Source organism: Nocardia sp. NBC_00565 (assembly GCF_036345915.1).
In the GTDB taxonomy this organism is placed as follows: Bacteria; Actinomycetota; Actinomycetes; order Mycobacteriales; family Mycobacteriaceae; genus Nocardia.
On record NZ_CP107785.1, the window covers coordinates 6428458 to 7351203 of the forward strand.

General features: G+C 66.3%; 829 protein-coding genes, 7 tRNA genes, 11 pseudogenes and 3 riboswitches. Of the genes and pseudogenes, 372 read left to right on the top strand and 475 right to left on the bottom strand.

What is annotated here, in order from left to right; all coding sequences use genetic code 11:
* Positions 1-6: 6 nt before the first annotated feature.
* From OG874_RS29695 to OG874_RS29720, 6 genes are all read right to left on the bottom strand, one after another.
* Positions 7-210 carry a hypothetical protein gene (locus OG874_RS29695; RefSeq protein ID WP_330250398.1) on the bottom strand — a complete coding sequence of 68 codons (204 nt, stop codon included), beginning with the start codon at positions 208-210 and terminating at the stop codon, positions 7-9.
* A 348-nt stretch (positions 211-558) separates the two neighbouring features.
* Positions 559-631: transfer RNA gene (locus OG874_RS29700), tRNA-Ala, on the bottom strand.
* 104 nt (positions 632-735) lie between these two features.
* Positions 736-1836, bottom strand: a complete 1101-nt coding sequence (gene sepX, locus OG874_RS29705; protein ID WP_330250399.1) for a divisome protein SepX/GlpR — start codon at positions 1834-1836, stop codon at positions 736-738.
* A gap of 369 nt (positions 1837-2205) precedes the next feature.
* Positions 2206-2856, bottom strand: coding sequence for a GNAT family N-acetyltransferase (locus tag OG874_RS29710; protein ID WP_330250400.1), 651 nt, complete (start codon positions 2854-2856; stop codon positions 2206-2208).
* 12 nt (positions 2857-2868) lie between these two features.
* Complete coding sequence (gene glp / locus OG874_RS29715) at positions 2869-4128, bottom strand: molybdotransferase-like divisome protein Glp (protein WP_330250401.1); 1260 nt, start codon at positions 4126-4128, stop codon at positions 2869-2871.
* Positions 4129-4257: 129 nt separating this feature from the next.
* Positions 4258-5214 carry a UTP--glucose-1-phosphate uridylyltransferase gene (locus tag OG874_RS29720; protein WP_330250402.1) on the bottom strand — a complete coding sequence of 319 codons (957 nt, stop codon included), beginning with the start codon at positions 5212-5214 and terminating at the stop codon, positions 4258-4260.
* An 86-nt stretch (positions 5215-5300) separates the two neighbouring features.
* Between OG874_RS29720 and OG874_RS29725 the strand changes: the two genes are divergently transcribed.
* The 4 genes from OG874_RS29725 to mscL (OG874_RS29740) all read left to right on the top strand — a co-directional run bounded on the left by OG874_RS29725 (position 5301) and on the right by mscL (OG874_RS29740) (position 7646).
* Positions 5301-5888: a 5-formyltetrahydrofolate cyclo-ligase gene (locus tag OG874_RS29725; RefSeq protein WP_330257473.1), complete on the top strand. Its 588-nt coding sequence runs from the start codon at positions 5301-5303 to the stop codon at positions 5886-5888.
* Positions 5889-5976: 88 nt separating this feature from the next.
* On the top strand, positions 5977-6273 hold the full coding sequence (locus OG874_RS29730) for an FmdB family zinc ribbon protein (protein ID WP_330250403.1): 297 nt from the start codon (positions 5977-5979) through the stop codon (positions 6271-6273).
* Between the two features lie 144 nt (positions 6274-6417).
* Positions 6418-7131, top strand: a complete 714-nt coding sequence (locus OG874_RS29735) for an SAF domain-containing protein (RefSeq protein ID WP_330250404.1) — start codon at positions 6418-6420, stop codon at positions 7129-7131.
* A gap of 110 nt (positions 7132-7241) precedes the next feature.
* On the top strand, positions 7242-7646 hold the full coding sequence (mscL, locus tag OG874_RS29740) for a large conductance mechanosensitive channel protein MscL (RefSeq protein WP_330250405.1): 405 nt from the start codon (positions 7242-7244) through the stop codon (positions 7644-7646).
* Positions 7647-7772: 126 nt separating this feature from the next.
* Here mscL (OG874_RS29740) and OG874_RS29745 read toward each other — a convergent pair whose 3' ends face one another.
* From OG874_RS29745 to OG874_RS29780, 8 genes are all read right to left on the bottom strand, one after another.
* Positions 7773-8444, bottom strand: coding sequence for an MspA family porin (locus OG874_RS29745; protein WP_330250406.1), 672 nt, complete (start codon positions 8442-8444; stop codon positions 7773-7775).
* A gap of 75 nt (positions 8445-8519) precedes the next feature.
* Complete coding sequence (locus OG874_RS29750; protein WP_330250407.1) at positions 8520-9194, bottom strand: MspA family porin; 675 nt, start codon at positions 9192-9194, stop codon at positions 8520-8522.
* 312 nt (positions 9195-9506) lie between these two features.
* Positions 9507-10169: an MspA family porin gene (locus OG874_RS29755; RefSeq protein WP_330250408.1), complete on the bottom strand. Its 663-nt coding sequence runs from the start codon at positions 10167-10169 to the stop codon at positions 9507-9509.
* Between the two features lie 62 nt (positions 10170-10231).
* Positions 10232-10912: an MspA family porin gene (locus OG874_RS29760; RefSeq protein ID WP_330250409.1), complete on the bottom strand. Its 681-nt coding sequence runs from the start codon at positions 10910-10912 to the stop codon at positions 10232-10234.
* A 697-nt stretch (positions 10913-11609) separates the two neighbouring features.
* Complete coding sequence (locus tag OG874_RS29765) at positions 11610-12104, bottom strand: MogA/MoaB family molybdenum cofactor biosynthesis protein (RefSeq protein WP_330257474.1); 495 nt, start codon at positions 12102-12104, stop codon at positions 11610-11612.
* An 80-nt stretch (positions 12105-12184) separates the two neighbouring features.
* Positions 12185-13600 carry a S1C family serine protease gene (locus OG874_RS29770; protein ID WP_330250410.1) on the bottom strand — a complete coding sequence of 472 codons (1416 nt, stop codon included), beginning with the start codon at positions 13598-13600 and terminating at the stop codon, positions 12185-12187.
* A gap of 314 nt (positions 13601-13914) precedes the next feature.
* Positions 13915-15393 carry a HAMP domain-containing sensor histidine kinase gene (locus OG874_RS29775; protein ID WP_330250411.1) on the bottom strand — a complete coding sequence of 493 codons (1479 nt, stop codon included), beginning with the start codon at positions 15391-15393 and terminating at the stop codon, positions 13915-13917.
* A gap of 4 nt (positions 15394-15397) precedes the next feature.
* Entirely contained in the window at positions 15398-16084 is a 687-nt protein-coding gene (locus tag OG874_RS29780) for a response regulator transcription factor (RefSeq protein ID WP_330250412.1), read from the bottom strand.
* A gap of 387 nt (positions 16085-16471) precedes the next feature.
* Between OG874_RS29780 and OG874_RS29785 the strand changes: the two genes are divergently transcribed.
* From OG874_RS29785 to OG874_RS29805, 5 genes are all read left to right on the top strand, one after another.
* A complete protein-coding gene (locus OG874_RS29785) occupies positions 16472-19303 on the top strand; it encodes a sensor histidine kinase (protein ID WP_330250413.1) in 2832 nt (943 codons plus the stop codon).
* A complete protein-coding gene (locus OG874_RS29790) occupies positions 19300-19707 on the top strand; it encodes a roadblock/LC7 domain-containing protein (protein WP_330250414.1) in 408 nt (135 codons plus the stop codon). The genes OG874_RS29785 and OG874_RS29790 overlap by 4 nt, the downstream gene beginning before the upstream one ends.
* Before the next feature lie 7 nt (positions 19708-19714).
* Positions 19715-20089, top strand: coding sequence for a DUF742 domain-containing protein (locus OG874_RS29795; protein ID WP_330250415.1), 375 nt, complete (start codon positions 19715-19717; stop codon positions 20087-20089).
* Between the two features lie 97 nt (positions 20090-20186).
* Positions 20187-20744 (top strand): GTP-binding protein, encoded by a 558-nt coding sequence (locus OG874_RS29800; RefSeq protein WP_040695543.1) that lies wholly within the window; start codon positions 20187-20189, stop codon positions 20742-20744.
* Entirely contained in the window at positions 20737-21546 is an 810-nt protein-coding gene (locus OG874_RS29805; protein ID WP_330250416.1) for a hypothetical protein, read from the top strand. The genes OG874_RS29800 and OG874_RS29805 overlap by 8 nt, the downstream gene beginning before the upstream one ends.
* Positions 21547-21566: 20 nt before the next feature.
* Here the strand turns inward: OG874_RS29805 and OG874_RS29810 are convergent, their stop codons facing one another.
* Complete coding sequence (locus OG874_RS29810; RefSeq protein WP_330250417.1) at positions 21567-22379, bottom strand: VOC family protein; 813 nt, start codon at positions 22377-22379, stop codon at positions 21567-21569.
* A 204-nt stretch (positions 22380-22583) separates the two neighbouring features.
* On the opposite strand from OG874_RS29810, the gene OG874_RS29815 reads away from it, so the two are divergent.
* Together OG874_RS29815 and OG874_RS29820 are read left to right on the top strand one after the other, a co-directional pair.
* Positions 22584-23615, top strand: a complete 1032-nt coding sequence (locus tag OG874_RS29815) for a glycoside hydrolase domain-containing protein (protein ID WP_330250418.1) — start codon at positions 22584-22586, stop codon at positions 23613-23615.
* 687 nt (positions 23616-24302) lie between these two features.
* Positions 24303-24527: a hypothetical protein gene (locus tag OG874_RS29820; RefSeq protein WP_330250419.1), complete on the top strand. Its 225-nt coding sequence runs from the start codon at positions 24303-24305 to the stop codon at positions 24525-24527.
* 71 nt (positions 24528-24598) lie between these two features.
* Here OG874_RS29820 and rpmF read toward each other — a convergent pair whose 3' ends face one another.
* Genes rpmF through mrf form a run of 3 tightly spaced genes read right to left on the bottom strand, consistent with a single transcriptional unit; the run spans position 24599 to position 26386 of the window.
* On the bottom strand, positions 24599-24772 hold the full coding sequence (rpmF, locus tag OG874_RS29825; protein WP_330250420.1) for a 50S ribosomal protein L32: 174 nt from the start codon (positions 24770-24772) through the stop codon (positions 24599-24601).
* A gap of 1 nt (position 24773) precedes the next feature.
* Positions 24774-25070: a type B 50S ribosomal protein L31 gene (locus tag OG874_RS29830; RefSeq protein WP_330250421.1), complete on the bottom strand. Its 297-nt coding sequence runs from the start codon at positions 25068-25070 to the stop codon at positions 24774-24776.
* Entirely contained in the window at positions 25067-26386 is a 1320-nt protein-coding gene (mrf, locus tag OG874_RS29835; protein ID WP_330250422.1) for a ribosome hibernation factor-recruiting GTPase MRF, read from the bottom strand. Before mrf ends, OG874_RS29830 begins: the two co-directional genes overlap by 4 nt.
* A gap of 119 nt (positions 26387-26505) precedes the next feature.
* On the opposite strand from mrf, the gene rpmB reads away from it, so the two are divergent.
* From rpmB to rpsR, 4 genes are read left to right on the top strand one after another with little or no spacing between them, the layout of a single operon-like run.
* On the top strand, positions 26506-26742 hold the full coding sequence (gene rpmB / locus OG874_RS29840) for a 50S ribosomal protein L28 (protein WP_330250423.1): 237 nt from the start codon (positions 26506-26508) through the stop codon (positions 26740-26742).
* A gap of 10 nt (positions 26743-26752) precedes the next feature.
* Positions 26753-26923, top strand: a complete 171-nt coding sequence (rpmG, locus tag OG874_RS29845; protein WP_330250424.1) for a 50S ribosomal protein L33 — start codon at positions 26753-26755, stop codon at positions 26921-26923.
* Positions 26923-27228: a 30S ribosomal protein S14 gene (gene rpsN, locus OG874_RS29850; protein ID WP_330250425.1), complete on the top strand. Its 306-nt coding sequence runs from the start codon at positions 26923-26925 to the stop codon at positions 27226-27228. Before rpmG (OG874_RS29845) ends, rpsN begins: the two co-directional genes overlap by 1 nt.
* A gap of 33 nt (positions 27229-27261) precedes the next feature.
* Positions 27262-27516, top strand: coding sequence for a 30S ribosomal protein S18 (gene rpsR, locus OG874_RS29855; protein ID WP_040695439.1), 255 nt, complete (start codon positions 27262-27264; stop codon positions 27514-27516).
* 60 nt (positions 27517-27576) lie between these two features.
* Here the strand turns inward: rpsR and OG874_RS29860 are convergent, their stop codons facing one another.
* Positions 27577-28170, bottom strand: coding sequence for a LysM peptidoglycan-binding domain-containing protein (locus tag OG874_RS29860; protein WP_330250426.1), 594 nt, complete (start codon positions 28168-28170; stop codon positions 27577-27579).
* Between the two features lie 264 nt (positions 28171-28434).
* Here OG874_RS29860 and OG874_RS29865 point away from each other — a divergent pair, with 264 nt between their 5' ends.
* Positions 28435-28890 carry a hypothetical protein gene (locus OG874_RS29865; RefSeq protein ID WP_330250427.1) on the top strand — a complete coding sequence of 152 codons (456 nt, stop codon included), beginning with the start codon at positions 28435-28437 and terminating at the stop codon, positions 28888-28890.
* 1 nt (position 28891) lies between these two features.
* Here the strand turns inward: OG874_RS29865 and OG874_RS29870 are convergent, their stop codons facing one another.
* The 7 genes from OG874_RS29870 to OG874_RS29900 all read right to left on the bottom strand — a co-directional run bounded on the left by OG874_RS29870 (position 28892) and on the right by OG874_RS29900 (position 38117).
* Positions 28892-29278, bottom strand: coding sequence for a hypothetical protein (locus OG874_RS29870; RefSeq protein WP_330250428.1), 387 nt, complete (start codon positions 29276-29278; stop codon positions 28892-28894).
* A 93-nt stretch (positions 29279-29371) separates the two neighbouring features.
* Positions 29372-30946, bottom strand: coding sequence for a bifunctional phosphoribosylaminoimidazolecarboxamide formyltransferase/IMP cyclohydrolase (gene purH / locus OG874_RS29875; protein ID WP_330250429.1), 1575 nt, complete (start codon positions 30944-30946; stop codon positions 29372-29374).
* The gene (purN, locus tag OG874_RS29880) at positions 30943-31635 is read right to left on the bottom strand and encodes a phosphoribosylglycinamide formyltransferase (protein ID WP_442943439.1); all 693 of its coding nucleotides are present in this window, start codon (positions 31633-31635) and stop codon (positions 30943-30945) included. Before purN ends, purH begins: the two co-directional genes overlap by 4 nt.
* Positions 31636-31694: 59 nt before the next feature.
* Complete coding sequence (locus tag OG874_RS29885; RefSeq protein WP_330250431.1) at positions 31695-33263, bottom strand: cell division protein PerM; 1569 nt, start codon at positions 33261-33263, stop codon at positions 31695-31697.
* 83 nt (positions 33264-33346) lie between these two features.
* Positions 33347-34378 carry a DUF5336 domain-containing protein gene (locus OG874_RS29890; RefSeq protein ID WP_330250432.1) on the bottom strand — a complete coding sequence of 344 codons (1032 nt, stop codon included), beginning with the start codon at positions 34376-34378 and terminating at the stop codon, positions 33347-33349.
* Between the two features lie 269 nt (positions 34379-34647).
* Entirely contained in the window at positions 34648-34905 is a 258-nt protein-coding gene (locus OG874_RS29895; protein ID WP_330250433.1) for a hypothetical protein, read from the bottom strand.
* 83 nt (positions 34906-34988) lie between these two features.
* Complete coding sequence (locus OG874_RS29900) at positions 34989-38117, bottom strand: AfsR/SARP family transcriptional regulator (protein WP_330250434.1); 3129 nt, start codon at positions 38115-38117, stop codon at positions 34989-34991.
* 166 nt (positions 38118-38283) lie between these two features.
* Here OG874_RS29900 and OG874_RS29905 point away from each other — a divergent pair, with 166 nt between their 5' ends.
* Entirely contained in the window at positions 38284-39222 is a 939-nt protein-coding gene (locus OG874_RS29905) for an undecaprenyl-diphosphate phosphatase (RefSeq protein WP_330250435.1), read from the top strand.
* A 53-nt stretch (positions 39223-39275) separates the two neighbouring features.
* Here OG874_RS29905 and sucD read toward each other — a convergent pair whose 3' ends face one another.
* Together sucD and sucC are read right to left on the bottom strand one after the other, a co-directional pair.
* On the bottom strand, positions 39276-40190 hold the full coding sequence (sucD, locus tag OG874_RS29910; RefSeq protein WP_330250436.1) for a succinate--CoA ligase subunit alpha: 915 nt from the start codon (positions 40188-40190) through the stop codon (positions 39276-39278).
* 11 nt (positions 40191-40201) lie between these two features.
* Positions 40202-41368 carry an ADP-forming succinate--CoA ligase subunit beta gene (gene sucC / locus OG874_RS29915; protein WP_330250437.1) on the bottom strand — a complete coding sequence of 389 codons (1167 nt, stop codon included), beginning with the start codon at positions 41366-41368 and terminating at the stop codon, positions 40202-40204.
* A 535-nt stretch (positions 41369-41903) separates the two neighbouring features.
* On the opposite strand from sucC, the gene OG874_RS29920 reads away from it, so the two are divergent.
* The 3 genes from OG874_RS29920 to OG874_RS29930 all read left to right on the top strand — a co-directional run bounded on the left by OG874_RS29920 (position 41904) and on the right by OG874_RS29930 (position 45841).
* Complete coding sequence (locus OG874_RS29920; protein WP_330257475.1) at positions 41904-43070, top strand: M23 family metallopeptidase; 1167 nt, start codon at positions 41904-41906, stop codon at positions 43068-43070.
* A 516-nt stretch (positions 43071-43586) separates the two neighbouring features.
* On the top strand, positions 43587-45290 hold the full coding sequence (locus OG874_RS44915; RefSeq protein ID WP_442943142.1) for a M23 family metallopeptidase: 1704 nt from the start codon (positions 43587-43589) through the stop codon (positions 45288-45290).
* A gap of 176 nt (positions 45291-45466) precedes the next feature.
* Complete coding sequence (locus OG874_RS29930; RefSeq protein WP_330250438.1) at positions 45467-45841, top strand: DUF1731 domain-containing protein; 375 nt, start codon at positions 45467-45469, stop codon at positions 45839-45841.
* Here the strand turns inward: OG874_RS29930 and OG874_RS29935 are convergent.
* Entirely contained in the window at positions 45838-46263 is a 426-nt protein-coding gene (locus tag OG874_RS29935) for a hypothetical protein (protein ID WP_330250439.1), read from the bottom strand. The two genes, OG874_RS29930 and OG874_RS29935, sit on opposite strands and share 4 nt — an antisense overlap.
* 57 nt (positions 46264-46320) lie before the next feature.
* Positions 46321-48963 (bottom strand): UvrD-helicase domain-containing protein, encoded by a 2643-nt coding sequence (locus OG874_RS29940; protein ID WP_330250440.1) that lies wholly within the window; start codon positions 48961-48963, stop codon positions 46321-46323.
* A 388-nt stretch (positions 48964-49351) separates the two neighbouring features.
* Here OG874_RS29940 and OG874_RS29945 point away from each other — a divergent pair, with 388 nt between their 5' ends.
* Positions 49352-49645: a chorismate mutase gene (locus tag OG874_RS29945; RefSeq protein ID WP_327093861.1), complete on the top strand. Its 294-nt coding sequence runs from the start codon at positions 49352-49354 to the stop codon at positions 49643-49645.
* 118 nt (positions 49646-49763) lie between these two features.
* On the opposite strand, the gene OG874_RS29950 is transcribed toward OG874_RS29945, so the two are convergent.
* The gene (locus OG874_RS29950; RefSeq protein WP_330250441.1) at positions 49764-51218 is read right to left on the bottom strand and encodes an NAD-dependent succinate-semialdehyde dehydrogenase; all 1455 of its coding nucleotides are present in this window, start codon (positions 51216-51218) and stop codon (positions 49764-49766) included.
* Positions 51219-51346: 128 nt separating this feature from the next.
* Between OG874_RS29950 and pgi the strand changes: the two genes are divergently transcribed.
* The gene (gene pgi / locus OG874_RS29955; RefSeq protein ID WP_330250442.1) at positions 51347-52987 is read left to right on the top strand and encodes a glucose-6-phosphate isomerase; all 1641 of its coding nucleotides are present in this window, start codon (positions 51347-51349) and stop codon (positions 52985-52987) included.
* Between the two features lie 137 nt (positions 52988-53124).
* Here the strand turns inward: pgi and OG874_RS29960 are convergent, their stop codons facing one another.
* Positions 53125-53805, bottom strand: a complete 681-nt coding sequence (locus OG874_RS29960; RefSeq protein WP_330250443.1) for a nucleoside/nucleotide kinase family protein — start codon at positions 53803-53805, stop codon at positions 53125-53127.
* Between the two features lie 65 nt (positions 53806-53870).
* The gene (locus OG874_RS29965; protein ID WP_330250444.1) at positions 53871-54800 is read right to left on the bottom strand and encodes a LysR family transcriptional regulator; all 930 of its coding nucleotides are present in this window, start codon (positions 54798-54800) and stop codon (positions 53871-53873) included.
* Positions 54801-54871: 71 nt separating this feature from the next.
* Here OG874_RS29965 and OG874_RS29970 point away from each other — a divergent pair, with 71 nt between their 5' ends.
* Positions 54872-55276: a nuclear transport factor 2 family protein gene (locus OG874_RS29970; RefSeq protein ID WP_330250445.1), complete on the top strand. Its 405-nt coding sequence runs from the start codon at positions 54872-54874 to the stop codon at positions 55274-55276.
* Here the strand turns inward: OG874_RS29970 and OG874_RS29975 are convergent.
* Positions 55273-55950: a class I SAM-dependent methyltransferase gene (locus OG874_RS29975; RefSeq protein WP_330250446.1), complete on the bottom strand. Its 678-nt coding sequence runs from the start codon at positions 55948-55950 to the stop codon at positions 55273-55275. The two genes, OG874_RS29970 and OG874_RS29975, sit on opposite strands and share 4 nt — an antisense overlap.
* 74 nt (positions 55951-56024) lie before the next feature.
* On the opposite strand from OG874_RS29975, the gene OG874_RS29980 reads away from it, so the two are divergent.
* Positions 56025-56897 carry a helix-turn-helix transcriptional regulator gene (locus tag OG874_RS29980; protein WP_330250447.1) on the top strand — a complete coding sequence of 291 codons (873 nt, stop codon included), beginning with the start codon at positions 56025-56027 and terminating at the stop codon, positions 56895-56897.
* Between the two features lie 44 nt (positions 56898-56941).
* Here the strand turns inward: OG874_RS29980 and OG874_RS29985 are convergent, their stop codons facing one another.
* Positions 56942-58561: an acyl-CoA dehydrogenase family protein gene (locus OG874_RS29985; RefSeq protein ID WP_330250448.1), complete on the bottom strand. Its 1620-nt coding sequence runs from the start codon at positions 58559-58561 to the stop codon at positions 56942-56944.
* Positions 58562-58576: 15 nt separating this feature from the next.
* Positions 58577-59188, bottom strand: coding sequence for a TetR/AcrR family transcriptional regulator (locus OG874_RS29990; RefSeq protein WP_330250449.1), 612 nt, complete (start codon positions 59186-59188; stop codon positions 58577-58579).
* Between the two features lie 53 nt (positions 59189-59241).
* Between OG874_RS29990 and OG874_RS29995 the strand changes: the two genes are divergently transcribed.
* Positions 59242-60012: a crotonase/enoyl-CoA hydratase family protein gene (locus tag OG874_RS29995; RefSeq protein WP_330250450.1), complete on the top strand. Its 771-nt coding sequence runs from the start codon at positions 59242-59244 to the stop codon at positions 60010-60012.
* Positions 59960-61567 (top strand): hypothetical protein, encoded by a 1608-nt coding sequence (locus OG874_RS30000; RefSeq protein ID WP_330250451.1) that lies wholly within the window; start codon positions 59960-59962, stop codon positions 61565-61567. Before OG874_RS29995 ends, OG874_RS30000 begins: the two co-directional genes overlap by 53 nt.
* A 156-nt stretch (positions 61568-61723) precedes the next feature.
* Here the strand turns inward: OG874_RS30000 and OG874_RS30005 are convergent, their stop codons facing one another.
* A complete protein-coding gene (locus OG874_RS30005; RefSeq protein WP_330250452.1) occupies positions 61724-62416 on the bottom strand; it encodes a pyridoxamine 5'-phosphate oxidase family protein in 693 nt (230 codons plus the stop codon).
* A gap of 81 nt (positions 62417-62497) precedes the next feature.
* On the opposite strand from OG874_RS30005, the gene pdxR reads away from it, so the two are divergent.
* From pdxR to OG874_RS30025, 4 genes are all read left to right on the top strand, one after another.
* Positions 62498-63922 carry a MocR-like pyridoxine biosynthesis transcription factor PdxR gene (pdxR, locus tag OG874_RS30010; protein ID WP_330250453.1) on the top strand — a complete coding sequence of 475 codons (1425 nt, stop codon included), beginning with the start codon at positions 62498-62500 and terminating at the stop codon, positions 63920-63922.
* A 97-nt stretch (positions 63923-64019) separates the two neighbouring features.
* Positions 64020-64265, top strand: coding sequence for a DUF2630 family protein (locus OG874_RS30015; RefSeq protein ID WP_330250454.1), 246 nt, complete (start codon positions 64020-64022; stop codon positions 64263-64265).
* The gene (locus OG874_RS30020) at positions 64262-65686 is read left to right on the top strand and encodes a dihydrolipoyl dehydrogenase family protein (RefSeq protein WP_330250455.1); all 1425 of its coding nucleotides are present in this window, start codon (positions 64262-64264) and stop codon (positions 65684-65686) included. Before OG874_RS30015 ends, OG874_RS30020 begins: the two co-directional genes overlap by 4 nt.
* Positions 65687-65699: 13 nt before the next feature.
* The gene (locus OG874_RS30025) at positions 65700-67214 is read left to right on the top strand and encodes a carboxylesterase/lipase family protein (RefSeq protein ID WP_330250456.1); all 1515 of its coding nucleotides are present in this window, start codon (positions 65700-65702) and stop codon (positions 67212-67214) included.
* A gap of 43 nt (positions 67215-67257) precedes the next feature.
* Here OG874_RS30025 and OG874_RS30030 read toward each other — a convergent pair whose 3' ends face one another.
* Positions 67258-68127: an Fpg/Nei family DNA glycosylase gene (locus OG874_RS30030; RefSeq protein ID WP_330250457.1), complete on the bottom strand. Its 870-nt coding sequence runs from the start codon at positions 68125-68127 to the stop codon at positions 67258-67260.
* Between the two features lie 230 nt (positions 68128-68357).
* Positions 68358-69110, bottom strand: a complete 753-nt coding sequence (cobF, locus tag OG874_RS30035) for a precorrin-6A synthase (deacetylating) (protein ID WP_330250458.1) — start codon at positions 69108-69110, stop codon at positions 68358-68360.
* A gap of 63 nt (positions 69111-69173) precedes the next feature.
* On the opposite strand from cobF, the gene OG874_RS30040 reads away from it, so the two are divergent.
* From OG874_RS30040 to OG874_RS30075, 8 genes are all read left to right on the top strand, one after another.
* The gene (locus OG874_RS30040) at positions 69174-69980 is read left to right on the top strand and encodes a thymidylate synthase (protein WP_330250459.1); all 807 of its coding nucleotides are present in this window, start codon (positions 69174-69176) and stop codon (positions 69978-69980) included.
* Positions 69977-70471, top strand: a complete 495-nt coding sequence (locus tag OG874_RS30045; protein ID WP_330250460.1) for a dihydrofolate reductase — start codon at positions 69977-69979, stop codon at positions 70469-70471. Before OG874_RS30040 ends, OG874_RS30045 begins: the two co-directional genes overlap by 4 nt.
* A 190-nt stretch (positions 70472-70661) precedes the next feature.
* A complete protein-coding gene (locus OG874_RS30050; protein WP_330250461.1) occupies positions 70662-70988 on the top strand; it encodes a cupin domain-containing protein in 327 nt (108 codons plus the stop codon).
* 60 nt (positions 70989-71048) lie between these two features.
* Positions 71049-72074, top strand: coding sequence for a Dyp-type peroxidase (locus tag OG874_RS30055; protein WP_330250462.1), 1026 nt, complete (start codon positions 71049-71051; stop codon positions 72072-72074).
* The gene (locus OG874_RS30060) at positions 72071-72871 is read left to right on the top strand and encodes a family 1 encapsulin nanocompartment shell protein (RefSeq protein WP_330250463.1); all 801 of its coding nucleotides are present in this window, start codon (positions 72071-72073) and stop codon (positions 72869-72871) included. The genes OG874_RS30055 and OG874_RS30060 overlap by 4 nt, the downstream gene beginning before the upstream one ends.
* 44 nt (positions 72872-72915) lie before the next feature.
* Positions 72916-73473: a hypothetical protein gene (locus OG874_RS30065; RefSeq protein WP_330250464.1), complete on the top strand. Its 558-nt coding sequence runs from the start codon at positions 72916-72918 to the stop codon at positions 73471-73473.
* A gap of 62 nt (positions 73474-73535) precedes the next feature.
* The gene (locus OG874_RS30070) at positions 73536-75038 is read left to right on the top strand and encodes a TerD family protein (protein ID WP_330257476.1); all 1503 of its coding nucleotides are present in this window, start codon (positions 73536-73538) and stop codon (positions 75036-75038) included.
* 234 nt (positions 75039-75272) lie between these two features.
* Positions 75273-76598 (top strand): TerD family protein, encoded by a 1326-nt coding sequence (locus OG874_RS30075; protein WP_330250465.1) that lies wholly within the window; start codon positions 75273-75275, stop codon positions 76596-76598.
* A 12-nt stretch (positions 76599-76610) separates the two neighbouring features.
* Here the strand turns inward: OG874_RS30075 and OG874_RS30080 are convergent, their stop codons facing one another.
* The gene (locus tag OG874_RS30080; RefSeq protein ID WP_330250466.1) at positions 76611-77276 is read right to left on the bottom strand and encodes a TetR/AcrR family transcriptional regulator; all 666 of its coding nucleotides are present in this window, start codon (positions 77274-77276) and stop codon (positions 76611-76613) included.
* Between the two features lie 234 nt (positions 77277-77510).
* Here OG874_RS30080 and OG874_RS30085 point away from each other — a divergent pair, with 234 nt between their 5' ends.
* From OG874_RS30085 to OG874_RS30100, 4 genes are all read left to right on the top strand, one after another.
* A complete protein-coding gene (locus tag OG874_RS30085; protein ID WP_330250467.1) occupies positions 77511-79052 on the top strand; it encodes an amino acid permease in 1542 nt (513 codons plus the stop codon).
* Between the two features lie 126 nt (positions 79053-79178).
* Positions 79179-79928, top strand: a complete 750-nt coding sequence (locus OG874_RS30090) for a DUF1989 domain-containing protein (RefSeq protein WP_330250468.1) — start codon at positions 79179-79181, stop codon at positions 79926-79928.
* Positions 79925-80545 carry an urea amidolyase associated protein UAAP2 gene (locus tag OG874_RS30095; RefSeq protein WP_330250469.1) on the top strand — a complete coding sequence of 207 codons (621 nt, stop codon included), beginning with the start codon at positions 79925-79927 and terminating at the stop codon, positions 80543-80545. Before OG874_RS30090 ends, OG874_RS30095 begins: the two co-directional genes overlap by 4 nt.
* 233 nt (positions 80546-80778) lie before the next feature.
* Positions 80779-82749 (top strand): 5-oxoprolinase/urea amidolyase family protein, encoded by a 1971-nt coding sequence (locus OG874_RS30100; RefSeq protein ID WP_330257477.1) that lies wholly within the window; start codon positions 80779-80781, stop codon positions 82747-82749.
* On the opposite strand, the gene OG874_RS30105 is transcribed toward OG874_RS30100, so the two are convergent.
* Together OG874_RS30105 and OG874_RS30110 are read right to left on the bottom strand one after the other, a co-directional pair.
* The gene (locus OG874_RS30105; protein ID WP_330250470.1) at positions 82750-82902 is read right to left on the bottom strand and encodes a hypothetical protein; all 153 of its coding nucleotides are present in this window, start codon (positions 82900-82902) and stop codon (positions 82750-82752) included. It abuts the gene before it with no gap.
* Between the two features lie 84 nt (positions 82903-82986).
* Positions 82987-84144, bottom strand: a complete 1158-nt coding sequence (locus OG874_RS30110) for an epoxide hydrolase family protein (protein WP_330250471.1) — start codon at positions 84142-84144, stop codon at positions 82987-82989.
* A 63-nt stretch (positions 84145-84207) separates the two neighbouring features.
* On the opposite strand from OG874_RS30110, the gene OG874_RS30115 reads away from it, so the two are divergent.
* Complete coding sequence (locus OG874_RS30115; RefSeq protein WP_330250472.1) at positions 84208-85158, top strand: helix-turn-helix transcriptional regulator; 951 nt, start codon at positions 84208-84210, stop codon at positions 85156-85158.
* Positions 85159-85186: 28 nt separating this feature from the next.
* Here OG874_RS30115 and OG874_RS30120 read toward each other — a convergent pair whose 3' ends face one another.
* Positions 85187-85660, bottom strand: coding sequence for a MarR family winged helix-turn-helix transcriptional regulator (locus tag OG874_RS30120; RefSeq protein ID WP_330250473.1), 474 nt, complete (start codon positions 85658-85660; stop codon positions 85187-85189).
* A 110-nt stretch (positions 85661-85770) separates the two neighbouring features.
* Between OG874_RS30120 and OG874_RS30125 the strand changes: the two genes are divergently transcribed.
* Positions 85771-86898 carry a GDSL-type esterase/lipase family protein gene (locus OG874_RS30125; RefSeq protein WP_330250474.1) on the top strand — a complete coding sequence of 376 codons (1128 nt, stop codon included), beginning with the start codon at positions 85771-85773 and terminating at the stop codon, positions 86896-86898.
* Positions 86899-86961: 63 nt separating this feature from the next.
* Here OG874_RS30125 and OG874_RS44920 read toward each other — a convergent pair whose 3' ends face one another.
* Positions 86962-87363 carry an SDR family oxidoreductase gene (locus OG874_RS44920; protein WP_442943143.1) on the bottom strand — a complete coding sequence of 134 codons (402 nt, stop codon included), beginning with the start codon at positions 87361-87363 and terminating at the stop codon, positions 86962-86964.
* 53 nt (positions 87364-87416) lie between these two features.
* A complete protein-coding gene (locus OG874_RS30140) occupies positions 87417-88028 on the bottom strand; it encodes a TetR/AcrR family transcriptional regulator (RefSeq protein ID WP_330250475.1) in 612 nt (203 codons plus the stop codon).
* 72 nt (positions 88029-88100) lie between these two features.
* Here OG874_RS30140 and OG874_RS30145 point away from each other — a divergent pair, with 72 nt between their 5' ends.
* Complete coding sequence (locus tag OG874_RS30145; RefSeq protein WP_330250476.1) at positions 88101-88655, top strand: peroxiredoxin-like family protein; 555 nt, start codon at positions 88101-88103, stop codon at positions 88653-88655.
* A 57-nt stretch (positions 88656-88712) separates the two neighbouring features.
* Here OG874_RS30145 and OG874_RS30150 read toward each other — a convergent pair whose 3' ends face one another.
* Positions 88713-89297 (bottom strand): Uma2 family endonuclease, encoded by a 585-nt coding sequence (locus OG874_RS30150; RefSeq protein WP_330250477.1) that lies wholly within the window; start codon positions 89295-89297, stop codon positions 88713-88715.
* A gap of 171 nt (positions 89298-89468) precedes the next feature.
* Between OG874_RS30150 and OG874_RS30155 the strand changes: the two genes are divergently transcribed.
* Both OG874_RS30155 and OG874_RS30160 read left to right on the top strand, forming a co-directional pair.
* A complete protein-coding gene (locus OG874_RS30155) occupies positions 89469-90845 on the top strand; it encodes a serine hydrolase domain-containing protein (RefSeq protein ID WP_330250478.1) in 1377 nt (458 codons plus the stop codon).
* A gap of 190 nt (positions 90846-91035) precedes the next feature.
* Entirely contained in the window at positions 91036-91518 is a 483-nt protein-coding gene (locus OG874_RS30160; protein ID WP_330250479.1) for a hypothetical protein, read from the top strand.
* Here the strand turns inward: OG874_RS30160 and OG874_RS30165 are convergent.
* The 3 genes from OG874_RS30165 to OG874_RS30175 form a co-directional block, all read right to left on the bottom strand.
* On the bottom strand, positions 91511-91831 hold the full coding sequence (locus OG874_RS30165) for a hypothetical protein (RefSeq protein WP_330250480.1): 321 nt from the start codon (positions 91829-91831) through the stop codon (positions 91511-91513). The genes OG874_RS30160 and OG874_RS30165 overlap by 8 nt on opposite strands.
* A gap of 1213 nt (positions 91832-93044) precedes the next feature.
* Positions 93045-93761 carry an MspA family porin gene (locus OG874_RS30170; RefSeq protein ID WP_330250481.1) on the bottom strand — a complete coding sequence of 239 codons (717 nt, stop codon included), beginning with the start codon at positions 93759-93761 and terminating at the stop codon, positions 93045-93047.
* 232 nt (positions 93762-93993) lie between these two features.
* Positions 93994-95151: a helix-turn-helix domain-containing protein gene (locus tag OG874_RS30175; protein WP_330250482.1), complete on the bottom strand. Its 1158-nt coding sequence runs from the start codon at positions 95149-95151 to the stop codon at positions 93994-93996.
* Positions 95152-95311: 160 nt separating this feature from the next.
* Between OG874_RS30175 and OG874_RS30180 the strand changes: the two genes are divergently transcribed.
* The 4 genes from OG874_RS30180 to OG874_RS30195 all read left to right on the top strand — a co-directional run bounded on the left by OG874_RS30180 (position 95312) and on the right by OG874_RS30195 (position 96743).
* Positions 95312-95521, top strand: a complete 210-nt coding sequence (locus tag OG874_RS30180) for a hypothetical protein (RefSeq protein WP_330250483.1) — start codon at positions 95312-95314, stop codon at positions 95519-95521.
* Between the two features lie 62 nt (positions 95522-95583).
* Positions 95584-96012: a DNA-directed RNA polymerase subunit beta gene (locus OG874_RS30185; protein ID WP_330250484.1), complete on the top strand. Its 429-nt coding sequence runs from the start codon at positions 95584-95586 to the stop codon at positions 96010-96012.
* Between the two features lie 246 nt (positions 96013-96258).
* Entirely contained in the window at positions 96259-96513 is a 255-nt protein-coding gene (locus tag OG874_RS30190) for a hypothetical protein (RefSeq protein ID WP_330250485.1), read from the top strand.
* The gene (locus OG874_RS30195) at positions 96510-96743 is read left to right on the top strand and encodes a hypothetical protein (protein ID WP_330250486.1); all 234 of its coding nucleotides are present in this window, start codon (positions 96510-96512) and stop codon (positions 96741-96743) included. Before OG874_RS30190 ends, OG874_RS30195 begins: the two co-directional genes overlap by 4 nt.
* A 178-nt stretch (positions 96744-96921) precedes the next feature.
* Here OG874_RS30195 and OG874_RS30200 read toward each other — a convergent pair whose 3' ends face one another.
* From OG874_RS30200 to OG874_RS30210, 3 genes are all read right to left on the bottom strand, one after another.
* Entirely contained in the window at positions 96922-140868 is a 43947-nt protein-coding gene (locus tag OG874_RS30200) for a non-ribosomal peptide synthase/polyketide synthase (protein ID WP_442943440.1), read from the bottom strand.
* Between the two features lie 571 nt (positions 140869-141439).
* On the bottom strand, positions 141440-142204 hold the full coding sequence (gene cobM, locus OG874_RS30205; RefSeq protein ID WP_330250488.1) for a precorrin-4 C(11)-methyltransferase: 765 nt from the start codon (positions 142202-142204) through the stop codon (positions 141440-141442).
* Positions 142205-142251: 47 nt separating this feature from the next.
* Positions 142252-142677: a PPOX class F420-dependent oxidoreductase gene (locus tag OG874_RS30210; protein ID WP_330250489.1), complete on the bottom strand. Its 426-nt coding sequence runs from the start codon at positions 142675-142677 to the stop codon at positions 142252-142254.
* A gap of 132 nt (positions 142678-142809) precedes the next feature.
* On the opposite strand from OG874_RS30210, the gene OG874_RS30215 reads away from it, so the two are divergent.
* Both OG874_RS30215 and OG874_RS30220 read left to right on the top strand, forming a co-directional pair.
* Positions 142810-143235, top strand: coding sequence for an NUDIX hydrolase (locus OG874_RS30215; protein ID WP_330250490.1), 426 nt, complete (start codon positions 142810-142812; stop codon positions 143233-143235).
* Between the two features lie 7 nt (positions 143236-143242).
* Positions 143243-143461 (top strand): hypothetical protein, encoded by a 219-nt coding sequence (locus OG874_RS30220; RefSeq protein WP_330250491.1) that lies wholly within the window; start codon positions 143243-143245, stop codon positions 143459-143461.
* 137 nt (positions 143462-143598) lie between these two features.
* On the opposite strand, the gene OG874_RS30225 is transcribed toward OG874_RS30220, so the two are convergent.
* The 4 genes from OG874_RS30225 to OG874_RS30240 form a co-directional block, all read right to left on the bottom strand.
* The gene (locus tag OG874_RS30225) at positions 143599-143805 is read right to left on the bottom strand and encodes a DUF397 domain-containing protein (protein WP_330250492.1); all 207 of its coding nucleotides are present in this window, start codon (positions 143803-143805) and stop codon (positions 143599-143601) included.
* A gap of 106 nt (positions 143806-143911) precedes the next feature.
* The gene (locus OG874_RS30230) at positions 143912-144118 is read right to left on the bottom strand and encodes a DUF397 domain-containing protein (RefSeq protein ID WP_330250493.1); all 207 of its coding nucleotides are present in this window, start codon (positions 144116-144118) and stop codon (positions 143912-143914) included.
* A 106-nt stretch (positions 144119-144224) separates the two neighbouring features.
* A complete protein-coding gene (locus OG874_RS30235; protein ID WP_330250494.1) occupies positions 144225-144431 on the bottom strand; it encodes a DUF397 domain-containing protein in 207 nt (68 codons plus the stop codon).
* Positions 144428-145306, bottom strand: a complete 879-nt coding sequence (locus OG874_RS30240; protein WP_330250495.1) for a helix-turn-helix domain-containing protein — start codon at positions 145304-145306, stop codon at positions 144428-144430. The genes OG874_RS30235 and OG874_RS30240 overlap by 4 nt, the downstream gene beginning before the upstream one ends.
* Before the next feature lie 231 nt (positions 145307-145537).
* Between OG874_RS30240 and OG874_RS30245 the strand changes: the two genes are divergently transcribed.
* Genes OG874_RS30245 through OG874_RS30260 form a run of 4 tightly spaced genes read left to right on the top strand, consistent with a single transcriptional unit; the run spans position 145538 to position 146709 of the window.
* Positions 145538-145750, top strand: coding sequence for a hypothetical protein (locus OG874_RS30245; protein ID WP_330250496.1), 213 nt, complete (start codon positions 145538-145540; stop codon positions 145748-145750).
* A complete protein-coding gene (locus tag OG874_RS30250; RefSeq protein ID WP_330250497.1) occupies positions 145738-146223 on the top strand; it encodes a DNA-directed RNA polymerase subunit beta in 486 nt (161 codons plus the stop codon). Before OG874_RS30245 ends, OG874_RS30250 begins: the two co-directional genes overlap by 13 nt.
* Positions 146224-146227: 4 nt before the next feature.
* On the top strand, positions 146228-146470 hold the full coding sequence (locus tag OG874_RS30255) for a hypothetical protein (RefSeq protein ID WP_330250498.1): 243 nt from the start codon (positions 146228-146230) through the stop codon (positions 146468-146470).
* Between the two features lie 59 nt (positions 146471-146529).
* A complete protein-coding gene (locus tag OG874_RS30260; protein WP_330250499.1) occupies positions 146530-146709 on the top strand; it encodes a hypothetical protein in 180 nt (59 codons plus the stop codon).
* Between the two features lie 227 nt (positions 146710-146936).
* Here the strand turns inward: OG874_RS30260 and OG874_RS30265 are convergent, their stop codons facing one another.
* The 4 genes from OG874_RS30265 to OG874_RS30280 all read right to left on the bottom strand — a co-directional run bounded on the left by OG874_RS30265 (position 146937) and on the right by OG874_RS30280 (position 151633).
* Entirely contained in the window at positions 146937-148235 is a 1299-nt protein-coding gene (locus OG874_RS30265; RefSeq protein ID WP_330250500.1) for a cytochrome P450, read from the bottom strand.
* A 203-nt stretch (positions 148236-148438) separates the two neighbouring features.
* Positions 148439-149611, bottom strand: a complete 1173-nt coding sequence (locus tag OG874_RS30270) for an aminoglycoside phosphotransferase family protein (protein WP_330250501.1) — start codon at positions 149609-149611, stop codon at positions 148439-148441.
* Positions 149612-149816: 205 nt separating this feature from the next.
* Positions 149817-150434, bottom strand: a complete 618-nt coding sequence (locus OG874_RS30275; RefSeq protein WP_330250502.1) for a response regulator transcription factor — start codon at positions 150432-150434, stop codon at positions 149817-149819.
* The gene (locus OG874_RS30280) at positions 150431-151633 is read right to left on the bottom strand and encodes a sensor histidine kinase (protein ID WP_330250503.1); all 1203 of its coding nucleotides are present in this window, start codon (positions 151631-151633) and stop codon (positions 150431-150433) included. Before OG874_RS30280 ends, OG874_RS30275 begins: the two co-directional genes overlap by 4 nt.
* Before the next feature lie 130 nt (positions 151634-151763).
* On the opposite strand from OG874_RS30280, the gene OG874_RS30285 reads away from it, so the two are divergent.
* Complete coding sequence (locus OG874_RS30285) at positions 151764-152828, top strand: ABC transporter permease (RefSeq protein ID WP_330250504.1); 1065 nt, start codon at positions 151764-151766, stop codon at positions 152826-152828.
* A gap of 27 nt (positions 152829-152855) precedes the next feature.
* Entirely contained in the window at positions 152856-153587 is a 732-nt protein-coding gene (locus OG874_RS30290; protein ID WP_330257478.1) for an ABC transporter ATP-binding protein, read from the top strand.
* Between the two features lie 29 nt (positions 153588-153616).
* Here OG874_RS30290 and OG874_RS30295 read toward each other — a convergent pair whose 3' ends face one another.
* Positions 153617-154531 (bottom strand): LysR family transcriptional regulator, encoded by a 915-nt coding sequence (locus OG874_RS30295; protein WP_330250505.1) that lies wholly within the window; start codon positions 154529-154531, stop codon positions 153617-153619.
* A 141-nt stretch (positions 154532-154672) separates the two neighbouring features.
* Here OG874_RS30295 and OG874_RS30300 point away from each other — a divergent pair, with 141 nt between their 5' ends.
* Entirely contained in the window at positions 154673-156094 is a 1422-nt protein-coding gene (locus OG874_RS30300) for an MFS transporter (RefSeq protein ID WP_330250506.1), read from the top strand.
* Positions 156091-156837: a 3-hydroxybutyrate dehydrogenase gene (locus OG874_RS30305; protein WP_330250507.1), complete on the top strand. Its 747-nt coding sequence runs from the start codon at positions 156091-156093 to the stop codon at positions 156835-156837. The genes OG874_RS30300 and OG874_RS30305 overlap by 4 nt, the downstream gene beginning before the upstream one ends.
* Before the next feature lie 14 nt (positions 156838-156851).
* Here the strand turns inward: OG874_RS30305 and OG874_RS30310 are convergent, their stop codons facing one another.
* Entirely contained in the window at positions 156852-157460 is a 609-nt protein-coding gene (locus OG874_RS30310) for an SACE_7040 family transcriptional regulator (RefSeq protein WP_330250508.1), read from the bottom strand.
* A gap of 93 nt (positions 157461-157553) precedes the next feature.
* Between OG874_RS30310 and OG874_RS30315 the strand changes: the two genes are divergently transcribed.
* The 10 genes from OG874_RS30315 (at position 157554) to OG874_RS30360 (ending at position 169366) form a co-directional block, all read left to right on the top strand.
* Positions 157554-159155, top strand: a complete 1602-nt coding sequence (locus OG874_RS30315; protein WP_330250509.1) for a carboxyl transferase domain-containing protein — start codon at positions 157554-157556, stop codon at positions 159153-159155.
* A gap of 5 nt (positions 159156-159160) precedes the next feature.
* Positions 159161-161215, top strand: a complete 2055-nt coding sequence (locus OG874_RS30320; RefSeq protein ID WP_330250510.1) for an acetyl/propionyl/methylcrotonyl-CoA carboxylase subunit alpha — start codon at positions 159161-159163, stop codon at positions 161213-161215.
* Complete coding sequence (locus OG874_RS30325) at positions 161212-162372, top strand: acyl-CoA dehydrogenase family protein (protein WP_330250511.1); 1161 nt, start codon at positions 161212-161214, stop codon at positions 162370-162372. Before OG874_RS30320 ends, OG874_RS30325 begins: the two co-directional genes overlap by 4 nt.
* 14 nt (positions 162373-162386) lie before the next feature.
* Entirely contained in the window at positions 162387-162857 is a 471-nt protein-coding gene (locus tag OG874_RS30330) for a MaoC family dehydratase (protein ID WP_330257479.1), read from the top strand.
* Complete coding sequence (locus OG874_RS30335; RefSeq protein ID WP_330250512.1) at positions 162854-163666, top strand: HpcH/HpaI aldolase/citrate lyase family protein; 813 nt, start codon at positions 162854-162856, stop codon at positions 163664-163666. Before OG874_RS30330 ends, OG874_RS30335 begins: the two co-directional genes overlap by 4 nt.
* Before the next feature lie 31 nt (positions 163667-163697).
* Positions 163698-165635 carry an acetoacetate--CoA ligase gene (locus OG874_RS30340; protein ID WP_330250513.1) on the top strand — a complete coding sequence of 646 codons (1938 nt, stop codon included), beginning with the start codon at positions 163698-163700 and terminating at the stop codon, positions 165633-165635.
* A gap of 125 nt (positions 165636-165760) precedes the next feature.
* The gene (locus tag OG874_RS30345; RefSeq protein ID WP_330250514.1) at positions 165761-166015 is read left to right on the top strand and encodes a type II toxin-antitoxin system Phd/YefM family antitoxin; all 255 of its coding nucleotides are present in this window, start codon (positions 165761-165763) and stop codon (positions 166013-166015) included.
* Positions 166012-166452, top strand: a complete 441-nt coding sequence (locus OG874_RS30350; protein ID WP_330250515.1) for a type II toxin-antitoxin system VapC family toxin — start codon at positions 166012-166014, stop codon at positions 166450-166452. The genes OG874_RS30345 and OG874_RS30350 overlap by 4 nt, the downstream gene beginning before the upstream one ends.
* Positions 166453-166539: 87 nt before the next feature.
* A complete protein-coding gene (locus OG874_RS30355; protein ID WP_330250516.1) occupies positions 166540-167829 on the top strand; it encodes a TetR/AcrR family transcriptional regulator in 1290 nt (429 codons plus the stop codon).
* 286 nt (positions 167830-168115) lie between these two features.
* Positions 168116-169366 carry a TetR/AcrR family transcriptional regulator gene (locus OG874_RS30360; protein WP_330250517.1) on the top strand — a complete coding sequence of 417 codons (1251 nt, stop codon included), beginning with the start codon at positions 168116-168118 and terminating at the stop codon, positions 169364-169366.
* A gap of 53 nt (positions 169367-169419) precedes the next feature.
* On the opposite strand, the gene OG874_RS30365 is transcribed toward OG874_RS30360, so the two are convergent.
* Together OG874_RS30365 and OG874_RS30370 are read right to left on the bottom strand one after the other, a co-directional pair.
* Positions 169420-170034 (bottom strand): hypothetical protein, encoded by a 615-nt coding sequence (locus OG874_RS30365; RefSeq protein ID WP_330250518.1) that lies wholly within the window; start codon positions 170032-170034, stop codon positions 169420-169422.
* 429 nt (positions 170035-170463) lie between these two features.
* Entirely contained in the window at positions 170464-171660 is a 1197-nt protein-coding gene (locus tag OG874_RS30370) for an FAD-dependent oxidoreductase (protein WP_330250519.1), read from the bottom strand.
* Between the two features lie 59 nt (positions 171661-171719).
* On the opposite strand from OG874_RS30370, the gene OG874_RS30375 reads away from it, so the two are divergent.
* Entirely contained in the window at positions 171720-172592 is an 873-nt protein-coding gene (locus OG874_RS30375; RefSeq protein ID WP_330250520.1) for a glycosyltransferase family 2 protein, read from the top strand.
* Between the two features lie 242 nt (positions 172593-172834).
* Here OG874_RS30375 and OG874_RS30380 read toward each other — a convergent pair whose 3' ends face one another.
* The 5 genes from OG874_RS30380 to OG874_RS30395 all read right to left on the bottom strand — a co-directional run bounded on the left by OG874_RS30380 (position 172835) and on the right by OG874_RS30395 (position 175473).
* Positions 172835-173434 (bottom strand): tetratricopeptide repeat protein, encoded by a 600-nt coding sequence (locus OG874_RS30380; RefSeq protein WP_330257480.1) that lies wholly within the window; start codon positions 173432-173434, stop codon positions 172835-172837.
* Positions 173331-173609, bottom strand: a complete 279-nt coding sequence (locus tag OG874_RS30385) for a helix-turn-helix domain-containing protein (protein WP_330250521.1) — start codon at positions 173607-173609, stop codon at positions 173331-173333. The genes OG874_RS30380 and OG874_RS30385 overlap by 104 nt, the downstream gene beginning before the upstream one ends.
* A gap of 500 nt (positions 173610-174109) precedes the next feature.
* Positions 174110-174694, bottom strand: coding sequence for an SDR family oxidoreductase (locus OG874_RS44925; protein WP_442943441.1), 585 nt, complete (start codon positions 174692-174694; stop codon positions 174110-174112).
* 9 nt (positions 174695-174703) lie between these two features.
* Positions 174704-174886, bottom strand: coding sequence for an SDR family NAD(P)-dependent oxidoreductase (locus tag OG874_RS30390; protein WP_330250522.1), 183 nt, complete (start codon positions 174884-174886; stop codon positions 174704-174706).
* Positions 174887-174927: 41 nt separating this feature from the next.
* Positions 174928-175473 (bottom strand): TetR/AcrR family transcriptional regulator, encoded by a 546-nt coding sequence (locus OG874_RS30395; protein WP_330250523.1) that lies wholly within the window; start codon positions 175471-175473, stop codon positions 174928-174930.
* A 105-nt stretch (positions 175474-175578) separates the two neighbouring features.
* Between OG874_RS30395 and OG874_RS30400 the strand changes: the two genes are divergently transcribed.
* A complete protein-coding gene (locus OG874_RS30400) occupies positions 175579-176604 on the top strand; it encodes a spirocyclase AveC family protein (protein WP_330250524.1) in 1026 nt (341 codons plus the stop codon).
* Between the two features lie 120 nt (positions 176605-176724).
* Positions 176725-177525, top strand: a complete 801-nt coding sequence (locus OG874_RS30405; RefSeq protein ID WP_330250525.1) for a hypothetical protein — start codon at positions 176725-176727, stop codon at positions 177523-177525.
* A gap of 192 nt (positions 177526-177717) precedes the next feature.
* On the opposite strand, the pseudogene OG874_RS30410 reads toward OG874_RS30405, so the two are convergent.
* Positions 177718-177974: pseudogene (locus OG874_RS30410) on the bottom strand (IS1380 family transposase); the annotation flags it as partial.
* A 46-nt stretch (positions 177975-178020) separates the two neighbouring features.
* On the opposite strand from OG874_RS30410, the gene OG874_RS30415 reads away from it, so the two are divergent.
* The 5 genes and pseudogenes from OG874_RS30415 to OG874_RS30435 all read left to right on the top strand — a co-directional run bounded on the left by OG874_RS30415 (position 178021) and on the right by OG874_RS30435 (position 182477).
* Positions 178021-178743 (top strand): class I SAM-dependent DNA methyltransferase, encoded by a 723-nt coding sequence (locus tag OG874_RS30415; RefSeq protein ID WP_330250526.1) that lies wholly within the window; start codon positions 178021-178023, stop codon positions 178741-178743.
* A gap of 124 nt (positions 178744-178867) precedes the next feature.
* Positions 178868-179536, top strand: a complete 669-nt coding sequence (locus OG874_RS30420) for a hypothetical protein (protein ID WP_330250527.1) — start codon at positions 178868-178870, stop codon at positions 179534-179536.
* A gap of 55 nt (positions 179537-179591) precedes the next feature.
* A complete protein-coding gene (locus OG874_RS30425) occupies positions 179592-180398 on the top strand; it encodes a carboxymuconolactone decarboxylase family protein (RefSeq protein ID WP_330250528.1) in 807 nt (268 codons plus the stop codon).
* Positions 180399-180403: 5 nt separating this feature from the next.
* Positions 180404-180598 (top strand): annotated as a pseudogene (locus tag OG874_RS30430) (helix-turn-helix domain-containing protein); the annotation flags it as partial.
* A 535-nt stretch (positions 180599-181133) separates the two neighbouring features.
* Positions 181134-182477, top strand: coding sequence for a helix-turn-helix domain-containing protein (locus tag OG874_RS30435; protein ID WP_330250529.1), 1344 nt, complete (start codon positions 181134-181136; stop codon positions 182475-182477).
* A gap of 59 nt (positions 182478-182536) precedes the next feature.
* On the opposite strand, the gene OG874_RS30440 is transcribed toward OG874_RS30435, so the two are convergent.
* The 7 genes from OG874_RS30440 to mftA form a co-directional block, all read right to left on the bottom strand.
* Entirely contained in the window at positions 182537-207994 is a 25458-nt protein-coding gene (locus tag OG874_RS30440; protein ID WP_330250530.1) for a non-ribosomal peptide synthetase, read from the bottom strand.
* The gene (locus OG874_RS30445) at positions 207994-225735 is read right to left on the bottom strand and encodes a non-ribosomal peptide synthase/polyketide synthase (protein WP_330250531.1); all 17742 of its coding nucleotides are present in this window, start codon (positions 225733-225735) and stop codon (positions 207994-207996) included. Before OG874_RS30445 ends, OG874_RS30440 begins: the two co-directional genes overlap by 1 nt.
* Before the next feature lie 484 nt (positions 225736-226219).
* On the bottom strand, positions 226220-227596 hold the full coding sequence (locus tag OG874_RS30450; protein ID WP_330250532.1) for a GAF domain-containing protein: 1377 nt from the start codon (positions 227594-227596) through the stop codon (positions 226220-226222).
* Between the two features lie 128 nt (positions 227597-227724).
* Positions 227725-229179 carry a mycofactocin dehydrogenase MftG gene (mftG, locus tag OG874_RS30455; protein WP_330250533.1) on the bottom strand — a complete coding sequence of 485 codons (1455 nt, stop codon included), beginning with the start codon at positions 229177-229179 and terminating at the stop codon, positions 227725-227727.
* A gap of 42 nt (positions 229180-229221) precedes the next feature.
* Positions 229222-230622 (bottom strand): mycofactocin biosynthesis glycosyltransferase MftF, encoded by a 1401-nt coding sequence (mftF, locus tag OG874_RS30460; RefSeq protein ID WP_330250534.1) that lies wholly within the window; start codon positions 230620-230622, stop codon positions 229222-229224.
* Between the two features lie 231 nt (positions 230623-230853).
* Entirely contained in the window at positions 230854-232404 is a 1551-nt protein-coding gene (mftC, locus tag OG874_RS30465; protein WP_330250535.1) for a mycofactocin radical SAM maturase, read from the bottom strand.
* A gap of 14 nt (positions 232405-232418) precedes the next feature.
* Positions 232419-232493 (bottom strand): mycofactocin precursor MftA, encoded by a 75-nt coding sequence (gene mftA / locus OG874_RS30470; RefSeq protein ID WP_330257481.1) that lies wholly within the window; start codon positions 232491-232493, stop codon positions 232419-232421.
* A gap of 439 nt (positions 232494-232932) precedes the next feature.
* On the opposite strand from mftA, the gene mftR2 reads away from it, so the two are divergent.
* Complete coding sequence (gene mftR2, locus OG874_RS30475; RefSeq protein WP_330250536.1) at positions 232933-233571, top strand: mycofactocin system transcriptional regulator MftR2; 639 nt, start codon at positions 232933-232935, stop codon at positions 233569-233571.
* 44 nt (positions 233572-233615) lie between these two features.
* Positions 233616-234671 carry a ferredoxin--NADP reductase gene (locus OG874_RS30480; RefSeq protein ID WP_330250537.1) on the top strand — a complete coding sequence of 352 codons (1056 nt, stop codon included), beginning with the start codon at positions 233616-233618 and terminating at the stop codon, positions 234669-234671.
* A 19-nt stretch (positions 234672-234690) separates the two neighbouring features.
* On the opposite strand, the gene OG874_RS30485 is transcribed toward OG874_RS30480, so the two are convergent.
* From OG874_RS30485 to OG874_RS30495, 3 genes are all read right to left on the bottom strand, one after another.
* Positions 234691-235431: a DNA alkylation repair protein gene (locus OG874_RS30485; RefSeq protein WP_330250538.1), complete on the bottom strand. Its 741-nt coding sequence runs from the start codon at positions 235429-235431 to the stop codon at positions 234691-234693.
* 85 nt (positions 235432-235516) lie between these two features.
* Positions 235517-236278 carry a glutamate racemase gene (locus OG874_RS30490; protein WP_330250539.1) on the bottom strand — a complete coding sequence of 254 codons (762 nt, stop codon included), beginning with the start codon at positions 236276-236278 and terminating at the stop codon, positions 235517-235519.
* Between the two features lie 79 nt (positions 236279-236357).
* A complete protein-coding gene (locus OG874_RS30495) occupies positions 236358-237554 on the bottom strand; it encodes an NAD(P)/FAD-dependent oxidoreductase (protein ID WP_330250540.1) in 1197 nt (398 codons plus the stop codon).
* A gap of 187 nt (positions 237555-237741) precedes the next feature.
* Between OG874_RS30495 and OG874_RS30500 the strand changes: the two genes are divergently transcribed.
* The gene (locus OG874_RS30500; RefSeq protein ID WP_330250541.1) at positions 237742-238098 is read left to right on the top strand and encodes an SPW repeat domain-containing protein; all 357 of its coding nucleotides are present in this window, start codon (positions 237742-237744) and stop codon (positions 238096-238098) included.
* Complete coding sequence (locus OG874_RS30505; protein WP_330250542.1) at positions 238098-238730, top strand: TetR/AcrR family transcriptional regulator; 633 nt, start codon at positions 238098-238100, stop codon at positions 238728-238730. The genes OG874_RS30500 and OG874_RS30505 overlap by 1 nt, the downstream gene beginning before the upstream one ends.
* Positions 238731-238772: 42 nt before the next feature.
* On the opposite strand, the gene OG874_RS30510 is transcribed toward OG874_RS30505, so the two are convergent.
* A complete protein-coding gene (locus OG874_RS30510; RefSeq protein ID WP_330250543.1) occupies positions 238773-239588 on the bottom strand; it encodes an alpha/beta fold hydrolase in 816 nt (271 codons plus the stop codon).
* A 106-nt stretch (positions 239589-239694) separates the two neighbouring features.
* On the opposite strand from OG874_RS30510, the gene OG874_RS30515 reads away from it, so the two are divergent.
* Positions 239695-240357: a hypothetical protein gene (locus OG874_RS30515; RefSeq protein ID WP_330250544.1), complete on the top strand. Its 663-nt coding sequence runs from the start codon at positions 239695-239697 to the stop codon at positions 240355-240357.
* 194 nt (positions 240358-240551) lie between these two features.
* Here the strand turns inward: OG874_RS30515 and tuf are convergent, their stop codons facing one another.
* From tuf to hppD, 7 genes are all read right to left on the bottom strand, one after another.
* Positions 240552-241742 (bottom strand): elongation factor Tu, encoded by a 1191-nt coding sequence (tuf, locus tag OG874_RS30520; RefSeq protein WP_330250545.1) that lies wholly within the window; start codon positions 241740-241742, stop codon positions 240552-240554.
* Between the two features lie 82 nt (positions 241743-241824).
* The gene (gene fusA, locus OG874_RS30525) at positions 241825-243927 is read right to left on the bottom strand and encodes an elongation factor G (RefSeq protein WP_330250546.1); all 2103 of its coding nucleotides are present in this window, start codon (positions 243925-243927) and stop codon (positions 241825-241827) included.
* A 138-nt stretch (positions 243928-244065) separates the two neighbouring features.
* On the bottom strand, positions 244066-244536 hold the full coding sequence (gene rpsG / locus OG874_RS30530; RefSeq protein ID WP_330250547.1) for a 30S ribosomal protein S7: 471 nt from the start codon (positions 244534-244536) through the stop codon (positions 244066-244068).
* Between the two features lies 1 nt (position 244537).
* On the bottom strand, positions 244538-244912 hold the full coding sequence (gene rpsL / locus OG874_RS30535; RefSeq protein ID WP_019049359.1) for a 30S ribosomal protein S12: 375 nt from the start codon (positions 244910-244912) through the stop codon (positions 244538-244540).
* Between the two features lie 295 nt (positions 244913-245207).
* Complete coding sequence (locus tag OG874_RS30540) at positions 245208-245765, bottom strand: DUF3558 domain-containing protein (protein WP_330250548.1); 558 nt, start codon at positions 245763-245765, stop codon at positions 245208-245210.
* Positions 245766-245776: 11 nt separating this feature from the next.
* Positions 245777-246304, bottom strand: a complete 528-nt coding sequence (locus tag OG874_RS30545; RefSeq protein ID WP_330250549.1) for a DUF3558 domain-containing protein — start codon at positions 246302-246304, stop codon at positions 245777-245779.
* Positions 246305-246361: 57 nt separating this feature from the next.
* Positions 246362-247570 carry a 4-hydroxyphenylpyruvate dioxygenase gene (gene hppD / locus OG874_RS30550; RefSeq protein ID WP_330250550.1) on the bottom strand — a complete coding sequence of 403 codons (1209 nt, stop codon included), beginning with the start codon at positions 247568-247570 and terminating at the stop codon, positions 246362-246364.
* A 164-nt stretch (positions 247571-247734) separates the two neighbouring features.
* On the opposite strand from hppD, the gene OG874_RS30555 reads away from it, so the two are divergent.
* Complete coding sequence (locus OG874_RS30555) at positions 247735-248259, top strand: Lrp/AsnC family transcriptional regulator (RefSeq protein WP_330257482.1); 525 nt, start codon at positions 247735-247737, stop codon at positions 248257-248259.
* Positions 248260-248304: 45 nt separating this feature from the next.
* Positions 248305-249471, top strand: a complete 1167-nt coding sequence (locus tag OG874_RS30560) for a low temperature requirement protein A (protein ID WP_330250551.1) — start codon at positions 248305-248307, stop codon at positions 249469-249471.
* 47 nt (positions 249472-249518) lie between these two features.
* Here OG874_RS30560 and OG874_RS30565 read toward each other — a convergent pair whose 3' ends face one another.
* The 8 genes from OG874_RS30565 to OG874_RS30600 all read right to left on the bottom strand — a co-directional run bounded on the left by OG874_RS30565 (position 249519) and on the right by OG874_RS30600 (position 257846).
* Positions 249519-250175 carry a GntR family transcriptional regulator gene (locus OG874_RS30565; protein ID WP_330250552.1) on the bottom strand — a complete coding sequence of 219 codons (657 nt, stop codon included), beginning with the start codon at positions 250173-250175 and terminating at the stop codon, positions 249519-249521.
* Between the two features lie 31 nt (positions 250176-250206).
* Positions 250207-251199: an isopenicillin N synthase family dioxygenase gene (locus OG874_RS30570; protein WP_330250553.1), complete on the bottom strand. Its 993-nt coding sequence runs from the start codon at positions 251197-251199 to the stop codon at positions 250207-250209.
* A 28-nt stretch (positions 251200-251227) separates the two neighbouring features.
* Positions 251228-252394: a nitrate ABC transporter substrate-binding protein gene (locus OG874_RS30575; protein ID WP_330250554.1), complete on the bottom strand. Its 1167-nt coding sequence runs from the start codon at positions 252392-252394 to the stop codon at positions 251228-251230.
* A gap of 20 nt (positions 252395-252414) precedes the next feature.
* A complete protein-coding gene (locus tag OG874_RS30580; RefSeq protein WP_442943146.1) occupies positions 252415-253266 on the bottom strand; it encodes an ABC transporter permease in 852 nt (283 codons plus the stop codon).
* A complete protein-coding gene (locus tag OG874_RS30585; RefSeq protein ID WP_330257484.1) occupies positions 253266-253988 on the bottom strand; it encodes an ABC transporter ATP-binding protein in 723 nt (240 codons plus the stop codon). The genes OG874_RS30580 and OG874_RS30585 overlap by 1 nt, the downstream gene beginning before the upstream one ends.
* A gap of 166 nt (positions 253989-254154) precedes the next feature.
* Positions 254155-255498 carry an amidohydrolase family protein gene (locus OG874_RS30590; RefSeq protein ID WP_330257485.1) on the bottom strand — a complete coding sequence of 448 codons (1344 nt, stop codon included), beginning with the start codon at positions 255496-255498 and terminating at the stop codon, positions 254155-254157.
* Between the two features lie 131 nt (positions 255499-255629).
* The gene (locus OG874_RS30595; RefSeq protein WP_330250555.1) at positions 255630-256742 is read right to left on the bottom strand and encodes a winged helix DNA-binding domain-containing protein; all 1113 of its coding nucleotides are present in this window, start codon (positions 256740-256742) and stop codon (positions 255630-255632) included.
* A 129-nt stretch (positions 256743-256871) separates the two neighbouring features.
* The gene (locus tag OG874_RS30600) at positions 256872-257846 is read right to left on the bottom strand and encodes an NADPH:quinone oxidoreductase family protein (protein WP_330250556.1); all 975 of its coding nucleotides are present in this window, start codon (positions 257844-257846) and stop codon (positions 256872-256874) included.
* 147 nt (positions 257847-257993) lie between these two features.
* On the opposite strand from OG874_RS30600, the gene OG874_RS30605 reads away from it, so the two are divergent.
* Together OG874_RS30605 and OG874_RS30610 are read left to right on the top strand one after the other, a co-directional pair.
* Positions 257994-258317 carry a type VII secretion target gene (locus OG874_RS30605; protein ID WP_330250557.1) on the top strand — a complete coding sequence of 108 codons (324 nt, stop codon included), beginning with the start codon at positions 257994-257996 and terminating at the stop codon, positions 258315-258317.
* Positions 258314-259438 carry a transglycosylase SLT domain-containing protein gene (locus OG874_RS30610; RefSeq protein ID WP_330250558.1) on the top strand — a complete coding sequence of 375 codons (1125 nt, stop codon included), beginning with the start codon at positions 258314-258316 and terminating at the stop codon, positions 259436-259438. Before OG874_RS30605 ends, OG874_RS30610 begins: the two co-directional genes overlap by 4 nt.
* A gap of 18 nt (positions 259439-259456) precedes the next feature.
* On the opposite strand, the gene OG874_RS44930 is transcribed toward OG874_RS30610, so the two are convergent.
* Positions 259457-259741: a DUF7373 family lipoprotein gene (locus OG874_RS44930; RefSeq protein ID WP_442943442.1), complete on the bottom strand. Its 285-nt coding sequence runs from the start codon at positions 259739-259741 to the stop codon at positions 259457-259459.
* Positions 259729-260445 (bottom strand): annotated as a pseudogene (locus tag OG874_RS30615) (serine/threonine-protein kinase); the annotation flags it as partial. The gene OG874_RS44930 and the pseudogene OG874_RS30615, both read right to left, overlap by 13 nt.
* Positions 260446-260783: 338 nt before the next feature.
* Between OG874_RS30615 and OG874_RS30620 the strand changes: the two are divergent.
* Entirely contained in the window at positions 260784-261551 is a 768-nt protein-coding gene (locus tag OG874_RS30620; protein ID WP_330250560.1) for an acyl-[acyl-carrier-protein] thioesterase, read from the top strand.
* Between the two features lie 53 nt (positions 261552-261604).
* Here the strand turns inward: OG874_RS30620 and OG874_RS30625 are convergent, their stop codons facing one another.
* Entirely contained in the window at positions 261605-263275 is a 1671-nt protein-coding gene (locus tag OG874_RS30625) for an FAD-dependent oxidoreductase (RefSeq protein ID WP_330250561.1), read from the bottom strand.
* 113 nt (positions 263276-263388) lie between these two features.
* On the opposite strand from OG874_RS30625, the gene OG874_RS30630 reads away from it, so the two are divergent.
* On the top strand, positions 263389-263880 hold the full coding sequence (locus OG874_RS30630; protein WP_330250562.1) for a SixA phosphatase family protein: 492 nt from the start codon (positions 263389-263391) through the stop codon (positions 263878-263880).
* Positions 263881-263900: 20 nt separating this feature from the next.
* On the opposite strand, the gene OG874_RS30635 is transcribed toward OG874_RS30630, so the two are convergent.
* Positions 263901-264104, bottom strand: a complete 204-nt coding sequence (locus OG874_RS30635) for a hypothetical protein (protein ID WP_330250563.1) — start codon at positions 264102-264104, stop codon at positions 263901-263903.
* Between the two features lie 59 nt (positions 264105-264163).
* Between OG874_RS30635 and OG874_RS30640 the strand changes: the two genes are divergently transcribed.
* From OG874_RS30640 to OG874_RS30660, 5 genes are all read left to right on the top strand, one after another.
* Positions 264164-264532 carry a VOC family protein gene (locus OG874_RS30640; protein WP_330250564.1) on the top strand — a complete coding sequence of 123 codons (369 nt, stop codon included), beginning with the start codon at positions 264164-264166 and terminating at the stop codon, positions 264530-264532.
* A 147-nt stretch (positions 264533-264679) separates the two neighbouring features.
* A complete protein-coding gene (locus OG874_RS30645; RefSeq protein ID WP_330250565.1) occupies positions 264680-265132 on the top strand; it encodes a MerR family transcriptional regulator in 453 nt (150 codons plus the stop codon).
* Positions 265129-266142, top strand: a complete 1014-nt coding sequence (locus OG874_RS30650; protein ID WP_330250566.1) for an aldo/keto reductase — start codon at positions 265129-265131, stop codon at positions 266140-266142. The genes OG874_RS30645 and OG874_RS30650 overlap by 4 nt, the downstream gene beginning before the upstream one ends.
* Before the next feature lie 80 nt (positions 266143-266222).
* A complete protein-coding gene (locus OG874_RS30655; protein ID WP_330250567.1) occupies positions 266223-267017 on the top strand; it encodes a GNAT family N-acetyltransferase in 795 nt (264 codons plus the stop codon).
* The gene (locus tag OG874_RS30660) at positions 267014-268003 is read left to right on the top strand and encodes a pirin family protein (RefSeq protein ID WP_330250568.1); all 990 of its coding nucleotides are present in this window, start codon (positions 267014-267016) and stop codon (positions 268001-268003) included. Before OG874_RS30655 ends, OG874_RS30660 begins: the two co-directional genes overlap by 4 nt.
* Before the next feature lie 166 nt (positions 268004-268169).
* Here OG874_RS30660 and OG874_RS30665 read toward each other — a convergent pair whose 3' ends face one another.
* Positions 268170-269159: a GlxA family transcriptional regulator gene (locus tag OG874_RS30665; RefSeq protein WP_330250569.1), complete on the bottom strand. Its 990-nt coding sequence runs from the start codon at positions 269157-269159 to the stop codon at positions 268170-268172.
* A 111-nt stretch (positions 269160-269270) separates the two neighbouring features.
* Here OG874_RS30665 and OG874_RS30670 point away from each other — a divergent pair, with 111 nt between their 5' ends.
* Together OG874_RS30670 and OG874_RS30675 are read left to right on the top strand one after the other, a co-directional pair.
* A complete protein-coding gene (locus OG874_RS30670; RefSeq protein ID WP_330250570.1) occupies positions 269271-270209 on the top strand; it encodes an NADP-dependent oxidoreductase in 939 nt (312 codons plus the stop codon).
* Positions 270210-270568: 359 nt separating this feature from the next.
* Positions 270569-270763 (top strand): hypothetical protein, encoded by a 195-nt coding sequence (locus OG874_RS30675; protein ID WP_330250571.1) that lies wholly within the window; start codon positions 270569-270571, stop codon positions 270761-270763.
* 18 nt (positions 270764-270781) lie between these two features.
* On the opposite strand, the gene OG874_RS30680 is transcribed toward OG874_RS30675, so the two are convergent.
* Complete coding sequence (locus tag OG874_RS30680; RefSeq protein WP_330250572.1) at positions 270782-271642, bottom strand: helix-turn-helix transcriptional regulator; 861 nt, start codon at positions 271640-271642, stop codon at positions 270782-270784.
* A gap of 101 nt (positions 271643-271743) precedes the next feature.
* Here OG874_RS30680 and OG874_RS30685 point away from each other — a divergent pair, with 101 nt between their 5' ends.
* Positions 271744-272757 (top strand): aldo/keto reductase, encoded by a 1014-nt coding sequence (locus OG874_RS30685; RefSeq protein ID WP_442943147.1) that lies wholly within the window; start codon positions 271744-271746, stop codon positions 272755-272757.
* A 73-nt stretch (positions 272758-272830) separates the two neighbouring features.
* Here OG874_RS30685 and OG874_RS30690 read toward each other — a convergent pair whose 3' ends face one another.
* Together OG874_RS30690 and OG874_RS30695 are read right to left on the bottom strand one after the other, a co-directional pair.
* Complete coding sequence (locus tag OG874_RS30690; protein ID WP_330250573.1) at positions 272831-273301, bottom strand: PaaI family thioesterase; 471 nt, start codon at positions 273299-273301, stop codon at positions 272831-272833.
* Positions 273302-273398: 97 nt separating this feature from the next.
* Positions 273399-273764: a CD225/dispanin family protein gene (locus OG874_RS30695; protein ID WP_330250574.1), complete on the bottom strand. Its 366-nt coding sequence runs from the start codon at positions 273762-273764 to the stop codon at positions 273399-273401.
* A 519-nt stretch (positions 273765-274283) separates the two neighbouring features.
* On the opposite strand from OG874_RS30695, the gene OG874_RS30700 reads away from it, so the two are divergent.
* Positions 274284-275000, top strand: coding sequence for a hypothetical protein (locus tag OG874_RS30700; protein WP_330250575.1), 717 nt, complete (start codon positions 274284-274286; stop codon positions 274998-275000).
* A 200-nt stretch (positions 275001-275200) separates the two neighbouring features.
* Here OG874_RS30700 and OG874_RS30705 read toward each other — a convergent pair whose 3' ends face one another.
* From OG874_RS30705 to OG874_RS30840, 28 genes are all read right to left on the bottom strand, one after another.
* Positions 275201-275608 carry a type II toxin-antitoxin system VapC family toxin gene (locus tag OG874_RS30705; RefSeq protein ID WP_330250576.1) on the bottom strand — a complete coding sequence of 136 codons (408 nt, stop codon included), beginning with the start codon at positions 275606-275608 and terminating at the stop codon, positions 275201-275203.
* Complete coding sequence (locus tag OG874_RS30710) at positions 275605-275805, bottom strand: hypothetical protein (protein ID WP_330250577.1); 201 nt, start codon at positions 275803-275805, stop codon at positions 275605-275607. Before OG874_RS30710 ends, OG874_RS30705 begins: the two co-directional genes overlap by 4 nt.
* 77 nt (positions 275806-275882) lie before the next feature.
* The gene (locus OG874_RS30715) at positions 275883-279836 is read right to left on the bottom strand and encodes a DNA-directed RNA polymerase subunit beta' (RefSeq protein ID WP_330250578.1); all 3954 of its coding nucleotides are present in this window, start codon (positions 279834-279836) and stop codon (positions 275883-275885) included.
* 173 nt (positions 279837-280009) lie between these two features.
* A complete protein-coding gene (rpoB, locus tag OG874_RS30720) occupies positions 280010-283516 on the bottom strand; it encodes a DNA-directed RNA polymerase subunit beta (RefSeq protein ID WP_330250579.1) in 3507 nt (1168 codons plus the stop codon).
* Positions 283517-283937: 421 nt separating this feature from the next.
* Entirely contained in the window at positions 283938-284651 is a 714-nt protein-coding gene (locus tag OG874_RS30725) for a hypothetical protein (protein ID WP_330250580.1), read from the bottom strand.
* 11 nt (positions 284652-284662) lie between these two features.
* Entirely contained in the window at positions 284663-285391 is a 729-nt protein-coding gene (locus OG874_RS30730) for a hypothetical protein (RefSeq protein WP_330250581.1), read from the bottom strand.
* A gap of 50 nt (positions 285392-285441) precedes the next feature.
* A complete protein-coding gene (locus OG874_RS30735) occupies positions 285442-286683 on the bottom strand; it encodes an MCE family protein (protein WP_330250582.1) in 1242 nt (413 codons plus the stop codon).
* Entirely contained in the window at positions 286680-287930 is a 1251-nt protein-coding gene (locus tag OG874_RS30740; RefSeq protein WP_330250583.1) for an MCE family protein, read from the bottom strand. The genes OG874_RS30735 and OG874_RS30740 overlap by 4 nt, the downstream gene beginning before the upstream one ends.
* Positions 287927-289162: an MCE family protein gene (locus tag OG874_RS30745; RefSeq protein WP_330257487.1), complete on the bottom strand. Its 1236-nt coding sequence runs from the start codon at positions 289160-289162 to the stop codon at positions 287927-287929. The genes OG874_RS30740 and OG874_RS30745 overlap by 4 nt, the downstream gene beginning before the upstream one ends.
* A gap of 37 nt (positions 289163-289199) precedes the next feature.
* Positions 289200-290210, bottom strand: a complete 1011-nt coding sequence (locus OG874_RS30750) for an MCE family protein (protein ID WP_330250584.1) — start codon at positions 290208-290210, stop codon at positions 289200-289202.
* Positions 290210-291277: an MCE family protein gene (locus OG874_RS30755; protein ID WP_330257488.1), complete on the bottom strand. Its 1068-nt coding sequence runs from the start codon at positions 291275-291277 to the stop codon at positions 290210-290212. The genes OG874_RS30750 and OG874_RS30755 overlap by 1 nt, the downstream gene beginning before the upstream one ends.
* A gap of 8 nt (positions 291278-291285) precedes the next feature.
* A complete protein-coding gene (locus OG874_RS30760) occupies positions 291286-292638 on the bottom strand; it encodes an MCE family protein (protein ID WP_330250585.1) in 1353 nt (450 codons plus the stop codon).
* Positions 292639-292771: 133 nt separating this feature from the next.
* Entirely contained in the window at positions 292772-293572 is an 801-nt protein-coding gene (locus OG874_RS30765) for an MlaE family ABC transporter permease (RefSeq protein ID WP_330257489.1), read from the bottom strand.
* Positions 293573-293641: 69 nt separating this feature from the next.
* Positions 293642-294436, bottom strand: a complete 795-nt coding sequence (locus OG874_RS30770; RefSeq protein WP_330250586.1) for an MlaE family ABC transporter permease — start codon at positions 294434-294436, stop codon at positions 293642-293644.
* 11 nt (positions 294437-294447) lie between these two features.
* On the bottom strand, positions 294448-295524 hold the full coding sequence (locus OG874_RS30775; protein ID WP_330250587.1) for an ABC transporter ATP-binding protein: 1077 nt from the start codon (positions 295522-295524) through the stop codon (positions 294448-294450).
* Positions 295525-295801: 277 nt separating this feature from the next.
* Positions 295802-296179, bottom strand: a complete 378-nt coding sequence (gene rplL / locus OG874_RS30780) for a 50S ribosomal protein L7/L12 (RefSeq protein WP_330250588.1) — start codon at positions 296177-296179, stop codon at positions 295802-295804.
* Between the two features lie 66 nt (positions 296180-296245).
* Positions 296246-296785 carry a 50S ribosomal protein L10 gene (gene rplJ, locus OG874_RS30785; protein ID WP_330250589.1) on the bottom strand — a complete coding sequence of 180 codons (540 nt, stop codon included), beginning with the start codon at positions 296783-296785 and terminating at the stop codon, positions 296246-296248.
* 418 nt (positions 296786-297203) lie between these two features.
* A complete protein-coding gene (locus OG874_RS30790; RefSeq protein ID WP_330250590.1) occupies positions 297204-297743 on the bottom strand; it encodes an NADPH-dependent FMN reductase in 540 nt (179 codons plus the stop codon).
* Between the two features lie 109 nt (positions 297744-297852).
* Positions 297853-298566: a 50S ribosomal protein L1 gene (rplA, locus tag OG874_RS30795; RefSeq protein WP_330250591.1), complete on the bottom strand. Its 714-nt coding sequence runs from the start codon at positions 298564-298566 to the stop codon at positions 297853-297855.
* Positions 298567-298662: 96 nt separating this feature from the next.
* Positions 298663-299097: a 50S ribosomal protein L11 gene (gene rplK, locus OG874_RS30800; RefSeq protein ID WP_330250592.1), complete on the bottom strand. Its 435-nt coding sequence runs from the start codon at positions 299095-299097 to the stop codon at positions 298663-298665.
* 94 nt (positions 299098-299191) lie between these two features.
* On the bottom strand, positions 299192-299974 hold the full coding sequence (gene nusG / locus OG874_RS30805; protein WP_330257490.1) for a transcription termination/antitermination protein NusG: 783 nt from the start codon (positions 299972-299974) through the stop codon (positions 299192-299194).
* Positions 299975-300114: 140 nt separating this feature from the next.
* The gene (gene secE / locus OG874_RS30810) at positions 300115-300510 is read right to left on the bottom strand and encodes a preprotein translocase subunit SecE (RefSeq protein ID WP_330250593.1); all 396 of its coding nucleotides are present in this window, start codon (positions 300508-300510) and stop codon (positions 300115-300117) included.
* A 29-nt stretch (positions 300511-300539) separates the two neighbouring features.
* Positions 300540-300612: transfer RNA gene (locus tag OG874_RS30815), tRNA-Trp, on the bottom strand.
* Between the two features lie 234 nt (positions 300613-300846).
* Positions 300847-301911, bottom strand: coding sequence for a fused (3R)-hydroxyacyl-ACP dehydratase subunits HadA/HadB (locus OG874_RS30820; protein WP_330257491.1), 1065 nt, complete (start codon positions 301909-301911; stop codon positions 300847-300849).
* 269 nt (positions 301912-302180) lie between these two features.
* Positions 302181-302351, bottom strand: a complete 171-nt coding sequence (rpmG, locus tag OG874_RS30825) for a 50S ribosomal protein L33 (RefSeq protein ID WP_014988500.1) — start codon at positions 302349-302351, stop codon at positions 302181-302183.
* 43 nt (positions 302352-302394) lie between these two features.
* Positions 302395-302470 (bottom strand) — tRNA-Met (locus OG874_RS30830).
* Between the two features lie 74 nt (positions 302471-302544).
* Positions 302545-302617, bottom strand: a tRNA-Thr gene (locus OG874_RS30835).
* A gap of 134 nt (positions 302618-302751) precedes the next feature.
* Entirely contained in the window at positions 302752-303243 is a 492-nt protein-coding gene (locus tag OG874_RS30840; protein WP_330250594.1) for a YajQ family cyclic di-GMP-binding protein, read from the bottom strand.
* A 200-nt stretch (positions 303244-303443) separates the two neighbouring features.
* Between OG874_RS30840 and OG874_RS30845 the strand changes: the two genes are divergently transcribed.
* A tRNA-Tyr gene (locus OG874_RS30845) sits at positions 303444-303526 on the top strand.
* A gap of 71 nt (positions 303527-303597) precedes the next feature.
* Entirely contained in the window at positions 303598-304071 is a 474-nt protein-coding gene (locus tag OG874_RS30850) for a MarR family transcriptional regulator (protein WP_330250595.1), read from the top strand.
* Positions 304072-304090: 19 nt separating this feature from the next.
* On the opposite strand, the gene htpX is transcribed toward OG874_RS30850, so the two are convergent.
* Both htpX and OG874_RS30860 read right to left on the bottom strand, forming a co-directional pair.
* Positions 304091-304966: a zinc metalloprotease HtpX gene (htpX, locus tag OG874_RS30855; protein ID WP_330250596.1), complete on the bottom strand. Its 876-nt coding sequence runs from the start codon at positions 304964-304966 to the stop codon at positions 304091-304093.
* A gap of 217 nt (positions 304967-305183) precedes the next feature.
* Complete coding sequence (locus tag OG874_RS30860; protein ID WP_330257492.1) at positions 305184-306245, bottom strand: polyprenyl synthetase family protein; 1062 nt, start codon at positions 306243-306245, stop codon at positions 305184-305186.
* Positions 306246-306513: 268 nt separating this feature from the next.
* Between OG874_RS30860 and OG874_RS30865 the strand changes: the two genes are divergently transcribed.
* The 3 genes from OG874_RS30865 to OG874_RS30875 all read left to right on the top strand — a co-directional run bounded on the left by OG874_RS30865 (position 306514) and on the right by OG874_RS30875 (position 308729).
* Positions 306514-307794 (top strand): geranylgeranyl reductase family protein, encoded by a 1281-nt coding sequence (locus tag OG874_RS30865; RefSeq protein ID WP_330250597.1) that lies wholly within the window; start codon positions 306514-306516, stop codon positions 307792-307794.
* A gap of 1 nt (position 307795) precedes the next feature.
* On the top strand, positions 307796-308209 hold the full coding sequence (locus OG874_RS30870; RefSeq protein WP_330250598.1) for a helix-turn-helix transcriptional regulator: 414 nt from the start codon (positions 307796-307798) through the stop codon (positions 308207-308209).
* A gap of 79 nt (positions 308210-308288) precedes the next feature.
* Complete coding sequence (locus tag OG874_RS30875; protein ID WP_330250599.1) at positions 308289-308729, top strand: VOC family protein; 441 nt, start codon at positions 308289-308291, stop codon at positions 308727-308729.
* Positions 308730-308780: 51 nt separating this feature from the next.
* Here the strand turns inward: OG874_RS30875 and OG874_RS30880 are convergent, their stop codons facing one another.
* Complete coding sequence (locus OG874_RS30880; protein ID WP_330250600.1) at positions 308781-309287, bottom strand: DUF2505 domain-containing protein; 507 nt, start codon at positions 309285-309287, stop codon at positions 308781-308783.
* A gap of 40 nt (positions 309288-309327) precedes the next feature.
* Between OG874_RS30880 and OG874_RS30885 the strand changes: the two genes are divergently transcribed.
* The 4 genes from OG874_RS30885 (at position 309328) to OG874_RS30900 (ending at position 316182) form a co-directional block, all read left to right on the top strand.
* Positions 309328-309816, top strand: coding sequence for a DUF3592 domain-containing protein (locus OG874_RS30885; RefSeq protein WP_330250601.1), 489 nt, complete (start codon positions 309328-309330; stop codon positions 309814-309816).
* A gap of 34 nt (positions 309817-309850) precedes the next feature.
* Positions 309851-310993: a glycosyltransferase family 4 protein gene (locus OG874_RS30890; protein ID WP_330250602.1), complete on the top strand. Its 1143-nt coding sequence runs from the start codon at positions 309851-309853 to the stop codon at positions 310991-310993.
* Positions 310994-311155: 162 nt separating this feature from the next.
* The gene (locus OG874_RS30895) at positions 311156-311869 is read left to right on the top strand and encodes a demethylmenaquinone methyltransferase (RefSeq protein ID WP_330250603.1); all 714 of its coding nucleotides are present in this window, start codon (positions 311156-311158) and stop codon (positions 311867-311869) included.
* A gap of 134 nt (positions 311870-312003) precedes the next feature.
* On the top strand, positions 312004-316182 hold the full coding sequence (locus OG874_RS30900) for a bifunctional nitrate reductase/sulfite reductase flavoprotein subunit alpha (RefSeq protein ID WP_330250604.1): 4179 nt from the start codon (positions 312004-312006) through the stop codon (positions 316180-316182).
* A 16-nt stretch (positions 316183-316198) separates the two neighbouring features.
* Here the strand turns inward: OG874_RS30900 and OG874_RS30905 are convergent, their stop codons facing one another.
* Positions 316199-317233 carry an aldo/keto reductase gene (locus tag OG874_RS30905; RefSeq protein ID WP_330250605.1) on the bottom strand — a complete coding sequence of 345 codons (1035 nt, stop codon included), beginning with the start codon at positions 317231-317233 and terminating at the stop codon, positions 316199-316201.
* Positions 317234-317315: 82 nt separating this feature from the next.
* Between OG874_RS30905 and OG874_RS30910 the strand changes: the two genes are divergently transcribed.
* Complete coding sequence (locus tag OG874_RS30910) at positions 317316-317960, top strand: TetR/AcrR family transcriptional regulator (RefSeq protein WP_330250606.1); 645 nt, start codon at positions 317316-317318, stop codon at positions 317958-317960.
* A 156-nt stretch (positions 317961-318116) separates the two neighbouring features.
* Here OG874_RS30910 and OG874_RS30915 read toward each other — a convergent pair whose 3' ends face one another.
* Complete coding sequence (locus OG874_RS30915; protein ID WP_330250607.1) at positions 318117-318479, bottom strand: MarR family winged helix-turn-helix transcriptional regulator; 363 nt, start codon at positions 318477-318479, stop codon at positions 318117-318119.
* Positions 318480-318495: 16 nt separating this feature from the next.
* On the opposite strand from OG874_RS30915, the gene OG874_RS30920 reads away from it, so the two are divergent.
* Positions 318496-318861 (top strand): hypothetical protein, encoded by a 366-nt coding sequence (locus tag OG874_RS30920; RefSeq protein WP_330250608.1) that lies wholly within the window; start codon positions 318496-318498, stop codon positions 318859-318861.
* 19 nt (positions 318862-318880) lie between these two features.
* Here the strand turns inward: OG874_RS30920 and OG874_RS30925 are convergent, their stop codons facing one another.
* Positions 318881-319459, bottom strand: coding sequence for a TIGR03086 family metal-binding protein (locus OG874_RS30925; protein ID WP_330250609.1), 579 nt, complete (start codon positions 319457-319459; stop codon positions 318881-318883).
* A 277-nt stretch (positions 319460-319736) separates the two neighbouring features.
* Here OG874_RS30925 and OG874_RS30930 point away from each other — a divergent pair, with 277 nt between their 5' ends.
* A complete protein-coding gene (locus OG874_RS30930) occupies positions 319737-319979 on the top strand; it encodes a hypothetical protein (RefSeq protein WP_330250610.1) in 243 nt (80 codons plus the stop codon).
* A gap of 60 nt (positions 319980-320039) precedes the next feature.
* On the opposite strand, the gene menD is transcribed toward OG874_RS30930, so the two are convergent.
* From menD to OG874_RS30945, 3 genes are all read right to left on the bottom strand, one after another.
* On the bottom strand, positions 320040-321674 hold the full coding sequence (gene menD, locus OG874_RS30935; RefSeq protein ID WP_330250611.1) for a 2-succinyl-5-enolpyruvyl-6-hydroxy-3-cyclohexene-1-carboxylic-acid synthase: 1635 nt from the start codon (positions 321672-321674) through the stop codon (positions 320040-320042).
* 336 nt (positions 321675-322010) lie between these two features.
* Positions 322011-322454, bottom strand: coding sequence for a DUF6918 family protein (locus OG874_RS30940; protein ID WP_330250612.1), 444 nt, complete (start codon positions 322452-322454; stop codon positions 322011-322013).
* A gap of 153 nt (positions 322455-322607) precedes the next feature.
* Positions 322608-323345 carry a PaaI family thioesterase gene (locus OG874_RS30945; protein ID WP_330250613.1) on the bottom strand — a complete coding sequence of 246 codons (738 nt, stop codon included), beginning with the start codon at positions 323343-323345 and terminating at the stop codon, positions 322608-322610.
* A 125-nt stretch (positions 323346-323470) separates the two neighbouring features.
* On the opposite strand from OG874_RS30945, the gene OG874_RS30950 reads away from it, so the two are divergent.
* From OG874_RS30950 to OG874_RS30970, 5 genes are all read left to right on the top strand, one after another.
* Positions 323471-324364, top strand: coding sequence for a 1,4-dihydroxy-2-naphthoyl-CoA synthase (locus OG874_RS30950; RefSeq protein WP_330250614.1), 894 nt, complete (start codon positions 323471-323473; stop codon positions 324362-324364).
* A gap of 1 nt (position 324365) precedes the next feature.
* Positions 324366-324758: a VOC family protein gene (locus OG874_RS30955; protein WP_330250615.1), complete on the top strand. Its 393-nt coding sequence runs from the start codon at positions 324366-324368 to the stop codon at positions 324756-324758.
* Between the two features lie 361 nt (positions 324759-325119).
* Complete coding sequence (gene menE / locus OG874_RS30960; protein WP_330257493.1) at positions 325120-326253, top strand: o-succinylbenzoate--CoA ligase; 1134 nt, start codon at positions 325120-325122, stop codon at positions 326251-326253.
* Between the two features lie 110 nt (positions 326254-326363).
* Positions 326364-327353: an ATP-binding cassette domain-containing protein gene (locus tag OG874_RS30965; protein WP_330250616.1), complete on the top strand. Its 990-nt coding sequence runs from the start codon at positions 326364-326366 to the stop codon at positions 327351-327353.
* On the top strand, positions 327350-328186 hold the full coding sequence (locus tag OG874_RS30970) for an ABC transporter permease (RefSeq protein WP_330250617.1): 837 nt from the start codon (positions 327350-327352) through the stop codon (positions 328184-328186). The genes OG874_RS30965 and OG874_RS30970 overlap by 4 nt, the downstream gene beginning before the upstream one ends.
* A gap of 47 nt (positions 328187-328233) precedes the next feature.
* On the opposite strand, the gene OG874_RS30975 is transcribed toward OG874_RS30970, so the two are convergent.
* Positions 328234-331827, bottom strand: coding sequence for an AfsR/SARP family transcriptional regulator (locus tag OG874_RS30975; RefSeq protein ID WP_330250618.1), 3594 nt, complete (start codon positions 331825-331827; stop codon positions 328234-328236).
* Positions 331828-331873: 46 nt separating this feature from the next.
* On the opposite strand from OG874_RS30975, the gene OG874_RS30980 reads away from it, so the two are divergent.
* Both OG874_RS30980 and OG874_RS30985 read left to right on the top strand, forming a co-directional pair.
* Complete coding sequence (locus OG874_RS30980) at positions 331874-332332, top strand: SRPBCC family protein (protein WP_330250619.1); 459 nt, start codon at positions 331874-331876, stop codon at positions 332330-332332.
* Between the two features lie 45 nt (positions 332333-332377).
* Positions 332378-333250: a 1,4-dihydroxy-2-naphthoate polyprenyltransferase gene (locus OG874_RS30985; protein ID WP_330250620.1), complete on the top strand. Its 873-nt coding sequence runs from the start codon at positions 332378-332380 to the stop codon at positions 333248-333250.
* 47 nt (positions 333251-333297) lie between these two features.
* Here OG874_RS30985 and OG874_RS30990 read toward each other — a convergent pair whose 3' ends face one another.
* The 4 genes from OG874_RS30990 to lppU form a co-directional block, all read right to left on the bottom strand.
* Positions 333298-333684, bottom strand: coding sequence for a phage holin family protein (locus tag OG874_RS30990; RefSeq protein WP_330250621.1), 387 nt, complete (start codon positions 333682-333684; stop codon positions 333298-333300).
* Between the two features lie 77 nt (positions 333685-333761).
* Positions 333762-334343 (bottom strand): Clp protease N-terminal domain-containing protein, encoded by a 582-nt coding sequence (locus OG874_RS30995; protein ID WP_330250622.1) that lies wholly within the window; start codon positions 334341-334343, stop codon positions 333762-333764.
* Entirely contained in the window at positions 334343-334564 is a 222-nt protein-coding gene (locus OG874_RS31000; RefSeq protein WP_330250623.1) for a helix-turn-helix domain-containing protein, read from the bottom strand. Before OG874_RS31000 ends, OG874_RS30995 begins: the two co-directional genes overlap by 1 nt.
* A 339-nt stretch (positions 334565-334903) precedes the next feature.
* A complete protein-coding gene (gene lppU, locus OG874_RS31005) occupies positions 334904-335569 on the bottom strand; it encodes an LppU family putative lipoprotein (protein WP_330250624.1) in 666 nt (221 codons plus the stop codon).
* Between the two features lie 299 nt (positions 335570-335868).
* Here lppU and OG874_RS31010 point away from each other — a divergent pair, with 299 nt between their 5' ends.
* Positions 335869-336483 carry a hypothetical protein gene (locus tag OG874_RS31010; RefSeq protein WP_330250625.1) on the top strand — a complete coding sequence of 205 codons (615 nt, stop codon included), beginning with the start codon at positions 335869-335871 and terminating at the stop codon, positions 336481-336483.
* 287 nt (positions 336484-336770) lie between these two features.
* On the opposite strand, the gene OG874_RS31015 is transcribed toward OG874_RS31010, so the two are convergent.
* Together OG874_RS31015 and OG874_RS31020 are read right to left on the bottom strand one after the other, a co-directional pair.
* Entirely contained in the window at positions 336771-336974 is a 204-nt protein-coding gene (locus OG874_RS31015; RefSeq protein ID WP_330250626.1) for a hypothetical protein, read from the bottom strand.
* Positions 336975-337131: 157 nt separating this feature from the next.
* Positions 337132-337341 (bottom strand): BldC family transcriptional regulator, encoded by a 210-nt coding sequence (locus tag OG874_RS31020; RefSeq protein WP_330250627.1) that lies wholly within the window; start codon positions 337339-337341, stop codon positions 337132-337134.
* 183 nt (positions 337342-337524) lie between these two features.
* On the opposite strand from OG874_RS31020, the gene OG874_RS31025 reads away from it, so the two are divergent.
* Positions 337525-337875, top strand: a complete 351-nt coding sequence (locus OG874_RS31025) for a DUF4229 domain-containing protein (protein WP_330250628.1) — start codon at positions 337525-337527, stop codon at positions 337873-337875.
* Positions 337872-338957, top strand: a complete 1086-nt coding sequence (locus tag OG874_RS31030; RefSeq protein ID WP_330250629.1) for a PLP-dependent cysteine synthase family protein — start codon at positions 337872-337874, stop codon at positions 338955-338957. Before OG874_RS31025 ends, OG874_RS31030 begins: the two co-directional genes overlap by 4 nt.
* Before the next feature lie 28 nt (positions 338958-338985).
* Here the strand turns inward: OG874_RS31030 and OG874_RS31035 are convergent, their stop codons facing one another.
* On the bottom strand, positions 338986-339321 hold the full coding sequence (locus OG874_RS31035) for a TetR/AcrR family transcriptional regulator (RefSeq protein ID WP_330250630.1): 336 nt from the start codon (positions 339319-339321) through the stop codon (positions 338986-338988).
* Positions 339322-339407: 86 nt separating this feature from the next.
* Between OG874_RS31035 and OG874_RS31040 the strand changes: the two genes are divergently transcribed.
* Positions 339408-339848 (top strand): phage tail protein, encoded by a 441-nt coding sequence (locus tag OG874_RS31040; protein ID WP_330250631.1) that lies wholly within the window; start codon positions 339408-339410, stop codon positions 339846-339848.
* A 522-nt stretch (positions 339849-340370) separates the two neighbouring features.
* On the opposite strand, the gene OG874_RS31045 is transcribed toward OG874_RS31040, so the two are convergent.
* Genes OG874_RS31045 through OG874_RS31055 form a run of 3 tightly spaced genes read right to left on the bottom strand, consistent with a single transcriptional unit; the run spans position 340371 to position 340989 of the window.
* On the bottom strand, positions 340371-340559 hold the full coding sequence (locus OG874_RS31045) for a hypothetical protein (RefSeq protein ID WP_330250632.1): 189 nt from the start codon (positions 340557-340559) through the stop codon (positions 340371-340373).
* Entirely contained in the window at positions 340556-340741 is a 186-nt protein-coding gene (locus OG874_RS31050; RefSeq protein WP_330250633.1) for a hypothetical protein, read from the bottom strand. The genes OG874_RS31045 and OG874_RS31050 overlap by 4 nt, the downstream gene beginning before the upstream one ends.
* Before the next feature lie 32 nt (positions 340742-340773).
* The gene (locus OG874_RS31055; protein WP_330250634.1) at positions 340774-340989 is read right to left on the bottom strand and encodes a hypothetical protein; all 216 of its coding nucleotides are present in this window, start codon (positions 340987-340989) and stop codon (positions 340774-340776) included.
* Between the two features lie 357 nt (positions 340990-341346).
* Between OG874_RS31055 and OG874_RS31060 the strand changes: the two genes are divergently transcribed.
* Positions 341347-342090, top strand: coding sequence for a tyrosine-type recombinase/integrase (locus OG874_RS31060; protein WP_330250635.1), 744 nt, complete (start codon positions 341347-341349; stop codon positions 342088-342090).
* A gap of 25 nt (positions 342091-342115) precedes the next feature.
* Here the strand turns inward: OG874_RS31060 and ccsB are convergent, their stop codons facing one another.
* The 7 genes from ccsB to hemL form a co-directional block, all read right to left on the bottom strand.
* On the bottom strand, positions 342116-343081 hold the full coding sequence (gene ccsB, locus OG874_RS31065) for a c-type cytochrome biogenesis protein CcsB (RefSeq protein ID WP_330250636.1): 966 nt from the start codon (positions 343079-343081) through the stop codon (positions 342116-342118).
* 2 nt (positions 343082-343083) lie between these two features.
* On the bottom strand, positions 343084-344721 hold the full coding sequence (gene resB / locus OG874_RS31070) for a cytochrome c biogenesis protein ResB (protein WP_330250637.1): 1638 nt from the start codon (positions 344719-344721) through the stop codon (positions 343084-343086).
* Positions 344718-345557: a cytochrome c biogenesis CcdA family protein gene (locus OG874_RS31075; RefSeq protein WP_330250638.1), complete on the bottom strand. Its 840-nt coding sequence runs from the start codon at positions 345555-345557 to the stop codon at positions 344718-344720. The genes resB and OG874_RS31075 overlap by 4 nt, the downstream gene beginning before the upstream one ends.
* Positions 345557-345775, bottom strand: a complete 219-nt coding sequence (locus OG874_RS31080) for a hypothetical protein (RefSeq protein ID WP_330250639.1) — start codon at positions 345773-345775, stop codon at positions 345557-345559. Before OG874_RS31080 ends, OG874_RS31075 begins: the two co-directional genes overlap by 1 nt.
* A 70-nt stretch (positions 345776-345845) precedes the next feature.
* The gene (locus OG874_RS31085; RefSeq protein ID WP_330250640.1) at positions 345846-346469 is read right to left on the bottom strand and encodes a TlpA family protein disulfide reductase; all 624 of its coding nucleotides are present in this window, start codon (positions 346467-346469) and stop codon (positions 345846-345848) included.
* Positions 346466-347092 (bottom strand): histidine phosphatase family protein, encoded by a 627-nt coding sequence (locus OG874_RS31090; protein WP_330257494.1) that lies wholly within the window; start codon positions 347090-347092, stop codon positions 346466-346468. The genes OG874_RS31085 and OG874_RS31090 overlap by 4 nt, the downstream gene beginning before the upstream one ends.
* A gap of 89 nt (positions 347093-347181) precedes the next feature.
* Positions 347182-348501 carry a glutamate-1-semialdehyde 2,1-aminomutase gene (gene hemL / locus OG874_RS31095; RefSeq protein ID WP_442943149.1) on the bottom strand — a complete coding sequence of 440 codons (1320 nt, stop codon included), beginning with the start codon at positions 348499-348501 and terminating at the stop codon, positions 347182-347184.
* Between the two features lie 208 nt (positions 348502-348709).
* Here hemL and OG874_RS31100 point away from each other — a divergent pair, with 208 nt between their 5' ends.
* Positions 348710-349087: a hypothetical protein gene (locus OG874_RS31100; RefSeq protein WP_330250642.1), complete on the top strand. Its 378-nt coding sequence runs from the start codon at positions 348710-348712 to the stop codon at positions 349085-349087.
* Between the two features lie 6 nt (positions 349088-349093).
* On the opposite strand, the gene OG874_RS31105 is transcribed toward OG874_RS31100, so the two are convergent.
* The 5 genes from OG874_RS31105 to hemB all read right to left on the bottom strand — a co-directional run bounded on the left by OG874_RS31105 (position 349094) and on the right by hemB (position 353229).
* Positions 349094-349333 (bottom strand): hypothetical protein, encoded by a 240-nt coding sequence (locus tag OG874_RS31105; protein ID WP_330250643.1) that lies wholly within the window; start codon positions 349331-349333, stop codon positions 349094-349096.
* 353 nt (positions 349334-349686) lie between these two features.
* Entirely contained in the window at positions 349687-349953 is a 267-nt protein-coding gene (locus tag OG874_RS31110) for a hypothetical protein (protein WP_330250644.1), read from the bottom strand.
* A complete protein-coding gene (locus tag OG874_RS31115; RefSeq protein WP_330250645.1) occupies positions 349950-350498 on the bottom strand; it encodes a hypothetical protein in 549 nt (182 codons plus the stop codon). The genes OG874_RS31110 and OG874_RS31115 overlap by 4 nt, the downstream gene beginning before the upstream one ends.
* A 332-nt stretch (positions 350499-350830) precedes the next feature.
* The gene (locus OG874_RS31120; protein WP_330250646.1) at positions 350831-351241 is read right to left on the bottom strand and encodes a hypothetical protein; all 411 of its coding nucleotides are present in this window, start codon (positions 351239-351241) and stop codon (positions 350831-350833) included.
* A 1010-nt stretch (positions 351242-352251) separates the two neighbouring features.
* Positions 352252-353229 carry a porphobilinogen synthase gene (gene hemB, locus OG874_RS31125; protein ID WP_330250647.1) on the bottom strand — a complete coding sequence of 326 codons (978 nt, stop codon included), beginning with the start codon at positions 353227-353229 and terminating at the stop codon, positions 352252-352254.
* A 304-nt stretch (positions 353230-353533) separates the two neighbouring features.
* Between hemB and OG874_RS31130 the strand changes: the two genes are divergently transcribed.
* Both OG874_RS31130 and OG874_RS31135 read left to right on the top strand, forming a co-directional pair.
* Positions 353534-354358, top strand: a complete 825-nt coding sequence (locus tag OG874_RS31130) for a tetratricopeptide repeat protein (RefSeq protein WP_330250648.1) — start codon at positions 353534-353536, stop codon at positions 354356-354358.
* Positions 354359-354541: 183 nt separating this feature from the next.
* Positions 354542-354823: a hypothetical protein gene (locus OG874_RS31135; RefSeq protein ID WP_330250649.1), complete on the top strand. Its 282-nt coding sequence runs from the start codon at positions 354542-354544 to the stop codon at positions 354821-354823.
* A gap of 188 nt (positions 354824-355011) precedes the next feature.
* On the opposite strand, the gene OG874_RS31140 is transcribed toward OG874_RS31135, so the two are convergent.
* From OG874_RS31140 to OG874_RS31165, 6 genes are all read right to left on the bottom strand, one after another.
* The gene (locus tag OG874_RS31140) at positions 355012-356574 is read right to left on the bottom strand and encodes a bifunctional uroporphyrinogen-III C-methyltransferase/uroporphyrinogen-III synthase (protein ID WP_330250650.1); all 1563 of its coding nucleotides are present in this window, start codon (positions 356572-356574) and stop codon (positions 355012-355014) included.
* Between the two features lie 145 nt (positions 356575-356719).
* Entirely contained in the window at positions 356720-357781 is a 1062-nt protein-coding gene (gene hemC / locus OG874_RS31145; RefSeq protein WP_330250651.1) for a hydroxymethylbilane synthase, read from the bottom strand.
* Positions 357778-359247 carry a glutamyl-tRNA reductase gene (locus OG874_RS31150; RefSeq protein ID WP_330250652.1) on the bottom strand — a complete coding sequence of 490 codons (1470 nt, stop codon included), beginning with the start codon at positions 359245-359247 and terminating at the stop codon, positions 357778-357780. Before OG874_RS31150 ends, hemC begins: the two co-directional genes overlap by 4 nt.
* Positions 359244-359378 carry a hypothetical protein gene (locus tag OG874_RS31155; RefSeq protein WP_330250653.1) on the bottom strand — a complete coding sequence of 45 codons (135 nt, stop codon included), beginning with the start codon at positions 359376-359378 and terminating at the stop codon, positions 359244-359246. Before OG874_RS31155 ends, OG874_RS31150 begins: the two co-directional genes overlap by 4 nt.
* Positions 359375-360199, bottom strand: a complete 825-nt coding sequence (locus OG874_RS31160) for a redox-sensing transcriptional repressor Rex (protein WP_330250654.1) — start codon at positions 360197-360199, stop codon at positions 359375-359377. The genes OG874_RS31155 and OG874_RS31160 overlap by 4 nt, the downstream gene beginning before the upstream one ends.
* Positions 360200-360449: 250 nt before the next feature.
* Entirely contained in the window at positions 360450-360710 is a 261-nt protein-coding gene (locus OG874_RS31165) for a glutaredoxin family protein (protein ID WP_330250655.1), read from the bottom strand.
* Positions 360711-360839: 129 nt separating this feature from the next.
* On the opposite strand from OG874_RS31165, the gene OG874_RS31170 reads away from it, so the two are divergent.
* The gene (locus tag OG874_RS31170) at positions 360840-361850 is read left to right on the top strand and encodes an HAD family hydrolase (RefSeq protein WP_330257495.1); all 1011 of its coding nucleotides are present in this window, start codon (positions 360840-360842) and stop codon (positions 361848-361850) included.
* A gap of 117 nt (positions 361851-361967) precedes the next feature.
* Here OG874_RS31170 and OG874_RS31175 read toward each other — a convergent pair whose 3' ends face one another.
* The 9 genes from OG874_RS31175 to OG874_RS31215 form a co-directional block, all read right to left on the bottom strand.
* Complete coding sequence (locus tag OG874_RS31175; protein ID WP_330250656.1) at positions 361968-362999, bottom strand: lysophospholipid acyltransferase family protein; 1032 nt, start codon at positions 362997-362999, stop codon at positions 361968-361970.
* Positions 362996-364027, bottom strand: coding sequence for an NAD-dependent epimerase/dehydratase family protein (locus OG874_RS31180; protein ID WP_330257496.1), 1032 nt, complete (start codon positions 364025-364027; stop codon positions 362996-362998). The genes OG874_RS31175 and OG874_RS31180 overlap by 4 nt, the downstream gene beginning before the upstream one ends.
* 249 nt (positions 364028-364276) lie before the next feature.
* Entirely contained in the window at positions 364277-364378 is a 102-nt protein-coding gene (locus OG874_RS31185; RefSeq protein WP_003402602.1) for a 30S ribosomal protein bS22, read from the bottom strand.
* A 168-nt stretch (positions 364379-364546) separates the two neighbouring features.
* Positions 364547-364837 (bottom strand): helix-turn-helix domain-containing protein, encoded by a 291-nt coding sequence (locus OG874_RS44935; protein WP_433198628.1) that lies wholly within the window; start codon positions 364835-364837, stop codon positions 364547-364549.
* A 214-nt stretch (positions 364838-365051) separates the two neighbouring features.
* Positions 365052-365894, bottom strand: a complete 843-nt coding sequence (gene proC / locus OG874_RS31195; RefSeq protein ID WP_330250657.1) for a pyrroline-5-carboxylate reductase — start codon at positions 365892-365894, stop codon at positions 365052-365054.
* Between the two features lie 53 nt (positions 365895-365947).
* Entirely contained in the window at positions 365948-366850 is a 903-nt protein-coding gene (locus OG874_RS31200) for a thioesterase family protein (RefSeq protein ID WP_330257497.1), read from the bottom strand.
* 106 nt (positions 366851-366956) lie between these two features.
* Complete coding sequence (locus OG874_RS31205) at positions 366957-367865, bottom strand: sugar phosphate isomerase/epimerase family protein (protein ID WP_330257498.1); 909 nt, start codon at positions 367863-367865, stop codon at positions 366957-366959.
* 62 nt (positions 367866-367927) lie between these two features.
* Entirely contained in the window at positions 367928-369583 is a 1656-nt protein-coding gene (locus OG874_RS31210) for a hypothetical protein (RefSeq protein WP_330250658.1), read from the bottom strand.
* The gene (locus OG874_RS31215) at positions 369580-370608 is read right to left on the bottom strand and encodes a Ppx/GppA phosphatase family protein (RefSeq protein ID WP_330250659.1); all 1029 of its coding nucleotides are present in this window, start codon (positions 370606-370608) and stop codon (positions 369580-369582) included. The genes OG874_RS31210 and OG874_RS31215 overlap by 4 nt, the downstream gene beginning before the upstream one ends.
* Positions 370609-370673: 65 nt before the next feature.
* Between OG874_RS31215 and OG874_RS31220 the strand changes: the two genes are divergently transcribed.
* Positions 370674-371555, top strand: coding sequence for a hypothetical protein (locus OG874_RS31220; protein WP_442943443.1), 882 nt, complete (start codon positions 370674-370676; stop codon positions 371553-371555).
* A gap of 61 nt (positions 371556-371616) precedes the next feature.
* The gene (locus OG874_RS31225) at positions 371617-371949 is read left to right on the top strand and encodes a hypothetical protein (RefSeq protein ID WP_330250660.1); all 333 of its coding nucleotides are present in this window, start codon (positions 371617-371619) and stop codon (positions 371947-371949) included.
* 88 nt (positions 371950-372037) lie between these two features.
* Here OG874_RS31225 and OG874_RS31230 read toward each other — a convergent pair whose 3' ends face one another.
* The 3 genes from OG874_RS31230 to OG874_RS31240 form a co-directional block, all read right to left on the bottom strand.
* Positions 372038-372727, bottom strand: coding sequence for a response regulator transcription factor (locus OG874_RS31230; protein ID WP_040696229.1), 690 nt, complete (start codon positions 372725-372727; stop codon positions 372038-372040).
* Positions 372724-373959: a sensor histidine kinase gene (locus tag OG874_RS31235; protein ID WP_330250661.1), complete on the bottom strand. Its 1236-nt coding sequence runs from the start codon at positions 373957-373959 to the stop codon at positions 372724-372726. The genes OG874_RS31230 and OG874_RS31235 overlap by 4 nt, the downstream gene beginning before the upstream one ends.
* A 138-nt stretch (positions 373960-374097) precedes the next feature.
* Positions 374098-374481, bottom strand: a complete 384-nt coding sequence (locus OG874_RS31240) for a winged helix-turn-helix transcriptional regulator (RefSeq protein ID WP_330250662.1) — start codon at positions 374479-374481, stop codon at positions 374098-374100.
* Positions 374482-374571: 90 nt separating this feature from the next.
* Here OG874_RS31240 and OG874_RS31245 point away from each other — a divergent pair, with 90 nt between their 5' ends.
* Positions 374572-375237 carry an NADPH-dependent F420 reductase gene (locus OG874_RS31245; protein WP_330250663.1) on the top strand — a complete coding sequence of 222 codons (666 nt, stop codon included), beginning with the start codon at positions 374572-374574 and terminating at the stop codon, positions 375235-375237.
* Positions 375238-375414: 177 nt separating this feature from the next.
* On the opposite strand, the gene OG874_RS31250 is transcribed toward OG874_RS31245, so the two are convergent.
* From OG874_RS31250 to OG874_RS31275, 6 genes are all read right to left on the bottom strand, one after another.
* The gene (locus OG874_RS31250) at positions 375415-377466 is read right to left on the bottom strand and encodes a CocE/NonD family hydrolase (protein WP_330250664.1); all 2052 of its coding nucleotides are present in this window, start codon (positions 377464-377466) and stop codon (positions 375415-375417) included.
* A 385-nt stretch (positions 377467-377851) separates the two neighbouring features.
* Positions 377852-378592 (bottom strand): phosphoglyceromutase, encoded by a 741-nt coding sequence (locus tag OG874_RS31255; protein ID WP_330250665.1) that lies wholly within the window; start codon positions 378590-378592, stop codon positions 377852-377854.
* Positions 378593-378656: 64 nt separating this feature from the next.
* Positions 378657-379562: an ROK family protein gene (locus tag OG874_RS31260; RefSeq protein WP_330250666.1), complete on the bottom strand. Its 906-nt coding sequence runs from the start codon at positions 379560-379562 to the stop codon at positions 378657-378659.
* Between the two features lie 89 nt (positions 379563-379651).
* Positions 379652-380152, bottom strand: a complete 501-nt coding sequence (locus OG874_RS31265; protein WP_330250667.1) for a YbjN domain-containing protein — start codon at positions 380150-380152, stop codon at positions 379652-379654.
* A complete protein-coding gene (gene mshA / locus OG874_RS31270) occupies positions 380149-381576 on the bottom strand; it encodes a D-inositol-3-phosphate glycosyltransferase (protein ID WP_330250668.1) in 1428 nt (475 codons plus the stop codon). The genes OG874_RS31265 and mshA overlap by 4 nt, the downstream gene beginning before the upstream one ends.
* Before the next feature lie 185 nt (positions 381577-381761).
* The gene (locus tag OG874_RS31275) at positions 381762-382583 is read right to left on the bottom strand and encodes an alpha/beta fold hydrolase (protein WP_330250669.1); all 822 of its coding nucleotides are present in this window, start codon (positions 382581-382583) and stop codon (positions 381762-381764) included.
* Positions 382584-382711: 128 nt separating this feature from the next.
* Here OG874_RS31275 and OG874_RS31280 point away from each other — a divergent pair, with 128 nt between their 5' ends.
* Together OG874_RS31280 and mscL (OG874_RS31285) are read left to right on the top strand one after the other, a co-directional pair.
* Positions 382712-383446 carry an SDR family NAD(P)-dependent oxidoreductase gene (locus OG874_RS31280; protein WP_330250670.1) on the top strand — a complete coding sequence of 245 codons (735 nt, stop codon included), beginning with the start codon at positions 382712-382714 and terminating at the stop codon, positions 383444-383446.
* Positions 383447-383629: 183 nt separating this feature from the next.
* Positions 383630-384094 (top strand): large conductance mechanosensitive channel protein MscL, encoded by a 465-nt coding sequence (mscL, locus tag OG874_RS31285; RefSeq protein ID WP_330250671.1) that lies wholly within the window; start codon positions 383630-383632, stop codon positions 384092-384094.
* Positions 384095-384161: 67 nt separating this feature from the next.
* Here the strand turns inward: mscL (OG874_RS31285) and OG874_RS31290 are convergent, their stop codons facing one another.
* Both OG874_RS31290 and OG874_RS31295 read right to left on the bottom strand, forming a co-directional pair.
* On the bottom strand, positions 384162-385400 hold the full coding sequence (locus tag OG874_RS31290; protein WP_330250672.1) for a L,D-transpeptidase: 1239 nt from the start codon (positions 385398-385400) through the stop codon (positions 384162-384164).
* Positions 385401-385468: 68 nt separating this feature from the next.
* A complete protein-coding gene (locus OG874_RS31295; protein WP_442943444.1) occupies positions 385469-386509 on the bottom strand; it encodes a UDP-N-acetylmuramate dehydrogenase in 1041 nt (346 codons plus the stop codon).
* A 91-nt stretch (positions 386510-386600) separates the two neighbouring features.
* On the opposite strand from OG874_RS31295, the gene OG874_RS31300 reads away from it, so the two are divergent.
* On the top strand, positions 386601-387086 hold the full coding sequence (locus OG874_RS31300; protein WP_330250673.1) for a DUF2505 domain-containing protein: 486 nt from the start codon (positions 386601-386603) through the stop codon (positions 387084-387086).
* On the opposite strand, the gene OG874_RS31305 is transcribed toward OG874_RS31300, so the two are convergent.
* Entirely contained in the window at positions 387058-387318 is a 261-nt protein-coding gene (locus OG874_RS31305; RefSeq protein WP_330250674.1) for a hypothetical protein, read from the bottom strand. The two genes, OG874_RS31300 and OG874_RS31305, sit on opposite strands and share 29 nt — an antisense overlap.
* A 120-nt stretch (positions 387319-387438) precedes the next feature.
* On the opposite strand from OG874_RS31305, the gene OG874_RS31310 reads away from it, so the two are divergent.
* Positions 387439-387960, top strand: coding sequence for a DUF2505 domain-containing protein (locus OG874_RS31310; RefSeq protein ID WP_330250675.1), 522 nt, complete (start codon positions 387439-387441; stop codon positions 387958-387960).
* Positions 387930-388748 (top strand): class I SAM-dependent methyltransferase, encoded by an 819-nt coding sequence (locus tag OG874_RS31315; RefSeq protein ID WP_330250676.1) that lies wholly within the window; start codon positions 387930-387932, stop codon positions 388746-388748. Before OG874_RS31310 ends, OG874_RS31315 begins: the two co-directional genes overlap by 31 nt.
* A 99-nt stretch (positions 388749-388847) precedes the next feature.
* Here OG874_RS31315 and OG874_RS31320 read toward each other — a convergent pair whose 3' ends face one another.
* A complete protein-coding gene (locus OG874_RS31320; RefSeq protein ID WP_330250677.1) occupies positions 388848-389459 on the bottom strand; it encodes a type IV toxin-antitoxin system AbiEi family antitoxin domain-containing protein in 612 nt (203 codons plus the stop codon).
* 99 nt (positions 389460-389558) lie between these two features.
* On the opposite strand from OG874_RS31320, the gene OG874_RS31325 reads away from it, so the two are divergent.
* The gene (locus tag OG874_RS31325; RefSeq protein WP_330250678.1) at positions 389559-390281 is read left to right on the top strand and encodes an LmeA family phospholipid-binding protein; all 723 of its coding nucleotides are present in this window, start codon (positions 389559-389561) and stop codon (positions 390279-390281) included.
* A gap of 366 nt (positions 390282-390647) precedes the next feature.
* Here OG874_RS31325 and deoC read toward each other — a convergent pair whose 3' ends face one another.
* The gene (gene deoC / locus OG874_RS31330) at positions 390648-391334 is read right to left on the bottom strand and encodes a deoxyribose-phosphate aldolase (RefSeq protein ID WP_442943150.1); all 687 of its coding nucleotides are present in this window, start codon (positions 391332-391334) and stop codon (positions 390648-390650) included.
* Positions 391335-391429: 95 nt separating this feature from the next.
* On the opposite strand from deoC, the gene OG874_RS31335 reads away from it, so the two are divergent.
* Positions 391430-392005 carry a GNAT family N-acetyltransferase gene (locus OG874_RS31335; protein ID WP_330250680.1) on the top strand — a complete coding sequence of 192 codons (576 nt, stop codon included), beginning with the start codon at positions 391430-391432 and terminating at the stop codon, positions 392003-392005.
* 116 nt (positions 392006-392121) lie between these two features.
* Complete coding sequence (gene purU, locus OG874_RS31340; protein ID WP_330250681.1) at positions 392122-393012, top strand: formyltetrahydrofolate deformylase; 891 nt, start codon at positions 392122-392124, stop codon at positions 393010-393012.
* A gap of 31 nt (positions 393013-393043) precedes the next feature.
* Here purU and OG874_RS31345 read toward each other — a convergent pair whose 3' ends face one another.
* The 5 genes from OG874_RS31345 to OG874_RS31365 form a co-directional block, all read right to left on the bottom strand.
* Entirely contained in the window at positions 393044-394078 is a 1035-nt protein-coding gene (locus tag OG874_RS31345) for an alpha/beta fold hydrolase (protein WP_330250682.1), read from the bottom strand.
* 623 nt (positions 394079-394701) lie between these two features.
* Positions 394702-394998 carry a DUF2516 family protein gene (locus tag OG874_RS31350; protein WP_330250683.1) on the bottom strand — a complete coding sequence of 99 codons (297 nt, stop codon included), beginning with the start codon at positions 394996-394998 and terminating at the stop codon, positions 394702-394704.
* 72 nt (positions 394999-395070) lie between these two features.
* The gene (locus tag OG874_RS31355; protein WP_330250684.1) at positions 395071-395715 is read right to left on the bottom strand and encodes a heparin-binding hemagglutinin; all 645 of its coding nucleotides are present in this window, start codon (positions 395713-395715) and stop codon (positions 395071-395073) included.
* On the bottom strand, positions 395712-396212 hold the full coding sequence (locus OG874_RS31360; RefSeq protein ID WP_330250685.1) for a helix-turn-helix domain-containing protein: 501 nt from the start codon (positions 396210-396212) through the stop codon (positions 395712-395714). Before OG874_RS31360 ends, OG874_RS31355 begins: the two co-directional genes overlap by 4 nt.
* Before the next feature lie 103 nt (positions 396213-396315).
* Positions 396316-397638, bottom strand: coding sequence for a DUF445 domain-containing protein (locus tag OG874_RS31365; RefSeq protein WP_442943151.1), 1323 nt, complete (start codon positions 397636-397638; stop codon positions 396316-396318).
* 213 nt (positions 397639-397851) lie between these two features.
* Between OG874_RS31365 and OG874_RS31370 the strand changes: the two genes are divergently transcribed.
* From OG874_RS31370 to OG874_RS31415, 10 genes are all read left to right on the top strand, one after another.
* Positions 397852-398532: a TetR/AcrR family transcriptional regulator gene (locus tag OG874_RS31370; protein ID WP_330250686.1), complete on the top strand. Its 681-nt coding sequence runs from the start codon at positions 397852-397854 to the stop codon at positions 398530-398532.
* Positions 398533-398853: 321 nt separating this feature from the next.
* Positions 398854-400293 (top strand): ABC1 kinase family protein, encoded by a 1440-nt coding sequence (locus OG874_RS31375; protein WP_330250687.1) that lies wholly within the window; start codon positions 398854-398856, stop codon positions 400291-400293.
* Between the two features lie 32 nt (positions 400294-400325).
* On the top strand, positions 400326-401576 hold the full coding sequence (locus tag OG874_RS31380; protein ID WP_330250688.1) for a saccharopine dehydrogenase family protein: 1251 nt from the start codon (positions 400326-400328) through the stop codon (positions 401574-401576).
* Positions 401577-401721: 145 nt separating this feature from the next.
* Positions 401722-402357, top strand: a complete 636-nt coding sequence (locus tag OG874_RS31385) for a class I SAM-dependent methyltransferase (RefSeq protein WP_330250689.1) — start codon at positions 401722-401724, stop codon at positions 402355-402357.
* A 358-nt stretch (positions 402358-402715) separates the two neighbouring features.
* Entirely contained in the window at positions 402716-403120 is a 405-nt protein-coding gene (locus OG874_RS31390) for a hypothetical protein (RefSeq protein ID WP_330250690.1), read from the top strand.
* 3 nt (positions 403121-403123) lie between these two features.
* Entirely contained in the window at positions 403124-403792 is a 669-nt protein-coding gene (locus OG874_RS31395; RefSeq protein ID WP_330250691.1) for a hypothetical protein, read from the top strand.
* Positions 403789-404484, top strand: a complete 696-nt coding sequence (locus OG874_RS31400) for an ESX secretion-associated protein EspG (protein WP_330250692.1) — start codon at positions 403789-403791, stop codon at positions 404482-404484. Before OG874_RS31395 ends, OG874_RS31400 begins: the two co-directional genes overlap by 4 nt.
* 21 nt (positions 404485-404505) lie before the next feature.
* Positions 404506-405351 (top strand): polyphosphate kinase 2 family protein, encoded by an 846-nt coding sequence (locus OG874_RS31405; protein WP_330250693.1) that lies wholly within the window; start codon positions 404506-404508, stop codon positions 405349-405351.
* Between the two features lie 145 nt (positions 405352-405496).
* On the top strand, positions 405497-406291 hold the full coding sequence (locus OG874_RS31410; protein WP_330250694.1) for a DsbA family protein: 795 nt from the start codon (positions 405497-405499) through the stop codon (positions 406289-406291).
* Positions 406288-406854 (top strand): vitamin K epoxide reductase family protein, encoded by a 567-nt coding sequence (locus OG874_RS31415; protein ID WP_330250695.1) that lies wholly within the window; start codon positions 406288-406290, stop codon positions 406852-406854. Before OG874_RS31410 ends, OG874_RS31415 begins: the two co-directional genes overlap by 4 nt.
* Here OG874_RS31415 and OG874_RS31420 read toward each other — a convergent pair.
* On the bottom strand, positions 406851-407972 hold the full coding sequence (locus OG874_RS31420) for a S1C family serine protease (protein ID WP_330250696.1): 1122 nt from the start codon (positions 407970-407972) through the stop codon (positions 406851-406853). The two genes, OG874_RS31415 and OG874_RS31420, sit on opposite strands and share 4 nt — an antisense overlap.
* Positions 407973-408093: 121 nt before the next feature.
* Between OG874_RS31420 and OG874_RS31425 the strand changes: the two genes are divergently transcribed.
* The 3 genes from OG874_RS31425 (at position 408094) to tnpB (ending at position 412393) form a co-directional block, all read left to right on the top strand.
* On the top strand, positions 408094-409146 hold the full coding sequence (locus OG874_RS31425) for an NAD(P)-dependent alcohol dehydrogenase (RefSeq protein WP_330250697.1): 1053 nt from the start codon (positions 408094-408096) through the stop codon (positions 409144-409146).
* Positions 409147-409204: 58 nt separating this feature from the next.
* Positions 409205-410419: an AI-2E family transporter gene (locus OG874_RS31430; RefSeq protein WP_330250698.1), complete on the top strand. Its 1215-nt coding sequence runs from the start codon at positions 409205-409207 to the stop codon at positions 410417-410419.
* Positions 410420-410878: 459 nt separating this feature from the next.
* Entirely contained in the window at positions 410879-412393 is a 1515-nt protein-coding gene (tnpB, locus tag OG874_RS31435) for an IS607 family element RNA-guided endonuclease TnpB (protein WP_330250699.1), read from the top strand.
* Here tnpB and OG874_RS31440 read toward each other — a convergent pair.
* The 5 genes from OG874_RS31440 to OG874_RS31460 all read right to left on the bottom strand — a co-directional run bounded on the left by OG874_RS31440 (position 412379) and on the right by OG874_RS31460 (position 414471).
* Positions 412379-412519 (bottom strand): hypothetical protein, encoded by a 141-nt coding sequence (locus OG874_RS31440; RefSeq protein ID WP_330250700.1) that lies wholly within the window; start codon positions 412517-412519, stop codon positions 412379-412381. The genes tnpB and OG874_RS31440 overlap by 15 nt on opposite strands.
* Positions 412520-412646: 127 nt before the next feature.
* Positions 412647-412862, bottom strand: a complete 216-nt coding sequence (locus OG874_RS31445) for a hypothetical protein (protein ID WP_330250701.1) — start codon at positions 412860-412862, stop codon at positions 412647-412649.
* Between the two features lie 243 nt (positions 412863-413105).
* A complete protein-coding gene (locus OG874_RS31450; RefSeq protein ID WP_330250702.1) occupies positions 413106-413351 on the bottom strand; it encodes a DUF397 domain-containing protein in 246 nt (81 codons plus the stop codon).
* Between the two features lie 32 nt (positions 413352-413383).
* The gene (locus tag OG874_RS31455; RefSeq protein ID WP_330250703.1) at positions 413384-413590 is read right to left on the bottom strand and encodes a DUF397 domain-containing protein; all 207 of its coding nucleotides are present in this window, start codon (positions 413588-413590) and stop codon (positions 413384-413386) included.
* Positions 413587-414471, bottom strand: coding sequence for a helix-turn-helix domain-containing protein (locus tag OG874_RS31460; protein ID WP_330250704.1), 885 nt, complete (start codon positions 414469-414471; stop codon positions 413587-413589). The genes OG874_RS31455 and OG874_RS31460 overlap by 4 nt, the downstream gene beginning before the upstream one ends.
* A 769-nt stretch (positions 414472-415240) precedes the next feature.
* Between OG874_RS31460 and OG874_RS31465 the strand changes: the two genes are divergently transcribed.
* Positions 415241-415531 (top strand): hypothetical protein, encoded by a 291-nt coding sequence (locus tag OG874_RS31465; protein ID WP_330250705.1) that lies wholly within the window; start codon positions 415241-415243, stop codon positions 415529-415531.
* Positions 415532-415680: 149 nt separating this feature from the next.
* Positions 415681-416412 (top strand): ZIP family metal transporter, encoded by a 732-nt coding sequence (locus tag OG874_RS31470; protein ID WP_330250706.1) that lies wholly within the window; start codon positions 415681-415683, stop codon positions 416410-416412.
* 165 nt (positions 416413-416577) lie between these two features.
* On the opposite strand, the gene metE is transcribed toward OG874_RS31470, so the two are convergent.
* From metE to aceA, 3 genes are all read right to left on the bottom strand, one after another.
* Entirely contained in the window at positions 416578-418884 is a 2307-nt protein-coding gene (gene metE / locus OG874_RS31475) for a 5-methyltetrahydropteroyltriglutamate--homocysteine S-methyltransferase (protein ID WP_330250707.1), read from the bottom strand.
* Between the two features lie 220 nt (positions 418885-419104).
* The gene (locus tag OG874_RS31480) at positions 419105-419977 is read right to left on the bottom strand and encodes a 3-hydroxybutyryl-CoA dehydrogenase (RefSeq protein WP_330250708.1); all 873 of its coding nucleotides are present in this window, start codon (positions 419975-419977) and stop codon (positions 419105-419107) included.
* A 356-nt stretch (positions 419978-420333) separates the two neighbouring features.
* The gene (gene aceA, locus OG874_RS31485; RefSeq protein ID WP_330250709.1) at positions 420334-421623 is read right to left on the bottom strand and encodes an isocitrate lyase; all 1290 of its coding nucleotides are present in this window, start codon (positions 421621-421623) and stop codon (positions 420334-420336) included.
* Between the two features lie 455 nt (positions 421624-422078).
* Between aceA and OG874_RS31490 the strand changes: the two genes are divergently transcribed.
* Positions 422079-423200 (top strand): alpha/beta hydrolase family protein, encoded by a 1122-nt coding sequence (locus OG874_RS31490; protein ID WP_330250710.1) that lies wholly within the window; start codon positions 422079-422081, stop codon positions 423198-423200.
* A gap of 7 nt (positions 423201-423207) precedes the next feature.
* Here OG874_RS31490 and puuE read toward each other — a convergent pair whose 3' ends face one another.
* The 5 genes from puuE to OG874_RS31515 form a co-directional block, all read right to left on the bottom strand.
* Positions 423208-424119, bottom strand: a complete 912-nt coding sequence (puuE, locus tag OG874_RS31495; RefSeq protein ID WP_330250711.1) for an allantoinase PuuE — start codon at positions 424117-424119, stop codon at positions 423208-423210.
* A complete protein-coding gene (alc, locus tag OG874_RS31500; RefSeq protein WP_330257502.1) occupies positions 424116-425111 on the bottom strand; it encodes an allantoicase in 996 nt (331 codons plus the stop codon). The genes puuE and alc overlap by 4 nt, the downstream gene beginning before the upstream one ends.
* A 159-nt stretch (positions 425112-425270) precedes the next feature.
* Positions 425271-426506, bottom strand: coding sequence for a DUF6986 family protein (locus OG874_RS31505; protein WP_330250712.1), 1236 nt, complete (start codon positions 426504-426506; stop codon positions 425271-425273).
* On the bottom strand, positions 426503-429520 hold the full coding sequence (locus tag OG874_RS31510; protein WP_330250713.1) for a molybdopterin-dependent oxidoreductase: 3018 nt from the start codon (positions 429518-429520) through the stop codon (positions 426503-426505). The genes OG874_RS31505 and OG874_RS31510 overlap by 4 nt, the downstream gene beginning before the upstream one ends.
* A complete protein-coding gene (locus tag OG874_RS31515) occupies positions 429517-430374 on the bottom strand; it encodes an FAD binding domain-containing protein (protein WP_330250714.1) in 858 nt (285 codons plus the stop codon). Before OG874_RS31515 ends, OG874_RS31510 begins: the two co-directional genes overlap by 4 nt.
* 714 nt (positions 430375-431088) lie before the next feature.
* Between OG874_RS31515 and OG874_RS31520 the strand changes: the two genes are divergently transcribed.
* Both OG874_RS31520 and OG874_RS31525 read left to right on the top strand, forming a co-directional pair.
* A complete protein-coding gene (locus tag OG874_RS31520) occupies positions 431089-431826 on the top strand; it encodes a 2OG-Fe dioxygenase family protein (protein ID WP_330250715.1) in 738 nt (245 codons plus the stop codon).
* Positions 431819-433051, top strand: a complete 1233-nt coding sequence (locus OG874_RS31525; protein WP_330250716.1) for a M20 family metallopeptidase — start codon at positions 431819-431821, stop codon at positions 433049-433051. The genes OG874_RS31520 and OG874_RS31525 overlap by 8 nt, the downstream gene beginning before the upstream one ends.
* 10 nt (positions 433052-433061) lie before the next feature.
* Here OG874_RS31525 and OG874_RS31530 read toward each other — a convergent pair whose 3' ends face one another.
* Positions 433062-435950 (bottom strand): tetratricopeptide repeat protein, encoded by a 2889-nt coding sequence (locus tag OG874_RS31530; RefSeq protein ID WP_330250717.1) that lies wholly within the window; start codon positions 435948-435950, stop codon positions 433062-433064.
* A 239-nt stretch (positions 435951-436189) separates the two neighbouring features.
* On the opposite strand from OG874_RS31530, the gene OG874_RS31535 reads away from it, so the two are divergent.
* Entirely contained in the window at positions 436190-436549 is a 360-nt protein-coding gene (locus tag OG874_RS31535; RefSeq protein WP_330250718.1) for a hypothetical protein, read from the top strand.
* A 102-nt stretch (positions 436550-436651) separates the two neighbouring features.
* Here the strand turns inward: OG874_RS31535 and OG874_RS31540 are convergent, their stop codons facing one another.
* Genes OG874_RS31540 through uraD form a run of 4 tightly spaced genes read right to left on the bottom strand, consistent with a single transcriptional unit; the run spans position 436652 to position 439749 of the window.
* On the bottom strand, positions 436652-438013 hold the full coding sequence (locus OG874_RS31540) for an 8-oxoguanine deaminase (protein WP_330250719.1): 1362 nt from the start codon (positions 438011-438013) through the stop codon (positions 436652-436654).
* A 5-nt stretch (positions 438014-438018) separates the two neighbouring features.
* Positions 438019-438927 (bottom strand): factor-independent urate hydroxylase, encoded by a 909-nt coding sequence (gene pucL / locus OG874_RS31545; RefSeq protein WP_330257503.1) that lies wholly within the window; start codon positions 438925-438927, stop codon positions 438019-438021.
* A 4-nt stretch (positions 438928-438931) separates the two neighbouring features.
* Entirely contained in the window at positions 438932-439249 is a 318-nt protein-coding gene (gene uraH / locus OG874_RS31550) for a hydroxyisourate hydrolase (RefSeq protein WP_330250720.1), read from the bottom strand.
* The gene (gene uraD, locus OG874_RS31555; RefSeq protein WP_330250721.1) at positions 439246-439749 is read right to left on the bottom strand and encodes a 2-oxo-4-hydroxy-4-carboxy-5-ureidoimidazoline decarboxylase; all 504 of its coding nucleotides are present in this window, start codon (positions 439747-439749) and stop codon (positions 439246-439248) included. Before uraD ends, uraH begins: the two co-directional genes overlap by 4 nt.
* A 141-nt stretch (positions 439750-439890) precedes the next feature.
* Here uraD and OG874_RS31560 point away from each other — a divergent pair, with 141 nt between their 5' ends.
* On the top strand, positions 439891-440499 hold the full coding sequence (locus OG874_RS31560; protein WP_330250722.1) for a nucleotidyltransferase family protein: 609 nt from the start codon (positions 439891-439893) through the stop codon (positions 440497-440499).
* A 14-nt stretch (positions 440500-440513) separates the two neighbouring features.
* Entirely contained in the window at positions 440514-441554 is a 1041-nt protein-coding gene (locus OG874_RS31565; RefSeq protein ID WP_330250723.1) for an XdhC family protein, read from the top strand.
* Positions 441555-441556: 2 nt separating this feature from the next.
* On the opposite strand, the gene OG874_RS31570 is transcribed toward OG874_RS31565, so the two are convergent.
* The 5 genes from OG874_RS31570 to OG874_RS31590 all read right to left on the bottom strand — a co-directional run bounded on the left by OG874_RS31570 (position 441557) and on the right by OG874_RS31590 (position 448204).
* Positions 441557-442648: an ABC transporter substrate-binding protein gene (locus OG874_RS31570; RefSeq protein ID WP_330250724.1), complete on the bottom strand. Its 1092-nt coding sequence runs from the start codon at positions 442646-442648 to the stop codon at positions 441557-441559.
* Between the two features lie 78 nt (positions 442649-442726).
* The gene (locus tag OG874_RS31575; RefSeq protein WP_442943445.1) at positions 442727-443464 is read right to left on the bottom strand and encodes an ABC transporter permease; all 738 of its coding nucleotides are present in this window, start codon (positions 443462-443464) and stop codon (positions 442727-442729) included.
* A gap of 318 nt (positions 443465-443782) precedes the next feature.
* A complete protein-coding gene (locus OG874_RS31580) occupies positions 443783-444529 on the bottom strand; it encodes an ABC transporter permease (RefSeq protein ID WP_330250726.1) in 747 nt (248 codons plus the stop codon).
* 182 nt (positions 444530-444711) lie between these two features.
* Entirely contained in the window at positions 444712-445524 is an 813-nt protein-coding gene (locus OG874_RS31585) for an ABC transporter ATP-binding protein (protein ID WP_330250727.1), read from the bottom strand.
* A gap of 226 nt (positions 445525-445750) precedes the next feature.
* Positions 445751-448204 (bottom strand): FHA domain-containing protein, encoded by a 2454-nt coding sequence (locus tag OG874_RS31590; RefSeq protein ID WP_330250728.1) that lies wholly within the window; start codon positions 448202-448204, stop codon positions 445751-445753.
* Between the two features lie 692 nt (positions 448205-448896).
* On the opposite strand from OG874_RS31590, the gene OG874_RS31595 reads away from it, so the two are divergent.
* Positions 448897-449604, top strand: a complete 708-nt coding sequence (locus tag OG874_RS31595) for a 2'-5' RNA ligase family protein (protein ID WP_330250729.1) — start codon at positions 448897-448899, stop codon at positions 449602-449604.
* Here OG874_RS31595 and OG874_RS31600 read toward each other — a convergent pair.
* On the bottom strand, positions 449601-450848 hold the full coding sequence (locus OG874_RS31600) for a helix-turn-helix domain-containing protein (RefSeq protein WP_330250730.1): 1248 nt from the start codon (positions 450846-450848) through the stop codon (positions 449601-449603). The genes OG874_RS31595 and OG874_RS31600 overlap by 4 nt on opposite strands.
* A 233-nt stretch (positions 450849-451081) precedes the next feature.
* On the opposite strand from OG874_RS31600, the gene OG874_RS31605 reads away from it, so the two are divergent.
* The 4 genes from OG874_RS31605 to pnuC all read left to right on the top strand — a co-directional run bounded on the left by OG874_RS31605 (position 451082) and on the right by pnuC (position 452825).
* On the top strand, positions 451082-451273 hold the full coding sequence (locus OG874_RS31605; RefSeq protein ID WP_330250731.1) for a hypothetical protein: 192 nt from the start codon (positions 451082-451084) through the stop codon (positions 451271-451273).
* The gene (locus OG874_RS31610; RefSeq protein ID WP_330250732.1) at positions 451273-451596 is read left to right on the top strand and encodes a hypothetical protein; all 324 of its coding nucleotides are present in this window, start codon (positions 451273-451275) and stop codon (positions 451594-451596) included. The genes OG874_RS31605 and OG874_RS31610 overlap by 1 nt, the downstream gene beginning before the upstream one ends.
* Positions 451589-451837, top strand: coding sequence for a hypothetical protein (locus tag OG874_RS31615; protein ID WP_330250733.1), 249 nt, complete (start codon positions 451589-451591; stop codon positions 451835-451837). Before OG874_RS31610 ends, OG874_RS31615 begins: the two co-directional genes overlap by 8 nt.
* A 241-nt stretch (positions 451838-452078) precedes the next feature.
* On the top strand, positions 452079-452825 hold the full coding sequence (pnuC, locus tag OG874_RS31620; RefSeq protein ID WP_442943446.1) for a nicotinamide riboside transporter PnuC: 747 nt from the start codon (positions 452079-452081) through the stop codon (positions 452823-452825).
* 347 nt (positions 452826-453172) lie between these two features.
* Here the strand turns inward: pnuC and OG874_RS31625 are convergent, their stop codons facing one another.
* Both OG874_RS31625 and OG874_RS31630 read right to left on the bottom strand, forming a co-directional pair.
* The gene (locus OG874_RS31625) at positions 453173-453964 is read right to left on the bottom strand and encodes a DeoR/GlpR family DNA-binding transcription regulator (RefSeq protein WP_330250734.1); all 792 of its coding nucleotides are present in this window, start codon (positions 453962-453964) and stop codon (positions 453173-453175) included.
* Positions 453965-454084: 120 nt separating this feature from the next.
* A complete protein-coding gene (locus OG874_RS31630) occupies positions 454085-454657 on the bottom strand; it encodes a TetR/AcrR family transcriptional regulator (RefSeq protein ID WP_330250735.1) in 573 nt (190 codons plus the stop codon).
* Positions 454658-454744: 87 nt separating this feature from the next.
* Between OG874_RS31630 and OG874_RS31635 the strand changes: the two genes are divergently transcribed.
* Positions 454745-455893, top strand: a complete 1149-nt coding sequence (locus OG874_RS31635) for an FAD-dependent monooxygenase (protein WP_330250736.1) — start codon at positions 454745-454747, stop codon at positions 455891-455893.
* 213 nt (positions 455894-456106) lie between these two features.
* Here OG874_RS31635 and OG874_RS31640 read toward each other — a convergent pair whose 3' ends face one another.
* The 4 genes from OG874_RS31640 to OG874_RS31655 all read right to left on the bottom strand — a co-directional run bounded on the left by OG874_RS31640 (position 456107) and on the right by OG874_RS31655 (position 460201).
* On the bottom strand, positions 456107-456760 hold the full coding sequence (locus tag OG874_RS31640) for a TetR/AcrR family transcriptional regulator (protein WP_330250737.1): 654 nt from the start codon (positions 456758-456760) through the stop codon (positions 456107-456109).
* A gap of 252 nt (positions 456761-457012) precedes the next feature.
* Complete coding sequence (locus OG874_RS31645; RefSeq protein WP_330250738.1) at positions 457013-457972, bottom strand: carbohydrate ABC transporter permease; 960 nt, start codon at positions 457970-457972, stop codon at positions 457013-457015.
* Positions 457969-458850, bottom strand: coding sequence for a carbohydrate ABC transporter permease (locus OG874_RS31650; protein ID WP_330250739.1), 882 nt, complete (start codon positions 458848-458850; stop codon positions 457969-457971). Before OG874_RS31650 ends, OG874_RS31645 begins: the two co-directional genes overlap by 4 nt.
* 100 nt (positions 458851-458950) lie before the next feature.
* Complete coding sequence (locus OG874_RS31655; protein WP_330250740.1) at positions 458951-460201, bottom strand: extracellular solute-binding protein; 1251 nt, start codon at positions 460199-460201, stop codon at positions 458951-458953.
* Between the two features lie 165 nt (positions 460202-460366).
* Here OG874_RS31655 and OG874_RS31660 point away from each other — a divergent pair, with 165 nt between their 5' ends.
* From OG874_RS31660 to OG874_RS31685, 6 genes are all read left to right on the top strand, one after another.
* Positions 460367-461311: an SIS domain-containing protein gene (locus tag OG874_RS31660; protein WP_330250741.1), complete on the top strand. Its 945-nt coding sequence runs from the start codon at positions 460367-460369 to the stop codon at positions 461309-461311.
* A 175-nt stretch (positions 461312-461486) separates the two neighbouring features.
* Positions 461487-462485: an ROK family protein gene (locus OG874_RS31665; protein WP_330250742.1), complete on the top strand. Its 999-nt coding sequence runs from the start codon at positions 461487-461489 to the stop codon at positions 462483-462485.
* A gap of 175 nt (positions 462486-462660) precedes the next feature.
* Positions 462661-463821, top strand: a complete 1161-nt coding sequence (locus OG874_RS31670; protein WP_330250743.1) for an N-acetylglucosamine-6-phosphate deacetylase — start codon at positions 462661-462663, stop codon at positions 463819-463821.
* A complete protein-coding gene (locus OG874_RS31675) occupies positions 463809-464798 on the top strand; it encodes a hexose kinase (protein WP_330250744.1) in 990 nt (329 codons plus the stop codon). The genes OG874_RS31670 and OG874_RS31675 overlap by 13 nt, the downstream gene beginning before the upstream one ends.
* Positions 464795-465622, top strand: coding sequence for a class II fructose-bisphosphate aldolase (locus OG874_RS31680; RefSeq protein WP_330250745.1), 828 nt, complete (start codon positions 464795-464797; stop codon positions 465620-465622). Before OG874_RS31675 ends, OG874_RS31680 begins: the two co-directional genes overlap by 4 nt.
* 324 nt (positions 465623-465946) lie before the next feature.
* The gene (locus OG874_RS31685) at positions 465947-467206 is read left to right on the top strand and encodes a glycosyltransferase 87 family protein (protein WP_330250746.1); all 1260 of its coding nucleotides are present in this window, start codon (positions 465947-465949) and stop codon (positions 467204-467206) included.
* A gap of 207 nt (positions 467207-467413) precedes the next feature.
* Here OG874_RS31685 and OG874_RS44940 read toward each other — a convergent pair.
* The 5 genes and pseudogenes from OG874_RS44940 to OG874_RS31710 all read right to left on the bottom strand — a co-directional run.
* Positions 467414-467638, bottom strand: a pseudogene (locus tag OG874_RS44940) (DUF3349 domain-containing protein); the annotation flags it as partial.
* A gap of 13 nt (positions 467639-467651) precedes the next feature.
* The gene (locus OG874_RS31695; protein ID WP_330250747.1) at positions 467652-467987 is read right to left on the bottom strand and encodes a DUF3349 domain-containing protein; all 336 of its coding nucleotides are present in this window, start codon (positions 467985-467987) and stop codon (positions 467652-467654) included.
* A gap of 11 nt (positions 467988-467998) precedes the next feature.
* Positions 467999-468274 (bottom strand): hypothetical protein, encoded by a 276-nt coding sequence (locus tag OG874_RS31700; protein ID WP_330250748.1) that lies wholly within the window; start codon positions 468272-468274, stop codon positions 467999-468001.
* Between the two features lie 8 nt (positions 468275-468282).
* Positions 468283-469515 carry an inorganic phosphate transporter gene (locus OG874_RS31705; protein WP_330250749.1) on the bottom strand — a complete coding sequence of 411 codons (1233 nt, stop codon included), beginning with the start codon at positions 469513-469515 and terminating at the stop codon, positions 468283-468285.
* Between the two features lie 349 nt (positions 469516-469864).
* Positions 469865-471376: an ATP-dependent DNA ligase gene (locus tag OG874_RS31710; protein ID WP_330250750.1), complete on the bottom strand. Its 1512-nt coding sequence runs from the start codon at positions 471374-471376 to the stop codon at positions 469865-469867.
* Positions 471377-471469: 93 nt separating this feature from the next.
* Here OG874_RS31710 and ramB point away from each other — a divergent pair, with 93 nt between their 5' ends.
* Positions 471470-472876: an acetate metabolism transcriptional regulator RamB gene (gene ramB, locus OG874_RS31715; protein WP_330250751.1), complete on the top strand. Its 1407-nt coding sequence runs from the start codon at positions 471470-471472 to the stop codon at positions 472874-472876.
* A 6-nt stretch (positions 472877-472882) separates the two neighbouring features.
* Here ramB and OG874_RS31720 read toward each other — a convergent pair whose 3' ends face one another.
* Entirely contained in the window at positions 472883-474115 is a 1233-nt protein-coding gene (locus tag OG874_RS31720) for an MFS transporter (protein ID WP_330250752.1), read from the bottom strand.
* Positions 474116-474190: 75 nt separating this feature from the next.
* On the opposite strand from OG874_RS31720, the gene OG874_RS31725 reads away from it, so the two are divergent.
* Positions 474191-475033 (top strand): TetR/AcrR family transcriptional regulator, encoded by an 843-nt coding sequence (locus tag OG874_RS31725; protein ID WP_330250753.1) that lies wholly within the window; start codon positions 474191-474193, stop codon positions 475031-475033.
* A gap of 118 nt (positions 475034-475151) precedes the next feature.
* Here the strand turns inward: OG874_RS31725 and OG874_RS31730 are convergent, their stop codons facing one another.
* Positions 475152-476981, bottom strand: coding sequence for an acyl-CoA dehydrogenase (locus tag OG874_RS31730; RefSeq protein ID WP_330250754.1), 1830 nt, complete (start codon positions 476979-476981; stop codon positions 475152-475154).
* Positions 476982-477336: 355 nt separating this feature from the next.
* On the opposite strand from OG874_RS31730, the gene urtA reads away from it, so the two are divergent.
* The 6 genes from urtA to OG874_RS31760 all read left to right on the top strand — a co-directional run bounded on the left by urtA (position 477337) and on the right by OG874_RS31760 (position 482983).
* Complete coding sequence (urtA, locus tag OG874_RS31735) at positions 477337-478617, top strand: urea ABC transporter substrate-binding protein (protein ID WP_330250755.1); 1281 nt, start codon at positions 477337-477339, stop codon at positions 478615-478617.
* A gap of 67 nt (positions 478618-478684) precedes the next feature.
* Positions 478685-479569 carry an urea ABC transporter permease subunit UrtB gene (urtB, locus tag OG874_RS31740; protein ID WP_330250756.1) on the top strand — a complete coding sequence of 295 codons (885 nt, stop codon included), beginning with the start codon at positions 478685-478687 and terminating at the stop codon, positions 479567-479569.
* A complete protein-coding gene (urtC, locus tag OG874_RS31745; protein WP_330250757.1) occupies positions 479566-480708 on the top strand; it encodes an urea ABC transporter permease subunit UrtC in 1143 nt (380 codons plus the stop codon). Before urtB ends, urtC begins: the two co-directional genes overlap by 4 nt.
* Positions 480705-481577: an urea ABC transporter ATP-binding protein UrtD gene (gene urtD, locus OG874_RS31750; RefSeq protein ID WP_330250758.1), complete on the top strand. Its 873-nt coding sequence runs from the start codon at positions 480705-480707 to the stop codon at positions 481575-481577. The genes urtC and urtD overlap by 4 nt, the downstream gene beginning before the upstream one ends.
* Positions 481570-482262 (top strand): urea ABC transporter ATP-binding subunit UrtE, encoded by a 693-nt coding sequence (gene urtE / locus OG874_RS31755; protein ID WP_330250759.1) that lies wholly within the window; start codon positions 481570-481572, stop codon positions 482260-482262. The genes urtD and urtE overlap by 8 nt, the downstream gene beginning before the upstream one ends.
* Positions 482263-482272: 10 nt before the next feature.
* Complete coding sequence (locus OG874_RS31760) at positions 482273-482983, top strand: GntR family transcriptional regulator (protein WP_330250760.1); 711 nt, start codon at positions 482273-482275, stop codon at positions 482981-482983.
* Here OG874_RS31760 and OG874_RS31765 read toward each other — a convergent pair whose 3' ends face one another.
* Complete coding sequence (locus tag OG874_RS31765; protein ID WP_330250761.1) at positions 482984-483865, bottom strand: nuclease-related domain-containing protein; 882 nt, start codon at positions 483863-483865, stop codon at positions 482984-482986.
* A gap of 396 nt (positions 483866-484261) precedes the next feature.
* Between OG874_RS31765 and OG874_RS31770 the strand changes: the two genes are divergently transcribed.
* Positions 484262-484795, top strand: a complete 534-nt coding sequence (locus tag OG874_RS31770) for a carboxymuconolactone decarboxylase family protein (protein WP_330257505.1) — start codon at positions 484262-484264, stop codon at positions 484793-484795.
* A 5-nt stretch (positions 484796-484800) separates the two neighbouring features.
* Here the strand turns inward: OG874_RS31770 and OG874_RS31775 are convergent, their stop codons facing one another.
* A complete protein-coding gene (locus OG874_RS31775; protein WP_330250762.1) occupies positions 484801-485352 on the bottom strand; it encodes a TetR/AcrR family transcriptional regulator C-terminal domain-containing protein in 552 nt (183 codons plus the stop codon).
* 104 nt (positions 485353-485456) lie between these two features.
* Positions 485457-486305: an SDR family oxidoreductase gene (locus OG874_RS31780; RefSeq protein WP_330250763.1), complete on the bottom strand. Its 849-nt coding sequence runs from the start codon at positions 486303-486305 to the stop codon at positions 485457-485459.
* Positions 486306-486404: 99 nt separating this feature from the next.
* Here OG874_RS31780 and OG874_RS31785 point away from each other — a divergent pair, with 99 nt between their 5' ends.
* Positions 486405-486803, top strand: coding sequence for a winged helix-turn-helix transcriptional regulator (locus tag OG874_RS31785; RefSeq protein ID WP_330250764.1), 399 nt, complete (start codon positions 486405-486407; stop codon positions 486801-486803).
* A gap of 244 nt (positions 486804-487047) precedes the next feature.
* On the top strand, positions 487048-487464 hold the full coding sequence (locus OG874_RS31790) for a PPOX class F420-dependent oxidoreductase (protein ID WP_330257506.1): 417 nt from the start codon (positions 487048-487050) through the stop codon (positions 487462-487464).
* A 188-nt stretch (positions 487465-487652) separates the two neighbouring features.
* Here OG874_RS31790 and OG874_RS31795 read toward each other — a convergent pair whose 3' ends face one another.
* From OG874_RS31795 to OG874_RS31805, 3 genes are all read right to left on the bottom strand, one after another.
* Complete coding sequence (locus OG874_RS31795; protein WP_330250765.1) at positions 487653-488357, bottom strand: polysaccharide deacetylase family protein; 705 nt, start codon at positions 488355-488357, stop codon at positions 487653-487655.
* Positions 488358-488441: 84 nt separating this feature from the next.
* Positions 488442-489842, bottom strand: a complete 1401-nt coding sequence (gene lpdA / locus OG874_RS31800) for a dihydrolipoyl dehydrogenase (protein ID WP_330250766.1) — start codon at positions 489840-489842, stop codon at positions 488442-488444.
* Positions 489843-490517: 675 nt separating this feature from the next.
* On the bottom strand, positions 490518-491492 hold the full coding sequence (locus OG874_RS31805) for a dipeptidase (RefSeq protein WP_330250767.1): 975 nt from the start codon (positions 491490-491492) through the stop codon (positions 490518-490520).
* Between the two features lie 162 nt (positions 491493-491654).
* Between OG874_RS31805 and OG874_RS31810 the strand changes: the two genes are divergently transcribed.
* The 3 genes from OG874_RS31810 to OG874_RS31820 all read left to right on the top strand — a co-directional run bounded on the left by OG874_RS31810 (position 491655) and on the right by OG874_RS31820 (position 495373).
* A complete protein-coding gene (locus OG874_RS31810) occupies positions 491655-493712 on the top strand; it encodes a prolyl oligopeptidase family serine peptidase (RefSeq protein ID WP_330250768.1) in 2058 nt (685 codons plus the stop codon).
* Between the two features lie 108 nt (positions 493713-493820).
* Entirely contained in the window at positions 493821-494726 is a 906-nt protein-coding gene (locus OG874_RS31815) for an alpha/beta fold hydrolase (protein WP_330250769.1), read from the top strand.
* Positions 494723-495373, top strand: a complete 651-nt coding sequence (locus tag OG874_RS31820) for a TetR/AcrR family transcriptional regulator C-terminal domain-containing protein (protein WP_330250770.1) — start codon at positions 494723-494725, stop codon at positions 495371-495373. Before OG874_RS31815 ends, OG874_RS31820 begins: the two co-directional genes overlap by 4 nt.
* Here OG874_RS31820 and OG874_RS31825 read toward each other — a convergent pair.
* The 3 genes from OG874_RS31825 to OG874_RS31835 are packed head-to-tail and all read right to left on the bottom strand — an operon-like array spanning position 495370 to position 497347.
* A complete protein-coding gene (locus OG874_RS31825) occupies positions 495370-495795 on the bottom strand; it encodes a nitroreductase/quinone reductase family protein (protein ID WP_330250771.1) in 426 nt (141 codons plus the stop codon). The genes OG874_RS31820 and OG874_RS31825 overlap by 4 nt on opposite strands.
* Positions 495796-495804: 9 nt before the next feature.
* On the bottom strand, positions 495805-496665 hold the full coding sequence (locus OG874_RS31830; RefSeq protein WP_330250772.1) for an alpha/beta hydrolase family protein: 861 nt from the start codon (positions 496663-496665) through the stop codon (positions 495805-495807).
* Between the two features lie 49 nt (positions 496666-496714).
* Positions 496715-497347, bottom strand: coding sequence for a TetR/AcrR family transcriptional regulator (locus OG874_RS31835; protein ID WP_330250773.1), 633 nt, complete (start codon positions 497345-497347; stop codon positions 496715-496717).
* Positions 497348-497707: 360 nt separating this feature from the next.
* Here OG874_RS31835 and OG874_RS31840 point away from each other — a divergent pair, with 360 nt between their 5' ends.
* Positions 497708-498298 carry a TetR/AcrR family transcriptional regulator gene (locus tag OG874_RS31840; protein WP_330250774.1) on the top strand — a complete coding sequence of 197 codons (591 nt, stop codon included), beginning with the start codon at positions 497708-497710 and terminating at the stop codon, positions 498296-498298.
* 9 nt (positions 498299-498307) lie between these two features.
* On the opposite strand, the gene OG874_RS31845 is transcribed toward OG874_RS31840, so the two are convergent.
* The 3 genes from OG874_RS31845 to OG874_RS31850 form a co-directional block, all read right to left on the bottom strand.
* Complete coding sequence (locus OG874_RS31845) at positions 498308-498571, bottom strand: hypothetical protein (protein WP_330250775.1); 264 nt, start codon at positions 498569-498571, stop codon at positions 498308-498310.
* A gap of 245 nt (positions 498572-498816) precedes the next feature.
* Positions 498817-498915, bottom strand: coding sequence for a hypothetical protein (locus tag OG874_RS44945; RefSeq protein WP_442943153.1), 99 nt, complete (start codon positions 498913-498915; stop codon positions 498817-498819).
* A 114-nt stretch (positions 498916-499029) separates the two neighbouring features.
* Positions 499030-499488: a MarR family winged helix-turn-helix transcriptional regulator gene (locus OG874_RS31850; RefSeq protein WP_330250776.1), complete on the bottom strand. Its 459-nt coding sequence runs from the start codon at positions 499486-499488 to the stop codon at positions 499030-499032.
* Between the two features lie 117 nt (positions 499489-499605).
* Between OG874_RS31850 and OG874_RS31855 the strand changes: the two genes are divergently transcribed.
* Positions 499606-500616 (top strand): SMP-30/gluconolactonase/LRE family protein, encoded by a 1011-nt coding sequence (locus OG874_RS31855; RefSeq protein WP_330250777.1) that lies wholly within the window; start codon positions 499606-499608, stop codon positions 500614-500616.
* Positions 500617-500948: 332 nt separating this feature from the next.
* Positions 500949-502031: a DUF6585 family protein gene (locus tag OG874_RS31860; protein WP_330250778.1), complete on the top strand. Its 1083-nt coding sequence runs from the start codon at positions 500949-500951 to the stop codon at positions 502029-502031.
* Positions 502032-502059: 28 nt separating this feature from the next.
* On the opposite strand, the gene OG874_RS31865 is transcribed toward OG874_RS31860, so the two are convergent.
* Together OG874_RS31865 and OG874_RS31870 are read right to left on the bottom strand one after the other, a co-directional pair.
* The gene (locus OG874_RS31865) at positions 502060-504117 is read right to left on the bottom strand and encodes an NAD(+) synthase (RefSeq protein ID WP_330250779.1); all 2058 of its coding nucleotides are present in this window, start codon (positions 504115-504117) and stop codon (positions 502060-502062) included.
* A 44-nt stretch (positions 504118-504161) separates the two neighbouring features.
* On the bottom strand, positions 504162-504836 hold the full coding sequence (locus OG874_RS31870; protein ID WP_330250780.1) for a suppressor of fused domain protein: 675 nt from the start codon (positions 504834-504836) through the stop codon (positions 504162-504164).
* Positions 504837-505019: 183 nt separating this feature from the next.
* Here OG874_RS31870 and OG874_RS31875 point away from each other — a divergent pair, with 183 nt between their 5' ends.
* Positions 505020-505313, top strand: a complete 294-nt coding sequence (locus OG874_RS31875; RefSeq protein WP_330250781.1) for a hypothetical protein — start codon at positions 505020-505022, stop codon at positions 505311-505313.
* A gap of 216 nt (positions 505314-505529) precedes the next feature.
* The gene (groL, locus tag OG874_RS31880) at positions 505530-507155 is read left to right on the top strand and encodes a chaperonin GroEL (protein WP_330250782.1); all 1626 of its coding nucleotides are present in this window, start codon (positions 505530-505532) and stop codon (positions 507153-507155) included.
* A 115-nt stretch (positions 507156-507270) separates the two neighbouring features.
* Here the strand turns inward: groL and OG874_RS31885 are convergent, their stop codons facing one another.
* Both OG874_RS31885 and OG874_RS31890 read right to left on the bottom strand, forming a co-directional pair.
* Positions 507271-508212 carry an inositol monophosphatase family protein gene (locus tag OG874_RS31885; protein WP_330250783.1) on the bottom strand — a complete coding sequence of 314 codons (942 nt, stop codon included), beginning with the start codon at positions 508210-508212 and terminating at the stop codon, positions 507271-507273.
* A 21-nt stretch (positions 508213-508233) separates the two neighbouring features.
* The gene (locus tag OG874_RS31890) at positions 508234-509313 is read right to left on the bottom strand and encodes a helix-turn-helix domain-containing protein (protein ID WP_330250784.1); all 1080 of its coding nucleotides are present in this window, start codon (positions 509311-509313) and stop codon (positions 508234-508236) included.
* Positions 509314-509784: 471 nt separating this feature from the next.
* On the opposite strand from OG874_RS31890, the gene OG874_RS31895 reads away from it, so the two are divergent.
* The 3 genes and pseudogenes from OG874_RS31895 to groEL form a co-directional block, all read left to right on the top strand.
* A complete protein-coding gene (locus tag OG874_RS31895) occupies positions 509785-510228 on the top strand; it encodes a hypothetical protein (RefSeq protein WP_330250785.1) in 444 nt (147 codons plus the stop codon).
* Between the two features lie 460 nt (positions 510229-510688).
* The gene (locus OG874_RS31900) at positions 510689-510979 is read left to right on the top strand and encodes a hypothetical protein (RefSeq protein WP_330250786.1); all 291 of its coding nucleotides are present in this window, start codon (positions 510689-510691) and stop codon (positions 510977-510979) included.
* 54 nt (positions 510980-511033) lie between these two features.
* Positions 511034-511264, top strand: a pseudogene (gene groEL / locus OG874_RS31905) (chaperonin GroEL); the annotation flags it as partial.
* Between the two features lie 278 nt (positions 511265-511542).
* On the opposite strand, the gene OG874_RS31910 reads toward groEL, so the two are convergent.
* Entirely contained in the window at positions 511543-512271 is a 729-nt protein-coding gene (locus OG874_RS31910; RefSeq protein ID WP_330250787.1) for a Clp protease N-terminal domain-containing protein, read from the bottom strand.
* Between the two features lie 556 nt (positions 512272-512827).
* Between OG874_RS31910 and OG874_RS31915 the strand changes: the two genes are divergently transcribed.
* The 3 genes from OG874_RS31915 to OG874_RS31925 all read left to right on the top strand — a co-directional run bounded on the left by OG874_RS31915 (position 512828) and on the right by OG874_RS31925 (position 515132).
* A complete protein-coding gene (locus OG874_RS31915; RefSeq protein WP_330250788.1) occupies positions 512828-513919 on the top strand; it encodes an SMI1/KNR4 family protein in 1092 nt (363 codons plus the stop codon).
* Between the two features lie 106 nt (positions 513920-514025).
* The gene (locus tag OG874_RS31920) at positions 514026-514376 is read left to right on the top strand and encodes a hypothetical protein (RefSeq protein ID WP_330250789.1); all 351 of its coding nucleotides are present in this window, start codon (positions 514026-514028) and stop codon (positions 514374-514376) included.
* Positions 514377-514604: 228 nt separating this feature from the next.
* Positions 514605-515132 carry a hypothetical protein gene (locus OG874_RS31925; RefSeq protein ID WP_330250790.1) on the top strand — a complete coding sequence of 176 codons (528 nt, stop codon included), beginning with the start codon at positions 514605-514607 and terminating at the stop codon, positions 515130-515132.
* A 449-nt stretch (positions 515133-515581) separates the two neighbouring features.
* Here the strand turns inward: OG874_RS31925 and OG874_RS31930 are convergent, their stop codons facing one another.
* The 4 genes from OG874_RS31930 to OG874_RS31945 all read right to left on the bottom strand — a co-directional run bounded on the left by OG874_RS31930 (position 515582) and on the right by OG874_RS31945 (position 518847).
* Positions 515582-516640 (bottom strand): RNA polymerase sigma-70 factor, encoded by a 1059-nt coding sequence (locus tag OG874_RS31930; RefSeq protein ID WP_442943154.1) that lies wholly within the window; start codon positions 516638-516640, stop codon positions 515582-515584.
* Positions 516641-516852: 212 nt separating this feature from the next.
* Positions 516853-517755, bottom strand: coding sequence for a CDP-alcohol phosphatidyltransferase family protein (locus tag OG874_RS31935; protein ID WP_330250791.1), 903 nt, complete (start codon positions 517753-517755; stop codon positions 516853-516855).
* Complete coding sequence (locus OG874_RS31940; protein WP_330250792.1) at positions 517752-518474, bottom strand: phosphatidylserine decarboxylase; 723 nt, start codon at positions 518472-518474, stop codon at positions 517752-517754. Before OG874_RS31940 ends, OG874_RS31935 begins: the two co-directional genes overlap by 4 nt.
* Before the next feature lie 100 nt (positions 518475-518574).
* The gene (locus OG874_RS31945; protein ID WP_330250793.1) at positions 518575-518847 is read right to left on the bottom strand and encodes a GlsB/YeaQ/YmgE family stress response membrane protein; all 273 of its coding nucleotides are present in this window, start codon (positions 518845-518847) and stop codon (positions 518575-518577) included.
* Between the two features lie 225 nt (positions 518848-519072).
* Here OG874_RS31945 and OG874_RS31950 point away from each other — a divergent pair, with 225 nt between their 5' ends.
* Positions 519073-520101, top strand: a complete 1029-nt coding sequence (locus OG874_RS31950) for a beta-ketoacyl-ACP synthase III (protein WP_330250794.1) — start codon at positions 519073-519075, stop codon at positions 520099-520101.
* On the opposite strand, the gene OG874_RS31955 is transcribed toward OG874_RS31950, so the two are convergent.
* Complete coding sequence (locus OG874_RS31955) at positions 520102-520794, bottom strand: SIMPL domain-containing protein (RefSeq protein WP_330250795.1); 693 nt, start codon at positions 520792-520794, stop codon at positions 520102-520104.
* Positions 520795-520882: 88 nt separating this feature from the next.
* Complete coding sequence (locus tag OG874_RS31960) at positions 520883-523150, bottom strand: AAA family ATPase (protein ID WP_330250796.1); 2268 nt, start codon at positions 523148-523150, stop codon at positions 520883-520885.
* Between the two features lie 319 nt (positions 523151-523469).
* Between OG874_RS31960 and OG874_RS31965 the strand changes: the two genes are divergently transcribed.
* A complete protein-coding gene (locus tag OG874_RS31965; protein ID WP_330250797.1) occupies positions 523470-524066 on the top strand; it encodes a hypothetical protein in 597 nt (198 codons plus the stop codon).
* 101 nt (positions 524067-524167) lie between these two features.
* On the opposite strand, the gene OG874_RS31970 is transcribed toward OG874_RS31965, so the two are convergent.
* From OG874_RS31970 to OG874_RS31985, 4 genes are all read right to left on the bottom strand, one after another.
* On the bottom strand, positions 524168-524608 hold the full coding sequence (locus OG874_RS31970; RefSeq protein ID WP_330250798.1) for a hypothetical protein: 441 nt from the start codon (positions 524606-524608) through the stop codon (positions 524168-524170).
* A gap of 107 nt (positions 524609-524715) precedes the next feature.
* On the bottom strand, positions 524716-525069 hold the full coding sequence (locus tag OG874_RS31975) for a UBP-type zinc finger domain-containing protein (RefSeq protein WP_330250799.1): 354 nt from the start codon (positions 525067-525069) through the stop codon (positions 524716-524718).
* Complete coding sequence (locus tag OG874_RS31980) at positions 525069-526583, bottom strand: ATP-binding protein (RefSeq protein ID WP_330250800.1); 1515 nt, start codon at positions 526581-526583, stop codon at positions 525069-525071. The genes OG874_RS31975 and OG874_RS31980 overlap by 1 nt, the downstream gene beginning before the upstream one ends.
* 14 nt (positions 526584-526597) lie before the next feature.
* Positions 526598-528265 carry an FAD-dependent oxidoreductase gene (locus tag OG874_RS31985; protein WP_330250801.1) on the bottom strand — a complete coding sequence of 556 codons (1668 nt, stop codon included), beginning with the start codon at positions 528263-528265 and terminating at the stop codon, positions 526598-526600.
* 9 nt (positions 528266-528274) lie between these two features.
* Between OG874_RS31985 and OG874_RS31990 the strand changes: the two genes are divergently transcribed.
* Complete coding sequence (locus tag OG874_RS31990) at positions 528275-528454, top strand: hypothetical protein (protein WP_330250802.1); 180 nt, start codon at positions 528275-528277, stop codon at positions 528452-528454.
* 246 nt (positions 528455-528700) lie between these two features.
* A complete protein-coding gene (locus tag OG874_RS31995) occupies positions 528701-529153 on the top strand; it encodes an SRPBCC family protein (RefSeq protein ID WP_330250803.1) in 453 nt (150 codons plus the stop codon).
* A gap of 3 nt (positions 529154-529156) precedes the next feature.
* Here OG874_RS31995 and OG874_RS32000 read toward each other — a convergent pair whose 3' ends face one another.
* Positions 529157-529879: an aspartyl/asparaginyl beta-hydroxylase domain-containing protein gene (locus OG874_RS32000; protein ID WP_330250804.1), complete on the bottom strand. Its 723-nt coding sequence runs from the start codon at positions 529877-529879 to the stop codon at positions 529157-529159.
* 385 nt (positions 529880-530264) lie between these two features.
* Here OG874_RS32000 and OG874_RS32005 point away from each other — a divergent pair, with 385 nt between their 5' ends.
* The 7 genes from OG874_RS32005 (at position 530265) to mnhG (ending at position 537738) form a co-directional block, all read left to right on the top strand.
* Positions 530265-531623, top strand: coding sequence for a hypothetical protein (locus OG874_RS32005; RefSeq protein WP_330250805.1), 1359 nt, complete (start codon positions 530265-530267; stop codon positions 531621-531623).
* A gap of 111 nt (positions 531624-531734) precedes the next feature.
* On the top strand, positions 531735-534590 hold the full coding sequence (locus tag OG874_RS32010; RefSeq protein WP_330250806.1) for a Na+/H+ antiporter subunit A: 2856 nt from the start codon (positions 531735-531737) through the stop codon (positions 534588-534590).
* On the top strand, positions 534587-534970 hold the full coding sequence (locus OG874_RS32015) for a Na(+)/H(+) antiporter subunit C (RefSeq protein ID WP_330250807.1): 384 nt from the start codon (positions 534587-534589) through the stop codon (positions 534968-534970). Before OG874_RS32010 ends, OG874_RS32015 begins: the two co-directional genes overlap by 4 nt.
* Positions 534967-536583, top strand: a complete 1617-nt coding sequence (locus OG874_RS32020) for a Na+/H+ antiporter subunit D (RefSeq protein ID WP_330250808.1) — start codon at positions 534967-534969, stop codon at positions 536581-536583. Before OG874_RS32015 ends, OG874_RS32020 begins: the two co-directional genes overlap by 4 nt.
* Positions 536580-537152 carry a Na+/H+ antiporter subunit E gene (locus tag OG874_RS32025; RefSeq protein WP_330250809.1) on the top strand — a complete coding sequence of 191 codons (573 nt, stop codon included), beginning with the start codon at positions 536580-536582 and terminating at the stop codon, positions 537150-537152. The genes OG874_RS32020 and OG874_RS32025 overlap by 4 nt, the downstream gene beginning before the upstream one ends.
* Positions 537149-537409: a monovalent cation/H+ antiporter complex subunit F gene (locus tag OG874_RS32030; RefSeq protein WP_330250810.1), complete on the top strand. Its 261-nt coding sequence runs from the start codon at positions 537149-537151 to the stop codon at positions 537407-537409. Before OG874_RS32025 ends, OG874_RS32030 begins: the two co-directional genes overlap by 4 nt.
* Positions 537406-537738: a monovalent cation/H(+) antiporter subunit G gene (gene mnhG, locus OG874_RS32035; protein WP_330250811.1), complete on the top strand. Its 333-nt coding sequence runs from the start codon at positions 537406-537408 to the stop codon at positions 537736-537738. The genes OG874_RS32030 and mnhG overlap by 4 nt, the downstream gene beginning before the upstream one ends.
* Positions 537739-537753: 15 nt before the next feature.
* On the opposite strand, the gene OG874_RS32040 is transcribed toward mnhG, so the two are convergent.
* The 5 genes from OG874_RS32040 to OG874_RS32060 all read right to left on the bottom strand — a co-directional run bounded on the left by OG874_RS32040 (position 537754) and on the right by OG874_RS32060 (position 542229).
* Positions 537754-539046: a DUF5933 domain-containing protein gene (locus OG874_RS32040; protein WP_442943447.1), complete on the bottom strand. Its 1293-nt coding sequence runs from the start codon at positions 539044-539046 to the stop codon at positions 537754-537756.
* Between the two features lie 181 nt (positions 539047-539227).
* Positions 539228-540373 carry a glutamate--cysteine ligase gene (locus OG874_RS32045; RefSeq protein WP_330250813.1) on the bottom strand — a complete coding sequence of 382 codons (1146 nt, stop codon included), beginning with the start codon at positions 540371-540373 and terminating at the stop codon, positions 539228-539230.
* A gap of 14 nt (positions 540374-540387) precedes the next feature.
* Positions 540388-541074, bottom strand: coding sequence for a superoxide dismutase[Cu-Zn] (gene sodC, locus OG874_RS32050; RefSeq protein ID WP_330250814.1), 687 nt, complete (start codon positions 541072-541074; stop codon positions 540388-540390).
* 129 nt (positions 541075-541203) lie between these two features.
* Positions 541204-541737: a LytR C-terminal domain-containing protein gene (locus OG874_RS32055; RefSeq protein WP_330250815.1), complete on the bottom strand. Its 534-nt coding sequence runs from the start codon at positions 541735-541737 to the stop codon at positions 541204-541206.
* A 144-nt stretch (positions 541738-541881) separates the two neighbouring features.
* Complete coding sequence (locus OG874_RS32060) at positions 541882-542229, bottom strand: DUF3263 domain-containing protein (RefSeq protein WP_330250816.1); 348 nt, start codon at positions 542227-542229, stop codon at positions 541882-541884.
* Positions 542230-542483: 254 nt separating this feature from the next.
* On the opposite strand from OG874_RS32060, the gene OG874_RS32065 reads away from it, so the two are divergent.
* From OG874_RS32065 to OG874_RS32075, 3 genes are read left to right on the top strand one after another with little or no spacing between them, the layout of a single operon-like run.
* Positions 542484-543074: a peptide deformylase gene (locus OG874_RS32065; protein ID WP_330250817.1), complete on the top strand. Its 591-nt coding sequence runs from the start codon at positions 542484-542486 to the stop codon at positions 543072-543074.
* Positions 543067-544059 (top strand): N-acetylglutamate synthase, CG3035 family, encoded by a 993-nt coding sequence (locus OG874_RS32070; protein ID WP_330250818.1) that lies wholly within the window; start codon positions 543067-543069, stop codon positions 544057-544059. Before OG874_RS32065 ends, OG874_RS32070 begins: the two co-directional genes overlap by 8 nt.
* Positions 544060-544113: 54 nt before the next feature.
* Entirely contained in the window at positions 544114-544929 is an 816-nt protein-coding gene (locus tag OG874_RS32075; protein ID WP_330250819.1) for an exodeoxyribonuclease III, read from the top strand.
* A gap of 99 nt (positions 544930-545028) precedes the next feature.
* Here OG874_RS32075 and OG874_RS32080 read toward each other — a convergent pair whose 3' ends face one another.
* A complete protein-coding gene (locus tag OG874_RS32080) occupies positions 545029-546948 on the bottom strand; it encodes an acyl-CoA dehydrogenase (RefSeq protein WP_330250820.1) in 1920 nt (639 codons plus the stop codon).
* 117 nt (positions 546949-547065) lie between these two features.
* Between OG874_RS32080 and OG874_RS32085 the strand changes: the two genes are divergently transcribed.
* From OG874_RS32085 to fahA, 3 genes are all read left to right on the top strand, one after another.
* On the top strand, positions 547066-547692 hold the full coding sequence (locus tag OG874_RS32085; RefSeq protein ID WP_330250821.1) for a TetR/AcrR family transcriptional regulator: 627 nt from the start codon (positions 547066-547068) through the stop codon (positions 547690-547692).
* Between the two features lie 166 nt (positions 547693-547858).
* The gene (locus tag OG874_RS32090) at positions 547859-549103 is read left to right on the top strand and encodes a homogentisate 1,2-dioxygenase (RefSeq protein ID WP_330250822.1); all 1245 of its coding nucleotides are present in this window, start codon (positions 547859-547861) and stop codon (positions 549101-549103) included.
* Positions 549100-550284: a fumarylacetoacetase gene (gene fahA / locus OG874_RS32095; protein ID WP_330250823.1), complete on the top strand. Its 1185-nt coding sequence runs from the start codon at positions 549100-549102 to the stop codon at positions 550282-550284. The genes OG874_RS32090 and fahA overlap by 4 nt, the downstream gene beginning before the upstream one ends.
* Before the next feature lie 8 nt (positions 550285-550292).
* On the opposite strand, the gene OG874_RS32100 is transcribed toward fahA, so the two are convergent.
* Positions 550293-550982, bottom strand: a complete 690-nt coding sequence (locus OG874_RS32100; RefSeq protein WP_330250824.1) for a TetR/AcrR family transcriptional regulator — start codon at positions 550980-550982, stop codon at positions 550293-550295.
* A gap of 102 nt (positions 550983-551084) precedes the next feature.
* Here OG874_RS32100 and OG874_RS32105 point away from each other — a divergent pair, with 102 nt between their 5' ends.
* The gene (locus tag OG874_RS32105; protein ID WP_330257508.1) at positions 551085-552461 is read left to right on the top strand and encodes a lipase family protein; all 1377 of its coding nucleotides are present in this window, start codon (positions 551085-551087) and stop codon (positions 552459-552461) included.
* Between the two features lie 129 nt (positions 552462-552590).
* The gene (locus OG874_RS32110) at positions 552591-553073 is read left to right on the top strand and encodes a VOC family protein (RefSeq protein WP_330250825.1); all 483 of its coding nucleotides are present in this window, start codon (positions 552591-552593) and stop codon (positions 553071-553073) included.
* A gap of 19 nt (positions 553074-553092) precedes the next feature.
* On the opposite strand, the gene OG874_RS32115 is transcribed toward OG874_RS32110, so the two are convergent.
* Positions 553093-553287: a hypothetical protein gene (locus OG874_RS32115; protein ID WP_330250826.1), complete on the bottom strand. Its 195-nt coding sequence runs from the start codon at positions 553285-553287 to the stop codon at positions 553093-553095.
* 108 nt (positions 553288-553395) lie between these two features.
* Positions 553396-553521: riboswitch (TPP riboswitch) on the top strand.
* Between OG874_RS32115 and thiC the strand changes: the two genes are divergently transcribed.
* Complete coding sequence (thiC, locus tag OG874_RS32120) at positions 553514-555139, top strand: phosphomethylpyrimidine synthase ThiC (RefSeq protein WP_330250827.1); 1626 nt, start codon at positions 553514-553516, stop codon at positions 555137-555139. It overlaps the preceding riboswitch by 8 nt.
* An 82-nt stretch (positions 555140-555221) precedes the next feature.
* Here the strand turns inward: thiC and OG874_RS32125 are convergent, their stop codons facing one another.
* Positions 555222-555629 (bottom strand): hypothetical protein, encoded by a 408-nt coding sequence (locus OG874_RS32125; RefSeq protein WP_330250828.1) that lies wholly within the window; start codon positions 555627-555629, stop codon positions 555222-555224.
* A gap of 58 nt (positions 555630-555687) precedes the next feature.
* Between OG874_RS32125 and OG874_RS32130 the strand changes: the two genes are divergently transcribed.
* Positions 555688-556149, top strand: coding sequence for a MarR family winged helix-turn-helix transcriptional regulator (locus OG874_RS32130; protein WP_330250829.1), 462 nt, complete (start codon positions 555688-555690; stop codon positions 556147-556149).
* A 25-nt stretch (positions 556150-556174) separates the two neighbouring features.
* On the opposite strand, the gene OG874_RS32135 is transcribed toward OG874_RS32130, so the two are convergent.
* Both OG874_RS32135 and OG874_RS32140 read right to left on the bottom strand, forming a co-directional pair.
* The gene (locus tag OG874_RS32135; RefSeq protein ID WP_330250830.1) at positions 556175-556714 is read right to left on the bottom strand and encodes a YceI family protein; all 540 of its coding nucleotides are present in this window, start codon (positions 556712-556714) and stop codon (positions 556175-556177) included.
* Positions 556715-556716: 2 nt separating this feature from the next.
* Positions 556717-557046 (bottom strand): hypothetical protein, encoded by a 330-nt coding sequence (locus OG874_RS32140; protein ID WP_330250831.1) that lies wholly within the window; start codon positions 557044-557046, stop codon positions 556717-556719.
* Positions 557047-557180: 134 nt separating this feature from the next.
* Here OG874_RS32140 and OG874_RS32145 point away from each other — a divergent pair, with 134 nt between their 5' ends.
* Both OG874_RS32145 and OG874_RS32150 read left to right on the top strand, forming a co-directional pair.
* On the top strand, positions 557181-559952 hold the full coding sequence (locus OG874_RS32145; protein ID WP_330250832.1) for an ATP-binding protein: 2772 nt from the start codon (positions 557181-557183) through the stop codon (positions 559950-559952).
* 388 nt (positions 559953-560340) lie between these two features.
* Entirely contained in the window at positions 560341-560817 is a 477-nt protein-coding gene (locus OG874_RS32150) for a DUF1772 domain-containing protein (RefSeq protein WP_330250833.1), read from the top strand.
* Between the two features lie 91 nt (positions 560818-560908).
* Here the strand turns inward: OG874_RS32150 and OG874_RS32155 are convergent, their stop codons facing one another.
* Positions 560909-561466, bottom strand: coding sequence for a TetR/AcrR family transcriptional regulator (locus tag OG874_RS32155; RefSeq protein WP_330250834.1), 558 nt, complete (start codon positions 561464-561466; stop codon positions 560909-560911).
* A 39-nt stretch (positions 561467-561505) separates the two neighbouring features.
* Between OG874_RS32155 and OG874_RS32160 the strand changes: the two genes are divergently transcribed.
* On the top strand, positions 561506-562750 hold the full coding sequence (locus OG874_RS32160; protein WP_330250835.1) for a KasA/KasB family beta-ketoacyl-ACP synthase: 1245 nt from the start codon (positions 561506-561508) through the stop codon (positions 562748-562750).
* Positions 562751-562788: 38 nt separating this feature from the next.
* On the top strand, positions 562789-563580 hold the full coding sequence (locus tag OG874_RS32165) for a thioesterase family protein (RefSeq protein ID WP_330250836.1): 792 nt from the start codon (positions 562789-562791) through the stop codon (positions 563578-563580).
* Here OG874_RS32165 and OG874_RS32170 read toward each other — a convergent pair.
* Both OG874_RS32170 and OG874_RS32175 read right to left on the bottom strand, forming a co-directional pair.
* Entirely contained in the window at positions 563577-563984 is a 408-nt protein-coding gene (locus OG874_RS32170; RefSeq protein ID WP_330250837.1) for a VOC family protein, read from the bottom strand. The two genes, OG874_RS32165 and OG874_RS32170, sit on opposite strands and share 4 nt — an antisense overlap.
* Positions 563985-564069: 85 nt before the next feature.
* The gene (locus OG874_RS32175; protein WP_330250838.1) at positions 564070-564717 is read right to left on the bottom strand and encodes a TetR/AcrR family transcriptional regulator; all 648 of its coding nucleotides are present in this window, start codon (positions 564715-564717) and stop codon (positions 564070-564072) included.
* A gap of 86 nt (positions 564718-564803) precedes the next feature.
* Here OG874_RS32175 and OG874_RS32180 point away from each other — a divergent pair, with 86 nt between their 5' ends.
* From OG874_RS32180 to OG874_RS32190, 3 genes are all read left to right on the top strand, one after another.
* Positions 564804-565889, top strand: a complete 1086-nt coding sequence (locus OG874_RS32180; protein ID WP_330250839.1) for an epoxide hydrolase family protein — start codon at positions 564804-564806, stop codon at positions 565887-565889.
* A gap of 31 nt (positions 565890-565920) precedes the next feature.
* On the top strand, positions 565921-567057 hold the full coding sequence (locus OG874_RS32185) for an epoxide hydrolase family protein (RefSeq protein WP_330250840.1): 1137 nt from the start codon (positions 565921-565923) through the stop codon (positions 567055-567057).
* A 241-nt stretch (positions 567058-567298) separates the two neighbouring features.
* The gene (locus OG874_RS32190; protein ID WP_330250841.1) at positions 567299-567922 is read left to right on the top strand and encodes an NAD(P)-dependent oxidoreductase; all 624 of its coding nucleotides are present in this window, start codon (positions 567299-567301) and stop codon (positions 567920-567922) included.
* Positions 567923-568137: 215 nt separating this feature from the next.
* Here OG874_RS32190 and OG874_RS32195 read toward each other — a convergent pair whose 3' ends face one another.
* Positions 568138-569283, bottom strand: coding sequence for a GTP-binding protein (locus OG874_RS32195; protein WP_330250842.1), 1146 nt, complete (start codon positions 569281-569283; stop codon positions 568138-568140).
* Positions 569284-569421: 138 nt separating this feature from the next.
* Between OG874_RS32195 and thiD the strand changes: the two genes are divergently transcribed.
* On the top strand, positions 569422-570261 hold the full coding sequence (gene thiD / locus OG874_RS32200) for a bifunctional hydroxymethylpyrimidine kinase/phosphomethylpyrimidine kinase (RefSeq protein WP_330250843.1): 840 nt from the start codon (positions 569422-569424) through the stop codon (positions 570259-570261).
* A gap of 175 nt (positions 570262-570436) precedes the next feature.
* On the opposite strand, the gene OG874_RS32205 is transcribed toward thiD, so the two are convergent.
* The 4 genes from OG874_RS32205 to OG874_RS32220 all read right to left on the bottom strand — a co-directional run bounded on the left by OG874_RS32205 (position 570437) and on the right by OG874_RS32220 (position 572220).
* Entirely contained in the window at positions 570437-571159 is a 723-nt protein-coding gene (locus OG874_RS32205) for a TetR/AcrR family transcriptional regulator (protein ID WP_330257509.1), read from the bottom strand.
* 80 nt (positions 571160-571239) lie between these two features.
* A complete protein-coding gene (locus tag OG874_RS32210) occupies positions 571240-571371 on the bottom strand; it encodes a hypothetical protein (protein ID WP_330250844.1) in 132 nt (43 codons plus the stop codon).
* A gap of 52 nt (positions 571372-571423) precedes the next feature.
* Positions 571424-571711 carry a helix-turn-helix domain-containing protein gene (locus OG874_RS32215; RefSeq protein WP_330250845.1) on the bottom strand — a complete coding sequence of 96 codons (288 nt, stop codon included), beginning with the start codon at positions 571709-571711 and terminating at the stop codon, positions 571424-571426.
* Entirely contained in the window at positions 571708-572220 is a 513-nt protein-coding gene (locus OG874_RS32220; RefSeq protein ID WP_330250846.1) for a DUF6879 family protein, read from the bottom strand. Before OG874_RS32220 ends, OG874_RS32215 begins: the two co-directional genes overlap by 4 nt.
* 195 nt (positions 572221-572415) lie before the next feature.
* Here OG874_RS32220 and OG874_RS32225 point away from each other — a divergent pair, with 195 nt between their 5' ends.
* Entirely contained in the window at positions 572416-572730 is a 315-nt protein-coding gene (locus OG874_RS32225; protein WP_330250847.1) for a putative quinol monooxygenase, read from the top strand.
* 99 nt (positions 572731-572829) lie between these two features.
* Here the strand turns inward: OG874_RS32225 and OG874_RS32230 are convergent, their stop codons facing one another.
* Both OG874_RS32230 and OG874_RS32235 read right to left on the bottom strand, forming a co-directional pair.
* Positions 572830-573420, bottom strand: a complete 591-nt coding sequence (locus OG874_RS32230; RefSeq protein ID WP_330250848.1) for a GNAT family N-acetyltransferase — start codon at positions 573418-573420, stop codon at positions 572830-572832.
* Positions 573417-574757, bottom strand: a complete 1341-nt coding sequence (locus OG874_RS32235; protein ID WP_330250849.1) for a helix-turn-helix domain-containing protein — start codon at positions 574755-574757, stop codon at positions 573417-573419. The genes OG874_RS32230 and OG874_RS32235 overlap by 4 nt, the downstream gene beginning before the upstream one ends.
* A 304-nt stretch (positions 574758-575061) precedes the next feature.
* Here OG874_RS32235 and OG874_RS32240 point away from each other — a divergent pair, with 304 nt between their 5' ends.
* The 11 genes from OG874_RS32240 to OG874_RS32290 all read left to right on the top strand — a co-directional run bounded on the left by OG874_RS32240 (position 575062) and on the right by OG874_RS32290 (position 583267).
* Entirely contained in the window at positions 575062-575259 is a 198-nt protein-coding gene (locus OG874_RS32240) for a hypothetical protein (protein ID WP_330250850.1), read from the top strand.
* 173 nt (positions 575260-575432) lie between these two features.
* Positions 575433-575570, top strand: coding sequence for a hypothetical protein (locus OG874_RS32245; RefSeq protein WP_330250851.1), 138 nt, complete (start codon positions 575433-575435; stop codon positions 575568-575570).
* 5 nt (positions 575571-575575) lie between these two features.
* Entirely contained in the window at positions 575576-575830 is a 255-nt protein-coding gene (locus OG874_RS32250) for a hypothetical protein (RefSeq protein ID WP_330250852.1), read from the top strand.
* A complete protein-coding gene (locus tag OG874_RS32255; protein ID WP_330250853.1) occupies positions 575827-576144 on the top strand; it encodes a hypothetical protein in 318 nt (105 codons plus the stop codon). The genes OG874_RS32250 and OG874_RS32255 overlap by 4 nt, the downstream gene beginning before the upstream one ends.
* Before the next feature lie 54 nt (positions 576145-576198).
* A complete protein-coding gene (locus OG874_RS32260; RefSeq protein WP_330250854.1) occupies positions 576199-576642 on the top strand; it encodes a hypothetical protein in 444 nt (147 codons plus the stop codon).
* Entirely contained in the window at positions 576639-577043 is a 405-nt protein-coding gene (locus OG874_RS32265) for a hypothetical protein (protein ID WP_330250855.1), read from the top strand. Before OG874_RS32260 ends, OG874_RS32265 begins: the two co-directional genes overlap by 4 nt.
* 344 nt (positions 577044-577387) lie before the next feature.
* Entirely contained in the window at positions 577388-578035 is a 648-nt protein-coding gene (locus OG874_RS32270) for an SAM-dependent methyltransferase (RefSeq protein WP_330250856.1), read from the top strand.
* 62 nt (positions 578036-578097) lie between these two features.
* Entirely contained in the window at positions 578098-579417 is a 1320-nt protein-coding gene (locus tag OG874_RS32275) for a bifunctional glycosyltransferase family 2/GtrA family protein (protein ID WP_330250857.1), read from the top strand.
* Complete coding sequence (locus tag OG874_RS32280) at positions 579414-581507, top strand: ArnT family glycosyltransferase (RefSeq protein ID WP_330250858.1); 2094 nt, start codon at positions 579414-579416, stop codon at positions 581505-581507. Before OG874_RS32275 ends, OG874_RS32280 begins: the two co-directional genes overlap by 4 nt.
* Positions 581508-581829: 322 nt before the next feature.
* Positions 581830-582195, top strand: coding sequence for a hypothetical protein (locus tag OG874_RS32285; protein WP_330250859.1), 366 nt, complete (start codon positions 581830-581832; stop codon positions 582193-582195).
* Between the two features lie 40 nt (positions 582196-582235).
* The gene (locus OG874_RS32290) at positions 582236-583267 is read left to right on the top strand and encodes a hypothetical protein (RefSeq protein WP_330250860.1); all 1032 of its coding nucleotides are present in this window, start codon (positions 582236-582238) and stop codon (positions 583265-583267) included.
* A 2-nt stretch (positions 583268-583269) separates the two neighbouring features.
* Here the strand turns inward: OG874_RS32290 and OG874_RS32295 are convergent, their stop codons facing one another.
* Genes OG874_RS32295 through OG874_RS32325 form a run of 7 tightly spaced genes read right to left on the bottom strand, consistent with a single transcriptional unit; the run spans position 583270 to position 592357 of the window.
* Positions 583270-583884, bottom strand: a complete 615-nt coding sequence (locus OG874_RS32295; RefSeq protein ID WP_330250861.1) for a TetR/AcrR family transcriptional regulator — start codon at positions 583882-583884, stop codon at positions 583270-583272.
* Positions 583885-583888: 4 nt separating this feature from the next.
* Positions 583889-584698 (bottom strand): enoyl-CoA hydratase family protein, encoded by an 810-nt coding sequence (locus tag OG874_RS32300; RefSeq protein WP_330257510.1) that lies wholly within the window; start codon positions 584696-584698, stop codon positions 583889-583891.
* 40 nt (positions 584699-584738) lie between these two features.
* Positions 584739-585899 carry an acyl-CoA dehydrogenase family protein gene (locus tag OG874_RS32305; protein WP_330250862.1) on the bottom strand — a complete coding sequence of 387 codons (1161 nt, stop codon included), beginning with the start codon at positions 585897-585899 and terminating at the stop codon, positions 584739-584741.
* The gene (locus OG874_RS32310) at positions 585899-587896 is read right to left on the bottom strand and encodes an acetyl/propionyl/methylcrotonyl-CoA carboxylase subunit alpha (RefSeq protein WP_330250863.1); all 1998 of its coding nucleotides are present in this window, start codon (positions 587894-587896) and stop codon (positions 585899-585901) included. The genes OG874_RS32305 and OG874_RS32310 overlap by 1 nt, the downstream gene beginning before the upstream one ends.
* An 8-nt stretch (positions 587897-587904) precedes the next feature.
* A complete protein-coding gene (locus tag OG874_RS32315; RefSeq protein WP_330250864.1) occupies positions 587905-589503 on the bottom strand; it encodes an acyl-CoA carboxylase subunit beta in 1599 nt (532 codons plus the stop codon).
* Complete coding sequence (locus OG874_RS32320; protein WP_330250865.1) at positions 589500-590648, bottom strand: acyl-CoA dehydrogenase family protein; 1149 nt, start codon at positions 590646-590648, stop codon at positions 589500-589502. The genes OG874_RS32315 and OG874_RS32320 overlap by 4 nt, the downstream gene beginning before the upstream one ends.
* Positions 590645-592357 (bottom strand): acyclic terpene utilization AtuA family protein, encoded by a 1713-nt coding sequence (locus tag OG874_RS32325; RefSeq protein ID WP_330250866.1) that lies wholly within the window; start codon positions 592355-592357, stop codon positions 590645-590647. Before OG874_RS32325 ends, OG874_RS32320 begins: the two co-directional genes overlap by 4 nt.
* Positions 592358-592554: 197 nt before the next feature.
* On the opposite strand from OG874_RS32325, the gene OG874_RS32330 reads away from it, so the two are divergent.
* The gene (locus OG874_RS32330) at positions 592555-592698 is read left to right on the top strand and encodes a hypothetical protein (RefSeq protein WP_330250867.1); all 144 of its coding nucleotides are present in this window, start codon (positions 592555-592557) and stop codon (positions 592696-592698) included.
* A 166-nt stretch (positions 592699-592864) separates the two neighbouring features.
* Here the strand turns inward: OG874_RS32330 and OG874_RS32335 are convergent, their stop codons facing one another.
* The 6 genes from OG874_RS32335 to thiO all read right to left on the bottom strand — a co-directional run bounded on the left by OG874_RS32335 (position 592865) and on the right by thiO (position 598072).
* Complete coding sequence (locus OG874_RS32335) at positions 592865-593650, bottom strand: adenylate/guanylate cyclase domain-containing protein (protein ID WP_330257511.1); 786 nt, start codon at positions 593648-593650, stop codon at positions 592865-592867.
* A 502-nt stretch (positions 593651-594152) separates the two neighbouring features.
* Positions 594153-594911: an ABC transporter permease gene (locus OG874_RS32340; RefSeq protein ID WP_330250868.1), complete on the bottom strand. Its 759-nt coding sequence runs from the start codon at positions 594909-594911 to the stop codon at positions 594153-594155.
* Positions 594911-595855, bottom strand: coding sequence for an ABC transporter ATP-binding protein (locus tag OG874_RS32345; protein ID WP_330250869.1), 945 nt, complete (start codon positions 595853-595855; stop codon positions 594911-594913). Before OG874_RS32345 ends, OG874_RS32340 begins: the two co-directional genes overlap by 1 nt.
* A gap of 123 nt (positions 595856-595978) precedes the next feature.
* Entirely contained in the window at positions 595979-596770 is a 792-nt protein-coding gene (locus OG874_RS32350; RefSeq protein ID WP_442943155.1) for a thiazole synthase, read from the bottom strand.
* Positions 596763-596981 (bottom strand): sulfur carrier protein ThiS, encoded by a 219-nt coding sequence (gene thiS, locus OG874_RS32355; protein WP_330250870.1) that lies wholly within the window; start codon positions 596979-596981, stop codon positions 596763-596765. The genes OG874_RS32350 and thiS overlap by 8 nt, the downstream gene beginning before the upstream one ends.
* A complete protein-coding gene (thiO, locus tag OG874_RS32360; RefSeq protein ID WP_330250871.1) occupies positions 596978-598072 on the bottom strand; it encodes a glycine oxidase ThiO in 1095 nt (364 codons plus the stop codon). The genes thiS and thiO overlap by 4 nt, the downstream gene beginning before the upstream one ends.
* Before the next feature lie 57 nt (positions 598073-598129).
* On the opposite strand from thiO, the gene thiE reads away from it, so the two are divergent.
* A complete protein-coding gene (thiE, locus tag OG874_RS32365) occupies positions 598130-598837 on the top strand; it encodes a thiamine phosphate synthase (RefSeq protein ID WP_330250872.1) in 708 nt (235 codons plus the stop codon).
* A gap of 144 nt (positions 598838-598981) precedes the next feature.
* Here thiE and OG874_RS32370 read toward each other — a convergent pair whose 3' ends face one another.
* On the bottom strand, positions 598982-599686 hold the full coding sequence (locus OG874_RS32370; protein WP_330250873.1) for an NUDIX hydrolase: 705 nt from the start codon (positions 599684-599686) through the stop codon (positions 598982-598984).
* A gap of 115 nt (positions 599687-599801) precedes the next feature.
* On the opposite strand from OG874_RS32370, the gene OG874_RS32375 reads away from it, so the two are divergent.
* The 3 genes from OG874_RS32375 to OG874_RS32385 are packed head-to-tail and all read left to right on the top strand — an operon-like array spanning position 599802 to position 604716.
* Complete coding sequence (locus tag OG874_RS32375; protein WP_330250874.1) at positions 599802-601184, top strand: hypothetical protein; 1383 nt, start codon at positions 599802-599804, stop codon at positions 601182-601184.
* Complete coding sequence (locus OG874_RS32380) at positions 601181-602161, top strand: glutamate ABC transporter substrate-binding protein (protein WP_442943156.1); 981 nt, start codon at positions 601181-601183, stop codon at positions 602159-602161. The genes OG874_RS32375 and OG874_RS32380 overlap by 4 nt, the downstream gene beginning before the upstream one ends.
* Before the next feature lie 5 nt (positions 602162-602166).
* Positions 602167-604716, top strand: coding sequence for a serine/threonine-protein kinase PknG (locus OG874_RS32385; RefSeq protein ID WP_330250875.1), 2550 nt, complete (start codon positions 602167-602169; stop codon positions 604714-604716).
* A 405-nt stretch (positions 604717-605121) separates the two neighbouring features.
* Here the strand turns inward: OG874_RS32385 and OG874_RS32390 are convergent, their stop codons facing one another.
* Complete coding sequence (locus OG874_RS32390) at positions 605122-606336, bottom strand: acetate kinase (RefSeq protein WP_330250876.1); 1215 nt, start codon at positions 606334-606336, stop codon at positions 605122-605124.
* Between the two features lie 206 nt (positions 606337-606542).
* A complete protein-coding gene (gene pta, locus OG874_RS32395; protein WP_330250877.1) occupies positions 606543-608615 on the bottom strand; it encodes a phosphate acetyltransferase in 2073 nt (690 codons plus the stop codon).
* 143 nt (positions 608616-608758) lie between these two features.
* Between pta and OG874_RS32400 the strand changes: the two genes are divergently transcribed.
* Entirely contained in the window at positions 608759-609265 is a 507-nt protein-coding gene (locus tag OG874_RS32400; RefSeq protein WP_330250878.1) for a nitroreductase family deazaflavin-dependent oxidoreductase, read from the top strand.
* Between the two features lie 138 nt (positions 609266-609403).
* Here the strand turns inward: OG874_RS32400 and fgd are convergent, their stop codons facing one another.
* Positions 609404-610414, bottom strand: coding sequence for a glucose-6-phosphate dehydrogenase (coenzyme-F420) (fgd, locus tag OG874_RS32405; protein WP_330250879.1), 1011 nt, complete (start codon positions 610412-610414; stop codon positions 609404-609406).
* Between the two features lie 306 nt (positions 610415-610720).
* On the opposite strand from fgd, the gene OG874_RS32410 reads away from it, so the two are divergent.
* Positions 610721-611476 (top strand): HAD-IIA family hydrolase, encoded by a 756-nt coding sequence (locus tag OG874_RS32410; protein WP_442943448.1) that lies wholly within the window; start codon positions 610721-610723, stop codon positions 611474-611476.
* 181 nt (positions 611477-611657) lie between these two features.
* On the opposite strand, the gene OG874_RS32415 is transcribed toward OG874_RS32410, so the two are convergent.
* The 7 genes from OG874_RS32415 to OG874_RS32445 all read right to left on the bottom strand — a co-directional run bounded on the left by OG874_RS32415 (position 611658) and on the right by OG874_RS32445 (position 617460).
* A complete protein-coding gene (locus OG874_RS32415; RefSeq protein ID WP_330250881.1) occupies positions 611658-612110 on the bottom strand; it encodes a MarR family winged helix-turn-helix transcriptional regulator in 453 nt (150 codons plus the stop codon).
* Positions 612111-612210: 100 nt separating this feature from the next.
* Entirely contained in the window at positions 612211-612852 is a 642-nt protein-coding gene (locus OG874_RS32420; protein WP_330250882.1) for a DJ-1/PfpI family protein, read from the bottom strand.
* 253 nt (positions 612853-613105) lie between these two features.
* Positions 613106-613552: an RpiB/LacA/LacB family sugar-phosphate isomerase gene (locus OG874_RS32425; protein WP_330250883.1), complete on the bottom strand. Its 447-nt coding sequence runs from the start codon at positions 613550-613552 to the stop codon at positions 613106-613108.
* A gap of 189 nt (positions 613553-613741) precedes the next feature.
* A complete protein-coding gene (locus OG874_RS32430; RefSeq protein WP_330250884.1) occupies positions 613742-614830 on the bottom strand; it encodes an RNA-guided endonuclease InsQ/TnpB family protein in 1089 nt (362 codons plus the stop codon).
* Positions 614831-615042: 212 nt separating this feature from the next.
* Complete coding sequence (locus tag OG874_RS32435) at positions 615043-616257, bottom strand: O-succinylhomoserine sulfhydrylase (protein ID WP_330250885.1); 1215 nt, start codon at positions 616255-616257, stop codon at positions 615043-615045.
* Between the two features lie 136 nt (positions 616258-616393).
* Positions 616394-616810 (bottom strand): rhodanese-like domain-containing protein, encoded by a 417-nt coding sequence (locus OG874_RS32440; protein ID WP_330250886.1) that lies wholly within the window; start codon positions 616808-616810, stop codon positions 616394-616396.
* 14 nt (positions 616811-616824) lie between these two features.
* Positions 616825-616941: riboswitch (SAM riboswitch) on the bottom strand.
* A 63-nt stretch (positions 616942-617004) separates the two neighbouring features.
* Positions 617005-617460, bottom strand: coding sequence for an Rv0361 family membrane protein (locus OG874_RS32445; RefSeq protein ID WP_330250887.1), 456 nt, complete (start codon positions 617458-617460; stop codon positions 617005-617007).
* A gap of 358 nt (positions 617461-617818) precedes the next feature.
* Between OG874_RS32445 and OG874_RS32450 the strand changes: the two genes are divergently transcribed.
* Positions 617819-619282: an FAD-dependent oxidoreductase gene (locus OG874_RS32450; protein ID WP_330250888.1), complete on the top strand. Its 1464-nt coding sequence runs from the start codon at positions 617819-617821 to the stop codon at positions 619280-619282.
* A gap of 120 nt (positions 619283-619402) precedes the next feature.
* Entirely contained in the window at positions 619403-620269 is an 867-nt protein-coding gene (locus tag OG874_RS32455) for an amidohydrolase family protein (RefSeq protein WP_330250889.1), read from the top strand.
* 2 nt (positions 620270-620271) lie between these two features.
* On the opposite strand, the gene OG874_RS32460 is transcribed toward OG874_RS32455, so the two are convergent.
* Positions 620272-620769, bottom strand: coding sequence for a DUF456 domain-containing protein (locus tag OG874_RS32460; protein ID WP_330250890.1), 498 nt, complete (start codon positions 620767-620769; stop codon positions 620272-620274).
* Positions 620770-620937: 168 nt separating this feature from the next.
* On the opposite strand from OG874_RS32460, the gene OG874_RS32465 reads away from it, so the two are divergent.
* Positions 620938-621105, top strand: a complete 168-nt coding sequence (locus OG874_RS32465) for a hypothetical protein (RefSeq protein WP_330250891.1) — start codon at positions 620938-620940, stop codon at positions 621103-621105.
* Between the two features lie 3 nt (positions 621106-621108).
* On the opposite strand, the gene OG874_RS32470 is transcribed toward OG874_RS32465, so the two are convergent.
* On the bottom strand, positions 621109-621663 hold the full coding sequence (locus tag OG874_RS32470) for a hypothetical protein (RefSeq protein WP_330250892.1): 555 nt from the start codon (positions 621661-621663) through the stop codon (positions 621109-621111).
* Between the two features lie 167 nt (positions 621664-621830).
* Between OG874_RS32470 and OG874_RS32475 the strand changes: the two genes are divergently transcribed.
* Entirely contained in the window at positions 621831-621989 is a 159-nt protein-coding gene (locus OG874_RS32475) for a hypothetical protein (RefSeq protein WP_330257514.1), read from the top strand.
* A 319-nt stretch (positions 621990-622308) separates the two neighbouring features.
* On the opposite strand, the gene OG874_RS32480 is transcribed toward OG874_RS32475, so the two are convergent.
* Complete coding sequence (locus OG874_RS32480) at positions 622309-623439, bottom strand: ice-binding family protein (RefSeq protein WP_330250893.1); 1131 nt, start codon at positions 623437-623439, stop codon at positions 622309-622311.
* Positions 623440-624316: 877 nt separating this feature from the next.
* On the opposite strand from OG874_RS32480, the gene OG874_RS32485 reads away from it, so the two are divergent.
* Positions 624317-626095, top strand: a complete 1779-nt coding sequence (locus tag OG874_RS32485) for a cutinase family protein (protein WP_330250894.1) — start codon at positions 624317-624319, stop codon at positions 626093-626095.
* A gap of 171 nt (positions 626096-626266) precedes the next feature.
* On the opposite strand, the gene OG874_RS32490 is transcribed toward OG874_RS32485, so the two are convergent.
* The 4 genes from OG874_RS32490 to OG874_RS32505 all read right to left on the bottom strand — a co-directional run bounded on the left by OG874_RS32490 (position 626267) and on the right by OG874_RS32505 (position 630706).
* Positions 626267-627109: a class F sortase gene (locus OG874_RS32490; protein ID WP_330250895.1), complete on the bottom strand. Its 843-nt coding sequence runs from the start codon at positions 627107-627109 to the stop codon at positions 626267-626269.
* Between the two features lie 810 nt (positions 627110-627919).
* Positions 627920-629062 (bottom strand): thiolase family protein, encoded by a 1143-nt coding sequence (locus OG874_RS32495; RefSeq protein ID WP_330250896.1) that lies wholly within the window; start codon positions 629060-629062, stop codon positions 627920-627922.
* A 33-nt stretch (positions 629063-629095) separates the two neighbouring features.
* Positions 629096-629512, bottom strand: a complete 417-nt coding sequence (locus OG874_RS32500; protein ID WP_330250897.1) for a Zn-ribbon domain-containing OB-fold protein — start codon at positions 629510-629512, stop codon at positions 629096-629098.
* Positions 629513-630115: 603 nt separating this feature from the next.
* Positions 630116-630706, bottom strand: coding sequence for a TetR/AcrR family transcriptional regulator (locus tag OG874_RS32505; protein WP_330250898.1), 591 nt, complete (start codon positions 630704-630706; stop codon positions 630116-630118).
* A 130-nt stretch (positions 630707-630836) separates the two neighbouring features.
* Here OG874_RS32505 and OG874_RS32510 point away from each other — a divergent pair, with 130 nt between their 5' ends.
* Together OG874_RS32510 and OG874_RS32515 are read left to right on the top strand one after the other, a co-directional pair.
* The gene (locus OG874_RS32510; RefSeq protein WP_330250899.1) at positions 630837-631658 is read left to right on the top strand and encodes an SDR family NAD(P)-dependent oxidoreductase; all 822 of its coding nucleotides are present in this window, start codon (positions 630837-630839) and stop codon (positions 631656-631658) included.
* A 74-nt stretch (positions 631659-631732) separates the two neighbouring features.
* Complete coding sequence (locus OG874_RS32515; RefSeq protein WP_330250900.1) at positions 631733-632440, top strand: NUDIX hydrolase; 708 nt, start codon at positions 631733-631735, stop codon at positions 632438-632440.
* A 227-nt stretch (positions 632441-632667) separates the two neighbouring features.
* On the opposite strand, the gene OG874_RS32520 is transcribed toward OG874_RS32515, so the two are convergent.
* Together OG874_RS32520 and yczR are read right to left on the bottom strand one after the other, a co-directional pair.
* Positions 632668-633768, bottom strand: coding sequence for a CaiB/BaiF CoA transferase family protein (locus OG874_RS32520; RefSeq protein WP_330250901.1), 1101 nt, complete (start codon positions 633766-633768; stop codon positions 632668-632670).
* Positions 633769-634086: 318 nt separating this feature from the next.
* A complete protein-coding gene (gene yczR, locus OG874_RS32525; protein WP_330250902.1) occupies positions 634087-635589 on the bottom strand; it encodes a MocR-like transcription factor YczR in 1503 nt (500 codons plus the stop codon).
* Between the two features lie 62 nt (positions 635590-635651).
* Between yczR and OG874_RS32530 the strand changes: the two genes are divergently transcribed.
* From OG874_RS32530 to OG874_RS32550, 5 genes are all read left to right on the top strand, one after another.
* Complete coding sequence (locus OG874_RS32530) at positions 635652-635966, top strand: hypothetical protein (RefSeq protein WP_330250903.1); 315 nt, start codon at positions 635652-635654, stop codon at positions 635964-635966.
* 44 nt (positions 635967-636010) lie between these two features.
* Positions 636011-636592, top strand: coding sequence for a methylated-DNA--[protein]-cysteine S-methyltransferase (locus OG874_RS32535; RefSeq protein WP_442943449.1), 582 nt, complete (start codon positions 636011-636013; stop codon positions 636590-636592).
* Positions 636593-636664: 72 nt separating this feature from the next.
* Positions 636665-636880 (top strand): type II toxin-antitoxin system VapB family antitoxin, encoded by a 216-nt coding sequence (locus tag OG874_RS32540; RefSeq protein WP_330250905.1) that lies wholly within the window; start codon positions 636665-636667, stop codon positions 636878-636880.
* A complete protein-coding gene (locus tag OG874_RS32545) occupies positions 636877-637308 on the top strand; it encodes a PIN domain nuclease (RefSeq protein ID WP_330250906.1) in 432 nt (143 codons plus the stop codon). The genes OG874_RS32540 and OG874_RS32545 overlap by 4 nt, the downstream gene beginning before the upstream one ends.
* Positions 637309-637315: 7 nt before the next feature.
* Positions 637316-637726, top strand: coding sequence for a cupin domain-containing protein (locus tag OG874_RS32550; RefSeq protein ID WP_330250907.1), 411 nt, complete (start codon positions 637316-637318; stop codon positions 637724-637726).
* 21 nt (positions 637727-637747) lie between these two features.
* On the opposite strand, the gene OG874_RS32555 is transcribed toward OG874_RS32550, so the two are convergent.
* Together OG874_RS32555 and OG874_RS32560 are read right to left on the bottom strand one after the other, a co-directional pair.
* Positions 637748-638080, bottom strand: a complete 333-nt coding sequence (locus OG874_RS32555; protein WP_330250908.1) for a hypothetical protein — start codon at positions 638078-638080, stop codon at positions 637748-637750.
* Positions 638080-639276, bottom strand: coding sequence for a Rieske 2Fe-2S domain-containing protein (locus OG874_RS32560; protein ID WP_330250909.1), 1197 nt, complete (start codon positions 639274-639276; stop codon positions 638080-638082). Before OG874_RS32560 ends, OG874_RS32555 begins: the two co-directional genes overlap by 1 nt.
* Positions 639277-639475: 199 nt before the next feature.
* Between OG874_RS32560 and hsaA the strand changes: the two genes are divergently transcribed.
* From hsaA to hsaB, 4 genes are read left to right on the top strand one after another with little or no spacing between them, the layout of a single operon-like run.
* Positions 639476-640639, top strand: coding sequence for a 3-hydroxy-9,10-secoandrosta-1,3,5(10)-triene-9,17-dione monooxygenase oxygenase subunit (gene hsaA, locus OG874_RS32565; RefSeq protein WP_330250910.1), 1164 nt, complete (start codon positions 639476-639478; stop codon positions 640637-640639).
* A gap of 2 nt (positions 640640-640641) precedes the next feature.
* Positions 640642-641520, top strand: coding sequence for a 4,5:9,10-diseco-3-hydroxy-5,9,17-trioxoandrosta-1(10),2-diene-4-oate hydrolase (hsaD, locus tag OG874_RS32570; RefSeq protein WP_330250911.1), 879 nt, complete (start codon positions 640642-640644; stop codon positions 641518-641520).
* Complete coding sequence (gene hsaC / locus OG874_RS32575) at positions 641520-642425, top strand: iron-dependent extradiol dioxygenase HsaC (RefSeq protein ID WP_330250912.1); 906 nt, start codon at positions 641520-641522, stop codon at positions 642423-642425. Before hsaD ends, hsaC begins: the two co-directional genes overlap by 1 nt.
* 21 nt (positions 642426-642446) lie before the next feature.
* A complete protein-coding gene (gene hsaB, locus OG874_RS32580; RefSeq protein ID WP_330250913.1) occupies positions 642447-643022 on the top strand; it encodes a 3-hydroxy-9,10-secoandrosta-1,3,5(10)-triene-9,17-dione monooxygenase reductase subunit in 576 nt (191 codons plus the stop codon).
* Positions 643023-643223: 201 nt separating this feature from the next.
* Here hsaB and OG874_RS32585 read toward each other — a convergent pair whose 3' ends face one another.
* Together OG874_RS32585 and OG874_RS32590 are read right to left on the bottom strand one after the other, a co-directional pair.
* Positions 643224-644480, bottom strand: coding sequence for a cytochrome P450 (locus OG874_RS32585; RefSeq protein WP_330250914.1), 1257 nt, complete (start codon positions 644478-644480; stop codon positions 643224-643226).
* Positions 644481-644740: 260 nt separating this feature from the next.
* Complete coding sequence (locus OG874_RS32590) at positions 644741-646171, bottom strand: MFS transporter (protein WP_330250915.1); 1431 nt, start codon at positions 646169-646171, stop codon at positions 644741-644743.
* Positions 646172-646298: 127 nt separating this feature from the next.
* Between OG874_RS32590 and OG874_RS32595 the strand changes: the two genes are divergently transcribed.
* Positions 646299-646877 (top strand): TetR/AcrR family transcriptional regulator, encoded by a 579-nt coding sequence (locus tag OG874_RS32595; protein WP_330250916.1) that lies wholly within the window; start codon positions 646299-646301, stop codon positions 646875-646877.
* A gap of 21 nt (positions 646878-646898) precedes the next feature.
* Here the strand turns inward: OG874_RS32595 and OG874_RS32600 are convergent, their stop codons facing one another.
* The 5 genes from OG874_RS32600 to OG874_RS32620 are packed head-to-tail and all read right to left on the bottom strand — an operon-like array spanning position 646899 to position 652094.
* A complete protein-coding gene (locus tag OG874_RS32600; RefSeq protein ID WP_330250917.1) occupies positions 646899-647630 on the bottom strand; it encodes a hypothetical protein in 732 nt (243 codons plus the stop codon).
* A gap of 47 nt (positions 647631-647677) precedes the next feature.
* Positions 647678-649456 carry an asparagine synthetase B family protein gene (locus OG874_RS32605; protein ID WP_330250918.1) on the bottom strand — a complete coding sequence of 593 codons (1779 nt, stop codon included), beginning with the start codon at positions 649454-649456 and terminating at the stop codon, positions 647678-647680.
* A gap of 8 nt (positions 649457-649464) precedes the next feature.
* A complete protein-coding gene (locus OG874_RS32610) occupies positions 649465-649953 on the bottom strand; it encodes a hypothetical protein (RefSeq protein ID WP_330250919.1) in 489 nt (162 codons plus the stop codon).
* Between the two features lie 12 nt (positions 649954-649965).
* Complete coding sequence (locus OG874_RS32615; protein WP_330250920.1) at positions 649966-651093, bottom strand: hypothetical protein; 1128 nt, start codon at positions 651091-651093, stop codon at positions 649966-649968.
* On the bottom strand, positions 651078-652094 hold the full coding sequence (locus OG874_RS32620; protein WP_330250921.1) for a hypothetical protein: 1017 nt from the start codon (positions 652092-652094) through the stop codon (positions 651078-651080). Before OG874_RS32620 ends, OG874_RS32615 begins: the two co-directional genes overlap by 16 nt.
* 353 nt (positions 652095-652447) lie before the next feature.
* Between OG874_RS32620 and OG874_RS32625 the strand changes: the two are divergent.
* Both OG874_RS32625 and OG874_RS32630 read left to right on the top strand, forming a co-directional pair.
* A pseudogene (locus tag OG874_RS32625) lies at positions 652448-652651 on the top strand (monooxygenase); the annotation flags it as partial.
* An 88-nt stretch (positions 652652-652739) separates the two neighbouring features.
* Positions 652740-653053, top strand: a pseudogene (locus OG874_RS32630) (helix-turn-helix domain-containing protein); the annotation flags it as partial.
* A gap of 58 nt (positions 653054-653111) precedes the next feature.
* Here the strand turns inward: OG874_RS32630 and OG874_RS32635 are convergent.
* The 4 genes from OG874_RS32635 to OG874_RS32650 are packed head-to-tail and all read right to left on the bottom strand — an operon-like array spanning position 653112 to position 654566.
* Positions 653112-653552 carry a hypothetical protein gene (locus OG874_RS32635; protein ID WP_330250922.1) on the bottom strand — a complete coding sequence of 147 codons (441 nt, stop codon included), beginning with the start codon at positions 653550-653552 and terminating at the stop codon, positions 653112-653114.
* A gap of 15 nt (positions 653553-653567) precedes the next feature.
* Positions 653568-654059, bottom strand: a complete 492-nt coding sequence (locus OG874_RS32640) for a hypothetical protein (protein ID WP_330250923.1) — start codon at positions 654057-654059, stop codon at positions 653568-653570.
* 45 nt (positions 654060-654104) lie between these two features.
* Positions 654105-654272, bottom strand: coding sequence for a hypothetical protein (locus OG874_RS32645; RefSeq protein WP_330250924.1), 168 nt, complete (start codon positions 654270-654272; stop codon positions 654105-654107).
* A gap of 3 nt (positions 654273-654275) precedes the next feature.
* A complete protein-coding gene (locus OG874_RS32650; RefSeq protein ID WP_330250925.1) occupies positions 654276-654566 on the bottom strand; it encodes a hypothetical protein in 291 nt (96 codons plus the stop codon).
* Positions 654567-654737: 171 nt separating this feature from the next.
* Here OG874_RS32650 and OG874_RS32655 point away from each other — a divergent pair, with 171 nt between their 5' ends.
* Positions 654738-655958, top strand: a complete 1221-nt coding sequence (locus OG874_RS32655; protein ID WP_330250926.1) for a helix-turn-helix domain-containing protein — start codon at positions 654738-654740, stop codon at positions 655956-655958.
* A 158-nt stretch (positions 655959-656116) separates the two neighbouring features.
* On the opposite strand, the gene dmpG is transcribed toward OG874_RS32655, so the two are convergent.
* The 4 genes from dmpG to OG874_RS32675 are packed head-to-tail and all read right to left on the bottom strand — an operon-like array spanning position 656117 to position 660551.
* A complete protein-coding gene (gene dmpG, locus OG874_RS32660; RefSeq protein ID WP_330250927.1) occupies positions 656117-657151 on the bottom strand; it encodes a 4-hydroxy-2-oxovalerate aldolase in 1035 nt (344 codons plus the stop codon).
* Positions 657152-657162: 11 nt separating this feature from the next.
* Positions 657163-658077, bottom strand: a complete 915-nt coding sequence (locus OG874_RS32665; protein WP_330250928.1) for an acetaldehyde dehydrogenase (acetylating) — start codon at positions 658075-658077, stop codon at positions 657163-657165.
* Positions 658078-658087: 10 nt separating this feature from the next.
* On the bottom strand, positions 658088-658873 hold the full coding sequence (locus tag OG874_RS32670) for a 2-keto-4-pentenoate hydratase (protein ID WP_330250929.1): 786 nt from the start codon (positions 658871-658873) through the stop codon (positions 658088-658090).
* A gap of 1 nt (position 658874) precedes the next feature.
* On the bottom strand, positions 658875-660551 hold the full coding sequence (locus OG874_RS32675; RefSeq protein WP_330250930.1) for an FAD-binding protein: 1677 nt from the start codon (positions 660549-660551) through the stop codon (positions 658875-658877).
* Between the two features lie 105 nt (positions 660552-660656).
* Between OG874_RS32675 and kstD the strand changes: the two genes are divergently transcribed.
* Both kstD and OG874_RS32685 read left to right on the top strand, forming a co-directional pair.
* Positions 660657-662366 carry a 3-oxosteroid 1-dehydrogenase gene (kstD, locus tag OG874_RS32680; RefSeq protein ID WP_330250931.1) on the top strand — a complete coding sequence of 570 codons (1710 nt, stop codon included), beginning with the start codon at positions 660657-660659 and terminating at the stop codon, positions 662364-662366.
* Between the two features lie 182 nt (positions 662367-662548).
* Entirely contained in the window at positions 662549-663409 is an 861-nt protein-coding gene (locus tag OG874_RS32685) for a MaoC family dehydratase (RefSeq protein WP_330250932.1), read from the top strand.
* On the opposite strand, the gene OG874_RS32690 is transcribed toward OG874_RS32685, so the two are convergent.
* The 6 genes from OG874_RS32690 to zapE form a co-directional block, all read right to left on the bottom strand.
* The gene (locus OG874_RS32690) at positions 663380-663832 is read right to left on the bottom strand and encodes a hypothetical protein (protein ID WP_330250933.1); all 453 of its coding nucleotides are present in this window, start codon (positions 663830-663832) and stop codon (positions 663380-663382) included. The two genes, OG874_RS32685 and OG874_RS32690, sit on opposite strands and share 30 nt — an antisense overlap.
* Positions 663829-665088 (bottom strand): DUF58 domain-containing protein, encoded by a 1260-nt coding sequence (locus OG874_RS32695; RefSeq protein WP_330257515.1) that lies wholly within the window; start codon positions 665086-665088, stop codon positions 663829-663831. The genes OG874_RS32690 and OG874_RS32695 overlap by 4 nt, the downstream gene beginning before the upstream one ends.
* Before the next feature lie 220 nt (positions 665089-665308).
* Positions 665309-666271 (bottom strand): AAA family ATPase, encoded by a 963-nt coding sequence (locus OG874_RS32700; RefSeq protein WP_330250934.1) that lies wholly within the window; start codon positions 666269-666271, stop codon positions 665309-665311.
* Positions 666272-666300: 29 nt separating this feature from the next.
* Positions 666301-666795, bottom strand: a complete 495-nt coding sequence (locus OG874_RS32705; RefSeq protein ID WP_330250935.1) for a hypothetical protein — start codon at positions 666793-666795, stop codon at positions 666301-666303.
* The gene (locus OG874_RS32710) at positions 666792-667736 is read right to left on the bottom strand and encodes a DUF4129 domain-containing protein (protein WP_330250936.1); all 945 of its coding nucleotides are present in this window, start codon (positions 667734-667736) and stop codon (positions 666792-666794) included. The genes OG874_RS32705 and OG874_RS32710 overlap by 4 nt, the downstream gene beginning before the upstream one ends.
* A 147-nt stretch (positions 667737-667883) precedes the next feature.
* Positions 667884-668876: a cell division protein ZapE gene (zapE, locus tag OG874_RS32715; RefSeq protein ID WP_330250937.1), complete on the bottom strand. Its 993-nt coding sequence runs from the start codon at positions 668874-668876 to the stop codon at positions 667884-667886.
* Positions 668877-668940: 64 nt separating this feature from the next.
* Here zapE and OG874_RS32720 point away from each other — a divergent pair, with 64 nt between their 5' ends.
* Positions 668941-669531: a TetR/AcrR family transcriptional regulator gene (locus tag OG874_RS32720; RefSeq protein WP_330250938.1), complete on the top strand. Its 591-nt coding sequence runs from the start codon at positions 668941-668943 to the stop codon at positions 669529-669531.
* On the opposite strand, the gene OG874_RS32725 is transcribed toward OG874_RS32720, so the two are convergent.
* The 7 genes from OG874_RS32725 to OG874_RS32755 form a co-directional block, all read right to left on the bottom strand.
* Positions 669504-669944, bottom strand: a complete 441-nt coding sequence (locus OG874_RS32725; protein WP_330250939.1) for an NUDIX hydrolase — start codon at positions 669942-669944, stop codon at positions 669504-669506. The genes OG874_RS32720 and OG874_RS32725 overlap by 28 nt on opposite strands.
* A 132-nt stretch (positions 669945-670076) precedes the next feature.
* Positions 670077-671252, bottom strand: a complete 1176-nt coding sequence (locus OG874_RS32730) for a lipid-transfer protein (RefSeq protein WP_330250940.1) — start codon at positions 671250-671252, stop codon at positions 670077-670079.
* Positions 671245-671697: a MaoC family dehydratase gene (locus tag OG874_RS32735; protein WP_330250941.1), complete on the bottom strand. Its 453-nt coding sequence runs from the start codon at positions 671695-671697 to the stop codon at positions 671245-671247. The genes OG874_RS32730 and OG874_RS32735 overlap by 8 nt, the downstream gene beginning before the upstream one ends.
* A complete protein-coding gene (locus OG874_RS32740; RefSeq protein WP_330257516.1) occupies positions 671694-672656 on the bottom strand; it encodes a bifunctional MaoC family dehydratase N-terminal/OB-fold nucleic acid binding domain-containing protein in 963 nt (320 codons plus the stop codon). Before OG874_RS32740 ends, OG874_RS32735 begins: the two co-directional genes overlap by 4 nt.
* Positions 672657-672702: 46 nt before the next feature.
* Entirely contained in the window at positions 672703-673863 is a 1161-nt protein-coding gene (locus OG874_RS32745) for an acyl-CoA dehydrogenase family protein (protein WP_330250942.1), read from the bottom strand.
* Positions 673848-674912 (bottom strand): acyl-CoA dehydrogenase family protein, encoded by a 1065-nt coding sequence (locus tag OG874_RS32750; protein ID WP_330250943.1) that lies wholly within the window; start codon positions 674910-674912, stop codon positions 673848-673850. Before OG874_RS32750 ends, OG874_RS32745 begins: the two co-directional genes overlap by 16 nt.
* A gap of 78 nt (positions 674913-674990) precedes the next feature.
* On the bottom strand, positions 674991-677231 hold the full coding sequence (locus tag OG874_RS32755; protein ID WP_330250944.1) for an acyl-CoA dehydrogenase: 2241 nt from the start codon (positions 677229-677231) through the stop codon (positions 674991-674993).
* Positions 677232-677380: 149 nt separating this feature from the next.
* On the opposite strand from OG874_RS32755, the gene kstR reads away from it, so the two are divergent.
* The 5 genes from kstR (at position 677381) to OG874_RS32780 (ending at position 683990) form a co-directional block, all read left to right on the top strand.
* A complete protein-coding gene (gene kstR, locus OG874_RS32760; RefSeq protein ID WP_330250945.1) occupies positions 677381-678031 on the top strand; it encodes a cholesterol catabolism transcriptional regulator KstR in 651 nt (216 codons plus the stop codon).
* 430 nt (positions 678032-678461) lie between these two features.
* The gene (otsB, locus tag OG874_RS32765) at positions 678462-681032 is read left to right on the top strand and encodes a trehalose-phosphatase (RefSeq protein WP_330250946.1); all 2571 of its coding nucleotides are present in this window, start codon (positions 678462-678464) and stop codon (positions 681030-681032) included.
* 224 nt (positions 681033-681256) lie between these two features.
* Positions 681257-682138: a metal ABC transporter solute-binding protein, Zn/Mn family gene (locus tag OG874_RS32770; protein ID WP_330250947.1), complete on the top strand. Its 882-nt coding sequence runs from the start codon at positions 681257-681259 to the stop codon at positions 682136-682138.
* 65 nt (positions 682139-682203) lie between these two features.
* A complete protein-coding gene (locus tag OG874_RS32775; RefSeq protein WP_330250948.1) occupies positions 682204-683124 on the top strand; it encodes a metal ABC transporter ATP-binding protein in 921 nt (306 codons plus the stop codon).
* A gap of 29 nt (positions 683125-683153) precedes the next feature.
* A complete protein-coding gene (locus tag OG874_RS32780) occupies positions 683154-683990 on the top strand; it encodes a metal ABC transporter permease (RefSeq protein ID WP_442943450.1) in 837 nt (278 codons plus the stop codon).
* A 78-nt stretch (positions 683991-684068) separates the two neighbouring features.
* On the opposite strand, the gene OG874_RS32785 is transcribed toward OG874_RS32780, so the two are convergent.
* Positions 684069-684590 (bottom strand): hypothetical protein, encoded by a 522-nt coding sequence (locus OG874_RS32785; RefSeq protein ID WP_330250950.1) that lies wholly within the window; start codon positions 684588-684590, stop codon positions 684069-684071.
* Between the two features lie 236 nt (positions 684591-684826).
* Between OG874_RS32785 and OG874_RS32790 the strand changes: the two genes are divergently transcribed.
* Together OG874_RS32790 and OG874_RS32795 are read left to right on the top strand one after the other, a co-directional pair.
* Positions 684827-685996 carry an acyl-CoA dehydrogenase family protein gene (locus OG874_RS32790; protein WP_330250951.1) on the top strand — a complete coding sequence of 390 codons (1170 nt, stop codon included), beginning with the start codon at positions 684827-684829 and terminating at the stop codon, positions 685994-685996.
* A 611-nt stretch (positions 685997-686607) separates the two neighbouring features.
* Positions 686608-687417: an enoyl-CoA hydratase/isomerase family protein gene (locus OG874_RS32795; RefSeq protein WP_330250952.1), complete on the top strand. Its 810-nt coding sequence runs from the start codon at positions 686608-686610 to the stop codon at positions 687415-687417.
* A 2-nt stretch (positions 687418-687419) separates the two neighbouring features.
* Here OG874_RS32795 and OG874_RS32800 read toward each other — a convergent pair whose 3' ends face one another.
* The 6 genes from OG874_RS32800 to carD form a co-directional block, all read right to left on the bottom strand.
* Positions 687420-687698: a DUF4190 domain-containing protein gene (locus tag OG874_RS32800; protein WP_330250953.1), complete on the bottom strand. Its 279-nt coding sequence runs from the start codon at positions 687696-687698 to the stop codon at positions 687420-687422.
* A 148-nt stretch (positions 687699-687846) separates the two neighbouring features.
* Positions 687847-688824 (bottom strand): 23S rRNA (guanosine(2251)-2'-O)-methyltransferase RlmB, encoded by a 978-nt coding sequence (rlmB, locus tag OG874_RS32805; protein ID WP_330250954.1) that lies wholly within the window; start codon positions 688822-688824, stop codon positions 687847-687849.
* Complete coding sequence (gene cysS / locus OG874_RS32810; protein WP_330250955.1) at positions 688824-690251, bottom strand: cysteine--tRNA ligase; 1428 nt, start codon at positions 690249-690251, stop codon at positions 688824-688826. Before cysS ends, rlmB begins: the two co-directional genes overlap by 1 nt.
* A gap of 64 nt (positions 690252-690315) precedes the next feature.
* Positions 690316-690783: a 2-C-methyl-D-erythritol 2,4-cyclodiphosphate synthase gene (ispF, locus tag OG874_RS32815; protein WP_330257517.1), complete on the bottom strand. Its 468-nt coding sequence runs from the start codon at positions 690781-690783 to the stop codon at positions 690316-690318.
* A 2-nt stretch (positions 690784-690785) separates the two neighbouring features.
* A complete protein-coding gene (ispD, locus tag OG874_RS32820; protein ID WP_330250956.1) occupies positions 690786-691484 on the bottom strand; it encodes a 2-C-methyl-D-erythritol 4-phosphate cytidylyltransferase in 699 nt (232 codons plus the stop codon).
* A gap of 2 nt (positions 691485-691486) precedes the next feature.
* Complete coding sequence (gene carD / locus OG874_RS32825; protein ID WP_040686206.1) at positions 691487-691975, bottom strand: RNA polymerase-binding transcription factor CarD; 489 nt, start codon at positions 691973-691975, stop codon at positions 691487-691489.
* A 377-nt stretch (positions 691976-692352) separates the two neighbouring features.
* Between carD and OG874_RS32830 the strand changes: the two genes are divergently transcribed.
* Positions 692353-693093 (top strand): hypothetical protein, encoded by a 741-nt coding sequence (locus OG874_RS32830; protein ID WP_330250957.1) that lies wholly within the window; start codon positions 692353-692355, stop codon positions 693091-693093.
* A gap of 114 nt (positions 693094-693207) precedes the next feature.
* Positions 693208-694614 (top strand): DNA repair protein RadA, encoded by a 1407-nt coding sequence (gene radA / locus OG874_RS32835; protein ID WP_330250958.1) that lies wholly within the window; start codon positions 693208-693210, stop codon positions 694612-694614.
* A 1-nt stretch (position 694615) separates the two neighbouring features.
* Here radA and OG874_RS32840 read toward each other — a convergent pair whose 3' ends face one another.
* The gene (locus OG874_RS32840) at positions 694616-695296 is read right to left on the bottom strand and encodes a hypothetical protein (RefSeq protein ID WP_330250959.1); all 681 of its coding nucleotides are present in this window, start codon (positions 695294-695296) and stop codon (positions 694616-694618) included.
* Between the two features lie 123 nt (positions 695297-695419).
* Positions 695420-696043 (bottom strand): carbonic anhydrase, encoded by a 624-nt coding sequence (locus tag OG874_RS32845; protein ID WP_330250960.1) that lies wholly within the window; start codon positions 696041-696043, stop codon positions 695420-695422.
* 149 nt (positions 696044-696192) lie between these two features.
* Between OG874_RS32845 and OG874_RS32850 the strand changes: the two genes are divergently transcribed.
* The gene (locus OG874_RS32850) at positions 696193-697089 is read left to right on the top strand and encodes an A/G-specific adenine glycosylase (RefSeq protein ID WP_442943451.1); all 897 of its coding nucleotides are present in this window, start codon (positions 696193-696195) and stop codon (positions 697087-697089) included.
* A 247-nt stretch (positions 697090-697336) separates the two neighbouring features.
* Here OG874_RS32850 and OG874_RS32855 read toward each other — a convergent pair whose 3' ends face one another.
* Complete coding sequence (locus OG874_RS32855; protein ID WP_330250961.1) at positions 697337-698077, bottom strand: alpha/beta fold hydrolase; 741 nt, start codon at positions 698075-698077, stop codon at positions 697337-697339.
* A gap of 252 nt (positions 698078-698329) precedes the next feature.
* On the opposite strand from OG874_RS32855, the gene mhuD reads away from it, so the two are divergent.
* From mhuD to OG874_RS32875, 4 genes are all read left to right on the top strand, one after another.
* Positions 698330-698644 (top strand): mycobilin-forming heme oxygenase MhuD, encoded by a 315-nt coding sequence (gene mhuD / locus OG874_RS32860; RefSeq protein ID WP_330250962.1) that lies wholly within the window; start codon positions 698330-698332, stop codon positions 698642-698644.
* Between the two features lie 272 nt (positions 698645-698916).
* The gene (locus OG874_RS32865) at positions 698917-699111 is read left to right on the top strand and encodes a CbtB domain-containing protein (protein WP_330250963.1); all 195 of its coding nucleotides are present in this window, start codon (positions 698917-698919) and stop codon (positions 699109-699111) included.
* An 8-nt stretch (positions 699112-699119) separates the two neighbouring features.
* A complete protein-coding gene (locus tag OG874_RS32870; RefSeq protein WP_330250964.1) occupies positions 699120-699911 on the top strand; it encodes a CbtA family protein in 792 nt (263 codons plus the stop codon).
* Between the two features lie 36 nt (positions 699912-699947).
* Complete coding sequence (locus OG874_RS32875) at positions 699948-700427, top strand: hypothetical protein (RefSeq protein WP_330250965.1); 480 nt, start codon at positions 699948-699950, stop codon at positions 700425-700427.
* A gap of 132 nt (positions 700428-700559) precedes the next feature.
* Here OG874_RS32875 and OG874_RS32880 read toward each other — a convergent pair whose 3' ends face one another.
* The 4 genes from OG874_RS32880 to OG874_RS32895 form a co-directional block, all read right to left on the bottom strand.
* Positions 700560-701000 (bottom strand): OsmC family peroxiredoxin, encoded by a 441-nt coding sequence (locus tag OG874_RS32880; protein WP_330250966.1) that lies wholly within the window; start codon positions 700998-701000, stop codon positions 700560-700562.
* A gap of 363 nt (positions 701001-701363) precedes the next feature.
* The gene (locus OG874_RS32885) at positions 701364-701825 is read right to left on the bottom strand and encodes an SRPBCC family protein (RefSeq protein WP_330250967.1); all 462 of its coding nucleotides are present in this window, start codon (positions 701823-701825) and stop codon (positions 701364-701366) included.
* Positions 701826-701848: 23 nt separating this feature from the next.
* Entirely contained in the window at positions 701849-702169 is a 321-nt protein-coding gene (locus tag OG874_RS32890; protein WP_330250968.1) for a DMT family transporter, read from the bottom strand.
* 56 nt (positions 702170-702225) lie between these two features.
* On the bottom strand, positions 702226-702870 hold the full coding sequence (locus OG874_RS32895) for an FMN-dependent NADH-azoreductase (protein ID WP_330250969.1): 645 nt from the start codon (positions 702868-702870) through the stop codon (positions 702226-702228).
* A 131-nt stretch (positions 702871-703001) separates the two neighbouring features.
* On the opposite strand from OG874_RS32895, the gene OG874_RS32900 reads away from it, so the two are divergent.
* Entirely contained in the window at positions 703002-703607 is a 606-nt protein-coding gene (locus tag OG874_RS32900; protein WP_330250970.1) for a TetR/AcrR family transcriptional regulator, read from the top strand.
* A gap of 66 nt (positions 703608-703673) precedes the next feature.
* Here the strand turns inward: OG874_RS32900 and OG874_RS32905 are convergent, their stop codons facing one another.
* Positions 703674-704537, bottom strand: a complete 864-nt coding sequence (locus OG874_RS32905; protein WP_330250971.1) for an ABC transporter permease — start codon at positions 704535-704537, stop codon at positions 703674-703676.
* Positions 704534-705436: an ABC transporter ATP-binding protein gene (locus OG874_RS32910; RefSeq protein ID WP_330250972.1), complete on the bottom strand. Its 903-nt coding sequence runs from the start codon at positions 705434-705436 to the stop codon at positions 704534-704536. The genes OG874_RS32905 and OG874_RS32910 overlap by 4 nt, the downstream gene beginning before the upstream one ends.
* 144 nt (positions 705437-705580) lie before the next feature.
* On the opposite strand from OG874_RS32910, the gene OG874_RS32915 reads away from it, so the two are divergent.
* From OG874_RS32915 to OG874_RS32925, 3 genes are all read left to right on the top strand, one after another.
* The gene (locus OG874_RS32915) at positions 705581-706891 is read left to right on the top strand and encodes a sensor histidine kinase (RefSeq protein ID WP_330250973.1); all 1311 of its coding nucleotides are present in this window, start codon (positions 705581-705583) and stop codon (positions 706889-706891) included.
* Entirely contained in the window at positions 706888-707601 is a 714-nt protein-coding gene (locus OG874_RS32920) for a response regulator transcription factor (protein WP_330250974.1), read from the top strand. The genes OG874_RS32915 and OG874_RS32920 overlap by 4 nt, the downstream gene beginning before the upstream one ends.
* 284 nt (positions 707602-707885) lie before the next feature.
* A complete protein-coding gene (locus tag OG874_RS32925) occupies positions 707886-708713 on the top strand; it encodes an LLM class flavin-dependent oxidoreductase (protein WP_330250975.1) in 828 nt (275 codons plus the stop codon).
* Positions 708714-708774: 61 nt separating this feature from the next.
* On the opposite strand, the gene OG874_RS32930 is transcribed toward OG874_RS32925, so the two are convergent.
* The 20 genes from OG874_RS32930 to ftsH all read right to left on the bottom strand — a co-directional run bounded on the left by OG874_RS32930 (position 708775) and on the right by ftsH (position 728834).
* Positions 708775-709422, bottom strand: a complete 648-nt coding sequence (locus tag OG874_RS32930) for a vWA domain-containing protein (RefSeq protein ID WP_330250976.1) — start codon at positions 709420-709422, stop codon at positions 708775-708777.
* A 124-nt stretch (positions 709423-709546) separates the two neighbouring features.
* Positions 709547-712105, bottom strand: coding sequence for an ATP-dependent Clp protease ATP-binding subunit (locus tag OG874_RS32935; RefSeq protein ID WP_330250977.1), 2559 nt, complete (start codon positions 712103-712105; stop codon positions 709547-709549).
* Between the two features lie 249 nt (positions 712106-712354).
* On the bottom strand, positions 712355-713293 hold the full coding sequence (locus OG874_RS32940; RefSeq protein WP_330250978.1) for an esterase/lipase family protein: 939 nt from the start codon (positions 713291-713293) through the stop codon (positions 712355-712357).
* 332 nt (positions 713294-713625) lie between these two features.
* A complete protein-coding gene (locus tag OG874_RS32945) occupies positions 713626-714306 on the bottom strand; it encodes an anthrone oxygenase family protein (RefSeq protein ID WP_330250979.1) in 681 nt (226 codons plus the stop codon).
* Positions 714307-714452: 146 nt separating this feature from the next.
* Complete coding sequence (locus tag OG874_RS32950; RefSeq protein ID WP_330257519.1) at positions 714453-715013, bottom strand: FHA domain-containing protein; 561 nt, start codon at positions 715011-715013, stop codon at positions 714453-714455.
* A 262-nt stretch (positions 715014-715275) separates the two neighbouring features.
* Complete coding sequence (locus tag OG874_RS32955; protein ID WP_330250980.1) at positions 715276-715638, bottom strand: histone-like nucleoid-structuring protein Lsr2; 363 nt, start codon at positions 715636-715638, stop codon at positions 715276-715278.
* 114 nt (positions 715639-715752) lie between these two features.
* The gene (lysS, locus tag OG874_RS32960) at positions 715753-717219 is read right to left on the bottom strand and encodes a lysine--tRNA ligase (protein ID WP_330257520.1); all 1467 of its coding nucleotides are present in this window, start codon (positions 717217-717219) and stop codon (positions 715753-715755) included.
* A gap of 384 nt (positions 717220-717603) precedes the next feature.
* Positions 717604-718035 carry a rhodanese-like domain-containing protein gene (locus OG874_RS32965; RefSeq protein WP_330250981.1) on the bottom strand — a complete coding sequence of 144 codons (432 nt, stop codon included), beginning with the start codon at positions 718033-718035 and terminating at the stop codon, positions 717604-717606.
* Positions 718035-718631, bottom strand: coding sequence for a cysteine dioxygenase (locus OG874_RS32970; RefSeq protein WP_330250982.1), 597 nt, complete (start codon positions 718629-718631; stop codon positions 718035-718037). The genes OG874_RS32965 and OG874_RS32970 overlap by 1 nt, the downstream gene beginning before the upstream one ends.
* 178 nt (positions 718632-718809) lie before the next feature.
* On the bottom strand, positions 718810-719604 hold the full coding sequence (locus tag OG874_RS32975) for a type III pantothenate kinase (protein WP_330250983.1): 795 nt from the start codon (positions 719602-719604) through the stop codon (positions 718810-718812).
* Entirely contained in the window at positions 719604-720023 is a 420-nt protein-coding gene (gene panD / locus OG874_RS32980; protein ID WP_330250984.1) for an aspartate 1-decarboxylase, read from the bottom strand. The genes OG874_RS32975 and panD overlap by 1 nt, the downstream gene beginning before the upstream one ends.
* A gap of 14 nt (positions 720024-720037) precedes the next feature.
* The gene (gene panC, locus OG874_RS32985; RefSeq protein WP_330250985.1) at positions 720038-721099 is read right to left on the bottom strand and encodes a pantoate--beta-alanine ligase; all 1062 of its coding nucleotides are present in this window, start codon (positions 721097-721099) and stop codon (positions 720038-720040) included.
* A complete protein-coding gene (locus OG874_RS32990; protein WP_330250986.1) occupies positions 721099-722046 on the bottom strand; it encodes a Rossmann-like and DUF2520 domain-containing protein in 948 nt (315 codons plus the stop codon). Before OG874_RS32990 ends, panC begins: the two co-directional genes overlap by 1 nt.
* A 132-nt stretch (positions 722047-722178) precedes the next feature.
* A complete protein-coding gene (locus OG874_RS32995) occupies positions 722179-723225 on the bottom strand; it encodes a DUF6779 domain-containing protein (protein WP_330250987.1) in 1047 nt (348 codons plus the stop codon).
* 70 nt (positions 723226-723295) lie between these two features.
* Positions 723296-723766: a DUF3180 domain-containing protein gene (locus OG874_RS33000; protein WP_330257521.1), complete on the bottom strand. Its 471-nt coding sequence runs from the start codon at positions 723764-723766 to the stop codon at positions 723296-723298.
* A gap of 2 nt (positions 723767-723768) precedes the next feature.
* Positions 723769-724314: a 2-amino-4-hydroxy-6-hydroxymethyldihydropteridine diphosphokinase gene (gene folK / locus OG874_RS33005; protein WP_330250988.1), complete on the bottom strand. Its 546-nt coding sequence runs from the start codon at positions 724312-724314 to the stop codon at positions 723769-723771.
* Positions 724311-724736, bottom strand: a complete 426-nt coding sequence (folB, locus tag OG874_RS33010; protein WP_330250989.1) for a dihydroneopterin aldolase — start codon at positions 724734-724736, stop codon at positions 724311-724313. The genes folK and folB overlap by 4 nt, the downstream gene beginning before the upstream one ends.
* Positions 724733-725557, bottom strand: coding sequence for a dihydropteroate synthase (folP, locus tag OG874_RS33015; protein WP_330257522.1), 825 nt, complete (start codon positions 725555-725557; stop codon positions 724733-724735). The genes folB and folP overlap by 4 nt, the downstream gene beginning before the upstream one ends.
* A 62-nt stretch (positions 725558-725619) precedes the next feature.
* Positions 725620-726312 carry a GTP cyclohydrolase I FolE gene (gene folE / locus OG874_RS33020; RefSeq protein WP_442943157.1) on the bottom strand — a complete coding sequence of 231 codons (693 nt, stop codon included), beginning with the start codon at positions 726310-726312 and terminating at the stop codon, positions 725620-725622.
* Between the two features lie 146 nt (positions 726313-726458).
* Positions 726459-728834 carry an ATP-dependent zinc metalloprotease FtsH gene (gene ftsH, locus OG874_RS33025; protein WP_330250990.1) on the bottom strand — a complete coding sequence of 792 codons (2376 nt, stop codon included), beginning with the start codon at positions 728832-728834 and terminating at the stop codon, positions 726459-726461.
* A 337-nt stretch (positions 728835-729171) separates the two neighbouring features.
* On the opposite strand from ftsH, the gene OG874_RS33030 reads away from it, so the two are divergent.
* Positions 729172-730062 (top strand): hypothetical protein, encoded by an 891-nt coding sequence (locus tag OG874_RS33030; protein ID WP_330250991.1) that lies wholly within the window; start codon positions 729172-729174, stop codon positions 730060-730062.
* Here OG874_RS33030 and OG874_RS33035 read toward each other — a convergent pair.
* Positions 730042-730875: a DUF1266 domain-containing protein gene (locus tag OG874_RS33035; protein ID WP_330250992.1), complete on the bottom strand. Its 834-nt coding sequence runs from the start codon at positions 730873-730875 to the stop codon at positions 730042-730044. The two genes, OG874_RS33030 and OG874_RS33035, sit on opposite strands and share 21 nt — an antisense overlap.
* 76 nt (positions 730876-730951) lie before the next feature.
* On the opposite strand from OG874_RS33035, the gene OG874_RS33040 reads away from it, so the two are divergent.
* On the top strand, positions 730952-731215 hold the full coding sequence (locus OG874_RS33040; protein ID WP_330250993.1) for a DUF2277 domain-containing protein: 264 nt from the start codon (positions 730952-730954) through the stop codon (positions 731213-731215).
* Positions 731216-731226: 11 nt separating this feature from the next.
* Here OG874_RS33040 and OG874_RS33045 read toward each other — a convergent pair whose 3' ends face one another.
* Positions 731227-732525, bottom strand: coding sequence for a PucR family transcriptional regulator (locus OG874_RS33045; protein ID WP_330250994.1), 1299 nt, complete (start codon positions 732523-732525; stop codon positions 731227-731229).
* Positions 732526-732687: 162 nt separating this feature from the next.
* On the opposite strand from OG874_RS33045, the gene OG874_RS33050 reads away from it, so the two are divergent.
* From OG874_RS33050 to OG874_RS33060, 3 genes are all read left to right on the top strand, one after another.
* Positions 732688-734295 carry an aldehyde dehydrogenase family protein gene (locus OG874_RS33050; protein WP_330250995.1) on the top strand — a complete coding sequence of 536 codons (1608 nt, stop codon included), beginning with the start codon at positions 732688-732690 and terminating at the stop codon, positions 734293-734295.
* A gap of 73 nt (positions 734296-734368) precedes the next feature.
* A complete protein-coding gene (locus OG874_RS33055) occupies positions 734369-735202 on the top strand; it encodes an SDR family oxidoreductase (RefSeq protein ID WP_330250996.1) in 834 nt (277 codons plus the stop codon).
* Positions 735203-735662: 460 nt separating this feature from the next.
* Positions 735663-736559: a LysR family transcriptional regulator gene (locus OG874_RS33060; RefSeq protein WP_330250997.1), complete on the top strand. Its 897-nt coding sequence runs from the start codon at positions 735663-735665 to the stop codon at positions 736557-736559.
* Here the strand turns inward: OG874_RS33060 and OG874_RS33065 are convergent.
* A complete protein-coding gene (locus tag OG874_RS33065; RefSeq protein ID WP_330250998.1) occupies positions 736556-737914 on the bottom strand; it encodes an amidase in 1359 nt (452 codons plus the stop codon). The two genes, OG874_RS33060 and OG874_RS33065, sit on opposite strands and share 4 nt — an antisense overlap.
* A gap of 411 nt (positions 737915-738325) precedes the next feature.
* On the opposite strand from OG874_RS33065, the gene OG874_RS33070 reads away from it, so the two are divergent.
* From OG874_RS33070 to OG874_RS33080, 3 genes are read left to right on the top strand one after another with little or no spacing between them, the layout of a single operon-like run.
* Positions 738326-740854: a serine/threonine-protein kinase gene (locus OG874_RS33070; protein ID WP_330250999.1), complete on the top strand. Its 2529-nt coding sequence runs from the start codon at positions 738326-738328 to the stop codon at positions 740852-740854.
* A complete protein-coding gene (locus OG874_RS33075) occupies positions 740851-743082 on the top strand; it encodes a serine/threonine-protein kinase (RefSeq protein WP_330251000.1) in 2232 nt (743 codons plus the stop codon). Before OG874_RS33070 ends, OG874_RS33075 begins: the two co-directional genes overlap by 4 nt.
* On the top strand, positions 743079-743801 hold the full coding sequence (locus tag OG874_RS33080) for a cyclase family protein (protein WP_330251001.1): 723 nt from the start codon (positions 743079-743081) through the stop codon (positions 743799-743801). The genes OG874_RS33075 and OG874_RS33080 overlap by 4 nt, the downstream gene beginning before the upstream one ends.
* Here OG874_RS33080 and hpt read toward each other — a convergent pair whose 3' ends face one another.
* The 4 genes from hpt to OG874_RS33100 all read right to left on the bottom strand — a co-directional run bounded on the left by hpt (position 743802) and on the right by OG874_RS33100 (position 748140).
* Positions 743802-744356: a hypoxanthine phosphoribosyltransferase gene (gene hpt / locus OG874_RS33085; RefSeq protein ID WP_330251002.1), complete on the bottom strand. Its 555-nt coding sequence runs from the start codon at positions 744354-744356 to the stop codon at positions 743802-743804.
* A 74-nt stretch (positions 744357-744430) separates the two neighbouring features.
* The gene (tilS, locus tag OG874_RS33090) at positions 744431-745504 is read right to left on the bottom strand and encodes a tRNA lysidine(34) synthetase TilS (RefSeq protein WP_330251003.1); all 1074 of its coding nucleotides are present in this window, start codon (positions 745502-745504) and stop codon (positions 744431-744433) included.
* 43 nt (positions 745505-745547) lie between these two features.
* Positions 745548-746663: a zinc-dependent metalloprotease gene (locus tag OG874_RS33095; protein WP_330251004.1), complete on the bottom strand. Its 1116-nt coding sequence runs from the start codon at positions 746661-746663 to the stop codon at positions 745548-745550.
* A 13-nt stretch (positions 746664-746676) separates the two neighbouring features.
* Positions 746677-748140, bottom strand: a complete 1464-nt coding sequence (locus OG874_RS33100) for a D-alanyl-D-alanine carboxypeptidase/D-alanyl-D-alanine-endopeptidase (protein ID WP_330251005.1) — start codon at positions 748138-748140, stop codon at positions 746677-746679.
* Positions 748141-748382: 242 nt separating this feature from the next.
* Between OG874_RS33100 and OG874_RS33105 the strand changes: the two genes are divergently transcribed.
* Positions 748383-748874, top strand: coding sequence for an inorganic diphosphatase (locus OG874_RS33105; RefSeq protein WP_330251006.1), 492 nt, complete (start codon positions 748383-748385; stop codon positions 748872-748874).
* 171 nt (positions 748875-749045) lie between these two features.
* Here OG874_RS33105 and OG874_RS33110 read toward each other — a convergent pair whose 3' ends face one another.
* Both OG874_RS33110 and OG874_RS33115 read right to left on the bottom strand, forming a co-directional pair.
* Complete coding sequence (locus OG874_RS33110) at positions 749046-749264, bottom strand: hypothetical protein (RefSeq protein ID WP_330251007.1); 219 nt, start codon at positions 749262-749264, stop codon at positions 749046-749048.
* A 400-nt stretch (positions 749265-749664) separates the two neighbouring features.
* Entirely contained in the window at positions 749665-750570 is a 906-nt protein-coding gene (locus OG874_RS33115; protein WP_330251008.1) for an SDR family oxidoreductase, read from the bottom strand.
* A 148-nt stretch (positions 750571-750718) separates the two neighbouring features.
* Here OG874_RS33115 and OG874_RS33120 point away from each other — a divergent pair, with 148 nt between their 5' ends.
* The 3 genes from OG874_RS33120 to OG874_RS33130 all read left to right on the top strand — a co-directional run bounded on the left by OG874_RS33120 (position 750719) and on the right by OG874_RS33130 (position 753785).
* The gene (locus OG874_RS33120) at positions 750719-751618 is read left to right on the top strand and encodes a LysR family transcriptional regulator (RefSeq protein WP_330251009.1); all 900 of its coding nucleotides are present in this window, start codon (positions 750719-750721) and stop codon (positions 751616-751618) included.
* A 272-nt stretch (positions 751619-751890) separates the two neighbouring features.
* Entirely contained in the window at positions 751891-753135 is a 1245-nt protein-coding gene (locus OG874_RS33125; protein ID WP_330251010.1) for an esterase/lipase family protein, read from the top strand.
* Between the two features lie 305 nt (positions 753136-753440).
* Positions 753441-753785, top strand: a complete 345-nt coding sequence (locus tag OG874_RS33130; protein WP_330251011.1) for a hypothetical protein — start codon at positions 753441-753443, stop codon at positions 753783-753785.
* 171 nt (positions 753786-753956) lie between these two features.
* Here the strand turns inward: OG874_RS33130 and OG874_RS33135 are convergent, their stop codons facing one another.
* Positions 753957-754637 carry a TetR/AcrR family transcriptional regulator gene (locus OG874_RS33135; RefSeq protein ID WP_330251012.1) on the bottom strand — a complete coding sequence of 227 codons (681 nt, stop codon included), beginning with the start codon at positions 754635-754637 and terminating at the stop codon, positions 753957-753959.
* Between the two features lie 68 nt (positions 754638-754705).
* On the opposite strand from OG874_RS33135, the gene OG874_RS33140 reads away from it, so the two are divergent.
* The 3 genes from OG874_RS33140 (at position 754706) to OG874_RS33150 (ending at position 756288) form a co-directional block, all read left to right on the top strand.
* On the top strand, positions 754706-755815 hold the full coding sequence (locus tag OG874_RS33140) for an FAD-dependent oxidoreductase (protein WP_330251013.1): 1110 nt from the start codon (positions 754706-754708) through the stop codon (positions 755813-755815).
* A gap of 90 nt (positions 755816-755905) precedes the next feature.
* Complete coding sequence (locus tag OG874_RS33145) at positions 755906-756070, top strand: hypothetical protein (RefSeq protein ID WP_330251014.1); 165 nt, start codon at positions 755906-755908, stop codon at positions 756068-756070.
* A complete protein-coding gene (locus OG874_RS33150) occupies positions 756070-756288 on the top strand; it encodes a hypothetical protein (protein WP_330251015.1) in 219 nt (72 codons plus the stop codon). Before OG874_RS33145 ends, OG874_RS33150 begins: the two co-directional genes overlap by 1 nt.
* Positions 756289-756367: 79 nt before the next feature.
* Here OG874_RS33150 and OG874_RS33155 read toward each other — a convergent pair whose 3' ends face one another.
* From OG874_RS33155 to OG874_RS33165, 3 genes are all read right to left on the bottom strand, one after another.
* Positions 756368-758203, bottom strand: coding sequence for an MDR family MFS transporter (locus OG874_RS33155; protein WP_330251016.1), 1836 nt, complete (start codon positions 758201-758203; stop codon positions 756368-756370).
* Positions 758200-758706 carry a MarR family winged helix-turn-helix transcriptional regulator gene (locus OG874_RS33160; protein ID WP_330251017.1) on the bottom strand — a complete coding sequence of 169 codons (507 nt, stop codon included), beginning with the start codon at positions 758704-758706 and terminating at the stop codon, positions 758200-758202. Before OG874_RS33160 ends, OG874_RS33155 begins: the two co-directional genes overlap by 4 nt.
* Positions 758707-758796: 90 nt before the next feature.
* Positions 758797-759618: a crotonase/enoyl-CoA hydratase family protein gene (locus OG874_RS33165; protein ID WP_330251018.1), complete on the bottom strand. Its 822-nt coding sequence runs from the start codon at positions 759616-759618 to the stop codon at positions 758797-758799.
* A gap of 157 nt (positions 759619-759775) precedes the next feature.
* Between OG874_RS33165 and OG874_RS33170 the strand changes: the two genes are divergently transcribed.
* From OG874_RS33170 to OG874_RS33180, 3 genes are all read left to right on the top strand, one after another.
* A complete protein-coding gene (locus OG874_RS33170; protein ID WP_330251019.1) occupies positions 759776-760096 on the top strand; it encodes a 2-oxo-4-hydroxy-4-carboxy-5-ureidoimidazoline decarboxylase in 321 nt (106 codons plus the stop codon).
* Between the two features lie 49 nt (positions 760097-760145).
* Positions 760146-760619 carry a YbaK/EbsC family protein gene (locus OG874_RS33175; protein WP_330251020.1) on the top strand — a complete coding sequence of 158 codons (474 nt, stop codon included), beginning with the start codon at positions 760146-760148 and terminating at the stop codon, positions 760617-760619.
* 180 nt (positions 760620-760799) lie between these two features.
* On the top strand, positions 760800-761351 hold the full coding sequence (locus OG874_RS33180; protein ID WP_330251021.1) for a flavin reductase family protein: 552 nt from the start codon (positions 760800-760802) through the stop codon (positions 761349-761351).
* A gap of 319 nt (positions 761352-761670) precedes the next feature.
* On the opposite strand, the gene OG874_RS33185 is transcribed toward OG874_RS33180, so the two are convergent.
* Entirely contained in the window at positions 761671-762993 is a 1323-nt protein-coding gene (locus OG874_RS33185) for an aminotransferase class V-fold PLP-dependent enzyme (RefSeq protein WP_330251022.1), read from the bottom strand.
* Between the two features lie 46 nt (positions 762994-763039).
* Positions 763040-763153, bottom strand: a riboswitch (SAM riboswitch).
* Positions 763154-763278: 125 nt separating this feature from the next.
* Here OG874_RS33185 and OG874_RS33190 point away from each other — a divergent pair.
* Positions 763279-763926, top strand: a complete 648-nt coding sequence (locus OG874_RS33190) for a LysE family translocator (RefSeq protein ID WP_330251023.1) — start codon at positions 763279-763281, stop codon at positions 763924-763926.
* A 59-nt stretch (positions 763927-763985) separates the two neighbouring features.
* On the opposite strand, the gene OG874_RS33195 is transcribed toward OG874_RS33190, so the two are convergent.
* Entirely contained in the window at positions 763986-764135 is a 150-nt protein-coding gene (locus OG874_RS33195; protein ID WP_330251024.1) for a hypothetical protein, read from the bottom strand.
* Positions 764136-764142: 7 nt separating this feature from the next.
* Here OG874_RS33195 and OG874_RS33200 point away from each other — a divergent pair, with 7 nt between their 5' ends.
* From OG874_RS33200 to OG874_RS33210, 3 genes are all read left to right on the top strand, one after another.
* Positions 764143-764565, top strand: a complete 423-nt coding sequence (locus tag OG874_RS33200; protein WP_330251025.1) for a MarR family winged helix-turn-helix transcriptional regulator — start codon at positions 764143-764145, stop codon at positions 764563-764565.
* A gap of 173 nt (positions 764566-764738) precedes the next feature.
* On the top strand, positions 764739-768809 hold the full coding sequence (locus tag OG874_RS33205; protein WP_330257524.1) for a Pls/PosA family non-ribosomal peptide synthetase: 4071 nt from the start codon (positions 764739-764741) through the stop codon (positions 768807-768809).
* A complete protein-coding gene (locus OG874_RS33210; RefSeq protein ID WP_330251026.1) occupies positions 768809-770164 on the top strand; it encodes a M1 family metallopeptidase in 1356 nt (451 codons plus the stop codon). Before OG874_RS33205 ends, OG874_RS33210 begins: the two co-directional genes overlap by 1 nt.
* A gap of 7 nt (positions 770165-770171) precedes the next feature.
* On the opposite strand, the gene OG874_RS33215 is transcribed toward OG874_RS33210, so the two are convergent.
* Both OG874_RS33215 and OG874_RS33220 read right to left on the bottom strand, forming a co-directional pair.
* Entirely contained in the window at positions 770172-770360 is a 189-nt protein-coding gene (locus OG874_RS33215; RefSeq protein WP_330251027.1) for a hypothetical protein, read from the bottom strand.
* Between the two features lie 9 nt (positions 770361-770369).
* Entirely contained in the window at positions 770370-770864 is a 495-nt protein-coding gene (locus OG874_RS33220; RefSeq protein ID WP_330251028.1) for a DUF2752 domain-containing protein, read from the bottom strand.
* A gap of 211 nt (positions 770865-771075) precedes the next feature.
* Here OG874_RS33220 and OG874_RS33225 point away from each other — a divergent pair, with 211 nt between their 5' ends.
* The 5 genes from OG874_RS33225 (at position 771076) to OG874_RS33245 (ending at position 774265) form a co-directional block, all read left to right on the top strand.
* Positions 771076-771345 carry a hypothetical protein gene (locus OG874_RS33225; RefSeq protein ID WP_330251029.1) on the top strand — a complete coding sequence of 90 codons (270 nt, stop codon included), beginning with the start codon at positions 771076-771078 and terminating at the stop codon, positions 771343-771345.
* 406 nt (positions 771346-771751) lie between these two features.
* A complete protein-coding gene (locus OG874_RS33230) occupies positions 771752-772807 on the top strand; it encodes an alpha/beta fold hydrolase (RefSeq protein WP_330251030.1) in 1056 nt (351 codons plus the stop codon).
* Between the two features lie 74 nt (positions 772808-772881).
* Positions 772882-773058, top strand: coding sequence for a hypothetical protein (locus OG874_RS33235; protein ID WP_330251031.1), 177 nt, complete (start codon positions 772882-772884; stop codon positions 773056-773058).
* Positions 773055-774014 (top strand): HpcH/HpaI aldolase/citrate lyase family protein, encoded by a 960-nt coding sequence (locus tag OG874_RS33240; protein ID WP_330251032.1) that lies wholly within the window; start codon positions 773055-773057, stop codon positions 774012-774014. The genes OG874_RS33235 and OG874_RS33240 overlap by 4 nt, the downstream gene beginning before the upstream one ends.
* On the top strand, positions 774011-774265 hold the full coding sequence (locus OG874_RS33245; RefSeq protein WP_330257525.1) for a flavin reductase family protein: 255 nt from the start codon (positions 774011-774013) through the stop codon (positions 774263-774265). Before OG874_RS33240 ends, OG874_RS33245 begins: the two co-directional genes overlap by 4 nt.
* On the opposite strand, the gene OG874_RS33250 is transcribed toward OG874_RS33245, so the two are convergent.
* Complete coding sequence (locus OG874_RS33250) at positions 774251-774961, bottom strand: GntR family transcriptional regulator (RefSeq protein WP_330251033.1); 711 nt, start codon at positions 774959-774961, stop codon at positions 774251-774253. The genes OG874_RS33245 and OG874_RS33250 overlap by 15 nt on opposite strands.
* A 660-nt stretch (positions 774962-775621) precedes the next feature.
* Between OG874_RS33250 and OG874_RS33255 the strand changes: the two genes are divergently transcribed.
* The 3 genes from OG874_RS33255 (at position 775622) to OG874_RS33265 (ending at position 780840) form a co-directional block, all read left to right on the top strand.
* Complete coding sequence (locus OG874_RS33255) at positions 775622-776353, top strand: Zn-ribbon domain-containing OB-fold protein (RefSeq protein WP_330257526.1); 732 nt, start codon at positions 775622-775624, stop codon at positions 776351-776353.
* Positions 776354-776485: 132 nt separating this feature from the next.
* Positions 776486-779770: a protein kinase domain-containing protein gene (locus OG874_RS33260; RefSeq protein WP_330251034.1), complete on the top strand. Its 3285-nt coding sequence runs from the start codon at positions 776486-776488 to the stop codon at positions 779768-779770.
* A gap of 86 nt (positions 779771-779856) precedes the next feature.
* Positions 779857-780840 (top strand): magnesium transporter CorA family protein, encoded by a 984-nt coding sequence (locus OG874_RS33265; protein WP_330251035.1) that lies wholly within the window; start codon positions 779857-779859, stop codon positions 780838-780840.
* Between the two features lie 24 nt (positions 780841-780864).
* Here the strand turns inward: OG874_RS33265 and OG874_RS33270 are convergent.
* Together OG874_RS33270 and OG874_RS33275 are read right to left on the bottom strand one after the other, a co-directional pair.
* A pseudogene (locus tag OG874_RS33270) lies at positions 780865-781203 on the bottom strand (hypothetical protein); the annotation flags it as partial.
* 24 nt (positions 781204-781227) lie between these two features.
* Positions 781228-781407, bottom strand: coding sequence for a hypothetical protein (locus OG874_RS33275; RefSeq protein ID WP_330251037.1), 180 nt, complete (start codon positions 781405-781407; stop codon positions 781228-781230).
* Positions 781408-781566: 159 nt separating this feature from the next.
* Between OG874_RS33275 and OG874_RS33280 the strand changes: the two genes are divergently transcribed.
* Positions 781567-781713: an ATP-binding protein gene (locus tag OG874_RS33280; protein ID WP_330251038.1), complete on the top strand. Its 147-nt coding sequence runs from the start codon at positions 781567-781569 to the stop codon at positions 781711-781713.
* A gap of 37 nt (positions 781714-781750) precedes the next feature.
* On the opposite strand, the gene OG874_RS33285 is transcribed toward OG874_RS33280, so the two are convergent.
* Positions 781751-782371 carry a hypothetical protein gene (locus OG874_RS33285; protein WP_330251039.1) on the bottom strand — a complete coding sequence of 207 codons (621 nt, stop codon included), beginning with the start codon at positions 782369-782371 and terminating at the stop codon, positions 781751-781753.
* Between the two features lie 1066 nt (positions 782372-783437).
* Between OG874_RS33285 and OG874_RS33290 the strand changes: the two genes are divergently transcribed.
* A complete protein-coding gene (locus tag OG874_RS33290) occupies positions 783438-784112 on the top strand; it encodes an MspA family porin (RefSeq protein ID WP_330251040.1) in 675 nt (224 codons plus the stop codon).
* Positions 784113-784295: 183 nt separating this feature from the next.
* On the opposite strand, the gene OG874_RS33295 is transcribed toward OG874_RS33290, so the two are convergent.
* Positions 784296-786236, bottom strand: a complete 1941-nt coding sequence (locus tag OG874_RS33295; RefSeq protein ID WP_330251041.1) for a potassium transporter Kup — start codon at positions 786234-786236, stop codon at positions 784296-784298.
* A gap of 351 nt (positions 786237-786587) precedes the next feature.
* On the opposite strand from OG874_RS33295, the gene OG874_RS33300 reads away from it, so the two are divergent.
* On the top strand, positions 786588-786812 hold the full coding sequence (locus tag OG874_RS33300; protein ID WP_330251042.1) for a hypothetical protein: 225 nt from the start codon (positions 786588-786590) through the stop codon (positions 786810-786812).
* A 106-nt stretch (positions 786813-786918) separates the two neighbouring features.
* Here the strand turns inward: OG874_RS33300 and OG874_RS33305 are convergent, their stop codons facing one another.
* The 5 genes and pseudogenes from OG874_RS33305 to OG874_RS33325 form a co-directional block, all read right to left on the bottom strand.
* Positions 786919-787194, bottom strand: a complete 276-nt coding sequence (locus OG874_RS33305; RefSeq protein WP_330251043.1) for a hypothetical protein — start codon at positions 787192-787194, stop codon at positions 786919-786921.
* Positions 787195-787676: 482 nt separating this feature from the next.
* Positions 787677-788147, bottom strand: a complete 471-nt coding sequence (locus OG874_RS33310) for a VOC family protein (RefSeq protein ID WP_330251044.1) — start codon at positions 788145-788147, stop codon at positions 787677-787679.
* Entirely contained in the window at positions 788144-789121 is a 978-nt protein-coding gene (locus tag OG874_RS33315; RefSeq protein WP_330251045.1) for a DUF5996 family protein, read from the bottom strand. The genes OG874_RS33310 and OG874_RS33315 overlap by 4 nt, the downstream gene beginning before the upstream one ends.
* Positions 789122-789278: 157 nt before the next feature.
* On the bottom strand, positions 789279-789686 hold the full coding sequence (locus OG874_RS33320; RefSeq protein ID WP_330251046.1) for a hypothetical protein: 408 nt from the start codon (positions 789684-789686) through the stop codon (positions 789279-789281).
* 206 nt (positions 789687-789892) lie between these two features.
* Positions 789893-790036 (bottom strand): annotated as a pseudogene (locus tag OG874_RS33325) (hypothetical protein); the annotation flags it as partial.
* 103 nt (positions 790037-790139) lie between these two features.
* On the opposite strand from OG874_RS33325, the gene OG874_RS33330 reads away from it, so the two are divergent.
* Complete coding sequence (locus OG874_RS33330; protein WP_330251047.1) at positions 790140-792326, top strand: acyltransferase family protein; 2187 nt, start codon at positions 790140-790142, stop codon at positions 792324-792326.
* A 256-nt stretch (positions 792327-792582) separates the two neighbouring features.
* Here OG874_RS33330 and OG874_RS33335 read toward each other — a convergent pair whose 3' ends face one another.
* The 3 genes from OG874_RS33335 to OG874_RS33345 all read right to left on the bottom strand — a co-directional run bounded on the left by OG874_RS33335 (position 792583) and on the right by OG874_RS33345 (position 794738).
* The gene (locus tag OG874_RS33335) at positions 792583-793185 is read right to left on the bottom strand and encodes a DUF3558 family protein (RefSeq protein WP_330251048.1); all 603 of its coding nucleotides are present in this window, start codon (positions 793183-793185) and stop codon (positions 792583-792585) included.
* Complete coding sequence (locus OG874_RS33340) at positions 793100-794320, bottom strand: cytochrome P450 (RefSeq protein ID WP_330251049.1); 1221 nt, start codon at positions 794318-794320, stop codon at positions 793100-793102. The genes OG874_RS33335 and OG874_RS33340 overlap by 86 nt, the downstream gene beginning before the upstream one ends.
* Positions 794321-794543: 223 nt before the next feature.
* Positions 794544-794738 carry a hypothetical protein gene (locus tag OG874_RS33345; RefSeq protein ID WP_330251050.1) on the bottom strand — a complete coding sequence of 65 codons (195 nt, stop codon included), beginning with the start codon at positions 794736-794738 and terminating at the stop codon, positions 794544-794546.
* A gap of 380 nt (positions 794739-795118) precedes the next feature.
* Between OG874_RS33345 and OG874_RS33350 the strand changes: the two genes are divergently transcribed.
* Positions 795119-796408 carry a cytochrome P450 gene (locus OG874_RS33350; protein WP_330251051.1) on the top strand — a complete coding sequence of 430 codons (1290 nt, stop codon included), beginning with the start codon at positions 795119-795121 and terminating at the stop codon, positions 796406-796408.
* 84 nt (positions 796409-796492) lie between these two features.
* Here the strand turns inward: OG874_RS33350 and OG874_RS33355 are convergent, their stop codons facing one another.
* A complete protein-coding gene (locus OG874_RS33355; protein WP_330251052.1) occupies positions 796493-797326 on the bottom strand; it encodes an alpha/beta fold hydrolase in 834 nt (277 codons plus the stop codon).
* Between the two features lie 696 nt (positions 797327-798022).
* On the opposite strand from OG874_RS33355, the gene OG874_RS33360 reads away from it, so the two are divergent.
* The 4 genes from OG874_RS33360 (at position 798023) to OG874_RS33375 (ending at position 801669) form a co-directional block, all read left to right on the top strand.
* Positions 798023-798673 (top strand): helix-turn-helix transcriptional regulator, encoded by a 651-nt coding sequence (locus OG874_RS33360; RefSeq protein ID WP_330251053.1) that lies wholly within the window; start codon positions 798023-798025, stop codon positions 798671-798673.
* A gap of 609 nt (positions 798674-799282) precedes the next feature.
* The gene (locus OG874_RS33365) at positions 799283-800308 is read left to right on the top strand and encodes a Vgb family protein (protein WP_442943452.1); all 1026 of its coding nucleotides are present in this window, start codon (positions 799283-799285) and stop codon (positions 800306-800308) included.
* A 48-nt stretch (positions 800309-800356) separates the two neighbouring features.
* Positions 800357-800575 carry a hypothetical protein gene (locus OG874_RS33370; RefSeq protein WP_330251055.1) on the top strand — a complete coding sequence of 73 codons (219 nt, stop codon included), beginning with the start codon at positions 800357-800359 and terminating at the stop codon, positions 800573-800575.
* A gap of 356 nt (positions 800576-800931) precedes the next feature.
* Positions 800932-801669 (top strand): DUF6082 family protein, encoded by a 738-nt coding sequence (locus OG874_RS33375; RefSeq protein ID WP_330251056.1) that lies wholly within the window; start codon positions 800932-800934, stop codon positions 801667-801669.
* 116 nt (positions 801670-801785) lie between these two features.
* Here the strand turns inward: OG874_RS33375 and OG874_RS33380 are convergent, their stop codons facing one another.
* Entirely contained in the window at positions 801786-801989 is a 204-nt protein-coding gene (locus tag OG874_RS33380; RefSeq protein WP_330251057.1) for a hypothetical protein, read from the bottom strand.
* Between the two features lie 683 nt (positions 801990-802672).
* Here OG874_RS33380 and OG874_RS33385 point away from each other — a divergent pair.
* The 3 genes from OG874_RS33385 to OG874_RS33395 all read left to right on the top strand — a co-directional run bounded on the left by OG874_RS33385 (position 802673) and on the right by OG874_RS33395 (position 803744).
* On the top strand, positions 802673-802897 hold the full coding sequence (locus OG874_RS33385) for a ribbon-helix-helix protein, CopG family (protein WP_330251058.1): 225 nt from the start codon (positions 802673-802675) through the stop codon (positions 802895-802897).
* Positions 802894-803214, top strand: coding sequence for a type II toxin-antitoxin system PemK/MazF family toxin (locus tag OG874_RS33390; protein ID WP_330251059.1), 321 nt, complete (start codon positions 802894-802896; stop codon positions 803212-803214). Before OG874_RS33385 ends, OG874_RS33390 begins: the two co-directional genes overlap by 4 nt.
* A 218-nt stretch (positions 803215-803432) precedes the next feature.
* A complete protein-coding gene (locus tag OG874_RS33395; RefSeq protein ID WP_330251060.1) occupies positions 803433-803744 on the top strand; it encodes a hypothetical protein in 312 nt (103 codons plus the stop codon).
* Here OG874_RS33395 and OG874_RS33400 read toward each other — a convergent pair.
* A pseudogene (locus tag OG874_RS33400) lies at positions 803678-803856 on the bottom strand (ArsR family transcriptional regulator); the annotation flags it as partial. The gene OG874_RS33395 and the pseudogene OG874_RS33400 overlap by 67 nt on opposite strands.
* A gap of 15 nt (positions 803857-803871) precedes the next feature.
* Here OG874_RS33400 and OG874_RS33405 point away from each other — a divergent pair.
* Positions 803872-804171: pseudogene (locus tag OG874_RS33405) on the top strand (alanine dehydrogenase); the annotation flags it as partial.
* A gap of 159 nt (positions 804172-804330) precedes the next feature.
* Here OG874_RS33405 and OG874_RS33410 read toward each other — a convergent pair.
* Together OG874_RS33410 and OG874_RS33415 are read right to left on the bottom strand one after the other, a co-directional pair.
* Entirely contained in the window at positions 804331-804474 is a 144-nt protein-coding gene (locus OG874_RS33410; RefSeq protein ID WP_330251061.1) for a hypothetical protein, read from the bottom strand.
* Positions 804475-804943: 469 nt separating this feature from the next.
* Positions 804944-806149 (bottom strand): hypothetical protein, encoded by a 1206-nt coding sequence (locus OG874_RS33415; RefSeq protein ID WP_330251062.1) that lies wholly within the window; start codon positions 806147-806149, stop codon positions 804944-804946.
* Positions 806150-806254: 105 nt separating this feature from the next.
* Here OG874_RS33415 and OG874_RS33420 point away from each other — a divergent pair, with 105 nt between their 5' ends.
* Positions 806255-807022 carry a glycosyltransferase gene (locus OG874_RS33420; RefSeq protein WP_330251063.1) on the top strand — a complete coding sequence of 256 codons (768 nt, stop codon included), beginning with the start codon at positions 806255-806257 and terminating at the stop codon, positions 807020-807022.
* 832 nt (positions 807023-807854) lie between these two features.
* On the top strand, positions 807855-808505 hold the full coding sequence (locus OG874_RS33425) for a cutinase family protein (protein ID WP_330251064.1): 651 nt from the start codon (positions 807855-807857) through the stop codon (positions 808503-808505).
* 33 nt (positions 808506-808538) lie between these two features.
* Here OG874_RS33425 and OG874_RS33430 read toward each other — a convergent pair whose 3' ends face one another.
* The 8 genes from OG874_RS33430 to OG874_RS33465 form a co-directional block, all read right to left on the bottom strand.
* Positions 808539-809204, bottom strand: coding sequence for a hypothetical protein (locus tag OG874_RS33430; protein WP_330251065.1), 666 nt, complete (start codon positions 809202-809204; stop codon positions 808539-808541).
* Between the two features lie 325 nt (positions 809205-809529).
* A complete protein-coding gene (locus tag OG874_RS33435; protein WP_330251066.1) occupies positions 809530-809895 on the bottom strand; it encodes a hypothetical protein in 366 nt (121 codons plus the stop codon).
* Between the two features lie 400 nt (positions 809896-810295).
* Complete coding sequence (locus OG874_RS33440; RefSeq protein ID WP_330251067.1) at positions 810296-810577, bottom strand: hypothetical protein; 282 nt, start codon at positions 810575-810577, stop codon at positions 810296-810298.
* Positions 810578-810787: 210 nt separating this feature from the next.
* Positions 810788-810863, bottom strand: a tRNA-Thr gene (locus OG874_RS33445).
* Between the two features lie 74 nt (positions 810864-810937).
* Positions 810938-812143 (bottom strand): DNA polymerase III subunit delta', encoded by a 1206-nt coding sequence (locus tag OG874_RS33450; RefSeq protein ID WP_330251068.1) that lies wholly within the window; start codon positions 812141-812143, stop codon positions 810938-810940.
* A 137-nt stretch (positions 812144-812280) separates the two neighbouring features.
* Positions 812281-812784: a DinB family protein gene (locus tag OG874_RS33455; RefSeq protein ID WP_330251069.1), complete on the bottom strand. Its 504-nt coding sequence runs from the start codon at positions 812782-812784 to the stop codon at positions 812281-812283.
* Between the two features lie 104 nt (positions 812785-812888).
* A complete protein-coding gene (topA, locus tag OG874_RS33460; RefSeq protein ID WP_330257527.1) occupies positions 812889-815702 on the bottom strand; it encodes a type I DNA topoisomerase in 2814 nt (937 codons plus the stop codon).
* A 392-nt stretch (positions 815703-816094) separates the two neighbouring features.
* Positions 816095-816301 (bottom strand): cold-shock protein, encoded by a 207-nt coding sequence (locus tag OG874_RS33465; protein WP_011206895.1) that lies wholly within the window; start codon positions 816299-816301, stop codon positions 816095-816097.
* Between the two features lie 454 nt (positions 816302-816755).
* Here OG874_RS33465 and OG874_RS33470 point away from each other — a divergent pair, with 454 nt between their 5' ends.
* Entirely contained in the window at positions 816756-819119 is a 2364-nt protein-coding gene (locus OG874_RS33470; protein WP_330257528.1) for a DEAD/DEAH box helicase, read from the top strand.
* 331 nt (positions 819120-819450) lie between these two features.
* Here the strand turns inward: OG874_RS33470 and OG874_RS33475 are convergent, their stop codons facing one another.
* The 7 genes from OG874_RS33475 to ssd form a co-directional block, all read right to left on the bottom strand.
* Positions 819451-819921 carry an Rv3654c family TadE-like protein gene (locus tag OG874_RS33475; protein WP_442943158.1) on the bottom strand — a complete coding sequence of 157 codons (471 nt, stop codon included), beginning with the start codon at positions 819919-819921 and terminating at the stop codon, positions 819451-819453.
* A complete protein-coding gene (locus tag OG874_RS33480; RefSeq protein ID WP_330251070.1) occupies positions 819918-820232 on the bottom strand; it encodes a TadE family type IV pilus minor pilin in 315 nt (104 codons plus the stop codon). The genes OG874_RS33475 and OG874_RS33480 overlap by 4 nt, the downstream gene beginning before the upstream one ends.
* Positions 820233-820294: 62 nt before the next feature.
* The gene (locus tag OG874_RS33485) at positions 820295-820516 is read right to left on the bottom strand and encodes a DUF4244 domain-containing protein (RefSeq protein WP_330257530.1); all 222 of its coding nucleotides are present in this window, start codon (positions 820514-820516) and stop codon (positions 820295-820297) included.
* A gap of 504 nt (positions 820517-821020) precedes the next feature.
* The gene (locus tag OG874_RS33490; RefSeq protein ID WP_330251071.1) at positions 821021-821638 is read right to left on the bottom strand and encodes a type II secretion system F family protein; all 618 of its coding nucleotides are present in this window, start codon (positions 821636-821638) and stop codon (positions 821021-821023) included.
* A gap of 52 nt (positions 821639-821690) precedes the next feature.
* The gene (locus tag OG874_RS33495) at positions 821691-822482 is read right to left on the bottom strand and encodes a type II secretion system F family protein (RefSeq protein ID WP_330251072.1); all 792 of its coding nucleotides are present in this window, start codon (positions 822480-822482) and stop codon (positions 821691-821693) included.
* A gap of 124 nt (positions 822483-822606) precedes the next feature.
* The gene (locus tag OG874_RS33500) at positions 822607-823794 is read right to left on the bottom strand and encodes a TadA family conjugal transfer-associated ATPase (RefSeq protein ID WP_330251073.1); all 1188 of its coding nucleotides are present in this window, start codon (positions 823792-823794) and stop codon (positions 822607-822609) included.
* Positions 823791-824879 carry a septum site-determining protein Ssd gene (ssd, locus tag OG874_RS33505; protein WP_330251074.1) on the bottom strand — a complete coding sequence of 363 codons (1089 nt, stop codon included), beginning with the start codon at positions 824877-824879 and terminating at the stop codon, positions 823791-823793. Before ssd ends, OG874_RS33500 begins: the two co-directional genes overlap by 4 nt.
* A gap of 477 nt (positions 824880-825356) precedes the next feature.
* Between ssd and OG874_RS33510 the strand changes: the two genes are divergently transcribed.
* Positions 825357-826172 (top strand): HAD family hydrolase, encoded by an 816-nt coding sequence (locus tag OG874_RS33510; protein WP_330257531.1) that lies wholly within the window; start codon positions 825357-825359, stop codon positions 826170-826172.
* Between the two features lie 510 nt (positions 826173-826682).
* Here OG874_RS33510 and OG874_RS33515 read toward each other — a convergent pair.
* From OG874_RS33515 to OG874_RS33535, 5 genes are all read right to left on the bottom strand, one after another.
* Entirely contained in the window at positions 826683-827432 is a 750-nt protein-coding gene (locus OG874_RS33515) for an oxidoreductase (protein WP_330251075.1), read from the bottom strand.
* A 117-nt stretch (positions 827433-827549) separates the two neighbouring features.
* The gene (locus OG874_RS33520; protein ID WP_330251076.1) at positions 827550-829241 is read right to left on the bottom strand and encodes an ABC transporter ATP-binding protein; all 1692 of its coding nucleotides are present in this window, start codon (positions 829239-829241) and stop codon (positions 827550-827552) included.
* Between the two features lie 8 nt (positions 829242-829249).
* On the bottom strand, positions 829250-830203 hold the full coding sequence (locus tag OG874_RS33525) for an ABC transporter permease (RefSeq protein WP_330251077.1): 954 nt from the start codon (positions 830201-830203) through the stop codon (positions 829250-829252).
* On the bottom strand, positions 830196-831122 hold the full coding sequence (locus tag OG874_RS33530; RefSeq protein ID WP_330251078.1) for an ABC transporter permease: 927 nt from the start codon (positions 831120-831122) through the stop codon (positions 830196-830198). Before OG874_RS33530 ends, OG874_RS33525 begins: the two co-directional genes overlap by 8 nt.
* A gap of 64 nt (positions 831123-831186) precedes the next feature.
* Positions 831187-832785, bottom strand: coding sequence for a peptide ABC transporter substrate-binding protein (locus OG874_RS33535; protein ID WP_330251079.1), 1599 nt, complete (start codon positions 832783-832785; stop codon positions 831187-831189).
* Positions 832786-833218: 433 nt separating this feature from the next.
* Here OG874_RS33535 and acs point away from each other — a divergent pair, with 433 nt between their 5' ends.
* From acs to OG874_RS33555, 4 genes are all read left to right on the top strand, one after another.
* On the top strand, positions 833219-835174 hold the full coding sequence (gene acs, locus OG874_RS33540) for an acetate--CoA ligase (RefSeq protein WP_330251080.1): 1956 nt from the start codon (positions 833219-833221) through the stop codon (positions 835172-835174).
* A 179-nt stretch (positions 835175-835353) separates the two neighbouring features.
* Positions 835354-836613: a Na+/H+ antiporter NhaA gene (gene nhaA, locus OG874_RS33545; protein ID WP_330257532.1), complete on the top strand. Its 1260-nt coding sequence runs from the start codon at positions 835354-835356 to the stop codon at positions 836611-836613.
* On the top strand, positions 836610-837110 hold the full coding sequence (locus OG874_RS33550; protein ID WP_330251081.1) for a phage holin family protein: 501 nt from the start codon (positions 836610-836612) through the stop codon (positions 837108-837110). Before nhaA ends, OG874_RS33550 begins: the two co-directional genes overlap by 4 nt.
* Before the next feature lie 71 nt (positions 837111-837181).
* Entirely contained in the window at positions 837182-838117 is a 936-nt protein-coding gene (locus OG874_RS33555) for an alpha/beta fold hydrolase (protein WP_330251082.1), read from the top strand.
* A 66-nt stretch (positions 838118-838183) separates the two neighbouring features.
* On the opposite strand, the gene OG874_RS33560 is transcribed toward OG874_RS33555, so the two are convergent.
* From OG874_RS33560 to nth, 4 genes are all read right to left on the bottom strand, one after another.
* Complete coding sequence (locus OG874_RS33560) at positions 838184-839377, bottom strand: MarP family serine protease (RefSeq protein WP_330251083.1); 1194 nt, start codon at positions 839375-839377, stop codon at positions 838184-838186.
* Positions 839374-840093, bottom strand: a complete 720-nt coding sequence (locus OG874_RS33565; RefSeq protein WP_330251084.1) for an NUDIX hydrolase — start codon at positions 840091-840093, stop codon at positions 839374-839376. The genes OG874_RS33560 and OG874_RS33565 overlap by 4 nt, the downstream gene beginning before the upstream one ends.
* Before the next feature lie 73 nt (positions 840094-840166).
* On the bottom strand, positions 840167-840793 hold the full coding sequence (locus OG874_RS33570) for a TlpA family protein disulfide reductase (protein WP_330257533.1): 627 nt from the start codon (positions 840791-840793) through the stop codon (positions 840167-840169).
* Positions 840794-840798: 5 nt separating this feature from the next.
* Positions 840799-841632 carry an endonuclease III gene (nth, locus tag OG874_RS33575; protein ID WP_442943159.1) on the bottom strand — a complete coding sequence of 278 codons (834 nt, stop codon included), beginning with the start codon at positions 841630-841632 and terminating at the stop codon, positions 840799-840801.
* 91 nt (positions 841633-841723) lie between these two features.
* Between nth and OG874_RS33580 the strand changes: the two genes are divergently transcribed.
* Positions 841724-841966 (top strand): hypothetical protein, encoded by a 243-nt coding sequence (locus OG874_RS33580; protein WP_062980679.1) that lies wholly within the window; start codon positions 841724-841726, stop codon positions 841964-841966.
* Positions 841967-842146: 180 nt separating this feature from the next.
* Complete coding sequence (locus OG874_RS33585; protein WP_011206875.1) at positions 842147-842821, top strand: Crp/Fnr family transcriptional regulator; 675 nt, start codon at positions 842147-842149, stop codon at positions 842819-842821.
* Between the two features lie 75 nt (positions 842822-842896).
* Here the strand turns inward: OG874_RS33585 and OG874_RS33590 are convergent, their stop codons facing one another.
* The 3 genes from OG874_RS33590 to OG874_RS33600 form a co-directional block, all read right to left on the bottom strand.
* Complete coding sequence (locus tag OG874_RS33590) at positions 842897-843691, bottom strand: MBL fold metallo-hydrolase (protein ID WP_330251085.1); 795 nt, start codon at positions 843689-843691, stop codon at positions 842897-842899.
* A 68-nt stretch (positions 843692-843759) separates the two neighbouring features.
* A complete protein-coding gene (locus tag OG874_RS33595; RefSeq protein ID WP_330251086.1) occupies positions 843760-844218 on the bottom strand; it encodes a RidA family protein in 459 nt (152 codons plus the stop codon).
* Positions 844219-844234: 16 nt separating this feature from the next.
* Positions 844235-844396, bottom strand: coding sequence for a DUF4177 domain-containing protein (locus OG874_RS33600; protein WP_330251087.1), 162 nt, complete (start codon positions 844394-844396; stop codon positions 844235-844237).
* 180 nt (positions 844397-844576) lie between these two features.
* On the opposite strand from OG874_RS33600, the gene OG874_RS33605 reads away from it, so the two are divergent.
* Positions 844577-845596: an ArsA-related P-loop ATPase gene (locus OG874_RS33605; RefSeq protein ID WP_330257535.1), complete on the top strand. Its 1020-nt coding sequence runs from the start codon at positions 844577-844579 to the stop codon at positions 845594-845596.
* Positions 845593-846732 carry an ArsA family ATPase gene (locus OG874_RS33610; RefSeq protein WP_330251088.1) on the top strand — a complete coding sequence of 380 codons (1140 nt, stop codon included), beginning with the start codon at positions 845593-845595 and terminating at the stop codon, positions 846730-846732. Before OG874_RS33605 ends, OG874_RS33610 begins: the two co-directional genes overlap by 4 nt.
* Before the next feature lie 133 nt (positions 846733-846865).
* Here OG874_RS33610 and OG874_RS33615 read toward each other — a convergent pair whose 3' ends face one another.
* Entirely contained in the window at positions 846866-847189 is a 324-nt protein-coding gene (locus tag OG874_RS33615; RefSeq protein ID WP_330251089.1) for a WhiB family transcriptional regulator, read from the bottom strand.
* Between the two features lie 739 nt (positions 847190-847928).
* On the opposite strand from OG874_RS33615, the gene OG874_RS33620 reads away from it, so the two are divergent.
* The gene (locus OG874_RS33620; RefSeq protein ID WP_330251090.1) at positions 847929-850301 is read left to right on the top strand and encodes a penicillin-binding protein; all 2373 of its coding nucleotides are present in this window, start codon (positions 847929-847931) and stop codon (positions 850299-850301) included.
* 73 nt (positions 850302-850374) lie between these two features.
* Here the strand turns inward: OG874_RS33620 and OG874_RS33625 are convergent, their stop codons facing one another.
* The gene (locus OG874_RS33625) at positions 850375-850839 is read right to left on the bottom strand and encodes a GatB/YqeY domain-containing protein (RefSeq protein ID WP_330251091.1); all 465 of its coding nucleotides are present in this window, start codon (positions 850837-850839) and stop codon (positions 850375-850377) included.
* A gap of 165 nt (positions 850840-851004) precedes the next feature.
* Between OG874_RS33625 and OG874_RS33630 the strand changes: the two genes are divergently transcribed.
* The 6 genes from OG874_RS33630 (at position 851005) to atzF (ending at position 860082) form a co-directional block, all read left to right on the top strand.
* On the top strand, positions 851005-851967 hold the full coding sequence (locus OG874_RS33630) for a metallophosphoesterase (RefSeq protein ID WP_330251092.1): 963 nt from the start codon (positions 851005-851007) through the stop codon (positions 851965-851967).
* A gap of 48 nt (positions 851968-852015) precedes the next feature.
* On the top strand, positions 852016-853317 hold the full coding sequence (locus tag OG874_RS33635; RefSeq protein ID WP_330251093.1) for a hypothetical protein: 1302 nt from the start codon (positions 852016-852018) through the stop codon (positions 853315-853317).
* 60 nt (positions 853318-853377) lie between these two features.
* Positions 853378-853451 (top strand) — tRNA-Pro (locus tag OG874_RS33640).
* A gap of 514 nt (positions 853452-853965) precedes the next feature.
* Entirely contained in the window at positions 853966-854673 is a 708-nt protein-coding gene (locus tag OG874_RS33645) for a GntR family transcriptional regulator (RefSeq protein WP_330251094.1), read from the top strand.
* A gap of 70 nt (positions 854674-854743) precedes the next feature.
* Entirely contained in the window at positions 854744-858352 is a 3609-nt protein-coding gene (gene uca / locus OG874_RS33650; RefSeq protein WP_442943453.1) for an urea carboxylase, read from the top strand.
* Positions 858349-860082 (top strand): allophanate hydrolase, encoded by a 1734-nt coding sequence (gene atzF / locus OG874_RS33655; protein ID WP_330251096.1) that lies wholly within the window; start codon positions 858349-858351, stop codon positions 860080-860082. The genes uca and atzF overlap by 4 nt, the downstream gene beginning before the upstream one ends.
* Here the strand turns inward: atzF and OG874_RS33660 are convergent.
* Positions 860036-860533, bottom strand: coding sequence for a hypothetical protein (locus tag OG874_RS33660; RefSeq protein WP_330251097.1), 498 nt, complete (start codon positions 860531-860533; stop codon positions 860036-860038). The genes atzF and OG874_RS33660 overlap by 47 nt on opposite strands.
* Positions 860534-860605: 72 nt before the next feature.
* Here OG874_RS33660 and OG874_RS33665 point away from each other — a divergent pair, with 72 nt between their 5' ends.
* The 3 genes from OG874_RS33665 (at position 860606) to OG874_RS33675 (ending at position 865807) form a co-directional block, all read left to right on the top strand.
* Positions 860606-861844, top strand: a complete 1239-nt coding sequence (locus OG874_RS33665; protein WP_330251098.1) for an FAD-dependent monooxygenase — start codon at positions 860606-860608, stop codon at positions 861842-861844.
* Between the two features lie 1200 nt (positions 861845-863044).
* Positions 863045-864283: an APC family permease gene (locus OG874_RS33670; RefSeq protein WP_330251099.1), complete on the top strand. Its 1239-nt coding sequence runs from the start codon at positions 863045-863047 to the stop codon at positions 864281-864283.
* Between the two features lie 174 nt (positions 864284-864457).
* Positions 864458-865807, top strand: a complete 1350-nt coding sequence (locus OG874_RS33675) for a serine hydrolase domain-containing protein (protein ID WP_330251100.1) — start codon at positions 864458-864460, stop codon at positions 865805-865807.
* Positions 865808-865962: 155 nt separating this feature from the next.
* Here the strand turns inward: OG874_RS33675 and OG874_RS33680 are convergent, their stop codons facing one another.
* Together OG874_RS33680 and OG874_RS33685 are read right to left on the bottom strand one after the other, a co-directional pair.
* Positions 865963-866877 carry an aminotransferase class IV gene (locus tag OG874_RS33680; protein ID WP_330251101.1) on the bottom strand — a complete coding sequence of 305 codons (915 nt, stop codon included), beginning with the start codon at positions 866875-866877 and terminating at the stop codon, positions 865963-865965.
* Between the two features lie 109 nt (positions 866878-866986).
* Positions 866987-867406, bottom strand: coding sequence for a nuclear transport factor 2 family protein (locus OG874_RS33685; RefSeq protein WP_330251102.1), 420 nt, complete (start codon positions 867404-867406; stop codon positions 866987-866989).
* Positions 867407-867497: 91 nt separating this feature from the next.
* Between OG874_RS33685 and OG874_RS33690 the strand changes: the two genes are divergently transcribed.
* The gene (locus tag OG874_RS33690; RefSeq protein WP_330251103.1) at positions 867498-868064 is read left to right on the top strand and encodes a TetR/AcrR family transcriptional regulator; all 567 of its coding nucleotides are present in this window, start codon (positions 867498-867500) and stop codon (positions 868062-868064) included.
* A 188-nt stretch (positions 868065-868252) separates the two neighbouring features.
* Here the strand turns inward: OG874_RS33690 and OG874_RS33695 are convergent, their stop codons facing one another.
* Complete coding sequence (locus OG874_RS33695; RefSeq protein WP_330251104.1) at positions 868253-869287, bottom strand: aspartate-semialdehyde dehydrogenase; 1035 nt, start codon at positions 869285-869287, stop codon at positions 868253-868255.
* Positions 869288-869289: 2 nt separating this feature from the next.
* Positions 869290-870555, bottom strand: a complete 1266-nt coding sequence (locus OG874_RS33700) for an aspartate kinase (protein WP_330251105.1) — start codon at positions 870553-870555, stop codon at positions 869290-869292.
* Between the two features lie 113 nt (positions 870556-870668).
* On the opposite strand from OG874_RS33700, the gene OG874_RS33705 reads away from it, so the two are divergent.
* Positions 870669-870878 (top strand): hypothetical protein, encoded by a 210-nt coding sequence (locus OG874_RS33705; protein WP_330251106.1) that lies wholly within the window; start codon positions 870669-870671, stop codon positions 870876-870878.
* A 31-nt stretch (positions 870879-870909) separates the two neighbouring features.
* Positions 870910-871323, top strand: a complete 414-nt coding sequence (locus OG874_RS33710; RefSeq protein ID WP_330251107.1) for a secondary thiamine-phosphate synthase enzyme YjbQ — start codon at positions 870910-870912, stop codon at positions 871321-871323.
* 30 nt (positions 871324-871353) lie between these two features.
* Here the strand turns inward: OG874_RS33710 and OG874_RS33715 are convergent, their stop codons facing one another.
* On the bottom strand, positions 871354-871929 hold the full coding sequence (locus tag OG874_RS33715) for a dihydrofolate reductase family protein (RefSeq protein ID WP_330251108.1): 576 nt from the start codon (positions 871927-871929) through the stop codon (positions 871354-871356).
* 73 nt (positions 871930-872002) lie between these two features.
* Here OG874_RS33715 and OG874_RS33720 point away from each other — a divergent pair, with 73 nt between their 5' ends.
* From OG874_RS33720 to OG874_RS33735, 4 genes are all read left to right on the top strand, one after another.
* A complete protein-coding gene (locus OG874_RS33720; RefSeq protein WP_442943160.1) occupies positions 872003-872578 on the top strand; it encodes a TetR/AcrR family transcriptional regulator in 576 nt (191 codons plus the stop codon).
* Between the two features lie 60 nt (positions 872579-872638).
* Positions 872639-872827 carry a DUF1918 domain-containing protein gene (locus tag OG874_RS33725; RefSeq protein ID WP_330251110.1) on the top strand — a complete coding sequence of 63 codons (189 nt, stop codon included), beginning with the start codon at positions 872639-872641 and terminating at the stop codon, positions 872825-872827.
* 353 nt (positions 872828-873180) lie between these two features.
* Complete coding sequence (locus OG874_RS33730; RefSeq protein ID WP_330251111.1) at positions 873181-873639, top strand: SRPBCC family protein; 459 nt, start codon at positions 873181-873183, stop codon at positions 873637-873639.
* Between the two features lie 57 nt (positions 873640-873696).
* Positions 873697-874908 carry a low temperature requirement protein A gene (locus tag OG874_RS33735; protein ID WP_330251112.1) on the top strand — a complete coding sequence of 404 codons (1212 nt, stop codon included), beginning with the start codon at positions 873697-873699 and terminating at the stop codon, positions 874906-874908.
* On the opposite strand, the gene OG874_RS33740 is transcribed toward OG874_RS33735, so the two are convergent.
* The 4 genes from OG874_RS33740 to OG874_RS33755 form a co-directional block, all read right to left on the bottom strand.
* A complete protein-coding gene (locus tag OG874_RS33740) occupies positions 874886-875746 on the bottom strand; it encodes an ion transporter (protein WP_330251113.1) in 861 nt (286 codons plus the stop codon). The genes OG874_RS33735 and OG874_RS33740 overlap by 23 nt on opposite strands.
* Before the next feature lie 120 nt (positions 875747-875866).
* Positions 875867-877489: a GMC oxidoreductase gene (locus OG874_RS33745; protein ID WP_330251114.1), complete on the bottom strand. Its 1623-nt coding sequence runs from the start codon at positions 877487-877489 to the stop codon at positions 875867-875869.
* A 106-nt stretch (positions 877490-877595) separates the two neighbouring features.
* On the bottom strand, positions 877596-879173 hold the full coding sequence (locus OG874_RS33750) for an alpha/beta hydrolase (RefSeq protein WP_330251115.1): 1578 nt from the start codon (positions 879171-879173) through the stop codon (positions 877596-877598).
* Between the two features lie 178 nt (positions 879174-879351).
* Complete coding sequence (locus OG874_RS33755; protein ID WP_330251116.1) at positions 879352-880119, bottom strand: sulfite exporter TauE/SafE family protein; 768 nt, start codon at positions 880117-880119, stop codon at positions 879352-879354.
* 284 nt (positions 880120-880403) lie between these two features.
* Between OG874_RS33755 and leuA the strand changes: the two genes are divergently transcribed.
* Positions 880404-882197 (top strand): 2-isopropylmalate synthase, encoded by a 1794-nt coding sequence (gene leuA / locus OG874_RS33760; protein ID WP_330251117.1) that lies wholly within the window; start codon positions 880404-880406, stop codon positions 882195-882197.
* 500 nt (positions 882198-882697) lie between these two features.
* Positions 882698-884281 (top strand): MinD/ParA family ATP-binding protein, encoded by a 1584-nt coding sequence (locus tag OG874_RS33765; protein WP_330257536.1) that lies wholly within the window; start codon positions 882698-882700, stop codon positions 884279-884281.
* Between the two features lie 287 nt (positions 884282-884568).
* Here the strand turns inward: OG874_RS33765 and OG874_RS33770 are convergent, their stop codons facing one another.
* Positions 884569-885465, bottom strand: a complete 897-nt coding sequence (locus OG874_RS33770; protein WP_330257537.1) for a LysR family transcriptional regulator — start codon at positions 885463-885465, stop codon at positions 884569-884571.
* Between the two features lie 108 nt (positions 885466-885573).
* Here OG874_RS33770 and OG874_RS33775 point away from each other — a divergent pair, with 108 nt between their 5' ends.
* The 7 genes from OG874_RS33775 (at position 885574) to OG874_RS33805 (ending at position 893526) form a co-directional block, all read left to right on the top strand.
* A complete protein-coding gene (locus OG874_RS33775; RefSeq protein ID WP_330251118.1) occupies positions 885574-886560 on the top strand; it encodes an EamA family transporter in 987 nt (328 codons plus the stop codon).
* Between the two features lie 738 nt (positions 886561-887298).
* Positions 887299-889074 (top strand): hydroxysqualene dehydroxylase, encoded by a 1776-nt coding sequence (locus tag OG874_RS33780; protein WP_330251119.1) that lies wholly within the window; start codon positions 887299-887301, stop codon positions 889072-889074.
* Positions 889075-889204: 130 nt separating this feature from the next.
* Positions 889205-889861: a pyridoxamine 5'-phosphate oxidase family protein gene (locus OG874_RS33785; RefSeq protein ID WP_330251120.1), complete on the top strand. Its 657-nt coding sequence runs from the start codon at positions 889205-889207 to the stop codon at positions 889859-889861.
* Between the two features lie 119 nt (positions 889862-889980).
* Positions 889981-891216, top strand: a complete 1236-nt coding sequence (locus OG874_RS33790; RefSeq protein WP_330251121.1) for a Mur ligase family protein — start codon at positions 889981-889983, stop codon at positions 891214-891216.
* Between the two features lie 23 nt (positions 891217-891239).
* A complete protein-coding gene (locus OG874_RS33795) occupies positions 891240-891977 on the top strand; it encodes a type 1 glutamine amidotransferase (RefSeq protein WP_330257538.1) in 738 nt (245 codons plus the stop codon).
* Between the two features lie 157 nt (positions 891978-892134).
* A complete protein-coding gene (locus OG874_RS33800) occupies positions 892135-892998 on the top strand; it encodes a DUF2637 domain-containing protein (RefSeq protein ID WP_330251122.1) in 864 nt (287 codons plus the stop codon).
* Between the two features lie 102 nt (positions 892999-893100).
* Positions 893101-893526: a hypothetical protein gene (locus OG874_RS33805; protein WP_330251123.1), complete on the top strand. Its 426-nt coding sequence runs from the start codon at positions 893101-893103 to the stop codon at positions 893524-893526.
* Positions 893527-893577: 51 nt separating this feature from the next.
* On the opposite strand, the gene OG874_RS33810 is transcribed toward OG874_RS33805, so the two are convergent.
* The 4 genes from OG874_RS33810 to OG874_RS33830 form a co-directional block, all read right to left on the bottom strand.
* Positions 893578-894750 (bottom strand): zinc-binding metallopeptidase family protein, encoded by a 1173-nt coding sequence (locus OG874_RS33810; protein WP_442943161.1) that lies wholly within the window; start codon positions 894748-894750, stop codon positions 893578-893580.
* Positions 894743-895669 (bottom strand): transglutaminase family protein, encoded by a 927-nt coding sequence (locus OG874_RS33820; RefSeq protein WP_330251124.1) that lies wholly within the window; start codon positions 895667-895669, stop codon positions 894743-894745. The genes OG874_RS33810 and OG874_RS33820 overlap by 8 nt, the downstream gene beginning before the upstream one ends.
* A complete protein-coding gene (locus tag OG874_RS33825) occupies positions 895666-898608 on the bottom strand; it encodes a circularly permuted type 2 ATP-grasp protein (RefSeq protein ID WP_330257539.1) in 2943 nt (980 codons plus the stop codon). The genes OG874_RS33820 and OG874_RS33825 overlap by 4 nt, the downstream gene beginning before the upstream one ends.
* Positions 898609-898680: 72 nt before the next feature.
* Positions 898681-902289: a transglutaminase family protein gene (locus OG874_RS33830; protein WP_330251125.1), complete on the bottom strand. Its 3609-nt coding sequence runs from the start codon at positions 902287-902289 to the stop codon at positions 898681-898683.
* 164 nt (positions 902290-902453) lie between these two features.
* Between OG874_RS33830 and OG874_RS33835 the strand changes: the two genes are divergently transcribed.
* Positions 902454-902663, top strand: coding sequence for a hypothetical protein (locus OG874_RS33835; protein WP_330251126.1), 210 nt, complete (start codon positions 902454-902456; stop codon positions 902661-902663).
* A gap of 85 nt (positions 902664-902748) precedes the next feature.
* On the opposite strand, the gene OG874_RS33840 is transcribed toward OG874_RS33835, so the two are convergent.
* Together OG874_RS33840 and OG874_RS33845 are read right to left on the bottom strand one after the other, a co-directional pair.
* On the bottom strand, positions 902749-904065 hold the full coding sequence (locus OG874_RS33840; protein ID WP_330251127.1) for a class I SAM-dependent methyltransferase: 1317 nt from the start codon (positions 904063-904065) through the stop codon (positions 902749-902751).
* Positions 904062-905498, bottom strand: a complete 1437-nt coding sequence (locus OG874_RS33845; RefSeq protein WP_330251128.1) for an FAD-binding oxidoreductase — start codon at positions 905496-905498, stop codon at positions 904062-904064. Before OG874_RS33845 ends, OG874_RS33840 begins: the two co-directional genes overlap by 4 nt.
* Before the next feature lie 334 nt (positions 905499-905832).
* Here OG874_RS33845 and OG874_RS33850 point away from each other — a divergent pair, with 334 nt between their 5' ends.
* Entirely contained in the window at positions 905833-906267 is a 435-nt protein-coding gene (locus tag OG874_RS33850) for an SRPBCC family protein (protein WP_330251129.1), read from the top strand.
* Between the two features lie 41 nt (positions 906268-906308).
* On the opposite strand, the gene OG874_RS33855 is transcribed toward OG874_RS33850, so the two are convergent.
* The 4 genes from OG874_RS33855 to OG874_RS33870 all read right to left on the bottom strand — a co-directional run bounded on the left by OG874_RS33855 (position 906309) and on the right by OG874_RS33870 (position 908853).
* The gene (locus tag OG874_RS33855; RefSeq protein WP_330251130.1) at positions 906309-906659 is read right to left on the bottom strand and encodes a VOC family protein; all 351 of its coding nucleotides are present in this window, start codon (positions 906657-906659) and stop codon (positions 906309-906311) included.
* A 16-nt stretch (positions 906660-906675) separates the two neighbouring features.
* A complete protein-coding gene (locus tag OG874_RS33860) occupies positions 906676-907494 on the bottom strand; it encodes a MerR family transcriptional regulator (RefSeq protein WP_330251131.1) in 819 nt (272 codons plus the stop codon).
* A gap of 44 nt (positions 907495-907538) precedes the next feature.
* Complete coding sequence (locus OG874_RS33865; protein ID WP_330251132.1) at positions 907539-908111, bottom strand: hypothetical protein; 573 nt, start codon at positions 908109-908111, stop codon at positions 907539-907541.
* A gap of 109 nt (positions 908112-908220) precedes the next feature.
* Positions 908221-908853, bottom strand: coding sequence for a hypothetical protein (locus OG874_RS33870; protein ID WP_330251133.1), 633 nt, complete (start codon positions 908851-908853; stop codon positions 908221-908223).
* Between the two features lie 183 nt (positions 908854-909036).
* Between OG874_RS33870 and OG874_RS33875 the strand changes: the two genes are divergently transcribed.
* Genes OG874_RS33875 through OG874_RS33885 form a run of 3 tightly spaced genes read left to right on the top strand, consistent with a single transcriptional unit; the run spans position 909037 to position 910694 of the window.
* A complete protein-coding gene (locus OG874_RS33875; protein ID WP_330251134.1) occupies positions 909037-909369 on the top strand; it encodes a YbaB/EbfC family nucleoid-associated protein in 333 nt (110 codons plus the stop codon).
* A 13-nt stretch (positions 909370-909382) separates the two neighbouring features.
* Positions 909383-909991 carry a recombination mediator RecR gene (recR, locus tag OG874_RS33880; RefSeq protein ID WP_330251135.1) on the top strand — a complete coding sequence of 203 codons (609 nt, stop codon included), beginning with the start codon at positions 909383-909385 and terminating at the stop codon, positions 909989-909991.
* A 43-nt stretch (positions 909992-910034) separates the two neighbouring features.
* Positions 910035-910694: a LysE family translocator gene (locus tag OG874_RS33885; RefSeq protein WP_330251136.1), complete on the top strand. Its 660-nt coding sequence runs from the start codon at positions 910035-910037 to the stop codon at positions 910692-910694.
* A 3-nt stretch (positions 910695-910697) separates the two neighbouring features.
* Here the strand turns inward: OG874_RS33885 and OG874_RS33890 are convergent, their stop codons facing one another.
* The 3 genes from OG874_RS33890 to OG874_RS33900 all read right to left on the bottom strand — a co-directional run bounded on the left by OG874_RS33890 (position 910698) and on the right by OG874_RS33900 (position 915683).
* Positions 910698-911342, bottom strand: a complete 645-nt coding sequence (locus tag OG874_RS33890) for a hypothetical protein (protein WP_330251137.1) — start codon at positions 911340-911342, stop codon at positions 910698-910700.
* A gap of 134 nt (positions 911343-911476) precedes the next feature.
* The gene (locus tag OG874_RS33895) at positions 911477-915043 is read right to left on the bottom strand and encodes a protein kinase domain-containing protein (protein WP_442943454.1); all 3567 of its coding nucleotides are present in this window, start codon (positions 915041-915043) and stop codon (positions 911477-911479) included.
* A 190-nt stretch (positions 915044-915233) separates the two neighbouring features.
* Positions 915234-915683 carry an SgcJ/EcaC family oxidoreductase gene (locus OG874_RS33900; RefSeq protein WP_330251139.1) on the bottom strand — a complete coding sequence of 150 codons (450 nt, stop codon included), beginning with the start codon at positions 915681-915683 and terminating at the stop codon, positions 915234-915236.
* A gap of 92 nt (positions 915684-915775) precedes the next feature.
* Here OG874_RS33900 and OG874_RS33905 point away from each other — a divergent pair, with 92 nt between their 5' ends.
* Entirely contained in the window at positions 915776-916228 is a 453-nt protein-coding gene (locus OG874_RS33905; RefSeq protein ID WP_330251140.1) for a MarR family winged helix-turn-helix transcriptional regulator, read from the top strand.
* A gap of 54 nt (positions 916229-916282) precedes the next feature.
* Here OG874_RS33905 and OG874_RS33910 read toward each other — a convergent pair whose 3' ends face one another.
* The 3 genes from OG874_RS33910 to OG874_RS33920 form a co-directional block, all read right to left on the bottom strand.
* Positions 916283-917386: an esterase-like activity of phytase family protein gene (locus OG874_RS33910; protein ID WP_330251141.1), complete on the bottom strand. Its 1104-nt coding sequence runs from the start codon at positions 917384-917386 to the stop codon at positions 916283-916285.
* A 123-nt stretch (positions 917387-917509) separates the two neighbouring features.
* Positions 917510-919660 (bottom strand): 3-hydroxyacyl-CoA dehydrogenase NAD-binding domain-containing protein, encoded by a 2151-nt coding sequence (locus tag OG874_RS33915; protein ID WP_330251142.1) that lies wholly within the window; start codon positions 919658-919660, stop codon positions 917510-917512.
* A gap of 113 nt (positions 919661-919773) precedes the next feature.
* On the bottom strand, positions 919774-920988 hold the full coding sequence (locus tag OG874_RS33920) for an acetyl-CoA C-acetyltransferase (RefSeq protein ID WP_330251143.1): 1215 nt from the start codon (positions 920986-920988) through the stop codon (positions 919774-919776).
* Positions 920989-922746: the final 1758 nt, after the last annotated feature.

Genomic DNA, 922746 nt, shown 5'->3' on the forward strand with positions numbered 1-922746 from the left:
CTTCGTTCAGACTGCGCTTCGTGCCGACAACGCCCCAAGTGCCCGTATGGCCTCCGCGGTTTCCCGCTGGGCTTCCGCCTGTGCGAGGGCGGCATGTGCCTGCGCCTGAGCGATCACGTTCCGCCGCTCCGCTCCGCTGACCGCCGCCCCGGCGGTGAGGCCACTGAGCAGTGCCTCGGCGCGCTGCTTGTGAGTGGTGTAGTCATCCATCGGGCGATTCTCGCACCCTGCCCCATCGTGGGCGATCCACACCGGTGTTGAACCGTTTGCGCGAATGTGGCGTCCGTACCCGCGACACACACGGGCGGGCTCAGTCTTGACATCAATCCAAGACGACCAGGCGAACTCCCACTTGTTGCTGGCACGGCTTGTGGGCGCTGTGGTCTGTCCTGACACAGCGCTTCCGACTTAATCAACACCAAGCCAGAACAGAGCACCTGCGGAACTAGAATAAAAAAACAGCCGCTGAGCAGGCGATATAGATACTGATGCGACCGTGGACCCATGTTCAAATCGCAACAAAACACCTGGCCAAAGCCGCTATTCGTATCTTCTCGGTGGAGCTAAGGGGAATCGAACCCCTGACCTTCTCGATGCGAACGAGACGCGCTACCAACTGCGCTATAGCCCCGTGCGGCTCCGGGGAACCGCGCTGTGACACTGTATCAGGCGGGGTGGCCAGGTTCCGAATCGTGTGGGTGACCTGGGCAGATGCTGGATGGGGCTGGGGGGAGATCAGGCGCCTGCGGCGCGGCGCATATCGCCGCTGGTGCCGCGGCGTAGGGCGCGGGCGGTGGCGGCGTCGAAGGTTTCCAGGTGTTCGAACATGGGGTCTTCGTCGTCGGGTTCGATGAGGGCGGAGCGGCGGCGTAGGGCGCGGGCGGTGTCGCGGTCCATGACGCGCTGTTGGGCGCGCTGCTCGGCTTGCCGTTCGTCCTCGACCTGCTCGCCCCGGCTGCGAGCGAGGCGGGCGAGGCGGCGGCGGCGGATCTCCTCCTCCATGCGGACCTGCTTGCGTAGGTACGCCAGATAGGTCACCAGCACGAGGCCCGACACACCGCAGCCCCACCAGAACAGGTGGCTCACGGCCACGCCGAGGCCGCCGAAGGCAAGGGTGGCCAGGATGAGGCCGAGCACGGCGCGCTGCCGGAAGGTGTAGCGGGCCGCGCGGGCGATGGCGTCGGCCTCCGGGTCGAAGCCGCCGCGGCCGCGCCGGGTGGGGACGAAATCGGGGTCGGCCGAATCGAATTCGTCGTCGGAGTCGGTGACGCGAGCGGGCGGCGCCGTCCGGGCCGAGGGGATCCTGGCACCGGTCGGTTCGGCGTGCTCTACGGCCACCAGGTCATCATCGGCCGTCGCGCGGACCTTCGCAGCCGTTCGGGCGGTAGCGATCTCGGCATCGCCGGAATCGACATCGTCGAATTCGGGGTCGGCATCGTCGAATTCGTCATCGGCCGGGTCGAATTCGTCGACTTCGCCGTCCCTGTCGTCGATTTCGGAATCGGATACCCCGGACCTGATTTCGGGCGGGTTGTCCGCGGGATTGTCATTCGCCGCACTGACCTGCTCGTCGGCCGGTGTGGTCATCCGGTCCTCCGCATCATCGCTGTGGGAAAGCTTTCTCTGCACTCGGGTCGGCCGGTAATCCGGGTCACTGTCGTGCCCCGCGGCCGGTCCACTCTTCGTGCGCCGCTTGGAACCTCCGCGGTGCAATACGCGGGTCGCCAACGCCGCGTCGGTCGTCTGCCGGATCCTCGGATGCCGGTCGGCCAGGATCGGGAACAGCACGAAGACCCAGAGCACGACCAGGCCAATCCATAGGATCGAATTCGGCATCTCGCCTCAGCACCTCCGTCCCCGCCGCATCGTCCATTCGACCGGGTCGCACCGCGCCCCGTCGCAGTGCGTTCGCTCGCCGCGAACGCATCGGACGGAGGGACGTCCGGTCGCCGCGAGACGTATTCGGAGTTCGCACCGGGCGCCTCACAGCCGATCCTTTCGAGCGACCCGCGAGCAATCGCCACGGGCCACTGTCGGTGGCGCAAGACGCACCTCCGACGTCCGTAGGTTAATTCTGTGTCGCACCAAGTTCGGTCAGGCGCGCCGTGCACATACGCCACACCTGTCACAGTTCCACCATTTGCGCCGCGCGTCGAAGCACCCGGGCGCGTCGGAAACGGCACGAACGTACAGATATCCGCAGATTCAGGGCAAGGTGGCCCGACCATCGCGCACCAGCCGGTCGATGACGGTCCCCGCCACCTCCTCGACGGTGATGCCGACCATCAGGTGATCGCGCCACGCCCCGTCCACATCGAGGTAGCGCTTGAGCAGCCCTTCCTCGCGGAATCCGACATTGCGCAGCACCGCTTGACTGGCCAGATTCTCCGGCCGCACGGTCGCCTCGATCCGATGCAACCCGGCGGGCCCGAAGCAGTGATCCACGCCGAGCCCCAGCGCGGCCGTCGCCACACCCTGACCGCCCAGATCCTTGGCCACCCAATACCCGATCCACGCCGAACGCAGTGCGCCGCGCACGATATTGCCGATGGTCAACTGCCCGCTGAAGGCACCGTCGACCTCGATCACGAGCGGAATCATCGCGCCGCGCCTGGCCTCGGCCTTCAGACTCGACCACAGCGACGGCCAATTCGACGCGTGGTTGCGCGCCTCCCAGGCCCCACGCCCGGTCGGCTCCCACGGCTCCAGATGCGCCTGGTCACGCAGGCGGATTCGGCTCCACGCCGCCGCGTCGCGCAACCGCACCGGCCGCAGCGTCACCTGTCCCGCCGCGACGCGCACCGGTCCCAGATGCGCGGGCCATCCCGGATGCTGCGTGACCCGGAAAACGTTCATCGTCTCCACGCCTCAGCCGCGCTGTGCGAGAAAGGCGACCCGGACCTCGTCACCGGTCCTGATCTCGGTGTCGTCCGGGTCGATCACGATCAGACTGTTCGCCTCGGCGAGAGTGACGAGCAGATGCGACGAACCGCCGGCGCCGCCGCTGAGCGGCTGCACCAGATAATCGCCGGTGGCCTCATCGCGCATGAGTTGCGCGCGCAGATAGCCTTTGCGCCCGACCATCGAGGTGATCGGCGTGATGGTTCTGGCGCGAATGATCCGGCGCATCGGATGTCTGCGCCCCAACGCGATTCGAATCAGCGGTCGCACCATTACCTCGAAAACCACCAGTGCGCCAACGGGATTCGACGGTAGCAGAAAGGTCGGCACCTCATCGCGGCCGAGTCGTCCGAAACCCTGTACAGAGCCGGGATGCATAGCCACCCTTGCGATTTCGAGCTCACCGAGACCTTCGAGCGACTCGCGCACCTGCTCCGAGGCCCACCCGCCGACCGCACCCGCGATCACCACGACCTCGGAGCGGACCAGTTGCCCCTCCACCACATCGCGCAGCCGCCGCGGATCCGAACTGACGATGCCGACGCGGTTCACATCCGCGCCGGCATCGCGCGCGGCGGCGGCCAGCGCATAGGAATTCACGTCGTAGACCTGCCCCGGCCCAGGCGTGCGGTCGATATCGATGAGCTCGCCGCCGATCGAGATCACCGACAGCCGCGGCCTCGGATGCACAAGCACCTTGTCCTGCCCGACGGCGGCCAGCAGACCCACCTGCGCCGCACCGATGATGGTGCCCGCGCGCACCGCGACATCGCCGGGCTGCACATCGTCGCCGATGCGCCGGACATAGTCACCCGAACGGACCGGCTCGTACACCTTGATCCTGGCCCGGCCGCCATCGGTGAAATCCAAGGGCAGTACGGCATCCGCGAGCGTCGGCAGCGGAGCACCGGTATCCACTCGCACGGTCTGGCGCGGCTGCAGACGGATCGGCTGCTTGGAACCGGCGACCACCTCGCCGACCACCGGCAGCGTCAAATCGACCAGTTCGCCGTCCTCGTTGCGGATATCGGTACCGGCGGCGGACACATCGACACTGCGCACCGCGTAGCCGTCGATGGCGGCCTGATCGAATCCGGGCAGCGGTAGCTCGGTCACGACATCCTCGGCACACAGCAGGCCCTGGGCCTCGGAGATCGCGACCCGGACCGGCCGGGGCGCGACCGCCGCAGCTGTCACCTTGATCTGCTGATCCTCAACCGAGCGCATCCAGCCCTTCCTGATCTCTCCGCACCGACCCGATTCCGCAACCCGCGCAACCGTGTTCCGTGCGCGCGAAGGTGAACCATCATTCGTACCCGACGGTCCACTATCGGCGAAACCCGACGCCCGTCCCTATCAGTCGTAGGTCGTCAGCTGTGGGTCCCAGTCCGAACTGAGCCGATGCTGCAGCCACTCGCGCAGGGCGGGTCCGTATTCCTCTCGTTCCAAAGCGAAATCGACCGCAGCACGAAGATAGCCGCCCGGGTTGCCCAAATCGTGGCGCGACCCACGGTGCACCACCACATGGACCGGATGGCCCTCCTCGATGAGCAGTGCGATCGCGTCGGTGAGTTGTAGCTCACCGCCCGCGCCCGGTTCGATCCGGCGCAGCGCGTCGAAGATGGCGCGGTCCAACAGGTATCGGCCCGCGGCGGCATACGTCGACGGTGCGTCGGCGAGCGCAGGCTTCTCCACCATTCCCTTGACCCGCAGCACATTCGGGTTCACCGCATCGGGCACCGGCGCGACGTCGAACACACCGTAGGCGCTGACCTCGTTCTTGGGAACGTCGATGGCGCACAACACCGTTCCGCCGCGCTTGCGCCGGACCCGGCTCATCACATCGAGCACACCGCACGGCAGCACCAGATCGTCGGGTAGCAGCACGGCGATGGCGTCCTCATCGTCATCGAGGACGCGCTCGGCCTGCGCGACCGCGTGCCCGAGACCGAGTGGCTCCTCTTGAACCACCGAGGTGACATCGAGCAGCGCGGGCGCCTTGCGCACCTTCTCCAACAGATGGAACTTGCCGCGCTCGGCGAGCGTGCCCTCCAGCACCAGGTCCTCGACGAAGTGCGCGACCACGCCGTCCTTGCCCGGTGAGGTCACGATCACCAGCCGCTCGGCGCCGGAGTCGGCGGCCTCGGTCGCGACCAGCTCGATGCCCGGAGTGTCCACCACCGGCAGCAGCTCCTTGGGCACGGTCTTGGTCGCGGGCAGGAACCGCGTCCCGAGCCCGGCCGCGGGCACGACGGCCGTGCGGAAACACGACACGACCGCGTCGTTCGCGGTTTGTCCGGCCTTTGCTGTCATACGCCTACCCTATCCATCCATCCCTGGCTCGAAGCGGCCATCACGCCGACTCGGGTCCCGGTGAGCTTAAGGTGATCACTGTGGAGATGCCCGGCGAGCGTGACAAACATGCCTGGCGGACCGAAATCAGTGCGAGACGGGCCGCGATGACCGCCGCCGAGCATGCGCTCGAGGCGCGTGAGCTGGCCCACAACATCGCCGAAATGGACGTTCCCGAATGGGTCTGCGCGTACGTGCCGGTGCGTGGAGAACCCGGATCGACGGCGATGCTCGAGGCGCTGCGCGCGGCGGGTGCCCGCGTGCTGTTGCCGGTCACCGGACCACCCGGACCGTTGAACTGGGCCGAGTACACCGGTTCGGCGGGCTTGCGGCGTGCGAGATTCGGACTGCTCGAACCCACAGGTGCGGTGCTCGCCGACGCGATCACGCTGGCGGAGCTGATCCTGGTCCCGGCGTTGGCGGTGGACCGCCGCGGGGTGCGGCTGGGCCGGGGTGCGGGGTACTACGACCGGACGCTGGCGGCCGCGCGGCCGCGAACGCGGTTGATCGCGGTGGTTCGCGATGATGAGCTGCTCGATCGGCTCCCGGAGGAGCCGCATGATCTGCGCATGGGTTGGGCGCTGACACCGCACGGCGGACTGCATCGACTGGATAGCGCCGTATCAACTCGGTAGCAATGCGGATGCGGAATGAAATGCCGATTAGCGGTGTTGGCACTGTCGGCTGTAGAGTGCCAGATTGACGAACCCTGCGGAGGATGCTGTGCCAACTTATTCATACGCGTGCACCCAGTGTGACAACCGCTTCGACATCGTTCAGTCCTTCACAGACGAGGCGCTGAGCGTCTGCTCGGAGTGCTCCGGGAAGCTGCGCAAGCTCTTCAACTCGGTCGGCATCGTGTTCAAGGGCAGTGGCTTCTACCGCACCGACAGCCGTGGTGGCGCGTCGACGGCGAGTGAGCCCGCGAAGTCGGACAGCGGCGCCAGTAGCACCGCGGCGAGCTCGGACGCGGGATCGTCCAGCAGCTCGAGCACGACCAGCACGGCCGTCGCCAGCTGAGTTTCGGTTCGAAACCGGAGATAGCGACCGCTTGCGGTCGCTCGATACGACCAGCCCCGTGGGAGTTGTCCACAGGGCTGTTGTTATCCACAGGGCCAGCTTTTCTCGGGCGAGTCGCCGGGCGCCCGACCATATGCTCCGGACATGGCTCCCCTGGGCACGATTCCGCCGGGCATATCCCCGCTGCGTAAGACCCGATCCTTCGCCGATCTCGGCCGCGGCGGCTCCCTGCGCGCCGCGGTCGGGAATCGACCGTCTTGGGCCGACGGTCTCCTCGCCCGCCGCGTACTCGCGGCCGCACTCACCGCACTCGCGGTCGTGCTGTTGCTGCGCGGTGATCCCGGCAGTGAGCGCACCGAGGTCGTGGTCGCCGGGCGCGATCTGCCACCCGGACATCTACTCGAGGCCGATGATCTGCGCTCGACACCGCATGAAGCCCGCACCCTGCCCACGGGCGCGGTCGACGACATCGCCATCCTGGTCGGCGCGACCCTGACCGGCGCCATGCGCACCGGCGAGGTGTTCACCGATCTGCGCATCGTCGGGCCGCGGTTGGCGGCGGTCGCCACCGGCGCCCGCGATGCCCGCATCGTGCCCATTCGCTTGGCCGACACCGCGGTCGCGGAGATCCTGCGGGCGGGCGACCGGGTGGATGTCATCGGCGCCGAGGACCAGAGCGGTCCGGGCACGCGCCCCGCCCGGCTACTCGCCATCGACGCCGCGGTCGTCCTGGTATCCAGCCCCGCCGACCGACGCGGCACGCCCGAGCGGGTGGTGCTGGTCGCGATGGATGCCGAACACGCGACCGCCGTGGCCGCCGCCTCGTTGCGAACCGCCCTTACCGTCGTCTTTCATTGACAATCGTTCGCTGAGTATTTGCCATCAAGGTCAACTAGCATCGGTCGGAACGGCAGCCCGAACCGCCGAGCACAGCTAGTCAGCTCCCACCCGAAGAGGAGATATCGGCAATGCTCAAGGGTTTCAAGGAATTCCTACTCCGCGGAAACGTCGTCGACCTGGCGGTAGCCGTGGTGATCGGTACCGCGTTCGTCGCGATCGTCACCGCGTTCACCAATGGGATCATCAATCCGATACTTGCCGTATTCGGCGGCAACAATGAAATCGGCCTCGGTTTCCGGTTGGTTGCCGATAAACCGGCGACCTTCGTGCAGGTCGGCCCGATCATCACCGCGGCCCTCAACTTCGTAATCATCGCCGCGGTGCTGTACTTGGTGTTGGTGCTGCCCGCGCTGCACGCGAAGAAGCGCTGGGGCGCCAGCGACACTCCACTCACCGATTCCGAAGTGCTGGTACAGATTCGGGATCTGCTCGCCGAGGGGCAGCACAGCTCCGGTGGACGTCACGAATTCTGAATTCCCCTGTGCCCCTGAATTCTCCTATATCCCTGAATTCTCCTATATCGGAGCGCAATCGGGCCCGTCGCCGCTGCGACGGGCCCGATTCGTCGGTGCCACTGGGTATTTCACCCAGGCCGGACCTCAGCCGATACTGAAGGGCTGACCCCACAACGTCGTCCAGGTGATGACGTGATCGGTCTCCACCTCGACACTGACGAACGAGCGCGCCTGGGCATAACCGCCGCAGCCGGTCAGGCCGATGGTCTCGTCGGCCCAGGTGACCGAGCCGCTGCCACCCTTGAACTTGTTGCGCTTCTTGTGCGCCTCGTTACCGAAGTCGTCGGCCTGCTCGAGATCGAGCACGTAGAACGACTGTGCCTGGCCGGGACCGAGGCTGAGGTTCGCGCCGCTGGAGGCGCTCGCCTTCGGCTTGACGTTGTTGCTGTCGCTCCAGTCGAGACCGCCGGTTACGCCGCCTTCCGCGCCGCCACCGTCGATATTCACCTGGCAGGCGACGACATATCCCGGGAAGATCGCGCCGTTGTTACCGTCGGACACTTCGACTTGCGCGCTGCCGGACACCCACGCGTTGCGATGCACCGGCGTGGAGCCCATGGACGGGTTGATATTGGCCGATTCGCCGACCAGCCGGATTGTCAGGACGGTGCCGTCGGATAGCGTCTTGGTGATTTGCCCGCCCGGCAGCGGAATGAAGGTGTCGGCATTGGCCGCACCGGTCGAGAGCAGACCCAGTGCCAACGCGGCCGCGCCGCCGAGCCCGGCCGCACGCGCCACAAATTTACGATCGATCATTGTTGTACTACCCCTAGCGGATTGAGTTCGATGAGTTCGATTCGGCGAGTAGAGATTTGACAGATCCAGCCGAGGTCAGCCGATGCTGAACGGCGCTCCGTAGAGGGTCACCTTGGAGTAGTTATTGCCGATGATTTCGACAACGGTGTAGGCACGCGCCTGGGCATAACCCGCGCAACCCTGGATCTCGATCTCCGCATCCTGATACTCGACGGAGTAGACGCCGGGCTCGAGGATGTCCTTGTAATCGATCTGAACGAACTTGACGTCGCCGGGGCCGAGGTTGAGGCCGATCGAGCCACCGAGCGAACCGCCCGAGAGGTTGATGCCGCCGGAAACACCGGCCGAGATCGCGTTATCGGCGATGCTGACCTGGCAGCCGACGATATAGCCGGTGCTCAATTGCGAAGCACCGTGCGTCGAGGAGTTATTGGTACCCGGCGCTCCGGAAGCGCCGTTGTTCGGGCCGATCGTGCCCTCTGGCGTGACGGACACATCGGCGTTGGCGTTGCCCGAGACCCAAACGACTCGGCCCGCGCCATTGGCGGCTAAGGATGGCGAAATCAACGCGTGCTCACCCGTGCGAGAGATGGTCACGCCCGGACCCGACTTCTGGCCGTCCGGCAACGGCACGAAGACATCGGCGTTGGCAGCGCCGATCGAAAGCAGGCCCATTCCCACAGCGGCTGCGACACCGGCACCCGCAATGCGGGCACCTCGACGCAGACCGCTGGTGCGGTTCTTGCTCATACTTCCCCTCATCAGGATCTAGCGGTCGACCTCGGGGTACCGAGGCCGAAAACCCCTTTCATGCCGACACCGCTTGCTGGAAATACCTTGGCCATCAAGCGGATTGCCGACAATCTCGTCGGTGGACGATCTTGGGTGCGCCCAATATTAGTGGTTTCCGTGAACTTCCTGAGAGATTTCGCACATGTTACCGATGCCTCCGCTACGATCCCCGATCGTGATGGGCGACAACGACTTTTACAAAAGCAAGCGGACCCGTCGCGCATGCGACGAGTCCGCTTGTGTGTCTTCAGTTTTCGGTGACGCTACCGATCAGCCGAGGCTGAAGGGCTGACCCCACAACGTCATCCAGGTGATGACGTTGTCGGTCTCGACCTCGACGCTGATGAAGGCCCGCGCCTGGGCGTAACCGGCGCAACCGGTCAGGCCGATCGTCTCGTCGGACCAGGTGACAGAGCCGCTGCCACCCTTGAACTTGTTGCGCTTCTTGTGCGCCTCGTTACCGAAGTCGTCGGCCTGCTCCAGGTCGAGCACGTAGAACGACTGCGACTGCCCCGGGCCGAGGGTCAGGTTGCCACCAGTGCTGGCGCCGACGCTACCGTCACTCCCGTCCCAGTTCGCGGAGCCATCGACACCGCCGGTGGCACCGCCACCGGAGATGTTGACCTGGCAGCCGACGGTGTAGCCCGGGAAGATCGAGCCTGAGCCGTCACCGGAGACCTCGACCTGCGCGGAGCCCGAGACCCACGCGTTGCGGTGCAGCGGGGTGGAGCCCATGGACGGGTTGATGTTGGCGGACTCGCCGACCAGGCTGATGGTGACGACGGTGCCGTCGGAGAGCGTCTTGGTGATCGAGCCGCCCGGCAGCGGAACGAAGGCGTCGGCGTTCGCCGCACCTGTGGAGAACAGGCCAAGGGCGAGAGTGGCTGCGGCGCCGACACCGGCCACCCGAGCCACATTCTTACGGTTGATCATGCTTATGTCCCTCGAGGGTTGATTCGCTTGAGCGAGAAGAGTGTTCGTTGGATTGACCGACATCAGCCGACGCTGAACGGCTGCCCGTAGAGCGTGGTCTTCGAGTAGTGGTCACCGATGATCTCGACGACGGTGTAGGCACGCGCCTGGGCGTAGCCCGCGCAACCCTGGATCTCGATTTCCGCGTCCTGGTACTCGACCGAGTAGTGACCGGGCTTGGTGATGTCCTTGTAGTCGATCTGAACGAACTTGACATCGCCGGGGCCGAGGTTGAGGCCGATCGAGCCACCGAGCGAACCGCCCGAGAGGGTGACGCCACCGGAGACACCGGCGGAGATGGCATCGCTGGCGATGCTGACCTGGCAGCCGACGATGTAGCCGGTGCTCAGCTGCGATGCGCCGTGCGTCGAGGAGTTGTTGGTGCCCGGCGCGCCGGACGCGCCGTTGTTCGGGCCGACGGTGCCTTCGGGGGTCTCGCTGATATCGGCGACGGCGTTGCCCGAAACCCAGACGACGCGACCGGCGCCGTTGGCCGCCAGCGACGGCGAAATCAGGGCGTGCTCACCTGTACGGCTGATCGTGACGGTGCCCGCCGGGTTTCCCTTGGCGCCGTCCGGCAACGGCACAAAGGTATCGGCATTGGCAGCACCGGCCGAAAGCAGGCCCATGGCCACGGCCGCGGCAGCGCCGACGCCCGCAATCTGGGCACCGCGGCGCAGACCGTTGGTGCGGTTCTCGCTCATACTTCCCCTCATCAGGTTCTAACAGTCAGCCTCGACCATCGAGGCTGGACGGTGGTCCTCTCAGGCCCAGCTCAGTTTGTTCTCCGATTGTTGCCGATGTGTAACCGGCTGTTATTTCGGCGCAACGGTCAGTGCTGGCAAACGGAACCGAGCCAGGTTCCGCCGGGTCGACAACGTACGTGCCGCACCCGGGCCTGCGAAGTCCAGCAGCGTGGGTGGCTCGTGGCGAGATTAAACCGACCAGTAACGGTCTGGCAACGTAAGTTTCTGTAAAGATTAATGTGATCTAGATCACACCATCTCAAATGCTCATATTGCTTGACGTGCATAAACGGGGAGAACGCTCGACCCGAACCGAACAAAAAAGTGACTGCAGTCACATAAACGCCTACGGCAACTACGGGACAGTGCCGTAATTGAATACCTGAGCAAATTTCAGATTGTCGGATTCACGGTGGACAATGCCAGGATGTGAGCTCGTAATACGTGGCCGGACCGTAGATGGGTCTTCAGCCGTGATGGGGTGGCACCTGCGAGCGGAACCAGTCGTCCGATGACGATTCGGCATCGGAATGATCACCGCGCTCGTCACCGGTTGTCTCCGGGAGAACGTCACCGAAGATTTTTGCCAGACGCGCGGCATCCCTCGCCCGGCGCGCCGCCGGGCGAGGGTCGTCAGCGGAGTCCGTGGCGGAAATTATTCGGCCAATCCGGATAATTCGCCGATCACTCGACTGGCCAGCGGACCCAGGGTTGCCATACCGTCGCGGACCGCGGCCCGACTGCCCGGCAGGTTCACCACCAACGTGGAGCCGGAGATCCCGGCCAGACCACGGGACAGCCCGGCGTCGAGCGATCCGGCGACCCGGCCCGAGGAGCGCAGCGCCTCGCTGATGCCGGTCAGTTCCCGGTCCAGTACCTGTGCGGTGGCCTCCGGGGTGACATCACGCGGGGACATGCCGGTGCCGCCGACGGAGATGACCAGATCGACACCGCCGATCACCGCGGTGTTGAGCGCGTTGCGGATCTCCACCTCATCGGCCTGTACGGACACCGAAGCGTCCACCAGGAAACCCGCCTCGGTGAGCAGCTCGGTGACCAGCGGCCCGAGCGAGTCCACACCTCCATGCGCCGTTCGATCGTCGACGACCACCACCAGTGCACGCCCCGCCACAGGAGCATCGATTTCCATGGTGCTCACCGTAGCGTCCAAGCCGACGAGGTGGGCGTCCGCTCCCGGTCGCGCCGACTTTCCGCCCGGCAGAACCCGCATCAACGGCCACCGTCCGCGGGCGCGCCGGTGAGGGTCACCTCGACGGTCTTGGGATTGTTGCCCTGTTCATCGGTGTAGGTGATCTTCACCTTGTCTCCTGGCTGATGCGAGCGGACCGCGGCGATGAGCGCGTCACCCGAGTCGATGGTCCGATCGTCGACCTTGGTAATGACCACGCCCGCCGGGATACCGGCCTTGGCGGCCGGGCCGTCCGGGGTCGCCTCGAGCACCCGTGCGGCGGTGTCCTGCGGGCGCAGTTTGATGCCGATTTGGGCGTAGGTCGCGTGGCCGGTCTTGATCAGTTCGTCGGCGACCCGGCGGGCCTGGTCGACCGGGATGGCGAAACCGAGGCCGATCGAACCGCTCTGCTGACCGGTCGCCTCGCCGCCGCCGAGGCTGGCGATGGCGGTGTTGATGCCGATGAGCTTGCCGTTGGCGTCGACCAGCGCGCCGCCGGAGTTGCCCGGGTTGATCGCGGCATCGGTCTGGACCGCGTCGATGACCGGCTGCACCTGGCTCGGTGTGCCCTCGCCGTTGGTGGAGACCGGGCGATTGAGCGCGGAGACGATGCCCGTGGTCACTGTGCCGGCCAGCCCGAGCGGCGAACCGATCGCGATGACCGACTCACCCACCGCGAGATTCGCCGAGGTACCGAGCTCGATCGGGGTCAGCCCGGCCTTCTGGACCTTGATGACGGCCAGATCGGAGACGGGATCGGCGCCGACCAGCGTCGCGGGTGCGGTGGTGCCGTCGGAGAACGCGACCTCCATGGTGGCGTTGGCGCCCCCGCCGGAGGCCACGTGATTATTGGTCAGGATCAGACCGTCGGAGGACAACACGACGCCGGAACCCTCGCCCTGGGCGCGATTGCTGGCGACCTTGATCATCACCACGCTCGGCAGCACCTTCTGCGCCACCGCCTGGGTGGAACCGGCGGGCGCGTTGGCGACATTGCTGACGTTGGGCTTGGGCACGTCCAGAGCGTTGGTGACCGCGGCACGACCGTTGTCGGAGCGAGTGACCAGCGAGCCGACCGCGCCGCCGACGCCACCGCTGACGAGCGCGAGCGCGACCGCGCCGACGACGAGCCCGGTGCGAATCGGGCGGCGCGCGGGTTCGGGTTGCGGCTGAGCGCCGAATGCCGCGCCGGGGACGCCGCCGGGCGGAACCGGCGGGATATAGGACGGCTGGGTGTATTCCGGCCCCGCCTCGGGCCCAGGGAACGGCTGGGTCGCGTTGGGCTGCTGCCAGGACGACCAGGGCGCGCGCGACGGCTGCTGTTCATGGACGACATATCCGGATTGTGGGTAGCCCTGCCCCGGTTGTACGGCCGGGATCTCCTGAGTCGAATGCGGGCCGGGCGCCGCATCAGTGTTCGCCGGCTCCCCTCGCCGGTCCTTGGAATCCTCGGTCATGGTTTCTCGTTTCTCCTCACGTCTTCAACCAGTTTGGCGATGACGACTGAGAGCCGACTGAGACCGTGCTATCAGTTTTCCGAGATATCTACCGATCCGGCTCTTCGGCGGCCACGCCCAGCACGGACGCACCTGCACACGGCAATACAACAATACGGATCGAGTCGCCGACACGCATCCAACTGTCGACCGCACTGGTGTCACGATGCCGGTGACTGGAACAGCCAGCAGAATCGTTGCCGGGCAATCACTCGGTAGTGAACGAAAGCCCTTGCTGTGCAAAGCATTCTGTGCCAGGCAAAAAGGTAGCTGGATCAATCGCGGGCGGAGGAATCGACCGAGCTGTCCAACGGTGCTGCCGTTCCCGGCAGCACGATCCGGATCAAGGCACCACCGCGGTCCGATGTCTCGATGCTGATCGTGCCGCCGTGCTTGGTTACCACCTGTTTGACGATTGCCAGGCCCAGCCCTGATCCCGGCATCGAGCGTGATGCCGTGGTCCGATAGAACCGGTCGAATACCAGCTCACGCTCGGCAGCCGGGATACCTGGCCCGGCGTCGTCGACAGCCAGTTCGAGCAACCCCCGACCGGTTTCCCGCATGGTGACCTTCACTTGCGCGCCCGCTGGGCTCCACTTCGCGGCATTGTCGAGGACGTTCAGGATTGCCCGCTCGAGGCCTGCTTCATGGCCATATACGAACCACGCCTGCAGTTCCGCGGCGAACTCGATCGAACCGCGGCGGCGTCGGGCCCGTTCCAGCGCGCGCTCGGCCACCTCACCGAGATCGACACGCTCGAAGATGGTTTCGGGCGCATCCTCGCGGGCCAGATCGACCAGGTCGCCGACCAGTGTGGACAGTTCCTCGATCTGCGCCATCACATCGGAACGCAGCTCGGCCATGTCTTGCTCCGGAATTCGTGGCGCGCCTGGACGGCTGGAGGCGATCAGCAGTTCCATATTGGTACGCAACGAGGTCAACGGTGTGCGCAGCTCGTGCCCGGCGTCGGCGACCAATCTGCGCTGCCTGTCCCGTGACTCGCCGAGCGCGCGCAGCATGGCGTTGAAGCTGTCGGTGAGTCTTGCCAATTCGTCGTCGCCGGTCACCGCGATGGGCGTCAGATCGTCAGTTCGCGCGATGCGCTCGGTAGCCGCGGTGAGGCGTGCGATCGGGCGCAACCCGGTGCGACCCACCGCAGTGCCCGCCGCGGCGGCCAGCACGACGCCGCAGCCACCGACGACGAACAGCAACCATGCCAAGCTATCGAGCACTTCTCGGGTAGGTCCCAGTCGCTGCGAGATAACCAGCGTCGCACCAGAGTTGGTGCGCTTCGCCAAAACCCGCTGGTTGTCGACCGTACGCAGCGACGAGGGCTGCTCATCGTCGGCAACGGCGAGTTCCTCTGCGCCAACCGGTGGAACAGTTGATTGCGGCGGCATGTACATCTGGTGTTTCGCATAGATCAGCGCGACGCCGACATCGTTCGAGTACAAACCTGCCAACACGATCGACTGGAAGCCGAGAGTCTCGAAGTTGTTGTCGATCATCGTGTCCGCCCGCGCCTTGAGCTGCGAGTCCATATCGGCGTACAGCGCGCGGGCAACCATCGCATAGGCGGCGATGGATGTCACCGCGACCGCGACCGCGACCACCGAGGCAGCGAGCAGGGTCACCCGCCAACGCAGCGAGACGGACCTGGTCAGCGGCATCGGTGGCCGCATCTCCGCCGCATCGGCCGGGCCTGGCTGGCCGAGCGGGGCGACCACAGGTTGCTTGGGGTTGGTTCGCGCCATAGTTCTACGGGGGTGTTTCGCGGAGTACGTATCCGACGCCGCGCACGGTGTGGATGAGCCGGAGCTCGCCCTCGGCCTCGGTTTTGCGGCGCAGGTAGCCGATGTAGACCTCGAGCGCGTTGCCGGAGGTCGGGAAGTCATAGCCCCAGACCTCCTCGAGGATGCGGCTGCGGGTCAGCACCCGGCGCGGGTTGGCCATCAGCATTTCCAGCAGCGAGAACTCGGTGCGGGTCAGGCTGATCGAGCGGTCGGCGCGAGTCACCTCACGGGTCACCGGATCCAGCGACAGGTCGGCGAACGTCATGGTCTCGGAGACCTCGCCGGAATCGGCGGCCCTGCGGCGCAGCAATGCCCGCAGCCGCGCCAGCAATTCCTCCAGCGCGAATGGCTTCGGTAAATAGTCATCGGCTCCGGCATCGAGTCCGGCTACCCGTTCGGAAACCGAATCTCGCGCCGTCAAAACCAGAATCGGCAGATCGTCTCCGGTACTACGCAAGCGTCGGCAAACTTCGAGCCCATCCATCCGCGGCATCATCACATCGAGTACGAGTGCATCGGGTCGCTGCACGGTTGCTTTTTCCAGTGCGTCCACGCCGTCGACCGCGAGATCGACGGAGTAGCCGTTGAAGGTCAGCGACCGGCGCAGTGATTCACGGACGGCGCGATCGTCGTCGACTACCAGAATGCGCATGCCCCCAGTTTGACCGCATCGACTGAGAGTCGACTGAGAGGCAGACGCCCGACACGCCGTACCGCTTGCGACTGCTCGCGGGTCGCTCGAAGGAGCCGGGCGCGCTGGTGGACGCGACTAGGGGCTGGTCGAGCGACCAGCAAGTTTTGTGATCACGCACAGATCTCGGTGCGCCTCCAACCTCTATTTGCCAGCCGAAACCCGTTCTGAGTAGCCAAATTCGAATGAATTACAGTGTGAGTGCCCCAGATTGCCGTTGCTCACTCTGCGCGGTATGTTCCCTGCGGTAAAAAGAAGACCTCTAGTTGGTTCTCAGCGGGTTGAATCAAAACCGAACAGCCACGCGCCATCCGGGGGCCACTCGTGAAGCGGAGGCAACGGAAGCGGATGGAAGCTGCACCGCGGTCCTGGCAATTCAGTCTGTCCAACTGGTCGGTCACTCGTAAGGTTGGCATCGTACTGGTGCTGCCCGTGCTGCTGGCCACCGTCTTCGCCGTCCTCCGCATCAACAACGAACTGCACACCATGTCGCAGTTGGACGCAGCCACCGAGCAGGTCATCATCATCCGGCCGATCGTCAAGTTCGGCACCGCCACTGAACAACTCGCGGTCGCGGCCACCGCCTCATGGGGCAATATCGCGGACCCGACGACCGACGCCGCCCTCACGAAATTCGATCAAGCGCTCGCCGACCTCGAGGCCGGGATGCACACCACGAAGGTGAGCACACGGGTCACCTCCGAACTAGCCTCGGCCGTCGCCACCGGCACCACCATGCGCAACAGCCTGCGCAACGGATCGCCGGTGATGGTCGGCGAACAGGCCGACGAGATCGCCGTCCGCATCGGCAACGCCTTCGCGCTTTCACCCTCGGTCGAAGACCTCGTCATCCAGCGTTACTTCCTGCAGATCGGTGCGATCCAGAACGCCCGGCGCGTGCTCACCCAGCAGCGCATGATGATCGGCTCCCCCGACGCGGGCCACAATCCGAGCGTGCGTGCGAAGGTGCTCATCTCAGCGGGCGCCGAGATGACCATGGTGAACACCTACGGCATCATCCTCCCGGACAACGCCCCCAATATGCGTCGGCTGCTCGACGCCGTCGGCGTCCGGCTCGGGGCGTTCAGCCAGAACACGGGCGATCCGACGACCAATCCGGCCGTCCTGGATTCGCTACAGACCAGCTCGGACACTTACGAGACGACCACCAACTCCCTAGCCGACACCATCGACAAGGCGCTGGCGAACCGGACCACCGAGGCGCAGAACGGTGCGCTGCGCGAGACCACGATCGTCATCGGCATGCTGCTGGCCGGTCTGGCCTTGGCCCTCGCCGTCGCGCGCGCCTTGGTCGTCCCGGTTCGCCGACTGCGTCGCGACGCCCTGGAGGTCGCGCACGTCAAACTGCCCGACGAACTCGAGGTCGTGCGCAGCGGTGGCGCCACCCCGGAGATCGCCCCGGTCGGCGTGCACACCACCGACGAGGTCGGCCAGCTGGCCCGCGCCGTCGACGAAATCCACGAGCAGGCGCTCAATCTCGCCGCCGACCAGGCCCGACTGCGCCTGCAGATCGGGAACATGTTCGAAACCCTGTCCCGCCGTAGCCAATCCCTCGTGGAGCAGCAGCTGTCGCTGATCGAGGATCTCGAGCACGACGAGGACAATGCCGAGCGGCTGCAGAGCCTGTTCCGCCTCGACCACCTCGCCACCCGCATGCGCCGTAACGGCGACAACCTGCTGGTGCTCGCCGGCACCGCCCTGCGCCGCGGCCAGCTGCACCCGGTGCCGCTATCGGACATGCTCTGGAGCGCGGTCTCCCAGGTGGAGGATTACCAGCGCGTCGAGATCGGCGCGGTGCCCGACGGCGTCGTCGCGGGTGAGCCCGCGGTCGATATCGAACATCTGCTCGCCGAGCTCATCGATAACGCGCTGCGCTATTCGCCGCCGACCACGCCGGTCGCGGTGATGGTGGCGCGCGCGGTGGACGGCGGCTACCTGATCGAGATCACCGACCGCGGCCTCGGCATGTCGCTCGAGGATCTCCAGCTCACCAACGATCGGCTCGCCTCCGGTGGTGAGGTCACCGTCGAAACCGCGCGCCGCATGGGTCTTTTCGTCGTCGGCCGACTCGCCAAGCGGCACACCATCACGGTGAGCCTGCGCCGCACCTCCACCATGGCGCAGCAACCCGGCATCACCGCGAGCGTGCACTTGCCCGGGGCGCTGGTCGCCCCGCCGCTGGATGTGACCGACCCGAACCAGCGGGCCATCGAGGCGTCCATGATGGCCGCGCCGCAGCAACAGCAGCCTCGCACGCTGGTTCCGGTACCGAGCCTGCCGCAACGCGAACCGGCGCGGTTCGCGGTCACCAGTTCCGGTCTGCCGCAACGTCGTCCGGCCATGCGCGTCGCCGACGCGCCTGACGTATCAGTACCCGGCGACGATCACACCGAAACCTCGATCGATCCGTTCGCACCGCTTTCGGCCAATGGCCGGGGCGAGTCCGACCGGCCCCGCGTCACGCCGTTCGGACCGCCGACCCCGGCGGAGGAGCCGGTTACCGGGCCGAATTCGGTCGTCGACGTGGAACCGCAGGTGCCCCTCGGCGCCGTCACCGATCTGTGGGCCGAACAGCCCGACGAAGTCGTGACGACCGGGTCGACACCGACCGTCTCCCGCGAGCCGCAAGCACCGCAGGACAACCCAGCGCCGCAGGCCAACCCGCACCTCACCGGGCCGCAACCCATCACGCCGCAGGCCATCCGGCCGTCGCTGCCGACCAGAAGGCCCGCTGCCGCCGCGGATCCCGCGACGACGACTTCGACTCGACTACAGCCTGTTTCGGCCGACTCCGGCACTACTTCGACCCGGCTACAGCCGGTGCAGGGCGAATCACCCACCCCGATCTATCAGCGGATGGTCTCGGAGTGGTTGGTCGAGCCCGCGACCGCGCAGCCCTCGCCGACCGCATGGAGTTCGCCCGCCGACGAGGGCTGGACGGCCGCCGAACAGGCCAGCCATCCGACCACCGCTGCCCGAACCGTCGGCGGACTGCCGATCCGCAGGCCGGGAGCGCAGCTGGTACCCGGCGGCCTCGCACCGGTGGAAGAACCCGGCGTACGTGATCCGGAGGAGATCCGGAGCAACCTGACCAGGCATCTCAGTGGGGTCCGCAGCGGGCGGGCCGAAGCGCAGTACAACGACGGAGGGCTTGTATGACCAACCCGAATGGCACCACGGACGAGAACCTGAACTGGCTGGTTGCCCGCTTCACCAAGGATGTACCCGGGGTGTCGCATGCGGTACTGGTGACGGCGGACGGTCTGCTGCAGGCGACCAGCCCGCATCTACCCTCCGACCGGGCCGAGCAGCTTTCGGCGGTCACCGCCGGTCTGGCCAGCTTGGCCACCGGTGCGGCCGGATTGTTCGACGGGGGCAAGGTGATGCAGTCGATCGTGGAGATGCAGCGCGGCTACCTGTTGGTGATGAGCGTCGGCAACGGGTCGCACCTGGCCGTGCTCGCCAACAAGTCGCATGACATCGGCCGGATCGGCTACGAAATGGCCTTGCTCGTCGACCGTGTGGGCACGGTGGTCTCGGCCACCGCCCGGACAGCCGTCTGATCCAACGATGTCGAGTCCACTCGGCCAAGGGCCACACCGGCCCACAACCCGCGTCAGACCGTACGCGCTGACCTCCGGGCGCACCGAACCGGCGGTCGACCTACCGCTCGAAGCGGTCATCGAAACATTGTCGTACACTGCGCATCTCGATTGGCCAGCTGGCGATCTGCGCACCGAGATCCTGCGGCTGGGCACGCACCGGCTGTCGGTCGCCGAGATCGCCGCTCACCTGGATCGACCGCTCGGCATGGTCCGGGTCATGGTTGGCGACCTCGTCGTCGACGGCGCTTTGCGCGTGCATTCGACCCTGACCGAAGAGGCGAGTTTCGACGAGCGCCGTTCCCTGATGGAGAGGACTTTGCGTGGACTCCGTGCCCTATAAGACCGCTGGAAACTACGGGTCGGCCGGACAGCCCGGCAACTCGGGCACCCAAGAACAGACCCCCGTCGAGGCGGAGAACCGCGTCGCCTCGACCAAGATCGTCGTCGCCGGTGGCTTCGGCGCGGGCAAGACCACCTTCGTCGGCGCGGTGTCGGAGATCGTGCCGCTGCGCACCGAGGCCATGGTGACCCGGTTCTCCGACGGTATCGACGATCTGGCCGATACCCCGGACAAGGAAACCACCACGGTCGCCATGGATTTCGGCCGTATCATCCTGCCGGGCAACCTGGTGCTCTACCTGTTCGGCACCCCGGGCCAGCGCCGGTTCTGGTTCATGTGGGACGACCTGATCCGCGGCGCCATCGGCGCGGTGGTGCTCATCGACACCCGCCGGCTCGAGGACAGCTTCGCCGCGGTCGACTTCTTCGAGGCGCGCAAGCTGCCGTTCCTGATCGCGGTCAACCGGTTCCCGGATGCGCCGCGCTTCCCGATCGCCGAACTGCGCGAAGCGCTTTCGGTGCGCGAGGGCGTACCCATCGTGGATATCGACGCGCGCAATGCCATGGAGGTCCGCCAAGCGCTGGCGGCCGTCACCGAATACGCGATCGCCCAACTGAAGGCGCTCGAATTGGAAGGAACCGCCCGACATGCATGACGTCCGGTTGTTCGCTGCGGCGAACAGCGGCGCGGCGGTGGACCAGTTCTCCATGGGGTACTGGGTCGCCGCACTCTCCTTCGGTATTTCGGTGCTCGGCGCCGTCGTCGGGCTGGCCTGTGTCCTACACGCCGCGCGCTCGTCCCGGTTCCGATTGGTATGGGTGACCTCAGCGGCGGTGGCACTCGGTGGCGTCGGGGTGTGGCTGGCCACCTCCGTGGTACTGCTCGGTCTGGATATCCCCGGCAGCACGGTGCGGTTCGACGGCGGCCGGATGATCGCGGCCATGGTGACCGCCTTCGCTGCGGCATTCGTCGCCCTGCTGATCATCGGCCGCCGACTGCGGCTGGGCCTGCTGCTCCCTGGCGGAGTGGTGTTCGGCCTCGGGATCGCCACGACGCTCTATCTCGGACTCGGCTCCATCAGGATTCAGGGGACGGTCGAGATCTCGCCGTGGCTCTCGGCCGGCGCGGTCGTGATCGCACTCGCGACCGGCGTGGGGACGCTGTGGTCGTTCCAAGCACTGCACTTCGTGCTCGCGCGCGCGGCCACGGTGCTGTTGTTCGGCGTCGGCGTGGCCGGCATGTACTACGTGGGCATCGCGGCCATCGACCCCACCGTGAACGCGGCTGTGAAGGCCCCCGACGGGCTCGCGCTGTTCGAATTCGTCTTCCCGATGTTCGTGATCGGATCGCTGGCCCTGACGGTGCCGATCACCGCGGTGCTCATCGCGCCCGACCGGCGCGAGACCGCCGCGGTCATCGAGGCCGCGCGCCGGTCCGAGCTCGAGTCGGTGCGCTGACTCGAGCTCGGATCCGCCGGTCAAGCGTTGGGCGCGGGCATCTCGCCGACGGCCTTGCTCGGGTCGATGATGCCGATCGCCTCGCCCTGCGGTCCGGCGATGATGGCCGAGCGCCCGGCGGGTGAATCCGCAACCGCCTGTAACACCCGGCCGCCCAGCTCGGCCACCCTGGCTACGCCGGTGTCGACATCGTCGAACTGGAACCACACCAGCCAGTAGGACGGTATGCCGTCGGCCGGCTTGGCCGACTCGTCAGCGATGCCGCCGACGGATTCGGTTCGGGTCGGTGGGGTGAAGACCACGTACTCCCCATCGCCGAAATCGAAATCGGTATAGGTGAAGCCGAACACCTCGGCGTAGAACGCTTTGGCCGCCGCCGCATCGCGGGTGTGCAGTTCGTTCCAGCAGTAGGCGCCGTGTTCGTTGTACACGGCCGCGCCGTTGTGCCCGGTTGCCTGCCAGACCGCGAAGACGGCGCCGACCGGATCGGCCGCGACGAACATCCGGCCGAACTCCATCACGTCGAAGGGGGGTGCGACCAGCTGACCGCCCGCCGCCACCACCTTGGCCGCAGTGGCGTCGGCGTCCGCGACCGCGAAGTAGGTGGTCCAGACCGACGGCGTATCCACCATCGAGTCGGGTTTCGGGCCGATTCCGGCCGCCGACGCACCGGCCTTGGACGCCATCAAGTAGCCGCCCGACTCCGGGCCGCCATCCTGGATCTCCCAGCCGAACAACTCCGCGTAGAACTGCGCGGCCTTGGCCGGATCGTCGACCTGACAGTCGATCCAGGCCGGTGTTCCCTCGGGCCATGCTTCGTTACGTATGGGCATCGGTCACCTCCGTTTCGAATGAGCTACTCGATATCGACTTATCGGTCGAGCGATCGCCGAGAGGTACGTGCCCACACGCCACGGTTCGTGACGCACACCCGCGACCACGCGAACCAGTGCCTAGTCAACCATCGTCCGCCGCGAGTTATGGCAGGTTCGGCAATGCCGCCGATTTCCGCCCGCCACGCACTTACAGTGAGAGGCATGCGCTTCGGTCTGGACTACGCTGCCGGGCGTCCGGGAGGCGCGGCGATCCGCGCGGCGGGGTTCGATTTCGTGGTGCGCTATCTGTCCGAGGGCGGCCCCACCCTGCCCGGCAAACTGTTGACCCCGGCCGAGGCCGACGATCTGCGGGCGAACGGGATCTCGATCGTGTCGAATTGGGAGACCACCGCGACCAGGATGCTGGACGGCTACGGCGCCGGAATCGTCGATGCCCGTGCGGGTCTGGCCCAGGTGCTGCGCTGCGGCGGCCGACCGGATCGACCGATCTACTTCTCCGCGGACTTCGACTCGACCCCGCAGGATCAGCTCGCGATCAACGCCTATCTCGACGGCGCGGCCACCGTACTCGGTGCCGCGAATGTCGGTATCTACGGCGGTTTCTGGTCGATCAGCCGAGCCTTGGACGCGGGCGTCGCGGCATGGTCGTGGCAAACCGACGCCTGGTCCGCAACCTTTGTCGAGACCAGGCGCAACATTCATCAGACATTGCGGCAAGTGGTCGTCAACGGCGTGCTCTGCGATGTGAACGAAGCCGAGACAACAGATTTCGGCCAGTGGGACTTCGTACAGGAGGAACCGGACGTGACCCCGGAACAAGAGGCAGTGCTGCGCGATATCCAGATCCAGCTGCGTGGTCCGGGCCTGTCGGGCTGGCCGCAGCTCGGTGCCGACCCGGAGGGCCACAACCGCACCCTGGTGGACGGCGTGGCGGCCGCACTGCAGCGGATCCAGGAGTTGGAGACCGAGCACGCCGACCTGCGTGCGCAAATCAGCGAATTACGCACGGAGATCAGCGAACTCGAAGCGACTACCGCCGATCTCGTCGAGGAGGTCAAGCGCCTGGACGGCCCGCACTGGCCCTGGCCGTTATCCCTCATCGAAGGCCCCGCCGAATTCGTCGGCGAACAACTGGCCCGTCTGGAGGCGATGTTGCCTGACTTGCCGGGCTTACCCGCCGCCCGAGAGCCCGCATCCACCCCCTCCCCCCAGGCCGCCGAACTGGGCAAATGATCACGTGGACACCATGGCGGCAAACCGCGAGAGCCTTCGCCATCAGGTCCATCTGATCTTGATCGCGGTCGACTGCTCAGGCGCCGGGACGGCTGGAACCTGTGTCGCCGCACCACTTGTCGGCCTTCGCGCCTGAATGGAGGGTAGCCGGTCTGCTGGTTGCGGCAGGCTGGCCAACCCGCATTCAGATGCAGCCGCCAGACACACGTCGGCACGACAATCCCTCAGGAAAATCTCCGAGGACAACCTCTGGAAAACTGAGAAAACCGGGGAAATCGGCTGAGCGGCCGGAAGTTTCGCCTTTTGGCGATGAGCGGGTTCTCAGAGATCCGGGCGAACCGGGATTCTGAGAACCCGCCCTCTCGCATGAGGGTACCGGCGGGAGGGCACGAAATCATCACTGCGCCAGGACTTTTACGGCCACGAAAAACCAACTCACAGTACGTAATTGACCCAGGAGCTACCTCATCGCAATCGAGGCACCGGGAAAATTGCCATGTGATGCGAGTCACTCCATTAGCCAACAGATTGCCCGGCCGTGAGCGGGTGCCGATTCGAGATTGCCACATCGCCTTCGCCCAGCCGATTCGGACGATCGACCACCGGCCTGGCGCGTTCACGTCCCATGGCAGCAGTGCGCGAGTTATCGTCGGGTTGGCACATACTCGTTCGTCCGAAGGAGTTCGCATGGCCGTCAATGTGGTGCTCGATAAGGCTCTCGACAAAGCCTACGAAAACAAGCCGCTCGCGGAAATCCTGTCCGCCCCGCCGTCGGCGCTCGCCGGACTCACCGAAGCGCACGATAAGCAGCTGCTCGACGCCCTGAAGATCAAGACCATCGCCGACCTGGGCAACAACAAGTTCTTCCAGCTGGCCGCCACCTTGGTGCAGCTCGCCGCCAAAGAAGGCTGAGCAAGACCGTTCGGCAACGACAATGGCCCGGCAGGACATCCTGCCGGGCCACCGTTCGTTCGAGCGCGGTATCAGATCCGCTCGGGATCGATCAGACCGCGCCGCACCGCCTGAACCAGACGGCGCGGCACCCTGTGCACGACTCCGCCGACGCTGACCGGCACCAGGTCGGGTGGAGTCGCCTTCCACTGCGAGCGGCGGCTGCGGGTGTTCGACCGCGACATCCTGCGCTTGGGTACCGCCATGTCAGCCCTCCCCTCGTCCGGGCTGGGACGTGGCCCGCGCCCGCTTGCCGTACTTGCGCTCGAACTTCTCCACCCGGCCCTGGGCGTCCAGCACGCGGTGCGCGCCGGTCCAGAACGGGTGCGAATCGGAGGTCACGTCCACGACCAGCAGTGGGTAGGTGTTGCCGTCCGCCCACTCGATGGTGCGGGCGCTGGTGGCGGTGGATTTGGTCAGGAATCGCTTCCCGGTGCCGGAGTCCTCGAACACCACCGGGTGGTAGTCCGGATGGACGGTAGTTCTTTTTCGGCGAACTTTCATTTCGCTTCTCCTCTCGGGCTTTTCGTTTGTCCGTCGACCGGTAGGCCGGTGGGTTCACTGGTCTCGCAGGGGTCGGCGTGCCATTCGCCGAACGGGTCCTCCCATTGCGCGACGCGCTCGGGTGCGCGTTCGACCAGCCTCAGCTCGTCGTCTTCCACGAGCGCCCAGTGCAGCGCCTGGCGGATATCGGCCGGATCGGCGTCGTGGGCCAGGATCACCAGTGAGATGTCCCGGTCGCCGAACTGCTCGTCCCAGCGCAGCGCGGCCATGGCCCGGCGGGCGGGATCGGCCTGTTCCAGTTCGCTCGGACTCATCGCGGCCAGCCACGGCCCCGCGCCGCCGACGCGCAGACCGCCGCCCGCGGACTCCAGCCACACCACCTCGTTCGGCTGGGTGGCCAGCCACATCCGCCCACGTGCGGTCACGACACCGTCGAAGAGCACATCGAGTGCTTCGTGCAGACGGGCCGGATGGAAGGGGCGGCTCGCGGCGAATTCGACAAGTGCCACACCATGTTCGGTACCGAGCGGCGGTTGACCGCGCAGCAGCGGCGCGTGTGCGTCGAAGACGCGGCCGCGCCGGGAGTGGGCCGGAATACGCGCGAGCAACGCCTCGACATCGAGTGCGGCTATATCCCGCACCCAAGCCACCGGCGCCTCGGGCACCAGCCGGGACAGCACCGCTGCGAGCCGAGCCCGATCGCTGGCATCGCCCGTATTATCCAGTGCGACAACGGCATCCGCGAAGTCGATCTGACCGACCGCGACCTGGGCCACCGTCCGATCGTCGTCGACGGTGGCCAGTCCGTGCTCGGCGAGCGTGTCCTCGCTGGTCGCGTCGGCCAACCAGGTCTGCGCGTCCAGACAGGTGAGCACCGCCTCGATCCGCACCTCGCGACCGGCCGGACCGTCGACGCGGCCGACCACGCCGGTGATCACGACATGCTCGATCGCCTGACACACCGCCTCCGCCTCGAAGGCCGGATCCAGTTCCAGCACAATGCGATTCACCGAGTCGCGAGCGGCCAGCGCGCACAGCAGCGGCAGCAGATCGATGCGCAGGGTGCAGGATACGCAGCCGTGTGCGAGCTCGAGCACCGTCGAGGTCTCCTGCTCGCCGATACGCACCGTGCGGTGCACGATGCCCTCGCCGAGCCCGCTCAGGTCGTGGCGGATGGTGACGGTGCCCGGCGCCGCGCGCAGCCCCGCGGCCAGTCGAGCGACATCCGCCGCGGCTTGTCCGGAGAATCCGGCGACCACCACGACGGGCGTTCTCCGGTCGGACGGCCGCCCGGATGGGAGTAGGGCGGGATCCACCGCTGCGCTCCTTTCGACAATGATTTTCATTTACTGTCGAGCAACGGTACATTGTCGAACGGCCGTTGTCGAAAATGATTGTCAACTGCATCTAGCCAACCCGAATGGAGGGAGCCCACATGTCGGCCCACTGCCAGGTCACCGGGCGCAAGCCGGGATTCGGCAAGTCCGTATCGCATTCGCACAAGCGGACGAACCGCCGCTGGAATCCCAATATCCAGCGCAAGACCTACTACCTGCCCAGCGAGGATCGGCGCATCACGCTGACCGTCTCCGCCAAGGGCATCAAGACCATCGACCGGGACGGGATCGAGGCGGTCGTCGCTCGGATCCGAGCCCGCGGCGACAAGATCTGACGGGAGCACCATGGCCTCGAAATCGACCGAGATCCGGCCGATCATCAAGCTGAAATCCACTGCGGGAACGGGATATACGTACGTCACGCGGAAGAACCGGCGCAGCGATCCGGACCGAATGGTGCTGCGCAAATACGATCCGGTGGTCCGCAGGCACGTCGACTTCCGCGAGGAGCGCTGATGGCCAAGAAGTCGAAGATCGCCCGCAATGAGCAGCGCAAAGAGATCGTCGCCCGCTATGCGACCCGGCGCGCTGAGCTCAAGGAACTGATCCGGAATCCGGCCACCGCCGAAGCCGACCGCGCCGTGGCGCAATCCGCACTACAGAAGCTGCCGCGCGATGCAAGTCCGGTACGATTGCGCAATCGGGACGCCGCGGACGGACGACCGCGCGGTCATCTCCGGAAGTTCGGACTCTCCCGCGTGCGTGTACGCGAGATGGCCCATCGCGGTGAGCTCCCCGGTGTGCACAAATCGAGCTGGTAGCCAACCACTGATCTCGAGAAGGAAACCCGTCATATGGCAGTCAAGCGAGCACCCTCGAAGAAGGTTCGCGCCGAGCAGGCCCGCCGCCCGAAGAAGAACCCGCTGATCGCGGCGGGCGTCGAGACGGTCGACTACAAAGACGTCAACCTGCTGCGCACATTCATCTCCGACCGCGGCAAGATCCGCAGCCGCCGGGTCACCGGGCTCACCCCGCAGCAGCAGCGACAGGTCGCCGTCGCGGTGAAGAACGCCCGCGAGATGGCACTGTTGCCGTTCACCAGCCGGTAAACGACCTACGAACAAGGCCCCCGGAGCGTTGCTTCGGGGGCCTCGGTCGTTCGGTAGTGCTTACGGGATGGTGAGAACCTGGCCCGGGTTGATCGCATCCGGGTTGTCGATGCCGCTGGCGTTCGCGATCTCGTGGTAGCGGTTGCCGTCGCCGTAGAAGCGCTCGGCGATCGCCCACAGGGTGTCACCCGGCTCGACGGTGTAGGTCTGCGCCGCGGGCGGCGGGGGCGGCACCTCTTCGGCGGGCGCGGCGACTTGCTCGGCGACCGGCTCGGCGACCGGCTCGGCAACCGGCTCCGGCTCCAGCGCGGACAGCGGGTTGTCGGTCTGGGTGCCCGAGGACCACAGCGCGCTGCCGTCCTTGCCGTACAGCACCACATTGCGGTCGGCCTGCACAGTCAGCCGGTCCGCTTCCCTGCCGTTGGTCTCGGTCGACCAAGCGGCGCCCTCCCCCTTGTAGAGCACGAAGTTGCCATCCGCCTGCAAGGTGGCTCGTTCGACGCCCTGATCGTGAGTCAGGGTGGACCACACGACATTTCCATCCGGCTCCGACAGCACCAGGTTCCCATCGGCCTGCAGGGTCAGGGTGTACGCACCGCCGACCAGAGACTGGCCGAGCCCGAGTTCTTCACCAACGCGCAGCGTGTCGCCCACGTTCTTCCTTTCGAAGATTTACTGTGCAAAGCATCTGACTCGACACGCGCCGCGAACCCCTATTGGCGCGCATCGGAGCCGAATCTACTGCCCGATCCCGCCGCGCGCAGGGATTACGCGCAGGCTTAGCCAAAAGTTCACTGTGTGGACTGCAGCGCTGTATCATATTGCCGCACAAACCGACTTGACAGTTCTCCTGGTTTGCTGACGATGTCGACGCGCGGTTCGTCTCGACGCCGCGGCGCGTCGATTAGGGTGGTCGGCATGTATCGGATGTCGGGAGTTCGCCCCGCCGCAATCGCCGTCGCGTTGTTCGTCGGTCTCGCCGTCACCGGATGCGGTGGCTCCGATGATGGTGCCGCACAAGACAAGACGACGACCAGCGCGGCGCGGACCACACCGACCGAGGGCACCCCCGCCGACGCGGGCCGGATGTTCACCGCCGATCCGACCATCGTCGGCGGGCATCCGATTCCGTTCACCTCCTGGTCACGGGTGGCCGACGATCGGATCGCGATCAACTTCGAAACCGGATCGCCCGAGTGCTACGGGGTGGATGCCAGCGTGACCGAGACCGATTCGACGGTCACCGTCGAACTGCGCTCCGGGAGCAGGGCCGATGCGGTCGGGCGGATGTGCACCATGATCGCGGTGTTCGGCACGCTGGAGGTAGCGCTGAAGAAGCCACTCGGGAACCGGCAGGTGCTCAGCGCCGCCTGACTCAGGACACCGGCTCGGCGACCTGATCGGAGAGTGCGACGAACTCCGGGTAACTACCGGATTTTGGTGGGCCCCAGGTCTTTTGGGCCATAACGCGCAACGGCATGGTGATCGCGACCGCGATCTGTGCGGGCGTGCGCGCGGTCGGGTCGTCGCACCAGACGTACAGGCCCGAGCCCAGATTGCTCGTATTCTGTTGTGGGGCGAGCCGGGTGCCATCGACGAAAAGCGTTGGGTCCCATAGTTCGTAGGTGACGGGGGCGGGAGCGTTGCCGATGCCGGCAGCCCCACCGGTCACGTAGTACGTCGGCGTGAAGGCGGCGTTCTTCACTTCATGGCCAGCGGCGATGAGATCCGGTGCGCTGCAGGCGATTCCGAAGTACGGCAACGGCGTTCAAGAGCCATCGATCGACTCGCCGCGGCGGCCGCATCTGCGAAGCGGGCGGAAGCCGGTGGCTCCCGCCCGCTTCAGGCGGATGACTCAGTGCGCGAAGTGGCGAGAACCCGTGAGGTACAGGGTGACTCCGGCTTCGCGAGCCAGGTCGATGGTGTCCTGGTCCCGGACCGAGCCGCCGGGCTGCACGATCGCCCGGATACCGGCCTGGATGAGCTGCTGTGGGCCGTCGGAGAACGGGAAGAACGCGTCCGACGCGGCGACCGACCCCTTGGCGCGGTCACCGGCGCGCTGCACCGCCAGACCCACCGCGTCCACCCGGTTGACCTGGCCCATGCCGACACCGACCGAGGCGCCGTCGTGGGCGAGCAGGATCGCGTTGGACTTCACGGCCCGGCATGCACGCCAAGCGAATTCGAGATCGGCGAGGGTTTCGGCGTCGGCCGCCGCACCCGCCACCAGGGTCCAGTTCTCCGGGTTGTCACCCGGCGCGTCGAGCACATCGCGCAGCTGCAGCAGCGCGCCGCCGCTGATCGGGCGCAGCTCCGCGCCACCGCGCCGCGGCGGCTCGGCTACCAGAATGCGCACGTTCTTCTTGCGCTGCAGCACCTCGACCGCGCCGTCGGCGTAGGACGGTGCGACGATCACCTCGGTGAAGATTTCGGCGACCTGCTCGGCCATCTCCACGGTGACCTCGCCATTGGCCGCGATCACACCGCCGTAGGCGCTGACCGGATCGCAGGCGTGCGCCTTGCGGTGCGCCTCGGCGAGATCGGCGCCGATCGCGATGCCACATGGGTTGGCGTGCTTGATGATCGCGACCGCGGGTGCCGAATGGTCATAGGCGGCGCGCCAGGCGGCGTCGGCGTCGGTGTAGTTGTTGTACGACATCTCCTTGCCGTGCAACTGCTTTGCCTGCGCCAGCCCCTGGCTGCCGTCGTTCTGGGTGTACAGCGCGGCGGCCTGATGCGGGTTCTCGCCGTAGCGCAGCACCGAGGCGCGCTCCCAGCTGCCACCGGTCCAGCGCGGAAACCGCGGTGCGGCAGGCTCATCCGAGTCCGTGGCGGGGGCGAGCACGTTGGTCATCCAGCTCGCGACCGCGACGTCATAGCTTGCGGTGTGCTGGAATGCCTTGGCCGCCAACGCAGTCCGCTCGGCGAGGGTGAAACCGCCGGACGCCACCGCGGCGAGTACGTCGTCGTAGTCGCCGCTGTCGACGACCACCGCGACCGACGGGTGGTTCTTGGCGGCGGCGCGCACCATGGACGGACCGCCGATATCGATCTGCTCGACGCATTCGTCTTTGCTGGCGCCGCTGGCCACGGTCTGCGTGAACGGGTACAGGTTCACCACGACGAGCTGGAACGCCTCGACGCCGAGTTCGACCAGCTGGTCGACGTGTTCGGCCTTGCGTGTGTCGGCGAGGATGCCCGCGTGCACGCGCGGATGCAGGGTCTTGACCCGACCGTCCAGGGTTTCCGGGAAACCGGTCAGATCCTCGACCTTGGTCACCGGAATGCCCGCGTCGGCGATCTTGCCCGCAGTCGAACCGGTCGAGACCAGCTCGATGCCTGCGGCGTGCAGGCCGGTCGCGAGCGCGATCAGCCCGGTCTTGTCGTAGACGCTCACGAGCGCCCTGGAGATCCCCTTACGCTCAGTCACCGAAGTACCCGCTCATCTGGAATAACTGCCTTTCGTCCGTCGGAGACAATGCCTCTGGTCGCGACGGCGGCGACAACCTCCGCCAGCAACCGTCGCTCGACAACCTTGATGCGTTCGTGCAGGGTGGCCTCGTCGTCATCGTCGAGCACCGGCACCGTCTCCTGAGCAAGGATCGGTCCGGTGTCGATACCGGAATCGACCAGGTGCACGGTCGATCCGGTGACCTTGACCCCGTAGGCGAGCGCGTCGCGTACCCCGTGCGCGCCCGGGAACGCGGGCAACAGCGCGGGGTGGGTGTTGATGATCCGGCCGCCGAAGCGGGCCATGAAGGCCGGGCCGAGGATCTTCATGAATCCGGCCGAGACCACCAGATCGGGTTCATAGGCGGCGACCGCGTCGGTCAGCGCGACATCCCAGGCGTCCCGATCGGGAAAGTCTTTCAACGCCATCCGGAAGTTCGGGATACCGGCGGCGGCCGCGTGCTCGGTGGCCTGGCAGACGCGGTCGACCCCGACGGCGACGATGGTCGCCGGATAGTCCGGCGCGGCCGCGGCCTCGATGAGCGCGCGCAGCAATGACCCGGTGCCGGAGGCCAGCACGACGACGGTCGCCGGGGCCGCGGCGGGCACCCACGCGGCACGCGTGGACTGGGGGGCGGCAGCCGGTGAAGGCGGGATGGGTGAGCTCAGGGCTCTACTCCTGCGTGTCGGGTCGAACGGGGGAGGCGGTGCGCACCGCCGAGTAGAGCCTAACGACCGTCCACCGGGTCACTTTCCGGCAGGTCCGCCTCGACCACTTCGGCATCGACGATGTCGGGGATGGTATCGGCGGCCGCGGCGCGCGAGGTAGGGATGGCGGTCTGCTCCTCGACCAGTTCGCCGTCGAGTTCTACCTCGAAGTCGGGGCCGTCGTAGTCCTCGTAGTCGTCGTCGTATTCGGGGTAGTGCTCGTCGTCGTAGTGATCGGTGTCGTCGTACTGATCGTCGTAGTAATCGTCCTCGACGTAGTCGTCGTCGTAATCCGAGTACTGGTCATCGTCGTACCCGGTGACGGGGGCGCCGACCGGAACGACGAACCAGCGCGCGAAGACCAGACCGAGGTAACCGGCGACCGCCAACCAGCCGAAGGTGACCGCCGCGAAGATCGGCAGGTCCGGTCCGACATGTCCGAAGGTGCCGAGATCGCCGCCCGCCACCCCGCCGAGCAGCATCAGCAGCACGGTGGCCAGACCCGCCGAGGTCAGGGTCGCCCACGGCGCGGCGGCCCGGTCGTTGGAGGTGCGTCCGATATCCACCCCGCCGAGCACGCCGACCGCCGCCGGGATCAGCAGCAGCACCGGCCACCAGCCCGCGGCCGGCCCGGTCGGCACCGCGGCCAGCACCGGAACGGCCGGAATCGGCCCGCCGACAACGGAGAACACCCCGATCGAGGCGTCCCCGAACTGTGCGCCGGAGCCGACGAGCACGCCGACCGCCTCGACTACCACATTCGGCAGATAGGCCAGCGAAAGCAGACTCGAGCCGATCGCGCCCGCCGCATCGCCCGCTGTTCGGTAGGTATCGCCGATGCGCGACCAGTGCATGAAGAAAGAAACGATGACGACCACGGTCGCGCACCCCAACAGCCGCAACACCGTCCGACCAGCGCCGAACGTGCCCGCGATCGCCCAGTCGGGCAGGCGCAGCAGCGTGCAGATCCTGCGGCGGTCGCGACTCGCGATACCGCTCGCCGCGGCGACCAGATACAGTCCGCCGACCCACCCGAAGGCGGCGAGAGTATTCGGCGGCTGCAGCGCGACGACACCGGAGGCGTCCTCGGCGACCGCCAGACAGACGGCCGTAACCAGCAGCGGCCCGGCCAGCGCCGCACCGACGATCCAGCCGAGATCGGCGCGCGAACTCTGCGGCTCCACCGCGCGGGCGCAGTCACGAGCGGCGAGCCAGACCAACAGCCCGGTCGGCAGCAGCGGCAGCAGTCCGAGTGAGGTCTTGCCAATCGTCAGCGGAACCTGGTGTGCCGCAAGCCAACCCGCGGCAATCGCACCCGAGGTACCGGCCAGGTCGCTGTCCGAGGTGAGCAGGGCGGCCAGGACGACGACCACGACGGCGACCAGCGCGTAGGTCGTCGGGCGGGCGGCGACCAGGAGCAGCACGCGGGCGCGCTCCGGGGTCAGCGACAGGAACCCGGCCTCGTCGAGACCATCCGGGTGCGTGCGCGAACCGCGCGGTGGTGTCGATCGGTTGCTCCGCGCCGAGGCTTCCGGCGCGCCGCGGGACTCAGCGGTCCGGCGAACTAGGGAGGGTCTCGGAGAGCTCATAGAAATTCAGCGTGGCAGCTCCCCCGGCGCGAGCGGGTCAGGCGCGCCGACCCGGTCCGGTGCGCGCCGGGAGAGCCGGTGAACTACTTGTTGTCTTCCGAGGGACGGAACGCGTGGGTGGCGTCCGAGGACGGGTCCGAACCGGTCTCGCCGCCGAAGGGCTGACCCTGCTGACCCGGCTGGCTCTTGCCCGAACTCGGTGCGCCGTACTGCTGTCCGGACTGCGGGACGCCGAAGTGCTGGGTGGCGCTCTCGTCCGGGCGCGGTTGCGGCTGCGCGGCGGGCGGCGCGCCGTAGGGCGAACCCTGCTGTGCCGCACCGTATCCGGGCTGCTGGCCAAAGGCGGGCTGCTGGCCGTAGGACGGCTGCTGCGGCTGACCGTAGGACGGCTGACCCGGCTGACTCTGACCGTAGGGCTGCGGCGACTGGTACTGGGGACCGGTCTGGCTGCCGTAACTCGGCTGGCTCTGCCCGTACTGGCCCGGCTGACTCTGGCCGTACTGACCCGGCTGGTTCTGGCCGAAGGCCGAGAACGTGCCCGGCTGGCCGTAGCCGCCGCTGCCGAAACCGCTCGGCGGGCCCTGCGGAGTGGCGGGCTTGGGCGCGGGTGGGGTCAGGATGCCCGCTTCGAACAACACCGCGACGACCGCGACCACCGCCTGCACGAACGAGAGGAAGAGCACCACCCAGGCGCCGATCTTCAGCTCGTAACCATCGGGCAGCGTGAACGACTGGAAGGCCAGAGCCAGGAAGCCGGTAATCGACGCCGCCGCGGCGGCACCGGTCCAACTCTGCTTCGGCAGCAGCGACAGGCCGGCGAGCAGGCCGCCGAGCAGCAGCAGTGCGATCAGCGGGGTCAGCTGGCTCTCGAAGAAGGAGGCGCTGTCACCGGTAATCGTCCTGCCGCCCACCGTGGCCGACTGCTGCGCGTAGGGCAGGAACCCGAGCAGGAAATTGATCACACCGAGCACGGCGACACCGACCACCAGGAAAAACGGCAGGCCCTTTGCGGTGCCGGTAGCACTGGATCCGGTACCAGCCGACTGGCCGGAGCTGGCGGGTGCGGGCGGCGTCGCGGGTGCGTTGTACCCGGAGCCCCCGGTCGGGTATGACATGGTCGTCGTCTCCTAGGTCGAGTCGTACGTTGTCCTGACGGCTGGATCTCTCCTGACGCTACTGCACGTGTTCGCTCAGGTCACCCTTAACCAACTGGCCGGGCGACCGAAAAACGCCGTCTACGCTGGTCCTGCGCGGCGCACCCGCTCCCGATAACAATTCGGGGTTGACACACCTCCAGTGGGAACACATTTCAGCCCGGAGCGTCCGGCACGACGCTCCGGGCCGAAACCCCTCGATGGCCACCTTCGGTCTGCCCGGAGGATCGCTAGCGGGGCACGACGTACCAGGCGCCGTAGCTGCCGACGCAGTCGAAGTCCTGCCATTCGCCGTTCTGGACGCCCTCGTTGCCGCGCGTGAGGCACTGGTGCTCATATTCGAACGGGCCGAGGTTACCGGGCTGGGCCTGCGCCGATCCGGTGCCGAACGGTCCGGCGACGGCAGGGCCGATGCCGCCGATGAATCCGGCGACGGTGAGGGCGGCGATGGCCGCGATGCGGGCGGTGCTGTTGCGGGTCTCGGTCATTGTGTTGCGCTTTCTCTCGGTGTGGGCCGTTTGGCGATGACCAGCGTCCCGCCCACCCGTCTCAGCGCGATTTCACCGACATTTCACGAGGCACTGTCGGGTTCTTCCAGCTCGGTGAGTGCATCGAGGCGGGCGGTGTAGCGCCGCCAGCCGAACCCCGACGACCGGAATTCGGACCGGGCGCGCTCGACCGATTCCGGTGGCAGCTCACCTCGTGCGTGCCGCAGCGTCGCCGAGATCGCGCGCGCCGCCAGCATGGGGACACCGCAGGGAGCCGCCGCGTCGTGCTCGGCCAGCAGTGTCTCGGCCGCGTCGAGTTCGCCCTTGGCGATGAGGACGTCGGCCAGCTCGAGCCGGGCCAGACCGGCTTCGTCCTCATGTGCGAGGGCGGCGCGGCAATAGGATTCGGCCGCGTCGAGTTGCCCGGTCGCCGCGGCGACCGCGGCGCGAGTGAGGTCGTTCAGCGGCAGGATCTGTCGATCGTCGAGGCGGCGGGCATAGCGGTCGGACTCTTCGGCCATGGCGAGCGCATCCTCGGTACGGCCGAGGTCGAGCAGCGCCTTGGCCTGGTTGCTCAGGCCGCGCGAGAGACTGTGCTCATCGTCATTGGCCCGATCCACCTCGGTGGAGCGCTGATAGGCGGCCAGCGCGCCCGCGGCGTCGCCCGAGTACAACAGCGCGGTGCCGAGCGCGTCCGCGAACGAGGAGGCCTGCGTGACGCGCACCGCCAACCGCTCCCCCTCCCGCAACCGCTCGACCGCCTCCGGCAGCCTGGCCCGTTCGATATCCACGATGCCCTGGTAGTAGCGCACGGTCTGCGCGAGTTCGATGTCATCCAGCGGCCCGGCGAGTTCGCTCGCTCTGGCCAATTGCGCCGCGGCGGAGTCGAAGTCGCCGGTCATCAGGGTGTGGAAGCCGTAATGACTCAGTGCCTGCGCCAATTCGGCGGGCAGCACCGGCACATGGGCGATTGCGTCGAGCGAATCGATCAAAGCGCCATAGTGTCGCTTCGCCTCGCGGAACCAGGCCCGGGCCAGCCAGGGCACGTGCATTGCGGTCGCAAGGCGCAAGCCACTTGCGGTTCTTGATGTTCCGGGGGCGTACTCGAGTGCGGCCAGGATGTTCGGCCATTCGGCGAATACCGCGGCCACTGCTTCCGCGGTCGCGAAATCGCCGGGTTCGCCGATCTTGTGCACCAGATCGAGGCACCAGTCCGCATGCCTGGCACGCAGCGGATCGGTCTCGGCGGTCTCGGCCAGGCACGCGAGCGCATAGTCGCGCACCGTCTCCAACAGCACGAATTGCCTTGTCGCACCGTAGTTCTGGACCGTGACCAAACTCCGGTTCACCAGATCGGCCAGTGCGGGCGCGATATCGCCGACCGCGAGATCGGCGTCGTCAACAGCTCCCGGGTCACCTGAAACGCTGCGGGGCACAACCGCTTCGGCCGCCTCCAGCGTGCACCCACCCGCGAATACCCCGAGCCTGCGCAATACCGCACGCTCCCGCTCGGCCAGCAGCTCATAGCTCCAGTCGAGCGCCACCCGAAGACTCGTATGCCGCCCACCCCCGGCACCCCGCGCTCCACCGACCAACAGTCGCACTCGATCATCGATGCGCTGCGCCAGCTGCGAAATCGTCAGCGTGCGTGTGAGACCGGCGGCCAACTCGATTCCGAGCGGCAACCAATCCACCGCCGCGCAGATCCGCACCAGATCTTCGCGCTCCTGCGCGGTCACCAGTCCGTTCAACCCGGCCCGCTCGGTGAACAGCGCGACCCCGATCCCCCGCTCCAGCGGCCCCAGCGGATAGACGGACTCCCCCGCCACACCCAACGCCCGCTGCGACGTGACCAACACACTGGAACCTCTTGCCGCCGATGCCAATTCGGCAACCGGCTCGATCAAGTGCTCGGCATTATCGAGCACCAACAAGATTCCCGCCCGCGTGCCGTATGCCCCAGGATGTGAATCCCCCGACACGAACGAATGAGTCGAGCTCGCGAGGTCACGTTGCGTACCCGAATCGCCACGAGCCTGCACCCCATCCCTGGCCCCGGAATTCGCGCGCGTCCCGTTTCCTCCTCGCACATTCGAATTACCCAGCACCGCAACGATTCCCGGCAACAGATCGTCCGGATCGATCGAAACGTCCAGCCCAGCGTTCTCGAGCGCCGCGACGACTGCGGGCAGCACGTCCTCGGGCCTGGCCAAGGGGGCGAGCTCCACGAAGACCACCGCGCGGCCCGAGTTGGCTGCGGCACGCGCGAGTTCTGCTGCCAGGCGGGACTTTCCACTGCCCGCGACACCGACCAGCGTGGTGCGGCCGGGTCCGGCGAGGCGGGTGCCGAGCGCGTCGAATTCGCGGCCGCGGCCGACGAAACTCGTCGACGGGGCCGAGACGATCAGCTGGGGACGGTCTTCGACTTCCATCGGCGTGGCGGGCTCGGCAGCATCTCCGGTCGGCGCGTGCACGGTGCGCAGTGTCGGATCGTGGTCGAGGATGCGCAGCTCCAGGGCGGCCGTCTCCGGCGCCGGGTCGACGCCGAGTTCCTCGGCCAGGGCCCGGCGCAAACGGGCCAGCCGGTCCAGCGCATCCGCCTGTCGCCCGGTGCGATACAGCGCCAGCGCCAGTAGACCCGACAACGGCTCGTGCAGCGGATGTCGCGCGACCAGGCCGGTGAGCTCGGTGACCACCTCTCCGGCCGCCCCGAGTTCGAGATTCGCCTCCAGCCCCGCGACCGTCAGCGACAGCCGCCAGTCATCGAGGCGTTCCCCCTCGGCCTCCGCATACGGCACCGACCGCAGATCCGCCAATGCGGGCCCCCGCCACAATCCGAGCGCCTCCCGCGCGGCCGCCGCGACGACGGCGTGGTCACCGTTGCGCCGCGCGGTATGCAGCCGCTGCGCCGCAGCCTCCGCCGTCATCAGATCCGATGCGCTGACGCTCGCGTGATATCCGGCCGGCGTGCGCCCGATGACCTCGGCATGCGGCCCGAGCGCCGCCCGCAGTCGCGAGACCACCACCCGCAGCCGCTGCACCGGCCGCTCGACATCCTCGCCCCACAGATCCGCGGCCAGCCGCCCATCCGGCACCGGAATACCGTTCGCCAACGCCAGCCGCACCAGCACCGCACGTTCCAACGGCCGATCGATGGCGAAGCCGTCGTCGCCTGCCCGAACCTGCACTGGGCCCAACACCAGCACATCCACGCCACACAGCATGGCAGGCCGAGCCAGCACTGTGCATCCGACCGACCGTGAGTTGCCAGCGGCTCAGCGGGCCTGCCGAAATGTCAAATGCGACACGCATCCCAAATCGGACAAGGTCTCCATCTCGACGGCGCAACCGGTGCCGCGGCATGCAAGGCTGTCGACGATGCTCACTTACACCCAAGCCGTCGTCATTGGCGCACTACAAGGCATAACCGAACTGTTCCCCATCTCCAGCCTGGGCCATTCGGTGTTGGTGCCCGCATGGCTCGGCGGCTCCTGGAGCGATCTGGTGACCCAGGGCGATTCCGACACCGGCACGCCGTATCTGGCCTTCGTCGTCGGCCTGCATGTGGCGACGGCGCTGGCGCTGCTGGTGTTCTATTGGCGCGACTGGGTCGATATCGTCACCGGATTCCTCACCACCCTGCGGACGCGGCGGATCGAGACCTCCAGTCAGCGCCTCGCCTGGCTGGTGATCATCGCGACCGTGCCGGTCGGCGTGCTCGGCCTGCTGTTGGAACATCCGCTGCGCACGCTGTTCGCGAAACCGCTTGCGGCCGGACTGTTCCTGACCCTCAACGGCGTCGTGCTCATCGCGGGCGAAGTGCTGCGCCGCCGCAACCTGCCGACACTGGCCGACTACGGCCGCCAGTTCGCCGCCTCGGAGGCCCGCGCCGCCGCGATCGAGAAGGGCTACCTCGTCGAATCGGCACCCGAGCCACAGCTGGCCAGCCTGAATGTCAAGGACGGACTGCTCATCGGGGCCGCGCAGACCGGCGCGCTCTTCGCGGGCATCAGCCGCTCCGGCATGACCATGGTCGGCGGACTGCTGCGCGGCCTGGATCACGAGGACTCGGCCAAATTCGCGTTCCTGCTCGCCACTCCGGTCATCCTCGCCGCGGGCGTGCTGAAACTGCCGACGCTGGCGGGTCCGCAGGGCGACGGCATCCTCGGCCAGGTGCTCGTCGGTTCGATCGTCGCGGGCGGTGCCGCCTATCTCGCGGTGCGCTTTCTGGAGCGCTACTTCAAGACCAACTCGCTACTCCCCTTCGCGATCTACAGCCTGGCGTTCGGCGTCGCCTCGGTGGTCCAGTTCCGCTGAACGACGAAGGCCGCCTTCCCGATACGGGAGACGGCCTTCGCGCGAATAGCGGATCAGGCGGTGACGCTTGCCTTCTCCAGGATCTCGCGCGCCAACGCGGCGGTCTCGGACGGCGTCTTGCCGACCTTCACACCCGCGGCCTCCAGCGCGTCCTTCTTCGCCTGGGCGGTGCCCGCCGAGCCGGACACGATGGCGCCCGCGTGGCCCATGGTCTTGCCCTCGGGGGCGGTGAAACCCGCGACGTAGCCGACGACCGGCTTGGTGACATTGGCCTTGATGTAGGCCGCGGCACGCTCCTCGGCGTCGCCACCGATCTCACCGATCATCACGATCAGCTTGGTCTCGGGATCCTTCTCGAACGCCTCGATGGCGTCGATGTGGGTGGTGCCGATGACCGGGTCGCCGCCGATGCCGATGGCGGTGGAGAAGCCGAAATCGCGCAGCTCGTACATCATCTGGTAGGTCAGCGTGCCCGACTTCGACACCAGGCCGACCGGGCCCTTACCGGTGATGTTGGCCGGGGTGATGCCGACCAGCGACTCGCCGGGGGTGATGATGCCGGGGCAGTTCGGTCCGATGATCCGGGTCTTGTTGCCCTTCTCGACGTTGTAGGCCCACGCGTACGCGGTGTCCTGCACCGGGATGCCCTCGGTGATGACCACGAGCAGCGGGATCTCCGCGTCGATGGCCTCGATGATGGCGTCCTTCGAGAACTTCGGCGGCACGAACGCGATGGACACGTCGGCGCCGGTCGCCTTGATGGCCTCGGCGACGGTGCCGAAGACCGGCAGCTCGACCGCGGAGCCGTCCTTGGCGGTGTGCGCGACCGTGGTGCCCGCCTTGCGCGCGTTGACGCCGCCGACGACCTGGGTACCGGCCTTCAGCATCAGGGCGGTGTGCTTGGTGCCCTCGCCGCCGGTGATGCCCTGGACGATGACCTTCGAGTCCTTGTTGAGGAAGATAGACATTTCCGGATTCCTTACTTGGCCGCTGCCAGTTCGGCGGCCTTGTCGGCGCCTTCGTCCATTGTCTGCGCAAGAGTGATCAGCGGATGCGCGGCATCGACGAGAATTTTGCGACCCTCGTCCACCTTGTTGCCGTCGAGACGGACGACCAGCGGCTTGTTCGCCTCGGCGCCGAGGATCTCCAGCGCCTTCACGATGCCATTCGCGACCGCGTCACATGCGGTGATGCCGCCGAAGACGTTCACGAACACGCTCTTGACCTGCGCGTCGCCCAGGATGACGTCCAGTCCGGCCGCCATCACCTCGGCCGAGGCGCCACCGCCGATATCGAGAAAGTTGGCGGGCTTGACACCGTCGTGGTTCTCGCCCGCGTACGCGACGACGTCCAGGGTGGACATGACCAGACCGGCGCCGTTGCCGATGATGCCGACCTCACCGTCGAGCTTGACGTAGTTGAGGTCGTTCTCCTTGGCCTTGAGCTCCAAGGGATCGGTCGCGTCCTTGTCCGCGAAGGCCTCGTGGTCCGCGTGCCGGAACTCGGCGTTCTCGTCGAGGGTGACCTTGCCGTCGAGCGCGAGGATCTCGTTGTCGGGGGTGCGGACCAGCGGGTTGACCTCCACCAGGGTGGCGTCCTCGCCGACGAACACCTCCCAGAGCTTCTGGATGGTCACGGCCGCCGCGTCGAGCACATCGGCGGGCAGGTGGCCCTGCTCGGCGATCGAGCGGGCGAATGCGAGGTCGACACCCTTGACGGCGTCGACGGGAACCTTGGCGAGGCGCTCGGGCTTGGTGGCGGCGACCTCTTCGATCTCCATACCGCCTTCGACCGAGCACATGGCCAGGTAGGTGCGGTTGGACCGATCGAGCAGGAAGGAGATGTAGTACTCCTCCGCGATGTCCTTGGCCTCGGCGACCAGGATCTTCTTGGTGATGTGGCCCTTGATATCCAGGCCGAGGATGTTCTGCGCGTGCGTGAACGCGTCGTCCGGGGTGGCGGCGAACTTGACGCCACCGGCCTTGCCGCGGCCACCGGCCTTCACCTGGGCCTTGATCATCACCGGCTTGCCGATTTCTGCCGCGATGGCGCGGGCGTCCTCGGCCGTGTCCGTGACGCGGCCCTCGGACGAAGGCACTCCGTGCTTAACGAAGAGCTCCTTCGCCTGATATTCGAAGAGATCCATGTACTCACCGTCTCGTCTGCGTTGTGATGACAACGTCTTTGTTGGCGGCCCGACGTCGGAAGCGGGTCGGGTCGGACTCTAATCAGTCACATGGACGGCCAAACGGCCACGTTCATCCTAAGTGGCGCAGGTCACGGGCCGATGTTCAGGTAGGGAATAAGGCCAGGCCAACGCTACTCACGAGTAGGTTGTTGACGGTCCGGCAGGTAGAGCCGCCGAACCCCGTACCGGCTGCCGATCTACTACGAGTCGTCGTCGTATGACCTCACCCGCGTGCCCCTATCGGAGTGAGATATTCCGGTGCGTTACCGTGATCAATGTCACATGTTTGGATTGACCGCTCGTAGCGCTTGCGGACCCCGCAATCGTTTCGTTACCGTCAATGCGGTCGATGTCACAACACGGTCACGACTAGGAGGACGGCAAGCTTGACGCAGCACAGCACTCCGCAGATGGAGAGCCGTTCCATAGCGCCTCTGGTTGGGCAGCTCGACACCGTGATCTCTCGCTCGATGATGATGATGTGGCACCACCGATGAACCATCGCTCGACCTTCGCTTCCGATAATCGCGCTCGCTCCGGACATCGTTATCGTTCCGATGACGAGGCTGTTGGTGGGCACTCCAGTGCGGCGGTAGATCCGTTCGGTACGCGACACTCTGTGGCGGATCATCGTCCCGCTGCGTATGGGCGTGATGAGGGCACTTGGGGTGCGGATTCCGCGAATGATTCGTGGTCGCAGTCGCAGTCCGATGCGCAGTCGTGGGCTCAGGGCGACTCGTGGTCCGATGGTGGGGCCTGGGCTTCCGACGAATCCTGGACACCCGAATCCGAGGCGTCGTGGACGCCGGAGGCGGATGGATCGTGGGAGGGCGACGAGTCCTGGGACGACTCCGCTTGGGAGCCCGAGGATTCGGAGTCCCCGGCCGTTCCCACGGTGATCCCGGGCCGCCGCGCGAACCGCGGTAGTGGTGGCGCGCATCGGATGCCCGCACCGCCCGCCTCGCTCAAGGGCCGTGCCGCGGTCGCCGCCGTTGCCGCCGGCGCGGTGGTCGCCGCCGGACAGGCCGCCTTCGCCTCGCCCGAGCAGCCTTCGAACGCCGTCGATTACGAGGCCGCGGGGCAGATCCACGAGATCGCCGCACAGTCGGTCAGCGTGGCCGACCCCGGCGCTGCGCCGGATTCGCCGCAGGTGCTCAACGTCGCCGCCCCGACCAACCTCGGGCAGTTCGGCGACATGTTGCAAAAGGGTCAGAAGTTCGCCGACGACCTGGCCGCACAGGAGGACGCCAAACTCCGCCCGCTCTTCACCAAATTCGCCGCGGGCAACTTCACCTCCGGATTCGGCGCACGCTGGGGTGTACAGCACCTCGGCGTCGATATCGCCGGCCCGATCGGCACGCCCATCTACGCCGTCGCCGATGCCACGGTGATCGAGGCCGGCCCGGCATCGGGCTTCGGCATGTGGGTGCGACTGCTGCACGACGACGGCACCGTCACCATCTACGGACATATCGACACGGCGACCGTGTCACAGGGCCAGCGGGTGCTGGCAGGCGATCAGATCGCCACCATCGGCAACCGCGGGTTCTCCACCGGTCCGCATTGCCATTTCGAGGTGTGGTTGCACGGGGTCGACAAGGTTGACCCGCTGCCTTGGCTGGCGACTCGGGGCATCAGCTTGGGTCAGCAGCGGGATTAGTCCGGCGGGCTCGACTTCACCCCCCGAAGGTGGGCCGGTACCGAGCGATGGCTGTCGCGCGGCTCCGGCGTGCGCTGTGCGCAGGGAAGTTCACGCATAGCGAATGGTGCTGTCACAAAGATTGCAACTTATGCGAGGCAGGCAATAGGTATGCGAGGTCGCCGAGTTGTGCGAGAGGGCCGGAGCACCTGGTTGCCGGGAGCCAATTCCATGCCGCGCCAATGGGATTCATCGGACATTTGCTTGCGGGGGCGCAACCGATTCGTTACCGTCGATGGGCCGATACCCGTTCGGTAGGTGTGACCGGAGGATGAAAAGCTAGATGCGCGTTGCGGAACCTCGGAACGGTGCGGCCATAGGCCCGAGACTTGGCATTTTCCAACTTTCCTCGCGTTCTGGACATTTCGGACGTCGACGCGATATGCGGTGGTCGATGAGATGAGACGTGGGCGAATCCCCGGTTCCAATGGGCGAGGTATACCAGCGCAGCACTATCTAGACAACTATCAGCAAACATTGGCTAGTTCCGGCGGCGACGACGGCTGGCAGGTGAGTGATCCGTGGGCGCAAGGGGATTCGCCGTTCGACGATTCGCCGTTCGACAACGGTGCTGAGCGCTACGGCGCGGGTCAGCGCTACAGCGGCAGTCACGGCTACCAGAGTTACGGTGACGACTACGAATTCGCAGGCGGCGTCGAGGGCGACCGCGACGCAGCCCACCAATACCGCGCCACCGAGAATTACGCCGCGCAGGACGATGTTTGGAGCAGCGGCGATTTCGGAAGCAACAGCGATGCGTGGGGCACGGCTCCTGGCAGAGCCCGCCGCGCATGGACGACCACCGGCTCCGACAGCACCCACGACACAGCAGGCGCCGGCCCTGAAGTCGCCCGCGATACCTGGAACCCCGACCCCCAACACAGCGGCAACGCCTGGAACACGGACCCCGAATACACCCGCGACACATGGAACGCCAACTCCGGATACTCCCGCGACACATGGAACACCGACTCCGACAGCGGGCGCGACACAGCAGGCGCCGGCCCTGAAGTCGCCCGCGACACCTGGAACCCCGACCCCCAACACAGCGGCAACGCCTGGAACACGGACCCCGAATACACCCGCGACACATGGAACGCCAACTCCGGATACTCCCGCGTCACATGGAACACCGGCTCTGACAGCGGGCGCGACACAGCAGGCGCCGGCCCTGAAGTTGCCCGCGATACCTGGAACCCCGAGCCCCAAGACAGCGGCAATGCCTGGAACGCGGACCCCGAATACACCCGCGAGGCATGGAATACCGATTCCGGATACACCGGCTCCGGATACAGCCGCGACACGTCGAACACCGACACCCGCGACGCACGGAACGGCGACCCTGAAAATGCGTACGGCGGGTGGAGCTCTGCGCACGGTGGCGGTGCGGTCGACGGGCGGTCGGCGGTGGAGCGCGTGCAGATTCCCGCCAAGTCGTCGGATCGTTCGGTTCGAGGTAAGCGGCGGGGCGGGGCGCATCGGCTGCCCGCACCGCCCGGCGCGCTGAAGGGGCGGGCCGCGGTTATCGCGGTCGCGGCGGGGGCGATCATCGCCGCGGGGCAGAATCTGGCGACGGGCAGTGAAAAGTCGCCGCAGACAGTCGAACTCCAGGCTGTCGGCCAGCAGTCGGCGGCGGAACCGGTGAGTATCGATCTCCCGGCAGCGCCCGAACTCCTCGATACCGCGACGCCGACCGACCTCGGGCAGTACGGCGACGTGCTGGAGAACGGCAGTAAGTTCGCCGAGGATCTGGCGGCGGAGGCGGAGGCGAAGTTCCGACCGCTGTTCACCAAGTTCGCCTCGGGCAGTTTCACTTCCGGGTACGGCGAGCGCTGGGGTGTGCTGCACCCTGGTGTCGACGTCGCCGCGCCGATCGGCACACCGATCTACGCGGTCGAGGACGGCACTGTGATCGACGCGGGGCCCGCGGCCGGATTCGGTATGTGGGTGCGGATGCGCGGCGACGACGGCACCATCACCGTGTACGGCCACATCAACACCGCCTTGGTGTCGGTGGGCCAGCACGTCTTGGCGGGCGACGAGATCGCCACGGTCGGCAATCGCGGCGAATCCACCGGCCCGCACTGCCACTTCGAGGTCTGGCTCAACGGCACCGACCGCATCGACCCCCTCCCCTGGCTCGCCACCCGAGGCATCAGCCTCGGCCAAGAACGCGACTGAAACTCCTACACACCCGCCCGTAGAACCCACAACAAAGCGGCCGAGGGCAATCCAATGCCGGACCCGAGCCGTGACTACCGTCTGCTTGCTCCGCCGGTCGCGGGCCACAGGTACCAGTAGGCCGCTGTCGGCCCGGGCCGGGTACCAGCGGTGAGCATGCCATCGCGGCTAGTCATTTGGCGGTTCACAGGCCGCCGTCGAACTCCGATTCGACTCGCCTTGACAGGAGCGGGGCGCCGGGTGGCAGCCGCGCAGCCTCAACGGATCGGGCGGCGGACCAGCAGCGACCGATCCGCAGCGACCCTGCCCTCGGCCGCACCGGTCGCCGCGCCACCTCCACGGTCCTAGGCGAAGCCGGTTTCACGTTCCGCTACCCGGCCCTCGATGACGCCCTGACCGATCTGCTGCCGCATCGACCAGAAGCTCCGCGCCCGCGCTCGGCGCACCAACCACGATGCCACTTCCGAGGTGCTCCACAGGGTGGCTTTCACCATGCCCAATCGCCTCCAGGGCGAGTTCACGCACGGACCGGGTCGGGAAGGCGGGGTTAGGGTGCGGCGGCGATTGCGAGTCCGATGAGGGTTGCGGCCTTTGCTGTCTCGAGGCCGATGTACCAGAAGTGGGCGTGGGAGCGTGGGAGGTCGGCGCCTGCGAGTACTCGGTTGGAACGGCGGGTCAGCAGTGGTCGGATCACGAGGAGTTGTCCGGCGAGAATTGCGACGGCGACGCCCAGCCAGGTGGCGGGCGCGGGGCCGGGCGCGACTATCAGGGTGGCCACGATCAGTAGGGCGGCGATGCCGATCTCCGCGCTGTTCAACGCCCGGAATACCAGCCGGCCGATGCCGATGCCGAGCGGCACGGTGATGCCCGGTGCCCGGAATTTCAGTGGCGCTTCCAGGAACGAGATGGCCAGCACCATGCCCAGCCACAGCATCGGGAGGAACCACAGTAGGTGTTGCGCGACGGACGCCATGCCGCGCACGCTACCGACGACTGTGGTCGTAGATCAGTGCCATAGGCCCCTACCCGGTCAGAGTTTGACCAGGGTGCGGCTGTACTGCGGGATGAGGCGAATCTTGCCCGCGGTGCCGAAATCGATGGTGACGGTCGCCAGCGGACCGAAGCCCTCGGCGGCGATGACCCGGCCGACGCCGTATTTGTCGTCGTTGACCCGGTCGCCGACGGCCAGGACGAGGCCGACATTGTTGCGGCCCGCGGCGGCACCGGGGGCGGGACGGCGGGGGCCGCGATCGCGCAGTCCGGGGCGCGGTTCGGACCAGCCGTCGCGGGTCCAGTCGTGTTCCACGCCGTCGTCGTCGCCGCGGCGGCGGATGCTGCGGGTCAGTGGCGAACCCTTCGGTTCCAGCCGCTTCCAGTCGATGAGGTGGGCCGGAATCTCTTGCAGGAATCGGGATTCCGGGTTCGAGACGGGCTGCCCCCAGCCGGAGCGGACCACCGCGCGGCTGACGTAGAGCCGTTGCCTGGCCCGGGTGATGCCGACGTAGGCGAGGCGACGTTCCTCGGCCAGTTCGGTCGGATCGCCGAGCGCCCGCATATGCGGGAACTGCCCGTCCTCCCAGCCGGTGACGAAGACGACCGGGAACTCCAGCCCCTTAGCGGTGTGCAAGGTCATCATCGTGACCACGCCAGTTCCCTCATCGGGCAGTTGGTCGCTATCGGCCACCAGCGAGACCCGCTCCAGGAAGGCGGCCAGCGAACCCGGATCGGGTTCGCCCTCGGCCACCTCGGGCACCAGGCCCTCCTGCCGGGCCGCCTCCGCATTGTTGTAGGCCTCGGAGCTGAATTCCCGTGCGACGCTGACCAGTTCGTTCAGGTTATCGAGTCGCGCGCCGTCCTGCGGATCGTCGGAGCCCGCCAACTCAGCGCGGTAACCGGTCCGGTCGAGTACCGCATCGACCATATTGCCGAGGTCGGGGAAGTCCTGATCGGCCTGCGCACCGGCGGCCCTGACCTCGTCGAGCAGATCGAGGAACCCGGCGATCGCGCGCTGCGCACGGGTATTCAGCAGTGCCACTTTGCCGTCCGCGGCATCGCGCAGCGCCTCGGCGAAACCCTTACCGCGCTGTTCGGCGTGCACCGCAACACAGGCCTCGGCCCGGTCGCCGATGCCGCGACGCGGGGTGTTGAGAATGCGACGCAGGCTCACCGTGTCGTTCGGATTGTCGAGCACGCGCAGGTACGCGACGATATCGCGCACCTCCTTGCGCTCGTAGAAGCGCACGCCGCCGACGACCTTGTAGGGCAGGCCCATTCGGATGAAGATTTCTTCCAGCGCGCGGGAGTTGTTGTTGGTGCGGTAGAAGACCGCGACGTCGCTGTAGTTGGCATCGCCCGCGTCCACCAGCCGGTCGATCTCGCGCGCGACGAACGAGGCCTCGTCGTGCTCGTTGTCGGCGACGTAGCCGGTGATCAGATCACCTTCACCGGAATCGGTCCACAGGCGCTTGTCGCGGCGGTTCTCATTGCGCGAGATCACCGCGTTCGCGGCCGAGAGGATGTGCTGAGTGGAGCGGTAGTTCTGTTCCAGCAGAATGGTTTCGGCATCCGGGAAGTCGCGTTCGAATTCCTCGATATTGCGGATGGTCGCACCACGGAAGGCGTAGATGGACTGGTCCGCGTCACCGACCACGCACAGCTCACTCGGCGGCACCGCGTCCGCGTTGGCCTCGGCGGCGGTGTGGTGGCCGACCAGCTCGCGGATCAGGATGTACTGGGCGTGGTTGGTGTCCTGGTACTCATCGACCAGCACATGCCGGAACCGGCGCCGGTAGTACTCGGCGACCTGCGGATGCTGTTGCAGCAGCGCAACCGTCTCGCCGATCAGATCGTCGAAGTCGAGCGCGTTCGCCGAACGCAATCGGCGCTGATATTCGGTATATACGCGGGCCACTAGTCCGGGCAGTTCGGTGTCGTCGGTTTCGGCCTCGGCGGTGGCCTGTTCCGGACCGATGAGCTCGTTCTTCAAATTCGAGATGGCGGTGGCCAGCAATCGCGCCGAATATTTCTTGACATCGATATCGAAGTCGCGGCTGATCATCGTGAGCAATCGCCGGGAATCGTCGGCGTCGTAGATGGAGAAATTGGAATTCAGGCCCGGTAGCAACGCGGCCTGCATGCGCAGGATGCGGACGCAGCTGGAGTGGAAGGTCGAGACCCACATGTTGTTCGCACGCGGGCCGACCAGGCCGATCACCCGCTCGCGCATTTCGGCGGCGGCCTTGTTGGTGAAGGTGATGGCCAGGACCTGGCCCGGGGTCACGCCGCGGGCGGCCAGCAAATAGGCGATACGCCGCGTCAGCACCGCGGTCTTACCCGAACCCGCGCCCGCGACGATCAGCAGCGGCGCTCCGGTGTGCACGACCGCGGCGCGCTGCTGCGGGTTGAGGCCATCGAGCAGTCGCTCGGCCTCCTCCGCGCGGCGCTGCTCACGTTCGGCGCGGCGCTTTTCTTGTTCGACACGATGTTTGTCCTGTTCGACACGCCGCTGCGGATCATCGACGGCCAGTTCCGGCACACCCTCCGAACCGGACAGCATTGGCACGACAGACTCCCCCATCTCCTCGGTGCGAGCAGCGTCGACCTGCGGTTTCTGGGCTGAGTCCTGGTGCCGAGTCCGCCCGGCCTGCGTCTTGGGAGCCACCGTGATGTCCATCGTCCATCCACGCTACCGGCGGGCACCGACAGAGATGAAGTCCCGGTCGACGTCGGTGTCCATTCGACGGCCCGCCGGCGAACGGCCGATGAACTGCCCCCGGTCGTCTGGGACGCGCAACATGCATACCTTCTCAGGAGATTCACAAAATGAAGCGTTTTGCATAGGTTCGGACCCGTGGCACACTGGCCACATGACCAGCGCGACCGCGAAGCATCCGATTCGGCTAACGGCCGGATATCGTGATCGCGGACTTTGTACTTGAGCGCGCCAGCTGGGGGGAAGATTGCAAGACCCCACCAGATTTGTGTTTTGCACGGTGAAAGAACCGATCGGTAACGAGCTCGGCTCACCAGCCGATCCATGTTCTGACACGAGGAGATGAATGATGAGCACCCCTGCCACGACGACCGGGTCCGATTCGGCTCTGCCCCACACCGAGGCCGAGATCGACAAGCTCCGCAAGGAGATCGACCAGCTCGACGCGGAAATCCTCGCCGCCATCAAGCGTCGCACCGAGATCTCCCGGATCATCGGCCGCACGCGGATGGCCTCCGGCGGCCCCCGCCTCGTACACAGTCGTGAGATGAAGGTGCTCGAGCGCTTCAGCGAACTCGGCCAGGAGGGTCACACCCTCGCCATGCTGCTGCTGCGCCTCGGCCGCGGCCGACTCGGCCACTGACCGTCCCCGGCCGCCACTAGCGGCCCACCAGACCACGCGGCGATCGCGAGACCGTCGCCTTCCCCAGGCCGCCCCGGGTGTTCACACCCCCGGGGCGGTCGTTTTCATGCCTGGGCGCTCAGGTCAGGGCGATGTACTTGGTGGACAGATACTCTTCGATGCCCTCGATACCGCCTTCGCGGCCGAAGCCGGAGGCCTTGACGCCGCCGAAAGGGGCTGCGGGGTCGGAGATTACGCCGCGGTTGATGCCGACCATGCCCGATTCGAGGCCCTCGGCGATGCGCAGGGCGCGGTCGAGGTCGCGGGTGTAGACGTAGCTGACCAGGCCGAATTCGGTGTTGTTCGCGGCCGCCAGGCCCTCGTCCTCGGTCTCGAAGCCGACGATCGGGGCCACGGGGCCGAAGACCTCTTCGCGCAGGATGCGGGCCTGGGGCGGGACGTCGCTGAGGATGGTCGCGGGGTAGAACCAGCCGGGGCCGCCCGGGGCCTTGCCACCGAGGCGGACCTGTGCGCCGACCGATACCGCGTCGTCGACCAGTGCGCTGACCGTATCGAGTTGCTCCTCGTTGATGAGCGGGCCGAGCGTGGTGTTCGGGTCGGTGCCGGGTCCGAGGGTGACCGTGCTCGACATCGCCTCGACGAGTTTGCTGGTGAACTCCGCCAGCACGCCGTTCTGCACGTGGAAGCGGTTGGCCGCGGTGCACGCCTCGCCGCCGTTGCGCAGCTTGGCCAGCATCGCGCCCTGTACGGCGGCGTCGATATCGGCATCGTCGAACACCACGAACGGCGCGTTGCCGCCGAGTTCCATCGAGGTGCGCAGCAGTCCGTTCGCGGACTTCTCGACCAGCTTCTTGCCGACTTCGGTGGATCCGGTGAAGGTGAGCTTGCGCAGCCGTGGATCGTCGAGCAGCGGCTGCGTCACGGCACTGGAACGGCTCGTGGTGACCACCGACAGCACGCCGTCCGGCAGCCCCGCTTCGCTGCACAGCTTCGCCAGCGCCAGCATGGTCAGTGGCGTAGCCGAGGCTGGCTTGACGATCATCGTGCAGCCCGCGGCCAGCGCGGGTCCGATCTTGCGGGTCCCCATGGCCAGCGGGAAGTTCCACGGTGTGATGGCCAGACACGGCCCGACCGGCTGCTTGTGCACCATGATCCGCCCGGTTCCGGACGGCGCGTGCAGGTAGCGCCCGTGCACCCGGACCGCTTCCTCGCTGAACCAGCGGAAGAATTCGGCGCCGTAGCGCACCTCGTTGCGGCTCTCCGGCAGCGCCTTACCCATTTCCAGGGTCATCAGCAGTGCGAACTCCTCGGCACGCGCGGTCAGCTGCTCGAAGACCGTGCGCAGGATCTCGCCCCGCTCGCGCGCGGGCGCCGCGGCCCACTCGGCCTGGACGGCGACGGCCGCGTCGAGCGCGCGTACCGCGTCTTCCGGCGTGGCGTCGGCGACCTGGGTCAGCACCTGGCCGTCGGCCGGATTGTGCACCGCGAAGGTGCCGCCCCCGGTGGCGTCGACGGGACCGCCGATCCACAGCTGCGTAGGTACGGATTGGAGTACTTCACGTTCGGACACCATGAACCACAGCCTAGGCCGCGACGCCCTCGACTCGGCAGTGCGAAATTCGGTGGCCAGTAGGGCAATTTCGGCGAAAGTTTGCGGTCCTCCGCTGCACAGCCGATGGAGTGCTTGTAACCTCGGCGAACGTGAGCAGCGACATCACCGCATCGGCGGCCTGGCGGAAACTGCAGGAGCACCACACCGCCATCGCCGGACGCCACCTGCGCGAATTCTTCGCCGAGGATCCCGACCGCGGCCGGGAGCTGATCATCGGGGTCGCGGATCTGCACATCGACTACAGCAAGCACCGCGTCACGCGAGAAACCCTGCATCTGCTGGTTGAATTGGCGCACGAGGCCGGAGTCGCCGAGCGGCGCGACGCGATGTTCGGCGGCGAGCACATCAATACCTCCGAGGACCGTGCGGTCGAACATGTCGCGTTGCGGCTGCCCGAGGGCGAGTCGCTCACCGTGGACGGTGCCGACGCGGGCGCGCAGGTGCACGAGGTGTTGCGGCGCATGGGTGAGTTCACCGACGCGGTGCGTTCCGGCGCGTGGCGCGGTGCGACTGGTGAACGCATCGCCACCGTGGTGAATATCGGCATCGGCGGCTCGGATCTGGGCCCGGACATGGTGCACCGGGCATTGCGGCACTACGCCGATGCCGGGATCGGCGCCCGATTCGTCTCCAATGTCGATCCGGCCGATCTGGTCGCGAAACTCGACGGACTCGACCCCGCCACAACGCTGTTCATCATTGCCTCCAAGACCTTCTCGACGCTGGAGACGCTGACCAACGCGACCGCCGCCCGGCGGTGGCTGGTCGCCGCGCTCGGCGAGGACGCGGTCGCCAAGCATTTCGTCGCCGTCTCGACCAACGCCGAACGTGTCGCGGAATTCGGGATCGATACCGCGAACATGTTCGGCTTCTGGGATTGGGTCGGCGGACGCTACTCGGTGGATTCGGCCATCGGGCTCTCGGTGATGGCGACCGTCGGCAAGGAGCGCTTCGCCGAGTTCCTGGCCGGAATGCACGCCGTCGACCGGCATTTCGCGACCGCGCCGCTGGCGGCGAACGCGCCGGTGCTGCTCGGCTTGCTCGGGGTCTGGTACTCGAACTTCTTCGGCGCGCAGGCGCGTGCGGTGCTGCCCTATTCGAACGATCTGGCGCGCTTCCCGGCCTACCTGCAGCAGCTGACGATGGAGTCGAACGGTAAGTCGGTGCGCGCCGACGGCACGCCCGTGACCACCTCCACCGGCGAAATCTTCTGGGGCGAACCGGGAACCAATGGCCAGCACGCCTTCTACCAACTGCTGCACCAGGGCACCCGGTTGATCCCCGCCGATTTCCTCGGCTTCGCCCGTCCCACCGACGATCTGCCCACCCGCGACGGCACCGGCAGCATGCACGACATCCTGATGAGCAACCTGTTCGCGCAGACCAAGGTGCTCGCCTTCGGCAAGACGGCCGAGGAGATCACCGCCGAGGGCACCGACCCGAAGGTGGTGCCGCACAAGGTGATGCCCGGCAATCGACCCAGCACGACGATCCTGGCCCCACAGCTCACCCCGTCGGTCGTCGGGCAGCTGATCGCGCTTTACGAACACCAGGTCTTCGTCGAGGGCACGATCTGGGGTATCGACAGTTTCGACCAGTGGGGTGTCGAGCTCGGCAAGCAGCAGGCGCTCGCGCTGGCGCCGCTGCTCACCTCCGCGGAAGAGCCGCAGTCGCAAGGAGATTCGTCGACCGACGCCCTGATCGGCTGGTACCGCGACCACCGCCACTAGTCGAACGGCGGTTTGTCACAGATCGAAGGCCACCTGGACCATGGTGACGATTCCGGCCGCTTGGCCGACCGCGGTTGGATGGCGTCATCTGTCCATGATCGCCCGGCCGCGGTGTCCGGCGATACTCGCCGAGGCGCTCAGCCTTCGGCGGCGTAGTAGCGGCCGCCGCGCTGGCGCAGGATCAGGTCGGCGCGGTCTCGGGTGCTCGCGATCAGCTCCGCGTTGGGTAGATCGCTGCCGTGCACTTTGATCTTCGCGGCGTCGGGGGTGCGGCCGCCGCGAATGTGGCGACGCAGCAGGCGTTGTTCGATCACCTCGCGGTCGACGTCGAGGTACCAGGCCTCGTCGAGCAGCTCGCGCACACCGGACCACGCGCCGTCGGACAACAGCAGGTAGTTGCCTTCGGTGATCGCGATCTCGTGCTGATCGAAGACGACACCGGCCGGGGTTGGTTCCTCGATGGTGCGGTCGAAGGTCGGCCACGGCACCGGCTCGCCGAACGGGGTAGCGCGCAGGCGGCGCAGAGTTTCCAGGTAGGCGGCGACGTCGAAGGTGTGCGGTTCACCCTTGCGCTCCAGGTTTCCGGTCGCGCGCAGCACGGCGTTGGGCAGGTGGAAGCCGTCCATCGGCGCGATCTCGGCGATCACGAAACCAGCGCGGTTGTTCAGTTCGTCGCGTATGGATTTGGAGAGCGTGGACTTACCCGCACCCGGCGGCCCCGCGATGCCGAGCACGTACCGTCGGGCGCACCCCGCCGCCCGGATCCACAGGTGCTCGACGAGCGAGCGCACCGGCATTTCGACGGAAGTCCGTGTCATCGAAGCCACCCTACTCAGGCTGCGCCGCTGTGCCGCGAATTCAGGCGGGTGGCTGCGTAAGTGGGCTATCGCAGTCGATGGCGGACCTCGGCGGCGAGTTCGGCGGCGACGTCGCGAAGCGCCTCGGTGAAGATCCGCCTCGGCTCGTGTCGGACGTCCTGATCTCGGTCCGGGGTCGCGCGGCAGTAGATGATGCAGGTGCGGCGCACGGCGGTGGGATGGTCGATCCGAACCAGCGCGATGCCCGGCGGCAGCACCGGCACCGCGATGCCGGGCACCACGGTGATGCCCATACCCGCCGCGACCAACCCGAGCTTGGCGAACCAGTCCCGCGCGACGAATGCGATCTCCGGCTCCCAGGTGGCGTCGGTCCACACGCCGAGCAATGTGCTGCTCAGCTCGGTGCTGCCCGCGATCCAGCGCTCGCCGCGCAGTTCGGCGGGTGCTACCTCGACCCGGTCCGCGAGGATATGCCCGGGCGGTACCGCGACGAGTAGCGGATCGTCCAACAGCGGCGCGGCCTCGACGCCCGCGGGCAGATTCCCCGTCTCGCTCACCACGGCCAGATCCAGCCGCCCCCGGGCGACGGCGGACAACAGTCGCGGACTGGTCCCTTCGCGCAGCGGTACCCGGGCGAGTCGCGGCGCGGTGGCGGCAATGGCTCTTGGCACGAGCGCTGCCATCGCGGTCGAGAATGCGCCAACTCGCAGCGTGGCGGGCGGCCGCGTGGCGAGGTCGTCGAGTTCCTGGCGGGCGGCACCCAGACCGCCGAGCACCGCGTCGGCGTGGCGCAGCACGATTCGTCCCGCCTCGGTCGCACGCACCCCGCGGGCCTGGCGCTCGAACAGCGCCCGGCCCGCGGCCCGCTCCATGAGCGCGATCTGCCGCGATACCGCCGACTGCGTGTAGCCCAGATTCTCGGCGGCGGTCGAGAACGACCCGGACCGAGCGGCCTCCCGCACCACCCGCAATCCGGTGATCGTGAATTCACCCATGCCAATAAGTCATATCAAATATGCGAGACTCTCGCTTGTCGCATGCTTCGCACGTACCTACCGTCGAATTCATGAGCGCTACCGAGAACAAGAAGCTGGTCGAGCACATCTTCGAGCAGATGTCCCAAGGCAATACGCGACCGTTCGGCGAGGCGATGGCCGACGACTTCCGCTGGATCTTCCCGGGAAACTGGACATGGTCGGCCACCTGGGAACCGAAAACCGTTGTTCTGCAAGATTTCCTGCGTCCCCTCATGGCGCAGTTCACCGAATACCGCAGCGCGGCCGAATTCCTCATCGCCGAAGACGACCGCGTCGTGGCCCAAGTTCGCGGTCACGGGGTCACCACTCGCGGTGAGTCGTACGAGCAGACCTACTGTTTCATCTTCCGGGTCGCGAACGGCCAACTCACCGAGGTGATCGAGCACTGTGATACCGCACTGGTCGAGCGGGTGCTCGAACCGGTGTCCGGTTAGGACGGCCGGGTCGCGCGGTAGTAGGTGACGCGGCCCAAGCGGCGATGGCGTTGCGACGCGACGACGGCTGCGTCGAAACCCGCGGTGCGCAGCAGTTGCGGGATGCCGTCACCCAGGTTGTCGGCGACGTGGTGGTTGTGCAGCATCAGGCGTGCTACCAGGCCGTCGTCCGCGGTTACGGGGCCGCCGACGTCGACGATGTGCAGGCTGGCGCCGGGGCGCAGGACACGATGCGCCTCGGCCAGTGCCGCGGATTTGATGTCGATGCTCAGGTGGTGCAGCATCATCGCCGACAGCACCCGGTCGAATTCCTGGTCCGGATAGGGCAGTTCCTGGGCGTAGCCGCGTTCGAAACGAATTCCGGACAGCCCGTTGGCTTTTCGTTCGGCGCGGGCCAGGGCCAGCGGATCCGGATCGGAGCCGATCAGCTCCGCGCCGGGCTGTGCGCGTTTGGCACGGACCGTCAGATTCCCGGTACCGCAGCCGATTTCGAGGACCCGCTGACCGGATGCCAGCTCGGCCTGCGCGACCAGTGTTTCGTGGAGTTTGCGCATGCCGAGGAGCCTGGTGAGCAGGTCGTAGCCGGGCAGCAGGGCATCGCGGCCCGCGGCAGGCAGGTAGTCATGGCGATTGCCCATGGCGTGCACAACAGAATGTGGATGATTTTTGGTCATGAATCTCATGGTGCCCGCCGATACAACGGCTGAATTGGGTGATTTTCGGCAGAACTAGGACTATTTTTGGTGGCATGCCCGAGGCCACCCGCGTGGTCCGGCACCGCCGCGGTGTTCCGGTCTACGACTATCGGACCGATCAGGTCACACCGCCGGTCTCGGTCATGCGATTCACGGAACGCACTGCACCCGGCCCACATATTCACGACTTCCCCGCGCTGCTGTATCTCCAGTCCGCCGGTGTGGTGTACGTGGTTGCGGCGGGCGAGGTGGTCGAGGCCACCGATATGCCCGACCTCGAGAGCGGAATCGCGGTCTTCTTCGATCCCGCCGCGCTCGGCGGTGCCGGACGAAACCCCTGGCCCGCATGGCGGGCGCATCCGTTGCTATTTCCCTTCCTGCACCAACAATCGGGCGGGGTGCTGGAGCTGACCGTCCCGGCGGCGCGGCGTCCGGTGTGGGAAAGCACGATCGCCGCCATCGAAGCCGAGCTGGCGCAGCAGCAGGAGGGGTATCGCCAGGCGGCGTCGGCACATTTGACGCTGCTGCTGATCGACCTCGCGCGAATGGCCGCCGATGTGGTGGGTGATCTGCGGCGCAGCGGCGAGCCCTTGCTTGCCGAGGTGTTCGATGTGATCGACCAGCGGCATTCCGCACCGCTGTCGCTGCGCGATGTGGCCGACACCGTCGGCATGACACCAGGACATCTGACCACCGTGGTCCGCCGGCGCACCGGACGCACCGTGCAGGCGTGGATCACCGAACGCCGAATGGCCGAGGCGCGCCGCCTGTTGGCCGATACGGAGCTGTCGATCGGTGAGATCGCCTGCCGCGTCGGCATTCTCGACCCCGGCTACTTCACCCGGCTGTTCCGGCGCAACCATGGCCTATCGCCCCGGCAATGGCGTGACCAGCCCGATGCGACCGCCCGCGGCCGGGCCGGCTGACGCCGCCGCGATACCGCCGTCTTCGCCGGCCGCTCGAAAAGGGCTCAGACGAGTGCGCGTTCGATGATCGCGCCCGTGTCGACCCCGGTGGGCAGGGTGCCGAAGGCGATGCCCCAGTCGCCGCCGAGGCGGGTGGCGCAAAAGGCGTCCGCGACGGCGGGATGGCCGTGCCGGACCAGCTGCGCGCCCTGCAGGACCAGCGCCATGAGTTCGACAACACGGCGGGCGCGGTATTCGATGTCGTTGAGGTCGGAGAGTTCTTTGCCGAGGCGGGCGATCGCATCGTCGAGGCGCGGGTCAGCGCCGGTGGCGAGGGACACTTCGTTGAAGAAGGCCGCTACGGTTTCGGGCTGACGGCCCATGGCGCGCAACGCATCCAGCGCGGCCACATTGCCCGAACCCTCCCAGATGGACATGAGCGGGGCCTCGCGGTAGAGGCGGGGCATGCCCGATTCCTCGGCATAACCGTTGCCGCCGAAGCATTCCAGCGCTTCGGCCGCGTGCGACGGTGCACGCTTGCAGACCCAGTACTTGGTGACCGCCAATGCGATTCGGCGCAGTGCGGCCTCGGCGGGGTCGGTGCTCGCGCGATCGGTCGCACCGGCCAGCCGCATCATGACGGTGGTCGCGGCATCGGATTCGATCACCAGGTCGGCCAGCACATTGCGCATGGCGGGCTGATCGATCAGCTTGGCGCCGAAGGCTTCTCGGTACCGGGCGTGGTGGGCGGCGTAGACCGCGCCGACGCGCATACTGGTGGCCGAGCCGATCACACAGTCCAGCCGGGTCATATTGACCATTTCGATAATGGTCTTGACGCCCGCGCCCTCCGCACCGACCAGCCAGCCGATGGCATTCTCGTATTCGATCTCGGCGGAGGCGTTGGACTTGTTGCCGAGTTTGTCCTTGAGCCGTTGGATGCGAATGGGATTGCGGGTGTCGTCCGGGAGAACGCGCGGCAGCAGGAAACAGGACAGGCCGCCGGGTGCCTGGGCGAGCGTGAGGAACATGTCGGACATGGGCGCCGAGGTGAACCACTTGTGGCCGAGGATGCGGTAGCTGCCGTCGGATTGCGGTGTCGCGGTGGTGGTGTTGGCGCGGACGTCGGAGCCGCCCTGCTTCTCGGTCATCGACATGCCTGCGATGAGACCGGCCTTCGTCGATGGTTCGCGCAGGCCGAAATCGTAAGTGCGGGAACCGAGTAGCGGTTCGTACCGCGCGGCCAGTTCCTTGTTGTGCCGTAGCGCGGGCACGATGGCGTAGGTCATCGAGATCGGGCACGTGTGCCCGGCGTCGGCGACGCCCCAGGTGTAGAACTTGGCCGCACGGGCGACGTGAATACCGGGACGGTCGTCGAGCCACGGGGAACCGTGCAGTCCGTGCGCGACCGCGACTTTCATCAGCTCGTGCCAGTACGGGTGGAATTCGACCTCATCGATACGGTTGCCGTAGCGGTCGTGGGTGTGCAGGACGGGCGGGTACTCGTTGGCGAGCCGACCCCACTCCTGGGCCGCGAATCCGCCTGCGAGCGTGCCTAGTTCGTGTACCTCGGGTTCGGCCCAGCCAGCGCCTTCGCGGTGCAACCCGTCGAGCAGGGCCGGGTTCTTCGAGACATCGAACGGCACGATATTCGGAACCTGGTTGAAGACTTCATGCGTCGGCATCGGAGCACTCCTGATTCATGCGGACCGGGACGAGTCGGGCACACCCAGCGCGCGTATTGCGAAACTGATGAGTTCGGGCACAACGGATTCGCTGTGCGGTGCGTCGGCCAGCGGGCCGACCAGGACCTCGCCGATGGCGCCGACCAGCGCGGCCGCGCTGGTCTTCGCGTCCTGCGCGGGCAGTTCGCCGCGCGAGACACCTTCCGCGACAGCGGATTCGAAGGCCTCGGCGAACGCGCGGCGGAAATGCAGGCGTTCGGTATCGACCACGGTATCGACGGGTTCGACGAGTAGGACGTAGGCGAGTTTGGGATTCTTCAGCGCCCGGCCTGCGAAGGTCTCCACCGCGGCGGTCACCCGCTCGACGGCGGTTCCGGTGGCCGCCGCGCTCGCCACGGCCTGCACCTCGTGTGCGACCACCTTGCGGAACACCGCGCTCACCAGGTCGGCCTTACCGCCGAAGTTCTTGTAGACCGTCCCGGTGGCCACGCCGGCCTCGGCGGCGACCGCCGCCATGGACAGTCCGGCATAGCCCGCACGGGATAAAACCTTGGTCGCGGCCTGCACGATCAGCCCCGCCTGGGCATCCAGGCGGGCCTGGACAGCGGGGGTTCTGCGGTAGGCCATACAAGAAGTGAACCACGAATTCATTTCTTCGCACAAGGCCGCCTTTACGGCGTATGTTCGTGCTCGTGAGTGTGCGAATCGAACGCAACGGACCCGTGACCACCGTCATCCTGCACCGCCCCGAGGCACGCAACGCCGTCGACGGCCCGACCGCGGCGGCCCTGGCCGAGGCCTTCCGCGAATTCGACGCCGATCCCGATGCGGCGGTCGCCGTGCTGTGGGGCGAGGGCGGCACCTTCTGCGCGGGTGCGGACCTGAAGGGACTGGGCACCGAACGCTCCAACCAGGTCATCGAGGACGGCGACGGCCCGATGGGACCGACCCGCATGCGGCTGTCGAAGCCGGTGATCGCGGCGGTCTCGGGTTACGCGGTCGCGGGCGGGCTCGAGCTGGCGCTGTGGTGCGATATGCGAGTCGCCGAGCAGGACAGCACCTTTGGCGTCTTCTGCCGTCGCTGGGGTGTGCCGCTGATCGACGGCGGCACCATCCGGCTGCCCCGCCTCATCGGCACCGGACGCGCCATGGACATGGTGCTCACCGGGCGCGCCGTCGCCGCCGATGAGGCATTGCAGATCGGGCTGGTCAATCGGGTCGTACCGAAGGACGAATCCCGCGGCGCCGCAGAACAACTCGCCGCCGAACTGGCGGCGCTGCCGCAGACCTGTCTGCGCTCGGATCGCATGTCGCTGCTGGAACAGGACGGTATGGACGAGCAGGCGGCCCTGCACAACGAATACCGGCACGGCCTGTCCGCCCTCACCGGAGCCCTCGATGGCGCGCAACGGTTCGCCGCTGGTGCGGGCCGCCACGGCACGCGTGCCTGACGGCGCTGGGGCTACTCAGCGTCCGGGGCGGCTCAGCGTCGTCGATGACATCTTCCTGCGCACGCATCGCGGACTCGGTACCCCGATCGCGCTACAGGGGTTGTGGCGCACCGCCGATCGGGTCGATCCGGAGTTACTGCGGCAGGTGCACGCGGCGCTGCGGGTAGGACCGTTGGGGCGCAGGGTGATTCGACCACCGGTGCCCGGTGCGCGCCGCGCCTGGCGGCCGAACACCCGGGCGTATCCGCTCGAGTTCACCGACGACCCGATTGCCGGCGCGGATCTGCTGCGCTGGGCCGACCAGCAAGGCGCGGACCTCGATCCCGAATACGGGCCGGGCTGGCGACTATCGACCGCCGCACTGGACGACGGCGGATCGATTGTCTCGCTGACCTGCTCGCATGCACTCGCCGACGGCCGCGCACTCGTACTCGCGGTGGACGAGGCCCTGGGCGGAACCGGTCTGACCGCCCCAGCAGTGCGAAGTAGACCCCCGTCTGCGAAATCCGCCGCACCGGAGCCGAATCGCCCAGGACCAGTATTCGACCGCGCAACCGGCCAACCGACTATGACCGGCCCGACAGCGATCTCGAACCGTTCCGACGCACAGTCCACCACAGACAGTGGCCACAGCACCGAACCGCGGGTTGGCTGCGCGCCGGACGGATCGACGGCGACCGACCCGTTGACGACGCCGCAGCATTCAGCGAAATCCGCTGCGGCGGAATCTGATCGGCTGGGCAGTGCGCACAGCGGCGCATCGCTCGGCCGACGAGCGCCGGCATCGGATTGGATGGATGCGTGGCGTCAGTGGTCGATCGTGTTGCGCGGCATCGTGCGGGCTTTGCGCAGCGGCGTTCCGGAACGGCCTACCACCGTATCGCCCCGTGAGCACACCGGGGTAGGGACCGCCCGGACGCACAGCTTGGTACTGCAATGCCCGGCGGCCGATTGGGAGCTGGCGGCTGCGGCACAGGGCGGTACGGCCAACAGCCTGTTCATTGCCTTGATCGCGAAGATGTTGTGGGCCAGCGGATTTACCGGTGACACGATCGATGCGAGCCTGCCGATCGACACTCGTGACGAACCCCGCGTCGATAACGATCTCGCGATGACCGAGATCGCCATCGATCGCTCCGATACCCCGGCTACGATCCGCGAGAAATCCCGGATCGCGTATGAGCGCCATATGTCCAGTCCGGGCGGTATGCCGGAGGAACTACTCCAGGTCCTCCCGGACCGCTGGGCCTACGCCCTGTCCGAAGGCGCGGGTGAACGAGACATCCTGTGCTCCAACATCGGCGACCTCCCCGACTCCCTGCGCACCCTGGGCCCGCACCGTTGCACCGGTGTCGCGACCCGCGCCATCCACCCCGGCCTCACCACGGACCGCCTCCCCCGCACCCGACTATCGGGCTATCTCTGCCGCATCGCGGACACCTACACACTCGCCATCGTCAGCCTCGATCCCGACCACGTCGACACACCCGAGACCCTGCGCAGCCTGGTGCACAAGACAACCGCCGACCTCTCGCTACCAGTAACACTCTGGTGAAAGGGCCGGCCCGGCGATTTCGGCCGCTGCCTCCCACGCCGCGCGGAGATTCGCAACCCTTTCGGCGGCAGCCGCATTGGCCGGCGGAGCCTGCGGTACCGCACTCGACGGTGGTGGAACCGCAGGCGGCGGCGAGCGCGTCCACCGCCGCGCGGATCAGGGTGCCGGGACGGCCGTGAGATCGAGCCGGGCGAGTACATCGCCGGGTACCTCGATGCCCGGCTCCAGGTCATCGGAGGGGATCGGGGTGTCCCACGCCTGACGTAGGGGCAGGACACCCGCCCATACTCCGCCGGTCTCGATATCCGCGGCGTCATCTTTGGGACCACCGGTCCGCACTTTCACCGACGCCTCGGTGAGATCGAGGGCGAGCACCATGGTGGCGGCCAATTCCTTCTTGTTCGGGCGCCGCACCCGATCCCACGCCCCGGGCGCGGAGTGTTCGACGATCACTCGCAGCGCGCGCACGCGTTCGTCGGGGTCGGTGACTTCGACGGCGCGGCCGCGCACCACCGCTGAGCGGTAGTTGGCGGAGAAGTGCATGGCCGAGCGCGCGTAGACGAGGCCGTCGACCAGGGTGACGGCGATGGAGATATCACCGGACAGCGCCGCCCGCAGATTGCCGGCACCGGTCGAGCCGTGCAGGTAGAGCGTGTCGCCGTCGCGGCCGTAGACAGTGGGGAGCACCACCGGGCTGCCGCCGAGCAGCACGCCGAGGTGGCAGACCAGTCCGGCGTCGAGTACCGCGTCCAATTCGGCACGGTCGGTCCGGCCACGTTCCTTGGCGCGGGTCAGCGTGCTGCGCGGGGTCGGTGAGAGCGGGGGCCGAGGACTGATCGACGTGGTCATGTCTCCAGCTTCGAGGGTAAAGTGGCATTTCTGAATAGCCAATTCACGGAAATTCGAACAGTCCAATCCGGGAGGTGAGCGATGCTCGATGATCTGCCGCTCGTGCTCGATCGTGACGCTGAGCAGCCACTATCAGTCCAGGTCGCGCAGGGTTTGCGGGCCGCGGCGAGCACCGGCCTGCTGCGCGCGGATGATCGACTCCCCTCCTCACGATCCCTGGCCCAGCGCCTCGGCGTCAGCCGCACGGTGGTCGCCGCGGCCTACGACCAACTGCACGCGGAGGGTTGGATCGCGGGCCGCCGTGGCTCCGGCACCTATCTGACCACCGCCCCGGCCGAAGCACCCGCCCGCCCGAGCCCGCGCACCACCGCCGAACACGCACCGGAACTGCTCGATCTCGGACCGGGCGCGCCGTGCGTCGAAGCGATCGACCAGTCGGCCTGGCGACGGGCCTGGCGCGCGGCCGCCGACGACTCTCCCATCGTCCGCAAGGACCGCGGCGGCGAACCGGAATACCGCGCGGCCGTCGCCGAACACCTACTGCGCCATCGCGGACTAGGCGCGGGCAGCAAGACGGAGGTACTCGCAACGGCCGGAACCAGTTCGGCCGTAGGCGAATTCGCGGCCGCGCTACTGCGCCCCGGCGACACCATCGCGATGGAGGATCCCGGCTACCAGCGGGCCGCGGGCGCGTTCCTCGCGGCCGGTGTCCGGGTGCTTCCGGTGCCGATCGATGCCGACGGCCTGCGGGTGGACCGGCTGCCGGACGGCATCAAAGCCGTGTATTGCACTCCGGCACACCAATTTCCGCTGGGCACACGCATGCAGGCGGCGCGGCGGGTGCAGCTCGTCGAATTCGCCAGGCGCGCGGGCCTGCTCATCATCGAGGACGACTACGACGGTGAATTGCGCTACGACACCGCCCCGTTGCCGCTGCTGGCCGCGATGGCACCGGATGTGGTCGTGCACCTCGGCACCACCAGTAAGATTCTGTCGCCGACCCTCGGCGTCGGCTGGCTGGTCGCCGCTCCCGATATCACCGAAGCCGTTGTGGCACACCGGGAACGCACCGGAACGAGCCCGAGCTCGGCGGGTCAGCGGGTGCTCGCCGAATTCGCCCGCCACGGCGATCTGGCCAGACATCTGCGCAGGCTGCGCCGGGCCGTACCGCCGCGCCGGGCACTGGTGGTGGACGAACTGCGCCGCCGCGGCCTCGCCGTGCTCGGCGACGACGCCGGATCCCACATCGTGGTGCCACTGGACTCGGCCGCCACCGAAGAGCGAGCGATAGCGGCGGGCCGGGAGCGCGGTATCGCGCTCGACGGACTGGCCCGCCACCACCTCGTGGCACAGGGGCATCCGCTCGCCGCGGCGGACGGCCCGCACACATTCGGCATCGCGCTCGGCTACACCGCGCTGAACCGATCGGAGCTGGAAACCGCTGTTCCGATCGCCGGAGCATCGCTGGCGCTGACCGTTTCGAGCGACCTGGCAAGCAGTCGCTAGCGCTGACCGTTTCGAGCGACCTGGCAAGCAGTCGCTAGCGCTGACCGTTTCGAGCGACCTGGCAAGCAGTCGCTAGCGCAGTCGTAGCATGGTCCGCATGACCGAACAGGACATCCTGGTGCGTATCAAGAATCTGGTCGACCGCGAGCATGATCTGCGGTCCAGGGCGACGGCCGGTGCGGTCGACCCGGTGACCGAAAGGCAGCAGCTCGCCGAACTCGAAGTGATGCTCGATCAGGCCTGGGATCTGCTTCGGCAGCGCCGAGCGCGGATCCAGGCCGGCGCGGCCCCCGAGGAGGCACGCGAGAACACCGCCCGTCAAGTCGAGGGTTATCTGCAGTGACCTCGGATCCCGCCGACTACGACGTCATCGTGATCGGCGGTGGACCGGCCGGGGAGAACGCCGCCGCCTACGCCATCGCCGGTAGCGAGCGGACCGCCGCGATCGTGGAGCGCGAACTCGTCGGCGGTGAATGTTCATATTGGGCTTGTATGCCCAGCAAGGCAATGCTGCGACCCGTGCACGTGCTCTCCGGCGCGAAGGCAATGGCCGGCATCACCGCGAGCGGACTCGATCTCGAGGCGGTGCTGAAGCGGCGCGACGCTTTCACGCACAACCATGACGACAGCTCGCAGGTCGACTGGGCCACCGACAACCGCATCGACGTGGTGCGCGGGAACGGGCGGCTCGCGGGTGCGCGGCTGGTCGAGGCCGATGGCCGACTGCTGCGGGCCCGGCACGCGGTGGTGCTGGCCACCGGGACCAAGGCTCATATTCCCGATATCCCCGGTCTGCGGGATGCGCTGCCGTGGACGTCACGGGATGCGACGAATCTGCACGAAGTCCCGCGCCGGGTGGTGATCGTCGGTGGTGGCGTGGTCGCCTGTGAGGCGGCCACCTGGCTCGCCGCGTTCGGTGCGGAGGTCACCATGCTGGTGCGTGGTGCCGCGCTGCTGGGCAATGCGGAACCGTTCGCCAAGGAGCGGGTGGCCGCGGCGCTCGTCGAGGCGGGGGTAAAAGTCCGTTTCGGGACCGAACCCGTTCGGGTGGAGCGGGCCGAGGCGAAGGACACCGGTGCGGGCCGGATCCATGGCGGACCCGTCACGGTTCAGTTGCGCGACTCGTCGATCGAGGCGGACGAGATCATCGTGGCCGCCGGGCGCGCACCCGCGACGGCCGAACTCGGCTTGGCGACGGTCGGACTCCCGGACGGCTACGTCGAGGTGGACGATCAACTGGCGGTACGCGGCGTCGACGGCGACTGGCTGTACGCGGTCGGCGACGTGAATCACCGTGCCGCGCTTACGCATATGGGCAAGTACCAGGCCAGGGTGTGCGGTGACGTCATCGCCGCCCGCGCGCAGGGACGTCCGCTCGCGGACGCGCGCTACGCCGCGACCGCCGATCACGCCCAGGTGCCGCAGGTCGTGTTCACCGCACCGGAGGTCGCCTCGGTCGGTCACACCGAAGCGGCGGCGCGTCGAGCGGGCTACGCGGTCGAGACCGTCGAACTCGATATCGCGGTCGCCGGATCGTCGTTGGCGCGCGACAACTACGCCGGACGCGCCAAGATCGTCATCGATACCGCCACCGATACGCTGCTCGGCGCCACCTTCGTCGGTCCGGAAGTGGGTGAGCTGATCCACGCGGCGACCATCGCCGTGGTCGGCAAGGTGCCGCTGGCGACGTTGTGGCACGCGGTGCCCGCCTATCCGACGGTGAGCGAGCTGTGGTTGCGTCTGTTGGAGGAACGCCGGGCGTAGTTACCATTCGAAGATGGTGGCAACTACAGACATTACGACCGCGGACGGCGTCGTCCGCGGTCACCTCGGCCGCCGCGTGCTGCGCTGGCGCTCCCTTCCCTACGCCGCTGCCCCACTGGGCGACCTGCGGTTTCGGGCGCCGCAACCGGTGCTGCCGTGGGCCGGCGTCCGCGACGCGACGGTGTTCGGCCCGGCGGCGATGCAGCATCGGTCCGGTGCGCGGATCGGGCCGCGCCGGTATCAGCCGACCAGTGAGGACGCCCTGACACTGAATGTCGTCGCACCGGTCGAGCGTTCGGCGACGCCGCGACCGGTCATGGTGTTCATCCACGGCGGCGGCTATCTGATCGGCACCTCCGCGCTGGGTCTGTACTCCGGATCCCGGCTCGCGGTCGGCGGCGATGTGATCGTGGTGTCGCTGAACTACCGGCTCGGCGCGTTCGGCTATGTCGATTTCGGTGAATTCGGTACGCCTGAGCGACCTTTCGACGCCAACCTCGGCCTGCGCGATCAGGTGGCCGCACTTCAGTGGGTGCAGCGCAATATCGCGGCCTTCGGCGGAGATCCCGGCAATGTCACCATCTTCGGCGAATCCGCCGGCGCGCACGCGGTGCTCTCGCTGCTCGCCACACCCGCGGCCAAAGGTCTGTTCCATCGCGGCATCGCGCAGAGCCCGCCCGCCGACTGGGCGATGAACGCCGAGAACGCCCGCGCCTTCGCCCGTCGCTGTATCGAGCGGTTGGGCGCCACCCCGGACACCGCGGCCAAGGCGCTGATCACAGCCGGTGCGAACGATATTCGCCGCGCGGTCGACCAGACCAGCGGGCAGGTGCTGCGGGAACACCCCGGCCTGTTCCCCATCGGGCCCGTCGTCGACGGCGACTATCTGCCGCAGGCTCCGGTCGACGCCATCGCCGACGGCACCGCGCACCGACTGCCACTGATCATCGGCACCAATCGCGATGAGGGCACGCTGTTCGCCAAGTTCGCCGACGAGCTGCCGACCACTCCGGGCCGCTTGCACACCCTGTTGACCCGCGCGGGTGGCGAAGAACTCGAATCCCGGGTGATCGCGGCCTATCCCGGCTATCCCGACCCGAAGATCGCGGTCCGCGCGGGCGGCGACTACGTGTTCTGGCGGCCATCGGTGACCACCATGGCAGGCCACAGTCGACATGCGCCCACCTACGCCTACCGCTACGACTTCGCCCCGCGCGCACTGTATCTCGCGGGTATCGGCGCGACCCACGCGTCCGATCTGATCCCGGTTTTCGGGGCGGCCGACTCCCCGTTCGGGCGTGCGCTGACCGCCGCGGGCGGACGGCGCGGTCTGCTGTCGGTCACCCGGCAGTTCCAGGACAACTGGCTGGAGTTCGCCCGTACGGGTCGCCCCCTGCCGTCCTGGCCCGCTTACACCGAGGAACGGCGTACGACGCTGATCATCGATGAGATCACCCGCTTGGAGAACGATCCGGACAAGGCCAAACGTATTGCTTGGCAAGGCATTCAGGTGCCGACGCTGATCTGACACGGCCTACCACGCTGTTCGACCGGTCGATAACCGACGCTCGTTACTTCAGCAGCCGCGACATCCGGCGGTCGGCCAGTACTTTCCCGCCGGTCTGGCAGGTCGGGCAGTACTGGAACGAGCGCTCGGCGTAGGAGACCTCGCGCACGGTATCGCCGCAGACCGGGCACGGCAGGCCGGTGCGGGCGTGTACCCGCATGCCGGAACGCTTTTCGCCCTTGAGCCGGGCCGCGTCCTGGCCGACCGAGCGCTGTACCGCGTCGGTCAGGACCGAACGCATGGCTTCGTAGAGGACCGAGATCGTTTCGGCCGACATGGTTTTGGTGTTGGCGAACGGTGAGATCTTCGCGGTGTGCAGGATTTCGTCGGAGTAGGCGTTGCCGATACCCGCGAGCAGCGTCTGATCGACGATCGCGGTCTTGATGCGTTGTGCAGCGCCGTGCAGGATCTCGCCGAACTGCTCCTCGGTCACCTCGAGCGTGTCCGGGCCGAGCCGCGCGATGCCGGGCACCAGCTTCGGATCGTCGACGATGTAGACCGCGAGCCGTTTCTTGGTGCCCGCCTCGGTCAGGTCGAATGCGGGTGTCATGCCCTCGGGGGTGAAGAAGTGCGCGCGCAGTGCAAGCGGACTTTTGCCGCCCGGTTTGGGCGGCGTCTGACTCGGCTCATCGATCCACCGCAACCAGCCGCCGCGCGACAGATGCGTGATCAACCACAGCCCGTCGCATGCCATCCCGAGGAATTTCCCCCACCGGCCCGCCCCGGTCACATCGCGCCCGGACAACGCCGTCACCGGCGGATCGAAGGTCTTGACCGCACTCAGTGCCGCCACATCGACACGCCCCACCACAGCGCCGACCGCGTGCTCCCGCAGGAACTGCGCCAACGCCTCCACTTCCGGTAGCTCGGGCACGACTTCGAGGCTACCGGTAAGCACTGACATCGGCGCTGTTCACGCGTGCCACGCTCGAGGTCGAGCGAAACCCGGCGACAGGGTGCGAGAGTGCTCATCCACCGGCCCGACAAACCTTGTCACCCAAGCGATGTGCCCGGATCCGGAGGCGTTGCACCACTACCTCACCCACCGTCTCGGCGCACTGACGGCCATCCACACGCTGGAGACGACGCCCGTACTGGCGACGGTCAAAGCCGCGGGCCGTCTCCCGAGCGCAACAAGTAGACGTCCATGATCCAGCCCTTCTCGGCGCGCAACCGCGTCCGGCGCTCGACGATCTCCTGCTCGACCTCGCGCAGCGGACCCTCGATCAGCGTCTCGTCGGGCATCCCCAGATACGCACCCCACCAGATGTGCATATCGTCGCCGGGCACCTCGGTGAACGAGCACTCGCCGTCGAGCATGACCACCGTCGAGCCACTGGGCCCTTCTTCGCGCAGGCGACGCCCGGTGGTGATGTGCACCGGCTCGCCGATGCGATGCAGCACCATCCGGTGCCGGGCGGCCAGCGCCTGCACGCTGGTGACGCCGGGAATCACCTCGTAGTCGAAGCTCTGCGCACCGCGGTCCAGGACGCGTTCGATCATGCGCAGAGTGCTGTCGTACAGCGACGGATCGCCCCAGACGAGGATGCCGCCGACCCCGTCTACCTGCGCGAAGGCATCTTCCAACAGTGCGGAGCGGCGATCGTGCCAATCCTCGACGACACCCGCATAGTCGTCGGGGGTGCGGTCGCGCGGCGGATCGGCGATCTCCACGATGCGGTAGGGGTGCTCGAGGTGCTCGGCGAGGATCGCCGTGCGCACGTCGACCAGTTCCTGTTTCTCGGCCCCCTTGCCGATGACGAAGAACGCCTCGACCTGCCGCATGGCCTTGATGGCCTGCACGGTCACCTGGTCCGGGTCGCCCGCGCCGATGCCGATCACGTAAAGCTTGCGCATGGCCCGAGCTTGCCAGGTGCGCAGCCGAGTCCATCAGCTAGCGGATGGGTAAGCTCCTCAGGCGTGGCGAACAATGCGGATACCAAGTACGAGGACCTGCTCCGACTGGTTTTGGCGTCCGGCACCGCGAAGGCGGATCGCACGGGCACCGGGACCCGCAGCGTCTTCGGCCATCAGCTGCGCTACGACCTTGCCAAAGGCTTCCCGCTGATCACCACTAAAAAGGTGCACCTGAAGTCCATCGTCTACGAGTTGCTGTGGTTTCTGCGCGGCGATTCCAATGTGGCCTGGCTGCGCGAACACGGTGTCACCATCTGGGACGAATGGGCGGACCGCAATGGCGAGTTGGGCCCGGTCTACGGCGTGCAGTGGCGTTCCTGGCCCACTCCGGACGGCACCCATATCGACCAGATCGCCGAGGTGCTGCAGACGCTGCGCACCAATCCGGATTCCCGGCGCATCATCGTCTCAGCCTGGAATGTGGCCGATCTCGACAAGATGGCTTTGGCCCCCTGTCACGCGTTCTTCCAGTTCTATGTCGCCGACGGCAAGTTGTCCTGCCAGCTCTATCAGCGCAGCGCCGACCTGTTCCTCGGCGTCCCGTTCAATATCGCCAGCTACGCGCTGCTGACGCAGATGATCGCGCAGCAAACCGAACTGGAGCCCGGTGATTTCATCTGGACCGGCGGCGACTGCCACATCTATGACAACCACATCGAGCAGGTCACCGAGCAGCTGACCCGGGAGCCGTACCCGTTCCCCACGCTGAATCTGCGGCCCGCGCCGTCGCTGTACGACTACACCTACGAAGACGTGGAAGTGGTCGGTTATCAACACCATCCGGCGATCAAGGCGCCGGTAGCGGTGTGAGAACGGTCGGATTGATCTGGGCGCAGACGCCCGACGGGGTGATCGGTTTCGAGAACACCATTCCGTGGCGGCTGCCCGAGGATATGGCGAATTTCAAGGCCGTCACCATGGGTCATCCGGTGGTGATGGGCCGCCGAACCTGGGATTCCCTGCCGCCCAGATTCCGGCCGCTCGCGGGCCGCCGCAATATTGTGGTCACCCGCCAACCCGATTGGTCGGCCGAGGGCGCCGAACGCGCGGCGTCGCTGCCGGAGGCCATGAGGATGAGCGCTCCCGACGATGTCTGGATCGCGGGTGGCGGCGAAATCTACCGCGCCGCTATGGATTTCGCGACCGACCTACTGGTCACCGAGGTCGACACCAAGGTCGATGGCGACGCATACGCACCTGCCATCGGCCCCGAATGGCACGCCGCCGCCGCCCCGTGGCGCGAGTCGGCCACCGGCCTGCGGTTCCGCATTCGCCGCTATACCCACGAACAGGGCGACTAATCGGCAAACTTCCCGCCTCGCTCGAGTCACAGTCGCACAGCGACGTTCGACCGATGCGGCCGCCGAACACGCCGGGTTCAGGCGGGGCGATCAAACCGAACCCGTGACGGGCGGCCGTCGGGCATACTCGCTGATATCAGCCCGTGTCACCAGCCCTGATCCGGGTGATGTGATGTGCGAAAGGCGGTCAATGGACAAGAAATCGCTTACTGCGGTCGCGCGCCAACAGCTCAAGTTGGCCTCGACTGCCACGAGCGGACGCAGTTCGCAAACGATCTACGGCGGTCACGCCAATTCACTACGCCAGACCGTGGTGGGTCTGTCTGCGGGCCAGAGCCTGGCCGAACACGACAACGCGGGCGAGGCCACCCTGCTGATCCTCAGCGGCACGCTGACCCTGATCAGCGGCACCAACGAGTGGAAGGGTTCCGCGGGCGACCTGCTGGTGGTGCCGAAGGCACGGCACAGTGTCAAGGCCGTCGACGATGTCGCATTCCTGCTGACGGTCGCCAAGTAGTAGCCGGATGTCGCGCACCGCTGCGCCGATCTGACGGTGCGGACCTCTAGGCTGTTGATCATGGGTGCGCCGCAGCCGATCCTCGAACCGCTGACACCGGCCGCGATCTTCCTCGTCGCCACCATCGACGAGGGCGGAGAGTCGGCAGTGCGCGAACTACTCGCCGATCTAGCGGGTCTGCGGCGTTCGGTTGGATTTCGCGTGCCGGGTGCCGGACTCGTCTGCATCACCTCGATCGGCTCGCTCGCCTGGGATCGGCTCTTCACCGGAGCGCGCCCGGCCGAACTCCACGAATTCCCGATCTTCGCCGGCGAACACCACACCGCCCCGGCCACACCCGGCGATCTGCTGTTCCACATCAAGGCCGAAACCCAGGACGCCTGTTTCGAACTGGCGATGACGATCGGCGACCGGCTCGCGGACGCGGTGACCATCGTCGACCAGACCGTCGGATTCCGGTACTTCGAACAGCGCGATCTGCTCGGATTCGTCGACGGCACCGAGAATCCCGAGGGCGCTGCCGCCGCAGGCGCGGCGCTCATCGGCGACGCGGATCCCGAATTCGCCGGTGGCAGTTACGTCATCGTGCAGAAGTACCTGCACACCATGCCGCAGTGGCGGGCGCTGTCGGTCGAAGAGCAGGAGCAGGTGATCGGCCGCACCAAGCTGGACGATTTCGAACTCTCCGATGCGGACAAGCCCGCGAATTCGCATGTCGCGGTGAATACCCTGGTGGATCCCGACGGCACCGAACGTCAGATCGTGCGCGCCAATATGCCTTTCGGCAGCGTCAAAGACGGGGAATTCGGCACCTATTACATCGCCTACGCGGCTACCCCGAGCGTCACCGAGACCATGCTCACCCGCATGTTCGTCGGCACCGATGACGCCGCTTACGACCGCATCCTCGATTTCTCCATCGCGGTCACCGGCACGCTGTTCTTCACCCCGCCCGCCGACTTCTTCGACAACCTCCCGGATGCGCCCGCGGCCGAAGCGATCGGGGAATCCTTGTCGCCCAACGGTGTTGGCAACGGTAGTGGCGCACTCGGTATCGGCACGTTGAAAAGGAGCACGCAGCAATGAATAACCTCCATCGCGAACTCGCGCCGATCACCGCCGAGGCTTGGACGGCGATCGAGGACGAGGCGACGCGCACCTTCAAGCGCCATATCGCGGGTCGTCGCGTGGTCGACCTGTCCGGCCCGCACGGCGCCGACTACTCCGCCGTCGGACTCGGCCGCACCACCACCATCACCGCCCCCGACGAGGGCGTGCAGGCCCGCCAGCGCGTGGTCGCGCCGCTGGTCGAGCTGCGGGTGCCGTTCACGCTCTCGCGCGAGGAACTCGACGATGTCGAGCGCGGCGCGAAGGACACCGATCTGGATGCGGTGAAGGAGTCCGCGCGCAAGATCGCCTTCGCCGAGGACCGGGCCATCTTCGAGGGCTACCAGGCCGCGAATATCACCGGTATCCGGGCGAGTTCGTCCAACGACCCGATCACGCTGCCCAGCGATCCGCGGCTGGTGCCCGAGGCCGTCGCCCAGGCGCTGAGCGCGCTGCGGTTGGCGGGCGTCGACGGGCCGTATTCGGTGCTGCTCAGCGCCGACCTGTACACCGCGGTCAGCGAGACCTCCGACCACGGGCACCCGATCCGCACCCATATCGAACGGCTCATTCCGGAGGGCGAGATCATCTGGGCGCCGGCCATCGACGGCGCGTTCGTGCTGACGACCCGCGGCGGCGACTTCGACCTGCGGCTGGGTCAGGACCTGTCCATCGGCTATCTGTCCCACGACGCTCAGTCGGTGCAGTTGTACTTCCAGCAGAGCCTGCAGTTCCTCGTCTACACCGGCGAAGCCGCGGTCGCGCTCGAGTCCTGAGGCTCCGCCGGTCCGGAGACCGCCGCAGTATCGGAGCGACTACGGTGAGGGACGGTATGCGGGAGGTCGAGATGACGATGGTGCGCGCGGGTGTGGTTCCGACCCGGCGGGCAATGCTGTACGGGACGCTCGGGATCGTGGTCACCGTGCTGGTCAGCGGGGCGATCGTCGCCGGCTTCGGGCTCAACCGGGTCTTCACCGGCTTGCTGGCCGGTGCGATCGCGGGGATCGCGCTGCTGGTCGCGCTGTTCGGCCGGGATGTCGTGGTGCTCACCGACGGGGCGATCTATCGGCGCACGCCGTGGCGCGAATCCAGTATCGACTGGGATCGGGTGGTGGCGGGGCGGTTCACCCTCGACGAGCGGGCCCGCTGGTCGCTCGCGCTGGATCTGATCGGCGGCGACGAGCGCCACGGTGAGCTAGTGCTGTTGTCCATCCCGCCGGTGCGCCAGCCCGTATCCGGTGCCTACGACATGCGCAAACGCGAGCAGGTCACCGAGATTCGGGCGATGCTACGGCGTAAGCGGGTGCCGGTGACGGTGCTGCCGGAGATCGCCGGTGCGCTGCAGACACACTGGCAGATCGCGCCGCCCACTCGCTGATCCGGGGCCCGTCGAACGGACAGACAGGGTGTGCCCGGGTCGTATACCTTGGCAGAGTGTCGATGATGAAGGGCGCCAATGTCGCGGTGCCGATGTCTTCAGTCCGCGTCGAGCTGGGGTGGCAGTCGGGTCAAGGGGTTCCGGATGCGGATGCCTCCGCGCTGTTACTCGTGTCCGGGAAGGTGCGGTCGGACAACGACTTCGTCTTCTACAACCAGCCGAACCATCCGTCCGGCGCGGTTTGCCATGAAGGTAAGCGGCAGGGGCCGACGGTCATCGATACGCTGTCGGTGAATCTGGCCCAGGTCGAACCGCAGATCGACACCATCGTGATCGCGGCGTCCGCGGACGGTGGGACGTTCGGGCAGCTCCACGGTCTGTATGTGCGGGTGCTCGATGCGGTGAGCGGTGCGGAGGCGGCGCGCTTCGATAGCAGCGGCGCGACCTCGGAGACCGCGTTCGTGCTCGGTGAGCTGTATCGGCGGCAGGGGGCGTGGAAGTTCCGTGCGGTCGGGCAGGGGTATGCGACCGGACTCGCCGGGCTGGCTACCGATTTCGGTATCTCGGTCGATGATCCGGCGCCCGCGCCGCCGCCGCAGCAATACGCGCCACCGCCGCCGGCCTCACCCGTACCGCCGCAGCAGCAATACGCACCACCACCACCTCAGCAGCAGCAGTACGCGCCGCCGCCATCCACCCCATCTGCCGCGCAGCAGTACGCGCCGCCACCGCCGCCGTACACTCCGCCCGCGCCGCCGCAGCAGTATGCGCCGCCAACACCGACGTTCCCGCAGCCCGCACCGCAGCAGCAGTACGCGCCACAGCCGCCGACCGCGCCGCCCGGGTATCCGCCGAACCCGGTGTCGCAGCCGTACGGGCCGCCCAACCAATTTCCCCAGTCCGCGCCTCCCACTGGCGGGCCGGTCAACCTCAGCAAGGTCTCGCTGACGAAGGAAGCGCCGTCGGTCTCGCTGACCAAGCACGGGGCCACCTCGGGCACCATGCGAGTCAACCTGAATTGGACCATCGCGCAGACCGCTGGTGGTGGCGGGCTGTTCGGCCGCAAGCGCGCCAAAACCCTCGATCTCGATCTGTGCTGCTTCTTCGAGCTGGCCGACGGCCGGATCGGATCGGTTCGCGCCCTCGATCGTTCGTTCGGCGCGCTGGACCGTCCGCCCTTCATCCGGCTCGACCAGGACGACCGCACCGGCGGCAGCACGACCGGCGAGAACCTTGATATCAATCTCGACCACACCGCGCAGTTCCGCCGGATCCTGGTCTTCGCCTCGATCTACGAGGGCGCGAACAATTTCCAGGGCGTGCAGTCCACCGCCACGCTGTACCCGCTCAATTCGCCGCCGATCGAAATGATCATCAGTGGCTGCCAAGACAACTCCCGTGACGTGATCCTCGCGCATATCGAGAATCTCAACGGCGACTTGGTCGTACGCCGCGACGGCACCTTCATCCGGCCGCCCTCGGGCGCACCAGGCGGCGGTATTCGCGAGATCGCCCGAATCTACAACTGGGGCTTCGAGTTCAAGGCGACCCGCGGCAAGGACTAGTGGCTGTCGTCGACAGCGGTCCGGCCGTCGCGCGGCCGGGGCCGTCCGCCGACGGGAAGGCGCTGGCCCACACTCGTGTGTGGGTGAAACCGGCCCGAGCGACGCGGAAACCGACACTCACCCTGCACCAGCGTGAGTCGAGGGCGTCCGAGAAGGACGGTGTTTACCGGCCCGCACTGGTTGGGAGACACGCTGTAGAGTCGCAGCCAACGAATTCGGGGGTACTCAATGTCGATGATCAAGGGCGCCAACGTCGCGGTGCCGATGTCCACGGTTCGAGTCGAACTCGGCTGGCAGGCCGGGCCCGGCGTGCCCGATGCCGACGCGTCCGCGCTGCTGCTCGCCGGTGGCAAGGTGCGCTCGGATAACGACTTTGTCTTCTACAACCAGCCGGGCCATCCGTCCGGGGCGGTGCGGTACGAGGGCAAGAACCGGGGCCCGTCGGTGCTGGATGTGTTGTCGGTCAACCTGTCTCAGGTCGAGTCGCAGATCGAGACCGTCGTGATCGCGGCCTCCGCGGACGGCGGCACCTTCGGGCAGTTCCAGGGTCTCTATGTGCGGCTGGTGGATTCGGCGAACGGCGCGGAGGTCGCGCGCTTCGACAGTGTCGGTGCGACGACGGAAACCGCCTTCGTCCTCGGGGAACTGTATCGGCGACAGGAGAATTGGAAGTTCCGGGCGGTCGGACAGGGCTATGCCTCGGGGCTGGCCGGGCTGGCAACCGATTACGGGATTTCGGTCGACGAAGAACCGGCCCCGGCGCCGCAGGTCGCGCCGCAGGCTCAGCACGCCGCACCACCAGCCCAGCAGTTCGCACCACCAGCGCAGCAGTTCGCACCACCAGCCCAGCAGGCCGCGCCACCGGTCCCCCAGTTCCCGCCACCGGCCCAGCAGTTCGCACCACCGCCCGCCGCACCCGCACCGCCGATCAACATGAGCAAGATCTCGCTGACCAAGGAGGCTCCGGCGGTCTCGCTTACCAAGACCGGTGCCACCGGGGGCGTGATGCGGGTGAACCTGAACTGGTCCTCCCCGTCGGGCAAAGGCATCTTCGGTAAGCGCAAGACCGGTGACACGCTCGACTTGGACCTCTGCTGCCTGTGGGAGCTCCAGGATGGATCCAAGGGCACCATCCATGCCATCGGCAATTTCGGATCGCTGACGAATCCGCCCTACATCCTGCTCGACAAGGACGACCGCACGGGCGGCAGCGCGACCGGCGAGAATCTCGATATCAACCTCGACCACACGGCCGACTTCCGCAGAATCCTGGTGTTCGCCTCGCTCTACGAAGGTGCGACGGACTTCCGCGGTGTTCGAGCCACCGCGACGCTGTATCCGATGGGCGCCGCGCCGATCGAAATGAGTGTCGATGGGTGCACGAACAACTCGCGCCGCATGGTGCTCGCCCTCATCGAGAACATCAATGGTGAGCTCGTCGTTCGGCGGGAGGGCGTATTTCTGCCCCGCCCCACCGATCCGTCGATCTTTCTCAATCAGGCCGTCGATCTGGCCTACGGCTGGGGCATGAATTGGGTGGCTACCAGCGGAAAGTCCTGATCCGCGAACGATTCAGGACGGTGCGCGCCGCAGCAGTTCGCTTGCCGCGGCCCGCAGTTGCGCCACATCGCCGGACCAGCCGAGCATGCGCATGATCGCGTCCGGAATCGCGCGCTGCGCGGACGCGGGCGCACTGCCCTCGTCGGAGCGGATGCTGATCACCGTTTCGACGAGCCGGAACGGCAGACCCTCGGCGCCCTCGATACTCGAGCCGCCCGACTCCTCGATAACCGCCGCGGCCAAAGTTTCGTAGTGCCCGCGTAGTTCGTCGCGCCGCAGCCGGAAGGCGGCGAAGCGCTCGGTGCGCAACTCCGGAAGCAGGTACAGCGCACCGAGATTCCACTGGGCGGCGCAGAGTTGGCGCACGTCGAACAAGGCGAGCGCGTACAACTGGGTGTGCACCGGCTCCGACATCTCGCGCAGGCGTTCGGCGAGCGCCAAGGGGCCCGCGATGGTTTCGGCGAGCAGCGCGTCGAGGATGTCGTCCTTGGCGGCGAAGTGGTGGTAGAGCGAAGCTTGCCGGATCCCGACCGCATCCGCGACCGCGCGCGTCGAAGTATTGGCATAGCCGTTGGTGGTGAACAGCTCACCGGCGGCGTCGAGGATCTCGGCGCGCGGCGTCCGACCGCGACGAGGTCGCTGGTCGAGACGGGGACGGCCGGGACCGAGATTTGCCACGTCGCCATTCTGGCACCGGGTCCAGTACGGCCATCCGCCGCCGTAGCGTTCAGACCGGTCTGGTGGATCCGAATACGTCAGCGCCGATGGTGAGGTTTCTGTCATTCGACAGAAATAGCGGCAACGCAGAAGTTACCGGGGTTCCCGGAAGCGATACACGGGGGACACCGTAAGCGCGATCGCGAACGCAAAACTGTCATCTGATAGGTATTGGCCGCTCGCGAAGGAACCCCCATGGCCACCAAAGTCGATTCACTCGCCCCCGTCCTCCCACCGCCCGACACCAACCGGGACAACGCCGACCTCGCCGGCTTCGGCTATCAGCCGGTGCTACACCGCAAACTGGGCCGCTACGCCTCGTTCGCGGCCGGTTTCTCCTTCGTCTCCATCCTCACCACGATCTTCCAGTTCTTCGGCTTCGGCTATTCGTTCGGCGGCGCCGCCTTCTTCTGGACCTGGCCGATCGTCTTCGCCGGCCAGTTCCTGGTCGCGCTGAACTTCGCCGAACTGGCCGCGCGCTACCCGATTTCGGGCTGCATCTACCAGTGGTCGCGGCGACTCGGCGGCGAGGTCGTCGGCTGGTTCGCGGGGTGGATGATGGTCATCGCGCAGATCGTCACGGCCGCCGCCGCGGCCATCGCACTGCAGGTGGTGCTGCCATCGATCTGGAGCGGATTCCAGATCGTCGGCGACGATACCGCGCTCACCTCGACCTCCGGCGCCACCAACGCGGTACTGCTCGGCAGCATCCTGCTGGTGCTCACCACGGTGATCAATGTGATCGGCATCGATCTGATGTCGCGGATCAATTCGATCGGCGTCACCGTGGAGATCGTCGGCGTGCTCGCGATCATCGCGCTGTTCTTCACTCACACCGAGCGCGGTCCGGGCGTGGTGCTGCAGACCGATCAGGCCGCGCCGGGACCGTATTGGGCCGCATTCCTCGTCTCCGGTCTGATGGCCGCCTACGTGATGGTCGGATTCGATTCCGCCGGTGAACTTTCCGAGGAGACGAAGAACCCGCGCAAGGTCGCCCCGCGCACCATCCTGACCGCGCTCTCGGTCTCCGCGCTGGGTGGCGGACTGCTGCTGCTCGGCGCGCTGATGGCGGCGCCGAGCCTGGACGACGGCTCGCTGTCCACTGAGGGCCTGGCCTATGTGCTCACCGCCAAGCTCGACAGTCCCGCGGGCAAGGTGCTGCTCGGCTGTGTCGCGGTGGCGATCACGGTGTGCACCTTGGCAATTCAGACCGCGGGCTCGCGCCTGATGTTCTCGATGGCCCGGGATGGCAAGCTGCCCTTCGCCCGCCGGCTGGCCAGCGTGCATCCGCGCTACGGCACCCCGGTGCTGCCGTCGGTGATCATCGGTGTGCTCGGCATCGGCCTGCTCGTCCTCAACCTCGGCAATGCCGCGATCTTCGCGACGCTGGCCAGCGTCTGCATCGTGACGCTGTATCTGGCGTACCTGCTGGTCACGGTGCCGCTCCTGGTGCGCCGGATCAAAGGCTGGGACAGCGACGACGGCTCGCTGTTCAGCCTGGGGCGCTTCGGAATTCCGATCAACGCGCTCGCCGTGGTCTGGGGCATCGCGATGGCGGTGAACCTGGCCTGGCCACGCGCCGAGGTCTACACGCCCAATGGCGGCGGCTGGTGGATGCTCTGGGCCGCACCGCTTTTCGTGCTGGTGGTGATCGGTGTCGGAGTTGTCGTGCACCGCGTCGTCAACACGGGGCCGAAGAACGAGGAGACCCTCGAACCCGCTGCCCAACCCGCCTGACCGATGGTGCGCGGCGGTGGGCCGAATACCCGCCGCCGCGCACCATCCGCGCTCACCGCGGAGCGCAGTCCCGCTTCAGTGAGCGACAGCTCGGGTGCCCGACATATCGCACCGAAAGGATCAACGATGACCAGCACAGCTTCCACTACTGGAGCGCGGGTGCACGCCCGGTCGCAGGCGGCGGCCGCCGAGATTGCGGGGCCGGAGCTGCCGGATGATGTGGCGGCGGCGAAGATCACCTTCGCGCAACGCATTCCGGCGGGCGGGTACGCGAATATCGTGCTCGGTCGTGGGACCAGGGTTCGGTTGCGTGATGTCGCCGGTGCCGCGTGCGCGCACGTTTTGCTGCTGCGCGCCGACGCGCCGTGGGAGCGGCTGAATGTCGCGGATACGGTGAAGGTTCCGTGGCAGGCGTATGTGAGCATCGGGCATCCGTTGCTGTCGGATCAGGGGCGGGTGCTGGCCACCGTCGTCGCCGATACCTCCGGCCACCACGACACCCTCTGCGGACCGACGGCGCAGGCGCGCGGGCTGCTGCGGCTCGCGGGGACCAAACAGGGCCTCGAGCCGCGGGATGTCGCGCCGACCGTGTCCTTCTTCCGCGGCGTCCGTGTCGAATCCGATGGCGCGCTGACCGCCATCGGCAGCGCGGCACCGGGCGCGTCGGTCGACTTGCTCATCCATCTGCCGGTGGTCCTGCTGATCGCCGACACCGCGCATCCACTCGACGACCGCGCCGCGACGGATCTCGACATCGTCGCCTGGTCTGCACCGGAAGAGCTTGCCGCGCAGCATAATTCCGATCCGGAGTACCTGCGGGCCGTGCAGAACACCGAACAGGCCTGGACGGCCGCGACTCTGGAGGTAGGGGCATGACCTCGGCACCGACGCGCACCATCGTGCTCGACGAAACCGTTCCCGCCCGCGCGCCCTGGTCGACGGTGGTCCGCGCGGGTGACCAACTCGACATCATCGACCTGCACGGCAATCAGGCGGTGGACTGCCTGCTGTACGCCGCCGCCGACCACACCGACCGCTACAGCGCACAGGCCACCATCACCGCGCAGCGCAATATCTTTCTCGGCACCGGCAGCGTGCTGCTGACCGACGCGGGTACCGCGTTGATGACCGTGGTCGCCGATGAGGTCGGCAACCACGACACCATCGCGGGCGCCTGCTCCCAGGAGTCCAATACGCTGCGCTACGGCCACCACACCGCGCACCAGCACGCCTGCGTGGAGAACTTCCTGGCCGAAGCGCTGAAATGGGGTCTGGGCAAACGGGATCTGGTCTCGAATATCAACTGGTTCATGAATGTGCCGGTGGAGGCCGACGGCACGCTCGGCATCGTCGACGGATTGTCCGCTCCGGGCAAGAAAGTCACCCTGCGCGCCGAGATCGACACGCTCGTGCTGGTGTCGAACTGCCCGCAGATCAACAACCCCTGCAATGGTTTCGATCCCACGCCGGTGCGGATGGTGGTGACCCGATGACCGTGACCGACCTGTCGGCGAATGGTGCGGCGCGGCCGATCGGTTCGGCAAGCACGCGGACCGACGATGGGGCACACCCGATCAGCGGAGACCACCGCGTGCGGCTCGTCGCGAACACCGGCGTCGACACGACCGATTCGCCGCCCGAAATCGCTTCTGCGACTTCGATATCCGGGCAATTCACGGGCGTGGCCGATCGGGTGCGCGCGAAGCCCGAAACGATGAACGATGCGATGCCCCGAGTCGAGGTGTTGCGGCCGGGAATGCTGACCACCGTGCAGGATTGGCCCGGTCGGATCGGGTACTGGCATATCGGCGTCCCCCCGTCGGGACCGATGGACGATCTGTCGTTCCGACTCGGCAACCGGGCGCTCGGCAATCCCGAGGGTGCGGCGGGTCTCGAATGCACCCTCGGCGGCCCCGCACTGAAATTCTCCGTGCCGACCTGGGTGTGCGTCACCGGCGCGCCCACCGACGTCACCGTCGACGGGACTCCCGTGCAGCAGTGGCGGACGGTGCTGGTTCCGGCGGGCGGCGTACTCGAGATCGGCGCGGTGCGCGGCCCCGGCATGCGCTGCTATGTGCTGCTCGCAGGCGGTATCCAACTGCCCGAATACCTGGGCAGCACAGCCACATTCACGCTCGGCAAGTTCGGTGGCAGCGAGGGCAGCGCATTGCGGGTCGGTGAAAAGCTCGAGCTCGGCGCGCAGGTCGGCCGAGTCGCGACCGGGGTGCCGATGGAGGAGCAGCCGGTGCTGTCCCGGCGCTGGGAACTGGCCGTCACCGAGGGGCCGCACGGCGCACCGGAGTTCTTCACGCGCAATGACTTCGACACCATCATCGGCACCGACTACGAGGTGCATTTCAACTCCGATCGCACCGGCGTCCGGCTGATCGGTCCGAAACCCGAGTGGGCCCGAACCGATGGCGGCGAGGCCGGGCTGCACCCCTCCAACATCCACGACACCCCGTATTCGGTTGGGGCACTGGACTTCACCGGCGATACCCCCATCCTGCTCGGCCCCGATGGACCAAGCCTTGGCGGCTTCGTCTGCCCGGTGACCGTGGTCGCCGCCGATCGCTGGAAGCTCGGCCAGCTCTCCCCCGGCGACGCCGTGCGCTTCGTACCGATCCGCAGCGATCGTGCCGCCTCGATCCGTGAGCTCGGCCCGGCTCGGCGCGCGGCGTGGTCCACGGTGCTCTCCTCCGGCGGCGACGGCGATGACGGTGTGCTGCGCCGCACCGATGTCGACGACGAGACCGGGGTGACCTACCGCCGCCAGGGCAACGACGGCGTCCTGGTCGAATACGGCACCATGACACTGGATCTCGGCCTGCGCGCCCGCGTGCATGCGCTGCACCAGCACCTGCTCGCGGTCGGTGTGCGCGGCGTGACGGAGCTGACCCCGGGTGTCCGCTCGCTACAGATCCGGGTCGATCCGGCGGTCCTGCCCGTAGCCACGCTGCTCGATCTGCTCACCGAGGCCGAACAGTACATCCCGGCCTCGGATCAGCTCGTCGTTCCGAGCCGAACCGTGCAGCTGCCGCTGTCCTGGGACGATCCCTCGACCAGGGAGGCGATCACCCGCTACATGCACGGCGTGCGGGCCGACGCGCCGTGGTGCCCGTGGAATATCGAATTCATCCGGCGCATGAACGGATTGGGCTCGGTGCAGGATGTCTATGACACCGTGTTCGGCGCGGAGTATCTGGTGCTCGGTCTCGGCGATGTCTACCTGGGCGCACCGGTCGCAACCCCGACCGACCCGCGGCACCGGCTGGTCACCACGAAGTACAACCCAGCCCGCACCTGGACCCCCGAGAACGCCGTTGGCATCGGCGGCGCGTACCTGTGCATCTATGGCATGGAAGGCCCCGGCGGTTACCAATTCGTCGGCCGCACAACCCAAGTCTGGAACCACCGCAACCCCGGCGACCGTCCCGACGACTCCCCCTGGCTGCTGCGCTACTTCGATCGCATCCGCTGGTATCCGGTCGGCGCGGACGAACTGCTCGACCTGCGTGCCGATTTCGCCACGGGCAAGGTCGAGGTGCGGGCCGAGGACGGCGAGTTCGCGCTCGCGGACTACCGAAAGTTCCTCGCCGACAACGCGTCATCGATCGAGGAGTTCCGTGCCATGCAGGCGGCGGCCTTCGCCGAGGAGCGGAATTCGTGGCAGCGGGCGGGCGAACTCACCGCGTGATCACCAGCCGAACAGCTCCGCCAGATCGATCGACTCGTCGTCCCAGACGTCTTCGATGGTGCGGCGTTCGGCCTCGGGCAGCTCGGGCGACCACCCGCAGCGCCGCCAGAAGTCCTCTCGATGTTCCTGAGTAATCCGTCTCGGCTCACTCATGCGCACCACCCCTGCCAACCACATCGTGCTGACCTAGATTGTGGGCCTGCTCCGGCCGCGACATGCCGGAACAGGCCCACGTTTTCAGCGCAGATCGCGGAAGAACTCGCGAATGTCGTTGGTCAGCAGGACCGGTTCCTCCAGGGCCGCGAAGTGTCCGCCGCGATCCACATCGTTCCAGCGGGTGATGGTGTTCTCGGTCTCGCAGTAACGGCGAATGACGATGTCGTGGGCGAAAACCAGGGCCGCGGTCGGCACACCGGAGTTCGGGTTGGTCGTGCCCCAGCCGCCGCGCTGCGCATAACCGACGTAGGCGGCCGAGCCCGCGGTGCCGTTGAGCCAGTACAGCATCACATTGGTCAGCAGCCTATCCCGGTCGATGACCTTGTCCGGGTCCGCATTTCGCGGATAGGTCCACTCCCGAAACTTGTCCATGATCCAGGCGAGCTGGCCGATCGGCGAATCCACCAGCCCATACGCCAAGGTCTGCGGGCGAGTGGACTGGATGGCGATGTAGCCGAACTCCTCCTGCATGAACGCCTGGATGCGCCGGATCCGGTCGCGTTCGAGATCGGTCAGGCTCGCCAACTCTTCTTCGGACAGTTGATGTGTCGGTGGGATCGGGGCGGGTCCACCGTTGCAATGCACTCCGACGACATGGTCCGGCGCGGCGCGGCCCACCTGCGGGCTGACGGACGCACCCATATCGCCGCCCTGAGTGCCATAGCGTTCGTAGCCGAGCCGGCGCATGAGTTCGGCCCAGGCCGCGCCGATCCGTTCGGTGCTCCAGCCATCATCGACGACCGGACTCGAGAATCCGTAGCCGGGTAGCGACGGAATGACCAGGTGGAAGGCGTCGGCCGGGTCCCCGCCGTGCGCGCGCGGATCGGTCAGCGGACCGATCACGTCCAGGAATTCGACGACCGAACCGGGCCAGCCGTGCGTCATCAGCAGCGGCAGGGCATCGGGTTCGGGCGAACGGACGTGCAGGAAGTGAATCCGCTGCCCGTCGATCTCGGTGGTGAATTGCGGATAGGCATTGAGCTGGGCCTCCGCCGCGCGCCAGTCGTACTCGGTGCGCCAGTAGTCGGCCAGCCCGCGCAACCAGGTGGTCGGCACGCCGGTGTCCCAGCCGTCGCCGGGCAGCGGTGCGGGCCACCGCGCGCCGTCGAGCCGATTACGCAGGTCATCGAGCTGCTGCTGCGGGATTTCGATACGGAACGGGGTGATCTCTGTGGTCATGAGAACTACGATATGAGCCGCCTAGGACAGGATTGGCCCTAGGTATAGGGCAGACTTCTAGCCATGTTGGAGACCTCCGCGCGACTGCTGCGATTGCTGTCGCTATTGCAGACGCCACGCGATTGGACCGGCACCGAACTCGCCGAACGCCTCGAAGTCGATGTGCGCACCGTGCGTCGCGATATCGACAAGCTGCGCAACCTCGGCTATCCGGTGGACGCCACCGCCGGTGTTGCGGGCTACCGCCTCGGTGCCGGTGCGAAACTGCCGCCGCTGCTGCTCGACGATGACGAGGCGGTAGCCGTGGCGGTCGGACTGCGCACCGCGGCGGGCGGCACCATCGCGGGTATCGAGGACAGCTCGTTGCGCGCGCTCACCAAGTTGGAACAGGTGCTGCCCTCCCGGCTACGGCACCGGATCAGCCTGCTCCAATCGGTCACCGTCACAGTGCCTTCCGCGGGTCCCACCGTCGACCCCGATGTATTGACCGCGATCGCGGGCGCGATCCGCGACAGTCACCACCTGCGCTTCGATTACCGAACCCACAGCGGCGCAACGGCATTGCGGACCACCGAACCGCATCGCCTGGTCCACACGGGCCGCCACTGGTACCTCATCGGCTGGGATGTCGACCGCGCCGACTGGCGCACCTATCGCGTCGACCGCCTGCGCCCGCGCATCCCCACCGGCCCGCGCTGCACGCCCCGTGAATCCCCCGATGCCGATCTGGCCCGCTACATCACCAGCGGCACAACGACTTCCCCCTACCGCTACACCGCCCGCGTCACCCTGTACGTCCCCGCACAGGTGGCCGCCGAACGGATCGCCCCGACCGTCGGCCTCATCGAGGCGATCGACGACCGCACCTGCCTACTGCGCACCGGCTCCAACTCGCTCGACGAATTAGCCGTCTACATCGGGATTTTCGGCTTCGCCTGCCGCATCCACGAACCCCCTGAACTCATCGCCCACATCCGCGAGCTCACCACCCGCCTCATCGAAGCGATCGAATAAATCAGATACCCAGTGCAAACGATTTGATCTAGTCCGGCTGGCGGGCGGTCGCCTCCGGGCGGACCGCGTCGCGAATGATGCGCAGTCCGGTGATCAAGCCGTCGAGTTGGTCAGTGGTGAGCAGACCGGTGAACCACCGCTCGATGACCTCGATGTATTCGGGCAGCACGCGGGCCAGCCTGGCCGCGCCCGCCGCGGTGAGTACGGCGTAGGCGCTGCGGCGGTCCACGGAATCGAGTTCACGTCGCACGAAACCGTTGCGCTGCAGCCGATCGACCAGGCGGGTGACGCCGCTGGTGGACAGGTTCGTCTGCGCCGCAAGATCGGTCATCCGCAGCCGCCGTCCCGGTGAGCGACTCAGCCGCATCAGCGCGTTGCCGTCCAGTCCCGACAGGCCGTGCTTGCGCCAGGTCGGCTCCAACCTCGCATGCAGGCCCTCGTGCGCCTCGTAGAGCAAGCCCATGGTGGTGAGCCTCGGATCATCGAAGAGGTCTGCGGTCACGAATCCGAGCCTAGCTCAGGTAGTTGCGTTGAGGATAGTTGACATGCGGAACATACGCGCTAGATTGTTGTCAGAGCAATATTCCTCACCGCAACTAAATGGAGCTTCCGATGACTGCCACCCCGCACTGGGTCGCCACCTTCCGTTCCACCCTGGTCGACCCCATCGAACGGATCCGCCTGGCCGAGCCGCGCGGCTTCGCCGACCACACGGTGCGCCAGGTGCTGCACCTGGTCGGCGGCGGCGCGCGGCTGCGGGTGCGACTCACCAATCGCTACGGCGCGACGCCGGTGACCATCGGCGCGGCCCGCATCGCGGTGCGCAAGTCCGGCGCGGAGATCGTGACCGAGACCGATACCGCACTGCTCTTCGACGGCAAGACGCACACGACAATTCCGGCGGGTGCCGACATCATCAGCGACACAGTCGATTTCGCGACGACAGCCGGTATGGATCTGGCACTGAGCGTCCACCTGCCGGACGAGACCGGGCCGGCACCGTTCTCGCATTTGCCGATGGAATCCAGCTACGTCGCCGACGGTGACCAGACCGCCGCGGTGGCGCTATCCGACGCCGAGGAGGCCACCTCGCGCTTCTATGTGACCGGCGCCGACGTGCTCACCACCGCCGATGCTCCAATCGTCGTCGCATTCGGCGACTCCTGGTTCGAAGGCGTCGGTTCCACCAGCGGCGCCAACCGTCGCTCGGTCGATGTCCTCAACGCACGCCTCACCACGGGCTGGGTGCTCAACCAGGGCATCAGCGGTACTCGCCTACTGACCGACCAGATCGGCGAACACGGCCTGGCTCGCTTCGATCGCGATGTGCTCGACGTCCCCGGCGTCACCCACGTCGTCCTGAACTTCGGCATCAACGACCTGATTCTCGACAACAGCACCGCATCCGCCGCGGACCTCATCGCTGGTTTCACCGCCCTAGCCGAACGCGCCCACGCGGCCGGACTCGCGGTCTACGCCAACACCATCGGCCCCTTCGCCGGTGTCATCTACCCGGACCTCAATGTCGCCGAAGGCCGCGTGGTCCGCCGCCAGGTCAACGAATGGCTGCGCACCACAGCGGTTTTCGACGCCGTCTTCGATATCGCCGCCGCCGTCGAGAACCCCGACGACCCGGACTTCATCCGCCCCGACCTCGACAGCGGCGACGGCCTGCACCTCAACGACGCGGGCCACCAAATCATGGGCGAAACGATGAACATCCTCGGGCTCACCGACTGATCCACAGGTGTCCGAACCGTCTGCGCCACGGTGTAATTCGTGGCGCTGGCATCGGCGGGCCCGTTACCGTGACATATGGTCGGCGAATCCCCGGCGGTGACACTGCGTCGCCGCGAGCAGCTCCGCGATTTTCTGCGCACCCGACGGGCGCGAATCACGCCCGACGACGTCGGGCTGGTGGCGGTGGGTAGGTGCCGGACGCCGGGCCTGCGGCGCGAGGAAGGCGACGGCGGCGGCGACATCGTCGGCGGTGCCGAGGCGGCCGATCACTACCCGAGTGATGACAGCGGCATGGGCATCGGCGGTGATGTTGTCGTGGAACATCGAGGTTTCGATATAGCCGGGGCTGACGGAGTTGACGCGAATTCGCTTGGGTGCGAGTTCGATGCTGAGGGTGTGGGTCAGGTTGTGCACCGCCGCTTTGGTTACCCCGTAGAGGGAGGCGCCCGGGAGGCCGCCGTGCACCGTCCAGGATGTGGTCGCGGGCCGTTCCTGAGCCGATCGGGTAGCCGATCTCGCTAGGGGGCGAGGCCGCGGAGGACTATTTCGATGCCTAGGCGGAATTCGGTTGCGGGGTCTATCTTTTGGGCTTCGGTGGCGGTCTCGGTGAGGCGGGGGTAGTCGGCTGGGGCGAGTTGGGTCATGGCGGTGGTGCCCGGGCCGGAGAGGGGGCCGTAGTGCTCGTTCTGGAGGTGGCCGAGGAGGAAGGCCATGAGGGTGCGTTGGGCCAGGACGCGGCCGACGCCGGTGAAGCCCGCGTCGGTGAGGACGGTCAGCATGGCTTCGATCCAGCGCAGGCTGGTGGGGGCGGTCTGGCGGTGGCGTACGACCAGCGGGACCGTTGCCGGGTGGGCGGATACCGCGGCGCGCATCCGTTCCAGAAGGGACGCGGCGCGGTCACGCCAGTCCGGATCGGTGGGCGGCGACAGGTCGACGGTGGCCAGGAGGTGGTCGACGACCAGTACCTCCAGTTCGTGGCGGTCGGCGACGTAGCGGTAGAGCCCCATGGTGGCGATGCGCAGTTCCTTGGCGACCGCGCGCATCGTGAGTCCGGACAGGCCGTCACGGTCGAGGACCGCGAGGGCGGCGGCCGCGATGGCGGGGCCGGTCAGCGAACGAGGGCGGGGCACGGGTTGACAGCGTACAAGGTACGCGCATACTGAATGTAGGCGTACGTCGTATACCTACGAAAGGGAGATCTCATGCCATTGCCGCGCACCGTGGCCACCCGCGCCCTGATCACCATCGCCGACAGCACCGTTCAGATTCCGGACGTGGATTGCCTGATCCACCTGCAATTCCGCCGTTTCGCCGGCTGCCCGATCTGCAACCTGCACCTGCGCTCGTTCGCCACCCGGCACGACGAGATCCGCGCCGCCGATGTCCGCGAGGTCGTCGTCTTCCATTCCAGCGCAACCGAATTGCGCAAATACGAAGGCGATCTCCCCTTCGACCTGATCGCCGACCCCACCCGAATCCTCTACCGCGAGTTCGGCGTCGAAACCACACCCCGCGCCCTGCTCGACCCCCGCGCCTGGCCCGCCATCATCCGCGGTGTCGTCACCGCGACAACAGCGGTGCTCCGCAAGCAAAAGCCCGCTCCCCCAGCCGAACCCGAAGGCGGCCGCCTCGGCCTCCCCGCCGACTTCCTCATCGCCCCTGACGGCCGAGTCCTGGCCAGCAAACTCGGAAAGCACGCCGACGACCAATGGTCGGTCGACGAACTACTCGCCCTGGTACCGGCTACACGACATTGACGGCCGAGCCGGACCGTCCACCCGATTCACACCATGGCCGTCTCATATCGCCCCGACTCAGGGCATCAGCGACGCTGGATCCACCGTGAATTCGAACGGGCTGCGCAGGGTGACGGTGTCTCCGGCCGCCACCCGGTGCGTCCGCTCGTAGGTTTCGTCCGCACTCAGCTCGTGGGCGAACAGAACTGGCAACGTTTCGCTGGGGAGCTGGCCCTTGAAGGGATTGATCTCGAAGCGCCAGTAGTTAGGGATCCCGGCGGCGGCGTAGAGCACCGGCTTGACCATGCGGTCCTGCAGCGTCGTCGATGTGGACACCACTTCGACCACCAGTTGCACCTGCTCGGCGGGGACTCCGCGGTCATCCCAGTCGATCGGGCCGGTGGCCACCACGACATCGGGAATCGGCTCGTCCTCGCCGATCAGTACCCCGACACCAGGCAGCACAACGTAGCCAGGCGGTGCAGCATCACCGAGCGCGCGCACCAGCCACTGGATCAGCAATTGATGTCGCGGGCTGGGGACGGCATGGACGACGAGCAGACCATTCAGCACCTCGTATCGCAATCCGTCCTCGGGTAAGTGATCAAGGTCTTCGGCCGTCCAACGGCCGGACCGGGGAACGGATATTTCCGTTGAAATCACCTCCAACCTCGACGGATGGGTGCGGACGATGTCAGCTGATGTCGTTGAGCCTAGCCTGAGCGATTCGTGTCAGCGCGGTGTCAGCGGGGGTGGGCATTGTTCGGGGCATGCCGGACGGGCGAGGGATCGAGGACCTTGGCGGCGGCGGACAGGAACTGGAAGGTATAGACAATGTCTGATGTAGCGCTGGTGGAATTCGTCGAGACTACGGCCAGCAAGTTCGGGATTCCAGGGGCTGCGGTCGGGGTGTGGGTGGATGGGCGGGAGGTGTTCGCGACTCATGGGGTGACGAGTGTGGCGAATCCCGTGCCGGTTGATCGGGACACGATGTTCGTGTTGGGGTCGGTCAGTAAGAGTTTTACCGCGACGGCGCTGATGCGGCTGGTCGCGGAGGGCAAGGTCGAGTTGGACGCGCCGGTGCGGCGGTATGTTCCGGAGCTGGTGCTCGCCGATGAGCGGGCCGCGGCGGAGATGACGGTGTTGAATCTGCTCAACCACACTGCGGGGCTGGGGATTCGGCTGATCATCGAGACCGGGGACGGGGATGACGCGCTGGCTCAGTATGTGGCGCGGTTGCCCGAGCTGGAGCAGATCGCGCCGGTCGGGGCGCGCGCTTCGTACAGTCAGGCCGGGTACAACCTGCTCGGGCGGGTCATCGAGAAGGTCACCGGGCTGACCTTCGAGAAGGCCGTTGCGCAGTTGGTTCTCGATCCGATCGGACTGTCGCACAGTCGGTATGCACCGGCCGAGGTCATGACCCACCGGTTCGCCGTCGGGCACAACCTCGGCGAGGACGGCACCCTCGCCGTCGCACGGGAGTGGAAGGACACCCGCGCCAACAACCCGGGCGGTGGCATCGCGTCCTCGGTGGCCGACCAACTTCGTTGGGCCCGTTTCCATCTCGGCGATGGGCGGACCGAAAGCGGTGCGCGGGTACTGCCCACCGGGATGCTGGATCGGATGAAGGAGCAGACGGTCGAACTCCAGGGCAGTTCGCTCGGCGATGCCTTCGGCATCTGCTGGTTCCTGCGCGATGTGGACGGAGTTCGCTTCGTCGGACACGGCGGATCGTCCAACGGCCAGTTCGCCGAGCTGCTGACCGTGCCGGAACGGAATTTCGCCATCACCGTCATGTCCAATGCGGGGCCGGACGACGGCATCCAGTTCAACCAGGCCGTTGTTCGGTGGGCGCTGGAGCACTACCTCGGCGTGATCGATCGCGATCCGGAGCCACTGCCCTTCGACGCGGCGCGAGCCGAGGAGATCGTCGGCGACTACGAGATCGATGTCATGACGCTGATCATCGGCACCGACGACGCGGGACTGACGGTGGCGTGCGGGATCAAGCCCGAAGTGCGCGCGGCCTCGGAAATCGAACTGCCCCCGGACCTTCCGGCGGCCGGTCTGGGCTTGCTGCCCGATGACCAATACATCGTCATCAGCGGCGGTCTGCAGGGGCAGCGCGGATTCTTCACCCGCGACGAACGCGGCAAGATCGTGGGCGCCGACCTTGCAGGACGGATGTTCGGTCGAGTCCAGCAAGCGTGAACCGCGCCGAAACAGCGAAAGCCGTTGCCACACAGTGGTGACCGCTTTCGCTGCGACGAAGCCCGTTGCGTCAGCCCGGCCCACCGGCCGTCAAGACAGGAGACCGACGTGTTAACACGGGCGTGCAGGATGGCTAGTTCGATCCACCTAGGACCGGCTGGTTGTGAGTAGTACCGGTTACGATGCTTCGGTGGATACCGTCGCATTGCTCACGGCTGCCAATCTGAGCCGGGCGCGATCGGCAGTCTGCGTGTTCGCCTTGGTTGGCGTAGTAACACTTCGACTTTCTTCGCTTCCGACTCGTGAATCTCTGGTCGCACATACCGCCGCAACATCAGGGATTGCCGTCTTTTCTGTTGCGGTCGCTTTGTTTTCGGTCGTGCTGGTGTTGCGGTCACGTATCGCCCGAGCGGTATCGGTGTTGCTGGCGACGCTTGCAGTAGCCTCATGTCTGCTACAAGTCGCGAAGATCTATTTCGCCGCCGTTGGCCACCGCGATCTGGTTTTCCAGGATCATGTGCTGGTCGATCCGCGCGGTTCACTGGCCTATTTCAATATTCCGCTTGTTGTGACCTACACAGCCGACATCGTGTTGTGGTTTGTCTGTCTGTTGCTGTCGATGGCATCCACAGCGGTCTTCAAGAGCCGGACGACCAACCCGACGCTCAGCTGAGCCCGCAGATCCGCCATATGTCTCCGATCTTTTCGTAGACCGCGGAGAACAGGGCTTCGTTGTTGTCATTCAACCCTGCGGCATGCCGTTCGTACCGCACCCCTACGGCTGCACTGGCGAATGTCTGCAGGACAGTGACATCCGAGACACCGGTGACACGGCCCCGCCCTCGGGCGTCGAGATCGGAACGAGCCCCTGCGGCAAAGGCGTCCGCATCGGTGTTGTCCAGTTCAGAGCGGAGCTGGCCACACGAGATGTCCACCAGGTCGGGCAGGTTACCGGTGTTGTAGTCCTCGATCGCGCGATTGGTCACCGAGACGATCTGATCACGCGTCGTGGGATCGACGGCCTGAACGGGGCCAGCGCTCGGCGACGCCGGCGATGGCGGCGCGCTCGAAGCCGGAGTAGTCGCCGGCGGTGCGCCCGCAGCCGGTGTCGTGGCCGACGGCGAACTCGAATCCATTGAGCCGCTAGAGCATCCGGCGATCAGCACTGCGGCGAGTGCCACACCGATTCCGATGACGCTACGCAATTTCCGATCCTCATTCTGGTCACTCGAACTTGTGGTGGGCGGAATCTAGTTGCCCCACGGACCGTTCTGCCCTGGGAGCGGTGGCTGTATCACGGACACCACGTCCCAATAGACGCCCGCGTTGGCAAGGCAGAACTGATATCTCGGGTCAACCGCCCCATAGGTGTACTCACAGTTCTGTTTCATGTCGAGAAACAGCTGATTATTGCAGAAGTTGTTCGTGCCGCCGCTCTCCAAACACATATCGTGGCGCGCACACGGGCCTCGGAAATCGGCATTCGCACCCGGGGCAGGTAGTTGATCGGGAGATCCTGAGCAATAGTCGTGCATGAACACCCATGAGTCGCATGATCGCCCCTCTGGGACGCGCTCACAATTCGGATCGAAGATGTAATCCTCGGGTATTTCGACCTTCGACCCCGACCCGTTCAATGCACCGTGCCCGCGGCAACTGCCATCCGGGTTCCGGCCGAGCGGGCACAGGCCGGCGGACTGCAGCGGAAGTGTACGGGTCGGCCCGGTTTGTGGCCGGTCCTCGCCGGATCCGCATGCCGCATTCGGCACATTCCCTGGTAACGCCGGTGGAATGTAGCCGGGGACGGGGATGATCGCATTGCAGGGATCGGTGTTGGGACCGGGAGTCGGCGGGGTAAGTGCGGTAGCGGGCGGCGGCGGCGGGCCGAGGGGCTGGGGTACGCCGGGAAAGGTCTGCGGTGCGGGGACGGCAGGTGATGGCTGTCCCGGCGCTCCCGGAAGTACCGGCTCTTCGATTTCGGGAAAATTCCCCCAGCACGGCCAGCCGGGATGCATCGCCTGCCATTCGGAGCAGGGAACGTAGGGATTGATAGGTTTGGCCTGCGCGGCCGGTGGATTGGCAGTACCGGCCACGACCAGCGCAACACCGACCACCAGCGCTGTCACCGCTGCCAGCAGCGTGCAGTAGCGACCGATCTGCCCGAGTCCTTGGCATGTCCTGAGCCGGGACATCGTTGCCTCACAGGTAGATCGGGTCGCCGTAGACGGCGAGTGAGTTGTCCGCAGTCGGGGTCGAGATGTTCACGATTGCGTACGAGCGCAGACTGACCGGGCCGAGGCAACCGTCGATTTTGATATGAACCTGATCCGAAGTGATCGAACCATGCCGTCCGGCAAGGGCTTTCGTACCGAATGGGATGTCGGTGATGGTACCCGGTTTCAGATACACGGTCGGCGAAATCATCGCGCTTGCACCGACATTGGACCAGACGCCGATGCTGACGCTCGGACCGATAGCCAAACCCAATGTCATACCGTTGGTTACGTCGACCTGGCAGCCGATCTGATAACCGAGCGTCATGGCGCCGGCATTCACCGGAGCGGTGCCGTCGCCAGTGATGTCGGCGATGGCCTTGAGGCTGACAAATCCTTCCCGGGTGAACATGGTGGCCGCCAGATTCGGGTATCTGTCGAGGTTTTCGTCGGTCTTGATGATCCGCATCTGCCAGCCGTCGTCAGTAGTGGTCTCGCGTGACTTGTCGGCCAACGGCTCAGCAGCGGCAGGACCGCTTCCGACGACGACCGCGATTGCCGCCAGCAAACCAAAGATTCCGGTAATCGTGCCCCGTATACGCATTACATCCCCGTGTGTACGTGTCCCGAGCAAACCGATTGGGGTGAAACCACCGTTGTCGCAAGCGAATCCCCCCAAGAGATTGCCCCCTACGGGCGTCACGGTAGCACAACGACCGGCTTGCCGCCGATCATAAAGACGAACGAAAGCCGTTGCTACACATCAGCAACGGCCTTCACGGTCTCGACGCTAGGTGACCTGGTCGGTCGACCTTCCAGACGCCTACTCCAAGGTCACAATCCGCACGGTCTCAGCGGCCCCGAAGCCCACACCTCAACGGGCGGGCTTCACCGTCACAACAGGCTTTGGAGCGGCTCCGAGATTTCGGTGCCGATCAGAACGTAACACCGACCCATGATGCGAACCCGGCCAAGCTGTCGGTACGTCGGCGCTCGGCCGCCGCGATTCCGTACAGGGTTTCCCGAACCGAGGGGTGCAACCGAGTCTGCTGCGGAGCGGCGGCCCGAGCCTTGTTGAGCGCCGCAAGCGAGCGCTCCGGCTTGCCCGTCATCAACCACGCCCTTGCGTTGTCCTGCCAGTGGTGTGCAACCCGGGTGGGTGCCGCGTCGGCGTGGTAGGTGAGTTTCGATCCCTCGATAGCGGCCTTGCTGGGGTCTCCTGCCTCGAGTTCGATTGCGTGTGCATGGATTTCGACGTTCAACGGGCCGAACGCCGTCATGTACAGATCGGTCTCGCCGGTCTGCTCGGCGCACTCGCGCGCGGCCGCCGCGTGGTCAATAGCATTGGGGTAGTTGAGCTTTCGTGCCTCGTTGATCGCTCCGGCAAGGTGCGAGTATCCGGCCAGGACCATTCCGGCGTGGCTCGTGTCGGCAGCGCCGATAGTGGAGTCGATGAGTTGCCCGGCAACTTCGGATTCGCCGTAATGAGTGAGTACCCGGGCACGCGCCAGCGCTGAGAATGCGCCGTAATGCGGATCATCCGCAAGTGGTGCGTACGTGTCCGCGAGATCCAGAGCCGGGAGCGCCAACATCAAATGCCCGGTGCGCCGCGCCGACCACTCCGCCAACACATAGGCCGAAGTCAACAGAGTGTACGCGTGCGCCTGTGTATCACCGGATGTTTCACGCACAGCCCCATGTATCCGGCGGATGAGTGCGGGCAGCACTTCGATGGTTTGGCGGGTGCGGTCGCTGCGGTAGAGCTGTTGCGCCGCCTCCAGGTCGGCGGTCAGCACGTCGATTGTTCCCGGTTCGGTGGCGCGGGCGTAGCGGCCTTCGGTGAGCAGTACCGACAGGTTATTGATCGCATCCGACATCGGTTTGCCGTCATCGAAGGGCGCACCGGTCAACTGTTCGGGGGTGATCCGCAGAGCCTTGGCGACGGCGGATATGAAGCCTGGGCTCGCCACCTCCCGCCCCTGTTCAACCGCTTTCACCATCGACAGTGAGTAGTTGGCGCGCAGCGCCAGCTGGCGCTGCCCGAGACCGGCAATCTTGCGCTCTGCTGCTATTCGCTGCCCTGCATACCCCATGAGCGCCAGCGTAGACCGATCGGGACTGTCCCTCTACTGGCCTTTCAGCTGTCCCTCGGCGGCGAACCTAGATATCAGCACCCACCCGACGGGCGCGTCCCGCCGATCCCTCTCGATACGGGCGCACCCAAACAGTCCTCGAAGTCCGGGAGGTCGGCAGATGCCGAACCGAGAGCTTCCACAGCGAGACCCGTTCACCGGGCCACCAGCCACCTACAGCGGCGCACAACCCGATCTGGTCGAGCAGTTCGCGGTTGCCGTGCGTGGGTGGGCAAGCCCGCCCGCGACCGCAGAGCCGTCCCGGTGCCGGGGTGTCGATGCCCCCGGCACCGGGCGCACCAACCGCGACCGACACGACCAAGAGGTGTAACCCCGATGGAGCACTTAGATTTTGGCGATACCCCTGTGTCGCGCTGCACCTATTACCGGCGCGTGTGCGACCTTCCCGCGAACATCGACCCGCCGCATTTGGGCCGCATCGTCATGCACGCCGACTTCGTGTGGGCGCTGGTGCTGCCCGCCCCACTCGGGCAAGCCGTCAAGGTCGAAATGCAGCGACGACGGGCCGATATCGGCCCGATTCTGTCGCATCCTCGTTCGGGTCGCTGGGCCTATTTGGTGCGGCCGGATCTTCCCGACGACGTGAGTTTGTTCGCAGAGATGTTCCGGCTCAACGTCTCTGTCGTTCGCGCCGGAGGAACCATCGCGTTGCCCTCCCCTGCTGATCGGGGGGCGCTGTTCAGACGCTGGGTCGAACCACCCCGGTGTACGTTCCGCCCGTCCGGTTTGGTCGTGGTCGATTCGATACGGGCGTGCTCAGGCCAGTACCGGCCCGTGCATCGGAGAGCCGCCAATGCCTGAATCCACCTGTGGCCCTACGATAAAGCTGTCATTGTGCGGCGTCGGCGCGTTCAGCGCCACCACTGGAGCGTTGGAGTTCGTGGCGTGCCCGTCGCGGATGTGCGCGGCAATGGTGCCCCTGGTTGATGGCTGCATTGCCGACCACACGCCGATCATGCCCAAACCCGAACGGTGCCCGTGGGTCGGGGTGCGGGTGGTTGACGACCGAGCCGACTTCGACCTGAGCGGCATCGGAGTTGTGCACCGATGACCGAACTCGAGCGGCCCCAGCGAAAGGAGATCGCCCCATCGGTGCGGCGTCTGCTCGCGGACTTCCACAGTGACACCCTCCAGAAAATCGAGTTGGCACCCACGGATAGCAAACCGATCTACCAAAGCTCGGACGGCTTCCTGATGCCAGTCGACGAGGACGGATGGGTTTCGGACTCAGACGCCGATCTCGACAAAGCCGACGCGATTCCTGTTGTGCCCACCGCCGTTCACGACGTCGAGGAATCATGAGCCTGCAAACCCAAGACCCCGACGATGTTTCGCCACTTCCGGATGAACCGGACGTACACCTCAGCGTGTTCCTGCACGGAGTTCGCCTCGACTACGTCGCCTGCATGACTGCGGGCCTGAACTTCATCCAGGAACATCGGGCGCGGCACTACACCGACGCCGTCACAATCAACCTCGGCAATACCAGCGGCTATCGGCGCCTTCCTTGCGAGCGCCTGTACATAGAATAGGCGCAAACCTGTAGCGCCTGTGCGTGCTTCGCCAGACCTACACCCGACGTCTGGGGTCCGGAAAAGCCACCCAGGGCTATTCATGGTAGTGCGGTGGCGGAGAGTTCAAATTCCACCGCTACCACCAAAGCCCCTGACCAGAGGTGCGGGGCTTTATGTCGGCAGCAACGCGTCCCGCCTACTCGACGATCACGATCCGTACATTCTCGTCGGCCGCATCCGTCGCCTCGTCCACCGTGACGAACCAGTGGCTGACCTCGCCGTCGGCGAGATCGTCGGCGATCTCGTCCGCGCTCGGGAGTACCGAGAGTGCGCCGGCGCTTGCTGCCGCCAGGAACTCCAGTAGTGCGGCGTGACCGGAGGGTGCGGTGGTGAATGTGGTCGACTCGTAATCGATCTCGTATTCCGAGCGGACCCGATCCGCGCGCTCCAATGCCTCGGTCTGGCTCAGTGCTTGCACCGTGCCGTCGGCCGTGAGTACCACGAAGGCCGGATGTTCCTCGGCGAGTGGGCGTACACGGTCGGCGTAGGAGACCGGGTGCGGCGGGGCGGCGGCCAGATCCGCCTGTACCTTCGGATCGCTCGGGACCAGCCAGTTGATCGGGCCGTCGACGGGATCGAGGGTGATGCCGAAACCGGCTCCGGCAGTGGCCATATCGTCGGCGGTGAGATCACCGGCGAACAGGCAGGCGGCGCCGGCCTTCTGGACGGCCCAGACCGCGACCACCGCATCCACCGAACGCGGCAGCGCTACCGCGACCACATCGCCGGGTCCGGCGCCGTGGTCGATGAGCAGCCTTGCCAGCTGCGAGGAACGGCGATCCAGCACGTGGTAGGCGATTTCGTCGCCGTCCACCAGCAGCGCGGGCGCCTCGGGATCGGCTTCGACAACCTCGCCGAGCACCTTCGCCACCGTGCGCGCGCCGACCCGGCCGACCGGTTCCGGGGTGGGAACCGTGGCCGCGATACCGGATTCGACGAGCAGGCGAGCACGCTCACCGGCGTCGAGGATATCGATATCGCGGACCAGTCCGGCCGGATCGCCGAGCAGTGCGTCCAGCACCCGGATCAGCCTGGTGGACAAGGTCTCCACCTCATCCGCGGTGAACCGGCTCACCAGGTATTCGAAGGTGAACTCGAGCCTGGACTCGGCGGTCACCTGCAGGGTCAGCGGGTAATGCGTCGTGCTCTCGAGGCCGACGTCGGTCACCGACATGCCGTCGATCGAGCTGGCCGCGGCGATTGCCTCGCGGTCGATCGGGTACGACTCGAACACCAGCAGGGTGTCGAAATGCGATGCGATACCGGCGGCGCGCTGGATATCGGACAGACCGACGTAGTGGTGATCGAGGAGCTCGGTCTGGTCGCGTTGCAACCGCTTCAGCTGATCGTCGATGGTGGCGCGGTCATCGATGCGCACCCGGACCGGGAGCGTATTGATGAACAGGCCGACCATCGATTCCACGCCGGTCAGCTCGGCGGGCCGACCCGAGACCGTGGCGCCGAACACCACATCGTCGCGGCCGGTGAGCCTGCCGATCAGAATGCCCCAGGCCGCCTGCACCAGGGTGTTCACCGTGATGCCGAGTTCGGCGCAGTGCTTGGTCAGCTGCCGGGTGCGGTCGGCGTCGATCTCGGTGACCAGTTTGCCGGTCTCGTAGGTTTCGACCGTCCGTGCGGGCGTCGCCAATTCGGTCGGCTCGGTGGCGCCGTCGAAGGCCTCGGCCCAGACCCGCAACGACGCGTCCTGGTCGCGGGTGGCGAGCCAGTCCAGGAAGTCGCGGTAGGAGGAGACCTGCGGCAGCGCGGACTGATCGCCGCGAGTCGCGTAGAGCACCAACAGATCCCGCATCAGCAGCGGCATCGACCAGCCGTCGAGCAGCACGTGGTGGGTGGTGATCGCCAGCGACCATTCCTCGGCCGAGATGCGGAATATCGTGTATCGCACCAGCGGCGGCGCGGACATGTCGAAGCGATCCGCATGATCCGCGGCGATCCGCCGCCGCACTTCCGCGGACCGCTCCGCTTCCGGCAGTTCGGTGAGATCCTCGACTCGCCACGGCACGTCGAGCCGGTCGAGCACGACCTGCCTGACCTGACCGGTCGAGTCGGTGACGAATGCGGTCCGCAGGTTCGGGTACCGATCCAGGATCGCCTGCGCGGCCGCATGCAGCCGCTCCACATCGACGGTTCCGGCCAATTGCACCACGGCCTGCATGGTGTACACGTCCGTGGTGGCCGTGGTCATCAGCGCGTGGAACAGCAGACCGGATTGCAGCGGCGAGACCGGCCACACGTCGTCGAGACCGGAGTAGGTCTGCTCCCACAGGTCGATATCGTCCTGACCGACCCGCACCAGCGGCAGATCCGACGGGGTATGACCACCGGCGTCCGGCCGCTGCGCGTGCTTGGCGAGCGCGGTCAGCGCGGTGACCCACAGCTCCGCGAGCTCCTGGACCTGTTCCGGTCCCAGCAGACCCACCGGGAACTCGAACGCGGCCAGCAGACGCGGACCGTCGTCTTCGTCGCCGACGGTGACGGTGATATCGAGCGCCCCGTTCGCGGGCAGCTCGGCATCGCGCGCGGTTTTGATCACCGATTCCTGGTAGCGGAAGCCGACCTGTCCCACCTGCGGCAGGTGCAGCAGGCCGTGACCCGCGCCCTGATCCGGCACGGCGAGCAGCTGTTCCTTGACCGACTTGATGAGCACTCCCGCGGCACTGCCACCGGTGAACGCCTCGGCCAGATCGACCTCGCCCAGCGTGAGCCGGACCGGGTAGGCAGTGGTGAAAGCACCGACGGTGCGCGACAATTCGGCATCGCGGACCGCCGCACGTCCGTCACCATCGAGGCGGATCAGCACATCGGACCCGTGCTGTTCGCCGCGCCAGCGCACCAGCGCCATGGCCAACGCCGACAGCAGCCCGTCCGGCACGCCGCCGTGGAACCGCTTCGGCACCGTGGTGAGCAGCACCTCGGAGACCGCCGCAGGCACCTCGACCCGAACCCGCCGCAGCGTGGCGACGGTATCCAGCGCCGGATCGAACGCCCGCAGCCCGACCAGCGGATCCGGCGTCGCCGAAACCTCGTGCCAGAACGGCAGTTCGACGGCACGGGCGGTGGCCTCGTCGGTCAGCCCGTAGGCCCAGCGCCGCAGCGAGGTGCCGACCGCGGGCAAGACGACCGGCGAATCCGCGACCACATCCAGCAGGTCCGCGGTCAGGATGTCCATGGACTTCGAATCGGCCGCGAAGCCGTGCACCACGACCAGCATGAAGTTGCCGCCGTCGAGGCGTTCGGCGCTGAAGCGCACGAACTGCGCCATCACACCGTTGGCCGGATCGAGGCGATCCGCCGCGGCGGCGCGTTCGGTGTCGGCGAGCCGCATGAGCTCGTCATAGCCGTAGTCGGCATCCAGTGCGGCGTCGATGGAAACCTCGTGCACCAGAGCGTCGATATCGACGACGCCACGCTCGAGCGCCTCGAATTCCCAACCATCGCCGGCCCGGCGCAGTCGAGTGCGCAGCGCGTCGTGCCGGTCGACAAGGGTGGCGATCGCCGAACGCAGACCGTCCGGATCGAGTTCGCTCGGTACGGCCACCGCCGCCTCGTGTGAGAAGCGCTGGTACGACGTGCCATTGGCCAGCACCGCCGCGATGCTCGGCGGCAGCGGGATCTCGCCGACCCCACCGCCGGGCAGCTCCGCCATCGTCGGCCGCAGCTCCGCGGTCGAGGTGGCGATCGCGGCGAGGCCTGCGACGCTGCGCTGGCCGAAGACGTCACGCACGGAGAACACCACGCCCTGCGCCTTCGCCCGCGATACCAGCTGGATCGACAGGATGCTGTTGCCGCCGAGGGCGAAGAAGTCGTCGTCGGCGCCGATCCGCTCGATGCCGAGCACGTCGGCGAACACACCGGCCACGATCTGCTCGACCGGGGTGACCGGCGCGCGGAACGCGGCTTGTTCGAAGGTGGGCTGCGGCAATGCGTTTCGATCGAGTTTGCCGTTGGCGTTGAGCGGCAGGGCGTCCAGCGCCAGGAACGCGCTGGGCACCATGTAGGACGGCAGTTCCGCCGCCAGCGCCGACTGCAGCGCACGCTTGTCCAACTCACCCGTAGTCGGCACCACATACGCGACCAGACGGTCACCCAACGCCGGATCGGTATGCGCCAGCACCGCAGCGGAAGTGATCGAGGACTGCCGCAACAACGCGGCCTCGATCTCACCCAACTCGATACGGAAACCGCGGATCTTCACCTGGAAGTCCGTGCGACCCCGATACTCCAGCTCACCATCGGCATTCCACGCCACCAAGTCACCGGTGCGGTACATGCGGACAACGGGCTCGAACGGGTTGGCCACAAACCGATCCGCAGTCAAATCAGCCCGACCGAAGTAACCACGCGCCAACTGCGCACCCGCCAAATACAACTCACCCGAAACACCCACCGGCACCGGACGCAAACGCGAATCCAGCACATAGACACGGCTGTTCCACTCCGGCGCACCAATCGACACCGAGGCCGTGTCCGCATCGGTCACCACATGGCTGGTGATCGACACCGCAGCCTCGGTCGGACCGTACAGGTTGAACAGGGTGGCGGTATTGGACTTCCGGAACCGCTGCGCGGTGGACGCGGGCAGCGCCTCACCGATCGCCAGCACCCGGCGCAACGAGTCGGGCAGATGTCCGTCCGACTCGGTCAGCAGGGCGTCCAGCATCGACGGCACCACATGCAATGTGGTGACACCGGTATCGCGCATCAGGGTATTGAGGTACGCGGGGTCGCGATGCCCGTCGGCAGTCGCGATGACCAGTCGGCCGCCGGAGGCCGCCGCCGACCAGAACTCCCACACCGACAAGTCGAACGTCGCCGCGGTCTTCAGCAGCACCGCATCCTCGGCACCCAGGCCGAATTCGCTCATCTTCCACTGCAACTGATTGGCGATCGCACCATGCGGCAGCGCGACACCCTTCGGCTGGCCGGTCGAACCCGACGTGAAGATCACATACGCCGTATTCGCGGCGCTCAGCACGCCCAGACGCTCGTCCTCGGTCACCGGAGCATCCGAGTACGGCGACAGGTCGAGCTCATCGATGACCACGGAATCAACTGTCGCGGAGACGAATCCCTCACGACCAGTCGTCAGCACACAGACCGGACCCGCAGTCCCGAGGATGTACTCGACACGATCGGCAGGCTGATCCGGATCGACGGGCACATACGCCGCACCGGTCTTGGCCACCGCATACATCGCGACGACGAGATCGACGGAGCGGCGAATGGCCAGCGCGACCCGATCCTCCGGCCGCACACCACGCTCGATCAGATACCGCGCCAGTCGATTCACCCGCGAATCGAGCTCGGCATAGGTCAGCGCGATCCGCCCGGCACCCGAGGTGTCTTCGGCGACGATCGCCACGCTGGTCGGCGATGCCGCCACCGTCGCATCGAGCAACGAAACCAACGTCGCAGTCGAATCGACCGCATGCGCGGTGTCGTTCCACGCCGCGAGCACCCGCTCGCGCTCCGCTGTCGCCAGCAGATCGATATCACCGACCGGCGCCGACGCATCCGCGATGATCGCATCCAGCACCCGCAGGAACCGATCCGCGAAGCCCCGCACCGTCGACTCGTCGAACAGGTCGGTGGCGTAGCCGAATTCGGCGAGGATCTCGGCCGGGCTACCGTCCTCGGCGTAGCGGTCGAAGACGGTGACGTGCAGATCGGTCTTGGCCAACTGCGCACCGAAATCGACCGCACTGACCGAAAGGCCGGGCAACTCGAACGATGTCTCGGCCAGATTTTGGAACGACAAGCCCATTTGGAACAGCGGATTGCGGGCCGTCGAACGCTCGGGGTTGAGCACCTCGACCAACCGCTCGAACGGCACATCGGCGTTCGCGAACGCCTCCAGATCCCGTTCCCGCACATCAGCGAGCAGACCAGCGAAAGTATCGCCCGGTCGGACCACTGTCCGGAACACCAGAGTGTTGACGAACATACCGATCAGATCATCGAGTTCACGTTCACCACGACCCGCGATCGGCGTACCGACAGCGATGTCATCGGTGCCCGACAAACGCGACAGCAACACCGCCAGCGCCGCGTGCACGACCATGAACAGCGAGGCATTGTTCGCCCGCGCCAGCTCATGCAGCGCCGCGTGCCGCTGCGGCGAAATCTCGAAGCGAACCGCGCTGCCCCGGAACGACTGCGCGGGCGGGCGCGGCCGATCGGCAGGCAACTCCAGCTGATCCGGCAGACCCGCGAGCGCGGACTGCCAGTACGCGACCTGCTGCGCCGCAAGCGATTCCGGATCATCCTCGGAACCGAGCACCGAACGCTGCCACAACGCGTAGTCCGCGTACTGCACCGGCAAAGGCGTCCACAGCGGGACATCGCCGGTCGATCGAGCCAGGTAGGCGGTCATCAGATCGCGCGCCAGCGGGCCCATCGACGCACCGTCCGCGGATACGTGATGCGCCACGAACGCGATGACGTGCTCGGTGGTATCCGATCCCGCGGTGCTGCCCTCCGGGAGCACGCGGAACAGGGCCACCGCGAGCGGCACCTCGACCGTGACATCGAAGGTCGTGAACACGAATTCGATAACGGCACCGAGCAGCGCCGACTCGGTCACCTCGCTGACCCGCAGCGTGGGCGTTGCCTGTCCGACCGGCAGGATCACCTGATGCGGGTTGTCCGCGGATCGCGGATAGATGGTCCGCAACACCTCGTGGCGGGTAAGGATGTCGCCGATCGCCTGCTCCAGCGCACCGACGTCCAGCGCACCCGACAGCCGCACGGCGAACGGGACGTTGTCCACGGCCGAGGCGTCGGTATCGAACTGGTTGAGGAACCAGTAGCGCTGCTGCGCCGGCGAGAGCGGGATCTGCTCCGGCCGTTGCCCGGCGACCAGCGCGGGACGCGCCCGACCGGACCCGGACTTGCGTTCGGCCCTGGCGGCGAGCGCCACCACTGTCGATGCCTCGAACAGATCGCGGACCGCCAGTTGCGTGTCCAGCGCGGCGCCCAGCCGCGCGGTGACCTGGGTGGCCACCAGCGAGTTGCCGCCGAGGGCGAAGAAATCGTCGTCCGCGCCGACTCGCTCGATGCCGAGCACATCGGCGAACACAGTCGCGACGATTTCCTCGATCGGGGTTGCCGGAGCCCGGAATTCACGACTGGTGAACACCGGTTCGGGCAAAGCCTTGCGGTCGAGCTTGCCGCTCGCGTTCAGCGGGAAGGCGTCCAGGACCACGATGGCGGACGGAACCATATAAGCGGGAAGCACTTGCGCGATCGCGCCGAGCAGCGTCTGCTGTTCGGCCGTCTGGCCTGGCTGCGCCACCACATAGGCCACCAGCTGATCGCCGAGCGCCGATCCGATCACCAGGGCCACCGCCTGGCTCACCGCGGGCTGAGCCAGCAGCGCCGTTTCGATCTCGCCGAGCTCGATCCGCTGGCCACGGAACTTCACCTGGAAGTCGGTGCGTCCGATGTATTCGAGCCGATGCGGAAGGTCCGCGGTCTGCGCACGCCACACCACGAGATCGCCGGTGCGATACATCCGCAGTCCGGGCGCGAACGGATTGGCCACGAACCGATCCGCGGACAGATCCGGGCGCCCGACGTAGCCGCGCGCCAGCTGATCACCGGCGAGATACAGTTCGCCCGCCACACCCGCTGGCACAGGGCGCAGCCGCGAATCGAGCACGAACACCTGAACATTCCACTGCGGCCGCCCGATCGGGACCGTGCGCTCATCCCGGCCGTCGGCGGGCCAGTAGGTCACCGAGACCGCGGCCTCGGTGGGCCCGTACAGGTTGTGCAGCGCCGCGTCCGAGACCGACCGCCACGCCGACACCGTCTCCGGCGGCAACGCCTCACCGATCACGAACACATCCCGCAGCGTCGGGCACGACCCTGGTGCGAGCTGCGTGGCGAAGACCGTCAGCATCGACGGCACGAAGTCGGTGACGGTCACCTGGTGCGTCGCGATCATCTCCGCCACGTACGCCGGGTCCCGGTGGCCGTCGTGCGTGGCGACGACCAGCTTCGCCCCCGCGCGCAGCGGCATGAAATAACCCCACAGCGACACGTCGAATGTCGTCGCGGTCTTCTGCAGATACACGTCATCCGGACCCAGCGGGTACTCCGACAGCATCCACTCGATCTGGTTGTCGATCGCCCCGTGCGAGACCGCGACGCCCTTGGGGCGACCGGTAGACCCGGAGGTGAAGATCACGTAAGCGGGATTGGCCCGGGATACCGGTCGCAACAGCTCCTCGGCAGCCACCGGCGCGCCCGAGTAGGCGTCCAGATCCACGGTGTCGAGCAGCACCACGTCGCCCTGTGACACCGGCACCTGATCGGCCGTGGTGGTCAGGACCGAAATGGGCTGCGCGGTATCGAGGATGTGCTGGATGCGCTCGGCCGGATGATCCGGATCCAGTGGTACATAGGCGCCGCCCGCGGTCACGATGGCGTACATGCCGATGACCAGGTCCAGCGAACGCCGCACCGCCAGGCCGACCAGCGATTCCGCACCGACGCCCTGCGAAATCAGCAGCCGCGCAAGCTTGTTCACCCGCTCGTCGAATTCCCGATAGGTCAGCGTCGCGGAGCGACTCGATGAGGGGTGGTGGTCGGGCGACGGGTGGGCGAACTCGACGCCTTCGTAGGACACCGCGACTGCATCCGGATGCGCGCGGACCGTGCGCCGATAGCCGTCCAGCAGCAATGCCGGCGCCAGCGCGTGCTCGGTGTCGTTCCAGCCGAGCACCGTCTGCTCGCGTTCGGGTGCGGCGAGCAGTTCCAGATCGCCCACCGGAGTGCGCGGCTCGGCGATGATGCCGCCGAGTAGGCGGCTGAATCGATCCGCGAAGCCCGCTACGGTGCCGCGGTCGAACAGATCGCTGGCGTAGGTGATCAGGCCGCCGATGCCCGCGGGCGCGCCCGACTCGTCGTACTGGTCGCTGAGGATCAGGTGCAGGTCGAATTGCGAGATCCGCGTGTCGAAGTCCACGCCCGACACCGTCAGTCCGGGCATTTCGAGCGAGGTCACGGCCAGGTTCTGGAACGACAGGCCCACCTGGAACAGCGGATGCCGTGCCGTGGAACGCACCGGGTTGAGTACCTCGACCAGCCGCTCGAACGGCACATCCGAGTGCGCGAACGCCTGGATATCGGTTTCCCGCTGGCGGGCGAGCAGCTTCGTGAAGCTCGCACCGGTATCGACCCGGCTGCGGAACACGAGTGTGTTGATGAACGTTCCGATCAGGTCGTTCAGCACGGCCTCACCGCGCCCCGCCATGGGCGTGCCGATCGCGATGTCGTCGGTGCCCGACAAGCGGGACAGCAGGACGGCGAGCGCCGTGTGCACGACCATGAACAGTGTCGCGCCCTCGGACTGTGCGATATCGATCAGCCCACGGTGGGTGTCGGCGTCGAGGGCCAGCTCGACGGCGCCGCCCGCGAAGGACTGCCGCGCCGGGCGCGGCCGATCGGCGGGCAGATCCAGCTGCTCCGGCAGCTCGGCCAGCGCGGTCCGCCAGTAGGCCACCTGATCCGACATCAGCGATTCCGGATCGTCCTCGCTGCCGAGCAGTTCACGCTGCCAGATGCTGTAGTCGGCGTACTGCACCGCGAGCGGAGTCCAGTTGGGCGATTCACCCATGGACCGCGCCGCGTATGCCGTCATCAGATCGCGGACCAGCGGACCGACCGACGAGCCGTCACCGGCGATATGGTGCACGACCATCGCGATCACATACTCGGGCACCGGTGCCGCACCCTCGATCTCGAACAGCGCGACCCGGACCGGCACCTCGTCGGTGACATCGAACGGCGCCGAAATCAGTTCGACCACCGCGGATTCGACCTGATCCGGTGCGATCGCGCGCACCTCGAGCGTCAAACGGGCCTGCGCGGGCGGCAGGATCACCTGCGCCGGTTCGCCGTCGACCGCCGGGTAGACCGTGCGCAAAACCTCGTGCCGGTCGACAAGATCCGCGATCGCGGCGTGCAGCGCGGGCACATCCAGTTCGCCGGTCAGCCGGACCGCGATCGGCACATTGTAGGCCGCCGACTCGGTGTCGAACCGGTTCAGGAACCACATGCGCTGCTGCGCCAGCGACAACGGAATGCGATCCGGGCGAGGACCGGCGACCAGTGCGCGGCGACCGCCCGCGCCCGCCTGCTGTTCGACCCGAATCGCCAGCGTCGCGACGGTGGACGCCTCGAACAACAAGCGCACCGGGACCCGGGTGTTCAGCGCCTCGCCCAGCCGCGCGGCGACCTGTGTGGCCAAGAGCGAATTACCACCGCGGACGAAGAAATCGTCATCCAAGCCGATGCGCGGTCCACCCTCGTGCGTGGCGAGGCCGAGCACCTCGGCGAAGGTGTTCGCCACGATCTGCTCGATCGGCGTGGTCGGCGCCCGGAAGACGGCCTTCTCGAAGGTCGGCTCCGGCAGGGCCTTTCGATCGAGTTTGCCGTTGGCGTTCAGCGGGAGCTCATCCAACTGGATGAACACCGGCGGCACCATGTAGGACGGCAGTTCCGCCGCCAGCGCCGACTGCAGCGCACGCTTGTCCAACTCACCCGTAGTCGGCACGACATAGGCGACCAGACGGTCACCCAGCGCCGGATCAGTGTGCGCGAGCACCGCGGCAGAGGTGATCGCGGACTGCCGCAACAACGCGGCCTCGATCTCACCCAGCTCGATGCGGAAGCCGCGGATCTTCACCTGGAAGTCGGTGCGGCCCCGGTACTCCAGCTCACCGTCGGCATTCCAGGCCACCAGGTCACCGGTGCGGTACATGCGGACAGCGGGCTCGAACGGGTTGGCCACGAACCGATCCGCGGTCAGATCGGCCCTGCCGAAGTAACCACGCGCCAACTGCGCACCCGCCAAGTACAACTCACCAGAGACGCCTACCGGCACCGGACGCAAACGCGAATCCAGCACGTAGACACGGCTGTTCCACTCCGGCGCACCGATGGACACCGAGGCCGTGTCCGCGTCGGTCACCTCGTGGTTGGTGATCGACACCGCCGCCTCGGTCGGACCGTAGAGGTTGAACAGCGTTGCCGTAGCAGGAGCGGAGTGCCCCGACGACGCGGCACCGCTGCGGAACCGCTGCGCGGTCGCGGCGGGCAGCGCCTCACCGATCGCCAACACCCGGCGCAACGAGTCGGACAGGTGTCCGTCCGACTCGGTCAGCAGGGCATCCAGCATCGACGGCACCACATGCAGCGTGGTAACGCCGGTATCGCGCATCAAAGTGTTGAGATAGCCCGGATCACGCTGACCGTCCGCCGTCGCGATCACCAATCGGCCACCGCACACCGCCGCCGACCAGAACTCCCACACCGACAAGTCGAACGTCGCCGCCGTCTTCAGCAGCACCGCATCCTCGGCACCCAGGCCGAATTCGCTCACCTTCCACTGCAACTGGTTGGCAATAGCACCATGCGGCAGTGCGACACCCTTGGGCTGGCCGGTCGAACCCGACGTGAAGATCACGTACGCGGTATTCGCCGCGGTCAGCGCGCCACGACGCTCGCCCTCGGTGATCGCCCCGTCCGCGTACGGCGACAGGTCGAGCTCATCGATCGCCACGGAATCAACTGTCGCGGAGACGAATCCATCATGACCGGTCGTCAGCACACAGACCGGACCCGCGGTCCCGAGAATGTACTCGACACGATCGGCAGGCTGATCCGGATCGACAGGCACATACGCCGCACCGGCTTTCGCCACCGCATACATCGCGACGACCAGGTCGACCGAGCGGCGAATCGCCAGCGCGACCCGATCCTCGGATCCGACACCACGCTCGATCAGATACCGCGCCAACCGATTCACATGCGAATCGAGCTCGGCATAAGTCAGCTCCAGCTTGCCGCCGGTCGCCACATCGGCGACCAGCGCGACCGCATCCGGCGTCGCCGCCACGGTCGCATCCAACAGCGATACCAGCGTCGCGGTCGTATCGACCTCGTGCGCGGTGTCATTCCACTGCGTGAGGATGCGCGCGCGCTCCTGCGGACCGAGCAGATCGATCTCACCGACCGGCCGCGCGACATCGGCGACGACCGCGTCCAGCACCCGCAGGAACCGATCCGCGAAGCCCTGCACCGTCGACTCGTCGAACAGGTCGATGGCGTAACCGAATTCGGTGACGATCTCGGCCGGGGTGCCGTCATCGGCATAGCGGTCGTAGAGCGTGACGTGCAGATCGGTCTTGGCCAGCTGCGAATCGAAGTTCACCGCGCTGACCGAAAGGCCGGGCAGGGTGAAGGTGGTCTCGGCCAGGTTCTGGAACGAGAGTCCGACCTGGAACAGCGGATTGCGCGCCGTCGAACGCACCGGGTTGAGCACGTCGACCAGCCGCTCGAACGGCACATCGGCGTTCGCGAACGCCTCCAGATCCCGTTCGCGCACATCGGCGAGCAGGTCGGCGAAGGTATCGCCCGGCTGCACGCGAGTGCGGAACACCAAGGTGTTGACGAACATGCCGATCAGGTCGTCGAGTTCGCGTTCACCGCGACCCGCGATCGGGGTACCCACCGCGATGTCATCGGTGCCCGACAGCCGCGACAGCAGTACGGCCAGCGCCGCGTGCACGACCATGAACAGCGAGGCGTTATTCGCCCGTGCCACCTCGTGCAGGCGCGCGTGCTTATCCGGCGCGATCTCGAAGCGAATCGCCTTGCCCTGGAACGACTGCGCGGGCGGGCGCGGCCGATCGGCAGGCAACTCCAGCTGATCCGGCAAACCCGCGAGCGCCGACTGCCAGTACGCGACCTGCTGCGCCGCAAGCGATTCCGGATCGTCCTCGGAACCGAGCACCGAACGCTGCCACAGCGCGTAGTCGGCGTACTGCACCGGCAGTGGGAGCCACTGCGGGATCTCGCCCTGTGCCCGTGCCACATAGGCCGCCATCACGTCGCGGGCCAGCGGACCCATCGACGAACCGTCGGCCGCGACGTGATGCACCGTGAACGCCAGCACGTGCTCGCGCTCGGCGATCCGGAACAGCGCCACCTTCAGCGGTACCTGAACGGTGACGTCGAAAGTGGTGAGCGCGAATTCGATGACCTTGCCGACCAGCGCCGACTCGTCGATATCGGTGACGGTCAGTCGCGGCACGGCCTGGTCGGCGGGCAGGATCACCTGATGCGGGCCGCTGGCCGAACTCGGGTAGGTGGTCCGCAGCACCTCGTGGCGGGCGAACACGTCGCCGAGTGCCTGCTCGAGGGCGGGCACGTCCAGCTCGCCGGACAACCGCACCGCGAGCGGAATGTTGTCCACGGCCGAGGTGGCGGTGTCGAACTGGTTGAGGAACCAGTACCGCTGCTGCGCGGGCGAGAGCGGAATCCGCGGCGGGCGCTCCCCCGCGATCAGGCGCGGCCTGGTGCGGCCGGATCCGGCATTGTGTTCGGCCTTGGCCGCCAGTGCGGCGACCGTCGAGGCCTCGAACAGATCGCGCACCGCGAGCTGGGTATCCAGCGCGGCACCGATGCGTGCGGTCACCTGGGTGGCCAGCAGCGAGTTGCCGCCGAGTTCGAAGAAGTCGTCGTCCAGGCCGACCCGGGCCACGCCGAGCACATCGCTGAACACGCCCGCCACGATCTCCTCGATCGGGGTGGACGGTGCGCGGAACACTTTCGCCTCGAAGACCGGCGCGGGCAATGCCTTGCGGTCCAGCTTGCCGGAGGCGTTGAGCGGGAACGCGTCCAGCACCACGAACGCGCTCGGCACCATGTAGGCGGGCAGATCGGCGGCCAGCTCGGCACGCACGGCATCGATATCCACCGAACGATCCACCGCCGCGATCACATACGCCACCAGCTGATCGCCGAGGCGATCGTCGGAGCGGACCACTACGGCCGCCTGCGCGATCGTCGCCAGCGCGGTCAGCGCCGACTCGATCTCGCCGAGCTCGATGCGCAGACCGCGCAGCTTCACCTGGAAGTCGGTGCGGCCCAGGTACTCCAACTCACCGTTGGTGGTCCAGGTGACGAGGTCACCGGTGCGGTACATGCGCGAACCGTCCGAGCCGTACGGGTTCGCGACGAACCGGTCCGCGGTCAGATCCGGGCGCGCGACATAGCCGCGCGCCAGCTGATCACCCGCGAGATACAGCTCACCCGCGACGCCGACCGGTACCGGATGCAGGCGCGAATCCAGCACGTACACCTGAGTGTTGAACACCGGCGCACCGATCGGAACCGACACCGTATCGGCATCGGTCACCTCATGGAAGGTGACGTCGACCGCGGCCTCGGTCGGGCCGTACAGGTTGTGCAGCCAGACACCGGTCAGGTCGCGCAATCGCTGTGCGGTGACCGCGGGCAGCGCCTCACCGGAGGCGAAAACGTTGCGCAGGTCGAAGCATTCGCCGGCCCGGTCGTCGGCCACGAACACCGACAGCATGGACGGCACGAAGTGCACCGTGGTGACCTGCTCCTCGGCGATGATCTGCACCAGGTACGCCGGATCGCGATGCCCGTCGGGCTTCGCGATGACCAGGCGCGCGCCGACCTGCAAGGGCCAGAAGAACTCCCACACCGAGACGTCGAAGGTGGCCGGTGTCTTCTGCAGCACCACATCGCCGCGGTCGAGTCCGTATTCGGACTGCATCCACACCAGGCGGTTGACGATCGCGGCGTGGCTGACGGCCACACCCTTCGGGCGACCGGTCGAACCGGAGGTGAAGATCACGTACGCGGTGTTCGAAGGACGCAGCGGCGCGAGCCGTTCCGCGTCGGTCACCGGTTTGTCGGAGTACGCCGAAAGGTCGAGCGTCGCGATATCGAGCGCCGTGGTCGCGCCCGTGTCGAACTCGTCGCGCGCGGTCGTCAGCACGCACACCGGTCGCGCGGTGTCGAGCACGTACCTGGTGCGGTCGGCCGGATGATCCGGATCCAGCGGCACATACGCACCGCCCGCGACGGTCACCGCGTACATGCCGACCACTAGTTCGATGGAGCGGCGCATGCCGAGCGCGACCATCGAATCCGGTCCGACCCCCAGCGAGATCAGGTGCCGCGCAAGCTGATTCACCCGCGCGGTGAACTCACCGTAGGACAGATTCGTCCCTTCGAAGGTCAGCGCGATCGCCTTCGGGCTCAGGGCGGCCTGCTGCTGGAACATCGAGACCAGGGTGGCCTCGGCATCGACGGGATGCGCCGTGTCGTTCCACTTTTCGAGCACCTTCGCACGCTCGGCGGTGTCGAGCAGTTCGACATCGCCGACCGCGACGGTCGAGTCCGCGACCACGGCCTGCAGCAGGCGGATCAGTCGCTGTGCGACACCGGCGATGGTGCGGCGGTCGAACATATCCGTCGCGTAGGCGAATTCGGCGGTCATGCCGTCGGTGGTCCCGGCCGCGTCGAGCCGGTCCGCGAGGTTCAGGTGCAGATCGAACTTCGCGGTCACCACGTCCAGCGGTACGCCGGCGACCTCGAGGCCGGGCAGTTCGAACGAGCCCTCGCCGGTGTTCTGGAACGACAGCATCACCTGGAACAGGGGATGGCGCGCCTGCGAACGGGCCGGGTTGAGGATATCGACCAGCCGCTCGAACGGCAGGTCCGCGTGGCCGAAGGCGGCCAGATCGGTTTCCCGGGCCCGCGCCACCAATTCGGCGAAGGACGCACCTGCGTCGACCGGGGCGCGCAACACCAGCGTGTTGACGAACATGCCGATCGCGTCGTCGAGTGCGGCCTCACCACGACCCGCGACCGCGGTGCCGATGGTGATGTCATCGCTGCCGGACAGGCGAGACAGCAGTGCCGCGAAGGCCGCGTGCACCACCATGAACAGGCTCGCGCCCTGGGTGCGGGCCAGCGTGTTGAGACCGGCGAGCAGTTCCGCGTCGATGCCGAATTCGTAGACATCACCGCGGTTGGACGCGACGGCCGGACGCGAACGGTCCGACGGCAGGTCCAGCTGATCGGGCAGCCCGGCCAGGCTCGCGGACCAGTACGCGACCTGCTGGGCGATCAGCGAGGCCGGATCGTCCTCGGAACCGAGGGTTTCGCGCTGCCACAGCGCGAAATCGGCGTACTGCACCGGCAGCGGCGCCCAGGCGGGCGCTTCGCCGCGGTTGCGGGCCGCGTAGGCGACCATCACGTCCCGGGCCAGCGGACGCACCGACCAGCCGTCACCGGAGATGTGGTGCACCACGAAGACCAGCACATGGGTATCCGGCAGCGAGCCGTCCATGGGGGCCTCGAGCCGGAACAGCTTGGCGCGCACCGGAACCTCGGCGGTGACGTCGAAGCCGGTCAGCACCAGTTCGCTGATCCGATCGCGAATATCGGTCTCGGACACCGCGATCGGGGTCAGGTCGAGATGGACCTGACCGGTGGGCAGCACGACCTGCACGCCCTGACCGTCGGCGGTCTCGGGGTAGACAGTCCGCAGCACCTCGTGCCGGTCCACCACATCGGCGACGGCAAGCCGCAGCGCGTCGGTGTCCAGTGCGCCGGTGAGCCGGACCGCGAGCGGGATGTTGTTGACGGCGGTCTGGTTGTCGAAGCGGTTGAGGAACCACATCCGCTGCTGGGCCAGCGAGAGCGGAATCTGCTCCGGCCGTTGTCCGGCCACCAGTTCGCGGCGACCGCCGGTGCCCTGCTGCCCCTCCATCCGCGCGGCCAGCGCGGCGACATTCGGCGCCTCGAACAACAGCCGCACCGGAATGCGGGTGTCGAGTGCGGCACCGAGGCGGGCAACCACCTGGGTAGCGATCAGCGAGTTGCCACCGAGGTCGAAGAAGTCGTCGTCGAGACCGACCGGACGCGCGCCGTCCGCGGTCGACAGACCGAGCACCTCGGCGAAGGTGTTCGCGACGATCTCTTCGATCGGGGTCGACGGTGCGCGGAATTCCCGTGCCTCGAAGGCCGGTTCGGGCAGCGCGCGGCGATCGAGCTTGCCATTGGGATTCAACGGCATGACATCGAGAACCATCAACGCCGCAGGCACCATGTACGACGGCAGACGCGCACTCAGATGGGTGCGCAACTCGTCGGTATCCACCGTGGCTCCCGCAGCAGGCACCACATAACCGACCAACTGATCACCGGTGCGAGCATCCGAACGCACCAACGCCACAGCCTGACCCACCGAATCATGCGCGGTAAGCGCGGTTTCGACCTCACCGAGCTCGATACGCAGACCACGCAACTTCACCTGGAAGTCAGTACGGCCCAAATAGACGATCGACCCATCAGCATCGCGCGTGACCAGGTCACCGGTGCGATACATCCGCTCCGACATCCCGAACGGATTCGCCACGAAACGATCCGCACTCAGATCAGCGCGACCGAAATAGCCACGCGCCAACTGCGCACCCGCCAGATACAACTCACCGGCCACACCCGACGGCACCGGATGCAGACGCGAATCCAGCACGTACGCCCGCGCATTCCACACCGGCAAACCGATCGGCACCGCACCATCGACCTTCTCGGCGACGGGGCCATGGGTCGCGTGCACAGCGAACTCGGTCGGACCGTACAGGTTGTACAGCTCGGCAGAGCTCACCTTGCGAATGGCCTGCGCCGCATCGGCCGTGAACGCCTCACCGGCGATCAGCAGGGCACGCAGCGAGTCCAGAGCCGCACCACCGGATGCATCCACACTGCCCGCGAACACCGTCAGCATCGACGGCACGAACGAGGTCATGGTGACCCGTTCGGCCGCGATCACATCAGCCAGGTACTGCGGATCACGATGCCCATCCGGGCTCGCCACCACAATCCGACCACCAGTGGACAAGGGGCCGAACAGCTCCCACACCGACACGTCGAAGGTAGCCGGGGTCTTGAACAGCACCACATCATCGGCGCCGATGCCGTACTGACCAGTGATCCAACGGATCTGGTTGACGACGGCGGCGTGCGGCACAGCCACACCCTTCGGGCGACCGGTCGAACCCGACGTGAAGATCACATACGCCGGGTTGGTGGACCGCAACGGCGCGATCCGCTCCGCATCGGCCACCGGCTCATCCGAGTACCCGGACAGATCCAGATCGTCGATGACGAGCGTGGGCAGACCGGTGCCGTCGAAGTCGTCACGCACGGTGGTCAAAACGCAGACCGGTGCCGCCGACTCGAGCACATAACCGATCCGCTCGGCAGGCTGATCGAGGTCCAGCGGCACATACCCGCCACCGGCCTCGTGCACCGCGTACGCCGCGACCACGAAGTCGACCGAGCGCCGAAGACCAAGCGCCACCAGACTTTCCGGGCCCACCCCAGCGGCGATGAGCCGCCGCGCCAGCCGGTGCACACGCGCACCGAACTCGGCATAAGTCAGCGTCGCGGAGCGACTCGATGAGGGGGGGTGGTCGGGCGACGGGTGGGCCAGTGAAGTTCCAGTCGCCGGGTCCACGATCGCGACCGCATCCGGCGTCGCCGCCGCCTGCCTTGCGAATTCGTCGACCAGCGTGGTCACCGCACCGAGATCGCGCTCGGTGTCGTTCCAACCGTGCAGCGCCGACTCGGCCTCGTGCTCGTCGAGCAGGCCGATATCGCCGATCGCCCGATCCGGTTCGGCCGCAACAGCCTTCAGCAGTCGGTTGAACCGCTGCCCGAACCGCGCCATGGTGTCGGCGTCGAACAGGTCGGTGGCGTAGATCAATTCGGCGGTGATGCCCGAGGGCGCGACCGTGGTCGCACCGGCGCCGTTCGAGGTGCTGATCGGCGTCGCGGTCTGCTCCGAGAGCACCAGCTGCAGATCGAACTTGGCCACATCGATCGGCAGCTCGACGCCGCTGACCGTGAGTCCGGGCAGTTCCAGGCTGTTCTGGCCGGTGTTCTGGAACGACAGCATCACCTGGAACAGGGGATGGCGGGCCTGCGAGCGAGCCGGGTTCAGGATCTCCACCAGGCGCTCGAACGGCAGGTCCGCGTGCCCGAACGCACCGATATCGATGGTGCGCACGCCGCGCAGCAGTTCGGTGAAGGTGGCCTGGCCCTCGATCGGGGTCCGCAGCACCAGGGTGTTGACGAACATGCCGATGAGGTCGTCGAGCGCACGCTCGCCACGTCCGGCGATCGGGGTGCCGATGGCGATATCTTCCTCGCCGGACAGGCGCGACAGCAGCACCGCGAGCGCGGTGTGCGCCACCATGAACAGCGTCGCACCACGGGTGCGCGCGAGTTCGGTGAGCTTGCCGTGGGTTTCGGCGTCGATCTCGAAGACATGGGTGGCACCGCGTCCCGAGGCCACCGCCGGACGCGGCCGGTCGGCGGGCAGATCCAGCTGTTCGGGCAGGCCGCGCAGGGTCTTCGACCAGAATTCGATCTGGGCGCAGATCGCCGATTCCGGATCGGTCTCGTCGCCGAGCACCGCACGCTGCCACAGCGCGAAGTCCGCGTACTGCACCTCGAGCGGCCGCCAAGCGGGCTCGCCGCCGTCGACGCGCGCGGCGTAGGCGGTCATCACGTCCCGGGTGAGCGGGCCCATGGAGAAGCCGTCGGCCGAAATGTGGTGCACCACCAGGGCCAGCACATGTTCGGTCGGGCTGATCTCGAACAGCCTGGCGCGGAACGGCACTTCGACGGTGACGTCGAAGCCGGTGAGAATGACCTCCGCGATGCGTTGCGGCAGTTCGGCCTCGGTGACGTCGATCGGCGAGAGATCCGGGATCACCTTGCCGGTGGAGACGGTCTGCTGGTAGGCGGTGCCGTCGGCCTCCGGGTAGAAGGTGCGCAGCGATTCGTGGCGCGCCAGCACATCGGCGACCGCGATCTGCAGCGCCTGCCGGTCGAGCAGACCGGACAGCCGCACCGCGGCGGGGATATTGTCCACCGCCGATTCCGGATCGAAGCGGTTGAGGAACCACATGCGCTGCTGTGCCAGCGACAGCGGCACCCGCTCGGGACGCTGCTGTGTCACCAGGGCCGCCCGCGCACCCGCACCGGCACGCAATTCGGCACGGGCCGCGAGGGCAGCCACCGAGGAGGCCTCGAAGAGTTCGCGGACACCGAGATCGGTATCCAGCGCGGCCGAGAGCCGGGCGGCGACCTGGGTGGCGCTCAGCGAATTGCCGCCGAGTGCGAAGAAATCGTCATCGAGACCGACCCGCTCGAGGCCGAGTACGTCGGCGTAGGTGGCGGCGATGATCTCCTCGACCGGTGTGGTCGGCGCGCGGAATACCGCGGCCTCGAACACCGGTGCGGGCAGGGCCTTTCGGTCCAGCTTGCCCGAGGCGTTGAGCGGGAACTCGTCGAGCACGATGACGACCGAGGGCACCATATAGGCGGGCAGCTGCCGCGCCAGATCCTCGCGCAGCGTCTCGACATCCAGCCGCAGGTTCGGTGTCGCGATGACATATGCGACGAGCTGGTCGCCGGTGTGCTGATCGCCGCGCACCACCACGACGGTCTGGGCGACCTCGTCGAGTGCGGTGAGCGCCTGTTCGATCTCGCCGAGCTCGATGCGCAGACCGCGCAGCTTCACCTGGAAGTCGGTGCGGCCCAAGTACTCCAGCTCACCGTCGGCCGTCCAGGCCACCAGGTCGCCGGTGCGGTACATGCGCGCACCTGCGGCATCGAACGGGTTCGCGACGAAGCGATCGCTGGTCAGATCCGGGCGTGCGACATAGCCGCGTGCCAGCTGATCACCCGCGAGATACAACTCACCCGCAACACCCACCGGGACCGGACGCAGGCGCGAATCCAGCACGTACACCTGGGTATTGAAGACCGGCGCACCGATCGGAACCGACACCGTATCGGCATCGGTCACCTCATGGAAGGTGACGTCGACCGCGGCCTCGGTCGGACCGTACAGATTGTGCAGCGCCGCACCGGTCAGCTCGCGCAGGCGATGCGCGGGCTTGGGCGGCAGCGCCTCACCGGAGGCGAAGACCAGCCGCAGCGAATCACAGCGTGCCGCCGCGGCATCGGCCACGAACACCGACAGCATGGACGGTACGAAGTGGGTGACGGTGACCCGCTCCGCGGTGATGATCTCGGCCAGGTACGCCGGATCGCGATGCCCGTCGGGCTTCGCGATGACCAGGCGCGCGCCGATCTGCAATGGCCAGAAGAACTCCCACACCGAGACGTCGAAGGTGGCGGGCGTCTTCTGCAGGACGGCGTCGGCGCTGGTCAGCCCGTAGGCCGACTGCATCCACACCAGGCGGTTGACGATCGCGGCATGGCTGACAGCCACACCCTTCGGGCGACCGGTCGAACCGGAGGTGAAGATCACGTACGCGGTATTCGAAGGACGCAGCGGCACCCGCCGTTCCGCCTCGGTCACCGGTTCGTCGGAGAGCCCGAACAGGTCGAGCAGATCGATACGCACCTGGGCGGTATCGATATCCAGATCGTCGCCGGAGGTCAGCACGCAGACCGGATCCGCGGTGGCGAGAATGTATTCCGTGCGCTCGGCCGGATGGTCCGGATCAAGCGGCACGTACGCGCCACCGGCCACGGTCACCGCGTACATGCCGACGACCAGGTCGATGGAGCGCCGCATGCCGAGGGCCACATAGGATTCCGGGCCGACACCGCGTTCGATGAGCCAGCGCGCCAGGCCGTAGACCCGGGCACCGAACTCGGCGTAGGTCAGACTCGTCCCCTCGAAGGTCAGCGCGGTCGCGTCCGGAGTCGCGGCGAGCTGGGCCTCGAACATCGAGAGCAGGGTTGCGGCGTCGTCCACATCGTGCGCGGTGTCGTTCCAGCCCGACACCACCAGCTCGCGTTCGGCGGTGTCGAGCAGCTCGATATCGCCAGCGGCCGCAGCGGGTTCGGTGGTGATCGCGGTGAGCACCCGGACCAGTCGATCGGCGATGCGGCGCACGGTCTGCTCGTCGAACAGGTCGCGCAGGTAGCCCGCGCGGATCCGCAGCTGAGAGTCCAACTGCGCGATCAGGGTCAATGGATAGTGGGTCGCGTCGGCGGCTGCCATATCGACGACCGCCATACCGTCGATATCGGCGGCCTGCGCCCGCAGGCCATCGGCATCGACCGGGTAGGACTCGAACACCACGAGGGTGTCGAACAGCCCGCCGATGCCGGCCGCGGCCTGGATATCGGCCAGGCCGACGTAGTGGTGATCGAGCAGATCCGCCTGCTCGCCCTGGGTCCGGGTCAGCAACTGCTCGACCGATTCCGACGGATCGAAGCGCACCCGCACCGGGACGGTGTTGATGAACAGGCCGACCATCGACTCGACACCGGACAGCTGCGCCGGACGTCCGGAGACCGTGGTGCCGAACAGCACATCGTCGCGGCTGGTCATCCGGCCGATCAGGATGCCCCAGGCGACCTGCAGCACGGTATTCGGCGTGACGCCGAGCGAGGCGGCCAGGGCGGTGAGTCGCGCGGTCGCCGACGCGTCCAGCTCGAAGAAGTATTCGCCGGACAGCGAGGTGATTTCGCGGCTCGCGTCCGGGCGCGACAGCAGTGTCGGTTCGCTGACGCCGCGCAGCGCGTCGGTCCACACGGCCACCGAGGCCGAATGATCCTGCTGCCGGGTCCATTCCAGGAAGTGCCGGTAGGAGCGCGCGGCGGGCAGCACATTGGCATCCGCGTGGGCCGCGTAGAGCACCAGCAGATCCCGCATGAGCAGCGGCATGGACCAGCCGTCGAGCAGGATGTGGTGGTTGGCGACCACGAACTGCCAACGATCCGGCGCCACTTGGATCAGCGTGAAGCGGATCAGCGGCGGCGCGGTCAAATCGAAGCGCTGCGTGCGGTCCGCGGCGATGAGGTCGGAACCGTCGCCCGACTCGATCCGGTCGTGCTCGGTCCAGGCGACACGGACACTGTCGAGGACCACCTGCACCGGGTTGCCGTCGTTATCGGTAACGAAGGCGGTGCGCAGATTCTCGTAGCGATCCACCAGAGCCTGTGCGGCCGAACGCAGTCGGGTCGCGTCCACCCGGCCGGTCAGCGTCAGCACGGCCTGCGCGGTGTAGACGTCCACCGAGGTGGCGGCCAGCCGGGCATGGAACAGCAGACCCGCCTGCAGCGCGGACAGCGGCCAGACATCGGCCAGCGCCGGGAAACGTCGCTCCCAGTTGTCGATATCGCGCTGGGTGGACCGCACCAGGGTGAAGTCCGATGGGGTGTGCCCGCCCGCGCCGGTGGAGTTGGCATGGCGTGCGACCGCTTCCAGCGCGGTGGTCCACAGCTCGCCGAATTCGCGGACCTGCGCGGCGTCGAGCAGTGTGCTCGGGTAGCCGATATTCGCGGTCAGCTTGTCGCCGACCACGATGGCGTTGATATCCAGCGGCGCCATCGCGGGCGTATCCGCGTCGTAGGCACCGCCGAGCGCGCCGAGTTCGGCGGCCGGGATCCAGCCGAAGCCGCGCAGCGCCTCGGGCACATCGCCCTCGGAGACGCGGCCCAGGTAGTTGAAGCTCACCTGGCCGGGCAATTCGGCGGGCAATTCGGCGGCGGTCGCGGCGTTCAGGTAGCGCAGCAGGCCGTAGCCGATGCCCTTGTCCGGTACCGCGAGCAGCTGCTCCTTGATCGCCTTGACAGCCTTGCCGAGTGCGGGGCCGCCGGTCAGCGCGGCATCGATATCGATACCGGACAGATCGAACCGGACCGGGAAGATCGCGGTGAACCAGCCGACCGTGCGCGACAGATCCGCGCCGGGGACGATGTCCTCTTCGCGGCCGTGGCCCTCCAGCCGGATCAGCAGCTCATCGTCGGGGCGGCCGGTGGTGCGGCGCGCGCGCCACTTCGCGGTCGCCAGCGCGAGCGCGGTGAGCAGACCGTCGTTGACGCCACCGCGGAACAGTGCGGGCACCGTGGTCAACAGGGCCTTGGTGACCTCGGCGGACACCTCCACCTTCAGCTTCTCGATGGTTCCCGCGGTATCCACCGCGGGATCCATCGGCCGCTCGGTCAGCAGCGGATCCGCGCCGCTAGCGACTGCTTGCAGGTCGCTCGAAACAACACCGCCGACCGTTGAGCGCCAGTAGTCGAGTTCGGCCACCCGCTCGGCGCTTTCGGCCTCGCGCCGCAGGCCGTGCGCCCAGGCGCGCATCGAGGTGGCGGGTGCGACGAGTTCGGGTTCCTGGCCCGCGGTCAGCTGACCCCAGGCGGTGACGAAGTCGGGCACCAGGATGCGCCACGAAACACCGTCCACCACAAGGTGATGCGCGGCCACGATGAGTCGGCCGCCGCGGCTGCCGTTCGAGGGCTCCAGCCAGACGAACCGAATCACTACGCCCGTGGCCGGATCCAGCAGATCCAGCGAGGCATCCAATGCGGCCGAGGCGATCTCGACCAGTCCGGCCTCGTCCACACTCGCGTCGAATTCGGTCCGGTCGATCAGCGCGTCCACATCGACGGTGCCCGGCGCGGCGGTCTCCACGATCCAGTCGTCGTCGGTGCGATACAGCCGGGCCCGCAGCATGTCGTGCCGGTCGATCACCGCGCCAACGGTTTTCGCGATGCCTGCGCGGTCGATGCCGACCGGCAGCTCCAGCGCCATGGTCTGGTTGAACCGGCCGAACGAACCGTGCCGCTGCGCCATGAACCGGACCACCGGGGTCAGCGGCATCGTGCCGATACCGCCACCGGGCAGCTCGGCCAGCACTTCGATGCTGGATTCGGCGGTCTCGGCGGTCTCGGCGACCGCGGCGAGTCCGGCGACGGTGCGCTGTTCGAAGACGTGGCGCGGGGTGAAGACCACGCCGCGCGCCTTGGCCCGCGAGACCAGCTGAATGGAGACGATGCTGTCGCCGCCGAGCGCGAAGAACGAATCGTCGACGCCGACCCGGTCGACGCCGAGCACCTCGGCGAAGACCTCGGCGATGGTGTGCTCGATCGGTGTGCGCGGCGCACGGAACACCACCTCGGTCGCGAAGACCGGCTCCGGCAGGGCCTTGCGGTCCAGCTTGCCGACCGGGGTCAGCGGAATCCGGTCGATCACCATCACCGACGCGGGCACCATGTACGCGGGCAGCCGCTCCTCGACATGCGCGGTCAGCGCCGCGACATCGATCGAATGGCCCGGCGTGGCAACCACATACGAGACCAGCGAGGTTGTGCCCGCAGTGCCCTTGTGGCCGACGGTGACCGCGAAGTCGACGGTCTCGTGTGCGGCCAGCACCGCGTCGATCTCACCGAGTTCGATGCGGAAACCGCGCACCTTGACCTGGAAGTCGGAGCGGCCAACATATTCGACCGCACCGGCGTGCGGCCCACCCGTCGCCGGGCCACCACCCCGCATCGAATCGCTTCGCGACGCAGGCACCCATCTGACCACGTCACCGGTGCGGTACATCCGGGCGCCCGCGACATACGGGTTGGCCACGAAACGTTCGGCGCTGAGCCCGGCTCGCGCATGGTAGCCGCGCGCCAGCTGAATACCCGACAGGTACAGCTCACCCGCGACACCCACCGGCACCGGCCGGAGCTGGGCGTCCAGGATCAGCGACTGCATACCGCGGATCGGCGCGCCGATCACCACCGTATCGCCGGCCACCAGCGGATCGCTGATATTGGTCATGATGGTGGTCTCGGTCGGGCCGTACCCGTTGTGGAAGTCGCGGACCGAGCCGTTCGCCAGCGGCACCGCCCATTTCGCGACCAGATCCGCCGGGACGGCCTCGCCACCGGCGACCAGCACCCGCAGCGAATCCAGTCCGGTCGGGTCGAAGGTGGCCAGCGCCGCGGGCGTGATGAACGCGTGTGTGACCCGCTCGGTGCGGATCAGCTCGGACAGTTCCTCACCGCCGAACACACCGGGCGGCGTCACCACCAGCGCGCCGCCCGCACCAACCGCGAGCAGCAGCTCGAGGATCGACGCATCGAAGCTCGGTGAAGCGAAATGCAGTGCGCGCGAACCGGAATCGAGGTCGTAGCGCACGATCTGCTCGACGCTGAAATTCGCCAGACCCGCATGGGTGACCACCACGCCCTTGGGCACACCGGTCGAGCCCGAGGTGTAGATGACGTAGGCCGGATGCGCCGGACGCAGCGGGCGGACCCGGTCGGCGTCGGTGATCGGACCGCCGTCGAAGGCGTCCAGGTCGAGGTCTTCGAGCACCAGCCAGCGTGCCGATTCCGGCAGACCGTCGCGCACCGCCGCGACCGTAAGACCAATGGGCGAACCGGAATCGGTGACCATATGCGCGATGCGCTCGGCCGGGTAGTTCGGGTCGACCGGCACGAACGCCGCACCGGTCTTCGATACCGCCCACGCGGCGAAGACCGAATCCGCCGACCGCGGCACGCCGACCGCGACCAGATCCTCGGTGCCGATGCCCTCGGCAATGAGCAAGCGGGCCAAACGGTTCGAGCGCTCGTCGAGCTCGCCATAGGACACACGTGTCCCCTGGAACACCACGGCGGTCGCCTTGGGATCCATCGCGGCGCCCTCGGCCAGCAGCTCGGGCAGGGTGCGCGGGGGCACGGCCGTGGGGCCGGTGCGGGCGATGAGATCGGCCCGCTCCTCGGCATCGAGCACGTCGATGGCGCCCACCGTGACCGTCGGGTCGGCGGCGATGGCCTCGAGCACGCGCCGCCACCGCTGGGTGATCAGCGCGGCGCTGGACTCGTCGAACAGCTCGGTGGCGTAGGTGAGCGCCAGCGTCATTCCGGTGGAACCGGTTTCCGACAGCGTGAACTGCAGGTCGAAACGGGCTACGTTCTCTTCCAGGTCCAGCGCCGACACCGACAGACCCGGCAGTTCCAGCGCGGTGCGGTCCAGGTTCTGGAACGCGAGCATCACCTGGAACAGCGGATTGCGCGCCTGCGAGCGTTCCGGCGCGAGCAGTTCCACGAGGCGTTCGAACGGCACGTCCGCATTGCCGAAGGCATCCAGATCGCTCGACCGCACCCGATCCAGCAGTTCGCTGAACGATTCGGACTGGTCGACGCCGGTGCGCAGCACGAGCGTATTGACGAACATGCCGACGAGGTCGTCCAGCGCCTGCTCGCCGCGTCCGGCGATCGGCGAGCCGACGGCGATATCGTCGGTGCCCGAGAGCCGGGCCAGCAGCACGGTCAGTGCGCTGTGCATCACCATGAACAGCGACGCACCGCGTTGGCGCGCGATACCGTCCAGCGCCGCGATCAGCTCACCGGGCAGCTCGGTCTGCAGTGTCGCACCGCGATGCGAGGCGATCGCGGGCCGCGGCCGGTCGGTGGGCAGCGGCAGTTCGTCCGGCACACCGTCCAGTGCGCGCTGCCAATGCGCGACCTGACGCGCCATCAGCGAATCCGGATCGTCCTCGGCGCCGAGGACTTCGCGCTGCCAGATCGCGAAGTCCGCGTACTGCACCGTGAGCGGCGCCCAGCCGGGCGCGGCGTCCTGGGTGCGCGCGGTGTAGGCGATCATGACGTCGCGGGTCAGCGGGCCCATCGAGAAGCCGTCGGCCGCGATGTGGTGCACCACGACCACGAGCACATGCTCGTCCGCACCCGCGCGGTAGAGCCGGGTCCGCAACGGCACCTGTTCGGCGACATCGAAACCGGCAGTGGCGAATTCGGTCACCACGGTGGTCAGCTCGGCCGGATCGACCGACACCGGCTGCAGGTCCAGCGCGATCGCGTCGGCGGGCACGATCACCTGTACCGGGGTGCCGCCGTGCTCCGGGTATCGGGTGCGCAGCGATTCGTGCCTGCGCACCACATCGGCCACGGCCAGGCGCAGCGCCTCGACATCGAGCGCACCGGTCAATCGGATGGCGATCGGCAGGTTGTAGGCGGCCGAGGTGGTGTCGTACTTGTTCAGGAACCACATGCGCTGCTGCGCATACGACAGCGGCACCAGTTCGTCGGCCTTGTGCGGCCGCGCGACCAGCCGGGCCCGCGCCGCACCGTCGGCATGCGACTCCACCCGGGCCGCGAGCCCTTCCACGGTGGAGGCCTCGAACAACGCGCGCACCGGGACGGTGGTGCCCAGGGCCGCACCGATCCGGGACACCACGCGGGTCGCGATCAGCGAGTTGCCGCCCAGGTCGAAGAAGTCGTCGTCGACGCCGACCCTCGGCAGGTCGAGCACATCGGCGAAGACCGCGGCCACGGTCTCCTGCACCGGGGTGACCGGGGCGCGGAAGGCCCTGGCCTGCACCGCCGGCGCGGGCAGCGCGCGGCGATCCAGCTTGCCGTTGACGGTAAGCGGAATCCACTCGAGTCGCACCAGCGCGGCGGGCACCATGTATGACGGAAGTCGTTGCGCCGCACCGCTGCGCACCACATCGAGATCGGGAGTCACCTCGGGCTCGGCAACTACATACGCCACGATCCGCTGATCGCCCGGCTGGTCCTCGCGCACGATGACCGACACTTGCCCAATGCCGGGCTGAGCCAGTATCGCGGATTCGATCTCGCCGAGTTCGATGCGGAAGCCGCGCACCTTCACCTGATCGTCGGCGCGACCGAGGTATTCGAGTTCGCCGAAGCGGTTCCAGCGCGCGAGGTCACCGGAGCGGTACAGACGGGTGCCCACCGCTTCGGCGTCCGCGAGCGGGTTCGCGACGAAACGGGTGGCGCTCAGATCCGGGCGGCCGAGGTAGCCGCGGGCCAATTGCGGTCCCGCGACATACATTTCGCCCGCGACACCGACCGGCACCGGCCGCAACCGGTTGTCGAGCACGTACACCCGCAGACCCGTGATGGCGCGGCCGACGACGCTGCCCGCGGCGGCGGCGATGGTGGCGGCGTCCAGTGCGCGGTAGGAGACGTGCACCGTGGTCTCGGTGATGCCGTACATGTTGACCAGCAGTGGGCTCGCCACCGTGGAGCTCGCGGAGCGGTCCTTCGGTCCGGCGCCGTGGCGGGCCACCCAATCCGAGAGTCGACGCAGTTCGAGGGCTTCACCGCCGAACACCACATAGCGCAGGGACAGCGGGTCGGCGTCCGGCGTGGCATTGCGATCGGCCTCGGCCAGTTGGTAGAACGCGGACGGCGTCTGGTTGAGCACCGTGACCTGTTCCACCCGCAGCAGTTCCAGGAACTGCTCGGGTGAGCGCGAGGTGTAGTAGTCGACGACCACCAGGGTGCCGCCGAACAGCAGCGGACCCCACAGCTCCCACACCGAGAAGTCGAAGGCGTAGGAGTGGAACAGCGTCCACACATCGGCCGGGCCGAAGCCGAAGTCGCGATCGGTATTGGCGAACAGCCGCACCACATTTCGGTGGGCGACCGCCACACCCTTCGGGCGTCCGGTCGAGCCGGAGGTGTAGATCACGTACGCCACATTGTCCGGCGTGAGTGCCGCGAGCCGGTCGGCGTCGGTGATCGGCGCGTCGTCGGCGTCCTCGACATTGCCGGTCTCCACCGCAAAGCCGTCGAGCACCACGGTCGGCAGCTCATCGGGCACGGTGACCTGGACCGTGGAATCGAGGATCACGCTGGTCGGGCGCGAATCCGAGAGCACGTAGGCGATGCGCTCGGCCGGGTAGGTCGGATCGACGGGCACATAGCCCGCACCGGTCTTCACCACCGCGAGCAGCGCGACCACCAGATCCAGCGAGCGCGGCAGGATCACCGCGACCAGCGCCTCGGGTCCGGCGCCATCGGCGATCAGCCTGCGCGCCAGCACATTCGCGCGCCGGTCCAGTTCGGCGTAGGTCAGTGATTCGATGCCGAACTTGGCCGCGGTGTTATCCGGATGCGCGGCCAGCGCCTGTTCGAACAGATCGACCAGCGTGACTCCGGCCGCGAAACGCTGGGCGCCGCTGTCGAAACCGGAGGACACCCACCGCTGCGACACATTGAGGCGCTCGGCCTCCCCCAGCAGATCGATATCGCCGATGACGATCTCGGGATCCTCGACGACGCTCTGCAGGATTCGGACCAGACGGTCGGCGAAAGAAGCCACCGTTTCTGGATCAAAGAGCTCGGTGGCGTAGTTCCAGGACATGCCGAGCACACCGTCGGCGGCCCCGCCGACGGTCAGCTGCACGTCGAATTTCGCTGTGCCCGGATCGAATTCGACCACCGACAGATCCACACCCGGCAGATGCACGGTGCCCATATCGGCGGCCGAGGCAGCTTCGAAGGTCAGCGCGACCTGGAACAGCGGGTGGTGTGCCTGCGAGCGGGCCGGGCTGTGTTTACCCACCCCGGCGGCTCCGCCGCCTTGCCGCCCCCAGAGGACATCCACCAGCCGCTCGAACGGCACATCGGCATTGGCGAAGGCCGCGAGATCGGTGCGGCGCACCTGCGCGAGCAGATCGCTGAACTTCGCGCTCGGATCGACCTCGTTGCGCAGCACCAGCGTATTGACGAACATGCCGACCACATCGTCGAGCGCGCGTTCACCGCGCCCGGCGATCGGGGTGCCGATGGCGATATCGGTGCTGTTGGACAGCCGGGCCGCCCAGGCCGCCAGCGCGGCGTGCACGACCATGAACAGCGTGACCCCGCGGGCGCGGGCGAGTTCGGCCAGCGCGGCATGCAATTCGGCGTCGACCGAGAAGCCGTGGACGCCACCGGCGTTGGAAGCGACCTCGGGCCGCGAGCGGTCGGCGGGCAGCTCGATCTGATCGGGCAGATCGGCCAGCTGCTGGGTCCAGTACGCGAGCTGCTGGGCCGCGACGGATTCCGGATCGTCCTCGCTGCCGAGCACGGTGCGCTGCCACAGCGCGTAGTCGGCGTACTGGACCTCGAGCGGTGTCCACGCGGGCACCTCACCGCGGCAGCGCTCGGTGTAGGCCAGCACCACGTCGCGCAGCAGCGGGCGCAGCGAGAAGCCGTCACCGCTGATGTGGTGCATGACCAGCACCGCGACGTGATTGTCCGGATCGATGCTGAGCAGGTTCGCCCGGAAGGGCACCTCGCTGGTGACATCGAAGTGCACACTCGCCAACTCGACGATGCGTGCGGGCACCGCACCCGCGCCGATCAGCTCGACCGCCAGCTCGAAACCCACCTCGTCGGTGTGCAGGATGTGCTGGTAGCCGGTGCCTTCCAGCTCCGGGTAGATGGTGCGCAGCGCCTCGTGGCGGGCCAGCACATCGCCGATGGCGGCGTTCAGCGCGCCCACATCGACGGCGCCGGTGAGCCGGATAGCGACCGGGATGTTGTTGACCGCAGTGCGGTTGTCGAAGCGGTTGAGGAACCACATCCGCTGCTGGGCCAGCGACAGCGGAACCAGGTCCGGACGCGGCTGCGCGGTCAGCGGGGCCCGACCGCCTTCGCCCGCGGCCGATTCCACCAGCGCGGCCAGTGCGGCGACATTGGAGGCCTCGAACAGCGCGCGGACCGGGATCTGGGTGTCCAGCGCCGCGCCGAGCCGCGCCGCCACCTGGGTGGCGATCAGCGAGTTGCCGCCGAGGGCGAAGAAGTCGTCGTCCAGACCGACGCCGTGGCCGACGCCCTGCAGGCCGAGCACCTCGGCGAAGGTGCCCGCGACGATCTCCTCCACCGGGGTGGTCGGTGCGCGGAATACCTTGGCCGCGAACGTCGGTGCGGGCAGCGCCTTGCGATCCAGCTTGCCCGAGGCGTTCAGCGGGAACGCGTCGAGCACCAGGTAGGACGCGGGCACCATGTAGACCGGCAGTTGCGCGCCGAGGGTGTTCTTGACCGTGTCGATATCGATGGCCCGGTCCGGGTTGCCGACCAGATAGGCCACCAACTGATCGCCGGTGCGCTCATCGGAGTGCACCAGCACGACCGCCTGCGCCACCGCGTCCTGTGCGGTGAGCGCGGCCTCGATCTCGCCGAGTTCGATGCGCAGACCACGCAGCTTCACCTGGAAGTCGGTGCGGCCCAAGTACTCCAGCTCGCCGCGCGGCGTCCACATGACGAGGTCGCCGGTGCGGTACATGCGCTCGGCGGTGCCGAACGGGTTCGCGATGAACCGATCGGTGGTCAGATCGGGGCGGCCGACGTAGCCGTGCGCCAGTTGCGCGCCCGCCAGATACAGCTCACCCGGAACACCGGCAGGCACCGGGCGCAACCGCGAATCCAGCACGTACACCTGGGTGTTGAACACCGGGGCGCCGATCGGCACCGAACTCACGTCGGCATCGGTCACCTCGTGGAAGGTGACGTCGACCGCGGCCTCGGTCGGACCGTACAGATTGTGCAGCCGGGCTCCGGTCAGCTGGCGCAGACGCTGCGCCGCCACCGCGGGCAGCGCTTCACCGGAGGCGAAGACATTGCGCAGACTGGTGCATTCGGCCGCGCGATCCTCGGCGACGAACACCGCGAGCATCGACGGCACGAAGTGCACCGTGGTGACCTGCTCCTCGGTGATCAAGCGCGCCAGATATGCCGGATCGCGGTGACCGTCGGGTTTGGCGACGACCAGTCGGGCACCGACCTGCAAGGGCCAGAAGAACTCCCACACCGAGACGTCGAAGGTCGCCGGAGTCTTCTGCAGCACCACGTCATCGGCCGCGAGACCGTATTCGGCGTGCATCCACACGAGGCGATTCACGATCGCGGCATGCGAGACCGCCACACCCTTCGGCCGACCGGTCGAACCCGAGGTGAAGATCACGTAGGCGGTATTGCCCGGCCGCAGCGGCCGATGCCGGTCCGCGTCGGTCAGCGGCGCGTCCGAGAACTCCGCGAGATCGAGTTCATCGATGCGCACCTGGCGCGACACCGTGGTCTCGAGGTCGGTGCCTGCGGTCAGCACACAGACCGGTCGCGCGGTCTCGAGGATGTAGTCGATGCGCTCGGCCGGATGATCCGGATCCAGCGGCACGTACGCGCCACCGGCGGCATTGACCGCGTACATGCCGACGACCAGCTCGATCGAGCGTCGCATGCCGAGGGCGACATAGGATTCCGGGCCGACGCCATTCTGCTTGAGCCAGCGTGCCAACCGGTGCACCCGGGCGGCGAACTCGGCATAGGACAGACTTGTCCCGTCGTAGGTGACCGCGTACGCGTCCGGGGTCCGCACCAGCTGCGCCTCGAACAGCGAAACCAACGTCGCCGCCGCATCGCCGACCGGCGAGGTCAGCGCCGCGTCCACCGGGAATACGGTGTCGTTCCACCGGTCGAGTACCAGCGCGCGCTCGGTGTCGTCGAGCAGGTCGATATCGCCCACCGCGATCGCCGGTGCGGCGGTGATCCCGCGCAGCACCCGGACGAAGCGCTCGGCGAAGGCGTCGGCGAACCGATCGTCGAAAAGGTCGGTGGCGTAGAGGAGTTCGGCATCCATCTCGGATTCCGCGCCCTCGCTCAATGTCAGCTGCAGGTCGACCTTGGCCGTCGGCTGGTCGATGCCGAGTTCCGCGACCGCGAGCCCGGGCAGCTCCAGTGAGGTGCGCCCGAGATTCTGGAACGACAGCATCACCTGGAACAGCGGATGCCTGGCCTGCGAGCGGGCCGGGTTCAGCACCTCGACCAGCCGCTCGAACGGCACGTCGGCGTGGGCGAAGGCCTGCAGATCGCGTTCGCGCACCTGTCCGAGCAGGTCGGTGAACGCTTCGGTCGGGTCGACCTGGGTGCGCAGCACCAGGGTGTTGACGAACATGCCGACCAGGTCGTCGAGGACCTGCTCGCCACGACCGGCCACCGGGATGCCGATGGCGATGTCATCGGAACCGCTCAACCGCGCCAGCAGCGTCGCGAAGGCGCTGTGCACCACCATGAACAGCGTGGTGCTGTGCTCGTGCGCGACGCGGTTCAGCGCGTCGACGAGTTCACCGGGCAGCCGGAATCGGTGCGTCTGAGCCCGATAGGACGCGACGACCGGTCGCGGCTTGGGCGAGAGGCGCAGTTCCTCGGGCAGTCCGGCCAGCGTCTCGCGCCAGTAGCCGAGCTGTTCGGAGATCAGCGAGGTCGGATCGTCCTCGGAGCCGAGCGTTTCACGCTGCCACAGTGCGTAATCCACGTATTGCACCGCGAGCGGCGGCCAGACCGGCGCGGATTCCGAACTGCGCGCGATATAGGCCGACATCAGGTCGCGCACCAGCGGACGCATCGAGAAGCCGTCCGCCGCAATGTGATGCACCACCACGGCCAGCACGTGGTCCTGGGTGTTGTCGCGCCACTTCTTGCTGCTCAGCGGTGCGCGCTCGACCTGGTAGAGCCGGATCCGCACCGCGGACTCGGTGGTGACGTCGAAGCCGCGACCGATGAATTCGTAGAGGGCGTTACCCATTTCGCGCTCGGCGACCGCGAGGATCTCGAGCTCCGGAATCGCGCGCGCGGCCGGCAGCACCTGCTGGTAGGCCACACCGTCCTGGGACGGGTAGATGGTGCGCAGCGATTCGTGCCGGGTGATCACATCGGCGATGGCGCCGCGCAGCGCGGGCAGATCCAGATGCCCGTGCAGCCGCACCGCCACCGGAATGTTGTCGGCGGCCGAATCGGCGTCGAAGCGGTTGAGGAACCACATCCGCTGCTGCGCGAGCGAGAGCGGCGGGAACTCCGGACGCGGGCGCGCGGTCAGCGCCTGGCGGCCACCGGCCCCGGCATTGGCCTCGATGCGCGCGGCGAGCGCGGCGACGGTCGGCGCCTCGAACAGCAGCCGCACCGGCACCTGGGTATCCAATGCGGCGCCGAGGCGGGCCACCACCTGGGTGGCGACCAGCGAGTTGCCACCCAGATCGAAGAAGTTGTCGTCGATGCCGATCCGGTCGTGGCTGAGCACATCGGCGAAGATGCCGACCACGATCTCCTCGATCGGCGTCGACGGCGCGCGGAATTCCTTGACCTCGAAAACGGGTTCGGGCAGGGCACGACGGTCCAGCTTGCCGTTCGGGCTCAACGGCATGGCGTCCAGCACCACGATCGCGGCGGGAACCATGTACGAGGGCAGCTGCTCGGACAGGTGCGCGCGCAGCGCGTCGAGATCGACCGCCTCGCCGTTGGCGGGCACCACATAGGCGACCAGCTGATCACCGGTCCGCGCATCCGAACGCACCAGCGCGACGGCCTGCGCCACCGAGTCATGTGCGGTGAGGGCGGTTTCGATCTCACCGAGTTCGATGCGCAGACCACGCAGCTTCACCTGGAAGTCGGTACGGCCCAGGTACACGATCGCGCCGTCGGCATTGCGCGTGACCAGGTCACCGGTGCGATACATCCGAGAACCCGACGCGCCGAACGGGTTGGCCACGAAACGGTCCGCGGTCAGATCGGTGCGACCGAAGTAACCGCGCGCCAACTGCGCACCCGCGAGATAGAGCTCACCCGCGACACCCGGTGCGACCGGGTGCAGCCGGGCATCGAGTACGTAGGCCTGGGCATTCCACACCGGCAGACCGATCGGCACCGCGCCGATGAGGCCCTGCGCCACCGGGCCGTGGGTCGCGTGCACCGCGAATTCGGTGGGGCCGTAGAGGTTGTAGAGCTCGGCGGAGCTGACTCGACGGATGGCGGCGACCGTATCGCCGGTGAAGGCCTCACCGGCGACCAGCAAGGCGCGCAACGACTCCAGCGCCGCACCACCGGACGCATCCACACTGCCCGCGAATACGGTCAGCATCGACGGCACGAACGAGGTCATGGTGACCCGTTCGGCCGCGATGACTTCGGCCAGATACTGCGGATCACGGTGGCCGTCGGGGCTCGCCACCACAATCCGGCCGCCGGTGCTCAACGGGCCGAACAATTCCCACACCGACACATCGAAGGTGGCGGGCGTCTTGAACAACACGACGTCATCGGCACCGATGCCGTACTCACCAGTGATCCAACGGATCTGGTTCACCACGGCGGCGTGCGGCACCGCCACACCCTTCGGGCGCCCCGTCGAACCCGACGTGAAGATCACGTACGCGGCGTTTTCCGGCCGCAGCGGTGCGATCCGCTCGGCGTCGGTGACAGGCTCGTCCGAGTAGCCGGACAACTCCAGCTCATCGATGGAAAGCGTGGGCAGGCCACCGCTTTCGAAGTTGTCGCGCGAGGTCGTCAGCACACAGACCGGTGCCGCCGACTCGAGCACATAGCTGACCCGCTCGGTCGGCTGATCCAGATCCAGCGGGACGTATCCGCCGCCCGCCTCCTGCACCGCGTACGCCGCGACCACGAGGTCGACCGAACGCCGCAGACCAAGGGCGACAAGCTTTTCCGGACCGACACCGGCCTCGATCAACCGCCGCGCCAACCGATGCACACGGGCACCGAACTCGGCGTAAGTCAGCGTCGCGGAGCGACTCGATGAGGGGTGGTGGTCGGGTGACGGGTGGGCCAGAGAACTTCCGGTCGCTGGATCCACGATCGCGACCGCATCCGGTGTCACGGCGGCCTGCGCGGCGAACTCGCCCACCAAGGTGAGCGCAACCGCGGCACCCTTGCGAACGCCGGAACGGCGAGGGGTGCGGCCGGGCTGGCGACGCGGAAGCAACGCACGCTTGGTGTCGTTCCACCCGAGGACCGCGAGCGCGGTCTCCTGGTCGTCGAGCAATTGGATATCGCCGACCGGCACCGTCGGATCGGCGATGATGGCCGCCAGGATCCGATCCAGGCGGCGCGCGAAGGCCGCGACCGTGTCCTCGTCGAAAAGATCGAGGGCATAGGAGAATTCGGCCGCCATACCGGCCGCCTCGCCCTGCTCCTGGGTCTCCTGCAGGGTCAACTGGAGGTCGAATTTGGCCAGTCTGGCGTCGTAGTCGATGCCGTTGACCGAGAGTCCGGGCAGTTCGAGGTTGGCCTGCCTGGTGTTCTGGAAGGCCAGCAGCACCTGGAACAGCGGATGGCGCGCCTGCGAGCGGGCCGGGTTCAGGATCTCGACCAGGCGCTCGAACGGCAGGTCCGCGTGCGCGAACGCGTGCAGGTCGGTTTCCCTGGCCTGCGCGAGCAGATCCGCGAAACTGGCCGAGCCCTCGACATTCGTGCGCAACACCAGGGTGTTGACGAACATGCCGATCAGATCGTCCAGCGCGGCCTCACCGCGACCGGCGGCGGGGGTACCGACCGTGATGTCGCCGGTGCCGCTGGCCCGCGCCAGCAGCACGGCCAGCGCGCTGTGCATGACCATGAACAGCGACGAATTGTGCTTGCGCCCCAACTCGATCAGCGCGCGCTGGGTCTCGGCGGAGATCACGAACGCGTAGGTGCCGCCCCGGTAGGAGGCGACGGCCGGACGCGGCCGATCCGATGGCAGCACCAATTCGTCGGGCAGATCGGCGAGTTCGGTGGTCCAGTAGCCGATCTGGCCGGAGATCAACGAGCTCGGATCGTCCTCGGAGCCGAGCACCTCGCGCTGCCACAGCGCGTAATCGGCGTACTGCACCGGCAGCGCGGACCATGCGGGCGATTCCCACGAGGTGCGGGCCGCATAGGCCACCATCACGTCGCGGGCCAGCGGGCCCATGGACCAGCCGTCGGCCGAAATATGGTGCACCACCATGCCGAGCACATATTCGGATTCACTGATCTCGAACAGACGCGCGTGCAGCGGCACCTCATCGGTGACGTCGAATGCCATCGACGCCAGGTCGACCAGATGCTCGACCAGCGTCTCCTCGGTGACCCGGTACGGCGTCAGGTCCGGAACGATCTGTGCCGCATCGAGAATGCGCTGCACCGGACCGGTCTTGGTCTCCGGGAATACGGTGCGCAGCGATTCGTGCCGGTCGATCACATCGATGACCGCGACCTGCAGCGCGGCGACATCGAGATCGCCGGTCAGGCGGATCGCGACCGGAATGTTGTAGGCCGCGCTGGTCGTATCGAAGCGGTTGAGGAACCAGATGCGCTGCTGCGCAAGCGACAAGGGGACCCGCTCGGGCCGCTCCCTGGCCACCAGTGCCTTGCGCGCACCGTCACCGGCATGCGATTCCACGCGAGTCGCGAGCGCCGCCACCGTCGACGCCTCGAACAGCATGCGCACCGGGACCCGAGTGTCCAAGGCGATGCCGAGGCGGGCGGCGACCTGGGTCGCGATCAGTGAGTTGCCGCCGAGGTCGAAGAAGTCGTCGTCGACGCCGACCCGGGGGACGCCGAGCACGTCACTGAAGATCTGCGCGACGATTTCCTCGATCGGCGTGGTGGGAGCACGGAATTCGCGCACCTCGAACACCGGGGCGGGCAGTGCCCTGCGGTCCAGCTTGCCGGAGGGGTTGAGCGGGAACGCTTCCAGATCGACGATCGCCGAGGGCACCATGTACGCGGGCAGGGTGCGGTTGAGCGAGGTCTTGATCTCGTCGATATCGGGTGCGCCCGCCGGGGTCACCACGTAGGCGACGAGCTGGTCGCCCGCCACCGTATCCATGACGAGTACGACGGCCTGGGTGATCGCGGGGTGGTCCAGCAGCGCGGCCTCGATCTCGCCGAGCTCGATGCGCTGGCCGCGGAACTTCACCTGGAAGTCGGTGCGACCGATGTATTCCAGCACGCCGGCGCAGTCCTGCGGCTCGGTCCAGCGCACCAGGTCACCGGTGCGGTACAGGCGGCTGCCCGGCGCACCGAACGGATCGGCGACGAACCGCTCCGCGGTCAGATCCGCGCGGCCATGGTAAGCGCGAGCGATCTGGGTACCACCCAGGTACAACTCACCCGCCACACCCGTGGGAACCGGTCGCAGCGCCTCATCGAGCACATAGGCCCTGGCGTTCCACACCGGACGTCCGATCGGCGTCGAACTCGCCGCCACCTCGGTGACCGGCCAGGCGGTCGCATTGACGGTGAATTCGGTTGGGCCGTAAAGGTTGTACACCTCGGCCGAGCTGAACCGACGCCATGCGGCGACGGTCGCGGGCGCCAGCGCCTCACCACCGACGTAGACCGCGCGTATCGAAGCGGATTCGGCGGCCGGGGCGGTGGTGGCGAATACCGTGAGCAGCGAGGGCACGAACGAGGTCATGGTGACCTGATGCCGCCAGATGACCTCGGACTGATACAGCGGATCGCGATGACCGTCCGGTACGGCGATGATCACCTTCGCGCCGACGATCAGGGTGGCGAACAGCTCCCACAGCGACGCGTCGAAGGTGAACGGCGTCTTGTGCAGAACCACATCGGCGTCGGAGATCCGGCTCTCGGCGATCTTCCACGCCATCTGGTTCACCAGCGCGGCGTGGCTGACCGCGACACCCTTGGGACGGCCGGTGGAGCCGGAGGTGTACAGCACGTACGCGACGTTCTCCGGACGCAGCGTCCCGAGCCGCTCGGCGGGGTCGATCGGCGTGGCTTCGATCCCGCTCAGCTCGACCGTATCGACGTGGATGACCGGGCATTCGCCCGCTGTGACGTCATCACCGGAGGTGGTGAGCAACACGATCGGACGCGAATTGGCCAGCACGTACTCGGTGCGCTCGGCCGGGTGGTCGGGATCGATCGGCACATATCCGCCACCGGCGGCCAGCGTCGCGTAGATCGCGACGAACATATCCAGCGAACGGCGGATACCGACCGCGACCAGGTCATCGGGGCCGACACCCACCTCGATCAGCTTGCGCGCCAAGCGGTTCACACGCGCGGCGAACTCCGCATAGGTGAGCTCACCGGCCGGGCCGAATTCGCCCGCGGAGCGCTCACCGGGATCGAAGGACAGCGCGACGGCATCCGGGCGCACCAGCGCGCGCTCGGCGAACAGGTCGAGCACCGTGGTGACGGCGGGCAGTTCGTGCGCCGTATCGTTCCACTCGACCAGTACCTTCGACCGCTCGGCCGCATCGAGGATCTCGATTTCACGCACCGCGGTATCCGACGCGGCCGCTACGGTCGCCAACACCCGCAGGTAGCGGCGGTTGAACTCAGCGACGGTTTCGGCATCGAACAGATCGGTGGCATAGGACACCACGGCCGAGATACCGCCCGGCTCGCCCTGGCTGCCGCGCTGCTCGGTCAGTGTCCAGAGCAGGTCGAATTTGGCGATATCGACCTCGAGCTCGTCGGCGGTCACCGACAGGTCGGCCAATTCCATTGCGCCGTGCGACATTTCCTGGAACGACAGCATCACCTGGAACAGTGGATGCCGCGCCTGCGAGCGAGTCGGGTTGAGCACCTCGACCAGCCGCTCGAACGGCACATCGGCATTCGCGAACGCCGCGAGATCGCCCTCGCGGGTACGCGCAAGGAAATCGGTGAAGCGCTCGCTGCCGTCGACCTCCGAACGCAGCACCAAGGTGTTGACGAACATGCCGATCAGATCGTCGAGCGCCTGCTCGCCGCGGCCGGCCACCGGGGTACCGATGGCGATGTCACCGGTACCGGACAAGCGGGACAGCAGGACTGCGAGCGAGGCGTGCAGCACCATGAATACGCTGACGCCCTGGGTGCGCGCGAGCGCGACCAGCCGCAGGTGCAGATCGGCATCGATATCGAAGCCGACGCGGCCACCCTGGAAGCTCTGCACCGGCGGGCGCTGGCGATCCGCGGGCAGGTCGAGCTGGTCGGGTAGTCCGGCCAGAGCGCGCCGCCAGTAGGCGATTTCACGGGCGGCCATCGAACCCGGATCGGATTCGGCGCCGAGCAGTTCGCGCTGCCACAGCGTGTAGTCGCGGTACTGCACCGGCAGCGGCGTCCAGCCGGGCGCCTCGCCTGCGACCCTGGCCAGGTACGCGGTGGCGACGTCGCGGGCCAGCGGACCGAAGGAGAAGCCGTCCGCCGCGATGTGATGTACGACGAACGCGGCGGCATAGTCGGGCGTTCCGTTGCCCGTACCACCGGTGACCCGGTAGACGCGAGCCCGGATCGGCAGCTCGGTCGAGACGTCGAAGCCGGTGGAAGCGAATTCGACCAGCACACCGTACAATTCGGCGGCATCGATCGACTGCACCTCGATACCGAGATCGACCTCGTCCATCGGCAGCACCTGCTGGTAGCCACCGTCGCCGGACTCCGGGAAGATGGTGCGCAGCGACTCCTGGCGCGCCATCACATCGGTCAGCGCGGCCTGCAGCGCCTCGACCTCGACCCGGCCGCGCATCCGCACCACGAACGGCAGGTTGTAGGCGGGCACCGTCGAGTCGAACTGGTTGATGAACCACATCCGCTGCTGCGACAGCGACAGCGGCACCCGATCGGGCAGCTGCTGTGCGACCAGCGGCGGCCGCGCCGCCACCGTGGGACTCGCGGTTTCGGCGCCGGCGGCGATACCGGCCACGGTCGGCGTCTCGAACAGCGCGCGCACCCCGATCTGGGTACCGAACGCCGCGCCGATCCGCGCGACCACCTGGGTCGCGACCAGCGAGTTGCCGCCCAGATCGAAGAAGTTGTCATCGATGCCGATGCGTTCCTGGCTCAGCACATCGGCGAAGATGGCCGCCACGATCTGCTCGGCTTGGGTACGCGGTGCCCGGAATCCGGCCGCGTCCGCGCTGAAGACCGGCTCCGGCAAGGCCTTTCGGTCCAGCTTGCCGCTGGTGTTGAGCGGGAACGCGGCCAGCACCATGATCGCCGCGGGCACCATGTAGCTTGGCAGCTTCTCGGCGACAAAACGGGTGAGTTCGGCCGATTCGACCGACTGTCCCGGCGCCGGAACCACATACGCGACCAACTGCTGGCCGGTGGCGGTGTCGACCACCAACACCGCGGCCTGGCTCACCGCCGGATGGGCCAGCAGATCCGTTTCGATCTCACCGAGTTCGATGCGCTGACCGCGGAACTTCACCTGGAAATCGGTGCGGCCGATGTATTCCAGGATGCCCTGGGCATTCCAGCGCACCAGGTCACCGGTGCGGTACATGCGCTCACCAGGGGTGCCCAACGGGTTGGCGACGAACCGATCCGAGGTCAGATCGGGACGGCCGCGGTAACCGCGCGCCAGCTGCCGCCCACCCAGATACAGCTCACCCGGTGCGCCGATGGCCGCCGGGCGCAACCGCGAATCCAGCACGTAGGCCTGGACATTCCACTCCGGGATACCGATCGGCACCGTCACGGTGTCGGCGGCGGTGGCCTCCCAGTAGGTCACCGAGACCGCGGCCTCGGTGGGGCCGTACAGATTGTGCAGACCGGCGCTCGTTATCGCGCGGAAGCCCGCGGCGGTCTCCGGCGGCAGCGCCTCACCGATCACGAAAACCGCACGCAGCGTGGCGCATTGGGTCGCGGTGGCATGGGTGGCGAAGACCGTCAGCATCGAGGGCACGAAGTCGGTGACCGTGACCCGGTGCCGCTCGATCATATCCGCGACGTACAGCGGATCGCGATGCCCGTCCGGGGACGCGATAACCAGCTTCGCGCCGACCATCAGCGGCAGGAAGTAACCCCACAGCGACACGTCGAAGGTGGTCGCGGTCTTCTGCAGGTACACATCCTCGGCGGTGAGGCGGTACTCGTCGAGCATCCACAGCTGCTGGTTGACGATCGCACTATGGGTGACCGCAACGCCTTTGGGACGACCGGTCGAACCCGAGGTGTAGATGACGTAGGCGGTGTTGTCCGGACGCAGCGCCGCGAGCCGATCCGCATCGGTGACCGGCGCATCGTCATAGGCGGACACATCGAGGGTGTCGATCTCGACGCGGCGCACCGACTCCGGCAGCTCGAGCTCGTCATCGGAGACGGTGAGCACACAGACCGGTGCCGCGCTGTCGAGGATGTAGGCGGTGCGGTCGGCCGGATGATCCGGATCGATCGGCACATACGCGCCACCGGCCTTCAGCACCGCGTGCATGCCGATGACCAGCTCCAGCGAACGCCGCATCCCCAGTGCGACAAGCGATTCCGGGCCGACACCGTCGGCGATCAGGAACCGGGCCAGACGATTGACGCGGGCACCGAACGCCGCGTAGGTCAGCCGAGCGTCGTCGAAATCCAGCGCGACATTGTCCGGGGTCAGCTGAATCTGCGCGTCCAGCAACGCCGACAGCGTGGTATCCGGGACGTCCTGCTCGGAGTCGTTCCACTCCAACAGGGTCAGTTCACGCTCGTCCTCGGTGGTGACCTCGAGATCCCACACCGTCGCGTCGGCGTCCGCGGCCAGGAACCGGCCGAAGAATTCCAGGAACCGCGAATGATGCTGCGTGGCTTCGGCTTCGGTGTAGAGATTCGGGTTGGTCTCGAAGTCGATATGCGAGCGGGTGCCGCCGACCGACTGATAAAAATTGACACCCAGGTCTTCGATGCTGCCGGTGGACAGCACATTGAAGCTGCCGACCATGTCACCGAGCACGATTTCGTTGTGGAACAACATGATGTTGATCCACGGGCCGAAGAACTGTGCGCCGACGCCGCTGTCGATCGTCGATCTGCTCGCGCTGTCGCGGCGGATGTCCTCGTGCCGGTAGCGCTGATGGCGCAACGCGCCCGAGACCTCGACCGTCACCGAGCGCAGCAGGTCCGCGACGGTGGTGTCATAGCCGACGCGCAACCGCAGCGGCACGATATTCGACGTCACGCCACCGGAGCGGCGCATCGCGGCGGTGGTGCGCGCGGTCACCGGCAGGCTCAGGATCACTTCTTCGGCACCGGTCCACTGCGCCAGATAGGCGGCGAAGCCGGCGATCAACAGACCCGCGGGCGAGTTGTCATGGCGCGCGATGGCCTCGGTGAGCAGTGCCTCCTGATCCGAGGACAATGCCGCACTGGACACGCCATTGATCGCTACCGGTGGCGCGGATCGGCCAGCCAGGCTGGTCCCGTCCTCCAGCCCGGCGACCCGCTGGGCCCAGTGCTCCTTGTCGGCCTGGAATCGCGTGCTGTCGCGGTAGGCGATTTCCTGGTCGTAGAGAGTGCGCAGATCGCTGACCTTGGACGGCGAGGGTTCGACGCCGTTCTTCGCCGCGGAATACAACTCGGCGGTGCGCTGCATATAGGTCATCGCGCCGAAACCGTCGAGCACGATGTGGTGCACCCGGGCGTACCAGAACCAGCGGTGGTCGGCCAGCTGCAGCGTCGCGAGCCGGATCAGCCGATCCGTCACCATATTCAACGGACGGCTGTATTCCGCGCGCATCCAGGCCATCGCGGCCGCCTCGGGATCATCGGCGTCGCGCAAGTCGACGTAGACGATCTCGTCGCGGTCGGGAATCGTGGGATCGATGTACTGCTGCGGCTCACCGCCGCGTTCGACGATGCACAGGAAGCCCGAGCCGAACTCGTTCGAGGCATCGATACTCGCCTGCCGCAGCACCGCGCGATCCAGATCGCCGTGCAGGTCGACGTACTGGGCGATGTTTACCGGAACCTGCGGGTCCACGTGCTGCGCGTACCAGATGCCCAGCTGTGCGGGCGACAACGGGAAGTACTGCGCAGCATCCTGCGTAGCGCCCACCCCTGTGTCACCAGTTTCGCCGTTTCCGCCGAAATCCAGCCGGTCCAACCCGTAACCTCGCTTCCGGAACACCACGCAAGCGCTCCCCGACGAACACCGGGAGAGGACGCGCACCTGATCAAAGCGTGGCGTCTACGTTCCCAGGTTCAGTTCTCATCAATCAGGCAAAAATGTTCATTGGCACTATCTGCCCGCCAGGCCGACCTCGTTACATGGGCGCGACCGTGCCCGCTACCCACCGACCGGTTCCACCGGGACGTTCTCTGCTGATCACCGAAACAATCTACCGTCGCCGCCGCCGCCCTACCAATCAGTACCCATAGCTGGGAAACATCATTGCTGGCTGCGGGACCATCGCAAGTTTGCTGGCCAACTGTCATCGATCTCACACAGCTTGCGAAGACGCGCTTTTGGCTGGGAAACCCCCGATCGGACGGACGGCGATATGAGATTTGTCTGACAGAAGGACGAGAGAAGGACGAGCAGTGACCGGATACTCGAACTGGCGGGACATCCGTGCGGAGTTCGTTGAGAGCGCCGGTGGCGAGGAAGTCGTCGAGGCCGGTAAACAGGAGCTTCTCGCGGAAGTGCGCGGACAAATCCACGACCACAGACGCAGTCAGTTCGGCCCGCTTGGGGTGTAGCGGCGCCGTGCCGGGTCGTAGAGATGGGATTGAGCGCAGGAGACTGCGGGGGTGAGGGCTCGGCCGACGAGGATGACCGCGGCCTGGCGAAGGTTTGCGGTTTCGACCTGATCGGCGATGTCGGTGAGGGTGCCACGCAGGATCATCTGGTCGGGTTGGCTGGCGCGGTAGACCACTGCGGTCGGGCAGTCGGGGCCGTAGTCCGGGGTCAGTTCGGCGGCCAGATCGCGGATTCGGGTGATGGCCAGATGTAGGACGAGGGTGGCGCCGGTGTGGGCGAAGTTGGTGAGCGCCTCGGATTCGGGCATTTTCGTCGAGCGTGCCCGGGTGCGGGTGAGGACGACCGATTGGACCAGTTCAGGGACGGTCAGTTCGGTGCCGAGCAGCGCGGCCGCGGCGGCGTAGGCGGGGACGCCGGGGGTGACGTCCCAGGCGACGTTATGCGCGTCCAGGCGGCGGGTTTGTTCGGTGAGGGCCGAATATAACGACGGATCGCCGGAGCAGAGGCGGGCGACATCCTTACCGGCTGCATCGGCCTGCAACAGGTGCTCGGTGATCTGGTCGATGTCCAGGTGTTGGGTATCGATCAGTTCGGTATCGGGGGCGCAGTGCGCGAGGACGTCATGGTCCAGGTAGGTGCCGGCGTAGAGGCAGACCGGTGACGTGCGCAGGAGGTCGACCGCGCGCACGGTCAGCAGGTCCGCCGCGCCCGGCCCGGCCCCGATGAAATGCACGGTCATGCGGTGAGTCTATGCAGGCGGTCGGGCGCGGTCGGCGGCGCTGGGTGTCAGGCGGTCGCGTCGAAGTGGGCGATCACCTTGCTGGGGCGTACCCGGACGACCAGCTCGCCGGGGACGCCGTTGCGCTTGCCGAATTCCGCGGCACGATCGGCACCCATATAACGGCCCGCGATCTCGGTGGCGGTGCGCAACAGTTCGTCGGGATCCTCGGACAGGGTCACCCTGCCCTGGATCTGCACGGACGAGTACGGCGGCCCCTCGAGGTCGACAATCACGGCGATGCGCGGATCACGCGCGAACGCCTTGCCCTTGACCGAGCCCTTACCGGTATTGAAGACCAACTCCTCCCCCTCGAGCACGAACCACACCGGTGTGACCACCGGCCGTCCATCGGCGGCCACAATCGCCACCTTGCCCGTTCGCGTGCCATGGGACAGAAAATCGCGCACCGCAGGATCCGAAAGTGAGGCCATCCCCCAACCCTAGAACCACCCCGCTCCCACCAACGGTATTGCCGGGTCACCGCCGCCCTGCTCGCGTGCGCGGGCGACCGCGGAGGTGCGGGAGCGAACAGCGAGTTCGGCGTAGTTGCTAGCGTCGCGGTCATGACCTCCGGATACGTGCCGCACATGTACTCGATTTCGATCAAGGGTGTCGTCGTTCGTGATGGGCGAGTGCTGCTGTTGAAGAACGAACGCGAAGAGTGGGAACTGCCCGGCGGCAGAATCGAACCCGACGAGACTCCGGAAGAGTGCGTAGCCCGTGAGATCACCGAGGAGACGCAGTGGCCGGTAACGACCGGGCCGATTCTCGACTCATGGCTCTACTACATCAACGAAGTAGAACGGCACGTGTTCATCGCGACCTACGGTTGCTACCCGGATACCGACGCCGAGCCGGTGCTATCCCACGAACACAAAGAGGTCGGCCTGTTCGCTGAAGACGAGATCGCTGGGCTGACCATGCCGGACGGATACAAGCGTTCGATCATGACTTGGTTCGCCCAGTTGAGGGCAGCAGAGAGCGTCTAGGGGCCTCATGTCGACCACCGGAACGTCCAAGTACAAGAGCGAGTACGCCCGCGGCTATGAAGCTCACGGCAAAGCCGAAGCCCTCGTGATGATCCTCGAAGCAAGAGGTTTGATGCTCTCCGAAGGGAACAGAGCCCGCATACTCGAGTGCACTGATCAGGACGAGCTCGACATCTGGCTCAAACAAGCCGCGTTCGTCGCCGTCGCCGACGACCTCTTCCGCTGACATAGCCACACGGCAGGTACCGAGCTGGCGTGGTGTCCGCGCCGAACAGTTTATGAAACGCCATGCACCCCTTGACCTGCGAGAGGTCAAGGGGTGCACGGGCTTTGAGACTAGAGCTGGCTCGTTGGGGCGCGGGTCTACTGGCGCTCGAACTCGCCGTCGACAAGGCCAGCGGTGAACGCTTGCCACTCGCCGGAGGTGAACACCAGCGCTGGACCGGCCGGGTTCTTGGAGTCACGAACACCGACCATGCCGCCGTCCAGATGTGCGACTTCTACACAGTCTTGCGAGCCACTGCTACGTGTGCTTTTAAACCAGAGCGCTCCGAACAGGTCGATGTTCACGGCGCGTGCTCCTTCGCTGCCTGACGAAGCAGGCGTTTGCTGTCTGGCACGTCCAACGCTACCCGCTGGATAGACACGAAGGCACGGGACTCGTTGGGGCACAGGTCTACTGGCGCTTGAACTCACCGTCGACAACACCAGCGGTGAACGCTTGCCACTCGCCAGGGGTGAACACCAGCGCCGGACCGGTCGGATTCTTGGAGTCACGAACACCGACCATGCCCCCGTGCAGATGCGCTACTTCTACACAGTCGCTCCCTCCCGCGCTGTAGGTGCTCTTGAACCAGAGCGCTCCGGACAGGTCAATACTCATGGTGTGCACTCCTTCGCCGCCTGCCGCAACAGGCGCTTGCTATCTGGCACGTCCAACGCTACCCGCTGGATTGACACGAAGGCACGGGACTCGTTGGGGCACAGGTCTACTGGCGCTCGAACTCGCCGTCGGCAACACCAGCGGTGAACGCCTGCCACTCACCAGGGGTGAACACCAGCGCTGGACCGGCCGGGTTCTTGCTGTCACGTACACCGACCATGCCGCCGTCCAGATGTGCAACTTCTACACAGTCTTGTGTGCCGCTGCTGCGTGTGCTCTTGAACCATCGTGCCCCCGACAGATCAACGTTCACCGGGTCAACTCCTCTGCAATCTTCAGGATCAGGCGGCGCGAGTCGGCCTCGTTCAGCGCCGCACGCTGTAGCCGAGTGTAGGCGTCACGGTACTGCTGTACTTCCTCAGGCTTTTCCAGGTACAGCGCGCCCGTATAGCCCTGAACGTAGATCACCGGAGGTTCGGTCAAATGCGCCGTCGGATGCTTGGGGAACTCCAACAGCACAAACGTGCCGACCAGCAAGCCGGGATGTGTGCCCGCGTCGGCAGGAACAACCCGAACAGAAACGTTCTTCAAACGGCTGACCTCGGCAATGTGCCGAAGCTGCGCGGCCATGATTTCCGGACTACCGATCGGGCGCCGCAATGGCAACTCATCCAGGACTACATCCAACGCGAGCGGGTTTGAGTCATCGGTGAGTCTGTCTTGCCGACGCGCCGCGAGTTCGATCCGGCGTTCTACCTCAGCGGTGTCAGCGTTGGGAACCTCAGCCCAGATCACTTCACGGCGATAGTCCGGTATCTGCAACAGTCCGGGGACGAGCGCAGCTTGATACGTAGTCAGCCGAACGGCAGCCTGTTCGAGTCCCACGAACAGGTCGAAGTGCTTCGGGATCGCGTCGCCGTACGCATGCCACCAGCCCTTACCCTGCGCCTCCTCGGTCAGCCCCAGCAAGATTTCCGTCTGCTCCTGCGTCGCACCATAAACCTGGCACAGCCGCTCGATATCGATGAACCGCAATCTCACCGGCTGTCCGGTTTCCATGCGCCAAATCGTCTGTTTGCCAACGGAGATAGCCGCCTTGGCTACATCCATCGTGATGCCCGCGTTCTCCCGTAAGTCGTGCAGCTCGCGCCCCAGCAGCCGCCTCGGAAGCGTTGAACCGGTACTCAATTCCTTACCCCTCCTGATGATTCCGGTCTTGTCTGGAACCAGACTGACAGCTCTGCTGGAACTTCGGAAGATTTCGATGGAAAGTTCCCGTTGATAGGTCGCACTCGGGCTCGGTCGGTGCTGAACTGAGCGAGCGCTCGGAGAAACGACTCTCTTACTTCCCTCATCGAGGACGGTTTTCTCAGGGGCCGGGCGCATCCAAGCCACAGTCGATGCACCGGAGGTCGGCAGATGCCGAACAACGAGCTTCCACAACGCAATCCGTTCACCGGGCCACCAGTCGGGGACTGGGCAGCACCGGGCGATCTGGTCGAACTCTTCGCGAACGCGCTGAACGAGTGGAAGACCGCCGAGTCGCCACCGTGCAAAGTCGCCGAGCCACTCACTCTCACGAGCCTGAGCACAGACCAAATCGACCAAGAGGTCTTCCGATGGCTCACATAGGTTTTGGCGACACTCCCGCCTCCCGGTGCGTCTACTACCGGCAGGCTTGCGACCTGCCCGCGAGCATCGACCCGCCACACCTCGGACGCATTGTCATGCGCGCCGCGCACGTGTGGGGCCTGTCCATGCCGACCGCACTCGGACAAGCCGTCAAGATCCGCATGCACAAGCAAGGCTGCGACATTGGGCCGATCATGTCGCATACGCGCTCAGTCCGTTGGACATTTCTGATACGGCCGGACCTGCCCGACGAGGTGCGCTTGTTCGCCGAAATGTTCCGGCTCAACGTCTCGGTCATCCGTGACGGCGGCACCATCGCGTTGCCCAGCCCAACAGATCAACGCGTCGAGTTCCGGCGCTGGATCGAACCACCACGATGCACATTCCGGCCGTCCGGACTCGTCGTGGTCGATTCGATCCGCGCATGTGCGGGACATAGCCGGGTTCGCATGATCACCCCAGTGCAGGCGTAGCCCGATGTCCGACATCCAGCCCCAACGACGCGAAATCGCCCCATCCGTGCGGGCATTGCTCGCAGCCTTCCACGCGGACACCCGAGACAAGCTCGAGCTCGCCCCGGTCGATAGCGCCCCGATCTACCAGCGTGCGGACGGTTCACTGAGCCGGGTCGTAGACGGCTGGATCTCCGACTCGGACGCCGATCTCGACAAAGCCGACGCCATCACCCTCGAACCGAGCAGTGTTCGCGACATCGAGTAACAAGGAGACCGTAAATCCAACAGCGCCAAGATGTTTCGCCACTGCCGCACGAACCGGACGTGCACCTCAGTGTATTCGTACACGGCGTGCGGATGGACTACGCCGCATGCCTGACCGCCGCGCTGGTGTTCGTCTCCGAGCATCGGGCACGCCACTACCTCGACGCCGTGAACATGCTCCCCGGCGATACCACCGGGCTTCGGAGACTCCCCAACGAACGCTTGTATCTCGAGCCGTGAACCTCGAGAATCACGAAAAGCGGTGCACCCCTGTATCCCTCGGAGACCATGGGTTACGCATTGCATACATACTGCGGCTCGAATGGTTCTGCTATGAAGACACAGGCATCGCCGAACCTTTACACGTTCCGCTGTTCCGGGCGCGGTGATGTCGAGTTCGTGCTGACCGAGGAGGAGATCCTCGACTCACTCGCTGAACATATGGCGAAAATTTCGGGACCACGACACTAGCGGCTGGTTGCGTGCGGGTCAGATAGGCGCACGGGTTCGATGTTCGCGTTCAAAGGAGAGGCGGGTGGAAAGGTGACCGGCAGTTGCGTCAGTGCCCGGTGGAAGGGCCCCGGCCGCCAGGTCGGCGTGCCGTCCGGTACGTCGAGCCGGATTTCGGGCAGGGCATCGAGGAGCTGGTCGATGGCATCCTGCGCGATCAAATAGGCAAGGGATTGCGCGGGGCAGGCGTGTGGGCCGATGCCCCAAGCCAGGTGGGAGCGATTACCTGCCAGCTCATCGGTGCGGATGGAAGGGTCGTTGTTGCAGGCGGCCATGCTGATGACGACCGGCTGATCGGCAGGCAGCCACACGCCGTCGATGAGGATCGGCTGGCGGGGGTAGGTGATCAGCAGGTTCGCCAGCGGCGGGTCATTGAACAACACTTCATCCAAGGCCTCCCGCGAGGACAGATTCCCGCCAAGGACACTGTCACCGAACCGGTAGTCGGTGAGGATCAGCAGGAGGGTATTAACGATCAGGTTCAGTTCGAACTCGATGCCCGTGCCGTAGACCTGCGATACGTGATGCGAGACCTCCACGTCATCCAGAGCGGCCGGATGCTGTTGCAGGACTGAGGTGATGTCGTTTCCGGGCTCCGTTCGTTTGAGGGTCACTAGATTCATCAGTGCCGCGCCGAGCATCTGGCTGCCTTTTTCAGCATCGACCCCCTCGAGCAACGCGGCCGTGCCTGCGGCGACCTGCTGCCCGATCTCCGGCGGGCAGCCGAGCATGGAATTGACGACTTCGAACACCAGCGGGTACACGTACTGGCTGATCAGCTCCGCGCGGCCCTCCTGGCAGAACCTGTTGATCAGGGGGGTCGCAATGTTCTCCACGATGTCGTGCATGGCGTAGAGATCCACGGCGTCGATGCTCGCGGTGATTGCCTGCCGATACCGCAGGAAGTCCGTCCCCGTGCTTCTGCTGGCCATGGGCCGCCACTCCAGCAGTGGGAGGATCGGGCAGTCGGAGGGGACCGTCTTCTGCCAGGTGCGCGGGTCGGCAGGGAAGTGATCGGGATCGTTGAGGATTCGCACCGCGGCGCTGTAGCCGATCACCAGCGTGGCAGGCACGCCGGGCGCCAGTTCAACCGGCGCCAAAGAGCCGTACTGTCTTCGCATTTCACGGTACGCATGGTGCGGATCGGCAGCGAACTCCGGCGAATGCAGAGGTATTCGCGGGCCGTCGGAAGCGATCGGCGAGCCGTGGATGACCGGGCACGACTGTGGGCGCACCTGGGACTGCGGCGTACTCAAGAAAGACTCCAGACTGTTCGTATTGCACGTTGCTGTGGCACTGCGCTGTGCCGAGCCACTGCTCCGAAGAGCACAGTCATCCTGCCGACCTCGACGGGAACCCGTCGATGGTATAGCGGACAGCCCAGCACCGTGAGACATCACGAAACCAGCCCGGCGTGAATCTCTTTCACACACCTGAGCTTCAAGCCCGCCCGGCGGGACTAGACGCCGAGGGCACCCAACGAATCGTGATCGTCGATCGCGGTGGTGATGCGCTTCAACAGCGTCAAACAAGTTTCGGTCGATTGCATCTTGGGTTGATACGCCGCACGGCCGATCGTGAAAGCCCATGCCGCGTAGGCGAACAGGGACTGCTGCCGATACAGCAGCCAGGCGTCGTCGAACGACGGCACCTGCCCGCCAGCATGTCCCAGCTCGTCCAGGTATGCCGCCAACAGTTCACGGTCCCACGCACGCCGGTCCTCGGGCTCACATCCGGAGTTGACGGCATAGGCGAAATCGTGCGCCCACCCGCCACGCATCACCACCTGCCAGTCGACGTACCCCATTCGCCCGTCGCGAGTCAGATATGTCTGCCCGATGTGCGGGTCGCCGTGTAACAAGGTCGCGGGAACGTCGTTGGTCGCGATCACGACGGCCCGCTCGACACCCGCCCACAACCGCTCGCTCTGCCCGTGCAAGCCATCGGGAACGACCTCTTCCGCCCGGCGCAGGCCTACCTCACAGCGCTTCTTCATATCGATCGCGGCGAGATAAACGTCGAGCATGTAGGCCGGGGTGTTGAGGACCGCGATAGACGAGTCCTCCCAGAACGTGCCGTGCAACCGGGCGAGATTGCGGACCAGATCTTCGATCTGGTCGCGGGCGATGGGAGCAGTCGGCTCGCTGAAAACGGCACCGCGCGTCGCGACGATATCCTCCATCAGCGCGATCGACCGCCACGACGACGGATCGGAGGCGCCCCAGTAGCCGATCGGGGCCTCCATCTCGACTCGCGGCCGGAAGTCACGGAAGAAGCGAGTCTCCCCCTCGATCATCTTTCCGCCGCCGAGCAGTATGCGCTGGCTGAAGGCCGAAGTCGTCTTCGCGAACAGCTCCGTGGGCAATCCCGCCTGAGTGCCCACGTCGTTGTAGTCGACCCGGATCGCGACCCGAGTGGACGTACCGCGGCTGCCGTTGGACGTGCTGAACGACAGCACCTCGGCATCGGGGACATCGCGACACAGGACAGCCGTCAGCCACTCCGGAGCGATTTCTTCGCCAGAAACCGGGACATCGTCGATGGACCGCGCCTTCGGTCGGGTGATCTTCTCGCCCAGCATATGAGCACCGACCGTGGCGGATCGCGTGAGCAACCAGAGCTTGTGGTTCATGTGCTTGCCTCGATTCCGGAGTACGACAACACTGTCCCGAGCGGCTGGCCGCGCGCGGCCGGGGCCCGCAGACAGTACCCCATAATTCCGGAAGACGTTGTACGACAAGGACGTTGCCCAAGTCTCCCGCTCGTCAGCGCAGGCTCTGTATGGCCCGCACCCACAGCACGGTCCTAGCTCCTGACCCCTCGGCTACGAATGTCGGTCAGATCGCGCCTTGCTCGCGGGCGCGGGCTACGGCGGAGGTGCGGGAGCGGACGCCGAGTTTGGCGTAGATGTGGACTAGGTGGGATTTGACGGTGGTTTCGCTCAGGAACAGTTCCTTGGCGATCTCGCGGTTCGAGCTGCCGTCGGCCACCAAGCGCAGCACCTCGATCTCGCGCGGGCTCAGCGTGGTGTCGGCGCGGCGCACCCGGGTCATGAGTTTGGAGGCCACGGCAGGCGAGAGCACGCTCTCCCCCGCGGCCGCCGAGCGCACTGCGGCAAGCAGCTCGCTCGGCGGGGTGTCCTTCAAGATGTAACCACACGCACCGGCCTCGATGGCGCTGAGGATGTCGGCGTCGGTGTCGTAATTGGTGACAACCAGGACGTTGGGCGGCGCTGGGAGGGCACGCAATTCGGTGGTCGCGTCCACGCCGGAACGACCGGGGCCGAAGCTCAGATCCATCAGCACCAGATCGACCGGGGTGGTGGCGCAGAAGGCGACGGCGGCCTCGGCGGTCGGCGCGTCCCCGACGACGGTGACGTCGTCATTGCTCTCCAGCAGCGCCCGCAGGCCCGCGCGGACGATGGCGTGGTCGTCGGCCAGCAGCAGGCGGATCATGGGCGAGGCTCCGGATCGGTCGAATCCGGTATGAGCGCAATAGGTTCCGGCTCGAGTGGGAAGGAGACGGTGACTGCTGTGTGGCCGGGCTCGGACTCCACTGCCATCGTGCCGCCCTGCTGTTCCACGCGACTGCGCATTGCGGCCAATCCGAAGGTGCCGGATGGCGCGCGATCCAGTACGGCCTGGTCGATGCCCTTACCGTCGTCCACCACATCGAGGTACACCTCGGTGTCGGCGTAGGTCAGGGTCAATCGCATCCGGCTCGCATCCGCGTGGCGCACGACGTTCGAGACCGCCCCCTGCGCGATCCGAACCAGCGCCGCCTCGATCGGCATCGGCAGCCGTTCCGGCGTTCCTTCCACCACCATCTGTGTGACCAGCCCTGGCGATTCCGCGCGCAGGCAGATGCGTTCCAGCGCCTGTGCGAGGGACTGTCCCTCCAAGGCCGCCGGGGTCAATTCCGCGATCAGCCTCCGGGTTTCGGCCAGATCCTCCGCCGCCGTCTCGCGCGCCAGCCGAATCTGTTGCAGCGCAGGATGATCCGGTGCCGACTGCTCGGCGGCGTGCAGTAGCAACTGAATGCTGCTGAGGCCCTGCGCGACCGTGTCGTGGATCTCCTGCGCCAGGCGCTCGCGCTCGGCCAGCTTGCCCGCCGTGCGTTCCTGTTCCGCGAGAGTCGCTCGGGTGCTGAGCAATTCGTCGATCAAACGCTGACGTTCGGCGGACTCCCGGAACAGCGCCTGGTAGCCGAGCCCGATCCCGACCGCGACGGCCGCACCAAGCATCGGCCCGATCGCACCCGCCACCGACCAACCGCGATGCACCCCGAAACCGATCACCGCCACCACGGTTGCCGCACCGACCGCGAGCAGGCTCCACGGACGCGGCAGTAGATGCAGATACAGGAAGAAGATGCCGAACGCGAGATACCCGGCATCGGGCGCGAGCACCACCAGACCCAGCCACAACACGGTCAGCGCGGCCAGCCACAGGCGGATGCCCGCCGGATGACGGCCGACCAACGCACCCGCGAAGTACACGGCCAGGAACACCGCGGTCAGCGCGACGACGCCGAGCGGATGCCCCGCGCCGGGCAGCAGCGCACGCACCGCGACCACCACCGCCAACGTCGTCACCAGCACATGCAGCCCTAACCGCAGCGCGGTGAAGACAGGGGTGAACGGCGACGAGTGCACCCAGCCAGCTTATGTGCGGCTACCTGGGCGGCATCCATCGAAAGGTGTAAAACACCGGCCAACCTTCGATCGGCGCGCATTCCTCCGCGTGCGCGATGGCGGGAGCCGTTCCGAGCGGGAGAGTCGAGGAATGTTCGTCGCACTCCGAGATCTGCGGGCCGCACGCGGCCGCTTTCTGCTCATCACGCTGGTCGTCACCCTGGTGGCGCTGCTGGTGAGCTTCCTCAGCGGACTCACCGCCGGGCTCGCGCACCAGAACATCTCGGCCATCGAGGCGATCCATGCCGACGCCGTCGTCTTCGCCGACAATGGCGCGGATCCCTCCTTCGACGCCTCCGCCCTGACTCAGCAGCAGGTCGAGACCTGGCGGACCGCCGCGGGCTCGACCGGCATCGTCGACCCGATCGGCATCAGCCGTACCGAGGCGGTGGCTAATCGAAGCGATACGAAACCCGCACAGGTCGCCCTTTTCGGAACCGCCGGAACCGCATTGGGCAATCGCGTCGCAACCGAACCGGGAGCAGTGGTGCTCAGCACCGGCGCGGCCAAGGCCCTCGACGCCATCGCCGGTGACTCCGTCACGCTCGGTACGGGCGCCTTTCGAGTAGCCGCGGTGCAGGACGACGACTGGTACAGCCACACCCCCGTCGTCTGGATGACACCTGCCGATTGGCAGTCGGTGAGCCCGCGCGGTGGCACTGCCACGGTGCTCGCGGTATCCGGCATCCCGAATATGGCCGCCGTCAACGCATCCGCGCATACAACCTCGACCAGCGTGTCCGGTTCGCTGTCGGCATTGAGTTCCTATCGAGCCGAAAACGGCTCGCTGACACTGATGACGGTACTGCTGTTCGCCATCTCCGCCCTGGTGATCGGCGCATTCTTCACCGTGTGGACGGTGCAGCGCATGCCGGATATCGCGACCTTGAAGGCACTGGGCGCGACCTCGGGCGCATTGGTTCGCGACGCCCTCGCGCAAGCGGCAATCGTGCTGACGGCCGGAGTCGCGGTGGGGCTCGGAATCACTATCGCCGCAGCCACATTCATGGGCGACGCACTGCCGTTCGTACTCGGCCCCTCGACCACCCTGCTGCCCGCGGCGGCCCTGATCACGCTCGGCCTGCTCGGCGCGGCCAGCGCACTGCGCTTCCTGTTCACCACCGACCCACTGACCGCGCTCGGCGCGGCCCGTTGACCTTCGGAGACCCGAATGACCACCACCATGACGAAAACCGCACTCACCGTCAGCGAAACCACCCTCACCTACCCGGACGGCGCGGGCCGACTCACCGCGCTGAACCACGTGAACCTGCACGTCACCGGCGGCACCATCGCCGCCATCACCGGCCCGTCCGGCTCCGGCAAATCCAGTCTGCTCGCGGTCGTCTCGACCCTGATCCGCCCCGACTCGGGCCGCATCACCCTCGAAACCACCAACGGCACAGCAGATCTCGCGACCATCACCCGCCGCGAAGCCGCCGCCCTGCGCCGCTCGTCCATCGGCATCGTCTTCCAGCAGCCGAATCTCATCCCCGCCCTCACCGCCGTCGAACAGCTCGAGGCCATGTCCCACCTCGGCCAGCGCCTGTTCACCTCCTCGACGCGACGCCGCGAAACCCACACCAAGGCAATGGAATTACTCGATGCCGTCGGCCTGGCCGACCAGCATGCCAAGCGCCCCGCGCAACTCTCCGGCGGCCAGCGTCAACGCGTGAACATCGCCCGCGCCTTGATGAACGACCCGGCCCTGCTGGTCATCGACGAACCGACCAGCGCCCTCGATACCGAACGCGGCATCGCCATCATCGAATTGATCCTCACCATGGTCCGCGACCACGGTGCCGCCACGCTACTGGTGACCCACGACCGCACTCACCTGCACCAGATGAACGCGGTCTACCGCATGGTCGACGGTGTCCTCGATATCGACCGCACCGCCGCACGCGTGGCCTGACACACGCCGATCGGATCGAAACAGCGAACCTACAAGCCCAGCAACACGTTCTGCTGTTCCCGAACCCGAAGGTGGATGGCCTCGACCACCGCCGCCACCTCCGGCCTGCGCAGCGTCTCGGTGCGCGTGACGAGCCAATACGACAGCCGGACCGAAACCTCCTTGCGCAGCACCCGAATCAGGTCATCGTGCCGGTCGGCCATGAAGCACGGCAGCAGACCCAATCCGGCTGCCGCCCGCGTCGCCTCGACGTGCACGAAGACATTGGTGGAGGTGACGGATTCGCGCATCGCGGGCGCGAAGCTGGAGGCGAGATCGAGATCGTCCACCTGCAACATCGAGTCGATGAAATACACCAGCGGGTGCCGCGCCAGATCCACTATGCCCGTCGGCGTTCCGTGTTCGCGGAGATAATCGCGCGAGCCGTAGAGACCGAGGCAGTAGTCGCCCAGCCGAGTTGCCTTGGCGCGGTGGACTTGCGGTTCGCCGACCACCACTTCGATATCCAGGCCTGACCGCTGCTGGGATGCGCGGCGGGTCGCGGCGACGATTTCGACGGCGATCTTCGGATGCCGCCGCTGCACCTCGGCGGCGGCCGGTGCGGCCATATAGGCACTGAAGCCGTCGGTCGCCGATATCCGGACAACGCCTTCCAGCACCCGTGTCCCATCGACATCAGTGGCGAGCGACTTCACCGCCGACTCGACTGCCTCGGCCGCCGCCAGCGCCTCCCGCCCCAGATCGGTCAGCTCCCAGCCACCGGTCACCCGGGTCAGCACCCGGCCGCCCAGCGTCTGCTCCAGCGCGGCGATGCGCCGGGAGATGGTGGTGTGGTTGATGCCGAGTTCTTCGGCGGCGGAGACGAAGCGGCCCGAACGCCCGACGGCGAGCAGAACCAGCAGGTCATCCGCACTGGGATGGCTGGGTCCGGTGGCCGCGTTCATATCTGCATTCTTGCAGATACGTACTGCACAACTGGTTATTGCGACTAAAGATATGTGCACCAATACTCGTTCTGACCACGAAATGTGGGGGCCGTCACATCGCATGTCCGGATGTGGCCCCGGTCATGAAGGAGATGTGCGATGAGCGTGCGCAGTGCAGTGCGGCCGAGCGATCCCGGCGGCGTACCCGCCGGCCTGCGGCGGGTGGTGGCCGCCTCGATGGCGGGCACCGTGGTCGAGTGGTACGAGTTCTTCCTCTACGGCACGGCTGCGACGCTGGTGTTCAGCAAGGTGTTCTTCGCCGCGGGCACCAGTGATCTCGACGCGATCCTGGCGGCCTTCATCACCTATGCGGTCGGCTTCGCCGCACGGCCGTTGGGCGGCATCGTCTTCGGGTATTTCGGCGATAAGTACGGCCGCAAGAAGCTGCTGCAGTTCAGCCTGGTGCTGGTCGGCGCCGCGACCTTCCTGATGGGCTGTCTGCCGACCTTCGCCCAGATCGGTTACTGGGCACCGACTTTGCTGGTCGTGCTGCGGTTCATCCAAGGTTTCGCGGTCGGCGGCGAATGGGGCGGCGCGGTGCTGCTGGTGGCCGAACACAGTCCGAGCAAGAGTCGCGGCTTCTGGGCGAGCTGGCCGCAAGCCGGTGTGCCCGTGGGGAATATGCTCGCGACCGTCGCGCTGCTGGCCCTCACCTCGACCCTGTCCGATACCGCCTTCCTGAGTTGGGGTTGGCGCGTCGCGTTCTGGTTGTCCGCGGTGGTCGTACTGGTCGGCTACTACATTCGCACGAAGGTCACCGACGCACCCATTTTCGTTGCGGCACAACAGGAAATCGAGCAGATCAAGGCGAACTCGCTCAGCGTCGTCGAGGTGCTGCGGCGCTATCCGCGCGGCGTCTTCACCGCCATGGGGCTGCGGTTCGGCGAGAACATCCTCTACTACCTGGTGGTCACCTTCACCATCACCTATCTCAAGGTGCAGGTCCATGTCGACACCAAGGTCATCCTCTGGTGGCTGCTGGCCGCGCACGCCGTGCACCTGGTGATGATTCCGTTGGCGGGCAGCCTCTCCGACCGTTTCGGCAGGCGACCGGTGTATCTGGTCGGCGCGATCACGGCGGGCACGTGGGGCTTCTTCGCCTTCCCGATGATGGACAGCGGCCACAACGCGGTCATCATGTCCGCGATCATCATCGGCCTGATATTCCATGCCTTCATGTACGCGGGCCAGCCCGCGATCATGGCCGAGATGTTCCCCACTCGGATGCGGTATTCCGGTGTCTCCCTCGGCTATCAGGTCACCTCGATCGTCGCAGGCTCGCTGGCTCCGATCATCGCCGTCCGCCTGCTCAACACCTACAAGTCCGCCGTGCCGATCGCCATATATCTCGCGGCCGCCGCGGCCATCACCGTGATCGCCGTGCTGTTCGCCCGTGAAACGAAGGGTATCGCGCTGGAGAGCATCGACGACGCGGATGCGGAAGCTGTTGCCGCCCAGACCTCCTCGACCACATCTGCGCAAGTGACACAGCCCGACACCCTACGAGCGGAGCTCACATGAGTGACCTGACCGGACGTTCCGCGCTGATCACCGGCGGCGCGAGCGGCATCGGCGCCGCCTGCGCCAGAGAACTCGCGGCGCGCGGCGCGACCCTCACCATCGCCGATATCGATGACGTCGGCGCGAAGGCGCTGGCGGCCGAGCTCGATGGAAAGGCGTGGGCCGTAGATCTTCTCGATGTCGCGGCACTGGAAGAGCTCACCCTGGACACCGACATCCTGGTGAACAACGCCGGTGTGCAGAGCATCAGCCCGATCGAGGACTTTCCGCCGGAACGGTTCCGAAACCTGATGACCCTCATGGTCGAAGCGCCGTTCCTGCTCATCCGCGCGGCACTGCCGCGGATGTATCAGCGCGGCTTCGGCCGGATCATCAACCTCTCCTCGGTGCACGGCTTGCGTGCCTCCGAGTACAAGGTCGCCTATGTGACGGCCAAGCACGCACTGGAGGGCCTGTCCAAGGTGACGGCACTCGAGGGCGGCCGCCACGGCGTGACCAGCAACTGCGTCAATCCGGGCTACGTCCGAACGCCCCTGGTGGATAAGCAGATCGCCGATCAGGCCAAGGCGCACGGCATCGCCGAGCAACAGGTGCTCGAACAGGTGCTGCTCACCGAGAGCGCGATCAAGCGCCTGGTGGAGCCGCAAGAGGTCGCGTCACTGGTCGGTTGGCTCGCCTCCGCCAACGCGGGCATGGTGACCGGCGCTTCCTACACCATGGACGGTGGGTGGACCGCGCGGTGATTCCGGCGGGCGACCTAGCGCGCCGCCGCCCGGCTCAAGGCCGACAGCGCCATCTGACGCAGGATCGGCCGGGTGCGGGTGGCGGTGGCCGAGGTCACGCTGTGCGGCGTGGAGTTCATCAAGCCGAACCCCGCGTGGGCCTGTACCCGCGCGGTCTCCTCGGGCAGCTCCGGATGCAACTCCCGCAGCACCGCCACCCAGATCTCGACATACTGACGCTGGGTGCGCCGCAATTCGCGCCGCGGGCCGGTCGGGACGTTCTCCAGATCGCGATCCTGAATCCGGATGAGCTCGGGCTCTCCCAGCGCGAAATCCAGGTGGAAATCGACCAGCCCGTCCAGCGCCTCCCTGGCCGATCCGGTGCGCGCCACCACCGCCTTCCCGCCATCGAGCAGCCGCTGGCTCACGCCGACGAGCAGTTCGACCAGCAGCGCCTCCTTGTTGGGGAAGTGCCGGTAGACCGCGGGCCCGCTGACCCCGACGGCCGCGCCGAGGTCGTCCAGGCGCATACCGAAGAAGCCGCGATCGGCGATAAGGCGGGCACCCGCCTCGAGCAGCTGCGCCCTGCGCTGCAGTTTCAGTTGTTCCCGGCGGGTGAGCGCGACGGGTCCGGTGCTGGTCACACGCGCTCCTTTCCACACGCCTGGACATCTCAGTTAATCAACATTAACCTGAATTCCAGTTATCGGCGACTAACTGGATGGCAGGATGGCGTGATGACGGTGACCGAACAGGTCGGGGTCGACAACCGCACGGCGCATGCGGCGCTGCTCGAGGATCTGCGCGCCCGGCTGGCGACGGCGGCGCTCGGCGGGCCCGTGAAGTCGCGCGAGCGGCATGTGGCGCGCGGCAAGCTGCTGCCCCGGCAGCGGGTGGATCAACTGCTGGATCCGGGCAGCCCGTTCCTGGAGCTCTCGCCGCTGGCCGCGACCGGGATGTACGACGACGAATGTCCGGGTGCCGGGATCATCACCGGTATCGGCCGGATCTCCGGGCGTGAATGCGTGATCGTGGCCAATGACGCCACGGTCAAGGGCGGCACCTACTACCCGATGACGGTGAAGAAGCATCTGCGCGCCCAAGAGGTCGCGCTGCAGAATCAGCTGCCGTGCGTGTATCTCGTCGATTCCGGTGGCGCGTTCCTGCCGCGACAGGACGAGGTATTCCCGGATCGCGAGCACTTCGGACGCATCTTCTACAACCAGGCGACCATGAGCGCCAAGGGAATTCCGCAGATCGCCGCCGTACTCGGCTCGTGCACCGCGGGCGGCGCGTATGTGCCCGCGATGAGCGATGAGGCGGTGATCGTGCGCAATCAGGGCACGATCTTCCTCGGCGGCCCGCCGCTGGTGCAGGCGGCGACCGGCGAAGTGGTCACCGCCGAGGAGCTGGGCGGCGGCGAATTGCATTCGCGCACTTCGGGAGTGACCGATCATCTCGCCGAGGACGACCAGGACGCGCTGCGCATCGTGCGCCGCATCGTGGCGACCCTCGGCCCCCGTCCGGCCAGTCCATGGGAGGTGACGCCGACCGTCGCCACCTCGAAGCCGGAAGCCGAGCTGTACGACGTGGTCCCGGTCGACCTGCGCACGCCCTACGACGTCCGCGAGGTCATCCACCGGCTGATCGACGGTGGTATCAACGGGGACAGCGGATTCCACGAATTCAAGGCCGAGTACGGCAAGACCCTGGTCACCGGATTCGCTCGCGTCCACGGGCATCCCGTCGGTATCATCGCGAATAACGGCGTGCTGTTCAGCGAATCCGCCATGAAGGGCGCGCATTTCATCGAACTGTGCGATAAGCGCAAGATCCCGCTGCTGTTCCTGCAGAACATCACCGGCTTCATGGTCGGGCGCGACTACGAGGCGGGCGGTATCGCCAAGCATGGTGCCAAGATGGTCACCGCGGTGGCCTGTGCGCGGGTGCCGAAACTCACCGTGGTGATCGGCGGATCCTATGGCGCGGGCAACTATTCGATGTGCGGGCGCGCGTATTCGCCGCGCTTCCTGTGGATGTGGCCCAATGCGCGGATCTCGGTGATGGGCGGCGAACAGGCCGCGTCGGTGCTGTCCACGGTGCGTGGGGATCAGCTCGATAGCAGCGGACAGCCGTGGTCGGCCGCGGACGAGGAGGCATTCAAAGCGCCGATCCGGGAACAGTACGAACACCAGGGCAATCCGTACTACTCGACCGCGCGACTGTGGGACGACGGTGTCATCGACCCCGGCGATACCAGAACCGTGCTCGGACTTGCCCTTTCGGTGTGCGCGCAGGCGCCGCTCGAACCCGTTTCCTACGGCGTCTTCCGGATGTGACCGCGATGATGAACAAATCCCACCCCGTCGAGTTCGACACCGTGCTGGTCGCCAACCGCGGCGAGATCGCGGTGCGCGTCATCCGCACGTTGCGCGCCATGGGTATTCGCTCCGTCGCGGTCTACAGCGACGCGGACGCGCAGGCCAGGCACGTCCGCGAAGCCGATACCGCGGTACGCCTCGGCCCGGCGCCGGCCCGGGAGAGCTACCTCGATATCGCGAAGGTAGTCGACGCGGCGGTGCGCACCGGGGCCGGAGCCGTGCATCCCGGCTACGGATTCCTTTCCGAGAACGCCGCTTTCGCCGCCGCGCTGGCCGATGCGGGCATCGTCTTCCTCGGGCCGCCCGCGAAGGCGATCGAGATCATGGGTGACAAGATCGCGGCGAAGAACACGGTGTCCGCCTTCGACGTACCCGTCGTCCCCGGCATTGCACGGCCGGGGCTCACCGACGACGAATTGATCACCGCGGCAACCGAAATCGGCTATCCGGTACTGGTGAAGCCATCGGCCGGTGGCGGCGGCAAGGGCATGCGGCTGGTCGAGGAACCCGCGCAATTGCCCGCCGCACTGGCGAGTGCCCGACGCGAGGCCGGGGCGGCGTTCGGTGACGACACGCTGTTCCTGGAGCGGTTCGTCACCCGGCCCCGGCATATCGAGGTGCAGATCCTCGCCGATCAGTTCGGCCACGTGATCCATCTGGGCGAACGCGAATGCAGTCTGCAGCGGCGGCATCAGAAGGTCATCGAGGAGGCGCCGTCGCCGCTGCTGGACGCCGCGACCAGGGCGCGCATCGGCGCCGCCGCCTGCAATACCGCGCGCAGCGTCAACTATGTCGGCGCGGGCACGGTCGAATTCATCGTCTCCGCCGATCAGCCGGACGAGTTCTTCTTCATGGAGATGAACACCCGGCTGCAGGTGGAGCATCCGGTCACCGAACTGGTCACCGGGATCGACTTGGTGGAGTGCCAGGTGCGCATCGCGGCCGGGCAGCAACTCGCGGTGGACCAGGACGAACTCCGGCTGGTCGGGCATGCGATCGAGGCGCGGGTGTACGCCGAGGATCCGGGTCGCGGCTTCCTGCCGACCGGTGGCACCGTACTCGACCTATCGGAGCCCGAAGGTATTGGCGTGCGGGTGGATTCGGGATTGCGCATCGGCACGGTGGTCGGCAGCGACTACGATCCGATGCTCTCGAAGGTCATCACACACGCCGCCGATCGCGACGCCGCACTGGCGAAACTCGATCGGGCACTCGCCGATACCGTGCTGCTCGGCGTCACCAGCAATATCGAATTCCTGCGCTTCCTTTTAGCCGACCCGGATGTGGCCGCCGGAAAGCTCGATACCGGATTGCTGGATCGCCGCGTCGGCGACTTCCAGCCCACCGCGGTCGGCGATGAGGAATTCATCGCCGCCGCTGCCTACCATTGGCTGCGGCGCTGGCCCGCGGCCCCGAGCGACCCGTGGGATGTCCCGTCCGGGTGGCGCATCGGTGCACCCGCGCCCACCATCATCCGGCTGGCCGGCGGTGACCGCACCGAACACGTGTATCTGACCGGCTCTCCCGAACACGCCGCAGTACATCTCAACAGCAGCGAATCAGCCTCGCTCACCGCTGATTGCACCGAATCCGGCGCCCTGTCCGGCGTGCTCGTCCTGACGCTGGACGGCCTGCGCCGGGAGTACCGCGTCGCTGAACACGACGGGCAGCTCTGGGTGGCCGGGTCATCCGGGGTCTCGGTGCTGCGCGAAATGGCCGAGGCCAATGTCCGGGGCGGCGCGGAACATATCGGTGACGCCGAGATCCGCAGTCCGATGCCGGGTTCGGTGATCGCGGTGCCCGTCGCCGACGGGTCCATCGTGGCCGTCGGCGCACCGGTCGTCGTGGTCGAGGCCATGAAGATGGAGCACACGCTCACCGCACCGGTCGCGGGCACCGTCGAGGTCCTCGTCGAGCCGGGCACCCAGGTCCGCCTCGACCAGCCGCTGGTGCGCATCGTCGCGGCCCCCACCGAACCAGAACCGAAAACCGCCGAGCGAGAAGGACTTTCCGCATGACAGACTTTCTGTCCACCGGCACATTGCCCGAGGACTACCGTGACCTCGCCCTGACGGTGCGCGATTTCGCCAAATCGGTGGTCGCCCCGGTAGCCGCCGAACACGATGCGAACCACACCTTCCCCTATAAGGTCGTCGCAGGCATGGCCGAGATGGGCCTGTTCGGTCTGCCGTTCCCGGAGGAATACGGCGGCATGGGCGGCGACTACTTCGCGCTGTGCCTGGCCCTGGAAGAACTCGGCAAGGTCGATCAGAGCGTGGCGATCACCCTGGAGGCCGGTGTCTCGCTCGGGGCGATGCCCATCTACCGCTTCGGCAACGATAAGCAGAAGCAGGAATGGCTGCCGCAGTTGACCAGTGGCCGCAACCTCGCCGCCTTCGGCCTCACCGAACCCGGCGCGGGCAGCGATGCGGGCGGCACCAGGACCACCGCGGTCGCCGACAGCGGCGAATGGATCATCAACGGCAGCAAGCAGTTCATCACCAACTCCGGCACCGATATCACCAAACTGGTGACGGTGACCGCGGTGACCGGCCAGTCGGGCGGCAAGAAGGAGATCTCCACCATCCTGGTGCCCACCGACACCCCCGGCTTCGTGGCCGAACCCGCCTACAACAAGGTCGGCTGGAACGCCTCCGACACCCATCCGCTGAGCTTCACCGACGTCCGGGTACCAGAGGAGAACCTGCTCGGCGAACGCGGGCGCGGCTATGCCAACTTCCTGCGCATCCTCGACGAAGGCCGCATCGCCATCGCCGCCCTCTCGGTCGGCGCGGCCCAGGGCTGCGTCGACGAGAGCGTGCGCTACGCCAAGGAGCGCGAGGCCTTCGGTCACACGATCGGTCGCAACCAGGCCATCGCCTTCAAGATCGCCCGGATGGAAGCGCGGGCCCACGCCGCCCGCACCGCCTACTACGACGCGGCGGCGCTGATGTTGGCGGGCAAGCCGTTCAAGAAGGAAGCCTCGATCGCGAAGCTGGTGGCCAGCGAGGCCGCCATGGACAATGCCCGCGACGCCACCCAGATCTTCGGCGGCTACGGCTTCATGAACGAATACGCTGTGGCCAGGCATTATCGCGATAGCAAGATCCTCGAAATCGGCGAGGGTACAACGGAGGTGCAGTTGATGCTGATCGGGCGGGAGCTGGGCCTGTGAGCGAGACCAACGGCATGCGCCGGGTGGTGCAGCGCGGCCTGTGGTTCGACGAGTTCGAGACCGATGTGGTGTACGAGCACCGGCCGGGCCGGACCATCACCGAGGCCGATAATGTCCTGTTCACCACGCTGACCATGAACACCCAGGCGCTGCACCTGGACGCGGCGGCCAGCGAGCAGCTGCCGCCGTTCCACCAGCGCCTGGTGAATTCGATGTTCACACTGTCCACCCTGATCGGTCTCTCGGTCGCGCAGCTGACCCAGGGCACGATCGTCGCCAATCTCGGCTTCTCGGAGATCGCCTTCCCGAAGCCGCTGTTCCACGGTGACACCATGTATGCCGAGACCGTGGTCACCGATAAGCGCGAATCCCAGAGCCGTCCCGGCGAAGGCATCGTCACCTTCGCGCACACCGCGCGCAATCAACACGGCGATATCGTGGCCACCGCGGTACGCAAGACATTGGTACGCAAGGAGCCCGCATGAGTTGGGAAATGCCCGGAACGGCCTGGCTGTTCTGCCCCGCCGACCGTCCCGAACGCTACGAAAAGGCCGCCGCGACAGCCGATGTGGTGATCATCGATCTCGAGGACGGGGTCGCCGCCGCGGATAAGGCGGCCGCGCGCAAGGCGCTCATCGATACGCCGCTGGATCCCGAGACCACCTTCGTGCGGATCAATGCTGTCGGCACCGATGACCACGGGCTGGATCTCGCGGCGCTGAGCAGTACCGAATACCGGCGGATCATGTTGCCGAAGACCGAATCCGCCCTCCAGCTCTCCTCGCTCACCGACTGCGAGGTGATCGCGCTGATCGAATCCCCGCTCGGCGCGATGACGATCGAGCATGCGGTGCAGGCGCACAATGTGATCGGGGTCATGTGGGGCGCGGAGGATCTGGTCGCCGGGCTCGGCGGCAACGCCAGCAGGCATGCCGACGGTAGCTACCGCGATGTGGCCCGGCATGTTCGGTCCACCACACTGCTCGCGGCCAAGGCGTACGGGAAGTTCGCGCTCGACTCGGTGTACCTGAACTTCCGCGATCTCGACGGGCTGCGGGCGGAGTCGGCGGACGCGGTCGCCGTCGGCTTCGATGCGAAAGTCGCGATCCATCCCAGCCAGGTGCCGGTCATCCGGGCGGCCTACGCACCGTCCGCAGACGAAATCGACTGGGCCCGAAGGGTGCTCGACGAGGTACCGAAGCATCGGGGTGTCTTCGCCTTCGAGGGCCGCATGGTCGATGCACCCGTGCTGCGCCACGCCGAGCGGATCGTGCGGCGCGCCAACCACACCTGATTTCCGAGACGTTCAGCCAGGAGGTAATGCGGTGCAACCACAATGGGTGCCGACCGAATCAGATATCGCCGAAGCACGCCTGACCGATTTCGCCCGATTCGTCGCGGCGCGCACCGGCGTTTCCGCGCCGGATTACCGGTCGCTGTGGCAGTGGTCAGTCGACGATCTCCCCGGCTTCTGGGGCGCACTGTGGGACTACTTCCAGCTCGGCCCGATCGCGGGTGAGGTGCTGGCGAGCACCGAAATGCCGGGCGCGCAGTGGTTTCCCGGCACCCGGCTGAACTATGTGGATCAGGTCGTGCGGCAGTTCCGCACCGACCGGCCCGCCATTGTGGCGGTGCGCGAGGACGCCGCGCCGCGCGAGGTGTCCTGGACCGAATTGATCGACAGCACCGCGGCATTCGCGCGCACCCTGCGCTCGTTGGGGGTACAGGCCGGTGACCGGGTGGCCGGATATCTGCCGAACATTCCCGAAGCGGTGATCGCCTTTCTGGCCACCGCCAGCATCGGTGCGGTGTGGAGCGCCTGCGGGCAGGACTATTCGCCCAAGGCGGCGCTGGACCGGCTCGGCCAGCTCGAGCCCACCGTGCTGATCACCGCCGACGGTTACCGTTTCGGCGGCAAGGCACACGATAAGCGCGCCGATATCGCGGCGCTGCAGGCCGGACTCGACACCGTGAAAGCGACCGTCGTCGTCTCCCAACTGGGTCTGTCGGTGCCGGACGCACTGTCCTGGACCGAGGCGGCCGCCAATACCGAGGCCGTGGTGATCGACACCGAGACGGTCGACTTCGATCATCCGCTGTGGATCGTCTTCTCCTCCGGCACTACCGGTCTACCCAAGGGCATCGTGCACGGCCACGGCGGCGTCGTGCTCGAGCACCTCAAAGCCGTTGCGCTGCAAGCCGATATCGGGGGCGACGACACCTTCTTCTGGTACACCAGCCCGAGCTGGATGATGTGGAATTTCCAGGTTGCTGGGCTGCTGGTCGGCGCGACCATCGTCACCTACGACGGCAGCCCCACCTATCCGACGCCGGATGCACTGTGGCACATCGCATCCCAGGTCGGCGCAACCGTACTCGGCACCAGCCCCGGCTACGTGCTCGCCTGCATCAAGGCGGGTGCGGTGCCGCGTACCGACCACGACCTCGCCGCGCTACGACAGGTCGGCATCACCGGCTCGTCGCTGCCGCCCGCGTCGGCAGTGTGGTTGGGCGAGAACGTCGGTAACCATGTGCAGGTCGCCTCGATCAGCGGCGGCACCGATGTGGTCTCCGCCTTCATCGGCGGTGCGCGCACGGTGCCGACCTGGCCGGGTGAGCTGTCGGCCCCCTACCTCGGCGTCGCGCTGGAGGCCTTCGACGCCGACGGCAAGCCGGTCCGCGACGAGGTCGGCGAACTCGTCATCACCAAGCCCATGCCGTCCATGCCGGTGCGCTTCTGGCGCGATCCCGACGGAATCCGTTACCACGACGCCTATTTCGATATGTTCCCCGGCATCTGGCGGCACGGCGACTGGATCACCATCACCGATCGCGGTAGCGTCGTGGTGCACGGCCGCTCCGACTCCACCCTCAACCGCCACGGCATCCGCATGGGCAGCGCCGACATCTACCAATCCGTCGAACGCCTCCCCGAGATCACCGAGGCCCTGGTCATCGGCGCCGAACAACCAGACGGCGGCTACTGGATGCCGCTATTCGTCACCCTCACCCCCGGCACCGAACTCACCGAAGACCTGAAGACCCGCATCAACACCACCATCCGCACCGAGGTCTCCCCCCGCCACGTCCCCGACGAAATCATCGTCGCCCCCGGCATCCCCCACACCCGCACCGGCAAGAAACTCGAGGTCCCGATCAAAAAGCTCTTCCAGGGCGCGGACGCGGCCCGCGTCGTCGAACGCAGTGCGGTGGACAATCCGGACCTGCTCGACTGGTACGCCGCCGTCCGCCCACAAAGTTAGGTACGCGAACTTCCCGTCGTCGGGCCTCGGTCGGACAGCGCGCCGCGATCTGGCCGGGCTCGGTCACCGATCGACCATTTGTGGCTACAATAATATTTATAAAAGTGGCCACAAAGGAGCGCAGCATGGACGTCGGTATTCGAGAACTACGTGACAGCCTCAGCCGCCATCTGGCCGAGGTCCGCTCCGGACATACGGTGACCATCACCGATCACGGACGGCCGATCGCCCGCATCGTTCCCGTCGATCGCCCGACCCGGCTGGAGCAATTGCGTGCTGAAGGGCGCGTGCAGCCCGCGCGCAAGAAGAAGCAGCCCACGCCCGAGCCGATCCATGGGAAGGGCATTGTCAGCGAACTCATCGAAGAGCAGCGTCGGTGATCGGATACCTCGATAGGTCGGCCTTCGTACCCCTGCTGGTCAGTGAGCCGAGCAGTGACGCCTGCCGCCGGTTCTGGGACGACGCTGACGCCGTCGTGTCGAGCAGGATGCTGTACGTGGAGACTGCGGCGGCGCTCGCACAGGCGCATCGAATGGCACGTCTCGATGACGCGGCGTATGCGTCGTGCCGAGGTCTGCTGGACCAACTCTGGCCACAGCTCGAGGTCATCGAAGTGGATGAGGAATTGATCCGGCGCGCGGCCGAACTCACCGGCCTCCTCGCGTTACGCGGATACGACGCCGTCCACTGCGCCGCCGCCGAACAGTTGGAGGACCCGGATCTCGTCGTCGCATCCGGCGACAAACGTCTACTCGACGCGTGGAAGTCATTGAGGCTGGCGACCTTCGACACAAACGCACCTGAGGACGCTGCCTGATCTGAAATGGGGGTGGATGCCTCGACCTGGGCAAATCTGGTGGGGCTTGGGGCATCGGGGGGTGGCGTTGTCGTTACCATTGCGGGCATGAGTGTCGACAATCGCCGTACGGCGCGCAAAGCGGTCAGCGGCGACTCGGCACCGCGGGAGGTGCGGCGGCGGCCGAAGAATCGGCGGGCCCAGATCGCGGCGGCCTCGGCGGCCGCATTCGGTGCGCTGGGCTATCACGGTGTGAGCATGGAGGACATCGCGTCGGGGCTCGGGATCAGCTCGGCGGCGCTGTATCGGCATTATCCGAGCAAATACGCGCTGTTCCGGGCGGAATTGCTGCGGGTGGGCCAGGCGATGACGGAATCGGTCGAGCTACCGGAGACGGCGGCGGACTCGGGGATGGCAGCCGACGGAGTCGGCGGGGTGGGTCAACACTGGTCTCCGGAACGCAAGCTGCGCCACGTGCTCGACGCGCTCATCGGCGTCACGATCGAGAACCGGTCGACGGTCACCCTGGTGCGCTGGGAGGGCCGCTATCTGGTGCCGGAGGATCTGACGGTCCTCACCGATCAGCAGCTCGCCGTCGTCGGCGCCATCGGCACGCAACTGGCCGCACTGCGACCGACACTCGCGGAGGACGAGCTGCGGATACTGCGCGCCGCACTGCTGAGCGCGATCACCAGTATCGCTGATCACCATGCCGCGCTGCCCGCGAAATCCCTTGCCCGACTGCTGAGTTCGGCGTGCTGGGCGCTGGTGCCGGCCGAGCTGCCCGCGCTGGACGTACATGCCGCACTGCCGGTGGCCGCGGAGATCCCGGATTCGTTCAAGCACGAGCTGTTGCTACGCAAGGCCGTCGAACTCTTCCACGATCGCGGCTACCCGAATGTCAGTGTCGAGGAGATCGCCACTGCCGCAGGGCTTTCCGCCGCCTCGGCGGTCTACCGGTTCTATCGGGGCAAGAGCGATCTGCTCGCGGCCGCCTTCCGGCGGGCCGCCGACCGGGTCTCCGGCGCGATCGGGCCGGCGGTCGCGGCGGCCCCCGACGCCGAAGGGGCGCTCACCACGCTGATCGACCAATACGTCGAGGGATCGTTCACCGAACGCGCGCTGACCTTCGTGTATTACACCGAGTTCCAGCACGTTCCGACCGACGAGCGCACCGTACTGCGAAATATCCAGCGTCTCAGCGTCGAAGAGTGGGCCCGGCTGCTGCGCGAGGTGCGTCCGGAGCTCTCACCCGCCGAGGCCCGGTTCCTCATCCACGCGGCATTCGCATTGGTCGTCGATCTGGGCCGGACCTTCAGCGCCGAACCGATCGCCGCCCCGCCGCGGGTTCGGTTGCTCATGCAGCTCGTGCTGTTCGGCCGCCCGGCCCGCGCGTAGTCCCAAGGTGCCGCCCGCATCCGCATCCGCATCCGCATCCGCATCCGCATCCGCATCCGCATCCGCATCCGCATCCGCATCCGCATCCGCATCCGCATCCGCATCGAGCAGGGTGGACTGGATCGCGCCGAACCACAAATTATGTTATCGATCATTCCGCGCTACATGAGCGTAAAGAAACCACTTGAAACCGCAGTTCCAGACATCTTTGTGAGCTTCAATTCAAGCAGATTCCATGGCTGGGAAGACCCATCTAGCAAGCGTCCGATTGGGCTAACATCGCGGGATGGATGCCGAGGATCGTCGCGCAACGGGGGACGCGAACGCAGGCCGCCCCGCACCGTCGCGTGCGGTGCGGCGCCGACCGCGCGACCGGCGCGCGCAGATCGCCGCCGCCTCCGCCGAGGCCTTCGGTTCCTTCGGCTATCACGGCGTCAGCATGGAGGACATCGCCTCCCGCCTCGATATCAGCTCCACCGCGCTCTATCGGCACTATCCCAGCAAATACGCGCTGTTCCGCGAGGAGGCGCTGCGTCTGGCCGCGCTGAGCACCGAGGCCGTGCGCCTGCCGGACGAACTGCACGACCGCCCCGCCACCGAACGCCTCGACCACATCCTCAACGCCCTCATCACGGCCGCCATCGCGAATCGGCGCAGCGCAGCGCTGCTGCGCTGGCAGAACCGCTACCTCGACAACGCCGATCGCCAGATCCTCATCGATCATCTGATCACCACCGATGCGGCAGCCCGCGCCCTGCTGGCCGAGATCCGACCGGACCTGCCCGACGACGATCGCGCGGTGCTCTCGGCCGCGGCGATGAGCGTGATCGGCAGCATCTGCGATCATCATGTGTCGATTCCGGTGCGCGCATTGGCGGCCCTGGTGCGCGCCGCCTGCGAGGCGGTGCTCGCGTGCACACTGCCCGCACCCGGTGACGACACCGAATCCCTTGGGGCGAAAGAGGTTCCGCTCACCTTCAAACACGAACTGCTGTTGGTGCGAGCGATCGAACTGTTCCACGAGCGCGGATATCCCAATGTGAGCGTGGAGGACATCGCCAATGCGGCCGGCCTGCCCGCCTCGTCGGCGGTGTACCGCTTCTACCGCAGCAAGGGCGATCTGCTCGCCGCGGCGTTTCGCCGTGCGGCGGACCGGGTTTCGGCGGCGATCGGACCCGCCATCGCGGCATCGGATAGTCCGGAGCAGGCGCTGCGGACCCTCATCGAGCTGTATGTGCGGGGCTCGTTCGCCGAGCGCGCGCTGACCTTCGTCTACTACGCGGAGATCAGCAATGTGCCGCCCGAGGATCGCACCGTATTGCGAAATATCCAGCGGCTCAATGTCGAAGAGTGGGCCAAGCTGCTCATCGGGGTCCGGCCGGAACTCTCACCGGCGGCGGCGCGGGTGCTCGTCCATGCCGCGCTGGCCCTGGTCGTCGACCTCGGTCAGTGGCTCGGGCCGGATAACCCGCTGTGCTCGCGGCAGCGGGTCATCCACCTGATGCAGGTCATCCTCTTCGGTCGCCCCGCGCACTGAGTTCTGCGGTGCAGCAACACATCCCGTGCCGTCGCCTGGCTGATCGCCGATGTCTATGTCGATCTGCCGTCGCCGTCCAGCGGCGCGCCGTCGAGTCCTGTTTCGGTCATTTTGATGTTCAGCTGAGCGGCGAACCCGGGTCCGGATACGGACAGGGGCCACCTGCGGAATTCGAACAGGATGAAACCGGCGCGCTGCTGGCCGCGCACCCCATGACCGATCGGACGGGTGTCGGCTCCTTCCAACAGCCAGTCGTACAGGGGGCGCAGATCGTCCTCGCGCCAGCCCTCGAGATTCGCGGCGTGCGCTGCCAGGGCGAGCTTCTCGGCGAAGTACCCGGGATCGAGAACGGTGCACCGGATCTCGATGTCCAGCTTCTCGAATTCGTGCCGCTGCCCGAACTGCCACCAACCGTGCACGTGCGTGACATCCGGGGTGACCGACCTGCCTTCGAACAGCCACCAGTAGTCAGTGATGAACGGCGCACGCAGCTGCAGCCACTTCTGCTCGTCGCCCAGAGCCGAGCATGAGTGTGGAACGTCCGCGAAATCCGGCCATTCGACTTCGGGACAGTCCCAGTCGGTCAGCCACGACCTGACCTGCTCCCGGTTCGCGATGAACCTGGACCTGAGCTCGTCCGCCTCTTGCCGCTCCGATCGTCGAAACATCCAGACCTCCTCCGCCCCTGGGTAGATCCATGATGCCGCAGTTCGGCGCGTTATCCGCTGGATCCGGCCGGGGTGGACCGCACTGGGATCGCCGTGGACTCGACTACTGTGACCGAAGAATCGGATCAGCACCTCGTTGACCTGGTCCGATCGTTCCTGCTGAATGGCGTGGCCGCAGCCGGGGAGCACGACGGTTTCCCGCAGATCGGGGAACCCGCTGTCGCCGGACATCAGCTGCTGGGACTGTGGCAGTGCGAGTGCGCCGTCGTGGCCGTCGATCAGGAGCAGGGCCGGTACCTGGACTTGGTTGTGCCGCCAGCCTTTCGACAGTTCCCAGTTGCGGTCGAGGTTGCGGTACCAGTTGAGTCCGCCGGTGAATCAGCGCAGGCCGGCACGCCGTGCGAGTCAGGCTCGCCGAGGGTGAGCGACCTAGCGCATCGGATAGCGGCGATCGATCACGTCGAACATGTTGGGCTGACCGGCTTTGTACAGTTCGCGGTCGATGAGCTCGAGCGGTTCCCAGAGGGGCATCGTGTAGCGGGGGGTGATGGTGGCGGGCGCGGCCGGTGCGCCGGAGGCGTGCAGGATGGCGTTGGCGGCGAGGCGGCCACCTTCGTTGGCGCCCTCCATACAGGCGACGTTCATGCCGGTTTTGATCCAGTCGCCTGCTAGGAACAGGTTGTCGATGGCGGTGTAGGCGTCCGGGCGGTCGGACCAGGATCCGGGATTCTGGACGAAAATAGCGTCGTCGTAACCGATGTCGGGGGTACCCGCGCCGGTGAGGCCAGAGTCGATCATCCAGGAGTGCAGCATGTTGTCGGTGAGCTGGATGTCACCGTCGTCGTTGACGTGGGCCTTGATCTGCGCCCAGGTTTCGCTCGCGATCTCCTCGGGTGCGCATTGTTTGGCGGTCTTGCGGTTGAAGGTGCCGGGCTCGTCCCACTCGGAGATGGTGGCGGACAGCACATCCCGGACACTGCCGTCGCCATAGGTCGTCAATGGTCGGCGCCAGAACTGGGCCTCGCTGATCGAGGTCAGGCCCCAGGGTGCGTCGTTGTAGCCGACGTGGCCGTTGGCGAGGTCGACGCGCTCGCGTAGGAAGAACTGGATGCCGACCATCCAGGCGGCCTGTAGGTTTCGGATTCGGTCCACGGTGGGGTCGGCGGCGGCGAGCTCGTCGGAGAGCACGTCCGGGAATTTGTCGAGCGGGATCGCCGCGAGGTAGTAGTCGGCCTCGACTCGGTGACGTACGCCGCCCTGGTCGGTCACGGTCGCCGAGGTGATATGCGCACCATCGCTGCTCAACCCTGAAAGCCGCTGGCCCAGTTGGAAGGTCACGCCGATCGAGCGCAGGTAGTCGATCCACGGGTTGATCCACGCTTCGGTGGTCGGGCCGTTGAGCACGCGGTCGTTGCCCTTGCCGTCGGTGTCGTTATTGAGATTCAACACCGACCAGACGTACTCCTCGCCGACCAGGCCGATCGAATGTGCGCTGCAGTTACGGGATTTGGTGGCGACAAGCTCGCGGATGAAGCCGTCGCCGAGGAAGCGGTTGTACTCCGGCGACGAGTTGTCCAGGATCTGATGTACGCGGCGGATGAACTCTCTCAGCGACTTCTCGTCCACGTCGTCAGCAGGCGCGAGGACCGCGACACCAGGGTTCGGCACCTGCTAGGTTCGCGTGCATGCCTGCCCGCGACGAGAAAACCGTCGGTCTTGTCCTGGTCACCTACCAGAGCGCAGAGGACCTGCCACCCTTCTTGGAATCGCTACCTGCGGCTGTCGAGCCGCTGGCCCTCAACGTGATCGGTGTCGACAACACATCGACTGATGGCAGCGCCAGTTTTGTCGAGCAGTTCGGCGGGACGGTTATCCGCAATCGTCAGAATGTCGGCCTGGCCGCCGCGATCAACCAAGGCGCAGCCGCAACAGATGCCGAATGGATCCTGGTCGCGAACCCCGATACGCACCTGGCACCGGGTTCGATCGCCACGCTCGTCGAAACCGCTCTCACAGACGAGACGATCGGCATGATCGGCCCGCGCATAGCCCGGCTGGATGGATCGCCCTATCCGAGCGGACGTCGATTCCCGTCGCTCGCGGTAGGTATAGCGCATGCCCTACTCGGCGGAGTGTGGCCTAGCAATCCCGCGACCCGCGCGTACTTCGGCAATCCCGTGACCACGATCAGCGATGTTGACTGGATCTCGGGCTGCTGCATGCTGTTCCGGCGCAGTGCGTTCGACGCGGTAGGCGGGTTCGACACCCGCTACTTCCTCTACTTCGAGGAAACCAAGATGGCGCTCGACATGCACCGCGGCGGGTGGCGGGTCGTGCTGGACCCCAGTGTCGAGATTCGCCACCGCGAAGGCGGCAGCATGCGGTCAGCCCCGTTCCGCAAGATCCGCAGCCACCACCGCAGCGCCTTGCGGTTCTACTGCGACTACCACCAGGGCTCGCCGTGGCTGCTATTCGCACCGCTGGTCGCGGCGGGCCTGATTGTGCGCGGCGCGGCATCAGTGCTGCGGACCGCGATCACTCAACGTCTGCGCCACTAGGTGAATGGCTGCTCGTCGAGGCCGATACCGGCCGATAGATCCTCGAGCAGCTTGTGCGATCCGGTTGCCCGTCCGGGAACTCGTCCTTGCGCAGGTCGCGCCAGTCAGCACCGGTGTCTGCCGCGAATTCGGCCATGGCTTGGATCTGGCTATGGTTGAACCGCCACCTGCGACAAGGCGGACTAGAGAGCCTTCTTCGATTGCCACGTGCGCAGACTAGCTGAGCAGACCGACAGGTTTGTTTACCAGCGGCCACGTCCGCTGAGCATCAGCTCAATCTCGACAACCCGCCGCTCCAACCGCGCCGAATGAACACCATACGCAGCCTTCCGAGCCGCCCGGATCGTCTCCTGCGCCGCATCGAAATCCCGGTTCCGCGCATACGACTCCGCCAACCAAGTCTGATAGAGCGCGACTTCCCGCGCCCGATCCTTCGGATAGCTGTCGATCGCCTGTTGCAGTAGTGGCCGCGCGCGTGACGGATCGCCGAGTTCAACGAAGCATCGCCCCGCCATCACGTCGATTTCGGACCGATCCACCCAGTACACCCATTCGGGTTCCTCGACGCCGGCTATCCGACGCTCGTAGGTGTCGTCCACGGTGTCGAGGGCGCGCATCGCCCCGTCACGGTCACGGGCACGCGCCGCGGCCCACGCCACTCGCTCAGTCAGCAACGCAGCCACTACCGGTGTCGCACCGTGCGCTCCGCTCAGCGCCGTCCGCGCAAGAAGGACTGCGTCACCCGGCTGACCGACGTTCGCGATCTGATAACTCAAGCTCGAGAGCAGTTGGCCGGTAAGTACGCGATCCCCTGCCTGACTGGCCGCTTTCGCGCCGTTCAGGTAGGTGTACTGGGCGTGCCCGTAGTACAACGATGTGCTCCGGCTTCACATCCCGCTGATCATTCTCCAACATCCCAAGCATCGACTTGGAGAAGTGAGTCTTGGCCGCGACAGCCGACAGGCTGACCCCTTGCGATTCGCGGGCCAGCCGAAGCAGAGAGCCGGGCTTATCCATGGATCCGCAGCACCGATCTGTGGACGCTAGTGGACGCTGAACTTGTTCTGTGTCAAGCCTTCTGACACGAGACTACTACTCAGCACGTCAGCGGCGTTTCGCTCAAGAAACCTCGACGCCGTGCACTGCGCCCGCAGCGCCGACCGCGACCCAAGGAATTGAACCCAGTGGATCACAGAGCTTTCGGAGACACCCCGGTGTCCCGCTGCCACTTCTATCGGCGGGTGTGTGATCTGCCCGCGAATATCGACCCACCGTACCTTGGCCGGATCGTCATGAAGGCCGAACATGTGTGGGCGCTGATGCTTCCCGCCCATCTCGGCCAATCCGTGAAAATCCATATGCAGCAACATGGTTCGGATATCGGTCCGATGGTGTCGCATCCGCGCTCGAATCGGTGGACTTTCCTCGTGCGGCCCGACATCCCTGACGACGTGGGCCTGTTCGCCGAGATGTACCGGCTCAACGTGTCGGTAGTGCGAACAGGCGGCACCGTCGCGTTACCCTCGCCCGCCGACCAAGGCGCACAGTTTCGACGCTGGATCGAACCACCCCGCTGCACGTTCCGGCCCTCTGGCCTTGCGGTGGTCGACGCGATACGTGCTTGCTCGAGTCCATATCGGCCCGTACGGCGGAGCGCCGCTCATGCCTGAATGTGATTGCGGGCCACGGATCAAACTCTCTGGGCGCTGCCCGTTGATCGGGGTCCGTGTAGTCGACGGCCGTGAGGACTTCGTATCCGGTGTCCCGGTGCAAGTCCTGCTGACACCGGTGCAGCGGTCATGAACGCAAACTCTCAGCCCGAGGGCGAATCCGCGCAGCCCAAACTTGGTTGCGTCATAAATGGCGGCGTCGGCCGCTGGAACTCTGCCCCCGATGGAGCCGATGAAGACGATGTGACCGGCCGCCCGTTGCTGCATCAACCGGACAAGTTGGTGGGCCATCAGAATCGGCGTACGCAAATTCACAGCGAGCGCGTCATCGATGTCCGCCGCAGCGAAGTCTCCGAGCTTCCCCAGTGCTGCGACACCCGCGTTCGCGACGAACACGTCAACCTGTCCGACCTCATCGATCAGCCGCGCGATCTCCTGAGGTTAGGTGAGGTCGGCGGCGATGGACGTGGCGCCCAACTCGCTCGCGAGCTGCTGCAAGACGTCGACTCGCCGGCCCGTGAGAATCAGAACCGCCCCCTGCGCGCTGAATTCACGCGCTATGGCCTGCCCGATACCGCCGGTCGCACCAGTCAACAGGACCGTCTTACCCCCTACGTGCATCATCCACCCATCTTCTGGCACGCAACTCGACTATCCGAAGCCGATCAGGCCAGCACGTTACCCTGTCGAAAGATCGAGGCTAGTTCTTCATACATGTCGTTCATCTGTTCCCCAGTGGTCCCACTCATCTGCGCGCCGATCAGCGCGTTGAGGGTGATGTTGGCGCAGATCTCAGCGATGGCTCGTGCTACTCCATGGTCGACGAGTGATTGCGTGAGCCCGTCGCGACGAAGCCGGTCCACGCGCTGTTGCGCCGCGGCAACTTGGGGGTTGATCGTTGCCCACGCCCGCAGTGCCACTTCGGCTCCGTGGGGCAGCGAGACCGCCTGTTGTACCTGACGTTTGATCATTGCCGAAATGTCATCGACTGCGGCCGCTGCGGTGATGAGGTCGCGGCTGTAATGGCGCTCCCAGTACGACAGCAGTCCGCCGACGAACGCCTCGAAACTATCGAAGTGGTGATAGAAGGAGCCACGAGTCACCGCCATGCGATCGCATAGCGCGGACGCGCTCAATCCGGGGAAGCCGGATTCGTCGAGGACGAGCAGCGCCAATTCAAAGTAGTCTTCGCGGCTTCGTCGAATCGCCATCTCGCGGTGGCCTCCATGTAGTACTTCGGGATTGACTCACGACCATACTACCCTGTATGTTCCCAGAAGATACAGGGCTGTATGGTCTGCGCAGAGGGAAGAACCGTGTCAACTAATGTGGATGAACGTCAGACCGCTGCGTCGGATGAATTGCCGTCGGGCATTCAGGGTCGGGACGCGCCGCGAGTTGTGTGGCTGGCGCGCATCGGCGTGCTGTTCGTGCTGCTCCAGGCATACATATACGGGCGTTGGATCTTCTCCGACCAGTTCACGCCCGCCCCAACGGGTTCCGACCCGCTGTCGGCCTCCCAGGAGTTTTGGATCCGCTGCTGGGACATCGTCAGCATCGCGGCATGTGTCGGGTTCCTCATCTGGATCGTGTGGAAGACAGTGCGAGATCGGGCGATACCCACCTTGGGGATCGTCACCATCGCCTGGATGCTCACCGCCTGGCAGGACCCCGGTGTCAACTACATCCGGCCGGTTTTCTCCTACAACGACCACTTCTTCAACCGCGGAACATGGGCCCAGTTCATACCCGGCTGGGTCAACCACGCGGGCGCCAACCCACAGCCGATTTTCTTCTGGGTCGCTACCTATTCGGGGCTCATGGTGGTTGGCATCCTCGGCATCTGTCAGCTGCTCGACAGAGTTCGAAAAGCCTTCCCGAGAATCAACAAGGCGGGACTTCTGGCGCTGCTATTTCTCTTCTCGGTCATCAGCGACGCTGTCGCTGAATCGATCTGGATGCACCAAGGGTTATGGGCATATCCGAGGGTGAACGGCACCTGGTCGCTGTTCACAGGCGGCATCACGCAACTGCCGCTGTTCGAACCTCTTGTATTCGGCGGGTTTGTGGGCACGGCGGCGACCGCCATCTATTACTTTCGCGACTCGAACGGTCATATGATCACGGACACGGGACTACGCAAGCTCACGATCAAGCGTGGACGAACTCCCGTTCGCGTGTTGGCCCTGTGCACGGTCCTGAACGTGCTCATGCTCGTTTTCAACATGGGGTGGAACATGGTCAACCAACATGCCGACACCACGCCAACCCATGTCCCAAGCTACTTCTCCAGCGAACTGTGCGGCCTCGGCGCCAGTTCTGCGTGCCCGCCACCGAAGTAGTCGATCGCATGGTTCAACGAAGCCACCACGACGCTCAGTACGCGTCGGTGAGTGCGGAAAGTTTCACCAAACGTCGGAACCGAGATGATTGCGGCGCCGACGCTGAACAACGGAGAAAGAATGACTGATATCGCCAATCCGACGGCCCGGCGGGCACTACCCCTCAGCTACGGAAACTTCATCGTAATCATTCTCATACTGATCGCGTTATCTGACGTCTTGTGCTGGAGCGCCGCGGCGCATTTCGGTGTCAACAAGGCTCTCGCCTCCAACATATTCGTCGTCATCTGCACCTCGGCGATCGTGGCCGTCATCGTGCTGCCGTGGTTCAACCTCAGGGGGCAAGTAGGTCTCGACCGCGAGCAGCGTATGGAGAAAACGGCCGGCGCGTGGGTCGCGGTCCTTGCCTTGGTGCACCTGACCTGGGAGCTGCCCTGGGTACTCTTCCACAGCTACATCATGGGCACAGCGGGTGAGGGAAAGCTGTGGAGCTACATGTGGTGGATTTACGCCGACGGTGGCGACGTGCGCTACATCCACCCCGACGACAATCTTCTCGCCCTGGAGTCCGGCGCGACGCTGTTGGGTTTGACCGCGCTTGTCTTGGTATATTTGCGGCGCAAGGCCGGGCGGTTCACCCGCGGCCAACTCGTGGTCGTCGCGAGCCTGATGGCCATCGAATTCTATTCGACGATCATCTATGTTCTATCGGAATCTTATTCGGGTATGAAGGACGTGTCGGGAGCCGCGAACCTCGTGGTGAAGTTCGGCTACGGGAACATTCTGTGGCTCACCGTTCCCTGCATCGTCTTCCTGTGGGCAAAAGGCCAACTTTCGGCACCCGATAATCAATACCGCCCTCAAGGACAGTCGCAGACCGTGGACACAAGAGACACCCTGCACGCGCCCACCAACACCTAGGGACAAGCAACAGCGCGAATGCTCGATACCAGAATCAGAGGTTTGCTGATTTAGCCTCAATCCACCGACCCAGGTTTCGCGTTGGTCTGCGCGCCGGAGGCGCGCAGACCAACGCGTTTCGGGTGTGGTGTAGTCGCTGGTCTGCCCAGCTTTTCCACTTCGATGTTGGTTCGGGCTGTTGGGCCGGGGCGGTCAGGTGGTGACGGGTTGTGGTGGTGTGTAGCCGATAGTGTTGTGCCACAACATGAGCCATGCGTCGGTCCAGGGCCAGTGGCTGGGTAGGTGCAGGATCGGTCGGCGTTGCGGGCGGGGATGTTGACGATCTTGCGGCGCAGGGTGGCTGCGCGGGCGCGGGCGTGGCTTCCGCCGGCGAGGATGCCGGTGGCGCGCAGCAGGTTGTGGGCGATCGCGGCGCACAGGACCCAGGCAGAGTTGGCGCCGAACACACCCCCAACCTCGGATTACATCGGTAGATCGAGGCTAAGGTCTCGTGCCATGGGCGAACCCGGGCACGTGCGCGACACTCGCGACGGATACGACTCAGTGGCCACCGAATACGCGGAGCGCTTCAGCGACTCGCTTCGGGACCATCCCTTCGACCGGGCGATGCTCGCGGTCTTCGCCGAACTCGTCCGAGCCTCCGGACCACTGCGGGTCCTGGACATCGGTTGCGGCCCAGGGTATGTGACCGACCATCTGCGCACGCTCGGGCTGCAGTCCCAGGGCATCGACCTCTCCCCAGAGATGATCGCGCTCGCGCGCCGCGCTTACCCCGACCTTCGCTTCGAGCTCGGCGACATGACCGCGATCGACCTGCCGAACGCCGGCCTCGGCGGCGTGTTCTCGAGGTCTTCGATCATCCACACCCCGCCCGAGCAACTCCCCGCGGTGTTCGCCGAGTTCCACCGGGTGCTCGCCCCCGGCGCTCATCTGCTGCTGACGTTCCAGGCGAGCGACGACACCTCGCAGGTCGCCTGGCCGTTCGACCATGCTGTGGCACTCGCCTACCGCCTTTCGGTCGGCCGCGTGGCCGATCTGCTGCGGGAGGCCGGATTCCAGGAGATGGCGCGCCAGATCACGGCCCCGGAGCAGGACAAGGTCCGCGGCTTCCACTACGGGTATCTCCTGGCCCGCAGGAGCGCCGATGACGCCAACGGTGCGGCCCCACGCAACGACCATCGTTTGGGGTCGCACATATCGAGTGAACGCCGCGCATAGTTTGCACGCCTCGTGTGCGGAGGTCACTCGATATGCGACAGCCTTTCCAGGCCCGAGATCCATGGGACTGCCCCGGGCAACCGGTCACCACGACGTCCGCGCACGGTTCGCTAGGATCGCGGCGATGTCGACCATGACCATGCACACCCTGCCCATCGATGCGGATCGGGTGCGGCGGATGGTGCAACTCACGAGCCGGTGGCAGCGGGATGCGTTGGAGCGCACCCTGGTCGAGTACGGATGGGTCACCGACACCGAGGTCTCTTTGCTGCCGTGGTGCGAGAGCCAGTGCGCGCCATTTTATTTCGGGGTCGATGGCGATTCCGGTTCGCCCGATTCCGCTCGGTGGCGCCTGGATTTCGGCTGCCCGCCGGAGAGTCACGACCACGGCGCGCCGGAGGAGGACGACCACGGCACGCCGTTCATTCAGCTGCTCTGTGCGCTGAAATGGCCTGCCTTCGGCCAGGATCCGGACCCCGAAGATCCCGATGAGTTCGACGATTTCGATGACAATGACGGCCGGTGGACCACCCACTCCGAGATAACTCGTGCGGACTGGGATGCCGAGTTCGATCGGCTCGGCGCGCTGCTGCGCGGCCAACTCGGTACCCCCGCACACACCGAAACACCGGATAAATCCGGCTACCGGTTGGAACGGTGGCAACTGGACGACATGGCGGTCGTTCTGGTCTCCGGCGACGACATCAACTCGTACTCGTTCTACGACGCGATCTTCCTCCGGATCTGCCCGGCGGCAGCGCGCATGGCGAGCAGGTACTGGCCGACGGATTAGCCGGGTCGATTCAGCACTTGCGTTGGAGTGCACTCCACCTTTTAGAGTTCGGGCCATGACCAACACGGAGGCCTCTACCAGCAATGATCGTTTCGAGCGCGGACTGGAACTGCTTCGGCAGGTCGGGGGGAAGGAGCGGCCCGCGGTGCTGGACAGTCTCGCGGATATCGCGCCCGACCTGGGACGACTGACTGTCGAGTTCGGATATGGCGACATTCTGTCGCGGCCGGGGCTGACATTGCGTGAGCGGCAATTGGCCACCGTGGCGGCGCTCGCGGCGATGGGGAATGCCGCGCCGCAGTTGCGGTTCCACATCGACGGGGCGCTGAATGTGGGGTGCACCCGGGAGGAGATCGTGGAGACGCTGATCCATGTCAACGTGTATGCCGGAATCCCCGCCGCGCTGAACGGAATCGCGGCGGCGCGCGAAGTGTTCGACGCCCGTACCGATCTCCCGGCTCCGGCCGAAGCGGCACCGGCCCCGACGGGTGATCGGTTCGAGCGCGGGAGCGCGAAGATCGCCGAAATCGATGGACACGCAGGCGAACAGGTCATCGCTTCGCTGCGCGATATCGCACCGGATCTGGGGCGATACATCATCGAGTACAGCTTCGGCGATATCTACTCGCGGCCGGGTCTGGACCTGAAGTCTCGCGAAATGGTCACCGTCGCCATGTGCACCGCACTCGGCACCGTCGCACCGCAACTCGGTGTGCACATCCACGGTCTACTGAATGTCGGCGGTACCGAGACCGAGGTCGTCGAGATCATCACGCAGATGGCCGGTTACGCCGGATTCCCGGCCGCGCTGAACGGAATAGCCGTGGCACGTACGGTTTTCGCGGAACGTTCGGGCAACTGACGCCCCGCAGCTGGACGGCCATGACCTACCCGCAATGGCGCACCCAACTACGCCTGCACCGCGCGATGCAGCTGCTGGCCGAATCACTTCCGGTCACCACGGTCGCGCATCGCTGCGGCTGGGCGAGCGCCAGTGCCTTCATCGACGTCTACCGCCGTGCCCTCGGCCACACCCCCGGCGCTTACCACCGACGCCAATAACGTTCGTCCCCAGGGCCTTTCAGCCCAACCCGGTGCGGCACTCTGCGGATGGCGCCGCACCGGGCCCCCTCATCGGGGCAGGCGGGTTACTTTTCGGCAGCGCACCGGAAGCAGTGCGCGGAGGCGGCCAGATATTGGCGACAGCGGGCGCCGTGGCCGGCATGGACGGAGACGATGAAACGGGCCCGGTCAAAACTGAGACCGACCGGTTCTTGACTGCAATCACGGCTCTGCACCAGCCACAATTCCCGGATATCAGAATGCAAAACGTCCATTGTTCACCTCCATGAAAGATAAGCGCACCCGACACCGGCAGCGCCTCCGAAGCCCGTCGTCAACGCTGTTGGATCGGAGCAGCGTCGGGACCGTGCGTCGGGCTCCGGGAGAGCCTGCGCCCCCGAAAGGGTTTGAGGCACAAACCCGGTGCCGGGTACTGCTTCAGCGTGCACGTTGCGATTCGGTCGATAACAGAGCCGAATGCGGTAAATGCGAGTAATTTCCGATTGAATCAGCCTGGTACGAGGAAGCGGGACCTATGGTTGAGATCGACTGGACCGGCGAAGACGTACTCGCACTTCGCGCGGCAATGAAGCGAAGTCGCTATGAGTTCGCGCGCTTGGTGGGCGTCACCCCGCGCACCGTGATCTTGTGGGAGAACGGCCGGACAACCCGGATGCATGCCGCAAGCAGGCGTTTGCTCGATCGAGTGCTCGCGGAGGCCGATTCGGTCGCCATCGCGCGATTCGAGCGCGCGCTCGAGGCGGGCCCCACGGCGGGCCGCGATACCGAAGACACGAGCGCGGCGCTCGATCGGATACAGCTCGGTAGGGACATCGGGCTCGACAAGGAAGTCGAGGATGACGACGTGAGAAGGCGATTACTGCTGGCCTGCATCGGCGCGGGCCTGGTAGGACAGGCGGCCGATCTGGTCGCCACCGAACCGGAGAAGATGCTCGCCACCCTGGACGCCGGGTCGATGAGTGAACGGCGGCTCGGCTTCTTCGAGCAATCCGTCGAGGCCCTCGGCACCCGGGTGGTGCAGGTGCCGCCGCACGAGTTGCTCCATCTCACGCTCGACCAGTTCCGTGCGGTTCGCGGCTGTCTCGCCGAGCGCCAATCGACCCACCATCAAATCCGACTGGTCCGTACGGCGGGGCGCTTGGCGAATGTCGTCGGCGAAATTCTGTTCAACGAAGGTCATTTCGGTCAGGCGCGATTGTGGTACACCACCGCAATTCACGCCGCCCAGGACATCGGCGACCGCTATTCCGAAGACATCGCACTGGCCGGATTGGCGTATTTACCGACCTATAGCGATAATCCGAAGGAAGTTTTGAACCTGGTCGGTCCGCGCCTCGAAGAAAATCCGGGCTATGGTCCGGCGGCCGCCTGGTTGTGGGGAATGGCGGCCCGCGCACACGCCAGCCTCGGCAATTCCGACAGCTTCACCCGCTGTATCGCGAGATCCGAGCAGGCTTTGGAAAATGTTCCCGCGGAACACCTCTCGATCGGGATATTTTCCTTCCGCCCGGAGAAGCTGGCCTTCTACCAAGCCATCGGCTACTCCCGGCTCGGCCACACCAAGGAGACCGCCGGCGCCGCCGCGCGAGCTATCTCCCTGTACGACCCCAGCGAAACCATGGAACCCGCGCTGGTCCGGTTCGAACACGCCACCGCCCTGCTCGGTTCGGGCGAGGTGGACGAGGCCTGTGCGGTGGCCACCGACGCGATCACCAACGGTCACACCTACGTCGGCCTCACCGTTACCAAGCGCGCCAAGCAATTCGACACCGCGGTCGCGACCTACCAGGGCCGCGCGGTCGCCGACTGGCGCCAACAGGCACGGATGGTCATCGACTCTCCCCGCACCCGGGCGTAAAAGGGGCGAGGCACACCGGTCGGCGGGGGTGGATGCAAGGACCGGTGCACCCCGCCTATTCAGGTGGCTTCGGGGCGCAAGGCCTTCCTGGTCAGGAGTTGATCGGCATGCGCCAAGACGTTCGTCAGGACGTGGCCGATGCGGGCGAGGGCGGATTCGGAGGTCATGCGCCAGTGCGAGGCCTGGACGGCATGGTTGTGCACGGTGCCGTCGATGGCGTCGGACCAGCTCGCCGCGCCGGTCGCCCCGGTGGGGTCGTCGAGGGTGGCGGTGAAGTAGACGAGATTGCCCTTGTACGGGCGCGGACGGTAGCGGGTGATGAGTTCCAAGGACTTGGCACCCGAGTCCAGCAGGCGGCCGAGTCGGTCGAAACCGAAGGAGGCGAACGGTTCCGGGAGTTCGGCGATGCGCCGGGCGAGTTGGGTGCGGTCGAGTTCGGTATCGGCGTCGTCGGCCTGTTCGCCGAGCAGCCCACCGAGCAGGTCGGCCACCGGCACCGTCGCCGACTCGTGCACGGTGACCTGCAGCGAGCTGTCCATCATGGCCAGCAGCGCGACCTGCTGGCCCTGGTCCTGCAAGTGGTTCGCGACGGCGTGTGCGAGCACACCGCCGAGTGACCAGCCGAGCAGATGGTAGGGGCCATCGGGCTGCACGGTGCGGATCTCCCGCACATAGCTCCTGGCCCAGTCCTCGATCGAATCCGGCAGTACCGCCATCGAATTGAGAACCGGCGATTGGATGCCGTAGATGCCGCGCTCCGGGTCGATGTGGGCGGCCAGGCCCGCGAACGACCAAGCGACGCCACCAACCGGATGGATGCAGAACAGCGGTTCGCGAGAACCCCCGGGCCGCAACGGCAGCAGCACATCGAACGCTGCCTGCGCGTCGACGCGACCGCGACCGGAGCGGTGCAGTTCGAGTTGCGCGATGAGGTCCGCGGGTGTCGGCGCGGCGAACAGCCACACCACCGGAATCTGTTCGGACAATGCCGCACTCAACTGGGTCGCCAACCGGGTAGCCAATAGCGAATTGCCGCCGTGTTCGAAGAAGTTGTCGTCCATGCCGATTCGCTCGATCGTCAACGCATCGGCGAAAACAGTGCAGACGAGCCGCTCGAACTCGGTTTCCGGAGTGCGGAATTCCCTTGTGCCCAACTCGGGCTCGGGCAGCGCGGCCCGGTCGACCTTGCCGTTGGCCGTGAGCGGCAGGGCTGGCAGCCCCATGAGCACCGACGGAACCATATAGCTCGGCAACACGTCGGCCAGTGCGGAGCGCAGCGCATTCGGATCGACCGGCTCGATAGCGGTGAAATATCCTACCAGCATGGCGTTGTCGCCACTGTGACGCGCGACGACGATCGCCTCGGCGACCATCGGCCGGGAGCGCAGCGCATGCTCGATCTCGGCGAGTTCGATGCGGTAGCCGCGCACCTTCACCTGGAAGTCGCGACGCTCCACATACTCGAGGTTGCCGTCCGCCCCCCAGCGGACCATATCGCCGGTCCGATAGACGCGGGCGCCCGGTGCGCCGAATGGGTTGGCCACGAACCGTTCCGCGCTCAGATCAGGTCTGGCGTGATAGCCGCGGGCGAGTTGCGCGCCGCCGAGGTACAGCTCGCCGGTCACGCCCGCCGGGACCGGATGCAGCCGGTCGTCGAGCACGTAGACCTGATTGCCCGATTCCGGTGTGCCGATCGGGACCACCGCGTGGCGGCTGCCCGTGCCGGTCCGGTATCGGGTCACCGAGACCGCGGCCTCGGTGGGGCCGTACAGGTTGTCGATCCGGGCGGCGGTGCCTCCGCGAATCCGGTCGACGGTCGCGGTGGGCAGTGCCTCGCCGATGACGAGCAGCCGGCGCAGTGACTTCGGCAGTCGGTCGCTCACCTCGGCGAGCATGGCCAACAGCGATGGCACCAGGGTGACCGTCGTAATCGAGGCGTGCCGGATCAGATCGACGATGCCCGCTGGATCACGTTGCGCACCTCGCGGTGCCAGCACGACGCGCGCACCGGTGCGCAAGGCCCACCAGAACTCCCATACCGAGAGGTCGAAGGCGGCCGAGGTCATCAGCAGGGTGGCGTCGTCGGTATCGAGCGCGTATTCCGATTGCAGCCAAGCCAATTGGTGTGCGACGGCGGCGTGCGGGACGGCGACGCCCTTCGGGGTTCCGGTGGAGCCCGAGGTGAAGATGACGTAGGCGGTGTGTGCCGGAGTCACTGCTGTCACCTGTTCGTCGGCGCGCACCGGACCGCTGTCGAGCACGCCCGCGGCGATCGAGATATCCAGCACCACATCGGGATCCGCCACCGACTCGGGCAGCATCGGCTGACCCGCCGAGGTCAGCACCAGCACCGGGTTCGCGGACGCGAGTACGCTCGCGGTTCGCTCCTGTGGGTGGGCCGGATCCAGCGGAACGTAAGCGCCGCCCGCGGTCACCACGGCGTACATCGCGACCAGCAGATCTATACTGCGCGGAATGGCCAGGGCCACCAGGGATTCCGGGCCGACACCGCGACCGATGAGGGCGCGGGCCAACCGGTTGACCCGCTTGGCGAATTCGCCGTAGGTCACCGTCACGGCATCGTCGACGATGGCCACCTGATCGGGTGTGCGCGCCGCCTGCGCCTCGAACGCGGCGACCAGGGTGGCCGGTGCGATCTCCTGTTCGGCCCGGTTCCAGGTCACCAGCATGCGCTCGCGTTCGGCTGCGTCCAGCAGCCCCAGATCACCGACAGGTGTGTGCGGTGCCGCGCAGATCGCGGTCAACAGGCGCTGCAGGCGACCGGTGAATCCGGCGATGGTCGACTCATCGAACAGTGCGGTCGCATAGGTGATCGATGCGGCCATGCCCGCCGGATTCCCCTCCGCGTCATACCGGTCGGTGACGACCAGGTGCAGGTCGAATTGCGAGACCTCGGAGTCGAAATCGACCGCGGTGGCGGTCGATCCCGCCAAGGCGAACTCCGCTTCGGCCTGGTTGTGGAAGGAGAAGCCGACCTGGAACAGCGGGTGCCGTGCGGTGGAGCGCTCCGGGTTCAGCACCTCGACCAGCCGCTCGAACGGCACGTCGGCGTTCGAGAAGGCGGCGACGTCCGCGGCGCGCACCCGATCCAGCAGTTCGGTGAATCCCGCCGCCGCGTCGACCGGCGTGCGCAACACCAGGGTGTTGACGAACATGCCGACCACATCGTCGAGTTCGGCCGCACCGCGGCCCGCGACCGGGGTGCCGACGGTGATATCGGCGGTGCCGGACAGCCGGGCCAGCAGCACCGCGAACGCGGCGTGCAGCACCATGAACAGCGTCGCCCCCGAGCCGCGGCCCAGATCCGCAAGGCGAGCCTGCAGGTCGGCGGTGATCGTGAAGTCGAGGTGTCTGCCGCGGGTGGAGACGATGGCGGGGCGCGGACGGTCGGCCGGCAGCGTCAGCTGTGCGGGGAGGCCCGTAAGGGTTTCGGTCCAGAAGCGGAGCTGCTGGGACATCGGCGAATGCGGGTCGTCCTCGCTGCCGAGCAGATCACGCTGCCACAGGCTGTAGTCCGCGTATTGCACCGGCAGTGGTGTCCACGCGGGCCGCTCGTCCTGTTTGCGGGCGGCATAGGCGAGCATCACGTCACGGGCCAGCGGAACCAGCGACGAACCGTCTGCGGCGATGTGGTGCACGACCACGACGAGAACGTGTTCCCCGTGGGCGGTCGGTCCTTCGACCGGGCGGAACAGTCTGGCCCGCACCGGAACCGAGTCGGTGACATCGAATCCGCCCCCGACGAAGTCCGCGACCGCCGAGGTCAGATCGTCGACGGCGACCGGAATTGGGGCCAGCGTCGGCGCACCAGCCTCGGCCATCGGCAGCACCACCTGGACCGGGCCGTTTTCGCGCTGCGGGTACACGGTGCGCAACACCTCGTGGCGTTCGACCACATCGGTGATGGCCGCGTTGAGGGCCGCGATATCGAGATCGCCGGTGAGCCGCACCGCCAGCGGGATGTTGTAGGCGGTGGACTGGCGGTCCAGGCGATTGAGGAACCACATGCGCTGTTGCGCGAGCGACAGTGGAACGGGATCGGCTCCGGTGCGGCGCTTCAGGGCCGGACGTGCCGCTGTGGGGTCGGCCGTGTCGAGGGCGGCGGCCAGGGTCGATACTGTCGAATTCTCAAATATCAGCCGCACGCCGACCGCAACGTCCAGGCGCGTGCCCAGTCGTGCGGCCAATTGTGTTGCGGTCAGGGAGTTTCCACCGACGGCGAAGAAGTCGTCGTCGATACCGACGGCCGTGTCCAGGCCGAGCACCTCGGCGAATACCTCCGCCACGATCCGTTCGGCGGCCGTCTCCGGCGCGCGGAAGGCCGCGGACCGGAACTCCGGCTCCGGCAGTGCCTTTCGATCCAGCTTGCCGACCGGAGTCAGCGGGAGCTCATCGAGCACCATGATCGCGGCGGGCACCATGTAGGCGGCCAGTGCGCGTCCGGCGAAGGCGGTGAGTTCCGCGGTGTCGATCGTCCGGCCCGCCGCGGCGACCACATATGCGACCAGCGAGACGGTGCCCGTGGCGTCGGTGTGCCCGATGGTCACCGCGAATTCCACTGTGTCGTGGGCCTCGAGCACGGTGTCGATCTCACCGAGTTCGATACGCAGACCGCGCACCTTCACCTGATGGTCGGCGCGTCCGACGTGCTGGATCGCCCCGGCCGCGGTCCAGCGCACCAGATCACCGGTCCGGTACAACCGCCCGCCCGCTGGGCCGTAGGGATCGGCGACGAACCGGTCCGCCGAAAGTCCCGGCCGCGCATGATATCCGCGCGCGACACCGGAGCCACGCAGATACAGCTCACCGGTGACCCCGACCGGGACCGGTTGCAGCCGGGTATCGAGCACGACCGCCGACATGCCGGGGATGGTGGTGCCGATATCCAACGCAGCGCCGGGCCGCAGCGGTGCGCTGATATTGGTGATGATCGTGGTTTCGGTCGGGCCGTAGGTGTTGTGGAGGGCTCGACCGGCACCCCAGCGCTGCACCACATCCGGGCCGTAGGACTCACCGCCCACCGTGAGGTGCGCGAGTTCGGGCAGCTCGCTCGGATCCAGCGTCTGCAATACGGCGGGCGTGATGAACAGGTGGGTCACCCGCTGATCCCGGATCAGCGTGGTCAATTCGGCGCCACCGTAGATGTGGGCGGGTGCGATCACCAGCGGGGCACCCGCGGACAGCACGAGCAAGAGTTCGAGCATGGACGCGTCGAAGCTGGGCGAGGCCACATGCAGGACCCGTGCGGTCGCGTTGACCTCGTACCGATCCCGTTGCGCGCGTGCCACTGCGGCGAGGCCGGCGTGGGTGGCCAGCACACCCTTCGGGATACCGGTGGAACCCGAGGTGTAGATCATCCACGCCGGATTGGCCACCCGCACCGGACGCGTCAGCTCGTCCGCACTGATCGGCGCGGCACTCGAATGCCGCATTCGGGCGGCCGTCGCGGGTGCGTCGAGCACCAGCCATTCGGCCGGGCCGGGCAGCGCGGCTCGGCAGGCGTTGAGCGTAAGACCGACCGTCGCACCGGAATCCGACAGCATGTGCGCGATCCGGTCCGGCGGATAGGTCGGGTCGACGGGTACGAAGGCCGCGCCGGTCTTCGCCACCGCCCACACGGCGAGGATGGACTCGGCCGAGCGCGGGATCGCCACGGCGACGAAATCCTCGGCGCCGATGCCGTGTCCGATGAGCATTCTGGCCAGGCGAGAGGACTGCTCGTCCAGTGCGCGGTAGGTCAGCTCCTTGTCGACCGAAATCAGCGCGGTGGCACCGGAATTCATCGCAACCGCAGCGGTCATCAGTTCGGCGAGCGTGCGCGGCGCGACCGGTTGGTCACCCCGTGTGCCGAGCAGTTCGGCGCGTTCGGCCGGGCTCAGCACCTCGATCATGCCGACCGGTGCGGACGGATCCACCGTCACTGCACCCAGTACCCGACCGAATCGGCGCAGCAGCCCGGCGGCGGTGGCTTCGTCGAAAAGGTCTGTCGCATAGTTCAGTTCGATGGCGAGATGACCGTCGGCGTCCAGTTCCGCCGCGACGGTGAACTGCAGGTCGAATCGGGCCACCGGCTCGTCGAATTCCACGGCCGTCAGCTCCAGGCCCGGCAGCGCGAAGGTCTCCGCACCGGTGTTCAGGTAGCTCAGCGCCACGGTGAACAGCGGATGCCGGGACTGCGAGCGTTCGATGCCCAGTTCGTCGGCGACGCGCTCGAAGGGGACTGTCGCGTGCGCGAACGCGGCCAAATCGACCGTCGTGGTCTCGGCGAGCAGATCGGTGAACGAGCGGTCCGGATCCGGATGCGTGCGCAGGACCAGGGTGTTCACGAACATGCCGACGAGATCGTCCAGCGCCGCCGCGCCACGCCCCGCGACTGGAGTGCCGATGGCGATATCGGCTGAACCCGAGAGCCGAGCCAGCAGCACCGCCAATGCCGCGTGCACCACCATGAATGGAGTTGCGTTGTGCCGCAACGCAATCTCGTGCACGCAGGCACCGATACCGCCGCCGATTCGGGCACCGACATTGCCGCCGCGCTTGGCGGCGATGGCCGGGCGCGGGCGGTCGGTGGGTAGTGCCAACTCCTCGGGAAGCTCACGCAGCGCTTCGGTCCAGTAGGCAAGCTGTTGTGCCGCAACCGAATCCAGCTCGACTGTCTGCCAGAGCGCGTAATCGGCGTACTGTGCGACGAGTTCCGGCCAGACCGGGCTGCCGCCGATGATCCGGGACAGATAGGCCGACAGCAGATCCCGCAGCAACGGTCCCATCGAGTAGCCGTCCGCCGCGATGTGGTGCAGTACCGCGACGAGCACCTGGCTGCTCGCGTCCTCCCGCAACAGCACCGCCCGCACCGGCACCTGCGCGGTGACATCGAAACCCGCGCGGATGAATTCGGCGATCCGCTCGTCCACCGGACCAGTGACGGTCTCGACCACGAGCCGCACCGGAGCTGGTTCGGCGGGCAGGATCACCTGGTGGCCGGTGCCGCCCGCATCGGCCGGATACACCGTGCGCAAGGCCTCGTGCCGCGCGACCACATCCGCGAACGCGGCACACAGCGCGGCCTCGTCCAACTCACCATTGATGCGCATCGCGACCGGGATATTGTGGGCGGCCGAATCGGGATCGAGCCGGTTGAGAAACCACATACCGCGCTGCACGGGCGCCAACGGGATCACCTCGGGGCGTTGACCGGCGATCAGCGGCACGACCTGCTCGTGTGCATCCGCTTCGGCGGCCAACCGTATCGCCAGGGCACCCACCGTGGGGGCCTCGAACAGCAACCGCACCGGCACTCGGCGACCGAGCCGCTCGCCGAGCCGCGCCAGCACCCGGGTGGCGATCAGTGAGTTGCCGCCGAGGTCGAAGAAGCTGTCGTCGACACCGATCGGCGTACGGGCCAGCACGGCCTCGAAGGCCTCGACCACCAGCCGCTCGGCCGGAGTGACCGGCGCGCGGTAGGCGACGCGATCGAATACCGGTTCCGGAAGTGCCTTTCGGTCCAGCTTGCCGGAGGCGTTGAGCGGAAAGGCGGTCAGCACGACGATCGCCGACGGAACCATGTACGACGGCAGCGCGTCCGCGGCGGCCCTCAGGACCGCCCCGCTTTCCGTATCCCCGATCACGTAGCCGACGAGCTGGTCGCCCGTATACGTCGCGACAACACGGGCGGCGGCCTGCGAAACGCCGGGTACCGCGGCGAGTACGGCCTCGATTTCACCGAGCTCGACGCGCTGGCCGCGGAACTTCACCTGGAAGTCGGTGCGCCCCAGGTACACCAGCTCGGCGGTGCCGTCATCGGGACTTTCCACCCAGCGGACCAGGTCACCGGTGCGGTACATGCGCGCACCCGCCGGGCCGAACGGGTTGGCCACGAAGCGATCCGCGGTCAGGTCGGGTCGGGCGTGGTAGCCACGGGCGAGCTGGGTGCCCGCGAGGTACAGCTCCCCCGAGACACCGGGCAACGTCGGGCGCAGCCGCGAATCCAGCACGTACACCCGGCTGTTCCACTCCGGATTGCCGATCGGCAGGACGGCGCGGTCGATTTCGCCGGTGACATCACGGTGGGTGATACTCACCGCCGCCTCGGTCGGGCCGTACAGATTGTGCAGGCGCGCGGTGCTCACCGCACCGAAGGCACGGACGGTCTCGGCGGGCAGTGCTTCGCCGATCACGAATACCGTGTGCACTGTGTCGAGCTGGGCATACGATCCGGCTGTTTCGATATGCCCGGCGAACGAGCTGAGCATGGATGGCACGAAATCGGTGACCGTGACGCCGTATTCGCTCATCGCCTCGGCGAGATAGCTGGGATCGCGGTGGCCGTCCGGAGTCGCCAGTACCAGGGTCGCACCGATGCGCAGCGGCAGGAAGTAGCCCCATAGCGAGACGTCGAAGGTCGTCGCCGTCTTCTGCAGGTAGACGTCCTCGGCGGTCAGCCGGTACTCCGTCTGCATCCAGGTCATCTGGTTGACGATCGCGGCGTGGGAAACGCTGACGCCCTTGGGTTTTCCGGTGGAGCCCGAGGTGAAGATCACGTAGGCCGGGTTCTGCGGATGGATCGGCGCGGTCCGCTCGTGCACCGCGATCGGGTCGTCGGCGTAACCGTCGAGCGCTACGGTGTCGAGGTAGACCGTCGTTCCGGTGTAGCCGAAGTCAGCATGCGCGGTGGTGAGTAGTGCGGCGGGTGCGGCGGTGTCGAGGATGTGGGCGATGCGCTGAGCCGGATGGTCCGGGTCGATCGGCACGTACGCGCCGCCCGCCTTGAGCACCGCGTACATCGCGACGACCAGGTCGGTCGAACGTCGAATAGCCAAGGCCACCAAGGACTCCGGGCCGATACCGGCCGCTATCAGGTGCCGGGCCAGTTGGTTGGTTCTACGGTCCAGTTCGCCGTACGACAAGGCACCGATGACCCCGTCATCGGCCGCGAAGACCAAGGCGGTGTCGTCCGGTGTCGCGGCGGCCTGTGCCTCGAACTCGTCGAGCAGCATCTCCGCCACGAAAGCGGTGTGCGCGGAGTCGTTCCACGCGGTGACCACGCGCGCCAGCTCACCGTTTTCGAACAGATCGATATCGCCGACCGTCTGCTCCGGATCGCCGGTCACGGCGGCGAGCAGCCGGGTGAAGCGGGCACCGAAGGTCGCGATGGTCGTCTCGTCGAAGAGGTCGGTGGCATAGGTGAAACGCAGTGCGTCATCGGTGACGGTCAGTTGTAGATCGAATCGAGTTGTCTCGTAGTCGATCTCGTATTCGTCAATGGTGACGCCCGCCATCTCGACCGATACCGGTGCCAGGTTCTGGAAGAACAGCGCGATCTGGAAAAGCGGGTGGCGCGCCTCGGAGCGCGGTGGATCCAGCACCTCGACCAGACGCTCGAACGGCACGTCGGCGTGTGCGAAGGCATCGAGGTCGCGATCGCGAACGCGCCGCAGCACGGCCGCGAAGGACTGCGCGCCGATCACTTCGGTGCGCAGCACCAAGGTGTTGACGAACATGCCGACCAGGTCGTCGAGCGCGGCATCGCCGCGGCCCGCGATCGGAGCGCCGATGACGATGTCATCCATACCGGACAGGCGCGCGAGCAAGGTGGCCAAGGTGGCATGCACCACCATGAACGGACTGGCATCGTATTGCACTGCGACACTGGCTATTCCGCCGCGGAGCTCGGCATCGAGACCGACGGTGACGCTCGCGGCGGCATGGCTGGCGATGGCAGGGCGCGGCCGATCCGAGGGCAGGTCGAGCTGTGCGGGCAGTCCGCTCAGCACGTCACCCCAGTAGCGCAGTTGCCCGGCAGCCAACGATTCCGGGTCGTCCTCGTCGCCCAGGATTTCGCGTTGCCAGAGGGCGTAGTCCGCGTACTGCACGCCCAACTCGGTCCAGGTCGGCGCGGTGCCGGTGGTACGCGCGGAGTAGGCGATGGCGATATCGCGGGCCAGCGGTCCCATCGAAAAGCCGTCCGCCGCAATGTGATGTATCACGACGGCGAGCAGGTGTTCCCGATCCGATAGCGTGGCCATACCGACGCGCAGCGGCACCTGGGTGGTGACATCGAAAGGTTCGGCAATCAGATCCACCAGTGCGGCAGCGACATTCGCCGAGTCCAGCTCGACGAGCGATGGCACGGTGTCCAGAATCCGCTGGTATCCGGTGCCATCGACATCGGGATATATGGTGCGCAGGGTTTCCTGCCTGGCGACCACATCAGCGATCGCGACGGCCAGGGCCTCGGTGTCGAGATCTCCGGTGAGCCGGATGGCAACGGGGATATTGTTCACCGTCTCGTCCGGATCGAAGCGGTTGAGGAACCACATGCGTTGCTGTGCCGGTGAGAGCGGAACCAACTCGGGGCGTGCGCGCGCGGTGAGCGCGGGACGACCACCTGTGCCGGTGAGTCGGACGGCGCGGGCGGCCAATCCGGCGACTGTGGGTGCCTCGAACAGCAACCGCACCGGGACTTCGGCATCGATCGCGTCGCCGAGTCGGGCCGCCACCTGCGTGGCGACCAGCGAATTGCCGCCGAGGGCGAAGAAGTTGTCGTCGGCGCCGATCCGCGCGATGCCGAGTAGTTCGCCCACGATGTCGGCGACGGCCTCCTCGGTCTCGGTCGCGGGGGCACGGTAGGCCGTGGTCTCGAATACGGGGGCGGGCAGCGCGGTGCGGTCGAGCTTGCCGGCGGCGTTGAGCGGGAGGGCTGTCAGCATCACGAAGGCCGACGGGACCATGTACGCGGGCAGCGCGGCGGCCAATTCGGCACGCGCGTCGTCGATGTCGACCTCGGCCGCGGCGACCAAGTAGGCCACTAACTGATCGCCGAGTCGTTCGTCCGAGTGCACGACGACGACCGCTTGGTCGATCGAATGCATTGCGGTGAGCGCGCCTTCGATCTCGCCGAGTTCGATGCGCAGGCCACGCAACTTCACCTGGAAATCGGTGCGGCCCAGGTACTCCAACTCACCATGCGCAGTCCATCGCACCAGGTCACCGGTGCGGTATATCCGCTCCCCCGCCGCACCATGCGGATTGGCGACGAACCGCTCGGCGGTCAGTTCCGGCCGCGTCACATAGCCGACCGCCAACTGCCCACCGGCCAGGTACAACTCGCCGGGCACGCCGATAGGCACCGGCCGCATGCGCGAATCCAGCACCAGCAGCCGGGTATTGAACACCGGTTTGCCGATCGGCACCGACACCGTATCCGCGTCGGTCACCTCGTGGTACGTGACATCTACGGCGGCTTCGGTCGGCCCGTACAGGTTGTGCACGTGGGCGCCGGTCAGCTCGCGAGCCCGTTGCGCGGTGGCCGCCGGCAGTGCCTCTCCGGAGGCGAATAGCGCACGCAGCGTGGCACATTCGCGCGCCCGCGGTTCGGCGAGGAACACCGCGAGCATCGACGGCACGAAATGCGCGACCGTGATTCGCGCATCGATGATCAATCGCGCCAGATAGGCCGGATCTCGATGACCGTCGGGCCGGGCGATGACCAGACGCGCGCCGATCCGCAACGGCCAGAAGAACTCCCAGACCGAGACGTCGAAGGTCACCGGGGTCTTCTGTAAGACCGCGTCATCGGCGCGCAAACCGTATTCGGCCTGCATCCACACCAGCCGGTTGACGATCGCGGCATGCGAAACCGCGACACCCTTCGGTCGGCCGGTCGAACCGGAGGTGAAGATGACATAGGCCGTGTGGCCCGGCTTCAGCACGCCGAGCCGGTCTACCGTGGACAACGGTGCGGGCGAATATCTGGTCAGGTCGAGCCGATCGATCCGAACCTGCGGTGCGGCAACGACTTCCAGATCCCAGCCGGACGTCAGCACGCACACCGGTCGCACGGTTTCCAGCATGTATTCGATCCGATCGGCCGGGTGGTCCGGATCGAGCGGCAGGTACGCGCCACCGGCGACCGTGACCGCGTACATGCCCACCACGAGGTCGAGTGAGCGCCGCATGCCCAGCGCGACCAGCGAATCCGGTCCGACGCCCTGCCCGACGAGCCAGCGGGCCAGCCGATGGACCCGGTCCGCGAACTCGGCATACGTCAGCGATGAGGGGCGGTGGCCGGGCGACGGGTGCGCCAGCGTCGCGTAGCGACTCGATGCGGGGTGGTCGGGCGACGAGTGTGCCGGACTCCGCTCATCGAACGTCACAGCTATCGCATCGGGTGTTCGCCACACCTGCTCCTCGAACATCGAAACCAGGGTCTGCGTGCCGTCCACCGCGTACGACGTGTCGTTCCACCGATCGAGCACCAGCGCGCGTTCGGCCGGGTCCAGTAGCTCGATATCGCCGATACGGATCGAGGAGTCGGCGACGACCGTCTCGAGTAACCGCACAAAGCGAGTTGCGAACGATTCGACCGTCCCTCGGTCGAACAGATCCGTCGCGTACCGCAGGACCGCACGCAGCGCGGTCCCCTCGTCCGCCGCGAGCTCGGCGAGTTCCAGCGCGAGGTCGAACTGCGCGACCTGGTTGTCGATCGGGTATGCCGCGACGTCCAGCCCCGGCAGGCGCAGCACCGTATCGTCGCGGTGTTCGAAGGTCAGCAAGGACTGCACGATCGGTGAATGAGATTGCGAGCGAATCGGATTCAGTTCTTCCACCAGCCGCTCGAACGGCAGATCGGCATTGGCGAAGGCCCCGACATCGCAGGCCCGCACCCGCCCGAGCAGTTGGGCGAAGGACGTCTCGGCCCGCACCTCGGTGCGCAGCACCAGGGTGTTGACGAACATCCCGACCAGATCGTCCAGCGCCGCCTCGGCCCGACCGGCGACCGGGGTACCGATCGCGACGTCCTCGACCCGAGCCAGGCGGGCCAGCAATACCGCGTAGGCGGCGTGCAGGACCATGAACGACGACACCCCGTGCTTGCGCGCCAGATCCGCGACCGCGGCGGTCAGCCGCGTGGTGATCGCGAACTCCACGCCAGCGCCGCGACCGGAGGCGACGGCGGGACGCGGCCGGTCGGCGGGCAATTCCAGGACCGGGGCGAGTCCGTCGAGTTCGGCACGCCAGTGCGCGATCTGGCGGGCCAGCACGGAGTCCGGATCGTCGGCGGCACCGAGTACTTCGTGCTGCCACAGCGTGAAGTCCGCGTACTGGACCGGCAGCGTTTTCCACTGGGGCGCAAGGCCCGCGGTGCGAGCGGTATAGGCCACCATCAGATCCCGCGCCAGCGCAGCGGTGGAGACGCCGTCGGCGGCGATATGGTGCACCACCACGACGAGCACGTGATCGTCGGGCGCGACCCGGAAGAGGTTGGCACGCAACGGCATTCGCCTGCGCAGATCGAAGCCGATGGTCGCGACGTCGACAACGGCCGCGGCGAGGTCGGATTCGGCGATATCGACCCGTCGCAGTACCAGTTCGGTCGACTCCGGCAGCACCACCTGCGCGGGGCCGTCGCCATCAGCCGGGAACACCGTCCGCAGCGACTCGTGCCGTGCGACGACATCACCCAACGCGACCTGAAGGGCCTGCTCATTCACAGCACCGCTGAGGCGGATGGTGACCGGGATGTTGTACACGGCCGAATCCGGATCCAGCCGGTTGAGCAACCACATCCGAGTCTGGGCCAGCGACAACGGAATACGCTCCGGACGCTCCCCTGCCACGAGTGCCGGGGTCGAGGTGTCGGAGCGGGTCACCCGCAGCGCCAGCTCGGCGACGGTCGGCGCCTCGAAGATCTCACGCACCGTCAGCGCGCACCCGAAGGCGGCGTTGGCGCGTGCGACCAGACGCATGGCCAAGAGCGAATTCCCGCCGCGACCGAAGAAGTCGTCGTCCGCACCGATCCGCTCGCCGCCGATCAGGTCGGTGATCAGCGCGGCGAGCACCGATTCGACACCCTCGCGTGGCGGACGGAATTCCATTGCGGTACCGACGACTTCGACGGCCGGCAGCGCCGCGCGATCGAGCTTGCCGACGGTGGTGAGCGGCATTTCGTCCAACACCACGAGATGTGCGGGCACCATGTACCCGGGCAGCTGCTCGCGCATCTCGGCGAGCACCGTCTCCGAGGACAGCTCCGCCCCGGTGACATAGCCGACCAGGCAGTCGTAACCGGTGGTGTCCCGCGCCAGCACCACCGCGGCGTTCGTCACGTCCGCCACCCCCGCCAGCGCCGATTCGATCTCGCCCAGCTCGATCCGCTGACCGCGCAGCTTGATCTGGAAATCGTTGCGGCCCAGGTAGATCAGATCGCCGTCGCGGTTCCAGCGCACCAGATCACCGGTGCGGTACATCAGCCGGCCCGGCACACCGAAGGGATCGGCCACGAACCGTTCGGCGGTCAGTCCGGCGCGTCCGTGATAGCCGCGAGCCAGTTGCTCGCCCGCGAGATACAGCTCGCCCGTGACACCGATCGAAACCGGCCGCAGCCGGGCATCGAGGACATAGGCGCGGGTGTTCCAGCACGGACGGCCGATGGCGACGTCGCGACCGGATTCGCCGTCCGCGTCGGTGAATTCGTGATAGACCGCCGAGATCGCGGCTTCGGTGGGGCCATACGCATTGTGCACCGCGCCACCGACATGCGCGCGAATCGCGGTGAGCAGGTCGGGCGTGAGCGCCTCACCGCCGCAGTGCAGGTGCCGGAAGGAGCGCAGCGCATCGCCCATGCCCTCGCCGATCAGCGCCGCGAGCACCGACGGCACGTATTCGGCGATGGTGATGCGGTGTTCGCGCAGCAACCCAGCGAAGTACGCGAGATCGAGATGGCCGCTCGGGCGGGCGATCACCAGCGGTGCGCCGACCGCGATCGGGAGAAAACACTCCCACACCGATACGTCGAAGGTGAGCGGGGCACGCTGCAGGATCCGGTCGGCTGCGGTGACGCCATAACGGAATTCGAGCCACCGCAACTGGTTCATGATGGCGCGGTGGGTGACCGCGACCCCCTTGGGCCGACCGGTCGAACCGGAGGTGAACAGCACGTAGGCCGTATTGTCCCGGCGCAGTGGCGCCTTGCGTTCGACGAGCGGTGCGGCATCGAAGTCGGTGCGGTCGAGATCGACGACGCGCACAGCACCGAGTTCGGGCAGCACCGCGCCGCCGACGGCCAGCACCAGAGCCGGTGCGGCACTGTCGAACACCTGCGCGAGCCGGTCGGCCGGATGCGCCGGATCCAGCGGCAGATACGCGCCGCCCGCGCGCACGATCGCGAATATGGCCACCAGCATGTCGATCGAACGCAGCGCGGCGAGGCCGACGATCGTCTCCGGGCCGACACCAGCCGACACCAGCCAGCATGCAAGGCGGTGCACCCCGGCATCGAACTCGGCATAGGTCATCGAGGTGTCCTCGAAGAGCACTGCGACGGCGTCGGGGGTCGCGGCTACCCGGGCCGTCAGCAGATCGTCGAGCGTCTCCGGCGGCAGTGTCCGCGCGGTGGCGTTGCGGTCCGACAGCAGCATTCCGCGTTCGGCCACCGACATCAGCTCGACATTGCCGACGAGTGTGCGCACGTCGCGCACCAGGGCGCGCAGCACCCGTTCGAAACCCGCCAGGAATCCACCGACGGTGTCCTCGTCGAAAAGGTCGACCGCGTAGTGCACATGCACATCTATGCCGTCTGCCACGCCCTCGGCGTCGTAACGGTCGGTCAGCGTCCAGTCCAGATCCAGCTGGATCGGCGCGGGACCGATATCGAGGGCGGCGATGGTCAACCGCTGTAGCTGGAAGTCCGGTTTGGTCTGGTTCTGCAAGGTCATGGCCACCTGGTACAGCGGCGCATGTGCCTGCGAGCGAACCGGATTCACCACATCGACCAGCTGCTCGAAGGGCACGGCGGCGTGGTCGAAGGCGGCCAGGTCCGCCGCACGGACCGACGCCAGCAGCTCACCGAGCGTGGCGTCGGCGCGCACTTCGGTACGCAGCACCAGGGTGTTGACGAACATGCCGACCAGCTCGTCCAGGGCCTCGTCGCCGCGACCGGCGACCGGTGTGCCGATGACGATGTCACTGGTCGCGCTCAGGCGACTCAGCAGTACGGCGAGCGCGGTGTGCAGCACCATGAACGGAGTGACCCGGTGCGTGCCGGCGAGCTCCTGAATCCCCTGGTGCAGATCGCGATCGAGACGGCCGGTGAGCGCGCCGCCGCGGTTCGCGGCCACCGCGGGCCGCGGCCGGTCGGACGGCAGAGTCAGCACCTCGGGCACGCCCGCGAGCCGATCGGTCCAGTATCTCAGCTGATTGGCGAGCAGGGAACGCTTGTCATCGGCGCGGCCGAGCGCCGCGCGCTGCCAGATCGCGAAGTCCGGGTACTGCACCGTCAGCGGGCCCCAGGACGGGGCGACGTCCGCGCAGCGCGCCACGTAGGCGGTGGCCAGATCGCGGGTCAGCGGTGCGAAAGACCAACCGTCGGCGGCGATGTGGTGCACCACGAACAGCAGCACGTGCACCTGCTGCCCCGCCCGGCCGCCGTTCGGGCCGTCCTCGAGTCGCAGCAGCCGCACCCGCAGCGGAACCTCGGCCGTGACATCGAATCCGGTCTGCGCCACGGTGGCGATGAGTTCGGACAGCTCGGCCGTCGGCACCGGACGGGCGAGCAGCTCCACCAACTTGGTCCCGGGCGGCAGCACCACCTGCGTTGCCACGCCATCGTATTCGGGATAGATGGTGCGCAGCGTCTCGTGCTTGGCGATGACATCGGCGATCGCCCGCTCCAGCGCAGGCACATTCAGCACACCGGTGAGGCGCAGCGCGAACGGAATGTTGTATCCGCCGCTCGCCGAGTCGAAGCGGTTCAGGAACCACATGCGCTGCTGGGCGATCGACAGCGGGATCGGCGCACTGCGGTCCTGTGCCGTCAGCGGCGGCAGCACGGGCGGTGCGGTCTCGACGTCGTCCGGACGGTCGACGGTGATCCGACGGGCCAGCTCACGCACGGTCGAGGCGTCGAAGATGGTGCGCACCGGCACATCCGCGCCGGTCGCCTTGGTGAGCCGGGCGGCGAGTTGGGTGGCGATCAGTGAGTTGCCGCCGAGGGCGAAGAAGTCGTCGTGTGCGCTGACCGGGTCGGCACCGAGCAGCGCGGTGAACGTCTCGGCGACGAGGGATTCCGCAGCAGTGCACGGCGCACGAAACTCGGTGGCGGCGAAAGCCGGTGCGGGCAGGGCCTTTCGGTCCAGTTTTCCGGAGGCCGTGACCGGGAGACCGTCGATCACGACAAATGCCGACGGGACCATATAGGCGGGCAACCGCCGGGCCAGGTCGGTACGTACTACGTCGGTGTCGAGTTCGCGGTCGGCCACCAGATAAGCGACGAGTTGGTCCCCGGTGCCATGGTCATCCCTGACCAACACCACCGCTTGCCCGATTCCGGTGCTCGACAGCAACGCGGACTCGATTTCGCCGAGTTCGATGCGCAGACCGCGGATCTTCACTTGGAAGTCGGTGCGACCCAGGAACTCGAGGACACCCCGATTGTCCGCTGTCGCGCGCCAGACGACCAGATCGCCGGTCCGGTACATCCGGGCACCGGCGGGACCGAACGGATCCGCCACGAACCGATCGCCGGTCAGGTCGGCCCGCCCCACGTAGCCACGGGCCAACTGAGCACCGGACAGGTACAACTCACCGGGCACGCCGATGGGCACCGTGCGCAGCCGGGCATCCAGCACATACGCCCGGGTATTCCAGTTCGGCCCGCCCAACGGCACCGCACCGCCTTCGGCATCGTTCACCTCGTGGGCACTGACCTCGACCGCCGTCTCGGTGGGTCCGTACATGTTGTGTACCCGCGCACCGGTCACCGCCCGTGCGCGCTGTGCGGTGGCCATCGGCAGCGCCTCACCCGAACAGAACAGATGCCGCAGTGCGGGCACATCGATCTCATCGGCGACGAAGACAGCGAGCATGGACGGCACGAAGTGCGCGGCCGTAATCGACTCGCGCCGAATCAGATCCGCGAGGTACGCCGGATCCTGGTGGCCGCCCGGCCGGGCCAGTACGAGCCGGGCACCGACCTGCAACGGCCAGAAGAACTCCGGCACCGAGACGTCGAAGGTCACCGGCGTCTTCTGCAGCATTGCGTCGGTACCGTCCAGTGCGACGTGCGCTGACTGCAACCACAGCAGCCGGTTCACGATCCCACCGTGGCTCATGGCCACACCCTTGGGCCGACCGGTGGAGCCCGAGGTGAAGATGACGTACGCGGTGTTGGCGGCGCGCAGTGGCGCGCGGCGGTCGGCGTCGGTGACCCGGGCCGCCGAGTATCCGGATAGGTCGAGCCGATCGATCCGGACCTGCGCGGTCGTGATATCCAGATCACCACCGGAGGTCAGCACACAGATCGGGTCGGCAGTCTCGAGGATGTGACCGGTACGTTCGGGCGGATGATCCGGATCCAGCGGGACGTAGCCGCCGCCCGCCACGGTGATCGCATACATGCCGACCACGAGGTCGATCGACCGGTGCATACCCAGTGCCACAAGGGAATCCGGCCCCACACCGTATGCGATGAGCCAGCGCGCCAGCTGGTACACCCGTCTGGCGAATTCGACATAAGTGAGCGTCGCGGAGCGACTCGTTGAGGGGTGGTGGTCGGGTGACGGGTGGGCCAGCGTCGCGGAGCGACTCGATGCGGGGTGGTGGTCGGGCGACGGGTGGGCCAGCGTCGTCGCCTCGAAGGTCAGCGCGGGGGCGTGCGGGGTGCGCGCGACCTGAGCGGCGAATAACGAGGCGAGCGTCTGGGTTTCGTCGAGGACGTGGGCCGTGGCATTCCACCGGTCCAGCAGCGATCGCTCGTCGGCATCCAGCAGCTCGATCTCACCGATCCGGGTCTGCGGCGCATTCGCCACGGTGGCGAGCACACGGCGAAAGCGAGTGACGAGGGCGGCGACGGTCGACTCGTCGAACAGATCGGTGGCATAGCGCAGGCTGCTGCTGAGCCCCCGGTCCTCATTGCGTTCGCTCACCACCAGGTGCAGATCGAATTTCGCGCCGGTATCGGGCAATTCGACCGGTTCCACGGTCAGCCACGGCACCTCCAGCGCCCGACTGCCCGCCACCATGCGCGGGGCCTCGCCGAAACTGAACAGCACCTGGAACAGCGGATGCGCGCCAGAGCTGCGGTCCACCGCCATGGCGTCGACGAGCCGCTCGAACGGCAGATCCGCATTCGCGAACGCCGCGAGATCGGTAGCGCGCACGCCCGCGAGGAGTTCGGTGAAAGTGGCTGATGCGCTCACTTTCGTTCGCAGTACGAGGGTGTTGACGAACATGCCGATGAGCGCGTCGAGTTCACGCTCGCCGCGGCCGCCGACGGGTGAGCCGACCACCATATCGTCGGTGCCGCTCAGCCGCGCGAGCGTCGCCGCAAAGGCGGCGTGCACCACCATGAACAGCGTTGCGCCGCCGCGCCTTGCGAGTGCGCGCAAGGCTTCGGCGGTCTCGGGCTCCACCTCGAAATCGACCCAGCCCCCGCGATTCGAGGGACGCGCGGGACGTGGCCGGTCGGTCGGCAATGCGAGTTGGGCGGGCGCGCCGTCGAGGGCCTCGCGCCAGAACCGCAACTGCTGATGGGCCCGGTCGCCGGGTCGATCCTCGGAACCGAGCAGTTGCCGATGCCAGAGGCTGTAGTCCGCGTACTGCACCGGCAGCTCGCGCCAATCCGGCTTCCGGCTGGTCAATCTGGCGAGATAGGCGCGTACCAGGTCGGTGATCAGCGGCGTCATCGACAGTGCGTCGGCGGCGATATGGTGGATGACGAAGACCAGCACATACTCGTCGCCGGCGACACCGCGCCGGTCGTCGACTCGGTCGACGCTCAATAACGCGACACGCGACGGCAATTCGCTCGTTACATCGAACCCGGCCCGCGTGATCGCGGCGATGGTGGCGGCCAGATCGGCGCGTTCGACGGGTACCGGATTGAGGCGCAACCCGATATCGGTCGGCTCCAGGATCGACTGGTACGGCCCGGATTCGCTGTCGGGATAGCAGGTGCGCAGGGATTCGTGCCGGGACAGCACATCCAGCACCGCGCGCTCGAGCGCGCGGACATCGAGTCTGCCCGTGAGCCGGAGCACGACCGGAAGGTGGTAGACGCCGTCGGCACCGTCCTGGGTTTCGATCCGGTTGAGAAACCACAGCCGCCGCTGGGCGGGCGAAAGCGGGATGCGCTCCGGCCGCTCTTGGCGCACCAGCGGCCGTACGGGTGCACCGGCCGCGCCGAATTTCTCGACGGCGGCGGCGAAGCCCGCCACCGTCGAGTCATCGAACAAGGCGCGCAAGGGGATTCGCGCGCCGATGGCCTCGCCCGCACGCGCCGTCACCTGGGTGGCGTCCAGCGAACTGCCGCCGAGCGCGAAGAAGTCGTCGTCGAGGCCGGCCCGTTCGACGCGCAGCACCTCCGCGAAAACCGCGGCCACCAGGCGTTGCGCCGCATTGGTCGGCGCTCGGAAACTCTTGTGCCGCAAAACCGGTAGTGGCAATGCTTTGCGATCCAGCTTGCCACTCGTGTTCAGCGGAAACTCGGCCAGTTCGACCAGCGCGGTCGGCACCATATACCCTGGAAGACGCTGCGCCAGAGCCACTTTGACGGCATCCAGGTCCAACTCACCGCCCGGCCTGCGAATCACGTAACCCGCCAGGTAGTCACCATTGATCAGCCGTACCGCCGCTTGGCTCACCTCGGGCGCGGCCAGCAGTGCCGTCTCGATCTCGGCGAATTCGATGCGCTGGCCACGGAACTTCACCTGGAAATCCATCCGGCCGAGGTAGACGAGCTCACCATCAGCGCTCCAGCGCACCAGATCGCCGGTGCGGTACATCCGGGTACCGGGCCTGCCGAAGGGGTTGGCCACGAAGCGATCCGCCGTCAGGTCCACGCGGCCGTGGTAGCCGCGGGCCAGCTGGGCACCGGCCAGATACAGTTCGCCGGGCACTCCGATCGGTACCGGACGCAGCCGCGAATCCAGCACGTAGACTTGCGAATTCCATTCCGGCTCACCGATCGGCACCAGTTCGTCGGCAGCTGTCACCGCGCGGTAGGTGATCGACACCGCGGCTTCGGTGGGGCCATAGAGATTGTGCAGCGCGGCATCGCTCACCGCGTGGAAGGCCGCGACCGTCTCCGGGGCCAATGCCTCACCGATGACGAAGATATCGCGCAGTGCATCGAGTTCGCCCGCTTCGGCATGGGCGGCGAAGACCGCGAGCATCGACGGCACGAAGTCGGTCAGCGTGACACCGTGGCGGGCAATGGTTTCCGCGATATAGCGCGGATCGCGATGTCCGTCCGGGGCGGCGAGTAGCAGGGTCGCGCCCGCGCGCAGCGGTAGGAAGTATCCCCACAGCGCTACGTCGAAAGTGGTCGCGGTCTTCTGCAGGTAAACATCGCCGGCGCGCGGCCGGTATTCGTCGTGCATCCAGGCTAGTTGGTTGGCGATGGCACGGTGTTCGACCGATACGCCCTTCGGCCGGCCCGTCGAACCGGAGGTGAAGATGACGTAGGCCGGGTGCTCGGGCCGCAGCGGCGCGCGACGCTCGCCATCGCCGATCTTGGCCGCCGAGTATTGCGACAGCTCGAGTGCATCGACACGGTGCAGGCGCACACTCGCGGGCACGGTCGGCGGGAGGGTGAATCCGGTGCCGCTGGTGGTGAGTACCGAGTGCGGCCGGGCGGTATCGAGGATGTGCCAGATCCGTTCGGCCGGATGCTCGGGATCCACCGGAACGTACGCACCACCGGCGCGCAGCACCGCGTACATGGCGATAACCAGCTCGATCGAGCGCGGTATGGCCAGCACCACCAGCGATTCCGGGCCGACGCCGGTGCCGATGAGCAGGCGGGCCAACCGATTGGCCCGCTCGGAGAGTTCGATGTAGGTGAGTTCGGCCGCCTCGGCGACCAGTGCGACGGCGGTCGGGGTTCGCCGGACCTGGTTGTCGAAGCCTTCGTGCAGAAAGCGGTCGGCCACCCTGTGCCCGCTGGCATTCCAGCTGGCGGTGACATAGTCGAGTTCGCCCGCGTCGAGGAGTTCGATATCGCCGACCGCGATATCCGGATCGGCGGCGGCCGCGCACAGTATCCGGAGAAATTTGGCACCGAACTCGCGCACGCTCGCGGCATCGAACAGGTCGGTGGCATAGGTGAATTCGGCACGATAGCCGGAACCGTCCAGATCGGAAAGCGTCAGCTGCAGATCGAATTTCGCGAAGCCGGGATCGAAATCGACCAGCTCCGCATCCAGTCCGGGCACGGTCAACGCGATCGGCCCGATATTCTGCATGAACAGCGCGACCTGGAACAACGGATGCCGGCCCTGCGATCGAGCCGGGTTGGCCACCTCGACCAGCCGCTCGAATGGAATATCACTGTGCGCGAAGGCATTCAGATCTCGGTCACGCGCTTCGCCGACCAGATCGGCGAAGCTCACCGCGCCGCGAACCGCCATGCGCAGCACGAGGGTATTGACGAACATGCCGACGAGATCGTCCAGGGCACGGTCACCGCGTCCGGCGACCGGTGTGCCGATGGCGATATCGGCGGTGCCCGACAGCCGGGCCAGCAGGACCGCGAGCGCGGCATGCACCACCATGAACGGCGTGGCCCGGCTGCGGGCGGCGATCCGCTCGATCGCCGCGCGTAATTCGGCATCGATGGCGAACTCATGGGTGGCTCCGCGGTAGGACGCCACCGCGGGGCGCGGGCGATCCGCGGGCAGATCCAGCTGGGCGGGCAGTTCCGCCAATTCGGCGGCCCAGAATGCGAGCTGGCGCCCGGCCACCGAATCCGGATCGTGCTCGTCGCCGAGCACCCGCCGCTGCCACAGCGCGTAGTCCGCGTATTGCACCGCGAGTGGGTGCCAGTCCGGCATCCGACCGGCGCGACGGGCAGCGTAGGCGGTGCCGAGATCGCGCATCAGCGGGCCCATCGAGACACCGTCGGCGGCGATGTGATGCACCACCAGGACCAGCGTGTGATCCTGTGGCCCACTGCACAGCAGCCGCACGCGCACCGGAATCTCTTCGGCGACATCGAATCCCTGGACAGCGGTTGCCAGCACAGCCCCGGCCAGGTCTGCCTCGGCGACATCGATCGGCGTCAGGTCGAAGACGGCGTGCGCCGAGCGCACCACCTGCGCCGGCCCATCGTCGGTCTGCGGATAGACCGTGCGCAGGATCTCATGCCTGGCAACGAGATCGGTGATCGCAGCCGACAGTGCGGGTACCTCGAGCGCACCGCGAAGGCGCAGCGCGACCGGAATGTTGTCCACCGCGGCGCTATCGAAAACGTAGGCGGATTCGGTATCGGTACCGAACCGGTTGAGAAACCACATGCGCCGCTGCGCCGGGGATAGGGGAAGGCGTAGCGGCCGTGCGCCTGCCGTCAGGGTGGGCCGCGCGATACCGGTTCGCGCAAGCCCGGCCAGCGCGGACACCGTCGGGCGATCGAAGAAATCCCGGACGTCGACGGTGATGCCGAGCGCGGCTCCGATCCGGGCGATGGCCCGGGTGGCGATGAGGGAATTGCCGCCGAGCGCGAAAAAATCGTCATCGGCACCGATCCGCTCCGTTTCCAGCAATTCGCCGAAGATCGCGGCGACGGTGATTTCGGCATCGGTGGTCGGAGCGCGGTATTCGGCCGCGCCGGAGCCGAATACCGGTTCCGGCAGTGCGCGGCGATCCAGCTTGCCATTCGCATTGACCGGCATCTCATCGAGCACCGTCACCAGCGACGGCACCATGTAGTCCGGCAGGTCCCGCCGCGTGGACGCCAACACTGTGGCCGGATCGATCGTGACGCCGCGGTGCGGCACGACATAGCCCACCAGGTGGTCGCCGCCCGCGTGCCGACGCAGCAGTACCGCGGCCTGCGCGACGTGCTCGTCGCGCAGTAGCGCCGCTTCCACCTCACCCAGCTCGATCCGCAGGCCGTGCAGCTTCACCTGGAAGTCGATGCGGCCCAGGTATTCCAGTTCGTCGGGGCGGCCGTCGACATCGGTGCGCCAGCGGACCAGATCACCGGTGCGGTACATCCGATCGCCGGGCGCGCCCTCGGGATTGGCCACGAACCGGTCGGCGGTCAAGCCGGGACGAGCAACATAGCCGCGAGCCAGCTGCACGCCCGCCAGATACAGCTCGCCGACCACACCGCTGGCCACCGGCCGCAGGTCGTCGCCGAGCACCAGCAATTCGGTGTCGTCGGCGGGCGCGCCGATCGGCACGGTGCTGCTGTCCGCCGCGGTGACCTCGTGCGCAGTGACGTCGACGGCGGCCTCGGTGGGGCCGTAGAGATTGTGCAGTGTCGCGCCGCTGATATCGCGGAAGGCGGCCGCGGTGGCGGCGGGCAGCGCCTCACCCGAGGCGAAGACCAGACGCAGGGTCCGCGCCGCGGTGTCGACGTGCGGTTCGGCCACGAACACCGCGAGCATCGAGGGCACGAAATGCGTGACGGTCACGCCGCGTTCGGCGATGGTGCGCGCGAGATAGGCCGGATCGCGATGTCCGTCCGGCGCGGCGATCACCAGCCGCGCGCCGACCTGCAGCGGCCAGAAGAACTCCCACACCGAGACATCGAAGGTGCACGGCGTCTTCTGCAGCACGACGTCATCGCCGCGCAGTCGGTACCGCCGCTGCCGCCATCGTAGGTTGGCCAGAATCGAACGGTGCGATACCGCAACACCTTTCGGGCGACCGGTCGAACCCGAGGTGAAGATGACGTAGGCCGTATTGTCGCCCGACAGCCGGGGGCGCTCGACCGCAGCATCGACTGGCGCGGTGCCACCGTCGAATTCATCGATCCGCAGTACCCGGACATCGGGCGCGAACTCCGGCTGATCCCGGATGGTGGTGAGCACCAGGACCGGCGCGGCGACCTCGAGGACGTACGCGATGCGCTCGGCCGGATGCTCGGGGTCGATCGGCACATACGCGCCGCCCGCCTTCAGAATCGCATACATGCCGACCAGCAGGTCGAACGAGCGTCGAACGGCGAGTCCCACCAATGCGTCCGGTCCGACACCCAGATCGACGAGCCGCCGTGCGAGCGCGTCGACCCTGGCGTCGAACTCCGCGTAGGTGAGGGTCGCGCCCGCGAATTCCAGCGCCACCGCATCGGGTGTGCGCCGCACCTGCTCCTCGAATTCACTGACCAGCGTCTCGATCGGCGCGAATATGGTCGGCAGTACATGCGCCGCGGCCGTCAGCGCATCGTCGAGCAGTTGTTCGAGCACCGCGCCGAGCGCGCCGTCGGCCGAGTCCAGCAGTGCGGGCAGCTGAGCGGAGACCACGACCGATACCAGTGCGTCGGCCCCGAGCCCGCCGCCCATGGCCTCGTCCAGCACCATGATCTCGGTGGCCAGCGCGCCGTAGGTGATGGTGGTCCCGTCGTGTCGCAAGGCGATCCGGTCCGGATCCAATTCGGCGACCGTATCGATCAATCCGGGTAGGTCGTCGATTCCGTACGCGCGACGCAGCGCCGAATAATCGTGCGCGGCAATACGTTTGCCGAGCCCGCTGGATGCGACCGATTCTGCATGGGACATCAACTAATTCCTTCCGAATCGACTGCCGACCCCGAGTTGGCGAGCACGGCCTGCGCCTCGGCGAGCAGGGTCCGCAAGACCGCGGCGAGACCAGTGCCGCCGAGTGCGGCCAGGAGGCCGGGCACCAGCCCGGCCAGGGCGACATTGATGAGCGTTTCCGGCTTCGCGGCAGCGCCCATGGCCTTGGCGACCGTCGCGAGCTTGGCGGCCAGCTCGCCGTAGGTCACCGCGTGCGCGTCGTGGGTGAAAGCGACGGCACCGGGCGCGATGCGGGCGGCAGCCGCGATGAGCGTGGGCAGCTCCGCCACCGTGACGCCGCGCACCTGTTCAGGGTCGCGAATGTCGATCGCGCGGATCGCGATCGATGGGTCTTGCGCGATCACCACGAACATGCGCAGCAGCCGTTCCGCGAACAGCTGGACCGTGCCTGCGTCGAAAATGTCTGTCGCATAACCGAATCGCATGGCCAACCCGGCCGGTTCCCCGGCCGCGTCGGACAACTCGATACCGGTGAGCTGCAGGTCGTACTTCGCCTCGGCCGGCGCGAGGTCGAGCACCTCGACCTCCAGCCCGGGCAGTGCGACACGGCCGCTCGGCATGTTCTGGAAGGTGAACATCACCTGGAACAGCGCCGTATAGGCGTTGGACCTGGTCCGCCCCATGACGTCGACCACCCGGTCGAACGGCACGTCGGCGTGCGAGAGCGCCGCGATATCGCGATCCCTGGCCTGCCGCAGCAGATCCGCGAAGCCGGTACGCGCGTCGACCTCGGTGCGCAGTACGACGGTATTGACGAACATGCCGATCAAGTCATCGAGTTCGCGTTCGCCACGACCCGCGACCGGTGCGCCGATGGCGATATCCGTGGTGCCGGAAAGCTTGGCGAGCAACACCGCGAAAGCGCTGTGGATCAGCGTGAACAGCGTGGTGCCGTGCGCACGGGCAATGCTGTCCAAGCGCCCGGAGAGTACGGCGTCGACCTCGAAATCGACAGCGGCACCGCGCATATCGCGCCGGGCCGGACGTGGTCGATCCATCGGCAACGGCAGTACCTCGGGCAGTTCCGCCAATTCCGTTGTCCAGTACCGGAGTTGCCGTGACAGCAAGCTGTTCGGATCGCGGTCGGAGCCGAGCACCGCCCGCTGCCACTCGCTGTAATCGGCATAGTTGATTTCCAGCGGCGCCCAGTCGGGTGCGTGACCCGATGTCCGGGCGAGATAGGCGCGCATGAGGTCGCGCGTCATCGGGGCGACCGAATATCCATCGGCGCTGATGTGATGCAGCACCACGACCAGCACGTGCTCGTCGACACCGGTGCGGACCAGCGCGGCGCGGACCGGCGGGGCGGTGGTGATATCGAAACCGGCGGAGACGAATTCATTGATCCGCGCGTCGATGTCACCCTGCGTCGACAGCATCGGCTCCAGTGGGACCGCCATATCCGCAAGCGGCACCACCTCCTGCACCGGCTCGGGTTCGGCATCCGGGTATCGCGTGCGCAAGGTCTCGTGGCGTTCGAGCACATCCAGGATTGCCGCGCCGAGGGCCGCGACGTCCAGATCACCGGTGAGGCGCAGTGCCGCCGGGATGTTGTACGCCGCAGAATCCGGAGACAGCCGGTTGACCACCCACATCCGCTGCTGTGCCAGCGAAAGCGCAGCGGGCGCGGCGCCGAGGCGGCGCGTCAGTGCGGGCCTGTCGTCGGCGTCGTCGAGCTCGGCCAGGTGCGCGGCGAGCAGCCCGACGGTCGGCGCGTCGAATACCGCGGCCACTGGAACCCGCACTCCCAGTGCGGAGCCCAATTGGGCGACCACCCGGGTCGCCAGCAGCGAATTGCCGCCGATGGCGAAGAAGTCGGTATCCAACCCGACGCGCGCACCGGATTTCAGCACCGCCGTACCGATTACCGCCGCGAAGGTGTCAGCGACCAGCTGTTCCAGCTCGCTGTTCGGTGCGCGGAAGGCCGCCGCGGTGAGCACCGGTTCGGGCAGCGCGGAACGATCGACCTTGCCATTCGCGTTGAGCGGCAACGACTCCAGCACGACAATCGCGGCGGGCACCATGTAGGTGGGCAGCTCCGCGGCCACCGCCGCGCGCAACTCACTCGCCAACTCGACACGGATGGTCGCCGCCACATAGGCGATCAGCCGCGACCCGGTATGGTCGTCGTCCCGCGCCACCGCGACCGCCGCCCGCACGTCGGGCAGCCGCAGTAGCGCGGTCTCCACCTCGCCGAGTTCGATACGGAAGCCGCCGATCTTGACCTGGAAGTCCGCGCGCTCCAGGTACTCCAGCGTGCCGTCCGGCCGCCAACCGACGATATCGCCGGTCCGGTACATCACGGTGCCGACGCCGGTCGCGAAGGGATCCGCGACGAACCGTTCAGCGGTCATTCCGGACCTGCGCTGGTAGCCGCGCGCCAATTGCGCACCGGCCAAATACAACTCGCCGGATACACCGACCGGAACCGGCCGCAGCCGGGCATCGAGCACGTAGACCCGGCTATTCCAGGCGGGCACACCGATCGGCACGACATGGCCCGGATCGTCGTCGACTTCGAACGCGGTGATCGACACGGCCGCTTCGGTGGGGCCGTACAGGTTGAACAGTCGCGCACCGGTTTGTTCGGCCCGCCTGCGGAATTCGAGCGCGGTGGTCGGCGCCAGCGCCTCACCGATGGCGAGTACATGCCGCAGCGAGCCGGGCAGCGGCGCGTCCGACACCGCCAGCAGCATGCCGACCAATGCGGGCACCGCGTGCAGCACCGTCACCGCATGCCGTTCGATCAGGGCACGAAGCCGGTCCGGATCGCGTTCGGTGCCCGGCGCGGTCACCACCAGGCGGCCGCCGGTGGTCAGGATCGACCAGAACTCCCACACCGAAAGGTCGAAGGTCGCCGGGGTCTTCAGCAGTGCGCTCGCGTGCGGGCCCGGCGCGAATCGGTCGCGCAGCCAGGCCAATTGGTTGACGATCGCGGCGTGCGCGATGGTGACGCCCTTGGGCAGACCGGTCGATCCGGATGTGAAGATCACATATGCCGGGTGCTGGGGCCGCAACGGGCGAACCCGTTCGGCATCCACAATCGGTGTCGGTGCGTACTCCGTCAGGTCGAGACTATCCACTTCCCTTGTAGGAAGCGATATTTCGATGGGAAGCCCGTCGCGTGACGTCGTCAGCACGCATACGGGCGCGGCTGTCTCGATGATGTGCGCGATTCGGTCCGCCGGGTGATCCGGGTCGATTGGCACGTATGCGCCACCGGCCCGCACCACCGCGTACATGGCCACGACCAGCTCGACCGAGCGCCGCATCGCGAGTACCACAGTCGCCTCAGGACCGACCCCGTCGGCAATCAGCCTGCGCGCCAGCCGATTTACCGCCGCATCGAATTCGGCATAGGTGAGCGCGGCCTCGGAGTTCGCATCAATCAGTGCGATACTCCGCGGCGTCAACGCCACCTGGGTGTCGATGAGATCCGCCAGCGTCACCGGGGCCACCGGATGCGTCGTCCGATTCCACTCCTCGAGCACCTGCGTCCGTACTGCCTCGCCGAGCAGGTCCAGATCGCCGACGGCCGTATCCGGCTGGGCGACAACTGCTTCGAGTACCCGAGCAAGTTGCCCGGCGAACCGCTGCGCACTCGCGGACTCGAACAGATCGGTCGCATACCCGAGCGCCATATCGATACCCGCGGGCGCTCCGTTCACGCCGTAGTGGTCGACCGCGAACAGATGCAGATCGAATTGCGCCACACCGCTGTCGAATTCGAGCTCACTCACCTCGAGACCCGGCAGCCGGAGCACACCGCGTTCGTGGTTCTGGAACGAATAGCCGACCTGGAACAGCGGATGCCGCGCCGTCGATCGCTGCGGATTCAGCACCTCCACCAGACGCTCGAACGGCACATCCGCATGGGAGAAGGCCGCGATATCGACCGCTCTGGCCTGCCCGAGCAGTTCCGCGAAGCTGTCCGCGCCATCCACCCGGGTCCGCAGTACCAGCGTATTGACGAACATGCCGATGACATCGTCGAGTTCGGCATCGCCACGGCCCGCGATCGGCGTGCCGACCGCTATATCCGCACTGCCGGACAGCCGCGAAAGCAAAACGGCGAAGGCAGCGTGTACGACCATGAACAGCGTCGCGCCGCTGTGTCGTCCGAGTGCGATGAATGCGGCGTGCAGCCGCGCCTCGATCGCGAATTCCACCTTCGCGCCGCGCAGACTCTGGCGTGCGGGCCGCGGATGGTCGGCGGGCAGGGTCAGCTGATCCGGCAGCCCGGCCAGCGTCCGCGTCCAATAGGCGATCTGCTGTGCCGACAGCGACCCCGGATCTTTCTCGCCGCCGAGCAGTTCCCGCTGCCACAGCGCGTAATCCGCGTACTGCACGGCGGGCGGCGGCCAACCGGGTGCACTGTGGTCCAGGCGTGCGGTGTAAGCCAGTATCAGATCGCGGACGAACGGCGCGAGCGAGGATCCGTCCGCCGCGATGTGGTGCAGCACGGCGGCCAGCACGAACTCGTCCCGCCCCGCGATCCGGAACAGGCGCATGCGCACCGGAATATCGACGGTCACGTCGAAGGTCGTCGCCGCAAGTTCCCGAATCCTTTCCGGCAGTTCAGCTTCGGTGCTTTCGATCAGATAGAGCGACGGAACCGCCCGCACGACCGGCACGATCATCTGAGCCGCCACACCGTCGAGTTCCGGATACCGCGTCCGCAGCGACTCGTGTCTACCGATCAGATCCGCGACGGCGGCTTGTAGTGCCGCGATATCCAATGTGCCGGTCAGCCGCAGCGCCACCGGAATGTTGTAGGCGATCGAGTGCTGGTCGAACCGGTTGAGGAACCACATCCGCTGCTGCGCAGGCGACAACGGAATACGGGCCGGGCGCGCACCGGCCACCAACGCGGGCCGGGATGCTCGCGAATCATCGGCGACGACCAGGGCGGCGAGATCGGCGACCCGCGGCGCCTCGAACAGCGCGCGGACACCGACCGTGCGCCCGAACGCGGCGCCGATCCGCGCGGCGGCCTTCGCGGCCGATAGCGAACTGCCACCGAGCGCGAAGAAGTCGTCATCCGCGCCGACCAGGCCCGGGTCATCGGTCCTGCCGAGGACCTCGGCGAACACCCCGGCAACGATCTCCTCCGCGACCGTCCCCGGCTTGTGATAGGTCGCCACCTCGAACGCCGGGGCGGGCAGCGCGGCCCGATCCAGCTTTCCATTGACGGTCAGCGGAATTCGGTCCACCACCACGATTGTGGCGGGCACCATATGCTCGGGCAGTCTGCGCGCGAGCCGTTGCCGCAGCGCTGCGGTGTCGATCGTGTCGTGGCCGACCGCATACGCGATGATTCGCGGCTCATCCACCGAATCGGTGCGCACGACAACCGCTACCTCGCGCACCGCCGCCGACTCCTCCAGCAGCGCCGCCTCGATCTCCCCCAGCTCGATGCGGAATCCGCGCAGGTTCACCTGCTGGTCGGCGCGCCCCAGGTACTCCAGCTCACCGTCGGTCGTCCACCGCGCCAGATCGCCGGACCGATACGCCAATGAGCCGCCCTCGGCGTAAGGGTCGGCCACGAACCTGCTCGCGGTGAGCGCGGGCCGCCCGAGATAACCACGCGCCAACTGACCCCCGGAGACATAGATCTCGCCGGGCACCCCGACCGGCACCGGCCGCAGCCTGGCATCGAGCAGTCGCATAACCAATCCCGGTATGGCGCTGCCGATTACGCTCGCCGAGCCGCTGCCGCTCTCGATCGCGCGGTGGGAGACATGCACGGTGGTCTCGGTGATGCCGTACATGTTCACCAACCGCGGTGACCGCGCGAACCAGCCGCTCAGTCGCTGTGGTTCCAGCGCCTCGCCACCGAAAATCACATAGCGCAACGCGAGTTCGGCGGACGACTCGACGGCGATCAATTGATAGAAGGCCGACGGTGTTTGGTTCAACACCGTCACTTTCTCGGCGGCGAGCAGTTCCAGGAACTGCTGTGGCGAGCGCGCGGTGTAGTAGTCGACCACCACCAGCTTTCCGCCGTGCAGCAGCGCGCCCCAGAGCTCCCAGACGGAGAAGTCGAACGCGTAGGAGTGGAACATCGTCCAGACATCCGAGGGCCCGAAATCGAAGTGGCCCTTGGTGTTATCCAGCAGTCGCAGCACATTGCGGTGCGGGATGACCACGCCCTTCGGCTTACCAGTGGATCCGGAGGTGTAGATGACGTAGGCGGGGTGCGCGGGATTCAGTGGCGCGCGCCGATCGGTCTGGGTGATCGGGCCCGGGTCGATCGAATGCGGCGCCACGGTATCGACATCCAGCACCGGCCCGCCGAACCACCCGGGCGGCAATCCGGCCACGGCGCTGGTGATCGCGCAGATCGGCCGGGCGTCGTCGAGCATGTACTCGATCCGGTCCGCCGGATAGTTCGGATCGAGCGGCAGATATCCACCGCCCGCCTTGATCACCGCGAGCAGCGCGACGATCAGTTGCACCGAGCGCGGCAGCGCCACCGCCACCAGCGCTTCCGGCCCGACTCCGGCCGCGATCAGCCGACGCGCGAGCCGGTTCGACCCGGCGTCGAGTTCGGCATAGGTCAGCGATTCGGTGCCCGCGCGCACCGCCGTGGCCGTCGGATCGATCGCGGCCGCCCGCGCGAACCGGTCGGCCAACGTGCTGGTCTCGGTGACGTGGGTCCGTGTCGAAGCGGCCCATTCGTGCAGCGCTCGGTGCTGTTCCTCGGCGCTGAGCAATTGGATATCCCCGACCACGACGGTGGCATCGGCGGCGATGGCGGCCAGCACCTGGGTGAATCTGCGGCCCAGTACCGCGATCGTGCCCGCGTCGAAAAGATCGGTCGCGTAGGTGATCTCGATATCCACGCCATCCGCGCGACCATCGGCGTCATCGGATTCGACCACGGTGAACTGCAAGTCGAATTTGGCGGCGACCGCGTCGAATTCGATCGGCCGCACTACGAGGTCGGCCAGTTCCAGCCGGGGCAGCGTGAAGTTCTGGAAGGTCAGTGCCACCTGGAACAGCGGATGCCGGTGCTGTGCCCGGGTGGGGGCCATGACCTCGACCAGCCGCTCGAACGGCACATCCGCATGCGAGAGCGCCTCGATATCCTGCACACGCACGGTGTCGAGCACCGTCTCGAAGCGTGCCCTGGTGTCGATCCGGGTCCGCAACACCACGGTGTTGACGAACATGCCGACGAGTCGATCGAGCGCGGCATCGCCACGACCGGCGACCGGGGTGCCGATCGCGATATCCGCGCCGACGGACAATCGGGACAGCAGCACCGCGAGCGCTGCGTGCACCGTGCTGAACAGCGTGGTTTCCCGCTTGCGCGCCAGCTCGCGCAGTTCGCTGTGCAAGTCGGAGTCGATCCGAAGCCGATGTGTGGCACCGCGATACGACGAGACGGCCGGTCGCGGACGGTCGGTGGGCAACTCCAACTGCTCCGGCAGACCCGCCAGCGTGCGCTGCCAGTACGCCAGCTGCCGGTGCGCCGGTGATTCCGGATCATCGTCGTCGCCCAGCGTTTCGGCCTGCCACAGCGTGTAGTCGGCGTACTGCACCGGCAGTGCGGCCCAGGCGGGCTCCGCACCATCCCGGCGAGCGGCATAGGCGGTCAGGAGATCGCCGGCGAGCGGACCGAGCGAGCAGCCGTCGGCCGAAATATGGTGCAGCACAATGGCCAACACGTGCTCGGCCACACCGGCAACCGCGTACAACCGGGCGCGCAACGGCGACTCGGAAGTCAGGTCGAAGGTGGCCGCCGCGAACGCGGTAAGACGCTGCGCGAGTGCGCCTTCGGTGACCTGCTCCGACTCCAATATCGGAACGGCCACAGGCAGAATCACTTGTCGCGCACCATCGGGTCCGTCCGGATAGACCGTGCGCAGGCTCTCGTGGCGGGCGACCACATCCGCCAGCGCGACGGCCAACGCCTCGACGTCCAGATCTCCGGTGAGCCGCAGCGCGACGGGGATATTGCCGACCGCATCGCCCGGTCCGGACTCGTCGCTGGACAGGTACCGGTTCAGGAACCACATGCGCCGCTGAGCAGGCGAAAGCGGAATCCGCTCCGGGCGTGGACGTGCGGTCAATGCGATGTGACGTCCATCCTGATGTACCTCTGTCGCGGCCGCGAGTGCCTCGACCGTGGACGCTTCGAACAACAGCCGCACCGGCAGCCGCAGATCGAGCGCCGCACCCAACCGGGCCAGAACCTGCGTGGCGTTCAGCGAGTTCCCACCGAGCGCGAAGAAATCATCGTCGAGACCCACCCGCTCGACGTCCAGGACTTCAGCGAAGGTCCGGGCGACGATCTCCTGCACCCCCGTGACGGGGGGACGGAAGACAGCGGCCTCGAAGACGGGCGCGGGCAGCGCCTTGCGATCCAGCTTGCCGGAGCCATTGAGCGGGAACTCGTCGAGCACGACATACGCCGACGGCACCATATACGCGGGCAGTTGCCTGCTCAGCATGGATTTCACGGCATCGGTATCGACCGTCCCGGGTTCGGCGACAACATACGCGACCAGCTGCGACGCGTCCCGCAGCACGACAACCGCTTGGGCGATCGATTCGACTGCGGCAAGGGCGGTTTCGATATCACCGAGCTCGATCCGCAAGCCGCGCAGCTTGACCTGGAAGTCGGTGCGGCCCAAATACTCGAGAACCCCATCCGCACGCCACGACACCAGATCACCCGTGCGGTACATCCGCGCACCAGTGCCGAACGGATTCGCCACGAACCGATCGCTGGTCAGATCCGACCGCGCGACATACCCGCGCGCCAATTGCGTTCCGGCCAGATACAACTCACCGGGCACCCCCGCCGGCACGGGACGCAGCCGCCCATCGAGAACGTAGACCTGAGTGTTGAATACCGGCCCGCCGATCGGCACGGTGTCGACATCGGCGTGGGTGACCTCATGGCTGGTGACATCCACCGCCGCCTCGGTCGGACCGTACAGATTGTGCACCGCCGCACCGGTCAACTCACGCAACCGGTGTACGGGTCGCGGCGGCAATGCCTCCCCCGACGCGAACACCAACCGTAGCGAATCACACTGCGCCGCCACTGGTTCCGCGACGAACACCACCAACATCGACGGCACGAAGTGCACGACACTGACCCGCTCGCGGCAAATCACCGCGGCCAGATACGCCGGGTCACGATGCCCGTCCGGCTGCGCGACAACCAAACGCGCACCAACCTGCAAGGGCCAGAAGAACTCCCACACCGATACATCGAAGGTGGCGGGAGTCTTCTGCAGAACCACATCATCGGCGGTCAAGGCATAGGCGTCCTGCATCCACACCAACCGATTCACGATCGCGGCGTGCGAGACCGCGACGCCCTTCGGCCGTCCGGTGGAGCCGGAGGTGAAGATCACGTACGCGGCACTGCCCGGCAGCAACGCACCGAACCGATCGTCATCGGTGAGCGGCGCATCCGAATAGTCGGTGGTATCGAACAGATCCACATCGAGCACCGCCTCCTCGACCTCGGCGGCCAGCTCCAACCCGTCATCCGTGCGGGTCAGCACGCATACCGGCCGAGCAGTGCGCAGCACCTGCCCGATTCGCCCTGCCGGATGATCCGGGTCCACCGGAACATACGCACCACCCGCGGTGAGCACCGCGTACGTGGCCACGACCAGATCAATGGATCGCCGCATGCCGATCGCCACGGTGGTATCCGGTCGAACCCCGATGGACACCAGCAGCCGCGCCAGGCGGTTGACCCGGCCCGCGAACTTCGCATACGTCAACGACTCCCCGTCGAACGAGATCGCAACCGCCGCCGGCGTCCGTGCGACCTGTTCCTCGAACAGCGACACCAGCGTCGCGTCGGCAGCGGTTGGCCGCGCCGTCGCGTTCCACGAGTGCAGGATCTGCGTCCGCTCATCCGCGGAGAGCAGGTCGATATCGCCGATCCGCACCCGCGGATCCACGATCGCTTCGAGCACGCGCCGCAGCCGGGTCGCGAACGACACGACCGTAGCCGCGTCGAACAGGTCGGTCGCGTACTCGAAGGTCGCGACCATACCCGCGACGTCAACGGATTCCGCGAGCGTCAGCTGCAGATCGAATTCGGCTGTCCGCGTGTCGATATCGAGCGCCGATACCGCGAGCCCGGCCAGCTCGAGGCTGGTCCGCCCGGTGTTCTGAAAGTCGAGCATGACCTGGAACAGCGGATGCCGGGCGGCGGACCGCTCCGGACGCAATACCTCGACCAGCCGCTCGAACGGGACATCGGCGTGCGCGAACGCCCGCAGATCGGCGTCGCGGACCCCCGAAAGCAGGTCGGCGAAGGACAGTTCGGCGGGTAACTCGGTGCGCAGGACCAAGGTGTTGACGAACATGCCGACCAGCTCGTCCAAGGCCTGATCACCGCGTCCCGCGATCGGCGTGCCGATCGCGATATCCTGCTGCCCAGCGAGTTTCGCCAGCAGTGTGGCGAGCGCGGCGTGCAGCACCATGAACAGCGAGGCGTTCGCGGCAGCGGCCACGCCGCGTAGTCGCCGGTGCGTCGCGGCGTCGATGATGAACACATGGCGGGCGCCACGGCCGGTGGCAATCGCCGGGCGCGGCCGATCCGCGGGCAGCGTCAGTACATCGGGCACCCCGGCCAGTTCGGCGGCCCAGTACCGGATCTGCTCGGCGATCAACGATTCCGGATCATCCTCCGCGCCCAGTGTCTCGCGCTGCCACCGGGTGTAGTCGGCGTACTGCACCGGCAGCGGTGCCCAACCCGGCTCGTGGCCCGCGCGGCGTGCGGCGTAGGCGGCCATGAGATCCCTGGTCAGCGGCGCGATGGACCAGCCGTCGGCGCTGATGTGATGGATGGAGACGACGAGCACGTGCTCGAGTTCTTCCGGCGCACCCGGCCCGTCGTCGGACCCCGTGCAGAGCAACGTAAGCCGGACAGGCGGCTCCCGATCCACGGCGAAAGGCATTGCCGCCACGGCACGGATCCGATCGGCCAATTCCGCCACGACAACCGACTCCGGAACGAGTGGCCGCGCGACCTCCTCGATCGACAGCACCTGCTGGTGCGCAATACCGTCCACCGCCGGATATCTGGTGCGCAGCGTCTCGTGCCGCGCGAGCACATCCGTGACAGCGGCGTTCAGGGCCACCACGTCGAGCGCGCCCCGCATCAGCATCGCGGCCGTCAGATTGTTCGCGACCGAATCGGCGTCGAACTGATTGAGGAACCACATCCGCTGCTGCGCGTAGGACAGCGGGACCACATCGGGCCGGGGACCTGCCACCAGCGCCCGACGGTTGCGCACCGCGCCCTGAGTTGGCAGCTGCGCGGCGAACGCGGCCACCGTCGAATACTCGAACAACAGCCGCACCGGAATATCGACACCGACCACCGCACCGAGCCGAGCCGCGATCTGGGTCGCCACCAACGAGTTTCCGCCGAGTGCGAAGAAATCGTCGTCCAGGCCGACCCGATCGAGACCGAGCACCGCGGCGAACACCCCGGCCACCGCGTGTTCGGCCGTCGTTACCGGTGCGCGAAATGTCCTGGCGGCCAGCACCGGATCCGGCAGTGCTTTGCGATCCAGCTTGCCCGAGCTGGTCAGCGGCATGTCCGCCAGCGCGACATAGGCACTCGGCACCATGTACGAGGGCAGCGCGGCGCGCAGCCGCTGCTCGAGCACCGCGGCCACCTCCGCCGCTGGGATCGAGGTGACCACATAAGCGACCAGTAGCTCACCCGCGGCCCGGCTGAACACCCGAACCGCCGCCGCACGCACATCGGGCGCGGCGACCAGCGCCGCCTCGATTTCGCCGAGTTCGATCCGCTGCCCACGCAACTTCACCTGAAAGTCACTGCGCCCCAGATACTCCAGATCCCCGGCCCGATTGCGGCGCACCAGATCACCGGTCCGGTACATCCGCGCTCCGGCCGGTCCGTACGGGTTCGCCACGAAACGCTCGGCACTCGAATCGGCTCGGCCGTGGTAACCGCGAGCCACCTGAACTCCGGACAGATACAGCTCGCCGATCACCAGGTCGGGCACCGGCCGCAACCGCGCGTCGAGCACGAGCGCCTGGCTCGCGCGCACCGGTCGTCCGATCGGCACCGGCCCGCCGGCCACGGCATCGACCGCGGCGTAGGTGGCGTGCACCGTGAATTCCGTTGGGCCGTACAGATTGTGTAGTTCGGCCCGACTCACCGTGGCGAAGGCCGTCGCGGCCGCACCCGTCATCGCCTCACCGGCCACGAAAACCGTCCGCAGCGACGCGATCTGGGCCACACCCGTCACCTCGGCGAACATCACCAGCATCGACGGTACGAACGACATCATCGTCACCCGGTACGCGGCAATGGTGGCCGCGAGATACACACTGTCCCGGTGCCCGTCATGGTCCGCGACCACCAGCCGCGCACCGCGCGCCAGCGGCGCGAACAGCTCCCACACCGACACATCGAAGGTCGCGGGAGTCTTGAACAGCACCGCATCCGCAGGCCCGATACCGTATTCGTCGGCGATCCACTCGATCTGGTTCACCACCGAGGCATGCGGTACCGCAACCCCTTTCGGCCGGCCGGTGGATCCGGACGTGAAGATCACATACGCCGTGTTGTCGGTCCGAAGCGGGCACACCCGATCCGAATCAGCCACCCGCGCAGCCGAGTAGCCGGTGCAATCGAGCGCGTCGACCACGAGAACCGGCACCCGAGCGTCACCGCCCGACCACCCGTCGACCGACCGAGTCAGCACGCAGACCGGACGCGACGACGCGATGACATGCGCCTGCCGAGCGGGCGGCTGATCCGGATCCACCGGGACATACCCGCCGCCCGCGGTCAACACGGCATACGCGGCGACGACGAACTGCACCGACCGCCGCATACCGAGCACCACCAGCGCCTCGGGACCGACCCCCGCCGCGATCAGCAGCCGCGCGAGCCGATTGACCTGACCAGCCAGCTCCGCATACGTCAGCGCGCCATCGCCATCGACCAGGGCCACCGCATCCGGTGTCCGCCGCGCCTGCACTTCGAACGCGGCCAACAAGGTGGTCGCGCTCCCCACCGGCGACGCACCCATTCCGCAGTCGAGCACACGCTGTCGACCCGCCGTGTCCAGCAGCGGCAGATCCCCGATCGGCAACTCGACGTCGACCACAATCGCTTGCAGCAAGCGGACCAACCACTGCGCGTACTCCGCGATGGTGGACTCGTCGAATAGATCTGTGGCGTAGGTGAATTCGGCACCGACGCCACTCGATGCCAGCTTCGCCGGTGCCGGACCTTCCCTGAGTCCGGCACCGGCGAAGCTTTCGGTGACCGTGAGTTGGAGATCGAATTTGGTCACTCCGGTGTCCAGCGTACTGGTGTCGACCGACAAATCGGGGAGTTCGAATCGGATGTCCGCGGCATTGTCGAAGGCGAGCAACACTTGGAACAGCGGGTGCCGCGCCTGCGAGCGCGGCGGGTTGATGGCATCGACCAGCTGCTCGAATGGCAATTCGGCGTGACCGAAGGCACCGAGATCGGTCTCGCGCACCTGCGCGAGCAGGGCCGAAAAGGGCGCGGCGGTATCGATCTCGGTCCGCAGCACCAGCGTGTTGACGAACATGCCGACGAGGTCGTCCAGCGCGCGCTCACCGCGTCCGGCCACGGGAGTGCCGATCACGATGTCGTCGCTGCCGGACAGCCGCGACAACAGTACGGCGAGTGCGGCGTGCAGCACCATGAAGTTCGAAACACCTTGGGCGCGTGCCAGTTGCGCGATCCCGGCGTGCACGTCGCCGGGGAGCTCGAAGCGGAAGGTCGCCCCCTGCCCGGACGACACCGCGGGCCGTGACCGGTCAGCGGGCAGTTCGATCAGATCGGGGGCACCTGCGAGCGCGGCGGTCCAGAACGCCAGCTGGCCGGCCAGCGGTGCCGCCGGATCCGTTGCGGAACCGAGCAATTCATGCTGCCACAGGCTGTAGTCCGCGTATTGCACCGCCAATGGTCGCCAATCCGGAGCGTTGCCGACCCGACGAGATCCATACGCGGCCATCACATCTCGCGCCAGTACCCGCAACGACAGCCCGTCGGCGGCAATGTGATGCAGGACCAGCCCCAGCGCGCAGCTATCGTCATCGACCAAGAAAATCCGTGCCCGAATGGGGATTTCACGCTCGAGGTCGAATCCACCCGCCGCGAACCGCGCCAACTCTTCGTCCAGCTCGTCCGTATTGATCGACTCGGGCGCACCCACGACAACCAGCTCGTCGATGGACAGCACAACCTGCTTTGCCGCTATTCCAGCAGCCGCACTCGGCACTACCGCGGGGAAGATCGTGCGCAGCACCTCATGTCGCGCTACCAGATCGATCAATGCCGACCGCAGCGCAGCGAGATCCACTCCCCCACGCAACCGCACGACGAACGGCATGTTATATCCGGCGCCGGCACTGTCGAACCGGTTCAGGAACCAGATCCGCTGCTGCGCCGGAGATAGCGGAACCAGTGGCGGCCGGTATCGCGCCCGCAGCTGCGCGAACACCGGCTCGCCACTGGCTCCACCCGCCCGCTCGATGAGTTCGGCGAGTGCGGACACCGTTGTGGCGGTGAACAATTCGCGAACTCCGAGCCGACAGCCCAGGTCGGCGCCCAATCGCGCCGCGACCTGGGTGGCCACCAAACTATTACCGCCGAGGGCGAAGAAGTCGTCATCGCGCCCGACCCGATCGTGGCCGAGCACCTCCTCGAAGACCCGCGCGACCGCCGCCTGCAGTGGCGTCTCCGCCGCGGTGTACGCCAGCGCGGTCCGTTCCGGCGCGGGCAGCGCGGCCCGGTCCAATTTGCCGGACGCGTTGACCGGCAACGCGTCCAACACCACGAACGCCGCGGGCACCATATACGCGGGCAATGCCCGGATCGCCGCCGCCCGCAGCCGCACGGTCTGCACCGTGCCGGGCTCGGATTCGACGACATAGGCGACCAACTGCTCCCCCACCCCGGCCTCGTCACGCACCACGACCACCGCGCGCACCACCGCATCATCCGCGCCGAGCACGGCTTCGATCTCACCGAGCTCGATCCGCAGCCCACGCAGTTTGACCTGGAAATCGGTGCGGCCCAGGTACGCCAGCTCGCCGTGGGTGGTCCAGCGCACCAGGTCACCGGTGCGGTACATCCGTCCGCCCGGCGCGTGGGGACCACCGAACGGATCGGCGACGAATCGGTCGGCGGACAGCCCCGGTCGGCCGATATAACCACGGGCGAGCTGTACCCCCGACAGATACAGCTCGCCCGCAGCCCCGACCGGTACCGGCCGCAGCCGCGAATCGAGCACGTAGAGCCGGGTATTGAAGACCGGCGCGCCGATCGGCACCGAGAGGGTATCGGTGTCGGTCACTTCATGGAAGGTGACATCGACCGCCGCCTCCGTGGGACCGTACAGATTGTGCAGCCGCGCGCCGGTCAGCACCCGCGTGCGCTGGGCGAGTGCGGCGGGCAGCGCCTCACCGGAGGCGAAGACCGTACGCAGCGAGGTGCGGTCGGTGCACTCCTGCTCGGCCAGAAACGCGTCCAGCATCGATGGCACGAAATGCGCGGTCGTTACGCCGTATTCGGCGATCACCGCACGCAGATAGGCCGGGTCACGATGACCGTCGGGCTCGGCGAGCACCAACTGCGCCCCCACCTGCAACGGCCAGAAGAACTCCCACACCGACACATCGAAAGTGGCGGGCGTCTTCTGTAGCACGACATCATCGGCCGACAACCGATACATCCGCTGCATCCACACCAACCGGTTGACGATCGCCTCGTGTGTGACGGCCACCCCCTTCGGCAGCCCGGTCGACCCCGACGTGAAGATCACATACGCGGGCTGCCCCGGCCGCAGCGCGGCGGTGCGTTCCAGATCCCAGACCGGACCGTCCGAGCAGGCCGTGTCATCCAGTTCGTCGAGGCGGATCACCGCACTCCCGGCAAGTCCCGGCACCGCCTCGGTGCTCAGCACACACACGGGCGCAGCGGTGGCCAGAATGTGCGCGGTGCGCTCGGCCGGATGATCCGGGTCCAGTGGCACATACGCCGCGCCCGCCGCGAGAATCGCGTAGATCGCCACGACGAGCTCCGGCGAGCGGCGGATGTTAACGGCAATCAGCGTTTCGGGTCCGACACCGAGCCCGATCAAATGCCGTGCCAGCCGGTTGCTGCGCGCCGCGAGTTCCCGATACGTCAGGTCCAGCGCACCGGCGAACCGCACCGCCACCGCATCCGGTGTCCGCGCGACCTGCGCCTCGAACATCGAAACCAGCGTCGGCGCACCGGCGACCACCGCGGACACATCGTAGGCGGTCGTATTCCAAATCCGGGTGCTGACCTCGAGTTCCAGCTCGGTCGCCACCGCCACCGACGTCATCGGCGCAGCGATGTCGGCGGCCACCAGCCGCTCGAGGTACCGCAGGAACCGGTCATGGTGGCGCGCGATGTCATCGGCGGCATAGAGATTCGGATTCGCCTCGAAGTCCACGTGCACGCTGTCGCGCTCGCCGTAGTACACATTGAGGCTCAGATCCGCAACCGGACCAGTGGACAGCACGTGATACCGGCCGACCCTCGTGCCGAGGGTCAGTTCGCTGCCGAACAGCATGATGTTGGCCAGCGGACCGAACAGTGCCCGACGCGCGGACCCTCCGTTGTGCCCGGCATCGCGCCGGATGTCCTCGTGCCGATACCGCTGATGACGCAGCGCGCCGGCCACTTCGACGCGGGTCGCCCGCAGCAGCTCGCCCCAGGTTCGGTCGACGGCCAGCCGCAGCGGCACAATATTCGACAGCATCCCCGCCGACCGCCGCAGCACCGCCGTGGTGCGCGCGGTCACCGGCAGGCTCAGCACCACCTCGTCCCGATCGGTGAGCCGCCCGAGATATCCGGCGAAGGCCGCGAGCAGCACCACCGCCAATGTCGAATCCTGGCTGGCGGCAAGGGTATTCATCCGGTTGACGAGCGTGTCCGGCAACACCCGACTGGCGAGCAGATTGGTCGCTGAGCGCGGCGCGGTACGCCCATCCAGGCTGGTCGCGCCGTCGAGTCCGGCCACGCGTTCGGCCCAGTGCGCCCGGTCGGTCGCGAAGCGCGCGCTATCGCGGTAGGCGAGTTCCCCATCGACCAGCGCACGCAACGCACCCGGCTGTACCGCAGGTGGCGCGGTGCCCAGCACCCGTGCGGTGTACAGCTCGGCCACCCGCTGGATACTGGTCAGCGCGCCGAACCCGTCGAGCACGAGATGGTGCGCCCGCAGGTACCAGAAGGACCGCCGGTCGGCGACCCGCAGCACGGCTCCCGCGAACAGCCGATCCGTCAGCATATCGACCGGTGCGCTCGCCTCCGCCCGCATCCATTCGTGTGCCGCCGCCACCGGATCGGCACTTTCGCGCAGGTCGATCGCCTGGATATCGACCGAACCCGCCGGATCGACGCACTGGGTCGGCGCACCGCCGGATTCGCCGAGCCGCACCAGCACCGATTCGTATTCGCGCGCCGCCACGATCGATACCTCCCGCAGGATCACCGGATCCAGTTCCCCGGGCACATCCACGTACTGGGCCACATTGATCGGCACGTCCGGATCGAGCAGCTGTGCGTACCAGACCCCCAACTGCGCCGGAGTCAACGAAAACGGTTGGGGCGCAGCCGGTGCGGACTCCTCCGGTCGCGCACTGAATCCACCCAACTCCGTATCGTGCACCAGAGCCTCCTCGTTCGGCGAAAGAACAGCTGGCCGAATGTTTTTGCGCAGCACGAATAAGCCTCTGCACCAAGGTTGTTCACCCTCGGCACACGGCTTCGACGCCACCACGAGATGATTCGGCGAATGCGCGGGGCAGCCAACGACACCCAACGCGAGATCCGACAGATTGCGTGAAACGAGATCGGTGACCAGCGGTCACCACCGCGGCGAACTCCAGTCCGCCGCTTACGCCTAGCTCTTGATCGCTCCTCCAACGTTGCTGCCGCAGTGCGGGCGCCGCGGCTTTGTCAGCTACATCACACGGATGTGATCCGTACATTGCGAACACTAGGCGCTTCGTTAATAAAAAGGAACTTTTTGATCTAAAAAAAGTTGGTCGGCCGTCCAGCGTGCTCAGCTGGGCCGACACAGCAGGGCAAAGCCGCGTTCGCGACCACAATTCGATCGCGTATGTGAGCTACAGCACTTTCAGATGTGCAGACTATGAGCCCGAACGTTGCATCCGCGTTGCATCGGCGCCCAGTCGCCGATCGAGCACTCGAATCTTGGCCTCGATCTGCGCATATAACGGTGAATCACGATCTACGGTGGCCCGGTACGCGGCCCAAGAGGCCGCGTCGTCACGGCCCTCCGCGCACGCCGTCCACCGGCGTAGTACTGCACTGTCCCCGGAACTGAGCACCGCGGCACGCAGTCGGACCCGAAGTTCATCGCGCATATCGATAATTCCGGGTGCGGTCGAGCGCGGCAGCACCGGACCGGCATAGAGCCGTAATGCGGCATCGATATCACCGGAGTCGAGCGCGGCCCGCAGCGCCTCGATATCCGTTACGACATGCACCCGCAACCGGTAAGGACGCGAACCGAATACGCTCGGGCCGACCACCGCGCGCAGCCGTGACATGGCGGCGCGGATGGTGCCGTTGTCCAGATCGGTGTCATCGAGCAGCAGTGCGAGATGGTCGGCGCCGAGCCCCTCGGGATGTTCGGCGAGTAGCAGCAGAATCTCAGCGTGCCGCTGCGACAACGGAACTCGGTCACCCGCGATGGTCAGCAGCGGCTGCCCGAGCCCGAGCACATCCAGACCCAACCGGGCCGCCGCGATTTCCCCCGTCGTACTGTCGTAGGCCACCGCACGGCCCACCGACCCGTGCTGCCCCGCACGCATGGCGGTCAGCAGTAGATCCATTTCGGCCGCGGTCGATGTCGCCTTCACCAGCGCAAGGATTTCCGGCTTCGCGACGCGTACGCCGCCGGCGATCATCAGCACGCCGACCAACCTGCCGTCCGGATCGTGCACCGGCGCCGCGGCACCGGTGATCTGATGCATCCGGTGGATAAAGTGTTCGGGCCCATGGATCCACGCGGCCCGGCCGGTGCGCACCACGAGGCCGACGGCATTCGTGCCGATGCGCCGCTCACTCAGGTCGTCGCCCGCGCGCAGACCGATCTCGGCGGCCGCGTCGACCTGATCGGGATTGCCGTGCACCCACAGCGCGCGGCCGAACTGATCGGCCACCGCGACGATCAAACCCGTTCTGGCAGTGTCTTGTACGAGCAATTTGTCGATCAGCGGCATCAAGGTGGCAATCGGGTGCGCGTCGCGGTAGCGCTGCAGATCCGCGCCGCGCAGGCCGCGTCCGTCGAGCACATCCATCGGATCGACGCCACCGCGCACGCTGCGCAACCAGGATTCGAGCACGACCGGACGCAGCAGACCGGCAAGCTGCGACAGCTGCTCGCCACCCGCACTAAGATATCCGTGTGCTTGCGCGGCATAGGCTTCCAGAGCGCCGAGTTGCGTGCCGGGCTCGACGCCGTGCCGTGGGGGCCGCCCACCTGCAAGATTGCTGACCATTTGCCTTTCTTTCCGCCCCGAACTGTACCGGCGCGCATTACCAGGCAAGGACGGTTGCCTTCGTTTGTCCGCCAGGTCACACCTTGTTCACACCTCGTACAAATGTGACCTACCCATCTTTCAGACCCTTAGGTGAGGTGTTCGGCGGCGCGCTCGGCGATCAGCATCGCCGTCGCCTGCGGACCGCGACTCAGTGGTACCGGGACGACCGAGAGATCCACCACGGACAACCCGGTCGTTCCGTGCACTCGGCACCACTCATCGACCACCGCACGCTCATCGTGCGCACCGCCCATTCGGCAGGTGCCCGACAGATGTTGCGAGGTGGCCAGATTCGCACGCAGCCAGCCCTCGGCCGGTTCCGGTATCGAATCCGGTGCGTACGCCATCGGGATTTCGCGCAATATCGCCAGCGCCGAGGTAACCGCTTCCCGCAATCGAATCCGATCGGCGGCCGCCGATAAGTAGCGGTAATCGATGTGCGGTGCGACAACGGGATCGGCGGAACGCAATCGGAGGACGCCTTCGGACCGCGGGCGCATCAGCGCCACGCCCAAACGATGGGTATACGGGGTAAACGATACGGCGTACGGACGGATTTCGACATCGTCGATTTCCAGCACATATTCCAGTGGCACGCTGTCGGGCATGCCGCGATCGAAGCGATAGTCGATGCCGATCTCGGGGTGATCACTGAACCACGCCCCGACGGGCGCGGGGTGGCGCACCGGAATATCCAGGGCCCGCAGCTGTTCCGGATCGCCGATACCGGAACGCAGCAGCAATGCCGCGGATTCGATGGCACCAGCGCACAGCACGATGCGATCGGCGTCGACGGTGCCCGGTTTGCCCTCGTGCAGGTAGTCCACGCCGATGGCGCGCGTGCCGCGAAAACGGATGCGGGTGACCAGCATCGCGCCGGTGACGGTGAGATTCGGCCGCGCGAGCGCGGGCATCAGATAGGCCGAGCCGGTATCGACGCGCATGCCGTGCTCGATATTGCACGGCACGGGTCCGAAGCCATCGGCCGGGGCGGTGCCGGGCAGCGTGTTCAAGTCGGGTATCAAAGGAAAGCCGAGTGCCGTACAGGCCGAGGCGAATTCGAGGCTCAGCGGTGTCGGCGCGGCCGTGCGACGCACCGGTATCGGTCCGGTCGTACCGTGCCCGGGCCGGTCGCCGTAGTCGAAGTCGCGCTCGAGCCGGCGATAGGCGGGCAGGACCGAATCGAAGGACCAGGTCGTGGATCCGTCGAGTTCCTTGCTCCACGCCGTGAAATCCGCTGCCGTCGCGCGTACGAAGTAGCCGCCGTTGATCGCGCCGGATCCGCCGATCACCTTGCCGCGCACGATATTCCCGACCACACCGGCGCCATCGGCCAGGGTGACGGGATAACGCCAGAGCCACGGCGATTCGGGATCGATCGGCATCCGGTTCGCGTCGAGCAGGTCCGCGGGCCGCTCGGCCGCGTCGGTCCACACCGGCCCCGCCTCCAGCAGACGCACGGTATGGGACGGGTCCGCACTAAGCCGCGCCGCGAGCACGCAGCCCGCCGTGCCACCACCGATGATCAGCGTGTCGACCATCTACATCAGCTCATCGGGGGGTACAGCCATCACACGTTCGATTCAGCTCCGGGGCGTACTCGGCTTGAGCGATTCCAGGCTGCGCGCGCGGAATGCGCCGAGCCACAAGCCGGTTCCGTAGGCGATATCGTCCATCCGCTTGTAGGCCACGTAGCGGAACGGGTCCAGCCCGCCCGCATCGCGGTGGGTGAACCAGTCGGCCAGCCCATCCGCCACCGCCATGGTGACCGCGATGCGCCGGACCCGCCGGGACAGAATCATCGCCAACATGGTGACCGGCCAATAGTGTCGGCACATCGCCGAGGCCAGTCGCCAGATACCTGCGAAATAGCCACGCGCCAGATAGATCGCGGCGATCCGAGTCGGGTTGTCCAACCCAGTGAACACCCGGCGTAGTCGGGCCAGCGCGGTGACCAGGGTGATGAGTCCGCCGACCAGTCCCCACTTCGTCAGCGTGGCGAACAGCATGGTCGCCACCACCGTCCAGAACGGCACCGACAGCGGCGTCACCATGCCCGCATGCCGCTCGCCGAGCGGTGCGGCGCCGGTGCCGTAGAACAGCTTGCGACCGAACCAGGCGCTGAACGAGATTCGATGATCATGGGCGACATGGGCCGCGGGCTCATAGCGCAGCCGCCAGCCCGCCTGCTCCAGCCGCCAGCACAGGTCGACGTCCTCGGCCACCTGCATGGACTCGTCGAACCCGCCCTGGGCCAGCAGCGCCCGGCGGCGCACCAGCAGCGCGGCACTCGGCACATACGAGACCAGCCCGCGCGACTGCACGGCCGATTCGCGGCGGCCGAGATCGAGCGAGGAGCGCGTGTGTTCGTAGCGTGCGAGCGCGTTCGTCTCCGGGTCCAGCGCGACGATCCGCGGCGCGACCAGTGCGACCTCCGGATCGCTGAAGTGCCCGAGCATCACCTCGAGCCAGCCGCTGCGCGGCACCACATCGGAGTCCAGGAAGGCGACGTAGTCGGTTGTCGCGGCCTGCAATCCGGCATTGCGCGCGGCCGCCGGGCCCTGTCGGTGGTCGTGGCGCAGCACGGTCACCCGGCAGCGGGTGCCGCGGTTGCGCGGGATCCGCACCGGCTGATCCGAACCGTCGTCGACGACGATCACATTGTGTCCGCGCAGGGCCGCGAGTAGTCGGGCGAGGCCGTCGGCGTTGTTGTACAGAGGCACGATCACGGTCACATCGTCCAGGGACGGCAGCAACCGGGGACGCGGATTACCGACACCGGAGTCGAGCAGCCGTCTGGCAACGACCGCCGACTTCGGGCCGGTGACCTCGAGGTACCCGTCGCCGATCATCTCGGCAGCCTCCGGGGCAAGTCGCAGCAACCTGGCGGGCGAACCCCCGATCAGGATGCGTCCCCCGGAGTATGCGCGTACCCGTGGATCGATCCGCACCCCGAATCCGTCGGGCAGGCGATCATGGCGCATTCCTGGCATGCTAGGCGGAGATTCGCGCATTGGCACCATCAGTCCGGAAAAAAGGAAAGAATTCCGTACGAATCCGCCCGTGTGCCGGGAGAACTCCCGTCGACACGGGTCTCCGGCGAGTCGCGAGCGACTCGCCGGAGACGTCTGGCAACAGGAGGGCAATCATCGATTTGCCGCTTGATAGCCATCGTCGATTGGTGCGGCAGCGCATGGCTGGCTACCGGTCCGGCATCATGTCAGCGGACTCTCGTCACAGGCCCGCGCGGGCCGCCGCTCCGGGGACAGCCGGTCCGCCGCGGCGCGAGATACCGACAGTGTCAGCGGAATCGGACCCGACTTACGCGATCCGGATCGGCTCGGCGCGCTCCGGCGCGAGTGGTCGACCGACGAGCGCGGGATCATCCGCCCGACATCGGCCAGCGCCGCCTCGCCATAGCCCTGCACGCACTCCGGGTCCGGTCCGTCGGCGGGCAGGCCGGTGAAGAACTTCGCCGCCATGCAGCCGCCGCGGCAGGAGTCGTAGTGAGCGCAGCCGGAGCACGCGCCGCCGCCGCTCGGCTCACGCAGCTCCGCAAAGAGCTCCGATTCCTGCCAGACGTTGCGGAAACCACCATCCGCCACCACATTTCCGGCGAGGAACTTCTCGTGGATGGCGAACGGGCAGGCGTACACATCGCCGAGCGGATCCACCAGGCAGACCACCCGGCCAGCGCCGCACATGTTCAGCCCGGGCAGCGCCTGGCCGAAGGCGGACAGATGGAAGAACGAGTCACCGGTGAGCACGCCATCGCCATTGCGCACCAACCAGTCATAGAGCACCCGTTGCTGCTCCGGGAGCGGATGCAGCTCGTCCCAGACATCCGCGCCGCGCCCCGAGGGCCGCAGGCGGGTCAAACGCAATGTGGCGCCGTACTTGTCGGCGATCGCCTTGAATTCGTCGAGCTGGGCGATGTTGTGCCGAGTCGCGACCACCGACAGCTTCGCGTCCCGGAATCCGGCCGCCGCCAGATTCTCCAGCGCCCTGATCGCCATGTCATAGGAACCCGGTCCGCGCACCGCGTCGTTGACCTCGGCGTCCGCGCCGTCCAACGAAATCTGCACATCCACGTAGTCACTGGCGGCCAACCGCGCGGCGACCTCGGGCGTGATGCGAACTCCGTTGGTGGAGAACTTCACTCCGACATGGTGTGCGGTCGCGTAGTCGACCAGCTCCCAGAAGTCCGGGCGCACAGTGGGTTCGCCGCCGCCGATGTTCACATAGAAGATCTGCATGCGCTCGAACTCGTCGATCAGCGCCTTGCACTGCTCGGTGCTCAGCTCACGCGGATCGCGCCGGCCCGAGGAGGACAGGCAGTGCACACACGACAGGTTGCAGGCGTAGGTCAGCTCCCAGGTCAGGCAAATCGGCGCGGCCAGACCGGTTTCGAACTTATCGATCAGTCGCCCACCGGCGGTCGCCGCCGATGCCGGACCGGCGAGTGCCTGCGGCGCGAGTGCCGGTTTCGGAGCACTACCCGGCGCGGCCTCCCTGATCATGTCGGAGTCGGCCAGTTGATCCAGTGCCCGAACATATTGTCCGGCAAGGTCATCCGAGACGCCCGCCGCATGCAGCGCCGCGCGTGCCGAGACGTGCGCGGGCAGCGATCGCACGATCTCGAGGATCCGTGGACTCTTCAGAAAGGAGAGCTTGCGCGTACCGAAGTGGTAGAGCAGCGCGCCGAACGACTCCGGCCGCAGCGCCACCCGCGGATGCAGCTCCCATCGGGTATCGAGATCGAGCATGGTCACTCCGCCCCTCAGTAGACGCCGCACATACCGTCGATGGACACCTCTTCGATGAGGGTCTCCTCGACCAGCGGCGTCTCCTCGATCGCCCGGGACTCGACGGTCCCGATCCGTCCGGTGTTGTCGGTATCGGTGTGTCCGATGGATCCGTGCTCCGGCATGCCTACCTCCGAGATGCGACAAGTGTCCTCGACTACCGGGTGTAGCCGTGCTCACACAATAACGTCAGGAGCTGACAAAATAAATAGGGGGTAGAACGCGTCTCAGAACATCGATCCGCATAGGCCCCGGAACCGGACCGCTCCGACGCCACCGAGTCACCGCAGGTCCCATGCCCCCACCCGCGCGCATGCACGCCGACAGGGCCGCGGCCGCGCGCTCTAGACTGCGGGTGGCAAGCAGCTGAACAGGACGTGACGGGTGCGATCGTCCGCGGTGGTAGAGGTGGCATGGGAGTCGGACGAATGCAGGCGAGCGGGGGCGGTAACACCCCACGGCGCGAGCTCGAGGCCCGGAGGAGGCAGCTTGCGTAACCACGCAGGGCCGGGGAGCGCCGCAAATCGAACACTGTCGGAGTCCGAGATCGTGGAGGCCGCCCTGCGGGTGGTCCGCGAGGACGGCGTGGAGAAACTGTCGATGCGACGACTCTCCCGCGAACTCGGGGTTTCCCCGATGGCGCCGTACTACTACGTCGCCGACAAACGTGAGCTGCTCGATCTCGTCGCCAGCGCGGCACTGACCGGAGTTCGCAAGCCGCCGTCCGATTCCGGACCGTGGCAGCATCGGCTACGCGATCTGATCGACCAGATCGACGACAAACTGCGCAAGCATCCCGGCCTGGGCGATGTGCTGATCGAGCAGATGCTCGGCAAACAGCTCGACCTGATCGCCGCGGTGATGGAGATCCTGTTCGAGGCGGGTTTCAATGACCGCAATGTGCTCGCCGGGTACGCGACGATCCACACTTACCTGTTCGGCCGCCGCCGGGTGAATCCGCGCGACGTCTCACCGCTGTCGGAGGTCGCGCTGCCGGAGTCGGTCGCGCGAGCCACCAAGTACATCGCGGACCTGCGCGGGAAGTACGCCTACGACTTCGGCATGGAGGTGCTGATCGCCGGTCTGGAGGCCCAGCTTGTCCGTCAGCCGGATGCCGACGTACGATGAAACTGAAACACGTTCTAGTTTTGGGTCTGCTCGAGAGGGACGAGATGACAATCGTCGAGGTTCCACACGGTTCGCGCTCGGTCGTGCTGCGGGTCTGCGCGGTCATCGCCGAGACAGCGGACACCTGTTCGCTGGTCTTCGACGTGCCCGACGAACTAAGTGAACGTTTCCGCTACCAGCCCGGCCAGTTCCTCACCCTGCGCATCCCGAGCGACCTGACCGGCTCGGTGGCGCGGTGCTACTCGCTGGCCAGTTCCCCCTACACCGACGACCGGCCCAAGGTGACCGTCAAGCGCACCGCGGGCGGCTACGGGTCGAACTGGGTGTGCGATAACGTCAAACCGGGCGACCAGATCGAAGTGCTGCCGCCCTCGGGCGTTTTCACGCCGAAGGATCTCGACGACAATCTGCTGCTGTTCGGCGCGGGCAGCGGCATCACGCCGGTGATGTCGATCCTGAAGTCGGCGCTGGCCCGCGGCAACGGCCGAATCGTGTTGGTATACGCCAATCGCGACCACAAATCGGTGATCTTCGCCGGTGAGCTGCGCGAGTTGACCGAGAAGCATCCGCAGCGGCTGACCGTGATCCACTGGCTGGAGCATCTGCAGGGTCTGCCGACCGCCGATGGCCTGGCCACGCTGGTCGCACCGTACGCGAGCTACGACGCCTTCATGTGCGGGCCGAAGCCTTTCATGGACCGGGTGCACGACGCGCTCGCCCAGCTGGATGTGCCGCGCTCGCGCACCCATGCCGAGACGTTCAATTCCCTTGCGGGAGACCCGTTCGCGGACCAGGCCCCGGTCGAGGTGAGCGATGCGGACGCCGCCGACGCGGCCACCGTCGAGGTCGAACTCGACGGCGAGGTGCACGAACTGAAGTGGCCGCGCAAACAGACCCTGGTCGACATCATGCTGTCGAAGGGGCTCGATGTGCCGTACTCCTGCCAGGAGGGCGAATGCGGTTCCTGCGCGTGCACGGTGCTCGAGGGCAAGGTCGAGATGGCGAATGCCGAGATCCTCGATCCGGAGGATATCGAGAACGGCTACATCCTCGGCTGCCAGGCGCGTCCGGTCACCGATCACCTGCGCATCCAATTCTGATCGGGCGCAATGATTTCCGTCAGAGCTCGCGATAGTGCACGCGGACAGCGGGATCGAGCCGCTCGGTCGCGTAACTCAGTGCGGTGCGCCCCATTCGGGCGGCGTGCTTGTCCAGGAATCCGGTGAGTAGTCGCTCGTCGACGCGCTTGCCGACCTCGCGCAGCATCCAGCCGAGCGCCTTCTGGATCAGATCGCGCCGGTCGTCGAGGAGTCGTTCGCAGAGTTCGAAGGTGCTCGACGCATCGCCGGCCTTGATGAACGCGAAGGTGGACAGCAGCGCCACCCGGCGCTCCCATAGGGAATCCGCGCGCGCCAGTTCGAAGAGCAGCTCGCGCGGACGGTCGAGCAGCCACGGGCCGATGATGTTCTCGGCGGACACGTCGACCAGATCCCAGTTGTTCACCCGGCCCCGGCGCACCGCGGCGAGATAGAGCTGCACCATCGCCGCCTGGCCGTCGAGATCGAGGGTGCGCGGTTTGGTCGCCTTGTCGAATCTGGCGTTGAGAATGATCAGCGCGGCCAGCCGATCCTCGTGCACGGCACTGTCCAGCAGCATGTCGATCTCGTCGAGTGGAAGTGCCGCAAAGCGTTTCGCGATCGATCGGGTCACCGGCACTCGTACACCGATGAATACGTCACCCTCGCCGTATTCGCTGGGGCCGGTTTTGAAGAACCGTTGCAGATGGATGGCATCGGCCCGGTCGGCAACCTCGGCCAATGCCGCTCGGACCGCGGCGGCGGTCGGCAGCACCTCGGCCATCAGCGAACCTCCCGTTCGTCGGGCAGACCACGGTCATTCAACACCGTCGGCGTACCGGCGGCCCGTCGCGAATCGCCGATCCGACCTACTCCTGCGCGCCGAGAATCCGCCCGGACTCGAAAGCCGCGGCGCCGGCGGGCAACTCCCCCGGCCGACCACTGTTGCGCACCCGCACTTCGCCATTGCCGGTTGTCGGCCGGCCCAGCGCGTCCATCCGCCGAATCGTCTGCGCCGCAACGGCTTGCGCACTGTCGAAGAGCCGGACGCCATCGGGCAGCGCGGCGACGATGGCATCCACGACAAGCGGATAGTGGGTGCAGCCGAGCACCACACCCTCGACATCGTCGGGAGTCCGCTCGACCGCGCGGGCGATCGAATCGCGGGCCGCGACCAGATCACCACTGTCGATCGCATCCGCCAGACCGTGACAGGCGACGCCGACCACCTTCGCATCGCCGCCGAAGCGGGCGATCAGATCCGCCTGGTACCGGCTCGCCGTGGTCGCCGCGGTCGCCCATACCGCCACCGAAGCGCACACCGCCGCAGCCGGTTTGATCGCGGGCACGGTGCCGATCACCGGAATCGCGGGGCCGACCTCCGCGCGCACCTGATCCAGCGCGGTGACACTGGCCGTATTGCACGGCAGCACGACCACCTCTGCGCCCAGCCGAACGGAGGTGCGGGCCGCGTCGACCACCCGGTCGATCACCCACTGCTCGGGTTTGGGCCCCCACGGCGCGCCATCCGGATCCAGTTGCAGCAGCAGATCCACATCGGGCCGCAGCTTACGTAGCCATGCGGCTGTGGTCAGCAACCCCAGTCCGGAATCAATGAGCGCGACGATCACTCGACCACCGTATTACAGCGGCCGAAACCTGCTGCCACCGTCTCCAGTGGCCGAGTCGCCGAATCGAACACCAGGGGATCTAGGTGGTCGCGAGCAGTTCCGCGATCGGCGCGCCCGCGGCGATCTTCGCCCGAGCCTTCATCACCTGAGCGGTCAGCCCCGCACCGACCACGCCGGTCAGATTGCCATCCTGGGCGTAGTAGGCGAGGAATTTGCGACCGTCGTCGGTGACGACATGGACGTCGTCGTTGGCGCTGGGCGTGCCGAGCGCCTGGATCTTCACGTCGTACTGATCGCTCCAGAAGTACGGTACCCGCGCCGCCGTCGGCGGTTCGGCGCCCAGCAGCGCGCAGGCCAGCAGCCTTGCCTGCTCACCCGCGTTGGTCCAGTGCTCGACGCGCTTGCGCAACCCGGTCTCGTGCAGCCAGGCGGCCACGTCACCGACCGCCCACACGCCCTCGACGGAGGTGCGTCCCACCTCGTCGGCGAGCACGCCGCCGCCGGCCGCGGGGTCGGCGAGCGCGATACCGGAATCGGCCAGCCAGTCGGTCACCGGCCGCGACCCGACGCCGATGACCACCAGATCGGCGGCCACCTCACTGCCATCGGACAGCCGGGCGCCGCGTACCTGGTCGGCGTCGTCGGCGAGGAAGGTGTCCAGGCCGGTGCCGCAACGCAGATCCACCCCCTCGGCCCGATGCATGCGGGCGACCAGCGCACCGACCTTTTCACCGAGCACCGAGGCCAACGGTGTCGGCTGTGGCTCGACCAGCACGACCTCGACACCACTGGCCCGGAAGCTCGCCGCGAGTTCACAGCCGATGAATCCCGCACCGACCACCAGCGCCGTACCGGCATCGGACAGCTCGGCCCGCAGCGCGGCGGCGTCGGCATGACCGCGCAGCACGTGCACGCCGCCCAGATCCGGCAGCCCGGGCAGGCGACGCGGCCGCAGTCCGGTCGCGATGATCAGCTGGTCATAGTCGAGCGTGCCGCCGTCGGCCAGGCGCACCTGCCGCGTCGCGGTGTCGACGGCGGTCGCCGCGGTGTTCAAGCGCAGGTCGATCTGCTTCTCGTCGAAGAATTCGGCGGGGCGCAGCGTGGTGTCGTCGGTCTCGCCGCGCACGAACTGCTTGGACAGCGGCGGGCGGTCGTACGGCAGCCGCGATTCCTCACCGACGAGAATCAGTTCACCCTCGTATCCGGCGCGGCGCAACTCCTCGGCAGTACGCAGACCGGCCAAGCCGGCTCCGATGATGACGATCGGCCCATTCATCCGGCCTTCCCTTCGGTAGACACGCAGCTCACCCTAACCTTTGCCGGGTCACGGACGGCTATGAGGGCCGTCACTACGAGCTATGGACCGATCGGTGCGCAATCGTATCCCGAACGAGATTGATCGGGCGGTCAATCAGAGTTAGATCTGAATCAGGAGAACAATTCAGAGCCTGAGGAGGCACACCATGTTCACCGAAAGTCGCGCGCAGGATCTCCTAGCCGTTGTGCTGGGCATCTTTACCGCGCTGTCACCCCTGTGGGTGGACACGAACGACAACGGCATGTGGTCGCTGATCGTTTTGGGCGTGCTCATCGCCCTCACCGGCCTGGCGCAGATGTACCGGCCGGCGCTGACGGCCGCGGACTACGCCATGGGCGTGTTCGGCGCATTGCTGTTCATCTCCCCCTGGGCGATGGACTACACCGACTACCGCGGCGCATCCTGGACCGCATGGGTAGTGGGCGTGGTGACGGTAGTGGTCGCGGTGGCGGCGCTGCCGACGGTGTCGGGTCGGCTGCACGATATGGCGCCGCACCACTGATGCAGATGCCGAAATCCCGGCGAGGAGGCGGGCGTCGCCGTAGCGCGAAAGTCGACGGCGACGCCCGTCAGCTCATCCTCGACGCTGCCGAAAAGCTTTTCGCGGCACAGGGATTCGACGCGACCGCGACAGCGGCCATTGCCGAGGGCGCCGGTGTCCCGAAGGGACTGGTCTTCTACTACTTCCCCACCAAGGATTCGATCCTGTCCACGCTGATGGCCGAGCGGATGCCCGCCCAGCCGATCGACGATATCGGCAGTGTGGTCGCGCCGGGCGATCCGGCGGCCAGCCTGATCAATCTCGATGCCGCGCTCAATCTGCGCGATCATCATTCGTCGGTGCTGCGCGTCATCATGTGGCGCGAGGCCGATACCCATCCCGACGTCCGACGCCAACTGCGCCGCCTGCGCGATCAACTGCTCGACGTCACCGCCCGGGTGCTGCAGGCCAGTGCGCCCACTCCAGTCCAGCCCGGTACCTTGCGCGCCTGCGCGGCCGCCTGGGTTTCGGCGATGTTCGCCATTGCCAGCAGCGATCGGCTGCACGCGCTCGATGGCGTACCGCTGCCGACCGCGGATGAAATATTCAGTGTCGCAAGAGTTGTCGCGGCCGGGATGACCCAGCTCGGCTGAGCGAATTATCCGCGGCGAACCGGCGCCGAGCAACTGCTGAATCTAGTCGGCGAGGAAGGCGACGATATCGCGGACGAAGCGCGGATGCTTCATCACACCGATGTGGGTGGTGTCCGGGTAGATGATCAAGCGGGAGTTCGGGATCCCGTCGGCAGTGCGGCGGAAGGTGTCCGTGCTGTAGGCGCCGTCGCGGTCGCCGCCGAGGACCAGGGTCGGCGCGCTGATCTCACCGAGCCGACCCGTGAGGTCGAAGGCATCCTCGGCGCGGATGAAGGCCAGGGTGTCGGCCGGATTCTTCGGGCGCGCGAAGGGATCGGCCAACCACATGCCCGCCGCGGCGAGCCGCTGCGCGACCGGCGACTTGAAGCCGACGCCGGCCATGTGGTGCAGTGCCCGCTGACCCGCGTAGGCCGCCTCGCCGTAGCGCAGCTGAGCCTGACGTGCGGCGTTCTCCAGGGTGTAGCCGGAGGACGCGATGACCAGTCCGCGCACCGCCTCGGGATGATCCGCCGCGAGTTGCAGCCCCAGCGATCCCCCCGATGAGACGCCGAGAATATCGACGGGCGTACCGAATTCGGCATCCAGCGCCGCCGCGTGCTGCGCGGCGATATCGGCCATCGTGGTGCCCTGCGCCATACCGGGCGCACGGTTCACCGCGTAGATCCGGAAATGGGCCGCGAGCGGGGCCAATATCTTGATCTCGGACTGCCGCAGCCACCCGGACGGATTGGCGTGATCCGGCGTGAACCACCGCAGGAAGACCAGCGGCCGCCCGGATCCGAGCGCGAGATACGGCATACCATGCGGCCACGTTCCCTCGGTGACATCGAGCGCGGTGGCCAGGGCCGAGTTACTCATGCTTCCTCCGATCAACCGGTCTCTACCTCTTTGCTCGACGTTAGCGCTGAGCCCTGGCATCCCGCGATAACCGCTGAGATCATGAACTTGAACTACTCTTCGCCCCATGCGTATCGCGGCACTGGCTGCCCTCCTCCTGCTGTTGAGCGCCTGCGCGCAGTCGACCACCGGACAACCGCGGCCGGCCCCGGAACCCGCCTCGACGACGGCCGCCGCGCCCTCCTCGACCCCGCCCGACCGCGACAGCCAACTGAACGATCGGATCAGGTGGGTCCAGGCGGGCAATGCCGTCGATAACGCCCGCTACGGCACGGTCAGCATGGACGGCAAACCGCCCACCGATCTGAAGGGCGATATCGCCTTCGTCAGCCCCTCCGGCAAGATCAGCTGCATCACCGGCGCGAAGTACGACATCGACGGTTTGACCTGCGTTGTGAAACTGAAGAATCCGCCGCCGGCCCCGGCCGGCGGCCTCGGAAACTGGTCTCCCGGCTACACCACCTACTCCACCAAAGGTGTGACGGTCGGCGCCTTCCGCGGCGACCCCGGCCTGTTCATCGACGGTGAAGGACAAACGCTGCCCTACGACAGCACCATCACCTTCGGCGCATACACCTGCCGCATCGTATCCACCGGCCTCACCTGCGTGAACCCAACAATCCGCACCGGCGTACAGCTCAGCGACGACGGCATCATCGCCTACGGCTGCCTACACGAACTCACCGCAGCCGAGCGCAAGGACTACGTCGCCCAAGAGTTCACATGTTGAGATCCGAGCGGCACCGCACCTTTCGATGCGGTGCCGTCGGGTGGCTAGCCGGTCGCCCTGGCGATGATCGCCTGTGACACGGTTCGCCTCGACGTGGAACTCCCGGCGGATCCGGTCGACCCGGCATCCAGCCCGAAACGCCGAACGGCGCCGCTCCTTTCGGAGCGACGCCGTTCGAACAGCGATTCAGCGAATCACTTGACGATCTTCGTGACGCGACCGGCGCCGACGGTGCGGCCACCCTCGCGGATCGCGAAGCGCAGACCCTCGTCCATGGCGACCGGCTGGATCAGCTTGACGGACATCTCGGTGTTGTCACCGGGCATGACCATCTCGGTGCCCTCGGGCAGGGTCACAACGCCCGTCACGTCAGTCGTACGGAAGTAGAACTGCGGACGGTAGTTGTTGAAGAACGGGGTGTGGCGGCCGCCCTCGTCCTTGGACAGGATGTAGGCCTGACCCTCGAACTCGGTGTGCGGGGTGGTGGTACCCGGCTTCACGACAACCTGGCCACGCTCGACATCTTCACGCTTGATACCACGAACCAGCAGACCGACGTTGTCGCCGGCCTGGCCCTGGTCGAGCAGCTTGCGGAACATCTCGATACCCGTGATGGTGGTCTTGGTGACCTTCTCGCGGATGCCGACGATCTCGACTTCCTCGTTCACGTTGACGACGCCGCGCTCGACACGACCGGTGACGACGGTGCCACGACCGGTGATCGTGAAGACGTCCTCGACCGGCATCAGGAACGGCTTGTCGGTCTCACGGACCGGAGTCGGGATCGACTCGTCGACCGCGGCCATCAGCTCGACGATCGACTCGGTCCACTTCGGGTCACCCTCGAGCGCCTTCAGACCGGAAACACGCACGACCGGCGCGTCCTCGTCGAACTCCTGGGCGGCCAGCAGTTCGCGGACCTCCATCTCGACGAGCTCGAGGATTTCCTCGTCATCGACCATGTCCGACTTGTTCAGCGCGACCAGGATGTAGGGCACGCCGACCTGACGGGCGAGCAGCACGTGCTCACGGGTCTGCGGCATCGGGCCGTCGGTCGCGGCGACCACCAGGATGGCACCGTCCATCTGCGCCGCACCGGTGATCATGTTCTTGATGTAGTCGGCGTGACCCGGGGCGTCGACGTGCGCGTAGTGGCGCTTCTCCGTCTGGTACTCGACGTGGGAGATGTTGATCGTGATACCACGAGCCTTCTCCTCCGGCGCCTTGTCGATCTGATCGAACGCGAACGCGGCGTTCAGATCCGGGTACTTGTCAGCCAGCACCTTGGTGATCGCTGCAGTCAGCGTGGTCTTGCCGTGGTCGACGTGACCGATGGTGCCGATGTTGACGTGCGGCTTCGTCCGCTCGAACTTCGCCTTCGCCACTTGGTGTCCTCCTGGACTTGTTGGTGCGTGCAGTTGCAGCAGTGCGGTTTACAAATGGGGGTCGTACTGACTCCCGGCGGAATTATTCGCCGGTCGCCTTGGCGATGATCTCCTTCGACACGTTGGCCGGAACCTCCGCGTACGAATCGAACACCATGGAGTAGTTCGCCCGGCCCTGGGTCTTCGACCGCAGGTCACCGATGTAACCGAACATCTCCGAGAGCGGAACCAGCGCCTTGACGACACGGGCACCACTGCGTTCCTCCATGGCCTGGATCTGGCCACGGCGGGAATTCAGGTCGCCGATCACATCGCCCATGTACTCCTCGGGCGTGATGACCTCGACCGCCATTAGCGGCTCGAGGATCACCGGACCGGCCTTACGGGCCGCTTCTTTCAGGGCCTGTGAGCCAGCGATCTTGAAGGCCATTTCCGACGAGTCGACATCGTGGTACGCGCCGTCGAGCAGGCTGACCTTCAGGTTCACCAGCGGGTAGCCCGCGAGCACACCGTACTGCATGGCATCCTGCGCACCGGCGTCCACCGAAGGGATGTACTCGCGCGGCACGCGACCGCCGGAAACCTTGTTCTCGAACTCGTAGGTCGCGCCGTCCTCGCCGACGAACGGCTCGAGGGCGATGATGACCTTCGCGAACTGGCCGGAGCCACCCGTCTGCTTCTTGTGGGTGAACTCGAGCTTCTCGACCTTCTTGGTGATGGTCTCGCGGTAGGCCACCTGCGGCTTGCCGACGTTCGCCTCGACCTTGAACTCGCGACGCATGCGGTCGACGAGGATATCGAGGTGCAGCTCGCCCATGCCGCCGATGACGGTCTGGCCGGTCTCCTGGTCGAGCTTGACCGAGAAGGTCGGGTCCTCTTCCGAGAGCCGCTGGATCGCGGTGCCCAGCTTCTCCTGGTCGGACTTGGTCTTCGGCTCGATGGAGACCTGAATGACCGGGTCCGGGAAGGTCATGGACTCGAGCACGATCTGGTTCTGCGGATCGCACAGGGTGTCACCGGTGGTGGTGTCCTTCAGGCCGATGACCGCGTAGATGTGGCCGGCCACGGCCTCGCTGACCGGGTTCTCCTTGTTGGAGTGCATCTGGAACAGCTTGCCCAGACGCTCCTTCTTACCCTTGGTCGAGTTGATGACCTGGGCGCCGGAGTCGACCTTGCCCGAGTACACGCGCACGTAGGTCAGCTTGCCGAAGAACGGGTGCACGGCGATCTTGAAGGCCAGACCGGCGAACGGCTCCGTGGCGCTCGCGTCGCGGTGGATGATCTCCTCTTCCTTGCCCGGGACGTGGCCGTCGGTGCCACCATCGTCCAGCGGGGTCGGCAGGTAGTCGATCACGGCGTCGAGCATGGGCTGCACGCCCTTGTTCTTGAACGCCGAACCACACAGGATCGGGTAGAGCTCGGAGTTGACCGTCAGCTTGCGGATCGCGCCCTTGATCTCCGCGATCGAAAGCTCCTCGCCGCCGAAGAACTTCTCCAGCAGCGCCTCGTCGGACTCGGCGACCGTCTCCATCAGTTCCTGGCGGTACTGCTCGGCCCGATCCTTGAGCTCGGCCGGAATCTCGACGACCTCGTACTGCTCGCCGAGCTTGGTCTCGCCCTTCCAGACCTTGGCGTTCATCTCGACCAGGTCGACGATGCCCTCGAAGGTATCCTCAGCGCCGATCGGCAACTGGATGACCAACGGCTTGGCACCGAGGCGATCCTTGATGGTCTGCACGGTGAAGTAGAAGTCCGCACCGAGCTTGTCCATCTTGTTGACGAAGCAGATTCGCGGCACGTCGTACTTATCGGCCTGACGCCACACCTGCTCGGACTGCGGCTCGACGCCCTCCTTGCCGTCGAACACCGCAACGGCGCCGTCGAGCACGCGCAGCGACCGCTCCACCTCGACGGTGAAGTCGACGTGCCCGGGGGTGTCGATGATGTTGATCTGGTTGTCGTTCCAGAAGCATGTGGTAGCCGCGGAGGTGATGGTGATACCACGCTCCTGCTCCTGCTCCATCCAGTCCATGGTGGCGGCGCCATCGTGGACTTCACCGATCTTGTAGGTGATGCCGGTGTAGAAGAGGATGCGTTCGGTTGTGGTCGTCTTGCCCGCATCAATGTGGGCCATGATGCCGATGTTGCGGACCTTGTTCAGGTCGGTGAGCACGTCCTGTGCCACGGAAATCTTCCCCGCTCGTAGCTAGTTGGGATTTTCGGGGACGACCCTGTGGTCGTCTCTATGTCAACGCCGGAAGCGGCAGGTAGGTGCCGCATCCGGCTGTGCCTCCCGACCCAGTAACGACGGGCCGGGCAGACGTCACCAGCGGTAGTGCGCGAAGGCCCGGTTGGACTCGGCCATCTTGTGGGTGTCCTCGCGGCGCTTCACCGAAGCGCCGAGGCCGTTGCTGGCATCGAGGAGCTCATTGGCCAGACGCTCGACCATGGTCTTCTCGCGGCGGGCGCGGGAGTAGCTGACGAGCCAGCGCAGCGCCAGGGTGTTGGAGCGGCCCGGCCGCACCTCGACCGGCACCTGGTAGGTGGCGCCACCGACGCGGCGGGGCTTCACCTCGAGGGCGGGCTTGACGTTGTCGAGCGCACGCTTGAGGGTGACGACCGGGTCCGTGCCGGTCTTCTCGCGCGCCTGCTCCAGCGCGGCGTAAACGATGCGCTCGGCAGTGGACTTCTTGCCGTCCATGAGGATCTTGTTGACCAGCTGAGTGACCAGCGGCGACCCGTAAACCGGGTCGTTGATCAGCGGACGCTTGGGTGCGGGGCCCTTGCGTGGCATATCAGCTCTTCTCCTTCTTGGCGCCGTAACGGCTGCGGGCCTGCTTGCGGTTCTTCACACCCTGGGTGTCGAGCGAGCCACGGATGATCTTGTAACGCACACCCGGGAGGTCCTTCACACGACCACCACGAACGAGCACCATCGAGTGCTCCTGCAGGTTGTGGCCCTCGCCCGGGATGTAGGCCGTGACCTCGACCGCGCTGGTCAGGCGAACACGCGCGACCTTACGCAGCGCGGAGTTCGGCTTCTTCGGGGTGGTGGTGTACACGCGGGTGCACACGCCACGACGCTGCGGGCTCCCCTTGAGGGCCGCGGTCTTGGTCTTGGAGACCTTGTCGCGACGACCCTTGCGGACCAGCTGGTTGATGGTTGGCATAGACCGGCTTTCCTTGATTAGTTAACGCGGTGTCTGGAACTTCATGTCTTTGTCATCGAGCTTTCACTCGCACGTCCGGCCACGTTTCTCGCGTCCCGAGGTCGGGCGTGTCGCACGCAAGACATATCCCGAATCCTGGGCACGCCGGAAAGGTCAGCCGCTCTCGCTGGCCTACGTTTGCGCACGAACTTGCCCGCATGCTTCCGGGCACAGCGATCCACGATACCCGCGGCCCCGACACACGGTCAAAGCGGGGTCGATTACCACATCCGACAGGCCGCGACCTCCAGCCAGATTACCTGGCCAGATTCAGGGTCAGCTCAACCAGCTTCTGCGCGCCCGCGCACGGATCGGGATGGCCGCCCGGGCGGTAGTTGATCCACCAGCCGATGATCCCGGTATCGGCGGCGGTCGCACTCACTCCGCACGAGTCGGGATCGTTCGGACGCGTCGTCTTCAGACCGCGCCGACCCTGCACGGTGATGTTCTCGGTGCTGTAGCCGAGCTTGTCGTTGGTGGTCTTCTCGTTGTTCAGCGAGCCTTCCTCGTACCAGTTGAGCGTCACCATGGCCGAGCCGCCCGGCGCGTCCTCGACATCCCACATGCAGACGGCGCCGTTGAACGACGGGGACACGACCTGCGCGTTGCCGACCGCCGAACCGATCTGGTCGAGCGCGACCACGTCGCATTCGCGCAGCAGCTTGTCGAAGTTGGTGTTGATCGTGGTGGTGCCGCTGCCGCCCGCCGGATGCGCCGAACCTTTTACGGTCTCGCCGCAGCCACCGGCCGTCACCGCGACCGCGAGCACCGCGGTGGCGACGGCCGCGATCCGAAGGCCGGCACGTGGACTCATCTGGGTTCCCCTCACTGCAATCGCTGCACGGTCAACTCGGCCAGCTTGCGCGTCCGGTCACATGGATTGCCCTGCTGCGAGAACATTCCGTAAGACATCGACCATTCGAAGAAGTCGTCGTCGAGCTGCACCGCGAGATCGCAGACCGAACCGCTCGGGTCCAGCGCCTGAAATCCCTTGCGGCCACCGACATCGATCGTCTCCGGATTGCGCCCGACATTGGATACCCAGGCCTTCTCGCGATCGATCGGACTGCCGCGATAGGACGCGAAAGTGACACTCGGCGAAGCGATTCCGGCGGACTGGAAGTTGCACCCGACCGAATTGCGGTACACCCGCGCCAACTGGCTCAGCCCCGCGATATCGCGCACCTCTTGTTCGGTCACATGGCCGCACTCGCCGACGAACGGACCGAGCGAGGCCACCTTCGGGGGCGGGCGCAGCGGTGCGTTGTCGGAATCAGAGTCTCCGCCCGAGCCGCACGCCGACAGCGTCAATACCAAGGCCAGACCGGTGACGATCGCCGACGGGATCCGCATGCCGTGAACTCTACCGGCGGCACCCGGGGAGTAGCTCGCCGTGCGATGCCGGGCTGGTCACAGGTTGCCGCGCGCCTCTTGTTCGCGCTCGATGGCCTGGAACAGGGCCTTGAAGTTGCCCTTGCCGAAGCCGAGGGAACCGTGGCGCTCGATGAGTTCGAAGAAGACGGTGGGACGGTCGGTGAGCGGTTTGGTGAAGATCTGCAGCAGGTAGCCGTCCTCGTCGCGGTCGACCAGGATGCCGCGACGCTGCAGCTCTTGCACCGGGACGCGGACATGGCCGATGCGGGCGCGCAATTCGGGATCGGAGTAGTAGGTGTCGGGTGTTTCGAGGAATTCGACGCCTTCGCGACGCAGCACGTCGACGCATTCGAGGATATCGCTGGTGGCCAGCGCGATGTGCTGTACGCCGGGACCGCGGTAGAACTCGAGGTATTCGTCGATCTGGGAACGCTTCTTACCCACCGCCGGTTCGTTGAGCGGGAACTTCACCCGGTGGTTGCCGTTGGCGACGACCTTGCTCATCAGCGCCGAGTACTCGGTGGCGATATCGTCGCCGACGAATTCGGCCATATTCGTGAAACCCATGACGCGGCGGTAGAACTCGACCCACTGATCCATCATGCCGAGCTCGACATTGCCGACGACGTGGTCGATCGCCTGGAACAAACGGGTCGGCGTACCGGGGCGCGGCTGGTAGCCGGAGTGCCGGGTGACGTATCCAGGCAGATAGGGCCCGTAATAGGCGGAGCGGTCGATCAGCGTATGCCGGGTTTCGCCGTAGGTGGCCAGCGCCGCCGAGCGGACGGTGCCGAATTCGTCTGTGTCGTCATGGGGTTCGACCAGGATCCGCGCGCCGTGGGTGCGCGCCCATTCCAGGCAGCGGTCCACATCCGGCACCTCGAGCGCGATATCGACGACGCCGTCGCCGTGCCGGTCGTGGTGGCCGACCAGCGGGCTGTCCGGCGCGACCGCGCCGGTGATGACGAATCTGGCCGCACCGCTACGCAGCACGTACGCCTTGTGATCGCGGTTGCCGGTCTCGGGGCCCGAGTACGCCTCCAGCCGCATGCCGAAGGTGGATTCCAGGAAGTGGGCGGTCTGGGTCGCGTTCCCGACCACCCAGACCAGCGCGTCCCAGCCGATGACCGGGAAGGGGTCAACGCTGGCGTCGTGATCGACCAGACCGACGAGCCTGCGCAGCTCACCGTCGGTGGGCAGCGGACCGCTCTGTCGCTGGGAATTCGGCAGGTGCTCGATGGTCATGACCCAAGGAAAACGCCGCGCCATTCAATAGGCAACATCATCGATTTTCGATAGACACTGTGGTGAATCCGGCTAGGAACTCACCCCTCATGCTGGACAATTTGAATAGCACCATCGGGACCGGCACCAGGCCGATCCACACTCGGCAAACGGAGGCCACCCTCATGTCGCGCACCCCCGCGAAACTGGATGAACTCGATCTCGCCATCCTCACCGCGATGCACGAGTATCAGAAAGCGGGCATCCTCGAGCTGTCCCGGCGCACTCGGGTCGCCAGGGCCACCGTCCAGTCTCGGATCGGGCGGATGGAGGAGTCGGGCGTCATCGCCTCCTATGATCCGCAGATCGACGTCACCGCAGCGGGTTTCGACGTACAGGCCTTCGTCACGCTGGAGATCGCGCAGGGTGCGCTGGACACCGTGGCGGCCGAACTCGACTCGATTCCCGGAGTGCTGGAGGCGTATGCGACGACCGGCTCCGGTGACGTGCTGTGCCGCATCGGCGCGGATTCCCATGCCGGGCTGCAGGCAGTGTTGCTGAGTATCGACCGGACGAGTTCGGTGGTGCGCTCGCACAGTGTGATCGTGCTGTCGACGGTGATCGCGCACCGCACGCTGCCGCTGTTGCGCACGCTGACCCCGACCGGGACCACCAAAGCGCCCGCCTACCGGGACGCGCCGCAGCGCTGAGGCGTTTAAGCTCGTGCTTCCTGTGTCACCGAGTACGAGACTTCGATGAGCGAGCCCGCAGAATCCAGCACCACCACACCCCATGCCCGCGCCACCTGGGCCGAATTATTCTTCGACCTGGTCCTCGTCTTCGCGGTCACCCAGACCGCGCATGTGCTCGGTCACCACACCTCGATCGCCACGCTCGGCCACGCCCTGGTGCTGCTCGCGCCGCTGTGGTGGGGATGGGTCGGGGTCACCATCCTGGTCAATACCGTCGAGGAGACCAATACCCAACGTTTGGTGCTGTTCGGCTGTGGGCTGTGCATTTTCCTGATGGCCGTCGCGGCGCCCGCCGCACTGGACCAACCACGCGGAGCCGCAATGGTTTTCGCGGGTGCGCACCTGCTGTTGCGGATCGTGCTGGTCGCGGCCGTCACCCGCACCCATGGGTTCGAGACCACGATCAATCCGTTCACCATCGGATTGGTCACCGGCATAGCGATTTTCGCGAGCGCGCCGCTACCTGAGCACGCGCGGATCTGGGCCTGGACCGGCGCGCTCGTCGTGCAGTTGGGAGCGCCGCTGCTGTACGCCCGCGCGTTGCGCGACCGGACGATCGGGGTCTCGCATCTGGTGGAGCGGTTCGGTCTGTTCATCATCATCGCGCTGGGCGAATCGGTGGTCGACGCGGGCGCGCAGGCCGCCGCGACCGACCTCGATCCGGCGGTGGTGACCACATTGGTACTGGCCTTCCTCGTCGGCGCCGGGCTGTGGTGGATCTATTTCCATCGCTCGGCGGGACTGCTCGAGCATGCGCTGGCGACGATGCCCACGCCCGGACTGATCGTGCGAGATGTGCTGAGCTATGGGCATTTAGGGCTGGTGTCCGGGTTGGTCGCGGTGGCCGTCGGGCTGGGGCATGCGGTCGCCGACCCCGTGCACACCGTGCACGGCGTGGCCGCGGCGCTGGCACCGGGCGGTGCGGCGCTGTTCCTCGTCGCCCTGGTGGTGAATCGGTGGCGGATGCTCGGCAATGTGGCCACGACTCGCCTCGCCGCGGCCATTGCGTTGATCGTGGTCGCCGCGGTGTCTTCGGCGCTGCCCGCCATCGCCGTCGTGGGGCTCACCGCGGGCGTGCTCATCGCGACCGATATTGCCGAGCAGTTGGTGGCCGGGCCCGGTCAGCCGTTGCCTGCGGTGCGGGTGGGACGTCGGTCGCGTTCGACGTAGCGCAGGGTGGCGGAATCCGCTACCGCCGCAGGTAAACCCGATACCGGTCAGCGTCGGCCGAGGCGGGTGACGAGTCCACAGACGTGCGCCTCGGCCGCCGCGCGCGCGTCCTGCGCGTGCCCGGATTCGAGGGCTTCGACGATGCGGCGATGTTCGCGCAGGGCGACGCGACGGTTGAGTTCGGAGCGCCAGAGATCGCCGCGGTAGAGATGCGTTTGGGCTTCGAGCCGGGCCAGTTCGTCGGCGAGCGGGCGATTGCCTGCCCGGTCCCGGATGAAGGTGTGGAACTCCAGATCGAGTTCGGTATCGCGGGCGGTGTCGGCGGCGCCGCGCAGGTTCTCCTCTTGCTCGGCCAGGAGCGTCGCCAGCTTCGCCAGATCGGCCTCGGTCAGTTTCGCCGCTGCCTCGGCGGCGGCCAGGCCGTCCAGTACGGCCCGCACCGCGAGCACATCGCGCACCTGGTCGTCGTCGATGGCGGCGACCCGAGCGCCCGCGTGCGGGACATTGACGGCCAGGCCCTCATAGATGAGCTGCTGGACGGCCTCGCGCACCGGACTGCGGCTGACGCCGAGCCGGGTGGCCAGCGCCGGAACGCTCAACGGCGTGCTCGGCTCCAGCTCACCCGTCAGCACCATCTGCCTGACCTGCCGGTGCACGGAGGCGCCGAGCAGCGCGGAGGCGGTCGCCGCATCCGGGTCGGTCATCACAGTGCTTCCTTTCGTCTCGCTGCTGAAATTACCCGTGCGACCGGTAGTTGGCCTGCACGCGCTGGGTGAGGAAGTCGGCGGCGGTGACCGGCGGGTAGGTGCGCCGTGGCCCCTGGATCACGGCGTCGCGGTCGGCCTGGGCGAAGTAGGCGATGCTGTAGCGGTCGCCTTGGTATTCGCCCGGGCCCGGGCTGCGCACCCGGTGGAAGTTGGAGGGCAATTCGTCATCGCTCCAGCGGGTGAGCATATCGCCGATATTGCAGGTGATCAGCGCGGATGACGGGGTAATCGAGGTCCACTGCTGCTCGTGCATCTCCTTGCCGGGGCACACCTGCAGGCCGCCCTGTCCGTCGCGCTGGAAAAGCAGTGTCAGACAGTCGAAGTCGGTGTGCGCACCCGCGCGCCAGCGACCGGGAACGCCTTGCAGTTCCGCTGGCACCGCGAAGTAGTGCAGCAACCGCAGCGTGCTCTGATACTGCGCGGAATTCGGATCGTGCGCCTTGGTGAAGTGGTCGCGCTCGAAGCCGAGGCGATCGGCGAAGCAGGACAGCACGCGCATTGCGACGGTCCATGCCCGATGCTCGAAATCCAGGATCTCGCTATGGAATCCGGCCATTTCTGCCTCGCTCGGCCACAGCTCGGTCATATGCGGGCGGGTGATCTGATAGGACTCCTTCTGGTCGGGCACGCCGATGGACGGGCGCACCTGGCTCAGGCTCTCCCAGCCCGCATTGTTCGCTTTGACCAGGGGGTACTGCGCCTTGGTCGCTTCCGGGAGCGCGAAAAACTCCGCGGTGCGGGCGAATATGTCATCGATCCGCTCCTGCGAGATGCCGTGGCCGGAGACCTGGAAGAAGCCGATCTCGGTAGCCGCGGCCCACAGTTGTTCGGTGATCTCGGCACGACGCTCGTCGAAGTCGGTCAGATCGATGACGCGGATCTCGCGGGCGTCGGTCTCCGCACCGAGGCCGCCCATCTGCTGCTCGCGCGATACCTCGGACAGGTCGTAACTGGCGGTCATGGTGTCCGTCCTTGTCTGCGTTGGGGTTTCAGCTGCCGACGGCGATCGTCGGGTCCAGGAATTCCTTGGTGACGATGGCGTCGGCGGTCAGGTTGTTCGGCACGTTCGCGCCCCCACGGCGCAGGATCGGGGCGAATTCGTCGATCACGCGTTGTACCCTGGCGATATCGAAACTGCCGACCACACCGTCGGTGTCGTTGCCGATCAGGCCGCCATCAATGAGCGCCTTCGAGCCGTAGGCGGCGAGTTCGGCACTGTAGGGGCTGAACTTGGGGTTCTTCGAAACCACGTCGACGACAACATCATTCACGTGCGACGGGTCGGCACGAAACTGCGCGGTCGCCCGCTGGATCATCGGGACGATCCGCTGCAGACAGGGGCGCAGCTCGTTCAGTCGGTCGGCGCGGACGTTGACGGTGCGGGCGTAGCCTTCGTAGCCGACGTCGCGCAGCAGCTGATAGCCGACCGGCTTGCCCCAGGCGCGGACCTCATGCTCGTAGACGTAGGGCTCGGAGTTCACGAAGCCCTGCTGCGCGAAGGACGGGCCCGCGACGAAGCGGGACGGCGAGTTGTCGTAGGAGGCATCGATCTGTTTCGGGTCGACGAGTCCCCGCGCGGCCAGCCAGTCCGGATAGAGCTGGCCCTGCGAAACGACGATCGGCGCACCGGATTTCCCGATATCGGCGATGCCGTGCCAGTCGGGATGGGTCTTGGGATCCCACATCAGCAGCTGCGGGCTGTTCCGCAACAGCGTCGTCACCGCGATGATCGGCTGCTGGCCCGCCGCGGCGATCGAATGCTCGGAGTGGGCCAGCCCGAGGGTGATGCTCTGGTCGACATACATCTGCGAGGGCACAGTCTGGAAGCCGATGGCCGGTCCGCCCGCACGGATCTCCAGGTCGACGCCGGTGTCCTTGCCGTCGACCACCAGCGGGCCGGTGACCTTGTTGTTGTCGGCATCGACCCGATAGCCGGGGCCGAGCAGCCCGAAGATCGGGCCGGAGTCCGTCTCGGGTTCCCATTGCAGCTGCACGACAACGGTATTCGGACATTTCCCGGCCAGCTGCTGTTCAGCGGGTGCGGCCGGGAGGTCGACGGCGGCGGTTTCGGTGTCGGAACCGGAGCAGGCGGCGCCGGTGACGACCACCAGGGTGGCGATGGCCGCGATACCGATGCGGCGCAAGGGCATTTTCATGAGATTCTCCTGGAATGGGGCTAGCGGCCCGAGCCGTGCCAGCGGCCGACGGTGAGCCGCTGGGCGGCGGTGAAGATCGTGAAGACGAGGACGCCGAACAGGGCCGCGAGCACCAGTGCGGCAATGAGGTCCTCGGATTGCAGTCGGGCACGGTAGTTGTCGAGCAGGGTGCCGATGCCGGGGCGGCCCTGCGCGAAGAACATGTCGCCGATGATCGCGCCGGTCACCGAAAGTCCGGCGGCGGTACGCAGACTCGTCATGATCGAGGGCAGTGCGGCCGGCAGTTCGAGTGCGATGAGCCTGCGCCAGCGACCGGCCCGGCCGAGGGTGAACAGTTCACGCAGGTTCTGATCGATGGATTGGATGCCGAACAGCGTCATCGCGATGATCGGATGGATCGCGATGAGCACGCAGACGATGGTGCGGGCCGAGGTGCCATAGCCGAACCAGAGCCCGATCAGCGGAACCACGGCGAGCACCGGGATCGCCTGCAGGACAACGGCGTATGGATACACCACCTGCTCGATCGGCTTGGCCTGACTCATCAGCACGGCGATGGCGACACCGAGCACGGCCGAGACCGCGAGCCCGGTGACCGCGACCTTCGCGGTCACGGCGAGCGCGCGCAGCATCACCTCCAGCTTCGCCGGATTCGCCAGCGATTCGGTGAGGACGACATGCGGTGGCGGGAGCAGGAATCGGCGATCCGGGGCCAGCACCACCAGGGAGACCAGGTACCAGGCGGCCATTGCCAGTCCGATCGATATCATTGGTGTCGCGACCTTGGCCAGGGCGGCGCGTGGTCGCACCCGCAGCGAAAGCCGTTGTGCCGGTTCGGCGGAGGCGGCGACCGGTGCCGCGATACTGACCATCAGCAAGCCTCTTTCAGCGAATCGGAGGCCCGCGCCACCAATTCGGTGAACGCGGGCTCGAAGCGCAGCTCCTGGCTGCGCGGGTAGGGCAGATCGACGTCGATCACCTCGTGCAGACAGCCGGGTCGGGCGGACATGACGACCACGCGCGAGGCGAGGAAGACCGCCTCGGATACCGAATGCGTGATGAACAACGCGGTGAAACCGTTGTCGCGGTATAGCCGCAACAGTTCTTCTTGCATGTTCAGGCGGGTCATCTCGTCCAGCGCACCGAACGGCTCGTCCAGCAGCATCAGCCGTGGTTCCAGTGACAACGCCCTGGCCAGCGAGACGCGCATGCGCATGCCGCCGGAGAGCTGGCTGGGCAGGCTGTTCGCGAAATCGGCAAGGCCGACCGCGGCGAGTGCGCGAGTTGCCCGCGCGCGCCGAGTCTTCCGGTCGATCCCGCGCAGCTCGGCGGAGAGCTCCACGTTGCGCGACACCTTGCGCCACGGCAGCAGGGTGGCCTCCTGGAAGATGAACCCGATCGAATCCGTACGCACCGCAACGGCTCCCGAGCTGACCGGCTCGAGCCCGGCCGCCAAGCGCAGCAGCGTCGACTTGCCGCAGCCGGAAGGGCCTACAACGGCAACGAATTCGCCCTGCCGGATATCGAGGCTGATATCGGCGAGTGCGACGGTGTCGCCGAATCGCTTGTGCGCGTTGGCAAACGACACCTCCATGCCCGAGAGCAGCGTCCTCGCATCGGCGTCCTGGACCGTGTTGTGCAGTATCTGCCTCACTTGACCTTCTCTCACCGACCATCAGGCATTGCGTGCAACTATTGCGAATAATCAGTGTTGCTGATCTCAATTACATGCAATTACTGGCTCGTTTCCAGTTGATTAATTAAGACCGCATGTTACGAAGACGGCTCGACAGAGTGTCGGTATCCACCCGGGTGCTGACGCCGTCGCAAATCACCGGTTCCCCGTCCACCCAGACCGTGTCCACCACGCGCGGCGAGGCCGCGGTCAGCAGGGTGGCGCCGGGATCGAGCACCGGCAGGCAGGCGAAATCCCTGTCGAAGCGGATCAGCGCGCAGTCACCCCGGTCCCCCACCGCGAGGCCGGGACCGGTCACCGGGTGGCCGAGCGCGCGTTGGGTGCCGCAGGTAGCCAGCCGCATCATGTCCTCGAAGCCCAGGATGTCGGCCCGTTTTCGGATGACGCGCTGCAGATAGGAGCCCATGCGCAGCGCGAGCAGCATGTCCTGGGTGTCGTTGCTGGCGGCGCCGTCCACGCCGAGACCGATATCGATTCCGGCAGCCAGCATCTCCAGCACGGGCGCGACGCCGCTGCCGAGGCGCATATTGCTCAGCGGGTTGTAGGAGACGGCCACGCCACGGTCGGCGAACACCGCGCGACCCTCGGCGTCGAGGTGGACGCAATGCACCGCCAGGGTCCGGTCCCAGAGCAGGCCGCCCGCGTCAAGGTAGTCCACCGCTGAACGGCCTGCATGTAATCGGCACATGTCCTCGTCGGTGGAGGTTTCGAGTACATGTATCGACACGGTCTTGCCGGTCCGCTGGGCATATTCGCGAGTGGCGGCCATGCCGTCGGGAGTCAGGCAGCGCGGATTGGGGATCGCAAGCGCAGTGTCGATGCGCGAACCGGCCAGCCGGGCATCGAGGTCGTCGATATGTGCGAAGACCTCCGGCAGCGGCTGCATCAGTCGCGGATCGATACCCCATTTGCGAGTGACATCGGCGCGGTCGGCGACGCCGCGACCGAGAATCACCCGGATGCCCAGTTCATTCAGCGCGCGAATCATGGCGTCGTGCACGGCCGTCGAGCGATTCGGCCACAGATGTTCGACCACGGTGGTGACGCCACCGCGCAGCAACTCGGCGCCACCGGCGAGGGCGGCGAGATAGGTCTGCTCGGGGGTGGCGAGGACGGTGCGCTCACCGACACAGTGCAGCCATTCCAGCAGCGGCAGACCCTCGCCGATGCCGCGGAGTACGGCCTGCTGCAGATGGGTGTGCGTGTTGACGAAGCCGGGAATCAGATGACCGCCGTCGCCGTCGACGAACGGCAGCGCACGGTGGTCGCGACCCGCGTCAGTGCCGATCGCGGTGACGACGCCGTCCACCACGACGACGTCCTGGCCGGACAACCATTGTGCACCCGCGCCGACACGGGCATAGACGGTGACATTGCCAATGACAGACGAATGGGGTCGATTGCGCACCACGCGGCATTCCTCCTGGGAAATGCGGCTGGTTCGCCCGCCCGGATTCGGCGGCCCCCGTCGTCCGTTGCAGCCATGAACGACGTGCGAGCCAGATTAACGACCCCGTATGTCGGCGGTGTTAAACCTGGTCAGGGACGCAGATCGGCGTCTACATCGAGGATTTCTACGCTCGGCTGCTTATCGGCCTCCAGGAACCCGACCAGCGCATGGGCTTCGGCATCCACCGCCGTGCGCTCCGCGGCCGCCCACTTCCGGATCGGAGTGATGCGCAGTCGAGCGACGCCCCGCTCCAGGAAGATCTTGTAGAACCCGGCGAGGTAGCCGTCGACCAGCACCGGCGATACCGCAGCGGCGAATGCGCGCAGGGGTGGCGACACGCCGTCGGGCACGATTCGGGTCCGATCCTGGTGCGAGAGAATCGCATTGTCGTACCAGCCGAGCAGGCGGATCGGGGACGGCAGCTCCGGATCGGCAAGTTCGCCGTCGGCGACGTCGTAGAGGGTGCGGCCACGTTCGTCGGTGTAGGTGCGCAGGCGGTCGCCGAGTTGTTCGACCGCGGCCTTCATCCCGGCCAGCTTGGACCAGGTCTGCATATCCATGGTGCTGGCCGGGCCGAACGCGCGCAGATAGCGAAAGACCAACTCCGCCAACGGATAACCGGGATCCAGCGGTGCGCCGAGCCAAGGCTCCACTCGGGACCAGATCGGCCTGCTGTTGTCCTTCCACTTGCCGCGCGGCGGGGTCTGCAGCACGGGCAACTGGTACAACCAGGTCTGCAATACCGCACCCGCATCGCGATCCGGGTAGATCAGCGCGGCCTTCGCGCGCAGATCCGCCGCCGACATCGGCTGATCGCCCAGCGCTGCTTCACCCTGTGCGCGCACCTCGTCCGGATCCAACCCGACCATCGCGCCGTAGTTGAAACCCTTTCGGAAGGGGACCTTTTCGAGCTCGGGCTGGATATGCGGCGCGATGCGCAGCGCATCCGGCGGCGTGACCAGATGGATCGTGCCGCGCATCAACGTGATTCGCACCAATGAGCGATCATCCAGACCCGCAGAGACGGTCGTCGGATCGAAATCCGCTATGCGGCTCCATAATCCGACGAACGGCGGCGGCGAATCCTGCGCCTGCAGCCCGACGAGATGGTCGCACATCTCGGGCACGGTCAGCGTCGCACGCTCCAGCAGGTGCTGGCGGGCCAGCAGGGTCCGGTTCAGCACCCGGTTGGACAGCATCATGATTCGATCACCGTACCGGCGCGCAGGTTCTCCCGGGCGCACGTGGTGCCGATCCATACCGGGCCAGCCGACCCGGGTGCGGCCGGGCCGTTAGTGCGGCGGCAGCCTGGTTCGCGCATGACACCATGGTCAGCGCAACGTGACGACGACTTTGCCGGTGGCGGTGCGGTTGTCGAGGGAGGCGACGGCCTCGGCGGCGCGCTCCAGCGGGTAGAGCACGGGCTCCGGCGGGGTAATCGTGCCGGCGGCCAGCATTGGCTCGACTTCTGCCCACTGCTCGGTCAGGTAGCCGGGGTGGGTCATTACCCATTCGCCCCAGGCCGCGCCGGCCACCTCGACGTTCTTCAGCAGCAGGCGATTCACCTTGACCGTGGGGATCTCGCCCGCGGTGAAGCCGACCACCAGCAGGCGGCCACCCGCGGCCAGGCTGCGAATACTGTCGGTGAACCGGTCGCCACCAACCGGATCGAGCACGATATCCACACCGCGACCATCGGTGAGTTCCTTGACGGCAGCGAGCCACCCGTCGGTCAGCACTACATCGGTGGCACCGTTGGCGCGCGCGACCGCCGCCTTCTCCTCGGTACTCACCACCGCGATGACCCGGCCCGCACCGAGCGCGACCGCCATCCGCAGCGTCGAGGTGCCGATGCCCCCCGCGGCGCCGTGCACCAGCACCGTCTCGCCCTCGGCCAGCCTGCCGCGGTTACGCAGGCAGAAGTGGACGGTCAAATCGTTGAACACGATTCCGGCTCCGGCCTCCAGCGAGACATTGTCCGGCAGGCGGAACACCATCTGCACGGGCGTGACCGCCACCTCGGCGATGGCATTGCCGAGCATCGTCAGCGCGACCACCCGATCGCCCGCCTGCACGTGCGCGCCCTCCGGGGCCTCCCGCACGATCCCGGCCACCTCACCGCCGACGACGAACGGCAACTCCGGCTTCATCTGGTACAGACCGCGCGTCATCAGCACATCGGGAAACGCCACCCCCGCCGCGTGCACGTCGATGACCACACCCCCGGGAAACACCGTAGGCTCCGGAATCTCCACGACCTCGATCGCTTCCGGCCCTTCCAGCTTGCTGACCTGGGCTGCACGCATATGCCGACCTCTCTGTCCACTCGACGACACTCACATCATCACCGACGCCGCAACCAACCTAACCGGCTCCCAGACACACCTGTCCAGGCGACCCGATTTTGCTAAGCTGACCGCGACCTGAGGTGGGGACGAAGGGGGAAGATTTTCGTGGTAGAGAAGATGGACCCGAAGACGCTGCAAGTCGACACGGGCGCGCTACAAACGTTCGCGGGCAACCTGCGCACCGAGGCGGGCAATGTCGGCAAGCTCAATGCGGGTGACGGCTTCGGTGTCGCGGCAACGGCCTTGCCGGGCACCGCCTTCGGCACGGTGATCCCCGAGGCCACGGATGTGGTGAACCGCTGCCTGCAGCGCATCGGCGACCGACTCACGGCGATCGCCGACAATGTGAAGAACGCGGCGGGCAAGTACGAAGTGGCCGAGGACGAATTCGCGACCAAGCTGCGGACGATCGGACTGCAGCAGTCATGACCCTCACCATCGACGATGTCAGCAACTGGCACCCCGAGAAGCTCGGTGACGCCGGCGAGCACGCACATACGCTCTCGACGGGACTCGATGGCGTCATCGGTAAAGGCATCACCGATACCAAAGCACTCGAAGACAATAAAACCTGGTCCGGTACCGCGGGTCAGGCGGCCAATGCGCGGATGGACACCGAGAAGTCCCGAGCCTCGAAGGTAGGCACAGAACTGCTAGCGCTCGAGACCGCGTTCACACAGCAGGTACAGGGTCTGCAAGAAGCGAAGGACAGGGTGCTGCGCCTGCGCAGCGACGCAATCAACCAGAAGCCGCCCTTCGAAGTGTCCCCGGATGGCACAGTCAGTGCCGCACAGCGCATCGGGGCAATCCGCAAAGCCGAAGGGGAAGGCAGAGGCGGCTCCGAGGTCGCGATCGTCTCAGAGGAACTGGAAGCCGCGCGCCGACAGTGGGAACTGGCGAACGCGCTACGCGATGCGGAACAGGCCGCGAACACGGCGCGTACCAAGGTCAGCGAAGCGGTCACGAAACTGCAGACCGTTTTCAACGATCTCGGCGATCCGAATCTCGGTGTGACACAGACATCCAGCACGAGCACGGCGCCGGCCGCGGTCACCAATTCGTCGACGTCCAATACGAGCAAGCCCAACTACGGGTCGAGCAACCACAGCGGCAGCAACGGCTCCGGATCGCCTTCGAGCTCCTTGTACTCCGGCAGTACCGGATCGAGCGCACCAACCGGGGCGAAGCCGACCGGCGATATGGCCAAGTGGATCGAGGATGCGAAGAAGGCGCTCATTGCCATGGGTTACGACCCGAAGGATATCGATGAAAACGCGATCGCGTTGATCATCCAGCACGAGTCGGCAGGCGACCCGTACGCCGAAAACCGCTGGGACAGTAACTGGGTCGCCGGGCACCCGTCCAAAGGACTCATGCAAACCATCGACAGCACTTTCAACGCCTACAAAGCGCCCGGCCACGACGACATCTGGAATCCGGTCGACAACATCATTGCTGGGGTTCGATATTCGATCGACACTTATGGGTCACTCGGCAATGTGCCGGGTGTCGCGGCGGTCAATTCCGGTGGCGCATACCGCGGCTACTGACGGCGCGCGAACAAAGCGTCATCGACTGTTGGCGAACAGGGCGTACTGGGCCGCTGCCATTTGCTGGGTCTCCCACAATCGGCGGCCGAGAAGCAGAGCGGCATAACGGCGGTAGGCGACGAAACACCGGAACTGTGCGTCGGATGGCGCCGAGTAGTCCTGGACGCAGGACGTATTCGGAACGTCATCGGGCGGATCAACTGCCCGACGGTCAACCGCCGCACCCAATTCCGCCGATTCGGTGACGAATTTGGTTGCGGCCGAATCGTCTCGGGTCCGGAATACCAGGATGCGTCGAGGCACGCATCGAGCACCGGACGCAATACCGTCGGCACCCGGCTGGTGTCGGCCCGGTTGTGCACCACGTTGTACAGGGTCTGCGGCGTCGACGCCCCGAGGAATGGGCTCTGTCCGGTTGCGGCAAGCAGCAGCATGGCGCCCACCGAGAACACATCGCTCGCGGCGCTCAGCTGGCGACCTTCGGCCTGCTCGGGCGACATGTAGGCGGGTGAGCCGATGAGCGAGCCCGTGCTCGTGAGCTGAATGTCGCCCTCCAGCGCCCGCGCGATACCGAAGTCGATGACCCGCGGTCCATCCTCGGCGAGCAGCACATTGCTGGGTTTGAGGTCGCGGTGCACCATGCCCGCGCGATGGATCTCCATCAGCGCCGAGGCCAGTCCGGCCGTGAGCAATCGGAGTCCGCCCAATGGCATCGGGCCGAATTGGTCGACGGCCGCGCGTAGCGAAGGTCCCGGTACGAAGACCGAGGCGAGCCACGGCTCGCTCGCGTCCGGGTCGGCATCCATGACCGCGGCCGTATAGGCGCCGGTGACGCGCTGCGACGCTTGGACCTCGAGGCGGAAGCGGGCGCGGAATTCCGGGTTCTGGGCGAGATGGCGGTGGATCATCTTGACTGCGACGAGCCGCCCGTCCGGCGATCGGCCGAGCAGTACCCGTCCCATCGCGCCCTGCCCGATTACGGCGATCAAACGGTGGCGGCCCGCCATGCGCGGATCATGTGGCCCCAGTGACTTCAACCCCGGCCCTCCCCTCGGTCCCTGCCCGGGATAGTACCGGCGCGAGCACCGCGCGTCGCCCGTGGCGGAACGCTCAGGCGAAGGTTTGGTTGTGCTCGGCGAGGGCGGCGCGGAGTTTGGTTATGGCCGTCGTCCACCACCCCTCATCGAATCGCTGCGCGATGCTCTCATGACCCCATACTGCCCGGTGGACCCGGTACATGTGAGTAGAGGCGGCTCGACGCGAGGGTGTGACGTACGCCCCGTAAAGTCGTCTCAGAACAGCAGCGCAAGAGAACGCGGCACACCGTGCAGCGCGAGGAGCACCAGTGTCACTCGATCAGCCACTCGCCCCGCTTCCCCAGGAGGGCATGGGGTTTGCTTCGGCGTGGCCCATCCGGGCTGGCGATGTAGATCCATACAACCGCTTGCGGTTCGACGCCGTCGCACGTTATCTGCAGGATATTGCCTGGGAACAACTGCAACAGACGAATCTGCACCGGACCGATCCGACCTGGATCGTCCGGCGCACGGTCATCGATGTCATCCGGCCGATTATCTGGCCCGATGAGGTGCATCTGCTGCGCTGGTGTTCGAGCATGTCCACCCGGTGGACGAATATGCGGGTGCGGGTCACCAGCGCCGACGGCGGGTTGATCGAGACCGAGGGCTTCTGGATCAATATCAGCGAGTCCAACAACATGCCCGCCCGGATCAGCGATGAGGGCCTGGCCTACCTGGCGCAGACCACCAATGAGCACCGACTGCGCTGGCGGCCGTATCTCACCGACACCTCCCCGTCGGAATCGGATACCGATATGCCGTTCCCGGTCCGGGCCACCGATATCGACCAGTACAACCATGTCAACAATGCCTGTTACTGGCAGGCGGTGGAACAGTTCCTGGTCGAATATCCCAAGCTCGTCGCGGGCCCGCATCGCGCGGTGATCGAGTATGTCGCGCCGGTGCTGGCCCGTCAGCATGTCACGGTGCGCAGCCGCTACGAGCCGGGCGATCGCTCCGGCCGGCCGGTGCTGCGGCTGTGGTTCGTGGTCGGCGGCACGACCACGACGGTCGTGCGCATCATGCCGCTGTAGAAACAGCGAACCGGCTCCGTTCGCGGCGAACGGAGCCGGTCGGCCAGATGTGCTCAGCCGCGCGCGGCCTTGAGTAGATCCTCCCGGGTGGTGAACTTGACCCGCGGTCGCCCTGAGGCCTTGCCCGCGGACTTCTCCGCCGTATCGATGGCCTTCCAGCCCTCGCGGTCGACCAGATCGACCTGCCGCTGCCCGAGCAGCGCCTTCAGCGCGGCCCGATCGGCCTGCGGCACACCGAGTTTGCCCGAGGTGAAGTCGGCGATCAGCCCCTCCACCGTTTCCTCGGAGTCGATCCGGTTCGAGCCGATGACACCGCGCGGACCGCGCTTGATCCAGCCGCTCACATAGACACCGAGCAGCGGTATGCCGTCTTCGCCGAGCACCCGGCCGTGCTCGTTGGGGACGACGGCACGGCGCTCGTCGAACGGCAGATCCTTGATCGGCTCGCCCTTGTAACCGATGGAACGCAGCACCAGCCCGGCCTCGATGGTTTCGGTCCGATCGGTCGTGCGCGCCACCAATTGACCGTTTTCGCTGACCAACTCGTTGTGCGCGAACTCGACCGACTCGACGTGATCGGCGCCGTGCAGCGCGGTCGGCGAGGTCAGGTAGCGGAAGACGATCCGCTTGTTGGCCGGATCACGACGACCCCACGCGTACTCCTCGGCGAGGGTGTACTTGAGCTGCAGCGACGGCTCGACCTCCGGATCGTCCAGCACCGCTCGACTTGCCTGGTCGAGCTCCAGATCGGCCTCCTCGACGATGATGTCGACGCCCTTCAGGTGGGTCAGCGCCAAGAACTCCGGCGAGGTGTAGGCCGCCTGCAGCGGACCGCGCCGGCCGAGCACGACGACCTCGCGGATATTGCTGCTGCGCAGCGCGTCCAGCGCATGATCGGCGATATCGGTCTTGGCGAGTTCGTCCGGGTCCACCGTCAGCACGCGGGCCACGTCGAGGGCGACGTTGCCGTTGCCGACGATCACCGCCCGCTCGGCGGACAGGTCGAACTGCCGCTCGGCGAAGTCGGGGTGGCCGTTGTACCAGGCGACGAATTCGGTCGCCGAATGGCTGCCGGGCAGATCCTCACCCGGCACGCCCAAGCGACGGTCGGCGGACGCACCCACCGCGTAGATGATCGCGTGGTGGTGTGCCAGCAGTTCCTCGTGCGTGATGTGCGTACCGACCTCGACGTTGAGGTAGTACTGCAGCGTCTCGCGCCGGAACGCCGACTCGAACAGCCCCGAAACCGTCTTGGTGCCCGGGTGGTCGGGGGCGACGCCCGCACGCACCAGGCCCCACGGGGTCGGCAGCCGGTCGAACATCTCGACCTCGACATCACAGCGGCGCAGCAGCTCGTCGGCCGCGTAGCAGGCCGCGGGCCCGGCACCGACGATGGCGACGCGTAGCGTGCCGAGTTCCTTGGGTGGACGCGCGGGCGTGACGATCGGATCGAAGTTCGATTCGAGTGGATGCCGTTGGAAGTAGGCGGCATTGATGTCACGGAACCTGGCCAGCGTCGCGGTCAGATCATCCTCGGAGAAGATGGCCTCCACCGGGCACGCGTCGACGCAGGCACCGCAGTCGATACAGGTGTCAGGGTCGATGTAGAGCATCTCGGTTGTCGCGAACTCCGGCTGATCCGGGGTGGGACGGATGCAATCGACCGGGCACTCAGTGACGCAGCTGGCGTCGTTGCAGCAACGCTGCGTGATTACGTAGGCCATATTGTGCAGATCCTCGAAAATGTACGTGGGCAGGGCGTCGGTTTTGTGATGCCGCTTTCAGTTTGCCTCGAGTGTGGTCGAGACCTCTCGTCCGGAGGCCTTACGGTATCCCTATGGTGCGGACGCTGATCCTCATGCGACACGGTAAATCGGCCTACCCCGACGGTATCTCCGATCACGAGCGCCCGCTCGCGCCGCGTGGTCAGCGGGAGGCGGGACTGGCCGGGCAGTGGTTGCGCGACACCCAACCGCCGATCGATGCGGTGCGCTGCTCGACCGCGACGCGGACCCGCGAAACGCTGGCTGCCACCGGTGTTACCGCGCCGGTGGTCTACGAGGCGGGCATCTATGAGGCGTCGCCGCGCACGCTCATCGAGTTGGTCCAGCTCAGCGATGACGATGTCGCGACGCTGCTGGTGATCGGGCATGCGCCCGGAATGCCGTGGACGGCATGGGAGTTGGCGAGCAATCGGGATTCGGATCCGGCGATCGAGCTCAGCAGGAAGTTCCCCACCTCGGCACTCGCGGTGCTCGAGTTCGACCGGCCGTGGTCTCGGGTGGATGAGGGCACCGGTGATCTGGTGCGCTTCCACATCCCGCGCTAGCGCAGCAGTTTGCCGCCGCGCTAGCGCAGCAGTTTGCCCCCGACGACGACCACGACGCCGAGGACGACGAGCAGGACGAACGCGGCGAATCCGCCGAGCAGCCACCACACGACGCCGAGCGCCAATACGAACGGCGCCACCGCGATGGCGGTGATCACCGGGCTTTCCCTGACCGTGGCCCAGGCCGAGCGAGCCCTGATCCGGTCGATGTCCTTACCTGCCATGTCACCAGGGTAGGTGCGAAACCGTGTTCTCGCCGTCGACCCGGTGGGATGCTCAGGAGATGGATTGGAAAATCGAACTGGTCGCAATTCCGGTGACCGATGTGGACCGGGCCAAGGACTTCTACACCAAGATCGGTTTCCAGGCCGATCACGACCACCGGGTCAATGAGAGCCTGCGCTTCGTGCAGCTGACCCCGCCCGGTTCCGGGTGTTCCATCTGCATCGGCGAGGGCATCACGGAGGCCGCGCCGGGCAGCGTCGAGGGCATGCAGGTGGTCGTCGCCAGCGCCGAGGACGCCTATCAACAGTTGGTGGCGGCCGGTGTGGCGGCGACGCCGGTCAAAGATATGGGCTGGGGCCTGTTCACCTTCTTCGCTGATCCGGATGGCAACAGGTGGGCTGTGCAGGAGTTGCCCAAGCGCGACTGAGTATCAACCCAACTGATCGAGCCGGATAGCGCGGGGGCACGGCCACCCATGTTCCGGTCACCTCCGCGCTGCGGCAGAATTGAGGCTTGCTTGGAGTGCACTCCAGGTGACTAGCGTCGTCAGTGTTCATCGAGAAGGGTGAGTCCAGTGAGCGAAGCGGCATATCAGGTTGCCGACGGCGATCGGGAGCGGCCGCGGTATTCGATCGGCGAGGCCGCGGATCGGTCCGGACTCAGTCGCGACACGCTGCGCTGGTACGAGCGGATCGGGCTGATGAATTACATCGGGCGCGATCACGCCGGTAAGCGGCGGTTCAGCGATCGCGATCTGGAGTGGTTGGCCCTGATCGGCAGGTTGCGCACCACCGGCATGTCGGTGGCGGACATGGTCCGCTACGCCGAACTGGTGCGAGAGGGCGAATCCACCGTCCCCGAGCGGCTGGAAATGTTCCGCAACACTCGCGCCGAGGTGCTCGCCAAGATCGATGAACTTCGTCAGACCGTGGCCGTGCTGGATCACAAGATCGGCCTGTATGCGGGCCAAACGTCCGCCGCCAAGCCGGCCGCGCGCACGCAAGCAAGCGAAGGGATCACCATATGACGGACACGCTTCCCACCACCGCGCTCGGCAACAGCGGCATCCAGGTGAGTGCGCAAGGCTTGGGCTGCATGGGAATCAGCGATTTCTACGGCCCCTCCGATCTGACCGAATCGCGGGCGACCCTGGATCGCGCGCTGGAACTGGGCGTCACGCTGTACGACACCGCCGATGTGTACGGTTCGGGCAACAACGAGGAATTCCTCAGTGATTTCGTGCGGGCCGATCGCGATCGGGTGGTGCTCGCAACCAAATTCGGCATTGTCCGCAAGGCCGACGACCCGACCTTTCGCGGCATCGAGAACTCCCCCGAGTACATCCGTGGTGCCGTCGATGCCAGCCTGCGCCGCCTCGGCATCGACACCATCGACCTGTACTACATGCACCGCCGCAACCCGGCGATCCCGCTCGAGGAATCCGTCGGCGCGATGGCGGAACTCGTCGCGCAGGGCAAGGTTCGGGCGCTCGGCCTGTCCGAGGTGACCGGCGACGAACTGCGCGCGGCGTATGCGGTGCATCCGATCGCGGCCCTGCAGTCCGAATGGTCGCTGTTCTCCCGGGATGTCGAGCGCACCGCGGTGCCCGCCGCGGCGGAACTCGGCGTGACGTTCGTGCCGTACTCACCGCTCGGTCGCGGGTTCCTCACCGGATCCTTCTCGACGGCGGACGAATTGACCGACAGGACGGACTTCCGGCACTTTCAGCCGCGCTACTCCGGCGACAATGCGGCGCGCAATGCCGAACTACTCGCGCCGCTGCGCGATATCGCGGACGCGCGCGGCATCTCACTCGCCCAGGTGGCGTTGGCGTGGCTGCACGCCCAGGCGGGCGTGCGCGGGCTGACCGTCGTCCCGATTCCGGGTACTCGCAGCCGCACCCGACTCGCCGACAACGTCGCGGCCGCCACCATTTCGCTCACCGCCGACGAACTGGCCACACTGGAGCCGATCGCCGACAAGGTGGTCGGAGACCGGTACGCGGATATGTCTTTCACCTCGGTGGGCCGGGAATAAGGCACCGAGTCCCGCAGCGCAGCACGGCGATCCGGACCGCAGTCCGGGCACATCGCCGTGCTGCTCTAGTATCCGGACCTATGGAGTCTCCAGCCCCTGCCACGCGCGTGTTCATCGATAAGCAGACCCCCGAAGCCTTTCGAGCACTGAACACCCTGGCCAGCGCGGTCCGCGCGGCCGGCGCCGCGGCCGGGCTGGACCGCAAGCTCATCGAGCTGATCAATCTGCGCGTCTCACAGATCAACGGCTGCGCGTACTGCCTGGACGTGCACCATCGTGCGGCCATCGCGGCCGGTGCCACCGAACGCGAGCTCGCGGTCTTGTATGCCTGGGACCGCACCGAGCTGTACACCCAGCAGGAACGGGCCGCGCTGGCGCTGGCCGAACTCACCACCACGCTGCCCGACGAGGCGACGATGGATCGTGAGTACGCTCGGGCCGGGGAGCATTTATCGGATGATCAGATCTCGGCGATCCTCTGGGTCGCCACCACGATCGGCGCGTTCAACCGCGTGTCGATCCTGAGCAAGCACCCGGTACGCCCGCGGAAGGAACAGCCGAAGATGACCGAAGCCACGCCCGAGAGCAAAGTCGTCCGCAACGACGAGAAGAACCGCTACGAAGTGTTCTACGGCGGCGAACTGGCCGGATTCAGCGAGTACGAGGAGCGCGACGACGAGACGGTGTTCATTCACACCGAGGTCGATGGCGCGTTCTCCGGTAAGGGTCTGGGCAGCGTCCTGGCCAAGAACGCCGTCGAGGATGTGATCGCCCGTGGCCGGGTGATCCGGGCGCTGTGCCCGTTCATCAAGGCCTATCTCGAGAAGCATCCGCAGTACGACGAACATGTGGTCGGCAAAGGTATCACTCGATGAGCGATCTCGATACGCATCCAGAAGAGGCGCTCTGCCAGGCGACACCTGGTCCGGGTCCGGTGGCGGAGTGCTATCCCGCGCGTGAGGTCCCGCTCGGCGGCGTGCGCGGCGTTTTCGTGGAACGCGTACTGCCGCAACGTGATCTACCGACCGTCGGCGCCTGGTGCTTCCTCGATCATTTCGGCTCGCCCACGGTCACCAAGACGGGTGCGTCGCCGGATATCGACCCGCATCCGCATATCGGACTGCAGACGGTCACCTGGCCGTTCGACGGACGGATCCGGCACCGCGACTCGATCGGCTCCGACGTGGAGATCGAGCCGGGTCAGCTGAACCTGATGACCTCCGGCCGCGGTATCGCGCACTCCGAGTACGGCGTCGCGGGCGCGCACGCCGGGCACGGGCTGCAACTGTGGATCGCGCTGCCCGGTGACAGTCTCGGAATCGATCCGCATTTCGAGCAGCATCGCGAGCTGCCGATCTACCAGGCACCCGGGGTACGGGCCATCGTTTTGATCGGCACCTTCGCCGGTCTCACCTCGCCCGCCAAGGCCTATACGCCGATCGCCGGCGCGGACGTGCGCCTCGAGCCGGGCACCGACACCACCATCGCCCTCGACCCCACCTTCGAGCACGCGCTCATGGTGATCGAAGGCGCGGTAACCGCCGCTGATACCGAAATCGCCGCGGGCCCACTGCTCTACCTGGGCACCGGCCGCGACGAACTGCGGCTCGCCAGCACCGAGGGCGCCCACTTCGCACTGATCGGCGGCGAACCGTTCGGCGAGGAACTGGTGATGTGGTGGAACTTCGTCGGCCGCAGCCACGAGGACATCGTCGCGGCCCGAAACGATTGGGAGAACCACGATCTCGCCCGTTTCGCCGATATCGCGGGCCACACCCCCGACCAGCGCATCCCCGCCCCACCCCTGCCCGGCCTGCACCTCAAGCCCCGCAAACGCCGCCTCGGCCAGGCCCATTCCTGACCCCAGGCGAATCCCCGCACTCTTTCTCGGTGTTCGCACTCCCTGTGGTGCCTACATCGGGCGCGAAGCCCGACAAGGTGTGCGGCTGTGCTGGCTCGCATCGAGCCCGAGTGCTGTGCCGGGCTACAGCTTTTCCTACGCGGCCACTCGTCGTGCGGCATCGCACTCAGGCGGCGGTGCCGCGGAAGGTCCTGCGGTAGCTGTTCGGTGCGATGCCCAGTACCGAACGCATGTGCTGGCGTAGGGAATTCGCGGTGCCGAAGCCCGCTCGGTGGGCGACCAGGTCGATGCTGAGGTCGCTGTTCTCCAGGAGGTCGCGAGCACGTTCGAGGCGCTGGGCGGTGAGCCAGCGGCCCGGAGTGGCGCCGACTTCGTCGCGGAACTTGCGGCTGAAGGTGCGAACGCTCATGCGGGCGTGCGTTGCCATCTCCTCCAGCGAGATCTGGTCCGCCAGGCGATCCAGCAGCCAGGCGCGGGTCGCGGCCGTCGAAGCAACCGTCGGTTCGGGCACCGGGCGTTCGATGAACTGCGCCTGCCCGCCGTCACGCCAGGGCGGGACCACGCAACGTCGCGCCACGCGGTTGGCGGCGGCGGCGCCATAGTCGCGGCGGACCAGGTGCAGGCACAGATCGATGCCCGCGGCGATACCCGCCGACGTGAGCACGTCACCGTCGTCCACGAACAACACGTCCTGATCGACGCGCACCTTCGGAAAGGCCCGCCGGAACTCGTCGGCCCGCTGCCAATGGGTGGTGGCCGGACGTCCATCGAGCAGACCGGCGGCGGCGAGCACGTAGCTGCCGGTGCAGATCGAAACCATCCTGGCACCGGGGCGAACCAGGGTGAGCGCGGCGGCCAGCGGCTCGGGCAGCGCCGAGCCGACGTGCAATTCGCTGAGATCGTGGATGGGCGGGATGACGACCGTGTCGGCATCGGCCAGCGCCTGTGGTCCGTGCGCGACGGCGATGGCGAAACCGGCGTCACTCTGGACCGGCTGCCCATCGGCCGTGCACACCAGCACCTCGTACAGCGACCGTCCGGCGTCGTCGAACGCGTTCCCGAAGACGCGCGACGGAATCCCCAGCTCGAAGGGCGGCACGCCGTCGAGTGCCAGGACGACGACCCGATGCGGTCGCGATGTGGTGTCGGCAACCATGTGGCCGAATTCTGTCAGATATTGGCCATCCAGCCAATACTGCGCACTCTCGATCGGAGGCAATCTGAGTCCGCTCGCACGCCGCCGAGCCCCGAGGAAAGGACACAGACCATGAGCACCAGCACCACGATGCGCGCCATCGGCATCCGCGAATGGGGCGGCCCGGACGTTCTGACACCCGTCGAGATCGAGCGGCCCGAACCCGGCGTGACCGAGATCCTGGTGCGGGTGCACGCGGCCGGGGTGAATCCGGTCGACTGGAAGACCCGCACCAGCGGTGGCCTGATCGTGTGGGGCCCGACGCCCATCGTCGGCTGGGATGTCTCCGGCACGGTCGAGGCGGTCGGGCCCGGGGTGACGCTGTACCAGCCCGGCGACGCGGTCTTCGGCATGCCCCATTTCCCGCGCCAGGCGGGCGGCTACGCCGAATTCGTCGCCGCACCGGCCCGGCACTTCGTCCGCAAGCCCGACACGATCACCCATCTCGAGGCCGCCGCACTGCCGCTCGCGGCGCTCACCGCCTGGCAGGGGCTGATCGACACCGCGAAACTGAGTGCCGGACAACGGGTTCTGATCCACGCGGCCAGCGGCGGTGTCGGACATCTGGCCGTGCAGATCGCGAAGGCGCAGGGCGCGTATGTCATCGGAACGGCCCGGGCAGCTAAGCACGAATTCCTGCTCGCCCTCGGTGCGGACGAGGTAATCGACTACACCACCGTCGATTTCGCCGATGCGGTCCGCGATATCGACGTCGTCCTCGACACCATCGGCGGCGACTACGGCACTCGCTCACTGCGCGTACTGCGCCCCGGCGGTCATCTGGTAACCCTCCCCGGCCCGGACGATGTACCGCCCGCCGCCGACGTGCAGACCGGATGGATCATGGTGGAACCGGATTCGGCCGGCTTGCGCGCGATCGCCGAACTGGTCGCGGCAGGCAGACTGCGCCCCGAGCTCGATACCGTCCTCCCTCTCACCGATGCGGCCAAGGCACACACCTACGGCGAGACCGGCCGCACTCGCGGCAAAATCGTGCTGCAGGTCGTCTGATGCGTAGGCCCGGAGCAGGTCTGACCGTCCGTTCCGGGCCACCGCGCCCGTTGCGCCCGAGCACTCGACGGAACCGACCGGCGGTATCGGGATTCGCCAGGAGCATACGACCGGCTATGCGCGCGGAGAAGCATCCACATCGGCCGACAACCCCAGAAAGGGCTGATCACAAGGCATTAGGGGCATCCCGGCAGGATTAGCTGCCGACCGCGCTGAATATCGGCGGGCACCGGATCGATCTGGTCCCGTCGATCGATCAGGCGGGTACGCGGCTGTCGCTGACGCCCATCAGCGAGACGGACGAGCCGGTTCGCGACGTCAGCACCCAGGAGCGTTTCTTCGGTCAGATCGAAAAGTCGATGCCGCAGGTGCTGACCGGCGCGGCCATCGGCTTCGTACTCGGCTTCCCCCTCGGCCTTTTCGTCTTCGACGTCGTCACCGCTCCGATCTTCACCGTCGTCGGTGGCGTCATCGGTGCGTTCGCGGGTCTGTCTGCCGGCGGTGGCGAGCCCGCGATCCAGGCCGCGATGGACTACTTCAACCTCAATCCCTGAGTAACGCGATCCAGTTATTCACCCGCGGATGTCGTCATTCGCGGGCAGCAGTTTCTGAGTTCCGATGACCCGCAACAGATCCAGCTTCTCCGCCGCATCGGTACCCGGACGTGGCAGGAAGACGAGCAGTCGCTGCGCCTCGTTCGGGGTGAGCAGGGTTTCGCAGACCGTGTCGATCAAACCGACCTCGGGATGCAGGATCCGCTTGGTGTCGGAGATCCGCACCGCCACTTCGTGTTCGTTCCAGAGCTGCTCGAATTCCGTACTCGTGGCACGCAATCGGCTCACGAGCTCGGTGACATCGGCGTCGCCGGATCGGCGCGCGGCGGTAGCGCGCAGGTCGGCGACGTGCTTGCGGCCCAGTCGATCCCAGTCCTGCTCCGGAAAGATCGATCGCCCGAGCGGGTCGGTAAACCAGCGCCATGCGTAGAACCGGTCCAACCCACGACGGTGCGCGTGATCGCCGACGAGCAACGTGTGCATCCGGTTCTGCACCAAAACCTCGCCGAGGTCGGTGATGACGGTGGCCGCGGTGTCGTCCAGCTTCGCCAGCACATGCATGATCCCCGGACCGACGTGCTTATCGCCGAACTCGCGCACGGGCGGGGCGTGGTCGCACAGGTGGTAGAGGTGGTCGCGTTCATCGTTGCTGAAGCGCAGCGCCCGCGCCAGCGAGGCGAGCACCTGGATGGACGGCCGCGGGCCCCGCGACTGCTCCAGGCGGGTGTAGTAGTCGGTCGACATGCCCGCGAGCAGGGCCACCTCGTCCCGGCGCAGGCCGGGCGTGCGGCGGCGGACCCCTGGCGGCAGCCCGACATCCGCGGGCGTCAACTGCGCACGGCGCCGGCGCAGGAAATCTGCCAGTTCGGATCGGTCCATATCACCACTGTCCCGCAAGAGGCCGGGGCAAGCCAGGGATCGGCGATCCCCCGATAAGCGATCTCTGCCGCAACCCCGGATAAAGGTTCAGGCTTGATCCCATGACGACATCGAAGATCACCACCAGCACCGAACTCGGCAAGACCGGCCCCGCGGTCAGCCGCATCGGTCTCGGCGCAATGGGCATGTCCGGCATGTACGGCGCCAGCGATGACGCCGAATCGATCGCCACCATCCACGCCGCGCTGGACTCCGGCGCCAACCTCATCGACACCGGCGACTTCTACGGCGCGGGTCATAACGAGATGCTGATCGGCAAGGCCATCGCCGAGCGTCCCCGGGAGGACGTCGTGCTGAGCGTGAAGTTCGGCGCGCTGCGCGGACCGGGCGGCACCTGGGGCGGCACCGACAGCCGACCCGTCGCGCTGCGCAACTTCCTCACCTACAGCCTGCAGCGACTCGGCGTCGACTACATCGATATCTACCGGCCCGCGCGGCTGGACCCGAACGTCGGGATCGAGGAGACCGTCGGTGCCATGGCCGAGTTGGTCGAGGCGGGCTACATCCGGCACATCGGGCTGTCCGAGGTCGGCGTCGACACCATCCGCCGCGCCGCGGCCGTGCACCCGATCGTGGATCTGCAGATCGAGTACTCGCTGATCTCGCGCGGCATCGAAGCCGAAATCCTGCCCGTGGTACGGGAACTCGGCATCGGCATCACCGCCTACGGCGTACTCTCCCGCGGTCTGCTCAGCGACTCCGTTCGCTCCCGAGCGGCCTTCGCACCTGACGATTTCCGTGCGCACAGCCCGCGGTTCCAGGGCGAAAACCTCGATCAGAACCTGAAACTGGTCGACGCGCTCGCGAAAATCGCTGCGGACAAGGATGTTTCGGTGGCGCAGCTGGCCATTGCCTGGGTGCTGACCCGTGGCGCGGATATCGTGCCGATCCTCGGCGCCCGCCGCCGCGAACGCTGGTCGGAATCCCTTGGCGCACTGGATATCCAGCTCAGCACCGAGGAGCTGGCCACCATCGAGGCCGCGGTGCCCGCCGACCAGATCGCCGGCGAACGTTACGCGGCCGCGCAGATGGCGCTGCTGGACAGCGAACGCTGATATGGCAGGGAGGGCGCGCGATCGGCCGCCCTCCCAACCGCTACCGCCATGTCCGGGTGTTCGACGAGCGTGGTCACTTCCTCCTGGGGCGGATGACCGCGGTGAAAGCCGATGCGGCGACCGACTTTCCGGTGTTGTCGGTAATGTCCACCGGGACCGCCAACTCGACATCGACCCGCGCCGCGATATCGGAGCGCGCCTGCTCGAGCGTTTCGGCAGACAGCTCGGATGTCGCGAGGAACGGGCCCGCCGCGCCCTTGGCCCGCGCCAGATATTCGATCCGGCCGTCGCGAGCCACGATGAACGTCTCCCCCATTAGATCGACGATGCCCGAGATCGACGCGCCCATCGCCGCGGTCTCGGCCAGGCCGAACAGCACCGCGGCGTGCAGATCACCGTTGTGGTTGAGATGTTCGGGTTTGGGCGCGATTGTCACGACATTGCGGCCCGCGCTGAACTCGACCCCTTCGATCCCGGCGTACTGGATGAACCCCAGCTTCTGAAAACCGGCCATCACCAGATCGCCCATGGCTGCACTGTCCATCGCATCTCCCACCGAAAACTGAAACGTGTTCTATTTTCATACCTCGGCGATGCGCGGTTGTCCACTGAATCGCGCTCCGGGCGGCGGAGTGCACCCGTCAGTACGAGGACGAACTCGTCAGCGTGACGACGAGATAGCCGACGGCGAGAACCGCGCAGAGCACATTGGCAACAGTGGCGGCGATCGCCCAAGCCTTCGCCTTCTTGGACGCGTCGAACGCACCAGCGATATCTCCGCTGTGCCACTTCGAATGCACCTGCGAACCGAAGAGAATCGACACGATGCCGAGCACGGAACCCACCATGCAGGTGAGGGTCCCGAGGATGGTGGCCCCGATCGCCCAGCCCAGATGGGCAGGCGGTTCCGCCGGCGCGTAGACCGGGTATCCGTACCCCGGCGGCGGGCCGTATCCGGGCTGGTTGGCCGGGTAGCCGTAACCGCCGGGCTGTCCCCCATCAGTCATGGCAGTGATCCCGTCTCGAAGTCGGCGGCTGGGCGGCATTTCCTGCCGGCCCTGGCCGAGGCGTTACCAGCGTACGAACCGGGCCTGCGTCCCGCACCACAGCCCCACGCCATGGGGACTAGCGGTGATACGACCTCGGCAGCACCCACCAACTCCCCGCAGCCCCCGCATCACCAGCAACAACCGCCGACGCCATCCCCCACACCCTCCTCTGGACCCTCCCCCTAGCCCTGCTCCTACTCACCCTGACCTTCCTCTTCCCCACCCGACTGACAATCCCGAGCCGCCAACACCCCGGGGACCCAGCAAGTCCAGTTGACCGATTGCGCCGGTTCGAAGGACCGCAGTACCCGTGCTCACTGAGGTCATCGGGTCCGCCCGTACAGCGGTGATCAACGGTCAGCTGGCGTGCCCCGGTGCACGCCACGGCGCGACAGCTGCCCGCACCAGCGTGCCGAGCATCGGGCGCAGCCGATTCGGGGCTGATGGCGCAGGATATTTCGGCTACCGTCGATACAGGTGTCCGAGGTCGCGATCGGGGGTGCTGAAGGAATGTTCGATCCCGGTGTCGAGATCGATCGGCTGATCGCTGAGCAGATCGGGTGGTCGTGGTTCGACGATCACGTGCTCTACACATGCGGCGTCGTCGACTTTCTGGTCAAGAAGCAGTTAGCGCGGATCCGGGCGCAGGCGACCAGGATTCGCCTCGAAGCCGATGAGCTGTGCCTGGCCGAGGGGCCAGCTGTCTGGTCGGTCTGGCAGGCGGTCGGCGACGGCAGTTGGGCCCCAAGGACGATGTACGCGTCCGGATCACTCTCGTTCGTAGCGGCCGCCCACCTCGGCAATGCGCTCGCCAATCAATCTCGGCGTCGGCGCGCGGCCCACGAACTTCAGCCGCGCTGGGTACCCGCACGCCCCGGCGCGGCCATGGTGTCCGAGCGGCGGGTGTTCTTCCACAACCCCGGCCACACATTCTCGATCTACTGGTCCGGACTGGACATGGTGGATCTGATCGGACCCGATCGCGTGGAGTTCCGCTACCGCGACCTACCGGGCAAGCCACAAGCACTCCAAGTCCAAAGCCCCTGGGCAATCCTGATGTTCGCACTAGCAGCCCACACCCAGTTCCCCAACCACCCCCTCCTACTGTCCGGCAACTGGCTCCCAGCCGGATTCGAGGACAAGTGCCACATAGCAGGCAAGCCCTGCCCCCACGTCCGCTTCCCCTCCCCCTGAACCCCCTCGCCCTCCCGGAAGATCAGATCACCGGAGCTGAACATGCATGAGAACCCTACGGGCGGTCAAAGACGTCGTCCCGCTGCAGTTCCTCACGGGTCAACGTACGAAACACTCGTGGGTCAGCGACGAACTGAGTCATCCCCGCACGCAGCGCGGCCGCAATCAGGTTCCTGCGCTCGGGAATCGGACCGGATCGCTCAGGGAAGAACATTGATGAAATCCAGTCCGGCGGTCTTCACCGCACGAAAGTGGTTGTCCGCGGTTGCGATGTCTCTGACTTGGAGGCGCTCGGCAACAGCAATCAAAGAAGCGTCGGCGGCACCGAGCGGAAAACTCGCGAATTGCTTCATCAACTCGATGATGCGCGATGTATCCCCTGGATCGAACTCTTCACGAAATAGCCCATCCCGCACGGCTTCCATGAACTGGATCTCGGCCTGCGCACCTGCGTACTTCTGCAGCAAATAGGTCACTTCGGCCACAACGTATGGCGTAACAACGAACTCATCGGCACGACCTGCCAGGAAGGCACTCATCTCCGTATGCCGCTTGTCCCGCCGATTCATTACCGCTACCAAAACATTGGCATCGACGATCAGCGTCACTTGGCCTCGAAAAGTTCGGTATCCATCCGCTCGCTGAGATCTTCCGGACCGTCAAAGGACGGCAAACCGGCGAGCCGATCACCAGAGCCACCCTTGACCAGGCGTAGCAGCGCGTCGCGCGCTGCAGGCGCAACTTCCGGTGGAAGCTGCTCGACCAGACGGTGCAGTTCGGGGTAGTGGTCGTACGCCACGCTCATACCTCGACAATACGTGAAACGACGATCGCCCCGCTCCTGTTGGAGCGGGGCGATCGCCTGACTAAAAGAGCTACCGGTTACCGGTAGTCGCTGAAACCGTAATCGTCGAGCGGGACCGCGGCACCGGTGGTGGCGCCGAAGCTGTCCGGCGAGTAGTAGGTGTCGTCGTAGGACGGCACCGCGTACGCAGCGGCGCGGGCTTCTTCGGTCGGCTGGACCGTGATATTGCGGTAGCGGTTGATGCCGGTACCGGCCGGGATCAGCTTGCCGATGATCACGTTTTCCTTGAGGCCGATGAGCTTGTCCGAGCGGCAGTTGATGGCCGCGTCGGTCAGGACTCGAGTGGTCTCCTGGAAGGATGCCGCCGACAGCCACGAATCGGTCGCCAGCGACGCCTTCGTGATACCCATCAGCACCGGGCGACCCGCCGCGGGCTCATTGCCCTCGGCGACGACGCGACGGTTGGAGGCCTCGAACTCGGACCGCTCGGTGAGCGAGCCGGGCAGGAACTCCGTGGCACCCGAGTCGATGATCGTCACGCGACGCAGCATCTGGCGCACGATGACCTCGATGTGCTTGTCGTGGATCGACACACCCTGCGAGCGGTAGACCTCCTGGACCTCGTGGACCAGGTGGATCTGCACCTGACGGGGGCCCATGACACGCAGCACCTCGTGCGGATCCGCCGCGCCTTCCAGCAGCTGCTGGCCGACCTCGACGTGGTCACCGTCGGAGAGCAGACGCTCGGTACCGTCGTCGTGCTTGAAGACACGCAGACGCTGACGCTTCGAGAGCTTGTCGTAGACAACCTCTTCACCACCGTCATCCGGGATGATGGTGATCTTGTAGAAGCGATCGTCGTCCTCGAGCCGCACCCGACCCGAGACCTCCGCGATCGGCGCCTTGCCCTTCGGCACACGAGCCTCGAAGAGCTCCTGCACACGGGGCAGACCGCCGGTGATGTCATCACCCGCGACACCACCCTGGTGGAAGGTACGCATGGTCAGCTGGGTACCCGGCTCACCGATGGACTGCGCGGCGACGATGCCGACGGCCTCACCGATGTCGACCAGCTTGCCGGTCGCCATGGAGCGGCCGTAGCAGGTCGCACACACGCCGGTGCCGGTGGTGCAGGTCAGCACGGAGCGGACCTTCACCTCGGTGATACCGGCGTCGAGCAGCGCCTCGATCGCCGGGTCGCCGAGGTCGGCGCCCTTCCCGATCACGACATTGCCCTTGGCGTCCACCGCGTCCGATGCCAGTGTGCGGGCGTACGCGGAGGTCTCCACGTGCGCGTCCCGGATCAGCGATCCGGCCGCCTGCTTGTCGGCGATCGTCACGATGATGCCGCGCTCGGTGGCGCAATCGTGCTCGCGCACGATCACGTCCTGCGAGACGTCCACCAGACGACGGGTCAGGTAACCCGAGTCGGCGGTACGAAGCGCGGTGTCGGCCAGACCCTTACGGGCACCGTGGGTGTTGATGAAGTACTCGAGCACGGTCAGGCCCTCACGGAAGGAGGACTTGATCGGGCGCGGGATGAACTCACCCTTCGGGTTCGTCACCAGACCCTTCATGCCGGCGAGGGTACGAGTCTGCGTGAAGTTACCCGTGGCGCCCGACTCGACGATCGTGATGATCGGGTTGTCCGGCGGGTAGTGCGCACGCAGCGCCGTACCGACCTCCTCGGTCGCTTCCTGCCAGATCTTGACCAGTGCGTTGTTGCGTTCCTGATGATCCAGGGCGCCGCGCTGGTACTTCCTCTCGATCTGATCGGCGAGCGCCTCGTAGCGCTCCATGATCTCGGTCTTCTCCGGCGGCACGAGCACGTCGGACATCGAGACCGTCACCCCGGATCGGGTGGCCCAGTAGAAGCCCGCGTCCTTCAGCTTGTCGACGGTCTGCGCGACCACGATCATCGGATAGCGCTCGGCCAGATCGTTGATGATCGTCGCCTGACGCTTCTTCGGCATCTGCTCGTTGATGAACGCGTAGTCCGCCGGGAGCAGCTCGTTGAACAGCACGCGACCAAGGGTGGTCTGGGCAATCCACGCGTCGCCGCGGTTCCAGCCCTCCGGGAACAGCTCCGCCTCGATGTTCTTCGGCGGGCGCTGGTGGATGAGGCGCACCTTGATCAGCGAACGCACGGTGAGCTCACCGCGGTCCACCGCCATCTGCGCCTCGGCGGGCGAGGAGTACACACCGAACTCGGCCGAATCCTTTGCGGCCGGCTTGTATTCGCCCTTCGCGCCCTCTTCGAGGCGAGTCAGGTAGTACAGGCCGGTCACCATGTCCAGACGCGGCATGGCCAGCGGTCGACCCGAGGCGGGCGACAGGATGTTGTTCGAGGACAGCATCAGGATGCGAGCCTCGGCCTGCGCCTCCGCGGACAGCGGAAGGTGCACGGCCATCTGGTCACCGTCGAAGTCGGCGTTGAACGCCTCACACACCAGCGGGTGCAGCTGGATGGCCTTGCCTTCCACCAACTGCGGCTCGAAGGCCTGGATGCCGAGGCGGTGCAGGGTGGGCGCACGGTTCAGCAGCACCGGGTGCTCGGCGATGACCTCTTCGAGGACATCCCACACCTGGGGACGCTGACGCTCGACCATCCGCTTGGCGGACTTGATGTTCTGCGCGTGGTTCAGGTCGACCAGACGCTTCATCACGAACGGCTTGAACAGCTCCAGCGCCATCAGCTTGGGCAGACCACACTGGTGCAGCTTGAGCTGCGGACCGACGACGATGACCGAACGGCCCGAGTAGTCGACGCGCTTACCGAGCAGGTTCTGCCGGAAACGACCCTGCTTGCCCTTGAGCAGATCGCTCAGGGACTTCAGCGGGCGGTTACCCGGTCCGGTGACCGGACGGCCACGACGGCCGTTGTCGAACAGCGCGTCCACAGACTCCTGCAGCATCCGCTTCTCGTTGTTGACGATGATCTCGGGCGCACCCAGATCGATCAGTCGCTTGAGGCGGTTGTTGCGGTTGATCACGCGGCGGTACAGGTCGTTCAGGTCGGAGGTGGCGAAACGGCCACCGTCGAGCTGAACCATCGGACGCAGCTCCGGCGGAATCACCGGAACGGCGTTGAGCACCATGCCCATCGGCGAGTTGCCGTTGGTCTGGAAGGCCGCGACGACCTTGAGCCGCTTGAGCGCGCGCAGCTTCTTCTGGCCCTTACCGCTGCGGATGGTCTCCCGCAGGTTCTCGGCCTCGGCCGGGATGTCGAACTGCTCCATCAGCTTCTGGATGGATTCGGCACCCATGGCACCGGTGAAGTACTCGCCGTAGCGGTCGACCAGCTCGCGGTAGAGGATCTCGTCCACGATGAGCTGCTTGATCGACAGCTTGGTGAAGGTCGTCCAGATCTCGTCGAGCCGGTCCAGCTCACGCTGGGAGCGGTCGCGCAGCTGACGCATCTCGCGCTCGCCGCCGTCCTTGACCTTGCGGCGCACGTCGGACTTGGCACCCTCGGCCTCGAGCTCGGCCAGATCGGCCTCGAGCTTCTGGGCGCGGGCTTCCAGGTCGGCGTCACGCTGATCGGCGACGGCCTTCTTCTCGACCTCCATCTCGGCTTCGAGCGTGGAGAGCTCATTGTGACGCAGCTCCTGGTCGACGCCGACGATGACGTAGGCGGCGAAGTAGATGATCTTTTCCAGATCCTTCGGAGCCAGGTCGAGCAGGTACCCGAGGCGCGAGGGCACGCCCTTGAAGTACCAGATGTGGGTAACGGGCGCGGCCAGCTCGATGTGGCCCATCCGCTCGCGGCGCACCTTGGCGCGAGTCACCTCGACGCCACAGCGCTCACAGATGATGCCCTTGAAGCGGACGCGCTTGTACTTACCGCAGTAGCACTCCCAGTCCCGGGTGGGACCGAAGATCTTCTCGCAGAACAAGCCGTCCTTCTCCGGCTTGAGCGTGCGGTAGTTGATGGTCTCCGGCTTCTTGACCTCGCCGAAGGACCACTGCCGAATGTCCTCGGCGGTGGCAAGGCCGATCCGGAGTTCATCGAAGAAGTTGACGTCTAGCACGTAACTTCCTTTCCCCTATTCGGGTCGAATTCGAGCAAAAGTTCACTAGTTGGTGGAACGCGGAGCCGAATGCCGTTCTGATCCTTTCGAGCGACCTGCAAGCAATCGCTACGGTGATCCTTTCGAGCGACCTGCAAGCAATCGCTACGGGGAAACGGCATTCGACCTACCGCCTAGTTCGCCAGATCGTCGACGGTGGCGGCTTCGTTCCTGGACAGGTTGATGCCCAGGTTCGCGGCCGCGCGCTCCAGATCCTCGTCGTCGCCGTCACGCATCTCGATTGCCGCGCCGTCCGAAGACAGCACCTCGACATTGAGGCACAGCGACTGGAGTTCCTTGAGGAGCACCTTGAAGGATTCCGGAATGCCCGGCTCCGGAATGTTCTCGCCCTTGACGATCGCCTCGTAGACCTTCACGCGGCCGACCACGTCATCGGACTTGATGGTGAGCAGCTCCTGCAGCGTGTACGCCGCACCGTAGGCCTGCATGGCCCAGCACTCCATCTCACCGAAGCGCTGACCACCGAACTGTGCCTTACCACCGAGCGGCTGCTGGGTGATCATCGAGTACGGGCCGGTCGAACGGGCGTGGATCTTGTCGTCGACCAGGTGGTGCAGCTTCAGGATGTACATGTAGCCCACCGCAACCGGGTACGGGAAGGGCTCACCGGAACGGCCGTCGAACAGCGTCGACTTGCCGTTGTCGTCGACCATGCGCTCACCGTCACGGTTCGGCAGGGTCGAGGAGAGCAGACCGGTCAGCTCCTCTTCGCGGGCGCCGTCGAACACCGGGGTGGCGATGTTGGAGTCGGCCGGGGCCGCCAGCATCTCCTCCGGCAGCGCCTGCGCCCAATCCGGACGGGAGCCGTCCGCACCGGCGCCGACATCCCAGCCCGCCTTGCCGATCCACCCGAGGTGGGTCTCCAAGATCTGGCCGATGTTCATACGACGCGGCACACCATGGGTGTTCAGGATGATGTCCACCGGAGTGCCATCGGGCATGAACGGCATGTCCTCGGTCGCGAGGATCTTGCCGATAACACCCTTGTTGCCGTGGCGACCGGCGAGCTTGTCGCCGTCCTGGATCTTGCGCTTCTGCGCCACGTACACGCGCACCAGCTCATTCACACCCGGAGGCAGATCGTCGTCGTCCTCACGCGAGAACACGCGAATACCGATGACCTTGCCGGACTCACCGTGCGGCACCTTCAGCGAGGTGTCGCGCACCTCGCGCGCCTTCTCACCGAAGATCGCGCGCAGCAACCGCTCCTCCGGGGTCAGCTCGGTCTCCCCCTTCGGGGTGACCTTGCCGACCAGGATGTCGCCGTCGCGAACCTCGGCGCCGATACGCACGATGCCGCGCTCGTCCAGGTCCGCGAGGACCTCGTCGGAGACATTCGGGATATCCCGGGTGATCTCCTCCGCGCCGAGCTTGGTGTCGCGGGCGTCGATCTCGTGCTCCTCGATGTGGATCGAGGTCAGGACGTCCTCTTCCACGAGGCGCTGCGACAGGATGATCGCGTCCTCGTAGTTGTGGCCCTCCCACGGCATGATCGCGACGAGCAGGTTCTTGCCCAGCGCCATCTCACCGTTCTCGGTGCACGGACCATCGGCCAGCACCTGGCCGTTCTCGACCCGCTGACCCTCGTCCACGATCGGCCGCTGGTTCGCGCAGGTGCCCTGGTTCGAGCGCGCGAACTTGCGCATCCGGTAGCTCTTACGGGTGCCGTCATCGGCCATCACGGTGACGTAGTCGGCCGAAACCTCTTCCACCACGCCGGACTTCTCGTTCACCACGACGTCACCGGCGTCGACCGCGGCGCGCAGCTCCATACCGGTGCCCACGATCGGGGCCTCGGAACGGATCAGCGGCACGGCCTGGCGCTGCATATTCGCACCCATCAGGGCGCGGTTGGCGTCGTCGTGCTCGAGGAACGGGATCATCGCGGTCGCGACCGAAACCATCTGCCGCGGCGAAACATCCATGTAGTCGACCTCGGCGGCGGGAACGAGTTCGTTCTCGTCATTGCCCCGCCGGCAGAGCACGCGGTCCTCGAGGAAGCTGCCATCGGCGGCGACCGGCGAGTTGGCCTGCGCACGAACGTGGCGGTCCTCCTCGTCGGCGGTGAGGTACTTGACCTCATCGGTGACCTTGCCGTCGACCACCTTGCGGTACGGCGTCTCGATGAAGCCGAACGGATTGACCCGCGCGTACACCGACAGCGAACCGATCAGGCCGATGTTCGGGCCTTCCGGGGTCTCGATCGGGCACATGCGGCCGTAATGCGAGGTGTGCACGTCACGGACTTCCAGACCGGCGCGCTCACGGGACAGACCACCCGGACCAAGAGCCGACAGGCGGCGCTTGTGGGTCAGACCCGAGAGCGGGTTGTTCTGGTCCATGAACTGCGACAGCTGCGAGGTTCCGAAGAACTCCTTGATCGCGGCCACCACGGGACGGATGTTGATCAGGGTCTGCGGCGTGATCGCCTCGACATCCTGAGTCGTCATCCGCTCGCGAACGACACGTTCCATGCGCGACAAGCCGACCCGGATCTGGTTCTGGATCAGCTCGCCGACGGTGCGCAGACGACGGTTACCGAAGTGGTCGATGTCGTCGACGTCGACCGGAACCTCTTCGCCACCGGGCGCGGTCATCGCACGATCACCCGCGTGCAGGCGCACCAGATACTCGATCGTGCTGACGATGTCTTCCTTGGTGAGCACCGACGCGGTGATCGGCTCGCCGAGGTGAATGCCCAGCTTCTTGTTGATCTTGTAGCGACCGACGCGCGCCAGGTCGTAGCGCTTCTCCTTGAAGAACAGGTTCTCCAGCAGGGTCTGCGCGGACTCCTTGGTCGGCGGCTCGCCCGGACGCAGCTTGCGGTAGATGTCCAGCAGCGCCTCGTCCTGACCGGCGGTGTTGTCCTTCTCCAGGGTCGACATCATGATCTCGGAGAAGCCGAAACGCTCGACGATCTCCTCGTTCGTCCAACCCAGCGCCTTGAGCAGCACGGTGACCGGCTGACGGCGCTTACGGTCGATACGCACACCGACGGTGTCGCGCTTGTCGATATCGAACTCCAGCCAAGCCCCGCGCGACGGAATGACCCGCACACTGTGCAGATCCTTCTCCGTGGCCTTGTCGACGCTGTGATCGAAGTACACACCCGGCGAACGCACCAGCTGCGAAACTACGACGCGCTCGGTGCCGTTGATGATGAACGTGCCCTTATCGGTCATCATCGGGAAATCACCCATGAAGACCGTCTGGCTCTTGATCTCACCGGTGTTGTTGTTGATGAACTCAGCGGTGACGAACAACGGCGCCGCGTAGGTCATATCTTTGTCTTTGCACTCGTCGATGGAGGCCTTGACCTCCTCGAAACGAGGATCCGAGAAAGACAGGGACATCGAGCCCGAGAAATCCTCGATCGGCGACAGCTCCTCGAGCACCTCCTCGAGTCCGCCTGTTAGCCCGCCGTCGCCGCGCAAAGCGGCCTTTTCACGCCATGAAGGCGAACCGATCAACCATGCAAATGAGTCCGTCTGTAGATCGAGAAGTCCGGGCACCTCCAAGGGTTCACGGATCTTCGCGAAAGACACCCGCAACGGGGCTCCGGGGATTCCGGCAACTGCCTTGGTCTGGGTGGAGACTGCCAAGATGCGTCCTTCCAGCACCTCACGCGCGTCGCGTGGTGGTCCGCGACCGTCGCTTGTCTGCTACGAATTCCGCTGGTTACAACCCGAACGAAACCCGAACAGGCAACAACAGAAGTAACACCGGAAGGGTGGAACTTACGTGTGCAAATCGAGGTATGGACAGGAGGCAGCCAGCGCAACGTCCAACCGTACACCAATACGCAAGGCGGTGTCAAAGTACCACCCGAACAAGCCGTCGCGTGGCGGCTCGCCGTGACCAATATGGCCGCGTGCCGTGTCCGAATCGCTGGCTGCGTCGGGAGCCACGGGGCGCTAGAAGCCACTGTGACAGCTGCCGCTGTTGTGAATAGCGTGACGGGTCTTGCGAAACTCGTCAAGTGCCAGGGCCGACCGGGTGATCGGCCAGATCCCCTGCCCCGCTGGGCTTATACCGCCCGGATCACTGATCGACGATGGCCGCTGCCAGCCACTTGCCGTCCACCTTCTGCATTTTCACGACGATCGGACCGGAGGCGCTCTGCTGGGCGACACCGTTCTTGTTCGCGCTGACCACGAAGTTCACCAGCAGCTCGGCCCGATCATCGGTGAGCAAGGTCACCCCGATCGGATCGGCGAGCGCATCGGCGCTGGTCTGCGCCTGTTTCAGGGCGGCGAGATTGGTATCGGCGTACTTGTCGAAATCGGCGAGCATCTGCCCGGTGACGACCGAGTGCACCGCATCCTTGTAGCCGTCGAGCTTGTTCACGTCGTAGGCGTAGATGGTCTTCAACGCGTGCGAGGCGGCCGCGGTCACCTCCTCGGTGGCCTTGCTGTCGATATAGGCGTCGTTCGAATCGTCGATGCCGGGGCGCAATGCCGCGACCGCGGCGAAAACACCCAGCAGCACGGTGACGACGAACAGAGCCGCGACCAGGCCCCAACCGCGTCCCAGGCGCAGCCGCTGCGCCAACGGCCGCGACGGTGCGGGCTGGCGGGCGGGACGGACCGGTTCGGTGGCACCGGCGAGCTGCGCCCGGCGCTTCGTGGTCACGGTCGATTCGTCGGTCGCACGTGCGGTGCGGCGGGTGGCCGCGGATCCGGCACTGGCCGCGGTGCGGCCGACGGTGGGACGGTTACGGGGAGTGACCCGATTGACTGGTCGACGCGATGCCATAGCGGGTTCTCCTACGATCCGGGCTTGGGCGCGGCGGCGCCCGCGGACGGTGCGGTCGCACCGGGCTGCCCGGCGGCCGGCTGGTTCACGGGGACGGGCTGACTGAGCGGACTCGCCTTCTCGGCCTTCCAGACCTCACCCTGTTCGACCAGGTCCAGGGCCCAGGTCTGGCGGTAGGCGTAGGGCGCGACATCCGGGGCGGTCCGGGTGGTCTGCAGCACGATGAGCGCGGAGGCATGGTCGCGTTCGGAGTTCAGCGCGGTCAGCGAGGAGCCGACGACCTTCGACTCCAACCTGGTCTTGGCCTCGTTGGCCTGCTGGCGGAACTGCTCCTGGGTCTTGGTGGCATCGTCGAGCAGCGATCCGGTCATCGACGACTGGATCAGCTTGATCGAACCGTTGACATCGTTGGGATCCAGCGACATCAGGTTGATCGCGGCCTGCTTGGCATCGGCGAGCGCGGTATCACGCGCCTCGGCGCGCGGGGCGTCGGTGAAGAACGCCGCGCGCACCCAGCCGGTGCCGAACCAGGCCGCCGCGATCAACGCGATGACCAGCGGAACGGCCATGATCATCGAGGCCAGGGTGACCGGGACACGTGGTCGACCGGCCGGGACGTCAGCGGACGCGACGGTCGACGGCACGGGATGCGATGCCGGCGTCTCGGGAGCCGCGGCATCGGATTCCGCGGAATCGGCCTCGGTAGATTCCGGCGTTTCCTTGGACATATCGACGGTCACAGCGAGACACCCTAACTTCAGTTACTGCGGAGTAGCCGCATAGGTCCTGTTCACCGCTTGGGCGTGACCCCCAGCATGGTGGCCATCTGCACGGCGATCGGGTTCAGGTTCAGCTTTTCCGGATCGGTCTTCGGGGTCGAGTCCCACGGCTGCGTGATATTCGGATCGGCCAGATCGGCGCGCGCTCCGCCCCGTACCGCCGTCGGATTACCAAACGGCACAGTGCATTTCGCGTCCTTGTTGAACGGGAATTCATCGCGGGTGTCGTCGAAGTCCGGGTTCTCCCGCTTCATCTGCTTCAGGATGGCCTGGGTGCCCTCGTAGCCCTGGGTGCAGGCGGGTGGGTTGTTCGCTTCGAGCACCAGGCCGAAGTGGCTGGTGCCGTCGCCGGGCGCGGTGGACGAAGCGCCGATGGACAGCCCCGGAATCATCTGCAGCAGCGGGCGCAGCGCGTAGAACTTCGGCGAGATGGACACCAGCAGCTGCCGCAGGTTGGTCAGATCCTCGGTCAGCGCACCGCCGCTCTCGTTCAGCAACGCGGTGATCTGCTCGCCCGCGTCGGTGCCGGTGCCGATGAGCCGGCGGATATCCGGATCGCTGGAGCGTAGCTGCGCGGTGAGTTCGTCGAGGCCCTGGCTGAACTGCCGGATATAGCCCGACTGATCGGCCTGGGTGCCCAGCGCGATCCGGCCGTCGCGGATCAGCTGAATCGTCTGCGGCAGTGTGTCATTGAACGTCGCGGTGAACTTGTTCAGCGAATCGATGAAGACCTTGAGATCGTCGCCCTTGCCGTCGAATGCCTTGCCGAGTTCGGTGACGGTGGTGTTCAGCGCGGTGAGGTCGACCGAACGGGTGAAGGTATCGACGCTCTGCACGAGCTGCTCCACCGAGATCGGGGTGGTCGCCGAGGTGATCACCGAACCGTCGCGCAGATACGGGCCGTGGTCGGCATCGGGCTGCAGATCGACGTACTGCTCACCGATGGCCGAACGGTTGGCGATGACGGCGCGGGCCGACTCCGGAACCTTCGGCGCGCCCGAATCGAGTACGAGATCGATCGCCACACCCGAATCGGTGAGTTCGAGATTGCCGACCCGGCCGACCGGAACGCCGCGGTAGGTCACCTCCGCACCTTTGTAGATGCCACCGGTCTGCTTGGCGTCGACCTTCACGTTGTACTCGCCGATGCCGAGCATGTGATCGAGCCGAACGTACTTCGCGCCGACGTAAACCACGCCGAGCACCGCGATCACCGCGAACGCGATCAGCTGATAGCGCACCAGACGGGTCATCGCTGGCCACCTCCCGGTGCGATTTGATCGAGAATCGCCCCGAGCGGATCGGTCGGCAGCTGCGGCAGACCGGCCGGGAAGCGAGGCATATTGGGCGGCAGCGGCAGCAGCGAAACCGTCGGCCAGCCCGGGCGCGGGCCATTGCCGCCGTAGTACGGGTTGGTCGGATTCACCGGCACCTCCGGGCCGTAGGGCGGCGGAATGTAGACCGGATCACCCTTGCCGACGCCGAGATTGCTCAGCGTGACACCGATCTGCTGATCCACCGACAGCCAGGTGTTCACCTGCCCGCCGAAAGTGCCCTCCAGCGTCGAGTCCGGGAACGGGTAGGTCGGCACCAGCGGCAGCGCGGTGACCAGATCCGGTGCGGCCTTGCCGAGTTCCTGCAGCGTCGGGCGCAGCGAGGTCAGATCCTTGATCAGATCGTCCTTCGAGTGGTTCAGCACGTCGAAACCGGCCTGACCCACCCGATCCAGCTGCTGGAGCAGCGCAATCAGTTGCGGCCGCTGCTCGTTCAGGATCTTGATGCCCTTCGGCAGCTCATCGATGATCTTGCTGATCTGATCGGTCTGGGTGCTCACCCGACTGCTCAGCGTGCCGAGTCCGTCGATCGCCCTGGTGATGTCGTCGACCTGCTCGTTCAGCCCGCCGATCAGTTGATTGGCCTGATCCAGCAGTGAGCGCACCCGCTCCTCACGGCCGCCGAGGGTCTTGTTCAACTCGGTGACGATGGGCTGCAGCTGCGCGACGCCACCGCCGTTGAGCAACAGCGACATCGCGCCGAGCACCTGCTCGACCTCGGTCGCGTGCCGGGTGTGGTCGACCGGGATGACCGAGCCATTGGTCAGTTTCTTGGAGTCGGGTTCCTCGGCGGGCTTGGCGAGTTCGATGAATTTCTCGCCGAGCAGATTCGACTGCCGCACCTCGGCCCGCGCGTTCGCGGGCAGGTCGACCGAGGAGTTCACCACGGCGCGCACACTCGCGGTCCAGCCGTCCGGCGCGAGCGCGATGTCCTCGACCCGCCCGACTGCCACGCCCTCGACCTTGATCGCGGACTGGGGCACGAGATCGAGCACATCGTCGAAGTGGATATCGATGGTCATCGGGTGCGCACCGACATCGGCGCCGCCGGGCAGCGGGACCGCGTAAATACCGTCGGAGGCGCACGACGTCACCAGGACCGCGCTCATCCCGACCACCGTCGCTACGGAGAGAGTGCGTGCCACCGAACGGATTCGCTTGTTCATCGCTGGCCACCTCCCTGCGAGGGCGGAAGTTGATCGGACGGGGTACCCGGAACGGTCCCCGGCACCGGAGCGCGCTGTTCGTTCTCATTGCTGAGGATGCCGAAGGGCAGGATCAACGTCGGCGTCTGCACGCCCGCGGTGATCTGATCGGTGATCTCCTTGCAGTGCTCCAGGATCGGGCGCATCTGCTTGCCGAGCGCCTCGAACTTCGGATCGCCCGGCATCAGCTTGCTCAGATCCAGCATCTTGCACACCACGCCGAACGGGTCCTGCAGATCAGTGAAGTTGGCGCGCATATCGAGCGTGCCGGACTCCGCGTTGTGGATATTGATCAGGTTGCTCAGCGCCAGCGGCAGCACCGGCAACGTGGCGGCCAGATCATCGCGCTGCTTGGCCAGCGTCGCGGTGAGCGTGGTCAGGCCCTGCGCGTTCTGTTGGACCAGATCGCGGTTCTCATCGATGAACCGGGCGACATCGCCCAGCGCGACCGACAGCAGGTTCAGCGCCGCGCCCAGGTTCTGCCGCTCCCCCGCGAGGAAGGTGGACAGATCCGCGAGCTGGACATTGAACTGCCGCACCTGCTGGTCGTTCTGGGCCAGCATGGTGACGAAGGTCTGCAGATTTTTGACCGTGTCGAAGATATCGCCGCGGGTGTCACCCAGGTACCGCGTCGCGCGCGAGAGCTGAGTGATGGTGTTGGCCAACGCCTCTCCGTTGCCCGCCAGGTTCGCGGCCGAAGTGCGCACCAATTCGTTCACCGCGCCCTCTTTGTTGGCGCCGTTGGGGCCCAACGCATCCGAGAGTTCGGTGATGCTCTTGTACAGCTGGTCGACCTCGACCGGGGTGACCGTGCGCTCGCGCGGAATGGTCGCGGTGCGCGCCATTTTCGGCCCGCCGGTGTAGACCGGGGTCAGCTGGATGTAGCGATCGGAGACGATCGAGGGCGTGATCTGCGCGGCCTTGGCGTCCGCGGGGACGTCGAAACTGCGGTCGACGCTCATCACGACCTTGACCTGATCACCTTGCGGCTCAACGGAATCCACACTGCCAACCGGCACGCCGAGGATCCGCACATCCGAACCCTCGTAGATGCCGACGGAGCGGTCGAAATACGCGGTGATCTTGGTCGTGGTCATCCGGTCGAAGACCCACCAGAGCACTCCGGCCGCGACCAGCGCCGCGATCACGCCGATCACGATGGCCGCCTTGGTGCCGCGACCCGACGACCGCAGTGCGGTCAGCGGTTCCTTACGAGGCCAGTCCACCACGTCAGTTACCTCCCATGGTGCGCACCGGCGGACGATCGCCCGGAATCTCCGGCAGGCCGGGCGGGACCAGATTCACGATCACCGCGTCGAACCAGCGGCCGGTACCGAGCACGTTGGCGTACAGGCCGTAGAACGGGGCCGCGAGCTCCAGCGTCTTGGAGATGTTCTGCTGGTTGTCGTTCAGCAGGTCGATCGCTGCCTTCAGGTTGGTCAGCGCCGTCCCCATCTGCGCCTCGTTATCGGCGACCAGTGCACTCAGCTCGGCCGACACCGTCCTGGCGCCGCTGAGCAGCTGTGAAATCGACTGCTGCCGAATGTTCAACTCGGCCAACAGCTGTCCGCCGTTGGCGAGCAGCCGCTCGAACTGCTGATTGCGGTCCGCGAGCACCCCGGTGGTCTGCCTGGTCGCCGCGAACAACTTCTTCAGCTCTTCATCGCGCTTGGCAAGGGTCTCCGAGAGCCGGGCCACACCGTCGATCGAGTTGCGGATCTCCGGCGGGGTCGTCTCGAACGCCTCCGACAGCACCTGCATGCTGGTGGCCAGCTGCGCGGTGTCGATCTGATCGATGCTCTTGGCCGCATCGCTGAACGCGTCCACCACGTCGTACGGCGCTACCGTGCGCGACAACGGAATCGCCTTGCTCGGATCGGCGGGCCCGGAACCCTTCGGATCCAGTGCCAGATACTTCTGCCCGAGCACGGTCTTGATCTGGATCGAAGCGGTGGTCTCGTTGCCGATCCAGGCGTCCTGGGTGCGGAAGTCGACGAGCACCTTGCTGCCGTCGAGCCGAACATCCGATACCGCACCGACTTTCACGCCCGCGATACGAACCTCATTGCCCTTCTTGATGCCAGCGGCCTCGGAGAACTCCGCGGTGTACTTGGTGCCTGCGCCGATGATCGGCAGCCGGTCCAGGAAGAACGCGGAGATCGTCACCAGCAGCACCATGGCCAGGCCGAGCACGCCCATGAACGCGGGGCTGCGCTTACCGAGCAGGATCCGGTCGTCCATCAGTGACCACCCTTCCCTTGGCAGCGCGGCGCGGCGTTGGTGTAGAGCGGCTGGTTGACCGTCGGCAGTCCGGCGGGGAGGTTGAGCTGCGGCGCGTCCACCGCGCCCGGCCCGACCACGATGTCGATACCGCAGAGATAGAACTGGAACCAGGAGCCGTAGCTGCCGGCACGGCCGAGCTTTTCCATCTTGATCGGCAGGTTGGTCAGTGCCGTGTTCACTTCATCCTTGCGCTCGTCGAGAGTGCCGGTCAGCTGGCTGAGCCCGGCGATCGAGCCCTGCAGCGTCGGGCGGGTCGGCACGAGCAGATCCGCGGTGGCCGAGGCCAGATTGCCCAGCGAGGTGACCGAACTGCCGATCGTGTCGCGCTCGGCGGCCAGCCCGCTGACCAGCGCCTCGGTATTGACGATCAGTTGATCGAACTGGCCCTCGCGCTCGTTGACGGCGTTGAGCACCGCCGTCAGATTCCGCACCAGATCACCGATGACGGCGTCCTTGTCGGCGATCTTGTTGGTCAGGTTCGCGGTGGTCGCCACCAGATCGTGGATGGTGCCCTGCTCGCCCTGGAAGACCTGGATTATCTCGTAGGACAGCTTGTTCACATCATCGGCGGTGAGCGTCTGGAACAACGGACGGAAGCCGTTGAACAGGGTGGTCAGATTCAGCGCGGGCCTGGTGTGCTCGAGCCCAATGGTCGCGCCCTTGTTGAGCTTGCGGCCCTGCTCGCCCGCACCCTGCTCGAGGGCGATATAGCGCTGGCCGACCAGGTTTCGGTAGCGGATGGTCGCCGTCGTGGAGGCGGGCAGCCAATTGCGGTCGGTCAGTTCGAAACCGACCTCGGCCTGGCGCTTGTCCACGATCGAGACGCTGGTGACCTTGCCGACCCGCACACCGGCGATGCGCACCTCGTCACCCGGATTGAGCGACGTGACATCGGTGAATCGCGCCTTGAACGCGGTGCCGCCGCCGGAGTAGTTGGCGATCGAGAGCCCGAGGATCGTCGTCGCGAAAATCGTGACGATGACAAAGATGATGAGCTTGGTCAGCGGCGATCCGAGGCCGCGCATCCTTTCCTTCATCGCACGCTCACCTCGCTGCCACGGAATGCGGGCGCACCGATCCTGGTGACCCAGCTGGGCACCTGGTCCGGCGAAACACCGTTCGCCGCACCGTAGATCGTGCCGAGGGTCTGCTGTTCGGTCGCCGAACCCACCGTGGTCGGCACGTTCGCGGCCGGGTACACGCCGAACTGCGGCGCCTCCAACTTGCCGCTGACCTGGTCGCCAGGGTTACGGCTCGGGACGGCATAGGAGCCGTCATTACTCGGTCCGCCGGTGTACTGCCCGGGATCGGTGAAGACCGGGTACTCCGGCACGCACCAGGGCCCTCGGGTATCCAGCCAGCGCGGCTCGTCCTGGTTGGGCAGGTATTTGCCACGAGTGTTGGTCAACTCGATGCTCACCCGCGAGCCGGGCCGCGAAGTGCCCATGCCCATGAGCTGGTCGATGCGCGGCTTCATCTTGGCGAAGTTCGCCAGCGCGCAGGTGTAGGTCGGTGAGTAGGTGGCCAGCAGTTCCAGCGCGGGGCGGGAGTCGGCGGCCAGGTCGATGATGTTGTCGCGGTTGGCGATCAGGAAGTCCGCGGTGGTGGCCGCGGTCGGATTCAGCGTGGCCAACAGGGTGTCGATCTGCGGGCGGCGCTGCACGATCGTCGCGTTGGTGGTGCGCAGATTGTCGAACGCGTCGACCAGTTGCGGTAGGGCATCGGAGTAGGTCGCGGCCACATCGGCGAAACTCACCAGATCCTGCTTGATATCGGGCATGACGCCGTTGAGGTCACGGAAGATGTTGTCCAACTTGTCGACCGACTCACCGAGCGCGAGGCCCTGGCCGGACAGCGCCTGCGACAGTGCGCCGAGGGTGGAGGCCAGATCCTGCGGCGGAATCGCCTGCAGCAGCGGCATCACGTCATCGAGCAGCTTGCTGATCTCGATGGCATTGCCGCTGGTGTCCTGATGGAGGGTCACACCATCGGTCAGGTGCTGCTTGCTGGCATCGTCGGGAATGACCAGGTCCACATACCGCTCACCGAAGAGCGTCTTCGGCAGCAGCCGGGCCGTCGCGTTGACCGGGATCTGCTCGGCCTTGCCGGGATCGATCGCCAGGTCGAGGGTCACCTTGCCGCCCTCGGACCGGCTCGACCGCACCTCGCCGACATTGACGCCACGCACCTTCACATCGGCGTTGCGGGTCAACGCATTTCCCACGCTGTCGGTGATGAGATCGACCCGAACGGTCTCGACGAACGCCTTGTTGTAGATCGCGATCGTCGTCGCCAGGAACAGCGCACAGATCACGAAGAACGCGATACCGAGCAGCCGGATGCGCAACTTCTCCGTCGCGCGCCACATTTGCGTGCCGTTACTCATGACGGCACCTCACTGGCCATGATCTGTTCAGCTGTGTCTATTGTTCGCTCGCTCATGCCTGCGCCTCGCTGGCGCTCGGCTCCGGCACGAGCGCGCTGCTCGGCTGTGTCTATTGTTCGCTCGCTACGCTCGCTCATCCGGCGACCCGCACTGTCGTGGTGGTGCCCCAGATGGCGAGGCTGAGGAAGAAGTCGAGCACGTTCACCAACACGATCGCCGCGCGCACCGCGCGGCCAACGGCGACGCCGACTCCGGCCGGTCCGCCGGTGGCGTTGAAGCCGTAATAGCAGTGCACCATGATGATCACGAACGCGAAGACCAGCACTTTGACGAATGAATACAAGACGTCTTCGGGTGGCAGGAACAGACTGAAATAGTGGTCATAGGAGCCACTGGACTGTCCGTTGAACCAGATGCTGATCATCCGCGATGCCAGGAACGTGCCGAGCAGGCCGACGATGTAGAGCGGGATGACCGCGAGGAAGCCCGCGATCACCCGGGTGGTGACCAGGAACGGCACACCGGGCACCGCCATCACCTCGAGCGCGTCGATCTCCTCGGATATCCGCATCGCGCCGAGCTGGGCGGTGAAACCACAACCGACCGTTGCCGATAGCGCCAACGCGGCGACCAGCGGCGCGATCTCGCGAGTGTTGATGTAGGCGGTGAGGAAGCCGGTCAGCACCGAGCTGCCGAGCGAGTCCAGTGCCTTGAAGCCCTGCAGGCCGACGACGACGCCGACCGAACCGGACATGAACACGATGACGCCGATGGTGCCGCCGATGACGGCCAGCGCACCGCTGCCGAAGGTCACCTCGGCCAGCAGCCGCATGACCTCCTTGCGGTAGTGCACGGCGGTGCGCGGAATCCAGGCAATGGCCTTGGAGTAGAACGACATCTGATCGCCGGCGCGGTCGATGATGTTCACCGGCATGCGCGCGATCTCACGGACCCGGCGGGCGGACTTGGCCAGGACCGGGGGGCGATAGGGGGTGGCCACGGGTCAGGCGCCCTTGGCGGGGACGACTTGCAAATACACCAGGGTCAGGACCAAGTTCACGAAGAACAGCACCATGAACGTGATAACCACGGATTGGTTCACCGCGTCTCCGACTCCTTTCGGGCCCCCTTTGGGATGTAACCCCTTGTACGCGGCGATCACGCCGGCGAGCAGACCAAATATCAATGCCTTGATCTCGCCGATCCAAAGGTCGGGCAACTGCGCAAGTGCCGAGAACGAAGCGAGGTAGGCGCCGGGCGTGCCGCCCTGCAGCAGCACATTGAAGAAATAGCCTCCGGCGATGCCGACCACCGATACCAGGCCGTTGAGCAGCACCGCGACCAGCATCATGCCGAGTACGCGCGGCACCACCAGCCGTTGGATCGGATCGACGCCGAGTACTTCCATCGCGTCGATCTCCTCACGGATGGTGCGCGAGCCGAGATCGGCGGCGACCGCCGATCCGGCCGCGCCCGCGATGATCAACGCGGTGACAACGGGGGCGGCCTGCTGGACGGTAGCCAGCACGCTGGTAGCGCCGCTAAAGGATTCGGCGCCGAGTTGTTTGATCAAAGAGCCGGTCTGCAGCGCGACAACCGCACCGAATGGGATGGCGACCAGTGCGCTGGGCAAGATCGAGACACTCGCGATGAACCACGACTGCTCGATGAATTCGCGCACTTGGAAAGGCCGTTTGAACGTCTTGCGCAGTACGTCGATGAACAGCGCAAAGATGTTGCCGGCCTGGCCAAACCCCGACTCCAGAGGAGTCCGCAATCGCGCCAGGGTGGAATACACGATCGCAGATGTTACCCGTTAGTTGTGTTGTGGCGCACGGTAGTGTCGAATGACCCACCCTGGTATCCACCCTGGTCGCCGTTCTGATACGCCATCACCTGCGTGTCGTCGCTCTGATCAAGTGAGTCACGGATCGCCGCCTGGGCCGCGTGCGGCAGGGTATGCATGATTTCGCGGACGCGCGCCTGCCGACGAATCACTGCCTGGCGCACCGGCATTCCGGGCGTGGCACGCATCTGCAGAATGATGCCCTCGACCTCTTCGGCGCCACCGTGGTGGTGTCCGGCGTCGACGAGCGCCTGCTCGCGCGCCATCTGCGCCTCGTCCTTCTCCTCGGACATACCGATCGGACCGATCATGCGGCCGTTGAGGAACTGCTTGACCACCGGCTCCTCGGAGGTCAGCAAGACCTCACGGGGGCCGAACATGACCAGCGAGCGACGGAACAGCATCCCGATGTTGTCAGGGACGGTACGAGCCAGGTTGATGTTGTGCGTGACGATCAGGATCGTCGCGTCGATCTGCGCGTTGATATCGATCAACAGCTGCGACAGGTAAGAGGTACGCACCGGATCCAGACCCGAGTCCGGCTCGTCGACCAGGATGATCTGCGGGTCCAACACCAGCGCACGGGCCAAACCGGCACGCTTGCGCATACCACCGGAGATCTCACCGGGCAGCTTGTTCTCCGCGCCCAGCAGACCGGTCAGCTCGAGCTTCTCCATCACGATCTTCTTGATGTCGGACTCGGTCTTCTTGGTGTGCTCACGCAACGGGAACGCGACATTGTCGAACAGATTCATGGACCCGAACAGCGCACCGTCCTGGAACAGCACACCGAACAGCTTGCGGATCTCGTACAGCTCCTTATTGGAGCAAGTAGTGATATCGGTGCCATCGATAAAGATGGAGCCGCGCTCCGGACGCAGCAAACCGATAAGAGACTTCAGAAAGACCGACTTACCGGTACCCGAGGGGCCGAGCAGCGCGCTGACCTCCCCGGAGGGCAGCGTCAGGGAGACATCCTGCCAAATACGCTGTGAACCGAAAGACTTCGTAACACCCTCGGTCCTGACCTCGACGCCCACGCCAAACCTCCACAATTTCTCAGCGAGCAGCCCACCGGCGAACCGCGCTATTCGGTATCACGGTGTGTCGCGTCACAGTGGGTGCGGTCACTGTATCCCATGAGCTTGACGCGGCACACCCCAACCTGACCGAAGAGTAACCCCGAATCTCTCTCAGTATTCGCGTTACCGTGGCCACGCCACGGACAAAGCAAACGGGCGGCCCCCAATGGGGACCGCCCGTCAGGCGTGCCGCGAGCGACTGCTTGCAGGTCGCTCGAAAAAGCCGGCTCGCGAATTACTTGACGGAGACCTTGGCGCCGGCCTCTTCCAGCTTCGCCTTGGCAGCCTCGGCCGCATCCTTGGCGACCTTCTCCAGGATCGGCTTCGGGGCGCCCTCGACCAGGTCCTTGGCTTCCTTCAGGCCCAGGCCCGAGACGATCTCCCGGACCACCTTGATGACTTGGATCTTCTTGTCGCCCGCACCCTCGAGGATGACGTCGAACTCGTCCTGCTCCTCGACGGCCTCGGCCGGAGCGGCACCGGCGACGGCGGCGACGGCGACCGGAGCAGCCGCGGTGACCTCGAACTTCTCCTCGAACTTCTTGACGAAGTCCGACAGCTCGAGCAGGGTCATGTTGCCGAAGGTCTCGAGCAGTTCGTCAACGTTGGCCATTGTTGTTTCCTTTCGGTAGTTGGTTGTCTATGAGGGCGAGTCGCGCACGAGTCACCCGCATGGGTGTTACTCGGCGGCCGCGCCGCCCTCTTCGGCCTGCTTCTTCTCCTGCAGGGCGGCGGCCAGGCGGGCCACCTGCGAAGCGGGAGCGTTGAACAGACCGGCAGCCTTCGCCAGATTGCCCTTCATGGCGCCGGCCAGCTTCGCCAGCAGCACCTCGCGGGACTCCAGGTCGGCGATCTTCTCGACCTCGGCAACGGACAGCGCGGCGCCGTCCATGTACCCGCCCTTGATGATGAGCGCCTTGTTGTCCTTGGCGAAGGTCTTGATGGCCTTCGCTGCGTCGACCGGCTCACCCTTGATGAAGGCGATGGCGGTCGGTCCGACGAACAAGTCGTCCAGGCCCACGACGCCCGCTTCCGCGGCCGCACGCTTGACCAGGGTGTTCTTGGCGACGGAGTAGGTAGCGCCTTCGCCGAGCGCGCGACGCAGATCGGTGATCTTGCCGACCGACAGACCACGGTATTCCGTGATGACGGTGGCCGACGAGCTCTTGAACTGCTCCGCGATCTCCGCGACCGCGGTGACCTTCTCGGGTTTTGCCATACTTCGCCTCCTCTCTGGATGTCGGTTCGTATTCGAACTGCCGAGTACCAGGGGGTCGCTAGCGACTGCTTGCAGGTCGCTCGAAAGGGTCAGCGACAAAGCAAACGCCCCGAACGCAGAGCGTTCCGGGGCGCAATAGAATTCTCGACCCGGGCAAGCCCGGACCTAGATTCCCAGCCTCGGCTCTCCCTGCGTGGGCCGCCAGCGATATCGCCGGACCTTCGACTACACCCATACGGGCACAGCGACCAACGGTCTTCGGTAGAACGGATTGGGTAGTTATCGAACTGGTCGATTACTGCTGCCCAGAGTACCTGGCGTGCCCACGATCTGCCAAAACGGGGTCTACTTCTCGTGGCAATGCTGGGCTGACCCAAATCCGCAGAACCCCAGGGCCACTGCCCGTCGAGGCGATGGGTCAGGCGGGTGCAAGTGTCGCTTGGCGGACCAGGCGGTGTAGTGCCTGTAGTGCGCCGGTGCGGAATTCGGGGGTGGTGACCAGGCCGGTCGCGTCGACGGCGTCGCGCGCTACCGGGAGGCGGGCGCAGGTGGCCGGGTCGACGATCGCACCGACGTAACCCAGCACCGTGGTCAGGGTGGCGGCGGCGCCTTCGCCGCGACCTTGGGCGGCGACATTGAGGAAGGCCGTTGGCTTTTCGTAGAGGTCGGCGGTGCCGACGGTCCAGTCGAGCAGGTTCTTGAAACTGCCGGGGAGGGTGCCCGCGTATTCGGGGGTGCAGAGCAGGACCGCGTCGGCGCGCGAAATATGTTCGTGCAGTGCGACAACCGACGGATGGCCGGTCCCGTCATCATCCGGACTGAACGCCGGAAGCTCGGCGAGGCCCTGGTACCAGAAGGTTTCGATCCCCTCGGGCGCGATCGCCGCCACGGTGCGCAGTGCGGCGGTATTGGTCGAGGCACTACGCGTGCTCCCGGATATGAGCAGAACAGCGGTCACCTCAGGGCCAACCATCGCCGCGCGCGAATTAGTCCGAATACGCGCACAGGGCGGGAACGCGAATCGCGTTCCCGCCCTGTGCGGTGAGCTACCGAGGCTCGGGTGCTACTTACGCATCCTCATCGAGGAGGTTGCGGGTGCGGTTCGGGTCCACCGGGATGCCCGGTCCGGTGTTCGTCGAGACCGTCACCTTCTTGACGTAGCGGCCCTTGGCGGTCGACGGCTTGGCGCGCAGGATCTCGTCCAGCGCGGCGCCGTAGTTCTCCACCAGCTTGGCATCGTCGAAGGACGCCTTGCCGATGACGAAGTGCAGGTTGGCCTGCTTGTCGACGCGGAAGTTGATCTTGCCGCCCTTGATGTCGTTGACGGCCTTGGTCACATCGTTGGTGACCGTGCCCGTCTTCGGGTTCGGCATCAGGCCGCGCGGGCCGAGGACACGCGCGATCCGGCCGACCTTGGCCATCTGGTCCGGGGTGGCGATCGCGGCGTCGAAGTCCAGCCAGCCGCCCTGGATCCGCTCGATCAGATCCTCGGCGCCGACAGCGTCCGCACCGGCGGTCTCGGCCTCGGCGGCCTTCTCACCGGCCGCGAACACGATGACGCGGGCGGTCTTACCGGTGCCGTGCGGCAGGTTGACCGTGCCGCGGACCATCTGGTCGGCCTTGCGGGGATCCACACCGAGACGAACGGCGACCTCGACGGTCGCGTCGGTCTTGGCGGTGGCGGTCTCCTTCGCCAGGCGCGCGGCGGCCAGCGGGGAGTAGAGCTGAGTCTTGTCGACCTTCTCGGCCGCGGCGAGATACGCCTTGCTTCGTTTTGCCATGATTCTCTGTCCTTAAATGTTCTGGTTCAGACGTGGTTTGCGGGTCTGGCCGACCCTCCCACCTGGATCCCGGATCGAGTCCGGGACGACGGGAACTCAGCCCTCGACGGTGATACCCATCGAGCGAGCGGTGCCCGCGATGATCTTGGCCGCCTGGTCGATGTCCTTGGCGTTCAGATCTTCCTGCTTGGTCTTGGCGATCTCCCGGACCTGATCCATGGTGACCTTCGCGACCTTGGTCTTGTGCGGCTCGGCCGAGCCCTTCTGCACACCGGCGGCCTTGAGCAGCAGGCGAGCGGCGGGCGGGGTCTTCAGCTTGAAGTCGAAGGACCGGTCCTCGTACACCGAGATCTCGACCGGAATGACGTTGCCACGCTGCGACTCGGTCGCGGCGTTGTACGCCTTGCAGAACTCCATGATGTTGACGCCGTGCTGACCGAGCGCGGGGCCGACCGGAGGAGCCGGGTTCGCCTGGCCGGCCTGGATCTGAAGCTTGATGATCCCGGCGAGCTTCTTCTTCTTGGGGGGCATCTTTCTTTCCTAGGTGTCTGTTTTCCTTGCTCTTTGCAAGTCCAAGGTGTTGTGATCCTCGGCAGGACAATTCACCTGCCGCTGACTGAACAGTCTAAATTTTCGCGACCTGGGTGAACGCCAGCTCGACCGGGGTCTCGCGACCGAAGATCGACACGAGCACCTTGAGCTTCTGCTGCTCGGCGTTGACCTCGGAAATGCTGGCGGGCAGCGTCGCGAACGGGCCGTCCATCACGGTGACCGACTCGCCGACCTCGAAGTCGACCTCGATGACCGGCTTCGGCGCGAGATCGGTCGAGGCCGAAGCGGCGCCAGCGGCCTCGGCAGCAGGCTTCTTCTGCTGCTGCGCGGCCGGAACCAGGAACTTCACCACGTCATCGATGGACAGCGGGGACGGGCGCGAGGTGGCGCCGACGAATCCGGTAACACCGGGGGTATTGCGCACCGCGCCCCAGGACTCGTCGTTGAGCTCCATCCGGACCAGGATGTAGCCGGGCAGCACCTTGCGGTTGACGTGCTTACGCTGCCCGTTCTTGATCTCGGTGACCTCTTCGGTCGGCACCTCGACCTGGAAGATGTACTCCTCGAGGTCCAGGTTCTGCACGCGGGTCTCGAGGTTGGCCTTCACCTTGTTCTCGTACCCGGCGTAGGAGTGGATCACGTACCAGTCACCGGGTGCACGCCGCAGTGCGGCCTTCATCTCGGCGACGGGATCGGCGGGCTCGGCATCAACAGGCGCGGCGTCAGCGGCGAGTTCGGTGTCAGCGGGCTCGGATTCGTCGACCACAGACGCCTCGACGTCCGCGGACTCCTCGACGGTCGCCACCGCTTCATCGACCGGGAACTCGTCGGTTGTGTCGTTCTCCGGGGTGCTCACTGGGGCACTCGCTTCCTGTGTCGTCACGTACATCCTTTGCGTACCGGGCCGGGCGCGAAAACGCGGCCGACCCGGAATCGGCTACCGGCGTCCGGCTGACCGTTTCGAGCGACCCGCAAGCAGTCGCAAGCGGCGTTCAGCTAGCCGAACAGCCAGTTGACACCCTTGATGAACGCCAGATCCAACCCGCTGATGAACGCGACCATGAAGATCACGAACACCAGAACAACGCTCGTATAGGTGACCATCTGCTTCCGGTTGGGCCAGATCACCTTGCGCAGTTCCGCGACTACTTCGCGCAGGAACTTGATCAAACGCTTGAACGGGTTACCCGTCTTCTTGCGCTCGGCCCGATCGGTCTTCTTGGTTGCCTTGGCCGATGAGGGCCGGTCGATCGTGGCGATCGAACCCGTATCGGCCTGCGACGCGGTGCGAGTCCGCCGAGCGGATCGCTTGCCGCTCGGACGAGCGACGGCGGAGTCGTCGTCATCCTCGGCGCCGTGCGCGCCGCGGCGAGGTTCCCGCTCGTCGACCACGTCGATCCTTTCGTCGCTGGCATCCAGGGCAGGGGCGACAGGACTTGAACCTGCAACCTGCGGTTTTGGAGACCGCTGCTCTGCCAGTTGAGCTACGCCCCTTCGGCTGGACGATCACAGCTGTCCAGCCACTGTTCGGTATTCAGTTTTCGGTCTTGCTCTCTGCTGTCACACAACACGCGCGCCACCCCGGCAATCGACCGGCCCCGTTGGCGAATCCTGGCGGACTCACCTGGAACCAGCCCTTGCAGAGCAGCGCGCAGCGGCTGGTGACCCCAGAAATCTGAGTGTACGTTACCGCCCGCGGCATTTGCCAATCAGGGTCACCCGACCAGGTCAAGCCAGCTGCACCGTCGCGGTCGCGCGTCCGAAGATCTTCTTGCCCGCCGACTTCGCCACGATGGCGACGACCGCGGTCCGGGTCTCCGGATCCACCGACTTCACCTTACCCGTGTACTCGACCTCGGCGGGCTCCTCGGAACCGACGTAGACCGGGCTGGTGAAGCGGACGTTGTACTCCTTGACCGCACCGGGATCGCCGAGCCAGGAGGTGACGAAACCGCCGCCGAGGCCCATCGTGAGCATGCCGTGCGCGACCACATTGTCCAGGCCGACCAGCTTGACGACCTCGTCACTCCAGTGGATCGGATTCGCGTCGCCGGAGACGCCCGCGTAGTTCACCAGATCGCCGCGGGTCAGCCGGACGGTGCGCGCAGGCAGCTCGTCGCCGACGGTGACGTCCTCGAAGTTCAATGCGTGCTTGCTCGGCGCGATCTCGAGCACCGTGCTGACCGGCACCGGCGGCACACCGGCGGTCAGTGGCGTACGCGGGTGATGACTGGGGGCGTCCTCGTCGATACCGTGCATGAGCACGTTGCGGACCGCACCCTGCAGATTCGGGTCGATATCGCCGCCGCTGCGGCCGATCAGCGTGGTGTAGGTGGTGAGCACCAGCTCGTCGTTCGAAGTGACGATGTTCTTGGTGACGATGATGTCGCCACCGAAGGCCTGCCGGAACGAGTGCAGGTAGACATCGCAGACCAGCTGATCGCCGACCTTGATCGGCCGGTGGAACTCCAGGATCTGATCGGTCTGCATGATCTGGCTGAGGTCGTAACCGGTGACGATCTGCTCGAAGAGCTTGCGCTGGGCCAGGATGCCGACCAGGGAGATGAACGTCAGCGGGGCGAGCAGGCTGTCGTGACCGAACTCCTGGGCGGAGTCCTCATCCCAGTGCAGCGGGTGGTAGTCCTGCACGGCGCGGGCGTATTCACGCACCTTCTCGCGGCCGACCTCGTAGTAGTCGTCGACGCGGTAGTGATGACCGACCATCGCCGCGGCATGCGCCGCCGGGTCGAACGCTTCGTCCGTTGCGACCGCTTCGTCTGTACCGGTGTTGATTGTCACGGGAGGACTGTACCTATCTGACCCCGCACCTGGGAGTCGACGAGCGGTCACGACTGCACCTCGCTAGCGCTCGGCTCCGTCGTGACCGCATGGGCGGCTGTGCCTGATCGCTCTCTCGCTATCGCTCGTTCGCCCACCGCACTCGTAACCCGTGAAATGCGTCAGGGCCGGACATGACTGTCCGGCCCTGGCAAGTGTCACGAACCGAGAACCCGGGACGCAACCCGGAAGTCAATCAACGCGGCAGCGGCACGCGTGGTGGACTAGCGGGATTCTTTGTGCCCCCGGTGCGTGCCGCAGTTCGGGCAGAACTTCTTCAGTTCCAGCCGATCCGGGTCGTTGCGCCGGTTCTTCTTGGTGATGTAGTTGCGGTGCTTGCACTGCTCGCAGGCCAAGGTGATCTTTGGCCGGACATCGGTGGACTTCGCGGCCACGATATTCCTTCTTTCGGGTCAACCAGATGGTCTGATCGGTCTTTGGTAGCGATGGCCGGACTTGAACCGGCGACACAACGATTATGAGTCGTTTGCTCTACCGACTGAGCTACACCGCCACGGGGTCGCATTGCCTTGGTGTGCCGCGCCCAACCTTGGAGATGCCGAGTCGGTCACCACCGGCAATCCGGCGAGCCCCCTAACGGAATCGAACCGTTGACCTTTTCCTTACCATGGAAACGCTCTGCCGACTGAGCTAAGGGGGCATGACTAGCTCCGCACCGCGATCTTCGAACTCGACCCCGGCGCGGCGAAGTCTTGAACGAGGTTACACACTCACCGGTCGCACTTCCAAACCGGGTGGTCAGAGCAGTTTTCCGACCACCCTTCAGCCGCCACCCTACCGGTAATTGACGAACTGCAGCGCAATGCCGAAGTCCTCACCCTTCAACAGGGCGATAATCGCCTGCAGATCGTCGCGCTTCTTGCTGGAGACGCGTAGTTCCTCGCCCTGGATCTGCGCCTTGACGCCCTTGGGTCCTTCGTCGCGGATCTTCTTGGAGATCTTCTTCGCATGCTCGGTATCGATGCCCTGCACCAGCGTGCCGGTGATCTTGTAGGTCTTGCCCGAGGCCGCGGGTTCGCCGGCATCGAATGCCTTGAGCGAAATATCGCGGCGGATCAACTTTTCCTTGAACACATCCAGCGCCGCCTTGACTCGCTCTTCGGCCTCGGCGGTCAGCACGATCTTGTCCTCACCGGACCATTCGATGGTCGCGCCGGTGCCACGGAAGTCGTAGCGGGTGTTCAGCTCCTTCTCCGCCTGATGCAGAGCGTTGTCGACCTCCTGACGGTCGACCTTGCTGACAACATCGAAAGACGAATCGGCCACACTTCGCTCCTGTCCTGGCGGGTCCAACGGGTTCTGGCTGACCTTTTCCAGCGATCCGCAGTCACTACGGATCGAAAATCGGTCACCGTCAGTTCTACCCCGGAGCGCGACCGTAGTCCTGTCGCATGGCCGATGGCCAGCCGGTTTGCATTCTGGGTGCGGGTTCGTTGTAAGCTGCTCTGCGCGCCGAGAAGCGCGACGGCAGGTTGCCCGAGCGGCCAATGGGAGCAGACTGTAAATCTGTCGGTGAAAGCCTACGTAGGTTCGAATCCTACACCTGCCACCGAAAACCCCCGTCGATCATGATGATCGGCGGGGGTTTCTCATTCAACGGCTATGTCGGAGGTGCCGGAGATGTCGACGAGCGAGCGGGCCGGCGCGGGGATGGCGGTCGAGGAGAGCATCCGGAGCCTGTTGTTGCTCATGCCCCGGGTGGTGGGGCGGGCGAAGAAAATGCGCGTTCCCGAAGAGTTGCAATCGTTTTCGCTCGCGCCGCGACATCTGTCGCTGCTCGCGAATCTGGTGTTCGAGGGGCCGATGACGGTCAACGATCTCGCGGCGCGGCTCGAGGTGGCGCCGACCACGGTCAGCCTGATGGTCGGCGATTTGAGCCGCCAGGGGGTATTGGAACGGCGCTCGGATGCGGCGGATCGACGACGCACCATCGTGGGTATCGCCGCAGCGCATGAGAGTTCGGTCAATGCGTGGCTCGGCGGCAGCGCGCGGGCGTGGCGAAAGGTGCTCGCACCGTTGGACGCCGAGCAGCGGCAGCTGTTCGTGGCGACGCTGCGCGCCTATGAACACGAACTGGCGGCCGAACTCGACTGAGCGCCAGCGGTTCTCGGCATCAGTAGTTGCGGGGTCCGCCGGCCATTTCCTCGAGGCGGGCGATCCGTTCGGCCATGGGCGGGTGCGTCGAGAACAACCGGGCCGCGCGCTCACCGGCACGGAAGGGGTTGGCGATCATCAGATGCGACTGGGCCGTCAACTGGGGCTCAGGGGGCAGCGGGGCGGCCTGCACGCCGCGCTCCAGTTTGCGCAGGGCCGAGGCCAGCGCGAGCGGGTCGCCGGTCAGCTCGGCGCCGGACTGGTCGGCTTGGTATTCGCGGGAGCGGGAGACGGCCAGTTTGACCAGGGTCGCGGCGATCGGGCCGAGCAGCGTGATCAGGATGACGCCCAATATGTTGGGACCCGCACCGTTGCGGTTGCCGCCGAACATGGAGGCGAAGAAGGCCAGGTTGGCCAGGCCGGAGATGACCGCGGCCAGTGCGCCGGCGATCGAGGAGATGAGGATGTCGCGGTTGTAGACGTGCGATAGCTCATGGCCGAGTACGGCGCGCAGCTCCCGCTCGTCGAGAATCTGCAGGATGCCGCTGGTACAACAGACGGCCGCGTGCCGGGGACTGCGTCCGGTCGCGAAGGCGTTGGGAGCGTTGGTCGGACTGATGTAGAGCCGCGGCATCGGCTGGCGCGCGGTGGTCGCGAGCTCACGCACGATGCGGTAGATGACCGGCGCCTCCAGCTCGCTGACGGGCTGCGCGTGCATCGCCTTCAGCGCGATCTTGTCGCTGTTGAAGTAGGCGTAGGCATTCATGCCCACCGCGAGCAGGATCGCCAGGAACAGGATCGTCGGACTGCGGAACATCGCCCCGGCCAACACGATCAAGGCCGAGAGCCCGATCATGAGCCCGAAGGTCTTCAACCCATTCGCATACCCGTGCATGTCCGCCTCTCCGCGTATTCAGGCCATACCAGTCGGTGCCGCGAGACATGGTCACAGGTCCTGCGTCGAGTGCCTGGTCGGGTTCTGGACGTACCCGGCGAGTTACCCATGTGCTCACGAAATCAGTTGTCGCCTCCCCTATTGCATTACACGAGGTCAACGATGTGGCCCGGGCAAAGGTTCCTGATCGAATGTGAGCTCGACGGGTGCGACTCGATTACCCGACGCGTTCGATGGTGTAGCGGACCAGGCGCTCCAGCGCGTCGTTGGCCGGGCCCGACGGCAGCGCGGAGAGTTCGGCATGCGCGATATCCGCGTAGCCCTGCAGCTTCTCCTTGGCCAGCACCATGCCCCGCGAATGGGCGAGCAGGGCGAGCGCCTCGTCGACCTCGTCGTCGGTCTGCAGCGGATGCGCCAGTAGCTTGCGCAGGCGGTCGCCCTCGGTGCCCTCGTCGCGCAGTGCGTACAGCACCGGCAGGGTATGCACGCCCTCGCGCAGGTCGGTACCCGGTGTCTTACCGGACTGTTCGGTGGCCGAGGAGATGTCGATGATGTCGTCGGAGATCTGGAAGGCGGTGCCGACCGCGTCGCCGAGCCGGGCCAGTCGTTCGACGTGCTCGGTGTCGGCTCCGGAGAAGGTGCCGCCGAAGCGTCCGGCGGCCGCGATCAGCGAACCGGTCTTCTCCCAGACCACGCGGAGATAGTGCTCCACCGGATCCTGGGATTCGCGCGCGCCCATGGTTTCGCGCATCTGGCCGGTGACCAGTTCGGCGAAGGTCTCGGCGATGATCCGCACCGCGTCCGGACCGAGGGTCGAGGTGAGCCGGGACGCGTGCGCGAAGAGATAGTCGCCGGCGAGGATGGCGATGCTGTTGCCCCAGCGCGAATTCACGCTCGGGGCGCCGCGGCGCATCGGGGCCTCGTCCATCACGTCGTCGTGGTAGAGGGTTGCCAGGTGCACCAGCTCGACCACGGTGCCGGCGGTGATCAGCTCGGGATCGGTCGGGCGCGGCCCGAGTTGGCCGGTGAGGATGGTGAACAGGGGACGGAATCGCTTACCGCCGGCCTTTGCCAGATGCAGCGCCGCTTCCTGTAGGAAGTCCTCGCCGTCGGAAAGCTCGTCGATCAGGAGTTTTTCGACATCGATGAGTCCATTGCGCACAGTCACGGCGAGCTCGGTGTCACCGAGATCGACCCCGGCCACCACAGTGCTCTCGTCACTCCCGTCTGCGGCTCGCTGGCGCTCACCTCCGCCGGGAGCGGCGCACGCTGTGTCCATGATTCGCTCGCTCCGCTCGCTCATAGCCGATGTGCTCATTTCTTCTCCCAGCGATGCGTCCGACCCCACGGTAGAGAACCTAGCGTGTCCCCGCCGCGGGTCCCATGAACACCGTCACTATGCGGTGTATCAGACACTTTTCCATAGATCGTCATGAGTGACCTACAAGCAGTCACCGGTGGTGTTTTCCGAGCTCATCGATCACAAGGTCGGTGCCGCGAGCGGGCACCGTCGACATGAACGGAACCGCCCTGCGAGTATTGAGCGCATGGGTTCACCGGAAGTCACACCCGAGGGCGGGGACGGGCCGACGCAGAGCGCGCTTCCCGTGCGGACCGAAGTGCTCGTGGTCGGTGCCGGGCCGGCCGGATCGGCGACCGCCGCGTGGGCCGCGCGGGCCGGCCGCGACGTCGTGCTCACCGATTCCGCCGTCTTCCCACGTGACAAGACCTGCGGTGACGGACTGACCCCGCGCGCGACGGCCGAGTTGGAACACCTCGGGCTCGGTGACTGGCTGCGCGCGCACACCGTGAACCACGGCCTGCGGATGACCGGCTTCGGCCGCGAGGCGCTGCTGCCCTGGCCGGGCGGTTCCTTCCCGACCTACGGAAGTGCCGTTCCCCGAACCGAACTCGACGACAAACTGCGTGAGACAGCCGTGAAGTCCGGCGCGCGAATGCTCGACGGGACCAAGGTGATTGATGTCATCCGCGAGGGTGACCGGGTCACCGGTGTGACGGTGAAGACAGCGGCGGGCACCCGCGATATCGGCTGCGAGATCCTTGTCGTCGCCGATGGCGTGCGCTCCCCGATCGGCAAACTGCTCGGGCGCACCTGGCATCGGCAGTACGCCTACGGCACCGCCGCCCGCGCCTACATCAAATCCGCGCGCAGTGACGACCAGTGGATCACCTCGCATCTGGAACTGCGCAATGCCGACGGCGAGTTGGTGCCGGGCTATGGCTGGGTGTTCCCGCTGGGCAATGGCGAGGTGAATATCGGTGTCGGCTCGCTGGCCACCGAGAAACGGCCCTCGCATATCGCGCTGAAACCGCTACTGGAGCACTACACCACACTGCGCCGCGCGGAGTGGCAGTTCGAGGGTTCGCTGCGGGCGGTCGCATCCGCGCTGCTGCCGATGGGTGGCGCGGTCTCGAATGTCGCGGGGCGCAACTGGGTGCTGATCGGTGACGCCGCGGGCTGTGTGAATCCACTCAATGGCGAAGGCATCGATTACGGCCTGGAGGGCGGGCATATGCTCGCCGGGCTGCTGGACGAACCGGATCTCACCACGGTGTGGCCGGAGCTGCTGCGCGCCCGCTACGGGCGGACCTTCTCGGTGGCGCGGCGGATCGCTGGTTTGGCGACCCATCCGCGGATGGTGCCGCTGGGCGGGCCGCCGGTGATGCGGTCGAAGTATCTGCAGCGCACCGCGGTTCGGGTGATGGGCAATCTGGTCACCGATGAGGACCTGGATCTGACGGCAAGGGCATGGCGGGCCGCGGGCCGGGCGTCCTACCGTTTCGACGAACTCGCGCCGTTCACCTGAGATGACGGGACTGCCTGCGCTCTACCTGCTTCCACACCTGCGGCGGGCGCGCGATCTTGCCGATCGCCACTATGCCGAGCCCTTGAATCTGGATGAATTGGCCGCTGCCGCAGGGGTTTCCAAGTACCACTTCCTGCGCGCGTTCACGGCGGTCTACCGCGTCACGCCAGCGGCGTATCTCGCGGAGCGGCGGATCGAACGGGCGCAAGATTATCTGCGGGCCACCAATCTCACCGTGACCGAGATCTGCATGATGGTCGGATACAGCAGTCTCGGATCGTTCAGCAGTAAGTTCCGGCAGCTGGTCGGGGTGACGCCGTCGGAGTATCAAGCCAAATTCGCCGACGGGGCGCCGCGGATTCCCGGCTGCTATGTGTTCATGCACGGACTGTCGGACCGTAAACCGCCGAGTTGAGTCGCCCGGGTCCGGATGCTGAGCACAGGTCAGCAATTTCGGAGAAGCGCCCAGGTCGGTGCGTTTCTAGCCTTAGGGCATGACTATTACGAATGTTTCCCTGGTCACCGTGTACGTCACCGACCAGGACGCCGCGAAGCAGTGGTACATCGATAAGCTGGGATTCGTCGAGACCAGCGATGTGACGATGGGCGACAACGGGTTCCGCTGGGTCAGCGTCGCGCAACCGGATCATCGCGAACTCGAGATCACCCTGATGATTCCGGGACCGCCGCTGGATGAGAACGTCGCCGAGGCCATCCGGCGGGCACTGGCCAATGGCACCAACGGCTCGCTCGGATTGCGAACCGACAACTGCCAGAAGACCTTCGAGGAGCTGACCGCCAAGGGCGTCGAATTCATCCAACCGCCCGCCGAACGCCCCTACGGCACCGAGGCGATCATCCGCGACAATTCCGGCAACTGGCTGGTGCTGGTGGAGCCGAAGGAATTCAGCCCGGAAGACTTCGCCGAGCAGTGAGCGACCCCCGCACGCCCCGGCTTGCGCCGGGGCGACGGGCGGACAGCCGAGTCAGGCGGTCGCCTGGGTGGCGAACCACTCCTCGATATGTTTGCGTTCGCTCTTGAGTACCCGGTGATGCAGCTGCTCGGCGAGCGGTTCGATGGCGCCGCCGACCAGCGGGACCTTCACCTGCACGGTGCCGACGACCTCGATCTCCGAGCCCTCGGCGGTCGGGCGCAGTTCGTAGGTGCCCGACATCTCGGTGGTGATGCCGCCGGTAGCGCCCTCGAAGGTGCCCTTGGCGATCTCGCCGTCCAGCGCCTGCCAGTTGTCGGTGCGCGAAAGCACCAGATCGTTCTTGAGCACCTTGCGCACGATGCCCGGAACCTTGTCCTCGTTTGCCTTCTCGGTCATATGAATACGAATGGTGTCCGCACCATCGGGGTGGGATAGATCGAGTGTGGCCGTCTCGGCACGGGCGAACCGGGACCGCCAGACGTCATCGGTGGTGAGTGCCCGGTGAAGATCTTCGACCGGGACGGTGTAGGGCACGGTGAAGCTGAATTTTCGGGACATGGCCGCTCACGCTAGCGGAGGCGGCAAGTAGCCTGTTGCGGTGTCGGAAACCAGCCAGTCTGATCGGCGGTCGAACCGCTTGCGGCGGGCCAGGATCGCGGTCCTGACAGCGGCGACGGTTATCAGCGCGCTGGTCGGGCTGCTGGTGCTCGCTGCCTGGCGCAACGACTATCTGATCAGCTCCGATAAGGGCGTGACCTCGGCGGAGGTGCTCTCGGCCGGGCGGCTGCGCTCGGCGGTCATCTATGTCACGCCCGACGGGAAGACGCACAATCCGAAGGTCGGGGTGCTGTATCCGACCAATCTCACCGCGGGTGAGCGGATCAATGTGGAATACAAACGCAGCGATCCGGATCTGGTGCGGGTGGCCGGGCGTGATGTGCGGGTGGCGATTGCGCCCGCGCTGTCGGTGATCGTGGTGGTGTGGGGCGTCGCGTTGCCCACGCTCTGGATCCTGGTTCGGGCGCGCCGCCGCGGGCCCGGCCCCGACAGTTCGCCGGATCTTTCCGTGCCGGTCACGTCGACGTGACGGTGCGGCGCGATGCGCCGGTCAATCTGGGATGGTGCGAGTAGCCATCGTTTCGGAGTCGTTCCTGCCGAATATGAACGGCGTCGTCAATTCCGTGCTCCGGGTGCTGGATCACCTGGACAAGCACGGTCACGAGGCGCTGGTGATCGCGCCGGATACGCTGCGCGGGCTGCCCGCGGCCCCGCGCTTCCACGGTCGGTTCCCGGTGCACCGGGTGCCCGCCATCATGGTGCCGAAGGTCAGTTCGCTGCCGGTCGGTCTGCCGCAACCGGGGATCACCGCCGCGATCGACGACTTCGACGCCGATGTGGTGCATCTGGCCTCGCCGTTCCTGCTCGGCGCCGGCGGCCTCGGCGCGGCCATGCGGTTGGACCTGCCGACGGTGGCGATCTATCAGACCGATGTCGCCGGGTTCGCGAAGAGCTACGGGCTCGGCCTGGCCAGCCGCGCGGCCTGGGCCTGGACGCGGCGCATCCACGAGGGCGCGACGCGAACGCTGGCGCCCTCGCGGGCGGCCGCCGAGGATTTGGCGCGGCACGGCATTCCGCGGGTGCATCGCTGGGGTCGCGGGGTGGATATCGCCCGGTTCACGCCATCGGCGAAGCGCCCGGAGCTGCGGGCCGCCTGGTTGCGCGGGCAGACCAAGTTGATTGTCGGGTTCGTCGGCCGGCTGGCTCCGGAGAAGCATGTCGAGCGGCTCGCGGTGCTGGCGAGCGATCCGGAGATCCGACTGGTGATCGTCGGCGACGGGCCGGAACGCGACCGGTTGGCGCGGATGATGCCCACCGCGATCTTCACCGGCGAGCTCGGTGGTGACGAGCTGGCGCAGGCCTACGCGAGCCTGGATGTCATGGTGCACGCGGGCGAGCACGAGACGTTCTGCCAGGGCGTGCAGGAGGCGCTGGCCGCCGGGGTTCCGGTGATCGGGCCGGATGCGGGCGGACCGCGGGATCTGATCGCGCACTGCCGCAACGGCTATCTGCTACCGGTGGATCGGTTCACCGAGCTGCTGCCCAGTGCGGTTGGGGCGCTTCGTGATCCGGTACTCCAGGCGCGATTCGCCGGCGCCGCCCGCAAGTCGGTGCTGCACCGGACCTGGCCGGCCATCTGCACCGAGTTGATGGGGCACTACGCCGACGTCACCGGCATCCGGATGCAGTTACCGCACTCTGCTTGATCCAATACCGGGCTTGATCCAATACCGGGCTTGATCCAATACCGGGCTTGATGCAATACCGGGCGTGATGCAATACCGGGCGTGATGCAGGTAACGGATTGTCTGGGCCAGCTCGGTGTGGGAGCGTCGCCGGGCCACAGCTACGCGCGGTAGGTTCACACAGTGGCGAAAACAGAGCAGCGGGAGTCGGTTCGGGCCTCGCTGGACAAGCAGCCGCACGAGGTCGCGTCGATGTTCGACGGGGTCGCGAAGCGGTACGATCTGACCAACACCGTCATCTCGCTCGGACAGGACCGATATTGGCGCCGGGCGGTGCGCAAGGCGCTGGCGCCGCGACCGGGTGAGCGGGTGCTCGACCTCGCCGCCGGTACCGGCATTTCCACGCTCGACCTGGCGAAATCCGGCGCGTGGTGCCTGGCGGCCGACTTCTCCCAGGGCATGCTCGCCGCGGGCAAATTCCGCAATGTGCCGATGGTGGCGGCCGATGCGACCGCACTGCCCTTCGCCGACGATTCGTTCGACGCGGTGACCATCTCCTACGGGCTGCGCAATATCTCCGAAACCGATCAGGCGCTGCGCGAGATGCTGCGGGTCACCAAGCCGGGCGGGCGATTGGTGGTGTGTGAGTTCTCCACGCCGATCGTGCCGGTTTTCAGCACCATCTACATGGAGTACCTGATGAAGGCGCTGCCGAAGGTCGCGCGTGCGGTGAGCAGCAATCCGGATGCCTACGTCTACCTGGCCGAATCCGTCCGCGCCTGGCCGAATCAGCGGCGGCTGGCGGCGCGGATCACCGACGCGGGCTGGTCGTCGGTGAAGTGGCGCAATCTGACCGGCGGCATCGTCGCGCTGCACCGCGGGTACAAATTGGGCTGATGGCGCACCTCGCGCACCTCGCGAGTGGCGCGAACCACACCTCACCAGCACACTCTGCCGTGGTGAGGAAAATTGTCACCTGCCGATAACGTTGGGTAAATCCCGCGCAATCGACGATCAGCATGATCGGTGACATGTCGGATGCAGATGCGAGTAATACCGCGCGGACCGCGTGCTCGTACTGCGGCGTCGGCTGCGGCATCACCGTCCGGACCCGCGCCGACGAAAACGGCGCTCGGGTCATCGCCAAGGTCAGCGGTGACAAACTGCATCCGACGAACGCGGGCCGACTGTGCACCAAGGGCGCCACCCACCTGGAGTTGATGCGGACGCCCGGGCGAATGGAGAGCGCATACCGTCGACCCGAGCGCGGCCAGGTGCCGGTGCCGGTTCCGGTCGACGAGGCGGTGCGCGAGGCGGCGACCCGGCTGCGGTCGATCCTGGACGAATACGGACCCGACGCGATCGCGCTGTACGTCTCCGGGCAGATGTCACTGGAAGCGCAGTATCTGGCGACCAAGCTGGCCAAGGGCTACCTGCGGACCAAGCACATCGAGGCCAACTCGCGGCTGTGCATGGCCAGCGCAGGCACCGGGTACAAGCAGTCGCTCGGCGCGGACGGGCCGCCCGGATCCTATGACGATTTCGAACATGCCGATCTGTTCTTCGTGTCCGGCGCGAATATGGCCGACTGCCATCCGATTCTGTATCTGCGGATGGCCGACCGGCTCAAGGCGGGCGCGAAGTTGATCGTGGTGGATCCGCGACGCACCGATACGGCCGAGCGCGCCGATCTATTCCTGCAGATCGCGCCGGGAACCGATCTGGCGCTATTGAACGGGCTGCTACATCTGCTGGTCGAAAACGATGATATCGACAAGGAATTCATCGCCGAGCACACCGAGGGCTGGGCAGCTATGCCCGAATTCCTCGCGGATTACGCACCGGATCGGGTCGCCGAGATCACGGGCCTGGCGCCGGACGATATCCGTACCGCCGCACGCTGGATCGGCGAAGCGGGCGAATGGATGTCGCTGTGGACGATGGGACTCAACCAGTCCACGCACGGCACCTGGAATACCAACGCGATCTGCAATCTGCACCTGGTCACCGGGGCCATCTGCCGCCCAGGCAGTGGGCCGTTCTCGCTGACCGGTCAGCCGAATGCCATGGGCGGGCGCGAAATGGGCTATATGGGGCCGGGCCTGCCGGGCCAGCGCAGCCTGCTCTCCGCCGCCGACCGCACCTTCGTGGAGACCGCGTGGGGTGTCGAGCCCGGCACGCTGCGTACCGAGGCCGGTCCCGGCACCATCGAGATGTTCCGCGAACTGTCCGAGGGGCAGATCAAGGCGGCCTGGATCATCTGCACCAACCCCGTTGCCACCGTGGCCAATCGGAAGACGGTCATCGCGGGTCTGGAGGCGGCCGAGCTGGTCATCGTCCAGGACACCTACACCGAGACCGCCACCAACGCCTACGCTGATCTGCTGCTGCCCGCCACGCTGTGGGCCGAAGCCGATGCGGTGATGGTGAATTCGGAGCGCAACGTCACCCTGTTGCAGCGCTCGGTCGATCCGGTCGGCGAGGCCCGCCCGGACTGGCTGCTGATCGCGCAGATCGCCACCGCGATGGGTTTCGAGGGTTTCGACTTCGAGTCCAGCGCGGCGGTTTTCGACGAGATCAAGCAGTTCGCCAATCCGGCCACCGGATACGACTTGCGCGGTATGAGCTATGACCTGCTGCGCGAAGGCCCGATGCAGTGGCCGTGTGCCGAGCCCGACCAGGTGCGTAACCCGATCCGCTACCTCAATGAGGGTGTCAGCCAGGAGCTTTTCGTCGATGACACCGGGCAGCGGCCCCGGCTGGCGTTCGCGACGCCGAGCCGCCGTGCGGTGTTCTGGCCGCGTCCGCATATGGCGCCGGCGGAGATGCCCGATGACGACTACCCGTACGTGCTGAATACCGGCCGACTGCAGCATCAATGGCACACGATGACCAAGACCGGCAAGATCGACAAGCTGACCAAGTTGAACGGGCGGCCGTTCGTCGAGGTGCATCCCGAGGATGCGGCGCGGCTCGGGGTCGTGGACGACGATCAGCTCGAAATCGCTTCGCGACGTGGGCGGGCCGTACTGCCGGTGCTGGTCAGCGATCGGGTGCGGCCGGGAGATTGCTTCGCACCGTTCCATTGGAATGACGAGCAGGGCGAATATCTGACCATCAACGCGGTGACCAATGACGCCGTGGATCCGGCGTCGCTGCAGCCGGAGTTCAAGGCGTGCGCGGTGTCGTTGCGGCGGGTCGCGGTGGTGCCCGCGCCCACTGACGTCGTATCGGTACCGGAGTCGACGCCCGCGGCGCATCCGTTGGCGGCAATGCTCGGGCTCGACACGAATACGGCTCCGACGCTCAGCGAGGTCGAGCGGATCTACCTGGGCGGATATCTCGCCGCGCTGCAATCACTTCCGGTGACGGGACAGCCGGTGCTGCCCGAGTCCGCCCCCGTGACGCCACACAGCAGACTGTGGATCGATGGGCTGCTGGCGGGAATGTACTCCCGTGGCGGTTCGGTTCCCGTGGCGGCCGACGCGGCCCCCGTCGATCTGCCCACGCGTCCGATCACCGTGGTATGGGCCTCGCAAACCGGCACCGCGGAGGAATTCGCGGCGACAGCGGCCGCGCGGTTGGCCGAATCCGGTTTCGCCCCACGGCTGCTCGATATGAATTCCTGCGAACTGGCTGAGCTGACCAGCGATGTGCTGGTGATCAGCAGCACCTTCGGCGATGGCGGGCCGCCGGATAACGGCGCCGACTTCTGGGATCGACTCGACGACAGCGCGCTCCGGTTGACCGGTATGCGGTACGCGGTGTTCGCGCTCGGCGACTCCTCCTATGACGATTTCTGCGGGCACGGTCGCAAGCTGGATACGAAACTGGCCGAACGCGGGGCGAGCCGACTGCTGCCGCGGGTGGACAGCGAACCCGACTACGAGGATGCGGCAGCACGCTGGCTCGACGAAGTCCTTGCGGCACTGGACGGACCGGAAAGCGGTGCGCCGCAGACACCTCCGGATGGCCCCGGTGGTGGCCGAACGGCGCGTACGGCCGTCGGTGGCAGCACAATGGTGCTGACCCGCCCCGCCGCACCCGCCTTGGGCCGCACCCAGCGCGCCGAACCGGCGCCGTTCACCCGCAACGCGCCGTTATCCGCGGCGCTGGTCCGCAATGAGGCGCTCTCGCTGGCCGGATCGCCGAAGGAAGTGCGGCAATTCGGTTTCGACCTGAGCGGTGCGGAAGCCGCTTACGAGGTCGGCGATTCGCTGGGGGTGTGGCCCGCGAACTGCGAGTCGATGGTCGCCGAATGGCTCGCGGCCACCGGCTTGGACGGACGTCGCGTCATCGAAATCGATGACCGGGAACTGCCGTTGGCACAGGCGTTGCGGACTCGCTACGACATCACCAAGGTCAGCCACGACCTGCTGACGTTCATCGCCGAACACAATCCGAACAACCGGCTCGCGAAACTGCTGCGCCGCGATAACCGCAACGAACTCGACAACTACCTCTGGGACCGGCAGGCCGTCGATGTGCTGCGCGACTTTCCGGTGCGGGCCGATCTCGTCGAATGGCTCGGCACGCTGAAAAAGCTACAGCCGCGCCAGTATTCGATTTCGTCGAGCCCATTGGTCAGCCCGGATGAGGTGCAGCTCACGGTCGGCGTGGTTCGCTACGGCGATCCGGCCGCGACCGGATCCGCGGCCCGGCGCGGCGGCGTGTGCTCGACCTTCCTCGCCGACCGGGCCGATGCGGACGAGGTGCCGATTTTCCTCCAGCGCGCACCGCATTTCCGGCCGCCGCTCGATCCGACCGCACCGATGATCATGGTCGGTCCAGGCACCGGGATCGCGCCCTTCCGCGGCTTCCTGCAGGAGCGCCGCGCCCTCGGCTGCACCGGTCGCAACTGGCTGTTGTTCGGCGAGCAGCACGCCGCCCAGAACTTCTACTACCGAGCCGAATTGGAGGATATGTTCCGCTCGGGCTTCCTCACCCGGCTCGATCTGGCCTTCTCCCGGGACCAGCGCGAGCGGATCTACGTGCAGCACCGGATGATCGAGCACGGTGCGGAGCTGTGGTCCTGGTTGCGCGACGGCGCGCACATCTATGTGTGCGGTGACGCCGCGCGAATGGCCAAGGATGTCGACGACACTCTGCTCGCCATCGCCAGGATCCACGGCAAGCTGGACGAGGACGGTGCGTTGGCGTTCAAGAAGCAGTTGGTCGCCGAAAAGCGTTACGTCCGCGACGTTTACTGAGCGGGGTCGGACCCAGCTACACCGCGGGTGCGTTCAGCCGCGCGAAGTCCGGCAGTCGGTAGTACGGATAGTAAGGGTACGGCGGGGTGGCGGCGCTGGCCTTGTCCAGGCGCGCGACCTGCTCGGCGTCGAGTTCCCAGCCGATCGCACCGAGATTCTGGCGCAGCTGTTCCTCATTGCGCGCGCCGACGATGACGGTCGAGACGGTCGGGCGGCGCAACAGCCAGTTGAGGGCGATCTGCGGGACGGTCTTGCCGGTCTCGGCGGCGAGTTCGTCGAGGATATCGACCACGTCGTACAGCTTCTCGTCGTCGACCGGCGGACCCGCCTCGGCGGTTCGGTGCAGGCGGCTGCCCGCCGGAAGTGGTTGGCCGCGACGGATTTTGCCGGTCAGGCGGCCCCAGCCGAGCGGGCTCCACACCACCGCGCCGACGCCCTGATCCTGACCGAGCGGCATCAGTTCCCACTCGTAATCGCGGCCGACGAGCGAGTAGTAGACCTGATGGGCGACGTAGCGGGGCAGGCCGTGCCGGTCGGCCGCCGCGAGGGATTTCATCAGCTGCCAGCCCGCGAAGTTGGATGCCCCGAGGTAGCGGATCTTGCCGGCGCGCACCAGATCATCCAGTGCCGCAAGGACTTCCTCGACCGGGGTGTGCGCATCGAAGGCGTGCAGCTGGAACAGGTCGAGGTAGTCGGTGCCGAGCCTGCGCAGCGAGCCCTCCACCGCCTTGATGAGCCGCGAACGCCCGGAGCCCGCCTCGAACGGACCCGGACCCGTCGGCAGGCTCGCCTTGGTGGACAGCAGCAGTTGGTCGCGCCTGCCCTTGATGGCCGCACCGAGCACCTCCTCCGAGGCACCGTCGGAATAGACATCGGCCGTATCGAACATGGTGACACCTGCTTCCAGGCTGATGTCGACCAGTCGCCGGGCCTGCTCGGCGTCGGTATCGCCCCAGGCGCTGAATAGTTCGCCCCGCCCGCCGAAGGTGCCCGCGCCGAAGCTCAGGGCCGGGACGAGCAGACCTGACGCACCGAGCCGCCGGTACTCCATAATGACTCCTAAAGGGTCTATAGTTCCGTTAACATGTCGAACCATACACTCGTCGAGCCATAAATGAAACTGGAGTTCCGTTATGGAGTCTGATAGTGCCACCCCCGGCTCGGTTCGCCCTGGTGGGCGCACCGCTCGCGTCCGCGAGGCTGTGCTGCGGGCGGCGGGCGATCTACTCGCCGAACGCGGTTTCGCGCATTTGGATCTGACCGAGGTCGCGGCGCGGGCGGAGGTCGGCAAGACCACGGCCTACCGACGCTGGCGCAACTCCACCGGACTCGTCGCCGACCTCCTCGTCGAGATGGCCGAACAATCGCTGCCGCACGCCGACACCGGTTCACTGCTCGGCGATCTCACCGCCAACGCCCAACTGGTGGCCAAAACTCTCACCGACCCGCGCCAAGGCAAGCTCTTCCAAGCCGTCATCGCCGCGGCCACCTGCGACCAGACCGCGGCGACCGCCCTGCGCCGCTTCTACGACATCCGCCTCACCGAATGGTCGCCCTGCGTCGAGGCCGCCATCGCTCGCGGCGAGATTCCGGCGGGCACCGATGCCCGCGCCGTCCTCTCCGCGGTCTCGGCCCCGCTCTACTACCGACTCCTCGCAAGCGGCGACCCGATCGACGATGCGGCCGCGGTCACCGCGGCCACGGCCGCTGCCGAAGCAGCCGTAGCGGGCATCTTCGCAACGCAGCCCGAAACTGCTGCCGCCCCGAAGGATGCATGACGTCAGCGATACGGACTTCGATACCCGCCCCCAATGGGGATTGCAGGCCTACTGGTTGCGGCAGACTCGTTTGTGGCGGCCAATGGCCGAGTACTTCAGCACCCGACGTCGGCACCCGCAAGGAATGCCTACCAGCGCGGCCGACGGGCGAGGGCGTCAGGTGCGGGGGCGCGACTTCGGGGCGGGATTGCCGGACAGGGCGGCTACCTGGTGATCGGTTTGAGCGCGGTGGACTTCCAACGCGGTGCGCAAGAAGTCGAGGATCACCGCCAGCTGTTCGGAGTTGTAGCGAGCCAAGGCTTTTGCACCTGCCCGACCTACCGGGCCGAAGATTTCATCGGCCGTTGCCTGTGCGGCTTCGGTGGCCGCGACCAAGACGCGGCGGCGATTGGCCTGGTCCTGGGTGCGGGTGACGAATCCGGCGCGGACGAGTCGGTCGATCACCGTGGTAGTGGCGGCGGGGCTCAACTCGAGCTGGGCGCTCAGCTCTCCGGCCGCGAGCGGGCCGCGACCGAGCACGACATCGAGGCAGCGAGTGTCGGTGCGATTCAGCCCGAGTCGGGCGGCGACGGCCTCGTCGAAGGCATCGAAGCTCTTTCGCGGCGTGCTCGCCGGATCGGCCCTGGTGGGCCAGCTGGAGTCGATCCGCTACGTGACACCGGACGTGGCGATCCTGCACGGCACCGCATCGGTTTTGATGCCGTGGCGCTCGCAGCTGCCCGAGCGCCGCCTGTCACGCCAGACCGTGGTGCTGGTGCGGACGCCCGAAGGCTGGCGGATCACCGCGATTCACAACGGCCGCGTGCGCCCGGTCACCGTTCCGGAGCCGGATTCGTTCCCCGCCAAGATGTCTCAGCTGATGGGGCGCATCGCGCGCAAGCTCGGTCTCGGCCGCAAGTAGCGCTCGACCGGATCGGTGATCACCGCGTCCACCACGGATCGCGTCCGGTGAGCCCGATGACGCGATCCAGGTCCGGCGCGGTGGCGGCCACCGGCACGACCGGACCGAACAAGCCCGGTGTGCCCTCGGCCGGTGTCTCCCTGTGGAATTCGAGCAGGACGGCCAGATGGGACGGATCGGCGGCGGGTTGCTGACCGGTCGCCAGGGCCAGATCCCAACTGTGCACGACGGTTTCGTTCAATGCGATCATCGCCATCACCACCGCAGGGGCGCACACGCCGCCCGCCTCGGTCTCGCCGTCCCAGGCCGCAGGTTCGCGCCAGGCCTCGACCAACGCCTTCAGTTGGGCCGGAATCCGCGAACGCCAGTCATCGGGCAGCGCGGTCTCCGGCCCGACCGCCGGCGGGACGGAACGGCCGACGGCCTCCTTGGTCGCGGCCTGCCGGAATGCTTCGGTGAGCCCGATGACATGGGCGAGCAGGTCACGCACGGAGGTGTCGACGCAAGGCGTCGACGCGGTGAGCTGTTCGTCGGTAATGCCATCGACCACCGTTTCCATGGCGGACGCGGCGGGTTCGAGATCGAAATTCGGGTGCATCGGGTCTCCTCGGCAGCGGACATCACGCACTGATGGAGACGGGGCATGCCGGCGAAATTCATCGGTGCGCCGAACCGCGTAGCGATCCGCACGCGTCCGAGGCGATCCGACGTATCGAGGAGCCCGAGTAGCAAGGAGGTTGCCGTGCAGCGCGACTAGGAGCATTCTCGACAGTGTTGGACTGTTGTCCGCCTGCGCTGTGATTTCCACAGCACCGGGTATTCGCTCCGCGAGACCGGGTACCCGTCCGAAAAGCATGCGCGGAGAGGAGTGAACGATGACCGATCACAGCACGTCCCGCACTCTGGACGAGGTTCCGGAAGCCGATCTCGTCGAGCAGTCCGTCCCCGCCTACCCCGAGGATCCCGCATACGCCGAAGACACGGCGGACGACGGCGTCGAAAGCGATCTCGCGGCGGCGGTCGACCGGGACGCATTCAGCGCCGATCCGGCCGATGTCGTCGAACAGTCGATCGCGGTGCCCCTCGACGACGATCACGAACCTGGGCCTGGGTACTGACCCCTGCGTCGATCACACGACGCCGGCCATTGCCGAACTCGCGTCCGGCCGGATACGACCTCACGGCGCGATCTTGGCGCGCACCGTCGCGTGTAGCTCGCGCAGGCTGGAGCGTTCGGTTGCCACTTCGAGCACGCGCAAACCGTGTGCGTGTCCGGCCAATTCGACCGCCAACTGCTCGGTATCGACCTGCTTGTGCGGGATGCGATACGCGGCGCACAGCGCGGCCAGGTCCATGCCGTGCGGTGTGCCGAAAACGCGCTCGAAGACACCCGCGTACTGCGGATCGCCCTGTTCGAGGAGTTCGAAGATGCCGCCGCCGTCGTCATTGGCGACCACGATGGTCAGATCGGCGGGGCGGGGTTCGCCGCGGCCGATGAGCAGACCGGCGGCGTCGTGCAGGAAGGTGAGGTCACCGATCAGCGCGATGGTGCGGCCGGTGTGGTGCAGTGCCGCGCCGACGGCCGTGGAGACGGTGCCGTCGATGCCTGCGACGCCACGGTTGGAGAGCACGTGGATGCCGGGACGCGGATGGGAGACCAGCGCCGCGTCCCGGACCGGGTTGGACGCGCCGAGCAGTAACTGGTCGCCCTCGTGTAGTGCGTCCATCACCACGGCGGCCACATGCAGGCCCGTCTGTTTCGGATGCCGGGCGAGTTCGGCGTGCACCACCTGGGTGGCCTTCGCATCCAGTTCCCGGCAGTACTCGAGCCACTCGGCGCGCGGCGCTCCCGTGGTGACCGCCCGGGTTCCGGTGCCGACCACATTGCCGGAAACATCGGGCCAGCGCGGCCCGGTGGTGAGCGCGTAGACGGTGACGGCCGGATCCGCGAGCACCTTCGCGACCTGACGATGCAGGGTGGGACGCCCGGTGATGATCGCCTGACGCGGCTTCAGCAGCGGCAACGCGAGCGGATGCAAGGCCGGGCCGTGCATGGGGGCGGTAGGTTCGGCGACCGTCGGCAGCGCGGCGAGCTCCGGACGCAGCCCCGCGCCATGGCCGGAGATGACCACGGTGTCGGGCGTCAGATCCAGGTCGAGCGGCACATCGAGCGTCGCGTACTGGGTGCAGGTCCAAGCCTCGCCGCTGACGCGTCCCGCGGGGGCGGATTCGCCCGGCGCGAGGTCGGGGACCAGCGGCTCACGCAATGGAATATCGAAATGCACCGGGCCGGCATTGCCGGAGCGGGTGCCGCGGGCCGCGGCGAGCACTCGGCAGACCGCCGAGCGCCACTGGCTGTTCTGCTGGCTGTAGGGCTCGGATTCGGATTCCTGCTCGGCCAGCCCGAGGCTGATCGAAGCCCGGACCTGACTACCGAATAGGCCGAACTGTTCCACGGTCTGATTGGCACCGGAGCCGAGCATTTCGTAGGGCCGGTTGGCGCTGAGCACCACCAGTGGAATCCGTGCGTAGTTGGCCTCCAGCACGGCGGGACCGAGATTGGCGACGGCGGTCCCTGAGGTCATCACGACCGGTACGGGCAGCCGACTGGCAACCGCCAGTCCAATGGCGAGAAACCCCGCGGTCCGTTCGTCGATGCGCATATGCAGCCGGAGTCGGCCCGCCGCGTCGGCCGCCTGGAGCGCGAAGGCCAGCGGCGCGTTCCTCGACCCCGGACACAGCACGACATCGCGCACACCACCGCGCGCGAGTTCGTCGACGACCACCTGCGCCTGCGCTGTAGACGGATTCACGCCTCCAGCCTCTCAGACAGTTGCCTCGCCGTCTCCGTCACCCTGGTCACACTGGCACCTCGCCAGCGCTCGGCACCCTAGCGCTCGGCACCATTGTGCCCGAGGGGCCTGCGCCGATGGTTCGCTCGCTGCGCTCCCTCACACACAGGTGTTCGACTGGGATTTTGCCGCCCGCGCCCACCACCGGACGCGGGCGGCCGGAATGCGCCGCAGACCGAAATTCCACCTCACCGAAGTGGATTGGTATGCGGCGCAAACGATCACTGCTCACGCGCCCACCACGGAGCGAGTCCTACAAGCGACCGTTCGCAGCGCCGCAGGCGCTGCAAATTCAACTCAAGCGTGGCGCTGAACAAGGTCGCCCAGCCGGGGCAGGGCTTCGATGACGTTCTTCTTGGCCGAGGAGCGCATCGACGAGTAGACCTTCCTCAGCGCTGGCCGCGTCGAGGCTTCGGCACGCGCGTCGGTCACCGCGAGCAAAGCCTCGGCGACCTCATCGGACTTGGCGACCAGCAGGTCGGCGAACTTGCCGGATCCCGTCGCCGTGTATTCCTGCCAGAACGGCTCCAGTTGCGATACGAGCTTGGGCGCCAAGGACTCCAGCGCGTCCGGCACGATGGACGGACTGATCTTCTTGACCGCCGCGTACCCACCCTTGACGGCCAGGCCCGACGCACCACCCTTGTCCGACACCTCGGCGTCCAGAACCTCCTTGGCATCGGCAAGGAAGGCCGTGCGCTTTGCGTCGTCGAGCAGGGATTCAGACAGTGCTGCAACCACTTTCAGGTTCCTCCGGATTGATGTCGATGAACGAGCGCACGCCACTATACGCACTGGTGCGCGTAGTCACACGGCGCTCTTGCGCAAATGGGGCGCAGCCGGACGAAGTCCGCCGTCAGTCCTTGCGCGTGGCGAGCGGAGGCGGAGCCCCGCCTAAGGCTGCCACGGGAGCAATTGGATCATTAATCCTTCACAATCCGCAAGGACATTGCCCTGCTCATCGGCCAATTCCGCGGTGATGAAGGTCTTGCGCCCTTCGATGCGATCGACGCGACCGCGGACCGTCAGCGACTGTTCCAGCGGAGTGATCTTGCGATAGTTCACATGCAGATACGCGGTGCGGCTGATCGGTCGCCCGGCGTAGTGCACGATCATGCCGAGCAGGTCGTCGAAGAGCAGCGGCAGCACGCCGCCATGCGCCGCGCCATTGCCGCCGAGATGGTAGCGGCGGAACTCACCGGTCATCTCGATGCCGTCGGGCCCGGCCTCGACCACCCGCCACGGCAGCAGCAAAAGGCTGCCGCGCCCGGGCAATTCGACGGCGCGCCCCGCGGGGCCCTGGAGTTCGGGCGCGCGGTAGGGCTCGAGCAGTTCGTTCAACTCGCGCACCTTCGCGAGCGCGTCACCGAAGACCTCGTCCGGGGCATCGACAGAGACGGCCAGATCCTGCAGCGTGCGCATGGCCTCGACGAACGGCGCGAAGTTCGCCCCGATCCGCGCGCGGGAGACCTTGGGGAAGCCGCCGTGCCGCTCGTACCGGGATTCGTCCACCGCGCTGTGGTCGATGCGCGGACCGGCCGATCGCCCATCCGGAACCTGTTTCACTGCCTCACGCCCACCCGTCTCCCGACCGCCACCCCTTATGGAATCGCTACCCGATGCTGCACTCATACCTGCACGGTATCGCGTTGTTTTACACCGTCAAGTCGAACTCGTCGGTAACCGGATCGGCGCCAGCGCAGTTTGCCGGGAAGTCGCTGACCACTTGTGCACGGACGCGGGCAATAATCACTCGGGTGACGTTCAACCCGAAGCTATGGCGGCCCGTTCCAGGGTTCGAGAATCTGACCGACATCACCTACCACCGGCATATCGACCAGGGCACCGTCCGCGTGGCCTTCGATCGGCCGGAGGTGCGCAACGCATTCCGCCCCCATACGGTCGATGAGCTCTATCGCGCACTCGATCACGCCAGGATGTCCGCCGACGTGGGCGCGGTCCTGATCACCGGCAACGGCCCGAGTCCCAAAGACGGCGGCTGGGCCTTCTGCTCCGGCGGCGACCAGCGCATCCGCGGTCGCAGCGGCTATCAGTACGCCGAGGGCGAGACCGCCGACACCGTCGACCAGGCCCGTGCGGGACGGCTGCACATCCTCGAGGTGCAGCGGCTGATCCGGTTCATGCCGAAGGTGGTCATCGCGCTGGTGAACGGCTGGGCCGCGGGTGGCGGGCACAGCCTGCATGTGGTCTGCGATCTGACCCTGGCCAGCCGCGAGCAGGCCCGGTTCAAGCAGACCGACGCCGACGTCGGCAGCTTCGACGGCGGTTACGGCAGCGCCTATCTCGCGAAAATGGTCGGCCAGAAATTCGCGCGCGAAATCTTCTTCCTCGGCCGCCCCTACACCGCCGAGGAAATGCATCAGATGGGCGCGGTGAACAAGGTTGTCGATCACGCCGAACTGGAGGATGTCGCGCTGGAGTGGACCGCCGATATCAACGGCAAATCCCCGCAGGCCCAGCGCATGCTGAAGTACGCGTTCAACCTGCTCGACGACGGCCTGGTCGGCCAGCAGCTCTTCGCGGGCGAGGCCACCCGGATGGCCTATATGACCGATGAAGCGGTCGAGGGCCGCGACGCCTTCCTGGAGAAGCGCAAGCCGGACTGGGCGCCCTACCCCTGGTATTTCTGAGATGGACATCCTGAGCAGCCGGGTCATTCTGCGGCCGGCCGACTACCGAACGACTCTCGCGTTCTACCGCGATGGACTCGGGTTGGCGATCGCGCGGGAGTATCCGGGCGGCACGGTTTTCTTCGCTGGACAGTCGCTGGTCGAGGTGGCCGCGCACGGTGGATCGGGCAATTCCACGGCCTTCGAAGGCGCGCTCTGGCTGCAGGTACGCGACATTTCGGACGCGGCGGCCGAGCTCGCTCTGCGGGGCATTCGCATCGATCGGCCGCCGGTTCAGGAGCCGTGGGGACTGATCGAAATGTGGGTGCGCGATCCGGACGGGGTGCCGATCGTTTTGGTCGAGGTGCCTGCCGAGCATCCGATTCGGCGGGATTCGCGCTGGTCACCGGATTGATCGCGGCGGCAGCGGCGGCTCGGGCGAACGGCCCGAGTTGCCAATGCCGACCCCGGCGAGGACGATAACGCACGGATGGCCACCCGACCGCCGACGTCCGGGTGACCGCCACTGAGTACCGTCCTCCGAGTGAATCGCAGTCTCGATGTCTGGCGTACCCGAGTTCCGTTCCCCTGACGCGGCACAAGCTTCACGGCGCCGCCCCAGCAACCGACCCGTTCCACCCGAGGCGGCGGCGACATGACACGATCAGCGTCGTGAGGGAGCGCAGCGAGCGAACCACAGGCACAACGCCTCTGGGCACAACGGAGACAAGCGACAGCGAGGCGAAGTTGTGAGTAAAAGTCTGCGGACGCTGCCGATGCCCACCGGATCGAGACTCGGCGATGTAGTGCCACATTTGCGCGAAGTGCTGGAGGGCAACGGCCCCGCATGGTTGCCGATACCCGCCAGCGACCGCCGGGAAGCCCAGCGCCTGAGCGATGCGCTATCCCCGGGCGAGCCGATCGATGACGAGGTGGCGCTCGTGGTGTCCACCTCGGGCACCACAGGTGTCCCGAAGGGCGCCATGCTCAGCTCCGCGGCGCTGCGGGCCAGCGGGACCGCGACGCATGATCGACTCGGCGGTCCCGGCACCTGGCTGCTTGCCCTGCCGATCCACCACATCGCGGGTATTCAGGTGCTGTTGCGCAGCATCCTCGCCGATACCGAACCCACTGTGCTCGACGTCTCGGGCGGCTTCCTACCCGAGGCGCTCGCCGGTGCCATCTCCGGGATGCGCGGTGAGCGCCGGTACACGGCACTGGTCCCGACCCAGCTCATCAAGGCCCTGGACGCACCCGTCGCCGCGGCGGCGCTGACCCAGTTGGACGGCGTGCTCGTCGGCGGCGCGGCCACCCCGGCACCGGTCTACGAACGCGCGAAAGCAGCCGGTATCAACGTCGTTCGCACCTATGGCATGAGCGAGACCTGCGGCGGCTGCGTGTACGACGGTGTCGCGCTGGACGGCACCGAGATTCGCATCGAGGACGGCCGCGTAGTGCTCGGCGGTGCGATGATCGCATCCGGCTACCGCGGCCAGCCGGACCATCCGGCGTTCGCCGAACCCGGCTGGTTCCGGACCGAGGACGCGGGCACCTATGAGAACGGTGTGCTCAGCATCAGCGGACGACTCGACGAGGCGATCTTGACCGGCGGGCTGCTGGTGATCCCGCAGGTGGTGGAGGCCGTGCTGATCACGCATCCCGGGATCAGCGAATGCGTGGTGCTCGGACTGCCGGACGACCGGCTCGGTCAGCGGGTCGCGGTCGCGGTGGTACCCACCGCCGGGGCCGCCCCGACACTCGAGCAATTGCGTGAACATGTTGTACGGGAGCTCGGCTCGTTCGCCGCGCCCCGCGAACTGGCACTGTTGGATGAGCTCCCGCTGCGCGGTCCCGGTAAGCCGGATCGCGCCAAGCTCCGCGAACACCTGTCCGCCTCTACGCGTCTTTAAGCGCCGGACCTAGGTGCGTCGGCCGGAGCAAGAGCGCGCGATCGCGGTGCAAGGATGCGCGACATCGCGGTGCAAGTGCCGTGCAAGACGCGGGCCGCAAAGTCTTGGGCATGACTTCTTTCGCACCAACTTCAGCGCTCGCCGTAGAGGCGGACGGCCTGGTCAAGGTGTTCGGGGAACAGCGCGCCGTCGACGGTGTGAGCCTGGCGGTTCCGCAGGGCTCGGTCTACGGCGTGCTCGGACCGAACGGCGCAGGCAAGACCACGACCATCCGCATGCTGGCCACCCTGCTCCGTCCCGACGGCGGCAGTGCCCGCATCTTCGGCCGTGACGTCGTTCAGGAACCGACGGCCGTCCGTTCCCTGGTCGGCGTCACCGGACAGTATGCCTCGGTCGACGAGGACCTCTCCGCCACCGAAAACCTGATCATCTTCTCCCGCCTGCTCGGCCTGAGCCGGATCGACTCCCGGCGCAAAGCGGTCGAACTGCTCGAGGAGTTCGACCTCACCGAGGCGGCGAACAAGCCGCTCAAGAACTTCTCCGGCGGTATGCGGCGTCGCCTCGATCTGGCCGCCAGCTTGATCGCGACACCGCCGCTGCTGTTCCTCGACGAGCCGACCACCGGTCTCGACCCGCGCACCCGCGCCCAGATGTGGGAGACCATCCGCCGTCTGGTCCGCGAGGGCGCGACGGTGCTGCTCACCACGCAGTACCTGGACGAGGCCGATCAGCTCGCCGACCGGATCGCCGTCATCGACCACGGCAAGGTGATCGCCGACGGCACCGCCGACGAACTCAAGTCCTCGGTCGGCGGCTCGGCACTGCATCTGACCCTGGTCGATCGGGCCCAGCTCGACGAGGCCCGCCGCGTTGTCGGCGACTTCCTCGGTGTCGAGGCCCAGATCACGCCGGAGGCCGGTCGCTTGACGGCACCGCTCAAGGACGCGGGCATGACCGCAGATCTGCTGATCCGCCTGCGCGAGTGGGAGATCGCGATCGACGAGATCACCGTCAGCAAGCCGAGCCTCGACGAGGTCTTCCTCACCATTACCGGCCACCCGGCCGACGACGACAACGATTCGGAACGGAGCGCGGCATGACAACCATCACCGCACCAAACCCGGCGCGGCACGCCGCGCCCACCGCGATCCCGGAAGCCAGCAACAACATCGGCCTCCGCAAGACCGTCGAGACCTCGATCACAATGGCCTACCGCGGCATCTTGAAAATCAAGCACAATCCGGAACAACTGTTCGATGTGACGATTCAACCGATCCTGTTCACCGCGCTGTTCGCCTACATCTTCGGCGGGGCCATCGGCGGCAACGTGCACGACTACCTGCCGATCCTGATCCCCGGCATCCTGGTGCAGACGGTCATCCTGACCTCGGTGGTGACCGGCACCCAGTTGCGCGAGGATATGGACAGGGGCGTCTTCGACCGGTTCAAATCCCTGCCCATTTCCCGCATTTCGGCGCTGGCGGGCGCACTGATCGCCGATATGGTGCGCTACAGTCTCGCGACCGTGCTCACCGTGGTCGTCGGGCTGTGCCTCGGCTACCGTCCCGGCGGCGGATTCGTCGGTGTCGTGGTCGCCGGTCTGGTGGTGATCTTCTGCTCGTTCGCGGTCAGCTGGATCTGGGCGCTGGTCGGCGTCACCGGTAAGAGCGCCGCTGGCGTGCAAGGCATCTCGATGATGATCATGTTCCCGCTGACCTTCATGTCCGGCGCGTTCGCACAGGTCAGCACCATGCCGGGCTGGCTGCAGGGGATCAACCACGCGAACCCGATCTACTACATGGTCAACGCGGCCCGAGAGTTGATGAACGGCAATATCTACAGCAGCGATCTGATCTGGTCGCTGGTGGGCTCGGTGATCGTGATCGCGATCTTCGCGCCGCTCGCGGTCCGGGCGTACATGCGCCGGGCGTAACGCTCGGGTTCGACCGTTATGCGAAAGTCGCGGTGGGAGACGCTAAGTCACCCATCGCGACTTTCGTCGTCACTGGCCAATTCCTGCAGGAGTTCGAGGATCCGGGACGCCGCTTGCCGACGCCGCAGCCCTGCGGCTCGACGCAACGCCGCATCGATCCGCTCATCCCCCACCGTCGGTCGATGCAGTTCCAGGTGCCGCCGTACCTCGGCCGACGGATTGTCCTGTCGCGCCATCACCTTGGTGGCCAGCGACAGCAGTTCCAGGCCGATCTCCGAGTCGGATTCGAGCGCGAGATGAAAGGTGCCGATCGCATTGCCGACCGCACCGATCTGCGGCAGATCGTAGAACTGCGCGAGTCGGCCCGCCGCGAGGCGAATCAGCGTGCGCGCGATATCTTCCGCCACCGCCGGCCGACCGTGCAGCACATACGCGTTCAGCGCTCCGCTGGCGGTCATCAGGACGCCCGGTCCCGGCACCGGCTCGTCATCGGGCCAGCCGTATAGCTCGAGCGCCCGCCGATAGTGGCGGAAGCCGGCATCGATATCGCCCTCGGCCAGTTCGAGTTCCGCTACCCCGATCACCACCGGCGCCAGACGATGGTTGCGCCGGATATGCGGGTCGTCGATCGAAGATCCGTGTGCCGGATCACCATCCGGGGCGCCGAGCGCGTAACCCAACTCCCGCCGCGCCTCGTCGAGCCGCCCCGCGCCGATCAGCGATAACGCCAGATAGCTGCGTATCTCCACGGCTTCTTCGTGAGCGCGCAACTCGCGCAACAGCTCCCCGGCGAGGCGGTAGTTCTCCACCGCGTCGGCGTAGTGCGCGGTCTGTCCGGCGAGCTGCCCGAGATGCTGGGTCGCCATCGCCCTGCCCCAGACATCCTTGCCAACGATCAGCCGCAAGGCGGCCTGTGCGTCCCTGGTGGAGCCGTAGACGTGGCCGGAGTTCTCCCGGACATTCGCGCGCATGAACAGCGCCGCGGCGCGCACCACAGGGTCCGGCGAACGAGCGCCATCAGCGAACAACCTCGCCATGCCCGCACCCGTGGGATCGCTGCAGGCCATGACGCCGAGAAAGCGCGCTCCGCCATTGAGATCGATGGCGGTACCCAGCAATCGACGTATCCGCGCCCGCGGGGTCGCCACATCACGCAGGTCGCCGCCCAGGTACACCATGTGCATACCGATCTGCAGATGCGCGAGCATCTGCAGATCGGCGACCGTACCGCGCACCGGGCCGGGTTCCGGTGCCAAGCCGACGATCCGACGTGCCCAACTGCTGAGCTCCATATGCGCGCCGCGCATCACCCACAGCGTCCCGACCACCGGGAAGACGCGATACACCGTGCGGGCGTCCCTGCGCTCCAGCGCGTATCGAAGCACCGCGGTCAGATTGTCGAGATCCGCGCCCACCGACAGCACGGTGGCCACCTGCGCATCGGAGACGTACCGGTGCACCGCGGCGATCGAGAAGTCGCGAGCCCAGCGTGACATTCGATCCATCACCACGGGGCGCTCGTCGACCGCACCCGGAATCCCCGCCGCCGCTTCGGACCCGGTCTTGGCGAGCTGTTCCTCACCGAATTCACGGACCGTTTCCAGCATCCGGTAGCGGGTGCCGATCAGACCCTCGTCATCGTCCAAGACGGTGAGCAGGGACTGGCTCACCAGACCGTCCACGGCCGTGGCGACGTCGTCGATATCCGGACCGCCGGCAACCACTTCGGCCGCGTCGAGGGTGAATCCGGCCGGAAACCGGCACAGCCTGCGCAAAGCGATCTGTTGCGGCTCCTCGAGCAGATTCCAGCTCCACGCGATCACGGCATGCAAGGTGCGGTGCCGTTCCGGCGATGAGCGATCTCCGCTGCGCAGCAAGGCGAATCGGTGTTCGAGCCGGGTTTCGATCTCTTCGACGCTCATAGTTCGCACTCGCGCGGCGGCGAGTTCGATGGCCAGTGGCAAACCGTCGAGCGTGCCGCACAATCGGGCCACCACGTCGGGATCCAGTCGCACGGTCGGGCGCACGGCACGCGCTCTGGCCATGAACAGATCGGTGGCCGGCGATCCGGCCGCATCGATCGCCAAGGGCGACAACGGATATACCGTCTCGGCGGTGATCGCCAACGGCGCTCGACTGGTGGTGAGCACGCTGAGCTGGTCACAGCCGCCGACCAGATCGGCGACCACTTCGGCCACCGCATCGATCAGATGCTCACAGTTGTCCAGTATCAACAGCATGGGTCGGGCAGCGAGCGCATCGCGCAGTCGGCGTCCGGCATCGCTGTAGCCGGTGGAGCGCCGCCACCCCGTCTCCCGGACGATCTCGCCCAACTCGCCCAAGCCGAGCGTCGTGCTGATCGCGGCCTCGATATCGGAGCGTGGATCGGCGTCGGCGCCCGTGTCGGCCTGCACCGAGGCCAGCTCCACCATCACCACCGATTCGCCGCGCGCCACCCGCGCGCCCAATTCGTTGGCCACCCTGGTCTTTCCGGTGCCGCCGGGACCGAGCACCGTCGTCACCCTGGACTGCCGCAGCAGCTGCTCGAGCGCGTCCAGATCATCGGCACGCCCGAGCAATGCGTTCGGAGCCGCGCGCAAGCCGATCGCCGAGAGGACACCCTGGGGCGCGGCGACGGTCGACTCCGGCACTGGTCCAGCCGAATTGCGCCCAGCCGAATCCCGCACGACCGTATCCCGCACGGCCAAGACCGATGGAGCGGCCGAATCCGTTGGCGGCGTCGGTGCCGCGGCGGTATTCGAAACCGGCGCAGCGCGATCCGAGCGCGGCGCGAAGCCGGGCAGCGGGTCACCGCGCAGGATGGTGGTATTCAGCTCCACCAATGCCGGACCGGGATCGGCGCCGAGTTCCTCGATCAGCCGCCCGCGGATCGATGCGAAGACATCCAAGGCCTCGTTGGGCCGCCCGGCCGCGGCCAGCAACCGCATCAAGGTGGCATGGGCGGCCTCGTCCAACGGGTTGGCCGTGGCGGTCCGGCGGGTGATCGCCACCGCACCGTCGAGGTCGCCGCTCGCGACCCGGGCAGCGACCTCGATCGCCTCGAGTTCGGCCAACCGGTGTGCGGCCGCGGTGCGCAGTTCGTCGGCGAGTTGGCCCGCGGGCAGATCGGCGCCGGGCTCGCCGCGCCACAGCGACCTGGCCTGCGCCACCACGCTCAGCGAGCCGGTGTGGTCACCACCGGCCTGTCGGGCGCGGGCCACGCGCACCAGTTCGTCCGCCAGGGTCAGATCGACCTGATCCGCGGTCAGCGTGAGCCGGTAACCCGCCGGGCCGATCTCCAGCGCCGCGTCCGGCAGCGCGGACCGCAGCCGTGACACCTGGGTGTGCAGCGCGTTCATCGGCGCTCGCGGCGGCTGCTCGCCCCATACCTCATCGATGAGCGCCTGGGCGCTGCGGCTGCGACCTGGGCGCAGGGCCAGCGCCGCGAGCAACAGCCGCGAACGCGCCCCCGGTAGCGCCGTCAGTGCGCCGTCTCGGCGTAGCGCGACTTCGCCCAGCAGGGCCACTACGACCGATTCGCCTGCGGGCGTCGTCAAGGTTTGACTTCGGCCGCTCGGGCCGCTCTGATCGGGAAACATTCCGTGGTAATCGTATGCGAGCAGTGGCTGCCGGGCCGACATGGTTTTTCACCCCTGTTCCGAGCGGTTCGTCGCTTACGCTGAGCGCATGGCTGAGTTCGAAATTGTTCGGCAGGCCGTGATCACGGCCGAGCCCGCACGCATTCACGGGCTGATCGATGACTTCCACGAGTGGACCAAGTGGTCGCCATGGGAGGACCTCGATCCGCAGTTGCAGCGGACGTACTCCGGGCCGGACGCCGGTGTCGGCGCCCAGTACGCCTGGGACGGCAACCGGAAGGCCGGTCGCGGCAGCATGGAGATCACCTCCAGCGACGACCAGGCGATCGGCATCCGGCTCGCCTTCGAGAAGCCGTTCAAGGCCACCAATAAGACGGTCTTCGAGTTGAACCCCGTCGATGGCGGCACCGAGGTGGTGTGGCGGATGACCGGGGCGCGCTCGGGCCTGATGGGGCTGGTCGGGAAGGTCTTCCCGTTCGACAACATGATCGGCAAGGACTTCGAGAAGGGGCTCGATCGGCTCAAAGCCGCCGCCGAAGCCAACTGAACCGCCCGAGCAGACTGTCCGGCGTCCGCGCACTAGGCTGCGAAGATGGCTACTGCAGCGCAATGGATCGAGGGCGCACGGCCCCGCACCCTGCCGAACGCGATCGCCCCTGTCCTGGCCGGTACCGGCGCCGCCGCCTCGATCGATGGCGCGGTGTGGTGGAAAGCCGTTCTCGCGCTGCTGGTTTCGTTGGCCCTGATCATCGGGGTGAACTACGCCAACGATTACTCCGACGGTATCCGCGGCACCGATGACGTGCGGGTCGGTCCGCTGCGGCTGGTCGGTCAACAGCTGGCCTCCCCCACCGCGGTCAGAAATGCCGCGATCATCAGCCTGGCCGTCGGTGCGGTCTTCGGACTGGTGCTCGCGCTCACGACGGCCTGGTGGTTGCTGCTCGTCGGCGCGGTCTGCCTGGCCGGTGCCTGGTACTACACCGGCGGCAGCAAGCCCTACGGCTACAGCGGTTTCGGTGAGTTGGCGGTATTCGTCTTCTTCGGTCTGATCGGTGTGCTCGGCACCGAATTCGTGCAGGCCGAGCGGATCGAGTGGGCCGGTCTGGTACTCGCGATCGGCGTCGGGGCGTTCTCCAGCGCCGTGCTGGTCGCCAACAATCTGCGCGATATCCCGACCGATACCGAATCCGGAAAGGTCACCCTCGCGGTCAAACTGGGCGATCCGCGAACCCGCACGCTGCACCTGGTGCTGCTCGCGGTGCCGTTCCTCGCCACGCTGCTGTTGATCGCCCGGACGCCGTGGGCGCTGGTCGGGCTGGTCGCCGTGCCGCTGGCGGTGCGCGCCAACGCGCCGGTGCGCTCCGGCAAGGGTGGGCTGGAACTGATTCCGGCCCTGCGCGATTCGGGGTTGGCGTTGCTGGTGTGGTCGGCGGTTACCGCGCTCGCGCTGGGGATCGTCGGCTAGGAAACGCGCCGGTGGGGCGACCGGGAATCCGGTCGCCCGCGCGACAGTTAGTCGTCGCCGTCCGGAACCAGGACGCCGAGAATCCAGTTGACCACCGCGACGATGATGCCGCCCCAGACCGCAGGCCAGAAGCCGTCGATGCGCAGGCCGTAGTCGGTGGTTTCGGTGATCTTCGCGGTGAGCCACAGCATCAGCGCGTTGATCACCACCAGGAACAGGCCGAGGGTGAGGATGACAAGCGGTAGCGAAAGAAGTTTCACGATCGGCTTGACCAGGGCATTCACCAGAGTGAAGACCACCGCGACGGCCAGGATGACAATGACTTTGCCGCCATTGCCGTTGTCCTCGGGACTCCAAATCTCGATCTTGTCGACCCATGCGGCGGCCAGCCAGATGGCAACGGCGTTGATGATCAACCGAATCAGAAGCTGCATGCCATGATGCTAGGCCCGAAGGGCGGGCATGTGCTGCCACAAACCACGAATCCCATGGCAAGCCCATGCCCGACCCCTCACGCGGCACGGTCGAGCAGTGCGTGCACCTTCGGCCGCAGCTCATCGATCGCCTGCGCACCGCCGAGGATGCGGGTGGTGGTCTCGTTGGGCGCGCGCAGGATGCCGAGCAGCAGATGCCCGGATTCGATGGACTTGTCCTTGCGGGCGAGCGCTTCTCGCAGTCCCAGCTCGAGGACCTTCTTGGCATCCCTGGCGAACGGGATATTGCCCCAGTTCCGGTCGCGACCGCGACCGAATCGTCCCTGACGCTCCTCGGGTACTGCCCGCTCCAGGGCATCCTCGCCGAAGGTCGCCTCCAGGCTCTCGCGCACGGCATCCAGGTCGATGCCGATCGAGCGCAGCGCCTCGGCGTCCTCCGCGCCGAGCGGCTGGCCTTTACCTTGTTGGCCAAGGGTTTTCATGGCGTCCCCGTGTGTGATGCCCGCCTCTTCGAGCAATGTCTTCAACTCCGGCCCACCTTGGGACAGCACGCCGAGCAGCATGTGCTCAACCTCGATTCTCGGCGAGCGCAGCTCCCGCGCGTCCTCTTGGGCGATGACGATCGCCGTCCTCGCCGACCTGCTGAACCGTTCGAACATCAGCGGTTCCCGCCTCTCCGGTTGTATTTCTGGTGGACCGCCTGCTTGCTGACCTCGAGCGCCTCCGCGATCGCCTGCCATGACCAGCCCTGTGCACGCGCATTGGTCACTTGGATCGCCTCCAGACGTTCGAGCAGCCGACGCAGCGCGAGCACAGCGCGCAGCCCGACCCTGGGGTCGGGGCTGCCCGCGGCGGCCGCCAGTGTGGTTGCCTCAGTCATGCCGTCAATTTTTATTGACAAAGTCGCGAGTTGTCAACAAAAATTGACGACGTTGCCGAGCCGACCCTCCGAATACCGGTCGGCACCGCACACCCGCCCTACCCAGCAGGCGGGGTGTGCATGACAGACAAAAGGTGTGCACACCTCACATTTGGGGGTGTGCACACCGCAGGGTTACGCGCCGAATCATGGGCGCGGCAGTGACATAGGAGGCATCAATGCAGCGACAGGCGCCAACAGCACCCGCGAGCAGCCAGCGCTGCCGAAAAGCATTCGCTCACATGCCGATAGACGAGATCACCGGATCTGGCACATCATGTGCCCGAGCGCATTCCGCGGCTAGAGCCGGGCGACGCAGACTACGAATTGGCGTTGCTGGTAGACGATTCCGCGGTCGCTGGTCGAGCAGACATTGACGTTCGTGGTGTTCTGTTTGATTTCCACGACACGGACGCCATTGGGGGTGCCTTTGGCGGCACAGTCGATGCGCTTGGGGTTGTCCTGGACGAGTTCCATGCAGCCGCCGATCACCCAGTCGATATCGAGGCACAGGGCGGCGCGGTTGACGCCGTGCAGGGTGTCGTTGAACGGACGGTCGGCGTCGCTCGGGCACGCGGCGCTCTCCGGCGCCTTTTCGATGACCTTGTAATTGGAACTCGGGCTGCCGCAAGGGGCCTTGCCGATGGTGGCGGTATCGCCGTTGCGGCCGATCTGCACGCAGTCACCGACATTGACCTTCAAACCGGTGGCGATCTTGTCGAAGGTGCTGCGGACGGCGGAGGTCGACGGCGGGGCTTCGCTGGTGGGCAGGGGCACATCGGAGATCGACGGTGCAATCGATGCGGTTGGCACAGCGTCGTTCTGGGCGGCAGGCGAGGGGGCGGCGCTGGTGGACTCTGGATCGCTCAGCGACATCGCCGCCACGGCGACGGCGCCCGCGGCCAGTGCCGTTCCGATCATGAAGACGGTCAAGGTGATACCGGCACGGACACGTTGACGCGACACCTAACGTCCTCCAGGGCTGTTCGAACTCGCGCGCCGAGATCCGAAAAGTTGAAACTTGCAATTTGGCGAGCACGTCATGCCTACACCATCGGACGGGTGTGCGTCGAGTTGTCGCTGGCCTCCACCCTTGGGGATAGGCAAGATACCCGTCTGAAACGATCGTGGGTCGAATATGAAGATCACAATTGAATAACGATGAGCGTTTGGGGGTGTGCCAATCATGTTGTGAGGCAACAAGCTACGTGGCGCTAGACGTGTCATCCGGCTACCGGGGTCGGAGCTGTAAAAAGGAAATCTGAATGAAGCTCGGCATGCTCGCCGTCACGTTCTTGTCCATAGCCGCCGTGGGAATCGCGGCGGGAACTGCGCACGCGAAGCCAACGGCGGCCGCCAAAGAGGTGTCGGCGACCGGCGTCGAGCAGGGAATCGGCTACCGCACGGTTATCACCGATACCCCCGACGCCGCCCGGGTGCTCACCACCGCCGTCGACAATGGCAAATTCGAGCTCGTCGACAATGGCACCAAGGTCTCGCTGAAGTCCAAAACCGGCGAGGTCGTCACCGAGATCCCGCTGACCTACGAGGTCTCCGGCACGAAAGTCGCGGTCGACCAGGCGATCACCGATGACGGCCGATCCCTCGCTCTCACACCGAAACTGACCGCCAAGAACATCGGCGAAATGCAGCCTGTCAGCTCCATGGCCCGCCTGAACGCCGAACTCGAGAAGAACGTCGTCGGCTTGGTCGTCGGCGGCATCCTCGGCGGCATCATCGGCGCCGTCGTCGGGATGTTCTTCTTCAGCATCATCACCGGCCCGATCGGCGCGGTCATCGGCGCGATCGCCGGTGGTTACATCATGGGCGGCCAGCCCTTCATGGACGCCATGATGGCGGTGGTCAACGGCGAGCCGTGATCGTTCGAGCTGCCGCAGATCCAGTGATCATCACGCACACTCAGCGATCCCCTCGCACAAGGTAGACCTTGTGCGAGGGGATAATCGCTTATGCACGAGCCGCCGACGCCTACACGTGAGCCGCTGAATCCCTAAGGATTTCGGGCACGCCGTACGTCAGCCTTATCAGAGCAGGCACTTCAGCGGGAACCCGCTCGAAGCGCTATTCGCCCAGCCCTCAGCGACAATCGTCCGAAAGGGACCAGGCACCCACCGGCAACCCTCCGGTGGACTGGAGAAACAATCGCTCAGCGCTCGGTGGAACCGTCGCCATCGCGATGCTGGCGCGAGATGCGCCAGAGGAATTCGGGGTCGTCATCGGGCCCCTTGATGCGCTTGCGCTGTGGTGAACGCGTGGGTGGAGCGCTTGGTCCGGTCTTCTCAGGTCCGAACGCCTTCCAGCACAACACCGCGACTGCCACGACTGCGATGAGTGCCAACAGGTACGTCACGTCGCTCACCTCCTGCTAACGAGGGTAGTCGCGTACGTAGCCTTCGGACACCGCAGACATGAAATTGGCACCTCAGGGCAGGTGCGGGCCCCTAGACAGCAGAGCCGATCCTGCCGAGCGACCGGCAAGCGGTCGCTACGGGACCCGCGGCCGATGATCAGCGTGCGGTCGCCTCGGTAGTCAGCGACCTGAGCAATTGGAGCACTTCGGACTCGCGGAACCGTCGATGCCCACCGGGTGTACGCAGGGACCCGAGGCGCCCGGCGTGGGCCCAGCGGGTGACGGTCTTCGGATCGACGTGGAACATGGCGGCCACTTGGCCAGGAGTCAGCAGGGTGTCCTGGCCGCCGACGGTGATCGCAGTCATAGCAAACCTCTCCGTTCTCGACAGTTCCCTCATCAGATGGCGCCATCGTTGCACTGCGACCCCTAGGTACTCGAACCACCTACAGTTGGTAAAGGGGAAGTAATAGACAAAACGGATACCCGCCTCGACCTCGGCGGTAGGTATCGCCGAGGACGGGCGACAGCTTCGCATAGGCTGGACGACGTGAGTGATGCAACTCCACCGCAGGGTGACCCAGGACAGCAAACCGCTGGCACCGGTGCGCGGCTGGCCCGCAATCTGGCGCTGTACACGCTCGCCAGGCTGGCGCTGGTCGTGGTCATCACCGCCGTGATCGTCGGCGCGGCCCACCTCGTCTCGGTCGATATCCCGCTGGTGGTCGCGGCCCTTTTCGCGTTGCTCATCGCGATGCCACTGTCGCTGACGCTGTTCAAGAAGCTGCGCACCCGGGTCAATGAGGACATCGCGGCCGTCGACGCGAAACGCCGCCAGGACAAGGCGCAGCTGCGCGCCCGGCTGCGCGGTGAGACCGACGGGCCAGGAGCCGGCTCGTGAAGTACTGCGATCGCAGTACCCCGCGCGCGTGGGTCGACAACGCCGTGCGCCTCATCGAGGCCGATACCCAGCGCAGCGCCGACACCCACCTGCTCCGGTATCCGCTGCCCGCCGCCTGGCGCGTCCAGCTGTACCTCAAGGACGAGTCCACCCACATCACCGGCAGTCTCAAGCACCGGCTGGCGCGGTCGCTGTTCCTGTACTCGATCTGCAACGGCTGGGTCACCGAGGGCACCACGGTGGTGGAGGCGTCGTCGGGTTCGACCGCGGTCAGCGAGGCGTACTTCGCCAAACTGCTCGGCTTGAATTTCGTCGCGGTGATGCCGGCGAGCACCTCGCCGCAAAAGATCGAGTTGATCGAAACCCAAGGCGGCCGTTGCCATTTCGTGCAGCGCGCGCCGGATATGTACACCGAGGCGGCGCGGCTGGCGGCCGAATGCGGCGGTCACTTCATGGACCAGTTCACCCACGCCGAGCGCGCCACCGACTGGCGCGGCAACAACAACATCGCCGAATCCATCTTCCAGCAAATGGAATTGGAGGCGCACCCGATCCCGGACTGGATTGTGGTCGGCGCGGGCACCGGCGGCACCAGCGCCACTATCGGCCGCTACATCCGTTACCGCCGCCACCCGTCGAAGCTGGCCGTCGTCGACCCGGAGAACTCGGCGTTCTATGGGGGCTATGAGACCGCCGATGCCGGGTACCAGACCGGAATGCCTTCGCGCATAGAAGGAATCGGCCGCCCGCGAGTCGAGCCGTCCTTCGTCGGCCAGGTGGTGGACCGGATGATCGAGGTCCCCGACGCCGCCTCCATCGCCACCGCGCGCCGCGCCAGCCGCGTAATCGGCCGCCGCATAGGCGGTTCCACCGGCACCAACCTGTGGGGCGCATTCGCCCTCATCGCGGAAATGATCGGCGCCGGCCGCTCCGGCAGCGTGGTGACGCTGCTCTGCGACGGCGGAGACCGTTACGCCGGAACATATTTCGACGACGCATGGGTCGAGGCGCAGGGCATGAACCTCACCGAACCCACCGCGATCCTGGAGAAGTTCGCCGCCACCGGAATCTGGTCGGGCTGAACCTCCTTGTCGCCGTCTCCGTTCGCGTTCATCGCCCCTTGGGATCAAGGAAGCGGACGGTCAGATAGGACACGAACCCGGTCCAGGGGTCGGGCTGGGCCGCCGCCTGCTCAGCGAGCGCGACGAGCGCCTCGAGCCGGTCGATGAACACTGCCTCGATCAGCGCGTCCCGGGTCGGGAACCGGTTGTAGAGCGTGCCGTTACTGACCCCGGCATGCCGGGCGATGCCGGCCGTCGCCACGTCGACCCCGTAGTCGGCGAACATCTCCCGCGCGGCGGCCACCAGCTGTGCCCGGTTGCGCTCGGCGTCGCTACGCAGCCGACGCGGTGCGGGTGTCGAAGATCGCCGATGCAGCGACTTCAACTCCAGCGTTGTCGCAAGCGCCGTATTCTCGAGTGGCAGTGCCTCATGAGAGAGAAACCCATCGGTTACTAATCCAGGAGGTCACAATGGCAATCGGGGACACGATCACCACCGGCACCTTCAGCATCGCAATGGGCAAGTTCACGGTGGAAACGGCGCAGGATGTGTCAGATCTCAAACTCGATCAGGACGTTGTCGAGATCAAGCAGGTCACGTCCTCGGGACAGCCCGTGACTCACAAGCAGCCAGGAGTCGAGCAGAGGGGTGAGGTGACCATTACGCGAGGCCTGGACCGGAGCGCCCAGTTCACCAAGTGGATCGAGAAGACGCGTACCCGCGGCGTGGATTCCGCCACGCCGAACATCACCATCACCGTGATGGACACCCAGCGGAAGCCCGTCCGGCGGATTCGGCTGCACAATGCCTGGGCGAGCAGTTGGGCGGGCCCTTCACTCGAGGCCGGTAAGGGACCAGCGACTGAGCGGGTCACCATCTCCTTCGAGGACGCTGAAATCGAGTCGACCTGAGCGATCAGCGTCTCATCCGCGACGCAGACCCGCTTGTCCGTCAGTCGAAGGGTCTCTGTCGGGTCGAAAGCAACACGGCGAGTCCGCCAACTACGGCGCTGCCGGTTTGGCTGCTCGACGACCACTGACACGTCAATTGTCGGTGGCGGCCACGCTGATCCGGACTGAGGCTGGTGTTCCATCCCCCTTCGGGACAGCGGTCGTGGAAGGCCCCAGCACTGTATGGGGCTGGGGCCAACCACCACTCGGTCACCGAGCAGGACATCGATGCCGAACTGGGAAATCCGACCAATTCCTGAGAATGCGAATTTCCTGGTCAGAGCGCTATTCTGGCACTCAGTTCAGTCCCGCGTACGAGTGCAATCCGCTGATCACGATGTTGATGATGAAAAGCGTTCTCGGCGTTTGCAGTTGACGGCTATCAACGGCCACGCTATCTACCAGCGGGTTTGAGTGATGCGCATGTTGGCCGTGTTGGCGCGGCTCTGACCTGCTGCGTACTTTCTGCGTACCCGCGCCGAGCTACGGCACGAGGAGCAGCTGACCGGCCTTGGACTGGACGATCGAGAAGTGCTTGCGATCCAACGTGGCGACGGCAGTAACCGGGAATCGTTCAGCCACAGCCACGACGGAGGCGTCCACCGTGCCCAGTGGCAGGTCGGCGTATTTGCCGACAAGTTCACAGATGCGGATCAGGTCGGCCGGGGTCATGTCGATGACGTGAATACGCCGTCGGCCACGTCTCGGAGGAACGCCAGTTCGGCATGTGTGCCTCGGCGGCTCTCGAGCAGCAGACAGACTTCGGTGAAGACCGGGGCTGGTACCAGCAGAGGACCGGGTGCGTTCGTCAGCAGTTCCCGGCAGGTGGTGTGGTAGTTGTCGCGGTTGTTCATCAGGGCAACGATCGGCCCTGTGTCGACGACGATCACGCAGTGGTGCCCCTTCGGCCGATCTCGTCGCGGAGGATGTCTTCGGACCGCTCTCCGAAATCGGGCTCAGCGGTGAGCGTCCCTGCGCAGCCGAACTCGCGGCGACCGGCGGCGGGTCGCGCCAGCTGGCGAAGGAACGCCGCCGCCGCGGGCACCTGGTCTTCAGGTACGGCCTCGGCGAGCCGGACGAGTTCCTCGTGAGTACCGCTCATGACCACAGTGTAGTTCCCGGCCCGCAAGACCGGCTTGAGACGTGCCGCGCAGGGCGGGGCCACCGGCCTGCCCTTGCAGAGGAGGGGCTGTGTTTTCCATCCCGCCGCTGAGTCGACACATTGTGGAGCGGGCAGGTACTGGGGTGTCAAACACGCTTTACCGTTTGACACCCCAGTACCTGGCTGCTCGGCTCTGCCTCGGCTCAGTGGCGGGATGGAAAACACTTGGTGAGCACCAACAAACCGCACGACACAAGGGATCTCGACCCTCCCCCCATCCTGTTGCTAGATCCCGCCGGAGGCACTTCCCTTTTCCACAGCGCCGCTTCATGAACTCGCCCGGCGTTAGTAGTCCCCTTGGCATCAAAGCCGCGTTCAGTAGACCGTAGTCGACGCACACGACGCCACGTCCACGACGGTCTACTCGCCCGAAACCCGTGCTCGCGCCGCACCTCGCCACCGGCAGGCAAGCAAAAGGTATACGTCGCGACCACCGAGCAGGTCTGGGCGCTGCACGACGCCATGCCGGAGCATCTACGCGTGGCGATTCTGCTCGGCGCGTTCGTCGGCCTGCGCATCTCCGAGGCGGCCGGCCTTTGGACCGCAGACGTCGACTTCGCCGAAGGTGTGGTGTTTCCGCAACGGCAATGGCCGGATGACCCACTCAAGACCGAAGCCAGCGACACCCCTGTCCCGATCCCCGCCGAGCTGACAGCCATGCTTGCCTCCGCACGGGAACGTCCGGGCAGGCACCTGGTCTGCGACGAACTCGGCAAGCCAGCGTCGCCGTGGGTGATCGGCTGGAACATGCGGGCCGCCAAAGAGCTGGTTCCTGGTCTGCCCAAGGGATTCAGCTTCCAGGACCTCCGGCACTACTACGCGTCGCTGCTGATCAAGCATGGTGCCGACATCAAGACTGTTCAGGCTCGCCTTCGACACGGTAGCGCGGTCACCACGCTGCGGTACTACGCCCATCTGTGGCCCGACGCCGACCAGTCCACCCGCACCGCTGTCGGCGGCGTACTTCAAGCCCGGCTCGAAGCTACTGCGTACTCACTGCGTGCCGAGCCTGAAAGTACCGGTACGGCAGTACCGGAATAATCCGCATTTCCGCAGGTGAAGCCCTCTAGTTCAACCCCGCGTATGAATGCAACCCGCTGATCACGATGTTGATGATGAACAGGTTGAAGAGCATCGCTACGAAACCGGCGATATTGATGTAGGCGGCTTTCGTGTCGCGCCAACCCGAGGTGGCGCGGGCGTGGAGATACGCCGCGTACAGAACCCAGGCGATGAAGGAGCAGGTTTCCTTCGGGTCCCAGCCCCAGAAGCGGCCCCAGGCGGCTTCGGCCCAGATGGCGCCGAGGATGACACCGGCACCGAACAACGGGAAGCCGATGATGGTGGTTTTGTAGGCCAGGCGGTCGAGGGTGCGGGCGTCGGGGAGACGGCGGGCGATGGTGCCGAGGATGTTGTTGGATTCGGCGCCTTCGGGCTGGCGCAGGCGGTAGAGGAACAGCAGGCTGGCGATGCCGGAGACGAGGAAGACGCCGCTGCCGATGCTGACGATGGTGACGTGGATGGGCAGCCAGAACGACTTCAGCGCTGGCACAACGGGTGCCGCGTCGGCGTAGAGCAGGGTGCCCGCCAGGAACAGCAGGATCAGGATCGGGACGAGCAGGAACACCCACATCGAGCGGTAGCGCTGTTCACGCAGGAACACCATGCCGACGAAGGCGGCCGCGGCGGTCGCCATGGTGACGAACTCGTACATGTTGCCGAGCGGGAAGCGGTGGGTCGCGAAGCCGCGCAACACGATCGAGCTCACATGCAGCGCGATGGCGACGAACAGCACCGAGAAGGCCATATTGCCCGCGCGCTCCGAAAGCGGCTTGGCTTGCGGCGTCTCGACCCGGCCCGGCACCGCGGGACCAGCGCCGCCGCCCGCGGTCACCAATTCGCGCGCGACGACCTTCTGGGTCCGCGTTGCCGCGTACTGCACGATCAGCAGCACCAGCACCAGCGCGTACACGACGATCGCCGACTTGAAGGCGAGATCGCTGTAATGGGCGATGTTCTCGTCGATCGGCATGGTCACTCTCCCGTGGCGGATTGGTCATCGAGCAGGCGCTTGCGCAGGCGATCGAATTCGCCGCCCCAGCCCGCCTGATCGGTTCTGGCGAGCCCGCCCATCTCTACTACGGTGCGTCGTTGGTCAACGGTACCGGCTTCGCTATCGGCCGGGTAGACGCGGATCCAGATACGCCGCCGCTTCACCAGCAGCGACACCAGCAACCCGGCCATCATCGCCAGCGCGCTCACCAGCACCCACTGCTGCGCCGGATCGTGCGACACCTGCAGATTCACGAATTCCTGCGCGCCGTCGAAGGTGACCTTGGTGCCGTTGGGCAGCGTGCTCGACTCACCGGGACGCAGGTTGACCCGCGCCTCCTTGGTCAGTCGACCCTGCTTGACCTGCTCCGGATCCAGCGCGAACAGCGATTGCGGTTTACCGGTATCGAGTCCGGTGTCGCCCCGGTAGATGTCCACCGCGACGGCCGGATCATTCAGCTTCGGGAACGACGAGGTCAGCAGGTTCCCGTGCAGTAGCGCGGTCGGCGCGAACAGACCCTCGATGGCGATCTGGTTCTTGCGGCGCTCCTCATCGGTCGCGTACATGCCGCCGGGCGGATCGATCCGCAGCACACCGCTGGACAAGAAGGTCTGCGCGTTGTCGGGCCGCCACTGGACGGTCTCGGTCCGGGTCTGCCCGTTCGGGAAGGTGACCGTGAAGGTCGGCGCGAAACCATGGCCCTGCAGGTACAGCCGATCCCCCGCGACGCGCAGCGGATGGTTCACCTGGATCCGCGCGTCACGCCAGGTGTTGTTCTGCAGATCGGATCCGGCCTGGTATTCGATATTCGAGGTGAACATCTCGGCCTGGCCGTTCGTCAGGTAGTCGGCCTTGAAGTCCTTGACCCGCACGCACAGCGGCGCCATGCCGGTGCCGTCGTTGATATTGCCCGCCTTGAACGAGTCGAAGACCGCGGGCGAGGTGGTGCAGAAGCCGGGACCGTTGTCCGCGATAACGATCACGCTGCCCTCGTAGCCGAACAACTTGCCGACCGCGATGGCGACGAGCAGCCCGACCAGAGCGAGGTGGAACACCAGGTTGCCGAGTTCGCGGGTGTAGCCCTTCTCCGCGGAGAGGGTGAGCTCACCATCGCGCGTGCCGTCGCGCACCTCGGTGCGCCAACCACGCAGCTCACCGCGCGCATGCTCGAGTACCTTGTCCGGCGCGCCGGCCACGGTCTCGGAGTAGTGATGCGGCAGCCGAGTCAGGTTGCGCGGCACCCGAACCGGCGGCGTGCGCAGCGCGCGATAGTGATCGAAGCAGCGCGGCAGAATGCAGCCGACGAGCGAAATGAACAGCAGCGCATAGATCGCCGTGAACCAGAAACTGGAGAACACGTCGAACAACTCGAACCGGTCCATCCACGGACCGAGCGTCGGGCGGTCGGCGATGTACTGGGCGACCTTGCCCTCGTTGAGATTTCGCTGCGGCAGCAGCGCACCCGGAATCGCGGCCAGCGCCAGCAGGAACAGCAATACCAGCGCGGTGCGCATACTGGTGAGCCCGCGCCAGGCATTGCGCACGAACGCCCATACCCGCCCGAGTGGGGACTGCTTCGGCTGCGTCACCGGTGCCTCGGGTCTGTCGATCACGGTCATATCGGCAATGTCACCTCGGAAACGAACGCGTCCCGCACCCAGGCGACGAACTGATCCCACGCCCCGGTGACCAGCGCGATGCCGACCGCGACGAGCAGCATGCCCCCGATGATCTGAATGGTGCGGGAATTGCGCCGCAGCCAGCCGACCCCGCGCAGCGCACTCGCCGAGCCGAAGGCCAGGATCACGAACGGCAGGCCAAGGCCGAGGCAATAGGCGACGATCAGCGCGACGCCGCGCACCGCCGTGGTGCCATCGGTGCCCGCGGAGACCGCCATCACCCCGGATAGCGTCGGCCCGAGACACGGCGTCCAGCCGAGCGCGAAAACCGCGCCGAGCAGCGGTGCGCCCGCGATGCTGGTGAGCCTGCGCGGCTCCATCCGGGTATCGCGCTGCAATGCCGGAACCAAACCGATGAACACCAGGCCCATCACGATGGTGACCACACCGCCGACACGTTGCAGCAGTTCACGATTCACGTTCAAGGTCTGGATAACGCCGAAAACCGTTGCGGTGGCGAGCACGAACACCACCGTGAATCCGGCGACGAACAAACCGGCCGCACCGGCCACCCGCATCCGGCCCGCACGTGCCGCAGCCCGCTCCGTCACCGAACCCGCTCGGCCGCCAATGCCTTTGGCATGCGCGGCGGTCGCGGGCGGCGCCTCGGCGCCGACCAGTCCGGCGAGGTAGGACAGGTAACCCGGCACCAGCGGCACGACACACGGCGAGGCGAACGAGACCAATCCGGCCAGTACGCACGCGCCGAGCGCCAACAACAGCGGCCCGGTGGCCGCCGTCTGCTGGAACGAATCACCCACTGCGGCAAGCACCATCAGTCGGTCTCCACCGGTGGCCGATCGTCGGCGGGTACCCGCTCGGGCACCGGCGCGGCTTCGGGGGCGAAGTCCATCATGGAATCGGCCGCGGCGCTGCGCGGTACGGCGGAAACGCCCACCCAGCGGTCATCGACGGTCCAGACGCCGCGAACGAGACGAGCGGCCTGCCGCGGGCGACAGGCACGGGGGCTACGAGTACGGCGATCGCGATTCACGATTGCACCTTCCTACCGCTCACTGTTGAGCGGGACGTAATTACGGCATGGGCCGAACAACAGCACGCGGTCACTGCGAACCTTCCGCGGCAATGCGTTCGACGACTGATTGGAGGTCTTCCGCCAAGAGCGAACGGAGGAAGACAGCGGCGACCCGATGTTGCCGATCCAGCACGAGCGTGGTGGGAATGACACTGGTCGGGAAGTTGCCGCCGAGCGCGAGCAGGGTGCGCATGGACGGGTCGTAGATGGACGGATAACCGACCTTGTTGTCGACGACGAAGTCCTGCGCCTTGTCCTGCTGAAAATCACGGACATTGATGCCGAGAAAGACGACGCCCCTGTCCTTGGTTGCCTCGTAGACCTTTTCGAGCGCGGGCGCCTCGGCACGGCACGGCCCGCACCACTGCCCCCACAGATTGATGACGACCACCTTGTCGGTGAAGTCGGCGACCGAAGTGGTCTTACCCGCGGTCATCAGATCCGTCCCGGCGAGTGTGCCGATGGTGCCGCGTGCCGCGGGCGGATCGTAGAAAATATCGGTTTTGCCACCGGGCGAGACGAATTCGAAGGTCCCGCCGGAGGCCACCGCATCCGTCCCGGTCGCACAACCCGCGAGCGTGGCTACCAGAGCCACGCACGCGAGCAGGACCGGCGCAAAGCGCCGGGCCAACGGCCGGGACGAAGATTTCATGCGCCGTGCACCGTGGGATCCGAACCGCCCGCGGGCTCGGAGTAGACGATGTCGACGAGGGTGTCGCCCTGGTAGACCAGCGAGGTCAGCGAGGCGAGTGAGCACTGGCGGTGGCGCGGATCGTGCCAGAGCCGCTGGCCCTGCAGGAAGCGCCGCAGCGTCCAGACCGGCAGCTGATGCGAAACCAGCACCGCCTCGTGTCCGGCCGCCTCGACCCGCGCCTTGTTCACCGCGGCCAGCATGCGGTGCGCGATCTGCAGGTACGGCTCGCCCCAGGACGGGGTGAACGGATCGCGCAGCTTCCACCAGTGCCTCGGCTTGCGCAGCGCACCGTCACCGACCGAAACCCGCAGGCCCTCGAAGGTATTGCCCGCCTCGATCAGGTTTTCGTCGGTGCGCACGATCAGGCCGTGCTGGCCTGCGATCGGTTCGGCGGTCTCCTGTGCGCGCTGCAGTGGCGAGGCGATCACCAGCGCGATGTCGTGGTCGGCCAGCGACCGCGCCACCGCACCGGCCTGTGCTCGCCCGGTCACCGACAGGCTGAACCCGGGCAGGCGCCCGTAGAGAATGCCCTTCGGGTTGTGCACCTCGCCATGGCGCAACACATGCACGATGGTCTCGATGGTGTCGTCCTCGACGGCGGGCGTCGCGGCGCTCGGCGCGGTGGCGGCATCTGGTAGTTCGCGCTTATCTGAATCTGGCTGGTCGGAACTCACGCGCGGGATCCTTCGGGGGTGGCGGCCGCGGCCGCGTATGCGGCGGCGGGCAGGGCGGCGGCGATACGGTCGAACGCGTCCTCGTCGAGTGCCGCGGAGACGAACCAGGCCTCGAACGCGCTGGGCGGCGCGTACACGCCGCCGTCGAGCAGTGCGTGGAAGAAAGCGGGAAAACGCCAGGTCTGGCTGGCTTTGGCGGCGGCGTAGTCGGTGACCGGACGGTCGGCGAAGAACACGCTCACCATATTGCCCGCGAACTGAACCTGATGCTCGACCCCTGCCGCGGTGAGGCTCTCGGTGAACAAGCCGCCGAGCCGCTGGGCATTGCGATCGAGTGCGGCGTACACCGCGTCATCGGCCGCGCGCAGCGAGGCGAGGCCAGCAGCGACGGCGACCGGGTTCCCGGACAGGGTGCCCGCCTGATACACCGGCCCAAGGGGGGCAAGGTGATTCATGATCTCGGCGCGCCCGCCGAACGCGGCCGCGGGCAGTCCACCACTCATCACCTTGCCGAAGGTGTAGAGATCACCGGCGACCCCGTCGAGACCGAACCAGCCCGACCGGCTGACCCGGAACCCGGTCATCACCTCGTCCATGATCAGCAGCGCGCCGTGTTCGGCGGTCAGCTTGCGCAGACCCTCGTTGAAACCGGGCAGCGGCGCGACCGCGCCCATATTGCCCGCGGCCGCCTCGGTGATCACGCAGGCGATCGCATCGGGATTCGCGGCGAAGGCGGCGGCAACGGCGTCGATGTCGTTGTACGGCAGCACGATGGTGTCGCCCGCCTGCGCACCGGTGACGCCGGGCGAGGTCGGCAGGCCGAGTGTGGCGACACCGGATCCGGCATCGGCGAGCAGGGCGTCCACATGACCGTGGTAGCAACCCGAGAACTTGATGATCTTGGCGCGGCCGGTGTAGCCGCGGGCCAGCCGGACCGCACTCATGGTGGCCTCGGTGCCGGAGTTCACCAGCCGGACCCGGTCTACCGGCGCCATCCGTTCGACGATGAGTTCGGCAAGTTCGATCTCGGCCTCGGTCGGCGCACCGAAGGACAGTCCGCTGACCGCCGCGCGCCGCACCGCCTCGACCACCGCTGGATGCGCGTGCCCGAGGATCATCGGCCCCCAGGAGCACACCAGGTCGACGTACTCGTTGCCGTCGACATCGGTGAGCGTGCAGCCCTTGGCCGATGCGATGAATCGCGGTGTGCCGCCGACGGACTTGAATGCCCGCACCGGCGAGTTGACACCACCCGGAATCACCGAAGCAGCCCGGTCGAAGAGCTGAGCCGAGACCGGCACCGATGCACTGGTCACGCGCGGAGAAGAACTCACGACGTCCAGTGTCTCAGCCCGATCCGAAGGAGTCGACGACAGGGTGTAGTGGAGTGATGCAGACCGCAGCTCCGCCGGGCGGACTCGCGCAACACGCCGATCATGGTTCGGGGCGATATCGGTCGCCGAACCATGGCCGATGCGTAATCTCGTGGCGTCGTCGCACCACCTACTCCGTCGAGAGGACCCCATGCGGTTTGCCGTCACCAGTGCCGCGATCTTTGCCGCGCTCGCAGCCACCGCCGTCGGCGCCGGGTCCGCCGCCGCCGCGGATCCGATCGCCCAGCCCGACCGCATCGGGCTGCATTTGAATCACGCGGAGACCGCGGCCCTCGGCGACGGACCGGTGCCCGCGTTGTTCTCCATGGTGGTGCCGCTGAACCGGATCGGCGCCGGACTCAAGGGCGACACCGAGATCTACCGCGACGAAGACGGCGGCGTGCACGCGTCATTGCGGCAGGTGATCATGGAGGCGGCCGGCCATCCGGACGGCACCGTGATCCTGTACGTCAACGCGCCGGGCACTCGCGACGGCCGCGCCCTGGATATCTACCAGAACTGGAACTGATCCGGCTCAGGTGTACATGCACGGCACCGAGGCCGAGATGGTGTGCAGCTGGCACATGAAGTTGTTGTAGACGCCCGCCGAGCCCGAATCGGGCACGAAGATCGGGGCGGGCTGGGCCGCGGGCTGCGCGACCTCGGTCTGCGTGGCGGGCTCCAACGGCAATCCCGGTGCGGCCACGGCGGGTCCCGCACCGATCGCGGCCGCCACGGCAACCGCCGCGCACACTTTCCCGGCAAAACGAATCACAAGTATTTCTCCCAGTCGACGCAATGCTGATTTACCGGCCGAAAGCATAACGGCCACAACAGTTTTCACCGAATGCCGACCGATGCACCCAGTGGCGCGGCACTTGCACGGTAGCCCAGACGCGGCACATGCGCCAGACGTCTCGGATCAATTCCCGAGATGGCGAGCAGTGCTCCGGCTAGGCGGTGGTGCCCACACAGAACCTGGCGAAGCCGGTAGTCAGCAGACAGGCCAACAGTGCGGGCAGCAGGTTCAGCGGCGAGAACGAAGGGAATATCGGCGTCACGGCTGCGATCTTCCCGCGAAGATGGCGATCGAACAGCTACGGCGACGACGATCGCCGATGCTTGTCCTCAGTGCGACCGCACGGCGCGCACCGTCCGCGCGACGGCGTCGATGGCGAGCGCCCCGGCCACCACGACCAGAAAAGCGGCCAGGACCAGCCATGGCGCACTGTAGCGAGTGGCATCGAAGCCGGGTACATCGCCGGCCGGCGCGAAGGTGGTCGTGATCAAGCCGTTGCGCCAGCTCACCACCGCGAAGACCGCGCAGGCCAGCGCGAGCGTCAACTCGACCAGCGCGGGCAGCATCCGGTCACCGAGCACAACCCATCGCGTCAACGATCCGCTCCATTCTCACTGTGTCGATCTTCGGTTTCCTCGGCGCTCGGTGGGGCCTCGTCGGAGACGACAGCACCGCCCACCGCCGTGGTGAGCGCGGCTCGAAGTCCGCGGTGATCCTTCGCCCACGCCTGCACCAGTTCACCGTCGACCAGCCGCAGCCCGATGCCCTTGCGCCGTCGCGGCACCCCGCTCAACTCACCGAGCGAACGCGCCGACTCCCAGTCCTCGTCGTCCCAGGATTCCTCGTCCCGCTCGGGCAGCACCGCATCGATCAGCGCCAGCGCCAGCGTCTCGGTGCCGTCGCGCAGCGCGGTATCGGTCAACTCGACGCTCACATGCCGCTGCCCCGCAATCACCTGCAGCACAACGAAACCCGCGATCAGCGCGGCACAGAAAACCAGCGCGAACCAATGCACATCGGCAGAGGTCAGCATTTCGAGAATCAAAACAATCAGACACAGCAGCGGCCCGTAGGCCACTGAACGCCACCGCGCGCCCGGTTCGGCGAACAAGATGGTCGTGCCATCCCCCGCATCCGTCACATCATGCTCCCGGTCCCGCCCAGCACGGCGACGGAGATCGACATCCGGCTCCTGATCAGCCGACCGCGCCGGGCAGTATCAGCAGCGCGACGGTAATCAAGCCGAAGAGGATCAGCAGGCTCAGCACGAGCAGATCTCGTCGAATGCTCTGCGGCTGTTGGATTACCACTCGCATCGATGCCTCCGATCTTCGGGAGCCATCTAGTCGACGTACTTACGAGGCGTAAGACAACGTGTAACAAATGACTATCGGTTCCCAGGTCCACTGTGACAACCCTCACGATACATGTCGGCCTTACGCCGACAAACTCGCGGGTCGCCGCACCACTCGTTCACCTGCGGTTCATCTGGAAGTACGCGGTCGAATCCGGGCGGTGACTCAGATACACCGCACCCGCCGCGAGCACGCCCTGCACGATCGCGGCGGCACCGGCCACCAGCGAGGCCGCGCCGGTCACCGACTCCAGCGCGAACAGCGTGCCGACCGCGATGAGCACCAGCCAGACGCCGATAGCGGTCAACAACGTCCGCGCCCACAACTTTCCGCGCACGAGCTGGTACACGACGAGCAATGCCAGCGCGGCCAGCGCCAAACCGATCACCACACCGACCACGAATGCCAGCGAAACCATCAGCTCCGCGGTCGCCATCGTGATATTCGGATCGCTCTCGTGCGCCTGGTCATACATCTTCTGCGCGAGATCATGACGCTGCTGCACCGCCGCCACGATCGACGCGATCATCTGCACAACGCCGAACCCGATAACACCCCACCACAATTGACGCGCGGTCCGAATGTCCTCCGGGGGCTCGGGCCGCGGCGGTAGGCCGACCACTGGTCCACCCGGATACGGCCCAGGGGGATATGGCCCGACGGGGTATGGCCCCGGCGGATAAGCCCCGGGCGGATTCGCTCCCGGAGACAGCGGCCCAGGCGAATACGCTCCACCCCCGGCGGAACTCGGTTCCGGCGACAGCGGCCCAGGCGGATACACTCCACCCCCGGCGGAACTCGGTTCCGGCGACAGCGGCCCAGGCGGATACACTCCACCCCCGGCGGAACTCGGTTCCGGCGACAGCGGCCCAGGCGGATACACTCCACCCCCGGCGGAACTCGGTTCCGGCGACAGCGGCCCAGGCGGATACACTCCGGCCCCGGCGGGATTCGGTTCCGGTGGATATGCGCCGGACGCGTCCGACCCAGCCGACGCAGAGCTCGGCGATCCTGGCACCGCCAAGTCCTGCTGGGAGTGCTCAGTCCCCGCCGAATCCCGGCTCGACGACTCAGGCCCCGCTGAATCCCGGCTCGACGATCCTGGCCCCACCGAATCCAGGCGGGAGGGCTCATACCCCACCGAATCCCGGCTCGACGACTCAGGCCCCACCGAATCCGGTCCCACCGAATCCCGGCTCAGCGATCCTGGCCCCGCCGAATCCAGGCGGGAGGGCTCATGCCCTGCCGAATCCGGTCCCACCGAATCCCGGCTCAGCGATCCTGGCCCCACCGAATCCAGGCGGGAGGGCTCATGCCCCACCGAATCACGGCTCGACGACTCAGGCCCCACCGAATCCGGTTCCGTCGAATCCCGGCTCGGCGACTCGGGGCTCGGCGACTCAGGCCCCACCGAATCCGGTTCCGTCGAATCCCGGCTCGGCGACTCGGGGCTGGGTGACTCAGGGCTGGGTGACTCAGGGCTGGGTGACTCAGGGCTCACCGCATCCGCGTCGGACGGCTCCGGTCTGGACGGATTCGTCACGACAGCCAGTGCGCGGCCTCGGTCGCCCAGTAGGTGAGCACGATGTCCGCGCCCGCCCGGCGGATACCGATCAGCGATTCGAGGATGGCGCCGCGGCGGTCGATCCAGCCGCGCTCGGCGGCGGCGGTGATCATCGCGTACTCGCCCGAGATCTGGTACGCGGCCACCGGGACCGTCGAACGGTCGGCGACATCGCGCAGGATGTCCAGGTACGACATCGCGGGCTTCACCATCACGATATCCGCGCCCTCGGCCAGATCCAGCTCCAACTCCCGGATCGCCTCGCGGCGGTTCGCCGGATCCTGCTGGTAGCTGCGCCGGTCACCTTCGAGCGAGGAGGCGACCGCCTCGCGGAACGGGCCGTAGAACGCCGACGCATACTTCGCGGCATAGGCCAGGATGCCGGTATCGGTGCGCCCGACCGCATCCAGACCGCGCCGGATCGCGCCGACCTGGCCATCCATCATGCCGCTGGTGCCGAGCAGATCCGCACCGGAGGCGGCCTGTGCGAGCGCCATCTCGACGTAACGGTGCAGGGTGGCGTCATTGTCGACGGCCCCGTCCGCGGCGAGTACGCCGCAGTGCCCGTGATCGGTGAATTCGTCCAAACAGGTGTCGGCCATGATCACCGTCGAATCGCCGACCTCATCGGCGAGCGCGCGCAGGCCCCGGTTGAGAATGCCGTCGGGATCGCTGGCCTTGCTACCGGTGGCGTCCTTGTCCTCGGGCAGCGGCACCCCGAACAGCATGAGCCCGCCGACACCGGCCGCGACCGCCTCCACCGCGGCTTTGCGCAGCGAATCCATCGAGTGTTGTCGCACCCCCGGCATGGAGCCGATCTCCCTCGGCTCCTCCAGCCCGTCGGCGACGAACATCGGCAGCACCAATTGCCGTGGCTGGAGCGTTGTTTCGGCCACCAGGCGGCGCAGAGCAGGAGTACGGCGCAACCGCCGCGGGCGGTCCAATCCGGTCATATTCGCATGATATGCCCGGTCCGGAAGGCCGTCGCACCCGGCATTGGCGGCGGCGGATCAGCCGAGGTCCGCGCGCCGTATCGGTGCCCGGCGCGACCGCGCGAGCGCTGGGCTTTCGCGAGCGCTGGGCTTTCGCGAGAACTGGGCTTTCGCGAGAACTGGGCGTTAAGGATGCCTCGAGGATTCGATAAGGCCGTTAGCGGATACTGCGGGCCACGCGGCGGGGTGGCCGCACTGGAATCAGGTGGGGGCGCGGCGGGCGGATGATGGTGTCCAGTGGCCGGTCTTGTTCCGGGAGTAGGCGATGACCGAATTCGCGTTTGTGCCGCGGCGACGGACCGATTGGGATGGTCTGCGGAAGCTGGCACGCGGCGGTGATGCGGGCGCGATCCTGCAATTGGCGCAGCGATTGTCCGAAGCGGGTGAATCGACCGAGGCCGAGCAGTGGTTCCGGCGGGCCGCCGCACAAGGGAGCGGACCGGCAATGGCGGGTCTGGGTGCGTTGCTCGCGGCCGACGGGCGGATCTCGGGGGCGATCCGCTGGTTCGAATTCGCGATCGCCGCCGGATGCCCCAGGGCCGATCAGCAACTGGGGACGTTGTATCTGGAGCGCGGGGATTTCGACGCCGCCGAGGTGTGGTTCCTGCCCGCGGCCGAGGACGGGCTGCCGGAGGCGCTGTGCAATATGGGAGTTGTCGCGAGTCGTCGCGGATTCACCCGTGAGGCGCGGCACTGGTATGAGCGGGCCGTGCGCGCCGGAAGTCCAACGGCCATGCGCACTCTCGGGGTGTATCTGGCCCGCGAGGGCAAGATCGAGCGGGCCATCACGCTGCTCACCGAGGCCGTCCGGCGCGGCCGCGCCGATGCGATGGCGGTACTCGGCGCGATCTTCCTCGAACTCGGCGACTGGGTCGAGGGTGAGCGGTGGCTGCGCCGCGGCGCGGCGGCGGACGACGCCGATTCGATGTTCCATTTGGCGCGGTTCCTGCGCGAGCAGCAAGTGCGTCCGGACGTCCCGGCGGCGAGTGCGCGAGCAAAGGCGCAGGCGCACAAGGACGCCCGGTACTGGCTCGAGCGCGCCGCCGCACTCCGTCATCCCGAGGCCATGCGGTTACTGCACAACCTGTGACCGAGCGCAACGAGGGAACCGAAGACACAGCCCCCTGGTCGCGGCGGAGCTGTGACCGGGGGTCGCGTTCACTCTGATCGAAATCCCTTGTGACCGGCCGTTTTTGTCGGTGGGCAGGAGTAAAATCGAAGACGTGTTCGAGGGAGCTCTCCGAGTTCCCGATCGCGACGGGAGGACGCCACAGTGCCCAAAACCGCACCCACGCCCAAGATTATCGATCGGCCGTATGTCCCGCTGCTGCACAAGCGGCCGCTGCCCGCCGGGCGGCCCCGCAAGTGGTACGTCTCGCACAACCGCCGACTCAAGGCGATGCGCCTGACCATCGCCCTGCTGGACTCCGGCATCTACCTGCCGAGTCAGGCCAGCAACGAAAGGATCCGGCAGACCGCCGAACTCATCGATATCCGACCCCCGTCCGACACCACCTGCCGATTGGTGCGGACCCTCATGCGCTACAGCCGCTGATCAACGGCGCTCAACGGTTGCGGCGGCTCCGGTTGCGCGGTGTAGGGCGACGCCTCCACCGCGCAACCGGCCGGCACAAGTTACGACGGCAAAGTGCTGGTGAACGTCGGCGCCTACCCGAGGATCCGCCGTTCGGAGTGCACCGGGTGAGTCGCGTCCACACCGCTCGGCGGCGCGGACGCGCGCACTCAGCGGCTGCGACGGCTCTTCTTGCGCGGCGGCGGCAGCAGGCCCTCGGCGCGCAGCCGGGCGGCGTGCTCGGCGAGCGCCTCGACCAGCGGGCCGACCTGGGCGACCTCGGGCTGCACGTCGACGCGCAGGCCGAATTCGATGGCCGTCTCGGCGGTCTTCGGGCCGATGCAGGCAACGATGGTGCGCGCATGCGGCTTACCCGCGATGCCGACCAGATTGCGGACCGTCGAGGACGAGGTGAACAGGACCGCGTCGAAACCGCCGGTCTTGATCATCTCGCGGGTCTCGGCGGGTGGCGGCGAGGCGCGCACCGTGCGGTAGGCCGTCACGTCATCGATCTCCCAGCCGCGATCGCGCAGACCCTCGGCCAAGGTTTCGGTGGCAATGTCGGCCCGCGGCAACAGGACTCGGTTCACCGGGTCGAAAACGTCGTCATAGGGCGGGAAGTCGGCGAGCAGGCCCTCGGAGGACTGTTCGCCACTCGGCACCAGCTCCGGGTTGATGCCGAACGAGCGCACCTTGTCCGCGGTGGCCTCGCCGACGCAGGCGATCTTCACGCCCGAAAAAGCCCGTGCGTCCAAACCGAATTCGGCGAACTTCTCCCATACCGCGCGCACCGCGTTGGTCGAGGTGAAGACCACCCACTGGTAGCGGCCGTCGACCAGACCCTTGACCGCGCGCTCCATCTGCGCCGGACTGCGCGGCGGCTCGACCGCGATGGTCGGCACCTCCATCGGGATGGCGCCGTGGGTCACCAGCCGCTCGCTCATCTCGGCGGCCTGATCCTTGGTGCGCGGCACCAGCACGGTCCAGCCGTACAGCGCGCGCGATTCCCACCACGACATCTTCGAACGCTGCGCGACCACCTTGCCGATGGTCACCACCAGCGGACCGACCAGTTCGGAGGCCGCGCTGTTGAGCGTGGCCAGGGTGGCCTCGATGGTGCGCTGCTGACGGGTGGTGCCGCGCACGGTCACCGCGACCGGGGTCTGCGGCGCCATACCGTGTTCGACCAGCGCGCTCGCGGTTTCGGCCAGATGCCCCGAGGTCGCCGAGAGCACCAGCGGGCCGGGTGCGGCGGCCAGCGCCGCCCAGTCGACCTCGCCGCGCACATCGGCCTCGGTGTGCCCGGAGCCGAGCGCGATACCGGCGAAGCTGGGTACCGCGGAACCGTTCGGCAGACCCGGCAGCACCTCGAAGACCATATGCGAGCGAGTGACCGCGTTGACCTCGGCGATCACCGAATCGGTGGTCAGCGGATCACCGGCGACCACCCGGACCACGTCGTGTCCGCCGCGGGCCTCCGCGATCAGCGTTTTGGCCACCTCGGCCGGATCGCCGAGTGCCGGACGCACGTCCACCGGACGCTCGCCGTCCGCACCGGGCTCGACCGCGATACCGATCAGGCCCAGCACACCCTTGTCGACATCGGGATCGGTGAACGCCAATGTCGCCCGCCCGAGCACCTCACGCGCCCGCACCGTCAGCAGCGCCGCATCACCGGGCCCCGACCCGACAAACAGAATCCGACCAGGGTGCTTCTTATGTGCTCGGCTCATGCCCGCACCTCGCTAGCGCTCGGCACGGCCATGCCCGAAGGCGCTGTGCTGATGATTCGCTCGCTGTGCTCGCTCGAGCCTCCGCCTCGCCGGCGCTCGGCTCCGGCATGACCGAGCCTCTCGGCTGTGTTGATGATTCGCTCGCTCATGGGCAATTCTCCATTGGGCTGGAATTGGAAAAGTCGGTGGCGGGCGGGTTCACCGCCTGTGTGGGGGAACCGGCGGACTCCGGTTCGGGAGTGCTGAGCAGCTCGCGGGCGCCCAGGTCGAGCAATTCCCGGGCCAGCTCGCGCCCCAGTTCCGCGGCGCGCTCCGGCGAGCCGACCACGGAGGCTCGCAACACATCGGAGCCGTCGACGGCCGCCGCGCAAGCGCGTAGCGAGAGTTCGTCGACAATCCTGCCGTCGTCGTCGAGCGATTCGACGACCTCGGCGATCGCACCGATCGGCGCGGTGCACCCGGCCTCCAGTTCGGCCAGCAGCGACCGCTCGGCGATGACGGCCGCGCGGGTGGCGGCGTCGTCGAGATCGGTCAGCACTTCGATCAGTTCGCCGTCATCGCTGCGGCATTCGACCGCCAGCGCGCCCTGCGCGGGCGCGGGCAGCATCTGCACCGGCTCGAGCGATTCGGTGACCGCGTCGAGCCGACCGATTCTGGCCAGTCCGGCCCTGGCGACGACGACCGCGTCCAGTTCGCCCTCGCTCACCTTGCGCAGGCGAGTATCGAGGTTGCCGCGCAGCGGCACGATATCCAGACCGAGTCCGAGAGCACGCAATTGGGCGGCGCGGCGCGGCGCGGAGGTGCCGATCTTGCTACCGGCGGGCAGTTCGCCGAGCACCAGACCATCGCGCGCCACCAGAGCGTCACGCGGATCCTCGCGGGTCGGGATGGCGGCGATGGTGAAGCGCGGATCCTGCGCGGTCGGCAGATCCTTGTAGGAGTGCACCGCGATATCGATGTTCCCGGCGGCGAGTTCGTCCCGCAGTGCCGAGGTGAAAACGCCGACACCGATCTTCTGCACCGGATCCGAGGACAGATCGCCCGCAGTCTTGACGACCACGAGCTCCGCGTCGTGTCCGGCCGCGATCAGAGTGTCGCGGATGGTGCCCGCCTGGGTGAGGGCGAGCAGGCTGCCTCTGGTGCCGATCCGCCACGGCACCTTGGTGCTGCCTGCGGTCACGTTTTCCTCTTCCTGCACGATCATCATGCCGTCTGCCCCTGTTCCTCGCTGCGGTGTCCGGCGGTGAAGTCGTCGGCAAGCGCGATCTCCCCGCCGCTAGCGATCGCTTGCGGGTCGCTCGAAGCAAAACCGCCCGCGCTGTGCTCGTCGCCGATCGGACTGATCTCCATCGGTGTCGCAACCGCTTGCGCCGCACCGGGTTTGAGTTCGAACAATTCGCGCAGCGCCTCGGCGTAGGTGTCACCGCCTGGCGTGGAGGCCAACTGCTTGACTCGCACCGTCGGCGCGTGCAGCAGCTTGTCCACGACGCGGCGCACCGTGCGCGCCACCTCGTCACGCTCCGGATCGGCCAGGTCGGGCAGCCGGGAGTCGAGTCTGAGTAGTTCGGCCTCGACCACCTCGGCCGCGCGCTGGCGCAGCGCGGCCACGGTCGGGGTGACCTCCGCCATGCGCTGGCCCGCAAGGTATTTCGCGAGTTCGTCGGCGACGATCGAGCGAGCGGCGGCGGTATCGTCGGCGGCCGCACCGGCCGCGGGATCGCGCTGCAATGTCTCGATATCGATAACGGTGATACCGGGCAGCCCGGCGACGGCGTGTTCGACATCGCGCGGCAGACCGAGATCGCAGAACACCAACGGCCGTTCCGCCGCGGCGAATTCACTGCCGCGCTCACGCTCGGCGAGCGCACGGTGGGTATCGGCCAACGTCACCACGGCACCGACCGCGCCGGTACAGGTGATGACGACATCGGCCGCGGCCATCGCCCCGGTCAGCCGGGACAGTTCCATCGACTCGGCCTCGACGCCATAGCTGCGCGCGGTCTCCGCGAGCCGATCGGCCCTGGCCAGCGTGCGGTTCACCACGACGATGCGACCGATGCCCGCGCGCGACAGATGCGCCACCGCGAGTCCGCCCATCGCCCCGGCCCCGACCACCACGGCGGTCCGACCGGCGAGCGGGCCCAGCACCTGCTGCGACCGATCCAGCGCCACCGACACCACCGACGCACCGGCCCGGTCGATACCGGTCTCCGCGTGCACCCGCTTGCCGACCCGCAGCGCGTGCTGGGCCAGTTCGTGCAGTGTCCGCCCGACCGCCTGCTGGGCGTCGGCGGAGGCGTAGGCGCCGCGGATCTGGCTGAGCACCTGCTGCTCACCGATCACCATCGAATCCAGACCGCTGGCCACCGCGAACAGATGCTCGGCGGCGGCCTCGCTGTAGCGGACGTAGGCGTGCTTGGTCAGATCCGGCAGCGGCAGTCCGGAATGCTTGGTCAGCAGGTCGCCGACCTCGGCGAGACCGCCGTGGAACGCATCGACAACCGCGTAGACCTCGACGCGGTTGCAGGTGGAGACGATCATCGCCTCGGAAACGTGGCTGGAGGTGAGCATTCGATCGATCAGCTTCGGCCGGTCCGCGTCGGTGATCGCGACCTTTTCGAGAACCGAGACGGGCGCGCTCCGATGCGAGATCCCGACCAGAAGAACGCTCATGACTGCGCCTCGCTGTCGCCCGGCTCCGTCATGCGCGTTGCGCGCTGCCACATGATTCGCGCCCACCCGTCACCCGGCCACCACCCCTCACCGAATCGCTGCGCGATGCTGTACTCGCTAAGTTCGCTCATGGTGTAACCACCGATCCCTTGCTGGCTGGCTCCGTTGCCGAATGCGAGGTCGTCGAGTGTTTGAGTGCCGGATGTCCGGCAGCAGTGTGCGCGGGCGCACGGTGGGCGATGCGGCCTGAGGAGACCGCGTGCACCACTTCGGGCAGGGCGGGAGCATTGCGCGCCGTCTCGAACGACAGCATCTGCAGCTCGACCGCCAGGTCGACCCGGCGAACCTCCACCGTCTCCGGCGCGGTCAGCTCACACGGGGCAAAGCTCAGAATCGACTGCAGCCCGGAAGCGACCAACAGGTCGCAGACATCCTGGGCCGCGTCGTCGGGCACGGTGATCACCGCGATGGTCGGCTTCAACGCGCCGATGGCCGGGGCCAGATCCGCGACATCACGGACCACCAGACCGGCGACCGATATGCCGATCACCTCGGGATGACTGTCGAACATGCCGACCACGGTGAATCCGCGCCGCCGGAATCCGCCGTAGCCCACCAGGGCCCGGCCCAGATTTCCGGCGCCGACCAGTACCACCCGATGTCCCTGCGACAGACCGAGCACGTCCTCGATCCTGGTGCGCAACTTGGCCACGTCATAGCCGACACCCCGAACGCCATTGGGACCGAGGAAGGAAAGATCCTTGCGCAACTTGGCCGAATTGACACCCGCCGCGACAGCCAGTTCCTCACTCGATACGATGGCAACACTGTCGTCGGCCAATATGGCGAGGACCCGGAGATAGGTGGCCAGCCGCGCCACTGTGGCCTGCGGGATGTCCTTCTGCAGAGCCCTGCCGGAGACGCCGCCCGGCGCCTCATGCTGCTCTGTCACGTCGTCGGCTCCTCGTTCCGGCCTCCGCGAGGTCCGGTTCGTCGCTCGACCTTCTTGCCCGGGGCGGTCCGGTGCCATGGTCGAAGTATCGGAATGCTGATGTCATTACGCGGTGGGTCCGCAGCCTCGGCATGCGGGTCGCGTGCCACCACCGTAACTGCTTGTGCAGCCCTTCACAAAGTCGGTGAATTTGGCCTCATTTTCCGCCGCGACCAGCAGCGCGGCGGAATCGGGCCGGATCAGCTATCGCTCAGCGAGTCAAGTCGGCCCGCAATCGGGGCTCGTCGACGTCGAAATAGCTGTGCTCACGGCCGTCCAACAGCACCACCGGAAGCCGGTCACCGTACTCCGCGCGCAGGCCAGGGTCATTTCCGGCGACTTCATCGACATCAACCGTGGACGGCTCGATGCCGAAATCGGCGCAGATCCCCCGGAGTTGCTCGAGCGCTGTCACACAGAGCCCGCAGCCCGATCGCGTCAGCAGGGTCACCGAATGTGTGGGATTGGTCATGGCCGATATTAAATCGCCTCGCCACGCCCGGATCCGCGCGCGCGGTAGTGCCTTAACTGTCACCGCGGCCAGCTAATGTGGGTGTGGTTCGCGCGACGGGCGGAGGTACTGGTGCCGGAACGATCGAAGGTGGCAAGGGCAGGTTTCATCGCGGGACGATTCGGTGAGTTTCCGGTGCGGTGGAATCAGGGTCGGCTCGGCCAGGGTCTGCAGGACCAACTCGCGCGCATCTCGCGCAGCCCCTTCGGCCCCAGCGAGGAAGAGCTGCGGGCCAATCTGGCCGGTGAGGCCAGCGCGGAGGCGGCGCTGTCGCTGCACGACGCCGAGCTGGCGGAGTCCGACGTCGAGACGACCGGGCCCGAGGTCCCCAGAGACCTGACTGCGGCGGCGTTCTTCGATGTCGACAACACCATGGTGCAGGGCGCGTCGATCGTGCACTTCGCCCGTGGCCTGGCCGCACGCAAATACTTCAAGACCTCCGATCTGGTGGATGTCGCCTGGAAGCAGGTGAAGTTCCGGGTCACCGGCAAGGAGAACAGCACCGATATGGCCGCGGGCCGGGAGAAGGCGCTGGCGTTCATCGCCGGCCGCCCGACCGCCGAGTTGGCCGCCCTCGGCGAGGAGATCTACGACGAGATCATCGCCGACAAGATCTGGCCGGGGACAAGGGCTTTGGCGCAGATGCACCTCGACGCGGGCCAGCAGGTCTGGCTGGTGACCGCGACGCCGGTCGAGTTGGCGCAGGTGATCGCGAAGCGGCTCGGGCTGACCGGTGCGCTCGGCACGGTCGCCGAGAGTGTGGACGGAAAGTTCACCGGACGACTGGTCGGCGACATCCTGCACGGGCTCGGCAAGGCGCATGCGGTGCGCACGCTGGCGATCCGAGAAGGCTTGAACCTCAAGCGGTGTACGGCCTACTCCGACAGCCACAACGATGTGCCGATGCTCTCGCTGGTCGGCACCGCGGTGGCGATCAATCCGGATTCGGATCTGCGTGAGGTGGCCAAGAATCGCGGGTGGGAGATCCGCGACTTCCGCACCGGGCGCAAGGCCGCGAAGATCGGCGTGCCGACGGCGCTGGCACTCGGGGCCGCCGGTGGCGCGGTGGCGGCCGCGGTGACTCGACGCCGCGAACACTGACGAGGCCGCCCCGTTATTTCGGCGAACGCCGGAATCCAGTGCGGTCGAGGGGTTTTCCGGACTGGGTCCCGGCGTTCGCCGAAACAACGCGGCGAACGAACCGACTCGAATTCCCCGCTAGCCCGTGAAGGGGTTGCGGCGCTTGGTGAGCAGTTTGTAGAGGGTTTGCTGAATGGTCTCGCGGACCTGGTCGGTGACCTCGAACATGGTCATCGGATCGTCGGCGGCCTCGGCCTCGTAGCCGGTCGTCGAGATGGGCTCACCGAATTCGATGTACCACTTGGACGGCAGCGGTACCGCGCCGAGCAGACCGAGATGTGGGAACAGCGGGGTCACCGGGAAGTAGGGCACGTTGAGCAGCCGGGCGAGCGGCTTGATATCGGCCAGCTTCGGATAGATCTCCTCGGAGCCGACGATCGAGCACGGGATGATCGGCACACCGGTGCGCACCGCCGCGGCCACGAAGCCGCCGCGACCGAAACGCTGCAGCTTGTAGCGGTCGGCGAACTGCTTGCCGACACCCTTGAAGCCCTCGGGGAAGACACCGGTCAATTCGCCCGCGCGCAATAGCCTTTCGGCATCCGGATGGCAGGCCAGGGTGTGCCCGGCTTTGCGGGCCAGCGCGCCGAGCACCGGCGTCTCGAAGACGAGATCGGCAGCGAGCAGGCGTAGTGCGCGTTGCTTCGGATGCCGGTCGTGGATCGCCAGCTGCAGCATCAGCCCGTCCAGCGGGACCGTGCCCGCGTGGTTCGCGACGATCAGCGCGCCGCCCACCTCGGGCAGGTGCTCGATCCCGCTGACCTGCACCCGGAACCAGAAGTCCGAGAGCGGGCGCAGCGCGGGCAGGATCAGCGATTCGAGCAGATGCTCGTCGAAGCCGAATTCGTCGATCTGATAGTCACCGGTGATCCGGCGACGCGCGAATTCCGCGGTGCTGCGGATCTGGTTGCCGACCGCGCCGCGCAGCATATCCCCGAGCGACTGCGGCGCGGGCGGTTCGGCGGCCGCGAGCCGGTCGATCAGGGAGGTCACCACCTGGCTCGGCGCGGCGTCACCGGTCACCGGCTCCGGCCAGCGCCGGGGCGCGGTCCGCTGACGGGTCTCGACGTTCAGATCGTGTAGATGAATGACCTTGGCCACATCGTTCATGAATGTGCTCCCGTACCGGCCCCGAGCAGGCCGAGCAGTTTATTTTCTGCGGCATCGATCCAGGCGGGATCGATGACGGGCCGCGACGCTGCGCCCCCGATGAAGTCGTCGAATGCCTGCACCGTCGTCCAGCGCGGTACGAATCCGAGTTCGGTCCGCATCCGGGTGGTGTCCAGGCCGCAGCCGAAATGGAAGTAGTCGATCTGCTCACTGGTGAAATCGCGCATGATCGGCCCCATGAGCGCGCGGCCCGCGGTGCGGAACAGCGCCCACGGGATCGGTAGTTCGACGCGGCCCGCACGCCGGATGGCCTGCGATAACGCCAGCGCGCCGTCACCGGCGATGTTGTAGGTGCCACCCGGCGCCTGCCGTGCGGCGTGCGCCATCGCGGCGATCGCGTCTTCCTCGTGCAGCAGTTGCAACCTGGCGTCGCGGCCGAAGACCGTCGGCGCCACCGGCGAGCGCAGATATTGCACACCGCGTCCGGCCAACCGCGGGCCGACGATAGGCGCCAAACGCAAAATCGCGGTAGCGATATCGGGCCGCCGTCGCGCGAGGCCGCGGACGAATCCTTCGATTTCGATCATGTCGCGCGCAAACCAACCACTCGGTGGGGTTCGCGCGCTCATTTCCTCGGTGAATTTCGCGGGGTCCTTGGCGCTACATCCATAAACGGCCGATGTCGAGCGCACCACCACCCGACGCACCGAAGACGATTTCTGACAGACCGCGAGCAGCTGCATGGCGCCGAGGACGTTGAGGTCCTTCATCACCGCCCGGCCACCACCGGCGGGCGGATGCGTCAGCATCGAGGCGTGCACCACGGTGTCCACCTCGTTGCCGCCGATTACCTTGCGAATCAATGGATTTCGAATATCGGCGCGAACGAACTCGGCCCGGCCCATGCGTCGCTGCAACTCGCGACTCGGCGTCATGGTGTCGACGGCGAGGATACGTTCGATGGTGGAATCCTGGGCCAGACGCACGACAACATTGCCGCCGAAAAATCGGCTGGCCCCAGTCACCATCACCACTTTGGGGGTGTGTCCATCCCTGATCTCAGATCCCACCGCACCGGATCCCAACTGTGTCGGCCCCCCAATTCCTTTCAGTGCGGTATCAGCGTAACCGCTCGTCTCCGACGCGCCGATACTATTAACCAGGTTCTTACGATGACTTCAGTCATCGGATACACGAGCGACTTTCAAACTCGGCTGTTTCAAAAAGAATAGCCCGCCACCAATCGGTGACGGGCATCCCAGCAAACACGCAGCGTCTTACTTGCCGAGTTTGCGCCGCTGGACCCGCGTGCGGCGAAGCAGCTTGCGGTGCTTCTTCTTCGACATGCGCTTGCGGCGCTTCTTGATCACAGAACCCATAGGGTTGTCCTCGCGTTCTTTCTACTCGGCGCGCACGCCAATCACGTACGCCTATTTCAGCATCCACGCCGCCAGCAGGCACCGGACACCACGAAGCGGTGCCGCCAGCAGGCGAACACGAACCGAGGGTTCATCCTACCGGGACACCGACCAGCGAACGAAACCGCCTCATCCAGCGTCGAAGTAGGACGTCTCCAGGTAGTCGTGCACCGCCTTGGCATGCACCCGGAACGAACGGCCGACCCGCACGGCGGGCAATTCACCCGAGTGCACGAGCCGATACACCGTCATCTTGGACACCCGCATGAGATTCGCCACCTCGGCGACGGTGAGGAACTGCGTACCACCGCCGAGCACTGATTGCGTCGGAGACGCCGAGCCGCCTTGCGTCCGGGAACCAGCCCGGCCGCCCGATGGTCCAGAGCTTCCTGGCGACGTCCCTGAGCTATTTGCAGACATCTTATTAGACATCATTGCACCACTGACCTCCGGCACGTCCGCGCCACCGGCTTCCCCACCGGCGGAACAGACACGCACGTGCTCCTTGAAGCTTAGCGGGACCAGTGGGATTACTGCGACGGGTGTGAGAAATCAGGTTTACATGCTGGGAACCGACCGGTCACTCCAAAGTTGCGCTGTGTTTGATTTGCGGCACTCCCGGGTCCCTCCGTGGTCACGCTGCGCTACCGCCTCCGGGCCCGTCGCTCGCGCCGCCCTGTTCGGCCGACCTTTGTTTTGCCGCGTGCAAAGCCTCCAGAAAAGCCGAGCGCACCCCGCCCCGCTCCAATTCGCGTACCGCGGCGGAAGTGGTGCCCGCCGGGGACGTGACAGCGGCACGGAGCTCTGCTGCGCTCTGACCGGAGTCCTCGAGCAGGGCGGCCGAGCCGACCATCGTCTGCACCACGAGTTGGGTGGCGGTGTCGCGGGTCAGGCCGAGCCCGACGCCTGCGTCGATCATGGCCTCGACGACCAGGAAGAAGTAGGCGGGTCCAGAGCCCGAGACCGCGGTGACCGCGTCCATCTGCGCTTCGGTCACGGTGGCCACCTTGCCGACCGCGGCGAGCAACTCGGTCACCTGGGCCAGCTGCTCCGGCCGGGCGTAGCGGCCCGGCGCGAGGACGCTCATGCCTTGGCCGACCAGCATCGGGGTGTTCGGCATCACCCGCACCACCGGGAACCCGGCGGGCAGCTTGTTCTCCAGCCGGGTGGTCGGCACGCCCGCCGCCAGCGACACCAGGACCTGGTCCCGGTCACTGTCGAGTTCGGCCTTGCTCAGCTGGGTCAGCACCGTGTCCACATCGCCCGGCTTGACGGCGATGACCAATAGATCCGCGCCGACGATCGCGTCCGGGATCGAATCGGTCACCCGCACCCCGAACCGGGCGCCGATCAGCTCGGCCCGATCCGGGTGGGTCTCGACGACGACCAGCTCCTTGGCCGCCCGACCGGATTCGAGCAACCCCGCGATCAACGCCTCCCCGATGCGACCGCCACCGATCACCGCAACTCTCGTCATGGGCAATAAGGCTAGTCGCGTGACAATCGCGCCTCGGCGCAGGGGAACCGGGGCTACTGCTGCTGCGGCACCAGGGCGAGCTGGCGGCTCTGCGCGACAACCGCACCGGTGGCGTCGAGGATCAGCTGGTCCTCGTCGAACATGCGGCCGCCGATCTCGTGACTGGTGGCGATGATCCGCAGCCAGCCGGGGGCGGGCCTGCGCCGCAGATAGGTGGTCATCTGCACCGTCGGGGACCAACCGAAGTGGCCGAGATTGATCGGCACCGGCGGGCTCATATCGGCGGACATGATCGCGAAGTACATGGCGACATCGGAATCCCGCTGATCGCCATCGAACGGACGCATCCACAGCCGCAGGCGCGGTTCGCCCTTCGAACCGTCGAGGAACGGCGCCCAGGCGGGGTCGATGTACAGTTCGACGCCCTGCGCCACATTCACGATCTTGCCCATCGGCGAACCCTGGTAACCGACGGCTTCGGCGGGTGGTTCGGCGGGCATATCGCCGTGCTGCGGCGCGTAGATCGGGTCGGCATCGTCGAGGTGGCCGAAGGTGAAGGCGGTGCGCACCAGCGTGCGTTCCTGCTGGATCAGGTTCACATCGACCAGGCAGATCTGCCGCCCCACCTTGCGGATGTGCACCTCGTACTCCACCTCGCCCGGTTCCGGCGTGCCGAGGAAGTCCGAACTCGCGGCGATCGGGGCCATCGTGACCAGTGCCGGATCGGAGGCGCGCAGCCAGCGGGTGGCCGCGGCGGCGCTGGCGGCGACCATGGTGCCGCCGTGCACCTTCTTGCCGATAGTCCAGATCTTATCGATGATGCCCAGGTAGCGGCCGGTGTCCGCAGATGCCGACAGCAGTTCGGTCAGCGCGCACACACGGCTGAACGGGGCACCGCTCGAGACAACACGGCTCGCCATGGTCGGGCCGAGATCGGCGGTCAGCTCCGGCATCATCACTCCTGTCATCGGTCGGCCGCACAATCGAGACGCAGCAGTCGTACAGCGTAGAACGAACCGAAACAGAGTCCGCATTCCCCTCCGCCGGAAGATCGGTGCGAGGTCACACCCGGTTCACGTGCGTCGGGGCGGGCGCGGGTGCGGCGAGGTGCTCTCTGGCGAAGGCCAGCGTGCGGTCCAGCATGCCCGCGCGGTCGTGGGTGGTGCGGGCGTTCTGGGTATTGATCTCGGCGACCGCGTGACCGGCGAAACCGGAGCGGATCAGGGCCGCACACAACTCGACGCAGGGCTGGGTGCCCTCACCCGGCACCAGATGCTCGTCATGCGCGGCGCCGCGGCCGTCGGCGAGATGCAGATGCGCCAGGCCGTGGCCCATCCGGGCGGCCAGCGCCAGCGGATCCGCGCCCGCCGTCGCGGTGTGTGAGAGATCGAGGGTGTAGTGCCGGAACCCGGTATCGGTCGGGTCGTAGGACGGGCTGAACGCGGTCAACCCGGGTCCCGGTCCGCCGCGGCGCTCCAACCGCTTCGCCGAACCGGAGCGGCGGCCGAAGAGCGTGTCCGCGCGCATGGGGAACATGTTCTCCACGGCGACGATGACGTGGCTGTGCTCCTCCAATTCGGCGACCTGATCGGCGAAGCCCTGCGCGTACCGGCGCTGCCAGCGGAACGGCGGATGCACCACCACGGTGCCCGCGCCGAGCGCCTCGGCGGTATGCACGCTGCGCTCGAGCTTGGCCACCGGATCCGAACCCCACACTCGCTGCGAGATCAGCAGGCATGGCGCGTGGATCGCGAGCACCGGCACGTCGTATTTGCGCGAGTAGGACTGGACGGTCGCGATGCTCTGGCTGGCCGGTTCGGCCCAGACCATCAATTCGATACCGTCGTAACCGATTTCGGCCGCATAGCGGAAGGCCGCCTCGGTGTTCTGCGGATATACCGACGCGGTCGAGAGACCGACCAGGATCTGCTGTCCATCGGGCTCGCCCACGGGATCCGGGACGCGCTCCATGGCCGCGCTGTCCACTCTGGTCTCGTCCGCCTGCCCGATGTTCCCCACAGCCGCTCCCTGCCTCAGTTCGTACTGAGAAGAAAGGCTAGCGGCCCCAACGTGACAAAGATGCCTACGACGACGGCGATCACCGTACTGAGGATGTCGTCGGTGCGCCGCAATATCCGCACCAACGCCACCAGGCCGAGGATCACGATCATCGCCAGGCACAGCGCCACCCAGGGCAGCATTTCCCACATGCGCTCGAAACCCTTGAACAGCAACATTCCGGCGATCGCGGCGCCGGTGCTCTGACCGCCCAGGATCATCCACTGTCGACGATTGGCGTCGTACTCCGCCTTGCGTGCGATTCGCGAGCGACGCGGGGACGATGCGGCCGCGCCCGAATGGTGCGCATCCGACTCCTCGTCGTAATCGCCGTCGAAATCCGCATCGTCGTCGTGCTCGTCGAGGGCATCGCCCGTCGAGAACGGTTCGTACACATCGGTTCGACCGTCGTATACGTCAACGGGGGCGGGACCGCCGTCGCGTTCGGCTCGTCCACGCCGGCCGCGGCCGTTGCCGTTCGCGCGCTCGGCAACGGCCCGCTCGGCGCGCTCGACGCCGTCGCGCAGCAGGTCACCCGCCACGGTCTGGCCGGAGACGAGCTGCTGATCCTGACTGGCCAGCGCCCACGCCGAGGGGGGGATACCGGTTTCGTTGTCCGCGGGGGTGGACGGTGCGTGTCTTCGCGCCGACCAGGCGGGCAGACCGCCGTCGGCCGGACCGTGAGCTCCGTCCCGTCTGCGCTGCTCCGGCGGCTCCGGCGCGGCCCCGCGCCCGGGACCTGCCTTCGATCTCGACGGACTGTCCGGTATCGGGAGCGGCGCCGACTCGGGAGCGAAGCCGTTGGTGGACGGCGACCACGGCGCGGTCGAGGGCCCCACGTCGGCTTGGGCGGCCTCTTCCGCACGTCGCCGCGCCGCCCGCCCGCCGGTTCTCGATCCGTTCTGCTGACCATTGGACGGGGCCGGGGCATCCGCGCGGCGACCGATATCACGCAGCGGCCGTACCTCGGTGGTCTCTTCCTCCGGTTCGGCGTGCCGGCGTCTGCGACCGGTGCGGCCGGAGCCGACGCCGTCGGAAGCCAGCGGGTCCCTCGCGTAGGGATCCGGTGCGGGGGCATAGAGATCCGATAGCGGCGCCGACAGCGGATCCGCGGGTGCGGAGTGCCGCGATGGCGGCATCTCCCGGCCCGGCATGACCCGGTTCGAGCGTCCGGGTGCGGGTAGCGGATCGGCCGGGGCCTCCGGTGCGGCATAGGCCGACAGCGGGTCGTATCGGGTGATCGGCCCCGACATCGGCGAGTAGTTGGGCATTTCCGGCGCGGCGTACGCCGTCGGTGGCGGCGCGGGCGGGGTGTACGAAGGCGGTTCCGGTGCCGGCGTGTCGAAACCGGCGGACTGGTAACCCGAAGGCTGGTAACCCGACGGATCGAACCCGGTGGATTCATACGCGGGCGGTTCGTACGCCGGCGCCTCGTCCTCCTCGGGTGCGGCGTGCGCGGAATGACCACCGCCACCGCCGACCGGGATGGCCGGCAGGTCACCGGTCAGCTCGGCCACCGAGATGCCGCGGCCGCTGCGCCGCCGTCGGCCGCCGCCACCGGATGACGCGCCCTGCTGGCCGTTGCGTGCCAGCAGCTCGGCAACCGATAGCTGCTTGGAATCCTCACTCATGACGACACCGTTTCGATCGGGCCCGATAGACCGCCGCCGGGCACCGGCCGACCACTATCGGGCGACGGACCGGGTATGGCCTTGGCCCTCGGTCCGCCGTTCATATCGGTATCCAGTTTGCGCAAGATGAGCCCCTCACGCAGTGCCCACGGACAAATCTCGAGGGTATCCAGCGATAGTGCCCGCATACTCGCCTCCGCGACCAATGCGCCAGCCACCAATTGCTGTGAGCGATCGGAACTTACGCCTTCCAATTCTGCACGGTCGGCCGCAGTCATTCGCGAGATAAAAGCAATCAGCTGCCGCAGACCTGAGCTGGTGAGTGTACGGCGCACCCGCAGCCCCGAGGAAGAGGGTGCCGCTCCGGTCAACCGGGCAAGCGACCGAAACGTCTTCGAAGTGCCCACCGCCAGATCGGGTTTCCCCGCTTCCAGCAACTGTTTCGCGGGCGCGACCAGCTCTGCGTCGAGCCAGTCGCGCAGCACGGCGACGCGGCGCTTGCCCGGCGGATCCTCGCGTAGCCATTCCCTGGTCAGCCGTCCGGCGCCGAGTTGCAGCGAGACCGCGACATCGGGTTCCTCATCGCCGCCGTTGGTCATTTCCAGCGAGCCGCCACCGATATCGAGACCGAGGATGCGCCCCGCACTCCAGCCGTACCAGCGGCGTACCGCCAGGAAGGTCAGCCTGGCCTCGTCGACACCGGCGAGCACCTGCAGATCGACACCGGTCTCGGCCCGGACCCGGGCCAGGACCTCCTCGGAATTCGCCGCCTCGCGCAGCGCGGAGGTGGCGAACGGCATCAACTCGACGCAGCGCGAAGTCTCGGCAATGCTGGCGAATTCGGCGACCGTGGCGATCAGTCGTTCGGCGCCCTGGACAGTGATGCGGCCATCGGCGTCGATGTTCTCCGACAGCCGTAACGTGGCCTTTGTCGAGCTCATCGGCATCGGGTGACCACCGCGATGGGCGTCCACCACGAGCAGGTGAACGGTATTGCTTCCGACATCGAGTACCCCAAGCCGCACATGAACACGGTACTGGGTGAACCGGCACTTTAGCCGAGGCGACTGAACTGTTAGCGTTCGTGAGTGTGACGGTAGGCGCGGCGACAGGCGGCTCCAAAAGGCCCCGACCAGCGGGGAAGATCGATCCGGCTCCGGAGGTCGATCTCGACTTTCCCCGGGAATGGATCGAGTTCGTAGATCCAGCAAACGACGAGCACCTCATCGTCGCCGATTTGACCTGGCTACTGTCGCGCTGGACGTGTGTCTTCGGAACTCCGGCATGCCAGGGAATTCTGAGCGACCGCCCCGATGACGGTTGCTGCTCGCACGGCGCGTTCCTCTCCGACAAGGACGATCGCAAGCGTCTGACCAATGCTGTGAAAATGCTCACACCCGGTGACTGGCAGCTGATGGACCAGGCGACCGACGCCGAGGGCAAGATCACCAAGAAGGGGTATCTCGAGCTCGACGAGCTGGAGGACGAGCCCGCGCTGCGCACCCGCCGATTCGACGGCGCCTGCATTTTCCTGAACCGGCCCGGCTTCGAGGGCGGCGTCGGCTGCGCGCTGCACACCATGGCGCTGCGCAAGGGCATCGAGCCACTGGAGGTGAAGCCGGACGTGTGCTGGCAGCTGCCGATCCGGCGCACCCAGGATTGGGTGGAGCGCCCCGACGGCGTACAGATCCTGAAGACCACCATCACCGAGTACGACCGGCGCGGCTGGGGTCCCGGTGGCGAGGACCTGGATTGGTACTGCTCCGGCTCACCCGACGCGCACGTCGGCACCCGGCCGGTGTGGCAGTCCTACGGTCCTGAACTCAAGGAACTGCTCGGCGTTCCCGCCTACGAAGAGCTGGCCAGGCACTGTAAGCGCCGCGAGGGACTCGGCCTCATCGCGATCCATCCGGCGACCGTGCATGCCGATCGCATGAAATCCGACCAACCCATCGCCGACCAGTCGGCTTGATAGCTGGTGATTCACCTCCCCGCCATGCGCGCTTCACCCGAATACGGTTGGATGTGCGGTCATGTTGAAAAAAGCCCTGACCCTGACCACCATCGCGCTCGGCGCCACCGTCGCACTGACCGGTGCCGCGCACGCCGAACCCAATGGTGACCCGGCCAAGTACTTCGATGTCACCGCGGATTTCCTGCCCGCCAACACCCCCGAGGCGCTCAACGCCCAGGCCAATGGCAAGAACCTGATCATGAGCCCGTACGGCATCACCCGCACCATCGCCTGCCGCGGCACCAGCGCGGCGGATGTCTACGACTGCATGCAGGAAGACGATCTCGGCTGGATCACCCTGCACAAGCAGGACGTCCCCACCATCGGCCCCACCTGGGTCTACCTGCCCTGATTCGGATACGCAGCAGCACCGAGGTTGTCGGGGCCTCGGTTGCTGGGCGGTTCGAAGTTTGCTGTTCCACGCCGATGCGCGGCGCTGATCAAGCCTCCAGCTTGTAGCCCAGGCCGCGCACGGTAACCAGGTGCTCCGGCTTTGCCGGATCGCCTTCGATCTTCGAGCGCAACCGCTTGACGTGCACATCGAGGGTTTTGGTATCGCCGACATAGTCGGCGCCCCATACGCGGTCGATCAGCTGGCCGCGGGTCAGCACTCGGCCGGAGTTGCGCAGCAGGTACTCGAGCAGATCGAATTCCTTGAGCGGCAGGGTGACCTGCCTGCCGTTGACGTGCACCGTGTGCCGGTCGACATCCATCCGCACCGGTCCGGCCTCGAGCACACCACTCTCATTGCCACCGTCCAGTTCATCGCCGGCGCCACGGCGCAGCACGGCCCGGATGCGGGCGATCAGCTCGCGCGCGGAGTACGGCTTGGTGACGTAGTCGTCGGCGCCGAGCTCCAGGCCGACCACCTTGTCGATCTCGCTGTCGCGCGCGGTGACCATGATCACCGGAACGCCGCTGCGGGTGCGCAGCTGCTTACACACGTCGGTGCCGCTCATGCCGGGCAGCATGAGGTCGAGCAGCACGATATCGGCGCCGGAGCGGTCGAATTCGGCGAGCGCGGAGGGTCCGTCACCGACCACGGTGACCTCGAAGCCCTCCTTGCGCAGCAGGAACGCGAGCGGATCGGCCAGCGACTCCTCATCTTCGACGATCAGAACACTCGTCATCTGCGTGCCTCCACACCATTGGGTCTGCCCGGCCCCGTGGGGCGCGGGTGTGTTTCTCTCATGCTCACCGTCGATGTGTCGACCTCTTCGTCGCCATCGGACTCATGGTGGGCAGGTATTCGCAGGGTGAACGTCGATCCGGTACCCAGCTTGCTCCACAGCGTGATCTCACCGTTGTGGTTGGCGGCCACGTGCTTGACGATAGCCAGGCCGAGCCCGGTACCGCCGGTGGCGCGCGAGCGTGCTTTGTCCGATCTGAAGAAGCGTTCGAACACCCGCTCCTGGTCTTCCTTGCCGATGCCGATGCCGCGGTCGGTCACCGCCATCGCGACGTGGTCGCCGCGCAGCGATCGGCTCACCGAGACATGGGATCCGGCGGGTGAGTACGCGATGGCGTTCTCCACCAGGTTCGACAGTGCCGTGACGAGCAGCGTTTCATCGCCGAGTACCTCGAGCCCGCTCGGCCGATCGGTGCTGACGGTGATGCCGGCGGCCTCCGCGGCGGTGCGCGATCGGTCCACCGCCTGCGTCACCACGGTGTCGACGTCGACCACCTCGAGCTCGGGCAGCTTTTCCGCGCCCTGCAGGCGCGAGAGCGCGATCAACTCGGTCACCATCTTGCCCAGCCGCCTGGACTCGCCGAGCACGCGCTGACCGAAGTGCCGGACGGCCGCGGGATCGTCAGCGGATTCCAGCATGGCCTCGGCCAGCAGGCTCATCGCGCCGACCGGGGTCTTGAGCTCGTGGCTGACATTGGCGACGAAGTCCCGGCGGGTGGCCTCCATGCGGGCCTGCTCGGAATCGTCGTCGGCGAAGAGCACGGTGAAGCTGGTCTCCTCGCGCGATAGCTGCCTGGCCACTCCGCGTACCGCGATCCGGCTGCGCCCCGGCATCGGGTTCTTCGCGGTGAGGTCGAATTCGGCGGACTCGCCGGTGGCGAGCACCTTCTCCACGGCGGCCCAGGCGCGCTCGTCGAGTAGTCGGTTGCGGACCAGGCCGAGTTCTTCGGCGCGCGGGTTGACCAGTACGACGTCGCGGTACTCGTCGACGACCGCGATACCGCTCTCGGAGGCGAGCACGATCAGATCGAGAACCTGCGACATCGTGAGCCCGGAATCTGCCTGTCTACGGGCGGCTTGTCTGGCGTTCATGAACGGGATCAGTAGCCCGCCGACTGCCAGGCCGACGACAGCCGCGAGGGCTGCCAGCAAGACGGCCTGGGGAACACTCACCATTGAATCGTACGGTCGCCGACCGACAAGCCAACTCTGGGTACGCGAAGTTTCGCGCAGGTCATAGGCACTTCGGACCCTGTTAGCCGCTCGTTTACGCGTTGTTAGAAGTGGCTGTGCGGTCGTCGCATTCCAACGTCAATCATCTTCGCCCGCCATCGCCGCGCCGACGGCGCGACCGTGCTTGTCCACCCACTCGCCGAGGGCGAAGATCGGGGTCAGCAGATCGCGTCCGGCCGCGGTGAGTTCGTATTCGACGCGCGGTGGCGCCTCGGCGTAGCGGTGGCGCTCGATGAGGGTCATGGTCTCCATACGGCGCAGGGTCTGGGTGAGCATCTTCTGGCTGATGCCGCCGATGGCCGTGCGGAGTTCGCCGGGGCGCATCGGGCCCTCACGCAACATGTAGACGATGACGGCGAGCCAGCGGTTGCCGAACAGGTCGACGCCGAGGCGGGCGGGGCAGTCGGCCTCGTAGTCGCCGTAGGGCGCGAATTCCACCGGCTCGGCATATTCGACCGTCATGACACCAGCCTGCCATCGTCGTTGCGCACCTTCGAGTGCCTATCGGAATCCCTAGCGTCGGTGCCGAATACATCCCGACTAGGAGTTGTTATGCGAATCGGAATCATCGGCGCCGGTGCGATGGCGAAGGCGCTCGGCGGTGGCTGGGCCGCGTCGGGCCATCAGGTCGTCATCGGTGCGCGGTCGCGCGCGGCCGCGGACGAACTGGCGGCAACCATCGGGCACGGGTCGCGCGGCGGAAGTATGGGCGAGGCGGCCGAATTCGGTGCGGTCGTTGTGCTGGCCCTGCCGGTAAGTGCCCTTGACGCCGTACTGGGTGAAATCGGCGGAAAACTGGCCGGGCGCACCGTGATCGACTGCACCAACGCGTTCATACCGGACGAGGCCGCACCAGACGGCGCAACGGCCTTCGTGCTGTCGGAGGACGCGGTCGCCGCACGCATCGCGGCGACCGTTCCGGACGCGCATGTGGTGAAGGCGTTCAACGTATGCGCCGCGCAAGTGTGGGAATCGGCGACCCGGGTCTTCGAGAACCGCAGGCTGGCCGTCCCGATCTGCGGTGACGACCCGAATGCGGTGCGGCAGGTAGCGGCGCTCGCCGGAGATCTGCGGCTGCAACCGATTTCGGCGGGCGGACTGCATCGCGCCAAGTATCTCGAGGCCACCTCGGTCTTCACCGTCGGTCTCTGGTTCGGCGGTGCGGATGCCCGCGCGATCTTCCCGCCGTTGGACGCGGCATTCGCCGTGGCCGACTAGATCAGGTCCGAGCGTGCACCAATCGCCCATACCCCGCGGGTTCGAGCATGAATGCGCGAGAGGTGCACGCTCGGGCCGGATTCGGCTTACCAGCCCGGGTTCCCGCGTACCGGGATATTGACCAAACGCGGCGCATTCGGATCGAGCTGCGGGCGCATGCCGGTCTCGAGCGACAGATCACCAGCCCGGATTGCCCTTGACCGGAACGTTGATGAAGCTCGGCCGGATCGGATCCAGCTGCACATGCTGCGGCTTCACTCCCGTATCGATCAGCATCGGCAGTACCGGCAGACCCTTCGGGAAGTTGCCCGCGAACACATCCACGCGCAGGCGGTGGCCCGGCTGCAGGATCGCCTCGGTGGCGGGCAGCGCGATATCCAGGGTCGTCTGCTCCCCCGGCACCGTGAGCTGACGTCGATCCAGCGAGGTGTAGGGCCGCGGATCGGTGTAGTCGCCATTGGCGGAGCGGGTGCTGTTCGCCTCGTCGACCTGGCGAAGCGAGGCCAGTAGCTGACCCGAGGAGAGCACGGTGGACTGCCCGTCCGGCGCGACATCGTTGACCGTGACCACCCAGTAGCCGTCGGCGGCATCCTGAACGGTATTGAGGTGCGCGGCGATGCGGCCGGAGATGGTGGCCGGCTCGGCCACCGGATCGCTGGTGAAGGTCAAACCGTTCAGCTCCGCGACCCGCGAATCCTTGGCACAGCCATCGATGATCGACAGGGCGCCCGCACTACCCTGCGCTGCGTCGTTGGAGCACAGGGTAGTCAGGCCGGGCGCGACCGTGAGCCGCGCCGAGTCCGGGCTCGCCGAGGCGGCGAGCGATCCGTCGTACCGGCTGTTCGCGGTGCCACTTCGGTTGGCGGACAGGTACATCCGGCGATGTTCGGCATCCTGGGTACCGGTCCGCGGGTCGGCGAACGAGTCGGTGGTGATCCAGCCGCCGCCCTGCTGGCGCAGCGTGATCGGGCCGTACTGATCGATGCCGTTGTCGATTCCCTTGAGCCACTTGTCGAACCAGGCGCGCTGCAGCACATCCAGGCGCGGCGGCAGGCCGGGCTTGCCGTATTCATTGCCGGAGCTGACGTGATACGTATTGCCCATCAGCAGCTGCTTCTGGCCCGCGGGCAGCGGAATCTCGTTGTAGATCTTGGATTCGGAGTAGGTGAACAAGTCGTGCCAGCCGCCGGTGACGAAGGTGGGCACCCGAATCCTGCTCGGATCGCTCAACCAGTCTTCGCGCGGACGCGACGAACCGGTCAGCAGCTCCTTGGCGCGCGGATCCAGATCCTCGACCCGGGTCGTGCTGTAGACGTTGAGCAGCACATCCATGAACGTGAACGGATCCTTCGCCCGATCGGCGAGCCACCGCATATCGAACTGCCCGTTCAACATCGACGCGACATCGGGGACCAGTTTGAGTCCGTTGATGGCGGTCAGCCACAGCGGGATGAAGTTGAAGCCGAAGCCGCCGCCGGGCGCGAGCACGTCGTTGACGAGGTCGCTGCCGGGCACCACCGGGAAGATCGCCTTCAGCGCGGGCGGCTGCATAGCGGCCACCTGCACCTGGTTGATACCCGAGTAGGACAGGCCGTTCATGCCGATGCGGCCGTTGGACCACGGCTGACGCGCGGTCCAGTCGATCACCTCGTAGGTGTCCTGCTGTTCGCGCTGGCGCAGCATGTCCCAGGTGCCCTGAGAGAAGCCGGTGCCGCGCACATCCACGACCACCTGGGTGTAGCCGCTCTTGATGAGCTGGCGGTCGACGGCGAAGTTGCGCAGCTCGCCGCCGCCGAAAGATTTGGTCAGATCGGTGACGCCGGACAGTGGGGTGCCGCTGAGGTCGATCTGGCGCAACAGCTCGATCAGGGCGTCGGACAGGCCGGGAATGGACATGGCGCTATCGGCGAGGTTGGAGACCAGTTTGGTGTACGGGGTCAGGTTGACCACCGTCGGCGTCGGGATGTCGATCGGGCGGCCCGCCGCGTCCGCGGGGCGGTACACGTTGCCCTTGAGGACGGTGCCGTCGCTCATGGTGATCGGGACGTCCCACTGGATGTTCACGTTCGGGTACTGCTGCGGACCATCCTCGGCGGCGACCCAGGCGGCACCGGCCGCACCACCGTCGGGACCGGACGACTCCGGTGCCGCGATCGCGCTCTGGGTGACGAAAGGAATGAGCACCGCGGTGGCAACTGCCGCCACTGTGGCTCGCAACATCGTCTGCATCAGGGGTGATCCGCCTCTCGGACTGGTCGAACGTCCGAGAGCTTACATACCGGCGAGTAGGTTCGGACGTGGGGTTACATAAACCACAGCTCGAATACCGATTCACATACAGCAACCAGAGCGGCATGATGCCTGCTCACAGCCAAAGAACACCGACCCAACGTGCAGAATCCACACTAACCCGAGCCCGATCCCGCGAACGGCACATGGTTGCGGCAATTCGCGAGAAAACGTTGTCCAAGGTGTGCCACTCGCTGATGCGGCAGTGTTTGTCCGCCCCGGAGACAGCAATGCGCCGCGACCTCAGCGGTCGCGGCGCATTGTCGAGCGGATGGTGCTTACTTGCCGACCGGGCCTACCCGTCTCCAGCACCTCAACGGAGGCGCTACGCGCCGCCCCCCTGCCCCGCGACGGCAGCGGCGCCCGCGGCGGCGGCCTCCGGGTCCAGGTACTCGCGCGCACGCACCGGGCGCAGGTTCTCGTCCAGCTCGTAGCGCAGCGGGATGCCGGTCGGGATGTTGAGGCCCGCGATGTCGTCGTCGGAGATCTGATCGAGGTGCTTGACCAGGGCGCGCAGTGAGTTGCCGTGCGCCGCAACGAGAACGGTCTTGCCCGCGAGCAGTTCCTTGGAGATGGTCGACTCCCAGTACGGGACCATCCGGTTCACCACGTCGAGCAGGCATTCGGTCTTCGGGACGTCAATGCCGTCGTAGCGCGGGTCGCCCTCCTGGCTGTACTCGTTGGTGGGGTCGATCGGCGGCGGCGGGGTGTCGTAGCTGCGCCGCCACAGCATGAACTGATCGTCGCCGTACTGGTCGCGGACCTGCGCCTTGTTCTTGCCCTGCAGATCGCCGTAATGGCGCTCGTTGAGACGCCAGTCGCGCACGACCGGGATCCAGTGCCGATCGGCGGCGTCCAGCGCGATATTCGCGGTGCTGATCGCGCGCCGCAGCAGCGAGGTGTAGACGATATCGGGCAGGATGCCGTGTTCGGCCAGCAGTTCCCCGGCGCGCTTGCCCTCGGCGATGCCCTTATCGGTCAGGTGCACATCGACCCAGCCGGTGAACAGGTTAAGGGCGTTCCATTCGCTCTCGCCGTGGCGCAGCAGCACGAGGGTGTACGTCATGCAGGCCATTCTGGCATGTGCGCAAACGCTGCTCGCATCCGTTCCCGGGAGCCGATCGGGCCGCTCAGGAGATGGTGTCGGCGCTGTCGTGACCGGCGGCCAACACACCCGCGCCAACGAGAGTGGCGCCGTTGGTGATTCGAGACTGGACGACCCGCAGTTCGCGCAGGAAATCCAACCCCGCGTGCCGGGTCAGCGCCGCCCGCAACGGTTCCCAGAGCGGTTCACCCGATTGCGCGAAGCCACCGCCGATCACCACCCGATCGATATCGAGCGTCGATGCCGCCGACGCGATCGCGGTGCCGAGCGCGGTCCCCGCCCGACGCAACGCGGCGAGCGCGATCTCGTCACCGGAATGCGCGGCCTTCGCCAGCCCCGCGCCGGTCTCGCCGCGCCACCCCTGCTCGCGGGCCCAGCGCACCGACGACATACCGCTGGCGATCGCCTCGACACAGCCGACGCCGCCACATTCACAGGGCACATCCCAACCCGGTACCACGATGTGACCGACATGCCCGGCATTGCCGGTGCGACCGAGTACGACCCGTCCATCGGCGATGATGCCGCCGCCGATGCCCGAGGAGACCGTCATCGCCAGCCCATTCGGCACCCCGCGCAGTGCGCCGACATGATGTTCGGCCAATGCCAGGCAAGCACCGTCGATGGCGAATCGCACCGCGGCGGAAGGAAAGAGTTGCTGCACCTCGGCGACGATCGGAAAGCCCGGTTTCCATTCCGGAATGTTCAGCGGGCTGGTAATTCCGGTCCGCACATCGACCGGTCCGGCCGACCCGATCCCGATCGCCGAGACCGTGGTCTCCCCGGCCACCTCGAGCAGCAGCGCCCGACATGCCTCCCACACCGACTCCCGAGGCACATCGACCCGCCGCACATCGCGGACCTTCCGCCCCGCGTGGACCACGCCGACGGCGAACTTCGTCGCACCGATATCCAGAGCTAGAACCATCATCGCCGTGCGGCCTCCTGTACCTCGCGGCCCACTCGAGCAAATGGGCCACAGCGCGATTGTCGCTCACCCGGGCAGGATCCGGAGGGGGCTCAGGGCTGGTCGGCCTCGACCAGATGCTCGAAGGCGCGCAGATTCTTCAGCGATTCACCACGCGAGACCCGCCACTTCCATTCCTTCCGAATGGATTCGGCGAAGCCGAGTTCGAGCAGGACATTGAAGTCGGCGTCCACGGCCTCGAGGATCTGGCCGAAGAACCGGTCCAGTTCATCGGAGGTGACGGCGTGGGTGGCGATGCGACCGACCAGATAGATGTCGCCGACGCGATCAAGGGTGTAGGCCACGCCGTAGAGGCGGCGGTTGCGGCGCAGCAGGAATTTGTAGACGCCCTCGAAGTTCTCATCGGGCTTGCGGCAGACGAACGATTCGATCCGCACCCCGTGCTTACCGACGGTGAGCATCACGGTCGTCTTCAGTTTGCGCTCGCCCGGCAGGATGACGACGAAGGTCTCCTGGCTCGGGTGGGTGTACTCGATCTCGCGGTCACGCAGCGTCTCGTCGATCAGCTGCGCGGTCGCGGCTGCCGCGGTCATCGCCGTGCTCCCGTCCGGCGCCGCCACAGCGCCCGCGATCTGGCCTGGCTGCTCTCACCGAGGAGAACAGCGCTGCGTTCACTCGCGACGCTAGCGCGTTCACCGGGCAGCTCGGCCAACGTGGCGTCGAAGACCAGGCTGCGGCCCGCGCCGAATCCGGACCGGAGTTCGCGGAAATCGGCCAGCGCCGCCGAGTAACTGGCGAGCAGTCCGTCCGCGGTGTGCTCCCAGGAGAAGTGCGCGGCGTGCTCGACCGCGCGCCGGCCCATCCGGCGTAGTCGATCGGCGTCGTCGAGCAGGTGGCCGAGGGCCTCGGCCCAGTCCGGAGTCCGATGCCCCGGCACCAGCAGGCCGGTCTCGCCGTGGCGCACGGCGGTGCCGAGTCCACCGACATCGGCCGCGAGCACGGGGGTGCCGCTGGCCTGCGCCTCGATGGCGACCAGACCGAACGATTCGTTGTAGCTGGGCACCGCGACCAGGTCGGCGGCCCGATACACCTGGACCAAGCGGTCCGGCGGCTGCGGCGGCAGGAAGGTGACCTGATCGGCGATGCCGAGGGCGGCAGCGAGTTCGATCAGCGAATCGGGGCGCTCCAGTCCGGTGCCGGACGGTCCGCCGACGATGAGCAGGCGCAGCTTGCGCGATGGGTCCCGGTGCAGCAGCTCCGCGGCGGCGCGGACCAGCACATCCGGCGCCTTGAGCGGCTGGATGCGGCCGATGAACGCGACGATCTGCTCATCGGTGGCCAGGCCCAGAGCGGCTCGGGCCGCGGCCTTTTCGCCGGGACGGTAGCGGGTCAGATCCGCACCGGGCGGGACCACATCGATGCGCTCGGGATCGGCGCCGTACAGCTCGATGAGCTGGCGCGCCTCCTGCGCGGTATTGGCGATCATCCGATCGGCCTCGGCGATCACCTGCTTCTCGCCGATCTCACGGGTCGCGGGCTCGGGACAGTCGCCCTCGGCCAGCGCCGCGTTCTTCACCGCGGCCAGCGTGTGCGCGGTATGCACCAGCGGCACCCGCCAGCGGTCCCGCGCCAACCAGCCGACCTGGCCGGAGAGCCAGTAGTGCGAATGGACGAGGTCGTAGTAACCGGGCAGGTGTCGAGCCTCCTGGCGCAGCACCTCGGCCGTGAACGGGCACAACTGGGTCGGCAGATCGTGCTTGTCCAGTCCCTCGAACGGGCCCGCCACCACATTGCGCACCAGGACCCCCGGGGCCGCCTCCTGAACCGGCGGTACGTTCGAGGAAGTGGCCCGGGTGAAGATCTCGACCTCGGTCCCGCGTTGGGCCAGCTGGATGGCGGTTTGCAGCACATAGACGTTCATGCCACCCGCATCGCCGGTGCCCGGTTGGGCAAGTGGTGAGGTGTGCACCGACAACACGGCAATCCGATTGGGCCGTAGGTCCGGGCGTTGACTCACACTTCCATAGTGCACGTTGGATCGCCGAAGTCAGACGCCGTAACCGGGCCGAGTGACAGTCGTCACAGCGGTTTCGTGAGGGTTCTCACGCGTGAGCGCACATATTCGCCCGGCGCGAACATTTGTCACCGGGGCATGACGAGTCTGCGCGAACCTGGCGCGCGGCGCCAGCGAATTTCGGACGGCTAATTCAGTCCGTCGACGAACTCGCCGACCTCGGCGACGAACCTGGCCCGATCCTCGATGAACAGCCCGTGCTGTGCGTCCGCCCAGAACGAGGCGCGACCATCGGTTACGGCGTCGAGGATGTAGCGGCCGTTCTCGATCGGCACCACCGGATCCTTGGTTCCGTGCAGGACCAGCACCGGAATATCCAGGGCGCGCAGCGTTTCGGTGTTGTCGACGGTCCGGTAGAACAGCGCCTTACGCACCCGAGGCGGCGTGGACAGGCTCGCCCCGAACAGTCGCTGCGCGTCGACTCCCTTATCCGGACCTGGCCCGGTGTTGGCGTTGCCGAAGGCCCCGAACGCGCGCAGCGCCCGTCCCGCGCTCTCCTCGAAGACGCCGGGAATCGCCTCCTTCATCGCCGAACCGGTCTCCGCGCCGGGCGCGCGACCGAGATTGGCCATCGAGCCGGCGTAGACGACGCCCGCGACCGCACCGGTGCCGTAGGCGGTCAGGTAGTCGGTGAGCACGATGCCGCCGTAGGACCACCCGAGCAGCACCGCGTCCGATTCGATGCCCTCCGCCGCCAGCACCGCGGCGATATCGGCGGCCCAGTTCTTCGGATCGTCGTAGCCGGACTCCGGCGCATCGGAGTAGCCGTGGCCGCGCAGGTCGACGGCGATCACCCGAAAGCGTTCGGCGAGGTCGGCGGCGGCCGCGCCCCAACACTGCAGGTTGGCCGACCAACCGTGCAGCAGGACCAGCGGCCTGCCCGCGGCCGGGCCGCTGACCCGATAGACGATGCTCGTTCCATCAGCACTGACCGCATCCCGAATAGCCATGTAACCGAGGCTAGTGGTGGTCGGTGCGGGTGCGGTGATCCGGGCAACAGCCGGGATCACCGGCAAACGGTCTCCGTAGCGACTGCTTGCAGGTCGCTCGAAAAGGCCTGCATTTAGGATCGAAAGTTATGAGCATTCGTACTGCCGTCGTCACCGGAGCCAGCTCGGGAATCGGGGAAGCCACCGCCCGGGAACTCGCTAAACAGGGCTACCACGTGTACGTCGGCGCGCGCAGGCTCGATCGGCTGCGGCGCCTCGCCGACGAAATCGGCGGCACCGCACTCGAACTCGACGTGACCTCGGACGACTCCGTGCGAGCCTTCACCGACGCCATCGACAACGCCGATGTGCTGGTCAACAACGCGGGCGGCGCGAAGGGCCTGTCCTCGGTCGCCGAGGCCGACCTGGAGGACTGGCGCTGGATGTGGGAAACCAATGTGCTCGGCACGCTGCGGGTGACCAAGGCGCTGCTGCCGAAGCTGATCGCCACCGGCGACGGCCTCATCGTCACCATCACCTCGGTCGCCGCGTTCGAGGCCTACGACAACGGCTCGGGCTACACCACGGCCAAGCACGCCCAGGCCGTGCTGCACCGCACGTTGCGCGGCGAACTGATCGGCCAGCCGGTGCGGCTCACCGAAATCGCGCCCGGTGCGGTCGAAACCGAGTTCTCGCTGGTCCGCTTCGCCGGGGACGAGGACCGCGCCGCCAAGGTGTACGAAGGAATCGACCCGCTGGTCGCCCAGGACATCGCGGAGATCATCGGTTTCGTCGCGTCGCGGCCCTCGCATGTGAATCTGGACCAGATCATCGTCAAGCCCCGTGACCAGGCGGGCCCGGGTCGCTTCGCTCGCCGCGGCTGAACTGGCTCGACCTTCGTTGTCGCAATAGCGGGTGACAACGGATTTCGCAGGGACATGGGTAACTCACCGGGTACGCCCAAACTCAGCTGAAAATAGATCCGTCGGCCCGGATGATAATTTCGTCGCACCCGACGACCGGCAAAAGGCGGGGGTGCATATAGACCAGATTGGAGTGCTCGGCTCATGTTCAAGGGTTTCAAAGATTTCCTGATGCGCGGGAACGTCATCGATCTTGCCGTCGCGGTGGTCATGGGTACCGCGTTCACCGCGGTCGTGACGGCGGTCACCAAGGGAATCATCAATCCGTTGCTCGCGGTCATGGGCAAGACCAATGAGCTGGGGCTCGGCATTCAACTGGTCGCCGGCAAGCCGGCCACCTTCATCGCGGTCGGGCCGATCATCACCGCGCTCATCGACTTCGTGATGGTCGCCGCGGTGCTGTACTTCGTGCTGATGGTGCCGATGAAGACGCTGAAGAATCGCTTCGGCACCGCCAAGGCGGCCGAGCCGACCGAGATCGAACTGCTCATCGAGATCCGTGATCTGCTGGCCAAGCGGCAGGCGGATTCGATCGTCGACGCCGAATCGTTCGGCAAGGACGGCTCGCTCGTCGAGGATCCACGCGCCAAGGACGGCGCGATCCGGTAATCGCCTGGCACCGAATACGATTCGCCCCCGCACGGTTTCGACTGTGCGGGGGCGAGTTTCGTTTCGGCTAGCGCGGCGGACCGGGCGCCACCGGCGTTGCGGAGATGCTCGCGCCGGAGGTTCCGTCCGAGGCGGACAACGACTTCCACTGGTTCCAGTCGATGGTCCAGTCGTACAGGTCGCCATCGGCTGCGGACATGGCGATCGAGGTACCGGTCACCTCGACCGGATCGCCGTAGAGCGCGGTCGGGAAGTAGGCCTGCGCGTCACTGGGCGACAGATTGATGCAGCCGTTGGTGACATTCGAAGAGCCCTGTGCCGATAGCGATTCCGGGTTGGCGTGGATGAATTCGCCGTTGTTGGAAATGCGTACGGCCCAGCGTTCGCGAACGTTGGTGTAGAACGGCGGATTCGACATCAGGAAGTCCTCGTACTTCTCGGTGACGACGTGCACGCCGGACCGGGTGACATTGCGTGGCTCATTGCCCTCGCCGTAGCTGACCGCGAAATCGAAGATGGTCTGTCCGTCGCGCACCACCTGCATGCGATGACTCGGCGCATTGGCCTTGACGATCTGGCTGCGCCCGATGCGGAAATCCGAAGTGAGATCGGTGTATCCGTAATTTCCGCCGCCGAGATCCAGGCCGTAGAGCTTGGCCGCGACGTGCACGGTGGTGCCGGGCACCCAGTAGTCCTTCGGCCGCCAATGCGCTCGGGAGCCGCCGTTGTCATCGGGGAACCAGGCCCACGCGCCCTCGGTCGGCGGGTTGGTGGTGACGGTGAGCGCCTTCTCCACCGCGGCCTTGTTCTGCACGGATCCCTTGAACTGCAAGATGATCGGCACGGCGATGCCGACTTCCTGGTTATCGGCGATATTGAGCGTCGCGGGGAAGCTGTTCTTCGGGGCGAGCGTGGTGAAGGTGCCATCGATCGGCACCGGCTTCTGGTCGGCGCCGATCGCCGTGCCGGACCAGGTGTACTTGGCGTCGTAGCCGAGTGGTTCGGTGGTCGTGTAGCTGCGCTTGTCGGGGGCGAGTTCGCCGGTGACCTGCTTGCCGTTGGCGTTGGTCAACGCGATCTGGTCGATGGTGCCCTCGGCGACGGTGACCGAGACCGGTGCGGTCGGATTGACGTTCTTGGCGTCGGCGGCCGGTGTCAGCGTGACCTTCGCGACCGGAGTGCTGTCTTTGGCCGAATCACTGTTGCCGCCTTTGTCGTTCGCGCATCCGGCCACCAGCGCGACCACCACGAGCAGCACGGCGGAGACGACGGCGGCCGGTCTGTTGATGACTAGACGATTGCTCACTGCATCGAATTTACGCGGTGAAAGTCGTTCGCTTCGCTAGCGAAGAGTGTGGTGTCCGTTTCACCTGTTTAAAGGGTGATCCCGATGGGTACCGGCTCCGGCTCGAGCCGGATACCGAATCGCTCGGCAACGCCGTCGCGGACCGTGCGAGCCAGTGCGACCAGATCGGCGGCGGTCGCGGCACCACGGTTGGTCAGGGCCAGCGTGTGCTTCGTGGACAGACGAGCGGGGGCGTCGGGGCCGGGGAAACCCTTCGCGAAACCGGCCCGCTCGATGAGCCAGCCCGCGGAGAATTTGACGCCGTCCGGGGCCGGATAGGTGGGGATCGTGATGTCGCCCACACGAGCGATGATCGCAGCCTGCACTTCGGCGACGCGGTGCTCGGGAACGACCGGATTTGTGAAGAACGAGCCGGCGCTCCAGGTGTCGTTGTCGGCAGGGTCGAGCACCATGCCCTTACCCGCGCGCAGCTTCAGCACCGCGGCCCGTACCTGAGCGGCGGGACGGGATTCACCGTTGGTCGCGCCGAGTGTGTCGGCGAGTTCGCCGTAGCGCAGCGGTGCGCTCGATCCGTCCGCATCGAGCGCGAAATCGACCGCGAGCACCACGGCGGTATCGCGGTGTTTGAGTGCGCTGGTGCGGTAGCCGAAGCCGAGTTCGGACGGGTCGACCCAGCGGATCTCGCCGCTGCCGCGATCCAGCAGACGCACGCGGCGCAGCAGGCTCTCGACCTCGACGCCGTACGCGCCGACGTTCTGCACGGGCGTCGCACCGGCCGATCCGGGAATGCCCGACAGGCACTCCAGCCCGCCGAGCCCGGCCGCGATGGTGGCCGCGACCACGGTGTCCCAGTTCGCGCCTGCCTCGGCGACGACGCCGTCCGGGCCGATCTCGACACCATCGTTGGCCACCCGGACCACGACGCCCTCGAAGCCATCATCGCTGATCAGCAGGTTGGAGCCGCCCGCGAGCAGCAGCAGCGGAATGTCCGCCGCGTCGAGTGCGCGCACCGTCGCCACCAGCGATTCGGTCGTCACGCAGTCCGCGACAGTCGCCGGACCGCCGACCCGCAATGTAGTCAGCCCGGCCAGCCGCACCGATTCGCGCAGCCGCGCACCGGTATCGGCCAGCAGGTCGCGCAGCTGGTCCGACAACACCACCCGTGAAGTTCGCACGCCCCAGACGGTAGCCTGTTCGACCATGGCTACACCGCTGGCGTACACGGCCCGCTATTCGTATCCGGTTGCCGCTGTGCGCGCGGCCTTCGCCGACGAGCAGTACTGGAAGGACCGCGTCGCCGAGGTGGGTGGCGACAAAGCCCGGCTCGATTCGGTCACGGTGGATGGCGACCAGGTCAAGGTCGAGCTGGAGCAGGCCATTGCCGCCGAACTGCTGCCCCCGGCCATCACCGCTGTGCGCCCCGGCGATCTGATCATCCCGCGCACCGAGAGCTGGACCGGCGATTCGGCTACCTTCACCGCCCGCGTCGAGGGTGCGCCTGCCTTGGTGAGCGGCACCATCACGTTGTCGGCCGACGGCTCCGGTTCGGTCGCGCAGGCCAACGGAACCATCGAGGTGAAGGTTCCGCTGTTCGGCGGCAAGATCGAGGCCGCGATCGCCGAGCGATTGACCGAATTGCTCGCGTCCGAGGAAGAGTTCACCAACAACTGGCTCGCTCAGCACTGACGGCCGGCCGCCACCAGGGGTGGGACAGCAGTCCCGCAACGAGTGCGCCGATCGCGTTGACGAGGACGTCGTCGATCGACGAGTGGCGGCCGATGCCCAGCGCGAACTGCAGCCCCTCGACGCGCCGTTCTCCCCGCCGCCGCGCCAGCCACCACACGAGCGAACCGGCCAGCGGCAATACGGCGAATGCCGCCAGGATCACCCCGCCCCACGCCTCCCATGTGCCGTTCATGGCGCAAGTCTGGCCGGACGATGTGGCGATTCGGTGCGGCGCGGGTGCGGAGATTGTGGCGCCCCCCACTGACACCGCCGAGCGTCGGGGCGCCAACCGGTCCCGGTAACGTAACCGCTCATGGCTCGCCGACTGGACTATTCAGCCCGCTACCCGCTGCACACCACCAAAGAGCTGTACGCTGCGCTGTCGACCCGCGAGTACTGGGCAGACCGGTGCGCGGAGATGTCGAAAATAGCGCCGGGGAACGAGGTCGTCAGCCTCGATGTCAGCGACTCCGGCATCGAGGTCGTGCTCAACCACATCCTGCCGCGCGAGATGCTGCCGGAGATCGCGCAGGCGGTCATGCGCAAGGACATGATCATCACCCGCAAGGAGAGCTGGACACCGTTCGACGAGAACGAGTCCGTCGGCAAGTTCTCGGCCGCCATTCCGGCCGGGCCGGGCAGCCTCGGCGGCACCATTCGGCTGTTCCCCACCGACACCGGTTGCACCGTGCGGTTCTCCTCCGAGGCCAAGGTGTTCATTCCGATGGTCGGTCCGCGGCTCGAACAGCTGATGCTGGTGAACCTGGTCGACCTGTTCCGCGCCGAGGCCGAACACACCGTGAAGTGGCTGGAAGAGCGAAACCCGACCCGCTGAGACCGGTCGGCACCATCACCCGGGGCACCACCGGTGTCAATCGACTTCGCCGCAGCGACCGCTGGCTGATCCACCACGAGCTGGTCAGCAGCCGACTACGCGACGCCGCCGATCCCCTGGTCGTCGACCTCGGCTACGGCGCGAGCCCGTGGACCACCTTGGAGCTGGCGGCCCGGTTGCGCGCCGTCCGCCCGGATGTACGGGTGGTCGGCCTGGAGATCGATCCGGAACGGGTGGTGCCCGGCCGCGACGGCGTCACCTTCGCCCGCGGCGGCTTCGAATTGGCGGGTCTGCGGCCGGTTCTGGTGCGCGCGTTCAATGTGCTGCGGCAATACCCGGAATCGGCCGTGCCCGACGCGTGGGCCACCATCCTGTCCGGCATGGCTCCCGACGGTCTGCTCGTCGAGGGCACCTGCGACGAACTCGGCCGCCGCTGCGCCTGGGTGCTCCTGGACCGCTCCGGCCCGCTGTCACTCACGCTGGCTTGGGATCCCTTCACCGTCGAGCGCCCCTCCGATATCGCCGAACGGCTCCCAAAGGCATTGATCCACCGCAACATTCCCGGCGAACCGATCCACAGCCTGTTGACCGCCGCCGACCGCGCCTGGGCCCGCGCCGCGCCGTTGGCACCGTTCGGGCCCCGGGTGCGCTGGCGCGCCGCAGCAGAGTTCTTGCGCCAGGAGGGTTTTCCGGTACGGAGTTATCGCCGCCGCATGCGCGACTGCGTGCTCTCGGTCCCCTGGTCCAGTGTCGCCCCGGACGGAAAGACGAGATCCCACCTACCCTGACCTACCGTCCCCATGGTCGGTCACCATGCCATGATTGCGCGCCCGCCAAAACCGGAGACCGAGCTGATTCATAGCCGAACCGGATCACCGCACCGAACCTCACGATACGACGGTGAGTGCCCGGTACACCCGGGCCGCCGCCCGCGGCGGCAGACGCACACTCGCGGAACGGATTTCGCCGGGATGGCAGCGACGGATGGCAACCGCGTCGCCGACTACCTCGTCCAACGCGGATTGGCCGATATCGGCCTCGGCCAGATCGAGCACCGTGCGCACCGGTGTCGTCACCAGAAATGGACCGGCCGATTCGAGATCGGCGGGGATGAGCGCACGCCGCAGCACCACCAGCCGCGGCGTGACCGGCGGCCGGCCCGCACCGACCGACATATGTAGGAAGCGCGGCCGTAGTCGGCCGAGTCCGTGCAGCTCGGCCGCGCTCTGATGCGATACCACGGCGGCCCCGTCGAACCAGGCGGCCCACATGGCGTACTCGTCGAGCGGACCCGCGGGCCAGTCGGCCAACCGCAGCAGCCCCACCCCGGCCCGCGTCACCGATCCGTCGCCGAGCCCGGCGCGCACCCGTGCTTCACATCCGGTGCGCAGTACCTGTCTGGTGGTGAAGAACCCGGCATGGCGCCCGGCCAATCGCCGCAGGACACGCCACCCGTGGTCCGCGGAATCGAGGGCGCGGCCCGCCGCATCGCCAGCCATGCCGACCAGGCTACGCTCGAACTCTGTGTCACATGTCACAATCAAGCCCCTCACCGCGCCCTCATAGCGACCACAGAAAAGTCCGGAAGAATCGAGCGCATGAGTACGAAGAGCCCATCTACCCCGACGCGCAACCGGCGTGCCCTGGTGATCGCCCTGGTTGTGGTCGCGATTCTGCTCGCTACCGTGCTGGTCGGCGGGGAGGCGTATGCGCGGCACCTGGTCTCGCGTTGCATCAGCAGCCAATTCGAGAAGGAGATGGGTTCGAAGATCGATGTGAGCTTCGGACCCAAACCCATGCTGATCACCTGGATCGACGGGAAGGTCGGCCAGGTGAAGGTGAACAGCGACGACTCGAAGTTCGGTCCGGCCGTCGGCATGGTGGTGCACGCCAAGTTCAACGACATCGAGGTCTCCAACGGCGGCAAGAACGTGATCGGCAGTTCCTCGGCCGATGTCACCTGGGGCAACGACGGCATCCGGGAGACGCTCGGCGGTCTGGTCAGCGGTGTGACGTCCTCCGCGTCGAGCGGGATGCTGACCCTCGATGTGCTCGGCGGGATCTCGGAACTGCAGGTGAAGCCGCAGGTGAAGGACGGAACCGTGCAGGTGGAGACCATGTCGGCGTCACTGCTGGGTATGGGCCTGCCGACCGACCTGGTGCAGGGCATCGTGGAGGTGTTCACCGAGAGCCTGCAGAGCTACCCGCTCGGCTTGAAGGCCACCGAGGTCAAGGTGACCGATAACGGCATCGCGGTGCAGCTCGCGGGCGGTCGCACCGAACTCCCCGCAGCTCAGGCCGACAACAACATCAAGTGCTGACGGTCAGGGGCACTCCCGGATTCAGCACGCACCGAACTGGTGTACCTGCTCGAAAGCGACACGGCAGACGCGGAATACGCACTGCGCCTGGGTGATCTATCGCTGTTTCCGGCGCGGCAGGTACGGACCGAATGAGCTCGTGCGACTACCGATCCGGTTCTTCGCCGTTGACGCCTACGAGGAACCGTACCGGGCCGGGCTTCCCGCAGTGGCTCGCGGAACCGGCCCACCATCGGAGCAGTGGCGTAATTTCGGCCGGCACATCTCGCCACTGCGGTGATGGGTCGCGGCGGCACCGACTGCCGCGCCGATCGGTCTCAGCGTGCGAAAAGTGCACGGCCGGGCCGGTTCTGCTCGGGGACTGGATCAGGCCGGGAAACCTTCCAGCACCGCACGGGATTTGGAGAGTCCGAGGCGGGTAGCCCCCGCCGCGATGAGTGCGGCGGCGGCTTCGGAGGTTCGGATGCCACCGCTGGCTTTCACGCCGAGACGGCCGCCGACAGTCTCGGCCATCAACTCGACCGCGTGCACACTCGCACCACCGGCCGGGTGAAATCCCGTAGAGGTCTTCACGAAACCGGCGCCGGCACGCTCGGCGACCCGGCAGACCTCCACGATCGCGGCATCGGGCAGCGCCGCCGATTCGATGATCACCTTGAGCAGCGCGCGATCCCCCATTGCCTCACGCACCGTGACGATGTCGGAGAGCACGGCGGTGTAATCGCCCGCGAGCGCGGCGCCGACATCGATCACCATGTCGACCTCGGCCGCGCCCTGCTCGACCGCCAGCCTTGCCTCGGCGCCCTTCACGAGCGAATGGTGCTTGCCCGAAGGGAATCCGGCGACGGTCGCGACGACCAGCCCGGGCGCGCGCACCGGCAACATAGCGGGCGATATGCAGATCGCGTACACACCGAGTTCGCGCGCCTCGGTCACCAACGCGTTCACCTCGGCGGGCGTCGCCTCCGGCGCCAGTAACGTGTGATCGATGATGGCGGCCACTTCGGCCCTGGTCAGCGACGCGGAATTTGCCACAAGGTGAGAGTCTGGCATACCGGTGGCGAATTCCATTGCGTGCCTCCGACGCATCGCGCACACTCGATAGCGCAGGTGCGGCTGGCCCAACTTGTGTAGGAGGAGACGACACCTTGCTGATCCGTCGCGAACGCGCCGACGATGCCGCCGCGATCGCGGCCGTCCACCGCAGCGCCTTCGGACCGCAGTGCGCGAACGGCGATGACGACCGGAACGAGGTGGCCGAACTCACCGGCGAACCCGCCGACCAAGGGGCCGCCGACCCGCCCGAGGTCGATCTGGTCACCCGGCTGCGCAGCGACTCCGGTTGGATCCCCACCCTCTCGATGGTCGCGGTCGAATACGACACCGTCATCGGCCATGTCTGCCTCACCCGTGCCGGCGTCGGCCCATTCCCGGTGCTCGCCCTCGGCCCGATCGGCGTCCTGGTCGAACATCAGGGCAACGGCGTCGGCGCTGCCATGATGCACGCCGCCCTGGGCGCCGCCGACGCCCTCGACGAACCCCTCATCGGCCTACTCGGCAGCCTCGACTACTACCCACAATTCGGCTTCGTCCCCGCCGCCCGCCTCAGCATCACCCCCGACGAACCGACCTGGATCTCACACTTCCAGGTTCGCCCGCTGGCGGCATATGACTCCCAGATCACCGGCGAATTCCAGTACGCGGAACCGTTTTACGATCTGTGAGGGTAGAGCCGCCGATCCGGAGCAGGCTGCCGAGGCAACGCCGACACCTCCCACAGCGTCACAGCGCGAGCAAACCTCTTGTACGGGCGCCCGGGGCGACCTGGGAGGATGAGGCAATGAGTTCCGCCCCACCCGTCCTGGACGATCGCCGCTTCGTGCTGACCCTCGGCTGCCCGGACCGTCCCGGCATCATCGCGAGGATCACCTCGTTCATCGCCGAATTCGGCGGGTCCATTGTGGAGGCCGGTTACCACTCCGATGCGGATATCGGCTGGTTCTTCACCCGCCAGGCGATCAAGGCATCGACAGTGCCGTTCGACATAGCGGAACTGCGCGACCGGTTCGCGGCCGTGGCGGCCGACTTCGGCCCGGAGACGGAATGGCAACTGCTCGACTCCGGCGAACGCCGCCGGGCCGTACTACTGGTCAGCAAGGATGGGCATTGTCTGCACGATCTGCTCGGCCGCGCCGCCAGCGGTGAACTGCCCGCCACCATCGAGGCGGTGATCAGCAATCACCCGGATCTCGCCGAAATGACCGAGGCGCACGGCGTGAAGTTCCATCACGTGTCCTTCCCGAAGGACCCGGCCGAACGTGGCCCCGCCTTCGAAGAGGTCCGCGCCCTGGTCGACGCCCACGACCCGCACGCCGTCGTCCTCGCCCGCTTCATGCAGGTGCTGCCCGCCGAACTCTGCGAACACTGGGCGGGCAAGGCGATCAACATCCACCACAGCTTCCTGCCCTCCTTCGTCGGCGCCCGCCCCTACCACCAGGCCTTCGCCCGCGGCGTCAAACTGATCGGCGCAACCTGCCACTACGTCACCGCCGAACTCGACGCGGGCCCGATCATCGAACAGGACGTTATCCGCATCGACCACGCCGACGAGGTCCGCGATATGGTCCGCCAAGGCCGCGATATCGAACGCGTAGTCCTGGCCCGCGGCCTCCGCTGGCACCTGGAAGGCCGAGTCCTGGTCCACGGCCGCCGCACCGTCGTCTTCAACTGACCGCCGGCCGGCGGGCTCTACCGGAGCGGCCTCACCCGACAGCTTCCATGGGTTGGCGCACCGACTCGAGAACCAGGGCCAATTCCTCGTTGAACCGCTCGAACATCTCGGTGTTGCCCAGATGGCCCGTCGGCAATACCTCGTACTTGACCAAACTGCCGGTCTCCCTGAGCATCTCGACGATGCGCTCGGAGTGCACCGGCGGCGTCATATCGTCGAACTCGCCGGCCAGGATCGTGGTCGGCACAACGAGATTGCGCGCCGACTCACCGAGATCCAGTTCGGCGAGCAGGATTCCGAACTTCGCGCGCACCCGAGCCGGGCACGAGCGAACGATCGACATGCTGTAGTCGACCACGTCACCGGTCGAGCGCAGGCTCATGATCTGCCGGGTGAAGGCCCACTTCACCGGGGCGATCGGCGGGAAGACGATCGGCGTGCCGAGCCCGAGGCGGCCGATGAAGTGCGGCAACGGAATTCGCAGCTTCAGCAGCGGGAGCGGTGCGTTGCAGAACGGCACGACGGTGGTCTCGGCGACCAGCTGGCCGGGGGCGGTGTTGGTCAGCAGCACGGCGAGCGCCTGCTTCGCGACCCGGTCGGGATAGCGACCGGCCCAAGCCTGCAGAGTCATGCCGCCCAGGCTGTGACCGACCAGCACGGCCCGCTCGCCGGGGCGCAGTGTCGCGTCGAGCACGGCGGCCAGATCGTCGGCGAGCAGATCGGTGGTGAGCGGGCTCGAGCCCGGCTCGCTCTCGCCGTGGCCGCGCACGTCATAGGCGATGACGCGGTACTCATCGGCAAACGCGTTGATCTGGGCATTCCAGTATTCGATGGCGCAGGTCCAGCCGTGCACCAGCACGATCGTCGGCGCGTCGGCCGGTCCGTAGGCGTGTACGCGCAGCCGCGCACCATCACCGGTACTGACCGGGACTACCTCATACGGCGCGGTCGGTGGATTCAATGCCGCGGTCGCGTAGGTACGGGACCGCAGGTTGGCGCGGTAGGTGTGGACCAACCCCCGGATCTGCCCCGGGAAGTCCACGAATGCTTGCGGCATTGCACGCATCGGACACTCCTTTGTGTTACTCCTCGATACAGTAACTCCGATTCGCGCCGCTTGCTAGTGCAAGCACCCAGAAAGTTATCCGAAATTCCCATGCCCAGACTTGCGAGCCACCCCCGGCCGGACGCCGTACCCATCTCGACCACACGGCCGCCACCAGCGCGAACAGCGCTGAACATGCACCGTCGACCATGTATCTGCCAAGTATCGGAAGCCCCGAGCCGGAACTTGTGAACCACCCGAACCAGGCCGCGACCCAACGAAGCCGCTGCTACCAGCGCAGACCAGGCTGAATTTCGCCCACTTTCGGCCGCGTCCGCCAGATATCCGCACCCGGACTTGCGAACCCCAACCCAACAGCACAGCCGCCAGCAGCGCAGACCACGCTGAACGCCCTCCGACCACCCGCCCGCCCGAAATCCGAAGCTCCCGCGCCTCCCCCCTGTGAACAACCCACCAGGCGCACCGCAACCAGACACCACCCGGCGGCGCGCCGCAGCAGCACGGACCGCGCTGATATGTCTCTCAGCCGTTCATCGGCGAGGTATATCGTCTGCGTCAGCCGCAAATCGACCAGCTACCGAAGCCTGCTTCCAGACCCCAGCGCTACCTCGACCAGGGCGGCACTACCAGCGCGGACCGCGCTGAATCTCATCCACCTTCGGCCGGACATCGGCCAGGTAGATGCCGGTGGCGATGATGGCGATCAGGGCGAGCAATGAGGTGACGCTCAGGGAGAGCAAGAGGAACAGCAGTGCGGCGCACAGGATTGCGATCCAGATCGGTTTGGTCAGCTTGTCGACTGCGGTGAAGGCGTCGGGGCGCTGGCGGATGGCGTGAATCAGCGCGAAAATCGTCGCGCCGAGCGCCAAAAGCCGCAGCCCGTTCAAAATCCAGCCGGCCAATCCATGCGCTGTGTCCACCAGCCCATCATAGAAGCAACGACCCCGCACACGCCGGGTGTGCGGGGTCGTCGGGTCGAGATGTGAAGCGCGTCAGGCCTTCTTCGGAGCCGCCTTCTTGGCCGCGGCCTTCTTGGCGGGCGCCTTCTTGGCCGGGGCCTTCGGGGCGATGTCGGTCACGGCGGGCTCGGTCTCGGTGGTCACATCGACAACCTCGGCCTCGACGACCGGCTCGGCCACGGCCTCTTCGTCTTCCTTGACCGGGCGACCGAGCAGCTCGTTGACCTTGCCGACCACATCCTCGGCGCGGCCGGCCGCATCCTTGTACAGGGTCTCGACGCGCTCGATCTGATCCTCGACCAAGTGGTTGGCGCGCAGCCGCTCGACGGTCTCCTCGCCACGCACGGCCAGATCCGCGTAGATGTCGAGGACCTGGGCGTAGTACTTCTCGGCGAGCGCCTTCAGCTCCTCCGAGGTGAACTTCTCGCGCAGCTCGGCGAGGTCCTCGGGCAGCTCCGACGGCAGCCCGGACAGCCGCTCGCGCAGCGTCTCGAACTGGGCCCGCACATCGGCGGGCACAGTGGCGAAGCGCTCACGTGCCTCTTCGACACGACCGGTGACATCGGCGGTTGCGGCGCGCTCACGCACCTGGGTGACGGCGTCGACAACCGCGGTGTACACGGCATCACCGGCACCGACAGTCGCGAACAGTGGCTTGATGGTGGAGTTCTCGGTCATTCTTCGCTCTCCTGGCGTGGCGGAGTTGGTGTTGTGCTCGGAACGTCGCTGTCCCATTCATCCCCCCCTGGTTCGCTTCCCCCATTTTCCCGGCGAAACGATTCATAGATGTCCAGCAGCACCTGCTTCTGCCGTTCACTGATGAAAGTGTCGGCAAGCAGGGCATCCCGGACCGGACTGTGCGGCCGCTGCTCGAGATAGCCAGCCCGTACATACAACACCTCCGAAGAGACCCGCAGTGCCTTGGCTATCTGCGCGAGTACTTCGGCGGACGGATTGCGCAATCCGCGCTCGATCTGACTGAGGTATGGATTGCTCACTCCCGCCAGGGTGGCGAGCTGACGCAACGAGACTTGCGCGGCTTCTCGCTGTGCCCTGATGAAACCTCCGATGTCGTGTGCCGCGGTGGCCACACGTGCCGCTTTGTCGCCGACACCGCCGGATTTCTCCGGCGGTTCATCGGTGTACTCGGCGGAACCTTCGGGCTGGTCTGCCATCACTCACCTTCTGGCGGTTGTACGTATCCGATTCTAGGGCAGGGTGCTAGCTATTGCAAGCACCCTGCTAGCACTTTTTCAGCAAACTTTCGGCGCGCGATGGTCAGCCGCCGAACATCACCTGCGAAATCGTGTAGATCACCAGCCCCGCCAGCGATCCCACGACGGTGCCGTTGATGCGAATGAATTGCAGATCGCGACCGACCTGCAATTCGATCTTCTTACTCGCTTCCTCGGCGTCCCACCTGGCAACCGTATCGGTGACCAGAGTGGTGATCTCCCCGGCATAGTTTCCCACCAGATACCTGGCACCGCGGTCGATCCACCCGTCCACTTTCGCGCGCATCTCGGCGTCATCACGCAGCCGTTCACCAAGTTGCTGCACATTCTCGGCCACCTTGCGGCGCAGCGTGGAGCTCGGATCGTCGGCCGATTCCAAGATCAGCCGTTTGGCCGCGCGCCAGGTCGCCTCGGCCATGCCGGTTATTTCCTCACGGCCCATGATCTGCGCCTTGATCCGCTCCGCCTTTTTGATCATGGCGTCGTCGTGCTGGAGGTCATAGGCGAAATCCTCGAGGAACTTGTTCGCCGCGAGCCGCACCTCGTGCTCCGGATTCGACCGTACCTTCCAGGTGAACTCGACCAGCTCCCGATAGATCTTTTCTGAAAGCAGAATGTTTACAAATTTCGGAGCCCACTGCGGCGCATCCCGCAAAACGATCCGGTCGATCGTCTCCTGCGAACCCAGCGCCCACTGGTGCGCGCGCTCGGCAAGCATGTCCAGCAGCGGCAACTGCCGATTGTCGGCCAGCAGTTCGGCGAGCACCCGGCCGATCGGCGGACCCCACAGCGGTTCGGCGATCCGCTTGACGATCGTATTGTCGATGACCTGCTCGACGTCCTCGTCCCGCAGCACCCCGACCACCGCGCGCAGGATGGTCGAACTCTCCTCGGCCACCCGGCCCGCATGTCCGGGATCGGCCATCCAGCGCCCGACCCGCCAGGAGACCTGCGCCGAATTCACCTTCGCCGAGACCACATCCGGGGCAAGGAAATTCGAGCCGACGAAGGAGCCGAGGCTGGCACCGAGCTGATCCTTCTTCTTGCGGATGATCGCGGTGTGCGGGATCGGCAGGCCGAGCGGATGGCGGAACAGCGCGGTCACCGCGAACCAGTCGGCGAGCGCGCCGACCATGCCCGCCTCGGACGCGGCCCGCAGGTAACCGACCCAATCACCGCCCGCCCCGCGCGATTCCAGCCAACGGCAGAACAGATAGATCACCGTCGCGAAGGCCAACAACCCGGTGGCCAGCGCCTTCATCTTGAACAGATCGCGGCGCTTGCCCTCGTCATCGACGAAGGCCGCGAAACTGGTCGGTGCCGCGGGCGCGTCCAGAACCGCGATGTTGCCGGGAGCTTTCTCCATGACATCCATTCTGCTGTGTGTTACCGAGCGACCTCGCTACCGATGCCGAACACACCCGATTGTGTGCTTCCTGCCGCAACCACGACCCAAACGCGCATGTGGGTCGCTGCCTGGACCTAAGCTGGGGGTCCACGAGCCGCACAAACGAGGGAGCCCACGCTGTCCACCGAAGACCTTGTCGATGTCGGCGAACTCGCCGAGCGACCGGCAGCGGTGCGCACCGGCCGGCCGGACGGCCGCAAGCGCCGATGGCGGCAGCACAAGATCGACCGCAGGGAAGAGCTGGTCGACGGCACCCTCGCGGCCATCCGCGCCCGCGGCAGCAATGCGGGTATGGATGAGATCGCCGCGGAGATCGGCGTCTCCAAAACCGTGCTCTACCGCTACTTCTCGGATAAGAACGACCTGGTCCACGCGACCATGCAGCGGTTCATCGAGACCACGCTGATGCCGCGGGTGTACGAGGCGATCAGCCTGGACGCGGACGAATACCACCTGGTGCGCTCGGCGCTGGCCGCCTATGTCGGCACAGTCGACGAGGACCCCGAGGTCTACCGGTTCATCATGGGCAACGGTTCGACCGATCAGTCCTCGCTCGCGGAATTCGAGAAATTGTTCGCCGATGTCGTCACCACGGTCATCGTCGATCGCGGCGCGGAGCACGGATTCGCGACCGATGGCGCACTGCTCTGGTCCTATGTGCTGGTCGGCGGCATCCAGCTGGCCACGCACTGGTGGACCACGGATAAGGCGATGTCGCGTGAGGAAGTCATCGACTACCTGACCATGATGGCCTGGAGCGCCATCGAAGGGATGGCGCGCGCCGGCGGTTCGCGCGCGATCTTCAACGCGCAGCCGCACATCCTGCCGGACCCGCCGAAGACCGACGCCTGACGCGCTAGCTCCCGGATTCCGCGCCGACGGCGCGATGCTCGCATGGCCACCCGAAGCGACTGCTCGCGGGCGGTTGTGAACTGATCATCCGGCTGACTTCGAGCCGCTAACAGGCCGCTAGCTGGGGCGCTAGCTGAAATTGTGAAGGCAGTCTCGACATTGCCGCGACGTTGGCTACGCTGAACCCGAGCGGTGCGTGGTGTCCCACATCACCGCCTTCGCGCAACGCCTGTTGGCGGTCTGCGCGGGTTGCTACGTGGTCTCGCAAGCTACTGCCTGCGCGCCCGTCGCTCCGACCGCGGCACCAATGGAGGTACCTCGATGGCGAAGCAAGTGCCGACTTCTCGGCTTGCGCGTGGCACCAAACTGGGTGCGGTGGCAGCCAGTTCGGTGATCCGGACCCAGCGCACGCGGCTATCGATGCGGGGCAGGTCGGAGGCCGTGCGCGCGAAGATGGCCGAGGAATCGATGATCCGCACCACCGAGCAGGTGGTCATGGTCCTCGGGACCATGAAGGGCATCGCGATGAAGCTGGGCCAGATGATGTCGGTGCTCGATCTGGACCTGGTACCCGAGAATCACCGCGAACGTTTCCAGAAGCGACTGGCCGTGCTGCGCAATGCGGCTCCTACCGTGGCTTTCGACGGTATGCGGCAGGTGATCGAGGAGGACTTCGGGCAACCGCTGGACGCGGTATTCGCCGAATTCGAACCGGAACCCATCGCCGCGGCCTCGATCGGTCAGGTGTACCTGGGGCGACTGCACGACGGACGTCGGGTCGCGGTGAAGGTGCAGTACCCCGGCATCGACGCGGCGGTGCGCGCGGACCTCAAGAATCTGGCGATGTTCCGGCGCGTGCTGCAATCGGCGATGCCCTGGGTGACGCCGGCCGTACTGGACGAACTGCGCCTCAATATGGAGAGCGAGCTCGACTACCACGCCGAGGCCGATACCCAGCTGCAGATCGCCGAGCTCTACGCCGGACATCCGTTCATCATGGTGCCGCGCTCACTGCCCGAACTCAGCACGACGCGGGTGCTGGTCAGTGAGTACGTGGCGGGCAAGGGATTCGAAGAGATCCGACAGCTGCCCGTGGCCGAGCGCGATCGGATCGGCGAGATCATCTACCGCTTCTATGTCGGTTCGCTGTTCGCCTTCAACGAATTCTGCGGCGATCCGCATCCGGGCAATGTGCTGCTGGCCGATGACGGACGGGTCGGCTTTCTCGACTTCGGCCTGTTCAATCGGATGGACCCCGAACATGTGCGGTTCGAGACGATCTGCCTGCGCGCGGCGGCCGAGGACAGAGCCGAAGACCTGCGGCAGTTGATGATCGAGCGCGGTGTGATCGACTCGCCCGACGAGATCGGGGCCGAGGAATGCCTGGAATACGTACTGGCGGCGTCGGAATGGTGTCTGACCGACGAGGAACTGACCATTACGCCCGAGCTCGCCAGCGGTGCGTTCCTGCTCGCGGTGGATCCGCGGGCCAGCGAGTTCGCCGGGATGAAACAGCAGAATCTGCCACCGGAGCACCTGTTCTCGCGCCGCGCCGACTTCCTCACCTTCGGCATGCTCGGCCAACTCGAGTGCACCGCGAACTGGCACAAGATCGCCCGTGAATGGCTCTACGACGAGCCGCCGGTCACCGAATTGGGTAAGACCCACCGCGAGTGGTTGGTCCAGCGTCCGCCGACGCCGACCAAGAGGCCGCGGACGCGGGCGAAGAAGCCCGCCGCCCGCGGTTCCAGCGCCAAATAAGTCCACAACAGCATCTATCGAAACGGGAGACCATGGCAGACAACCGAGAATTCGACCTAGTGCTGTTCGGCGCAACAGGTTTCGTCGGCAAGCTCACCGCGCAGTACCTGCTTTCGGCGGCGCCCGCCGGGGCGCGCATCGCACTGGCGGGGCGCTCGCTCGAGAAATTGAGCCGGGTTCGCGAGGAGCTCGGTGCGGATGCCGAGAATTGGGGTCTGGTCGTCGCGGATTCGACCGATCAGGCCGAGCTCGACGCACTCGCCGCGCGGACCACGGTCGTGGTGACCACCGTCGGTCCGTACCTGCGCTACGGCCTACCCTTGGTGGCCGCGTGCGCGAAGGCCGGGACCCACTACGCCGACCTCACCGGTGAGCCGCTGTTCATTCGGGACGCCATCGATCGGTACCACGAGCAGGCCGTGGAAACCGGCGCGAAGATCGTGAATTCCTGTGGCTACGACTCGATTCCGTCGGATCTGAGCGTGTACCAGCTGTATCAGCGTTCGGTCGCGGACAACACCGGCGAGCTCGAGGAGACCACGCTGATCGCATCGCTGAAGGGCGGCGTGAGCGGCGGCACCATCGACTCCGGCCGGGCCATGATGGAGGCCATCGCGGCCGATCCGTCCAAGGGTTCGGTGATGAGCCACCCATACTCGCTGAGCCCCGATAAGACGATGGAGCCGAAGCTCGGCCGCCAGACCGACCAGGCGCTGCAGCGCGCCAACACCATCGACCCCAGCCTCGACGGCTGGGTCAGCACCTTCGTGATGGCCGCGCACAACACCAAGATCGTGCGCCGCACCAACGGCCTGCTCGGCTGGGTCTACGGCAAGAACTTCCGCTACCGGGAGGTGATGAGCGCGGGCAAGTCCCCCGCCGCGCCACTGGTGGCCGCCGGCATGGCGGGCGGCATCGTGGCGACGATGGCGGCGGGCGCGGTGCTGTCGCGAGTTGCGGTGGGGCGCAAGCTGCTCGACCGAATCGTGCCGAAGCCCGGCACCGGGCCGAGCGAACAGGCCCGCACCAGTGGGTGGTTCACGATGAAGACCTACGCGCGAACGTCCTCGGGCGCGAAGTACGTTGCGACGTTCGCCGGTACCGGCGATCCCGGATACCAGGCGACGGCCGTGATGCTCGGCCAGGCCGGGCTGTGCCTGGCGTTCGACGGTGCGAAGCAGCCGGAATTGGCAGGCATCCTCACGCCCGCCGCGGCAATGGGCGATGCGCTGACCGATCGGTTGCGGGCGGCAGGCATGACCATCGAGGTCGAGCGCACGTAGTGCCCGCTGGGCGGTGGCCGAGCTGCCACCGCCGCGAGCGGCGCAGCGCCCAAGGACGAGGAGCCCCAATGAGATTGCCACCCGGCCCGGACGGGCGTCATCGGTGCGCCACCGCCGGCATGTCCACGGCCGCCAGGCAGGTTCGATGAACCTTGCGCGACGCACCATGAACGCTCCAGCCCTCGCCGCGATCTACGAAAAGGCCTGGCGGCCGACGCTGTTCTACCTGGCCAGCGGTCGCAGCACCGCCGCCGACCGGCGCGACGCCCGCGCCACGCTGCGCTTGGACGGGTCCAAGAAGGTACTCGATATCGCTTGTGGGCCTGGCAATTTCACTCGATACCTCAGCAATGCGCTATCCGGGGACGGCTACGCCATCGGCCTCGACTACTCCGAACCGATGCTCGCCCGCGCCATCACCGACAATGCGGGTCCACGCGTCGGCTACCTCCGCGGCGATGCCTGCACCCTGCCCTTCGCCGACGGCACCTTCGACGCCGTCTGCTGCTTCGGCGCGCTGTACCTGATCCCCGACCCGATCGCCGCCACCCGCGAAATGATCCGAGTCCTCACCCCCGGCGGCCGCATCGCCATCACCACCAGCCACCGCGCCGATAACCCATTCGGCCGCGCGAGCCGAGTCGTAGGCAGCTGGAGCGGACTACGCGTCTTCGACAACAACACCTTCCCAACGCTATTCGCCGAAGCAGGCCTGCTCGATATCGATCAGCAGATCCACCGCCTCCTGCAATACATCAGCGCCACCCGCCCCACCGCATAGCCCCGCAACTCTCCCGCGCGCACCTTCTGCACGCCGCCGCCCTACCGCACAAAACACCGCACCCAACCCGAACTCTGCGCGAACACCAAAAGGTATGCGACGAGCAAGATCCCAGCGCGCCGAAGCCTCTCGTCCGGTGCGCTCGGCCACGATGGACTTGCACGGAACGCCCTTCCGTGCACCGACACCACCAGCCAAAATCAACCGGCCGGCCTGGACCAGTGGCCGGTGTAGCCAACCGAGGGTGTGCCACTTCACAGCGGCACGGCGCACTCACAAGCGCTACACGGGGCGTTACCGGACGGTAAAGTGCCGGTACCAGTGCGGTGGGTGGACCGAGCGTAAGGGGGCGACCCAGATGGCGGTACCCGATACCGGGCAGCGGATGGCCCGACAGCTCTACGCCGCCGCCACCGGTGCGAGCGGCGGCGAACCCTTCGAGCTGGCCGCTGATGTCGCCGAAAACCTCGCCGCCGCCTGCGACAAGCTCGTCGATGACCTGCAAAAGGCCACGGCCACCGGACATTTCGTCACCGAGGTACACGGCTTTCCCGACCTACCCACGGGGCACGGACTAGCGAAGGGCTTCGGCGACAAGGGCACCCAGTTCCTCGACACGGTCACTGCCTTCCTGGAAACCGCCCTGCTGTACAAGGCCGCCTACCTGGCCGCGGGTAAGCGATTCGAGGATGCCGAGGCCGCCAATCGCGCCGCGCTACAGCTGATCACCGAATACCTCGAGCACGGCGACGAAAGCCGCTGACCCATGGCAGATTCCGCGACCCGAGCCGCCGCCGACGCCATCCGGGCCCAGCAGCGCGCGCTCGCCAACTCCGTCGGATCGGCAAGCGGCGGAACCGATCCCGCCTACGTCCCGGAGCGTGAACTGTTCGGCGGGTATACGCATCAGGAGATCTGGGATCAAGTGCACGAGGTCATCGATCCCGCCGCGCTCGGCCGGGTCGCCGATGCCTGGCGCGCCAATGCCGCCGCGATCGCCGAGGCATTCCAAGCCTTCTCCGACGCCACCAACCGCGAATTCGCGCGCTGGTCCGGCCGTTCGGCCGACGCGGCACTGCGCGCCACCCGCGAATTCGTCCGCGCCGGCGCCGAGGCACACGATGTCTGCCGCGCGGTGCAGCGCTTGATGGAACTCAATTCCGATGCGGCACAGGCCATCCGAGCGGCGATTCCGCCGCCGTCGCAGTATCGTGCTCTGGAAGATCCGGCCGCCGAAGCCATTCACGGCGGACAACGCAGGATGGACCACGACATGGCCGCTGCCACGGCGCAGGCCGATGTCCAGGACACGATGACCTACGTCTACACCCCGATCATGCCCGCCTCGGGCGATCGTGTCCCCCGGTTCACACCGCCACCCGACGGTCCACATATCGCGCGGCCGAACTCCGGCAGCGGGGGCGGCGCACGGTGAAATGGGTATTCACCCCGGACGAATTCACGCATGTCTGGGAAAATGAAACGAGCCTCGACCGCCGCCCCTACCCGGTCAACCTGGCTCCCGCGGCCACCGTGCGCACCGAATCCGAGTACGCCGCACTGCGATTGCCGCAGCGCTTCGCCCGCCAGGCGGACGCGGATCTGGCCGCGGCGCTCATGCTGTGCGCCCGCAACGATGCCACCACCATCACCATTTCCGGCGAATCGGGCGGCAAGCGGATCCTGGTCTTCGCCGCGGCGGTGCACAACCATGCGGGCATCCTGGTCGCCGACCACGACAAGGTGACGGTGCGTATGTGCCACGCCCGCAACCTCGGTAAGCATCTGGTCGAGATCATCGGCTCGGCCGAACCGGGCAAGCTCGCACTCATGCGAGAGCCGCAGGACGCGGTGCTGAACTCCGAGGACGCCGAAACCGCGACCAATGGCCATCGTCGCGCCGCCCGCTTCCGCAACACCCTCCGAAAACCGGTGGACGGTCGCGGTTTCATCACCGTGACCGTAGAGCCCGACAATCCGATGTCGCCGCCCACCCGCCACCGCAGCTGGCTCGACTTCACCGGCGACGGGCGCTACCTGCTCACCACCTCGCACGATCTGATCCTCGCCCCGGTCACCGACGAGGATTTCGCCGATCAATTGCTCCGCCTCGCGCAGATCCGCTGAGTACGGCCATAGGATGCGTAGATGGCGAAGAACTGGTCTCTTCCGCCCATCGAGGCCCTGCGGGCCGATGGATTGCGCATCGCTGATCTCGATACCTCCGGCACGCCGGGATTCAAGGGCGACAAGGCGCAGGGCCTGGAGTTGCTGAGCGCACGCACCACGGTGTTGTCGGATCTCCAGGAGAAGCTCTACGCCAACGGCCGTTCCGGCGATACCCGCAGCGTGCTGCTGGTGCTGCAGGGTATGGACACGGCGGGCAAGGGCGGCATCGTCCGCCACGTCATCGGTTCGGTGGATCCGCAAGGCGTCGACCATGCCTCGTTCGGAGTGCCGACCGCGGAGGAGAAGAGGCACCACTACCTGTGGCGCATCCGCAAGGCACTGCCGCGCGGCGGACAGCTCGGCGTCTTCGACCGCTCGCACTATGAGGATGTACTGGTCGTGCGGGTGCATGATCTGGTGCCGCCGCAGGTCTGGGAACCGCGCTACGACGAGATCAACGCCTTCGAGCGGGAACTGGTCGACGAGGGCACCACGGTGGTGAAGGTCGCCATGTTCGTCTCCCTCGACGAGCAGAAGAAGCGGCTGCGCGAACGTCTGGAGCGACCGGACAAGTACTGGAAGTTCAACCCCGCCGATATCGACGAACGCGGCTACTGGCCCGCCTATCAAGAGGCCTACCAGGTGATGCTGGACCGAACCTCGACCGACTACGCGCCATGGCATGTGATCCCGGCCAACCGCAAATGGTTCTCCCGCGTCGCCGTCACCGAATTGCTCATTGATGCGCTGGACCGGCTGAAACTCGACTGGCCACCGGCCCAGTTCGATGTCGAAGCGCAGAAGCACCGCCTCGCAGAGGCTTGAACGCGGGTTCAGCCCGGACCAAGGTTCCTCTCAGGTTGACCACGGATGATGTGGGCCGTGCCCGTCCACGCCTTGGGTGAGTTCCGGATCTACCATCGTGGCGGCAGAGAACCGGCAGGCAAGCGAAAGGCGTGGTGAACGCACGGTGAGCAACAAACCGGGTGGCAAGAGGAATCCGCTCGCGGCGGCGGAACGCGCCGACCGCAACCGCAAGATCTTCATCCAGGTAGCCGTGGCTGTCGTGCTGGTCGGGCTCGTCGCGGCGATCGGTATCGGGATCGCGGTGAAGAACGCCCGCAAGAACGATCCCGGCCCCACCCCTGCCATCGCCGCGACAGCGCCACAGAACCCCAACGGCGTCGTCGCCAGCATCACCGATACCGGTGCGATCCGCATCGGCAAGCCAGATGCGAAAGTCACCGTCCGCGTAGTCGCCGACCTGCAGTGCCCGGCCTGCAAGGCCTTCGAGGCCGCCAACGCCCAAGCGCTCACCGATGCCGTCGACAGCGGCACCGCCATCGTCGAATACAACATCATCTCGTTCCTGGACAAGGCCTCCACCACCAAGTACTCCTCACGCGCCGCCAACGCGTCCTATTGCGTCGCCGAATCGGACCCGACGAAGTACCTGAACTGGCTGACGACGATGTTCGCGCAGCAGCCCGCCGAGGGTAGCGCCGGCCTGACCGACGACCAACTGATCACCATCGCCCAGCAGGCCGGTTTCACCGATCCCGCGGTCGCGCAGTGCGTCAAGGACAACAAGTACAGCAAGTACGTCCAGGCGAAGACCAAAGCCGTGTTCGACACCGGCGTCAAGTCGACCCCGACCATCTACGTCAATGGCACCGAGGTCAACAGTCAGCAGATCGCCACGCCGGCCGGCCAGTTCGCGCCCGGTGCGATGACAGCGGTGATTACCGCCGCCGCAGCCAAGTGAACACGACCGCATCCAGGTCCGCCTGGGTGCTGTTGATCGGCGGGCTGGCGGGCTGGCTCGCCTCGGTCACCCTGACGATCGAGCGGTTCAAGCTGTTCACCGATCCGGGCTATACCCCCTCGTGCAGCCTCAACCCGATTCTGTCCTGTGGGAGCGTGATGACCACCGAGCAGGCCGCGCGGTTCGGCTTCCCCAATCCGATCATCGGCATCGTCGGCTTCTCGGTGGTGGTCACCCTCGCCGTGCTCGCGGTCGCCGGTGTGCGGTTTCCGCGCTGGATCTGGGCTGGGCTGTGGGTGGGCACCGTGCTCGGCACGATCTTCATCTGCTGGCTGATCTTCCAGAGCCTGTACCGGATCGGCGCGCTGTGCCCGTACTGCATGGTGGTGTGGGCCATCATCACGCCGCTGCTGGCGGTGGCCACCGAACAGTTGTGGGGTGGTTCGCGCGGTGCGCTCGGTGTGGTCGTCGAGTGGCGCTGGACGTTCGTCGCAGTGTTCTACGCCGTGGTGTTGCTGCTGATCTTCCTGAAGTTCCAGGATTACTGGCTGTCGCTGGTCTAGTTCGGGGCGCCCAGCGCGAGTACGACACTGACGGTGCGCTGTGCTCCGCTCGTGCCCAGGACACCGAGCTGTACCGTGTCGTCGGGTTTGCGCACGTTGATGGCGGCGCGCAAGGCCTTCGCGGAGCTGATGTCGCGACCGTCGATCGAGGTGATCACATCGCCGTCGACGAGTCCGGCCGCGTAGGCCGGTAGTCCGTACAGCGCGACATCCACCCGTGCCCCACTGGGTCTCGCATCCGAGATCAGCACGCCGAGGGTAGCGGTCGGCCCGATGTGCACGGTGTCGGTCGGCGTGCCGGAACGAATCTGACGCACCACGCGCATGGCGGTATCGATCGGCACGGCATAGCCGTTCGGTGTGCGCCCGTCCTCGCGCGCCGTCTCCCCCGATGCGGCGGTGATCACGCCGACCACCGTCGCGCCCGGATCGGCGAGCGCGCCGCCGGACTGCCCCGCACTCACCGGCGCGGCGATCTCCACCATCCCGGTCAGCGATTTGCGCGTCATATCCGAGGCGTTGAGCGCGACGATGGTGCTGTTCAGACCGGTGATATTGCCCTGGATCGCGGTCGGGGTGCCGCCGGTGCCGCCCGCATTGCCGATGGCGAGCACCTCTTCGTGTAAGCGCAGCTCGCCGGAGTTGCCGATGCGCGCGATCACCAGATCCGCTGCGCCGGACATTTCCAACAGCGCGATATCCGCGGTGGAGTCGTAGCCGAGCACCTTCGCGTCGTAGACGGTGCCATTGCCGACATCGGTGACGGTCACGGTATCCGCGCCCTTCACCACATGATGGCTGGTCAGCACCTGTCCGTCGGCGGTGAGCACGATGCCGGACCCGGCCGCGCCCAGCCCGAACGGCCGCGCGGAGGTGCTGATATTCACCAGCGCCGGTTCGACGGCCTGCGCTACCGCCATGGGATCGAGCGGTGGCAGCGGTTCGAGCAGAGCGGGCGCGACGTCTGCCACGCCGGACGGCGAAGACCAGTCGGGCAGCTCACCGCGGAAACCGAAGAACGCGGCCACCGCGAGCATGACGGCCACGAAGAGCGCCAGCGCGCGCCCGCCGCCGCCGACTCGCGGCCTCTCGGGCGCGCGGTGCCGCTCGTCGTCCATCGCTCTCCCGCCTCCGGCTGGGCCTTTGACCAATTCCATTGTGGCCGGAGATCTGCACCGTAGATCACGAAACGGGCGAGGCAATTGGCCAAAGCTGCCATGCACCGGTAGGCATGTACGCATGACCGTTGCTGCTGCCTACGCCATGTCCGCACCCGATGAGGCCTTCGAGAAGGTCACCATCGAACGCCGGGAACTCGGGCCGCGCGATGTGCTGATCGACGTCAAGTACGCGGGCATCTGCCACTCCGATATCCACACCGCCCGCGACGAATGGGGCGGCGCCAAGTACCCGTGCGTCCCCGGCCACGAAATCGCGGGCATCGTCGCCGCGGTCGGTGGCCAGGTGACCAAGCATCAGATCGGCGATCGGGTCGGCGTCGGCTGCATGGTCGACTCCTGCGGCGTCTGTGGTCCCTGCCTGGCCAATGAGGAGCAGTACTGCGACAACGGGGCCACCATGACCTACAACACCCCGGTGGATCCGGCGATCCAGCCCGGCGGTCACACGATGGGCGGCTACTCCACCCACGTCGTGGTCACCGAAAACTTCGTGGTGTCCATTCCCGAAGGCATCGGACTCGACGTCGCCGCGCCGCTGCTGTGTGCGGGCATCACATTGTTCTCCCCACTGCGGCACTGGAATGCGGGCCCGGGCAAACGGGTCGCGATCATCGGTATGGGCGGGCTCGGACATGTCGGGGTGAAGATCGCCGCGGCGATGGGCGCCGAGGTCACGGTGCTGAGCCATTCGCTCAGCAAGCAGGAGGACGGCAAGCGTTTCGGCGCGCAACACTACTACGCGACCGGCGACAAGCAGACCTTCCGCGACCTGCGCAACCGTTTCGACCTCATCCTCAATACTGTCTCGGCCGACCTGCCGATCAACGATTACCTGCGCCTGCTGAAGCTGGACGGCACTCTGGTGATCCTCGGTATTCCCGAAAATCCATTGAGCGTCAAACCTTTCATTATCGCCGGGTACCGGCGGGCGCTGGCGGGTTCGATGATCGGCGGTATCGCACAGACCCAGGAGATGCTGAACTTCTGCGCCCAACACGGGATCGGCGCGGAGATCGAGCTGATCTCCGCCGACGAGATCGATGGGGCCTACGACCGGGTCGTCGCCAGCGATGTGCGCTACCGGTTCGTCATCGACGCCTCGACGATCTGACCGCTCGGACGCGCATGTCGTCGAGCGAACCCGGCTGGCGGCTGGGTAGTTTGGCGATGTGCCCGCGGATGAAGATCAATCGCCGCCCGACAATGATGCGACGGTCACCGATACCGCTGTGGTCACCGCCGATGTGACGGCCGGGCCGCCGCCGTGGCTGTTGCGTGCGTTCCTGCTCGCCGCGGCGACGGTGGCCGGGCTGGTGTTCGGCTTCTGGATGCTGCAGAAGCTGCAGGGATTCCTGCTCGTGCTGCTGGTTTCGCTGTTCCTGGCGTTCGCGATCGAACCCGCGGTGAACTGGCTCGCGGCGCGCGGAATGCGGCGTGGGGCGGCGACCGGACTGGTGTTTCTGGTGGTGACAGTCGCTTCCGTCGCATTCATCTGGACGCTCGGCGCGTTGCTCGTCGATCAGGTCACCGCGCTGGTCAAGAACGCACCCGACTATGCCGATGACGTGGTCCAGTGGGTGAATCGCACCTTCAAGACCGATATCTCGGGTGAGGATATCGAGAAGTACGCCACGGACTGGAGCTCGACCATCGACAAGTATCTGGTCGGGTTGGCGGGCAATGCGTGGGGTATCGGGACCGCTGCGATCGGTGCGATCTTCCAGGCGCTCGGCGTACTGCTGTTCACCTACTACTTCGCCGCCGACGGCCCACGGTTCCGCAATGCCGTTTGCTCGCTGTTGCCGCCGCACCGGCAGCGCCCGGTGCTGCGGGCCTGGGATATCGCCGTCGAAAAGACCGGCGGCTACATCTATTCGCGCGGATTGCTCGCACTCTGTTCGGCCATCGCGCATTACGTCGCGCTGCGGGTGCTGGATGTGCCGTCCGCGTTCGCGCTCGCGCTGTGGGTCGGCGTTGTCTCGCAGTTCATTCCGACGGTCGGCACCTATCTCGCCGGTGCGCTGCCGGTGCTGGTCGCGCTGGTGCACAGCCCGGCGGACGCGCTGTGGATTCTCGGCTTCATCGTGGTGTACCAGCAGTTCGAAAACTATGTCCTGCAGCCGAGAATCACCGCGACCACGCTGGATATGCATCCAGCCGTCGCCTTCGGCGCGGTTATCGCGGGTGCGGCGATACTCGGTCCGACCGGTGCGCTGCTCGCGATTCCGGTCACCGCGACCGTGCAGGCCTTTTCCGGTGCCTACATCCGCCACTACGACGTCGAAGCGGATACCGATAAGCCGCCACCACCGAAGAAACAACGAAAGTGGATCCGGCAGTTGACCATTCGTCTCACCGGCCGCGGGCGGCCACCGACCGAGTAGACATCACCCGCTGAGGGCGGTCGAACACCTCCTCGGCGCGGTCCCGCGTCTGATACATGGCCCAGACCGTGTCCGCGATCCGGTCTGGGTCGAGAGCGTGCCCGTCGGCGATTCCATACTCGGCCGGGCCAGCGGTGACCATAGCGTTGATATCGCCGCGTTCTACCAGGCCACCGACGGTGAGGGGTGAGAACTGTTGTGCTGTTCGTCAGCGTTTCTCGGTGTTCCTCTGTGTTTGTCGACCGTGAGATGTGGGGTGCAAGATCGGGGGTGTGTTGTCGGTACCCGGCCGCTGTGGAACACGATCAACTTGAACACGTGTAATTCACACGGGTATTCGCGTTCCATCCAGTGATCACCCAATGTAGGCTTCGAACATGCATTCGGGCGGGGGAGTCGCTGTCGCTACGACCGCCGCGCCATCGGCCACGACGGGTGGGCACCGGTGAGGGGGGAGCCGTGAAAAGATTCGAGCCTCGACCGGGTTTCGTGGTGCAGGCATACCGGTACGCGCTGGACCCGAACGTAGGTCAGGAACACGCGCTGCGCTCGCATTGCGGTGCGGCTCGCGCCGCCTACAACTGGGCGGTGTCGTGGGTATCGGCATCGTGGTCTCAACGCAAAGCCGAACAGTCCTACGGCATTGCCGAGGCCGAGCTGACCGACTGGCGTCGGTGGTCGCTACCCGCCCTGCGGAAAGCGTTCAACCAGGTTAAACACACCGATCCGCGGTTCGCGTCCTGGTGGGCCGAGAACTCCAAGGAGGCGTATTCCACCGGTTTGGCCAACGCCGCGACCGCGTTCGACAACTACGCGACATCCAAACGTGGTCGACGCAAGGGCACGCGGATGGGATTGCCGCGCCGCAAGTCCAAGCACACAGCACCATTGACGTGCCGGTTCACCACCGGAACCATCCGGGTCGACGCCGACCGCCGCCACGTGACCCTGCCGAGGCTCGGTGCTATCCGAACCCACGAATCCACCCGCAAGCTCGCGCGGCGTCTCGAGAACGGCACCGCACGGGTCCTGTCCGCGACTGTCCGGTATGTGCGGGGACGGTGGTTCGTGTCATTTCAGGTCGAGGTCGAGCGGGAGCCCACCCGACCGGCCCGCCCTGATGTCACGGTCGGTGTAGATCTGGGTGTCACGACGCTCGCGGTCACGGCCGACTCCGATGGGGAGATCCGCTACCTCCCGAACCCGAAGCACTACGACACCAACCTCGAGCGCCTGCGGCGTCTGTCCCGTCGCGTATCGCGGCGCAGAGGCCCAGACCGGCGCACCGGGCAGAAGCCGTCCACGCGCTGGCGTAAGGCGAATGCGGAACGCAACCGGGTACATCACCGGGTGGCGAACCTGCGCACCGATGCTGTCCACAAGCTCACCACCAGCATCGCAACCGAGTACGGCGCCATGGTGGTCGAAGACCTCAACGTCGCTGGGATGCTGCGCAATCGACGGCTGGCACGCAAGATCGCCGATGCCGGATTCGGGGAGATTCGACGACAACTCACCTATAAATCCGAGTGGAGCGGCGGTGCGGTGCATGTCGCTGACCGCTGGTTCCCCTCGTCCAAAACCTGCTCGGGCTGTGGCGCGGTGAAAGCCAAACTACCGCTGCATGTCCGGGTATTCACCTGCGACGAATGCCCGCTCGTACTCGACCGGGACGTGAACGCCGCACGTAACCTCGCCGCGTTGACGTTGCACTGCACGACAGGTAGCGGAGTGGCCGCAGACCTGGGCGCGTCAGCGCCGAAACCTCGTGGAGCCGACCGCAAGACCCGCGCCACCGCCGGTAGCCGCAAGGCCGCGGGCGAGCGGGCTGGTGGCGAAACCCGCAATCGCGGACAGAAGCGAGAGACCGTCATCAGGACACCGCAGCCCTCGTGCCGCGGTGACACCGTTACGGACCTTTCCGGCCGAAAGCCCGGAAATGCTGAGATTCGTCGAGAATCAAAGCAACGGTGAGGGCGTAATTGCGAGGGCGAGTTGGCCGAGCATCGGCAGCATGGGGCGGACGCTGGACAGACCGGCGGCGAAGATCAGGCCACCATTGCTGCGGTCCAACATTCCGGGAAATACGGACTCGACCACGGCCACTGCGGGCCAGACCCAGTCGAAGGCGGATTATGCTGTGGCGACGTCCATTTCGGTGAGACTGCGTTTGCCGGGCCCGCAGCCGCGGTAAGGACGCTCGCGGCGGCGGCCGGAGCGGCGAGTATCAGTTGCTTCGGTGTACCGACTTGGCTCGACATGTGTATTCCCCCTGTGGAATCGGCTCGACATCGACCGGTAGTCCTTCGGCGATCGTCGTGATGTTGAGATCCCCGCGAGCGTCCGACAGGTGAAACCACACGAGCGTGCTGTCGGCGTCATCCAGCTTGATCACGCCGGTGCCGTTACGCGGCTTCCATCGCCACACTGTGCCGGTTTCCATTCCAGTGCCCCTCTCCTGTCGCGGCCTACTCAGTCGCGTTCCATGATCGCTCGAAATCCCCTCGCGCCAAGGCAGATTCGCTACATTCAGCGATCCTGTGCTGGCCGAGCCACCTGCACTGATGAAAGTGCGACACCCGGTCCGTCCGATGTCAAGTTAATCGACCGAGGTGTATCGAGGATAGAGATAAAGCCCGGTCCGTCCCTCGGACCGGGCTCAGCAACTCCGCCTACGTGAGCGCGACTACGGACACTCGAACTCTTCGGCTGCTACGCCAGCGGCAAAGGCATCCCACTCGCCGGGCGTGAACACCAGCGCCGGACCAGTACGGTTCTTGGAATCTCGTACGCCGACCATGCGTCCTCGAGATGCGCTACTTCCACACACTGTCCCCCTGTGTCGCTGTGGCCTGCTCTTGAACCACTGAGTGCCGGACAGGTCAACGTCGTACTTGTCGGTCACGCGATGAACTCCGTTGCGACCGTTCACAATAGGTATCTACTTGCTATACCTCTCGCAGGCTAGGGTCGATCGAACTCGCCATCGCGCGCACCACCGACAAACGCATCCCACTCGCCGGGAGTGAAGACCAGCGCCGGTCCGGTCGGGTTCTTCGAGTCACGGACCCCAACCTGACCGTCATCGAGGAATGCGACCTCAACACATTCCTTGCCCGCCGAGCTACGGCTGCTCTTGAACCAGTTCGCCCCGGACAGATCAACGATCACGACAGATACTCCCTTGCTTTCGTCCGGAGCATGGTCCGGCTGCTAACGGCGTCCAGCGCTGCATGCTGGATCGTCGCGGACGCTCTACGGTAACCCGCGACATCCGCCGCACGCTCAAGGTACATGTCACCGGTGTAGTTCTCGACGTAGATTACGGTCGGCTCGGTAACACCTTCGTCGTCGGGCGCGAAGTCCAAGATCACAAATGGGCCGATCGGTGCGCCAAGCGGGACCCCGGCAGAGTATGGAAGTATGCGGATTCCCACATTGTCCTTGGTACTCATATCCGCGAGGTGACGCAGCTGCCCTGCCATCGTTGCCGGACTGCCGACGATGGTGTGGAGTACCGACTCGTGGAGCACCACATCAACTTTCGTCGGGTTCGTCTTTCGGGTGATAACTGCCTGTCGTTCCATTCGAACCCGAATGCGGCCCTCCTGCTCCTCCTCGGAGTCATGAGGAAACCAGATCCGATCAAGTGCGCGCGCATAAGCGGCGGTCTGTAGCAAACCGGGCATCAGGTCAGGCCGGTAGATCGTCATCGCGTCCGCCGTCCACTCCAGATCGACGTACATGACGAATCCGTCGGGGATGAGATCGCCGAACGCGTGCCACCAACTCTTCACGTCAGCTTGTTGAGCGAGCCCGACCATGACCGCAGTCCGCTCCTCGCCGAAGCCGAGAATGTCGCACAGCTGCTGGACATCGGCTTTCCGGATCTTGCCTTCCTCTCCTCGTTCGATCCGACCGAGCTTGCTGATGCTCCACTCCATCGGCTTGGCGACTGCCGCGAGAGTCAGCCCTTCCGCGGTGCGCTGCTTGCGCAGGTACCGACCGAGCTGACGGCGCGGGAGCGCCTTGCGTGAGGCGTCGTCAGCCATCTCGCCGGCTCCTTTTCGTGTTCAGTTTGGCAAGGTGGCGTGATCATTTTGGCAACCCATCTTGGCCAGTCTGGCACTAGCTCAGGGGATTTAGGGCAATTTTGCCGAATCTCCAAGCTGGCAAAGCCATTTTGACTGTCCAGAGGTGTGATGGATACGCGCTCCGGAGAGACAACTCTCCTGACTTCCCTCATCGAGGATGGTTTTCTCAGGGGCCGGGCGCACCTCAGCCATAGTCGATGCACCGGAGGTCGGCAGATGCCGAACAACGAGCTTCCGCAACGTAATCCGTTCTCTGGGCCACCACGCGCCTACCCAGGCGCACCCTCGGATGTGGTGGAGCGGTTCGCGGACGCGGTCCGCGAGTGGGCAGGCCCCATGAAATCGTCCCGGTGCCGGGGTGCAGAAACAACCCCCGGCATCGGGCGTGCCAGCCGCGTGGAGGAATGATGCGCCGAGATCGATTGCGTACCACCGAATCACCGGACGGCCGGAAGGTCGCCACCTGGCAGTTGTGGCGTCACGATTGCCAAGTTCTCCGCATCCAGAATCGGGCTGACGCGTCACCAGGCCGCCGATGGCCCAGCGGTTCAACGCTGCCCGCCGCAGGTCCAGGCTTGGTGGTATTCGACGGCCCGCCGGACTTATGGGAAGCTCGAGAGGCTTTCCGCGGTCATCTTGATCTCTGGAATGCAGTGCGCGTGGACTATTGGGCCGCCATGTTCTGCAAGACAGACCTTCCAGCCCCCACCACGGACGTTTAGCCGTGGTGTCCGAGATCGAGCGCAGGCGGCAGAACGACATCGCCCCTTCGGTGAAGACGCTACTCGCGGCCTTCCACGAAGACACCCGGTTAAAGTTGGAGCGGGCTCCCGCGGATAGCACCCCGCTGTACCACCGCGCGGACGGTTCGCTGTGCGGGGTTGACGAACACGGCTGGCTCGTGGAATACGACGACCTGGACAAAGACGAAGTAATCAGTATCAAGCCGACTAGCGTTCGAGATAGAGAAGATAGCGAGGTAGAAGAAATGCCTTGCAATACTACATTTCTCGACTAGCCGCCATCGTCGTCCGCGAGATATCCCATTCGCGACTGCTGCCCAGTACCGATACATCGCCTCGACGGGGCCGATGTTGTGCGAGTGCCCAGCGAACTCGCCGGGCGGATATCGCATCGCGGCGCGGACCGGTGACAGATGCTGGAGCGATGGCGATTCTGCTGGCACTGGCCTCGATGTGCTCGACGCTGGTCGGCGGCTTCGTCGCGGTCCGGATCGGCGACCGCAAACACCTGGTGCTCGGACTGGCGGCCGGCGTCATGTTGGGTGTCGTGTTCTTCGACCTGCTACCGGAGGCGCTGAAACAGTCGGGGCAGATCGTGCTCGGCGTTCCGGCGGCGCTCATCGCCACCGTTTTCGGGTTCCTCACCATCCACGTCATCGAACGCGCGGTCGCCATCCACACCGGCCACGAGGGCGAATTCGGTTCGCACAAGCACGGTTTCGAATCCGTCGGCCTACTCGCCGCCGCCGGACTCATCTTCCACAGCACCCTCGACGGACTCGGCATCGGTTTGGGTTTCCAAGCCGGAGCCACCGTCGGTGTCGCGGTCGCCATCGCCGTCATCTGTCACGACTTCGCCGACGGTTTCAACACTTTCACCATCACCACCCTCTATGGCAACGCCCGCAAACGCGCCCTCACCCTGCTCGCCCTGGACGCCATCGCGCCGGTGGTCGGCGCGGTCATCGGCACCGTCATCCGCGTCCCCGCCGACACCGTCGGCCTCTACCTCGGCTATTTCGCGGGCTTCCTGCTCTACCTCGCCACCGCCGACATCCTCCCCGAAGCCCACGCCGAACACCCCTCCCGCCTCACCCTCGCCTGCACCGTCACCGGCGCCACCTTCATGCTCGTCGTAGCCACCCTCAGCCACTGACCGATACGGTCCAGCAGTGCTGGATGCGGCGGTGGCGCTGGACAAGTCTCGGGCCGCGGCGAGTACCGCGGTGTCGATTCGATCTTCGCGCGCGCGGCCCGGCATCAGAACACCGGGCGCGGCACGCCTCCATGCCATGAGATATGGAGGCGGCCTCAGCAGGTACTACTCCGCCGCAGTCGCCCGCCGACGAACCCGGCGCGCGGCCGCGACCAGATTGCGCAGCGACGGCTCCAACTGCCAGTAGTGGCGTGTCTTCAACCCACCGTCCGGATTCGCCCACAGGCGTTCCGGAGTGACGGCTTCCGCTGCGGCGGTGAGCAATTCGTCGAGCTCATCGATGTCCGGGATACGCGCCGAACGACTTTCGTAGACGCCCGGGCCTGCGCCGTGACTCAGGCCGTGGCCGGAGGCGGAGTCCTCCTTGAGCGCCGTGAGGACCCATTCGATCGAGCGGGTGGCGACGATCGCGGTGACGTCGGCATCGAGCTCCTCGATCGCATCGACCACCTCGGTACGACCGGAATAGCCGATGTGCGTATGGATCTGGGTTTCCGGCTGCACACCGGATGTGGCCAGCCGAAATGCCCCGACCGCCCAGCGCAGGTACTGCGCGCGCCCCGCCGGGCGCATGGGTAGCAGCTCGCGAATGGCGGGCTCGTCGACCTGAATGATCGAAATCCCCGCACGCTCCAGATCCACCACCTCGTCGCGAATGGCGAGCGCCACCTGATCGGCGGTCTCGTACAGCGGCTGGTCCTGACGCACGAACGAACGCGCGATCATGGTGACCGGACCGGTGATCATGCCCTTGACCGGTTTGGCGGTCAAGGACTGGGCATAGCTCATCCACTCGACCGACATCGGCGCCGGCCGCGCGACATCGCCATAGATGATCGGCGGTCGCACGCAACGGGATCCGTACACCTGCACCCAACCGAAATGCGTGGTCGCGAAGCCGTCGAGCAACTCGGCGAAGTACTGGATCATGTCGTTGCGCTCGTGCTCGCCGTGCACGAGCACATCCAGGCCGATATCTTCCTGCAGCCGGATGGTGGCCTCGATCTCGGCCTCGACCTTCTTGCGGTATTCGTCGTAGGACAGCTTGCCCTCGCCGAGGTCGTGGCGGGCCTGGCGAAGCTTGCCGGTCTGCGGGAAGGAACCCAGCGTGGTGGCGGGCACCAGCGGCAGATTCAGCTTGCGCTGCTGGGCTTCGCGGCGCACCTCGTACGGTTCGCGCGAGCGCATATCGGGCGTGATCGCGTAAACCCGTTGCCGCACCGCGTGTTTCTGCTTGAAGTGCACCTCGGTGGGCCGCCTGCGCCACTTGTCCGACGGCCCCTCGGTGAGCGCCTTGGCGAGCGAAACCACCTCGCCCACCTTCTGCCGCGCGAAGGCGAGCCGGTCGGCGACATTGCCCTCGATATCGTATTCGGCGAGCACGTCATAGGGCACATGCAGCAGCGTCGTACCGGTGGAGACCACCAGATCCGGGCAGACCTCGGCCAGCGAGTTGAGGTATTCGAGCGTGACGAAACGATCCGCGCGCCACACATTGACGCCGCTGATCACGCCCGCGTACAAGCGCTTACGACGAATGCCGGGAATCTCGGCGAGCTCTTCCGGCTGAATCCGGTACGCCGCCAGATCGAGGCCGATGGCCTCGACATTGGTCTCGGCCAGGATCCGCAGTGCCTCACCGAAATCGCCGTACTGGCCGGTGACCAGCATGCGCGGACGCAGCGCCGAGGTCGAAAGTCGTTGGTAGGCCCGCTCGAACGCGGCGAGTTCGGCCGGGCTGCGCTCGCTGGTGAAGCACGGCTCGTCCAGCTGCACGCAGGTGGACCCGCGCTTGGCGAGGATCTCGAACAGCTCCTCGTAGACCGGAAGCAGCTTATCGAGCAGGCTCAGCGTGTCGAAACCGCCTGTCTCACCGGGGATATGGCCCGCCTTGGACAGCAGCAACAGCGAAACCGGACCGAGCACAACGGGTCGCAGTTCGATATCGGCGGCCTTGGCCCGATCCCACTCGTCGAGCAGCGCCTCGGGATGCAGCGAGAATTCGGTGGACCCATCGAGTTCGGGCTGGCGGTAGTGGTAGTTGGTGCCGAATAAGCGCACCAGCTCGAGCGGCGGCAGATCCGGGCGGCCGCGCGCCATCAGGAAGTAGAAGTCCAGCGGGTGCAGCTCGTCCTGGAACGGCTCGAACCGGCTCGGCACCGCGCCGAAGAGCAGCGCGTTATCGAGCACATGGTCATAGAAGGAGAAGGTGTTGCCCGGCACCTGGGTCAACCCGGTCGCGGCCAGACCGTTGTACTGGCGCTCCTGGATTTCGCGCCCCACCGCGAGCAACTCGTCGCGGGAGATCCCGCCACGCCAATAGCTCTCGAGGGCCCGCTTGAGTTCCCGGTGCGGCCCGATCCTCGGGTAGCCGAGAATGCTCGACCCGTAACCGTCCTGGACGTTGACCATGAGCGGGGTACTCCCTTGCTGTATTTTTGGCCGCGCGGGCGCGGCGTGTTCGCGGCCCCCAAGGTTCGCTTCCGAGCACTCGAGACTCGCGCCTGCGGCGCATGCGCTTCGAGTACTCGGAAGCGAACCGGCCGCGAACGGGTCGCTCGTAAGACTCGCTCCGTGGTGCTTGCGCAGGTACCGAAGTCACCGACCCCACGCGCGGCACGGTGAAAACAGCTTATGCCCGGTTGTACTGGTAGAAACCCGCGCCGGTCTTCTTGCCGAGCAGACCCGCCTCGACCATGCGCATCAGCAGCGGCGGGGCGGAGTACAGCGGCTCCTTGAACTCCTGGTACATGGAGTCCGCGATCGACTTCACGGTGTCCAGACCGACCAGATCGGTCAGCGCCAGCGGGCCCATCGGGTGGGCACAGCCGAGCACCATGGCCTTGTCGACGTCTTCCTTGGTGGCGAAGCCCGACTCGACCATCCGGATGGACGAGAGCAGGTACGGCACCAGCAGTGCGTTGACCACGAAACCGGAGCGGTCGGCCGAGCGCACGACCTGCTTGTCGAGCACGTCACCGGCGAAGGCCTCGGCGCGCTTGGAAACCGACTCGCTGGTCTTGAGCGTGGTGACCAGCTCGACCAGCGGCAGCACCGGCACCGGGTTGAAGAAGTGCATGCCGACCACGCGCTCGGGATTCGAGGTGGCGACCGCGATCTTCATGATCGGGATGGAGGAGGTGTTGGAGGCCAGCACGGCGTCCGGATCGGTGACGACCTTGTCGAGCTCGGCGAAGATGGCGGTCTTCACCTTCTCGTCCTCGAGCACCGCCTCGACCACCAGCTGGCGGTCGGCGAAGTCGCCGAGGTCGGAGGTGAACCGCAGTCGCCAAGCGGCCTGCTCGCGCTCCCGCTCGGTGATCTTGCCGCTGCTCACGCCGCGGTCGAGCGAGCGCAGGATGCGGGCGCGGCCCGCCGCGGCTAGTTCCCGAGTCTGTTCGTAGACGAGCACATCGATATGCGCCCTGGCACACACCTCCGCGATTCCGGCACCCATCTGTCCGGCACCGATGATGCCGACGCGCTGAATCTTCTCGCTGCTCACGTCCCGCTCCTGCTGTTTTGTCTGGCTGTCGGGTGGCTGGTGAAGGTGTCGCTCTGATGTGAGCAAGCCTTCGATGGTCCAAGGTATAGGGCGATGCCCTCCCCGCTGGGGCTGTTCAGCGGGGAGGGCTCTATCTGATTGCAGCGCCTTCGGCGCTGCGTGTTCGCGGCCCCCCGATGTCTCGCGTCCGAGCCGTCGAGACTCGCGACTGCGTCGCATGCGCTTCGACGACTCGGACGCGAGACGGGCCGCGAACGGTCGCTCGTAAGACTCGCTCCGTGGTGGTCGGTTCAGCGTCGAACGGCGGTACACCCCGTTGTTCGACCGACCACGCGATGGCCATCGTGTAGCTCAGCTCAGTGGAACTGGCCCTCTTCGGTGGAGCCCTTCAGGGCGGCCGTCGAGGTGTTCGGGTCCACGGTGGTGGCGATGGTGTCGAAGTAGCCGGCACCGACCTCACGCTGGTGCTTGACGGCGGTGAAGCCACGCTCGGCGGCGGCCTTGAACTCGCGCTCCTGCAGGTCGACGAAGGCGGTCATACCCTCGCGGGCGTAGCCGTAGGCCAGGTCGAACATGCCGTAGTTGAGCGAGTGGAAGCCGGCCAGGGTGATGAACTGGAACTTGAAGCCCATCGCGCCGAGCTCACGCTGGAACTTCGCGATGGTCGCGTCGTCCAGGTGCGCCTTCCAGTTGAAGGACGGCGAGCAGTTGTAGGCCAGCAGCTGGTCCGGGAACTCGCCGCGGACGGCCTCGGCGAACTTGCGCGCGACCTCGAGGTCCGGCACGCCGGTCTCCATCCAGATGAGGTCGGAGTAGGGGGCGTAGGCCTTGGCACGCGCGATGCAGGGCTCGATGCCGTTCTTCACACCGTAGAAGCCCTCGGGGGTGCGAGTGCCGTCCAGGAACTCACGGTCACGCTCGTCCACGTCCGAGGTGATCAGGGTGGCGGCCTCGGCGTCGGTGCGGGCGATGATCACCGACGGCACGTCGGCGACATCGGAGGCCAGACGCGCGGAGGTCAGCGTGCGGATGTGCTGCTGGGTCGGGATCAGCACCTTGCCGCCCAGGTGGCCACACTTCTTCTCGGAGGCCAGCTGGTCCTCCCAGTGCACGCCGGCGGCACCGGCGGCGATCATGGCCTTCTGCAGTTCGTAGGCGTTCAGCGCGCCACCGAAACCGGCCTCGGCGTCGGCGACGATCGGGGCCAGCCAGTTCTTGACCGAGGTGTCACCCTCGACCTTGGCGATCTCGTCGGCACGAAGCAGCGCGTTGTTGATGCGACGCACAACGGCCGGGACCGAGTTGGCCGGGTACAGCGACTGGTCGGGGTAGGTGTGGCCGGAGAGGTTCGCGTCACCGGCGACCTGCCAACCCGACAGGTAGATGGCCTGCAGGCCGGCGCGGACCTGCTGGACCGCCATGTTGCCGGTCAGGGCGCCGAGGGAGTTGATGTAGTCCTCGTTGTTGACGAGATCCCAGAGGATCTCCGAGCCGCGACGGGCGAGGGTGGCCTCTTCGACGACGGTGCCCTGCAGCTTCGACACCTGCTCGGCGGTGTAGTTGCGGGTGATGCCCTTCCAGCGGGGGTTGGTGTCCCAATCCTGCTGGATCTCCGCAGCGGTCTTCGGGGTGCCGGCGTTCGACATCTCTGACTCCACTTCTTCGTTTCGGTGCCCCACGGCCGAGCATCGCTCGAACTGCTGTGGCGGCAATTTGCAGGCTTGCTAGGCCCATGGGGTGTACTTTCACACGATGGCACACCAGGAAATAGCCGTCTACCTGTTGCAAGTGTGAATCCGAGCTAGGTTTCAACAGGTCTTTGCCAACTTTGCGAAATTAGCTCGCGAATTGCAAGAGTGAAACCTACCCGCCGGTAGCCCTGACATGCGGTTTTAGCGTAACGCCCGTACTGTTAGCGATCACGGGATGAGCGGTCATCCGACCCGCCCGACATTCCGGGTTGTGAGAACCTTCACAAGCGCCCATGTGGCCGCCACCACCTCCGACGGAAGGCCGATCGGCCGATCGGGCAGACTGAGGCGAATTTCCAACTCTCGGACAGGGCGTCCAGTTCGTTGTGCGGGCGCCCGATAGGAGCGTCATGCGGAAACTGTGGTTCACCACGGCGATCGCCCTCGCGAGCCTGCTGTATCCACCCGTGGCGGGGGCCGATCCGGGCATTGTCGAATCGGTGGCGCCGCTGGCTCCGGCCGCGACCCCGCCAGGTTCGGTGGATGCCGGCCGCATCTTGTACTCGACCACCACCGCCAACGATGCGCCGACGGTGGCCAGCGCCGCGGTCTACTTCCCGCCCGGCGCGCCCCCGGCGGGCGGTTGGCCCGTGATCGCGTGGGCGCACGGCACGGTCGGGCTCGGGGACGACTGTGCCTACAGCATCGCCGGACCCGGTGCGGTCGCACGGGACTGGGCGTATCTGGGGACGTGGCTGGAGCAGGGCTATGCGATCGTGGCCGCGGACTACGCCGGACTCGGCACGCCCGGCGAACATCCCTACCTCAACGGCATCGTGGAGGCACACAATGTCGTCGACGCGGTCAAGGCCGCGACCGGGCAGTATTCCTCGCTGGCGAAGAAATGGGTGGTTGTCGGACAGTCGCAGGGCGGCGGCGCGGCCGTGTACACCGCGCGCTACGCCACCGAATTCGGCGGACCCGAACTCGATTATCGCGGCGCGGTCGGCACCGGAGTGCCCGCCTATATCGATGACATTCTGCTGCCGCTGGGGCCGCATGTGCCGCCGGTCGAGCTGTCGTCGCACACCACCGCGTACGTGCTCTACATCCTCAACGGACTGCGCACCACCTACCCCGCGCTCGACATCGAGTCGTATCTGACCGACTCCGGTCGCGACTGGCTCGCCCGGGCGCGCGAGGCGTGCATCGGCCCGCTCGGCGATGAACTCGGCGCGAACGGCGTGGTGGTCGGTGACCTCTTCGCGCGACCGCTGGCGCAGATTCCGAACCTGCACGAACTATTGTCCGGATACCTGGGTCTGCCCGAATCCGGTTACGACAAGCCGCTGTTCATGGGGCAGGGCCTGCGCGACACCGATGTGATCACGCCCGAGACGCTGCGATTCGCAGCGGTGCTGCAGGCCAACCGGCAGCCGGTCACCTTGCACACCTATCCCGAGGATCACAGCGGAACGGTGAACGCGTCACTATCGGATTCGGTCCCCTTCGTCCGAAACCTGTTCGCTTAGCAGCGGTCTACCGGTAATTGGGGCTCGGCGGGTGGGTTTCGCGCCAGTGTTCGGCTATGTCGATGCGGCGGGGAATCCAGACGTCGGGGTGGGATTGGACGTGGTCGAGGAAGTGTTCCAGGGCGGCGATGCGGGCGGGGCGGCCGACGATGCGGCAGTGCAGACCGATCGAGAGCATTTTCGGGCTGCCCTCGGCGCCTTCGCGATAGAGAGTGTCGAAGGCGTCGCGGAGGTGGGAGAAGAATTGGTCGCCGCTGGGGAAGCCCGCGGGTGAGGCGAAGCGCATGTCATTGGTGTCGAGGGTGTACGGGACGACCAAGTGGTTGCGGCCGTGGATGGTTACCCAGTAGGGGAGGTCGTCGGCGTAGGAGTCGGAGTCGTAGGCGAAACCGCCGTGCTCGACGACCAATTCCCTGGTCTGCGGGGAATCGCGGCCGGTGTACCAGCCACGCGGGACCGCACCGGTGAGTTCGGTGAGGATGCGCACGGCCTCGGCCATATGCGCGCGCTCGGTGTCGCGGTCGGCGAGTTGGTAGGACTTCCAGCGCAGACCGTGACTGGCGATTTCGTGGCCGAGCTCCTGAAAAGCCGCGACCGCCTCCGGATTTCGCTGCATGGCGCGGGCGACCGCGAAGATGGTCAGCGGTAGGCCGCGGCGTTCGAAGGCGCGCAGGACACGCCAGAGCCCAGCCCGCGAACCGTACTCATAGAGCGATTCCATGCTCATGTGGCGATTTGGGAAGGCCTGCGCCGGAGTCATTTCCGAGAGGAAGGTCTCCGAATGCGGGTCGCCGTCGAGCACGTTGTTCTCCGCGCCCTCCTCGTAATTGAGGACGAATTGCACCGCGATCTTGGCTCCGCCCGGCCATTTCGGATCCGGTGGTGTCGGACCGTAACCGACGAAATCCCGCTCGCTCATTCGCCCAACTCCCCGTACAAACGCAGCCGCGCGAGACCGCCGTCGGGATAGATATCCAGGCGGACCTCCTCCACCGACGCCGCCATCGGCGCGATCGCGAAGCGGTGCCGGGTATCCGGCAGCAGCTCGGTGCGCGGTAGCAGCTCCAGTTCGGTGCCGTCATTGGTGCGGCCGGTGAGCCGGGCCGAACCGGGACTGTTGCCGAGGAAGTACGACGTATCGATCTCGGCGAGCCGGATGAGGCCGGGACCGGCGAGGCGGATGTGCACCCAGTCATTGCTGTCGTCGCGGCGACGCGCGGTTTCCCAGCCGTCGCCCATCTTTCGCGCCAGACCGGGATAGAGCAGTTGATTCGGCGAACTGTAGAAACGGTTGGAGCAGTCCAGGACCAGCGCGCCGTTCTCCAGCGCGGCCAGATCCAGCGGGCCGAGGCCGAGCAGCCGTTGGTCGGGCCTGCCCTCGCCGTGCACGCGCAGGCGGGCCACACCGCCATCCGGATGCATGGTGAGTTTCACATGGGTCCAACGCTTTTCGTTCTCGATGACGAACGGGTTGCGGCTGTCACCGGTGACCGCGGCACGGTCGATCAGGGCCACCCAATCGTCGCGCTCGGCAATGGTTTCCGCGGGCGGGTAGCCGTCGATCTCCAGCGCGGAGACCGACACCGCGGGCGGATAGTTGCCTTTGAACCAGGCGGTGTCCACCACGATGCCGCGGATCACCCCGGGTACGCCGAGGCGCACGATGGCGGAGTCGTCGCCGGGGCGACCGCGGTGCCTACGGGTCTCCCAGCCGTCGTAGATCTGGCCCTTGTGCCCGAAGGTCGACGGCCGGTACTCCGACGGACCCGGATTGATCAAATTCTCCTTCTCCGCGAAGAATTCGTCATTGGCCCAGATCACCGAGCCGCCCAACGGGCGGACAGCGAGATCGGGTAGGAGCGTGAAGTCTTCCGGATCGCGCCCACCCGTCGCCCGACCACCGCCCCTCATTGAATCGCTGCGCGATGCTTCGCTCATGAGTTCTCCTGCGTCACGCGGGAATCCCGCATCTGGTTCGTGCCACACCGATTGCCCCGCGCCGCCGTCGAATAGCCGATGCCGCGCGAACTCACAGTGCCACCCCGTCGTGGCTTGTTGTATGGCCGCATCTCACACGGCTTCCTGCGGAATCGGCGCGCGGGCAACCAATGCGCGCAGCACGTCAGGGGTCAATACGGGTGCGAGCGAGCGCAGCTCGTCGGCGGTGCGGGCACCGCAGTTCACGCCGCGTAAGACGGTGGCCGCCAAGGCTTCCGCGGTGGCGGGCTCATCCATTACGCCACCGGAGCGCCGATCGAGGTAGGCGACCAAACGCGGGACCGCCACATCGATCGCCTGCCGGAAGAACTCGTAGGTGGCCAGCCAGCGGGTGATCAGGTGGCCCGGGTGCATATCCCAGCCCTGGTAGTAGCCCAGGCGCAGCGCCCGGCCGACCAGCCGATGATGGTTGCGCAGTGCGGCTTCGGGATCGCGGTCCGGGACGATCTGGGTGGAGCCGTCACAGATCCACACGCCGGTCTGGGCCGCGGCCACCTGCATGACCGACTTCGCATAGTCGGCCGCAGGGTGGTCGAGCGCCTGATCGGGCGCGGCGATGCCACAGGCGGCCGTGTAGTCGTAGGTGCCGAAATGCAGTGCGCTGCAGCGACCTTCGGCGAGCGTCAGCATCTTGGCGATCGGGACACTGCCGTCGGCGGCGATGATCGCCTGCGGGCTCTCGATCTGCAGTTCGAACCGCAGCGTGCCCGCAGCGAGGCCGGAGCCGCGCTCGAAGCCCTCGCACAGCGCCACGAGTGCCGAAGCCTGTTCCGCCGCACGGATCTTCGGGACGGTGAACACGAAACCCGCTGGCACACCGCCTGCCGCATCGAGCACCAACTCGAGGGTGCGCAAGGCGCGGTTGCGTTCGGCGCCCGCCAGGCCCTTCATCCGGATGCCGAGACTGGTCGGCCCACCGGCTTGCTTCGCCCACTCGGCGAGCACCGTGCCCGCATTGGTCGCGGCCTTGTCCTCTTCGGCGTCGGCGCGGAACCCGTAGCCGTCCTCGAAGTCGATGCGCAGATCCTGGATCGGGTGCCGCTCGAGCTGTTCGCGTACGGCAGGCAGCGCCTCGGTGCCGTCGAGTGTGGCCAGCAGGTCGTGGTGGCGGTCGAGCAGCTCAATCGCCGCCGCACCCCATTCGGCGGGGGTTTCGGCGGTCGCGCGGTCCGCCGGCACGTAGGCGGTGTGGATCGGCTGGATCCGGTCGTCCGGGCCCGGATACCGGGTGCGCAGTTCGGCATCGACCGTGTCGAGTATCGCGTCGATGCGGGCGCGGACGTTCTCGGGTAGCCGTATGGCGCTCACCCTGGATCTCCTTCCTGAAGGGCTCGCCAGATCCGGTCGGCCGTCATCGGCAAACGGGTCTGTCGTACCCCGACAGCATCGCGGATCGCATTTGCCAGCGCGGGGGCGACCGGATTGTACGGGGATTCGCTCATCGACTTGGCACCGAGCGGGCCCAGGTCATCGGCGGTTTCCGCGAAGTAGACCTCGGTGCGCGGCAGATCGGCGAGCTGCGGGATGTGATAGTGCCGCAGCGTCTGGGTGGTTACCACGCCCTGTTCGGCACGCATGTCCTCGTAGAGCGCGGTGCCGATGGCCTGCGCGACACCGCCCTCCACCTGGCCGCGGCACTGCACCGGGTTGAGCACCGTGCCCGCGTCGGCGGCCTGGACGGACTGCAGGATGCGCACCGAACCAGTCTCCGGATGCACGGCGACCCGGAAGGCCTGCACATTGAAGCTGACCGAGCGCGGGCTGCCCGCGTGCGCACCGTGCCCGGACAGTTCGCCATCGGCCAGGAGTTTGGTGACCCCGATGAGCCGATCACCGCAGCGGACGCCCTCGGGATCCAGGACGCACTCCGATTCGGCTCGACCGGTCAGCTTCGCCGCGCGGACCAGGATGTGCTCGCGCAATGCAACGGCCGCGGCATAGGAGGCCCGGCCCGCGACCGTGATGCCGGTCGAACCGAAGGCGCCGGTGTCGTGGCCGACCACATCGGTGTCCGACTGGCGAATGACGATGCGGCGCACATCGGTGTCCAACGCCGTTGCCGCGAGCTGGGCGTGCACCGTTGTGGTGCCATTGCCGAATTCCACTGTGCCGACCCGGATCTCGTAGCGCCCGTCGGGGAGCAGGGTGGCGGTCGCCTCGGACCGGTGGCCGCGCGGTGGGATGGTGGCGATCATGGCCAGCGCCATGCCGGTGCCCACCCGCCAGTCCGGGCCGGGCGCGGGAACACTATTGCCGCGCAGCAAGGCTCGCTCGGTCAGGTCCAGGCATTGATCGAGGCCGTAGCTGCCGAAACCCAGGTCGCTCTGGTCCACTTCGGCGCCGACGAAGGTGTCGCCGGGAACCACGACATTGCGGCGGCGGAATTCGAACGGGTCGATGCCGAGTGCGCGCGCGAGTTCATCCATGGCCGACTCGACGCCGAAGATGATCTGACCGAGGCCGTAGCCGCGGAACGCGCCGGAGGGAATGTTGTTGGTGTAGACCGTCTTCGCGTCGACGCGTTTGTTCGCGCAGCGATAGACCTCAACGGATTCGCCGACGCCGTGGAACATCACGCCCGCACTGTGGTTGCCGTAGGCACCGGCGTCGGCGAGCACGTCGATCGAGAGCGCGGTGAGCAGGCCGTCGGCGTTCGCGCCCGCGGTCACCGCGACTCGCATCGGATGACGGCAAGTGGCGCTGGTGAATTCGTCGGATCGGGTGAACTCGTACTGCACCGGTCGCCCGGTTCGCAGCACTGCCAACGCGATCAGATCCTCGGCCAGCATCTCCTGCTTGGCGCCGAACCCGCCGCCGACCCGCTTGGCGAATACTCGCACGCGTTCGCGTGGCAGTTCGAAAAGCTGGCACAGTTCGTCGCGCACCAAGAACGGCACCTGGGTGCTGCAGCGAATGACCAGCCTGCCGTCCTCGTCCAACCAGCCGATCCCGCCGTGGGTTTCGAGGTGCACGTGCTGGCCGCGCGGTGACTGCCACACGCCGCTGACCACGTACGCGGCTCCGGCCAGCTCCGTCTCGATATCGCCGACCTCGCCGTGTACCTCGGCGACCAGATTTCGATCCGCGTCGGCGATCCGGGCCGAATCCGGCTTTCCGGCGTGCAGTTTCGGAGCGTCTGGAAGCAGTGCGTCGGCCGGATCGAATACCGCGGACAGGACGTCGTATTCGACTTGTAGCGCGCGGCAGCCCGCGCGGGCGATATCCAGGCTGTCCGCGACTACGGCGGCGACCCGCTGGCCGACGAATCGGACCGTGCGATCGAGGACATAGGTGTCATCCGGGTCGTCGGCCCGAAGTTCGTGGCGCGCAGTCGAAAACGCGATATCAGGAGCGTCTGCGTAGGTGAATACCGCATGCACGCCGGGTAGCGCCTCGGCCGAAGTGGGATCGATCGACACGATGCGCGCGTGCGGATGTGGGCTCTGGAGGACCGCGATATGCAATGGGGCCGTGGGCGGCGCGACGGAGGCATCCGCAGTGGGTGCCGCATCCTGTGGAGCGACGTCGAAGGTGAACGGTTCAGTGCCCGTGACGATCTGGGGTCCGGCGGGCGCACCGATGCTGGTGCCTGTCTGTCCGAATGCGGTGTGCTCCGCTGAAGTGACATCGTGCGCCGGGGCCTGGCCGACCGCCGCGCCGGTGCCCACTGTCGTACCGGAACCGACGGTCACACCGGGGCCGGCGGTCACACCGGGACCGGCGGTCACACCGGGACCGGCGGTCACACCGGGGCCGACGGTCACACCGGGGCTGATCGGCGACTCGGCCGTACTGCCGCGAACTCGCCTGTCCGCCGAGACCGCATCCTGATCGAGTCCGACGGTCGCGGCGTCGCCGAGTGCATCGGCAGAATCCGGGCGGGCAGTACCGGTCAGCGCATCGGCGATCGCGCGATAGCCGGTGCAGCGGCACAGGTTTCCCTTCATGAGCTCGGGTAACGCTCCCGCATCCGGGGCCGCCGGTCCGCCGCAGCCGAGGCCCGCGGCGGTGACCACCATGCCCGCGGTGCAGAAGCCGCATTGGAAGGCGGCGGCGTCCATGAATCGCTGTTGAACCGGATGCGGCTCCTCGACGGTGCCGAGGCCGGAGGCGGTGGTGATGGTGCGATCGGCGGCACGGTAGGCGGGAATGACGCAGGAGTGCACCGGCACACCGTCGAGTTGAACCGTGCAGGCGCCGCAGTCCCCCGCATCGCAACCCTTCTTCACGGCGAAGACGCCCTGTTCGCGCAGCAGCGTGCGCAGGCATTGACCCGGGCGCGGCTCGGCCCGCACGGTCTTGCCGTCTACCTCGAACTTCATTGCGAATCACCGACTTCGGCGCGTAGCTGCGCGGCCACCTCCCGCGCCAGCACGCCACTGACGTGGCAGCGCCAGTCCGGTGCCCCGTGCGGATCGTCGAACCACAGTGTCGGATCGATCGCCTGGATCGCGGCCGACACTTCGGAATCGCTGGGCGTCGCATCAAAATCCAGCACAACGGGTCGGCTGGTGGCGGCGGTGACGGCGAACGCGCACCGACCGTCCACCTCACGACGCCCCATGACGACCGCCCCCGAACGGCCGAGCGGCGCCAGCGCAATCTTCCGGAAAGCAGTGCGCGCGAACAGACTTCGCGTCGGCACGGTGATCGATCGCAACACCTCACCCGTGATCAGCACGTTACGCCCCGGCCCGACAATGAACTCCCGCAACGGAATCCGCCGATCGGTACCATCCGGCGACCACACCAGCGCCACACCGTCCAACGCCACCAACGCCGCCGCCACCGCGCCCGCAGGCAACGACAGACACAGGTTCCCGCCCACGGTCGCGGTCCGCCAGATCTTGTGTGACGCGACCAATGCTCGACACGCCGGCGCGAACAACCCGGTCCCCGGCCACTCCGTCCGCAAAACCTCCACCCCCAGCTCCCGCCCCGGCACAGCCCCGGCGAACTCCGCCAACGTGCACGTCGCGGCGATTTCCAACCCCTCGGCAGTCGCCGTCAACGCGGGCCACCCCAGCCCGGTGATATCGACCAGCCGATCCAATCCGTCCTGCGGTTCGGAGAACAAAAACGTCCCACCCGCGAGCACTGCACACGACCCGCCGACGAAAGCCAGGTCGGCCCGCTCCCGCGCCACGACAACATCTCGAATCGTGTCCAGATCCACGCCACACCTCGCTCCACTGACCGCTGCCGCCACCCTAGAATCCGAGCGTTGCGGCAACATTTCACAACGCCCGCCCCAGATTGCGCGGCGGTAACCACACCGGATTCTTCTCTATCCTCGCTCGAGCACTAAGCGCAGGTCAGCGGCGGTCCGGTTATGCGGTTTCGCGAGGTACACGGGTGTTATTGATCACGGTGTCGCCGGCGGTCTCGTTATTCACGTACCAGGCGAATAACAGCCCTGCGAACTCGGCGCAATCCCACCGGCGCAGGCTACGAAACCTGGCCCGCCGCCGCACCGGGAGGCACGGACGAGGAGCGCCGCAAACTCAGCCGCTCACTATTCGGCCCTGCAGTGCTATGTCTACTCGCTGAACATCGCACAGCGGATCCGCGATCCGCACGGTGAGGCGGATGCTCTGCGCGCGATCGGCCAGGTAGCCGCCGAAACTGGTGACATCGGCGAGGCCCGGCGGCTGTCGGCGCGAGGGCTCGAACTCTATGGCGAGATCGGCGTGCGGCGCACGGCCCGTCGGCGACCGTCGGCTTAGCCGTTCGACACGGTGTCATTGGTCACCGCAATGCTTGATATGCCGGGATTTGGCATTATCTTCTAGCCGCGCGACTCAGCACTTCCTTCGCCGTGGTCGCGCCACTTCGTGCATTGAGCAACCACACCCTCAGTCGGAAGGTTCCGGCCATTAACCAGCACCTGGTGCCCGAGATCAGCGCCGATCTCGAGTCCTTCGCGCCCCGCACCCGAACCGGGGCTCCTTTCTGGCGGCTCGCCGAGAGTGACTTCGACCTGTCCCCCGATGAGCGCTCGGTACTGCAACGCGCGTTCCATGACTCGACCGCACTGGACCAGTGGCTACCGAACGGCGAAACCTATCGCCGACGAGCCTATGGCAGCTACACGCTGTCGGTCCGCGACATGACCTTCACACCGATCGACGAGCCACCGCCCTATATGCAATCGACCGAGGTCAATCCCCTGGTCGGCGGCATCGAACGCCGATTCAGGCATATCGAACCCAGCCATGCCGCGACCGAGCCGACCAGGAAGATCGCGGCAGTCGTCGCCCGGTCCTTGGCGGCGGCAGGCGTGCTGTCGGCCGAACTGACTCCCGAGGTACTGGTCGATGCCCACTACATGGCCATCACCGCACCTGGTGAACCGGCACCGGAAGGCAAACACCGCGATGGCCTGATCGCCGGATCGGCGCATTTGATCGAGCGGCGAAACCTGAAGAAGGACACCGGAATCTCCTCCATCTACGACGGAGCTCATCCGGACATCGAACTGGCGGCGTTCGAGCTGCAGCGGCCGCTGGACTCCTATGTCTTCGACGATGCGCGAGTCCAACACTTCACCAGCAGGATTCTGCCGACCATGCCCGATGTGCGGGCCTATCGAAATGTGCTGCTCCTAGGATTCAGAAGACGTGACTGACTCGATCGACACATTGATCGGCGGACTGGACCGCTTGCTCCCCGAGGACGAGCTCGTGCACATCGCCACCGAACTCGCCGCTGTCCCCTCGTTCACCGGGCACGAGACGGAGTTGGCGATCCATATCCGGAAACTACTCGCGAACAACAGTATTCGAGCCTTCGAACAAGAAGTGCGGCCCGGACGACGCCAGACGATCGGACTGCTCGGCGACCAGGACACTGCGCCGGCGCTCATGCTCAACGGGCACTTGGATATGGATCCGTTGGGGCGCGAACACCCGGACGACCCGTTCACGGCACAGCGTCGGGGCGATCAGCTGTTCGGGGCCGGTCTGCACAATATGAAGAGCGGCCTCGCCGCCATGCTCGGTGCGGCGATCGCCGTGCGCCGCAGCGGAATTCCGCTGCGTCGGCCCTTGCTGCTCGAGTTCGTGGTCGGCGAACTCCAGGGTGGCGTCGGTACGAAATACGCGCTGGCAAGCGGGCTGACGGCCGACGCCGCCGTGGTCCCGGAGCCCTATTCGGTTCGTCGAGTCATCACCCGTACCGCGGGGGTGCACAAGTTCGCCGTGGTCGTCCGGGGTCACACCGCCCACACCAGCCGATTCGACGAGGGCGTCGATGCGATCGCGGTACTGCGCAGGGTGCTCGATCTCCTCGACGAGACCGATCTCGGCTTGCGCGATGCCGCCTTTCCGCCGCTACCTCGGGTGCAGGTGGCCGGCCTGCTCGCGGGACGTGGTGAGTCGCATGATCTTTCGGGTATTTCCTACCTCGCCGACAAGGCAACGGCGCTCATCGATCTACGTTATCCACCGCCTTACGAACCCGAGGATGTCGCCGCGGCCATCGACGCTGTCCTCGAGCACCTCCGCCCACGATTCCCCGAGGCCCAGATCGACGTGGAGCATCCGATCGACCCACAGTTCCGCGTCGGCGGCACCGATATGCCGCCGATGGACATGTCGCCCGACTGCCGGCTGGTGCGCGATATCGCCGAACTACTGCCCCGGGTCTCGGATTTCGACGTCGAGGAGACCGGACTGGCGCTGCCGTATTCGTACTGTGGCAACGACACCACCCACCTCAGCCGGGCGGGCATCGAATGCTGTCTGTTCGGACCGCGCGGCACCACCCCCGATACCGAACATCACGTACTGATCAGTGAAATGGCCGCCTGTGCCCGCACGCTGGCCGCCTTGGCGGTTCGCCGCTGCGCGTGACCCGACCGGATCAGTCACTGCGCATTCGGATTTCGGAGGCGATCTGTTCGCCGTGTCGCACACCGGTGCTCTCATAGAGCACCAGCGCCTGGGACAACAACTGCTCGGCCAGTTGCGCCTGCCCGGTCTTGACCGCGACCGTGGCCCGGCCGCGCAGCGCATCGGCCTGGCCCAGCGGATCACCGATCCGCCGGGCGACGTGCTGGGAATCCTCGTAATACCGTTGCGCGTCCCGGTATTCGCCGAAGTGCCGTTCGATATGCCCGAGCCCGCGCAGCGTATCCACCTGGCTGAACGGGTCATCGATCTCGACCGCGATATCGTATGCCTGCTGGAACATGCGGCGGGCCTTCTCGTAGTCCCCGGCCTTGCGCGCGATATTGCCCAGCCCCCACAGGGTCCACCCCTCGCCGTACCTGTCGTGGATGTGGCGGGCGATCGACAACGCTTCCTCGAAGTATCGCCGCGCCGTAACCTGTTCTCCCACCAGCCTTTCGATATGGCCGAGCCCGCGCAGCGCGTCACCTTCCAACTTCCGATGGTTCATATCCTTCGCGATACCGAGCGCCTTGCTGTACAGGTCCTTGGCCTCGGTCTGCTCACCGAGTCGGCGGATGACCTCGGCCAGGCCCCATTGTGCGGTAGCCACACGAACCGGGTCGCCGATATCGTCCGCGATGCGCAGCGCCTCCTCCGAGGTGAGGCGAGCGGTTCGATAGTCGGAGGCCGCCCGGGCCACCTGCGCGCGCCCCTGTAGTGCATCGCATTCGGTTGGCCGATTGCCGATCGCTCTGGCCAGCTCTAGTGCCTGATCGAAGTAGTCGCGCGCCCGCGCGTGATCGCCGGTACTTCGGACGGCTTGGCCGAGTTCGCACAGTACGGCGACCTCGGTATGCCGGTCGCCCAACTCGCGGGCGATGGCCACGGCCTGTTCGAAACCCGCGCTCGCCGCCTCATGATGTCCCATCAGCCGGTCGACTCGGCCGCGCCCCACCAGCGCCCAGGATTCGGCGCCGCGGTCGCGGACCTGTCCGGCGATGGTCAACGCTCGTCCGAAGAGTCGATGGGCCAGTGACCACTGTCCGGTGCCGGACAGATGCGATGCCAGCCGACGCGCCAATTCCGCTGCGTCCGTGGATGGTTCGGCGGCCTGCACACAGCCCTGCAGCATTTCGCGTTCGCGCGTGAGCCAGGCGCGCGCCTGTGTGGCGTCCTCGGATGGATTCCAGAGATGTTCGCTGCCAGCGGGATCGAAGATCTGATGGGTGCTCGCCCGGCGGGCCACCGCGAGACTTTCGTGGACGAGCCGATCGATCACCGCCGCGTGCTCCGCGGGCGAATCCTCGCGCTCGGCGTGCATCCGCGCGCACCATCGCGTGAGATCGTGCATCCGATAGCGCCGGCCACCCGGCCCGCCGGAGGCCGGATCCAGAAACCCGGCCTCGAAAAGCCTGCGCACCACCATCATTCCGTCGCCCAGCGGCACCGAAGCCATCGTCGCCATGGCTTCGGCGGTGATCTCCGGCCCCGGGAACCAACCCAGCAGACGCACCGCCCGTTGTTGTTCGGGATCCTGCAGGCGCTGATAGGACATCTCGAAGGCCGCGGCCAGTGACTCGTCCTCGGCCGCGAATTGATCGAAGAGGTGTTCGGCGGCCGAGTCGGCCGAGCGCCGGTACACCGCGGCCTCTTTCATCCGCGCGGTCAGATTCGCGATATCGGCCGCGCTGTCGGCCAGCATGTCCGCACCGTGGTGGGCGATCTGGCCGCCGATCAGCCGGATCGCCAAGGGAAGTCGGCCCGCCGTTTCCAAGATCTGGCGGACCGCGCGTTTGTCATAGCCATCGCGGAGGTTGCCTAGTTTGACCAGCAGCTCCTCGGCTTCGTCCCACTCCATCACCTCCAGCCGCAGTGGCGCGGCACCGGCGAGGCCGGTGAGTTTGCTGCGGCTGGTGATCAGGACGAAGCAGCCGGGTGCCTGTGGGAGCAGGTCTTTCACCTGTGCGGTGTCCAGGACGTTGTCGAACACGATCAGCATGCGGCGTTCGCTCATCGTTGTGCGCCAACGGTTCGCGCGCCCGGCCAGGTCCATCTCGATGGTTTCGCGAGCGACGCCGACCTGTAGCAGTAGTTGCTCGAGCACATCGATGGGTTCGCGTGGATCGCGGCCGAGGGTGTAGCCGTGCAGGTCGACCCAGATCGTGCCGTCGGGATAGTGGCGACCGAAGGCCGCGACCGCGTAGCGGGCCAAGGCGGTCTTGCCGATACCGGTCAGTCCGTCGATGACGTGGACGGCAACCGCGCCGCTGCGCAGGTGATCGGTTACCCGGTCGTGCAATTGGGACTTCGGGCCGTCGCGACCGGTGAAATGCGGCACCTCGGCGGGCAGGTCGCCGCCCGCGGGCACCGGCAGTCGGCCGATGGAACGGCGGGCGAGCGCTTGGTGGTACTCCAGCCGTTCGTGTTCGGGCATATGCGCGAGATCCGCGACGTCGACGAGTTGGTCCCAGGTGGTGCCGTAGATGGTGGCGAGATTCTTGAGGACGCGGACCGTCGGGCGCACGCCGTAGGGACGCTGCGGTTCGCCGTCGAGGATGACGCCGTCGCGGGTGAAGGGCCACGCCTCGTATTCGGAAATCCGGCTCGCCTTCATCGCCGCCTTGGCATTGTCGGTGAGTTCGTTGTAACGCTCGGCGACCATGCCCTGGGTGAGCTCGTTGGCATAGCGCCACGCGGCTCGCGGACGATATCCGCGCTGACGCAGTTCCGCGGCAAACGGTTCCAGCAGTTGATGATCCGTCAATCCGAGATCGGCCAGACGATCTCGCAGGCGTCGTCGATCCTCTGCGCTGACGGTGCCTGCGGGACGTGGGCCGGCCTTGCGGCCTGCTCGATCCATCGCCCACCCTCCCGCGCGCGATTTCCCCGGTCTCGCTGCTGCGTCCACACTAGAGAATCGCAACGCTGATTGTGATTAATTCCTTGGTATCAGCCGTATTTCCGCTGGTCAAGTGAGTCTGCCGGAGTGAAGAAAGCACTTTTGCCGCTGGGATCGCGACACGCCGAGACGAACTGACATCGTGGAGGGCAGCAACTGAACACTGTGACAAGTCGCCCCGGCTGAAAGGGGTTCGCGCGATGACGATTACGACCACGCAGTGGCTTATCACCAGCGACGTGGCACACGAGGCGGCCTTCCGGATCGATGTGCCCGAATCCGGCCGGGGCACCTGGATGCTGTCCTATCTGCCGACCGATCGCCGACTGACGCGAGCGCAGGCACTGACGGGAATGGTGGTGGCGGAGATGATCCTGATGGATCAGCTGGATCCCACCGGCCGCTTCGACCTGGAGATCGCCGAATTGCACGCCGCCGAACTCGGTCTGACGCTGCACGAGGTCATGTGCCTACTCGCACTGCGGGCGCGGATCGGATCGGCGGACGAGACGGCGTCCGATCCGGCCGATCGCATCGAACACGCGGCGGCCAGCGCTTAGCGCCGCCGAAGACCAACTGGCACTGCGGGTTAGCGCCGGACCCGCAGGGACCCCGCGGTCGCCGTCCCGGAGGGGTCGACGGCGGCCGCGGGCCGAGCATGGTTATCCGGCCTTCGCGACCAGTGCCGCCTGTGCCCGAGCGACCTCGCCGCCGACCTTCTCCTCGTCGACCGTGCGCACCTCGCCATCGCGAACCACCTCGCGCCCATTGACGATCAGTGCGGCCAGCGGCGGCGCCGAGCCGAGAATCAGCGCGGCCACCGGGTCATCGATGCCCGCGTGTGCGGGCGTATCGAGCCGCCACAATGCGAGATCGGCCAGCTTGCCCGGTTCGATCGAACCGATCTCGGCATCCCGTCCGAGTACCCGCGCACCGCCAATAGTGGCCAGCGCCAAGGCCATTCGGGTGCTGATCGCACGTGGTCCGCCCTTTGCGCGCGCGTAGAGCAGCGCATTGCGCGGCTCCTCGATCATCGAACTGGACTCATTGCTCGCCGCGCCGTCCACACCGAGGCCGACCGGAACTCCGGCGGCGATCAGATCCGCGGTCCGCGCGATGCCCGCGCCGATCCTGGCATTGGAGGTCGGGCAATGTGCCACTCCGGTACCGGTTTTCGCCATGGTGGCGATGGCGTCGTCGTCCAGGTAGATGCCGTGCGCGTACCAGACGTCCGAGCCGAGCCAGCCGAGCTGCTCCAGGTACTGCGCTGGTGTGCACCCGAATTTCTCCGCGCAGAACTCCTGCTCGTCGGTCGTCTCGGCCAGGTGCGTATGCAGACGGACGCCGAGATCGCGTGCCAGCACCGCGGATTCACGCAGCAGATCGGTGCTCACCGAGAACGGTGAGCAGGGTGCCAGCGCGATCCGCAACATCGAATCGAAGGACGGATCATGCCAGCGCGCAACGGCATCCGCGCTCGCGGTGAGGATGGCGTCGAGGGTCTCCACCACATCGTCGGGCGGCAGCCCACCCGAACTCTGCCCCAGATCCATCGAGCCGCGGCACGGATGGAAGCGCAATCCGACATCGGCCGCCGCGGTGATCTCCGCGCCGAGCAGATCGCCACCCGCGCGCGGGAAGACGTAATGGTGATCGGTGGTCGTGGTGCAGCCGGTGCGCGCCAGCGAACTGAGCGCACCGGTCGCGGCGACCCGCACCGCCTCCTCGTCGATACCCGCCCAGATCGGATAGAGCGTGGTGAGCCATTCGAACAGCGTGTTGTCCGCCGCCAGACCCCGGGTGATCCATTGATAGAGATGGTGGTGGGTGTTCACCAGGCCCGGCGTGAGCAGGCAGCCGCGACCGTCGATGCGGTGCGCATCCGTACCGGGATCGGGCGCGTCGCCCGCACCGACCGCGGTGATCCGGTTCCCGGTAACCGTCACATAGCCGCGCCGGTACTCGGTGCCGTTCGGGTCGACGGTCGCCACGGCGCACCCGTCGATAACCGTCGTTGTCGTCATTGCGCCTACGGTATCCATGCCGGCCCGGCTTCCGGTGCATCTTCGCGCTGCACGGTGGCGTGAATGAGTCCGTAGGGCCGGTCGGCGGCGTGGTACACCTCGCCGTGATTCTCGATACCGAATCTGCCCAGGTCGTAGTCGAAGTGATGCTTGTTCGGCGCGGCCAGCCGGATCTCGGCGAGCACCGGATACGCCTCGAGCGCGGCCTTGCCCATTTCGAACAGTGTTTGTTGCAGGGCCTTCGAGTGCTGCGTCGCGAAGACCTCGACCATCTGCTGCCGGACACCGGAGTACACCGCGTCCCAATCCACCCCGATCGTGGTGGCGAAGCGCCACTGTACGACGAGGGAGGTCGCGAGCATCCGGTCGTGTGTCGGCGCGAGCACGGTGAATTCGTCGGAGAGGAAGTCGGCGAACTCCGAGCCGGTCGATTTGAGGATCACCAGATCCTTGACCCCGCCGATGACCCAGGCGCGCTGCGCGTCACCCTTACCCGCGACAGTGACCGTCGCGGTCCGCACCTCGGGCCCTTGCCGCACCCAGGTGTAGTCGTGCTCGCTGCCATCGACGGTGACCCGCTGCCAGGCATACTCGTCGACCTCGATGCGCGCGCTGTCGACCGGTGCGGTCTCGTCGACGAAATGCGCGGCCAGCGCCAGCGCGTAGTCCTCGATCGGTTGCAGACCCGGCTTTTTCGCATACGCGTAGGCGGTCTGCTTCTGGGTATCGGTGGGCAGCACCTTCGACTGATCACCGGAGACATAGGCATCGGCGAAATCGCCGCGCAGCACCGTGGATACGTTCACATCGCGGATTTCGTGGCGCGCGTCGTCCCGGTAGATCCGGACGATGCGGTTCTCCGCCTTGCCGTATCGGTTGTCCGACAGCATGATCGGCCCGGTCAGCTCCATAATTGGCTCAGCTTCCTCGATAGGTGGAAAAGGCGAAGGGCGACAACAACAATGGGACGTGGTAGTGCCGCTCCTCGATGACGACGAACGTGACGGAGACCTCGGGGTAGAAGGCTTCGACTGCGCGCTGCGCGAAGTAAGCGCCGGTGTCGAACACCAGCCGATACGTTCCCGGCGGCAGTGCTGCACCGAGCGCGGCGATGCGGCCGTCGGTATCGGTGGTCCCCGCACCGAGCACCTCGGCGTCTCGATACAGCGTCACCGCGATACCGGTTGCGGGCGCACCCGCGACGGCGTCGAGCACATGCGTACTCAACGAACTCATGCCGGATCACCCAGCAGTCGCCCCAGCCGAATCCGATTGATCTTCGCCAATTCCGTTCGCATAACCCGCCTTTCGGTCTCGGGATCATTGCCGAGCCGGGCGGTGAGTAGTTCGAGCAGCTCGTCTCCGGACTTACCGGTCGCGCACACCAGGTAGATGTGGCCGAACTTCTCCTCGTAGGCCAGATTGCCCTCGGCCAGCGCCACCCGCACCGTATCCGCGGCCCCGGCCACTCCGGCCTGCTCGCGCGCCGAGGCCGCGGTATCAGGCCGTGCGCCGATGCGCGGATGTCCGTCGAGCGCGCGATCGATCTCTTCCTCGTCCAATTCGGCCAGCACCGCATCGGCGGCTTCGCACAGGGCCTCGACACTGGGGTACGGCCGTCCAGCGACAAGTGACCGAGCCCAGGCCGGGGAGGTGCAACAGGCGAGCAGGGACTCGACGGCCGCCGTCTCGGGCAGCGCGTCGAATCCGGCGAGGCCGAGCCCGTCGTATGTCATCGGACCAGCATCGAATACGACTGCCCTGGTCGCCACTCAAAAGAGATAGATCACTGTCGGCGTGTCGCCGAAAACATGCGGTTTACCCCACGCCATCTTTGGGAAACCCGCTGGCTACCACGCGGGACTACCGTCTTACTCATGGCTGTTTCCCACAGCGAAGCTCTCGACCCGGCCGGGCCCCCTTGCGCGGGCATCGTCTTGGCCGCGGGCGCGGGCACCCGCTACGGAATGCCCAAGGCCCTGGCCGAAGGCGGCGCCTGGCTGCGCGCCGCGGTGACCGCGCTGCGCGATGGCGGCTGCGATCCGGTGATCGTGGTACTCGGCGCGACCGGACCGTCCCCGGCGGCCGTCGATCTCCCCGACGGCGTCGAGCATGTGTGGGCGGCGGATTGGGCGACCGGGCTCGGCGCATCGCTGCGCGCGGGATTGCGGGCCGTTGCGCGGACCCCGGCCCAGTACGTCGCGATCATGCCGGTCGATACCCCCGATGTCGGCGCGGATGTCGTCGCCCGCGTCACCGCCGCCGCCTTCGCCTCGCCTACCGGCTTGGCGCGGGCTGTGTTCCGCGCCACACCCGGACATCCGGTTGCGATGTCGGATAAGCATTGGACCTCGGTATATCAAGCAGCTGTAAGAGATTCGGGCGCACGCACCTATTTGACAGGGAATGACGATATGGTGTGCGTCACGTGCGACGATTTGGCGACAGGCGATGATCGTGACTTCCCGGCCACGCCGCACGGGTGAGCGGAGCTGAACAGATGCGCGACATCGTCGACGACCTATTGCGGGTGTGGCATTCTGGCCGGACCGGAGGCCTGGCCACCGTCGTGCGCACCGTGGGTTCGGGGCCGCTCCCGGCCGGCACATCGATCCTGGTGGACGTCAATGGCGCGGTCTACGGATCGGTCCTCGGCGGCACTGTGGAAACGACCGTGATCGAGGCCGCCACCGAGGCCGCGCGCACTGGTAGACGCGGGCTGCACCGCTTCGGCGTTCCGCCGGGCGAACCGGGTCTGGACTCCGGCGGCATGCTGGATGTCTTCGTAGAACCGTTCTCGCGCCGGGACTTTCCTGAATTCCCCACCGTGGCCGCCGAAATCGCCGCACACCGCCGGGTTACCGTGTTCACCGTGGTATGGAATCCGGACCCGGATCTGATCGGGCAGCATCTGGTCACCCCCAAGCGACACGCGACCGAACTGGTCGCGCTACCTGACTCCGATGTCTTCGTCGCCTCGTTCCCCCCGCCGCCGCGCCTGATCATCTTCGGCGCCAACGCCTTTGCCGCCGCGCTCACCGTGCAGGCCAAACTGCTCGGCTATCGCGTCACCGTCTGCGACTCCCGCGACACCTTCGCGACTGCCGAGGCCTTCCCGGGCGCGCATGTGGTGGTCGACTGGCCGCACCGGTACCTGAACACCCTCTCGGCGGCGGGCGAAATCGATAGCAGCACCGCGATTGTCGTGCTCGGCCACGATCCGAGATTCGAGATCCCGTTGCTCACCGTGGCACTGCGGCTACCCGAGCTGGGTTACCTCGCCGCGAACGGATCCTGGTCCGCGCACACCCGGCGCATCGAAGACCTGAAGGCAGGCGGCTTCGACGACGCGACGCTCGCCCGCCTGCACTCCCCGGCCGGCCTGGATATCGGGGCGCGGACCGCCCCCGAGGTCGCCGTCTCGATCGTCGCCGAACTGCTGGCCGCCCGGTCCGGTGGGACCGGGCGGCAGGTCGCCGTAGGTTCGGAAACCACACCGGAGGTCGGTGAGTTCTCCACCAAAGCCTCAGTGGCGCTTTAGCGCTACTTCAGCCCGGGGTTCTCCGCGTACACCTCGCGCAACACCGACAGGTCGAACAGCTGGTCGGCCTTGATATCGATCTTGGCGTTGCGCAGCGCGGCGATGTTCTGCTCGATCAGCTGATCGGTCATCGTCAGCAGGCCGTTGGCGGTCGAATCCGCGGAGACCACGAGGCCGTTCTGCGCGGTCGCCTCCTTGGTCTGCTCGGCCAGATCGAGCTTCTGGTCCTTGCCGTAGACCTCGACGGCAAGCCGGGCGGATTCGGCCGGATCCGCGACCGCGTCCTTCCAGCCCTTGATCTCGGCGATCAAGAAGGCCTTCAGCTTGTCGCGCTCGTTGTCGATGGTGGACTGCTTGACCGTGAGGGTCTCGGCCACCAGCGGCAGGTTGTAGTCGGCGAAGAGGAAGTTCGTATTCTCGAATCCCTTGGCGGACAAGGTGATCGGCTCATTGGTCACATAGCTGACCCAGCCGTCGACCTCGCCGTTGGCCAGCGGCGTCGGATCGTATTGCGCGGGCACGATGGTGACATCGCCCGGCTTCAGGCCATTGGCGGTCAGCAGCGCGTTGAAGATCAGCTGGTTGGTGTCCTGCACACCGATCTTGCGGCCCTTCATATCCTGCGGGGTCTTGATCGGCTTGGCGGCGGAGCTGACGATACAGAACGGGTTCTTCTGGTAGGTGGTGGCGACGATCTTGGCGGGCAGGCCCTCCAGAATCGCGGGCGCGGTGGTCTGCGGCGCGGAGGTGCCGAGCCAGACCTTGCCGGTGTCCAGGCCCGCCTCCACCGAGGTGCTCGCGGCGCCGCCGGCGATCAGGTTCACCGAACCGAATCCGGCCTCCTTGTAATAGCCCTTGGCGTCGGCGAAGTACTCGCCCGCGAATTCGATGTTCTTCAGCCAGGAGAGCTGGATCGCGACGGAACCGTACTTGGATCCGTCCGCCACCGAGCCGCCCGACGAGTCTTTCGAATCATCGCCACACGCGGCCAACAGGCTCGCACCGCCTAGTGCGGCGCCGGCCAGCGCGGAGTAACGAAGCAGGGATCGCCGGTTCAGGTTCGGCCCGAACGAAGAGCGTTGCACGGGGGTCATGCGCCGAATCTAAGGGGATTCCGTTTCAATTTCTTTACTTTGACGTTCCGAAGCATTGATTTGCGAAAAACTAACCGATCAGCGGCGGCCTGCCTCGGGACCGAATCGCGCGAGCACCAGATTTTCGACGACGCCGACGATCGCGTACAGCAGTACCGAGACGATGGTGACGATCACGATCGAGGCCCACAGTTTGTTGTATTGGAACGTCGGGATGGCCCGAATCAGACTGGCGCCCAGACCGGTTCCGCTACCGAGCCACTCGCCCAGCAATGCGCCGATCAGCGCGCCGGGCACCGAGATCCGCGCCGCGGCGAAGACCGAGGGCAACGCGGCGGGCACGGCGACCATGCGCAGTGCGGTCCAGCGTGAGCCGCCGTACGCGGCCACCAGATCCATCGCCTGCCGCGGTGCGTTGCGCAGCCCCGCCATGATCATCACCAGCGCCGGGAAGAACACCACGATCGCCGCCAGCACCGTCACACCGGCCAGTCCGCGCCCGAACACCAGCACGATGATCGGCGTCAGCGCCACCAGCGGCACCGACCGCAACAGCATGGCGACCGGCAGGAACGTCTGCTCGACCACCGAGAACGTGACGAACAGCGCGGCCACGACCAGCGCCGCCAGCATGCCGAGGCTGAACCCGATCGCCGCATCGCGCAGGGTGATCTGCAGATCGTCGAAGATCGCCTGCCGCGCGGCGTGCGCGCCCGAGGAGTTGAACAGGTACTTCCACACATCGCTCGGCGTCTTGCCCACGCGCGGCCCGACCTGCGGGAAGGCCTTCAGGAAGATGTACCAGATCACCAACATCAGCAATAGCGCGGTGAACAGCGGAAACAGGAAGCGGCCGAGTCGGCTCAGCACGTTGAGCAGCCCGGCGGCAGCACCGCGTTGGGGCCGCGTACTCGCCACGACGGGCGGCGGTGCGGCGGCAGTCACGTCGTCCATCGGCACAAGTTCGTCAGTCATCGCACTCCTCCAAACGGGCACCGCGGCGGCGTGCGCGGTCTCGCCCGACGCGCGCTGTTCTGCCCGCCGCGCACCCCCCGGCTCGACGCGCGCCAACTTGTTCCATATGGCCGAATTCATCGGGCGATTGCGCGCGCGTAGCGCCAATCTGTGCGCGGCTCATCTCGACTCCTGCGCGGTCCACGGGGTGACAAGTCGAGCGCCGAGCGCGACGATCGCGTAGCCGAGCCCCGCGAGCGCGGCGGCGGCCAGCGCCATGCCCCAGGTGCGCGGCACGTTGTATGCGGTTTGCGCGGCCGTGAGCGCGACGCCGATACCGCTGTCCACGCCGCCGAGGTATTCACCGATGATCGCGCCGAGCACGGCCGAGGGTGCGGCGATCTTCAAGGCCGCGAACATATTCGGCAGCGCCGCGATCGCCTGCACCCGATACAGCTGCTGCCAGCGACCGCCGCCGTAGGCGCGCACCAGATCGAGGCTGGTGGCATCGGCCGAGCGCAGTCCGGTGACCGTGCCGACCATCGTGGTGAAGAAGCAGTACATCGCCGCGAGGAAGACGGTCGGGGTGCGCCCGCCGAAGACCACCAGGATGATCGGCCCCAGCGCGAGCAAGGGAATGCAGTAGCTGAGGATGGCCAGTTGTGTTGCCAGCGGTTCGATCCAGGGGATCAGCACGATGAGGAACGCCAGCCCGATGGCCAGCGCATTGCCCCAGACGAAACCCTTGAACGCGCCGAGCGCGGTGATCCGGAAGTTGGGGCCGTACAGATCCCAGCCGTCGGTGTACATCGTGTGCAGGACGGTCCACGGACTCGGGATCGTGCCGCCCGCGACCTCCATCGCGGCCAGCACCCACCACACCGCGACCAGCCCGAGGACGCCGAGCAGTCCACCGATCCGTTTCATGACGCGCCCCCTTGACGGCGCTGACGGCACACCATCGACGGTCGTGGCTGATCATGTCCGATCCGCTGCCACCCCGGGCGTGCGTGGGCCAGACATCTGGTCAGGTCATGCGACCGCGGTTCTCGGCTGTCATTCATGCCCGCACCTCACGGACCGTTCCAGTCGGGCGCAATGGCGATTGCTCATGCGACACCGCCCTTGCCGGACTTCCCGAAGAGCAACTCCGACAGGTAGTCGTGCAGCTTGTGGAACTCGGGTGTGCGCATCATCTCCGGCGTGCGCGGGCGCGGCAGGTCGATCTTCACCAGCTCGAGCACCCGGCCCGGCCGCGGGCTCATCACGGCGACCACATCGGAGAGGAACACCGCCTCCGCGATTCCGTGCGTGACCATCAGCGTGGTCGCGGGCTTCTCGGTCCAGATCCGCAGTAGTTCCAGGTTCAGTCGCTGCCTGGTCATATCGTCGAGCGCGCCGAACGGCTCGTCGAGCAGCAGTACGGTCGGCTTCACCACCAGTGCCCTGGCGATCGAAACCCGTTGGCGCATACCGCCGGACAGCTGCGCCGGTTTGGCCTTCTCGAAGCCCTCCAGCCCGACCAGCTGCACCAGATCCGCGATCAGCGCCGGATCCGGCGAGATGCCGGCGACCTGCAACGGCAGCTTGATATTGGATTCCACCGAGCGCCACGGCAGCAGCGCCGAATCCTGGAACGCGATGCCGAGTTCGTGGCGGCTGCGCAGTTGGGCGGGCGTCTCACCGTCGATGAGTGTCTTACCCGCGCTCGGCGTCTCCAGTCCGGCCAGGATGCGCAGCACCGTCGACTTGCCGCAGCCGGATGGGCCGAGCAAGGAAAGGAACGCACCCTGTTCGGTATGCAGATCCACCGCATCCAGCGCCTGCACCGTCTTCCGGCCGACCCGGAATGTCTTCGTCAAACCGCTGATGTGGATGCCCGTCCCCCCGATGGACTCCGCTGTACCGCTCGCCGTGCTCATGGTTGAAACCCTAGGAGTCCGTCATTGCACGGATATTGCGAATCGCGACCCCAGATTGCGCAATCGTTACGCGGGCTCGGTCAACGTCGCGCCGGACTTGTCACACAGATCACCTACAAAGCGCAACGCGTCCACCGCACCACCAAGCGGTCCAACGATTGTGTCAAGCACTGATCTAAGCGCCGTTGACCTGTGGAAGGCAGCCGACCGGCTCGCGTCGCCGGCGTCAAAGCCCCGCGCGACGGGCACCACGGCGGCGTGGACGCAGCTGGTACAGGCGGTACCAGGCCAGCGCGAGGAAGACGGCCCCTAAGCCGGCGACGACTCCCATGTCGACCAGCCACGTGCCTAGGGTGTGTTTCCACATCGGGTCGGGTACGCCCGTATGCGGTGTGAGGGTGTCGAGATCGAGGGTGGCGGCTCCCGCACCGAATCCCCAACGGGACGGCGATATGTAGGCCAGTTGCTCCAGAACGGGTGTGCCGGGGAGCCGCACCAGCCCGCCGGTGAGCACCAGTTGTGCCATCGACAGCACGATCAGCAGCGGCAATGTCTTCTCCGAGGTGTTCACCGACGCCGACACCAGCAAGCCCAATGCCAACGATGTGATGCCGAGCAGCGCCATCGCCAGGATCAGCTCCAGCTCGACTATCGTGAAAAGCCCCTTGGACGGCATATCCACATTGATGGTGCCGATCACGACCAAAACCGCCGCCTGAAGGGTGGTGATCACGCCCAGGACCAGCAGTTTCGACATCAAATAGACCCCCGTTGACAGGCCTGCCGCGCGTTCTCTGCGGTAGATCGTCTGTTCCTTGACGATCTCGCGAATCGAGTTGCCGGTGCCGACGAAGCATGCCGCGAATGCCAGAATCATGAGCTTGGTCGGGGCATCGACGTTGGATCCCGGCGCCCCGGCGAATCCCTCGCCCGACGGCACGGCAGCGATCAAGCCACCGAGCAGCAGGGGCATCACACCGAGCAGCGCCAGATAACTTCGGTCCGAGGCGATCACCGCCAGATATCGCCGGCACAACGTACTGAGCTGGGCAAGCTTGGACTGCTGCGCGGGCGGCGGCGCCGGTGGGTGCACTTCGGCTGGGCCGACATCGTCGGTCAGTCCGAACGCCACGTAGTTCTCGAAGCGTGACGACTCCCGGAACTCACCGGCCCAGTCGCGCTCGTCCTCGCGCTCGAATGCCTGGAACACCTCCGCCCAGGTGCGCTGTGCGAACTGCTGCAGCCCCTCCGCGGGCGGCCCGTAATAGGCCAGCCGACCGCCGGGCACCAGGACCAGCAGGCGGTCGCAGGAATCAAGATTCGCGACGCTGTGCGTAACGACGATGACGGTCCGCCCGTCGTGCGCCAATTCGGACAGCATTTCCATGACCGTCTTGTCCAGGCCCGGGTCGAGGCCGGAGGTCGGTTCGTCGAGAAACAGCAGGGACGGTTTGGTCAGCAACTCCACTGCGACGCTGACGCGTTTGCGCTGGCCGCCCGAGAGCCGATCGATGCGGGTATCGGCGTGCCGGGCCAAGCCGAGCTCGGTGAGGACCTCGTCGACCCGCTCCTCACGCTCCTCGCTGCGCGTGTCACCGGGGAAGCGCAGCTCGGCCGCGTAGAGCAGCGCGCGCCGCGTTGGAAGCTGGTTGTGCAGGATGTCCTCCTGCGGGACCAGCCCGATGCGGTGCCGGAGCTCGTCGTAATTGGCGTACAGGTCGCGTCCGTCGTAGCGGACCGTTCCCTCCGTTGCCGGCCGCAACCCGGTGACCGCGCCGAGCAGCGTCGACTTGCCCGCTCCACTGGGCCCGATGACCCCGACAAGCGAGCGCTGCGAGATGGGGAAGCCCACCGCGTCGAGGATCACCTTGCCCTCAGGTGTCCGCACGGTGAGGTTCTGCACCGAGACCGACACGTCACCGGTGTCGACGAACTCGCGCAGCTCATCGCCGACGAGCCGGAACGTGGTGTGCCCCATGCCGATCAAGTCGGATTCGGATAGGTCCGCCGCGTCGACCCGGGAGCCGTTGACATAGGTGCCGTTGTGGCTGTCGAGGTCGACGATCCGGTACCGGCCGTCGCCGATCATGTGCAGCTCGGCGTGATGGCGAGAGAGCATGAGGTCATGCGCGACAACGTCGTTGTCGGTCGCGCGTCCGATCCGAAGCGTGGGCGATGTGATCCGGACGACCGCGCTGGGGTGGGCCGCCGGAGGTGACGATCGCGAAACTCGCCGAGGCAGGGCCGACTCGAACTTCGTGACCGTTGCCTCATCGTCGAGGTTGTAGCCGGGATTGGGGACGATCATCGTGTCTCCACCGACATCGCCACCGGACTCGTGGCCGGGTGATGCTTCCACCGAGCAGACCAACTGCTCGCCATCCACGGCGTGCCCGAGCTGGAATGTCTCGTCTCGGTCGATCACCATCCGATCGAAGCGACGGCCGGCGAAAAAGGTGCCGTTGAGGCTGCCTGCGTCCTCGATTTCCCAACCGTCCGCACCCCGCTCCAGAACGGCGTGCAACGAAGATGCGCGCGGATCGGTCACAACAATGTCGGCGGCCGGATCGCGACCGACATTATATGCGACCCCGGCGTGTAGCCGATAGACGCGTTCCCTCGTCTGCACCACAAGAACCGGCGCCTCGGGGAATTCCGTGGAGGACGATTCACCCGCCATATTGCGAGTATACGACTGCGCCGCACTGTCGCCGCAATAATCGGCCACCCCCGCAATCCTGTCGCCGCGTCCGCCCGCCTCCGGCCTTGTGCTCTCCACCGCGTCAACCGGCTGGAACCAGGATTACCAGCACAAACCGACCCGACCGGCACAAAGGCAACCACATCCGGGCCCGTGGAACCCGGCGCCCGACCGCTGAAATGGCCACCTGACCACGCCAGACGCAGGAAATCATGATCAAATCCGAAATCCGAATCCGAGCAGGCCGATACGATCTCCGGACGAAAGATCGAGGCTAATTTTCCCAATTTGTTCCCGTGGCGCACCGAATTCTGCCACTTGCTCAGATTTCATGCCGTTGGTAGTTGTGTTGTACCGATTTGCCTCGCCCACCATCAATTTCGGCGGTGGCGTCTGCCAAACTACAGATTCAACCATCGAAGTGGTACAGCACTGAAGAGGTGGCGGTGGTCCTCCGTGTGGACCAGAGCTGGTGTGCCGACTCGAGAGTCGGGCGCATCCGTCCAAGTTCGACGTCCGGCGACTTCGGTCTCATGGCATCTCGGCGAGCTCTCACGCATTTCGCTTACCCCGTCACCCGGGCCGGACGACACCTACTGAGCACGCCGGTCCTGGCCGTACACTCGCCGTCGAAAGCGTCACACTGATTCGAGGGAGACCCGGCCGCCCGTATGAGCGCCACGTCGAAACGTCCGTTCCCCCCGCTCCCGCCTGCGTCAACGTCGGAAGCCGCCAGCATCCGCAGCAACGACTGGTCCGCATTCAAGGAACTGACCTCACTCGAAGATCACTGGACCCTGAAAGCATGGGCACCGGGGCGGTCTGGCTACTACTGGTATCTCACGTTCGATAATCCCGACCTGGCGGCGCTGGCGGGACAGTGCCAAAAGGCGTTGGCCGATGACGATCTCGACTTGATGCCCACCGACGGACTGCACGTAACCATGATGGGCGTCGGCAACGCCCAGGATGTACCCGACATCGAGCTATCCAGGATCGTTGATGCGACGCGTGAACGGCTTTCGGGATTCACCCCATTCGATATGAGTGTTGGCCCACTCGCAGGATCACGCAGCGCGATCCGGTTTTCCGTCGCACCGTGGGATCCGCTACTTGCCCTGCATCGGGCGCTCAGAGCAGCCGCATCAGCATTTCGCCCGGCCAGCCGATTGCCCGAAACATCAGAATTCCGGCCACATCTCGGAATCGCCTACATCAACAGGAAGCAGAGCCCCAACGAACTCGTCTCCGACGTCTCGGCACTCCGCCACATTCCGCCGGTAACCGTCCGAGTCGACAAGGTCGACCTTGTCGAGCTGCGGCGAGAAGGTCGCCGATATCGCTGGCATGATCGAGCGGTGATTTCACTCAACCGCTAGTGGTCGTCCGCAGCAGCGAAATCCCGTGCGGTGATAGCCCATTCACGCAAGCTGTCGAGATAGTCGTTCGGGGCCTTGCCGGGGACCGGTCCCATGATCGCGCCAAGTTCATGCGCGCGCTGCCACACCGATCGAATAGGCCGATCACGCGACGCGGCCAACGCCTCGACCCCGAGCTGCACGGACTGCTCGACGTCAGGGCGACGCTGGTGCAGCAAGGCGGCAGCGACATCCAGTTTGACCAACGACCGGCTCCACACGGAATCGGACTCGTTGACCAACTGATCGACTTGATGCCCATAGTCCAATGTCCGCCGATAACCGCCAGCCGACAGGTACGCTGTCGCCGCGTTCGCCATGAGCCTTGCCTCGCCGTACGGCGCGAAGGTCAGCGCGGGGGTGAGCCAAGGGCCGGTCTTGTGTGTAGACGCTATTGCCATCGCGGATTCGATTGCTTCGGAAACTCCGTGCGTGTCTCCGAGTTTCCCTAACGCGCGAGCGAGCCCATTCGAGTACAGCCGAATCGATTGTGGCCCAGCACTCGACAGGTCGATGCCTTCGCGCGCCAGCCGGACGGAATCCTGAAAGTCACCCTGGTAGTACGCACAGAAACTCTCCGTTCCACGTACCCAAGCCTGGAGTTCCCGGTCATTCAACAATGACGCGATTGCGAATGCCTCGCGGCAGTACATCTTTGCGTGCGCGAATTTGCCACGGTTGACAGCCATGTACGCGAGCACGCCCGACAACCGCCCGGCGATCAGATATAGACGATGCGACTGGGCGGGATGCCGCAGCTCGCGCAGCAGCGCCTCCGCCCGATCGCGCACAGCAATAGCCTCCGGAGCGAGCCGCAGCGGCCCTTCCACTTCGTAGCGGTCGACAATGTCATCGATCGCGAGCGACAACACATCGAGGACACCGTCCTCGGCATCGAGTTCGCTCAGACGTTGCATGCGATTCGCGATTGTCGTAGGACTTTCGAAACTCTCAGTCAGCACCGATGCAAACTGGCGATCCGCGCTGCCGCCAACTTCTGCGAGCGCAACTTCGAACCGCGCTAGCTGCCTGGCGTCGAGGCGCTCGTACACGGTGTCCATAGCCGCAGCAAACTGCCGAACTAACGTGATCGTCGCGCCACGCTTCTCCCACTTCCGCACGACGGCTTCCGTGTAGCCAAGGATTTCAGCGAACTCTTTCTGCGTGATCCGCAAGACCGCGGTGCGCATCGCGCGGACTTCCACACCCGTCCACCTGGTCACGATCATCGCCAGCCGCCCACCCGCGTTCGTCGGTCTGTAAAACGCCAGCGTAGAGGTTCCGTAGCGGTCGTGTGGCTTCAATCGCGAGCGAACCGGCGAGATGGTTTACATGCACCCAGCGCCAGGTCGGCAGACCCGAACTCCCTCACACAGGGACATCCACGGGTTGTCGGGCCGGGCGCACCACCAATCGTCGAGGTCCGGGGAGGTCGGCAGTGCCGAGCCGAGAGCTTCCGCAGCGTGACCCGTTCGTCGGGCCGCCAGCCGCCTATACCGGCGCTGCGGCCGATGTCGTCGAGCAGTTCGCGGACGCCGTTCGTGCGTGGGCAGACGAGCCCACCAAGTCGTCCCGGTGCCGGGGTGGCGAGTCCCCCGGCACCGGGCGTGCCAACGGAGGAGTCGCGTGATGCGTCGAGATGCGTTGCGGACCACGCAAACTCAGGATGGCCGCAAAGCTGCGGTGTGGCAGCTGGTCCGCAGTTCCCCGCGCATCCTGCGAGTCCAGCTCCCACACGAGTCGTTCACTGCCTATCGCCTGCCATCGCGCATGCCAATTCCGGACGCCCAACCGGGAACGATCCTGTTCGACGCGGACCCCGACCTCGCCGACGCACGCCAGCTGCTGGCCGAGCACAACGACCTTTGGGACGCGCTGCGCGATGACTACTGGGCCGCCCTTCTGTGCACGACGGATCTCCCGAACCCGTTGGGACGAAATACAGATGACTGAGATCCAACCTGAGCGCAACGAAATCGCCCCATCGGTGCGGGCGCTGCTCGCAGCCTTCCATGAAGACACTCCATCCAAGCTGGAATTGGCTCCTGTGGATAGCGTCGCGCTGTACCAGCGCGCGGACGGTTCGCTCTGCGAGATCGGTGCGGATGGCTGGCTCACCGAGTACGACGACCTGGATTGCGGCGAGGCAATCACCATCGAGCCCACCTCCGTTCAGGACATCGAAGAACCATGAGTCGGCGACCGAATGTGCTGCCTCGCAGACTTTCACGCACCTCGCAGACCGACTCACCGCACAAAACGCTGTTCTCCAAACACGAAGGTTTGCGAGGACGCGCCCGGGCCTGATGGCAGTCCGCTGCCGTGTTGGCTGCACGTCGTGGAGTCGTCGCAGAATGCCTACCGGGTCATGCCGCCCGATGTGCGATGGCACCGGCTGGCATTTCAATCCGGGTGCGTCCAATCCGCTGGTCGGGATGAGATATCGGCTGGCTCGGGTTACAGCGGGGGTGAACCCATTCCTCGCGCTGCTCGATGCGAAGCTGCATATCGCAGGCTCGGAGATTCTGTGGCGGGAGGTCATCGGCAATGGCTTCGGGCTGGCGTCCGCGGTCGGCGGGATGCGGCGGCGGGTGTGGGCGTGGCCGATCGGGATCGCGGGGAACGCACTGTTGTTCACCGTCTTCGTCGGCGGCGTCTTCAATACCCCGCAGCATCTGAACATGGCCGGACAGGCCGGTCGGCAACTGATGTTCATCGCGGTCAGTGTGTACGGCTGGTGGAGTTGGTATCGCCACGCGCGCACCGAAACCGGTCTCGAGCATCGCGGCGTGATGCCACGCTGGGCCAGTGCGCGTGAACGCCTGCTGCTGGTCGCCGCGATGCTGATCGGCACGGCCGCGTTCGCCCAGTTGTTCGTGATGATCGGCTCCTACGGACCGTGGGCGGAGGCCTGGATCTTCACCGGTTCGGTGCTCGCGACCTACGGGATGGCGCGCGGGCTCGCGGAGTTCTGGCTCATCTGGATCGCCGTCGATCTGGTCGGCGTGCCGTTGCTGCTGAAAGCTGGCTACTACCCGTCGGCGACCCTGTATCTGATCTACGCGGGGTTCGTCGCCTGGGGATTCGTGGTCTGGGTGCGGACGCTGCGCAGAACGGCCGCTGGCACCGTCGAGAACCTGGGTGGACCTGCACCGGTCGGCACCGCGCTCAGCGACAAATAGCGCACAGCTCGGCGGCACCTTCGGAACCGCCTTGCCCGCAGCGGTCGGCGGATTCGCCTCCGCGCGGGCATTCAGGAACGGGTTTGCCGCCGCAATCGGGACCGCCCGCCCTGCAAGCCCTCGCTGGCGTCGCTATCGGTCTACTGATTCCGGCCGATGCGCCGGTTGCCCAAGGTACGCCCGGTTCGCAGCATGCGGCAGTTCCGCAAGACGCACCCACGGCGGGCTCGCCGATGGTCGAGGACTCCGCGGGACGACACGATGACCAGCGTCGATGCGCGACGGTAGGCGATCCCGGCCCGGCCAACCACCCCACCCGATAGCCAGCCCACCGGGCAGAGCCCGAGTCAGACCACATCGACGCGGACCCCAGCCGCGCGAATCGTCGCCACCGCAACCGGATCCGCGTCGGTATCGGTAACCAGCACATCGACCTGCTCGATACCGCAGATCCGGGCCAATGCTGAGCGCTCGAGTTTGTCGGCGGTGGCGACGACCATGACGTGGCCGGAGCGGCGCACCATCTCGGTGGTCACCCCGGCCTCATCGATGTGACGGCACTGCGCTCCGCCTTCGGCGGAGATCGCGTTCACGCCGAGAATCAGTGCGTCCAAACGCAATTCGGCCAATGCGCGCTCGGCCAGCGGCCCGTGTAGTTCGTAGGACTCGCGCCGCGCAACCCCGCCCAACACGATCGTGCGCACATGCGGACGCAATACCATCTCGACGGCGATATTCAGGGCATTGGTCACGATGGTCAGTTGGTCGCCACCGGCGTTGGCCAAATCGGTGCGGCCGGCCAATGCCCGCGCCACCGCGGTCGTCGTGGTGCCACCGTTCATTCCGATCACCGCACTCGGTTCGATAAGTCCCGCCGCGTGTTCGGCGATCCGATGCTTGGCCTCACCGCCGCCTTGCCGGTAGCGGGCGGGCAGGTCGTAGGCGATCGAAGTCGCGACCACGCCACCATGTGTTCGGGTGGCCAGTTGCTGTTCGGCGAGCGCGGTGAAATCGCGGCGCACGGTCGCCGGGGATACGCCGAGTCGTTCGGCCGCTTCCTCCACCGAGAGTCGCCCGGAGTCGGCGAGCAGTTCCAGCAGTCGGTTCCACCGCTGCGGCCGGTCCGTCGGTCCGGTCATCTCACGCCGTCCCGTCGATCCGGACGACCTGCTGTTCTTCCATGCACGCGAACAATCTGACCACAGGCACCTGCCGACCGTAGAGATTCCGGCGCCGTATTGCCAAGCAGGACACCTCCATCACCCAGCCCGCAGCCCGGCGAGCACGATCTCGACGACCCGATGAACGGCATCCACATACGACTCGTCCGGCCGGGTATAGACCTGCAAAGTCATCAGCCGCGCGACATCCCCCGGCTCGACATCGGCACGCATGGCACCATCGGCCTGCGCCGCCCTGGTCATCCGCTCGACCAACTCGACGATCGCCGCCCGCACCTCGCGCAACCGCGGATCGGCCCGGATCTCCGCATGCAGATTGGGTTCGATCGCCGCGGCCAGCGCCCCCACCCGCCGCTCGGCACACGCGTGCAGAAACCGCGAAAGCGCCGCCCACGCCGCACCTTCCTCTCGCCACGCGGTGGCAGCCAACCCGGCCAGATCCGCGAGGTAGGACTGGGCCGTCTCGGCGATCAACGCATCCCGGTCCGGAAAGTGCCGATACAGCGTGCCGACGCCGACCCCGGCCCGGTCGGCGATCTCCTTCATCGGCACATCGACGCCCTGCTCACGGAATGCGATCAGCGTCGCCGCGATGATCTGATCCCGATTGTTCCTGGCATCGGCCCTCTTCAGCGCGGTCGTGACCCTCACCTCCCAGACTAAGTGGACGAAATCCTTCCGTTTACTGTACCCTCCTTCTAAACGGACGATTTTCGTCCACTTAAGAAAGGTGTTGCCATGACCAAGACGGTTCTGATCTCCGGAGCGGGCATCGGCGGATCGACGCTGGCGTACTGGCTGGCCGACCGCGGCTTCCACGTCACGGTGGTCGAGCGCGCCACCGGCCAGCGCTCGAGCGGAAACCCGGTCGATGTGAAGGGTCCCGCCATCGATGTGGTCGAGCAGATGGGAACAATGCCGCGACTGCGCGCCGCGAGTTCCGATGTGTCCCAGATGAATTTCGTCAACAACACCGGCCGCCGAGTCGCCCGAGTCGACCTGAAGGCATTCCAGGGATCGGCAGGCGACCGCGAAGTCGAGGTCCCCCGAGCCGATCTCGCCGCGATCCTGCTGGACGCCAGCCGCGACCATGCCGAATTCCTGTGGGGCGACACGATTACCGGCCTGACGCAGCAGGCCGACGGCGTCGACGTCACCTTCGAAAAGGCACAAACCCGCCGATTCGACTTCGTCATCGGTGCGGACGGCCTGCATTCGACGGTACGGCGCTTGGTCTTCGGTGCCGAGTCCGAGTTCATCCGGCACATGGGCATCTACATCGCGACCGTGCGGATCGACGAGCCGTTCGGCAGCGACCAGGAAGTCCTCATCTACAACACACCCGGACGGGCGGTATCGGTCCACCCGTCGAACGGCCACGCACTCGCCGCATTCATGTTCCGGCACCAGGGCGTACCCGGTTTCGACCACCGCGACACCGAACTGCACAAGCGCCTCGTCATCGAGGCCTTCACCGATCAGGGCTGGCGCGTCCCCGAACTCCTCGATCGCGTGCGCGACACCGATGACCTGTTCTTCGACTCCGTCAGCAAGGGCGAGTTGCCGCACTGGGCGGACGGACGTATCGCACTACTCGGGGACGCCGCCTCCTGCGTATCGCTGTTCGGCGACGGCTCCACCCTGGCCATCGCTGGTGCGTACACCTTGGCCGAGGAATTGGCGTCCACGCCCGACGCTCACGAGGCGGCATTTCGGCGCTACGAGACCCGGCATCGGGTGCTGGTCGACCCCAAGCTCAACGGCATCAGCACCGCGGCGGCGATGCTCATCCCGGCCACGAAAGCCGGTATCGCACTGCGCAATACGGCCACCCGCGTGATCCCCGCCGTCACCGCCATCCGCAGCCGGGTCCGGCATGCCGCTTGATCGAACCGGACGCGTCACCGCAACTCCGGAACCCGAGCCAACGGGACAGCCAGGAACGAAGCCGCCCGCTCGGAGCGGCCAAAACCGCAGGCTCATTGAAGGGTTCACTGGTGTACTGCGGATTCATCAGCACCGGCACCACATTCGGATGCGCCGGAAACTGCGCACACGGATCGTCGGTCCATATGCGAAAGAAGATTCGGACTCGCCGAATCAGGTCAGCGCGAGCCCGGAATTCACGAAGTACGCGATCTCCTCGCATATTTCATCCAGCGATATCTCGGCCTCCGGATGCGTGGTCCGCACCAACTCCTGGGCCAGTGAATTCACCGCTCCGATCACCGCGAGCGCGAACAGATCGAAGCGCCGCGGCTTGGTCTCCCCGCGCTCGACGGCGCGTTCGGCCTCGCTGATCAGCAGCGAGGACAGCAGGCGCCGCTGCTGCCTGCGCCAATCCTCCACCGCCGAGCTGACGCCGACCACCTCGACGTAGCACACGCGCGCCGACCGCTGGTCCGCACAAGTCACCTCGAGATAGGCCCGAAAACTGTCGACCACCCGAGTCGACAGCGGTTGCCCGGCGGTTTTCGATAAAACTCCCAGTGCGCGCTCGACCGCATGCGCGGTAATGCGATTCACCAGCGCGATCAACAATGCCTCGCGGCTGCCCATATCTTCGTAGAAACTGCGCGTGGACACATTGGCGACGGTGCACAGCCGCTCGATCGAGGTGGACGCATAGCCCTGGGTACCGAATAATTCCAGCGCGGCGTCGATAAGTCGTGTCTGTCGCTGGGCTACTCGCTGCTCCCTGGATAGCCCGCCGTAACTGCGACCATCCTTGGGTTCGTCATCCTGGCGTGCCACGGTTCGATGCTACCGGGCGGAAGCGCCCGGACCCCGGCGCGGACATCTCGTTGACCGCCTCCACGCCGGTAGTCGGCCCCTCCTACCGCTGCGTACCGATAGCCTGCCCGACGAGGGCTCGAGCCAAGGGCGGCAACAGATCCGACAGCGCCTGACCGAACTGCGGTTCGGTCAGCGTGCTGACCGGGCTGGTGATACTGCAGCCCACGACAGCGGCGGGCGGCACCTGGCCACCCGCCGCGTATCGGGCGATTACTTGACGCTGCCCGCGGTGAGACCCGCGACCAGGCGCTTCTCGATGAACGCGAACAAGATGACCACCGGCACGATGCCCACCGTCGAGATGGCGAAGACGTACTGCCACGCCGTGTCGTACTGCCCGACGAACTTCGTCAGCGCCACCGACAGCGGCTGGTTCTCGGGCGTGGTCAGCACCACCAGGCTGGCCGCGAACTCGTTCCAGCAGGCCACCACCACGAAGATGGTCGCGGTGACGATGCCCGGCCAGACCAGCGGCAGACTCACCCGGACCAGGATCTGCCACCGACCCAGACCGTCCAGCTGCGCGGCCTCCTCGATCTCCACCGGGATCGCGGCGAAGAAGCTGTGCAGGATCCAGACCGCGAACGAGAGGTTGAACGCGGCGTTGACCAGGATCATCGCCAGCCAGGTGTCGTTGATCCCGAGCGCGAAGAACTCCCGGATCAGGCCGGTCACCAGCACGGTCGGCTGCAACATCTGGGTGACGAGCACCAGCGCGAGGAACACCGCCCGGCCCGGAAACTTGTGCCGCGCCGTGTAATACGCGGCCGGTATGGCCACGACGAGCACCAGCAGGGTGGCACAGACCGAGATGATGATCGTGCTCGCCAGATTGAACGGCAGCGGCGTCTCGGGGGTGTCCCACATGGTCGAGTAGTTGTCCGGATGCCATTCCTGCGGCAGATACGTCGGTGGGATGCGCAGGATTTCGGCCCGACTCTTCAACGAGCCGAACACCATCACCACGAACGGCGTCAGGAAGATGACGGCGAGCACCACGCCCACCGCGGTGAGTTCCCAGCGCCGCCGCCGAAGTCGCTTGCCATTGCCCTCGACAACCGTTGTGTCCGGCGGGATCTCGACACCCTCGATATGAATATCCGCTCGAGAAGGCCCACCCGCCACCCAGCCACCACCCCTCATCGAAGCGCTACGCGATGCCACGCTCATTGGTCCACCTGCTGTGTCGGCTTGATGACCTTCACGTAGATCGCGATGATCACCACGATCAGGGCGAAGTTCAGCACGCTCATCGCGGCCGCGGTATCGAGCTGTTGATTCTGCCGAATCAGCTTGAACGTCAACGTCGTTGTCGTATCCGCGCCGAAGCCCGCGATACTGCCGGTGATCACCTGCAGGATGGGCAGCGAATTGAAGACATTGATGATGTTGATGATGGTCGCCACCGCGATCGCCGGACGCAGTTGCGGCAGTGTGAGATACCGGTAGCGCTGCCACGCGCTGGCGCCGTCGACCCGGCCCGCCTCCTCGATTTCGGCCGGAATCGACTGCAACCCGGCCAGAATCGTGTAGGTGGTGAACGGGATGGAGACGAACACCGCGACGCCCATCGCGACCAGGAAGGCCGGTGTCGGCTGCTTGGTGAAGCCGTAGCCCCGATCCAGCAGCCCGATATCGACCAGGAATCGGTTCGCGATGCCGACATCGGGATCGAGCATGTAGTAGAAGATCGTCGTCGTCATCACGACCGAGGCCGCCCACGGCACCAGGATCGCCATCCGCACCGCGGTGCGTCCGGGGAAGTCCTTGTTGAGGAACTGCGCCAGCCCCGCCGAGAGGACCAGGGTGATCAGCACGACGCTGACCACCCAGACCACCGTATGCCCGAGTACCGTGCCCAGTTCACTGATGTCGAACAGGGTCCGGAAGTTGGCCAGCCCGGCCGGACCGCGATCCTGGCCGTAGGCGCTCAGGTCCCGGGTGCTGGTCCACACCATGTAGCCGACCGGGAACGCGACGATCGCCGCGATCAGCACCAGGGACGGCCCGATCCAAGGGACGGCCCGCAGTGTCGAATTCTTCCCCACCCGGGATGCTCCATTCAATTTGCGGCCCTCCCGGGGCCCTGCGTGGTCACGCTTCGCTACCTCCTCCGGGCCCGTCGCTCGGGCCGCTGGGCGCCCCACCTTATTTCGCGGCTTCCTGGATGCGGGACAACACCTGCGCCGGATCCGAGCCCTGCGCGATGGTGCCCATCTGCTGACGAATCGCACCCTGCACGGGGGCCCACTTCGGGTTGTTGCTCGGGTAGAACTTGGCCACCGGCAACGTGGCCGAGAACGCCTTGGTCACCGGATCCTCGGCCAGGGCGGTCGCCCCGCTCTTGGTGATCGGGATGAAGCCCTCGGTTTTGACGAAGTTCGCGTAGGAATCCGCATTGAAGAAGAAGTCGAGGAATTTCTTGATCGACTCGGTCTTCTTGCCGTCCTTCTTGAACGCCATCAGGTGGTCGGCGACGCCGAGGGTCACCGGATCACCGGTTTTGGTCGGCGAGGGCGCGGTCCCGTACTGCAGGCCCGGGTTCTTCGAGGCGATCTGACCGATGGTCGGTGGCAGGCCCTCGATCATGCCGATCTTGCCTTGGATGAAGGCGTTGATGACGTCCTTGCGGTCGGTCGCACCGGGATTCGGCTGGGTCGCGCCGGAATCGATCAACTCGCGCATGGCTTTCACACCCTCCAGATTCTGGGGCGTGTCCACGGTGACCTTGTCGCCGTCGGACCAGTTGCCGCCCGCACCGAAGGTCCAGATGGAGGTTTCGCCTTGGGCCTCCTCACTGCCGAGCGGCAGGCCGTAGCCGGAGACGCCGCCGCCGAGGGCCTGGATCTTCTTGGCCGCGTCGGTCAGCTCGGACCAGGTCTTGGGCGGGGTCGTGACGCCGGCCTTGGTGAACAGATCCTTGTTGTAGAACAGCGTGCGCGTCGAGGCGAACAGCGGCAGCGCGAACTGCTGACCGTTCAGCGAGGCGTTCTTGGCGAAGCCGGGCTGGATATCGGCGAGCACGTCCGGCGACACGATCTCCGACGCCGGATAGAGCATGCCGTCACCGGCGAAGCTGGCGTAGGCGTCGATGTTCAGGATGTCCGGCGTGGTCGACTGCGATTGCAGCTTGGTGCGCACCACATCGTTGATCGAATCCCAGGACTCCATCTGCAGGTTCACCTTGATATCGGGATTCTGCTTCTGGAAGCCGTCGATGATGTGGTCCCACAGCGCCTTGGTGCCGTTGGCGCCGTCGCTATAGGTCGGGGCGAGGAAGTTGATCGTCTTATCGGAATCGGCGGAGTCCTTGGAGCCGAAACCGCAGGACGAAACGGCGAGCGCGAGGCCGGTCGCCATCGCGATCCCCGCGAGTACGCCGTGGAGGGGTCGTTTCACGAGCTGAACCTTTCAAATTTTCACTCCGGGCGCGACTGGACCGGCCGATGATGGAGCGAACAAATCGACTGAGCTGATCCTTTCGAGCGACCTGGCTAGCAGTCGCTAGCGATAAATCTAGACCCAATAGTGATCACATGTGACTGATTCGCTCGTAAATTTGACATGAACGATCATCAGAGCGATTCTGTTGTTGTGCCGATCTCCGCTCACCCCACCCCCGTGACTCATCTGGCCGCCGAAGTCGCCACCCAACCGGACGACTGGGCCCGCGCCGAGACCATCGCCGCCGAACACCGCGCTGTACTGCCCCAACCGGGCGAGCGCGTGGCCGTCATCGGTTGCGGCACTTCGCTGTTCATGTCCCGTGCGATCGCGTCACTGCGCGAGGGCTCGGGTCAGGGCGTCACCGACGCCTGGCCCGCCAGCGAGGTCCGCGGCGGTCGCGACTACGACCGCTACCTGGTCATCTGCCGCTCCGGCACCACCACCGAGGTGGTCGATGCCATGCGGGAGATCCCAGCACACATCCCGCGCACCGTCATCTGCAGCAGTCCGGGCACCCCGGTGCTCGACCTCGGCGACCCGATCCTGATCGACGAGGTCGACGAACTGTCCGTGGTGCAGACCCGCTTCGCCACCACCGCGCTGGCCATCCTGCGCTGGCACCTCGGCGAGGACCTGAATCCCGCCATCGAGCAGGCCCGGGCGGTGCTCGCCGAAGACGCCGCTACGGCACTGACCGCGGTGCGCCATGCGGAGCAGATCAGCTTCGTCGGCATGGGCTTCGCAGCCGCGATCGCCGAAGAGGCCGGTCTCAAACTGCGCGAATCCTGCCAGTCCTGGACCGAGGCCTATCTGCAGACCGAATACCGGCACGGCCCGATCAGCATCTCCACCCCCGGCCGCGCCGTCTGGGCCTTCGGGCCGCTGGTCCCCAACTTCGCGGCCGATGTGGCCGTCACCGGCGCACATTTCGAACACCGCGATATCGACCCGATGGCCGATCTGGTCCGCGTCCACCAGCTCTGTGTGCTGCGCGCCGCCGACCAAGGCCTGGACCCCGACCATCCGCGCAACCTGAACCGCTCCGTCGTCCTGGATCAGTGATCGTCCGGTACCAGGAACTACTGTGCCGATTATGGGAACCGAATCGGGAGCGCGACCACCGGAAACCCGCGCGGCTCGACCCGAAACACGAGCCGCGACAACCGCCGGGCCCCGCGACGATCTCGCGGACGGCACGGGGGCGGCGAGGGGGTGGCAAAGAGGCGGAGCCGACGGGGTGGGTAAACACAGCTCGGCGATGCCGGTCGCCGCAGTGGCGCCGGGACCGGCTGCGGTACAGCCGCAGCCGGTCCCGGCGTTGTCGGATGAGTTCCTGGTTCTCGGCCTCGATGTCGGCGGCACCACGATGAAGGGCGAGATCACCGATGCATCCGGCCTGGTGCTGGCCTCGGGTGTGGTGGCGACACCGCAGGGCGAGGCGGCCTTCGAAACCATGGGGGCGCTCGGCGATCAACTGCTGGCCGAACTGACCGACGAGCAGCGCGACCTGGTCGCGCGCGCGGCTGTATTACTGCCGGGCATCGTCGACCCCGTCCGCTCGATCGCGGTATTCAGTAGCAATGTCGGCTGGCGCGATGTGCATATCGGCGACCGGTTCACCGCACGCTGGGGCATGCCGGTGCTGATCGAGCACGATGTCGCGGTGGCCGGCTGGGCCGAATGGCGTTTCGGCGCGGGGCGCGGCCACGACGATGTCTGCGTGGTCATTCTCGGTACCGGCATCAGCGGCACCCTGTCGGTCGGCGGCAGGCTGGTGCGCAGCGGGTACGGGCAGACCGGCGAATACGGTCACATCCCGGTGCGGCACGCGGACGGATTGCGTTGTCCCTGCGGCAATATCGGCTGTGTAGAAACCGTCGCGTCCGGAGCATCGATCGCGCGCGCCTATGGCCAGCGCACCGGACACGAAACGGCAAGCGCGGCCGATGTTTTCGCACTGCTCGACACCGATGCGAATGCCAAAGCCGTTGTCGCCGACGCGATCAGCGCGCTGGCCGACGGACTGCTCGGCCTCATCCACGCGGCCTGTCCCGAATTGATCATCCTCGGCGGTGGCCTCGCAGGCGCCGGACCCGCGCTGACCGAACCCCTGCACCGCACCCTGGCCGAACGGCTGCGCGTTGTCCCGGCACCCGAGGTCGTACTCGGCGAATTCGGCGTGCGGGCCGGTCTTGCGGGAGCCGCACTCTTCGCCCGGCAGGGAACGCTCGCATGACAGGCGGACTCCCTGCCGTCGAATCAAGCGACACCGCCCCCACGGAATCTATCCGGGCCGAGCGTGACCGCACACGAAGACGGTTCGTCGACCGGGCACTGTGCGCACCGTTTCCAGGCGCACCGTTTCCAGGCGCACCGTTCCTGGTAGAAGTACACGGAACGGAGGTGCGCCCATGACATCGACGAGCGACCTCGAAATCCGCGGGCGGATCGTATCCGCTACCGCACAGTTCGACGACGGCGTCCTATCGGTAGACGGCGAACGTATCGCCCAGGTGCAATCGTTCGCGGAGTGGGTTGCCGCGCATCCGGATTCGATCGCGCCACCGTTTGCCGGAACGGTGCTGCCCGGACTTGTCGACATTCACAACCACGGCGGATTCGGGCATCGGTTCGACACCATCGACCCCGACGAAGCACGGGCCGCCGCGCGGTTCCATCACACGCACGGCTCCACGACGGTGCTGGCGAGCGTCGTCACCGGCGCGGCGGCGGATATGGTCGCGCAGGTCGCGACGCTGCGCACGTTGGTGGCGGACGGCACGATCGCCGGCATCCACGCCGAGGGACCGTTTCTGGCAGCCGCGCGGTGCGGTGCGCAGGATCCGCGCTATCTGCGCGATCCCGATCTCGAGCTGACCGAGCAGCTGCTCGCGGCCGCCGACGGGCAGTTGCGGGTGATGACGCTCGCACCGGAGCTGCCGGGTTTCGACAAGGTCGCACAACGGCTTTCCGATAGCGATGTGGTGGTGTCACTGGGCCACAGCGATACCGACTTCACCCGGTTCCGCCATGCCCTGCGCCCCACCGGATTCGGCGGTCTGGTGACGCACTTGGCGAACGGCATGCCGCCGCTGCACCACCGCAGGCCCGGACCGGTGGCCGCCGCGCTCGTCGCCGCATCCCAGCGACACGCGGTAGTCGAACTGATCGGCGACGGGGTGCACGTCGACTCCGGTTTCGGCGCATTGGTTTTCGCCACCGCGCCCGGACAGATCGCGCTGATCACCGACGCGATGCAGGCGGCCGGGATGCCCGACGGCGAGTACCAGCTCGGCCCGCAGGTGGTCCGCGTCATCGACGGCGTGGCCCGGGTGGCCAACGGCTCCATCGCCGGCGGCACCGCGCATCTCCTGAAATGCCTCGCCTGGGCGGTCGACACCTGCGGTGTACCGCTCTGCGATGCTGTGATTGCCGCCACATCAATTCCGGCCGCGGCGGCCGGACTGGCCGATGTGGGCGACCTCTCGACCGATCACTTCGCCGACCTATTGATAGTTGATGACAATCTCCAGTTGCGACGGGTGCTCAGACATGGACAGTGGTTGACGTGATCCTCACCGTGACAATGAATCCCGCCTACGATATGACCTACCGCGTAGAGCATTTCGAGCGCGGCCAGGCGCATCGGGTCCGTTCGGTCGAACAGCGCATCGGCGGCAAGGGCATCAATGTGACGCGGGTGCTCAATCAGCTCGGGAAATATGCCAGGGCTACCGGTTTCTCCGACCATGCCTTCGCGGCCGCCGCGGAATTGGAGATGCCGGTCGATTTCGTACACGCGCTGCCCTGGGTCCGGCGCACGGTGGTGATCAGCGAATCCGATGACGGTACCGCGACCGCGCTGTGGGAACCCGGCGCGCGCGTCTCGAATCCACATGCCGCCGAACAGCTCTCGGTCCGGGTTGCCGGAATGCTGCCCGATATCAACGGCCTCGTCATCTCGGGATCACTGCCGGGCGGTATCGCGGCCGGCCTGCCCGCCGAAATCGCCCGCACCGCCATCGCCGCCGGCGTGCCGACCATCTGCGATGTCGACGGTGAGTCGCTGCGCCTGGCCGCCCAGGTGCCGGGCGTCGTCCTGATGCCCAATACCGAAGAGCTGGAACGGCTCACCGGACGGGTTCCGGTGACCCCGGACGAGGTCGCCACGGCCGCACGCCCGCTCATCGAGCGCGGGGTGCGCGCCATCATCGCCACCCGCGGCGCCGAGGGCATGATCGTGGTCACCGCCGAGGGCGCATGGTCGGCCGTACTGCCCGAACCGCTCGCCGGAAATCCCACCGGCGCAGGTGATTCCGCAGCAGCCGCGGTGATCGCCGCACTCTCCGAGGCCGACGTCCTGCCGGACTGGTCCGCCATCCTCGTCGATGCCGTCGCCACCTCCGCCGCCGCGGTCGTCATCCCGGTCGCCGGCGAGATCGATCGCAGCCTGCGTGCCCGCGTCGCGCCCACCGTGGTCGTCGAACGACTAGCCGACCCCGCGGCCGAGTCCAGCCCTGGGGACCCCACCCAGGAGACTTCGCCGTGACCTCGAGACCCGTCCCTGACCTGATCAGCGCCGCCCGCCCGGGCGGTCTCGGCGCGTTCAACGTGATCACCCTCGAACACGCCGAGGCCATCGCCGCGGCCGCAGAGGCGGCGAAACGACCGGTGCTGCTCCAGCTTTCGGAGAATACGGTGCACTACCACGGCAGCCTGGCCCCGATCGCCCTCGCCTGCCTGCGGATCGCCGCCGACAGCACCGCGGATATCGCCGTCCACCTGGATCACGCCACCTCGTTCGAACTCATTCGCACCGCTGTCGACCTCGGCATTCGCTCGGTCATGTATGACGGCTCCACCCTCGATTACGCCGAAAACGTCACCGCCACCGCCGATATCACCCGCTGGTGCCACGACCGCGAGGTCTTCGTCGAAGCCGAACTCGGTGCGGTGGGCGGCAAGGACGGCGCGCACGCTCCTGGTGTCCGCACCGATCCGGACGAGGCCGTCGAATTCGTCGCGAGCACCGGCGTGGACGCGCTGGCCGTCGCAGTCGGCTCCTCGCACGCCATGCAGACCCGCACCGCCGAATTGGATAACGACCTGATTGCCGGCCTGGCCGCGAAAGTGCCTGTCCCCCTTGTGCTGCACGGCTCCTCCGGTGTTCCCGATGCGGGTCTGCGCGCCGCCGTCGAGCACGGCATGACCAAAATCAACATTGCCACCCGCCTGAATGTCGTTGCCACCGACGCGATTCGGAGCACGCTGGCCGACAGCCCCACGCTCTGCGACCCGCGCAAGTACCTGAAATCCGCTCGCAGCGTTATCAAGTCGGAAGTCGAACACCTTCTGCTGGTGCTCGCCCGGTAGCGCCTCACCAGCCCCGGGAAGTATGGGCAGCCTCCGGTGAGCAGCGATGATACGATGAATTGCTCTTAGTTTAGCTAAGCATTTGCTGTCCATCCGAGCTGTGTCACCTGATGAAGGAAAAACAACTCCATGGCTGTCATCCTGCGATCAGGAGAACAGCGCGCTGCCGATGTGGGGACCGAGCCCAGAGCCCCGCACAAGTTAACGCCCAGTGCCTTGCCACCCAGTGCCTTGTCACCCAGCGCCTTAACACTCAGTGCCGCAATCATATTCGCATCCCTATCCATCGGCGCCTGGCTGGCCTTCCTACGGCCCAACTGGCAGATGTACTGGCACCAAGTCGATCTCCAGGTCTATATGTGGGGCGGCACGGCCGCGGCGACACATCCGGCGTTGCTGTACGACGGCCGCGGCCCGCTCGGCCTGCCCTTCCTCTACCCCGTCTTCGCCGCCTGGATCTGCGCCGAACTGTCGCGGTTCCCGATCAATTACATCGGGACCGGCGTCACCATCCTCACGATGGCATCACTGTTCGTGAGCGTATGGAGCGCCGGCAAACTCCAACATCAGCGCCGCAGCGCCGGGTTGCTGGCACTGGCGATCGCCATCACCGGAGCCGCGATCTGGCTGGAGCCCGTCCAGCAGACATTCCGGTTCGGACAACTCAGCGCGATTCTCATGGCTTTGGTGCTGGCGGATCTGGCCATCCCCAAGCAGAGTCGGTACCGCGGCATCCTCATCGGCATCGCGACCGGACTGAAACTGACCCCCGCGGTCTTCATCGTCTATCTGCTCATCACCCGCCAGTTCCGCGCCGCCGCCACGGCCGCCGCGACCTTCGGCGCGACGGTCGCGATCGGCTTCTGGTACCGACCGACCCAGGCGCTGCAGTTCTGGACCACCACCATGTCGTCACAGAACCGGATCGGCTTCGCCTATGTGCAGAATCAGTCGATCAACGGCATGTTCGGCCGGCTGCAATGGTCGAACTGGGATGACACGACGGCATCGTTCGTTTGCGCGGGTCTGCTCGCACTGGCCGGAATCGCGGCGGCCCGGATCGCCTATCTACGCGGCGACGAACTGCTCGGCGCGCTGCTCGCTGCCACGGTGATGCTGCTGGTCTCGCCGATTTCCTGGACCCACTACTGGGTGTGGATCGTGCCTGCGCTGCTGTGGCTGATCCACGCGCTGCGCCGGCGTTCGCTCGCCATCCGGATCGGCGTCCCCATGATCAGCTACCTGTTCGTCTTCGCGTGGCCGCTGCGGGCCGACCGGTTCGGATCGTGGGATCCGGACCTGCCGCTGCTGCCACAGGGGCTGATCTGGCAGGTGCCGCAGACCGAGGGCCGGGAATTCCGTTGGACACTATGGCAATTCCTGCTCGGCGATTCCTACACGCTGCTCGCCACCGTCGCGCTCATCGCCGCGATCGTCTGGCTGCTCCCGCTGGAACCCCCGCAATTGCCGGACGAGGTTGTCGCGGACCGGCGGCGCGTGCGAGGGGTCGGCGCCGCCGGTCGGCGAGAAGGCGGTCCGAGCAGTGAACCGCCGAGGTCGAGCGAGTTGGAAGCCATGAGGTAAGGCCGATTCGCGGTAGCCCACTTCCATCTTCCATTCGCCGACACCGTTCATCCTGCTGCGGCTACCTCGAGAATGCTGGCGATCCAGCTGTGAATCGCCTGGGAACCGCGGGCTCCGATCAGCCGGCGCTGCCGGGTCGAAACCCCAGCGGTCGCGGCCCGGACGGTCGTAGCCGTCGGGGCCGTAACCGTCCGGGGTCCGTAGATGCACCTGGATATCCGCCTTATCGGCCGGAAGGTCGCCACCGCTGGCGATCGCTTGCGGGTCGCTCGAAACAACACTGTCAGCCAGTTCCGCCGCGATCTGGTGGACCTCGGCATCGGAGAGGCGGCGGCGCAGCAGCGCGAGCAGTGGAATGTAGTCGGATTCCGGGACACCGTCCGGATATCCGGCTCGCAGCCAGTCGATGATGGCGTTCAGGAACGGCGGCATCGAGGAACCTACCTCAGTCGGTGTCGATCAACGGAGTCGCCAGCGGCCAGCCGCCCGCCGCCAGATGCGAAGCGACCCTGGCGATATCGTGCTCATCCGGCTGCTCCTTCGCCATCCGCGCGATCGCCGCCTCGATATCGGCGTGGCTGATCTCGCTGTCCGGATTGGCGTCCACCAACTGCTCGGCGATCGCGACCACCTCATAGTCGGTCAGGTGGCGGTGCAGCACGGCGAACAGGGCAACGTAGTCCGACCGCGGAACCCCCTGCGGATATCCGGCCCGCAGCCAGCCGATGACGCGGCCGAGCAGATTCGGCCGGACCTGAGCGGATTTCGCTGGATCAGTCACAGTGTCCTTCCTTACTGTCCGAACAGATGAATACCGAACTCGGCCGCCAGGAAAGCCTTCGCGGTGTACAGAATTCCGATAAAAATGGCCGCGATGATCAGCGCGAAACAGGTGAGGGCACCGGCCAGCGCGGGGTAATTGCGTTGGGCGGCACGGCCGTCCACGGCGGCGGCGACCGACCAGAGCCGAACCCCGACGGCGAAGATGATCGGCAGGCCCGCACCGAGCAGCAGACCAGCGACGGTCACCTGCCACAGCGCGTTCAGATTCGTGACGAGCGTATGCACGGCGCCTCCTAAACCTGAGCCGAACGATTCGGCGGGACGTCTGTCGCCTCGGCCACCGGGGCCGCCTTCGCAACGTCGGGCTCGATATCCGGCGTGTCGTCGGCTGTCCCGCCGGGCCATTGATTGACATTGCCGGTGTCCACCGGATCCCGCCGCGACCGCAGATACATCACCGTCGACAGCGCGATGAGGATCGCGAACACCACCAGCACCCCGGCCAGCCCGCCGATGACGTGCGCGATGGCCCAGCACACGGCTCCGGCCACGCCCGCCAGCGGCAGCGTGAGCAGCCACGCGACAGTCATCCGGCCCATCACGGCCCAGCGCACCTCCGCCCCCTTGCCGAGCCCGGTGCCGAGGATCGATCCGGTCGCGGTCTGCGTGGTCGACAGCGGCAGACCGAAGTGCGCCGAGGTGAGAATGATCGCGGCCGAGGCGGATTCGGCGGCCAGCCCCTGCGGCGAGTCGATTTCGACGAGCCCCTTGCCGAGGGTGCGGATGATCCGCCAGCCGCCGAGGTAGGTGCCCGCCGCGATGGCAACGGCGCAGGCCGCCATCACCCACAGCGGCATCTCGTCGTTCTTGGTGAGCGAACCGTGCGCGACCAGCGCGAGGAAGATGACGCCCATCGTCTTCTGCGCGTCATTGGTGCCATGCGCCAGCGAGACCAGCGAGGCCGAGCCGATCTGGCCCCAGCGGAAACCTTCGTTGATCGCATCGGGATCGGCGGTCCTGGTGATCCGGTAGATGCTCCAGGTACCGATCGCGGAGACCAGCGCGGCCACGATCGGCGCGAGCAGGGCGGGCAGCACGATCTTGGCGAGCACCCCGTCCGCACCGTGCGCCCAGATCACCCCGCCCCAGCCGAGTGCCGCGATGGTGGCGCCGATCAGGCCGCCGAACAGCGCGTGCGAGGAACTCGACGGCAGGCCGAACAGCCAGGTCAGCAGATTCCACAGGATGCCACCGACCAGGCCGGCGAACACGATGATCAGCAGCGCCTGGCCCGGCACGGCGTCGAGCGCGACGATGCCCTTGGCCACCGTCGCGGCCACCGCCACCGACAAGAAGGCGCCGACCAGATTCAGGACCGCGGACACCGCGACCGCGACCCGTGGTCGCAGTGCGCCGGTGGCGATGGAAGTCGCCATCGCGTTGGCGGTGTCGTGAAAGCCATTGGTGAAATCGAATGCGAGTGCCGTGACGACGACGATCAGGAGTACCAGTAGGTCCGCGCTCACCCATCCAGTGTGCGACACCGGCGATCGCAAAAGCCACGCGGTTGCCACCGGCCGGGACTCGATTCGGATCGGCTACCGTGGATCTTCCCGCTACCTGCCGACGCCCGCGCAGCCGAAGGGTGCGGCGCTCCGCCGCGAAGCGTCGATCGATCCACAATGCCGTTCACGGTGTCGATCAGAATCGGCTGGGACGCCCCCCGAATACCACGCCGACGAGACCGAGCTCACCCGCAAGACTCCGGTGCGCGTTGGGCCGCCCACCCGAGGCGGCGGCGCCACCGGAGTCTGTCGGCCCGGCATCGGATTCGGGAGCACTGGTCACGCCCCCGCAATCCGGCAGCCGCCCGACTCAGGGCAGTAATGCGCGGACCGTCTCGATGGTGTCGGCGTCGGCCGCGGATTTGTCCGGTCGGTACCGGACGACGCGGGCGAAGCGCAGGGCGACGCCGCCCGGATAGCGCGAACTCACTTGGACGCCGTCGAGGGCGATCTCCACGACGAGTTCGGGCCACAGGTAGACGGTGTAGTCGTCACGGGCGCGCTCGTGGCGCGGGAACTCCGCGGTCTGCCACCGCAGCAGCGCGTCGGTGAGACCCTTGAAGGTCTTGCCGACCATCACCGGATCACCGGTTTCCGGATCGCGCGCGCCGAGATGCAGATTCGACAGGTATCCGGTGCGCCGGCCATATCCCCATTCGGCGCCGAGTACCAGCAGGTCCAGGGTGTGCGTCGGCTTGATCTTCTGCCAGGCTCGGCCGCGACGGCCCGCGGCGTAAGGTGCGGACAACGACTTCACCATCACGCCTTCGTGCCCGGCGGCCAGCGCACCGTCGAAGTACTCGGCCGCGGCCTCCGCATCGGGCCGCAGCAGCGCCGGAATGCTGTGCGCGGCGGCCACTTCGGTCAGCGCCGCGCGGCGCTCGTGCAGCGGTACGTCGAGCAGGTCCGCGCCGTCCAGGTGCAGGCAGTCGAAGAAGTACGGGTGCAGTAGCAATTCTCTGGTCGAGCTGATCTCGGCGAAGCGGCTCATCGTCTCCTGGAACGGCCGCGGCCGCCCGGAATCGGTGAGCGCCAACGTTTCTCCGTCCAGCACCACGCTCGTGCAGTCGAGTCGGGCGACCAAGTCGACCAGCTCCGGCACGCTCGCGGTGATATCGCGCAGCGTCCTGGTGAACACCCACACCCGCGAACCCTCGCGATGCACTTGGATGCGCGCGCCGTCCAACTTGTGCTCGACGCTCACCTCATCGCCGAATTCGGCCATCGCCTCCTCCAGCGTCGCACCGGGCGAGGCGAGCATCGGCTGGATCGGGCGACCGACTTCGAGCCGGAACTCTGCGAGCGACTCGGCCCCACCGGTCAATGCCGCGACAGCGGTGACGGGCAGCTGTCCGGACAGCATGTACGCCCGCCGGACCAGCTCGATCGGCACCTGCGCGGCCACCGCGACCGCCTCCGCGACGATCGCGGTGAGCGCGCCCTGGCGCAACTCGCCACCGAGCAGGCGCAGCAGGAAGGCCTGCTGCTCGGCGGTGGCGGCGGCCCACAGGGCCGTCAGCAGTTCCTTGCGCCGGTTCGCCGAGCCGGGACCGGAGGTGGTGGCCAGCTCGCTCAGCGTGCCGTCCACCGACGAAACCGTCAGTGTCGCAAGCTCACTCGGATCGCCATCGAGAGTGGTCAGCGTGCGCCAGCCGGTGCCGATACGCCCCTGCCGGAGTTCACCGGAGAGCCAGGCGACCACCGGCGCGAGCTCATCCGGGGCGGCCGCGGCCAACAGCGCGGCCAGGGTGGCGATTTTCGTCTTACGGGACCGGGTCGCCCGGACGGTTTCCGAGGCCTGCACGACATCCGAGAACAGCACCAGTCGACGGTAACCCGCCCCTGTGACATATCGCTCAGCTCTACTGCTAATTACCCATTGGCAGGTTTGCGAATACGCCCATAAACTGGGCGCATGGCCAAGACTTATGTCGGGGCGCGGCTTCGTCAGCTGCGGACCGAACGAGGACTGAGCCAGGTCTCACTCGCCCAGAAGCTGGAGATCTCGGCGAGTTACCTCAATCAGATCGAACACGATGTGCGCCCGCTCACCGTGCCGGTACTGCTGCGGATCAGTGAAGTATTCGGCGTCGACGCGACATTCTTCTCCTCCCAGGATGACACCCGGCTCATCGCCGAACTCCAAGAGGTCGTCATGGACCAGGAGCTGGGCATCGAGGCCGACACCCAGGAGATCGCGGATATGGTCTCCGCGCATCCGAGCATGGCGCGCGCGCTGGTCAATATGCACAACCGGTACCGCAACACCTCCGCGCAGCTGGCCGCCGCCACCGAGGACCGTTTCGCCGACGGCTCCGGCAGCGCGGCGATCAGCAAACCGCACGAGGAAGTGCGCGACTTCTTCTACCAGCGGCAGAACTATATCCACGAATTGGATACCGCCGCAGAGGAACTCACCGCCCGCATCCGCTTCCACGGCGGCGATGTGAACAGCGAGATCGCGCGCAGGCTGCGCGCGCACGACGTGCACATCGTCGAGCGCATCGACCTCGGCGAGGGCGTACTGCACCGCTATGATCCACAGACCCAGCGACTCGAGATCGCACCGCATCTGTCCGGCGGCCAGCGCACCTTCAAACTCGCCGCCGAACTCGCCTACTTCGAATGCGGCGATCTGCTCGAAAAGCTGGTCGAGGAGGGCAATTTCGCCTCCGAGGACACCCGCAAACTGGCCATGCTCGGACTGGCCAACTACTTCGCCGCGGCAACCGTATTGCCCTACACGCACTTTCACGAGGTCGCCGAGGATTTCCGCTACGATATCGAGCGCCTTTCGGCCTTGTTCACCCAGAGCTACGAGACCATCTGCCATCGCCTTTCGACTCTGCAGCGGCCCAAGTTGCGCGGTGTCCCGTTCTCCTTCGTGCGCGTGGACCGGGCGGGCAATATGTCGAAGCGCCAGTCCGCCACCGGATTCCACTTCTCCGCCAGTGGCGGCACCTGCCCGCTGTGGAATGTCTACGAGACCTTCGCCTATCCGGGCAAGATCATGACGCAGATCGCGCAGATGCCCGACGGCCGCAAGTACCTCTGGGTCGCCCGCACCGTCGAACGCCGCGCGACCCGATATGGCCAGCCGAGCAAGACCTTCGCCATCGGCCTCGGCTGCGAACTGCGCCACGCCGGCCGCGTCGTCTACGCCGACGGCATCGATCTCGACGAGGCCAAGGCCACCCCCATCGGCGCGGGCTGCCGCGTCTGCGAACGCGCCAACTGCCCGCAGCGCGCCTTTCCACCGCTCGGGAAAGTACTCGATATCAGCGAACATCGAAGCTCGGTTTCCCCGTACGTCCTCAAATAGCGCGGCTCAGACCGGTTGGGTGGCGCGCTGGATCCGCACGCCGACCAGGGTCAGGCCGAGAGCCGCGACCAGCAGGATGGCCAGGATCCAGGCCAGCACCGAAAAGCCGTGTGGCGCGGCGGCTGCCGCGACCAGTGGTCCGGCGGTAGCACCGACGTAGAAGCTGAACATGGCGACCGAAGAAGCGGCAGCGCGCGCCGCACCGCCCAACTCCCCCGCGGTCTGCAGGACCGCCGGTGCGATGACACCGAGGCCACCGACCAGCACGGCAAGCAGCACCGTCAGCACCGCGAGGTGGGCGCCCTCGAAGGTCGCGATCACCATGGCAGTCGCGGCGATCAGCACGCCGAGCACCATCTGGCCCGGCTTGGTCAGCCGCGCGAGCGGAATGGCAAGCAGCGGAAGGGCGAACATCACCGGCAGCGCACCCGCACGCAGCGCGAGCAGTTCACCCGAACCCTTGACCAGACCGGTCAGCTCGATGCCGGTGTACACCCCGACCATCACCGCCATGCTCAGCGCGCCGGCGACCAGCATCGGCAGCAGCGCCTTGATGCGCAGTACCGCGGGGATCGCGGCGTAGCTGTGCACGAGCGGCTTGTCCCGGCCGGTGGGCTCGTCGTCGAGCATGACCGCGCGCAGCGCGAACGCGAGCGCCACGAATACGACAGCCGAGCCGAGGAACATGGTGCGCCACGGGAACGCGGCGACCACGGCCTGCGAAGCGATCTGCGCCAGCACCGTCGCGGCCAGGAAGGAGGTCGCCACCGACATGGTGACCACCGCCCGGTGCGCCGGGGCGATGCGGGTGGCGACGTAGGCCATGATCGCCGGCGGAATCGAACCGACGACCAGCCCCTGCAGCACACGCAGACCGATCGCGATCGGAGCACCGAACGACAAACCGGTCAACAGTGTGACCACCGCGGCGACGATCATGCCGGTGACCAGTACCCGGCGGTGACCGTAGCGATCCGACAGCGGGCCGAACAGCACGAAGCCGCCCGCATAGCCGAAGGCGAAAGCGCTGATGATCCAGGTCATCACGCCGGCACCCACCTGCCAATCGGCCTGCATGGCCGTGAACAAGGGAATCGGAATGTACATCTGACCGGTGGCCAGCAGGGCGGACAGGACGAAGACGGGGAGGGTACGCCCGGTGTGCGCACGAGGTGACGCGCTGCGAGTGCGTGCCGGAGCCGGGATACCGGCCGGAACCTGAAGAGTCGGCGTTGCCATAGCGATGAAAGTAGGCCCGTCACCTACCAGTTGTCAACCAAATAGTTGGTTTAATGAGATGGTAAAGTCACGGTCATGACGGCCACGATGAAACGTAGCGACGCGACCAAGCAGGCTCTGCTGCGCGCCGCACGTATCGAATTCGCCGAATACGGACTGGCCGGCGCGCGGGTGGACCGGATCGCGGAGGCGGCCGGGGTGAACAAGGAGCGCATCTACGGCCTGTTCGGCAGCAAGGACAAGCTCTTCGACGTCATCCTGATCGACACCATGCGCGAGTTCATGGATGTGGTGCAACCGCTGGCCGAGACCGAACCCGGCGAGTACGTGGGCAAGTTGTTCGACTACCACCGCGAAAATCCGCAGCTGCTACGGCTATTGCTGTGGGAGGGCCTGCACCGCGGCACCGACGCGCACGATATCGACGGCTGGCGCGCCCAGCACTACGAGCGGAAGTTCGACCGCGCGAAAGAGCAGTTCGATGTGGACGCGAACCATGCGGGCCGACTGCTGCTCGCACTGTGCGGCCTGTCCAACTGGAGTCTCGCGGTACCACAGACGACGCTTCTGCTGCTCGGCGCGGACGCCGACAACCGGGATGCGACCCGCGAATTCATGATGGAGTTCGCCAGAGCGGCGATGCGGCGAGACAAGTCGGTGCCGCATCGGGAGCCGGTCAATGAGTTGACCACCGAATCGGTCAGCCCGGTTGACGGGACCGAGAACGCGGCGACCGACCCGGTCGACCGCGCCGCCCGGCGACTGCGCGCAGCCCAGGCCGCGGCCGACGCGGCTCGCGACGAGCTCGCCGCCGCGTTGCGGGACGCGCACGCCGAGGGCACCAGCGCCAATCAGCTCGCGCGCCAGATCTCGGGCACGCTCTCGCGGCCCGTCGTGCTCAAACTGCTCGCGCCCTAGTCGAATGTCGCGCACCGGCCTTGCCGAGCCCGCGCACTCGCGGGATCGCCCCGCCAGCACCAACGACCACCGGAATCCACGGTGTACCAATGGAATCCGGCGGTCGCAGTGCCCCAGATCAGAACGCCGCTTCGTCCAACTCCATGATGTCGTTATCGATCGCGGCGATGATGTTCTGCACCGCGGTCAGCTCCGGCAGCGCGTTCTTCGCGAAGAAGCTCGCGACAGCGACCTTTCCGGCATAGAACGCCCGATCCTTCGCGGCCGCGTCGGCGGCCAGTGCGGCGGCCGCGATCTCGGCCTGCACCAGCAGCCGCCAGCCGATGATCAGATCGCCGACGGCGAGCAGGAACCGCACCGAACCGAGCCCGACCTTGTACAGCTCCGTCGGATCCTCCCGCGCCGCCATCACATAGCCGGTGAGCGTCGCGGCCATCGCCTGCACATCGGCGACCGCCGTGGCCAGCAGTGCCCGCTCGGCCTCGAAGTGACCGGTCTTCGCGTCCAGGAAGGCGGCGATCTGCCCGTTGACGTGCGCCAGCGCCGCACCCTTATCGCGAATGATCTTGCGGAAGAAGAAGTCCTGCGCCTGAATCGCGGTGGTGCCCTCGTAGAGCGAGTCGATCTTCGCGTCGCGAATGTACTGCTCGATCGGGTAGTCCTGCAGATAGCCCGAGCCGCCCAGCGTCTGCAGGGATTCGGCCAGGTACTGGTAGGCCCGCTCGGAACCGACGCCCTTGACGATCGGCAGCAGCAGATCGTCGACCCGGTGCGCCAATTCAGCATCGGCACCCGAAACCAGCTGCGCCACATCGGCATTCTGATGGGCGGCGGTGTAGAGGTACACCGCACGCAGGCCCTCGGCGTATGCCTTCTGCATCGCCAGCGACCGCCGGACATCCGGGTGGTGGGTAATAGCGACGCGCGGGGCCGCCTTATCCGACATCTGCGTCAGATCCGCACCCTGCACCCGCTGCTTGGCGTAGTCGAGCGCATTGAGGTAACCAGAGGATAGCGTGCCGGTGGACTTGATGCCGACCACCATGCGGGCGTTCTCGATCACCTGGAACATTTGCGCGATGCCGTTGTGCACCTCGCCGACCAGCCAGCCCTTGGCGGGCACCTCGGTCGCGCCGAAGGTCAGCTCGCAGGTGGGCGAGGATTTCAGGCCCATCTTGTGCTCGACACCGGTTACGTAGACGCCATTGCGGTCGCCCAGCTCGAGCGTCTCGTGATCGAAGAGGAATTTCGGTACATAGAACAGCGAAAGCCCCTTGGTACCGGGACCGGCGCCCTCGGGGCGCGCCAGCACCAGGTGGAAGACGTTCTCAGCCGTCTCGCCGACGTCACCACCGGAGATGAACCGCTTGACGCCCTCGATATGCCAGGAGCCGTCCTCTTGCAGCACCGCCTTGGTACGCCCCGCTCCGACATCGGAACCGGCATCGGGCTCGGTCAGCACCATGGTGCCCGCCCAACCGCGGTCGTAACCCTTTATGGCCCACTGCTTCTGCTGCTCGGTGCCGACATTGAACAGTACCGAGGACATGACCGGGCCCATATTGAAGAAGCTCGCCGCCGGATTGGCGCAGGTGAGCATCTCGTCGATCGCCCAGATCACCGCGGCGGGGGCGGGCGTGCCGCCCATACCCTCCGGCATGCCGAGTCGGCTCCAGTCCGCCTCGTGCACGGCCGCGACGGTCTTGCGCAGCGGCTCGGGCACCGAAATCGAGTGGGTGGCCGGGTCGTAGACCACCGGGTCGCGGTCGGCCGCGGCGAAGGATTCCGCCACCGGGCCCTCGGCCAGCCGCTTCACCTCGGCGAGGATCTCTCGCACGGTATCCGAATCGAGATCGCCATAGGCACCCGTATCCAGAAGCTTGTCCAATCCGAACACCTCGAACAGGTTGAACTCGATATCCCGAACGTTCGCCTTGTAGTGACCCACCGGTCCTCCTCGACTCACGCCTGCCCGGCCCGACTACCGCGGCATCGGCGTTTTGACGTTGTACAAAAGGAGCGTGCCGTACCGCCGTCTTGCTACGCAACCGTAAGCGGCACCGGATGGAACCAACGTTTGCCAACGGTACGCCGTGAGGACCTATTCACATGGCGGAAACACTGGCAACGGATTCGTCACCGAGAGATATTCCGGCGCAATAACTTCTGTCTAACGTTCGCATCACGAATACAGCCGCTGTATACAACCCGGTCTACAGGTTCGACCGGGACAAAGGCGGGCGTATTCGCCGCAGCGCACGCAGCGCCGCCGAACACCTGATGAGTGAGAAGGGTCCCGCCCCATGCCAGATTCCCGTGACATCCATCGATCGCGTTCCCGTCGCATTACCAAAGCGCTGGTCGCGCCGACGGCCGTCGCACTCGCCGGTCTGTTGCTGACCGGCTGTGGCGCCAAGGACGACGCCTCGACCGAGGGCTCCAACGCGGCCTCCTGCGTCGATACGTCGAAGGACTCGATCAAGATCGGTTCACTGCACTCCCTGTCGGGCACCATGGCGATCTCCGAGGTCACCGTCGCCAATTCGACCAAGCTGGCCGTCGACCAGATCAACGCCGCGGGCGGGGTCATGGGCAAGAAGATCGACCTGGTGCTCGAGGACGGCGCGTCGGATCCGAAGACCTTCGCGGAGAAGGCCGAGAAGCTGGTCAGCTCCGATTGCGTCGCCGCGGTATTCGGCGGCTGGACCTCGTCGAGCCGCAAGGCCATGAAGCCGAAGTTCGAGAGCCTGAACTCGCTGCTCTACTACCCGGTGCAGTACGAAGGCCTGGAGGACAGCAAGAACATCTTCTACACCGGCGCGACCACCAACCAGCAGATCATCCCCGCACTGGACTACCTGAAGCAGAAGGGCATCAAGTCCCTCTACCTGGTCGGCTCCGACTACGTCTTCCCGCAGACCGCCAACCGGGAGATCAAGGCCTATGCCGCGGCCAACGGCATCGAGATCAAGGGTGAGGACTACACCCCGCTCGGCTCCACCGACTTCTCCACCATCGTGAACAAGGTCCGTAATGCCAAGGCGGGCGCGGTATTCAACACCCTCAACGGCGATTCGAATGTGGCGTTCTTCCGCGAGTACACCAACGCGGGCCTGAAAGCCGCTGATATGCCGGTGGTTTCGGTGTCCATCGCCGAAGAAGAGGTCGCCGGCATCGGCGCGCAGAACATCGCCGGGCAGCTGACCGCGTGGAACTACTACCAGACCGTCGACAGCCCGGTGAACAAGAAGTTCGTCGCGGACTACAAGGCCGCGTTCGGCGCGGACAAGCCGACCTCGGATCCGATGGAGGCCGCCTACGCCTCGGTCTACCTGTGGAAGAACACCGTCGAGAAGGCGAAGTCGTTCAAGGTGGCCGATATTCAGGCCGCGGCCGACGGCGTGACCTTCGACGCGCCGGAGGGCCTGGTCACCGTCGACGGCTCCAACCACCACATCACCAAGACCGCCCGCATCGGCGAGATCCGCCCGGACGGACTGATCTACACGGTGTGGGATTCGGGCAAGGCCGTCACGCCGGACCCGTACCTGAAGTCCTACGAGTGGGCCAAGGGCCTCAAGTAGTCGACTAGTGCCGGGTGCGGGCTCCGTTGCGCGGAGCCCGCATTCGGCTGATCTGTTAGGAGTCCGTATGGACGTGTTGGTCGGCCAGCTCTTCACCGGGCTGAGTCTGGGATCCATTCTTCTGCTTGCGGCGCTGGGCCTTTCGCTGACCTTCGGTCAGATGGGCGTGATCAACATGGCGCACGGCGAATTCATCATGGCCGGGTGTTACACGACTTATGTTGTGCAGAAGGTCATCTCGTCGGCCGGGGTATCACTGGTCGTTTCGCTGCTGATCGGCTTCCTGGTCGGCGGTCTGCTCGGCGCGGCCCTGGAAATGGGGCTCATCCGCTGGATGTACGACCGGCCGCTGGACACCCTGCTGGTCACCTTCGGTGTCGGACTGGTGCTGCAACAGGCGGCCCGCGATATCTTCGGCGCGCCCGCCAAGAACGTGCTCGCCCCCGAATGGCTCAGCGGCGGTGTCACCATCATGGGCGCGGTAGTGCCCAAGACCCGCATCTTCATCCTCGTACTCGCCGTCGTCGCGGTGACCACGCTGGCCACCGTGTTGAAGACGACTCCGCTCGGTAGGCGGATTCGCGCCGTGGTGCAGAACCGCGGCCTCGCCGAAACCAGTGGCGTGTCGAGCCGATTGACCGATATCAGCACGTTCTTCATCGGCTCCGGCCTGGCCGGGGTCGCGGGCGTCGCGCTGACCCTGATCGGCTCGACCAGTCCGACCATCGGACAGAGCTATCTGATCGACGCCTTCCTGGTGGTCGTGATCGGCGGACTCGGGCAGATCAAGGGCACGGTGATCGCGGCCTTCGCGCTCGGGCTGCTGAATTCCTATATCGAGTACTCGACGACGGCCTCCATCGCGAAGGTGATCGTCTTCGTCATCATCGTCATCGTCCTGCAGGTCCGCCCGCAGGGACTGTTCACCGTTCGGACGAGGAGTCTGGCATGACCACACTCGGACAACGTTGGCGCGCACACCCTTCGGTGACCGCGTGGGGCGGCTTCGTGGTCGCCGCGATCCTGCTGTTCGCGGTCGCGCCCGCCGCGCTCAGCGACTTCCGGCTCAACCTGCTCGCCAAATTCCTGTGCTTCGCGATCGTGGCCGCGGGTATCGGATTGGCCTGGGGCCGTGGCGGAATGCTCACCTTGGGCCAGGGTGTGTTCTTCGGTATCGGCGCCTACATCATGGCGATGCATATGCAGATGGCCGACGCGGCCCGACTGCACAATGATGTGCCGGAGTTCATGGAGATCGCCGGTATTCGCGAATTACCGGCGTTCTGGCGGCCTTTCGCATCCGGGCCGGTCGCGTTGATCGGCATTCTCGTGCTGCCCGCGCTGGTCGCGGCGGCGCTCGGCTACGGCGTGTTCAAGCGCCGGGTCAAGGGCACGTATTTCGCGATCCTGAGCCAGGCATTGGCCGCGGCGCTGGCGATCCTGCTGACCGGCCAGCAGAAGATCGGCGGGTTCACCGGTTTGTCGGATTTCCGCGCCTTCTTCGGCTTCAAGCTGTCGGATCCGGTGAATCGGCAGATGCTGTTCTTCATCGCGGCCGGCACCCTGCTGCTGGTGGTCGCGGCGGTACGCCAGTTGATGCGCAGCCGCTACGGCGAACTGCTGGTGGCCGTGCGCGATCAGGAGGAGCGCGTGCGCTTCCTCGGCTACGATCCGGCCAATATCAAGATCGTGGCCTATGTCGTCGCGGCGTTCTTCGCCGGGATCGCGGGAGCGCTGTTCACCCCGATCGTCGGCATCATCTCCCCCGCCGATATCGGTGTGGTGCCGTCCATCGCGTTCATCATCGGTGTCGCGATCGGTGGGCGGACCACGCTGCTCGGGCCGGTGCTCGGCGCGGTCGGCGTCGCTTGGGCACAGACCGCGCTGTCGGAGGAGTTCCCGTCCAGCTGGACCTACCTGCAGGGCGTGTTGTTCATCGTGGTCGTCGGGTTCATCCCGGCGGGTCTGGCCGGGGTGTGGCCGATGCTCAAGGGCGTGCTGGACAGCAGGTTCCGTAAGACGGTCGAGCCCGTCGCGGTGAGCGAACCGCTGCCGGAAGTCCGGACCGAGGAGAAGGTGGAATCCCGATGACCGAGTCCACACCAGAACCGACTACATCGGCCACACACGATCCCAAAATCGGTGGCAACGCGGGCATGTCGAGTGAATATCTCGAAATCCGCGGCGTCTCGGTGAGTTTCGACGGATTCAAGGCCGTCTCCGATGTGGACCTCACCGTGCTCCAAGGCGATCTGCGCTTTCTGATCGGCCCCAACGGCGCGGGCAAGACCACGCTCATCGATGCGATCACCGGCCTGGCGCCTGCGACCGGATCAGCGCAGAAGACCGGCGTCGAATTCCTCGGCAAGAAGGTGCACCAGATCGCCCGGCTCGGCATCGGCCGGACCTTCCAGACGGCCAGCGTTTTCGAGCAGCTGAGCGTTTCACAGAACCTCGATATCGCCGCGGGCGCGGGTCGCTCGGCACTGACGCTGCTGCGCCGTCGCAAGTCGGTGTTGCCGAGTATCGAAGAGGCACTGGAGATCACCGGACTCGGCGCGCTGCGCGACAAGCCCGCCGGTGTGTTGGCGCACGGGCAGAAGCAGTGGCTGGAGATCGGCATGCTGCTGGTGCAGAACGCCTCGGTACTGCTGCTGGACGAACCGGTGGCGGGCATGAGCGCCGAGGAGCGCGAGGAGACCGGAAATCTGTTGCGCCGCATCGGCGGTGAACGCATCGTCGTGGTGGTCGAGCACGATATGGATTTCATGCGGTCCTTCGCCACCTCGGTGACGGTGCTGGCCGCGGGCAAGGTGCTCAGCGAGGGCACCGTCGAACAGGTACAGGCCGATCCGAAGGTGCAGGAGGTCTACCTCGGCACCGCCGCGGCCATCGGCACCGAACTCGAAGACGCGCAGAGCGCGCCGCGACCAGCAGACAAGGAGTCCGCCGATGCTTGAGCTCATCGACATCCACTCCGGTTACGGCCGGACCGAGGTGATCCACGGCGTCACCATCACCGTTCCGGACGACAGCGTGGTGGCGATCATGGGACACAACGGCGCGGGCAAGACCACGCTGCTGCGCACCGCCGTCGGTCTGATCGGCACCAAATCCGGCCGGATCGAATTCAACGGCGAGTCGATCACCAAGATGTCGCCGTCGCGGCGGGTCAAGCGCGGCATCGCGTATGTGCCACAGGGACAACAGAGTTTTCCGCAGCTGACCACCGCCGAGAATCTGCAAGTGGTGGCCGATGGCCGTAAGCGCGGCAAGGCGCTGATCGATGAATCGCTCGAGCTGTTCCCCGCGCTGCGCGAATTGCTGACCCGCAAAGCGGGCCTGCTATCGGGCGGGCAGCGCCAGCAGCTGGCGATCGCCAGGGCGCTGATCACCGAGCCGAAGCTGCTCATCCTCGACGAACCCACCGAGGGCATCCAGCCGTCGGTGGTCGCCGAAATCGAGCGCACCATTATTGATTTGACCGGTCGCGGTGGGCTCAGTGTGCTGCTGGTGGAACAGCACATCGGCTTCGCGCTGCAAGCGGCGCAACGCTATTACGTCCTGCAATCCGGCCGGGTGACCTCCACCGGCGAGGGCGGGGCGGGCGCGGAGACCTCGGTCCGCTCGGCGATGGCGATCTGAGCTGGCCGCCATGACGCGCAGGGGGCGGGTTCCGCTCAGCGAGCGGGTCTACGAATCGCTGCGGCGGGACCTGGCCACGGGGGCGATCGTGCCCACCGAACGACTCGGCGAGGAACGCCTGGCCGAGATCTACGGGGTGTCGCGCACCCCCGTCCGGGAAGCGCTGGCCCGGCTGCAGGCCGACGGGCTGGTGGAACGGCACGCCGATGGGTTGTATCCGTATCGGCCGCGATTGGAGGAGCTGGACCATCTGTACGAGCTGCGGATCGTGTTGGAGACCAGGGGCTTTCAGCGGGTGATCGATGTCGTGGGCGATGCGGAGCCCGCACCTGCCCACGACCTGTCGGTGGTGCATGCGGAACTCGACACCTGGCTCGGTTTTCGTGAGAACCCGCCCGAACCGGGTCCGGCGCTGGTCGCCGCCGACGAACGGTTCCACACGATTCTGCTTGCGGCGGCGGGCAATACGGCGCTGGCGGACGCACTCACCGGCGTGTATGTCCGGGTACGTCCGGTCCGAACTCTGGACCTGCCGACCCCGGAGCGGATCGCCACCATGACCGCCGAGCACATCGCGATCGCCGAACAGCTCCTCGACGGTGCTCCCGATGCCGCCTTGCGCACGCTCACCACACATATCGGCAGGTCACGGACACACGTGCTGGCGCGCGCCCAACAGGCCATCGAACTGACGAAACTGTCCCGCGCCGTGCGAGATTGATCAGCAGTTGGTCTGGAAGGGCCAGCATTCGATCGGGCGGTACGGCGGCGGCGATGGCGTCACGCTGGTGGTCGTGGTCTCCGGCTCGGCCGGGCGGGCCGAGTCGTGCGCGAGCGAGTTCGCGATCCCGATGAGCACGACCACCATGCCGAGCAGAGCGACGGCGAAGACGACCCACCCGGCGGTCGTCTGCCGCCGGCTCGGTGGCAGCGGCGCGGGAATGGCGTGCTGGCGGACCTCCCGCGCCGACGGCATCGGCGCTTCGGGCTGCACCGCGTCGAAGCCGTCGGCGAGCAACTCGGCGCGGGAGGGCTTTTCGGCGACGCCCAGCGCATCGCACGCGCCGAAGACCCGATCGGCGGTCCAGCTGCGCGGTCCGGCCGAGAAGCCCTCGAGGTAGATCCGCAGCTCGGTCGCGTCGCGGGCATTCGCGACGACGATATCCATACCGGGGCGCAGATTGGTCCGCGCGGGCCGCACCGCGACGCCGCGGAACGGGACGAGCGCGACGGCGCCGCAGATATGACCCGGATCGATCAGCGCCTGTTCGAGGCTGGTCTTCACCGCGTGCACGCTGTGTTCCAGGTGATCGACGGGGTTGCCGGAGTTCTCCTCGTCCAGGTCGGCGGGCTCCGCGCTGATGGTCCACGGACCGTCGGCGGGAATGTTGAGAATCCCGCTCTGGCGGCGCCGGAACCCCTTGATATCGGCCACCGTGATGCCGCGCGGCGTCAGGATCACCGCATCGACCTGCCTGGCCCCGTGGTCGCCGACCTCGAAGTCGAGCAATGCGACACCGGTCGTCGGAAACGACCGCAGGCACTCGACGAACTCCCGCTCGGCTCCGGAGAGATCCGCTCCGGGTTTGATCTTCACCAGCATCGCGCTTTTCCCTGCCCTCATCCGGTTCTACCCGGCGTCCCGCATCCACCACGCCGCTACTGATGATGACCCGCCAGCGCCGCAAAGACCACCGGAAAGCCAAGAAGACCAGCGCAATCCAGCTATAGAAAACCAGCCAGTCGGATCTCTGCTTTCTCGATCTTGTTGGCCGCGCATCCCCTAACTGCCCCCTAGCGACGCCACGGCCGAGGTGGATCAGCCCAGGTCTCAGCGGTGCGACTCGAGTTACGAAGCCCCGTCGTCGCGCCGGATTCCCGACCCGCCGACTAGTACGCTCGGATACGGTCCGGCACCACGGCGCGGGCCCCGCGATGAGATCTCCACGGTGCCCACCCGGAGACGGCGGACAAGGGAGGCACAAGCATGGTTTCGGCGTTGCAACCACGCATATCACCCGGACGGCTGCGCGAGCTCGGTCCGATCAATTGGGTTGTCTGGCAGATACTTTCGCGCGCGGCCGGAACCGACGACGCGCATCTGTTCAGCACACTCGGCCGCACCAAGGGCCTGTTCCGCGGCTGGCTGCACTTCTCGGGTCGATTGATGCCGGGCGGCCGACTGCCCCGGCACGAATCCGAACTGGTCATTCTGCGCATTGCCCAGCTGCGCGATTGCGCCTATGAAATGGACCATCACATCCGCCTCGGTAGGCGCGCCGGAGTCACCCCCGAGATCCTCGACCGGATCCGCACCGGCCCCGCCGCCGACGGTTGGTCGGACAAACACCGCGCGCTGCTCACCGCCGTCGACCAGTTGGTCGAGACCCGCGATATCGACGACACCACCTGGACCGCACTGGCCGCCCACTACGACGAGCGCAGCCTCATCGAAATCGTGCTGCTCATCAATCAATACGAGGGCCTGGCCGCCACCATCACGGCGCTGCGTATCCAACGCGACGGCGTCTGAGCCGCTCAGCGGTTTTCGATGAGCTCGGCCAGACCGTCGAGGACCCGGGCAAGGCCGAATTCGTAGGCGTGGTCGGGACTGTAGGCCGAGTCGTGGGCTTGTCCCGCGGCCGCGCCGACCCGGGCGGCGAGGGGATAGCGTTCGGCATCGAAGAACTGCGCCAACACCGGGGCGGCGCGCTCCCACCATTCATGGTCGGACAGCGCGCTGTCGGCCGCGGCGCGCTCGGTGTCACCGGCGATGCGGGCGACAGAGGTGACGAAGCCGAGCACGAAGGTCACGGCCGCGTCCATCTCGACGTCGTCCAGGCCGAGGCCGTCGAAGGCGCGCAGTTCGTGGTCGTATTTGGCGGCGACGCCGGGACCGAGCGGCGGACGGGTGGTCGGTAGGTAGGCGACCCACGGGTGCTGGACCAGCATGGCGCGGTTCTCGGCGGCGATGGTCACGACGCGTTCGCGCCAGGCCACGGTGGTCAGGTCGGCGCGTGACATCTGCTGGTAGACCGCGTCGAGCATGAGGTCGAGCAGTTCCGCCTTGCCCGGCCCGAACGGAATCATCTTGCAGCTGGTGCAGTGGGTCTGACCTGATACGCGTCGGGTTCGCTTGCCGCACAGCGCAAGCGAACCCGGTGCGGTACGTCACGCGAACCCGGCGCGGCACCTCAGGTGAGGGCGGCGGTAAAGACCTCGACGGCGGGGGTGGAAGGGCGGCCGATCAGCTTCTGGAGGTCGCCGGAGTCGACATCGAGGATGCCGCTGGCGATTCCGGCATCGGCGTCGGCCAGGACCGCGGCGTATTGGGCGGGGAGTCCGGCCTGTTCCAGTGCCGCGCTGTAGTCGGCCTGAGCGAGGTTCTCGTAGCGCACCGGCTTACCGGCGGCCTGCGAAATCACCTGCGCGAGTTCGGCATAGGTGAGGCGCTCGTCTCCACCGAGTTCATAGACGCGCCCCTCGTGACCATCGGTGGTCAGCACCTTGGCGGCTGCCTCGGCATAGTCGGCACGCGCCGCGCCCGCGACCCGTCCCTCGCCCGCCGCACCGTGCAGCACGCCGGTCTCGACCGCGTGGCCGAGTCCGCCGAGATAATTCTCCCAGTACCAGCCGTTGCGCAGGATCGTGTGCGGGACAGTCGAATCCGCGAGCGCCGCCTCGGTGCCGATGTGCTCCTGCGCCAGGATCAGCGGGTTCCCGGTGGCGCGCGGAATGCTGGTGTAGGCGAGCAGCCGCACGCCCGCACGCTCGGCGGCGCGAATCACATTGGTGTGCTGGGCGACTCGCGCACCGAACTCATTGCCGGACACGAGCAGTACCCGGTCCACGCCCGCGAGGGCGGCATCGAGCGCGGCCGGGTCGTCATAGGAGGCCTGGCGGACCTCGACGCCCCGATCGGCCAGATCAGCGACCTTCTGCGGATCGCGCACAATCGCGACCGGCGTGGTGCCCGCGCGCAACAGCGCCTCAACGACGAGACGGCCCAGCTGTCCACCGGCTCCGGTTACGGCGACGGTCATGAGTACCTCCAAAGGTATGTACGGTTTGTATAGCACTAACGATTAGTAAGCACTATGCATTCCGCAGACACTTTGGTCAAGTTGGGTACTATCGGATGTATGACCACTCAGCGCACGCCGTCGGCGGAGACCGACGACCCGACGCTGGAAGCCGATGTATTCGCCCGAAACTGCACCTCACGCCCGGTGCTGCAGAATGTGGCCAGCCGCTGGGGCACCCTGGCCCTGGTCGCGCTGCGCGCGGGACCGTGCCGCTTCAGCGCACTCCGCCGCCGGGTCGACGGCGTCAGCGAACGCATGCTCTCGCAGACCCTGCAGGCCCTGGAACGCGACGGCATGGTGCATCGCGAGGTACACCAGACCATCCCCCCACGCGTCGAATACACCCTCACCGATCTCGGCGCACAGGTCGCCGAACGCCTGGAAAGCCTCATCGTCGTCCTGGAAGCGAATATGCCCCGAGTCCACGAGGCCCAAGCCGCGTACCACCGCGACTGATCCGCGAGACAACGAAGGTTGCGCGCCTGCCACTGCCCCGCAAGCCCGCGCGACAACCGAAGTCGCGCGCCCACCACAGCACGCCACGCGGCATGCTCGGCCGGTCCGCGAGACAACCGAGGCTGATGCGCGAAGGTCACTGCTTATGCGACAGCCTGCGCTCAGCGGGCGGGCCATCGCATGGGCCGCGAGGTGGGGCGGCCAACTCGGGAAGGCCCCGTGGCCGCGAATCGTTGACCCGGGTATGGAACTCTCCTCCGCGCTCGACTTCGCTCGCACCCACCGCAGGTCGGTGCTGACCACGATTCGCCGCAACGGGCGACCGCAGCTGTCCAATGTGCTGCATGTCATCGGTGCGGACGGAATCATTCGCATCTCCATCACCGCCGACCGGGCGAAATATCACAACCTCGTCCGCGATCCGTGGGCCGCGATCCACGTGACCCGCGATGATTTCTGGGCGTACGCCGTCCTCGAGGGGACCGTCGAGGTGACTCCCGTGGCCGCTGCTCCCGACGATGCCACCGTCGACGAGTTGGTCGCCTACTACCGCACCGCCTCCGGTGAGCACCCCGATTGGACCGAATACCGCGAAGCCATGGTCAAGGACCGCCGCGCGCTGGTCCGCATCACCCCGACCCACGCGTACGGAATGCTCTGACCGCACTCGCGAGCGGCGACCGGTACGAATCGAAATCGCCTTCAGTGCCCATTCTCGCGCTGAATCCGCGGGAGCAATTCTCGCGGAGTCGGATGGGCGCTGAGGCCCATTCCACCATCTCCGTTCGCCACGAAATGCCGCGTCAGCCATCGGCACTCGAAGTCGGCCACCGCCACCGCCGCGCGGGCCTATCGAGCGATCAGATTCGAAACCGTGACGAAACTGTATCCCCTGGAACGTAATTCGCTGACAACGCGCGGTATCGCGGCCAGCGAAGCCGCGCCCTGATCGCTCCAGACATGCAGCAGGACAATGGAACCCGGCCGCACCTTCGCTACCGTTTCCGCGACGATTTCGTCGGTGCTCGCCACCTTGCCCGAATCGGGCTCGACATCCCAGGTCACTGTGGTCCGATCATGGTCGGACAGATACTTCGGCAACGCCCACAGCTTCTTGCCGAAGGGCGGACGGAAGGTGATCGGCCCCTGGTAACCGGTTTTCGCGATCTCGGCATCCGTGCGTTCCAGCTCGTCCCGGACGGTGTCGGCGGAGACGAACACCATCCGCCGGTGCGTATAGCTGTGGTTGCCGAGTTCGTGCCCGGCCTGCGCGATCGCGCGCCCGGCCGCCGGCTGCGCGGCCAGATCCTCCCCGATCAGATAGAACGTCGCCGGAATCTGCGCATCCGCAAGGACTTTCAGCACTTCGGGATACTTGGCCGAGGGCCCGTCATCGATGGTCAGCGCGACCACCTTGTCGTCCGTCTCGACCCGGTGCACGATGCGTCCCGCGAGCTGGTAGGTCCGCGAATTCATCAGGTAGTAGGTGCCGACCCCGAGCAGTACCACGACGGCAATGAACAGCGCACCACCGATCAACGACTTACGCAACATCGAACCGTGTATACCAGACCACCCGCAACGAAAAACGGTGGCGCCCGGCCCTTCCGGACCCGACGCCACCGTCTCGTCGAATGATCAGAAGTTGATCATGTGCCCGGCCAGGCCGTGGAACGCTTCCTGCAGCGCTTCGCTCAACGTCGGGTGGGTGTGGACGTTGCGGGTCAGCTCGTTGACGGTCAGGTCCCACTTCTGGGCCAGCGTCAGCTCGGGCAGCAGTTCGGAGACGTCGGGGCCGATGAGGTGGCCGCCGAGCAGTTCGCCGTACTTGGCATCGGCGACCAGCTTGACGAAACCGGTCGGATCACCGAGGCCGTGCGCCTTGCCGTTGGCGGTGAACGGGAAGGTGGCGACCTTCACGTCGTAGCCCTCGTCGCGGGCCTGCTGTTCGGTGAGGCCGAAGCTGGCGACCTGCGGCTGGCAGAAGGTGGCGCGCGGCATCATCCGGTAGTCGCCGAGGGTCACCGTCGGCGCACCGGCGATGGTCTCCGCCGCGACGACGCCCTGGGCCTCCGCGACGTGGGCGAGTTGCAGCTTCGCGGTCACGTCACCGATGGCGTAGATGTGCGCCACATTGGTGCGCATGTTGTCGTCGATGACGATGGCGCCGCGCTCTAGCGCGACACCGGTGTTCTCCAGGCCGTAGCCCTCGACCCGGGGCGCGAAGCCGACGGCCTGCAGCACCTTGTCGACGGTGACCGTCTCCAGACTGCCGGTCTTGTTGTCCTTGATCGACACGGTGACCTTGGCGCCGTCATCGTCGATGGACTGCACGGCCGCACCGGTGGTGATGGTGACGCCGAGCTTCTTGTACTGCTTGGTGATCTCCTTGGAGACGTCCACGTCTTCGTTCGGTAGCGCGCGATCCAGGAACTCCACGATGCGCACGTCGACGCCGTAGTTCTTCAGGACGTAGCCGAACTCCATGCCGATCGCGCCGGCACCGACGATGAGAATCGAGCCGGGCAGGTCGCGGGTGAGGATCTGCTCCTCGTAGGTCACCACGTTCGCGCTGAGCGAGGTGCCCGGGAGCAGCTTGGTGACGGTGCCCGTCGCGATGATCACATTGCTGAAGGTGATGGTCTCGGTGCCGCCGCTGGACAGCGCGACCGAGAGGGTGTTCGCGTCGGTGAAGGTGCCCTTACCGTCGAACTCGTCGATCTTGTTCTTCTTCATCAGGAAGTGGACGCCCTTGACCCGGCCGTCGGCGACCTTGCGGCTGCGGTCGAACGCGACACCGAAGTCGAAGTTCACCTCGCCGGAGATGCCGAAGGTCTTGGCTTCCTTCGTGAAGATGTGCGCCAGTTCCGCGTTACGCAGCAGTGCCTTGGAGGGGATGCAGCCCACGTTGAGGCAGACACCGCCCCAATACTTCTGCTCGACGATCGCGGTACGGAGGCCAAGTTGTGCCGCGCGGATGGCGGCGACATAACCGCCAGGACCGGCACCGAGAACGACAACGTCGTAATGGGAAGTCACGCTGTCGAGCCTAACTCCGTCGCGCGAACTTCACCCACCGGTCCCCCGCAAGAACGAGTGGCGCACCACACGTTGTGGATGGTGCCCTGGTCAACGGTCTGCTGCCCCCGGCCTGCCGATTCCCGCCTCGGCCCAGATCACCCCGACCCGCGCCGCCCCCGATCCCCCCGCATCTTCTCGGCCGGTCCCGGCGGAGAACAAAATGAACGCAAAGCGCTACTGGTCAGTACCTATCGACCGACCGCGTCGCACTACCGGTTCTCGCCGCCCCAGCAGCCTGGACCGTTGGACCACTCACCAATCCACCGACCCGGACCATCAGACCGCCCACCGATCCCGCGACCCGAACCATCAGACCGCCGGACCGCCCACACACCGATCCCTCCGGCTCCCGATATAACGGCTCCGGCGGCGGACCCGCCCTACCAGCCGCGAAATTCTCCGACGGAACTCGTCCGCCGCCATCGCCGATGGTGATCCAGCACTGGCGACGGTCGCGCGCAGGCTCGCGGTCAGCCCGCGCACCCTTCAGCGCCAGCTCGCCGAACACGGCACCACCTGGCGGCACGAATTCGACCTCGTCCGCTACGAACAGGCGAAAACCTACTGGCCGAGGGCCGCTATTCGCACTGGTCGAGCGGGACCTGCCGGATCTCACGGACGGGCAGATCCTGGTCAGTCACGCCACACCTGCCCGGCGACGCGGGCGAAATTGCCACCCAGAACCGCGGCACGGTCGGCTGCACTGAATCCACGATCGGCGAGAACCTCATCGAGGCCGGGTATTTCGCTCAACCCGAGTAGATCCTCGGGCGGAACCCATTGCAGCGGACCCCATTTCGTGTATACCTCGGAGAACGCCCCCGGATCCTGTGTGAGCATATCGTTGAAATCCTCGGCGTCGAAGGAGTAGTCGGACCCGATGCCGATGTGTTCGATGCCGAGGAGTTCGGCACCGTACTCGATATGCGCCGCCATCGCCGCCACCCGCTCGGCGCGTCCATCGATCGTGTTCTGTCCCAGGAAGATTCCCACCCCATTGATGCCGACAACCCCGCCGGTCGCCGCACAGGCCAGTGCCTGTGCATCGGTGATATTGCGCGGGTGATCACATAGCGCCACGAAATTGGAATGGCTGTAGATCATCGGCACCTCGGTGCATTCGGCCAGCTCCAGCCCGGTGCGGCGCGAACAATGCGAACCGTCGACGAACATGCCGACCTCGTTCTGCCTGCGCACCAGGTCGCGACCATAGGCGGTCAGCCCGGTGTCCTCGGTGTCCAAGCAGCCGCAACCGGCCGCATTGGCGTGGTTGTAGGTCGGCAGCATCGACCGAACGCCCAGGTCGTAGAACATCTGCACGTTGTCCAGGTCACCGCCGAGCGGCCCCGAATCCTCCAGGTCGAAGGCCAGCGCGATGGTGTCGGGCGCACCGATATCGGAAAGACGCTCGACCAACCGGAACCGACCATCGCCCAGCGCATCCCGACGGAACTTGTGCAGCAGGGCCAGCGAATCCTCGGTGGATTGCCGCGAATATCCGACGTTGACCGACAAATACGACCCGAGCGGATAGCGCGCCAGATCCGCGATCCGCGCCGAATGCAGCAGCGGCAGGCAGCAATGCTGCTCCCAGACAAACTGTGGCAAACCGGCCAACTCCCGCTCGCATCGGTCTCGGATCAGCAATCCTACTGAGACACCCGCATCCGGCACCGTATCTGGGTGCCGATGTCGGGCATCCCACAACGAACTCGCGTACTTCTGGTAACCGCGACACCCACCTCGGCGTGCCTCGGCAACAATGTGGGGATGAACGGCGTTGAGCATGGTGTGACCGATCCCTATTTGTGGCTCGAAGAAGTAACCGACGAGCGGGCCCTCGACTTCGCCCGCGCGCATAACGACGTAGTCGTGGAGCGGTTCGCCAGCTCCGATCGGTTCACCGAGCTCGAGCGCCGCATCCTGAACATGCTCGATACCGACACCAAGATCGCCTACCCGGGCCGGCGCGGCCGCTGGCTCTACAACTTCTGGCGCGATGCCGAACATCCGCGCGGACTGTGGCGGCGCACCACCTTCGCCGAATACGCCAAGGAGTCCCCGGACTGGGATGTGCTGATCGACCTGGACGCGCTCGGCACCGCCGAGGACGAGAACTGGGTGTGGGGCGGCGCGGCCGTGTTACGCCCGGAGCAGTCGCGCGCGCTCATCAGTCTGTCCCGCGGCGGTGCGGATGCCAAGGTGGTGCGCGAATTCGACATCGAGACACGGGAATTCATCGATCCGGCGGACGGCGGTTACTTCCTGCCCGAAGCGAAATCCGAGATCCGCTGGATCAATATCGATGAGGTCTACGTCGGCACCGATTTCGGACCGGGCGCGCTCACCGATTCCGGATACCCGCGCATCGCCAAGCGCTGGCGGCGCGCGACCCCGCTCACCGAGGCGCTGACGGTATTCGAGGGCGAGCCGGGCGATGTCGCGGTCTCGGCCGGCTACGACCGGACACCGGGCTACGAACGGCATTTCGTCGGCCGTGCCACCGACTTCTTCAACGAAGAGGTGTACCTGCTCGAAGACGATGGCAGTCGGCGACATCTCGAGGTGCCGACCGATGCCAGCGAATCCTGGTACAAGGATTGGTTCCTGGTGCGACTGAAGTCGCCGTGGGAGATCGGCGACACCACCTACCCCGCCGGTGCGCTGCTGGCCATCGACTTCGAGAAATTCCTTTCCGGCGCACGGGAATTCGAGGTGATCTTCACCCCCGACGCGCACACCTCGCTGCACGGCTACGGCTGGACCGAGAACCATCTGCTGTTGATCACCCTGGAGGACGTGCAGACCAAGCTCTACGTCCTCACACCCGGCGCGGACGGCTGGCACCGGGAACCACTCGCCGACACCCCGCCGATGGCCACCACCAGCGTAATGAATCTGGACCCGCTCGAGGGCGGCGACGAATTCATGCTGACCACAAGCGGATTCACCAATCCGGCCACCCTGCTCGCCAGTGCGGTCGGCGGGCATACCGAACAGCTCAAGCAAGAACCGGGCTTCTTCGAAGCCAACGGCATCGAAACCGAGCAATTCTTCGCCACCTCCGATGACGGAACCATGGTGCCGTACTTCGTGATCCGTCACCGCGACCGCAAGGGCACCCCGGGCCCGACGGTGATGTCCGGCTACGGCGGCTTCGAGGTGTCCCGCACGCCCGCCTACAGCGGCGCCTCCGGTATGGGCTGGCTGGAACGCGGCGGCACCTGGGTGATGACCAATATCCGCGGCGGCGGCGAATACGGCCCGCAGTGGCACACCTCGGTGCAGAAGGCCAACCGGCACAAGGTGTACGAGGACTTCTCCTCGATCGCCAAGGATCTGGTGGCCCGCGGCATCACCACGCCCGAACAGCTCGGCGCGGTGGGCGGCAGCAACGGCGGCCTGCTCATGGGCGTGATGCTGACTCGGTACCCGGAACTGTTCGGCGCGATCGTCTGCCAGGTCCCGCTGCTCGATATGCAGCGCTATCACCTGCTGCTGGCCGGTGCGTCGTGGATCGCGGAGTACGGCGACCCGGATAAGCCGGAGGAATGGGAGTACATCAGCAAGTACTCGCCGTACCAGAACACTCGGGCCGACGCGACATACCCACCGATCCTGCTCACCACCTCCACGCGCGACGACCGAGTACACCCCGGCCACGCCCGCAAGATGGCCGCGCGGCTGGAGGAGCAGGGCCACACGGTCTGGTACCACGAGAACATCGAGGGCGGGCACGGCGGCGCGGCCGACAACAAGCAGTCGGCGTTCCAGGCCGGCCTCATCTACGAGTTCTTCACCCAGATGCTGATGGAGCGGCCCGCGTAAGCAGTTCCCCCCGGCCCGGTGTGCGCCTCAGCGTGCACCGGGCCGACTTGTCGGGTGGGTCAGTCTACGTTGTAGACTCAGCCTACGTTGTAGATAAGGGAGGCCTCCATGACACAGGCAACCGCAGTACGGATCGTCGAGACACCCGGCGCACGACTGCACACCGAGTCCACCGGAACCGGTCCGGACCTGGTCCTCATCTCCGGCGGCGGCGGTGACGCCGGAATGTACGAGGCCGTCGTGCCGCTGCTGGCCGCGCGCTACCGTGTCATCACCTACGACCGGCGCGGCAACTCCCGCAGTCCATTCACCGATCCGAACGCCGCGATCGATATCGCAACGCAAGCTGCCGATGTCGTCGCCGTCCTCGACGCCTACGGCATCGAGCGCGCGCACGTCTTCGCCAGCAGCGGGGCGGCGATCAGCACGCTGGAACTGCTTGCCGCGCACGCCGATCGGCTCATCGACGCGGTCCTGCACGAACCACCTCTCGTCCAGCTGCTGCCGGTGGAAAGTCCGGCGCGACAGGCGATCGCCGATATCGGCACACTCGCCGTCGCGAAGAGTCCGCTGCGCGCGTTCGCGGCGTTCGGCGTCTTGACCATGCCGAATGTGCCGTGGGTGTTCCGGTCGAGCCTCGGACAGTCTCTGCTGGCCGGTGGCAGTCGCGTCTCGCTGGCGATCGGCGCCGCGCTGCGGCGGATCACCGGAGCACAGCCGTCGACGATGACCCGCCAACTGCACAATGCCAACCTACTGCTGCGGCGAGAGCTGCCCAGTTTCTGCTTCGATTACCAGCCGGACCTGGCCGCGCTGCGCGAAGTCGAAGTGCCGTGGCGGCTCGCCACCGGCCGCGATAGCGTCGGCAAGCCGTACTACGTCGCCACGCACACACTGGCCGGCGAGCTCGGCATGGACTGTGTGGAATTCCCGGGTGGGCACGTGTCCTACCAGCTCCAGCCGGAGGACTTCGGCACCCGCCTGGCGGAACTGTTCGACGAGATGGGCGCATGAGTAAGTCAGCACCGAAGCCGCCGACGCGGACCGCATTGAATCGCGACTACATCGCCGCGGTGGCGTTGACTGTCATCGATACGGCGGGACTCGACGGGTTCACCATGCGGAAGTTGGGTGCGGCATTGGGCGCCGACCCGATGGCGGCCTACCGGCACTTCACCGATCAACAGGACCTGTTCGATGGCATCGCCGCCGCGATGTTCGATGAACTGGAGATGGAAACCTTGCCATGGCAGGAGGATTGGCCGGAGTTGATGGGCGCGTACGCGCATCGGCTGCGCTCCACCCTGCGACGGCATCCGAATGCCGTGCCGATCTTCGCCACTCGGCCGGTCCGTAGCGCCGCGGCGATCGAGACCGGCAACTGGATGCTGGAACGCCTACAGGGCGTCGGCTTTCCGCCCGCGGTCGCCCTGCAGTTCGCGCGCTGCCTGCGCGAATACGTGGTAGGGCACATCCTGAGTCATACGATGGCCGCCGTCGCGGCGCAGCGCAGCCGCAAACCCGCGCCCGATTCGGCGACCTACAACACGCTGGCCGCGGCCGCCGATGCCGCCGGGGACAGCGACCACTTCGAGATCGGCCTCACCGCGATGCTCGACGGGTTCGGCAAGCATCTGGGCGAAACCCCCGACCGTACTTAGGAATCAGCCGGGGTGAGCACGACAACCGGGACCTCCCAGGAAACCTTGGCCTGGAAGTCCGCCAGGAACGGCGAGACCACCAACTGCCGTTCCCAAAGCCCCTGCCGCTCGGCACCTTCGGCAATCGATGCGACCGCAGGCCACGATTCGGTGCCGATCTCTACGACGGCTTCGGGATGCGCGAGGAGATTGTGGTACCAGCCAGGACGATTCGGCCGCCCGCCATTGGCGGCGAACACCACCACCCGGTCGCCATCGCGCTGAAATGCCAGCGGCAAGGTGAGCGTTGCACCGGTGCGAGCACCCGTTGTCGTCAGCAGGAGCAACGGGATCCGGGCGAACTGCCCGCCGACCTCGCCGTTGTTGGCGCGGAACTCCGCGACGACTTCCTGATTCATGGCCTGCCGCTGTTCATTGGACACGCATTCAGGCTAACGGTCGCGCAGCCACTTCTCGATCTGGTCGACGGTGCTGCCGTACTTTCGAATCCACCCGTTGTGCCCCAACGGTTCCGGCTGCACCCACGTAGTCACATCGGCTGTGGGCATCTTCGCCAGCAGATGCGCGGCGGAACTACTGGGCGTGAGGTCGTCCCCGGTCATGGTGATGGACAGCACCGGAAGCTTCAGCCTGCCGATCCGCTCCTCATAGTCGATATCCGCGCCGAACGGCACGAAGCGGCCCGTGCGCGCCAGCCGGGCCCAGTCGGAGATCAGTACCTTCGACTGGCGTCCGAAGCCGCCGACCGAGATCCGGTCACCCGGCCAGAAACCGGCCAGGTTCGCCGTCATCGACATGGCCGCGGTGCCGACCAGCATGCCGGGGCCCGAAATCCCGCGGAAGCCACGGTGATACGGGGTGCCGGAGGCGATCAGGATCAGCCCGCCGAGCCGGCCCCGGATGCGCGAGGCGTACAGCACGGCGAGCTGGCCGCCCATACTGTGGCCTAGCAGATACGGGGTGCTGTCCGGGAACCGGTCGCGCACCGCCGAGAAGATCGCCGGGAAGTCGACCGATGCCAGCTCGTGGTAGCCGTAGGTGCTGGCAGCACTCGGCCGCGGTCGGCTGTCACCGGCGCCGCGCAGCTCGCCGATGGCCGCGTCGAAGCCACGGGCGGCCAACGCGCTGGCGAACAGTTCGTAGTACCCGGCCGGAACACCCAAGCCGGGCACCAGCACCAGCACCGGACGCGGCGCGTCCGGCGTCACCGGATGCCGGTGCGTCCCGGTCGCCGGGAACAGTCGCACCGGCACGGTGCTGCCGTCCGGCATCTGGATCGGAACTGTCTCCACATGCGCACGGTACCGTGCCGATGATCACCGATCGTCGGACGACGCGGTCCTACGCGCCGACCGCGCCCATGATCACCCGGCTGAGCACCCGGATCACGTCGTCCAGCGGGGGACGCGGATCGGATCCGCTCCAGGAGTCCACCACGTAGTTGACCGCGCCGATGATGGCGAGCACCCGCATTTCGTAGTCGCCCGTGGGGATTTCGCCGTGCATGGCCGCATCCTCCGCGGCGCTGGCGAGTAGCGATCCCCAGACTCGGCGCAACTCTAGCCGGAACTTCTCCACCTTCGGCCCGGCGCCGACGACCTCGACCAGCGCCACGCGCGCCTTGCGCGGATCGGCGCCGATGGACTCGACGTAGGCGCGCACGGACGCGTCGATGATCTCTAGCGCGGTCGCGTCGGTCTTCTTATCGAGGGCGGCGGTCACCGCTTCGCGCGATTCCTTATCGATCTGCTCGTAGAGCTCGAGTAGGAGGGATTCGCGGCCAGTGAACTCCTCATAGAACTGTCGTGAGGAGAGTCCGGCGTCCTTACAGATCGCGCCGACCGAACTATTGGCGTAGCCGTCCCGCGCAAAGACCGTGAGGCCCGATTCCAGAAAACGCGCACGCCGCTGACGTTGCCGGTCCTCTACGGGTTGCCCGGCATACATTCGTCCCGTATTCGCATCCTGTGACATTGGGGCAGACAATACCGAAGGGCCCGATCCCCTCGTCATGGATCGGGCCGTTCGTCTCAAACCTTCGGCGCACAGCGCGTTAGCCGAAAGTTGGCTGCCCGGTTGCTATTGCACCGCCGGGCTGCCGCTTTCCGATCTAGTCGCCGCGACACCGTTGTCACTGACTATTTGCCGCAACGGACGATACCGAGAGCTTCGGCGGATGGGAAGTGTTTTGAAGGACTTTTTTAGAGTTTTTATCGGCGACTTTTGAGTCGGTTCCGCCGACGCGTTTGCCGGAGCTGTCCGAATTTCCCGCCACGCACTGCCTTTTCGAGTACATACGGCTACGTATGGATGACCGTACGATAGCGTATGGGAATGGCAACCGACCGCGCGACGGCGAAACCGCGACTCAACGCCGACGACTGGGCACAGGCCGCGCTGGAAGCACTGAGCGAAGGCGGTCTGGCGGCCGTCGCCGTCGAACCCATCGCCAAGCGGCTCGGCACTACGAAGGGCAGTTTCTACTGGCATTTCAAGGACCGTGCCGCCCTTATCGACGCGGCCTTGGCGCGCTGGGAACAGCGCAGCACCGAGGACGTCATCGCGCAGATCGGTGTGGAGCCCGATCCGGCCGAGCGATTGCACCGGCTGTTCGCGCACGTCATCGACTACGCGGCAAGGGGGCGAGTCGAATTGGCCCTATTGGCGTCCGCAGATCTGGCACCGGTCGCCGCCGCGCTGCGCCGGATCGCAGACCGGCGTATCGAATATATCGCGGAATTACTGCGCGAATTGGATGTACCCGCCGGGCAGGCTCGGACCAAAGCGGTTGTCGCCGTGAGTATTTACCACGGCTTCAACCACCTGACCCGAGTCTCCCCCGACGCGCTGCCGACCACCGAGGCCCAGCGAAGGGAATTGGTGGACACAGCATTTCAGAGTCTGCTACCGCCGAAGCGGCACTGACCCGACGGATCAGCTGCTGCCGCCGCCGCAACCACCACCGCCCCCACCGCAACTCGAACCGCCGCCGCAGCTCGAACCGCCACCACAACTGGAACCGCCACCGCAGCTGGACCCACCACCCCAGCCACCACTGTCACCACCGCCGCCCGCGCCCCATCGGCTTCTGCGCCGGTTCTGATTCCGGTTCCGACCGCCGCTGCTCGCGGCACCGATCAGCGCGATCGTGCCGAACAGCAGCACCACCCCGACCAAGATCACGATGAATCCGTCCATTGTCCCCACCCCTGAGTGACGTTTCGAGGCTTGTCCTCACTCCAAGTGCACCAGCTCCCGACATGGCGGTAAAGCCACGACTTTTGGGGCGTTTGAACACCCCCGCGATACCGAAGAGGTCGAACGAACTCTTGGAACCGCCACTGCCGAAACCCAATTCGAGTCTGCCGCCGGACAGCGTGTCGACCTCTGGCCGTCGTCGTGGCGCACCAGGCGGGTGAACAGGCCGAGGCGTCGCCGGTTGGTCATGCGGTCACCTTTCCCAGGTAGGCGTCGCGGACGCGCGGATCGCCGAGCAGCTCCTCGACCGTGCCGCGCAGCACGATCTCGCCGCCGCGCAACACATTTCCGGTGTGCGCGATCGACAGCGCCAGCTCCGCCCGCTGTTCCGGATTATCGGCGTCCAGAAATCAGAATTGGCGCACACCGCCGATCGGAGTTTTGCCGCAAGCCGGGATCTACTTCTTCGGGGCGGGCTCGGGGCGGACCGAGTCGAGCAGATCAGCGCAGCGCGTGAGGAGACCGCGCACCGCGTCGCGCTCGGCGTCGGTGAATTCGGCGGCCAATGCGCGTTCGACGCGCACGGCGTGGGCGTCCGCCGCCCGCATGAGTGCCTCGCCCGGCTCGGTGAGACGGGTCTCCAGCACATTCTTGTGCCAGGCGTGCGGGGTGCGCTCGATGAGGCCGCGATCCTGGAGATTGGTCAGGATCGTATTCATGGTCGGCGGGGTCACCCCGCACAGGCGGGCCAGCGCGGCGGCGTTGATTCCCGGATTTTCGGTGAGGAACAGCAGGGCACCGTACTGGGGGACGGTGAGGCCCGCCGATTTGAGCGCCGCGCTCTTCGCCGAGTTGAGGGCCTGTTCGGCGCGCTTGATATAGGAGCCGAGGCGCTCGGAGGAGTGCATGGACGTCATGTCCGCATGGTATCTGCCCACCTTCTTGTTAGTCCCTTGACGATGATTCGAGTTCTAATATAGATTCGTGCCCGTTCTAAGATGTGAATACATCACACGGTTCGACTCGCAGGAGCCATGAGCATGTTCCGCACCATCCCGACCATCGCCACCGCCGTTGCCCTGACCGCCGTCGCGGCCTGCGGAACATCGACGCAGGCCAGCACGGCCGGCCAGCCGACCGCACGAATCAGCACCGCCTACGAACTGCCCGGCGAGCGCGTCTACCCGGAGGGCATCGCCGCCGATCCCCGCACCGGCGACACCTACGTCGGCTCCTATGCCACCGGCGCCATCTATCGAGCCACCCCCGGCGCGACGCGGGCCGAGCCCTTCCTGCCCGAGGGAGCCGACGGCCGCAAGACCGCCAACGGACTGAAAGTCGATGCGGCAGGACGACTGTGGGTGATCGACTCGACGGCCGGAGTCGCGGTGTACGACACCGGCAGCCGCGCACTGATCGCCCGCTTCGATGTCACCGGCACGGGGCCGAGGCTGGTGAATGATCTGGCCATCACACCCGAGGGCACCGCGTACGTCACCGACAGCCTGCGACCGGTGGTGTACCGGATCACACCGGACCAGGTCACCGCTGCCGCGGCCAGCGGCGGACGGGCCGATCTGACAACACAATTCGACCTGAGCAGCGTCATCAGCCCGCACGCGCCGGAGGCGTTCACGTTGAACGGCATCGTTTCCGACGACTCCGGTCGCTATCTGCTGATCGTCGATATGAACGCGGGCGAGCTGTATCGCGTTGCCACCGCGCCGAATTCGCCGGACCCCATCCGCAAGGTCACCATGCGCGGCGCCGGCTTGACGCACGGTGACGGACTGGAACTGCACGGCAATACGCTGTGGGCGGCCCAGAACACCAGCAACACCATTACGCGCTGGAAGGTCACCGATGATGGCGCGACCGTCGAACTGGAGCAGTCCATCACCGACGAATCCCTGCGCATCCCCACCACATTGATCCGCAGCAATAATCGGACGCTGGTCGTCTCGTCCCAGTTCGACAAGGGCGGGCCGATGGGGCCGGGCACCCCTACCACGCCGTTCGCCGTGGTGGCGGTCGACGGAATCTGATTCGTCCAGCGGCCGGTTCGCCCTGCGGACCGGCCTTCGGCGTGACTGCCGCTACGACAAAGTTTTCGTCCCGCACTTCGGCCGGCCGGTCAATGCTGGTGCCGAATTCTCTGGCTGCTACTCAGCTCGACGCCATTGCCCTCGCCGGCACCGGCTTATCGACCTGGATCGCCGAAACGCCGAACTGGGCGAAACACCCGCGTGCTACACAACTGCGCCGATTCGGTGGCGTACGCTCGGTCGACCGACGTCTGCGAGCGGACTGGGGTGGCGACCTTCGGTCCGGTGGCATACGCTTCGCCGCGGAGGAAAACCGCCTCATGGAGGGACAATTGACCACTCCGAGCCATGGCGATGTCGGAACCGGCGAGCCACAAAAGGTTCCGCTGTCGCAGCTTATCCACCTGATGGCCGAATATCAGAAGCTCGGCACGCACCGACAGACCTTTCTACCGGCGCCTGCGAGCGATACTTTCGTGCGCGGCTGCGGGATCGTCGCGGGCGGATTCGCCGCCGTCGGTGTTATCTGTGTGACGGTCGGGGCATATCCTGGCGCGCTCGCCATCGGTCTCATCGCCCTGATCCCCGCGTCGCTGGCGTTCTTGCGCGGGCGGCACAATCGTCGGCATCGCGCGGCGCGCCTGGACCTGTTCGACTCCGGCATGACGGTGTACCGCTCCGGCGAGCAGGTCGCCGGATTCCGCTGGGACAGTGCCGAAGTGCGCCAGCAGGTGATCCCGTTCCAGAATTCCGCCCCCACCGAGTACTCACTGCGGATGACCGGCCCCGATGGCGCCGACGCCGCATTCGACGACTCCCTGTTCGGCGACGCGCGCGAATGGGGCCGGGCGATCCAGTCGGCCGTCACCCTGGCCCAACTCCCCCGCGCCGCCGCCACCATCGACGACACCGGGACCGTCCATTTCGGCGAGATCGCGCTCGACCTGACCGCACTCTATTTCCGCAGCAGGGCCTTCGCCTGGGAACAGATCCAATTGATCGACGCCCGAAGCGGTTTGGCCCGCATGAAGGTCGACGGCAACTGGGTATCGCTCACCCCGGTCGGCCAGATCCCGAACTTCTACATCTTCAACGAACTCGCCGAACGGCTACGGCTGGCCGCGGCCGCCGAGTCCGCGGAACTCGAGTCGGCCACCGTCACGCCGGTTACCGAGCACGAACCACCGGCGGACACCGCCTCGGCCGTCGATCCCGAGCCCGTGTCATCGACCACGCCGGCGGTCCATGCCGAAATCCAGGCGTCGACTACCCCACCGACGATCGAAAATACCGGTAGCGACGCCGCCGCCGTCGAGACTGCCGACATCGATACGACCACGGTGGCCACACCGGTCGACAAGAACAAGAAGCCCACCGACCGCGCAATGCACGACCTGAGTCCCGCGTCGAAATGACGCCTGCCCAGCCCCTTCCACGCAGCGGTCAGTCGCCGGGCACGTTGCGGGCGAGCTCGTCCAACCAGGCCGCGGCCGACGCGTCGCTGGGCGCGCGCCAGTCGCCGCGCGGCGAAAGCGAGCCGCCCGAGCCGACTTTCGGGGCATTGGGCAGGGTGGAGCGTTTGAACTGACTGGTCTGGACGAAGCGGCGTAGGAATTCGGCGAGCCAGTGTTTGATGGTCGGCAGGTCGTAGGCGTTGCGCTGGTCGGCCGGGATGAGGTCCGGCCAACTGCCGCGTTCGCGCTGCGACCAGGCGTGCCTGGCCAAATAGGCGACGCGGCTCGGGCGGTAGCCGAAGCGCAGCGTGTAGTAGAGGTGGAAGTCCTGCAGTTCGTAGGGGCCGACGGTGGCCTCGGAGCTCTGGCCGGGTGCACTGGAGTCGCTGCTGGGCACCAACTCCGGTGAGATCTCGGTCTGCAGGATCGAGGACAGTACCGCGCCCGCTTCGGGTCCGAACTGATCGGTGTCAGCGGCCCAGGCGATCAGGTACTTGATCAGTGTCTTGGGGACCGAGGCGTTCACGCTGTAGTGCGCCATATGGTCGCCGACGCCGAAAGTGCACCAGCCGAGGGCGAGTTCGCTGAGATCGCCGGTGCCGACGACCAGCGCGTGGTGCTGGTTCGCCAAGCGGAACAGATGCGAGGTGCGCTCGCCCGCCTGCACGTTCTCGTAGGTGATGTCGTACTGCGGAACACCGTCCGCGGCAGGGTGATTCAGATCGCGCAGCATCTGGGTGGCGGACGGGCGGATATCGATCTCGGCGGCGGTGACGCCGAGCGCGTCCATCAAAGCGTGTGCGTCGGTGCGGGTCCGGGTGCTGGTCGCGAAGCCGGGCATGGTGTAGGCCAGCACATGCGTGCGCGGCAGCCCGAGTCGGTCCATGGTCTTGGCCGCCACGATCAGTGCCTGAGTGGAGTCCAGTCCGCCGGAGACGCCGATGACCACGCGCTGGCTGCCGGTCGCGCGCAATCGGGTGCTCAGGCCCTCGACCTGGATGTGATGCACTTCGGCGCAGCGTTCGTTGCGGGCCGCCGGATCGCTGGGAACATAAGGGAAGCGCTGGATTTCGCGTCGCAGCGCGACCGTGCCCGCCGGAACGGGCAACTCCACCTCGATGCGCCGCAGCCGGATCAATCGTTCGCGATGATCGTGCACGTTATCGGCGAAGCTGGTGGTGCGGATGCGATCCGCGGCCAGCCGCCGCAGGTCCAGATCGGCGGTGACCAGTTGGGGATGATCGGAGAATCGCTCGCCCTCGGCGAGCAGGTCGCCGTTCTCGCACACCAGTGCCTGTCCGTCCCAGGCCATATCGGTGGTCGATTCACCATGCCCCGCAGCCGAATACAGATAGGCGGCCAGATAGCGCGCGGAATGCGAGGTGCACAGCGCGCGCCGGTAGTCGGCCTTGCCGATGACGATATTGCTCGCCGACAGATTGACCAGCACCGTCGCCCCGGCCAGTGCGGCATATCCACTGGGCGGCAACGGAACCCAGCCGTCCTCGCAGATCTCCAGATGGAAGACGAAGCCGTCGACATTGGTCGCGGTGAACAGCAGATCGGCACCGAACGGCACCCGCTGGCCCGCGATCGTGATGTGGTCGTCGAGGGTCTCCCTGGCCGCCGCGAACTGACGCTTCTCGTAGAACTCGCGATAGTTCGGCAGGTAGCTCTTCGGCGCCGCGCCGAGCACGGTGCCGCGGCACACCGCGATCGCGCAGTTGAACAAGCGGCCCTGTGCGCGCACCGGCGCGCCGACCACCAGCACCGTATCGATCTGCGCGCTCGCCGCGACGACTCGCGCCAGCGCCGCGTCCACCGCGTCGGTCAGCGCGTCCTGATGGAACAGATCGTCGGCGGTGTAGCTGGACAGTCCGAGTTCCGGGAAGACGGTCAACAGCACGCCGTCCGCGGCCGCCTGCCGGGCCAGCTCCAGCGTCTGCTCGACGTTGTACGCGGGATCGGCGACCCGCACCCGAGGCACCGCGACCGCCACCCGCGCGAACCCATGCCGGTAGAGCGAGTCGAACGGCAAGTCGGGCACGGTCGTCCCCCTTCGGGATCGTTGATCTTCCGCCAGTGCGAAATCTACGCCCGCCCGCGCAGACCCCCGCCCCAGCGCGGCCATTTAGCCTGGGCCCTCGGTTCCTCGATCAGCGGTCCGCGGTCGATATCGGTGACGAACAGGGGTAGTCGCGGTGCAAGTTCGTCGAGCACCGCGCTGGTGTGCCCGCCCTGCGCGGCCCGGTACTCCGGCATGGTCAGGCCGACGATCTGCAGGAACTGCACACGCCCGTGCGGTGAGTCGATGACGCCGAGTTCCGGATCGAGGGTGAACGCGACGGCGTGGATATCCGAATCCGCGTGCTCCGCGGCGATCGGGCCGTTCGCCTTGATGGTGTGGCCCGGTGCGAACCAATTCCCGGACTGGAACACGTAGCGGGCCAGGTTCTGCAGGAAGGCCGCGGGCCAGACCGGCGGTTCGGTGTCCTCCGGCTGGCGGACCAGCCGGAACGTGAGCTCGAATCCCCAGCCCGATTCGTCCGGATTGTCCCATTCCTTCTCGTGCAGCTCGGTCATGCCATAGGTGACGTAGTGCCAGTGCGGGACCGGCTCGGTGCGCGGATAGGCGCTGATGCCGTCGAGTGGATCGGGTCCGCCGAGCGACCAGGGGACCCGCGTTGCCCAATGGCTGGGTTCGATGTCGTGGTACAGCTGTGCCAACGCGGCGTCGATAGCAATCCAGCCGGGACTTTCACTCACCTGCACACCTTAGGTCGGCGGCGGCGACCCGGCGCGGCGTCGGATCGGCGGTGTGTGCGGTGCCGATCGGAAGGTGTTGTCCGGCAGCGGTTTGCTGGTCACGCCGCCCGGGCCGGGAACTGCATGCTGGACTGGTCGGCCTGTCGGGAAAGTCCTGATCCGGGGCACCGGTAAGCTATAGCAATGGCGGATGACACGAATTCCGACCTGGTTGCGGGGGAACGACGCGCTGATCTCGAGCGTGCGATGACCTATGTGTCCACCGAATCGCAGCCCGATGGCAGCTACATCATCAACGGCGACCTGCCGCCGGATGTCGCGCCGCCGTTCATTCGGGCGATCATGCGGGTGGAGGCGGAGCTGCTGCTACACGATGCGGAACTCGTAACGGTCGATGAGGGCGAACCACGGACACCTGAGGAACGCCGCGCCGACGCGTTCGTGGCGCTGGTGCTGCGAGTGGACGATCGGCACTGAGTCCTGGGGGCGGACCTTGCACTCGATACCCCTGAGTGCTAAAAAGGGCTTTGGCACTCTCGACGTGTGAGTGCCAGGTCGGGACGGTGAGACCGGGTTCCATCGACACCCTCGGTCGTCCGTCGCGGGCACCGAACCTGGCCAGCGTAAATAGGGCGATCCAACCTGCGGTCGTCCTGTGTGTCAGCCATACACATGGAGGATCTCAACAACGCCATGGCCAAGACAATTGCGTACGACGAAGAGGCTCGCCGCGGCCTCGAGCGGGGTCTGAATGCCCTCGCCGACGCGGTCAAGGTGACGCTGGGCCCGAAGGGTCGCAACGTTGTCCTGGAGAAGAAGTGGGGTGCCCCCACGATCACCAACGATGGTGTTTCCATCGCCAAGGAGATCGACCTGGAGGACCCGTACGAGAAGATCGGCGCCGAGCTGGTCAAGGAAGTTGCCAAGAAGACCGACGATGTCGCTGGCGACGGCACCACCACCGCCACCGTGCTCGCCCAGGCGCTCGTACGTGAGGGCCTGCGCAACGTCGCGGCCGGTGCCAACCCCCTCGGCCTGAAGCGTGGCATCGAGAAGGCCGTCGAGGCCGTCACCGCCAGGCTGCTCGAGACCGCCAAGGAGGTCGAGACCAAGGAGCAGATCGCCGCCACCGCCGGTATCTCGGCCGGCGACTCGTCCATCGGTGAGCTCATCGCCGAGGCCATGGACAAGGTCGGCAAGGAAGGCGTCATCACCGTCGAGGAGAGCAACACCTTCGGGCTCCAGCTGGAGCTCACCGAGGGTATGCGCTTCGACAAGGGCTACATCTCGGGTTACTTCGTGACCGACCCGGAGCGTCAGGAAGCGGTCCTCGAGGATCCGTACATCCTGCTGGTCGGTTCCAAGGTTTCCACCGTCAAGGACCTGCTGCCGCTGCTGGAGAAGGTCATCCAGGCCGGCAAGCCGCTGCTGATCATCGCCGAGGACGTCGAGGGCGAGGCCCTGTCGACCCTGGTCGTGAACAAGATCCGCGGCACCTTCAAGTCCGTCGCCGTCAAGGCGCCGGGCTTCGGTGACCGTCGCAAGGCGCAGCTCGCCGATATCGCCATCCTGACCGGTGGCGAGGTCATCAGCGAAGAGGTCGGCCTCTCCCTGGAGACCGCAGGCATCGAGCTGCTCGGCCAGGCCCGCAAGGTCGTCATCACCAAGGACGAGACCACCATCGTCGAGGGTTCGGGCGACCCGGAGGCCATCAAGGGCCGTGTTGCGCAGATCCGTACCGAGATCGAGAACTCGGATTCGGACTACGACCGGGAGAAGCTGCAGGAGCGTCTGGCCAAGCTGGCCGGCGGTGTTGCGGTGATCAAGGCCGGTGCCGCGACCGAGGTCGAGCTCAAGGAGCGCAAGCACCGCATCGAAGATGCCGTGCGCAACGCCAAGGCCGCCGTCGAAGAGGGCATCGTCGCCGGTGGTGGCGTGGCTCTGCTGCAGTCGGCTCCGGCTCTGGACGACCTGAAGCTCACCGGTGACGAGGCGACCGGCGCGAACATCGTGCGCGTCGCGCTGTCGGCTCCGCTGAAGCAGATCGCGTTCAACGCGGGCCTCGAGCCCGGTGTTGTCGCCGAGAAGGTCTCCAACCTTCCGGCCGGCCACGGCCTGAACGCCGACTCGGGCGAGTACCAGGACCTCCTGGCCGCCGGTGTCGCCGATCCGGTCAAGGTCACCCGTTCGGCCCTGCAGAACGCGGCCTCCATCGCGGCCCTGTTCCTGACCACCGAGGCCGTTGTCGCCGACAAGCCGGAGAAGGCCGCCGCTCCCGCGGGCGACCCGACCGGCGGCATGGGTGGCATGGACTTCTGAGTCCTGTTTCCCAGCAACACTTTTCCAACCGAAGGCCGGTCCACCACCAGGTGGACCGGCCTTCGGGCTTCTTGCGATGACCGGCAGTCCGTCGAGACGTCGCCCGGCTCTACGGCTACCGGCCGTCTTCGGCAAGGAGTGTCGCGCGGATTTCGTTTGCTAGGTTGAGATTTCCGGCGGCAATGAACTTTTGACGCCGGTTCATTGCGCTCTTGATGTCGGATAATGAATCCAGATCGTAGTTCAGCGGGATCGGCGCTCCGCGCAGATCTATGACGCTGCCTCCTGCGGCGTGCAGAATATAGTGACCAGGAGATAGGTCCCAGATTGCGAATCCCTTGGCAAATTCGACCATGGCGTCAGAGAATCCGGCAGCAACGTGACACAATCCAATTGAGCCGAAATCGACACCAATGCGACCTCTTGCTTTTCCATCGCGAGATGGTGCGCTGAGTGCCTTTATGAATCGCTGTTCTCGGGCAAGTGGTTGAAATCGCTGTTCGGGGCGCATCATATAATTAGTAACCAACGCCTCGGAAAGGCTTGCGCCCGAAGGGTTGTCAAGAATGTGTTCGTCGCCATCGGCGGTTATGGCCAATGCTCGATCATCGCCTCCATCTTGCCGGGCAGCCAAATATATCTGGACATGATGGAAAATATCTCCCACCACCGCAATGACAGGTCGAGCCAGGGCGCGCGAGTAAATCATAATATGCGTATAACCGTAAAGTCCACGTACTGCCAGCTCGCTGGTATCAAGAGGATCGACCAACACGCATAAATCTGGATCGGATTCATCTCCGACGACTTCCGGATCAGCTTCCTCTGATGCATAAACGAACGATGGGATGTGCTCGACCAACACCTCTTTGTACCGTTCATGCATCCACAGATCATAGTCGGACAGGAAGTTGTCACTATGACGTAGGTTTACGTTTTCTGCCCGGCGGCCGGTAAGTGCAGCGTCGATTAGTTGTGGACGGATCTCTCCGATCACCTGGCGCACCGCTGCGGCGATGCGTTGCGCCAGTTCAGGAGCCGTGTTCGAGCTGGTCATTGAGTGATCGCCTTTTCGGTGTCATCGCAACTCCAGTGGAGGTTCGATACCAGGTGGACTCATCGTCGCTGCAATAAAGATAGCTTCGAATCCGGCGGCGCGCATGATTTTCGCCCCGGTCAGCTCATCGAAGCTGCGCACCCTCAAGTCTCGCCCCTTGGTCATGGCGCCGAATACGGCAAAATACAGCTCGGCTTTCGGGTAATGCTCCCGTACCCGACGGGCGAGATAACCGACAACGTCGGCGTGTTTGACTTCGAAGTCACAGATAAATATTGTCGGTGCACTCCTGGTTTCAGGGAAATGTGATGCGTCATCCAAATTGATACCGTCACGAATTTTATTGCAGCGTAGGTAGCCGATCTTGCAGCGGGAGAAACGAGACGAAGCAAGAAAAGTTGCCATAACAAGCCCTGCCTCGTTCACGCCGAAGCAGGCATCCACATCCAAGCGTTTGCCGACGTTCTTGATTTGCCTTGACACTTGTTCGATCCCGACCCCGAACGTTTCCCAGGTCAAATCGAGTAGCTGCCCTGGTTGCGGATTAGGTAGCGAGTACACAAGGATGTCCGAGTTGCCGTGTTCGACTGTGGGCACCGAAAGGGTGAACTCGCCGCCCACCTGACTTGTCGTTTCGTCGGAAGCTGGGCCGAACTCCGGTGTCACTGAAATGGAATGCAGCTGTCTGCGCGTGATTTCGTGTCGGGGTTGATTGTTTTCGGTGAACCGCTTGAGCGATAGCTGATCTTCAATCGGCAGACGTTCATAGGCTTCGGCAATCAACTCGGTCGGTGACACATATTCTTCCGCCGCTCCAACCGGGCCACGGCCATAGGCGGCGCACAGGATCAGCACGCTCGACAACGACGGGGGCGATCCTTGGCCACGCCCTCGCGCCCACGTTTCCCACGCGTTGATCGACGTGCCACCCAGGCTTGTCTGATTCCCCGTGACTTCGTTATAACGCTCAGCAGCCATATCCTGAGATAGGCCAGCTGCATACCGGTACGCCTGCAAGCTCGGCACATCTGGGTACCGGGCCAATAGCTCAGTAGCTGCGCTTCGCGCCGACCCCAGTTCGGCCCATAACTTCTTGCCCATCGCGGCCATCTCTCGCCCTCGCGCCTGCGGGCTCAACGATTGCTTGCCGGGGTCCGCCCTCTGCGGCCTTGAGACTCCCACCTACGCACCTCTTCGCGACCGGGAACACAACAGACTTCTCAAAGTTACCCATTCTAATGGGCATCATGCATGCCTTCCAACCAAAACCCCAGGTCAGAATGCCCAAAAACCTGACGAAAGTTGAACCGCTGCGCAGGTGTCAAGAGCCAGTTACGGGTGCGAGGCTGAGAGCCAGCACCCACCCGGCGGGCGCGTCCTCGTTCTTCTTCCCCATGGACCCACCGTCAGCAGTGAGCCGCCAGCGGTGTTCATCACCTCGCCGGGTGGCGTGCAACCAATGACAGCCGACACAACGGGGGCGAACGCGATGAAGTTCAACCGGTGGCGAGAAGCCGAGGCAGACGACGTGTCACCCGCAAATGGTCATCAAATCGCAGGGAGGCAAAGCTTATGACTCGGAACGACGAGAATTACGGCCCAAACGAGACGCCGCCGCACATCAGCTTTTCCGAGGTTCTGCGAGAACTGGAAAACGTGGCCGCAGAGCTGAAGAGCGAGATTGCAACCGAACATCCAGACCGCAGAGTCAATGGCCTACAGAGCCAAGTAGATACCACGGCACAGGAGTTGGCCCGGTTGGCTTCCGCGTTGGAGGCCATGCCCGATGCCAGCGAGGAGTCCGAAGAGCTTCCGTGTCAATGGTTGTGCTACGACGATGGCACCTGGACGCCGGTCTATCCGGACGGTTCGACGGGCCATCGGTTCACCTGGACTCAGATGATCGCCGCTCGAGGCGAGGACATCGGCAGCGTTATCGAATCCCTGATCAACGCTGGACTCATCGCTGAGGTCCAGGAGGTCGGGATTGAAGTGTTCGGCCATGGGAGGGGATGACGATGGGGTTCAACTGGTGGCGGGAAGAGGATTCGGACAGTACGTCAGCGCAAGAGCTTGTGGACCGTGTACAGGCCGAGTGGCATGCCGAACACCGCCGCGAGCAGGTTAGAGCTGAACAGCCCGATGCCAGGCTGTGGCCTACCGGGTGGCCGCACGAGGCTCCCGACAACTTGCTGAGCGTGCCCGAAGCTCACCAGGCTATGCAGCGCCACAGGCAGTGCCGCGCCGATCAGTGCCCGCGCAAGGCAGCTGCCCGGCAAGTGCTGATCGACGCCGGGCGGATGAAGCCAGACCCCTCACGGGAGCCCCGATGAGGTTCGTAGCCGGAAACATGCTCGATGTCGGGAGCGATGGCACTGCCGAACTACCCGACCGCCCTATGAATATCGCTACCTCATGCCTTAGTCGCTCTCGTGTCGACCGGCCACACCCCCAGACCAGAACCCAACGGTGCGCCATGATTGGTACAGCGAATTCCTTTGCCCACCAACAGAAATCGGAGACCACCTACCTCGACGTGGCCGCAAACGACCACGGCCACGAGAAAGGTCTACTCGTCCACCGTGTCCTTTCGCGGGTCGCCGATCCCGAGCCGCACGTCATCGAGATCGGCCCAGGTGGCGGCGCGGCCGTCGCGTTCCTGGCATCCCAACTCGACGCCGCGCCCCTACCTCACCGCCGACGAGCTGCCGATCACCCTGTCGTCGGCCTGCCCTACCGCGATCTGGTCATGGCCGCCGCCCACTGATCACAGCCCCAAGTGGTTCCCGCCACGACTACATATCCGCACGTTCACCGGATCATGTCGGGCCGTGTTGCGCAGATCCGCACCGAGATCGAGAACTCGGATTCGGACTACGACCGGGAGAAGCTGCAGGAGCGTCTGAAGCTGGCCCGCGGTGTTGCGGTGATCAAGGCCGGTGCCGCAACCGAGGTCGAGCTCGAGGAGCACAAGCACCGCATCGAAGATGCCGTGCGCAACGCCAAGGCCGCCGTCGAGGAAGGCATCGTCGCCGGTGGTGGCGTAGCTCTGCCGGTCCATCCCGAATACGGTGCCGCTGCGCACCACTCAGGCCGCAACGGGGCGGCGATATTCGAGCAGAACCGGCGTCCGCGAGCCTCGCCGCACCGAAACACCCCGGGATCGAACGGCACGCCGCTGCCGCATTCTCGCCGCATGGGCCGATCGAATCCCGATCAGCGCCCAGGCAATTCGACGTCGAAGCGGCCTGAGCCGGGACGGACCGACGACGAACACCACGGGCGCAGCGGACCCGGTGCACATCTTCGCCGTCGGCACCCGTCCCCGGCTCATGACTTCTCGGCGGCAATCACCGAAAGCAGTTCGCCCAGATGGGCTTCGACCGGCGGCTTAAAGACGCCGACGCCCGCGAACAGGCCCTGGCCGTTCTCCTGCTCCAGCAGCGCGAGCAGGATGTGCTCGGTGCCGATGTAGTTGTGGCCGAGGCGAAGCGCCTCGCGGAAGGTCAGTTCGAGTACCTTCTTCACCTCCGCATCGAAGGGAACCAGCGCGGGCAACTCATCGGCCCGCTCGGGCAAACCCGCCGTCGCGATCTCGCGGACCGTTTCGAGCGAGCCGCCCTGTACGACAATCTCTTTCGCGCCGAGGCCCTCCGGCTCGGCCAGTAGGCCGAGGATCAGATGGCCGACGACGATCTCCGCATTGCCGGCCGCACGCGCGGCCTCCTGAGATGCCACGACCACTTTGCGCGCCCGGGGAGTGAACTTCGCGAAGCCCGCTCTGGGATCCATGGCCGCGGCGGCCGCCGGATCACCGGGGCCCTTCGATACGAACCGCTTCTGCGCCGCCTGCTTGGTGACGCCCATGCTGGCGCCGATATCGGTCCACGAGGCGCCGGAGCGGCGGGCCTGGTCCACGAAGTGGCCGATCAGATGATCGGCGACTTCGCCGAGATGCCCGGCCGTGACCACCGCATCGGAGAGTTGTTCGAGTACGTCGTCCGGACGCGCCTTCTTGATGCCCTCGATCAGATCGTCGAGTCGAATATTGGATGTCATACGTCAACCATAAGTTGACGATCAATCGTCGTCAACCCTTGGTTGACGATCGGTTTTCAGTGCGCGTGAGAAAGTTCCCCACCGCATCGGAACATGAACATTCAGGGACGGGCCGATCGCCCGGCGCCCCGCACGATCTGCTCCTTGAACCAGGCCGCGGTCCGACCGGTCAATGCGGTCCGGCCCGGCGAGTCATTGAGAGTTCCCGCCAGAATGTCAGTGCGCTGATCTGTGGTTTTCCCGCCTTTCCTCACGTGAGTTCCAGTGGCGCGAACAACCGCGCACGACGCGGACCCGGAACCCGGCCTGGTTCTGATCGCCAATCGCGACATCGTTTGGTCGCCAATGTCGACACCAGCGCCTTCGTGGCGGGTCTGCCGGGCCGTCAGTTTCAGCTCAACAACTTCTCAGACGTGGTGGGCATTAACGGCACCCCGAGATCGAGTTCCCTACGCTGTTGCCAACTGCGCGCCACCTCGGCCCGGGCCGCCGCCACGGCTTACTGAACAGGTATCTGCGTCCAGCCCCGCGTCGGGCCTTGGAAGGAAGGCGTCTCGTGCACCCTGCAGTAGCGCAGCTGAGTGTGGTCATGCCGCCCTCGCCGCTGGGTCCGGTGATCGCCCCGCCCTGGACGCGAATCGAGGAGGCGATGGCGGTCGGGCTGCCGCGCGACTATCGGGACTTCATCGATCTATACGGCGACGGGGCGATCAACGACGAACTCGGCGTCAACTACCCCGCCTGGCAGCAGGATGACACCTCGACTCTGAGCACCTTGGTGGATGTAGCCGAAGAGGACAACGGCTACGGTGTTTACGAATCCTTGGAGATGCCCTTTCCCGGGTATCCGGCGCCGGGCGGGCTGCTGCAGTGGGGCGGCAATTACAACGGCGACAGGCTCTGTTGGCTGACCGAGGGCAAGGACCCGGACGACTGGCCGGTGGTGGTGGTCTTCCGCCACATTTCGGATCCGTCGTGGCGGCGGTTCGACGGTGGTATGGCCGCATTCCTGCTTGCCGTGGTCACCGGCACGTTCGACCTCGCGACCACGTTGATCGGCGATGCACCGGGTGAGGCGCGCTGGACTCTGGCGCGGGATTGGATCCACGACTACGGGTTCACGCCGTCGGCGCGCTACGTCCATGCTGGCGAAATGTTGCGGCCGGGTGGGCAGGGCCTGACACTTGCCGGGGGTGTGCCGGTGTCGCTGCGGTATGCCGAGGGTCTCGGTGGGGATCAGGAACTGTACGGGCGCACCGGTGAGGTTCGGCCCCTGATCGAGCCCCACGACCCTGACTGCCCCGCCGCGACAATCACCCTGGCCGGCGGCGGACTGGCGCCGGGGATGATGGCCTACCGGATCTGGGCCGAGGCCACCATCGACCTCGACAATGCGCCGGGCACCCTCGCACTGGAACTACTCCGCGACCGCACACCGATCCCGGCAACCACCTCCGTACTGGACAACTACGGCCAGACCTTGACAATCATCACCAAAGCCGAAATCACCGTAGCCGCCGGCGCGGACCCGGCAGCGGTGCAACTGCGCGTCGTGAGCGACCAGGACACCGACATCACTGTGTGGGACCTGTCCCTGCATGTCAAGGGCACCCTGGCCACCGACCCCCAGACGTGCCCCACCTCGTGACCGCCAATCCCGGAAACCCGACTTGCCCGGGGTAGGGGCGCTTCTGCCAGAAATCCGGCGGCGGCGCTGCGAGCGAGTGGTGCCGAATTTCGCGACCAGAACTGTCATGCGTGCAGTCGTTTTCGGTGCCGGAATGACCGCCGAGATTACGTGGGACAGCGCGGACAAGTCTGCCGAGCTGGAAGGGACTTCCCCGCGCCTGATCACCTGGGGAGTCGACTCCTCCGCCGACCTGATGTGCTGGGACGCCTCCGGGGAGGATCCGGCGGCGTGGCCGGTGCTCGTGTTCAATCGCGGTGACGCCCTGTTTCGTCGCTACGACTGCGGTATGGCCGAGTTCCTCACCCGGATAATGCTGGGTGACTTCCCCGAGTGCCCGCTGGAGGACGACACTCTCTGGGGACGAGCAGAGGCGAGTTGGGAGAAGGACACGCCAAGGCCTGTGGTGAGGACGTGATCGGTATTCGCCGGTACAGCTTGGTCACGGTCCGGTACCTGGGCCTGTTCCTGGCTGATCGGCTGGAGGTTCCGGCCGATCTGGTCACTACCTGGCCGAGCAGCTGGGTATCGACGACCCGTCGTGTGTGAAGGCCTACACCGACCGCGAACACACCCGGTACGACCTTGGCGGGGCGGTGCGGTGCATGGTGTCCTCGTAATAACGTCCGGGAAGTCAGGTGACCTGATGAGTCTGCGAGAACTGGAGCAGGCCGTACCAGCCTTGCTGGACATTCGGTCGGCCGAACGCCGGAACATCGACTGGGAGTTCATCCAGCGTGAGACCGGTGTCGTACTGCCCCCGGACTTCGTCGCTCTCGCGGAAACATACCCGCCTTTCACGGTGAACGACTTCCTGGGGCTGCACATCCCGTCCCCCGGCGAAGAGAAGTATTTCCTCGCCGGTGTGCAGGAGCTCCTCGGCAACCTGGCGGAGCTTCGTAACGCCGGGATGTCGCATGGCCATGTCCCGTTCCCCGAGCCAGGCGGACTCCTCCCCTGGGGCGATTCCTCGGAGGGTGACGTCTTCTACTGGAAGACATCGGAAGCAGACAGCGCGTCATGGTCGGTTCTGGTCAGTGGTCGCAACGACGACTGGTGCGCGTACGCGGGAGGCATGACCTCCTATCTCGCGGGGTTGGTACGCGGGACGGTTCCTCCGGACGGTCTGCCGCCGGAGTTCCCGAGCTCGACGCCGGTCATCGAAGCCGACTGATGTATAACGCTGGGCTCGCCATGCCTGGCGGCCCCGCTCCGGCAACGAATCCCCCACCATCCCATGACCCCAGTGCTGAAGACGAGTACGAGCTGAAGGAACCCTGCTGCAGGCGACTGCGGGACACGCCGATGTTCGCAGTCCCGTTCAGCCACACCGGAATCCGCAGCCCAGCACTGTACACGACTTCGAACAATCACAGCCAGGGCGATCGTTGTGTTCGCGTACGATAGACGGTCGTTTTCCGAACGCCGCATGAGGGAACCGCGTCACCAGCCAGGAGGGATGGTCAGTCGGATCGGATGTTCGCCCGCTCCCACGCCGCTGTAATCGCGGCGGGAATGCGCCCTCTGTCGGGTAAGTCGTATTTGTGGCTCCCTTTCGATCGGCCGACACCTCTTAGACCGGGCAGGCCCCCGATCCCTGACAACTTCTCGGCATGACGTACGTCACTCCGCCACTACTCCGTCGACCCGGCCGATATGGGCCAGCTTGTCCGGGTTGACGATCAACCGCAGCGCGGTCACCACCTCGCCGAGGGTGTCCACACCGACGACCAGCATCGGCTCCCCCGCCGACCGCACGACCACCGCGAGCGCACCGTTGATCTCCTCCAGCACGATCACCATGCCGGGCACTTCCCAGCGGAACAGACCGGCCAGGTAGCGCGCGACCGCCGCGGCGCCGACAATCGGCCGCCGGGCCGCGTTGACCAGGCCGCCGCCATCGGCCGTCGAGACGACATCGGCAGCGAGCATCCGTTCCAGCGCCTCGACATCCCCGATGCGCGCCGCCTTCAGGAAGCGCTCGATCAGCTCGCGGCCCTGATCGGCCGGAACATCGAAGCGCGGCCGCCCTTCCCGCACTCGCACACTCGCCCGCCGGAAGATCTGCTGCGAATTGGCCTCGGTCACCGCGAGCATGTCCGCGATCTCCCGATGGGCGTAACCGAACGCCTCGCGCAGGACGAAGACGGCCCGCTCGACCGGGCTCAACCGCTCCAGCGCGGTGAGCAGCGCCAGCGATACCAGCTCGCGCTCCTCCACCGACTCCAGCGGCCCGAGCTCACCGCGCGCGGTCGGCACCGGCTCCGGCAGCCAGGGTCCGACATAGGTTTCGCGGCGGGCCCGCGCCGAAACCAGCCAGGTGCGACAGAGATTCACGATCGCGGTGGTCAGCCAGGCCTCGGCCGAGCGAATCGTGCTGCGGTCGGCGCTATCCCAGCGCAGGTAGGTCTCCTGCACCGCGTCCTCGGCCTCGGTCCCGGATCCGAGCATCCGATAGGCGAGCGCGAACAGGCGCGGGCGATGCGCCTGGAATTCGCGCAATCCATCCGCTTCCACCGCCACCTTCTTCCGCGCTCGGCCGCCGAAGATGACGGTACCGGTCGGGACCGACCAGGCCCTCGGGAGTTCGGTAGAGCGACCGATGGTCCGGCCCCCACCGAAAACCCTTCCTGCATCGAATCCCCAGAACCCCGAACCACCAAGCGCCGCAAGAGTGCTCATAGCCGCAGCATGGTCGCCTGGCCTTGATGATTCCTTAAGGAATACCAGGCAAGGTGTCATCAGCGGATAAACGCTCGGAGCGTATCCGGGGACTCGAGTCTGCTGGTCGGTGATTCGGGCGAGTCGAATGATCAGCGTGGGGAACACTCGGGTTCGGCCCGCCCGAGAAGGGCGGTGTCCGACCAACCCACACGGGCTGGTCGGACACGCTTTCAGTGGTGCAGATCGTCCATTCGACGCTCCTTGCCCGGACTGCGCAACCGCAGGCGACTGGCCCCACGGATCGCCGGACGACGGATCGCGGGCAGCCGCCGCTGTGCGCGGCGCTGGGCCCGGCGCTCGGCCGGCTTGTGCTGCCAGGTCTCCGGGCGCGCGGCGACCCAGCGCTGCGAATGCCAGGCGAACGGGATGTGCCCGAGATACAGCGCGACCAGGACCAGCAGCAGCACGATCGGATAGGTGACCAGCGCCGCCGCCGCGAGCGCGACCAGCACCAGCAGCCCGGCCGCGGCCTGTGGCGCCACCGACACCGACTTCATCGCCAGCGTCGGAATCGTGCTGACCGCCAATGCCGCCGAGAAGACCGTCCAGATCCCGACCTCGTAGAAGCCGACCCACCACCCGTCACCGAACTGCACGTACAGCGCGATCGGCACCAGTGCGATCAACGCGGCCGCTGGGGCGGGCACACCGACGAAGTACTCCCGCGACCACTCCGGCCGAGTGTCGTCGTCGAGCAGGGTGTTGAACCTGGCCAGCCGCAACACGATGCTCACCGCGAAAACCAACGCGAATACCCAGCCCGCGCTATTGCTGTCCAGCAACGCGATATAGAGCATCAGGCCGGGCGCGACGCCGAAGGAGATGGCGTCGGAGAGCGAATCGAGTTCCGCGCCCATCTTGGTGGTGGCGTCCAGCATCCGGGCCAGCCGACCGTCGAGGGTGTCCAGCACGGCCGCCGCGCCGACCATGGCCAGGGCGATGTCGAGCTTGTCGTCCAGGGCGAACTTCACCGCGGACAGTCCGGCGCACAGCGCCAGGATTGTCACGATGCTCGGCAACAGCCGGATGGTCCGGCGCCTTCGCTGCGGTGTGGGCAGAGCCTGCTCCATCATGAGTCAGTGGAAAGTACGGCCAGAACGGTTTCGCCCCCGATCGTGCGCTGTCCGGGTTCGACGAGTAGCTCGGTGCCCGCGGGGAAGTAGGTGTCGACACGGGAGCCGAAACGGATCAGGCCGTAGGTATCACCGATGGTCAGTTTGTCGCCGGTTCGGGCGTCGCAGACGATGCGCCGCGCCAGCAGGCCCGCGATCTGCACGACCACGATCTGCGCACCTCCCGCGGTGTCGATGACCATGCTGTTGCGCTCGTTCACCGCACTCGCCTCGGGCAGATCGGCCGAACGGAACTGGCCGGACTGGTGCAGTACGGTGCGCACGGTGCCGGAGATCGGTGTGCGCTGCACATGCACGTCGAGCACCGACAGGAAGATGCTCACGCGCGGCAGCGGCTGATCGCCGAGGCCCAATTCCGCAGGTGGAGTCGCGTTATCGACGAGCGCGATCTCACCGTCCGCGGGGGCGACGACCACACCGGCCCGGTTCGGCGGCACCCGGTTCGGATGCCGGAAGAACGTCGCGCAGGCGGCGGCGGCCAGCAGACCCGTGCGGCGCACCCACTTGCGCTTGCCGCCGACGACCGCCACTGCGAGCGGCGCCGCGACGAAGGGCAGTCCGGCGGGATGCAGCGGGGGAATCGCGGCCCGGACCAGATCGACGATATGGCCGACTCCGGTCGTTTCGGGCGTGCCCGGCGGGGTGGGACGGCGTGCCACAGGCTCCTCTTTCGTGCTAGATGCAGGGATTGCGCCCCTCAACAATAGGTCCGGCGCAAGCGTTCACACCTTACGGGAGTGGAGCCTGTGGCACCTGTTCTCAGTGCAGGGCTTTACGGCCGGTGAAGAGCTTCACCAGGAACAAGAGAATGACCGCGCCGCCGAGGCAGGTGAAGAAGCTGAACCAGAGCCCGCCGCCTTCCACATCGACCCCGAGGATCTTCAGTAGGAAGCCACCGAGTAGGCCGCCGACCACGCCGACCACGATATTGAGAAGGATGCCCTGTTGGGCGTCTGTCTTCATGAACTTGCTGGCAATCCAGCCGGCGAGTCCGCCGATGATGATCCACCCGATAATCCCGAGTCCGAGCATGGTGTCCTCGAATCACTAGTTGGGGCCACGCGCAACAGCAAATGGGCGTGCTTCGAGGGTATACCCGGCAAATGTGAGAATACGCACTGCCATTGCGCGCGCCACGAGCTAATATGAGGGGGCCTCATGTCTACGGTGACGTAGGTGATGGGCCGATGAGGGACTCATTTAGATGCTTCGGGGTACAACCCGGCGGCGCCGCCGCAGGTACATAGGAGACGCACAATGGCTGCTCGAATCGCCCAGACAACAGGGGCGGAGCACACGGCGATCCTCGGGCTCGGCGTTTACCGCCCCGCTCGAATCGTCACCAACGACGAGGTGGCCGGGCCGATCGACTCGAGTGACGAGTGGATCCGCACCAGGTCCGGAATAAAGACGCGGCGGTTCGCCTCGAAGGAAGAGACGATTCAGAGCATGAGCGTCGCGGCTTCCCGCGGCGCGCTCGAATCCGCGGGTATCGAGGTCGATCAGGTCGACTGCATCATCGTCGCCACGTCCACCCACCTCTTGCTGACGCCGGCGGCCGCGCCGCGGATCGCGACCGAGCTGGGCATGAACGGGACGGCGGCGTTCGATATCTCGGCCGGATGCGCGGGCTTCTGTCACGCGCTCGCCCTGGCCTCGGATCTGGTGCGCGGCGGAACCGCCGGACATGTGCTGGTGATCGGCGTCGAAAAACTGACCGACACCATCAACCCGAAGGACCGCTCCACCGCATTCCTGTTCGCCGATGGCGCGGGCGCGGTGGTGGTCGGACCGTCCGAAGAGCAGCGCATCGGGCCGACGGTGTGGGGTTCGGACGGCACCCAGCACCACGCGATCCGGCAGGACAAGGACTGGATCGAATTCTTCGAGGAGATCGAGGAAAAGGGCCTGGACGCGGTCCGGCCGTATCTCGCCATGGAAGGCACGGCGGTGTTCCGCTGGGCCGCGCATTCGCTGGAGAAGGTCTGCCGCGACGCCATCGATCGCGCCGGCCTATCCACCGATGACCTGGACGCGATGATCCCGCACCAGGCCAACGGGCGGATCATCGAGATCATGGCCCGGGTGCTGAAGCTGCCCGAGCACTGCGCGCTGGCCAACGATATCGAGGAGACCGGCAATACCTCGGCCGCCTCGATTCCGCTGGCCATGGAGGCGCTGCTGCGCAAGGGCGAATCCAAGCCGGGCGATACCGCGCTGCTGATCGCCTTCGGCGCGGGTCTGTCCTATGCCGCCCAGGTCGTCACGCTGCCCAACTTCCAGTAACTAGCCGAGGCCCCAGGTGACCTTCACCGTGAAGGTCACCGTCTGGGTGCCCGGCTCGAGCTGGAACGAATCCGCGGCGCCGACCTTCGGGGTGCTGTCGTCGCGGCTGCTCGCCTCGTTGATGGTGATGACGTCCGCCAGCTTCATTCCGGCGAGCACCGCGTACTGATCGGCGCGGGACTTGGCGTCGGCGAAGGCACGCGAGCGAGCGTCGGCGAGCAATTTCGAATCATCGTCGATCGCGAACGACACCCCGCGCATCCGAGTGCTGTTGCCGCCCGCCTTGGTTCCGGCGTCCAGGATCGCCGAACTCTTGGTCAGATCGCGGATCACGATGTGGACCGTGTTGGTGGCCTGGTAGCCGGAGATGACGTGTCCGTCCGGACTGTACTGCGGCTGGATGGACACGTCGGTGGTCTGCACATCCTCGCGGGCGAGTCCGGCGGCAACCATGGCGTCGGTCATCGCCTTGGCCTTTTCGTTGGCGCCGGCGATCGCGGTGGAGACATTGTCGGCGTTCACCTCGACGCCGAGATCCGCCTTCAGGGTGTCCGGCACGCCGCGCACCTGGCCGGTGCCGACCACCGTGACCTCGCGCTCGGGCGCGGAATCGGATTTACCGCAGCCGGTGATCAGCAAGGCCGAGCCGAGCACGGCGATAATGGCCGCCGAATAACGCGTAATAGGTTGCATACTCGCAACTTACGCACCTGATAGGGGTCCGCGGCCGCGAAACACACCCAACGGCTGGTGGCCTCGCGATCGACCGCACCCCGCAGGACTATCCGCGGTTGTCGGCGTAGCGGCGCAGCGACTCGACCTGATCGGTGTCGAGCGACGGTCGCACCACGGCCCTGGCCGCCGCCACATCCCCCACGGTGACATCGGCGGCGTCCACATCGCGGCGCATCGCGGCCAGCGCGGCCTCGCGCAGCAGCGCGGCGCAGTCGGCGGCGGAGTAACCGTCCAGGTCGGTGGCGAGCGCGGCGAGATCGACATCCGCCGCGAGCGGCACCGACTTGCCTGCGGCGCTCAGGATCGCCAGTCGTGCGTCGCCGTCCGGTGGCGGCACGAAGATCAGGCGCTCCAACCGGCCAGGGCGCAGCAGCGCGGGATCGATCAGCTCCGGCCGGTTCGTCGCGCCGAGCACCACCACATCGCGCAGCGGTTCCACGCCGTCGAGTTCGGTGAGCAGTGCCGCGACCACGCGGTCGCCAACGCCGGAGTCGCCGCTCTGACCGCGGCGCGGTGCGAGCGCGTCCACCTCGTCCAGGAAGATCAGCGAGGGCGCGGAATCGCGTGCGCGCTGGAACAATTCGCGCACCGCGCGCTCGGACGCGCCGACCCATTTGTCCATCAGCTCCGCGCCCTTGACCGCGTGCACGCTGAGCTGCCCGGTACCCGCCAACGCGCGCACCAGGAAGGTCTTACCGCAGCCCGGCGGGCCATACAGCAGGACGCCGCGCGGCGGATCGATACCGAGGCGGGCGAACGAATCCGGGTGGTGCAGCGGCCAGAGCACGGTTTCGGTGAGCGCCTGTTTGGTTTGGATCATATCGCCGACGTCATCGAGGCTGAGGCTGCCGATCGCGAGTTCCTCTGTCCCGGAACGCGATAGCGGCCGGATCACGCCGGTGGCGCCGAGTAGATCGTCCTGGGTGAGCTCCGGTTCCGAATGCTGTTTGCTGGCCCGCGATGCCGCGCGCAGCGCCGCCTCCCGACACAGTGCGGCGAGATCGGAGACCACGAATCCTGGTGTGCGCGAGGTGATCTCGTCGAGCTTGAGATCGTTGGTCGGCACCTTGCGCAGCAACTGCTCGAGCAGCGCCTTGCGCACCGCCGCGGTCGGCAGTGCCAGGGCGAGTTCGCGATCGCAGAGATCGGGTGCGCGCAGCCGCGGATCGATACCGGCCGGATGTGCGGTGGTCGCCAGGAATGCGAGGCAGGGTTCGAAGACCGCCGCGCGCAGCTGGTCCAGGATGAGGGTGGCGACCGGCTCGGCCTGCGCGGGCAGCAGCGCGTCGATATCGGTGACGAGCAGGATTCCACCCCGACCGGAACCGATTTCGGCCACCGCGGCGGCGACCTCACGCAGTCGCGCACCGCTTTCGGCCGCGCCGACCGTCGGTCCGTCCAGCTCGACGATGCGACGGGGCGCGGTGGCCGCGCGCGCCAGGGTTGCCTTGCCCACGCCGGCGGGACCGGTGATCAGAACTCCGAGATGTGGTGTGGCACCAAGGGTTTTCAGCAGTTCGGGTTCATCGAGCGCGAGGCTGAGCCATTCCTGGAGTTTCGCGGCCTGCCCGTGCGCACCCGCCAGGTCCTCGACGGGAATGGCGACTTCGCCGACCGTCGCGCTCCAGCCCTCGCCCGCCGCGTCGGTCCCGGCCATGGTCTGCAGCGCCGCCGCTTCGGTGACGCCGCGCGAGGCCTCACCGGCGGGGATCGGGATGCCGGCCGCCGCCCGATCGGCGGAATCCCGGGCCGCGACCGCACCCGCGCCCCAGACCACCGCGGTATTCGGCTGCACACTCACCGGACCGCGCGTCGGATCGGTCGTGGTGACGGTCAGCAGTTCGGTGGTCCACGCGATGCCGAAGGTGCGCGAAAGTGCTTGGGTGGCAGCCGAAGAGCTGATATCGGGGCCGAGGTCGCGCGGGAGCAGCGAAACCGCGTCGCCCACCGTCACCACCTTGCCGAGCAGCGCCTGCCGCAGCGTCGCCGCCGGAATGGTCCTGGTGGCATGTACCGAACCGCTGACCGAGATCTGCTTGGCGCCGTACACGGTCGCGGGGGACACCACCACCGTCGCGTCCTCGCGCAGACCCGCGTTGGACAGCGTCACATCATCGAGCAGCGCCACTCCGGCCGGCGTGCCGGCCGGGGCGACCCCGGCCACCGCCGCGGTCCGGCGCGACCCGATCAGCGCGATCCCGTCCCACTCGCGCAGCCCGAGCGCGGTCAGCGCCTCCGGATGCAGCCGGACCACCCCGCGCCGGGCGTCGGCGGCGGAGGGATTCAGTCGAGCGGTGAGCGCAAGTTCTGCCACTGTGCCATTCTGCCTCGCGCGCGGGCGCAGTTGGCCGGAAAATCGCCACCGATGCGCACCCCGGTTCGCAACTTTCGCTCGGCAAACAAATTGTGAACATTTTCACGGAACCGAAAACGTCGTCAGTACGTCACCTGTATCACCGATTGTACGTGCCGCCATTGTCGAGGCCGCTGACCAGTCATTTCGCCGCGACGATTGGTACGCATGTCTGGGTGATCACGCTAAAACCCTTGTGCCCCAGCAACTTGCGGACGCTGTAACGTCATCGGCGGCCGATCCAGATGGGACGGCCATCATTTTGGAGGGGATTCAAAGAATGAAGTTCGGTAAGTTCAGCGCAATCGCGGTCATGGCCATTACGGCAGTGGGAATTGCCGGCGGTACCGCGCACGCGCAACCGGCGGCAATCGAGCAGGCCGTGTTCACCTCGGGCGTGGAGCAGGGAATCGGCTACCACACAACGGTTTCCCCAACGGATAAGACCATCACCTGGGCGGTCGACAGCGGCCGGTTCGAGCTCGCCTCGGACGGTGCCGCAGTGCTGCTGAAGTCCAACGACGGCGTGACGGTGGACCAGGTGCCGCTGCACTCCGAGGTCGCAGGGCTCCCGATCGCGGTGAGCCAGCAGATCAGCGCGGACGGCCACACCCTCGCGCTGACTTCGACGATGACCCCGGCGGACACCGCGAAGGTGAAGGACATTGCGGGGCTGAAGGACATCAGCTCCTACGACCGGCTCATGGAGCAGGTCAACAAGAACCTGCCGGGCATCGTCATCGGTGCCGTCATCGGGGCTTTCATCCCCTTCCTGTGGATCATCAGCATCCCGGCCGGTGCGCTGATCGGCGGATACGTCATGGGCGGCCAGGAGTTCCTCGACGCCGTGATCGCGTTCGCCACCGGCCAGCCGTGATCGTCGCGCCATAAGTAGAACGCGCGTACACAGCGCCTGCCCGCTGTGTACGCGCGTTCTGTGTATGTGCAGAGTTGGTGCTGCGACCGAGCAGCGTGGCCCTACTTGTCCTTTTCGACGATTCCGGCGGCCACCGCGACCGGGGTATCGGCGTAGGTGGGGGCCAGGCAGACGAGTTTGGCGGTACCGAGTGCGACGTTCGGGCTGCCCTCGAACTCACTGCCGGGATTCTCCGTGAGCACCTTCTCGATCAGCGCCTTCTCCTCGGTGCTGTCCAGCTTCTTGAACTCACCGCAGGTGGTGCTCGAGGCGGGGCCGAGCGAGGGGTAACTCGCCGTGGTCTTGGTGGTGGTCGGTGCGGCGGCGACCGTGGTCGGCGCTGCGCCGGTCGCGGAAGTGGTGCTAGCGGGCGTACTGGCACCCGTCGCGCCCTTGCGCAAACCGTTCGCATCGGTGCCGGCATCGTCCGAACTGCCACATCCGGCCAGCGCGACGACCACCGCCCCGGTGGCCAGGGCGATGGCGGTAACTCGCTTGATCACTTGCGTTCTCCGGTGACTCGCTGCGCCGAAATCTCCGGCGCGTTCGGTGCAGGGTACCGGGTGGGATCGGGTGGGTGTCATGGAGCCTCCACGACGATCCCTGATGATCAGTGGATATGCGCCTGCCAGTCGGCGGGCACCCGGCCGCGCGGGCCGGGCGTCGGCTGATCCGCCGGGTGGTGGTGCGGCGGGGCGAGTTCCGGTCCGCCGCTGTACATCTCGTCGGAGCGGAAGTCGAAGAACCAATCCTCGCCCGGCTCATAGCTCTGGATGAACGGATGCCCGCTCTCCTTCGCGTGCTTGGAGGCGTGCTGCGCCGGTGAGGTGTCACAGCAGCCGATATGCCCGCACTGCGCGCATCGGCGCAGGTGCACCCACCAGCCTTGGTTCGCTTCGCATTCCACGCAGCCGGTCCCGCTCGGCGCGACCGCCGGGTCGATGCCATCCAACTCCTGTGTCATCACTGACCTCCTGCATTGGCTTCGGATTGCGCCTGATTGTCGCCGGACTCGGTGCCTTCTTCCTCGGGACGGTGCAGCGGCAGCCATACCGTGAATCGCGTATCGCCCGGCTCGGAGTCGAGCTGGATATCGCCGCCGTGCTTGTTCACCACGATCCGGAACGAAATGTCCAGGCCCAGACCGGTACCCTCGCCGACCGGCTTGGTGGTGAAGAACGGTTCGAAGATGCGGCTGCGCGTCGCGGCGGGCACGCCCGGCCCGGTATCGCCGATTTCGATGACGGCGCAGTCGTTTTCGTGCCGGGTGCGGATGGTCAGCGTGCCCTGACCCTGCATCGCGTAGACCGCGTTGTCGATCAGGTTGGTCCACACCTGGTTCAATTCCGCCGCGTAACAGGGCACCTGGGGCAGCGTGCGGTCGTACTCCTTGACCACCCGCACGCCGTCGCCGATCTTGCGGCTGAGCATCACCAGCGTGCTGTCGAGCAGGTCGTGGATGTCGACCACCTGGAACGGCGCCCGGTCCATCTGCGAATACTGTTTGGCCGCACCGATCAATGTGGAGATCCGCGTGGTCGAGTCGGCGATCTCGTTCATCAGCAGTTCGGTCTCGATGGTGTAGTTCAGCCACCGGATCGCACCTTGGAACACCTGCTCCTGGCAGTCCTCCAGGGTGGCCGAAACCCTTTCCAGCCAATCGATATCGAAACCGGCCTGCACGAAATTCGGTGCCAGATTCCAGCTGTCATCGATGCCATGATCGTCCAGCCATTCGCTGAGCAGATCCTCGCGCTCGGAGGCCTCCAGCGTGGTGAGCTCGGGGGCCTTGGCGACCTGGGCCGCGGCCTCCTCCTGCAGACGCACCAGCGCCTCCAGCGACGCCGTATCGAATTTGCCCTGCGCCATCATCGCCAGCTTGTGCCGCATACCCGCGATCCGGTCGCGCAGACCGGAGGTGGCGCGCACCGCGGCGGCGGCCGGGTTGTTCAGCTCGTGGGTCAGACCGGCCGACAGTGAGCCGAGCGCCAGCAGGCGTTCGCGCTGGGCGATCCGCTCATTGCTCTTGCGGTTGCCGAAGAAAGCGCCCTCGAGCAGGTGCACGGCCATCGGGAACCAGTCGTGCATCATCCGCGCGAAGGCGCCTGCGTCGAGGACGAAGAACCGCGACCTGCGGGTCACGTACATCGAGCCGTTATAGGTCTGGTCGACCTTGTCGCCGAGGTAGGCGGTCCACGCGCCCGCGTAGGAGCCGCGGTAGTCGGTGCGCGTCGTCTCGATCTCCGTGCCGCCCGACAACTTGGTGAGCTGTACCTCACCGTCGATCATCACGTAGAAGCAGGTCGCCGCATCGCCCTCGCGGAAGACCAGCCCCGGCTCGATGATCTCGATGCGGCCATCGGCGCACAGCAGCTCCACCTGTTCGTCGGTGAGCTTTTCGAAGAGGAAGAGGCTGCGCAGTTCCGCCGGATCGCAGACCAAATGGCTGCGGCGATCCGCTGTGTCCTTCGAATTCATGGTCCAGCCTCCTATCACGCCAGGTAGCGGTGCACGAGCATGACCGCCATCGCACCCTCGCCGACTGCCGAGGCCACCCGCTTCGCCGAATCGGCGTGTACGTCGCCCGCCACGAAAACCCCGGGGACGCTGGTCTCCAGGTGGTGCGGCGGTCTGGGTAGCTCCCAGCCCACGGGCCTGATCCCGTCGACGAGCAGATCGGGACCGGCGAGCACATAGCCCGCCTCGTCCCGTTTGACCACGCCGTCGAGCCAGTCGGTCTGTGGTGCGGCACCGATGAACAGGAACAACCGTTCCGCCTCCGCTTTTTCTTCCGTACCGGCCTCGCTATTGCGCAGCACGATCCGCTGCAGGTGGTCGTCGCCGTCGGCGGCGGTCACCTCGGTACTGGTATGCACGCGGATATTCGGTATCTGCGCGATCTGCTGGATCAGATAGTGCGACATGGACTTCTCCAGTGAATCCGAGCGGACCACCAGATGCACCATGCGCGCGTTGCGGGACAGGAACACCGCCGCCTGGCCCGCCGAATTCGCCCCGCCGACGATGTAGACATCGTGGTCGGCGCATTCGGAGGCCTCGGTCATGGCCGAGCCGTAATAGACACCGCGCCCGGTGAAGTCGTCGACGCCCGGCGCGGGATGACGCCGGTAGTCCACACCCGTCGCGATGATCACGGTGTGCGCGCAGAGCCGTCCGCCGTCGGCGAACCGCACGGTGCGCGCGGACCCGTTCACCTCGAGCCCGACCACTTCGCGGGTGGTGATCACCTCGGCGCCGAACTTGGCGGCCTGCCGCCGCGCCCGGTCGGCCAGCTGCGCGCCGGACACGCCATCCGGGAAGCCCAAGTAGTTCTCGATCCGCGAACTCTGCCCCGCCTGTCCACCGGTCGCGGTGCGCTCCACCAGTACCGTGCGCAGGCCCTCGGACGCGCCGTAAACCGCCGCGCCGAGCCCGGCGGGTCCGCCGCCGACCACGATGAGGTCGTAGAAGTCGCCGGTCGGATTGGTGTTGAGGCCGACGCTCTCGGCGAGTTCACCGTCGCTCGGCTGCACCAGTGCCCGGCCGGTCGAGGTGATCACCACCGGACAGACATTGGGATCGGCGCCCGCCGCCTCCAGCAGCCGGGCGCCCTCCGGCTCCTCGGCGAGGTACCAGCGGTAGGGCAACTGATTGCGCGCCAGGAATTCCCGCACCTCCGAGGACCGCGGCGACCAGCGATTGCCGACCACCTTGGTCTCGGTCACCGGCCGGTGCTCGCTGCTGCGCCAGGCCTCCAGCAATCCGTCGAGCACCGGATACAGCTTCTCCTCCGGCGGGTCCCACGGCTTGAGCAGGTAGTGGTCCAGGTCGACGACATTGATCGCGTCGATCGCGGCGCTGGTGTCGGCATAGGCGGTCAGCAGCACGCGACGCGCGTAGGGGTGCAGGTCCATGGCCTGCTCCAGGAATTCGATGCCGTCCATGCCCGGCATCCGGTAATCGGCGATCAGCACCGCGACCGGCTGGCCGCGCAATTTCATCTCACGCAGCGCGTCGAGCGCGGCGGCACCCGATTCCGCACGCAGGATCCGGTAATCGGCCCCATAACGGCGGCGCAGGTCGCGGACGACCGCACGGGAGACCCCTGGATCGTCGTCGACGCTGAGAATGGCCGGCTTCGTAGCAGCGGGTGATGTCACCTATCGAGTATGGAACGTTCGTCAAACCCGATGCTCGCGCACCAAGTCGAGTTCGGTCTGCGTGAGCAGGCGTTCGAGTCGTTCTTCCTGAGCGATCGTGTGCGCGGAGCGTGGCGAGGCGGTGCCCCGCGGGGTTTCGGGTTCTATAGCGGGAAGCAGCGGAACCTGGTCCGCATGTCGACGATGTAGGAGCGAGCGCAGTTTCACGGCCGATCACCTCACGCTTGACGGAAAAGCTTGTGGCAGTGTCTGATGCTTCGTCTATCCGACATTGTGCGCGCGGCATTACAGCGCCCGGAGAACAAACCGCGAAAAAGTGACCCATTTGTCTTCCAACAGTCGCTGACTAGGATGTTGAAGAATCGTCGAGTCGTGCTAGTCGTAGCGACTACGTGCAGTCCGCTCGAAACAGCCAGCAGTTTCCCGGAGGCAGCGTTGCCGAAAAATATCGAAGCCACGATCGACATCGCGGCGCCCCCCGAACGGGTGTGGGCCGTCGTCTCCGATCTGCGGCGAATGCCAGAGTTCAGCCCGCAGTGCGTGCGGATGCTCGCGCTCGGTGCGCCGAAGGCGGGCACCTGGACGATCAACCTCAACACCGACGGCAAGAAGTACTGGCCGACGACCGCGCGCATCGTGCGTTATGAGCCCAACCAGGCCTTCGCGTTTCGCATCAACGAGAACCGCAGCATCTGGAGCTACACGCTGGAGCCGACCGCCACCGGCACCCGGCTGATCGAGCGCCGCGACGTGCCCAATGGCACCAGTTGGTTCTCCCGCCGGGCCATCAATGCCGCGATGGGCGGTGAGCAGCCGTTCGAGGCGGAGCTCGAGCGTGGCATGAAGGTGACGCTCGACAAGATCAAGTCCGTGGTCGAGGCGGCCTAGGCCTCAACTCGTATCGCCGGCCCTGGCGGTGAAGTTGCGTTCCCAAGCGCGGTGCTTGCGCCCGGCGTCCAGTACGAACGGTGAGATCGACGCCGCCCCGACAACAGCGTGATTGACCCATGACCCTGGAAAGCGGCAGGGGCGGCGCACATCCAGGAAGAGCACCACACGAGTGCTGTCGGCGTCGTTCCAGGCGCTGTGCTCGTAAGAGTCATCGAACAGCAGGCTTTCGCCCTCGCGCCAATGCCTCGTCTGCCCGCCGACCCGGATGCCGCACCGCTGTGGATCGGGGACACGCAGCCCCAGGTGGTAACGCAGCACCCCGTTCCACAGCCCGCGGTGCGGCGGGATGTGTTTGCCGGGCGTCAAGATGGAGAACATCGCCGTGACGAGCCCCGGTACCTGGTCGAGCAGCGCCGCGGTCTGAGGGCAGCGGGCCCGGTTGGCCTCCGACCGGATGCCGTAGGCGCAGAAGAAGAAGGTGCGCCAACGTTCGTCGGAGATCGCGGCCACGTCGCTGGAAATCTCATGAAAGGCAGGCAGGTCATCGCAGTGGACCAGCACAGAGTCCAGCTCCGCTCGGATGGTCCGCCAGTTCTGCTCCAGCGGACGCGGCCACGAAAACTGGCCGGGATCCAGGAAAGGCTCCGTGCTGACGAGGGATGTATGAGCCACCAGCCGCTCGAGCGGAGACAGGAGCCGCATCGCGGCGTCACGCGTGGCCATAACTGTGAGGATAAGGGCGAGATTGCTCGCCCATATGTCCGACACGAGGACATGCCGTGGCGTTCGAATGTCCGGCGCCGCCGCTGGTCAGGAGCTAGGCCGCCGTGATATCGGCGCCATCGGAAACACGCGCGGCCGAACATGATTCAGGCCCGATCCGCGCACGACGGACCGGGCCTGTTGGTCGTATATGAGCGACGGGCTCCAGGTCGGCAGTATCCCGTACTGATCACAGAGTTCGGCCCGGCGACGACTGACCGATCCCGGCACCCGCGGGCAGCCCTCTGGCGCACATCGAAAGCAAGACTGATAGCTGTTATCGATCAATTGAAACCTCGATAATCGGCATCTTCCTGCGGTTTGCGCAAATGGACATGATCGGGCGATGTGGTCGCAATCACTGGATCCCGGCGCGGCCACGGGTAAGTTCGGCGAGGTGCACAAGATCGGTAATGCGGTCGACACGGCCACGGCCTTCTTCGGGGCCGCGGTCGCGGGCGTCGCACTGTTCTTGCCGATCAACTTCAGTTGGACCGCCGACAGCTCGCCGTATCGGATGGCCAGCCTCAACAACAGCGTGCCGCGCGGGGCCGCGATCGGGGTGATCGTCGCCGTTTCCGTTGCCGTGCTGGTGACCACCTTCAGCAAACCGGTGGCGGCGTGGGCGGTGGCGCTGTGCGGCGCGATCGTCATGGATATCAATCACTTTGCCGGACGCCATGTTTCCTCGGCCGACACGCTGACGACGCAGAACTATCTGGATGCGGTCCTGGCCGGCGTGCTACTCGGCGCACTGGGCGCGGCGGTGCTACGCAGGCCTGGTCCGGCGGCCGGATTCGCCATCGGCGGCGCGGGCTTCTTCGTCTACGGCGACCTGGCCGAGCTGTTGGAGATCTCCGATGACGACCCGTACTCGGTGCTGGAGACGCCACCGCGCTGGCTCATCGGTGTCGCGGTGGTGTTGCTCATCATCAGCACCCTGCGCAACCGGTCGCGCCCCAAGGAGCCACATCCGCCGCGGATGGCCGTCGAACTTCCGGTGACGCCGATCCTGGCCTCGATGGTGCTGGCGCTGGTGATCCTGGCCATTACCGAATGGCTGGCGCGGCAGTATCAGCACGCGCCCAATGTCAGTCATGCCGTCGAGATCGGCATGGCGGTCGCCGCAACCGTCATCGCCGCCACCGCCGCGGCCATGCTGCTGCCCGGCCGGGACGGTTCCGGGGTGTATCTCGCGGTGAGTCTGGTCGCCGCCGCCGATGCCATCGGCGGCGACCCGCGGCCGGGTTGGAGCGTCGCCGCGCTGATCGTGCCCACCGCCGTCGGGCTGTTGATCGGGATCCGCCTGCCCTCGATGTTCCTCGCCAGCTTGCTGATCGCCGGGCTCACCGTCTTCGCGATGGTGAAATCCGCACACGACCACCGCTATCTGATCGCGGCAGGCACCGCCACGCTCGCCTTGACGGCCGGTTACTGCTGCGGCGCCGCCCGCCCCCGTTACGCCCCGAGCGGGGTGCTGGCCATCTCGGCGCTGTATCTGCCGTCGATCATTACCGCATTGCCGCACAAAGGCGACGATTGGTCGACGAACGAGGGGGTCGACAACACCGGGATGGCGAGCCGGACCGCGCTCGCGATCACCATCGGCTCGGCCATCGGTTTGGCGGTGCTGCGCCGATTCCGGCCGCGCAACCGACCGAAACCGGATCGACCCGTCGAAGGCGAAACGTTAGCGGACATATAGCCAGATCGTGCGAACATGGCCGACGCCATACCCGCTCGCCCGATGGAAGCCCCAGGCTCCGCGTAAGATCATTCGGAATCACCCCGCCGCACCGACTCGACGGAGTGCAGTTTGCTCGTAATCCTGCTCGCGCTCGCGATAGCCGCCCTGGCGGCACCCTTGTGCGTGTGGGCGTTGGGGCGCAACGGTTTCTACGTGCTCGCGCTGGTACCGTTCGGCTGCCTCGGCTGGGTGATCGCGAATTGGAGTAGTACACAGCGGGTTCGGGTCAGCTGGGCACCGAGTATCGGGATGAATATCGACCTGCGCTTCGACTCGCTGGCCGCGATCATGTCGGCGCTGGTGCTCGGCATCGGCACGCTGATTCTGGCCTACTGCGCCCGGTATTTCGAGGACGACGAGCCGCGGCTGGGGGTGTTCGCGGCGCAGCTGGTCGCCTTTGCCGGTGCCATGTTCGGCTTGGTGACCAGCGACAATATGTTGCTGCTCTTCGTATTCTGGGAAATGACGACGGTGCTGTCGTTCCTGTTGGTCGGCCACAATGCCGAGCAGGCGGTCAGTCGCCGGGCCGCGATCCAGGCGCTGCTGGTGACCGGCGCGGGCGGACTGGCGATGCTGGTCGGGATCGTCATCCTCGGTCAGGTGAGCGGCAGCTATCTGCTGTCGGATCTGCTGGCGGCACCGCCGACGGGCGTCGCGGTCGACGTCGCGGTGGCGCTGCTGCTGATCGGGGCGCTGAGCAAATCGGCGATCGTGCCGCTGCACTTCTGGTTGCCGGGTGCGATGGCCGCGCCGACACCGGTCAGCGCGTATCTGCACGCGGCGGCCATGGTGAAGGCGGGGGTGTATCTGGTGGCCCGCCTCGCTCCGGTGTTCGCGAGCAGCCCGGCCTGGCATCCGCTGATCCTCACCCTCGGCGTGGCGTCGATGGTGCTCGCCGGATTGCGATCGCTGCAAGTGACCGATCTGAAGCTGGTGCTCGCCTTCGGCACGGTGAGTCAGTTGGGTTTTCTGATCCTGCTGGTCGGGCTCGGCACTCCGGATGCGGCGCTGGCCGGGGCGACGCTGATCGTCGCGCACGCGTTCTTCAAGGCCTGCCTGTTCATGGTGGTCGGGATCATCGACCACGGGGCCGGGACGCGCGATCTGCGGGAGTTGTCGGGGCTCGGGCGGAAAGCGCCGGTGTTGTGCGGGGTCGCGGTGCTGGCCGCGCTCAGCATGGCCGGGATACCGCCGATGCTCGGGTTCGTCGGCAAGGAGAGTGCGCTGGGCGCGGTGCTGGATGCGGATATCCTCGCCGACCCCGCGAGGGTCGCGTTGGCCGCGGGGGTGGTGCTCGGATCGATGCTGACGGTCGGCTACAGCGCCCGGTTCGTGTGGGGAGCCTTCGCGGACAAAGATCTGTCGCCACGTCACGTGGATGGCGGGGATCGGGACCAGACGGCAGATCATTGGCATGCGCCGGGAGCGCTGTTCTCGGCCGCGCCCGCAGTGCTGGCGGTGGGGAGCCTGGTCGCGGGCCTGGCCGCACCATGGATGGACTCACTGCTGAATCCATATGCGAAAACCCTTCCGGGCGTGCTCGATTCACATCTGGCGCGCTGGCACGGATTCGATCTCCCACTGGCGCTGACGATTCTGATCATCGGTGTGGGCATCGTGCTGTTCCAGCTGCGCGCCCGTATCGGTGAGTCCGCGACGCTGCTCGGCAATGCCGACCGCGCCTACGATGCCACCCTGCGCGCCATGGACCGGCTGTCGCTGCGGATGACCGGCGCGGTGCAGCGCGGCTCACTGCCGTTGAGTCAAGCGACGATCCTGGTGACGCTGATTCTGCTGCCGACGGTGCTGCTCGCGGTCGGCACCCGCACCGGAATCCGCCTGCGCCTGTGGGATTCGCCGTTCCAGGCCGCCATCGGCGCGATCATGATCGCCATGGCGCTCTGCGCGACCGTCCTGCGCAACCGGTTGGCCAGCGTTCTGGTCGTCGGCGTCACCGGTTACGGCTGCGGTGTGATCTTCGCGCTGCACGGCGCACCCGATCTGGCACTCACCCAATTCCTGGTCGAGACACTGACTTTGGTGATCTTCGTGCTGGTACTGCGTGCCTTCCCCGCCGAGATCGAAGAAAGCCGCAAGACCGCATTCAAAGTGCGTCGCGCGATCCTGTCCGCGCTGGTCGGCGCGACGGTCGCGGTGCTGGCCGCCTTCGCCGTCACCGCGCGTTCGGCCGAGCCCATCTGGCACCTGATCCCCGATGCCGCATACACATTCGGCGGCGGCAAGAACGCGGTCAATGTCCTGCTCGTCGATATCCGGGCCTGGGACACCCTGGGCGAGATCTCGGTACTCGTCGTCGCGGCGACCGGTGTCGCGTCGCTGGTGTTCCGTAGTCGGCGCTTCGGCAGCGCGCCGCGCGCGGTGGACGCCCCGAACTACGACCCGGACCTGGTGAGCTGGCTGCCCGCGGGCAGGTTGGTGGATCGGCGCGACCGGTCGATGGTCCTGCAGATCACCACCCGGCTGGTCTTCCCGACCATCATGGTGCTCTCGGTGTACTTCTTCTTCTCCGGCCACAATGCCCCCGGCGGCGGATTCGCGGGTGGGCTCACGGCCGGGCTCGCGCTGACGCTGCGTTATCTCGCGGGCGGCCGCTACGAACTCGGCGAGGCGCTGCCCGTCGACGCCGGACATCTGCTCGGCGCCGGGCTGGCGCTGGCCGCCGGGACCGCGGCCAGCTCGCTGGTACTGGGCGCGCCGCCGCTGTCCTCGGCGACCGTTGCGGTGACGCTGCCGGTGATCGGGCACGTCAAGGTGGTCACCGCGCTGTTCTTCGATCTCGGCGTCTATCTCATCGTGGTCGGGCTGGTCCTGGACGTGCTGCGCAGCCTCGGCGCCCGCCTGGACAGCGAACTGGCCAGCACCGATGGCGACGCATCCGACTCGGTACGAGGAGGATTCCAGTGAGTGCGAATCTGACCCTGCTGATCCTGATCGGGATTCTCGTCGCGTGCGGGGTGTATCTGATCCTCGAACGTGCCGTCTCGAAGATGCTGCTCGGCATGATCCTGTTCGGTAATGCGGTGAATCTGCTGATCCTCACCGTCGGCGGTCGCGGTGGCCGGCCGCCGATCCGCGGCGAGGCCGAGCACACGGGTGCCGAAACGGCCGATCCGCTCGCACAGGCGATGGTGCTCACCGCGATCGTGATCACCATGGGACTGGCGGCTTTCGTGCTCGCCCTCGCCTACCGCTCCTACATCCTCACCACCACCGAGGACGTGCAGAACGACCCGGAGGACGTCGAGGTCGCCACCCGGCGCGAGGGAGAGGATCCGGAACGTTGAGTGATCTGCTGCCCACACTGGCACCGCTGCCGGTCCTGGTGCCGTTGCTCGGGGCCGCAGGCACGCTGGTCTTCGGGCGCCAGCCGCGCATCCAGCGTCTGGTCATGTTGGTCCTGCTGGCCGCCGTGGTCGTCATCTGCGCGCTGCTGCTCTATCTGGTCGATCGCGATGGCACCACCGCGCTCCAGGTCGGCGGCTGGGGCACCCCGATCGGCATCACACTCGTAGTCGACCGGCTCTCCGCGACCATGCTGCTCGTCTCCTCGATCGTGCTGCTCGCGGTCTCGACCTACGCTGCAGGCCAGAACATTCGCGACGGTGACGACCGCCAGCCGACCTCGATCTATCGGCCCACCTATCTCGTGCTGACCGCCGGTGTTTCGGCCGCGTTCCTGGCGGGCGATCTGTTCAACCTGTTCGTCGGCTTCGAAATCCTGCTCGCCGCATCGTTTGTGCTGCTCACCGTCGGCGCGACCGCGGACAGGATCCGGGCCGGCATCGCGTATGTGATGGTCTCGATGGTGTCGTCGCTGATCTTCCTGACCGGCATCGCGCTGGCCTACGCGGCCACCGGAACGCTGAATCTGGCCCAGCTCGCGGTGCGCATGGGCGAGGTGCCCAACGGTATTCGGATGGCCGTCTACGCGGTGCTGCTGGTGGCCTTCGGCATCAAGGCGGCGGTGTTCCCGCTATCGAACTGGCTGCCCGACTCCTACCCCACCGCACCCGCGCCGGTGACCGCCGTCTTCGCGGGCCTGCTGACGAAAGTCGGCGTGTACGCGATCATCCGGACGCATACCCTGCTGTTCCCCGATGGCGGCTTCGACAACATCCTGCTGGTCTGCGGTCTGCTCACCATGCTGATCGGTATCTTCGGCGCGATCGCGCAGAGCGATATCCGACGGCTGCTCTCGTTCACTCTGGTCAGTCACATCGGATACATGGTCTTCGGCATCGGACTCGGCAGCGCCGCTGGGCTCGCCGGCGCGGTGTTCTATGTGGCGCACCACATTCTGGTGCAGACCTCGCTGTTCCTGGTGGTCGGGCTGATCGAGCGGCAGGCCGGATCGGTGTCGCTGCGCAGGCTCGGCGGTTTGGCCGCGGCGAGTCCGCTACTGGCCGTGCTGTTCCTGGTGCCCGCGCTGAATCTCGGTGGTATACCGCCATTCTCGGGATTCATCGGCAAGGTCGCGCTGCTGCAGGCGGGCGCGGCCGACGGCCGTGTGCTGGCCTGGGTACTGGTGGCGGGTTCGGTGGTGACCAGTCTGCTCACGCTGTATGCCGTCGCGCGCGTGTGGAGCAAGGCGTTCTGGCGGCCGCGCACCGAAGCGCCGGAGGGACATCTCACCGCGGCGAAACCGCCGACGCTGGTGGAGGATTCGACCGATGTGCTCTATGACGAGCGAACCGATCCCGGACGGATGCCGCTGCTGATGGTGCTGTCGACGACGGCGCTGGTGGTGGTCGGGCTCTGCCTCACCGTCTTCGCCGGACCGATCCTGCGCATCGCGGATCGCGCGGCGACCGACCTGAGCGATCCCGCGGTGTATATCGGTGCGGTGCTCGGTCATTCGGATGCCGATCATCCCGTGGCGAGTAAGGGGGCGAAATGAGCCCGACGCGAAAATGGCTGCCGGGCCGAGCGTCGGCCGTACGCGTCGGCGTGCTGTTGTGGCTCACGATCGTGTGGTTGACGCTCTGGGGCGATCTCAGTGTGGGCAATCTGGTGGCCGGTCTCGGGGTCGGCACACTGATCATGCTGACCTTGCCGCTGCCCCGGGTACCCGTGTCCGGGCGGCTGCATCCACTGGCACTTGCCGAATTGATCGTCGTCAGTTCGTATTACGCGCTCGAATCCAGTCTGCAGGTGGCCTGGTTCGCGATCCGCCCCGCACCGCCGCCGGTCTCCGGTGTGCTGCGGGTGAATATGAGCATGAAATCCGATCTGGTGCTGGTGTTGTGCGCCGATGTGCTCAATCTGATTCCGGGCACGATGGTGCTCGAGATCGACCGCGAGCGCTGTGTCTTCTACGTGCACGTCCTGGATGTGAGCAGCGAGGCGGCGGTCGACACGTTCTACCGGACCACCCGACGCCTGGAACGGCTGCTCATCTCGGCATTCGAGCGCCCCGCCGAATGGCGTTCGACCAGAACTACTGCCAACCCGGAGGTGAACCCATGACCGTCGTCGCCATCGTGGCGGGCATCATGCTGATGGCCGCCGGCGTGATCGTCAGCTACCGCATCCTCGCCGGACCGAGCACCCTGGACCGCGTCGTCGGCATCGACTCGCTGATGGCCATCGCCGCATCCGGGCTCGCGGTCTGGGCCGCCTACAGTGACGACACCACGGTCGTGCCCGCCATCGTCGCGCTGGCGCTGGTCGGCTTCCTCGGCTCCGCCGCGGTCTCCCGCTTCCGAGTCAGGGACGACGTATGAACCTGTGGCAGGTGGCCTCCGGCGTCCTCATCCTGACCGGCGCGACGCTCGCCCTGACCGCGTCGATCGCCATCGTGCGCTTCCCCGACACCCTCTCGCGCATGCACGCCGCCACCAAACCCCAAGTGGTCGGGCTGATCCTGGTACTGGAGGGTGCGGCTATCCAACTCGGCGGCCACGGCAACATCTGGTTGCTCTTCCTGGTCGGCCTGTTCACCCTGGTGACCGCGCCGGTGGTCGCCCATCTGATCGGGCGCACCGCCTACCGCGAACAGCGCTATCGCGATGGACTGCTGCGCGTCAACGAGCTTCGCGACGACAACCTTTGAGGGCAGGGAAGCCGGTCAGGACCGGGTCGACAGCACCGGAGTCTCATCCACCGCCACCGTCTCCTGCGCTCCCGCGAACCACGTCGCGTGGAACGCCGCGGCCATCGCGGCCAGCACCGCGAGCACAATCGTCCCCGCCAGCACCGGGTATTCGGCCATCGAGACCGCGAGATAGCGGAAGGCGAGCAACAGCGTGGTGAGGATCACCGCGCCGAACAAGACCAGCCGCACCCGGAACCAGCCCCAGCCGCGTTCGGGATCACGCAGCGCGGATTCGATGGTCAGGCACAGCACCGCGCCGGCAACGAGGTCGACGCCGTAGTGATAGCCGAAGCCGAGGGTCGCGGTGAGGGTGCCGACCAGCCAGAACGCGCCGAGGCTGCGCAGCCACAGCGGGGCCTTGGAGCCATCGGTGTCGCAGCGGGTGTGCACGAAGACCGAAAGCGCCCATGCGGTGTGCATCGAGGGCATGCAGTTGCGCGGGGTGAAGGAGTCGAACGGCAGCGGCGCCGGGTTGCGGTCGATCGGGGGGACGACGCCGGGCCAGAAGTTGCTCACCTGCAGGCCGTGGCCGTCCGCGCCGAAGGCGAACATCGGGCCGACGACCGGGAAGATCACATAGATGACCGGACCGAGCAGTCCGAGCACCAGGAAGGTGCGCACCAGATAGTGCGTCGGCCAGACGCCGGTCGACACCACCCGCCGCAACTGCCATACCGCGACGACTATCGCGGCCACTGGAAGCTCGATATAGACCCAGTGCAGCACCGCGTAGACGGCCGGTCCCAGCGCGTCCACCACCCGGCCCATCACCCAGGAGGGATCACCGAGCGCGTGGTCGGCCAGCGCCACGTAGATGTCGTAGACCTGCGGACGGCTGACCACCGTGATGTGCAGCCACACGTCACCGACCTTGGTGGCCAGGACGAGCAGAGCGCCGAGGGCGGCGGCGTGCAGTGCGTTGCGCCGCTGCGCCCCGCTCCAGCGGAACCCGGCGACCAGCGCCAAGCCGGTGAGCACGAGCGTCGGCCCGTTGCCGATGGCGAACGATTCGCCGCTCAGCAGTCGAATGCTCGCCCACACCGCGTCGATTCCGGCCGCGATACCGACTGCGATCATCCGGCGGCGCTGCGAGATGCCGACCAGGGCCAGAATCAGTCCGGCCCATGGCACGGACATGGATTTCGGCGTGCCGACGTAGTCGTGCCACAGGCTGCCGAGCGGGCCCTCGAAATCGTGCCCGATCGATCCCACCTGCAGGGCGATGAGCAGTACCGGCACCGCCGCGATCGCGGTTACGACCCAGATCCGAGATCGCGGCACACGCGTCCGTTCGGCGACACTGCCACCGCCGACCTTTGCGCGCGACCTGCGAGCAATCGCTACGGGATGTCCCGGATCTTCGACAAGCACGTCGACCATAGTAAACGGGATATGAACGCCATCCCCCTGGCCAGTTGAACGTCAGCCGACCTGTTCGAGCCTCAACCTACTGGTCGAGCTCCTTGACCAGGGCGTCCACCACCGCGACCAGGTCGCCCTGGGTGCTCGCGGCCACCTTGCGCTGCCGCTGGTAGGACGCGCCGCGCTGCGGAATCTCCGCGACGAAGGCGAGTTCGTCCGCACAGCCGAGCCGCTTGGCCGTCGGCTCCAGCCGCTGCAGCAGATCCATCAGATCATCGGTGACCAATCGCTCATTGCTGTCGTCGTCCACGATGATGATCGCGTCCAAGCCGTAGCGCGCCGCGCGCCACTTGTTCTCCTGGACATGCCACGGCGGAATGGTCGGCAGCGTTTCGCCGTTATCGATGCGCTGATCGAGATCGACGATCAGGCAGTGGATGAGCGCGGCCACCGCCGCCAGCTCGGCGCGAGTCGAGAGGCCATCGCAGACGCGCACCTCGATGGTGCCCCATTTCGGCGCGGGACGGATATCCCAATGCATGCCGCCGAGCTGCTCGAAAACCCCGGTCTTCATCTGGTCGTGCACGAAACACTCGAACTGCGCCCAGTTTTCGAACTGGAACGGCAGACCGGCGGTGGGCAGCTGCTGGAACATCAACGTCCGGTTGCTGGCGTAGCCGGTATCCGCGCCCGCCCACATCGGCGAGGACGCGGACAGCGACAGCAGATGCGGATACGACAGCAGCAGCGAGTTCAGGATCGGAAAGACCTTCTCGCGGTGCGAGACTCCGACGTGCACGTGCACGCCCCAGATCATCATCTGGCGGCCCCACCACTGGGTCCGATCGATCAGCTCGTCGTAATGCACCGAGCGCGTGAGCTGTTGGGCCGACCACTGGGCGAACGGATGGGTGCCCGCACAGAACAGATCGACACCGAGCGGATCGGCCGCGCGGCGCACCGTGTCCATGGTGCCGCGCAGATCCTCGACCGCCTCACCGACGGTGTTGTGCACACCGGTGACGAGTTCCACTGTGTTGCGCAACAATTCCTTGGTGACCTGCGGTGTGCCGTCGTAGGCGTGTAGATCACCGAGCGAATCGAACACTGCCGCAGCGGTATTCGACAGATCGCGGGTCACCTTGTCGACGAGCGCGATCTCCCACTCGATACCGATGGTCGGCCGGGGCGAGCCCGGGAAGGGAACCCGCGTGTTTGCTGTCCCGGCCATATCGGTGAACCTTGCTACTGGATGACGCCGCAGGCGACGCGGCCACCCGCATCGCCCGTCGCAAGAGTGGTTTCGTCCGGACCGGCAACGCCGTCGGCGCGGACATAACGGTTGGGGATATTGCCGAAGTTATCGGCGTCGGCGTGGATCATCAAGGCCTTGCCCTTGATGTCGTCCAGGGTCACCGCATCGGTGGTGGTGACCAGTTTGGCCGTACCGTCCGTACGGACCTCGAGCGAAGTCAGATCGCCGCTGGCCGGGTGCGCGTTGGCGCTGCCGACCTGCAGGTGGCCACCAGCCGAGAGGAAGTCACCGGCCGGACCGCCGGTGGGCGCGACCGAGCTGGCCTCACACTTGCCGATCTGATGGATGTGCAGGCCGTGGAAGCCCGGACGCAGTCCGTGCGCCTCGACAGTGAATTGCAGGTGGTTGCCGTCCTTGGTGATGTTCGCGACGGCGACCGAGGAGCCTGCGGCGTCCTTCAGGTCGACCTTCACCCCGGGGTTCGCGCCGGGGGAGCCCGTCTCCGTGCCGAACTCGCTGGCCGGCGGTGCGGACGCGCCGGTCCATACGGGGGGCGTGGTTCCCTGGACGTCGCTCGACTCCTGACTGTTCGAACAGGCAGCGAGGCCGAAGACCGCGACAGCGAGCACCGGGGTCACAGTCCGCCAGGACGGGCGACGAGATGTGGACGGGGCCATCGGGGGAACTCCTTTACGAGTACCGAGTTTACGAGTAAAGCTGGGTGGGCACGTTCGTTACCGGACAAGATGATGCCACGCCCGCCGTGTCACGCCGTGACAGGCCCGTGTCGCGGCCAGCCGCGCCCGTCAGTTACCCGTGACGACCACGGTGACACCCGAACCCGAGCTATCGGTGCGCGGTTCGGCGCTGGCGCCCAGTTCATCCGCTATCGCCAGCGCGGCTTCCTTCTCGCCGGAGCTATTGCCGTAGTACACAGTCGTTTTCGTGACATTGGGGCCCGGATAGTTCCCGACCTCGGCGACCGTCCAGCCGTTGGCGGTGAGCTCGCTCGCGGTGCGTGCGGCCAGTCCGGCAACGGTGCTGTTGTTCAGAACCCGTACCGGCACCGCACGATTCGCGGTGCTGGTCGTCGGGGTCGTTGTCGCCGCCGACGACTTGGTGGTCGTCGACGTCGAACCGGCGGTGGTGGTCGCCGCGACGGTGGTCGTGGCGGCCTGACCGGGCGGGGTGGTCGTGGATTCACCCGCACCCGAGGTATCGGAATCCGAGCTCGATAACGACATCGCGCCGAGTCCGGCGAAAACGATGGCCAGCGCGATCAACACCATCGCCAGCGCGCGCAACGGCGGCCCGCCGGAGGTGGGATTCGGGTAGCTCACGGGCGCGCCTCGCTGACGCTCGGCTCCGCCGTGCCTATTGGCGCTGTGTCGATGGTTCGCTCGCTGCGCTCGCTCACGTCAACGACCCTAGCCGCAAAGCGGGCCCTTTGGTCGCCGCGCGGGCTCCGCTCTCACGGCGGTGCCTCATACCTGGAAGCCGAGCCTCCGAGCGGCTCGCGCCTTCTGCCTGCTCGCCCGCAGTCGGCGCAACCGCTTCACCAGCATGGGATCGGCGGCTAGCGCCTCCGGCCGATCCACCACCGCGTTGAGTACCTGGTAGTACCTGGTCGGCGACATGCCGAACAGCTCACGAATGGCCTCTTCCTTGGCGCCGGCGTATTTCCACCATTGCCGTTCGAAGGCCAGAATGTCGTGCTCACGACGGCTGAGACCGTCATTGTCACCCGCTACCTGCTGGGCCGCGGTGACATCTTCGCTCGCAGAAGGGCCGTCCTGGATCGCGGAAAGATTCCGAGCCGCTGCGCCGTCCATCTTGCTCCCTCGTCGAGTAAAACCACCAGACGAAAAATGATGCTTGTACGTCGCGGATCATTCAACCACGGGCCAGCGGGATCGCCGCACCTTCGTTTCGGCGTGTTCCCTGTGTCCAATTGCGGCGTTCGCGGGTCTCTCCGTGGTTACGCTCCGCTACCGCCTCCGAGCCCGTCGCTCGCGCCGGGCTGGCCGGTAGCGAGTCGCAACGACGTTGGTTCCGGCCCGCGAACGGCATCGGCAATAATTGCCCCATGGCAATCCTCCCCATCGTGATCGTCGGTGACCCCGTACTGCACAACCCGACCGAGCGGGTCACCCAAACGCCGGAGGAGCTGGCCGAGCTGATCGCGGATATGTACGAGACGCTCGATGCCGCCAACGGCGTCGGGCTGGCGGCCAACCAGGTCGGCGTGCCGCTGCGACTGTTCGTCTACGACTGCCCCGATATCGATGCGAAGGGGTCGGCCGTGCGGCGCAAGGGCGCGGTGATCAATCCGGTGCTGGAGACCTCGGAGATTCCGGAGACCATGCCCGATCCCGACGACAACGACGAGGGCTGCCTATCGGTGCCGGGCGAGCAGTTCCCCACCGGCCGCGCCGAATGGGCGCGCGTCACCGGGATCGATGAGCAGGGCAATCCGGTCGATATCGAGGGCAAGGGCTTCTTCGCGCGCATGCTGCAGCACGAGGTCGGGCATCTCGACGGCTATGTTTATGTGGATGTGCTGGTCGGCCGCAATGCGCGGGCGGCCAAGAAGGCGATCAAGCGGAATGGTTGGGGCATACCGGGACTCAGCTGGATCCCCGGGACGGTGCCCGATCCGTTCGGACACGATGACTGACACCGCAGACTCGGGTTCCGGGGGCGATATCGCGCTCGGCCGTCGGGTGGTGCTGCGCTATCGGTTGCCCGCGGGTTATCCACAACCGCTCACCGATGTTATCGGCGAACTGGTTTCGCTGGACCCGCCGACCGTGCGCGCCGCGGACGGTCAGGTGGTTTCGGTCGCGCGTGATCGCGTGGTGGCGATGAAAGCGTTGGGGCCGAGGCCGATTCGGACCAGGGAGATCCGGGCGCTGGAGGCCGCTGCCGCGAACGCCTGGCCCGGTATCGAACAGGCCTGGATCGACGGGTGGCTGTTGCGCGCCGGAAACGGATACACCAATCGCGCCAATTCCGCTGTGCCACTGGGTAGCTCGGACGGTCCGGCGGCAATCGGCGCGGAGACGCTGCACCGGATCGGCGAGTGGTACACCGCGCACGGTTTGCCGGTACAGCTCGCACTGCCCGATCGACTTGCCCCGCTGCCGCCGGGCTGGCGCAGTTGGCAGGAGACCCGGCTGCTGGCCATCGATATCGAGAATTTCGTCCTGCCCCAGGGCCCGCCGATGGTGCGCATCACACCGACGCCCGACCAGTCCTGGCTGGATATGCACCGCTACGGCGGCAACGACCCAGCGACACACGATGTTTCACCGCCGCAACCGTTGGCGGAGGTATTGGCCGCGGTGCACGACGGCGAGTTGGGATTCGCCACACTCGGCCTGCCCCAACCCATCGCCATCGGCCGTGGTGCGCTCACCACCGCATCCGACGGCCGTCGCTGGATCGGCCTGACCTGCGTCGCGGTGGCGAGCGAGCACCGCAGGCACGGACTGGGCTCACTGATCTGCGCGGAGCTGATCCGCTGGGGCGCCGACCGCGGCGCCACCCATGCCTACCTGCAGGTCGAGGCCGAGAACACCGGGGCCATCGCGCTGTACGACCAACTCGGCTTCCTCGACCATCACGGCTATCGATATGCCACGCCGGACGGCCCTCGCTGAACCACCGGTCCTGCGGTAGAACAGACCTATACCCCATTGTGAAGGAAGGCATCCGTGCGTCTCGCGACCTGGAACGTCAACTCGATCCGCTCCCGCATCGACCGCGTAGCGGAGTTCCTCGACCGCCAGGACATCGACGTACTCGCCATCCAGGAAACCAAGTGCCGAGACGACCAGTTCCCCTTCGAACGTTTCGATGAACTCGGCTACGAGGTCGCGCATTTCGGACTCAACCAGTGGAACGGTGTGGCCATCGCCTCCCGCATCGGCCTCGACGACGTCGCGCAGGCCTTCCCGGACCAGCCAGGCTTCGATAAGGATGCGGGCGAATCCCTGCTCAGCGCACCGATTGTCGAGGCTCGCGCGATCGGCGCGACCTGCGGCGGAATCCGCGTATGGAGCCTCTACATCCCGAACGGCCGCACCCTCGACGACCCACACTATGCCTACAAACTCGACTGGCTCGCCACCCTGCGGGCCGACAGCGCCCGCTGGCTCGCCGACGTCCCCGACGCCCAGATCGCCCTCGTCGGCGACTGGAATATCGCCCCCACCGACGACGACGTCTGGTCCGTCGAATTCTTCGCCGACAAAACCCACACCTCCCAGCCCGAACGCGACGCCTTCAACGCCTTCCTCGACACCGGCTTCGCCGACATCATGCGTCCCTTCGCCCCCGGCCCCGGCGTCTACACCTACTGGGACTACACCCAGTTGCGCTTCCCCCGCAAAGAAGGCATGCGCATCGATTTCATCCTCGGCTCCCCCACCCTCACCGCCCGCGCAAAGGACGCCTTCGTCGACCGCGAGGAACGAAAAGGCAAGGGCGCCAGCGACCACGCCCCGGTAATCGCCGAATTCACCGACTAGGAGCTGGTGTCATCGCCAGCTTCCACGAGGTCGTGGTACGCGACATCTCCGGCCCGAAGCTGTCGGATGGATCGCTCGAGATGACGGGCGAGCCGCGGACTAGGGGTTCATTTCGTACCCGCCCGCGTGCGCACGCGCCTGAGCGAGCACCTGTTCGAAGCGCGCCTGGTCGGCAATCGGTCGCCGGATCAGGTCCAGTGACCTGGTCTGTTGCGGCTTGGTTGCGGCGGGCTTGGTGTGCAGAGTCAGTGCGTTCTTGGAGAATTCGCGGACGAAGGCGTCGAAGATCTGGTCCAGGACGGGCGTGCTGGTGCCCTCGATTTCGGCTTGCTCGAGGATCAGCTGGGCGTAGGGGACCGCCGTGAAGAGCTCGCCGAGGGCGAAGAGGAAGTCGACGTCGCGTTGCTGGGCGGCGGTTGGGGCGGCGGCGGCCAGGAAGGTCTGGAAGGCGAGGGCCTGCTCCAGGAAGACCGCGACGTTCGGTACGTGCGTAAACTTCTCGAAGACCGGACGCCAGTCGCGGAACCGGATGCGGCCGAGGCCGCTGCTCGGACCCTGCCGGAACAGGAATTCGTCATCGGCGGCATCGCGCCGGGTCGGGACCGGCGCGTAGTCCGCGCCCGCCAGCTCCTTGCGCAGCTTCGGCACCGCCGCCCCGGCGCGCGGCGCGAGCCGACGACTCGACCAGCTCAACGCACCCGATACCGCGCGCACCGTGCCCTTCGGCGCGACCGCGGCGCCGGGCAGATATCGCAGGGCGGCCAATCCGGCATCGGCCGGATGGAACATGTAGTTGGCCATGAACTTCAGCGACAGCGCCATATTCACGTGCACGGTGCCTTCGAGGCGCGGCAGGCCGAAGAGCCCGAGCATCGCCATCGGGAAGTACATATCGTTCTCGAAGCCGCGGGCCGCGATTACATCCGCGAGATCCTCGGTGATCCGCTGCCCCTGCCTCGTCACGGTCATCTTCTCGATGGCGTTGAACAGCAGATAGCGACGGTCATCCGGAGAGGCAGAGCGCAAGTAGTCGATGGCCCGCTCGCTGTAGAGCTTCATGCCGAGCAGCCGCGCGTAGGAGTCGGTCATCAGCGAGCGCACCTGCGGGAATTCGGTTACCCGGTGCCCGAACAGGATTCGATTCTCGGCATGCGTAATCGCCTCGTAGAAGGCGTGTTCACACGCGCCGACCGCGCCGAAACCGAGATTGAACTTGCCGACATTCACGGTGTTCATCGCGGCATGGAACGCACTCTCACCGCGGTGCAGGATGTCTTCCTCGGCAACCGGATATTTCTCCAGATCGAAGGCCGCCACATACATCTGGCTGTCGACGACATTGCGGCGCAACTTGTAGTTCTTGTGCTTGCTATCGGCGACGAAGAACAGATACCCCTCGTAATCTTCTTGCGTCGGCTTACTTTCCAGCGCCTTGGCGCTGTCGATGATCGGCTTATCGGACCGGCGACCGAACACCGAAACCATGCCCGCCAGATTCCCGTTGCCGATGTAATGCTTACTCCCCGAAGCGGTGTAGCCGTCGCGCTCGGGAGTTAGCACCATATCGGTGGAGTAGACGTCGGCGCCGTGGTCCTTCTCGGACAGACCGAAGGCGAAGATCTCACCGGAATCCAGCAGCGCCGCCGCCTTCTGCTTCGCGGCCTTGTTCTCGCTCTGCCAGATCGGGCCGAGCCCGAGAATGGTGACCTGCCAGACGTACCAGTAGGACATGCCGTAGAAGCCGAGGATCGTGCTCATCATGGCGATCCGGCCGGTATCCCAGCGCTTGTTCGGATCACCGTTCGCCTCGGCCGCCGGGGTGAGGAAGGTCGCGAACACCCGCTCGCGCTTCACGAAATCGAGGAAGTCGGAGTACCAGATCCGCTCCCGGTCGTCATGCTTCAACGCCGCCTTGCCCCTGGCCTCGAACCACTCCACGGTGGCGCGCAACAGCCTGCGGGTCTCCGCGTCGAACTCGGCGAACTCGCAGGTCTTCGGGTTGAACAGGGTTTCGGTCATCAATGACTCCTCGGCTGCTCGGCGATTTCATTCATGACTGTAGCATTATTGTTCACTCATGTAGGAATTTGATCTTCAGGCTCAGGACCTGCGCGAACCCCTGATATCTTGGTGCCTATGGGTAGCGAGACGGCCGTGCAACCACGGCAGCGGGCACAGCATTTGGGTCCCGAGCGCCGCCGCCCCCAGGTCCTCGACACCGCGCTGGCGATCGCGGTGGAGCACGGCATCGCGGCGGTCACCATGGCCGCGATCGCCGAGCGGATGAAAGTCACCCGGCCCGTCGTGTACGCCTGCTTTCCCGATCGCGTCGAACTGATCGAGGCACTCATCGAGCGCGAGGAAACCTTCCTCGTCGGCGGGCTGCTCGAGGTGCTGCCCCGCCGCGATGTCGACGCGGGCGAGACCGTCTTCATCGACGGCTTCCGCGCACTACTGGAGAAGGCGGCCGATCGACCCGACGCCTGGCGGCTGCTGTACGGCAATCCCGATCCGGCCGTTGCGGATTCGTTCGGACGCGGACGCAAACTCGCCGTCGAGCGCTGCACCATACTGCTGCGACCGACGTTGCGCGCGTGGGGCACCGAGAATGCCGAGCGCAAACTGCCGGCACTGGTGGAGCTGTGGGTATCGGCGGGCGAGGGCGCGGTCCGCACCCTGCTCGCCGGCTCGGGCGACTGGGATCCGCAGAGCCTGGGGGCCTTTGTCGGCGCGGCCGTCTACCGCGCGCTGCGGCATGCCTGAGCACCCGTCGGACGACTGACAATTGTTCAGCAGTCGGCTTCATCACTAGGCGAAATGCCGCTCAACCGGGTGATCCTCCGACAAAATGTCCACCGATCCGGCCGCTTTTCCAACCACCCGGCACTACGATGGAAGCAAATCCAGCGACCCGGCCGGAGGTGCGGTCATGGCGTTTTATCGGCAGGTTGGAGCGGTGCCACCGAAACGGCACACGCAGCATCGCGACGATCAGGGACAGCTCTATTACGAAGAGCTGATGGGCGAGGAGGGCTTCTCCGGCGATTCTTCACTCCTGTACCACCGCGGCCTGCCGCCCGCCATTGTCGACTCGACCGTATGGGAGCTGCCGGATCAGACCCTGACACCGAATCACCCACTGCGCCACCGACATCTGCGCCTGCACCAACTCTTCCCCGGCGACACCCCGGCCAGCACCGACCCGGTCACCGGCCGGCGGTTACTGCTCGGCAATTCCGACGTACGGATCTCCTATGTCGTGGCCAAGGGCGCCTCACCGCTGTACCGCAATGCGATCGGCGATGAGCTGGTGTACGTGGAATCCGGTACCGCCGTGGTCGAAACGGTCTTCGGCGCGATCCCGGCCCGGCAGGGCGACCAGGTCCTGATTCCGCGGGCGACCACCCATCGCTGGCTGCCGAGCGGCCCGGAACCGCTGTGCGCGTATGTGATCGAGGCCGCGAGCCATATCACCCCACCGAAGCGCTATCTGTCGAAATTCGGTCAGCTGCTGGAACATTCGCCCTACTGCGAGCGGGATCTGCACGGGCCGTGGGAACCGTTACTCGCCACCGGAACCGATATCGAGGTGCTGGTGAAGCACCGTCCCGGCGGTCGCGTGGTCGGCACCCGGATGATCTACGCGACCCATCCCTTCGATGTGGTCGGCTGGGACGGCTGCCTGTATCCGCTCACCTTCAATATCGCCGATTTCGAACCGCTCACCGGCCGCGTGCATCAGCCGCCGCCCGCGCATCAGGCGTTCGAGGGGATCAACTTCGTGGTGTGCAATTTCGTGCCGCGCAAGGTCGACTACCACCCGCTCTCGATTCCGGTGCCGTACTACCACTCCAATGTCGACAGCGACGAGATCATGTTCTATTGCGGCGGAAACTACGAGGCGCGTGGAGGTTCCGGGATCGGGCCGGGTTCGGTGTCGGTGCATCCCGGCGGCTATGCGCACGGCCCGCAACCCGGCGCGTACGAACGCAGCATCGGTATCGAATTCTTCGACGAACTCGCGGTCATGGTCGATACCTTCCGACCGCTCGAGCTCGGCGAGGGCGCGCTGACCTGCGAGGATCCCGGCTACGCATGGACCTGGTCGGGTCGCGGACCGCAGTCCGACGGCCACCGACGCCCGCCCGCGGACCAGCGCCGTGGTCCCGCATGAAAACGCGTATCGAAGTACCCGAGGACTCCCTTTTCGGTCCCGACAATCTCCCCTACGGCGTCTTCGCGCCCGAGGCCCAGGACTTGCGCGTCGGCGTCCGGATCGGCGAGCAGGTCATCGATCTTGCGGCGGCACTGGAGGATTCGGTATTCGCCGAGCCGAACCTCAACGCGTTCATGGCGCAGGGACCCCGCCGTTGGCGTGCGGTGCGCGACCGCGTCCGCGAGCTGGTGGATACCGAAATACCCACGGCGGCAGTCCATCTGCTCCGCGATGTGCGCACCACCTTGCCGGTGCGAATAGGTGACTACGTCGACTTCTACGCCAGTATCGATCACGCGACGAACCTCGGCCGACTGTTCCGCCCCGATTCCGAACCGCTGCTGCCCAATTGGCGGCATCTGCCGGTCGGGTACCACGGACGCGCGGGGACCGTGGTGGTCTCCGGGACCGATATCGTCCGGCCACACGGTCAGCGTCGAACATCGTCCGGCACACCGGATTTCGGTCCGTCACAGCGACTGGATATCGAGGCGGAGCTCGGCTTTCTGGTCGGGGTCGGCTCCGAACTCGGCACGCCCATCGACATCGAGGAGTTCGATGAGCACGTCTTCGGCGTCGCGCTGGTGAACGACTGGTCCGCACGGGATATCCAGGCGTGGGAGTATCAGCCGCTCGGGCCGTTCCTCGGCAAATCCTTCGCGACCTCGCTCTCGGCCTGGGTCACCCCGCTGGCCGCGCTCGAGGCGGCCCGCATACCGCTACCGGCGCAAACGCCCGAACCGCTCCCCTATCTCCGCCGCAGCAAGCCGTGGGGACTCGATATCGACTTGGCCGTGCGCTGGAACGGCCAAACCGTCGCGCACCCACCGTATTCCCGGATGTACTGGTCACCGGCGCAGATGCTCGCGCATCTCACCGCCAACGGCGCCGCCACCCGCCCCGGCGACCTCTACGCCTCGGGCACGATCTCCGGACCGGAGCCGGACCAGCGCGGCTCGTTCATCGAATTATCCTGGGGTGGAGCCGAACCCGTCGCCGTGAACGGTCTGCATCGCACCTTTCTGGAGGACGGCGACGAGGTGGTCATCACTGCCTCGGCCCCTGGACCGAATCGGCGGCGCATCGGTCTCGGCGAGGTCCGCGGGCGTATCTGGCGCGCCCACGAAGCGCATCGATGATGGGGTGATCAGCGCCCGGCGGCCACTCGGACACCGGCATCGACCACGGTGATGAACCGGATCAGATCCTCAGTGAGCGTATCGACCATATCGGGGGCGCCACCGTCGTCGTGATGGTGCAGCCAGTCCGCGACGAGTTCGAACATGCCGCCGATGGTGGCCAGCGCCAACGCGATTCGCCTGCGCTGCGCCTCCGGGTCGGCCGATTCCGCGCCGGACCACTGCCGGTCGAGGAAGGCCGCCGCCCAGCGCCGATTACCGCGCCGTTGCCGCTCCACAGCCGGTGAGATGCCGCCCGCCTCACCGAAGGTCACCCTGGCCAGCCGCGGATCGTCGGCGATGGCGTGTACAAAGGCGGCGATAATGGCCGCTGCGCGCTCCGGCCACGGCAGTTCGGCGGACACGGTGGCCGCCTCGATGGCCCGCTGCTGAATCTGCTCGGTGAGGTGGGTGAGCAGCGCGCCGTAGCACGCTTCCTTGCTGTCGAAATGGTCGTAGAAACCCTTGGTTCCGACGAAGGCGCGCTGACAGATCTGTTCGATCGACGTACCCGAAAAGCTTTGCTCGGCAAACAGTTCGGTGGCCGCGTCGAGCAGTTGACTGCGCCGTTGCGCACTGCGTTGCGCGGCGTCGAGGCCACGGATACGGCGCCGCGCCGGAGTCGGATCGGGCCGCGCGGCGGATTTGCTGCGGGTCATGTATCGACCATAGCCGGAGCAATTTCGACAAGACTTCTTGTTGGTAACAGGAGATCGTGTTGTAATCGCTGTCACGTCGATGCGGAAGGGGCAGACGTGTCAATGATCAATGGGGATCGATTACGAGCGGTCGCGGCGATGGTGACGATGGCCATGGCGGTGGCAACCGCACTGCTGGCCGGGGGCGTCACCGCCACGCCTGTCGCCGCAATACCACTGCCACAACAGGATTCGTTCTATCAGCCACCCGAGGGCTTCGAATCCCAAGATGTCGGCGCGATCCTGCGCTCGCGCGAGATGCACCTCGCAGTGCTGACCCTGCTGCCGTTGAACGTGCGCTCGTGGCAGCTGCTCTACCGCACCACCGACCTGTTCGGACAGCCGACGGTCGCCGTCACCACCGTGATCCTGCCCGCGGGCGCGGACCCGAACCGGTCGCGGCCACTGGTCTCGCTGCAGTTCTACTACGACAGTGCCAGCATCAACTGCTCGCCGTCATTCGTGCTGCAGCAGGGTGCCGGGCTGCCCGGTGTCGAGGGCGTGCATTCACAGAGCGAGTTGATCGCGATCGCGGCACTGATCAGTCAGGGCTGGGCGATCTCGGTGCCGGACTACGAGGGTCTCAATGGGCATCTCGCGGTGGCCGAGGAGCCGGGATATATGACGCTGGACGGCATTCGGGCCGCCGAGCGCTTCGAACCGCTGGGCCTGGACGGCGCGAATACGCCGGTGGCGATGTGGGGCTACTCCGGCGGTGGGATGGGCACCGGTTGGGCCGCGCAGCTGCAGCCGAGCTACGCGCCCGAGCTGCATGTGCAGGGGGCGGCGCTGGGCGCTCCCGTCTCGGATGTCGAATCCCTGCTGCACGTCAACGGATCGATGTTCTCCAGCCTCATCGGCATCGGCATCTCCTCGCTCTACAACGCCTACCCGAAGTTCCGCGAGACGAGCGATCAGTACCTGACGCCCGAGGGCAAGGCGCTGATGAACCAAACCAACTCGCAGTGCCTGCCGCGCAACGCACTGACCCAGATGTTCACCGACTACCAACGGATACTGACGATTCCGATCGCGCAGTACCTCGCGCTACCGCAGATCCGGGAGGTCTTCGACGCGACGGTGCTCGGCAAGCACACGCCGACCGCGCCACTGTTCGTCTACCAGGGCGTCCTCGACGAGGCCGTCCCGATCTGGACCACCGATCGCCTGACCCAGCAGTGGTGCGCGGACGGCGCGTCGATCGTCTACAAACGCGACCACCTCAGCGAACACCTGACCCTGCCCTCCCTCGGCATGGCCGACACCTTCAACTGGCTGAAGACCCGCCTGGCCCCCAACGCCCCGAACCAACTCGGCTGCCGCACCGACGACATCGTCTCCATGCTGGCCGACTTCAACGCCCTACTAACCCAAATAGAAATCAACCTGAACGCCACCTTCGGCGCCCTGGGCTTCCCCATCGGCCCCCGCGAACGCTGACTACCCGGGTGCTCGTCCCCCGACCAGAACCGGACCGGTCAGAGACGAGCTTCTCGTCGGCGATGAATTCCGGTCTGCCACCGCGTCTGCATTAGTGCAGGTACCAGCACTCCGGTCGGGAGGACCATCATGCAGAAGATCGTCACTAACCTCTGGTACGACACCGAGGCCGAGCAGGCCGCCAAGTTCTACTGCTCCCTCTTCGAGGACGCGAAGATCATCAACATCACGCCTTATAGCGAGGCCGGGCCGCGGGAGGCCGGACTCGTTATGCTCGTCGACTTCGAGATCGCAGGTCAAAAGTTCACCGCCATCAACGGCGGCGGCGACTATCACTACACACACGCCATGTCCCTGCTGGTCAACTGCGACAGTCAGGACGAGGTCGACCGCCTCTGGACGGCGCTCACCGCCGACGGCGGCCAGGAAATCGAGTGCGGTTGGCTCAACGACAAATACGGCATCCCCTGGCAAATCTGGCCCGCCGAAGCCGACGCCCTCGTCAGCAGTCCCGACCGCGCCGCCGCCAACCGCGCCATGAAGGCCATGCTCGGCATGAAGAAAATCAACCTCCAAGCCATGCAAGACGCCTTTGACGGCAAAGTCGACTGACCGAGTTCGGGTATCCGGGTCAGGTGATCTGCCAGGAGCCGACTTCGTGGTAGCCGGAGTTGTAGATGGGGGAGGCGTCACCCTCGATCAGTTGGTAGTGCTTCATATTGCCGCCCCAGTAGCGGAGGATGCGGCCGAGTTCGTCGGCGAGGTCGGCGGGGGCTTTCACGCCGTCTGGCAGGGCATCCAGGTCTACCTCCAGGGTGAATTTCACGTTGTGGAATCTACCGGTGGGGTAGCGGGCGGCGGGCGCTTCGCTGGATGTTCCTCCGATCGCCGGGCAGGGCGCGGACATGGAAAGGTATCGTCGGGCTGGAAAATTTCACACACCCACGGGGGCTCGCACCAGCGGGCTGAGAGGACGGCTAGCCCATTTCGGGCGTCAGGGCCGTCGACCGTATGAACCTGACCGGGTAATGCCGGCGTAGGGAAGGAAATTCATGGGCACACCTGTCGATTCCGTGACCACCGGTCCGATCGAAGGCAGCGTCAAGCATTACCAAGAGGTCGATGACCTGCGCATTCCGGTGCGTCGGATCAACCTGACCAATGGGGAGCACTTCGACGTCTACGACACCTCGGGCCCGTACACCGATGACGCGGCCGGCATCGATCTGGAGGTGGGTCTACCGAAGCTGCGCGACGGCTGGCCCAGGCCCGAGGTGGCCGGTCCGCCGACCCAGCTGGCCTGGGCGCGCCAGGGCATCATCACCCCCGAGATGCGCTTCATCGCCGCGCGCGAGGGCGTGACCGCAGAGGTCGTGCGCGCGGAGGTCGCGGCGGGCCGGGCGGTGATTCCGGCCAACCACAAGCATCCGGAGCTGGAGCCGACCATTATCGGCAAGAAGTTCCTGGTGAAGATCAACGCCAATATCGGCAATTCGGCCGTCTCCTCCTCGATCGCGGAGGAGGTGGAGAAGATGGTGTGGGCCACCCGCTGGGGCGCGGACACCATCATGGATCTGTCCACCGGCAAGAACATCCACGAGACGCGCGAATGGATCCTGCGCAACTCCCCCGTCCCGGTCGGCACCGTGCCGATATACCAGGCGTTGGAGAAGGTGAACGGCGATCCGACGGCGCTCACCTGGGAGATCTACCGCGACACCGTGATCGAGCAGTGCGAGCAGGGCGTCGACTACATGACCGTGCACGCGGGTGTGCTGCTGCGGTACGTGCCGCTCACCGCCAAGCGGGTCACCGGCATCGTCTCGCGCGGCGGATCCATCATGGCCGCATGGTGTTTGGCGCATCATCAGGAGTCGTTCCTGTACACCAACTTCGCCGAACTCTGCGAGATCCTCGCGCGCTACGACGTCACCTTCTCCCTCGGTGACGGTCTGCGTCCCGGCTCTATCGCCGATGCCAACGACGAGGCCCAGTTCGCCGAACTGCGCACCCTCGGCGAACTGACGAAGGTCGCGAAATCCCATGGTGTGCAGGTGATGATCGAGGGTCCCGGCCACGTGCCGATGCACAAGATCGTGGAGAACGTGCGGCTGGAAGAGGAGCTGTGCGAGGAGGCGCCGTTCTATACCCTCGGCCCGCTCGCCACCGATATCGCGCCCGCCTACGACCACATCACCTCGGCCATCGGTGCGGCGATCATCGCGCAGGCGGGCACCGCGATGCTGTGCTACGTCACGCCAAAGGAGCATCTGGGCCTGCCCAACCGCGATGACGTCAAGGTCGGCGTGATCACCTACAAGATCGCCGCGCACGCCGCCGATCTCGCCAAGGGCCACCCGCACGCCCAGGACCGCGATAACGAATTGTCCAAGGCGCGCTTCGAATTCCGCTGGCGCGACCAGTTCGCGCTGTCACTGGATCCGGATACCGCCCGCGAATACCACGACGAAACCCTGCCCGCCGAGCCCGCGAAGACCGCGCACTTCTGCTCCATGTGCGGACCGAAGTTCTGCTCGATGCGGATCTCCGCCGATGTCCGCGAATACGCGGCCCGCCAAGGGCTTTCGGATATCGAGGCGATCGAAGCGGGGATGGCGGCGAAGTCCGCCGAGTTCGCCGACCACGGCGCGCAGGTCTATCTGCCTGTCGTGCCCTAGGTTTCGTCCAGAGCTCAGCCCGCCGCCACCGCGAGCGCGTCGACCGTGCGGTGGCGGCGGGCAGTTCGGCAGGCCGAGCGAGTCAGTAGGACTGGAGTTCGATCAGCGTGCCCGCCGGATCGCGCAGGTGCGCCGTGCGCAGATTCGGTCCCCACTGCGGCCGGTCCACCGCGGCGGCCACCGCTGTCGCGCCATTGCGCAGGCACAGCCGCAGACCGGCATCGACATCGGATACCCGGCAGACGAACATCACCGCGTCCTGCGCGGGCGCCGCCGTCGCGGGCAGTGCGGCGGTACCCGCGACCTCGGCCATCACCGCGCGGTCGAAGAGCACCAGCACCGCTTGGTCGTCGACATCCCAATTCGCATACGGCCCCGCCGCGGTGCCTTTGATCAGCTTCGCACCGACCAGCTGCGGCAGAACGGCGTTGTAGAACTCGAAGCATTCGGCGAAATGGGTGACGAGCAGTCTCGGATACAGGGCTTCCACGCTATCTCCTATTTAGTAGGTGCGCACCTATCATAGGATGGACCCTATAATTTGTCGCATGGCATCCACGCGGGCACTACCACCGAGCCTGCTCGGGCTCGACACCTATCTGCTCTCCCGGGTGGGCAAAGTCGCGCGCGGCCGGTTCGCCGATCGGCTAGCCGCACGCGGATTGCGGCTGTGGCATATGGCGGTACTCGCCGCACTCGCGGATTTCGGTCCGCACGCGCAGCGGGATCTGGGTATCCGGCTCGATATCCACCCCAGCGATGTGGCGAAGATCGTCGACGAACTGGCGAGCGCTGGACAGGTCGAACGCACCCGTGATCCGGTCGATCGACGTCGAATGTCGGTGCGGATCACCAGGACCGGTCGAGCGGCCCTGCGCGCCCTCGACAAAGAGGCACGGCAGGTGCGCGAGGAAATCCTGGCTCCGCTCAGCGAGGATGAACGAAACGCGCTGTCGGACATGCTGCGTCGGCTGTTCGAGCACACCCACCCGGATACCGGCGCGGACTGACCCCACACAGTCCGCGCCGGAATCCTCAGCGCGCCTGAGATTCCGGACGCAACAGCACATTCAGCTCGATCGCGATATACCGCCCGATCATCAATTCCGGTGCCCGGATGCCGATTTCGCGCCGGTCGAGGACGGCGTGGGCGACCAGCCGGACGGTGTCGCCGGGACCGAGGACGAATTTGCTGACGGTGCAGACGAGTTCGGCCCGCCGTCCGCGCACCCGCACGGTGCCGACGACCCGCCACTCACCGGCGGTATCGGTGATGTCCTCAGTGGTGAAGGCCATCAGCGGGTGCCGATCCAGATCGAGCAGACGGCGGCCGCGCAGGTCCCTGTCCCGCTTTGCGTGCGTGGTGTCGATTGCACCTAGATCGACTGTGCCGGTGGCCTTTTCGGGGGCACCATCGGGCCCGGTGGTCAGTCGGCCGTCCCGGATCGGCGCTCGGCCGTGGACGGTGCGGCCGAAGTTTGCGACCGTGAATTCGGCCCGGCTGTGCGCCGGGTCGACCATCCATTGTCGCTGGCCGCGGTGGGTCTGGGGCTCGGTGAGCAGTGTCCAGGTCATGGCTAGCCCCGATTCGCGTAGATATCGGATTTGCTGTGGTGCGCGAGCACCGGGTAGGTCTCCACCCGGTCCGGGCCGGGCAGTAGCGCCGCATCCTCGCCGGGCAGCAGTTCGGTGGCGATGATCGCGCGCTGCGCGACGAGCAGCACGTCCTCCGATTCGGCGATGACGATCACCACCCCGGACCCGTCGTGGCGACGCAGCTCGTAGGCGCAGACCAGTCCGGGGACACCGGCGAGCGCCGGTTCGATACGGTGGCGGGCCGCGTAGTCCGCCGCGACCAGTTGGTCGGCGCTGCGCGGTCCGTCGAAGTAGACGAGTTGTGCGTACATGGGAAAAGGCTCCTGATCTGCGTGAATGATATATTCAGCTTCGGTGTTCCGGCGGCCGCGCGAATCAGTGCCACCACGTATCCGCGGTACTGAACCGGGCGCACGGGCCGCCGAACGCGTGGATACTGCTGCCTATGCAGGAGCCGCTGATCGGTCGTCATCGCGAGCTCGCCCGGCTGCGGGCCGCGGTGCTCGCGGCCGCCGCGGGACCGGGGCGGCTACTGCTGATCGACGGTCCGGCAGGCATCGGCAAGACGCGGCTGGCCGAGCACACCGCGGTGCTGGCCGCCGAATGCGGGCTGCGCGTCGGCCGTGGCTTCGCCGTCGACGACGCGGGCATGCCGCCGCTGTGGCCATGGCATCGGCTCGGCCGCGATCTCCCCGAGCTGGCCGAGGCGCTGGCGGCGGGCGACACCGTGCGATGGGAGGATTCGGCATCGCAGCGGTTTCGTATGTTCACCGCGGTCACCGACGCGTCGGCGACCCTCGCAGCTGAGTCCGGACTCGCGATCGTGCTGGAGGATCTGCACTGGGCCGATCGAACCTCCCTGCTGCTCCTGCGGCACCTCGCCGCCGAACTCCCGAGGCAGCGGCTGTTATTGCTGGTCACCGCCCGCGACCCCGCAGTAGGGCCTTATCTCGAAGAGCTGCCCGAGCTGGTGCGGATGCCGCGCACCCAGACGATGCCGCTGACCGGGCTCTCGATCGAGGAGGTTCGGTATTGGTTGTCGCAGGTCCCCTCCGACTTGGATACCGCGGCCGCCGATCGACTGCACGAACGCACCGGCGGCAACCCGCTCTACGTTCGGCTCGTCGTCGAATCCACATCGGATGCGCCGGATCTGTTGTCCCGTCCTGGTTTTCGACGATTGGCCCTGGCGCAGGTGGACCGGCTCGATGCGGCGACCCGGTCGGTGCTGCGGGCCGCGAGCGTGCTCGGCGAGCGAATCGAACCGGATCTACTCGAACCGATGACGGGTACCTCGGTCGATGCGGCCCTCGATACCGCCACGACCGCCGGTGTGCTCCGGCACCTCGATGACGGCGGTATCGCATTCGTGCACGCGCTGATCCGCGATGCGATCTACGCCGAGCTGCCGCCGTCCGAGCGGACGTCATGGCACCGCAAGGCCGCCGAGCTGCTCGCCGCCCGTGCCGACGGCGACGGCGCGGCGGCCGGACCGATCGCGACGCATTGGCGACATGCGGGTGGCCCGGAAGCCAAACCGGACTGTGCCCACTGGGCCCGCATCGCCGCCGAATCTGCTCGCGCGGCAACCGCATACGACGAAGCGATCCGCTTCCACCAATGGGCGATCGAGGCGAGCGGGCCCAGCGCGCCAGGGCCGCTGCGGGCCGAGCTGCAGATCGAGCTCGCGCGCAGCGAATTCGAGGCCGGACGTATCGATGACAGCGTCGACCACTGTGTGCAGGCCACCGCGATCGCAGAGCAGTCCGCCCGCCCTGACCTCATCGCGGCGGCCGCGTTGGTGGTGCACGGCATCGGAACCCCCAAAGTGATCGCCAGGGTCGATCGACTGTGCCGCAATGCCTTACGAGCCGATGTCGACGATGCGGCGAAGGCCCGGCTCACGGCACATCGCGCCATGGTCGCCGCCGAGATCGGCGAGTGCGACCACGCTAGAACGCTTTCCGCGGCGGCCATGGCGACCGCCGAGCGCAGCGGTGATCCGGACGCGCTGCTCGATGCCATCCATGCCCGCCACCTCGCCCTTTCGGCACCGCATTTTCTCGCCGAGCGGCTGCCACTGGTCGAACGCGCCATCGATATCGGCGCCCGGGCCCGGCAGCCGCTCGCCCAGCTGTGGGGTCATCTCTGGCAGGCCTCGGCCGCATTCCAACTCGGCGATCTCGCCCTCGTCGACCGCACGATCGCCGAACTCGAGCAGGTGGCCGAGCGGGGCAGGCTGCCGATCGCCCGCTGGCATCTGCACCGGCTCGACGCCGTTCGCGCCGCACTCACCGGCGATTTCGCCGCCGCGGACGAAAACAACGATGCCGCATTCGAACTCGCCATCCGGATGGGTGAGTCGTCGCTGCTCGGTCTGCACCAGGCGTTCCGCGGAGTGCTGTCCATGACCCACGGCTGCGTCGACGACGCCGAGGCCGCCGAAAGATTGGCGGCGATACGCGACGCGCCGCAGATACCGTTGACTCGGATCTTCTATCCGATGACGCACGCACTTGCGGGCAATCTGGCCGAGGCACGCGCGTCGTTCAAGGAGTTCCGCGAGCTGCCGGGCACCGTCGAGATCGGTCCGCATTGGCTCGGACTGCTCTTCTGCATCGGTTTCACCGCGGTGTTATTGCGGGACAGGGAGGCCGCCGAGCGCACCTATCAAGCCTTCGGTGCCGACGACTACTACGCGAGCGATGGCGGCGCCGTGCTCTGCCCGGGTTCGATCGCCCGTCCAATCGCCGACCTCGCGCTCACCGCCGGACGCGTCGACGCGGCGATCGAGCATTACCAGCGCGCGATCGCGATGGACACCCGCATCGGCGCTCGCCCGTTTCTGGCATTGAGCCGTCTCGGACTGGCCGACGCCCTGCGCACTCGCGGCACGCCCGCCGACCTGCGCACCGCGCGATCGGCGATAACCGAAGCGGCACACGAGTTCCGGCGGCTCGGCATGTCCCACCGGCTGCAGTCGGCCGATGCGCTGCTCGCCGATATCGATCGGGCCGGCCGCAGCGCCAACCCGCTCACCGCCCGCGAAACCGAGGTCGCGGATCTGGTGGCGGACGGGCTCACCAACCGCGAAATCGCCGCCCGGCTGGTGCTTTCCGAGCGCACGGTGGAAACACATGTCCGCAGCATCCTGGCCAAGCTCAGTCTGCAGAATCGAACCGAGATCGCGGCCTGGAAGCTGCGCCTGCGCCCCTGATGCCCGCCCGATCCTCGGCGGATCGAGCGGGCATCGCGGGTCCGTCAGGCCGCCGCCTTCGTCTCCGGCACGGGTGCCGACCCGCTTTGCGCAACCGCCCCGGGAGCCTTCCGATCCGATTGCGGCGCACGGTATTCCGGTAACAGCCGCCCCCGGGCAACGACCCTGATGCGATCGGCACATTCGGCCAGCAGGGCCGATGCCAAGCGCATGCTTGCCCATTCGAATTCCTGCCAGCATCCACCGCCGAATGGCTAACAGCAGGCTACCGATCTGTTCAGTGCGGCAGTAGACGGAGATATTCACACAGGCGGTGCTCGGTTGACGTCTGCATCTAGCACTGCTAGATTCTCTAACAACGCTACAACGCAGAGGACGGAACAGCATCATGCTCACCACAGCCATCCAGATCATCGCCATCGTCTCGGTCCTCGCGAATGCCGTCGTCTACGGCACCGACGCCTGCTTCGCACTGATCACGCGGGCGGTATACGACCGGCTCGACGACCGCGCCGTGACCGTGAGTGCCGGATGGGGTCACTACTACGGCGATCGCCGGATGCCGATCGTCGGCATCAGCGGTGTGGTAACCGCCGTCGCGACAACGGCTCTCGCGGCCATCGGCGGCCACGTTCCGGCGGCGATCGCGGCGGGTATCGCCGTGGTGGCGCTGGTGAGCTGGCTCGCGATCTACGTCCGGGTCGCCAAGCCGGTGAACGCCCAGCAGACCGCCGCCGCGCAGTCCGGCGTCATCCCGGCGGATGCGCGTGCGCTGCAGGACAAGTGGAACAGCGTGATCAACGGCCGGGTTGCGCTGCAACTGATCGCCGTCGCCGCACTCTGCGCCGCAATCGCCCTCGCCTGACAATCCAACGAACCAACGCCCTTGTGTCGGCTACCCAACCGACACAAGGGCGTTTTCGTCGACAGCGCCTCCCGACCGCGAAATCTCCCGCTCAGCGCACGGTTTGGTCGATCAACCTACGGGCGGCGCGGTCCGTGCGATCGATATCGCCGGTGATCAACCGGTCCTGGATGATGCCGCGCAGCCCCGAAACCAGCAGCGTGGCAACGGCTTCGGGATCATCGATGGACTCGATCCGGCGCAATGCGTCGGCGAGGGTACCGATGAACGTCGCGATCGCGGCATTCGCGTATTCGCCATAGGCACTACCCGGCACACACGCCGCGCCCAGCACCTGCAGCAGCACCCGCACACTCGTCGTGGCCTCCCCCGCGATATTCACCGAACAGAATTCGCCGAGCCGCTCGCGCAGCGCGGAAGCGTCCGAGACATCGGCGAAGACGGCCGCGATATCCGGGCGCTGCGTCATCAGCGCCTGCACCAGCAGTTGCTCCTTGGTGTTGAAGTAGTGGATCAGCATGCGGGAGCTGGTGCCGAGTTCGGCGGCCAGCGGGCGCAGCGACAGGTCGCCGAGGCCGTGTGCGGCGATGTATTCGACGACACCGGCCAGCAGGTCGGCGCGTTTCGCGTGGTCGAGGGGACGAGCCATGAGTTGACTGTAGCGATTGGTACAGGTATTCATGACATCGTGACTGTAACAATCGCTTCAGAAACTCGGCCGTCGGTCGTGGTCACCGCGGTCGCCGCGACCACATCGATCGCCGACGATATCGACGCGACCTGGGCCGGCCTGCTGGCCGGGCATAGCGGCATCGGTGCACTCACCGATGATTTCGTCGCCGAGTACGACCTGCCGGTGCGCATCGGCGGCAAGCTGAAGTCACATCCGAGTGCCCGGCTCACCCGCATCGAACAGCGACGGCATTCCTACGTCGAGCAGCTGGCACTGGTGCTCGGCCGCCAGGTCTGGCACAACGCGGGCGCACCTGAGGTCGAGGGTGAGCGACTCGCGGTCGTCATCGGCACCGGCCTAGGCGGTGGCGACGCGCTGATCAACGCCGTCGACTCGATGCGCGACGGCGGCTATCGCAAGGTCTCCCCGATGTCGGTGCCGATGGTGATGCCGAACGGTCCGGCCGCGACGGTCGGACTCGAAATCGGCGCCAAGGCGGGCGTTTTCGCACCGGTATCGGCCTGTTCCTCCGGTTCGGAGGCGATCGCGCACGCCTGGCGGCTGATCACCACCGGCGAGGCCGATGTCGTGATCGCCGGTGGTGTCGAGGGCCATATCGATGCGGTGCCGATCGCGAGCTTCGCCATGATGCGCGCGATGAGCACCCGCAACGATGAACCGGAACGGGCCTCGCGACCGTTCGACCGAGATCGCGACGGCTTCGTCTTCGGTGAGGCCGGTGCGTTGCTGGTGCTGGAATCCGAGCGACATGCGCGGGCGCGCGGCGCGCGGATCCACGGCCGCGTACTCGGCGCGGGAATCACCTCCGACGCCTACCACATCGTCGCCTCGGAACCGGACGGCATCGGTGCGGCGCGCGCCATGCGCAAGGCGATAAGTACTGCCGGACTGGAGGTTTCGGATATTCAGCACGTCAACGCACACGCCACGTCGACCTCGATCGGCGACGCGTCCGAAGCCAAGGCCATCACCGCCGTCACCCCCGAGGCATCGGTCTACGCGCCCAAATCCGCACTCGGCCATTCGATCGGTGCGGTCGGTGCGCTCGAATCGATCCTCACCCTGCTGACGCTACGCGACCAGATCGTGCCGCCCACCCTGAATCTCGACAATCGAGATCTCGAGATCGACCTCGATATCGTCGCCGGCGCACCGCGCGAGCAGCGCATCGACTACGCGCTGAACAACTCGTTCGGCTTCGGCGGCCACAATGTCGCACTGGCGTTCGGCCGGGCATAGCGACGGCCGCGGATCGCCGCGGAGTAGCGTCGAACGACGTGGCCGACGCCTTCTACATCGCAGATCCGACGAACCCGAATCGGTTCGTCTCGACCGAGCTGACCCGCGGGCCGTGGTCGCCGGACGCCCAGCACGCCGGACCGCCCTCCGCGCTGCTCGGGCATGCGATCGAACGGTGCGAACCGCGGCCCGGATTCCAGGTCGGCCGGGTCGCCGTCGAAATCCTCGGCCCGATTCCGCTGGCGCCGCTGACCGTGGCGACGCGCGTGGCACGGCCCGGACGCAGCGTTGAGCTGATCGAGGCGACGCTGTCCACCGATCGCGGACCGGTCATGCGGGCGAACGCCTGGCGGTTCAAACTCGCCGAGCCGGAACTCGAACTGCCCGAGCAGATCCTGCCCACCGGCGCGCGCCCCGGCCCCGATCAGGCGGTGCCGTCGCAGTTTCCGGCCGCGCAGCCGGTCGGCTTCCACACCGGTACCGAATACCGCTTCGTCACCGGCTCGTTCGCCGAACCCGGACCTGCGATCTGCTGGATCCGACTGAAATATCCGATCGTCGCCGGGACCACCCCGAGTCCACTGGAACGCGCACTCGCCGCGGCGGATTCGGGCAACGGCGTCAGCTCGGTGCTGGACTGGTCCCGATATCTGTTCATCAACACCGATCTCACGGTCACGCTGCATCGGCAGCCGGTCGGCGAATGGGTCTGCCTGGACGCCGCCACCTATCCCCAACCGCACGGCATCGGCCTGGCCGAGTCGGCGCTCTTCGACGAAAAGGGCCCGCTGGGCCGCAGCACCCAAACCCTGTTCCTCGGCCCGCGCTAGGGGCGGGTCGAAATCTGCTGGACGGCCCAGCCGTTGCCGTCCGGGTCGCTGAAGAAGCAGAAGCCGACATTGTCGAGGGGATCCGGGGTGGCCGCCGGGTTCTTGCCGATGACCTGGACATCACTGACCTCGACACCGCGTTCGAGCAATTCGGCGTGCGCCTTGCGAATATCGGGCACGACGAGTTGCAGGCCCTGAATCGACCCCGGTTCCATCTTCGGGACCGCGCCACGGCCGATCACGACGGAGCAGCCGGAGCCGGGCGGGGTCAGCTGCACGATGCGGATCTCGTCGCCGATTTCGGTGTCGTGATCGACGGTGAAACCCAGCTGCCGGGAGTAGAAGTCCTTGGCTCGGTCGATATCGGAGACCGGCACGATCACGACCTCGAGTGTCCAGTTCATGGCGTTTCCTTCGCTGCGGTGGACATGGGTATGCGTAACTGTGCAGACGCCGCGCCCGAGTCGAACTCATCGGTCCGGTGTCGGATCATTTGCGCGGTTGCCAGCGCCAGACGAATTCGCCCGCCATGGGCGGCGGACCGGGGAGATCGCCATCGGCGGACAGTCCGGCGAGCAGCATGGCCAGCACCCGTCGGCGCAGTTCCGCGGTGCGCGCCTGATCCGGCATGGTGATGGCGGCACACGATTCGAGGACCAGGCCGAGGTCATGGGCATTGACGTCCGGGTGCAGGCGGCCGGATGCGTGTGCCCGTCGCACCAACTCCTCGGTGACCGCACCCGAATGCGTGATGACGGGGAGTATCGACTCGTCGGGGGTGAAGGTGCCCGCCAGATGCACCGCCAGCGAGTGCACATCGGCGTCGACGACGCGTTCCAGGAATCCGACGAGTCCGTGCCAGCCATCCGAATCCTCCAGTGCGGCATCGGCTTCGGCGTTGTAGCGGCGTAGTCCCTCGTAGCAGAGGGTGCGCAGCAACACCTCCTTGCTCGGATAACGGCGGTAGAGCGCGCTGATTCCCACGCCCGCGCGTTCGGCGACGGCGGCGATCGGGGCGTTGGTATCGGCCAGGAAGACCGCGCGGGCGGCCTCCAGGATGAGGCCGTCGTTGCGGGCCGCCTGCGCCTTGCGGCCGGGCAGCCGCTTCTGAGCTGGGGTATCGGATGTTTTCGGCATGGGTTCAGATTACCACTTGAAACGGAATGATCCGTTCTGATAATGTTCAAACAGAACGAAGCATTCCGTTTCACAAGGAGTAGCAGATGAACGCCATCACCCCCTTCACCATCGACATCGACCAGGCCGAGCTGGACGACCTGCAGAACCGGTTGGCCCGTACCCGCTGGGCGGATCAGATCCCCGGGTCCGAGGACATCTACGGGGTGAGCGTCGATCGGGTGCGGCATCTGGTGAACTACTGGCGCGAGGGGTTCGACTGGCGCAAGGTCGAGGCGAAGTTGAACGCGTACCCGCAGTTCACCACCGAGATCGATGGGCAGAATATTCACTTCCTGCACGTTGAGTCGCCGCAGGACAACGCTTTTCCGTTGATCCTCACGCATGGCTGGCCGGGGACCTTCGTCGAATTCCTCGGTGTGATCGAGCCGTTGACCGCGGCCGGATTCGATCTGGTGATCCCCTCGGTGCCGGGTTATGGATTCTCCGGTCCGACAACCGAATCCGGATGGAACGATCAGCGCATCGCCAAGGCGTGGGCCGAGCTGATGAACCGCCTCGGGTACACCCGCTACGGCGCGGTCGGCAATGACGGCGGCGCGCAGATCTCACCGGAGCTCGGTCGGGTCGCGCCGGAAAGTGTTGTGGCCATTCAGATTTCGCAGGTGTACGCGTTTCCGACGGGCGATCCGGCGGAACTGGCCGACCTCACCGCCGACGAGCAGCAGTCGCTGGCGACGCTGGACTGGTTCGTCAAGAACAAGATGGGCTACAACATCCTGCAGTCACAGCAGCCGCAGACCCTGGCGCACGCGCTGATGGATTCGCCGACCGGTCTGGTCGGCTGGAACAGCCAACTGATGGGCCCGGATCTGGATGACGAATTCGTGCTGACCAATATCGCGATCCATTGGCTCACCGGCACAGCGGGTTCCGCGATCCGGCACTACTTCGAGAAGGCCAAGGCGCAGCAGCCCACCGAACCAACCACGGTGCCGCTGGGACTGTCCGGATCGAACGGTGACTTCCACGGGATCCGCCGGTTCGCCGACCGCGATCACGCCAACATCGTCTCGTGGCGGACCCACGACGTGTACACCCACTACCTGCACCACGCCGCCCCCGCGCTGATGGCCGGCGAGATCACCGAATTCTTCGCGCAGTACCGCTGAACCACCCAGCGAACACGACCAGGAGATTGCCATGAATGCCATCCGTCCCTTCAGCATCGACATCCCGCAGGACAAGCTCGACGATCTGGCCGATCGGCTGCACCGGACGTTGTGGCCGAACGAGCTGCCCGGAGTCGGTGATTCGTACGGCGTGCCCGGCGATCGGGTCCGCGCACTCGCCGAATACTGGCTCGACAGCTTCGATTGGCGGGCACTCGAGGCAAAGCTGAACAGCTACCCCCAGTTCACCACCGAAATCGACGGAGAGAATATCTATTTCCTGCACATCCGGTCCGCGCGCGCGGATGCGCTGCCGGTGATCCTGACGCACGGCTGGCCGGGTTCGGTGCTCGAATACCTCGATGTCATCGAGCTGCTGACCGCACCGGAATCGGCCGATGCCCCGGCCTTCCACGTGGTGATTCCGGCCCTGCCCGGCATCGGTTTCGCAGGCCCGACCCACAGCACCGGCTGGACCATGCGGCGGGTCGCACAAGCTTGGATCGAGCTGATGGATCGACTCGGCTACGACCGCTTCGGTGCGATCGGGAACGATGGCGGCTCGATGGTTTCACCGGAGATCGGCCGACTCGTCCCCGATCGGGTGGTGGGTGTGCATGTGACACAGCTGTTTTCGTTCCCGTCGGGCGATCCGGCCGAGTTCGAGAGCATCTCGCCGGCGGACCTCGCGGCGCTGGAGCACCTGAAGTGGTTCCAGGACAACAAGATGGCCTTCAATATCTTGTGCAGCCAGCAGCCGCAGACGCTGGCGTATGCGATCTCGGATTCGCCGGTGGGCCTCTTGGGTTGGAACGCACAGCTTTTCGGGGAAAGTCTGGACGCCGAATTCGTGGTCGGCAATGTGGCGCTCTACTGGTTGACCGGCACCGCGGGATCGTCGGTCCGGTTCTACTACGAACAGGCGCACAGCGCCGATCGACCGACCGGTCCGACCACGGCGCCGACCGCGCTGGCGATGTTCAAGGGCGATTTCCAGTCGATGCGGCGCTTCGCGGAGCGGGATCACCGCAATATCGTCAGTTGGAACTCCTACGATTCGGGGTCGGTGGTCGGCGGCCCGAACGATGCCGCGGGTCATTTCGCCGCCCATGAGGCGCCCGAGTTGCTGATCGGCGATATCCGCCGATTCTTCGCAAAGCTCAGTTGATAGAAAACCGCTGGTCAACGGCCCGCGTTCCCGCTACGGGGGCGTGGGCCGTCGCGCGTAGACACCCTCTTATGTCCGCGAGACGCACGACCATGGTTCGGCTCGTTCTCCGCTGTTGTACTGGATTCACCAACAGCTCAACAGCTTTCGACACCAGCGGTGCGAGCGTCAGGCCCGGAGGCGGCAGCCTGCGTAACCACGTAGGGCTCGGGAGCACCGCAAATTCAACAAGGAGAAAACAATGCGAATCGCAGTCTTCGGAGCCACCAGCACCGTCGGTCGTCTGGTCGTCGAGCAGGCGCTGGCGCAGGGGCACGAGGTCACCGCCTTCACTCGCAGCGCGGCCGGCATCGAGCAGCGGCACGAGCGGCTGCACATCGTGGAAGGCAATGTGCTGGACACGAATTCGGTCGAAAAGGCCGTCACCGGTCAGGACGCGGTGCTGATCTCGCTCGGCGCGGGCCGCAAGGGCGTCATCCGGGCCGCGGGCACTCGTGCGGTGATCGAGGCGATGAACCGGACCGGCGTGCAGCGCCTGATCTGCCAGACCACCCTCGGCGTCGGCGACAGCGCGGGCAACCTGAACTTCCTCTGGAAGTACGTGATGTTCGGCATGCTGCTGCGCCAGGCCTACGCCGACCACGTCCAGCAGGAAGAACACGTCCACGCCAGCAACCTCGACTGGACCATCGTCCGCCCGAGCGCCTTCACCGACGGCCCCGCCACCGGCACCTTCCGCCGTGCGGTTCCCGCCGACGCGAAAGGTCTCTCCCTGAAAATCGCCCGCGCCGACATCGCCGCCTTCATGCTCGAGCAGCTGACCGACAAGACCTACCTTCACCAGGCCCCGGGCATCTCGAACTGAGCCCCGATCGTGCCCGCCAACTCGGCGAAGCCCGATCGACCCCCACCGATACCCACGCCCGCCCACGGCGCGTGGGTATCGGCGTCTTATGCCGAGGGGCGCAGGTTCGAAAGCACTCGGATGGCGTCGCTGAGCGGAATCATCCGCTCGGGCTGCTCGGCGGCCAGCCCCATCTCGATGTACTGGAGCGTCAGTTACATGCAGCGGGGTGCTGGTCAGTGGTGATGGACGTCGCCCCAGGTGGGGAAGGGGTCGCGGTAGGTGGACCATGTTGTGGGGCCGGCGGCGAATTCTGCGTTGGTCAGGAGCGCGGCATCGAGGAGTCCGCGGATGTGGGCGTGGTCGAGTTTGACGCCTATGAAGACGATTTCTTGGCCGGCGGGGACTTCCAGAGAGGTCCACCAGGCTGCGGGTTCGAAGGTCAGGTTGGGGCCTGCCTGGGACCAGACGGCGGCCAGGGCGGGGCGGGTGGCGAGCCAGCAGAAACCCTTGCTGCGGAGCACGCCGCGCAGTTGGGCGAGGGCTTCGGCCAGGCGTTCGGGGTGGAAGGGGCGATCGGCGGTGTAGGTGAGGCTGCGGATGCCGTATTCCTCGGTTTCGGGGGTGTGGCCGCCCGCGAGTTCCTCGGCCCAGCCGTCGGATTCGGCGGCAATGACCGGGTTGTAGCGGCCGGTGGCGAGGACTTCCGCAAGGTCTACCGCACCCTTTTCGGTGCGCAGGATCTTGGCGCGTGGATTGAGGCGGCGCACCGTGGCCTCCACGGTTCCGGCCGCGTTAGCGCTGACCAGGTCGGTCTTGTTGACGAGCAGGACGTCGGCGAATTCCACCTGGTCGACGAGCAAGTCGGCGATAGTGCGCGTATCTCCTTCGCCCGCTTGCAGATTCCGTTGCGCCAGTGCTTCGCCACGGGCGACCTCGACGAGGAAGGTGGAGGCGTCGACGACCGTGACCATGGTGTCCAGGCGGGCGATATCGCCGAGTTTGAAGCCGTCCTCGAATTCCCAGTCGAAGGTGGCGGCGACCGGCATCGGCTCGGAGATGCCGGTGGATTCGATGACCAGCTGATCGAAGCGGCCCTCGCGCGCGAGCTTGCCGACCGCTTCGATCAGGTCCTCGCGCAGGGTGCAGCAGATGCAGCCGTTGGTCAGTTCGACCAGCTTCTCCTCGGTGCGATCCAGATGTCCCTGCCCGGCGACGAGCGCGGCATCGATATTGACCTCGCTCATGTCGTTCACGATGACCGCGACGCGGCGGCCGTCCCGGTTGGCCAGGATGTGGTTGAGCAGGGTCGTCTTGCCCGCGCCGAGGAAGCCGGAGAGCACGGTGACGGGCAGCAGGTCAGGGGTCGATGAAGTGGTCACACGTTAATGATAATGGTTTTCATTTAGATGGGACATTCGACGATCCAACCGAAGTCGATACGACCCGACCAGGGATGCGATCGGTCAGATCCGAATCCATCCGCTCGCACCGTCTCGGCGAGTCGTAGGGTCTGGGGTGTGAAACTGCTGCCGCTGGTGCCCGACGGGCAGACCCCGGTTCGTGTCCTTACTATCGCCGGGACCGACTCCGGCGGCGGCGCCGGCATCCAGGCCGATTCGCGGACCATGGCCATGTGCGGGGTGCACGCGTGTGTCGCGGTGGCCGCGGTGACGGTGCAGAACTCGGTCGGGGTGAGCGGGTTCCATGAGATTCCGCCGCGGATCGTGGCCGATCAGGTGCGGTCGGTGGTCGGGGATATCGGGGTCGGGGCGGCCAAGACCGGGATGTTGGCCTCGACGGCGATCATCGAATCGGTCGCGGCGGTCTGCGAAGAAGTGGGGATCGGACAGGGCCGCACTCCGCTGGTGGTCGATCCGGTGGCGGCGTCCATGCACGGCGATCCGCTGCTGCACGAGGAAGCGCTGGATGCGGTGCGCCACACGTTGATTCCGCTGGCCACGGTGGTGACGCCGAACCTCGACGAGGTGCGGCTGATCACCGGCATCGAGGTCACCGATGATGGCTCCGCGCGGCGGGCGGCCGAGGCACTGCACAAACTCGGGGCGCAGTGGGCGATCGTCAAGGGCGGACATCTGCGGTCCTCCGAGGTCAGCACCGATCTGCTCTTCGATGGCGACCAGTTCCTGGAGTTCACCGCGCCGCGGATCAGCACGGGCAACGACCACGGTGGCGGCGATACGCTGGCCGCGGCCATCGCATGCGCCCTCGCCAACGGTTACTCGGTGCCCGACGCCGTCGCGTTCGCCAAGGACTGGACCTACCGCTGCCTCGCCGCGTCCTACGACCTCGGCGCCGGCCACGGCCCCGTTTCCCCGCTCTGGCGTCTGTCCTCATAGGCACCGGTTCGGCGCCGAAACTTGTCGGTGGGTGGGTTCATACTGTGGGCACGCAGACACCGTTGGCCTCGACGATGCGGTCAACGAGAACAATGGAGTTCGGGGTGGATGCGGAGGCCGACCGCCACTGGCGCGCCTGCGGTCGGCACCACCGGTGGGTTCAACCGAATAATGCCTATTCGCTGGAAAAAGCCAGGTGCAGTGGCAGATCCGCGTCGATGCTGATGCCGTTCAACCGTGCATTGGCCTCGGCCAACGCGGAGATGATCTCGGCCAGGTAGGCGACGAACTTCTCGATCGGCATCGTATGCGCCTGCAGGCGGTTCGCGCCCAGCCACCAGTCGGTGGCCGAGGCCACCGCGCCGAAGACCGAATAGTTGACGAGTTCGACGCTGGACACTTCCACGGACTTGTCCGCGAGTAGTCCGGTGAACAGATCGGCGGCCCGCTTGGCCGACCGGCGCGCGGACTGCAGCGCGCGCTCGGATTCGTCCGCGCGCCGCGTGAAGTGGCTGTGCAGCATGAACCGGAAGACATTGGGATGTTCGGTCACCACGAGCACGTATTCGGCCGCACCGCGCCGAATCAACTCGCGCGCTGAATCATTGGTCAGATCGACACTCGCGACGATCCGTTCCCACAGCAGGTCGCGAACCCGGTCGACGATGGCGTTGTAGAGGTCGGTCTTATCCTCGAAATGCCGGTACAGCTTGGGTTTCGCGGCACCGGCCTCCTTGGCGATATCGCCCATACTGACCTCGGGCCCGAACTTGTCGAGCGCACGGAAGGCCGCGTCGACGAAATCCGCGCGCACCTTGCGCCGATGCTCACGCCACCGCTCGGTCCGAGCGTCGACCCGTTTGGGCGGCACCTCATCTACTTCCCGCCCGCTGCGCATCACGAATCCGACGGTACCAACAGCTCACTCGACTCCGGTCAGCTCGGTCGGCGGCGGAACAGCGGCCGACCCGCCCGGCATCACCGCTTCTTGGGAACGATCGTCTCCCCACCCGTCTCCCCGCCCGACTTCCCCTTCTTCTCCGCCCGCTTCTCCTTGATCGACTTCCCGGACTTCTTCGACATGGCGCTACGCGGAGATTTATCGGACATTCACAGTCCTTACGATTGGAGACCTGAGCGGTCCCGGTCCCACGACCGTACGCTACGCCGGGCTGCCCGGAACCCGATCGACCTCCCGCACCGCGCAAGCTTGTAGCTGAAACGGCAAAGAAACTGGCACCGCTTCGGGCTCGGCTCCGTTACTGTGCTCACACCATGCGCGGATGTCATCGTGTGACGGCTTGATCCGTCCGTACTCGATCTTTGAGATCTTGGTTTGGTGCCATCCGTTCCGACGGGCGAGTTCCGCACCGGACAAGGCCGCGTTAAGACGAAGCGCTCGGAGATTTTCCCCGAGCGCTTCGCGCTGCTGATCAATGGAACTGGTCACGCCCCGGCGTACTCCGTGTACGGGGTAGCCAGCTTCCACAACCGGTCTCGAACACCCCGGCAGTAGGCCACGATCCCCGGATCGGTGGTTACCGCCGCGCCTGCCGGTTTGCCGTCCGCGCCAGCGAGGTTGAACACCACCCGTTCGTCATCGAACAGCCACCAATCATCCGGTGGCACCTCCCCGGCGTCATGCCGGGGCAAGTACCGGATGTCTTCCCCGGCCTGGATATTGCGACCGGTCACGGACAGCAACCAACGGTGATAGTCCGAGTGCGGGACCGTCACGACACGGACCCGGCTCACGGATACGGCCCGGATGGTGGTCTCCCGCACAAGCGCGTGCCACGGCACGGGCGGTTCGTCGGGTGGTGGCTCACCAGCGAGGAATGCCCGGAGTCGGTTGTTCTCGGCGGCTTCGGCGTAGGAGTCCCGAACCTCTAGATGGAACGCCGAACGCTGCAGCCCGTGGAACCAGTCCGGCCACGGATCACCGTCGACTAGCAGCACCGTAGAACGTCCTTTCTAGCTTCGGCACCTCGATAGCCGTTTCGTCGTCGGCCAGGTCGAGCTGGGCCAGCGTCTCGTCATCCGTGATCGGTCGGCCGGTGAGGGTGAAAGTACCCCCGGCCGGTGTCCGTTTCATGGGCCAGGCTTCCGGAAAGTCGAGCCGGGCAGCCGTGGCCGATCAATTACGGTGGGCCGATGTTTGCACTCGTGGTGAAGTTCGACTTGTTCGATGCCGATAAGGCGGCGGGCTTCGACCAGCTCGTCGCCGAGACCGTCAAGAGCATCACGGAAAACGAACCTGGCACGCTGGTCTACGCCACCAATACAGTTGAGGGCGAACCCCTCTCGCGAATCTTCTACGAGGTGTACCGCGACCGCGAGGCGTTCGAGGAGCACGAGCGGCAACCGCACACCCGCCGGTTCCTGGACCAGCGAGGCGAATACGTCGCGGCGTTCCGCGTCGAGTTCCTGACACCGCTGATCGCGAAGGGTCTGCCCGCCGCCGACTGACCACAGGTGGTCGGTGATCCCGCACCACACCGCGAAGCCGTGCACGGTATCGACGGTCCGCGCCTCCGCCCGCGCCAGCGCGCGCACGGTCTCGAACTGCTATTGATCAGGCCTGGACAGATCGCGAATCAGCACGTCGAACGTCGGGGCATTGGGCCAGCTAGGTTTCGTCACCCCGACTCGTGACCAACCCCAACTCACATACGCCCGGTAGGCGCGGTCATTGTCGGGCTCGACCAGCAGCGTCGACCGCAGTTCGGGACGGCCGTCGAGCAGGTAGTCATGAAGCGCCCGCGCGAGTCCGCGGCCGGCGTGTTCGGCACACACCATGATTTCCGACAGCGCGAACGTCCGCGTACCGTCCTCATGGGTGAATGCGGCGCGGTCAGTGATCGCAGCGTCGGGCTGAAAGTTCTTCCACCACACTGCATTCGGACTCAGCGTCCAACCCCAGGTTTGCCCGGCTGCCTTCCCGTCGATGTACGCAACAACCATCGCGAACACCCTGCCGCGCATAGAGTCGGTGTAGCTGTCGAACCGTTGCATGAACTGTTCCGGCGAATCGAACGGGTCGCCGGACGCGATCGCATCAACGTAGGACCGCGTGTAGACGTCTTCAACCGTCGCGCGTAGGTCACGAGCCTGCCTGGCATCAAGACGTTGAAATTCGAAACCACCGGGGAGTTTCATACGGTGACCGCTGTCTTCGCGAGGACATCGAAACGTTTTCGGAATGCCGCCCCGGCGGGCACGCTGTCGGTTGTGCGCCGAACCGGCTCGAGAACACGCAGCGTCCGCGGCGACGACACAGTCTTGTCCAGTTCGGTAAGTACCGGCAACGCGTCGGCCAGTGCCCCGCCGAAGTCACCAGCCGCTGCCCGCGCGGCGGCCAACCAGGCCCGGGTGTTGACGGAGTTTCGTGCCGAGGTCTCCTCGCTTGCAGCGGTCTCCAGCAGGTCCACCGCTTTCGCGAATTCGCCAATTCTGCCGTAACCACGGGCCTCGTGGCCACGGACTTCCGCATGGTTCACGAACCGCAGCCAGTTCGGGCATTCGTTGATCGGCTCGAGCTCCACTGCATGGTCTACCTCACGCCACGCCGTTGCGATTGCACGATTGAACGCCTTCGCATCACCGAGCAACGCCGCGGCCTGGGCCTGGCGGATGGCGATCAGCGCGTGGATGCGGCCGGGTGGCCTGCCCCTCATGAGGTCGCGCGCCCGGTCGACCAGCTTCAGCGCATGATGTGGGCTTGCATGCCCGAGCTGGCTGAGGGCGATGGATTGGTTCGCGGCGTACAGGCAGGTGTGCGCGGTCAGATCGTCGTTATCTGCCTGACTGGCCAACGCCATGGCATCGGAGTAGCAACGTCGCGCGAGCGGATGCATGTCGGCATCGAACGCCAACCATCCGGCCAGAACGGCAAGCTCACCGGTCGCGCCGGCGAACGCGTCGCCGGTCGCGGTATCGAACGCGCACGTCTCGAGCTTGCTCTTGGCACGGGCCAGCTTTTCGACCGCGATGCTCACCAATGGGGCACCACCGGCCCGCTGGTCCTCGAACTCCAACTCCTCGACGCGATCCAGCAGCCGCCGCACATCGGTCATCCCGAGATGGTCCCCACCGATTTCCCACGAGTCCAGCATGACAGCGGCCCCTGTCACTGCGGCTAACCTGCCGAATTCACGCCGTCTCACGTCACCATCGACTTCCCACGCATAGATACCGAGCGCGTCACCTGGCCAACTTGTCGCGGCGTCGGCCTCATCGCCAGGATGCCCGGAATTCGGCGTTTCAGCGACTGCTGCCCAAAATCGTTGAACCTCTTCGTCATCCAGGAGTTTGAGCGCCGTATCGAGGTCCTGCGCGGGCTTGCCGCGCACTGGCCGCGACTCCGGGCGACGCTCCCATTTCCGAACAGTTATCGGTTGATAGCCGACATGCTCGGCGAACTCCTCCTGTGTGAGCCGCAAGGCAGCAAGGCGCAGTGCCTTCACCTTCGTGCTGGTCCACTTGGTAACGATCATCGCCGCCCCATCCCCGTGCGCGCAATCTGCTGTATCGCAAGCGTATCGGTTGCGGACCTGTCTTGTGCCTGGGATCGAACCGTCTGGGCGACAACGCTTGAAATAGCCCCGGTGCCGGGTAGATGGCGTTCCCCTCATCGGCATGCCGACTCGCATTGAACCGCCAGGCGGTGTGCGCGCGTCCTCGGCACCGGGTGCTTACCAAAGAGTCAGCAGGGAGGCGCGGGATGAGTTGGTCCAACGAGGACGGCGACGAAAACAACGGGCCGTCGTTACAGGTTTTCTGTCAGCGGGTGGTGCGGCCATGAACGCGGCCGAGTCCCTTCCGCATCGCATTCCATTCGTCGGCCCACCAAGTACCTATGTCGGAGTACCGGCCGAGGTAGTCGAGCGCTTCGCCTACGCGGTCCGCGAGTGGGCAGCAGCCACGCCCTCCGAGTCGTCCCGGTGCCGGGGTGTCGAGCCCTCCAGCATCGGGCGCACCAACGGCGAGGTGGCGTGATGCGTCGAGATGGGTTGCGGACCACGCAAACACAGGATGGCCGGAAAGTCGCGGTGTGGCAATTGGTTGGGAATTCTGCCCGCATTCTGCGCATGCAACTTCCCAGTCAGTCATTCACCGCCTATCGCTTGCCGTCACACACGATGCTGCCGGGCGCACAGCGAGGAACGATCATGTTTGACGCATACCCGGATTTGGCCGACGCCCGCGAGATGCTTCCACAACACGAGGACCTGTGGGACGCGCTGCGTGATGACTACTGGGCCGCTCTGCTGTGCTCGACCGATCTCCCAAACCCGTTGGGGGCGTAATTCAGATGTCCGAGATTGTTTCGCCCGGCCCGAACGAAATCGCCCCGACCGTGCGCGCATTGCTCGCAGCGTTCCACACGGACACCGCCAGCAAGCTGGAACTTGCTCCTTTGGAGAGCACCCCGATCTGTCAGCGCTCAGACGGCTCGCTGTGCCGAGTGGATGAAGACGGATGGATCTCCGATTCCGACCTGGACAAAGTCGACGCAATCACGATCATGCCGACCAGCGTCGTCGACAAGAACCGGGAGCGCGAGTGAAGGAAAAACCAGTGCAACCCAAGGCAATTGGCCTGTTGCTGCTCGATATCGCCGGATCGGATCGGCCGCGATATGAGCAGGTGATCAGACATCTGGCGCAGCGCCAGGGCTACGAGTTGGCCGGACTACTCACCATCGGTACCGATACCTATATGCCGACGACGCTGGTGGTCGAAACCGTCTGCAAGGCAGGGGCTTCCGCCATCCTGGCTCCCGATCTTGCCCACTTCAACGGACACGCGAAGGCGATCTCGCTGGCGTGCGATCTGGTGACCGCGGACGGGATCGTGCCGCGGTCTGGCGGAGAACGGTAACCGCGCAGAAGACGGCCTCGGAACCTTCCGGGGGCAGGTTGGAAGGAAGTTCCCATGAAAATCACGCACGCATTGACAGTTGCCGCGCTCAGCGCATCAGTCGCATCTATCGGACCGATGCCCGCCCTCACAGCGTCGGCCCAAGCCGGACCGCAGGGATGCTCCTCGACGTGGATCAGCCCCGAGATCACCGCCCACGGTTCCGGGACCGCCGTATGGTTCGGCATCGGATTCCAGTGCACCAAACCCGTAAGCTACAGCCTCACCGTCGCTGCCTACTCCGGCAACGCTGCGGCGGGGCGAGGCACACGCTCCGGGATCTCCTCCAACCCGGCTGTGTCGGAAGTGTCCTCGCCCTGCGTGAGCAACAAGAACAGCAGCTGGAGCTTGCAACTCACGGGCTGGATCGAGGACCCCAACGGCACCAGGCACAGCATGGACGACCAGCCGGGCAGCTGGCTCGCCGGTGTCGCGGTGGGCTGTAGTCTCAGCGGATGACCGCGTCTGAGGTGATGCCCGTCGTCCTGGCAGCCCCCGCAGTGATCCACGCCGACAACGACATCCGGATCTGGCACGGCGGTCTCATCCAGGGGCTCACTCGAACCTACTTCGCGATCATCATCGAAGCAGTGCACCCGAGCGAGGAAGCGTTTCCGTTACCGACCGATGTCATTGTCGCGCTACAGCGTTCGGTGACGGTCACCTTCTCCCGCACCGGGGTCACCCTGCCGTATCCGCTGATCGCGGGCGCCGAAAGTTTGGCGTCGATGACCTGGTTCGCGACGTTCCCACATTTTGATCCCGGCACCTACACGATGCACGTCGATCTCGCACCGCTGGACGTGCACCACACCACGCGGTTCGACGTGCTTGCGAACGTGCAACCCAAGCTGTCCTGAATCGCCGAACGTCCCGACCCATAGCAGGGTCGGGGTGCTTGGCTTTGGGCAAGAGCGTCGTCGACGCCACCGGCGGCCGGGCCCTCGTTGATGCCTAGCATGATCAGCTCGCGAATGGATTCTGCCCAGGACTGCGAAGACATGGAAGACCAACCTGCCGCCGGGGGTGGTGTCGAGTGCTCGCGCAAGGAGCGGAATCCGATGCCGCGCTCGCGGAGTCCGGCGACGATCGCGATCAGGTCTGTTGCCGAAACGGCAAAGAAACTGGCACCGCTTCGGACTCGGCGGACATCATGCGATCAGGGCGGATACCCCGCTCGGTAACTCGGATGGGAGATCGACAGATGACCGACAGCACCGCATCGCAGCCTGCTCAGGAGTTCTGGGAAGAGTTCTACCAGGATCGGGGTCAGATTTGGACCGGAAATCCCAACGAGTTGCTGGTGCGTGAGGTTGCCGGGCTCACCCCGGGCACTGCGCTGGATCTCGGATGTGGTGAGGGTGGCGACGCGGTCTGGTTGGCGCAGCAAGGGTGGCGGGTTACCGCGGTCGATGTGTCCGCGACCGCGTTGCGGCGGGCAGGTGCGCATGCCGAGGAGGCCGGTGTCGCCGATCGCATCGAGTTCGCTGAACACGATCTGGCGCAGACGTTTCCGGAGGGGTACTTCGACCTGGTCTCGGCGCAGTTCTTTCACTCGCCGGTGGCGCAGGCCGACGAGCGGACGAAGGTATTGCGCCGCGCGGCTGAGGCGGTGGCCTCGGATGGGGCGCTGCTGATCGCGGGACATGCCGGGTGGGCGTCATTCGTCGAACATCCGCACGTCGATGTGCACTTTCCGACCATGGATGAGGTACTGGACGGGCTCGCCATCGCGCCGGACGAGTGGCGGGTGGAGACCGCGGATGCGGTCGAGCGGGAGTTGACCGGGCCCGACGGGCAGCTCGGCACCCGCTCCGATACCATCCTGCGGCTGCGCCGACTGCGGCGATAGGCACAGCAACCTCACAGCCAGGGCCCAGCTGGGCTCAAGCGCGGTTGGCGAGGGTGGTCTACATGACCGAATCAACGACCGCCGCGCACCGGGCGGAAATGACCGAAACGGTGATCACGCCCGTGCTGGATGTCGTGATCCCCGTCTATAACGAAGAGGCCGATCTCGGTGTGTGCGTGCGGCGGCTGCACGCCTACCTGCGCGACGGGTTTCCGTTCCCGACGCGGATCACCGTCGCCGATAATGCGAGCACCGATGACACCATGCAGGTCGCGCAGCTGCTCGCGGACGAACTCGATGACGTGAGAGTAGTGCACTTGGACGCGAAGGGACGCGGCCGGGCGCTGCGGGCGGTGTGGGAGCACTCCGACGCGCAGGTCGTCGCCTATATGGATGTGGATCTGTCCACGGATCTGAATGCGTTGCTGCCGCTGGTGGCTCCGCTGATCTCGGGGCATTCCGATCTGGCGATCGGCACCCGGCTCGACGCGTCGTCGCGGGTGGTGCGCGGGCCCAAGCGCGAGTTCATCTCGCGTTGCTACAACCTGATTCTGAAAGCCTCACTGCAGGCCCGGTTTTCGGACGCGCAGTGCGGATTCAAGGCAATGCGCACCGATGTGGCGCGGCGGCTGCTACCGCTGGTGCAGGACGGTGAATGGTTCTTCGATACCGAACTGCTGGTGCTCGCCGAGCGTGCGGGACTGCGCATCCATGAGGTGCCGGTCGATTGGATCGATGATCCGGACAGTCGGGTGGATATCGTCGATACGGCGCGCAAGGACCTGCTCGGCGTGTGGCGGCTGCTGCGCGGACTGACGACGGGTGCGTTGCCGCTGGAGGAGTTGCGGCAGGCGGTCGGGCGTGAACCGCTGGTTCCCGGTGTGCCATTGGGCATGGTCGGGCAGGTGGTGCGCTTCGCGATCGTCGGCGTGATTTCCACGCTCGCCTACATGCTGCTGTATCTGGTGTTGCAGCCATTCGCCGGTGCGCAGGTCGCGAACTTCGTGGCGCTGCTCGTGACCGCGATCGGCAATACCGCCGCCAATCGCGCGTTCACCTTTGGTGTGCGTGGATCGAATGGCGTTGTGTCGCATCAGTTCCAAGGTCTATTGATATTCGGCTTCGGCTTGCTGGTCACCAGCGGGTCATTGTTCGCGCTGCACCGATGGGCTCCGGACGCGGCGGTGCACCTCGAGTTGTTCGTCCTCGTGATCGCCAACCTGATCGCCACGCTCATTCGATTCGTCGGGCTGCGTTGGGTATTCCGCAATCCCACGGGCACAGTAGTCTCCAGGATCGACGCCGGTCCGGCGGATGCGGTCACCGAGCCCATGCGCCGAACCGCGACGGTAGCCAGCGGCGATGCGATTGGTGGGCGATGACGGCAACGCTGACACCGCCGACGGCGGCAACGCCTCAGTCCCGGGCAGAACCCGAGAACCGCTGGGAGTACCCGGCATTGGCGGTCCTGCTGATCGGCACGGGTATCGCCTACCTGATCAACCTCAGCGCCAACGGCTGGGCCAATGCCTTCTATTCCGCTGCGGTACAAGCGGGTTCGCAGTCCTGGAAGGCCTTCTTCTTCGGCTCCTCGGACGCGGCCAACTCGATCACCGTCGACAAGCCACCGGCCTCGCTCTGGTTGATGGAGCTGTCGGTGCGGGTGTTCGGGCTGAACTCGTGGAGCATCCTGGTGCCCGAGGTGCTGCTCGCCGTCGCCTCGGTGGCGTTGGTGTGGGCGACCGCACGCAGGCCGTTCGGCCCGGCGGCCGGGCTCATCGCCGGGCTGGTGCTGGCGGCGACTCCCGTCGCGGCGCTGATGTTCCGGTTCAACAACCCGGACGCACTGCTGGTGTTCCTGATGATCGCGGCGGCGTGGGCGATGACCAGGGCGGTCGAAGATGGGCGCACCCGTTGGCTGGTGCTCACCGGCGTCTTCATCGGATTCGGGTTCCTCACCAAACAATTGCAGGTGCTGCTGGTGGTGCCCGCGCTGGCGCTGACCTACCTGATCGCCGGGCCGCCCAAGCTCGGCAAGCGGATCCTGCAGTTGCTCGCGGCGGGCGCGGCCATGCTGGTGGCGGCCGGATGGTGGCTGCTGACGGTCGAGCTGTGGCCCGAGTCGTCACGGCCGTGGATCGGTGGCTCCCAGCATAATTCGATCCTCGAGCTCACCCTCGGCTACAACGGGCTGGGCCGGTTGAACGGCAACGAACGCGGCAGCGTCGGCGGTGGTCCCGGCGGTGGTCCCGGCGGCGGCGATATGCCCGCGCCCGGCGGCGGCAGTATGTGGGGCAACGCCGGCATCACCCGGATGTTCGAACCGGCGCAGGGCGGTCAGATCGCCTGGCTGATCCCGGCCGCACTGGTCGCGCTGGTGGCTGGAATTCTGTTGCGCGGCAAGGCCGCTCGCACCGATGGGCGGCGCGCATCGCTCATCCTGTGGGGCGGTTGGCTGCTGGTGACGGGGCTGACCTTCAGCTTCATGGCGGGCATCTTCCACCAGTACTACACGGTCGCGCTGGCTCCGGCCGTCGCGGCGTTGGTCGGCATCGGCGCGATCATGCTGTGGCGCGAGCGGCATCGGCTGTGGGTCCGGCTGCTGTCGGCGCTCGCGGTCGGACTGACCACGGCCACCTCCTGGATGTTGCTGTCGCGCAGTACGAGTTTCGTGCCGTGGTTGCGGTGGGCGGTGCTGGTGGTCGGCGTTATCGCGACCATCGCGGTGCTGCTGCCCGCGCCGCGGAAACTGGCTCTGATGTCCGCGTTGTCCGTGGCGTTCGTCGGATTGGCCGGGCCGGTCGCGTATTCCGCCGACGCCATCGCGACTCCGCATGAGGGCGGGATTCCGTCCGCGGGACCCAACGTCGGGATGTTCGGGCATCGACCCGGCGGCGAATTCGGCGGTGCGCCGGGCGGTCCAGGCGGTGGCATGCCGGGTGGGCGAAATACGGACGGTCGCACTACGAATGGTGACGGTGGTCAAGGTACGAATGGCGAGCAGGGCGCACTCCCGGGCGGCCCCAATGGCACCCGTGTTCCCGCAGGCCAGGGTGGCTCCGAAGGCCAAGGCGGCTCGATGATGGGCGGACCGGCCGGTGGCCTGCTCGGCGCGGGCAAGCCCAGCGATCGGGTTATCGATCTGTTGGAAACCAACGGCACCAACTACACCTGGGTCGCCGCCGCGGTCGGCTCCAACAGCGCCGCCGGATTCCAGCTGGCCGCCGAACTGCCCGTGATGCCGATCGGTGGCTTCAACGGCAGCGATCCCTCGCCGACGCTGGATCAGTTCGAACAGTATGTCGCCGATGGAAAGATCCACTACTTCATCGGCAGCGGAAACAACCGCGGCGACGAGGACCGCGGCGGTCCCGGCGGCGGCAAGAGCAGCGAGATCAGCAAATGGGTCCAGGAGCACTACACCGCGACCGAAGTCGACGGCGTAACCCTCTACGACCTGACCACCCACTGATCCGCACCCTCAGTTCGCCCGGTGCGTGGGCACCGGGCGAACTGGGTTGTGGGACAGACTCAGACGGCCGGGTAGTTGGCTTCTGGACACCACGACCAGCCGTTCGACTCCGGCCTTCTGTCCGGCCTCGTGCACGCCGGACATGCGAGTGTGACATCGGGGTTGCGAACGAATTTCGGCGAATTCCCCACTATGGGAGTTTCGTCCCAAAGCCTTTCGCATAACGCGATCTACAGTAATGATGGTCCCGCGCGTGTCGACTTCAGTCGGGGTCCGCAGCCCCCATCAGGGCACGCGTCAACTCCGAACCATCAGGAACACCGTGAGAAGTATTTCGAGATTCGTCATCACCGTTCTCGGCGCATTGGTCGCCATCGCACTCACCGTCGGATTCGCCTCGACCGCATCGGCCGAACCGGTCGCGTCACCCGATCCGGTCGCCCCGGTCGCGTCGTCGGAGCCGAGCTCCGCGACATCCGCACAGTTCATCTGTCTGCCGCCCGGTGACACCATCGAGGCCAGGACGGCCATCGGCGGCATACTCGGTGCGGCCATCGGCGGGATCGCGGGTCTGCCGCTGTTCTTCATCGGCGCCATCCCGGGACTGGTCATCGGTGGACTCCTGGGCGTCCTCATCGGCTCCACGTCCTACGCGGTCGACGCCGGACACGAGCCGGGACCCTGCTAGTCACGAAAGCCATTGAGTGCCAACGTGTTAGCGTGCTGATATGAGCTCGGCGACCGACCGCTTCATTGACGCCGTCTTCGATTTCGAACGCGCGGTGCACGCGCAGGATCCGACGGCGCAACAACAAGCCCATATGGAGTTACATCGCCTATACGAATCGGCGACTCCGGAAGAAATGGCCCAGGGCGGAAAGCGGTTGGCCGCCGTGCTGACAGATGTGCCGCCGGGACCGCGCGCGAATATCGCGGTCCTGATCGGCGCATGCGTGGAGGGCGGCGCGGATCCGGTGGCGTGTGCGCCGGGTGTACTCGCCAACCTCGCCAAAACCCTCGACAGCGCACAGGAATTCGCGCAGCAGTGGGCCGCCGCCGATATCGGCGAATTGCCCGATCCGGCGCAGGACGAACTGGATGAGCAGTTCTTCGAGCATTTCGGATTCCTCGAAACACTGTCCTGGTGGACGTTGGACGACTGGAACCGGGCCGGTCTGGCCATGCTGCAGCGCGCGGCGGTCCGGCAGCAGTTCAGCAGCACCGGACGCGACATCATCCGGCAGCGCCACGACGCCCTCGGCGAAATCTCCGGGCGCTGGGACAAATGCCTCGGCTACGCGCTGATCGTGCTGGACGACGAGCCGGTCATCGTCTTGCACCGGGAGACCGGCACCGGCTACGCGGTGCGCATTACCGGCATCGGCGACAACTTCCAGCTGCACACCCTGCTCGCCGATGCCCTCATCGGCGGCGGGCACATTCCCGGCGAGGCGCCTGCCGCCGAAGCCGTCGCCATGTGCCGCGATATGCCCGGTATGCAGCTGACCCAGGGCTCGTTCAATCTCGTCGCACCGGATGGGACCTGGATCTGGAATGAGGGCACTCCGTCGGATATCCCGGTCGTCGACGGCACTCGGTTGCTGGTCCTCGATCCGGCCCCGTACCAGCGCACTTGGCCCGCGGGCCGGTTCTTCCCGCATATGCTCGGCGATCTGACCCTCGAGCGCGTGCTGACGCCGGAGGAGACCATCGCTTGGTTCGAGCAGGTGTCACCGGCCGAGGACCCGGGTACGGACTGAGATCAGCGTGGGGCGTGCAGGGCGGCGTGCAGCGTGGCCGCCCACTGCGCGACGATCTGTTTGCGGCGCGCCGAGTCATCAGTGAGGACGTCGGCCAGCCCGAGCCCGCGGGCCATATCGAGAGTGGCCTGGACGAGGTGGTGGGTGACCGGATCGGTGTCGTCGACGCCGAGCGCCTCCACCGCGCGCCGATGCGAGATCCGGCCGAACTTGGCTTCCAGCGGGACGATTCGCTCGCGCAGCGCCGGATCGGCCGCCGCGTGCGTCCACACCTGCAGCGCCGCCTTGAACAGCGGGCCGGTGTAGGACTCGACCAGGCCCGCCACCACGGCCTCGGTGCGGCCGAGCCCGCCGGCCAGTGCGGCGACCGTGCCCGCCTCGGCCTTGGCCTGCTGGGTGCGGCTGTCGAACATGTACTCGAGTGCGGCGGTGATCAAGTCTTCCCTGGTCGGAAAGTGGTGCTGGGCCGCACCGCGCGACACCCCGGCCCGTTCCGCGACAACCGCGACCGTGGCTGCCGCCCAGCCCTTTTCGGCCAGGCAGTCGATGGTCGCCCCGAGCAGGCGCTGCCGGGTGGCTCGGCTGCGGTCCTGCTTGGGTTCGTGGGGTGTCACCATGGCGCTATTGTGCCCAGCTCGGCGGACGGCGTTGCAGGAAGGCCAGCATGCCCTCGTGCACCTCTGGGGTGCCGAAGAAACTCGCCGAGCGAGTCGCGAGTTCCTCGGCGGAGCTGTCGAACTCGGCCAGGATGGCCGCGTTGACCAGTCGCTTGGCCTCCGCCAGACCCTGCGGGGAGCCCTTGCGCAGTTCCGCGCACAGCCGGGCCACCTCGGCCGCCGGATCGTCGGCGGTGACGGTGACCAGACCGATTTGCGCGGCGACGTCCGCGCCGAACTTCTCGCCGGTCAGGTAGTAGCGGCTGGCGGCACGCGGATCGAGCCGCGGTAGCAGGGTCAGCGAAATCATGAAGGGCGCCAACCCGATTCGCACCTCGGTGAGCGCGAAACTGCTGCCGGGGCCGGCGACGACGATGTCACAGCCCGCGACGATGCCCATGCCGCCCGCGCGCACATTGCCCTCGATCCGGGCGATCACCGGCTTCGGCGTCTCGACGAGTCGGCGCAGCACACCGATCATCACGCGGGTGCGTTCGTCGGCGGCCACCGCCGGATCGGCAGTGCTGGCTTCACTGAGATCCGCGCCCGCGCAGAAGGTATTGCCGGTATGCGCGAGCACGATGCCGCGCACCGACGGGTCGGCGGCGGCATCGTCGAGGCCATGGAGCAGTTCGGCGACCAGCCGCGAGGACAGCGCGTTGCGGTTGTGCGGCGAATCGAGGGTGAGCGTCGCGAAACCATTGCTGACCTCGTAACGCACGTATGGCGCGGTGGATGTCTCGGGCCCACCCGTCGCCGGGCCACCACCCGTCATCGAGTCGCGATGCGACGCTGAATTCATCGAGCCTCCTGTGTCAGTAGGACTTCGGCAGGCCCAGCGAGTACTGGGCGACGAAGTTCAGCACCATCTCGCGGCTGACCGGGGCGATGCGGCCGATTCGGGCCGCGGCGAGCATAGCGGCGAGGCCGTACTCCTTGGTGAGGCCCGCGCCGCCGTGCGTCTGGATCGCCTGATCCAGCGCCTTGATACTGGCCTCCGCCGCAGCGTATTTCGCCATATTGGCGGCCTCGGCGGCACCCATCTCGTCGCCCGCGTCGTAGAGGGTCGCGGCCTTCTGCATCATCAGTTTGGCTAGTTCCACCTCCACCTTCACCGCGGCCAGGGGATGCGAAATGCCTTGGTGCGCGCCGATCGGCGACTTCCACACCGTGCGCTCCTTGGCGTACTCGACGGCGCGGTCGATGGCGTAGCGACCCATGCCGACGGCCATGGCCGCACCCATGATGCGCTCCGGGTTGAGGCCCGCGAACAGCTGCATCAGTGCGGCATCTTCCTTACCCACCAACGCATTCGACGGCAACCGCACGTCATCGAGGAACAGCGTGAACTGGTGGTCCGGTTCGATGATGTCCATTTCCTGCGGCGTTTTCACGAACCCGGGGGCATCGGTCGGCACGATGAACAACGCGGGCTTGAGCTTACCGGTCTTGTGATCCTCGGTGCGCGACACGATGAGCACGGCCTCGGCCTGGTCTACACCGGAGATGAAGATCTTGCGGCCGTTGAGGATCCAGTCGTCACCGTCGCGGCGGGCGGTGGTGGTGATCTGGTGCGAGTTCGAGCCCGCATCCGGTTCGGTGATACCGAAGACCATCTTCCCGCTGCCGTCGGCGAGTTTGGGCAGCCACTGCCGCTTCTGCTCGTCGGTGCCGTATTTGGTGATGATCGTGCCGCAGATGGCCGGGGAGACCACCATCAGCAGCAGACCCGCACCCTGCGCGGCCAACTCCTCCATCACCAGCGACAGCTCGTACATGCCCGCGCCACCACCGCCGAACTCCTCCGGCAGATTCACCCCGAGAAAGCCGAGCTTGCCTGCCTCGTCCCATAATTCGGTGAGCGGCTCATTCTTGCGCGCCTTCGGCAGGACGTAGTCACGGTAGTTGTACTTCGCCGCCAGGGCGGCGACAGCGGCCCGCAGTGCCTTCTGCTCTTCGGTTTCGATGAAACTCATCAGTTCTCCTGGTTTTGGTCTTCGGCGGGATCGACGACGGCGAGTACGGCACCGACATCGACCTGCTGGCCGACAGTGACGTTGAGCGCGCTGAGCACGCCTGCGGCGGGTGCGGAGATGGTGTGCTCCATCTTCATCGCCTCCAGCCACAGAATCGGCTGCCCCTGCGCGACGGCGCTACCGACCTCCGCGCCGATCCGAATCACGCTGCCCGGCATGGGCGCGAGTAGTGAACCGTGCGCGACCTGATCGGCCGGATCGCTGAAGCGCGGCAGCCTGTGCACCGAGACCGGTCCGAGCGGCGAATCCACGCAGACCAGATCGCCATAGCGAGCGATATCGAATTGCCTCCGCACCAGCCCGCGTTCGCCGGGCACCGCGAGCACGACGCGCTCTGGGCTCGCATCCACCAGTTCGAGGCCGTCGTGACCGTCGACCGCGATTCCGGTACGGGTGAAGCGGTAACCGATGTCATGTGTTCCGCTGGTGCGGCCTTCGTACTGCTTGTGCTGTGCCTGGGCCGGTAGATTCCGCCACCCCGCGGGCAGTCCGCCGCCGACCCTGGCGGACTTGCGGTTCGCCGCGGCATCCGCGAGCGCGGCGGCGACGATCGAGAGCGCCGCATCGGCCTCGGACACCAAGGGCGCGGCCAGCACGTCCAAGCCATGGGTATCGAAGAACGCGGTGTCGGTATCGCCGGCCAGGAACGCGGGATGGCCCAGCACTCGGACGAGCAGATCGCGGTTGGTGACCAGACCGTGAATCTTGGCCCGCCGCAACGCCGTTGCCAGCAGTCGGGCGGCCTCGCCGCGCGTCTCGGCGTAGGAGATGACCTTCGCGAGCATCGGGTCGTAGTGCACACCGACGACCGAGCCGTCCACCACACCGGAATCCAGCCGCACGCCGGGCTTATCGAGTATCTCGAATTCGGTTGTCACCGAAGGGATGTCGATCCGATGCACCGTGCCGCTCTGCGGCTGCCAATCATGCGCCGGATCCTCGGCATACAGCCGGACCTCGATCGAGTGCCCGTGCATCGACGGCGGCTCGGCAGGCAACTCGCCGCCCGCCGCGACCTCGAGCTGCGCGCGCACCAGATCCAGTCCGGTGGTGCATTCGGTGACCGGATGTTCCACCTGCAGCCGGGTATTCATCTCCAGGAAGAAGAATTCGCCCGCCTCGTCGGCCAGGAATTCCACGGTGCCCGCACCGGTGTAACCGATCGCACCGGCCGCCAGCTTCGCCGCCTCGAAGAGCCGCGCGCGCATGCCGCCGGTCCGCTCCACCAGCGGTGCAGGGGCCTCCTCGATGACCTTCTGGTGGCGGCGCTGAATGGAGCACTCACGCTCGCCGACCGCCCAGATCGTGCCGTGCATATCGGCCATGACCTGGACCTCGATATGTCTGCCGGTCTCCAGGTACCGCTCGCAGAACACCGTCGGATCACCGAACGCCGATTCGGCTTCCCTGCGCGCGGCGCTGATCTGAGGCTCCAGGTCACCGAGGCTGCGCACCACGCGCATACCGCGGCCACCGCCACCGGCGGATGCCTTGATCAGCACCGGCAACTGCGCCTCGGTGACCTCGGCCGGATCCAATTCAGCGAGCACCGGGACACCGGCGGCATCCATCATCTTCTTCGAGGCGACCTTCGAACCCATCTGCTCGATGGCCTCGACCGGCGGACCGATCCACACCAGCCCCGCGGCGAGCACGGCTCGCGCGAATTCGGCGTTCTCGGAAAGGAATCCGTAGCCAGGATGGATGGCGTCGGCACCGGTGGCCAATGCCGCCTCGATGATCAGCTCACCGCGCAGGTAGGTCTGCGCGGGGGTGTTCCCTGGAAGGCGTACCGCCGCATCGGCTTCGGCGACGTGCGGGGCGGCGGCGTCCGCGTCGGAGTAGACCGCGACCGTGCCGATCCCCATGCGACGACAGGTGGCGAAGACCCGGCGGGCGATCTCACCCCGGTTGGCAACCAGAACATTCGAGAACATGGCGGCCCTCACATCCGGAAGACGCCGAAGCCATCGGCGCCCTTGACTGGGGCACTGTGGATGGCCGACAAGGCCATTCCCAATACCGTGCGGGTATCACGGGGATCGATCACGCCGTCGTCGTACAACCGTCCCGACATGAACATCGGCAGCGACTCGGCCTCGATCTGTGCCTCCACCATCGCGCGCATCCCGGCATCGGCCTCCTCGTCGAACGCGATGCCCCTGGCCTCCGCGGCCGCCCGGCCCACGATCGAGATCACACCGGCCAGCTGCGCACCGCCCATGACGGCGGATTTCGCACTGGGCCAGGCGAAGACGAACCGCGGGTCGTAGGCCCGACCGCACATGCCGTAGTGCCCGGCGCCGTAGGACGCGCCCATCAGCAGCGAAATATGCGGCACCTTCGAATTCGAAACCGCATTGATCATCATCGCGCCGTGTTTGATGATGCCCTTCTGCTCGAACTCCTTGCCGACCATGTAGCCGGTGGTGTTGTGCAGGAACAGCAGTGGCGTATTCGACTGGTTGGCCAGCTGGATGAACTGCGTCGCCTTCTGCGACTCCTCCGAGAACAGCACGCCGCGCGCATTGGCGAGAATGCCGACCGGATAGCCGTGCAACTGCGCCCATCCGGTGACCAGACTGCTGCCGTAGAGCGGCTTGAACTCGTCGAAATCGGACCCGTCGACGACGCGGGCGATCACCTCGCGCGGATCGAACGGAATCTTCAGATCGGACGGGACTATGCCGAGCAACTCGTCCGGGTCGTACAGCGGCTCGATCACCTCGGCATGCGGAGCCGGGCCCTGCTTCTGCCAGTTCAGCCGCTTGATGATGGAGCGGCCGATGCGGATCGCGTCCTGTTCGTCGACCGCCAGATAATCGGCAAGACCAGAGACGCGCGCATGCATATCCGCGCCGCCGAGCGATTCGTCATCGGACTCCTCACCGGTGGCCATCTTGACCAGCGGCGGCCCACCGAGGAACACCTTGGAGCGCTCCTTGATCATCACCGTGTAATCGGACATGCCGGGGATGTAGGCGCCGCCAGCGGTGGAGTTGCCGAAAACCAGTGCGATGGTGGGGATTCCGGCCGCCGATGCCCTGGTGAGATCGCGGAACATCCGCCCGCCGGGGACGAAGACTTCCTTCTGCGTCGGCAGATCCGCGCCACCGGATTCGACGAGGCCGATCACCGGCAGCCGATTCTGCATGACGATGTCGTTCATGCGCAGGTTCTTGCGCAGCGTCCACGGATTCGAGGTGCCGCCGCGCACGGTCGGATCCGGCGCGACGATCATGCATTCGACGCCCTCCACGATGCCGATGCCGCACACCACACTCGCACCGACGTGGAAGTCGCTGCCCCACGCGGCAAGTGGGCACAGCTCCAGGAACGGCGAATCCTCGTCGATGAGCAGTTCGATGCGTTCGCGCGCGGTCAGCTTGCCGCGTTTGCGATGCCGCGCCAGCTTCTCCGGTCCGCCGCCCGCGATGGCCTTGGCGAATTCGGCCTCCACCTCGGTGAGCTTGGTGCTCATAGCCGCGGCCGCGGCCGCGTACTCCGGCGATCCGGTATCGAGCGTGGTTCGTAGTGTCGTCAAGATTGGTACCCCAATCGTTTCGCCGCCAGTCCGGTCAGTATTTCGGTGGTGCCGCCGCCGATCCCGAGGATGCGGATATCGCGGTACTGCCGCTCCACTTCGGATTCGCGCATATAGCCGAGGCCGCCGAACAGCTGCACGGCCTGGTTGGCCACCCATTCCCCCGCCTCGACGGCGGTGTTCTTGGCGAAGCACACCTCGGCGATCAGATCGGTTTCGCCGTCCGCGCTGCGCTGCACCACATCTCGGGTGTAGACCCGGGCCACGTCGATGCGGCGTGCCATCTCGGTCACCGTGTTCTGCACGGCCTGGCGGCTGATCAGCGGGCGGCCGAAGGTCTCCCGGTTGCGCACCCACTCGAGGGTCAGGTCCAGGCAACGCTGCGCCTGCGAATACGCCTGCACCGCAAGGCCGACGCGCTCGCTCACGAACGCACCCGCGATCTGGTAGAAGCCGGAGTTCTCCGGGCCGACCAGATTCTCCACCGGCACACGGACATCCACATAGGACAGCTCAGCGGTATCGGAGGCGCGCCAGCCCATCTTGTCGAGTTTGCGGCTGACGGTGAAGCCCGGCGTGCCCTTCTCCACCACCAGCAGCGAAATCCCGCCGGAGCCGGGGCCGCCCGTGCGCACCGCCGTGACAACGTAATCGGCGCGCACCCCCGAGGTGATGTAGGTCTTGGCGCCGTTGACGATGTAGTGGTCGCCGTCGCGGCGTGCGGTGGTGGTGAGGTGGCCGACGTCGGAACCGCCGCCGGGCTCGGTAATGGCGAGCGAGCCGATCTTCTCCCCGGCCAGCGTGGGGCGGGCGAAGCGCTCGATCAGGTCTTCGTTACCGGAGGCGATGATGTGCGGAACGGCGATACCGCAGGTGAACAGTGAGGCGAAAAGCCCTCCGGAACAACCGGACTGGTGCATTTCCTCGCAGACGATCATGGCGTCGATGCCGTCACCGCCGGAACCGCCCGCGGATTCCGGGAATTGGATTCCCAGCAGTCCGAGCGCACCGGCCTTCTTGTGCAGGTCGCGTGGGATCTCACCGTCGCGTTCCCAGTCATCGAGGTATGGCAACACCTCACGCTCAGCGAAACCTCTTACGGTGGCACGCAATTCGCGCCGCTCGGAGGTTTTCCACGGATTCATAGAAGCTCCAAAGGAATATCGATGTGACGCGAGCGCAGCCATTCGCCGAGCCCCTTGGCCTGCGGATCGAAGCGGGCCTGATAGGCCACACCCTGTCCGAGCAGACCTTCGATGATGAAGTTCACGGCACGCAGATTCGGTAGCACATGCCGAGTGACGGTGAGCGGAGCGGTCTCCGGCAGCAGTTCCTTGATCCGCTCGACCGTGAGCGTGTGCGCCAGCCAACGCCACTGCTCGTCGGTGCGCACCCACACGCCGATATTGGCGTTGCCGCCCTTATCGCCGCTGCGCGCCAGCGCGATCGTGCCGAGCGGTGCCCGGTGAGTTTCGCCGGCGGACCAGGGTTGCGGAAGTTCCGGTTCGGCGACCTCGGCCAATTCCAGGGTTTCCGACGCGGGCGCGATGTCGACGCGGGTGCCCTGCGGTAGTACCGCCGCGTGCGGCACCTCGGTCGCATCGACGAATCCCGGGGTGTACACGCCATACGGCGAACCATTGCCGGGCAGGCTGGTGAAGCTCGCGCCCGGATAACTCGCCAACGCCAACTCGACCGCGACATTGGAGAAGGCGCGCCCGACCTTGTCCGGGTCCGGATCGCGCACCACGCAGCGCAGCAAAGCGCTTGCCTGCTCCTCGGTTTCGGCGTCCGGCCGATCCAGCCGCGCCAGTGTCCAGGTCAGCTCCGCGGGCCGCACCGGCAGCCATGACTCCAGCTGTCGTTGCGCCAGTGCGGCTTTCGCTTCGATATCGAGTCCGGTGAGAATGAACTCCATCTCGTTGCGGAAGCCGCCGAGCGTATTGAGCGACACCTTGAGCCGCGGCGACGGCGCCTCGCCGGTCACACCACTGATCAGCACGCGATCGGAACCCTGCTTGCTCAACCGGATGCTGTCGAGCCGCGACGTGACATCCGGCCCCGCATAACGCGCGCCCTGGATCTCGTACATCAGCTGCGCCGCAACGGTATCCACCGTGACGGCCCCGCCGGTGCCCCGATGCTTGGTGATGACACTGTTGCCGTCCCTGCGCACTTCGGCGATCGGGAAGCCCGGGCGGCCCAGATCGGCCAACTCCGTGAAGAACGCGAAGTTGCCGCCGGTGGCCTGGGTGCCGCATTCGATGACGTGCCCCGCCACCACAGCTCCGGCCAGCTGGTCGTAATCGGTACGCCCCCAACCGAAATGCGCGGCGGCCGGGCCGACGATCACCGATGCGTCGGTGACCCGTCCGGTGACCACGATATCCGCGCCCGCGTTCAGGCATTCGACGATGCCCCACGCGCCGAGATAGGCATTGGCGGTCAGTGGTGCGCCAAGGCCGAGTTCGCCTGCGCGGCCGAGCAAGTCGTCCCCCTCGACGTGCGCGACCTTGGCGTCCAGCCCCAGGTCCGCGGCGACCTCGCGCAGTTTCTGCGCCAGCCCGGCGGGATTGAGTCCGCCCGCATTGGTGACGATCTGCACATTGCGTTCCAGCGCCAGTCCGAGGCAGTCCTCGAGCTGCCGGACGAAGGTCTTCGCGTAGCCGAGGCTGGGATCCTTCATCCGGTCGCGGCCGAGGATCAACATGGTCAGCTCAGCGAGATAGTCCCCGGTGAGCACATCGAGCTGCCCGCCTTCGAGCATCTCGCGCATGGCGCTGAGCCGATCACCGTAGAAGCCGGAGCAGTTGCCGATTCGGATCAGATCCGGATCGGCGGCCAGCATACTCATCAGCCGGAAGGCCCTCCTGTGCGGCGAACCGTCCCGGCGCCGCCGCGTTGCGCCACCGGTGGAGTCCGCGTTCCGGGTCCAGCATCACACCGGATCAAGAAAAAAGCAAGCATGCGTGCTTGTTAATTGCGCAGACCTCTCATACCGGCGCACCGGGTCGAGGAAACGCCATCGCGGACGCCGGGCACAATGGCCGGATGTACTCCGTCATCCTGTTCGCGCTGGCCGGATTTCTCCTGGGCGGGGCCTATTCCACCTGGAAGAGCATCCGGCCGCTGGCCATCGCCCTCGCGGTGCTGGGTGCATTCGCGGCCGCAGGCGCGGTCCTCTGGCTGGTGTAGTCGACCCACCCGGATCAACCACCAGGGAGCGAGTCTTACGAGCGACCGTTCGCGGCCCGTCTCGCGTCCGAGCAGTCGAAGCGCAGGCGCCGCAGGCGCGAGTCTCGACTGCTCGGACGTGAGACATCAGGGGGCCGCGAACACGCGTCGCCGAAGGCGGCGCAATTCAACACAGTCGGAAGATCCGCAGGTCCTCCGGCACTCCGCTCAATGGTGCGGCGAAGAAGCTGCGTCGGTAGGGCCGGACCGAGAACCCGAGTTCCTCAAGCGTTTCCGGCGCCACCGACTGCAATGTCGCCTCCGAGAGCATGGTGTTGCCATTGCCGCCCGCCTCCATCACGCGCGCGGCGATGGTGACGTCCACACCGAGCCAGTCGCCGCCGATCTCGCGGGGCGAACCCGTATGCAGACCGATCCGCATCTGCGGGCGATAGCCGCGCACACTGACCTCGGCCAGGTTGCGCTTGGCGTGCACGGCGGCACGGACCGCGTGATCGGCCGAGGTGAACACGGCCATCACCCCGTCGCCCATGCGCTTGACCACGTGCCCGCTGCGATCGGCGATCGGCGGCTCGATGGCCTTGGCCACTCCCCGCAACAGCTCCAAGGTCGCCTCATCGCCGACCGAGAGCGACCAACTGGAGAACGCCACCAGATCGGTGAACATCACAGTTATCTCTTCGCTACCTCGACCGCGTCCGACTCGCTCCAGCATGGCCTGCCAGAGCTGCAGTGCGCCGAAGCCGATCTCGCGGGCCGCACTCGGCGTATCGCCGACCAACTTATCCGCGGCACGCGCGACCGCGCGGGCGCCGCCGGGCCCCGAAACCGACAGTGGGTCACCGAAAGACGGATCACCCGGCAGTTGCTCACGCGCCTTGCGCAGGGCACCGATCAGATCGGCTCGCTGATTCGCGGCATTCACCAGTGTGGAGAATTGCGCGCGACGCATACCCGAAGCACGACGCCGCGGACCATCCTCCTCGTCGGCGGGAACCAAGGGTATGGACACCTCGGGCGGATTACCGCCGTTGTCCTCCGGCCCCGCCCCAGGCTCAGCACCGCCGGAAGGTGTTTCGCTCACGCCCCGAGCGTATCTCAGCCGACCAACCGTCGACGGGTTACTTATTATTGCCACCTGCCACCCCTCGATCGGACGTAGCGGGCACTGCAGCGGGTCCGCCGATAGATAACTCATTGGTTGCTGATTCCGAGCCTAGCGGCCCGCGTTTCCGGATGGAAGCGACCTGGTGCACAGTTTCCGGGATGTTCACACGGGCGCCCGGATTGTCCCGAAACGCGCATCGACCCGGGGTGGAAGGGGATCCACACCGGGCCGATGCCCACACCGTCCGCCGGGCAGTGGCGGATGGTGCACGGGCGCACGAACCTCCCGACAAGGTCGGCGCCCAGCACCCGAGTGGCGAGGGAGGGCAACTCGGGTAGCACTTGGGTCAGGCGTCGCGCTGGTTCACCACGACCAGTGCGGCGCCGAAGACGATCGCGACGAAGGCGGCGAAGTAGAGCAGGCTGCCCCACGGTCCCCAGTGCCAGTTCGCCGTGGATTCCGTCGCGCTGTAGAAGTGCCCCGCGTTCGCGAAGGGCAGGAACGGCTGCACATTGCGCCCGAAGCTGCCGAACGCGCCGAGCAGCGACTCGATCAGCAAGGGCCACAACACGATCAGCGAAATCGCCGCCGCCGACTGCCGGACCAGCACACCGATGCCGACCGCGAGGATCACGCTGAGCAGGGCGTAGATCGGGATACCGTAGATCTCGCGCCAGGCGTCACCGCCCGAGAGCTTCATATTCGTGGCCGCATCGCCACCGACCGCCTTGGCGATCGCGAACGCGGCGAAGGCCAACACGATGGTGAGCACCGCGCCGTACACCCCGACCAGACCGGCCTTCGTCGTGATGACCTTGGCACGGTGCGGCGTCGCCTGGAACGTCGTCCGGATGATGCCGAACCGGTATTCGCTGGTCACCGTCAGGGTCGCCATGATCATCAGGACCATCACGCCGAATCCGCTGATCCCGCCGACCGCCGCGGCGACGGTGAGATCCAGCGCGTTCTCCTGGCCGGAGGAAGAGCGGGCCACCGCCGCGAAGAGCGCGGCCAAACCGAGCGCGAGCACCACCACGATTGCCGAGCACCACCAGGGCGACCGAGTCGAGGTGAGCTTGATTCGTTCTGCTGCCAGCACGCCCATCAGAGCGCACCTCCCATCACCTGATCGAAGCCTTCGCCGTGGTATTGCACAGCGCCACCGGTCATCCGCATGAACGCCTCCTCCAGCGAGGCCCGCTGCGGCGCCAGCTCGAACAGGGTGATGTCGTTCGCGCCGGCGAGTTTGCCGACCGCGTCACTGGTCACCCCGGCGACCACCAGTGCCGCGCCATCCTGGCCTGCGCCGTCTTCGCGGACGGTCAGGCCATTGGAGGTGAGCAGGCTGCGCAACTGCTCGAGCTGCGGACTGCGCACGCGCACCGACTGTTCCGAGGCGCGCTCGATGAATTCCTGGGTGGTCGAATCGGAGATCAGCTGACCGCGGCCGATCACGACCAGATGCTCCGCGGTCTGAGCCATTTCGGAAAGCAGATGGCTGGAGACCAGCACCGTGCGCCCCTCGGCCGCGAGCCGCTGCATGAACCGGCGGATCCAGAGAATGCCCTCCGGGTCCAGGCCGTTCACCGGCTCGTCGAACAGCAGCACCGGCGGATCGCCGAGCAGCGCACCGGCCAGGCCGAGCCGCTGCGACATGCCGAGGGAGAAACCACCGGCGTTCTTGCCCGCTACCTCGGACAGGCCGACCAGCCGCAGCACCTCGTCCACCCGGGACATGGCGATGCCGTTGGACGCGGCCATCCACTGCAGATGCGCGCGCGCCGAGCGGTTCGGATGCACCCACTTGGCATCCAGCAGTGCGCCGACGGCACGCAGCGGATGGTCCAGCTCGTGGTAGGGCTTGCCCTGAATCAATGCGGTGCCCGCGGTGGGCTTGTCCAGGCCGAGGATCATCCGCATGGTGGTGGATTTACCGGCGCCGTTCGGCCCAAGAAAGCCCGTCACCTGTCCGGGTCGAACGGTGAAGGAGAGATCTTGCACCGCGACGGTCTGCCCGTAATGTTTGGTCAGGCCTCTCAGCTCGATCATGGTGACCAGCTTTCCGCAAAGCGCGGCTGCGCGCGTCATTAAATGGTGCCTAGTTCAATCATCCTCAGGGATGACGGGCTATAGGGAACTACCCGCCCCGGATGCGATGGGGTCAACCCTGAGTCAGCGAGCCGGTGAGGAGGCCTGCGCCCAGAAGCGTTTCGGGATGCGGCCGGCTTGTCGCGCCAAGTAACCGGCGTCGACCGCGTTCCGCATGGCGGCGGCCATCAGGGCGGGGCGCTGGGCGCGGGTGACGGCGGTGGCGAGCAGGACGGCCGAGCAGCCGAGTTCCATGGCCAGGGCGGCGTCGCTTGCGGTGCCGATGCCCGCGTCGAGGATGACCGGGACGCCCGCGGCGGCCACGATCATCTCGATATTGTGCGGATTTCCGATGCCCAGACCGGTGCCGATCGGGGCGCCGAGCGGCATGACGGCGGCGCAGCCGGCATCCTCGAGTCGGCGGGCCAGGATCGGGTCATCGGTGGTGTAGGGCAGTACGACGAATCCGGCGTCGACCAATTGTTCGGCGGCGGTGAGCAATTCGATCGGATCCGGGAGCAGGGTGCGCTCGTCGGCGATCACCTCGAGCTTGACCCAGTTGGTGTCCAGCGCCTCGGCGGCCAGCTGCGCGGTGAGCACGGCCTCGGCGGCGGTGCGACAGCCCGCGGTATTGGGCAGCGGCATGATCTCGAGACGCTTGAGCAGGTCCAGGACGCCGGTGCCGCCGACAGCATCGACGCGGCGCATCGCGACCGTGGTGAGTTCGGTGCCCGAGGCGACCAGCGCCTCCTCCAGCACCGCGAGGTTCTCCGCGCCGCCGGTACCCATGATGAGGCGGGAGCCGAAGCGCCTGCCCGCGATCTCCAGTGCGTCGGCGTTTTCCGGTGCGCCCACGTTTGCCGATGTGTCAGCCACCCTGAACCGCCGTCAGCACTTCGATCTCCCAGCCGCGCCCGACCGGCTCATCCCAGCGCGACTTCGGGAAGACCGCGCCGTCCACCGCGAGCGCGACACCCTTGGACGGCAGCCCGAGGCGGTCGAGAAGTTCACGCACCGTGAGCGATTGGGCGAACTCGTGGTCCTGCCCGTTCACGGTGACACCGATGGGAACTGAGATCGAGGTCATCGAACTCCTCCAGATGTAGCGAGGGACGGCGGGTGCGCCGTCGAAAAACGTTGGGGGTCGGCAGCTTTCGCGTCATCGAGCAGCGCGCCGTCGAGCAGGCTCAGCACCGCGTCGACCGTGAGCGGGACGGCGAGCATGCCGTTGCGTCCGTGGCCGGTGGCCGCCACGATCCGGTCGGTGAGGCGCCCGATCAGCGGCAGGTTGTCGGGGGTGCCCGGCCGGGATCCGGCACTGGTCTCGGCCAATTCGTACTCGCCGATACCCGGCAGCACCGCCTCGGCGTCGGCGATCAGATCACGGACGCCGGCGACGGTCACCGTCGTGTCGTAGCCCGCCTCGTATTGTGTTGCGCCGACGACGATTCCATCCGCACGCGGCACCAGGTAGACGGGCCTGCCGTGCACCCGCGCGCGAATCACCCGCCGTGGCGGCGGTGTCGCGCCCGGCCGATGACGCAGGCGCAGGATCTCGCCCTTGACCGGGCGCACTTGCAGCCCTGGCCACAGCCGCGCGGAGGCCGCGCCCGCGGCGAGCACGATCTGATCGTGTGGCAGCGCGTCCATCGATTCGACGGTTTCGGCGCGCATTTCGACTCCGGCTGTCGCGCAGGCCTTTTGGAGTGCGTCGAGCAATCGGCGGTTGTCGATGGCGGGTTCGGCGGCGGCGCGCAGACCGGCGCGCACGGTGCGGGCGAGCGCGGGTTCCAGCGCACGCACACCCGCCCGGTCGAGCACCTCGAGTTCGTGGCCTCTTTCGCCGACCCACTTCGCGACGGTGCGCAGGTCCGCGGCGTCAGCGCCGTCCAGCGCGACGGTCAGGGTTTCGTCGGCTACGAAGACGGACACATCGGTCGTCGAGGCGAGCTGTGCGGCGAATCGCGGCCAGCGGGCGAGTGAGGCAGCGCCGAATTCCAGGACCAGGTCCTCCCCCGGCCAGCCCTCCGAAAGCGGTGCGAGCATTCCCCCGGCAACCCAGGACGCGCCGGATCCGGCGGCGGGATCGAATACGGTGACCGCCCAGCCCGCCGCGGCGGCCCGCCAGGCGGCGGCCAGTCCGATGGCGCCGCCACCGACGACGGCCAGAGTCCGCATTACTTCCACCTGCCTCACTATTCGCATCCCCACGGTAGCGCGACTACGGTCGAGCACGTGCAACCCTCCCACCAGTTCCGATCCCTACCGCCCCGGGAGCGTTTGGCTACCGCCCGGCTGTATCTCTGCACCGATGCCCGCCGGGAGAAGGGCGACCTGGCGAAGTTCGCCGAGGCGGCGCTCGCGGGGGGCGTCGACATCATTCAGCTCAGGGATAAGGGGTCGCCCGGTGAGGCGAAGTTCGGCCCGCTCGAGGCCAAGGCCGAGATCGGCGCGCTGGCCGAGCTGAAGTCCGTGGCCCGCAGGCGCGGTGCGCTGGTCGCGGTGAACGACCGCGCCGATATCGCGCTCGCGGTCGGCGCGGACGTACTGCACCTCGGTCAGAACGATCTGCCACCCTGGTACGCGCGCCGCATCCTCGGACCGGAGGTGGTGATCGGGCGCTCCACGAGCAGCCGGGCCCAGGCCGGGCTGGCCGCGATCGACGAGCACATCGACTACTTCTGCACCGGCCCGGTGTGGGCGACACCGACCAAGCCCGGACGACAGGCCGCGGGTCTGGATCTGGTGCGCTCCACCGCTGACGCACATCCCAGCCGGCCCTGGTTCGCGATCGGCGGGATCGATGCCGAACGACTACCCGAGGTTTTGGACGCCGGAGCCGAGCGCGTTGTCGTCGTGCGTGCGATTACCGAAGCACGCGATCCGGAGGCCGCCGCCCGGGACCTGAAGGCGGCCCTACTGCACAACGCTCAGCGCCGCTGAGCATCCGATCCCCGTCAGCCGTCGCGCTGAGGCCGGGCGGAGGTTCAAGTCCGCCGACAAATCCTGGACAAACGATCACCAGGCTGGTGCAGGCAAACGTCGAGAACGCACCGGCATCAGCGGATTCTCGGCGGACTGCTTTTATCAGGAGAGGACTTGGATGCGGGTGAGGGAGAGGACTGGGTCGGGGGGAAGTGTCTCAGGGTTCGCGGGTGGCGCAATCGCGTCTGCTGGGGCCGTATCGACCAGGTCGATGATCCGGGCGTAGGTGCCGGGTCCGTTGGGGTCGGAGTGCAGCCAGACGAAACCCTGGTCGGCTAGGTCCACGGTGCGGGGCAATGCGGCTGCGACTGTGTTGGCATCGTCTACCTCGTCGAGGCGCACGCGCGCCGGAGCCGCGCGCAGGGCCGGCCAGGAGGCGGCGAAACCGGGGTGCAGCGGATGGGTGTCCACCTCGTCTTCGGGAACCCACTCCAGTGCGCTGCTCTCGCGGTTGCGACTCGTCGGCAGGGCCATTACGGCGTCGGCCACGACGGTGATGTACGTCCAACCACTCAATGCGGTGGCGGTGACACGCTCACCGCGGACCCGAACATCTGCGGGATCGATACCCGCTTCTTCCCATGCCTCACGGACCGCCGCGTGCACCGGAGTCTCGTGGCTGTCGCGGGCGCCGCCGGGCAGCGCCCAGGTGCCGCCCTGATGACTCCACGGCGCCCGGTGCTGCAACAACACCGCTGAACCGCCGCCCGTGAGCGGTGCGCGCAGCAGGAGTCCGGCGGCGCCGAAGCGGCCCCAATGCCGCAATCCATCCGGGCCGCGGGACCAACCGTCACCGTCACCACGCATCTGGTTACCCATCCTCATCCAGCCGTGGCAGGGTGTTTCACACGCCACGGCGCCGGTAAGACCACAATAAGCTCCCAAGAGGAGCACACGCGCGCACCGAACCGGGGAGGTGGAGATGGCAGCGCTCGAAGCGACGACGGCCCCGCGGCCGCCGTCAGTCACGGCCGAGGCCGCGCCCGAGCGGCTCGACGTGCCGCGAGAGGCCGGACTTCGCGCATATCTGGACCCAGCCAACCTACGATCCTTCGCGCTATCGACCCCGGGTCGACTCATCGCCATCGGACTGCTGCTCATCGGCATATGCCTGGGAGCGGGCATGATGACCGCGGCAACGGTGAGCGATCGTCAGCAGGCACTGGACTTCCTGCTCGACGACACCGAGCCGGACGCGAATTCCTCGCACCACCTCTACACCTCGCTCTCCATCGCCGACGCCGCCGCAAGTACCGCGTTCATCGCGGGCGGACTGGAACCGGAGGCCGTACGCGATCGCTACAGCCAGGCACTCGGCGAGGCGTCCGCGGAACTGGTGACGCAAACGGGTCACGCCGCGGGCCAGACCACCGACGACAACAACCCGGATACCCAGCTGCGCACCGGCATCGCCACCGGCCTGCCGGTCTACGCGGGCCTGATCGAGACCGCCCGCGCGAACAATCGCAACGGATTCCCGGTCGGCGCGGCATATTTGAGCGAGGCCTCTAATCAGATGCAGACCACCCTGCTGCCGATGGCCGCGCAACTGCAGAGCCATCGCTCCGATGCCGTTACCGCCGCCCAGCGCCATCACGTCCAGCCGCCGTTGCCCGCGATCGCCTTGCTGATCCTCGCGCTGGCGGCGTTGATCTGGGCACAGGTCGATCTGTCGAAACGCTGGCATCGCGTGCTCAACCCGGGTCTGTTGCTCGCCTGCACCGCGATACTGATCCTGTTGGCGTGGACGGTGGTCGCGGGCTCGATCTCGGCCGCGGAGATGATCGGCGGACGCGATCACGGCGCGGTGCCCGCCTCCCGATTGACCGAGAGCCGGATCCTGACCCAGCAGGCGCGGTCGGCGGAAACGCTCAAACTGGTGCGCCGCGACGCGACCGGCGACTACGACCGGACCTACGAGGCGAGCGTCACCCGTCTCAACGAACTACTCGGCGGCTATCCCGCCGACGCACCGGCGGCGGGTGAGATAGCGAATGCCCGTGCGGCGCTCGGTCGTTGGCAGGTCGCCCATCAGCGGATGAACGACACCCTGGCCCACGGCGATTTCGTCGGGGCGGCGACGGTGGCGACCGGTCCCGGTGCGGCGGATGCCGCGGCGCAGGTGGACGCGCTGGACCGGGCGCTCAGCCAAGGGTTGGACGCGACCCGCGATACGTTGCGCGACAACATCTCCGGCGCGGCACGGTCGCTGGACTTCCTGGCGCCCGGCGCGATGGTGCTGGGGATCCTCGCCGCGGGCTATGTCGGGCTGGGTATGTGGCCGCGACTTCGGGAGTACCGGTGAACCGGGCGCGCGGGCTACTCGCCGCGCTCGCCACGACGGCCCTGCTCGCCGGGTGTACGGCGGGCTCGGATGCGACGACAACCACCAAGGTCGGCAGCTACACCGAACCGCCGCTGCCAGCCAAAGCCATTCCAGTGCTGACGGATTCACCGGTACCGCCGGAACGAGACGAGCAGTGCGGCGATCCGACCGCCAGCCTGCGGCCCACCGGCGCGGGCCTCGCCGCCCGCGGCCCGACCATCGATGCGATCCGCGCCCGCGGTCGGCTGGTGGTCGGATTGGACACCGGTAGTAACCTTTTCAGCTTCCGCGACCCGGTCAGCGGCACCATCGTCGGCTTCGACGCCGATATCGCCAGGGAGGTCGCCCGCGATCTGCTCGGCAGCCCGGAGCAGATCGAGTACCGCAGTCTCGGCTCAGCCGAGCGCGAGACCGCGTTGCAGAACCACAGCGTCGACCTGGTCGCCAAGACGATGACGATCAATTGCGAACGGCGCGAGAAGGTTACGTTCTCGACCATCTATCTCCAAGCGAATCAGCGCGTGCTCGCGGTGAAGAACTCCGGTGTCCGCAGCTTGGCCGATCTGGCGGGTAAGCGGGTGTGCACCGTATCCGGCACCACCTCGCTGGACCACATCCGCCGCGACCAGCCCGCCGCGACCATCCTCACCGTGCCCACCTGGGCCGACTGTTTGGTCGTCCTGCAGCAGCGCCAAGTCGACGCGATCAGCACCGACGACGCCGTCCTCGCGGGTCTCACCGCGCAGGACCCGTCGTATACCGAACTGGTCGGCCCCAGCATCAGCGTCGAGCCCTACGGCATCGGAATACCCAAAGGCAACGATGACCTGGTCCGTTTCGTCAACGGCACACTGGAGCGTATTCGCAACGACGGCACGTGGGTTCGGCTGTACCAGCAATACCTCATCGCCCTCGGGCCGGTTCCAGCTCCGCCCGCCCCTACCTATCAGGACTGACGGCGATGACATCCCCGCACGATGCCACCGCCGGAGGCCCCAAGGATTCGATCGAGCCGAAGAAACCCGCCGAGCAGATCGAGGAATTCGGCGAGAGCACCAGGGCGACCGAGTTTTTCGGGCTCGGCACGACGAATATCGGTGAACCGGGCTCCGCCGCGATCGAAACCATCAGGTGGACTCCGGACATTGGACCCGAGGCCGCCTCCGGCGGATCCTCGCGTCCCGGAGACACTTCCGGCACCGGGGATACCTCCGACAAGGATGCCCGTGCCGGAGACACTTCCGACGAGCAGGTTCGTCTCCAACCCACCTCCGACGAAACCGTTCGCCGCGACGATATGCCCGTCGAATTCACCGTTGGCGCACGGCATGGGCCCCCGGAGCCGACCTCCGCCGCGACCGTGCGCACCTCCGGCCGCAGCGTGCGCACGGCGCGCTCGCGGCCGACGACGCGACGGCTCGGCGCCGGACTGGTGACCATTCCGAACATCCCGCCCGCTGATCCGCGCGTCGCGGTGCTCGCCGATCCCGTTGTCTCCGAAGGCCGGCGCTTCTGTTGGCGCTGCGGCAGTCCGGTCGGCCGGGCCACCGCGACGCGGCCTCCGACAACCGCGGGCACCTGCGAAACCTGCGGCGCACCATACGATTTCCGCCCTTCACTACACGAGGGCGATATCGTGTCGAGCCAATACGAGGTCCAGGGCTGTATCGCGCACGGCGGGCTCGGCTGGATCTATCTCGCGATCGACCGCAATGTCAGCGATCGCTGGGTGGTGTTGAAGGGTCTGCTGCACGCGGGCGACGCCGAGGCGCAGGCGGTGGCCGTCGCCGAACGCCAATTCCTGGCCGAGGTGGCCCATCCCAGCATCGTCAAGATCCACAACTTCGTCGAGCACACCGGCCCGGACGGCGAGTCGATCGGCTACATCGTCATGGAGTACGTCGGCGGCCGGTCGCTGCGCGATATTCTCGACACCTACCAGCGACCGGAGCGGATGCCGGTCACCGAGGCGATCGCGTATCTGCTGGAGATCCTGCCCGCGCTGGAGTACCTGCATTCGATCGGGTTGGCCTATAACGACCTCAAGCCCGACAACATCATGGTCACTGAGGACCAGGTCAAGCTGATCGACCTCGGCGCGGTCACTGCCATCGAGGCCTACGGAAACCTGTATGGCACCAGGGGTTTCCAAGCATCGGAGATCGCCAGGACCGGACCGACGGTGGCTTCGGACATCTACACCGTCGGGCGGACGCTGGCGGTGCTGACGCTGAGCATGCCGATGGAGCAGGGCCGCTACCTCGACGGTATTCCGGATCCCGCCGACCATCCGGTGCTCGAGCGTTACGAGTTCTTCCATCGCGTGCTGTTGTGTGCGACCGATCTGGATCCGGCGCGCCGCTTCCCCTCCGCTCGCGGCATGTCCGCCCAGCTGGCCGGGGTGCTGCGCGAGATCCTGGCCTTGGAGACCGGTGCCGAACATCCACAGCTGTCCACAGTGTTCAGTCCACAGCGCGGCAGTTTCGGCACCGAGGAGTTGATCAGCCAGACCGACGCCTACGCCGACGGTGTCGCCAGGAGCACACTGCTGCGGGTCCGCGAAGTGGCCGCGGCGCTGCCGGGTCCGCTCATCGACCCGACGGACCCGTCCGCACCGCTGCTCGCGGCCACCGTGCATCCGGAGCCGCAAGAAGGGCTCGCCGCCTTGCATGAAGCCCGCGAGCGCGCCGCGGACGACCCCGAGAATGCCCCGGAGACAATGGGTTTGGAGCTGACCCTGGCCGAGGCCCGGCTGCGGCTGGAACTCGGCGAATCGGCGGCAGTGCGGCACCTGCTATCGGAACTGCCCGCCGATCACGACTGGCGCATCGACTGGTACCTGGGCCAAGCCGAGCTGCTGGAATTGGATTACGAGCAGGCCTACGACAGTTTCGACGCGGTGCTTCGAGTCCTGCCCGGCGAGATCGCGCCCAAGCTCGCGCTCGCGGCCACCGCGGAACTCGTACTGCAGCACTGGGATTCCGATGATCCGGAGCAGTGGCGGTCCTACGCGGAGAAGTTCTACAACACCGTATGGCGTACCGATCGCGCGGTGGTGAGCGCCGCCTTCGGCCTGGCCAGACAGCTGGCCGCGGTGGGCCGGGTCGACGAGGCGGTACGCGCGCTCGAGGAGGTACCCGCCGCCTCCCGGCACTACACCACCGCCCGGATGACCGCGGTCTGGCAGCAGCTCACCGCCGCCCCGATCGCCGACCTCCCCGAATCCACCCTGCACATCTCGGCCTCCCGGGTCCTCGGCCTACCCGCCGGGGAAAGCCGCGCGACCCAGATGCGCGTGCTGGTCCTCGGCGCCGCCCTGGCCTGGCTCCAAGCGGGCAATACACCCAGAAGCGCCGAGGCGACCCTCTTCGGCGCCCCCTTCACCGAACGCGACCTCCGCGCAGGCACCGAAGCCGGGCTCCGAATCCTGGCCCGCAACGCCCCGGGCCGCAACCACCGCTACGCGCTGGTCGACCTGGCGAACTCCATCCGCGCCAAGACCTGGATCTAGATTCGAAGCCGGACGACGGATCTCGCACGAACCTGCACCGGGTACGCCCAGATCCGAGCGACCGCCGAACCATCGGCCCGCGACGAAACTCCCGCACCGCCCCGCGACCGGGCAAAGGAAAGGCCGAGCAGAAAAAACCCGGCCGGGAGGGAAACCGGCCGGGCTCGGATCCAGGTCGCGGAGCAGTCGGTATCACCGAGAGTCCCGGATTGCCGCCTGTGTCACGCCCGCTCCGGGGGCAGCCGGAGTGGACAACTCGGGGCGAGGGCATCGCGGTCCCGATGGCGGCGGATGGTCCGGTCCCAGGGTTTCGGTGTCCGGCGCGAACCTGATCCGATACCAATACTGACGGATCGAGTGTGAGGATTCCGTGAGGTTTTCTAGAGCCCTGCCCAGACGGCCGAGCTAGGCCGTTCGACCAGCGACAATGCGGTGTGCGGCCTGGGCGATCGCCAATTCCTCGTTGGTCGGCACGACCAGCACGGCCACCTCGCTGCCCGGCGTGGAGATATACCGGGCCGCGCGATCCTTGGCGGTATTGCGGGCCGGATCGACCTCGATACCGAAGCGCGACAGCTCGGCCAGCGCGTCGGCACGGACCTGCGGACTGTTCTCGCCGACACCGGCGGTGAAGGTGATGGCATCGACGCCGCCCAGCTCGATCAGGTACGCACCGAGGTAGCGGCGCAACCGGTGGATGTACACCGCATAGGCCAGCCGAGCCGCGGGGTCGCCCGCCTCGATCAGCCGTTGCAACTCGCGGAAGTCGTTGACACCGGACAAGCCCTTGAGTCCGGAGTTGCGGTTGAGCATCTCGTCGATCTGGTCGATGTCCATATGCGCGGCGCGGACCAGATGCGCGATGATCCCGGGATCGAGGTCACCGCCCCTGGTACCCATCACCAACCCCTCCAGCGGCGTGAGCCCCATGGTGGTATCGATCGGATGCCCACCGCGGATCGCCGAAGCGGAGGCACCGTTGCCCAGGTGGAAGACGATCTGATTCAGATCAGCGGGATCGCGATCGAGCAGCGCGGCGACCCGGCCGGAGACGTATTCGTGTGACGTGCCGTGGAAGCCGTACTTCCGGATACCGTGCGCGGCAGCGACTTTCGCGTCGATGGCGTAGGTCTTGGCGGCGTCGGGCAGGCCATGGAAGAACGCGGTATCGAAGACGGCCACCTGCGGTACGCCGGGCAGCAGTTCGCGGGCACTCTCGATACCCGCGACATTCGCCGGATTGTGCAGCGGCGCAAGCGAAGACAGTTCGCAGATCGCCGCGACCACGGCATCATCGATCAGCGTCGGCCGGTAGAAGACCTCGCCGCCGTGCACCACCCGGTGCCCGACCGCGCGCAGGCCCGCCGCAGCCAGATCGTGGCCGGTCTCGGCGAACGTCCGGAAGACCAAACGCAGGCCCGCCGTGTGATCGGCGATCGGCCCGCGATGTTCGACGGTCCGGCCATCGGCCTGATGCTCGATCCCGGCGTTCTCCTCGCCGATCCGATCGACCATGCCGGAGGCGGCGATCACACCCGACTCCGGATCCACCAGCTGGTATTTGATCGACGACGAGCCGGAGTTGATCACCAACACCAGGTCATCAGCGGCATTGCTCATGACTCCGCCTCGCTGCGCTCACTCACTGCCCGCACCTCCTGCCTCGCGTGCGTTCCCCGCACTCGGTCAGCAACCGTGGATCCGGTTCCCTTGTTCCGCCGGAAGTCCGGCGTGTGCCGCAAGACACTGACGCTGGATCGAAACACCTGAACGCCAGCGAGATCGGGCATCGACGCGCGTGCCGTACACCCGCGACAGCGCGCACATCAGCCGTCCTGTGCCTGGATCGCGGTAATGGCAACCGTATTGACGATATCGGCGACCAGCGCGCCACGGGACAAGTCGTTGACCGGCTTGCGCAGCCCCTGCAGCACCGGGCCGATCGCGATCGCACCGGCGCTGCGCTGCACCGCCTTGTAGGTGTTGTTACCGGTGTTGAGGTCGGGAAATACGAAGACCGTCGCGCGCCCGGCCACTTCGGAATCCGGCAGTTTGGTGTTGGCGACCGTGGGTTCGATCGCGGCGTCGTACTGGATCGGCCCCTCCACCAGCAGCTCCGGCGCACGCTCGCGGACCAGCTTGGTCGCGACCCGCACCTTGTCCACATCGACGCCGCTGCCGGATTCGCCGGTCGAGTAGGACAGCATCGCCACGCGCGGTTCGATGCCGAAGCGGGCCGCGGTGTGCGCGGACGAGAGCGCGATATCGGCCAGCTGCTGCGAGGTCGGATCGGGGACGACGGCGCAGTCGCCGTATGCGAGCACCCGATCGGCCAGACACATGAGGAACACACTGGAGACGGTGGCGACGCCGGGCACGGTCTTGATGATCTCGAAGGACGGCCGGATGGTGTGCGCGGTGGTGTGCGCGGCACCCGAAACCATGCCGTCGGCGATGCCCTGGTAGACCATCATGGTGCCGAAATACGAGATATCGGCCATGGTTTCGCGGGCGCGCTCGAGGGTCATGCCCTTGTGCTTGCGCATTTCGGTGTACGCCGCGGCGAACTCGTCCAGATAGCCCGAGGTACGCGGGTCGAGCACCCGCGCGGCCGAGATATCGACGCCGAGTTCCGCGGCACGGGCGCGCACCGACGTCTCGTCGCCGAGGATCACCAGGTCCGCGATCTTGCGCTGCAGCACCCGCCCGGCCGCGCGCAAGATGCGGTCGTCGTCGCCCTCGGGCAGCACGATGGTCTTGCGGTCGGCCCTGGCACGCTCGATCAGCTGGTATTCGAACATCTGCGGCGTCACCACCGAGGTATCCGGAATCTCGATGCGCCGCAACAACTCCGACGCGTCGACATGCTGTTCCATCAAGGCCAGTGCGGTGTCGACCTTGGCCGGGCTGCCCGCCGACATCCGGCCGCGGGTGCGGTAGGCGGCGCTCGCGGTGTCGTAGGTGCCCAGGTCGGTGGTCAGGATCGGCAGCTTCGGCTTGAGGCCGCTCATCAGCCGGGCGATCGCCGGATGCGGTTGCATGCCACCATTCATGATGATGCCCGACAGTGACGGAAAGCCTTCCGCCTCATGCGCGTTCACCACGCTGAGCAGCACATCGGAGCGATCGCCCGGCGCGATGACGACAACGCCGTCGACCAGCCGCTCCAGAATATGTTCGACGGTCATGCCGCCGACCATGATCTGCAGCGCCTCGCGCCGCAGCAATTCCACATCGCCGCTGTACATTTCGCCGCCGATCGCGGTGCACAACTCGGCCATGGTCGGCGAAATCAGCAGCCGCACTTCGGGAAGTGTCCAGGACGGCACATCGAAACCTTTGAGCGCCGAACGGACCTGCGCCAATTGCTCCGGATCGCAACGGTTGGCGATGATCGCCATCAGATGCGCGTGCTCCAGCGAGAGCTCGTGCGCGCACAGCTCCGCGAGATGCTCGACCTCCTCCGGCGTGCGGCCCGAACCGCGCACCACCAGCAGCACGGGCGCGCCGAGGTTCACCGCGATCCGGGCGTTGAAGCGCAACTCGCTCGGGCTGGCCACATCGGTGTAGTCGCTGCCGACGATCACCACCGCATCACACAACTTCGCGACCTCGTGAAAGCGCATGACGATCTCGCTGATCGCGGCGTCCGGATCCGCGTGCACCTGCTCATAGGTGACGCCGATGGCCTGGGCGTAGTCGATATCGGCGGTGCTGTGCTCGAGCAGCAGTTCCAGAATGTAGTCCGGCTCGGTGGTCGAACGGGTTATCGGCCGGAAAACGCCGACCCGCGCAGTGGTCGCGCACAACATCTGAAGCATCCCGAGCGCCACCGTCGATTTCCCGGTGTCACCCTCCGGAGATGCGATGTACACAGCGGATGGAGCGGAATCGGCCATATCCGAGAGCTTAGTGAACCGGCGGCTATCTCAACTGCTGGGCGAGACCGCGATCACGCACGATATTCGGCGGCCGCACCGGATCCGCCGAGGACCACCGCGAAGCCCCGACGAGGCCGGAATCGGCCGCTATAGTCCGGGCCATGTCTCAGCAGTTTCCGGAACGCCGGTGGGGTCCGCGTGACAGCCTACTGTCCCGCGCGGCAACCAAGTTCGCCTCGACCAAGCCCGGTTCCTGGTTCATCCGCAAGATCACTCCGCTGGATCGGGCCGTGATGGAACGGACCAACGCCAAGTACACCGTGATGGGCCCGATCGGCGCGCCGTGCATCCTGCTGACGACCATCGGCCGCAAGTCCGGCCAGCCACGCACCCAGCCGCTGCTCTATGTGCACGACGGCGACACGCTGTATGTGATCGGCAGCAATTTCGGCCAGGAGAAGCATCCGGCCTGGACCGACAATCTGCTGGCGAATCCCGAGGCCACCGTCGCCATCGCGGGCGAACGTATCCCGGTCCGAGCCACCCTCGTCGAAGCCGCCGACAAGGACGCACTCTTCCCCCGCTTCGTCGAGGTCACCAGCGCCTACCGCACCTACCGCACCCGCACGAGCCGCGACCTCCGCATCTTCGCCCTCACCCGCGCTTAACCGCGCGGATCACCCGAACAGCCGACGCTTGGCTCACGCCCAACGCAACAGCCTTATCGGGCTGCACGCCCCTTGTGGGGGTGCGGATCTCGATGCGTGTTCTCGGCGCGCCCGGTTTGGGCGCGCCGAGGCGACGGGTCAGCCCAGGGCCCGCAGGCGGGGAGCCAGGTCGCGCTGGAAGAGGTCGAGGAAGCGGGTCTGGTCGTGGCCGGGGGCGTGGAAGACCAGGTGGTTCAGGCCGGCGTCGAGGTAGGGCTTGATCTGGTCGACGGCCTGGTCGGGATCGCTGGCGACGATCCAGCGCTTGGCGATCTGGTCGATCGGGAGGGCGTCGGCGGCGGCCTCCATTTCGATCGGATCGGTGATGGAGTGCTTCTGCTCCGCGGTGAGCGAGAGCGGGGCCCAGAACCGGGTGTTCTCCAGTGCCAGTTCGGGATCGGTGTCATAGGAGATCTTGATCTCGATCATCCGGTCGATCTGCTCGACCGCGCGGCCGGCCTTCGCGGCGCCCTCGGCGACGGCGGGCATCAGCTTCTCGGTGTAGAGGTCCATACCCTTGCCGGAGGTGCAGATGAAGCCGTCACCGGCACGTCCGGCATAGCGTGCGACCAACGGTCCACCCGCGGCGATGTAGATCGGGATGCCGCCCTTGGGTACGTCGTAGATCGACGCGCCGACGGTCTTGTAGTACTGGCCCTGGAAATCGGTGCGCTCGCCGGTCCACAGGGCGCGCATCAGGTCGACCGATTCGCGCAATCGGGCGAAACGCTCCTTGAATTCGGGCCATTCGCCGGTGTAGCCGGTGGCGATCTCATTGAGCGCCTCACCGCTGCCGACACCGAGCATGATCCGATCCGGGTACAGACAACCCATGGTCGCGAAGGCCTGCGCGATCACCGCGGGGTTGTAGCGGAAGGTCGGGGTCAGCACCGAGGTGCCGAGCTGGATGCGCTTGGTGCGCTCGCCGACCGCGGCCATCCAGGCCAGCGAGAACGGCGCATGCCCGCCCTTGTGCCGCCACGGCTGGAAATGGTCGCTCACCGTCGCGCTGTCGAGGCCGTGTTCCTCGGCCGATACCGCGATTTCCACCAACTCACGTGGGCCGAACTGCTCTGCCGACGCCTTGTATCCGAGTTTGAGATCACCCATGTGCGCCACTCCTGTCACTTCGCTCAACGGTCCGTGCGGGAGGTTCCGCACACCGTCGGTCGCATGAGTTCCGCGACCGCATCTGCGTGCAACCGATAGCGCGGCACGAGAGTTCCCGAGCCCTGATCGACCACACGAGCGCTGCGCGATCGGTTCTCACACGGCCTCCCCCCGACCATAGTCAGCGCCAGATCACGATGTGTGGAGGGTCGCATCGACGCGGGTATCCACACCCGGAATGCGCGAATAGCGGACACTTGCCTCGTGACCGCCGATAACGAACCGATCCTGTCCTACCTCACCGATATGGATGGTGTGCTGGTGCACGAGGACCATCTGGTGCCCGGCGCCGACAAGTTCCTGGCGGAGCTGCGCATCAATGAGATCCCGTTCCTGGTACTCACCAACAATTCCATCCGCACGCCGCGCGATCTGCAGGCCCGCCTGCGCCACACCGGACTCGATATTCCGGAAGAGGCGATCTGGACCTCCGCGCTGGCCACCGCGACCTTCCTCAACGACCAGCGCCCCAACGGAACCGCCTACGTGGTCGGCGAATCCGGTCTCACTACCGCACTGCACGAAATCGGCTACGTGCTGACCGATAGCGATCCGGACTACTTGGTGCTCGGCGAGACCCGCACCTACTCCTTCGAGGCGATCACCACCGCGATCCGCCTGGTCGATCGCGGCGCCCGGTTCATCGCCACCAACCCGGACGCGACCGGCCCGTCCCGCGAGGGGCTGCTGCCCGCGACCGGCTCGGTCGCCGCCCTGATCACCCGCGCCACCGGCAAGGAGCCGTACTACGTCGGTAAGCCGAATCCGCTGATGATGCGCTCGGCCCTGCGCCGCATCGGCGCACATTCGCAATCGACCGTGATGATCGGCGACCGGATGGACACCGATATCGTCTCCGGCCTCGAGGCGGGCATGCGGACGATCCTGGTCACCACCGGCATCTCCACCCGCGACTCGGTGGAGCAATTCCCCTACCGCCCAACACTGGTGGTCGACTCGGTTGCCGACTTGGTCGGCCGAACCGACAAGCCTTTCGACTGACCAGACCGCGACAGTCACACTCTTTCGGGATCCGCACCCCGTGCGGGCGACCACCAGGCTGCGACTGTCGTGCGGGTTGCGGTTGTGCGCGATCGTGTTGGGCGGCGAGCGCGCCCAGTTGTCCGATCACGGACGCACTGACCACGGCGGGCTGACTGCGGCATGGAACCGCCACTGGAGATCAGGTTTCGTCGGTAATGGTGTCCAGGGCGTCGGAGAGTCGGACCATGACCTGGACGGTCAGGGCGAACTGCTCCGGCCCGAGTTCGTCGGCGAGACGTTTCGCGAGGACCGCATGCTGCGGGTTGATGCGTTTGATCGCCTCGCGCCCCGCATCGGTGACGGCGACCAGTTTCGCGCGTCGATGCGCTGGATTCGGCCGGTACTCGGCAAGTCCCTTGTCCACCAACAGGTCCGCGATGCGCTGCACGCTCTGGCGGGTGATGCCCATCGCGCGGGCGATCCCGGACACCGGCAGCGGCTCGCGCAACACCGCGCCGAGCACCTGCCACCATGCCGCGGTCACCCCCGCCGGAGCGGCCAATTCCTCCGCGATGGCCAGGAATTGACCGTTCAGCCGGAACGAGGTGATCGCCACCGCACTGAAGAGCTCCTGTTCGGGCGTATCGCTCATACCGCGGCCTCATATCGGGCCCGCCTGCGGGTCATGCCAGCTCCTCCGTGCCGATCGCGGCGACCCGGCCGCTCGACCGGATCGCCAGAGGATTTTCCTCTTACCGTACGGCGCCGGCCATCCGCGCCTCGTACTCGGCGAGCTTCGCGTAGCCCGTCGGATCGCTGTGCCCGTAGAGCCGGTACCAGGCCTCGAGGATGCGCGGCTCGTAGACGCCGAGCAGACCGAGCACCTCGCGCGCGAACTCGAAGGGCGCCATCGCGGCGGCGGTGATCACGTTGTCGCCGGTGACCGCTGGTGCGGCTACATAGTGAGCGGTACCCGAATATCCGCTGTACTGAAGAACTTCCGCGGCGTTGCTGGTGTGCGCCCGGTTGTCGAGCAGCCCCTCCTTCGCCAAACCCAAGGTGGCACCGCAGATCCCGGCGACCGGCACACCCGCGTCGACGAGCTCGCGCGCCTTGTGCGCGAACGGCACCAAATCGTCACCGCCCCACAGATCGGCCCCGGGCAGGATCAACATCGCGCTGTCGGCCGGGCCGAGATCCGCGAGCGCCACATCCGGCACGATGCGCACCCCCGCCATTGTGGTGATCGGATCCTTCGTCAGCCCGACAGTCCGCACCCGGAACGTCCCCGGTGCGACCTGCCAGCGCGGATTGTTGATGTGCGCGGTCGCGGCGCCGACCTCCCAGTCCGCGAGCGTGTCATAGACGGCCATGTGAACGATTTTCGTAGGCATGACAGTATGCTGTCACATTTGACAGCATACTGTCAATGCGTTGTCGCCAGCGCCCTTCCCCCACCTCGGGTCGACGCGGGGCAACTCGAGCCAGGAGCAAGTCGCCTGCTCCCCGCACGCCATGGATTGACGGTGCACACGTGCCAGAGCGGCTCCATGCCGATATGGGACATGACGGACTACGCCGCAGGAGTCGCCGGGGTCGTCGATCATCACTAGGACGCCGACGTGGGGCAGCGCAATCGGGGAACGCTCAGTGACCGCGCTCGATCTTCGCCAAGTGCGCGATATTGGCGTGATCCACCGGATCGTCGCTCGGCTCGCCGCCGAACCAGGCATCCAGGATTTCGGTCAGCTCCGCACGGGAGGTTGAACGCAGGCTCAGCGCAAGGACATTCGCGTCATTCCACTTGCGCGCACCGGCCGCGGTGACAGCATCACCACACAGCGCGGCCCTGATCCCCGCGACCTTGTTCGCCGCAATCGACGCCCCGGTCCCGGTCCAACAGCACACGACCGCCTGCTCGGCCCGCCCCTCGGCCACATCGCGCGCCGCCGCCGCACTGGCCCACGCCCAATCGTCGCGCTCGGTATCCGACAGCGCCCCGTGTACCACCGTCTCGAATCCCCGCCGCTCGAGCTCGACAACCAGCTCCTCGGCCACCCCCACCCGCTCATCCGCCGCCACCGCAATTCGCATACTCCAAGCGTAGTGAGGCAGTCGCCACGCAACGATGAAAATCACCGCACAAAGCAGCCGCCCGCAGACGGCCGATCAGGTTCGCCCTACGCGACAGCGAATCGGCGTCCATCGACGCGGGCTACCGCACAAGTACGTACGAACGGGACGCGGGCACTTAACGCTTCTCCCGCTTGAAGACGGGAGATTTCACGCTCGGACCGCAACCCCACCAGCCACCCGAGGGAGGTGATCGAATTGTCTGACGTCGTCAACACGTGTGTGGCCGCGCTCTGCCACAGCCAGAATCACCCTGGCGGCGTTCCGATCCTGACAGGCAGTAAACCCACATGCCCAGCAACGGAAGATTCGTTCGGCGAGTTCGAGTTGCTGCTTGGCTCTCGCGAAACACCTCGAACACGTCATCGTCGTATAAGCGGGCCGCACCAACACCACCCTCCGGCCAGCCCGCACGCCACGCTCGATCAACTCCCGCTTCGCCGCACCGATGGCTGCGTCGGCGGCCTTGCGGGCCATCGTGGATTTGGCAAGAAACTTCGGCGTAAAGTCCTCCACCGCAATCAAACCATGATGGTCGACAACGCTTTTCGCCCACACCCGCGAATCATGCTGGGTTTGGCGGGCGGCTTTCTTGTGCAGCTTGGTGGCCTCACACGCGGCCCGCTGATACCCCTTCGACTGCGGGCCGCGCTTGCCACGGCGACGTCGAGCCATCTTGCGTTGCGACCGCGCCAACTCGGCGGCACAACGGGCACGATGCCCGCGATAGGGCAAATCGAACGACGGATCAGTGGCCGTGGCCGTGACGCACACACCCCAGTCGATCCCGATGGCGCTCTCGGCCACGGGTGCGGGATCCACGGTGCGGCGCACGATGAACGAGGCATACCAGTGCCCGAGCGAATCCCGGAAAACACGCACACTGGTCGGTGCGGACGGCAACTCACGCGACCACACCACCGGAATGCTCACCCCTTTGGCCAGCACGAGGCGCCCATCGCGGAGGCTGAACCCACGCTGGGTGTACTCCAGCGACAGCTCGGTCGTCTTACGGGGCTTGAACACCGGCCGACCCCGCCCCTTGACGGTGAACGACTGAGCAAGCGCCTGCGCATACGTTCGCAGCGTCTGCTGCTGGGCGACCTGCGAACCCTCCCGCAACCACACGCTCCCCCCGCGGGCAGCGGTCAACAGCTTGCTCAATGCGCCGAACGTCGGCCTGCCGCCCGACTTCTGCTGGTGGACAGCCTCATTCCACAAAACCGGCAGCGATGCCACTCGGCCAGCAAAGCCGACTGCGCGGCCCGGCCCGGCCGCAGCCGATAGCTGTACCGCATCACCTCCTCCATGGCCGACAACCTATCCGACACCACCGACACATCACCCCGACCGACAACCTCGATTAGGAGGACGGCGCTTCCACACCCTCGCGAACGAGAGAGTCTCCGCGCCAAACATCTGATGACGCGGCCGCGTCCCGTTGGAACCCGCTAGCTCAGCGCGTTGTCGAGGTCGCCGAGGATGTCCTCGACATCTTCCAGGCCCACCGAGATACGGACGACACCGTCGGACAGGCCGATGGTGGCACGGCCCTCGGGACCCATGGCCCGGTGGGTGGTGGTAGCGGGGTGGGTGATGAGGGTTTTGGAATCACCGAGATTGTTGGAGATGTCGATGATGCGCAACCGGTTGAGCACCTCGAAGGCGCGCTTCTTCGCCTCGTGCGCGGGGGCGTTCAGCTCGAAGGTGACCACGGTGCCGCCGCCGCTCATCTGGCTGGTCGCCAGTTCGTGCTGCGGATGCGACCCCAGGTAGGGGTAGCGCACCCACGAGACGGACTTGTTGTCCTCCAGGAACTTCGCGATGCGCAGCGCGGATTCGGTCGAATGGCGCACGCGCAGCGGCATGGTCTCCAACCCCTTGAGCAGGGTCCACGCATTGAACGGGCTCAACGCCGGACCGGTATGGCGCATAAGGTTTTTCACCGGACCGTCGATGTAGTCGTGCGGTCCGAGAATCGCGCCGCCGAGCACTCGGCCCTGACCGTCGATGTGCTTGGTGCCGGAATACACGAGCACATCCGCGCCGAGTTCGAAACCACGCTGCAGCAGTGGAGTGGCAAAGACGTTGTCCAGCACCACCTTCGCGCCCGCGGCATGGGCGAGTTCGGTCACCCGGCGCACATCGACCAGCGTCTGCATGGGGTTCGCCGGCGTCTCGAAGAACACGGCCTGGGTGGGCACCGACAGCGCCTGCTCCCACTGGTCCAGGTCATCACCGTCGACGAAGACCGTCTCCACACCCCAGCGCGGCAGGATCTCGTTGCACACCACGAAGCAGGAACCGAAGAGGCTGCGCGCGGCCACCAGTCGATCGCCCGCGCCCAAAAGCGCACCGAGCGCGGTGAATACGGCCGCCATGCCGCTCGCGGTCGCGAAACATGCTTCGGCGCCGTCGATCAGGCGCAGCCGCTCCTCGAACATGGCCACCGTCGGGTTGCCGTAGCGGGAGTAGACGAAATGCTCGATATCACCGGTGAACGCGGCCTCGGCCGCCTCGGCGCTCTCGTAGACGAACCCGGAGGACAGGTACAACGCCTCCGCGGTCTCCTCGAATCCGGAGCGGCGCAGGCCACCTCGAACACCGAGCGTCGCGGGCCCGACACCTTCGGGCAGCGGCTTGTCGAACGCACCACCGGTGATCATGACCGGCTCCCGGGGGTGTTGTTTCGAGCGACCTGCAAGCAGTCGCTAGCGGTGTTGTTTCGAGCGACCTGCAAGCAGTCGCTAGCGGTGTTGTTTCGAGCGACCTGCAAGCAGTCGCTAGCGGCACAGCACACGCTCATGACTGCCGCCACGGCAATCCCAGCGCACGCCAGCCGGAGCCGCCGCGATGCCCGGACTCGTCGATCGGCCCCTCGAAGCCCTCCAGCACGTTGTACGACGGTGCGATCCCGGTATTGGTCGCCGCCACGGCGGCACCGATCGAGCGCTGCCCGGACCGACACAGGAAGACGACAGGCGCCTCCGGATTGCGCCCCTCGAGCGCACTGGTCAGCTGCTCGACGAACTCACCGTTGCGGGCGCCGCTGCTGTCGACCCATTCGATCAGCACCGTCGGCCGCTCGATCGAACTGGTGTCCGGGACGCCGACGAAGCGCCACTCGGCTTCGGTGCGCACATCGACCAACACGGCTTCGGGATTGTCCCGCAACAACTCCCACGCCTGCTGTGGGGTGATGTCACCGGCATAACTCATGCGATCCTCCTGTGAATCCACGCTTGCCGCACCTGGGTTTCGGTGCGCGGCCAGGTCGTCACCCGGAGCACCCCACCGCGGAGGAGGGTTGCCGACCAGCTAGCCGGGGCTTGACGCTGGTTCTCATGACCTGAGTCCGAGATTGCCTGGGCAGGTGCCACCATGTCAAACCCCAGTTCGCGCCGCGCCGGTAATCACTTGCAGACGATCCAGCGGTCGCCGGAGCGAACCAAATTCCACGTCGCCGGCGTCTCACGGCCCTCGACCGCGATGGTCACGTCCGCCTTCGCCCTATCACCATCGACCATGGCGTTCTCAATCTTGGTGACCTTGATCGACTTTCCGGCCGCCGCACCACCGAACTGGGCGGCCAGCGGCGATTTGCTCTCGTCGAATCCTTGACAGGCAACCGCGGGTGGCGGCGTGCTGTCGGTGGCGGCCCTGGCCTCCGCGTAGCGCTGCACCGCGGCCGTGATCTTGTCCGATTCTGTGACATTTTTCTCAGCGGGCGAGAGCACCGCACCGAGCACGATCGCGATGAGGACGACGGCCGCGAAGACTGCCGCCGCGACGAACGGCGCGACGGAGCGGCGATCGGTCTGGTCGACCTCGATTGCCGGTTCGTCGTCGATGCCCTGCTGCTCTGTCATGGGTCGATCATCCCTGGTGGACGGCGATATCCGACAGTCGCCCCCCGACCGTGCGCGACCGAACCCGGCATCGGCGGCGCGATGATCCGTTAGTCATCGGGCGAGCGGGTACTCCGGTAAGTGAGCCGGGGCGGCAACCATCCGGTTCACGCACCGCCCGCACGGCGCACCGCGCGCCACCGATAGAATCGCGGGACTGCGGCCTGCTGTCATAGCCGAATGACAGCTCACCGTCGTAGCGACTGTGTAGCCGCGAGCCGCCTGTCGCATCGTCAGGTGCAACCAAAGGGTGCGTCAAAGTTAGCCTAAGCTAAGACTGACGCCATTAATTGTTTCGACCATAAGGGTGCGCGTAAAGATGACCGAACAGAGTGCTGAGTCGATAAGCGGTATTCGCGGGCCCTCCGTGGTTACGCAGGCTGCCGCCTCCGGGCCTGAAGCGAACACCGCGGGGACTCGTCCGCTTCGCATCGCGATCGTAGGCGCGGGACCGGCCGGTATCTACGCCGCCGACGCGTTGATGAAGTCCGATGCCGAGGTGAGCATCGACCTGTACGAGCGCATGCCCGCGCCGTTCGGGCTCATCCGCTACGGCGTCGCGCCGGACCATCCGCGCATCAAGGGCATCATCACCGCCCTGCACAAGGTGCTCGACAAGCCGCAGGTGCGCCTGCTCGGCAATATCGACTACGGCACCGACATCACCCTCGACGACCTGCGCACCTTCTATGACGCGATCATCTTCTCCACCGGCGCCAACGCCGACCGCGCGCTGGAGATCCCTGGCATCGGCCTGGACGGCAGCTACGGCGCCGCCGACTTCGTGTCCTGGTACGACGGACACCCGGACGTGCCGCGCACCTGGCCGCTGGAGGCCGAGAAGGTCGCCGTCCTCGGTGTCGGCAACGTCGCACTCGACGTCGCGCGGGTACTCGCCAAGACCGGCGATGAACTGCTGCCGACCGAGATCCCGCCGAACGTCTACAACGGACTGAAGGCCAATAAGGCGCTCGAGGTGCACGTCTTCGGCCGTCGCGGCCCCGCGCAGGCCAAGTTCACCCCGCTCGAGCTACGCGAACTCGACCACTCCCCGACCATCGAGGTCATCGTCGATCCCGAAGATATCGACTACGACGAGGGCTCCGAGGCCGCCCGTCGGCACTCCAAGCAGGTCGACATGATCTCGAACACCCTGGAGCAGTGGGCCATCCGCGACGTCGGCAACCGCCCGCACAAGCTGTTCCTGCACTTCTTCGAATCCCCCGCCGAGATCCTGGGCGAGGACGGCAAGGTCGTCGGCCTGCGCACCGAGCGCACCCAGCTCGACGGCACCGGCAACGTCAAGGGCACCGGTGTCCTCAAGGACTGGGACGTCCAGGCCGTCTACCGCGCCGTCGGCTACCTGTCGCAGAACCTCACCCACCTGCCGTTCGACGATCAGGCGGGCGTCATCCCGAACGAGGCCGGACGCGTCATCGCCGACGAGGACGCCGACGGTTCGGACCGCTACCTGTCCGCCACTTATGTCACCGGCTGGATCAAGCGCGGACCGGTCGGCCTCATCGGCCACACCAAGGGCGACGCCAACGAGACCGTGGCCTGCCTGCTGGACGACAGTGTGAACTTCACTCCGGCCGAGCAGCCGGAGCTGGACGCGGTCACCGAGTTCCTGGAGAGCAAGGGCATCCCGTTCACCACCTGGCAGGGCTGGTACCGCCTCGACGCGCACGAGCGCGCTCTCGGCGAGCCGGAGGGCCGCGAGCGGGTCAAGGTCGTCGAGCGCGAAGATATGCTGCGCGCCAGTGAGCCGCACAAGGTCTAACGCGATCTCGACAGGGGTGGCTCACCCTTGTCGCAGTCGACGAACCGGTACCGCCGCGACAGCGGAAATTCTGTCGCGTCTGTGGCAGCGGAAAATCCTTTACTGAGGCATTCTGTACAAGTGTTCGATGCCCATCTCCACATCTTCGACCCGCGGTTCCCGCTGGCCGAGAACCAGGGCTACCTGCCCGACCCGTTCACCATCGCCGATTACCGAAAGCGTATGTCGCGCTTCGATGTCGGCGGCGGTGCCGTGGTCAGCGGTTCCTTCCAAGGCACCGATCAGACGTACCTGAAGGCGGCCCTCGCCGAGCTCGGCCCCGGCTGGGTCGGGGTGACCACGCTAGACCCCGACGCCACTGACGAAGAGATTATCGAACTCGACCGGATCGGCGTGCGGGCGCTGCGATTCAACCTCAAGCGCGCGGCCGCGGATATCACCACGATGACGCTGCAGGCGCTGCGCGCGCACGAGCTCGTCGGCTGGCATGTCGAGGTGTATATCGACGGGACGATGCTCAAATCGCTGCAGCCGGTGATCTCCAAGCTGCCGGTGATCTCCATCGACCATCTCGGCATGTCCGAGGAGGGCCTGCGCTATCTGCTGGATCTGGTGGATCGCGGGGCGCGGGTCAAGGCGACCGGATTCGGGCGGGTGCAGATGAACGTGGCCGATACGCTGCGCCGGATCCACGCGGTCAATCCCGAGGCGCTGATGTTCGGCACGGACCTGCCCGGCACCAGGGCGGGCCGGCCGTTCGAGGATGCCGATGTGGATCTGATCTGCGATGTCGTCGGCACCGATATGTTCGCGGTGCTCGAAGACAATGCGCGCGCCTTCTATCGGCTACCCGCACGCGTGCGCGAAGTCCCTACGGATCCGGCCCCGACGCTGCCTATCCACCGCACCGAACAGCCAACCCTGCCGCTGCACGCGGTTCCGAAACTCGAAGCGGCGGATACGATTCCGTTCCCCGCCATCGAGTAGAGCTAAGCCGCTATCGCGCCGATAACCCAAACACCGGTAGCCAGCAGCGCACCGAAAAGCTCGATGAGCATCGACAAGCCGACACCCTTGACAGCGTGCACCGTTGCCTGCCAAGCCGGTTGGTTCTCGCGAAGCCGCTGCAGCTCCGAAAGATACACGCCCAGAACGAATCCCACGATCAACCCGACCACCGGGATGATGAAGAAACCAACGATGCCCAGCACCGCGCCCACGAACAGCGCTCGGTTGGAAACCCCGGCGTCCTTCATCTTTCGCCCCGGCCAGGTGTACTTGACGATCCCCGACAGCACCAAGAACGCCGTACTGACACCGAACACCGTCCACGCAGTCGCACCCCCGGTCGCGAACGCCCAAACCGCAATGGCCCCGAAGATCAGAATGACCCCCGGCAGGATCGGAACGATGATCCCGACCAACCCAACCAGAATTACCAGGCCGACAAGTACTAAAAACCACCCCTGATGGGCGTACGTTTCCACTGGTGAAGCCTATAGTCGACGGCCGCCGTGCGCGAGATTGCCAGCTGCCCCAGCGGGCGACGCGTAGGCGAAAGATCTTGCCTGAACCGTGCGGTAGAGACATCTCGCCTGAACCGGGTTAGCCCGCCGATCCGTGCCGGGCACACCGCACCGGTTTCACGAGAATCGTTGAAGGCCGACCTCGCCAACGCTGCGCAGCGCATCGCCCGCCTGGCTGGACGCAACAGGCAACTCGAGCCGAAACTGTCCGAGCTGCTGGGCGAAAGCGCATGGCGCGATTCCGGACTCGGCGCACCTGGCAAGGCGACGCGAGAAGCGTGTCGCCTTGGCGCGTGAGGTCTACTTCGCAGCTTTGAGCTGCCAGCGCTGGTATGAGGCGCCGCGGGAGGCCATGGTCAGCTTTTCCCGGTCGGGAGCGTAGGTGAGCACAAACTCGGGTCGGCCCTGCTCGAAGAGGTAGCCATCCTCGGTCTGCCACCGCAGCCCGAGGGTCGACCCGGCACCGACAAGGAGTATTTCCATCGGTGGGTTAGATCCGGGAAGGGAGTCTCTAGGGGTACCCGGGCCGAGGGCGAAGCGCCCTTTGGTGCCTTCTTCGACCCTGTTGACCAGGTAATTACTCGCCCCGGCGCGGCTGTTTTCTCCGCTGGCGTCGAAGAACCACCACTGACGGTCCGAGCCGTCCGGGCGAAGCATGTGAACAGTGGGGTCGAAGACGTAGCCGGACTGACTGCCGCCCTGGCCGATCGCACCGGCCTTAGTGGTCAGAGCGAGTCCGGACTCCTCATTGACGATCAGGAAGTCACCTTCGGGAAACCCGTTGGCGACGAAGCTCAGCGGCCCTCGTTTCAGCGCTAGACCGTTACCGGTCAACTCGATATCCAGTGCGGGCACGGGGACAGCCGCTATGACTAGTCCGACGACGAAGGCGACAAGCGATGCACCACCAACCCTTAAACGTTTCATGCACAGAAGCTATCGCTCGCCGGTGCCCGCGAACCGACGCCGCGCTGAGTGGATGACAGGACCGCCTGTACTTCGCCACGGATTCGGCCGAAGACATCGAGCGCCGCGTCCGTGTGCGACGAAACAGAAAGGCGCTCATCGCGCGTGACCTCGCGCCGTTGACGGTCGATCTGGTGCTCGATGAGGCGGTGATGCGACGTGTGTGGGAAGCCTTCACCGCTGGCATGGTCGGTGGAGGGTTCGACCGCCGCTAGGCGCAAGCAGTAGAACAAGCCCCCAGCTCGAAGGCGAACGCTGGGGGCTGTTTTCGTATATCCGCGGCTCCGGGGGGCGGTAGAAACGAGCATGTGAAGCGCTCCGGAAGGCCCTGAAGGCCTACCCGAAATTCTTTCTCCGACTGGGCAATCGGGAACCCGCAACCGTGAACGCTCGATGATGGGAGCTGTGTGACGGGAGACTGTCACACACGGTGCACGCTGAGAGGGCCGGGAGGTGAAATCCCTCCCGGCCACTCGCAGAGCACCTTTCGCTCTCTACCGGTACACAATGCCGGAAACCGGTGAATTGCCCAGGCTAGGCAGTACCACCGCCACCCGTTTCCGGAGACCCTTCGGGAACGTCCCCGCCACCGCCGGGTCCTTGCTCGCCGGGTCCTTCCTCGCCGGGTCCCTGCTCGCCGGGTCCCTGCTCGCCCGGTCCACCCGGTCCACCCGGTCCACCCGGAATACCGCCACCGGGAATCGGAATGGGAATGGGGATGGGAATAGGGATGGGGACGGGAATAATTCCGACACCGCCACCGCCACCGGGGAGGCCGGGAATAATTCCGCCGCCGGGGAGGCCGGGAATAATTCCGCCGCCGGGGAGGCCGGGAATAATTCCGCCGCCGGGGGGGAAGGGGATGGTTGTCGCCGACGTTGTCGGCGGCCCTGTCGTCGTTGTCGGCGGCCCTGTCGTCGTTGTTGGCGGCGCTGTCGTCGTTGTCGTGGTCGGCGGCGCTGTCGTCGTGGACGTCGGTGGAATAACGCAGTTGGGTCGGGTGATCCTGTTGTTGTCCAGGGTGACCGAGCCGTTTCGTGCCAATAGCCGTCCCTCTACGATGGTTCCGGTCTGCGCCGAGATCGAGGTCAACGCCATGATGGTTCCGACGAAGGTGGTGTTGGTGCCCAGTGTCGCGGAGCTGCCTACCTGCCAGAAGACGTTGCACGGTGAGGCCCCGTTGATGAGGGCGACCGTGCTGTTCGATGCCGTGATCAACGTAGATCCCGCTTGGAAGATCCAGACCGAGTTGGGATCATTTTGCCCATCGAGGGTGACTGTCCCGGTTAGGCCCATGGGGCCCGCCGTGTTGTACACCCCCGCGACCAGTGTTTGGCCGCCGAGATCAGGGGGAGCGGCGGTGGCAGGACCGCGACCCGCAGCATCGTTATATGCCGTAGTCAGATCCGTTTGCGCTTGCAACGCCACCGCGTCGGCAGCGTGGAAGGTTCCCGTTCCGGGGGTAATAAGTCCCGGCGGAAACCCGGTAATCGCACTCCCCGGGCTGACCCCCACATCACCGGAGATGATCGTAGGCCCCGTGTTGGTGACCGTCTGGCCCGCCAATACCGCAAAGGACGCGGCTGTCCCCAACCCGACAGGGGGCTGGGCCGCTGACGCTACCCCATTGAAGATCAGCAAGACTGTGGCGGTCACAACCGTCACCGCAGCGATGATCAATCGTCCGACCGGACGCTTCCGGGGCGAGTTGGACGGCAATGTCACTGGTTTTCCTTCGCCGTTGATCGGCACACGTGTGAATGTCACTGCCTGTCTTCGATCCAGGTGGTAGGAGTGGATGGGTCGACGCAGTCGCGAATTACCGACGACCCTCGGCCGCATTCGAAACCGGCTCGAGCACACCAACAGTCCGAAGCCAGAAATTAACCCATCCGGGTTTGCGCGGCCTACGAAGTACCTTCCGATGCCGATCCAACGGGCGCGAGCTGCTCGCGCCAGTTGTTTGCCGCTGAAGCGGCGTGCGGTGTCACGGTCGAGTCTCGCCACGGAATTTTCAGCGGTTCGCAACAGCACGCGAGCCTTCCTCTGGCGGGCGACCAGGCAACACCCTCGAGGCCCGTTCTTGGGGGCACCATCCACCAAACAGGAAGAGGTTAAACAAACATGGGCGGTCTTCTCAGCGGTCTGCTGCCGATCGTGGGCAACCTTCTCACCGGTGTCGTCAGCGTTCTGGTCCACTCGCTGTTCTGACACGAATGCTTGGTTTGCGGCTCGACCCCCGACATCTCAAATCAGTCGGTCGGGGGTCGGGCCGCAAACAATTCACTACGCCGAACCGATACAAAGATGATCAACCGAGAGGCTGTTCGAATGATCCTCCAGCCCGTAATCAACCTCGTCACAGGACTTCTCGCCGTCGTGGGAGACACACTCCATTTTCTGACCGGCGGCCTGCTCTAAGGGGCTATGACGACCCCAGCGGGATGAACGTGCAGTGCGGCAAGTCCAAGTAGAGCTCGAGTCGGTGAGAGGTCGGATCGTTGTGTCGAGGAAGATAGCTCAAGCACTCGCCGTAACCGGCGTGTCTGCCGTCATCGCAGCGACCGGCGTCGTCGTCGCCCAACCCTGCGCCGCTGCGCCGGAATTCGATCCGACCGACTGCCCAGCCCTGTACACCCTCGGCGTTCAGGGCACAGGGCAGTCCTCTCTCAGCGCATCGCCCACCATCGACACCGGCATGCTGTCGGGCGTTTTCGCGCCATTGCTGGCCAGCATTTCGAAGCCCGGAGCGGTCGATCGCGCATACGTGCCCTATCCCGCGGCGTTCGGCGGGATCGTGCCCGGCGCTGCCTCGCCGCCGTACGCACAATCCGTCTCCGCCGGACTCGACGAACTGCGGAGCATGGCCCGCGCGATCAGCGATAAATGCGAGAACACCAGCCTGGCTTTGCTGGGGTATTCACAAGGGGCACACGTTGTTTCGTTGTTCCTGCGGGAAGTAGGGTTCGGATACGGTGTGGTGGCACCGGACAAGATAGCTGGCGCCGCACTCTTCGGCGACCCGACCCGTGACCCGGGGGCACCAGTGTTCCCCGGCGCGCCGGGACAGCGCACACCCGCCCCCGCACCCGGCACCGACCGAACGGCATTAGCGGGGCTGCCACCAGTTGCACAGTCGATGCCGGCGGGCGGTGGCATCGGACCGCAACAAGACATTGCCGCGGACTTCGGCGCGCTCACCGGACGCGTTGCCTCCGTATGCATTGCAGAAGACCTCGCCTGCGACGCACCCACCGGCGCACCGATACTGCATGCGTTGACGAATATCATCGGCCAGGTACTGCTATCCCCTCTCGACCCAATTACCGCACTGTCCTCTATCATTCAAGCCGTCGTCGCGACAACCGTGAAGACCGCCGCCGCCGTAGTAAGCAATGACTTGGTCGGCAACACGGTCGAAACACTGACGCTGACGTCTGAAAGGACGCTCAGTCAGCGCCTTGCGGAAGCCTCGGACCCGCGGGTGCCGGTTTATGGTCCCGACGCGCAGGCGGCGTTGCTCAAAGTGGCTACAGTCTCGCTCAATATTTTGCTCGCCGTAGTAGGCGTGACACTCGAACCGAGCGAAGTCGCCGAAATTCTCAGCGTCGGCGAGAATCAACCCTTGGACGGCATTGCCCTGCTTGCGGAAAAAATTACCGGCCCGCGATTCCCATCGGTGCCGATCGAACCCGCCGGGAACCTGGTGACACAAGCGTTCGACGCGGTCGCCTTTGCCGTCGCAGACAACGCCGCGCTCCTCGAACCCGCAACGTGGGCGAGGTATCAGGATGTTGTCGCACGCCATGGCGCCTATGCATCGGAATCCGTCACCGATACCGGCCAGACGTCTACCCAGTTCGTCGCGGGCTGGTTTGCCGCGCTGGCACGCAGTCTCGCCACCCGGACAGGCTCCGCCGCCAAGGCTACCGCTGCACCGAGTGCTCCTGGTCGGCCAATGGATCCACATCAGGTCGTAGCGCCAGGCGATGCATCGCCACTGGCGAGCCAGGCCGCCGAACCAGCTACGGCCAAATCCGCGCCCCTACATCGCGCACCGCGGAAAGACATGTCAGCATCCGTTACCGCTGACCAAGCCGACACTGCTACGTGGGATTGCCTGTGGCTGCTCCTGATGTTCCTGGTTTCGCGGCGACTGCTTCGACATCGGCTCACCGCTGGCGATCTCCGATCCAGCTTTCTTGCCGTGGCCACGAACTCAGCCTCGAACAGCGCTGGCTGGTATCGGAGCGCACCGCCGATAGCCGCAGCAGTCGGAGCCATGTCGGTTATCGCGGTGTCGGTGCGCGAGTTCCTGTAGGGGATACCGACAAATCGCCATTTTGTAGTGGCTGCGGGGTGGCCGTGACACAGAGCGGGCCCACCACGACAAGACCGTCTCCTGATCCCGCGACAACCTGGCGCGCATTATTCGCAGTCGAGCCGCCCTCATCGACCAAGGTTGATGCTGCGGGGCCGGGCTTCTTCAAGGCTAGCCAGCGGACGGCGGGGTGATGCCCACGAGCCCGGTGTAGGCCACCACGTTGGACTGATAACTTCTTATGGTGTAGTCGAATTCGCCGCCACACGTCACCAGTTGCAGCGCGCTGTATCCGCGTGAGTCGTAGACCTCATGGCTTGGGAACTCTGACTTCAGATAGGTGGCTACCGTCTGGACGAGGAAATGAGCAACCGATCGGTCCGCCCGTGTCACGTCGACCTGGTCCCCGGGGCGCAGTGACGATAGTCGGTAGAAGACCGCGGGTCCGGTGTAGGAGTCCACGTGTCCCAGGATGACCGCGGAGCCCATGTCTCCCGGTGGGGGGCCGTTTCGGTACCAGCCCGCTACCTGAAAGTCCGCCGGAAGTTCTACGGTGCGATCAGGATTGAGGCCGAGCTCGGAGAGTGGTCCATCCACGGCGATAGCTGGGATGTGTAGTTCCACAGGGAGCGATTCTGGGAGCGCGGCCGGCGCCACGTTTCCGAACGCGGTCACGGCGGCGTCGGTGGCCGGGACCAGGTTCCCACCTGGGCACAGTCGAGCGATCGGACTCGGTGCCGCAAGAAGTAGCAGAATGCTCGCCGCTATTCGCAGGCGCCTCGACGACACCGGTGAACTGCGTCCTGTAGCTCGCGCTTTGGTCATTCCGGTTCCGGCCGTGCGGCGGTGGGTCCCTTCACTACCGGGTCCACCTGGACCACCGGGTCCTTGCGGTGGTAGTTCCGGAATCGGTGGGCCGGGACCGCCGGGCAACCCTGGAATGACCGGTACAGCACAAACCGACGACCTCATAGGAACTCCTCGACAGATAGAATTCATCCACAAGCCGCACATGCAATTGTGAATGCAGCGGATCGGTTCTATTGCCTCGGCAACCAGCGAAGTGCTTATGGCACTCGACACGTGTTACTGCGATAATACTCTTCAAGACTATGGCGCCTAATTAAACTTTGAGTTTGGGTGGTTGTACCGAAACTAAATGTGATTCATCTATTAGGCTGCCGTAGCAGCCATGGGCGGGAGATCGGGCGAAAGTGGTGCGGCCCCTCTCCCGTCGGACTCGTATTAGACCGGGCGACCGGTCGGTTTAGAGGGGTCGAGTAGGGGCGAGATCAGGGATTTCTGGTGGTGACGTTGAGTGTGGCTGATCCGCCCGCCGAGGGTGTGGTGGCAGCGAGGAACAAGGGGCGCCCGGCCGAGCAAGGCCGACTATCGGGCATTGGGGTCGCGCATGTCGGCCGGGGAGCCGAGCGCGGACGGGAGTGCGAACACAACCATCGGGCGATACGAATTGTGGCGGCCCCGGCGCGGTACAGCGCTTCTATTGTCTCCGAATCCTTTTCGCGCGTGTAGCGCCTGTGGCGTCGACCCGGCGGCGTCACAGTCCACTAAATCCTTGTTCCGGTAGTCGATCTTCGGTCGATGCGGACGGCTGGGTGGCTGCGTGTGTGATGCGCGCGCCGGGTCGGATCGTTTGAATAGTTAGCTACCTTTTGGGGCGTCGATCTTCAGTAGGCCGCGGCTCGCTGCCCTGGGCTGCCAGGCCCGGCCCCTGGTGATGAGATGGTCGCCAGCGTGCAAGACGCTGGCGGACCATCCATCGGCATTGCATCGGGCCCGCGAAACACCCTGTAGCGCCTGTTGTCAGGTGGTCAGGATGGATGCCGCCGCGGTTCCGGGCGCACCGTAGACCTGGGCGTAGCCGACCTTGGGATTCCCTGGTACCTGCCGATCGCCCGCCCGGCCACGCAATTGCTGGACGATCTCGAATACTTGCCGGATGCCGGAGGCACCGATGGGCTCGCCGTTCGCGATGAGACCGCCGTCGGTATTGACAGGGAGCCGACCGCCGATTTCGGTCGCGCCTTCCGCGATGAGCTTCTCCTGCTCACCGTCTTTGCAGAAACCGTTCTCGGCCATATGAATCACCTCCGAGCCCGCATCGGTGTCCTGGAGTTGGATCACATCGACATCCGCGGGCTCGATTCCGGCCGTCTCGAAGGCAGCGCGGGAGGCGTACACCGTGGGAGATACGTCCTCGTCCACGGCGGCCCACGTGCTGTGGACCTCGTAGGCGCCGTAGCGGCGCGTCCGGATTGCGCTCGACCGCAAATAGATCGGCTGGGAAGGGTAACGGGCCGCAATATCTCCCCGGCACATCACCACGGCCGCGGCGCCTTCGTCAGGAGAGCAGAACATGTACTGCGTCAGCGGATAGTTCAACACCGCCGAATTGAGGATGTCGTCTTCCGAAATCGGCTTGCGGCGGAAGGCATTCGGATTGAGTGCTCCGTTGCGGAAGTTCTTGGCGGCGACCTTGGCGAGCGTGCGTTGGGAGATTCCGTGCTCATGAATGTAGCGGTTGGTCTTGATCCCGAAGAACTTCGTGGTCACGAACTGCCCGTTCTCCGCGTACCAGGCCGGCAGGCCGAGCTTGGCCGGGTCGTCGGTGAACGCACCGCGGGGGTGTTTGTCCATACCGACAGCTATGCCGATGTCGTATCGGCCCGACCGGATCGCCTCCGCGGTCTGTTCGATCGAGCTGGCCGCGGTCGCACAGGCGTTGAACACGTTGGTAAACGGGATACCGGTCAGTCCCACCAGCCGGGTCACCGCGTCGGGGTTGCTCACCTCGTAGCTGCCGCCGAACCCGAACTGGATATCTTTCCACTCGACTCCCGCGTCGGCCAGCGCGAGCTGGATCGCTTCAGCGCCCATCTCCATAGCCGTCTTGGCGAAGCGGCCGAACGGATGTAGACCCACGCCGATAATGGCAACGTCGTTCATGTGAAGCTCCTTAGTTCTTCGGTATCCCCGGCGTCACACCGGCTTGAAAGCGCATGTCATGACCTCACTCCCGGAGTCGTCGACATAGAGCGGGACAAAAGTCAGCTCGACATCCATGCCGGAACGCAGTACAGCCGGATCACATTCGGTCAAACGGGTCTCGACCCGCACCTCGTCGCCGAGCTGAACGAGACCGATGCCGAATGGCTCGAAGTTCTCAGCGGTTTCCTTGCCGGCATAAGGCAGTTTGGGAACGAATCCCTGAGTCGTCCAAGCCACGAGCGTTCCGGTCCGCGGTAGCAGTAACTCGGACATGTCAGCACCACTGCACCGCGGGCATCGTGGCTGGCGCGGCCAGGTGGTGGCGCCGCACCCGTTGCAACGGCTGCCGATCAGCTGCGGGTTGTCCTCGGGCCACGTGGACATGTCCGGCGCGAGCGCTTTCGCCATCTGTCGTCCTCCTCTGTCGGTTTGTCTTTCGAATTGGGTGCTGTCAGGAGATACGCTGCGGCGCAACCATTTTCGTCTCCCGCCGCCCCTCGATCGCCGTGGACCGGGCAGCCAGGGGATGTTCCGGGCTCAGCAGCCCGATCCGGGCACCGCCCGTGCAGTCACGAGCGAGACGCATATACGCTATCCTCCAAAGAGAATCATATTCTCATTTACGAACGATAGATTTCCATGTTTGAACGGCGGAGTCAACCTAGAAGTGGGTCCGCGGACGTCGTCGGATCGCATCTGGACTCACCGGAGAACGCACTGGTCGGCACGTCGTCCGCCACAGCACCACGAACCAGTTCGCCGCTCCGGGGCCCGGCCGGCGGTTCGGTCGTCGCCGAACACCGTGCGCGTCCCAAACCCTTCGTCTGGACCAAGATCGCCGTCGAGATCCTCGCGGGTCATCGCAGATGAATGCGCCCCGAGCAATTCCAACCGCGTGGATGATGCCGCCGGATCTCCGATGCCATGATCGGATTCGCAATCGGGCCAGTAGGCCGCTCAGGACCCACAGGTATTCGTCGCGTCCGAGATCGGCCGAGATGGATTCGGCCGCTAGCGCTGTCGCGCGGGTCCTACGCCGCCGAGGAGAGTGCCGATTACTCGGCCCGCGAGGGCGTCGGGGTCAGCGGTGCCGTCCAGATCGGTATTGCCGTGCACGGTTTCGGTGATCAGGGCGATGTAGACCCGACGGACCCAGACCAGGTCGGCGTCCGCGGCGATGATGCCGTCGGCCTGTGCGTGCGCAAGGGCCGCATCGCATTTCGCGAAGACGGCCTCCTGTAGCGCGGCAACCTCGGGGTCGGTTTCGTCGACCCGGTCGAGTGCGTATGCGACGCCATATTTGATCTCGATGACATTCGCGGTGGCCTGATGCAGAGCGACCATCGGCGGTGCGGTCTGCGGTCTGGCCGCGTCGATGGCCGCGTCGATCCGTCGCCACGCATTGACCGCCATGGTGCGCAACAGATCCTCACGGCTGGCGAAGCGCCGATGCACGGTGGTTCGGGCGACTCCCGCGGCTTCGGCGATCTGCTCCAGCGTCGCGTTGGGATTTTCGCTGAGCACCCGCTCCGCGGCATCGAGGATGGCGCGCACGGTGCGTTCGGCGTCGGCACGTAGGGGGCGCGCGGCTGTGGGCGACATGGGCTCCTCTTCGCTGATCTCCTGGACATAGTACAGGTGAGCAGCGGTTTCCTATCTAACTGCAACATTGGTGTTGCCGTTTCTAGAAATATGGCTACTCTGATGTTGCATCCGATCGAAGGAGTTAGATATGACCCACTCGGGAAAGACCGCCCTGGTCACCGGCGCTTCATCTGGTATCGGCGCCGAGTTCGCCGCCCAGCTCGCCGCCCGTGGCGACAATCTGGTGCTGGTCGCTCGCTCGCTGGACCGCCTGGAATCCCTTGCCGCCGAACTGCGTAACCGGCACGGCGTCCGCGTCGAGGTCATCGGCCAGGACCTGACCGCCGCGGACGCCGCCGCCCGGATCACGAATGAGCTTGCGGCCCGGGAGCTTTCCATCGACGTCCTGATCAACAACGCCGGTTTCGGCAGCGCGGGCCGGTTCGAGGAGCTCGCCGCCGATCGTGAACAGGATCAGCTGATGGTCAATGTTGTTGCGCTGGCGGGTCTTACGCGTCGGCTGATCCCGAGAATGCTCGAACGGGGCGGCGGCGAGATCGTCAATGTCGCCTCGATCGCTGCCTTCCAGCCCGCACCGTACTTCGCCACCTATGCCGCGGGGAAGGCGTTCGTCCTCAACTTCAGCCTCGCCCTGTGGAGCGAATACAGCGACCGCGGTATCAAGGTTCTCGCCTTGTGCCCGGGTCCGACGCAGACGCAGTTCTTCGACGTGGTCGGCACCCGCAAGGCCGCGATCGGTCCGTCCATGGCCAGCGCGACACATGTGGTCCGCTCGGCTCTTCGAGCACTGGAACGCAACAAGGGTTATGTCGTTCCCGGCATCGGAAATTTCGCCTCCGCGCACCTGCTACCGCGCCGCCCACGCACCTTCGTCGCCCGAATCGCCAAGTTTGTCACCCGCGGTGTAGCCGATGCGGCGCGCGAGAGTTCGGTGCACGCTGCCGCGTAAGTATGGGCCACCGACCGTGCCGTTGTGTGAAATGCGACAGCGCCACAGACCCGGTGGTGGTGCAAGATCGAGGTATGGGCTCCACCACGGGACCTCGCGTCCCCACCAGCGTCGACGATTTCCGCGCCTTGGCGAGCACCCGGCTGGGCCGGTTTCCGCACACCGAGGTCCCGGACGCGCCGGGCCTGCGTCGCGCCGCGGTCCTGCTGTGCGTGGTCGATCAGCCGGGCAGCCCGCTGTCGGTCATCGTTATCAGACGCGCGTATCGCGGGCGCAATGCCGGTCAGTGGGGGTTGCCGGGCGGGCGGGTCGATCCGGGTGAGACCGCCGAACAGGCCGCCATTCGCGAGCTGCACGAGGAACTCGGCTTGACCGCCACCCCGGCCGACCTCCTCGGTAGGCTCGATGACTTCCCGGCCACCTCGGGCTTCGCCATCACGCCGATCGTCGCGGCCCTCGCCGATGTGACCGACCTGCGGCCGAGCCCGGCAGAGGTCCACTCGGTACATCACGTGGACCTCGCCAGGCTGGCCGCCGACGATGTGCCGCACTGGGTCCCCAGGAGTGCGGCGGTGCGACAAGTCGATATCCGCGATGACGAGGCCCCCGCGGTCCCCGCCGACGGCCCGGGCCTGCTGCAGATGCGCCTGGCCGAGGGCATGACCATTCACGCTCCGACCGGCGCGATGCTCTGGCAGTTTCGCGAAGTCGTCCTACTGGGCCGCGATCCCGCCGAGGCCCGCATCGCCCACTTCGCCCAACCGGATTGGACCCGCCACTAGCGCACAGCAGACTGGGACGGGGTCATTCCACCGCACCATCTCCCTACGAGAGCAGGGGTCGCGCCGATCCTGACAGCTCGGGCAGAACCGGCCCCTCGACCGAATCTGCTTGCGTGCCAACAACTCCGGCGCGATTCTCAGAGCCGCTGCAACAGCTGGACCCGCACCTGACCCGGCGGACACAGGGGCCTGTTGGCGAAATGAAACGTCGCCCGAGCGGCGAATTCTCAATCCGCCCAGACGGATTCGATCGGTGTCGCCTCGTTGGGGGGCGGGGTGGGGGTACCGCTCGGGGTGCGCGTGAAGCGGGGCGCCGGGGCGTGCTGAACGACGCCGTCGATCTCGATGAGTCCGGTGCGGGCGACGATGTGCGGGTTCTGTTCGGCCTCGGTGAAGGTCAGCACCGGAGTGGTGCACGCGTCGGTGCCATCGAAGATGGCGGCCCACTCGTCGCGGGTCTTGGTCTTGAACTTCTCGGTGAACAGCTTCTTCAGCTGGTCCTGACCGTTGGGGTCTATCTGCATCGGCAGACCATCAGGGTCGATCTCCAAGCCCTGCAGCAGTTCCGCGTAGAACTGCGGTTCGATGGCGCCGACCGCCATGTACTTGCCGTCGGAGGTTTCGTAGGTGTCGTAGTACGCCATGCCGGTGTCGAGCAGGTTGGTGCCGCGCTCATCGGACCACAGGCCCATCCCGCGCATACCCCAGATCATGTGCGAAAGGGCAAGCGCCCCATCGATCATCGCCGCATCGATGACCTGCCCCTTGCCGGAGCTCTGCCGCTCGACCAGCGCGGCGAGGATGCCGAACACCAGGAACATCGAGCCGCCGCCGAAGTCGCCGACCATATTCAGCGGCGGCACCGGCCGCTCACCCTTGCGACCGATCGCGTGCAGCACGCCGGTCAGCGAGATGTAGTTGATGTCGTGTCCGGCGCGATCGGCCAGCGGACCGTCCTGGCCCCAACCGGTCATCCGGCCGTAGACCAGCTTCGGGTTGCGAGCCAGCACGGCATCCGGTCCGAGGCCCATGCGCTCGGTGACGCCGGGCCGGAAGCCCTCGATCAGCACATCGGCCTTCTCGGCGAGCCCGAGCACCTTCTCGATATCCGCCGGATCCTTCAGGTTCGCCTCGACGATGGTGCGTCCACGCCACTGCGGCCGCTCCATGAAACCCGGCAGCATATTCGGCCGCTGCACCCGCACCACATCGGCGCCGAGGTCGGCGAGCAGCAGAGCCGCATGCGGACCTGGGCCGATACCGGCCAGTTCGATGACCTTGATGCCCGCCAGCGGGCCCTGCTTGGTGGCGGTGGATGGTGTGCTCACGCCCTACCTCGGTTCGTTGTTGATCCAGCGCACCGGCGAGGCGGTGCTCCCCGGGAGTGTATTGACAGTATGACAATAAGCTGTGGACGGGTCTCCGAACACCCGGTGGCAGATCGCGCATATCAAGCTGTCACGTCGTATCAGGGCACAACATGTGCGCGGAGGTCGGCCGTTGTGCGAGGACTCATCCAGGCGGCTGCACGTCTCGGAGTGCGAAACGAACTCGGTCCCCGGGTAGGCCATGGCTACGCAGGCACGCACCGGGCCACTGACCTGCTCGGCGTCCGCGGACGTGGCCGCCTATCGACCAAATGCGTCTCAGTAGCAGGTGAGCGGTTGGAGTGGATCGGCGGCGCGGGGAGTCAGGGCTGTGTACGCGGCGGCGATGGATTTGACCGCTAGGCGCAGCTCTGGCTCCGGGTGCGTGAACGGTAGGCGGATGAAGCGTTCGAAGGCGCCCTGAACGCCGAATCTCGGTCCGGCGGCGAGCAATACGCCGTGGTTGGGAGCAGTGGCGGCGAGCGCGGTCGAGACCGGGGCGGGCAGCTGCGCCCAGACGGACATGCCACCGTCGCCGACGATCACGCGCCAGTCGGGTAGTTCCTCGGCGAGGGTGGTGAGCAGGGCCGCGCGCTGGGCGTGGAGTTGGTCGCGGCGGCGGGTGAGGATGGTGTCGGCATGCTCCAGCAGGTGCACGGTGGCCAACTGGTCCATGACGGGGGTGCCGAGGTCGACGGTAGAGCGGATGCCGAGGAGCTTGGTTATCAGCGGTTGGTTCGTCCGGATCCAGCCGACCCGCAGACCGCCCCAGAAGGATTTGGAGGCCGAGCCGATGGTGACGATCTCGGCGCCCTTGGCGAAGGCCGCGACGGGCGGCGGCGCGGTCTTATCGGTGAGGTTCAGATCCATCATCGACTCGTCGATCACCACGGTCATCCGAGTTTCACGGGCGATGGCGGCCAGTTCGGCACGACCGTCGGCATCGAGCAACAGGCCGGTCGGGTTGTTGAAATCGGGCACCAGGTAGGCCAGGGTGGCCGCGGTTTGCCTTGCTGCGCTGCGGATTCCGTCGAGATCCCAGCCGGAGTCCGGGGTTTCCGGGCGCAGCGGCACCGGCACCGGGCGGGCGCCGACGTCGCGGATCGCCTCGATGGCGTTCGGGTAGGTGGGGTGGTCGATGAGCACCCGGGCCGCGGGGGCGGTGAGCACGTTGAGCAGCAGACGCAGACCGTGCTGGGCGCCGAGGGTGACCAGAATCTGCTCCGGTTCGGTGGGCAGGCCGCGCTCGGTGTAGCGGCGGGCCAGTGCCTCGCGCAGCGCGAGCACGCCGACCGGATCCATGCCGTGCGTACCGAGGTAGGCCGGAAGGCCCTGCAGCGCAACCGAATACGCCTCCTGCATCTCCATCGGCGCGGCCATCGCGGCGTAGGTCATGTCGATGGTTGGCAGTTCCGGCTGCGCCATCATCGCCAGGATGCTGCGGGCGGGCTTGGTGCCGTCGTGCTGCACGTCGCTCGGTAGGGCGACAGTGCTGCGCGAGCCCTGGCGGCTGATCAGGTAGCCGTGTTCGCGGAGCAGGGCATAGGTGGAGGTGATGGTCGTGCGGCTGACGCCGAGGGTGGTGGCGAGGTCGCGCTCACTGGGCAGGGCAACGCCGAGCGGTGCGCGACCGTCGTGGATGAGCAGACGGATACCTTCGGCGAGGGCCAGGTACGCCGGACGCGCCGACCTGCGTTCGCCCGGTTCGCCGTTCTCGTCCGCACTGCGCCAATATCCCAGATCGCGGGCAAGGCTGGCGGCACCGATCACTCTCGTCGACATAAAGACCAGTATTAGCCAAGTGGATATTTAATGGCAAGGCCAGTCGGCGCACGCTATCGGTTATGACCGCCCTCGCCACAGTCCTCGTGCTCGCTTCGTTCGCGTATCTCGTGCACCGCTTTGCCCCCAAACATCCCGATGAAGCCTTCCGGCTCGAACGGTTCCGCGCACCGGGCCCATTGACCGGCGAGTCGCCTTCCTATTACGAAAACCAGCGCCAATACGCGGATCTCGCCGCGATCTACGGCCGCAACGATGTGCCGGATCCGGATGCCGAGGCCATCGCACGCCCCGAGCGGGCGGCGCCGCGGCGGATCTCGAACCCGAGTTGCGGCGCGGTAAAGCCGACCCTCGGCGGGGTCCAGGCCAGTTTCTGATAACTGGACTGGACTGGTCGAAGATGTCGGACCCGAAGTGCACACTGACCCCTATGAGTGCTTCCGCGCGCCCGGTGACCGGGTCGGCGCTGTTCGACACCGCGATCGGCACCTGCGCGATCGCGTGGACCGATGGCGCCGTATTCCGATTCCGGCTCCCCGAGGCGAGCCCCGACGCGACGCGGGCGCGAATCACGCGCCCCAGCAGCAGGATTCCGGACGCCGAGGAAATCCCCGAGCAAGCACCCACCGGCCGGATCGCCGATGCCATCGCGGGTATCCGCGCCCACCTCGCCGGCGAACTCGATGATCTGCGCTGGATTCCCGTGACCACCAACGGAATCCCCGAATTCCACCGCGCCGTCTACACCGTGACCCGCGCCATCGACCCCGGCCACACCCTCAGCTACGGCCAGGTGGCCGACCGCATCGGCGCCCCCGGCGCGGCCCAAGCCGTCGGACAAGCCCTGGGCCGCAACCCCATCCCCCTGATCATCCCCTGCCACCGCGTCCTAGCCGCCGACCACGCCCTCACCGGTTTCTCCGCCCCCGGCGGCATCACCACCAAACAACACCTCCTGGCAATCGAACGCACCCCCGGCTTCGGCGAACCCACCCTCTTCTGACCCGACAGCTCGACCTCCGTATATCTCTGCTGATATCATTGATATACGGCTAGATATCAAGGGGGTTTTGCCGTGGCGCGAACCGTGATCGACCTCGATGATCAACTACTTGCCGACGTGTCGAAGACACTGGGCACCGGCACGAAGAAAGACACTGTGCACGCGGCGCTCCGCGAAGTGCTGGAGAACCGGCGTCGAGCTCTCGCCTTGATCCGCCTCCAGGACGCCGCCGCCGATGGCGCCTTCGATCTGGACCTACTCGAGGACAAGCGGAAATACCGCCGGTGAGCGCGGCCCAATTCCTCATCGACACCAGTGCCTTGGTGCCGATCATGAAGCAGGATCCGGACGCGTTTGCCTGGCAGCGTGCGGCCGCGGCCGGGTTGATCGCCGTCTGCCCGATCGTCGAGTTGGAGTTCTTCCACTCTGTGCGGTCTGCGGCCGATCGGGAACAGACCATCGAGGACATGCGGGTGCTGTTCGGTTGGGAACCCATCGATGACCGGGCCTTCGACCGCGCCTGGGAGGTTCAAGGGGAGCTCACGAAGCGGGCGCAACATCGGAGCGCAGGCCCTGTTGATCTTGTTCTTGCCGCCACGGCGGAGCTGCGCGGATTGACGCTGCTACATCGAGATCACGACTTCGACTGCATCGCTGCGGTTACCGGGCAGCCGCATCAGTGGCTGGGGTCCCAGGCGCGGGCCGATCGGGCATAGTCGGGGGATGAGCGATGAACGACCGGCGCTGGCTGTTGCCCTTGATTTGGAGCCGCATCCGGAGGGTGGGTGGTATCGGGAGACCTGGCGTAGTGGGGTGGAGTTCACGCCAGCGGGATACCAGGGGGCGCGGGCCAGTGCGACGGGGATCTACTTCTTGTTGCTGCCCGGAGAGAAGTCGGCGCCGCATACGGTGCGGTCGGACGAGGTGTGGTTATGGCATCGGGGTGGGCCGCTGGTACTCGACATCGGGGGCGAGGAGGTTGTCCTCGGGCCCGATGTCGAGCACGGGCAGGTATTGCAGGCGGTGGTGCCGGGTGGGGTGAGCCAGGCCGCGCGTCCGGCGGGGGACGACTATGTGCTGGTCAGCTGCATAGTCGCGCCCGGATTCGACTTCGCGGATTTCCGGCTCGACTGAATCGGCCACCGCGGAGCAGCTCTATTCGCTGACTTCGAGCACACCCTCGTCGACAGCCCACTTGATCGTCTTCTCCAGTTGCGCACAGGATTCCGGCCGCCCTGGCCCATGCCCCTGCGCGCTGAGCGCGGCGAAAACGGGGCAGCGCGCGGCCGGACTCTCGGTCCACTGCACCGAGGTCTGGTGCGAAGAACTCTTGCGCACCAGCACCTCGCTCTGGCAGGACTGACACCGCAGCGGTGTCATTCCGTCCTCCAGATAGCGCTGCTTGTCGACCACGGTCTGGGCCTGCACCGCGGCCCGCCGCGCCGGTTGGTCGGCGAAGTCGGGTGCTTTCGCCCAGGTTGGCGCCATCAGACTCCTGCTTCCGCTTCCGTTTCCCGCTTGCGCCGCAGGTTTTCGGCGACCTCGGCCTCCCATGCCTCATTGGCCTTGGTGGTGTCCACCTCGAATTCGAAGCGCTGGGTCATCTTCTCGGTCACGTCGGCCAGGTCCGCATAGAACTGGTCATACCAGCGACGCAGCTGGTAGACCGGGCCGTCCTCCTCGCAGAGCAGCGGATTCTCGACCTTGGACTTGTGCTTCCAGATCTCCACATCCTGCAGGAAGCCGACGCTGATGCCCTCGGTCATCTTCGCCGCCAACTTGTCGGCCATCTCGCCGTCGACGCCCTTCGGCTTCTCCAGCGAAACACCCCATTGCAGGACAAAGGAATCCTGCGACACCGGGTAGTGGCAGTTGATCAGGACGCTCTTGACCTCGTAGCCGCTGTAGATGTTGACCAGCGGATTGATCATGTACGACGGCCCGAAGTACGACGCCTCCGACTTCAGCAGGGTATCGCCGCCATACTTGGAGGCCATGCCGATATCGGGACGGCCCTTGGTCTCCAGGAACTGCGTGGCGATATGCCCCTCGAAGACGTTCTTGAAGTACGTCGGGAACGCGAAGTGGATGTAGAAGAAATGGGCCATATCGACCACGTTGTCGATGATCTCGCGGCAGTTCGCGCCCTCGATCAACATGGAGTTCCAGGTCCAGTCGGTCCAGCCGCTGTCGAGTTGCTCGCTCGGGTTGCCGTCCGCGTCGGTGTACGGGCCGACGATGTGCGGAATGGTCACCTCGGGTGGCGGCTGGCTGCCCTCGTGGTCGTGCCAGACGAACAACTGTCCGTTGCGCTCGAGCGTGGTCCACTTGCGGGTCCGCGCCAGCGGCGGAACCCGCCGCGCGTAGGGAATCGCCGTGCACTTGCCGTTGGTGCCGGACCAGCGCCAGTCGTGGAACGGGCAGGCGATGTCATCGCCCTTGACCTCGCCCATACTCAGATCGCCGCCCATATGCCTGCAGTAGGCGTCCAGCACCCGCAGTTCGTCATTGGTATCGGCCCAGACGACGAGCTTGGTGCCGAACACCTCGACGGCGTGTGGCTTGCCGTCGCGGAACGACTTCGCCAGGCCGAGGCAATGCCATCCCCGCGCATATCGGGTCGGTACGGAGCCCACATCGAGCTCTCGAACCTTCGCACCGCTCCCCTGTGGGGTAACTGCCATCGCGATTCCTCCTCCTTCTGTACTAGAACACGTTACAAAAATGTCGCGTTCCGCGCCAGCGATTCGGCCGACCACCTGCGAATCGGTGACGAATGACTCCAATGAGCACCCGTTCTCGACAGAGAGTGAGAACCTGTTCTAGTCTCAGAGGCAAATGAGTACCGGTTACCAACCCGACCAGTCAGGAGCAGGTCCCGCGATGACGCAAGAAGTGACCGAACGGGTCGAAGCACTGTTGCCGACGCTGCGCGAGCGCGCGCAGGAGGCGGAGGACCTGCGGCGCATCCCCGACGAATCGATGAAGGCGCTGCAGGAGACCGGGTTCTTCCGCCTGCTCCAGCCCAAGCAGTGGGGCGGGCACGCTGCCGACCCGGTCGTCTTCTACGACACCGTCCGCAAGCTCGCCAGCGCATGCGGCTCCACCGGCTGGGTGGCCGGCATCGTCGGCGTGCACAACTGGCACCTCGCACTGTTCGCACAGCAGGCGCAGGAAGATGTGTGGGGCGAAGACAACGAGGTTCGCATCTCCTCGTCCTACGCTCCGATGGGCGCGGGCACCGTCGTCGACGGCGGCTACCTCGTCAAGGGTGCGTGGGCCTGGTCCTCGGGCTCCGATCACGCGACCTGGGCGGTGCTCGGCGGCCCGGTGATCAAGGACGGCAAGCCGGTCGACTTCGGCAGCTTCCTGATTCCGCGCACCGACTACCGCATCGATGATGTGTGGAATGTGGTCGGCCTGCGCGGCACCGGCTCCAATACCGTTGTGGTGGAGGATGTTTTCGTGCCGTCGCATCGGTTCCTGAGCTTCCGGGCGATGAGCGAGCTGAAATCTCCTGGCCTGGAACAGAACACCGACCCGGTGTACAAGATGCCGTGGGGCACTATCCATCCCACGACCATCTCCACCCCGATCGTCGGCATGGCCTACGGTGCATACGCCGCTCATGTCGAACATCAGGGCAAGCGGGTGCGCGCGGCCTACGCCGGTGAGAAGGCGAAGGACGATCCGTTCACCAAGGTGCGGGTCGCCGAGGCCTCCAGCGATATCGACGCGGCCTGGCGTCAGCTGTCGGGCAATGTCGCCGACGAATACGCACTGCTGGTGGCGGGCAAGGAGATTCCGTTCGACCTGCGGGTGCGCGCCCGCCGCGACCAGGTGCGCGCGACCGGCCGGGCGATCGCTTCGATCGATAAGCTCTTCGAGGCCTCCGGCGCCACCGCGCTCGCGAACGGTACTCCACTGCAGCGCTTCTGGCGGGACGCGCACGCCGGTCGGGTGCACGCGGCCAACGATCCCGAGCGCGCCTACGTCATGTACGGCACGCACGAATTCGGGCTCCCGGTCACCGACGGCATGGTCTAGTCGTGACGGCGACCACCGAACTCACCTATCAATCGACCTCGCGGTACGCGCAGGTGCGGCCCGATCTGCGCCTGCACTACCACGAGGCCGGAGTAGGCAACGGCCCGACGATCGTGCTGCTGCACGGCGGCGGACCCGGCGCCTCCTCCTGGTCGAATTTCGCCCGCAATATCCCGGTGCTGGCACGGAACTTTCATGTGCTCGCCGTGGATCAGCCCGGATTCGGGCTATCGGATAAGCCGGTCGATCATCCGCAGTACTTCGTGCACAGCGCCACGGCGCTGAACGATCTGCTGGACACGTTGGAGATCACCGGGCGGGTGCATCTGCTCGGTAACTCGCTCGGCGGTGGCGCGGCGGTGCGGTTCGCGCTGGACTTCCCGGATCGTGCGGGCAAGCTGGTGCTGATGGGCCCGGGCGGGTTGAGCGTCAACCTGTTCGCGCCGGACCCGACCGAGGGCGTCAAGAACCTCGCGAAGTTCAATTATGAGCCGACCAGGGCGAACCTGGAGGCCTTCCTGCGGATCATGGTCTTCGATCAGTCGCTGATCACCGACGAGCTGATCGACGAGCGTTTCGCCTCGGCGAGCACGCCCGAGGCGCTGGCCGCGACCAGGGCGATGGGAAAGTCGTTCGCCGGCGCCGATTTCGAGCAGGGCATGATCTGGCGTGAGGCGTACAAGCTGCGTCAGCCGGTGCTGCTCATCTGGGGCCGCGAGGATCGGGTGAATCCGCTCGACGGCGCGCTGGTCGCGACGAAGATGATTCCCCGGGTGCAGTTGCACGTGTTCGGTGGTTGCGGGCACTGGGCCCAGCTGGAGAAATTCGACGAATTCAACCGGCTGGCAACGGATTTCCTTGCCGGTGTGAAGGAGAAATGATGGGCATTCGATCGCTGGCGTATCTGCGCATCGAGGCCACCGATATGGCGGCCTGGCGCGAGTACGGGCTCAAGGTACTCGGCATGGTCGAGGGCAAGGGCGGTAATCCCGAGGCACTCTACCTGCGTATGGACGATTTTCCCGCACGCCTGGTCATCGTGCCCGGGGAGAAGGATCAGCTGCAGGTCTCCGGCTGGGAAACCGCCAATGCCGCTGAACTGCAGGATATTCGGGACCGGCTGGACGCGGCGGGAGTGCCGTTCAAGGAGGGCACGGCACAGGAGAAGGCCGATCGCCGGGTCTATGATCTGATCTCCTTCGAGGACCCTTCGGGCAACACCCTGGAGGCGTTTCACGGTGCGGCACTGGAACATCGGCGTGTGGTCAGCCCCTACGGGCACCGGTTCGTCACGGGCGAACAGGGCCTGGGCCATGTGGTGCTCAGCACCAAGGACGACGCCGCCGCGCTGACCTTCTACCGCGATGTGCTCGGCTTCCGGCTGCGCGACTCGATGCGGCTGCCACCGCAGATGGTCGGACGGCCCGCCGACGGCGAACCGGCCTGGTTGCGGTTCTTCGGCTGCAACCCGCGCCATCACTCGCTGGCCTTCCTGCCCATGCCGACGCCGAGTGGCATCGTGCACCTCATGCTCGAGGTGGAGGGTTCCGATGATGTCGGTCTCTGCCTGGACCGCGCGCTGCGCAAGAAGGTGAAGATGTCGGCGACGCTGGGTCGCCATGTCAACGACAAGATGCTGTCGTTCTATATGAAGACACCGGGTGGCTTCGATGTCGAGTTCGGTTGCGAAGGTTTGGAAGTCGACGACACCGACTGGATCGCGCGGGAATCCACGGCGGTCAGCCTGTGGGGTCACGACTTCACGGTCGGACAGCGGCAGCAGTAATCGGCGATGGACAGGGCAACAATGACGACCGACGAGTACCCGGCGATCGACGGGCGGCAGTTCCGAAATGTGTTGGGGCAGTTCTGCACCGGCATCACGGTGATCACCACCTTGGCTGCCGACAGCACCCCGATCGGCTTCGCCTGCCAATCGTTCGCCGCCCTCTCCCTCGACCCACCCCTGGTGCTGTTCTGCCCCACCAAGACCTCCCGCTCCTGGGCAGCCATCGAACAGTCCGGACGTTTCTGCGTCAACGTCCTGGCCGAAGAACAGCAGCAACTGTGTGCCCGCTTCGGTTCCCGCGAAACCGATAAGTTCGCCGAAACCAACTGGCACACCTCGGAACTGGAGCTCCCGCTCCTGGACGACGCCCTGGCCACCATCCAGTGCACGGTGGACAGCGTCGTCGACGGCGGCGATCACTTCATGGTGATCGGCCGAGTGCTGGCCCTGTCGGAGTCGACCAGCTCCGGCAGGCCGCTGTTGTTCTACCGCGGGCAGTACACGGCCATCGAGCCGGACAAGACCGTGCCCGCACCTTGGCGGCATGATCTGGAGCACTTCCTCACGACGACAACGCTGGACACCTGGCTATAGAGCCGACGTAGCCGCGTGCGCTACGTGGGGCGACCCCCGCCCGCGCCGGATGGATCTGCTCATCGCGGCGATCGCTTCCGCACGCGGGTTACCGCTGTACACACACAACAGCGAGGATTTCCGCGGCCTGGAAAGCATGGTCGAAATCGTCGCTGTTCGACCTGTCACCACATCAAGGCGGGTCGGGGGATTGCGAGATTCTCAGTACGTGTTCAACGGAGCAGACGAGGGAAAGGTGACCGGCAGAGCTGCCAAGGCCCGGTGGAAGGGACCCGGCCGCCAGGTCGGTGCGTCGGCCGGTATGGCCAGCCGGATCTCGGGTAGCGCATCGAGAAGCTGATCGATGGCGTCCTGAGCGATCAGGTAAGACAGGGATTGCGCGGGGCAGGCGTGTGGGCCGATCCCCCACGCCAGATGCGAGCGATTGCCTGTGTGATCCTCGGCCCGGATCGCGGGGTCGTTGTTGCAGGCGGCCATGCTGATGACGATCGGCTGATGTGCGGGCAGCCAGACGTCGTCGATGAGGACCGGCTGACGGGGGTAGGTGGTGAGGAAGTTAGCCAGTGGTGGGTCGTTGAACAAGACCTCGTCGAGGGCGTCGCGGGTGGACAGGGTCCCGCCCAGGACACTTCCGCCGAACCGGTCGTCGGTGAGGATCAGAAGCAGGGTGTTGACGATCAGGTTCTGTTGGAATTCGATCCCCGCGCCGTAGAAGCCCGCCACCTGGTGGACCACCTCCACATCATCGAGTTCGGCCGGATGCCGCAGCAGCAGTGAGGTGATGTCGTTGCCGGGTTGGGTCCGTTTGAGGGACACCAGTTCCAGCATCGCCTTGCTGAGCATCTTGTTGCCGTTCTCGGCCTCGATCCCATCGAACATCGCGGCCATGGCGGCGGCGATCCGCTGTCCGATCTCCGGCGGGCAGCCGAGCAGGGCATTGGCGACCCCGAACGTCAGCGGGAACGAGTACTGGCTGATCAGATCGGCCGTACCGGTCTGGCAGAAGGTGTTGATCAGCGGGATGGCGATCTTCTCCACGGTGGTGTGGAAAGCATACAGATCTACCTCGTTGATGCTCGCGGTAGTGGCCTGCCGGTAGCGCAGGAAGTCCCCCCCGGTGCTTTTACTCGCGATGGGGCGCCACTCCATAAGCGGGAGGACGGGGCAGTCGGTCGGGATGTTCTTCTGCCAGGTGCGTGGATCGGCAGGGAAGTGTTCGGGATCGTTGAGGATCCGCACCGCGGTGTCGTACCCGACCACCAATGTGGCCGGTACGCCCGGCGCCAACTCCACCGGCGCCAAAGAGCCGTACTGCCTTTGCATTTCACGGTAGACGCGGTGCGGATCCGCGGCGAATTCCGACGAGTACAGCGGCACCTTCGGGCCGTCGAAAGCCAACGGCGAGCCGTGGACGACCGGACAGGATGGGGCGTGCGCTCGGGACTGTGGCGTACTCAAAAATGGAACTCCAGACCGTTCGTGTGTTCTGGCGACGCGGTCATCTGCGCATCTCCCACTTTCGGTCGCCATGCCGCTGCTTCGAGCAAGCCTACTGTCCAAAAGTATTTCGTTGCAATCTGTTCCGCACCGCTTTCGGCCGCAGCCGATTGGAAGTATCGCGCGGCGAACCGGTCGGTGCAGGGCTGGACACCTGGCTCTGAGCCGTACGCGAATGTGGCCTCGTCCGGAATCGACCGGGCGAGGCCACATTTGCGCGGTCAGGCCGCCGAGCGGGTGCTGCGGAAGGTGAGCGCGACCACGAAGGTCAGTGCCGCGATGCCGACCGCCGCGGCGAATGCCGTGGTGATACCGCCGACCAACGCGTGTTGCGCCGAACCTCCGGCGTCGCGGGACGCGGTGCCGAAGATGGTGACCAGGATGGCGAGCCCGAGTGCGGCGCCGGTCTGCTGCAGTGTCTGCAGTGCGCCGCCCGCGGCACCGGCCTCACTCGGCGGCACACTCGACATGATGATCACGTTCAGCGGTGAGAAGGCAAGGCCGATACCGCATCCCATCAGGATCATCGCCACGAACAGCAGTGGGAAGTAGCCGCTGTCGGTGGTCAGTTGGGTCAGCAGCACCAGCCCGGCCGCCATCGTCAGCGTGCCGATCAGCGTCACCGGTTTCGGACCGAAGCGCGGCAACAGCCGCGGGATCAGCCGGATCATCGTGAACATCAGCAGCGCGGTCGGCAGGAAGGCGAAACCCGTTGCCAGCGCGGTCAATCCACGCACCTCCTGGAGGTACTGGGTGAGGAAGAAGAACATCGACATACCGGCCATCGGGCCGAGGAACATATTGGCGTAGGCCGCGGCGCGGTTGCGATCGGCGAACAGCCGCAGCGGCAGCAGCGGCTGCGCCGTCCTGGCCTCGATGGCCACGAAGGCGATCAGCAATGCGATGCCGACGGCCAGCCAGATATCGGTCATCTCATTGCCCCAGCCGTTCGATGCGGCACTGATGAAGCCGTAGACCAGCGCGGCCACGCCGGTGGTCGCGGTGACCGCGCCGGGCAGGTCGAGGCGGGCGGGCTGGCGCTCGGCATCGGGCAGGAAGCGCAGTGCGAGCACCACGACGGCCAGGCCGAAGGGCACATTGATGAACAGCGCCGAGCGCCAGCTCAACCATTCGGTCAGCAGACCCCCGACGATGAGGCCGATCGCAAAACCCGCACTGGACATGCCGGAGAACAGCGCGAGCACCCGCATCCTGGCCTTCGGTTCACTGAATGTGGTGGTCAGCAGCGCGAGGGTAGACGGCCCCGCCATGGCCGCGCCGACACCCTGCACGACACGGGCGATGAGCAACCAGGTGGCCGATGGGGCCAGCCCGCCCGCCAGCGAGGCCAGCGTGAACAGTGTTGTACCGGCGATGAACAGATTTCGTCGGCCGAACAGGTCTCCGACGCGGCCGCCGAGCAGCAGCAGACCGCCGAAGACCAGGGTGTAGGCGTTCATCACCCAGGACAGGCCGGTCGCGCTGAAGTGCAGGTCGGTGCGGATGCGCGGCAGCGCCACGTTCATCACCGTGACATCGAGGACGATCATCAATTGGCAGGTCAGCAGGGTGACCAGCACGATGCCGGATCGGAGCCGACCGGCTCTGGAGGTTGCGGACGCACGGGTGTCCGCGGCAAGTGTGGTGGACAAAGAACGCTCCATCGAATGGGACTCAAACGGAGGGAGCCTCCGTTTCCGATAGAGCTATCATATGGAGGGCTCCTCCATTTACGCAAGACTATCTGGAGGGTCCATCCGTTTTCCAGTGGAGGGAAACATGACAGCACCGCCGACCGGACGGCCGATGCGCGCGGACGCCCGGCGCAACTACGAGCGGATCGTGACAGCCGCTCAGGAGGCGTTCGCCGAACAAGGACCGGACGCCCCACTGGAGGAGATCGCGCGCCGTGCCGGTGTCGGCATCGGCACGCTGTATCGGCACTTTCCGAGCCGTGAGGTGCTGATCGAGGCCGTATACCGCTCCAGCATCGAGGTATTGAGCGCCCGCGCGCACGAACTGCTCGAAAGTCACACGGCCGTCGAGGCTTTCGAGCAGTGGCTGCGCGAGCAGGTGCAGTGGGTGATGGACAACCGCAGCCTTGCGACCACCATGAAGGCCGGGATGGATAAGGGCTCGCCGACCTTCACGCTGTGCCGGACACTGATCTCCGACGCGGCGGACTCGCTGCTGCGGGCGGCACAGGAATCGGGCGAGATCCGCTCCGATATCGAGCCGCGCGACCTGATCCGATTGGGGCACGGCATCGGCGTAGCCTGCGAGACCACACCCGATGCCGCCGAACGCCTGCTCGCCGTGACCCTCGACGGCCTGCGCACACCAGGGGCAGGCCGCTAGTGGCGGCAGCTGACTGGCGCGTCAACTGAGCGAAGTACACGTGGCGGCGTCCGGCAATTCCTCTGTGAGGAAGACGGTTTGGGCCATCATCTTGAAGCCGGACATCTGTTCGCGGAAGACCTCGATGGATTCCTCGGGGTGGACCGAGTCGATTACCGCGTGCGGGCCGATAGCGTTGAATTGGTGGCTGACGCCGCGGGGGATCTGCATATCGACGAAGGAGCAGGGTGGGACGATCAGGTTGTATCTGGTGCGGTGTAGGCCGGGGGGCGTATCCGGGAGTTCGTCCGCGAATTCGCTGGGCAGGAAAGGGGTTACGCCGACGACGTTGGTCACCACGAATGGCGAGAGGCTGCTCACCCGGATGTGCGTGTCGGGGCCGGTCATCATGCGGACGAAACGCAGGCCGGTGTGCAGGTGCATTCGGGAGCACATGCCACGTGCTTCGGCGTTATAGAAATCCATGATGTAGCGGTCGGCGAAGAAGCCGTCGAACGGCGTCTCGATCATATAGACGTCGCCCTCTTCGAAGGTCTGGGAACGAACGATGCCGTCGGCGTCGGGCGTGGTCGCGGTGCGACTCGCCTTGGCGCTGCGGACTATCTGGGCGAATGCCTGGACGACCACCGCGGCGACCTCCGCCGGGAACTGCGCCACGGGTGTGACGGCATTGCGTCCCGCGTCCACGAATTCGGCCAGATCGTGGATCTCGTTCTCATCATCTGCGCGGTGCTTGAGGCGGGGATCGGACATGCGGTGCGGACTCCTCGGTGTCTAACTCCTACGGGTGCGACTGCGGATCATGGACCCACTTCGAAGGAACGCAACCACAGCTCCAGCGAGAGGACCAACCACAATTTGCCGCCCTGTCGCGGCAGCAACGCCCCGTCACCGCGCAACCAGGCCCGAATGGTGTCCTCCCGGAACAACCCACGCGCCCGCGCGGACTTCCCCAAGAGCAGGTCGTGCCCGAGTTCGCGCAACGGCCCGGACAGCCACTGCTGCACCGGAACTCGCATACCGCTCTTCGGTCGATCCACGATGGTCGGCGGAAGCAGGTCGCGCACAGCTTGTTTGAGAATCCACTTCTCGCTGGTACCAGCGAGCTTGAACTTCGGCTGCACCCGGAAGGCATGGTCGATCACGGCCCGATCGAACAGCGGCGCGCGCCCCTCCAATCCGCTTGCCGCGGTGAGCCGTTCGACCTTGGTGAGAATGTGATGGGCGCCCTTGGTGCGCAGGTTCGTATGCAACAGCTGGTTGAGCAGGCTGGTCATCGGCCCCTGACGCAGGTACGGCGCGAGCAGGTCGGTCAGCGGCGGTGCATCGCCGAGTGCGGTGAGTACCTCGGGGCTGAGCAGGACCGGCAGATCGCCATAGCATTTGCGGTAGCTGTCGAGATAGGCCGCGGCCCTGGCATCCGGATCCGGATCGTCGCGGAAGAGCTCGAAGATCAACATCGGCAGATTCTTGGGACCGCCGAAGACCGGATCGCCGCCCTCGCCGTTGAGCACCACCCGAATACCGTCCGCGGCAACGGCTTCGGCGAGCATCAGATTGGGTACCGTGAGTGGGTCGCCGACCGGGCAGTCCAGTAGCGACACCGTTTCCGCCAGCCGCGCGGCGACCGTCTCGCCGGGCACCGTGAGCACTCGATGTTCGGTATTGCAGTGTGCGGCAACGAGTCCGGAGTAGGCGAGTTCGTTCGGCGTGGTCCCGCCGAAGCTGATGGAGTACGAACGCACGGTCTGATCGTGCAGCTTGGCGGACAGCGCGGTGACCAGGCTGCTATCGATACCACCGGAGAGCAGCACCCCGACCGGCGCACCAGCGGGCAGCCGCCGCGCGACGGCATCCTCCAGCAGCGCGCGCAAGGCGAGCGCATGCTCGACGGCCGAGCGCGGATCGTCGACTTCGATTGGCTCCCAGTAGGTTTGCTCGGTCATCGATCCGTCACCGTGCAGCCGCACACACCGCCCCGGCAATACCTCATGGATGCCACGCAACAGCGTCTCGCGTCCCGGCAGATAAGCGAAGGTGAGGAACGACCGAACCGCGGGCAGATGCAATCCGGTACGCAGCGCGGGCCACCGCTGCAAAGCCCGCAGCGACGTGGACGCCGCCCAACCACCGCCGGCCCAGGCGTGGAAGAGTGTGCGCGTGCCAACGTGATCACGGAGCAACACCAGATCCGCGCCGTCGGCAATGGCCAGGGCGAACATGCCATCCGCGGCGGCGATTCCGTCGAGTCCGAAGCGGGCGTAACAGTGCAACAGCAGTTCACCATCGGCACAGTCCGGCGGCGGTGCGTCCGCGCCGAGTCGGGCGCGCAGGTGGGCCGCGTTGAACAGCGTGACCTCACCGACCGCCGTCAGATCACCGCGAGCAGACCGATCACCACGAACAACCTGATCACCGCGCGACGGCTGAATCCGCACGCTGAAAGGACCAGCCGCGACGCCGGGCCCGTCGAGCAACCCCAACGCATGACGACTCGCCACCGCCACCGGCCGGCCACCGACCGCCCGTACCTGACCTGCCGGATCATCCGGGGTCAGGAATGCACACCAACGAGACATCGTCCCCCTCAGCCGAAATCGCCGCCGCCGTCGTCCCCGGCGTCATCATCCCAACCGCCATAGTCACTGCCCGAATCGCTGGAGCCGGACGACTGCGCAGCCGCCTGTCGGCGTAGCTCTTCCTCTTCCCCGGGGCTCAGAAAACTCGGTGGCATGATCAACCCGCCGAGCAGGGCGCCACCCGCCACCGCGGCCAGAATGCCGCCGAGCCGACCGCCGAATGACGACCGATTGACGGTCAGCCTGCCGTCGCTCCACAGGGTGCGACCGAAACCCGCCTCCCGGCCGTAGCGGACCGACCCGTTGCCGAACGTGCGCTTGATGAGCTTCGTACCGAGCGGCTCGTCGGTACCGGAGTACCCGCCATTGTCGCGCCACGACACGACACCGCGCGGGTCCCGCGTCCGCCATTCCTGACGGCCGTCGGCGTAGCGCCGATGCACGGAACCGTCGGCGAGCAACTCATCGGTGTAGGTGATCTGCCGATGCTCCGGCACGGTTACCCCCTTTCATGCGGCTGGCCAAGTGAGGAAGCCCGCGGTCCGCATGCGGCGCAACTCCGTGAAAGTGGTTCTTGGCGAGCGGACTTCGCGGACCAGCCGGTGCACAGTGCGCAGCAGCGAAGCCGGACGCACCGCATCCACCTCGACGCAACGTCCCCGGTCCAACCACCCGCGCTCCCACGAATCCAACTGCACCGCGGTGGAAGTCGTGCCGCTGCCCCTTGTATCGGGCGGCGGCGCAGGAGCAGTCGGAGCGTGAGCACCCAGGTCGGCCCGCGCCACCGAAGCAGCCACGCCGCGATCACCAAGATCCGCCCGCACCACAGGACCAGCCGCACCGCGATCTCCTGGACGTGCCCGCGCCCCAGAGGTAGCGGCGGTGCGAGTTCCCGGATCTGCCGGTGTCTCAGCTACGGTCCACGCGCTGTCCCGTGAATCAGACTGCGTCACAAGGGCGGACTGTGCCGAGCCGTGGGGTGTCGACGTGCGATCACCTAGGTTGTGCTCCTCCACTTCGGTGACCGGGCCGCTCAGATGGACGAGATGCAGCGAGCCGACTTGGCGCGGCCGCAGCCCTAAGGGCACAACGTGCACGCCAACGGGGATGTCGGTGAGTTCAGCGAACCGGACTGGGAAGGTGAGTCCGTCCGGGCTGGCGTCGTGCAGCAGATAGATGGTGCCCTCGACGCCGGCGAGCATGTCCGCGACACCCGGATCGAGCGGCAGTTCCGCCGCGCTCAGCACCGGACAGGCCGACTCCATCGGTAATCCGTTGGCGCGCAACATTTGTGCGATTCCATCCGACTCGCATACGAGCAGCCGGGGCAGACCGTAGTCGAACAGATCGGGCTCCGGCGTATGCCGACCGGCACGCGCCGCACGCGCAGGTTCGAGCGTGAGCAGACCGGGCACGTCGCCGTGCCGGCGCAGCGCGGTCCGGAACGCCGAGTAGCTGATGGGCGCGGCGACCGTGAACGCGAGGCGGCGCGGCGCGTGGTGCAGCGGCGATGCCACCCGGCACAGTTCGTAGTAGAGCTGGCGCTCGGTGAACCGAATTCCGCTCGGCGCAGCCGCTCGCTCGGCGGCAACGCGCAGCAGCCGGTCGAGCAGCCGTCCCGTCACCCTGTCGGCCACGTGAGAAAACCTACCTCGCGGGCCCGCCGCCGGTCCGGGTCGCCCGCGTCCTCGACCCGCTCGACCGCCCGCTCCACGACTGCGAGCAGCTTCGCGGGCGCGATCGCCGCGATCGGCGACCACCAGCCGTCTGCCAGCCACTCGATCTCCGTCTCGGACAACGGTTCCCGGCGCAGGAACGCCGCATCCTGCTCGGTCGGCCGCGGCTCACGCAGCCGCAGCACCGATGCGTTGGCCAGCACCGCGCGCGGCGACAGCCCCACCACCACGGCCCGGGGGCCGAGTGCGGCGCGGGCCCGTCCGGCCAGCTCGATGCCGGGCAGGCTGGCATCGTGCAGCACGATGACCGGAATATGCGGTGGCAGCCGATCGATACGGTCGGCGAGCGCGATGGCTCCGGTCTGCGGCACGTTATTGGCCGTCAGACAGGCGAGCACGCTGCGATCCGGGCACAGCACCGCAATTCGAGGCCGCTCCACGATGGGCGGCTTCACCATCGCCTCATCCACCGAACCCGATGGCGGGCCGCCGTGAATCGGCGACCACCGGCCGACCACATCCCTGCGGAAGGTGTTGTACGGAACAGGCATTCGGACCGTTGTCCGGCTCAGGAACCAGGGCTTCGCCGCCCGTAGACCGGCGTCGGCCAGTACCAACACCACGACAGCGACAATGATGGCCGCTACCGGTCCCATCGCGCTGCTCACAACCAGGGCGACGGTGAGCACCCCGATGGCGATCCAGACCGCGATGCGCACACCATTGAACACCCGCCGCACATCCGGGACCTTCTTGCGCCCGGCCGCGTACCAGAGCTGAACCAACGTATAGCGCAGCCCGCGCCCGTCACCGAACTTCTCGGCCAGCTTGCGTATCCGAATATCGTGCAGCCCGAACGGGCTCTCCTTGGGTTCGAGCGCGAACTCCCGCCGACATTTCGAGCAGCGCCGTCCCCCACGCTCCTTGCGCAGCAGATTCGTGCTGCAATGCGGGCAGATCACGATTCATATTCTCCGATTCCACCGCCGCGCGCGACCCCAGAGTTTCGGTGGCCGCCGAACCGTCATCAGATGTTTGACGCAGAGACGCCCTCGTTCACGAGGGTGAGCAAGCGCCGTCCTCCTAATCGAGGTTGTTGGGTCGGGGTGATGTGTCGGTGGTGTCGGCTAGATTCGCGGGCATGGAGGAGGTGGTGCGGTACAGCTATCGGTTGCGGCCCGGCCGGGGCGCGCAGTCGGCTTTGCTGGCGGAGTGGCATCGCTGCCGGTTCCTGTGGAATGAAGCTGTCCACCAACAGAAGTCGGGTAGCAGGCCGACGTTCGGCACGCTGAGCAAGCTGTTGACCGCCGCCTGCGTGGACAGCGTCGTAGACGGCGGCGATCACTACATCGTGATCGGCCGAGTGCTGGCCCTGTCGGAGTCGATCATCTCCGGCAGGCCGCTGTTGTTCTGCCGCGGCCAATACACCGCCATCGAACCGGACAAAACCGTCCCCGCGCCGTGGCGTCACGACCTCGACCACTTCCTCACCACAACCACACGCGACACCTGGCTCTGAGCCGTCGATAGGTCCGCGAACATGGCTTTGTCCGGAATCGACCGGACGAGGCCACATTCGGATGCTGCCGAACTCAGGTCGCTGGGCGCTGGGGCAGCGGGGAATCGTTCTCCGGTCCTTGCGCGAGGGCATCGACACCTCGAACGCTGCCGGGCGCATGGCCGCCGGGGTGCTGGCGTCTCTCGCCGAACTGGAGTTGGAACTCCAGCGGGAGCGGCGCGCGGCGTCGAAGTCCGCACGTCAGGCGCGCGGCCTGCCCATCGGTCGCCCCCGTGCTCTGCAGCCCGATCAGATCGCCCTGGCCGAGCGGATGCGTGCCAGCGGCGAGCCCATGCCGGAATCGCTCAGACGCTCGGCGTCAGCCGGGCGACGCTGTACCGCGTGCTGACCGAGAAGGAATGAAGCCACGGCCGATGCGAACTCGGCATCGGCCGTGGCTTCACTCTCGACAGCTATGTCGTCAGTCCGGGTCAATCCAGCTAGGAAATCGCCGTGTCGCGCGCCGTTCGGGACTGTCCAGGCTGCCCGATTCCCATCGGTGGCCGTCTGGTGACCACGCGTCGCGGACGATGCCGACCCAGTGGCCGTCGTCATCGATCAAGCAGTGCTCTTCGGCATTACCGGAGCAGATCGCCTCAACCAGTCCTAGTGCGGGAACCGGGCGGTCGCGGTCCCCGGCAACGTAGTCGACAACCATGTTGAAACACCAACCTGTTTCGATCCTGGCAGCTTCATCATCGAAGCGGGTGACCCGGATGCTCCCACGAGACTGGCCATCGGGCTGAATTACGCGCGCGGACATGACCACTACGCCCTCGTAGAGGAAGGTATCGGCGTCATATTTCACCGCTAGATCGCACAACCCGATAACGAGTTCTTCCCAGCTGCCCTGCTCGCTCACCGTTGTACTCCTTGCTCAGCCACAGGGATTGGTAACCGTTCCCGAATACTGCCATGCCATGGACCCGGAGGGGCGGCCGCCATACACCCCGCTCCCCTTCGCAGCCGTCCGATATTCGCCCTTCTCGCATTGAAACTGCCCCTGAGCGGTGTATTTTTCGTTCGCTTTGGGAGCGGGTTGACTATTGCGTCCGGGTTCCCCGACCATGACCCATTTCCCGTCTATCTTCCGCTCGAGCTGGACGAATACCTCCAGCGAGTCGATCGCGGCGGTGCAGGACATTCGCCCCTTGCCCACGATCCAGCCGGGCGAACCCTTCGAGTGGTGTGGATTGTTCGACTCCACATGGCAGGCGGCGTTACCCGGCGCGGCACCAGCGACGGTCGGCGAGAGCCCAGGCGCTGCCAGAGCCGCCGCGACCAGGCATGCGGCGATGGCAACTTTTCTGATGTTCATTACATCCCCCTCGATCAGTTCGTTTGCGGCGGAAGAACTTCCGAACCGCATACCTATTTAGATGCGCCACAGCGTCATCCGGTTCCATCCGACCCATCACTCATCACCGTGATGTACGTCATGAATGGTTTGACCCTCCTCCAGCCGCCGCTGGATCGCCTCCACCGTGCGATCCGGCGGTATCCGTTCCGGCCACAGGATCACCGCCGCCAGCACCGCCGAGGGCAGGCCGAGCACGACCACCCACCCGAGCACGATCCACATCGGTCAGACCTCCGTGTCCGTGACCGAGATCGGCTCTACGTCGATCGTGTCCAGGAGGCCACGGCGTACAGCGATCAACAGGTCTTCGTCCACCACCGTGCCGTTCACGGCCGCAAGGGCATTCGCCACATCGGCATCCAGCTCCGCGTACTCGTCGGGCTCGACCGGCCATCCGTCCGGGCCGACGAACGACCACGACCCGTCGCTCTGGTGGAGATAGCGCGGTCCGCCGCCTTCCGGCGCGAGTGCCAGTTTTCGAGCGTCTTCGTCATCACGTATCGCGGGTAGGTCCACGGCCCTGCCCCTTCCGTCGTCCGGTTGGCTAGCACCCGCCGCCGGGGTTGTCAGACACCCGGCGGCGGGGCTTGCACTGGAGCTTTGCAACGTAGGCACCGAACTCTGTTCCCCAGTGGAACAATGCACTTAAGGCGTGCGAACTCGACAGGGAAAGCGCAGGTACGTGGCATGACCGACGAACCAGATACCTACATCGGTCAGCGGGTGCGCCAGATTCGCGCCCGGCGGGGCATCACGCAACAGGTGCTGGCCGACCGGGCGGGGATCAGCCGTTCCGTGCTGGCGAAGTACGAGGCCGGACTCCGGCCGGTGGACTCACGCCGCACGCTGCTCGCTCTGGCTGCGGCGCTCGGTGTGCCCCTGGGCGACCTGACCGGGTACGAGCAAGACCGGATCGACCCGTCCGCCGCCGGATTCCACACGGCCGTGCCGGATATCGAGATCGCGCTGTGGACGGCGGGCAACGTCACGCACACCGCGCCGCCGCGCCCCCTGGACGAACTGAGCACGGCCTCACAGCGCGCCGCCGAGCTGCGCATAGCCTGCGATTACGCCACGCTCGGGCCGATGCTCGCGCCCATGCTGACCGACTGCTACCGGCACATCCGGGACGGAGGCGGGGCCGACAGTGACAGGGCCTGGGACGTGCTGAGCATGGTCACGCACACCACGGCCGCCGCCCTGAAGGCACGCGGGTACGGGGCGCTGTCCTGGACGGCCGCGCAGGAGGCCGAGAACGCCGCCCGCAACATCGGCGGGACGGCCGCGCTCGCTGCCACCGCCTTCGCCCGTAGTCAGGTGCTCCTGTCCCGGTCGGGCTCCCTGCCCGCCGCGCTGGAGCACGCCGAAGGCACGGCCGACAGGATCGCGCCCGACGTACGCACGGTCGGCGAGATCGAGACGTTCGGGATGCTGCACCTGCAAGCCTCCCTGGTCACGGCCGCCATGGGCAGGGATCCGGAACCGCACCTGGACGAGGCGGCGGAACAGGCGGGCAGGCTGGCCGATGCGCCACAGGGGAAGTCGATCCTTCGCAATCCCACGTTCGGCCCCGCGAACGTCCAGCTGTGGCGGATGTCGGCCGCGATGGAGCGCCGCGAACCCGGTCAGGTGCTCGCGCTCGCGCCGAGCCTATCGGCGGACGATCTGCCCGCCGAGGGGCGGCGCGCTCAGTACTTCGTGGAGATCGGGCGGGCGCACGCGATGAAGCGCGACTACCGCGATTCGCTGTACGCGCTGCTGCGGGCCGAACACGCCGCGCCCCAGCATGTTCGGAACATGGTCCACGTCCGCGAACTCGTCGGCCACATGATGCGGACCGCGCGGCGTGACCTGACTACCGGTGACCTCGGCAAGCTGGCGCAGCGGGTGGGCGTCGTGCCCGTGTGAGGCAAACGCACGTAATCCGTTGGTAGGGGGTCGTTTCCGGGAATGCGAACGGCCCACGGTTCGACACAGCCACGTGAGAACTGGGGGCCTTCGCGTCACATGACGAAACGTCCGGGCCGCGACCGGTTCGACCGGTCGCGGCCCCAGAGTTCGCGAGACTAGGCAGACACGGTGGCTTCGCGCTGAAGTTCCAGTGCGATATCGATGAGCTGGTCCTCCTGCCCACCAACCAGTTTGCGCTTGCCCGCGCGGACGAGCATCTCAGCAGCTGAGACGCCATACCGTTCGGCTTGGCGCTCGGCGTGCTTGAGGAAGCTCGAGTAGACGCCCGCGTAGCCCATCATGAGGGACTGGCGGTCCAGCAGGCATTCCTGCGGCATGACCGGACGCACCACATCCTCGGCGGCGTCGGCGATCGCGAAGAAGTCGATGCCGGTCTTGACGCCGAGCTTGTCGCATACGCCGACGAAGGCCTCGACGGGAGTGTTACCCGCACCCGCGCCGAAACGCCGTGCGCTGCCGTCGATTTGCTTCGCGCCCGCGCGCACCGCGTAGATCGAGTTGGCGACGGCCAGGTCCAGGTTCTCGTGGCCGTGGAAGCCGACCTGGGCGTCGTCACCGAGTTCGGCGACCAGCGCAGCCACCCGATCCGAAACCTGCTCCAGCACAAGGGCTCCCGCGGAGTCCACCACGTAGACGCACTGGCAGCCCGCATCGGCCATGATGCGGGCCTGCTTGGCCAGCGCCTCGGGCGGCTGGGTATGCGACATCATCAGGAAGCCAACGGTTTCCAGGCCGAGTTCACGGGCCAGGCCGAAGTGCTGGATCGAGACATCGGCCTCGGTGCAGTGCGTCGCGATGCGGCAGATCGAGGCACCGTTGTCCTGGGAGACCTTGATGTCTTCCTTGACGCCGACGCCCGGCAGCATGAGCACTGCGATCTTGGCCTGCTTCGCCGTCTGCGCGGCGATCTTGACCAACTCCTGCTCGGGGGTATGCGAGAAGCCGTAGTTGAACGACGAGCCGCCGAGGCCGTCGCCGTGGGTCACCTCGATGACCGGCACGCCCGCGCCGTCCAGCGCCGTGACGATATTGCGCACATCGTCGGCAGTGAACTGATGGCGCTTGTGATGCGAACCGTCACGCAGCGACGTATCGGTGACGCGGATGTCGAGTTCTGCTGAATAGGTCATGGGAAGGCTCCTTACACCCGGGCCGAGAGAATCTGCTTGGCCATGACCTCGCCGACCTGGGTGGCGGCCGCGGTCATGATGTCGAGGTTGCCCGCGTACGGCGGCAGGAAGTCGCCCGCACCCTCGACCTCGACGAAGACCGAAACCTTCGCGAAGCCACCGGAAACCACCGACGGCGGGTCGAACTGCGGCTCGTTCAGCAGCCGGTAACCGGGCACATACTTCTGGATATCGGCGACCATCCGGTGGATGGAGTCCGCGATCGCGTCGGTATCGGTGTCCTCGGGAATCGCGCAGAAGATGGTGTCGCGCATGATCATCGGCGGTTCGGCCGGATTCAGGATGATGATCGCCTTACCGCGCTCGGCCCCACCGATGGTCTGCACACCGCGCGACGTGGTCTTGGTGAACTCATCGATATTGGCGCGGGTACCCGGCCCGGCGGAGACCGAGGACACCGAGGCGACGATCTCGGCGTAGGGCACCGGCACCACGCGCGATACGGCCGCGACGATCGGAATGGTCGCCTGGCCACCACAGGTGATCATATTGACGTTGGGCGCATCGAGATTCGCGCCGACGAGGTTCACCGGCGGCACCACGGCCGGTCCCACCGCGGCGGGCGTCAGGTCGACCGCGCGGATTCCGGCCTCCGCATAGCGCGGCGCGGCGGCGCGGTGCACGTAGGCCGAGGTCGCCTCGAAGACGAGATCCGGCAGTTCCGGCTGTGCGAGCAGCCAGTCCACCCCCTCGTGCGAGGTCTCCAGCCCGAGCCCGCGGGCGCGCTTCAAACCCTCGCTCTCCGGGTCGATTCCGATCATCCACTTCGGTTCCACCGTGGTGGAGCGCAGCAGTTTGTACAGCAGATCGGTGCTGATATTGCCGGATCCGACGATCGCGGCGGTGACGGTCCCCGTTTCGGACACGGCAAACCTCCTACTTGAATTGCAAACGGACAGAACCGAGTCCGGCGAACTCGGCGTGGAACGAATCTCCCTGACGGGCATCGATGGCGCGGGTGCAGGATCCGGGTAGCACGATGTCGCCCGCCTTCAACCGCACACCGAAACTGGCGACCTTGCGGGCCAGCCAGGCCACCGCGATGACCGGATCACCGAGCACCGCATCGCTGCGCCCCTCGGCGATCACCTCGCCGTTGCGGGTGAGCACGGCGTCGATGGCCTTGATATCCAGGTCTTTCGGCGCGACGCGGGCCGCGCCGAGGACGAAGCCCGCCGAGGAGGCGTTATCGGAGATGGTGTCGGCGAGCCCGATCTTCCAGTCCTTGATCCGCGAATCGATCAGCTCGATGGACGGCGCGTAGGCGACCGTCGCGGCGAGCACATCGGCCTCGGTGCATTCTTCGCCGGGCAGATCCGCGCCGAGGACGAAGCCCACCTCGACCTCGACGCGGGGGATCAGGTAGCGCGAGGTCTCGACCGGAACATCCTCGAAGACCTCCATATCCGCGAGCAGATGTCCGTAATCGGGTTCGTCCACGCCCATCATCTGCTGCATGGCCAGCGACGACAGACCGACCTTGTGCCCGACCACCTTGGCGCCGTTGTCGAGCTTGCGCCGGATATTGAGCAGCTGGATCTCGTAGGCATCGACGACATCGATATCGGGATATCTGGCGATGAGCGGGCCGATGCCGACCCGATCACGTTCGGCGACGTCGAGTTCATCGGCCAATTGCATTCGGACCGCGTCGGACAGCACGCTAGTTTCCTTCCACTGTTGTCGCTTCGGGCATCGCTGCCCGCCAAAGCACGTCCGCGCCGGCCGCGAACAGGCCCGCGCGCCGACCGGAGAAAACGCAGTCGGCCAGGGACAACCCGCTGACGTAGGAGTCCGAGCAGATGCCGACCGCCGTCCGTCCCGCCGCGAACAGACCCGGAATATCGGTTCCGGCAGTCGATTTCACCGCTCCGGTGCGCTCGTCGACGACCACGCCGCCGAGGGTGAGCATCGGGCACGGATTGATGACGCTCGGTTTGATACCCACATCCAGCAGCCAGAACGGCCCGGCCCCTACCGTTTTGGTGAATTCGGCGGGTTTGCCGACCGGATCGGGTGCACCGTTCTCGATGGCTGCATTGTGCTCGGCCACGGTCGCGCGCAGGCCGTCCGCATCGATACCGGCCTTCGCCGCAACGGCATCCAGCGTCGCACCGCGCACCGCGGTCCGCCGCATCGCCTCGAACTGCCCGCGCTGGAACCAGGCCGACTGTGTACGGATTTGCGAGATAGCGGTACGCATGAGCGCATCGTCGGCGAGCAACCAGCCCTTGCCCGCGTGCTCGGTGATCAGCTCATGGCCGACCGCGGCGCCGTAGCGGGTCTCATCGATGACCCGGCGGCCGTCCGCGTCGACCAGCACCGAGCCGGTAAAAGCACTGGGCGGCAGGATGAATCGCCATGCCGAGATATTGCCCATGCGATCCGTCGCGGCACCGACCTGCTGGGCCATCCGGATCCCGCTGCCGTCATCGCCGGTTGTGCCGAGCGCGAGTCCGCCACGGTACTTCGGTCCGTACTCCCGCATCATCTCGCGATTGGCGATGAACCCGCCGGCGCTGAGCACCACACCGCGCCGGGCCTGGATCCGAATCGTGGTGCGGTAGCGCCGATCCAGCTTCGCCAGCCGGCGCTCCAATGCCTTGCGCAGCGGTGGGTAGTAGATGCCGGGCTTGGCGGCGAGCTTCGCCATCCGGGTGTAGCGATCCCGGACCTGTCCCGGCGCGTCGCGCAAGGTCTCGCATTCGACGCCGATCACGGTTCCGTTGTCGTCAGTGATCAATCGTGTTGCCTGCGTGAGGGTTTCCACCCGCACCCCGCGCCGGGAGGCCGAGGCGGCCAGCGGTCCGGTGAGTTTCTTACCCGAGGTGCCGCGGCCCTTGACCCGGTGTCCACGCTGCGCGGGCGTCGCGACCTCGCGGCCGTAACCGGACACCTCGCTACCCGAGTAGTAGAGGTAGTAGCTGTCGTTCGGATACGACGTCTTGTACGGACACAGCGACGCCTCGAACGGCACGCCGTGCCCCTGCAGCCACTCGATCATCGCCGGGCTCTCGTCGACGAACCGCCGCAGTGTCTCGGGTGTGATAGCGGTGCCGACCTCACGCTCGAGATAGGCCAGCATCTGCTCCGGCGTATCGACGACACCCGCCTCCACCTGCACCGATGTGCCGCCACCCGCGTAGATGATGCCGCCGGACAATGCCGACGCCCCGCCACCGGCGAAACGCTCCAACACCAGCACCTGCGCGCCCGCATCCGTCGCTTCCAGCGCGGCCGCCGCACCCGCGGCGCCGTATCCGACTACAACCACGTCGGCGGCCAGGTCCCAATCGCCGCTAGCGATTGCTCGCAGGTCGCTCGAAACGGCACTGCCCATGTTCATCACTCCGGTCAGAAACTGAAACAAGTTTTCTCGACGAACGGAACGCCGAGCAAGTCTTCTGCCACACAACATAGACCAACGGCGCCCCCATTCTATAACGTGTTCTACATGACTGATCGGGAATACGACGTGGTGGTGGTCGGCAGCGGCGCCGCCGGTATGACTGCCGCCCTCGCCGCGGCGCACCACGGGTTGAGCGCGGTGATCATCGAGAAGGCCGCGCACTACGGCGGATCGACCGCGCGCTCCGGTGGTGGGGTGTGGATCCCCGGCAACAAGGCGCTCAAGGCGGCCGGCCGTCCCGATGACCGCGAGGACGCACGCACCTACCTGCACAGCATCATCGGCGACGTGGTGCCCAAGGACCGGATCGACACCTACGTCGACCGCGGTGCGGAGGCCTTCGACTTCGTCCTCGAGCACACCCCGCTGAAGATGAAGTGGGTGCCCGGCTACTCCGATTACTACCCGGAGGCCCCCGGCGGTCTCGGCCAAGGTCGCTCGTGTGAGCCCGCCCCGTTCAACGCCAAAGTGCTCGGCGAGGAGCGGTTCAACCTGGAGCCGCCCTACGCCAAGGCCCCGCTGAACGTCGTCGTCATGCAGGCCGATTTCGTCCGGCTCAACCTGATCCGCCGCCACCCGAAGGGCATCATGCGGGCCATGCGGGTCGGTGCCCGCACCTACTTCGCCAAGTGGACCGGCAAGCACATCCTCGGCATGGGTCAGGCCATCATGGCCGCCATGCGCAAGGGACTCATCGACGCCGATGTGCCGCTGCTGCTGAACACCCCGCTGACCAAGCTGATCGTGGAAAACGGCGTGGTCACCGGGGTCGAGGCGGAGCACAACGGCGAGCCGGTGCGGTTCACCGCCAAGTACGGCGTGGTGCTCGGCAGCGGCGGTTTCGAGCGTAACGCCGAGATGCGCGCCAAATACCAGCGCCAGCCCATCACCACCGAGTGGACCACCGGCGCGGCCGCCAATACCGGCGACGGCATCAATGCCGGCATGGCGGTGGGTGGCGCGGTCGACTTCATGGAAGATTCCTGGTGGGGGCCGACCATTTTCAAGGGCGGTAAGCCATGGTTCGCGCTGGCCGAGCGCAATCTGCCCGGCACCATCATGGTCAACGCCGACGGTAAGCGATTCGGTAATGAGTCCGCTCCTTACGTCGAGGCTGTGCACACCATGTACGGCGGCGAATACGGGCAGGGTGAAGGTCCCGGCGAGAACATTCCCGCGTGGCTGGTGTTCGACCAGCGCTACCGGAACCGCTACATCTTCGCCGGATTGCAGCCTGGTCAGCGGTTTCCGTCCCGCTGGATGGAAAACGACCTGATTGTCAAGGCCGACACCCTCGCGGAATTGGCCACCAACATCGGCGTACCCGTGGACAATCTCACCGCCACCGTCGAGCGGTTCAACGAGTTCGCCGCGACCGGCGATGACGTGGACTTCGGCCGCGGCAACAGCCACTACGACCGGTACTACGGCGACCCGACCGTGAAGCCCAACCCGTGCCTGGCCGCGCTGGTGCAGGGCCCGTTCTACGCGGCCAAGATCGTGCCGGGTGACCTGGGTACCAAGGGCGGGCTGGTGGCCGATACCGCCGGTCGCGTGCTGCGCGAGGACGGCACGGTGATCGAGGGGCTCTACGCCTCCGGCAATAGCGCGACCCCCGTGATGGGCCACACCTATGCGGGCCCCGGCGCCACCATCGGCCCCGCGATCACCTTCGGGTATCTGGCGGTGCTCGATATCGCCGAGCGCAAGAAGCAGCAGTCGGCCAAGGCCAGCGCCGAAGCGTAAGCGACCGAAGGGGGCGTCTCACCGAATGGACGCCCCCTTGCCCACGCGGATGTGGTCGCCGCAGGATCGATTCGAGGCAACCGTCCCCGTGCGCGACGAACCGCAGACCAACCACGCCGGACCGCATCAGGGCCCGCCCGCATCGGGCAGATCTGTCCACAAGCATCCACAAGGAGAACCAGATGCCCATCGACCCGAATATCGCGCTCGGCGCGGAACTTCCGAGCCGGCAATTCGCTTGGACGCCGTCGGACGTGCAGCTGTACCAGCTGGGACTCGGGGCGGGCACGCGCTGGACCGATGCGGCCGAACTGCGTTATCTCGACGACCGCACCCCGCAGGTGCTGCCGACCTTCGCGACCGTGGCGGCCACCTTCCACGACACCGAACCGCCGAAGGTGCAGTTCCCCGGCATCGATATCGACCTCGCGAAGGTGGTGCACGGACACCAGGAGGTCGAGGTGCATCGCCCGATCCCAGCCACGGGCAAGGCGACCAGCACCGGACGCATCACCGAACTGTGGGACAAGGGCTCGGCCGCCGTTGTGGTGCAGGAGCAGACGGTCACCGGCTCCGACGGCGAACCGCTCTGGACCGCACGCTCATCCATCTTCGCCAAGGGCGAGGGCGGCTTCGGCGGCGAACGCGGCCCGAGCAGCAAGACCGAACTCCCTGACCGCACACCGGATTTCGACGTCGTCACCCCGACGCTTCCGCAACAGGCCCTGCTGTACCGCATGTGCGGCGACCGCAACCCCCTGCACTCGGATCCCGAATTCGCCCACGCCGCGGGCTTCCCCAACCCGATCCTGCACGGCCTGTGCACCTACGGCATGGTCTGCAAAACCGCCACCGACACCGTCCTGGACTCCGACGCCACCCGCGTCACCGCCTTCCGAGCCCGCTTCGCCGGCATCCTCTACCCAGGCGAAACCATCCGCACCCGAATCTGGCGCGGGAATGGCGAATTGACCATTGCCGCAACAGCGGTCGAGCGCGACGACGCTCCGGTCCTAGCCGACGTCACCCTCCGCTTCACCTGACCTTCGTTTGATGGCTACGCCCTGGATTACCAGGGCGTACAGGAGGATTACCAGGATGGGGGCGGCGATCGGGGCCCAGGCCAGGCGCAGTGGGAGCAGGGCTGCGCCGACGGCTGCGGCGGCGAAGGCTACTGCGCCGGTGACCGACGGCACTGTGGTTGGGACGACGCCGACGGGGGCGGAGACGGTGGCGGTGTTCAAGAGGTAGGCGGTGGCTACCAATCCTGTTGCGGCGGCGGCCAGTACGCCGGTGTCGGCGGCGGCGAGTACGCCGATGGCGAGTAGGACCGCTGCGACGGCGGGCAGGCGCAACCACCAGCCCGCGATCACCAGAATCACGGCGGGGATACCGGCCCATGGCGTCATCAGCGTCACCGAGGTCACCAACAGGACACCGGACAGGATGGCGAGGAATCGGATCATCGGCGCACCCGTACGGTTCGGCGATGATCGGGGATCAATCGCATGACCTGGTCGAGTCGCGCGTCTTCGGTCCAGGCCACGATGTCGACGCCGACGGTGCCCATATCCCGGTACATCGAGGCGCGCTCCAGATTCCACATTCTGGCCAGTGTCGGGTCGAGATGTTCGTGGAAGGGCGTGCCGCGCAACACATCGACGACCACGACGACGTGACCGCGTTTGCGCAGATCGATCAGTGCCAATGCGAACTGGGTGTCCAGCAGTGTGGAGAAGGCGATGATGATCGCGCCGAGCGGGACGGCCGCGTGTGGCGCCAGTGTGCCGGTGGTCGGGATGTGTTCGTCGCCGACGTCCAGCACGGTGTCCACGATCCGATAGAACTGCCGACGCCCGATATCCGGGCGCAGCCAGCGCGGCGACTGACCGAGGCAGACCACCGCGGTGCGATCCCCCGCCTGCAGCGTCGACTGCACCACCTGCGCCGCACCCCGTACCGACAGCTCCAGCGAATCGGTGGCCGGCCCGGGCGCCTGCTGCGAAGTATCAACGAGCACAACCACATCCGCGGACCGGTTGGTCAGCCGCTCGGTGACATATAGTCGCCCGCGCCGCGCGCTCACCGGCCAGTTCACGATCCGCAGCTGGTCGCCGGGCGCGTACGCGCGGATATCGGCGTACTCGACGCCGGGACCATGTTTGCGGGTCAGGTGGGTACCGAGTCGTTCGGGAAGTTCGGTGCGCGGCAACTTCATGCGCTGCGGATCGGTGATCGGGTAGACGAACAGCTGACCCGCGGGCAACACCGCGGTGGCGACGGACAGTCCCGCCGGGCTGAGCGCGGAGACCCGGACGGCGAGCGGATATCGCCCCCACCGGTCCGCCGTCAGGGCCAGCCGCAACCCGGCAGGCGCCGTCCCGGAATCAATCGCCTCCTCGATCTCGATCCCGAGTCCCGCCACCTTATCCGGAGTCAGCCGCAGGAGCGCATGGCCCGATTCGACAAAGGTGGCGACCGTCGTCACGATCTCCTCGGTCTCGAAACAGCGCAGCGTACCGCCGCCTTCGACCTGGATCTTGGTCGAGGACTGCTGCCACGGCGCGGTCGCGAGCACACCGAGCAGCGGGGCCGCGAAAACCACCAGCTGCCAGCGGCCCAGCACCAGCGCGAGCACTAGGGCCACCGCCGCGCTCACTACCAGCATGAACACCAATGGTGCTGGCCGCCAACGCAATTCGACCTCGACCGCGGCGCTCATATCCCGGTGCCGAGCGCCGCCCGCCATCGGCTCGTCGCGGCTCGGTGGGCGGTGCGCCTCGTGCGCCCGCGCGGCCGCCGCGGTGCCTTGGATGACGGCGCCGTGCTGGGTCGTATCCGTCTGGGCCGCATCCGTCTGGGCCGCATCCGGCTGGGTCGGCTCCGGCTGGGTCGGCTCCGGCTCGGTAGCGTCCGGCTGGGTCATGCCCTACCCCGCCGTGTCATGTCACCGACGCGCGCGGAACCGGCAGACGGCGCAGCAATTCGGTGATCACGTCCTCGCCGCGGATCCGGCGCACCCACATCTCCGGGCGCAGCGTGATCCGGTGCGCCATCGCCGGAATCGCGAGCGCCTTCACATCTTCTGGAACCACATAGTCGCGCCCGAGCAGCAGCGCCCGAGCCCGCGACATCTGCACCAGATCGAGTTCGGCGCGCGGGCTGGCGCCCACTTCGACCTGCGGATGTCCACGAGTCGCACCGGCGAGTGCGACCACATAGCTGACCACGTCGGGATGCACCGTGACGAACTCGACCGACTGCCGCATCTCCAACAGTCCGTTCGTGTCCACGACCTGCGCCACCTGCGGTGTCGCCGAGCCGCGTTCGAGGCGGCGGTGAATCATCTGCCGCTCGTCGTTCTCCGACAGATAGCCCAGCCGCAGCTGCATCGCGAACCGGTCCAGCTGCGCCTCCGGCAGCGGATAGGTGCCCTCGTACTCGATCGGGTTGTCGGTGGCCAGCACAATGAAAGGCTGTGGCAGCGGAAAGGTTTCGCCGTCGATGCTGACCTGTCCCTCGGCCATCGCCTCCAGCAGCGCGGCCTGCGTCTTCGGCGGCGTGCGGTTTATTTCGTCGGCCAGCAGCACATTGGTGAAGACCGGGCCGCGCCGGAAATTGAAACGGCCCGAAGACATGTCGTAGATGGTGGAGCCCAGCAGGTCGGCGGGCAGTAGGTCGGGCGTGAACTGCACACGGGTGAAGTCCAGGCCGAGCGCGGCGGCGAAGGATCTGGCAATGAGCGTCTTACCGAGGCCGGGCAGGTCCTCGATCAGGACATGACCGCCCGACAGCACGGCGATCATGATCAGTTGCAACTCATCCCGCTTGCCGACGATCACCCGGGACAGTTCCCGCAGCACCGCCTCACTGCGCTGGATGGTCGCGTCCATCGGCACCGTCATTTGTCTACTCGCACTTGCCTCAACCCATTTCACATTTTCTGAAGACGACGCAGGATCTCGTCCAGCGCCGCGCGCCCCGGTGCGGGAGTCGTCTGATCCCGTAATGCCGAGTTGGCCGGATCGACCCAGCGCCACAATTCCGGGCCGAACTGCAATATCCCGGCGGCCTCGGTCGCTTTGCGGTTCTTGGCGACCCGCAGGCCGGTGGACAACTCGAATTCCTTGGCCAGCAACGGACGCAGATGCCGATCCCAGTCGGCTCTGGTGCCGTCCGCGCGGTCGGCCAGCATCTCCGCTCTGGCATGCCAGTGCCGCAGCATCTCCGCCGGGCCGTTCTCGATATAGTCCGATTCCGCATCGGTTATCGGTATCGACCGCCCCGTCAGCGACCAGATCAGCTGAACCATGGCCAGTGCCACCGGAATTCCGGCGGCGATCAGGAGCGCGCCGCGTGCCTTGCCGAGGGTGATGAGCTCGATCAGCCCGATGACGATCAGCGCACCGATCACGATCGCGCGGTTCATACCATCGCCCCTTGCAGATCCGCCAAAACGATACGCAGCAGCTGTTCGGCCCGCATCCGCTGCCACTCCAGCATCGAATGCGGGCTGAACCTGGCCTCTTCGAACAGCGCGACCAATTCCCTGGCCGACGCGTCGTGCAGGGCGCCGCGCTCGAAGGCTCTGGCCAGCACTTCCATCGGGGTATCCGAGGCCAGCGGCGCGGCCGCGCGATCGAAGGACAGGCCGCGTTCCATCGCGACATAGCTGGCGATGATGGCCTCGCGCGGATCCTGGCCGGGCACATTCATGGCGGCCAGGCCCATTTCGGCCGCTCGGGCCAGGGAACCGGCCACGGTCGGCGCGGCCGGGGGCACCGGCACCGGCACCACGCGCGGCTTACGCTGACCGGCCATCGCGACCACGATCAGCCCGATCAGCGCCGCACCGACCAGGACCACGGCGGCAATGCCGGCCAGCAGCAGCGCCGTACCGCTGAGATGGACGGATGTGGTGTCGGGGGTCGCCGCAGTGGTGACGACTTCCTCCGGGGTGCGGCCGGACCCGTCCCGCGGCACCGACGACGGCACCGGCTCACCCTCGCGACCGAAGCCGACGAAGAAGATGGCCGAGGCCGCCGCGATAATGAGCGAGACGACCGCGAGCGCGGCCAGTACGAGCAGACCCGTCCGGCCGAGCAGTCCGTGCTTGCGCTCGGAATCACGATCCACCTCCGGCATGGCCAGTGGGAGCCGGTGCTGGCTGGCGATCACACCGGCGATCAGAATAACGACCGACACCGTGAGCAGCACCGGCATCAGCGCGACCGAGATCGCGGATGGCACCGAGCGGTGGTCGCCGAATTCATCGGTGCCCGGAATGTGGCCGCGCAGCGCGATCGCGGCACACGCCAGCAGCGTGATCAGTACGACCACGCGCGATATCGGCGCTCCCGCCCTGGCCACCTGTTACCACCACATCTGAGTACAGCTCTGAACAGGCACATAGTTACATGCCGAGTGGTCGGCTCGGGATGGAATCGAATACTTCGGATCGCCTCCTCTTTATCCCGCGCCGGGGCCGTTCCGACCGGCGTTTACGCCGGTTCGGCGCTATCGGAGCGCGCCTTGGTGGAGCTCGCCGAGGCGGCTTGCGGTCCGTGCGATGTCAGGGACCTCGCGGACGTCGGCGACCAGGTCCGACAGTGGTGTCCTGGCCTCGATCGTGAGCTCGAGATCCGCGTCGTAGAGCACGTCGATCAGGTTCACGAAGCGCATGGCCCAGTCGGGCGGGACGTCTCGCAAGGGCACGACATCGCACAAGGTCCACTGTCGAAAGCGTTGTGCGAGGTCGACGTAGTCCGAGGCGGCGGTGGCGGTACCGCACAGGGCGGTGAAATCGATGACGATCACGGAATCGTCGACGGCGCGGGCGCGGATTTTGCGGGTGCCGACCGGAATATCGATACCGGTTGGCGTTCCGCTTCGGTCGCGGCCGGTTGCGGCCAGGTAGCGTCCGGCCGCGAAGCCGGTCGTCGAGCCGCCGCGGGTGCGATAGTCGAGCGGACCATCGACCGAGACGAGGTCCAGTTGCGCGATGATGCGCGCGATGGTCGGCAGGAAGCGGTCGTGGAACAGCGGGTTGGGCAGTAGCCGCCGCGGCGGGTAGTTCGAGGTCACCACCAACACGATGCGGTGTGCGAAGAGCACGTCGAGCATGCGGGCGATCAACATCGCGTCGCCGATATCGTGCACGTGGAATTCGTCGAAGCAGACCAGTTCGGCATTGCCGAGCAGACCGTCGATGGCCTTGTCGATGGATCCCGATTCGTGTGCGGCGGTGTGCAATCGGGCGAAGAAGTCGTGGAAGTGGAAGCGGCGTTTGCGGTTCGACGCGATGCCTGCGAAGAAGTCGTTCATCAGCATCGTTTTCCCGCGGCCGGGCCTGCCGTGCAGGTAGACGCCGCGATGATGTTTCCTCGGCCGCCCATGCCGGTCGAGGAGTTCGAGCAGCCGAGCCCGAGCCCGGATCTGATCGGCATCCAAAATCAGCGCAGGTGAGCGCACGCCGGTCTCCGCGCGAACAACGATATCCCTGAGCTCCATGCCATCCTCCTGATCCTCTACAGTTGTAGAGGATCGGGAAAGCCTGCCGCCAGAGAAGGTGATGATGTCCACAACCGACCGGCGCACCGCACTCGCCGACGCGGCCATCGATCTGATCGCGACCCGGGGCATACGAGCGCTCACCCACCGCGCCCTCGATACCGCGCTCGACCTGCCCGCCGGGTCGGCGTCCTATTACTTCCGCACCAAACGCGCGCTCATCGAAGCCATCACGGACCGAATCACCACCCGCTCCCGCGACGACTTCACCGCCGCCCAATTGACGCTATCGATCCCCACCGACCCCTACGGCATCGCACACGCCATCGCGAGCTGGCTCGACCGACTGCTCGCCGAGCGCCGCAACCACCTGATCGTCCGGCACGCACTCATCATCGAGCTGATCGGCGATCCAGAGCTGCACCACCGACTGACGCACAGCCTGTTCTCGATCGAGCGCGCACGAGACCTCTTCCGCGCCTTGAACTTCCCGGACCCCGACGTGGCCGCCGCCGACTTCATCGCAGTGGTCGAGGGTGCTGTCTTCGACCGGTTCGCGGGCGCTCGCACGCACGTTCCGGCGGGCACTCCCGGCAGCGTCGATCAACTCGCCACGCTGCTGTCCCGCTACCTGGCCCAGCCTCGTTCGCTGTAGGTGAGACCGGTCGAGTAGGCATCGATTCCGGCCGCCGAATACCGAATGAGCGAGTCTTCCGGCAGCCCATCCAGCGAAAACCATTGCAGCTCATAGCTCTTATCCGGCTCACGATTCACCGGCTCACCGCCCCATCGCGACGCATGAAAGAACAGCCCGAGCCTGGCTTCACGCCCAGAGCCGACCACATGCGCCGTGTGCACGAGACGCAAATCCGCTGGATCAATGACCACCCCGACCTCCTCCCCCGCCTCCCGAACCGCGGCAGCAGTCGCGGACTCCCCCAACTCCACCTTCCCCGCAGGCAGATGCCACAGCCCATCGAACTCATCGTCACTACGCCGCTTACTGAGCAACACGTCACCACCCCGAACAAGCAGAATGTGCACATCGACAATATGCCGGTCGGTCATGCCACACCTCCCACTACGCGCCGCTCCAACCTACGCCGCGCCGCCGGGCAGGCTGCTGGTGACCGCGTCCGGGGCGGCGATATCCACCTACGATCAGCCGGGGTCGACCAGCCAGCGGACCACTGGCCCGAATCAATTGGCGCTGAGCACCAATCCGGATGTCGGAACGCCGGTGCCTGCGGTGACCAGGATGTTCTCCAGGTTCTCGACAGGATTGACCGAGGTGCCGCGGATCTGGCGCACGGCCTCGGCGATTCCGTTCATGCCGTGGATGTAGGCCTCGCCTAGTTGGCCGCCGTGGGTATTGAGTGGCAGGCGACCGCCGATCTCGATGGCGCCGTCGGCGATGAAATCCTTGGCCTCGCCGCGACCGCAGAAACCCAGCTCCTCCAGTTGCATCAGCACGAACGGGGTGAAGTGGTCGTAGAGGATGGCGGCCTGCATATCGTCAGGGCGCAAACCGCTTTGGGCCCACAGTTGCTCGCCGACCAGGCCCATTTCCGGGAGACCGGTCAGAGCGTCGCGGTAGTAGCTCGTCATCACATACTGATCGGCACCGGAACCCTGTGCGGCGGCGGCGATGACGGCCGGCCGCTGCGGCAGATCACGGGCGCGTTCGACGCTGGTGACCACGATCGCGACACCACCATCGGACTCCTGGCAGCAGTCCAGCAGATGCAGCGGTTCGGCGATCCAGCGCGAATTCTGGTGCTCCGCCAGGGTGATCGGCTTGCCGTAGAAGAAGGCGGCCGGATTCACCGCGGCGTGTTTGCGATCGGCGACGGCGACCCGCCCGAAGTCGGCGCTGGTCGCACCGTAGACGTGCATATAGCGGCGCGCGACCATGGCCACCTGGGCCGCCGGCGTGCCGAGGCCCTGCGGGTAGGACCACCCCGCGTCGATGCCCGAGGAGGTCGGCGCGGTGGCCAGCGCGGTGGAGAACTGACCGAAACGTGACACCGAACGCTCGTTGAAGGCCCGATAGGCGACGACCACATCGGCGACGCCGGTAGCGACCGCCATGGCGGCCTGCTGAATGGTGGCGCACGCCGCACCGCCGCCATATCCGATGTGGCTGAAGAACTTCAGCTGCGGGATGCCGACGGCGCGGGCGACCGCGGCCTGGGTATTGGTATCCATGGTGAAGGTCGTCAAACCGTCGACATCGTCGGGCGTCAGACCCGCGTCGGCGAGCGCCGCGGTGACGGCCTCGGCGGCCAGCCGCAGTTCGCTGCGGCCGGAGTCCTTGGAAAAGTCGGTGGCGCCGATGCCGACGATGGCGGCCCGACCGGAGATCGTGTCACTCATCATGGCCTCCCTCTGTTGCTGATCTACCCTCTGTTGCTGATCTAAGCAGGGCGATAACGGCTTTCGCCGTGATGTGGGCACCGAGGCTGTCCCGGCCGACCACATCGATATGGATGTCATCGCCCTCGACCGCGGATACGGTCCCGGACAGCGTGAGAGTGTCACCGGCATACAGCGGCACACCCAGGCGCAGCGCGACCGATTTCACGATGGCGCGCGGCCCGGCCCAGTCGGTGACGAAGCGCTGCACCAGTCCGGTATCGGTGAGGATATTGACGAAGATGTCCTTGGAACCACGGGCCACGGCCTTGTCCCTGTCGTGGTGCACATCCTGAAAGTCCCTGGTGGCCAGGGCCGTACTGATCACGAAGGTCGGATCGGCGTTGATGACCAGTTCGGGCAGCACGGTGCCCACCCGCACGGTCATCGGTTCGACGTAGGTCATGCGATCACCCGCCAGACCGGCAGCACGGCCTCGTCGTCGAGCTGCTCGAACTCCACCCGCACCGGCAGCCCGACCTTCACATCGGCCGGGTCGATGCCGCGCAGTTCACCGAGCATGCGCACGCCCTCCTCCAGTTCGACCAACGCGACGACGAACGGCAGCTGCCGCCCTGGCACTTTCGGCGCGTGATGCACGACGTAACTGAACACTTCACCGCGCCCGGACGCGACGACGTAGTCGGTCTGCTCGGATTTGTCCTGCCAGATAGCCGGAATCGGCGGATGCCGCAGCGTGCCGTCCGGCAACTTCTGGATTCGCAACTCGCCGACTTTCGTACCCGCCCAGAAGAATTCGGTATCCCAGGAGACGAGCGGCTTGACTCGTTCGCCCACAGGCGCTTTCGGAGCCGCGCCGCCGCTAGCGACTGCTTGCAGGTCGCTCGAAACAACACTGCCCGGTGCGAACTTCAGTAGCCGGAACAGCATTTCGGCGACGACCTCATCGCCCACCTGCCAGCTGGTCTGGAACGTGACGAACCAGCCTTCGCCGAGCGCCGTCTTCTTCGGCCCGCGGATCTCGGCGAGCCTGCTGGTCACCGCGATCTGCTCACCGACATTCACGTACCGGTGGTAGGTCTGCTGACAGTCGGTGGCGACCACGGAGGTATAGCCCGCGCTGTCGAGCAGCTCGGTCACCTGCGCCATCGGATCATCGGCCGGACGAGAACCGTTGAGCCCGAACATGGTCCACACCTGCGCCATGGCCGGCGGGGCCACGGTGCCGTAATGTCCGGCGGCGCGCGCGGCTTCCTCGTCGACGTAGATCGGGTTGTCGTCCCCGAGCGCCTCCACCCAGTTGTTGATCATCGGCTGGTTCACCGGGTCACGCCCGAGGCGTGGCGCGCAATCGCCCGCCGCGATGATCTTCTCGGCTGCGGCGGTAATCGCTTCCGGCGTCATGGTTTCCGGCACGCGCGGCTCCTTGCTGTAGTCCCTGACGTGGGGTTCATCGAGGTACCCGAGGCAATTTCAGCCCGGATGAGGCGACCAGTTCGCGCATCACCTCATTGACGCCGCCACCGAAGGTCACCACCAGGTTCTGCTTGGTCCGGCGGTCCAGCCAGATGAGCAGTTCCGCGGTGGCCGGATCGGCCGGATCGCCATAGTGCCCGACGATCTCCTCGGCGAGTCGACCAGCCTCCTGCAGCGATTCGGTGGAGTACACCTTGGTGGCCGACGCATCGGCGATCACGGTGGCCTGGTCCCCGTCCACGGTCGCCGCGACCTGCCAGTTCAGCAGCTCGTTGAGCCGGACCATGGCGTGGATACGGCCGAGCGAGCGGCGCACATCGGCTTCGGCGAGTACGCCGCGCGGTTGCGCCCAGTCGTGCACCTTGTCGTAGAGCTGCTCGATCTTGCCGGATGGGCCCAGGCTCACCCGCTCGTGGTTGAGCTGGGTGGTGATCAGCTTCCAGCCCCGGTTCTCCGCACCCACGAGCATGTTCGCGGGCACCCGTACGTCGTCGAAGTAGGTGGCGTTGGTGTGGTGTGCACCGTCGCAGGTGATGATCGGCGTCCAGGAGTAGCCGGGGTCCTTGGTGTCCACGATCAGGATCGTGATACCGCGGTGGCGCGATTCGACCGATCCGGTGCGGCACGCCAGCCAGACGTAATCCGCCTCGTGCGCGCCGGTGGTGAAGATCTTCTGCCCGTTGACGATCCAGTCGCCAGCATCGTCGCGCACCGCGCTCGTGCGCAGCGCGGCGAGATCGGTGCCCGCCTCCGGCTCGGAGTAACCGATCGCGAAATGGATATCACCGGACAGGATTCCGGGCAGGAACTTCGCCTTCTGCTCCTCGGTGCCGAAGCTCTGCAGCGTCGGCCCGACCGTCAACAAGGTGACCAGCGGCAGCGGAACATCCGCGCGCACCGCCTCATTGAAGAAGATCTGCTGTTCCATCGGACCGAAGCCCTGGCCGCCGTATTCCTTCGGCCAGCCGACCCCGAGCCAACCATCCGCGCCCATCCGGCGCACCACCGCCCGGTAGGCGTCACCGTGGCGGTTGACCGCCATCTCGGCCTCCTCCTCGGGAGTCACGAGATCGGCGAAGTACGAGCGCAATTCATCGCGCAGCCGACGCTGCTCCACGGTCAGGTCGATGAACATCTGGCCCCCAATCGATCGAGTCGCAAGGATGCGCCGCCGAGCCAGCGGGCGATGTCCTTGGCCTGTGAGAAATAGCGGTGCATCGGATGGGTCACATCGACCCCGAGACCACCGTGCAGGTGATGGCATTTCTGCATGGCCGCGGGCAGTTCCGAGGCCACGGTGTAGGCGAGCACATCGAGATCGTCGTCGATCCGCTCCTGATGCGACGGCGTCGAATCCGCCTGTGCCAGTGCCCAGCTCGCCGAAACGGCGGCGGCATGCAGGGTCCGCGAGACGACGTACACGTCGGCGATCTGCTGTGCGACGGCCTGGAATTCGGCGAGCGGCCGGTTGAACTGGCGACGAGTCCGCAGATGCTCGGCGGTCAACACCAGCGCACCCTTGAGGAGTCCGTCCGCGGTCGCGCCGATCGAAGCGACGGCCAGCCGGTGCAGTTCGCCGAGACCGCCGGACAACAACTGCTCGACCGGAACCTCGACCCGGTCGAGGCGCACCGTACATTCGGGAATCCCGCCGGATACCGGCGACGGGGTCAAGGTAAGGCCCGCCGCCCCCGAATCCACCAGCGCGATACCGGAATTCGTCGGGATCAACAGCCAGCGCGCCTGCTCCGCATACGGCACGGCCACCTTGTGACCGGTGATGCGCACGGCGTCACCGTCGGAGACCGCGATGGTCTCGGGCTTGACCACGAACGGGTTCGCGGGCTCGCTCAGCGCCGCGGTCAGCACCGCCCCCTTGGCGACCTCCGGATAGACCCGCTCGGCGACGCTGTCCGGCAACGACGCCAACAGCGGCAGTAGTCCGAAGCCGAGGGTCGGCAGGGCGGGCACCGCCACCGCGTCGGTGGCCAGCTCGGTCAACATGACCGACACTTCCGGCAGGCCCATGCCATCACCGCCGAACCGCTCCGGCAGCGCGAGCGAGAGCAGTCCGGTCTCGACCAGACTCGGCCACAGCTCGATATCGCGTGCCGGCTCACGCTCCAGCAAACTTACAACAACCTCGGCGACGGCGTCTTGGCCCTCGTCCCTGGTGAAGTCCACGCATTACTCCCAATAAATTCAGTATCGCTCCGCGATCCCATGAGGGGTGGCGGTCGGGCGACGGGTGGGCTCGTCGACTTAGCTGTTCGTGTCGCGGGGCAGTCCGAGGATTCGCTCACCAGCCACGGTCAACAGAATCTGCTCGGTTCCCCCTGCAATCGACAAACAGCGCGTGAGCAGGAACTCTTTTACCACCGCCGAGTCCTGCGCACCGGTTGGACCTGCCGTCTCCACGGCGAATTCGGCAACCGCCTGGCGATGCCGGACGCCGACCAGCTTGCGTACGCTACTCTGCGCTCCCGGATCACCACCCGCCAACATCCGGACCGCAGCCCGCTGTTCCAGCAATAGTCCAGCGATCGCATCGGCGACGAAGCCGCCGAGCCGATCGTTCAACAGCTCCGCACCAGGCCCGGTGGCGGGCAGTTTGGCGATGAGCTCCTCGAGCACCGGCCCGATGCCATTGCCGCCCATGGCGACGCGTTCGGTCGACAGGGTCGAGCGGGCGATCTTCCAGCCGTTGTTCAGGGCGCCGACCACACCGTCGTCGGGCACGAAGACATCGTCGAGGAAGACCTCGCTGAAGCGCGCCTCACCGGTGATCTGCACCAGCGGACGCACCTCGAGTCCCGCGCTGCGCATATCGACGAGGAAGTAGCTGATGCCGCGGTGCTTCGGGACGTCGGGGTCGGTGCGAGCCAGGCAGATCGCCCAGTTCGCCCGGTCGCCCAACGACGTCCACACCTTCTGCCCACGCAATACCCAGCCGCCGTCGACCTTCTTGGCGGTGGTGCGCAGCGCGGCCAGATCCGAACCGGCCTCCGGCTCGCTGAACAGCTGACACCAGATCACCTCGCCGCGCAGCGTCGGCCACGCGAACTGATCAATTTGGCGCTGAGTGCCGTGCTGCAGCAGGGTCGGGATCGCCCAGCCGCCGATCGTCAGATCCGGCGACTCCAGCCCGGCGCGGCGCAGCTCTTCCGAAATCACCAGGCCCGTCATGGGATTCGCGCCACGGCCGTACGGCGCGGGCCAGTGCGGCATGACGAGTCCGGCCTCGACCATGGCATTGCGCTGCTGGTCGACGGGCAACGCCGCGATCGCGGCCACCTCGGTGGCCAGCTCGTTCGCGCTGCTGTCATCGACATCGACGCCGCCTGTGTTCGATTGGCGGCGCTCACGGGCCCCTCCGTGGTTACGCTCCGCTACCGCTTCCGGGTCCGTCGCTCCCGCCGCGGAAGCCAAGACGCGATCCGCACCGGTCGTCCGGCGCTGCCCCGCGCGGGTCAACTCGGTGACCCTGGCCCGCCAGTGCGCCGATCCGCCGAGCAGTTGCCGCAGGGCGGTGGCCCGGCGCAGGTAGAAGTGCGCGTCGTGCTCCCAGGTGAAGCCGATACCGCCGAGCACCTGGATGCAGTCCTTGGCGGTCTCGACCGCGGCGTCCAGCGAAATCGCGGCGGCGATGGCGGCCGCGATCGGCAGCTCCGCCCCGCCCTCGTCGACAGCCGCGGCGGCATCGGCCGCGACCGAGCGGATCAGCTCGGCCCGGCACAGCATCCAGGCGCAAATATGTTTGAGCGCTTGGAAGGAGCCGATCTTACGGCCGAATTGCTCACGCACCTTGGCGTATTCGACCGCGGTCTCCAGACACCAGCCGACCACACCCGCCAGCTCAGCGGAAACCAGCACCGCGAGCAGGTCTTCCACGGCATGCGGCGACTCGAACACCCGGTCGGCGGGCACCCGCACCTCGGCACAGTGCACGCGCGCCAGCGGCGTACTCGGGTCGGCGGCGGCCAGCGCTTCGATGCGCAGTCCTTCGGCCTCGGGTCCGATCACGCACCAGCGCAACCCATTCGGCGTCCGCACCGGCAGCAGCACCGAGGTTCCCGACGCCGCGCCGAGCACCGACTCCCAGACACCCGTGAGCGACAACTCACCGGATGCCGCCGCTGTGCCGCTACGCTCAGTGCCGCCGTGCCCGACAACGAAGTCGAGCGCCACACCGCACGGCATGTCCTCATCGAGGGCGCCCGCGGTGACCAGATTCGCCAATGCCGTGGTCAGCACCGGCCCGCCGACCAGGTCGTGCGCCGCCTGCTCGACCAGCACGGCGAGGTCGGCGACCGATCCGCCGTGGCCACCGGCCGCCTCGGCGACGGCGACCCGGAATATCCCGAAGTCGGCCAGCGCGGGCCAATAGGCGCGCCAGAAGTCGGCCGGGTCGTCCCGCATTGTTGCAATTGGACGTACCGATCCGGCCCATCCGTGCATCGACTCCTGACCGGCTTTATGCTCGTCAGTGGTGGCGATGGTCACAGTCCATACCGCCTTTCCGGCGTGACTCCCACACCTAGAACATGTTCTAATATCCTAGCTGGGCGGAAGTCAAGAGACGACCGAGCCCCGTTGCCGGAATGCGCATGCGCAACGACGCGCAACGACAGTGCTGGAAAGGACTCTCATCAATGGCCAGTCCCTCCCGATCGCAGCCCGCCGATAACTCGGCGCTGCCTGCCGCGACGGTCACTACGCTCAGTGAGGACGAGCTGAGCTCGGCCGCGCAGCGGGAACGGCGTAAGCGAATTCTGGACGCGACGCTCGCACTGGCCTCCAAGGGTGGTTATGACGCCGTGCAGATGCGCGCGGTGGCCGAACGCGCCGATGTCGCGGTCGGGACGCTCTACCGGTATTTCCCGTCCAAGGTGCATCTGCTCGTCTCCGCGCTGTCCCGGGAATTCGAGCAGATCGAAGGCAAACGCAGGCCGCTCGCCGGGCAGACGCCGAATGAGCGCATGCATCTGCTGCTGAACCAGATCACCCGGATGATGCAGCGTGATCCGCTGCTCACCGAGGCGATGACGCGCGCGTTCATGTTCGCCGACGCGTCGGCCGCCGCCGAGGTGGACCGGGTCGGCAAGGTGATGGATCGCGTCTTTGCCAGAGCCATGAACGACGGCGAACCCACCGAACGCCAGTTGGCGATCGCGCGGGTGATAAGCGATGTGTGGCTGTCGAATCTGGTGGCCTGGTTGACCCGGCGGGCATCGGCCACCGACGTCGCCGAGCGTCTGGAACTGACCGTGGATCTGCTGCTCGGCGAAAACGGGGGCCGCTAGCGACTGCTTGCAGGTCGCTCGAAAGGGTCAGCCGCTAGCGACTGCTTGCAGGTCGCTCGAAAAGGTCAGCCGCTAGCGACTGCTCGCAGGTCGCTCGAAAAGGTCAGCCGCTAGCGACTGCTCGCAGGTCGCTCGAAAGGGTCAGCCGCTAGCGGATCGCTCGAAAAGGGGCGGCCGCTAGCTCATGCCCGGCGAATCGGCCGGGCGGACCGACCGGTCCTGTGGCGCAGTGTGACTCGAATCGGCGAACGTGAGTCCGCACACGCTCGACGTTGGGTAAAAACCCGTCAGCTGGGCAGATCCAGTACAGCACCGGTATACGCATGCGCAATCATGCGCACGCATAGCGGCGCGCTTCGGTGCGGCAAATTCAACACAGTATTGTCACGCGTGCCCCGGAAAAAACTCCTCCGATCACTAGGTTGGATGCGTGAGCGCACAGGATCTGCCACTGGAACTTCGCCGTGCATTGTCGACGGTCGCGCGCGTGCCACGGCTTTTAGTCGCATCGGACTACGACGGGACGATCGCGCCCATCGTTTCCGACCCGGCGAAGGCCTTTCCGCACCGGGAATCGGTCAGCGCGCTACGAGCGCTCGCCGGTCTCACCGGAACGACCGCCGCCGTGATATCCGGCCGTGCACTGCGAGATCTCGCGGCATTGTCGCGACTTCCCGTCGAAGTGCAACTGATCGGTAGTCACGGCTCGGAATTCGATGTCGGCTTCGTACACGCCATCGACAACGACGCCAAACAACTCCTGACCGAAGTGCAGACGAGTCTGTCGCAGATCGCCGCGGAGAATCCCGGTGCCACCGTCGAGATCAAACCGGCCAGCGTCGCGCTGCACGTCCGCAATGCGAGTCCGGAGATCGGGCTGCGCGCGATGAAGGCGGTCCGACAGGGCCCGGCCTGCTGGGTCGGCGTGCAGGTGACCGAGGGCAAGTCGGTCATCGAGCTGGCGGTGATCCAGACGGATAAGGGCGTCGCACTCGATACCGTCCGGCATCAGGAGGGCGCGTCGGCCGCGGTGTTCTTCGGCGACGACGTCACCGATGAGAAGGCCTTCCGCATGCTCTCGGGCCCCGATCTCGGCATCAAGGTCGGCGAGGGCGAGAGCCTGGCCAAGTACCGGGTGGACAGCACCGAGGCGGTCTCCTGGGCACTGGCCTACCTGCTCGAGGAGCGGCGCACCTGGCTGGCCGGGGCAAGCGCACCGCGCATCGAACGGCTGAGCATGCTGGCCAGTCCGCGTTCGGTGGCGTTGCTCACACCCGATGCGACCGTCACCTGGTTCTGCCATCCGGAACCGGATTCGGCGGCGGTCTTCGCGCATCTGCTCGGCGGACCGCAGGCGGGCCACTTCACCATCGAACCGGAACGTCCGGGACTGCCGCTCTCGCAGCGCTATATCGACGGCACCATGACCGTCGAAACCCGTTGGGCCAAGCTGCAAGTGGTGGACTACCTGCCGCACGACGTGGCGCCGACCAGGACCGATCTGACCCGGGTGATCACCGGCGACGCGAAGGCCGTCGTAACCTTCGCGCCCCGACCGGAATTCGGCCAGGTGCCGGTGAGCATCGAATGCGAGCCGACCGGCCTGCGCGTGCTCGGCACCAACGATCCGATGGTGCTGCGCTCCCCCGGTGTCGAATGGCAGATCCAGTCCGACGGTATGCACAGTTCTGCACGCGCCGTCGTCGATCCGTCGCTCGGCCCGATCGTGCTGGAGATGCGCTGCGGGACACAGGATCTCGCTCCGGCCATGAGCAGTGAGCCGGAACGGCGCAGGGATGCCGAGGATTACTGGTCCAAGTGGGCGGCCAAACTGCAACTGCCGCAGCTGAAACCGGATCTGATGAAGCGTTCCGCGCTCACCCTGCGCGGCCTGGTGCACGCGCCGTCGGGTTCGATCCTGGCCGCCGCCACCACCTCGCTGCCGGAGGATATCGGCGGCGTGCGCAACTGGGATTACCGCTACTGCTGGCTGCGCGATGCCTCATTGACCGCGCAGGCGCTGGTCTCGCTGGGCTCGCTGACCGAGGCCGAGGAATTCCTCGGCTGGGTGCACCGCGTCCTGGAGACGCTGCCCGGCCCGGAGCGCCTGCACCCGCTGTACACGCTCTACGGCGAGACGCTGCCGCCCGAGGCGTCCATCGATCAGCTGCCCGGTTACGCCGGATCGCGCCCGGTCCGCGTCGGCAACGCCGCGAATATGCAAGTGCAGCTGGATGTTTTCGGTCCGATCGTCGATCTCATCGCATCGCTGGCCCACGGCCGCGAGGTGAAGGGGCTGACCGATCCGGCCAAGGCCCTGCCCGATGCCGACTGGGAACTGGTGCACGCCATGGTTTCCGCGGTGCAGCGGCGTTGGCAGGAACCCGACCACGGCATCTGGGAGATCCGCGGCAACCCGCGCCATCACGTGTACTCGAAGGTGATGGGCTGGCTGACCGTGCACCGCGCGATCACCTTGGCGCAGCGGTTCGAGCGTCAGATCGATCCGGCCTGGAGCACGTTGCGCGACACCATCGCCGACGAGGTCAAGACCAAGGGCTGGAATGAAGAGGTCCAGTCCTACACCGCCGCCTACGATGGCACCGATCTCGACGCGGCCACCTTGCACATCGGTCTCAGCGGCCTGATCGAACCGTCGGACCCGCGCTTCGCGGCAACGGTGGTGGCTACCGAGGCGGAGTTGCGCAGTGGTTCGACCGTGTACCGGTACCACCACGACGACGGCCTGCCCGGCGGCGAGGGCGGCTTCCACCTGTGCGCGGCCTGGCTGGTCGAGGCGTATCTGCTGATCGGGAAGCGTTCGGATGCCGAGGCGCTGTTCGCTCAGCTGGTCGATGTGGCCGGGCCGACCGGGCTGCTCAGCGAGGAGTACGACCCGGTCGCCGAACGCTCGCTCGGCAATCATCCACAGGCCTACAGCCACCTCGGCCTGCTGCGTTGTGCACAGCTGTTGGGTAAGCCGGTGGAGGCGCTGGTCTGATCCATCGCAGATCTGATCCACGCAGATTTCCGGGCCCGCGAACCGATCGGTTCGCGGGCCCGGCTGTATCCGGACCTCGGCCGCGGCCGCCACGCCCGACCCCGGGGTGACGAAGCGAACACCGACTCGTGCTCGGCGGGGTCTCCTGTTAGGGTCTAAATGGTAACGATTTCCATTATGATCTAGAGCACTCCAGATCTGAGCACTCGCAGGAGCACCCCCGCGTGAGAACACGAATTGCCATCAGATTCGCCGGTATCGCCGTGGGGGTGGCCACCGCTGTGACCCTCACCGCATGTGGCAGCTCGAACGACTCCGGTAAGCCGAACGTCGTCGCCTCCACCAACGTCTGGGGAGATATCGCCACGACCATCGCGGGACCGGATGCCTCGGTGACCTCGCTGATCACCGATCCGGCCGCCGACCCGCATTCGCACGAGACCTCGGCCGTGGAGTCCGCGAAGATCAGCGACGCGGACCTCATCGTCTACAACGGCGGTGGCTACGACGAGTTCATCGAGAAGGCCATCCAGGGCAAGGACAGGCAAACCGTCGACGCGTTCGAATCCCGTACCGACAAGAGCGACGAGAACGAGCACGTCTTCTACGACATGGGCACCGTGAGCACGGTCGCCGACAAGATCGCCGCGGCGCTCGGCGAGATCGACTCCGCGCACGCCTCGGCCTACACCGAGCGCGCGGCGGCCTTCAAGGGCCGGCTCGCCGCGATCACCACCATCGCCACCAAGATCGGCGCCGAGCACCCGAAGACACCGGTGCTACAGACCGAACCGCTCGCGCACTACCTGCTCGTCGCCGCCGGAACCCAGGATCTGACCCCGCACGAGTTCCAGGAAGCGATCGAACAGGAGACCGATCCGGCGCCCGCCGCCGTCGCGGCCACCCAGGATCTACTCACCGGTAAGAAGGTCCGCGTCCTCGTCTACAACATCCAGACCGAGGACAAGATCACGAAGGATCTGCGGTCGATCGCGCAGTCCAACGGCCTACCCATCGTCGAGGTGACGGAAACCCTGCCCGCGGGTGTGGATTACATTCAGTGGCAGACCGAGAACGCCAAGGCGCTCGCCGCGGCGCTGGCTTGAACCGAAATATGAGAGCATCGCGCAGCGATTCGATGAGGGGTGGTGGCCGGGTGGCGGGTGGGCCCATGGGAGCTCCACTGACCGAACAGACCGAACGGGTGCAGGCGCGGTCGGTGGAGCCCGAATCCGGCGCTGCCGTCGTCCGCCTCGATGCCGCCCGACTGTCGTTCGGCGATCGCACGCTGTGGCAGGGTCTCGACCTCGAGGTGGCACCCGGCGAATTCGTCGCGGTGCTCGGACCGAACGGATCCGGTAAGACGTCACTGCTCAAGGTGCTGCTCGGCCAGCTCGGACTCAGCGCCGGCACCGCCGAGGTCGCGGGCGGTCCGGCTCGCGCGGGCAATCCCGCCATCGGCTATGTGCCGCAACAGAAGACGATCGACGCCGGGGTCCAACTGCGCGGCGTCGACCTCGTCGGACTCGGCGTCGACGGACACCGCTGGGGCCTCGGGCTGCGCCGCCACGCCGAGCGCAAGCGCAAGGTCGAGGCCGCCATCGCCGATGTGGGCGCGGAGAAATTCGCTTATGCGCCATTGGAATCCATGTCCGGAGGCGAACAGCAGCGGCTTCGGGTCGCGCAGGCGCTGGTCGGTGATCCCGGGGTGCTGCTCTGCGATGAACCGCTGCTCAGCCTGGATCTGGCCAATCAGCGGTTGGTCTCGGAGCTGATCGATCGGCGCAGGCGAACCCACGGCACCGCAGTGCTTTTCGTGACACACGAGATCAATCCGATTCTGCCGCTGGTGGATCGGGTGCTATATCTGGTCGAGGGGAAGTTCCGGATCGGCACGCCCGATGAGGTGATGACCTCGGCGGTGCTCTCGGAGCTGTATCAGACCGAGGTCGATGTGCTGCGGGTGCGCGGCAGGTTGGTGGTCGTCGGGACGGGCGACACCATGGACGCGCTCGGCACCGCGGGTGCCCAACACTGCCACGGCGCGACGCTTTCCGATGAGGTGCCCGAGTCGAGTGGAGTTCGTTCGTGATCGACAAGCTCTCGGATGTCGTCACGAAGATGCTCGACTTCTCCACCACCGCGAACCTGCTCTCCTACGCCTTCGTCCAGCAGGCAGTGCTCGCGGCCGCGCTGCTCGGCCTGCTCGCCGGGGTGATCGGCCCGTTGATCATCAGCAGGCAGATGTCGTTCGCGGTGCACGGGACCAGCGAACTGTCGCTGACCGGTGCGGCCGCCGCACTGCTCGCCGGAATAGGCGTCGGACTCGGCGCGATCGTCGGCTCGGTGGTGGCGGCGGTGCTCTTCGGACTGCTCGGAACCAAAGCCAGAGAACGCGATTCGGTGATCGCGGTGGTGCTCTCGTTCGGGCTCGGACTCTCGGTGCTGTTCCTGTGGCTCGGTCCCGAACGCGCCGGATCGAAGTTCTCGCTGCTGACCGGTCAGGTGGTCAGCGTCGGCTACAGCGGCCTGGCGTTGCTGCTGACCTGCACCGTGCTGGTACTCGCCGTACTCGCGATGGTCTATCGGCCGCTGCTGTTCGCCAGCTCGGATCCCGAAGTCGCGCTGGCGCGTGGAGTTCCGGTGCGAGCACTGTCGGTGGTGTTCGCGGTCATGCTCGGCATTACGGCGGCCTTCGGCGTGCAGATCGTCGGAGCGCTACTGGTGCTCGCGCTGCTGATCACGCCCGCGGCCGCGGCCGCACAGTTGACCGCGAATCCGGTGCGGGCCACGGTGCTCGCGGTGGTGTTCGCGGAAACCGCCGCGGTGGGCGGCATCCTATTGTCGCTGGCGCCTGGTGTTCCGGTATCGACGTTCGTCACCACGATCTCGTTCCTGATCTACCTGATCTGCCGGGTTGTCGGGCCGCGTCGGCGGCGCGCCGCTCGCGTCACCTAGGCAACTGCTCGATGGCGTTGGCCTGAGCGCCCGTTCCCCGAAGCGATTCAGGACCGGACACTCAGGCCGATGTGCACTTCAGGCCACGACCAGCGCGATCAGCACCACGATCGAACCGCCGAATACGATCACATGGCGCAGGTTCTGCAGGTAGGGCATCACCCAGCGGGGGAAGCCCGCTCCGGCCGCGTCGAGGAAGCGCTCGACGTCGACGCGCGCCAGTTCCGGATCGCCCTTGCGAGCGAACGCGGCCCGAATGCTCTTGGCGGCGGTCAGATTCGAGTAGAGGATCGCTCCGTTGCCGAGCAGCACCAGCACCTGGAAGATCCAGGACAGCGTCTGCCCCCAGCCGTTGCCTGCCAGATTCGCCACGGCCAGCGTGGTCATCACCAGCGCGATCCCGACCGGCGCCCAGGTCTCGTGGCCGCCCGCGTCGAGCCGCAGGCCATTCTCCTCGAGGATGGCGGGGCGTACGCCCTGGCGGGTCAGCTCCGCGCCGACGGCGTCTTTGGCGGCGGCCCCGTAGCGCGCCCGTACCAGCGGAATGCTGACGAAGGCGAGGGCGATCAGCAGCTGGGCGAGGGCGGCGATGGTCATCATGGTCTTCTCCTCATCGGGTCTTTCGGCGGAGCCGGTGGCTCCTCGTCGACGACACGATCTCCGGTACCGCTGACAGCGCGCTGATAGCTGCGCGGCCAGCGCTGACACCCGATATCAGCGCAGGTCAGCAAGGCCCTAACCAATGAACCCACCCTTTGATGGCAGTCGCCGTCAGTCGATCGCGCCCGGTTTCGTATGCTCGACGCACGCGTCCATCGAACGAATGGTGACTACCGATGATCGACTTCACGATTCCCGCCGAACTCGCCGCCGAACGCGATCGGGTCCGCCAGTTCGTCATCGACAAGATCGTCCCGTTCGAGCGTGATCCGCGACTGACCTCGCACGGCCCCACCGATGAACTGCGCCAAGAACTGGTCGAACTGGCCCGCGCGGAGAAACTGCTGACCGTGCAGGCCCCCGAAGCCCTCGGCGGGCGCGGGCTCACCCATATCGAGCAGGCGGTGATCTACGAGGCGGCGGGCTGGTCCACCCTCGGTCCGGTCGCGATGAACTGCGCCGCCCCCGACGAGGGCAATATGTTCCTGCTGTCCAAGATCGCGAACCCGGAACAGGTCGAGCGCCACCTCGCGCCCGCGATCGCCGGATATCAGCGCACCGTCTTCGCGATGACCGAACCCGACGGTGCCGGTTCGGATCCGAATCAGCTGGCCACCGAGGCGGTCTTCGACGGCGAGAACTTCACCATCAACGGCCGCAAGTGGCTCATCACCGGCGCGGACGGCGCGAAGACGTGGATCATCATGGCCCGGGTCGCACCGAACCCACATGTTCCTGAGGGCCCGACGCTGTTCCTGACCGACGGCGATCAGCCCGGCATCAACATCGAACGCACCATGAACACCATGGACCGCAACTACGTCGGCGGCCACGGCGTCGTGCGCTTCGAGAATCTGGTGCTGCCCAAGGCTGCACTGCTCGGCGAGACCGGTCAGGCGCTGCGCTACGCCCAGTTGCGGCTGGCCCCGGCCCGGCTCACCCACTGCATGCGCTGGCTCGGCGCGGCCGAACGCGCACAGTCCATCGCGGTCGAATACGCCAGGACCCGCACCGCCTTCGGCAAGCCGATCGGCGACCACGAAGGCGTGTCGTTCATGCTGGCGGACAACGAGATCGCGCTGCACCAGTGCCGCCTCACCATTTGGCACGCCTGCTGGCTGATGGACCAGGGCAACAAGGCCAGGCACGAAAGCTCGATCGCGAAGGCATACGTCTCCGAGGAACTGTTCAAGGTCGCCGACCGCTGCGTACAGGTGCTCGGCGGCATCGGCATCAGCGACGAAACGGTCGTCGAAATGATCTTCCGCGATATGCGCGCCTTCCGCCTCTACGACGGCCCGACCGAGGTTCACAAGTACGCCATCGGCCGCCATGTGCTGCGTTGAATTGCTGTATCTTTTGGCCGCGCCTACGGCGCGGCGCGTTCGCGGCCCCCGGATGTCTCGCGTCCGAGCCGTCGAGACTCGCGCCTGCGGCGCATGCGCTTCGACGACTCGGACGCGAGACGGGCCGCGAACGTCGCTCGTAAGACTCGCTCCGTGATGGTCGAGTCTGTTGATGAGGTGTCGCACTTGTCGCATGCGCTTCGACTGCTCGGACGCGAGACGGGCCACGAACGGTCGCTCGTAAGACTCGCTCCGTAGTGGTCGATAGAGCGGAGTCCCCACCTCGCAGACCGTCGAGACTCATACCTACCACGAACGGGCATCGACGACCCGGCCGTGTTCGAAGGCCACGAACACGAGACGGGCCACGAACGGTCGCTCGTAAGACTCGCTCCGTAGTGGTCGATAGAGCGGAGTCCCCACCTCGCAGACCGTCGAGACTCATACCTACCACGAACGGGCATCGACGACCCGGCCGTGTTCGAAGGCCACGAACACGAGACGGGCCACGAACGGTCGCTCGTAAGACTCGCTCCGCTGTGGTCGACTGGGTCCGAATCTCACTTTTCGGGCCAGAGTCATACCCAGTGCGGTCGGCTAACATGCCTGGCATGAGTTCGGAACTGCTCGTCGATGTCTCAGCGGGCATCGCCGTGCTAACGCTTAATCGACCCGCGCAGCAGAACGCCGTGACACCGGCAATGGCCGCCGAACTGAGTGCGGCGCTGCAGCGCTGCGATGCCGAGGATGCGATCCGCGCGGTTGTCATCACCGGCACGGAGCCCGCGTTCTGCGCGGGGGCGGATCTGTCGAACCGGGTCGGTGAGGTCAGCGCCACCATCGATCCGCCGCCGTGGCGGGTGCGCAAACCGGTGATCGCCGCGGTGAACGGCCACGCGGTCGGCATCGGGCTGGCGCTGGCCCTGCAATGCGATCTGCGGTACATGGCGCGTGACGCGGTCTACGGACTCAATCAGGTGCGCCGCGGCGTGCTGGCCGACGGCTACGCGCATTGGACGCTGCCGCGGCTGGTCGGCATGGCCAATGCCGCCGACATCATGCTGACCGGTCGCACCTTCGACGGTGACGAGGCCAAGGCGATGGGCCTGGCCAACGGCTGCCTGCCCGGTGGCGAGGTGCTACCCACCGCGCTGGCCATCGCTCACGACATCGCCAACGGTGCGGCGCCGCTGCCCGTCGCGCTGTCGAAGCGGCTGCTATGGGAGGGCATCGGGATGAGCCCAACGATGGTCGGACAGTTGGAAACCGACCTGAACGAGCACGTCACCGAGAGTATCGACGGCGGCGAGGCGATGGCCGCCTTCCGAGATCGCCGACAGCCCAACTGGACCGGCAGCATCAGCGAGGAATGGCCCGCCTGGGACAGCAAGGGCGTCCAAGAACGTCCCAGCCTGGACTGAGCCTAGGCCCGGCCGCCGACCAGGATGAGCAGGAATACGATCGCCATGCACACCATGAGGATCGTGGCGATGATGCCGAGGATGTAGCCGACCAGCACCTGAGCGCGGCCACCGTAACCACCGTGGGATTCCTCGATCTGGTTGAGCGAACGTCTACCGAGCGCCCAGGCCACCGGTCCCAGTGCGCCGCAGCAGAACAGACTCACCGCACCGAGCGTCAGCACAGCCGTCGCGTGCGGATGCTCGATCGTCTCCTTGGGAGCCTGATTCGGGATGACCACAAGTCGAATTCTACGGGGCTGTAGTCGATTTGCGGTTCAACCGCGGCTGCCGATTTGTAGAACGCCTCGGTGGATACGGCCCGGCGCACGCCCATTCGTCGCTACACAGGTGTGATCGCATATGTGCGGCCGCCAAGAGTACGTGCGGTCAGCTGCGGCGCTGGCGGGCGATCTCGGAGAGCACGACGCCCGCCGCGACCGACGCGTTCAGCGATTCCACCGGCCCGGCCATCGGGATGCCGAGAATGGAATCGCAGGTCTCGCGGACCAGTCGGGACAGCCCCTTGCCCTCCGAACCCACCACGATCACGGTGGGCTCACGACCGTCGAAATCATCGAGCGTGGTGTCGCCACCCGCGTCGAGACCGACTATCTGGAACCCCTGCGACGCCCAATCCTTCAGCGTGCGAGTCAGATTCGTCGCGCGCGCGACCGGAAGCCGGGCCGCCGCACCGGCGCTGGTGCGCCAGGCCACCGCGGTGACGCTGGCGCTGCGCCGCTGCGGGATCAGCACACCCTGGCCACCGAAGGCGGCTACCGAGCGGATCACCGCGCCGAGATTGCGCGGATCGGAGATATTGTCCAGCGCCACCAGCAATGCTGGTGTACCCGAAGCGCGGACGAGCCCCACCAGATCATCCGGATGCGCATACCGGTACGGCGGCACCTGCAACGCCACGCCCTGATGCAGTCCGTTGGCACTCAACCGATCCAGATCGGTGCGTGGCACCTCGAGGATCGAGATTCCGGCATCGGCGGCGATCTTCACACTCTCGGTCAGCCGGTCGTCGTTCTCGGTGCCGACCGCGACGTACAGCGCGGTCGCGGGCACACCGGCGCGCAGACATTCGATGACCGGATTGCGGCCCAGCACCATCTCCGGACCGTCGTCGTTCTTGCGCCCGGCCGGGCGGCCGCCACCGCGCGGCCCCGACTTGCCCTGTGCCGCGGCCTTCGCCTTGGCCGCGGCGCGCTTGGCGGCGGGATGCTTGGTGCGCGCCTCGGCGGGCGGTGTCGCGCCGCGCGGCTCCAGTCCGCGCCTGCGCTGCCCGCCGGAGCCGACGACGGCGCCCTTCTTGCTGCCGCCCTTACGAATCGCGCCTCGTCGTTGTGAGTTGCCAGCCATCAGTTCGCCTTTCCACGCTGCACCGCGCCCGGCGAATGCTGCGCCGCACCCAGCGACCATTCCGGACCCTGTGCGGTATCGGTCACATCGATTCCGGCGGCCTGCAACCGGTCCCGCGCCGCGTCGGCGCTCGCCCAATCCTTATCGGCACGCGCCTGCTGGCGACGATCGAGTTCGGCCCGCACCAGCACATCGAGTGCGTCCAGCGCGACGGAGTTGTCCTGTGGGGCATACCACTGCGAGTCGAACGGGCAGACGCCGAGAATGTTCAGCATGGCCCGGACCTGTCCGGCCAGTTCGACGGCCTCATCGATCGCGCCCGACTCCAGCGCCTTATTGCCTTCGTGCACCACGCGGTGCACCTCGGCCAGAGCCCGCGGAATCGCGAGATCGTCGTCGATCGCCTCCGCGAACGCGTCGGTCCACTTGCCGACCGCGATCTCCCCGGCCCGCTCGGCCACCCGGTGCACGAAGGCCTCGATCCGCTGATACGAGGCCGCGGCGTCGTAGAGCGCCTTATCCGAATACTCCAGCATCGAGCGGTAGTGCGCGCTGCCCAGGTAGAACCGAAGTTCAACGGCCCGAACCTTTTTCAGCACATTCGGCACCGAGAGCACATTGCCCAGCGATTTGGACATCTTCTCGCCGCCCATGGTCACCCAGCCGTTGTGCAGCCAATACCGCGCGAATCCGTCACCGGCGGCCTTGGACTGGGCGATCTCGTTCTCGTGGTGCGGGAAGACCAGATCCATTCCGCCGCAATGGATATCGAATTCGGAGCCGAGGTAGAACTCGGCCATCGCCGAGCACTCCAGATGCCAGCCGGGCCGCCCGGGGCCCCACGGCGACGGCCAGGTCGGCTCGCCCGGTTTGGCGGCCTTCCACAGCGTGAAGTCGCGCTGATCACGCTTGCCCTCGCCCGCGCTCTCGCCCTGGTGCACGTCATCGAGCCGGTGCCCGGAAAGGCTGCCGTACTCGGGGTAGCTGAGCACGTCGAAGTAGACGTTGCCCGCTGAGGGGTAGGCGTGCCCGCGCTCGATGAGCCGCTGCATCAGGTCGATCATCTGGGTGATGTGGCCGGTCGCGCGCGGTTCCACCGACGGCGGCAGCACGCCGAGCGTTTCGTAGGCCTTGTCGAAGGCGCGCTCGTAGGTCGCGGCCCACTCCCACCACGGCCGGCCCGCCTCGGCGGCCTTGGTCAGGATCTTGTCCTCGATATCGGTGACATTGCGGATGAACCACACGTCGTAGTCGTGTGCGAGCAGCCAGCGTCGCAGCACGTCGAATGCGACTCCGCTGCGCACATGGCCGATGTGTGGTTCACCCTGAACGGTGGCGCCACACAGGTACACCGAGGCACGGCCGGGGACCAGGGGCGCGAAATCGCGCATGGTCCGCGTGTCGGTGTCAAACAGGCGCAGAGTCACGGAGGTTCATCCTAGCTGGTAGATAAGGCCGTACACGGACCGGATCCGGCCCGCCGGAGCGAGCTCAACGACAGGCTTGTAGCAGGGCGGTAGCCATCGCGGCCACGCCCTCGCCGCGGCCGGTCAAACCGAGGCCGTCGGTGGTGGTGCCCGACACCGAGACCGGGGCGCCGAGCAGCTCGCTCAACACCTCTTGGGCCTCGGCGCGACGCGGTCCGATCTTGGGCCGATTGCCGATCACCTGGACCGCCGCGTTGACAACTTCGAAGCCCGCTTCGTCAAGGAGCCTGCGCACTTCTTTCAGCATGGCCGCGCCGGAGACGCCCGCCCATTCGGGGCGTCCGGTGCCGAAGACCGCGCCGACGTCACCGAGCCCGGCCGCCGAGAGCAGTGCGTCGCACAGCGCGTGCGCGGCGACGTCGCCGTCGGAATGTCCGGCGCAGCCGTCGTCACCGTCGAAGAGCAGACCCGCCATCCAGCACGGCCTGCCGGATTCGATCGGGTGGACATCGCTGCCGATGCCGACGCGCATGGTCATGGCCGCAGCTCCGCGCCGTCGAGCACCGCGTTGGCGAGCAGCAGATCGAGCCGGGTGGTGATCTTGAAAGCCATGGGGTCGCCAGGGATGGTGTGCACCTGGGTGCCGAGCAGTTCGACCAGACCCGCATCGTCGGTGGCCCGCAGTCGCTCATCGGCGTAGGCCGCGCGCAGCAATTCGGCGGCGAAACCCTGCGGCGTTTGAATGGCGCGTAGCCCGGCGCGGTCGGGGGTGCCGGTGACGCCGCCGTGCGCGTCCACCGACTTGATGGTGTCGACCACGGGCAGGGCGGGCACGACGGCATCGGCGCCGGCCCGCAGCTCGGCCACGACCCGGGCGATCAGCGCGGGCGGAGTCAATGCGCGAGCGGCATCGTGCACGAGGAAATAGGACGCGTTCGGGGCGGCGGTGATACCCGAGCGCACCGAATCGGTGCGCTCGGCGCCGCCGATGACCACACGCACCGACTCCGAGGGCGGCAGCAGGGCAACGGCGCTCTCGGCGAGTTCGGCGGGGACCATCACGATGATCCGGTCGACCGCCCCGGAGGCGATCAGGCCGTCGACGGCCAGCCGGACCATAGGTGTGCCGCCGACCGTGACGAACGCTTTGGGTATCGATTCACCCAGGCGTACGCCGCGACCGGCGGCAGGCACCAACGCAACGACGGATCCGTCGTTGTTAGAAACGTTCACGGTCAGGAAGCCGCAGCGAGAACCTCATCGAGAAGCGTCTCGGCCTTGCCGTCATCGGTCCCCTCGGCGAGCGCGAGCTCACCGACGAGAATCTGACGGGCCTTCGCCAACATCCGCTTCTCACCCGCAGACAGACCGCGATCCTGCTCCCGACGCCACAGGTCCCGAACGACCTCGGCCACCTTGTTCACATCGCCGGAGGCGAGCTTCTCCAGGTTGGCCTTGTAGCGGCGAGACCAGTTAGTCGGTTCTTCGGTGTGTGGCGCACGCAGCACCTGGAAGACTCGGTCGAGACCCTCCTGGCCGACGACGTCACGCACGCCGACATATTCGGCGTTCTCTGCGGGAACGCGAACAGTCAGGTCACCTTGGGCGACCTTCAGGACCAGATACTCTTTCTGCACACCCTTGATGGTGCGAGTCTCGATTGCTTCGATCAGCGCCGCTCCGTGGTGGGGGTAAACGACGGTGTCTCCGACCTTAAAAATCATGTGTCCCGTGCCCCTTTCGATGTTCACAGTTTAACATGCGACTCGGTAACGGCGCGATCAACTGTGCAGGTCAGGGCCACAACGAGCCAACCACAGGGGTTGACAGATCCGGTGCGGTGTGCATTACGTTGTGCCAGAACGAGTTATCGACCGGCACGGTTATCACATGAGCGGGTCCACGCACCCAGCAGCACCCCCGCAACCGGACCATTTCGAGCGATCCACCAGCGGTCGCTGCGGGACAACATTCGACCGAACTGTTACCTGACCCCCGCGAGTCGCCAGCCCCGACGCCCGCTCCTCGGAGGCTACTACTACGCTGCCTAGTTATTACTCTCCCTAGCGGAGTGAGCCCGGTCGACATGGAGGGACAACCCGTGACTGCCCTGAAAGCTGTGACCGCCTCATCAGGGGCGCGACGTCGCATGGTTTCGGTTGCCGCGCTCGCCGCCGGAGCGGCGCTCGTGCTGTCCGGCTGCAGTGCTGGCCAGATCGCACAGACCGCGACCCAGGTCGCCGCGGTCAACGGCAACCACGCCGATATCGACCGGATCGCGCTGCGCAACGTGCACATCGTCTTCCCGGTCGCGGGCAGCGAGTACACCAACACCAAGGGCGGCAAGGCGATCATCGCGCTGTCGATCATCAACAACGGCGAGACCGTCACCGACGAGCTGACCAGCATCAGCACCGACCTCGGTACGGTGAAGATCACCCCGCCCGCGGGTGATCCGGCATTCCGGATCGCCCCCCAGCAGACCGTCGTCGCGGCTACCACCGCGGCCGCCGCGCAGGGCACCGCGGCCAAGTCCGACGAGCACGGCGCGACGCCGTCCAGCAGCGCGACGCCGACTACCGCAGCGCCGTCCACCTCCGCCAAGCCCGATGAGCACGGCGCCGGTCCGGCCGGCGACAAGACCACCGTCGATCCGGAGAAGAAGCCCGGACTGATCGAGATCACCGGTCTTTCCAAGGACATCACCCCCGGCCTCACTTACCCGGTGACCTTCAACTTCAAGCAGAACGGCACCGTGACCGTCCAGGTCCCGGTCGACGCCGGGCCGCTGGCCGAACGGCACGAGGACGGTAAGGCCGCCGCGCCCGAGGGCGGTCACTGATTCACTGACCCCACGGGGCGAACCTACGGCTGTCGCGCAACGGCGCGGCAGCCGTTTTCGTATTTGCGACGGCTGTCGAGCCGGGTTGTCGGAGGCGGTCCGTAAGGTGCGCCTGTGGCCAAGACCAAGTCGATATTCCGATGCTCCGCCTGCCGGTACGAGGTCGCCAAGTGGGTGGGCAAGTGCCCGGAGTGCGGTGCGTGGGGCACCGTCGACGAGGTAGCCGGATCGGCGGCGACCGCGGCATCGCCGGTCGGGCGGCGGGCCATGCTGCCGAGCACCGCCGCCGCGCCCATCTCGCAGATCGATTCGAAGGTCACCCAGGCCAGGCCGACCGGGGTCGAGGAACTCGACCGGGTGCTCGGCGGCGGCATCGTGCCCGGATCGGTCGTACTGCTCTCCGGTGAGCCGGGAGTCGGCAAGTCGACGCTGCTGTTGGAGGTGGCCCACCGGTGGGCCACCCAGCGCGACGAGAAGTCGCTGTATGTCACCGCGGAGGAATCGGCCGGACAGGTCCGGCTGCGCGCCGACAGGACCAACGCCGTCCACGAGCGGGTGTATCTGGCCGCGGAATCGGATCTGTCGATCGTGCTCGGCCATGTCGAGCAGGTGCGGCCGACGCTGCTGGTGGTCGACTCGGTGCAGACCATGCTGGTACCCGAGGTGGACGGCACCATCGGCGGCGTCACCCAGGTGCGCGCGGTCGCGGCGGCGCTCACCTCACTGGCCAAGGCGAGCGGGATCGCGGTGCTGTTGGTGGGACATGTCACCAAGGACGGCAATATCGCAGGCCCGCGCACGCTCGAGCATCTGGTGGATGTGGTGCTGCAGTTCGAGGGCGATAAGAACTCCACGCTGCGCATGGTGCGCGGGATCAAGAACCGCTTCGGCAGCTCCGATGAGGTCGGCTGTTTCGAACTACACGACGACGGGATCTCCTGCGTCACCGATCCGTCCGGGCTGTTCCTGCACCACCGCACCGATTCGGTACCCGGCACGGCCGTGACGGTGGCGATGGACGGTAAGCGGCCGCTGGTCGCCGAGGTGCAGGGCCTCACCGTGCACACCGAGATCCCGAATCCGCGCCGGGCGGTGAGCGGACTGGACTACAACCGGGTCGCGATGGTGCTGGCCGTGCTGCAGAGCCGTGCGCGGGTGTTCCTCGGCAAGCACGACGTCTACGCCGCGACGGTCGGTGGCATGCGGCTACTGGAGCCCGCCGCGGATCTCGCTGTCGCACTTGCCATCGCGAGTGCCGAACGCGATCAGGCGCTGCCCGTCGGCTGGGTGATCCTCGGGGAGGTCGGGCTCGCCGGTGAGGTGCGTCGGGTGACCGGACTGGAGCGCAGACTCGCCGAGGCCGAACGGCTCGGGTTCACCACCGCGCTGGTGCCGCCGGGCTTGGCACGGGCCAAGAGCGGCATGAAGATTCACGAGGTGGGCGATATGAAGTCGGCCATCCGCCTCGCCGGGTTGCGCAAGGCGCGCAGCGCACCCGCCGAGGCGCCTGCGGACTTCTGAACTAGGCGATATTGAACGGCTCGGCCGCGCTGCGCAGTGAACCGAGCTGCGCGACAACGGCATACGCGCCCGGCGGCACCTGGACCCGGTCACCGGCGCAGTTGGGCTGCGAGGTCGAACCCGACCAGGTGACCATGAACGCCGCCTGCTCGCCGCGATTCAGGGTGCGCACATCCGGCGCGCCGTCCGGGTAGCAGTCGGTACTCGACCACAGGCGACGCTGGCCGTCGAGGCTGGTCACCGAGACCTGCTGCAGTCCGGAGCCGACGTCACGCGAGCAAGCCGAGGACGAGATATTGGTGATCACGATGCCGAATACCGGGGTCTCACCGGTCTTGTAGGTCGGCTGCTCGACGGTCACCTTCACCGCAAGCGACTGATCGGGGCAGATGCCCGCCGCGCCCGCGGCACCGCTGGCATTGGCGACAGTGGTGCCGGATGGCTTCGCGCTGGTTTCACCGGTGGTCGACGGCGGCGTCGAGGCGGACGCCGCAGCGGGCTTGTTCGTCGCCGACGACGAACTCGTCGCGGCCGCCTTCGTAGTGCCGGGCGAATCGCCGCCGCGCGCGACCGTCAAGACCAACCAGATCACCAGTGCGAGCGCCACGACCAGGATGCCGATGGCGAGCGCGCGGCGTCGCCAATAGATCTCCGGAGGCAGCGGTCCATTCGGTTCCAGCACGGAGTCAACGGTAAGGGCACGATCCGGTACAGCGACTCAGGACCCCGGCGTGTCGGATCGGAAAACGCGAGCGCGGCAGGTAAATTCCGGTCGGCACGCTGGGCGTGCTGTCAATCGGCCGGATCAGGCCAGCTCACCGATATTGCCGACGACCCGCTGCAGCTGCACCCGGCCCTCGGCCAGCTTATAGGTGACACAGGCGATCGCGCACTCACCGGTCGCCACCCGCTGCGAGATGATCATCGACCGCTGCATGAGCAGCCTGCTGGTCTCCACCACATGCCTGGCCTCCATCTCGTCGACGGTGGACAGTCCCTCCCGGCGCCCGATCAGAATCGACGGCGTGACCCGCTCGACGACACTGCGGATGAACCCGCCCGGCACCTCGCCGCCGTCCAGTGCGTCGATGGTGGCCTTCACCGCGCCGCAGCTGTCGTGGCCGAGCACCACGATCAGCGGCACGTTCAACACCTGCACCCCGTACTCGATCGAGCCGAGCACCGAACTGTCCACCACGTGGCCCGCGGTGCGCACGACGAACATATCGCCGAGGCCCTGGTCGAAGATCAGCTCGGCGGCGACGCGGGAGTCACCGCAGCCGAACAGGATGGCGTGCGGATGCTGGCCGCTGACGAGTTTCGCCCGGTCGACCGCGCCCTGACTAGGATGCAGCAGCGCGCCGTTCACGAAACGCTCGTTGCCCTCGCGTAGGGATTTCCAGGCACTGATCGGGTTGGTATCGGGCATAACAGTCATTGTGCACATCGCATGGGGTTACCAGCGAGTTCGTTTCGTTACGGGTTGGCAAATATCGACTGGCCATGGGACGAGTAGGAACGGTGAGGGCAGTGTTCGAGGGTGGCGCAGCACATAAGCGTGCCGGCGCGGTGCGCAAGATCGCGGCGGAGACCAATCGCGTGGATGCCGACTTGTTGCTGGACTGGTACCGAGAGACCGCCCGGGATCTGCCGTGGCGTCGCGAAGGCGTCACCGCGTGGCAGATCCTGATGAGCGAGATCATGCTGCAGCAGACGCCGGTGGTGCGGGTCGAGCCGATCTGGCGGGAGTGGGTGGCGCGCTGGCCGGTGCCGTCGGCGATGGCGGCCTCTTCGCAGGCGGAAGTACTGCGGGCCTGGGGCAAGCTGGGGTATCCGCGGCGGGCGTTGCGGCTGCACGAGTGCGCCGAGGTGCTTACGCGGGAGCACGGTGACGAGGTGCCCGCGGATGTCGACGTGCTACTCGGTCTGCCCGGCATCGGCGCGTATACGGCCAGGGCGGTGGCCTGCTTCGCGTATGGGCAGCGCGTTCCGGTGGTGGACACCAATGTTCGCCGGGTGGTGGCGCGGGCGGTGCACGGACGGGCCGAGGCCGGTAATCCGTCTTCGCGCGATCTGCCGGAGACCGAAGCACTGCTGCCGCGCCGAATCGACCACGCCGCGATGTTTTCCGCGGCGCTGATGGAGTTGGGCGCGACGGTGTGCACGGCGCGCACGCCCGACTGCGTGCGCTGCCCGCTGCCGGAGTGCGCGTGGGTGTCCGCGGGCCGGCCGGTATCCGACGTGGTTCGCAAGACGCAGAAGTACGAGGGCACCGATCGGCAGGCGCGCGGTCGTTTACTCGACGTCTTGCGTGACGCCACCGGCCCGGTCGAGCGAATTCGCTTGGACCTGGCCTGGACTCGCGACCCTGGTCAGCGGGACCGTGCGCTGGACTCGCTACTTCTGGACGGCCTTATCGAGCAGACCGCAGACGGGCTGTTCGCACTGGCAGGAGAAGGCGGAACCGTCGACTGACCGTCGTCCGAGGAGCCCGCTAGCGGCCTGGCGTATTCAAAGACCGGCTCTTCGAGCTGGCGGGCGGAGGCGGCCCCGTCGACTGACCGTTTTCCACGGAACCTGCTAGCGGCCTGGCGTATTCAAAGACCGGCTCTTCGAATTGGCGGGCGGAGGCGGCCCCGTCGACTGACCGTTTTCCACGGAACCCTGTGGCGGCCTTTGCGTCAGGCGTCCACAAGGGGCGAGGCTGGCTAGTGATCCGGGCTCAGGCGAGGACTTTGCGGAGGAATTGTTCGACTTCGGCGCGATAGCGCTCGGGTTGGTCGTCGTGGACCAGGTGGCCGGAGTTCGGGACGCGAATGTAGGTGGCATCGGGGTGAACGACGGCCATCTGCCGCATCTGCCCCTCCGGGGTGACCGTGAATTCGCCTTCGATCAGCAGGACGGGTGCTCGAACCGCGCGCCACTGCGGCCAGAAATCGCGGGTGCCCCACTCCTCGGAGATATCGCGGAAGGTCGAGACCGAACCGTGCAGGCGGTAGCCGTCGGGGCCGTGGTCGAAGGAGTTGAGGAAGTAGCGTCCGGCCACCAGCCCGAAGTAATCCAGGACGGCGCGCTCGTCCGGAAACGGTTGCGGCCAGGCCTCGATCATGGCCGCCCAGTTCGCGGCGGTGCGACCGCGGAAGTCGGGGGCGATGTCCTCCACCACCAGCGCGCGCACCCGCTCCGGATATTGCGCGGCGAACACCCAGCCGTGCAGCCCGCCCATCGAATGCCCGATCACGACCATGGGTTCGGTGATTTCGGCGGTGGCCGCGGCGAGGTCGTCGATGAAGGCCTCGGTGGTCAGCTCCGCGGGCGCGGGACGGCCGTGACCCGCGGCATCGAAGGTGTAGACATGACCGAACTCGCGCAGCCACTCCAGCTGATCACGCCAGGTGCGGGCGCTGCCCATCAGTCCGTGCAGCAGCAGGATCGGGCCCCCTGCTCCGCCTTCGTCGTACACAGTGACATTTTGCCGTGCCTGCGGCACGGCGTGTTCGCGGCCCCCTGATGTCTCGCGTCCGACCCTTTCGAGCGACCTGCAAGCAGTCGCAAGCGGTGCCGTCGAGACTCGCGCCTGCGGCGCATGCGCTTCGACGGCTCGGCTGAGTTCGATGGCCGCGCCTCCGGCGCGGACGCGAGACGGGCCGCGAACGGTCGCTCGTAAGACTCGCTCCGTAGTGGGCAAGTCATCGGCGAACGTATTGTCGGACGCATGGCTGTTGTGAAGATCAATGCGATCGAGGTTCCGGAGGGCGCAGGCCCCGAGTTGGAGAAGCGGTTCGCCCACCGCGCGCACGCGGTCGAGGGCTCGCCCGGGTTTCTCGGCTTCCAGTTGCTGCGGCCGGTGGCCGGGGAGAACCGGTACTTCGTTGTGACCCAGTGGGATTCGGAGGAATCGTTCGCGGCGTGGCGGGACGGGCCCGCGCGGGAAGCGCATGCGGGCGAGCGGCAGAAGCCGGTTTCGACCGGGGCCTCGCTGCTCGAGTTCGAGGTCGTGCTGGACGTCGCCGGCAAATCCGCTTCCTGAACAGACGCGGCAGCCGACTCGCCCACCCTGCGGTGGGCGAGTCGGCTGCCGATTCTTCGAGCGACCAGCGAGCAGCCACCGGCGGTGTTGACGCGGATGCCGACAGCTGTCACAGTTCGAATGACAAACGTGAAGGTGATGCGGTAATTCGGTGATACTCCGAAGCGGTCGCGCCACTGTGTTCCTGCACCGAGTCCTTGGTGCCGGAAAGCCAGACACCGGCACCTTCGCACCGACCAACTGACGGGACGCGCATCCCTAGGAGGACTCGAATGGCCATCGCGCATTCACCGAGTCGGGCAACCGATTCGCTCGGCACGCTGCTCGTCGCAGTAGGCGTCGTTCTTCTGGCACTGCTCACGCTGTACCTGGTCGGGTTCGACCAGGGCGTCATCTCGCGCAGCGGGATGTACCTGCACGAGTTGATGCACGACGGACGTCACCTGCTGGGTGTTCCGTGTCACTGAATTCACCCGTGCCGCCTACTCCCCTGGGCGGATCGCTCAAGACTCTGCTGTTGCGCGGCCTGCTGGCCGGCCTGATCGCCGGTCTGCTGGCCGCGACAGTGGGCTATTTCGTCGGCGAACCCAAGATCGATGCCGCCATTTCCATCGAAGAGGCCAATACCGCGAAGGCGGAGTCCGCCGAGCATTCGAGCGCCGGACATTCGCACGGCGATGAGGAAGCGCCGCTGGTCAGCAGGTCCGGGCAGAAGGCAGGACAATTCCTGGCGCTCGGACTCGCCGGGCTCGCACTCGGTGCCATCTTCGCTTCGGTCGCCCACTTCGCGCGCAGGTACACCACGTTGTCCGGGCCGAAGCTGGCACTCGGGCTGGCGCTGGCCGGTTGGACCGCGATCGTCGCGGTGCCGTTCTTCAAATACCCGGCCAATCCACCTGCCGTGGGTGAACCCGACACCATCAACGAGCGCACCTTGCTGTGGCTGGCAGCGGTGTTGCTCGGGCTCGCGGCCGTCGGCATCGGGGTATTCATCTACAAACTGCTTGCCACACAGCTCGATACGGTCCGGCTGATCGCTGGTGTCGCGGCGTTCGTGCTCGTCGTGGTGCTCGGCTACATCCTGCTGCCCGGCATCAACGAGGTGAAGGAAGACTTCCCGGCCGTGCTGCTGTGGCAGTTCCGCGCGACCTCGCTCGGCGAGACGGCCACGCTGTGGGCATCCCTGGGCATCGGATTCGCGGCGCTCACCGAATTCGCCACGCGCGGTAGCACTCCGGTACGAGAGCCGGTCACTACCGCAGGCTGATCCGGAGTTCGTACTGCGGGAGGCAGTGTCGGTTCCATGACCGGCACTGCCTTTTCCGTCGCACCACACACCAACCGCCCGCCGCGCGCGGTTTCGGTGGCATTCATCGGCCTCGTCGTCGCCCTGCTGTGCGGCGTCGGTGAGGCGATCACCTACACCGCCGTTCAGTTGGACCGGCCGAACGCCGATATCGGCTCTCTCGCCACAGGTCTGGCCATCCGCGGCACCATCTACCTGGTGGTACTTGCGGTGGCCTGCCAAATGGCGCGCGGCGCCCGCTGGGCCCGCATCGTCCTCACCTTCGGCATCGGCGTAATCGGCCTGGCGTCACTGATCATCGAACCACTGGCAGCCACGTTGTCCGCCAGGGAATTCAGCGACCTCTTCGACGACCTCACCCCGTCCGCAGTGATCACCGGAGCCTTCCGCACCGCCCACATCCTGGCGGTACTGGTTGCCATCCCCGCAATGTACCGCCCGAGCGCCCGCCGATACTTCCGCTCGCACCGCGCCTGATGCTGCCGCTTGGTTTCGGGCGTTTGCAGGAGTTGAGAGTGGCGGTTTCGAGTGCTACCGGGTGCGCGAGCGGTGAGGATCGTATGACCACTGGGCCCCTCGCACACGGTGGGTGTGCGAGGGGCCGGGAAGTCAGGCGAGGGCGGCGTCGAGGGTGATGTTGTCGACTCCGGCGAGGGCCTTGCTGACGGGGCAGCCCGCCTTGGCGGCAGCCGCGGCGGCCGCGAAGCCGTCGGCGTCCAAGCCGGAGACCCTGCCGCGGACGGTGAGTTTGATGGCGCTGATGCGGAAGCCACCGTCGGGGTCGGGGCCGAGGGTTACGTCGGCGGTCACGTCCAGGCTCTCCGGGGTCGCGCCCGCGTTGCCGATCTGGGCGGAGAGGGCCATCGCGAAGCAGGAGGAGTGGGCCGCGGCGATCAGTTCCTCGGGGCTGGTGGTGCCGTCGGCATCGTCGGCGGCACGCTTGGGGAACGAGACGTCATACTTACCGACACCGGAGCTGGCCAGCTCGACCTGGCCGGAGCCGTCCTGCAGGCCGCCGGTCCAAGCAGTGCGCGCGGTACGTGTGGGCATCACAGTCCTTTCGATGATGTTCGAATCACGATTCGTAGTCGAACCTACCGCCGCCCGGTGCACAACGGAGTCCGAAGCCGCGATCGCGCAGAGCCCTGTGCGAACGAATCCAACACTGCGGTACGAACGACCGCGCTGAAACTCCATTCCGCATCACCACGTCATCCCGAACGCCCGACTCCAACATGTTCCGGTTGCTGGTCGAGTTCACCCGCGCGACCGAGTCGGTGTGGCTGGATCCGACTCGGCCGCGCATTGTCTTCGGGTTCGCCGCTGGCCCGGCTGAGCTCGATTCACGTGTGTCGCTATCGATCCGTTGCCGCGGGTGCGGCGGGCAGGCGCTGCCGCGAATACGGCGGCCGGTTACCGCTGTTCGAGGGGGGTTCCGGTGCGCTGATCGAGCTGTTCGAGCACCATGGGCCAGGCCTGGGAGTGGCGGTCGCGGGAGGGTTCGTCGGCGAACCCCGCGTGCGCCAGGCTGAGTCGGGTGCCGTAGTCGGTCGGGGCGAAATGGACTGTCACCGTGGTCTCCGCGCCGTCGGTGCCGCCCGTTCCGGTCACCCAGGTCAGCTCGACCAACTGGTCCGGGTTCAGGCGCAGGAAACGTCCGTAGTGTGGGCTGCGCATGCCCTGGTAGTCGGTTTCGAAGAAGAACGGCTCGTTCACCGCGGGACGCATGAGCACCGAGCCGGGAGCCGCGAACCAGTGGTCGAACTGCTCGGTCCAGGCCCGGTACAGCACCGGCGCCGATGCGACCATCATGCGCTCGACTTCGAGCCCATAGGGCCGCGACGACAGATCTGGTACCCGCACTGGTTCGACCATATTTCGGACTGTACCGCGCATACTCACTCCGGATTGGTGACGCGCGCCAGCACGATGCCGCCGAGTATCAGCGACAGCGACAGCAGCCGACCCGCACTCATCGGATCCTTGTTGACTACGATGCCGAGGCCGATGGCGCCGACCGCGCCGATACCGGTGAAGATCGCGTAGGCGGTGCCGACCGGCAGCGTCTGCATCGCCCGCGACAGCAGGTACACCGAGACCGCGCCGAGCACGAAGCAGATGACGGTGGGGATGAGACGGGTGAAGTTCTCCGTCGGCTTGATGCTCTGCGACCAGATGATCTCCACCAGCCCGGCGAGGCCGAGGACGATCCAATTCATCTAAGTACTCCGATCATGTCGCTAGCGGATCATTTCGAGCGACCTGCAAGCAGTCGCTAGCGGTGGGCCAGCCTACGGACGGATTCCATTGCGGCGGAGTAGGACTCGTCGTGCTTGCCGCGCAGCTGCGCGAGCGCCGGGTCCTGCCTGGCATTGGCGAGTTCCACATTGACGAAAACGGTGTCGGTGACGGCGAAGTTGCCCGCGAAGAAGTCCCGCAGGTAGCGCTCCTGGTAGTCGAAGGCGGCCTTGGGCGCACCGGGCGAGTACGCCCCACCGCGCGCGGTGACGACAACGAATCGCCTGTCTCCCAGGGACATTCGCGGAAAAGTCACCTGATCGAGCCAGGCCTTGAGCGCGGCCGGAATCGAATAGTTGTACATCGGGGTACCGATCAGGATCACCTCGGCGGCCAGCACCTCGGCCAGCAGTGGCCGCACGATCGCCCAAGCGGCGGCTTGTTCAGGGGTGCGGACCAGTTCGGCGAGGCGGCTCAGGTCGGTCGTCGGCTGCGCGAGTGCGGCGTCACACAGTTCGGTCCACGCCTCGTCGATGAAGGGCACCGGCTGGGCCGCCAGATCGCGGTAGATGTAGCCGCCCGCCGGATTCTCGGCGCGCCACGCCTCGCCGAATTCGGCACTCAGTTCCCGGCTGATGGAACGGCTCCGGGCGCTGGCATCCAGGTGCAACAACGTGCTCATGATCGGCCTCTTCTGATAGCGACAGCAGGTCTCGCATAAGTGGACATTACGTCCACTTGTCGATGAGATCGACTCTAGCGACAACCGGACACAATGTCCATTTACCTCGGAAATCGAGTACAGTCGGGACCATGAACAGCGATATGGACCTGCTCAGCGGGCATTCGACGGCGGAATCCGCGGCGCCGGCCGAGCGCGCTGACGCGGCCCGCAACCGGGCCAAGGTGCTCGCCGCGGCCGCCGAACTGTTCGCTACCCGGGATCCGCGCACCGTCACGATGGACGACATCGCCAAGGCGGCGGGGGTCGGGCGCGGCACGCTGTATCGCCGCTATCCGGATAAGAATTCGATCGCCGTCGCACTACTGGACGAACACGAACGCGCCCTGCAGGAGAAGTTGCTGCGCGGTGCGCCGCCGCTCGGCCCCGGCGCCGCACCCGCCGAGCGGCTGGCCGCTTTCTACGCCGCGATGGTCGAATTGCTGGACGGGCACGCGGATCTGGTGCTCGGCGCGGAGACCGGCGGTGCGCGGTTCGCGACCGGCGCGTACGGATTCTGGTATCTGCACGTGCGATCGCTACTGGTGGCCGCGGATGTCGAGGAGCCGGACGCGATGGTCGATCCGTTGCTCGCACCGCTGGCCGCCGAGGTCTACCAGCAGCAGCGCGAACGGGGACTCACCTCCGCACAGATCACGGCGGCCCTGACCGGGATGGCCCGTGCCGTACTGCGATGAGCGAACGCAAGAGCACCGAAACCGCTGACGAACTGTTGTCCACCAACGGTTTCGGTGTCCCGGGTGTCAGACGATATCGCGCCGCCGCACCAGCCACATCGTGGCCGCCACGAAGAGCGCGACGTAGGCCACCAGCGCGATGAGCGACTGTGTCCGCGACAAGATGTCCAGCACCCCCGGCGTCGATGGCCCCTCCACCGTCCGCATCGCCCCGGCCATCGAGCCCGCCGCGGTGCCGGGCAGATGATCGGTGATCACCTTGATCGGACTGAAGATCGCCGCCACGCCGCGCAACAGGTTCTCCACCACCAGCACCCAGACCAGACCGAGGCCGACGGCCAGTGCCGGACCGCGGGCGATCGCCCCGATCAGCGCACCCGCCAGCGTCCACATTCCGAGAATCGCTGTGCCGGTGATGATTCCGTTCGCCGCCTGGCCCAATCCCGGCAATGCGAGAGACTGCGATTGCGTGGTCGCGATGATCGAGGCGACGCCGATATCGGCCACGAACGCGACGCCCACCAGCGCGACAACCGTGAGCGCCAGGCTGATCAGCGCACCGCTGATCGCAGTGGTCCGCGACGGCCCCTGGGTGAGCACGGTTTTCCAAGTGCCCCAGCCATATCCGCTGCCGATGGTCAGCGCGCCGAGAATGAGCATCAGCGCACCACCGAACATCGCCATGCCCTGAGTGAATACCTCCGGCACCGCCGCAGGCAGCATCTGGTGCAGCAGAACGTCTTTCGGCAAACCATTGGACATCGTCTTCATATCGCCCGAGGAGTAGGCGAGGTAATTGAAGAGGTAGGAGAACGTCAGATTCAACAGAATCCAGGTTCCGAGAATGATCCAGAACGCCGGCCACTTACGCAGTCGCAGCATTTCCGCTTTCGTGCTCGCCATCAGGTCTTTCATTGTCTGCCCGTTCATTTCACCGGCTCCAGTTGGGTCATTTCGAAGAACACTTCTTCCAGGGACTTCTCATCGGTCCGCAGTTCCAGCAGATCCGCGCCGGATTCGACGACCGCGCGGGCGACCATCGGGGCGGTGGCCGCACCGGCCTCGATCCGAATACCGCCCGCGGTCAACATCGCCGAACGCTCGCCGACCACGCGGCGCACTGCGGGGAATGCCACCTCCAGCGGTTCGGCCCGGAGCAAAAGCGAAGAGGCGCCGCGCAATTCGGCGACAGTGGATTCGGTCAGCAGCTTGCCACCGGAAATAACGCCGACGCGATCGCAGATCTCCTGCACCTCGCTCAGCATGTGGCTGGACAGCAATACCGTATGGCCATCACTGGCGAGAGTCGTGATGAGCTCACGCATTTCGGCCATGCCCTGCGGGTCGAGGCCGTTGGTCGGCTCGTCCAGGATCAGCAGATCGGGATGGCCGAGCAGGGCCGCGCCGACACCTAGGCGCTGCTTCATGCCAAGGGAATAAGTGCGGAACTTGTCGTCGGCGCGGTTGGCGAGGCCGACACGATCGAGCGCCTCCTCGACGTCGGCGCGGTCGAGGCCGCGGTACTTCGCGAGTACCCGCAGGTTGTCGCGGCCGGAGAGGTAGGGGTAGAAGCCCGGCCCCTCGATGAGGACACCGATGCGGCGCACTACCGCCGGATCGCCCGGGGTATGCCCCAGCACGGTGGCGGTGCCGGCACTGGGCCGGATCAACCCGACCAGCATGCGCAGCGTGGTCGTCTTGCCCGCTCCGTTCGGACCGAGGAAGCCGTAGATCTCGCCGCGCGCGACGTTCATGTGCACGCCCTCGACGGCGGTGTGGGTGCCGTAGCGTTTGGTCAGCCCTGCGGTGACCACGATGGAATCTGTCATGCACCGAGAATCCGCCCCGACCAGGGCTGACACATCCGTCGCGCGGCGACGTTCGACATACGCACACAGGACTACGTGCATCGACTTCCACACATACGTAGCGCGGCGGACGTCTGGCGGCGTTGCGGCTAATAGGCTGCATGTGTGACAGCGCCAGGGGAATCGAAACGTGGCCCGGTCGTTCAGGACTGGGTCCTCGCGTTCGTCGTCGGGGTGATCCAGGTCGCCGGGGGGCGCGGCGCCAATCTGAGCCAGACCGGAGTGCACTCGCTCGACGTGTTCGGCTACGTGCTGTTGCTGGTCGGTCCGATGGCGTTGCCGCTACGCCGCCCGTACCCGCTGCCGGTCCTGCTCGTGACGATCACGTCCTGCGCGGTGTACCTGCTGCGCGGCTACGGCTACGGCCCGATCTTCGTATCGCTGGTGATCGCCTTCCTCACCGCCGCGATCGTCGGATCACGCTGGTGGACCTATCCACTCGCGCCGATCGGCTATCTCGCACTGGTCTGGCCACTGCCGACCATGATCGGGCACCCGGCCGACCCACGGCTCGCATTCGGCATGATCGCCTGGCTCGGTGTGCTCGTCGCGATCGCCGAGGGCATCCGCCAGCGCAAGGCGGCACTGGTGGCGCGCAGGCAGCGGGCCGAGGCGGCACGCCGCGACGAGGAGGCACAGCGCGAGCGGCGGGCCAGCGAGGAGCGGCTCGCGATAGCGCGCGAGTTGCACGACGTGCTGGCGCATAGCCTTTCGCTGATCAACGTGCAGTCCTCGGTGGCGCTCGAGCTCTTCGACAAAAAGCCGGAACAGGCCGAATCCGCGCTTGCCGCGATCAAATCGGCGAGCAAGGACGCGCTGGCCGAAGTGCATACGCTGCTGCACGCGATCCGCAGCGGCAGCCCGACGCCCGTCGCGCCGGACGAGCCGGCCGTTGACGCCGAGCGCACCCCCGAATCCACCACCGACCGCCGAGATTCCGAACGGACCCAAGACAATTCGGTAGTCGCCGAGGCACCGCCGCGACCCGCCGCCCCGCGGAGCCCGGCGCCGAGCATCGAGGATCTGGACGCACTGCTCCAGCGCGCCCGCGCGGCCGGCCTCACCGTCGACACCCGCGTCATCGGCACCGCACACAAACTGCCCAGCGTCGTCGATGTGGCGGCGGCGCGCATCATCCAGGAGTCGCTGACCAACGTGGTGCGCCACGCGCCCGGCGCCCCCGCCGCGGTGACCGTGCGCTACGCCGCGGACTCGGTCGAGATCACCATCGACAACGCCCGCAGCCCCGGGACACAATCGAAGTCCGGACCGGGCGGCGGCAATGGCATCCTCGGCATGCGCGAGCGCGCGCACGCCCTCGGCGGCCAGCTCATCGCGGGTCCGCGGCCCAGCGGCGGGTTCCGGGTGGTGGCTCGGCTACCGTCCCAGGTGGGGGCTCAGGAGGAGGCCAGATGAATACAGGATCGCAAGGCGATTCGATGCGGGGTGGCGGCCGGGAGACGGGCGGGCTCCGAGTATTGGTTGCCGACGATCAAGCCTTGGTGCGCGGCGGGTTCGTCGCGCTGCTCGACGCACAGGACGGCATCGAAGTGGTCGGCGAGGCCGATAATGGCGAGCAGGCCGTCCGGATGACCCGCAGCCTGACCCCCGATGTGGTCCTGATGGATATCAGAATGCCGGTCCTGGACGGCCTGGCCGCCACCAGGATGATCGCCGAGGATCCGAAACTCGCCGAGGTCAAGGTGGTCGTCCTGACCACCTTCGAACTGGACGAATACGTCTTCGAGGCAATGCGCGCCGGCGCGACGGGTTTCCTGGTCAAACACACCGAACCAGCCGACCTCGTGCGCGCCATCCGGGTGGTCGCCGCGGGCGACGCGCTGCTCTCCCCCGGCGTCACCCGCCGCCTCATCGCCGAATTCTCCGCCCACGCCAAACAACCCCCGCCCGCCGCGTTCACCGAACTCACCGACCGCGAACGCGAGGTGATGGCCCTCGTCGCCGAGGGCCTCACCAACGCCGAAATCGGCGAACGCCTCTTCATGAGCCCCGCCACCGCCCGCACCCACGTCAGCCGCATCCTGATGAAACTCGACGCCCGCGACCGCACCCAGTTGGTCGTGATGGCCTACGAATCCGGCCTGGTCCGCCCCGGCTGGCAGTAGCACTCGAGCACGCGGCAAGTCTGCTCGCGCGGTGATTCGGTCGGCGCTCGTCACACCTCGCAACCTCGTGCGAGAACCTAGGTAGTGAGCCTGCGGCCACGGCAAGCGGCCATACGCACGCACCGGCAATAATTCAGAAAACGATGTTGGGTGAGCCGCGTCACCGAGTAGCAAATATCGAGTAGACGGCATTCGCTGCACCCATCACCTACGCATGCAGGCGTAGGGCGAATATCGTCGAGAGGCCGATGCCCGGAAAGGCTCACAACGAGCATGGTTGGGGCATGAACATTTTCACACAGCCCGCGGCCATGACCTTCGGAATCGTCATCACACCGCGTTCGGGCGCCGAATGGGCCCGTGCGGCACAGGATGCCGAGCAGCAGGGCTATCGGACGATCCTGCTTCCGGACACACTGAACACGCCATCGCCGTTCCCGGCGCTGGCGGCCGCGGCGGCGGTCACCACCATGGTGCGGGTGCGGCCGAACGTGCTGGCCGCTCCGCTGCGCAATCCGGCCGTCACCGTGCGGGAAACCGCTGCGCTGCAACTGCTTTCGGATGGACGATTCGAGCTCGGCATCGGGTCGGGGCGTCCCGATGCGAGTTCGGAGGCCGAACGGCTAGGGATGCCATGGGGTTCGGCGGCGCAGCGTCGCGAACAGCTGATAGCCACCGTACAAGCCGTTCGCGCACAGGTCGATCCGGTACCACCGGTCGTCGTTGCCGCCAACGGACCCCGAATGCTCGCCGTCGCAGCGGGTTTCGCCGATCGCATCCTGCTGGCGGCCGGACCCGAGGCCACCGAGACCGACCTTGCCGAAATGGTGCGGGTGGTGCGGGACAACACCGATCGCGATGTGCGCTTCACCCATCAGCTGGTCGGCATCGGTGACGAGCTGCCGTGCTGGCTGAGCAAGCGACTCGGCCTCACCGCGGACGGACTGCGGGCGGCCGGATCGGCGGGTGTGCTGGACGCCGATCCGATGGTTGTCGCCGAGGTGCTGGAATATCGCCGGGAGAAGTACGGGATCGATGAACTGATCGTCCCCGGCGAACTGGCCCGCGCCTTCGCCCCGGCACTGGCCCGGTTCACGAACCCGCCTGCCTGATCCGGAAACGAGAAATGCCGCGGTCGCGCCCCTCGCGACCGCGACATTCCGGTTGGAAGAACTACTTCCCGTCCGGATTGGCCGCCTTCCGCTCGGCATCGGTGAATCCATCCACAGCCTGTCCCGGCGCGGCCATGCTGCGCCGCGCCGAATATGCCGCGGCCGAAGCGAATACACCGGCGGCACCCGCGGGTGTCGCGCCATAGGTGAGCGAACGGCGTGGGTCGAAGCCCAGTGCGGAACCTACGGCCACAGCATCCATATTCGCGCCGAGGAATACGAAGTCCCAGGAGTAACTCTCCTGCTGCTGGGTGATCAGCGCCTTCACCGCCGGATGCGTCCACTCCCGACTGGAATTCTCATGCCCGTCGGTGAGCACCACGACGATCACCGTGCCGGGCCGCTCGTGCTCGGGACGCGCGGCGAGTTCGCTGCCGACGTCGGTGACGAGCCGCCCCACCGCGTCATACAGCGCCGTGCCGCCGCGCGGCTGCAGGCTCAGCGGCGGCACCGCACCGATCGGCCGATTCGCGTAGACCAGTTCGTACTCGGTATCGAACTGAGCCAACGTCACCAGCGTCGTCTTCGGCACCTTGCGCTGTTCCTCGACGTAGGCGTCGAAGCCGCCCTCGGTATCGGATTTGATCGATTGCATGGACCCCGAGCGATCCAGCAATACGGCAATCAGCGTCAGATCTGAATTCGTCACCTAGCACCCCCGTGTCGGAAATTCGATGAACGCTCCCCACGGTACGCCGCTGCTCACACCGCGGGCACGAACGAAAAATGCCGCCCACCGGAAATTGGTGGGCGGCATTTTCGAGCCGTGAGACTTACTCGCCGGCGGCCTCGGCCACGGTGCCTTCACCCGCACCCGTGAGCACGACCTCGGGCTTCTCGTCCGTCGCGGGCTCCTTGGTCAGCTTCGCCTTAGCGGTGAAGGTGAACTTGGCGTCCTCGCCGGAGCCCTCGCCGTCCCAGCCCTCGACATCGACCACGATGGTCTGACCCGCACCGATTTCGCCGAAGAGGATCTTCTCCGACAACTGGTCCTCGATCTCGCGCTGGATGGTCCGACGCAGCGGCCGAGCACCGAGCACCGGATCGAAGCCGCGCTTGGCCAGCAGCGCCTTGCCCTGCGGGGCGAGCTCGATCTCCATGTCCTTGTTCTTCAACTGCTTGGCGACGCGGCCGATCATCAGATCCACCATCTCCACGATCTGATCCGTGGTGAGCTGGTGGAAGACGATGACATCGTCGATACGGTTGAGGAACTCGGGCCGGAAGTGCTTCTTCAGCTCGTCGTTGACCTTGAGCTTCATCCGCTCGTAGTTCGAGCCCTCGGCATTGCTCTGGGTGAAGCCCAGACCAACGGCCTTGGAGATATCCGAGGTGCCCAGGTTCGAGGTGAAGATCAGCACGGTGTTCTTGAAGTCGACCGTACGACCCTGGCCGTCGGTGAGACGACCGTCCTCGAGGACCTGCAACAGGGTGTTGTAGATCTCCTGGTGTGCCTTTTCGATCTCGTCGAACAAAACGACCGAGAACGGCTTGCGGCGCACCTTTTCGGTGAGCTGGCCGCCCTCTTCGTAGCCCACGTACCCGGGAGGGGCACCGAAGAGCCGCGATGCGGTGAAGCGGTCGTGGAACTCGCCCATATCGATCTGGATGAGCGCGTCGTCGTCGCCGAACAGGAAGTTCGCCAGCGCCTTGGACAGCTCGGTCTTACCGACACCGGACGGACCGGCGAAGATGAACGAGCCCGACGGACGCTTCGGATCCTTCAGACCGGCACGAGTACGGCGGATCGCCTTGGAGACCGCCCTGACGGCATCCTCCTGGCCGATGATCCGCTTGTGGATCTCGTCCTCCATACGGAGCAGACGGGTGGTCTCCTCCTCGGTGAGCTTGAAGACGGGGATACCGGTCCAGTTGGCCAGCACCTCCGCGATCTGCTCGTCGTCGACCTCGGCCACGACGTCGAGATCACCGGAGCGCCATTGCTTTTCGCGCTCGGCCCGCTTGGCGACCAGCTGCTTTTCCTTATCGCGCAGTCGCGCCGCCTTCTCGAAGTCCTGCGCGTCGATCGCGCTTTCCTTCTCCCGGCGCGCATCGGCGATCTTGTCGTCGAATTCGCGCAGGTCCGGCGGAGCGGTCATGCGACGGATGCGCATGCGCGCACCGGCCTCGTCGATAAGGTCGATCGCCTTGTCCGGCAGGAACCGGTCGTTGATGTAGCGATCGGCCAGCGTCGCCGCGGCCACCAGCGCGCCATCGGTGATGGAGACCCGGTGGTGCGCCTCGTAGCGGTCGCGCAGACCCTTGAGGATGTTGATGGTGTGCTCGACCGTCGGCTCGCCGACCTGCACCGGCTGGAACCGGCGCTCGAGTGCGGCGTCCTTCTCGATGTACTTGCGGTACTCGTCGAGGGTGGTCGCACCGATGGTCTGCAGCTCGCCACGGGCCAGCTTCGGCTTCAGGATCGAGGCCGCGTCGATCGCGCCCTCGGCGGCACCGGCACCGACGAGTGTGTGCAGCTCGTCGATGAACAGGATGATGTCGCCGCGGGTGTTGATCTCCTTGAGCACCTTCTTCAGGCGCTCTTCGAAGTCACCGCGGTAGCGGCTGCCCGCGACCAGGGAACCCAGGTCGAGGGTGTAGAGCTGCTTATCCTTCAGCGTCTCCGGGACCTCGCCGTTGACGATGGCCTGGGCCAGGCCCTCGACCACCGCTGTCTTACCGACACCGGGCTCGCCGATGAGGACCGGGTTGTTCTTGGTGCGGCGGCTCAACACCTGCATGACGCGCTCGATTTCCTTCGAGCGGCCGATGACCGGGTCGAGCTTGCCTTCGAGGGCGGCCTGGGTCAGATTGCGGCCGAACTGGTCGAGCACCAGCGAGGTGGACGGAGTCCCGGCCTCGCCGCGTGAACCGGATTCGACCGGCTCTTTGCCCTGGTATCCGGACAAAAGCTGGATGACCTGCTGGCGCACCCGGTTGAGATCGGCACCCAGCTTCACCAGCACCTGCGCCGCGACACCCTCACCTTCACGGATCAGGCCGAGCAGGATGTGCTCGGTGCCGATGTAGTTGTGGCCGAGCTGCAGCGCCTCGCGCAGACTCAGTTCCAGCACCTTCTTGGCACGCGGGGTGAACGGGATGTGACCGGACGGGGCCTGCTGGCCCTGGCCGATGATCTCCTCCACCTGGCTGCGCACACCCTCCAGCGAAATACCAAGGGACTCCAGCGACTTCGCCGCTACGCCCTCGCCCTCGTGGATCAACCCAAGCAGGATGTGCTCGGTGCCGATGTAGTTGTGGTTGAGCATCCGGGCCTCTTCTTGGGCCAGGACAACGACACGCCTCGCGCGGTCGGTGAACCTCTCGAACATCGCTCCCTCACTCTCCTGCTCCGACATTCTGGCGTCCGACGCTTCTGTGGCGTCAGCCTGCCATGAAGCCCGGGGGTTGCGGCCCCGACCTCCACTCTAGTTGGCAGGGGATTACGCCGCCTCCAGTCCACCCTATTGGGGACCGGCGACAGCACGGTCATTCACTCATAACGTGCTCGTTGCGGGATACGTTTCCGCTCAGGTTTTGCCCTGAGCGAAATCGCCGCTCAGCGCTTCCCAACCATGGTGTTACCCGGTGAACGGCGGCACGAACTCGCACGGCACCGCACGCGCGTGCGCCGGATCGAGGGCATTCAGGACGAAGCGAGCGGTGCGCGGACTGCCCGCGATGGCCAGATGTTCGGAGAAGTCCGACGCGCAGCCGTCCTGTACGACAATGTTGGTCGCGTTCGGTCCGGTGACGAAACCCGAGCTGTAGGGGACGACGATCTCGTCGAGACCGGCCATGATGTTGGTGTAGGTGATGCCGGGGACGTAGACGCCGTCGCTGTTGAGGTCTTTCAGGAACGCGGAATCGCGCAACAACTCGGTACAGGCCTGGCACAGCGAACCGACCGCAGCCTGGAAGAAGGGCCCGGCCCCGAGGCGATCGGCAAATGCCGCCATGTCCGCACCGCCGCCCGCGTTGGAGCCCTGCCAGGCCGGTGCGATCGATACATATTTATCGATCTTGTCCGCGCCGCCGAGGCGCTTCGCGTAATAGTTCGGCATGACCGTGCCCTGCGAATGCCCGACCACATCCACCTTGTTCGCACCGGTCGCCGCCAGCACCTGATCCACGAACGCGCCGAACTGCACCGCGCTCTGCTCGATCGGCAGCATGCCGCCCACCGCGGAGATCGGCCACGGCAGGTCGTAGGCGCCGTAGGTCAGTGAGAAGACGCAGTAACCCTCGTTGGCCAGCAACGGTGCGTAGAGGCCCCAATTGGTCTGCGCACCACCACCGGTGCCGTGCGCCAGCACAACCGGATCGGGATGCTCGGCACTCGGCTTACACGACCAGTCATTCGAGCCCGGCAGCGAACCACCATGGTTGATCAGCTCATTCGGAATCCCCGCGAAGAAGTTGTAGTCGACCGGATACTCGGCCCGCGCCGGCCCCGCCGCACCGACCCACAGCGCGGCGAGCACGCCGATGACGAGCGCGACCCCTGGAACACCCCGCATGGCGACCTCCAAAATCTGGAACGTGTTCCAGAACGTAGCGCAACTTATGGCCGCCATGGAGGTGGTTCGTCGAAGTCCCCGCACGAATCATCGCGACCCGCATTCGAGGCGGCCGCAGGGACGCCGTTTTCGGCGCGTAGATCGGCCTCAGGCGCGTTCTCCCGGTCGTGGCGGCATCGTTGCCCACCCCGCCCGTGACGGTCGCCAGAACGACGAAATCGGGCGTCGCGAGAACGATCGCCGACGTATCGGATTCGGAGTTGCTATCCCCAAAAACCGCCGTCGGCGAGTCGATCAGTGATCGACCCGCCGACGGCGGCACAGATAACCCCCTAACCGAGGTAGCGGCCCCCGGTCGCGGGCGAACCATACTGCGCGGTAGCGGGCCGAAATGCGAACTGCTGAGCCATGATCGGCGCCTGGTGCGGCTGACCAGCGGTCGGCGCGCCGAACTGCGCCGCCGGCCGATCCTGCGAAACCTGCTGCGCACCAGCTGAACCCGAGGCCTGCGTGCGACCGTGCTGGATGCCGACCACGAACAGCGCGCCGCACAGCACCAGGAAGGCCAGCGTATGGATGATCGCGCGGATGATATTCCAACGGACCCAAGCGGATTCGAAATCGGCGCGCACCTTGACCAGGTCACCGATCTGCGCCGGATCACCCGCGGCCGCCAGTTGATCGTTCAGCGGCACATTCAATCCGGAGGTCACCGCGAACGCGATCACATTGAGCACCAGGGCGACACCGAGCCAGATCAACGTGGTGCGGTGATCCTTGCCCAAATGCAGTGCGGCCGCGACGACGGTGAAACCGACGGTGCCGAGGAACCCGATCATGAACCACGGGTTGATGATCACCACATTGATCTTCTGCATCACATCGATCATCGTGCGATCACCGGTGCGGTTCAGCGCGGGCATCACCGATATCGCATAAGCGTAGAAAACGCCCGCGATCAGGCCGGTTGCGAGGGTGGCTGCCACCAGCGCGGCGAGTCGTAGCGCGAACATGAATTTCTCCTGCCTCGAAACCCGGACCTGGTCCGATTTATTCGGTCCGGCGATGAGTCAAGTACACCGGTTACCGTCCGGACCATCCATGGTTGAGGCGCTCGGCTACCTAAGCCACCGTCCACAGTTGGCACCAGGGGGTGGACTCACAAGTCCCGATCAGAGATCAGCCCGCTCTGCATGGCCAAACCGGCCAGTCGGACCCTTTTCTGATTCTGCGGCAGATTTTCCACACCGAACTTGGCGAACAGCGCGCGCAGATGGGTCTTGATCGCGTCGACACTGAGGAACAATTCCTCGGCGATCTGCTGATTAGAGGCCGGGGTCGCGAAACCTGCCCCGTTCTTATACGGACGGCACAGTGCGATCAGCACCGAGCGCTGGGTGTCGGTCAGCGAGCGCAGCGTGGGAATCGTGCCGGTCGAGGTTCGAGTCGCGTCATCGGCCACACCACCGAAATCGTGGAACGACACCAGCGAGGTGCCGACCCGGATCCGATCGCCCGCCATCAGCCTGCGCCGGCCGACGAGTCGCTCGCCGTTGACGAAAGTGCCGTTGCGGGAAAGGCCGTCATCGACGATGGTCCAGTGTGCGCCGAGGTATTCGATCGCGGCATGCAGGCGCGAGACCTCCGCGTCCCAGCGCAACGCCACATCGGCGTGCGGGGAACGCCCGATGGTGACGCGCTCCTGGTCCGCGGTGAGCATGAACTCCTGCTGACGGCCCTCGTCATCGGTGAACCGCAACAACGATCCGACGAAACCAGTCACCGCGCCGATACCTCATCTCTCCATACCGCCAGTGACACCCTTCGCACAGTTCCATGGTGCCGCTTCCTGGTACCGCGAGCAAGATCAGTCAACGAGATCCCCGACCCCCGGCCTTCCTCATATCGAAGGCGTATCGCAAACGAGCCGCCGCCCGGGCGTCGCACGATTCGCCCGGGCGGCAGCCCAATAAAAAAAGAACTCAGCCCTTCGCGGCCTTGTTGTACGCGTCGGTGATGTCGGCGGAGATACGACCCCGCGCGGAGACCTTGTGTCCATTCCGGCGCGCCCAGTCGCGAATTGCGGCGCTTTGTTCACGATCGATCGAGACCCGGCTCTTCGGGCTCGTAGCAGCCGCACCGACCGCGGCCTTGACCCGGCGTCGGCCACTCACGCGCCGAGCACTCGAAACCCACTGTTCCAGTCCGTCGCGCAGCTGTGCAGCATTTGCCGACGACAGGTCGATCTCGTACGACACACCGTCGATCGCAAACTCAATGGTCTCGTCCGCGATGGACTCACCATCGACATCGTCGATCAGGCTAACGGTGACCTTCTTTGCCATGAGATGAACGTCCTCTCGAAATCGTGCGACCCGCATACTAGGCCGATTACCCGACGTAAGAATACCCCGAATTCCGAAAATTCCAACCCGAGCCTCTGATGTGCAATCCGATCGTCAGCGCGTGACTGGACGCACAATTGGGAACAGTATCGTTTCCCGGATTCCCAAACCCGTCAGTGCCATCAACAACCGATCGATTCCCATACCCGTACCCGTTGTCGGCGGCATGCCGTGCTCCATCGCGGCGAGGAAGTCCTCATCGAGCACCATCGCCTCGTCATCACCCTGTGCGGCCAGCCGCGCCTGATCGACGAACCGCTCGCGTTGGATCACCGGATCGACCAACTCCGAATAGCCAGTTGCCAACTCGAAGCCGCGCACATAGAGGTCCCACTTCTCGGTAACTCCGGGCTTGCTGCGATGCTGTCTGGTCAGCGGTGATGTCTCGACCGGGAAGTCGCGGACGAAAGTCGGCGCGTAGAGCTTGTCACCGTACTGGTGCTCCCACAGTTCTTCGACCAGTTTGCCGTGGCCATAGCCCTTGTCCTCGGGAATTTCGAGACCGACCCGATCTGCCAGCGCGCGTAATTCCTCGATCGAAGTTTCCGGAGTCACCGAGACGCCGAGTGCATCGGACAGCGAAGGGTACATCTCGACCGTTGCCCACTCGCCCCGGAGATCGTATTCGGTGCCATCGGCAAGGGTCACCACCTGCGTGCCGAACACCTCCTCGGCAACTTCCTGCACCAATTCCCGAACCATCCGCGCGGAGTCATCGTAGGTGCCGTATGCCTGATACGTTTCCAGCATTGCGAACTCCGGCGAATGCGTGGAGTCGGCGCCCTCGTTGCGGAAGTTCCGGTTGATCTCGAAGACCTGTTCCAGGCCGCCGACCACACATCTCTTGAGGAACAGTTCGGGCGCAATTCGCAGGTAGAGATCCATATCGAGGGCGTTGGAATGGGTACGGAACGGCCGCGCCGCGGCACCGCCGTGCAGCGTCTGCAGCATCGGGGTCTCCACCTCGAGGAAGCCGCGGTGCTCGAGCGCATTGCGCATCGCGCGCACCACCGCGACCCTGGTCCTGGCCATTTCCCTGGCCTCGGGACGCACGATCAGATCGACATAGCGCTGCCGGACCCGCGACTCCTCGTTCATCTCCTTGTGCGCCACCGGCAACGGCCGCAGGGCCTTGGCCGACATCGACCAGGAATCGGCCATGACGCTCAATTCACCGGTCCGCGAAGAGATCACCTCGCCGTGCACGAATACGAAGTCACCGAGGTCGACATCGGCCTTCCAGGCCGCCAGCGCGTCGGCGCCGACACCATTGAGGCTGATCATCGCCTGCAACTTGGTGCCGTCGCCCTCCTGCAGCGTCGCGAAACACAGCTTGCCGGTATTACGCAGGAAAATGACGCGGCCGACGACACCGGCACTCAGACCGGTCCGAGTGTCGGGCTCGAGGTCCGGATAGGCGGTCCGAATTTCGCCGAGAGTATGCGTGCGCGGCACCACCACCGGATACGCGTCACCGCCGTCTGCGATCAGCCGCTCGCGCTTCTCGCGCCGAATCCGCATCTGCTCCGGGACGTCATCCGCTTCGACGGCGGGACGGTTGGATTGCCCCGCGGGAACCGAGCCCGAGGAGCGACCGGACGAGGGCGTGTTCGGGGTGCTCACGACTGCGCCTCGCTGACGCTCGGCTCCGTCGCGAGCATTGCTGCTGTGCTGATGGTTCGCTCGCTTCGCTCACTCACGTCCGACAACACTAGCGGGCACCAAAAACCGTTTTGCGAGCCGCCCGGCCACTGTCCACCAGTAACGAGCCGACATCGGCCCGAACCCGGCAAAACACCCCGCATTCCGGGCTTCGCGCGCACGCCGAATATCGGACGCGTTCCGGCAATCAACCGAAAGCCATTGCACGCCCGTATGTTTCGAGATGGAAGTGGTTCGGCCTAATTACAGTGTGGCGAGCGCCTCGACCTCACGGGCGAAGTGCGGCGCCCGAACTCCGACGGCGAGCAGGCCGGCCGCCTTCAATGCCTGGTAGCCGCCGATCACATCGGTGGCCCGGTGCAGACCGAGTTCCTGCAACGCGGCAGCGGCGAGACTGGAGGTATAGCCCTCCGAGCAGACAACGATCCATTCCACCTCGTGATCGGTGGCCAGCGCCAACCGAGCTGAACTCGACGGATCCAAACGCCATTCCAGGACATTCCGTTCGATCACCAGCGCGCCGGGCAGTGCGCCCTCGCGAGCGCGTTGCGCCTGCGGCCGGATGTCCACCAGAATCGCGCCCCGGTCGATCGCCTTCGGTGTTTCGAAGGCATAGATCCGCTTCAGGCGGGCCCGTGCGTTCTCGAGCATCTGATCGATGGTCAAACGGGTCATTACATATCACCTTCGGGCTGGTCGGTGAGGACGGTTCGGGAGCGCCGCAGTGTGCCGTGTCCGGTGACCTCGTAATAGGACATGGCGGTGAGCGGCGGAGAATAGGCGTGCACGCTGAGCGTCGGATCCAGCGGTCCCGCGGATTCAATGGCGGCGGGCGCACGCATCACGTCGTGCACCCAACCGATCGGGAACGAGGCCTGGTCGCCCGCGGTCAGCGTGCGGCGGCGCAATTCCGTTCCGTTCCAGCGGAATTCCGAGAGCGCGCCACTGAGCACAGTCAGTGCGCCGAGTGATCCGGCGTGGTCGTGCAATTCGGTGGACTTGCCCGGCGTCCAACTGATCAGCCAGACATCGACTTCGTCGTCGGCGAGCAACCGGGTCGCCCAGCGCTCATCGGCGGGCCAAATTCCATTGGCGGGCAACAGATGGTCGTAGCGCCCCGCGAGCACGTCTTCGGCGCCCTCGTCGGTCAGCCGGAGCAGATCGGCGGGACGCAGGCGGGTGGGTAATGCGGAGGAGATCGCACGATCGAGCGGCGGGGTGGCCGACAAGGCGCTACGTGCCGAATTGATGGAAAGAACAGAAGAACGCATGAGCGAATCTCCAGGAGTATGTCGACGGTCGAGGGACTAGGTCAGCCTCGAACGGTCGAGGCAGTCAGCCTCGACAACACTCCTGGGTGCTCACGCGGAAATACATGGACGCGAGTGTAGCAGTGCATAAACCGGCGGCAAAGTGTCCGGCCATCAGCGCGCACCCACGGTAGGCATATCAAGCACCCTTGCGACGCTGATTACGCTCGTAGACCAGGCGTAATCCGGTCAACGTGAGATGCGGCTCATGGTGGTCGATGGTCTCCGATTCCGGCACTATCAGCGGTGCGGTGGCACCGGTCGCGACCACCGCGACATCGTCACCGGCGAAGGTGTCGAATTCATCGCGAATCCGATCGATCAGTCCGTCTACCAAACCGGCGAAGCCGAAAATCGCCCCGGATTGGATGGCCTCCACAGTGTTCTTGCCGACCACCGAACGCGGCCGGGCCAACTCCACCCGGCGCAATGCGGCCCGCTCGATCAGCGCTTCGCTGGAGATCTCCACACCCGGCGCGAGCACTCCACCGAGAAACTCACCCTTCGCCGACACCAGATCAACGGTGGTGGCGGTACCGAAATCCACGACAATCGCGGCCGTGCCGAAACGATGATGTGCGGCAAGGGTGTTCACGATGCGGTCCGCGCCGATTTCCTTGGGATTGTCGACCAGCAGTGGAATACCGGTTCGCACACCGGGTTCCACCACCACATGCGGTACCTGATCCCAATAGCGAGTGAGCATCGATCGGATCTCACGCAGTATCGGCGGCACGGTGGACAGCGCCGAAACTCCGACGATCTGTGCCACGTCTTCGCCGACCAACCCGCGCACCTGCATGGCGAATTCGTCGGCGGTCAGCAGCGGATTGGTATGCATCCGCCAGTGCCGCACCAGCTTCGCGTGATCACCACTGCCCGAGAACAATCCGAGCTCGATGCTGGTATTGCGGACATCGATGGCCAGCAGCATCAGACAGTGGTCAGCGAGCGCGGAGTGACCAGACCGGAACCCGCCGGCGCGTGCGCCGGATCGGAACCGAGATCGATCGGGCGATTGCGCTCGTCGACGAAGACGACCTTCGGCGCGTATTCCGTCAGCTCCCGCTCGTCCATCATGCCGTAGGCGATCAGGATGACCAGATCGCCCGGGTGCACGAGATGGGCGGCGGCGCCGTTGATCCCGATGACACCGGAACCACGCTCACCGGCGATCACGTAGGTCTCCAGGCGGGCGCCGTTGTCGATATCGACGATGCAGACCTGCTCGCCCTCGAGCAGATCGGCGGCGTCGAGCAGATCCTGGTCGACGGTCACCGAACCGACGTAGTGCAGGTCGGCGTGGGTCACCGTGGCGCGGTGGATCTTCGACTTCATCATGGTGCGCAACATCGCTGTCGCCTTTCCTAAATGTTGGCCTGAGCAGGCTGGGAGTCGCTCGCGGCGGCGCGCGAGCCGGGGAGTGTCGGGCCGCTGGCGACTGCTTGCGGGTCGCTCGAAACGACACCGCTAGCGACTGCTTGCAGGTCGCTCGAAACGACACCGCTAGCGACTGCTTGCAGGTCGCTCGAAACGACACCGCCGCCGTCGACCGGCGCGCCGAGTGCGACGGCGGTGTTGTCGATCAGGCGGGTGACGCCGACCTTGGCCGCGACGAGCAGCCGCGCATTGCCGTTCGCGGGGGACGGGCCGAGCGTGGCGGAACGCAATTCGAGGTAATCGACATCGACGCCGGGGGTGGCGTCGAACACCGCGCGCGCCGCAGCGAGCACGGCCTCCGCGCCCAACGCGCCCGCATGCCGACCAGCGGCCAATGCCGCCGACAGGGCCAGCGCCGATTCGCGCTGCGCCGCATCGAGATACCGATTGCGCGACGACAGTGCCAGACCGTCGGGTTCGCGGACCGTCGGCAGCGCAACGATCTTCACGTCCATATTGAGGTCGCGGACCATCTGCCGGATCAGCGTGAGCTGCTGGTAGTCCTTTTCGCCGAAGAACGCCTCGGTCGGGCGCGCGATATTCAGCAGCTTCGCCACCACGGTCAGCATGCCCGCGAAATGCGTCGGCCGACTGGCGCCTTCGAGTTCGGCGCCGATCGGGCCCGGATGCACAGTGGTGCGCGGGCCTTCCGGGTACATATCGGCCGCGCTCGGCGCGAATACCAGCTCGACGCCCTCGTTGCGCAGCAGTTCGACATCGGCGTCGAGGGTGCGCGGATACTTGTCCAGATCCTCGTTCGCACCGAACTGCAAGGGGTTCACGAAGATCGAGACGATGACGACCTGATTCGTCCGCTTGGCCCGGCGCACGATCTCGAGGTGCCCCTCGTGCAGCGCGCCCATCGTCGGCACCAGTCCGACGGTGCGGCCGACGCCGCGCAGCGCCTTGGAGACCGCGGCGATCACCTCGGGATCGTGGTGCACGGTCAACTCACCGCGCCGGTACGCGTTGGACAATGTCGGATCCATTATCGGCCTCCTTCCAGCAGCTCGATCAGAGCCGGATCGGCCTTCGCGCGCTCGGCCGTGCGCAGCGACATGGCGCGGTAGCCCGCGGCCAGGCGGGTATCGACCGCCACCAGCGCCGCCAGATGCGCGGCGACGGCATCCGCGTCCCCGCGCGCCACCGGACCGGTCAGCGCGGCCGGACCGCGGCGCAGTGCGTTGTCGAGCGCGGCCGAGGCCAAGGGCGCGAGCAGACGCTCGGCCAAACCATTGGGCTGATCGTCGATGATCTGCTGGCCGAGCAGGCCGGGGCCGACCAGCGCCGCGCGCAACGCCTCGACCGCATCCAGGATCACCGTGACCAGGTGATTACTGCCGTGCGCGAGCGCGGCGTGATAGAGCTGGCGGTTTTCTTCGCGCACCTTGACCGGCTCGCCACCCATCTCGATCACCAGCGATTGCGCGATGGCGAAACCGATCTCGTCGGCGGCGGTGATGCCGAAGCAGGCATTGCCGAGGCGGGCGACGTCCTCGTCGTGTCCGGTGAAGGTCATGGCCGGATGGATGGCCAGGGGTAGTGCACCGCGCTCGGCCAGCGGGGCGAGCACGCCGACGCCATTCGCGCCGGAGGTGTGCGCGACGATCGTGCCGGGCCGGACCACGCCGGCCGAGGCCAACCCGCGCACCAGTCCGGGCAGTTCGGCATCGGGAACCGCCAGCAGCAACAGTTCACTGCGTGCGGCGATTTGTTCGACGGGCAGGATCTCGGAATCGGGTAGTCGAGTGCGCGCCCGGTGCACGGAGGCATCGGAAATCGCAGCGACGCCGAACACCACATGTCCGGCTCGCTCGAGTGCCACGCCGAGTGCGGAGCCGACGCGTCCCGCCGAGACGATTCCGATCGTCAGACGTGCGGGCGCGGGGTCATAACCCGAAGCAGCGTTGTCAGGGTTGACGCTTCTCGAGGTCAACGTTGTCCTCTCGATGTCGTTCCAGTCCCGGCAAGCGGGTACCAGACGTTCAGTCCGAGGATATCGGGCCACAGTTCGCCGATGCCACGGGGCACCTGCGTGATTTACAACGCACCTCGGGCGTGCCGAAGGTTATCTGCGGCCGTTTTCCTCCGACTGGAGGTTGGCCATGATCTCGGCTACCGAGAGGCGGCGGGAGGAGTTGCCGGAATCGGCGTCGGGGTCGACCCGGCGACGCCGACGGGAGCTGGCGGTGCCGACGGGCGGGACCGAGGTCGTCGGGCGTGGGGCGGGTTCGGGACGCGGGGGCTCCGGTGTCGAGAGATCGATGAATGACGGCTCGGGCGGGGCCAGCGGCGGCGGGGTCTCGTCCAGTGGGGCCAGCCGTGGCGGAACCGGGGACTTATCGGGGTCCTCGGTGAACGCGTCCGCCCAGCCGCCGGACGTCGAGCCGAGCGATTCGGTGTAGTGCCGGTCGTCGATATCGACGTCGGTGATCTCGGCATCGTCGAGATCGTCGAGATCGTCGATGGATACCACGGCGGTCTCCGCGGTCACCGGATCGTCGAAGGGGCTGGCGAACAGCGGGGCCTGCGGATGATCGGCCTCGAAGACCGGGGTGACGGTGCTGTGTGATTGCTGGGATGCGGCATACAACCAACCGTCGGCATTCGCCGAGCTATCGTTGGACGAATTTCCGAATGCGCTCGGCAACTCCTGAATACGGGTCGCATCGGCACGTAGGGCGGGTTGATCCATTGGTAGATCGCCGTCGAAGAGCCGCTGCAGACTCTGCCGGAGCACGGTGAGTTCGGCTCGCAGCGCGGCCATTTCGCCCGCTTCGGCCCCGACTTCCTCGCGCACCCGCGCCTCGACGCCGAGTTCGTATTCCCGCCGCGCGGTGACCTCGCGCTCCAATTGGAGCTCATAGACCGTCTGCAGGTCACGGACCTTGGCCTTATCGATCGTGGCTTCCTTGCGATACCGCGTCGCGGCCAATGCGCCGATAACGGCGGCCCACAGCGCCGCCACCAAGCCGATCCGAACAAACTGCACACTGTCGCTGAAAACCAGGAAAACGCTGGCAACCAGACCGAGCAGAATCAATACGCCGATGAACAATTTTCCCGCGTCGTCCCGCCGTCGACGAGAGGTGCTGCTACGGGAGGGTGAAACCATGCACGCCAGGGTAGCTTGATCAGCCAGCCGCGCCCAGATTACCGTGCAACGATTCCGGACAGATTATTTGCTATGTAGTTGCCGGATCGTCCGAAGGGTCCTCTGGAGCCCGGCAGCAGTACTCCAGCCATAACGCTGCAGCAACCAAAGCCACCCCCGCCAGCATCCCGACGATGGCGCCGGGACTGTCCGCCCCCGCCGCGTTCAAGGTGCCGCGCTGTGGAAAGACCCAGAAAAGGAAGCCCAGCCAGACACCGGCGGCGAGCGAACCGACCTGTGCCGAGGCCTTCGCCAGCGCGACCGCGCGGGCGGCGGTGATCGGATGCAACTGGTGACTGCCATCACCGATCTGATGATCGTTCACCCGCGAGCGGATCACGAATCCGAGCGCCACCTCGATCGCGGCCACCGGATACAGCGAGGCGCCCGCGTAGATCGAGATCGGTGGGAAACTGCCGTAGGCGATGCGAGTGAGCAGCCATGCGATGGCGGCCGCGACGACGACATTCGCGACGAGGTCGAGGATTCGGGTCGGCTTCAGCTTCACGACACCGATCCCTCCGCGGCCCGTTCGGATCCGGGCAGCGTGAATTCAGTCGGCCGGACACCCGCACGTTCCCCCGCATCGAGTTCGGCGAGCAACGAGCGCACCGGCCGTGCGATCCCGTCGACCTCGAGCTCCGCGTCCGGCTGCACATCCAGCCATGGGATCAGCACGAAGGCCCGGTTGTGCGCCTGCGGATGCGGCAGGGTCAATTCCGGGTCGGCGCTGCGGCAGACCTGCCCGCCCTCGGCACACCAGACCACATCGACATCGAGGGTGCGCGCGCCCCAGCGCACCTCGCGTACCCGCCCGGCCGCCTGTTCCAATTGCTGGCCGACGCGCAGCCAGTCGCAGGCGCCGAATTCCGGATCATCGGCCAGCACAATGGCATTGAGATAGTCGTCCTGTTCGACACCGCCCCACGGCGCGGTCGAGTACACCGGCGATACCGCGACCACCCGGTGCCCGAGGCCATCGACGACACCGCGCAGCTGCGCGAGCCGGTCGCCCAGGTTGGAGCCGATCGACAGCACGGCGCGGGTCATGCCACCGACCCCCGCTGCCGCGAGGTGACCACGCGGACATCGGCGAAGGTGTGCGGGATCGGCGCGGACGGCTTGTGCACCACGACCTCGACCGCCTGGACGCGTGGATCGGTCATCACATCGTCGGCGATCTCGGAGACCACCTTCTCGATGAGATTGCGCGGCGGACCCTGAATGATCTGCACGGCGCGCTCGGCGAGACCGCCGTAGTCGATGGTGGTCGCGAGATCATCGGTGGCCGCCGCGGCGGCGAAATCGGCCCACACCGTCAGATCGACCACGAACTCCTGACCGTCGCGGCGTTCGTAGTCGAAGCAGCCGTGATAGCCGTAGGCGCGCAGGCCGCGCAGCTCGATCCGGTCAGGCCCACCCGCCTCCCGGCCGCCACCCCTTATCGAATCGCTGCTCGATGCTGCCTTCATGGCGCGGCTCCTTGCGTGCGGTGCCGGGCACGCTGCCAGGCATCGGTGACGGCGATGGCATCCAGCGAGGCGCGCACGTCGTGGACCCGGACACCCCAGGCCCCGTACAGCGCGGCCAGCGCCGATACCGTCGCGGTGGCCGTCTCGCGGCCGTCCGGCGGGCGGGGCCCCGCGGCGTCGGCGAGCAAGGCGCCGAGAAAACGTTTGCGGGAGGCGCCGATGAGTATCGGCAGCCCATGGCCGACCAGTTCGGGCAGCGCACCCAGCAGCGCCCAATTGTGTTCGGCGTTCTTGGCGAAACCCAGACCGGGATCGAGCACGAGTCGGGATCGGTCGACACCGGCCGCGATGGCCAGCTCCACCTGCGCGGTCAACTCGGCGAGCACCTCGGCGACGACATCGTCGTAATGATCCGCCGGACCGGTGTGCCGGTAGTCCGCACCCGCCCGCCAGTGCATGAGGATCCACGGGACCTCGGCCGCCGCAACGACTTTCACCATATCTGGGTCGGCGCGCCCGCCGGAGACATCGTTGACGACGCGGACACCGGCCCCGATCGCCGCCTCCGCGACACTGGCCCGCATGGTGTCCACACTGGTCGGCACACCCGCGGCTACCAAGCCGCGAATGACCGGAACCACCCGCGCGGCTTCGGTTTCGGGATCGATCCGCGCCGCGCCGGGCCGGGTCGACTCGCCACCGATATCGATGATGTCGGCGCCCGCCGCATACAGCTCGATGCCGTGTGCAATGGCCAGGCTCGGATCGAGGTAGCGGCCGCCGTCGGAGAACGAGTCGCTGGTGACGTTCACGACGCCCATCACCACGCAGGAGCGTCCGTCGCGCGGTGCGACGTTGCCAGAACCCGACACCGCGCGCTACCTCACTTCCGCAGGATCAGATCGAGGGCCTCGGCGCGCGAGGCGGCGTTGGACTGCAGCATGCCGCGCACGGCGGAGGTGGTGGTGCTCGCGCCGGGCTTGCGGATTCCGCGCATGGCCATACACAGATGCTCGGCCTCGACCACCACAATGGCGCCGCGCGGATCCAGCTTGCGCATGATGGCATCGGCGATCTGGCTGGTCAGCCGCTCCTGGACCTGCGGACGCTTAGCGTAGAGGTCGACCAGCCTGGCCAGTTTGGACAGTCCGGTGACCCGGCCGTGCGGGCCGGGGATGTAGCCGACGTGCGCGACACCGTGGAAGGACACCAGATGGTGTTCACAGGTCGAGTACATCGGGATATCGCGCACCAGCACCAGCTCCTGGTGGCCCTCGTCGAAGGTGGTGTTCAGCACCGAATCCGGCTCGATGTACAGCCCGGCGAACATCTCCCGATAGGCGCGGGCGACCCGCGAGGGCGTGTCGATCAAGCCGGGGCGGTCCGGATTCTCACCGACCGCGATCAGCAACTCCCGGATCGCCGCCTCGGCGCGGTCCTGATCGAATGGGCTGCCGGTCTCCAGTGCCACCAGATCCGGCTTGGCCGGGCCCGAACCGTTGCGCTGGGCCTTATCCGCTTCGTCGACGGCAGCGTTGCCGCTGCCATGGCCGCCGACGTGATTGTTGGCCGACAAGCGAGAACACCTCCAAAATCTCGGGTACCGGCAATCACCCGGCACCCAGATGGTCGAGCCTAATCGTCACTGGCCCGCGTACGAACGACGGGCCCGGAGGCGGTGACTCGCGTGACCACAGGGGCATCGCGAATCCCGCCACCGTTTCAGTGCCGACCGTTCGGTCCATCCCAATCGCGGTTCTCGCCCTCGTTATTCCCGGTGCCGTTGGCGGGCTCGTCATAGGGATCGTTTTCGCGGCCCTGTTGGCCCCACGGCTGCTGCGGCTGCGGGTAACCGTGGCGCGGCTGCGGCTCGCCCTGCCAACCGCCGTGACCGGGCTGACCCGACTGCTGCTGCGGCTCGTCGCGCGGCGGCCAACCCGGTGCCGACCAACCGGCCGGAGCGCCGTAGTCCGGTCGCGAGCCATGCGTAGGCGCACCCTGGCGCGGGTAGGCCGGGCCCGGGGCCGACGGCCGCGGGTAACCGGTCGCGGGCTGCTGCGGGTAGCCGTAGCGCGGATCCTGGTGACCGGCATCCGGATAGCCGTTGGCGGTTGCCGCTTCGCGCTGCGGCAGCGGCGGCAACGACTCCTGCGGCGGCCACGGCTCGCCGCGCTCGGCGGCCAGCTCGCCCGGGGTCTTCACCGGCGGCTTGTCCGAGGGGACGCGATCGCCGAAATCGTTGAACGCGGTGATCCGCGGCCGCTTGTCCACCGCGTTCAGGATCTGCTCGAGATCCTTGCGGTGCAAAGTCTCTCGCTCCAGCAGCGCCGTGGCGAGCACATCGAGCACATCGCGGTAGTCGTTGAGAATGGCCCACGCCTCGGTGTGCGCGGCCTCGATCAGGTTGCGCACCTCCTCATCGATGGCGCCGGCGACCTCGTGCGAGTAGTCCGAACCCATCCCCATCGAACGACCGAGGAACGGGTCGCCCTGCTCCTGGCCGTAGCGCACCGCGCCGAGGCGCGCGCTCATACCGTATTCGGTGACCATCGCGCGGGCGATCTTGGTGGCCTGGTCGATATCCGAGGACGCACCGGTGGTCGGCTCGTGGAACACAAGTTCCTCGGCCGCGCGGCCACCCATCGCCATCACCAGGCGGGCGATCATCTCCGAGCGGGTCATCAGGCCCTTGTCGTCCTCGGGCACTGTCATGGCGTGGCCGCCGGTGCGACCGCGGGCCAGGATGGTGACCTTGTAGACCGGCTCGATATCCGGCATCGCCCACGCGGCCAGGGTGTGCCCGCCCTCGTGGTAAGCGGTGATCTTCTTCTCGTGCTCGCTGATGATGCGGCTCTTGCGCCGCGGACCACCGACGACGCGGTCCACCGACTCCTCGAGCTGCTCGCCGGTGATCACCGCGCCGTTCTCGCGGGCGGTGAGCAATGCGGCCTCGTTGACGACATTGGCCAGATCCGCGCCGGACATGCCGACGGTGCGCTTGGCCAGGCCGTCGAGATCGGCCTCCGGCGAGATCGGCTTGCCCTGCGAATGCACCCGCAGGATGGCGCGCCGCCCGGCCAGGTCCGGATTGCTGACCGGGATCTGCCGGTCGAACCGGCCCGGACGCAGCAGCGCCGGATCGAGGATGTCGGGGCGGTTGGTCGCGGCGATCAGGATGACGCCGGTGCGATCACCGAAGCCGTCCATCTCGACGAGCAACTGGTTCAGCGTCTGCTCACGCTCGTCGTGACCGCCGCCGAGGCCGGCGCCGCGCTGGCGGCCGACCGCGTCGATCTCGTCGACGAAGATGATGCACGGACTGTTCTGCTTGGCCTGCTCGAACAGGTCGCGCACGCGGGAGGCGCCGACACCGACGAACATCTCGACGAAGTCCGAACCGGAGATGGTGAAGAACGGCACCCCGGCCTCACCCGCGACGGCGCGCGCCAGCAGCGTCTTACCGGTGCCGGGCGGGCCATAGAGCAGCACGCCCTTGGGGATCTTCGCGCCGAGCGCCTGATAGCGCACCGGGTTCTGCAGGAAGTCCTTGATCTCGTACAGCTCTTCGACGGCCTCGTCGGCACCGGCCACATCAGCGAAGGTGGTCTTTGGCATGTCCTTGGACAGCTGTTTGGCCTTCGATTTACCGAAGCCCATCATGCCGCCGCGACCACCGCCCTGCATGCGGGACATCACAAAGATGAACAGCCCCAACAAGATCACCATCGGCAGTACGAACAGCAGAATCTGGGTGAACCAGCTCTCCTGCTTGACCACGGTGTTGAATGGCGCGCCGGACTTCTGCACGGCGTCGAAGACCTGATTGGAGGTCTCACTTCCGCCCGGATACTTGGCGATGATCTTCTTCGAGCCGGAGGTCGCGTCGTTGCCATTGTTCAGCTCGATCCGCACCTGCTGCTCGCGGTCGTCGATCTGGACGTTCTTGACATTGCTCTTGTCGTTGAGCTGACTCAACGCCACCGAGGTATCGACGCTCTTCCAGCCGCGTGTGTCATTGCCGAAATAGCTGAACGCATAGATCACGAGCAAGATGCCCGAGACTATGGCCAGGGTGCGAAACACTGTCTTGCGGTTCATAGAGCGTAGGCCGGGCGGCCAGTCCTTTCCGGTTTCTCCGGTGCATGCCTAGCGTGGCGTCGGGCGCGTCCCGTCCGGTGGTTCGGATGCGGACATGCCACGTTACCGCGTACGGTCTAGTCGATACATCGCGCAGTTCGGCAGCTGGTGTAGTTCGACAGGTAAACGGACGGGGAACGTCGGTGGTTCCCGAGGTCTCCGGTCGGGGTTACTCCAAGTGGTCACAATCATGGCATGTTCGGCCTATCGTGAGCGACGACACAATAAGAGCGCAGGGGGTATGGACATAGTCGAGCTACGGACACCCACAGCGATAGTGCGGCACGGACGCGGGCGGTTGATCGTTCTGCGGCCGGGCAGCGAAGGCGAGCGCGTACTCGATGTGCCGGTCACCGACCTATTGAAAGTGCGGCTGAATCGGCGTGCCGACGATGCTGTTGTCATCGAGATCTACCTGCGCTACCCGACGCCCGTGCTCACGGGCGTGCCCGCCGACCGCACTCCCCTACCAGTTCTCATTGCCGAACACGACTTCCCCGCCGCGAGCGAGATCGTCGATCGCATCAACGACCAGATCCTGGCCGGGCAGCGCATCGATGTCGCCGCCCCCGATTTACAGCCGCCCGCCCCGACCTGGGGCAAATCCGGACCGACCCGAGCCGATGTGGATCGCGCCGTCCGGCGGATGGCGCCCAAGCGCGAGGCCAAATCGGCGATAGCCGCACTGCATCGCTACGTCACCGCCGACGAATACGTGCTGGAGACCGCGATCGCGATCGCGCACCCACCCGCGGGCAGCGGGCCGGGCCTGCTGGCCGCGACGACGGGGCGGCTGTTGTTCATCTCCATCGGCACCGACGAGAAGTACGCGCACGAGCTACCCATTCCCGCCGTCATGTGGGCGCGCACCACCGAGGGTGCGGCCACGGCGCCGGGTGAAATCGGCTCGGTGCGCGGCGAGGCCGGTATCGATGTGCACGACGGAAACGTCACGTTGCATTTCATCGGCACCGATCGGGCCGATACCGAGCGCGTCACCTGCGCGGTGAATTTCGCCGTCCGGCGCGATTGCGGCGACGGCGCGGCGGGCGCGGCCGATCCCGGTGTCGCCCAGCTCTACTCCGAGTGGGAGTTACTGGTGGAGCGCCATTCCCTCGGCATGGTGGACGACGGGCAGTTCCAGCGCTACGGCCGCGGGATCCTGCGCTCACTCCCCGACGGAAACTGATTGCAGGTCGATCCGCCGCCACGGGCTGGTCGGCCGGGTCCACAGGCGCAGTAACTCCATGCGCCGATCCACGCCGCCGTTCTTCAGTTCGGCCAGATCCTCACATGCCTGCCAGTAGGTCCAGCCGGTCAGGTAGGCATCGCCGAATTGGCGCCAGTTCTGATACTTGCGCTGTGCCAGCGGCAGTGCCCGCATCAGATAGTCCCAGGCCATCTCTGCGTCGAGATAACCTGCGGTGAAAGCCATTCGGGCCACCGCGACCACCCGGGCCAGATCCCAGGCGTGGATATCGCTGGGCAGCGGCCGGGCCAAATGATCGGTGAAACCGATCTTGATCGCCTGCGACCAGATGTCGTAGTCGCGGACCAGCGCCTCCGGGTTGTCCATACCTCGGAACGAGCCGACCTGACGCAGAAACGCCCGGTGCCGATCGGCCCGCTCGCCGAAGCGGTCGCGTTCGCTGGCATTGATCGACGCCATCACCAGCGGATGCACCATCGCGTACAGCGGCGCGTGCATGCCCTCGAGCAACTGTTCCATCGACGCCCGCGCCTCGGTGCTGTCGGTGATGCCCCAGGCGCCGGTCAGTGTGTCGATGGCCAGTTCGCGGCGGTCGCCGAGCGGATGGTCGCGTTCGGGGCCGAGCAGCAGCGCATCGTGAAAGGCGTCCCAGCGGGCCGAATAGAAGCCGCCGAGCGCCAGGGCGCGCAACTCGTCATCGGATACCGCGGCCCCCGACCAATGGTCTTCTTCCCGCTTGTCCAGCTCGTCGTACGGAAAAGTGGTCAGGGTGGGTACACCGCGGGCAGGCATGGCTCGAGTCTAACGATTTTCCCGTCCGAATTTGCTTGTACTGCCGAGCCCCACCGCCGGGCAGTAGTGTGCACGCATGAGTAGCAACATCACCCTCCTTCGTGGCCTGGAGCCTGCGCCTACCGAGCAGGAAATCTATGCTGCCGCACTGCAGTACGTGCGTACGGTCGGTGGCGTGTCCGGCCTGAGCTCCACCACCAAGGCAGCCGTCGACAAGGCCGTCAACGCCATCGCGGCCGCGACCACGCAATTGCTCGCGGATCTACCGGATGTGCGGGTCGCACCGGCCACCACCGAACCGCCGCCGCCCCGCGACCGTGCGGTCGCCGAGGCAGAGTAGTTCGTAGTAGTTCAAGGTAGGGCGTCCGCACCATAGGTGGCGACGCAGGCCAGTGCGATCTCCAGCGGCAGGCTACGCGCTTCGATCGAATGGCCGAGCAGTTCCTCGATCCGCTGGATCCGGTAGCGGACCGTGTTCTTGTGCACACCCAGCAGTTTCGCCGTGGCCTCCGGGCTGCGATGGCTCTTCAGATACGCGTGCAGCGTCTCGCGCAGGCGTGTGGCATTGGCATCACGGCCCGCCACCGCGCGCAACTCGCGCCCGATCAGAGCGCGCATGGCCGCGTCGTCGGCGCCCGCCAAGTAGGCGATCTCCACCTCGCGATACCCGGTGATCCGCGCCCCACCGCGTTCGGCCACCTGCCTGGCCGCGACCGCTTCGCGATGACTGTTGCGGAATCCGGCGACCTGTCCCGCGGGTACACCGAAGGCGACCCGCATCGGCGGCTCCACCGATCCGGCCGCCAGCCGTTCCAGCCGACCGGGTTCGGTCAAATCCGCCGCATCGTCCAGGCCGACCCAGGCCCACATGCCACTCGCACCGGACGGGACCGTCAGCACTCGAGTGCTGCCGAGTGCGGCAGCCAAGCGCGCCGCGACCCGATCCAACTGTCCGCTCATCTCGGCGTCGCTCGAGTCGTCCGCCCACAGCACGAACGCCACATGGTGTTGGGCGAGGCGATATCCGAGCCGGATGGAAGCCTGGTCGATATCCAATTCGTCGTCGGCCAGTAGTGCGCGGACGGTTTCGGTGCGGCGAGTGAGATCGGCGCGCAGAATCCGCTCACGCTCCTCCATGTAGGTGTCGGTCAGCGCCTCCACCGAATTGCCGACCCATCTGGTCGATCGCTCGAACAGCCGCAGCATGACCGCGCGCTCGATCTGCTGCGGCGGGCGGCGCTCCTCGATGGCATCGGTCATGTAGTCGAGCACGGCCTCCTGCCCGACGTGATAGGTCCGCAACAACAGGCGCAACTGAAAGCCACGCCGGGCGATCGTGCGCGCGAAGGCATGCACCTCGTCGGGCAGCGTGACATCGAAGGTGTCGCTGGTGAGTCCGCTCAGCACGACCCTGGCGTGCGCCCTGGTGCTGGCCGCGAGATCGCGGCGGATATCGCGATCGGCGAGTTCCGGGATGCGGGCGATGATGGCGTTGTCGAGCCGGTCCACGATCTGCTCCAGCGTCTGGGTTCGCATCGTCTCGTAGACGTATTCGGCCAGCCAGTCGCGCACGATCTCGACGTTCGGATCCGAATCCGTCCGCAGCGGGGGCTCCGCGGGCACCGGGCGACCGGTCGAGGCAGCGACCACGATACCTCCGAAGTTGTGCTCTGAGTACAAATACTGCCGCGTCCATTGACAGATCGACCCAAGACAGTAGCGTCATCTTGTGCCACGATCATAGGTCAGTGAACTGATTCACAGTAGTCAGCTTCCAGCGGTTCACAGCACAACGTCAGTGGGAGAACAGCAGTGACCAACACCGAATCGGTGCCCGGCGCGGCCAAGAAGACGACAGCGCGCAAGACGACGGCGAAGAAGGCGGACCCCGAAATAATCGAGGTACGCAATCCGGGTACCGGCGAGGTCGTCGGCACCGTGCCGAACGAGAGCACGGAAGCGGTCGCGGCCAAGATCCGTGAACTGCGCCTGTACCAGCCGGAATGGGAGGCCATCGGCCCCGACGGCCGCAAGGAATGGCTGCTGAAACTGCAGGACTGGATCATCGACAACACCGAACACCTCGCCGATGTGCTGCAGGCCGAGGCGGGCAAGCCCAGGGTGGACGCGCTGATCGACCCGGCTTTCTCCACCGACCTGATCGGCTACTACGCGCGCCGAGCCGCGAAGTTCCTCGCCGACGACCACCCGTCGCCGCACAGCCCGCTGGCCCGGGTGAAGAAGCTGACCACGGTGTACAAGCCGTATCCGGTGGTCGGGGTGATCACGCCGTGGAATTTCCCGCTGGCCATGCCGGTGATCGATGTGATCCCGGCGCTGGCCGCCGGTGCGGCGGTGGTTCTCAAGCCGTCCGAGGTAACCCCGCTCTCGGCGGTCGAATTGGCAAGGGCCTGGGCCGAAATCGGTGCGCCGCCGGTGCTCGCCGTGGTCACCGGCGCGGGTGCGACCGGCGCCGCGGTGGTGGACAACGCCGACTACATCCAGTTCACCGGCTCGACGGCGACCGGCCGCAAGATCGCCGCCGCCTGCGTCGAGCGGTTGATCCCCTACAGCCTGGAGTTGGGTGGTAAGGATCCGGCCATCGTGCTGGCCGACGCCGATCTGGATCGGGCCGCGCACGGCATCGCCTTCGGTGGCATGTTCAACTCTGGCCAGGTCTGCATTTCGGTGGAGCGGGTCTACGTCGAGGCGCCGGTGTACGACGAGTTCGTCGCCAAGCTGACCGATGCGGTCCAGAATCTGCGCCAGGGCCTCGACGGTCGCGAGCCCGAATACGATGTCGGCGCGCTGGCCAACGAGAACCAGGTCCAGATCGTGCAGCGGCACGTCGAGGAGGCCATCGCGGCGGGCGCCAAGGTGACCACCGGCGGCAAGCGGACCGGTGTCGGCACCCTGTTCGAACCGACCGTGCTCATCGATGTCGACCACACCATGTCCTGCATCACCGAGGAGACCTTCGGCCCGACCCTGCCGGTGATCAAGGTCGACGACGAGGCGGAAGCCGTTCGGCTGGCCAATGATTCGATCTACGGACTGTCCGCCTCGGTCTGGACCGGGGACAAGGAGCGCGGCGAGCGGGTGGCGCGCGAACTCGATGCCGGCGCGGTGAATATCAACGACGTCTTCGTCAACCTGTTCAGCTTCGCGCTGCCGATGGGCGGCTGGGGCCAATCCGGTGTCGGCGCGCGCTGGGGCGGCCCGAACGGCGTCCGCAAATACTGCAGGCAAAAGGCGATCACCACGCCGATCCTGCCGACCCAGCAGAAGGAACTGCTCTGGTTCCCATATCAGATGCCGAAGGTGCTTTTCGGGCTCGGCGCGATGCGCGCGGCGGGGGCCCGCGGTCTGCGCCGGATCGATATCCCGGCAATTCTGAAACTCAAGGGCGGGAACAAGTGAGCGAGCACAGCGAGCGAGCCATCGACACAGCACGCCCCGTCGTGACGGAGCCGAGCGCCAGCGAGGCGCAGTCATGACGGACGCGGCGAGAATTCGCGGCAAGGTCGTCGTCATCACCGGTGGCGCGCGCGGCATCGGGCTGGCCACGGCGACCGCATTGCAGGCGCTCGGTGCCAAGATCGCGATCGGCGATATCGACCAGACCACGGTCAAGGAGTCGGGCACCGCCCGCGATTTCGAGCTGTACGGCAAGCTCGATGTCACCGATCCCACCTCGTTCGAAAACTTCCTCGACGAGGTCGAGCGCACGGTCGGCCCGATCGATGTACTGATCAACAATGCGGGCATCATGCCGACCGGCAAATTCGCCGATGAACCGGACCAGATCACTCGCCGAATCCTCGATATCAATGTCTACGGCGTGATTCTGGGCTCCAAGCTGGGCCTGGCTCGCATGTTGCCGCGCGGGCGCGGGCACGTCATCAATATCGCCTCACTCGCCGGGGAGACGCATATTCCGGGCCTGGCGACCTATAACGCCAGCAAGCACGCGGTGCTCGGCTTCACCGACACCCTGCGTGCGGAGTACCGGGGTTCGGGCGTCGCGTTCTCCTCGGTGCTGCCGACGCTCACCAATACCGAGCTCGGATCCGGGGTGAGCGGACCGAAGCTGCTGCGCCCGGCCGAACCGGAAGAGATCGCCGACGCCATCGTCGGCCTGATCGCCGCGCCGAAGTCCAAGGTCCGGGTGACCGCGGTGGCCGGATTCCTCTCGCAGCTGGTCAATCTGCTGCCCGAACCGGTGGCCGACGGCCTGGCCAGGGCGTTGGGGTCGAGCAACGCCTTCCTCGATGATGTGGACGCGGCCAAGCGCAAGGCCTATGAGGAGCGGGCGCGCAGCCTCTGAGCAAGTGCCGAAGGCGCCGTGGTCGCGGATATTGCGACCGCGGCGCCTTCGCGTATTTCGGATACGCCGACCGGGTCGAAAACCGCTGCACGGCGGCGGCCGTTGACCCACTCGAACGAGATCACAAACACAATTGTGATGAATATCACTATAAATAGCCGCTGCAGCCCCTGATCCGTTGCGGGCCGGTTTCTGGGCGGTGACCGGCCACACTGTGACACCTTCGAAACGGGTGCGCCATCGCCCCCCGAACCGCATCGTTGCTGGTCATACGCCCAATTAACTTGCGCACGGGACCTCGGGTCGCGAGTGCCGGATATTCGCACACTCGATGGTGCAAATGACCATGACAGGCAATATGCTGTCTCTAACAAACCTGCCGACTGTTTCGGCTGCCGTATCCGAACTTTCCGGCCTCATAAGGCTGGAAATTCAGGACTGATTCTGATAGCAAGGGGCTATGGACCCGCATTTGCGCGACCTGCGGTATTTCGTCGCCGTCGCTGAGGAACTGCACTTCACCAACGCCGCGCAACGGCTGCACATCGCTCAACCCACCCTGTCGCGTCAGATTCGTCAGCTGGAACGCCAGCTCGACGTGGTCCTGTTCGACCGCAACCAGCGCAGTGTCGCGCTGACCGTCGCGGGCAAGGAACTACTCGAAGGCGCCCGCAAGATCCTGGAGCTGTGGGAAGTCACCCATGTCTCGCTGCAGGAGGCGGGCGAGGTGCTGCGCGTCGGCATCCAGTCCGCGCTCGGCCGCGGACTGCTCAATGACTTGGAGAGCGCGAGCGGGCACCGGCTCGCCCTGCACGCCGCCTCCTGGACCGACCCGTCCAGTGGGCTCGCGGGCAGGCAGGCCGACTTGGCGCTGGTTTGGCTGCCGCTACCGGATCCCAACCGGTACCGCTGGCAGGTGCTGCGCACCGAGCCGCGCTGGGTGCTGCTGCCGGAGAACCACCCGCTGGCCGATAACGACACGATCGACTTCGCCGACCTGCTCGACGAGCCGTTTATCGCACTGCCCACCGAAGCGGGTGCGGTGCGCGACTTCTGGCTGGGCAACGACGCCCGCAACGGCCGCCAGCCCAAGATCGGCGCCGAGGCGGCTACCCCCGAGGACAAACTGGAGGCCGTGAGCCTCGGCCTCGGCGTCTGCCTGCTCGCGGAGAACAATGTGCCGATGTATCGCTGGCCGGGCCTGACCGCCCGCCCGCTCAACGGCCTCGCCCCGTGCGAACTCGCGGTCGCCTGGCGCGCCGACGACAACCGGCCGACCATCCTCGAATTCGCCGGCCGCGCGACAGCCGGCGGCTTCTCGGTTCAGCAGCAGCACCAACCCGCGGTCGCTAGCTAGTCGCTGACCGTTCGTTTCCAGGGGTGGATCGACTCGAGTTGCGCGGACAGGCGCAGCAGGGTCGATTCACTGCCGGGCGGGCCTGCGAGCTGGGCGGCGACCGGGGTCTTGGATCCCGGGTGCATACCCATCGGGATCGATGCGGCGGGCCAGCCGACCATATTCCACAGCGGCGTGAACGGTGAATAGCGGGTGCTCGTAATAACATTCGCGAGCCAGCCCAACGTATGCCAGGCCCTGGCCCGGGGCGGCGGAGCGGCGAGCGTGGGGGTGATCACCACGTCGTAGCGCTCGAAGAATTCCAAAAGTCGCGCCTCCACCCGGTCCACCTGGGCCGGGCGCACCAGGCGCAGACGTCGGACGATCCGGCCGAGAGCGAGGTGTCGGCGGGTGCGCGGCTGCAGTCGTTCGGGGCGCACGAGCGTCGCGGCCTCGCGCGCGCCGAACGCCAACCAGCGCAGACCGACCGAGATGATCGATTCGCCGTAGGGCAGTGTCGCCGGTTCGACGACGTGTCCGGCCGCGATGGCGGCCGAGGCGGCGGTGTGAGCTGCCGCGGTCCAGTGCCGATCGACCCGGAACAAACGCGACGGTGGTGCTAGGGCTAGTCCGATCCGTAGTCGGCCCGGTGGATCCAACTCGGCTAGGTCCGGGCGCGCGGCCAGCACCGACAGCGCGAGCGCCGCATCGCCGACCGTCGTTGCGAGCACACCGTTTTCGACCATCCCGGACCAGGAATCGACGCCTACCTCGGCAGGCACGGTATGCCGCCCCGGCTTGATACCGAACACGCCGCAGCAGGCCGCGGGGATGCGCACCGAACCGAGCCCATCGTTACCGTGCGCCACCGGCACCAGCCCGGCCGCGACCGCCGCTGCCGAACCGCCGGATGAGCCGCCGGTGCTGCGTGCGGAATTCCACGGGTTCCGGCTGATCCGGCCCTCACTCTCGGTCGTGCCCCACAGCCCCAATTCGGGAACCGCGGTCAATCCGACGACAATCGCGCCCGCGGCCCGCAGCCTGCGTACCACCGGATGGTCGGCGGCGGCCGGACTGGTGTCGGTGGCCGTGGAACCGGCCAGCGTCGCCTCGCCCTCGACCGCGATGTTGTGTTTTATCCCGATCGGCACACCGGCCAGCGGCAGCACATCCAAATCGGAGCGCTGCGCCAGCGCGAGTGCCTCGGCCCGCGCCTTGGCCGAGCGAACGACGGTGAACGCGTTCGTCTTCCGGTTTCCGGCCGCGATCCGGTCCAGTGCGGCCTCGACCGTCTCGATCGGCGTCAGTGAGCCGTCGCGCACACCGGCCGCGATCGCCGAAGCCGGGCCGCGTGACAAGCCGGATTCACGTGGCATGCTTGGTTCCATCGAACTTTTCATGGCATCGGTCGCGCCCACGGACTCGTCCTGGGCGGCCCTCGACTCCGGGGCCTCGGCCACCGGAGTGATCGAATCCGGCACGGACGAATCCGTTGCCGCGAAGCCCTCTGCCACCGCTATCGCTTCTTTACGCATGTGCTGGTGCTTCCCCGTCGCATTGTTGTCGAAATCGGGTGATCCGCTGTTGAGGCGCAAGTTATCATTTGGATTACTGCTCGGGGGACGATGTCGTCGGGTGTGGCGGAAATTCTCCGGCACATCTACTGACCGACCAGTGTGGATTCTCCGACATCCGCTGAGCAGCTAGGTCCCAGAATGAGTGCTGAACCCGAAAATAGTTACCGATCCGGTCTTGGTTCCGATCCGACTCGAGGCTGGGGCGGTCCATTGCTACGTACTGAGAACGACGTTGTCGCGGCCTTCTCGACCGCATGGGAATCGGCGGCCTGGGAATCGACCCCGCACCCGCCGGAGATCGCCGACTTTCTGCCCGACGCGCACGCCCTGCGCCAGGCGGCGCTGATCGAATTGATCCGCGTCGACCTGCGACATCGGTGGATCCGGCGGACCACCACCGCGACGCCGCGCAAGCGCCTTTTCGACTACTGCGCCGAGTTCTCCGAACTCGAACCGGGCGGTATTCCGGCGGGTTTGGTGTACGAAGAGTTCGTCATCCGCAGGCAAAGCGGCGAACATGTCGACCCGCGGGATTGTCTGCGCGAATATCCGGAACAAGCGGCGGAATTGCGAGCGCTGCTCAATGCCGATGATGTCGATCAGAGCACCCGACGGGCCGCGCTCGAGGATTCGGTGCTGACCGAGTTCGCCAAGACTCGCGCGGCGGCCGAACGCAGTCGGACCATCCAGGTGAACGAAAACACCGACCTGACCGAAACGGCCCAGCTGAACCAAACCCTGGGGTCCTTTCGTAATACTGACGTGACTCGCACAACCGTCGAACCCACCGAGACGGCGACCGCCCTTCCGACCACGGTCGGAACCGGTCCGGGACACTTCGATGCACTCGACCGGATCGAGATCGGCCAGTCCATCGATGATTTCGATCTGCTCACCGGACTCGGCAGCGGCGCCTTCGCCCGGGTCTTCCTGGCCAGGCAGCGGTCGTTGCAGCGACTGGTCGCGGTGAAGATCTCCGCCGATCACGGCACCGAACCGCAGACCCTGGCCCAGCTCGACCACGACTACATCGTGCGCGTCTTCGACCAGCGGCTACTCGGTTCGGATCACGCGACCGACCCGTCCAAGCGCCGACTCCGGTTGCTGTATATGCAGTTCCTGCCGGGCGGCACACTGCTCAGCGTGCTGCGCTGGGTGCGCGCGACCCCACCCGCCGAACGCAGCGGACAACTGCTGCTCGACGCGGTCGACGCGGCCATGGAGGAGAAGGGCGAGATCCGGCCGACCGATTCCAGTGTGCGCACCGAGATCGCCGGGCTCAGCTGGCCCGAAACCGTGGCCTGGCTCGGCCGCAGAGTGGCCGAGGCGCTCGAATATGCCTCGGACAACGGCGTGCTGCACCGCGATGTGAAACCGGCCAATATCCTGCTCACCGCCGAGGCGGTGCCGAAGCTGGCCGATTTCAATATCAGCTTCAGCCGCAATGTGGCGGGCACCAGTCCGGTCGCCTATTTCGGCGGATCGCTGGCGTACATGTCGCCCGAGCAATTGGAGGCCTGCCATCCGGGCCGCGATCGCACCGCCGAAGATCTGGACACCCGCTCCGATATCTACTCCCTCGGAGTGGTGCTGTGGGAATTGCTGACCGGCGCGAAACCGTTTGATGATTCCACCGCGACCGCGACCGACCACGGCGACGATACGGCGCTGGAGGGCATGCTGGAACGCCGCACCGCCGGAGTGGACGACGCCAGCCTGCAACGCGTTCCGGCGAACTGCCCGGCGGCGCTGCTGCGCGTATTGCTGACCTGTCTGGAATCCGATCGCACCCGGCGCTGGTCCAACGGCGCGATGCTGGCCAAACAACTGGATCTGTGCATGGACGCCAGGGCCAGAGATCTGGTCGACCCGCCGCCCGGCAGTTGGCGGCTGCGGATGCGGTCGTGGCGACTCGCGGTCCTCGCGCTGGCAATCGGTATTCCGAATATCCTGGCCTCGATATACAACATCCAGCACAACCAGCATCTGATCGTGGACCGGCTCCCCAAGGATGCCGGGAACAACTTCATGATCATCACCACCGTGGTGAACGGGATCTTTTTCCCACTCGGTTCGGCACTGATCCTGTACATGGCCAGAAGAGTCCTCATGGTGCCGCACGGGCTGAAACGCCACCGACGTTACGACGCCGAGACGCTGCGGCTGGCCAGGGCGGATACCCTGCTGATCTGTGATCGGGCGGTGCTGGTGGTCTTCTCACTGTGGGTACTGGCCGGATTCACCTTCCCGATCGCGCTCGAAGTGGCGGCCGGGGACGTGCCGGCACGGGCAGTGGTGCACTTCCTCACCTCGATCGTGGTGTGCGGTGCGATCGCGGTGGCGTACCCGTTCTTCCTGGTGTGCTTCTACATGGTCCGCTGCATCTATCCGGTCTTCCTGCGGCACGGGGAGATCAGCACCGAGGACGCGGTGTGGCTGCGCGGGCTGGACCGCCGCGCCAACGGCTATCTGGCGTTGGCGGCCTCGGTGCCGCTGCTGGCGGTGGCCGGGGTGACCTTCCTGCCACCCACCGATATTCCGATGGTGATCGGTGCGGTCCGGGTGCTCTGTGTCGGCGGCATCATCGCGTTCATCGGCTCCTACCTGCTCTTCCGGGCACTGGAAGCGGATCTGCGGGCACTGGAGCGGGTGGTCGCGCCACAGGATTCCCTGGACCGGGAACGCGTTTCGGCGGGACGGGAACGAGCTGTGCCCGCCGCGGCGGAGCGGCGCTCGTGACATCTGCCAATTTCGCGGATCACGGCAAGATCGACGCCATCATCAGATTCACCGAAGATTGGCAGCGCTGCCTGCGCGACGACCGGACCGAACCACCTCCGATAGCGGAATACGTCCCCGACGGCGCTCGGGTGCGGCTGGCGGTGCTCACCGATCTCGTCCGGATCGACCTGCGCCATCGCTGGGACCGAGCCGGTCTCGGCAAACGTATTGCCGAATACCGCAAGGAATTCCCCGAGGTCGAGCACAGTGCGGACTTGGTCGATCTGATCTGCGAGGAGTTTCTGGCCCGGCGCGGCCACGGTCCGCTCGAGCTGACCGATTTCCTCAGCGAATATCCGGAGTTCGCCGAGGACGTCCGCGCACGGCTGGCCGAATTCGCGACCGACGACGACACCGTCGCCGATACCGAGCGCGCCGCCGCCTTGGTCGCCGAGCTGACACCTGGCCGCCGGATCGACGACTTCGACCTGATCACCGATCTGGGCACCGGCACCCTCGGCCGGGTCTTCCTCGCCAGGCAGCGTTCCATGCAACGCCTTGTCGCCGTGCGACTCTCGGCGGGCCGGGGTGCGGGCGGGCACGGTATGGCGCGACTGGATCACCCGCATCTGGTGCGGGTTTTCGATCAGCGACTGATCACCGACAAGTCGGCGACGGCCACCCGGCTGGTCTACATGCAGTACCTCCCCGGCGGCACGGCGGCCGGGGTGCTCGCGCAACGTGGGTGGCTCCAGGAACCCGACGGCGGCGCCCTGCTGCTGCGCGCCATCGATACCGCTATGGAGGCCAAGGGCGAGATCCGGCCGACGGATTCGAGTGTGCGTGCCGAGATCGCCGCGCTCAGTTGGCCGGAGACGGTGGCCTGGGTCGGCAGGCGACTGGCGGACGCGCTCGATTACGCCGAGCACAACGGCGTGCTGCACCGCAATATCAAGCCGGCGAATGTGCTGTTCACCGCCGAGGGCATTCCGAAGCTGGCCGATTTCGCCGTCCGCGCGGCGGCACCGCGATCGGTGGCGAATCCGGAGGCGGTCGAACCGGATTCGCTGCCCTACCGCTCCCCCGAACAACTGGCCGAACTCCTCGATCCGGCCGCACCCGCACCCGGTCCACCCAGCGATATCTACTCCCTGGGCGCGCTGCTGTGGGAATTGCTCACCGGCGCGATCCCTTTCGACGATCCGCCGATGCCCGCCGATCCGGACGCCCGCGCCGAAACCTTCGCGACCATGGTGCGCCTGCGCGAGCGCGGGATCACCGAGGCAACGCTCGCGCGGCTGCCCCCGGACACCCCGAGCACGCTGCGGCGGGTGCTGCTCGAATGTCTGCGTGCCGATCCGAAACGACGCTGGCGCAACGGCGCCGAACTCGCCGCGCAACTCGACCTGTGCCTCGACGCGCGCGCCAGGGAACTGGTCGATCCGGCGCCGACCAGCCTGGCGTACCGGTCGCGCGGCTGGCTGATGCCGATCCTCGGATTGTGCGTCGGCGTACCGAATGTGCTGGCCAGTCTCTACAACATCAACCTGAACGAATCGCTGATCATCGATCGGATGACGCTCGCCGAGCAGGAGCGATACTCCGCGGTGGGACTGATCAACAACCTGATCGCCTTCCCGATCGCCGGACTGCTACTGCTGTTCCTGACCCGCCGACCGCTGACCATCGGATTCCGTTTGGCCCGCGGTCGCGAGTACTCCCCGCGCACGCTGGCCGCCGCGCGGCGCGACACGCTGCACATGGGTGACTGGGCGGTCTGGGTGCCGTTCGCCTTCTGGCTGATCGCGGGCGTGGGGTGGCCGTTGGCGGTGGCCTTCACCGGTGTCGATCTGCCGCGCCAGACCTTCCTGCATTTCTTTACCGCACAGCTGGTCTGTGCCGCGATCGCGCTCGCGTATCCGTTCTTCCCGCTCATGGTCTACGCGGTGCGGTCGGTATATCCGCAACTGCTGGTGCGCGGCGGCATCGGCGTCGAGGATGAACGGCAACTGCGCAAGGTCGCCGGGCGGGCCAACTTCTATCTCGGCGTCGCCGCGGCGGTGCCGCTGCTCGGGGTGGCCTTTGCGACCTTCGTCGCCGCCGCCGACCTGGATTTGGTGATCGTTCCGGTCCGGGTGCTCAGCGTGGGTGGGATCCTGGCATTCGTGCTCACCTACCGGTTGTTTCGGATGCTCGAAGCCGATCTGCTGGCCCTCGAGCGGGCCATTCCGCAACGGACGCGATGACCGTCCCGTCCGCACCGCCGCCGTTCGGGCGGCTGGTCAGCCTGTCCCACGTGCAGGATCCGGCGACGACACCGCTGTTCCCTGGTGACCCCGAATTCCGGACCGATATCGTCGCGACGGTCGCCGACGACGGCTACTACCTGCGCTATATCCAGCAGGGTGAGCACACCGGAACCCATTGGGGCGCACCGATTCACTTCCACGCCGACGGGCTGGCCGCGGACGAACTGGATCTCGAGGACCTCCTGCTGCCCGCGGTGAAGATCGATGTGCGCGACCAGTGCGCCCATGATCGGGATTATCCGATCGGCGTCGATGATCTGCGGCAATGGGAAACTCGGCACGGGCGGATACCCGATGGGTCGGCGGTGATCGCCTGGACCGGGTGGGATGCGAAGTGGGGGACGCCGGAGTTCATCGGCGCCGGCGAAGATGCCGATCACCAGCCGGGATTCGCGGTCGAGACGGTCGAATGGTTATTGCGGACCGGCAGAATCGGGCGGCGCGGCGCGCTCGGGATCGATACCTTCGGGCCGGACCTCGGGACCGATGAGAGCTATGCGGTCTCGAAGCTGCTGTATCGCGAGCACCGGATCAGTCTGGAGTGTCTGGCGAATCTGGCCGAATTACCCGCGACGGGGGCATGGGTGTTGGTCGGCGGGGCGCTCTATCGCGGCGGGTCCGGTTCGCCCGCAACGATTTTCGCGCTGCTGCCCTGATCAGCCGCCGTAGACCTTGGGCTCGAGCGTGCCGATATAGGGCAGATCGCGGTAACGCTCTGCATAGTCCAGACCGTAGCCGACCACGAATTCGTTCGGGATATCGAAGCCGACGTGCGCGACGTCCACATGGGTGCGTAGCGCATCCGGCTTGCGTAGCAAGGTGACGACCTCGAGCGAGGCCGGGTTGCGGGTGGACAGATTGCGCTTGAGCCAGGACAGCGTGAGACCGGAGTCGATGATGTCCTCGACGATCAGCACATTGCGGCCCGCGATGTCCTTGTCCAGATCCTTCATGATGCGCACCACGCCCGAGGACGAGGTGGACGAACCATAGGAGGAAACGGCCATGAACTCCATCTGAGTGGGAATCGGCAGCGCCTTCGCCAAATCGGTCATGAAGAAGATCGCGCCCTTGAGCACGCCGACCAGCAACAGATCACCCTCGGGGGCGCCGACCGGATAACGCTTGGCAATGAGCTCGGCCAGCTCCAGCGTCTTGGCCGCAATCTCTTCCTCGGTGATCAACACCGACGCGATATCGCCCTCGTACACGTCAGTTGGTTTCCCTTCCCTAGTGTCGATCCCGATCCGGCCGCCATACCCATCGACAAAAGCATTATGTGTCATCAGCCGGTGCGCGGACGCAAAGTCAGCCTGCCATGTTCGCGCGCCGCGACCAACCTGCTGCCCGGGCCTCCGCCGCCGACGGCGACGCCGCCCTGGCCGCGCCATGCGGTAACCAGTTCGTCGACCGCCTGTAAATGCTTGTTGGTCAGTGCTTTAGCACCACCGGCGAGCAGCCAGGCACGGATCGCGCGTCGACGCAAGGCCGCGGGGGCAGTGGCGAGTGTCTCGATCGAGAGGGTTGGGCCATTACTCGCCGCGCCATCGGTGTGGCTCGTCGCATCCGCACGCGTTCTCGCGCTCGTCTGGTCAGTACTCGCCGCGCGCAACAGTTCGTCGGCGAGCACGTCCAGTACCGCACCATCGGCACGCAACTGCTCGGCGGTACGCGCCAGCGCCCCGGCAACCCCACCGCCGAGCACGTCCTCCAGCAATGGCAGCACCTCGTTGCGCAACCGCACCCGGGTGAACTCCGGTGCGGAATTGTGCGGATCCTCATGTGGTGCCAATCCGAGATCGGTACACATTTGCCTGGTCACCGCCCGTCGCACGCCGAGCAGTGGCCTGCCCCACGGATCGGCGAAGGCGGCCATCCCCTGGATCGATCGCCCACCCGAACCGCGTGCGAGCCCGAGCAGCACGGTTTCGGCCTGGTCATCAAGGGTGTGCCCGAGCAGCACCGGCAATTCACCCCGTGCCGCGTCCAATGCCGCGTACCGCGCCTGCCGCGCGGCGGCCTCCAATCCGCCGTTACTGCCGACGTCGACCGGCAGCACGTGCGCCGAACGACAGCCCAACGCCAACGCTGTCGCCGCGGCCTCGGCAGCTACCCTGCCGGATCCGGATTGCAGCCGATGATCGACTACCAATGCGTCGACCTGACCGGCCTCCACAACCGTGGCAGCGGTCAGCGCCAGCGAATCCGCACCGCCGGACAGCGCGACCGCGACACCTCGCGCGGCATCCGGCGCGTACTCGGCCAGCCAGCCGCGCACCGCGTGCCGCACTACCAGCACGGCCTCGGTCTCGGGGAGTCGCCGCGGATTTCCGGGCGTCGCTCCTGCCGCACGGCTCATACCGGGAGACTACCGACCGCCGCATCCCCCGCCTCGTCATCCCCTATCCGAGCACCCGGGCGACCCAGCGCTGCGGATCCTCGATTTCGGCTGGGCGGGGAAGGGTTTCGGCGTTGGTCCAGACGGTGTTGAACTGTGCCATTCCGACGCGCTCCACGACGGCGTCGACGAACGCCTTGCCGCGGACGTACTGGGCGACCTTCGCGTCCACCCCGAGCAGTGCGCGCAGAATGCGCTGCAGCGGGTTGGTGGGGCGCTTGCGGCGTTGGTCGAAGGCGGCGCGGATGTGTTCGACCGTGGGGATGACGGCCGGACCGACGGCGTCCATCACATGGTCGGCATGGCCCTCCAGCAGTGTGCCGAGCATCAGCAGCCGGTCCAGCGCCTCGCGCTGCGGTGGCGCCTGGGTGGCGCGCAGCAGACCGACCACACCGCGCGAATTCGGATCGTCGGCGCCGCCGCGGCGACGGTCGCGGACCTCCTCGACAAGTCGGCCGAGCATATCGGCCAGCGGTTCGTCACCGGCCTCGCCGAGAGTCTCGACATTGGCGCGCATGTAGTCGGCCAGCCACGGTGCGGAGGAGAACTGCACTCGGTGGGTCACCTCGTGCAGGCAGACCCAGAAGCGGAAGTCGGCGGGCGCGACGCCCAGTGCGCGTTCCACGGCCATGATGTTGGGCGCCACCAGCAGCAACGTGCCGTCGGGCCCGGTGAACGGGTCGTACTGGCCGAGGATCGCGGTGGACAGGAACGCCAGCATCGCGCCCGCCTGCACACCCGCGGGTTTGCCGGACAGCAGGCCCTTGTCGGTCGACTCCGCGCCGGTGCCGGTCAGCTGCGACATCGAGTCGGCGGCCGCGCTGATCCAGCCGGGCCGATCCACCACGCGGGCCGACGGCACCGGTTGGTCATCGAGCAGACCGCTCACCTCGCGAACCGGGCCCTCCGCCCGCACCGACGCATCGGCGAGTTCGCCGACCACCTGCTCGGCCGAATAGCGTGAGGTCCGCGGGCCGGGCGGCACCAGGGCCGCACCGGTGCGCGCGGCAAGTCGCCAGTCGACGGCACCGGAGAATCCGGAGCGTCTCCGCTCGGCCGCAGGCTCCGCGGCCGAATCGACCGCGGGCGCATCGGCCCGTTTATCAACGCCTTCGAACATGGTCAACCACCCGTCACGAGCATCCACAATTACGCAGCGTGCCGGCGATGGCGTCCAATGCGGGCCGACTCAGCTCCGGTGGCCGATCGTTCGACATCAATGCGAAGGTCAATACCCGCCCGTCGCTGTCCAGCACATAACCGACCAACGTGCTCGCCACCGAGAGAGTTCCGGTCTTGGCCCGCACCCAGCCCGCACCGCCTCGGTTCTGCGTGACATAGCGGCTGCTCAGCGAACCAGTCGCACCGGCGATCGGCAGATCGTCGAGCAACGGCGCCAAAGTGACCGCGAGCCGGTCGGTTTCGGGCCTGGCCTTGGTATTGCTCGGCTGCACCGCGCTGGCGCCGCTGGGCTTCGCGGCGGTCGCGAGGACCTTGTCGAGCAACCGGGCGGGCACCCGGTCCTCGGTCGAGAGTCCGCTGTTGTCCTGCATCGACAGCCCGGTGATATCGAATCCGGCCTTGCCGAGCGCGCCGGAGAGTGCGGTGACGGCGCCGGTGAACGATGCCTCGTTACCGGTCGCCTCCGCGATCTCCCGGCCGATGGCCTCGGCAAGCACATTGTCGGAGTAGACCATCGTGTCGCGCAGCCGGTCCCGCAGCGGCGCGGATTGCACGCTGGCGACCTCGGTCGCGCCCGCGCCTGCCGTGCCGAGCCGGACCTTCGCCGGATCCAGGCCGAGGTCGGTGGCCAGCCGCTGCCCGGTGGCCAGGGCCGGGGTCGGGGTGCGCGGGGAGTACTCGACCAGCGGATCGATGCGGCCACCGTCGAGCATCACCGGGTCCATCGGCGCGATGGAGCCCTGGCCGATATCGACCGGATCCCAGCCGGGAGCCATGCTCGGCCCGGAGTAGGCGGAGGTGTCCACGACGATGGTGTCGGCCGTGCGGCCGGAGGATTTGATCTGCGCCACCAGATCCGCGATCCGAGGCCCATTGGGGTAGTACCCCTTGCCGTCGGGCTGCGCGGTCAGCGTGGGATCGCCGCCGCCGACCAGCACCAGCTCGTTCGGGGCGGCACCGGTGACGACGCGGGTGGTGACCCGGTGATCCGACGGCAGCGTCAGCAGCGCCGCCGCGGTGGTCAGGATCTTCGCGGTGGAGGACGGGATCATCGGTTTATCGGATTCGGCGCTCCACAACACGGTCGCGGAGTCGGCGTCGGTGACCTCACCGGCGAACGCGCCGAGATCGGGATTGGTGACCACTGGCCCGAGCGCGGCCGCGATACCGGCCGCAGTGGGTGCGGGGGCGTTCGACGGCGCGGGCGCGACCTGCGCAGACGGTTCGACCGGCGCGGGCGCCTCGGCGATGCTCAGCCCGCCGTGCCGGAATCCCGGGGTCCACGGCTTGACCACCACCAGTGCGCCGCCCCCGGCACCGACCAGCACCGACAGCACGAAGGCGACGCCGATCCACACATTGCGGCGTCGCTTGGCGGTCGAGCCACCGTTATTCCTGTTGCTGCCACCCACCACGTGCCCGCCGTCTCCTGATCATTTCGAGCGACCGGCAAGCAGTCGCTAGCGGTATCGTTCCGACCGGCCACCTGCTGTCGCCGGGGCCACCCACCTACCGCACCCAAGTGCCCGCGGACCACACTATCCTCGTTCCGGCACCGTTCCCCCGAACACCTGTCGAGTCGGCGTTCCGACGCCGCTGCCGACTGCGCGCAGCTCGCTCGACAGTCACATACATAGGCACCGAGTAAGGAGATGGCGTGGAGTTCGACGTCACCATCGAGATTCCCAAGGGTTCTCGGAACAAGTACGAGGTCGATCACGAGACCGGCCGGGTCCGGCTCGACCGGTTCCTCTACACGTCCATGGTCTACCCGGCCGATTACGGCTACATCGAGAACACCCTCGGCGAGGACGGCGACCCGCTCGACGTGCTGGTCCTGCTGCCCGAACCGGTGTTCCCCGGCTGTCTGATCGAGGTGCGCCCGGTCGCCATGTACAAGATGGTCGACGAGAAGGGCGGCGACGACAAGGTCCTCGCCGTGCCCGCGGGCGACCCGCGCTGGGATCACATCCAAGATCTGGCCGATGTGCCGGAGTTCGAGCTGGCCGCGATCAAGCACTTCTTCGAGCGCTACAAGGATCTCGAGCCGGGCAAGTTCGTCAAGGGTTCGGAATGGGTCGGTCGCGCCGAGGCCGAGGCCGAGGTGGAGGCTTCCATCAAGCGGCTGCAGGAGAACGGCGGCCACTGAGTCCTGTTGGGCTGGGTAGCTGATTCGGTTACCAGACCGACAACGAAAGCGGGAAGTCCGGTGCGTTCGGACTTCCCGCTTTCTATTGCTCACCGGAAGGACATCCGCGACCGAAGGTCCCTTTTCGAATTCGATTACGGTGCGGTGCCACCGCTTTCGATCAGCCGCGGATCAGTTGTAGAGGTAGAGATCCCAGCCGCTATAGGTTTGGACGCACTGCCAGTAGTTGCCGCCGGTCTTGGGCGACGCGCCGTCGGCGGCACACGCGTTGTAGGTCGCGTAGGTGCGGTAGTAGTAGCCCGTGGCGGCCGACGCGGTTGCTGACGCCGACACCCCGGCGACGACTGCGGTAGTAAGAAGGCCGGCCGCGATGAGAGATTTGATTCGCATTCCACTGCTCCTGAAAGCGAGGGTTGATTGATTACCCCGCTAACGGTAGGAACAGCAAACATTTAGCACAGCCGACCCTAGGGCTAGAACAACCGCCACCTGGGGGAATACCACCTTCTCCACCCTGCGTGCCCGCGCCGAAGATTTCGGCACACCCCTTGTTACCACTGCGCGCGCTTTACAGCGAGGGGGTGTGCAGCCTGCCTCGACCGCCGATTCGTGGCGGCTGCTCGATCCGTTCGGCGGCCGACTGTTCGAGGGCTTTTCGGGAGGCGTGCCTGCCCGTCCTCACGACCTGGCTGGAGCGCATCAAATTCTGACCGGCGCCCCACCCGCGCAAGGAAAAGCCCTGTGCGGTACGAGGATTCGGTCGGACCGGGCAGCTGTACGATCTCGCCGCTCATTGTTCGAAGTAGTGGCCTTCTTCGATGTCTGCGATCAGGCCAGGGTGCGTTGGCAGCCAGCCGAGGCGTGCTCGGGTCAGAGTGCTCGAGGTCGGGCTGTCGATCGAGACCAACGGGGCAAGAAAACTGAAGTGCGAGCTTGCCTGCTCGGCCGTCAGGCTGATGGCTGGGAGCTCGAGCCGGCGGCCGATGGTCGTTGCGATGTCCCGGAACGGCACACCCTCCTCGGCGACCGCGTGCAGTCGCGTACCGGCCGGGGCTGATTCCACGGCCAGCCGGAACAGGGTCGCCGCGTCGAGCCGGTGTACGGCGGGCCAGCTGTTCGATCCGTCACCGATATAGGCCGACACACCCTTTTCCCGTGCGATACCGATCAGGGTCGAGATGAATCCGCGGGTGTCCCCGTGGCCGTGCACGGTCGGCGCCAGCCGTACCGAGGATGAGCGCACGCCACGTTCGCTCATGGCGATGACGGACTTCTCGACTGGGAGCCGCGGGGCCGTGAGTGCACTGGGAACGTCGGGGGTCTGTTCGGTGAGCAGGCGTCCCGGCGTGCGGCCGATGACCCCCGAGGTGACCACGAAGGGCTTATCAGTTCCTGCCAGCTCCGAGCCGATCACCGCGACCGCGTTCAGCTCGGCCTGTGCGCGCGCAACCGGGTCGGTGGTTTCGGAAATGTGCTTGTTCGCGGCGTAGATCACGCCGTCCGCGGCGGCGGCTCCGGCACACAAGCTGCCGAGGTCTTCGATGTCACCACGGTGCACATCGGCACCGACCCTCGTCAAAGCCGCGGCGGAGGTATCGGAGCGGGCCAGACCCACCACCTTGTGCCCCGCTTCGAGCAACTCGCGGACGACGGCCGATCCGACGTATCCAGTTGCCCCGGCCACGAATACGCGCATGGTGAATATCCCTTGGTTGTTTCGAGTCGACCCGGCGTCAGAAAGGCTGCGGGTTCGTGCCTCAACGCTAAGGACGGGAGGTGCGCCGCGTCCAAGACCCGTTTCGCGCAACGTGATACGGAACGGGCATCACGAGTAGAGTGCCGGAGTGCCCAGCGTTCCCGCATCCCCGGTGGACTTCGATCTGCGCCTGGTGCGGTATTTCACGGTCGTGGCCGAGCACGGCAACTTCCACCGCGCGGCGGCCGCGCTGCATATCGCGCAACCGTCGCTGAGCCGACAGATCAAGCGCCTCGAAGAGCGGCTGGGAGTCCGCCTGCTCGATCGCACGACCCAGGGCAGCCGCCTAACCGAGGCGGGACAGGCCTTCCTGCCTCGAGCCGAAGCGCTGCTGCACTCCGCTGCGCAGGCCGCCGCGGACGCGCGCGCGGCCGCCGTACCCGGCACCGTCACGATCGGGTACGTGGGCGGCCTCATCGTTACCGCCGCAGTGCGCGAGCTACGCGGCCGCCATCCCGACGCAGAGGTGCGCACCCGACATCTCGACTGGCGCGATGTGCGTCCGGCCCTGCTGGAACACCGCGTGGACGCAGTCATCGCCCGGGAGCCGTTCCCGACCGACCAACTGCGGGTGACCATCCTGTACGACGAGCCCCGAGTGCTCTTGGTGCCCACGACACATCGCCTTGCGGGCAAGCAGTCGATCAGACTCGCCGACTTCGCCGACGAACCCCTCGTCCGCTACGCAGACGCCGCATACGACGCTTTCTGGCGAATCGACCCGCGCCCGGACGGCCGCCCAGCACCCGACGGCCCGCTCGTCGAGACGCCTGCGGACAAGCTCGAATCCGTCGCCGACGGCCGGGCGCTCGCCCTTGCCCCGGCAGGCGGCGGGAACAGCACTGTCCGGCGTGATCTCACGGCCATTCCGGTCGAAGGGATCGAGCCGTGCAAAGTCGTGATCGTGACCCGCGCCCGCGAGCGCAGTCACCTGGTCACAGCCTTCCGCGAATCAGCCCGCTCTTCATCCCACCGCTTGCGATTCTGAACAGCCTCAGCGGCAGACGAATTGACCGTTAGCGACGCCCTTGGTGAATGCATCCCATTCGTCGGGAGCGAACGAGCGCGAGACCTATCTCTTGACTGGGGTGACGCGACATCAAAATGTCACCAGTCGGCGTTGCTTTCGGGACCAGCGAAAGGGCCGCACCGCGCGGAAATAGCTTTACGCTATGAACGGCCGCGCACTCGCCCATGAGTGCCCGGCCCTTCTCAGTCCAGTGAATCCACGTGTCAATCGACCAGTCGAGGAGCAGGACGATGCCTGTTGTGAACATCTGGGGTTCGCTCAGTCCCGCGGCGCGCACCGCATATCCCACGCCGCAGGAGCCAGACGATGAGTGGCCCCTCCACGGTGGGACCGCATGGGTCTACTACAGCCCGCTGAACCGGCGGCAACTCGTCAAACCGGTCATCCTCGCCGACGGGTTCTCACTGGGTGCGAGTGACCTCGGCGAGCTCTGGGCCGGTCTGGAGAATAACGGGAGATACCGCTTCATCAGCGAGTTGCACGCGATAGGCCGGGATGTGATCGTGCTGGGCTACGACAACCGGACAGCGTCGATTCTGGACAACGCGAACACCGCCATCGAGTGCATCCAGACCGCTATTCGCAAGCGTGCCGGTAAGGCGAAACTGGCGGTGGGTGGTTTCAGTATGGGCGGGATGGTGACCCGCTACGCGTTGGCCAAGATGCAGCACGATCCGGAACTGCCCGACCCCGAGACAAGCGTGTACCTGTCCTACGACACCCCGCATCACGGTGCATGGCTACCGATCTCGATGCAGGCTTTCGCGCATTTCCTCAAGGACAAGTGGGGTGCGACATCGCCCATCTTCGGCCAGTTCTCCGACCTGATCAACAGCCCGGCCGCGCGGCAGATGTCTCGCTGGCACCTCGGCAAGGTCGGCGACAAGCCGGACCAGGCGTCGGAACGACGCACCTTCCTGCAGCAGTTGGATGCGGTGGGCGGATGGCCGCAGGGCATCCGCAGGATCGGTGTCGCCAACGGGGTCAGGACCGGTGCCGGAAACGGGATCGGTCCCGCGCTGACGGCGGTGAGCGGTCGCGGCGAACTGCTGCTCGACGGCACACTGCGCACCCAGGCACAGGGTGAGCAGGTCGTGGCCACCCTGCACGCGGCAGAACAACCCCCGATCGAGGTCCACACCGACGGACTACCCGATATCGATGGCGCCCCCGGCGGCCTGTTCCCCGAGAACCCGGCGCTGCCGGGAAACCCAGCAAGTTTCGGGATGGCCGCTGTGCTCATGGGGTTGCTCGGCTCCGGGGTCGAGTTGCAGTTCAACACCTCCTGTTTCATTCCCGCCATCAGCGCCGTCGCCACAGGCGAGATCGACAACCGTGACGCGCTGTACAGCGAGATCCGCGACGGCGACAGCGAACTCGACGCTTTCGCCTGCGCCAGCAAGAACGAGGGACACACCACTATGACTCGGGAACTGGGCGCATGGCTCGTGAACGAGATCGGCGCCAACTCCTGAGCACACGGTGAGCAGATCCACCCACCGCTGAACGTGGCAGCCGCACCGATACGCGTCACGGTGCGGCTGCTCCGTCTCCGCCGCCATGGGTTCGACGATCGATCGACCACAGCGTGTTGTTCGTCCCGAGACGTGACGAATCCGGCAGATTCCCAGGCCCGGAATGCCGCTGAACAGCGCTGGGGCTCAGCCGAATACGGCCGATATGGTCCGCCTGGATACACCAACCGCCGCCGAGTGCCGGTGTCATGGATGGTCGGTAAAGTGAGTTCGACCGCTATCCAGGCTGTACCAGGAGGCATTCGGTGAATGCGAAATCTTTCGTGAACGGCTTCAACTCGGTGACGCTGACCTTGACGAATGCACCCGTGGTGGGGTCGCTCATGCGCAAGAGCTTCGTCGAGATCAGTTACGTGGGCCGCCGTTCCGGCAAAACCTTCAGTACGCCCGTGAACTACCGCCGTTCCGGCGATTCGATCGTCATCGGGGTTGCACTCCCGGATCGAAAGAGTTGGTGGCGCAACTTCACCGATGAAGGCGGCCCGATCACGCTGCACCTCGAGGGCGGCGACCGGCATGGTCACGCGCTCGCAGATCGTGACGAGCGCGGGCGGGTCACGGTCCGTGTTCGCCTGGACGATTCGCACTGACCAACCCGAACCCTCCTGCCCCCGAACGCAACTGGCGAAGATCATTCATCAACCGGGCCATCGGAGGGGCCGGAATCTCAGTTCCGTGGCATTTCTTCAGTTTTGTCGTCTCAATGCGTCAGCGGCGAGCTGGTGCCATGGGTGGCCCTCGTCTGGTCCCCCGGCCGCGCGTCAGCTCGAGATGCGGGCTTCGATGCCGTCGAGGAGGAAGTCGAGGCCGGTCCGGAAGGTCTGGTCGGCGTCCAGGTGGGGGCCATCGTGGACGAGCGAGGCCAGCGCGGGAAATCGGCCGGTGGCGAAGGTTCTCCGCAGATAGGGCCCGAAGGTGGCCTGCCACTGCGTCTGGTCCATCCCGGAGGCTCGCTCGGCGCGTCGCTCGGTGATCTCCCGGCGTACCGCGCCGATCACGTACGCATTGACCGCGGCGACCGCCGGCACGACGGTGTCCAGGTCGACGCCGCCCAATGCGGCCAGCACGGCCTCTCCGCTGGCCAGCGTGTTCGGCCCGAGCTGGGGCCGCCCGCCGAGCAGGTCAGCGAGCCATTCGTGCTGGTGAACAGCCTGCCGGGTGGTTTCGGCAAGGGAGCGCAGCCCCTCGCGCCAACCGTCTCCGACCGGCCGGATCTCCGCGTGGACCGCATCGACCATCAGGTCGAGCAACTCCTCTTTGGTGGCGATGTAGCCATACAGCCGCATCGGTCCGACGTCCAGCGCCGCGGCGACCTTGCGCAGTGACACCGCGTCCAGGCCGTCCGCATCGGCGAGTTGGATCGCCGCTCGCACGATCCGCTCCCGGCTCAGCGGGGCCAGCACCGGGCGATCGGGCGGCTCCGGCCGCTCCCACACCAACATGCACCTGACAGTACATCGCCTGGCGCGATACGCTGTATTGAAAGATACGGTGTATCAAAGGAGAACGCATGACCATCGCCATAGTCGGAGCCGGCTTGGGCGGCTTGGCCCTTGCCCGGGTCCTGCACGTGAACGCCATCGACGCCGTGGTGTACGAACGTGAATCGTCGCGTGGTGCGCGCGGTCAGGGCGGCATGCTCGACATCCACTCCGGGCAGCGGGCGCTGCGCGAGGCCGGTCTGATCGACCAGTTCTACGCGATTGCCCGTGGTGAGGGCCAGGACATGCGGCTTCTAGAATCGGACGGCACCCTGCTGCTGCAGGAGGACACGCCCGAGGACGCCCCGCTTTTGCGACCCGAGGTGGATCGTGCCGATCTGCGTGACCTGCTGCTGGACTCTCTTCCTGAACACGCGGTGCGCTGGGGGCACGCGTTCGAGTCCGCTGACAACGGCGTGCTGCACTTCGCCGACGGCAGCAGTGCGACGTATGACCTGCTGGTCGGCGCCGACGGCGCGCAGTCCCGGGTCCGCGCGCTGCTCACCGACGCCCGCCCGGCGCATATCGGCCAGAACGTCGTCGAGGTCGGTATTCCCGACATCGACCGCACCCACCCCGACCTCGCGGCGATGGTCGGGCGCGGCAACTACTGGGTGCTCGGCAACGGAAAATCGTTGGCGGCGCAGCGCAACGGCGATGGCCGCGTTCGCATCGGCCTCAGCTTCTACAACACCGCCGAGGACTGGTTCGCCACCAGCGGGATCCCGTTCGACGACCCAGCTGCCGCCCGGGCGCGGCTGATCGAGCTGTTCGCCGGCTGGGAAGCACGGTTCACCGCACTGATCGCAGCCTGCGACGACACGATCCTGCCCCGGTCGCTCACCACGCTCCCGGTCGGCCTGACCTGGCCATCGACACCAAGCGTCACACTGCTCGGCGATGCCGCGCACCTGATGCCGCCGGTGGGGGAAGGCGCCAACATGGCGCTGCTCGACGGCGCCCTGCTCGGCCTCGCACTGGCCGCGCACCCGGACGACTATCCCGCCGCCGTCAAAGAATACGAACGCGAGATGTTCGAACGCACCAGCGCTGCCGCCCGGATGTCCGCGGACATGCAGGAATTGCTGATGTCGCCGGACGCCAGCCGGAGAATGCTCGAGTTCTTCCAACCGGGCTGAAGGTGACTGAACACGACCAAGCAACCGGTCGCCCAGCCAGGATCACCCGCGGTTCGGGTCCCCCGGTTGTCTCACGGGACGTCACGCGACATGGGTCTCAGCATGGCCTGGGCGCACCTGGTCGACGGCCGGATCACCGCGCATACCGGAACCATTGACGCGATTGTTCCCGGCGGCTGCCCGTGGATCGGCACCCGCGTAGTGGACGACCGCGCCGACTTCGGTATCCGGGTGACCTCACCGGAGACACCGTGATGAGCGCTACCGCGTCTCCACGGCCGGACGAGTCCGACGTACACCTGAGCGTGTACCTGCACGGCGCGCGGTTCGACTTCGCCGCCTGCGTCACCGCCGCATTGATCTTCATCCTCGAACACCAGGCACGCCACTACCTCGGCGCGGTACAGATCATCCCCGGCGACCCCACCGGACTACCCAGGCTGCCCGGCGAACGCCTCTACCTGGTGCCATGAAGTCGGGTCGCGCTAGTGCCATGAAGTCGGGTCGCGCCCGGCCCGGCAAGTGCCGGGACCGGGCGCGATTCGAACAGTTTCACGCGGAACTGGCACCGCCAGACCTCGCACCGTTGGTCGAACCGGCCGTGCCATTCGCGGAGTTCGCCAGCACATCCAATGCATCCTCGGACGGACTCAGCATTTCGCCGCCCGCGGTCAACAGACCCGTGCGCTCCACGACATCCGGCCCGGCACCATTCGCCGCCGCGTCACCTTTGGCCGCCGCGTCCTTGGCCGCCTCGATTCCGCCGACCGTCCGCAGCGGCACTTCCTTCCAGAACAGCACCAGGATCAGCCCGAGCAGCGCGAGACCGGCCACAAAAAGGAACACCGTCGACATCGACTCGGCGAAACCGACCTGGAACGGCCGCGCCAGCACCGGATTCAGCTGCTGCACGATCGAGCTGTCCTTCAGCACCCCGCTGGCCGCCGAAGTATCCTGCGCGAGTAGGCCTTTCGCGAGCGCGGCATCAGCGGGATTGCTGCTGTTCGCGGCCTCGACCACGGCATGCTGGAATGCCGGATCGGTGGCCGCGGCCTTCATCTCGCTGGAGATATTCGGCGTCAGCTGCGCGAAGAGAATCGAGAGGAATACCGCGACACCCATCGTGCCGCCGATCTGCCGGAAGAAGGTGGCCGCGGCGGTGGAGACGCCCATATCCTTGGGCGGCAACGCATTCTGCACCGCTATGGTGAGCGGCTGCATGAGATTGCCGAGTCCGAATCCGGTGCAGGCCATGAAGATCATCGCGAGCCACAGTGGGCTGTCGGCATTCACGAAGTGCAGCAGGAACAGGCCGAGCGTCAACATGGTCGCGCCGATGAGCGGGAAGATCCGGTAACGACCGGTACGCGAGATCAGCTGGCCGGATACGACCGAACCGGTCATCATCCCGAGCACCATCGGCAGCATCTGCAGACCCGCCAGCGTCGGACTGGACCCGCGCACCACCTGCAGGTACTGCGGCAGCAGTGAAATACCGCCGAACATCGCCGAGCCGACCACGACCGAGATCACCACGCCGAGCGCGAAGGTCTTGTTGGCGAACATCCGCAGCGGAATCAGCGCCTTATCCCGCATTGCCTTCTCGACCAGCACGAACCCGATGACACCGAGCACACCGATCACATAGCAGAGGAGGGATCGTCCACTGCCCCAACCCCATTCGCGCCCCTGCTCGGCGACGATGAGCAGCGGCACCAGGCCGATCGCGAGCACCAGCACACCCCACCAGTCGACTCGATCAGTGGAATGCGGCCGCTTCGGCAGTTTGAGCACCTTGGAGACGACGCCGAGCGCGATCAGGCCGATCGGCACATTGACGAGGAAGACCCAGCGCCAGCCGCTGACCCCGAGAATGGTGTCCTGACCGGCGAGCACACCGCCGAGCACCGGACCGATCACGCTGGAGGTGCCGAACACTGCCAGAAAGTAACCCTGGTACTTGGCGCGCTCCCGCGGACTGACGATATCGCCGAGGATGGTCAGCGCCAGCGACATCAAGCCGCCCGCGCCGAGTCCCTGGAACGCACGGAACGCCGCGAGCTCGTACATCGACTGCGCGATCGTGCACAGCAGCGAACCGACCACGAAGATCGTGATCGCCGCCATGAAGAACGGCTTGCGGCCGAACATATCGGACAACTTGCCGTACAGCGGCGTCGCGAGGGTCGCGGTGATCAGGTAGGCCGTGGTCGCCCAGGCCTGCATCGAATAGCCGTCGAGATCATCGGCGATGGTGCGGATCGCGGTGGAGACAATCGTCTGGTCCAGCGCCGCGAGCAACATGCCGAGCATCAGACCACTGAGAATGGTCAGGATCTGGCGGTGGGTGAAACCCGTGGACTCCTCCACGGTGGCCGGTGCGGTCACGAATTGTTCTCCGTCTCGATGTCGTACAGGTTCTGGTCCGCGCGGATGGCCGCGACCATGGCGGGCTTGGCCCGCTCGAAGTCGTCGACGAACTGCCGCAGCAGCCCGGCGAAGGCGGCCCGATCCTGCGGCGTCCAGGCCGCCATCACCCGGGTCAGGTTCTCGTGCCTGCGCCTGCGGATCCGCTCGGCGACCTCGCGACCGCGCTCGGTGACGACCAGCACGGTGGCGCGGCCGTCGTTGCGGTCGGCCTGCCGTTCGACCAGATGCCGCTCGACCAGGTGCGCGACGTGCCGGCTGATCGTCGACGCGTCGGAATGCACGGCGTCGGCGAGGGCGCCCGAGCGCATCGGCCCGTCGCAGAGCAATCGGAACAGGATCGCGAACGCCGCGGGGTCCACGCCGTCCTTCATCCGCAGCTGCCCCGCGGTCCGCTCCCGGATCCGCTGCAGCCGGGTGAGCTGAATCGCGATCACGTCGACCGACAGCTCGTCCTCATCCACTCATCTCACCCTTTACTTGCGTCAATCAATTAGTTGCGTGATACAAGTATGTGGGCAAGCCAACAGCTAGGGCAAGCGTTTTACCGGCCTTTACCGGCCCTTGAACTCCGGTTCCCGCTTCTCGAATACGGCCTGGATGGCCTCGGTCAGGTCCTCCGAGGGCAGGAATGCGGCGTTCCATGCGGAGACGTAGCGCAGCCCGACGGCCACCTGATCCTTGGTGCGCTGCTCGAGCACATCCTTCGCACCCTGCACCACCAGCGGCGGGTTCGCGGCGATCTCGCGGGCGATGGCGTGCGCCGCGTCCAATGTCGCGTCCTGATCGGCGAAGACGTCGTTGACCAGGCCGATCTTCTCGGCACGCGCGGCGTCGATGTCCTTACCGGTGTACGCGAGTTCGCGCAGATGGCCCTCGCCGATGATGCCGGGCAGCCGATGCAGCGAACCGATATCGGCGATGATCGCCACCTTCGCCTCGCGCAGACTGAACTTCGCATCCGCGCTCGCGTAGCGGATATCGGCGGCGGCGATGAGATCCAGCCCGCCGCCGATGCACCAACCGGCGACCGCGGCGATGACCGGCTTGCGGCAGTCGGCCACGGCAGTTACCGCGGCCTGCATGCGGCGCAACTCAATGAGGAAGTCGGTGCGCGGCGCGGCCTGGGCCTTATCGGCCAGCAGCGGACCGAACATCCCGGACATCGCAGGCAGATCGAGCCCGTAGGAGAAATGTTTGCCGGAACCGGTGAGCACAATCGCACGAACCTCGGTATCGGCATCGAGCCCGCGGAAAATCTCCGGCAACTCCCGCCAGAAATCCGGACCCATGGCATTGCCCTTACCGGGACCGATCAGGGTCACCTGCGCGACGTGGTCCTTGGTTTCAACGGTGAAAGCCTGCCAATCAGTCATTCGTCCAGCGTAAAGCAGGTGTGAGCAAGTCGGCCGACCAGTCCGCCCACCATGTAAATCCTGTGCAAAAGTTGGTGTGGCGCACTGGTTCCCGCATCGGTGCGGACCGCATCATGGTCGAGTCAGCAAACCCGCATCACCGGGCTGGGAGGCCATCATGCTGATGCATCGAGGAATAGGGCTGGACCGCTTCAATGCGATGACGCACAGTCGTGCCGTACACGCGCTGTTCGAAGCCTGCTGCAATGTCACCTGGGCGGCCAAGATCGCCGCTGACCGCCCGTACGCGGATCGGGACGCGCTGCTTGCCAAGGCGGATATCGAATTGCTCGCGCTGTCCCAATCCGATCTCGATCGCGCCTTCGATGCGTTTGTGCACGAACAGGTCTCGCAGCGGAGTGTGACCGAACTCGCGCGGGTGGTGCGCGACCGGATCGACCGAATGCTAGGCCCCGCCGAGGGATACCCCGAATACTGACCGGCGAACTCACCCGGCGTACCGCCCGCAATCCCTCTACCCTGGTGGGATGCGCAGGTCACTTCCACCAGTCGCATGCCGGGTCGCGGATACCCTGATCGCGCGCGGCCACCACGGTGTCATCGTCACTCAGCCCGCTCCCACGCCGACCGCAGCCGATGCCGCGCGGGCACTCGGCATCGATGTGGGCGCCATCACGAAATCACTGGTGTTCCTGCTCGACGACGATCCGGTGCTGCTGCTGGTCTCCGGCGCACATCAGGTGGATCTCGAGCACACCGGCGCCCGGCTCGAGGGCAAGCTCACCAAGGCGTCCGCCGAGATGGTGCGGGCGGTGACCGGTCAGCCGATCGGCGGCATCGCACCGGTCGGGCATCCGACCAACCTGCCGACCTGGGTGGACACCGCACTGTCCACGCATCGCGAGGTGTGGGCCGCGGGCGGACATCCGAATACCGTATTCCGCACCTCGTTTCGGGAATTGGTGCGCATCACCGCTGGACTTCCGATCGACGTGGATTGAATTCCCCGCCCCGCCGCGCGAGCAGCGCAAAGCGCGAAATGGAGATCAATCCAACATCTGGGCGGCGGACCATTGCCGACAAACCCGGCGTAGTTTCGGTCATGTGAGCGAGCGGAGCGAGAGAACCATCAACACAGCACCGACGGTCGCGGCGGAGCCGAGCGCTAGCGAGGCGGAGCTGTGACCGAAGCTCAACCGCCCGCCACCGACATCCGGATTCCCGATGATCTGAGCGGTATCACCGCCGAGCAGTACCGCGCCTCCATGCGGCACTATCCGGCGGGCGTCACCGTGGTCACCCTCGGCTCCGCGAACGGTCCGATCGGTTTCACCGCGACCTCGTTCGCGTCGCTATCCCTCGAGCCTCCACTGGTCTCCTTCAATATCGCGCACACGTCATCGAGCCTGACCGCACTACGGGCGGCCGACTCCGTGGTGATCCACTTCCTCGGCGAACATCAACACGATCTCGCGCAGCGCTTCGCCCGCACGGCCGACGAGCGCTTCACCGACCGTTCGCTGTGGACCACGCTGGAAACCGGCGAGCCGGTATTGCACGGCACGCCCATCTGGATCCGCGCCACCATCCACCAACTCATCACCATCGGCGACCACGACTTCGTCGTCGGTCTCGTCACGCGGGTGCACGACGACACCGATGAAAGACCCGCCGCCGCCCCGCTGCTCTATTACCGCGGCCGGTACTACCGCCCGACCTCGCTCGAGGGCTGAGCAGGCCGAGCGGCAGTCGAATTCAGCTGGGCAGATTCGGCTGGGCGGCAACCGAAATCGATCGCTGGAGATCCACTGATGGGCCGGTGCGCACCTCGATGTGGAAGGTGTCGCCCGATCCGGCCGACGGCGGCCGCCGGGCGAATCTCCTTGGTGCGCCGCTGGATTCGCAGGTAGATCGATATTCGGGCCCATCCGTGCTCCGATTCCGCGAGACACCGCGGAGATCGCTCGGGAATGGGCGTTTAGTGCAATAGGCGCGCACAGCTCGGGGGTGCGTCTATCGCTATCCGGACGGAGCACCAGGGGATCAGCCCAACTAGCCGATCAGGCAGGGTGCGGCACCATCGGTGGAGTTGGGGCTGGTGAAGGGGCGGGTCTCCGGGGTCGGGTTCCACAGACCGTCGGTGCTGGCGTAGTTCCAGGTAGTGCCGTTGGCGACGAGCGTCGCAATGGCCTCGACCAACCGATCCACATCGGCGGAGCTGGTGCCCAGACCGATACTGGCGCGCAGCGCACCGTCGAGTCCGAGCCGCTCGAGCAGCGGGTGAGCACAGAAACGGCCGTCGCGGATGCCGATGCCGTATTCGGCGGAGAGATAGGCCGCGACATGGCCGGGGACGAAACCGTCGAGGGTGAACGCGACGATGCCGACGGTGTCGGGGCTGTCGTCCCAGATGCGCAGCAGGTTGACGCCGGGGATGGCGGACAAGCCCGCGCGCAGGCGATCGGCGAGCTGTCGCTCGTGGGTGGTGAGAGTTTCCGGATCGATCGCACAGAGCGCGTCACACGCCGCGGCGAGTGCGGCGGCGCCGAGGACGTTCGGGGACCCGCCCTCATGGCGCTGTGGCGCGGGCGCCCAGTCCGCGTGGGTGGTGGTGACCTCGCGGACCGCGCCACCGCCGGCCAGGTACGGCTCGGCGGCATCGAGCCAATCCCGGCGTCCGACAAGGACTCCCGCGCCGAACGGCGCGTAGAGCTTGTGACCGGAAAACGCGAGGTAGTCGATGCCGGTGTCGCGCAGGCTGATTCGACGATGCGGAGCCAGCTGGGCGGCATCGACCAGAATGCGCGCGCCGCACTGGTGGGCGATGGTGGCCAGCCGCTCCAGCGGCAGCACCTCACCGGTCACATTGGAGGCACCCGTGACCGCGAGCAGCGCGGCGGGCTTACTGCACAGTTCGGCGATGAGCTGGCGAATGGTCTCCTCGACGGTATCCGCGGCCTTGACGACGCGGCGACCGTGCCGAGTCCAGGGCAGGAAGTTGGCGTGGTGCTCGATATCCAGCACGACGGTGTCACCGGGCACGCAGGACGCGAGCAGGTTCAGCGAATCAGTGGTGTTGCGGGTGAATACCACGACCTGGTCGTCGGCGGCGTCGAGGAACCGGGTCACCGAACCGCGGGCCGCCTCGTAGCACTCGGTGGAGATCCGCGAGGCGTAACCGGCGCCGCGGTGCACGCTCGCGTAGTACGGCAGCAACTGCTGCACCCAGTCGGCGACCTGCGCCAATGCCGGTGCGCTCGCGGCGTAGTCGAAGTTCGCGTAGGTGGTCGTCCCGCCCTGAACGAGCGGTACCCGCAGATCGTCGCCGGAGACCCGGGCGAAGGCGGAACAGGTCTGGTCAACTACAGCAGTCATCACAAAATCCCATCGGCTGTGGGACCCGTAATCAGGTGATTATCCGAGTCCGCGCTTGCCGCACCCGGTCGGGCTGCGGCCCGGTCGTCACCCGGAGCACCCCACCGCGGAGGAGGGTTGCCGACCAGCTAGCCGGGGCTTGACGCTGGTACTCATGACCTGAAACGAGACTGACAGATGCCAAGTCGCTCTGTCAACCGCCGTTTCCGCCACCCATATCGTGCATATACATGCAATTGAGTAAATAAACTTGCACAGCCGGGCGATCTGCGGTCTCATCGAGGGGTGACGCTTTCCCTGCTGCTCAGTTTTGTCGGCCTGTGCATCCTACTGTCGATCACGCCGGGACCGGACTCGTTCCTGGTGCTGCGATTCTCGATCGTGGACGCGCGACCCGGCATCGCCGCGGCGCTCGGATCGGCACTGGGCGGCATCGTCTGGGCAGTGGTGGTCGCGGCGGGTGTCGCCGCGCTGCTGGAGCAGTCCGCGACGGCCTACCGGACACTCAAGGTCGTCGGCGGAATCTACTTGGTGTACTTGGGAATTCGGGCGCTGCTCGAGCACCGCAAGCAGCGCAGGACGGCCAACGCGGCGGGCACCGGCCCGCCGGCCGGCCACCTGAGCACCGGCGAACCGACCTCGATTCGCTCGGCGTTCGCCGCGGGCCTGGTGTCGTGCATGTTCAACCCGAAGGTCGGACTGTTCTACCTGGCGGTGCTGCCGCAATTCCTCACCGACGTCACCTTCCTGAACACCCTCGCCCTCGGCGCCATCGAATGCACCGTCGCCGCGGTGGAGATGATCCTGCTCGCCGTGCTGGCCTCACGGGCGGTCGCCATGCTGCGCCGCCCGCAGGTCCGCGACCGGCTCGAGCAGATCAGTGCGGCCATCCTCGCCGCCCTCGGCATCGGCACCGCCGCCTCGGCCGCGTAATCCGTTACGCGCCTTGTCGACAGCCGTCTCCGATCGCCGGCAAGACGCACACAACAGCACTATTTCGGCTGAACCTCCTTGCGCCACAGCAGCAGTGACGCGATCAGCGAGACAACCGCCGCAGCAGTCAGCCACCAGAAGGCCTGCCGGAACCCGGCATCGGCCGGCAGCCCGGCGTCGGCCGCGCGGTACAGCACCACCGCCAGCAATCACCGAATGCCCGCCGACCACATTCACCCCCGCGGCCTGCTCCGCTTCCCGACCTACGCGCTCGGCAGGCTGCACAAGGCCGTACACGCCGAGATGGGCACATCACTGCGCGACCACTGGGTGCTGGTCTGCCTGGAGGAATTCGACGATCTGTCCCAGCAGCAGGTCGCCATCGCCCTCGGCATCGACCGCAGCGAGGTGGTCCGGCTGATCGACGGCCTGGAGCAGGCCGGTTTCGTGGTCCGCACCCGCGATTCCGTGGACCGCCGCAGGTACCGGCTCTCCATCACCAAGGCCGGACGGGCCGAGCGCCGCAAGACCGATGAACTCATCGAGCAGGCCGCCGAGCGGGTGCTGCATCGACTCGATGACGAGGAACGGCAAACCCTGCATCGCCTGGCACTAAAAGCGCTCGGCGAAGACATCTGAGCCTGCCCGCCGCAACCCCCAAAGACCGACCGCCCGGTTCTGTCAGCGACAACAATCCGATACCGCAGGTACCGTAGACACTTGGTCACCGTGGCGTTTGCCCATTGGTAACCCTCTTGTGAAACAACTTCGGGGAAGCGTTAGGCAGGTCTATGAGAGGTGGGCAGGACGTGATGCTGCAGCCGCAGGTCGACGCCGCGGCGGACCAGGACCCGGCAGCCGGGCTCCCGACGTCCGATCCCCTGCTCCGCGCCACCCTCGCGGCGCAGGCCAGGACCCTCGTCGACATCCTGAACAGCACCGCGACCGCCCATCCCGAGGCGCCCGCGATCGATGACGGCCGGGTGGTGCTCAACTACACCGAATTGCTGGCCGAGATCGACGCCGGGGTCGTCCGATTGACCGCGGCCGGAGTGCGGCCGGGCGACCGCGTCGGCGTGCGCCTGCCATCCGGTACGCATGAGCTTTACGTCACTATCCTGGCCATCCTGTTCGCCGGTGCGGCCTACGTACCGGTCGACGCGGATGACCCGCAGGAGCGTGCCCGACTGGTCTTCGGCGAAGCCCGAGTTACCGCTATCGCAACCGCGGCGGGCATCGAGCCGACGGTGGCCGCCGCCGAGCGGCCCGATGACGAAACCGAACCGGCCACCGACAGCGCCTCGACCGTGCGCCCGACGCCCACCGACGACGCCTGGATCATCTTCACCTCCGGCTCCACCGGCACCCCGAAAGGCGTTGCGGTCACCCATCGCAATGCCGCCGCATTCGTCGATGCCGAGGCGCGGCTGTTCCTGCCGGAGGCTCCGATCGGCCCCGGCGACCGCGTCCTGGCCGGACTCTCGGTCGCCTTCGACGCCTCCTGCGAAGAGATGTGGCTGGCCTGGCGCAACGGCGCCTGCCTGGTGCCCGCGCCCCGCGCGCTGGTGCGTACCGGCGCGGATCTGGGCCCCTGGCTGGTCCGCCGCGAAATCAGCATCGTCTCGACGGTGCCCACGCTGGCCGCGACCTGGCCCGTCGAGGCGCTCGACTCGGTCCGCCTGCTGATCTTCGGCGGTGAGGCAGTGCCGCCCGAACTCGCCGAACGCCTTGCCGGAAGCCCCGCGGCGCGAGCGACGGGCTCGGAGGAGGCAGTTCGGGGCCGTCGACGCGGTACTCCGCAGGGTATACACGCACACGCATGGCCCCGCGAATCCGACTCGGATTCGGATCGTGAGGTGTGGAATACCTACGGGCCCACCGAAGCGACAGTGGTTGCCTGTGCGGCTCTGCTGGACGGTAGTTTCCCGGTCCGGATCGGCCTGCCGCTGGACGGCTGGGATCTGACCGTCATCGACGCCGCCGGAAATCCGGTGGCCGAGGGCGAATCCGGCGAACTCGTGATCGGCGGCGTCGGCCTGGCCCGCTACCTCGATCCGGCCAAGGACGCCGAAAAGTACGCTCCCCTACCGTCACTCGGCTGGGAACGCGCCTACCGCAGCGGCGATCTGGTCCGCAACGACAGCGCGGGCCTGATCTTCCTCGGCCGCGCCGACGATCAGATCAAACTCGGCGGCCGACGCATCGAACTGGGCGAAATCGATAACGCACTCCAGCATCTACCCAGCGTCACCGGCGCGGCCGCCGCAATCCGAACCACCAAGGCGGGCAATAAGATCCTGGTCGGCTATCTGACCGGAACCGCGCCCGATTTCGACCTGTCCGCGGCCAGAACCCGACTCGCCGAACAACTCCCGGCGCCTCTGGTCCCCAGGCTCGCCATCGTCGCCGACCTGCCCACCCGCACCTCGGGCAAGGTCGATCGCGACGCCCTGCCCTGGCCGCTGCCGAACGACACCGAAACCGGAAACCTCGACCTCACCGACACCGAGCAATGGATTGCCGGACTGTGGGATTCGATTCTGGGCGCCCAAATCACCGGTCCCGACACCGACTTCTTCGACCTCGGCGGCGGCTCACTCGCGGCCGCCCAATTGGTCACCGCCCTGCGCGAACGCTATCCGCGCATCGCCGTCGCCGACCTCTACGACCACCCCCGCCTCGGCGCACTCGCCGAACTACTCGACGAAACCGCGCCGACCGCCGCGGTCGAGCCCCGCATCGTGCGCCCCACCCCGCGCAGCGCCCAATGGGCCCAGGTGCTGGCCACCATTCCGCTGACCACCCTGACCGGATTGCAGTGGCTCACCTGGCTGGCCATCGTCGGCAATATCGCGGGCTGGTCCGGCTCGCTGCCATGGCTGCCGCGCCTGTCGTGGTGGTGGACCCTGGCCGCCTTCCTGCTCTTCATCTCCCCGCCCGGCCGCATGGCGATCTGCGCGACCGGCGCCAGAGTGCTGCTGCGCGGGATAAGGCCCGGCAGTTACCCGCGCGGCGGTTCGGTGCATCTGCGGCTGTGGGCGGCGGTCCGGCTCTCCGAGGCCAGCGGCGCCGAAAGCCTGTCCGGCGCACCGTGGATGGTGCCATTCGCGCGGGCGCTCGGCGCGAAGATCGGCACCGGTATCGATCTGCACACACTGCCGCCGGTGACCGGCATGCTCGAACTCGGCGACGGCTGCAGTGTGGAACCCGAGGTCGATCTGTCGGGTTACTGGATCGATGGCGATATCGTGCACATCGGGCCGATCACCATCGGACCGGGCGCGGTGATCGGTGCGCGCTCGATCCTGCTGCCCGGCACCAAAATCGGCAAGAACGCCGAAATCGCACCGGGCTCTTCGGTATCGGGCAAGGTCAAGGCCGAACAGGAGTGGGCGGGCTCGCCCGCGGCGAAGGTCGGCAAGGCACCGCACCGTTGGCCCGATCACACCCCCGACAGGGCCGCGCACTGGGTCGCGATCTTCGGTGTGACCTCGATGGTGTTGGCGGCCATGCCCATTCTCGGCCTGGCCTCCGGTGGCGCTTTCATCGCCTGGTTCATCCGCGACGCCCGCACCCTCGCCGGCGCACTCGGCCGTGGCTTCGCGATCCTGCCGGTCGCCACTCTGCTCAGCCTGTCGGTGTACGCCGTGGCAACGGTGCTCGCGGTACGGCTGCTCAGCATCGGACTCACCGAGGGCCATCATCCGGTTCGCAGCCGGGTCGGCTGGCAGGTCTGGGCCACCGAGCGCCTGCTGGATTCGGCGCGCACCTTCCTGTTCCCGCTCTACGCCAGCCTGCTGACCCCGGTGTGGCTGCGCCTGCTCGGCGCGAAGATCGGTAAGAGCGTCGAAGCGTCCACGGTGCTACTGCTGCCCAAATTCACCACCGTCGCCGATGGCGCGTTCCTCGCCGACGACACCATGATCGCCAGTTACGAACTCGGCGGCGGCTGGCTGCGCATCGGTGAGGCGAAGGTCGGCAAACGCGCGTTCCTCGGCAACTCCGGTATGACCGCACCCGGTCGACGGGTACCGAAGAACGGTCTGGTCGCGGTGCTTTCGGCCGCGCCGTCGAAGGCGAAGGCGGGTTCGTCCTGGCTCGGCAGTCCGCCGGTTCGGCTGCGCCGCGCCGCCGAGTCCGGCGATACCGAACGCACCTTCGACCCGTCGCCGCGACTGAAGATGTTCCGCGGCATCGTCGAAACCTGCCGCCTCATCCCGGTATTGGTGACCTTCGCCATAGGTCTCGGCGTGCTGTTCACGCTGGCCTGGATCGCGGAGTCGGCGGGCTACCTGGTCGCCGCCCTGCTGTGTGGTCTGGTACTGATGGCCGCGGGCGCTATCGCGGGCGCCAGCGCGGTCACCGCGAAGTGGTTGCTGGTCGGCCGAATCGACGCCGACGAGCATCCGCTGTGGAGTTCGTTCGTGTGGCGCAACGAGGTTGCCGACACCTTCGTCGAAACCGTTGCCGCGCCGTGGTTCGCGCGGGCCGCCACGGGTACTCCGGTGCTGAACCTCTGGCTCCGAGGACTCGGCGCGAAGATCGGGCGCGGGGTATGGTGCGAGTCCTATTGGCTACCGGAGGCGGACCTGGTGACACTCGGTGACGGCGCGACCGTGGAACGGGGCTGCGTAGTGCAGACCCACCTGTTCCACGATCGGATCATGGCTATGGACACCGTCACCCTCGGCGCCGGCGCGACTCTGGGCCCGCACTGCGTCGCCCTGCCCGCCGCGAGCATCGGCGACGGCGCGACCATCGGCCCCGCATCGCTGGTCATGCGTGGTGACACCGTGCCGCCGTCCACTCGCTGGTGGGGAAATCCGATCGCGCCGTGGTCAAGTGAGACGCCGAGCCTTAGCGAGGCCGGAGCAGCCTCCTGATGGCGGGCAAGTACTACGAAGAGCCCGTGGACGAATACCTACCGCAGAACGGAAATTGGGGCTACCGGGTTTCGCGGTACGAACTCGAGCTCACTTATAAGGTCGCCAGCAACCGCTTGGCAGGCCGAGCCGAGATCACTGCGGTGACTACCGCCGTCCGCGACCGTTTCATGCTCGACCTGTCCCAGTCGCTCACCGTGTCCAAGGTGTTCGTCAACGGCACCAAGGCCGCGAAATACACCCATCAGCGCGGCAAGCTAGTCATCACACCACAGCACCGGATCCCGTCGGGCGGGGTGCTCGGGCTGGTCATCCAATACGCCGGGCTGCCGAAGCCGGTGCGCGGACCGTGGGGCGAGGTCGGCTGGGAGGAACTGACCGAGGGCGCGCTGGTGGCCAGCCAGCCCAACGGTGCCGCGTCCTGGTTCCCCTGCGATGACCACCCGAGTTCCAAAGCCAGCTACCGGATTTCGATCACCACCGATACCCCGTACTACGCACTCGCCAACGGCACCTTGGTGCGCAAGCAGACCAAGGCCAGTCAGACCACCTGGGTCTACGAGCAGCCCGAACCGATGTCGAGCTATTTGGCGACCATCCAGATCGGCCCGTACCGCAAGCACCGCATCGACGCCCCACACGGTCCGGTGCCGATGCAGGCCATCGTCCCGGCCCGGCTGCGCGCCAACTTCGACCACGACTTCGAGCGCCAACCGCAGATGATGGAGCTCTTCACCGAGAAGTTCGGCCCGTATCCGTTCGAGGGGTACACGGTCGTGGTCACCGACGACGAACTGGAAATCCCCATCGAGGCACAGGGCATCTCCATCTTCGGCGCCAACCATTGCGACGGCCACCGCGGCGCGGAACGCCTTGTCGCACACGAACTCGCGCACCAATGGTTCGGCAACAGCCTCACCATCTGGCAGTGGCGCGACATCTGGCTACACGAAGGCTTCGCCTGTTACGCCGAATGGATCTGGTCCGAAGCCGCGGGCGGGCCCACCGCGGACCAATTGGCCCGCGCCGCGCGGCACAACCTGTCCCGGGAACCGCAGGACATCATCATCGGCGACCCCGGCCCGCGACGTATGTTCGACGACCGCGTGTACAAACGCGGCGCGCTCACCCTGCATACCCTGCGCCTGGAACTCGGCGAACTCGCCTTCTGGGATCTGCTGCGCGAGTGGACGATTCGCTACCGGCACGGCTCGGTCACCACGGAGGAATTCACCGATCTGGCGGGCCACTACAGTCTGGTGCCGCTGCGCCCGCTGTGGGATGCGTGGCTGCTCAGCGAACCGCTGCCGCAACTGCCGCCCTCCGGCGGGCAGGTCAACACGACATCGCACTGAGGTGCCCTCAGAAGACCAGGTAGCGCACGGCCAGTTCTTCGACCAACGGATCGTCATCGGCGACACTGTTCAGCACATCGAGATCGGACTCGATCGAGATCAGGCGCGGGTCGTCCGGTTCCGAGTCGGGAGTGCCGTCCTCGGCGAGCTGGCGTAATAGCTTCGCCCGGATCCGTTGCTTCAGCGAGTCAGTCATGATCGAACACTAAACCGGCGTGAGCCACGTCCCCCACGGCGTATTGCGCAGCACCGTATAGCCGGTGAGCACCGCGATGAACAGCCACAACGTGGTGCGGTTGCCCCGCGGCAGGCGCATTCGCTCACCGCGCCAGGCCCGCAACGACCAGTCGCCGATCCACAACACGAACGCCAGGAACAGTGGCAGCACGAGCAGATTGCTGTGCACCGCATCGAGAATCCGGCCGTCGGTGAGGTTGTGCACACCCCGCATGCCACCACAGCCCGGGCAGTAGAACCCCGTCAACGCGTAGACCGGGCAGATGCCGTAGGAGCCTTCGCTGTGTGGATCGCGCAAGTGCAGCAAGACCACGGCCCCGATGCCGATACTCGCGGCCACCAGCGGCCAGCCCATGGCGCGCAAGCCGGTGCGCCCGGCCCGCTCCGGTTGCCCGGCAGGCTCCGGGTTTACCGCTGGCTCCGGGTTCGCGCCCGGTTCCGGCGCCACATGCGTTGTCTCCACAAGGATCAACGGTAGCCTCGGCCCACCCGATCCCGCCACAGCTCAGGGCCGCGCTAGTCGGGTTGGGCGAAGCGCAGGGAATTGCCGAATGGATCGGCCAATTCGAAACCGGGCCCGGACCGCATCGGAAGCCATGCCCGAAATCATCGCACCGCCCACCGACATGATCATTTTCTTCCAGTGTTTCCGCAGCTAGAGTAGAATTTTTCCCGTGGATGCCGCTGGTGTTACCCGGCTCGACGGATTCGGGGTCAGGGCGGCTCGCAAGCTCGAATTCGGGCATGTGGGCCACTGGTTCGCACCCTCGGACAGCGATTTCTCCGGCTCGGTCGCGGTCGAAATAGACCCCGGAGACGGTTCCTCGGTGGTCGTCTTCGTCCGCGCCCCCAACCGCCGCGATGTCCCCGACGATTTCCATCCGGACGACCAGGTCTGTCTGGTCATGCCCGAAGACATCGCCGCCTTCCTCACCCCCAGCTGACGCGGCTTTCCCCAGGCTGACCGGCGCACCCCTTCTCGGAATCCGCACCCTCATCGGGTCTGTCGGTTCCGGCAGCTTGTCCTGATGTGCCGGTGGACGAGCACACTCCATACCCCTACCAGAGCCACGAAGCCCGCGGCTGTGACGGCGGGCGCGGGATTGCCGGTTCAGGGACAGCGGAATTGGGGGCACGCGGCCAGGTGTGCGGCGCTAACGGACGCCTCGGTGGCGAACGATACCCAGGTAGAAGTCAGTTGTGCCCGATGTTTCTGCCAGTAAGCACTATTGGCCCGACCTAATTTCGGGTATCCACCCGGTAGAGCCAGGATTTCCGCCACTGAGCGCTAGCCCTAGCAAGCATTCTGCTTGCACGGTACGGTGACGGCAGACACAAAGGAGTGCTCGAATGCTGGTCAAGTCGATGAAGACTTTGGCGGAAGTGCGCAGCGATGAACCGTTGACCGCCGCCTATCGCGCCGGACTTCGGTCTCGGACCTACCGGACCGCGTCGCTGAACAAGCCAACGGCTGAGCCCGAGATCATCTCGGTGACCACCGCGGACGGTGCCAAGCTCCGGGTCCACGCCTACGGCCCCGCCGATGGCGAAGTCATCGTGTTGATCCACGGCTGGAGCTGCTGCATCGAGTACTGGAATCCGCAGATCAACGCCTTCGCCGACCGTTACCGCGTGCTCGCCTACGACCAGCGCGGCCATGGCGCGAGCACCCTCGGCAGCGCCGGTCCCGGCGCGGACACCCTGGCCGACGACCTCGAGGCCGTCCTGCAAGCCGCCCTCCCGTTCGGCAAGCGCGCCGTCCTCGTCGGTCACAGCATGGGCGGAATCACCCTGCAGGCGTGGGCATCTCGCTATCCCGAACAGGTCACCCGCCGTGCGTCGGCCGTGCTCCTGGCCAACACCGCGGCCAGCGATATCCGGTACGAGACCGATCTGCTGCCGCTGCTGAACAAGCCGCTCATGCTGGCCAAACGACCGTTGACCGTACTGGGCGCCAGCGTGCGTGTCCCGCTCGTCGTCGCGGAAACCGTACTCACCGCACCGGTTCCGCTGCCGGGCGGTTGGCCGGTCAGCGCGGTCTTCAAGGCCCGCGTGATGTCCAAGTCCGCCACCCGCGAGGAGGTGGACTTCGCGCTGGGCATCATCCGCTCGTGTCGTCCGCTCACCCGTGGCCTGCACGCCGCCGCCCTTGCCGCCCTGGACCTCGGCGATGCCGCCGCGCACCTGACGGTCCCGACCACCGTCATCGCGGGCGCCGAAGACCATCTGCTGCCCGAGCGTATGTCCCGCCCGATCGTCGAAACCCTGTCCCGCACCGGCCATCTCGCCGACTACCAGGTCTGGCCCACCGGCCACCTCGGCAATATCGAAGCCGCCGACCGTTTCAACGCCCTGCTCGCCGCCGTGGCCTCCGCCGCCAGCAGCCCCGAGGCCGCCGTGGGCTGACGACTTCTGGGGCTGGTCAACGGCACCCGGCCCCAGAGGACGCCCCTGCATCTGGGGTCACTATCGCCGAACGCGTGCGCCTGCACGACCTGGGCTTCGTCATCCTCGCCGACTACCAGGTCATCACCGACCGCGAAGAAATCGCCCGGTCCACGACAGCGTCCTCTTCAACAAGGCCTCGACTAAAATATCATCATCAATCTGATATATTAACTGTCGTCGATTTCGTTGAAGGGAAGTACCACCAGTGACGACACGCCCCACCCGTCCCCGGCGCACCACCCTGGCGGTACCAGGATCGAGCCAGAAGATGATCGACAAGGCTCGCGACCTCCCCGCGGACGCCGTATTCCTCGATCTCGAGGACGCGTGCGCGCCCGCGGCGAAGGCGGACGGTCGCAAGATCATCGCGAGTGCTCTCAATGCGGGCGGATTCGGCGACAAGATACGCACGGTCCGGGTCAACGACTGGACAACGCCGTGGACTTATGCGGATGTCATCGACGTAGTCGGCAACGCGGGCGCGAATCTGGACTGTGTGATGCTGCCCAAGACGCGTAGCGCTTCCGACGTCGTGGCGCTGGATCTGCTGCTCACACAGGTCGAGAAGGCTGAGGGACTCGAGGTCGGACGCATCGGCCTCGATGTGCAGATCGAGAATGCCGCAGGGCTGCTGGCGGTGGAGGCCATCGCCACTGCCAGCCCGCGTATCGAGACGATCGTCTTCGGCCCCGCTGATTTCATGGCATCGATTCAGATGAAGACTTTGGTGGTCGGCGAGCAACCGCCGGGATACGACGTCGGCGACGCCTACCACCACATTTTGATGACCATCTTGATGGTGGCCCGTGCCCATGATCTGCAGGCCATCGACGGCCCGTATCTCGCCATCAAGGATCTCGCGGGTTTGCGGCGGGTCGCGCAACGCTCTGCCGCATTGGGATTCGACGGGAAATGGGCGCTGCACCCGACCCAAATCGATGTACTCAACGAGATCTACAGTCCGCGCCAGACCGATTACGACCATGCGGAGAACATCCTCGACGCCTATGCCTGGCACACTTCCCAGGCCGGCGGTCACCGCGGCGCAGCGATGCTGGGCGATGAAATGATCGATGAAGCGTCCCGCAAGATGGCGCTGGTCGTCTCGGCGAAGGGCCGAGCGGCGGGAATGTCGCGTACCGAAATCTGGCGGCCGGCCGAATAACCGGCCATCGCCGTGCCGCAGTCTCGGCCGAGCAATTCCGGAGTGCGTTTCGAGGCCATCCGGGCGGCGTTTCGCTGATCACCGCCGACACCGGCCGGCCGGTCGCGCTGACGGCGACCTCGGTCGCCTCGGTCAGCGTCGACCCACCGGCGCTGACGTTCTCGGTGTCCGAACAGTCATCGAGCGCACCCACACTGCGACAGGCACCGACTCCCGCATCGCCTGATAAGAGCCGCCTACCCGGACGATGATCCGAGTTCTTGTTCGGCCAAGCGCGCACTCAGCAGTTCGGCCGCGGCGCGGAAGTGTTCCTCGGTGATGGTGCGAGCGGCGACCGAATCGCCCTTCGCGAGGGCGGCGACGAGCAGCTCGTGATCGTCGATAGAGCACGGCACCCGTTCCGGGAAGAGTTCGAAGAAGCGCCGTGGGACCATCCGTCCGGCGTCGCCCAGCATCCCCTGCAGCCGCGCCGACCCGCAGGCCCTGTTGATCTCCCGGTGAAACAGCCAGTTCAACGTGGCGACATCGTCGCCGACCTGCGCGGCGATACGGATCTCGCGATGCAGTTCGCGAACCCGCAACAACTGACGCGGCACAATCTTCTGCGCCGCCCACTGCGCAGCTACTCCCGACAACGCGGCCATCAAGGTGAAGTTCTCCAAAGTCGCCTCGGCCGAGACACCGATCACGGTAATTCCGCTCCGCTGCGCGACCCGGACCAGACCTTCCTGCGCCAGCACAAGGCATGCCTCGCGCACCGGCGTGCGACTGGTACCGAACTCCTGCGCGGTGGCGTCCAGATCGATCCGGGAATCCCGGGCGAGCTCGCCGGCGAGAATGCGCTCACGCAGCGCATCCGCCAGACGCTCGCGTTCGGTGCGGGGTCCGTTGCCGGTGTCGTCGACCTCACCGACGGGCCAGGGGCCACGGGCGGCCTCGTCTGTCATCGGCCACTCCTGCCTCGACACCGCAGCAGCGATTCCGCGTCCGACCGCGCATCAACCCGGGGAAACACCACCGCTCCACACCCGCTCTCTGTAGGGCAACACCATACAAGCAGCCGCCTCGATCACCTCCCGACGAAGCGCTTGACAACACTGCCCGCCGCTTAAATATATCAGCCATATTTTGATATATCACTTGGATAGGGCCCTGACATTCACCCCCCAGATCCGACCGCATGACCATGGTTGCCTTCATGCAGGCAGTCGCCGGTGCCCCGATTCTCCGATAGCGCCGGCATCATCGGCGGACCCGGAACTCGGCGAACACCACGCACGTGTGGACACCAACTTCAAACCCCGAGTCACCTACCCCGGTGACTTCTGGCACTACGCCCGAATCCTTACCGCCGCGAGAATGGTCGGAAGGCGGTACTCGCGCAGGTTCCCGAGGCGAGAAACCGGCCGTGACCGCAACTGCACAGGCCTCGGTCCGGACGAAACTCGGCAGAAATAGGTATGTATCCGGGTAGTTCCACCGTCGTGGTCGGGCGCCGAAGAGGACACCCTTGGCGGGACAGCATTCATAGCTATCGCGCCGAGGTTTCCATGTCCGAACACACATACGAATCCAGCGACGACCCCACCGGGGCCAAATCCGTATTGATGATTCGGCGCTGTGGGCGCTGCGACAAGTTGTTTCCGCCGCTGACCGCCGAGTGTTCGACGTGTCGGTCCTGGAATCTCGAGTGGGCGCCATCGTCTGGACTCGGTTCGATCGTGTCATGGCGGCTGGTGCACCGCAGTGTGGGCCGTCCGCACGCTCAGGTGGTGCCATTGACGATCGCCATTGTGGAACTCGACGAGGGTCCGTGGATGTACGCGACGATCGAAGGGGACGTCCCACCGCAGGCGGATCAGCCGATCCGCGTGCGATTCGAGCCACGTCCTCGGGTAGATCGCTTCCCGGTGTTCACTATCTGCCCCGCGGCGCCCGGTTCCGACGATGGCGTTCGTCCCGCGTCGCAGTGCCGGAGCGCTTGGAACGATGTGCGGTCTACCCGTCGTCCTGATGCCGAGCATCGATACGACGCGTCGTGGGTCCGGACATCGCTTCGCCAGTCTGATCTCATGGCTGCCGCGAAGTCTGTCGACACGGCGGCGAAGTCCATGCTCGATTTCGCGATCCGCTGGGCACCCTTCGGCGGCGCCACGGCCAGCGAGTTGCTCGTGACCTACGGTGTGACCCGTCGGCGGTTCTTGCAGATGGTGGACGAGGCGCTGCACCCACGGCGCACCGATAACGTCAATGTGCGCGGGCTGAAGCGCCATTTGCAGGACTCGCTGGCGCAGGCGTGGCGGATGCAATCTACCGCGTTCTCGGCCGGTAGCGCCTGATGTAGACATCTAGAACTCGGGGCGCGGACGGGCGGACCGTTCACCTTCGTTGGGGATACGCTGGGCATTAGCGAAAGGTGAGCGCATGGTGCCCGGTGCTCGCGTATATGCCGAGTGGATTGCCTGCCGCTGATGACAGCTGATGATCCGCTCCGGACCCGCCGCGATGTGATGACACCCGTCACGGCTGATTTGAGTGCGTCCGGGTTCGAGGACGCCGAAGAGGTCGGGCACGGTGGTTTTGGTGCGGTGTATCGCTGCAGGCAGGTGGTGTTGGATCGCACGGTGGCGGTGAAGGTGCTGACCGCCGAGCTGGACGAGGACAACCAGGCGCGGTTCTTGCGCGAGCAGCGGGCGATGGGCCGGCTGACCGGGCATCCGAACATCGTGCCTGTGCTGCAGGTGGGTGTCACCGCGAGTGGGCGGCCGTATCTGGTGATGCCGTATTACCCGTTGGATTCGCTGGATGCGTGGATCCGCCGGCAGGGCCCGTTGCCGGTGGAGACCGTGTTGTGGATCGGGGTGAGGATCGCTGGTGCGCTCGAGAACGCGCACCAGTTCGGAATTGTGCATCGCGATGTGAAGCCGGGAAATATTCTGCTCACCGATTATGGCGAGCCGGCGTTGACCGATTTCGGTATCGCGCGCATCGCCGACGCATTCCAGACGAGTGCGGGCACCCTGACCGGGTCCCCGGCATTCACCGCACCCGAGGCACTCGACGGCGATACCCCCACACCGGCCGCTGATGTCTACGGGCTGGGTGCGACCCTGTTCGCCGCGCTCACCGGGCATGCCGCGTTCGAACGCGGCAGCGGTGAGCAGGTGGTGGCTCAGTTCCTGCGGATCACCAGCCAGCCGGTGCCGGATCTGCGGGAAAGCGGCATTCCCGATGACGTGTCGGCCGTGGTGGAATCGGCGATGAGCCGGGACCCGCGGCAGCGGCCGTCGGCGGCCGCGGTGGGCGAGGCCATCGGGCAGGTACAGCTGCGCCACGGATACCCGGTCGGTGAGATGGCGCTGCACGTGACACCGGCCCGCGGGCTGCTGGACCACCTGTCACCGATGCGGGTATCGGCCCCGTCGCCGAGGGCGGGAGGTCGCGGCAACACCGGCGATCTGCCGCTCGAGCTGACCAGTTTCGTCGACCGCCGCACCGAGACGTCGGAGGTGAAGAATCTGTTGTCCACCTCCCGGTTGGTGACGTTGACCGGGATCGGTGGTGTCGGTAAGACCCGGCTGGCGCTGCGGGCGGCGGCGCATGCTCGGCGCGATTTCGCCGATGGGGTGTGGGTAATCGAGCTGGCCGACGTGCGCGACCCGGCACTGCTGGTCGATGTCGTGGCGGCCACCCTGGGCCTGCTGGACCAGCCCGACCGGCCATTGCTCGACGTTCTGGTCCATTTCCTGAGCTCGCGGGAAATGCTGCTGGTGCTCGACAACTGCGAGCAAGTGGTGGAGGCCTCGGCGGAGCTGGTCGAGACGTTGCTGGTGACTTGTCCGAGTCTGCGGATTCTCGTCACCAGCCGCGAGCCGCTCGACATCGCCGGGGAAGTAATGGTGCGGGTGTTGCCGCTGCCGGTCCCGGATCCCGACCGGGAGCCGGCGTTGCGAGGACTGCCCAAATACGACGCTGTGACTTTGTTCGCTGACCGCGCCGCAGCCGTGGTGCCGGGCTTCGAACTCTCCGAGGACAACAAGACCACTGTGGCCCGGATCTGTTCCCGGCTGGACGGGTTGCCGCTGGCGATCGAACTCGCGGCGGCGCGGATGCGCGCCATGTCACCCGATCAGATCCTGCAGCGGCTCACCGACCGGTACGCGCTGCTCACTCGCAGTAGTCGCACCGCGCCGGCGCGGCAACAGACGCTGCGGTGGTGTATCGACTGGAGCTATGAGTTGTGCACGCCGGTCGAGCAGCGGATGTGGGCCCGGTTATCGGTGTTCGCCGGCGGCTTCGAGCTCGATGCCGCCGAGCAGGTATGCGGTGCCGACCTGGCGCCGGAGAATCTGCTCGATGTGCTGTCCGGACTGGTGGACAAGTCGATTGTGATCCGGGAGGTAGAGGTATCGGATGCAGCCGTGCGCTTTCGGATGTTCGAGACCGTGCGCGACTACGGGCGGGAGAAGCTGCAGGGGACCGACGAAGACCGGGATCTGCGTCGACGACACCGCGACTGGTACCAGCGATTGGCTACGGATGCGGAGGCGGGATGGATCAGCGACCGACAGCTCGACTTACTCGCTCGGCTCGAGCGCGAACAACCGAATCTCCGGGACGTGCTCGAGTCCTGCCTTGCCGACGACAGTGCGGAGGCCGCCGACGCCGGGCTGCGCATCGCCGCCGCACTATTTCTGTTCTGGAGCTTTCGGGGCCAGTACAGCGAAGGCCGGCGCTGGCTCGACCGTGTCCTCGCCCACCCCGCCGCACACTCGATACCCGATCGCGTCAAAGCACTGCATACCAGCACGATCATGGCGGCGGTACAGGGCGACCTGCGCCGCGCGGCCACCTTCGTGGAGCAGGCACGCGCGCTCGCCGGACAGGACCCCGCTCCCACAATCCAGGCGCTGGCCGCGTCCGCCGAGGGCGCCCTGGCAATGTATCGAGGTGAACTCGATCGGGCGGTATCCACGCTTCGACCCACCCTCGAGGTGTTCGAATCGAGCAGGCCCCGGTATCTGTATTTGGCTGCGTTGTCCCTCCTCGGTTGGGCATACGCAGGCCAGGGCGATACAAGGCGGGCGATCGAATATCACGAGCAAATACGTTCCATCACCGAAGCGTGCGGCGAATCGCTGTTTCGGTCGACAACGCTGTGGGGGATGGGCGTTATCACGTGGCAGCGAAGGGAGCCGTCCCACGCACAAGAGTTGCTGCTGGAATCGCTGCGAATCAACCGGCGCGTACACAGCTCGTTCGTCGCGGCGCTCGACCTCGAGGGGCTGGCCTGGACTGTCGCCGATGGCAATGGCGAGCGTGCGGCCGTTCTGATGGGTGCCGCGGAAAATCTGTTGCGGTCCACCGCCGGTGTCGCGACTTTTCTCCAGGATCTATCCCACTTTCACGACGAATCCGAGCGCACGGTGCGTCGCGCGCTCGGTGACCGCGGGTTCGATGCGGCCTTCCGGCGCGGCCAGGCCATGGGAATGGACGCTGCGGTGGCCTACGCCCTCGGGGAGGAACCGCCAACCGTCACGCCGCCCGCCGCAGGACTGAAATTGACCAAGCGTGAACGGCAGGTCGCCGATCTTGTCGCCCAAGGACTCACCAACAAGCAGATCGCCGCGAAACTGGTGCTCTCGCAACGCACCGCACAGGGCCACGTCGAACACATCCTGAGCAAACTCGGATTCACCTCCCGCACCCAGATCGCGGCCTGGATCGTCGACGAGACCCAGCAAGAGAGTTCTTGACCGCACTCCCGGATTGGACGAGTCACCCCCGTCGGTATGGCTCTGGTGCTATCACGGAGGAGACTTCATCGCGTGAGGAGGCCGACATGGACGTCCGGTTCATCTCCGACGGCGGTGTGCGTGCATATCCGGCGACCGACCTGAAGGGCTTGCTCGACCGGCCCGACGGACTGGTCTGGGTGGACGTCCCGACCTGGGACGATCAAGCCGCCCACGCGTTGACCGACATCTTCGGATTTCATCCCCTCGCCATCCGGGACTCGATGAACCGCAACCAGGTGCCCAAAGTGCACCGGTACGCGGACCACATGTTCCTGGTGCTGCACGCACCGCAGTCGGGGGCGCACGGGCACGTGCATTACGTCGAACTCGACCAGTTCATCGGCGACCGTTACCTCGTGACGGTGCACGGACCGCTGAATCCGGCGATCGACCAGTCGACCGCGATGGTCGAGGTAGCTGCTGTGCTCGGCCGCCTGGAATCGGGCAAGCTCCAGCCCGCCAACGCATTCGAACTGTCCCACGCCCTGCTCGCCGCGCTGACCGCGCGAATGCGGACCTACACCGCCGAGCTGACCAAGGACGTCTGGAAACTCGAACAGCAAGTCACCGCCGGACATCTCGGCAATCCGGAAACCTTCCTCGACGAGATGTTCCGGGCCCGGCACGGCCTGCTGACGGTCCGCACCATGGCTGCGCTGAGCCACGCACTGTACGGCCGAATGGTCACCATCGAGGCGTTCGGCACCGGCACGGGGCAGCAGCTGCTGCTCGACGCAGTCGATCAGTTCGAGCACCTGACGGTGATGGCCGACAGCCAAAAGGATTACCTGCAGGGCACGATCGAGTTCTATCAGGCACGCACGAACACCAAGATGACCATCGCGGCCGAGCGGCTCGCCGTCATCGCCGCCATCACGCTGCCGATCACTGCCCTGTCGTCCATCATCGGCATGAACCTGATCGTGAACGAACGAACCCAATGGATCTGGCTGGCCCTGGCCCTGCTCGTGATGCTCGCGATATCGACGTACCTGCTCATCTGGGCGAAACGCAAAGGCTGGTTCTGACCCCTCGCCGTCCGCGGTGTTGCCCTATTTACTCGGCGTGGATGTTGGCTGGTTGATGGTCGTAAAGTATTGAGCGGCGGCCATAATGGCGATCGGTGCCGACACCAGCAAAGTCCCGACGATGGTACCCAGTGGTCCGAGGACGAGCATGCCACCGACGCAGCCGATGACAGCCGCCGGGATGAAGGCGCCGAACAGGCCGATGATGGCGGCCGAAGCGACTGTGGCACCGGCGATTCCGCCCAATATGCAGCCAACCGCGGCGCCGCCGATGGTGCCGATGGTGCCGCCCATCTGCATGGTGGTGGTCATGCGGTTCCAGGCCGCTTGTTCGCGTTCGTACTCGGACTTCCAGGGGGCTTGGATTCGAACGTAGGCGCGGCAACCTTACTTGCGGTGCCGTCCGGGGCGAGAAGGTAGTGCCGGAGCGAGGGGTGGTAGCTGAGTCGTATCGGCCAGCGGGTCAACGCGTAGCGTCGCGATGAAGTGGTCCACGGAGGTGAAGCCCGCGGCGTGGACGTGTGAGAGGAGTTCGACTGCGGGGGCTGTTGCGTCGGTTCGCTTCATACTGGCTCCCTTTGCCAGGCTGATGATGGTGGCACAGCGACAGGGAGTCGGTCTCCAGCCAGGAGCTCCCTGTCCGGTACAGCGAACGGCGGCTATGTGGGTGCGCCTGCCGCCTATGGCCTTCCGATTCACCGGAACGAGCAGAATCGTAGCGAATGCATGGCTATCACGGGGCGGTTTGCAGACTCGCGCGCGGTGCGCAACCTGCTCGACAACGCCACTCACTACGCCACCACCATCACCGTCCGCCTCCGACGCGACGATCGCCACGCCCACATCGAGATCGCCGACGACGGACCCGGCTAGCCGTTGCGCCGTCGTGGTGACGGCGCCACAGTTGCAGTCAGACCGATTCGGGTACACGCAGATGCGCGAGCGCCAATTCGAACTCACCGCCGTCGATCACATCGGCACCGGATCGACGGCTGGCGTCGGCCCGCAGCGAGGCAGCCTGGTCACGGTTGCGAATCATCGACTCGGCGCCGTCGTAGGTGACACAAGAGACGGCGCGCCCGGACGCCCTGTTGACCATGAGGCTCGCACTGCAGAACCCCTCGAGCGTCTCCATTTCCGACAGGAACTGGGACCGGTAGGCCTCGATGGCCGCGTCGAGCCGTTCCGGGTCGGTCTTGACCCAGGCAGCGCGGACACAGGCACCCTGCCGCGAACGGTGATCGCGATGCAGGACTGCGATCTCCCATTCCTCGACCTGGGCGCCGCCGCCGAATATCTCGGCGACGCGATCGCGAATCGGGCGAACCCGCTCGGCGCTAGCGCGCATCGCCTCCTCCGATTCCCACGCGCTCGTGGCGATGCACCGGCCGAGCTGCCGATCGACCAGCAAAGACAGCCCGACACAGCCCGTGATGTCGGCCAACACCGGCATCACGTCGTCACGCACATGCGCAATCCCGGCATCAATAGCGGAGAGTCGCGCCTGAATTGTGGTGGAGCGTGCGTACACGACCCCACCCCCTCTCGGCTCGGAGGCGGCGCCCCGGTGGCGCCACCGGTGCCATTCACACTGCTCCTCCGCAGACAGCCACGCAATAGCAGGTGCCTGGTGCACTCGGTTCGGCCGTCGGTCCACCCGGTCCCGATGTATTTGAACGACTTATTGATCCGCGCCGTTAAAACACCTCCGAAATTCGTCAGAGGGCCGTTAGGACAGTTCGTCCCCGGCGGAGCGCGAAATAGCTTGGCTTGTGGGCATTTTGGGGTTCACTTGGGCTGATGCGGGGGCGTTTGCCGGTGGTGCGTTGGGTGGTGCTTTTCTCGGTCCGCCGGGAGCGATGCTCGGATCGGCGGTGGGCTCTTACACGGGTGCCGCGTGGGGGGATGGGCAGAGCACCGGTGCGGCGATGGAAGAAGCCATGGTTTCAGGTATCGGTGCCGCGGGCGGCGCATGGGCGACCAATCTGGCCGGGAAACTCCTGACGGACGGGATCGGTTCGGCGGCAACGAAACTACTGTCCAATGGCGCCGCACGCAGGGTGGACACGGCCGCCGGGAAAGTCCTGCTGCCGTGGAACAAGCACGACGGCGGGCCAGTGGCCGCACTCGGTGGCGCCCTTGGTGGGTACCGGCCGTATCGGCGTTCGCCATGCTCGCCGCGGGCATGCCACACGACGCAACCAGCTGCGCGTCACTGCAATGGACCCGCTCACGAGACGCTCCCGACCGGCAGCGCGCGACGACATCGTCATGAACACGACCGCCCCAACTCACCCGATAAGCCACTGTCCGGGCCACCGAGCCGGAGACCCGGTGTCCACCTGCCCGGACACGCACAGCCCGCCTACCCGGAAGTCCCAGTGACCGTTGCCAAATGTTCGGGTTGTGGGCGCGCCGGATGAGTTACGAGGCACCTGAGATCAGTTGTCCCATTGACAGGGTAGGGTCTGCCGAAAGGTTCGAGTGCTGGTCCCGTATCGAACCTCCTGCGCCGGTAGACACTTCGAGTCCCGGTGTCGCGAGCGATCTATTTTTGACGGAACAGTCTGTGTCGGTAACTATTCGACTGGAGTGCTATGACCAGGAAATATCTGAGGGGTACTGCAGCGCTCACCGCGGTGGTCGGTGTAGCGACCATTGGCATTGCCAACGCACCCACCAATGCGGCACCTGGAGAAGTCGATGCCGGTGGCATGCACGTCGTCGCAGCGGTGGACACGAACGATATCGTCCCAGCCGGGGGCGATATAGCAACGGGAGTCCCGTTCGTGCACGCCGTCAAAGTGTCCGGAAATTACTCGGTGTCTGTCGACGGCATTCCATCCGTTCGCAGCGGAGAAATTGCGATCGGATACCTGATCGGCTGCGCCGTGGATCTCTCCAACGGCGTATCCGTCGGGATTGCGCCGGCCGTCGGCGTCAGCGCGGGTTACGCACCCTCGGTCGCGTTGACCCTTGGCTCGTCGCCCAGCCTCACTATCGCAGCTCAACCGAATGTCGGCGTCAATGCCGGTGTCGCCGGATCGATCCAGGTAACGCTCGCACCGGGGAACGTCACGGCGGCGATTATCGGTGTAGCCAGCCTGGATCAGGACGTAACGTTCCCCTACACGTACGGTCACACCAACACGCCACTGAACATCAGCTCATGCATGACCCCTGCATCAGCCATGCCGTTCATCACCGTGCGCACCGACGGTACCAACGGAAGCGCCCAGACAACCGGCTATGGAACACAATTCACGTTTTAGGGGACACCCGCCGCGCAACCGTGCGGTCAGCGTCTCGTCGCCGACCACCATCTGCACTGAGGCCCTGGCCGCGTTGAGTTGGGCAGCAGACCACCGACACCCACGTGTCGTCCGGAAGTCGCTGAGCGCAGGCCAGGGCCTACTCGGTGCGCTCGGATTCACCGTGGCACATGGCCTGTACTGCTAGACCTCGATTCGCGAACCCATGATGACGGTTCGTTCGCCGGGCAGGCCGAAATACTCGGCGGCATCAGCGGTGATGTAGGAGGTGGCGATGAACAGGCTCTTGCGCCATTGCGCCATCGTCGGTTCGGTCCCCTTCGTCAGTTCGATCTTCGACAGGAAGTAGGAGGCGTCGTCGACCGAAATCCGGCCTTCGGTTTTCGCCGGGTCGAGCAGGCGCAGGGTATTCGGGACGTTCGGTGTCTCCATGTACCCGAAATATGCGTTGACGTGGATGATTCCGTCCTCGGAGTAGCCCAGCGGGTCGATCTCGGTCCGCTGCGCGTCCGGTACCCGCGGCACCGGCAGCGTGATGATCGACAGGATCACCACGTGTTCGTGCAGCACGCGATTGTGCTCGACGTTGGCCCGCATCGCCAGCGGGGCGGTCTCCTTGCCTCGGTTGAGGAATACCGCGGTGCCCGGGATCCGCAGCAGCGGCGGCCGATAGTCCTGCAACTGGTCGACGAAGGCGCGCAGCGGACCTTCCACCTGCGCTCGCGCTCGGGTGACGACGTCGCGACCACGCGCCCAGGTGGTCATCACGGTGAAGGCGGTGAGCCCGATCAGCAGCGGCAACCACGCACCGTGCACCAGCTTGGTCATGTTCGCCGCCAGGAACAGCACGTCGACCACCAACAAGGGGATGGCACCGAGCAGGACGAGCCACAGCGGGATGCGCCACTTGGTGCGGGCGATGTAGAAGAACAACAGCGTCGTGATGGTGATCGTCGCCGTCACCGCCATGCCGAACGCGAATGCCAACGCCGCCGAACTGCGGAAGGCGAACACCAGCGTGATCACCGACACCATCAGCACCCAGTTGATCCACGGCACGTAGATCTGTCCGATCGTTGATTCCGAGGTGTGCGCGACTCGCAACCTCGGCAGGTAACCGAGCTGGGCCGCCTGCGAGGCCACCGAGAACGCGCCGGTGATCACCGCTTGTGAGGCGATCACCGTCGCGGCGGTCGCAAGCAGCACCATCGGCAACCGCGCCCAGCCGGGTGCGAGCAGAAAGAACGGGCTGTCCACGGCGCTCTCGTCACCGAGCAGCAGCGCACCCTGGCCGAAGTAGCTCAGCACACATGCGGGTAGCACGAGCCCGAGCCAGCCGCGAGTGATCGCCTTCCTGCCGAAATGACCCATGTCGGCATAGAGCGCCTCCGCACCGGTGACCGAGAGCACGACCGCGGCCAACGCGAAGAACGCAATTCCGAAGTGCCCGAACATGAAGCTCAGCGCATAGGTCGGCGAGAGCGCCTTCAGGATCTCCGGATGCTCGGCGATCCCTGCGACCCCGCATGCACCGATCGATACGAACCAGACGATCATCACCGGTCCGAACAGCCGACCGACCGCCGCCGTGCCACGGCGCTGGACCGCGAACAGCCCGACGATGATCACCACCGTGATCGGCACGATCAGCTCTGCCAATCCCGGCTCGACAACCTTCAGTCCCTCCACCGCGGATAGCACCGAGATCGCGGGAGTGATCATGCTGTCGCCGAAGAACAGTGCGGCGCCGAAGATACCGAGCCCGGCCAGCACCGCGGCCACCCGACCACCTCGTCCCCCACCCAGTCGCCGCAGCAGCGTGATCAGCGCCATGATCCCACCCTCACCGTCGTTGTCGGCGCGCATCACCAACAAGACGTAGGTCACGGTGACGATGATCATCACCGACCAGAAGATCAGCGACACAACGCCATACACGTTGTCGGTGCTGATCGGCACCGGGTGCGGGTCGTTCGGATTGAAGACGGTCTGCAGGGTGTAGATCGGGCTGGTTCCGATATCACCGAACACGACGCCGAGCGCGCCGACCACAATCGCGGCCCGAACGGGTCCGCCGCCGCCCGCCGCGTGCGTCGACGGACTTACTTCGGCCTCTGTGTCCATGGTGCACTCCTCGTATTGCGGGTTCGCACCATATCGTGCCGGGTACGCCGCGGTGTTGCTGGAATGACGCGGCGGATCGACGGCCGCGATACAACTCTCATCGGACCGGAAATCCTGGGCACATAAACCCCGGCATGCCACCGACACCCCTCACCTGCGGTATCGGATGCTCACGACCCGGCACAGCAGCAGACCGGCGTTCGACGAAAATCGGTTGGTCGGTGAGGTCCCGAAGAACGGGCGGGCCTCACCACTGCGATACAGCGATACCGGGCCGCTCGGTAGTCGCCACAAGCTGGTTCTTCACGAAATCTTGACTGCGACCAGGGGCGATCAGCGATCTACGCTGAAATGACAGGAAGGCATGTCGCCTACCGGACCACATGCTCGAACCCCGATGCCGAGGGGCTGGTCATGAACGCCATCAGTCAACCTAGTGTTTGGGCCGCTCAACCGGTGGATCTGCCTATCTACAGCACCACCGCGGTCGCCATCGGCACCGCGATCCTGCTGATCACCATCGTGCTGATCACCGCCGCAGTGCTCCTGGCCGCCCGAACCGGGCGGCAAAAGTAATGCCCGACCACGGCACCGCACCGCCTTTCATGCCCGTACGACCAAACGCGAGCAGCCCGCCGACTGAACTGCCCGGATAGCGATGCCGCAGGCAGAGCTGAACGAGCTACGCCTCAGCGATGCGGTCACCGAAATCGCGCGCCAGCACGGCCCGGGCATGAGCATGGGCCACCAGCAATCCCGCTTCCCGACGTAACCGACGGAGTTCACGGCGCCGCTCGCCGGACCCGGCCGTAGCTTCGAGTTCCTGGTCCAAGAGCCCGAGGGCACGCCACAGGCCACCTACCTGCTCGACGGTCGCCCCGTCGAGCAGACTTCTCGCCTCAGCGATGAGTTGGGACAGTCGACCTTCCAGGCCGAGCCGACGTTCCAGACCGAGCATTTCGCCTCCCGAGCGCGCACAGCTGTATGTCCACCGTCGGCGGCACCGAAGCCTGCTCCGCTGGTATCGCTGCCCAGCTTCCGCAGGTCTTCCGCACTGTGGCCGTTGGCTCCGCCGATCCATCAAGCCACACTTATTGCGCCGTTAAATAACGGTACATCAGATTATGGCTTGATAGAAGGCGTTCCCCGCGGCCATGCGCCGCTCCGGAGCGTCGGCGGAAGTGTTGACCGACAACGAGTCGTCGCCCCACTGATCAGCGCATTCGCGCGAACCGCGGCCACGCTGCATGCCCGCGGCGATCAGGGTTGAAGATCCAGCAACGGCCGAATCAACTCCGCCCCTTTACAGCTCAGCCAGTTCCGGAAGCTCATCAATTCCGGGTGCAGTGAACGCAGTTCGTCGATATCGACGTCGGGGTAGCAGCATGGTGAGCCCGGTCACCAAGTTCGACCGGCTGCTGTCGCGCCCGGAAGGAGCCTCTAACTTTCTCCGTTTTCAGCGCTCCCTGCATGCCGGTCGGCGTATATGCCGTGGAGCATGCCGGTGGCCTGGCCGATCTCGATGAGGTAGCCGTCTGGGTCGCGGAGATAACACCGGATCTCAGCTTTGCGGTCGAGTGGTTCGGTGAGGAATTGTGCCCCTTTGGCTTTGGCGTCGGAGTAGAACGCGGCGATGTCGGCGACCCGCACGTTCAAGAATGACGAGATTGGATCACCTGGTTCCGGGGGAGCCAGAATGACATCGGGCTTGTCCGGGGTCGGGCCGCCGCCCGGGTTCATGATGATCCAGCTGTTGGCGACCTTGACGATGGCCGGGTTCTCCTCCAGCACGACCCGGCCGCCGAAAATTTCGGCGTAGAAATCTCGGGAGCGAGCCACGTCGCGCACGGTCAGGAAATGCGTCAGGAGCAGTCCCAGTTCGGGAGCAGGTAGGTCGTTCCGATTGGTCACGATTCCCTCCGCGGGTTCAGTGTTCGCTGTTTCTGGTTCCACCGGTGCGGATCGCATTCGAGTGCTGCTCGGTCCCACTTGCCGCGTTCGGCGGCCGCTTGATAGGTGGTGTGCAGGAATTCCAGCAGGGTTCGTTCCGGATCTGCGGCAGTGCGTACCGCCTCGTAGGGCAGCAGAAACTGGCCGTTGTCGACGCTGTAGAAGGCGTGCCGAGGACCGACCGGATAGTCGGCGAAGCCGTCGGGTTCGGGATAGGCGTAGGCGTAGAAGGCGCCTTCGTCACCGCCACCCGGCCAGAAACCGCAACTACTCAACTCGTGGGAGTAGCCCTCCACCATCACCCAATCACCACAGTTGGGCGCGCCGCCCGGATGCTTCGGCGCGGCGCGGCCGGAGAACCTGGTACAGGCCAGATCCATGGCTCCCCAGAAGAACTGCACCGGGCTCACCTTGCCGATGAAATACGAGCGAAATTCGCTCATTACTCGATGGGCCGCGACGAGTTGGCGCCAGAACAGATGCACGGCGTCGCGATCATAGGAAGCATGCTCGTAGTCGTCGGCGAACGGGATCGCAGGATCGACCTCGTTGGGCTTCGCCTGAATTTCTACCGCAATGCCGAGCTCGTCGAGCGCACCCATTGTTTCGGCATAGAAATCTGCGACCGGCTTGGGTTCGAGCGCGACCTGACGGGCGTCGCCATCACTGGCTCGTATGTGCAACCGATGCTCGGTGAAGTCGAACTCGATGTCGAACACACCGGCCTCGTAGGGCATCGCGGAGGTGGTCAAACCCCGCGGGCTGACGTAGAGGGTGACCTGCCACCAGTGGTTGATCATCGGCGCGTTAGCGAGTCGAATCTTGCCGATGATCTGGGTCCACATGTGCACCGTGTCGCGGGTAGCGGTCCACTCCTCGACCCGCAACCGCGGCCAGCGCGACGACGCGATCTCCGCGCGAGTGGTCTCGGCCATCAGGCCTCCTCCGTCCGTCCGTCGGTTTCGGTGCCGGTCGCGGCGCGGATTCTGCAACCATGCCGTGGCGCCGCGGGCGTCGGCCCGGCGGCCGGCGGTCGGGTTTCGGCGACATGAAGGGTGAAATCAATTGCACCAGTGCGGAATCGGGTGCGCACTACGGCACGGTGAACTTCTTTGCCTGTCCGGAGACCACGGTGCCGTTGCGGTCGACGAGCGCCACCCGCACCTGCGCCTCGGAACCCGAGGTCAGGGGTGGCTGGCTGGGGTCCACCGTCAGGGGGACGGTGGCGCTCTGCGGGGAACCGTTGCAGTCGATGGAGTTCTGGGCGCCCTGGGCAGCGGGACGGTCGGCGTTGGGGTCGCCCATCATCGCCTGAATGCTCGCCACCCCGGCGGAGTCGTCGCAGCTGTAGTCGACTCGGACCATGTTCGATCCGGCACCGGTGATGTCGAGAGTCGCGGCGGCGAGCGCGGGAGCGGCAGCCACCACCGAGGCCGCGGCCATCGCGGTGAAGAAAGCCGCGATGCGGGCAGGGCGAAGAGAGTTCGGGGTAGTCATCATGGAGCTTCGTTCCTCCTGTGTGGCGGACATAGATCGCGGAACACAACGGGAAGAGACGCGGTACGCATCGCACCGCCAGCATCCATGGTCCAACCCTTTGCCCGCTGCGGTGGGAAAACCGCTCGAATGGCGCGTCGCGGCGGTGTGCACCTGGGTGAGCTTCGTCGCCAGCGCCGAGCCCGGTGCCGAGGATTACCATGCGCAAAATTGCGGGACACACCCATCACCCGAGCGATCGTCTTGATCGGCATGCCCTCTGACCGGCGCAAACGACGAATCTCAGCCCAATCCCGCCACGGCTGGCATCCCTTTGTCCTCCCTGGCTCGGTTAGAGCCAGGGTCACCGACATAGGGTCGGTTTTCAGATGCCACGCGGGGGTCAGTACGGGCTATCGACAAATATCAAATGTCGTTGCGGCCATATCCGAAAAATAGCTGATAAGAATGCGTCCCATGATAGAGACTGCCTCCAGCGAATTGATAGTTCGGCAGGCCGACTCGAATGACCGAACGTATATCGCGCGGCCTGCGCGGGCGGAATTTCGGGCTGACGTCGAGGGGCTGCGCGCGGTCGCGGTGCTGGCCGTCGTTGTCTTTCATGCGGGTGCGCAGGGTGTCAGTGGCGGGTTTGTCGGTGTCGATGTTTTCTTCGTCATCTCCGGGTTTCTCATCACCGGAATGTTGTGGCGTGAGGTGGCGGTTACCGGCACGATCGGGCTTGCGCGGTTCTATGGCGCTCGGGCGCGCAGGTTGCTACCTGCTGCGGGCATCGTGCTGGTGGCGACCGCGGTTGGTGCGGCGATGCTGTTGCCTCCGTTGCAGGCCCGCGAGGTGCTCGGCGACGGGATTGCCAGTGCGTTGTACGCGGGAAATTATCGGCTTGCCCTGCAAGGCACCGACTATCTCGCCGCCGATGCGCCGCCTTCGCCGTTTCAGCACTACTGGTCGCTCGGGGTGGAGGAGCAGTTCTATTTGGTGTGGCCTGCGCTGATCATCGGCATCGCCTGGTTTGCGCAGCGCCGCCGCAGGCCAGGAGCGGACGCCTCGCCGGTTCCGTATCTGCTTGTCCTCACGGTAGTTGCCGCGGTGTCGTTCGCGGTTTCGCTGGCCTGGACCAGCACGCTGCCGTCGCTGGCGTTCTTCGCGCTACCCGCACGGGCGTGGGAGCTGGCTGTCGGTGGCATCGTGGCGCTCTCGGTCCCCGTATGGCGCCGATTTCCGGCACCGCTGGCCACCGTCGCCGGGTGGCTAGGGCTGGCATTGATCGTCCTGAGTTGCACCCACTTGGACGGGCGGACACCGTATCCCGGTACCGCGGCGCTGCTGCCCGTGCTGGGCGCCGCGTTGATCGTCGCCGCGGGCTGTGCCGGACCCTGGCTGGGAGTCGGTCGCGCATTGTCGGCGGCTCCGCTGCGGGCGCTCGGTCGTCTTTCGTACTCCTGGTATCTCTGGCACTGGCCGGTGCTGCTGCTCGCGCCACGGCTGGTCGGTCACCCGCTCGATGCGGTCGGCTCGGTGGGCGCGGTCGTCACGGCCGGTGGCCTCGCCATGCTCACACTGTGGTTCGTCGAGGATCCCGCCCGTTTTGCGGCGCCGCTGCGGCGTTCGGCCACGCTGAGCCTCGCCGGCGGCGGTGTCGTCACCGCGGTCGCCGTCATCGTTGGGGTGGTGCTGCTCATGCTCGTGCCCGTCCCGGTGGGCCGTGGAGCGGCGGCCGAGGCCCTTACCGTGGTGGCGGCGCCAGACGCGCCGCCGTCGGAAGCCCTCGATCCGCACGACGCGGCGGTTCAACAGCTGACCGCGCAGGTGCAGGTCGCCGTCGCGGCATCGGCCGAATCGCATTCGGTTCCGTCGAATCTTTCCCCGGCGCTCGCCGACGCGCCTGCCGACAAAGCGGCGGTGTTCGGAAACGGTTGCGTGCGTTCCTGGCTCGATGTCGGGCAGCCCGAGTGCGCTTCGGGCGATCTCGGCTCGACAAGCATGGTGGCACTGGTGGGCGACTCGCACGCCGCGATGTGGAGCCCGGCGTTCGAGCAGATCGCCGAGCAGCGGCATTGGCGCCTGGAAACGATGAGCAAGGTCACCTGCCCGCTGATGGAACTGCCCATCACCAGCCCTTACCTGGGCCGGGAGTACACCGAATGTGTGCAGTGGCGTCATCAGATCCTGGCCCGGCTGCAGGCCGAACATCCGCGGCTGATCGTGCTGAGCATGTCCCGGCGGTACGGCGGCGACTTCGGGTTCACCACCTACGACCAAGCCTGGATCGATAGCCTGTCCCACCTGACCACACAGCTGCGGGCGACCGGCGCGAATGTCCTTGTTCTCGGGCCGATTCCGGATCCGCACACCACCGTGCCGACCTGCCTATCCGACCATCTGGACGACGCGCTGGTCTGCTCCCCGCCACGGCCGGTCGCCGTGAACGACGCGGGCATCGCAGCCGAACGGGCCGCGACGACGACGGGCGACGGGCAGTACGCCGACCTCACCGCGCTGTTCTGTACCACTGACCGCTGCCCGCTCATCACCCGCGACAACCTGATCTACCGGGACGACAATCACATGACGGTCACCTACGCCAAGTCGCTCGCGCCGATCGTTGCCGCGCTGGCCGAGCGCTCGCTCGCCCGCGACTGAACCCGGTGCGCGCGATCGAAATCGGGTCCTCCGGCCCGAGCTGATCAGGATCGCGGCGCCGCGCAGGCCTCCGGTCCGGCGGCACTGAACGATCCGTCAGAAGGACTGGGCCGCAATCAACCCCGACACGATCACCTCACCAGCCGAACCCGCCTCGCCGCCACCACCATCCGCGCCCGCCGCGCCAGATTCGCAGCACAGTCACCCTCGTCGTCCCGCGCGAGTCGTCGTGACATGTTCATGACCACTGCAAGAGTCAGCGTAGGCGGGTAAGGATGGTGGCGGCGACGCCAATGGTCTTGGCGCACACATCCCAATCGACGCCGGTGGATATCCCGGGGACCGCGATCCCGAGGTGGAACGATCCGCCGGAAAGCACCGATACTTGGACACCGCAGCTGCCGTTGCGGCCGTCGGGACGGACGCTGGGCGCCAACACGGCGCGGTGACCATCGATGGCGATCTGCTGCTCGAGCGGAACACGAACTTTACGCTCAGCGAGGTCGGTGAGGTCGCTGGTATTCGGTGCGAATCCGATAGTGAAGCTGCCAGAAACAGAGGTTTGCACGGAGAACCAGGAACAGGCCGGCAGCGCGCGTGGGGGCATTGCGGCACTGGGTGTGGGTTCGAGGACGAGGCGAGCAATGTCGTCGGCATCGAGCGCGCTGCACGGATGGTAGGTGAGATCGGCCATGGTCCATGGTTGCGGCGGTACTGGGGCGACCGGCGGGGCCGCGATGCTCGACGACGACGCAGCCGCCGACTGTGCGTGGTTATCGGTCTCGCATCCGGCCACCACCATCGCGGCGGTGGCCACCCCGACCATCCACCAGCCGCGGGCACACGAAAAGATCGGCATCGCTCATCCCTCCCGGCACCGATTCCACCAAACCATTCAGCGGCTGTCCAGAAGGGGGCGAATCTTTACAGCTACCGGGATTAAGGATGATCTTCGCGTTCTCCGGCACACGATACGGACCCAGGAGATCGGGCTCGACGGTGCTGCGGAACCAGATCGGGAACGCCGGATGCAAGCGGAACGCCTCATCGATGACGCGCCGCCCGTACTCCAGCTGTGGAAGCTCCGCGAAGGTGGGTCGCTCCCCGGTCGCGACCCGATCGAGCTCGGCGACCATCGTCTCGACTACATCGGGGTGGTGTGCCAGTTCGTAGGCGGCCCAGGTCAATCCGGTGGCGGTCGTCTCGTAACCCGCCATGAACAACGTGAAGATCTCGTCGCGCAACTGCTGATCGCTCATCCGCTCACCGGAGTCTGCGTCCTGCGCGGCTAGCAGCAGCCCGAGCATGTCTTCGTGTTCGACGCCGCCGGCCCGGCGTTCCTCGATGAGTCCATAGACCTCCGCGTCCAGAGCCGCTACCGCACGGCGATAGCGGACCGCACCCGGCAGTGGAAACCAGTTGGGCAGGAAGAACGTCCACACCTTCGACGCCAGCCCCACAAACACCTCGGAGGTGAGCTCGCGCAGCCGTTCCACTCGCTCGGCATCGATCGAGGTGCTGAACAGCACGCCCAGTACGATCTCGACGTTGAGTTCGATGCACTCGTCTAGGAAGTTCACCGGACCGGCGCTGTCCGCCCACCGTTTTACGGCACGGTCGAGGCATGCCGAGATGTGTTCCTCCATCAACTGCAGTTGACGAGCGTGGAAGGCCGGTTGCATGAGCCGCCGCTGCTGTTTCCACAGGTCACCTTCACTGGTGACCAGCCCGTTTCCCAGTGCGGCGCGGAACGGCTCCATCATCGAACCTTTGACATAGTTCGCCGCGTTGGTCTGCAGGATTCGGCGCACGTAGTCCGGGTGGCTGACGATGTAGGTTTCGAGGGGCCCGGCACCGAGTCGGACCAAGCCGTCATGGCGGGCTGCGGAGTCCATGACGAAACGGAACGGATCGCGGAACAGACCCAGCCGGATGCCAGTGGATGGTGGTGCTTCGGACGTCGTCGGTTCGGGACTTGTCGAAGATCGCGTCATCTTCTCGTATTTCTCTCGCTACACCTGAGATCGGCAAGCTCGCATACGAATCCCGCCGCGCTGTCAGGGCGACCGAGCTAGTGCCACGCCGCACCCGCGAAAAGCATAGGCCGCCAGCTCGATCCGCAACCGGAGAACCTTCAGGTAGACGGGATAATTTCCCGTCCGCCAATCCGCACTCGCTCGCCGCTGCGACGGTAGGAGGGCCGTTGGGAAGCAAGTACTACCTGTTCCCCCAGGGAGGCTGCGCGGTTCCGGGCCAGCACAGCGTCGCGGGGATGCCGATCGCAGTGGCGATCGGGCCGACCCCGGCCTGGCTGATCAGTTGGGCGGCAAGCGATCCCAGCTCGGTGAAGGAGTTGATACGCGACAGCACAGCGGCATCGACATGGCGCTGCCGCAGGGTTCTCCACAGCACGTTCGAAACTGTCGTACCGGCACCGGCGAGCAGACATAGCACCGCTACCCCGGCGATCGTGCAACTGGCCGCATCACCGTTCGGTTCCCGGGGGATCGGAACGATCGCACGCAGCAGTGCGCCAGTAGCGGCTCGCCGCCGTGCTGGCCTATTGCGAAGGAGTCCTGGTTGGGTCGCCGGGCGTGGCCGGCAATACGTTTCGCCGTGGCGGGCCGAGACTGTCGAAACGTTGCCACGCATGGGGATTCGACATCGAACCGGCGCTATACCATCATGGCCGTTCCGGCCGGAACCAGGTAACGCGCTCTCCGGAATAGCGACTCGGCACGGACTCCGTGCTAGGTCCCCGCAGTGCACCCAAATTGTATGGAGTTCCATTCTTGAGTACGCCGCCGCCCCAAACCCATCCCCAATCGTGCCCGGTCTTCCACGGCTCGCCGTTCGATTCCGATGACCCGCGGGTGCCGATGCATGCGCCGGAATTCGCCGCCGATCCGCACCACGCCTACCGCGAAATGCGAAGGCAGTATGGCTCTTTGGCGCCTGTCGAGCTAGCGCCGGGGGTACCCGCCACGTTGGTGATCGGTTACCACACAGCGGTGCGGATCCTCAACGATCCTGAGCACTTCCCCGCCGACCCGCGCACCTGGCAGAAGACCGTCCCCGCCGACTGCCCCATCCTCCCGCTTGTGGAGTGGCGTCCTATCGGGAGTAAAAGCGCCGGGCTCGATTTGGTGCGCTACCGGCAGGCCATCACCGCGAGCATCGACACAATAGATCTGTATGCGCTCCACCGCATTGTGGAGGAGATCGCCATCCCGCTGGTCAACACCTTCTGCCAGGACGGTACCGCCGATCTGATCAGCCAGTACGTGTTCCCGCTGGTGTTCGAGGTCGTCAATACCCTGCTCGGCTGCCCGCCGCAAATAGGGCAGCGCCTCGCCGCGGGTACGGCCGCGATCGTCGAGGGTGTCGATGCCGACAACGGCAACAAGATGTTGTTCGAGGCGCTGCTGGAATTGGTGGCGCTCAAACGGGCCGAACCCGGAAACGACATCACCACAGTGCTGCTGCGGCATCCAGCCGAACTCGATGAACTGGAGGTGGTCCACAACGTCGCGGCAGTCTACGGCACGGGGATCGAATTCCTGCTGAACTTGATCGTCAACACCCTGCTGGTGATCCTCACCGACGATCGGTTCGGTGGCAGCGTGATGGGCGGGAACCTCTGTTCGCGCGAGGCTCTGGACGAGGTCTTGTTCAACGACCCGCCGCTAGCGAACCTCCTGATCAGCTACCCCCGTCAGCCAATCCTCGTCGACAATGTCTGGCTGCCCGCACACCAGCCGATCGTCATCAGCATGGTGGCATGCAACAACGACCCCGCGATCAGGACGGAGGATCTGTCGGGCAATCGCGCACACTTGGCATGGGGCATCGGCCCGCACGCCTGCCCAGCGCAATCGGCCGCCTACCTGATCGCTCAGGACGCCATCGATCAGATTCTCGACGCGCTGCCCGAGATGCGGCTGGACACAACGACCGGCGCACCGACCTGGCGGCCGGGCCCCTTCCACCGAGCCCTGACCGCACTGCCGGTAACGTTCCCACCCTCTGCTCCATTGAACGTGTACGGCGAATCGGCTGTCCAGCCAGCCGTCCGTTCGTGATCGACACGCAACCCGAACAGCTAGCGGGCCATTGGGAGGTCAGACGCGGCGGTTCTCGGCGGTCAGGAACGTTGTTCCAGGCCATCACCGGCCGCTGTGGTGGTCCGACATCGCCGTGCGGATCGCGGCGGTGAAGGCATCCGGGGCCTCGATGTGCACAAGGTGGCCCGCGCCGGGAATCACCTCGGTGCGGATCGATGGCACGGCGCCGGTGATCCGCCGGTGCACCTTGTGGAAGAAGACGTTGCTGTTCGCGCCGATCAGGAAGGTCACGGGGACCTCGATGTCCTTGATCCTGCGCATCGGGAAGTGCTCGAACATCGCACCGAACGGATGTGGGTCGAGTTCGGCCAAGATGTTGCTCGCGTGGGCACGGATCATGTTCTGTTGGTGTTCGGACAGCGCCTGGAACGACGCCTCGCCGGCCACAACGCGGAAGAAGATCTCGGCGCTCTTTTCGGGCTTCCCGCGTAGCTGGGCCCATTTGGCCCGTCCGATCATGCCCAGCGAACCTGCCGTCGGATGCCGCAGACCGTGCAGCGGCGGCTCCACCACGATCAGCCGCTGCACCAGGTCGGGACGGTCGGCGGTCAGCGCCAGCGCGATATTGCCGCCCGAACTCCAGCCGACCACGCTGGCCGGGCCCGCGGCCACCTGCTCGAGCAGGAAAACCGCATCGGCCACGTGGCGGCGGTAGTCGCGCACCGGCGCGTGCGTCGACGCGCCATAGCCGCGCCGATCATAGGCAATGACGCGGTGTCCGTCCGTCGTCAGGTCATCGATAGTCCGACCCCAGATCGCGGCCGGTACACCCGACCCGTGAATCAGCAGCAACGCTTGCCCGGATCCGCGCACATCGTAAGCAAGGTCCACGCCCTCGTGGGCAAGGAACATGTGCGCCAACTCCTTTTCGATCATCGGCTCGAGGTGACAGTGGTCCGCGCGACCGCGGGCTGGTCGGCAATCTATTCGAGGTTTCCGATCCGCGTACCGTCACGGCTGGGAAGTCACTCCTTCAGGACGCGCCCAGTGCCATGAGGTCGTACCGGTCCGGCCAGGTGGCGTGCTCGCTCGGTGGCGTCGGCCCATGATGGCCACTCGCGCTTCCGCAGGGGAAACCGTTCGGAATGACGGCGAGCAGGCGTACCCCAACTCGGTGTGTCGTAGCCGATCGCCGCGATTTTCCGAGGTGTCACTGATCGGTGCGGATTCACTATTTGTGGGATTCTCGTGAGAGTGCCTGGACGATCCTGCCAGGCGTGACGTAAACGCTGGATGTCGTTCAGAATCGGACGAGGTGTCACTATGAGGTATTCCGAGCTGACGGTGGACGATGTAGAGACTTGGACTGAACTCTGTGACAGTTTCGTTCCGATGGCTCAGCGGTATCGCGATCCCCACAGCTGGTGGGCTCGTCTGACCGTTCAAGAAACGACCGCATACAACGTGTTGCGGTGGGATCAGCGGGGAGACCGGGTCGCACTACGCACGCCATCGCTTGTGCGGAAGGTTCCCGGTGACGACTTCTATTGGATAGTCTTTCCTGAACAGGGGATATTCGCTGTTCATAAGAGCGATGCCCTAACGCACGTCCCGCCGCGCCACGCTGCGCTGGTGGGTCTGGACCAGGTGTGTCAGGTGTATCTCCCGGCTTCGACGGCACTTGTCCTCAAAGTCCCGCGGGACGAGATCGATCACCGAGTGCCGCTTGATGAGCCCCGCCGAGTGGTGTTCGACATGGGTTGTGGCCTGGGGCGAGTCGTGCAGGGGATCATCCGCGATGTCCATGCCGAACAATCGGCTCTGACCGATCGCGAGTTCAATGCGGTCTGTGACCGCGTCAGCGAACTGTTGTGCATGATGGCCATGGGCGACATGTCCCCACAGCGGGCTCATCTGGCCGAGACTACGGAGGTCATTCGGCGCTACGTGCGGGAGAATGTCGGTGTCGCCGACCTTCGGTTGCCCGCAGTTGCGCGAGCGCTCGGCTGGTCGCCTCGGCAGTTGCGGTTGGCGTTGGAGCAAGCAGGCACCACATACCGTGCGGTACGCCAAGACGAGGCGATGCGTGCGGCCCGCGGCATGTTGGAGCAGCAGGGACCGCTGGCGATTGCGATCAGCGAGGTGGCCGCGCGCAGTGGATTCACCGTGAACTGGTTCTCCACCGCGTTCAAGGTTCGCTATGGCGAAACACCACGCGACTTCCGGAAGCGTCGATGGGCCGAGTCGGCCGACAGTTCGAGCGCGGTAACGCTGCCGGACTGAATGAGCCTGGCGCTCGCATTGCCTGTTTCGAGTTAAGGAATTGTGCTTCTGGATTCCGTTGCGGGGCAGGGAATCCGTGTATCGACAATCCGATGAGCATCCTCGATCACACTAAGAGGGCGATCCATCAGCCCACGTTGGCTCGCCCACTGGGTCGGATGTCTGTTCCAGCGTATGGAGTTATTTGTTGAGCTCACCGCAGTCCTCGGCACACACCGAAATCTGTCCGGTCGCACATGGTTCACCGGTCTACACCGATGGTCCACGTATATCGCTGCATTCCCCCGGGCTCGCCTCGGATCCGCACCGCATCTACCGCGAGATGCGCAACCGATTCGCTCTCGGCGCCCACAGCCCAGTAGGCATGGGCCGCACAGGCGCGACCGGTCAACGCATACGAACCGGGGTTACACCGGAAGCAATTCAGGAGTAGGTGCCGGTATCAAATCTCGGGACTGACGTCACAGTCCACCGGGCTCGGGCCTTCCGACGCCGCGTAAAGCCGTACATAGTGAACTGAGGGAAACACGGATGAGTACTTTACGGATCAATCCCCGGTGGACTTCCAAAGCCGCCGCAACAACTATTATCGTGCTCTTCGGTTCTGCCATGCCGTCGGCCTCCGCCGACATCAGCGGCGACGGGTACACACTCGTCGAGTACGCGGTCACGAGCACCCTGGCGGAGCCGTGCAATGTGCAGGGCATCTCGAACAGATACCTGTGGGAGATCGAGCAGGAGGCGCGAGTTCTCGGCCGGATCGACCTCGAGACCGGGAACATCGTGAAGATCCAGCTGCCGCCTGTGACACTACCCGAGATGAATATCACTGTTGAACTACCCGGCCTGCTTTCGGCGGGACCGTGTGACATTGCCCTCGGCGGCGATGGAAAACTGTGGTTCAACGATCAGTACAACAACTCGGTTGGCTGGATCGATCCGATATCACCGGACGGAATTCACGAAATTAGCCTCCCCACTCCGCTGGCACTGCCGATGAGCCTGGCCACCGGCGCCGACGGGAATATCTACATCACCGAAACCGCGGCAAACAAGGTAGCCAAAGTCGACGTCGCCACCCACAAGGTCGATGAATTTCCAGTGCCGACACCAATTTCCGGGCTCATCGGCGGAACTGCTGGCCAGGATGGTGCGCACTGGTTCGTCGAGATGGCAGGCAACAAACTCTTGTCCATGGACTACGCCACCAACGCCATGCAGGAATATCCTATCCCGACCCCTAACAGCCTGCCGTTTGTCGTCCGCTCCTACGAAGGCAGCATCTGGTTCACCGAATCCGGGGTCAACGCGATTGGCCGTTTCGATCCACGCAGCGGAGAGTTCAGCCAGGTACCCCTGCCGACAGCGGCGTCGGTACCCATCGGGCTGGCGCGGGGGGTGGATGGGGACCTGTACACCGATGAGAGCATCGGCGGCAAGATCGCCCGCATCGACCCGAGCACGATGAGCACCATCGCCGAGTACCCGATCCCGTCCCCGCAGTCATTCCCCGACGAAATCAAACTCGGCCCAGACGGAGCAATCTGGGTGCCGGAGCTACTCAATGGGAAGATCGCCCGTCTGTGGGTCAATTCATGGGGAGCCGACCCCGGGTTCCCGCACGCGCCGTCATGACGGCCCGACCTATTTCTTGTGCCTTCTTGGATCGGGTTTTATCGGGGCGTGCGAGCGGGGCGCAATGATGTCGTGCTCGTCGCGACCCGACTATCCGACGTCCTGCTGCTCGAGCACCTTCGCAACACCTCGGTATCACTCATGCTCGCACGCGGCATGCCCCCACACATCGTCGCCGCCTGGCACGGCCACGCAATCTCACTATCCATCTACAGCGACGCACAACCCGACGACCTGAAAGCCGCCGGAGCCGCGCTCTTCGAATGACCCGAAGCCAACGCTCTCGAGCATTGGCACACTGAGAATGCCGAACACCATCCTCGACGGAGCAGAACCGGCCTCCGACCTCGAGCCGCTGCGACGCGCGGAATCAAACGGTCAAGAGCGGGGCCTTCGTGCGTGAACGCTGTGGTCGGCGAACCGACCGGTAGTGCGGCCGCCGCGCCTTTTGTCACCACGCACGAAATCCCTGCGATAACCTGGAGATTCGGACTACCGGGACCAACCGGGGTCGGCGGTTGGGGGACCTACAGATGAGCATCAGCTCCCGTCGGCACGTCTGGCTTCGCCGGGGTGTCGGTTGGCTGGATCACAGGAGTACTCGACATATTGCCCTCGGCGCGATGGTCGTCACCGGCGTGGTTGCGGTGCTCTTGTCGCCGCTTCTGCTTCTGCTGCTGCCGACGCCAGACGGCGTGGACTGGGGCCGACTGCGCGAAGTCAGCCAAACCTACGGGGCGACATCGACAATCGTGTCGACACTCGCTCTCTGCGGAGTTGCGGCTTCCCTGTTCATACAGGCCCAACAGTTCAAGGCGGGCCGATTCGAGACGGTACGCCGCTACCACCTGGACTTGAACCGAATCGCGCTGGAAGACCCGACGATCTACGCGCCGTGTATCGGCAAGCTTGTTGAACCACCTGGAATCGAGGCTCGCCAGTTCTATTACACCGCCACGTGGATGCGGTACGGCCTGATGGGCTATGAAGTTGGCGTGGTCAGCGAACAGTCGCTACGAGACGATGTGCTCGGCACTCTATTCAGTAGCGAGATCGGTCGCGACTACTGGACTCAAACAGAGCCACTATGGGGGGTGACGTCGAGTTACAACCGCCGGACGCGGGCCTTCAAACGCATCGTCGACGACGAATATCAAAGGGCCGTAGCCACCGGACCGCCGCCGATTACGTGGGCTTCGATCCGCGCCTCACAACAGACAGCCGTTCCCCAGGAACCGCCCAGTTCCCACGAACGAACCAACTGGCTCACGCCCGGCCGCGTCGCCCTCACCACTCTCGGCGCTGGCGTCGCGCTCGGCGTCGCGATCTCGAGAGCGAGCCTCAGCCGCTTTGAGCGGTGAAGTTGTTCCAAGAACTGCTACACGACCCAGCCGCCGTCCTGGGGCCCTGTCCGGATTCGCCGGGGTTCGGCTTCCGTAGGCCGACGAGCCACAATCGCGCCCGGCAGGCACCCCAGCTAGTCGGTCTCGACAGCTGGCGGCTGGTCGGCGGGCACGAGTCGCGCGATATCGGTGGACCAAGGGTAGATGCCCGGCCGTGATTCACCCACCGCCTCGACGAGCGCGCGGCTCAGGTCGCCGTCGACGCCGATCTCGAGCACGCGGAACACGTCGACGCCACCTGCGACGAGGTGAACTAGGGAGCCTTCTTCGATTGCCACGCGCGCAGACTAGCTGAACAGACCGACAGGTTTGGTTACCAGCGACCACGTCCGCGGGCCATGACCAGCGCGCGATCCATGACCGGATTCGCTCCGGGTGGGGCACAACCGTCGAGTTCATTCGCTGGTTCGACGGTCTCAGCGATCATCGAAACCTTGACAGCATCTGAACCTGAGTCAGCCATCCCACTGTTCCAGGTACTAGACACGGGAACCAACCTGGGCGGCGGTCATTCGCGACACATACAACCCGAACGCGCGTAGCAGGCCTTCAAGACGCTCGTGACGTCTCCGCGCATGTTCCTCTTCGGTAACGCCGACACGCACACTGCACGTATATCGAATCTGCGTCGGATACCAGAAAGGCCCCTGCACACGCTTCCGCATGTCAGAGGCCCTTGGATTGGAGCCGCCTGGGGGAATCGAACCCCCGACCTTTTCATTACGAGTGACCCCGGAGGCGGGCTTTGGTGTCCAGCTAGCATCGTCCAGTCCAGGTCAGCGGCTTTTCATGTCCCGCTGGTGTCGCTGCGTTCGGCCGGTACCTGCCCGTCTTGGCACACTGGCGGCACGGTGAAACGGCCCCTGACCTACCCTCAGCCACCGCCTTGGATGGTCAGCGCTAGATATCGGATTGCTACGACCACACAAGGCTGTAACACAAATTGCGTTACACTGGAGATATGGGAACCCTGAACGTACGAACCGATGACGCGATGGAAAAAGCGCTGGTGGAACTTACTGCGGCACGTCACTCTTCCCGGTCCGAAGCTGTCCGCTACGCCCTGCTGCAAACCTACAAGCAACTGCTATTGCAGCAGGCCAACGCCGATGCGCAGCGACTCGCAGACGACCCCGACGACCAGGCCGAGATGCTGGCAATCCAGCGGTTCATGGGCGTGGCGTGATCTTCCGGGGAGCGATCTACGAGATCAAGGCTCTCCCCGGCGCACGTGGGCACGAACAGCAGGGCCGCCGCTACGCCGTCATCATCCAATCCGATCGGTTCGCATCCAGCACCGTGATAGTCGCCATGACATCCACCAGCGCCGGACCGGCTGTGTACCGACCCGAAATCGAATTCGACGGCACCAAGACCCGCATCCTCGCCGACCAGCTCTACACGGTGTCACCCGAACGCCTCGGCGACTTCAAAGGCAGCCTCGACGGTAACGAGATAGCCGAACTAGACCGCGCCCTCATGCTGAAACTCGGCCTGCTATAGCTCATCTGGCCCAACCGCCCCGATCGCTCTCGGCCGAATCGGCCTTGCCCCTTCGAGGCAAAGGGGACCGATGGCCAGTCAGTCAGCAGTTCGTACTCCCACGCGGCTCGAAGCTGCGGAAGCTTCCTTTCCAGAGCGTCCGGAACGGCCGAGCAGGCGCAGACGCAGGCACGCGGCTTGTCAGCAGGCGATCGTTGACCAGTGCTCGCAGATGTCGCGTGGCGCCCCCAGGGTGGCGTCGGCTCGGCCCGAGCGCGCACGTTCTGCCGCAGTTCCGCAATATCCTGCGCACCGCTCTACCCGGAAGTATCGACGCCACCGTGGATGCCGACGACGTCTTCGACATGCTCATCGGCGCCATCTGGACCCGAATCGGCATCCTCACCGTCACGTCGCGACACCGTCCGATAGAGCGGATCGTCGACATGATCTGCCGCCTGCTGCGGCCGTGTCGGCTGCAGTTCTACCGGCGGCAGTTGGGGTCGAAGACCAGGCACAGCGCTGACAGCGCCTCACGGAGGGCGCGGTGATAGGTGTTCATGCCCCTGCGTTCGGACTCGATCAGACCGGCTTTCTTCAGCTGACCGAGGTGGTGCTCACCGTCGACTCGGCCAGTCCGACCACGCCAGCGAGATCGCCGGTTTTCCTCGGTATTACGAGGGCATGGGCTTCGAATGGGCCCGTCCGACCTCGTTCGCGGACCCGATGTTCAGCCTCGGCGAGGACCTGCACTATTACGGCGTCGACCACACCCCCTCATACCTGTGGAACTCCGCCACCTGGGAGAACTCCGAGGCACTGCTGGAGTACCTGCCGATCGTTATGTCCGGTCCCGACGGATGGGACGGCAACGAGACGATTCGGCGCGCGATCGAGATTCGCGAGGGCCGGGTCCAGAACCTACGGATCCTCTCGTTCCAGGGACGCGCTGCGGCCTACCCGTACGCGGTCGTCTGACCGGGCTGGTGCACCAGCATTCACCGTCCCGATACAACAGCGCTTTTCGTGTCGTCCGCTGTTGCACGCCATGGATCGGCCGGGCATGATCACGACCAGCCAGGATTCGAACTCAACGGGCTTGTTGTACAACAGTTCTGACCGGCGATAGAACAGGCATTAGGTCACCATCACGCTTTCGCCGACCCTCGGCCTATCGGTAGCGTCGATCAGCCGCGGGCTATGCGCCTCGATGCCTTCCACATACGAGGTCCCCCACCAGCTGATCCAGAAGTGCTGTTCCTGAACATGATTGGTTGCCATGACGGGTGCCTCCTCGCTGATCTCGCGGGTGTTCGTCGGAGTCACTACTGCCCGGGTTCAGCTGTCCGTCATGGAGGTACGCGACACCGCTGTCCGTCCGAGCTTGTAGAGCAACGGCCACCCGATCCCAGACATAGGGACGCCGCCGTTGTTGCGCTTGCTCCAAATCGCAGAACTCGTAGGTGTCGAGTTCGCCATCTGCGATCCGGAGTGCCGCAACCTGGTCGGCGGATAGGCGACCCCCGTCGAAGATGAACATCAAAGAGTCGTCCCAAGGGTGAACAAACACCATAGTGGCAATAGGCGCGCCCGAACGGCGCTGCGCGCCTATACGTTCCACGCGTCGTGAACAACGAACCCATCGACGTAGTCCAGGCGGCTTTCGAAGCTCACGCCATGCACTACCTTCTGCCACCGCGAGTCCATGAGACGACACGGAGGTCTATGACCGAGCGGCGGGCGCCGCTGGTCAGGGTTCGAGGTCCGGGCCCGATAGCCGCCGAGCGATCAACCAGACCCCGCCGACTACGAGCAGGGCGAACAGCATCAGTGCACCGCCGAAGACCAACAGGATCTGGACCCGGTCGCCCACGCCAAGATTCCCGTTCAACGTGATATTCAGTGAGCCGACCGCGAAGGCGATGATCGCGGCGAACAGCGTCACCAACTCCACCGCTTGGATCATCGAGCGTCGCACCGAGCCGAGGACACCGGCTAGCGCCTGTTCATGCCGGTCGATTCGATCCTGCTGGGCAGCGGCATGGCGCGCGATGGTGCGACCGTTCAGGATGACGAGGCGTTGGTTGGTGAATTGTTCGAGCAGCAGTTCGTGGCTTCCGCGCCAGCCGACCGCGGGCAGGCGGTCCAACGCCTGGTCGATACTTTCCAGTGCGCCATCGTGGTCGCCGCACAGGAACTGACCGGTGGCCAGGCGGTAGTAGAACATGAAATCACCCGGGTACGCGGTCAGCGCCTCGGCCGCCGTGGTGCGCAGCAACTCACCCTGCTCCTCGAACGGCACACTCACCGCCAACCCGTTGAGGACGACATCAACCGTCGCTCGAGTCCGTCCCGGCGCCTGCCACGCCTGGTCGAACAGGGTGCGCGCATACCGCTCGGTGACCTGACGGCTACCGAATGCGGCGAAGGCCCGCAACGCGGTGAACAGCGGGGCATCACGATGCGATCCAGCAGCCAACGCCAGCGGAGATGATTCCAGGAATTGGTGAAGCTCGTCGAAGCAGAGGTTCGCGCGCAGCTTTCCCGAGTGGTAGAGGGTCGCGAAAAACGCACGGCTGCAATCACTATCGTGCCCGGCGATCACATCAGCGGTGGTATCGGCGATCTCACCGGCGGACTCTACCGAGTCGCGGGTGATGAAGCCATAACCCAGCGCCCACTTCTCCCGCACCGCCGCCTGAAACCCCGCCGCGACATGCACACCCAGCCACGCCGCGCACTCTGCGGCGGTATGCAAAGTCGGCTGCTCTCGGAACCGCAAATTCCAGTAACGATCCGCGCAGATCAGATACGGATCAGTGTCGAAATCGGCGGAACCGACGACGAACTGCGGCTCGATACGCTCCCGGATGTAGCCGCGCGCGTAGACATCACAGTCCCGATCCAGGTCACGAGACGACGACCCACGCAACGCACCGAGCGCGGACTCGATCACCGCATGATCCATAATCTCCCCTGCCTCCCAACGAGATCCGAACGATCCTGCCCACTACCTACCACACCACAGGCGCACTCGTCGGGATCTGGCACACTTGCCGCCATGCGGGTAGAGGTCGTGACAGCAGTACACGGCGCCTACGCCCGGTTCCTCCCCGATGCCTGGCGCTCGCTACGTGCCCAAACCCACCCCGACTGGCACTGGCTCATCCAAGCCGACGGCACCGCCGCTGATGTGCTCGGCCCGCTGCAGGACTGCGGTGCCACCACCGACTCACGAGTCACCCTCGCAGTCAACGGAACTCGCGAAGGCCCCGCCGTCACCCGCAATATCGCACTCGGCCGCGCGAGCGCACCACTGATCCAAAACCTCGACGCCGACGACGAACTCGAACCGACCGCGCTACGCTCGCTGGCCACGGCCCTGACTGCCCATCCCGAAGCAGGATTCGCCGTCGGCCCGGCCCGCGACCTGCTGGCCTCCGGCGACCTGATCGAGTTTCCTCTCTCCTTCCCACCCGGTCCCATTCCCCGGGGCGCGCTCGTTGACTCCTGGATCACCGAACCACACGAATATCGCCTACCCATCCACCCGGCAGGCGTGATGTGGCGGCGTGAACTGCTCCTCATGGCAGGCGGCTGGACCGCGATACACAACATGGAGGACACCGGATTACTCATGTCCGCATCCGCAATGGCTCCCGGCATCGCCATCGACACCGTCACACTGCGCTACCGCAAACACCTTGCTCAGCGTTCCACAAAAACGTCCAGCTTCGAGGGGGGGGGGGAGCAAATTACGCTAATTCGCAATCGCGCGGCACTACTACTCGCCGGACCCTCATGGCATCCGCGATACCCCCAGCGATAATGGCTCATGCCTACGCCACATCCGATCGTGGTGCACAAACGCCGAATGCGGGCCGTTGGTGGCCCAAGCACGCCGCCACAGCACCCGATGCCCGAACCCGCCGGGCCAAATGCATCGAGATTCATCGGCGCGACCTGCCCGATGCCATTCGGCCCCCACTCTCAAAAGATTCGTGATGTCCATCAGAGGACTGGCTCAATGAACAATCCAGTGAAACGGACACGGTCCAAACCTTCGCATCCAATGCGCGAGCGCCCCTGCCCCTGCGGCGCGCGACCGTCTCAGACGACTTTGTGGTCGGCAAGCGCCCAAGTGGGGTTCTCTCGTCGACCGAGCCGTGGTGGTCAATTGTCTCACCACCGAGTGCGTTCGATCCCGCGTTCGTCCCGGCCGCGTGCTTCCCGACCTGCCCGTGTTGTCCCATTGTGCGGCTCCGGACCGCGAACCACTTCCCCCGGCAGCGGCGTCGACTGAAGCACGCGCGCCACATCGGCAGGTACACCACGTTCGATCATGGTCCGGACTCCCCGGATTTCGGACGGACACGTCGCGAATCGGCCGCTACCAGCTGGCCGAAATGTGGTGGCAATGGGCCGGTTTCGGCTACGCAGCAACGCCGAAGCATGGGCGGACGCAGACCCGGTCGCACAAATCGATCCAGACTTCGTGTTGCGACCCGACGCGCGTTCTGGACGGCCCACGGCTGTCGCCGCGCCTTGCGGCTCGTAGCGGAGTACATTGAGAATTGTCTTTGACAAGTGTCACTCGAACGCCTCACAATGACGTGAGGGCCGAGGAAGCACTTCTCACAACGGCGTGAGAGGTGAGGAAAATGGGCGACCGAAAGGTGGTTCTGTTCAACAAGTGGCGGATGGCATCGGCATTCGCGGTCTTACTGACCGCAGCGAGTGCGGTGATCGGTCCGCACGCGGCGGCACAATCGTGTGCCGCGGTGGATTTGGTGGTGGCCAGGGGGACCCAGGAACCCGGGTACCTCGGAAACTTCGTCGGTGATCCACTGTATGTCGCGCTGCGTGCGGCGCTCCCGGTGAGCGTGGTTGCGTATCCGGTGAACTACCCTGCGAATCCGACGGATCCGTCGTCGGTGGGTACGGGTAGCGCCGATCTGGTCGCACACGTCGCTGATCAAGCCGTGGCATGCCCGGACGAGGAGTTCATCCTGGTCGGCTACTCGCTGGGCGCGGGCGTGGTACACGCAGCACTCGGCACCGGTATCGTCGCCGGACTTCCGGGCGTGGTGCAGCTGCCCGGCGATCTCGTCGACCGCGTGGCCGTCGTACTGCTCTTCGGTGACCCGCTGCGTCTGATCGGGTGGAGCGTTCCCGACCAGTACCTGGACCGCACCGCCGATTTCTGCGCGGCCGGTGACCCGGTCTGTGGCGGCGGCACCGACCCCGAGGCGCATGCCCACTACAGCGATTTCATCGGTGCCGCAGTGGGATTCAGCGCCGCGCGTTTCTAGCATTCGGCCGGGCTCCGCGTGCCGCCATCGCGGTCAATTCCTCGCGCCCGAAGAAGAGCCGGGCATCGTCCACGATGAACGAGTCCAAACCCTGGTACGGACACGGCGAATCTCCCGCAGGCCGGGGTCGGCGGTGTCGAGGTCACCGATCGGCACGATCACCCGACCGGTGTCGGCGGTCGGCAGCTTGGCCTGGTATCCGTCGACAGCCGCGAGCTCGTCGCGGCTGCCGATCCGCCCGGTGACGAAGGTCTCCGATTGCAGCCGCCGCACGCGCAGGCTGCCCCGCGGCCCTGAGGCCCGCCGAATCTCGTTGAGCACCACGGCGAAAGCTGCACCGAGCGGGCCGTCCACGACGTAGGGCACGGGACCGCGCTCGCTGTTGAGGGACCAGAGCACCGCACCGCCTGCGGTGTCGACCGCGGTCCGTACCCAGGCGCGCCGCAGTTGTTCTGCAAATGTGGTGTCGGCGGCGAACAGGCTCATCCGGCGGCGATCCGGGACAAGCCCACTGGGGCCGTCCGGGATCAGTTCGGCGTGCAGCTTGGCAGCCGCGCCTCTGCCGTTGGGATAGGCGAAGAGAACGCCGAGTTGCTGTCCGAACTTCCGCGGCCGACCCTGTGCCGCGAGATGGAGAAGACACGTCGCGACGGTGAGTTTCACCGCATCGGAAGCATCGAGATCTTGGAGCAGATCCACGGCGGGCCACGATATTGGCCTCCACCAATGTTGTTGTCGCCCTGGGTGATACCGGACGAGCGACTGCACCAAACGAACACCGCCGTCACGAATGACAGACGGAACCATCCACATTGTGCGCCCAACGCTTGGAGGCACAGTAACCGGTGGCACTCTCTGGTGTTCTCAACTGCTCAGTGCTGTTCGAGGTGAAGCAGCACGAAAACCCCTTGTCGACGCGCTATTCCGTAATCGGCATGATGGACATCGCCCACACCTCCTAGGAGCCTCCAACTGATACCTATCGGCGGTCTTGCTTATGGTGTGCGTGTGGCGCTGAAGGATCTCACAAGACGCTGTCGTCGCGGCGATCAACCTTACCCGCTAGCCGGTCGACCACGATGTTGCCGCGATCGTCGACCTCGACCAGCTCACGCAGGGCGGGCAGAAGCGCTTCCTGATAGAAGTACGCCGCACGAATCGGAGTACCACGACGGGTGTGGAATAACAGCGCGTCGTGCGGGCGATCCAGATCCAACAACTCGAGGGTCTCGAACGGGACGTTCACCGTCCGCACACCCCGCTTGGTCTTCGGCGGACCCAACCGCCACCCAGTGTCGGTGTACTTGAACGCCTTATTGATCCGCACCCCACCGGTATCCCTATTGACATCACCCACGGTCAAGGCGCCGACCTCGCTGGGTCGGGCCATCGACGCGAGGCAGAACTCCGTCTGGGCATGCCAGCGGCCACAGCATTCGATATGAGCCGTCGACGATGGATGGATCAGAGCGGCCCGCGCGGCGGCGCGCCCCCGTGGTCATCGTCGTCGCCCTCAAAATGCGTGTGCCATCACGGTAGCGGGATCGGACGACTCCCATACAACCTCTGATCGCGAACAGTCACAACCGGCTTGGGAGAACCGACAGTGATACTGCCCGCGATGACTGTTCGGTGGCGCCTGTCAATCGGTAGTGGTCTAAGAAAGATTCAGTGACAGAACGAATTTCGGTTCGCGTTGTGCCGCCGAAGTGCCCAGCGTGTTGCCCATCACGAGCCGCGGCTCGTGATCAGGGGAATCGGCTGTCGCGGTGCGGAGTACCACTAGTCCGTCATCGTCGCGGACGCAGATGAGGTCCGCGCACATCGCGACGGACGTGGGGGGTCGATCGTCGCCGGATTTCGAGCAGCGTCCGTTGGCGCGGCGGATCGATGACGCGCACCGTATCGTCCTGGTCACCGACGATCAGCAGGGGTCGCCGATCTGTGATCCATCCGATGTCCACCGCGGTGATGCGGGCGGTGCCGGTGCATCGCACCGGTTTCCATAGCGTTGTTTCGGCCCCGGCATCCCAGGCATGGATGGCGTTGTCCTGGTCCGCGACCACTACCACGGACGGGCCATGGGGTCGTGGGACTCTCCCGGCCGCTGACACACCGAATGTGCCAGACAGTACCACCCAACACGCATACATTCAGCCCGTCAGCGCCTGCGCGCTCCCCCAAATCGAGGCGACTCTTCCCACCCGTTGGCACACCCTTGGCACACTGGGTATCCCGTGCAACGTACGCAGATCACCGAAATAGCCTATGACCTGGGAAAATGGAGCCGCCTGGGGGAATCGAACCCCCGACCTTTTCATTACGAGTGAAGCGCTCTACCGACTGAGCTAAGGCGGCGTGCCTTTCGGCTTCGCGAGTCTATCGTCTCGATGGGCGGATCGCGAAAACGGGTGGTCACCCGGCGCCGATCGTCAGGCGGATTGGGCGGACATGAGGGTGGCGACCATAGCGGCGAGGGCGAAGCGAGGTTTGACGTTGATGTCGAGGGCTTCGCGGCAGGCGAGGACGGCCTCGATGGAGCGGAGCAGGCCCTCGGGGCGAACTCGGTCGGCGAGGTCGTGGATCTGGTCGGACATATCGGGGTGGGTGAGGGCGACGCCGGAACCGTTGCGGGCGGCACCGAAACGGATGGCGAGCGCGTCACGGTAGACGCCTGCGACGTCGATGAGGGCACGGTCCAGCGCATCTCGACCGGTGCGGGTGGCACGGGATTTCTGCCTGCGCTCCAAATCCTTGAGCACACCGGCCGAGCCGCGCGTCGCACCCGCGGCGCCTTTGCCGGTGCCGCCCGCTCCGAGTGCGGTTGCCAACTCGTCGCGTTCCCGTTCGTCACGGGCCGCGCTCATCTGCTTGGCCTCGTCGTCGGCGGACTTCACCAATTCGTCGGCCGCCGCATAGGCCGCACCCGGCCGCGTAACCGCGGACACCAGCGCCAACGCCCGCTGGCGGCGGGCCCGAGCCTCTTCGTCGGTAGCCAGTCGCCGGGCCCGCCCGACGTGACCGCCGCTCACCGAGGCCGCCCACGTGGCGGTCTTCTCATCGAGCTCGTCGCGCTCCCGCAGTACCTGCGCGATGGCGGGCACCGAGGGCGTCACCAGATGCACATGCCGACAGCGCGACCGCAGTGTCACTGAGATGTCCTCCGGATCGACCGACGGCGCACACAGCAGGAAGACCGTCCGATCCGGCGGCTCCTCGACCACCTTCAACAGCACATTGCCCGCCGCCTCGGTCAACCGATCGGCATCCTCGATGAGCACCACCTGCCACCGACCAGTGCTCGGCCGCCGCGAGGCGATCTGCACGATCTCGCGCATCTCCTTGGTGCTGATGCTCAGCCCCTCCGGAATCACCCGCCGCACATCACCATGCGTCCCCGCCATCGTGGTCGTACACGCATGGCAACGCCCACACCCCGGCGTCCCCTCGTCGGTGCATTGCAGCGCAGCCGCAAAGCACAGTGCCGCAACAGATCTCCCCGATCCCGGTGGTCCGGTGAACAGCCACGAATGCGTCATCGCCCCATTGCCCGTCCCCCCACGAGCGGCAACCGAGGCAGCCGTCAATTCCGACTCGACCGCATCCTGGCCGACCAGCCGATCGAAGACACCCGCCACGCCGTACACCCTAACCGCCCCCACCGACACGATCCCGCTGAGCCGCCTCGCACACCCACCGGCAGCGGCGGCCCGATCAACCGCGAGCTCGACTGATCGGGATGCAGCCCGAGCCTGCGCCCCGTCTCGGCGCCGAATCAAGCTCGCTGGTAGGTGGTGTTGGCGCCGTCGAGGGCCTCGCGGAGGATGTCGGCGTGGCCGCTGTGGTGGGTGATTTCGCGCAGGATGTGCAGGATCGTGAAGCGGACCGTCCACCACACGCGGTCGGGCGTCCACGGTGTGGTCGGCGTCGGGATGGATGTGCTGAGATCGGGCTCGGTTCGAATCAGCTTCGCGGTTGCTTCGGCGACCTGATCCCAGGTGGCCAGTAGTCCGGCGACCGTCTCGTCAGGCGCCATTACGTACTCGCCGTCGAATTTCGATGCGTCCAGCTCGGCGGTCTCGTCCCGTTCGACGATGACCGTGGCCCAGTGCCGCTCACAGTTCACGATGTGATGCAGGAGTCCGCCGAGGGTCAGTTCGCTCACCGTGGTGCGCTGCCGCGCCTGCTCATCGTCGATGCCGCGCAGCGTGATTCGGAACAGGTCGCGCTGGCCGGCGAGGGCGAGGATGAGATCTTCGCGTTCCCGGTCGATGGTCATGGTGCCCCTTTGCGGTCGAGCGTCGATACGGGGCGAGGCTACGGCATATTCGGCAGCATCCAGCAGAAAGCGCCGGTCAGCCCGTGCCGACCGGCGCAATACCGTCAGGACTTCTTCGCGGCCGTTTTCTTGGCGACGGTCTTCTTGGTCGCCGTGGCTTTGGCCGCGGTCTTCTTCGCGGCCGTGGCCTTCTTGGCCGGCGTCTTCTTCGCCGCCGCCTTCTTGGCCGTCTTCTTCACCGGACCACGCGCACGCCGATCCGCGAGCAGTTCCGAGGCCCGCGCGTCGGTGATCGACTCGACCTCGTCGCCCTTGCGCAGGCTGGCATTGGTCTCGCCGTCGGTGACGTACGGACCGAATCGCCCGTCCTTGATCACCATCGGCTTGCCGGTGGCGGCATCGTTCCCGAGCTCGCGCAGCGCCGCCGCACTCGCCGCCTGCCGCCCGCGCCGCTTGGGCTCGGCGTAGATCTTCAACGCCTCGTCCAGTGTCACGGTGAAGATTTGATCCTCGTTGAGCAGCGAACGAGAATCCGCGCCCTTCTTCAGATATGGGCCGTAGCGCCCGTTCTGGGCGGTGATCTCGTCACCGGAGACCGGATCCGCGCCCACAACACGCGGCAGCGACAACAACTTCAGCGCGTCGTCGAGCGTAATCGACGCCAGATCCATGTCTTTGAACAGCGACCCGGTCCGCGGCTTCGGCGTCGCAGCCTTTTTCGCGGTCTTCTTGGCGGGCGCCGGTGCGTCCTCGGTCGGTGGCTCCGGCAGGATCTCGGTGACGTAGGGCCCGAAACGTCCTTCCTTGGCGACGATTTCGTGTCCGGTCGCCGGATCCGTCCCCAGTGAACGTCCCTCCTGCGGCGTCGAGAACAGCTTCTCGGCGACCTCGGGGGTCAGCTCGTCCGGCGGCAGATCATCGGGCAGATTCGCCCGCTGCGAGATCGAATCCCCTTCCGGGTCATCGGGATTGACGACCATCCGCTCCAGATACGGCCCGAACCGGCCGACCCGCACCACCACGTCGCGCCCCTCGTCGTCGACGAAGAGCTTGATCGAGTTGACCTCGCGGGCGTCGATATCGTCGAGCCGCTCGCCGACCATCTTCTTCAGACCGCCCGAGCGCGCGACCGATCCCTCGACCCCGTGATCGCCACCGAAATAGAAGCTGGACAACCAATTTCCGCGTTGCTCACGCCCACCGGCGATGGCATCGAGGTCGTCCTCCATCGCGGCGGTGAAGTCGAAGTCGACCAGTCGACCGAAATAGGCCTCCAGCAGACCGACCACCGCGAACGCGACCCACGACGGCACCAGCGCACTGCCGCGCTTGTACACGTAACCGCGGTCCAGAATCGTCTTGATAATCGACGAATACGTCGACGGCCGACCGATGCCGAGTTCTTCGAGCGTCTTGATCAACGAAGCTTCGGTATAGCGCGCGGGCGGATTCGTGCTGTGCCCATCGGGATTGAGCTCCACCGCGGTGACGCGCTCGCCCTCGTCGAGTGCGGGCAGCCGGGATTCGGCGTCGTCGGACTGACCGCCCGCCTCCTCGTCCACACTCTCGACATAGGCCTTGAGGAAGCCGGGGAAGGTGATGGTCCGCCCGGAGGCCGAGAAGACGCATTCCTCACCGGTACCAGCGACGCCGGTGATCCGCAGCGTCAATGTGGTGCCCCTGGCATCGGCCATCTGCGAGGCGACCGTGCGCTGCCAGATCAGCTCGTAGAGCCGGAATTCGTCGTTGTCCAACCGCGCGTGCAGCTGACCCGGCGTCGCGAAGGTATCGCCGGCCGGACGGATCGCCTCGTGTGCCTCCTGCGCGTTCTTCACCTTGCGGGTGTACTGACGCGGCGTCGGATGCACATATTCGGCGCCGTACAGCTGGGTCGCCTGCGACCTGGCCGCGGCGATCGCCGACTCCGACAGCGTGGTCGAGTCGGTACGCATATAGGTGATGTAGCCGTTCTCGTACAACCGCTGCGCGACCCGCATGGTGCGCTCGGCGTTGAACCGCAGCTTGCGGCCCGCCTCCTGCTGCAGCGTCGAGGTCATGAACGGCGCATACGGCTTGCGCGTGTACGGCTTGGACTCCGCGGAGGAGACCACCAGGTCCGCGCCCTCGAGCGCCTCGGCGAGTCGACGGGCGTAGGTCTCGTCGAGGACGACGACACCGTTGCCCTTCAGCTGCCCGTCCGGACCGAAGTCCCGGCCGGCGGCGACCCTGGTGCCATCGACGCTGACCAGCCGCGCCCCGAAGGTGCGCGGATTGGTGGCATCGCCGTTCTCCCCGCCCGCGTCGAGCTTCGCCGCGATATCCCAGTACTCCGCGGAGCGGAATGCCATCCGCTCGCGCTCGCGCTGCACGATCACCCTGGTCGCGACCGACTGCACCCGGCCCGCCGACAACCGCGGCATGACCTTCTTCCACAGCACGGGACTGACCTCGTACCCGTACAACCGGTCCAGGATGCGCCGGGTCTCCTGCGCGTCGACCAGATCGTTGTCCAGATCGCGGGTATCGGCGGCGGCGGCCAGGATGGCGGGTTCGGTGATCTCGTGGAACACCATGCGCCGCACCGGCACCTTCGGCTTCAACGTCTCGAGCAGATGCCACGCGATGGCCTCGCCCTCGCGGTCGGGGTCGGTGGCGAGGTAGAGCTCGTCGGCGTCCTGCAACAGACTCTTGAGCTCGGAGACCTTGGCCTTCTTATCCGGGCTCACCACATAGATCGGCTCGAAGTCGTTGTCGACGTCGACGCCGAGACGCGCCCAGGACTGCCCCTTGTACTTGGCCGGAACGTCCGCCGCACCACGCGGCAGATCCCGGATATGACCGACCGAGGCCTCGACCGTGTAATTGCGGCCCAGGTAGGGCGCGATTTTGCGGGCCTTGGTCGGGGACTCGACGATCACGAGACGACGCAGGGGACGGCCCTGGTCGGCTGCACCGCGGTCTCGTGTTGCCACCGGCGAATACACCTTTCCTTATCGACCCGCGCTGCGCTTTTTCGCGCTGTGCGCGGCTGGGGCAAGCGGCGGCGACGGCTGGACGTTGCCACCAGACACGTTTATACCTTGACGCGACGTGTGGCCGAGCGCTTGCGACTCGAACCACAGAGCGTACGCGCGTCACTGCTGATCAGTATGCAGTGCCTATCGCGTAGCGGCCGCAGGGCTGACCGTTTCGAGCGCCCTGCAAGCAGTCGCTAGCGGCGATGCCCGTCGGTTTTTGTGTCTTACCCCAGATATAGCTCGTCCCTCACCTCCGTTACCGGCGGTGAGGGACGAGCGGCTTGTTTCGTCGCTCAGCTGAGCGCGCGAACTCCGGTGGCCTGCGGGCCCTTTGTGCCCTGGCCAACCTCGAACTCGACCTTCTGGTTCTCCTCGAGGGTGCGGAAGCCCGACCCCTGGATCTCGGAGTAGTGGACGAAGACGTCAGCGGAGCCGTCCTCGGGCGCGATGAAGCCGAACCCCTTCTCCGCGTTGAACCACTTCACAGTTCCCTGTGCCATTCTGTTCCTTCTCTTTTCTTACCGGAACGGCGGACAAGTAGGTTCATCCACCGGGTCCGTTCCGACCGTTGTACTGTTGGTTCCCCCTGCAGGAAAGCACCAAGCACACCGTTCGCAACATCGATCCTGCTGACGGTTTGGACTTTAGATCCGTCCCTCGAACACAGAAGCTTGCGACCAGGAACCAGTGAACCATGTCTTCGAGCAATTCAACAGTCGAGTTACCGACAATTTGCAAAAAAGTTGATCTTGCGAATGCGCAGGTGAGGGACACATTGCCGGAATCCAGACGAGCGGTTCGTTTGCTTCCTGATAACCGAGCCAGCGTCTGGCAAACGGCCTGTGACCCAGGTCGCTATTTGGTATCGAAATGGCAGGCAGGACTTCCAAAGCGCACACGTTTCACACTTTCCTCGCGTGTCGCGGAGCCCGAGTCGTGAATCCGACCGAACCGATGACGCGGGCACAACCCAGCAACGGCCCGAGTTATGGGGGATCGTTGCTGAATCGTGTCCTGAATGGCGTCCCCGACGGCGACCCCCGCCTGACCCATGTCGTCGAGCTCCCGGCACGGCCCGCGGCCACCACTACCTGGCCCGATTGGGCCGCATCCGATGTCGTCACCGCACTGCGCGCCGTCGGAGTGGCGGCGCCGTGGACGCACCAGACCCGCACCGCCGACCTCGCCGCGAGCGGCCGGCACGTCGTCGTCAGCACCGGAACAGCATCCGGGAAATCATTGGGCTACCAGCTGCCGGTGCTCACCGCGCTGCGGGAAGATCCACTCGCCACCGCGCTTTATCTCGCGCCGACCAAGGCATTGGGCGCCGACCAGCTGCGCGCAATGGCGGAATTGACCCATGAGGGGCCGTTGCGGGATGTCCATCCGGCCACCTACGACGGCGACACCCCGGCCGAGGTGCGGCAATGGGTGCGCGCGAATGCTCGATTGATCCTCACCAACCCCGACATGCTGCACATCGGCATGCTGCGCTCACATCAGCGCTGGGCCAGGGTGCTGCGCAGGCTGCGTTATGTCGTGGTAGACGAATGCCACGCCTACCGCGGCGTATTCGGCTCGCATGTGGCGCTGGTACTGCGCAGACTGCGGCGGATCGCGGCGCACTACGGCGCGGACCCCGTATTCATATTGTGTTCGGCGACCACGGCCGAGCCCGCCGCCGCCGCGTCTCGGCTGATCGGCGCACCGTGCGTCGCGGTCACCGAGGACGGGTCGCCGCAGGGCTCGCGCACCATCGCACTGTGGGAACCGCCCCTGTTGACTACGCTGACCGGCGAAAACGGTGCGCCGGTGCGGCGATCGGCAACCTCGGAGGCGGCGCGGATCATGGCCGACCTGGTGGTCGAAGGCGCGCGCACGCTCGCGTTCGTCAGGTCGCGGCGGGCCGCCGAGCTGACCGCGATCGAGGCGCGCAGGCTGCTCGCCGAGGTCGATCCCGCGCTCAGCGAGCGTGTCGCCGCTTATCGGGCGGGTTATCTCGCCGAGGATCGGCGCGATCTCGAGGCAGCGCTCTCGGATGGGTCGCTGCTCGGGGCGGCCACCACCAACGCGCTGGAGCTCGGGGTCGATATCGCGGGGCTGGACGCCGTTGTGATCTCGGGTTTTCCCGGCACGGTCGCCTCGTTCTGGCAGCAGGCTGGGCGCGCGGGGCGACGCACGCAGGGATCGCTGGTACTGCTCGTGGCCAGGGACGATCCACTCGATACCTTCCTGGTGCACCACCCGGAGGCACTGCTGGACAAGCCGGTCGAGGCCACCATCACCGATCCACGCAATCCCTATGTATTGGGACCGCAATTGCTCTGCGCCGCACTGGAGCTGCCGCTCACCGACGGGGAGGTCGATGCGCTCGGCGCTCGTGAGGTGCTCACTGATCTCGCAGGTCAGGGCTTGATTCGGCGGCGTACGGCCGCCGTACGGGACGGCAGCGCGCGCTGGTTCGCAACGGCGGAGGCGCAGCCGCATGACGCCGTCGACGTGCGCGGGGGCATCGGCACGCCGATCGCCATCGTGGATGGCGAGACCGGCAGGCTGCTCGGTACCGCCGATGCCGGGCGAGCGCGGGCAACGCTGCACGAAGGGGCGGTTCACCTGCATCAAGGCGATACCTATGTGGTCGATGAGCTGGATCTCGATGGCGGGGTCGCGATCGTGCACGACGGCGATCCCGGCTGGACGACCAGCGCCAGGCAGGTCACCTCCATTGCGGTCGACGCGGTGACCGAACAGCGCCGCCACGGCCGGGTGACCACCGCATTGGCGCAGGTACGGGTCACCAGTCAGGTGATCGGCTACCTGCGCACGCTGCGTACCGGCGAGGTGCTGGATCTAGTGGAGCTGGACCTGCCCGAGCAGACGCTGCCGACCCGCGCGGTGCTGTACACCGTGACACCGGAACTGCTCGGCGCGGCGGATCTGGATACGCCGCGGGTGCCCGGCGCGCTGCACGCCGCCGAACATGCCGCGATCGGCCTGTTGCCGCTGGTCGCGACGTGCGATCGGTGGGATATCGGCGGCGTTTCCACCGCTGAGCACCCGGACACCGGACTGCCGACGGTCTTCGTCTATGACGGACAGCCGGGTGGTGCGGGCTTCGCCGAGCGCGGATTCGCGCAACTGCGTCGCTGGTTGTCGGCGACGCTCGCGGTGATCGAGACCTGTACCTGCGCTGTCGGCTGCCCGTCCTGCGTGCAATCACCCAAGTGCGGCAACGGCAACCACCCGCTGGACAAGGCGGGCGCGGCACGCCTGCTCGGCGCGATCCTGGGCGAATTGGCCGCCGACGCGGGCGACTGACCAGTCCAGTGAGGACGCCCATTCGATTCGTGACAGCGCCGACCCCCGAATGTGATCACTTGTCCACCTGGCGGGGTGATCACCAGCGGCGATGGGCGCCGATCGGCGTGCCGTAGCCGGCGGACCCAGGCGTGTCGGGTCGCCGAATAAAGAGGAATAGATTCATGTTAACTGGGGTATTGCCACGGACTTTAGCGCCCGACGTGCGGATTCATTCGGACGTCTTCCGCGGTTACTAAGTAAATTGATGCAATACCCGCAATTAATCGATCATCCGAATTACCGAATCCCGCACTGTGATGTACCACTGGCGTGCGTATGTGCGCATGAGTCACATCCCATCTTCGACAGGTCCGGCGCGAGCAACCGCGCGAACAGTCCGCTTTCCGAACAGACCCATTGGTACATTCCTTTCAACAGTGACAGTCGCATCCCACTGCACCACCGCGCACTCCTGTACTCGCGCTCCCATCCGTTGCGCAATCTCCTCCGCCGCGACACATCCGACATCGGCCCCGCGTTCCAATTCCCCCGCCGCCGCCAATGCCGCCAGATCCGCCGCGGCCTGTACTCGGTGCCGAGCCACAACCGCCACCCCGACCTGAGCGATCAGCAACGTCACCCCGATCAGCGCCGCCAGCGCCATACAGGCGAATACCGTCGCAACCCCCTGATCCGCGCGGATACGCCGTATCGCCTTCGGTGCCGCCCCACCTTGTCGGAGCGGCACCTCTATACCCGTCAGCTCCGCCGTGCCTACAGGCGCGATGCGCACTCGCCCCTGCCCGCGGCCGTCGGTCACGGCTCGGCTCCTGGTTCCCGAATGGCAATGGCCTCGGCGCGCAACTCCAGTAACGGCAGCAGGGGTGAGCGGGCGGTGACTGCCGCGACCACCCGATCACCCTCGCTGCGCAGCGAGATGTCGGCGGCGGGCGGCGCCACCCGCCGCGCCGCCGACACCGCATTCGCTTGATCGCCGCGGGCGGCGAGCCGGGCCGCTTCGCGGGCGGCGTCGACACAGCGCACCTGCGTCGAGGCCGCGAGCAAGGCGCCGACGCACAGCACCACCGCGATCACGATGGCAGCGAGCGCGATCGCCGCCTCAACCGTCACCGCACCCAGGTCGTCACCGAGATGCGTTGTACCGCAACAGTTCGATCGACGATCACCATTGCCTACACGGCGGTGTTCAGTGCCTTGTCGATGATCTTCGTCAGCGCGTTCACGATGCTGTCCCCGGTCACCACCCCATAGAGCACGGCTCCGAACGCCGCGGCCGCAATGGTCCCGATCGCATATTCCGCCGTGCTCATCCCGTCGTCGGCGACCACGGCCCGCAACAGCCGCGCCCGCACCTCTATACCGACAGCGCTCAGCCGATCCCGCACCTTCCCCATTCGCACCGATTTCCCCTCTCTCTTCGGCCAACGCGGCCGTTCCGCGCCGACACACTCTTTCCGGGCGTGGACTCTGCGGGTCGGCGCCTCCCCGCTGCGCTCTTCCCGCCTCGACGGGGCACGCCCAGCCGGGCTCGGTCTTGCTCCGCTCAGCACTGCGACGCCATGTCGAGCACAGCTCAATGCGGCCAGGACGTACACGACCGGGCCCGAGGCCACCGCGCCCACCACCGAGCAACCAAACCCAGCCCGGCTCGGTCTTGCTCCGCTCAGCACCGCGACACCATGTCGACCGCGACTCAACGCGACCAGGCCGTACACGACCGGGCCCGAGGCCACCGCGCCCACCACCGAGCGACCGAGCGCAGTCCGGCTCGCCGCTGCCTCGCTCCGCGTCGCGTAGCCGTCTGGTTTTCGACCTTGCGCCCGCCGATCCGGCACCTTGCAGTTCTGGCCATAGCAGGCCAGCGCTATCGCGCCCGGCTTTGTCGTGGTCTCGTGTGCTCACAGGAGTCCACCGCCGAGCACGTGGCCTGCCAGGCCGATCACCACGGGGACGATGCCGAGGCAGACGAAGGCGGGGAGGAAACAGAGGCCGAGGGGGCCGCCGATCAGGACGCCGGCGCGTTCGGCGCGGGCGGCGGCCGCATCCTCTACACCGCTGCGGCGCTGCTCGGCCAGTTCGCCGACGGCGGAGGCAAGGGAGGCGCCCGATCGTGCCGAGCGCCGCGCCATGCGTGCTAGCGAATCGACTTCCTCGGCACCGGGCCGGCCTGCGCCGTCCTGCGCCACTTGATTCCACGCCGTCGCCGCATCCGCCCCTAATGCCAGCAGATCGGCCGCCCGGCGTAATGCGGCGCCGAGCGCAGCGGGTGCGCCGGGCGCCACCGCACGCGCCGCTGCCGCCATGGGCAAACCTGCCCGAAGACATGCGGCGAGCAGATCGAATACCGATGCGACGGCCAGCGGATCGCTGCCGCTGCCGCGTGTCGATGCCGCGGCAACCGGCTGCGGGCTCACCCCTCGTAGCGCCCGCAACCGTCGACTCACCGCAACCCGTCCGGGCAGCACCACCAACGCAACGGCGAGCAAAAGCACTGGGCCACCGGCAATTTCAACCATTCCCAACCCCCTTCACAGGTTGTGCACAACCGACGTGTCGTCGTAATTCGGTTCATACGAGGACCTTTCGCGTGATCGCGTCGGTCCACAGCAATCCGGTGCACGCCAGCGCCGCGCCCAATGGCAGCAGCACGGTTCCCGCACCCGGACCGAGCAGTACGTGCAGTGGCGCGGCACCCATCAGTTGGCCGAGACCGATACCGAGCAGTGGCAGACCCGCCAGTACCGCGGCAGTGGCGCGCGCACCGGCCAGGGCGGCGGTCGTGCGGGTGCGAAAGCGAATGCGGCCCAGGAGGTCCGTGCGGGCGGCGGAGAGCAATTCGGCGAGCGCGAGGCCGTGGTTCTCGGCCACCTGCCAGGCGTCGGCGATCCGGGACAGTTCGGCCTCGACGATGGAATCGGGATGCCGCAGGCCGTCCGCGCCGGAGCCGCCGAGCCTGCTGCGGGCCGCGCTGACGGCGAACGCGCGCGCCGCCTCGCCACGCGACTCCTGCGCCGCGACCTCCGCCGCGGCGCTCGGATGGGCCCCCACCCGCAGTTCCCCGATAACGGCCTCGAGCGCGTCGAGCAGATAGGCGCATTCAGTACCGCGCCGCCGGTCCCGGCTCACCCGCCGAACCCGAAACCCGACCGTCCCGCTGACCAACACCGCCGCAACCAATGGACCAATCCCCACGGCAAGCGCCGCCACTACCGCGACACCAGCAGCAACCCGAAACACACTGCCACGCCGAGGCTTTCCAGCCTCTCGGGACGCAGCGAACAGTCCAGTGAAACGACGACGCGATACCGAAGCAGGCACCGCCAGAACCGCACCCGCCAGACACAACAGCGCCGCGATCATCGAGCGAGCCGTTCATGCGGCTGCCGCACCCGCACAGCAGCGAGCGCCGAAAGCTCCAGTACCGCAAGCTGGCAAAGAGCCGGTGTTGTTGGCAGGGCATCCGCTGAGCGCACCAGCACTGCGGTCATCGGTCGAGCCGTTCGTCGAGTAGGCGGGTGAGGGTGAGGGCGGCGGGTGTTGGGGCTCCGTCGGCGCGCCAGGCGGCGGTTATGTGTACTCGGCCGTGGTCGTCGCGGGTGACGATGCCGATTTCGCGGAGGCCGCGGGAGCCGTCGGCTCGACGGTGCACGTGCAGGATGACTTGGACGGCGGCGGCGAGTTGGCTGTGCAGGGCGGCTCGGTCCATGCCGCCCAGAGCCGCAAGGGCTTCGAGGCGGGCAGGGACCTCGCGCGGGGAATTCGCGTGCACGGTGCCGGCACCACCGTCGTGGCCGGTGTTCAACGCGGTCAGCAGGTCTACGACCTCGGCGCCGCGGACCTCGCCGACGACGATTCGGTCGGGGCGCATGCGCAGGGCCTGGCGGACCAGCTCTCGGACGGTCACCGCGCCGACACCCTCCACATTCGCGGTGCGCGCGACCAGGCGCACGACGTGGGGATGGGGCGGTGCCAGTTCGGCCGCGTCCTCGACGCAGATGATGCGTTCGTCGGCGGCGACCTTCGCCAGCAGTCCGGACAGGAGTGTGGTTTTGCCCGCGCCGGTTCCGCCGACCACCAGGAAGGCCAGTCTGGCCCGAATGATCCGCTCCAGCAGCAGTTTCGCGTCAGCCGGTATCGCGCCCGCCGCGGCAAGCGCGTCCAATCCCTGGGTGGCCGGGCGCAGCACCCGTAGCGATAGGCAGGTGCCGCCATGTGCCACCGGCGCCAATACCGCGTGTAGCCGGACACCGAACGAATCGCCCAGTGCCCCTTCGCTTCCGGACAACCTGCCGTCCACCCACGGCTGGGCGTCGTCGAGCCGCCGCCCGGCCGACAGCGCCAGCCGCTGTGCCAACCTGCGCACCGCCGCCTCATCCGGAAAGACAACCGAAGTCCGCTCCAGCCCACGTCCCCGATCGATCCACACCGCGTCGGGCGCGGTCACCAACACATCGGCGACCCGAGGATCGTGCAACAGCGGCTCCAACAGCCCGGCCCCGGTCATCTCGGTCTGCAACAACCGCAATGCCCGCAGCAGATCCGTATCGCCGAGCACGCCACCCGCCTCGGCTCGAATAGCGGCCGCCACCTGTGCCGGATCCGGATCCCCCGACGCCCCGGACAACCGCTCCCGCACCCGATCCAGCAGCTCAGAGGTAACCAACGCACTCATCGCAGTCCCTGCCCGGCCGGAGCGCTGAGCACGCCGAGTACGGCGTCGGCGGCATCGCGGAGCGGGCCGCGGCGCAGGGTCAAACCGCCGCGTTCGAGCCGAGCGGCGAGGCCGGGCTGAGCTCGAACCGCGGCGAGGAGGGGAAGATCGAGCACCTCGGCGACCTCGGGACCGCGTAGTCCGCCGGGAGCCGGGCCACGGACTACCAAGCCCTGGTTGGGGTTTCGCTGGCCGATATGGGCCGCGACCGATTCGGCGGCGGCCACGGCGCGCAGGCGCGCCGGGACGACGAGAACGACCAGGTCGGCCGAGTCGAGCATCTGGTCGGCGTGCGGGCCGCGTTCGCCCGAGATGTCGCATATCACCAAATCGCCTGCGGCACGGCCTGCTTCGACGACAGCGCGGATCGCGGCGGGACCTATTTCGGTCGGCAAGCGTCCGGCACCGCCGCGGCCACAGGACAGTACCGCCAGCCCCGGCGCGGCTGCGGGCAGTGCGCTGTGCAGTGCCGCGGCCGAGACCCGACCGTCCTCGATCACCAGATCCGGCCAGCGCAGCCCCGCCCCGGTTTCAACGCCGAGCAGCAGGTCGAGGCCACCGCCGAGCGGTGCGCCATCGACGAGCACGGTGTCGCGCCGGAACCGCTCGGCGGCGGATCGCAACGCGGTCGCCGCACCCCCGCTCGCACCCGCGAATGCGACGACCACACCGTCGCCCATGTGGTATTCGGCATGCTCAGCAAACTTCTCGATAAGCCCAACTGCGGCGCCGGGCAGCGCGATGACGCGCTCGGCGCCGACCGCCGCCGCGGCTTGCCAATTGGTCAACCCGGGTTCCCCGTCGGTCACCAGCACGATGCCGATCCGCCGCAGATATCCGGCTCCGGCGCAGCCCTTGGCCCCCATTGTGTCGAGGATCACCAGGGGTGCCGCCGCCCAGGCATGTCGCCCAACCGGCAGCGCACGCTCGTCGAGACCACGTTCCGCGGCCGCCGCGACTCGCCGCACCTCGTCGCGCAGCCGGGTGTCCTGGATGAGCACGAGCGCGGGCGGCGGCGTGAGTGCCGGGGCGACTTCGATATTCATGCAGGTCAGCGTGCTCGAAGACGAGGCGTAGCAGAAGAGGCGATATGCCGAATGTGGATAACTCGCGGGGTGTGGATAAATCCGGAGATCCGAAAGCGGGGAAACCTACCCCGAAATAGAGGACGGCCCCAGCCGGGGGGGGAGGAGGCTGGGGCCGTCGGGTTCAGCCCCGGGGGGTCGGGCTGAACGCGCCTGGACTATGTCCAGGTGCCAGCAATACTACACCCAAGCCCGGGCCACAACGCAAGTCTGTCGTCGGAGAACTTTGTGGCCACCACCGGCCCGGCGTCTGCGGGGCAAACTCGCCGAACGACCTCGAGGTGCGGCCCATCCGGCACCGTCCACGCCGCATGCCGATCGGGCGCAGCCGGACGAGAGACTCGGGCTCGGACGAGCGCGGGCGAGTCCACCGCATATTCTGAACGGGTGACGGCCGATGGCGACCAGACAGAGTTCGCGGACCAGACGGCACGGGACGTGACGGCAACGAAACGACCGGCGGGCGGCGAACGCGTCGCCGCCTTCTTCGATCTCGACAAGACGGTGATCGCGAAGTCGAGCACCTACGTGTTCAGTAAGCCCTTCTACGCGCAGGGCCTGCTGAACCGACGTGCGGTGCTCGAAAGCAGCTATGCCCACTTCCTGTTCACGCTGTCGGGCGCCGACCACGACCAGATGGAGCGGATGCGCGCCAACCTGACGAATATGGTCGCCGGCTGGGACGTCGAGCAGGTGAAATCCATTGTGGCCGAGACACTCCACGAACTCGTCGACCCGCTGATCTACGCCGAGGCCGCCGATCTCATTGCCGACCACAAGATTCGGGGCCACGATGTGGTGATCGTCTCGGCCTCGGGCGAGGAGATCGTCGGCCCGATCGCCGAGGTGCTCGGCGCCTCGCATACCGCGGCGACGCGGATGGTGGTCGAGGACGGCCACTACACCGGCGAGGTGGAGTTCTACTGCTACGGGACCGGCAAGGTGACCGCGATCGAAAAGCTCGCCGCCACTGAGGGTTACGACCTCTCGCGGTGCTACGCGTACTCCGATTCGGTGACCGACGTGCCGATGCTGAGCGCGGTGGGGCATCCGACCGCGGTGAATCCGGATCGCAATCTGCGACGCGAGGCGGTGGCCAAGGGTTGGCCGATCCTCACCTTCTCCAACCCGGTATCGCTGTGGGCGCGTTTCCAGACGCCGTCGTCGACCACCCTTGCCGCGACCGCGGCGGTCGGGTTGAGCGCGGTGGTGGCCGGAGCGATCAGTTACCGGTTGCTGCGGCGACGCCGCTGAGCCATTGCTGACCCGTTCGCGGCCGGCTGCCGAGGCTGTTCGCCGGGCGCGGCGGGCAGCTTGCGGGAGCGTTTGCTGACATAACGCGGAGGGCGTCGCGACCAGGGATTTAACCACGAAACGCCGGTAGACACGCCGTTTATTGAATGTTTTCCCAAGCCTTGATGTGAGGGCTGTCACAGTGTAAAAAGGTAACTACGGAAGGACGGAAGGCCTGAGCGGAACCAGAAGAGAAGGTTCAGCTCCCCGACCCACCCTTCCCAGCACGGGCACCAGGTACCCACGCGGAGCGCGCCGCGACAAGGGCAGAAGCGTTGTGGGCCTGCGAAATACGGGTTTTCGACGGCGAGGGCCTCGCACAGGTTGCGGGGATGAACCGCCGGAGTCCGGATTATCGCCGAGGCCGCAGAACACAACCCACCCAGCACGCTTGGTAACCCGGTATCCGTGCTAGCGGGCGGTGAGGTCGTCAACGACAACGCCGCCCGCTTTGATGTGTGCTGGCCCCCTTTACGACCCCGACGCCGCCTCGGCGATCGATGTGGCCTCCCGCGCACCATCCTCGAAGGCGCCGCAGCACAGGATCACCCAGCTGCCCACCGCATCCGGAGCCCCCGAGCCGAACCCGGCCGCCGCATCCAGATACTGCTGACGCCGCCGCAACCAGAACACTTCCGGCACACCGAGGCTGTGCGGGTCCAGCCCACTGGACGCCGCGACCAAGCGAGAGGCCGCCCGCGCGACGATGCCGTCGGCCGTACCGAACGGCCGCAACGCCAGCAGCTCGCCGTGCACGACCGCCGCGATGACCGGCGCGGGCGCACTGGATCCGAGCACCGTCTGCGCCAGCAGGTCGAGCCGTTCGGCCACGCCACCGTCTCCACGCGGCCGCCCGAGCAGGGTCTCGTCGGTCACCAGATCGGCCGCGGCGAGCAGATGCAGCCGGGCCAGCGCCTGCAGCGGCGCCCGCTGCCAGGTGCCGACCAGATTCCGCAATGCATCGCCATCGAGCGCCTGCCCGACCCGCAGCGACCCGGCCAGGATCGGGTCCGCGACCCGGCCGTCGGCGGGCAGCTCGGTACTGGCGCCCTCGATCGCGGCCGATGACCTGGCCGCCCGCACCGCCGCCTCGGCCGCTGTAGTCGGCCAACCCCGCCGGTTCGCCTTGTGCCGATGCACCGCGGCGAGCGCGTCGCGCGCCTTATCAGCGGCTTCGCGCACACCGGGCAGATCGACAAGCGGCTTCAACGGATCGGTCACCGTGCTGATTTTGCCGGGCCTGCGGCGCGGCGTGTTCGCGGCCCCCTGGTGTCTCGCGTCCGAGCCGTCGAGACTCGCTCCGTTGTTGTGCCCGGGTAGGTCCGTTCGGGACCTTGGTCACCCCGCCAACAAATCCCGGCCCGGGATGGCGTCGAGCAGGCGGCGGGTGTACTCCTCTCGGGGGTTCTGGAAGACATCGTCGGTGGTGGCCGCTTCGACGATTTTGCCGGTCTGCATGACGAGGACGTCGTCGGCGATCTGCCGGACGACGGCCAGGTCGTGGGTGATGAACAGATAGGAAAGACCGAGTTCGGCTTGTAAGTCGTTGAGCAGCTTGAGGATTTGGGCCTGGACGAGTACGTCCAGCGCCGAGACCGCCTCGTCGCAGACCACGACCTCTGGAGCGAGGGCCAGGGCGCGCGCCACCGCGACGCGCTGACGCTGGCCGCCAGAGAGCTCATTGGGGTAGCGGCGCATCACCGAGGACGGCAATGACACCTTGTCCAGCAGATCGCGCACCGTCGCTTCGCGTTCCTTGGCGGTGCCGATCCGGTGGGTGCGCAGCGGCTCCTCGATGGTGCGGTAGATCGAGTACATCGGATCCAGCGAACCGTAGGGATCCTGGAAGATCGGCTGCACCCGGCGGCGAAAGGCGAACGCGCCCTTGCGATCCAGCCGCGCCACTTCTTTGCCGTCGAAGGTCACCGATCCCGAGGTCGGTTCGAGCAACCCCAGAACCATCTGCGCCACAGTCGACTTGCCCGATCCGGACTCGCCGACGATGGCCGTGGTGGTGCCGCGTTTGAGCCGGAACGACACGTCGTCGACCGCGATGAAATCGGTCGACTTCCACGGCGTACTGCCGCGAATCTTGAACGCCTTGGTCAGATTCCGCGCGACCACGACGTCATCGGATACCACCGCGAGTTCGGTATCGGCCGCCGCGACCTCCTCGGCGACCTGCACGGCCTGCTTACGCACCTCGATGCGCTCGCGTACCGAGGAGAGTCGCTGCGAGGCCAGCGAGGGCGCCGAATTCACCAGCTTCTTGGTGTACAGGTGCTGCGGTTCGCGCAGGATCTGCAGTGCCGGACCGGATTCCACCACTTTCCCGCGATACATCACCACCAGATGCTCGGCCCGCTCGGCGGCCAGGCCGAGGTCGTGGGTGATCAGCAACACCGCGGTGCCGAGTTCGCTGGTGAGTCCATCGAGGTGGTCGAGGATCTGGCGCTGCACGGTGACGTCCAGGGCCGAGGTCGGCTCGTCGGCGATCAGCAGTTTGGGGCGGCAGGCCAGTCCGATGGCGATGAGCGCGCGCTGGCGCATACCGCCGGAGAATTCGTGCGGATACTGGTTGACCCGGCGTGCCGCATCGGACATTCCGGCTTCCTCGAGCAACTCGATGGCGCGCTGTTTGGCCGCCTTGCCCTTGGCAATCCCGTTGGCCTCCAACGTCTCCCGGATCTGGAACCCGACCTTCCACACCGGGTTCAGATTCGACATCGGATCCTGCGGGACCAACCCGATGCCGCTGCCGCGGACCGCGACGACATCCTTCTTCGACGCCTTCGCCAGATCCCTGCCGTCGAACATGATCGAGCCGGAGGTGACCTGCCCGGTGCCGGGCAGCAGGTCGATGATGCTGTGTGCGGTCGTCGATTTCCCGGAACCGGATTCACCGACGATCGCGACCGTCTGGCCCGGATAGACCGACAGGCTGACGTCGCGAACCGCCGGAATCTTCTTGCCCTCGGAAGAGAAGCAGACGTTGAGATCCTCGATCTCGAGCAATGGTCTATCGGACATCGTCGCGGTCACCTCTTCCTCGCCTTCGGATCGAGCGCGTCCCGCAATGCGTCGCCGAGCAGGATGAAACTCAGCACGGTGAGCGCCAAAGCCGTTGCGGGATAGAACAAAATCGGTGATCCGCCGCGCAGCTCGTGCTGATTGGTGTTGATATCGGAGCCCCAGGACACGATCGTGCGCGGCAGTCCGACACCGAGGTAGGACAGTGTCGCCTCGGTGACGATGAACGCGCCGAGCCAGATCGTGGTGACCACGATCAGCGGTCCCGCCGCGTTCGGCAGTACATGGCGCAGCAGCGTGCGTATTCGGGATACGCCCAATGCCTTTGCCGCCGTGACGTATTCGCTGTTCTTCGCCTCGATCACCGCACTGCGCGCGATGCGCGCCGCCTGTGGCCAGGTGAACGCGGCCAGGATCAGGATGACGGTCCAGATGGTCCGCGAATCGAGCAGCTGCATGATGACGATCGCGGCCAGCATCAGCGGAATCGCGTAGAAGATCTCCGCGACGCGCGAGACCACCGAATCGAGCAGCCCGCCGTAGAAGCCCGCGAGCGCCCCGAGCGTGCCACCGACCAGCAGGAACACGGTCGTCGCACCGAGCCCGGCCATGACGGAAGCCCGTGCGCCGTAGACGGTTCGGGTGTAGACGTCGCAGCCCTGTTTGTCGAAACCGAAGGGGTGCCCCGGCCCGCGCGGATCCATACTGAAATCGCCGTTGCAGTAGCGCGGATCCTGATCGGAGAACAGGCCGGGCCACAGCACCACGATGGCGATGAACAGGATCAGCACCGTGGCGATGATGAAGATCGGATTGCGGCGCAGCTGACGCCACGCGTCCTGCCAGATGCTGGTCGGCGAGCCGGTGTCGACGACCTGGTCGGTGGCGAGCACCTCGACCTCATCGGGCGGTGCGACGAAGTGCGGCTGCCTGTCCGGAGCTTTCTTTTCGAGGTCAGGCATATCGGATCCTCGGGTCGAGCGCGGCGTAGAGCAGGTCGATGATCAGATTCGAGATCAGGAAGATCACGATCAGCACGGTGACGAACGAGACCACCGTCGGTGGTTCACCGCGGGTGATCGCCTGGTACAACGTCCCACCGACGCCGGGAATGTTGAAGATGCCCTCGGTGACGACCGCGCCGCCGATCAACGCACCAAGATCGGCGCCGAGGAAGGTGATCACCGGGATCATCGAGTTGCGCAGAATGTGTACGGTGACCACGCGCGGGCGGCTCAGCCCTTTCGCGGTGGCGGTCCGCACGTAATCGGCGGACATGTTCTCCGCCACCGAGTTTCGGGTCAGTCGCAGCACATAGGCGAACGACAGCGACCCGAGGACGAACGCGGGCACGAGCAGTTCACCGACGCTCGCCTTGCCGGTCACGGTCACCGGGGCGATACCCCATTTCACGCCGAGTACGAACTGGGCGAGAAAGCCGATCACGAAGATCGGCACGGCGATGATGATCAGGCTGACCACCAGCAGCGTCGAATCGAACAGTTTGCCCTTGCGCAGACCCGCGATCAGACCGAATACAACACCGAAGACGCCTTCGATGAGCACCGCCATGAAGGCCAGTTTGATCGTGATCGGGAAGGCACGGGCCAGCTCGTCACGCACCGGGCGGCCGGAGAAGGCCGTGCCGAAGTCGAGGGTGAAGATGCCCTTGAGATACAGCAGGTACTGCACGAAGAACGGGCGGTCCAGGTGGTACCGCGCACGGAGTTGGGCTTCCACCGCGGGCGTCATCGGCTTGTCGCCGGCCAGTGCGTGGATCGGATCGCCCGGAACTAGGAAGACCAGTGCATAGATGAGCAGCGTCGCCCCGAGGAATACGGGGATCATTTGAAGCAGACGCCGCAAGACATACCAGGCCATTTCGTCTCCTGGGTGAGCGGCGCGGTCGTGCCGTCAGGTCATGACGGCACGACCGGCCGAGCGGCTACTTCTCGATGTTTTCGAAGTCGAACAGACCGTTCCACGCGAGATCGGCCTTCTTCACCTTGTCCGAACGACCCGCGGCGGCAAGATAATCGAGCACCGGGATGTCGGCCATATCCTTGATCAGCAACGCCTGCGCCTGCGCCACGATCTTGTACGACTCTTCCAGCGTCGGCGCGGCCAGCGCGGCGTCGAGCAGGTGGTCGAATTCGGGGCTCTTGTAGTCGACGTTGTTGGTATCGGAGTAGCTGTAGTACTGCGAGGTGAGGAACTGCAGCATGGTCGGGTAGTCACCCTGCCAGCCGTAGCGGAACGACTTGCCGATGGTCTTCTGGTTCACCAGATCCCGGATGTTCTTGAAGGTCGGGTACGGCGTGCCGACGGCGTCGATACCGAGGGTGTTCTTGATGCTGTTGGCCACGGCCTCGATCCACGCCTGGTGGCCGCCGTCGGAGTTGTAGGCGATCTCGTAGCGACCCGACCACGGCGAGATGGCGTCGGCCTGCGCCCAGACCTTCTTGGCTTCGTCGGGGTTGTAGTTCAGCACCTCCGAACCCGGCAGGTTGCCGTTGAATCCGGGCAGGGTGCTGGAGGTGAAGTCCCGGGCCGGGATCTTGGTGCCGTTGAAGATGGTGTCGCAGATCTGCTGGCGGTTGATCGCCATCGAGATGGCCCGGCGCCGCAGCAGACCCTCCTCACCACCGAAGTGCGCGACGTTGGCCTGGACGCCGATGTGCTGGTTCTGCGCGGACGGCTCGAGGATCGCGCGATCGCCGAGGTCCTTCTTGTAGGAGGTCAGCGCGCTATCCGGAATCGTGTCGAGGGTATCGAGATTGCCCGCCTGCAGATCCGAGTACGCCGTGTCGAAGGACTGGTACATGACGAAGCGCAGGCCCTTGTTCTTGGGCGGGCGGCCGCCCTTGTATTCCGGGTTGGGCACCAGGTCGATCTTGACGTTGTGCTCCCAGGTCTGGAACTTGTACGGGCCGTTGCCGATCGGGTTCTCACCGAAGGCCTTCATATCCTTGAAGGCGGCCTCGGGCAGCGGGTAGAACGGCGCGTAGCCGAGTTCGGTCTCGAAGTCGATGGACGGCGTCTTCAATTCGACGGTGAAGGTCCGGTCGTCGACCACCTTCAGCCCCGCCATCGTCTGTGCCGTCGGCTTTTCCGCCGACACCTCGTCGAAGCCGACGATCGGGGTGAACACATAGCTCTGCAACTGGCCATTGGTGCCGAGGGCGCCGTAGTTCCAGGCGTCGACGAACGACTTCGCGGTCACCGTGGTGCCGTCGGTGAACTTCCAGTCCGGCTTGATGGTGATGGTGTAGTTCTTGCGATCGGTCGTCTTGATCGACTCGGCCATCTCGTCGTGCGAGACGCCCTTGCCGTCGTAGTACTTCAGACCCGCGAACAGTCGGTCGACGACGCGGCCACCCATATTCTCGTTGGTATTGGTGGGCACCAACGGATTCTGCGGCTCACCGGCGTTCGTGGTGACGATGTCGGCATCGGCACTATCGCTCGACGAACATGCGGACAGTCCCAGGCTTGTGGCCAGCAGTACTGCCGCGGTCAACGCTGTAGCTCTGTTGAATCTCAACGCGTTCTCCCGATTTCGAGACAGGCGAAGGGGATCCGCGACCACGCATGCGCAACTGCCCAGCGCGCCTCGACTCGATCCGCCTTGGAATGCCTGGGACGTTAGCTATTCGAAGCAGAATTGTCACCGGATTGACCGAGGTTCGTTCCACTTGTTACCAATCCGGCAACATCGTCGAAACACGCTAAACATTCATGGAAAAACGGACATACGCCGGAACTATGCCTCCGTTGGGCTTCCGGTATCCGAAGCTGGCAGATCAATAACGATAGCGACCGAAGGGCCGGTTTGTCAGGGGATCGCGCAGCATACCCGGCGCGGTGACCGGATGGAAACCCGTTGGACACACCGGCCGCAGTGCGGGTCACAGTTGGTTACTGTCGAATTCGACTGCGACTGCCAGCACCACCGGCTACGTGAAGGAAGAGACGAGATGACCGATACCACCGCCGACCACCGGGAGTCGTACCCGCCGTCCGCGGAGTTCGCGGCCGCGGCGAACGCCGATGCCACGCTGTACCAGCGGGCCGCGGCTGAGCGCGACGTGTTCTGGGCCGAGCAGGCCGGACGGCTGCACTGGGATCAGCCATGGACGCAGGTGCTGGATTGGAGCGACGCGCCGGTGGCGAAGTGGTTCGTCGACGGCAAGCTCAATGTGGCCTACAACTGTGTGGACCGGCATGTGCTGGACGGGCACGGTGATCAGGTCGCCATTCATTGGGAGGGCGAGCCGGGTGATTCCCGTGATATCACCTATACCGAACTGCTGGCCGAGGTGTCGCGCGCTGCGAACTATCTCACTGTGCTCGGGCTCGAGGCGGGCGATCGAGTCGCGATCTATATGCCGATGGTGCCCGAGGCGATCGTGTCGATGCTGGCCTGTGCGCGATTGGGTTTGACGCATTCGGTGGTCTTCGCGGGCTTCTCCCCCACCGCGCTGCGTCAGCGGGTCGACGACGCGAGTGCCCGGCTGATCATCACTACCGACGGTCAGTGGCGGCGTGGTAAGGCCGCTCCGCTCAAGGAGGCGGTCGATGAGGCGCTGTACGCGAACGGGGATGTGCCACACAGCGTTGAGCATGTGCTGGTGGTGCGGCGCACCGATATCGAGGTGCCGTGGACCGAGGGCCGGGACCTGTGGTGGCACGAGACGGTCGCGACCGCGTCGCCCGAGCACGAGGCGCGGGCTTTCGATGCCGAGCATCCGCTGTTCATCCTCTACACCTCGGGCACCACCGGGAAACCCAAGGGCATCCTGCACACCACCGGCGGCTACCTGACCCAGGCCGCCTACACCCACCACAACGTTTTCGATCACAAAGCGGGACAAGACGTTTACTGGTGCACCGCCGATATCGGCTGGGTCACCGGGCACACCTATATCGTGTACGGGCCGCTGTCCAACCGCGTGACCCAGGTGGTCTACGAGGGCACCCCGAACTTCCCCGACGAGCACCGGCACTGGCAGATCGTCGAAAAGTACGGTGTCAGCATCTATTACACGGCACCCACGCTGGTGCGTACGTTCATGAAGTGGGGCCGCGAGATTCCGGCCGCACACGACCTGTCCAGCATTCGGTTGCTCGGCTCGGTGGGTGAGCCGATCAACCCCGAGGCCTGGCGCTGGTATCGGGAGGTGATCGGCGCGAGCACCGCGCCTATCGTGGACACCTGGTGGCAGACCGAGACCGGCGCGATCATGATCTCCCCGCTGCCGGGCGTCACCGCCGCCAAGCCCGGTGCGGCGATGACGCCGCTGCCCGGCATCTCGGCGAAGGTCGTGGACGAGGAAGGAAGGCCGGTGCGGCTCGGTGAGACCGAGGCCAACGGCTATCTGGTGCTCGATCAGCCGTGGCCGTCGATGCTGCGCGGCATCTGGGGCGATATGCAGCGCTACCGGGCCACCTACTGGCAGCGTTACGCCGAGCAGGGCTGGTACTTCGCCGGTGACGGCGCCAAACTCGACGCCGACGGTGATCTGTGGGTGCTGGGCCGCGTCGATGACGTGATGAACGTGTCGGGTCACCGCATCTCCACCGCCGAGGTCGAGTCCGCGCTGGTCGGGCACTCCGGTGTCGCCGAGGCCGCGGTGGTCGGTGCCAGTGACGACACCACCGGGCAGGGCATCGTCGCGTTCGTGATCCTGACCGCCGAGGCCAAGGACACCGGCGCGGCGCTGGTCGGCGAACTGAAGGCGGAGGTGTCGCGCGAGATCAGCCCGATCGCGCGGCCACGCGAGATCCACGTGGTGCCCGAGCTGCCCAAGACCCGCAGCGGCAAGATCATGCGCCGGCTGCTGCGCGACGTCGCCGAGGGCCGGGATCTCGGTGACACCTCGACGCTGGTCGATCCCAACGTCTTCGAGGCGATCCGGGCCAGCCGCGACTGAGGTAGCACAGCTGAGCGCGACATCGTAGGGCCGGTGACGGAATCCGTCACCGGCCCTACCCGTTAGAATTGCGCAAGGTGTGCCGGGAAGTCTGGTCGGCATGCGGTCGTGTACCCGAAAGCCGAAGCGGTGGGATGTGCGTCCGCAGCCCTGACCACCCTGCCGGAAGGTTTCCCGTGATCACCCAAGTGCGGTCGGAGCTGACGCGCTACCTACGCACCGAAACCGTCGGCGGCGCGATCCTTCTGGTCGCGGCCGCGGCGGCATTGCTGTGGGTGAACTCGCCGTGGGGCGACAGCTACTTCACCGTCACCGAAACCGTGCTGCCCATCAAGGCGCTGCATCTGGATCTCACCGCCGCGGACTGGACCAAGGACGGTCTGCTGGCCATCTTCTTCTTCGTCGCCGGACTCGAACTCAAACGCGAGCTGGTGGTCGGTGAGCTCGCCGATCCCAAACGGGCCGCGCTGCCGATCATCGCGGCGGTCGGCGGCGTGGTCACGCCCGCGCTGATCGCGCTGGCCGTCGGATTCGGCGCGGCAGGCATGGACCGGGGGTGGGCCATCCCGGTGGCGACCGATATCGCGTTCGCGCTGGCTGTGCTCGCCATGACCGGCTCCCGGATTCCGGCGAGCGCGCGGGTGTTCCTGCTCAGCCTCGCGGTGGTCGACGATCTGCTCGCCATCATCCTGATCGCGGTGCTGTTCACCACGACGCTGTCGGCGCTGTGGCTGTTGGCGGCGGCGGCCTGTTTCGCGGGGTGGGCGCTGGCCCAGCACAAGCGGATCGCCACGCCCCTGGTCTATCTGCCGCTGGCGCTGATCTCCTGGTACGCGCTGCACGAGGCCGGTATCCATCCGACCCTGGCCGGTGTCGCACTCGGCCTGCTCACCAGGGTGCGCAAGGACCCGGGTGAGGACCGGGCGCCCGCGACCCGGCTCGAGCATCTGATCCAGCCGATTTCGGCGGGCTTGTGCGTGCCGCTGTTCGCGTTGTTCGCCTCCGGAGTTCCATTGGACGGCAAGGTCTTCCAACAGCTGTTCAGCGACAGGGTGTCGCTGGCGGTAATTCTCGGACTACTGCTCGGCAAGACCATCGGTATCTTCGGGATCAGCTGGGTGGCAATCCGATTGGGCATCGCGAAGCGGCCGGCGAGTCTGGGCTACCGAGACATCTTCGCCCTCTCGGTGCTCGGCGCGATCGGCTTCACGGTTAGCCTTCTCGTGGCAGAACTCGCGTTGGCCGACGTCGGCGACGGCTCGGCCGCCGAATTGGCGAAGGCCGCGGTGTTGGTGACATCAATGGCGGCGTCGCTCGCGGGTTCGGCGCTACTGTTGCGACGTGGGCGTGTCCACCAGGCGCGACAGCACGCGCGTGCGCTAGAACGAGAGACTGAGGCGGAAGCAGTGCAGGGACAGGGAGAAGGGTCGACCAAGTGAGCTTCACAAACGGTGGTAACGGGGACGAGTCGCGTCGTGACCGCACTGTCACCTCGATTCCCCTCTCGGATGCCAACCCGACCGGATCGGCGAGCTTCGGCACCCTGGTCCGCGACGCCACCGAGCAGATGTCGACGCTGGTGCGCGCCGAGGTCGAACTGGCCAAGGCCGAGGTGACCGGGGAGATCAAGAAGGGGCTGCAGGGCAGCGTCTACTTCATCCTCGCGCTGACCGTCCTGCTGTTCAGCACGTTCTTCTTTTTCTTCTTCCTCGGCGAACTGCTCGATGTCTGGCTGGCGCGCTGGGCGGCCTTCCTGATCGTGTTCCTGTTGATGATCGTCGCGACGGCGGTGCTGGCACTGCTCGGCTATCTGCGAGTCAAGAAACTGCGCGCGCCGGAGAAGACGATCGATTCACTGAAACAGGCGCGCACGGTACTGCCGAGCGGATTCGGCTCGCACGAAGAACACCTCGTGCTCGAGAAGCCGTCGACGTAACCGGCACCGGTCACTCGGCACGGCTGCGTCGACTAGGCGGCGAGGCACGCCCCCCAGTAGGCTCGATCGGCGTGTCGTCCAACTCGTTTCCCGATCCGTCCAGCGTCCGTTACGACGGTCCGTGGACGCATCGGGACGTGCATGCCAACGGCATTCGCTTCCACATCGTCGAAGCGGCGCCGGACCGCGCGGACGCACCACTGGTGGTGCTGTTGCACGGCTTCGCCGACCTCTGGTGGTCCTGGCGGCATCAGCTGACCGGACTCGCCGAACTGGGCTACCGCGCGGTCGCGGTGGATCTGCGCGGTTACGGCGACAGCGATAAACCGCCGCGCGGCTATGACGGCTGGACGCTCGCGGGCGATATCGCCGGGCTCATCCGCGCCATGGGCTATTCCGAGGCCACACTGGTCGGGCACGCCGACGGCGGCCTGGTCTGCTGGACGACCGCGGTGCTGCACCCACGGCTGGTGCGGTCGATCGCGCTGGTGAGCTCGCCGCATCCGGCCGCGCTCAAGAGCGCGGTACTGCGCGACCGGCGTCAGCGTCACACCTGGCTGCCGAATTTCCTGCGTTATCAGCTGCCCCGGTACGGCGAACATCTACTCACCTCCGGTGACGGCTTCGAGGTGGAGCGGCTGCTGCGCCTGCGGGTGAGCCGCGCCTGGTCGGGTACCGCCGAATTCATCGAGACGGCCAATCGGATGCGCTCGGCCATCCAGATACCCGGTGCGGCGCACTGTGCGCTGGAATACCAGCGCTGGGCCTTCCGCAGCCAATGGCGGCCGGACGGTCGGCGGTTCATGGCCACCATGCGCCAGCCGATCCGCATTCCGGTGCTGGCCATGCGCGGTGAGCTCGACGGCTACATCCTGCCCGCGACCTTCCAGCGCGGCCGCCGGTTGTCGCCGCAGCGGCGGCAGGTGGTGATTCCGGGCGCGGGTCACTTTGCGCATCAAGAGAATCCGGACGCCGTCACGACCGAGTTGGCCAAGCTGCTCACGTAATCCCGGTCCCGCTGGGGCCCAACTGACCGGGGGCGACAGGGCTGGATGCCCCGTCGCCCCGACGTATCAGCTGAGTACGCAGGCTCCGGTCTGGATCGCGGTGTTGGCCCCGGCAGCGGCTTCCAGCTGTGCCCGAACCTCGTTCAGGGTCAGCACATAACCGGTGTCGTCGTCGGTGACGGCGGCGCCGAAGACCACGCCGAGCACCTGACCCTCCGTATCCACCAGTGGCCCACCGGAATTGCCTGCCCGCACCAGACCGCGGACGGTGTAGACCTCGCGCTCCACGGTGCCGTTGCGGTAGATGGTCGGTCCGGTCAGATCCAGGGTTTCGCGCACGCGCGCCGCGCTGGCCGTATACGGCCCACCACCCGGATACCCGAGCACGATGGCGCTGTCGCCGGAGTGCGCGGACGAGGGGGCCTGCGGCACGATCGGGGCAGTCAGGCCGGGCACCGCGAGCACCGCGACATCCTTGGACGGATCGAACAGCACCACCGTCGCCTCCAGCGGACCGCGCGCCGTGTCCACGCTGACGCTGGTCGTACCGGCGACCACGTGCGCGTTGGTCATCACCCGCTCGGGCGCGATCACGAAGCCGGAGCCCTCCAGCGCGCGCTGGCAGCTCGGCGCGACGCCGCGGATGCGCACCACGCTCTGCTGCAGCGAGGCCGCGACCGGGCTGGCGAGCACGCTGGGATCCGGCGGCTCGACCGCCGCGATCGGCGCACGGCCGAACGGTCCGATGACGTCCGGCAGCCCAGAAGTGTTGAGCAGCCTGGAGAATTCGTTGGGCAGCCGCCGCAACCAGTTCGGCGAGACATCGTTGACATCGGCGAGCACCTTCGAGCCGTTGATGGCCGAGGCGATGGCCGGCTGCGACGAGGTGGCCAGCGGCAGCGCCAGCAGCCAGGCGGTGACCAGCACCGCGACCGCCTGCAACACCGCGCCGACGACGCTGTCCACACTGCGGGTGAACGGATGCCGCATCCCGCCGCGCGCGGCGCGGCCCAGGACCATGCCCGCGACCTCACCGACGATCACCAACAGCACGATCAGCAGCACGCCGGTGAGCACCCGGGGTCTGCCCTCGTTGACGTGGATCAGAATGTGCGGCGCGATGAGGATGCCGGCGACCGCGCCGAGCACCACGCCGAGGAAGGCCAGTGCGGAGGCCACCGCGCCCTGCCGCCAGCCGGAGGAGGCGGCGAGCAGCGCGAGCAGCACCACCGCGATATCGAGCCAAGCCGATGAACTCATAACGTCATCCCAACGGCCGCGAGCGCGGACTCTAGATCACGAACATCGCCGCGGTCCCAATCCCGTTCCCATCCGGCGGATTTGCAGATGCCGGCCAGAATGCCGCCGGTCAGTCCCCACACCAGCATCCCGTCCACCTGGAACGCGGGGCTTTGATAGCCGAGGCTGCCACGCACCATGAACCGGTTCGCCGGATCGAGCAACTCGGCCAGTGGTACGCGCACCACGCGTTCGGTCTCGCTCTGATTGACCACTCGGACCTTCCTCGGGGTGTGCCAGTAGGCCACCACCGGGGTCACATCGAATCGGGACGGGGGGACGAACAGTTTCGGCAGTACGGCGAAGGGTTCGACGCCTTCGCGCGCCAGCCCGGTCTCCTCACAGGCCTCGCGCAGCGCGGTATCGATCGGCCCCGCGTCGCCCGGATCGACCGCACCGCCGGGAAAGGCGACCTGGCCGCGGTGCTGGCGCATGGTGGACGCGCGCTGGGTGAGCAGCACGTCCGCATTGGCGGGCAGCCCGCCCGGCGCCTCGGGATCCGATTCGGGCGAACCGCTGAACAACACCAGCACGGCCGCCTGGCGCGGTGTCGTGCTGATGGATATGGCCCGGCGCATCGCCCGCGCGATGGTGAGCGTGTCGGAGCCGTCGGTATTGGGATCGGCCGCTCGACGCAGCCACCGCGGGATGCTGCCCGGCGTGGCGATCTCGGTCATGCGGCATCCGTTTCTGCAAGCCCGAGGGGCCCTACGTGGTTACGCACGCTGCCTCCTCCGGGCCCTGACTCGGTCATGCGGCGACTCCCAGATTGTTCTCGACCGTGTCGGCGATGTCCTCGACACCGTTGAAGGCGCGCACCACCACCTCGGCGACCGATCCGTCCGCACGCAGCAGCACCGACACCGGCAGCACCGCTGGCGCACCGACCGCGGTACGCACCTTGGCGCGCGCGTCGAGCACGCCCGGCAACGTCACCTTCAACTCGGTCAGCAGCGCAAGCGCCCTTGCCTCATCCGGATCGCTGTGCACCGTCAGCACGGTAATCGCGTTTCCGGCGCGTCGCGCGTACTCCTGCACAAACGGCAACTCTTTGGCACACGGCCCACACCAGTACGCCCACAGGTTCAGCAGTGCCGGTTTGCCCGCGAGCGCGGTGGCCAGATCGACCGGTTTTCCGTCCGCCAGACAGTCGACGCTGATCCCCGTCAGCGGCCCGCCGCCGATCGCGTCCGGCGTCGGTATCGGACATGGCGAGAGCCGGGCGGCGGTGCGCGCCTCGACCGAGGCCGTCGCGACGGAATTCGCCGGATGATCGCCGCCGGCGGCGGTGTCGTCGTGGGTGCGGGGCCACAGCGCGACCGCCAAGGCCACCACGGTGATCAACCCTGCCAGCGCCAAGCGCGCCGCGACAGGTATCCGTCTCACCGGCCCACCAGCTCGAGCAGGTGCTCCGCCTCCGGCCCCTTCACGAGCTTGGCCGCGGTATCCGGATCGGTCGGCCCGGTTCCGAACGAGGGGCAGTCCTTGGCCAGGATGCAGACACCGCATGCGGGTTTACGGGCATGACAGACCCGGCGCCCGTGAAAAATCACGCGATGGGACAGCATCGTCCATTCCTTGCGCTCGATCAGCTCACCGATGGCGTGTTCGACCTTCACCGGATCTTCCTCGGTGGTCCACGCCCAGCGGCGCACCAGACGACCGAAATGGGTGTCGACTGTGATGCCGGGCACCCCGAAGGCGTTGCCGAGGATGACGTTGGCAGTCTTGCGGCCGATGCCCGGCAATTGCACGAGTTCGTCGAGGGTGTGAGGCAATTCACCGTCATAGCGCTCGACCAGTGCCTGCCCGAGCCCGATCAGAGAACTGGTCTTGTTCCGGAAGAAGCCGGTCGGCCGGATGTATTCCTCCAGCTCGGCGCGGTTCGCACCGGCGTAGGCGCGGGCGTCCGGATACTTGGTGAACAGTGCCGGTGTGGTCAGATTCACTCGCCCATCGGTGCACTGCGCGGAAAGTATTGTGGCGACCGCCAATTCGAGTGGCGTGGTGAAGTCGAGCTCACAGTGCGCGTCCGGGAATGCCACCGCGAGTACACGGTTCATCCGGCGGGCCCTTCGGGTAAGGCCGAGCTGGGTTTCCGCTTGTCGCGCTCGGGATTTACGTTTCGGAACGGGGACCGCGGCGGGTTGCGCATCGGTCGCCTCGGCGGCAGGCGAAGACCCGCCGATGGCGGCTGTGGAGGGGGAGACACGCACGCGTCCACCATACGGAATCACCCCATAACGTTGCCCTCCTAGATCTCTTGCCGTGTTCCATCTGAGACCTAGACCGTGTTTACTGCTCGTCATGCAAGGACTCGCTGTGGTGCTCTTCCCAGTGGTGCTGATGCTTTTTGCACTGGGCATGGAGCGGGTCGAGAATCGGCTCCGCAAACTTCTCGAACCCGACGAAGAGGTTCAGCAGTACCTGGACAAGGCAAGTAACGCCGAAGTGAAGGAGCTGACGAAGCTCGGACTACCCGCCGCGGTGGCACGGATGCGCAAGCGCCGGTCCCGTGGCGAAGAATTGGACGTCGCACGCGCGAGCTGAAACCCAATTACACATGACCTGATTCTTTCGAGCGACCTGCGCGCAGCCGCTAGGGGCGCAGCGCGCAATCCACTCGTTACGTGGTGTCTGTCACTACGCTGTCGTAATGCCGCGTAGACTGCGCTGTTGGCCGAATCGCTTCGGTCCAGGACAGAGCCATTTCCCATAAGGAGCACATTCGTGGACGAGGCCCTCGCCAGAGCAGGCATCTTCCAAGGCGTAGAGCCCACCGCGGTGGCGGCTCTCGCCAAACAACTGCAGCCCGTGGATTTTCCGCGCGGCCATGTCATCTTCAACGAGGGCGAACCCGGCGACCGGTTGTACATCATCACCTCCGGCAAGGTGAAGATCGGACGGCGTTCCCCGGACGGCAGAGAGAACCTGCTGACCATCATGGGTCCGTCGGACATGTTCGGTGAGCTGTCGATCTTCGACCCGGGTCCGCGCACCTCCACCGCAACCACCGTGACCGAGGTTCGCGCGGTCACCATGGACCGAGACGCACTCAAGTCCTGGATCGACCAGCGGCCCGAGATCGCCGAGCAGTTGCTCCGCGTTCTCGCCCGTCGTTTGCGCCGTACCAATAACAACCTGGCCGATCTGATCTTCACCGATGTCCCCGGCCGGGTCGCCAAGGCGTTGCTGCAGCTCGCGCAGCGGTTCGGCACCCAGGAGGCCGGTGCGCTGCGGGTCACCCACGACTTGACCCAGGAAGAGATCGCCCAGCTGGTCGGCGCCTCTCGTGAAACCGTGAACAAGGCCCTTGCCGACTTCGCGCATCGCGGCTGGCTCCGGCTGGAGGGCAAGAGTGTGTTGATCTCCGACTCCGAGCGCCTGGCCCGCCGCGCGCGCTGAATAAATACGCGAAAGCACGCTGAGTTCAAGCGTTCCAATGAACTCAGCGTGCTGGCGTGTTCCCAGGTCAGATGGTCAGTTGGTCGCGGACCGCAGATACTCCAATTGCGCCTGCACCGAACTGCGCGCGGCCGGCCACAGCCGCTTGTCGACATCGGCGTAGACCTTGCGCACCACCGCCATCGCACCCGCGTCCGGGCCGAGTACGCGTAGCGCTTCGCGTACCTGCTCGAGGCGTTCTTGCCGGTGCGCGATGTAGTAGCGGGCGATCGGCTCCAGATCGGGATGATCCGGACCGTGCGCGGGCAGCAGTGCCCGTCCCGCACCCACCTCGACCAGCTTGTCCAGCGATGCCAGGTAATCGGCGAGGGTGCCGTCGCTGGAGTCCAGCACGGTGGTCCCGAAGCCGAGGATGGTGTCACCGGTCAATACCGCGTCGTCGAGGACGAAGCTCACCGAATCTTTGGTGTGGCCCGGGGTGTCGAGGACGGTGATCCGGAGACCGGCCGCCTCGATCACCTCGCCGGCGGCCAGCGGCGCCTCGGAGCCGCGCAGGAATTCGGCGGTCCTGGCCCGCACCGGCGTCCCCGTCAGCTCGACCAAGCGGTCGATACCGCCGGTGTGATCGTGATGCCGATGGCTGATCAGGGTGAGCGCGATATTGCCGTCGGTGGCGCGGGCGATCGCCGCGCTGTGCGCCTTGTCCTTCGGTCCCGGATCGACGACCACATAATCCGATTCCCCGGGTGCGCGCAGCAACCAGGTGTTGGTGCCCTCCAGCGTCATCTGGCCGGGATTGTCCGCGAGCAGGACCGCCGCGGTCGGCGTGACCTGCCGCAGCTGGCCGTAGGCGGGATGGGTGAGCGTCATCGGATTACCCCAGTCGATCGAAAACCTTGGCCGCAAGTGACTGTCGCTCGAACAGTCCGTGATCCTGTCTAGCGCACTTCGGCGATCAGTTCGACTTCGACCGGAGTATTGCGTGGCAGTTCGGCGACGCCGACCGCGGAGCGCGCGTGCACGCCCGCATCACCGAAGACCGCGCCGAGCAGCTCCGAGGCGCCATTGATGACCTGCGGCTGATCGGTGAATCCCGGTGCGGAGGCGACGAATCCGACGACCTTGACGATCCGCACGACGGCGTCGAGCCCGACCAGGTCGTGCACCGCGGCGATCGCGTTGAGCGCACAGAGCTTCGCGGCTTCCTTGGCGTCTTCGAGCGAGACCTCCGCGCCGACCTTGCCGGTCGCCGAGAGCTGACCGTCCACGAACGGCAACTGTCCGGAGGTATAGACGAGCGAACCGGTGCGGATCGCCGGAATGTAGGCCGCGACCGGCGCCACGACCGGCGGTAGGGTCAAACCGAGCTGGGCGAGGTTCTTCTCCCACTGGGTCATTGGCGAAGTCCCTTCTCTACTTGGGGCGCTTGAGGTAGGCGACGTGCTGCTCGCCGGTCGGGCCCGGAAGCACGGTCACCAGCTCCCAGCCGTCGGCGCCCCACTGGTCGAGGATCTGCTTGGTCGCATGCGTCAACAGCGGAACGGTCGCGTACTCCCACAGTGTCGAATCACTCATACGCCAGAGCGTATAGAGGTCGGGGTTCATCCGTACCCGCGGCATGTCAGCGGCGGTGTCCACAGCGTCTCGCCGCACTGTCTGGGACGGAATGTCCGCGAAAATGAACCAGTAACCATATCCCCGGGGCGCGATCTCAGCACGGGTTATAGGCTCGCGATCGTGGGAGTACCAACAGCAGTGCCCATTTCGGCGGAGCCGGGGCTGGAAACGGGGTGGCCGGAGCGCGCGGATAAGGCCCGCTTGCACTATGTTTCCGGCAAAGGGGGAACCGGCAAGTCGACGGTCGCCGCGGCGCTCGCGCTCGCGCTGGCCGCGGGTGGACGGCGGGTGCTGTTGGTGGAGGTGGAGAGCAGACAGTCCATTGCCCAACTGTTCGATCTGCCGCCATTGCCACCCACCGAGACCAGGATCGCCACCGCGGATGGCGGCGGTGAAGTGGTCGCGTTGGCACTCGATATCGAGCATGCCTTCCTCGAATACCTCGACATGTTCTACAACCTCGGCTTCGCCGGGCGGGCGATGCGCCGGGTCGGGGCGGTCGAATTCGTCACCACGATCGCACCTGGTCTGCGCGACGTCATCCTGACCGGCAAGATCAAGGAATGCGCGGTCCGGGTGGACAAGCAGGGCAAACCCGCCTTCGACGAGATCGTTGTCGACGCACCGCCGACCGGACGGATCGCCAGCTTCCTCGATGTCACCCAGGCGATGGTCGAGGTAGCCAAGGGTGGGCCGATCGCCGCGCAGGCCGAGGGCGTCTCGCGGCTGCTGCACTCCGACCAGACCATGATCCATCTGGTCACGCTGCTGGAGGCACTGCCGGTGCAGGAGACCGCCGACGCGGTCGCCGAACTCACCGCCAACGACTTGCGGATCGGCACCGTAATCGTGAACCGGGCGACCAAGAGCCAATTGCCCGCCGAGGTGCGCAGTAAGGCCGCGCGCGGCGATATCGACCGCGACACCCTTCGCGCCGGACTCACCGAGGCCGGAATCTCGTTGTCGGACCAGGACTTCCAGGGGCTGATCACCGAAACCGTCGAGCACTCGGCCACTTTGCAGGCACAGGACGACAGCGCCACCGAACTCGCGAAAGTGGATGTGGCGCGGATGTATCTGCCCGCCCTCGCCGACGGTATGGATCTCGGCGGGCTCTACGAACTGGCGGAACATCTAAGTAAGCAGGGGGTTCGATGACCGCTCCGAATGTGGCCGCGCCACTGGATATTTCGAGGATCATCGAGGATCGCACGGCGCGTGTCGTGGTCTGCTGCGGCGCCGGTGGCGTCGGCAAGACGACCACCGCGGCGGCCATCGCATTGCGCGCGGCCGAGCGGGGTCGCAAGGTCGTGGTGCTCACCATCGATCCGGCGCGCCGGCTGGCTCAGTCACTCGGTGTCGCCGATCTGGACAACGCGCCGCAGCGGGTGGCGCTCGGTCCGGAGGCCAAGGGTGAACTGCACGCGATGATGCTCAATATGCGCCGCACGTTCGACGATATGGTGCTCGAGCACACCAGTGCGGACAAGGCGGAGCAGATTTTCGCCAACCCCTTCTATCAGACCGTCGCCTCGTCCTTCGGCGGCACCCAGGAATACATGGCGATGGAGAAGCTCGGCCAGTTGGCCGGGCGCAAGGAGTGGGACCTCATCGTGGTCGACACTCCCCCGTCGCGCAACGCGCTGGACTTCCTCGACGCGCCCAAGCGTCTCGGAAACTTCTTGAACGGTAGGATGATCCGGGTCATCATGGCCCCCGGCCGCGGCGTCACCCGGCTGGTGACCGGTGCGATGAGCCTGGCGGTGCGCGGTGTGTCGACCATCGTCGGCGGTCAGATGCTCAAGGATGCGTCGAACTTCCTGCAGTCACTGGACTCGCTGTTCGGCGGTTTCCAGGATCGAGCGGACCGGACCTACGCGATGCTCGCCAAGCCGGGCACGCACTTTCTGGTGATCGCGGCCGCCGAACCGGATGCCCTGCGCGAGGCCTCGTTCTTCGTCGACCGCCTCTCGACCGAACGGATGCCGCTGGCCGGACTGGTACTGAATCGGACGCATCCGGTGCTCAGCTCGCTGCCCGCCGATCACGCGCAGACCGCCGCAGATCAGCTGGCCGAATCCGATCCGCTGACCGCCTCGGTGCTGCGCATTCACGCCCAGCGAGTCGCCACCGCGAAGCGTGAACAGCATCTGCTGCACCGGTTCACCGGTGCGCATCCACGGGTGCCGATCACCTCGGTGACCGCGCTGCCCTTCGAGGTCTCCGATCTGGATGCGCTGCGGGCGGTCGGTGATCAACTCACCGATGCGCACGCGGTCGATGTGACCGCCTGATCGGTGGTCGCCCGAGCCGAAATCATCTGGGCCGAAATCGGCTGGGCCACCGTGTCATTCTGATATCGGATTGATATAGCCCCATTAACGGACTCGAGCCCGCAATCGCGGGCTCGTTTCCGTTCTATCCGAGTCAGATGGCGACCTGATGCTGACGCTGGGCCTGGAAGAAGTCGGCCCACGAGGTCACCTCCGGGTGCTGCTTCAGCAGCGCGCGACGCTGCCGTTCGGTCATACCACCCCACACTCCGAACTCCACTCGATTATCGAGAGCATCGGCCCCACACTGCATCAGCACCGGGCAGTGCCTGCAGATCGTCGCCGCCTTGCGCTGCGCCGCGCCGCGGACGAACAGTTGATCAGGGTCTACTTCCTTGCATCGGGCCTGGGCTACCCAGGCGATCCTTGCTTCGGCCTGCTCTACGTCCAATCGAGCGATGGGGGTTGTCATGTGCATTTGGTGTGCCCCTTTGCAGTCCGAACACCGGGTCAACGGCGCTCCAGAATCGCGTGTCAGTGTCGCAGCAACCCAATCCCCGCTGCGAACTGCACCACATTCCACTTTGAGTGTTAGCTCTATCACACTGGGTTCTCAATCTAGGTAAAGGTATGGCTTCTGCGCAAGACCGTTCCGAGACTTTTTGGTACGTCCGTCCCTGCAAACGTGATAGAGAACCGGGCGGTTGACTCGACATGCGGCTCGCCCTCCGACGACACGCCGCATCAAGTCCCGCGACACGCCCATTCGGGCGCTCGAAGCGCAAGTTCTGGCGGCCGTAGCGGACTGCTCGCACATCGCTCGAAAGGGCTGCAGCGGCGCTTGCAGGTCACTCGAAAGGGCTGCAGCGGCTGCTTGCGGATCGCTCGACATGGTCATAGCGACTGCTTGCAGATCGCTCGCAAGGGTCGTCGCGACTGCTTGCAGGTCGCTCGAAATGAGCCGTAGCCACTGCTTGCAGGTCGCTCGAAAAGAGCCGTAGCCACTGCTTGCAGGTCGCTCGAAAAGAGCCGTAGCCACTGCTTGCAGGTCGCTCGAAAAGAGCCGTAGCCACTGCTTGCAGGTCGCTCGAAAAGAGCCGTAGCCACTGCTTGCAGGTCGCTCGAAAAGAGCCGTAGCGACTGCTTGCAGGTCGCTCGAAATGATCAGCACAAACACACCCGAGAGAGCCGAATCGGCACCCCGTAGTCTGGGGTCCGTGCCGATCACACATACGCTCGCGAGGCTGTGCGGCAGCTGCGCGCTGGCCGCCGTGCTAGTCGCCGGGTTGTTGTTCCCTCTCGCAGGCGGTTTCGGGTTCGTCTCCAACCGAGCCGCGGACGCCGTCGACAATGTGTCCGCGGAGTTGGTCGAGGGCACCGCCCCCGCCGTCTCGACCATGCTCGACGCGAATGGAACACCCTTCGCCTGGCTGTACGAGCAGCGCCGCTTCGAGGTATCAAGCGACCAGATTTCCAACGATATGAAGTTGGCGATCGTCTCCATCGAGGACCGGCGCTTCGCCTTACACGAGGGCGTGGACTGGCAGGGCACACTACGCGCGTTCCTCACCAATACGACCAGCGGTGAGGTCCAGCAGGGCGCGTCCACCCTCGATCAGCAGTATGTGAAGAACTTCCAGCTGCTCGTTGTCGCCAAGACCGACGCCGAGCGCCGGGCCGCCATCGAGACCACCCCCGCGCGCAAGCTGCGCGAGATCCGGATGGCGCTCACCCTGGACCGGGAGCTGACCAAGGACGAGATCCTCACCAGGTATCTGAACCTGGTCCCGTTCGGTAACTCCTCCTATGGCATCCAGGACGCGGCGCGGACATATTTCGGTATCGACGCGGTCAACCTGAACCTGTCGCAGTCGGCGATGCTGGCGGGCATGGTGCAGTCCAGCTCGAAGCTGAATCCCTACACCAACCCCGAGGGCGTGCTGCAGCGGCGCAATACCGTGCTGGACACCATGATCCAGAACATTCCGAGCCGGGCCGAGGAGTTCCGCAAGGCCAAGTCCGAACCGCTCGGCGTGCTGCCCGAGCCCAACGGCCTGCCGCGCGGTTGTATCGCCGCCAACGATCGCGGCTTCTTCTGTGATTACGCGATGCAGTACCTGGCCAACGCGGGTATCAGCCGCGAACAGCTCAACACCGGCGGCTACAAGATCAAGACCACCCTCGATCCGGCGGTGCAGGATTCGACGAAGCGTTCGGTCTCCGAGGCCGCGAACCCGAACCTCGACGACATCGCGCAGGTGATGTCGGTGGTCGGGCCGGGCCAGGATTCGCATCCGGTACTCGCCATGGCGAGCAGCCGCACCTACGGCCTCAATCGGGAGGCCAACGAAACCGTGCAGCCGCAGCCGTATTCGATGGTCGGTGACGGCGCCGGCTCGATTTTCAAGCTCTTCACCACCGCCGCCGCCATGGAGAAGGGCATGGGCATCAACGCCCAGCTCGATGTGCCGGGCCGGTTCGAGGCCAAGGGCATGGGTAACGGTGGTGCGCGCGGCTGCCCGCCGGCCACCTACTGCGTGCAGAACGCGGGCAACTACAAGTCGCCGATGTCGGTGACCGAGGCGCTGGCCACCTCGCCGAATACGGCGTTCGTGAAGCTGATCCAGGCCGTCGGCGTCACCCCGACCGTCGATATGGCGGTGCGCCTCGGCATGCGCTCCTACACCGAGGCGGGCACCTCGGGCCACGGTAACCAGAGCCTGGCCGACATGATCAAGGAGCAGAACCTCGGCTCCTTCACCCTCGGCCCGGTCGCGATCAACCCGTTGGAGTTGTCGAATGTGGCCGCCACCTTGGGTTCCGGCGGCCGCTGGTGCCCGCCCTCGCCGATCAAGGAAGTGATCGACCGCTACGACCGGCCGGTGCCGCTGACCCAGCAGGCCTGCGAACAGGTCGTCGAGCCCGGACTGGCGAACACCCTGGCGAACGCGATGAGTAAGGACGACATCAGCGGTACCGCGGCCGGTGCGGCGCAGGCCTCCGGCTGGAACCTGCCGCTGTCGGCCAAGACAGGCACCACCGAGAGCCACCGCTCCTCGGCGTTCGTCGGCTTCACCAACTCGCTGGCGGCCGCGGCCTATGTCTACGGCGACAGCCCGACGCCCGGCGAGATCTGCTCGTTCCCGCTGCGCAGCTGCGGTGACGGCAATCTCTTCGGTGGTAACGAGCCCGCCAGGACCTGGTTCAACGCGATCAAACCGGTGACCGGGAACTTCCCACCGCCCGGGTTGCCGCCGTTGGACGATAAATACGTGCGCGGGTCGAACCAGGCCCAGGTCCCCGACGTCACCAACATGACTCAGGGGCAGGCGACCGCCGCGCTGGTGGCTGCGGGCTTCCAGGTGTCACCGGTGAACGGGGCGGGTGCGCCGCCGAAGGGGACCGTCATGGGGACCGCACCGAACGGATCGGCGATTCCCGGGTCCGTGATCACCATCTATATCAGTGACGGAACCCAACGGGTGCCGACACCGGCGCCCGGACCCGCGCCGGCGCCCGGCATTCCACTTCCGAACATTCCCGGAATCCCCGGATTCCCGAGTATCCCGGGGTTCCCGGCCCCTCGATAGCTCGACACAATACGAAACCGCCGACCCGGAGGTGATCCGAGTCGGCGGTTTCGTTTGTTCCGGGATGAGATCGCTACAGGCGCGCCTTCACCGCGGCCGAGATGCGGGAACCGTCGGCCTTTCCCGCGGCGATCGCGGTGGCGGCCTTCATGACCTGGCCCATCTGCCGCATGCCCGGCCGCTCGCCGAGATCCTGGGCGACCTGCGCGATCGCGGTGTCCGCGACGTCGGCGACCTCGGCGTCGGTGAGCTGGGTCGGCAGGTACTCGTCGATGATGCGGGCCTCGGCGTGCTCGTTGGCGGCCAGCTCGCCGCGCCCGGCCTGGGTGTAGACCTCGGCAGACTCGCTGCGCTTCTTCGCCTCCTTCTGCAGGACGGCAATGACCTCGGCGTCGGAGAGTTCCTTGGCCTGCGCACCCGCGACCTCGGCGGTCTGGATGGCGGCCAGCAGCATCCGGAGCGTGGCCAGGCGCAGCTTGTCCTTGGCTTTCATCGCGGCGGTCATATCCGCCCGCAGCTGCGATTTGAGTTCCGACATGTGCCACACGGTAGCCGCTTCCCTGTTTCGGGCCCACTACATTTGCCTCGCTGTCCGAATTCGACGGGGCAACACCGCCGACGATTGCCGGCGGGCGGGAAAGAACCTGCCGCTTGTGCGGAAACACACTCGGCGTTCCTAACCGGGGTCACCTATGCTGGGCAAATGCCCGTAATCTCGACCTCCGCTATCCGACGAACCGCGTTGGGAGCCGCCGGGGCCGCGGTGGCCGGTATCGGCTACGCCTCGCTGATCGAACGAAACGCCTTCGTCCTGCGCGAGGCCACGATGCCCGTGTTACAGCCGGGCTCGTCGTCGCTACGGGTGCTGCACATCAGCGATCTGCACATGATGCCCGGTCAGAAGCTCAAGCAGCAGTGGCTGCGGGAGCTGGACCGGCTGGAGCCGGATCTGGTGATCAATACCGGTGACAACCTGTCGCACCAGAAGTCGGTGCCCGCGGTGGTCCAGGCCCTCGGCGGATTGCTTTCCCGCCCGGGCCTTTTCGTTTTCGGCAGCAATGACTACTTCGCGCCGGTGCCGAAGAACCCGGCGAAGTACTTCAAGAAGGATCACCGCCGGGTATACGGCGCGCCGCTGCCGTGGAAGGACCTGCGCGCGGCCTTCACCGAGCGCGGCTGGCTCGATCTGACCCACGTCCGCCGCGACGTCGAGGTCTCGGGCATTCGGATCGCGAGCGCGGGCGTCGACGATTCGCACCTGCAGCGCGACCGCTACGACACCATCGCCGGCGCGCCGAACCCGCTCGCCGATCTGCGCATCGGCCTGACCCACTCGCCCGAACCACGGGTCCTGGATCGTTTCGCCGAGGACGGCTACGACCTGGTCATGGCCGGACATACGCACGGCGGACAGCTGTGCCTGCCCGGATACGGTGCGCTGGTCACCAACTGCGGTATCGACCGCTCCCGGGTGAAGGGCTCCTCGAAGTGGGGCGCACACACCCAACTGCACGTCTCCGCCGGACTCGGCACCTCACCGTGGGCGCCCTACCGGTTCTGCTGCCGCCCGGAGGCGACGCTGCTGAGCCTGGTCGCCGCGCCGCCCAAGCGCCCCAATGCCGATAGCGGCCATGGCGTTTCACCCTCGGAAGCCATCGCACGCTGAGTTCGGCTAAGGTCCCTTGCCGAGACTGATGTCAGGCAGGGGATAAGCGTGAATGATTTCGACGACCGGCCCGAACCAACTCGATCCGGTGCGCCGTCTCAGCAACAGCCTTACGGCGCAGGGCAATTCGGTCCTGCGCTGGGACCGTCCGAATTCGGGCAGTCCGATCCCACCGATCATGCGCAGAGCCCCAGCGCTCAGGCACAGAACACCTTCGGCGCACCGGTGGATCTCGACTCCGCCGCAAGCCCGCCGTTCGGCGGCGCGCCGGAACCCACGCTGCAATGGCAACCCGGGGTCATCGGATCGACCCGAACATCAAGCGCACCAGGACAACTCGATCCCACCACGGCGTGGGCACCTCGATCGGCCGGGTCCGCACAACACGAGCCATCCGCGCAGTGGGCACCGGCCGCGTCCGCGCCCTACCAACCCAGTGTGCAATGGGAGCCGGTTCCGCGGCGGCGAACCAGGCAATTCCAGTCGGGCGCAACGACACCCGAACAGGCGGGTGCGCCGCCCGCGGACGGCGGGCTGAGCGCACTCTACGGCGGCCAACGCTCACCGGGCTTTCCGACCGGCTCGAACGGCCGCCCCGGCCGCGGTCGGGGTGCGGCGTGGGTGGCGGCAGCGGTGGCCGCGCTGGTGGTCGCCGGCGGGGCGACAGCGGCGATCGTGGCGGCCGACCGCGGGTCGGACGAGACCACCGCGCAGGACACCCCACCGTCCATGGTGAGCGCGTTGACGACCACCGGTGGCTCGCACACCGCGCCGCCGACTACTACGCCCGAGCCGACCCAGGCCAATAACGAAACCCCGGTCGTGCCCGGGTACAAAGTGGTCGTGGCATCGGATCTAGGGGCCGCCTACGACGTCCCGGCCGACTGGACCGTTGCCCCCGACGGCAAGGTCGGCGGTTTCGGTGCGCCGCCGAACGCCGTCACCGGCAAGGGACTAGCCACCGATGGCAAGAGCTACTGCCCCGGCTCGACCCGCACCGTGGCCTTCCTGACCGGCTCCAAGGACAACGATTCGGCGATAGCCGCAACCGAACTCGGCACCAGGACCGCCGAGGCCGCGTACACGAACTCACCGGGCGGCATGCCGAGCCCGGCACAGCCGCTCAATTCGCTCGACGGCGCCCAGCAGGGGATGTTCGTGGAGACCAAGGGCATCGCCACCAAGGTCAACCCCGGCTGCGCCACGAACTACTCGGTCTATACCTTCGCCACCCCCACCGATAACGGCAGTTTCGTCATGGTGATCGCCGCCGACACCGGCGTCCCCAACGCCGTCGACGCGGATACCGCGAAGCGGATCTTCACCAGCATTCGGCCCCACAAAGAGTAATTGACCTGCCGGTTTAACGTCTGGACCCGAGCTGTTGTAAGCTACTCCAGGTTCGATTCACGGGGTGTGGCGCAGCTTGGTAGCGCGCTTCGTTCGGGACGAAGAGGTCGCAGGTTCAAATCCTGTCACCCCGACTCGTGGTTGAGACGAACTGAACGGCTCCCGGCCTGGTAACAGGCTGGGGGCCGTTTCGGTATCCGCGCCGCGGCCGCGCTGTGCTGATCTGGTGATCGGATCCGGCCACCACACCGCACCGGCGATGACCGCTAGTAGCCCGCACACCAGGGCGAGCAAGCCAACGATCACGAACCCATCCATCGTTACCTCCCGAGACTTCTCGTAGGTGCACCCGGCGCCGGGGGCGGTCGCCACCGACCGGCGGCACTCGACGGGCGGTGTGCCTGGAATACGGGCATCAACCCGGCGCCGGGGCTGGTTCAAGCCTGCTGTGGCGATATGTCCGGCGATAGCACGGCGGCGTTGCCAGGTGTTGCTGTCTGCTCCTCAACACTGTGCACCCGAGGTGAGAACATTCCGAAGGAGGCGCGCCGGGAAAAACCCGACACGTCCAGCGCGGTGAGCAGACTCTTACCGCTTGCTAACTTGTGGTCATCTCGATGAAACGCGAGGTCCATAGCGTATACACGCATGTCGACACGAGTGGCCACACTGGCGGACGCGGCGGGACGGCCGCTACGAGACGTGGTTTATACGACGTTGCGTGGCGAGTTGATGAACGGGGATATCAGGTTCGGGGAGCGCCTGACCGAGCCCAAGTTATCGGCTCGGTTCGGTATCTCCCGGACACCGATCCGGGAGGCGCTGACGGTGCTGTGCTCGGACGGGCTGTTGCAGCGCGAGGAGTACGGCTTCACTCCGGTGCGGCCGAGCATCCCGCTGATCCGGGATCTGTATGAGCTGCGAATCACCTTGGAGCTCAGTGGTATTCAGCGAGCGATCGATAATCCGGCGGTCGTGCACGACCACGGGCTGCTGGCGGTGGAGCGGGCGGCCTGGCTGGTCTTGCGGGCGGATCCGCCCGAACAGGAGCCCGGTTTCGTGGTTCGGGACGAGGAGTTCCACGTCACACTGCTGACGGCGGCGGGCAATGCCGAGCTGGTGCGGTCACTGAAGGCGGTGAACTCGCGGATCCGGCATGTGCGGATGTACGACTTCATGGTCAACAACCGGATCGAGACCACCATCGCCGAGCATCTGGGAATTCTGGATGCCGTACTGGCGCAAGATCTCCCGCTGGCCTACCGCCTGCTGCACACCCATATCGGCGAATCGCTGGATGTCGTCCTCGATCGGGTCACGCGGGCCATCGCCGCGATGTCCCTGGCAACTGACTAGGGAGTTCGCGGTGACGCTGGAGTTCGATACCGTCCTGATCGCCAATCGTGGCGAGATCGCCTGCCGGATCATGCGCACGGCACGTGCGCTCGGGTTGAAGACAGTCGCGGTCTACTCCGATGCCGACGCGGGTGCGGCACACGTCGAAATCGCCGATATCGCAGTGCATCTGGGGCCGAGCCCGGCGGCCGAGTCTTATTTACGCGCCGACCGGGTGATCGAGGCGGCGCTGTCGGCCGGCGCCGGCGCGATCCATCCCGGATACGGATTCCTTTCGGAGAACGCGGATTTCGCGACCGAGGTCATCGCAGCCGGAATCAGGTTCGTCGGTCCGACACCGGAGCAACTGCGCATCTTCGGCGACAAACACACCGCCCGTGAGACAGCGAGATCCGTTGGGGTGCCGCTGATTCCGGGCAGCGGATTGCTGGAATCCGCGGAGCACGCGGTGGCGGAGGCCGAGCGCATCGGCTATCCGGTGATGCTCAAGGCAGTCGGTGGCGGCGGCGGTATCGGCATGCAGGCCTGCGGCACCGCCGATGAGCTGCGGTCGGCCTATCTGCGGGTGCAGCGGCTGGCCGCGACCAACTTCTCCTCGACCGGGGTCTTCCTGGAGCGGTTCGTGGCGCGGGCCAGGCATATCGAAGTGCAGCTGTTCGGTGACGGTCGCGGCCGCGTGGTCAGCCTGGGCACCAGGGACTGTTCGCTGCAGCGGCGCAATCAGAAGGTACTCGAGGAGGCGCCCGCGCCGGGGCTCACGCCGGATCTGTCGGGGCAGCTGCTGGCGGCGTCACGGGAGTTGGCCAGGTCGGTCGGGTACCGATCGGCGGGCACGGTCGAGTTCGTCTACGACGTCGAGCGCGGTGCGGCCTCGTTCCTGGAGATGAATACCCGGCTGCAGGTCGAGCATCCGGTGACCGAGGCGGTGACCGGGGTCGATCTGGTCGAGTGGATGCTGCGGCTGGCCGGCGGGGACACCTCGATGGTGGACGAGCAGCCCGAACGCGGACCGGAGATCACCGGATGGGCCGTCGAGGCGCGGGTCTACGCCGAGGATCCGGGGCATGACTACCGGCCGAGTGCCGGACTGATCACCGCGGCGACATTTCCAGCGAAATCCGAATCCGGCGTTCGGGTCGATACCTGGATCGCCACGGGGACCGAGGTCAGCCCCTATTACGACCCGCTGCTCGCGAAGGTCATCACCGCCGGGGCCACCCGCGACGCCGCCTTCGCCGGACTCAGCGACGCGCTCGCCACGACTCGGATCCACGGCGTCCAGACGAATCTGCCCCAGCTGCGGGCGGCCGGTGCCGATGCCAGGGTGCTCGGCGCCGAACATGTCACGACCACGCTGGCCGATATCCGATCCGCCGGGCATCGCATCGACGTGCTGCGTGGCGGCACGATGACCACGATTCAGGATCACCCGGGCCGAATCGGGTTGTGGCAGGTCGGAATTCCGCCGTCGGGTCCGATGGATGATCTGTCGTTCACACTCGCCAATGCCGCCGTCGGGAACCCGCTGGGCGTGCCCGCGCTGGAGTGCACGCTGCAGGGTCCGCAGCTGCGCTTCGCCGATGCCGCCGTGGTGTGTGTGACCGGTGCCGAGACACCGGTCACGGTGGACGGGTGGCCGGTCCCGATGTGGCAGCCGGTCACGGTCGGGGCTGGTTCGGTGCTCGATATCGGCGCACCGGCCGACGCCGGATTGCGTACCTATCTCGCGGTGCGCGGCGGCATCGACGCACCGCTGTATCACGGGAGTGCCGCCACGTTCACCCTCGGCGGCTTCGGCGGTATCACGGGCAAGGCGGTTGTCGCGGGAGATGTGCTCGGCATCGTCACGGATCGGCCGGAGCTCAGCGAACCGCGCGCGGTGCCGATCGACGAGCAACCGGAATTCACGCATATCTGGAAGCTGGCCGTCGGCGTCGGCCCGCAGACCTCGCCCGCCTATTTCACCGCTGCCGATATGGACCAATTCTATTCGCACCCTTGGCAGGTCGGCAGTCACGCGAATCGCACCGGCATCCGGCTGGATGGTCCGAAGCCGACCTGGTCGCGCACCGATGGCGGTGATGCGGGGCTGCATCCCTCGAACCTGCACGACAACCCGTACAGCGTCGGGACATTGAACGTCTCCGGCGATACTCCGATCCTGCTCGGACCGGACGGGCCGAGCCTGGGCGGCTTCGCCTGCCCACTGACCGTCATCTCGGCACACCGCTGGAAGCTCGGCCAATTGCGCCCCGGCGACACCATCCGCTTCGTCCCCGTCGACGACGACCGGGCGACCGCGCTGCGCCGTTCGAATATCGCACGCTCTCGCGCCGAGATCCCCGAAGCCACAGTGGATCTCACCGCAGCACACAGTGTGCTCACCGGTTCGGGCGAAACCGTAGATGACCGTGGCGTTCTCGCCACTGTGGCCGCGGGTGCGGATCGGCCTGGGGTCGCCTATCTGCGCGGCGGCGACGACAACATCCTGGTCGAATACGGTGAGATGGTGCTGGATCTCGGCCTGCGCATGCGGGTGCACGCACTCGCCGAGGCGCTGGCCGGTACCGGGCTGCCCGGCATCATCGACGTGACACCGGGTGTCCGTTCGCTGCATATCCACTTCGATCCCGATGTGCTCCCGCAGTATCGGCTGCTCGGCGCACTGACCGAGCTCGAGCCGGCGCTGCCGGCCACCCACGATCTGGTGGTGCCGAGCCGCACCATTCGGTTGCCGCTGTCGTTCGACGATCCGTCCATCACCGAAGCGATCGATCGTTATCGCAGCGGTGTCCGCGATAGTGCGCCGTGGCTGCCCTCGAATACCGAATTCATCCGCCGCATCAACGGACTCGACAGCGTCGACGAGGTGCGCGCCGCGGTCTTCGATGCCGAGTATCTGGTGCTCGGACTCGGCGATGTGTATCTCGGTGCGCCACTGGCGGTTCCGCTCGACCCGCGACATCGTCTGGTCACCACGAAGTACAACCCGGCGCGCACGTGGACGCCATCGGATGCGGTCGGCATCGGCGGCAAGTACCTGTGCGTATACGGCATGGCGTCACCGGGCGGCTATCAGCTGATCGGGCGGACCGTGCCGATCTGGTCCAGCTACCGGCAAGCCGCGCCGTTCGAGCGGGGCACCCCGTGGTTGTTCCGGTTCTTCGACCGCATCGTCTGGGAACCGGTGACGCCCGAGCAGTTGCTCGAGCAGCGCGCGGCCGCCGCGGCCGGACGTTTCGACGCCGAGGTCAGCGAGGGCACTTTCGCGCTCGCCGACCACCTGCGGATGTGTACCGAAAACGCCGAATCCATCGCGGAATTCGAGACGAAACAGGCCGTCGCCTTCGATGCGGAGAAGCAGGCCTGGCGCGCCGCAGGGGAATTCGAGCGGAGCGCGACGGTCGAGAGCACGCCGGAACCGGTTTCCGATCCACTCGCGGGTCTGCCCGCGGATGCGACCGTGGTCACCGCGCCGATGATCGGCAATGTCTGGCGGGTGGAGATAGCGGTGGGCCAGCGGCTCGGCGCCGGCGACCCGGTGGCCATCCTGGAAGCGATGAAACTCGAACTGCCGGTGCACAGCCCGGGCACCGGCACGGTATTGAAGGTGCTGGCCACCCCCGGCGCCAAAGTGGAACCGGGAACCCCGCTAGCAGTGATCGGAGCCGCCGAATGACCTCAGGCGTCCTAGGCAATACCGAAGTCCATGGCACGCCCACCGAACGCGTCGCCGCCGCATATCGGCGGATCGCCGAGGTCGATCGGCCCGAGGTATGGATCACGCTGCGCGCACAGAGCGATGTCGCCGCCGATGCGGCGGCCGTCGAGCAGCGGCTCGCCGAGGGCGCTTCCTTGCCGCTGGCCGGGATATTGGTCGCGGTCAAGGACAATATCGACGTGGCCGGATTGCCGACCACCGCGGCCTGTCCGGAATTCGCCTACACCCCAGAGGTCACCGCGGCGGCGATCGAACGCCTGGTCGCGGCGGGTGCGGTGGTGCTCGGCAAGACCAATCTGGATCAGTTCGCCACCGGTCTGGTCGGCACGCGCAGCCCGTACGGCGCGGTCCGCCATGCGCACGACCCGGAGTTGATCTCCGGCGGGTCCAGTTCCGGATCGGCGGTCGCGGTGGCATTGGGTATCGCGGATATCGGAATCGGCACCGACACAGCGGGTTCCGGGCGAGTCCCGGCCGCGCTGCACGGAATAGTCGGCATCAAGGCCACTTTGGGCATCATCCCGGCACACGGAGTACTTCCGGCATGTGCGGACTACGACGCCGTAACGGTTTTCGCGACCGATCTGGACCGTGCGATCGCGGCGGCCGCGGTGATGGCCGGTCCGGAGGCGCGCGATCCGCGTAGCCGGAACTGGCCCGCCGATGTGCGGCTCGCCGCGCCGCAGGCGCCTCGGCTGGCGATACCCCGCGCCGAAAATCTGGCCGCGCTCAGCGAACCGTATCGAGATGCCTTCGCCCGCACCGTATCCGCGGTCACGAGTGCGGGGATGGCAACCGAAGAGATCGATATCTCCGGGCTGCTCGATGCCGCGCTGCTGCTGTACGACGGCTCGATCGTCGCACAACGCTATGCGGCGGTCGGCGCGTTCCTGGACACCGCGCCCGCGGGTGCCGACCCCACCGTGACGGCGATCATCAATTCCGCGCGGGCGACGACCGGCCCCGGCTTCGCGGCCGATCTGGATACCATCGCCAGGGCGAAAGCCGCGGCGGCGGCGACCTTGTCCGGGTTCGACGGACTGCTGCTGCCGACGACCACCGAGCATCCGAGTATCGCCGCGGTACAAGCGGATCCGCTGGGGATCAACCGCCGGATGGGCACCTACACGAACTTCTGCAATCTGCTGGATATGGCGGCCGTAGCCGTCCCCGGCCGACCCACCGCTGCTGGAGCTCCGTTCGGGGTGATGGTCGTGACACCGGCCTTCGCCGATCAGGTCGCGATCGATATCGCCGCCCGCATCATCGGCAAGGACACCGCGCCCGTCCTGATCGAAAGTGGGGTTGAGCTCGCCGTTTTCGGCGCGCACCTGCGCGGTCAGCCGCTGCACTGGCAACTGGAGGAGATCGGCGCGCGGTTCACCGGCGAGATCCGCACCACCGATGCGTACCGCCTGACCGCCCTCGACACCGCACCCCCGAAGCCGGGGCTGGTGCGCCACGGTGCCGGACTCGGTGCGCCGATCCTCGGCGAACTGTTCCGGGTGTCGACGGCAGGGCTGGGCAGTTTCCTCGCCGCACTGCCCGCGCCGATGGCGTTGACCAGCATCGAATTATCCGACGGTCGTGCGGTTATCGGTTTCGCCTGCACCTACGACGCCGCCGGCGCCGCCACCGATATCACCTCGTTCGGTGGCTGGAAGGCCTATCTGCAAAGCCAGAACTGACTCGCGGATCGGCAGCGCCCGCGCTCGGCGGGCGCTGCCGGTTTCCGACCGTCAGTGCGCGCAAGGCGGTGGCGAAGTCGTCGCCGGTGGGCAGACCGCCGTCGGGATCATTGAGCCACTGCAGCGAAAGCCCGTTCAGGAGTGCGAAATACAGCCGCGCCACCGCGTCTGTCTCGGCCCTCGACAGATCGGGATGCACCGCACCGAGAATGGCCGCGATTTGCGTGACGGCCTCCTCGTTCATTCGTTCCACATACCGTCGCTCATCCGACGAACGATGCAGGCGGATCAGATTCTCCGCCTGCGCGACCATGCCTTCTCGGTGGCGCCGAAAGATGGTGGCGATGCCCGCCCAGGTGGGCGCGAAGGCCTCGGCGAGCGAGCGGCCGGTCCCCGCGCTGCGAATCAGCCGTTCGAGATCGTCACCGATCTGTACGACCGTCTTACACATTTGTACTAGACAAACGTGCAAGCCGTCTGTTAGACATATGTGCAAGACATTCGAGTCAGTGAGGAACAGATCATGAGCACCAACCACTCGGCCACCAGCCAGCCCCGGATCCTCGTGTGCGGCGGCGGCATCGGCGGCAATGCTGTTGCCCTGCAACTGCTTCGGGCCGGGATCCGGGCCACCGTCGTCGAGCGCGCGGACGCACCCCGCCCGGGTGGGCAGGCCGTCGATCTGCGCGGCCCGAGCGTCGAGGTGGCGCAGCGGATGGGGCTGATGCCGGGCATCCGCAAATCCCAATTGGACGAGCGCGGCATGGTTTTCGTGGACAGCGAGGGCAAGGAGCTGCTGCGCATGGCCGCGGAGGTCTTCGAGGGTAAGGGCACGGTCGCCGAGATCGAGATCACCCGCGGCGATCTGAATGAGGTGCTGCTCGATCTGCTCGCCGAGGCGGGTGGGGTGGATTATCGCTACGGCGAATGGGTTACCGAGATCAGCCAGGACGGCGCGGGCGCGGATGTCACATTCGCCTCCGGTGCGACCGAGCGATTCGACATCGTGATCGGCGCGGACGGACTGCATTCCACGACCCGGCGGCTGGTGTTCGGCCCGGAGGAACAGTTCTCCACCTACCTCGGCGGCTACATGTCCTTCTTCACGCTGCCGACGCCCGCCTACGCGGAACCGCATTGGATCGCGATGAACTCGCTGGTCGGCGCCACCGGTGTCGGGCTGCGACCCGATGCCGACCCGAGCACCTGCAAGGCGCTCGTGGTCATTCGCGACGCGGCGAATCCGGCGCTGCGCCGCGATATCGCGGCCCAGCAGCAGCTCATCGGCGAGCGTCTGAACGACGGCGGCACCATCGCCGACACCGTCCGCAACGCCATGGCCGAGGCCACGGACTTCTACTTCGACGAACTGGCCCGCATCGACGTCCCGAACTGGTCCAAGGGCCGGGTGGTCCTGCTCGGCGACGCGGGCTACTGCGGCTCGCCGCTCACCGGGCAGGGCACCGCGATGGCCCTGGTCGGCGCGTACGTCCTGGCCGGTGAAATCGCCTCGCACGCAGCCGATCCCGAGCAGGCGCTGGCCCGCTACGAAGAGGTGCTGCGCCCGTTCGTCGCCACCGCACAAGAACTGCCGCCCGGTGGGTTGCGATCGATGACGCCCAAGTCCCGGTTCGGGATCCGCGCGGGCCTGTTCGTGAGCAAACTGATGACCACCAAGGTGATGAAGCCGCTGGTGATGAAGATGCTCACCAAGACCGAGAGCTACGAGCTGCCCGACTACGCGGCCCAGACCGTCGGGTAACCGCGCTTCGCGACTACCGGCACCGGCCATATCGGTGCCGGTAGTGGCGTTTTCGGGGCTCGTATGGTGCCCGGTGGCGATAACCGAGTCGTGATGAGCGCCCTCGGCATTTGGGCACGCTTCCCGAAATCGCCAGTGTGGTCACCTTTTTTGGCGAGTGCTGCGACGGGTTGGGCTACCGCGCAGGACATTCGGGGCGATGGCGATACTGCCCGGCCGCTAGCGGCGGCCGGGCCGGTCCCCTCTCGTGAACCGGCCCGGCCCATACCTCTGGGTGGGATCGTCGGCGTGCACCGAATGGTTACCTTCGGCAGTGGCGGACTGCGCGTTCGCCGGTCAGCTCCGGGAAGAGCCATCCGAAGTGGTTGCCCCCGATAAAAGCTCCAGCCGGGACGGTCACCCCTCGTGGACCGGCCCGGCTGGCGCTACCCCCGTGACGCGACCTGCTACCCCTCGTAAACAGGTCGAGCCCGGTTCCCCACCCCGGTGGTGGCTTACTCCCGTAGCGTTCCGGGTTGTTCTCCCGTGTGCTCCGGTGTTGACACAAACAATGCCGCCACGGGCTTGTTGGGCACTTAAGAAGACCTTGCAGGAGCCAAGCCCCAGGTAGCGGTATTTTTTCGGCGGGATCCAGCCGAGTTTGCGGCGGGGCGGCGCGAATCGGCGGATGATGGACCGTGAGGGCGCCAAGGAGATGGGAGCGGCGATGGAAACCGTGGTTGTCTGGATGCTGGCCTGCCTGCTGTATTGGTGGGGCCTGTTGTAGTTCCGAAGCCTGGGGCCCGTCGAAACCTGCCCCCGAAAAACGAAACAGCTCCGCCCCCAACCGAAACGGTGAGGGGCGGAACTGTTTTTCGAACCACCGCCGATCGGGGACAGCATCGCCCTGCGGATGGGCTAAGCGATCATGGGAATGGCCGGGGTGGCGATCGCGGTGCCCGAAGGAGGCGGCTGCGGAATAGATCCGGACGAGAGGCGGTTGACCACCCTGTCGGCGTCCGGACAGCCCCGGGCCTCACCCCATTTGTCGCTTCGAGCGACCACCCGCCGAGAGGCGCTTGTGGGACGTCGGCACCCGAGTCGTGACGCTGGCGTAGCGTCCGGCGGCTCAGCGTGGCCAGGTTCACCCCCGGACCTGGCGGCGTTTCGCATGTCGGCCCACGATTCGTGGTCTGCGGCGGCGTGGTCGATGATGCAGTCATGGCGGAGGCGCTCCAGCGCAGGCTCGGGCTGACGGATTCGGTGCTCATCGGGCTCGGCTCGATGATCGGGGCGGGCATCTTCGCGGCGCTCGCCCCGGCGGCGGCCGCGGCGGGCAGTTGGCTGCTGCTCGCATTGGCGGTGGCCGCACTGCTCGCGTACTGCAACGCGACCTCCTCGGCACGGCTCGCGGCGCGTTATCCGGTGTCGGGCGGGACGTACGTGTACGGGCGCGAGCGGCTCGGGGCGTTCTGGGGATATCTGGCCGGATGGGGATTCGTCGCGGGGAAGACGGCCTCGTGTGCGGCCATGGCGCTGACGGTCGGCAATTATGCCTGGCCCGAACAGTCCCGTGCGGTTGCCGTCGCGGCCGTTGTCGTGATCACCGCGATCAACTACACCGGCGTACAGAAGTCGGCGCTGGCCACCAGGCTCATCGTGGCGGCGGTGCTGGCCGTGCTCGCGCTGGTCGTGGCGGTGGGGTTGTTCGGAACGCATTCCGCGGCAACGACGCTGCCGGATCGGATCGGGGCGCGCGGAGTGCTGCAGGCGGCCGGATTGCTGTTCTTCGCATTCGCCGGATACGCCCGCATCGCCACTCTCGGTGAGGAGGTGCGCGAACCCCGACGCACGATTCCGCGGGCCATCATGATCGCGCTCGGGCTGGCGTTGGCGGTCTACGCACTGGTGGCGGTGACCGCGCTGGAGGTGCTCGGGTCCGCGGGTCTGGCCCATGCGACCGATCCGCTGGCCATGGTCGTATCCGCCGCCGGGGCACCGGGTTCGGCTCCCGTCGTCCGGATCGGCGCGGTGCTCGCGGCCGCCGGATCGCTGCTGGCATTGATTCTCGGGGTTTCGCGCACGGCGCTGGCCATGGCGCGCGATCGCTATCTGCCGGGTGCGCTGGCCGCGGTGCATCCGCGCTTCGGTGTGCCGCATCGGGCGGAACTGGCGGTCGGCGCGGTGGTGGCGGTGGTCGCCGGCACCTTCGATCTGCGTGCGGCCATCGGCTTTTCGTCGTTCACGGTGCTGGTGTACTACCTGATCGCGAATGTCTCGGCGGCGACTTTGACGCTCGAGGAAGATCGACCGGCTCGCTGGGTCCCGATTGTCGGTGCGGCCGGGTGCGTGATCGTCGGGATATCGCTGCCCATCGGGTCGGTGCTCACCGGGCTCGCGGTGCTTGCCATCGGCGCGGTCTTCCACCTCCGACGGCTACGGCGCCGCCCTCGTCGTTGACCTGGCACGTCGCGGGTTGGCGGACTGACCCACCGACAGCGGATCCGGTCGGTCGCCGCGCCATCGCGCGTGTCGAAGGTTCCGGTTCCGGTGCGAGTCGGTCCGAACGCAATCGGTGGGTACCGCCCAGCCTGTTGAACGATCTCGCAGCGCATTGCGCGATAGCCTCATCGTATGGGGCGCATCTACGGAGTGCTGGCCGCGGTCGCGGCCGTATCACTGGTGACAGGGAGCGTTTTCGCGGGGAACGCGCGCGCCGAGGCGGTCGACCAGGTGACGTGCGGGGTGTCGTCAGGGCGGGAGCCCGAGCGGGCGGCACCGGAGCAGGTGGGGTTGGATTCGGGGCTGCTCGCGCAGGCGTTGGCGTTCGCGAGCGAGCGTAATCGGTTGAATGTGCAGGTCTTCCGGGACAACTGCCTGGTCGGCGAGGGGCCGACCGATGAGCAGACCGGGAATGTCGCCTGGAATATCTGGAGTGCGACCAAGAGCGTTGTTTCGGTATTGGCCGGAATGGCTTGGGATCAGGGCAAACTGGATCTCGAGGCGCCGATCGCTCAATATCTGCCGCCGGGGCTCGGTGACGAGCAGCATCGGTCGATCACCGTGGAGAATCTGCTCACCGAGACCTCCGGAATGAAGGTGGGCGTGCTCACCGAGGGTGTCACCGGGGTGATTCCGCTCGATCCGAACAGTGCCGTGCAGGCGCTCGGGGTGCCATTGGACAACCCGCCGGGCGCGGTCTTCAGCTACAGCCAGCGCAATGTCGATCTGCTCGCGTATGTCATCGAATTGGCCATCGGGGAACCGCTGCAGCAGTTCGCGCAGCGTGAGCTCTTCGATCCGCTCGGCATCGAGCGCGGCGATTACTACTGGGCTCGCGATCGCGCCGGACATACCTATGGGTACGCGCATCTGATGATTCCGCCGAACGATTTCGCCAAACTCGGTCTGCTGGTGAGCAATAACGGGCGGTGGGGCGCACAGCAAATCGTCTCCGCGACATATCTGCACAAGGCACGCCAGCCGTCGCCGGCGAATCACTGCTACGGCTATCTGTTCTGGCTCGGGCCCGGATGTGCGGAGACCCCCGACTTTCTGTCCGAGGACGTCTACTCGATGGCCGGACTCGGCATGCAGAACGTCTTCATCGTGCCGAGCCTGAATTTGACGGTGGTGTGGACCGGGGTCTTCGGAAATGTCAGCAGCCAGGGCGTTTCCGGAATCGTGCAGAACACCGCGGAGCTGCCGTGGGAGTTCTTCCGCCGTTTGTTCGCGGCGTTCGAGGACCATCCGGTGCCCGATCCCGGTCCGTATGTGGAGCCGCCGCTGCGCTTGGACCCGAGCCGATTCGTGGATACGAATATCTTGCTCGCGGTATTCGGCATCGGCCTATCGGCATATCCGGGCTGCAATGTCTTCAGCTGTCTGAATTACCCATTGGCTCCGCCCTTCGCGGACACCGCACCAGGCTGCGCCATTCTGGTCTGCCTCGGCCCGGACCCCCGCACACCCGGCATCCGCTGAATCGTGCCGCCTGCGCCGCACGGCGAATGTTGTTCATGATCCGGTCTTTTCGGCGCATCGCGGCGATGCGGGTAGTGGTGCGCAGCGCCGGTGGTAGCAGCGTTGGGCCGCGGCGCGTTCGGAAGGTCCGGCCAGTAATGCGGTCTGTGCGGGAACTAACCGAGATCGGTGACCCAGCCGTGCGATTCGTCGGTGCGGAGTGCGGCGGCGTGGCGTTTACGCAGGGTCTGGGAGATCGGGCCGGGTCGGCCGTCGGCGACCAGGCGGCCGTCGACCTCGGTGACCGGGGACGTTCCGGATGAGGTGCCGGTGACGAAGACCTCGTCGGCGATGTAGAGCTCGGTCAGGTCGATGGTGCGTTCGACGAACGGGATGCCGTCTTCCGCCGCGAGAGTCAGGATCGTGCGGCGGTTGATGCCGTCGAGGATGTCACAGGACACGTCCGGGGTGATCAGGGCGCCATTGCGGACCAGGAAGATATTGGCGGCGCTGAGTTCACAGACGTGGCCGTTGCCGTCGAGGAAGACGCAGTCGTCGTAGCCGCTGTCGATGGCATCCTGCTTGGCCAGCACCGAATTCACATATGCGCCATTGACCTTCGCCCGCGAGGGAATCGCGTTATCCGGAATGCGACGCCACGGACTGGATTTCAGCCGCATTCCGTCCTGCGGCACGATCGGCACGGCGTCGTAGACGAATATGCTGACCTGGATCGCACACCCACGAACTCGGGTGCCCGGAATCGATTCGACGACATGCACTGTGGCCCGGACGAATACGTCGGTAGTCGGCGCATTGGCCCCGATCAGCTCGACCACCGCCGCCCGGAATCGCGCGAAATCCCATTCGGCGGCGAACCGGTCGATACCGATGATCTTGCAGGACTCCTCGAGCCGTCGGAAGTGATCGTCCAAGCGAAACGCGGTGCGCGCCGAACCATCCGCATGCACCGGGAACACCGTGTACACACTCAGGCCGTACAGCACCGCGGAGGATGCGACACTCACCGATGCCTGACCGGCAGCCACTATCCGATCCCCGAAGTACACCTGTGCATAAGGTTGCGCCATCGGCGCAGGCTAGCAGCCGGGACTGTCGTGGGGCGAGCCTATTTCGGCGCTCGCGCGACCGGCGCACCGCTCGCGCGACCGGCGCACCGGTCGCGCGACGGCTCGACGATCAGCTTTCGGCGATGCGGGCGAACCGCGCCGTATCCATGTAATCGCGGAACAGCACCACTTTCCCGTCCCGCACCCGAACGACATTGACCGAGGTGCGAACTCGCGCCCGCTCGGCACCGGGCACGGTCATATCCACCTCGTTCTCCACCAGCACCACCTCGGGATCGGTGGTTTCGTACACCTCGGGATAGATCCCGTGCACCTCGATGCCCGATATTCCCGACCACCGCTGCGCGAGATGGGCCCGGATCTCGTCGCGACCGACCAGCCGCGTCGGCATGCCGGGAATCACGAACGGAATCTCGAACACCGCATCCGGAGCCAGCAGCGCGACAAATGCGTCGGCGTCGCGGGCAGGCAGCTCGTGGAACATTTGTTCGACCAGCTCACGAGGGGTTTTCACCGAACTCTCCACCATGAAACACCTTCTTCAGTTAAGCGGAACGTAGACCCCGTTTATGATCCGGAACGATCGCCCCGCTTGTCAATGCCTCCAGTAAACTCAACCCGTGACCGATCGCGAGGAACCGCGCCCACTGCGCGCCGACGCACGCCGCAACCGCGACCGCGTCCTCGCCGCCGCTCAAGAGGCGTTCGCCGCCGAGGGGATCGGGGTACCGCTCGATGAAATAGCCCGCCGCGCGGGCGTCGGCGCGGGCACCGTCTACCGCCACTTCCCCACCAAGGAAGCCCTCTTCGAGGCCGCGATCGTCGACCGCGTCGAGCGCATGATCGCCAACGCCCGCGACCTCGCCACCGCCGCCGACCCCGGTGCCGCCTTCTTCGTGTTCCTCGACAGCATGGTCGCCGAGGGGGGCGTCAAACGCGACCTGGCCGACGCCGTCGGCGGCCACGACTCCCCCGGCTATCTCCGGCCGGTGCACGAACTGAATGCCGCTATCAGCGAATTACTCACCCGCGCACAACAATCCGGTGCGGTGCGCCCCGATATCGACATCAACGACCTGATGCGCGTCATCAAGGGCACCTTCCTCGCCACGCGCGACACCGGCGCCACCGCCGAACAACGCAAGCGCACCTTCGCCATCGTCTTCGACGGTCTGCGTCCCCGCTAGCAAATCGACATCGCTACCGCGCTACAGCAGGACTAGGCGGCACGAATGGTTGCGCGGCCACACCGGTTGTCGATGTTCACAGTGAATGCGACGACGTAATGAATATGACCGTCGGGATAGCGCGGGCGCGGGAATGACAAACGGGCCGTTCGGATCCGGCGCGGATCGAACGGCCCGTGAGGTTGGCGTCAGCGATCGGCGAGGAGGACCTCGGCGATCTGAATGGTGTTGAGGGCGGCCCCTTTTCGGAGATTGTCGCCGGAGATGAACAGCGCGAGGCCGCGGCCGTCGGGGACACCGGGGTCCTGGCGGATGCGGCCGACGAGAGATTCATCCTTGCCCGCTGCCGCCAGTGGCGTCGGGACGTCGACGAGTTTCACACCGGGAGCCTTGGCGAGCAGTTCCGTGGCGCGCTCGACCGAAATCGGTTCGGCGAATTCGGCATTCACCGACAGCGAGTGACCGGTGAACACCGGGACGCGCACGCAGGTGCCGCTGACCAGCAGGTCGGGCAGGCCGAGAATCTTGCGGCTCTCGTTGCGCAGCTTCTGGTCCTCATCGGTCTCGAAGGACCCGTCGTCGACCAGCGCACCGGCCAGCGGGATCACGTCGAAGGCGATGGGCGCGACGTACTTGTTCGGCGCGGGGAACTGCACCGAACTGCCGTCGTGCACCAGCTTTTCGGCATCGCCGACCACGGCGCGCACCTGGGAGGCCAATTCCTCGACACCGGCAAGTCCGCTGCCCGAGACCGCCTGATAGCTCGAGATGATCAGGCGGCGCAGTCCCGCGATATCGTGCAGCGGCTTGAGCACCGGCATGGCGGCCATGGTGGTGCAGTTCGGATTGGCGATGATGCCCTTGACCAGGTTGCGGGTCTGCTCCGGATTCACCTCGCTGACGACCAGCGGGACCTCGGGATCCTTGCGCCAGGCCGACGAGTTATCGATCACGGTGACACCGGCCGCGGCGAAGCGCGGGGCCTGCACCCGGGACATGGTGGCGCCCGCGGAGAACAGCGCGATATCCAGCCCGGTGGGATCGGCGGTCTCGGTGTCCTCGACCACGATCTCACCGCCGCGCCACGGCAGCGTCTTACCCGCCGAACGGGACGAGGCGAAGAACCGCACCTCATCGGCCGGGAAGTCGCGCTCCTCCAACAGTTTTCGCATGACCGCGCCGACCTGTCCGGTCGCGCCGACGACTCCTACCCGTACGCCCATGGTCATCGTCCTGTTCCCGCGTGGACAACCGCGACCTCGTCGCCGCCCAGATCGAAGGCCTTGTGCAGCACCTGCACGGCCTCGTCCAGTTCGGAGTCCTTGACCAGCACCGAGATCCGGATCTCGGAGGTGGAGATGAGATCGATGTTCACGCCCGCGTTCGCCAGCGCCTCACAGAAGGTGGCGGTGACGCCGGGGTGGCTCTTCATACCCGCGCCGACGAGGGAGACCTTGCCGATGTGGTCGTCGTAGAGGACCTGCGCGAAGCCGATCTCGTCCTGACGCTTGGTCAGCATCTCCACCGCACGCGCGCCCTCGGTCTTGGGCAGGGTGAAGGTGATATCGGTCTTGCCGGTCTCGATCTTGGAAATGTTCTGCAGGACCATATCGATATTGATCTCCGCATCGGCGATCGCGCGGAACACCTTGGCGGCGTAGCCCGGTTCGTCCGGCAGTCCGACCACGGTCACCTTGGCCTCGCTGCGGTCGTGCGCGACGCCCGTGAGGATTGCTTGCTCCAAGGGGATGTCCTCCATCGATCCATAGACGTAGGTGCCGGGCTTGTCGGTGTAGGACGAGCGCACATGCACGGGAACGTTGTAGCGGCGCGCGTATTCCACGCAGCGCAGCATGAGTACCTTCGCGCCGCAGGCCGCGAGCTCGAGCATCTCCTCGTAGGAGACCTGCTGCAGTTGCTGCGCGTCGGGCACGATCCGCGGGTCGGCGGTGAAGACGCCGTCCACATCGGTATAGATCTCGCAGACGTCGGCCTCGAGCGCCGCGGCCAGCGCGACCGCGGTGGTGTCGGAGCCGCCGCGGCCGAGCGTGGTGACATCGCGACTGTCCTGGCTGACGCCCTGGAAACCGGCGACCAGCACGACCAGGCCCTCATCGAGCGCGGCGCGGACCCGGCCCGGGGTGACGTCGATGATCTTGGCGTTACCGTGCGAACCGGTGGTGATCACGCCCGCCTGCGAGCCGGTGAACGAGCGCGCCTCGGCGCCGAGCGAGTGGATGGCCATGGCGACCAGTGCGTTGGAGATGCGCTCACCCGAGGTGAGCAGCATGTCCATCTCGCGAGCCGGCGGCGCGGGCGCCACCTGCTGGGCCAGATCCAACAGCTCGTCGGTGGTATCGCCCATCGCCGAGCAGACGACCACCACATCGTGGCCCTGCTTCTTCGTCTCGACGATCCGTTCAGCGACGCGCCGGATGCGCTCGGCGGTCGCCACCGAGGATCCTCCGTACTTCTGAACAACGAGAGCCACGACAGGGTCCTCCAAGATCGACAATCAGCTGCTAACAGCACCCCAGCGTACCGGCCGACGTCCAGCCGATTTGTTCCTACCTCCTCAGCCCGCGAGTACCGAAGGGGCGGTTCGTGAATCGAACTTGGCCGAAACCGATTCCAGCAACCAGTGGTGTTCGGTGTTCGGAAAGGCGGCGATCAGCCATTCGCCGTTGTGCCGAACGGCCGCTGTCGGCCGACTACACCGAGGAGCAACTCGAGCTGATCCTCGAACTGTTCGAGCGCCTGCACGAGACCTCGCTGCGGGTGACCGCCCTGCTGCGCGACGGCGCGTCCGGTTGAGCGATATCGCCACCGCCAGCACGATGGAGCCATGCAGAGCAGCGTTTTCCAGGTGCACACCGGGCGCGGTGAAGTCGTGCACGACATCACCCCGCAATGCGCGGCGTTCGCGCGCGAGGCGGGCGACGACGGACTGCTGCACGTCTTCGTACCGCACGCCACGGCCGGGATCGCGATCATCGAACTCGGCGCGGGCAGCGATGACGACCTGCTCGCCGCACTGCGCGACCTGCTGCCCGCCGACGACCGGTGGCGGCACGCGCACGGTTCACGCGGACACGGACGCTCGCATGTGATGCCCGCGCTGATCCCGCCCTATGCCACGATTCCGGTGATCGGCGGCGCGCTCACCCTTGGCACGTGGCAATCGATCGCACTGGTCGATCTGAATGTCGACAACCCGGATCGCCAAGTGCGCCTGTCATTTCTGCGCGACAGCATGTGATCCTCGAACAGCCGGGCTCGAGATTGGGCCTCAGGTCCTGGTGAGCCAGGTGGCCTGAGCGCCGTTGGCGAATTCCGTGCGCTTGCTCGGCGTGAACAGCGTCGGGTTGAACTCGCCCGCGAAGGCCGGGGTTCCGGTTCCGGCCACCACCGGATAGCTCTTGATGACGAGTTCATCGATCTCGCCGAGCAGTTGCGCGGCCAGGTTGCCGCCGCCCGCCAGCCAGATGTCCATGCCGTCCTCCTGCTTCAGTCGGCGGACCAGACCGATCGGATCGCCGTCGACCAGTTCGACGGTCGGATCGTCGATGCGGCCGAGCGAGCTCGACACGACATATTGCCGCATATGGGCGTACGGGCTGGTCATACCGATGGCCAGGGCCGGGTCATAGGTGCCTCGGCCCATCACCAGGGTGTCGAACTTCTGATTCGGCGCATCGACCGCCAGTCCGATATGCGGGCGCACATGGGTGGGCAGGGTCTCCGGATACTCCGTCCTCATCCAATCCCACATGTCTTCGCCGATCGGATAGAAGCTGATGTCATCGCCGGGGCCCGCGATGTAGCCGTCGAGGGACATGCCGACGAAGTAGACGAGTTTTCGCATATCAATACCGCCCGATTCGTTGTACTCTGATCGAAGTGGTCTGAAGGTAGTACTACGAATGGAGTGGTGTCAAGTGCGGACCAACCCGGAGCGACGGCAAGCGCTGCTCGACGCGGCAATCGAGGTGCTCGCCAAGGAGGGAGCGCGCGGTCTCACCTTCCGCGCGGTGGACAAGGAGGCCGCCGTGCCCGCAGGCACGGCGTCGAACTACTTCGCCAACCGTGACGACCTACTGACCCAGGCGGGCGGCCGGTTCTACGAGCGGCTACAGCCGAGCGCGGCGACCATGGCCGAACTCGCCACGGGTCCGAAGACCCGCGCGCACATCATCGAGCTGCTGAAGGAGACGGTCGGTCGCATCGAGGCGTTCCGCACCGGATATCTGGCGATGCTCGAGTTGCGCCTGGAGGCGACCCGGCGACCGGAATTGCGCGCGGTCATGACCAAGGCCGTGCGCGCGGACCTCGATTTCAATGTGCGCAACCACCTCCAGGCCGGGCTGCCCGGTGACGAGAACTCGGTGATCCTGCTGTATCTGGCGCTGAATTGGCTGATCGTGGACCGGCTCACACTGCCGGAGATTTTCACCGAGGCGCAGAGCCAAGAGTTGATCAGGGCCGCGGTCGACCGACTGGTCGGACAAGAGTGAAATATCGTCGAATATCTCGATTCCTTGTGATGCGCGCCACTGCCATTCGATAATGGTGCGATGATGGCGAATGTTGGAGACCGGCTCCTCGTGCACGGGCACAGTGTGGGACAAGGTGATCGCCACGGCGAAATCGTCGAAGTCCGCGGACCGGAAGGCACGCCACCCTACGTGGTGCGCTACGACGACGGGCACGAATCGCTCGTCTTCCCGGGCCCGGACGCGATCATCGAGCACCCGACGACCTGAGCCGCGCGGGCGCGATCGTCCCGTGGTCCGAGATGGCCCGCTGCCTGCGGGCCCGCCGCTCGATGCGCAGCCGGGCCCGGGTCGGTAACTCGTGATATTTCGGCCCGATCGACCGGGCCCGCACTTCGCCCCGATCTCACCCAATGGCAAGTCCACTGGATCCGACGATATCGCCGCTCGATCGACCCCGAATCGGAACACGTTCTCGCAGTTCATGATCGATCGTTATCGGTCGGTGATATGCGCTCGCGGTCATCCGATGTGGCTCCGAGCACTGAACCGCTCGGTTGACTTACGAATGTGTCGCTGGGCACAATTTGCCGATGTAGTTGGGCGGGGGGCGGAGGTATGGAATGCGTACGAAAACCGATATCCGCTTCGTCGTCGACGCCGATCCCGAGCAGGTAATGGATGCGCTGGCCGCGGTCGAGATGCTTCCGCAGTGGTCGACGTCCTACACCGACGCTCGGGTGGCGAGCCGCGATGACGAGCTACGCCCACGGCGGGTATTCGTCAAAACGGAGCTGATGGGCAGCTCGGATCTGCAGGTGCTGGAGTACGACTGGACCGATATCCGGTCCTCCTGGGAGGTCACCGACAGCACCCGCGGCGTCAAGGGGGGCTGTTGGTTCGAGGTCACCGGCGGCAATGATGGCACCGACGTCTGGTACCACCAGGACATCTACGTCCCGATCCCGATCCCGGGCATGCTGTTGCGCCGGACCATGCGGCGCTTGAACGAGACCATGGCGCAGAACTTCATCGAGTTCGCCGAAGGCTTCACCGAGAACGAGAACTATCAAGCCGTGTAGCTGGCACGGGCCGAATCCGGTACGCGCCTGTCGTATCCGGATGCGACTATGTGCACCATGATCGGTTCCAAACGAGCTCGACTCCTACCGACGGCCGCGGATGCGTCGGTAACTCAGCTCGAGTTGTTCTTCGACCTGGTGCTCGTCTTCGCGTTCACCATGGTCACCGACCTGGCCGCACATGAGACCAGCGCCAAGAACATGTTGCGCGCCGCCCTCGTGCTCGCGGTCATGTGGTGGCTGTGGATCGCCTACTCCTGGCTGGGCAATACGGTGCGCGCGGACGAGGGCATCGCCCGGGTCGGCATGTTCCTCGCGATGGGCGGTGGTTTCCTCGCGGCGCTCACCATCCCGGAAGCCTTCAAAGATATGGATGGCGGCTGGCCCGGCCCATTGGTCTTCGCGATCGCGTATCTGATCGTGCGCCTCGTGCACCTGGGCATGTACCTGCTGGCCAGCGCCGAGGATGCACAACTGCGCAACCAGGTACTGAAATGGAGCCTCGGTTCCATCACCATCGGCACCTCGCTGCTCGTCATCGCCGCCACGACCACCGGGACCGTACAGATCGTGCTGTGGATCGCCGCGATCGTCGGGGATATGGGCTGGACTCTGCTGGCAGGTGAGGACTGGCGGGTGAATTCGCCCAGTCACTTCTCCGAGCGCTACGGGCTGATCATCATCGTCGCGCTGGGCGAATCGATCGTCTCGATCGGCATCGGCGTTGCCGGACTGCCCATTTCGTGGCCGATCGCGGTCGGGTCACTGCTCGGCCTCGCGGTATCGGGTCTGCTGTGGTGGGCGTACTTCGATGTGGCGGCGCTGGCGGTGGAGCACGAACTACGGCACGCCGAGGGCGAGCGGCAGGTCAAGATCGCCCGTAACTCCTACACCTTCTGGCATTTTCCGATGATCGCCGGGATCATCGGCATCTCGCTCGGGTTGAAGAAGGTGCTCTACTACGTCGGCGACGAATCGGCGCACAGCCTGAAGGACGCGTTGTACGGGATTCCGCTGTTCGCGCTGTACGGCGGCGTGGTGCTGTATCTGGTCGCGCTGGTCGGGTTCAAGCACTACGCGACCGGCAATGTCACGGTGGTCCGGTTGGTGGCCGCGGTGCTGCTGCTCGCGCTGATCCCGGCGGCCTGCGCGCTGCCCGCGCTGGCCGCGCTCGGGCTGCTGTGCGGTGTGCTGGTGCTGTTGATCGTTTGGGAGACAATGCGATACGCGCAGCCGCGCGACGAGATCAGGCACGCGACACACGAGTGAGGTGGTGGCGCACGCTCGCCTCCGGCGGCGTCGGGCCGTACGCGGACGCCTCGACCCGCACCCCGGCGTGCACCGCGTCCCGGATCTGATCCACGTTCTCCCGAATCATGTCCGAGACCAGTTCGTCGGTGCGTGGATCCGCCAGCACCTGGAACACGATGCGGAAGGTCGTATCGGCGATCAGCCGGATGATCTCGTCGTGGAACGGGATGTAGCGGACCCGCCCGGCCTGCGGATCCTTCTTGATCAGTTCGAGGATCATCTCGTCCATTTCGGCGCGATTCTCCTCGAGCGCCGACGCGATATTGCGGGTGTAGTGGCCCGCGCGCAGCACATGCGCGACCTCGTCCAGCACAGCGATCGTCATGGGCCGCTTGATCACATCGACGATGGTGCGCACGAACCGGTTCACCACCGCGGCGGTCACGCGATCGCCCAGCGCGCGATCGGCGACGCGACCGACACGGACCGCGATCACCACGATCCGCAGCAACCGGAACCCGCGGAAGAACGGGCTGGTCACCGGGACCATGCCGAGCACCTCGTACCAATAGATGAACGGGAACGTCCACGGCCAGCCCGCCCGGCGCCAGCGCCAGAGGAATTCGACGGCGAATATCGCGCAGACCGAGTAGTCCAGGACCACGATCACCCGGTACGTGTGGGTGGATACGTCGAAGAAGCTGACCCAGGTGACCAGTACGACGGACACGATGGCCAGCGCCAGCATCACCAGGTCCGACCACAGCGCGGGCGGTTTGCGTGGGAAATCCAGCTCCGGTGCTTCATCGAAGCCCGATGCGGTGGTCGGACCCGACCGGGTGGTTGGAGTTGCCACGTGAGGATCCCTTCGACGCCGAACGGTCCCGCCGACAGTAATACGCTGCGCGGTGGCGAGCACTGAGGTCGGTTCGCCACCGTTGGCGTTACGACGCGCCTGCGCCGAATTCCTGGTGAATTATTTTCCGGCGCGGATGATCGCCTCGATATTGCGTTCGGCCAGCGCCGTGATCGTGAGCGACGGATTGACCGTGCCGGTGCTGCCGGGGATGGCCGCGCCGTCCATCACGTACAAACCCGGGTGACCGTGCACGCGGCCGTTGCCGTCGGTGGCCCGCCCGAGCACCGCGCCGCCCAGCGGGTGCGCGGTGAACAGCGCGTTCGCGTCGTAGCCGAGCGCGCCGTATTCGACCATGGCATTGGAGCGTTCGGCGATCCGGTGATCGACGGCACGCGCGGCGGCCACGATATCGTCGCGGTTCCTGGACGACCAGGACAACCCGACCGTATTGCGGCCGCGGTCGTAACCGAAGCGCGCGCGAGCCGGATCGAGCACCATGCCGAGCGAGGCGAGCGCACCGGTTTCGAACGGAACGCCTGGGATGTACCAACTTTCGAGTGTGAGCGGTACCGCGGATTCGTCGAGGATCCGGCTCACACTCGGCACACCCTGCCCGAAACCGGCCAACTGGCTCGCGCCGCGGGCGAGCACCACGTCACCGTTGGTGCCCCAGCCGTCGCCGATGTGCTCGTTGAGGTTCGACAGCGCGCCGGTCGACTGGGCGCGCACCAGCAGTTCCGAGGTGCCGATCGAACCTGCGCCGAGGAACAGTCGGTCGCAGGTGAGGGTGCGCGTGCAGATCACATCACCGGTCGGCGCGAGCTTGGTGACGGTGACCGAATAGCGGCCGCCGGATTCCTGTGCGATGGCCTCGACGCGGTGACCGGGGTAGATCGCGGATTTGCCGGTGTCCTCGGCGTAGCGCAGATAGTTCTGGTTGAGATCGAACTTCGCGCCATTGGAATTGCCCAGGTTGCTGCGCGCCACCGTCGCGGAAGGTCTTGTGGTGCCCGCGATTTCGCCGCGCACGATATCCCAGTTGAAGATCGAGTCATTGGCCTGCGGTTGGTAGCCCGCGCGGCGCGCCTGCTCGTCCCAGGCCCGGGAATGCGCGAACGCCGACGCGCCGTAGAGGTCCGCCGGAATCGAGCTGAGCCGCAACATCTCTCGCACGCGCGGGTAGTAGACGCGCTCCATTTCGCCGTAATCGACGGTGCCGCCGAAGACGTGGTCGAAGAAGCGGCGCTCGGGCGCGACCATTGCGCCGGAGAAAATCACCGAGCCGCCGCCGACGGCCGCCGCCCGCCAGACGTCGATGCCCGGATACTGCGTGCAGTCGAGTACTCCGCCGAAGCTGGCGAAATGCATCGGCACCTTGGTGACCCCGGTGAAGTTGGTGCGATGCCAGAAGCCACGCCCGTCGGGCAGATCGTCACCGGTGAAGATTTCGCGCCACGGATCATTGGGCCAGCGCGAGCCGCGTTCCAGCACAGTATTGGCGACTCCGGCCGCGGCCAGGCGCAGTGCGGTGACCGCCGCGCCGAAGCCGGAGCCGATCACGATCGCGGGCGAATGCTCGGGCGGATCAGGAAGTGGCGCAAAGATTTCCGGTACCCACATGCGGAAAAGGTTGTCCCAGACCGGATCCGCGGCACCAGAAGTGCCCGCACCCAATGCGGTACCCGCGACTCCGAACATCGCGGCCGCACCAGCTGCCTTGAAAAAGGCACGTCTATGCACCCAGGCCACCTCCCTCATCACGCATGGCCGAGCGCAGACTACCGGGATTCGGGGACGCTGAACAGTCGTCGAGGAAGATCACCGACTGCTCGTCGAACGGCGGTGCTCAGTCGGCGAACGGCGTCCCATCCGGTTTGCAGGTCGCGCCGGGTGCGGGCAGCTGCAGATCGACGAGGTAGTGCTCCTGCAGACGACCCGCGCAGTCACTCAGCACGTTGTGGCCGTAGCCGCCCTCGACGATCACCAATCTGGCGTTGACCAGCTCCTGCTGGGCGCGCCGGGCCGCCGTCAGCGGGGTCACCGGATCGAAGCGGTTGTTGAACAGCAGCGCGGGCTTATCCGAGCGCAGGATCCATGGGCCGGTGATGCGCTGCGGGTAGCCCTTGGCCGGTACCGGCCAGGCCGCACACGCCTGCCGCAGGTACAGCCACATCGCCCCGTAATGCGGTGCCGTGCTCGCGAGTTCGCTCGCCAGCGCCGGCCATTGCTCCGGTTCACGGCTGAAACTGCTGTCCGCGCAAGTTATAGCGGTGAAAGCGTCGAGGAAGTCATCGGTGAAACCGCCCGCGGCCAGAATCTGTTGCACGACATCGGGATTGCCCGCCGGGCCGCGCTCCAGCTCGGTGAGCAGTTCGGCCAGCGCGGGCCACCCCTGCTTCGGGTCGTAGAGCATGGTGGCGTGCGCGGGCAGGACTTCGGTGAGAGTCACCGTGCGGGTGCGCTCACCCTGTCCGATCACGATGGATCCCTGGCGCAGCCGGTCCAGCACGGCGTCGTTGCGGGCGCGCAGCCCGGCGGCGTCACCCTTGGTCGCCCCCGCGAACGCGCAATGTTGTTGTCCCACTTCGGCACACAGCCGCAAGAACTCCGAAAGCACCTCCTCGGTGCCCGCCGCGGAGTCGGCGATCTGGGCGCGCGAATCATTGGTGTAGGCATCCGGGTCGATCATCGAGCCGAGTTGCAGCGCGCGGACCCGATCGCCGAAGAGCGCGCCGTACACCTCGCCCAGATAACTCGCATAGGACCCACCCTCGAAGGTCATCGACGGATCACCCACCGCGCGACGCAGCAGATCCAGATCGCGGGCGGCATCCACGGTGGTGAGATGCGGTAGCAGCTCAGGGCTGTTCGCGGCGCATCCCGCGGCCAACGCACGGGCATTGCGCGCGGCGGCGCTCTCTTGCTCGGCCGTCGTCGGTGGAAGCACGAAACCGGACCAGAACCGGTGCTGCTCTTCGGCATTCGAGAAGCAGCGGACCTGTCCGCTGCGGCCGATACCGCGCTGATCGAAGGTGATCACGTCGAATCGGCGGGCCACCTCACCGGCGAACAGTTCGCCGTGGCCGGCCCATTTGAATCCCGAACCGCCGGGTCCGCCGACCGCGGTGAACAGGGTGCCGATGCGGCGATCCCGTTCGCCGGCGGGCTGTTTGATGATCGCCAGCGACAGCGTGGGGCCGTTCGGTTGGGCGTAGTCGATCGGGACAGCCGCGACCGCGCACTGGTATCGACTCAATTCGGTTTCGGCGCACGGCTTCCAGTCCAGCCGCGGAGTCGGCGCCGCATCGGCCTGTGCGACCAGTTCGGCGATCTGGGATACCGACTCATCGTTTCGGGTGCAGGAACTCAGCGACGGCGCCAACGCGACCACCAGCACCGACACCACGATCTTCCACCCGCGCATACCGATCATCCTGCGGTGCCGACCCAGCCCCCGTCGTCCTCCTTTTGGACCAATCCCGCTCCGTAACAACCCCGATCGCACTGCAGGGGTCGCATCTCGAGTGCCACGTGCTTCCTCCATCTCCCAACGAACCGCGCTGGCCGACAAGACTATTGCGTCCGCACGCGCCGGCTCCGAGCTACGTCATGAGCAACCGCACGACCGCGATACTGCCGACCACGACGATCACCGCGCGCAACGCGGTGGGCGGCATCCGCCGGCCCATCTTCGCGCCCAATTGCCCACCGATGACCGAACCGACGGCGATCAACGCGACCACCCGCCAGTCGACGTCGGCGATCAAGGTGAAGATCACCGCGGAGACCGCGTTCACCAGCAGGCCGAGCACATTCTTGACCCCGTTCAGGCGCTGGATGTCCTCGTGCACGAAAACCCCGAGCAACCCGATCAACAGCACGCCCTGCGCCGCGCCGAAATAACCGCCGTAGATGCCGCAGGCGAAAATCGCGAGGAACAGGATCAGGCCGCCGTGTTCGGGCGCCGGGCCGGTATCGGCCGCGCGGCGCTGTTTCACCCAGTTCGCCAGTCGCGGCTGGACCACGACCAGGATCAGGGCCGCGATGATCAGCACCGGCACGATCGCCTTGAAGGCCGAGGCCGGAAGGGTGAGCAGCAGGATCGCGCCGGTGGTGCCGCCGAGCAGGGACGCGGTGCCGAGCCGGAGCAGTCTGGCGCGCTGGCCCGCGAGTTCGCGCCGATATCCGTGCGCCCCGCTGATCCCGCCGGGAACCAGGCCGATGGTGTTCGAGACATTCGCCGTGACCGGCGGGATGCCGAAGGCGAGCAGCACCGGGAAGGTGATCAGAGTGCCCGAGCCGACAATGGTGTTGATGCCGCCCGCCGCGATACCCGCACCGAAGACGGCCAATTGTTCCAGCCAAGTCATATGAAGTCCTCAATTACGTCCCGTCGGACCTGCCCCTCGTAGGATGAGGTCCGTACAAGCGTGTACCAGCCGGTCGGAACGCTATCCGGTTAGGTCGGATGACCGGACGATGGGGACCGGGCTTTCGGGACTGTATTGCGGCACGGTAAACTCGCCGACATCATGCAGCGGGCACTCCTCCTCGGCCGCCGCGACGGGGTCTGATCGGACCGGCCTCCCGTCGCGGGGTTCAGCCGCGCCGGTCGACCCGTTACCTGGGATCCACCACACCCTCGGAGAATCGCATGTCCCCTGCTGACGCCTTCGTATCCGGCTCGCGCACCATCACACCACCGTCCAAGCCTGCCCCTGCCGACCAGCCCGCCTGGAACAAGCAGCAGAACTCTTCCATGCCGACCTTCCGGTACCGGCCCTTCGCCGAGGAGGTCGAGCCGATCACGCTGCCCGACCGCACCTGGCCGAACAAAATCATCGATGGCGCCCCCGGCTGGTGCGCCGTCGACCTGCGCGACGGCAACCAAGCCCTGATCGATCCGATGAGCCCCGCACGCAAGCGCCGCATGTTCGACCTGCTGGTGCGGATGGGCTACAAGGAGATCGAGGTCGGCTTCCCGTCGGCTAGCCAGACCGATTTCGACTTCGTCCGCGAGATCGTCGAGGACGGGGCCATCCCCGACGACGTCACCATCCAGGTGCTGACCCAGTGTCGCGCCGAGCTGATCGAACGCACCTTCGAGGCGTGCGCCGGTGCGGCCAATGTGATCGTGCACTTCTACAACTCGACCTCGGTGCTGCAGCGGCGTGTGGTGTTCCGCGCGGACCAGGAAACGGTGAAGAAGATCGCGACCGACGCCGCGAAGCTGTGCCTGGAGGTCGAAAAGAAGTACCCGGACACCAACTGGCGCTACGAGTACAGCCCGGAGTCCTACACCGGCACCGAACTGTCCTACGCGCGCGAGGTGTGCGACGCGGTCACCGAGATCATCGCGCCGACCCCCGATAAGCCGATGATCATCAACCTGCCCGCGACCGTCGAGATGGCGACCCCGAACGTCTACGCCGATTCGATCGAGTGGATGAGCCGCAATCTGGCCCGCCGGGACGCGATCGTGCTGTCGCTGCACCCGCACAACGATCGCGGCACCGCGGTCGCCGCCGCCGAGCTGGGCTATCAGGCCGGTGCGGATCGCATCGAGGGCTGCCTGTTCGGTAACGGTGAGCGCACCGGCAACGTCTGCCTGGTCACCTTGGGGATGAATCTGTTCTCCCGCGGCGTGGATCCGCAGATCAACTTCTCCGATATCGACGAGATCCGCCGCACCGTCGAATACTGCAACCAGCTGCCGGTGCACGAGCGGCACCCCTACGGCGGCGATCTGGTCTACACCGCGTTCTCCGGTTCGCATCAGGACGCGATCAACAAGGGCCTGGACGCGATGAAGGTGTCGGCCGACGACGCCGACTCCGATGTCGACGACATCGTCTGGGAGGTGCCGTACCTGCCGATCGACCCGAAGGATGTGGGCCGCACCTACGAGGCGGTCATCCGGGTCAACTCGCAGTCCGGCAAGGGCGGCGTCGCCTACATCATGAAGACCGACCACGGGCTGGTGCTGCCGCGCCGGCTGCAGATCGAGTTCTCCCAGGCGGTCCAGAAGATCACCGACGGCGAGGGCGGCGAGGTCTCGCCGAAGGAGATGTGGGACGTCTTCGCCGACGAGTACCTGAGCCCGATCCGTCCGCTGGAGCGGATGCGGCAGAAGATGACCGCCTCGGAGACCGACGGCGGTATCGATGCGATTTCGGCCATCGTGAAGGTGGACGGTGTCGAGCAGGAGATCACCGGTAACGGCAATGGTCCGCTCGCGGCGTTCGTGGACGCGCTGTCGACCATCGGGTACCACGTGCGGGTGCTGGATTACTCCGAGCACGCGATGTCCGCGGGTGATGACGCGCAGGCAGCCGCCTATGTCGAGGTCGCGATCGGGGACAAGGTGCTGTGGGGTGTCGGTATCGCGACGTCCATCACCACCGCATCGCTGCGCGCCGTTGTCTCCGCGGTGAACCGGGCGCACTGAGTCCCGAATCGATCCGATCCCGGCTTGGCGATTGGTACGTCGGAGTACGGTGGGAGCCGGACGCCCGTCCGCGACGCGATGTCGCGAACCTGGGCGTCCGGCTCTCGATCTTGCTGTAGGACACGAACAATCGGTGTCGCAAGAAGCGGCGTGTCACCCGGCGCGTCCGCCGTCCACACCACGGCGCGGGCCCAAGAACCCCGTGCTAGCGTTGATTCGCATTCAAGCGCCGAGCTCTCTGCTCGAATTCCCGAGCAGATGGGGGAACTGTGACAACTAACGACCACAACCCGACTTCTCCGCCCTGGCTGCAGAGTCATTCGGTGGACACGGCCGAGGTCACCACCGAGTCCTCGAGTCAGCACACGGCGCAGGACGAGGCCGAGTCGTTGCCTGGCGAGGTGACGTCCGAGCAGTCCGGCGACGAGCAGGAGATCGGCGCGGCGGAGCAAACGGACGCCGAGGAGCCGGGCCAGTACGCCGGATCCCCGGTCGGGGCGATGGAGCAGACCACCGCGTACCCGCAGGCCGGAATGCCGCAGCCGCAATACGGACCGCCGGATGGCTTCGCGCCGCCCGCCGCGCCAGCGCAGTTCGCGCCGTACAACTCTGGTCAGTTCGCGCAGTCGCCGTATTCGCCTGAGCCGTATTCGCCGTCGCCTGAGCTGTATTCGCCCGAGCCGTATCAGCCGGGTCCGTACCAGCCCGGCCCGGGCCACAGCGGTAGCCACCCGGTGCAGCCCGCGCCCGAGCAGCACGGCGGGTCCTATGGGGAGTTCCGGCAGGAGATCGGGCCCGATGGTCTGGTCCGGCGGGTGCCCCAGGATGGTCCGGGCGATCAGCAGAGCGGACCGATCTACAGCTGGGCGCCGCCACCGCCGGTGCAGCAGCCGCCGATGCCGCAGCCGCCGATGTATCAGCAGCCGCCCATGGGGCAACAGCCGCCGCCACATGGCGGTCAACAGCCCTATGCGGAGCAGGGACCGCCGCCCGGCCAAATGCCTTATGCCGAGCAGGGGCCCAATACCGGTCAGCTGCCCTATCTCGAACAGGGCCCACCGCCCGGATGGCATGGGGGACCGCCGAATACGCAGCAGCCGTTCCAGCCGCAGCATGTGCCACATCCCGGCCAGCCGGGGCATTCGGTCAACGACCTGAACCTGCTCAAGCGGGCCCGCAAGGCGCCGCGCGGTGGTTGGCGGCGGGCCGTGCACAAGGCCTCCGGCGGCATGATCAATCCGGGTGAGTCCGCGGCCGATGTCGTCTTCCGCGATCTCGCCGAGCGGGTGAATCAGCCGGTGCGCGGTGACTATCGGATCGCGATCCTCTCGCTCAAGGGCGGCGTCGGCAAGACGACGACCACCGTCGGGCTCGGATCGACGTTCTCCTCGGTGCGCGGCGACCGGGTCATCGCGATCGACGCCAACCCGGACCTCGGCACCCTGGCGCATCGGGTGCCGCGCCAGACCCGCTCCACTGTGCGCAACCTGCTCGAGGATCAGCACATCACCAGGTACTCCGATGTCCGGGCGCATACGTCCCAGGCGCCGAGTCGACTGGAAGTGCTTGCCAGCGAACAGGATCCGGCCGTCTCCGAGGCCTTCAGCGAGGCCGACTACCGGCAGGCCATCGGCATCCTGCAGTCGTTCTACAACATCATCCTCACCGACTGCGGCACCGGTCTGATGCATTCGGCCATGGCCGGTGTGCTGGATATGGCCAGCTCACTGGTGCTGGTCACCTCACCCGCCATCGACGGCGCCCGCAGCGCCTCGGCCACGCTGGACTGGCTGGACCATCACGGCTACAGCAAGTTGGTCGAGCGAACCGTGGTGGTGGTCAACGCATCCCGGCGCGGCGCCTCCACCATCGACCTCGACCAGTTGCGCAAGCTGTTCCTGGACCGCACCCGCGCCGTCCAGGTCGTCCCCTTCGACGACCACCTCGCCGAGGGCGCCGAAATCGACCTGGAACTGGTGAGCAAACCCACCCGCCGCGCCCTCCTGGAACTGGCCGCCATGGTCGCCGACGACTTCGGCTACATGGGCTCCCACCAATACCGCCCAGGCCCCTCCAGACACTAATTCGCCCAGTTGCGGCCGGGTTGCAACCCGTGCGAGGTGCTCAAACGGTGTGCACCAGCCGATTCGGTCGCTATCCGGTGCCTGGGGATGTGAGCCAGGCGCAGGGCTGTGAGCTGGTAGCTCACTTTGAGTGGTAAAAGCTCAGCGACGGGATTTCAAACCAGAAGATGGCTGGCCCGAGATTGAACGAACCGACGACATAGATCAATGCGAGTACAACCGGACGTTCCAGGAGCTTCACCAAACGTACCGTAGTTCGCCTCCAGCAGTGGAGATCCCACGGATGGTTACTCGGCTGACACCTGGTGGGCGGCGGTGCGGAAAGCGTCGAGGACGGTGGCGATGGCGGGGCGGGTTTCGGGGTGGGGGCGGGTGGCGAGTTCGTAGAGGCGGGCGGCGCGGACGCCGGTTAGGCGTAGGACGGCGAGGGCGGGGTGGGCCACGGCCCAGCGGGGCATGAGGGCTACTCCGTAGTTGGCGGCCACCAGGGTTTCGATGACGCGGAAGTCGTTGAGACGCTGGGCAATACGGGGTTGGACGCCGGTGAGGGTGGCGATGGAGCGCAGGACGTCGTCGACCGGGAAGCCGCCGCGGACGCTGAGCCAGGTTTCCTCGGCGAGTTCGGCGGGGGTGACCTCGGTCCGGCGCGCGAGCGGATGTGTTGGTGCGACAACGACATCGGTGGGTTCACGCATGATCACAGTGGTGTCGACGCGGGGGCCCGCGATGCCGGGGGCGCGTTCGTCGCGGTGGGTGAGCACGATGTCGTAGTCGGCGAGCAGCCGCGGGACTTCGGTCGGCGGCAGGTCCACATCACTGGCGACGACCTCGACGCCACTGTTCGCCAGCGCGGGCAGCACCCGCGGCAGCAGCAGCGCCGCTCCCGAAGGAAACAGAGCGACCCGAACGCGGCCGCGCGGTGAGCCGCGATAGTGCGCCATCTCGGCGACCGCGCGGTCCATGGCGGCGAGCACGTCATCGGCGCGCACCACCAGGGCTCGGCCCGCATCGGTCAGTCGGACTCGGCGGCCGTCTGGCTCGAGCAGGTCGACACCCGCCTCCTTGGTCAGGACCTTCAGCTGCTGCGATACCGCCGACGGCGTCATCGACAGCGCCGAGGCAACGGCCGCGACAGTGCCGCGGTCGGCGAATTCGCGCAGCACCCGCAGGCGTTCGATCGTCATCGACGGCCCGACCCGCTGACCATCCGGTGAAACCATTAAGCAATACTACAATGATATTCCATATTTATTCGATTGTTCTTATCAGTTTCATTACCCACGATAAAGAACGTGACCAATCGCGACCGCCTGCTCGGCCTCACCGTTGTCCTGCTCTGGGGCCTGAACTTCATCGCCATCCGGGTGGGGCTCGACCACTTCCCGCCCTTGTTCTTCGCCGCACTGCGCTTCGCGGTGATCGCGGTCCCGGTCATGTTCTTCGTCCCGCGCCCACAGGTGCCGCTGCGCTGGTTGCTCTTGTACGGCATCGGATTCGGCATCCTGCAATTCGCTTTCCTGTTCACCGCGATGCGCACGGGGATGCCGACCGGATTGGCCTCGCTGGTACTGCAGTCCTCCGCGCCGTTCACCGTTGTCCTCGGCGCGCTGTTCCTGCGGGAACGGCTGCGGGCGACACAGTTGCTCGGCATCGCCGTCGCCGTTGCGGGCATCATGGTGATCGGCCTGGACCGCGCGCAGCACGCCGCGCTGCGGCCGGTGCTGCTGACGCTGGCCGGCGGGCTCGGCTGGGCCTTCGGCAATATCGGCTCCCGGCTGGCCACCGCGTCCGACGGTGTGAATCCGCTGCACCTCACCCTGTGGATGGCCGTGGTGCCGCCGATCCCGATGTTCGCGCTCTCCGCACTCACCGAGGGGCCGACCACCGGCCTGCACGCACTGACCGACGTCTCCTCCCCCAGCGGCTGGCACGCGCTGCTCGGCCTCGCCTACATCGTCGCCCTCGCCACCATCGTGGGCTCGGGCCTGTGGACCTACCTGATGAGCCGCTACCCGGCCAGCACCGTCGCACCCATGTCTTTGCTCGTACCCGTGGTCGGCATCCTCGCCGCGTGGGCCGTGTTCGGTGAGCAGCCCACACCGTTGTCGCTGATCGGCGGGCTGATCGTGATCGGCGGCGCCTTCGCCGCTACGACGGCTGGTCGCCGGGCCGCCAAACCTGTCGACATCGCCGATGATGCCGAGACGGAATCGATGCCGGCCGTCCGCGCGGCATCGGCCCCAGCTCTCGGCGGACCGGCCCGACTGGTCGAAGTCTGACGCGGACGTCGCGATAGACGGCCCGACTCGTCGAAGCACGACCCAAACGTCACGATGGGCGCCCCGGCCGCAGGGCGTGCATCGTCCGAGCCACGCTCGACACACTCTGCGACGAGCCACCCGGTTCGAGTGCGGGCGTACCGACCGCTTGACGTAGACGTCCGTCAACCCAGCAGATACCCCGTGATCTGCATAGAAACTGTCCATGGTCGGCTCACATCGGTCACCGCGACGTACCAACTGGCAGCGGGCGGTTCGTCACGGCTCGCACTTGCGAAGGTTGCGAACGGCCCGAATCGTCAACGCGTCGTTGAACATCCAGGAAGTTGCTCGCGGGCGCGGGCGGACCGGTAATGTCTGCCCCGCTGTAATCGCAGACCGGTCGAGGTGGCATACCGACCGCGCGGCAGCGACCGTATCTAGGGTGGATCGGATTGCCCGGGAGCAGTCGCTTTACAGTGTTCGGCGTGGAACAGGGTCCGGAGGCTTGAACGTGTCGAGAAACTTGTCGGTGCTTATCCGTAAGGCAGCTCCCATATCGGGAACGATGCCCCAGACGCCCAAGCGGGGGGCCGGGTCACCAATGCCTGTGGAGATTTCGGCGCTGACCAGCCCACTACTCGGACTGGCGAAACCGGTAACGATGAAGCAAGAACCTGCACCAACACCGGTGCGGGAACACCCGAGACGGGTGGTGCCGGACAGTTTGTTCGGCACGCTGTAGGCACAAACAAGCGCATGGCAGATCAGCGATGGACGGTGTCGCGAAGAGCAATGCTCCGCAGCACTGTCGCGGCGGGGGTAGCAACGGCGGGGACACTGACGGCCGGTGCGCTGAGACCGGCGCCTGCCGCGGGCAGTCCCGGCGGCAGGCGGGTCGCGGTACTCGGCGGTGGGGTCGCGGGCCTGACCGCGGCGCACGAACTGGCCGAGCGTGGATTCCAGGTCACCGTGTACGAGAGACGCGCGCTCGGTGGTAAAGCGCGCAGTATCGCGGTGCCGGGCAGCGGGTCGGGTGGACGACCGGAATTACCCGGCGAGCACGGTTTCCGATTCTTTCCCGGCTTCTACCAACACATTCCGGATACGATGCGGCGAATTCCGTTCGCGGGCAACCCGGATGGTGTCTGGAACAATCTGATCGGCGTACCGGAGGCACGTTTCGCCCGCCGCGACGGCGATGATTTCCGACTCCCGCTGAGCCCGAAGACCCGCACGAATTTCACCCCGGACGCCTTCCGCGAGACCGTCGGCGCGGTAATTTCGACGGCCTTGAAAATGCCGGCCAACGAAGGCGCCTACTTCGCCGATCGCCTGCTGGTGTTCTACTCCAGTTGCGACGCCCGCCGCTTGGGACAGTGGGAACACACCTCGTGGCGCGACTATGTCGGCGGCCATCAGCGTTCGCACGAATTCCGCGCCCTGCTCTCGCGCACGCTGACCAGCATCATGGTCGCCGCGAAGGAGGATATCGCCAGTGTCCGAACCATTGGCACCATGGGCGAACAGTTCCTCGGTAATCCTTTCGAAGTCGGCAACGACGGCGCGCTGGATCGGGTGCTGAACGGTCCGACCAATGCGGTGTGGATCGATCCGTGGGTGCGGCGGCTGGGCGAACTCGGCGTGCAATTCGCGCTGGGAGCCGAGGTGCGCGGGCTCGACATGCGCGATCGGCGGATCGCCTCAGCCCGCATCGTCGACGAGTCCGGCATCCAGCGCAGCGTCGACGCGGACTATTTCGTGGTGGCCCTGCCCGCCGAACAGGCCCGCACCCTGTGGTCGCCCGACGTGCTCGAGGTGCGCCCAGAACTGGCCGCGATGGATCGGCTCTTCGTCGACTGGATGAACGGCATCCAGTTCTATCTGCGCAGGCCGATGGATATTTCGCGCGGCCACACCGCCTATATCGACGCGCCGTGGTCGCTCACCTCGATCACCCAGAATCAAATGTGGACGCGCAAACTCACCGAATTCGGCGATGGCACTGTGCAGGACTGTCTTTCGGTCGACATCTCCGACTGGAACACACCGGGCATGCTCTACGGCAAGCCTGCCAAGGAATGCACGCACGAGGAGATCGCCCGCGAGGTATGGGCCCAGATGACGGCGCATCTCAACGACCGCGGCGAGGTGTTGCGCGCTGACGATCTGCACTCCTGGTTCCTCGATCCCGGCATCAGCTGGCAGGAGTCCGAGCGGCGCAACGCCAATGCCGATCCGCTGCTGATCAATACCGCCGGCTCGTGGGACTGTCGGCCCGAATCACGGGGTGCGCTCGAAAACCTCTTCCTGGCAGGTGATTACGTGCGCACAAACGTGGACTTGGCGACCATGGAGGGCGCGAACGAGGCGGCCCGCGACGCGGTGAACGCCATCCTGGATGCCTCCGGGTCGAATGCCGAACGCTGTCGCAAATTCACGCTGTACCGCGCAACCGAATTGGAGCCCTTGCGCCGCATCGACGCCGACCGCTACGCCGCAGGCCAACCCAACCTGTTCGACGTACGACTGTGAATCACATCCCGACGCCGATTGCCTTAGAATGCACAAGCAATCACTGATTTCGTGAGCACATGGGTAACTCGTCGGGCACGCCCAAAGGTGGTCCGGTGCGTATCCGACGGCCCGGAACGGGAGTCTCAACATGCTCGACGACCGGCAAAAGTTCCGGGGAGGCGGGAGAGCGATCACCGATCCGGCAGACCTGCGGAAGTTGCTCGGGGAAGTCATGCCGCGAGCCGCGGGCAAGGAACGCGTCGCACTCCATCCCCGCGACCGCGACTGGATCGCCGCCACCCCGTTCATCGCCCTGAGCACCAGCGATGCCGAGGGCAACTGCGATACCTCCCCGAAGGGCGATCCGGCCGGTTTCGTGCGGGTGCTCGACGACACCACCCTGGCCATCCCGGAGCGACCGGGCAACCGCAGGGCCGACGGCTATCTCAATATCCTCAGCAATCCGCACGTCGGGCTGCTGTTCATCATTCCGGGCCGCCGCGAAACCCTGCGCATCAACGGCCGGGCCCGGCTGGTCCGCGACGCACCGTACTTCGACGACATGGTGGTACACGGCCACCGCCCGATCCTGGCGATCGAGGTCGAGATCGAGCAGATCTTCTTCCACTGCGCGAAGGCGTTCATCCGCAGCCACCTGTGGGAGCCGCAGCAGTGGCCGGTCCACGATCTGCCCAGCCACGCCCGCCTGGTGAAAGAGATCCAGACCAACGTCACCGAGTCCGTCGAGGAACTGGAGCGGTATTACTCGCCGGAAAACTACAACGCCAAGCTCTACAACGGGTGAGCTCCTGTACGTGCTGGGCCACATCCCTCGGTGGCCCCGGTCACTGCGAAATAGCGCACACCGGAGCATCCGGGCCGCGCAGCGGATGCGCTGCTGAGCACAACACATAGACTCGCGGCGTGACAGACATAACGGTGCGTGGGCGGCTCGCGCTGCGGGCGGCGGCGGCAGCGTCGTGGGCCTCGCAGAAGGCGGGCCGCGGCAAGGGATCGATGATCGGCGGGCTGATCGCACTGCAGATCGATAAGTCGATCATGGATCAGCTCGGCCGCGGCCGCCGCACGGTGCTGGTAACCGGCACGAACGGCAAGTCGACCACCACCCGGATGGCCACCGCCGCGTTGAGCACGCTCGGCAAGGTCGCCACGCAGGCCGACGGCGCGAATATGGACGCGGGCATCGTGGCCGCGCTGAGCGCGCACCGCGGGACGCCGCTGGCCGCGATCGAGGTGGACGAGCTGCATCTGCCGCATGTCACCGATTCGCTGAACCCGTCGGTGGTGATCCTGCTGAATCTCAGCCGCGACCAGTTGGACCGGGTCGGCGAGATCAACATGATCGAGCGCAAGCTGCGCGCGGGGCTGGCACGGCATCCACAGACCGTGGTGATCGCCAACTGTGACGACGTACTGGTGACCTCCATCGCCTACGACCACCCGAATGTCGTATGGGTCGCGGCGGGCAGCGGCTGGTCGATGGATGCGACGAGTTGTCCGCGCAGCGGTGAGCCGATCGTGTGGGAGGGCGCGCACTGGCGCAGCACCGGCACGGATTTCGAACGGCCCGAACCGAATTGGTGGCTCGACGGCGACGAGTTGGTCGGGCCGGACGGTGTCCGGCTGCCGCTGAAACTGGCGCTGCCCGGCCGCGCCAATAAGGGCAATGCCGCACAGGCGGTGGCCGCGGCGGTCGTGCTCGGCGCGGATTCGGCGGCGGCGGTGACCGCGGCGGGTACGGTGCGCGAGATCGCGGGCCGCTACCGGACGGTGCAGGTCGGCGAGCATGCCGCCCGGCTGCTGCTGGCGAAGAATCCGGCGGGTTGGCAGGAGGCGCTGTCGATGATCGAACCCGATTCGGCCGGGCTGGTGATCGCGGTCAATGGGCAGGTGCCCGATGGCGAGGATCTGTCCTGGTTGTGGGATGTGCGGTTCGAGCACTTCGAGGGCGTGCAGGTGGTCGCCGCCGGCGAGCGTGCCACCGACCTCGCGGTGCGCCTCACCTATGCCGGGGTCGAGCACACCACGGTGCCGGATCCGTTGCGCGCCATCGCATCCTGTCCGGCGGGCCGGGTCGAGGTGCTGGCGAACTACACCGCGTTCCGTGATCTGAACCGCGATCTGGAGGAGCAAGCATGAGTGCAGCATCGCGCAGCGATTCGATGGCGGGTGGTGGCCGAGTGACGGGTGGGCCCGAATCGACCGTACGGATCGGGCTGGTGTTGCCCGATGTGATGGGCACCTACGGCGACGGCGGCAACGCACTGGTGCTGCGGCAGCGGCTGCGCATGCGCGGCCACGCTGCCGAGATCGTCGAAATCACGCTGGCCGACCCGGTTCCCGAGTCGCTGGACATCTATACCCTCGGCGGAGCCGAGGATTCGGCACAGCGCCTGGCCACTCGACACCTGCAGCGCTATCCGGGGCTGCAGCAGGCCGCCGCGAAAGGCGCTCCGGTACTTGCCATCTGCGCCGCCATCCAGGTACTCGGCCACTGGTACGAGACATCGTCCGGCGAACGCGTCGACGGCGTCGGCCTCATCGATGTCACCACGTCCCCCCAGTCGAAGCGCGCGATCGGCGAGGTGACCACCACCCCGCTGCTGCCCGGCCTCACCGCGCCACTCACCGGTTTCGAAAACCACCGTGGCGGAACCAAACTCGGCGGCGACGCGACCGGCCTGGCCCGCGTCACCCGCGGCGTCGGCAACGGTGTCGGTGACGGCCTGGAAGGCGTGGTCCAAGGCTCCGCCATCGGCACCTACATGCACGGACCCGCCCTCGCCCGCAACCCCGAACTCGCCGACCTCCTACTTGCCCGCGTACTCGGCGTCGACTCACTGCCGCCACTCGACCTCCCCGAGGTCGATCAACTCCGCCGCGAACGCCTTCGCGCCTGACCGCTGATTCGGGCTGGTCGTGGGTGATCGGCAGCGCGCAGCGACGCCGATATCGGGTAGCCAACTGGTCGCTCGGTAAGCTGTAAGAGCGCAACGCGACGCGCTTTTCGCCTCGAGCCTCGGCGGAAAAATGGGTTATGCACGATACGATCTCGCTATGGCGACGATCACACCAGCGAGATCGGATCGGCTCGAGGAGCAGTCGGCACCGGCGGACGGTCAGCTATCCTTGGCGAGCCGACTTCGGGCGTGGCGGCCGCGTCCGCTACATGCTTCGGCAATCGTCACTGGCATCGTCGCACTAACGTCATTCGAAATGTCGTTTGCCGCGTTGCACGACCTGTCGGTGCGAAACCTGGTGGCTCCGGCGCTCGCCGCCAATGTGCCGATCGCAATCGATGGCCTGGTCGTCGGTTCGATCATTGCCACCGCCACCTTCCGGAGGGGAAGTTCCAGCTGGTGGTATGCCACGGCACTATTCGTCTTCTGGACCCTGGTGTCGGTCGCCGGAAATATCGAGTACGCGCGCGAAATCGGGGGTAGCCCAGTGGCTTTGTCGCTGTACGCGGGCATGCCGTTGACGATGCTGTTCGCGGTGCATCTCACCCTGATGCTGTTCGGGCGACGACGCGCGCACACACGCATCGCAAATCCGGCCCCAGTGCCGCTGGAGGATCGCGACCCAGCGGCGGCGGCGGATCACGACCCGGCCGCGGCGGCGGATCACGACCCAGCGGCGGCGGCGGATCATGACCCAATGGCCGCGGAGGATTGGGCCCCAGTGGCAGAGGAGGATTGGGACTCCGCACCGCAGGACGATTGGGACTCGGCACCGCCGCCCCAGCGCGTCGTACCGATGCGGATACCCGCGATCCTGGAGAATACCGACCCGCTGCCCGGCGCTCCGAAAAAGGTACTGGCCAGCGCACTGCCAGGGAACGGCCACTCGACGTCGCCGCGGATCACTCCGATGTTCACGACCGCCGGCCCGAACGGCCAGACAAAGATCAACCCTCTCTAACAGGCGACAGCGGACTGCTCGTCTCAGCGGCAAGCCGCGCCTGAGGTGCTCACCCAGCTCGAACTGCTTCAGCCACAACCCGACACATCGATGGAGTAAGCGATGGCACTTACCGTTTGGCAAGACCAGGGCATAGATCAATTCCGAGAGATCGCGGGCCGGCTAGCGTCGGTGATCCAGAGCGGCATCGATCGATCGGGCGCGTTGAACCAGTTCGCCGAATCGATCAGCAGCGGAGAAGCATTCACCGATCTGATGATCGAATACTCGTCCCGGTGGTTCACCGAAACCGGCGGACGCTCGATCTTGATCGGGCCAGAGTTGTTCTGGTTGATGTCGGAGCCCAGCCCGCGCCGGGTATCCGGCACTGGCATGCGAGTCCAGGAATCCTATCTGGATACCGAATTGACAGCCGGACAGCGGGCCCGGATTCTGCTGCTCATCTGTGTTTACGAGGCGCTGGCGCAAAACCAATGGGCACCGGAAGGCATAGCGGAGCACATGATTGTGACCAACGGCGTTGGCTAACTGATTGCCGCAGCGCGGCGTTGATCCGCGCGTACCCACGGGTGCGCGCGGTCAGCGCGGATCGGGGGTGCCGCAGAGTTCGTGGACCAGGCGCATCTTTTCCAGGACCGGGTCGGGGAGGACGAACGGGTAGAGGTCGTCGTGGCCCATGGAGCGGTTGACCATATTGAGCGACCAGGCGAGGGGGAGCCAGAGGTCGATGATGTGGTCGAAGCCCGCGCGGCCGACCTGGGGGCGGTCGAGGGTGGCGCCCGCGGGGGCCAAACCGAAAGCGGCGGCGGTGTCGAGGGTGTCGCGGATGTGCAGGTAGTGGGCGAAGGTTTCGGCCCAGTCCTCGGCGGCGTGCGTGCTGGCGTAAGAGGAGACGTAGTTGATTTCCCAGCCTGCCGGCGCGCCCTGTGAGTAGTGGCGGTCCAGGGCCGATTGGTAGTCGGCGTAGGGGTCGCCGAACAGGGTACGGAAGCGTCGCATGGCATCGTCATTGTCGACTAGTACGGCGAAGTAGTAGTGGCCGATCTCGTGGCGGAAATGACCGAGCAGGGTGCGGTAGGGCTCGTCCATTTCGATGCGCAACTGTTCGCGGTGCGGGTCGTTGGCCTCGGCCAGGTCCACCGTGATCACACCGTTCTTGTGACCGGTGACGACCCGGTCGGTGGCGCTGGAGAGCAGGTCGAAGGCCAGACCGGTCTGCGGATTCCGGTCCCGGCCGACGATCGGCAGACCGAGTTCGACCAGTTCCATGATCAGTCGGCGCTTGACGGCCTCGGCTTCGGCGAACCCATCGAGGCCCTGGGCATCGAGATCGTTCGGCCGGGTGCGGGTCAGGCGGCAGGACTCGCAAAGTCGCTGTCCCCCACTGCATTTCGGCGCTGCGTCGGTCCGAGGCGTCGCATTCGAGACAGGTGTGGCCGACCCGGCGTCGAATACCGGCGCCGATCCGGGTTCGGGCGACGCGCCGGACGTTTCGGACCCTGGCCGAGCCATTTCGTCCGGCACCGGCACCAGCCAATTGCACTGCGCCACATGCAAGTTGTCGCAGAGACGGAAGCGGTTGCGATCGACCACACCGCCCGGCCGATCCACCGCAGCCTCGCCGGGCGGGTCGCCGATCACCACCAGCGCACGGTCGGCGAGGCTGAAACCCAGTGGGCTGGCACAGGACAGGCATACGGAGTTCTCGAAGGCCAACTGCTGTCCGCAGTTCGGACAGGTGAAATCACGCATCTCGATACACCGCCACCGGTGCCACGTCGACGGACACGGTGATGGAGCTCTCCTTGGCGTCGGTGTAGATGATGCCACGCAGCGGCGGCACATCGGCGTAATCGCGGCCCCAGGCCACGGTTACGTATCGCTCATCGGCGAACTGATCGTTGGTCGGGTCGAAGCCGATCCAGCGTCCGGTCCGATCGTGGGCGGTATCGCCGGGCACCCACACCGCCGACCAGGCATGGGTGGCGTCCACGCCGACCATGCGCTCCCTACCCGGCGGCGGATCGGTTGCCAGATAACCGGATACATAGCGCCCGGCCAGTCCGTGCGAGCGCAGGCAGGCCGCACCGATCCTGGCGAAGTCCTGGCAGACGCCCGCGCGGGCGGCGAAGACATCCGCGACCCTGGTGGAGACGGTGGTCGAGCCGGACTTGTAGGTGAAGTCGTCGTGGATGCGGGTATTGAGTTCGGTCACCGCCGCCAGCAACGGCCTGCCGGGAGTCAAGGATTCGGCCGCGTACGCGATGACCTCGGGGGTGATCTCGGGCGGATGCAGGTCGAGGGTGAATTCCACGGCCAACGGGCCGTTGGCCGTGCTCGGGCGCGCTTGCTCCCACGGTTTGCCTGCCGCGCTCACCGCGTGCTGATCCTGCGCCTGCACCTCGACCATGGATTCGCCGGTGACCACCAGCTTCGTATGTTCGGAGGTGACATGGAAATACGAGGTGGTGTTGCCGTACACATCGGTGCCGATCGACCGGTCCGACGGCAATGGATCGATGTGGATCTCGTGTGAGAGCAGGCGCTGCCCCGGAAACTCGCGCGGCGTCAGATATGCGCGCCCGTAGGAGCTGCTGACCTCATCGGAATATTTGTAGGTGGTGCGATGCTCGACCCGATAGCGCCGGGCGGCATCGTTGCGTGCCATCATCCAACGACCCTCGTGCTACCCCACAGTGGCTGAATACCAACCGGCAGTGCCAGTTTCGTCGTCTCGAACGATTCGGAGATCTTGCGCAGCCGCAAGTGCACGCCCTCCAGCAGCTCGGCCAGTTCGGTACGCCTGCCCTCGGCGTCGGTGACATCCAGATCGGCCGGGTCGACGCGGCGCAGCATCCGCTTGGTGTCGGCCAGCAACCGTTGCGGGCGCGAGGATACCGAGGCGCCCGGCAGCGTCTGGAGGTCGGCCTCGAGCCGATCCAGTTGATAGGCCAGCGAGCGCGGATTGCTCGCGTCGAACAGCAGCAATCCGGCGACGGCCGATACCCGCACCGAATCCCGATGCCGACGACGGTAACTCACCGATGACTCAGTGGCGCTGAGGACCGTTTCGGTGACCACCCGCTCGGCCTCCGCCGGATAGGACTTCGTCAACGCGGCCGCCAGCAACGCGGTCAACGACAGCCCCCGTTCGATCCGCTTGCCGATATCCATCACATACCAACCGGTGTCGCGCACCAGCGATTCGGCCCCGATGCCGGACAACGACAGCAATGCCGCCAACGACAGCGAATGCACCGCCGACAGTGCCGTCTCCTGATCGTCCCCGGTGAACCGATATTCGACCAGCGCCCGGTCCACCGCACCCAGAATCATCCAGGTGTCCGCCGATAACTGATCACGCACCGCCCGCGCCGCCGACCCGTACCGATTGATCGCGAACGCCATCGACCCGGGCATATTCTGGTCCACGGTCAACGCCACCAGATAGTCGTGGCCCTCTCGACCGGCCCCCGGCGCCACCATCAGCTGCCCTCGAGCCGCAGTCTGCTCCGGCATCGGCCTCTGCGACTGCGATTGTGACTGCGCCCCCGTCGAACGTGGCTCTGCCCCAGTCGATCCCGACTCGGGCACCGCATCGGTGGGCCCCTTCGGACTCGGCTCGGTCGCACCGACACCCTGCGCTCCAATGACATCCGAATCTGCCGCACTAGGACCTCGGTCGGCACCCGGCTCACTCGCGCCGGAACCCGGCACTGCCCCAGCAGAACTGGGCTCCTCGGCCACGTCCACCCCGCCGGGCAGAACACTCAGCGGAGCCAAAGTCCCTGTCATCCGCGCCAGCGCGGCCATCAGCGCGGGCAACGCGCCCGCACCGTTCAACCACGGCCGGTACCGATAGTCCTGGTACGCCTCGTGCGTCGCGATCAACAGCCGCACAGCGGCTTCCGCACGTTCGCTGTATCGGCCCATCCAGAACAGATCGCTGAGCACGCGGGGCGAACTGACCGGTTCCAGGGCGGGCGCGCGGCGTTCGCGTTCCTCATGGGCGGGCTCGGTACCGATGGCGGCAACGGCGGTCGGCGCCGCACGCACCCAAATGTCTTTGGCGGCAACCTTGATGACCACTCGCTCGGGCTGCAGGCGCTGGCGCAGTTGGCCGAGGCCACCTTCCATCGCCGTATACCCACCGCGCCGAGCCAGCGAGAACAACCGCATGCCAACCGGTGCCGAAGCCAGGCCGCCGTACCCATGAACGGCCGGTGCGACCGAGAACTGCGCGGGTTCCTGCCCGACCCACTGCCACCCGCGGTCCTCGATGCGGGCCGCCAGTTCCGCACGCTGCGCACTGGACAGTTCCGGACCGAACAGTGTCGCCCCGTCCACCGCCGAGCGGATGATCAGCCGATCCAGATTGGCGATCAGATGTGACCGTTCGCTGTCGAGGCCGCCCCAGTACGTCGGCGCGCTCTCCAGCGCCAATTCCTCCCCGAGCAGGACCCGCGAGATCCGCGGCAGGAATCCGGCCAGCGCCGGATTCTCCAGCAGCCCGCTGCCGAGCGTATTGACCACGGTCACCGCGCCGCGGCGCAGCACCTCCACCAGCCCGACCACCCCGAGCCGCGAATCCGGCCGCAGATCGAGTGGATCGGAGAATTCCGCGTCCACCCGGCGCAGCACCACATCGACCCGCTTCAACGTGCCGAGCGAACGCATCCACAGCGCACCGTCGCGCACCACCAGATCCGCGCTCTCCACCAGCGGAAAGCCCAGCGTCGAGGCGAGATATGCCTGGTCGAAGGCGGTTTCGGAGTGCACGCCCGGACTCAGCACCACGACTACCGGATCATCGTCGTCGGCCATCGGCGCGGATTCGATCAACATCAACCGCATCGCCCTGGCGAACGGCGTCAGCGGTCGCGGATTGGAATGCTCGAATGCCTCCGGAATCGCCGTCGACACCACCCGGCGGTCGGCCAGCGCGTAGCCGGCGCCCGAGGGCGCCTGCGCCCAATCGGCGATCACCCGGAACTGCCCGTCGCTCCATCGGCTGAGGTCACAGGCGTGCAGGAACAGTTGATGCCGCCCGGGAATCGTGATGCCGTGCGCCGCGCGGACATACCCGCTGTTGCCGAACACCACCTCCGGCGGCAGCAGTCCCGTGGTGATGGTGCGGCGCGCACCGTAGATATCGGTGAGCACCTCGTCGAGCACCCGCGACCGCTGCACCAGCCCGGCTTCCAGCTGAGTCCAGTCATCCGCGGAGACAAGTAGCGGAATGGGATCCAACCGCCAGGCCGTCGGCACGGCCGGATCAACCGCCGCCCCGACCTCGGTGTAGTAGATGCCGTCGTCATCGATGAGCCTGCGCACCCGGCTGTCCAGCCGCCCGAGCCCGGTCGTGCCCAACTCGACGAAGTCGGCCGAGAGCTCCGACCACATCCGCCGCACGCCGCCCCCGGGATCGACCAGTTCGTCGTAGTAGCCGCCCATCGGCCGACCGCATTCGTCATAGGCCGCGGTATCGGCGCCCTCGGCGCGGTAGCGGGCGAACTGTTCGGCGATCTGCTCGCGCACGCTGAGCCGTCCGGAATTCGGCAGCGTCGTCTCGTCCTGGGCACGCAAACCCCGTTGCGCTTCGTCGCGCATAGTCACCGCGCCGACCTCGCTTCCCCTGCCAGACGTTGCCTCGAGCGCCGCGGACCCGGGTCCGCCCCTCGCTTACCGATCGCTGACCAGTCCCCACACCGTGCGCGCCCGGCGCAGATCGAGGATGCCCGGCGCGCCGATGTCAGTGGACTGTGCTGCCATCTTCGCACGTAGTACCCCCGGATCGACCCGAGCGGTGGTGTGCCCGGCCGCCTCGAACCGCCGGTTGCGACGCGATTGCGCGGCGACCGCGTTGACCGGCGGCTCGTCGTAGGCCATGCCACCTGGGTGCGCGACGTGATACGTGCAGCCGCCGCGCGACAGTCCGGTCTCGGCATCGAGCAGATCGAAGACGAGCGGCGCGTCGACCGTGATCGACGGGTGCAGCGAGTTGGGCGGCTGCCATGCGCGGTAGCGCACCCCGGCCACTTGAACGTCGGCCTTATCGGTGGCCAGCAGTGGCACCGGCATGCCGTTGCAGGTCACCACGAAGCGGTCGCGATCCGCGCCGACCACCCGGACCTGCAGCCGCTCCACCGAGGAGTCGACGTAGCGGGCGGTGCCGGTGGCCGCGGTCTGCTCGCCGAGGGTATTCCACGGTTCGATCGCGCCGCGCAGTTCGAGTTCGACATCGCCGAGCACCACCGTGCCGATGCGTGGGAAGCGGAATTCGGTGAACGGATCGAGCCAGCTGGTATCGAATTCGATGCCGTGCTCGCGCAGGTCGGCGGCGACCTCGGCGATATCGGTCATCAGGAAATGCGGCAGCAGATACCGTCCGTGCAGATTGGCACCGTGCCGAATCAGCCGCGCCCGCAACGGCTTCGCCCAGAACCGCGCGACCAGTCCGCGCACCAGCAGTGACTGCACCATCGCCATCTGGAAATGCGGCGGCATCTCGAAGCCGCGCAGCTCCACCAATCCCAATCTGCCCCTTGCCGTTTCCGGGCTGTATAGCTTATCGATGCAGAATTCGGCGCGGTGGGTATTGCCGGTGAGGTCGGTGAGCAGATGCCGCAGTGCGCGATCGATATGCCATGGCGCGTTCGAATGCCCCCTGAGCCTGCCGATTTCGGCGAAGGCGATCTCCAATTCGTAGAGCGCGTCCTCGCGCCCCTCGTCCACCCGCGGTGCCTGTGAGGTCGGACCGACGAACCGGCCCGCGAACAGATACGACAGCGCCGGATGCCGCTGCCAATAGGTGAGCATCGAAACCAGCAGATCCGGACGGCGCAACAGCGGCGACCGCGCGGGCGTCACCCCGCCGAGGGTGATGTGATTGCCGCCGCCGGTCCCGCTGTGCGTGCCGTCGACATCGAAGGATTCGGTGCCGAGCCGGGCCAGCCTGGCCTGTTCGTACAGCGTCGAGAGCAGCTCGGACTGCTCGGCGAAGGAGGCGGTGGGCTGCACATTCACCTCGATCACCCCCGGGTCCGGCGTCACCGACAGTGTGCGCAGCCTGGCATCGACGGGCGGGGCATAGCCCTCGAGCACCACCGGCTGACCGGACGGCCCTACCGCGGCCGCGGCCGCCTCGACACGACGGATCAGATCGAGGAAGTCGTCGAGTTGTTCCAGCGGCGGCAGGAAAACATGCAGTTTGCCATTGCGCACCTCGCCGACGAGTGCGGTGGTCGGCTCCCAGTCCGCGGCCTCCACCACCGCGGGCGGTTCGGCCCATGGGACCTGCAGCGGTCCCATGAAGAGCGGGTCGCTGTCGGGCCGCGGCCGCGGCGTCTGCCAGGAAACGGCATCCAGCGGCAACCGCAGTCCGGCCGGAGAATCCCCCTCCGACAACACGATTCGCCCCGCCGGCTGGTCGGGCGACTTGCCGCGCCGCATCCGCCAGTCGGCACTCGCCCAACCGGAATCGTCCGCACGCCTGTACAGCGGCAGCACGTACGCGGTGGGCGCGACAACCGGCGAATCGAGGCGCGCCAACAGCTCCTTGCGCGCCTGTGCCGAATCCTGCTCCGGTTCCAGATCATCGATCGGATCCACCGGATCGCCCTGTGGCGCACGGATACTGCCCGCCAACCGGGCCAGCGGATCCTCGAAGGCCGGGCGCACTTGGGCATCCGGGAGCCCGAGGCCCGCGGCGACATGCGCGATCAATGCGCGTGCCGACTCCGCATCGGCACGCGGCGGCCACTGCGTACGCGGGACCGCCGAGCCGTCCGCAGTCACCGCGCCGTCACCGCTGCCGCCATTTCCGTCCGCCGCGGCGGACGAATCCGAACGAGGCTGCGCCCCGGGCGGATTCCCGACGCCAGCGGCCGCCACCGCGCCGTCGGCCGGATCTGTGTCCGCAGTCGACTGCGGCCGGGCCACGCTCCCCGAGTGCTCGGCCATCGGCTCGACGACGACGGTTTGTCCCTCCGGGACCACAGTAACCAGCCTTGGTGACGTCCACGGATCGATGAGCAGATCCTGTCGAGTCCACACCGGTTCGTCATCGGCCCGCCACGCGACGGCGATCTCCCAGCGCGGCAACGCTTCTTCCGGATACCACTTGCCTTGGCGGTACTGCACGAGCCCGGTCGGCGCGTAGCCGCGACGCAACCGATCGGCGAGGTCGACCGCGCGTTCGCGCTTGTGCGTACCGTCGGCCTCGGTGGTCCACTCCGGGCCGGTCTGGTCATCGATCGAGACAAAGGTCGGCTCGCCACCGATGGTCAACCCGACCTCCATCGCGGCCATCCGCTCGTCGACCGCCGCACCCGCGGCGGTGATCCGCCCCCACTGGGATGCGGTGTAGGGCAGCGTGGTTCGCGGATCCTCGTGCACCCGCCGTACCGTATTGGCGAAATCCATCGTCGCCATGGTGCGTCCGGTCGCACCGGTGATCGGTGCGGCGGAGGTCGGATGCGGTGTCGCGGCCAGCGGTATGTGGCCCTCCCCCGCGAACAGCCCGGAGGTGGGATCCATCCCGACCCACCCCGCACCCGGCAGATACACCTCGGTCCAGGCATGCAGATCGGTGAAATCCGCGGGCGGCCCGGACGGTCCGTCGAGCGAGGGCACATCCTGGGCCAGCTGCACCAGATATCCGGAGACGAATCGCGCCGCCAGCCCGAACTCCCGCAGAATCGACACCAGCAACCAGGCCGAATCGCGGCACGATCCGATCGCGGCACGCAGCGTGTGGTCCGGCGACTGCACGCCGGGCTCCATCCGAATCGTGTAACCGACACCCTGGCGCAGCGCGTGATTGACCGCGACCAGGAAGTCGATGGCGCGTGGCCGATCGGTCGGCAGCTGCGCGCGCACCCAATCACGGACCAGCGCACCGGGTCCCGAACCGGGTTCGGATTCATCCACCGGCCGCAGATACGGTTCCAGATCCGTGACCAGCTCCGGGGTGTAGGCGAACGGGAAGTACTCGGCATAGTCCTCGACGAAGAAGTCGAACGGATTGATCACCTCGAGGTCCGCGATCAGCCCGACGGTGATCGACAGCTCCCGCGCCGGATTCGGAAAGACCAGCCGAGCAAGGAAATTCCCGAACGCGTCCTGCTGCCAATTGCAGAAGTGATCGTCCGGGGTGACCCGCATCGAGTAGGCCTCGATCCTGGTCCGCGAATGCGGTGCCGGCCGCAGTCGCACCACATGGGGATGGACCTCCACCAGCCGGTCGAAGGTGTAGGTGGTCCGGTGTTCGAGCGACACCTTGATGCCCATGCAGCAAGTTCATCACACCCTGGCCAGGTGTGTAGCAGCATGAACAGTCGTTTTCCGGACAGCCGCCGTGCCGATGCCGTCGCGCGACACGCGTCCGACCTCCCACCACCCCATCAGCGTGGGTGATATGACCGATTCACGAACCGATCTCGTCTGGAGGTCACATGCGCGCGCCGACCTGCCCGTCCTGCGAATCCGCCATCGACCACTGCCACGGCACCCTCATCGTCCACCTCGGCCGGATCCCCGAATGCACCGACGAGGACTGCCTCGACCTCGAGCACGCCCGTCACACCTTCGTCGTCGATTGCGCCGACGTTGCCGGCGGCTGTGCCTGCACGACGCACAGCCCCGATATCACCCGGACCGCCTGAATCGGACACTCGACGGGCACGGGCCGGTTCGCTGCTGAGTCGCCCGCCCTACTCCTGGGCTAGGACGGGCAGTCTCAGCTGATACTTACGGCTGCCACCAGGGCCGCAGCGGAAGTCCCGATTCACCGTTCGGGCCGAGCTTGACGCCGAGCACCTGGTGCAGCTGAACCACGTTGCGCTGGAAGCCGAGTCGGCAACCGGCCATATAGAGGCCCCAGACCTTCGCGGTGCCCTCGCCGACCTCTTCGACGCAGGCATCCCACTTGGCGACCAGGTTCTTACACCATTCGTGCAGGGTGAGCGCGTAGTGCTCGCGCAGGTTCTCCTCGTGCATCACCTCGAGGCCGACATTCTGGATCTCGGAGACGATCCGGCCGGAGCCGATCAACTCGCCGTCCGGGAACACATAGCGGTCGATGAAGTCACCGGCCTTGGTGGTCCTGGTGTTGTCCGGGCGGGTGATGGAGTGATTCAGGAACAGGCCGCCCTCGCGCAGCTTGCTCTTGATGTAGTCGAAGTAGAACGGGTAGTTGTGCACGCCGATGTGCTCGGTCAACCCGATCGAGGAGACGGCGTCGAAGCTGACCTCCGGAATATCGCGGTAGTCGGAGTGCCGCACCTCGGCCAGATCGGACAGCCCCTGTTCGGCGATCTTCTCCTGGGCCCACTCGGCTTGTTCCGCGGATAGCGTCGCGCCGATGACCTTGACACCGCGCTTGGCCGCGTAGCGGACCATGCCGCCCCAGCCGCAGCCGATATCGAGCAGCCGATCGCCTTCCTTCAGCCGCAGCTTGTCGAAGACCAGGCGGTACTTGTTCTCCTGGGCCTGCTCGAGCGTCCGGTCCTCGTCCTCGTAGACCGCACAGGTGTAGGTCATCGAGGGGCCCAGGACGTACTCGTAGAAGGTATTCGAGACGTCGTAGTGGTGGTGGATGGCTTCGGCGTCGCGCGTCTTGGAGTGCCGCAGGCCCTCCAGCGCGATCCGGCGCCAGCGCGGCAGCGTCTCCTGCGGCGGCGGCGCGATCGGTTTGAGCCGCTCCCACCCCAGCGAGCGGGCGATGGTGACCAGCGCCAGCGCCGACGGACGGCGGAACTTCAGCCCGTCCATCGCCCGGAGAATGTCGTACGGATCGCCGGGATGGACCCCGGTCGCGGTCATATCGCCGGCGATGTACGCGCGGGCCATACCGAGGTCACCGGGCGCGGTCGCCAGGTAGTTGATGCCGCGCGGCGTCTTGATCTCGAGCGTGTAGTCCGAGTCCTCAGGTCCGGTCACGCTGCCGTCGTATGCGGTCAGCCGGATCGGCACCTCGCCGTCGACGAGGATCTCGAAGATCTCGGCAATGCTGAGTTTGGTCCCGAGGTCCGCGAAGACATCGGAACGGTCCCTGAATGTCGTCATTTGCGTTGCACCGCCTTCGAATACAAATCCAGCAATCGCTGGTCCGGGTCGTAGCGCTTCTTCAATTCGGTGTAGATCTCGCCGCCGTAAAGGGCGGCGAATTCATCTTTGCCGTAATACGAATCCGAGTACAGAGACTTATGGCCGTCGAACTCGGTCACCGTCTGCTCGATCGCGCGGTTGGCCTTGCCATCCTGCTGACCTGCGGCAGTGGGGACGGCGGACCAGAATCCGACGTTGACGTAGGTCCGATTCGGCTCCAGCGGGTACAGCGGCCACGGGCGTCCATTGGTTTCGGTATCCGACTCACGCAGCCGCAGCGGGCACAACCAGATCGGCTCGATCGGAATCTCGCGCAGGAACCATTCGACGAAGTCCGCGGTCCGCTCGACCGGCACCTCGATGTCCTGCACCACCCGCTCGCGCGGCTGGTTGCCCTGGCGAGCCTCCAGCTTGTCGCCGATGTGGTACTTGTGATCCAGTGCGATGAGTTTCCAGTAGAAGCTGCTGCGGCGGTAGCGCTTCGGCCAGAATCGGCGGATCTTCGGGTTCTGGGTGCCGAAGGCGCGCGAGCACCAGAACCAGTCGGTGTCCCAGCGCCAGAGGTAGTCGTGGATGGTCAGCCGATCACGCTTGGGTTGCGCGGAGTCGTGCTGGATGGACCGGTAGTAGATGTCCATGCCGGTGTAGTCGCTGACCGGGCCCGGCTCGTCGGTCTGGCGGCCCAGCGTCAGGTAGCTCTCCTCGGCAGTGAAGACCACGCCGTCGAGGTAGTCGACGCGCTCACCGTCGTAGGTCTTGTCCGTGACGATCCGCGCGAGCGTCGACTCCAACTCACGCAGGTCATGGAACCGGACGTGACGCAGCGCGACGTAGGGCTGCACGGTCTCGAGTTCGATCTTCAGGCGGACCGAGTAGCCGAGGGTGCCGTAGGAGTTCGGGAAGCCGTGGAACAGATCCGCGTTCTCGCCATCCGGTGTCGCGGTGATGATCTCACCCGCGCCGGTCAGCACATCCATCTCCAGGACCGATTCGTGCGGCAGGCCGTTGCGGAACGAGGTCGACTCGATGCCGAGGCCGGTGACCGCGCCGCCGAGGGTGATCGTCTTGAGCTGCGGCACCACCAGCGGGGCCAGTCCGTAGGGCAGGGTGGCGGCGACCAGATCCTCGTAGGTGGTCATCCCGGCCACGTCCGCGGTCTTGGCTTCGGCGTCTACGGTGATGACCTCGGCCAGACCGGAAACGTCCAAGCCGGGGGCGGTGCTCTCGGCCCTGGCCCGGAACAGATTCGAGGTCTTCTTGGCCAGCCGGACGTTGGCGTCCCCGGGTATCGCGCGGTAACTCGCCAACAGCCGGTCCACCCCGGCTCGATGCGCGGCGAACCCTGATTCGTGTGCGGCCGATGCGTGTCCGGCCTTCCCCAACAGACTCACTGGCACTCCTCGACGCTAGTACGCACCGGTCCGCCGAGCCACTTCGAGGCCGACGACGAGGGATAAATATCACGGATCTGTTGCATCGGGAATACCCAGGACTCGCCGTGTCAGTCCAGCGGTGATCCGGGCCGTGTCGGGTTCCGGCTTCGCGCGTTGTATTGCATGGATCCCCTCCGGCGCAATCTGATCGGAGCCTAACAGTGCGGACCGGTCGGCGCGCGGTGATCAACATCGCGACGCGCAACTGCGACCTGAACGTCACCGAGCCGCGTGGACAGGGCAGGATAGGGGAAACCGCGGGGAGCGGAGCGACCAGGACAAGGAGCTCATTGTGGGACAGGTCAGCGCCAGCAGTTCGATCGCCGTCACGGCGGATCCGCAGCGCGCACTGGAGGCCATCGCGGATTACGAGACGGTGCGTCCGCGCATCCTCTCCGCGCACTACCGCGACTACAAGGTGATCGAGGGCGGCAAGGGTGCGGGCACGGTCGCCGAATGGACCCTGCAGGCCACCGAGAAGCGTTCCCGCAATGTGCATGCGGTCGTCTCGGTATCGGATTCCATCGTGACCGAACGTGATTCGAATTCGACGCTGGTGAACACCTGGACGGTGACGCCGGACGGTGCGGGTTCGCAGGTCACGCTGCGCACCTCGTGGCAGGGCGCGGGCGGTGTCGCCGGCATCTTCGAGGGGATCTTCGCACCGTTGGGGCTGAAGAAGATTCAGGCCGAGGTGCTGGCGAATCTGCAGCGCGAACTGTCCTGAGGCAGATGAAAAGGCCCGGTACCTACCGGGCCTTTTCGATTTCAGCCGGCGGCGATATCGAAGAGGTTGCCCTCCGGATCGGCCAGCGTCGTCCACTGTGCGCCGTACTCGTCGAAGTCGCCGATGCGCTTGGCGCCCAACCCGATCGCGCGATCGATCGATGCGCGCGCGTCGTCCGCCTTGAAGTCCAGGTGGATCACGTTCTTGCCGGGAGTCTTGTCCGGCACCTGGATGAACATCAGCGCCGGTGCGAGCCCGGCGCCCATCCCGACCGAGGCGAACTCCGGACTCGCGTCGGCATCGAGCGGCCGCTCCAGCAGCTCCGACCAGAAGCCGGCGAGCCTCCCGGCGTCGTCGCAGTCGAACACGACATGTTCGAGGGTGAGTGTCATGGTGGTACTCCTGTTCTTATAGCCGACCGATGGGCCAGCAGACTTCGGTGATGTACTGGCTCGGGTCATCGGTATCGCTCGGGGAGGTCGAATACAGCTCCCGAACCGGTTCGGGCAGTGCGGTGTCGTGTTCGGCGACATGGCTGCCCAGCGCGCCGTAGGTACGGTCGAAGTCGTCGAACGGGCCGCTGTGCACGGCGATCACGAAGCGGCGGGCCGGTAGTTCGATGATCGCCACACCCGCGGGGAGTTCGAGGTCGAGCACGGCGGTCGGGATCGGCACGAAGGCCACCACCTCGCCTTCGTCGTTTTCAAAGAACTCCATCGAGTAGGTGGCTCCCGCTATACCGGCGGGCTCGATATGCGCGGTAGCGAGCGTCTCGTACAGCAGCCTGTACGACTCGTCACACCAGGCGCCCAGCCGCTCCCGGCTGACCAGATCGGTGACCGCCAAGGCCGGAAACGCAGGCACCGAACGGTATTCGACCGCGATCGGCGCGGACGGCGTGAGCAGCGATCGCAGTGAGGCGACCACCGCCTGGGTGCGTTGCAGTTCGGCCTCCATGCGCTCGAGATGCGCGCGGATCGTGGCGTTGCGGGTGTCCTCGTCCGGTGCCATCAGCATCGACTTGATCTCGGGCAGCGGCATATCCAGCCCGCGCAACCGCCGGATCAGATGCGCCTGCGGCACCTGATCGACGGAGTAGCGCCGGTAGCCGGACCCGGCGTCGATCGCGGCGGGTTCGAGCAGTTCGATGTCGTGGTAGTACCGGAGCGTCTTCACGCTGAGATAGGTCAGCCTGGCGAACTCCCCGATGGAGACGGTCGCTGTCATATGCACAGCGAACACCCTCCAGTGCGGGGAGGGTCAAGAATGGGCTAGTTGGTCAGCGCGAAGGTCACCAACAACATGGTCTCCGCAGCGGTATCGCGCCACCACGAGTAACCGAACCAGACGCCGGGGGTGATCTCTCGAATTTCATCGTAGATCTGCGGGATCGGGGACGGGGCGTAGTTCAGTACCCAGGTCGGACCGCCGTCGAGAATCGCGGGTGCGGTGTAGACGTCGGCGGGCAGCGCCTCGATACCGGCGGGGGTCAGACGGTTCATCAGACGGCCGCCGTCGGGGCCGGTGTAAAAGGTTTTGCCGATCCACGCCACAGGAGCCCAGGTCTGCGTGGCCACCGGACGGATGACCCAGCCGTTTGTCACGCCCATCGGGACGGCGCCGCGCGGTGCATCGTGGAAGATCGCATCCTGCTGCTCGGCGGAGCAGCGAAACCGCAGCGAATCGATCGTTGCCGCTCGATTGCCGGGGTCCAGATAGCAGCCCGACCCGTAATCGGATACGTCAGCGCCGGAATCTGCCGCTGCTGCTGAAGCCGTCAATATCGTGGTGAAACTCAACGATGTCGCGAGAATTCCGAATATCAGTGTGCGGTGTGCGTTCATGCTGTCTCCAGAATTGCTGAACGGCTGCCCGACCTATTGTTCGATAGTAGGTCGGGCACGTCGGCGTTCCTGGAACGGCAATCAATCCGTTACCCGCGCAGGTGCGATGTCAGGGGTAGGTGAGCGCGAAGGTCAGCAGCAGCGTGGTCTGGAAGAAACCGCGCCACCACGAGTAGCCGAACCACACCCCGGGCGTGACCTCCCGGATTTCGTCGTAGACCGGCGGGGTCGGGGACGGGTCGTAGTTCAATACCCAGGTCGGTGCGCCGTCCGTGAGCGCGGGTGCGGCATAGACATTGGCCTTCCAAGCCTCGATGCCCGCACCGGTGATCCGATTCATCAGGTAGCCGCCGTCGGGGCCGGTGTAGAAGTTTTTGCCGATCCAGAACGGAGGGGCGAGGGCCTCCATCACCGGTGGACGGGTCACCCAGCCGTTCGTGGTTCCGCGCGGTACGTCGCCGAGGGGGGCATCCCGGAAGATCGCGTCCTGCTGTTCGGCCGAACAGCGCAGACGGAGCGAATCAATCGTCGCGGCACGGTCTTCGGGGTAGAGCACGCAGCCGCCGCCGTAGTCCGAGACCGCGTCGACAGTGGCGTCCGCAGACGTATCGACAGTGGCGTCCGCAGACGTGTCGATGCCGGAATCGGCGGCAGCCGTTGGGCTTTGGATGCCCACGACGATGCTGGGAAATCCCAGGGAAAGCACCAGGGTGCTCATGAAAAGTACTCGGTTCGTGCTCATAGCTGTCTCCAACTCGCGACCCCGTCTCCGACCCGCAACTGATCGTAAGTTGATCGTGACCGTCCGGCGCGGCGAACAGTCGATCCGTTATGCGTCGGTTGCCTGCGGCCGGGGCTGCGGACGGACCGCGTTTCGCCTGCCCGCTAGGCTGGACCACGACACTTTCCGCAGAGAGGACAAGCCGTGCAGCCCGGTGGTCAGTTCGATATGCAGCAGTTACTCGCCCAGGCGCAGCAGATGCAGCAGGCGGTGATGCAGGCCCAGGCCGAGATCGCGGCAACCGAAGTGGAGGGTCAGGCCGGTGGTGGCCTGGTCGAGGTGACGATCAAGGCGACCGGCGAGGTCGTCGCGCTGACCATCGACCCGAAGATCGTCGATCCCGACGATGTTGAAGGGCTGCAGGATCTGGTGATCGGCGCGATCAACGACGCCATGTCCAACGCACAGCACTTGGCTGCCGAGCGACTCGGTCCGCTGGCCGGTGGCGGCTCGCTGCCCGGCCTGCCCGACTTCTGATCCGGGGACGTCTTTGTACGAGGGCCCGGTCCAGGATCTGATCGACGAGTTGGGCAAATTGCCCGGCGTCGGTCCGAAGAGCGCGCAGCGCATCGCATTTCATCTGCTCCAGGTGGAGCCGCCGGAAATCGATCGGCTGCAGGCCGCTCTGCAGAAGGTGCGCGACGGTGTGCAGTTCTGCGTGCTCTGCGGCACCGTCTCGGATAACGAAATGTGCCGCATCTGCTCGGATCCGCGCCGGGACCGCACCATGATCTGTGTGGTCGAGGAGCCCAAGGACGTGCAGGCCATCGAGCGCACCCGGGAGTTCCGCGGCCGCTACCACGTGCTCGGCGGCGCGCTCGATCCGCTCAGCGGCATCGGACCGGATCAGCTGCGCATTCGAGAGTTGTTGGCGCGCATCGGCAATCAGGAGGACGGCGTCGATGTCAGCGAGGTGATCATCGCGACCGATCCGAATACCGAGGGCGAGGCGACGGCCACCTACCTGGTGCGGATGCTGCGGGATTTCCCGGGCTTGTCGGTGACGCGATTGGCTTCCGGACTGCCGATGGGCGGCGATCTCGAATTCGCCGACGAGCTCACGCTGGGGCGCGCGCTCTCGGGTCGGCGGGCGTTGTAGATCGGGGGTTGCGCCCTGACATGCACGGGTTACTGTGTCGGGGATGAGCATCGAGTTCTTGCTGACCACGCTCGTCATCGTCGCCACACCCGGGACCGGCGTGCTGTTCACGCTGGCGGCCGGACTGTCCAGGGGGACCAGGGCCAGTGTGATCGCGGCCTTCGGCTGCACGCTCGGCATCATTCCGCATATGGTCGCGGCGGTGACCGGACTGGCCGCGCTGCTCAACGCGAGTGCCGTCGCGTTCCAGACGTTGAAGTACCTCGGTGTCGCCTATCTGCTGTACATGGCGTGGAATACCTTCCGGGACAAGGGCGCACTCGCCGTGCCGGAGCAGGAGTCCGGACAGCGCGGTGCGCCCTCGGCGCGGCAGGTGATCACCTCGGCGGTGCTGCTCAATATCCTCAACCCGAAGCTGACGATCTTCTTCTTCGCGTTCCTGCCGCAGTTCGTGCCGACCCTTTCGAGCGACCCGCAAGCGATCGCAAGCGAAGATGGCGCACCGAATGTGCTGGCGCGCATGCTCGAACTGAGCGGGATCTTCATGGTCGCCACGTTCCTGGTGTTCGCGATCTACGGTGCGTGTGCGGCCGCCGTACGCGACCAGGTGATCTCGCGACCCGTCGTGGTCACCTGGATGCGCCGGGTCTTCGGTGCGTCGTTCATCGCCCTGGCCGGCCGCCTGGCCGTGCAGAATCAGTGACCGTCAGAGGGTGATTCGGCTCCACGGCAGCGCCTGCAGCCGGGTGCGGTCATCGGTGGCCCAATCCCAGATCAGCTCCGCCACGGTCTGTGGGTCGGTGACGGTGATGCCGAAGTGCTTATCCGGGGCGCCGTCTCGATACTCGAGGGTGAACGTTCCGGATTTGTCGCGATAGGTCTGGATGTAGACCTGCTCGTCCCGTTCGACGACCAGGTACGGATTCGGCGGGGCCAGCTCGGAAACCCACTGGTCGGCAAGTGCTTTCGTCACGTAGGGGAATTCGCCCGCGCCACCGTGGGTGACCAGTGCCGGTACATGTCCGACCGGGTCGATCAGCCAGGCCAGCTGCGGATCGTAGACGGCGTAGTTCAGCGGCGTCGCGATCTCGAAGAGCAGGTGCCGGACGAATCCGATCGCGTCGTAGGGACACGGCACGTGCAGCACCGCGCCGGTCGCCGCGCCGCCGACCGGAACCGTGCTGAGGAAGCCGTCCTGCTCCGGTAACTCGGCATTGCGTCTGTTCAGCTCCGCCGCTATCGCCGCAACCGGTTCCGACTCGGGTTTGCCCTGCTGAGTGGCCAGATACGCGTCGACCTGCGCGATTGTCGAGGCGACACCGGACGGCAACAAGACGTGGTCGTAACTCACGACTCCCAGCGTACGGTGGCGCAATCCCAGCAAATCCAGCGCAGTCGCGTCCTCGGTCGAGGATCAAGATCAGGTGGAACTGGCGGTGTCGGCTTCTCGGCCGATCCCGCCAGCAGTTCCACCTGATCTTGGTGTCAGCCCAGGAGCTCGTCGAGGAAGAGGGCGGGGAGGGGGGTGTCGGTGGGTTGGCCTGGTGTTGAGTGGGTTTCGGTGCGCAGGACGCGGAGGATGGCCAGTACGCCGGGGCCTGCGTCCAGTAGTGGCATGGTCCAGCCGTGTTCGGCGCAGGTGGCGGCGGCGGGTAGGAGGAGGGCGGTGGCTTCGCCCACCCAGCCGGAGGCGGCCAGGCATTCGGCCAGCAGCAGTGCGGTGTCCAGTTCCGCGCGGGGGCGGTGCTGTTCGATCATTCGGCCGTGCAGCGCTCTGGCTCGGCGCACCGCTCGGTCATCGGCGCGCAGCTGGTGTTCGGCCAGCAGGGCGCGGATCGCGGCGATCTCCTCCGCCTCGGCGGCCAACGCCGCCGAGCCCGTCATCCGATGCGCCTGGTGGATGGTTCCGGAGATATCCGACTCGTAGCCGGTCGCGGTGTCGGCGGCCCGCCGGGCGGCGGAATCGGTCAGCAGGCCGAGCCGCAACCGCTCGGCCCGGATGTGCGCGGCGAGCCGAATCAGCTTGTTATCGATCGCGATTCGGTCGCCCTCGTCGAGCCGGGCGGTGGCGGTGTAGAGATCGCCGAGCGCGGCCTTGACCCGTGCGCCGATCACGAAGGTCGAGATCAGGAAGTCGACCGGCCCGACGTGGGTGACGAGCTGGTGGCTGTCATCGAGCAACCGATCGGCGGTGTCCAGATCGCCTCGCCGATAGTTCAATTCCCCGAGCAGCGCGGCAGCCACCCGCACCGCGTGCGAGCGCGGTCCGGCCTTCTCCCGCGCGGTCTCCCATGCCTGCTGGAAACACTGTGTGGCAGTGGCGATATCGAGCTGTTCATAGGCCGCCGCGCCCTGTCCGCACAGCCCGAACACCGCGCCGAGCGGATCCTTGGACCTGGCGTGATACGGCGCCGCCCAGTCCTGGATCTCGCGCGCGCCGACGAAATCGAATTCGCACAGTCGCACGAACGAGGTGAGATTCGCCGCGGTCGATACCGTCCAGGCGGGCAGTTCATCCGGCTTCTCCAGACAATCCGCCACGCGGTCCAGCACGCCCTCGGTGTGATCGCGGGCGATCTGATCCGAGGCCGCGAGCACCGCGGCCTGACAGCGCTGGCGGACCACATCGGCGTCGGTCGACGAACCGCGCGCCAGTACATTCGACAATCGGCCGAGAGCCGTGCGCGCCGCGCTGGACTGCTGCAGATTCACATTCGCCCTGGCGACCGCCATCAGCAGCTTGGACCGCGAAGCCACCTGTTGCACAGGCAGTTTCGATACCGTCCCGAGCAGGGTGGCCAGGCGGGACTTGTCGATGAGGTCCATACCCCCGCTCTCGAGCAGGTCCAGCGCCATCTTCAGGTCCGTCGCCGCCAGTGCGTGGTCGACCGACTTGCGCAGCAGCTGATGCTCGGCGTACCAGCGAGCTGCCTTGCGGTGCAATGCCTTCAGTTTGGCCGGATCGGATCGCTCCAACCGCGCCCGCAGATGTTCGGCGAACAGCGGCTGCATCCGGAACCACTCGGGATCGTGGGCGATGCGCCGTACGAACAACTCGCGCTGTTCGGCCTGCTCCAGCAGCTGTTCCCCCTCCGGATCCTCCGAGAGCGCCGAGGCCAGCGAACCGGAAACCCGCTCGGTGACCGAGATCGCGGTGAGGAAGTCGAGCATCCTGGGTTCGAGTGTGTCGAACACGTTTTCGGCGAGATACTCGCGGATGCCGTGGCTACCCTCGGCGAGATTCTCGATCAACCGATCCGGATCGATATTGCCGCGCAATGACAAACTCACCAGCTGGACGGCCGCCGGCCAGCCGTCGGTGGCCGAATGGATGGCCTCGACCTGGTCGTCGGTGAGCGCGAAACCGTTGCGCCGCAGCAGAATGTCCTTGGTCTCGGCCGCCGTCAGGCGCAGCGCCGAGGAGCTGATCTCGACCAGTTCGTCGTGCACCCGCATCCGACTGGTCGGCAGGCCCGACTGTTTCCGGCTGGTCACCACGAAGCGCAGATGGTGACATCCGTTGTCCAGCAACACATCCATCGCCCGATGCACACCGGCATCGCTGACCCGGTGCCAATCGTCCACGATCACCACGACGGTGAAGCCGCTGGCGTGGATCTCATCGATCAGCGTCGAGATGACGTAGGCGACCGCGTCGGCGGGCCGTTCCTCGAGCACCTGGTCCAGCCCCTCGCCGATATCCGGGCGAACCCGCCGGATCGCCTGGATGAGGTGGGCCAGGAACCAGATCTCGTTATCGTCGTCCTGATCGACGCCGAGCCAGGCGACGGCAACACCGGCGTCGGTCAGCTCGGTGCGCCATTGGGCGGCCACCGTGCTCTTGCCGAATCCGGCCGGCGCGTGGATCACCGCGAGCCGACGCCGGCCACCGGCGCGCAGGATGTCCAGCAGCCGAGGGCGCGGCACCGGATCGCGGGCCGGGGTGGGCGGCCGGAATTTGGTCGCGGCCGTCGGCGGCAGCGTCGCCGCCGAACTCGAATTGGCCGGATGCTGTGACACCGCGGGGCGCAAGGTCAGCGGCCAACTGCGGCGCGCGGTCACCGCGGGCCGGGTCGTGGTCGTTTCGACCGGATTCGCGTGGTCCACCTCGTCCGGCACCACCGAGGTGTCCAGTAGCGCCATCTCATCGGGCATCTGATCGTGCTCACGCTGTACCGTGCGCAGCAGCTCGCCGAAGTCGAACGCCGAGGCGGGACGCTTGCTCGGGTCGGTGGCCATCGCGTGTTGGATGGCGTCGGCGACATCGTCGGGGATGTCGTGCCCGTGTATTTCGGGCACCGGTTGGGTGGTGATCCGCAGAAACTGCGCGACGACTTTCTCCCCCGACTGCCGTTCGAAGGCGGCATGTCCGGTCAGCAACGCGAACAGCGTCGAGCCGAGGCCGTAGATATCGGAGCGCACGGTCGGCTCGTCGCCCCGGAGCACCTCGGGTGCGGTGAAGGCGGGCGAGCCGGTGATCAGACTGCTGGAGGTGCGGAAACCGCCTGGAATCCTGGCGATCCCGAAATCGGTCAGCTGCGGTTCGCCGTAGGCGCTGAGCAGGACATTCGCCGGTTTGACGTCCCGGTGCAGGATCTGGGCGCGGTGCGCGCTCTCGATCGCGCCCGCCAGCTTCACCCCGGCACGCAGTGAATCCGCCCAGGTGAGCGGGCCCTGTTCACGAATGAGCTGTTCGAGCGAACCGCGGGTGCAGTAGGGCATCACGATGAACGGCTGACCGGTCGGGGTGACATCGACCTGCAGGATGTCGACGATATTCGGATGGCCGGACAGGCGGCCCATCGCCTGCTCCTCGCGCAGAAACCGCTCGCGGCTCTGGGCATCGATCTCCGAGGAGAGCACCTTGACCGCGACCACCCGGTTCAGCGCGTATTGGACACAGCGATACACCACCCCGAACCCGCCTCGGCCGATCTCGACCGCACTCGACAGGCCCATCGCTTCCAACTCATCGACGATCTCGATGGGCGCATGTCGCTGCGTGTCCGATTCGGCCGGAGTCGATTCGGGTTTTGCCTTGCCTGAACGCATCTGTGGACTCACGTGACCACCTCGAACTCACATCGAATCGGCGTCACCGGCGATCAGGGAACAAGCGGACATCGGACACCGCGAAACGATCTCGCGATGCCCGATATGTCTGCGCATACTCCAACGTAGCGCGGTATCAACCCGAGTGGGTGACTTTCGAAACAGCGTGGTTCCCGCCGCGCCGGCTCGGTCAGCGCTCGGCGGCGGGGCGGGCTTCAGGAGCGGACAGGTAGGTGATGCGCTCCATGAGCCGGTTGCGCTTGGTGTTCTGAAAGGCGGCGATCAGCCAGTGGCCCTCGCGGCGGACCAGGGTGTAGGTCTGGGTTTTCGTGAGTTGGTCGGCGCGCTTGGACTTGCCCTTGTAGGTGTCGCCGTGGCTGTTGACCACAGCGGTGTCCGGACCGTAGAAGCGGAGGTCGACGATATCGTCGGCCAGCCGGGTGCCCTTCAGTACGCCGCCGAACAGGGCCCGGTGCGAGGTGACGATGTCGGCGCGGCCGCGGTAGAGCGTGCCGAGAAAGCTTGTGTAGGTGGCATCTTCGGTGAATACCGCGCCGTAGGCGTCGGCATCGCCGCGGCCCCATGCCTCGATCAGTTCCGCGAGCACACCGTGGATTTCCTTGGCCTCGGTGGTGTTCATAGCGGTCCTCCATGTTAGATTTCTTCTTGAGAGATCTTTCTTCATTCAAGAAGTCTCTTCGTTAAAGAAGAGATTAGAAGATGGAGGTATCCGTGTCAACACCGTCGACGCGCCCGGACGCGAGCGAGATCTATCGCCGTTATCTGAGCGCGGTGATGCTGCACGGACAGGCCGGGGCCCGAGCCGTCGATCTGGGCGCGACGGACCTCTACGCGCTGAACATCCTGGAGCTCAACGGGGCCATGACCCCCGGCGAACTGGGCACCCGCAGCGGACTGACCACCGGCCCCACCACCCGACTCATCGACCGCCTCGAAGACGCGGGCTACGTACGCCGCGTGCCGGTCCCCGGCGACCGTCGCAAGGTCATCGTCGAATTGATCGGCAAGCCAGCCGATCTCGACGAAATCCTGGCCCCCGCCCGCCGCCGCATCGGCGAAATCATCGCCGGCTATTCACCCGAGCAACGCGAAGTCCTCTTCGACTACTTCACCCGCGCCACCGACGCGTACCACGAGGCCGCCGAGGACCTGCGCTCCAGCTGACGGAACTAAGCCCGCCATCGCGAAATGCGTTGGCGGGCTCCATCTTGAAGCCATCTATCGGACAGCCAGTGCGACGAGCTGGGTGAGCTGCTGGTCCGCGAAGTTGTTGTCACTGACCAGCACGAGGGTCCGCTCGCCCGAGGGCAGACGCGGCCCCCAGGTCATCCCCTCGATGTTGTCGACGGGATCCAGTCCGATATCGGCGAGATCGACCAGCAGGCGCTTGGCGACCGGTCGGGCATTGCCGAGCGGGGCGTCCAGAATGTTGGTCGCGCCATTGGTGTCGATCTCGTAGATCCGGATCTTATTGCCGACGCCGAGCACGAAAGATCGTTCCAGGACAAGGAATTTCGTGGGATCGAGTGGGTCGGCCGCCAAGATCGAGGCGATGCCGTTCATGCCCTGACCAGGATCGGGCCGCGACTCAGCGAATACCGGCTCCATCGGGTACGCATACTGAGCCAGCAGCGGACCGAACCGCGCTTGAACCGTAATGCGGGAGGTGGCACCGCTTTTCACGGTAGCGACGGGACCGTCCGGCAGCAGCGGGCCCTCGACGGAGGTCACGAATAACGCGCCACCCGCCGCGAACGTCGCGCCCTCCAGCGCGAGATTCTGGCGCGGACCAGTCGCCGGCCGCATCTTCTCGTTCTCCGGGATCGGCAGTTCGGCCGCGAAGGTGCCGTCTGGATGGGTGACCCGAACAGCGGGGTCGGTGCGCACGGTGTCGGTGCGCTCACCCTCCTGGGTCCAGTAGTAGTCACCGGTCCACGGGTCGACCCGAATCTCCTCGGGGTCGAGCGATTTCGGGTCGTAGCGGGCACCGTCCGCGGTGCGCAGCGGACTGGTTCCGGTGAAAGCCACTGGGCCCATACCGTTTTCATCGACACCGAAGCGGGCGGTATAGAAGCGCGCCGGGTTCCTCTCCGAGCGGTCGTCGCTGATCAGGACGTATTCGCCGGTCCGGGGCTGAAAGTCGATGCCCGACAGGCCGCCGACAGTGGTGCCGAGAAAATCCAGATCGTGCGGAATGATCTGCGCGCCGAGCAGGCGCACCGGCGCGGCCGCGCTCGGCTCGGGTGCCGCCTGCGCGACCGGGGCGACGGCGCACGCGACGGCGAGGGTCGCGACGAGCAGGGTTCGTCTACGTCTAACCACGGTTGCCCACCGTAACGACCTGGTCGATCGACGAGGTTAACTGCGCTCGAAATCGCGCCCCGGAAAACGGCGAAAGCCCGCCACCGCGACATGCGGTGACGGGCTCTGCCGATTACGGCGGGACTACTTGCGCAGCGAGGCCGGCACCTCGAAGCGCTCGCCGTAGGTCTTGGCGAGATAGTCGGCGCGCTCCACGAAGGCCGCCTGCCCACCCGGGTAACCGACGATGAACTGGTGCACACCACCGGTCCAGGCCGGGAAGCCGATGCCGAAGATCGAGCCGATATTGGCGTCGGCGGTGGTGATCAGCACACCCTCGTCGAAACACTTCTGGGTCTCGATGGCCTCGATGAACAACATGCGGTCGATCAGATCCTGCAGCGGCACACCGAAACCGGCGGTGGTCTTGAAGTGCTCGCGCAGACCCGCCCACAGGCCGAGGCGCTTGCCGTCCTCGTCGTACTCGTAGAACCCGGCCTTGCCCAGGCGACCCGGGCGACCCTGCTCGACCAGGTAGTCGATGACGTCCTGCGCCGGGTGGCGCTTGACGCCCAGGGTGGCGTCGCCCTGCTGCGCGGCCTCGAGGGTCTCCTTGGCGATCTTCTGCATCAGCGTCAGGTTCAGCTCATCCGACAGCTGCAACGGCGCGGCCGGGTAGCCCGCCTGCAGACCGGCCTGCTCGATGGTCGCGGGCTCGATGCCCTCGTTGAGCATGGCGATCGCCTCGTTGACGAAGGTGCCGATCACGCGCGAGGTGAAGAAGCCACGGCTGTCGTTGACCACGATCGGGGTCTTCTTGATGGCGAGGGTGTAGTCGAACACCCGGGCCAGCGCCTCGTCGGAGGTCTTCTCACCCTTGATGATCTCCACCAGCGGCATCTTGTCGACCGGCGAGAAGAAGTGGATACCGATGAAGTCCTCCTGGCGCTGCACGCCGGTCGCGAGACCGGTGATCGGCAGCGTGGAGGTGTTGGAGCCCAGCAGCGCATCGGGGGTGACGATGTCCTCGATCTCCTGGAACACCTTGTGCTTGAGCTCGGTGTTCTCGAAGACGGCCTCGATGACGAAGTCGACACCGGCGAAGTCGGCCGCATCCGCGGACGGCTTGATCCGGTCCAGCAGCGCCTTGGACTTCTCCTCGGTGGTCTTACCGCGGGAAAGGGCCTTGGCCTCGATCTTCTCGGAGTAGTTCTTGCCGCGCTCGGCCGCCTCGATGGTGACGTCCTTCAGCACGACCTCGTAGCCCGCCTTCGCGGAGACGTAGGCGATGCCCGCGCCCATCATGCCCGCGCCGAGCACGCCGACCTTGCGGATCTCCTTCTTCGGGACATCCTTGGGCCGCGAACCGCCGTTGTTGATCGACTGCAGGTCGAAGAAGAACGCCTGGATCATGTTCTTCGCGACCGGGCCGGTCAGCAGCGAGACGAAGTAGCGCGACTCGATCAGCGAGGCGTTGTCGATATCGACCTGCGAGCCCTCGACCGCAGCGGACATGATCGCCCGCGGTGCCGGCATGTTGGTGCCCTTGAGCTGCTTACGCAGGTTGGCCGGGAACGCGGGCAGGTTCGCCGCGAAGGCCGGGCTGGCGGGGGTGCCGCCCGGGATCTTGAAGCCCTTCTTGTCCCACGGCTGCACGCCACCCTCGGGGTTGGCCTTGATCCACGCCTTGGCGGCGGGCACCAGCTCCTCGATCGAGCCGACGACCTCGTTGATCAGGCCGATCTCCTTGGCCTTGCCCGGCCGGTACTTGTTGCCCTGCAACAGGAACTGCATCAGCGCGCCCTGCAGGCCGAACATGCGCACGGTGCGGATGACACCGCCACCGGCGGGGAGCAGGCCCAGGGTTGCCTCGGGCAGGCCGAGCTGCACGCCCGGCACGTCCGCGGCGATGCGGTAGTGGGTCGCGAGGGTGATCTCCAGGCCGCCGCCGAGCGCGGCGCCGTTGATCGCGGAGACGACCGGCTTGCCGAGGGTCTCCAGCCGGCGCAGCGCCGACTTGATGGTGTCGAGCTCCTCCATGAGGGCCTGGCCGTCTTCCGGGCCGACCTTGATCATGTTCTTCAGGTCGCCGCCCGCGAAGAAGGTCTTCTTCGCCGAGGTCAGCACCACGCCGGTGATGCTGTCCTTCTCGGCCTCGAGCCGCTCGACGGTCGCGGTCATGGACGTCTTGTACAGCTCGTTCATCGTGTTGGCGCCCTGGTTCGGGTCGTCCATCGTCAAAACGACGATGCCGTCCGAATCCTGCTCCCAACCGATCATGTTGGTGTCACTCACAGCTCTGTGTCTCCTTGCTTGATTGCGGCATTCGCGGGCCCTGCGTGGTTACGCAAGCTGCCTCCTCCGGGCCTGACGCTCATGCCGCGCGAATTCTCAGCTGTCGGTTGGGATTAGACGCGCTCGATGATGGTGGCAACGCCCATACCGCCACCGATGCAGAGGGTGATCAGCGCGTAGCGGCCGTTGCGGCGCTCCAGCTCGTCGACCATGGTGCCGGTGATCATCGCGCCGGTGGCGCCGAGCGGGTGGCCCATCGCGATGGCGCCGCCGTTGACGTTCAGCTTCTCGTCCGGAACCTGCAGGTCCTTCTGGAACTTCAGCACCACGGAGGCGAACGCCTCGTTGATCTCGACCAGGTCGATGTCATCGATCGACAGACCGGCCTTGGCCAGCGCCTTCTTCGCGGCCGGAGTCGGGCCGGTGAGCATGATGGTGGAGTCGGCGCCGCTGGTGGCGGTGGCGACGACGCGGGCGCGCGGGGTCAGGCCCGAGGCCTTGCCCGCCTCTTCCGTACCGACCAGGACCAGCGCGGCGCCGTCGACGATGCCCGAGCTGTTGCCGCCGTGGTGGACGTGGTTGATCTTCTCGACGAAGTAGTACTTCTGCAGCGCGACGGCGTCGAAGCCGCCCATCTCGCCGACCACGGCGAAGGACGGGTTCAGCTTGGCCAGGTCCTCCGAGGTGGTGCCCGGGCGGCGGTGCTCGTCGTTGTCGAGCACGATGATGCCGTTCTGGTCCTTGACCGGAACGACCGACTTGGTGAAGTAGCCGCCGGTCCACGCCTTGTCGGCGAGTTCCTGCGAGCGCACGGCGTAGGCGTCGACGTCATCGCGGCTGAAGCCCTCGATGGTGGCGATCAGGTCGGCGGAAACACCCTGCGGCACGAAGTAGGTGTCGTAGTTGGTGGCCGGGTCCAGGGCCCAGGCGCCACCGTCGGAGCCCATCGGCACCCGGGACATGGACTCCACGCCACCGGCGATGACCAGGTCGTCGAAGCCCGAACGGACCTTCTGCGCGGCCAGGTTCACGGCCTCGAGGCCGGAGGCGCAGAAGCGGTTGAGCTGGAAGCCGCCGACGGTATCGGGCAGGCCGGCCACGGTTACCGCGGTGCGGGCGATATCGGCGCCCTGATCGCCCACGGGTGCGACGACACCGAGGATGAGGTCGGAGATCCGGTCCTCATCGAGGTCGGGGAAGCGAACGCGCAGCTCCTGGATCAGACCAACAGTCAGATCGATCGGCTTCACCGAGTGCAGCGAACCGTTCTTCTTGCCGCGGCCACGTGGAGTGCGGATGGCCTCGTAAATGTAGGCCTCTGTGGTCATATCGGAGTGTTTCCTTCCTTAGGGTGCGGCGGCCGAACCTTCGTCCGTCCACGCTCTATGCGGCGTCCGAACGTCACCGTTCGAGCGCGTTATGCAGCGACACCGCGTATGCGGCGCAGCCGCGAGTGACCTCGCCGACCGGCCCGGAGACCGGTCGTCCTGACGCTGTACAAAAGTCGACAAGCAGCGGCGATGACGGGTTCCGCAGAGCCGTATGCCTGCGCATACCATAGAACCTTGCGACGCCGGAGCTCGCGACCACCCGTTCATACTACCGTCGTGTGCGAACTCCGGTTAACTTAACGTCGTCTGAACGATGGTTGTCAACCGTCCAGCCGTGTGGCACCCAGCTCACTTTTCAGCAGTTCGAGGGCGACCTCGTCCGGGTCGCGCCGATCCCCCGGCGCCACCGGGGTCTGCGACTCGGCCAGCATCTCCTGTTCCTCCTCCGGCGTGGAGGGCGGCGGGACACCGTCGGTCGGCGCGTAGTCGACCGGTCCGGGGTCATCCGGTAGATCCGGGAAGTCGGGCGGCGGAATGTCGTCGTCCGGACGGAATTGGCGCGCATCCGAATTCGCCGTGGGCCGCTGACCGCCGCCCGTCGCGGTATCGGACGCCGCGGCCCTGGCCTGACTCGGCCGCGAGAAGCGCGGCGGCGCGGGCGCATCCGAACCGCGCCCGGCCGTATTGCCGGATTCACGTCCCGGCGCGTTTCCGGCCTGCTGTCCGGCCGCACCCCGTCCCCGGCCACCCGCCTTCGGCGCGGTCGCGGCGGGCCGGGGCGTGGCGCCACCGGCCTCCCAGCGCACCGGGTGATCGCTACCGAGCACCGCGCGCACTGCCGATCGCACTGCCTCCAGATTCCGCGGATCCGACAACCGCTGCGCCAACGGCGCGTGCTGATGCGCGAAAACGATCACATCCCCGTCGATCCGCGACACCGTGGCCCCGGACAACAACGCCTGCACCGTAGGCCCGAACTCCCGAACCTTCGCCCGAATATCCGCCCACGCCCCCTCAACGGCCCGCAGCAAATCCGCATCCGGAACAGCACCAGCGGACCCGGCCGAATCCGGACCTTCGGAGAGCGATTGCGCTGCTTCGGATTCCACTGATCCAGCAGGCAACGAGCCCGCGGATCCACCCGACCTGGCAAGACCATCCACCGCACCGCGACCGGTCAGACCGCCTCGATCGGCGGACTCGACCACCGAGGGCCCGGCGGTAGTGTCCGGCGTGCCAGCACCAGCCGGTGCGGTACCGGCCCCGGCCGAGGTATCGACACCCGCTTGCTCCGCAGTCGCTGCGACCTGCCGAGCGGCCGAACCCTCGTCCACGGCCGCGCCCTGACGCGCAATGCCGCCCTGACCAGCACCCTGCTCCGGCGCAGCGCCCCCTGGCACAAAAGCGAATCCCTGCCCGACATCGGATGCATCAGCACCTGCGGGCGCACCCTCGGCAGTCAGGTTGCGCTCTTCTGCCACGTTATGCCCGCCCACCGGGTTCTGCCCGTGAACCGAACCCGGCCCAGTGGCCGCGTTCGCCCCACCAACCGAGCTCATCTCAGCGACCGCGTCATGCCCACCAGCCACGGCCTGCCGGGCTGGGCTGTGCACACCCGAAGCATCTTGCGCACCGGCTGGATTCCGGCTGGGCGCAGCGGGCAAACCCTCCCCCACTGTTGCATTGGAGCTGCCAACCGGATTTCCCTGTTGGCCGCTAACCGGATTCTCCTCAGCGGTTGCGTCGCGGCCTGCC

Excerpts from the sequence above, each read along its gene's own strand:
- OG874_RS29695 (WP_330250398.1), bottom strand. The coding sequence starts at position 210 with ATGGATGACTACACCACTCACAAGCAGCGCGCCGAGGCACTGCTCAGT.
- sepX (WP_330250399.1), bottom strand. The coding sequence starts at position 1,836 with ATGCCGAATTCGATCCTATGGATTGGCCTGGTCGTGCTCTGGGTCTTC.
- OG874_RS29710 (WP_330250400.1), bottom strand. The coding sequence starts at position 2,856 with ATGAACGTTTTCCGGGTCACGCAGCATCCGGGATGGCCCGCGCATCTG.
- glp (WP_330250401.1), bottom strand. The coding sequence starts at position 4,128 with ATGCGCTCGGTTGAGGATCAGCAGATCAAGGTGACAGCTGCGGCGGTC.
- OG874_RS29720 (WP_330250402.1), bottom strand. The coding sequence starts at position 5,214 with ATGACAGCAAAGGCCGGACAAACCGCGAACGACGCGGTCGTGTCGTGT.
- OG874_RS29725 (WP_330257473.1), top strand. The coding sequence starts at position 5,301 with ATGCCCGGCGAGCGTGACAAACATGCCTGGCGGACCGAAATCAGTGCG.
- OG874_RS29735 (WP_330250404.1), top strand. The coding sequence starts at position 6,418 with ATGGCTCCCCTGGGCACGATTCCGCCGGGCATATCCCCGCTGCGTAAG.
- mscL (WP_330250405.1), top strand. The coding sequence starts at position 7,242 with ATGCTCAAGGGTTTCAAGGAATTCCTACTCCGCGGAAACGTCGTCGAC.
- OG874_RS29745 (WP_330250406.1), bottom strand. The coding sequence starts at position 8,444 with ATGATCGATCGTAAATTTGTGGCGCGTGCGGCCGGGCTCGGCGGCGCG.
- OG874_RS29750 (WP_330250407.1), bottom strand. The coding sequence starts at position 9,194 with ATGAGCAAGAACCGCACCAGCGGTCTGCGTCGAGGTGCCCGCATTGCG.
- OG874_RS29755 (WP_330250408.1), bottom strand. The coding sequence starts at position 10,169 with ATGATCAACCGTAAGAATGTGGCTCGGGTGGCCGGTGTCGGCGCCGCA.
- OG874_RS29760 (WP_330250409.1), bottom strand. The coding sequence starts at position 10,912 with ATGAGCGAGAACCGCACCAACGGTCTGCGCCGCGGTGCCCAGATTGCG.
- OG874_RS29765 (WP_330257474.1), bottom strand. The coding sequence starts at position 12,104 with ATGGAAATCGATGCTCCTGTGGCGGGGCGTGCACTGGTGGTGGTCGTC.
- OG874_RS29770 (WP_330250410.1), bottom strand. The coding sequence starts at position 13,600 with ATGACCGAGGATTCCAAGGACCGGCGAGGGGAGCCGGCGAACACTGAT.
- OG874_RS29775 (WP_330250411.1), bottom strand. The coding sequence starts at position 15,393 with ATGGCGCGAACCAACCCCAAGCAACCTGTGGTCGCCCCGCTCGGCCAG.
- OG874_RS29780 (WP_330250412.1), bottom strand. The coding sequence starts at position 16,084 with ATGCGCATTCTGGTAGTCGACGACGATCGCGCCGTCCGTGAATCACTG.
- OG874_RS29785 (WP_330250413.1), top strand. The coding sequence starts at position 16,472 with ATGGAAGCTGCACCGCGGTCCTGGCAATTCAGTCTGTCCAACTGGTCG.
- OG874_RS29790 (WP_330250414.1), top strand. The coding sequence starts at position 19,300 with ATGACCAACCCGAATGGCACCACGGACGAGAACCTGAACTGGCTGGTT.
- OG874_RS29795 (WP_330250415.1), top strand. The coding sequence starts at position 19,715 with ATGTCGAGTCCACTCGGCCAAGGGCCACACCGGCCCACAACCCGCGTC.
- OG874_RS29805 (WP_330250416.1), top strand. The coding sequence starts at position 20,737 with ATGCATGACGTCCGGTTGTTCGCTGCGGCGAACAGCGGCGCGGCGGTG.
- OG874_RS29810 (WP_330250417.1), bottom strand. The coding sequence starts at position 22,379 with ATGCCCATACGTAACGAAGCATGGCCCGAGGGAACACCGGCCTGGATC.
- OG874_RS29815 (WP_330250418.1), top strand. The coding sequence starts at position 22,584 with ATGCGCTTCGGTCTGGACTACGCTGCCGGGCGTCCGGGAGGCGCGGCG.
- OG874_RS29820 (WP_330250419.1), top strand. The coding sequence starts at position 24,303 with ATGGCCGTCAATGTGGTGCTCGATAAGGCTCTCGACAAAGCCTACGAA.
- rpmF (WP_330250420.1), bottom strand. The coding sequence starts at position 24,772 with ATGGCGGTACCCAAGCGCAGGATGTCGCGGTCGAACACCCGCAGCCGC.
- OG874_RS29830 (WP_330250421.1), bottom strand. The coding sequence starts at position 25,070 with ATGAAAGTTCGCCGAAAAAGAACTACCGTCCATCCGGACTACCACCCG.
- rpmB (WP_330250423.1), top strand. The coding sequence starts at position 26,506 with ATGTCGGCCCACTGCCAGGTCACCGGGCGCAAGCCGGGATTCGGCAAG.
- rpmG (WP_330250424.1), top strand. The coding sequence starts at position 26,753 with ATGGCCTCGAAATCGACCGAGATCCGGCCGATCATCAAGCTGAAATCC.
- rpsN (WP_330250425.1), top strand. The coding sequence starts at position 26,923 with ATGGCCAAGAAGTCGAAGATCGCCCGCAATGAGCAGCGCAAAGAGATC.
- rpsR (WP_040695439.1), top strand. The coding sequence starts at position 27,262 with ATGGCAGTCAAGCGAGCACCCTCGAAGAAGGTTCGCGCCGAGCAGGCC.
- OG874_RS29865 (WP_330250427.1), top strand. The coding sequence starts at position 28,435 with ATGTATCGGATGTCGGGAGTTCGCCCCGCCGCAATCGCCGTCGCGTTG.
- OG874_RS29885 (WP_330250431.1), bottom strand. The coding sequence starts at position 33,263 with ATGAGCTCTCCGAGACCCTCCCTAGTTCGCCGGACCGCTGAGTCCCGC.
- OG874_RS29890 (WP_330250432.1), bottom strand. The coding sequence starts at position 34,378 with ATGTCATACCCGACCGGGGGCTCCGGGTACAACGCACCCGCGACGCCG.
- OG874_RS29895 (WP_330250433.1), bottom strand. The coding sequence starts at position 34,905 with ATGACCGAGACCCGCAACAGCACCGCCCGCATCGCGGCCATCGCCGCC.
- OG874_RS29905 (WP_330250435.1), top strand. The coding sequence starts at position 38,284 with ATGCTCACTTACACCCAAGCCGTCGTCATTGGCGCACTACAAGGCATA.
- sucD (WP_330250436.1), bottom strand. The coding sequence starts at position 40,190 with ATGTCTATCTTCCTCAACAAGGACTCGAAGGTCATCGTCCAGGGCATC.
- sucC (WP_330250437.1), bottom strand. The coding sequence starts at position 41,368 with ATGGATCTCTTCGAATATCAGGCGAAGGAGCTCTTCGTTAAGCACGGA.
- OG874_RS29920 (WP_330257475.1), top strand. The coding sequence starts at position 41,904 with ATGAACCATCGCTCGACCTTCGCTTCCGATAATCGCGCTCGCTCCGGA.
- OG874_RS29935 (WP_330250439.1), bottom strand. The coding sequence starts at position 46,263 with ATGGCGTCCGTCGCGCAACACCTACTGTGGTTCCTCCCGATGCTGTGG.
- OG874_RS29940 (WP_330250440.1), bottom strand. The coding sequence starts at position 48,963 with ATGGACATCACGGTGGCTCCCAAGACGCAGGCCGGGCGGACTCGGCAC.
- OG874_RS29945 (WP_327093861.1), top strand. The coding sequence starts at position 49,352 with ATGAGCACCCCTGCCACGACGACCGGGTCCGATTCGGCTCTGCCCCAC.
- OG874_RS29950 (WP_330250441.1), bottom strand. The coding sequence starts at position 51,218 with ATGGTGTCCGAACGTGAAGTACTCCAATCCGTACCTACGCAGCTGTGG.
- OG874_RS29960 (WP_330250443.1), bottom strand. The coding sequence starts at position 53,805 with ATGACACGGACTTCCGTCGAAATGCCGGTGCGCTCGCTCGTCGAGCAC.
- OG874_RS29965 (WP_330250444.1), bottom strand. The coding sequence starts at position 54,800 with ATGGGTGAATTCACGATCACCGGATTGCGGGTGGTGCGGGAGGCCGCT.
- OG874_RS29970 (WP_330250445.1), top strand. The coding sequence starts at position 54,872 with ATGAGCGCTACCGAGAACAAGAAGCTGGTCGAGCACATCTTCGAGCAG.
- OG874_RS29975 (WP_330250446.1), bottom strand. The coding sequence starts at position 55,950 with ATGACCAAAAATCATCCACATTCTGTTGTGCACGCCATGGGCAATCGC.
- OG874_RS29980 (WP_330250447.1), top strand. The coding sequence starts at position 56,025 with ATGCCCGAGGCCACCCGCGTGGTCCGGCACCGCCGCGGTGTTCCGGTC.
- OG874_RS29985 (WP_330250448.1), bottom strand. The coding sequence starts at position 58,561 with ATGCCGACGCATGAAGTCTTCAACCAGGTTCCGAATATCGTGCCGTTC.
- OG874_RS29990 (WP_330250449.1), bottom strand. The coding sequence starts at position 59,188 with ATGGCCTACCGCAGAACCCCCGCTGTCCAGGCCCGCCTGGATGCCCAG.
- OG874_RS29995 (WP_330250450.1), top strand. The coding sequence starts at position 59,242 with ATGTTCGTGCTCGTGAGTGTGCGAATCGAACGCAACGGACCCGTGACC.
- OG874_RS30000 (WP_330250451.1), top strand. The coding sequence starts at position 59,960 with ATGGCGCGCAACGGTTCGCCGCTGGTGCGGGCCGCCACGGCACGCGTG.
- OG874_RS30005 (WP_330250452.1), bottom strand. The coding sequence starts at position 62,416 with ATGACCACGTCGATCAGTCCTCGGCCCCCGCTCTCACCGACCCCGCGC.
- pdxR (WP_330250453.1), top strand. The coding sequence starts at position 62,498 with ATGCTCGATGATCTGCCGCTCGTGCTCGATCGTGACGCTGAGCAGCCA.
- OG874_RS30015 (WP_330250454.1), top strand. The coding sequence starts at position 64,020 with ATGACCGAACAGGACATCCTGGTGCGTATCAAGAATCTGGTCGACCGC.
- OG874_RS30025 (WP_330250456.1), top strand. The coding sequence starts at position 65,700 with ATGGTGGCAACTACAGACATTACGACCGCGGACGGCGTCGTCCGCGGT.
- cobF (WP_330250458.1), bottom strand. The coding sequence starts at position 69,110 with ATGCGCAAGCTTTACGTGATCGGCATCGGCGCGGGCGACCCGGACCAG.
- OG874_RS30050 (WP_330250461.1), top strand. The coding sequence starts at position 70,662 with ATGGACAAGAAATCGCTTACTGCGGTCGCGCGCCAACAGCTCAAGTTG.
- OG874_RS30055 (WP_330250462.1), top strand. The coding sequence starts at position 71,049 with ATGGGTGCGCCGCAGCCGATCCTCGAACCGCTGACACCGGCCGCGATC.
- OG874_RS30060 (WP_330250463.1), top strand. The coding sequence starts at position 72,071 with ATGAATAACCTCCATCGCGAACTCGCGCCGATCACCGCCGAGGCTTGG.
- OG874_RS30070 (WP_330257476.1), top strand. The coding sequence starts at position 73,536 with ATGATGAAGGGCGCCAATGTCGCGGTGCCGATGTCTTCAGTCCGCGTC.
- OG874_RS30075 (WP_330250465.1), top strand. The coding sequence starts at position 75,273 with ATGATCAAGGGCGCCAACGTCGCGGTGCCGATGTCCACGGTTCGAGTC.
- OG874_RS30085 (WP_330250467.1), top strand. The coding sequence starts at position 77,511 with ATGGCCACCAAAGTCGATTCACTCGCCCCCGTCCTCCCACCGCCCGAC.
- OG874_RS30090 (WP_330250468.1), top strand. The coding sequence starts at position 79,179 with ATGACCAGCACAGCTTCCACTACTGGAGCGCGGGTGCACGCCCGGTCG.
- OG874_RS30095 (WP_330250469.1), top strand. The coding sequence starts at position 79,925 with ATGACCTCGGCACCGACGCGCACCATCGTGCTCGACGAAACCGTTCCC.
- OG874_RS30100 (WP_330257477.1), top strand. The coding sequence starts at position 80,779 with ATGCCCCGAGTCGAGGTGTTGCGGCCGGGAATGCTGACCACCGTGCAG.
- OG874_RS30105 (WP_330250470.1), bottom strand. The coding sequence starts at position 82,902 with ATGAGTGAGCCGAGACGGATTACTCAGGAACATCGAGAGGACTTCTGG.
- OG874_RS30110 (WP_330250471.1), bottom strand. The coding sequence starts at position 84,144 with ATGACCACAGAGATCACCCCGTTCCGTATCGAAATCCCGCAGCAGCAG.
- OG874_RS30115 (WP_330250472.1), top strand. The coding sequence starts at position 84,208 with ATGTTGGAGACCTCCGCGCGACTGCTGCGATTGCTGTCGCTATTGCAG.
- OG874_RS30125 (WP_330250474.1), top strand. The coding sequence starts at position 85,771 with ATGACTGCCACCCCGCACTGGGTCGCCACCTTCCGTTCCACCCTGGTC.
- OG874_RS30145 (WP_330250476.1), top strand. The coding sequence starts at position 88,101 with ATGCCATTGCCGCGCACCGTGGCCACCCGCGCCCTGATCACCATCGCC.
- OG874_RS30155 (WP_330250478.1), top strand. The coding sequence starts at position 89,469 with ATGTCTGATGTAGCGCTGGTGGAATTCGTCGAGACTACGGCCAGCAAG.
- OG874_RS30175 (WP_330250482.1), bottom strand. The coding sequence starts at position 95,151 with ATGGGGTATGCAGGGCAGCGAATAGCAGCAGAGCGCAAGATTGCCGGT.
- OG874_RS30180 (WP_330250483.1), top strand. The coding sequence starts at position 95,312 with ATGCCGAACCGAGAGCTTCCACAGCGAGACCCGTTCACCGGGCCACCA.
- OG874_RS30190 (WP_330250485.1), top strand. The coding sequence starts at position 96,259 with ATGACCGAACTCGAGCGGCCCCAGCGAAAGGAGATCGCCCCATCGGTG.
- OG874_RS30195 (WP_330250486.1), top strand. The coding sequence starts at position 96,510 with ATGAGCCTGCAAACCCAAGACCCCGACGATGTTTCGCCACTTCCGGAT.
- cobM (WP_330250488.1), bottom strand. The coding sequence starts at position 142,204 with ATGACCGTGCATTTCATCGGGGCCGGGCCGGGCGCGGCGGACCTGCTG.
- OG874_RS30210 (WP_330250489.1), bottom strand. The coding sequence starts at position 142,677 with ATGGCCTCACTTTCGGATCCTGCGGTGCGCGATTTTCTGTCCCATGGC.
- OG874_RS30215 (WP_330250490.1), top strand. The coding sequence starts at position 142,810 with ATGACCTCCGGATACGTGCCGCACATGTACTCGATTTCGATCAAGGGT.
- OG874_RS30220 (WP_330250491.1), top strand. The coding sequence starts at position 143,243 with ATGTCGACCACCGGAACGTCCAAGTACAAGAGCGAGTACGCCCGCGGC.
- OG874_RS30230 (WP_330250493.1), bottom strand. The coding sequence starts at position 144,118 with ATGAGTATTGACCTGTCCGGAGCGCTCTGGTTCAAGAGCACCTACAGC.
- OG874_RS30245 (WP_330250496.1), top strand. The coding sequence starts at position 145,538 with ATGCCGAACAACGAGCTTCCACAACGCAATCCGTTCACCGGGCCACCA.
- OG874_RS30250 (WP_330250497.1), top strand. The coding sequence starts at position 145,738 with ATGGCTCACATAGGTTTTGGCGACACTCCCGCCTCCCGGTGCGTCTAC.
- OG874_RS30255 (WP_330250498.1), top strand. The coding sequence starts at position 146,228 with ATGTCCGACATCCAGCCCCAACGACGCGAAATCGCCCCATCCGTGCGG.
- OG874_RS30270 (WP_330250501.1), bottom strand. The coding sequence starts at position 149,611 with ATGAACCACAAGCTCTGGTTGCTCACGCGATCCGCCACGGTCGGTGCT.
- OG874_RS30275 (WP_330250502.1), bottom strand. The coding sequence starts at position 150,434 with ATGATCCGCCTGCTGCTGGCCGACGACCACGCCATCGTCCGCGCGGGC.
- OG874_RS30285 (WP_330250504.1), top strand. The coding sequence starts at position 151,764 with ATGTTCGTCGCACTCCGAGATCTGCGGGCCGCACGCGGCCGCTTTCTG.
- OG874_RS30290 (WP_330257478.1), top strand. The coding sequence starts at position 152,856 with ATGACGAAAACCGCACTCACCGTCAGCGAAACCACCCTCACCTACCCG.
- OG874_RS30295 (WP_330250505.1), bottom strand. The coding sequence starts at position 154,531 with ATGAACGCGGCCACCGGACCCAGCCATCCCAGTGCGGATGACCTGCTG.
- OG874_RS30300 (WP_330250506.1), top strand. The coding sequence starts at position 154,673 with ATGAGCGTGCGCAGTGCAGTGCGGCCGAGCGATCCCGGCGGCGTACCC.
- OG874_RS30305 (WP_330250507.1), top strand. The coding sequence starts at position 156,091 with ATGAGTGACCTGACCGGACGTTCCGCGCTGATCACCGGCGGCGCGAGC.
- OG874_RS30315 (WP_330250509.1), top strand. The coding sequence starts at position 157,554 with ATGACGGTGACCGAACAGGTCGGGGTCGACAACCGCACGGCGCATGCG.
- OG874_RS30320 (WP_330250510.1), top strand. The coding sequence starts at position 159,161 with ATGATGAACAAATCCCACCCCGTCGAGTTCGACACCGTGCTGGTCGCC.
- OG874_RS30325 (WP_330250511.1), top strand. The coding sequence starts at position 161,212 with ATGACAGACTTTCTGTCCACCGGCACATTGCCCGAGGACTACCGTGAC.
- OG874_RS30330 (WP_330257479.1), top strand. The coding sequence starts at position 162,387 with ATGCGCCGGGTGGTGCAGCGCGGCCTGTGGTTCGACGAGTTCGAGACC.
- OG874_RS30335 (WP_330250512.1), top strand. The coding sequence starts at position 162,854 with ATGAGTTGGGAAATGCCCGGAACGGCCTGGCTGTTCTGCCCCGCCGAC.
- OG874_RS30345 (WP_330250514.1), top strand. The coding sequence starts at position 165,761 with ATGGACGTCGGTATTCGAGAACTACGTGACAGCCTCAGCCGCCATCTG.
- OG874_RS30355 (WP_330250516.1), top strand. The coding sequence starts at position 166,540 with ATGAGTGTCGACAATCGCCGTACGGCGCGCAAAGCGGTCAGCGGCGAC.
- OG874_RS30360 (WP_330250517.1), top strand. The coding sequence starts at position 168,116 with ATGGATGCCGAGGATCGTCGCGCAACGGGGGACGCGAACGCAGGCCGC.
- OG874_RS30365 (WP_330250518.1), bottom strand. The coding sequence starts at position 170,034 with ATGTTTCGACGATCGGAGCGGCAAGAGGCGGACGAGCTCAGGTCCAGG.
- OG874_RS30375 (WP_330250520.1), top strand. The coding sequence starts at position 171,720 with ATGCCTGCCCGCGACGAGAAAACCGTCGGTCTTGTCCTGGTCACCTAC.
- OG874_RS30385 (WP_330250521.1), bottom strand. The coding sequence starts at position 173,609 with ATGGATAAGCCCGGCTCTCTGCTTCGGCTGGCCCGCGAATCGCAAGGG.
- OG874_RS30390 (WP_330250522.1), bottom strand. The coding sequence starts at position 174,886 with ATGATGCACGTAGGGGGTAAGACGGTCCTGTTGACTGGTGCGACCGGC.
- OG874_RS30395 (WP_330250523.1), bottom strand. The coding sequence starts at position 175,473 with ATGGCGATTCGACGAAGCCGCGAAGACTACTTTGAATTGGCGCTGCTC.
- OG874_RS30405 (WP_330250525.1), top strand. The coding sequence starts at position 176,725 with ATGACTGATATCGCCAATCCGACGGCCCGGCGGGCACTACCCCTCAGC.
- OG874_RS30415 (WP_330250526.1), top strand. The coding sequence starts at position 178,021 with ATGGGCGAACCCGGGCACGTGCGCGACACTCGCGACGGATACGACTCA.
- OG874_RS30420 (WP_330250527.1), top strand. The coding sequence starts at position 178,868 with ATGTCGACCATGACCATGCACACCCTGCCCATCGATGCGGATCGGGTG.
- OG874_RS30425 (WP_330250528.1), top strand. The coding sequence starts at position 179,592 with ATGACCAACACGGAGGCCTCTACCAGCAATGATCGTTTCGAGCGCGGA.
- OG874_RS30435 (WP_330250529.1), top strand. The coding sequence starts at position 181,134 with ATGGTTGAGATCGACTGGACCGGCGAAGACGTACTCGCACTTCGCGCG.
- OG874_RS30440 (WP_330250530.1), bottom strand. The coding sequence starts at position 207,994 with ATGTCCCATGCAGAATCGGTCGCATCCAGCGGGCTCGGCAAACGTATT.
- OG874_RS30450 (WP_330250532.1), bottom strand. The coding sequence starts at position 227,596 with ATGGTCAGCAATCTTGCAGGTGGGCGGCCCCCACGGCACGGCGTCGAG.
- mftG (WP_330250533.1), bottom strand. The coding sequence starts at position 229,179 with ATGGTCGACACGCTGATCATCGGTGGTGGCACGGCGGGCTGCGTGCTC.
- mftF (WP_330250534.1), bottom strand. The coding sequence starts at position 230,622 with ATGCGCCATGATCGCCTGCCCGACGGATTCGGGGTGCGGATCGATCCA.
- mftC (WP_330250535.1), bottom strand. The coding sequence starts at position 232,404 with ATGCTCGATCTCGATACCCGATGGGAGCTGCATCCGCGGGTGGCGCTG.
- OG874_RS30480 (WP_330250537.1), top strand. The coding sequence starts at position 233,616 with ATGACAATCGTCGAGGTTCCACACGGTTCGCGCTCGGTCGTGCTGCGG.
- OG874_RS30485 (WP_330250538.1), bottom strand. The coding sequence starts at position 235,431 with ATGGCCGAGGTGCTGCCGACCGCCGCCGCGGTCCGAGCGGCATTGGCC.
- OG874_RS30495 (WP_330250540.1), bottom strand. The coding sequence starts at position 237,554 with ATGAATGGGCCGATCGTCATCATCGGAGCCGGCTTGGCCGGTCTGCGT.
- OG874_RS30500 (WP_330250541.1), top strand. The coding sequence starts at position 237,742 with ATGTTCACCGAAAGTCGCGCGCAGGATCTCCTAGCCGTTGTGCTGGGC.
- OG874_RS30505 (WP_330250542.1), top strand. The coding sequence starts at position 238,098 with ATGCAGATGCCGAAATCCCGGCGAGGAGGCGGGCGTCGCCGTAGCGCG.
- OG874_RS30510 (WP_330250543.1), bottom strand. The coding sequence starts at position 239,588 with ATGAGTAACTCGGCCCTGGCCACCGCGCTCGATGTCACCGAGGGAACG.
- OG874_RS30515 (WP_330250544.1), top strand. The coding sequence starts at position 239,695 with ATGCGTATCGCGGCACTGGCTGCCCTCCTCCTGCTGTTGAGCGCCTGC.
- rpsG (WP_330250547.1), bottom strand. The coding sequence starts at position 244,536 with ATGCCACGCAAGGGCCCCGCACCCAAGCGTCCGCTGATCAACGACCCG.
- rpsL (WP_019049359.1), bottom strand. The coding sequence starts at position 244,912 with ATGCCAACCATCAACCAGCTGGTCCGCAAGGGTCGTCGCGACAAGGTC.
- OG874_RS30540 (WP_330250548.1), bottom strand. The coding sequence starts at position 245,765 with ATGAGTCCACGTGCCGGCCTTCGGATCGCGGCCGTCGCCACCGCGGTG.
- OG874_RS30545 (WP_330250549.1), bottom strand. The coding sequence starts at position 246,304 with ATGCGGATCCCGTCGGCGATCGTCACCGGTCTGGCCTTGGTATTGACG.
- hppD (WP_330250550.1), bottom strand. The coding sequence starts at position 247,570 with ATGACCATCGAGCACCTGCCGAATTCCCAGCGACAGAGCGGTCCGCTG.
- OG874_RS30555 (WP_330257482.1), top strand. The coding sequence starts at position 247,735 with ATGTCGCGCACCCCCGCGAAACTGGATGAACTCGATCTCGCCATCCTC.
- OG874_RS30560 (WP_330250551.1), top strand. The coding sequence starts at position 248,305 with ATGAGCGAGCCCGCAGAATCCAGCACCACCACACCCCATGCCCGCGCC.
- OG874_RS30565 (WP_330250552.1), bottom strand. The coding sequence starts at position 250,175 with ATGACCGACCCGGATGCGGCGACCGCCTCCGCGCTGCTCGGCGCCTCC.
- OG874_RS30570 (WP_330250553.1), bottom strand. The coding sequence starts at position 251,199 with ATGACCGCCAGTTACGACCTGTCCGAGGTATCGCGCGAGCAGCAGATG.
- OG874_RS30575 (WP_330250554.1), bottom strand. The coding sequence starts at position 252,394 with ATGAAAATGCCCTTGCGCCGCATCGGTATCGCGGCCATCGCCACCCTG.
- OG874_RS30580 (WP_442943146.1), bottom strand. The coding sequence starts at position 253,266 with ATGGTCAGTATCGCGGCACCGGTCGCCGCCTCCGCCGAACCGGCACAA.
- OG874_RS30585 (WP_330257484.1), bottom strand. The coding sequence starts at position 253,988 with ATGGAGGTGTCGTTTGCCAACGCGCACAAGCGATTCGGCGACACCGTC.
- OG874_RS30595 (WP_330250555.1), bottom strand. The coding sequence starts at position 256,742 with ATGATGCTGTCCAACCGGGTGCTGAACCGGACCCTGCTGGCCCGCCAG.
- OG874_RS30600 (WP_330250556.1), bottom strand. The coding sequence starts at position 257,846 with ATGCGTGCAGCCCAGGTCAGCAAGCTGGAAGGGCCGGAAGCGATCGAG.
- OG874_RS30610 (WP_330250558.1), top strand. The coding sequence starts at position 258,314 with ATGACCCTCACCATCGACGATGTCAGCAACTGGCACCCCGAGAAGCTC.
- OG874_RS30625 (WP_330250561.1), bottom strand. The coding sequence starts at position 263,275 with ATGGCCTACGTAATCACGCAGCGTTGCTGCAACGACGCCAGCTGCGTC.
- OG874_RS30630 (WP_330250562.1), top strand. The coding sequence starts at position 263,389 with ATGGTGCGGACGCTGATCCTCATGCGACACGGTAAATCGGCCTACCCC.
- OG874_RS30635 (WP_330250563.1), bottom strand. The coding sequence starts at position 264,104 with ATGGCAGGTAAGGACATCGACCGGATCAGGGCTCGCTCGGCCTGGGCC.
- OG874_RS30640 (WP_330250564.1), top strand. The coding sequence starts at position 264,164 with ATGGATTGGAAAATCGAACTGGTCGCAATTCCGGTGACCGATGTGGAC.
- OG874_RS30650 (WP_330250566.1), top strand. The coding sequence starts at position 265,129 with ATGACGGACACGCTTCCCACCACCGCGCTCGGCAACAGCGGCATCCAG.
- OG874_RS30655 (WP_330250567.1), top strand. The coding sequence starts at position 266,223 with ATGGAGTCTCCAGCCCCTGCCACGCGCGTGTTCATCGATAAGCAGACC.
- OG874_RS30660 (WP_330250568.1), top strand. The coding sequence starts at position 267,014 with ATGAGCGATCTCGATACGCATCCAGAAGAGGCGCTCTGCCAGGCGACA.
- OG874_RS30665 (WP_330250569.1), bottom strand. The coding sequence starts at position 269,159 with ATGGTTGCCGACACCACATCGCGACCGCATCGGGTCGTCGTCCTGGCA.
- OG874_RS30670 (WP_330250570.1), top strand. The coding sequence starts at position 269,271 with ATGAGCACCAGCACCACGATGCGCGCCATCGGCATCCGCGAATGGGGC.
- OG874_RS30675 (WP_330250571.1), top strand. The coding sequence starts at position 270,569 with ATGCCGCAGGTGCTGACCGGCGCGGCCATCGGCTTCGTACTCGGCTTC.
- OG874_RS30680 (WP_330250572.1), bottom strand. The coding sequence starts at position 271,642 with ATGGACCGATCCGAACTGGCAGATTTCCTGCGCCGGCGCCGTGCGCAG.
- OG874_RS30685 (WP_442943147.1), top strand. The coding sequence starts at position 271,744 with ATGACGACATCGAAGATCACCACCAGCACCGAACTCGGCAAGACCGGC.
- OG874_RS30690 (WP_330250573.1), bottom strand. The coding sequence starts at position 273,301 with ATGGACAGTGCAGCCATGGGCGATCTGGTGATGGCCGGTTTTCAGAAG.
- OG874_RS30695 (WP_330250574.1), bottom strand. The coding sequence starts at position 273,764 with ATGACTGATGGGGGACAGCCCGGCGGTTACGGCTACCCGGCCAACCAG.
- OG874_RS30710 (WP_330250577.1), bottom strand. The coding sequence starts at position 275,805 with ATGAGCGTGGCGTACGACCACTACCCCGAACTGCACCGTCTGGTCGAG.
- OG874_RS30725 (WP_330250580.1), bottom strand. The coding sequence starts at position 284,651 with ATGGCATCGCGTCGACCAGTCAATCGGGTCACTCCCCGTAACCGTCCC.
- OG874_RS30735 (WP_330250582.1), bottom strand. The coding sequence starts at position 286,683 with ATGACCCGTCTGGTGCGCTATCAGCTGATCGCGTTCGCGGTGATCGCG.
- OG874_RS30740 (WP_330250583.1), bottom strand. The coding sequence starts at position 287,930 with ATGAACAAGCGAATCCGTTCGGTGGCACGCACTCTCTCCGTAGCGACG.
- OG874_RS30750 (WP_330250584.1), bottom strand. The coding sequence starts at position 290,210 with ATGGACGACCGGATCCTGCTCGGTAAGCGCAGCCCCGCGTTCATGGGC.
- OG874_RS30755 (WP_330257488.1), bottom strand. The coding sequence starts at position 291,277 with ATGCGCGGCCTCGGATCGCCGCTGACCAAGCTCATCATCTTTGTCATC.
- OG874_RS30760 (WP_330250585.1), bottom strand. The coding sequence starts at position 292,638 with ATGAGTAACGGCACGCAAATGTGGCGCGCGACGGAGAAGTTGCGCATC.
- OG874_RS30765 (WP_330257489.1), bottom strand. The coding sequence starts at position 293,572 with ATGCCGGTGAACATCATCGACCGCGCCGGCGATCAGATGTCGTTCTAC.
- rplL (WP_330250588.1), bottom strand. The coding sequence starts at position 296,179 with ATGGCCAACGTTGACGAACTGCTCGAGACCTTCGGCAACATGACCCTG.
- rplJ (WP_330250589.1), bottom strand. The coding sequence starts at position 296,785 with ATGGCAAAACCCGAGAAGGTCACCGCGGTCGCGGAGATCGCGGAGCAG.
- rplA (WP_330250591.1), bottom strand. The coding sequence starts at position 298,566 with ATGGCAAAACGAAGCAAGGCGTATCTCGCCGCGGCCGAGAAGGTCGAC.
- rplK (WP_330250592.1), bottom strand. The coding sequence starts at position 299,097 with ATGCCCCCCAAGAAGAAGAAGCTCGCCGGGATCATCAAGCTTCAGATC.
- OG874_RS30850 (WP_330250595.1), top strand. The coding sequence starts at position 303,598 with ATGTCGACGAGCGAGCGGGCCGGCGCGGGGATGGCGGTCGAGGAGAGC.
- htpX (WP_330250596.1), bottom strand. The coding sequence starts at position 304,966 with ATGCACGGGTATGCGAATGGGTTGAAGACCTTCGGGCTCATGATCGGG.
- OG874_RS30860 (WP_330257492.1), bottom strand. The coding sequence starts at position 306,245 with ATGGACACAGCGTGCGCCGCTCCCGGCGGAGGTGAGCGCCAGCGAGCC.
- OG874_RS30865 (WP_330250597.1), top strand. The coding sequence starts at position 306,514 with ATGGGTTCACCGGAAGTCACACCCGAGGGCGGGGACGGGCCGACGCAG.
- OG874_RS30870 (WP_330250598.1), top strand. The coding sequence starts at position 307,796 with ATGACGGGACTGCCTGCGCTCTACCTGCTTCCACACCTGCGGCGGGCG.
- OG874_RS30875 (WP_330250599.1), top strand. The coding sequence starts at position 308,289 with ATGACTATTACGAATGTTTCCCTGGTCACCGTGTACGTCACCGACCAG.
- OG874_RS30880 (WP_330250600.1), bottom strand. The coding sequence starts at position 309,287 with ATGTCCCGAAAATTCAGCTTCACCGTGCCCTACACCGTCCCGGTCGAA.
- OG874_RS30900 (WP_330250604.1), top strand. The coding sequence starts at position 312,004 with ATGTCGGATGCAGATGCGAGTAATACCGCGCGGACCGCGTGCTCGTAC.
- OG874_RS30905 (WP_330250605.1), bottom strand. The coding sequence starts at position 317,233 with ATGGAGTACCGGCGGCTCGGTGCGTCAGGTCTGCTCGTCCCGGCCCTG.
- OG874_RS30910 (WP_330250606.1), top strand. The coding sequence starts at position 317,316 with ATGGAGTCTGATAGTGCCACCCCCGGCTCGGTTCGCCCTGGTGGGCGC.
- OG874_RS30925 (WP_330250609.1), bottom strand. The coding sequence starts at position 319,459 with ATGCACCCGAATTTCGATCTCGAACCCGCCGCGTCCGCCATGGAAACG.
- OG874_RS30930 (WP_330250610.1), top strand. The coding sequence starts at position 319,737 with ATGACCGATCACAGCACGTCCCGCACTCTGGACGAGGTTCCGGAAGCC.
- OG874_RS30945 (WP_330250613.1), bottom strand. The coding sequence starts at position 323,345 with ATGAGTGCAGCATCGGGTAGCGATTCCATAAGGGGTGGCGGTCGGGAG.
- OG874_RS30955 (WP_330250615.1), top strand. The coding sequence starts at position 324,366 with ATGGACATCCTGAGCAGCCGGGTCATTCTGCGGCCGGCCGACTACCGA.
- menE (WP_330257493.1), top strand. The coding sequence starts at position 325,120 with ATGCCCACCGGATCGAGACTCGGCGATGTAGTGCCACATTTGCGCGAA.
- OG874_RS30965 (WP_330250616.1), top strand. The coding sequence starts at position 326,364 with ATGACTTCTTTCGCACCAACTTCAGCGCTCGCCGTAGAGGCGGACGGC.
- OG874_RS30970 (WP_330250617.1), top strand. The coding sequence starts at position 327,350 with ATGACAACCATCACCGCACCAAACCCGGCGCGGCACGCCGCGCCCACC.
- OG874_RS30975 (WP_330250618.1), bottom strand. The coding sequence starts at position 331,827 with ATGTCGGCCCGGCAGCCACTGCTCGCATACGATTACCACGGAATGTTT.
- OG874_RS30980 (WP_330250619.1), top strand. The coding sequence starts at position 331,874 with ATGGCTGAGTTCGAAATTGTTCGGCAGGCCGTGATCACGGCCGAGCCC.
- OG874_RS30985 (WP_330250620.1), top strand. The coding sequence starts at position 332,378 with ATGGCTACTGCAGCGCAATGGATCGAGGGCGCACGGCCCCGCACCCTG.
- OG874_RS30990 (WP_330250621.1), bottom strand. The coding sequence starts at position 333,684 with ATGCAGCTTCTGATTCGGTTGATCATCAACGCCGTTGCCATCTGGCTG.
- OG874_RS30995 (WP_330250622.1), bottom strand. The coding sequence starts at position 334,343 with ATGTTCGAACGGTTCAGCAGGTCGGCGAGGACGGCGATCGTCATCGCC.
- OG874_RS31000 (WP_330250623.1), bottom strand. The coding sequence starts at position 334,564 with ATGACTGAGGCAACCACACTGGCGGCCGCCGCGGGCAGCCCCGACCCC.
- OG874_RS31010 (WP_330250625.1), top strand. The coding sequence starts at position 335,869 with ATGAAGCTCGGCATGCTCGCCGTCACGTTCTTGTCCATAGCCGCCGTG.
- OG874_RS31020 (WP_330250627.1), bottom strand. The coding sequence starts at position 337,341 with ATGACTGCGATCACCGTCGGCGGCCAGGACACCCTGCTGACTCCTGGC.
- OG874_RS31040 (WP_330250631.1), top strand. The coding sequence starts at position 339,408 with ATGGCAATCGGGGACACGATCACCACCGGCACCTTCAGCATCGCAATG.
- OG874_RS31045 (WP_330250632.1), bottom strand. The coding sequence starts at position 340,559 with ATGACCCCGGCCGACCTGATCCGCATCTGTGAACTTGTCGGCAAATAC.
- OG874_RS31050 (WP_330250633.1), bottom strand. The coding sequence starts at position 340,741 with ATGAACAACCGCGACAACTACCACACCACCTGCCGGGAACTGCTGACG.
- OG874_RS31055 (WP_330250634.1), bottom strand. The coding sequence starts at position 340,989 with ATGAGCGGTACTCACGAGGAACTCGTCCGGCTCGCCGAGGCCGTACCT.
- ccsB (WP_330250636.1), bottom strand. The coding sequence starts at position 343,081 with ATGCCGATCGACGAGAACATCGCCCATTACAGCGATCTCGCCTTCAAG.
- resB (WP_330250637.1), bottom strand. The coding sequence starts at position 344,721 with ATGACCGTGATCGACAGACCCGAGGCACCGGTGACGCAGCCGAAGCAG.
- OG874_RS31075 (WP_330250638.1), bottom strand. The coding sequence starts at position 345,557 with ATGGTGCTTGCCGCAGTGGGTGATTCGTTCCAGCAGACGGCGGCCACC.
- OG874_RS31085 (WP_330250640.1), bottom strand. The coding sequence starts at position 346,469 with ATGAAATCTTCGTCCCGGCCGTTGGCCCGGCGCTTTGCGCCGGTCCTG.
- OG874_RS31100 (WP_330250642.1), top strand. The coding sequence starts at position 348,710 with ATGCGGTTTGCCGTCACCAGTGCCGCGATCTTTGCCGCGCTCGCAGCC.
- OG874_RS31120 (WP_330250646.1), bottom strand. The coding sequence starts at position 351,241 with ATGATCGCGTCGATCGTGGCGGCGGTGCAGCAGCGTCATGATCTCGCG.
- hemB (WP_330250647.1), bottom strand. The coding sequence starts at position 353,229 with ATGACCGGATTGGACCGCCCGCGGCGGTTGCGCCGTACTCCTGCTCTG.
- OG874_RS31130 (WP_330250648.1), top strand. The coding sequence starts at position 353,534 with ATGACCGAATTCGCGTTTGTGCCGCGGCGACGGACCGATTGGGATGGT.
- OG874_RS31140 (WP_330250650.1), bottom strand. The coding sequence starts at position 356,574 with ATGAGCCGAGCACATAAGAAGCACCCTGGTCGGATTCTGTTTGTCGGG.
- hemC (WP_330250651.1), bottom strand. The coding sequence starts at position 357,781 with ATGATGATCGTGCAGGAAGAGGAAAACGTGACCGCAGGCAGCACCAAG.
- OG874_RS31150 (WP_330250652.1), bottom strand. The coding sequence starts at position 359,247 with ATGAGCGTTCTTCTGGTCGGGATCTCGCATCGGAGCGCGCCCGTCTCG.
- OG874_RS31155 (WP_330250653.1), bottom strand. The coding sequence starts at position 359,378 with ATGAGCGAACTTAGCGAGTACAGCATCGCGCAGCGATTCGGTGAGGGG.
- OG874_RS31165 (WP_330250655.1), bottom strand. The coding sequence starts at position 360,710 with ATGACCAATCCCACACATTCGGTGACCCTGCTGACGCGATCGGGCTGC.
- OG874_RS31175 (WP_330250656.1), bottom strand. The coding sequence starts at position 362,999 with ATGAACGATGTGGCCAAGGTCATTCATCTACACGATCTGAACGTCGAG.
- OG874_RS31180 (WP_330257496.1), bottom strand. The coding sequence starts at position 364,027 with ATGGTGACTGGGGCCAGCCGATTTTTCGGCGGCAATGTTGTCGTGCGT.
- OG874_RS31185 (WP_003402602.1), bottom strand. The coding sequence starts at position 364,378 with ATGGGTTCTGTGATCAAGAAGCGCCGCAAGCGCATGTCGAAGAAGAAG.
- OG874_RS44935 (WP_433198628.1), bottom strand. The coding sequence starts at position 364,837 with ATGTCTGCAAATAGCTCAGGGACGTCGCCAGGAAGCTCTGGACCATCG.
- proC (WP_330250657.1), bottom strand. The coding sequence starts at position 365,894 with ATGACGAGAGTTGCGGTGATCGGTGGCGGTCGCATCGGGGAGGCGTTG.
- OG874_RS31200 (WP_330257497.1), bottom strand. The coding sequence starts at position 366,850 with ATGATGCCGGAGCTGACCGCCGATCTCGGCCCGACCATGGCGAGCCGT.
- OG874_RS31205 (WP_330257498.1), bottom strand. The coding sequence starts at position 367,865 with ATGGAGCGCGTCCCGGATCCCGTGGGCGAGCCCGATGGACAGCAGATC.
- OG874_RS31210 (WP_330250658.1), bottom strand. The coding sequence starts at position 369,583 with ATGAGTGAGGATTCCAAGCAGCTATCGGTTGCCGAGCTGCTGGCACGC.
- OG874_RS31225 (WP_330250660.1), top strand. The coding sequence starts at position 371,617 with ATGTTGAAAAAAGCCCTGACCCTGACCACCATCGCGCTCGGCGCCACC.
- OG874_RS31230 (WP_040696229.1), bottom strand. The coding sequence starts at position 372,727 with ATGACGAGTGTTCTGATCGTCGAAGATGAGGAGTCGCTGGCCGATCCG.
- OG874_RS31240 (WP_330250662.1), bottom strand. The coding sequence starts at position 374,481 with ATGACGGTCGAATATGCCGAGCCGGTGGAATTCGCGCCCTACGGCGAC.
- OG874_RS31245 (WP_330250663.1), top strand. The coding sequence starts at position 374,572 with ATGCGAATCGGAATCATCGGCGCCGGTGCGATGGCGAAGGCGCTCGGC.
- OG874_RS31250 (WP_330250664.1), bottom strand. The coding sequence starts at position 377,466 with ATGCAGACGATGTTGCGAGCCACAGTGGCGGCAGTTGCCACCGCGGTG.
- OG874_RS31255 (WP_330250665.1), bottom strand. The coding sequence starts at position 378,592 with ATGACGTACACCCTCGTGCTGCTGCGCCACGGCGAGAGCGAATGGAAC.
- OG874_RS31260 (WP_330250666.1), bottom strand. The coding sequence starts at position 379,562 with ATGATGGTTCTAGCTCTGGATATCGGTGCGACGAAGTTCGCCGTCGGC.
- OG874_RS31265 (WP_330250667.1), bottom strand. The coding sequence starts at position 380,152 with ATGACCGCGGCAGCCGCGACCGCGCAGCTGATCGACGAGACGCTGCGT.
- OG874_RS31275 (WP_330250669.1), bottom strand. The coding sequence starts at position 382,583 with ATGGCTATTCGGGATGCGGTCAGTGCTGATGGAACGAGCATCGTCTAT.
- OG874_RS31280 (WP_330250670.1), top strand. The coding sequence starts at position 382,712 with ATGAGCATTCGTACTGCCGTCGTCACCGGAGCCAGCTCGGGAATCGGG.
- mscL (WP_330250671.1), top strand. The coding sequence starts at position 383,630 with ATGTTCAAGGGTTTCAAAGATTTCCTGATGCGCGGGAACGTCATCGAT.
- OG874_RS31300 (WP_330250673.1), top strand. The coding sequence starts at position 386,601 with ATGGCTACACCGCTGGCGTACACGGCCCGCTATTCGTATCCGGTTGCC.
- OG874_RS31305 (WP_330250674.1), bottom strand. The coding sequence starts at position 387,318 with ATGAACGGCACATGGGAGGCGTGGGGCGGGGTGATCCTGGCGGCATTC.
- OG874_RS31310 (WP_330250675.1), top strand. The coding sequence starts at position 387,439 with ATGGCTCGCCGACTGGACTATTCAGCCCGCTACCCGCTGCACACCACC.
- OG874_RS31320 (WP_330250677.1), bottom strand. The coding sequence starts at position 389,459 with ATGGCTGGCGATGCGGCGGGCCGCGCCCTCGATTCCGCGGACCACGGG.
- OG874_RS31325 (WP_330250678.1), top strand. The coding sequence starts at position 389,559 with ATGAGTACGAAGAGCCCATCTACCCCGACGCGCAACCGGCGTGCCCTG.
- deoC (WP_442943150.1), bottom strand. The coding sequence starts at position 391,334 with ATGCCAGACTCTCACCTTGTGGCAAATTCCGCGTCGCTGACCAGGGCC.
- purU (WP_330250681.1), top strand. The coding sequence starts at position 392,122 with ATGAGTTCCGCCCCACCCGTCCTGGACGATCGCCGCTTCGTGCTGACC.
- OG874_RS31345 (WP_330250682.1), bottom strand. The coding sequence starts at position 394,078 with ATGCGTGCAATGCCGCAAGCATTCGTGGACTTCCCGGGGCAGATCCGG.
- OG874_RS31355 (WP_330250684.1), bottom strand. The coding sequence starts at position 395,715 with ATGACCGAGAACTCCACCATCAAGCCACTGTTCGCGACTGTCGGTGCC.
- OG874_RS31360 (WP_330250685.1), bottom strand. The coding sequence starts at position 396,212 with ATGGCAGACCAGCCCGAAGGTTCCGCCGAGTACACCGATGAACCGCCG.
- OG874_RS31365 (WP_442943151.1), bottom strand. The coding sequence starts at position 397,638 with ATGGAGAAAGCTCCCGGCAACATCGCGGTTCTGGACGCGCCCGCGGCA.
- OG874_RS31375 (WP_330250687.1), top strand. The coding sequence starts at position 398,854 with ATGGCGAAGCAAGTGCCGACTTCTCGGCTTGCGCGTGGCACCAAACTG.
- OG874_RS31380 (WP_330250688.1), top strand. The coding sequence starts at position 400,326 with ATGGCAGACAACCGAGAATTCGACCTAGTGCTGTTCGGCGCAACAGGT.
- OG874_RS31385 (WP_330250689.1), top strand. The coding sequence starts at position 401,722 with ATGAACCTTGCGCGACGCACCATGAACGCTCCAGCCCTCGCCGCGATC.
- OG874_RS31390 (WP_330250690.1), top strand. The coding sequence starts at position 402,716 with ATGGCGGTACCCGATACCGGGCAGCGGATGGCCCGACAGCTCTACGCC.
- OG874_RS31395 (WP_330250691.1), top strand. The coding sequence starts at position 403,124 with ATGGCAGATTCCGCGACCCGAGCCGCCGCCGACGCCATCCGGGCCCAG.
- OG874_RS31405 (WP_330250693.1), top strand. The coding sequence starts at position 404,506 with ATGGCGAAGAACTGGTCTCTTCCGCCCATCGAGGCCCTGCGGGCCGAT.
- OG874_RS31420 (WP_330250696.1), bottom strand. The coding sequence starts at position 407,972 with ATGGACGACGAGCGGCACCGCGCGCCCGAGAGGCCGCGAGTCGGCGGC.
- OG874_RS31425 (WP_330250697.1), top strand. The coding sequence starts at position 408,094 with ATGACCGTTGCTGCTGCCTACGCCATGTCCGCACCCGATGAGGCCTTC.
- OG874_RS31445 (WP_330250701.1), bottom strand. The coding sequence starts at position 412,862 with ATGGAAACCGGCACAGTGTGGCGATGGAAGCCGCGTAACGGCACCGGC.
- OG874_RS31460 (WP_330250704.1), bottom strand. The coding sequence starts at position 414,471 with ATGGCTGACGACGCCTCACGCAAGGCGCTCCCGCGCCGTCAGCTCGGT.
- OG874_RS31470 (WP_330250706.1), top strand. The coding sequence starts at position 415,681 with ATGGCGATTCTGCTGGCACTGGCCTCGATGTGCTCGACGCTGGTCGGC.
- metE (WP_330250707.1), bottom strand. The coding sequence starts at position 418,884 with ATGGTCAACGTCCAGGACGGTTACGGGTCGAGCATTCTCGGCTACCCG.
- aceA (WP_330250709.1), bottom strand. The coding sequence starts at position 421,623 with ATGTCGAACGCCGGCACCCCGAAGACCGCTGCGGAGATCCAGCAGGAT.
- OG874_RS31490 (WP_330250710.1), top strand. The coding sequence starts at position 422,079 with ATGCGGAAACTGTGGTTCACCACGGCGATCGCCCTCGCGAGCCTGCTG.
- puuE (WP_330250711.1), bottom strand. The coding sequence starts at position 424,119 with ATGAGCGAGCGGGATTTCGTCGGTTACGGTCCGACACCACCGGATCCG.
- alc (WP_330257502.1), bottom strand. The coding sequence starts at position 425,111 with ATGAGGGGCGGTGGTCGGGCGACGGGTGGGCGCGATCCGGAAGACTTC.
- OG874_RS31510 (WP_330250713.1), bottom strand. The coding sequence starts at position 429,520 with ATGAAGTTCGAGGTAGACGGCAAGACCGTGCGGGCCGAGCCGCGCCCG.
- OG874_RS31530 (WP_330250717.1), bottom strand. The coding sequence starts at position 435,950 with ATGGATCGAGCAGGCCGCAAGGCCGGCCCACGTCCCGCAGGCACCGTC.
- OG874_RS31535 (WP_330250718.1), top strand. The coding sequence starts at position 436,190 with ATGACGATTACGACCACGCAGTGGCTTATCACCAGCGACGTGGCACAC.
- OG874_RS31540 (WP_330250719.1), bottom strand. The coding sequence starts at position 438,013 with ATGACGACAACGACGGTTATCGACGGGTGCGCCGTGGCGACCGTCGAC.
- uraH (WP_330250720.1), bottom strand. The coding sequence starts at position 439,249 with ATGAGTTCGTTGAGTACGCATGTGCTCGACGCCGTCGCGGGTGCGCCC.
- uraD (WP_330250721.1), bottom strand. The coding sequence starts at position 439,749 with ATGACATACGACGGGCTCGGCCTCGCCGGATTCGACGCGCTGCCCGAG.
- OG874_RS31560 (WP_330250722.1), top strand. The coding sequence starts at position 439,891 with ATGGCTGTTTCCCACAGCGAAGCTCTCGACCCGGCCGGGCCCCCTTGC.
- OG874_RS31565 (WP_330250723.1), top strand. The coding sequence starts at position 440,514 with ATGCGCGACATCGTCGACGACCTATTGCGGGTGTGGCATTCTGGCCGG.
- OG874_RS31570 (WP_330250724.1), bottom strand. The coding sequence starts at position 442,648 with ATGACCCCCGTGCAACGCTCTTCGTTCGGGCCGAACCTGAACCGGCGA.
- OG874_RS31575 (WP_442943445.1), bottom strand. The coding sequence starts at position 443,464 with ATGTTGGTGATCTGGTACATCTTCCTGAAGGCCTTCCCGCAGGTCGGG.
- OG874_RS31580 (WP_330250726.1), bottom strand. The coding sequence starts at position 444,529 with ATGAAACGGATCGGTGGACTGCTCGGCGTCCTCGGGCTGGTCGCGGTG.
- OG874_RS31585 (WP_330250727.1), bottom strand. The coding sequence starts at position 445,524 with ATGAGCACGGCGAGCGGTACAGCGGAGTCCATCGGGGGGACGGGCATC.
- OG874_RS31590 (WP_330250728.1), bottom strand. The coding sequence starts at position 448,204 with ATGGCGGGTGAATCGTCCTCCACGGAATTCCCCGAGGCGCCGGTTCTT.
- OG874_RS31595 (WP_330250729.1), top strand. The coding sequence starts at position 448,897 with ATGAGCGCCACGTCGAAACGTCCGTTCCCCCCGCTCCCGCCTGCGTCA.
- OG874_RS31610 (WP_330250732.1), top strand. The coding sequence starts at position 451,273 with ATGCGTCGAGATGCGTTGCGGACCACGCAAACTCAGGATGGCCGCAAA.
- OG874_RS31615 (WP_330250733.1), top strand. The coding sequence starts at position 451,589 with ATGACTGAGATCCAACCTGAGCGCAACGAAATCGCCCCATCGGTGCGG.
- pnuC (WP_442943446.1), top strand. The coding sequence starts at position 452,079 with ATGAGATATCGGCTGGCTCGGGTTACAGCGGGGGTGAACCCATTCCTC.
- OG874_RS31625 (WP_330250734.1), bottom strand. The coding sequence starts at position 453,964 with ATGACCGGACCGACGGACCGGCCGCAGCGGTGGAACCGACTGCTGGAA.
- OG874_RS31635 (WP_330250736.1), top strand. The coding sequence starts at position 454,745 with ATGACCAAGACGGTTCTGATCTCCGGAGCGGGCATCGGCGGATCGACG.
- OG874_RS31645 (WP_330250738.1), bottom strand. The coding sequence starts at position 457,972 with ATGAGCGTGGCATCGCGTAGCGCTTCGATGAGGGGTGGTGGCTGGGTG.
- OG874_RS31660 (WP_330250741.1), top strand. The coding sequence starts at position 460,367 with ATGAACGATCATCAGAGCGATTCTGTTGTTGTGCCGATCTCCGCTCAC.
- OG874_RS31670 (WP_330250743.1), top strand. The coding sequence starts at position 462,661 with ATGACATCGACGAGCGACCTCGAAATCCGCGGGCGGATCGTATCCGCT.
- OG874_RS31685 (WP_330250746.1), top strand. The coding sequence starts at position 465,947 with ATGTACTGGCACCAAGTCGATCTCCAGGTCTATATGTGGGGCGGCACG.
- ramB (WP_330250751.1), top strand. The coding sequence starts at position 471,470 with ATGGCCAAGACTTATGTCGGGGCGCGGCTTCGTCAGCTGCGGACCGAA.
- OG874_RS31720 (WP_330250752.1), bottom strand. The coding sequence starts at position 474,115 with ATGGCAACGCCGACTCTTCAGGTTCCGGCCGGTATCCCGGCTCCGGCA.
- OG874_RS31725 (WP_330250753.1), top strand. The coding sequence starts at position 474,191 with ATGACGGCCACGATGAAACGTAGCGACGCGACCAAGCAGGCTCTGCTG.
- urtA (WP_330250755.1), top strand. The coding sequence starts at position 477,337 with ATGCCAGATTCCCGTGACATCCATCGATCGCGTTCCCGTCGCATTACC.
- urtB (WP_330250756.1), top strand. The coding sequence starts at position 478,685 with ATGGACGTGTTGGTCGGCCAGCTCTTCACCGGGCTGAGTCTGGGATCC.
- urtC (WP_330250757.1), top strand. The coding sequence starts at position 479,566 with ATGACCACACTCGGACAACGTTGGCGCGCACACCCTTCGGTGACCGCG.
- urtD (WP_330250758.1), top strand. The coding sequence starts at position 480,705 with ATGACCGAGTCCACACCAGAACCGACTACATCGGCCACACACGATCCC.
- urtE (WP_330250759.1), top strand. The coding sequence starts at position 481,570 with ATGCTTGAGCTCATCGACATCCACTCCGGTTACGGCCGGACCGAGGTG.
- OG874_RS31760 (WP_330250760.1), top strand. The coding sequence starts at position 482,273 with ATGACGCGCAGGGGGCGGGTTCCGCTCAGCGAGCGGGTCTACGAATCG.
- OG874_RS31765 (WP_330250761.1), bottom strand. The coding sequence starts at position 483,865 with ATGCTGGTGAAGATCAAACCCGGAGCGGATCTCTCCGGAGCCGAGCGG.
- OG874_RS31775 (WP_330250762.1), bottom strand. The coding sequence starts at position 485,352 with ATGATTCCGTTCGGGCCGGGCAAGGCGGAACTGCTCGACCTCATGCTC.
- OG874_RS31780 (WP_330250763.1), bottom strand. The coding sequence starts at position 486,305 with ATGACCGTCGCCGTAACCGGAGCCGGTGGACAGCTGGGCCGTCTCGTC.
- OG874_RS31785 (WP_330250764.1), top strand. The coding sequence starts at position 486,405 with ATGACCACTCAGCGCACGCCGTCGGCGGAGACCGACGACCCGACGCTG.
- OG874_RS31790 (WP_330257506.1), top strand. The coding sequence starts at position 487,048 with ATGGAACTCTCCTCCGCGCTCGACTTCGCTCGCACCCACCGCAGGTCG.
- OG874_RS31795 (WP_330250765.1), bottom strand. The coding sequence starts at position 488,357 with ATGTTGCGTAAGTCGTTGATCGGTGGTGCGCTGTTCATTGCCGTCGTG.
- OG874_RS31810 (WP_330250768.1), top strand. The coding sequence starts at position 491,655 with ATGAACGGCGTTGAGCATGGTGTGACCGATCCCTATTTGTGGCTCGAA.
- OG874_RS31815 (WP_330250769.1), top strand. The coding sequence starts at position 493,821 with ATGACACAGGCAACCGCAGTACGGATCGTCGAGACACCCGGCGCACGA.
- OG874_RS31820 (WP_330250770.1), top strand. The coding sequence starts at position 494,723 with ATGAGTAAGTCAGCACCGAAGCCGCCGACGCGGACCGCATTGAATCGC.
- OG874_RS31835 (WP_330250773.1), bottom strand. The coding sequence starts at position 497,347 with ATGTCACAGGATGCGAATACGGGACGAATGTATGCCGGGCAACCCGTA.
- OG874_RS31840 (WP_330250774.1), top strand. The coding sequence starts at position 497,708 with ATGGCAACCGACCGCGCGACGGCGAAACCGCGACTCAACGCCGACGAC.
- OG874_RS31845 (WP_330250775.1), bottom strand. The coding sequence starts at position 498,571 with ATGGACGGATTCATCGTGATCTTGGTCGGGGTGGTGCTGCTGTTCGGC.
- OG874_RS31850 (WP_330250776.1), bottom strand. The coding sequence starts at position 499,488 with ATGACGTCCATGCACTCCTCCGAGCGCCTCGGCTCCTATATCAAGCGC.
- OG874_RS31855 (WP_330250777.1), top strand. The coding sequence starts at position 499,606 with ATGAGCATGTTCCGCACCATCCCGACCATCGCCACCGCCGTTGCCCTG.
- OG874_RS31875 (WP_330250781.1), top strand. The coding sequence starts at position 505,020 with ATGGCGGATGACACGAATTCCGACCTGGTTGCGGGGGAACGACGCGCT.
- groL (WP_330250782.1), top strand. The coding sequence starts at position 505,530 with ATGGCCAAGACAATTGCGTACGACGAAGAGGCTCGCCGCGGCCTCGAG.
- OG874_RS31885 (WP_330250783.1), bottom strand. The coding sequence starts at position 508,212 with ATGACCAGCTCGAACACGGCTCCTGAACTGGCGCAACGCATCGCCGCA.
- OG874_RS31890 (WP_330250784.1), bottom strand. The coding sequence starts at position 509,313 with ATGGGCAAGAAGTTATGGGCCGAACTGGGGTCGGCGCGAAGCGCAGCT.
- OG874_RS31895 (WP_330250785.1), top strand. The coding sequence starts at position 509,785 with ATGACTCGGAACGACGAGAATTACGGCCCAAACGAGACGCCGCCGCAC.
- OG874_RS31900 (WP_330250786.1), top strand. The coding sequence starts at position 510,689 with ATGATTGGTACAGCGAATTCCTTTGCCCACCAACAGAAATCGGAGACC.
- OG874_RS31910 (WP_330250787.1), bottom strand. The coding sequence starts at position 512,271 with ATGACATCCAATATTCGACTCGACGATCTGATCGAGGGCATCAAGAAG.
- OG874_RS31920 (WP_330250789.1), top strand. The coding sequence starts at position 514,026 with ATGCGTGCAGTCGTTTTCGGTGCCGGAATGACCGCCGAGATTACGTGG.
- OG874_RS31925 (WP_330250790.1), top strand. The coding sequence starts at position 514,605 with ATGAGTCTGCGAGAACTGGAGCAGGCCGTACCAGCCTTGCTGGACATT.
- OG874_RS31930 (WP_442943154.1), bottom strand. The coding sequence starts at position 516,640 with ATGAGCACTCTTGCGGCGCTTGGTGGTTCGGGGTTCTGGGGATTCGAT.
- OG874_RS31935 (WP_330250791.1), bottom strand. The coding sequence starts at position 517,755 with ATGATGGAGCAGGCTCTGCCCACACCGCAGCGAAGGCGCCGGACCATC.
- OG874_RS31945 (WP_330250793.1), bottom strand. The coding sequence starts at position 518,847 with ATGCTCGGACTCGGGATTATCGGGTGGATCATCATCGGCGGACTCGCC.
- OG874_RS31950 (WP_330250794.1), top strand. The coding sequence starts at position 519,073 with ATGGCTGCTCGAATCGCCCAGACAACAGGGGCGGAGCACACGGCGATC.
- OG874_RS31955 (WP_330250795.1), bottom strand. The coding sequence starts at position 520,794 with ATGCAACCTATTACGCGTTATTCGGCGGCCATTATCGCCGTGCTCGGC.
- OG874_RS31965 (WP_330250797.1), top strand. The coding sequence starts at position 523,470 with ATGAAGTTCGGTAAGTTCAGCGCAATCGCGGTCATGGCCATTACGGCA.
- OG874_RS31975 (WP_330250799.1), bottom strand. The coding sequence starts at position 525,069 with ATGACACAGGAGTTGGATGGCATCGACCCGGCGGTCGCGCCGAGCGGG.
- OG874_RS31980 (WP_330250800.1), bottom strand. The coding sequence starts at position 526,583 with ATGAATTCGAAGGACACAGCGGATCGCCGCAGCCATTTGGTCTGCGAT.
- OG874_RS31990 (WP_330250802.1), top strand. The coding sequence starts at position 528,275 with ATGGAACGTTCGTCAAACCCGATGCTCGCGCACCAAGTCGAGTTCGGT.
- OG874_RS32000 (WP_330250804.1), bottom strand. The coding sequence starts at position 529,879 with ATGGCCACGCGTGACGCCGCGATGCGGCTCCTGTCTCCGCTCGAGCGG.
- OG874_RS32005 (WP_330250805.1), top strand. The coding sequence starts at position 530,265 with ATGTGGTCGCAATCACTGGATCCCGGCGCGGCCACGGGTAAGTTCGGC.
- OG874_RS32025 (WP_330250809.1), top strand. The coding sequence starts at position 536,580 with ATGAGCCCGACGCGAAAATGGCTGCCGGGCCGAGCGTCGGCCGTACGC.
- OG874_RS32030 (WP_330250810.1), top strand. The coding sequence starts at position 537,149 with ATGACCGTCGTCGCCATCGTGGCGGGCATCATGCTGATGGCCGCCGGC.
- mnhG (WP_330250811.1), top strand. The coding sequence starts at position 537,406 with ATGAACCTGTGGCAGGTGGCCTCCGGCGTCCTCATCCTGACCGGCGCG.
- OG874_RS32045 (WP_330250813.1), bottom strand. The coding sequence starts at position 540,373 with ATGGCCGGGACAGCAAACACGCGGGTTCCCTTCCCGGGCTCGCCCCGG.
- sodC (WP_330250814.1), bottom strand. The coding sequence starts at position 541,074 with ATGGCCCCGTCCACATCTCGTCGCCCGTCCTGGCGGACTGTGACCCCG.
- OG874_RS32060 (WP_330250816.1), bottom strand. The coding sequence starts at position 542,229 with ATGGACGGCGCAGCGGCTCGGAATCTTTCCGCGATCCAGGACGGCCCT.
- OG874_RS32065 (WP_330250817.1), top strand. The coding sequence starts at position 542,484 with ATGGCAATCCTCCCCATCGTGATCGTCGGTGACCCCGTACTGCACAAC.
- OG874_RS32070 (WP_330250818.1), top strand. The coding sequence starts at position 543,067 with ATGACTGACACCGCAGACTCGGGTTCCGGGGGCGATATCGCGCTCGGC.
- OG874_RS32080 (WP_330250820.1), bottom strand. The coding sequence starts at position 546,948 with ATGACCGAAACCCTGTTCAACCCGAAGACCTGCGAGTTCGCCGAGTTC.
- OG874_RS32085 (WP_330250821.1), top strand. The coding sequence starts at position 547,066 with ATGGGTAGCGAGACGGCCGTGCAACCACGGCAGCGGGCACAGCATTTG.
- OG874_RS32090 (WP_330250822.1), top strand. The coding sequence starts at position 547,859 with ATGGCGTTTTATCGGCAGGTTGGAGCGGTGCCACCGAAACGGCACACG.
- fahA (WP_330250823.1), top strand. The coding sequence starts at position 549,100 with ATGAAAACGCGTATCGAAGTACCCGAGGACTCCCTTTTCGGTCCCGAC.
- OG874_RS32100 (WP_330250824.1), bottom strand. The coding sequence starts at position 550,982 with ATGACCCGCAGCAAATCCGCCGCGCGGCCCGATCCGACTCCGGCGCGG.
- OG874_RS32105 (WP_330257508.1), top strand. The coding sequence starts at position 551,085 with ATGATCAATGGGGATCGATTACGAGCGGTCGCGGCGATGGTGACGATG.
- OG874_RS32110 (WP_330250825.1), top strand. The coding sequence starts at position 552,591 with ATGCAGAAGATCGTCACTAACCTCTGGTACGACACCGAGGCCGAGCAG.
- thiC (WP_330250827.1), top strand. The coding sequence starts at position 553,514 with ATGGGCACACCTGTCGATTCCGTGACCACCGGTCCGATCGAAGGCAGC.
- OG874_RS32130 (WP_330250829.1), top strand. The coding sequence starts at position 555,688 with ATGGCATCCACGCGGGCACTACCACCGAGCCTGCTCGGGCTCGACACC.
- OG874_RS32135 (WP_330250830.1), bottom strand. The coding sequence starts at position 556,714 with ATGACCTGGACACTGCTCACCGAGCCCCAGACCCACCGCGGCCAGCGA.
- OG874_RS32140 (WP_330250831.1), bottom strand. The coding sequence starts at position 557,046 with ATGTACGCACAACTCGTCTACTTCGACGGACCGCGCAGCGCCGACCAA.
- OG874_RS32145 (WP_330250832.1), top strand. The coding sequence starts at position 557,181 with ATGCAGGAGCCGCTGATCGGTCGTCATCGCGAGCTCGCCCGGCTGCGG.
- OG874_RS32150 (WP_330250833.1), top strand. The coding sequence starts at position 560,341 with ATGCTCACCACAGCCATCCAGATCATCGCCATCGTCTCGGTCCTCGCG.
- OG874_RS32155 (WP_330250834.1), bottom strand. The coding sequence starts at position 561,466 with ATGGCTCGTCCCCTCGACCACGCGAAACGCGCCGACCTGCTGGCCGGT.
- OG874_RS32170 (WP_330250837.1), bottom strand. The coding sequence starts at position 563,984 with ATGAACTGGACACTCGAGGTCGTGATCGTGCCGGTCTCCGATATCGAC.
- OG874_RS32175 (WP_330250838.1), bottom strand. The coding sequence starts at position 564,717 with ATGCCGAAAACATCCGATACCCCAGCTCAGAAGCGGCTGCCCGGCCGC.
- OG874_RS32180 (WP_330250839.1), top strand. The coding sequence starts at position 564,804 with ATGAACGCCATCACCCCCTTCACCATCGACATCGACCAGGCCGAGCTG.
- OG874_RS32185 (WP_330250840.1), top strand. The coding sequence starts at position 565,921 with ATGAATGCCATCCGTCCCTTCAGCATCGACATCCCGCAGGACAAGCTC.
- OG874_RS32190 (WP_330250841.1), top strand. The coding sequence starts at position 567,299 with ATGCGAATCGCAGTCTTCGGAGCCACCAGCACCGTCGGTCGTCTGGTC.
- OG874_RS32205 (WP_330257509.1), bottom strand. The coding sequence starts at position 571,159 with ATGCGCAGCGGGCGGGAAGTAGATGAGGTGCCGCCCAAACGGGTCGAC.
- OG874_RS32210 (WP_330250844.1), bottom strand. The coding sequence starts at position 571,371 with ATGTCCGATAAATCTCCGCGTAGCGCCATGTCGAAGAAGTCCGGGAAG.
- OG874_RS32225 (WP_330250847.1), top strand. The coding sequence starts at position 572,416 with ATGTTTGCACTCGTGGTGAAGTTCGACTTGTTCGATGCCGATAAGGCG.
- OG874_RS32230 (WP_330250848.1), bottom strand. The coding sequence starts at position 573,420 with ATGAAACTCCCCGGTGGTTTCGAATTTCAACGTCTTGATGCCAGGCAG.
- OG874_RS32235 (WP_330250849.1), bottom strand. The coding sequence starts at position 574,757 with ATGATCGTTACCAAGTGGACCAGCACGAAGGTGAAGGCACTGCGCCTT.
- OG874_RS32240 (WP_330250850.1), top strand. The coding sequence starts at position 575,062 with ATGAACGCGGCCGAGTCCCTTCCGCATCGCATTCCATTCGTCGGCCCA.
- OG874_RS32245 (WP_330250851.1), top strand. The coding sequence starts at position 575,433 with ATGTTTGACGCATACCCGGATTTGGCCGACGCCCGCGAGATGCTTCCA.
- OG874_RS32250 (WP_330250852.1), top strand. The coding sequence starts at position 575,576 with ATGTCCGAGATTGTTTCGCCCGGCCCGAACGAAATCGCCCCGACCGTG.
- OG874_RS32260 (WP_330250854.1), top strand. The coding sequence starts at position 576,199 with ATGAAAATCACGCACGCATTGACAGTTGCCGCGCTCAGCGCATCAGTC.
- OG874_RS32265 (WP_330250855.1), top strand. The coding sequence starts at position 576,639 with ATGACCGCGTCTGAGGTGATGCCCGTCGTCCTGGCAGCCCCCGCAGTG.
- OG874_RS32270 (WP_330250856.1), top strand. The coding sequence starts at position 577,388 with ATGACCGACAGCACCGCATCGCAGCCTGCTCAGGAGTTCTGGGAAGAG.
- OG874_RS32275 (WP_330250857.1), top strand. The coding sequence starts at position 578,098 with ATGACCGAATCAACGACCGCCGCGCACCGGGCGGAAATGACCGAAACG.
- OG874_RS32280 (WP_330250858.1), top strand. The coding sequence starts at position 579,414 with ATGACGGCAACGCTGACACCGCCGACGGCGGCAACGCCTCAGTCCCGG.
- OG874_RS32290 (WP_330250860.1), top strand. The coding sequence starts at position 582,236 with ATGAGCTCGGCGACCGACCGCTTCATTGACGCCGTCTTCGATTTCGAA.
- OG874_RS32295 (WP_330250861.1), bottom strand. The coding sequence starts at position 583,884 with ATGGTGACACCCCACGAACCCAAGCAGGACCGCAGCCGAGCCACCCGG.
- OG874_RS32300 (WP_330257510.1), bottom strand. The coding sequence starts at position 584,698 with ATGACGGGTGGTGGCCCGGCGACGGGTGGGCCCGAGACATCCACCGCG.
- OG874_RS32305 (WP_330250862.1), bottom strand. The coding sequence starts at position 585,899 with ATGAGTTTCATCGAAACCGAAGAGCAGAAGGCACTGCGGGCCGCTGTC.
- OG874_RS32310 (WP_330250863.1), bottom strand. The coding sequence starts at position 587,896 with ATGTTCTCGAATGTTCTGGTTGCCAACCGGGGTGAGATCGCCCGCCGG.
- OG874_RS32320 (WP_330250865.1), bottom strand. The coding sequence starts at position 590,648 with ATGAATCCGTGGAAAACCTCCGAGCGGCGCGAATTGCGTGCCACCGTA.
- OG874_RS32325 (WP_330250866.1), bottom strand. The coding sequence starts at position 592,357 with ATGAGTATGCTGGCCGCCGATCCGGATCTGATCCGAATCGGCAACTGC.
- OG874_RS32330 (WP_330250867.1), top strand. The coding sequence starts at position 592,555 with ATGTACTCCGTCATCCTGTTCGCGCTGGCCGGATTTCTCCTGGGCGGG.
- OG874_RS32335 (WP_330257511.1), bottom strand. The coding sequence starts at position 593,650 with ATGCGTCGCGCGCAATTCTCCACACTGGTGAATGCCGCGAATCAGCGA.
- OG874_RS32340 (WP_330250868.1), bottom strand. The coding sequence starts at position 594,911 with ATGGGCGTGCTGGCAGCAGAACGAATCAAGCTCACCTCGACTCGGTCG.
- OG874_RS32345 (WP_330250869.1), bottom strand. The coding sequence starts at position 595,855 with ATGATCGAGCTGAGAGGCCTGACCAAACATTACGGGCAGACCGTCGCG.
- thiS (WP_330250870.1), bottom strand. The coding sequence starts at position 596,981 with ATGACCTCGATCTCAGTTCCCATCGGTGTCACCGTGAACGGGCAGGAC.
- thiO (WP_330250871.1), bottom strand. The coding sequence starts at position 598,072 with ATGCGGACTCTGGCCGTCGTCGGTGGCGGCGCCATCGGACTGGCCGCC.
- OG874_RS32370 (WP_330250873.1), bottom strand. The coding sequence starts at position 599,686 with ATGCGTGGTGACGGTGACGGTTGGTCCCGCGGCCCGGATGGATTGCGG.
- OG874_RS32375 (WP_330250874.1), top strand. The coding sequence starts at position 599,802 with ATGGCAGCGCTCGAAGCGACGACGGCCCCGCGGCCGCCGTCAGTCACG.
- OG874_RS32385 (WP_330250875.1), top strand. The coding sequence starts at position 602,167 with ATGACATCCCCGCACGATGCCACCGCCGGAGGCCCCAAGGATTCGATC.
- OG874_RS32390 (WP_330250876.1), bottom strand. The coding sequence starts at position 606,336 with ATGAGCAATGCCGCTGATGACCTGGTGTTGGTGATCAACTCCGGCTCG.
- pta (WP_330250877.1), bottom strand. The coding sequence starts at position 608,615 with ATGGCCGATTCCGCTCCATCCGCTGTGTACATCGCATCTCCGGAGGGT.
- OG874_RS32400 (WP_330250878.1), top strand. The coding sequence starts at position 608,759 with ATGTCTCAGCAGTTTCCGGAACGCCGGTGGGGTCCGCGTGACAGCCTA.
- fgd (WP_330250879.1), bottom strand. The coding sequence starts at position 610,414 with ATGGGTGATCTCAAACTCGGATACAAGGCGTCGGCAGAGCAGTTCGGC.
- OG874_RS32410 (WP_442943448.1), top strand. The coding sequence starts at position 610,721 with ATGGATGGTGTGCTGGTGCACGAGGACCATCTGGTGCCCGGCGCCGAC.
- OG874_RS32415 (WP_330250881.1), bottom strand. The coding sequence starts at position 612,110 with ATGAGCGATACGCCCGAACAGGAGCTCTTCAGTGCGGTGGCGATCACC.
- OG874_RS32420 (WP_330250882.1), bottom strand. The coding sequence starts at position 612,852 with ATGCCTACGAAAATCGTTCACATGGCCGTCTATGACACGCTCGCGGAC.
- OG874_RS32425 (WP_330250883.1), bottom strand. The coding sequence starts at position 613,552 with ATGCGAATTGCGGTGGCGGCGGATGAGCGGGTGGGGGTGGCCGAGGAG.
- OG874_RS32435 (WP_330250885.1), bottom strand. The coding sequence starts at position 616,257 with ATGATCACCGGTGGTGCGTTCGACAAGCCGCTGCCCGAAGGTGTCGGG.
- OG874_RS32440 (WP_330250886.1), bottom strand. The coding sequence starts at position 616,810 with ATGAGTTATGCCGGTGACATCACCCCACAGCAGGCGTGGGAGTTGTTG.
- OG874_RS32445 (WP_330250887.1), bottom strand. The coding sequence starts at position 617,460 with ATGACAGAGCAGCAGGGCATCGACGACGAACCGGCAATCGAGGTCGAC.
- OG874_RS32450 (WP_330250888.1), top strand. The coding sequence starts at position 617,819 with ATGACCGAACAGAGTGCTGAGTCGATAAGCGGTATTCGCGGGCCCTCC.
- OG874_RS32490 (WP_330250895.1), bottom strand. The coding sequence starts at position 627,109 with ATGTGCGGCTTGTGGATGAATTCTATCTGTCGAGGAGTTCCTATGAGG.
- OG874_RS32495 (WP_330250896.1), bottom strand. The coding sequence starts at position 629,062 with ATGAACGACGTTGCCATTATCGGCGTGGGTCTACATCCGTTCGGCCGC.
- OG874_RS32500 (WP_330250897.1), bottom strand. The coding sequence starts at position 629,512 with ATGGCGAAAGCGCTCGCGCCGGACATGTCCACGTGGCCCGAGGACAAC.
- OG874_RS32505 (WP_330250898.1), bottom strand. The coding sequence starts at position 630,706 with ATGTCGCCCACAGCCGCGCGCCCCCTACGTGCCGACGCCGAACGCACC.
- OG874_RS32510 (WP_330250899.1), top strand. The coding sequence starts at position 630,837 with ATGACCCACTCGGGAAAGACCGCCCTGGTCACCGGCGCTTCATCTGGT.
- OG874_RS32515 (WP_330250900.1), top strand. The coding sequence starts at position 631,733 with ATGGGCTCCACCACGGGACCTCGCGTCCCCACCAGCGTCGACGATTTC.
- yczR (WP_330250902.1), bottom strand. The coding sequence starts at position 635,589 with ATGTCGACGAGAGTGATCGGTGCCGCCAGCCTTGCCCGCGATCTGGGA.
- OG874_RS32530 (WP_330250903.1), top strand. The coding sequence starts at position 635,652 with ATGACCGCCCTCGCCACAGTCCTCGTGCTCGCTTCGTTCGCGTATCTC.
- OG874_RS32550 (WP_330250907.1), top strand. The coding sequence starts at position 637,316 with ATGAGCGATGAACGACCGGCGCTGGCTGTTGCCCTTGATTTGGAGCCG.
- OG874_RS32555 (WP_330250908.1), bottom strand. The coding sequence starts at position 638,080 with ATGGCGCCAACCTGGGCGAAAGCACCCGACTTCGCCGACCAACCGGCG.
- OG874_RS32560 (WP_330250909.1), bottom strand. The coding sequence starts at position 639,276 with ATGGCAGTTACCCCACAGGGGAGCGGTGCGAAGGTTCGAGAGCTCGAT.
- hsaA (WP_330250910.1), top strand. The coding sequence starts at position 639,476 with ATGACGCAAGAAGTGACCGAACGGGTCGAAGCACTGTTGCCGACGCTG.
- hsaC (WP_330250912.1), top strand. The coding sequence starts at position 641,520 with ATGGGCATTCGATCGCTGGCGTATCTGCGCATCGAGGCCACCGATATG.
- hsaB (WP_330250913.1), top strand. The coding sequence starts at position 642,447 with ATGACGACCGACGAGTACCCGGCGATCGACGGGCGGCAGTTCCGAAAT.
- OG874_RS32595 (WP_330250916.1), top strand. The coding sequence starts at position 646,299 with ATGACAGCACCGCCGACCGGACGGCCGATGCGCGCGGACGCCCGGCGC.
- OG874_RS32600 (WP_330250917.1), bottom strand. The coding sequence starts at position 647,630 with ATGTCCGATCCCCGCCTCAAGCACCGCGCAGATGATGAGAACGAGATC.
- OG874_RS32605 (WP_330250918.1), bottom strand. The coding sequence starts at position 649,456 with ATGTCTCGTTGGTGTGCATTCCTGACCCCGGATGATCCGGCAGGTCAG.
- OG874_RS32640 (WP_330250923.1), bottom strand. The coding sequence starts at position 654,059 with ATGCGGTTCGGAAGTTCTTCCGCCGCAAACGAACTGATCGAGGGGGAT.
- OG874_RS32645 (WP_330250924.1), bottom strand. The coding sequence starts at position 654,272 with ATGTGGATCGTGCTCGGGTGGGTGGTCGTGCTCGGCCTGCCCTCGGCG.
- OG874_RS32655 (WP_330250926.1), top strand. The coding sequence starts at position 654,738 with ATGACCGACGAACCAGATACCTACATCGGTCAGCGGGTGCGCCAGATT.
- dmpG (WP_330250927.1), bottom strand. The coding sequence starts at position 657,151 with ATGACCTATTCAGCAGAACTCGACATCCGCGTCACCGATACGTCGCTG.
- OG874_RS32675 (WP_330250930.1), bottom strand. The coding sequence starts at position 660,551 with ATGGGCAGTGCCGTTTCGAGCGACCTGCGAGCAATCGCTAGCGGCGAT.
- OG874_RS32685 (WP_330250932.1), top strand. The coding sequence starts at position 662,549 with ATGCCCATCGACCCGAATATCGCGCTCGGCGCGGAACTTCCGAGCCGG.
- OG874_RS32690 (WP_330250933.1), bottom strand. The coding sequence starts at position 663,832 with ATGATCCGATTCCTCGCCATCCTGTCCGGTGTCCTGTTGGTGACCTCG.
- OG874_RS32695 (WP_330257515.1), bottom strand. The coding sequence starts at position 665,088 with ATGAGCGCCGCGGTCGAGGTCGAATTGCGTTGGCGGCCAGCACCATTG.
- OG874_RS32700 (WP_330250934.1), bottom strand. The coding sequence starts at position 666,271 with ATGACGGTGCCGATGGACGCGACCATCCAGCGCAGTGAGGCGGTGCTG.
- OG874_RS32705 (WP_330250935.1), bottom strand. The coding sequence starts at position 666,795 with ATGAACCGCGCGATCGTGATCGGTGCGCTGATCGTCATCGGGCTGATC.
- zapE (WP_330250937.1), bottom strand. The coding sequence starts at position 668,876 with ATGGAGCTCAGGGATATCGTTGTTCGCGCGGAGACCGGCGTGCGCTCA.
- OG874_RS32720 (WP_330250938.1), top strand. The coding sequence starts at position 668,941 with ATGTCCACAACCGACCGGCGCACCGCACTCGCCGACGCGGCCATCGAT.
- OG874_RS32725 (WP_330250939.1), bottom strand. The coding sequence starts at position 669,944 with ATGACCGACCGGCATATTGTCGATGTGCACATTCTGCTTGTTCGGGGT.
- OG874_RS32730 (WP_330250940.1), bottom strand. The coding sequence starts at position 671,252 with ATGAGTGACACGATCTCCGGTCGGGCCGCCATCGTCGGCATCGGCGCC.
- OG874_RS32735 (WP_330250941.1), bottom strand. The coding sequence starts at position 671,697 with ATGACCTACGTCGAACCGATGACCGTGCGGGTGGGCACCGTGCTGCCC.
- OG874_RS32740 (WP_330257516.1), bottom strand. The coding sequence starts at position 672,656 with ATGACGCCGGAAGCGATTACCGCCGCAGCCGAGAAGATCATCGCGGCG.
- OG874_RS32745 (WP_330250942.1), bottom strand. The coding sequence starts at position 673,863 with ATGTTCATCGACCTGACCGTGGAGCAGCGTCGGCTGCGCGATGAATTG.
- kstR (WP_330250945.1), top strand. The coding sequence starts at position 677,381 with ATGGCCAGTCCCTCCCGATCGCAGCCCGCCGATAACTCGGCGCTGCCT.
- OG874_RS32775 (WP_330250948.1), top strand. The coding sequence starts at position 682,204 with ATGGGAGCTCCACTGACCGAACAGACCGAACGGGTGCAGGCGCGGTCG.
- OG874_RS32780 (WP_442943450.1), top strand. The coding sequence starts at position 683,154 with ATGCTCGACTTCTCCACCACCGCGAACCTGCTCTCCTACGCCTTCGTC.
- OG874_RS32785 (WP_330250950.1), bottom strand. The coding sequence starts at position 684,590 with ATGATGACCATCGCCGCCCTCGCCCAGCTGCTGATCGCCCTCGCCTTC.
- OG874_RS32790 (WP_330250951.1), top strand. The coding sequence starts at position 684,827 with ATGATCGACTTCACGATTCCCGCCGAACTCGCCGCCGAACGCGATCGG.
- OG874_RS32795 (WP_330250952.1), top strand. The coding sequence starts at position 686,608 with ATGAGTTCGGAACTGCTCGTCGATGTCTCAGCGGGCATCGCCGTGCTA.
- rlmB (WP_330250954.1), bottom strand. The coding sequence starts at position 688,824 with ATGGCTGGCAACTCACAACGACGAGGCGCGATTCGTAAGGGCGGCAGC.
- ispF (WP_330257517.1), bottom strand. The coding sequence starts at position 690,783 with ATGCGCGTCGGCATCGGCAGCGATGTCCACCCGATCGAATCCGGCAGG.
- carD (WP_040686206.1), bottom strand. The coding sequence starts at position 691,975 with ATGATTTTTAAGGTCGGAGACACCGTCGTTTACCCCCACCACGGAGCG.
- OG874_RS32845 (WP_330250960.1), bottom strand. The coding sequence starts at position 696,043 with ATGCCCGATACCAACCCGATCAGTGCCTGGAAATCCCTACGCGAGGGC.
- mhuD (WP_330250962.1), top strand. The coding sequence starts at position 698,330 with ATGGCTGTTGTGAAGATCAATGCGATCGAGGTTCCGGAGGGCGCAGGC.
- OG874_RS32865 (WP_330250963.1), top strand. The coding sequence starts at position 698,917 with ATGGCCATCGCGCATTCACCGAGTCGGGCAACCGATTCGCTCGGCACG.
- OG874_RS32875 (WP_330250965.1), top strand. The coding sequence starts at position 699,948 with ATGACCGGCACTGCCTTTTCCGTCGCACCACACACCAACCGCCCGCCG.
- OG874_RS32880 (WP_330250966.1), bottom strand. The coding sequence starts at position 701,000 with ATGCCCACACGTACCGCGCGCACTGCTTGGACCGGCGGCCTGCAGGAC.
- OG874_RS32885 (WP_330250967.1), bottom strand. The coding sequence starts at position 701,825 with ATGGTCGAACCAGTGCGGGTACCAGATCTGTCGTCGCGGCCCTATGGG.
- OG874_RS32890 (WP_330250968.1), bottom strand. The coding sequence starts at position 702,169 with ATGAATTGGATCGTCCTCGGCCTCGCCGGGCTGGTGGAGATCATCTGG.
- OG874_RS32895 (WP_330250969.1), bottom strand. The coding sequence starts at position 702,870 with ATGAGCACGTTGTTGCACCTGGATGCCAGCGCCCGGAGCCGTTCCATC.
- OG874_RS32900 (WP_330250970.1), top strand. The coding sequence starts at position 703,002 with ATGAACAGCGATATGGACCTGCTCAGCGGGCATTCGACGGCGGAATCC.
- OG874_RS32905 (WP_330250971.1), bottom strand. The coding sequence starts at position 704,537 with ATGAACGGGCAGACAATGAAAGACCTGATGGCGAGCACGAAAGCGGAA.
- OG874_RS32910 (WP_330250972.1), bottom strand. The coding sequence starts at position 705,436 with ATGACAGATTCCATCGTGGTCACCGCAGGGCTGACCAAACGCTACGGC.
- OG874_RS32920 (WP_330250974.1), top strand. The coding sequence starts at position 706,888 with ATGAATACAGGATCGCAAGGCGATTCGATGCGGGGTGGCGGCCGGGAG.
- OG874_RS32925 (WP_330250975.1), top strand. The coding sequence starts at position 707,886 with ATGAACATTTTCACACAGCCCGCGGCCATGACCTTCGGAATCGTCATC.
- OG874_RS32935 (WP_330250977.1), bottom strand. The coding sequence starts at position 712,105 with ATGTTCGAGAGGTTCACCGACCGCGCGAGGCGTGTCGTTGTCCTGGCC.
- OG874_RS32940 (WP_330250978.1), bottom strand. The coding sequence starts at position 713,293 with ATGCGGGGTGTTCCAGGGGTCGCGCTCGTCATCGGCGTGCTCGCCGCG.
- OG874_RS32945 (WP_330250979.1), bottom strand. The coding sequence starts at position 714,306 with ATGTTCGCGCTACGACTCGCCGCGCTGGTGGCAGCCACCCTCGCAACC.
- OG874_RS32950 (WP_330257519.1), bottom strand. The coding sequence starts at position 715,013 with ATGCTCACCGCGGACCAGGAGCGCGTCACCATCGGGCGTTCCCCGCAC.
- OG874_RS32955 (WP_330250980.1), bottom strand. The coding sequence starts at position 715,638 with ATGGCAAAGAAGGTCACCGTTAGCCTGATCGACGATGTCGATGGTGAG.
- lysS (WP_330257520.1), bottom strand. The coding sequence starts at position 717,219 with ATGCGGATTCGGCGCGAGAAGCGCGAGCGGCTGATCGCAGACGGCGGT.
- OG874_RS32965 (WP_330250981.1), bottom strand. The coding sequence starts at position 718,035 with ATGACCCGTTTGACCATCGATCAGATGCTCGAGAACGCACGGGCCCGC.
- OG874_RS32970 (WP_330250982.1), bottom strand. The coding sequence starts at position 718,631 with ATGCGTTCTTCTGTTCTTTCCATCAATTCGGCACGTAGCGCCTTGTCG.
- OG874_RS32975 (WP_330250983.1), bottom strand. The coding sequence starts at position 719,604 with ATGCTGCTGGCCATCGATGTCCGCAATACCAGCATCGAGCTCGGATTG.
- panD (WP_330250984.1), bottom strand. The coding sequence starts at position 720,023 with ATGTTGCGCACCATGATGAAGTCGAAGATCCACCGCGCCACGGTGACC.
- panC (WP_330250985.1), bottom strand. The coding sequence starts at position 721,099 with ATGGATCCGACATTGTCCAACGCGTACCGGCGCGGTGAGTTGACCGTG.
- OG874_RS32995 (WP_330250987.1), bottom strand. The coding sequence starts at position 723,225 with ATGGTTTCACCCTCCCGTAGCAGCACCTCTCGTCGACGGCGGGACGAC.
- folK (WP_330250988.1), bottom strand. The coding sequence starts at position 724,314 with ATGACCCGCGCCGTGCTGTCGATCGGCTCCAACCTGGGCGACCGGCTC.
- folB (WP_330250989.1), bottom strand. The coding sequence starts at position 724,736 with ATGAAGGCAGCATCGAGCAGCGATTCGATAAGGGGTGGCGGCCGGGAG.
- folP (WP_330257522.1), bottom strand. The coding sequence starts at position 725,557 with ATGGGCGTCGTGAACGTCACCAGCGACTCGTTCTCCGACGGCGGCCGC.
- ftsH (WP_330250990.1), bottom strand. The coding sequence starts at position 728,834 with ATGAACCGCAAGACAGTGTTTCGCACCCTGGCCATAGTCTCGGGCATC.
- OG874_RS33035 (WP_330250992.1), bottom strand. The coding sequence starts at position 730,875 with ATGCCTGCCCGCGGTGTACCCACCCTGACCACTTTTCCGTACGACGAG.
- OG874_RS33040 (WP_330250993.1), top strand. The coding sequence starts at position 730,952 with ATGAGTAGCAACATCACCCTCCTTCGTGGCCTGGAGCCTGCGCCTACC.
- OG874_RS33055 (WP_330250996.1), top strand. The coding sequence starts at position 734,369 with ATGACGGACGCGGCGAGAATTCGCGGCAAGGTCGTCGTCATCACCGGT.
- OG874_RS33060 (WP_330250997.1), top strand. The coding sequence starts at position 735,663 with ATGGACCCGCATTTGCGCGACCTGCGGTATTTCGTCGCCGTCGCTGAG.
- OG874_RS33065 (WP_330250998.1), bottom strand. The coding sequence starts at position 737,914 with ATGCCACGTGAATCCGGCTTGTCACGCGGCCCGGCTTCGGCGATCGCG.
- OG874_RS33080 (WP_330251001.1), top strand. The coding sequence starts at position 743,079 with ATGACCGTCCCGTCCGCACCGCCGCCGTTCGGGCGGCTGGTCAGCCTG.
- tilS (WP_330251003.1), bottom strand. The coding sequence starts at position 745,504 with ATGAGCCGTGCGGCAGGAGCGACGCCCGGAAATCCGCGGCGACTCCCC.
- OG874_RS33095 (WP_330251004.1), bottom strand. The coding sequence starts at position 746,663 with ATGTTCGAAGGCGTTGATAAACGGGCCGATGCGCCCGCGGTCGATTCG.
- OG874_RS33110 (WP_330251007.1), bottom strand. The coding sequence starts at position 749,264 with ATGCGAATCAAATCTCTCATCGCGGCCGGCCTTCTTACTACCGCAGTC.
- OG874_RS33115 (WP_330251008.1), bottom strand. The coding sequence starts at position 750,570 with ATGCGCGTATTCGTGGCCGGGGCAACTGGATACGTCGGATCGGCCGTC.
- OG874_RS33125 (WP_330251010.1), top strand. The coding sequence starts at position 751,891 with ATGCCTGTTGTGAACATCTGGGGTTCGCTCAGTCCCGCGGCGCGCACC.
- OG874_RS33135 (WP_330251012.1), bottom strand. The coding sequence starts at position 754,637 with ATGTTGGTGTGGGAGCGGCCGGAGCCGCCCGATCGCCCGGTGCTGGCC.
- OG874_RS33140 (WP_330251013.1), top strand. The coding sequence starts at position 754,706 with ATGACCATCGCCATAGTCGGAGCCGGCTTGGGCGGCTTGGCCCTTGCC.
- OG874_RS33145 (WP_330251014.1), top strand. The coding sequence starts at position 755,906 with ATGGGTCTCAGCATGGCCTGGGCGCACCTGGTCGACGGCCGGATCACC.
- OG874_RS33150 (WP_330251015.1), top strand. The coding sequence starts at position 756,070 with ATGAGCGCTACCGCGTCTCCACGGCCGGACGAGTCCGACGTACACCTG.
- OG874_RS33165 (WP_330251018.1), bottom strand. The coding sequence starts at position 759,618 with ATGACTGATTGGCAGGCTTTCACCGTTGAAACCAAGGACCACGTCGCG.
- OG874_RS33170 (WP_330251019.1), top strand. The coding sequence starts at position 759,776 with ATGCTGATGCATCGAGGAATAGGGCTGGACCGCTTCAATGCGATGACG.
- OG874_RS33175 (WP_330251020.1), top strand. The coding sequence starts at position 760,146 with ATGCGCAGGTCACTTCCACCAGTCGCATGCCGGGTCGCGGATACCCTG.
- OG874_RS33185 (WP_330251022.1), bottom strand. The coding sequence starts at position 762,993 with ATGACTGCTGTAGTTGACCAGACCTGTTCCGCCTTCGCCCGGGTCTCC.
- OG874_RS33200 (WP_330251025.1), top strand. The coding sequence starts at position 764,143 with ATGCCCGCCGACCACATTCACCCCCGCGGCCTGCTCCGCTTCCCGACC.
- OG874_RS33205 (WP_330257524.1), top strand. The coding sequence starts at position 764,739 with ATGCTGCAGCCGCAGGTCGACGCCGCGGCGGACCAGGACCCGGCAGCC.
- OG874_RS33210 (WP_330251026.1), top strand. The coding sequence starts at position 768,809 with ATGGCGGGCAAGTACTACGAAGAGCCCGTGGACGAATACCTACCGCAG.
- OG874_RS33215 (WP_330251027.1), bottom strand. The coding sequence starts at position 770,360 with ATGACTGACTCGCTGAAGCAACGGATCCGGGCGAAGCTATTACGCCAG.
- OG874_RS33230 (WP_330251030.1), top strand. The coding sequence starts at position 771,752 with ATGCTGGTCAAGTCGATGAAGACTTTGGCGGAAGTGCGCAGCGATGAA.
- OG874_RS33250 (WP_330251033.1), bottom strand. The coding sequence starts at position 774,961 with ATGACAGACGAGGCCGCCCGTGGCCCCTGGCCCGTCGGTGAGGTCGAC.
- OG874_RS33255 (WP_330257526.1), top strand. The coding sequence starts at position 775,622 with ATGATTCGGCGCTGTGGGCGCTGCGACAAGTTGTTTCCGCCGCTGACC.
- OG874_RS33260 (WP_330251034.1), top strand. The coding sequence starts at position 776,486 with ATGACAGCTGATGATCCGCTCCGGACCCGCCGCGATGTGATGACACCC.
- OG874_RS33265 (WP_330251035.1), top strand. The coding sequence starts at position 779,857 with ATGGACGTCCGGTTCATCTCCGACGGCGGTGTGCGTGCATATCCGGCG.
- OG874_RS33275 (WP_330251037.1), bottom strand. The coding sequence starts at position 781,407 with ATGAAGCGAACCGACGCAACAGCCCCCGCAGTCGAACTCCTCTCACAC.
- OG874_RS33280 (WP_330251038.1), top strand. The coding sequence starts at position 781,567 with ATGGCTATCACGGGGCGGTTTGCAGACTCGCGCGCGGTGCGCAACCTG.
- OG874_RS33290 (WP_330251040.1), top strand. The coding sequence starts at position 783,438 with ATGACCAGGAAATATCTGAGGGGTACTGCAGCGCTCACCGCGGTGGTC.
- OG874_RS33295 (WP_330251041.1), bottom strand. The coding sequence starts at position 786,236 with ATGGACACAGAGGCCGAAGTAAGTCCGTCGACGCACGCGGCGGGCGGC.
- OG874_RS33300 (WP_330251042.1), top strand. The coding sequence starts at position 786,588 with ATGACAGGAAGGCATGTCGCCTACCGGACCACATGCTCGAACCCCGAT.
- OG874_RS33305 (WP_330251043.1), bottom strand. The coding sequence starts at position 787,194 with ATGCTCGGTCTGGAACGTCGGCTCGGCCTGGAAGGTCGACTGTCCCAA.
- OG874_RS33315 (WP_330251045.1), bottom strand. The coding sequence starts at position 789,121 with ATGGCCGAGACCACTCGCGCGGAGATCGCGTCGTCGCGCTGGCCGCGG.
- OG874_RS33320 (WP_330251046.1), bottom strand. The coding sequence starts at position 789,686 with ATGATGACTACCCCGAACTCTCTTCGCCCTGCCCGCATCGCGGCTTTC.
- OG874_RS33330 (WP_330251047.1), top strand. The coding sequence starts at position 790,140 with ATGATAGAGACTGCCTCCAGCGAATTGATAGTTCGGCAGGCCGACTCG.
- OG874_RS33335 (WP_330251048.1), bottom strand. The coding sequence starts at position 793,185 with ATGCCGATCTTTTCGTGTGCCCGCGGCTGGTGGATGGTCGGGGTGGCC.
- OG874_RS33340 (WP_330251049.1), bottom strand. The coding sequence starts at position 794,320 with ATGACGCGATCTTCGACAAGTCCCGAACCGACGACGTCCGAAGCACCA.
- OG874_RS33355 (WP_330251052.1), bottom strand. The coding sequence starts at position 797,326 with ATGATCGAAAAGGAGTTGGCGCACATGTTCCTTGCCCACGAGGGCGTG.
- OG874_RS33365 (WP_442943452.1), top strand. The coding sequence starts at position 799,283 with ATGCCGTCGGCCTCCGCCGACATCAGCGGCGACGGGTACACACTCGTC.
- OG874_RS33375 (WP_330251056.1), top strand. The coding sequence starts at position 800,932 with ATGGTCGTCACCGGCGTGGTTGCGGTGCTCTTGTCGCCGCTTCTGCTT.
- OG874_RS33385 (WP_330251058.1), top strand. The coding sequence starts at position 802,673 with ATGGGAACCCTGAACGTACGAACCGATGACGCGATGGAAAAAGCGCTG.
- OG874_RS33410 (WP_330251061.1), bottom strand. The coding sequence starts at position 804,474 with ATGGCAACCAATCATGTTCAGGAACAGCACTTCTGGATCAGCTGGTGG.
- OG874_RS33420 (WP_330251063.1), top strand. The coding sequence starts at position 806,255 with ATGCGGGTAGAGGTCGTGACAGCAGTACACGGCGCCTACGCCCGGTTC.
- OG874_RS33425 (WP_330251064.1), top strand. The coding sequence starts at position 807,855 with ATGGGCGACCGAAAGGTGGTTCTGTTCAACAAGTGGCGGATGGCATCG.
- OG874_RS33435 (WP_330251066.1), bottom strand. The coding sequence starts at position 809,895 with ATGGCCCGACCCAGCGAGGTCGGCGCCTTGACCGTGGGTGATGTCAAT.
- OG874_RS33455 (WP_330251069.1), bottom strand. The coding sequence starts at position 812,784 with ATGACCATCGACCGGGAACGCGAAGATCTCATCCTCGCCCTCGCCGGC.
- OG874_RS33465 (WP_011206895.1), bottom strand. The coding sequence starts at position 816,301 with ATGGCACAGGGAACTGTGAAGTGGTTCAACGCGGAGAAGGGGTTCGGC.
- OG874_RS33470 (WP_330257528.1), top strand. The coding sequence starts at position 816,756 with ATGACGCGGGCACAACCCAGCAACGGCCCGAGTTATGGGGGATCGTTG.
- OG874_RS33485 (WP_330257530.1), bottom strand. The coding sequence starts at position 820,516 with ATGGGGAAGGTGCGGGATCGGCTGAGCGCTGTCGGTATAGAGGTGCGG.
- OG874_RS33490 (WP_330251071.1), bottom strand. The coding sequence starts at position 821,638 with ATGGTTGAAATTGCCGGTGGCCCAGTGCTTTTGCTCGCCGTTGCGTTG.
- OG874_RS33495 (WP_330251072.1), bottom strand. The coding sequence starts at position 822,482 with ATGATCGCGGCGCTGTTGTGTCTGGCGGGTGCGGTTCTGGCGGTGCCT.
- OG874_RS33500 (WP_330251073.1), bottom strand. The coding sequence starts at position 823,794 with ATGAGTGCGTTGGTTACCTCTGAGCTGCTGGATCGGGTGCGGGAGCGG.
- ssd (WP_330251074.1), bottom strand. The coding sequence starts at position 824,879 with ATGAATATCGAAGTCGCCCCGGCACTCACGCCGCCGCCCGCGCTCGTG.
- OG874_RS33520 (WP_330251076.1), bottom strand. The coding sequence starts at position 829,241 with ATGTCCGATAGACCATTGCTCGAGATCGAGGATCTCAACGTCTGCTTC.
- OG874_RS33525 (WP_330251077.1), bottom strand. The coding sequence starts at position 830,203 with ATGCCTGACCTCGAAAAGAAAGCTCCGGACAGGCAGCCGCACTTCGTC.
- OG874_RS33530 (WP_330251078.1), bottom strand. The coding sequence starts at position 831,122 with ATGGCCTGGTATGTCTTGCGGCGTCTGCTTCAAATGATCCCCGTATTC.
- acs (WP_330251080.1), top strand. The coding sequence starts at position 833,219 with ATGACCGATACCACCGCCGACCACCGGGAGTCGTACCCGCCGTCCGCG.
- OG874_RS33560 (WP_330251083.1), bottom strand. The coding sequence starts at position 839,377 with ATGAGTTCATCGGCTTGGCTCGATATCGCGGTGGTGCTGCTCGCGCTG.
- OG874_RS33565 (WP_330251084.1), bottom strand. The coding sequence starts at position 840,093 with ATGACCGAGATCGCCACGCCGGGCAGCATCCCGCGGTGGCTGCGTCGA.
- OG874_RS33580 (WP_062980679.1), top strand. The coding sequence starts at position 841,724 with ATGCAAGGACTCGCTGTGGTGCTCTTCCCAGTGGTGCTGATGCTTTTT.
- OG874_RS33590 (WP_330251085.1), bottom strand. The coding sequence starts at position 843,691 with ATGACGCTCACCCATCCCGCCTACGGCCAGCTGCGGCAGGTCACGCCG.
- OG874_RS33595 (WP_330251086.1), bottom strand. The coding sequence starts at position 844,218 with ATGACCCAGTGGGAGAAGAACCTCGCCCAGCTCGGTTTGACCCTACCG.
- OG874_RS33600 (WP_330251087.1), bottom strand. The coding sequence starts at position 844,396 with ATGAGTGATTCGACACTGTGGGAGTACGCGACCGTTCCGCTGTTGACG.
- OG874_RS33610 (WP_330251088.1), top strand. The coding sequence starts at position 845,593 with ATGACCGCTCCGAATGTGGCCGCGCCACTGGATATTTCGAGGATCATC.
- OG874_RS33615 (WP_330251089.1), bottom strand. The coding sequence starts at position 847,189 with ATGCACATGACAACCCCCATCGCTCGATTGGACGTAGAGCAGGCCGAA.
- OG874_RS33625 (WP_330251091.1), bottom strand. The coding sequence starts at position 850,839 with ATGTCGGAACTCAAATCGCAGCTGCGGGCGGATATGACCGCCGCGATG.
- OG874_RS33630 (WP_330251092.1), top strand. The coding sequence starts at position 851,005 with ATGCCCGTAATCTCGACCTCCGCTATCCGACGAACCGCGTTGGGAGCC.
- OG874_RS33645 (WP_330251094.1), top strand. The coding sequence starts at position 853,966 with ATGTCGACACGAGTGGCCACACTGGCGGACGCGGCGGGACGGCCGCTA.
- uca (WP_442943453.1), top strand. The coding sequence starts at position 854,744 with ATGCGCACGGCACGTGCGCTCGGGTTGAAGACAGTCGCGGTCTACTCC.
- atzF (WP_330251096.1), top strand. The coding sequence starts at position 858,349 with ATGACCTCAGGCGTCCTAGGCAATACCGAAGTCCATGGCACGCCCACC.
- OG874_RS33660 (WP_330251097.1), bottom strand. The coding sequence starts at position 860,533 with ATGTGTAAGACGGTCGTACAGATCGGTGACGATCTCGAACGGCTGATT.
- OG874_RS33665 (WP_330251098.1), top strand. The coding sequence starts at position 860,606 with ATGAGCACCAACCACTCGGCCACCAGCCAGCCCCGGATCCTCGTGTGC.
- OG874_RS33670 (WP_330251099.1), top strand. The coding sequence starts at position 863,045 with ATGGCGGAGGCGCTCCAGCGCAGGCTCGGGCTGACGGATTCGGTGCTC.
- OG874_RS33675 (WP_330251100.1), top strand. The coding sequence starts at position 864,458 with ATGGGGCGCATCTACGGAGTGCTGGCCGCGGTCGCGGCCGTATCACTG.
- OG874_RS33680 (WP_330251101.1), bottom strand. The coding sequence starts at position 866,877 with ATGGCGCAACCTTATGCACAGGTGTACTTCGGGGATCGGATAGTGGCT.
- OG874_RS33685 (WP_330251102.1), bottom strand. The coding sequence starts at position 867,406 with ATGGTGGAGAGTTCGGTGAAAACCCCTCGTGAGCTGGTCGAACAAATG.
- OG874_RS33695 (WP_330251104.1), bottom strand. The coding sequence starts at position 869,287 with ATGGGCGTACGGGTAGGAGTCGTCGGCGCGACCGGACAGGTCGGCGCG.
- OG874_RS33710 (WP_330251107.1), top strand. The coding sequence starts at position 870,910 with ATGCAGAGCAGCGTTTTCCAGGTGCACACCGGGCGCGGTGAAGTCGTG.
- OG874_RS33715 (WP_330251108.1), bottom strand. The coding sequence starts at position 871,929 with ATGCGAAAACTCGTCTACTTCGTCGGCATGTCCCTCGACGGCTACATC.
- OG874_RS33725 (WP_330251110.1), top strand. The coding sequence starts at position 872,639 with ATGATGGCGAATGTTGGAGACCGGCTCCTCGTGCACGGGCACAGTGTG.
- OG874_RS33730 (WP_330251111.1), top strand. The coding sequence starts at position 873,181 with ATGCGTACGAAAACCGATATCCGCTTCGTCGTCGACGCCGATCCCGAG.
- OG874_RS33735 (WP_330251112.1), top strand. The coding sequence starts at position 873,697 with ATGATCGGTTCCAAACGAGCTCGACTCCTACCGACGGCCGCGGATGCG.
- OG874_RS33750 (WP_330251115.1), bottom strand. The coding sequence starts at position 879,173 with ATGCGCGGGTGGAAGATCGTGGTGTCGGTGCTGGTGGTCGCGTTGGCG.
- OG874_RS33755 (WP_330251116.1), bottom strand. The coding sequence starts at position 880,119 with ATGACTTGGCTGGAACAATTGGCCGTCTTCGGTGCGGGTATCGCGGCG.
- leuA (WP_330251117.1), top strand. The coding sequence starts at position 880,404 with ATGTCCCCTGCTGACGCCTTCGTATCCGGCTCGCGCACCATCACACCA.
- OG874_RS33765 (WP_330257536.1), top strand. The coding sequence starts at position 882,698 with ATGGAGCAGACCACCGCGTACCCGCAGGCCGGAATGCCGCAGCCGCAA.
- OG874_RS33770 (WP_330257537.1), bottom strand. The coding sequence starts at position 885,465 with ATGACGATCGAACGCCTGCGGGTGCTGCGCGAATTCGCCGACCGCGGC.
- OG874_RS33780 (WP_330251119.1), top strand. The coding sequence starts at position 887,299 with ATGGCAGATCAGCGATGGACGGTGTCGCGAAGAGCAATGCTCCGCAGC.
- OG874_RS33785 (WP_330251120.1), top strand. The coding sequence starts at position 889,205 with ATGCTCGACGACCGGCAAAAGTTCCGGGGAGGCGGGAGAGCGATCACC.
- OG874_RS33795 (WP_330257538.1), top strand. The coding sequence starts at position 891,240 with ATGGCGGGTGGTGGCCGAGTGACGGGTGGGCCCGAATCGACCGTACGG.
- OG874_RS33800 (WP_330251122.1), top strand. The coding sequence starts at position 892,135 with ATGGCGACGATCACACCAGCGAGATCGGATCGGCTCGAGGAGCAGTCG.
- OG874_RS33805 (WP_330251123.1), top strand. The coding sequence starts at position 893,101 with ATGGCACTTACCGTTTGGCAAGACCAGGGCATAGATCAATTCCGAGAG.
- OG874_RS33810 (WP_442943161.1), bottom strand. The coding sequence starts at position 894,750 with ATGCGTGATTTCACCTGTCCGAACTGCGGACAGCAGTTGGCCTTCGAG.
- OG874_RS33820 (WP_330251124.1), bottom strand. The coding sequence starts at position 895,669 with ATGATGGCACGCAACGATGCCGCCCGGCGCTATCGGGTCGAGCATCGC.
- OG874_RS33825 (WP_330257539.1), bottom strand. The coding sequence starts at position 898,608 with ATGCGCGACGAAGCGCAACGGGGTTTGCGTGCCCAGGACGAGACGACG.
- OG874_RS33830 (WP_330251125.1), bottom strand. The coding sequence starts at position 902,289 with ATGGGCATCAAGGTGTCGCTCGAACACCGGACCACCTACACCTTCGAC.
- OG874_RS33835 (WP_330251126.1), top strand. The coding sequence starts at position 902,454 with ATGCGCGCGCCGACCTGCCCGTCCTGCGAATCCGCCATCGACCACTGC.
- OG874_RS33840 (WP_330251127.1), bottom strand. The coding sequence starts at position 904,065 with ATGACGACATTCAGGGACCGTTCCGATGTCTTCGCGGACCTCGGGACC.
- OG874_RS33855 (WP_330251130.1), bottom strand. The coding sequence starts at position 906,659 with ATGACACTCACCCTCGAACATGTCGTGTTCGACTGCGACGACGCCGGG.
- OG874_RS33860 (WP_330251131.1), bottom strand. The coding sequence starts at position 907,494 with ATGACAGCGACCGTCTCCATCGGGGAGTTCGCCAGGCTGACCTATCTC.
- OG874_RS33865 (WP_330251132.1), bottom strand. The coding sequence starts at position 908,111 with ATGAACGCACACCGCACACTGATATTCGGAATTCTCGCGACATCGTTG.
- OG874_RS33870 (WP_330251133.1), bottom strand. The coding sequence starts at position 908,853 with ATGAGCACGAACCGAGTACTTTTCATGAGCACCCTGGTGCTTTCCCTG.
- OG874_RS33885 (WP_330251136.1), top strand. The coding sequence starts at position 910,035 with ATGAGCATCGAGTTCTTGCTGACCACGCTCGTCATCGTCGCCACACCC.
- OG874_RS33895 (WP_442943454.1), bottom strand. The coding sequence starts at position 915,043 with ATGCGTTCAGGCAAGGCAAAACCCGAATCGACTCCGGCCGAATCGGAC.
- OG874_RS33900 (WP_330251139.1), bottom strand. The coding sequence starts at position 915,683 with ATGAACACCACCGAGGCCAAGGAAATCCACGGTGTGCTCGCGGAACTG.
- OG874_RS33920 (WP_330251143.1), bottom strand. The coding sequence starts at position 920,988 with ATGACCACAGAGGCCTACATTTACGAGGCCATCCGCACTCCACGTGGC.